This window comes from Pseudomonas sp. MS646 (assembly GCF_036693845.1).
Lineage (GTDB): Bacteria > Pseudomonadota > Gammaproteobacteria > Pseudomonadales > Pseudomonadaceae > Aquipseudomonas > Aquipseudomonas chlororaphis_E.
The window spans coordinates 5,194,604-6,117,349 of sequence record NZ_CP144763.1; the positions used below are offsets into that span (position 1 = coordinate 5,194,604).

At 62.6% G+C, this 922,746-nt stretch carries 836 protein-coding genes, 13 tRNA genes, 5 rRNA genes, 1 other RNA gene, 6 pseudogenes and 1 riboswitch; of the genes and pseudogenes, 388 read left to right on the top strand and 473 right to left on the bottom strand.

Annotated elements, in window-relative coordinates; genetic code table 11:
* Positions 1-20: 20 nt before the first annotated feature.
* The 11 genes from V3H56_RS22895 to V3H56_RS22945 form a co-directional block, all read right to left on the bottom strand.
* Positions 21-2,912: ribosomal RNA gene (locus V3H56_RS22895) — 23S ribosomal RNA — on the bottom strand.
* 246 nt (positions 2,913-3,158) lie between these two features.
* Positions 3,159-3,234: transfer RNA gene (locus tag V3H56_RS22900), tRNA-Ala, on the bottom strand.
* A 30-nt stretch (positions 3,235-3,264) separates the two neighbouring features.
* Positions 3,265-3,341, bottom strand: a tRNA-Ile gene (locus V3H56_RS22905).
* Positions 3,342-3,464: 123 nt separating this feature from the next.
* Positions 3,465-5,001: ribosomal RNA gene (locus V3H56_RS22910) — 16S ribosomal RNA — on the bottom strand.
* Together the 16S and 23S rRNA genes with 2 tRNA genes alongside form the textbook arrangement of a ribosomal RNA operon.
* A gap of 300 nt (positions 5,002-5,301) precedes the next feature.
* Entirely contained in the window at positions 5,302-5,481 is a 180-nt protein-coding gene (locus tag V3H56_RS22915) for a hypothetical protein (protein ID WP_338473901.1), read from the bottom strand.
* Between the two features lie 72 nt (positions 5,482-5,553).
* Positions 5,554-6,174 (bottom strand): protein-methionine-sulfoxide reductase heme-binding subunit MsrQ, encoded by a 621-nt coding sequence (gene msrQ, locus V3H56_RS22920; RefSeq protein ID WP_123579610.1) that lies wholly within the window; start codon positions 6,172-6,174, stop codon positions 5,554-5,556.
* Entirely contained in the window at positions 6,174-7,184 is a 1,011-nt protein-coding gene (gene msrP / locus V3H56_RS22925; protein WP_123579609.1) for a protein-methionine-sulfoxide reductase catalytic subunit MsrP, read from the bottom strand. Before msrP ends, msrQ begins: the two co-directional genes overlap by 1 nt.
* A gap of 75 nt (positions 7,185-7,259) precedes the next feature.
* Positions 7,260-8,105 (bottom strand): CDP-diacylglycerol--serine O-phosphatidyltransferase, encoded by an 846-nt coding sequence (gene pssA / locus V3H56_RS22930; RefSeq protein WP_047736269.1) that lies wholly within the window; start codon positions 8,103-8,105, stop codon positions 7,260-7,262.
* Between the two features lie 144 nt (positions 8,106-8,249).
* A complete protein-coding gene (gene ilvC / locus V3H56_RS22935; protein ID WP_042728776.1) occupies positions 8,250-9,266 on the bottom strand; it encodes a ketol-acid reductoisomerase in 1,017 nt (338 codons plus the stop codon).
* 45 nt (positions 9,267-9,311) lie between these two features.
* On the bottom strand, positions 9,312-9,803 hold the full coding sequence (gene ilvN, locus V3H56_RS22940; protein WP_003205610.1) for an acetolactate synthase small subunit: 492 nt from the start codon (positions 9,801-9,803) through the stop codon (positions 9,312-9,314).
* A gap of 2 nt (positions 9,804-9,805) precedes the next feature.
* Positions 9,806-11,530 carry an acetolactate synthase 3 large subunit gene (locus tag V3H56_RS22945; protein WP_042728800.1) on the bottom strand — a complete coding sequence of 575 codons (1,725 nt, stop codon included), beginning with the start codon at positions 11,528-11,530 and terminating at the stop codon, positions 9,806-9,808.
* Positions 11,531-11,936: 406 nt separating this feature from the next.
* Here V3H56_RS22945 and V3H56_RS22950 point away from each other — a divergent pair, with 406 nt between their 5' ends.
* Positions 11,937-12,356, top strand: coding sequence for a DUF4124 domain-containing protein (locus V3H56_RS22950; protein ID WP_080922029.1), 420 nt, complete (start codon positions 11,937-11,939; stop codon positions 12,354-12,356).
* 6 nt (positions 12,357-12,362) lie between these two features.
* On the opposite strand, the gene V3H56_RS22955 is transcribed toward V3H56_RS22950, so the two are convergent.
* From V3H56_RS22955 to mrcB, 3 genes are read right to left on the bottom strand one after another with little or no spacing between them, the layout of a single operon-like run.
* Positions 12,363-12,692, bottom strand: a complete 330-nt coding sequence (locus V3H56_RS22955) for a YqcC family protein (protein ID WP_212803037.1) — start codon at positions 12,690-12,692, stop codon at positions 12,363-12,365.
* On the bottom strand, positions 12,692-13,411 hold the full coding sequence (locus V3H56_RS22960) for a hypothetical protein (RefSeq protein WP_338473902.1): 720 nt from the start codon (positions 13,409-13,411) through the stop codon (positions 12,692-12,694). Before V3H56_RS22960 ends, V3H56_RS22955 begins: the two co-directional genes overlap by 1 nt.
* 16 nt (positions 13,412-13,427) lie before the next feature.
* On the bottom strand, positions 13,428-15,746 hold the full coding sequence (gene mrcB, locus V3H56_RS22965) for a penicillin-binding protein 1B (protein ID WP_042728780.1): 2,319 nt from the start codon (positions 15,744-15,746) through the stop codon (positions 13,428-13,430).
* 141 nt (positions 15,747-15,887) lie between these two features.
* Between mrcB and V3H56_RS22970 the strand changes: the two genes are divergently transcribed.
* The 3 genes from V3H56_RS22970 to V3H56_RS22980 all read left to right on the top strand — a co-directional run bounded on the left by V3H56_RS22970 (position 15,888) and on the right by V3H56_RS22980 (position 18,392).
* Complete coding sequence (locus tag V3H56_RS22970) at positions 15,888-17,444, top strand: AAA family ATPase (protein ID WP_338473903.1); 1,557 nt, start codon at positions 15,888-15,890, stop codon at positions 17,442-17,444.
* Positions 17,445-17,535: 91 nt separating this feature from the next.
* Complete coding sequence (locus V3H56_RS22975) at positions 17,536-17,877, top strand: pentapeptide repeat-containing protein (protein WP_042728782.1); 342 nt, start codon at positions 17,536-17,538, stop codon at positions 17,875-17,877.
* Positions 17,878-18,119: 242 nt separating this feature from the next.
* Complete coding sequence (locus tag V3H56_RS22980; RefSeq protein ID WP_042728783.1) at positions 18,120-18,392, top strand: TfoX/Sxy family protein; 273 nt, start codon at positions 18,120-18,122, stop codon at positions 18,390-18,392.
* Positions 18,393-18,602: 210 nt separating this feature from the next.
* On the opposite strand, the gene V3H56_RS22985 is transcribed toward V3H56_RS22980, so the two are convergent.
* From V3H56_RS22985 to V3H56_RS22995, 3 genes are read right to left on the bottom strand one after another with little or no spacing between them, the layout of a single operon-like run.
* Entirely contained in the window at positions 18,603-19,451 is an 849-nt protein-coding gene (locus V3H56_RS22985; protein WP_199925085.1) for a ChaN family lipoprotein, read from the bottom strand.
* A gap of 21 nt (positions 19,452-19,472) precedes the next feature.
* Positions 19,473-20,240 (bottom strand): heme ABC transporter ATP-binding protein, encoded by a 768-nt coding sequence (locus V3H56_RS22990; RefSeq protein ID WP_042728785.1) that lies wholly within the window; start codon positions 20,238-20,240, stop codon positions 19,473-19,475.
* Positions 20,240-21,223: an iron ABC transporter permease gene (locus tag V3H56_RS22995; protein WP_162489262.1), complete on the bottom strand. Its 984-nt coding sequence runs from the start codon at positions 21,221-21,223 to the stop codon at positions 20,240-20,242. Before V3H56_RS22995 ends, V3H56_RS22990 begins: the two co-directional genes overlap by 1 nt.
* 275 nt (positions 21,224-21,498) lie before the next feature.
* On the opposite strand from V3H56_RS22995, the gene V3H56_RS23000 reads away from it, so the two are divergent.
* Positions 21,499-21,816, top strand: a complete 318-nt coding sequence (locus V3H56_RS23000) for a Rieske (2Fe-2S) protein (RefSeq protein WP_042728787.1) — start codon at positions 21,499-21,501, stop codon at positions 21,814-21,816.
* Here the strand turns inward: V3H56_RS23000 and sfsA are convergent.
* Complete coding sequence (gene sfsA / locus V3H56_RS23005) at positions 21,772-22,527, bottom strand: DNA/RNA nuclease SfsA (RefSeq protein WP_042728788.1); 756 nt, start codon at positions 22,525-22,527, stop codon at positions 21,772-21,774. The two genes, V3H56_RS23000 and sfsA, sit on opposite strands and share 45 nt — an antisense overlap.
* A complete protein-coding gene (locus tag V3H56_RS23010) occupies positions 22,527-23,699 on the bottom strand; it encodes a pyridoxal phosphate-dependent aminotransferase (protein ID WP_042728789.1) in 1,173 nt (390 codons plus the stop codon). The genes sfsA and V3H56_RS23010 overlap by 1 nt, the downstream gene beginning before the upstream one ends.
* A 366-nt stretch (positions 23,700-24,065) precedes the next feature.
* On the opposite strand from V3H56_RS23010, the gene dksA reads away from it, so the two are divergent.
* The 14 genes from dksA to V3H56_RS23080 all read left to right on the top strand — a co-directional run bounded on the left by dksA (position 24,066) and on the right by V3H56_RS23080 (position 43,568).
* Positions 24,066-24,509, top strand: a complete 444-nt coding sequence (dksA, locus tag V3H56_RS23015; RefSeq protein WP_003205639.1) for an RNA polymerase-binding protein DksA — start codon at positions 24,066-24,068, stop codon at positions 24,507-24,509.
* A gap of 239 nt (positions 24,510-24,748) precedes the next feature.
* Positions 24,749-25,639: a tRNA glutamyl-Q(34) synthetase GluQRS gene (gluQRS, locus tag V3H56_RS23020; RefSeq protein WP_338473904.1), complete on the top strand. Its 891-nt coding sequence runs from the start codon at positions 24,749-24,751 to the stop codon at positions 25,637-25,639.
* A 78-nt stretch (positions 25,640-25,717) separates the two neighbouring features.
* Positions 25,718-25,894 (top strand): hypothetical protein, encoded by a 177-nt coding sequence (locus V3H56_RS23025; protein WP_003176118.1) that lies wholly within the window; start codon positions 25,718-25,720, stop codon positions 25,892-25,894.
* Positions 25,878-28,832, top strand: coding sequence for a sensor histidine kinase (locus V3H56_RS23030; RefSeq protein WP_161796098.1), 2,955 nt, complete (start codon positions 25,878-25,880; stop codon positions 28,830-28,832). Before V3H56_RS23025 ends, V3H56_RS23030 begins: the two co-directional genes overlap by 17 nt.
* A 22-nt stretch (positions 28,833-28,854) precedes the next feature.
* Positions 28,855-30,288 carry a sigma-54 dependent transcriptional regulator gene (locus tag V3H56_RS23035; RefSeq protein ID WP_042728792.1) on the top strand — a complete coding sequence of 478 codons (1,434 nt, stop codon included), beginning with the start codon at positions 28,855-28,857 and terminating at the stop codon, positions 30,286-30,288.
* A 729-nt stretch (positions 30,289-31,017) separates the two neighbouring features.
* Positions 31,018-32,418 carry a polynucleotide adenylyltransferase PcnB gene (locus tag V3H56_RS23040; RefSeq protein ID WP_042728793.1) on the top strand — a complete coding sequence of 467 codons (1,401 nt, stop codon included), beginning with the start codon at positions 31,018-31,020 and terminating at the stop codon, positions 32,416-32,418.
* Between the two features lie 3 nt (positions 32,419-32,421).
* Positions 32,422-32,907 (top strand): 2-amino-4-hydroxy-6-hydroxymethyldihydropteridine diphosphokinase, encoded by a 486-nt coding sequence (gene folK / locus V3H56_RS23045; protein WP_042728794.1) that lies wholly within the window; start codon positions 32,422-32,424, stop codon positions 32,905-32,907.
* Positions 32,908-33,234: 327 nt separating this feature from the next.
* Complete coding sequence (gene panB / locus V3H56_RS23050) at positions 33,235-34,035, top strand: 3-methyl-2-oxobutanoate hydroxymethyltransferase (RefSeq protein WP_042728795.1); 801 nt, start codon at positions 33,235-33,237, stop codon at positions 34,033-34,035.
* Positions 34,032-34,892 (top strand): pantoate--beta-alanine ligase, encoded by an 861-nt coding sequence (panC, locus tag V3H56_RS23055; protein WP_042728796.1) that lies wholly within the window; start codon positions 34,032-34,034, stop codon positions 34,890-34,892. Before panB ends, panC begins: the two co-directional genes overlap by 4 nt.
* A gap of 327 nt (positions 34,893-35,219) precedes the next feature.
* A complete protein-coding gene (gene pgi, locus V3H56_RS23060; RefSeq protein ID WP_042728797.1) occupies positions 35,220-36,884 on the top strand; it encodes a glucose-6-phosphate isomerase in 1,665 nt (554 codons plus the stop codon).
* Between the two features lie 192 nt (positions 36,885-37,076).
* Complete coding sequence (acs, locus tag V3H56_RS23065) at positions 37,077-39,014, top strand: acetate--CoA ligase (RefSeq protein WP_042728798.1); 1,938 nt, start codon at positions 37,077-37,079, stop codon at positions 39,012-39,014.
* A gap of 189 nt (positions 39,015-39,203) precedes the next feature.
* Complete coding sequence (locus tag V3H56_RS23070) at positions 39,204-40,220, top strand: class I SAM-dependent methyltransferase (RefSeq protein WP_042732714.1); 1,017 nt, start codon at positions 39,204-39,206, stop codon at positions 40,218-40,220.
* A gap of 116 nt (positions 40,221-40,336) precedes the next feature.
* Complete coding sequence (locus tag V3H56_RS23075; RefSeq protein WP_338473905.1) at positions 40,337-43,270, top strand: DUF748 domain-containing protein; 2,934 nt, start codon at positions 40,337-40,339, stop codon at positions 43,268-43,270.
* A 1-nt stretch (position 43,271) separates the two neighbouring features.
* Positions 43,272-43,568, top strand: a complete 297-nt coding sequence (locus tag V3H56_RS23080) for a DUF2845 domain-containing protein (protein ID WP_042730997.1) — start codon at positions 43,272-43,274, stop codon at positions 43,566-43,568.
* 265 nt (positions 43,569-43,833) lie between these two features.
* Here V3H56_RS23080 and V3H56_RS23085 read toward each other — a convergent pair whose 3' ends face one another.
* Together V3H56_RS23085 and V3H56_RS23090 are read right to left on the bottom strand one after the other, a co-directional pair.
* On the bottom strand, positions 43,834-44,187 hold the full coding sequence (locus V3H56_RS23085) for a BON domain-containing protein (RefSeq protein ID WP_042730996.1): 354 nt from the start codon (positions 44,185-44,187) through the stop codon (positions 43,834-43,836).
* Between the two features lie 264 nt (positions 44,188-44,451).
* A complete protein-coding gene (locus V3H56_RS23090; RefSeq protein ID WP_042730995.1) occupies positions 44,452-44,859 on the bottom strand; it encodes a pilin in 408 nt (135 codons plus the stop codon).
* A gap of 230 nt (positions 44,860-45,089) precedes the next feature.
* Between V3H56_RS23090 and pilB the strand changes: the two genes are divergently transcribed.
* The 5 genes from pilB to yacG are packed head-to-tail and all read left to right on the top strand — an operon-like array spanning position 45,090 to position 49,720.
* Complete coding sequence (pilB, locus tag V3H56_RS23095; RefSeq protein WP_338473906.1) at positions 45,090-46,790, top strand: type IV-A pilus assembly ATPase PilB; 1,701 nt, start codon at positions 45,090-45,092, stop codon at positions 46,788-46,790.
* Positions 46,791-46,792: 2 nt separating this feature from the next.
* Positions 46,793-48,010: a type II secretion system F family protein gene (locus tag V3H56_RS23100; RefSeq protein ID WP_042730993.1), complete on the top strand. Its 1,218-nt coding sequence runs from the start codon at positions 46,793-46,795 to the stop codon at positions 48,008-48,010.
* Between the two features lies 1 nt (position 48,011).
* A complete protein-coding gene (locus tag V3H56_RS23105) occupies positions 48,012-48,881 on the top strand; it encodes an A24 family peptidase (RefSeq protein ID WP_042730992.1) in 870 nt (289 codons plus the stop codon).
* A 12-nt stretch (positions 48,882-48,893) separates the two neighbouring features.
* Positions 48,894-49,517 (top strand): dephospho-CoA kinase, encoded by a 624-nt coding sequence (coaE, locus tag V3H56_RS23110; protein WP_338473907.1) that lies wholly within the window; start codon positions 48,894-48,896, stop codon positions 49,515-49,517.
* A complete protein-coding gene (yacG, locus tag V3H56_RS23115) occupies positions 49,514-49,720 on the top strand; it encodes a DNA gyrase inhibitor YacG (protein ID WP_042730990.1) in 207 nt (68 codons plus the stop codon). The genes coaE and yacG overlap by 4 nt, the downstream gene beginning before the upstream one ends.
* Here yacG and V3H56_RS23120 read toward each other — a convergent pair.
* Complete coding sequence (locus V3H56_RS23120) at positions 49,717-49,932, bottom strand: hypothetical protein (RefSeq protein WP_042730989.1); 216 nt, start codon at positions 49,930-49,932, stop codon at positions 49,717-49,719. The two genes, yacG and V3H56_RS23120, sit on opposite strands and share 4 nt — an antisense overlap.
* A 63-nt stretch (positions 49,933-49,995) precedes the next feature.
* Positions 49,996-50,682, bottom strand: a complete 687-nt coding sequence (locus V3H56_RS23125; protein ID WP_042730988.1) for an energy-coupling factor ABC transporter permease — start codon at positions 50,680-50,682, stop codon at positions 49,996-49,998.
* Positions 50,683-50,849: 167 nt separating this feature from the next.
* Between V3H56_RS23125 and V3H56_RS23130 the strand changes: the two genes are divergently transcribed.
* The 3 genes from V3H56_RS23130 (at position 50,850) to V3H56_RS23140 (ending at position 53,175) form a co-directional block, all read left to right on the top strand.
* Positions 50,850-51,476: a DUF1780 domain-containing protein gene (locus tag V3H56_RS23130; protein WP_003185538.1), complete on the top strand. Its 627-nt coding sequence runs from the start codon at positions 50,850-50,852 to the stop codon at positions 51,474-51,476.
* Positions 51,477-51,597: 121 nt separating this feature from the next.
* Complete coding sequence (locus tag V3H56_RS23135; RefSeq protein WP_003185543.1) at positions 51,598-51,771, top strand: DUF3094 domain-containing protein; 174 nt, start codon at positions 51,598-51,600, stop codon at positions 51,769-51,771.
* A gap of 102 nt (positions 51,772-51,873) precedes the next feature.
* Positions 51,874-53,175, top strand: a complete 1,302-nt coding sequence (locus V3H56_RS23140; protein ID WP_123579600.1) for an NAD(P)/FAD-dependent oxidoreductase — start codon at positions 51,874-51,876, stop codon at positions 53,173-53,175.
* A 145-nt stretch (positions 53,176-53,320) separates the two neighbouring features.
* On the opposite strand, the gene V3H56_RS23145 is transcribed toward V3H56_RS23140, so the two are convergent.
* The 8 genes from V3H56_RS23145 to rluD form a co-directional block, all read right to left on the bottom strand.
* The gene (locus V3H56_RS23145; RefSeq protein WP_042730986.1) at positions 53,321-54,946 is read right to left on the bottom strand and encodes a methyl-accepting chemotaxis protein; all 1,626 of its coding nucleotides are present in this window, start codon (positions 54,944-54,946) and stop codon (positions 53,321-53,323) included.
* Between the two features lie 199 nt (positions 54,947-55,145).
* Positions 55,146-55,222: transfer RNA gene (locus V3H56_RS23150), tRNA-Pro, on the bottom strand.
* Positions 55,223-55,316: 94 nt separating this feature from the next.
* Positions 55,317-55,392, bottom strand: a tRNA-Lys gene (locus V3H56_RS23155).
* A gap of 5 nt (positions 55,393-55,397) precedes the next feature.
* Positions 55,398-55,474: transfer RNA gene (locus V3H56_RS23160), tRNA-Pro, on the bottom strand.
* A 7-nt stretch (positions 55,475-55,481) separates the two neighbouring features.
* A tRNA-Asn gene (locus tag V3H56_RS23165) sits at positions 55,482-55,557 on the bottom strand.
* Positions 55,558-55,973: 416 nt separating this feature from the next.
* A complete protein-coding gene (clpB, locus tag V3H56_RS23170; RefSeq protein ID WP_042730710.1) occupies positions 55,974-58,538 on the bottom strand; it encodes an ATP-dependent chaperone ClpB in 2,565 nt (854 codons plus the stop codon).
* A gap of 278 nt (positions 58,539-58,816) precedes the next feature.
* Entirely contained in the window at positions 58,817-59,542 is a 726-nt protein-coding gene (pgeF, locus tag V3H56_RS23175; protein ID WP_047736280.1) for a peptidoglycan editing factor PgeF, read from the bottom strand.
* A complete protein-coding gene (gene rluD / locus V3H56_RS23180; protein ID WP_042730708.1) occupies positions 59,539-60,501 on the bottom strand; it encodes a 23S rRNA pseudouridine(1911/1915/1917) synthase RluD in 963 nt (320 codons plus the stop codon). Before rluD ends, pgeF begins: the two co-directional genes overlap by 4 nt.
* Positions 60,502-60,652: 151 nt before the next feature.
* On the opposite strand from rluD, the gene V3H56_RS23185 reads away from it, so the two are divergent.
* From V3H56_RS23185 to V3H56_RS23200, 4 genes are all read left to right on the top strand, one after another.
* Positions 60,653-61,669 (top strand): outer membrane protein assembly factor BamD, encoded by a 1,017-nt coding sequence (locus V3H56_RS23185; protein WP_042730707.1) that lies wholly within the window; start codon positions 60,653-60,655, stop codon positions 61,667-61,669.
* A 126-nt stretch (positions 61,670-61,795) separates the two neighbouring features.
* Complete coding sequence (locus V3H56_RS23190; RefSeq protein ID WP_042730706.1) at positions 61,796-62,029, top strand: PP0621 family protein; 234 nt, start codon at positions 61,796-61,798, stop codon at positions 62,027-62,029.
* A complete protein-coding gene (locus V3H56_RS23195) occupies positions 62,019-63,608 on the top strand; it encodes an ATP-binding protein (protein WP_047736281.1) in 1,590 nt (529 codons plus the stop codon). The genes V3H56_RS23190 and V3H56_RS23195 overlap by 11 nt, the downstream gene beginning before the upstream one ends.
* On the top strand, positions 63,605-64,951 hold the full coding sequence (locus V3H56_RS23200) for a sigma-54 dependent transcriptional regulator (protein WP_047736282.1): 1,347 nt from the start codon (positions 63,605-63,607) through the stop codon (positions 64,949-64,951). Before V3H56_RS23195 ends, V3H56_RS23200 begins: the two co-directional genes overlap by 4 nt.
* A gap of 648 nt (positions 64,952-65,599) precedes the next feature.
* On the opposite strand, the gene thiO is transcribed toward V3H56_RS23200, so the two are convergent.
* From thiO to V3H56_RS23235, 7 genes are read right to left on the bottom strand one after another with little or no spacing between them, the layout of a single operon-like run.
* Positions 65,600-66,700, bottom strand: a complete 1,101-nt coding sequence (gene thiO / locus V3H56_RS23205) for a glycine oxidase ThiO (RefSeq protein WP_042730703.1) — start codon at positions 66,698-66,700, stop codon at positions 65,600-65,602.
* 57 nt (positions 66,701-66,757) lie between these two features.
* On the bottom strand, positions 66,758-67,159 hold the full coding sequence (locus tag V3H56_RS23210) for a type IV pilin protein (protein WP_042730702.1): 402 nt from the start codon (positions 67,157-67,159) through the stop codon (positions 66,758-66,760).
* An 11-nt stretch (positions 67,160-67,170) separates the two neighbouring features.
* A complete protein-coding gene (locus tag V3H56_RS23215) occupies positions 67,171-70,284 on the bottom strand; it encodes a PilC/PilY family type IV pilus protein (RefSeq protein ID WP_047736283.1) in 3,114 nt (1,037 codons plus the stop codon).
* Positions 70,271-70,750 carry a PilX N-terminal domain-containing pilus assembly protein gene (locus tag V3H56_RS23220; RefSeq protein WP_047736284.1) on the bottom strand — a complete coding sequence of 160 codons (480 nt, stop codon included), beginning with the start codon at positions 70,748-70,750 and terminating at the stop codon, positions 70,271-70,273. Before V3H56_RS23220 ends, V3H56_RS23215 begins: the two co-directional genes overlap by 14 nt.
* A gap of 11 nt (positions 70,751-70,761) precedes the next feature.
* Positions 70,762-71,487 carry a prepilin-type N-terminal cleavage/methylation domain-containing protein gene (locus V3H56_RS23225; RefSeq protein ID WP_047736285.1) on the bottom strand — a complete coding sequence of 242 codons (726 nt, stop codon included), beginning with the start codon at positions 71,485-71,487 and terminating at the stop codon, positions 70,762-70,764.
* Positions 71,484-71,948 (bottom strand): type IV pilus modification protein PilV, encoded by a 465-nt coding sequence (pilV, locus tag V3H56_RS23230; protein ID WP_047736286.1) that lies wholly within the window; start codon positions 71,946-71,948, stop codon positions 71,484-71,486. The genes V3H56_RS23225 and pilV overlap by 4 nt, the downstream gene beginning before the upstream one ends.
* A complete protein-coding gene (locus tag V3H56_RS23235) occupies positions 71,945-72,418 on the bottom strand; it encodes a GspH/FimT family pseudopilin (protein ID WP_047736287.1) in 474 nt (157 codons plus the stop codon). Before V3H56_RS23235 ends, pilV begins: the two co-directional genes overlap by 4 nt.
* Positions 72,419-72,681: 263 nt before the next feature.
* Here V3H56_RS23235 and V3H56_RS23240 point away from each other — a divergent pair, with 263 nt between their 5' ends.
* Positions 72,682-73,197, top strand: coding sequence for a GspH/FimT family pseudopilin (locus V3H56_RS23240; RefSeq protein WP_047736288.1), 516 nt, complete (start codon positions 72,682-72,684; stop codon positions 73,195-73,197).
* Here V3H56_RS23240 and ispH read toward each other — a convergent pair.
* From ispH to murJ, 6 genes are all read right to left on the bottom strand, one after another.
* On the bottom strand, positions 73,174-74,121 hold the full coding sequence (gene ispH, locus V3H56_RS23245) for a 4-hydroxy-3-methylbut-2-enyl diphosphate reductase (protein ID WP_047736289.1): 948 nt from the start codon (positions 74,119-74,121) through the stop codon (positions 73,174-73,176). The two genes, V3H56_RS23240 and ispH, sit on opposite strands and share 24 nt — an antisense overlap.
* Positions 74,122-74,290: 169 nt before the next feature.
* Positions 74,291-74,728 carry an FKBP-type peptidyl-prolyl cis-trans isomerase gene (gene fkpB, locus V3H56_RS23250; RefSeq protein WP_047736290.1) on the bottom strand — a complete coding sequence of 146 codons (438 nt, stop codon included), beginning with the start codon at positions 74,726-74,728 and terminating at the stop codon, positions 74,291-74,293.
* Positions 74,721-75,233 (bottom strand): signal peptidase II, encoded by a 513-nt coding sequence (gene lspA, locus V3H56_RS23255; RefSeq protein ID WP_042730788.1) that lies wholly within the window; start codon positions 75,231-75,233, stop codon positions 74,721-74,723. Before lspA ends, fkpB begins: the two co-directional genes overlap by 8 nt.
* Positions 75,226-78,057 (bottom strand): isoleucine--tRNA ligase, encoded by a 2,832-nt coding sequence (gene ileS, locus V3H56_RS23260; protein ID WP_338473908.1) that lies wholly within the window; start codon positions 78,055-78,057, stop codon positions 75,226-75,228. The genes lspA and ileS overlap by 8 nt, the downstream gene beginning before the upstream one ends.
* Positions 78,058-78,070: 13 nt before the next feature.
* A complete protein-coding gene (gene ribF, locus V3H56_RS23265; protein ID WP_042730790.1) occupies positions 78,071-79,009 on the bottom strand; it encodes a bifunctional riboflavin kinase/FAD synthetase in 939 nt (312 codons plus the stop codon).
* A 129-nt stretch (positions 79,010-79,138) separates the two neighbouring features.
* Positions 79,139-80,677 (bottom strand): murein biosynthesis integral membrane protein MurJ, encoded by a 1,539-nt coding sequence (gene murJ / locus V3H56_RS23270; protein WP_042730791.1) that lies wholly within the window; start codon positions 80,675-80,677, stop codon positions 79,139-79,141.
* 254 nt (positions 80,678-80,931) lie between these two features.
* Here murJ and rpsT point away from each other — a divergent pair, with 254 nt between their 5' ends.
* On the top strand, positions 80,932-81,210 hold the full coding sequence (rpsT, locus tag V3H56_RS23275; RefSeq protein ID WP_020798646.1) for a 30S ribosomal protein S20: 279 nt from the start codon (positions 80,932-80,934) through the stop codon (positions 81,208-81,210).
* 172 nt (positions 81,211-81,382) lie between these two features.
* On the opposite strand, the gene V3H56_RS23280 is transcribed toward rpsT, so the two are convergent.
* The 5 genes from V3H56_RS23280 to rplU all read right to left on the bottom strand — a co-directional run bounded on the left by V3H56_RS23280 (position 81,383) and on the right by rplU (position 85,226).
* The gene (locus V3H56_RS23280) at positions 81,383-81,847 is read right to left on the bottom strand and encodes a CreA family protein (RefSeq protein WP_042730792.1); all 465 of its coding nucleotides are present in this window, start codon (positions 81,845-81,847) and stop codon (positions 81,383-81,385) included.
* Between the two features lie 9 nt (positions 81,848-81,856).
* On the bottom strand, positions 81,857-82,975 hold the full coding sequence (proB, locus tag V3H56_RS23285; protein WP_003205734.1) for a glutamate 5-kinase: 1,119 nt from the start codon (positions 82,973-82,975) through the stop codon (positions 81,857-81,859).
* Positions 82,976-83,204: 229 nt separating this feature from the next.
* A complete protein-coding gene (gene cgtA, locus V3H56_RS23290; RefSeq protein WP_042730793.1) occupies positions 83,205-84,428 on the bottom strand; it encodes an Obg family GTPase CgtA in 1,224 nt (407 codons plus the stop codon).
* A gap of 190 nt (positions 84,429-84,618) precedes the next feature.
* Positions 84,619-84,876 carry a 50S ribosomal protein L27 gene (gene rpmA / locus V3H56_RS23295; RefSeq protein ID WP_003205738.1) on the bottom strand — a complete coding sequence of 86 codons (258 nt, stop codon included), beginning with the start codon at positions 84,874-84,876 and terminating at the stop codon, positions 84,619-84,621.
* A 35-nt stretch (positions 84,877-84,911) separates the two neighbouring features.
* Positions 84,912-85,226: a 50S ribosomal protein L21 gene (gene rplU / locus V3H56_RS23300; RefSeq protein WP_003176051.1), complete on the bottom strand. Its 315-nt coding sequence runs from the start codon at positions 85,224-85,226 to the stop codon at positions 84,912-84,914.
* Positions 85,227-85,465: 239 nt separating this feature from the next.
* Between rplU and V3H56_RS23305 the strand changes: the two genes are divergently transcribed.
* The 3 genes from V3H56_RS23305 (at position 85,466) to V3H56_RS23315 (ending at position 87,454) form a co-directional block, all read left to right on the top strand.
* Positions 85,466-86,434 (top strand): polyprenyl synthetase family protein, encoded by a 969-nt coding sequence (locus V3H56_RS23305; RefSeq protein ID WP_042730794.1) that lies wholly within the window; start codon positions 85,466-85,468, stop codon positions 86,432-86,434.
* A 215-nt stretch (positions 86,435-86,649) separates the two neighbouring features.
* On the top strand, positions 86,650-86,991 hold the full coding sequence (locus tag V3H56_RS23310) for a zinc ribbon domain-containing protein YjdM (RefSeq protein ID WP_042731941.1): 342 nt from the start codon (positions 86,650-86,652) through the stop codon (positions 86,989-86,991).
* Between the two features lie 205 nt (positions 86,992-87,196).
* Positions 87,197-87,454, top strand: coding sequence for a hypothetical protein (locus tag V3H56_RS23315; RefSeq protein ID WP_042731942.1), 258 nt, complete (start codon positions 87,197-87,199; stop codon positions 87,452-87,454).
* A 131-nt stretch (positions 87,455-87,585) separates the two neighbouring features.
* Here V3H56_RS23315 and V3H56_RS23320 read toward each other — a convergent pair whose 3' ends face one another.
* From V3H56_RS23320 to V3H56_RS23335, 4 genes are all read right to left on the bottom strand, one after another.
* Positions 87,586-88,203 (bottom strand): FKBP-type peptidyl-prolyl cis-trans isomerase, encoded by a 618-nt coding sequence (locus V3H56_RS23320; RefSeq protein ID WP_042731943.1) that lies wholly within the window; start codon positions 88,201-88,203, stop codon positions 87,586-87,588.
* Positions 88,204-88,406: 203 nt separating this feature from the next.
* Complete coding sequence (locus V3H56_RS23325) at positions 88,407-88,895, bottom strand: TIGR00645 family protein (protein ID WP_042731944.1); 489 nt, start codon at positions 88,893-88,895, stop codon at positions 88,407-88,409.
* Positions 88,896-89,014: 119 nt separating this feature from the next.
* On the bottom strand, positions 89,015-89,356 hold the full coding sequence (locus V3H56_RS23330; protein ID WP_042731945.1) for a hypothetical protein: 342 nt from the start codon (positions 89,354-89,356) through the stop codon (positions 89,015-89,017).
* Between the two features lie 313 nt (positions 89,357-89,669).
* Complete coding sequence (locus V3H56_RS23335) at positions 89,670-92,108, bottom strand: ATP-binding protein (RefSeq protein ID WP_042731946.1); 2,439 nt, start codon at positions 92,106-92,108, stop codon at positions 89,670-89,672.
* Between the two features lie 287 nt (positions 92,109-92,395).
* Between V3H56_RS23335 and V3H56_RS23340 the strand changes: the two genes are divergently transcribed.
* The 7 genes from V3H56_RS23340 to lanM all read left to right on the top strand — a co-directional run bounded on the left by V3H56_RS23340 (position 92,396) and on the right by lanM (position 99,683).
* Positions 92,396-92,884 (top strand): DUF3015 domain-containing protein, encoded by a 489-nt coding sequence (locus V3H56_RS23340; RefSeq protein WP_030140293.1) that lies wholly within the window; start codon positions 92,396-92,398, stop codon positions 92,882-92,884.
* 88 nt (positions 92,885-92,972) lie between these two features.
* Positions 92,973-94,826 carry a DUF4105 domain-containing protein gene (locus tag V3H56_RS23345; RefSeq protein WP_338473909.1) on the top strand — a complete coding sequence of 618 codons (1,854 nt, stop codon included), beginning with the start codon at positions 92,973-92,975 and terminating at the stop codon, positions 94,824-94,826.
* Positions 94,827-94,964: 138 nt separating this feature from the next.
* Complete coding sequence (locus V3H56_RS23350) at positions 94,965-95,321, top strand: hypothetical protein (RefSeq protein ID WP_042732730.1); 357 nt, start codon at positions 94,965-94,967, stop codon at positions 95,319-95,321.
* A 70-nt stretch (positions 95,322-95,391) separates the two neighbouring features.
* Positions 95,392-95,883, top strand: a complete 492-nt coding sequence (locus tag V3H56_RS23355) for a GreA/GreB family elongation factor (RefSeq protein ID WP_042732729.1) — start codon at positions 95,392-95,394, stop codon at positions 95,881-95,883.
* A 181-nt stretch (positions 95,884-96,064) separates the two neighbouring features.
* Positions 96,065-96,208, top strand: a complete 144-nt coding sequence (locus V3H56_RS23360; RefSeq protein ID WP_185057691.1) for a hypothetical protein — start codon at positions 96,065-96,067, stop codon at positions 96,206-96,208.
* 160 nt (positions 96,209-96,368) lie between these two features.
* Positions 96,369-96,527, top strand: coding sequence for a hypothetical protein (locus tag V3H56_RS23365; RefSeq protein ID WP_172679685.1), 159 nt, complete (start codon positions 96,369-96,371; stop codon positions 96,525-96,527).
* Between the two features lie 198 nt (positions 96,528-96,725).
* Positions 96,726-99,683, top strand: coding sequence for a type 2 lanthipeptide synthetase LanM (lanM, locus tag V3H56_RS23370; RefSeq protein WP_338473910.1), 2,958 nt, complete (start codon positions 96,726-96,728; stop codon positions 99,681-99,683).
* A gap of 70 nt (positions 99,684-99,753) precedes the next feature.
* Here the strand turns inward: lanM and ettA are convergent, their stop codons facing one another.
* On the bottom strand, positions 99,754-101,418 hold the full coding sequence (ettA, locus tag V3H56_RS23375; protein ID WP_042730725.1) for an energy-dependent translational throttle protein EttA: 1,665 nt from the start codon (positions 101,416-101,418) through the stop codon (positions 99,754-99,756).
* 271 nt (positions 101,419-101,689) lie between these two features.
* Here ettA and V3H56_RS23380 point away from each other — a divergent pair, with 271 nt between their 5' ends.
* From V3H56_RS23380 to V3H56_RS23405, 6 genes are all read left to right on the top strand, one after another.
* Positions 101,690-105,538 carry an EAL domain-containing protein gene (locus V3H56_RS23380; RefSeq protein WP_053144036.1) on the top strand — a complete coding sequence of 1,283 codons (3,849 nt, stop codon included), beginning with the start codon at positions 101,690-101,692 and terminating at the stop codon, positions 105,536-105,538.
* 220 nt (positions 105,539-105,758) lie between these two features.
* On the top strand, positions 105,759-107,012 hold the full coding sequence (gene glyA, locus V3H56_RS23385) for a serine hydroxymethyltransferase (protein ID WP_042730727.1): 1,254 nt from the start codon (positions 105,759-105,761) through the stop codon (positions 107,010-107,012).
* Between the two features lie 215 nt (positions 107,013-107,227).
* Positions 107,228-107,752, top strand: coding sequence for a hypothetical protein (locus V3H56_RS23390; protein WP_047736296.1), 525 nt, complete (start codon positions 107,228-107,230; stop codon positions 107,750-107,752).
* 346 nt (positions 107,753-108,098) lie between these two features.
* Positions 108,099-109,412 carry a C4-dicarboxylate transporter DctA gene (locus V3H56_RS23395; protein WP_042730729.1) on the top strand — a complete coding sequence of 438 codons (1,314 nt, stop codon included), beginning with the start codon at positions 108,099-108,101 and terminating at the stop codon, positions 109,410-109,412.
* Between the two features lie 58 nt (positions 109,413-109,470).
* A complete protein-coding gene (locus V3H56_RS23400; protein WP_042730730.1) occupies positions 109,471-110,175 on the top strand; it encodes a FadR/GntR family transcriptional regulator in 705 nt (234 codons plus the stop codon).
* 22 nt (positions 110,176-110,197) lie between these two features.
* On the top strand, positions 110,198-110,911 hold the full coding sequence (locus V3H56_RS23405; protein WP_042730731.1) for a GntR family transcriptional regulator: 714 nt from the start codon (positions 110,198-110,200) through the stop codon (positions 110,909-110,911).
* Here the strand turns inward: V3H56_RS23405 and yjiA are convergent.
* From yjiA to V3H56_RS23420, 3 genes are all read right to left on the bottom strand, one after another.
* Positions 110,903-111,871, bottom strand: a complete 969-nt coding sequence (gene yjiA, locus V3H56_RS23410) for a GTPase (protein ID WP_047736297.1) — start codon at positions 111,869-111,871, stop codon at positions 110,903-110,905. The genes V3H56_RS23405 and yjiA overlap by 9 nt on opposite strands.
* Before the next feature lie 275 nt (positions 111,872-112,146).
* Positions 112,147-112,344 carry a YbdD/YjiX family protein gene (locus tag V3H56_RS23415; protein WP_042730733.1) on the bottom strand — a complete coding sequence of 66 codons (198 nt, stop codon included), beginning with the start codon at positions 112,342-112,344 and terminating at the stop codon, positions 112,147-112,149.
* 16 nt (positions 112,345-112,360) lie between these two features.
* Complete coding sequence (locus tag V3H56_RS23420) at positions 112,361-114,427, bottom strand: carbon starvation CstA family protein (RefSeq protein WP_338473911.1); 2,067 nt, start codon at positions 114,425-114,427, stop codon at positions 112,361-112,363.
* A gap of 158 nt (positions 114,428-114,585) precedes the next feature.
* On the opposite strand from V3H56_RS23420, the gene V3H56_RS23425 reads away from it, so the two are divergent.
* Positions 114,586-114,942 (top strand): PilZ domain-containing protein, encoded by a 357-nt coding sequence (locus tag V3H56_RS23425; RefSeq protein WP_047736299.1) that lies wholly within the window; start codon positions 114,586-114,588, stop codon positions 114,940-114,942.
* A 52-nt stretch (positions 114,943-114,994) separates the two neighbouring features.
* On the opposite strand, the gene radA is transcribed toward V3H56_RS23425, so the two are convergent.
* The 3 genes from radA to katB form a co-directional block, all read right to left on the bottom strand.
* Positions 114,995-116,362 (bottom strand): DNA repair protein RadA, encoded by a 1,368-nt coding sequence (radA, locus tag V3H56_RS23430; protein WP_047736300.1) that lies wholly within the window; start codon positions 116,360-116,362, stop codon positions 114,995-114,997.
* A 43-nt stretch (positions 116,363-116,405) separates the two neighbouring features.
* The gene (locus V3H56_RS23435; RefSeq protein ID WP_338473912.1) at positions 116,406-116,954 is read right to left on the bottom strand and encodes an ankyrin repeat domain-containing protein; all 549 of its coding nucleotides are present in this window, start codon (positions 116,952-116,954) and stop codon (positions 116,406-116,408) included.
* Positions 116,955-117,050: 96 nt separating this feature from the next.
* Complete coding sequence (katB, locus tag V3H56_RS23440; protein WP_053144265.1) at positions 117,051-118,592, bottom strand: catalase KatB; 1,542 nt, start codon at positions 118,590-118,592, stop codon at positions 117,051-117,053.
* A 279-nt stretch (positions 118,593-118,871) separates the two neighbouring features.
* Between katB and mscL the strand changes: the two genes are divergently transcribed.
* Complete coding sequence (mscL, locus tag V3H56_RS23445) at positions 118,872-119,285, top strand: large-conductance mechanosensitive channel protein MscL (RefSeq protein ID WP_047736302.1); 414 nt, start codon at positions 118,872-118,874, stop codon at positions 119,283-119,285.
* 117 nt (positions 119,286-119,402) lie between these two features.
* On the opposite strand, the gene V3H56_RS23450 is transcribed toward mscL, so the two are convergent.
* A complete protein-coding gene (locus tag V3H56_RS23450) occupies positions 119,403-120,179 on the bottom strand; it encodes a ferredoxin--NADP reductase (protein WP_338473913.1) in 777 nt (258 codons plus the stop codon).
* A 263-nt stretch (positions 120,180-120,442) separates the two neighbouring features.
* Between V3H56_RS23450 and V3H56_RS23455 the strand changes: the two genes are divergently transcribed.
* A complete protein-coding gene (locus tag V3H56_RS23455) occupies positions 120,443-121,183 on the top strand; it encodes an autoinducer binding domain-containing protein (protein WP_234407976.1) in 741 nt (246 codons plus the stop codon).
* A 181-nt stretch (positions 121,184-121,364) separates the two neighbouring features.
* Entirely contained in the window at positions 121,365-122,489 is a 1,125-nt protein-coding gene (locus V3H56_RS23460; protein ID WP_047736303.1) for a methyltransferase, read from the top strand.
* A 13-nt stretch (positions 122,490-122,502) separates the two neighbouring features.
* On the opposite strand, the gene V3H56_RS23465 is transcribed toward V3H56_RS23460, so the two are convergent.
* The 3 genes from V3H56_RS23465 to V3H56_RS23475 are packed head-to-tail and all read right to left on the bottom strand — an operon-like array spanning position 122,503 to position 125,138.
* Entirely contained in the window at positions 122,503-122,673 is a 171-nt protein-coding gene (locus V3H56_RS23465) for a DUF2474 domain-containing protein (protein WP_080922111.1), read from the bottom strand.
* 14 nt (positions 122,674-122,687) lie between these two features.
* Positions 122,688-123,695, bottom strand: coding sequence for a cytochrome d ubiquinol oxidase subunit II (cydB, locus tag V3H56_RS23470; RefSeq protein ID WP_338473914.1), 1,008 nt, complete (start codon positions 123,693-123,695; stop codon positions 122,688-122,690).
* Between the two features lie 3 nt (positions 123,696-123,698).
* Positions 123,699-125,138 (bottom strand): cytochrome ubiquinol oxidase subunit I, encoded by a 1,440-nt coding sequence (locus V3H56_RS23475; protein ID WP_042730951.1) that lies wholly within the window; start codon positions 125,136-125,138, stop codon positions 123,699-123,701.
* Positions 125,139-125,548: 410 nt separating this feature from the next.
* Here V3H56_RS23475 and V3H56_RS23480 point away from each other — a divergent pair, with 410 nt between their 5' ends.
* Complete coding sequence (locus V3H56_RS23480; RefSeq protein ID WP_042730952.1) at positions 125,549-126,787, top strand: MFS transporter; 1,239 nt, start codon at positions 125,549-125,551, stop codon at positions 126,785-126,787.
* A gap of 152 nt (positions 126,788-126,939) precedes the next feature.
* Here V3H56_RS23480 and V3H56_RS23485 read toward each other — a convergent pair whose 3' ends face one another.
* The 5 genes from V3H56_RS23485 to V3H56_RS23505 all read right to left on the bottom strand — a co-directional run bounded on the left by V3H56_RS23485 (position 126,940) and on the right by V3H56_RS23505 (position 132,119).
* Positions 126,940-129,141: a xanthine dehydrogenase family protein molybdopterin-binding subunit gene (locus V3H56_RS23485; RefSeq protein WP_047736304.1), complete on the bottom strand. Its 2,202-nt coding sequence runs from the start codon at positions 129,139-129,141 to the stop codon at positions 126,940-126,942.
* Entirely contained in the window at positions 129,138-130,127 is a 990-nt protein-coding gene (locus tag V3H56_RS23490; protein ID WP_047736305.1) for a xanthine dehydrogenase family protein subunit M, read from the bottom strand. The genes V3H56_RS23485 and V3H56_RS23490 overlap by 4 nt, the downstream gene beginning before the upstream one ends.
* On the bottom strand, positions 130,124-130,657 hold the full coding sequence (locus tag V3H56_RS23495; RefSeq protein ID WP_047736306.1) for a (2Fe-2S)-binding protein: 534 nt from the start codon (positions 130,655-130,657) through the stop codon (positions 130,124-130,126). Before V3H56_RS23495 ends, V3H56_RS23490 begins: the two co-directional genes overlap by 4 nt.
* A gap of 239 nt (positions 130,658-130,896) precedes the next feature.
* The gene (locus tag V3H56_RS23500) at positions 130,897-131,463 is read right to left on the bottom strand and encodes a DJ-1 family glyoxalase III (RefSeq protein WP_338473915.1); all 567 of its coding nucleotides are present in this window, start codon (positions 131,461-131,463) and stop codon (positions 130,897-130,899) included.
* Positions 131,464-131,675: 212 nt separating this feature from the next.
* Complete coding sequence (locus V3H56_RS23505; RefSeq protein WP_338473916.1) at positions 131,676-132,119, bottom strand: DUF4879 domain-containing protein; 444 nt, start codon at positions 132,117-132,119, stop codon at positions 131,676-131,678.
* Positions 132,120-132,329: 210 nt separating this feature from the next.
* Here V3H56_RS23505 and V3H56_RS23510 point away from each other — a divergent pair, with 210 nt between their 5' ends.
* From V3H56_RS23510 to V3H56_RS23525, 4 genes are all read left to right on the top strand, one after another.
* Complete coding sequence (locus tag V3H56_RS23510; protein ID WP_053144251.1) at positions 132,330-133,625, top strand: NCS2 family permease; 1,296 nt, start codon at positions 132,330-132,332, stop codon at positions 133,623-133,625.
* Positions 133,622-134,701 (top strand): tRNA (uridine(54)-C5)-methyltransferase TrmA, encoded by a 1,080-nt coding sequence (trmA, locus tag V3H56_RS23515; protein ID WP_042732076.1) that lies wholly within the window; start codon positions 133,622-133,624, stop codon positions 134,699-134,701. Before V3H56_RS23510 ends, trmA begins: the two co-directional genes overlap by 4 nt.
* A 311-nt stretch (positions 134,702-135,012) precedes the next feature.
* On the top strand, positions 135,013-135,453 hold the full coding sequence (gene aroQ, locus V3H56_RS23520; RefSeq protein WP_053144249.1) for a type II 3-dehydroquinate dehydratase: 441 nt from the start codon (positions 135,013-135,015) through the stop codon (positions 135,451-135,453).
* 5 nt (positions 135,454-135,458) lie between these two features.
* Entirely contained in the window at positions 135,459-136,310 is an 852-nt protein-coding gene (locus V3H56_RS23525; RefSeq protein ID WP_053144247.1) for a shikimate dehydrogenase, read from the top strand.
* A 105-nt stretch (positions 136,311-136,415) separates the two neighbouring features.
* Here the strand turns inward: V3H56_RS23525 and V3H56_RS23530 are convergent, their stop codons facing one another.
* Both V3H56_RS23530 and quiC read right to left on the bottom strand, forming a co-directional pair.
* On the bottom strand, positions 136,416-137,093 hold the full coding sequence (locus tag V3H56_RS23530; RefSeq protein WP_047736309.1) for a TetR/AcrR family transcriptional regulator: 678 nt from the start codon (positions 137,091-137,093) through the stop codon (positions 136,416-136,418).
* 101 nt (positions 137,094-137,194) lie between these two features.
* The gene (gene quiC / locus V3H56_RS23535; RefSeq protein WP_042728431.1) at positions 137,195-139,096 is read right to left on the bottom strand and encodes a 3-dehydroshikimate dehydratase QuiC; all 1,902 of its coding nucleotides are present in this window, start codon (positions 139,094-139,096) and stop codon (positions 137,195-137,197) included.
* Positions 139,097-139,409: 313 nt separating this feature from the next.
* On the opposite strand from quiC, the gene V3H56_RS23540 reads away from it, so the two are divergent.
* Positions 139,410-140,711, top strand: coding sequence for an MFS transporter (locus tag V3H56_RS23540; protein ID WP_234408003.1), 1,302 nt, complete (start codon positions 139,410-139,412; stop codon positions 140,709-140,711).
* Between the two features lie 62 nt (positions 140,712-140,773).
* On the opposite strand, the gene V3H56_RS23545 is transcribed toward V3H56_RS23540, so the two are convergent.
* A complete protein-coding gene (locus tag V3H56_RS23545) occupies positions 140,774-141,652 on the bottom strand; it encodes a DMT family transporter (RefSeq protein WP_338473917.1) in 879 nt (292 codons plus the stop codon).
* A gap of 94 nt (positions 141,653-141,746) precedes the next feature.
* Positions 141,747-142,523 (bottom strand): IclR family transcriptional regulator, encoded by a 777-nt coding sequence (locus V3H56_RS23550; RefSeq protein ID WP_338473918.1) that lies wholly within the window; start codon positions 142,521-142,523, stop codon positions 141,747-141,749.
* A gap of 255 nt (positions 142,524-142,778) precedes the next feature.
* Here V3H56_RS23550 and V3H56_RS23555 point away from each other — a divergent pair, with 255 nt between their 5' ends.
* Both V3H56_RS23555 and V3H56_RS23560 read left to right on the top strand, forming a co-directional pair.
* Complete coding sequence (locus V3H56_RS23555) at positions 142,779-143,663, top strand: neutral zinc metallopeptidase (RefSeq protein ID WP_042728435.1); 885 nt, start codon at positions 142,779-142,781, stop codon at positions 143,661-143,663.
* The gene (locus tag V3H56_RS23560) at positions 143,664-144,614 is read left to right on the top strand and encodes an alpha/beta hydrolase (RefSeq protein WP_338473919.1); all 951 of its coding nucleotides are present in this window, start codon (positions 143,664-143,666) and stop codon (positions 144,612-144,614) included.
* A gap of 48 nt (positions 144,615-144,662) precedes the next feature.
* Here the strand turns inward: V3H56_RS23560 and V3H56_RS23565 are convergent, their stop codons facing one another.
* The 3 genes from V3H56_RS23565 to V3H56_RS23575 all read right to left on the bottom strand — a co-directional run bounded on the left by V3H56_RS23565 (position 144,663) and on the right by V3H56_RS23575 (position 146,795).
* On the bottom strand, positions 144,663-145,256 hold the full coding sequence (locus V3H56_RS23565) for an HAD family hydrolase (RefSeq protein WP_047736315.1): 594 nt from the start codon (positions 145,254-145,256) through the stop codon (positions 144,663-144,665).
* The gene (gene tesB / locus V3H56_RS23570; RefSeq protein ID WP_042728438.1) at positions 145,253-146,122 is read right to left on the bottom strand and encodes an acyl-CoA thioesterase II; all 870 of its coding nucleotides are present in this window, start codon (positions 146,120-146,122) and stop codon (positions 145,253-145,255) included. The genes V3H56_RS23565 and tesB overlap by 4 nt, the downstream gene beginning before the upstream one ends.
* A gap of 103 nt (positions 146,123-146,225) precedes the next feature.
* A complete protein-coding gene (locus V3H56_RS23575; protein ID WP_042728439.1) occupies positions 146,226-146,795 on the bottom strand; it encodes a GNAT family N-acetyltransferase in 570 nt (189 codons plus the stop codon).
* A 74-nt stretch (positions 146,796-146,869) separates the two neighbouring features.
* Here V3H56_RS23575 and V3H56_RS23580 point away from each other — a divergent pair, with 74 nt between their 5' ends.
* Positions 146,870-147,790 (top strand): histone deacetylase, encoded by a 921-nt coding sequence (locus V3H56_RS23580; RefSeq protein ID WP_047736316.1) that lies wholly within the window; start codon positions 146,870-146,872, stop codon positions 147,788-147,790.
* Positions 147,791-147,985: 195 nt separating this feature from the next.
* Positions 147,986-149,233 carry a TIGR03862 family flavoprotein gene (locus V3H56_RS23585; protein WP_338473920.1) on the top strand — a complete coding sequence of 416 codons (1,248 nt, stop codon included), beginning with the start codon at positions 147,986-147,988 and terminating at the stop codon, positions 149,231-149,233.
* 37 nt (positions 149,234-149,270) lie between these two features.
* Here the strand turns inward: V3H56_RS23585 and V3H56_RS23590 are convergent, their stop codons facing one another.
* The 16 genes from V3H56_RS23590 to yedA all read right to left on the bottom strand — a co-directional run bounded on the left by V3H56_RS23590 (position 149,271) and on the right by yedA (position 170,639).
* Positions 149,271-150,497 (bottom strand): glycosyltransferase family 4 protein, encoded by a 1,227-nt coding sequence (locus tag V3H56_RS23590; protein WP_080964295.1) that lies wholly within the window; start codon positions 150,495-150,497, stop codon positions 149,271-149,273.
* Positions 150,494-151,720: a glycosyltransferase family 4 protein gene (locus V3H56_RS23595; protein ID WP_161796093.1), complete on the bottom strand. Its 1,227-nt coding sequence runs from the start codon at positions 151,718-151,720 to the stop codon at positions 150,494-150,496. Before V3H56_RS23595 ends, V3H56_RS23590 begins: the two co-directional genes overlap by 4 nt.
* Before the next feature lie 4 nt (positions 151,721-151,724).
* Complete coding sequence (asnB, locus tag V3H56_RS23600) at positions 151,725-153,596, bottom strand: asparagine synthase (glutamine-hydrolyzing) (protein ID WP_234407977.1); 1,872 nt, start codon at positions 153,594-153,596, stop codon at positions 151,725-151,727.
* A gap of 108 nt (positions 153,597-153,704) precedes the next feature.
* Entirely contained in the window at positions 153,705-154,928 is a 1,224-nt protein-coding gene (locus V3H56_RS23605; RefSeq protein WP_144419393.1) for a glycosyltransferase, read from the bottom strand.
* 7 nt (positions 154,929-154,935) lie between these two features.
* Positions 154,936-155,907, bottom strand: coding sequence for a hypothetical protein (locus V3H56_RS23610; RefSeq protein ID WP_144419394.1), 972 nt, complete (start codon positions 155,905-155,907; stop codon positions 154,936-154,938).
* A 10-nt stretch (positions 155,908-155,917) separates the two neighbouring features.
* Entirely contained in the window at positions 155,918-156,955 is a 1,038-nt protein-coding gene (locus V3H56_RS23615) for an acyltransferase family protein (protein WP_080922015.1), read from the bottom strand.
* Between the two features lie 53 nt (positions 156,956-157,008).
* Positions 157,009-160,329 carry a glycosyltransferase gene (locus V3H56_RS23620; protein WP_338473921.1) on the bottom strand — a complete coding sequence of 1,107 codons (3,321 nt, stop codon included), beginning with the start codon at positions 160,327-160,329 and terminating at the stop codon, positions 157,009-157,011.
* On the bottom strand, positions 160,326-162,035 hold the full coding sequence (locus tag V3H56_RS23625; RefSeq protein WP_160310723.1) for an ATP-binding cassette domain-containing protein: 1,710 nt from the start codon (positions 162,033-162,035) through the stop codon (positions 160,326-160,328). The genes V3H56_RS23620 and V3H56_RS23625 overlap by 4 nt, the downstream gene beginning before the upstream one ends.
* A gap of 64 nt (positions 162,036-162,099) precedes the next feature.
* Positions 162,100-162,882 carry an ABC transporter permease gene (locus V3H56_RS23630; protein ID WP_038859231.1) on the bottom strand — a complete coding sequence of 261 codons (783 nt, stop codon included), beginning with the start codon at positions 162,880-162,882 and terminating at the stop codon, positions 162,100-162,102.
* Positions 162,879-163,964 (bottom strand): UDP-N-acetylglucosamine 2-epimerase (non-hydrolyzing), encoded by a 1,086-nt coding sequence (gene wecB / locus V3H56_RS23635; RefSeq protein WP_042728449.1) that lies wholly within the window; start codon positions 163,962-163,964, stop codon positions 162,879-162,881. Before wecB ends, V3H56_RS23630 begins: the two co-directional genes overlap by 4 nt.
* Positions 163,961-165,052, bottom strand: coding sequence for a DegT/DnrJ/EryC1/StrS family aminotransferase (locus V3H56_RS23640; protein WP_042728450.1), 1,092 nt, complete (start codon positions 165,050-165,052; stop codon positions 163,961-163,963). The genes wecB and V3H56_RS23640 overlap by 4 nt, the downstream gene beginning before the upstream one ends.
* The gene (wbpD, locus tag V3H56_RS23645) at positions 165,049-165,633 is read right to left on the bottom strand and encodes a UDP-2-acetamido-3-amino-2,3-dideoxy-D-glucuronate N-acetyltransferase (RefSeq protein WP_047736321.1); all 585 of its coding nucleotides are present in this window, start codon (positions 165,631-165,633) and stop codon (positions 165,049-165,051) included. The genes V3H56_RS23640 and wbpD overlap by 4 nt, the downstream gene beginning before the upstream one ends.
* 101 nt (positions 165,634-165,734) lie before the next feature.
* Positions 165,735-166,682, bottom strand: coding sequence for a Gfo/Idh/MocA family oxidoreductase (locus tag V3H56_RS23650; RefSeq protein ID WP_042728452.1), 948 nt, complete (start codon positions 166,680-166,682; stop codon positions 165,735-165,737).
* A gap of 94 nt (positions 166,683-166,776) precedes the next feature.
* A complete protein-coding gene (gene wbpA, locus V3H56_RS23655) occupies positions 166,777-168,087 on the bottom strand; it encodes a UDP-N-acetyl-D-glucosamine 6-dehydrogenase (protein ID WP_042728453.1) in 1,311 nt (436 codons plus the stop codon).
* Positions 168,088-168,343: 256 nt separating this feature from the next.
* Positions 168,344-169,678 carry a DEAD/DEAH box helicase gene (locus V3H56_RS23660; protein WP_212803053.1) on the bottom strand — a complete coding sequence of 445 codons (1,335 nt, stop codon included), beginning with the start codon at positions 169,676-169,678 and terminating at the stop codon, positions 168,344-168,346.
* 58 nt (positions 169,679-169,736) lie between these two features.
* Positions 169,737-170,639 carry a drug/metabolite exporter YedA gene (gene yedA, locus V3H56_RS23665; protein WP_042728455.1) on the bottom strand — a complete coding sequence of 301 codons (903 nt, stop codon included), beginning with the start codon at positions 170,637-170,639 and terminating at the stop codon, positions 169,737-169,739.
* 162 nt (positions 170,640-170,801) lie between these two features.
* On the opposite strand from yedA, the gene V3H56_RS23670 reads away from it, so the two are divergent.
* The gene (locus V3H56_RS23670; protein WP_042728456.1) at positions 170,802-171,254 is read left to right on the top strand and encodes an Lrp/AsnC family transcriptional regulator; all 453 of its coding nucleotides are present in this window, start codon (positions 170,802-170,804) and stop codon (positions 171,252-171,254) included.
* Positions 171,255-171,291: 37 nt separating this feature from the next.
* Here V3H56_RS23670 and V3H56_RS23675 read toward each other — a convergent pair whose 3' ends face one another.
* The 3 genes from V3H56_RS23675 to V3H56_RS23685 form a co-directional block, all read right to left on the bottom strand.
* Positions 171,292-171,903 (bottom strand): 3'-5' exonuclease, encoded by a 612-nt coding sequence (locus tag V3H56_RS23675; RefSeq protein WP_047736323.1) that lies wholly within the window; start codon positions 171,901-171,903, stop codon positions 171,292-171,294.
* A 21-nt stretch (positions 171,904-171,924) separates the two neighbouring features.
* Complete coding sequence (locus tag V3H56_RS23680) at positions 171,925-172,404, bottom strand: NYN domain-containing protein (RefSeq protein WP_030140338.1); 480 nt, start codon at positions 172,402-172,404, stop codon at positions 171,925-171,927.
* Between the two features lie 125 nt (positions 172,405-172,529).
* A complete protein-coding gene (locus V3H56_RS23685) occupies positions 172,530-173,285 on the bottom strand; it encodes a DUF2076 domain-containing protein (RefSeq protein WP_338473922.1) in 756 nt (251 codons plus the stop codon).
* A 173-nt stretch (positions 173,286-173,458) separates the two neighbouring features.
* On the opposite strand from V3H56_RS23685, the gene V3H56_RS23690 reads away from it, so the two are divergent.
* The 3 genes from V3H56_RS23690 (at position 173,459) to V3H56_RS23700 (ending at position 176,621) form a co-directional block, all read left to right on the top strand.
* Positions 173,459-174,121, top strand: a complete 663-nt coding sequence (locus V3H56_RS23690; RefSeq protein WP_338473923.1) for a YciC family protein — start codon at positions 173,459-173,461, stop codon at positions 174,119-174,121.
* An 88-nt stretch (positions 174,122-174,209) separates the two neighbouring features.
* Complete coding sequence (locus V3H56_RS23695; protein WP_042731230.1) at positions 174,210-175,289, top strand: endonuclease/exonuclease/phosphatase family protein; 1,080 nt, start codon at positions 174,210-174,212, stop codon at positions 175,287-175,289.
* Between the two features lie 72 nt (positions 175,290-175,361).
* On the top strand, positions 175,362-176,621 hold the full coding sequence (locus V3H56_RS23700; RefSeq protein ID WP_338473924.1) for a hypothetical protein: 1,260 nt from the start codon (positions 175,362-175,364) through the stop codon (positions 176,619-176,621).
* Between the two features lie 19 nt (positions 176,622-176,640).
* On the opposite strand, the gene hrpB is transcribed toward V3H56_RS23700, so the two are convergent.
* The gene (gene hrpB / locus V3H56_RS23705) at positions 176,641-179,160 is read right to left on the bottom strand and encodes an ATP-dependent helicase HrpB (protein ID WP_338473925.1); all 2,520 of its coding nucleotides are present in this window, start codon (positions 179,158-179,160) and stop codon (positions 176,641-176,643) included.
* A 95-nt stretch (positions 179,161-179,255) separates the two neighbouring features.
* Here hrpB and V3H56_RS23710 point away from each other — a divergent pair, with 95 nt between their 5' ends.
* Both V3H56_RS23710 and V3H56_RS23715 read left to right on the top strand, forming a co-directional pair.
* Positions 179,256-179,675 (top strand): hypothetical protein, encoded by a 420-nt coding sequence (locus V3H56_RS23710; RefSeq protein ID WP_042731233.1) that lies wholly within the window; start codon positions 179,256-179,258, stop codon positions 179,673-179,675.
* A 28-nt stretch (positions 179,676-179,703) separates the two neighbouring features.
* Positions 179,704-180,597, top strand: a complete 894-nt coding sequence (locus V3H56_RS23715) for a cation diffusion facilitator family transporter (protein WP_338473926.1) — start codon at positions 179,704-179,706, stop codon at positions 180,595-180,597.
* 54 nt (positions 180,598-180,651) lie between these two features.
* Here V3H56_RS23715 and V3H56_RS23720 read toward each other — a convergent pair whose 3' ends face one another.
* Positions 180,652-181,656: a DUF6515 family protein gene (locus V3H56_RS23720; protein WP_042731235.1), complete on the bottom strand. Its 1,005-nt coding sequence runs from the start codon at positions 181,654-181,656 to the stop codon at positions 180,652-180,654.
* Between the two features lie 290 nt (positions 181,657-181,946).
* On the opposite strand from V3H56_RS23720, the gene V3H56_RS23725 reads away from it, so the two are divergent.
* The 3 genes from V3H56_RS23725 (at position 181,947) to V3H56_RS23735 (ending at position 183,910) form a co-directional block, all read left to right on the top strand.
* A complete protein-coding gene (locus V3H56_RS23725; protein WP_237614173.1) occupies positions 181,947-182,732 on the top strand; it encodes a hypothetical protein in 786 nt (261 codons plus the stop codon).
* A 338-nt stretch (positions 182,733-183,070) separates the two neighbouring features.
* Complete coding sequence (locus V3H56_RS23730; RefSeq protein WP_025215622.1) at positions 183,071-183,550, top strand: Lrp/AsnC family transcriptional regulator; 480 nt, start codon at positions 183,071-183,073, stop codon at positions 183,548-183,550.
* Between the two features lie 150 nt (positions 183,551-183,700).
* Positions 183,701-183,910, top strand: a complete 210-nt coding sequence (locus tag V3H56_RS23735; protein WP_042732667.1) for a DUF2788 domain-containing protein — start codon at positions 183,701-183,703, stop codon at positions 183,908-183,910.
* Here the strand turns inward: V3H56_RS23735 and V3H56_RS23740 are convergent.
* The 4 genes from V3H56_RS23740 to V3H56_RS23755 all read right to left on the bottom strand — a co-directional run bounded on the left by V3H56_RS23740 (position 183,905) and on the right by V3H56_RS23755 (position 190,386).
* Positions 183,905-184,540 (bottom strand): pseudouridine synthase, encoded by a 636-nt coding sequence (locus V3H56_RS23740; protein WP_042732666.1) that lies wholly within the window; start codon positions 184,538-184,540, stop codon positions 183,905-183,907. The genes V3H56_RS23735 and V3H56_RS23740 overlap by 6 nt on opposite strands.
* Positions 184,541-184,610: 70 nt before the next feature.
* Positions 184,611-186,110 (bottom strand): AMP nucleosidase, encoded by a 1,500-nt coding sequence (gene amn / locus V3H56_RS23745; protein WP_161796129.1) that lies wholly within the window; start codon positions 186,108-186,110, stop codon positions 184,611-184,613.
* A 167-nt stretch (positions 186,111-186,277) separates the two neighbouring features.
* Positions 186,278-187,927 (bottom strand): acyl-CoA dehydrogenase family protein, encoded by a 1,650-nt coding sequence (locus V3H56_RS23750; RefSeq protein WP_042732664.1) that lies wholly within the window; start codon positions 187,925-187,927, stop codon positions 186,278-186,280.
* A gap of 74 nt (positions 187,928-188,001) precedes the next feature.
* The gene (locus tag V3H56_RS23755; RefSeq protein ID WP_338473927.1) at positions 188,002-190,386 is read right to left on the bottom strand and encodes a 7TM diverse intracellular signaling domain-containing protein; all 2,385 of its coding nucleotides are present in this window, start codon (positions 190,384-190,386) and stop codon (positions 188,002-188,004) included.
* 280 nt (positions 190,387-190,666) lie between these two features.
* Here V3H56_RS23755 and V3H56_RS23760 point away from each other — a divergent pair, with 280 nt between their 5' ends.
* From V3H56_RS23760 to V3H56_RS23775, 4 genes are all read left to right on the top strand, one after another.
* On the top strand, positions 190,667-191,464 hold the full coding sequence (locus V3H56_RS23760; protein WP_047736333.1) for a hydroxymethylpyrimidine/phosphomethylpyrimidine kinase: 798 nt from the start codon (positions 190,667-190,669) through the stop codon (positions 191,462-191,464).
* Positions 191,465-191,481: 17 nt separating this feature from the next.
* Complete coding sequence (gene thiE, locus V3H56_RS23765) at positions 191,482-192,108, top strand: thiamine phosphate synthase (protein WP_042732297.1); 627 nt, start codon at positions 191,482-191,484, stop codon at positions 192,106-192,108.
* Between the two features lie 29 nt (positions 192,109-192,137).
* Positions 192,138-193,421: a glutamate-1-semialdehyde 2,1-aminomutase gene (gene hemL, locus V3H56_RS23770; RefSeq protein WP_042732296.1), complete on the top strand. Its 1,284-nt coding sequence runs from the start codon at positions 192,138-192,140 to the stop codon at positions 193,419-193,421.
* 217 nt (positions 193,422-193,638) lie between these two features.
* Positions 193,639-194,193: a tetratricopeptide repeat protein gene (locus tag V3H56_RS23775; RefSeq protein WP_042732295.1), complete on the top strand. Its 555-nt coding sequence runs from the start codon at positions 193,639-193,641 to the stop codon at positions 194,191-194,193.
* A 163-nt stretch (positions 194,194-194,356) separates the two neighbouring features.
* On the opposite strand, the gene V3H56_RS23780 is transcribed toward V3H56_RS23775, so the two are convergent.
* On the bottom strand, positions 194,357-194,686 hold the full coding sequence (locus V3H56_RS23780; RefSeq protein WP_047736335.1) for a DUF1820 family protein: 330 nt from the start codon (positions 194,684-194,686) through the stop codon (positions 194,357-194,359).
* A 132-nt stretch (positions 194,687-194,818) separates the two neighbouring features.
* Here V3H56_RS23780 and miaB point away from each other — a divergent pair, with 132 nt between their 5' ends.
* From miaB to lnt, 5 genes are all read left to right on the top strand, one after another.
* Positions 194,819-196,147, top strand: coding sequence for a tRNA (N6-isopentenyl adenosine(37)-C2)-methylthiotransferase MiaB (gene miaB, locus V3H56_RS23785; protein WP_053144189.1), 1,329 nt, complete (start codon positions 194,819-194,821; stop codon positions 196,145-196,147).
* Between the two features lie 216 nt (positions 196,148-196,363).
* Positions 196,364-197,374, top strand: a complete 1,011-nt coding sequence (locus V3H56_RS23790; protein WP_338473928.1) for a PhoH family protein — start codon at positions 196,364-196,366, stop codon at positions 197,372-197,374.
* Entirely contained in the window at positions 197,367-197,825 is a 459-nt protein-coding gene (ybeY, locus tag V3H56_RS23795; RefSeq protein WP_042732441.1) for an rRNA maturation RNase YbeY, read from the top strand. Before V3H56_RS23790 ends, ybeY begins: the two co-directional genes overlap by 8 nt.
* A 40-nt stretch (positions 197,826-197,865) precedes the next feature.
* On the top strand, positions 197,866-198,705 hold the full coding sequence (locus V3H56_RS23800; RefSeq protein WP_025215634.1) for an HlyC/CorC family transporter: 840 nt from the start codon (positions 197,866-197,868) through the stop codon (positions 198,703-198,705).
* A 27-nt stretch (positions 198,706-198,732) separates the two neighbouring features.
* The gene (gene lnt, locus V3H56_RS23805; protein WP_047736338.1) at positions 198,733-200,256 is read left to right on the top strand and encodes an apolipoprotein N-acyltransferase; all 1,524 of its coding nucleotides are present in this window, start codon (positions 198,733-198,735) and stop codon (positions 200,254-200,256) included.
* 144 nt (positions 200,257-200,400) lie between these two features.
* Here lnt and V3H56_RS23810 read toward each other — a convergent pair whose 3' ends face one another.
* Both V3H56_RS23810 and V3H56_RS23815 read right to left on the bottom strand, forming a co-directional pair.
* Positions 200,401-201,162, bottom strand: a complete 762-nt coding sequence (locus tag V3H56_RS23810; RefSeq protein ID WP_042732832.1) for a YdcF family protein — start codon at positions 201,160-201,162, stop codon at positions 200,401-200,403.
* A gap of 111 nt (positions 201,163-201,273) precedes the next feature.
* A complete protein-coding gene (locus V3H56_RS23815) occupies positions 201,274-201,585 on the bottom strand; it encodes a hypothetical protein (RefSeq protein WP_042732831.1) in 312 nt (103 codons plus the stop codon).
* A gap of 292 nt (positions 201,586-201,877) precedes the next feature.
* Between V3H56_RS23815 and leuS the strand changes: the two genes are divergently transcribed.
* From leuS to V3H56_RS23840, 5 genes are all read left to right on the top strand, one after another.
* The gene (gene leuS / locus V3H56_RS23820; RefSeq protein ID WP_338473929.1) at positions 201,878-204,484 is read left to right on the top strand and encodes a leucine--tRNA ligase; all 2,607 of its coding nucleotides are present in this window, start codon (positions 201,878-201,880) and stop codon (positions 204,482-204,484) included.
* A 90-nt stretch (positions 204,485-204,574) separates the two neighbouring features.
* On the top strand, positions 204,575-205,180 hold the full coding sequence (gene lptE, locus V3H56_RS23825) for an LPS assembly lipoprotein LptE (protein WP_042732825.1): 606 nt from the start codon (positions 204,575-204,577) through the stop codon (positions 205,178-205,180).
* Between the two features lie 53 nt (positions 205,181-205,233).
* Positions 205,234-206,271: a DNA polymerase III subunit delta gene (gene holA / locus V3H56_RS23830; protein WP_338473930.1), complete on the top strand. Its 1,038-nt coding sequence runs from the start codon at positions 205,234-205,236 to the stop codon at positions 206,269-206,271.
* A gap of 233 nt (positions 206,272-206,504) precedes the next feature.
* Positions 206,505-206,669, top strand: coding sequence for an alternative ribosome rescue factor ArfA (gene arfA, locus V3H56_RS23835; protein ID WP_030140368.1), 165 nt, complete (start codon positions 206,505-206,507; stop codon positions 206,667-206,669).
* A 72-nt stretch (positions 206,670-206,741) separates the two neighbouring features.
* Positions 206,742-208,064 (top strand): lytic murein transglycosylase, encoded by a 1,323-nt coding sequence (locus V3H56_RS23840; protein ID WP_338473931.1) that lies wholly within the window; start codon positions 206,742-206,744, stop codon positions 208,062-208,064.
* Between the two features lie 132 nt (positions 208,065-208,196).
* On the opposite strand, the gene V3H56_RS23845 is transcribed toward V3H56_RS23840, so the two are convergent.
* The 14 genes from V3H56_RS23845 to V3H56_RS23910 all read right to left on the bottom strand — a co-directional run bounded on the left by V3H56_RS23845 (position 208,197) and on the right by V3H56_RS23910 (position 221,371).
* Positions 208,197-209,132 (bottom strand): LD-carboxypeptidase, encoded by a 936-nt coding sequence (locus V3H56_RS23845; RefSeq protein WP_338473932.1) that lies wholly within the window; start codon positions 209,130-209,132, stop codon positions 208,197-208,199.
* A gap of 301 nt (positions 209,133-209,433) precedes the next feature.
* Positions 209,434-209,703, bottom strand: a complete 270-nt coding sequence (locus V3H56_RS23850; RefSeq protein ID WP_338473933.1) for a hypothetical protein — start codon at positions 209,701-209,703, stop codon at positions 209,434-209,436.
* Between the two features lie 201 nt (positions 209,704-209,904).
* Positions 209,905-210,927 (bottom strand): lipoyl synthase, encoded by a 1,023-nt coding sequence (gene lipA, locus V3H56_RS23855; protein ID WP_042730293.1) that lies wholly within the window; start codon positions 210,925-210,927, stop codon positions 209,905-209,907.
* 1 nt (position 210,928) lies between these two features.
* Positions 210,929-211,576 carry a lipoyl(octanoyl) transferase LipB gene (gene lipB, locus V3H56_RS23860; protein ID WP_042730294.1) on the bottom strand — a complete coding sequence of 216 codons (648 nt, stop codon included), beginning with the start codon at positions 211,574-211,576 and terminating at the stop codon, positions 210,929-210,931.
* Entirely contained in the window at positions 211,576-211,851 is a 276-nt protein-coding gene (locus tag V3H56_RS23865) for a DUF493 domain-containing protein (protein WP_042730295.1), read from the bottom strand. The genes lipB and V3H56_RS23865 overlap by 1 nt, the downstream gene beginning before the upstream one ends.
* Before the next feature lie 82 nt (positions 211,852-211,933).
* On the bottom strand, positions 211,934-213,091 hold the full coding sequence (locus V3H56_RS23870) for a D-alanyl-D-alanine carboxypeptidase family protein (RefSeq protein WP_042730296.1): 1,158 nt from the start codon (positions 213,089-213,091) through the stop codon (positions 211,934-211,936).
* Positions 213,092-213,260: 169 nt separating this feature from the next.
* Entirely contained in the window at positions 213,261-214,286 is a 1,026-nt protein-coding gene (locus V3H56_RS23875) for a septal ring lytic transglycosylase RlpA family protein (RefSeq protein WP_042730297.1), read from the bottom strand.
* Positions 214,286-215,296 carry a lytic murein transglycosylase B gene (gene mltB / locus V3H56_RS23880; protein WP_338473934.1) on the bottom strand — a complete coding sequence of 337 codons (1,011 nt, stop codon included), beginning with the start codon at positions 215,294-215,296 and terminating at the stop codon, positions 214,286-214,288. Before mltB ends, V3H56_RS23875 begins: the two co-directional genes overlap by 1 nt.
* Positions 215,297-215,313: 17 nt before the next feature.
* Positions 215,314-216,417, bottom strand: coding sequence for a rod shape-determining protein RodA (gene rodA / locus V3H56_RS23885; protein WP_042730308.1), 1,104 nt, complete (start codon positions 216,415-216,417; stop codon positions 215,314-215,316).
* A gap of 31 nt (positions 216,418-216,448) precedes the next feature.
* The gene (gene mrdA, locus V3H56_RS23890; RefSeq protein WP_042730299.1) at positions 216,449-218,344 is read right to left on the bottom strand and encodes a penicillin-binding protein 2; all 1,896 of its coding nucleotides are present in this window, start codon (positions 218,342-218,344) and stop codon (positions 216,449-216,451) included.
* A 9-nt stretch (positions 218,345-218,353) separates the two neighbouring features.
* Positions 218,354-218,821, bottom strand: coding sequence for a 23S rRNA (pseudouridine(1915)-N(3))-methyltransferase RlmH (gene rlmH / locus V3H56_RS23895; protein ID WP_003185785.1), 468 nt, complete (start codon positions 218,819-218,821; stop codon positions 218,354-218,356).
* 9 nt (positions 218,822-218,830) lie between these two features.
* The gene (gene rsfS / locus V3H56_RS23900) at positions 218,831-219,325 is read right to left on the bottom strand and encodes a ribosome silencing factor (protein WP_042730300.1); all 495 of its coding nucleotides are present in this window, start codon (positions 219,323-219,325) and stop codon (positions 218,831-218,833) included.
* 71 nt (positions 219,326-219,396) lie between these two features.
* Entirely contained in the window at positions 219,397-220,071 is a 675-nt protein-coding gene (gene nadD, locus V3H56_RS23905; RefSeq protein ID WP_042730309.1) for a nicotinate-nucleotide adenylyltransferase, read from the bottom strand.
* Positions 220,072-220,099: 28 nt separating this feature from the next.
* A complete protein-coding gene (locus V3H56_RS23910; protein WP_338473935.1) occupies positions 220,100-221,371 on the bottom strand; it encodes a glutamate-5-semialdehyde dehydrogenase in 1,272 nt (423 codons plus the stop codon).
* Between the two features lie 197 nt (positions 221,372-221,568).
* Between V3H56_RS23910 and V3H56_RS23915 the strand changes: the two genes are divergently transcribed.
* Together V3H56_RS23915 and V3H56_RS23920 are read left to right on the top strand one after the other, a co-directional pair.
* Positions 221,569-222,255: a DNA-3-methyladenine glycosylase gene (locus tag V3H56_RS23915; protein ID WP_042730302.1), complete on the top strand. Its 687-nt coding sequence runs from the start codon at positions 221,569-221,571 to the stop codon at positions 222,253-222,255.
* Positions 222,256-222,452: 197 nt separating this feature from the next.
* Entirely contained in the window at positions 222,453-223,769 is a 1,317-nt protein-coding gene (locus tag V3H56_RS23920) for a bifunctional DedA family/phosphatase PAP2 family protein (protein WP_338473936.1), read from the top strand.
* Between the two features lie 36 nt (positions 223,770-223,805).
* Here the strand turns inward: V3H56_RS23920 and V3H56_RS23925 are convergent, their stop codons facing one another.
* From V3H56_RS23925 to V3H56_RS23935, 3 genes are read right to left on the bottom strand one after another with little or no spacing between them, the layout of a single operon-like run.
* Positions 223,806-224,396, bottom strand: a complete 591-nt coding sequence (locus tag V3H56_RS23925; protein WP_047736344.1) for an LON peptidase substrate-binding domain-containing protein — start codon at positions 224,394-224,396, stop codon at positions 223,806-223,808.
* Positions 224,397-224,406: 10 nt separating this feature from the next.
* Entirely contained in the window at positions 224,407-225,123 is a 717-nt protein-coding gene (locus V3H56_RS23930) for an LrgB family protein (protein WP_042730305.1), read from the bottom strand.
* Positions 225,120-225,485 carry a CidA/LrgA family protein gene (locus V3H56_RS23935; protein ID WP_042730306.1) on the bottom strand — a complete coding sequence of 122 codons (366 nt, stop codon included), beginning with the start codon at positions 225,483-225,485 and terminating at the stop codon, positions 225,120-225,122. Before V3H56_RS23935 ends, V3H56_RS23930 begins: the two co-directional genes overlap by 4 nt.
* A 350-nt stretch (positions 225,486-225,835) precedes the next feature.
* Between V3H56_RS23935 and V3H56_RS23940 the strand changes: the two genes are divergently transcribed.
* The 3 genes from V3H56_RS23940 to V3H56_RS23950 all read left to right on the top strand — a co-directional run bounded on the left by V3H56_RS23940 (position 225,836) and on the right by V3H56_RS23950 (position 228,782).
* A complete protein-coding gene (locus tag V3H56_RS23940; protein ID WP_047736345.1) occupies positions 225,836-226,291 on the top strand; it encodes a MaoC family dehydratase in 456 nt (151 codons plus the stop codon).
* Between the two features lie 103 nt (positions 226,292-226,394).
* Positions 226,395-228,113: a C13 family peptidase gene (locus V3H56_RS23945; RefSeq protein ID WP_042733016.1), complete on the top strand. Its 1,719-nt coding sequence runs from the start codon at positions 226,395-226,397 to the stop codon at positions 228,111-228,113.
* A gap of 27 nt (positions 228,114-228,140) precedes the next feature.
* On the top strand, positions 228,141-228,782 hold the full coding sequence (locus V3H56_RS23950) for an oxidoreductase (protein ID WP_338473937.1): 642 nt from the start codon (positions 228,141-228,143) through the stop codon (positions 228,780-228,782).
* Positions 228,783-228,902: 120 nt separating this feature from the next.
* Here the strand turns inward: V3H56_RS23950 and V3H56_RS23955 are convergent, their stop codons facing one another.
* From V3H56_RS23955 to V3H56_RS23975, 5 genes and pseudogenes are all read right to left on the bottom strand, one after another.
* Entirely contained in the window at positions 228,903-229,187 is a 285-nt protein-coding gene (locus V3H56_RS23955; RefSeq protein ID WP_042732906.1) for a YceK/YidQ family lipoprotein, read from the bottom strand.
* A complete protein-coding gene (gene ubiX, locus V3H56_RS23960) occupies positions 229,180-229,812 on the bottom strand; it encodes a flavin prenyltransferase UbiX (RefSeq protein ID WP_338473938.1) in 633 nt (210 codons plus the stop codon). The genes V3H56_RS23955 and ubiX overlap by 8 nt, the downstream gene beginning before the upstream one ends.
* Positions 229,809-231,158: a UDP-N-acetylmuramate:L-alanyl-gamma-D-glutamyl-meso-diaminopimelate ligase gene (gene mpl / locus V3H56_RS23965; RefSeq protein WP_047736348.1), complete on the bottom strand. Its 1,350-nt coding sequence runs from the start codon at positions 231,156-231,158 to the stop codon at positions 229,809-229,811. The genes ubiX and mpl overlap by 4 nt, the downstream gene beginning before the upstream one ends.
* A gap of 103 nt (positions 231,159-231,261) precedes the next feature.
* Positions 231,262-231,387: pseudogene (locus V3H56_RS23970) on the bottom strand (metal ABC transporter ATP-binding protein); the annotation flags it as partial.
* Positions 231,384-233,291: a sigma-54-dependent Fis family transcriptional regulator gene (locus V3H56_RS23975; RefSeq protein ID WP_338473939.1), complete on the bottom strand. Its 1,908-nt coding sequence runs from the start codon at positions 233,289-233,291 to the stop codon at positions 231,384-231,386. The gene V3H56_RS23975 and the pseudogene V3H56_RS23970, both read right to left, overlap by 4 nt.
* Before the next feature lie 495 nt (positions 233,292-233,786).
* Here V3H56_RS23975 and V3H56_RS23980 point away from each other — a divergent pair, with 495 nt between their 5' ends.
* The 9 genes from V3H56_RS23980 (at position 233,787) to V3H56_RS24020 (ending at position 243,325) form a co-directional block, all read left to right on the top strand.
* On the top strand, positions 233,787-235,307 hold the full coding sequence (locus tag V3H56_RS23980) for an aldehyde dehydrogenase family protein (protein WP_047736350.1): 1,521 nt from the start codon (positions 233,787-233,789) through the stop codon (positions 235,305-235,307).
* 260 nt (positions 235,308-235,567) lie between these two features.
* Complete coding sequence (eat, locus tag V3H56_RS23985; RefSeq protein WP_047736351.1) at positions 235,568-236,938, top strand: ethanolamine permease; 1,371 nt, start codon at positions 235,568-235,570, stop codon at positions 236,936-236,938.
* Positions 236,939-237,137: 199 nt separating this feature from the next.
* The gene (locus V3H56_RS23990; protein WP_042732234.1) at positions 237,138-238,532 is read left to right on the top strand and encodes an ethanolamine ammonia-lyase subunit EutB; all 1,395 of its coding nucleotides are present in this window, start codon (positions 237,138-237,140) and stop codon (positions 238,530-238,532) included.
* Positions 238,533-238,543: 11 nt separating this feature from the next.
* Entirely contained in the window at positions 238,544-239,368 is an 825-nt protein-coding gene (gene eutC, locus V3H56_RS23995; RefSeq protein WP_042732237.1) for an ethanolamine ammonia-lyase subunit EutC, read from the top strand.
* A gap of 107 nt (positions 239,369-239,475) precedes the next feature.
* Entirely contained in the window at positions 239,476-239,937 is a 462-nt protein-coding gene (locus tag V3H56_RS24000) for a GNAT family N-acetyltransferase (RefSeq protein ID WP_042732233.1), read from the top strand.
* Between the two features lie 353 nt (positions 239,938-240,290).
* Positions 240,291-240,938, top strand: coding sequence for a DedA family protein (locus tag V3H56_RS24005; RefSeq protein WP_047736353.1), 648 nt, complete (start codon positions 240,291-240,293; stop codon positions 240,936-240,938).
* Between the two features lie 6 nt (positions 240,939-240,944).
* On the top strand, positions 240,945-241,766 hold the full coding sequence (locus V3H56_RS24010) for a M90 family metallopeptidase (protein ID WP_042730591.1): 822 nt from the start codon (positions 240,945-240,947) through the stop codon (positions 241,764-241,766).
* 102 nt (positions 241,767-241,868) lie between these two features.
* Positions 241,869-242,396 carry an inorganic diphosphatase gene (ppa, locus tag V3H56_RS24015; RefSeq protein WP_003205933.1) on the top strand — a complete coding sequence of 176 codons (528 nt, stop codon included), beginning with the start codon at positions 241,869-241,871 and terminating at the stop codon, positions 242,394-242,396.
* Between the two features lie 197 nt (positions 242,397-242,593).
* Complete coding sequence (locus tag V3H56_RS24020; RefSeq protein ID WP_042730590.1) at positions 242,594-243,325, top strand: helix-turn-helix transcriptional regulator; 732 nt, start codon at positions 242,594-242,596, stop codon at positions 243,323-243,325.
* Between the two features lie 546 nt (positions 243,326-243,871).
* Here the strand turns inward: V3H56_RS24020 and V3H56_RS24025 are convergent.
* Positions 243,872-244,867, bottom strand: a complete 996-nt coding sequence (locus V3H56_RS24025) for a hypothetical protein (protein WP_338473940.1) — start codon at positions 244,865-244,867, stop codon at positions 243,872-243,874.
* 297 nt (positions 244,868-245,164) lie between these two features.
* Between V3H56_RS24025 and V3H56_RS24030 the strand changes: the two genes are divergently transcribed.
* Genes V3H56_RS24030 through V3H56_RS24055 form a run of 6 tightly spaced genes read left to right on the top strand, consistent with a single transcriptional unit; the run spans position 245,165 to position 250,900 of the window.
* Entirely contained in the window at positions 245,165-245,788 is a 624-nt protein-coding gene (locus V3H56_RS24030) for a CDP-alcohol phosphatidyltransferase family protein (protein WP_047736357.1), read from the top strand.
* Positions 245,789-245,799: 11 nt separating this feature from the next.
* The gene (locus V3H56_RS24035; RefSeq protein WP_047736358.1) at positions 245,800-247,557 is read left to right on the top strand and encodes a bifunctional alpha/beta hydrolase/class I SAM-dependent methyltransferase; all 1,758 of its coding nucleotides are present in this window, start codon (positions 245,800-245,802) and stop codon (positions 247,555-247,557) included.
* Positions 247,557-248,891 (top strand): phosphatase PAP2/dual specificity phosphatase family protein, encoded by a 1,335-nt coding sequence (locus tag V3H56_RS24040; protein WP_338473941.1) that lies wholly within the window; start codon positions 247,557-247,559, stop codon positions 248,889-248,891. The genes V3H56_RS24035 and V3H56_RS24040 overlap by 1 nt, the downstream gene beginning before the upstream one ends.
* Positions 248,884-249,336 carry a hypothetical protein gene (locus V3H56_RS24045; RefSeq protein ID WP_047736360.1) on the top strand — a complete coding sequence of 151 codons (453 nt, stop codon included), beginning with the start codon at positions 248,884-248,886 and terminating at the stop codon, positions 249,334-249,336. Before V3H56_RS24040 ends, V3H56_RS24045 begins: the two co-directional genes overlap by 8 nt.
* 9 nt (positions 249,337-249,345) lie before the next feature.
* Complete coding sequence (locus tag V3H56_RS24050; protein ID WP_042730584.1) at positions 249,346-249,966, top strand: lysophospholipid acyltransferase family protein; 621 nt, start codon at positions 249,346-249,348, stop codon at positions 249,964-249,966.
* A 1-nt stretch (position 249,967) separates the two neighbouring features.
* Complete coding sequence (locus V3H56_RS24055; RefSeq protein WP_042730583.1) at positions 249,968-250,900, top strand: phosphatidate cytidylyltransferase; 933 nt, start codon at positions 249,968-249,970, stop codon at positions 250,898-250,900.
* 126 nt (positions 250,901-251,026) lie between these two features.
* On the opposite strand, the gene V3H56_RS24060 is transcribed toward V3H56_RS24055, so the two are convergent.
* The 13 genes from V3H56_RS24060 to V3H56_RS24120 all read right to left on the bottom strand — a co-directional run bounded on the left by V3H56_RS24060 (position 251,027) and on the right by V3H56_RS24120 (position 267,145).
* Complete coding sequence (locus V3H56_RS24060; protein ID WP_047736361.1) at positions 251,027-252,184, bottom strand: glutathionylspermidine synthase family protein; 1,158 nt, start codon at positions 252,182-252,184, stop codon at positions 251,027-251,029.
* Positions 252,185-252,196: 12 nt separating this feature from the next.
* Positions 252,197-252,895, bottom strand: a complete 699-nt coding sequence (locus V3H56_RS24065) for a DUF1190 domain-containing protein (RefSeq protein ID WP_042730581.1) — start codon at positions 252,893-252,895, stop codon at positions 252,197-252,199.
* Between the two features lie 18 nt (positions 252,896-252,913).
* A complete protein-coding gene (locus V3H56_RS24070; RefSeq protein WP_042730580.1) occupies positions 252,914-253,342 on the bottom strand; it encodes a DUF350 domain-containing protein in 429 nt (142 codons plus the stop codon).
* 15 nt (positions 253,343-253,357) lie between these two features.
* The gene (locus V3H56_RS24075) at positions 253,358-254,023 is read right to left on the bottom strand and encodes a DUF2491 family protein (RefSeq protein ID WP_047736362.1); all 666 of its coding nucleotides are present in this window, start codon (positions 254,021-254,023) and stop codon (positions 253,358-253,360) included.
* Positions 254,010-255,044, bottom strand: coding sequence for an ion channel (locus V3H56_RS24080; protein WP_042730578.1), 1,035 nt, complete (start codon positions 255,042-255,044; stop codon positions 254,010-254,012). The genes V3H56_RS24075 and V3H56_RS24080 overlap by 14 nt, the downstream gene beginning before the upstream one ends.
* A 287-nt stretch (positions 255,045-255,331) precedes the next feature.
* A complete protein-coding gene (locus tag V3H56_RS24085; RefSeq protein WP_042732433.1) occupies positions 255,332-256,030 on the bottom strand; it encodes a PspA/IM30 family protein in 699 nt (232 codons plus the stop codon).
* Positions 256,031-256,052: 22 nt separating this feature from the next.
* Positions 256,053-256,634 (bottom strand): YjfI family protein, encoded by a 582-nt coding sequence (locus tag V3H56_RS24090; protein WP_123579635.1) that lies wholly within the window; start codon positions 256,632-256,634, stop codon positions 256,053-256,055.
* Between the two features lie 297 nt (positions 256,635-256,931).
* Positions 256,932-257,777 carry a DUF2135 domain-containing protein gene (locus V3H56_RS24095; protein ID WP_042732431.1) on the bottom strand — a complete coding sequence of 282 codons (846 nt, stop codon included), beginning with the start codon at positions 257,775-257,777 and terminating at the stop codon, positions 256,932-256,934.
* A 3-nt stretch (positions 257,778-257,780) separates the two neighbouring features.
* Entirely contained in the window at positions 257,781-259,400 is a 1,620-nt protein-coding gene (locus V3H56_RS24100) for a DUF2300 domain-containing protein (RefSeq protein WP_047736364.1), read from the bottom strand.
* A gap of 1 nt (position 259,401) precedes the next feature.
* Entirely contained in the window at positions 259,402-263,970 is a 4,569-nt protein-coding gene (locus V3H56_RS24105; protein ID WP_123579633.1) for an alpha-2-macroglobulin, read from the bottom strand.
* Positions 263,967-264,605: a DUF1175 family protein gene (locus tag V3H56_RS24110; protein ID WP_162489263.1), complete on the bottom strand. Its 639-nt coding sequence runs from the start codon at positions 264,603-264,605 to the stop codon at positions 263,967-263,969. The genes V3H56_RS24105 and V3H56_RS24110 overlap by 4 nt, the downstream gene beginning before the upstream one ends.
* A gap of 8 nt (positions 264,606-264,613) precedes the next feature.
* Complete coding sequence (locus tag V3H56_RS24115; RefSeq protein WP_338473942.1) at positions 264,614-266,323, bottom strand: DUF2138 domain-containing protein; 1,710 nt, start codon at positions 266,321-266,323, stop codon at positions 264,614-264,616.
* 33 nt (positions 266,324-266,356) lie between these two features.
* Positions 266,357-267,145 (bottom strand): DUF2135 domain-containing protein, encoded by a 789-nt coding sequence (locus V3H56_RS24120; protein WP_042731665.1) that lies wholly within the window; start codon positions 267,143-267,145, stop codon positions 266,357-266,359.
* Positions 267,146-267,415: 270 nt separating this feature from the next.
* Here V3H56_RS24120 and V3H56_RS24125 point away from each other — a divergent pair, with 270 nt between their 5' ends.
* The 5 genes from V3H56_RS24125 (at position 267,416) to V3H56_RS24145 (ending at position 273,836) form a co-directional block, all read left to right on the top strand.
* Positions 267,416-268,549 (top strand): Fic family protein, encoded by a 1,134-nt coding sequence (locus V3H56_RS24125; RefSeq protein WP_042731666.1) that lies wholly within the window; start codon positions 267,416-267,418, stop codon positions 268,547-268,549.
* Positions 268,550-268,672: 123 nt separating this feature from the next.
* Positions 268,673-268,915: an exodeoxyribonuclease VII small subunit gene (locus V3H56_RS24130; protein ID WP_003185917.1), complete on the top strand. Its 243-nt coding sequence runs from the start codon at positions 268,673-268,675 to the stop codon at positions 268,913-268,915.
* Complete coding sequence (ispA, locus tag V3H56_RS24135; protein ID WP_042731667.1) at positions 268,912-269,799, top strand: (2E,6E)-farnesyl diphosphate synthase; 888 nt, start codon at positions 268,912-268,914, stop codon at positions 269,797-269,799. The genes V3H56_RS24130 and ispA overlap by 4 nt, the downstream gene beginning before the upstream one ends.
* Before the next feature lie 113 nt (positions 269,800-269,912).
* Positions 269,913-271,811: a 1-deoxy-D-xylulose-5-phosphate synthase gene (dxs, locus tag V3H56_RS24140; protein ID WP_042731668.1), complete on the top strand. Its 1,899-nt coding sequence runs from the start codon at positions 269,913-269,915 to the stop codon at positions 271,809-271,811.
* A gap of 144 nt (positions 271,812-271,955) precedes the next feature.
* Positions 271,956-273,836: a TonB-dependent receptor gene (locus V3H56_RS24145; protein WP_042731669.1), complete on the top strand. Its 1,881-nt coding sequence runs from the start codon at positions 271,956-271,958 to the stop codon at positions 273,834-273,836.
* A 126-nt stretch (positions 273,837-273,962) separates the two neighbouring features.
* Here the strand turns inward: V3H56_RS24145 and V3H56_RS24150 are convergent, their stop codons facing one another.
* The 12 genes from V3H56_RS24150 to nrdR all read right to left on the bottom strand — a co-directional run bounded on the left by V3H56_RS24150 (position 273,963) and on the right by nrdR (position 282,749).
* Positions 273,963-274,748: a cobalamin-binding protein gene (locus V3H56_RS24150; protein ID WP_047736368.1), complete on the bottom strand. Its 786-nt coding sequence runs from the start codon at positions 274,746-274,748 to the stop codon at positions 273,963-273,965.
* Positions 274,748-275,167 carry an MFS transporter gene (locus tag V3H56_RS24155; RefSeq protein WP_338473943.1) on the bottom strand — a complete coding sequence of 140 codons (420 nt, stop codon included), beginning with the start codon at positions 275,165-275,167 and terminating at the stop codon, positions 274,748-274,750. Before V3H56_RS24155 ends, V3H56_RS24150 begins: the two co-directional genes overlap by 1 nt.
* Positions 275,164-275,781: a GTP cyclohydrolase II gene (gene ribA / locus V3H56_RS24160; RefSeq protein WP_042729440.1), complete on the bottom strand. Its 618-nt coding sequence runs from the start codon at positions 275,779-275,781 to the stop codon at positions 275,164-275,166. Before ribA ends, V3H56_RS24155 begins: the two co-directional genes overlap by 4 nt.
* A gap of 109 nt (positions 275,782-275,890) precedes the next feature.
* Entirely contained in the window at positions 275,891-276,649 is a 759-nt protein-coding gene (locus V3H56_RS24165; protein WP_042729441.1) for a transporter substrate-binding domain-containing protein, read from the bottom strand.
* Positions 276,650-276,660: 11 nt separating this feature from the next.
* Positions 276,661-277,164 (bottom strand): phosphatidylglycerophosphatase A, encoded by a 504-nt coding sequence (locus V3H56_RS24170; protein WP_042729442.1) that lies wholly within the window; start codon positions 277,162-277,164, stop codon positions 276,661-276,663.
* Positions 277,161-278,126 carry a thiamine-phosphate kinase gene (thiL, locus tag V3H56_RS24175; RefSeq protein WP_338473944.1) on the bottom strand — a complete coding sequence of 322 codons (966 nt, stop codon included), beginning with the start codon at positions 278,124-278,126 and terminating at the stop codon, positions 277,161-277,163. The genes V3H56_RS24170 and thiL overlap by 4 nt, the downstream gene beginning before the upstream one ends.
* 18 nt (positions 278,127-278,144) lie before the next feature.
* Entirely contained in the window at positions 278,145-278,645 is a 501-nt protein-coding gene (gene nusB / locus V3H56_RS24180; protein ID WP_042729444.1) for a transcription antitermination factor NusB, read from the bottom strand.
* A complete protein-coding gene (ribE, locus tag V3H56_RS24185; RefSeq protein ID WP_030140459.1) occupies positions 278,642-279,118 on the bottom strand; it encodes a 6,7-dimethyl-8-ribityllumazine synthase in 477 nt (158 codons plus the stop codon). Before ribE ends, nusB begins: the two co-directional genes overlap by 4 nt.
* Positions 279,119-279,334: 216 nt before the next feature.
* On the bottom strand, positions 279,335-280,426 hold the full coding sequence (gene ribBA, locus V3H56_RS24190; RefSeq protein WP_042729445.1) for a bifunctional 3,4-dihydroxy-2-butanone-4-phosphate synthase/GTP cyclohydrolase II: 1,092 nt from the start codon (positions 280,424-280,426) through the stop codon (positions 279,335-279,337).
* 16 nt (positions 280,427-280,442) lie between these two features.
* On the bottom strand, positions 280,443-281,108 hold the full coding sequence (locus V3H56_RS24195) for a riboflavin synthase (protein ID WP_053144091.1): 666 nt from the start codon (positions 281,106-281,108) through the stop codon (positions 280,443-280,445).
* 46 nt (positions 281,109-281,154) lie between these two features.
* The gene (ribD, locus tag V3H56_RS24200; RefSeq protein WP_338473945.1) at positions 281,155-282,288 is read right to left on the bottom strand and encodes a bifunctional diaminohydroxyphosphoribosylaminopyrimidine deaminase/5-amino-6-(5-phosphoribosylamino)uracil reductase RibD; all 1,134 of its coding nucleotides are present in this window, start codon (positions 282,286-282,288) and stop codon (positions 281,155-281,157) included.
* Complete coding sequence (nrdR, locus tag V3H56_RS24205) at positions 282,285-282,749, bottom strand: transcriptional regulator NrdR (RefSeq protein WP_013694316.1); 465 nt, start codon at positions 282,747-282,749, stop codon at positions 282,285-282,287. The genes ribD and nrdR overlap by 4 nt, the downstream gene beginning before the upstream one ends.
* 127 nt (positions 282,750-282,876) lie before the next feature.
* Here nrdR and V3H56_RS24210 point away from each other — a divergent pair, with 127 nt between their 5' ends.
* The 3 genes from V3H56_RS24210 to trxA (V3H56_RS24220) all read left to right on the top strand — a co-directional run bounded on the left by V3H56_RS24210 (position 282,877) and on the right by trxA (V3H56_RS24220) (position 285,048).
* The gene (locus V3H56_RS24210) at positions 282,877-283,341 is read left to right on the top strand and encodes a YbaY family lipoprotein (RefSeq protein ID WP_042729448.1); all 465 of its coding nucleotides are present in this window, start codon (positions 282,877-282,879) and stop codon (positions 283,339-283,341) included.
* Positions 283,338-283,997 carry a 50S ribosomal protein L11 methyltransferase gene (locus tag V3H56_RS24215; protein ID WP_053144087.1) on the top strand — a complete coding sequence of 220 codons (660 nt, stop codon included), beginning with the start codon at positions 283,338-283,340 and terminating at the stop codon, positions 283,995-283,997. Before V3H56_RS24210 ends, V3H56_RS24215 begins: the two co-directional genes overlap by 4 nt.
* Before the next feature lie 178 nt (positions 283,998-284,175).
* The gene (trxA, locus tag V3H56_RS24220; protein WP_053144085.1) at positions 284,176-285,048 is read left to right on the top strand and encodes a thioredoxin; all 873 of its coding nucleotides are present in this window, start codon (positions 284,176-284,178) and stop codon (positions 285,046-285,048) included.
* A 41-nt stretch (positions 285,049-285,089) separates the two neighbouring features.
* Here the strand turns inward: trxA (V3H56_RS24220) and V3H56_RS24225 are convergent, their stop codons facing one another.
* Entirely contained in the window at positions 285,090-285,449 is a 360-nt protein-coding gene (locus V3H56_RS24225; protein ID WP_123579622.1) for a hypothetical protein, read from the bottom strand.
* 126 nt (positions 285,450-285,575) lie between these two features.
* On the opposite strand from V3H56_RS24225, the gene V3H56_RS24230 reads away from it, so the two are divergent.
* The 5 genes from V3H56_RS24230 (at position 285,576) to V3H56_RS24250 (ending at position 289,757) form a co-directional block, all read left to right on the top strand.
* Entirely contained in the window at positions 285,576-286,163 is a 588-nt protein-coding gene (locus V3H56_RS24230) for a DUF2796 domain-containing protein (RefSeq protein ID WP_212803077.1), read from the top strand.
* 139 nt (positions 286,164-286,302) lie between these two features.
* Complete coding sequence (locus V3H56_RS24235; protein ID WP_212803078.1) at positions 286,303-287,013, top strand: ABC transporter ATP-binding protein; 711 nt, start codon at positions 286,303-286,305, stop codon at positions 287,011-287,013.
* 1 nt (position 287,014) lies between these two features.
* Positions 287,015-288,280, top strand: coding sequence for an ABC transporter permease (locus V3H56_RS24240; RefSeq protein WP_123579619.1), 1,266 nt, complete (start codon positions 287,015-287,017; stop codon positions 288,278-288,280).
* Positions 288,281-288,291: 11 nt separating this feature from the next.
* Complete coding sequence (locus tag V3H56_RS24245) at positions 288,292-288,810, top strand: DUF3299 domain-containing protein (RefSeq protein WP_042729455.1); 519 nt, start codon at positions 288,292-288,294, stop codon at positions 288,808-288,810.
* 248 nt (positions 288,811-289,058) lie between these two features.
* Positions 289,059-289,757, top strand: coding sequence for an OmpW family outer membrane protein (locus V3H56_RS24250; RefSeq protein WP_042729456.1), 699 nt, complete (start codon positions 289,059-289,061; stop codon positions 289,755-289,757).
* 135 nt (positions 289,758-289,892) lie between these two features.
* Here V3H56_RS24250 and V3H56_RS24255 read toward each other — a convergent pair whose 3' ends face one another.
* Together V3H56_RS24255 and V3H56_RS24260 are read right to left on the bottom strand one after the other, a co-directional pair.
* A complete protein-coding gene (locus V3H56_RS24255) occupies positions 289,893-290,822 on the bottom strand; it encodes an NAD-dependent epimerase/dehydratase family protein (RefSeq protein ID WP_042729457.1) in 930 nt (309 codons plus the stop codon).
* On the bottom strand, positions 290,815-291,699 hold the full coding sequence (locus V3H56_RS24260; protein ID WP_338473946.1) for a sugar nucleotide-binding protein: 885 nt from the start codon (positions 291,697-291,699) through the stop codon (positions 290,815-290,817). The genes V3H56_RS24255 and V3H56_RS24260 overlap by 8 nt, the downstream gene beginning before the upstream one ends.
* 314 nt (positions 291,700-292,013) lie before the next feature.
* On the opposite strand from V3H56_RS24260, the gene V3H56_RS24265 reads away from it, so the two are divergent.
* On the top strand, positions 292,014-296,327 hold the full coding sequence (locus V3H56_RS24265; protein WP_338473947.1) for a DEAD/DEAH box helicase: 4,314 nt from the start codon (positions 292,014-292,016) through the stop codon (positions 296,325-296,327).
* 191 nt (positions 296,328-296,518) lie between these two features.
* On the opposite strand, the gene V3H56_RS24270 is transcribed toward V3H56_RS24265, so the two are convergent.
* Positions 296,519-298,606 carry a mechanosensitive ion channel family protein gene (locus V3H56_RS24270; protein ID WP_338474792.1) on the bottom strand — a complete coding sequence of 696 codons (2,088 nt, stop codon included), beginning with the start codon at positions 298,604-298,606 and terminating at the stop codon, positions 296,519-296,521.
* 200 nt (positions 298,607-298,806) lie between these two features.
* On the opposite strand from V3H56_RS24270, the gene V3H56_RS24275 reads away from it, so the two are divergent.
* The 4 genes from V3H56_RS24275 to V3H56_RS24290 are packed head-to-tail and all read left to right on the top strand — an operon-like array spanning position 298,807 to position 302,825.
* A complete protein-coding gene (locus tag V3H56_RS24275) occupies positions 298,807-299,733 on the top strand; it encodes a DUF72 domain-containing protein (RefSeq protein WP_042729459.1) in 927 nt (308 codons plus the stop codon).
* A complete protein-coding gene (locus tag V3H56_RS24280; protein ID WP_053144071.1) occupies positions 299,730-300,542 on the top strand; it encodes an endonuclease/exonuclease/phosphatase family protein in 813 nt (270 codons plus the stop codon). The genes V3H56_RS24275 and V3H56_RS24280 overlap by 4 nt, the downstream gene beginning before the upstream one ends.
* Positions 300,539-301,837, top strand: coding sequence for a cardiolipin synthase ClsB (clsB, locus tag V3H56_RS24285; RefSeq protein ID WP_047736374.1), 1,299 nt, complete (start codon positions 300,539-300,541; stop codon positions 301,835-301,837). The genes V3H56_RS24280 and clsB overlap by 4 nt, the downstream gene beginning before the upstream one ends.
* The gene (locus V3H56_RS24290) at positions 301,824-302,825 is read left to right on the top strand and encodes a lysylphosphatidylglycerol synthase domain-containing protein (RefSeq protein WP_042732723.1); all 1,002 of its coding nucleotides are present in this window, start codon (positions 301,824-301,826) and stop codon (positions 302,823-302,825) included. Before clsB ends, V3H56_RS24290 begins: the two co-directional genes overlap by 14 nt.
* Before the next feature lie 150 nt (positions 302,826-302,975).
* On the opposite strand, the gene V3H56_RS24295 is transcribed toward V3H56_RS24290, so the two are convergent.
* The 3 genes from V3H56_RS24295 to V3H56_RS24305 form a co-directional block, all read right to left on the bottom strand.
* Positions 302,976-303,734, bottom strand: coding sequence for an alpha/beta fold hydrolase (locus V3H56_RS24295; protein ID WP_053144065.1), 759 nt, complete (start codon positions 303,732-303,734; stop codon positions 302,976-302,978).
* Positions 303,724-304,833: a DUF3182 family protein gene (locus tag V3H56_RS24300; protein WP_338473948.1), complete on the bottom strand. Its 1,110-nt coding sequence runs from the start codon at positions 304,831-304,833 to the stop codon at positions 303,724-303,726. The genes V3H56_RS24295 and V3H56_RS24300 overlap by 11 nt, the downstream gene beginning before the upstream one ends.
* Positions 304,834-305,171: 338 nt before the next feature.
* The gene (locus tag V3H56_RS24305) at positions 305,172-306,167 is read right to left on the bottom strand and encodes a GlxA family transcriptional regulator (RefSeq protein WP_338473949.1); all 996 of its coding nucleotides are present in this window, start codon (positions 306,165-306,167) and stop codon (positions 305,172-305,174) included.
* A gap of 98 nt (positions 306,168-306,265) precedes the next feature.
* On the opposite strand from V3H56_RS24305, the gene V3H56_RS24310 reads away from it, so the two are divergent.
* Positions 306,266-306,823: a cysteine hydrolase family protein gene (locus V3H56_RS24310; protein ID WP_338473950.1), complete on the top strand. Its 558-nt coding sequence runs from the start codon at positions 306,266-306,268 to the stop codon at positions 306,821-306,823.
* A gap of 69 nt (positions 306,824-306,892) precedes the next feature.
* Here V3H56_RS24310 and V3H56_RS24315 read toward each other — a convergent pair whose 3' ends face one another.
* Both V3H56_RS24315 and V3H56_RS24320 read right to left on the bottom strand, forming a co-directional pair.
* Complete coding sequence (locus V3H56_RS24315) at positions 306,893-307,405, bottom strand: single-stranded DNA-binding protein (protein ID WP_042729629.1); 513 nt, start codon at positions 307,403-307,405, stop codon at positions 306,893-306,895.
* 9 nt (positions 307,406-307,414) lie between these two features.
* Entirely contained in the window at positions 307,415-308,812 is a 1,398-nt protein-coding gene (locus V3H56_RS24320; RefSeq protein ID WP_338473951.1) for an MFS transporter, read from the bottom strand.
* A gap of 179 nt (positions 308,813-308,991) precedes the next feature.
* Here V3H56_RS24320 and uvrA point away from each other — a divergent pair, with 179 nt between their 5' ends.
* A complete protein-coding gene (uvrA, locus tag V3H56_RS24325) occupies positions 308,992-311,826 on the top strand; it encodes an excinuclease ABC subunit UvrA (RefSeq protein WP_042729627.1) in 2,835 nt (944 codons plus the stop codon).
* A gap of 108 nt (positions 311,827-311,934) precedes the next feature.
* On the opposite strand, the gene bfr is transcribed toward uvrA, so the two are convergent.
* From bfr to tyrS, 57 genes are all read right to left on the bottom strand, one after another.
* The gene (gene bfr, locus V3H56_RS24330) at positions 311,935-312,399 is read right to left on the bottom strand and encodes a bacterioferritin (protein ID WP_003176400.1); all 465 of its coding nucleotides are present in this window, start codon (positions 312,397-312,399) and stop codon (positions 311,935-311,937) included.
* A gap of 152 nt (positions 312,400-312,551) precedes the next feature.
* Complete coding sequence (locus V3H56_RS24335; protein WP_042729626.1) at positions 312,552-314,006, bottom strand: catalase; 1,455 nt, start codon at positions 314,004-314,006, stop codon at positions 312,552-312,554.
* Positions 314,007-314,229: 223 nt separating this feature from the next.
* Positions 314,230-314,616 carry a 50S ribosomal protein L17 gene (gene rplQ, locus V3H56_RS24340; protein ID WP_003186009.1) on the bottom strand — a complete coding sequence of 129 codons (387 nt, stop codon included), beginning with the start codon at positions 314,614-314,616 and terminating at the stop codon, positions 314,230-314,232.
* A 42-nt stretch (positions 314,617-314,658) separates the two neighbouring features.
* A complete protein-coding gene (gene rpoA / locus V3H56_RS24345; protein ID WP_003186012.1) occupies positions 314,659-315,660 on the bottom strand; it encodes a DNA-directed RNA polymerase subunit alpha in 1,002 nt (333 codons plus the stop codon).
* A gap of 22 nt (positions 315,661-315,682) precedes the next feature.
* The gene (gene rpsD, locus V3H56_RS24350; protein ID WP_042729625.1) at positions 315,683-316,303 is read right to left on the bottom strand and encodes a 30S ribosomal protein S4; all 621 of its coding nucleotides are present in this window, start codon (positions 316,301-316,303) and stop codon (positions 315,683-315,685) included.
* Positions 316,304-316,321: 18 nt separating this feature from the next.
* Positions 316,322-316,711 carry a 30S ribosomal protein S11 gene (rpsK, locus tag V3H56_RS24355; RefSeq protein WP_002555466.1) on the bottom strand — a complete coding sequence of 130 codons (390 nt, stop codon included), beginning with the start codon at positions 316,709-316,711 and terminating at the stop codon, positions 316,322-316,324.
* 30 nt (positions 316,712-316,741) lie between these two features.
* Positions 316,742-317,098: a 30S ribosomal protein S13 gene (rpsM, locus tag V3H56_RS24360; RefSeq protein ID WP_042729624.1), complete on the bottom strand. Its 357-nt coding sequence runs from the start codon at positions 317,096-317,098 to the stop codon at positions 316,742-316,744.
* 130 nt (positions 317,099-317,228) lie between these two features.
* On the bottom strand, positions 317,229-317,345 hold the full coding sequence (gene rpmJ, locus V3H56_RS24365; protein ID WP_002555468.1) for a 50S ribosomal protein L36: 117 nt from the start codon (positions 317,343-317,345) through the stop codon (positions 317,229-317,231).
* Between the two features lie 30 nt (positions 317,346-317,375).
* The gene (secY, locus tag V3H56_RS24370) at positions 317,376-318,704 is read right to left on the bottom strand and encodes a preprotein translocase subunit SecY (RefSeq protein ID WP_003186029.1); all 1,329 of its coding nucleotides are present in this window, start codon (positions 318,702-318,704) and stop codon (positions 317,376-317,378) included.
* Complete coding sequence (gene rplO, locus V3H56_RS24375; protein WP_042729623.1) at positions 318,705-319,142, bottom strand: 50S ribosomal protein L15; 438 nt, start codon at positions 319,140-319,142, stop codon at positions 318,705-318,707.
* Between the two features lie 3 nt (positions 319,143-319,145).
* On the bottom strand, positions 319,146-319,322 hold the full coding sequence (gene rpmD, locus V3H56_RS24380) for a 50S ribosomal protein L30 (protein WP_003186033.1): 177 nt from the start codon (positions 319,320-319,322) through the stop codon (positions 319,146-319,148).
* A gap of 2 nt (positions 319,323-319,324) precedes the next feature.
* Positions 319,325-319,825 carry a 30S ribosomal protein S5 gene (gene rpsE / locus V3H56_RS24385; RefSeq protein ID WP_003186035.1) on the bottom strand — a complete coding sequence of 167 codons (501 nt, stop codon included), beginning with the start codon at positions 319,823-319,825 and terminating at the stop codon, positions 319,325-319,327.
* 3 nt (positions 319,826-319,828) lie between these two features.
* The gene (gene rplR / locus V3H56_RS24390; RefSeq protein ID WP_003186037.1) at positions 319,829-320,179 is read right to left on the bottom strand and encodes a 50S ribosomal protein L18; all 351 of its coding nucleotides are present in this window, start codon (positions 320,177-320,179) and stop codon (positions 319,829-319,831) included.
* A gap of 10 nt (positions 320,180-320,189) precedes the next feature.
* Positions 320,190-320,723: a 50S ribosomal protein L6 gene (gene rplF / locus V3H56_RS24395; protein WP_024077677.1), complete on the bottom strand. Its 534-nt coding sequence runs from the start codon at positions 320,721-320,723 to the stop codon at positions 320,190-320,192.
* 12 nt (positions 320,724-320,735) lie between these two features.
* Positions 320,736-321,128: a 30S ribosomal protein S8 gene (gene rpsH / locus V3H56_RS24400; RefSeq protein WP_017848802.1), complete on the bottom strand. Its 393-nt coding sequence runs from the start codon at positions 321,126-321,128 to the stop codon at positions 320,736-320,738.
* Between the two features lie 209 nt (positions 321,129-321,337).
* Entirely contained in the window at positions 321,338-321,643 is a 306-nt protein-coding gene (rpsN, locus tag V3H56_RS24405) for a 30S ribosomal protein S14 (RefSeq protein ID WP_003186042.1), read from the bottom strand.
* A gap of 13 nt (positions 321,644-321,656) precedes the next feature.
* Complete coding sequence (gene rplE / locus V3H56_RS24410) at positions 321,657-322,196, bottom strand: 50S ribosomal protein L5 (protein ID WP_003186044.1); 540 nt, start codon at positions 322,194-322,196, stop codon at positions 321,657-321,659.
* Positions 322,197-322,216: 20 nt separating this feature from the next.
* Positions 322,217-322,531 carry a 50S ribosomal protein L24 gene (gene rplX, locus V3H56_RS24415; RefSeq protein ID WP_003186046.1) on the bottom strand — a complete coding sequence of 105 codons (315 nt, stop codon included), beginning with the start codon at positions 322,529-322,531 and terminating at the stop codon, positions 322,217-322,219.
* Positions 322,532-322,542: 11 nt separating this feature from the next.
* Complete coding sequence (gene rplN, locus V3H56_RS24420; protein ID WP_008089810.1) at positions 322,543-322,911, bottom strand: 50S ribosomal protein L14; 369 nt, start codon at positions 322,909-322,911, stop codon at positions 322,543-322,545.
* Between the two features lie 23 nt (positions 322,912-322,934).
* Entirely contained in the window at positions 322,935-323,201 is a 267-nt protein-coding gene (gene rpsQ / locus V3H56_RS24425) for a 30S ribosomal protein S17 (protein ID WP_003194644.1), read from the bottom strand.
* A gap of 2 nt (positions 323,202-323,203) precedes the next feature.
* Positions 323,204-323,395: a 50S ribosomal protein L29 gene (rpmC, locus tag V3H56_RS24430; protein WP_002555481.1), complete on the bottom strand. Its 192-nt coding sequence runs from the start codon at positions 323,393-323,395 to the stop codon at positions 323,204-323,206.
* Positions 323,395-323,808: a 50S ribosomal protein L16 gene (gene rplP, locus V3H56_RS24435; protein WP_003186052.1), complete on the bottom strand. Its 414-nt coding sequence runs from the start codon at positions 323,806-323,808 to the stop codon at positions 323,395-323,397. Before rplP ends, rpmC begins: the two co-directional genes overlap by 1 nt.
* 12 nt (positions 323,809-323,820) lie before the next feature.
* A complete protein-coding gene (rpsC, locus tag V3H56_RS24440) occupies positions 323,821-324,507 on the bottom strand; it encodes a 30S ribosomal protein S3 (protein WP_003176422.1) in 687 nt (228 codons plus the stop codon).
* Between the two features lie 13 nt (positions 324,508-324,520).
* Positions 324,521-324,853 (bottom strand): 50S ribosomal protein L22, encoded by a 333-nt coding sequence (gene rplV / locus V3H56_RS24445; protein WP_003103908.1) that lies wholly within the window; start codon positions 324,851-324,853, stop codon positions 324,521-324,523.
* A gap of 11 nt (positions 324,854-324,864) precedes the next feature.
* Positions 324,865-325,140 carry a 30S ribosomal protein S19 gene (gene rpsS / locus V3H56_RS24450; protein WP_002555486.1) on the bottom strand — a complete coding sequence of 92 codons (276 nt, stop codon included), beginning with the start codon at positions 325,138-325,140 and terminating at the stop codon, positions 324,865-324,867.
* 16 nt (positions 325,141-325,156) lie between these two features.
* Positions 325,157-325,981 (bottom strand): 50S ribosomal protein L2, encoded by an 825-nt coding sequence (rplB, locus tag V3H56_RS24455; protein WP_007924198.1) that lies wholly within the window; start codon positions 325,979-325,981, stop codon positions 325,157-325,159.
* 14 nt (positions 325,982-325,995) lie between these two features.
* A complete protein-coding gene (gene rplW, locus V3H56_RS24460; RefSeq protein ID WP_002555488.1) occupies positions 325,996-326,295 on the bottom strand; it encodes a 50S ribosomal protein L23 in 300 nt (99 codons plus the stop codon).
* Positions 326,292-326,894, bottom strand: a complete 603-nt coding sequence (gene rplD / locus V3H56_RS24465; protein ID WP_003186057.1) for a 50S ribosomal protein L4 — start codon at positions 326,892-326,894, stop codon at positions 326,292-326,294. Before rplD ends, rplW begins: the two co-directional genes overlap by 4 nt.
* Before the next feature lie 12 nt (positions 326,895-326,906).
* A complete protein-coding gene (gene rplC / locus V3H56_RS24470) occupies positions 326,907-327,542 on the bottom strand; it encodes a 50S ribosomal protein L3 (protein WP_003186059.1) in 636 nt (211 codons plus the stop codon).
* 80 nt (positions 327,543-327,622) lie between these two features.
* Complete coding sequence (gene rpsJ / locus V3H56_RS24475; protein WP_003186070.1) at positions 327,623-327,934, bottom strand: 30S ribosomal protein S10; 312 nt, start codon at positions 327,932-327,934, stop codon at positions 327,623-327,625.
* Between the two features lie 157 nt (positions 327,935-328,091).
* On the bottom strand, positions 328,092-329,285 hold the full coding sequence (gene tuf, locus V3H56_RS24480) for an elongation factor Tu (protein ID WP_047736380.1): 1,194 nt from the start codon (positions 329,283-329,285) through the stop codon (positions 328,092-328,094).
* A gap of 30 nt (positions 329,286-329,315) precedes the next feature.
* On the bottom strand, positions 329,316-331,421 hold the full coding sequence (gene fusA, locus V3H56_RS24485) for an elongation factor G (protein WP_042730526.1): 2,106 nt from the start codon (positions 331,419-331,421) through the stop codon (positions 329,316-329,318).
* Positions 331,422-331,451: 30 nt separating this feature from the next.
* Complete coding sequence (rpsG, locus tag V3H56_RS24490) at positions 331,452-331,922, bottom strand: 30S ribosomal protein S7 (RefSeq protein WP_024776462.1); 471 nt, start codon at positions 331,920-331,922, stop codon at positions 331,452-331,454.
* 104 nt (positions 331,923-332,026) lie between these two features.
* Entirely contained in the window at positions 332,027-332,398 is a 372-nt protein-coding gene (rpsL, locus tag V3H56_RS24495; protein ID WP_003186084.1) for a 30S ribosomal protein S12, read from the bottom strand.
* 216 nt (positions 332,399-332,614) lie between these two features.
* Positions 332,615-336,814, bottom strand: a complete 4,200-nt coding sequence (rpoC, locus tag V3H56_RS24500) for a DNA-directed RNA polymerase subunit beta' (RefSeq protein ID WP_042730527.1) — start codon at positions 336,812-336,814, stop codon at positions 332,615-332,617.
* Between the two features lie 64 nt (positions 336,815-336,878).
* Positions 336,879-340,952: a DNA-directed RNA polymerase subunit beta gene (rpoB, locus tag V3H56_RS24505; RefSeq protein WP_042730528.1), complete on the bottom strand. Its 4,074-nt coding sequence runs from the start codon at positions 340,950-340,952 to the stop codon at positions 336,879-336,881.
* Between the two features lie 219 nt (positions 340,953-341,171).
* Positions 341,172-341,537, bottom strand: coding sequence for a 50S ribosomal protein L7/L12 (gene rplL / locus V3H56_RS24510; protein WP_042730529.1), 366 nt, complete (start codon positions 341,535-341,537; stop codon positions 341,172-341,174).
* 78 nt (positions 341,538-341,615) lie between these two features.
* Positions 341,616-342,116, bottom strand: a complete 501-nt coding sequence (gene rplJ / locus V3H56_RS24515) for a 50S ribosomal protein L10 (protein WP_003206099.1) — start codon at positions 342,114-342,116, stop codon at positions 341,616-341,618.
* Between the two features lie 199 nt (positions 342,117-342,315).
* Positions 342,316-343,011 carry a 50S ribosomal protein L1 gene (gene rplA / locus V3H56_RS24520; protein WP_003186095.1) on the bottom strand — a complete coding sequence of 232 codons (696 nt, stop codon included), beginning with the start codon at positions 343,009-343,011 and terminating at the stop codon, positions 342,316-342,318.
* Positions 343,011-343,442, bottom strand: a complete 432-nt coding sequence (rplK, locus tag V3H56_RS24525) for a 50S ribosomal protein L11 (RefSeq protein WP_003176435.1) — start codon at positions 343,440-343,442, stop codon at positions 343,011-343,013. The genes rplA and rplK overlap by 1 nt, the downstream gene beginning before the upstream one ends.
* Positions 343,443-343,559: 117 nt before the next feature.
* Complete coding sequence (gene nusG / locus V3H56_RS24530) at positions 343,560-344,093, bottom strand: transcription termination/antitermination protein NusG (protein WP_010443972.1); 534 nt, start codon at positions 344,091-344,093, stop codon at positions 343,560-343,562.
* A gap of 9 nt (positions 344,094-344,102) precedes the next feature.
* Entirely contained in the window at positions 344,103-344,471 is a 369-nt protein-coding gene (secE, locus tag V3H56_RS24535; protein WP_003186101.1) for a preprotein translocase subunit SecE, read from the bottom strand.
* A gap of 44 nt (positions 344,472-344,515) precedes the next feature.
* Positions 344,516-344,591: transfer RNA gene (locus V3H56_RS24540), tRNA-Trp, on the bottom strand.
* 53 nt (positions 344,592-344,644) lie between these two features.
* A complete protein-coding gene (gene tuf / locus V3H56_RS24545; RefSeq protein WP_047736380.1) occupies positions 344,645-345,838 on the bottom strand; it encodes an elongation factor Tu in 1,194 nt (397 codons plus the stop codon).
* 85 nt (positions 345,839-345,923) lie between these two features.
* Positions 345,924-345,999, bottom strand: a tRNA-Thr gene (locus tag V3H56_RS24550).
* A 26-nt stretch (positions 346,000-346,025) separates the two neighbouring features.
* A tRNA-Gly gene (locus tag V3H56_RS24555) sits at positions 346,026-346,099 on the bottom strand.
* Between the two features lie 25 nt (positions 346,100-346,124).
* Positions 346,125-346,209: transfer RNA gene (locus tag V3H56_RS24560), tRNA-Tyr, on the bottom strand.
* A 142-nt stretch (positions 346,210-346,351) separates the two neighbouring features.
* Positions 346,352-346,807, bottom strand: coding sequence for a hypothetical protein (locus V3H56_RS24565; protein WP_338473952.1), 456 nt, complete (start codon positions 346,805-346,807; stop codon positions 346,352-346,354).
* A 7-nt stretch (positions 346,808-346,814) separates the two neighbouring features.
* Positions 346,815-347,564, bottom strand: coding sequence for a pantothenate kinase (locus V3H56_RS24570; RefSeq protein WP_042732897.1), 750 nt, complete (start codon positions 347,562-347,564; stop codon positions 346,815-346,817).
* Positions 347,554-348,510 carry a bifunctional biotin--[acetyl-CoA-carboxylase] ligase/biotin operon repressor BirA gene (gene birA, locus V3H56_RS24575; protein ID WP_047736381.1) on the bottom strand — a complete coding sequence of 319 codons (957 nt, stop codon included), beginning with the start codon at positions 348,508-348,510 and terminating at the stop codon, positions 347,554-347,556. The genes V3H56_RS24570 and birA overlap by 11 nt, the downstream gene beginning before the upstream one ends.
* A 131-nt stretch (positions 348,511-348,641) precedes the next feature.
* Positions 348,642-348,757: ribosomal RNA gene (rrf, locus tag V3H56_RS24580) — 5S ribosomal RNA — on the bottom strand.
* Between the two features lie 137 nt (positions 348,758-348,894).
* Positions 348,895-351,786: ribosomal RNA gene (locus tag V3H56_RS24585) — 23S ribosomal RNA — on the bottom strand.
* A 246-nt stretch (positions 351,787-352,032) separates the two neighbouring features.
* Positions 352,033-352,108 (bottom strand) — tRNA-Ala (locus V3H56_RS24590).
* A 30-nt stretch (positions 352,109-352,138) separates the two neighbouring features.
* Positions 352,139-352,215 (bottom strand) — tRNA-Ile (locus V3H56_RS24595).
* 82 nt (positions 352,216-352,297) lie between these two features.
* A 16S ribosomal RNA gene (locus V3H56_RS24600) occupies positions 352,298-353,834 on the bottom strand.
* Positions 353,835-354,134: 300 nt separating this feature from the next.
* Positions 354,135-354,314 carry a hypothetical protein gene (locus V3H56_RS24605; RefSeq protein WP_160310721.1) on the bottom strand — a complete coding sequence of 60 codons (180 nt, stop codon included), beginning with the start codon at positions 354,312-354,314 and terminating at the stop codon, positions 354,135-354,137.
* An 80-nt stretch (positions 354,315-354,394) separates the two neighbouring features.
* Positions 354,395-355,594: a tyrosine--tRNA ligase gene (tyrS, locus tag V3H56_RS24610; RefSeq protein ID WP_047738451.1), complete on the bottom strand. Its 1,200-nt coding sequence runs from the start codon at positions 355,592-355,594 to the stop codon at positions 354,395-354,397.
* Positions 355,595-355,804: 210 nt separating this feature from the next.
* Between tyrS and V3H56_RS24615 the strand changes: the two genes are divergently transcribed.
* Both V3H56_RS24615 and V3H56_RS24620 read left to right on the top strand, forming a co-directional pair.
* Positions 355,805-357,220, top strand: a complete 1,416-nt coding sequence (locus V3H56_RS24615) for a peptidoglycan DD-metalloendopeptidase family protein (RefSeq protein ID WP_338474793.1) — start codon at positions 355,805-355,807, stop codon at positions 357,218-357,220.
* A 3-nt stretch (positions 357,221-357,223) separates the two neighbouring features.
* The gene (locus tag V3H56_RS24620) at positions 357,224-358,315 is read left to right on the top strand and encodes an anhydro-N-acetylmuramic acid kinase (RefSeq protein ID WP_338473953.1); all 1,092 of its coding nucleotides are present in this window, start codon (positions 357,224-357,226) and stop codon (positions 358,313-358,315) included.
* A 68-nt stretch (positions 358,316-358,383) separates the two neighbouring features.
* Here the strand turns inward: V3H56_RS24620 and erpA are convergent, their stop codons facing one another.
* Positions 358,384-358,734, bottom strand: a complete 351-nt coding sequence (erpA, locus tag V3H56_RS24625) for an iron-sulfur cluster insertion protein ErpA (protein ID WP_003177727.1) — start codon at positions 358,732-358,734, stop codon at positions 358,384-358,386.
* 141 nt (positions 358,735-358,875) lie between these two features.
* Complete coding sequence (gene argC, locus V3H56_RS24630; RefSeq protein WP_042730274.1) at positions 358,876-359,910, bottom strand: N-acetyl-gamma-glutamyl-phosphate reductase; 1,035 nt, start codon at positions 359,908-359,910, stop codon at positions 358,876-358,878.
* 134 nt (positions 359,911-360,044) lie between these two features.
* Here argC and hemJ point away from each other — a divergent pair, with 134 nt between their 5' ends.
* The 6 genes from hemJ (at position 360,045) to coq7 (ending at position 364,509) form a co-directional block, all read left to right on the top strand.
* Positions 360,045-360,476 (top strand): protoporphyrinogen oxidase HemJ, encoded by a 432-nt coding sequence (gene hemJ / locus V3H56_RS24635; RefSeq protein WP_338473954.1) that lies wholly within the window; start codon positions 360,045-360,047, stop codon positions 360,474-360,476.
* A 49-nt stretch (positions 360,477-360,525) separates the two neighbouring features.
* Complete coding sequence (locus V3H56_RS24640; RefSeq protein ID WP_053151336.1) at positions 360,526-361,494, top strand: nitronate monooxygenase family protein; 969 nt, start codon at positions 360,526-360,528, stop codon at positions 361,492-361,494.
* Positions 361,495-361,547: 53 nt separating this feature from the next.
* Positions 361,548-362,516, top strand: a complete 969-nt coding sequence (locus V3H56_RS24645) for a DUF805 domain-containing protein (protein ID WP_042730272.1) — start codon at positions 361,548-361,550, stop codon at positions 362,514-362,516.
* Positions 362,517-362,578: 62 nt separating this feature from the next.
* On the top strand, positions 362,579-363,367 hold the full coding sequence (locus V3H56_RS24650) for an SDR family oxidoreductase (RefSeq protein ID WP_042730271.1): 789 nt from the start codon (positions 362,579-362,581) through the stop codon (positions 363,365-363,367).
* A gap of 82 nt (positions 363,368-363,449) precedes the next feature.
* Complete coding sequence (locus tag V3H56_RS24655) at positions 363,450-363,788, top strand: histidine triad nucleotide-binding protein (protein WP_042730270.1); 339 nt, start codon at positions 363,450-363,452, stop codon at positions 363,786-363,788.
* A gap of 73 nt (positions 363,789-363,861) precedes the next feature.
* Entirely contained in the window at positions 363,862-364,509 is a 648-nt protein-coding gene (coq7, locus tag V3H56_RS24660; protein ID WP_042730269.1) for a 2-polyprenyl-3-methyl-6-methoxy-1,4-benzoquinone monooxygenase, read from the top strand.
* A 60-nt stretch (positions 364,510-364,569) separates the two neighbouring features.
* Here coq7 and V3H56_RS24665 read toward each other — a convergent pair whose 3' ends face one another.
* The gene (locus tag V3H56_RS24665; RefSeq protein WP_042730268.1) at positions 364,570-364,992 is read right to left on the bottom strand and encodes an OsmC family protein; all 423 of its coding nucleotides are present in this window, start codon (positions 364,990-364,992) and stop codon (positions 364,570-364,572) included.
* A gap of 232 nt (positions 364,993-365,224) precedes the next feature.
* On the opposite strand from V3H56_RS24665, the gene crp reads away from it, so the two are divergent.
* A complete protein-coding gene (gene crp / locus V3H56_RS24670; protein WP_042730267.1) occupies positions 365,225-365,869 on the top strand; it encodes a cAMP-activated global transcriptional regulator CRP in 645 nt (214 codons plus the stop codon).
* On the opposite strand, the gene V3H56_RS24675 is transcribed toward crp, so the two are convergent.
* Genes V3H56_RS24675 through V3H56_RS24690 form a run of 4 tightly spaced genes read right to left on the bottom strand, consistent with a single transcriptional unit; the run spans position 365,866 to position 369,058 of the window.
* The gene (locus V3H56_RS24675) at positions 365,866-366,567 is read right to left on the bottom strand and encodes a lipoate--protein ligase family protein (RefSeq protein WP_338473955.1); all 702 of its coding nucleotides are present in this window, start codon (positions 366,565-366,567) and stop codon (positions 365,866-365,868) included. The genes crp and V3H56_RS24675 overlap by 4 nt on opposite strands.
* A 5-nt stretch (positions 366,568-366,572) precedes the next feature.
* Positions 366,573-367,409: an indole-3-glycerol phosphate synthase TrpC gene (gene trpC / locus V3H56_RS24680; protein WP_042730265.1), complete on the bottom strand. Its 837-nt coding sequence runs from the start codon at positions 367,407-367,409 to the stop codon at positions 366,573-366,575.
* Complete coding sequence (gene trpD / locus V3H56_RS24685; RefSeq protein ID WP_338473956.1) at positions 367,406-368,455, bottom strand: anthranilate phosphoribosyltransferase; 1,050 nt, start codon at positions 368,453-368,455, stop codon at positions 367,406-367,408. Before trpD ends, trpC begins: the two co-directional genes overlap by 4 nt.
* 9 nt (positions 368,456-368,464) lie before the next feature.
* Positions 368,465-369,058 (bottom strand): aminodeoxychorismate/anthranilate synthase component II, encoded by a 594-nt coding sequence (locus V3H56_RS24690; protein WP_042730263.1) that lies wholly within the window; start codon positions 369,056-369,058, stop codon positions 368,465-368,467.
* Positions 369,059-369,469: 411 nt separating this feature from the next.
* On the opposite strand from V3H56_RS24690, the gene estP reads away from it, so the two are divergent.
* Entirely contained in the window at positions 369,470-371,377 is a 1,908-nt protein-coding gene (gene estP / locus V3H56_RS24695; RefSeq protein WP_053151320.1) for an esterase EstP, read from the top strand.
* 126 nt (positions 371,378-371,503) lie between these two features.
* On the opposite strand, the gene trpE is transcribed toward estP, so the two are convergent.
* The 10 genes from trpE to V3H56_RS24745 form a co-directional block, all read right to left on the bottom strand.
* Positions 371,504-372,985, bottom strand: coding sequence for an anthranilate synthase component I (gene trpE, locus V3H56_RS24700; RefSeq protein WP_123579675.1), 1,482 nt, complete (start codon positions 372,983-372,985; stop codon positions 371,504-371,506).
* A gap of 69 nt (positions 372,986-373,054) precedes the next feature.
* Positions 373,055-373,873: a phosphoglycolate phosphatase gene (locus V3H56_RS24705; protein WP_338473957.1), complete on the bottom strand. Its 819-nt coding sequence runs from the start codon at positions 373,871-373,873 to the stop codon at positions 373,055-373,057.
* The gene (gene rpe, locus V3H56_RS24710) at positions 373,870-374,544 is read right to left on the bottom strand and encodes a ribulose-phosphate 3-epimerase (protein ID WP_042730713.1); all 675 of its coding nucleotides are present in this window, start codon (positions 374,542-374,544) and stop codon (positions 373,870-373,872) included. Before rpe ends, V3H56_RS24705 begins: the two co-directional genes overlap by 4 nt.
* A 78-nt stretch (positions 374,545-374,622) precedes the next feature.
* Complete coding sequence (locus V3H56_RS24715) at positions 374,623-375,771, bottom strand: iron-containing alcohol dehydrogenase (RefSeq protein ID WP_042730714.1); 1,149 nt, start codon at positions 375,769-375,771, stop codon at positions 374,623-374,625.
* Positions 375,772-375,973: 202 nt separating this feature from the next.
* The gene (locus V3H56_RS24720) at positions 375,974-376,798 is read right to left on the bottom strand and encodes an ABC transporter permease (protein ID WP_042730715.1); all 825 of its coding nucleotides are present in this window, start codon (positions 376,796-376,798) and stop codon (positions 375,974-375,976) included.
* A gap of 13 nt (positions 376,799-376,811) precedes the next feature.
* Positions 376,812-378,059, bottom strand: a complete 1,248-nt coding sequence (locus V3H56_RS24725; protein ID WP_042730716.1) for an ABC transporter permease — start codon at positions 378,057-378,059, stop codon at positions 376,812-376,814.
* Positions 378,060-378,260: 201 nt separating this feature from the next.
* Entirely contained in the window at positions 378,261-379,304 is a 1,044-nt protein-coding gene (locus V3H56_RS24730; RefSeq protein ID WP_042730717.1) for an ABC transporter substrate-binding protein, read from the bottom strand.
* 49 nt (positions 379,305-379,353) lie between these two features.
* Positions 379,354-380,478 (bottom strand): ABC transporter ATP-binding protein, encoded by a 1,125-nt coding sequence (locus V3H56_RS24735; protein WP_042730718.1) that lies wholly within the window; start codon positions 380,476-380,478, stop codon positions 379,354-379,356.
* Positions 380,479-380,825: 347 nt separating this feature from the next.
* On the bottom strand, positions 380,826-381,455 hold the full coding sequence (locus V3H56_RS24740; RefSeq protein ID WP_042730721.1) for a response regulator transcription factor: 630 nt from the start codon (positions 381,453-381,455) through the stop codon (positions 380,826-380,828).
* A 121-nt stretch (positions 381,456-381,576) separates the two neighbouring features.
* The gene (locus V3H56_RS24745) at positions 381,577-383,973 is read right to left on the bottom strand and encodes a transporter substrate-binding domain-containing protein (protein ID WP_338473958.1); all 2,397 of its coding nucleotides are present in this window, start codon (positions 383,971-383,973) and stop codon (positions 381,577-381,579) included.
* 74 nt (positions 383,974-384,047) lie between these two features.
* Here V3H56_RS24745 and V3H56_RS24750 point away from each other — a divergent pair, with 74 nt between their 5' ends.
* Positions 384,048-385,040, top strand: a complete 993-nt coding sequence (locus V3H56_RS24750; RefSeq protein WP_047735950.1) for an alpha/beta hydrolase family protein — start codon at positions 384,048-384,050, stop codon at positions 385,038-385,040.
* A 65-nt stretch (positions 385,041-385,105) separates the two neighbouring features.
* Here V3H56_RS24750 and V3H56_RS24755 read toward each other — a convergent pair whose 3' ends face one another.
* From V3H56_RS24755 to V3H56_RS24765, 3 genes are read right to left on the bottom strand one after another with little or no spacing between them, the layout of a single operon-like run.
* Positions 385,106-385,873: a TerB family tellurite resistance protein gene (locus V3H56_RS24755; protein ID WP_042730363.1), complete on the bottom strand. Its 768-nt coding sequence runs from the start codon at positions 385,871-385,873 to the stop codon at positions 385,106-385,108.
* 1 nt (position 385,874) lies between these two features.
* Entirely contained in the window at positions 385,875-386,546 is a 672-nt protein-coding gene (gene murU, locus V3H56_RS24760; RefSeq protein ID WP_123579678.1) for an N-acetylmuramate alpha-1-phosphate uridylyltransferase MurU, read from the bottom strand.
* Entirely contained in the window at positions 386,543-387,568 is a 1,026-nt protein-coding gene (locus V3H56_RS24765; RefSeq protein WP_338473959.1) for a phosphotransferase, read from the bottom strand. Before V3H56_RS24765 ends, murU begins: the two co-directional genes overlap by 4 nt.
* Before the next feature lie 130 nt (positions 387,569-387,698).
* Between V3H56_RS24765 and V3H56_RS24770 the strand changes: the two genes are divergently transcribed.
* The 11 genes from V3H56_RS24770 (at position 387,699) to V3H56_RS24820 (ending at position 401,790) form a co-directional block, all read left to right on the top strand.
* The gene (locus V3H56_RS24770) at positions 387,699-390,497 is read left to right on the top strand and encodes an LPS-assembly protein LptD (protein WP_042730366.1); all 2,799 of its coding nucleotides are present in this window, start codon (positions 387,699-387,701) and stop codon (positions 390,495-390,497) included.
* Entirely contained in the window at positions 390,478-391,794 is a 1,317-nt protein-coding gene (gene surA / locus V3H56_RS24775) for a peptidylprolyl isomerase SurA (RefSeq protein ID WP_148049567.1), read from the top strand. The genes V3H56_RS24770 and surA overlap by 20 nt, the downstream gene beginning before the upstream one ends.
* The gene (gene pdxA, locus V3H56_RS24780; protein WP_212803085.1) at positions 391,791-392,780 is read left to right on the top strand and encodes a 4-hydroxythreonine-4-phosphate dehydrogenase PdxA; all 990 of its coding nucleotides are present in this window, start codon (positions 391,791-391,793) and stop codon (positions 392,778-392,780) included. The genes surA and pdxA overlap by 4 nt, the downstream gene beginning before the upstream one ends.
* Positions 392,777-393,595, top strand: coding sequence for a 16S rRNA (adenine(1518)-N(6)/adenine(1519)-N(6))-dimethyltransferase RsmA (rsmA, locus tag V3H56_RS24785; protein WP_047735947.1), 819 nt, complete (start codon positions 392,777-392,779; stop codon positions 393,593-393,595). Before pdxA ends, rsmA begins: the two co-directional genes overlap by 4 nt.
* A gap of 113 nt (positions 393,596-393,708) precedes the next feature.
* Positions 393,709-394,089: a Co2+/Mg2+ efflux protein ApaG gene (gene apaG, locus V3H56_RS24790; protein WP_042730369.1), complete on the top strand. Its 381-nt coding sequence runs from the start codon at positions 393,709-393,711 to the stop codon at positions 394,087-394,089.
* The gene (locus V3H56_RS24795) at positions 394,089-394,964 is read left to right on the top strand and encodes a symmetrical bis(5'-nucleosyl)-tetraphosphatase (RefSeq protein ID WP_047735946.1); all 876 of its coding nucleotides are present in this window, start codon (positions 394,089-394,091) and stop codon (positions 394,962-394,964) included. Before apaG ends, V3H56_RS24795 begins: the two co-directional genes overlap by 1 nt.
* Positions 394,965-394,995: 31 nt before the next feature.
* A complete protein-coding gene (gene glpE / locus V3H56_RS24800) occupies positions 394,996-395,325 on the top strand; it encodes a thiosulfate sulfurtransferase GlpE (RefSeq protein ID WP_042730371.1) in 330 nt (109 codons plus the stop codon).
* Positions 395,326-395,625: 300 nt separating this feature from the next.
* Complete coding sequence (locus V3H56_RS24805; RefSeq protein WP_042730372.1) at positions 395,626-397,548, top strand: PrkA family serine protein kinase; 1,923 nt, start codon at positions 395,626-395,628, stop codon at positions 397,546-397,548.
* Positions 397,549-397,665: 117 nt separating this feature from the next.
* The gene (locus V3H56_RS24810) at positions 397,666-398,937 is read left to right on the top strand and encodes a YeaH/YhbH family protein (protein ID WP_003206179.1); all 1,272 of its coding nucleotides are present in this window, start codon (positions 397,666-397,668) and stop codon (positions 398,935-398,937) included.
* Entirely contained in the window at positions 398,934-400,499 is a 1,566-nt protein-coding gene (locus V3H56_RS24815; protein ID WP_042730373.1) for a SpoVR family protein, read from the top strand. The genes V3H56_RS24810 and V3H56_RS24815 overlap by 4 nt, the downstream gene beginning before the upstream one ends.
* Positions 400,500-400,563: 64 nt before the next feature.
* Positions 400,564-401,790 carry a multifunctional CCA addition/repair protein gene (locus tag V3H56_RS24820; RefSeq protein WP_338473960.1) on the top strand — a complete coding sequence of 409 codons (1,227 nt, stop codon included), beginning with the start codon at positions 400,564-400,566 and terminating at the stop codon, positions 401,788-401,790.
* Positions 401,791-401,934: 144 nt separating this feature from the next.
* Here the strand turns inward: V3H56_RS24820 and folK (V3H56_RS24825) are convergent, their stop codons facing one another.
* Together folK (V3H56_RS24825) and folB are read right to left on the bottom strand one after the other, a co-directional pair.
* Positions 401,935-402,459, bottom strand: a complete 525-nt coding sequence (gene folK / locus V3H56_RS24825) for a 2-amino-4-hydroxy-6-hydroxymethyldihydropteridine diphosphokinase (RefSeq protein ID WP_042729751.1) — start codon at positions 402,457-402,459, stop codon at positions 401,935-401,937.
* Positions 402,450-402,803, bottom strand: coding sequence for a dihydroneopterin aldolase (folB, locus tag V3H56_RS24830; protein ID WP_018607238.1), 354 nt, complete (start codon positions 402,801-402,803; stop codon positions 402,450-402,452). Before folB ends, folK (V3H56_RS24825) begins: the two co-directional genes overlap by 10 nt.
* 74 nt (positions 402,804-402,877) lie before the next feature.
* Here folB and plsY point away from each other — a divergent pair, with 74 nt between their 5' ends.
* Positions 402,878-403,447, top strand: a complete 570-nt coding sequence (gene plsY, locus V3H56_RS24835) for a glycerol-3-phosphate 1-O-acyltransferase PlsY (RefSeq protein ID WP_003206189.1) — start codon at positions 402,878-402,880, stop codon at positions 403,445-403,447.
* 51 nt (positions 403,448-403,498) lie between these two features.
* On the opposite strand, the gene tsaD is transcribed toward plsY, so the two are convergent.
* Positions 403,499-404,524 carry a tRNA (adenosine(37)-N6)-threonylcarbamoyltransferase complex transferase subunit TsaD gene (gene tsaD, locus V3H56_RS24840; RefSeq protein WP_042729752.1) on the bottom strand — a complete coding sequence of 342 codons (1,026 nt, stop codon included), beginning with the start codon at positions 404,522-404,524 and terminating at the stop codon, positions 403,499-403,501.
* A gap of 199 nt (positions 404,525-404,723) precedes the next feature.
* Between tsaD and rpsU the strand changes: the two genes are divergently transcribed.
* The 16 genes from rpsU to V3H56_RS24920 all read left to right on the top strand — a co-directional run bounded on the left by rpsU (position 404,724) and on the right by V3H56_RS24920 (position 426,902).
* The gene (rpsU, locus tag V3H56_RS24845) at positions 404,724-404,939 is read left to right on the top strand and encodes a 30S ribosomal protein S21 (RefSeq protein ID WP_002551877.1); all 216 of its coding nucleotides are present in this window, start codon (positions 404,724-404,726) and stop codon (positions 404,937-404,939) included.
* 477 nt (positions 404,940-405,416) lie between these two features.
* Positions 405,417-407,375, top strand: a complete 1,959-nt coding sequence (gene dnaG, locus V3H56_RS24850; RefSeq protein WP_042729753.1) for a DNA primase — start codon at positions 405,417-405,419, stop codon at positions 407,373-407,375.
* Between the two features lie 67 nt (positions 407,376-407,442).
* Positions 407,443-409,290: an RNA polymerase sigma factor RpoD gene (rpoD, locus tag V3H56_RS24855; protein WP_042729754.1), complete on the top strand. Its 1,848-nt coding sequence runs from the start codon at positions 407,443-407,445 to the stop codon at positions 409,288-409,290.
* A 126-nt stretch (positions 409,291-409,416) separates the two neighbouring features.
* Positions 409,417-413,160 carry an EAL domain-containing protein gene (locus tag V3H56_RS24860; protein ID WP_047735943.1) on the top strand — a complete coding sequence of 1,248 codons (3,744 nt, stop codon included), beginning with the start codon at positions 409,417-409,419 and terminating at the stop codon, positions 413,158-413,160.
* 15 nt (positions 413,161-413,175) lie between these two features.
* A tRNA-Ile gene (locus tag V3H56_RS24865) sits at positions 413,176-413,252 on the top strand.
* Positions 413,253-413,295: 43 nt separating this feature from the next.
* Positions 413,296-415,764 (top strand): hypothetical protein, encoded by a 2,469-nt coding sequence (locus tag V3H56_RS24870; protein WP_338473961.1) that lies wholly within the window; start codon positions 413,296-413,298, stop codon positions 415,762-415,764.
* 35 nt (positions 415,765-415,799) lie between these two features.
* Positions 415,800-416,261 carry an Lrp/AsnC family transcriptional regulator gene (locus V3H56_RS24875; protein ID WP_042729756.1) on the top strand — a complete coding sequence of 154 codons (462 nt, stop codon included), beginning with the start codon at positions 415,800-415,802 and terminating at the stop codon, positions 416,259-416,261.
* Positions 416,262-416,528: 267 nt separating this feature from the next.
* On the top strand, positions 416,529-418,211 hold the full coding sequence (locus tag V3H56_RS24880) for an FAD-dependent oxidoreductase (RefSeq protein WP_338473962.1): 1,683 nt from the start codon (positions 416,529-416,531) through the stop codon (positions 418,209-418,211).
* A 12-nt stretch (positions 418,212-418,223) separates the two neighbouring features.
* On the top strand, positions 418,224-419,018 hold the full coding sequence (locus tag V3H56_RS24885; protein ID WP_338473963.1) for a carbon-nitrogen hydrolase family protein: 795 nt from the start codon (positions 418,224-418,226) through the stop codon (positions 419,016-419,018).
* A gap of 48 nt (positions 419,019-419,066) precedes the next feature.
* On the top strand, positions 419,067-421,505 hold the full coding sequence (gene pqqF / locus V3H56_RS24890; protein ID WP_338473964.1) for a pyrroloquinoline quinone biosynthesis protein PqqF: 2,439 nt from the start codon (positions 419,067-419,069) through the stop codon (positions 421,503-421,505).
* 156 nt (positions 421,506-421,661) lie between these two features.
* A complete protein-coding gene (gene pqqA / locus V3H56_RS24895; protein ID WP_003177660.1) occupies positions 421,662-421,736 on the top strand; it encodes a pyrroloquinoline quinone precursor peptide PqqA in 75 nt (24 codons plus the stop codon).
* Between the two features lie 80 nt (positions 421,737-421,816).
* Entirely contained in the window at positions 421,817-422,728 is a 912-nt protein-coding gene (pqqB, locus tag V3H56_RS24900; protein WP_338473965.1) for a pyrroloquinoline quinone biosynthesis protein PqqB, read from the top strand.
* Between the two features lie 213 nt (positions 422,729-422,941).
* On the top strand, positions 422,942-423,694 hold the full coding sequence (gene pqqC, locus V3H56_RS24905) for a pyrroloquinoline-quinone synthase PqqC (RefSeq protein WP_047735939.1): 753 nt from the start codon (positions 422,942-422,944) through the stop codon (positions 423,692-423,694).
* Positions 423,691-423,966, top strand: a complete 276-nt coding sequence (gene pqqD / locus V3H56_RS24910) for a pyrroloquinoline quinone biosynthesis peptide chaperone PqqD (RefSeq protein ID WP_042730665.1) — start codon at positions 423,691-423,693, stop codon at positions 423,964-423,966. The genes pqqC and pqqD overlap by 4 nt, the downstream gene beginning before the upstream one ends.
* Entirely contained in the window at positions 423,938-425,107 is a 1,170-nt protein-coding gene (pqqE, locus tag V3H56_RS24915) for a pyrroloquinoline quinone biosynthesis protein PqqE (protein ID WP_047735938.1), read from the top strand. Before pqqD ends, pqqE begins: the two co-directional genes overlap by 29 nt.
* The gene (locus V3H56_RS24920) at positions 425,073-426,902 is read left to right on the top strand and encodes a S9 family peptidase (protein ID WP_338473966.1); all 1,830 of its coding nucleotides are present in this window, start codon (positions 425,073-425,075) and stop codon (positions 426,900-426,902) included. The genes pqqE and V3H56_RS24920 overlap by 35 nt, the downstream gene beginning before the upstream one ends.
* Before the next feature lie 53 nt (positions 426,903-426,955).
* Here V3H56_RS24920 and V3H56_RS24925 read toward each other — a convergent pair whose 3' ends face one another.
* From V3H56_RS24925 to bioB, 11 genes are all read right to left on the bottom strand, one after another.
* Positions 426,956-427,114, bottom strand: coding sequence for a YqaE/Pmp3 family membrane protein (locus tag V3H56_RS24925; RefSeq protein WP_003177654.1), 159 nt, complete (start codon positions 427,112-427,114; stop codon positions 426,956-426,958).
* Between the two features lie 323 nt (positions 427,115-427,437).
* A complete protein-coding gene (locus V3H56_RS24930) occupies positions 427,438-429,216 on the bottom strand; it encodes an acyl-CoA dehydrogenase C-terminal domain-containing protein (RefSeq protein WP_047735936.1) in 1,779 nt (592 codons plus the stop codon).
* A 174-nt stretch (positions 429,217-429,390) separates the two neighbouring features.
* On the bottom strand, positions 429,391-431,187 hold the full coding sequence (locus V3H56_RS24935) for an acyl-CoA dehydrogenase C-terminal domain-containing protein (RefSeq protein ID WP_042730669.1): 1,797 nt from the start codon (positions 431,185-431,187) through the stop codon (positions 429,391-429,393).
* Between the two features lie 91 nt (positions 431,188-431,278).
* Positions 431,279-432,568 carry a GGDEF domain-containing protein gene (locus tag V3H56_RS24940; RefSeq protein WP_047735935.1) on the bottom strand — a complete coding sequence of 430 codons (1,290 nt, stop codon included), beginning with the start codon at positions 432,566-432,568 and terminating at the stop codon, positions 431,279-431,281.
* Between the two features lie 264 nt (positions 432,569-432,832).
* Positions 432,833-434,638 (bottom strand): phenylacyl-CoA dehydrogenase, encoded by a 1,806-nt coding sequence (locus V3H56_RS24945; RefSeq protein ID WP_042730671.1) that lies wholly within the window; start codon positions 434,636-434,638, stop codon positions 432,833-432,835.
* 275 nt (positions 434,639-434,913) lie between these two features.
* Entirely contained in the window at positions 434,914-435,210 is a 297-nt protein-coding gene (locus V3H56_RS24950; RefSeq protein ID WP_042730672.1) for a hypothetical protein, read from the bottom strand.
* A 108-nt stretch (positions 435,211-435,318) separates the two neighbouring features.
* Complete coding sequence (gene bioD, locus V3H56_RS24955; RefSeq protein WP_042730673.1) at positions 435,319-435,999, bottom strand: dethiobiotin synthase; 681 nt, start codon at positions 435,997-435,999, stop codon at positions 435,319-435,321.
* Positions 435,996-436,808: a malonyl-ACP O-methyltransferase BioC gene (gene bioC, locus V3H56_RS24960; RefSeq protein WP_338473967.1), complete on the bottom strand. Its 813-nt coding sequence runs from the start codon at positions 436,806-436,808 to the stop codon at positions 435,996-435,998. The genes bioD and bioC overlap by 4 nt, the downstream gene beginning before the upstream one ends.
* Positions 436,801-437,532: an alpha/beta fold hydrolase gene (locus tag V3H56_RS24965; protein WP_053151413.1), complete on the bottom strand. Its 732-nt coding sequence runs from the start codon at positions 437,530-437,532 to the stop codon at positions 436,801-436,803. The genes bioC and V3H56_RS24965 overlap by 8 nt, the downstream gene beginning before the upstream one ends.
* The gene (bioF, locus tag V3H56_RS24970) at positions 437,525-438,703 is read right to left on the bottom strand and encodes an 8-amino-7-oxononanoate synthase (protein WP_338473968.1); all 1,179 of its coding nucleotides are present in this window, start codon (positions 438,701-438,703) and stop codon (positions 437,525-437,527) included. Before bioF ends, V3H56_RS24965 begins: the two co-directional genes overlap by 8 nt.
* Positions 438,704-438,864: 161 nt before the next feature.
* Positions 438,865-439,920, bottom strand: coding sequence for a biotin synthase BioB (gene bioB / locus V3H56_RS24975; RefSeq protein ID WP_212803096.1), 1,056 nt, complete (start codon positions 439,918-439,920; stop codon positions 438,865-438,867).
* A gap of 92 nt (positions 439,921-440,012) precedes the next feature.
* Between bioB and V3H56_RS24980 the strand changes: the two genes are divergently transcribed.
* From V3H56_RS24980 to rarD, 5 genes are all read left to right on the top strand, one after another.
* Positions 440,013-440,753: a ComF family protein gene (locus tag V3H56_RS24980; protein ID WP_338473969.1), complete on the top strand. Its 741-nt coding sequence runs from the start codon at positions 440,013-440,015 to the stop codon at positions 440,751-440,753.
* Positions 440,754-440,810: 57 nt separating this feature from the next.
* Entirely contained in the window at positions 440,811-441,575 is a 765-nt protein-coding gene (locus tag V3H56_RS24985; protein ID WP_338473970.1) for a TOBE domain-containing protein, read from the top strand.
* Between the two features lie 66 nt (positions 441,576-441,641).
* Entirely contained in the window at positions 441,642-443,549 is a 1,908-nt protein-coding gene (locus V3H56_RS24990; RefSeq protein ID WP_338473971.1) for a PhoX family phosphatase, read from the top strand.
* Positions 443,550-443,744: 195 nt separating this feature from the next.
* A complete protein-coding gene (locus V3H56_RS24995; RefSeq protein ID WP_123579693.1) occupies positions 443,745-444,719 on the top strand; it encodes a serine/threonine protein kinase in 975 nt (324 codons plus the stop codon).
* Positions 444,720-444,938: 219 nt separating this feature from the next.
* Positions 444,939-445,826: an EamA family transporter RarD gene (rarD, locus tag V3H56_RS25000; protein WP_042732809.1), complete on the top strand. Its 888-nt coding sequence runs from the start codon at positions 444,939-444,941 to the stop codon at positions 445,824-445,826.
* A 217-nt stretch (positions 445,827-446,043) separates the two neighbouring features.
* Here rarD and V3H56_RS25005 read toward each other — a convergent pair whose 3' ends face one another.
* Complete coding sequence (locus V3H56_RS25005; RefSeq protein WP_053151428.1) at positions 446,044-446,562, bottom strand: ACT domain-containing protein; 519 nt, start codon at positions 446,560-446,562, stop codon at positions 446,044-446,046.
* A 473-nt stretch (positions 446,563-447,035) separates the two neighbouring features.
* Between V3H56_RS25005 and V3H56_RS25010 the strand changes: the two genes are divergently transcribed.
* Positions 447,036-449,213, top strand: a complete 2,178-nt coding sequence (locus V3H56_RS25010) for a malate synthase G (protein ID WP_047735923.1) — start codon at positions 447,036-447,038, stop codon at positions 449,211-449,213.
* A gap of 83 nt (positions 449,214-449,296) precedes the next feature.
* On the opposite strand, the gene V3H56_RS25015 is transcribed toward V3H56_RS25010, so the two are convergent.
* Entirely contained in the window at positions 449,297-449,743 is a 447-nt protein-coding gene (locus V3H56_RS25015; protein WP_042729620.1) for a response regulator, read from the bottom strand.
* Positions 449,744-450,001: 258 nt separating this feature from the next.
* Here V3H56_RS25015 and V3H56_RS25020 point away from each other — a divergent pair, with 258 nt between their 5' ends.
* The 12 genes and pseudogenes from V3H56_RS25020 to V3H56_RS25075 all read left to right on the top strand — a co-directional run bounded on the left by V3H56_RS25020 (position 450,002) and on the right by V3H56_RS25075 (position 463,697).
* The gene (locus V3H56_RS25020; RefSeq protein ID WP_311197337.1) at positions 450,002-451,936 is read left to right on the top strand and encodes a putative nucleotidyltransferase substrate binding domain-containing protein; all 1,935 of its coding nucleotides are present in this window, start codon (positions 450,002-450,004) and stop codon (positions 451,934-451,936) included.
* Entirely contained in the window at positions 451,933-452,640 is a 708-nt protein-coding gene (locus V3H56_RS25025) for a 3'-5' exonuclease (protein WP_338473972.1), read from the top strand. Before V3H56_RS25020 ends, V3H56_RS25025 begins: the two co-directional genes overlap by 4 nt.
* Positions 452,641-452,860: 220 nt before the next feature.
* Positions 452,861-453,379 (top strand): RNA polymerase sigma factor, encoded by a 519-nt coding sequence (locus tag V3H56_RS25030; RefSeq protein ID WP_338473973.1) that lies wholly within the window; start codon positions 452,861-452,863, stop codon positions 453,377-453,379.
* Positions 453,376-454,356 (top strand): FecR family protein, encoded by a 981-nt coding sequence (locus tag V3H56_RS25035; RefSeq protein ID WP_338473974.1) that lies wholly within the window; start codon positions 453,376-453,378, stop codon positions 454,354-454,356. The genes V3H56_RS25030 and V3H56_RS25035 overlap by 4 nt, the downstream gene beginning before the upstream one ends.
* Before the next feature lie 150 nt (positions 454,357-454,506).
* Complete coding sequence (locus V3H56_RS25040; protein WP_338473975.1) at positions 454,507-455,496, top strand: acyltransferase domain-containing protein; 990 nt, start codon at positions 454,507-454,509, stop codon at positions 455,494-455,496.
* Positions 455,493-457,346 (top strand): acyl-CoA dehydrogenase, encoded by a 1,854-nt coding sequence (locus V3H56_RS25045; protein ID WP_047735919.1) that lies wholly within the window; start codon positions 455,493-455,495, stop codon positions 457,344-457,346. Before V3H56_RS25040 ends, V3H56_RS25045 begins: the two co-directional genes overlap by 4 nt.
* 161 nt (positions 457,347-457,507) lie before the next feature.
* The gene (locus tag V3H56_RS25050; protein ID WP_338473976.1) at positions 457,508-459,946 is read left to right on the top strand and encodes a TonB-dependent siderophore receptor; all 2,439 of its coding nucleotides are present in this window, start codon (positions 457,508-457,510) and stop codon (positions 459,944-459,946) included.
* A 33-nt stretch (positions 459,947-459,979) separates the two neighbouring features.
* Positions 459,980-460,111 (top strand): annotated as a pseudogene (locus tag V3H56_RS25055) (metal ABC transporter ATP-binding protein); the annotation flags it as partial.
* 49 nt (positions 460,112-460,160) lie between these two features.
* A complete protein-coding gene (locus V3H56_RS25060; protein ID WP_212803102.1) occupies positions 460,161-461,291 on the top strand; it encodes a PepSY-associated TM helix domain-containing protein in 1,131 nt (376 codons plus the stop codon).
* Complete coding sequence (locus tag V3H56_RS25065; protein WP_212803103.1) at positions 461,288-461,467, top strand: hypothetical protein; 180 nt, start codon at positions 461,288-461,290, stop codon at positions 461,465-461,467. The genes V3H56_RS25060 and V3H56_RS25065 overlap by 4 nt, the downstream gene beginning before the upstream one ends.
* 204 nt (positions 461,468-461,671) lie before the next feature.
* Complete coding sequence (locus V3H56_RS25070; RefSeq protein ID WP_042729612.1) at positions 461,672-462,970, top strand: MFS transporter; 1,299 nt, start codon at positions 461,672-461,674, stop codon at positions 462,968-462,970.
* Between the two features lie 97 nt (positions 462,971-463,067).
* Positions 463,068-463,697 carry a glutathione S-transferase gene (locus V3H56_RS25075; protein WP_047735916.1) on the top strand — a complete coding sequence of 210 codons (630 nt, stop codon included), beginning with the start codon at positions 463,068-463,070 and terminating at the stop codon, positions 463,695-463,697.
* Between the two features lie 193 nt (positions 463,698-463,890).
* Here V3H56_RS25075 and creD read toward each other — a convergent pair whose 3' ends face one another.
* The 4 genes from creD to V3H56_RS25095 all read right to left on the bottom strand — a co-directional run bounded on the left by creD (position 463,891) and on the right by V3H56_RS25095 (position 468,078).
* Entirely contained in the window at positions 463,891-465,264 is a 1,374-nt protein-coding gene (gene creD / locus V3H56_RS25080) for a cell envelope integrity protein CreD (protein ID WP_338473977.1), read from the bottom strand.
* A 139-nt stretch (positions 465,265-465,403) separates the two neighbouring features.
* A complete protein-coding gene (gene creC / locus V3H56_RS25085) occupies positions 465,404-466,822 on the bottom strand; it encodes a two-component system sensor histidine kinase CreC (RefSeq protein WP_338473978.1) in 1,419 nt (472 codons plus the stop codon).
* The gene (gene creB, locus V3H56_RS25090; RefSeq protein WP_042729607.1) at positions 466,822-467,502 is read right to left on the bottom strand and encodes a two-component system response regulator CreB; all 681 of its coding nucleotides are present in this window, start codon (positions 467,500-467,502) and stop codon (positions 466,822-466,824) included. Before creB ends, creC begins: the two co-directional genes overlap by 1 nt.
* Positions 467,503-467,571: 69 nt before the next feature.
* Positions 467,572-468,078, bottom strand: coding sequence for an ATP-dependent zinc protease (locus tag V3H56_RS25095; protein WP_042729606.1), 507 nt, complete (start codon positions 468,076-468,078; stop codon positions 467,572-467,574).
* Positions 468,079-468,386: 308 nt separating this feature from the next.
* On the opposite strand from V3H56_RS25095, the gene V3H56_RS25100 reads away from it, so the two are divergent.
* Complete coding sequence (locus V3H56_RS25100) at positions 468,387-469,280, top strand: acyltransferase (protein WP_042729605.1); 894 nt, start codon at positions 468,387-468,389, stop codon at positions 469,278-469,280.
* A 136-nt stretch (positions 469,281-469,416) separates the two neighbouring features.
* On the opposite strand, the gene V3H56_RS25105 is transcribed toward V3H56_RS25100, so the two are convergent.
* The gene (locus tag V3H56_RS25105) at positions 469,417-469,995 is read right to left on the bottom strand and encodes a DUF2780 domain-containing protein (protein WP_047735914.1); all 579 of its coding nucleotides are present in this window, start codon (positions 469,993-469,995) and stop codon (positions 469,417-469,419) included.
* A gap of 178 nt (positions 469,996-470,173) precedes the next feature.
* Between V3H56_RS25105 and V3H56_RS25110 the strand changes: the two genes are divergently transcribed.
* The 3 genes from V3H56_RS25110 (at position 470,174) to V3H56_RS25120 (ending at position 472,376) form a co-directional block, all read left to right on the top strand.
* Entirely contained in the window at positions 470,174-470,752 is a 579-nt protein-coding gene (locus tag V3H56_RS25110) for a hypothetical protein (protein ID WP_047735913.1), read from the top strand.
* A 337-nt stretch (positions 470,753-471,089) separates the two neighbouring features.
* On the top strand, positions 471,090-471,302 hold the full coding sequence (locus V3H56_RS25115; RefSeq protein WP_047735912.1) for a cold shock domain-containing protein: 213 nt from the start codon (positions 471,090-471,092) through the stop codon (positions 471,300-471,302).
* Positions 471,303-471,326: 24 nt separating this feature from the next.
* Positions 471,327-472,376 (top strand): RHS repeat-associated core domain-containing protein, encoded by a 1,050-nt coding sequence (locus tag V3H56_RS25120; RefSeq protein ID WP_080964283.1) that lies wholly within the window; start codon positions 471,327-471,329, stop codon positions 472,374-472,376.
* A 163-nt stretch (positions 472,377-472,539) separates the two neighbouring features.
* On the opposite strand, the gene fdhA is transcribed toward V3H56_RS25120, so the two are convergent.
* The 8 genes from fdhA to V3H56_RS25160 all read right to left on the bottom strand — a co-directional run bounded on the left by fdhA (position 472,540) and on the right by V3H56_RS25160 (position 482,736).
* Complete coding sequence (fdhA, locus tag V3H56_RS25125; RefSeq protein ID WP_047735911.1) at positions 472,540-473,739, bottom strand: formaldehyde dehydrogenase, glutathione-independent; 1,200 nt, start codon at positions 473,737-473,739, stop codon at positions 472,540-472,542.
* A 219-nt stretch (positions 473,740-473,958) separates the two neighbouring features.
* Positions 473,959-474,816, bottom strand: coding sequence for a formyltetrahydrofolate deformylase (gene purU, locus V3H56_RS25130; RefSeq protein ID WP_042729600.1), 858 nt, complete (start codon positions 474,814-474,816; stop codon positions 473,959-473,961).
* Positions 474,817-475,008: 192 nt separating this feature from the next.
* Entirely contained in the window at positions 475,009-475,641 is a 633-nt protein-coding gene (gene soxG, locus V3H56_RS25135; protein WP_338473979.1) for a sarcosine oxidase subunit gamma family protein, read from the bottom strand.
* A gap of 190 nt (positions 475,642-475,831) precedes the next feature.
* On the bottom strand, positions 475,832-478,849 hold the full coding sequence (locus V3H56_RS25140) for a sarcosine oxidase subunit alpha (RefSeq protein WP_338473980.1): 3,018 nt from the start codon (positions 478,847-478,849) through the stop codon (positions 475,832-475,834).
* A complete protein-coding gene (locus V3H56_RS25145; RefSeq protein ID WP_042732031.1) occupies positions 478,846-479,175 on the bottom strand; it encodes a sarcosine oxidase subunit delta in 330 nt (109 codons plus the stop codon). Before V3H56_RS25145 ends, V3H56_RS25140 begins: the two co-directional genes overlap by 4 nt.
* Before the next feature lie 18 nt (positions 479,176-479,193).
* Complete coding sequence (locus V3H56_RS25150) at positions 479,194-480,444, bottom strand: sarcosine oxidase subunit beta family protein (protein ID WP_024779446.1); 1,251 nt, start codon at positions 480,442-480,444, stop codon at positions 479,194-479,196.
* Between the two features lie 21 nt (positions 480,445-480,465).
* Positions 480,466-481,719: a serine hydroxymethyltransferase gene (gene glyA, locus V3H56_RS25155; RefSeq protein ID WP_042732030.1), complete on the bottom strand. Its 1,254-nt coding sequence runs from the start codon at positions 481,717-481,719 to the stop codon at positions 480,466-480,468.
* A gap of 300 nt (positions 481,720-482,019) precedes the next feature.
* On the bottom strand, positions 482,020-482,736 hold the full coding sequence (locus V3H56_RS25160) for a TraX family protein (protein WP_047735909.1): 717 nt from the start codon (positions 482,734-482,736) through the stop codon (positions 482,020-482,022).
* A 196-nt stretch (positions 482,737-482,932) separates the two neighbouring features.
* Here V3H56_RS25160 and V3H56_RS25165 point away from each other — a divergent pair, with 196 nt between their 5' ends.
* Positions 482,933-483,973 carry a low specificity L-threonine aldolase gene (locus V3H56_RS25165; RefSeq protein ID WP_047735908.1) on the top strand — a complete coding sequence of 347 codons (1,041 nt, stop codon included), beginning with the start codon at positions 482,933-482,935 and terminating at the stop codon, positions 483,971-483,973.
* Between the two features lie 220 nt (positions 483,974-484,193).
* Here V3H56_RS25165 and gbcB read toward each other — a convergent pair whose 3' ends face one another.
* The gene (gene gbcB / locus V3H56_RS25170; RefSeq protein ID WP_042730734.1) at positions 484,194-485,294 is read right to left on the bottom strand and encodes a glycine-betaine demethylase subunit GbcB; all 1,101 of its coding nucleotides are present in this window, start codon (positions 485,292-485,294) and stop codon (positions 484,194-484,196) included.
* A gap of 281 nt (positions 485,295-485,575) precedes the next feature.
* On the opposite strand from gbcB, the gene gbcA reads away from it, so the two are divergent.
* Entirely contained in the window at positions 485,576-486,871 is a 1,296-nt protein-coding gene (gene gbcA / locus V3H56_RS25175) for a glycine-betaine demethylase subunit GbcA (protein ID WP_042730735.1), read from the top strand.
* A 103-nt stretch (positions 486,872-486,974) separates the two neighbouring features.
* On the opposite strand, the gene V3H56_RS25180 is transcribed toward gbcA, so the two are convergent.
* The 3 genes from V3H56_RS25180 to V3H56_RS25190 form a co-directional block, all read right to left on the bottom strand.
* Positions 486,975-488,219: a metallophosphoesterase gene (locus tag V3H56_RS25180; protein WP_047735907.1), complete on the bottom strand. Its 1,245-nt coding sequence runs from the start codon at positions 488,217-488,219 to the stop codon at positions 486,975-486,977.
* Positions 488,220-488,246: 27 nt separating this feature from the next.
* Positions 488,247-490,115 carry a hypothetical protein gene (locus V3H56_RS25185; protein WP_338473981.1) on the bottom strand — a complete coding sequence of 623 codons (1,869 nt, stop codon included), beginning with the start codon at positions 490,113-490,115 and terminating at the stop codon, positions 488,247-488,249.
* A 138-nt stretch (positions 490,116-490,253) separates the two neighbouring features.
* Complete coding sequence (locus V3H56_RS25190) at positions 490,254-493,706, bottom strand: alpha/beta fold hydrolase (RefSeq protein WP_047735905.1); 3,453 nt, start codon at positions 493,704-493,706, stop codon at positions 490,254-490,256.
* Between the two features lie 1,104 nt (positions 493,707-494,810).
* On the opposite strand from V3H56_RS25190, the gene V3H56_RS25195 reads away from it, so the two are divergent.
* Positions 494,811-496,214, top strand: a complete 1,404-nt coding sequence (locus V3H56_RS25195) for a hypothetical protein (RefSeq protein WP_052497384.1) — start codon at positions 494,811-494,813, stop codon at positions 496,212-496,214.
* Positions 496,215-496,363: 149 nt separating this feature from the next.
* Here V3H56_RS25195 and V3H56_RS25200 read toward each other — a convergent pair whose 3' ends face one another.
* From V3H56_RS25200 to V3H56_RS25225, 6 genes are all read right to left on the bottom strand, one after another.
* On the bottom strand, positions 496,364-497,134 hold the full coding sequence (locus V3H56_RS25200; RefSeq protein ID WP_047735904.1) for an electron transfer flavoprotein subunit beta: 771 nt from the start codon (positions 497,132-497,134) through the stop codon (positions 496,364-496,366).
* A gap of 15 nt (positions 497,135-497,149) precedes the next feature.
* Positions 497,150-498,370 (bottom strand): electron transfer flavoprotein subunit alpha/FixB family protein, encoded by a 1,221-nt coding sequence (locus V3H56_RS25205; RefSeq protein ID WP_047735903.1) that lies wholly within the window; start codon positions 498,368-498,370, stop codon positions 497,150-497,152.
* Complete coding sequence (dgcB, locus tag V3H56_RS25210) at positions 498,370-500,319, bottom strand: dimethylglycine demethylation protein DgcB (protein WP_047735902.1); 1,950 nt, start codon at positions 500,317-500,319, stop codon at positions 498,370-498,372. The genes V3H56_RS25205 and dgcB overlap by 1 nt, the downstream gene beginning before the upstream one ends.
* Before the next feature lie 163 nt (positions 500,320-500,482).
* On the bottom strand, positions 500,483-502,543 hold the full coding sequence (dgcA, locus tag V3H56_RS25215; RefSeq protein ID WP_042732529.1) for a dimethylglycine demethylation protein DgcA: 2,061 nt from the start codon (positions 502,541-502,543) through the stop codon (positions 500,483-500,485).
* A gap of 15 nt (positions 502,544-502,558) precedes the next feature.
* Complete coding sequence (locus V3H56_RS25220) at positions 502,559-503,089, bottom strand: DUF5943 domain-containing protein (RefSeq protein WP_030139308.1); 531 nt, start codon at positions 503,087-503,089, stop codon at positions 502,559-502,561.
* 210 nt (positions 503,090-503,299) lie between these two features.
* Entirely contained in the window at positions 503,300-504,277 is a 978-nt protein-coding gene (locus tag V3H56_RS25225; protein ID WP_042732528.1) for a dipeptidase, read from the bottom strand.
* A 236-nt stretch (positions 504,278-504,513) separates the two neighbouring features.
* On the opposite strand from V3H56_RS25225, the gene V3H56_RS25230 reads away from it, so the two are divergent.
* Both V3H56_RS25230 and V3H56_RS25235 read left to right on the top strand, forming a co-directional pair.
* Positions 504,514-504,915, top strand: coding sequence for a lysozyme inhibitor LprI family protein (locus V3H56_RS25230; RefSeq protein ID WP_042732527.1), 402 nt, complete (start codon positions 504,514-504,516; stop codon positions 504,913-504,915).
* Positions 504,916-504,974: 59 nt separating this feature from the next.
* A complete protein-coding gene (locus tag V3H56_RS25235) occupies positions 504,975-505,391 on the top strand; it encodes a DUF3010 family protein (protein WP_047735901.1) in 417 nt (138 codons plus the stop codon).
* Positions 505,392-505,538: 147 nt separating this feature from the next.
* Here V3H56_RS25235 and V3H56_RS25240 read toward each other — a convergent pair whose 3' ends face one another.
* Both V3H56_RS25240 and V3H56_RS25245 read right to left on the bottom strand, forming a co-directional pair.
* Positions 505,539-506,714 (bottom strand): AAA family ATPase, encoded by a 1,176-nt coding sequence (locus V3H56_RS25240; RefSeq protein WP_338473982.1) that lies wholly within the window; start codon positions 506,712-506,714, stop codon positions 505,539-505,541.
* 68 nt (positions 506,715-506,782) lie between these two features.
* Positions 506,783-507,742 carry a GlxA family transcriptional regulator gene (locus V3H56_RS25245; RefSeq protein ID WP_338473983.1) on the bottom strand — a complete coding sequence of 320 codons (960 nt, stop codon included), beginning with the start codon at positions 507,740-507,742 and terminating at the stop codon, positions 506,783-506,785.
* A 167-nt stretch (positions 507,743-507,909) separates the two neighbouring features.
* Between V3H56_RS25245 and V3H56_RS25250 the strand changes: the two genes are divergently transcribed.
* The 6 genes from V3H56_RS25250 to V3H56_RS25275 all read left to right on the top strand — a co-directional run bounded on the left by V3H56_RS25250 (position 507,910) and on the right by V3H56_RS25275 (position 513,316).
* On the top strand, positions 507,910-508,854 hold the full coding sequence (locus V3H56_RS25250; protein WP_042732674.1) for a choline ABC transporter substrate-binding protein: 945 nt from the start codon (positions 507,910-507,912) through the stop codon (positions 508,852-508,854).
* 70 nt (positions 508,855-508,924) lie between these two features.
* Positions 508,925-509,812, top strand: a complete 888-nt coding sequence (locus V3H56_RS25255) for a 3-keto-5-aminohexanoate cleavage protein (protein WP_042732673.1) — start codon at positions 508,925-508,927, stop codon at positions 509,810-509,812.
* A 139-nt stretch (positions 509,813-509,951) separates the two neighbouring features.
* Positions 509,952-510,917 (top strand): L-carnitine dehydrogenase, encoded by a 966-nt coding sequence (locus tag V3H56_RS25260; protein ID WP_338473984.1) that lies wholly within the window; start codon positions 509,952-509,954, stop codon positions 510,915-510,917.
* A gap of 176 nt (positions 510,918-511,093) precedes the next feature.
* A complete protein-coding gene (locus V3H56_RS25265) occupies positions 511,094-511,570 on the top strand; it encodes a thioesterase family protein (protein WP_338473985.1) in 477 nt (158 codons plus the stop codon).
* Positions 511,571-511,589: 19 nt separating this feature from the next.
* Positions 511,590-512,753 (top strand): gamma-butyrobetaine dioxygenase, encoded by a 1,164-nt coding sequence (locus tag V3H56_RS25270; RefSeq protein WP_338473986.1) that lies wholly within the window; start codon positions 511,590-511,592, stop codon positions 512,751-512,753.
* Positions 512,754-513,052: 299 nt separating this feature from the next.
* Positions 513,053-513,316, top strand: coding sequence for a hypothetical protein (locus tag V3H56_RS25275; RefSeq protein ID WP_042731608.1), 264 nt, complete (start codon positions 513,053-513,055; stop codon positions 513,314-513,316).
* Positions 513,317-513,359: 43 nt separating this feature from the next.
* On the opposite strand, the gene V3H56_RS25280 is transcribed toward V3H56_RS25275, so the two are convergent.
* Complete coding sequence (locus V3H56_RS25280; RefSeq protein WP_042731607.1) at positions 513,360-514,463, bottom strand: GlxA family transcriptional regulator; 1,104 nt, start codon at positions 514,461-514,463, stop codon at positions 513,360-513,362.
* 564 nt (positions 514,464-515,027) lie between these two features.
* Positions 515,028-516,404 carry an L-serine ammonia-lyase gene (locus V3H56_RS25285; RefSeq protein ID WP_338473987.1) on the bottom strand — a complete coding sequence of 459 codons (1,377 nt, stop codon included), beginning with the start codon at positions 516,402-516,404 and terminating at the stop codon, positions 515,028-515,030.
* A gap of 424 nt (positions 516,405-516,828) precedes the next feature.
* Between V3H56_RS25285 and V3H56_RS25290 the strand changes: the two genes are divergently transcribed.
* The 12 genes from V3H56_RS25290 to yccS all read left to right on the top strand — a co-directional run bounded on the left by V3H56_RS25290 (position 516,829) and on the right by yccS (position 534,579).
* Entirely contained in the window at positions 516,829-517,776 is a 948-nt protein-coding gene (locus V3H56_RS25290) for a choline ABC transporter substrate-binding protein (RefSeq protein ID WP_042731605.1), read from the top strand.
* A gap of 70 nt (positions 517,777-517,846) precedes the next feature.
* Positions 517,847-518,692, top strand: coding sequence for a choline ABC transporter permease subunit (gene choW, locus V3H56_RS25295; RefSeq protein WP_042731604.1), 846 nt, complete (start codon positions 517,847-517,849; stop codon positions 518,690-518,692).
* Positions 518,689-519,867 (top strand): choline ABC transporter ATP-binding protein, encoded by a 1,179-nt coding sequence (gene choV / locus V3H56_RS25300; RefSeq protein ID WP_042731603.1) that lies wholly within the window; start codon positions 518,689-518,691, stop codon positions 519,865-519,867. The genes choW and choV overlap by 4 nt, the downstream gene beginning before the upstream one ends.
* A gap of 222 nt (positions 519,868-520,089) precedes the next feature.
* A complete protein-coding gene (gene betI, locus V3H56_RS25305; protein ID WP_042731602.1) occupies positions 520,090-520,710 on the top strand; it encodes a transcriptional regulator BetI in 621 nt (206 codons plus the stop codon).
* 80 nt (positions 520,711-520,790) lie between these two features.
* A complete protein-coding gene (gene betB, locus V3H56_RS25310) occupies positions 520,791-522,263 on the top strand; it encodes a betaine-aldehyde dehydrogenase (RefSeq protein WP_123579715.1) in 1,473 nt (490 codons plus the stop codon).
* Between the two features lie 221 nt (positions 522,264-522,484).
* The gene (gene betA, locus V3H56_RS25315) at positions 522,485-524,188 is read left to right on the top strand and encodes a choline dehydrogenase (RefSeq protein WP_042729645.1); all 1,704 of its coding nucleotides are present in this window, start codon (positions 522,485-522,487) and stop codon (positions 524,186-524,188) included.
* A gap of 538 nt (positions 524,189-524,726) precedes the next feature.
* A complete protein-coding gene (locus V3H56_RS25320) occupies positions 524,727-526,169 on the top strand; it encodes a TldD/PmbA family protein (RefSeq protein ID WP_042729644.1) in 1,443 nt (480 codons plus the stop codon).
* Complete coding sequence (locus V3H56_RS25325) at positions 526,169-527,506, top strand: TldD/PmbA family protein (protein WP_123579158.1); 1,338 nt, start codon at positions 526,169-526,171, stop codon at positions 527,504-527,506. Before V3H56_RS25320 ends, V3H56_RS25325 begins: the two co-directional genes overlap by 1 nt.
* Positions 527,507-527,681: 175 nt before the next feature.
* Positions 527,682-529,109 (top strand): multidrug transporter subunit MdtD, encoded by a 1,428-nt coding sequence (mdtD, locus tag V3H56_RS25330; protein ID WP_042729642.1) that lies wholly within the window; start codon positions 527,682-527,684, stop codon positions 529,107-529,109.
* A gap of 341 nt (positions 529,110-529,450) precedes the next feature.
* Positions 529,451-530,788 carry an ATP-dependent RNA helicase DbpA gene (gene dbpA, locus V3H56_RS25335; RefSeq protein WP_234407997.1) on the top strand — a complete coding sequence of 446 codons (1,338 nt, stop codon included), beginning with the start codon at positions 529,451-529,453 and terminating at the stop codon, positions 530,786-530,788.
* Between the two features lie 195 nt (positions 530,789-530,983).
* Positions 530,984-532,162 carry an NAD(P)/FAD-dependent oxidoreductase gene (locus tag V3H56_RS25340; RefSeq protein ID WP_047735894.1) on the top strand — a complete coding sequence of 393 codons (1,179 nt, stop codon included), beginning with the start codon at positions 530,984-530,986 and terminating at the stop codon, positions 532,160-532,162.
* Positions 532,163-532,395: 233 nt separating this feature from the next.
* Positions 532,396-534,579 (top strand): YccS family putative transporter, encoded by a 2,184-nt coding sequence (yccS, locus tag V3H56_RS25345; protein ID WP_042729640.1) that lies wholly within the window; start codon positions 532,396-532,398, stop codon positions 534,577-534,579.
* A 125-nt stretch (positions 534,580-534,704) separates the two neighbouring features.
* On the opposite strand, the gene V3H56_RS25350 is transcribed toward yccS, so the two are convergent.
* Positions 534,705-535,442 carry a transporter substrate-binding domain-containing protein gene (locus V3H56_RS25350; RefSeq protein WP_047735892.1) on the bottom strand — a complete coding sequence of 246 codons (738 nt, stop codon included), beginning with the start codon at positions 535,440-535,442 and terminating at the stop codon, positions 534,705-534,707.
* A gap of 262 nt (positions 535,443-535,704) precedes the next feature.
* Between V3H56_RS25350 and V3H56_RS25355 the strand changes: the two genes are divergently transcribed.
* Positions 535,705-536,157, top strand: coding sequence for a GNAT family N-acetyltransferase (locus tag V3H56_RS25355; protein ID WP_047735891.1), 453 nt, complete (start codon positions 535,705-535,707; stop codon positions 536,155-536,157).
* Between the two features lie 99 nt (positions 536,158-536,256).
* Here V3H56_RS25355 and V3H56_RS25360 read toward each other — a convergent pair whose 3' ends face one another.
* From V3H56_RS25360 to V3H56_RS25370, 3 genes are read right to left on the bottom strand one after another with little or no spacing between them, the layout of a single operon-like run.
* Complete coding sequence (locus V3H56_RS25360) at positions 536,257-536,553, bottom strand: winged helix-turn-helix domain-containing protein (protein WP_047735890.1); 297 nt, start codon at positions 536,551-536,553, stop codon at positions 536,257-536,259.
* A gap of 4 nt (positions 536,554-536,557) precedes the next feature.
* The gene (locus V3H56_RS25365; protein ID WP_042729636.1) at positions 536,558-537,061 is read right to left on the bottom strand and encodes a M48 family metallopeptidase; all 504 of its coding nucleotides are present in this window, start codon (positions 537,059-537,061) and stop codon (positions 536,558-536,560) included.
* Between the two features lie 41 nt (positions 537,062-537,102).
* Positions 537,103-539,226 carry an EAL domain-containing protein gene (locus V3H56_RS25370; RefSeq protein WP_338473988.1) on the bottom strand — a complete coding sequence of 708 codons (2,124 nt, stop codon included), beginning with the start codon at positions 539,224-539,226 and terminating at the stop codon, positions 537,103-537,105.
* A 323-nt stretch (positions 539,227-539,549) separates the two neighbouring features.
* Here V3H56_RS25370 and V3H56_RS25375 point away from each other — a divergent pair, with 323 nt between their 5' ends.
* Both V3H56_RS25375 and V3H56_RS25380 read left to right on the top strand, forming a co-directional pair.
* Entirely contained in the window at positions 539,550-540,218 is a 669-nt protein-coding gene (locus V3H56_RS25375) for a polysaccharide lyase family 7 protein (RefSeq protein WP_042729634.1), read from the top strand.
* A gap of 330 nt (positions 540,219-540,548) precedes the next feature.
* Positions 540,549-541,217, top strand: coding sequence for a polysaccharide lyase family 7 protein (locus tag V3H56_RS25380; RefSeq protein ID WP_047735888.1), 669 nt, complete (start codon positions 540,549-540,551; stop codon positions 541,215-541,217).
* 121 nt (positions 541,218-541,338) lie between these two features.
* Here the strand turns inward: V3H56_RS25380 and fba are convergent, their stop codons facing one another.
* From fba to tkt, 6 genes are all read right to left on the bottom strand, one after another.
* A complete protein-coding gene (gene fba, locus V3H56_RS25385) occupies positions 541,339-542,403 on the bottom strand; it encodes a class II fructose-bisphosphate aldolase (protein WP_003177554.1) in 1,065 nt (354 codons plus the stop codon).
* 244 nt (positions 542,404-542,647) lie between these two features.
* Entirely contained in the window at positions 542,648-542,980 is a 333-nt protein-coding gene (locus tag V3H56_RS25390; protein ID WP_042732124.1) for an MliC family protein, read from the bottom strand.
* Positions 542,981-543,036: 56 nt separating this feature from the next.
* Positions 543,037-543,261, bottom strand: a complete 225-nt coding sequence (locus tag V3H56_RS25395; RefSeq protein ID WP_338473989.1) for a hypothetical protein — start codon at positions 543,259-543,261, stop codon at positions 543,037-543,039.
* A gap of 31 nt (positions 543,262-543,292) precedes the next feature.
* On the bottom strand, positions 543,293-544,456 hold the full coding sequence (locus V3H56_RS25400) for a phosphoglycerate kinase (protein ID WP_042732122.1): 1,164 nt from the start codon (positions 544,454-544,456) through the stop codon (positions 543,293-543,295).
* A gap of 24 nt (positions 544,457-544,480) precedes the next feature.
* On the bottom strand, positions 544,481-545,563 hold the full coding sequence (gene epd / locus V3H56_RS25405) for an erythrose-4-phosphate dehydrogenase (RefSeq protein ID WP_042732121.1): 1,083 nt from the start codon (positions 545,561-545,563) through the stop codon (positions 544,481-544,483).
* A gap of 148 nt (positions 545,564-545,711) precedes the next feature.
* Positions 545,712-547,709, bottom strand: a complete 1,998-nt coding sequence (gene tkt / locus V3H56_RS25410) for a transketolase (RefSeq protein WP_042732120.1) — start codon at positions 547,707-547,709, stop codon at positions 545,712-545,714.
* 271 nt (positions 547,710-547,980) lie between these two features.
* On the opposite strand from tkt, the gene V3H56_RS25415 reads away from it, so the two are divergent.
* The 4 genes from V3H56_RS25415 (at position 547,981) to V3H56_RS25430 (ending at position 552,521) form a co-directional block, all read left to right on the top strand.
* Complete coding sequence (locus V3H56_RS25415; protein WP_047735882.1) at positions 547,981-548,976, top strand: metalloregulator ArsR/SmtB family transcription factor; 996 nt, start codon at positions 547,981-547,983, stop codon at positions 548,974-548,976.
* 19 nt (positions 548,977-548,995) lie between these two features.
* On the top strand, positions 548,996-550,186 hold the full coding sequence (metK, locus tag V3H56_RS25420; protein WP_053147260.1) for a methionine adenosyltransferase: 1,191 nt from the start codon (positions 548,996-548,998) through the stop codon (positions 550,184-550,186).
* Between the two features lie 175 nt (positions 550,187-550,361).
* On the top strand, positions 550,362-552,035 hold the full coding sequence (gene ligB / locus V3H56_RS25425) for an NAD-dependent DNA ligase LigB (RefSeq protein ID WP_338473990.1): 1,674 nt from the start codon (positions 550,362-550,364) through the stop codon (positions 552,033-552,035).
* Positions 552,036-552,125: 90 nt separating this feature from the next.
* Complete coding sequence (locus tag V3H56_RS25430; RefSeq protein WP_042729541.1) at positions 552,126-552,521, top strand: DUF1090 domain-containing protein; 396 nt, start codon at positions 552,126-552,128, stop codon at positions 552,519-552,521.
* A gap of 91 nt (positions 552,522-552,612) precedes the next feature.
* Here the strand turns inward: V3H56_RS25430 and V3H56_RS25435 are convergent, their stop codons facing one another.
* Positions 552,613-553,062 carry a cytochrome c gene (locus V3H56_RS25435; protein WP_338473991.1) on the bottom strand — a complete coding sequence of 150 codons (450 nt, stop codon included), beginning with the start codon at positions 553,060-553,062 and terminating at the stop codon, positions 552,613-552,615.
* 125 nt (positions 553,063-553,187) lie between these two features.
* Between V3H56_RS25435 and V3H56_RS25440 the strand changes: the two genes are divergently transcribed.
* Positions 553,188-554,375, top strand: a complete 1,188-nt coding sequence (locus V3H56_RS25440; protein WP_338473992.1) for an MltA domain-containing protein — start codon at positions 553,188-553,190, stop codon at positions 554,373-554,375.
* 63 nt (positions 554,376-554,438) lie between these two features.
* Here V3H56_RS25440 and V3H56_RS25445 read toward each other — a convergent pair whose 3' ends face one another.
* Positions 554,439-554,822 (bottom strand): MAPEG family protein, encoded by a 384-nt coding sequence (locus tag V3H56_RS25445; protein WP_042729538.1) that lies wholly within the window; start codon positions 554,820-554,822, stop codon positions 554,439-554,441.
* Positions 554,823-555,338: 516 nt separating this feature from the next.
* On the opposite strand from V3H56_RS25445, the gene V3H56_RS25450 reads away from it, so the two are divergent.
* Positions 555,339-556,499 (top strand): MFS transporter, encoded by a 1,161-nt coding sequence (locus tag V3H56_RS25450; RefSeq protein WP_338473993.1) that lies wholly within the window; start codon positions 555,339-555,341, stop codon positions 556,497-556,499.
* Positions 556,500-556,742: 243 nt separating this feature from the next.
* Positions 556,743-558,791 carry a patatin-like phospholipase family protein gene (locus tag V3H56_RS25455; protein WP_338473994.1) on the top strand — a complete coding sequence of 683 codons (2,049 nt, stop codon included), beginning with the start codon at positions 556,743-556,745 and terminating at the stop codon, positions 558,789-558,791.
* Here the strand turns inward: V3H56_RS25455 and V3H56_RS25460 are convergent.
* Complete coding sequence (locus tag V3H56_RS25460; RefSeq protein ID WP_338473995.1) at positions 558,712-559,587, bottom strand: formate/nitrite transporter family protein; 876 nt, start codon at positions 559,585-559,587, stop codon at positions 558,712-558,714. The two genes, V3H56_RS25455 and V3H56_RS25460, sit on opposite strands and share 80 nt — an antisense overlap.
* A 177-nt stretch (positions 559,588-559,764) precedes the next feature.
* Entirely contained in the window at positions 559,765-560,166 is a 402-nt protein-coding gene (locus tag V3H56_RS25465; protein WP_042729535.1) for a hotdog domain-containing protein, read from the bottom strand.
* 190 nt (positions 560,167-560,356) lie between these two features.
* A riboswitch (S-adenosyl-L-homocysteine riboswitch) is annotated at positions 560,357-560,463 on the top strand.
* A 23-nt stretch (positions 560,464-560,486) separates the two neighbouring features.
* Between V3H56_RS25465 and ahcY the strand changes: the two genes are divergently transcribed.
* The 5 genes and pseudogenes from ahcY (at position 560,487) to V3H56_RS25490 (ending at position 567,043) form a co-directional block, all read left to right on the top strand.
* Positions 560,487-561,896 carry an adenosylhomocysteinase gene (ahcY, locus tag V3H56_RS25470; protein ID WP_042729534.1) on the top strand — a complete coding sequence of 470 codons (1,410 nt, stop codon included), beginning with the start codon at positions 560,487-560,489 and terminating at the stop codon, positions 561,894-561,896.
* 188 nt (positions 561,897-562,084) lie between these two features.
* Complete coding sequence (gene metF, locus V3H56_RS25475) at positions 562,085-562,930, top strand: methylenetetrahydrofolate reductase [NAD(P)H] (protein ID WP_042729533.1); 846 nt, start codon at positions 562,085-562,087, stop codon at positions 562,928-562,930.
* Positions 562,931-563,013: 83 nt separating this feature from the next.
* On the top strand, positions 563,014-564,096 hold the full coding sequence (locus tag V3H56_RS25480) for a hypothetical protein (protein WP_338473996.1): 1,083 nt from the start codon (positions 563,014-563,016) through the stop codon (positions 564,094-564,096).
* A 55-nt stretch (positions 564,097-564,151) separates the two neighbouring features.
* Positions 564,152-564,962 (top strand): annotated as a pseudogene (locus tag V3H56_RS25485) (transporter substrate-binding domain-containing protein); the annotation flags it as partial.
* Positions 564,963-565,189: 227 nt separating this feature from the next.
* Positions 565,190-567,043, top strand: coding sequence for a DEAD/DEAH box helicase (locus V3H56_RS25490; RefSeq protein WP_042729530.1), 1,854 nt, complete (start codon positions 565,190-565,192; stop codon positions 567,041-567,043).
* A gap of 289 nt (positions 567,044-567,332) precedes the next feature.
* Here V3H56_RS25490 and V3H56_RS25495 read toward each other — a convergent pair whose 3' ends face one another.
* The 3 genes from V3H56_RS25495 to V3H56_RS25505 form a co-directional block, all read right to left on the bottom strand.
* Positions 567,333-567,926: a YceI family protein gene (locus V3H56_RS25495; protein ID WP_042729529.1), complete on the bottom strand. Its 594-nt coding sequence runs from the start codon at positions 567,924-567,926 to the stop codon at positions 567,333-567,335.
* A gap of 32 nt (positions 567,927-567,958) precedes the next feature.
* Positions 567,959-568,510 carry a cytochrome b gene (locus tag V3H56_RS25500; protein ID WP_042729528.1) on the bottom strand — a complete coding sequence of 184 codons (552 nt, stop codon included), beginning with the start codon at positions 568,508-568,510 and terminating at the stop codon, positions 567,959-567,961.
* 216 nt (positions 568,511-568,726) lie between these two features.
* Positions 568,727-570,487: a flavin monoamine oxidase family protein gene (locus tag V3H56_RS25505; RefSeq protein WP_338473997.1), complete on the bottom strand. Its 1,761-nt coding sequence runs from the start codon at positions 570,485-570,487 to the stop codon at positions 568,727-568,729.
* 248 nt (positions 570,488-570,735) lie between these two features.
* Between V3H56_RS25505 and V3H56_RS25510 the strand changes: the two genes are divergently transcribed.
* Together V3H56_RS25510 and V3H56_RS25515 are read left to right on the top strand one after the other, a co-directional pair.
* Positions 570,736-572,142 (top strand): adenosylmethionine--8-amino-7-oxononanoate transaminase, encoded by a 1,407-nt coding sequence (locus V3H56_RS25510; protein WP_042729526.1) that lies wholly within the window; start codon positions 570,736-570,738, stop codon positions 572,140-572,142.
* Positions 572,143-572,339: 197 nt separating this feature from the next.
* Positions 572,340-573,059: a 16S rRNA (uracil(1498)-N(3))-methyltransferase gene (locus V3H56_RS25515; RefSeq protein ID WP_042731354.1), complete on the top strand. Its 720-nt coding sequence runs from the start codon at positions 572,340-572,342 to the stop codon at positions 573,057-573,059.
* 132 nt (positions 573,060-573,191) lie between these two features.
* Here V3H56_RS25515 and V3H56_RS25520 read toward each other — a convergent pair whose 3' ends face one another.
* Entirely contained in the window at positions 573,192-573,809 is a 618-nt protein-coding gene (locus V3H56_RS25520; RefSeq protein ID WP_338473998.1) for a hemolysin III family protein, read from the bottom strand.
* A gap of 145 nt (positions 573,810-573,954) precedes the next feature.
* On the opposite strand from V3H56_RS25520, the gene V3H56_RS25525 reads away from it, so the two are divergent.
* Positions 573,955-574,869 (top strand): LysR substrate-binding domain-containing protein, encoded by a 915-nt coding sequence (locus tag V3H56_RS25525; protein ID WP_042731356.1) that lies wholly within the window; start codon positions 573,955-573,957, stop codon positions 574,867-574,869.
* Positions 574,870-575,005: 136 nt separating this feature from the next.
* Here V3H56_RS25525 and madM read toward each other — a convergent pair whose 3' ends face one another.
* The 15 genes from madM to V3H56_RS25600 all read right to left on the bottom strand — a co-directional run bounded on the left by madM (position 575,006) and on the right by V3H56_RS25600 (position 592,892).
* The gene (gene madM, locus V3H56_RS25530; protein ID WP_123579169.1) at positions 575,006-575,770 is read right to left on the bottom strand and encodes a malonate transporter subunit MadM; all 765 of its coding nucleotides are present in this window, start codon (positions 575,768-575,770) and stop codon (positions 575,006-575,008) included.
* A gap of 1 nt (position 575,771) precedes the next feature.
* Positions 575,772-576,188 carry a malonate transporter subunit MadL gene (gene madL, locus V3H56_RS25535; RefSeq protein ID WP_338473999.1) on the bottom strand — a complete coding sequence of 139 codons (417 nt, stop codon included), beginning with the start codon at positions 576,186-576,188 and terminating at the stop codon, positions 575,772-575,774.
* 67 nt (positions 576,189-576,255) lie between these two features.
* Entirely contained in the window at positions 576,256-577,176 is a 921-nt protein-coding gene (mdcH, locus tag V3H56_RS25540) for a malonate decarboxylase subunit epsilon (protein WP_047735865.1), read from the bottom strand.
* Complete coding sequence (locus tag V3H56_RS25545) at positions 577,173-577,796, bottom strand: malonate decarboxylase holo-ACP synthase (protein WP_053147225.1); 624 nt, start codon at positions 577,794-577,796, stop codon at positions 577,173-577,175. Before V3H56_RS25545 ends, mdcH begins: the two co-directional genes overlap by 4 nt.
* The gene (gene mdcE / locus V3H56_RS25550) at positions 577,790-578,593 is read right to left on the bottom strand and encodes a biotin-independent malonate decarboxylase subunit gamma (protein ID WP_338474000.1); all 804 of its coding nucleotides are present in this window, start codon (positions 578,591-578,593) and stop codon (positions 577,790-577,792) included. The genes V3H56_RS25545 and mdcE overlap by 7 nt, the downstream gene beginning before the upstream one ends.
* Positions 578,590-579,441 (bottom strand): biotin-independent malonate decarboxylase subunit beta, encoded by an 852-nt coding sequence (locus tag V3H56_RS25555; RefSeq protein WP_042731361.1) that lies wholly within the window; start codon positions 579,439-579,441, stop codon positions 578,590-578,592. The genes mdcE and V3H56_RS25555 overlap by 4 nt, the downstream gene beginning before the upstream one ends.
* Positions 579,434-579,733 carry a malonate decarboxylase subunit delta gene (locus V3H56_RS25560; RefSeq protein WP_042731362.1) on the bottom strand — a complete coding sequence of 100 codons (300 nt, stop codon included), beginning with the start codon at positions 579,731-579,733 and terminating at the stop codon, positions 579,434-579,436. The genes V3H56_RS25555 and V3H56_RS25560 overlap by 8 nt, the downstream gene beginning before the upstream one ends.
* Positions 579,733-580,608, bottom strand: a complete 876-nt coding sequence (locus V3H56_RS25565) for a triphosphoribosyl-dephospho-CoA synthase (protein WP_042731363.1) — start codon at positions 580,606-580,608, stop codon at positions 579,733-579,735. The genes V3H56_RS25560 and V3H56_RS25565 overlap by 1 nt, the downstream gene beginning before the upstream one ends.
* Positions 580,608-582,278, bottom strand: coding sequence for a malonate decarboxylase subunit alpha (mdcA, locus tag V3H56_RS25570; RefSeq protein ID WP_042731364.1), 1,671 nt, complete (start codon positions 582,276-582,278; stop codon positions 580,608-580,610). Before mdcA ends, V3H56_RS25565 begins: the two co-directional genes overlap by 1 nt.
* 389 nt (positions 582,279-582,667) lie before the next feature.
* The gene (locus V3H56_RS25575; RefSeq protein WP_042731365.1) at positions 582,668-583,141 is read right to left on the bottom strand and encodes a chemotaxis protein CheW; all 474 of its coding nucleotides are present in this window, start codon (positions 583,139-583,141) and stop codon (positions 582,668-582,670) included.
* Complete coding sequence (locus V3H56_RS25580) at positions 583,134-589,079, bottom strand: Hpt domain-containing protein (protein WP_338474001.1); 5,946 nt, start codon at positions 589,077-589,079, stop codon at positions 583,134-583,136. The genes V3H56_RS25575 and V3H56_RS25580 overlap by 8 nt, the downstream gene beginning before the upstream one ends.
* Positions 589,080-589,287: 208 nt before the next feature.
* Positions 589,288-591,342 (bottom strand): methyl-accepting chemotaxis protein, encoded by a 2,055-nt coding sequence (locus tag V3H56_RS25585; protein WP_047735857.1) that lies wholly within the window; start codon positions 591,340-591,342, stop codon positions 589,288-589,290.
* A gap of 159 nt (positions 591,343-591,501) precedes the next feature.
* Positions 591,502-592,041, bottom strand: a complete 540-nt coding sequence (locus tag V3H56_RS25590; RefSeq protein ID WP_042731342.1) for a chemotaxis protein CheW — start codon at positions 592,039-592,041, stop codon at positions 591,502-591,504.
* A gap of 10 nt (positions 592,042-592,051) precedes the next feature.
* The gene (gene pilH, locus V3H56_RS25595) at positions 592,052-592,417 is read right to left on the bottom strand and encodes a twitching motility response regulator PilH (protein ID WP_042731352.1); all 366 of its coding nucleotides are present in this window, start codon (positions 592,415-592,417) and stop codon (positions 592,052-592,054) included.
* Positions 592,418-592,463: 46 nt separating this feature from the next.
* Positions 592,464-592,892 (bottom strand): response regulator, encoded by a 429-nt coding sequence (locus V3H56_RS25600; RefSeq protein ID WP_042731343.1) that lies wholly within the window; start codon positions 592,890-592,892, stop codon positions 592,464-592,466.
* Positions 592,893-593,116: 224 nt separating this feature from the next.
* Between V3H56_RS25600 and gshB the strand changes: the two genes are divergently transcribed.
* The 7 genes from gshB to V3H56_RS25635 all read left to right on the top strand — a co-directional run bounded on the left by gshB (position 593,117) and on the right by V3H56_RS25635 (position 599,179).
* A complete protein-coding gene (gene gshB / locus V3H56_RS25605; protein WP_042731344.1) occupies positions 593,117-594,088 on the top strand; it encodes a glutathione synthase in 972 nt (323 codons plus the stop codon).
* A gap of 108 nt (positions 594,089-594,196) precedes the next feature.
* A complete protein-coding gene (locus V3H56_RS25610) occupies positions 594,197-595,093 on the top strand; it encodes an energy transducer TonB (protein WP_047739438.1) in 897 nt (298 codons plus the stop codon).
* Positions 595,094-595,284: 191 nt separating this feature from the next.
* Entirely contained in the window at positions 595,285-595,854 is a 570-nt protein-coding gene (locus tag V3H56_RS25615; RefSeq protein WP_042731345.1) for a YqgE/AlgH family protein, read from the top strand.
* On the top strand, positions 595,854-596,291 hold the full coding sequence (ruvX, locus tag V3H56_RS25620; protein WP_042731346.1) for a Holliday junction resolvase RuvX: 438 nt from the start codon (positions 595,854-595,856) through the stop codon (positions 596,289-596,291). The genes V3H56_RS25615 and ruvX overlap by 1 nt, the downstream gene beginning before the upstream one ends.
* 84 nt (positions 596,292-596,375) lie before the next feature.
* Positions 596,376-596,882, top strand: a complete 507-nt coding sequence (pyrR, locus tag V3H56_RS25625) for a bifunctional pyr operon transcriptional regulator/uracil phosphoribosyltransferase PyrR (protein ID WP_047735856.1) — start codon at positions 596,376-596,378, stop codon at positions 596,880-596,882.
* A gap of 24 nt (positions 596,883-596,906) precedes the next feature.
* Complete coding sequence (locus tag V3H56_RS25630) at positions 596,907-597,911, top strand: aspartate carbamoyltransferase catalytic subunit (RefSeq protein WP_212803126.1); 1,005 nt, start codon at positions 596,907-596,909, stop codon at positions 597,909-597,911.
* Positions 597,908-599,179 carry a dihydroorotase gene (locus V3H56_RS25635; RefSeq protein WP_042731349.1) on the top strand — a complete coding sequence of 424 codons (1,272 nt, stop codon included), beginning with the start codon at positions 597,908-597,910 and terminating at the stop codon, positions 599,177-599,179. Before V3H56_RS25630 ends, V3H56_RS25635 begins: the two co-directional genes overlap by 4 nt.
* A gap of 123 nt (positions 599,180-599,302) precedes the next feature.
* Here the strand turns inward: V3H56_RS25635 and V3H56_RS25640 are convergent, their stop codons facing one another.
* A complete protein-coding gene (locus tag V3H56_RS25640; RefSeq protein ID WP_042731350.1) occupies positions 599,303-599,731 on the bottom strand; it encodes a TM2 domain-containing protein in 429 nt (142 codons plus the stop codon).
* Between the two features lie 248 nt (positions 599,732-599,979).
* Between V3H56_RS25640 and V3H56_RS25645 the strand changes: the two genes are divergently transcribed.
* Complete coding sequence (locus V3H56_RS25645) at positions 599,980-600,591, top strand: C40 family peptidase (protein WP_042731351.1); 612 nt, start codon at positions 599,980-599,982, stop codon at positions 600,589-600,591.
* Between the two features lie 162 nt (positions 600,592-600,753).
* Here the strand turns inward: V3H56_RS25645 and V3H56_RS25650 are convergent, their stop codons facing one another.
* On the bottom strand, positions 600,754-601,788 hold the full coding sequence (locus tag V3H56_RS25650) for a type IV pilus twitching motility protein PilT (protein ID WP_053147214.1): 1,035 nt from the start codon (positions 601,786-601,788) through the stop codon (positions 600,754-600,756).
* 55 nt (positions 601,789-601,843) lie between these two features.
* On the opposite strand from V3H56_RS25650, the gene V3H56_RS25655 reads away from it, so the two are divergent.
* From V3H56_RS25655 to V3H56_RS25695, 9 genes are all read left to right on the top strand, one after another.
* The gene (locus V3H56_RS25655; RefSeq protein WP_212803128.1) at positions 601,844-602,530 is read left to right on the top strand and encodes a YggS family pyridoxal phosphate-dependent enzyme; all 687 of its coding nucleotides are present in this window, start codon (positions 601,844-601,846) and stop codon (positions 602,528-602,530) included.
* Between the two features lie 42 nt (positions 602,531-602,572).
* Positions 602,573-603,391, top strand: coding sequence for a pyrroline-5-carboxylate reductase (gene proC, locus V3H56_RS25660; protein ID WP_338474002.1), 819 nt, complete (start codon positions 602,573-602,575; stop codon positions 603,389-603,391).
* Positions 603,392-603,400: 9 nt separating this feature from the next.
* Positions 603,401-603,991 (top strand): YggT family protein, encoded by a 591-nt coding sequence (locus V3H56_RS25665; RefSeq protein WP_042732791.1) that lies wholly within the window; start codon positions 603,401-603,403, stop codon positions 603,989-603,991.
* A 199-nt stretch (positions 603,992-604,190) separates the two neighbouring features.
* Entirely contained in the window at positions 604,191-605,330 is a 1,140-nt protein-coding gene (locus V3H56_RS25670) for a homoserine O-acetyltransferase (RefSeq protein ID WP_042731260.1), read from the top strand.
* Between the two features lie 7 nt (positions 605,331-605,337).
* Positions 605,338-605,958, top strand: a complete 621-nt coding sequence (metW, locus tag V3H56_RS25675) for a methionine biosynthesis protein MetW (RefSeq protein WP_042731259.1) — start codon at positions 605,338-605,340, stop codon at positions 605,956-605,958.
* Positions 605,959-605,983: 25 nt separating this feature from the next.
* Positions 605,984-606,418 (top strand): DUF4426 domain-containing protein, encoded by a 435-nt coding sequence (locus V3H56_RS25680; RefSeq protein ID WP_042731258.1) that lies wholly within the window; start codon positions 605,984-605,986, stop codon positions 606,416-606,418.
* Positions 606,415-607,011, top strand: a complete 597-nt coding sequence (gene rdgB / locus V3H56_RS25685; protein WP_042731257.1) for an RdgB/HAM1 family non-canonical purine NTP pyrophosphatase — start codon at positions 606,415-606,417, stop codon at positions 607,009-607,011. Before V3H56_RS25680 ends, rdgB begins: the two co-directional genes overlap by 4 nt.
* Positions 607,008-608,207: a radical SAM family heme chaperone HemW gene (hemW, locus tag V3H56_RS25690; RefSeq protein ID WP_338474003.1), complete on the top strand. Its 1,200-nt coding sequence runs from the start codon at positions 607,008-607,010 to the stop codon at positions 608,205-608,207. The genes rdgB and hemW overlap by 4 nt, the downstream gene beginning before the upstream one ends.
* Positions 608,208-608,225: 18 nt before the next feature.
* Entirely contained in the window at positions 608,226-608,549 is a 324-nt protein-coding gene (locus V3H56_RS25695) for a DUF3392 domain-containing protein (protein ID WP_024778900.1), read from the top strand.
* Positions 608,550-608,677: 128 nt separating this feature from the next.
* Here V3H56_RS25695 and trmB read toward each other — a convergent pair whose 3' ends face one another.
* The 4 genes from trmB to V3H56_RS25715 all read right to left on the bottom strand — a co-directional run bounded on the left by trmB (position 608,678) and on the right by V3H56_RS25715 (position 610,933).
* A complete protein-coding gene (gene trmB, locus V3H56_RS25700) occupies positions 608,678-609,403 on the bottom strand; it encodes a tRNA (guanosine(46)-N7)-methyltransferase TrmB (RefSeq protein WP_042731255.1) in 726 nt (241 codons plus the stop codon).
* 9 nt (positions 609,404-609,412) lie between these two features.
* A complete protein-coding gene (locus V3H56_RS25705; RefSeq protein ID WP_003177480.1) occupies positions 609,413-610,207 on the bottom strand; it encodes a thiazole synthase in 795 nt (264 codons plus the stop codon).
* A gap of 54 nt (positions 610,208-610,261) precedes the next feature.
* Positions 610,262-610,462, bottom strand: a complete 201-nt coding sequence (gene thiS, locus V3H56_RS25710) for a sulfur carrier protein ThiS (RefSeq protein WP_042731253.1) — start codon at positions 610,460-610,462, stop codon at positions 610,262-610,264.
* A gap of 90 nt (positions 610,463-610,552) precedes the next feature.
* On the bottom strand, positions 610,553-610,933 hold the full coding sequence (locus tag V3H56_RS25715; RefSeq protein WP_042731252.1) for a DUF423 domain-containing protein: 381 nt from the start codon (positions 610,931-610,933) through the stop codon (positions 610,553-610,555).
* A gap of 73 nt (positions 610,934-611,006) precedes the next feature.
* Here V3H56_RS25715 and mtgA point away from each other — a divergent pair, with 73 nt between their 5' ends.
* Positions 611,007-611,729: a monofunctional biosynthetic peptidoglycan transglycosylase gene (gene mtgA / locus V3H56_RS25720; protein WP_042731251.1), complete on the top strand. Its 723-nt coding sequence runs from the start codon at positions 611,007-611,009 to the stop codon at positions 611,727-611,729.
* Positions 611,730-611,927: 198 nt separating this feature from the next.
* Here mtgA and rpoH read toward each other — a convergent pair whose 3' ends face one another.
* The 4 genes from rpoH to ftsY all read right to left on the bottom strand — a co-directional run bounded on the left by rpoH (position 611,928) and on the right by ftsY (position 616,032).
* Positions 611,928-612,782, bottom strand: a complete 855-nt coding sequence (rpoH, locus tag V3H56_RS25725; RefSeq protein ID WP_003177476.1) for an RNA polymerase sigma factor RpoH — start codon at positions 612,780-612,782, stop codon at positions 611,928-611,930.
* Positions 612,783-612,893: 111 nt separating this feature from the next.
* Positions 612,894-613,916, bottom strand: coding sequence for a permease-like cell division protein FtsX (gene ftsX, locus V3H56_RS25730; protein WP_042731250.1), 1,023 nt, complete (start codon positions 613,914-613,916; stop codon positions 612,894-612,896).
* The gene (gene ftsE / locus V3H56_RS25735; RefSeq protein WP_024778908.1) at positions 613,913-614,584 is read right to left on the bottom strand and encodes a cell division ATP-binding protein FtsE; all 672 of its coding nucleotides are present in this window, start codon (positions 614,582-614,584) and stop codon (positions 613,913-613,915) included. The genes ftsX and ftsE overlap by 4 nt, the downstream gene beginning before the upstream one ends.
* Positions 614,581-616,032: a signal recognition particle-docking protein FtsY gene (ftsY, locus tag V3H56_RS25740; protein WP_047735851.1), complete on the bottom strand. Its 1,452-nt coding sequence runs from the start codon at positions 616,030-616,032 to the stop codon at positions 614,581-614,583. Before ftsY ends, ftsE begins: the two co-directional genes overlap by 4 nt.
* Positions 616,033-616,376: 344 nt before the next feature.
* On the opposite strand from ftsY, the gene V3H56_RS25745 reads away from it, so the two are divergent.
* The 4 genes from V3H56_RS25745 to V3H56_RS25760 are packed head-to-tail and all read left to right on the top strand — an operon-like array spanning position 616,377 to position 620,853.
* Positions 616,377-617,732, top strand: coding sequence for a pitrilysin family protein (locus tag V3H56_RS25745; protein WP_042731124.1), 1,356 nt, complete (start codon positions 616,377-616,379; stop codon positions 617,730-617,732).
* Entirely contained in the window at positions 617,725-619,215 is a 1,491-nt protein-coding gene (locus V3H56_RS25750; RefSeq protein ID WP_338474004.1) for a pitrilysin family protein, read from the top strand. The genes V3H56_RS25745 and V3H56_RS25750 overlap by 8 nt, the downstream gene beginning before the upstream one ends.
* Positions 619,215-619,823: a 16S rRNA (guanine(966)-N(2))-methyltransferase RsmD gene (gene rsmD, locus V3H56_RS25755; RefSeq protein ID WP_042731126.1), complete on the top strand. Its 609-nt coding sequence runs from the start codon at positions 619,215-619,217 to the stop codon at positions 619,821-619,823. Before V3H56_RS25750 ends, rsmD begins: the two co-directional genes overlap by 1 nt.
* A gap of 31 nt (positions 619,824-619,854) precedes the next feature.
* Positions 619,855-620,853: a hydrolase gene (locus V3H56_RS25760; protein ID WP_338474005.1), complete on the top strand. Its 999-nt coding sequence runs from the start codon at positions 619,855-619,857 to the stop codon at positions 620,851-620,853.
* Positions 620,854-621,003: 150 nt separating this feature from the next.
* Here the strand turns inward: V3H56_RS25760 and V3H56_RS25765 are convergent, their stop codons facing one another.
* Complete coding sequence (locus tag V3H56_RS25765; RefSeq protein ID WP_338474006.1) at positions 621,004-621,858, bottom strand: sulfurtransferase; 855 nt, start codon at positions 621,856-621,858, stop codon at positions 621,004-621,006.
* A 33-nt stretch (positions 621,859-621,891) separates the two neighbouring features.
* Entirely contained in the window at positions 621,892-622,563 is a 672-nt protein-coding gene (locus V3H56_RS25770) for a TetR/AcrR family transcriptional regulator (RefSeq protein ID WP_042731129.1), read from the bottom strand.
* Positions 622,564-622,713: 150 nt separating this feature from the next.
* Here V3H56_RS25770 and V3H56_RS25775 point away from each other — a divergent pair, with 150 nt between their 5' ends.
* The 5 genes from V3H56_RS25775 to V3H56_RS25795 all read left to right on the top strand — a co-directional run bounded on the left by V3H56_RS25775 (position 622,714) and on the right by V3H56_RS25795 (position 627,451).
* Complete coding sequence (locus V3H56_RS25775; protein ID WP_338474007.1) at positions 622,714-624,144, top strand: coniferyl aldehyde dehydrogenase; 1,431 nt, start codon at positions 622,714-622,716, stop codon at positions 624,142-624,144.
* Between the two features lie 26 nt (positions 624,145-624,170).
* On the top strand, positions 624,171-624,716 hold the full coding sequence (locus tag V3H56_RS25780) for a twin-arginine translocation pathway signal protein (RefSeq protein ID WP_338474008.1): 546 nt from the start codon (positions 624,171-624,173) through the stop codon (positions 624,714-624,716).
* Between the two features lie 146 nt (positions 624,717-624,862).
* A complete protein-coding gene (locus V3H56_RS25785; protein WP_123579187.1) occupies positions 624,863-626,458 on the top strand; it encodes a GMC family oxidoreductase in 1,596 nt (531 codons plus the stop codon).
* A 115-nt stretch (positions 626,459-626,573) separates the two neighbouring features.
* Positions 626,574-627,053, top strand: coding sequence for a pantetheine-phosphate adenylyltransferase (gene coaD, locus V3H56_RS25790; RefSeq protein ID WP_003177462.1), 480 nt, complete (start codon positions 626,574-626,576; stop codon positions 627,051-627,053).
* A gap of 146 nt (positions 627,054-627,199) precedes the next feature.
* Positions 627,200-627,451 (top strand): YfhL family 4Fe-4S dicluster ferredoxin, encoded by a 252-nt coding sequence (locus V3H56_RS25795; protein ID WP_003249063.1) that lies wholly within the window; start codon positions 627,200-627,202, stop codon positions 627,449-627,451.
* A gap of 160 nt (positions 627,452-627,611) precedes the next feature.
* Here the strand turns inward: V3H56_RS25795 and V3H56_RS25800 are convergent, their stop codons facing one another.
* The 3 genes from V3H56_RS25800 to V3H56_RS25810 all read right to left on the bottom strand — a co-directional run bounded on the left by V3H56_RS25800 (position 627,612) and on the right by V3H56_RS25810 (position 629,654).
* The gene (locus V3H56_RS25800) at positions 627,612-627,932 is read right to left on the bottom strand and encodes a hypothetical protein (protein WP_042731134.1); all 321 of its coding nucleotides are present in this window, start codon (positions 627,930-627,932) and stop codon (positions 627,612-627,614) included.
* 64 nt (positions 627,933-627,996) lie between these two features.
* Positions 627,997-628,809, bottom strand: coding sequence for a bifunctional DNA-formamidopyrimidine glycosylase/DNA-(apurinic or apyrimidinic site) lyase (gene mutM, locus V3H56_RS25805; RefSeq protein WP_053147170.1), 813 nt, complete (start codon positions 628,807-628,809; stop codon positions 627,997-627,999).
* 29 nt (positions 628,810-628,838) lie between these two features.
* Complete coding sequence (locus tag V3H56_RS25810) at positions 628,839-629,654, bottom strand: HDOD domain-containing protein (protein WP_162489260.1); 816 nt, start codon at positions 629,652-629,654, stop codon at positions 628,839-628,841.
* Positions 629,655-629,884: 230 nt separating this feature from the next.
* On the opposite strand from V3H56_RS25810, the gene V3H56_RS25815 reads away from it, so the two are divergent.
* From V3H56_RS25815 to ilvD, 3 genes are all read left to right on the top strand, one after another.
* Positions 629,885-630,424 (top strand): type 1 glutamine amidotransferase domain-containing protein, encoded by a 540-nt coding sequence (locus tag V3H56_RS25815; RefSeq protein WP_338474009.1) that lies wholly within the window; start codon positions 629,885-629,887, stop codon positions 630,422-630,424.
* Positions 630,425-630,564: 140 nt separating this feature from the next.
* Positions 630,565-631,761: a class I SAM-dependent rRNA methyltransferase gene (locus V3H56_RS25820; protein WP_338474010.1), complete on the top strand. Its 1,197-nt coding sequence runs from the start codon at positions 630,565-630,567 to the stop codon at positions 631,759-631,761.
* Between the two features lie 319 nt (positions 631,762-632,080).
* Positions 632,081-633,922 carry a dihydroxy-acid dehydratase gene (gene ilvD, locus V3H56_RS25825; RefSeq protein ID WP_042731186.1) on the top strand — a complete coding sequence of 614 codons (1,842 nt, stop codon included), beginning with the start codon at positions 632,081-632,083 and terminating at the stop codon, positions 633,920-633,922.
* A 237-nt stretch (positions 633,923-634,159) separates the two neighbouring features.
* Here the strand turns inward: ilvD and V3H56_RS25830 are convergent, their stop codons facing one another.
* Positions 634,160-635,215, bottom strand: coding sequence for a phosphorylcholine phosphatase (locus tag V3H56_RS25830; protein WP_042731191.1), 1,056 nt, complete (start codon positions 635,213-635,215; stop codon positions 634,160-634,162).
* Positions 635,216-635,457: 242 nt separating this feature from the next.
* Here V3H56_RS25830 and V3H56_RS25835 point away from each other — a divergent pair, with 242 nt between their 5' ends.
* Positions 635,458-636,849, top strand: coding sequence for an L-cystine transporter (locus V3H56_RS25835; RefSeq protein WP_042731187.1), 1,392 nt, complete (start codon positions 635,458-635,460; stop codon positions 636,847-636,849).
* Between the two features lie 110 nt (positions 636,850-636,959).
* Here the strand turns inward: V3H56_RS25835 and V3H56_RS25840 are convergent, their stop codons facing one another.
* Positions 636,960-637,472 carry a dihydrofolate reductase gene (locus tag V3H56_RS25840; protein WP_338474011.1) on the bottom strand — a complete coding sequence of 171 codons (513 nt, stop codon included), beginning with the start codon at positions 637,470-637,472 and terminating at the stop codon, positions 636,960-636,962.
* Between the two features lie 86 nt (positions 637,473-637,558).
* Between V3H56_RS25840 and V3H56_RS25845 the strand changes: the two genes are divergently transcribed.
* Together V3H56_RS25845 and V3H56_RS25850 are read left to right on the top strand one after the other, a co-directional pair.
* Positions 637,559-638,926 carry a DUF2868 domain-containing protein gene (locus V3H56_RS25845; protein WP_053147163.1) on the top strand — a complete coding sequence of 456 codons (1,368 nt, stop codon included), beginning with the start codon at positions 637,559-637,561 and terminating at the stop codon, positions 638,924-638,926.
* Entirely contained in the window at positions 638,919-640,295 is a 1,377-nt protein-coding gene (locus tag V3H56_RS25850; protein ID WP_047735840.1) for a GTPase/DUF3482 domain-containing protein, read from the top strand. The genes V3H56_RS25845 and V3H56_RS25850 overlap by 8 nt, the downstream gene beginning before the upstream one ends.
* 166 nt (positions 640,296-640,461) lie before the next feature.
* On the opposite strand, the gene V3H56_RS25855 is transcribed toward V3H56_RS25850, so the two are convergent.
* Both V3H56_RS25855 and V3H56_RS25860 read right to left on the bottom strand, forming a co-directional pair.
* Positions 640,462-640,953 (bottom strand): DUF523 domain-containing protein, encoded by a 492-nt coding sequence (locus tag V3H56_RS25855; RefSeq protein WP_042731307.1) that lies wholly within the window; start codon positions 640,951-640,953, stop codon positions 640,462-640,464.
* Positions 640,954-640,957: 4 nt separating this feature from the next.
* On the bottom strand, positions 640,958-641,590 hold the full coding sequence (locus tag V3H56_RS25860; RefSeq protein ID WP_123579191.1) for a 2OG-Fe(II) oxygenase: 633 nt from the start codon (positions 641,588-641,590) through the stop codon (positions 640,958-640,960).
* A 140-nt stretch (positions 641,591-641,730) separates the two neighbouring features.
* Here V3H56_RS25860 and V3H56_RS25865 point away from each other — a divergent pair, with 140 nt between their 5' ends.
* Positions 641,731-642,474 (top strand): DUF2059 domain-containing protein, encoded by a 744-nt coding sequence (locus tag V3H56_RS25865; RefSeq protein WP_042731305.1) that lies wholly within the window; start codon positions 641,731-641,733, stop codon positions 642,472-642,474.
* 118 nt (positions 642,475-642,592) lie between these two features.
* On the opposite strand, the gene V3H56_RS25870 is transcribed toward V3H56_RS25865, so the two are convergent.
* A complete protein-coding gene (locus V3H56_RS25870) occupies positions 642,593-643,540 on the bottom strand; it encodes an alpha/beta hydrolase (RefSeq protein ID WP_042731308.1) in 948 nt (315 codons plus the stop codon).
* Between the two features lie 108 nt (positions 643,541-643,648).
* Between V3H56_RS25870 and V3H56_RS25875 the strand changes: the two genes are divergently transcribed.
* The 14 genes from V3H56_RS25875 to V3H56_RS25940 all read left to right on the top strand — a co-directional run bounded on the left by V3H56_RS25875 (position 643,649) and on the right by V3H56_RS25940 (position 653,229).
* Positions 643,649-644,224, top strand: a complete 576-nt coding sequence (locus tag V3H56_RS25875) for a DUF6436 domain-containing protein (RefSeq protein ID WP_042731304.1) — start codon at positions 643,649-643,651, stop codon at positions 644,222-644,224.
* 395 nt (positions 644,225-644,619) lie between these two features.
* A complete protein-coding gene (locus V3H56_RS25880; RefSeq protein ID WP_042731303.1) occupies positions 644,620-645,543 on the top strand; it encodes a sigma-54 dependent transcriptional regulator in 924 nt (307 codons plus the stop codon).
* Between the two features lie 93 nt (positions 645,544-645,636).
* A complete protein-coding gene (locus V3H56_RS25885) occupies positions 645,637-645,846 on the top strand; it encodes a hypothetical protein (RefSeq protein WP_042731302.1) in 210 nt (69 codons plus the stop codon).
* A gap of 58 nt (positions 645,847-645,904) precedes the next feature.
* The gene (locus V3H56_RS25890) at positions 645,905-646,819 is read left to right on the top strand and encodes a type III secretion protein (RefSeq protein WP_047735836.1); all 915 of its coding nucleotides are present in this window, start codon (positions 645,905-645,907) and stop codon (positions 646,817-646,819) included.
* A gap of 46 nt (positions 646,820-646,865) precedes the next feature.
* Positions 646,866-647,240, top strand: a complete 375-nt coding sequence (sctI, locus tag V3H56_RS25895; protein ID WP_042731300.1) for a type III secretion system inner rod subunit SctI — start codon at positions 646,866-646,868, stop codon at positions 647,238-647,240.
* 14 nt (positions 647,241-647,254) lie between these two features.
* The gene (gene sctJ / locus V3H56_RS25900) at positions 647,255-648,139 is read left to right on the top strand and encodes a type III secretion inner membrane ring lipoprotein SctJ (protein ID WP_047735835.1); all 885 of its coding nucleotides are present in this window, start codon (positions 647,255-647,257) and stop codon (positions 648,137-648,139) included.
* On the top strand, positions 648,136-648,735 hold the full coding sequence (locus V3H56_RS25905) for a hypothetical protein (RefSeq protein WP_047735834.1): 600 nt from the start codon (positions 648,136-648,138) through the stop codon (positions 648,733-648,735). Before sctJ ends, V3H56_RS25905 begins: the two co-directional genes overlap by 4 nt.
* Positions 648,713-649,294, top strand: coding sequence for a type III secretion system stator protein SctL (gene sctL, locus V3H56_RS25910; protein ID WP_042731297.1), 582 nt, complete (start codon positions 648,713-648,715; stop codon positions 649,292-649,294). The genes V3H56_RS25905 and sctL overlap by 23 nt, the downstream gene beginning before the upstream one ends.
* 98 nt (positions 649,295-649,392) lie before the next feature.
* On the top strand, positions 649,393-649,617 hold the full coding sequence (locus tag V3H56_RS25915; protein ID WP_042731296.1) for a type III secretion protein: 225 nt from the start codon (positions 649,393-649,395) through the stop codon (positions 649,615-649,617).
* Complete coding sequence (locus V3H56_RS25920; protein WP_042731295.1) at positions 649,604-650,041, top strand: type III secretion system chaperone; 438 nt, start codon at positions 649,604-649,606, stop codon at positions 650,039-650,041. The genes V3H56_RS25915 and V3H56_RS25920 overlap by 14 nt, the downstream gene beginning before the upstream one ends.
* On the top strand, positions 650,034-652,181 hold the full coding sequence (sctC, locus tag V3H56_RS25925; RefSeq protein ID WP_047735831.1) for a type III secretion system outer membrane ring subunit SctC: 2,148 nt from the start codon (positions 650,034-650,036) through the stop codon (positions 652,179-652,181). Before V3H56_RS25920 ends, sctC begins: the two co-directional genes overlap by 8 nt.
* Positions 652,178-652,387 (top strand): HrpT family type III secretion system protein, encoded by a 210-nt coding sequence (gene hrpT, locus V3H56_RS25930; protein ID WP_053147141.1) that lies wholly within the window; start codon positions 652,178-652,180, stop codon positions 652,385-652,387. Before sctC ends, hrpT begins: the two co-directional genes overlap by 4 nt.
* A gap of 6 nt (positions 652,388-652,393) precedes the next feature.
* Positions 652,394-652,771 (top strand): hypothetical protein, encoded by a 378-nt coding sequence (locus V3H56_RS25935; protein ID WP_042731021.1) that lies wholly within the window; start codon positions 652,394-652,396, stop codon positions 652,769-652,771.
* A gap of 8 nt (positions 652,772-652,779) precedes the next feature.
* Entirely contained in the window at positions 652,780-653,229 is a 450-nt protein-coding gene (locus V3H56_RS25940) for a type III secretion system chaperone (RefSeq protein ID WP_047735830.1), read from the top strand.
* A gap of 54 nt (positions 653,230-653,283) precedes the next feature.
* Here V3H56_RS25940 and V3H56_RS25945 read toward each other — a convergent pair whose 3' ends face one another.
* From V3H56_RS25945 to sctW, 12 genes are all read right to left on the bottom strand, one after another.
* Entirely contained in the window at positions 653,284-653,808 is a 525-nt protein-coding gene (locus V3H56_RS25945; RefSeq protein WP_199925081.1) for a type III effector, read from the bottom strand.
* 126 nt (positions 653,809-653,934) lie between these two features.
* Positions 653,935-655,035, bottom strand: a complete 1,101-nt coding sequence (sctU, locus tag V3H56_RS25950; RefSeq protein WP_338474012.1) for a type III secretion system export apparatus subunit SctU — start codon at positions 655,033-655,035, stop codon at positions 653,935-653,937.
* 15 nt (positions 655,036-655,050) lie between these two features.
* A complete protein-coding gene (gene sctT / locus V3H56_RS25955; protein WP_042731018.1) occupies positions 655,051-655,848 on the bottom strand; it encodes a type III secretion system export apparatus subunit SctT in 798 nt (265 codons plus the stop codon).
* Positions 655,848-656,102, bottom strand: coding sequence for a type III secretion system export apparatus subunit SctS (sctS, locus tag V3H56_RS25960; RefSeq protein WP_042731017.1), 255 nt, complete (start codon positions 656,100-656,102; stop codon positions 655,848-655,850). Before sctS ends, sctT begins: the two co-directional genes overlap by 1 nt.
* 9 nt (positions 656,103-656,111) lie before the next feature.
* On the bottom strand, positions 656,112-656,765 hold the full coding sequence (gene sctR / locus V3H56_RS25965; protein ID WP_042731016.1) for a type III secretion system export apparatus subunit SctR: 654 nt from the start codon (positions 656,763-656,765) through the stop codon (positions 656,112-656,114).
* Positions 656,762-657,874: a FliM/FliN family flagellar motor switch protein gene (locus V3H56_RS25970; protein ID WP_338474013.1), complete on the bottom strand. Its 1,113-nt coding sequence runs from the start codon at positions 657,872-657,874 to the stop codon at positions 656,762-656,764. The genes sctR and V3H56_RS25970 overlap by 4 nt, the downstream gene beginning before the upstream one ends.
* 1 nt (position 657,875) lies before the next feature.
* Positions 657,876-658,439, bottom strand: a complete 564-nt coding sequence (locus V3H56_RS25975; RefSeq protein WP_338474014.1) for a type III secretion protein — start codon at positions 658,437-658,439, stop codon at positions 657,876-657,878.
* Positions 658,432-658,851 (bottom strand): type III secretion protein, encoded by a 420-nt coding sequence (locus V3H56_RS25980; protein WP_123579195.1) that lies wholly within the window; start codon positions 658,849-658,851, stop codon positions 658,432-658,434. Before V3H56_RS25980 ends, V3H56_RS25975 begins: the two co-directional genes overlap by 8 nt.
* The gene (locus V3H56_RS25985; RefSeq protein WP_338474794.1) at positions 658,838-660,196 is read right to left on the bottom strand and encodes a FliI/YscN family ATPase; all 1,359 of its coding nucleotides are present in this window, start codon (positions 660,194-660,196) and stop codon (positions 658,838-658,840) included. Before V3H56_RS25985 ends, V3H56_RS25980 begins: the two co-directional genes overlap by 14 nt.
* On the bottom strand, positions 660,196-661,089 hold the full coding sequence (locus tag V3H56_RS25990; RefSeq protein ID WP_338474015.1) for an FHA domain-containing protein: 894 nt from the start codon (positions 661,087-661,089) through the stop codon (positions 660,196-660,198). The genes V3H56_RS25985 and V3H56_RS25990 overlap by 1 nt, the downstream gene beginning before the upstream one ends.
* A 125-nt stretch (positions 661,090-661,214) precedes the next feature.
* Positions 661,215-663,302, bottom strand: coding sequence for a type III secretion system export apparatus subunit SctV (gene sctV / locus V3H56_RS25995; RefSeq protein WP_042731010.1), 2,088 nt, complete (start codon positions 663,300-663,302; stop codon positions 661,215-661,217).
* Positions 663,299-664,402, bottom strand: a complete 1,104-nt coding sequence (gene sctW, locus V3H56_RS26000) for a type III secretion system gatekeeper subunit SctW (protein WP_185057676.1) — start codon at positions 664,400-664,402, stop codon at positions 663,299-663,301. Before sctW ends, sctV begins: the two co-directional genes overlap by 4 nt.
* Before the next feature lie 339 nt (positions 664,403-664,741).
* Here sctW and V3H56_RS26005 point away from each other — a divergent pair, with 339 nt between their 5' ends.
* Positions 664,742-665,278 (top strand): RNA polymerase sigma factor, encoded by a 537-nt coding sequence (locus V3H56_RS26005; protein ID WP_047735823.1) that lies wholly within the window; start codon positions 664,742-664,744, stop codon positions 665,276-665,278.
* The gene (locus V3H56_RS26010; RefSeq protein ID WP_338474016.1) at positions 665,275-665,862 is read left to right on the top strand and encodes an N-acetyltransferase family protein; all 588 of its coding nucleotides are present in this window, start codon (positions 665,275-665,277) and stop codon (positions 665,860-665,862) included. Before V3H56_RS26005 ends, V3H56_RS26010 begins: the two co-directional genes overlap by 4 nt.
* 49 nt (positions 665,863-665,911) lie before the next feature.
* On the opposite strand, the gene V3H56_RS26015 is transcribed toward V3H56_RS26010, so the two are convergent.
* On the bottom strand, positions 665,912-667,141 hold the full coding sequence (locus tag V3H56_RS26015) for a cytochrome P450 (RefSeq protein ID WP_042729306.1): 1,230 nt from the start codon (positions 667,139-667,141) through the stop codon (positions 665,912-665,914).
* A 145-nt stretch (positions 667,142-667,286) separates the two neighbouring features.
* On the opposite strand from V3H56_RS26015, the gene V3H56_RS26020 reads away from it, so the two are divergent.
* The gene (locus V3H56_RS26020; RefSeq protein ID WP_123579198.1) at positions 667,287-668,444 is read left to right on the top strand and encodes a serine hydrolase domain-containing protein; all 1,158 of its coding nucleotides are present in this window, start codon (positions 667,287-667,289) and stop codon (positions 668,442-668,444) included.
* Positions 668,445-668,489: 45 nt separating this feature from the next.
* Here V3H56_RS26020 and V3H56_RS26025 read toward each other — a convergent pair whose 3' ends face one another.
* Complete coding sequence (locus V3H56_RS26025) at positions 668,490-669,614, bottom strand: transglycosylase SLT domain-containing protein (protein WP_338474017.1); 1,125 nt, start codon at positions 669,612-669,614, stop codon at positions 668,490-668,492.
* 165 nt (positions 669,615-669,779) lie between these two features.
* On the opposite strand from V3H56_RS26025, the gene V3H56_RS26030 reads away from it, so the two are divergent.
* The 4 genes from V3H56_RS26030 to V3H56_RS26045 all read left to right on the top strand — a co-directional run bounded on the left by V3H56_RS26030 (position 669,780) and on the right by V3H56_RS26045 (position 675,593).
* Positions 669,780-670,268 carry a type III effector gene (locus tag V3H56_RS26030; protein WP_042729309.1) on the top strand — a complete coding sequence of 163 codons (489 nt, stop codon included), beginning with the start codon at positions 669,780-669,782 and terminating at the stop codon, positions 670,266-670,268.
* Positions 670,269-670,321: 53 nt separating this feature from the next.
* On the top strand, positions 670,322-672,394 hold the full coding sequence (locus tag V3H56_RS26035) for a type III effector (RefSeq protein WP_338474018.1): 2,073 nt from the start codon (positions 670,322-670,324) through the stop codon (positions 672,392-672,394).
* Positions 672,395-672,744: 350 nt separating this feature from the next.
* Positions 672,745-675,150: a penicillin acylase family protein gene (locus tag V3H56_RS26040; RefSeq protein ID WP_047735817.1), complete on the top strand. Its 2,406-nt coding sequence runs from the start codon at positions 672,745-672,747 to the stop codon at positions 675,148-675,150.
* Positions 675,151-675,251: 101 nt separating this feature from the next.
* Positions 675,252-675,593, top strand: a complete 342-nt coding sequence (locus V3H56_RS26045; RefSeq protein ID WP_024780471.1) for a carboxymuconolactone decarboxylase family protein — start codon at positions 675,252-675,254, stop codon at positions 675,591-675,593.
* Positions 675,594-676,062: 469 nt separating this feature from the next.
* Here the strand turns inward: V3H56_RS26045 and V3H56_RS26050 are convergent, their stop codons facing one another.
* From V3H56_RS26050 to V3H56_RS26085, 8 genes are all read right to left on the bottom strand, one after another.
* Complete coding sequence (locus tag V3H56_RS26050) at positions 676,063-676,950, bottom strand: ABC transporter permease subunit (protein ID WP_042729312.1); 888 nt, start codon at positions 676,948-676,950, stop codon at positions 676,063-676,065.
* Complete coding sequence (locus V3H56_RS26055; protein WP_042729313.1) at positions 676,947-677,867, bottom strand: ABC transporter permease subunit; 921 nt, start codon at positions 677,865-677,867, stop codon at positions 676,947-676,949. The genes V3H56_RS26050 and V3H56_RS26055 overlap by 4 nt, the downstream gene beginning before the upstream one ends.
* On the bottom strand, positions 677,864-679,006 hold the full coding sequence (gene potA, locus V3H56_RS26060) for a polyamine ABC transporter ATP-binding protein (RefSeq protein ID WP_042729314.1): 1,143 nt from the start codon (positions 679,004-679,006) through the stop codon (positions 677,864-677,866). The genes V3H56_RS26055 and potA overlap by 4 nt, the downstream gene beginning before the upstream one ends.
* Before the next feature lie 67 nt (positions 679,007-679,073).
* Entirely contained in the window at positions 679,074-680,171 is a 1,098-nt protein-coding gene (locus tag V3H56_RS26065; protein WP_042729315.1) for a polyamine ABC transporter substrate-binding protein, read from the bottom strand.
* A 185-nt stretch (positions 680,172-680,356) separates the two neighbouring features.
* Positions 680,357-681,469 carry a polyamine ABC transporter substrate-binding protein gene (locus tag V3H56_RS26070; RefSeq protein ID WP_042729316.1) on the bottom strand — a complete coding sequence of 371 codons (1,113 nt, stop codon included), beginning with the start codon at positions 681,467-681,469 and terminating at the stop codon, positions 680,357-680,359.
* Positions 681,470-681,777: 308 nt separating this feature from the next.
* Positions 681,778-683,142 (bottom strand): aspartate aminotransferase family protein, encoded by a 1,365-nt coding sequence (locus tag V3H56_RS26075; RefSeq protein ID WP_042729317.1) that lies wholly within the window; start codon positions 683,140-683,142, stop codon positions 681,778-681,780.
* A 59-nt stretch (positions 683,143-683,201) separates the two neighbouring features.
* Complete coding sequence (locus V3H56_RS26080; RefSeq protein WP_042729318.1) at positions 683,202-684,560, bottom strand: glutamine synthetase family protein; 1,359 nt, start codon at positions 684,558-684,560, stop codon at positions 683,202-683,204.
* Positions 684,561-684,600: 40 nt separating this feature from the next.
* Positions 684,601-685,377 (bottom strand): gamma-glutamyl-gamma-aminobutyrate hydrolase family protein, encoded by a 777-nt coding sequence (locus tag V3H56_RS26085; RefSeq protein WP_042729319.1) that lies wholly within the window; start codon positions 685,375-685,377, stop codon positions 684,601-684,603.
* Between the two features lie 278 nt (positions 685,378-685,655).
* Between V3H56_RS26085 and V3H56_RS26090 the strand changes: the two genes are divergently transcribed.
* Both V3H56_RS26090 and V3H56_RS26095 read left to right on the top strand, forming a co-directional pair.
* On the top strand, positions 685,656-687,032 hold the full coding sequence (locus V3H56_RS26090; RefSeq protein WP_042729320.1) for a glutamine synthetase family protein: 1,377 nt from the start codon (positions 685,656-685,658) through the stop codon (positions 687,030-687,032).
* A gap of 327 nt (positions 687,033-687,359) precedes the next feature.
* Positions 687,360-687,995, top strand: a complete 636-nt coding sequence (locus V3H56_RS26095) for a TetR/AcrR family transcriptional regulator (protein WP_042729321.1) — start codon at positions 687,360-687,362, stop codon at positions 687,993-687,995.
* A 12-nt stretch (positions 687,996-688,007) separates the two neighbouring features.
* On the opposite strand, the gene V3H56_RS26100 is transcribed toward V3H56_RS26095, so the two are convergent.
* From V3H56_RS26100 to V3H56_RS26140, 9 genes are all read right to left on the bottom strand, one after another.
* Positions 688,008-689,222 carry a type II toxin-antitoxin system HipA family toxin gene (locus tag V3H56_RS26100; RefSeq protein WP_042729322.1) on the bottom strand — a complete coding sequence of 405 codons (1,215 nt, stop codon included), beginning with the start codon at positions 689,220-689,222 and terminating at the stop codon, positions 688,008-688,010.
* A complete protein-coding gene (locus tag V3H56_RS26105) occupies positions 689,222-689,539 on the bottom strand; it encodes a hypothetical protein (RefSeq protein WP_042729323.1) in 318 nt (105 codons plus the stop codon). The genes V3H56_RS26100 and V3H56_RS26105 overlap by 1 nt, the downstream gene beginning before the upstream one ends.
* Positions 689,540-689,726: 187 nt before the next feature.
* Positions 689,727-689,942 (bottom strand): TOBE domain-containing protein, encoded by a 216-nt coding sequence (locus V3H56_RS26110; RefSeq protein WP_003177394.1) that lies wholly within the window; start codon positions 689,940-689,942, stop codon positions 689,727-689,729.
* 105 nt (positions 689,943-690,047) lie between these two features.
* The gene (ssuB, locus tag V3H56_RS26115) at positions 690,048-690,854 is read right to left on the bottom strand and encodes an aliphatic sulfonates ABC transporter ATP-binding protein (protein ID WP_042729324.1); all 807 of its coding nucleotides are present in this window, start codon (positions 690,852-690,854) and stop codon (positions 690,048-690,050) included.
* Positions 690,851-691,633, bottom strand: coding sequence for an aliphatic sulfonate ABC transporter permease SsuC (gene ssuC, locus V3H56_RS26120; RefSeq protein ID WP_047735815.1), 783 nt, complete (start codon positions 691,631-691,633; stop codon positions 690,851-690,853). Before ssuC ends, ssuB begins: the two co-directional genes overlap by 4 nt.
* Positions 691,634-691,640: 7 nt before the next feature.
* Positions 691,641-692,789: an FMNH2-dependent alkanesulfonate monooxygenase gene (gene ssuD, locus V3H56_RS26125; protein ID WP_042730184.1), complete on the bottom strand. Its 1,149-nt coding sequence runs from the start codon at positions 692,787-692,789 to the stop codon at positions 691,641-691,643.
* Positions 692,790-692,814: 25 nt separating this feature from the next.
* Positions 692,815-693,780 (bottom strand): sulfonate ABC transporter substrate-binding protein, encoded by a 966-nt coding sequence (locus V3H56_RS26130; protein WP_042730185.1) that lies wholly within the window; start codon positions 693,778-693,780, stop codon positions 692,815-692,817.
* Positions 693,781-693,871: 91 nt separating this feature from the next.
* Positions 693,872-694,465 carry an NADPH-dependent FMN reductase gene (gene ssuE / locus V3H56_RS26135; RefSeq protein ID WP_042730186.1) on the bottom strand — a complete coding sequence of 198 codons (594 nt, stop codon included), beginning with the start codon at positions 694,463-694,465 and terminating at the stop codon, positions 693,872-693,874.
* A gap of 316 nt (positions 694,466-694,781) precedes the next feature.
* Positions 694,782-695,420, bottom strand: a complete 639-nt coding sequence (locus V3H56_RS26140) for a peroxiredoxin (protein ID WP_047735814.1) — start codon at positions 695,418-695,420, stop codon at positions 694,782-694,784.
* A 343-nt stretch (positions 695,421-695,763) separates the two neighbouring features.
* On the opposite strand from V3H56_RS26140, the gene V3H56_RS26145 reads away from it, so the two are divergent.
* Entirely contained in the window at positions 695,764-696,159 is a 396-nt protein-coding gene (locus V3H56_RS26145) for a nucleotidyltransferase domain-containing protein (protein ID WP_042730187.1), read from the top strand.
* Entirely contained in the window at positions 696,149-696,577 is a 429-nt protein-coding gene (locus V3H56_RS26150; RefSeq protein WP_042730188.1) for a DUF86 domain-containing protein, read from the top strand. The genes V3H56_RS26145 and V3H56_RS26150 overlap by 11 nt, the downstream gene beginning before the upstream one ends.
* A 110-nt stretch (positions 696,578-696,687) precedes the next feature.
* Here the strand turns inward: V3H56_RS26150 and V3H56_RS26155 are convergent, their stop codons facing one another.
* The 3 genes from V3H56_RS26155 to argE all read right to left on the bottom strand — a co-directional run bounded on the left by V3H56_RS26155 (position 696,688) and on the right by argE (position 701,133).
* Positions 696,688-698,070, bottom strand: coding sequence for an OprD family porin (locus V3H56_RS26155; RefSeq protein WP_042730189.1), 1,383 nt, complete (start codon positions 698,068-698,070; stop codon positions 696,688-696,690).
* Between the two features lie 474 nt (positions 698,071-698,544).
* Positions 698,545-699,843, bottom strand: coding sequence for an amino-acid N-acetyltransferase (gene argA / locus V3H56_RS26160; protein ID WP_042730190.1), 1,299 nt, complete (start codon positions 699,841-699,843; stop codon positions 698,545-698,547).
* Between the two features lie 132 nt (positions 699,844-699,975).
* Entirely contained in the window at positions 699,976-701,133 is a 1,158-nt protein-coding gene (gene argE, locus V3H56_RS26165) for an acetylornithine deacetylase (protein WP_123579207.1), read from the bottom strand.
* Between the two features lie 158 nt (positions 701,134-701,291).
* Between argE and V3H56_RS26170 the strand changes: the two genes are divergently transcribed.
* The gene (locus V3H56_RS26170; protein WP_047735812.1) at positions 701,292-702,659 is read left to right on the top strand and encodes a CYTH domain-containing protein; all 1,368 of its coding nucleotides are present in this window, start codon (positions 701,292-701,294) and stop codon (positions 702,657-702,659) included.
* 125 nt (positions 702,660-702,784) lie between these two features.
* Here V3H56_RS26170 and V3H56_RS26175 read toward each other — a convergent pair whose 3' ends face one another.
* Positions 702,785-703,255: an Lrp/AsnC family transcriptional regulator gene (locus tag V3H56_RS26175; RefSeq protein WP_042730193.1), complete on the bottom strand. Its 471-nt coding sequence runs from the start codon at positions 703,253-703,255 to the stop codon at positions 702,785-702,787.
* Positions 703,256-703,380: 125 nt separating this feature from the next.
* Between V3H56_RS26175 and V3H56_RS26180 the strand changes: the two genes are divergently transcribed.
* From V3H56_RS26180 to V3H56_RS26190, 3 genes are all read left to right on the top strand, one after another.
* Entirely contained in the window at positions 703,381-703,719 is a 339-nt protein-coding gene (locus tag V3H56_RS26180; RefSeq protein ID WP_042730194.1) for a hypothetical protein, read from the top strand.
* Positions 703,720-703,864: 145 nt separating this feature from the next.
* Positions 703,865-705,649: a GspE/PulE family protein gene (locus tag V3H56_RS26185; RefSeq protein ID WP_042730195.1), complete on the top strand. Its 1,785-nt coding sequence runs from the start codon at positions 703,865-703,867 to the stop codon at positions 705,647-705,649.
* A gap of 85 nt (positions 705,650-705,734) precedes the next feature.
* On the top strand, positions 705,735-706,055 hold the full coding sequence (locus V3H56_RS26190) for a DUF2388 domain-containing protein (RefSeq protein WP_170846005.1): 321 nt from the start codon (positions 705,735-705,737) through the stop codon (positions 706,053-706,055).
* A gap of 187 nt (positions 706,056-706,242) precedes the next feature.
* Here the strand turns inward: V3H56_RS26190 and V3H56_RS26195 are convergent, their stop codons facing one another.
* The 9 genes from V3H56_RS26195 to V3H56_RS26235 all read right to left on the bottom strand — a co-directional run bounded on the left by V3H56_RS26195 (position 706,243) and on the right by V3H56_RS26235 (position 716,758).
* Entirely contained in the window at positions 706,243-707,316 is a 1,074-nt protein-coding gene (locus V3H56_RS26195; protein ID WP_080964280.1) for an RHS repeat-associated core domain-containing protein, read from the bottom strand.
* A gap of 389 nt (positions 707,317-707,705) precedes the next feature.
* On the bottom strand, positions 707,706-708,092 hold the full coding sequence (gene gcvH / locus V3H56_RS26200; protein WP_042730196.1) for a glycine cleavage system protein GcvH: 387 nt from the start codon (positions 708,090-708,092) through the stop codon (positions 707,706-707,708).
* A 52-nt stretch (positions 708,093-708,144) separates the two neighbouring features.
* Positions 708,145-709,227: a glycine cleavage system aminomethyltransferase GcvT gene (gcvT, locus tag V3H56_RS26205; RefSeq protein WP_042730197.1), complete on the bottom strand. Its 1,083-nt coding sequence runs from the start codon at positions 709,225-709,227 to the stop codon at positions 708,145-708,147.
* Positions 709,228-709,380: 153 nt separating this feature from the next.
* Positions 709,381-710,997 carry an iron ABC transporter permease gene (locus tag V3H56_RS26210; protein ID WP_042730198.1) on the bottom strand — a complete coding sequence of 539 codons (1,617 nt, stop codon included), beginning with the start codon at positions 710,995-710,997 and terminating at the stop codon, positions 709,381-709,383.
* A 195-nt stretch (positions 710,998-711,192) separates the two neighbouring features.
* On the bottom strand, positions 711,193-712,197 hold the full coding sequence (locus V3H56_RS26215) for an extracellular solute-binding protein (RefSeq protein WP_047735811.1): 1,005 nt from the start codon (positions 712,195-712,197) through the stop codon (positions 711,193-711,195).
* Positions 712,198-712,372: 175 nt separating this feature from the next.
* Positions 712,373-713,590: a 2-octaprenyl-3-methyl-6-methoxy-1,4-benzoquinol hydroxylase gene (locus V3H56_RS26220; protein ID WP_185057678.1), complete on the bottom strand. Its 1,218-nt coding sequence runs from the start codon at positions 713,588-713,590 to the stop codon at positions 712,373-712,375.
* 67 nt (positions 713,591-713,657) lie between these two features.
* Positions 713,658-714,845, bottom strand: coding sequence for a 2-octaprenyl-6-methoxyphenyl hydroxylase (gene ubiH, locus V3H56_RS26225; RefSeq protein ID WP_047735809.1), 1,188 nt, complete (start codon positions 714,843-714,845; stop codon positions 713,658-713,660).
* Positions 714,842-716,176, bottom strand: a complete 1,335-nt coding sequence (gene pepP / locus V3H56_RS26230) for a Xaa-Pro aminopeptidase (protein WP_123579208.1) — start codon at positions 716,174-716,176, stop codon at positions 714,842-714,844. The genes ubiH and pepP overlap by 4 nt, the downstream gene beginning before the upstream one ends.
* A gap of 27 nt (positions 716,177-716,203) precedes the next feature.
* Positions 716,204-716,758: a YecA family protein gene (locus V3H56_RS26235; RefSeq protein WP_042731581.1), complete on the bottom strand. Its 555-nt coding sequence runs from the start codon at positions 716,756-716,758 to the stop codon at positions 716,204-716,206.
* Between the two features lie 129 nt (positions 716,759-716,887).
* On the opposite strand from V3H56_RS26235, the gene V3H56_RS26240 reads away from it, so the two are divergent.
* From V3H56_RS26240 to V3H56_RS26255, 4 genes are all read left to right on the top strand, one after another.
* On the top strand, positions 716,888-717,097 hold the full coding sequence (locus tag V3H56_RS26240) for a TIGR02449 family protein (protein ID WP_042731580.1): 210 nt from the start codon (positions 716,888-716,890) through the stop codon (positions 717,095-717,097).
* A complete protein-coding gene (locus tag V3H56_RS26245; protein ID WP_024780504.1) occupies positions 717,094-717,411 on the top strand; it encodes a cell division protein ZapA in 318 nt (105 codons plus the stop codon). Before V3H56_RS26240 ends, V3H56_RS26245 begins: the two co-directional genes overlap by 4 nt.
* Positions 717,412-717,441: 30 nt before the next feature.
* Positions 717,442-717,621, top strand: a non-coding RNA gene (ssrS, locus tag V3H56_RS26250) — 6S RNA.
* A gap of 114 nt (positions 717,622-717,735) precedes the next feature.
* Positions 717,736-718,341: a 5-formyltetrahydrofolate cyclo-ligase gene (locus tag V3H56_RS26255; protein WP_338474019.1), complete on the top strand. Its 606-nt coding sequence runs from the start codon at positions 717,736-717,738 to the stop codon at positions 718,339-718,341.
* 35 nt (positions 718,342-718,376) lie between these two features.
* Here V3H56_RS26255 and V3H56_RS26260 read toward each other — a convergent pair whose 3' ends face one another.
* Positions 718,377-718,523, bottom strand: a complete 147-nt coding sequence (locus tag V3H56_RS26260) for a hypothetical protein (protein WP_172679762.1) — start codon at positions 718,521-718,523, stop codon at positions 718,377-718,379.
* Between the two features lie 195 nt (positions 718,524-718,718).
* Here V3H56_RS26260 and V3H56_RS26265 point away from each other — a divergent pair, with 195 nt between their 5' ends.
* Positions 718,719-719,171 (top strand): EVE domain-containing protein, encoded by a 453-nt coding sequence (locus V3H56_RS26265; RefSeq protein WP_042731578.1) that lies wholly within the window; start codon positions 718,719-718,721, stop codon positions 719,169-719,171.
* A 52-nt stretch (positions 719,172-719,223) separates the two neighbouring features.
* On the opposite strand, the gene V3H56_RS26270 is transcribed toward V3H56_RS26265, so the two are convergent.
* The gene (locus V3H56_RS26270) at positions 719,224-719,640 is read right to left on the bottom strand and encodes a flagellar basal body-associated protein FliL (protein ID WP_042731586.1); all 417 of its coding nucleotides are present in this window, start codon (positions 719,638-719,640) and stop codon (positions 719,224-719,226) included.
* Positions 719,641-719,790: 150 nt separating this feature from the next.
* On the opposite strand from V3H56_RS26270, the gene V3H56_RS26275 reads away from it, so the two are divergent.
* Both V3H56_RS26275 and glpT read left to right on the top strand, forming a co-directional pair.
* Positions 719,791-720,768 (top strand): NADPH:quinone oxidoreductase family protein, encoded by a 978-nt coding sequence (locus tag V3H56_RS26275; protein WP_042731577.1) that lies wholly within the window; start codon positions 719,791-719,793, stop codon positions 720,766-720,768.
* 410 nt (positions 720,769-721,178) lie between these two features.
* Positions 721,179-722,528, top strand: a complete 1,350-nt coding sequence (glpT, locus tag V3H56_RS26280; RefSeq protein ID WP_047735806.1) for a glycerol-3-phosphate transporter — start codon at positions 721,179-721,181, stop codon at positions 722,526-722,528.
* Here the strand turns inward: glpT and V3H56_RS26285 are convergent.
* The 7 genes from V3H56_RS26285 to V3H56_RS26315 all read right to left on the bottom strand — a co-directional run bounded on the left by V3H56_RS26285 (position 722,504) and on the right by V3H56_RS26315 (position 730,672).
* A complete protein-coding gene (locus V3H56_RS26285) occupies positions 722,504-723,172 on the bottom strand; it encodes a gamma-glutamylcyclotransferase (protein ID WP_047735805.1) in 669 nt (222 codons plus the stop codon). The two genes, glpT and V3H56_RS26285, sit on opposite strands and share 25 nt — an antisense overlap.
* 219 nt (positions 723,173-723,391) lie before the next feature.
* Positions 723,392-724,360, bottom strand: coding sequence for a CDP-6-deoxy-delta-3,4-glucoseen reductase (locus tag V3H56_RS26290; protein ID WP_047735804.1), 969 nt, complete (start codon positions 724,358-724,360; stop codon positions 723,392-723,394).
* Positions 724,360-725,826, bottom strand: a complete 1,467-nt coding sequence (gene ubiD / locus V3H56_RS26295; protein WP_042732143.1) for a 4-hydroxy-3-polyprenylbenzoate decarboxylase — start codon at positions 725,824-725,826, stop codon at positions 724,360-724,362. Before ubiD ends, V3H56_RS26290 begins: the two co-directional genes overlap by 1 nt.
* A gap of 78 nt (positions 725,827-725,904) precedes the next feature.
* Positions 725,905-727,860 (bottom strand): acyltransferase family protein, encoded by a 1,956-nt coding sequence (locus V3H56_RS26300; protein ID WP_047735803.1) that lies wholly within the window; start codon positions 727,858-727,860, stop codon positions 725,905-725,907.
* Between the two features lie 152 nt (positions 727,861-728,012).
* Positions 728,013-729,272, bottom strand: a complete 1,260-nt coding sequence (rho, locus tag V3H56_RS26305; protein ID WP_003206716.1) for a transcription termination factor Rho — start codon at positions 729,270-729,272, stop codon at positions 728,013-728,015.
* A gap of 241 nt (positions 729,273-729,513) precedes the next feature.
* Positions 729,514-729,843, bottom strand: a complete 330-nt coding sequence (gene trxA, locus V3H56_RS26310; protein WP_042730928.1) for a thioredoxin TrxA — start codon at positions 729,841-729,843, stop codon at positions 729,514-729,516.
* Positions 729,844-729,964: 121 nt separating this feature from the next.
* On the bottom strand, positions 729,965-730,672 hold the full coding sequence (locus V3H56_RS26315; protein ID WP_047735802.1) for a FadR/GntR family transcriptional regulator: 708 nt from the start codon (positions 730,670-730,672) through the stop codon (positions 729,965-729,967).
* 254 nt (positions 730,673-730,926) lie between these two features.
* Here V3H56_RS26315 and V3H56_RS26320 point away from each other — a divergent pair, with 254 nt between their 5' ends.
* From V3H56_RS26320 to V3H56_RS26335, 4 genes are read left to right on the top strand one after another with little or no spacing between them, the layout of a single operon-like run.
* Positions 730,927-731,712, top strand: a complete 786-nt coding sequence (locus V3H56_RS26320) for a transporter substrate-binding domain-containing protein (RefSeq protein WP_042730923.1) — start codon at positions 730,927-730,929, stop codon at positions 731,710-731,712.
* Positions 731,713-731,733: 21 nt separating this feature from the next.
* Positions 731,734-732,414 carry an amino acid ABC transporter permease gene (locus tag V3H56_RS26325; RefSeq protein ID WP_338474020.1) on the top strand — a complete coding sequence of 227 codons (681 nt, stop codon included), beginning with the start codon at positions 731,734-731,736 and terminating at the stop codon, positions 732,412-732,414.
* Positions 732,411-733,061: an amino acid ABC transporter permease gene (locus V3H56_RS26330; protein ID WP_338474021.1), complete on the top strand. Its 651-nt coding sequence runs from the start codon at positions 732,411-732,413 to the stop codon at positions 733,059-733,061. Before V3H56_RS26325 ends, V3H56_RS26330 begins: the two co-directional genes overlap by 4 nt.
* Complete coding sequence (locus tag V3H56_RS26335; protein ID WP_042730920.1) at positions 733,048-733,785, top strand: amino acid ABC transporter ATP-binding protein; 738 nt, start codon at positions 733,048-733,050, stop codon at positions 733,783-733,785. Before V3H56_RS26330 ends, V3H56_RS26335 begins: the two co-directional genes overlap by 14 nt.
* Positions 733,786-733,788: 3 nt before the next feature.
* Here V3H56_RS26335 and V3H56_RS26340 read toward each other — a convergent pair whose 3' ends face one another.
* The 5 genes from V3H56_RS26340 to V3H56_RS26360 all read right to left on the bottom strand — a co-directional run bounded on the left by V3H56_RS26340 (position 733,789) and on the right by V3H56_RS26360 (position 739,424).
* A complete protein-coding gene (locus V3H56_RS26340; RefSeq protein ID WP_221178968.1) occupies positions 733,789-734,253 on the bottom strand; it encodes a hypothetical protein in 465 nt (154 codons plus the stop codon).
* 10 nt (positions 734,254-734,263) lie between these two features.
* On the bottom strand, positions 734,264-736,867 hold the full coding sequence (locus V3H56_RS26345; RefSeq protein WP_338474022.1) for a fimbria/pilus outer membrane usher protein: 2,604 nt from the start codon (positions 736,865-736,867) through the stop codon (positions 734,264-734,266).
* Complete coding sequence (locus V3H56_RS26350; protein WP_080922107.1) at positions 736,867-737,565, bottom strand: fimbria/pilus chaperone family protein; 699 nt, start codon at positions 737,563-737,565, stop codon at positions 736,867-736,869. The genes V3H56_RS26345 and V3H56_RS26350 overlap by 1 nt, the downstream gene beginning before the upstream one ends.
* 185 nt (positions 737,566-737,750) lie before the next feature.
* A complete protein-coding gene (locus V3H56_RS26355) occupies positions 737,751-738,407 on the bottom strand; it encodes a DUF1120 domain-containing protein (protein ID WP_042730918.1) in 657 nt (218 codons plus the stop codon).
* A gap of 366 nt (positions 738,408-738,773) precedes the next feature.
* Positions 738,774-739,424 (bottom strand): DUF1120 domain-containing protein, encoded by a 651-nt coding sequence (locus V3H56_RS26360; RefSeq protein WP_042730917.1) that lies wholly within the window; start codon positions 739,422-739,424, stop codon positions 738,774-738,776.
* 356 nt (positions 739,425-739,780) lie between these two features.
* On the opposite strand from V3H56_RS26360, the gene ppx reads away from it, so the two are divergent.
* Positions 739,781-741,283: an exopolyphosphatase gene (gene ppx / locus V3H56_RS26365; RefSeq protein WP_042730916.1), complete on the top strand. Its 1,503-nt coding sequence runs from the start codon at positions 739,781-739,783 to the stop codon at positions 741,281-741,283.
* Between the two features lie 144 nt (positions 741,284-741,427).
* Here the strand turns inward: ppx and ppk1 are convergent, their stop codons facing one another.
* Together ppk1 and hemB are read right to left on the bottom strand one after the other, a co-directional pair.
* A complete protein-coding gene (ppk1, locus tag V3H56_RS26370; protein ID WP_338474023.1) occupies positions 741,428-743,644 on the bottom strand; it encodes a polyphosphate kinase 1 in 2,217 nt (738 codons plus the stop codon).
* 17 nt (positions 743,645-743,661) lie between these two features.
* Entirely contained in the window at positions 743,662-744,675 is a 1,014-nt protein-coding gene (hemB, locus tag V3H56_RS26375; protein WP_047735797.1) for a porphobilinogen synthase, read from the bottom strand.
* A gap of 203 nt (positions 744,676-744,878) precedes the next feature.
* On the opposite strand from hemB, the gene V3H56_RS26380 reads away from it, so the two are divergent.
* Positions 744,879-745,502, top strand: coding sequence for a DedA family protein (locus V3H56_RS26380; protein WP_042731153.1), 624 nt, complete (start codon positions 744,879-744,881; stop codon positions 745,500-745,502).
* On the opposite strand, the gene V3H56_RS26385 is transcribed toward V3H56_RS26380, so the two are convergent.
* Positions 745,483-746,718 carry a sterol desaturase family protein gene (locus V3H56_RS26385; protein WP_338474024.1) on the bottom strand — a complete coding sequence of 412 codons (1,236 nt, stop codon included), beginning with the start codon at positions 746,716-746,718 and terminating at the stop codon, positions 745,483-745,485. The genes V3H56_RS26380 and V3H56_RS26385 overlap by 20 nt on opposite strands.
* A 123-nt stretch (positions 746,719-746,841) precedes the next feature.
* Here V3H56_RS26385 and elbB point away from each other — a divergent pair, with 123 nt between their 5' ends.
* Positions 746,842-747,510 (top strand): isoprenoid biosynthesis glyoxalase ElbB, encoded by a 669-nt coding sequence (gene elbB / locus V3H56_RS26390; RefSeq protein WP_338474025.1) that lies wholly within the window; start codon positions 746,842-746,844, stop codon positions 747,508-747,510.
* Positions 747,511-747,653: 143 nt separating this feature from the next.
* Here the strand turns inward: elbB and V3H56_RS26395 are convergent, their stop codons facing one another.
* Positions 747,654-748,109 (bottom strand): YaiI/YqxD family protein, encoded by a 456-nt coding sequence (locus V3H56_RS26395; protein WP_042731150.1) that lies wholly within the window; start codon positions 748,107-748,109, stop codon positions 747,654-747,656.
* Positions 748,109-750,007, bottom strand: a complete 1,899-nt coding sequence (locus V3H56_RS26400) for a cytochrome c/FTR1 family iron permease (RefSeq protein ID WP_047735795.1) — start codon at positions 750,005-750,007, stop codon at positions 748,109-748,111. Before V3H56_RS26400 ends, V3H56_RS26395 begins: the two co-directional genes overlap by 1 nt.
* A gap of 316 nt (positions 750,008-750,323) precedes the next feature.
* Between V3H56_RS26400 and V3H56_RS26405 the strand changes: the two genes are divergently transcribed.
* The 4 genes from V3H56_RS26405 (at position 750,324) to V3H56_RS26420 (ending at position 753,646) form a co-directional block, all read left to right on the top strand.
* Positions 750,324-751,721: a hypothetical protein gene (locus tag V3H56_RS26405; RefSeq protein ID WP_338474026.1), complete on the top strand. Its 1,398-nt coding sequence runs from the start codon at positions 750,324-750,326 to the stop codon at positions 751,719-751,721.
* 19 nt (positions 751,722-751,740) lie between these two features.
* Entirely contained in the window at positions 751,741-752,112 is a 372-nt protein-coding gene (locus V3H56_RS26410; protein WP_042731148.1) for a YcfL family protein, read from the top strand.
* A gap of 199 nt (positions 752,113-752,311) precedes the next feature.
* A complete protein-coding gene (lpoB, locus tag V3H56_RS26415) occupies positions 752,312-752,899 on the top strand; it encodes a penicillin-binding protein activator LpoB (protein WP_042731147.1) in 588 nt (195 codons plus the stop codon).
* Positions 752,900-752,902: 3 nt separating this feature from the next.
* Positions 752,903-753,646, top strand: a complete 744-nt coding sequence (locus V3H56_RS26420; RefSeq protein ID WP_042731146.1) for a hypothetical protein — start codon at positions 752,903-752,905, stop codon at positions 753,644-753,646.
* Between the two features lie 174 nt (positions 753,647-753,820).
* On the opposite strand, the gene rhtB is transcribed toward V3H56_RS26420, so the two are convergent.
* The 3 genes from rhtB to V3H56_RS26435 form a co-directional block, all read right to left on the bottom strand.
* Positions 753,821-754,453 (bottom strand): homoserine/homoserine lactone efflux protein, encoded by a 633-nt coding sequence (rhtB, locus tag V3H56_RS26425; protein WP_042732880.1) that lies wholly within the window; start codon positions 754,451-754,453, stop codon positions 753,821-753,823.
* 106 nt (positions 754,454-754,559) lie between these two features.
* Complete coding sequence (locus V3H56_RS26430; RefSeq protein WP_042732879.1) at positions 754,560-755,141, bottom strand: mechanosensitive ion channel family protein; 582 nt, start codon at positions 755,139-755,141, stop codon at positions 754,560-754,562.
* A complete protein-coding gene (locus V3H56_RS26435; RefSeq protein ID WP_047735794.1) occupies positions 755,141-757,051 on the bottom strand; it encodes an ATP-binding cassette domain-containing protein in 1,911 nt (636 codons plus the stop codon). The genes V3H56_RS26430 and V3H56_RS26435 overlap by 1 nt, the downstream gene beginning before the upstream one ends.
* A 50-nt stretch (positions 757,052-757,101) precedes the next feature.
* Here V3H56_RS26435 and V3H56_RS26440 point away from each other — a divergent pair, with 50 nt between their 5' ends.
* Complete coding sequence (locus tag V3H56_RS26440) at positions 757,102-757,566, top strand: TIGR02444 family protein (RefSeq protein WP_042730377.1); 465 nt, start codon at positions 757,102-757,104, stop codon at positions 757,564-757,566.
* On the opposite strand, the gene V3H56_RS26445 is transcribed toward V3H56_RS26440, so the two are convergent.
* Complete coding sequence (locus V3H56_RS26445) at positions 757,563-758,720, bottom strand: AlgP family protein (RefSeq protein WP_338474027.1); 1,158 nt, start codon at positions 758,718-758,720, stop codon at positions 757,563-757,565. The genes V3H56_RS26440 and V3H56_RS26445 overlap by 4 nt on opposite strands.
* Before the next feature lie 191 nt (positions 758,721-758,911).
* On the opposite strand from V3H56_RS26445, the gene V3H56_RS26450 reads away from it, so the two are divergent.
* A complete protein-coding gene (locus tag V3H56_RS26450; RefSeq protein ID WP_042730379.1) occupies positions 758,912-759,577 on the top strand; it encodes an FKBP-type peptidyl-prolyl cis-trans isomerase in 666 nt (221 codons plus the stop codon).
* Between the two features lie 58 nt (positions 759,578-759,635).
* Here V3H56_RS26450 and V3H56_RS26455 read toward each other — a convergent pair whose 3' ends face one another.
* The 8 genes and pseudogenes from V3H56_RS26455 to V3H56_RS26490 form a co-directional block, all read right to left on the bottom strand.
* Positions 759,636-760,094 carry an Rsd/AlgQ family anti-sigma factor gene (locus V3H56_RS26455; protein ID WP_042730380.1) on the bottom strand — a complete coding sequence of 153 codons (459 nt, stop codon included), beginning with the start codon at positions 760,092-760,094 and terminating at the stop codon, positions 759,636-759,638.
* 175 nt (positions 760,095-760,269) lie between these two features.
* Entirely contained in the window at positions 760,270-760,812 is a 543-nt protein-coding gene (locus V3H56_RS26460) for a disulfide bond formation protein B (protein ID WP_047735791.1), read from the bottom strand.
* 254 nt (positions 760,813-761,066) lie between these two features.
* Entirely contained in the window at positions 761,067-762,314 is a 1,248-nt protein-coding gene (locus V3H56_RS26465; protein WP_042730382.1) for a heme biosynthesis protein HemY, read from the bottom strand.
* Complete coding sequence (locus V3H56_RS26470) at positions 762,311-763,444, bottom strand: uroporphyrinogen-III C-methyltransferase (protein ID WP_047739431.1); 1,134 nt, start codon at positions 763,442-763,444, stop codon at positions 762,311-762,313. The genes V3H56_RS26465 and V3H56_RS26470 overlap by 4 nt, the downstream gene beginning before the upstream one ends.
* Positions 763,445-763,528: 84 nt before the next feature.
* Positions 763,529-764,227 (bottom strand): annotated as a pseudogene (locus V3H56_RS26475) (uroporphyrinogen-III synthase); the annotation flags it as partial.
* Positions 764,224-765,165 (bottom strand): hydroxymethylbilane synthase, encoded by a 942-nt coding sequence (gene hemC / locus V3H56_RS26480; protein ID WP_047735789.1) that lies wholly within the window; start codon positions 765,163-765,165, stop codon positions 764,224-764,226. The gene hemC and the pseudogene V3H56_RS26475, both read right to left, overlap by 4 nt.
* Positions 765,166-765,303: 138 nt before the next feature.
* Entirely contained in the window at positions 765,304-766,050 is a 747-nt protein-coding gene (locus V3H56_RS26485; protein ID WP_042730384.1) for a LytTR family DNA-binding domain-containing protein, read from the bottom strand.
* A pseudogene (locus tag V3H56_RS26490) lies at positions 766,047-766,241 on the bottom strand (sensor histidine kinase); the annotation flags it as partial. The pseudogene V3H56_RS26490 and the gene V3H56_RS26485, both read right to left, overlap by 4 nt.
* 273 nt (positions 766,242-766,514) lie before the next feature.
* Between V3H56_RS26490 and argH the strand changes: the two are divergent.
* Complete coding sequence (gene argH / locus V3H56_RS26495) at positions 766,515-767,909, top strand: argininosuccinate lyase (protein WP_042730385.1); 1,395 nt, start codon at positions 766,515-766,517, stop codon at positions 767,907-767,909.
* Between the two features lie 130 nt (positions 767,910-768,039).
* Here argH and V3H56_RS26500 read toward each other — a convergent pair whose 3' ends face one another.
* Entirely contained in the window at positions 768,040-768,699 is a 660-nt protein-coding gene (locus V3H56_RS26500; protein WP_338474028.1) for a glutathione S-transferase, read from the bottom strand.
* Between the two features lie 125 nt (positions 768,700-768,824).
* Between V3H56_RS26500 and V3H56_RS26505 the strand changes: the two genes are divergently transcribed.
* From V3H56_RS26505 to V3H56_RS26515, 3 genes are all read left to right on the top strand, one after another.
* A complete protein-coding gene (locus tag V3H56_RS26505; protein WP_042730387.1) occupies positions 768,825-769,109 on the top strand; it encodes a hypothetical protein in 285 nt (94 codons plus the stop codon).
* Between the two features lie 163 nt (positions 769,110-769,272).
* Positions 769,273-769,518, top strand: a complete 246-nt coding sequence (locus tag V3H56_RS26510; RefSeq protein WP_041022651.1) for a TIGR02647 family protein — start codon at positions 769,273-769,275, stop codon at positions 769,516-769,518.
* A gap of 177 nt (positions 769,519-769,695) precedes the next feature.
* Positions 769,696-772,539 carry a class I adenylate cyclase gene (locus V3H56_RS26515; RefSeq protein WP_047735788.1) on the top strand — a complete coding sequence of 948 codons (2,844 nt, stop codon included), beginning with the start codon at positions 769,696-769,698 and terminating at the stop codon, positions 772,537-772,539.
* A gap of 9 nt (positions 772,540-772,548) precedes the next feature.
* On the opposite strand, the gene rnk is transcribed toward V3H56_RS26515, so the two are convergent.
* The 3 genes from rnk to cyaY all read right to left on the bottom strand — a co-directional run bounded on the left by rnk (position 772,549) and on the right by cyaY (position 773,808).
* The gene (gene rnk, locus V3H56_RS26520; protein WP_047735787.1) at positions 772,549-772,959 is read right to left on the bottom strand and encodes a nucleoside diphosphate kinase regulator; all 411 of its coding nucleotides are present in this window, start codon (positions 772,957-772,959) and stop codon (positions 772,549-772,551) included.
* A 293-nt stretch (positions 772,960-773,252) separates the two neighbouring features.
* Entirely contained in the window at positions 773,253-773,471 is a 219-nt protein-coding gene (locus V3H56_RS26525; protein WP_042731449.1) for a DUF1289 domain-containing protein, read from the bottom strand.
* Positions 773,472-773,475: 4 nt separating this feature from the next.
* Entirely contained in the window at positions 773,476-773,808 is a 333-nt protein-coding gene (gene cyaY, locus V3H56_RS26530; RefSeq protein WP_042731448.1) for an iron donor protein CyaY, read from the bottom strand.
* Positions 773,809-773,992: 184 nt separating this feature from the next.
* Between cyaY and V3H56_RS26535 the strand changes: the two genes are divergently transcribed.
* The 6 genes from V3H56_RS26535 to V3H56_RS26560 are packed head-to-tail and all read left to right on the top strand — an operon-like array spanning position 773,993 to position 778,600.
* Complete coding sequence (locus V3H56_RS26535) at positions 773,993-774,166, top strand: lipoprotein (protein ID WP_042731447.1); 174 nt, start codon at positions 773,993-773,995, stop codon at positions 774,164-774,166.
* 9 nt (positions 774,167-774,175) lie between these two features.
* On the top strand, positions 774,176-775,423 hold the full coding sequence (gene lysA / locus V3H56_RS26540) for a diaminopimelate decarboxylase (protein ID WP_042731446.1): 1,248 nt from the start codon (positions 774,176-774,178) through the stop codon (positions 775,421-775,423).
* 4 nt (positions 775,424-775,427) lie between these two features.
* Positions 775,428-776,258, top strand: a complete 831-nt coding sequence (gene dapF / locus V3H56_RS26545) for a diaminopimelate epimerase (RefSeq protein ID WP_212803143.1) — start codon at positions 775,428-775,430, stop codon at positions 776,256-776,258.
* Between the two features lie 13 nt (positions 776,259-776,271).
* On the top strand, positions 776,272-776,997 hold the full coding sequence (locus V3H56_RS26550) for a DUF484 family protein (RefSeq protein ID WP_042731444.1): 726 nt from the start codon (positions 776,272-776,274) through the stop codon (positions 776,995-776,997).
* A gap of 2 nt (positions 776,998-776,999) precedes the next feature.
* Positions 777,000-777,899, top strand: a complete 900-nt coding sequence (gene xerC, locus V3H56_RS26555; protein ID WP_338474029.1) for a tyrosine recombinase XerC — start codon at positions 777,000-777,002, stop codon at positions 777,897-777,899.
* The gene (locus V3H56_RS26560; protein ID WP_338474030.1) at positions 777,896-778,600 is read left to right on the top strand and encodes an HAD-IA family hydrolase; all 705 of its coding nucleotides are present in this window, start codon (positions 777,896-777,898) and stop codon (positions 778,598-778,600) included. The genes xerC and V3H56_RS26560 overlap by 4 nt, the downstream gene beginning before the upstream one ends.
* 249 nt (positions 778,601-778,849) lie before the next feature.
* Here V3H56_RS26560 and sutA read toward each other — a convergent pair whose 3' ends face one another.
* The 4 genes from sutA to glnK all read right to left on the bottom strand — a co-directional run bounded on the left by sutA (position 778,850) and on the right by glnK (position 781,620).
* Positions 778,850-779,173 carry a transcriptional regulator SutA gene (gene sutA / locus V3H56_RS26565; protein WP_014340827.1) on the bottom strand — a complete coding sequence of 108 codons (324 nt, stop codon included), beginning with the start codon at positions 779,171-779,173 and terminating at the stop codon, positions 778,850-778,852.
* 102 nt (positions 779,174-779,275) lie between these two features.
* Positions 779,276-779,701: a secondary thiamine-phosphate synthase enzyme YjbQ gene (locus V3H56_RS26570; protein ID WP_042731441.1), complete on the bottom strand. Its 426-nt coding sequence runs from the start codon at positions 779,699-779,701 to the stop codon at positions 779,276-779,278.
* 212 nt (positions 779,702-779,913) lie between these two features.
* The gene (locus V3H56_RS26575; protein ID WP_042731440.1) at positions 779,914-781,248 is read right to left on the bottom strand and encodes an ammonium transporter; all 1,335 of its coding nucleotides are present in this window, start codon (positions 781,246-781,248) and stop codon (positions 779,914-779,916) included.
* Positions 781,249-781,281: 33 nt separating this feature from the next.
* A complete protein-coding gene (glnK, locus tag V3H56_RS26580) occupies positions 781,282-781,620 on the bottom strand; it encodes a P-II family nitrogen regulator (RefSeq protein WP_002555808.1) in 339 nt (112 codons plus the stop codon).
* Positions 781,621-782,035: 415 nt separating this feature from the next.
* Between glnK and V3H56_RS26585 the strand changes: the two genes are divergently transcribed.
* The gene (locus V3H56_RS26585; protein WP_212803145.1) at positions 782,036-782,296 is read left to right on the top strand and encodes an accessory factor UbiK family protein; all 261 of its coding nucleotides are present in this window, start codon (positions 782,036-782,038) and stop codon (positions 782,294-782,296) included.
* 39 nt (positions 782,297-782,335) lie between these two features.
* On the opposite strand, the gene V3H56_RS26590 is transcribed toward V3H56_RS26585, so the two are convergent.
* On the bottom strand, positions 782,336-783,976 hold the full coding sequence (locus V3H56_RS26590; protein ID WP_047735783.1) for a methyl-accepting chemotaxis protein: 1,641 nt from the start codon (positions 783,974-783,976) through the stop codon (positions 782,336-782,338).
* A 353-nt stretch (positions 783,977-784,329) separates the two neighbouring features.
* On the opposite strand from V3H56_RS26590, the gene V3H56_RS26595 reads away from it, so the two are divergent.
* Positions 784,330-785,823, top strand: coding sequence for a YifB family Mg chelatase-like AAA ATPase (locus V3H56_RS26595; RefSeq protein ID WP_338474031.1), 1,494 nt, complete (start codon positions 784,330-784,332; stop codon positions 785,821-785,823).
* 6 nt (positions 785,824-785,829) lie between these two features.
* Here V3H56_RS26595 and V3H56_RS26600 read toward each other — a convergent pair whose 3' ends face one another.
* The 3 genes from V3H56_RS26600 to V3H56_RS26610 form a co-directional block, all read right to left on the bottom strand.
* Positions 785,830-787,044 (bottom strand): aldose 1-epimerase family protein, encoded by a 1,215-nt coding sequence (locus V3H56_RS26600; RefSeq protein WP_053150225.1) that lies wholly within the window; start codon positions 787,042-787,044, stop codon positions 785,830-785,832.
* 243 nt (positions 787,045-787,287) lie between these two features.
* Entirely contained in the window at positions 787,288-789,264 is a 1,977-nt protein-coding gene (locus V3H56_RS26605) for a methyl-accepting chemotaxis protein (RefSeq protein ID WP_338474032.1), read from the bottom strand.
* 187 nt (positions 789,265-789,451) lie between these two features.
* On the bottom strand, positions 789,452-790,372 hold the full coding sequence (locus V3H56_RS26610) for a LysR substrate-binding domain-containing protein (RefSeq protein WP_042729000.1): 921 nt from the start codon (positions 790,370-790,372) through the stop codon (positions 789,452-789,454).
* 156 nt (positions 790,373-790,528) lie between these two features.
* Between V3H56_RS26610 and V3H56_RS26615 the strand changes: the two genes are divergently transcribed.
* Complete coding sequence (locus V3H56_RS26615; protein ID WP_042729003.1) at positions 790,529-791,923, top strand: NorM family multidrug efflux MATE transporter; 1,395 nt, start codon at positions 790,529-790,531, stop codon at positions 791,921-791,923.
* 106 nt (positions 791,924-792,029) lie between these two features.
* Here the strand turns inward: V3H56_RS26615 and V3H56_RS26620 are convergent, their stop codons facing one another.
* Complete coding sequence (locus tag V3H56_RS26620; RefSeq protein ID WP_042728999.1) at positions 792,030-793,694, bottom strand: bifunctional diguanylate cyclase/phosphodiesterase; 1,665 nt, start codon at positions 793,692-793,694, stop codon at positions 792,030-792,032.
* A 275-nt stretch (positions 793,695-793,969) separates the two neighbouring features.
* Between V3H56_RS26620 and rep the strand changes: the two genes are divergently transcribed.
* Together rep and V3H56_RS26630 are read left to right on the top strand one after the other, a co-directional pair.
* Positions 793,970-795,979 (top strand): DNA helicase Rep, encoded by a 2,010-nt coding sequence (rep, locus tag V3H56_RS26625; protein ID WP_042728998.1) that lies wholly within the window; start codon positions 793,970-793,972, stop codon positions 795,977-795,979.
* A gap of 55 nt (positions 795,980-796,034) precedes the next feature.
* Positions 796,035-796,607, top strand: coding sequence for a xanthine phosphoribosyltransferase (locus tag V3H56_RS26630; protein ID WP_042728997.1), 573 nt, complete (start codon positions 796,035-796,037; stop codon positions 796,605-796,607).
* Between the two features lie 127 nt (positions 796,608-796,734).
* Here V3H56_RS26630 and V3H56_RS26635 read toward each other — a convergent pair whose 3' ends face one another.
* The 6 genes from V3H56_RS26635 to dadA form a co-directional block, all read right to left on the bottom strand.
* Positions 796,735-798,657 carry an acetyl-CoA hydrolase/transferase C-terminal domain-containing protein gene (locus V3H56_RS26635; RefSeq protein WP_338474033.1) on the bottom strand — a complete coding sequence of 641 codons (1,923 nt, stop codon included), beginning with the start codon at positions 798,655-798,657 and terminating at the stop codon, positions 796,735-796,737.
* 140 nt (positions 798,658-798,797) lie between these two features.
* On the bottom strand, positions 798,798-799,211 hold the full coding sequence (locus V3H56_RS26640) for a c-type cytochrome (protein ID WP_042728995.1): 414 nt from the start codon (positions 799,209-799,211) through the stop codon (positions 798,798-798,800).
* Between the two features lie 183 nt (positions 799,212-799,394).
* The gene (locus V3H56_RS26645; protein ID WP_007932420.1) at positions 799,395-799,943 is read right to left on the bottom strand and encodes a cupin domain-containing protein; all 549 of its coding nucleotides are present in this window, start codon (positions 799,941-799,943) and stop codon (positions 799,395-799,397) included.
* 128 nt (positions 799,944-800,071) lie between these two features.
* Positions 800,072-801,145, bottom strand: coding sequence for an alanine racemase (gene alr / locus V3H56_RS26650; RefSeq protein WP_047735766.1), 1,074 nt, complete (start codon positions 801,143-801,145; stop codon positions 800,072-800,074).
* Between the two features lie 97 nt (positions 801,146-801,242).
* The gene (locus V3H56_RS26655; RefSeq protein ID WP_042728993.1) at positions 801,243-801,596 is read right to left on the bottom strand and encodes a RidA family protein; all 354 of its coding nucleotides are present in this window, start codon (positions 801,594-801,596) and stop codon (positions 801,243-801,245) included.
* Complete coding sequence (dadA, locus tag V3H56_RS26660) at positions 801,568-802,872, bottom strand: D-amino acid dehydrogenase (RefSeq protein ID WP_047739421.1); 1,305 nt, start codon at positions 802,870-802,872, stop codon at positions 801,568-801,570. The genes V3H56_RS26655 and dadA overlap by 29 nt, the downstream gene beginning before the upstream one ends.
* A gap of 156 nt (positions 802,873-803,028) precedes the next feature.
* On the opposite strand from dadA, the gene V3H56_RS26665 reads away from it, so the two are divergent.
* A complete protein-coding gene (locus V3H56_RS26665) occupies positions 803,029-803,517 on the top strand; it encodes an Lrp/AsnC ligand binding domain-containing protein (protein ID WP_003177284.1) in 489 nt (162 codons plus the stop codon).
* A gap of 50 nt (positions 803,518-803,567) precedes the next feature.
* Here the strand turns inward: V3H56_RS26665 and V3H56_RS26670 are convergent, their stop codons facing one another.
* Positions 803,568-803,921: a YkgJ family cysteine cluster protein gene (locus tag V3H56_RS26670; RefSeq protein WP_047735765.1), complete on the bottom strand. Its 354-nt coding sequence runs from the start codon at positions 803,919-803,921 to the stop codon at positions 803,568-803,570.
* Positions 803,922-804,066: 145 nt separating this feature from the next.
* Here V3H56_RS26670 and V3H56_RS26675 point away from each other — a divergent pair, with 145 nt between their 5' ends.
* Positions 804,067-805,380: an FAD-binding oxidoreductase gene (locus V3H56_RS26675; protein WP_047735764.1), complete on the top strand. Its 1,314-nt coding sequence runs from the start codon at positions 804,067-804,069 to the stop codon at positions 805,378-805,380.
* A 118-nt stretch (positions 805,381-805,498) separates the two neighbouring features.
* Here V3H56_RS26675 and V3H56_RS26680 read toward each other — a convergent pair whose 3' ends face one another.
* Positions 805,499-805,744, bottom strand: a complete 246-nt coding sequence (locus tag V3H56_RS26680) for a DUF1127 domain-containing protein (RefSeq protein ID WP_042728990.1) — start codon at positions 805,742-805,744, stop codon at positions 805,499-805,501.
* A 176-nt stretch (positions 805,745-805,920) separates the two neighbouring features.
* Here V3H56_RS26680 and V3H56_RS26685 point away from each other — a divergent pair, with 176 nt between their 5' ends.
* Both V3H56_RS26685 and V3H56_RS26690 read left to right on the top strand, forming a co-directional pair.
* Positions 805,921-807,354, top strand: coding sequence for a PLP-dependent aminotransferase family protein (locus tag V3H56_RS26685; RefSeq protein WP_042728989.1), 1,434 nt, complete (start codon positions 805,921-805,923; stop codon positions 807,352-807,354).
* A gap of 61 nt (positions 807,355-807,415) precedes the next feature.
* Positions 807,416-808,981: a phospholipase D family protein gene (locus V3H56_RS26690; RefSeq protein WP_042728988.1), complete on the top strand. Its 1,566-nt coding sequence runs from the start codon at positions 807,416-807,418 to the stop codon at positions 808,979-808,981.
* A gap of 27 nt (positions 808,982-809,008) precedes the next feature.
* Here V3H56_RS26690 and V3H56_RS26695 read toward each other — a convergent pair whose 3' ends face one another.
* Together V3H56_RS26695 and V3H56_RS26700 are read right to left on the bottom strand one after the other, a co-directional pair.
* Positions 809,009-810,151: an MFS transporter gene (locus tag V3H56_RS26695; RefSeq protein ID WP_047735763.1), complete on the bottom strand. Its 1,143-nt coding sequence runs from the start codon at positions 810,149-810,151 to the stop codon at positions 809,009-809,011.
* Between the two features lie 274 nt (positions 810,152-810,425).
* Positions 810,426-811,919 (bottom strand): aldehyde dehydrogenase, encoded by a 1,494-nt coding sequence (locus tag V3H56_RS26700; protein WP_042728986.1) that lies wholly within the window; start codon positions 811,917-811,919, stop codon positions 810,426-810,428.
* Between the two features lie 239 nt (positions 811,920-812,158).
* Between V3H56_RS26700 and V3H56_RS26705 the strand changes: the two genes are divergently transcribed.
* Positions 812,159-812,521 (top strand): cupin domain-containing protein, encoded by a 363-nt coding sequence (locus tag V3H56_RS26705; RefSeq protein WP_042728985.1) that lies wholly within the window; start codon positions 812,159-812,161, stop codon positions 812,519-812,521.
* A gap of 154 nt (positions 812,522-812,675) precedes the next feature.
* Here V3H56_RS26705 and rpmG read toward each other — a convergent pair whose 3' ends face one another.
* Together rpmG and rpmB are read right to left on the bottom strand one after the other, a co-directional pair.
* On the bottom strand, positions 812,676-812,831 hold the full coding sequence (gene rpmG, locus V3H56_RS26710; protein WP_003177274.1) for a 50S ribosomal protein L33: 156 nt from the start codon (positions 812,829-812,831) through the stop codon (positions 812,676-812,678).
* 11 nt (positions 812,832-812,842) lie between these two features.
* Positions 812,843-813,076: a 50S ribosomal protein L28 gene (gene rpmB / locus V3H56_RS26715; RefSeq protein WP_007921114.1), complete on the bottom strand. Its 234-nt coding sequence runs from the start codon at positions 813,074-813,076 to the stop codon at positions 812,843-812,845.
* A gap of 437 nt (positions 813,077-813,513) precedes the next feature.
* Here rpmB and V3H56_RS26720 point away from each other — a divergent pair, with 437 nt between their 5' ends.
* Entirely contained in the window at positions 813,514-815,100 is a 1,587-nt protein-coding gene (locus tag V3H56_RS26720; RefSeq protein ID WP_047735762.1) for an ABC transporter substrate-binding protein, read from the top strand.
* A 135-nt stretch (positions 815,101-815,235) separates the two neighbouring features.
* Here V3H56_RS26720 and radC read toward each other — a convergent pair whose 3' ends face one another.
* A complete protein-coding gene (gene radC, locus V3H56_RS26725; protein WP_338474034.1) occupies positions 815,236-815,910 on the bottom strand; it encodes a DNA repair protein RadC in 675 nt (224 codons plus the stop codon).
* Between the two features lie 146 nt (positions 815,911-816,056).
* On the opposite strand from radC, the gene coaBC reads away from it, so the two are divergent.
* From coaBC to argB, 4 genes and pseudogenes are all read left to right on the top strand, one after another.
* On the top strand, positions 816,057-817,265 hold the full coding sequence (gene coaBC, locus V3H56_RS26730) for a bifunctional phosphopantothenoylcysteine decarboxylase/phosphopantothenate--cysteine ligase CoaBC (protein WP_047735761.1): 1,209 nt from the start codon (positions 816,057-816,059) through the stop codon (positions 817,263-817,265).
* 6 nt (positions 817,266-817,271) lie between these two features.
* Positions 817,272-817,727: a dUTP diphosphatase gene (gene dut / locus V3H56_RS26735; RefSeq protein ID WP_047735760.1), complete on the top strand. Its 456-nt coding sequence runs from the start codon at positions 817,272-817,274 to the stop codon at positions 817,725-817,727.
* A gap of 296 nt (positions 817,728-818,023) precedes the next feature.
* Positions 818,024-819,382 (top strand): annotated as a pseudogene (locus V3H56_RS26740) (phosphomannomutase/phosphoglucomutase); the annotation flags it as partial.
* A gap of 26 nt (positions 819,383-819,408) precedes the next feature.
* Positions 819,409-820,314 (top strand): acetylglutamate kinase, encoded by a 906-nt coding sequence (argB, locus tag V3H56_RS26745; protein WP_042732927.1) that lies wholly within the window; start codon positions 819,409-819,411, stop codon positions 820,312-820,314.
* A 188-nt stretch (positions 820,315-820,502) separates the two neighbouring features.
* Here argB and pyrE read toward each other — a convergent pair whose 3' ends face one another.
* Positions 820,503-821,147, bottom strand: a complete 645-nt coding sequence (pyrE, locus tag V3H56_RS26750) for an orotate phosphoribosyltransferase (protein WP_047735758.1) — start codon at positions 821,145-821,147, stop codon at positions 820,503-820,505.
* Between the two features lie 82 nt (positions 821,148-821,229).
* On the opposite strand from pyrE, the gene V3H56_RS26755 reads away from it, so the two are divergent.
* Positions 821,230-822,009: an exodeoxyribonuclease III gene (locus tag V3H56_RS26755; RefSeq protein WP_042731262.1), complete on the top strand. Its 780-nt coding sequence runs from the start codon at positions 821,230-821,232 to the stop codon at positions 822,007-822,009.
* Positions 822,010-822,188: 179 nt separating this feature from the next.
* On the opposite strand, the gene V3H56_RS26760 is transcribed toward V3H56_RS26755, so the two are convergent.
* Both V3H56_RS26760 and rph read right to left on the bottom strand, forming a co-directional pair.
* Positions 822,189-822,557, bottom strand: coding sequence for a DUF4870 domain-containing protein (locus V3H56_RS26760; protein WP_042731263.1), 369 nt, complete (start codon positions 822,555-822,557; stop codon positions 822,189-822,191).
* 30 nt (positions 822,558-822,587) lie between these two features.
* Entirely contained in the window at positions 822,588-823,310 is a 723-nt protein-coding gene (rph, locus tag V3H56_RS26765; protein ID WP_042731264.1) for a ribonuclease PH, read from the bottom strand.
* Positions 823,311-823,559: 249 nt separating this feature from the next.
* On the opposite strand from rph, the gene V3H56_RS26770 reads away from it, so the two are divergent.
* The 6 genes from V3H56_RS26770 to V3H56_RS26795 all read left to right on the top strand — a co-directional run bounded on the left by V3H56_RS26770 (position 823,560) and on the right by V3H56_RS26795 (position 828,854).
* Complete coding sequence (locus V3H56_RS26770) at positions 823,560-824,423, top strand: YicC/YloC family endoribonuclease (RefSeq protein ID WP_338474035.1); 864 nt, start codon at positions 823,560-823,562, stop codon at positions 824,421-824,423.
* 12 nt (positions 824,424-824,435) lie between these two features.
* Positions 824,436-825,056, top strand: a complete 621-nt coding sequence (gene gmk / locus V3H56_RS26775) for a guanylate kinase (protein WP_047735756.1) — start codon at positions 824,436-824,438, stop codon at positions 825,054-825,056.
* Positions 825,057-825,222: 166 nt separating this feature from the next.
* Positions 825,223-825,486 (top strand): DNA-directed RNA polymerase subunit omega, encoded by a 264-nt coding sequence (gene rpoZ / locus V3H56_RS26780; protein ID WP_003177259.1) that lies wholly within the window; start codon positions 825,223-825,225, stop codon positions 825,484-825,486.
* Positions 825,487-825,546: 60 nt separating this feature from the next.
* Positions 825,547-827,652: a bifunctional GTP diphosphokinase/guanosine-3',5'-bis pyrophosphate 3'-pyrophosphohydrolase gene (gene spoT, locus V3H56_RS26785; protein ID WP_042731267.1), complete on the top strand. Its 2,106-nt coding sequence runs from the start codon at positions 825,547-825,549 to the stop codon at positions 827,650-827,652.
* A gap of 24 nt (positions 827,653-827,676) precedes the next feature.
* Positions 827,677-828,057 (top strand): RidA family protein, encoded by a 381-nt coding sequence (locus V3H56_RS26790; RefSeq protein ID WP_014340863.1) that lies wholly within the window; start codon positions 827,677-827,679, stop codon positions 828,055-828,057.
* Positions 828,058-828,113: 56 nt separating this feature from the next.
* Positions 828,114-828,854: a hypothetical protein gene (locus V3H56_RS26795; RefSeq protein WP_123579234.1), complete on the top strand. Its 741-nt coding sequence runs from the start codon at positions 828,114-828,116 to the stop codon at positions 828,852-828,854.
* Positions 828,855-828,986: 132 nt separating this feature from the next.
* Here V3H56_RS26795 and V3H56_RS26800 read toward each other — a convergent pair whose 3' ends face one another.
* The gene (locus V3H56_RS26800; RefSeq protein ID WP_338474036.1) at positions 828,987-829,844 is read right to left on the bottom strand and encodes an NAD-dependent epimerase/dehydratase family protein; all 858 of its coding nucleotides are present in this window, start codon (positions 829,842-829,844) and stop codon (positions 828,987-828,989) included.
* Between the two features lie 187 nt (positions 829,845-830,031).
* Here V3H56_RS26800 and exbB point away from each other — a divergent pair, with 187 nt between their 5' ends.
* The 6 genes from exbB (at position 830,032) to V3H56_RS26830 (ending at position 836,965) form a co-directional block, all read left to right on the top strand.
* Positions 830,032-831,027, top strand: coding sequence for a tonB-system energizer ExbB (gene exbB / locus V3H56_RS26805; RefSeq protein ID WP_042731270.1), 996 nt, complete (start codon positions 830,032-830,034; stop codon positions 831,025-831,027).
* A 6-nt stretch (positions 831,028-831,033) separates the two neighbouring features.
* Positions 831,034-831,462, top strand: coding sequence for a TonB system transport protein ExbD (gene exbD / locus V3H56_RS26810; RefSeq protein ID WP_042731271.1), 429 nt, complete (start codon positions 831,034-831,036; stop codon positions 831,460-831,462).
* Positions 831,459-832,217, top strand: a complete 759-nt coding sequence (locus tag V3H56_RS26815; protein WP_042731272.1) for a TonB family protein — start codon at positions 831,459-831,461, stop codon at positions 832,215-832,217. Before exbD ends, V3H56_RS26815 begins: the two co-directional genes overlap by 4 nt.
* Positions 832,218-832,484: 267 nt before the next feature.
* On the top strand, positions 832,485-833,405 hold the full coding sequence (locus tag V3H56_RS26820) for a hydrogen peroxide-inducible genes activator (RefSeq protein ID WP_042732563.1): 921 nt from the start codon (positions 832,485-832,487) through the stop codon (positions 833,403-833,405).
* An 8-nt stretch (positions 833,406-833,413) separates the two neighbouring features.
* A complete protein-coding gene (gene recG, locus V3H56_RS26825) occupies positions 833,414-835,489 on the top strand; it encodes an ATP-dependent DNA helicase RecG (protein WP_042732565.1) in 2,076 nt (691 codons plus the stop codon).
* A 78-nt stretch (positions 835,490-835,567) separates the two neighbouring features.
* Positions 835,568-836,965 (top strand): aminoacyl-tRNA deacylase and HDOD domain-containing protein, encoded by a 1,398-nt coding sequence (locus V3H56_RS26830; RefSeq protein WP_042732564.1) that lies wholly within the window; start codon positions 835,568-835,570, stop codon positions 836,963-836,965.
* Between the two features lie 182 nt (positions 836,966-837,147).
* Here V3H56_RS26830 and V3H56_RS26835 read toward each other — a convergent pair whose 3' ends face one another.
* Positions 837,148-837,525 carry a hypothetical protein gene (locus V3H56_RS26835; RefSeq protein ID WP_042731541.1) on the bottom strand — a complete coding sequence of 126 codons (378 nt, stop codon included), beginning with the start codon at positions 837,523-837,525 and terminating at the stop codon, positions 837,148-837,150.
* Between the two features lie 500 nt (positions 837,526-838,025).
* On the opposite strand from V3H56_RS26835, the gene V3H56_RS26840 reads away from it, so the two are divergent.
* Complete coding sequence (locus V3H56_RS26840; RefSeq protein WP_338474037.1) at positions 838,026-838,403, top strand: DUF6124 family protein; 378 nt, start codon at positions 838,026-838,028, stop codon at positions 838,401-838,403.
* Between the two features lie 564 nt (positions 838,404-838,967).
* Here V3H56_RS26840 and tagQ read toward each other — a convergent pair.
* The 12 genes from tagQ to tagH all read right to left on the bottom strand — a co-directional run bounded on the left by tagQ (position 838,968) and on the right by tagH (position 856,315).
* Positions 838,968-839,906 (bottom strand): type VI secretion system-associated lipoprotein TagQ, encoded by a 939-nt coding sequence (gene tagQ / locus V3H56_RS26845; RefSeq protein WP_047735753.1) that lies wholly within the window; start codon positions 839,904-839,906, stop codon positions 838,968-838,970.
* A gap of 85 nt (positions 839,907-839,991) precedes the next feature.
* The gene (locus V3H56_RS26850; protein ID WP_042731538.1) at positions 839,992-841,737 is read right to left on the bottom strand and encodes an SUMF1/EgtB/PvdO family nonheme iron enzyme; all 1,746 of its coding nucleotides are present in this window, start codon (positions 841,735-841,737) and stop codon (positions 839,992-839,994) included.
* Positions 841,730-842,926: an FtsX-like permease family protein gene (locus V3H56_RS26855; RefSeq protein ID WP_047735752.1), complete on the bottom strand. Its 1,197-nt coding sequence runs from the start codon at positions 842,924-842,926 to the stop codon at positions 841,730-841,732. Before V3H56_RS26855 ends, V3H56_RS26850 begins: the two co-directional genes overlap by 8 nt.
* Positions 842,926-843,642: an ABC transporter ATP-binding protein gene (locus V3H56_RS26860; protein ID WP_053150316.1), complete on the bottom strand. Its 717-nt coding sequence runs from the start codon at positions 843,640-843,642 to the stop codon at positions 842,926-842,928. The genes V3H56_RS26855 and V3H56_RS26860 overlap by 1 nt, the downstream gene beginning before the upstream one ends.
* Entirely contained in the window at positions 843,642-846,725 is a 3,084-nt protein-coding gene (locus tag V3H56_RS26865; RefSeq protein ID WP_338474038.1) for a serine/threonine-protein kinase, read from the bottom strand. Before V3H56_RS26865 ends, V3H56_RS26860 begins: the two co-directional genes overlap by 1 nt.
* The gene (locus V3H56_RS26870; protein ID WP_042731534.1) at positions 846,722-847,453 is read right to left on the bottom strand and encodes a protein phosphatase 2C domain-containing protein; all 732 of its coding nucleotides are present in this window, start codon (positions 847,451-847,453) and stop codon (positions 846,722-846,724) included. Before V3H56_RS26870 ends, V3H56_RS26865 begins: the two co-directional genes overlap by 4 nt.
* Positions 847,454-848,107, bottom strand: coding sequence for a type VI secretion system-associated protein TagF (gene tagF, locus V3H56_RS26875; RefSeq protein ID WP_047735748.1), 654 nt, complete (start codon positions 848,105-848,107; stop codon positions 847,454-847,456). It lies immediately after the preceding gene.
* Positions 848,104-851,604, bottom strand: coding sequence for a type VI secretion system membrane subunit TssM (gene tssM, locus V3H56_RS26880; RefSeq protein ID WP_053150324.1), 3,501 nt, complete (start codon positions 851,602-851,604; stop codon positions 848,104-848,106). Before tssM ends, tagF begins: the two co-directional genes overlap by 4 nt.
* On the bottom strand, positions 851,601-852,905 hold the full coding sequence (locus V3H56_RS26885; RefSeq protein ID WP_042731476.1) for a DotU family type VI secretion system protein: 1,305 nt from the start codon (positions 852,903-852,905) through the stop codon (positions 851,601-851,603). The genes tssM and V3H56_RS26885 overlap by 4 nt, the downstream gene beginning before the upstream one ends.
* Before the next feature lie 6 nt (positions 852,906-852,911).
* Positions 852,912-854,246, bottom strand: coding sequence for a type VI secretion system baseplate subunit TssK (gene tssK, locus V3H56_RS26890; RefSeq protein WP_047735746.1), 1,335 nt, complete (start codon positions 854,244-854,246; stop codon positions 852,912-852,914).
* 15 nt (positions 854,247-854,261) lie between these two features.
* A complete protein-coding gene (tssJ, locus tag V3H56_RS26895) occupies positions 854,262-854,768 on the bottom strand; it encodes a type VI secretion system lipoprotein TssJ (RefSeq protein ID WP_042731474.1) in 507 nt (168 codons plus the stop codon).
* A 68-nt stretch (positions 854,769-854,836) separates the two neighbouring features.
* Positions 854,837-856,315 carry a type VI secretion system-associated FHA domain protein TagH gene (gene tagH, locus V3H56_RS26900; RefSeq protein WP_047735745.1) on the bottom strand — a complete coding sequence of 493 codons (1,479 nt, stop codon included), beginning with the start codon at positions 856,313-856,315 and terminating at the stop codon, positions 854,837-854,839.
* A gap of 417 nt (positions 856,316-856,732) precedes the next feature.
* Here tagH and tssA point away from each other — a divergent pair, with 417 nt between their 5' ends.
* From tssA to V3H56_RS26970, 14 genes are all read left to right on the top strand, one after another.
* Positions 856,733-857,770 carry a type VI secretion system protein TssA gene (gene tssA / locus V3H56_RS26905; protein ID WP_047735744.1) on the top strand — a complete coding sequence of 346 codons (1,038 nt, stop codon included), beginning with the start codon at positions 856,733-856,735 and terminating at the stop codon, positions 857,768-857,770.
* A gap of 80 nt (positions 857,771-857,850) precedes the next feature.
* Entirely contained in the window at positions 857,851-858,357 is a 507-nt protein-coding gene (tssB, locus tag V3H56_RS26910; RefSeq protein WP_003177230.1) for a type VI secretion system contractile sheath small subunit, read from the top strand.
* A 2-nt stretch (positions 858,358-858,359) separates the two neighbouring features.
* The gene (tssC, locus tag V3H56_RS26915) at positions 858,360-859,856 is read left to right on the top strand and encodes a type VI secretion system contractile sheath large subunit (RefSeq protein WP_047735743.1); all 1,497 of its coding nucleotides are present in this window, start codon (positions 858,360-858,362) and stop codon (positions 859,854-859,856) included.
* Between the two features lie 208 nt (positions 859,857-860,064).
* Positions 860,065-860,553: a type VI secretion system tube protein Hcp gene (locus tag V3H56_RS26920; RefSeq protein WP_042732852.1), complete on the top strand. Its 489-nt coding sequence runs from the start codon at positions 860,065-860,067 to the stop codon at positions 860,551-860,553.
* An 81-nt stretch (positions 860,554-860,634) separates the two neighbouring features.
* Positions 860,635-861,072: a type VI secretion system amidase effector protein Tae4 gene (locus V3H56_RS26925; protein ID WP_042732851.1), complete on the top strand. Its 438-nt coding sequence runs from the start codon at positions 860,635-860,637 to the stop codon at positions 861,070-861,072.
* Complete coding sequence (locus V3H56_RS26930; RefSeq protein WP_047735742.1) at positions 861,069-861,515, top strand: hypothetical protein; 447 nt, start codon at positions 861,069-861,071, stop codon at positions 861,513-861,515. Before V3H56_RS26925 ends, V3H56_RS26930 begins: the two co-directional genes overlap by 4 nt.
* On the top strand, positions 861,509-862,021 hold the full coding sequence (gene tssE / locus V3H56_RS26935; RefSeq protein ID WP_042732849.1) for a type VI secretion system baseplate subunit TssE: 513 nt from the start codon (positions 861,509-861,511) through the stop codon (positions 862,019-862,021). Before V3H56_RS26930 ends, tssE begins: the two co-directional genes overlap by 7 nt.
* Complete coding sequence (gene tssF, locus V3H56_RS26940; protein ID WP_047735741.1) at positions 862,018-863,877, top strand: type VI secretion system baseplate subunit TssF; 1,860 nt, start codon at positions 862,018-862,020, stop codon at positions 863,875-863,877. The genes tssE and tssF overlap by 4 nt, the downstream gene beginning before the upstream one ends.
* Positions 863,841-864,893 carry a type VI secretion system baseplate subunit TssG gene (gene tssG, locus V3H56_RS26945; RefSeq protein ID WP_042731850.1) on the top strand — a complete coding sequence of 351 codons (1,053 nt, stop codon included), beginning with the start codon at positions 863,841-863,843 and terminating at the stop codon, positions 864,891-864,893. Before tssF ends, tssG begins: the two co-directional genes overlap by 37 nt.
* Positions 864,886-867,576 carry a type VI secretion system ATPase TssH gene (gene tssH, locus V3H56_RS26950; RefSeq protein ID WP_042731851.1) on the top strand — a complete coding sequence of 897 codons (2,691 nt, stop codon included), beginning with the start codon at positions 864,886-864,888 and terminating at the stop codon, positions 867,574-867,576. The genes tssG and tssH overlap by 8 nt, the downstream gene beginning before the upstream one ends.
* A 168-nt stretch (positions 867,577-867,744) precedes the next feature.
* Positions 867,745-869,676: a type VI secretion system tip protein VgrG gene (locus V3H56_RS26955; RefSeq protein WP_047735740.1), complete on the top strand. Its 1,932-nt coding sequence runs from the start codon at positions 867,745-867,747 to the stop codon at positions 869,674-869,676.
* An 18-nt stretch (positions 869,677-869,694) separates the two neighbouring features.
* The gene (locus V3H56_RS26960) at positions 869,695-870,129 is read left to right on the top strand and encodes a DcrB-related protein (protein WP_042731853.1); all 435 of its coding nucleotides are present in this window, start codon (positions 869,695-869,697) and stop codon (positions 870,127-870,129) included.
* A gap of 12 nt (positions 870,130-870,141) precedes the next feature.
* On the top strand, positions 870,142-874,584 hold the full coding sequence (locus V3H56_RS26965; RefSeq protein ID WP_123579244.1) for an RHS repeat-associated core domain-containing protein: 4,443 nt from the start codon (positions 870,142-870,144) through the stop codon (positions 874,582-874,584).
* A gap of 1 nt (position 874,585) precedes the next feature.
* Positions 874,586-874,864 (top strand): hypothetical protein, encoded by a 279-nt coding sequence (locus tag V3H56_RS26970; protein ID WP_042731543.1) that lies wholly within the window; start codon positions 874,586-874,588, stop codon positions 874,862-874,864.
* A 100-nt stretch (positions 874,865-874,964) separates the two neighbouring features.
* Here V3H56_RS26970 and V3H56_RS26975 read toward each other — a convergent pair whose 3' ends face one another.
* The 3 genes from V3H56_RS26975 to V3H56_RS26985 form a co-directional block, all read right to left on the bottom strand.
* On the bottom strand, positions 874,965-875,240 hold the full coding sequence (locus V3H56_RS26975) for an HU family DNA-binding protein (protein ID WP_003177201.1): 276 nt from the start codon (positions 875,238-875,240) through the stop codon (positions 874,965-874,967).
* Between the two features lie 191 nt (positions 875,241-875,431).
* Positions 875,432-876,580, bottom strand: a complete 1,149-nt coding sequence (locus V3H56_RS26980; RefSeq protein ID WP_042731544.1) for an FAD-dependent oxidoreductase — start codon at positions 876,578-876,580, stop codon at positions 875,432-875,434.
* Between the two features lie 36 nt (positions 876,581-876,616).
* Positions 876,617-876,784 (bottom strand): rubredoxin, encoded by a 168-nt coding sequence (locus tag V3H56_RS26985; protein ID WP_041476603.1) that lies wholly within the window; start codon positions 876,782-876,784, stop codon positions 876,617-876,619.
* A gap of 187 nt (positions 876,785-876,971) precedes the next feature.
* Between V3H56_RS26985 and V3H56_RS26990 the strand changes: the two genes are divergently transcribed.
* The gene (locus V3H56_RS26990) at positions 876,972-877,544 is read left to right on the top strand and encodes a chorismate lyase (RefSeq protein ID WP_160310717.1); all 573 of its coding nucleotides are present in this window, start codon (positions 876,972-876,974) and stop codon (positions 877,542-877,544) included.
* Positions 877,544-878,434 carry a 4-hydroxybenzoate octaprenyltransferase gene (ubiA, locus tag V3H56_RS26995; RefSeq protein WP_042731545.1) on the top strand — a complete coding sequence of 297 codons (891 nt, stop codon included), beginning with the start codon at positions 877,544-877,546 and terminating at the stop codon, positions 878,432-878,434. Before V3H56_RS26990 ends, ubiA begins: the two co-directional genes overlap by 1 nt.
* Before the next feature lie 165 nt (positions 878,435-878,599).
* On the opposite strand, the gene V3H56_RS27000 is transcribed toward ubiA, so the two are convergent.
* Positions 878,600-878,980 carry a hypothetical protein gene (locus tag V3H56_RS27000; RefSeq protein ID WP_047735738.1) on the bottom strand — a complete coding sequence of 127 codons (381 nt, stop codon included), beginning with the start codon at positions 878,978-878,980 and terminating at the stop codon, positions 878,600-878,602.
* 151 nt (positions 878,981-879,131) lie between these two features.
* Here V3H56_RS27000 and phoB point away from each other — a divergent pair, with 151 nt between their 5' ends.
* The 3 genes from phoB to V3H56_RS27015 all read left to right on the top strand — a co-directional run bounded on the left by phoB (position 879,132) and on the right by V3H56_RS27015 (position 882,721).
* Positions 879,132-879,821: a phosphate regulon transcriptional regulator PhoB gene (phoB, locus tag V3H56_RS27005; RefSeq protein ID WP_003177195.1), complete on the top strand. Its 690-nt coding sequence runs from the start codon at positions 879,132-879,134 to the stop codon at positions 879,819-879,821.
* Between the two features lie 148 nt (positions 879,822-879,969).
* The gene (gene phoR, locus V3H56_RS27010) at positions 879,970-881,256 is read left to right on the top strand and encodes a phosphate regulon sensor histidine kinase PhoR (protein ID WP_234408038.1); all 1,287 of its coding nucleotides are present in this window, start codon (positions 879,970-879,972) and stop codon (positions 881,254-881,256) included.
* 124 nt (positions 881,257-881,380) lie between these two features.
* Entirely contained in the window at positions 881,381-882,721 is a 1,341-nt protein-coding gene (locus V3H56_RS27015; RefSeq protein WP_042731548.1) for a hemolysin family protein, read from the top strand.
* 172 nt (positions 882,722-882,893) lie between these two features.
* On the opposite strand, the gene V3H56_RS27020 is transcribed toward V3H56_RS27015, so the two are convergent.
* The 12 genes from V3H56_RS27020 to V3H56_RS27075 all read right to left on the bottom strand — a co-directional run bounded on the left by V3H56_RS27020 (position 882,894) and on the right by V3H56_RS27075 (position 896,096).
* A complete protein-coding gene (locus tag V3H56_RS27020) occupies positions 882,894-883,790 on the bottom strand; it encodes a M23 family metallopeptidase (protein ID WP_338474039.1) in 897 nt (298 codons plus the stop codon).
* Between the two features lie 219 nt (positions 883,791-884,009).
* A complete protein-coding gene (locus V3H56_RS27025; protein WP_042731816.1) occupies positions 884,010-884,957 on the bottom strand; it encodes a response regulator in 948 nt (315 codons plus the stop codon).
* 167 nt (positions 884,958-885,124) lie between these two features.
* Positions 885,125-885,886, bottom strand: coding sequence for a phosphate signaling complex protein PhoU (gene phoU, locus V3H56_RS27030; protein WP_030139132.1), 762 nt, complete (start codon positions 885,884-885,886; stop codon positions 885,125-885,127).
* Positions 885,887-885,998: 112 nt separating this feature from the next.
* Positions 885,999-886,832 carry a phosphate ABC transporter ATP-binding protein PstB gene (gene pstB / locus V3H56_RS27035; protein WP_042731815.1) on the bottom strand — a complete coding sequence of 278 codons (834 nt, stop codon included), beginning with the start codon at positions 886,830-886,832 and terminating at the stop codon, positions 885,999-886,001.
* A 93-nt stretch (positions 886,833-886,925) separates the two neighbouring features.
* Entirely contained in the window at positions 886,926-888,596 is a 1,671-nt protein-coding gene (gene pstA / locus V3H56_RS27040; RefSeq protein WP_042731814.1) for a phosphate ABC transporter permease PstA, read from the bottom strand.
* Positions 888,597-888,611: 15 nt separating this feature from the next.
* Positions 888,612-890,645: an ABC transporter permease subunit gene (locus tag V3H56_RS27045; protein WP_199925092.1), complete on the bottom strand. Its 2,034-nt coding sequence runs from the start codon at positions 890,643-890,645 to the stop codon at positions 888,612-888,614.
* A gap of 471 nt (positions 890,646-891,116) precedes the next feature.
* Positions 891,117-892,115: a phosphate ABC transporter substrate-binding protein PstS gene (locus V3H56_RS27050; RefSeq protein WP_047735733.1), complete on the bottom strand. Its 999-nt coding sequence runs from the start codon at positions 892,113-892,115 to the stop codon at positions 891,117-891,119.
* Positions 892,116-892,241: 126 nt separating this feature from the next.
* The gene (locus V3H56_RS27055) at positions 892,242-892,778 is read right to left on the bottom strand and encodes a DUF3299 domain-containing protein (protein WP_047735731.1); all 537 of its coding nucleotides are present in this window, start codon (positions 892,776-892,778) and stop codon (positions 892,242-892,244) included.
* Between the two features lie 89 nt (positions 892,779-892,867).
* The gene (locus V3H56_RS27060) at positions 892,868-893,113 is read right to left on the bottom strand and encodes a GlsB/YeaQ/YmgE family stress response membrane protein (RefSeq protein WP_042732870.1); all 246 of its coding nucleotides are present in this window, start codon (positions 893,111-893,113) and stop codon (positions 892,868-892,870) included.
* Between the two features lie 103 nt (positions 893,114-893,216).
* A complete protein-coding gene (locus tag V3H56_RS27065; protein WP_042732869.1) occupies positions 893,217-894,302 on the bottom strand; it encodes a 5-(carboxyamino)imidazole ribonucleotide synthase in 1,086 nt (361 codons plus the stop codon).
* 12 nt (positions 894,303-894,314) lie between these two features.
* Entirely contained in the window at positions 894,315-894,806 is a 492-nt protein-coding gene (gene purE / locus V3H56_RS27070) for a 5-(carboxyamino)imidazole ribonucleotide mutase (RefSeq protein ID WP_003196369.1), read from the bottom strand.
* Between the two features lie 372 nt (positions 894,807-895,178).
* Entirely contained in the window at positions 895,179-896,096 is a 918-nt protein-coding gene (locus tag V3H56_RS27075; RefSeq protein WP_042731962.1) for a LysR substrate-binding domain-containing protein, read from the bottom strand.
* A gap of 178 nt (positions 896,097-896,274) precedes the next feature.
* On the opposite strand from V3H56_RS27075, the gene aspA reads away from it, so the two are divergent.
* The 4 genes from aspA to V3H56_RS27095 all read left to right on the top strand — a co-directional run bounded on the left by aspA (position 896,275) and on the right by V3H56_RS27095 (position 902,012).
* Positions 896,275-897,699: an aspartate ammonia-lyase gene (aspA, locus tag V3H56_RS27080; protein ID WP_042731957.1), complete on the top strand. Its 1,425-nt coding sequence runs from the start codon at positions 896,275-896,277 to the stop codon at positions 897,697-897,699.
* A 571-nt stretch (positions 897,700-898,270) separates the two neighbouring features.
* Complete coding sequence (locus tag V3H56_RS27085; RefSeq protein ID WP_042731958.1) at positions 898,271-899,722, top strand: alanine/glycine:cation symporter family protein; 1,452 nt, start codon at positions 898,271-898,273, stop codon at positions 899,720-899,722.
* Between the two features lie 131 nt (positions 899,723-899,853).
* Entirely contained in the window at positions 899,854-900,858 is a 1,005-nt protein-coding gene (locus tag V3H56_RS27090; RefSeq protein ID WP_042731959.1) for an asparaginase, read from the top strand.
* 161 nt (positions 900,859-901,019) lie between these two features.
* A complete protein-coding gene (locus tag V3H56_RS27095; protein ID WP_042731960.1) occupies positions 901,020-902,012 on the top strand; it encodes an AraC family transcriptional regulator in 993 nt (330 codons plus the stop codon).
* Positions 902,013-902,032: 20 nt separating this feature from the next.
* Here V3H56_RS27095 and V3H56_RS27100 read toward each other — a convergent pair whose 3' ends face one another.
* Positions 902,033-902,683 carry an HAD family hydrolase gene (locus tag V3H56_RS27100; protein ID WP_047735724.1) on the bottom strand — a complete coding sequence of 217 codons (651 nt, stop codon included), beginning with the start codon at positions 902,681-902,683 and terminating at the stop codon, positions 902,033-902,035.
* A gap of 212 nt (positions 902,684-902,895) precedes the next feature.
* A complete protein-coding gene (locus V3H56_RS27105) occupies positions 902,896-903,441 on the bottom strand; it encodes a gamma carbonic anhydrase family protein (RefSeq protein ID WP_042732622.1) in 546 nt (181 codons plus the stop codon).
* Between the two features lie 72 nt (positions 903,442-903,513).
* Here V3H56_RS27105 and prlC point away from each other — a divergent pair, with 72 nt between their 5' ends.
* The 3 genes from prlC to V3H56_RS27120 all read left to right on the top strand — a co-directional run bounded on the left by prlC (position 903,514) and on the right by V3H56_RS27120 (position 908,039).
* A complete protein-coding gene (gene prlC / locus V3H56_RS27110; RefSeq protein ID WP_199925079.1) occupies positions 903,514-905,592 on the top strand; it encodes an oligopeptidase A in 2,079 nt (692 codons plus the stop codon).
* Positions 905,589-905,867, top strand: coding sequence for a YheV family putative zinc ribbon protein (locus V3H56_RS27115; RefSeq protein ID WP_042732621.1), 279 nt, complete (start codon positions 905,589-905,591; stop codon positions 905,865-905,867). Before prlC ends, V3H56_RS27115 begins: the two co-directional genes overlap by 4 nt.
* 123 nt (positions 905,868-905,990) lie before the next feature.
* Positions 905,991-908,039: a M3 family metallopeptidase gene (locus V3H56_RS27120; RefSeq protein ID WP_047735721.1), complete on the top strand. Its 2,049-nt coding sequence runs from the start codon at positions 905,991-905,993 to the stop codon at positions 908,037-908,039.
* On the opposite strand, the gene V3H56_RS27125 is transcribed toward V3H56_RS27120, so the two are convergent.
* Positions 907,981-908,661 carry a tyrosine-protein phosphatase gene (locus V3H56_RS27125; RefSeq protein WP_042731246.1) on the bottom strand — a complete coding sequence of 227 codons (681 nt, stop codon included), beginning with the start codon at positions 908,659-908,661 and terminating at the stop codon, positions 907,981-907,983. The genes V3H56_RS27120 and V3H56_RS27125 overlap by 59 nt on opposite strands.
* Before the next feature lie 185 nt (positions 908,662-908,846).
* Here V3H56_RS27125 and V3H56_RS27130 point away from each other — a divergent pair, with 185 nt between their 5' ends.
* The 3 genes from V3H56_RS27130 (at position 908,847) to V3H56_RS27140 (ending at position 912,525) form a co-directional block, all read left to right on the top strand.
* The gene (locus V3H56_RS27130) at positions 908,847-909,905 is read left to right on the top strand and encodes a PA0069 family radical SAM protein (protein WP_338474040.1); all 1,059 of its coding nucleotides are present in this window, start codon (positions 908,847-908,849) and stop codon (positions 909,903-909,905) included.
* Between the two features lie 265 nt (positions 909,906-910,170).
* On the top strand, positions 910,171-910,902 hold the full coding sequence (locus tag V3H56_RS27135) for a carbonic anhydrase (RefSeq protein WP_042731244.1): 732 nt from the start codon (positions 910,171-910,173) through the stop codon (positions 910,900-910,902).
* A 93-nt stretch (positions 910,903-910,995) separates the two neighbouring features.
* A complete protein-coding gene (locus tag V3H56_RS27140) occupies positions 910,996-912,525 on the top strand; it encodes a SulP family inorganic anion transporter (RefSeq protein WP_042731243.1) in 1,530 nt (509 codons plus the stop codon).
* Positions 912,526-912,655: 130 nt separating this feature from the next.
* Here V3H56_RS27140 and V3H56_RS27145 read toward each other — a convergent pair whose 3' ends face one another.
* Positions 912,656-913,306 (bottom strand): hypothetical protein, encoded by a 651-nt coding sequence (locus V3H56_RS27145; RefSeq protein WP_042731242.1) that lies wholly within the window; start codon positions 913,304-913,306, stop codon positions 912,656-912,658.
* A 374-nt stretch (positions 913,307-913,680) separates the two neighbouring features.
* On the opposite strand from V3H56_RS27145, the gene coxB reads away from it, so the two are divergent.
* From coxB to V3H56_RS27165, 4 genes are all read left to right on the top strand, one after another.
* Positions 913,681-914,808: a cytochrome c oxidase subunit II gene (coxB, locus tag V3H56_RS27150; protein ID WP_042731241.1), complete on the top strand. Its 1,128-nt coding sequence runs from the start codon at positions 913,681-913,683 to the stop codon at positions 914,806-914,808.
* Positions 914,809-914,890: 82 nt separating this feature from the next.
* A complete protein-coding gene (gene ctaD / locus V3H56_RS27155) occupies positions 914,891-916,483 on the top strand; it encodes a cytochrome c oxidase subunit I (RefSeq protein WP_024778458.1) in 1,593 nt (530 codons plus the stop codon).
* Positions 916,484-916,614: 131 nt separating this feature from the next.
* The gene (locus V3H56_RS27160) at positions 916,615-917,166 is read left to right on the top strand and encodes a cytochrome c oxidase assembly protein (RefSeq protein WP_042731240.1); all 552 of its coding nucleotides are present in this window, start codon (positions 916,615-916,617) and stop codon (positions 917,164-917,166) included.
* A gap of 24 nt (positions 917,167-917,190) precedes the next feature.
* Entirely contained in the window at positions 917,191-918,078 is an 888-nt protein-coding gene (locus V3H56_RS27165; protein WP_042731239.1) for a cytochrome c oxidase subunit 3, read from the top strand.
* A gap of 9 nt (positions 918,079-918,087) precedes the next feature.
* On the opposite strand, the gene V3H56_RS27170 is transcribed toward V3H56_RS27165, so the two are convergent.
* Positions 918,088-918,291 carry a twin transmembrane helix small protein gene (locus V3H56_RS27170; protein WP_338474041.1) on the bottom strand — a complete coding sequence of 68 codons (204 nt, stop codon included), beginning with the start codon at positions 918,289-918,291 and terminating at the stop codon, positions 918,088-918,090.
* 70 nt (positions 918,292-918,361) lie between these two features.
* On the opposite strand from V3H56_RS27170, the gene V3H56_RS27175 reads away from it, so the two are divergent.
* Genes V3H56_RS27175 through V3H56_RS27195 form a run of 5 tightly spaced genes read left to right on the top strand, consistent with a single transcriptional unit; the run spans position 918,362 to position 922,267 of the window.
* On the top strand, positions 918,362-919,099 hold the full coding sequence (locus tag V3H56_RS27175; protein ID WP_338474042.1) for an SURF1 family protein: 738 nt from the start codon (positions 918,362-918,364) through the stop codon (positions 919,097-919,099).
* Positions 919,065-919,658: a hypothetical protein gene (locus V3H56_RS27180; protein WP_047735713.1), complete on the top strand. Its 594-nt coding sequence runs from the start codon at positions 919,065-919,067 to the stop codon at positions 919,656-919,658. Before V3H56_RS27175 ends, V3H56_RS27180 begins: the two co-directional genes overlap by 35 nt.
* 10 nt (positions 919,659-919,668) lie before the next feature.
* On the top strand, positions 919,669-920,748 hold the full coding sequence (locus V3H56_RS27185; RefSeq protein ID WP_042730493.1) for a COX15/CtaA family protein: 1,080 nt from the start codon (positions 919,669-919,671) through the stop codon (positions 920,746-920,748).
* Positions 920,736-921,635: a heme o synthase gene (gene cyoE, locus V3H56_RS27190; RefSeq protein ID WP_047735711.1), complete on the top strand. Its 900-nt coding sequence runs from the start codon at positions 920,736-920,738 to the stop codon at positions 921,633-921,635. The genes V3H56_RS27185 and cyoE overlap by 13 nt, the downstream gene beginning before the upstream one ends.
* The gene (locus V3H56_RS27195) at positions 921,632-922,267 is read left to right on the top strand and encodes an SCO family protein (protein WP_338474043.1); all 636 of its coding nucleotides are present in this window, start codon (positions 921,632-921,634) and stop codon (positions 922,265-922,267) included. The genes cyoE and V3H56_RS27195 overlap by 4 nt, the downstream gene beginning before the upstream one ends.
* The last annotated feature ends 479 nt before the right edge of the window (positions 922,268-922,746 follow it).

Genomic DNA, 922,746 nt, shown 5'->3' on the forward strand with positions numbered 1-922,746 from the left:
GCAAATTGCTTGGGTGTTATATGGTCAAGCCTCACGGGCAATTAGTACAGGTTAGCTCAACGCCTCACAGCGCTTACACACCCTGCCTATCAACGTCGTAGTCTTCGACGGCCCTTCAGGGAGCTCAAGGCTCCAGTGAGATCTCATCTTGAGGCAAGTTTCCCGCTTAGATGCTTTCAGCGGTTATCTTTTCCGAACATAGCTACCCGGCAATGCCACTGGCGTGACAACCGGAACACCAGAGGTTCGTCCACTCCGGTCCTCTCGTACTAGGAGCAGCCCCTCTCAAATCTCAAACGTCCACGGCAGATAGGGACCGAACTGTCTCACGACGTTCTAAACCCAGCTCGCGTACCACTTTAAATGGCGAACAGCCATACCCTTGGGACCGGCTTCAGCCCCAGGATGTGATGAGCCGACATCGAGGTGCCAAACACCGCCGTCGATATGAACTCTTGGGCGGTATCAGCCTGTTATCCCCGGAGTACCTTTTATCCGTTGAGCGATGGCCCTTCCATACAGAACCACCGGATCACTAAGACCTACTTTCGTACCTGCTCGACGTGTCTGTCTCGCAGTCAAGCGCGCTTTTGCCTTTATACTCTACGACCGATTTCCGACCGGTCTGAGCGCACCTTCGTACTCCTCCGTTACTCTTTAGGAGGAGACCGCCCCAGTCAAACTACCCACCATACACTGTCCTCGATCCGGATAACGGACCTGAGTTAGAACCTCAAAGTTGCCAGGGTGGTATTTCAAGGATGGCTCCACGCAGACTGGCGTCCACGCTTCAAAGCCTCCCACCTATCCTACACAAGCAAATTCAAAGTCCAGTGCAAAGCTATAGTAAAGGTTCACGGGGTCTTTCCGTCTAGCCGCGGATACACTGCATCTTCACAGCGATTTCAATTTCACTGAGTCTCGGGTGGAGACAGCGCCGCCATCGTTACGCCATTCGTGCAGGTCGGAACTTACCCGACAAGGAATTTCGCTACCTTAGGACCGTTATAGTTACGGCCGCCGTTTACCGGGGCTTCGATCAAGAGCTTCGCGTTAGCTAACCCCATCAATTAACCTTCCGGCACCGGGCAGGCGTCACACCCTATACGTCCACTTTCGTGTTTGCAGAGTGCTGTGTTTTTAATAAACAGTCGCAGCGGCCTGGTATCTTCGACCGGCGTGGGCTTACGCAGCAAGTGCTTCACCCTCACCGGCGCACCTTCTCCCGAAGTTACGGTGCCATTTTGCCTAGTTCCTTCACCCGAGTTCTCTCAAGCGCCTTGGTATTCTCTACCCAACCACCTGTGTCGGTTTGGGGTACGGTTCCTGGTTACCTGAAGCTTAGAAGCTTTTCTTGGAAGCATGGCATCAACCACTTCGTCACCCAAAGGGTAACTCGTCATCAGCTCTCGGCCTTGAAACCCCGGATTTACCTAAGATTTCAGCCTACCACCTTAAACTTGGACAACCAACGCCAAGCTGGCCTAGCCTTCTCCGTCCCTCCATCGCAATAACCAGAAGTACAGGAATATTAACCTGTTTTCCATCGACTACGCTTTTCAGCCTCGCCTTAGGGACCGACTAACCCTGCGTCGATTAACGTTGCGCAGGAAACCTTGGTCTTTCGGCGTGGGTGTTTTTCACACCCATTGTCGTTACTCATGTCAGCATTCGCACTTCTGATACCTCCAGCAAGCTTCTCAACTCACCTTCACAGGCTTACAGAACGCTCCTCTACCGCATCACTTACGTGATACCCGTAGCTTCGGTGTATGGTTTGAGCCCCGTTACATCTTCCGCGCAGGCCGACTCGACTAGTGAGCTATTACGCTTTCTTTAAAGGGTGGCTGCTTCTAAGCCAACCTCCTAGCTGTCTAAGCCTTCCCACATCGTTTCCCACTTAACCATAACTTTGGGACCTTAGCTGACGGTCTGGGTTGTTTCCCTTTTCACGACGGACGTTAGCACCCGCCGTGTGTCTCCCATGCTCGGCACTTGTAGGTATTCGGAGTTTGCATCGGTTTGGTAAGTCGGGATGACCCCCTAGCCGAAACAGTGCTCTACCCCCTACAGTGATACATGAGGCGCTACCTAAATAGCTTTCGAGGAGAACCAGCTATCTCCGAGCTTGATTAGCCTTTCACTCCGATCCACAGGTCATCCGCTAACTTTTCAACGGTAGTCGGTTCGGTCCTCCAGTCAGTGTTACCTAACCTTCAACCTGCCCATGGATAGATCGCCCGGTTTCGGGTCTATTCCCAGCGACTAGACGCCCTATTAAGACTCGCTTTCGCTACGCCTCCCCTATTCGGTTAAGCTCGCCACTGAAAATAAGTCGCTGACCCATTATACAAAAGGTACGCAGTCACAGAACGAAGTCTGCTCCCACTGCTTGTACGCATACGGTTTCAGGATCTATTTCACTCCCCTCTCCGGGGTTCTTTTCGCCTTTCCCTCACGGTACTAGTTCACTATCGGTCAGTCAGTAGTATTTAGCCTTGGAGGATGGTCCCCCCATATTCAGACAAAGTTTCTCGTGCTCCGTCCTACTCGATTTCACTTCTAAGATCCTTTCGCGTACAGGGCTATCACCCACTATGGCCGCACTTTCCAGAGCGTTCCGCTAAAATCAAAGAAGCTTAAGGGCTAGTCCCCGTTCGCTCGCCACTACTAAGGGAATCTCGGTTGATTTCTTTTCCTCAGGGTACTTAGATGTTTCAGTTCCCCTGGTTCGCCTCTTGCACCTATGTATTCAGTGCAAGATAACCATCTTATGATGGCTGGGTTCCCCCATTCAGACATCTCCGGATCACAGTCTGTTTGCCGACTCCCCGAAGCTTTTCGCAGGCTACCACGTCTTTCATCGCCTCTGACTGCCAAGGCATCCACCGTATGCGCTTCTTCACTTGACCATATAACCCCAAGCAATCTGGTTATACTGTGAAGACGACATTCGCCGAAAATTTGCATGCTCAATTAAGAACGCTCACAAATTTTACCTTAGCCTGATCCGTTACCAGTGAAAGTAACGTTCAGTCTATCTTTCTATCACATACCCAAATTTTTAAAGAACGATCCAGTCAAAAGACCAGAAATCAACATTCACCATCACGTCGATGGAATGCTCATTTCTAAGCTTTCAGTTTCAGAAGCAGTAGTGGTGGAGCCAAGCGGGATCGAACCGCTGACCTCCTGCGTGCAAGGCAGGCGCTCTCCCAGCTGAGCTATGGCCCCGTATTTCTACAGGCGTTTCCCACACAAAATTGGTGGGTCTGGGCAGATTCGAACTGCCGACCTCACCCTTATCAGGGGTGCGCTCTAACCAACTGAGCTACAGACCCAATTTCGAGCTTGTAACTGTTAGCGTGCGCTATCAGCTTGGAGCTTAAAGCTGCTTCTAATCGTCTTCTTCAATGAATCAAGCAATTCGTGTGGGAGCTCATGGAGCCGCTGCTGTCGTCGATTAAGGAGGTGATCCAGCCGCAGGTTCCCCTACGGCTACCTTGTTACGACTTCACCCCAGTCATGAATCACACCGTGGTAACCGTCCCCCCGAAGGTTAGACTAGCTACTTCTGGTGCAACCCACTCCCATGGTGTGACGGGCGGTGTGTACAAGGCCCGGGAACGTATTCACCGCGACATTCTGATTCGCGATTACTAGCGATTCCGACTTCACGCAGTCGAGTTGCAGACTGCGATCCGGACTACGATCGGTTTTATGGGATTAGCTCCACCTCGCGGCTTGGCAACCCTCTGTACCGACCATTGTAGCACGTGTGTAGCCCAGGCCGTAAGGGCCATGATGACTTGACGTCATCCCCACCTTCCTCCGGTTTGTCACCGGCAGTCTCCTTAGAGTGCCCACCATAACGTGCTGGTAACTAAGGACAAGGGTTGCGCTCGTTACGGGACTTAACCCAACATCTCACGACACGAGCTGACGACAGCCATGCAGCACCTGTCTCAATGCTCCCGAAGGCACCAATCCATCTCTGGAAAGTTCATTGGATGTCAAGGCCTGGTAAGGTTCTTCGCGTTGCTTCGAATTAAACCACATGCTCCACCGCTTGTGCGGGCCCCCGTCAATTCATTTGAGTTTTAACCTTGCGGCCGTACTCCCCAGGCGGTCAACTTAATGCGTTAGCTGCGCCACTAAGAGCTCAAGGCTCCCAACGGCTAGTTGACATCGTTTACGGCGTGGACTACCAGGGTATCTAATCCTGTTTGCTCCCCACGCTTTCGCACCTCAGTGTCAGTATCAGTCCAGGTGGTCGCCTTCGCCACTGGTGTTCCTTCCTATATCTACGCATTTCACCGCTACACAGGAAATTCCACCACCCTCTACCATACTCTAGCTCGACAGTTTTGAATGCAGTTCCCAGGTTGAGCCCGGGGCTTTCACATCCAACTTAACGAACCACCTACGCGCGCTTTACGCCCAGTAATTCCGATTAACGCTTGCACCCTCTGTATTACCGCGGCTGCTGGCACAGAGTTAGCCGGTGCTTATTCTGTCGGTAACGTCAAAATTGCAGAGTATTAATCTACAACCCTTCCTCCCAACTTAAAGTGCTTTACAATCCGAAGACCTTCTTCACACACGCGGCATGGCTGGATCAGGCTTTCGCCCATTGTCCAATATTCCCCACTGCTGCCTCCCGTAGGAGTCTGGACCGTGTCTCAGTTCCAGTGTGACTGATCATCCTCTCAGACCAGTTACGGATCGTCGCCTTGGTGAGCCATTACCTCACCAACTAGCTAATCCGACCTAGGCTCATCTGATAGCGCAAGGCCCGAAGGTCCCCTGCTTTCTCCCGTAGGACGTATGCGGTATTAGCGTTCGTTTCCGAACGTTATCCCCCACTACCAGGCAGATTCCTAGGCATTACTCACCCGTCCGCCGCTCTCAAGAGGTGCAAGCACCTCTCTACCGCTCGACTTGCATGTGTTAGGCCTGCCGCCAGCGTTCAATCTGAGCCATGATCAAACTCTTCAGTTCAAACATCTTTGGGTTTTGAGAAAACCCTAAACTTGGCTCAGCAATCGTTGGTTACATCTTTGATTTCTCGCGGAGTAACTTGTGATGCTGATAATCTGTTGACTAGCAGTCTGACTCCACAAGCACCCACACGAATTGCTTGATTCAGTTGTTAAAGAGCGGTGGTTGATTCTTTCGTCTCAACCGAGGCGCGCATTCTACAGCGCCTGGTGTTGCTGTCAAGCGGTTATTTAAGAAGTTTTTCAAAGTTTCCCGTGGGAAACACTAACAACTTCAACCACTTGCGCTTTCGATCTCTCGTTAGCGGGAGGCGAATTCTACAGCGTTGTTCGCTGCTGTCAACACCTCTTTTTCACCGCTTTCGATCGAGAGGATCGAACCGTTGATAAAGCCAAACGACAGCGCCTTATCCACGACTTCCGGACTTCGATGAACTGAAGCCCTGCACTGCCTAAAATCGTTTAACTCATTGAAACCCAAGGAGTTTTCCGTTTCGACTGCGCCGGAAGTGGGGCGAATTATAGACGTCTGGAATCTGCCGTCAACACTTAATTAAGCTTTTGTTGCAGAAGGTACTTTCCTGCCCAGCAAACGCGGGATCCGGCGCGTAATCGGCGGCACCCTGAGCAACAAGAGTACAGCGCCTATAGAAGCATAGATCGACCACTCCTTCAGGTCCGCTCGCACGATCCACAGCATGTGCAGCAGTCCAAGCCCCAGGATCAGGTAAACCAGACGATGCAGTTTTTTCCAGCGCCCCCCAAGCCGGCGCTGGCTGTAGCGGTTGGAGGTAACCGCCAGGGCCAGCAGGCCGAGAAACCCGAGCACGCCGACAATAATGTAGGGCCGTTTGCTCAGCTCAACACCCAACTGCGACCAATCGAAGCCCAGGATGAACGCGGCGTACCCGCTCAAGTGCAGCACGACATAAGTGAAACACCACAACCCCAACTGGCGCCTGACCGCCATCCACCCCGCCCAGCCGGTCAGCTTCTGCAGCGGAGTCATGCTCAAGGTGATCAACAAGAGGATCAGCGTGCCCAGCCCAAGCCTGTCCACCAGCACCTTGCCGGGATCAGGTCCCAGCGCATTCATCAACGCCTGGTAAAGCCAGGCCAACGGCCAGACCGCCGCCGCAAGGAAGACACCCACCCGCCACACTGGAAAACGCATCAGTAGTCCTTCCTCAAGTCCATCCCTGCATACAGGGAGGCCACCTCGTCCTGGTAACCATTGAACATCAAGGTATCGCGAACATTGGGACTGAACAGCCCGCTCGGCAACCGACGCTCATGGGCCTGGGTCCAGCGCGGATGGTCGACCGTCGGGTTGACGTTGGCATAGAAGCCGTACTCATCGGCCGCAATGCTCTGCCAGGTGGTCTTCGGCTGCTCACTCACCAGGCTGATGCGCACGATCGACTTCACACTCTTGAAGCCGTACTTCCACGGCACCACCAACCGCAGAGGCGCACCATTCTGATTGGGCAGTTCGCGGCCATACATCCCGACTGCCAGGATGGCCAGAGGATTCATCGCCTCGTCCAGTCGCAGCCCTTCCACATAAGGCCAGTCGATCAGGGCAAAACCGGAACGCTGCCCCGGCATCACCTTAGGGTCCTGCAAGGTTTCGAAACGGATGTATTTAGCCTTGGAAGTAGGCTCGACCTGCTTGAGCAACGCAGAGATGGGAAAGCCAATCCACGGGATGACCATTGACCACGCCTCGACACAGCGCAATCGATAGATCCGCTCCTCCAGCTGGTAGGGCTTCATGAAGTCTTCCAACGCATAGCGCCCCGGCTTGCCGACCTCGCCATCCACTACCACGCTCCAGGGTTCGGTTTTCAAGGAACCGGCATTGGCGGCCGGGTCACCCTTGTCGGTGCCGAACTCGTAGAAGTTGTTGTAGTGGGTCGCGTCCTTGAACGGGGTGATGGTTTCGTTGACGGTCACCGCCCCCCATTGGATAGACGGCAGTTTCTCGGTAAACCACGATGGCGCGTTGCCGGGCTCGACCTCGGCATAACGTGCGGCGTCGGCAGCACTCGCCCAGCGTGGCAGGCTGCTTACGGCCAGCCCGGCCATGGATGCACCGAGTACCTGGCGACGGGAAAGATAGAAGGATTCGGGTGTGACGTCCGATTCACGGCAGTCGGACGACTTGGGGATCTTGATCAGCATGACAACTCCGCAGTATTGGAGGGCAGTTGCACCAATAGACTGCGGAGTATGGGGGAAATTACATTAAGGCAACGTTTAGCGCCGGCGAAGACGCAACAAATACTGAACCGGACCGGAGGCCGCGTAGGCGAGGAAGATCAGCAGCAGGATGCGTGGCGGATCACTGAAGACCACCGCGAACACCAGCACGACCGCCAAAATCGCAACGAATGGCACGCGCCCCTTCAGGTCCAGCTCCTTGAAGCTGTTGTACTTGATGTTGCTGACCATCAGCATCCCGGCCGCCGCCACCAGCAGCGCGACGAGGAACGACATCTTCGAACCCTGTATGCCGTAATCGCTGAACGCCCAGACGACGCCCGCTACCACGCCCGCAGCGGCCGGGCTGGCGAGGCCAATGAAATAGCGCTTGTCCGCCTTGCCTACCTGGGTATTGAAACGCGCCAGGCGCAACGCCGCCCCCGCCACATAGATGAAGGCGACCATCCAGCCGACCTTGCCCATGTCTCCCAACGCCCAACCAAACGCCAGCAAGGCCGGCGCCACGCCGAAGGCGACCATGTCGGACAGGGAGTCATATTCGGCGCCGAATGCGCTTTGGGTGTTGGTCATGCGGGCCACGCGCCCGTCCAGGCCATCGAGCACCATGGCGACAAAGATGGCGATGGCGGCGAAAGCGAAATAGCGGCTCGCCCCCACGCTGTCGCCGGCACTCAATGCCGCCTGGGCACTCATGGAGTTGATGATGGAATAGAAGCCGGCGAAGAGGTTCGCAGTGGTAAACAGATTCGGCAACAGATAGATGCCACGATGCCGGACCTTACGGCCTTCAGCGTCATGGCCTTCTTCGATGTGCTCATCGATGGGCAGCAGGCTTTCGGCGTCAGGAGCCTGGTTTGGCTCGTCGGGGCGTTCGCTCATGGACAGTACCTTGCAACGGTGTGAAAAAATTCGACAGGCGTCTGGGACGACGGTTCGGCCGCAAACGATGCAGCTTTATACCAGAAGCCATCGCCCAAACGAAAAAACGCGGCCGAGGCCGCGTTTTTCGATCAAGCTCGCGACTTAGTTCTTGGCTTTGTCGACGATCTTGTTGGCGCTGATCCACGGCATCATCGAGCGCAGTTGCTCACCGATGATTTCGATACCGTGCGCAGCGTTGTTACGACGCTTGGCGGTCATCGAAGGATAGCCGGTAGCCCCTTCGCTGATGAACATCTTGGCGTATTCGCCGTCCTGAATACGTTTCAGGGCGTTGCGCATGGCCTGACGGGATTCGGCGTTGATCACTTCCGGACCGGTCACATACTCGCCGTATTCGGCGTTGTTGGAGATCGAGTAGTTCATGTTGGCGATACCGCCTTCGTACATGAGGTCAACGATCAGCTTCAGTTCGTGCAGGCACTCGAAGTAAGCCATTTCTGGCGCGTAGCCCGCTTCGACCAGGGTTTCGAAACCGGCTTTCACCAGTTCGACGGTACCGCCGCACAGAACGGCTTGTTCGCCGAACAGGTCGGTTTCGGTCTCGTCCTTGAAGGTGGTTTCGATGATGCCGGTACGACCGCCACCCACACCTGCCGCGTAGGACAGAGCGACATTCTTGGCGTTGCCCGAAGCGTCCTGGTAGATCGCGATCAGGTCAGGGATACCGCCGCCCTTCACGAACTCGGAACGCACGGTGTGGCCCGGTGCCTTCGGCGCGATCATGATCACGTCGAGGTCGGCACGCGGCACGACCTGGTTGTAGTGGATCGAGAAGCCGTGGGAGAAGGCCAGGGTTGCGCCTTTCTTGATGTTCGGCTCGATCTCGTCGCGGTACAGCGCGCCCTGGAATTCGTCCGGGGTCAGGATCATTACCAGGTCGGCAGCGGCAACGGCGGAAGCCACGTCAGCCACTTTCAGGCCATGGGCTTCTGCCTTGGCAACGGTGGACGAGCCTTTACGCAGGCCGACGGTCACGTCAACGCCGGAGTCTTTCAGGTTGCAAGCTTGCGCGTGGCCCTGGGAACCGTAGCCGATGATCGCGACTTTCTTGCCCTGGATGATCGACAGGTCGCAGTCTTTATCGTAGAAAACTTTCATGAATTTCCTCTCTATCCGGCCGTTCAGGCCATTCGCTAATTTGGTTTAGATGCTCAGTACTTTGTCGCCACGGGCAATCCCGGTGACACCACTGCGTACGGTTTCCAGAATCGAGGCAGTGCCGATCGACTGGATGAAGCTGTCGAGCTTGTCGCTGGTACCGGTCAATTGAACGGTATAGACGCTGGCGCTGACATCGACGATCTGCCCACGATAAATATCGGTAGTGCGTTTGATCTCGGCGCGCTGGGCGCCGGTGGCCTTGACCTTGACCAGCATCAGTTCGCGCTCGATGTGAGCACTTTCCGACAGGTCCACCAGCTTGACCACCTCGATCAGCTTGTTCAGGTTCTTGGTGATCTGCTCGATGATCTCATCGTGCCCGACAGTGGTCAGCGTCAGACGCGACAGGGTCGGGTCCTCGGTTGGCGCCACGGTCAGGCTTTCGATGTTGTAGTTGCGCTGTGAGAACAGGCCCACAACACGAGACAGCGCACCCGGTTCGTTTTCCAGAAGCAGGGAAATAATATGTCGCATGATTAGGTACGCTCCGTCTTGCTCAGCCACATATCGCGCATGGAGCCGTCTTTGATCTGCATCGGGTAGACGTGCTCGCTGGTGTCGACCGCAATATCGATCACCACCAGGCGATCCTTCATGGCGAACGCTTCCTCCATTTTCGTCTTCAAGTCTTTCGACTCGGTAATGCGTACGCCGACGTGACCATAGGCCTCTGCCAGCTTGACGAAGTCAGGCAGCGATTCCATGTAGGAATGCGAGTGACGGCTGCCGTAGCTCATGTCCTGCCACTGGCGAACCATACCCAGTACACCGTTGTTCAGGATCACGATCTTCACCGGCAAGCCGTATTGCAGGCAGGTGGACAGTTCCTGGATGTTCATCTGGATGCTGCCCTCGCCGGTGACGCAGGCGACGTCGGCATCCGGGAAGCTCAACTGGATGCCCATGGCCGCCGGGAAACCGAAGCCCATGGTGCCCAGGCCGCCGGAGTTGATCCAGCGGTTGGGCTTGTTGAACTTGTAGTACTGCGCAGCGAACATCTGGTGCTGGCCCACGTCGGAGGTCACGAAGGCATCGCCCTTGGTGACTTCGCAGAGGGTTTCGATCACGGTCTGCGGCTTGATCACGCTACCGTCGCCCTTGTCGTAAGGGAACAGTCCGCGATCGCCGCGCCATTCATCGACCTGCTTCCACCAACTGGCCAGCGCTTCCTTGTTCGGGGTCTCGCCGATTTCCTTGAGGATGGCGACCATTTCGGTCAGCACGCTCTCTACGGGACCGACGATAGGCACGTCTGCCTTGATGGTCTTGGAGATGGAAGCCGGGTCGATGTCGATATGGATGATCTTGGCGTTCGGGCAGAACTTCGACGCACCGTTGATGACACGGTCATCGAAGCGCGCACCCACAGCCAGGATCACGTCGGCATGGTGCATCGCCAGGTTGGCGGTGTAGCTGCCGTGCATGCCGAGCATGCCGATGAACTGGCGATCGGTGCCCGGAAACGCGCCCAGGCCCATCAGCGTATTGGTCACCGGCAGGTTGAGCATTTTCGCCAGTTCGGTCAGCGGCGCGGAGCCACCACCGAGGATCACGCCACCACCCGAATACAAAACGGGACGCTTGGCCGCCAGGAGCATTTCGGCTGCCTTGCGGATCTGCCCGGAGTGACCGCGTACGGCCGGGCTGTAGGAGCGCAGCTTGGCTTTCTTCGGGAAGATGTATTCGAACTTCTCGGCCGGGTTGGTCATGTCTTTCGGCACGTCGACCACGACCGGGCCTGGACGACCGGATTCAGCCAGGTAGAAGGCCTTCTTCATGACTTCAGGGATTTCCGACGCGTGCTTGATCATGAAGCTGTGCTTCACGATCGGCCGGGAGATACCGATCATGTCGGTTTCCTGGAACGCATCGGTGCCGACCATGGTGCTGGGCACCTGACCGGAGATGATCACCATCGGGATGGAGTCCATGTAGGCGGTGGCGATACCGGTGATGGCGTTCGTGGCGCCTGGACCGGAAGTCACCAACACCACGCCGGCCTTGCCGGTGGCACGGGCATAGCCGTCAGCCATGTGGGTCGCCGCTTGCTCGTGACGAACCAGGATGTGGGTCACTTCCGGCTCTTTGAACAGGGCATCATAGACATGAAGAAGAGCACCACCCGGGTACCCATAGATATATTTGACGCCTTCGTCGCGCAAAAAGCGGACGAGCATCTCACCGCCAGATAAAAGCTCCACGTTGTTCACCTCTAAAACGCCAGAATACCGGCCCACGAAAGGGGACGGGTCTTAATAGGTTTACTTCTCGGCAGAGCATGAGCGACGGTGGTCGCCGACTACGTCAGCACTGACTGAGCAAGTATTGGGATCGTCCCAAGTGTTGCGGGCCTTTCCCACCCAGCGCGAGGTAACGCGTTGCGGGTGTAACAGGTCGGCGCGGATGTGCGCCTCATGATCTGCCGAGTGGGCCTGCTTCTGGCAGTCCCTCTACAGCGGACTTTGGATTCTTCTGTTTCGCCCTCTGCAAGTCAAGACGTCAATGTGCTTTATTCGAAGTAAGCGCATGAGAACGCAAGAAAAAACCTATAAACGGCAACTGTGTTAGCTTCAATTGCGCAACCCATGACAAGGAAACAGCATGCGAATGTTCTTCTTGACGGCCAGCCTGCTGGTTGGCCTGAGCCCAATCTGCGTGGCCGGCCAGGTCTATAAATGGGTGGACGCCCAGGGCGTTACCCATTTCAGTGCCCAGCCGCCCGAAGGCGAGCAAGCCGCAACCATGATCAAATCCACCCCACCTGCGCCCGCCAAGGCTGCGTCGCCGCCGTCAGGTGGGGTCGTTGGCGACCAGAAGGCGATCGATCAACAGGTCAAGAAACAGGTCGCCGAGCAGGAAGCCCAGCTCAAGGCGTTCTGCGAGCAGGCCCGGACCAACCTGGCGCAACTGCAGAACAACCCGAGGGTACGGGAGGACGTGGAAGGTGAAATGCGCCGCCTCAGCGACGAACAGCGGCGCCAGCGGATCGATGAGACCCGCAAGCAGATAGAGGAAAACTGCCAGTGAAGAAGGTCAGCTGGCGCGGCTGATCAACTGGTCGAACTGCGACAGCAGCCGCTGCAACTCGGTGCCCTGCCCCGGGCGCTGGGCATAGACCATCTCCGCCATCGCCAGAATGCCGGAGGCGTTGGGCAGCGGCAGGTCGTTTTCCAGGATGGCTTTCATGCGTGGCAGAAAGATCCATTGCAGCCACTGCTCGAAGTCCAGGGTGTCGACCGCGAATGGCTCGACACTGGCCAGTGCTTCGGCCGAGGGCGACTGCTCGCTCCACCAGCCCTGGACCCGCAGCTCCCGCTCGATCAGCAGAAGCTGATCGGCGATTTGGGGAAAACGCGTATCCATCAGAGCGAGACCTTGGCCTTCTGACGAGCCAGGGCCGCGCCAGCTGGATCGCCTTGTTTCTCACGGGCCTGAGCGATCAACTCCCACAGACTGGCCTGAAGTGCCGGACGACCGCTGGTGAAGGTCAGGCCACGACGGGCAAGCTGCTCGGCTTGCGGCGCGTCGCCTTGGGCCATGCGCACCTGGGCCAGGCGATACAGGACCTGTGGCTCACGCGGCGCAACACGCTGGGCACGCTCAAGGCTCGACGATGCACCGTTGAGGTCACCACCGGCCTGTTGCTGTTGCGCCGTGGTCAACAGCGCCAGCACCGGACCGTCCAGCTGTTCATCGGCGGACAAGCCACCCGAGTTGGCCGACGGGATACTGCTCGGCGTCGAAGGCATGCTGTAGCTGCCCTGGTTGATCGGCGACGTCTCGATAGGCCCTGGCGTGATCGGTCCTGGCGTGATCGGCGTGCTGCTGATCGGAGCCGAGGTCGTGGCACCGCCACCTGGAATCATCACGACGACACCGGAGTCGCCCTGGGGAATCGCCTGGGCCTGGCCCTGGGTCGGACGTTTCACCGTCGTCTGCCGGAAACCGCCATTGGCCGACACGCGCTCGCTGTTGGACACCGCCGTGCCGGAATCAACGACCGGAATCGAGCCGCGCTGTACGGTAGAGCAACCACTGAGCAAAGCCACGGCCGTTACCGCTGGAATCAACCACTTGTTCACTTGAAACCCTCTTTGCTTAATTCATCCAGTCCTTGACCCAATCCATCACCGATTCGGCAGGATTCTGGCTACCACAAGCAGCACCGGGTGGAGGCTCGCTGCCGCGAATATACGGCATCTGTACCGCACCCGGGCAATTGGCGTCGGAGCCTTGGCCCGTACGCGAATCCACCCAGGCCTGGACGATATTGTCCGGTTGCGGCATGTCCAGCGGCAACGGGTCGGCCTTGCGCATGAAACTGGTCCAGACCTGGAGCGCGCCGGTGGCACCGGTAAACGGGGTCTTGCCATTGTCGTCGCGGCCGAGCCAGACCACCGCCAGCAGATCCTGGCTGAAACCGGCGAACCAACTGTCACGCGAATCGTTACTGGTACCGGTCTTGCCGGCCAGGGTCAGGGTCCGGGGCAACACGTTATAGACCGAGCTGCCGGTGCCTTCGCGCATGACCCGCTGCATCGCGCTCTGGATCAGGTAGATGGACGCCGGATCGAACCGTTGCTGGATCTGGAACGGATAGCGCTTGAGCGGTTCGCCATCGGCAGTCAGCACACTGCGAATCCCGCGCATCGGCGTGTTGAAGCCGCCGTTGGCCAGCGTCTGGTACATCGCTGCCACTTCAATCGGCGTAAGGCCGCCCGCCCCCAGCAGCATCGATGGGAAGGCCGGCAATTCGCGGCTCACTCCCAGGCGCGCGACGGTCTTGAGCACGTTCGGCACGCCGACTTCAAGGCCCAGGCGAGCGGTTGACAGGTTGTAGGAATGCGCCAGCCCCTGATAGAGGAAGACCGTGCCGTGGGAACGCCGGTCGTAGTTCTGCGGCTTCCAGACCTGGCCATCGGCGCCCTTGACCGAAAACGCCTCGTCCGACAGCCAACTGGTCAGCGTGTACTGGCTGGGTTTTTCCAGGGCGGTGAGGTACACCGCCGGCTTGATCAGCGAGCCAATCGGGCGGACCGCATCCAGTGCCCGGTTGAAACCGGCGAAACTGGCCTGGCGACTGCCGATCATGGCCTGGACTTCACCGGTTTCCGGGTTGGTCACGACCATGGCGGCTTCGACTTCATCGGCGCCCTTGCGCGCGCCGAGGCGCTTGAAGGTGTCATCCACCGATGCCTCGGCCTTCATCTGCAGGATCGGGTCGAAGCTGGTGAAAATTCGCAGCCCTTCTTCGGTCAAGTCCTCGTCTCGGTAGTCTTCACGCAACTGGCGTTTGACCAGGTCCATGAAGCCGGGGAACGAGCTGTCCGCCAGGCTGCCACGCTTGGTCACGCCCAGCGGCATCTTCTTCGCGGCCTCCACTTGCTCGGCCGTCGCCACGCCTTGCTGCTGCAACAGGTCGAGCACCAGGTTGCGCCGCTCGAGGGCGCGTTCCGGGTAACGCCGCGGGTTGTAGGAAGACGGCCCCTTGACCATGCCCACCAGCAACGCCACCTGGTGCAGCTTGAGCTCGGACAACGGCTGGCTGAAGAAGAACTGGCTGGCGAGACCAAAACCGTGCACGGCGCGCTGACCGTCCTGGCCGATGAAGACCTCGTTGAGGTAGGCCTCGAGAATCTCCTGCTTGTCGTAATGCAGCTCCAACAGCAGCGCCATCATGGCTTCGGTGAGCTTGCGGGTGAGGCTGCGTTCGTTGGTCAGGTAGAAGTTCTTGACCAACTGCTGGGTCAAGGTACTGCCACCCTGACGCATATGGCCCGAGGACGTGTTGACCCAGACGGCGCGGGCAATCGACTTGGGCGAGACGCCGAAGTGATGGTAGAAATCACGGTCTTCGACGGCGATCAGCGTATCGAGCAGGAACGGTGGCACCTGGTCAATCTTGATCAGGATCCGGTCTTCCAGGTTCTTGGGGTACAGGCCGCCGATCAGCAGCGGTTCGAGACGCACCACCGACAGGCTGGCGTTATTGGCGCCGGTCAGCGCCGCGACGTAGTCACCGGAAAAACGCACCCGCACCGGCTGCGGTTGCTCCATGCCTTCATAGAACTGGAAGCCACGGGTGTTGAGGTCGACGGTATTGCCATTGACCGAGGCCGCGCCCGGGCCATTGGCGACGCTTTCGCGGCGATAGCCCAGGGCATCGAGTTCAGTCAGGAAGTCGTCGCGGCTCAGCTTCTGTCCGACGAACAGCTCCAGCGGCCTGGCGTAGACCTTGGCCGGGATGGTCCAGCGCTTGCCGGAGAACTTCTCCTGGACCACGGCATCGAGGTAGACCGCGAAACCGGCGAGCACGACGAGGCCGACCAGGCTTAGTTTAAGGGCCCAGCCCAGCCAGGGCCGAAGGCGGCTGGCGGGTGGTTTCTTGGGGGTTCGGGGGGATCGAGTACGAGTCATGGCGGCGGATTATACGCACTTTGCTACGGTTCAACATGAGCCCGATGGCCCCGCTTGGCACCCAGGCCAGCCTGTTTGCGTTCACGACGCTTGCCGCCATAATGACGGCCGTGAATTTTCCCAGACTCTGAAGGATCGCCCGTGAGCCAGTCCCTGATCGCTGCCCTGCAAAACCCGGCCCTCTACCCGCATCCCGTCGAAGGGTTTCAGGTCATCGAGACGCATATTTCCTGGGTATTGCTCACCGGGCCCTACGCCTACAAATTCAAGAAACCGGTCGACTTCGGTTTCCTCGACTTCACCAGCCTCGAGGCGCGCAAGCATTTTTGCGGCGAAGAACTGCGGCTGAACCAACGCCTGACCCAAGACCTGTACCTGGAAGTGCTGCCTGTGACCGGCAGCGCCGAAGCGCCTCAACTGGGTGGCGACGGGCCGGTCATCGAATACGCGCTGAAAATGCGCCAGTTCCCGCAGAGCCAACTGCTCAGCACGCTGCAAGCCAATGGCGAGCTGACCACCGCGCACATCGACGAAATGGCCGCGCAGATCGCCCAGTTCCATCTCTCTACACCCAAAGTCCCGGCCGATAACGCCGCCGGCACCCCGGAGAGCGTGATGGCCCCGGTGAGCCAGAACTTCGAACAGATTCGCCCGTTCCTCAGCGACAAGGCCGACCTGCTGCAACTCGAAGCCCTGCAAGCGTGGGCCGATAGCAGTTTCGAGCGCCTCAAGCCACTGTTCATCCAGCGCAAGGCCGAAGGCTTCATCCGCGAATGCCATGGCGACATCCACCTGGGCAACGCCACGGTGATCGACGCCAAGGTGGTGATTTTCGACTGCATCGAATTCAACGAGCCGTTCCGCTTCACCGACGTCTACGGCGACACCGCGTTCCTGGCGATGGACCTGGAGGACCGTGGCCTCAAGTCGCTGGCGCGACGCTTCATCAGCCAGTATCTGGAACTGACCGGCGACTACCGCGGGCTGGAACTGCTGAACTTCTATAAAGCCTACCGCGCCCTGGTGCGCGCCAAGATCGCACTGTTCAGCATGCCGGCCGAAGCCGATCCAGTGCAGCGCGCCACCACCCTGCGCCAGTACCGCAACTACGCTAACCTGGCCGAAAGCTACAGCACCATTCCTTCACGCTTCCTGGCCATTACCCACGGTGTTTCGGCAGTCGGCAAAAGCCACGTCGCCATGCGCCTGGTCGAAGCCCTGGGCGCCATTCGCCTGCGCTCGGACGTAGAGCGCAAGCGCCTGTTCGGCGAGCAGCAAGTGCCCAACGATCCACAGGCCGGCATCTATAGCAGCGACGCCAGCAGCGCCACTTACGGCCGCCTGCATGAAATCGCCGACGTCATCCTGCGCGCCGGCTTCCCCGTGGTGATCGACGCGACCTACCTCAAGCGTGACCAGCGCGATGCCGCCGCGAAAATCGCCGAAGCCACGGGCGCTCCGTTCCTGATCCTTGACTGCAATGCACCGCAGGCAGTGATCGAAAGCTGGCTGGCGCAGCGCCAGGCCGACCAGAACGACCCTTCCGATGCGAACCTGGCCGTCATCGCTGCCCAGCAAGCCAACCGGGAAGCCCTTACTCCAGCGGAAATCCTTTGCAGCAAACGGGTCCAGACCAACGAAAGCGGGACACTCGACGTCGTGGTCGCGCAGATCCGCCAACGCCTGCCAGGCCTGTAGAAAACTATTTCGGCCGTGAAGCGACGCTCGGCTTCACGGCCGTCAAATAGTGGCACTATACTGGCGTCATAAAACCAACAGGTGATGTGACATGAGCCTTCCCAAGCTTCTCAATACCCCGCTGTACGCCTTGCTGCGCAAAGACGATATCGCCGGCTTCAACAGCGAGCGTCCGCAGGGTCCGGTCGACATGCGTGGCGGCGATTTTCGTGGCCTTGACCTGCGCGAACTGAACGCAGACGACGTGGATTTCACCGACGCTTACTTCCGATCTGCCGATCTGCGCGGGATCGACTTCCGCAAGGCATCGCTGGAGGGCGCGAGCCTGGCCCACGCGCAAATATCCGGTGCCTACTTCCCGCCCGAGTTGTCCGCGGACGAGATCCTGATGTCGATGAACTTCGGCACCCGATTGCGCTACCGCACCCGTTGACGACAGGGCTGCTCCCGATGGGGTGTCAGTGTTGCTGGCGCCTTCGCGAGCAGGCTCGTTCCCTGGTCCCCCCTTCCAGCGCCCCCGCCTGCGCTGAAACAGGCTTGTTGCCGCCTCGATCGTGCGTAATGCCTTAGAAGCTTTCGCAACTAATCCCACCAAAGAATCACGCTTTTCCTACTGACCGCTACACTGCTCAGAAGCTTGCCCACCGCACCGATCGGCCGTCGCAAGGAGGCTCGATGAATGATGAACTGCAACACCTGAAGAATCTGGGCAAGACATCAGCCCAGTGGCTGCACGCCGTGGGCATCCACAGTGCCTCGGATCTGCGCCGGCTCGGTGCGGTGGATGCTTATCGCGCCGTGCGCACCCGCGGTTTCCGGGCTTCCAAGGTATTGCTGTATGCGATCGAGGGCGCGTTGCTGGACGTGCACTGGAATGACGTTCCCGCCGAACGCAAGGAAGCCCTCAATAAACAGCTGGACGCCATGACGACACGGCACAAGTCCTGACGGCCTCTTCGCACCTCGTTGCAGGGTAATTTCAGCGAATCACGAAACAATGTTTGACATGGTAATGAGAATCGCTATGATTACCACATCCGGTCGCGAGACTGGTCGATATTTGAACAGCCCTTGGTTCGGACTCTCAGATATCTCCTCATCAGGCTAATCACGGTTATTTGACCCGGCTTTTGCCGGGTCTTTTTTTGCCCGCAAAAATCACCTTTCGGACTGTTCACGCATCTGCGCACAGTAATCCTGTGACGCAGTGGCCGGGGTGTACCACACGTAATCGGCCATGGCCGGGGTCACGTCGCTGCCCTCCTCGGCCAGCATCAGAACGATCGGCGCTTCATCGGCGCCCAGGTCCAGCATGTGCAACGGTACGCCGAGGTCCTTTCGCCCGTGCCAGGCACCCGCCAACAACAATGCGGGCGTCGGCGCTTGCAGCAGGCGTTCGGCCATGCGCCGGTCACGCTGTTGCTGCACCGCCAGCATCGCCGGCATTTGCGATTCCGGCAGCAGGCCGCAATGGGACTCGCGGATCTGCCCCAATAACACGTCTTTCACGGCAACCGCATTGCTGCGATCGCCCTGCAAGGCCGGCGGCTGCCGATAGAATCGCTGGATTTCGGTGGCATCCAGATTGGCGGCCAGCAACGGGTAGCGCTGTGCCAGGGCAAACTCGACGACGGGCCCATACAGGCTCCAATCCCAACCCGGCGACCAAGCCAGGACGGCGGGCAGGTCGTTGGGCATTGTGGATCGTTGGCGGAGCGCATCCACCCGTGGCTGCTGCGACGGGGTCAGCATTTCCAGCAACAGACTGCCTTGGGCCCGCTCTGCGCCCAAAGCCTGGAGCAACCAGCGCTGCAGCGTGTGATGGTCGCGGTTGTCGTGCTGCTCGCCCACCACCACCCGCGGCGCCACTGCCAGGCGCTCGACCAACCTCTGGGGCGTCACGGCCTGGCCGCTGTGCAAATCCACGATTCGCCCGCTGACCGGGGGCGGTGCGACACTCTGGCAGGCCGCCAGGATGCTCAGTGCAAGCAGCAGAATCAGGCGCATGTCCATATCCTCGACAGGCCCTCAACGGGCAATGATCAACGGGTGCCCGCGCTCCGGATGGGGTTGCACGAGAACTTCCAGGCCGAACACGGCCTTGAGCGAATCCGGGCGCAGTACCTCTTGGGGGGTGCCCATGGCAACCGACTGCCCCGACGCAAGCAGCAACAGGCGATCACAGTAGCGCGCCGCCAGGTTCAGGTCATGCAGGATCACCAGTACGGCGGCGCCGCGATCGGCAAACCCGCGCACCGCTTGCAGGAGGGTGTGCTGATGCAATGGATCGAGCATGGACGTTGGCTCGTCCAGCAGCAGGACCTGCCCCGCCTCACCCGGCCACAACTGCGCCAGTACCCGCGCCAGGTGCACACGCTGGCGCTCGCCGCCGGACAACGCCAGGTAACTGCGCCCATGCAGGTGCGAGGCGTCGGCCGCTTGCAGCGCCGCAGCGACGACCTGCCCGTCCCGCACGCGCCCCGTTTGATGCGGCAGGCGACCCAGACCGACCACCTCTTCGACCCGGAAGGCAAAATCCAGGGTCGAGGACTGTGGCAAGACCGCCAGGCGTCGCGCGCGCTCGGGGCCCTCCCATTGGGCCAGCGGTCGATCATCCAGCCAGACCTGTCCCTGGGTCGGGCGCAAGTCGCCACACAGGCCGGCCAGCAAGCTACTTTTACCGGCACCGTTGGGCCCGAGCACACCGAGCACTTCGCCGGGGTTCAGCCGCAGGTCGATGTCGGTCAACACGGTGTGCTTGCCACGCTGGACCTGCAGGTTCTGCGCTCGCAACATCAGGCGCGCCCTCGCAGCAATAAATAAAGGAAGAACGGCGCGCCGATAAAGGCAGTGACGATCCCTATCGGCAGCTCTGCCGGAGCCAGGACCAGGCGTGCCACCAGGTCGGCGAACAGCAGCAGGCTCGCCCCCGCCAGCACCGAGGCGGGCAGCAACACCCGATGGTCGGGCCCCGCCAGCAATCGGACCAGGTGCGGCACCACCAATCCAACGAACCCGATCAGGCCGGCCGCCGCCACCGCCGCGCCCACACCCAGGGCCGTGCAGAACACCAGTTCGCGCTTGAGCCGTTCGACGTCAACACCCAGGTGAGCGGCCTCGGACTCTCCCAGCAACAGTGCATTGAGCGCCTGCGCCCGACGCGGCAACCAAAGCGCCACGCCCGTGCTGACCAGGAGCAATGGCCACAGCCTGGCGTAGCTGGCGCCGTTGAGACTGCCCAGGTTCCAGAACGCCAGGGTGCGCAGGGTCGCATCGTCCGCCAGGTAGGTAAACAGCCCCACGGCCGATCCCGACAGCGCGGTCAGGGCAATGCCTGCCAACAGCATGGTCGCCACATGCGCCTGGCCGTTGCGCCGCCCCAGGCGATACACCAGCGCCGTGACCCCGAGCCCACCCAGGAACGCACACAGTGACAGTACATAGGGGCTGAACGCTTGCGGGACTCCGCCCAGCGCCGAACCGCCGACAATGGCGAACGCGGCGCCCAGTGCAGCGCCACTGGAGACCCCCACCAGCCCCGGATCGGCCAGTGGATTGCGGAACAACCCCTGCATCGCCACGCCAGACAATGCCAACACCCCGCCCACCGTCAGGCCCAGCAAGGTGCGTGGCAAACGAATCTGGCCGAGGATCAGCTCAGCCTGCTCCAGGCCATCGGCCGACACCGGCAGCCCCGATAACCGCAACGCCGCCCGCACCGTGTCGAGCAGTGGCAGGCTCACCGACCCCAAGGCCAGGGACAGCCAGGTCGCCAGCAGGCACAACAGGCCCAAGCCGACGAACAGGCTTCGCGGCTTGAGCACTGCGGCGCCCGGGCTGGCGAAGAGCGCAGCCACGCGGTTACTCAGACGCATCAGGCGGCTTCCTCAAAGAAGTTGTAAAGGGGACCGAGCATGAACTGGTCAGGGCAAGTATCCTCAGCCATCCGCGAGAAGGCGCCATTTGATGATTGCTTTCATTTGACCGTCAAGCTTGAACCCTTCGCAGGCTCGCGCCCGCCTCGAGGCTCTCCCACCGATGTGTAGAGACACCCATGAAGTTTCTATGTAACAGCGCCGAACTGCCCGACAACGGCAGCCGCGGCTTCGACCTCGATGGACGCAAGGTGATGGCCGTGCGCCGCGCAGGCCAGGCCTACGTTTACGTCAATCGCTGCCCGCACCGCGGCGTGCCGCTGGAATGGCAACCGGACCAGTTCCTCGACCCCAGCGCCAGCCTGATCCACTGCGCCACCCACGGCGCCTTGTTCCTGATCGAGAACGGCGAATGCGTGGCCGGTCCGTGTGCCGGCCAATTCCTGACGGCGCTAGACAGCCGGGAGGACGAGCAAGGTCTCTGGGTCGAGCTCTAACGGGGCCGACAGCACCGGCAACGGTCGGTCCACCCACATCTGCTCAGGCGTCAGCGTGACGCCGTAGGCCAGCACCTGCACCCCCGCCGCAATCGCTTCACGCAGCGCGGCGGCGTACGCCGGATCGATTTCGTGCGCCGGACGCACCGCTTCGATCCCGCTCAGGTTCACGCAATACAATTGCACCGCCCGTATACCTTGCCGGGCCAGGCTGGCCAGCTCGCGCAGATGCTTGGCCCCACGCTGGGTCACCGCATCGGGAAACGCCGCCACCGGGGTGTCGTCGAACCCCAACGTCACACTTTTGACTTCGACCCAGGCCGAGCCCTGTTCGTAGTCCAGCCGAAAATCGATACGGCTGTTTTCCTGACCATAGGCCACTTCGCGCTTGAGCCCGATGAACCCGTTCAGTTCACTGATGACCCCGGCGCGCAGGGCTTCCTCGACCAGGGTGTTGGCCCGCGCCGTATTAATGCAGGCGAGCCGTCCCTGAGGGGTCTCGCCTAGTTCCCAGGTGCCCGGCAACTTGCGCTTGGGGTCGTTGGAGCGGCTGAACCAAACGCGTGCACCAGGCGCCATGCAATTGAGCATCGAGCCGGTGTTCGGACAATGAATAGTGAGCAGTTCGCCCTGAACGGTCTCGATATCAGCGAGAAAACGCTTGTAACGTCGAATCAGGCGACCTTCTTCTAACGCAGGAGAGAAACGCATCAGCCTTGCCAGCTCCGCAGTCCACGTTCGATTCGCGCCACCGCTTCCTGGAGTCGTCCCAGGCTCTGGGTGTAGGCGAAGCGCACGTGATGGCCGGCTTGATAGCGGCCAAAATCCAGACCCGGGGTGAAGGCCACGTGTTCGGTTTCCAGGAAGTGTTGGCAGAACGCGAACGCGTCGCCGCCGAAGGCGCTGATATCGGCGTAGAGGTAGAACGCCCCTTCCGGCTCCACGGCAATGCCGAAGCCCAACGCCCGCAAGGCCGGCAGGAGGAAATCGCGGCGTAACGCAAACTCGGCCCGACGTTGCTCGAAGATCTCGATGGTGGCCGGTTCAAAGCAAGCCAGGGCCGCGTGCTGGGCCATGCTCGGGGCGCTGATGTAAAGGTTCTGCGCGAGCTTTTCCAGCTCGCTGACGGCCGCCGAGGGCGCCACCAGCCAGCCGAGCCGCCAACCGGTCATGCCGAAATACTTGGAAAAACTATTCAGGACAAAGGCGTCGTCATCCACTTCCAGCACGCTGGCGGCATCGGTGCCGTAGGTCAGGCCGTGATAGATCTCGTCCACCACCAGGTGGCCGTTGTGCGCCTTGATGGCCTTGGACAAGCCCGCCAGTTCATCCCGGGAAAGGATCGTCCCGGTCGGGTTGGCCGGCGATGCCACCAACGCGCCGACGCTGTCCTGGTCCCAGTAGCGATCCACCAGGTCCGGGGTCAATTGATAACGCACCTCCGGGCCCACCGGCACCAGCTGCGCCGCGCCCTCCACCAGCCGCAGGAAGTGACGGTTGCACGGATAGCCGGGGTCGGCCAGCAGCCAATGCTTGCCCGGGTCCACCAGCAGGGCACTGGCGAGCAACAACGCGCCCGAGCCGCCCGGCGTCACCAGGATGCGCCGCGGGTCGATCTGCACGCCATAGCGCTGGCCATAGAAACCGGCGATGGCCTCGCGCAACTCGGGGATCCCACGGGCCGCGGTGTAGCGGGTCTTGCCCGCGGCCAACGCCGCCTGGCCGGCCTGGATGATCGGCTCGGCGGTGGTGAAGTCCGGCTCGCCGATCTCCAGGTGAATGACGTCGTGCCCCGCCGCCTGCAGCTCGTTGGCGCGGGCCAGCAGCGCCATCACATGGAAAGGTTCGATGGCGCGGCTGCGCGCACTGTAGGGCTGAGGCATTAGCCTTCCTTCAAGGTAAAAAAGAACCGATTCTACCCAACTCTCCCCTCAAGTCAGAAGCAACTGCGGAACGCACGCGAACCCGCAGCGGTCTGAGGCCGTGGATTGCAGGAAATGACTCCGGCGATTGGCCCAGGCTTGACTAGGCTGTACATAGCCTAGAATCAAGCATTGAGCAGGATTACATCCACACCGAACCGAACCCGACCCTGGGCTACGAAGCCCGCCCGCCGCAGGCTCGACAACCGGGAGTAGCGCGGCCCGATTCGATCTGGTAAGTTCGCCCGCTTGCAGCCGCAGGGCCGGCAGGTGTCGGTGATGGAGCAATCCTGCGTAGTGGATTACAAGAGTAGAGGCGGTCCATTCATGCCCACCCAAGCAAAGCAGAATCAAAACCAGTCGCTCAGCGGGTTTGAGCCGTACGTCCCGCAAGCGGGCGAAGAGTACATGGGCGCCCCCATGCGCGCGCACTTCACCAAGATCCTGAACAAGTGGAAACAGGACTTGATGCAAGAAGTCGATCGCACCGTGGATCACATGAAAGACGAAGCGGCCAACTTCCCCGACCCGGCCGACCGTGCCAGCCAGGAAGAAGAATTCAGCCTCGAACTGCGCGCCCGTGACCGTGAGCGCAAGCTCATCAAGAAAATCGACAAGACCCTGCAACTGATCGAAGACGAAGAATACGGTTGGTGCGAGTCCTGCGGCATCGAGATCGGCATTCGCCGCCTGGAAGCCCGACCGACCGCCGACCTGTGCATCGATTGCAAGACCCTGGCTGAAATCAAGGAAAAACAGGTCGGCAAGTAATTGCCCGGGCTGTTACAGAAAAACGGAGCGTTCATACGCTCCGTTTTTTGTTTCTGAAACCGACACGCCCTCTCGGACCTGGCGAAGTCCTGTGGGAGCGGGCTTGCTCGCGAAGAGGGCTGTATAGTTAGTACTGATATCGCTTGACACACCGCCTTCGCGAGCAAGCCCGCTCCCACAGACGGTCCGTGATTAAAAGACATATGCCTCTGCCAACCGGATCCAGCAACATTCTTCCCATGACTGCCACCTCTCCCTACATCGGCCGCTTCGCCCCCACCCCCAGCGGCCACCTGCACTTCGGTTCGCTGGTCGCCGCGCTGGCCTCGTACCTGGACGCCCGGGCCGTGGGCGGGCGCTGGTTACTGCGCATGGAAGACCTCGACCCGCCCCGTGAAGAGCCCAGTGCCCAGGCGGCGATCCTGCGGGCACTGGAGCGCTACGGGTTTGAATGGGACGGCGAGATGGTGCGCCAGAGCGAGCGCCACGAGGCCTACCAGCACGTGATCAACCGGCTGTTCAGCCAAGGGCTGGCGTACGCCTGCACCTGCTCGCGCAAACAACTGGAAGCGTACCAGGGCATTTATCCAGGGCTTTGCCGCAATGCCGGGCACGACACCGAGGACGCTGCCATCCGCGTGCGTGTCCCGGAGCTCGAATACCACTTCACCGACCGGGTCCAGGGCCCGTTCCGCCAACACCTGGGCCGCGAGGCGAGCGACTTCGTGATCCGCCGCCGCGACGGGCTCTACGCCTATCAACTGGCCGTGGTGCTGGACGACGCCTGGCAAGGCGTGACCGATATCGTGCGCGGCGCCGACCTGCTGGACTCGACACCGCGCCAGTTGTACCTGCAAGAACTGCTCGGGCTGCCCCAACCGCGTTACCTGCACGTGCCATTGATCACCCAGCCTGACGGGCACAAACTGGGCAAGTCCTATCGCTCACCGCCGCTTTCGGCCGACCAGGCCACGCCGCTGCTGTTGCGGGCACTGCGCGCACTGGGCCAGCAACCGGGGCCCGAACTGGCCGACGCCAGCCCGCGGGAGTTGCTGGCCTGGGGCATGCGCCACTGGGATGCCGCGAGGATCCCGCGCACGCTGAACCTGCCGGAAGCGCAAATCCGTTGACGGCCCTTGCAGCCTGGCGCCCATCCGTTACCATCGCCGCACGTTTTCGGGCACGCGCATCAACATAGAGAGGCCGGGATGTACATCTATCGCTTGGTCCTGCTCCTGGTAGTGGGGATTTACCTGTTCTCCCCGGCCATCATGGATTGGTGGATCGACGCCACGGGTGCCTGGTATCGGCCCTATCTGCTCTGGCTGATCCTGATTGTCGTGACCTTCATCCTGCAGAGCCAAAAAGATGCCGATGAGCTTTAGCCTGACCCAGATGATCCTGATCAGCGCCGCCTACCTGGCCGTGCTGTTCAGCGTGGCCTGGGTCAGCGAACGGGGCATGATCCCCCGGGCGATCATCCGCCACCCGCTGACCTACACCTTGTCGCTGGGCGTCTATGCCAGCGCCTGGGCGTTCTACGGCACGGTCGGGCTGGCGTACCAGTACGGCTATGGCTTCCTGTCCAGCTACCTCGGCGTGTCGGGGGCGTTCCTGCTGGCGCCGGTGCTGCTTTACCCGATCCTGAAAATCACCCGCACCTACCAACTGTCATCATTGGCCGACCTGTTCGCCTTCCGCTTTCGCAGCACCTGGGCGGGCGCGCTGACCACGATCTTCATGCTGGTCGGGGTATTGCCATTGCTGGCCCTGCAAGTCCAGGCCGTCGCCGACTCCATCAGCATCCTCACCGGCGAACCGGTACAGCACCGCGTGGCCCTGAGCTTCTGCGGGCTGATTATCCTGTTCACGATCTTCTTCGGCTCCCGCCACATCGCCACTCGTGAGAAACACGAAGGCCTGGTGTTCGCGATCGCGTTCGAATCGGTGATCAAGCTGATCGCCATCGGCGGCGTCGGCCTCTACGCGTTGTACGGCGTATTCGACGGCCCGCAGCAACTGGAAATCTGGCTGCTGCAGAACCAGACCGCCCTCGCCGCCCTGCACACGCCCTTGCAGGAAGGCCCGTGGCGTACGCTGCTGCTGGTGTTCTTCGCGTCGGCGATCGTCATGCCGCACATGTACCACATGACCTTTACCGAAAACCTCAACCCACGCTCGCTGGTGAGCGCGAGCTGGGGCCTGCCGCTGTTCCTGTTGCTGATGAGCCTCGCGGTGCCTTTGATCCTGTGGGCCGGGCTGAAACTGGGGGCCAGCACCAACCCCGAATACTTCACCCTCGGCATCGGCATCGCCGCCAACAGCAAGGCCCTGGCCCTGCTGGCCTACGTCGGTGGCCTGTCGGCGGCCAGCGGCCTGATCATCGTCACCACGCTGGCACTGTCGGGGATGGCCCTCAATCACCTGGTGCTGCCGCTTTACCAGCCACCGGCCGAAGGTAACATCTACCGCTGGCTGAAATGGACGCGCCGGGCGCTGATCGTGGCGATCATCATGGCCGGCTACGGGTTCTACCTGATGCTGGGTGACGGCCAGGACCTGGCCAACCTGGGCATCGTCGCGTTCGTGGCCACCTTGCAGTTCCTGCCCGGGGTGCTGTCGGTGCTGTACTGGCCGACCGCCAACCGTCGCGGTTTCATTGCCGGGCTGCTGGCGGGCATCCTGGTGTGGCTGGTGGCCATGCTGTTGCCGCTGATGGGCAACCTGCAAGGCTTCTACATCCCGCTACTGAACATGATCTACGTGCTCGACGACACCAGTTGGCACATGGCGGCCATCGCCTCCCTGGCGGCGAACGTGCTGATGTTCACGCTGATTTCGCTGTTCACCAACGCCAGCAGCGAAGAAGCCAGCGCCGCCGAGGCCTGCGCCGTGGACAACGTCCGTCGCCCGCAACGGCGCGAGCTGCACGCCGCCTCGCCCCAGGAGTTCGCCACGCAACTGGCCAAGCCTCTGGGCGCCAAGGCCGCGCAAAAAGAAGTCGAACAGGCGCTGCGCGACCTCTACCTGCCCTTTGACGAACGGCGCCCGTATGCCTTGCGTCGCCTGCGCGACCGGATCGAAGCCAACCTCTCCGGCCTGATGGGCCCGAGCGTGGCCCAGGACATGGTCGAGACGTTCCTGCCCTACAAGGCCGGTGGCGAAAACTATGTCACCGAAGACATCCACTTCATCGAAAGCCGCCTTGAGGACTACCACTCGCGCCTCACCGGCCTGGCCGCCGAACTGGACGCCTTGCGCCGCTATCATCGCCAGACCCTGCAAGAGTTGCCGATGGGCGTGTGCTCCCTGGCCAAGGACCAAGAGATCCTGATGTGGAACAAGGCCATGGAAGAATTGACCGGGATTGCCGCCCAACGGGTGGTCGGCTCACGCCTGAGCACCCTCGGCGAGCCGTGGAAAGGTCTGCTGCAAGGCTTCATCGACCTGCCGGACGAACACTTGCACAAGCAACACCTGGCCTTGGACGGACAGACCCGCTGGCTGAACCTGCACAAGGCCGCGATCGACGAACCCCTGGCGCCCGGCAACAGCGGCCTGGTGCTGCTGGTGGAAGACCTGACCGACACCCAGATGCTCGAAGACAAGCTGGTCCACTCCGAACGCCTGGCCAGCATCGGCCGGCTGGCAGCCGGGGTGGCCCATGAGATCGGCAACCCGATCACCGGCATCGCCTGCCTGGCGCAGAACCTGCGCGAAGAGCGCGAGGACGACAGCGAGCTGACGGAAATCAGCGGGCAGATCCTTGAACAGACCAAGCGGGTGTCGCGCATCGTCCAGTCGCTGATGAGCTTTGCCCATGCCGGCGGCCACCAGCACAACGACGAGGCCGTCTGTCTGGCCGAAGTGGCCCAGGATGCCATTGGTCTGCTGGCCCTTAACCGGCGCAATTTCGAAGTGCAATTCTTCAACCTGTGCGATCCGGACCACTGGGTCGACGGCGATCCCCAGCGACTCGCCCAGGTACTGATCAACCTGCTGTCCAACGCCCGCGACGCCACACCGGCCGGCAGCGCCGTACGGGTCAGGAGCGAAGCCAGCGAACACACGATCGACCTGATCGTCGAAGACGAGGGCAGCGGTATCCCACAGAACATCATGGACCGATTGTTCGAACCCTTCTTCACCACCAAGGATCCTGGCGAAGGCACCGGTCTGGGCCTCGCACTGGTCTATTCCATCGTTGAAGAGCATTATGGACAAATCACCATCGACAGCCCGGCCGATGTACAGAGCCAACGCGGCACCCGTATCAGGGTGACCTTGCCGCGTCATGTCGAAGCGACGTCCGCTGTGAACTGAGACCGTCGAGAGAATCGAATCAATGCCGCACATTTTGATCGTCGAAGACGAAACAATTATCCGCTCCGCCTTGCGCCGCCTGCTGGAACGCAACCAGTACCAGGTCAGCGAAGCCGGTTCCGTGCAGGAAGCACAAGAACGTTTCAGCATTCCCACGTTTGACCTGATCGTCAGCGACCTGCGCCTGCCCGGCGCTCCCGGCACCGAGCTGATCAAGCTCGGCCAGGGCACGCCGGTACTGATCATGACCAGCTACGCCAGCCTGCGCTCGGCGGTGGACTCCATGAAAATGGGCGCGGTGGACTACATCGCCAAGCCGTTCGACCATGACGAGATGCTCCAGGCCGTGGCCCGCATCCTGCGCGACCGACAGGCAGCGAGCAGCCATTCGTCGGAACCTGCCGGCAAGACCAGCACCGCCGTGAAAGGTGGCGCCAGCAACAGCAATGGCGAAATCGGCATCATCGGTTCCTGCCCACCGATGCAGGACCTGTATGGCAAAATCCGCAAAGTCGCGCCGACCGATTCCAATGTGCTGATCCAGGGCGAGTCCGGCACCGGCAAGGAACTGGTTGCCCGCGCCCTGCACAACCTGTCTCGCCGGGCCAAGGCACCGATGATCTCGGTGAACTGCGCGGCGATCCCGGAAAGCCTGATCGAATCCGAACTCTTCGGCCACGAGAAAGGCGCGTTCACCGGTGCCAGCGCCGGCCGCGCCGGGCTGGTGGAGGCGGCGGACGGCGGCACATTGTTCCTCGATGAAATCGGCGAGCTGCCACTGGAAGCCCAGGCGCGCTTGCTGCGGGTGCTCCAGGAAGGCGAGATTCGGCGGGTGGGCTCGGTGCAATCACAGAAAGTCGACGTACGCCTGATCGCGGCGACCCACCGAGACCTCAAGAGCCTGGCGAAGATCGGCCAGTTCCGTGAAGACCTGTATTACCGCCTGCACGTGATCGCCCTGAAACTGCCGCCCCTTCGCGAACGTGGCGCCGACGTCAACGAAATCGCCCAGGCCTTCCTCGCCCGCCAGAGCGCGCGCATCAATCGCACCGACCTCAAGTTCGCCCCGGACGCCGAACAGGCCATTCGTCATTACGCCTGGCCGGGTAACGTCCGAGAGCTGGAAAACGCCGTCGAGCGCGCGGTGATCCTGAGTGAGAGCCCGGAAATTTCCGCCGACCTGCTGGGCATCGACATCGAGCTGGGCGACCTGGACGACGAAGAGTTTATCGGCCTGGCCCCGCAGCACGGCGGTGCCGCCAACAACACCAGCCACGAGCCTACCGAGGACCTGTCCCTGGAAGACTACTTCCAGCATTTCGTCCTGGAACACCAGGACCACATGACCGAGACCGAACTGGCGCGCAAGCTGGGCGTCAGCCGCAAATGCCTGTGGGAACGCCGCCAACGCCTGGGCATCCCCCGGCGCAAGACCGGCGTGGCCAGCGAAAGCTGAAACTCGCTCCCACAAGAGATCACTGTCTACCAGTGCATGTGAAAAAACTGTTACCTCAGTTTTTTCACGTAACAGAAGCCGGGGTTTACGGTAACGAAACCCCGGCTTTTTTTCGCCCACAAAAAATGGCTATAACCATAGAACCCCCGGTTTCACTGGGCCACGCAAAAGTTGGCACGCACCCTGCTATAGCTTTGGTACAAGAACAATAACAAGCAATGCAAAAGACAATAAAAATAAGACGAATCGACTCACGCACAATAAAAACAAGACGGCGAGAGGCGCAGCTAACTGATTCTTTTGGAGAGGCGTTGTATTTGGGGCTTGCCCCACAACCAGGCCGAGAACAATAAAAACTGTCTCAAGACAGGTGCCTGAACTGGTTGGATCGGTTGATCACTGCAACACAGCGACCAAAGCAATCCGTTTGCTCTTGACTCCCGATTGGGAGCGTCACGAAGGGAAACCTCGTGACACGGGCACTCAACAAAAACAAGAAGCCCGAAATCAATAATAAAAATAGAGCACGAAACTAATTCTGGGGGAGCTTAGGCTCCCCTTGTGGTTTCCGACGTTCCGCCCTCCCCCAAGCCTACAGGGCTTACCGCTCAAAGCTTGCAGCCAAATCTGCTGCGTCCTACACCATCCCTCGACTAAATGCTAGAATCCCCGCCCATCATGCGGTCAATTCTTCATTTTGGCCGAACATTCCTTCAAACAGTGCATCCCATGCTGAAGAAGCTGTTCCAGTCATTCCGTTCTCCCTTGCGTCGTACGCAACACATTCGCAGCACGCCTGAAGTGCTCAACATCGGCCAGCATTCGCTACAAAAGGCCCAGTTCAGCCGTTATGCGGTGAACATCGTCGAACGCTTGCAGAACGCCGGCTACCAGGCTTACCTGGTCGGTGGCTGTGTGCGCGACATGCTGCTCAACATCACGCCCAAGGATTTCGACGTCGCCACCAGCGCCACGCCGGAGCAGGTCCGGGCCGAATTCCGCAACGCACGGATCATTGGCCGGCGCTTCAAGCTGGTCCATATCCATTTCGGGCGCGAAATCATCGAAGTGGCGACGTTCCGCGCCAACCACCCGCAAAACGACGAAGAAGAAGACAGCAACCAGTCTTCTCGCAACGAGAGCGGGCGCATCCTGCGCGACAACGTCTACGGCACCCTGGAAGAAGACGCGCAACGCCGCGACTTCACCATCAACGCCCTCTACTACGACCCGGTCAGCGAGCGCATCCTCGACTACGCCAATGGCGTGCACGACATCCGCAACCATCTGATCCGGTTGATCGGCGACCCCAGGCAGCGTTACCAGGAAGACCCGGTACGCATGCTGCGGGCCGTGCGTTTCGCCGCCAAGCTGAACTTCGGCATCGAAAAACACAGCGCCGCGCCGATTCGCGACCTGGCGCCGATGCTGCGGGAGATCCCTTCGGCGCGGTTGTTCGAGGAAGTGCTCAAGCTGTTTCTGTCGGGCAACGCCGCGGACACCTTCGAGATGCTGGTGGACCTGCAACTGTTCGATCCGCTGTTCCCGGCCAGCGCCGAGGCGTTGGAGCACAACCCGACCTACACCCACACCTTGATCAGCGAAGCCCTGATCAACACCGACCTGCGCATCAAGCAGAACAAACCGGTGACCCCGGCGTTCCTGTTCGCCGCCCTGCTCTGGCCAGCCTTGCCAGCACGGGTATTGCGCCTGCAAGACCGTGGCATGCCGCCGATTCCGGCGATGCAGGAAGCCGCCCACGAACTGATTGCCGAACAGTGCCAACGCATCGCGATTCCAAAACGCTTCACGATGCCGATCCGCGAGATCTGGGACATGCAGGAGCGCCTGCCACGACGCAGCGGCAAACGCGCCGACCTGCTGCTGGACAACCCGCGGTTCCGTGCCGGCTACGACTTCCTGTTGCTGCGCGAAAGCGCTGGCGAGCAGACCGACGGCCTCGGCGAATGGTGGACCGACTACCAGGATGCCAACGACAGCGAACGTCGCGAGATGATCCGCGACCTCAGCGGCAAGGATGAAGCCGGCAGCGGCCCGCGCAAGCGGCGTCGCAGCGGGGGTGGTACCAAGCGCAAGCGCGCCGGTGCTTCGAGCGAGTCGGGCGAGTAATCGATGGAACGCGTCTACATCGGCATGGGCAGCAACCTGGCCGAACCTGCCGAGCAACTGCGCAGTGCCCTCCAGGCCCTGGCGCAACTGCCCGATACCGAACTGGCAGGCGTCTCGTCGTTCTATCAAAGCGACTCGCTGTTGCCTGGGCAGCCGCGCTACACCAATGCGGTGGCGGCGCTGGACAGTCGCCTGGCACCGCTGGACCTGCTCGACGCCCTGCAGACCATCGAAACCGGCCAAGGTCGCGAGCGCCTGGAACGCTGGGGCCCGCGCACCCTGGACCTGGACATCCTGCTGTTCGGCGACCGCCTGATCGACGAGCCCCGCCTCAAAGTCCCGCATTACCACATGCAGGCCCGGGCGTTTGTCCTGTATCCACTGGCGGAACTGGCGCCCGCCGAGCTGCGCCTGGCCGATGGACGCTTGCTCCAGGACCTGCTTGCCGCTTGCCCGTTCGAAGGCCTGGAACGCCTAAAGCCTGTGTAACCCCCTTGTGGGAGCGAGCTTGCTCGCGCCCACAACTCAGGATCATTGCTGCCAGCTACGCCTCAGGCGTGGGGACCGGACAGTCACATCAGAAACGCCCCTCCTCGCTGAAACGCATCAGTAACCTCGGTAACACCCGCCGGTAACACATCCAATTGACTTCCCGGGTCCTCCTCACGACTATAGGCGTCCCATAGCCGCCAACGCGGCGTTTAAGGGCGCAATCCAGGCCTTACAAGCACCACGCATAAGAGGGTGCGCCTGTGTAAATGACGAATCATGCGCGTTACTCGCAGTAGTTCACGAGCGCCTGAAGAGGACTTTTTCATGCCAGCTATTACCCTGACCACGCTGCAAGGTCTCAAGCAAAAAGGCGAGAAAATCGCCATGCTGACCTGCTATGACGCCACCTTCGCCCACGCCTGCAACGAAGCCGGTGTCGAAGTGTTGCTGGTGGGCGATTCCCTCGGCATGGTGCTGCAAGGTCACGACAGCACGCTGCCGGTGACCACCGCCGACATGGCTTATCACGTGGCCGCCGTCAAACGCGGTAACACCGATGCACTGATCCTCGCCGACCTGCCATTCATGGCCTACGCCACCCTCGAACAAACCATGACCAACAGCGCCCAGCTGATGCAGGCCGGCGCGCACATGGTCAAGGTCGAAGGGGCCTTGTGGCTGGCCGACTCGATCCGGCTGCTGGCCGAACGTGGCATTCCGGTCTGCGCGCACTTGGGCCTGACGCCGCAGGCGGTGAACATCCTGGGCGGCTACAAGGTCCAGGGGCGCAATGAAAACCAGGCACGCCAGATGCGCGCCGATGCCATTGCCCTGGAACAGGCCGGCGCGGCGATGCTGCTGCTCGAGTGCGTGCCCAGCGAACTGGCGGAAGAAATCACCCAGGCAGTGAAGATCCCGGTGATCGGGATCGGTGCCGGTAACGCCACCGACGGCCAGGTGCTGGTGCTGCACGACATGCTCGGCTTGTCGCTCACCGGGCGCTCGCCCAAGTTCGTGAAGAACTTCATGGCCGGGCAAACCAGCATCCAGGCCGCCCTGGGCGCCTACGTAGCCGAAGTGAAGGCCGCGACTTTCCCGGGCGTCGAACACGGATTCTCCGCATGAACACCGTCAAAACCGTACGCGAACTGCGCGCCGCCGTGGCTCGCGCCCGCAGCGAAGGCAAACGCATCGCCTTCGTGCCGACCATGGGCAACCTGCACAGCGGCCACGTGGCGCTGGTGACCAAGGCGGGGCAACGGGCCGACTTCGTCGTGACGAGCATTTTCGTCAACCCGCTGCAATTCGGCGCCGGCGAAGACCTGGACAAGTACCCCCGTACCCTGGCGGCCGACCAGGAGAAACTGCTCCAGGCCGGCTGCCACCTGCTGTTCGCCCCCAGCGTCGAGGAGATGTACCCAGACGGCATGACCGGGCAGACCCGGGTCAGCGTCCCGCAGTTATCCGAAGGCCTGTGTGGCGCCAGCCGCCCCGGGCACTTCGAGGGCGTGGCAACGGTGGTCAGCAAGCTGTTCAACATGGTCCAGCCTGACATCGCGGTGTTTGGCCAGAAAGACTTCCAGCAACTGGCGGTGATCCGCGCGCTGGTCCATGACTTGAACATGCCGATCCAGATCATCGGCGAACCAACCGTGCGTGCCGACGACGGCCTGGCGCTATCGTCGCGCAATGGCTTCCTCAGCGCCGAGCAACGCGCCGTCGCCCCTGTGGTTTATCGTGGCCTGAGCCAGATAGCCGAGGCCATCCGGCAGGGACAGCGCGATTACCCGGCGTTGGTCGCCGGGCAGATCCAGCAACTCCAAGCGGCAGGCCTGCGCCCCGACTACCTGGAAGTCCGCCACGCCCGAACCCTGCGCCCGGCCACCCAGGAAGATCGCGACCTGGTGATTCTGGTGGCCGCCTTCCTCGGGACCACCCGGTTGATCGACAACCTGCACCTGGACCTCGACGCGCCTCTCTGACCCAACCCTGCTGTGGGAAGAGCCTACCCGCGAAAGCGGTGGATCCGTCGGTTTCAATGCTGACTGAGCCACCGCCTTCGCGCGCCAGGCTCGCTCTCACACAAGATCGTGGCACCGCACCCGCTCGTCGCCACCTCCCCAGCCCCGATGTATAAAAAAGTACCGCCCTGAGGTCTGACAAAGCCGAGACAGATCGCAACGCGAGGTTTACTGTAGTCGCCCTGCGTCCGGCGATCGTCCCGATGCAGTGTCCGGACGCCCGTCCCATGCCGCGCCGGCATTTTTAGTGTACAAAAGGTCGTTCAAGTAAAAAGGAAACCCGCAGCGATGGCGTACTACCGAACCCCTCATGACGTGACCGCTCTGCCCGCCTGGCAAGCGCTGAATGACCACCGCAAAGCCATGCAGGATTTCAGCATGCGCGAAGCGTTCAATGCCGACCCGCAGCGTTTCAACCAATTCACCCTGTCGAGCTGTGGCCTGTTTCTCGACTACTCGAAAAACCTGATCAACGCCCAGACCCGCGACCTGCTGGTCAGCCTGGCCAACGAAGTCGACCTCCAGGGCGCGATCAAGGCGTTGTTCGAAGGCGAAATCGTCAACTCGTCCGAAGGCCGTCCGGCCCTGCACACCGCGTTGCGCCGCCCAGTGGGCGACAAGCTGTCGGTCAACGGCGTCAACGTGATGCCGGAAGTCCACAAGGTGCTGAACCAGATCACCGACCTGGTAGGCCGGATCCACGACGGCCTGTGGCGTGGCTACACCGAGAAGCCGATCACCGACGTGGTGAACATCGGCATCGGTGGCTCGTTCCTCGGCCCGCAACTGGTGTCCGAAGCCCTGTTGTCCTACACGCACAAAGGCGTACGTTGCCACTACCTGGCAAACATCGACGGCAGCGAATTCCACGAACTGACCATGAAGCTGCGCGCCGAGACCACGCTGTTCATCGTCTCGTCGAAATCCTTCAACACCCTCGAAACCTTGAAGAACGCCCAGGCCGCTCGTTCCTGGTACCTCGCCCAGGGCGGTTCCGAGGCCGAGCTGTATCGCCACTTCATCGCGGTGTCGAGCAACAACGCCGCTGCCGTGGCCTTTGGTATCCGCGAAGAAAACATCTTCCCGATGTGGGACTGGGTCGGCGGGCGCTACTCGCTGTGGTCGGCCATAGGCCTGCCGATCGCCCTGGCCATCGGCATGTCCAACTTCAAGGAATTGCTCTCCGGGGCCTACTCCATGGACCAGCATTTCCAGAGCGCACCGTTCGAACAGAACATGCCGGTGCTGCTGGCCCTGCTGGGCGTGTGGTACGGCAACTTCTGGGGCGCGCAGAGCCACGCGATCCTGCCGTACGACCACTACCTGCGTAACATCACCAAGCACTTGCAACAGCTGGACATGGAGTCCAACGGCAAGAGCGTGCGCCAGGACGGCACCCCCGTGTCCACCGACACCGGGCCGGTGATCTGGGGGGGCGTCGGCTGCAACGGCCAGCATGCCTATCACCAGTTGTTGCACCAGGGCACGCAACTGATCCCGGCCGACTTCATCGTGCCGATCGTCAGCTTCAACCCGGTCGCCGACCATCACCAGTGGCTGTACGCCAACTGCCTGTCCCAGAGCCAGGCACTGATGCTGGGCAAGACCCGCGCCGAAGCCGAAGCCGAGCTGCGGGACAAGGGCGCGAGCGAAGAAGAGGTACAGAAACTGGCTTCCCACAAGGTGATCCCGGGCAACCGTCCGAGCAACACCCTGGTGGTCGAACGCATCAGCCCGCGGCGCCTGGGTGCGCTGGTGGCGTTGTATGAACACAAGGTGTTCGTGCAAAGCGTGGTCTGGGGCATCAACGCCTTCGATCAATGGGGCGTGGAGCTGGGCAAGGAATTGGGCAAAGGCGTGTACAACCGTCTGGTGGGCAGCGAAGAAAGCCCGGCGGAAGACGCTTCGACCCAAGGCCTGATCAACTACTTCCGCGGACGCCATCGCGGCTGACCCCTGAGGTTCGCATGCCCCTGTGGGAGCGAGCTTGCTCGCGAAGACGATGTGTCAGTTGCTACCAATAGGGCCGACACACCGCTATCGCGAGCAAGCTCGCTCCCACAGTTGTTTCGCACGTGACTTGAACCCTCCTGTCACTGGGTGCATCTTTATGACTTGTCGCAAAAACAAGAATAAGGATCCGTCATGTTCGAGATCAGCCAGTACCCCCAAGCCGACACCGTCCGCCGGGCTGCGCAGTTGAGTCAGGACGAGTACCAGCGGCTCTACAAGGAATCCATCGAACACCCCAGCGCCTTCTGGGCCGGACAGGCCACGCGCTTTCTCGACTGGATGGCACCCTGGCAAACCGTCCAGCGCTATGACCTCAAGAACGGCGACGCGACCTGGTTCGCCGGCGGCAAGTTGAACGTCAGCGCCAACTGCATCGACCGTCACCTGGACACCCGTGGCGACCAGGTCGCGATCATCTGGGAAGGCGACAACCCCGCCGAATCGGCGCAAATCACCTACAAAAAACTTCATCACCATGTCTGCCGCCTGGCCAACGTGCTGAAAAGTCGTGGAGTGAAAAAAGGCGATCGGGTCTGCATCTACATGCCGATGATTCCGGAAGCAGCCTACGCCATGCTCGCCTGCACCCGCATCGGTGCGGTGCACTCGGTGGTGTTCGGCGGCTTCTCGCCGGACTCGCTGCGCGATCGGATTCTCGACGCCGATTGCCGCACCGTGATCACCGCGGACGAAGGCGTGCGCGGCGGGCGCTTCATACCGCTCAAGCGCAACGTCGACAAGGCCCTGGAAAGCTGCCCGAATGTCAGCACCGTGGTGGTGGTCGAGCGCACCCAGGGCGAGGTGAACTGGGTCGAAGGCCGCGACCTGTGGTACCACCAGGCCATGCACGAGGCGAGCGACGACTGCCCGGCCGAGCCGATGGACGCCGAGGACCCGCTGTTCATCCTCTACACCTCCGGCAGCACCGGCAAACCCAAGGGTGTCCTGCACACCACCGGCGGCTACCTGCTGCAAGCGGCGATGACGTTCAAGTACGTGCTGGACTACCGCGACAACGAAGTCTTCTGGTGCACCGCCGATGTCGGCTGGGTCACCGGCCACAGCTACATCGTCTACGGACCGCTGGCCAACGGCGCCACCACGCTGATCTTCGAGGGCGTACCGAGCCATCCCAGTAGCTCACGCTTCTGGCAGGTGATCGACAAGCACCAGGTCAACATTTTCTACACCGCGCCGACGGCCCTGCGAGCGCTGATGCGCGAAGGCCCCGGTCCCCTGCAGGACACTTCTCGCCAGAGCCTGCGATTGCTCGGCAGTGTCGGTGAGCCGATCAACCCCGAAGCGTGGGAGTGGTATTTCAATGCGGTCGGCGAACAGCGCTGCCCGATTGTCGATACCTGGTGGCAGACCGAGACCGGCGGCATCATGCTCAGCCCGCTGGTCAGCGCCCCACGGCTCAAGCCGGGCTGTGCCACCCGGCCGATGTTCGGCGTACAGCCGGTGCTGCTGGACGAAGTGGGCAAGGAGATCAGCGGCGCCGGCAGCGGCGTGCTGGCCATCAAATCCAGTTGGCCCGGGCAGATCCGCAGCGTCTACGGTGACCATCAGCGCATGGTCGACACCTACTTCAAGCCTTACCCCGGCTATTACTTCACCGGGGATGGGGCCCGTCGCGATGAAGATGGCGATTACTGGATCACCGGGCGCATCGACGACGTGATCAACGTCTCCGGCCACCGCATCGGCACCGCCGAAGTGGAAAGCGCCCTGGTGCTGCACGACAGCATTGCCGAAGCGGCGGTGGTCGGCTATCCCCATGACCTCAAGGGCCAGGGCATCTATGCCTTCGTCACCCCGATGAACGGCGTCGAGGCCAACGAAGCGTTGCAGCAGGAGCTGCTGGCCCATGTCAGCAAGGAGATCGGCAGCTTCGCCAAGCCGGAACTGATCCAGTGGGCACCGGCGCTACCCAAGACCCGCTCGGGCAAGATCATGCGACGCATCCTGCGCAAGATCGCCTGCAACGAGCTGGACAGCCTGGGCGACACCTCGACCCTGGCCGACCCGAGCGTGGTGGAAGGGCTGATCGACAAGCGCCTGAATCGCTGATATCACCGCAATCCCTGTGGCGAGGGAGCTTGCTCCCGCTGGGTTGCGTAGCCGCCCCAAAAAAACAGGGCCGCTTCGCGCCCCAGCGGGAGCAAGCTCCCTCGCCATGGTCAGTGCTCGGCTGTGAACCGCATACACTGTCCATAGCTGCTAAACTCCCGCGCCTCATTTCTCTAAGGCGCGCATGGCATGTCTTCCTTGAATCAGGCGCTGCGCGCCGCCCTCGACCAGCGTCAGGACCTGCTTGGCCAACTGCACCAGCAAGGCACCGACTGCTATCGCCTGTTCCATGGCAGCCAGGAAGGCGCACCCGGCCTGACCGTGGACCGCTACGGCCCGCAACTGTTGGTGCAGAGCTTCCACCAGTCACTGGAGCGCGATGCCCTGCTGCAAGTGCACGGAATCGTCAACGAACACCTGGGCCTGGACACCCTACTGGTCTACAACGACCGCTCGGGGGGCAACTCGCGCATTGATCGCCAGGACACGGTCTACCAGGCTGACGAAGCCGCCCTGCAAGACCTGGTCGGCCATGAGTGGGGCCTGAACTACCGCGTGCGCGGGCGCCATGCCGGGCAGGATCCGCTGCTGTTCCTCGACCTGCGCAACGCCCGGGGCTGGGTCAAGGCCCACAGCCGCGGCAAGAGCGTGCTGAACCTGTTCGCCTACACCTGTGGCGTCGGCCTGAGCGCGGCCGCCGGTGGGGCGCGGGAGGTCTGCAACCTCGACTTCGCCGAAGGCAACCTGGCGGTCGGCCGTGAGAATGGCTTGCTCAACCCGACCTTGCCGGCCATGACGTTCGTGCAGTCGGACTACTTCCCGGCGATCCGTCAGTTGGCCGGCCTGCCCATCAGCCAGCGGCGCGGCCAGAAGCTGCCCAGTTATGTGCGCCTGGAACCGCGCCAGTACGATCTGGTGCTGCTCGACCCGCCGGCCTGGGCCAAGAGCGCGTTCGGTACCGTCGACCTGCTGCGCGACTACCAGAGCCTGCTCAAACCGGCGCTGCTGACCACCGCCGACGACGGCGTGCTGATCTGCTGCAACAACCTGGCGAAGGTGCCCATGGACGACTGGCGCGAGCAGGTGCTGCGCTGCGCGCAAAAAGCTGGCCGCCCGGTTCGGGAGTGGAGCGTACTGACGCCCGGCAGCGATTTCCCTTCGATGGACCATCAGCCGCCGCTCAAGACGTTGATCCTGCAGCTTTGAATCCGGCGCAATCCTACTGCAGAAGCGGACAAGTCTCATAAATCACAGTGGTTTCGGAACCGCAAACGCATGCCATACTCCAAGGCACTCCGAATTCACATCAGATGAAGCCGCACATGCCCAAAGGATTGCTCCGCGCTCTCGGCGCCCTGTTGACCGCACTGGCCCTCTACAGCCTGTTGGGTTTCCTGATCCTGCCCGGTGTCGCCTTGCGGATCGCCAATCAGCAGTTGGCCGAGCACGCCACGGTGCCCGCCAGGATCCAGCGGGTCGAGCTCAATCCGTTCAGCCTCGAAGTGACCCTCTGGGGCCTGAGCATTGGCGAACCGGGCAAGGAGCAGATTGGCTTCGAACGGTTGTACGCCAACCTGCAGGTCGACAGCCTGTGGTCAGGCGCCCTGCACCTGGCCGACATCGAGCTGGACAAACCCAAGACCGAGGTGGTGTTCGCCAAGGATGGCCAGTTGAACCTGCTGGGCCTGTTCAAGCTACCGGCCAGCGAGCCGACCCCGGCCGACCCCGAGGCCAAGCCATTTCCACTGCGTGTGGGCCGGATCAAGCTGGCCAGCGGCTACGTGCACTTCCAGGACTTGCGCCCCAGCGAGCCGATCGAGTTTCTCTACGACGCCCTCGATTTCGAGCTGAAGAACCTCAGCACCCTGCCCGACGACAGCGCCGACATGACCTTGGTGGCCGTCGGCCCTGGCGGCGGACGTGTCGACTGGACCGGTAACTTCAGCCTTACGCCCATCGCGTCCGAAGGTAAACTCAAGATCACCGACGGCCAGATGAAAGCCTTCTGGCCCTACGTCCGCGACGCCGTACCGCTGGTGCTGGAGAACGGCGTGCTGAACGTCAGCACCGACTACACACTCAACCTGGCCAAGGGCACCGAGCTGCGCCTGGACAATGTCGCCGCCAGCGTCGCGCCCTTCGCCATCAAGGCGCCCGATGGCCGGCCATTGGCCAGGCTCGAACGCCTGGACGTCAGCGAAACCACGGTCGACCTGGCCAAGCAACAAGTGGTGGTGGGCAAGATCCGCAGCCAGAAACTCGAGACCTGGGCCGCTCGCGAGGCGGACGGGCAGCTCGACTGGCAGAAGCTCTTCGCCAGCCAGCCGGCCAAGCCACAGGCCAAGGCCGAACCCGCTTCAGCCCCGGCCGCCGCCGACTCACCGAAACCTGAACCCGCCGCCCCCAGCAAACCCTGGCAGGTGTTGTTGAAAGACGTGCAACTGCGCAATTACCAGGTGCACCTGGCCGACCGCCAGGCGCAACCTGCCGTGGCACTGGAAGTCGGCCCGCTGAACCTGGACCTGCAGAACTACGACACGCTCAACGGTTCGCCCTTTACCCTCAAGCTGGACACCGGGCTGGGCAAACAGGGCAAGATCCTCGCCGACGGCGAGGTGAACCTGAACCCGATCAGCGCCCGGCTCAAGGTCAAGACCCAGGACATCGACCTGCGAGTCGCCCAGTCGTACATCAACCCGTTCATTCGCCTGGAACTGCGCTCCGGGATGCTCGGCAGCGACCTGGCGGTAGACCTCAAGAGCACCGAGCCGCTGGCCTTTGCAGTGACCGGCCGTGCCCAGGTCGATCAATTGCACACCCTCGACACCCTCAAGACCCGGGACTTCCTCAAGTGGCAGAGCCTGGTCCTCGAAGGCCTCGACTACCAGCACGGTGACCGCCTCTCCATCGACAAGGTCAACCTGTTCCAGCCTTATGCCCGCTTCATGATCAACGACGACCGCACCACCAACGTCGATGACCTGTTGATCCCGCAACCGGCCGAGGGCGCGCCGAAAACCGCGGCGGCCAAACCGGCCTCGGCGGAAAAACCCCTGGGCATTCACATCGGTGGCATCGCCATCAACGACGGCTCGGCCAACTTCGCCGACTTCAGCCTGACGCCGAATTTCGCCACGGCCATCCAACAGCTCAACGGCCAGATCGGCACCATCGACAGCCGCGAGGCCAAGCCGGCCAGCGTCGACGTCAAGGGTAAGGTCGACCGCTATGCGCCGGTCACCATCAAGGGTGCAGTCAACCCCTTCGACCCGATGGCCAGCCTCGACATCGCCACCAGTTTCAAACGGGTCGAGCTGACCACCCTGACCCCCTATTCCGGCAAGTTCGCCGGCTACCGTATCCGCAAGGGCCGACTCAACCTGGACCTGCATTACCGGATCACCAAGGGTCAGCTCCAGGCTGAAAACAAAGTGGTGGTGGAGCAATTGCAACTGGGGGAAAAAGTCGACAGCCCGGACGCCGTGAGCCTGCCATTGAAGCTGGCCATCGCACTACTGAAGGACTCCGAAGGCAAGATTTCCATCGAACTGCCGGTGACCGGCAACCTCAACGACCCGCAATTCAGCGTCATGCCGATTGTCTGGCAGACCTTGCGCAACCTGGTGGTCCGCGCGGCGCAGGCGCCGTTCAAGCTCATCGGCGGGCTGGTGTCCGGTGGCGGTTCGGAGGACCTCGGCAGCGTGGCATTCGCCCCAGGTTCAAGCGACTTGAGCAAAGAAAGCGAGGGCGTGCTGCTCAAACTTTCCGAAGCCTTGGGCAAGCGCCCGGAACTGCGCCTGGAGATCGAAGGCACGGCGGCCGAAAGCAGCGACGGCCCGCTGCTCGCCGCCCAGCGCCTGGAACGTGAATACCAGTACAACTACTACAAGATGCTGCAGCGGCGCGGCGACAAGGTGCCGGCCCAGGCCTCGCTGTTGCAGGTGCCCGAAGATGAAAAGGCGCCGTTGCTCGAAGGCATCTATCGCACCCGCCTCAAGACCCAGCCGCCGGCCGAATGGGCGCAACTGGATAAAAAAGCGCGCACCGACAAGCTGCGCGAAAGCGTGATCAAGTTCTGGAGCGGCAGTGATGTGTTGCTGCGCCAACTGGGGCAAGAGCGGGCCGGTAGCATCAAGGACTTTTTGGTGGACAAGGGGCGCCTGGCCGACGACCGCGTCTATTTCATCGACGCCAGCCTCGGCCAGGCCGAGAGCGACGGACGCGTCATTACCCCCATGCACCTGGATGCCGAATAAGATGAAGTGTTTGTACCTGCTCGGCCTGGGCGCATGGCTGGCCGCCGGCACGGCATCGGCGGCCGATACGCTGCGTTGCGGCAGCCAGTTGATCAGCGTCGGCGACCGCTCCAGCGAAGTGCTGCAAAAGTGTGGCGAGCCTGCGGCGCGGGACGACCTGGGCTACAAGCGCAGCGTCAATCGCCGGGAAGAATACCCGGTTGAGGAATGGACCTACGGCCCCAACAGCGGCATGTACCAGTACCTGCGTTTTGAGGGAAACCGGTTGGTGCAGATCACCGGCAAGCGCGGGCGCTGAAAGGGCGCCCTCTTCGCGAGCAAGCTCGCTCCCACAGGGATCGTGCAGGCCACCCCATGTGGGAGCGGGCCTGCTCGCGAATACCCACCACCCCCGCTCACGCCAGTTTTCCACCCCTGAATAGAACAGGCCCCCGGCACGTATGCCGGGGGCCTGTAATGGCCACGTCCGTGTGGCCTTCGCATGAACTTCAAAAGCAACGGCAGGCGTATGACTCAGCCCGCTTGCCGCGCCTTCTCCCGGTCCAGGCGAGAACTCGTCAGCCTTACTCGGCTTTCAGGCCATCAGCTGAGACGGCTTTGACGCCTTTGATTTTCTTGGCAATGGCCACGGCCATGTCTTTTTGCGAATCAGTCACGGCCACGGTGGAGGACAGCGACACAACACCTTTGTTGGTTTCAACTTTGATGTCGGAGCCTGGAATACCTTTTTCGGTCAGCAGGTCAGCCTTGACCTTGGTGGTGATCCAGGTGTCGGAAGTGGTTTCCTTCGCCTTGGTCACTTCGCCAGCAGCCAGCATCATTGGAGCCTGAGTTGCTTGAGTGGTCTCGGCGAATGCGCTAGCCATGGTCAGGGTCAGAGCGGTTGCAGCAGCGGCAGTGATAGCGAACTTCTTCATACGAGTAACTCCTGTTTTTCTCAGAAACTGCCGGATTTGCATCCAGCAGGGTTACCAGGAGTAGTGCGAAGGCTGTGCCAGTTTTGATAAATCAATTAATTCCTTATAAATCAAATAGTTAAGCGAAGCGGCAAAATTCATAATCATGCAAATTGCATGAGCCTCCCATTTTCAACATGCAACTTGCCGATTCTGCCTCGCCGCTAAGCTGATGAATCAAAGAAGGTTTTAAACGGCGAGGGAGTGCCCCATCGCCGCGCAGTATCAGGTACCAGGGCAAGCGGTCGGCAGGTATTCCTTGGGTGCGGTGGATGCGCATGTCCAGGCGCCATTGACATCACGGCTAAGCGTGATCGTTTTACCTGCTATGGCGGCAGGGGCGTTCTGGAGGGTACAAATGATAGAGCCTGCCGTCGTGGCTGTACCTGTTAGCGAGATGGCGCAATTATTGGTTGTGGACGGGGCGTTCATGAGGGCCAACGTTGGCGTAACCCCCTGATTCATCTGATCCTCGTACGCTACCTTCAGCGCGGATATTTCCCCCAGTCCGGCGGTAGCCTTCGCTCGCGCCTGGTACCTGGAATACTGCGGCAACGCAAACGTCGCCAGGATGCCGATGATCGCCACGACGATCAGCAGTTCGATCAGGGTAAAACCTTTTTGCTTGCTCATAGACTTCTCCATCGCATGAGGCGGAATCTCATGTCCTGAGGCGGCTATTGCACGGCACATGCCAACCCTCAAGACGCCACTGACAAAGGACTTCGCCGGCCAGAAGCCTTGCGTCCTACCCCAACAACCGCACTATCTGACACTTTTTGTCACCCCGCCTCGCTGGTTTGGCGTCGATGCTTGACTAGGCTATAAGTCATGAACTGTCCGCGTCTGGTATCCCCATGCCCATGAATGACATCGCACTCAGCGGCTTGACCAAGCAACTGGTGTTGGCTGAACTGATCACCGAGCAGAATGCCCAGCAGGCGTACCAGCAGGCCCAGCGCAATCGCATGCCCCTGGTCAGCTACCTGGTACAGAACAAACTGGTCCAGAGTCGTCAGGTTGCGGAAATTGCCTCGGAGCATTTCGGCGTCGCCCTGCTGGATCTCAACAGCCTCGACAAGGAGAACCAGCCCGCCGGCCTGGTCAGCGAAAAACTGGTCCGCCAACACCACGCCTTGCCGCTCTGGCGACGTGGCAACAAGTTGTTCGTGGGCATCTCCGATCCAACCAACCACCAGGCCATCAATGACATTCAGTTCAGCACCGGCCTGACCACCGAAGCCATCCTGGTGGAGGACGACAAACTCAGCGACGCCATCGAAAAGTTCTTCGAGTCCAGCAGCACCGGCCTGGAGGGCATGGGTGATGTCGACCTCGACGGCCTGGACATCGAGTCGGACGACGATCGCAAGCAGGACACCCTTGCTGGCCAGGACGCCGACGACGCGCCGGTGGTGCGGTTCGTCAACAAGATGTTGCTGGACGCGATCAAGGGCGGTTCCTCCGACCTGCACTTCGAGCCGTATGAAAAATCCTATCGGGTGCGGGTGCGCACCGACGGCATGCTACGTGAAGTGGCCAAGCCGCCCACCCAACTGGCCGGCCGTATCGCCGCACGGCTGAAGGTCATGGCCAGCCTGGACATTTCCGAGCGCCGCAAGCCCCAGGACGGACGCCTGAAAATGCGCCTGTCGAAAAACAAGTCGATCGATTTCCGGGTCAACACCCTGCCCACGCTCTGGGGCGAAAAAGTGGTCATCCGGATCCTCGACCCTTCCAGCGCGCAAATGGGCATCGACGCCCTGGGCTACGAGCCCGACCAGAAAGCGCTGTACATGGCGGCGCTCAAGCAACCCCAGGGGCTGATCCTGGTCACCGGGCCCACCGGCTCGGGCAAGACCGTATCGCTCTACACCGGGCTGAACATTCTCAACACCGTGGACATCAACATTTCCACCGCCGAGGATCCGGTGGAGATCAACATGGAAGGCATCAACCAGGTCAACGTGAACTCGCGCCAGGGGCTGGATTTCGCCCAGGCCCTGCGCTCTTTCCTGCGCCAGGACCCGGACGTGATCATGGTCGGCGAGATCCGCGACCTGGAAACCGCCGAGATCGCCATCAAGGCCGCCCAGACCGGTCACCTGGTGCTCTCCACGCTGCACACCAACAGCGCGGCGGAAACCCTGATCCGCTTGCAGAACATGGGCATCCCCGGCTTCAACATCGCCACCGCCGTGCACTTGATCATCGCCCAGCGGCTGGCGCGCAAGTTGTGCAACCACTGCAAGAAAGCCCTCGAGATTCCCGACGAAACCCTGCTCAAGGAAGGCTTCCCCCGGGAACGCATCGGCTCATTCACGATCTATGAGCCGGTCGGTTGCCAGCAGTGCAACAGTGGCTACAAAGGGCGCGTGGGGGTCTACGAAGTGGTCAGGAATACCCCTCAGTTGCAACGCCTGATCATGGCCGAAGGCAACTCGTTGGAAATCGACCTGCAAATGCGCAAGGACGGTTTCAATGACCTGCGCACCTCGGGGCTGCTCAAAGTGATGCAGGGCGTCACCAGCCTCGAAGAAATCAACCGCGTCACCAAGGATTGAACATGGCGGTCAAGGCAGTCAAAACCGATGTTTACACCTGGGAAGGCAAGGACCGCAAAGGCACGAGGATGACCGGCGAGCTGACGGGGCAGAGCACCGCCCTGGTCAAGGCCCAGTTACGCAAGCAAGGCATCAACCCGCAGAAGGTGCGCAAGAAGACCTCTTCGATCTTCAGCAAGGGCAAGCGCATCAAGCCGTTGGACATCGCCCTCTTCACTCGCCAGATGGCCACGATGCTCAAGGCCGGCGTGCCGCTGTTGCAGGCGTTCGACATCATTGGCGAGGGCTTCGACAACCCCAACATGCGCAAGCTGGTGGACGAGGTGAAGCAGGAAGTCGCGGCCGGCAACAGCTTCGCCGCGGCACTGCGCAAATGCCCGCAGTATTTTGACGAGCTGTACTGCAACCTGGTGGATGCCGGCGAACAGGCCGGCGCCCTGGACACGCTGCTGGACCGGATCGCGACCTACAAGGAAAAGACCGAGGCGCTCAAGGCCAAGATCAAGAAGGCCATGACCTACCCGGCGGCCGTGGTGCTCGTCGCGGCCGTGGTCACCGGCATCCTGCTGGTCAAGGTGGTGCCCCAGTTCGAGTCGGTGTTCTCCGGCTTCGGCGCGCAATTGCCGGCCTTCACGCTAATGGTCATCGGCCTGTCGGAGTTCATGCAGCGCTATTGGTGGCTGATACTGGCCCTGTTGGTCGGCCTGTTCTTTGGTGTGAAGTACGCCCTCAAGCGCTCCGCGGCGCTGCGTGACTGGCGCGATAAATGGATGCTGAAGCTGCCGCTGATCGGCACGCTGATGTACAAGACCGCCGTGGCCCGCTACGCCCGCACGCTGTCCACCACCTTCGCCGCGGGCGTCCCGTTGGTGGAGGCCCTGGATTCGGTTTCCGGCGCCACCGGCAACGTGGTGTTCAAGCAAGCGGTGCAACGCATCAAGCAGGACGTCTCGACCGGCATGCAATTGAATTTCTCCATGCGCGCTTCCGGCATCTTCCCGAACCTGGCGATCCAGATGACGGCCATCGGCGAAGAGTCCGGCGCGCTGGATGACATGCTCGACAAGGTGGCAAGCTTTTACGAAGCCGAAGTGGACAATCTGGTGGACAACCTCACCAGCCTGATGGAACCCTTCATCATGGTGATCCTGGGGTTGGTCGTCGGTGGCCTGGTGGTTGCCATGTACCTGCCCATCTTTCAACTCGGCTCTGCGATCTGACATGCCCCTGAGCGAATTCTTCGTGCTTTATCCCCTGGCCTTCGTGCTCACTGCGTTGCTGCTCGGGCTGATCGTCGGCAGCTTCCTCAACGTACTGGTGTGGCGTCTGCCGAAGATGCTCAGCCGCGAATGGCGCGTGCAGGCCCACGACCTGCTGGGCCTGCCGGCCGAAGCCCCCGGCCCGGTCTACAACCTGATGCTGCCCCACTCTCAGTGCCCCCACTGTGGCCATCGCATCCGGGCCTGGGAAAACATCCCGCTGCTCAGCTACCTGATGCTGCGCGGCCGCTGTTCGAGTTGCTCCGCTCCCATTGGCCGGCGTTACCCGTTGACGGAACTGGCCTGCGGTGTGCTGTCAGCGTTCGTCGCCTGGCATTTGGGCTTCGGCTGGCAAGCCGCAGGGGTGATGGTGTTGACCTGGGGTCTCCTGGCCATGAGCCTGATCGACGCCGAACACCAACTGCTCCCCGATACCCTGGTCCTGCCGCTGTTATGGCTGGGCCTGATCGTCAACAGCTTCGGCCTGTTCGCCTCTTTGAACCAGGCCATGTGGGGAGCGGTGGCGGGCTATCTGGCCTTGTGGTCGGTGTATTGGGTGTTCAAGTTGCTCACGGGCAAGGAAGGCATGGGCTACGGTGACTTCAAGCTGTTGGCGATGCTAGGCGCCTGGGGTGGCTGGCAGATCCTGCCACTGACCTTGTTGCTGTCGTCGCTGGTGGGGGCTGTGATCGGGGTCATCGTGCTGCGCCTGCGCAACGCCCCGGGGTCGACGCAGATCCCCTTTGGCCCTTTTCTGGCCATTGCCGGCTGGATTGCATTGCTCTGGGGTGGTCAAATAACCGACTTCTATTGGCAGGCTGTCGGTTTCTAATGTCGATTCACTATGAATAACCTCAAGGAAAAACCCTGGATTCTCGGCCTGAGCGGTGGCATTGGCAGCGGCAAGAGCGCGGCGGCCCAGCACTTCATCGACCTGGGCGTGCATGTCATCGACGCCGATCACGCGGCGCGCTGGGTGGTCGAACCCGGCCGCCCGGCGCTGGCCCGAATCGCCGAACACTTCGGCCCAGGCGTGTTGCAGGCCGACGGCACCCTGGATCGAGCGGCGCTGCGCAAGTTGATCTTCGAAAATGCCGATGAACGCCGCTGGCTCGAGGCGCTGTTGCATCCGTTGATCGCCGATGAAATCGCCCATCATCTGGCACAGGCACAATCGCCCTACGCGATTCTGGTATCGCCGTTGTTGATCGAATCGGGACAATACGCCATGACCCGGCGCATCCTGGTGATCGACGCCCCGGAACAGTTGCAGGTCGAACGCACGCTGCAGCGTGACCAGACCAGCGAACAGCAGGTCCAGGCGATCCTCAAGGCCCAATCCAGCCGCCAGGACCGCCTGAGCCATGCCGACGACGTGGTGGTCAACGACCGCGACCTCGCCTGGTTGCACAGCGAGGTCGAGCGGCTGCACCACTTTTACCTTACTTTGCGTGGAGGCCAGTCATGAGCCAAACCCCAACCGTTGATTGCCCAACCTGCGGCGCACCCGTCGAATGGAGCCCGCAGAGCACGTTCCGGCCGTTCTGCTCCGATCGCTGCAAACTGATCGACCTGGGCGCATGGGCGTCCGAGGAACACAAGATCCCGGTCAGCCCGGAGGCCGAGGATGAGCTGTTCAGCGAGGACTTCAACCCCCGCTCCCATCATTAAGGCCGCATGAAACCGTAGTCCTGTTGATCGTCGAGGTTTTCCGCGAGGAAGCTCAACTCATCGGCCAGGTCCTCGGCGCTGCGCACTGTCTTGCTCTGTTGCACGATTGCACTGAGCAAGGCACGCAGGCTCAAGCCCGGGTCGAAACCAATCTCCATCGCGGCATCGTGGCTACGCCTGATCTCTTGTCTCGCCCACTCATAAACACTCATTGCTGTGCTCCTGGAAGTTTTCCAGAGCATGAGCGGCGCCTGCCTGCACGGCCTTGATATGCATCAAGATTTGTCTTCATCCTTCCAGGGTGCCGACAGGTAGCGCGTGCGGTTGAAGGTCTCCAGCCATTCGGGGCTGAACACCACCAGCGCACTGACCACCATGCCGTTGATGAACGCCTCGGGAAAGATGATCAGCCAGAGGTAACCGATGAAGTCTTCCAGCCAGTAAGGCATGGCGAATACGCCGTCGTACCACAGCAGCGCGAGCCCCAGCAGCAGGCACAGCAACGCCGACAGCGCGGCGGCGAGAAAGCCCGAGCAGAAGATGTAGACGAACAGGTTGCGCGGCTGGGCGCGCTCCACCAGGATCGCGCAACACTCGGTGACCAGCACCGGCAAGAGGATCAGCAGCGCACCGTTGACGCCCATCGCCGCCATGTCCTGACGCCCCAGCAGCACCAGTGCAGACTGGGCAAAGAGGCCGCCGAGGATTGCCAGCGGCCAGTCCAGCAACAGCGTCACGGCGGTCATGCCGATGAAGTGATACGACACGCCCGTGTCGAAATCCCGGCGCACCAGCCACAGCATGAACAGCGCCAGCACCGTGCCGAACAACAGGTGCTGGCGCCGACTGTCGGTGAACAGCTCCACCCACGGCGCACGCCAAACGGCGCAAGCCAGCACCGGGACATACATCAGCCACCCCACCGCCAGGGTCTGCGGTGAGAGCAGTTCGGCACCGATCATCGCGTTACACCTTTCATGTCCTGTGGCCGGGGCACTGGCGGCACCGGGCTGCGCAGCCGTCCCCTCGCCAGCGTCATTTCCAGTCGGCAGTCTACACCTCCCCAAGGACCGCCATTAATCAACGCAACGCTTTCAGCTTGTCGCAATTGAACGCTAAGCTTGGGCCCATGGATGATTCCGATTATTTACGCCTGCTGACCATTGCGGCCGAGCAGGCCAACGCCTTTCTTTCCAATGCCCGCAAATGGGAGCGTGAGCGTTGGGTTTGCCAACGCCTGCTGCAAGGCCTGAACGTGCCCTATCGCGCCGACGAATTCGCCCCCGCTGGCGAGCCGCCGGACGTGCTGTTTCGCGATGCCAATTTCGAAGTGTTCTTCGTGCTCGACGAGGGCCGGCGCCTCAATGACGAGTGGCGCGACGAGCTGCAACGGCGCCGCAGCGCCTTTTCCCTGAGCCAATTGGTGCGCCGCGAAGCCAAGCCCCGGCGTATCCCCGCCAACGAGTTCCTGCTCAGACTGGCGCCCACCTTGCGCAAGAAAGCCCACAACTACACCGAGCGCGGCATGGACCTGGGCGAGCTGGACATCATTGCCTTCGCCAGCCTCAAGCGCGAAGTGCTGGACCTCAACAGTCATTTTCCGCCGCCCACCGAGTACCTGCGCCAGGGGTGGCGCTCGCTGTCGCTGGTGGGGCCCACGTTTGCCCGGGTGCTGTTCGCCCATCCCGATGCGCCGGATTTCCTGCGGGGCAACCTGGGTCGCAGCATCGTTTTCGACGTCGGAATCAGCCTGTGAGCGCGCACCAGGCAGCCCGTGGCGCACACTCATCTGACGAGCGGCTACGCTGCATTGAATGCCGGATCGCCGGACGCTGTAACGCCAGCCCATTTCGCAACGTCTACCTGACGAGGCCTTTATGACCAGCCGCCTGAACCCAGATGACCAGAAGCATGTCGAAGAGTACCTGCAACTGTCCCAGCACCGAGTCGAGCGCCGGCCTTTCCGGCCGTGGATGCTCCTGGTGGTGGTATTGGCCGTGACCATCGGCCTGGGCCTGTTGAGCCGCTTGATCAGTTACCTGACGCTATGAGCAGGTGTCGTGCCTCATTTCAAGGAACAGTGTTTGTGAGGCACGACACCACACTCGCGAGGGTAACGGCACCGATTTCCTTTAGCCTTGCGAGATATCCCCATGACTCATCGTATTGTCATTGTTGGCGGCGGCGCCGGCGGTCTGGAGTTGGCTACCCGTCTGGGTAAGACTCTGGGCAAGCGCGGCACCGCCAGTGTGATGCTGGTCGACGCCAACCTGACCCACATCTGGAAACCACTGCTGCACGAAGTGGCCGCCGGCTCCCTGAACTCCTCCGAAGACGAACTCAACTACGTCGCCCAAGCCAAATGGAACCACTTCGAGTTCCAATTGGGGCGCATGAGCGGACTGGATCGTGAGCAGAAGAAGATCCAACTGGCAGCCACCTACGACGAGGCGGGCGTGGAGTTGTTGCCGGCCCGGGAGCTGGGCTACGACACCCTGGTGATCGCCGTCGGCAGCACCACCAACGATTTCGGCACCGAAGGCGCGGCGCAGCACTGTCTGTTCCTCGACACCCGCAAGCAGGCCGAGCGCTTCCACCAACAACTGCTCAACCATTACCTGCGCGCCCACGCCGCCGACCAGGCCGATGCAGCGCAGCGTATCAGCGTCGCCATCGTCGGCGCCGGTGCCACCGGTGTCGAACTGGCGGCCGAGCTGCACAACGCCGCCCATGAGCTGGCGGCCTACGGCCTGGACCGGATCAAGCCGGAAAACATGCACATCACCCTGATCGAAGCCGGGCCACGGGTCTTGCCAGCCCTGCCCGAACGTATCGGCGGCCCGGTGCACAAGACCCTGGAGAAACTCGGGGTGAATGTGATGACCAATGCCGCCGTCAGCCAGGTGACCGCCGACAGTCTGATCACCGGCGACGGCAAGGTGATCGATGCGAGCCTGAAGGTCTGGGCCGCCGGGATCCGCGCACCGGCTTTTCTCAAGGACATCGATGGCCTGGAGACCAACCGGATCAACCAGCTGCAAGTGCTGCCGACCCTGCAGACCACCCGCGACGAGAACATCTTTGCCTTCGGCGACTGCGCCGCCTGCCCTCAACCGGGCAGCGACCGCAACGTGCCGCCTCGCGCCCAGGCGGCGCACCAGCAGGCATCGCTGTTGGCAAAATCGCTGAAGTTGAAAATCGAAGGCAAGCCGCTGCCCCATTACAAATACACCGACTACGGCTCGCTGATCTCGCTGTCGCGGTTCTCGGCGGTGGGTAACCTGATGGGCAACCTCACCGGCAGCGTGATGCTCGAGGGTTGGCTGGCGCGGATGTTCTACGTGTCGCTGTACCGCATGCACCAGATGGCGCTGTATGGCACGTTCCGCACGGCGATGCTGATGCTGGGCAGCAAGATCGGCCGCGGAACCGAGCCACGGCTCAAGTTGCACTGAAGAGAGTCGTTGCCTGAAACACCGCCTTCGCGAGCAAGCCCGCTCCCACAGGAGATCGAGTACCTGATGTGTACGCGGTCAACTGTGGGAGCGGGCTTGCTCGCGAAGACGGCAGTGCAATCGATGCAGATCTACAGCCCTGCACTCAAACCTGAAACCGCTGCACCATCGTGCGCAACGAATTGGCCAACTGCGACAGTTCATGGCTGGACGCACTGGTCTGGTCCGCCCCCGTGGCCGAACGTACGGACAGGTCCCGGATATTCACCAGGTTGCGATCAACCTCACGGGCCACTTGCGCCTGCTCCTCGGCGGCGCTGGCGATGACCAGGTTGCGTTCGTGGATTTCGCTGACCGACGTCGTGATGGTCTGTAGCGCTTCTCCCGCGCGCTCCGCCATCGCCAGGGTGCTGGCGGCGCGACTGGAGCTGGCCTGCATGGAACCCAGCGCCTGGCTGGCACCGCTGCGCATGCCCTGGACCATCTGCTCGATTTCCTGGGTCGATTGCTGCGTGCGATACGCCAGCGCCCGGACCTCGTCGGCCACCACCGCAAAACCGCGACCGCTTTCCCCAGCCCGGGCCGCCTCGATGGCCGCGTTGAGGGCCAGCAGGTTGGTCTGCTCGGCAATGGCCCGGATCACATCCAGCACCTTGCCGATATCCTGCGACTGGTTGGCCAAGGACTGCACCAGGTCACCCGTGACCTGCACATCGCTGGCGAGGGCGCCAATGGCGTCCACCGTGTCACTGACCCGCTGCTGTCCGAGGGAAGCCGACTCACTGGACTGACGCGTGGCATCGGAGGTGGACACGGCGTTGCGGGCAACCTCCTCCACGGCGGTGGTCATTTCGGTGACCGCGGTGGCCGCCTGTTCGATTTCGTTGTTCTGCTGTTGCAGGCTCTGGGTGCTGTCGAGGGTCACCGCGTTCAGCTCATCGGCGGCGGTGGCCAATTGCGTCGCCGAACCGCTGATGCTCTGCAGCGTTTCACGCAGGTTCAACTGCATGGTCGCCAACGCCTTGAGCAAGCGGCTCACTTCGTCGTTGCCGTGGGTCTCGATGGGCCGGGTCAGGTCACCTTGGGCGACATGCTCCGCCGCGCTCAGCGCCTCGCCCAGGGGTTTGACGATACTGCGGGTGAGCAACATCGCCAGGATCACCGTGGCCAGGGCCGCGAGCACGATGAACAGGCTGACGATCATGCGGGAGTTGGCGTAGTGCTCCTGGGATTTCTGGCTCTCGAGGGACACCTGCTGGGAGAACAACTGCGCCAGGTCGTTGAGCTGTTTGCCGGAACCGTCCACCACGGTCTTCATGTCCACCAGCAACAACTTGATCAGGTCCTCGCGCCGACCCTGCTCCGCCAGGGTAAAGGACTGGGCGATACCGGCGCGGTAAGCGGCGAAGGTCTGCTTGAACTGGTCATAGAGCGCCTTGCCTTCAGGGGTGACGACGAGCTTGTCATACGTGGCGATTTTTTCGCTCAGTTCCTTGTCACGGGTGTCCATTTGCCCGCGATACACCGAAATGTTCTTCGGGTCTTCGTCCAGCGCCATGCGCAGGGAAATCGTGCGGATGCGCAGCATCAGTTCGCGAATCTCGTCACCACCGCGAATGCTGGGCAACCACTGGGTTTCCACCGCGACTTCGCTGTCACGGATGCTCGACATCTGGCCCAGCGCAAACACCCCGAGCAACGCCACCAGCACGGCGATCAAGGCAAACCCCAAGGCGGCGCGGGGGGCAATATTCAGCTGACGAAGAAACATAACAGGGTGCCTTTTTTGTTATTGGCCTGAAATGGGGCGATCAGTCCAAGCCCCGGTTGGTGGGCAATGGGCCCGACGCTTTCGCGAGCAGGCTCGCTCCCACAGGCGTTATCGGCAGGTTGTATGACAACTTGACACCCCGGGCCTTTTTCGCAGGCAAAAAAAATCCCCGTACCTTTCGATACGGGGATTTTCAATATGGTCGGGGTAAGGGGATTCGAACTCCTGACATCCTGCTCCCAAAGCAGGCGCGCTACCGGACTGCGCTATACCCCGGTAAAAAAAAGGCGACCTCAACAAGTCGCCTTCCTCGATCAGTGCTTTTGGCCTCTGATCTTAAGATTCGATTCCAGCGAACTGGTCTCAAAAATGGTGGGTCGTGTGGGATTCGAACCTACGACCAATTGGTTAAAAGCCAACTGCTCTACCAACTGAGCTAACGACCCAAATATGGTCGGGGTAAGGGGATTCGAACTCCTGACATCCTGCTCCCAAAGCAGGCGCGCTACCGGACTGCGCTATACCCCGATTGAAATGGCTCCGTGACCAGGACTCGAACCTGGGACCCAATGATTAACAGTCATTTGCTCTACCGACTGAGCTATCACGGAACTGATATTTCAAGTTACAACGTTGAAGCTAGCTTCAACCTCTTCCACCCTGTTCGCATCGCTGCGTTCGTGTGTCTGAGGCGCGCTATTCTACAATCTTCAAAACCTCTGTCAACCCCTTAAATTGCTTTCAAGACAATGATTTGCAACTTATTTCGGATTCTTTCTCAGGGAGAAGTAACCCTTGGGGTGACGTACTGCGGGGCGCACTTTACAAGCCTTTTCCTTTGAGTTCAACGACCTGATGAAAAAAATGGTGCTTGGAAGCGAGCCATCCCATCAATCAGGAAAAACAACTCCAGCCGTGGCGAGGGAGCTTGCTCCCACTGGGTCGCATAGCGGCCCCTCAAAAAGCGAGGAGTGCCTCGCACTCCAGCGGGAGCAAACTCCCTCGCCACAAAGCCCAGACAATCGCCTCAATTGAAGACGATTTCGTCGTTCTGCACTGTACCGGTCACAGTTTCACCTGGCATGAAGCGGCCGGACAGGATCAACTGCGCCAACGGGTTTTCGATCCAGCGCTGGATCGCACGCTTGAGTGGCCGTGCGCCATAGACCGGGTCGTAACCCACCGCAATCAACTTGTCCAAGGCCTCGTCGCTCAATTGCAACTTCAACTCCCGCTCGGTGAGGCGGCTGCGCAGGCGACCCAGCTGGATCTCGGTGATGCCGGCGATCTGGTCACGGGCCAACGGCTCGAAAATCACCACCTCGTCGACCCGGTTGATGAACTCAGGTCGGAAGTGGGTGGAAATCGCATCCATCACTGCCGCACGTTGTGCCTCGCGGTCACCTACCAATTCCTGGATCTGCGCCGAGCCCAGGTTGGAGGTCATCACGATCACGGTGTTACGGAAGTCCACCGTGCGCCCGTGGCTGTCGGTCAGGCGCCCGTCCTCCAGCACTTGCAAAAGGATGTTGAACACATCCGGATGCGCCTTCTCGACCTCGTCCAATAGGATCACCGAGTAAGGCTTGCGCCGTACCGCTTCGGTCAGGTAACCGCCTTCCTCATAGCCGACGTATCCCGGTGGGGCACCGATCAGCCGCGCCACGGAATGTTTCTCCATGAACTCGGACATATCGATGCGCACCATCGCCTCTTCGGTGTCGAAGAGAAACTCGGCCAGCGCCTTGCACAGCTCGGTCTTACCAACACCGGTCGGGCCGAGGAACATGAACGAGCCACTCGGCCGGTTCGGGTCCGACAACCCGGCACGGGACCGACGCACGGCGTTGGCCACCGCCACCACCGCCTCTTCCTGGCCGATCACACGCTGGTGCAACAGGCTTTCCATCTTCAGCAGCTTGTCGCGCTCGCCTTCGAGCATTTTCGACACCGGGATACCGGTCCACTTGGAGACCACTTCGGCGATTTCTTCCTCAGTGACCTTGCTGCGCAGCAACTGGTTTTCGCTCTTGCCGTGCTGGTCGACCATCTGCAGGCTGCGCTCCAGGTCCGGGATCACCCCGTACTGCAGCTCGGCCATGCGGTTAAGGTCGCCCTTGCGACGGGCCGCCTCCAGTTCCTGGCGGGATTGCTCGATCTTTTGCTGGATCTGCGCCGAACCCTGGACTTCGGCTTTCTCCGAGTTCCAGATTTCCTCGAGATCGGAATACTCGCGCTCATGGCGAACGATTTCGTCCTGCAACCTTTCCAGCCGCTTCTTCGCCGCTTCGTCGCTTTCTTTCTTCAGGGCCTGGGATTCGACCTTGAGTTGAATCAGGCGCCGCTCCAGGCGATCCAGCACTTCGGGCTTGGAATCGATTTCCATGCGGATGCGGCTGGCGGCCTCGTCGATCAGGTCGATGGCCTTGTCCGGCAATTGACGATCGGTGATGTAGCGGTGGCTGAGCTTGGCCGCCGCGATGATCGCGCCATCGGTGATCGCCACCTTGTGGTGAACCTCGTACCGCTCCTTGAGGCCACGCAGGATGGCGATGGTGTCTTCTTCGCTCGGCTCCTCCACCAGCACTTTCTGGAAACGCCGTTCGAGGGCCGCGTCCTTCTCTATGTATTGGCGGTATTCATTGAGCGTGGTCGCGCCGACGCAGTGCAGCTCGCCACGGGCCAGTGCCGGCTTGAGCATGTTGCCCGCATCCATCGAGCCCTCGCCCTTGCCGGCGCCGACCATGGTGTGCAACTCGTCGATGAACAGGATGATCTGGCCTTCCTGTTTGGACAGTTCATTGAGCAGCGCCTTGAGCCGCTCTTCGAACTCGCCACGGTATTTGGCGCCGGCGATCAGCGCCCCCATGTCCAGGGACAGCAGACGCTTGCCCTTGAGGCCATCGGGCACTTCGCCATTGATGATGCGCTGGGCCAGGCCCTCGGCGATGGCGGTCTTGCCCACGCCGGGCTCACCGATCAGCACCGGGTTGTTCTTGGTACGGCGTTGCAGCACCTGCACCGTGCGACGGATTTCATCGTCGCGCCCGATCACCGGGTCGAGCTTGCCTTCCTCGGCACGCTTGGTCAGGTCGACGGTGTATTTGTCCAGCGCCTGGCGGGACTCCTCGTGGTTGGCGTCATTGACTGCTTCGCCGCCACGCAGGTTGTTGATGGCGTTTTCCAGGGCTTTCTTGCTCACGCCCTGGCCGAGCAGCAATTTGCCCAGTTTGCTGTTCTCGTCCATGGCGGCGAGCAGCACCAGTTCGCTGGAAATGAACTGGTCGCCCTTCTGCTGGGCCAGGCGATCGGCCTGGTTGAGCAGCCGGGCCAAATCCTGGGACATGTTCACGTCACCGGTCGGATTCTGGATCTTGGGCAGTTGGTCGAGCTCCTTGGCCAACTCCTTGCGCAGGCTGTTGACGTCAAAGCCCACCTGCATCAGCAGGGGCTTGATGGAGCCGCCTTGCTGTTCGAGCATGGCTTGCATCAAGTGCGCCGGTTCGATACCGGGATGGTCCAGGCCGACGGCCAGGGACTGGGCATCGGACAGGGCCAATTGTAATTTGCTGGTTAAACGATCAATTCGCATGGGTCACCTTCCTTTTGAGCAGGCCGGACCGAAAAACATCCTGAATGAAGAAACCTGCCAGATACCACTATAGATGTGGACGATTCTGGAAGATTCAAGCGGGCTTCATTGACACAGATCAGTCAGATGGCAGCCCCTTCCAAGCCTTTGTGGGCGCGAGCCTGCTCGCGAAGAAGGCGGCTTGTCAGCCAATTAAAGGTTAGCTGACCCGTCGCCGTCGCGGGCAGGCTCGTCCCCACAAAGGGATCTGCTACAAGGAAGCAGCCGAAGGGGCTTTTTTATTGGTCGAGCCAGACCAGGGAGGCGAAGCGGCCGGTACGCGGGTTGCGACGGTAGGAGAAAAAGCGAGGATCGGTCACGGTACACAGGCCGCCACCATAGACCGCCGTAACGCCGCGCGCCGCCAGCCGCAGGCGCGCCAACGCATAAATGTCGGCGAGGAACTTGCCGGCATTGTGGCTGGGGACGAAGGCTTGCGCCGTACTGGGCAGTTGCGCGGTGAACGCGTCACGCACTTCCGGCCCGACCTCGAAGGCTTGCGGGCCAATGGCCGGGCCGAGCCAGGCAAGGACCTGGTCGGCGGGCAGTTGAAGGCTGTCCAAGGTCGCTTCCAGCACGCCGTTCGCCAACCCACGCCAACCGGCATGGGCGGCCGCGACGCGGGTGCCGGCATGGTCGCAGAACAGCACGGGCAGGCAGTCTGCGGTCATCGCCGCACACGCGATACCGGGTGTCGCCGTCCAGCTGGCATCGGCGGTGGCCACTTGGCTGGGGTCAGCCTCGACCACGTCAATCCCATGGACCTGCCGTAGCCAGGCTGGACGGATGGCGAATCGATCGGTGAGACGGCGACGGTTTTCGGCCACGGCCGCAGGGTCGTCCTCCACATGATCGCCGAGGTTGAGGCTGTCGAACGGCGCCAGGCTGACGCCGCCCGCACGGGTGGTGACACAGGCCTTGACCCGGTCCGGCGCGGGCCAGTCGGGGATCAGCCAGTCACTCATCCGATGAACGCCTCGCGATCCTGCTTGAGCAAGGTCAGCAGCCAGACGAAGTCATCCGGCAGCGGCGACTCCCAGCTCATGCGCTTGCCGGTGGTCGGATGGTCCAGCTCCAGGAAACGCGCATGCAGCGCCTGGCGCGGGAAGTTCTTCAGCGACTCGACCATCGTCACGCTGGCCGCCGGCGGAATGCGGAAACGTCCGCCATAGGCCGGGTCGCCCACCAACGGGAAGTTGATGTGGGCCATGTGCACGCGAATCTGGTGGGTACGGCCGGTTTCGAGCTTGACCCGCACGTGGGTATGGGAACGGAAACGCTCCAGCACGCGGTAATGGCTGACCGCCGGCTTGCCACCCTCCATCACCGCCATGCGCTGGCGCTGCTGGCCATGACGGCCGATCGGTGCGTTGATCTTGCCACCGGCGGTGACCACGCCGATAACGATGCACTCATAGATACGGCTGACACTGCGGCTTTGCAACTGTGCGACCAGCTGTGTCTGGGCCTGGATGGTCTTGGCCACGACCATCAGGCCGGTGGTGTCCTTGTCCAGGCGATGGACGATGCCGGCACGGGGCACGTTGATGATGTCCGGCACGTGGTGCAACAAGGCGTTGAGCAGGGTGCCATCGGCATGCCCGGCCGCCGGGTGCACCACCAGGCCCGCAGGCTTGTTGATGACCAGGATCTCGTCGTCTTCATAGACGATGTCCAGGGCAATGTCCTGGGCGACCCATTCTCCCTGGGCCTCCTGCTCGGCAGTCAGTTCGAGGACGGCGCCACCATGGACGATGTCGCGCGGGCGAACGACCGCCCCATCCACGGTCAGGCGGCCGTCCTTGATCCAGGCGGAAAGGCGCGAGCGAGAGTGCTCGGCAAAGAGTTGGGCGGCGACTTGATCGAGGCGTTGGCCGCCCAATTCGGACGGCACCTCTGCGCGAAGTTCTATTTTATCGGACATGCTCGGACTGGGCGTCGGCACAGCCTTTGGTTTCGGCTGCGCGCTTGTGGTTAAATACGGCGTCTTTTGCCCCGAGGCTTTTCAACGGGGCGCTCATCATAACAGGACGGCCCCGCCCAAGACAGCGGCCGTCATAGGGACGCAAGCCGCCATGCAAGTGAAACACCTGCTGCTGATCGCCATCCTCGCATTGACTGCTGCTTGCTCGTCGAAGGAAGTCGTAGACGAAAACCTGAGCGAAGTCGAACTGTACCAACAGGCGCAGAACGACCTGGACAACAACAGCTACACCAGCGCCACAGCCAAGCTCAAGGCCCTGGAGTCGCGGTATCCGTTCGGTCGCTACGCCGACCAGGCCCAGCTGGAACTGATCTACGCCAACTACAAGAACGCCGAGCCGGAAGCGGCGAAGTCCGCCGCCGAGCGCTTCATTCGCCTGCATCCGCAGCACCCGAACGTCGATTACGCCTATTACCTCAAGGGCCTGACCTCCTTCGACCAGGACGTCGGCCTGCTGGCGCGCTTCCTGCCGCTGGACATGACCAAGCGTGACCCGGGCGCGGCCCGCGACTCCTACAATGAGTTCGCCCAGCTGACCAGCCGCTTCCCCAACAGCCGTTATTCGCCGGACGCCAAGCAGCGCATGATCTACCTGCGCAACCTGCTGGCCTCCTACGAAATCCACGTGGCCGATTACTACCTGACCCGTCAGGCCTACGTCGCCGCCGCCAACCGTGGCCGCTACGTGGTGGAAAACTTCCAGGAAACCCCTTCGGTGGGCGACGGCCTGGCGGTGATGACCGAAGCGTACCAGCGCCTGCACCTGGACGACCTGGCTGCCACCAGCCTGGAAACCCTGAAGCTGAACTACCCGGACCACCCTTCCCTGGTGGATGGCCAGTTCACCCCGCGGGTCGGCGAAGTCGACAACCGTTCGTGGCTGAGCAAGGCCACCCTGGGCCTGATCGAGTCCCGTCCACCGCTGCCGCCGGGAGAAACCCGCGCCAACCAGGACGTACAGCGCCAGTTCCAGGACGCCAAGGAAGCCATTCCGAACGAGCTCAAGCCTAAGGACGAGAATGGCGACGTGATCGAGGAAGAAACCCCCGAAAACGAATCCAGCGACCGCTCCTGGTTCAGCTACATGACCTTCGGCCTGTTCGACTAAGGCCACGCTGCCAGGCAAAAAGGGAGACCCGACGGTCTCCCTTTTTTGTGCCTGGAATCCACAGCCCTGTGCGCCGCTCCCGTGCCCGGCTAAACTGCCTGATCTCTAGCCAAAAAGCCGCCCATCATGCTTCGTCTACTATTCTGGATCGCCCTGATTGCCGCCGCGGTATGGTTCTGGCGCAAGCTCAAGGCTGCCTCTGCCACGCCGAACGCTCCCCGGGAGCCGGATGCGCCGCCGATGGTCCGTTGCGCCCAGTGCGGCGTGCACCTGCCTCGCGACCGGGCGCTGGTGCTCGAACAACAGTGGTATTGCAGCCAGGCTCACCTTGAGCAAGGCCCGGGCAGCCGTGAACGCTGAGGCCGCCAGCCCTCGCGTCAAGCAGGCGCAGCGTCTGCTGCGTCTGTATCACCTGTACCGCCTGAGTATCGGCATCACCCTGGTGCTGTTGATCTCCAGCAACATGGACAACCGTTTGCTGGAGTCCGCCAACGACGACTTGCTGCGCAGCGGCAGCTGGTTATACCTGGTCTTGAACATCCTGCTGGTGGTGTTCCTGGAAAACACCCGCCGCCCGGCCCGCTTGTTCGGCCTGGCCCTGGCCGACGTGCTGTTGCTCTCCTGGCTGTTTTTCGTCGCCGGGGGCGCCCCCAGCGCCATCGGTAACCTGCTCATCGTCTCCGTGGCCATCGGCAACACGCTGTTGCGAGGCCGTATCGGCCTGTTGATCGCCGCCGTCGCCACCCTCGGCATCGTCGGCTCGAGTTTCTTCCTCGGGCTGAGCGACGCAAGCCGGCCCAGCAACTACCTGCAGGCCGGCACCCTGGGCGCGCTGTGCTTTGCCGCCGCGCTATTGGTCCAAGGCCTGACCCGACGCCTGGAGGCCAGCGAAACCCTGGCCGAGCAACGGGCCAGCGAAGTGGTCGGCCTGGAGGCGCTCAACGCCCTGATCCTGCAACGCATGCGCACCGGCATCCTGGTGCTCGACCGCCAACGCCGGGTGCAACTGGCCAACGAAAGCGCGCTGAACCTGCTGGGCATGCACGACCTGGTCGGCCAGCCGATCGACGACTGCTCCAACGCCCTGGTCGAACGCCTGCAACGCTGGCTGAACAACCCCAGCCTGCGGCCACAGAGCCTGACCGTCCCTGGCACCGGCCTGACGCTGCAGCCGAGCTTCATCGCCCTGGGGCATCACGAACAGCATCAGATCCTGGTGTTTCTCGAAGACCTGGCCCAAGTGTCCCAACAGGCCCAACAACTTAAACTCGCCTCCCTCGGGCGCCTCACCGCCGGCATCGCCCATGAAATCCGCAACCCCTTGGGCGCGATCAGCCATGCCGCGCAATTGCTGCGCGAGTCCGAGGAACTGAACAGCGCCGATCGGCGTCTGACGCAGATTATTCAAGACCACTCGCAACGAATGAACCGCGTCATCGAAAACGTCCTGCAGCTGTCACGCCGCCAGCCACCCACGCCCCAACGCCTTGACCTGCGGACCTGGCTGCAGCAATTCGTCCAGCAAGCCCACGAAAGCGCGACCGAGCACCAGCATTTGCACCTGAGCATCGATCCAGGCGACTACATTACGCTCATGGACCCCGACCAGTTGACCCAGGTGCTCGACAACCTGTTGCGCAACGCCTGGCGCCACAGCGCGATGATCAATGAGCAGGCCGAAGCCTGGTTGAAGCTGTCCGTCGACCCACAGAGCCAGCTATCCACGCTGGACATCATCGACAACGGGCCCGGCGTGACACCCGACCAGCAGGCGCATCTGTTCGAACCCTTTTTCACCACCAGCAGCCAGGGCACCGGCCTTGGCCTCTATCTGTCCCGTGAGCTGTGCGAAAGCAACCAGGCCCGCCTAGACTTCAAACCACGCCAAGGCGGCGGTTGCTTTCGCATCACCTTTGCTCACGGACGGAAACAGATTTGAATACACGCTCACGGCAACGAATCCTGATCGTCGACGACGAACCGGACATCCGCGAACTCCTGGACATCACCCTGGGCCGGATGAAACTCGACACCCGCAGCGCCAAGAACCTTGCCGAGGCCCAAGCCCTGTTGGCGGACGAGGCCTTCGACCTGTGCCTGACCGACATGCGCCTGCCCGATGGCACCGGCCTGGAACTGGTGCAACACATCCAGCAACGCTACATCCAGCTGCCCGTGGCGATGATCACCGCCTACGGCAGCCTGGAAACCGCCATCGATGCCCTCAAGGCCGGGGCCTTCGACTTCCTGACCAAGCCGGTCGACCTGACCCGGTTGCGTGAACTGGTCGCCAGCGCCCTGCGCCTGCCACCGGTTGCCGCCCCCGGCACAACCATCGAGCGCTGCCTGCTGGGCGAATCACCGCCCATGCGCAACGTGCGCAAACAGATCGAAAAACTCGCCCGCAGCCAGGCGCCGGTGTACATCAGCGGCGAGTCGGGCTGTGGCAAGGAGTTGGTGGCCCGGCTGATCCACGAACAAGGTCCCCGTTCCAATCTCGGCTTTGTGCCGGTCAACTGTGGAGCAATTCCCACGGAGCTGATGGAAAGCGAGTTTTTCGGCCACCGCAAAGGCAGTTTCAGCGGCGCCATCGAAGACAAACCCGGGCTGTTCCAGGCCGCCCATGGCGGCACGCTGTTCCTCGACGAGGTGGCTGACCTGCCCCTGGCCATGCAAGTCAAACTGCTGCGGGCCATCCAGGAAAAAGCCGTGCGCGCCGTCGGCGGCCAACAGGAAGAAGTGGTGGACGTACGCATCCTTTGCGCCACCCACAAGGACCTGGACGCCGAAGTCGCCGCCGGGCGTTTTCGCCAGGACCTGTACTATCGGCTGAACGTCATCGAACTGCGCGTCCCGCCCCTGCGCGAACGCCGCGAAGACATCGAGCCCCTGGCCAACCACATGCTCCAACGCCTGGCGGCCAACACCGCCAGCCCTGCCGTCAAACTCCACCCCCAGGCCCTGGAGGCCCTTCGCAACTACCGTTTCCCAGGAAACGTGCGGGAGCTGGAGAACATGCTCGAACGGGCCTACACCCTTTGCGAGCACCAACAGATCGAAGCCGACGACCTGCGCCTGGCCGACAGCAATAATGCCAACGACGCCACCAGCGCCGACCTGGTGCAGGTCGACAACCTGGAAGACTACCTGGAAGACGTCGAACGCAAACTCATCCTCCAGGCCCTGGAAGAAACCCGCTGGAACCGCACGGCGGCGGCCCAGCGGTTGAAACTGTCGTTTCGTTCGATGCGGTATCGGTTGAAGAAGCTGGGGCTGGATTGAGGGAAGCCGCCTCCAATGGCTGGGCTCTCCCCTCCTGTGGCGAGGGGATTTATCCCCAGCGGGGCTGCGTAGCAGCCCCAAGACAGTCAATACAAATCTACCTGATACACGCCGCGACGCGATTGGAGGTGGCAGCTGTACGCGGGTTCGCGCACCGAGACCTTGGTACCCGGCATACCCGAAGGTATCCCACGCACAGCCAGCCATGACAGTGAATAAATATTGGATGTGCCGACGCCTTCGCGAGCAAGCCCGCTCCCACAGGGAGACCGAGGCCAGCCGCAAGAACGGGCCGGCTGTAAGGCCGCCTCACTTTTGCTTTTGCTTTTGATCTTCGGGCCCCGTTAACCACGACGGCCGAACGCAGGCATTGCGTAGTGGGCACCCCGGCATGGATGCCGGGGTAGCCGCGCTGGGCCATGGATGGCCCTTCGCGGTGGGCCCACGGAGCAATGCCGGAGTGAGGGTATGCCGAGCCCAGGCGAGGCACCGAGTGGTGGGGCCAAGCCTTTTTTGCTTACTTTTTTTGGCGTCTGAAAAAAAGTAAGCCGCCGTCAGGGCGGAACCCTAAGCCGCCGTTACCGCAGCAACGGATATGTGCTCGACCCAAGACCGCCATCGCGAGCAGTCCCGCTCCCACAATTAACCCTACATCCGCCCCGCCGGCGCGTACGGCGCAGGGTCGATCACCGGCTCGCGCCCCAGCATCACATCCGCAAACAACCGACACGACGCCGGCGCCAACACCAACCCATTGCGATAATGCCCACAGTTCAACCACAACCCCGCAACCCCCGGCACTTCACCGATATAGGGAATCCCCTCCGGCGACGCCGGTCGCAACCCTGCCCAATGTCCGACCACCTCGGCATCGGCCAGCGCCGGAATCAGCTGCTGCGCCGAAGCCTTCAGGCTCTCCAGCGCCACATCGGTCGGGGTCTTGTCGAAGCCTTCGCGCTCCAGTGTGCTGCCCACCAAGATGTGCCCGTCGCGACGGGGTATCGCGTAACGGCCCTTGGCCAGGACCATGCTCGACAGGAAATCCGCAGCGCACTTGTACAGGATCATCTGGCCCTTGACCGGCTCGACTGGCAACTTCAGCCCCAGCGTGCCGAGCAACTCGCCACTCCAGGCACCCGCGGCCAGCACCACCTGGTCGCCATGGATCGGCCCCGCGGAACTGTTCACCCCCACGACACGCTCACCCTCGCGAATGAAGCCGCTGACTTCACAATGCTCATGCAGCGTGACACCGGGCATCGCCAGCAAGGCGGCCTTGAGGGACTTCACCAACCGGGGATTGCGCACGTTGGCGACGTCGGCCATGTAGATCGCCCGGGAAAACCCTGCACCCAGCACCGGCACCGCATCCTGCACGGCACCGATATCCACCGCCCGCAATGGGCGCCCTTCCCGCTCCGCCCAGGCCAGCGCTTCGTCCTGGTCATCCAGGTCCAGCCAATACAAGCCGGTGACATGCACTTGCGGATCGACGCCGGTGGACGCGAACAGACGCTGCCCCAGTTGTGGATAGAAATCCTGCGACCAATGGGCCAGGGCGGTGACCGCCGGGCTATAGCGCCAGGGGTATAGCGGCGAAACGATACCGCCACCGGCCCAGGAGGCTTCCTGGCCAACACCACTGCGGTCAAGCAGCACCACGCGCTGCCCTTCGCACGCCAGATTGAACGCCGTCAGCAGGCCGATGACGCCCCCGCCGACAATCACCACTTGCTGTTGCATGGTCATGTTCTGATTCGACTCATAAGACAGAGGGCGCAAGACCGCGCCCGAAACAAGGAAAACCTAACGCCCCCAGCAATCCTTGGTGGTCACCCCGCTGGCGGCGTTGAGCATACTCCGTACGCCCGTGTTGTTGAGGGTGAAATCGCCGCACTTGTCCGTCGCCATGGAGGAGCCGCTTTTGCGCACGGCCGTCAGGGTGAAGCTCTGGTCCGCCAGCGTCTGGGTAATGGTGTAGAAATCGTTACCGCTGCTCAGGCCGGTCGCGTTGGTGTAGACGTTGTTCTTCGAGTAGTAGCGCTCGAGAATCTGTGCCTGCTCCGACAACAACCCGGCGATTTCGGTACGCCGCCCCTTCTTCATGTACTCGGTCAGGCTCGGATAGCCGATGGTGACCACGATACCGATGATCGCGATCACGATCATGATTTCGATCAAGGTGAAACCCCGGTTGGAACTGCGCATGCCCTTGCCTCTCACTGTATTTGCCGCCACATGATGCGACGGCTGCCGCCGACGGTCTTTTCCAGCAGGTTGGTGATACCACCGCTGGAGTCATTCACAACCATGTTGGTGGCCCCGCTGGCGCTGACGACGGCGCTCAAGGTCGGGATGCCACCGGTGAAAACGACGCCGGCGGAAATCGTATCGAGGTTGCTGAGGGCGCCGTCATTGTTGGTATCGAGCACCGCATAGTTGAGCATCTTACCGTTGAACGCACTCAACTCGATCAGTTTGCCGGTCCCGAAGCTCGCGCAGGGGTCGGTGGTGTCCACGGCGGCCGTGGTGAAGACCACGCGCCCGAGCACCAGGTTGGCCGAGTTGATCACCCGCTCCCCGGTCAAGACGTTGTTGTACACCAGGGGCAAGTACCAACCCTTTTTCGAGGGGTAGGCCACATCGTTCTGGCTGGTGGTCACGAACTGCCCCGTACTGCCGGAAAACACCCCGGTGATGGCCTGGGCCTGCAGGTTCGAGACGGTGATCTGCCCCCCTCCGCCGACAGCATCCCAGATCGAGTAGAAGCCCTGTAGATCCTTGTTGAGCTTGTCTGCCGTCTCATTGAACTTGCCGGTGCCGAAGAACACCTGGGTCCCGCCTTGGGGGTTGTCCGCCAGCAACGGCTGCACGGTGATGGGCTGGGTAGCGCCCCCCGGTGCGGTGAACAAGGGTTGGCCGGCAAACGCCAGCCCCCAGGCCGTCGGGGAGGTGGCGCTGAGGTCGAACTTCCACATCCGCCCCTTCAGGTCACCACCGTAGGCAGCCTGCACGACGTTCTGGGAGTTGACCCGAAGCTTGACCGACGACAGGCCGTTGTCGGTCTCGCTGCTGTTGATGACGATCTTCCTGATCAGCGAGCCGTCGCGGATATCCACCACATACAGCGCCGCCACGCCGCTGTTGCTGCCATAACCGTTGGAAATGAACGCGGCCCAGCGCCCGTCCGCCAGGCGCGCCACTTCGGGACGGGCATAGGCGTAGCCCAGGTCATTGAAGACGTTGGCCGTGCTGGCCACGGCCGGCGCACTGATTTCCCACAAGGCCCGATACACATTACCCGCCGCCGCGTCGAACAATTGAACCGCATAGAACGTCCTGCCCCCCGCCCCGGTGCCGCCCAGGGCCACGGTCTTCCAGGCAGTTCCCGACTGCGTATCGAACACGCCAATCTGCCCGTCCACCAGGAAGTCGTGGCTGACACCATTGATGTAGTTGGGGTCCGCGATGCCCTGCAACGACGGCAGCACGCTCGACGGCATGTACGCATAGCGCCGCGTGCCGTTGGCACTGTTGATGACGCTGAAGAAACCGTCGTTGGCGTTCACCACCAGGCTGCTGCTCATGTTGGTCGCCTTGGTCGCCAGGTAAGTGCTGTAGCTGGTGTCGTTCAGCAGGTCCGCGGCGGTCTGGTCATTGGGCGAGGCCAGCACCAGCGGCGAGTTGATGATGTCCCCCAGCAACACGCTGCGCACCTTGAGCCCGGTCTTGTTGACGCCCTTGCTCCACTCCACCAGGTCATTGCCGGTGATGCCCGTGGGCAGGTTCTGGTTGAGGCTGGTTTGCTGGGCCGGTGAAAAGTTGGCGTAGGAAAGGGTCACGGGCACATTGGTCGCGGTGTTCCAGGATTGATAGGTCGGGGCCGTGGCACCGGGCACGATGGCGGTGTCGGTGGTCCACTGCACCGCCGCCGAATCGACCGTGCCCGCCGACGTGAAGCCGAATGCGCGGATGGTGCCGCGCCAATCCTTGGGGTCGTAGGTGGTCTGGTAGAAGCTGGAGGTGCTGGACAACGAGGCGCCGTTGGTGGCGCCACCGCCGCCCGAACCGGCCTTGGAGGTAATGTCGCTCAAGGCCGAGGACAGCGCCGAGCTCAGGCCTTCGCTGTCGGTCGCCTGGTAGTACTTGCCGGCGCCATAGCGGGCGGCATCGGACAGCATCTGGTTGGTCGCCGTGAACCCGACCGTGTAGGTGTTGAGGTATTGCCGGGGGAAGTCGGCGGCATTCCAGCTCTTGCCGGTGGCGTCGGTGCCGGTGGAGCGCATGTCGATGTCGAAGGCGAACTTGGCAATGTCATCCAGGTACAGGGTGTCGCCTTCGCCATCGCCGTTGGGGTTGTCGCCGTCGTTGGTGCTGATCCCGTCCCAGTTCGGCAGCCGGGGACCACCCGTAGCCGTCGCCTGCGGGTCATTGGTGGGGAACGTCCGGTCATAGGTGGGCAAGCCGTCGGTGATCACCACGCCGAAGTTTTTTTGGCACCGATACTGGATCGGGCTGGTGTAGGTGGTCGGCGTGCTGTTGTGGTAAGGCGCCATGCCCCTGAAATAGCGGGTGATCTCGTAGTAGCTCTCGGCCAACGGCGTATTTGCCACCGCGCCCAGGGCGTTGATGGCGCTGGTCAGCGCGGTGTAGTTGGTATTGGCCTGGGCTTGGGTGACACTGCCGCTGACCGGCGACAGGTCGCTGACCGAACGGGCGATATAGCCGCCGGGACCGGAGTTGGTGCTGTTGGGCGGGTTGAAGGTGGCCAGGCCGATGCGCAGGGCGCGGTTGCTGGCCACCAGGTCGGTGGAGACGTTCCGGGCCACGTTGATGCGATAGTCATTGGGGATGGTGCCGGTGGTGAAATCACGGTTCGAGCCGTTGGCGAGGGTCAGCAGGTAGGACAGGTATTTGGTGGTGTAGCGGGTATCGCCCCCACCCACCGGGTCCGGCAACCGCAGGCAGACCCGGCTGAGGATGTTGCGGTAGAAACCGACCCAGCCGCTCGAGCAACCACCGCGCAACAAGCTCGACAGCAAGACATTCCCGTCATCGGGGTCCAGTTGCTGGCCGCCGAAGCAACTGCTGCTCGAGTTGCAGTTGTAGATAAGCGGCCGTGAAACCTCCGGATCGAACCCCGACGCCCAGATGATGCTGTTCATGCTCCCCGAATCGTCGATCAGCAGCATCACGTTCGGCGTCACCGCCCCCGCACTCAACAGTGGCGAATCCGACGGCGTGAAAGCGTAGGCCGGGGCCGCCAGGTAAAGGCCGAGCAGCGCGCCCCACAAGGCCTGCCGCCAGCCGCGACGCCCCTCAGTATTTCGCATAGATGCTCTCCACCACGCTGCGCTGGTTGTTCCCCACCACCGCCACCGCCGTGATCCGATACAGCGTCGCCGAAGTATTGCTGGGTACGTTGACCGCCGTGAGCGTGGTGCCGATGTTCTGTACGCCATAGAAGCCTGCGCCGGCGGCGACCCAGGTCACCCCCGAGGTGGAATTGCGCCCGGCGGCCGTCACGGTTGCCGACTCGGCCGGTGGCGCACATTGGGTCGCGGTGGTACACACTGCCAGCGAATAAGTGTCGACCTGCACCGCGCTCTCGCCCATCCGCAGCGCCGCCTCGGCGATCTGGAACGACTGGTTGCGCAGCATGACGCTGCTGGTCATTTTTTCCTGGAGCGTGGCGCTCTGCATGGACGACAGCCCGATCAGGGTCAACAGCAGCAGAAACACCAGGCTGACCAGCAAAGCCATGCCACGTTGTCGATGTTTGATTGGAATCGATTTCATGGGCTTGCCCTTTACAACAGCCGGTTGCGCAAGGCGGCAACCACGTTGAAGGTTTGCTCGCGCACCGCGTTTCGCGGATCGAAAAGCGTCAGGCTCAGGCGCACGCTGCGGATCAGTGCCGGGTCGGCCGGGTTGCTGCTGTAGCTGGACGCCGCGATGTCCGAGGCACTGCCGGCCACGCCGAAGGTCACGCTGAACGTGCGCACGTTATCCACCAGCACCGCCATGGGCGGGTTGGCAGGACCGCCGGCTGTCTGGACGCCCATCAGCAGTTGGTTGTTGCTGTAGCTGTAGATCAATCGCCTGATCGGAAACGCGATTTGCCCGGCCGCAGGCGCCCGCACGCCCGTGTAGGCGGTGGCCGAGGTGCGACAGTCGGAAACCACGGTCCAGGTGGGCGCCCCGCCGCCACTGCCCACGTCCGCCGTCACCAGGGTCAACTTCAGGTTGGCGTTGTCCCAACGGATCGGCGTGATCTGGCTGGCATTGAAATCCCCGGCGGCGGACGCGTCGGTGATGCTCCCCAGGCAACCGAACATCCCCACCATGCGCAGCTCCTGGACCATTTTGCTCAAGGCGAACCGCGCATCCTCCTGCATCACCGCCGCCGCCCCCTGGCTGACGTAGGTGTTCTTCGCGGCGATGAAGATCTGCACGACCCCCAGCACGACGATCAGGCTGAGCACCAGCGCGATCATCAGCTCGATCAGGCCGAAACCCCGGCTGCGCCCGTTCATGGCGCCGGCGTCGCGATCGGGTCGACGGCGACACGGCTGGTCAGCACGAAGCTGCGCCGCGCGTCGGCCGCGTTGGTGGTGTTGGCGGCCCTCGCATCGTCCCAGGAAATGGTGATGGTGTAGACGCGCTGGTTCAGGGCGACGGTGCCGGTGGCCGTGGCGCCGCCAAAGGCGATGATGTTGGTCTTGAAGTCGTAGAGGTCCTGGTCCCGCGCCACATTGAGGTTTGGCGCGCTGGGCGGCGTGACGGTGTAGTCCGCGCCGGAGTTGGCGCGTATGCGGTCCAGCAGGTCATAGGCGATGAAACTGGCCTGGCTGGTCATGCGCGAGCTGTCGGTGTACTTGAGGGCGTTGAGCTGAATCATCGCGGCGCCCAACAAGCCCACGCCGAGAATCAACACCGCCACCAGCACCTCGATCAGGGTCATGCCCTCCTGTGCGCGTCTACTGCAATCCTTCATCCGCAACTTCCACCCAATACGATTCTTCCGTTGAGGCAAACATTCAGCGTCCTGCTCTGTGTTCCCCGCACATAATTGAAACCCACCGGCGTGGCCGGTGCCGATAATCCGCCCAGGTTGTTGAAATCAATCGCGGTCACGTCTGAGGTTAGCGTCAGAGTCGCGCCACCGCCCATCGCTGGAACAACCCGCAATACATTGGCCGGCGTGCCCGTACTGTCATACACCGTCAGTTCGCCGTTCCAGGCGCTGCCCAGCACCGTGGGGCGAATCCTGATGGTGGTGCCCCGGTCGATGGCCTCCATCCGGGCGAAGTTCAACGCCCGACGCAGGTCGCCGATCTCGGTATCGGCCCGGGTGCCCTGCATTGAACTGGTGAAGGCCGGCACCGCCAGGGTGATGAGGATCAGCATGACGCCAAGGGTTACCAGCACCTCGATCAGCGTGAAACCTTTTGTACGAAGATCCATCGATGCCCTCTGCCGCCGTCGGCTATACCTGCTTTTACAAAGCTAGAACAAACAGCCGCAGCATGCGTAACGCTGATCAACTGTGGCGAGGGGATTTATCCCCGTTGGGCTGCGAAGCAGCCCCAATGAAGCTGATCACCGTTGCGACCTGATGCACGGCTGCGTTTGGTTTGGGGCTGCTACGCAGCCCAACGGGGATAAATCCCCTCGCCACAACTCACCAGCCTCAGAACCGTTTTCACGCACTCCAGGGAGGAGGCAACATGCACCAACAGGGGTTCAGCCTGATCGAGCTGCTCATGGGACTGGCAATTGCCGCGATTGTTCTGCCGTGGGCCAGTTCCGGCTACAAAGCGCTCATCGAATCCATCGAACGCAAGGACGCCGCCCGGTTACTGGCCAGTGGCTTGCGCACTGCGCGAAGCGAAGCCATCACCCGTAACCGGACGGTGGCGATCAGAGGGATAGACAATGACTGGAGCAAAGGGTGGCAAATCATTCTGGACGGCGATGACCAGGCGCTGCTGACACAGCGCAGCAACGGGGCTCGCATCATGGGTAACTGGGCGATGAAAGGGTCGGTCAGGTTCGCCTTCCATGGCCAGGCGGTATGGCCCAGCGGGGCCTTTCATTCGGGAACGCTATACGTCTGTGGCAAACACGACTCGATCAGCCACCATCAAGTGGTGCTCGCGCCCTCAGGGCGCGTGAGCCTGCGCAGCGAGGTCGCCGAGCAGGCCGCGTGCGAAAAGCGCTTAAAGCAGCGAGCGGACGCGTAGTTCCTTGGGCATGGAGAACGTGATGTTTTCCTCGCGGCCGGCCAGTTCATCGGCACCTGTAGCGCCCCAGGCCTGCAATTGCTGGATCACCCCACGCACCAGCACCTCGGGGGCCGACGCACCGGCGGTGATACCGATGCGCTCGACACCGTCGAACCAACTGCGCTGCAGGTCCTCGGCACCGTCGATCAGGTAGGCCGGCGTGGACATGCGCTCGGCCAGCTCGCGCAAGCGGTTGGAGTTGGAGCTGTTCGGACTGCCGACGACCAACACCACGTCGCACTCGTTGGCCAATTGCTTGACCGCGTCCTGGCGATTCTGGGTGGCGTAGCAGATGTCATCCTTGCGCGGCCCGCCGATGGCCGGGAAACGCGAGCGCAGGGCGTCGATCACGCGGCTGGTATCGTCCATGGACAGCGTGGTCTGGGTGACGAAGGCCAGGCTCTCGGGGTTGCGGACCTGCAGGGCAGCCACGTCGTCCTCGTCCTCGACCAGGTAGATCGCGCCGCCATTGCTGGCATCGTACTGACCCATGGTGCCCTCGACTTCCGGGTGGCCCTCGTGGCCGATCAGGATGCATTCGCGACCGTCACGGCTGTAGCGCGCCACTTCGATGTGCACCTTGGTCACCAACGGGCACGTCGCGTCGAACACCTTCAGGCCACGGCCGGCGGCTTCGGTGCGTACGGCCTGGGAAACCCCGTGGGCACTGAAGATCACGATGACGTCGTCCGGCACCTGGTCCAGTTCCTCGACGAAGATGGCCCCGCGGCTGCGCAGGTCTTCGACGACGAATTTGTTGTGGACCACTTCGTGGCGCACATAGATCGGCGGACCGAAAACTTCCAGGGCGCGGTTGACGATTTCGATCGCCCGGTCCACACCGGCGCAGAAGCCACGGGGGTTGGCGAGTTTGATTTGCATGCTGTGCCTCGTGTCTGGCCTGTTGATCGAACGAAGGGCTCGAACACAATGGAAATACCTTGTGGGAGCGGGCTTGCTCGCGAAGAGGACCTGACATCCAACATTGATGTTGGCTGACAGACCGTATTCGCGAGCAAGCCCGCTCCCACACTTGACCGCATCCGGCCAGTTACAGAGCCTTGACCTCAAGAATTTCCACTTCGAAATTCAAGGTCTTGCCCGCCAGGGGATGGTTGAAATCCACGGTCACCTGGGCGTCGTCGAAAGCCTTCACCACGCCCGGCAGTTCGGTGTTGGCCGCGTCATTGAAGATCACCAGCAGCCCCTCCGACAGCTCCATGTCCTGGAACTGGGAGCGTGGCATGGTCTGCACGTTCTGTGGATTGGGCTGACCAAAGGCGTTTTCCGGGGCAACGATCACGGTGCGCTTGTCGCCGGCCTTGAAACCGAAGATCGCCGCCTCGAAGCCTGGCAACAGGTTGCCATCACCGACCTTGAACACCGCCGGGGCCTTGTCGAAAGTGCTGTCGACGGTGTCGCCGTTTTCCAGGTGCAGGGCAAAGTGCAGCTTCACTTCGGTGTTTTGAGCGATACGCTGCTCAGTCATGGACGGCTTCTCCGGTTTTCTTGCTCTTGAACATGTCCAGGGCGAGCATGATCGCGCCCACGGTGATGGCGCTGTCGGCAAAGTTGAACGCCGGGAAGTACCAGCGGTTCTGCCAATGCACCAGGATGAAATCGATCACGTGGCCCAAGGCGATGCGGTCATAGAGATTGCCCAGGGCGCCGCCGAGAACCAGTGCCAGCGCCACCGCCAGCCAGGTTTCATCGCGGCCCAGGCGCTTGAGCCAGACCACCAGCACCGCGCTGACCACGATGGCAATCAAAGCGAACAGCCAGCGCTGCCAGCCCGAACTGTCGGCCAGGAAGCTGAACGCCGCCCCCGTGTTGTAGGCCAGCGTCCAGCTGAAGTAGTCGGGAATGACCACGATCTGCTGGTACATGGTCAACGAGCTTTCAAAGTAGAACTTGCTGGCCTGGTCGATGACCAGCACCAGCACGCTCAACCAGAGCCAGCCCAGCCGTCCGAAACGGCCCGCTGCGTTAGGCATAGTGGCGAACCTCACCGGTGCCGCTGATGTTGTCGACACAACGACCGCAGATTTCCGGATGCTCCGGGTTCACGCCGACGTCTTCGCGGCAGTGCCAGCAACGGGCGCACTTGACGAAGCTCGACTTGACCACCTTGAGCTTCAGGCCCGCCACTTCGGTGACCACGGCATCGGCCGGGGCCTGCACCAACGGGGCGACGCTGGCGGTGGAGGTGATCAGCACGAAGCGCAGTTCGTTGCCCAACTTGGCCAGGTCGGTCCCCAGGGATTCCTCGGCATAGAGGGTCACTTCGGCTTGCAGGTTGCCACCGACGGCCTTGGCCGCACGCTGGATTTCCATTTCCTTGTTGACCGCCGCCTTGACCGCCATGACGCGATCCCAATAGGCACGGTCCAGCTCGAAGCCTTGCGGCAGTTCGGTCAGGCCTTCGTACCAGGTGTTGAGCATCACCGATTCGTTACGCTCGCCCGGCAGATATTGCCACAGCTCGTCGGCGGTAAACGCCAGGATCGGCGCGATCCAGCGCACCAGCGCCTCGCTGATGTGGAACAGCGCGGTCTGGCACGAGCGACGCGCCTTGCTGTTGGCGCCGGTGGTGTACTGGCGGTCCTTGATGATGTCGAGGTAGAAACCGCCCAGCTCCTGCACGCAGAAGTTGTGGATCTTCGAGTAGACGTTCCAGAAGCGGTATTCGCCGTAGTGCTCCTGCAATTCGCGTTGCAGCAGCAGGGTACGGTCCACGGCCCAACGGTCCAGGGCCAGCATGTCTTCGGCCGGCAGCAGGTCGGTGGCCGGGTTGAAGCCGGTCAGGTTCGACAGCAGGAAGCGCGCGGTATTACGGATGCGCCGGTAGGCGTCCGCACTGCGCTGCAGGATCTGGTCGGACACCGCCATCTCGCCGGAATAGTCGGTGGAGGCCACCCACAGGCGCATGATGTCGGCGCCCAGGGTGTCGTTGACCTTCTGCGGCGCGATCACGTTGCCCAGGGACTTGGACATCTTGCGGCCGGCTTCGTCGACGGTGAAACCGTGGGTCAGCAACTCGCGATACGGCGCGTGGTTGTCGATGGCGCAACCGGTCAGCAAGGACGAGTGGAACCAGCCGCGATGCTGGTCCGAGCCTTCCAGGTAGAGGTCGGCACGCGGGCCGCTCTCATGGCCCATCGGGTGCGAACCGCGCAGCACGTGCCAGTGGGTGGTGCCGGAGTCGAACCAGACGTCCAGGGTGTCGCTGATCTTGTCGTACAGCGGCGCTTCGTCGCCCAGCAGCTCCGCGGCGTCCATCTTGAACCAGGCTTCGATGCCTTCGACTTCGACGCGCTTGGCCACCTCTTCCATCAGTTCGACGGTGCGCGGGTGCAGCTCACCGCTTTCCTTGTTCAGGAAGAACGGGATCGGCACGCCCCAGTTGCGCTGGCGGGAGATGCACCAGTCCGGACGGTTGGCGATCATCGAGTGCAGGCGCGCCTGGCCCCAGGCCGGGACGAACTTAGTGTCTTCGATGGCCTTGAGCGAGCGCTGGCGCAGGGTGTCGCCGCTGGCCGGCTGTTTGTCCATGCCGATGAACCACTGCGCGGTGGCGCGGTAGATCAGCGGGGTCTTGTGGCGCCAGCAGTGCATGTAGCTGTGCTCGATGACGGTGGTGTGCAGCAGCGCACCGACTTCGGTCAGCTTGTCGACGATGGCTGGGTTGGCTTTCCAGATGAACTGGCCGCCAAAGAACGCCAGCGACGGCGCGTACACGCCATTGCTCTGGACCGGATTGAGGATGTCGTCGTTGACCATGCCGTACTTCTTGCAGGTCACGAAGTCATCCACGCCATAGGCCGGCGCGGAGTGAACCACACCGGTGCCGGCGCCCAGTTCCACGTAGTCGGCCAGGTACACCGGCGACAGGCGATCATAGAACGGGTGACGGAAGTTGATCAGTTCCAGCGCCGAACCCGGGGCAGTGGCCAGCACCGAGCCTTCGAGGCCGTAGCGGCCCAGGCAGGACTCGACCAGTTCCTCGGCCAGCACCAGCAGCTTGTCGCCGACGTCCACCAGCGCGTAGTTGAATTCCGGATGGACGTTCAGCGCCTGGTTGGCCGGGATGGTCCACGGGGTGGTGGTCCAGATCACGATCGCGGCCGGCTTGGCCAACTGGCCCAGGCCGAACGCGGCGGCCAGCTTGTCTTCATCGGCGATCGGGAACGCCACGTCGATGGTCGACGACTTCTTGTTCTCGTACTCGACTTCCGCCTCGGCCAGGGCCGAACCGCAATCGAAGCACCAGTTCACCGGCTTGAGGCCCTTGAACACGAAACCGCCCTCGACGATTTTCGCCAAGGCACGGATTTCACCGGCTTCGTTCTTGAAGTCCATGGTCTTGTACGGATTGGCGAAGTCGCCCAGCACGCCGAGGCGGATGAATTCCGACTTCTGCCCTTCGATCTGCTCGGTGGCGTAGGCACGGCACAGCTCGCGGGTCTTGTCGGCGCCCAGGTTCTTGCCGTGGGTCACTTCCACCTTGTGTTCGATCGGCAGGCCGTGGCAATCCCAGCCCGGAACATACGGTGCGTCAAAACCCGACAGGGTCTTGGAGCGCACGATCATGTCCTTGAGAATCTTGTTCAGCGCGTGACCGATATGGATCGTGCCGTTGGCATACGGAGGGCCGTCGTGCAGGACGAACTTCGGACGATCCTTGCCAATTTCGCGCAACTTTCCGTACAGGCCAATGCTGTCCCAACGCTGCAGAATCTGTGGTTCGCGCTGAGGCAGGCCGGCCTTCATAGGGAAGGCGGTGTCCGGAAGGTTTAGCGTGGCTTTATAGTCGGTCATTTAAGGCTCTTCATTAGCGATTGGCGCTGGTTGCGACAAGGGCACGGGCGGCGGCGATATCTGCATGGATCGCCGTCTTGAGCGCCTCCAGGGAGGCAAAACGCTGCTCTTCACGCAGCTTCTGGTGGAAAACCACCGTCAAACGCCGGTCATACAGATCGCCGGCAAAATCCAGAACATGTACTTCGAGGTGGGCTTTGCCATCCCCCTGGACCGTGGGCCGTACGCCGATATTGGCGACACCGGGCCAGGCCTTGCCGTCGATCTCGACGCTGACCAGGAACACCCCGGTCAGCGGCACGCGACGGCGCTTGAGTTGCACGTTGGCAGTCGGCGTGCCCAATTGACGCGCCAGTTTCTGCCCATGCAGGATCCGCCCGGCAATCCGGTACGGACGGCCGAGCAGACGCTCGGCCAGTTCGAAGTCGGCAGCGGCCAGGGCATTGCGGACCTGGGTACTGCTCACGCGCAAGCCGTCCAGTTCGACAGTCTGCGCGGCTTCGACGGTAAAACCATGGACGCTGCCGGACTGTTGCAGGTATTCGAAATCCCCGGAACGGTCGCAGCCGAAGCGGAAATCATCACCCACTTCCAGGTGTTTCACGTCGAGACCGTCCACCAGGATGGTCTCGACGAACTCGGCGGCACTGAGCTTGCTCAGGCGCTGGTTGAAGGCCAGGCACAAGACCCGGTCGACGCCTTCGCTGGCAAGCAGTTGCAACTTGTCCCGCAGCCGGGCCAGACGGGCCGGCGCGGTGTCCGGGGCAAAAAACTCCCGCGGCTGCGGCTCGAAGATGACCACGCAGCTGGGCACGCCCAATTCCAGCGCACGCTCACGCAGCCGCGCCAGGATAGCCTGGTGGCCACGGTGGACACCGTCAAAGTTGCCAATAGTGGCGACACAGCCCCGATGCTGGGGGCGCAGGTTGTGGAGGCCTCGAACCAGCTGCATAACGCGCTTCTTGCTCATAAAGTGGCCGATTATAACCACACCCGGCGGCCGACGACAGGCAACACCGTAACCCAAAGTGCTCGAACCGACAAAACCACTGCCCGGTCCGGGTTGATCGAGGCCCCGCCCTCAGCCCAAGGCCTTGCGATTGAAGTCCCGCAGGCGGAACCCCATCAGCAGCAACATGCCGAAATACGCCACAACGCCCGCGACAACCAGCACGCCCAGGCGCAGGAAACGCTCGAGCATCTGCCCTTCGCTCCAGGCCGGCATGAAGTGCAGCGCCCCCAGCAGGACCGCCGACATCACCGCCACGGCGACCAGCAACTTGAGGCCAAACCGGCCCCAGCCCGGCTGGGGCTGATACATCTTCTGCTTGCGCAACTGATAGAACAGCAGCCCGGCATTGAGACAGGCACCGGCACTGATCGCCAAGGCCAGCCCGGCGTGGGCCAGTGGGCCGATGAGCAGGAGGTTGAACAACTGCGTCATCACCAGGGTGAACACGGCGATCTTTACCGGCGTGCGAATGTTCTGCTGAGCGTAGAACCCCGGCGCCAGCACCTTGATCACGATGATCCCGAGCAGGCCCACCGAATAGGCGATCAGCGCCCGCTGGGTCATGACGGCGTCGAAGGCATTGAACTGCCCGTACTGGAACAACGAAACCGTCAGCGGCTCGGCGAGGATACCCAGCGCCAGGGCACAAGGCAGCACCAGCACGAAGCACAGCCGCAGACCCCAATCGAGGATGCGCGAATACTCCTGGCGGTCCTGGTTGGCGTAGGTCTTGGCGAGGGTCGGCAGCAGGATGGTGCCCAAGGCCACGCCCAGCACACCGGACGGCAGCTCCATCAGACGGTCGGCGTAGTACATCCAGGACACGGAACCAGCCACTAGAAACGAGGCGAAAATCGTGTTGATGATCAGGGAAATCTGACTCACCGACACGCCGAGGATTGCCGGCAGCATCTGTTTCATCACCCGCCACACGCCGCTGTCACGCAGGTTCAGCCGGGGCAGCACCAACATGCCGATCTTTTTCAGGTGAGGCAGTTGGTACAGCAACTGCGCCAGGCCGCCCACCAGCACCGCCCAACCAAGGGCCATCACCGGCGGGTCGAAATACGGTGTCAGGAACAGCGCGAACACGATCATGCTGACGTTGAGCAAGGTCGGCACGAAGGCCGGGACGGAAAAACGGTTCCAGGTATTGAGGATCGCGCCGGCCAGGGACGACAGGGAAATCAGCAATATATAAGGGAAGGTCACCCGCAACAGGTCGGAGGTGAGCTGGAATTTCTCCGGGGTGTCGGCAAACCCCGGCGCCGTGGCCCAGATGACCCAGGGGGCGGCGAGCATGCCGGCGGCGGTGACCAGCGCCAGCACCAAGGTCAGCAGGCCAGTGACATAGGCAATGAATGTGCGGGTCGCTTCGTCGCCTTTCTGGCTCTTGTATTCCGCCAGGATCGGCACGAAGGCCTGGGAGAACGCGCCCTCGGCGAAGATCCGCCGCAGCAGGTTGGGCAGCTTGAAGGCGATGAAAAAGGCGTCGGTGGCCATTCCGGCCCCGAAAATGCGCGCGATCAGCGTATCGCGAACAAACCCCAGGACACGGGAAAGCATCGTGATAGAGCTGACGGCAGCCAACGATTTGAGCAGGTTCATGAAAAGAGTTTTTGCCTGTCGATAAACAGCAGGCGAACAACGCGCCCACTTGTGCGATACTCCGCGCCGCTAAACAGCACAGCGCCAAAGCCCGCGAGTTTACAGGTCGCACGCCGGAAAGAAATCACCCGGTGCGTAGCACCTGCCATTCAGCGGAACGTGTCACCCGCCCTTGACAAGACCTCAACTCATCGGCATGATTCGCGGCCTATTTTGTTTGCTATTTCCTAAAAAGTCTTTCGAGGAGCTCGACGGTGGCCAACTCACCTTCCGCCAAAAAACGTGCAAAACAGGCTGAGAAGCGTCGCAGCCACAACGCCAGCCTGCGTTCCATGGTCCGTACCTACATCAAGAATGTAGTTAAGGCCATCGACGCAAAAGACGCTGAAAAAGCTCAAGCTGCTTACGTTCTGGCTGTGCCAGTTATCGACCGCATGGCCGATAAAGGCATCATCCACAAGAACAAGGCTGCTCGCCATAAGAGCCGCCTGAATGGCCACGTAAAGGCCCTGAACGTTGCCGCTGCTGCCTAAGCGACGCGCTCATTAAAAAACCGACCTCAGGGTCGGTTTTTTATTGCCTGCAACTCTTCATTCAGAACATTGTGGGAGCGAGCTTGCTCGCGATGGCGGAGCATCAGACAAATCGTTGTTACTGACGCACCGCCATCGCGAGCAAGCTCGCTCCCACAGGGCTATGTGTCGATTATTGAGTACGAGCCCACGGCAGGATCGGGATCGCCGTCACCGCGTTCTGCGGGCTGCCCTCTATCACGCGATCGCTGTAGACCAGGTACACCAGCGTGTTGCGCTTCTTGTCGAGGAAACGCACCACCTGCATGGTCTTGAACACCAGCGAAGTGCGCTCCCTGAACACCTCATCGCCATCCTTGAGCTCGCCCTTGAAGCTGATCGGCCCCACCTGGCGACAAGCAATGGAGGCCTCGGCACGGTCTTCGGCCAGGCCCAGGCCACCTTTCACGCCACCAGTCTTGGCCCGCGACAGGTAGCAGGTCACGCCTTCGACCTTGGGATCGTCGAACGCCTCGACCACGATCCGGTCGTTCGGCCCGACAAACTTGAACACGGTGGATACCTGGCCGATCTCCTCGGCCGAAGCCAACAGCGGCACCGCCAGCAGCAAGCCGATCAATCCTTTTGCCAAACCCATGATTTTTCCTTAGACGAGGATCAGGTTGTCACGGTGAACCAGCTCAGGCTCCGCCATGTACCCCAACAGACCAACGATTGCATCGGACGACTGGCCGATGATTTTCTGTGCTTCCAGCGCACTGTAGTTGGCCAGGCCACGGGCGATCTCGCGACCGTCCGGCGCCACGCACACGACCATTTCGCCACGCCGGAAACTGCCTTGGACCAGCTTCACACCCACTGGCAGCAAGCTTTTGTTGCCCTGGGACAGCGCCGCGACGGCGCCCGCGTCCAGCACCAGGGTGCCACGGGTCTGCAGGTGCCCGGCCAGCCACTGCTTGCGCGCCGCCAGCATGCCGCGCTCAGGGGAAAGCAAGGTGCCGATACGCTCGCCGGCTTTCAGGCGATCCAGCACCCGCTCCAGCCGCCCACCAACGATGATTGTATGAGCCCCGGAACGCGCCGCCAGCCGCGCGGCACGCAGCTTGGTCTGCATGCCGCCGCGCCCCAGCGCGCCCCCCGTACCACCCGCCACCGCATCCAACGCCGGATCATCGGCCCGAGCTTCGTAGATCAGCTTGGCATCGGGATTGTTGCGCGGGTCGGCATCGAACATGCCGTCACGGTCGGTGAGGATCACCAGCAGGTCCGCCTCCACCAGGTTCGCCACCAGCGCGGCCAGGGTGTCGTTGTCGCCGAAACGGATCTCGTCGGTGACCACTGTGTCGTTCTCGTTGATCACCGGGATGACCTTCAACTCCACCAGCGCGCGCAAGGTGCTGCGGGCATTGAGGTAGCGCTTGCGGTCCGACAGGTCGTCATGGGTCAGCAGGATCTGCGCCGTGTGGCGACCGTGCTCGGCAAAGCTCGACTCCCAAGCCTGCACCAGGCCCATCTGGCCGATGGCGGCAGCGGCTTGCAATTCGTGCATCGCACTGGGTCGCGACGTCCAGCCCAAACGGCTCATGCCGGCCGCCACGGCACCGGAAGAAACCAACACCAGTTCGACGCCAGCCTCATGCAGGGCCACCATCTGCTCGACCCACACCGCCATGGCCTGGCGATCCAGCCCCTTGCCATCCGCCGTCAGCAGTGCGCTGCCGATCTTCACGACCCAGCGCTGCGCACCCGTCACCTTGCTCCGCATCATCTTCAACCTTTGCCAGCGGACGGCGCGACCCAGCGCCGCCCATGGGATTATTCGTATTTGCGTTCTACAGATACCAAAACGCCGCTCGAATGAGCGGCGCCTAGGAAACCGGCTTGCCGGCGATGATAACACCGCACTGAAACACTTGAACCTGTGGGAGCGAGCAAGTTCGCTCCCACAGGACTCCTGCAGGCCCTGGTTTCAGTTGAGTGATATCAGCACAAGATCAGTCGCGAACGTAGATGATTTCCGGACCGTCTTCGTCATCCACATCTTCCTCATCCCAATCGTCGTCACCGATGTCATGGACCGACTTGACACCACTGCGACGCAGGGCACGCTGGTCATCCAGGGCCTGCAACTGGGCACGAGCTTCGTCTTCGATACGCTGGTCGAGCTCGGCCAGCTCTTCCTTGTAGGCTGGGTCGTTGGCCAGGCGATCGGCGCGATCTTCCAGGTAACGCATGATGTCGTGGCACAGGCGCTCGGTGCCTTCTTTGGCAATGGCCGAGATCACGTAGACCGGACCTTCCCACTCCAGGCGCTCGACGATTTCCTTGACCCGCTCTTCATGCTCTTCTTCGAGGATCTGGTCGCACTTGTTCAGCACCAGCCAACGATCACGCTCAGCCAGGGCCGGGCTGAACTTGGTCAGCTCGCTGACAATGACTTCGGCCGCATCGGCGGCACTGGTTTCATCCAGCGGCGCCATGTCCACGAGGTGCAGCAGCAGACGGGTACGAGACAAGTGCTTAAGGAAGCGAATGCCCAGGCCAGCGCCATCGGAAGCCCCTTCGATCAGGCCCGGAATGTCCGCGACCACGAAGCTTTTCCAGCGATCGACACTGACCACGCCCAGGTTCGGCACCAGGGTGGTGAACGGGTAGTCGGCGACTTTCGGCTTGGCTGCCGACACCGAGCGAATGAAGGTACTTTTGCCAGCGTTCGGCAGGCCCAGCAGGCCCACATCGGCCAACACCTTCATTTCCAGCTTCAGGTCACGCTGCTCGCCCGGCTTGCCTGGCGTGGTCTGGCGCGGCGCGCGGTTGGTACTGGATTTGAAACGCGTATTCCCAAGGCCGTGCCAGCCGCCATGAGCCACCAGCAGTCGCTGGCCCGGCTTGGTCAGGTCGCCGATCACTTCCTGGGTCGCGGAGTCGATCACCGTGGTGCCGACCGGAACGCGCAGGATCAGGTCTTCGCCCTTTTTGCCGGTGCAGTCGGTGCTGCCGCCGTTGGAGCCACGCTCGGCATCGAAGTGCCGGGTGTAGCGGTAGTCCACCAGGGTGTTGAGGTTTTCGTCGGCGAGCATGAAGATCGAGCCGCCGTCGCCGCCGTCACCACCGTTCGGGCCGCCGTTTTCAATGAATTTTTCCCGACGGAAACTCATGCAGCCATTGCCGCCGTCGCCGGCCTTTACTCGAATCGATACTTCATCAACAAACTTCATGACACACGCCTCTCGCCATACGGACGAGCCGAAAAAAACAAGACATAAGACTCTTGCAAAAATGCACGCTGCGACCCGATCAAGCGCCCGGTTGCGGCGCCACCAGCCCACACAAACAGCTTTGCAAGAGACTCACCCCACAAACGAAAAAGCCCCGTCGCAAGACAGGGCTTCTCCAGCGGTCTCGCAATTAAGCTGCGATAACGCTTACGTAACGACGACCGAAGGCGCCTTTTACTTCAAACTTGATCACGCCTTCGACTTTAGCGAAGAGGGTGTGATCTTTACCCATGCCCACGCCGTAGCCAGCGTGGAATTGGGTGCCGCGCTGACGCACGATGATGTTGCCTGCTTTGATAGCCTGGCCGCCATACATCTTCACGCCAAGGCGTTTGGCTTCTGAGTCGCGACCGTTACGGGTACTACCACCAGCTTTTTTGTGTGCCATGAGTTCAATTCTCCTAGTGAGGAATTAGGCTGAAATTAAGCCTGAATACCGGTGATTTTGATCTCGGTGTACCACTGGCGGTGGCCCATACGCTTCATGTGGTGCTTACGACGACGGAACTTGATGATGCGGACTTTATCGTGACGACCTTGGGAGATCACTTCAGCCACAACGGTCGCGCCAGCAACAACTGGAGCACCGATATTCACGTCATCGCCATTGGCGACCAACAGAACGCGATCAAAAGTCACGGATTCGCCGGTAGCGATTTCCAGTTTTTCGATCTTCAGGTATTCACCTGGGGCGACCTTGTATTGCTTGCCACCAGTAACGATTACTGCATACGACATGGTATTTCTCCGATAATCCTGCTCACCCAGCGCTTTATAAGAAGAGGTATTGGCTGGCATGGCTGCATGGGCTGGAAGGCCCGGATGCAATTGCGTAAGGCAGGTGCTGCCCAGGAAGTTCAGGGTGCGCGATTGTACGCAAGCTGTTCCAGGCTTGCAAGTAGCCGTCCATCGCGCCTTGACACCTGCGGATGTGGGTCCTAGCATGCCGCGCAACCCTTCTGGAGCACCTGTCGCTGATGCAACCCCAAGCTTTCTACCGCGCGGTGGCGGACGATTTTAGCGCCGTCGACGGCATCATCAAGAAGCAGCTGACTTCCCGAGTGCCTCTGGTATCGAAAATCGGCGATTACATCACTTCAGCCGGTGGCAAGCGCCTGCGTCCTTTATTGGTGCTTTTGTGTGGCAAGGCCCTGGGCCGCGAAGGCGACGATATGCGCCTGCTGGCCGCCACCATCGAATTCCTGCACACCGCCACCCTGCTGCATGACGACGTGGTCGACATGTCCGGCATGCGCCGCGGCCGCTCGACTGCCAACGCCATGTGGGGCAACGCCCCCAGCGTGCTGGTAGGCGACTTCCTGTACTCGCGCTCGTTCGAAATGATGGTCGAACTGGGCTCGATGCCGGTGATGAAGATCCTGTCCCAGGCCACGCGCATCATCGCCGAAGGCGAAGTGCTGCAACTGTCCAAGGTACGCGACGCCAGCACCACGGAAGAAACCTACATGGAGGTCATCCGCGGCAAGACCGCGATGCTCTTCGAGGCCTCGACCCACAGTGCCGCCGCCCTGGCCGGCGCCAGCGCCGAACAGAGCGAAGCGCTACGCACCTTTGGCGACCACCTGGGCGTGGCATTCCAGTTGGTGGACGACCTGCTGGACTACAAGGGCGACGCCGAAACCCTGGGCAAGAACGTCGGTGACGATCTCGCCGAGGGCAAGCCGACCCTGCCACTGATCTACACCATGCGCGAAGGCACGCCCGAACAGGCGGCGCTGGTGCGCCAGGCGATCCAGAAAGGCGGGATCGAAGACCTGGAAAGCATTCGGGCAGCGGTTGAAGCCTCCGGCTCGCTGGACTACACCGCGAAACTGGCCCGTGACTACGTCGCCCGCGCGATCAAGTGCCTCGATGCCCTGCCCTCCAGCGAATACCGCGATGCGCTGGTGGAACTGAGCGAGTTTGCGGTGGCGCGTACTCACTGATCACATAGATCGCAAAGAGCTTTTGTGGCGAGGGAGCTTGCTCCCGCTCGGTCGGTCCGACGCCTCGGGCGCAGCGACCGCAAGCGCCATATGGGGCTGCTCCGCAGCCCAGCGGGAGCAAGCTCCCTCGCCACAAAAAACCTCACATCGCCCTCCTAGCCGCAAAACCCTATACAATGTGCGCCCTTTTGTCCTCCTGATACCAAGGAACCCTAGTGAGCACGTTGCCTCCCTGCCCGAAATGCAATTCCGAATACACCTACGAAGACGGTACTCAACTGGTCTGCCCTGAGTGTGCCCACGAATGGTCCGCCAGCGGCGAGGTCGAGACGGCCTCCGACACCACGGTGAAGAAGGATTCGGTCGGTAACGTCCTGCAGGACGGCGACACCATCACCGTGATCAAAGACCTCAAGGTCAAGGGCACTTCGCTGGTGGTCAAGGTCGGCACCAAGGTCAAGAACATCCGCCTGTGTGAAGGCGACCATGACATCGACTGCAAGATCGACGGCATCGGCCCAATGAAACTCAAATCCGAGTTCGTCAGAAAAGTCTGAATCTGCCGTACGCCATCCCGCGCCTGCCGTGGGATGGTGCCCCCACCTCCCCCGATCCCACCCCACCTTGCACGTACCAGCCCATTGCCAGCGGTCCTGAACGTCGACCGCCCGTCGTCAGAAAACAAATCGGGATACCAATAGAGACTTGCTATTTAGCGAATAAGAATTATTCTCATCGAAACCCATCAAGGAGATGAGAACCATGACTTATTTGATCGACGCCTGGCTGGATCGCCCGCACCCCTACCTCAGGATCCTCCATCGGGAAACCGGGGAAGTCTGCGCAGTGCTTGAGGAAGAAGCCTTGAGCGAGCTGCAGGACCAGGGTGATCTGGACCTCAACAGCCTCAATTCCAGCGAGCCGCTGGTGCTCAAGGAGCTGGTGCGCAACCTGTTCCTGTTCTGCTACGCCAGGGCATTGCGCCCGACTGGCGATTTCAATGGCAGGTTTCACGGATGAGCATGAAGACAATGTGGGAGCGGGCTTGCTTGCGAAGGCGGTACATCAGTTAGCTGATAGGTCGACTGAAAGTCCGCTTTCGCGAGCAAGCTCGCTCCCACATTTTGCCCACTGTTAAACCGGGCAGGGTCTTACAGGACGTCCAGCAACTCGACGTCGAACACCAGTACGCTGTGCGGCGGAATGCTGCCAACGCCTTGAGCGCCGTAAGCCAGTTCGCTCGGCACGTACAGGCGCCATTTGCTGCCGGCGTTCATCAGTTGCAACGCTTCGGTCCAGCCTGGGATCACGCCGCCGACCGGGAATTCGGCAGGCTGGCCACGATCGTAGGAGCTGTCGAACACTGTGCCATCGATCAGGGTACCGTGATAGTGGGTACGCACCTGGTCTTCACGGGTCGGCTTGGCGCCTTCGCCCTGGGTCAACACTTCAAACTGCAGGCCCGATGCCAGGGTGGTGATGCCTTCGCGCTTGGCGTTTTCGGCCAGGAATGCACGTCCTTCGCCCGCCGCGGCTTCAGCCTTGGCAGCCGCTTCGGCTTGCATGATTTCGCGGATGACCTTGAAGCTGGCGGACATCTCTTCCTGGCCCACGCGGCTTGGCTTGCCGGCGAAGGCGTCGGTCAGGCCGGCCAGGATCGCGTCCAGGCTGACGCCCGGTGGCGGGTTGTCGCGCAGTTGGTCGCCCAACTGACGGCCAATGCCGTAGCTGACGCGGGTTTCGTCGGTGGACAGGTTGACTTCGGACATGGTGCTGCTCCGCTGTGCGGACGGCCCGGGAATGGCCATGGATGACACGGCGCTTCCCGGAGCGCCCGGAACCAAAAGGGCGAGCAGACTAGCACAGATGCCGGGGCGGATGACCAACACCCGCGCCAAAGCACGCCGCCAGAAACGACAACGCCCACCGGCTTCTCAACAGGTGGGCGTTGCACCAGCACGCGGGACGCGCCTCAGTGCTTGGTCAGTTTATCCAGGTAACCCATGGCAAACGCCGAAACCACGAAGGTCATGTGGATGATCACGTACCACATCAGGTGCTCGGGATCGACGTTCTTGGCGTCCATGAAGATGCGCAGCAGGTGGATGGAGGAAATCGCCACGATCGAGGCAGCCACTTTCATCTTCAGCGAGGAAGAGTCCATGGTGCCGAGCCAGTTGAGCTTTTCCTTGTCGGAGTCGATGTCCAGTTGCGAGACGAAGTTTTCGTAGCCGGAAATCATCACCATCACCAGCAGCCCGCCCACCAGCGCCATGTCGATCAGCGACAGCAACACCAGGATCAGGTCGGACTCGGCCATGGAAAACACGTTGGGGATAACGTGGAAGACTTCCTGGAAGAATTTCAGTGCCAGTGCCAACAAGCCCAGGGACAGCCCGAAGTAGATCGGCGCCAGCAACCAACGGGAGGCGTACATTGCATTTTCGATAAAGCGTTCCATTGAGTCTCACACCAGGGCTGAAAAATCGCGGCGAGTATATCAGCCACGAGCGGCCCTACAAACGCCAGGCCACATCCCTGGACCCGGCGCAACAGCCAAGAGCTGCGTGATGGAAACGCTCAATGCAGCGGGCGATACTCGAAGCCGCCCACGTTGCGACACCGCCCGCCATTGATCTCACGCAGTTGGGCCTGCATGTGCAGGCACCAGATCTGTGGGTCGTTGGCCAACTCATAGCCGTGCAACGTCAGGCTCTGGACGATGGTATCGAGGATGGTTTCGGCGGCGTTCGGGCCGGCAAATGGGCCCTGGGCCTTGATGGCGGAAGGTTGTTCACCGGCCATTCCGGCGGCAAAGAGCAAGGTCCACATACCGGTATCTCCCGCCAGTGGGCGGATGGCGCATTCGATACGGGTCACAAGGCCCAGGCATTGACGAGTGAGACAAAGGTTGCGCGACATGGCGGCGCCCCTCGGTAGATCCGGTATTCAGTCCCAGGAGGGGGCTGTTTCGATCCAATGATGGCTCTCGTTATCCTTGAGCTGAGGATAGAAGAAAAGTTCCGGGCGCAAAGGGTTTCGAGACCAGATTACGCCGAGCGGTCACAGTGTGAATATTGACGCCAAAGTGGTGGCATTACTAACAGGAAATCACTGCAAAACCTATTGTGGGAGCGGGCTTGCTCGCGAAAGCGGTTTGTCAGTTGGCATAGTCGTCAGCTGACACACTGGTTTCGCGAGCAAGCCCGCTCCCACAGGGCAATTGCCGCTCAGATCAAACCGGCTTGGCCTCCGCCAGGGCCTGCTGGGCCAGTTCCTTTTCCGCTTCCTTGATGTCGTCTTCGCTGATCATTTCGGCGATGACCCGCAGGCGCTCCACCACCCGGGCGTTGACGCTGCCCTCCGGAAACTCGCCGTTCTCATCGGGCTCACCGGCCGGCTCACCCACCAGCAGGCTCAACGCCTCGTCGGCCTGGCGGACCGCATAGACGTGGAATTGCCCGGCGCGCACGGCGGCCAGCACCCGCTCATCGAGCATCAGCGTCGCGACGTTGGCCTGGGGGATGATCGCCCCCTGCTCGCCCGTCAGCCCGCGGGCTTCGCAGAGGCGGAAGAAGCCTTCGATCTTCTCGTTGACCCCGCCCACCGCCTGCACTTCGCCAAACTGATTGATCGAACCGGTGATGGCGAAACATTGCTTCAACGGCGTCTTCGACAGGGCCGAAATCAGCGTGCACGCCTCACCCAGCGAGGCGCTGTCGCCGTCCACGTAACCGTAGGATTGCTCCAGGGCGATACTGGCCGAGATCGCCAGCGGGAATTCCTGGGCATAACGGCTGCCCAGGTAACCGGTGAGGATCATCACGCCCTTGGAGTGGATCGGTTGGCCGAGGTTGACCTCGCGCTCGATGTCGACGATGCCGCTGCCACCCGGGTACACCGTGGCGGAAATCCGCGCCGGCACGCCAAACGCCGAATCACCGACCTCCAGCACCGTCAGACCGTTGCACTTGCCCACGGCGGCGCCGTCGGTGTCGATCAGGATGATCCCCGCCAGCATGTCGTCGAGGATCCGCGCCGAGACGCGTCCGGTGCGGGTGGCCTTGGCTTTCAGTGCGCGTTCGATATGGCCGGCATCGGTCATTTCGTCACCGGCCAGCTGGCGAATGAAATCCGCTTCGCTGACCAGTTGGAACAGGTCGCCGATACGCGCCGACAGACGCCCCTGGTGCTCGGCCAGGCGAGCGCTGTAGGTCGCCAGGCGAGCCACCGCATCAGCGGTCAACGGCGCCATGCCCTCCTCCGAGGTGCGGGTCTTGAGCAACTGGGCGAACTGCTCCAGGCTTTCATCGCCCATCGGGATGTCTTCGTCGAAGTCCACCAGCACGCGAAACATTTCCTGGAAGTCCGAGTCCAGGTCCTGCAAGGCGTAGTAGAGCTGGCGGGCGCCAATGATCACGACCTTGACCTGCAACGGGATGTGCTGCGGCGTCAGGGTCACCGTGGCCAGTCGCCCCAGCTCACCCAACGGCGATTCCATTTTCAGCTTGCGCGACTGCAAGGCGCGCTTGAGCGCATCCCACACGAATGGTTCGCCAAGCATTTTTTCCGCTTCGAGGATCAGGAACCCACCGTTGGCTCGGTGCAAGGCCCCTGGACGCAACTGCCGGTACGTGGTGTAGAGCGCGCCCTGGTCGGTGCTGTATTCAATGCGGCCGAAGAGGTTGTCGTAGGTCGGGTGCGGCTCGAACACCACCGGCGCACCGCCGCTGGACGGATGCCCCACCACCAGGCTCGGGGCGTATTGTTCCTCCAGCAGCTTGCGGGCAACGGCGTCGGTCTTGCTGTCATCCACCAGTTGCTCGACCACCGTGCGCAGCAGGTTGACCTGCATGGCTTGCAGATAACCGCAGACGGCGGCGTTCTCGGCGTACTTTTCCGACAACGGCGCCAACAGCGGTTGCAGGGCCAGGGTGATGGTTTCCTCGTTGAGTTGGCGCAACTGGTTGTTGGACTCGCGCTTCCACTGCGGCAGGCTGGCGAGCTCTTCGTTCAGGCGCTCTTCCAGGCTGGAGATATCCTCGTGGAAACGCTCGCGCTCGGCTTCCGGCAACTGGGCGAATTCCGCCTCGTCCAGGGCCTTGCCCTCGCTCATCGGCGTGAAGGCGATGTTGCTGCTGTCGCGGTACAGCGCGACGTCCTTTTCCAGCGCCAGGCGCTCGATCACATCGAGGGCGCGGTCGTAGCGCTGGTTGAAGGCGCGATCGATGGCGCTCTTCTTCTGTTGGTAGGACGGGTGCTCGAACACCGCGGGAAAGGTCGCCAGCAGGTTGTCGATCAGGCCGTTGATGTCGGCGATGAAGGCGCCGGCAGTGCCCGATGGCAGCTCCAGTGCACGGGGTTCGCGAGGCTCATCGAAATTGTTGACGTAGACCCAGTCCGCCGGGGTCTGCATGCGCTTGCCCTCGGCCTTGAGGTAGCGCTTGACGAACGAGAACCGACCGGTACCGGGCTCGCCCATGACGAATACGTTGTAACCGGGGCGCGGCATGGCCACGCCGAACTGCAAGGCTTCGACCGCACGCTCCTGGCCGAGCACACCGCGAAAGGGCTCCAGATCATTGGTGGTAGAGAAGCTGAACTGTTCAGCGGAAAACGGACGGGTCAGCGCTTCAGGCGCTAGACGCAAGCTGGCAGCAACAGGATCAGGCATCGGGCTTCCTTACATCAGGCGGGGCAGATAGCGGCATTCTGGCGCTGCCCATGCCTGACTGGCAAGGAGCGCCTCAGGCCAAAGCATAGTCGAGCGAGCGCCCCGGCCCGGGCTCGGTCCATTCACGACCCCACGGATTGTTTTTGCAAAATGTCACGGAACCCCAGGATCGTGCCTAAACTCCAAATTGCGCGGCTGGAACAATAACCGGCCCACTGGCACGCGTGGTTGAAGCCACAAAGGCGCCAGACCCTGTCCATTGGTATGCACATAAAGAGAACATAGCTATGAAACGGATTCTTCTCGGTACTCTCTTCACCGCTGTATCCATCAACGCCATGGCTCAGGCGCCAGGCGGCCCGGATTGCGGTTGGGGCAACATGCTGTTCGAAGGTCAGCGTGGCACTCCGGCTCACTTCCTGGCATCCACCACCAACGGCACCTCCGGTAACGCCACCTTCGGCATGACCTCCGGCACCAACGGTTGCTCGACCAACGCGGCACTGACCTATGGTGGCAAGTCCTGGCTGGCCATGAATGGCATGATGAACGAGCTGTCCGAAGACATGGCCAAGGGTCAGGGCGAAGCGCTGACCACCTATGCCGTGGTGCTGGGCGTGGCGCCGGAAGATCGCGCACATTTCTCGGCCGTCACCCACGAGCACTTCCAGCAAATCTTCAGCAAGGCTGACGTGACCGCCGAAGACGTGCATACCAATACCCTGGCCGTCCTGAAGAACGATCCGCGCCTGGCCAAATACGCCACTCAAGCTTAAGCTCGACACCACTCGCTCCTCTCGGGGAGCGGGTTTTCTTTCTGGGGCCCCTTGCGCTCTTTTTTTTCGACTTTCCAAGTAGCCGACTATGCTCAAACGCCTTGCCTGGCTGGCGCTCTGTGTGTGCGCCCCGCTGTCCGCAGCGCCTCATGTCGACCCTCAACGTTTGCAGCAACTGGCCAATGACCGCTTCTGGATTTCCCTGGGCCACTATGAAACCGCCAAGCTGGGCGGCTGGCGCAGCTACATCAGCGACAAGAAATTCTTCCTCGCGCCCGACGGCAATCAGCACCCCGACCGTGAACTGACCGCCACGCTGCAAGCCTTGTATGGCCCGGCCAGTGCCGGCCAGCAGCACGCCCAATGCGTGTACCCGGCACGCACGCGCTGGCTCAAGGCGCAGCTCAAGCTGACGGACCTGCCCGCCGTAGACTGCAGCGAATTCAACCAATGGTTCAAGGACGTCTCGCCCCACAGCGCGGTGATGATTTTCCCGGCGGCGTACCTCAACAGCCCGTCCTCGATGTTCGGCCATACCCTGCTGCGCATCGACCAGGCCGACGTGCAAAGCGACAAGACCGCCTTGCTCAGCTACGCGATCAATTTCGGCGCCTACATCGAAGGTTCGGACAACAGCATCCTCTACGCCTGGAAGGGCTTGATGGGGGGCTATCCCGGCCTGTTCGCCCTGGTGCCCTACCAGGAAAAACTTTCCGAGTACCGAAGCCTGGAGAACCGCGACCTGTGGGAGTATCGACTCAACCTGAGCCAGGTCGAAACCGAGCGCATGGTCGAACACGTCTGGGAACTCAAGCAGATCCAGTTCGACTACTTTTTCTTCGACGAAAACTGCTCCTATCGCCTGCTTGAACTGTTGCAGGTGGCGCGCCCCAGCCTGCGCCTGACCGAACAGTTCCCGCTGACCGCCATCCCCACCGACACCGTCAAGGCGGTGAAGGAAGCCGGCCTGGTGGAAAGCATCCAGTACCGACCGTCCCGGGAGCGGGAACTGCTCAGCCGTGCCGAACCGCTCAGCGATGACGAACAACAATGGGTGCTGAAGGTCAGCGCCGACCAGCAACAACTGCAAGCCGACGCCTTCAAGGCGCTGCCACGGGACCGCCAGGCGCTGATCGTCGATGCGGCCTACCGCCTGGAGCGCTACCGCGCCAACGGCCAGGAGCGCGACCCACAGCGCTCCCAACGCAGCTTCGAATTGTTGCGGGCGATCAACCAGAATCCCGCGCCGGAACTCGACATCCCGCAGCCGGGCCTGCCCGAGGACGGCCATGAATCCCGCACCTGGCAGGCCGGCCTCGGCACCCGGGGCGACCGGGCGTTCGGCGAGTATGGCTTGCGCATGGCCTATCACGACCTCAACGACAACGCCGAGAGCTTCCCGCTGGGGGCCCAGATTGAAATCCTGCAACTCAAACTGCGCCAGTACGAAGGCAATGACTGGCAGGTGCAACAACTCGACCTGGCGACGATTCGCTCGCTGACGCCGCGCAACGAGTTGTTGCAGCCATGGTCCTGGCAGGTTACCGGCGGCCTGGAGCGAGTGCCGGGCAAGCACGACGATGAAACCCTGGTTAGCCACGTCAACGGCGGTGCCGGCGGGACCTGGGCATTGGGCGAAGATGTGCTGGGGTTCGCCCTGGGCACGGTGCGGGTCGAGCACAACAACGACTTCGCCGAGTTCATCGCCCCGGCCGGCGGCTTCAACAGCGGCGTGCTGTGGAAAAACCCGCTGGGCAACCTGAGCCTGGAAGCCAAGGGCGACTACTTCGTCAACGGCGAAGTGCGCCGCAGCCTGAGCCTGAACCAGCAATGGGAATTGTCCCGCAACCTCGGCCTGCGCCTGAGTGCCCAACGTGAATTCAGCCACCTCGCCTCGCCGGAGAACGAAGTGATGCTCGAGGTGAAGTGGTACCACTACTGACGCCGACGGCCGTCAATCGAGCGCTCCCGCCAGGGCGTTCGTCACCTGCCCAACGGATTGCTCACAACGCTTTCACATCGGCCTGACGAATCCGCTTCTAGACTTCATGTACAGGTGAATCCGGCAGGAAGGCAGAAAATGAGGCGGGCGGTGGTGGTATTGGCGGTACTGATGTTGCTTGGCGGTTGCGAGACCACTCACGAGGACCTCATTGCCCGAGGTTTCCCACCGGCCTTCGCCGACGGCTACGACGACGGTTGCAGCAGCGGCCGGCAAGCCGCCGGCGTGATTACCGGTCAGTTCCGCAAAGATGTGCCGCGCTATCTGAAGGATCCCCGCTACGCCGAAGGCTGGAGCGACGGGTTCCGGCAGTGCCAGGCCATGCGCGAAAGCGAAGAGCGCGATGCCTATCGCGAACGCCATTGGGACGAGCGCGAACGCGCCTGGCAACAGGAAAAGGATCGAGACGCCGGCCGGGCTTATCGCTCGCAGTGAGTCGCGCACAGACATTCGTCGAAACCAAAAGCCTGCGACCATGGCCCAAACTCCAACAGAGGAGAACACCATGAGTCGCGCTTTCGTCAACGAAGACAACGCCGCCGCCCAGGCCGACCAGCCAGTCGAACGCCAGGTCAGCGCACAACCGAACTACGTCACGCCCAGCGGGCTCGCCGAGTTGCAGGCGCGGGTCGCACAGTTGCAGGCGTTGCACAGCCAGCAGACAGCCCGCGGCGATCAGGCCGATAAGCAGCGGATCGCGGACATCGAACGTGACCTGCGCTATTTCAACCTGCGCCTGCAAAGCGCCCAGGTCGTGGCGCCGACGTCATCCGATCAGGTCCGGATTGGACACTGGGTGACCTTCGCCGACGAACTGGACCAGCAGCAACGGGTGCAACTGGTGGGCGAGGACCAGGCCGACGCGGCCAGCGGGCTGATCAACTGGGGATCACCCCTGGGCCGGGCGTTGCTGGGAGCGAAGTTGGGGGATGAGGTGGTCTGGCAGCGACCGGTGGGCGATCTTTGCATTGAAGTGATTGCAATCGAACTGCCCTGAAGCGGCGCGCGCCGGCATCTTGCTATTGGATTAACTCACAACTAACAGCCATTCGCTTAGTTACCTGTAGCGACAGGTAACTGCAACATGAGGTTATAACCGCAAGTTTGCGCTTATCGAAGTCCATGCTACTGTTTTTCCCGCGTCGAAACCGGCGCAAACAAAAACAAGGAGATGCATGATGGGCGAACACATTTTGGCAATGTCCGGTGACTTCGACGGCGACTTCAATGCCTACCAACAGGTAAACCACCTCGGCATCGAATCGGCGGCGCGGACCATTGTCGAGTGCGGCACTGTGCATTGCACCGCTATCTTGTGCTGAATCCTGCTCTTTGAAGTCAATCCGCACCGCGGGCACTTCGACACTCCCTAACCCTATCCCTTAATAACTTCATGACATCCCACCGTTCGGATGCGCTGTCTGGCACCCGATCGCCCGTGGGTCACTGTATTGAATTGATCAACCTGATGAGGAACACATCATGAGCGAACAGATCCTGAACATGTCCGGCGACTTCTATCTCGAGTTCGACGCCTATCAAGCGCCGGCCAGCAACATCGCCGCAATCCTGGCGACGACGATGGAATGCAACACGTTCGGCACCTGCACCAACCTCGAGTGCTCGACACTCGGGTGCTGATCCAGCCCACTGACCGTCGCAACAGGCAACACCGATAAACATGGAGCAGGCACCGCCTGCTCCATCCATGCCAGGAGCCTAGGCATGCTTGTTAACGCTTTGAAGTGGGATCAGCGAGGGCAGTACACAGGCGCTTCCACACTCGACATCGCCCTGTTCGAAAGCAACCTGACTCGCCTGCACGCCGATGACCAGGCTTTGCTGGATCACTTTGGTCTGGGCCGGGAACAACTGCTGAAACACGTCAGCGCCCCCAACCACCAACACCGCCTGCCCCCCAGCAGCGAATCATGCCTGCAAAGTTTGGAACAGAAGCTGGCCCACCTCGACAGACTTCCTGTCGAAACAAAAACAAGTGCAACTAAAAAAGATAACTTTCATGGCTTCGGCCAGCGGTTTCTTCTTTATTTCATCGACACGTTCAAGGCCGACAAGCGTTACTCCCAAGTTTCACCGCACATTGACGAGTCGGCCTTGCTCGCAAGCCTCGAACAGTATGTTCTGGCCCGGGTGAGTCGCACCTCGGAACAAAGTCTTGTGCATCATTTGAATATGCGAATTGCGCAAGGCGAAAACATTGACCTGGGCACCTTCAATGAACAACTGCGCACGTCACCACTGCGACCACTCTTCGAGTGCTACCCGGTACTGGCAACGCTGCTGTTCGATCAATTGGAAGATACCCTCAACTATCTTTATGCGGTCATTCTCCATTTCGCAGCCGACCTCGCATTATTGGAGGCCGCGTTTTCAATCGCAGCTCGGCAAATCAGCGCAATTGAACTGGGCCTCGGTGACCCCCACGGGCGCGGCGAAACGGTCTGTCTGGTCAGCGTCGGCAGCGTTTCACTGGTCTACAAACCTCGGGCAAGCCGGGAAGCGCTTTTCTACAACCGCTTGCTTGAACACCTGCACGAGTGGACCGGCGCGGACTGCTTCTCTGTGCGCGGGCCAAGGATTTTCAGCCGCCCGCGGCATAGCTGGATAGAAAAAATCGACAACCTGCCCTGCGAACAGGCAACGGATGTCGAGTTGTTCTACAAGAGAATGGGCGCCCAGATCGCCGTCATTCATGCCTTGAACGGCATCGACTTTCATTACGAGAACATCATTGCCTGCGGCAGCAGCCCGGTCATGATCGACCTCGAATGCCTGTTCACGGCGTCCACCAGCGACTTGCTGACGGAGTTGCCCGCGGGCTGCGCACTGTCCAGCAGTTTCAAGGTGATCCAGCAATCCATCTGTTCCAGCGGCTTCGTGCCCTTTTCGCAAAAGTCCAATAACGACCAGAGCGGGCTGACTCGCCAGGCCCTGTTCATTTCCACCCGTCGCGCCCTGGTTTTCGAGGGTGGGTTCTACCACCTGCGCAAAATCGAATTCGAGCATCAGTTGGCGCAAAAACACCTGCCCCTGCTGCAAGGCGAGCGAATAGGGCCGCAGGCCTATAAGACCGCGCTGTTCAAAGGCTTCGAATACGCTTACGGCGCACTGATGGTTCATCGGCACGCGATCATGGAGATGCTCGAACAATCCGCCGGCGAACTGACCACCCGCGTATTGCTCAAGAATTCGCAGCGCTACGCTGACTTTATCGGGCTGATCCGCCACCCACGCTTCATGCAGAACATGCTCGACCGAGAACTGCTGCTTGCAACCCTGTGGAAAGATCTAAAAGAGCCCTATCGGGAAAGAGGTATTGCCCGCTATGAAATAGCCGACCTGCAAAGGTCCAGTATTCCGTGTTTCACCATGGCGCTGAACGCCCGCTGCTTTACCAGCGCACAAGGTGAAACCGTCGAGATGGCAACCCTGGAGCCTCCATTAAAAAGTTGCCTGCAAAAAATCAGTCACCTGTCCCGTGAGGACTGGGCCCTGCAACGCACACTCCTGGACATCTGCCTGTTCCCAGAGCCACCCTCACCGGAAACGCGAACACCCCTACTCCCTGGAAAAGAACCGCCAGCAGAGCGACTCGACGCGGTCCTGGCCATCAGCGCCCGCCTCGATGAACTTGCCGTGAGGGGCACGGCAACCGACGTCCGCTGGCTGTCTTTTCATACTCACCCCACGAGCCTGCGCAAATACCCGGCGCCGATGGACCATGGGTTGTATTCGGGTATCGCCGGGATCGGCCTGTTTTACCTGGCCGCGTTCAAAGTCGGTGGCCAGTCGCACTGGCTGTCGCGCCTGGATCGGATCCTGGACGCCCTGGACCAGCACTTCGGCTTTTTCCGAACCGACCTGACTGTCAGCGCTTATCACGGTCTGGGGGCCTACCTTTACTTGCTTATCAATCGCCGCCGGATCACCGCGGATGCCCGCCATGATGAAAAGATTACCGGCTTGCTTACCCAACTGATCGAAATCCCCCCTGAGCGCTACGATTTCGACTTCCTCGCAGGCTGTTGTGGCGCGGTGACACTCCTGGCCAATCTCCATGAGTCGTCGGCACAGAACGAGGTGCTGCCGGCCCTCCGGCGGATGGTCGACTACATACGGGAGCAGGTCCTGATCGAAGAGGGTCGGCTTCTACGGCGCGATGATCGCTCCGTCATCCTGACGGGCTTGTCCCACGGTCTCTCGGGCGTCATCCATGCCCTGTGCAAGGCCTATGACGTGACCGGGGATGCGACGCTGGTGCCTTTGGCCATCCAGGTGCTCGAAGGTGAGAACCGCTTGAGCCGGGACGGTTTCTGGCTGGACCTGAGGAACCTCGGACCAGTGGACCATACGTCCAAGTGGTGCCATGGCGACGGCGGTGTGCTCATTGCCAGGCGACAGCTGCTGCAATCGATGGGGGATGTGCTGGACGCGGCGACCCGACAGACCGTGCTCGACGACATACAGCGATGCGAGCGCAATCTCTGGGAGCACGGGTTGGGTGAGGGTTACAACCTGTGTCACGGCGATTTCGGCAATCTGTTGTGCTTGCATGACCTGTATCGGCATTCAGGCAACGCCGATGGCATGAACAGGGTCAGGACAGCCCTAGACGAGGCCGCCCGGCATTTTTTTGCAGGACCTTGGCTGGACAACGACAGGGTGCCCGACGTCAGCCTGCTGACGGGCATCACCGGTGTGGGCTATGCCTTGCTGTACGAGATGGACCCGACGATCCCCAACATTCTCACGCTCGATTTTGCGCCACAGGCCTAGCGCCTGACCTGCGTGGCGAGGGAGCACGCTCCCTCGCCATGGGTTCAGCGACCTTGCGGTCGCACGCCCCTCAAGCCAGCTTCTTGTGCCGCACACGGTGCGGCTGGGCAGCGGCCTCGCCGAGGCGTTTCTTGCGATCGGCTTCGTACTCGGTGTAGTTGCCTTCGAAGAACACCGCCTGGGAGTCGTCTTCGTACGCCAGGATGTGAGTTGCCACGCGGTCAAGGAACCACCGATCGTGGGAGATCACAATGGCGGCGCCCGGGAAGTCCAGCAGGGCTTCTTCCAGGGAACGCAGGGTTTCGACGTCGAGGTCGTTGGACGGTTCGTCGAGCAGCAGGACGTTGCCACCCTCCTTCAGCGTCAGCGCCAGGTGCAAGCGGCCGCGCTCACCGCCGGACAGGTCCTTGACGAACTTCTGCTGGTCGCCGCCCTTGAAGTTGAAACGCCCCACGTAGGTGCGCGACGGGATTTCGTAGTTGCCGATGCGGATCTGGTCGGAGCCGTCGGAAATCTGCTGGAACACGGTCTTGCTGCCGTCCAGGTCTTCGCGGCTCTGGTCGACGCAGGCCAGTTGCACGGTTTCGCCGATCTCGATGCTGCCCGAGTCCGGTGTTTCCTTGCCCATCAGCATGCGGAACAGCGTGGATTTACCCGCGCCGTTACCACCGATGACACCGACGATGGCGCCCTTGGGCATGGAGAACGACAGGTTGTCGATCAGCACACGGTCGCCGTAGCCTTTGGTGACGTTCTTGAACTCGATGACCTTGTCGCCCAGGCGTGGACCGGCCGGGATGTAGATCTCGTTGGTTTCGCTGCGCTTCTGGAATTCCTGCGACTGCATTTCCTCGAAGCGTTGCAGGCGAGCCTTGGATTTGGACTGGCGGGCCTTGGCGCCTTTGCGCACCCACTCCAGTTCTTCCTTCATGGCCTTTTCATGGGCCGACTGCTGCTTGGATTCCTGGGCAAGACGCTCAGACTTGGCTTCCAGCCAGCCCGAATAGTTGCCTTCGTACGGGATGCCGGCGCCACGGTCGAGTTCCAGGATCCAGCCGGCGACGTTGTCGAGGAAGTAACGGTCGTGCGTGATCGCTACCACGGTGCCCGGGAAATCGTGCAGGAAGTGTTCGAGCCAGGCGACGGAATCGGCGTCCAGGTGGTTGGTCGGTTCGTCGAGCAGCAGCATGTCCGGGGCGGACAGCAGCAGGCGGCACAGGGCCACGCGGCGTTTTTCACCACCAGACAGGTGCTCGACCTTCGCGTCCCAGGCCGGCAGGCGCAGCGCATCGGCGGCCACTTCCAGCTGACGCTCCAGGTTGTGGCCGTCGCTGGCTTGCAGGATGGCTTCGAGCTTGGCCTGTTCGGCGGCCAGCTTGTCGAAATCGGCATCGGGATCCGCGTAGGCGGCATAGACCTCGTCCAGGCGTGCCTGGGCGTCCTTGATCACGCTGACCGCTTCCTCGACCACTTCGCGAACGGTCTTGGTCGGATCGAGCTGCGGTTCCTGCGGCAGGTAGCCGATGTTCAGGTCCGGCATCGGACGGGCTTCGCCGTCGAATTCATTGTCGACACCGGCCATGATTTTCAGCAGCGTGGACTTGCCCGAGCCGTTGAGGCCCAGCACACCGATCTTGGCGCCGGGGAAGAACGACAGCGAAATGTTTTTCAGGATTTCCCGCTTCGGCGGAACAACTTTGCTCAGCCGATGCATGGTGAAGACGTATTGAGCCATGGTGAACCTAGCGTCAGTGACAGGTGAAAAGAACGAGCCAGGCCATGCACGGCGCCGGCGCTTGAAGGGGATCAAGGCCAGGGGGCCGATGGCGCCTGGGAATGTGGAGCTGGAACGCTCTTGTTTGACCGGCAAAGCTACCTCAACCGTCGGTCAAGGTCCAGCCGCCAGGGACTGGCACTTTGCCACAAGGCAAGGCATGCTAGCCGCCCTTCGGGCGTCCGGCTTATAGTGCACGTCGCGCCAGTCCAGCAAACCGCAGGATTACAGCTTGTCCAAAGTCACGCCGCCCTCGTCCCCACGCGCGCCCGCTACGGTGCCCGGCTCGCCCCTGCGCGGGACATTGAAGGGCGCGCTGGCCACACTGGTGCTGCTGTTGCTCGGCCTGCTCTTTTGGCAGTTGCTCGACCAACTGCGTGAAACCCAGCAGCAACAGCGCCAGTACACCATCGACTACACCGCCGACCTGGCCTCGCAAATCAGCCTGAACATGGCGCTGAACGCGCAAATCGCCCTCAACCTGCTACCGATCGTCGAACAACCGCAAACGGCCGACGAACAGCAGGCGCTGTTGCGCAAGCTGCAGCAATCGTTGCCCGAACTGCGCAGCCTGGCGTTGCTGAGCCCCTCGGGCAAGGTCCTCAGCGACAGCGACGCCGCCAGCGAAGACGCCGACTATCTGGCCGACCTGGTGCGACGCAGCCGGGCCCAGGCCCACTATTTCAGCAACTCCACGGACGGCTCCGTGGTGCACCTGCTGTTGCACCAGGCCAGCGGCAGCACCCGCGGCTACTGGGCCTTGCGCCTGACCCCGAACTTCTTCGCCACGCTGACCAAGCAGGCCGATGTGGGCCTGCGCCCGTTGTGGCTGGTGGAAAACCGTCTCGACCAGCAGATCATCAGCCGCGACGAGGGCCTGCCTTCGGAAAGCGCCGCCCGGCTCTCCCCGGACGATCTGGAAAACACCGTGCTGACCGTGCCCCTGAGCAGCAGCGATTGGCAGTTGCGTGGGTTGTTCGACCGGCGCCAGGTGATCGAGCAACTGTTGCCGGCCTTCATCGGCAAATGCCTGCTGGGCCTGGCGATCTCGCTGCTGCCGGTGATCGCGCTGTTGAACATGCGCCGACGCCAACGGCAACTGCATGAAGGTCGCCGGCGTTACCAGGATATTTTCGAAGGCACCGGCGTGGCCCTGTGCGTGCTCGATTTGTCGGGGCTCAAGGCCTTCTTCCAGAAGGTCGGCCTGCACACCGGCGATCAATTGCGCACCTGGCTGGAAACACCCCATCAGCGCGAGCAACTGCAACGGGAAGTGCTGGTGACCGAGGTCAACCAGATGGCGTTGAAGCTGCTTAACGTCGACTCGTGCGAACAGGCCTGGCAACTGCTGGTGGGCAACGGCCCGCAAGACCACAACCCCGTGGGCTCGAAACTGCTCCAGGCCCTGCTCGACCAGCACAAGCAACTGGAACTGGAAATCCGCCTGCAGGACGCCCATGGCCGCGACCAGCACCTGTGGCTGGTGCTGCGCCTGCCGGAAAAACAGGACGACTATAACGCTGTCATCCTGAGCATCAGCGACATCACCAGCCGCAAGCTGGTGGAACTCTCGCTGCTCGAACGCGAAGGCTTCTGGTCCGACGTGGTGCGCACCGTGCCGGATCACCTCTACGTGCAGGACGTCATCAGCCAGCGGATGATCTTCAGCAACCATCACCTCGGCCAGACCCTGGGCTACGACCGCACCGAACTGCACCAGATGGGCGAGTACTTCTGGGAAATCCTGCTGCACAGCGAAGATGCCGACCATTACCACGGCCTGCGCCAGGAACAGCGTCGGGGCGGGTACACGCAACTGCTGCAATGCCAACTGCGCTTTCGTCACCGCAACGGCAAGTGGCGGCGCTTCGATATCCGCGAACAGGCCCTGGCCCGGGACCGGCATGACCAGGTGACGCGGATCATCGGCGTGGCCAAGGACATCACCGAGCAGATCGAAGCCAGCGAATCGCTGCGCGACAGCGAACAACGCTACCGGATGCTCGCCGAAAGCATCAGCGACGTGATCTTCTCCACCGACAGCAAGCTTTCGCTCAACTATGTCAGCCCGTCGGTTCAGGCGGTGCTGGGCTACAACGTCGACTGGATTTTCCAGAACGGCTGGCAGTCGACCATCGCCAACCCGCAGCAACTGACCGGCATCTACAGCCTGATGGAGCGGGTCAGCAAGGCCCTCGACAAGCCCGAGCAACTGGCCGAGCTGCGCAACCAGATGCAGACCCAGCTGTTCCTGTTCGACTGCCTGCGGGCCGATGGGCGCAAGATCCCCATCGAGTTGCGCCTGGTGCTGGTGTGGGACGATCACGGCGCGTTCGAAGGCGTGCTGGGCGTGGGCCGTGACATCAGCCAGCAGCGCCGCGCCGAAAAAGACCTGCGCATGGCCGCCACGGTATTCGAGCATTCGACCTCGGCCATCCTGATCACCGACCCGGCGGGCTACATCGTCCAGGCCAACGAAGCGTTCAGCCGCGTCAGTGGCTACGCGGTGTCACAGGTGCTGGACCAGTTGCCCAACATGCTGACCGTGGACGAACAGCAGGAAGCGCACCTGCGCTATGTGCTCAAGCAGCTGCAACAGCACAGCACCTGGGAAGGCGAAGTGTGGCTCAAGCGGCGCAATGGCGAGCACTACCCGGCCTGGGTCGGCATCACCGCGGTGCTGGATGACGAAGGCGACCTGGCCAGCTACGTGTGCTTCTTCAGCGACATCAGCGAACGCAAGGCCAGCGAACAGCGCATCCATCGCCTGGCCTACTACGACGCCCTGACCCACCTGCCGAACCGCACGTTGTTCCAGGACCGCCTGCACACCGCGCTGCAAGCGGCCGAGCGGCAGAAGAGCTGGGTCGTGCTGATGTTCCTCGACCTCGACCGTTTCAAACCGATCAACGACTCCCTTGGCCATGCCGCCGGCGACCGGATGCTCAAGGAAATGGCCACGCGGCTGCTCGGCTGCGTCGCCGACGACGACACCGTGGCGCGCATGGGCGGCGACGAGTTCACCCTGCTGCTGCAACCGCGCGCCAGTCGCGAGATGGCGCTGAACCGGGCCATTACCGTGGCCGAACAGATCCTCGCCAGCCTGGTCAGGCCCTTCGTGCTCGAAGGCCGGGAGTTCTTCGTCACCGCCAGTATCGGTATTGCCCTGAGCCCCCAGGACGGCAACGAACTGAGCCAGTTGATGAAAAACGCCGACACGGCCATGTACCACGCCAAGGAACGCGGCAAGAACAACTTCCAGTTCTACCAGGCCGACATGAACGCCAGCGCCCTGGAACGCCTGGAGCTGGAAAGCGACCTGCGCCACGCCCTGGAGCAGAACGAGTTCGTGCTGTATTACCAGCCGCAGTTCAGCGGCGACGGCAAGCGCCTGACCGGCGCCGAGGCCCTGCTGCGCTGGCGCCATCCACGCCGCGGGCTGGTGCCGCCGGGGGATTTCATCCCGGTCCTGGAAGAACTCGGGCTGGTGGTGGACGTGGGCGACTGGGTCATCGCCGAGGCCTGTCGGCAGCTCAGGACCTGGCACCAGGCCAAGGTCCGGGTGCCGAAGGTTTCGGTCAATATCTCGGCCCGGCAATTCTCCGATGGCCAACTGGGGACGCGCATCGCCAATATCCTGCGCAGCACCGGCCTGCCGCCGGCGTGCCTGGAGCTGGAGTTGACCGAGAGCATCCTGATGCGCGAAGTCAGCGAAGCGATGCAGATCCTGGCCGGGTTGAAAAACCTCGGCCTGAGTATCGCCGTGGATGACTTCGGCACGGGCTACTCGTCGCTCAACTACCTCAAGCAGTTCCCCATTGACGTGTTGAAGATCGACCGCACCTTCGTCGATGGCCTGCCCTCCGGCGAACAGGACGCGCAGATCGCCCGTGCGATCATCGCCATGGCCCACAGCCTCAACCTCGCGGTGATCGCCGAGGGGGTCGAGACCCACGAACAACTGGACTTCCTGCGCGAACACGGCTGCGACGAAGTGCAGGGCTACCTGTTCGGCCGCCCAATGCCGGCCAATCGCTTCGAAGCGCAGTTCAGCAATGATGCGCTGTTCATGCTCGACTGAAATCTCTACTGCCTGTGCGGGCCTCTTCGCGAGCAAGCCCGCTCCCACAGGGGAACGCGGTTCATGTGGGAGCGGGCTTGCCCGCGAAGACGTCTGTCCAAACAACAACGAGAACGTGCGTGAATCCCATTCGTCCACGACATGACGTCCTTTCATACCCCTTCCAAAACCGGTTGGGTTAGAATGCCCCCCTTTTCTGCCCCGATCCTTGAGGACCGCCATGTTCAGCCGTGATTTGACTATTGCCAAGTACGACGCCGATCTCTTTGCCGCCATGGAGCAAGAAGCCCAGCGCCAGGAAGAGCACATTGAGCTGATCGCTTCGGAAAACTACACCAGCCCCGCGGTGATGGAAGCTCAAGGCTCGGTACTGACCAACAAGTACGCCGAAGGCTACCCGGGCAAGCGTTACTACGGTGGCTGCGAGTACGTCGACGTGGTCGAGCAACTGGCCATCGACCGCGCCAAGCAACTGTTCGGCGCCGACTACGCCAACGTCCAGCCGCACGCCGGCTCCCAGGCCAACGCCGCCGTGTACCTGGCGCTGCTGTCGGCCGGTGACACCATCCTGGGCATGAGCCTGGCCCACGGCGGCCACCTGACCCACGGCGCCAGCGTGTCGTCCTCCGGCAAGCTGTACAACGCCATCCAGTACGGCATCGACGGCAACGGCCTGATCGACTACGACGAAGTCGAGCGCCTGGCACTCGAGCACAAGCCGAAAATGATCGTGGCCGGTTTCTCCGCCTACTCGCAAGTGCTCGACTTCCCGCGTTTCCGTGAAATCGCCGACAAGGTCGGTGCCTACCTGTTCGTCGACATGGCTCACGTCGCCGGCCTGGTTGCCGCCGGTGTGTACCCGAACCCGGTGCCGTTCGCCGACGTCGTGACCACCACCACCCACAAGACCCTGCGCGGTCCACGTGGCGGCCTGATCCTGGCACGCGCCAACGCCGACATCGAGAAGAAGCTCAACTCCGCCGTGTTCCCAGGCGCCCAGGGCGGCCCGTTGGAGCACGTGATCGCGGCCAAGGCGATCTGCTTCAAGGAAGCGCTGCAACCTGAGTTCAAGGCCTACCAGCAACAAGTGGTGAAGAACGCCCAAGCCATGGCCAACGTATTCATCGAGCGCGGCTTTGACGTCGTGTCCGGCGGCACCCAGAACCACCTGTTCCTGCTGTCGCTGATCAAGCAGGACATCTCGGGCAAAGACGCCGACGCAGCGCTGGGCAAGGCGTTCATCACTGTGAACAAGAACTCGGTGCCAAACGACCCTCGCTCCCCGTTCGTCACTTCCGGCCTGCGCTTCGGCACGCCAGCCGTGACCACCCGTGGCTTCAAGGAAGCCGAGTGCAAGGAACTGGCCGGCTGGATCTGCGACATCCTGGCGGACCTGAACAACGAAGCGGTGATCGACGCCGTGCGTGAAAAGGTCAAGGCCATCTGCAAGAAGCTGCCGGTGTACGGCGCTTGATGCGGCACTAGGCTGTCATTGAAAAAGCCCGCCTCGAAATAGGCGGGCTTTTTTATTGGCTGCTCTTCCCTGTAAAGCCAGTAATAACTTCAACATCCCTTTATACACCTCACGCCTTGAAACATAGCCTTCGACACAACTTACCAAGAACCTCCTAACATCGAATCTCATTATTCACGGCCACGCAGGCCATCAATAAAGGATGCGATCCCTACATGGACAGTAAACGCTCTTTTTCCGCAACACTTCGCTCGCCAGACATGCATATCCACTTGCTTGAAACGCTGCACGGAAAACCGGCCATGGCGACCATTACTTCATTCAGCGGTGGATTTTTCAGCGGCAAACCCCAAACCGTCGATCATTCAAGCCTGCTGGGCATGCACGCCAAAGCCAGCGGCGGCGCCGTCGCGCCGCTGATGCTGCACTTTCGCCACAGCGCCGATGGCTACACCCTGTGGATAAAAACGCCCGGCGAACACCACGACAAGTTCATCGGCAAAAGTTGGTTCGACGCCCTTGGCGTAAAAGACTCGGGCCAAGCAAGTACCTTTAGACTTGTTAATCCAAAGAACCGCGTAATCACCTTGGACGATATAACGGCCCAACACTCGCCCCTCTCGCTCATGACGAAGCACAACAAATATGTGGGCGGATTAAGAATGCACGGTTCGCCTTATCTTTATCTGGCAGAAACCGATGTACGCTCGAAGCTGACGTTCATACTCAGCCTGACTTGAATAGACTGTGTGGGCGCAAGCCTGCTCGCGATAAGGGCCCGTTCAATCGGCCTTGATTGACCTGCTCCTTTCGCAAGCCGGCTCGCTCCCACACGTTTCTGGTTTTGCCCCAGGCCTGGGCCGCCGGTCATTTTTTCATGGGAGGGAAAAGGCTCAAGCACGAGGGTTTCCTTGCAACTGGTAAGACCGGTAAAGCCAAAACCTAAAAAATCGCCTTGCGGCCGTGGCAAAACCGCGCCTAGACTGCGCCTGCACTGGACAAACCGGTAAGACCACAATAATGAAGTCCTGACGCCAACGGCCCTAAAGCCCAGCGGACACGGACACCGAACCAGGAATCCCTCCCATGCTCAAATGGTGCTCGCGGTCGATCTTCCTTCAAGTTGTCCTCGGACTGGTGCTTGGCATCGTCTGCGGGCTTACCCTTCCCGAATACTCTGCACAGCTCAAGCCCCTCGGTGACGGGTTTATCAAGCTGATCAAGATGCTCATCGGTCTGATCGTGTTCTGCGTGGTGGTCAGCGGCATCTCCGGTGCCGGCGACCTCAAGAAGGTCGGACGCATCGGCCTCAAGTCGGTCATCTATTTCGAAGTTCTCACCACCATCGCCCTGGTGATCGGGCTGGTGTTCGCTTTCACCACCGGCATCGGCAGCGGCGCCAATATCCACCTGGAGCAGCTCTCCAGCGCTGACATGGGTGACATCGCCCAGCGCGGCCAGCACATGGTCACCACCACCCAATTTCTGATGAACCTGATCCCGACGTCGGTGATCGGCGCCTTCGCGGAAAACAACATCCTGCAAGTGCTGCTGTTCGCGGTGCTGTTCGGCAGTGCGTTGAACCTGGTGGGGGACGCCGCCTCGGGTATTTCGCGCCTGATCAACGAACTCAGCCACGTGATTTTTCGCATCATGGGCATGATCGTACGCCTGGCGCCAATCGGTGTCTTTGGCGCCATCGCCTTCACCACCAGCAAATACGGCCTGGATTCGCTGCAGCACCTGGGCAGCCTCGTCGGCTTGTTCTACCTGACCTGCATCGCCTTCGTCGCGGTCATCCTCGGGCTGGTGATGCGCGCGTCGGGGCTGCCCATGCTGCCGTTCCTCAAATACCTGCGTGAAGAACTGCTGATCGTGCTCGGCACCGCTTCGTCAGACGCCGTGCTGCCGCAAATCATGCGCAAGCTCGAACACCTCGGCATCGGCAGCTCGACCGTGGGCCTGGTCATCCCAACCGGCTACTCGTTCAACCTGGACGGCTTTTCGATCTACCTGACCCTGGCCATCGTCTTCATCGCCAATGCGACCGGCACGCCGCTGGCCATGAGCGACCTGCTGACCATCCTGCTGGTGTCGTTGATCACCTCCAAGGGCGCCCACGGGATTCCAGGTTCGGCGCTGGTTATCCTGGCGGCCACGTTGACGGCGATCCCGGCCATCCCGGTGGTTGGCCTGGTCCTGGTGCTGGCGGTGGACTGGTTCATGGGCATCGGGCGCGCCCTGACCAACCTGATCGGCAACTGCGTGGCCACCGTGGCCATCGCCCGCTGGGAAAAAGACATCGACGTACCGCGGGCCCGCAAGGTGTTGTCCGGCCAGCAAGGCTATACCTTCCAGGCCCGAAAACCGGTGGGCAGTGCTCATCACCAGCAATTCTGAAAGACTGCGGCGCCGGCCCGCGAACCGGCACCGCCTGATGATTTCCAAGGAGCCCCATGTGATCAGTTCATCAACCGTCGTCAACTCGGTCGTGGAGAAACTCCGCGCCGCCCTCGCCCGAGGCCAATGGCGCTCCGGCGACATGCTCCCGGGCCAGCGCGAACTGGCCGAGCAACTGGGCATCAGCCGGCCCAGCCTGCGCGAAGCGGTGATTGTGCTGGAAACCCTGGGCTTGGTTCGCTCGATGCCCGGCAAGGGCGTCGTGGTGCTGGAGGCCAATTTCAGCGATGCCGGCGGTGACAGCAGCGCCATGGCCGGCGCCAGTCTCGAAGACCTGCTGCAACTGCGCTACACCCTTGAACCCTTCATCGTTGGCCTGGTGGCCCAGTCCATCAGCAGCAAGGAAGTCGGCCAGTTGCGCCTGACCCTGATGGACATGCGCGAAGCCCTGGAAGCCAATGACAGCGACGCCTGCGCCAACGCCTACATCGCCTTCCACGAGGAACTGTTCGCCCTGACCTCCAACCCGATTTTCCAGAACGTGGTGCAGCAGACCAGCAACGCCCTCAAGCAGAGCGCCGATGTGTTGCGCAACTCGCCCGAACACCTGGCCGAGCGCCTGGAAGAGAACGAAGCGGTGGTGCGCGCCATTCGCGCCAAGAACAGTGCCCAGGCCAGCGCCGAGATGCGGCGGCACATCCTGCGGGAAGGCCAACGCATGGGCATCGAACTGAATATCCCGGACGACAACCTCGGCACTTGAGCCACGGCCTGCGGAGATCGCCATGAACAACCTCGCTTCCCATCAGCACCAGCGCAGCGTACTTGCCTCCCTGCCCTTGCCCGGCCGGGTCGGCAAGCCGTCGGTGGACGATATCTACCCGCGGATCTTCGACGCCATTCTCGACCAGCGCATTGCCCCGGCCAGCCGTTTCACCGAGGAAAGCCTGGGGGATGTGTTCGGCGTCAGCCGCAGCATCATTCGTCGCGTCCTGGCGCGCCTGTCCCATCAGCAGGTGGTGATCCTGCGCCCCAACCACCGGCCCCAGGTCGCGGCACCGGACCTCGAACAGACCCGGCAAATCCTCCATGCCCGCCGCCTGGCCGAACACACCCTGGTGCGCCTGGCCTGCAAGGCGCCACACCCCAGGGACCTGCAAGGCCTGCGCGAACTGGTGGACCGCGAACGCCAGTGCCTGGACCGCGGCGAACGCGGCCCGGCGATACGCCTGTCCGGCGAGTTTCACCTGCAACTGGCGGCCATGGCTGGCAACGCACCCTTGGCGCAGTTCCTCGGCAGCCTGGTGCCATTGACCTCGCTGGCCCTGGCCCGGCATGAGGTCAAGTCACGCCGGCACTGCGCCTGGCAAGAACACCTGGCCATCGTGGACGCCGTGGAAAACGGCGACGTCGATGAAGCCATGCGGCTGATGGACGAGCACCTGGACCATCTCGAACAGAAGTTGCTGATGGCCGCCGGCGCCGGATCGTCAACTTAGCGCGGCGTCGAAGCCTGCGCGGATCTTCTCTTCGGGCAGCTCATCGGCGATGAACACGATCACGCTCTCGCGAGGCTCATCGGGGGCCCATTCGGTGTCCCAATCGAAACCGTAGAGCTTGAGCACGCCCTGGAACACCAGCCGACGAGGTTCACCGGCGATGTTCAGCACGCCCTTGTAGCGCAGCAGTTGCTTGCCGTGCTCCTCCAGCAACTGGTTCATGAATGCGCTGAGCTTGTCGATATCCAGCGGCTTGTCGGTACGCAGCACCAGGCTGCTGATGCGATCGCCCGGGGTCGCCTTGCCGACCGGGCGCAGGCTGAACCCGGCGCCCAGGTCCGCATTGAGGTTGAAGCCGCGGATGTCGAGCAGCTCGGCCAGGTCGATCTTGCCGTGCTCCACCACCCGGATGGGCGCTCGCCGATTGATCCGCGCCAGACGCTCGCCGAGGGCCTCGACCTGGGCCGCGTCCACCAGGTCGGTCTTGCTCAGGAGCAAGCGATCGGCGAACCCGACCTGGGCCTGGGCGATGGCCTGGGTCAGGTGCAGGTCGGCGTGGGCGGCGTCTACCAGGGTCAGGATGCCGTCGAGGATGTAGCGCTCGCGCAGGTCTTCGTCGATGAAAAACGCCTGGGCCACTGGCGCCGGATCGGCCAGGCCGGTGCACTCGATCACCAGGCGATCGAAGGCGATCGCGCCGCTGTCCAGCCGTTCGAGCAGCAGGTACAGGGCCTTGGTCAGGTCGGTGTGAATGGTGCAGCACACACAGCCGTTGGCCAGGGTCATGACCTGCACCGGCTCGTCGCCCAGCAGTTGGGTGTCGATGCCAGCATCGCTGAATTCGTTCTCGATCACGGCAATTTTCAGGCCGTGCTCGGCCTTGAGCAGATGACGCAGCAGCGTAGTCTTGCCAGCGCCGAGGAAGCCACTGAGGATGGTGACCGGGATGGGAGAGGACAAACAGAATCTCCTTGATGCGGATTTTTGTGGGAGCGAGCCTGCTTACGACAGCAGAGGGTCAGTCAACCTCTTCATCGACTGACCCACTGCATTCGCGAGCAAGCCCGCTCCCACACAGGGAATCTGTGACGGACACACATCTTGTGCCCCACCAAATAACTCTGTGGGAGCGGGCTTGCCCGCGAAAGCGGTGGGTCAGCCGACCTCTTCATCGACTGACCCACCCTCTTCGCGAGCAAGCCCGCTCCCACAGGGGGTACCTCAGGGCTGCCGGGTCAGCAGCACTTGGGCCCGGCCTTGCCGCCGTAACGGGCTTCCTGGCGTTCGCGGAAGAACGTCTCGTAGTCCATCAGCGGCTTGTCCGGGTGCTGGGTCTGCATGTGCTCGACGTAGTTGTCGTAGTCGGGCATGCCGACCATCAGGCGGGCGGCCTGACCGAGGTATTTACCCAGGCGACTCAAGTCATTGAACATCGTTGCAATCCTCGTTTCAGGCGTCCGGCAGCGCTTGGAAAGGCGCTTCCTTGTCCGTGCGTTCCTTCGTGCCCCAGGCGGCGATGCCGACCTTGAGCGCGTAGAACAGGATGCTGAAGACCACGAACAGGAACAGTGCCGTCAACGTCGCGTTGGTGTAGGCATTGAACACCACGTGCTGCATCTGCTCGATGCTCTTGGCCGGGGCCAGGACTTGCCCGGCGGCCAGCGCCTCGTTGTATTTGCGCGCCAGGGCCAGGAAGCCGATCGCCGGGTTGGCGTCGAACAGCTTGATCAGGCCCGCGGTGGTGGTGCAGATCAGCAGCCAGGTCGCCGGCAGCAGCGTGACCCAGACGTAGCGCTGGCGCTTCATCTTGATCAGCACCACGGTGGCGAGCATCAGCGCGATACCGGCCAGCATCTGGTTGGAGATGCCGAACAGCGGCCACAAGGTGTTGATGCCGCCCAGCGGATCGATCACGCCCTGATACAGCAGGTAACCCCACAGCGCCACGCAACCGGCGGTGGCGATCAGGTTGGCGGTCCAGGATTCGGTGCGCTTGAGGGCCGGCACGAACGAGCCCAGCAGGTCCTGCAGCATGAAGCGCCCGGCACGAGTGCCGGCGTCCACCGCGGTGAGGATGAACAGCGCTTCGAACAGAATCGCGAAGTGGTACCAGAACGCCATGGTGTTCTCACCCGGCAGCACCGAGTGCAGGATCTGCGCGATGCCCACCGCCAGGGTCGGCGCGCCGCCGGCACGGGCCAGGATGGTGGTCTCGCCGATGTCCTTGGCCACGGCCTGCAGGGCGTCCGGAGTGATGGCGAAGCCCCAACTGCTGACGGTCTGCGCCACGGCCACCACGTCGCCGCCGACGATGGCCGCCGGGCTGTTCATGGCAAAGTACACGCCCGGCTCGATCACCGACGCGGCAACCATCGCCATGATCGCCACGAAGGACTCCATGAGCATGCCGCCGTAGCCGATGTAGCGGGCGTTGGTTTCGTTATCCAGCAGCTTGGGCGTGGTGCCCGAGGAAATCAGCGCGTGGAAACCCGAGACCGCGCCACAGGCGATGGTGATGAACAGGAACGGGAACAGGCCGCCCTTCCACACCGGGCCCAGGCCATTGGTGAACTGGGTCAGCGCCGGCATTTTCAGCTCAGGCATGGTGACCAGGATGCCGATCGCCAGGGCGACGATGGTGCCGATCTTGAGGAAGGTCGACAGGTAGTCCCGCGGTGCCAGGATCAGCCACACCGGCAGCACCGCGGCGACAAAGCCGTAGCCGATCAGCATCCAGGTGATCTGGATCCCGGTGAAGGTGAAGGCCTTGGCCCAGACTGGGTCGGCGGCGATCTGCCCGCCGAGCCAGATCGACCCCAGCAGCAACAACACGCCGATCAGCGAGATTTCGCCGATGCGGCCCGGGCGGATGTAGCGCATGTACAGGCCCATGAACATCGCGATCGGGATGGTCGCCATCACCGTGAAGATCCCCCACGGGCTCTCGGCCAGGGCCTTGACCACGATCAGCGCCAGCACCGCGAGGATGATGATCATGATCAGGAAACAGCCGAACAGCGCGATGGTGCCGGGAATGCGGCCCATTTCCTCGCGGACCATGTCCCCCAGGGAGCGCCCGTTGCGGCGGGTGGACAGGAACAGGACCATGAAGTCCTGCACGGCCCCGGCCAGCACCACGCCGGCGATCAGCCAGAGCGTGCCGGGCAGGTAGCCCATCTGCGCGGCCAGCACCGGCCCGACCAGCGGCCCCGCGCCGGCAATGGCGGCGAAGTGGTGACCGAAGAGGATGTGCTTGTTGGTCGGGACGAAGTCCAGGCCATCGTTGTTGAGCACGGCAGGCGTGGCCCGGCGCGCATCGAGTTGCATCACGTTGTTGGCGATGAAGAGGCTGTAGTAGCGGTAGGCGACCAGGTAGATGGCCATGGCTGCGACGACGATCCAGAGGGCGTTGATGGCTTCGCCGCGGCGTAACGCGACGACGCCCAGCGCGCACGCGCCGACGACGGCCAGCAGGAGCCAGGGGATATGGCGCAGCAGGCTATTATTGTTTGTCATTTTTATATTCCAGCCAGGGGTGGACAAGAAGACAGCTACCGGAGTTTAGCGCTAACCCGGGCAAAGGCCATACCCGACATTCGTCTGTCGCCGGCCGAACGGTGATGAAGACGCGCAGGTTGGGTCTATAGTCAGTGAATCTTCAAAGAGGATGGGTCATGAGCGAACGCCGCCGCTTCGTACGAATCGAGTTTCACGCCAGGACGGAACTGAGCCAGGGCCCCTTTATCTGGCCAGTGGAGTTGCTGGACCTGTCCCTCAAGGGCCTGCTGATCAAAAAACCCGAGCCCTGGCTCGGCAACCCGGAAGAACCCTTCGTGGCCGATGTCCACCTGAGCAATGAGGTGGAGGTGCGCATGGAAGTTCGATTGGCCCACGACGACCATGGCCACCTGGGTTTTGTCTGCGAACACATCGACCTGGATTCGATCGCCCACCTGCGGCGCCTGGTGGAGCTGAACCTGGCCGACCATGACGAACTGGAACGGGAGTTGGCGGCATTGATCCAGGTCTGAGCCCCACGCCACAGATTCATTTGCTCAAAATGGGCACTGCAAAAGCCTGGGCTTATTCGAACAACGAATCCAACGCCTGCTCCAGGCGTGTCACGGCAATAATCTGCAACCCTGCCGGGGCTTCCTTCGGGGCATTGCCCTTGGGCACGATGGCGCGCTTGAAGCCGTGCTTGGCCGCCTCCTTGAGTCGCTCCTGCCCGCTGGGCACCGGCCGGACTTCACCCGACAACCCCACTTCACCGAATACCAGCAGGTCGTGGGGCAGCGGTCGATTGCGCAGGCTCGACATGACCGCCGCCATCAAGGCCAGGTCGGAGGCGGTTTCCAGCACCTTTACCCCGCCCACTACGTTGAGGAAAACATCCTGGTCATGGGTCGGGATCCCCCCGTGCCGGTGCAGCACGGCCAGCAGCATGGCCAGTCGGTTCTGATCCAGGCCCAGGGTCACGCGGCGCGGATTGGCCAGGTGGCTGTCGTCCACCAGCGCCTGCACTTCGACCAACATCGGGCGCGTCCCCTCCCAGGTCGCCATGACCACGCTGCCCGGCACTTCTTCCTGGGCACGGGTCAGGAAGATGGCCGACGGGTTGGAGACCTCCTTCAGGCCCCGGTCGGTCATGCCGAACACTCCCAGCTCATTGACCGCGCCAAAACGGTTCTTCACCGCCCGCAGCAAACGCAGGCGGCCATCGGACTCGCCTTCGAAATACAGCACGGTATCGACCATGTGCTCCAGCACTCGCGGTCCCGCCAGCGCGCCTTCCTTGGTGACGTGGCCCACCAGGAAAATCGCCGTGCCGCTCTGTTTCGCGTAGCGCACCAACAGCGCCGCGCTTTCGCGCACCTGGGACACGCCGCCCGGCGCCGATTGCAGTTGTTCGGTGAAGATCGTCTGGATCGAGTCGATCACCATCACCTTGGGTTTTTCCAGGCGCGCCGTGGCGATGATGGTTTCGATGCAGGTCTCGGTCATGACCCGCAACTGATCCTGGGGCAAGCCCAGGCGCCGGGCACGCATGGCGACCTGCTGCTGGGATTCCTCGCCGGTGACGTACAGCGCCGGCATGCGCGTGGCGATGTTGCACAGGGTCTGCAGCAGGATGGTGGACTTGCCGATGCCCGGGTCGCCCCCGATCAGCACCACCGAGCCGTCCACCAGGCCGCCTCCCAGCACCCGATCCAATTCCCCGGAGGCCGTGGAGAAACGCGGGATTTCTTCGACACTGACTTCGGCCAGGGTCTTGATCTGGGCCTGCTGGCCGGCCCACCCCGTACGCCCGGCAGGCGCCGCCGCACCGCCGCTCTCCACCATGGTTTCAGTCAGGGTGTTCCAGGCTCCGCACTCACCGCACTGGCCGGCCCATTTGGGAAAGGTCGAACCGCACTCGGTGCAGCCGTACATGCGCTTTGCCTTGGCCATCTGAACTCCGGGGTAAAAATCGCGATGATAGCTCAGGCGAGCATCAGCGCGGGGCCGGCATTCTGATTTCACCACGGGCCAGGTCCGTCGCGCTATTGCCCAGCGGGTCCCGGGCTTGCAGGTCGGCGCCCTTGGCCTTCAAGGCCTCCAGCAGTTCATCACGCTTGAACAGGCCGGCGTACATCGCTGCGGTCTGCCCCGCGCCATTGCGTTGGTCGGGGCTGCAATCGGTGGACAGCAGGCGCCGGGCGATCTGCACTTCGCCCTTGAAGATGGCGCCCATCAGCGCGGTGTTGCCGCGCTTGTCCTGGGCGCAGGCATCGGCCCCGGCGGCCAGCAGCCGCTCCACCGCCGGCCCTTGGCCGTGGTAGGCCGCGAGGATCAGCGCGGTGTAGCCCTTTTCGTCCTGGGTATCGAGCGCGTAGCCGGCGTCGATGAAGGCATCGAGCATGGGCACGTCGCCCCGGCGGGCGGCGTCGAAGTAATAGGTTTGCAACTCGGCCTGCACGGCCGCCGGGTCGGTGGGCAGGGGCTCATCGGCCAGTGCGGCGAGTGAGCAGATGGCGAGCAGTGAACACAGGAAATAGCGCATCGTCATGTCTCCTTTTGACACAAGAGCATGGAAACAAAGCACGCTCGCGAGCCAGTGGCTGCATCGCGGCTTTGCTCCCACTCGTCATGTGCCTGATCAGTCAGCCAGCTTTTCCGCCAGCGCCTTGACCCGGGCCAGGTCGCCTTTGGCGACACGGGCCACGCCGGTGCCGTACTCAGGGTCTGCCTTGTAGAGGAACGACAGGATGATGTGCTTGCTCTCGTCGTCGGTGGTGGCCAGGGACCCACCGAAATTCTCGATCAGGTCGTTGCGTTCCTTCTGGTTGAACGAGCGGTACAGGTCACCGGCCTGCTTGAAGTTCTGCTCGCGCTGGATCTTCGCCTGCTGGGTGCTGCCCGTCAGCACCGTCTGGCTGTAGCGCGCCGCAGGTTGTTCGTCCCGAGGCGTCAGGCGGCTCGGCTGGTAGTTCACGCCGGTGCTGGTGCTACCAGGGTTCATGGCACCGTCCTGGTTGCCGTTGTTCACCGCCACCTTGGGTGCGTTGATCGGCAATTGCAGGGCGTTGGCGCCTATGCGGTACATCTGTGTATCGGCGTAGGAGAACACCCGCCCCTGGAGCAGGCGGTCTTCCGAAGGCTCGATGCCCGGGACGAGGTTGGCCGGCGCCATCGCCACTTGTTCGGTTTCCTGGAAGACGTTCGCCGGGTTGCGGTTCAAGACCATCTGCCCGACCTTGCGCTCAGGCACACCGGGCCAGATCTTGGTGGCGTCCAGTGGGTCGAAGTCAAACTTGGCCAGGTCTTCCGGCTTCAGCACTTGGACATACAAGTCCCACTTTGGAAAATCGCCTTTATTGATGTGAGTGACCAAGTCATTGGTCATATGGCTGTAATCCTGACCTTGAACTTTCACGACTTCTTTCGGATCGAGATTTTTCAACCCCTGCAAACTTTTCCAATGAAACTTGACGTAATGAACTTCGCCTTTGGCATTGATCAGTTTGTAGGCGTGCACGCCATTACCGTCCATTTCACGATAACTGGCCGGTGTCCCGGAGTTGGAATACAACTCGGTCAGGGTGCGGGTGGATTCTGGAACATGAGAGAAGAAATCGAAGCGACGTGAATCATCGTCCAGGTTGGTCCGTGGGTCGGGCTTGAACGCGTGGACCATGTCGGGAAACTTGATGGCATCGCGAATGAAAAAGGTCGGGAAGTTGTTGCCCACCAGGTCCCAGTTACCGTCCGCCGTGTAGAACTTGGTGGCGAAACCACGGGGGTCGCGCAGGGTTTCCGGAGAATGATTGCCATGGACCACCGCCGAGAAACGCACGAACACCGGCGTGACCTGGCCGCCGGCAAAGACCTTGGCCTTGGTCAGGTCGCTTAGGTCATCGGAGACCGTGAAGGTGCCATGGGCCCCGGTGCCCCGGGCATGCACCACGCGTTCCGGGATGCGTTCGCGGTCGAAGCGCTGGAGCTTCTGGATCAACTGCACGTCTTGCAACAGGGTCGGCCCGTTGGGGCCAGCGGTTTGCGAGTTCTGGTTGTCACCGACCGCCGCGCCATTATCACGGGTCAGGGTGGCGGCATTGACGGACAAGGACAGCAGGCTGGCGGTCAGCACAAAAAACGCGCGACGGTGGGAAAAAGCCCCGCGGCCAAGTGAGGTATTCATAGGCGTGTTCCTCTGATGTTGTAGAGCGCATCCAGGTGCGCCTGTCAGAGGCTAGTGCCCGAAAAACCAAAACCTAAATAGAAATCCCGTACCGCTTCGATAGAAAAAACGTTGTGGGGAATCGGTTTCAAACCACGTATCACGCGCGATTGGTGGCACTTTGTAAACTTTTGACCTGGGGCCGGGTCGATAACTAAGCTTCTAAGCAGGCGTTTGCGCAAGACACGCCAGGCTGATTTACACTGCCACTCACCCCTCACCTGCCACAAGGAATAACACATGGGCGTGCTAAGCGAGTTCAAGGCCTTCGCGGTCAAAGGCAATGTCGTCGACATGGCCGTCGGGATCATCATCGGTGCCGCCTTCGGCAAAATCGTGTCGTCATTCGTTGGCGATGTGATCATGCCGCCGATCGGCATGCTGATCGGCGGGGTGGATTTCAGCGACCTGGCCATTACCCTCAAGGCCGCCCAAGGTGACGCGCCGGCGGTGGTATTGGCCTACGGCAAATTCATCCAGAGTGTCATCGACTTCATCATTGTCGCGTTCGCCATCTTCATGGGCGTCAAGGCCATCAACCGCCTCAAGCGCGAAGAAGCCGTGGCCCCTAGCGCCCCCCCTGTCCCGAGCAAGGAGGAGTTGCTGCTGAGCGAGATTCGCGACCTGCTCAAGGCACAGAACGAGAGGCCTTGAGCGGTCTTGTTCCTATAGGAGCGGGCTTGCGCGTGAAAGCGTGGGTCAGTTTGCGGTGATGTCGACCGTGCCGACGTCGTCGCGCAAGCTCGCTCCCACGGGTTTCATGTCGAACCTCTACCAGTAATTCTCCACCGCCACCTGGCCGGGTCGGCGGGTCAGGCTTAACTGCAGGCCCCTGGCCTTGAGCAACTGGCGCGTGTCGTCGATCATCTGTGGGTTGCCGCAGAGCATCACGCGCGAATGCTCCGGCGTCAGTGCCACCTCCGCCGCCCGCTCCAGCTCGCCATTCTCGATCAACGTGGTAATACGCCCATTGAGCGCGCCCGGATGCTGCTCGCGGGTGACGGTGGCGATGAAACGAAACTTGTGCGCGTACTCGGCCAGGTATTCACGCCGGGGCAACGCTTCGATCAGGTCCCGATACGCCAGCTCCCGCGCTTCACGCACGCTGTACACCAGGATGATGCGTTCAAATTTCTCCCAGGCTTCGAAGTCCTGGAGGATCGAAATGAACGGGGCCACGCCCGTCCCCGTGGACAGCAGCCACAAGTCGCGGCCATCGGAGAAGCGGTCCAGGGTCAGGTAGCCAAACGCCTGGCGATCCACCAGCAACGTGTCGCCCGGCTGCAACCGGCTGAGCTCGCTGGTGAACTCGCCATTGGGCACCACGATGGAAAAGAATTCGAGGAACTCATCGAACGGCGAAGACACCATGGAGTAGGCCCGCCAGACGGTACTGCCGTCCGCCTTGGTCACGCCCAACCGGGCGAACTGACCGGCGCGGAAGCGAAAGCCGCGATCTCGCGTCGTACGCAAGGTAAACAAATGAGGGGTCAATGTCTGGACATCGAGCAGGGTCTGGCGGGTGAACTTCTCTGCACTGTCGCTCATGCGTCACTCCAATGGAACCAGTGCACAGTGTCCCGCAAATGGACGATCGCCACCACCGTCGCGAGGTAGTAGCAATTTAATAGCCATGTAGCCGCGCCGACCGCGAACACTCCGTGAACTTGTACAAAGTTACAAACGCTGTAAAAACAACCGACTAGGAAGTTTACTTTTTAAACACCTTACACTGTCAGTAAACTAAAAAAATTCCACTGCAAATCAGGAATAGTCCTACACTGAAATTTCGCATCATGGATTGGATCCGCATGGACGAATCAACCCAGGAGAAAGCGATGGACAATTGGAAGGACTCGCAGCTGAGAAAACTGTCCTGTGAAAAAGACCTGCAGGCGGCCTATCGTCTGGTCCTGAATTTCTTTAACAATCAGGGGTTTGAATATTGTGCGTTCGCCAGCTATCACGGCAGCCCCGATAAGCACACCAACAAGGTCAACCTTAATAACTACCCTTATGGCTGGGACCGGTTCTATGAGCAAAACGGCTATGCCTCGCAAGATCCGTTAGTAGCACATTGCAATCAATCAATGATCCCCATTCTCTGGAGTGAAACAGTCTTTGCCAAAGCGCCGAAGTTATGGCGCGAACTTAATCGACAGGGACTCAAGTACGGCTGGACCCAGGCCGTCCATGATGAACAGGGCACCCATTGCAGCCTGTTCAGCCTGGCCAGGTCTCATTACCCCATCGATATCGACGAGCATTACGGCAACCTCGGTTATGCGATTTTCGCCAGCCAACGGCTGCATGCCCTGGCCAGCAAGAAGTTATCCGACACTGTCACCAGCAAGCCGAGCGTTCACCTGTCGCCCAGGGAAATCGAAGTGTTGAAGTGGTCCGCCGAAGGCAAGACAGCATCGGAAGTGGGCAGGATCCTTTGCCTTTCCGAACGCACCGTGAATTTCCACGTGTGCAGTTGCATGCGCAAACTGAATGTCAGCAACAAGATCTCCGCCGTCGCCAAGGCCGCCCACATTCACGTGATCTGACATGCCGTGTGACCTGACCGGCCAGGAAAAACCCGCGGGCAATACGAGGCAAAAAAACGTACCATTTACGGTTCCACTTGAATGATGCCGCTCCATCTGCGCGACGTAGTTCATTCAGGCGGTCCCGCCCAGACTCCTACCCCAGGCAGCGGGACATCCACCGATCTCCAGAGTCCCAGCCATGCCCCTGCTCGACAGCCCCTTCGCCCAGCTCGACCTGATCCGCCAGCCCGAACAGCAGAACGAACCGCTGCAAGCTTTTGACGCGGCCGACGAATACCTGCTCGCCCACCTGGCCGAACAACAGCCCACGGCGCAGACCCGGGTCCTGGTGCTCAATGACGGTTTCGGCGCACTGGCCGCCAGCCTGGCCGGCAAGGTGGCCGTGACCAGCAGCGGCGACTCATTCCTGGCCCTGCAGGCGCTGGAGAAAAACCTGGTGCGCAACGGCCGGCCCTTCGATGCGGTGCCGACAGTGCCCGCCAGCGAAGCGTTGACCGGCCCCTTCGACCGTGTGCTGATCAAGGTGCCGAAAACCCTGGCGCTGCTGGAAGAACAATTGATCCGTCTGCAAGGGCAACTGGCGCCCGGCGCCCAGGTGATTGCCGGGGCCATGATCAAGCACCTGCCTCGCGCCGCCGGCGACTTGCTGGAGCGCTACATCGGCCCGGTGCAAGCGTCCCTGGCGGTGAAAAAGGCCCGCCTGTTGATCGCCACGCCAGAAGCCAAGGCGCCGGTCGTGTCACCCTACCCCACCCGCTACTGGCTCGACGAACCCCACATCGAGCTGCGCAACCACGCCAATGTGTTCTGCCGCGAAGGCCTGGACATCGGCACCCGCGCCTTCCTGCCGCACCTGCCGAAGAATCTCGGCACGGCCGAGGTCGCGGACCTGGGCTGCGGCAACGGCGTGCTGGCCATCGCCAGCGCCCTGCAAAACCCTGAGGCCCGCTACACGCTGGTGGATGAGTCGTACATGGCCGTGCAGTCGGCGGCCGAAAACTGGGCCGCCGCCCTGGGCGAGCGCGAGGTGACGCTGCGCGCCGGCGACGGGCTTGCCGGGCAACCGGCGCAGTCGCTGGACGTGGTGCTGTGCAATCCGCCGTTCCACCAGCAGCAGGTCGTGGGGGATTTCCTCGCCTGGCGCATGTTCCAGCAGGCGCGCGAAGCCTTGGTCGTCGGCGGTGCCCTGTACATCGTCGGCAACCGACATTTGGGTTATCACAGCAAGCTGGCCCGGCTGTTCCGCGGCGTCGAGCAAGTGGCCGCGACGCCGAAGTTCGTCATCCTCAAGGCCCGCAAGTAACCACCACGGGAACTCAGTGGGTGGTCAGGCCGGCGGCGTTCATGAACATCCGCATCAGGCTGGCCACGATGAACAGCGCCAGCACGCTGCCGGCCCAGATCATCGCCAGCCAACCCAGCCGCTGCCACAAGGGCTTTCGCTCGGCCGCCTCGATGTCCTTCAAGTCAGGTTTGGCCATGTGCATGCCTCGCAGGTCGGTCAATGGTAGCCGTCGTCATGGGTCACCTTGCCGCGGAACACGTAGTAGCTCCAGAAGGTGTACACCAGGATCAACGGAATGATGAACAACGTGCCGACCAGCATGAAGCCCTGGCTCTGGGGCGGTGACGCGGCGTCCCAGATCGAGATGGACGGTGGCACGATGTTCGGCCACAAACTGATGCCCAACCCGCTGTAGCCGAGGAAAATCAGCACCAGCGTCAGGATGAACGGCGTGTAGTGGGCGTTGCGGGCCACCGCGCGGAACAGCCCGTACATGGTCACCAGCACCAGGATCGGCACCGGCAGGAACCAGAACAGGTTCGGCAGGGTGAACCAGCGCGCGGCAATGTCGGCATGGGCCAGCGGTGTCCAGAGGCTGACAATGCCAATCACCGCCAGCACCACGAACGCCAGCGGCCTGGCCAGATCGTGCATCTGCTCCTGCAACTTGCCTTCGGTCTTCATGATCAGCCAGGTACAGCCGAGCAAGGCGTAGGCGGCGATCAAGGCCAGGCCGCAGAACACGGTGAACGGCGTGAACCAGTCCAGGGACCCGCCGGCGAACTGGCGATTGACCACTTCGAAGCCGTCGATGAACGCCCCCAGCGCCACGCCCTGGAAGAAGGTCGCCGTCAGCGAACCGCCGATGAAGGCCTTGTCCCACAGGTGCCGCTTATGCGTCTTGGCCTTGAAGCGGAACTCGAAGGCCACGCCCCGGAAGATCAGGCCGATGAGCATCAGGATCAATGGCAGGTACAGGGCCGACAACACCACCGAATAAGCCAGCGGAAACGCCCCGAACAGCCCTGCGCCGCCCAGCACCAGCCAGGTCTCGTTGCCGTCCCAGACCGGCGCAACGGTGTTCATCATGACGTCACGGTCGCGCTCGCCCTTGATGAAGGGGAAGAGAATGCCGATCCCCAGGTCGAAACCGTCCATGATCACGTACATCATGATGCCGAAGATGATGACCACGGCCCAGATCAGCGGAAGATCAATACCCATGGTTCAATTCTCCTTGTTCGCGCGGTCGTTGTGGTCCATGTCGTCGTCGCCTTCGTCGGCGGCCGACAAGGGTCGGGCCGGGGTGCGTTTCTGGCCTGGGCCACCGTCGCTCGGCTCGGCTTCGTGGGCCTCCGGCCCCTTGCGCACCAGGCGCATCATGTAGCTCAGCCCAGCGCCGAACAGCGCGAAATACACCACGACAAACAGCACCAGGGTGATGCTCATCTGCGCGACGCTGTGGCCGGATGAAGCATCGGCCGTGCGCATCAGGCCGTAGACGACCCACGGCTGGCGGCCGATTTCGGTGGTGAACCAGCCCGCCAGGATCGCGATCAACCCGGACGGCCCCATCCACAGCACCATGTGCAGGAAAGGCCGGGATTGGTAGATCCGGTCATTGCGGCGCAGCCACAAGCTGCACAGGCCGGTGAAGATCATCAGCAGGCCCAGGCCCACCATGACCCGGAACGACCAGAACACGATGGTCGAATTCGGACGATCCTCGGGTGGAAACTCCTTGAGGGCCGGCACCTGCTTGTCCAGGCTGTGGGTCAGGATCAGGCTGCCCAGGTAGGGAATTTCCACAGCAAAACGGGTCTTCTCCGCCTGCATGTCGGGCAGGCCGAACAGGATCAGCGGAGTCGGCTCGTTGCCGACGTTTTCCCAGTGGCCTTCAATGGCCGCGATCTTCGCCGGTTGGTGCTTGAGGGTGTTGAGGCCGTGGAAGTCGCCGATCACTGCCTGTATCGGCGCCACCAGCAAGGCCATCCACATCGCCATCGACAGCATCCGGCGGATCGCCGGGGTGTCACGGCCGCGCAGCAGGTGCCAGGCCGCCGAAGAGCCAACGAAGAACGCGGTAGCGACGAACGCCGCGGTCGACATGTGCAACAGGCGATAAGGGAATGAAGGGTTGAACACCACCGCCAGCCAGTCCACCGGGATCACTCGCCCGTCGACGATCTCGTAGCCCTGCGGGGTCTGCATCCAGCTGTTGGAGGACAGAATCCAGAACGTCGAGATCAGCGTGCCGATCGCCACCATGACCGTGGAAAAGAAGTGCAGGCCACGGCCGACGCGGTTCCAGCCGAACAGCATCACACCGAGGAAGCCGGCTTCGAGGAAGAACGCCGTGAGCACCTCGTAGGTCAGCAGCGGCCCGGTCACCGCCCCGGCGAAGTCGGAGAACCGGCTCCAGTTGGTGCCGAACTGATAGGCCATGACCAACCCGGACACCACGCCCATGCCGAAGTTGACGGCAAAGATCTTCGACCAGAAGTGGTACAGGTCACGGTAGGTGTCGTCTCGGGTCTTGAGCCACAGGCCTTCGAGCACCGCGAGGTAACTCGCCAGGCCGATGGTGATCGCCGGAAACAGGATATGGAACGAGATGGTGAACGCGAACTGGATTCGGGCGAGATCGAGCGCCTCCAAACCGAACATAAGTCTTCCTCTGTCAGGTAAAACCGGCTGCGGGCGGGGCTTGCATCACCGCCTCCAGGGATATGGAGTGCGATGCTTTTCAAATCGTTCTTTTTAAACCGTCACAACGCAGGATTCTGGCCGGATGGCCGCCAGCCCAGCACCCGGCAGGGTATTGATCTGGATCAAGCAATGATCAAAGAGTAGTCGCATTATGGCCGATGGACGGCGTGGTCTTTTGTCGCGTGACAGGTTGACTCAGCGACAATTGATAGCATCCGACCGGGGCACCATCAGCCAACCGTGGCGAGGCCACCTCGGAAGGCGCTCTGGGCAAAATCGATGTTTGGCTAACTATTTTTCCCACCACCGCAACTTCCGGTTACAGCTCGGTGATAATCTCATTGCCTTCATCACCGGACCTCTTCCAGATGCCCAGCCAAGCGCCGCTGCTGCTCCGTCACCATCGTCCCTTCATTGCCTTCTGGCTGGCCCGGATCTTCACCGCCAGCGGCTTCCAGATGCTGACCGTGGCCATCGGCTGGAACCTCTATCAACTGACCGGCAACGTCCTGGACCTGGGGCTTGTGGGTCTGGTGGAATTCGCGCCGCGCGTGCTGTTCATGCTCCACACCGGGCACGTGGCCGATCGTTATGACCGGCGCAAGGTCGCGGCCCTCTGCCAGTCGTTGCAGGCGATGATCGCCCTGGCGCTGGTGATCGGCAGCGCCACCGACAACGTCACGCGGGAGATGATTTTCATCCTCGCCTTCCTGCTCGGCGCCGCCCGCTCGTTCGAAATGCCGACCACCCAGGCACTGCTGCCGAGCATCGTGCCGGCCGCGCTGTTTCCACGGGCCGTGGCCGCCGCCCAATCGGCCCAGCAGTCAGCCACCATCGTCGCCCCGGCCCTCGGCGGCCTGCTTTATGCCTTCGGCAGCGTCTGGGTCTATGGGCCGACCGTGCTGCTCTACGTCATCGCCTGCTGCCTGATGCTCAATCTCCCGGCCCGGCAAACCCCGTTGAACAAAGGCAAGGCGACGATGGACTCGTTGCTGGCCGGGATTCGCTTCATCCGCAGCCGCCCGGATATCCTCGGGGCGATCTCCCTGGACCTGTTCGCGGTGTTGCTCGGCGGTGCGACGGCGCTGCTGCCGGTATTCGCCAAGGACATCCTGCTCACCGGTCCCTGGGGCCTTGGGCTGTTGCGTTCGGCGCCCGCGGTCGGGGCCTTGCTGATGTCGTTGTGGTTGGCGCGGTTCGCCGTGGAGCGCAAGGTCGGCCGGGTGATGTTCACCGCCGTGGGCGTGTTCGGCGTCGCCACCATTGCCTTCGGCCTTTCGACGTCGTTCTGGTTTTCCCTGGCGGTGCTGGTGGTGCTCGGCGCGGCGGACATGATCAGCATGGTGATCCGCGCCTCCTTCGTACAACTGGAAACCCCGGACGAAATGCGCGGCCGCGTCAGCGCGGTGAACGGGTTGTTCATCGGCGCCTCGAACCAGTTGGGCGAGTTCGAGTCCGGCCTCACTGCCCACTGGTTCGGCACGGTGCCGGCGGTGGTCATGGGCGGTGTCGGCACGCTGCTGGTGACCGGGGTCTGGATCAAGCTGTTCCCGACCCTGGCCCAGCGCGACCGGATGCACGAGCCGGTCGCCGAGGCGACACCCTAGGCTCTGTCTGAAAAGCCTTGATACTCGTTCATGCTGCGTTGAAAACCGGCTCGGAATGCTCATTTACTCCAGTAAAGTCGAGCGCGACCCCGGCCGTTCCTCGCCGGTTTTCGCCTTGCCTGACCTTCGTCTCAAGACTTTTCAAACAGACCCTAGAGCAACGTGTCGAGGGTGATGGGGAAATCCCGCACCCGCTTGCCGGTGGCGTGGTAGATCGCATTCGCCACGGCCGCCGCCACGCCGACGATGCCGATTTCTCCCACGCCCTTGGAACCGAGCGCGTTGACGATCTCGTCCTGCTCGTCGACAAAGATCACTTCGATGTCGCCGATGTCCGCGTTTACCGGCAGGTGGTACTCGGCCAGGCTGTGGTTCATGTGCCGGCCCAAGGCGTGGTCGGTGAGGGTTTCCTCGTGCAGGGCCATGCCGATTCCCCAGACCACGCCACCGAGGATCTGGCTGCGCGCGGTTTTCGGGTTGACCACCCGCCCGGCGGCGATGGCGCTGACCACCCGGCTGACCTTCACCGTGCCCAGGTCTTCATCCACCCGGACTTCGACAAACACCGCCGAGTGCGTCGCGGTGGCGTAGGCCTTGCGCTTTTCATCCGGCTCGGCGGTGACTTGGGCTTGCACGGGTATCTCGGCGCTTTTTCTTGCCAGCGCCGCCAGGGCGACCTGAGCCTCGCCAAAGCGCAGTTGCCCATCGGCGAAGGTGACTTGCTCAAGGGTCGCACCGCTGAAATCCGGACAGGTCTGCCAGGCCACGGCCAGCAGTTTCTCCTTCAGTGCTTCGCAGGCCTGCTGCACGGCCGTGCCGACCGATGACACGGTGAACGAGCCGCCTTGCAGCGGCGCGGTCGGCAGTGATGAGTCACCGAGGACAAAGGTGATGTCTGCCACGGGCACGCCTGACGCCTCGGCGGCGATCTGGGTCATGACCGTGTAGGTGCCGGTGCCGATGTCCGTGGTGGCGCTGCTGACCGTGAGTTTGCCGTCCGCGTCCAGGGACGCCCGGGCGCTGGCCTTCTGCTGCATGGCTTCCCATACGCCGCCGGCCATCCCCCAGCCCACCAGTTGCCGGCCTTCACGCATGCTGCGCGGCTCGGGGTTGCGCTTGTCCCACCCGAAGCGACGAGCCCCCTGGGCGTAGCACTCGCGCAGCTCCTTGCTGGAGTACGGCTTGTCTTCGTTTTCGTTGCGCTCGGCGTAGTTGTTCAAGCGCAACTGGACGGGATCGATCGCCAGGGCGCAGGCCAGTTCATCCATGGCGCACTCAAGGCCGATCAACCCGAGCGCGGCACCGGGGGCGCGCATGTCCAGCGGCGTGTAGACGTCCAGCGGCACCAGTTTGTAGCTCAGCTCGACGTTGTCGCAGTGATAGAGCATGCCGCTCCACTCCACCACGTGTTCGGTGAAATCCTCGAAACGCGAGGTCTGGCCGACAGCACTGTGCGCCACCGCCAGCAACCGCCCATTGGCCGCGGCTCCCAATTGCAGACGCTGGAACGTGCGCGGCCGGTAGCCGAAGGTGAACATCTGCTGGCGGGTCAGGCTGACCCGCACCGAACGCTTGAGGGCTAGCGCCGCCATCACCCCCAACGCCAATTGATACTGCGGCCGCAGCCCTGAGCCAAAGGCGCCGCCGACGAACGCGGCAAACACGCGGACCTGGTCTTTCTCCAGGCCGAATACCTTCTGCACATAGGCCTGGCAGTTCTGCGTGCCTTGGGTCTTGTCATGGATGTGCAGGCTGCCGTCAGGCTGATACAGCACGGTGCAGGCATGAGGCTCCATCGGGTTGTGGTGTTCGATCGGTGTGCTGTAGGACACATCCACACTCAGCGCCGCACTGGCGTACTCGCCCTGGAAATTTCCACGGGGCTTGGGCAGTTCGGCCGGTGCCGGATAGGCCTCGCCTTGCAGGAGGGCCAGGTCGGTCTGATGGTCCTGGACCTCGTATTCGATCTCGACCAGCGAGCCGGCATAACGGGCCAGTTCGAGGTTCTGCGCAACCACCAGGGCCAGCGGCTGGCCGCTGTAGAGCACCTCGTCGTTGTACAGCGGTCGGAACGGCGAGCCATCCGCCGCGTCGGCGTCCTGGTAGGGCTCATCGTAGCTGGCGACCCGGGGCCGGTTGGTATGGTCGATGACGGCGACGACGCCAGGCAGCGCCAAGGCTTTGGAGGCGTCGATGCGCAGCACCCGGCCGCGGGCGATGGTGCCCGACACGACACTGCCGTACAGCAAGCCGTCTTCGGGGTATTCGCCGGCATAGCGGGCCTGGCCCGTCACCTTGAGCAGGCCATCGACCCGGTCCAGTGGCTGCCCTATGGATTTGCTCGGAGCATTCATTTGGCTTGCCCTCCCAGTGCGGCATCGCTCAAGGCGCGCACGATCGCCCGGCGCGCCAACCTGACCTTGAAGCCGTTGTGTTCCAGCGGTTCAGCGTTTTGCAGCAGCGCGTCGGCAGCGGCGGTGAAGGTTTCGCGGCTGACGGTCTGGCCGCTCAGCCAGCTTTCCACCGCCCGGTCGCGCCAGGGCTTGTGCGCTACGCCTCCCAGGGCCAGGCGCGCCTGGCGGATCACCGGTCCGTCGAGTTCCAGCGCCGCCGCCACCGACACCAGCGCAAAGGCATAGGAGGCTCGGTCACGGACCTTCAGGTAGTGACTGTGCTCGGCAAAACCAGCGGCCGGCAGTTCGATGGCGGTGATCAGTTCATCGTCGGCCAGTTGGTTATCCCGCTCCGGGGCATCGCCGGGCAGGCGGTGGAAGTCGGCGAACTCGATGGTCCGCGCCCCGCCCCGGCCCAGCACATGGACCACCGCTTCCAGGGCCGCCAAGGCCACGCACATGTCGGACGGATGCGTCGCGACGCACTGGTCGCTGGCACCGAAAATCGCGTGGATCCGGTTCAGCCCGCTGCGCGCCGGGCAGCCGCTGCCAGGCTGGCGTTTGTTGCACGGCACGTTGGCGTCGTAGAAGTAGTAGCAGCGGGTGCGTTGCAACAGGTTGCCACCGGTGCTGGCCATGTTGCGCAGTTGCGGCGAGGCGCCCGCCAGGATCGCCTGGGACAGCAGCGGGTAGCGGCGCTCGATCCACGGATGCCAGGCCAGGTCGGCATTGCTCACCAAGGCGCCGATCATCACCCCACCCGATGGGGTTTCGCTGAGGTCCGCCAGGGGCAGCCCGGTGATGTCGATCAGGTGCGCCGGGCGGGTGAGGTTCTCCTTCATCAGGTCCAGCAGGTTGGTGCCACCGGCGATGAAGCGCGACACCGGGCTCGACAGGTCGATGGCAGCCTGCACGGTCTCAGGCTTGCTGTATTGAAAGGGGTTCATTGCTCGCCCTCCGGTGCCTGGGGTTGCGGGCAAAGCGGCAAGGCTTCTTCGATGGCGTCGCGGATGTTGTTATAGGCACCGCAGCGGCAGAGGTTACCGCTCATCAGTTCACTGATCTGCGCGCCGGTCTGCGCCCGGCCCTCGTTGGCCAGGCCGACGGCCGAACAGATCTGCCCCGGCGTGCAGTAGCCGCACTGGAAGGCATCATGAGTGATGAAAGCCTGCTGCATGGGGTGCAACGCGTCATCGCCGGCCAAGCCTTCGATGGTGGTCAATTCGACGCCGTCGCACATCACCGCCAGGGTCAGGCAGGCATTGATGCGTTTGCCATCGCGCAACACCGTGCACGCGCCGCACTGGCCGTGGTCACAGCCTTTCTTGCTGCCTACCAGGTCCAGTTGCTCACGCAGCAGGTCCAGCAGCGTGGTCCAGGGCAATACCTGCAGCTCGCGCACCTGGCCATTGAGTGTCAGGCGGATCGGATGACGGACGAAGGACGCCTGCGTCGCTTCGGACAGGGTCGCGCTCATAAACACCTCACGGTTGGTCGTACACTCGCGGCGTTTTGGGAAACCGCCGTCATAAGGGGTACGACTTCGGGGGGCGGTGAGCGTTCAAAGGCGTTCGTGAAGGCGAACAGGCGCGGCAAAGCGCACCTTTATGTCGCTCAAGTGCGGTCTCTATATACCGCACCCTGTGCAATACATCGCCTTACACTCGGCGCCATGATTAAAGCCTTCCAGCTTTCCCACAACACGCCTGACGCCAGTCAGGCCAGCAGTTCCGCCGCCACCACATTGCGCACGCCCTTGCCGCTGAGTTGTTCCACCAACGCCAGGCCAAACGCCAGGGCGGCGGCCGAGCCCTGGGCGGTGATGCAGTTGCCATCCACGACCACGGGTTGGTCGACAAAGGTACACCCGGACAATTGCTGGCTGACGGCGGGCAGGCAGGTCATGCGCCGTTGGCGCAGCACGCCGCAAGGTTGCAATGCCAGCGCAGGCGCTTCGGCGATGGCGGCGAAGAAGCGGCCGGCGGCGGCCTGGCCCTTGAGCAGTTGTTGCAGGGGTTGATGGGCGGCCAGATGCTGGGCGCCGATGAGGCCGCCGGGCAGGACGATCAGGTCGAAGTCCTGCACCAGCACGTCCACCAGCATGCCGTCGGCGGTCAGGCGGGTGCCACGGGCGCAGGTCAGCATCCGCCGGCCTTCGATGCTCGCCAGCACCACTTCGAGCTGCGCCCGGCGCAGGACGTCGATCAGGGTGACGGTCTGCAAGTCGTCGACACCTTCGGCAACGGCGATCAGGGCTCGGGGAATCGCGGTTCCAGCAATCATGGGTGTTCTCCGCAGGGGTGTTCCTGAAGACTAGGCTGTGTACGAAATAGTTTGAAACGCAGGTTAGGCAAGGCAAAAACCGGCGAGGAAGCGCAGTTGACTGGTTGTCAATGAGCATTCCGAGCCGGTTTTTAACGCCGCATAACCAAGTTTCAAGCTATTTCGTACATAGCCTAGTCAGGTTTGCCGGACTGCGTCCTGCCAACTGCCCGTCACTTGATATACAACTGGGTCGACATCCGATTGCCCGGCGCATTGATCGAGACGTTGCTGTAGCTGAAGGTGCCCTCCTGCTTGCCCTTCAGGTCGAAGATGTACAGATAGCCGACGACCTTGGTGCGGCTCGAACAATCGTTGAGATTGCCATTGCTGAACGCGCACACCGGCGAGCGGGTGCCGTCGACTTCGAAGCCGTCCAGCGTGACATGGGGCTGGCGGCCATAGCCGACTTCCAGCACATAGACCTTGATGTTCGCGCCACTGTGGTCACAACGGGTCTGTGCCTGCCCGGGGGCGATGTCTTCGAAGCCACAGGCCGGCGACTCGACCTTGAGCACCTTGACCTCGCTCAACGGCGGTGCCGAAGCGGCATTGACGGGCAGGCCGGGCAACCACAGGCCCAACGCGCAAGCCAAGGCCAGCAGATTTCTGTTCATGTGAGACCTATCGAGCTTCTGAACCGCGCGCAGTATGGCGCTCTTTTTGCTTCGGTAAAACATCGACGACGATCGCAGCCACATGGCCACGCTGCTGGTATGATGCGCGGCTTTTTCCGACCCGCAGAAAATTCAGGCGCCCCTGGCGGTCTGTGCTTTGCTGTTGAGGTCGATACATTCACGGCGCCCTGCGCGCCACGGGGAGCAGACATGCTGGAAAGGCTGTTTCAACTCAAGGCACACAACACCAACGTGCGGACCGAGATCCTGGCGGGCGTCACGACCTTCCTGGCCATGGCCTACATCCTGTTCGTCAACCCGAGCATCCTCGGCGAAACCGGCATGGACAAGGGCGCCGTATTCGTCGCCACGTGCCTGGCGGCAGCCATCGGCTCCACGGTCATGGGCTTGATCGCCAACTACCCGATCGCCCTGGCCCCGGGCATGGGCTTGAATGCCTTCTTCACCTACACCGTGGTCCTGCACATGGGCCATACCTGGCAAGTGGCGCTGGGCGCGGTGTTCGTCTCTGCGGTGCTGTTCTTCCTGCTGTCGATCTTTCGCATCCGCGAGTGGATCATCAACAGCATCCCGCTGCCATTGCGCTCGGCCATCGCCGCCGGCATCGGCCTGTTCCTGGCGCTGATCGCCCTGAACAACGCCGGCATCGTGGTGAAAAACCCGGCGACCATGGTCGGCCTCGGCGACCTTAAGCAACCGGCACCGATCCTCGCCACGCTCGGTTTTGTCCTGATCGTCGCGCTCGAAGCACTGAAAGTGCGCGGCGCCGTGCTGATCGGCATCCTCGCGGTGACCATCGTCTCGATCCTGATGGGCTTCACCCCATTCGGCGGCGTGATATCGATGCCGCCCTCCCTGGCCCCGACCTTCCTGCAACTGGACATCAAGGGGGCCCTGGACATCGGCCTGGTGAGCGTGATCTTCGCTTTCCTGTTCGTCGACCTGTTCGACAACTCCGGCACCCTGATCGGCGTCGCCAAGCGCGCCGGGCTGATGGGCAAGGACGGCCACATGCCGAAGATGGGCCGCGCGCTGATCGCCGACAGCACCGCCGCCATGGCCGGTTCGCTGCTGGGCACCTCCACCACCACCAGCTACATCGAATCGGCGGCGGGCGTCAGTGCCGGCGGCCGCACCGGCCTGACCGCCATCGTGGTGGCGATCCTGTTCCTGCTGGCGTTGTTCTTCTCGCCACTGGCAGGCAGCGTCCCGGCGTTCGCCACCGCGCCGGCCTTGCTGTTCGTCGCCGTACTGATGACCTCGGGCCTGGCGGAAATCGACTGGGACGACATCACCGTCGCCGCCCCGGTGGTGGTGACCGCGCTGGCCATGCCGTTCACCTACTCCATCGCCAACGGCATCGCCTTCGGTTTCATCGCCTGGACCGCCATCAAGCTGGTGTCGGGCCGTGGCCGTGAGCTGAACCCGGCGCTGGTCATCCTGTCCATCCTGTTCGTGATCAAGTTGGGTTGGTTCAACGCATGACTTTCGATTCCCAGGCGTACGCCACGCAGCTCCAGGACAAGGTCACCCGCTTGCGTGAGCTGCTGGCCCCCTTCGATGCGCCGCAACCCGAGGTGTTCGACTCGCCACTGCAGAACTTCCGCCTGCGGGCCGAATTCCGCCTGTGGCGCGAGGCCGGCGAGCGGCACTACGCGATGTTCTCCCAGGAAGACAAACGCACGCCGATCCTCATCGAGACGTTCCCTATCGCCAGCCTGCGCATCAACCAGTTGATGCCGCAACTCAAAGCCGCCTGGCAGGCCAGCGCGCCCCTGAGCCACAAGCTGTTCCAGGTGGAGTTCCTGACCACCCTGGCCGGCGACGCGATGATCACCCTGTGTTATCACCGTCCGCTGGACGAGCATTGGCATGCCGCCGCCACGCAACTGGCCAACGACTTGGGCGTCAGCATCATTGGCCGCTCCAAGGGCAAGCGAGAAGTGATCGGCCACGACTACGTGGTGGAGCGCCTTGAGGTGGGCGGCCGCACCTTCAGCTATCGCCAGCCCGAAGGCGCCTTCACCCAGCCCAACGGCACGGTGAACCAGAAGATGCTCAATTGGGCCTACGACGCCCTGGGCGATCGCAACGACGACCTGCTGGAGCTGTACTGCGGCAACGGCAACTTTACCCTGCCCCTGGCAACCCGCGTACGCAACGTGCTGGCCACCGAAATCAGCAAGACTTCGGTGAACGCGGCGCTGAGCAACCTGGACGAAAACGCCGTGGCTAACGTGACGCTGGTGCGCTTATCGGCAGAAGAATTGACCGAAGCGTTGAACGAAGTCCGGCCGTTCCGCCGCTTGCAGGGCATCGACCTGAAAAGCTACGCGTTCGGCAGCGTCTTCGTCGACCCGCCGCGCGCAGGCATGGACCCGGACACCTGCGAACTGACCCGGCGCTTCGACAACATCCTGTACATCTCCTGCAATCCGGAAACCCTCGCCGCCAACATCGCGCAACTGAACGACACCCACCGCATCACGCGCTGCGCGTTGTTCGACCAATTCCCCTGGACCCATCACATGGAATCCGGGGTGTTGCTGACCCGGCGTTGAGGCGATTCCTGTGGCGAGGGGATTTATCCCCGTTCGACTGCGCAGCAGTCGCAAATCAACCAACACGGTTGCGCTGTGACGGCAGTGCACGACTTCAGGGCTGCTTCGCAGCCCAACGGGGATAAATCCCCTCGCCACAAATGAGTTCCTCCTACAACCCCGCTTGCCGCTTAAAGGTGCTGTTCGATCATCGAACACTTATTGAGCGCTGACAGCGGCTTCGTTTGACCAAACTAACCATCTAGTACAATTTATCTCCAACGGCTGGAACCCGGCCAACACCAACAATAAAAAGTGTGGAGAGAATTGCGATGCCTCCGATCGTCCTGGTGCTGAACGGCCCGAACCTGAACCTGCTCGGCACCCGCGAGCCGGGCACCTATGGTCATGAAACCCTGGCGGACATTTCCGCGCTGTGCGCACGCGCCGCTGAAGAGTTCGGCCTGGCAGTGGAGTTTCGCCAGACCAACCAGGAAGGCGAACTGCTCGACTGGATTCACGGCGCCCGTGGCCGCTGTGCCGGTATCGTCATCAACCCGGCCGCCTGGACCCACACCTCGGTGGCCATCCGCGACGCCCTGGTGGCCAGTGAAATCCCGGTGATCGAAGTGCATTTGTCCAACGTCCATGCGCGGGAAACCTTCCGCCACCACTCCTTCGTCTCCTCCATCGCCATCGGCGTGATGTGCGGGTTTGGCAGCCACGGCTATCGCCTGGCCCTGGAGCATTTCAGTCAGCGGTTGAAGGGTTGATCCACATGTCGAACATCACTGTGCTCGCCGGGCTGATCGGCGCCGGTATCCAGGCCTCGCGCACCCCTGCCCTGCACGAGCACGAAGGCGACGCCCAAGGCATGCGCTACCTCTACCGGCTGATCGACCTCGATGCGCTGACACTCGACAGCAGCGCCCTGCCCGACCTGCTGGCCGCCGCCGAACGCATGAGCTTTACCGGCCTGAACATCACCTTTCCGTGCAAGCAGGCGATCATCCCGCTGCTGGACGAACTGTCGCCCGAAGCCCGCGGCATCGGCGCGGTGAATACCGTGGTGCTCAAGGACGGCAAACGCGTCGGCCACAACACCGATTGCCTGGGGTTCGCCGAAGGGTTTCGCCGTGGCCTGGGGGATGTTTCCCGCGGGCACGTGGTCCAGATGGGCGCCGGCGGCGCCGGTGCGGCCGTTGCCCACGCGCTATTGGCTGAAGGCGTACAGACGCTGAGTATTTTCGATGTGGAAGTCAGCCGCGCCGAGGCCTTGGCCCACAACCTGAACCAACACTTCGGCGCCGGTCGCGCCCGGGCCGGGCATGACTTGCCCGCTGCCATGGCCGAGGCCGACGGCCTGGTCAACACCACCCCGATGGGCATGACGAAGTTGCCGGGCATGCCGGTGCCGGTCGAGCTGTTGCGGGGCGCGTTGTGGGTGGCGGAAATCGTCTACTTCCCCCTGGAAACCGAACTGCTGCGCAACGCCCGCGCCTTGGGCTGTCGCACACTCGATGGCGGCAACATGGCAGTGTTCCAGGCGGTGAAGGCCTTTGAATTGTTCAGCGGCGTGGTGCCGGATGCGCAGCGGATGCTGGAACACTTCCAGCGCATGAATCACTGAAGACCTGTCGGAGCGGGCTTGCTCGCGAATGCGATCCGACAGTCAACCTCCATGGCGACTGTGCGGGCCCTTTCGCGAGCAAGCCCGCCCCCACAGGGGTTGCGTTCAGGCCTGCAAATAGCGCAGCACCGACTCGCAGATCATCTGGCGATGACGCTGCTTGATCGCTTCGTCCGACAGGTCGATCTGAAAAATCTCGCCGAAGGTGTGGCGGTTCGACACCCGGTGAAAACAGAACGAACTGATCAGCAAGTGCACATCCAGCGGTGCCAGGCCCGCACGGAACACGCCTTCTTCAGCGCCCCGCCGCAGGATCAGGTCGAGGGAGTCGAGGATGGTGCTGTTCATCGCCTTGATCACCCGCGACTGCTTGACGTACTCGGCGTTATGGATGTTCTCGATGGCGACGATCCGCACGAAATCCACATTGCGATCATGGTGGTCGAACGTGAACTCCACCAGGCGCCGTATCGCGTGGACCGGCGCCAGCTCGGCCAGGTGCAGCCGGCCCTCGGTGCTGCGGATATCGCCGTAGAGCTTCTCCAGCACCTCGATGTACAGCTGCTCCTTGCTGCCGAAGTAGTAATAGATCATGCGCTTGGAGGTATGGATGCGTTCGGCGATGGCATCGACCCGGGCGCCGGCCAGGCCCTGCTGGACGAATTCGACGATGGCTTCCTGAAGAATGTTTTCCCGGGTTTTCTCCGGGTTGTTCTTGCGACTCTTGCGCGGCGCGACGAGGGGCTCGTCGAGGTCTGCGGGAAGCTCTGGATTCATAGTCATTGTGGGCTCACGGCCATCACTGCAAGGCTTGCGATTATGGGCCGCACCGTGCGGTGAAGGAAGTCACGGGGCCGCCCTTTGCCGCCACTTTTACGATTTCCCTACAACTTGGCATGCCGCAAGCCACCGCTGCGGGATTTCGCCATGGCCGCCAGCCGCACCGCCACGTTGGCCGCGCCGTAGCCGGCGTAACCGTTCTTGCGCTGGATGATCTCGAAGAAAAACCGCCCCTCGAACGGTTCGGTGTAGACATGAAACAACTCGCCCCCCTGGGCGTCGCGGTCATACAGCACGTTGAAATAGGCCAGCTCGCTGAGGAACTCATCGTCGAAATCGAAACGCGCGGCCAGGTCGTCATAGTAATTGAGCGGAATGTCCAGCAGCGGCACCCCGGCCTCCTTGGCGCGGCTGACCTGGGCGAAGATGTCATCGCAATCGAAGGCGATGTGGTGCACGCCAGAACCACGATAACTCGACAGCGCGTGTGAGATTGCCGTGTTGCGGTTTTCGGAAATGTTCAGGGGCAACCGGATCGAACTGCAGCGGCTGCGCAGCGCGCGGCTTTTCACCAGGCCATAGGGGTCGGGCAGCACCACTTCGTCGTCGGCCTCGAAATCCAGCAGGCTCTTGTAGAACAACACCCAGCTGTCGAGGCTGTCGGCCGGCAACGCCATGGCCATGTGGTCGATGCGCTTGAGCCCGGCCCCGATGACCGCGCCCGGTTGCAAATTGAAATCGGTGCCATAGACGTCGGCGTCCTGGTCGACCAGGTAGATCAAGCTGCCGTCCGGTGCGCGCACCGCCGCCAGCTCCAGCTCATTGGGCCCGACCAAGCCGCGGTAGGGCTGGCCCTTGTAGGCCACCGCCCGCGCCAGGGCGCTGGCACTGTCCTTGACCCGCAACGCGGTGGCGCACAACGACGGCCCGTGAGCTTCGAAAAAGCTGTGAGCGAAGGAGTACGGTTCACTGTTGAGGATCAGGTTGATATCGCCTTGGCGCAGCAGGCTGACGTTCTTGGAACGATGCTGGCCGGCCTTGACGAAGCCCAGCCGCTCCAGCCAGTGGGAGAGCTTGGCGCCGAGGTTGTCGTCCACGGCAAACTCGAGGAACTCGATACCGTTGTATTCGCTGGCCGACGGCGTCGCGAACAGGCAATCGGCGTTACTGACCGGCATGGCCTCTTCGGCCAGGCGTTGGCGGGTCTTCTCTTCCAGGTACAGCAGCGAGCGCAAGCCATCGGCGGCATTGGCCCTTGGTGGCGCGGCGCGGAAGCCGTCGTTGAAGATCTCCAGCGACAGCGGCCCGCGGTAGCCACTCTTGATGATCGGCGCCAGGAAACCCGGCAAGTCGAACTCGCCCTGGCCGGGGAAGCAGCGAAAATGGCGGCTCCACTCCAAAACATCCATTGCCAGGATCGGCGCGTCGGCCATCTGCACGAAAAAAATCTTCTCGCCGGGGATCTCGGCAATCGCCCTCGGATCGCCCTTGAGGGACAAGGTGTGGAAGCTGTCGAGCAGCACGCCAAGGCTTGGATGATCGGCCTGGCGCACGATGTTCCAGACCTGTTGATAAGTATTGACGTGCCGGCCCCAGGCCAACGCTTCATAGCCGATGCGCAGGCCGCGCGCGCCAGCCCGTTCGGCCAGCAGCCGCAGGTCATCGACCAACAATTGCTCATCGCCCAGGCTATCGGCCGAGGCATTGCTGCACACCAGCACCAGGTCGGTGCCCAGCTCCTGCATCAGGTCGAATTTGCGCTCGGCCCGATCCAGGTTACGCGCCAGGCGATCACGACGGCAGCCTTCGAAGTCACGAAACGGCTGGAACAAGGTGATGGCGATGCCCAGGTCGGCGCACATCTGCCTGATTTCCCGCGGGCTGCCATCGTAATAGAGAAGGTCGTTCTCGAAGATTTCCACACCGTCGAAACCGGCGGCGGCAATGGCTTCGAGTTTTTCCGGCAGGGTACCGCTCAAGGAAACGGTGGCAATGGAACGCTGCATGACTTCGGCTCCCGGGAGGCATCGGCTACAGAGTTGCGGCGCTGTTGGCAGCGCTTTTGAAGGAATGGACCGATTATTGAGGCGCTGATGGCTTTCAGCAATTTAATATGTACCACCCAGTTAGTTTTTTGGGCGATTATCGAACAAAATGCCTTGGGGCGAATTGACGATTTTTCGTCCACTGCGCACCATCAGCCCCACATTGACGCAGCCGGATTGGCCGGCGTCGTGGAATACCCCGATCACCCCATAAGAATTTCAAAAACGGGTACACGCTATGAATCCTTCCCAAAGTTCTCCCCTGAGCCCAGGCATGGGCGTCACGACCGGCGGCATCGGCGACAAAATCCGCGGCGCCCTGGCCGTGGGCAAGACCCGTTGGGGCATGCTCGCGCTGGTGTTTTTCGCCACCACCCTGAACTACATCGACCGCGCCGCTCTCGGCGTGATGCAGCCCATCCTGGCCAAGGAAATGAGCTGGACGGCGATGGATTACGCCAACATCAACTTCTGGTTCCAGGTCGGTTATGCCGTGGGCTTTGTCCTGCAGGGCCGGCTGATCGACCGGATCGGCGTCAAGCGCGTGTTCTTCTGCGCCGTGCTGCTCTGGAGCCTGGCGACCGGTGCCCATGGCCTGGCCACTTCGGCGGTCGGCTTCATGGTCTGCCGCTTCATCCTGGGCCTGACCGAAGCGGCCAACTACCCGGCCTGCGTGAAAACCACGCGGCTGTGGTTTCCGGCCGGCGAACGGGCGGTGGCCACCGGTATCTTCAACGCCGGGACCAACGTCGGCGCAATGTTCACGCCGATGCTGCTGCCATTGATCCTGCACGTGTGGGGCTGGCAGGCGGCGTTCCTGTGCATGGCCGCGCTGGGCGGGGTCTGGTTGCTGTTCTGGGGCCTGAAATACTTCAACCCGGAAGACCATCCCAACGTCAAGGCGTCGGAACTGGCCTACATCCAGGCCCAGGACGAACCGGAGCAGGCCCGCGTGCCCTTCTCCCGTATCCTGCGCATGCGCGGCACCTGGGCGTTCGCCCTCGCCTACTCGATCACCGCGCCGGTGTTCTGGTTCTACCTTTACTGGCTGCCGCCGTTCCTGAACCAGCAATACAACCTGGGCATCAACGTCACCCAGATGGGCATCCCGCTGATCATCATCTACCTGACCGCCGACTTCGGCAGCGTGGGCGGCGGTATCCTGTCTTCGTTCCTGATTGGCCGCGGCCTCAACCCGATCAAGGCGCGCCTGCTTTCCATGCTGCTGTTCGCCTGCTGCATCATCGGTGTGATCATGGCCGCCGGCGCAAGCAACCTATGGATGGCGGTGTTCGCCATTTCCCTGGCCATCGGCGCGCACCAGGCCTGGACCGCCAACATCTGGAGCCTGGTCATGGACTACACGCCCAAATACATGATGAGCACGGTGTTCGGCTTCGGCGGCATGTGCGCGGCCATCGGCGGGATGTTCATGACCCAGTTGGTGGGCCACATCCTGACCGTCACAAACAACAACTACACCGTGTTGTTCACCTTGATCCCGGCGATGTACTTCATCGCCCTGACCTGGCTGTACTTCATGGCGCCGCGCAAGATTCCAAATCTGGAGAGCTGATACGACCGCAGCCCCTGTGGCGAGAGACCTTCTTCCCTCACCACAGGGGTTGCGGCAGCCAGTCACTTGCGTCGCTGCTGCCACGCCGCCGCCAGGCCACTCAGGCAGATCAGCACGATACCGAACACCGTGGTCAACGTCGGCGTATGGTTGAACAACAACCACCCCAGCAGGCCGGCGAACACGATCTGACAGTACCCGAACGGCGCGAGCAGCGCCGGGGCGGCAAAGCGGAACGCCTGGGTCAGCATCAGGTGCGCCGTCATCCCGCAGGCCCCCAGCGCCAGCATCATCAAGCCATGCACCAGGCTCGGCACCTGCCAGAAGAACGGCACCAACGCACTCATCACCAACGTATTGCACAGGCCGGCGAAGAAGTTGCTGGTGGTCGGGCTGTCGATCTCGCTGAGCTTGCGGGTCAGCAGTTGGTAGAAACAGAAGAACAGCGCCGAACAAAACGGCAGCAACACCGCCGGCGTAAACAGATCCCCGCCGGGATGGACGATGATCAACACCCCGATGAAACCGAAGATCACCGCGATCCACTGGCCACGCGTCACCCGCTCACCCAGCAACGGCACCGACAACGCCGTGACTAGCACGGGGGCCAGGAAGTTGACCGCCGTCGCCTCCGCCAACGGGATGTACAACAACGCCGTGGTGAAGAACAAGCTGGTGCCCAGCAGGCACAACGCCCGGGCCACTTGCCACAAGGGACGCTTGGTGCGTAGCACCCGCAATCCCGAACGGGGCAGGAAGATGCCCGCCATCAACAGGGTGTGCACCACGTAGCGCGCCCACACCACCATGATGATCGGGTAGAACCCCGAAAGGTATTTCGACAAGGCGTCATGGCTGGAGAACAGGAATGTTGCGCAAAGAATCAGCAGGATGCCCTTGAAGGCCTGATTGACGCCGGAAAGCGGAGTGCTGACGGTCATGTAGGAATCCCGCGATGCATGAAGTAAGAGGCCAGGGCTGGCGTGTGACGGATAAGACCGCGCCCACGCCCATTCAATCGCTGCGACGACCGGTTCAGTTGAACAACTCCGAAGCCTGGCTGGCCTGGGACAGCTCTTCGGCAAACGCCAGCAAGGTCGGTGCCAGCTCATGCAGGCGCGGCCGTGTCATCCGCGCGCTGGGCCCGGCCACGCTGAGCACACCGACGACCCGCCCATCCACCGGATGACGCACCACGGCGGCAATGGCCGACGTACCGATCGCCGAACTTTCCTCGACACAGGCGTAGCCTTGCTCGCGCGCCTGGCGCAGGTATTCCAGCAGTTCGACCGAGTTGCGCGGCGCGTTGGGCCCCGCCTCTGCCGGCAGTTGGGCAGCCTGGCGTTCCACCCGCGACAGCGCCTCGACGTCGCTCATGCATGCCAGCCAGGCATGGCCCGAAGCGGTATAGAACAGCGGCGCCTCGCGGCCCATGTCCGGGTCGTAGCGCAGCCCGGACCGCGCGCCCTGGGACTTGGCGATCCAGGTCTGGCAATCGCCTTCGATGACGCCCAGGCGCACCAGCTCGCCGGTTTCCCGGGCCAGGCGATCCAGCACGGGCTGCACGATGTCAGCGCCGCTTCGCGACAGGTAGCGAAAACCCATGGCCACCAACCGGGTGGACAGGTGATACCGCAGGTTATCAGGGTTCTGGCGCACATAGCCCAGGCGCATCAGCTCGGCGAGCAAGCGATGGGTGGCGCTCTTGGGGATCTGCAACTGCTCGGCCAGCCCTAGCAGCGGCCAGCCTCGGGGATCGCTGGCGAGATTTTCCAACACATTGAAGACACGTTCGATTTGACTGCCGGCCATGGACGATCCAGATGAATACGCTGATTCCAGAATAAGCGAAGTGTAATGCAAATTCTGGAACGACATGGGATTTTAATCCATATCGGTGTCAGCGAGCCGGCGCGAGAAGCGGCACTTCGCGCCACGCAGAAGGTCAACGGATACAGCGCACTCGCGCGCCGATCCGTTCCCACAGTCAAAAATCTGTTAGTGAACTGGCGGCAATCCCACTCAGCGGCAACACTGTTCACACCGGTCAATCAGAGGACTGCCCACATGCTATGGAAAAAAGGTCGCCGCAGTGACAACGTGGTGGACGCCCGAGGCGATGGCGGCGGGGGTGGCGGATTGCGCTTCGGCGGCGGCAAGGGCTTGAGCCTGACGGCCATTCTCCTGATCGTCGGCATCGGCTGGATCACCGGCCAGGACCCGATGCAGATCCTTGGGCAGTTGGCCGGGCAGATGGACACGTCCGCCCCCGCCTCGTCGCAAACCCGCCAGGCGCCGCCGGCCAACGATGAGCAGGCCGAGTTCGTGCGCTCGATCCTCGGCGATACCGAAGACACCTGGGGCCAGGTGTTCCAGCAGGCCGGGCGCCAGTACCAGCAACCGAAGCTGGTGCTGTTCAGCGGTCGGGTCAACTCGGCCTGCGGCCTCGCGTCATCGGCCACCGGGCCGTTCTATTGCCCGGCAGACCGGCAGGTCTACCTCGACATGAGTTTCTTCAAGGAAATGGCCCAACGTTTCTCCGCGGCCGGGGACTTCGCCCAGGCCTACGTCATTGCCCACGAGGTTGGGCACCACGTGCAGACGCTGCTAGGCGTGTCGGCGAAAATCCAGGAGGCCCGCCAGCAAGGCCGGCAGATGGAAGGCGACGGCGGCCTGTTGGTGCGCCAGGAGTTGCAGGCCGACTGCCTGGCCGGCGTCTGGGCCAACCATGCCCAGAAACGCCTGAACTGGCTGGAACCGGGTGACATCGAAGAAGCCTTGAACGCCGCCAATGCTATCGGCGATGACCGCTTGCAACAGCAGGGCCAGGGCCGCGTGGTACCCGACTCCTTCACCCACGGCACCTCGGCGCAGCGGGTGCGCTGGTTCAAGACCGGGTTCGCCCAGGGCCAGGTCAGCCAGTGCGACACTTTTGCGGCGAAAAGCTTGTAGATGATGAAGTGGGCCGCATGGTTCGCGCTGGTGCTGGGCAGCACCTTGGCCCAGGCCAATGAGCACGGCGTCAACGTGGTCGCGCAAGGGCACCTGCAACTCAAGGGTGGCGCCATGGCCGTGGACGTCAGCCCGGCCCCGGCGTCCATCCAGCGCGTGCTGATCATCCTCCACGGTCGGCTGCGCAATGCCGACACCTACCTGCACAGCGCCGAGAAAGCGGCCGGGCAGGCCGGGCAACTGGGCACCACCCTGATCATCGCCCCGCAGTTTCTCAACGAGCAGGACGTTGCTCGCCACCTGTTGCCCAATGACCTGCTCCGCTGGCAGGGCAACGACTGGATGGCCGGAGGCCTGTCCACGGGGCCGCATCCGGTCAGCTCGTTCCAGGTTCTGGACGACATCGTCGCGCGGGTCAGTGACCGGCAGCAGTTCCCCGAAGTGCAACAGATCGTCATCGCCGGCCATTCCGGTGGTGCCCAGGTCGTGCAGCGCTACGCCCTGCTCGCCCACGGCCCCTTCAGGATCAACCCGCGCTTCGTCGTCGCCAACCCGTCGTCCTACGCCTATTTCGATGAACAACGGCCGATGGCCTTCGATGCCGCCAGTTGTCCGGGTTTCAATCACTGGAAGTACGGGCTGAAAAACTTGCCGGCCTACGCCGCCGGGCAAACACCGGCTCAACTGGAAGACAACTACATCAAGCGCGACATCGTCTACCTGCTCGGCCAACAGGATGTCGACCCGGAGCATCCAGCCCTGGACAAAAGCTGCGAAGCGCAAACCCAGGGACCGTATCGGTTATTGCGCGGCCATTTCTTTTTCGACTACCTGACCAGAAGGCACCCAGGGGAGATGCCCCAACAGCTGATCGAAGTGCCCGGGATCGGACACGATGGCAGTGGGATGTTCAATTCGCCCGAGGGGCTGAAGGCCTTGTTCGGGCAGTAAGCCTCGTCCTGCCTGACTTGGCCTCATCGCGAACACTCGATCAACACTTCAAGCCAACAGCATCCGCCGCAGCTCGTCACAATCGCGCGCATGCCAGTCGGTCAGTTCCGGCCACGGGTTGTCCGGTAGGTTCACCAGCACCGTCCGCGCCCCCGCCGCACGACCACAGTCCAGGTCGAAGCGGTAATCACCGACCATCACCATTGTCTCGGGGGCCACGTCCCAGGCCTGCGCCAGCTTCAACAGGCCACCGGGATGCGGCTTGGGCGGCGCCTCGTCGCGGCCCAGTACATCGGCCACGTCGAAACAGTCGGCCAGGCCGATGGCCTCCAAAGTGACGTGGGCCAGCTCGCGGGCGTTGCGGGTCAGGATTCCCAGGCGGTCACCGCGTCCTGCCAACTCGCGCACCAGCTCGACCGCCCCCGGCGCCGGCCTGGAGCCCAGCGCCAGATCGCGCTCGTGCTCCAGCAGCCAGGCGTGCTTGGCCGCGGCCTCATCGGCCGGCAGGGCCGCCAGGTGGGTGAGGATGTCGTCTTCGGGCGGGATCGCCAGGGCCACCCGGATCGCCGCGAAATCATGCACGGCGATGGTCAGCGTGCCGTCCATGTCGAAGACCCAGTGACGGACATCGGCCAGGCTCATGCCCAGTCCTTGCGATGGCGAATCAGCCCTTCCTGGGTGACCGACGCCACCAGTTGCCCGGCGCGGTTGAACACGCTGCCCCGGGAAAACCCGCGGGAGTTGCCGGCCCACGGGCTGTCCATGGCGTAGAGCAACCAATCGTCGGCCCGCAGGTCGGCGTGGAACCACAAGGCATGGTCGAGGCTGGCGACCTGCATGTCCTTCTGCCAGACCGACTTGCCATGGGGCAGCATCGAGGTGGTCAAGAGGCCGAAGTCCGAGGCATAGGCCAGCAGGTACTTGTGCAAGGCCGGCGAATCCGCCAGGGCGCCATCGGCGCGAAACCACACGTACTTGATCGGGTCGGCCGGCTGCGGGTTGTAAGGATCCTTTTCCGTGACCGGGCGCACTTCGATCGGCTTGGGGCACAACAGCTTTTCGCGCATGTGCTCAGGCAACAGGTGCGCGCGCTGCTGGGTCAGTTCCAACTCGGACGGCAGGTTTTCCGGCCCGACCACCTGCGGCATGCTGCTCTGGTGCTCGAAGCCCAGCTCGTCGTACTGGAACGAGGCGCTGCAGGTGAAGATCGGATGGCCCTTCTGGATCGCCGTGACCCGACGGGTGCTGAAGCTGCCGCCGTCACGCACCCGGTCCACCTGGTAGACCACCGGCAAGGCCGCATCACCGGGGCGCAGGAAATAGCCGTGCATCGAATGGACGTGACGGGCCTCTTCCACGGTCTGGCTGGCCGCCGACAATGATTGGCCCAGCACCTGGCCGCCGAACAACTGGCGAAACCCCAGGTCCTGGCTGCGACCGCGAAACAGGTTTTCTTCGATCGGTTCCAGGGTCAGCAGGTCGACCAGATCTTCCAACACGTGGCTCATTCAGACTTTCCTCACACAGCGCAATACCGCGCAGTCTGTGCTGCGGCGGTGGATCGATTGTTGGCCCGGGCCATTGGGCGGGCATTGTAAACGTCCGTGTTGGCTAACCGTGAAGGGTCTGCAACCACTGCTCACGATTGATGCGATAGAGCACATGGTGACGCAACGGATGGCCGACTGCGAGTGTTGGGTGTTCGAAGTCGTCCGCCGGGTCATGCTGCATGCCGATGGCCTGCATGACCTTCTGCGACGGCAGGTTGTCGACGGCGGTGAACGCCACCACTTCCTCCAGCCCCAAGGCATCGAAGGCACACCGCAGCGCGGTCCACGCGGCTTCGCTGGCATACCCCAGGCCCCAGTGCTCGCGGGCCAGGCGCCAGCCGATCTCGATCGCCGGGGTGAACGGTGCGTCGAAGCCGACCACGCCAAGGCCGGTGAAGCCGACGAAGGCGCCGGTGTCCTTGCGCTCCAACGCCCACAAACCGAAACCGTGCTCGGCAAAATGCCCGCGCACGCGCCCGATCAGCGCGGCGCTTTCCAGGCGGCTCAGCGGCGCAGGGAAATAACGCATCACCTGCGGGTCCGCGCACATGGCGGCAAATTCCGGCAAGTCGTCGTCACGCCACTGGCGCAAGACCAGCCGCGCGCTTTCCAATTCGAGTATCGGCTCCATCTTCACTCCCTCTCCATGCCCTGAGTCTACATCGCTGGTAGGATCCGTCACTTAAATCACCTTTGAAAAACACCATGCCGTTGCCGCTGATCTACCACGAAGACTACAGCCCCGAATTCCCGGCGGAACACCGTTTCCCCATGGACAAGTTTCGCCTGTTGCGCGATCACCTCGTCGACAGCGGGCTGACCCGCGACGCCGACCTGCTGCGCCCTTCACTGTGTCCGCCGGACATCCTCGCCCTGGCCCATGACCGTGCCTATATCGAACGCTACATGGGGGGCGAGTTGTCCCGCGAGGACCAACGGCGCCTTGGCCTGCCCTGGAGTGACGCCCTGGCCCGCCGAACGGTTCGCGCCGTGGGCGGCTCGCTGCTGGCCGCCGAACAGGCCCTTGAGCACGGCCTGGCCTGTCACCTGGCCGGCGGCACCCACCATGCCCACTACGACCACCCGGCCGGCTTCTGCATTTTCAACGACCTGGCCGTGATCAGCCGCTATTTCCTGGCCAGCGGCCGGGTCTCGCGGGTGCTGATCTTCGACTGCGATGTGCACCAGGGCGACGGCACCGCGCGAATACTTCATGACACTCCCGACGCAGTGACAGTTTCCCTGCACTGCGAAAAGAATTTTCCGGCACGCAAGGCACAAAGCGACTGGGACATTCCACTGCCCATGGGCATGGGCGACGCCGCCTACCTGGAGGTGGTGGACGACGCCCTCAACTACCTGTTGCCCCTGTACCAGCCGGACCTGGTGCTGTACGACGCTGGCGTCGATGTGCACAAGGACGACGCCCTCGGTTACCTGAAGCTGACAGACGAAGGCCTCGCCGACCGCGACGAACGGGTCATGCGCCATTGCCTGGGGCGCGACATCCCGGTGGTCGGCGTGATCGGCGGCGGCTACAGCAAGGATCGCCAGGCCCTGGCCCGCCGCCACGGGATCCTGCACCACAGCGCACAAAAGGTCTGGACGTCATCAGGTTGTCATTGAAACCAGGGCGCGTTACCCACAATGCCTGTGGAGCGGCCTGTGGATAACCTGAGCGAAACGACTTGCAGGCCATGCCGGACATGGCCTGCAGAGCCCTGAGTGTTTTTTGAGCACCTACACCGGCATCTCCCGCTCCCACAGGATTTGCGTGCTGATAGAATGCCGCGCCTACTCACTTCTTTGTCAGCGCCCATCATGACCTCGACCGGCCCATCCACCCCTCCAAACGTCACCATCATCGGTGGCGGCCCCGCCGGCCTGATGGCCGCCGAGGTATTGAGCCAGGCCGGGATCCAGGTCGATGTGTACGACGCCATGCCCTCCGTGGGTCGCAAATTCCTGCTGGCCGGTGTCGGCGGCATGAACATCACCCACTCCGAAGCCTTTCCGGCGTTCCTGTCTCGCTACGGCGAGCGCGCGGCGAACCTCGCACCGTTGCTGCGCAGCTTCGGTGCCGATGAGTTGTGCCGCTGGATCCATGAGCTGGGCATCGACACCTTTGTCGGCAGCTCCGGCCGGGTCTTTCCCACCGACATGAAAGCCGCCCCGCTGCTGCGGGCCTGGCTCAAGCGCCTGCGCGACGGCGGCGTGGCGATCCACACGCGCCATCGCTGGCTCGGCTGGAACGCCGACGGCAGCCTGAAGATCGCCTCGCCGGCAGGCGAACACGCCGTGCGCCCCGCCGCGACGCTGCTGGCGCTGGGTGGCGGCAGTTGGTCGCGCCTGGGCTCCGACGGCGCGTGGATGCTGCCCCTGGAACAACGTGGCGTCACCCTGGCACCGCTGCAACCGAGTAACTGCGGCTTCGACGTCCAGGCCTGGAGCGAACTGCTGGTCAGCAAGTTCGCCGGTGCGCCGCTGAAGAACGTCGCCCTGGGCCTGGACGACGAGGTGCCGCGCCTCGGTGAATGCGTGATCACCGCCACCGGCATCGAGGGCAGCCTGGTCTATGCCTTGTCGGCATCGATTCGCGAGGCCATCAACCAACACGGCAGCGCTACGCTCCATCTGGACCTGCTGCCCGGCCGGCCTGTGGACAAAGTCCTCCAGGCCCTCGGCAAGCCACGCGGCTCACGCTCGATGGCCAAGCATCTGCACAGCCAGTTGGGCCTGGATGGGGTCAAGGCCGCGCTGCTGCGCGAACTCACCCCCGCCGACGCCTTCGCCGACCCAGCACGGCTCGCCCAGGCAATCAAGGCCCTGCCCATCACCCTGGTCAAGCCTCGTCCGCTGGATGAAGCCATCAGCAGTGCCGGCGGCGTGGTGTTCAGCGGCCTGGACGAGAACCTGATGCTGAGGTCCGTTCCAGGGGTCTTCGTTGCAGGGGAAATGCTCGATTGGGAAGCGCCGACCGGCGGCTACCTGCTCACGGCATGCTTTGCGACAGGCTACCGTGCGGGGCTGGGCGTGCTGGATTGGCTCAGGAAGGGCACGGCATCCTGAGCCACTCGTTCACGCCGGGCAGGCCAGGCCTGGCAGCCTAGCCGACTGAAACAGCCTTGAGCAGCGCGGTCATTGCCGTTCGGCTTTGCACCGCATCGAAGTTGCTCTTTACATACTGCGCCCCACTCTGCCCCATCTTGTTGCGCAGAGGCTCATTGCGCATCAGGTCGGCAATGATGACTGAAAGTTGATGGCCATTGTTCGGCTCAAACACCATCCCGGCTTTCGCATCCTTGACGATCTCGGCAGCCTCTCCTTCGACACCGCACAACACGGGGCGACCGCAGGCCATGTAATCGAGCAGCTTCGTAGGGATGGCGCCCCTGAACAACGGAATGTCCTTCAAGGTGACGAGGCATACATCGGCGGCGTTGATGAAACCCCGCCCTTCGTGCTTGGACACCGGAGGCAGGATCAATACGTTATCGATGTTCAGCTCGGCAATCCGCTGCTCAAGGTAGGGCCGCTTCATGCCGTCACCGATCAACAGGAACAGCGTGTTTTCATCCTGGCACTGCACGGCGGCATCAATGACCACATCCAGGTTATTGGCTTCGCCCATGGCGCCGAAGTACAGGACGATATTGCGCCCCTCCCAACCGAAGTTGCGACGCACCACACTTCCAGCTTCGGCGTCCGGATAGAGCATCTGGGTATCGACACCACAGGTAATGACTTCCAGCTTGCTCGCAGGCCAGCCGCGCGCATGGATGTCATTGCGAATCCCCTGGGTCAGGGTGACGATGCGTTGCGCCTTGTCATAGAGCAACCGCTCCATCCAGGACATGATGGAAATGAGCAACCGATTGCGCAGGATCCCCATCTGCACGGCAGACTCCGGCCACAGGTCCCGGACCTCGAATACCAGCGGTATACCTCGCAGCTTGCACACCACCCACACGGGAAGCATGGGGAAGATAGGGGGTGAGGAGGCCAGCACGACATCCGGTCTTTCGGCCCTCAGAAGACCAAAGGGCGCTGTCACGGAGAATGAAAGGAAACTGATCAACCGCCCCAGATAACTGCGATGCAATTCACTGTAGGTGTAGGTACGAATGATCTTAACCAGGCCTTCTTTTTCCTTGAGGATCAGCCGCCGGTACCAAGGGAGTACGGGTGTGTCGCGCTGCATGTAACCGGTTTGCCCGGACACCACCGTCACGCTATGGCCCTCAGCCGCCAGATGCTGGGTCAGTTCGTACACCAGCGAATGCCCCGGAGACGAGTGCCCCTGATAGTACTGATAAACCACTGCGACTTTCATTTGAACGCCTTGTACAGTTGCTTGAGCCGCTCGCCTTCCTGCTGCCAGCTCAGCGCCTGGCGAACCACGGTGAGTTGCTCACGCCAGTGCTGCAGCCTTTGTCCATCGGCAAAAAAAGTCTCGATCATGCCGGCGATCGCCCGGGGCGTCGAAAGATCGCCCACGCAGCCGATCCGGTTTCCCTCCACCAGGCGGCGAAGTTCGGGCAGGTCGCTGGCCAGGATCGGCAGCCCCGCCGCCATGAATTCGAACAGTTTGTTCGGCGTGCAGTAATAGTTGTTCAAGCAGATCGGCTGGTAGGGGATGACACCCGCATCGGCCGAGGCCGTTATTGCAAGCAGATCCGCTTGGGCCACCGCCGGATGCAGGTGCACCCGTGCCGCCAGTCCCTTGCGCTCGACCAGGCGCTGCAGACCCGTGGCAAGCTGACCGTCTCCCAGCAGGACCAGATGGATTGCGTCGCGGGGCAACAATGCCATGGCCTCGACCAGTTCAGGCAGATTGCGCCCGGCGGAAAAACCGCCCTGGAACAACAACACGCGATGTTCGCGGGGAATGCCAAAGCGCTCGTGCAAGTACCAGGAACGCTCGGTTTGCGGCTGGATACGCTCGGCATTGTGGATAACGGCCACTTCAGCCACCCCATAACGCGCCTCCAGCTCGCGGGCGATGGAGGGGTTGACGGTAATCACGCGATCACAGGCCTGTATATGCCGACGCTCGACCTGGGCCCAACTGGCGCGCTGTCCCCGAGAGAACTCCTGCTCGCTGTAGAGCTCATGGCTGTCGTAGACCAGGCGCGCCTCGAACGCTTCGGACAACGTGCGCCCCACCGCCAGCATCGGCAGATCGTGAGCCACCACCACCTGAGCCTTGTGTTGAAGCCCATCGGCCAGGAACAGGTTCAGGTAGAAACGCTCATGATCGACCAGGAAGCGCCAGGCAAGGGATTTCATGGCACGCATCAGGCGACCGTTCATCGGTAGATGCCGGCGCATCAGGCCATAGGCCTCAAGCACCCGATTTTCCTTGCGTGCAGTCGACTCGGTCTGGGCACCGATGCGCCGTACGCGGCGGTCATCCGTCCCCATGAGTTCATCCGCCGGCATGGCCAGGATCGTGACGTCCCAACCGTCCTCTTCCAGGCTGTCTGCCTGGAGAAGGATTCTTCGGTCAATCTGTCTGTCGTTACAGAGCATCAAGACCCGCGGGGCATTCGGCATGATTTCAGATACCACCCGGTTGCAGGTCTCCATCGATAAAGTTGCGATGCCAGAGCTCCATGCACAGCAACCCCCAGACGACCCGTCCGAACTCGCTTTCGCTGTTCAATGCCTTCTCGACGGATTGCGCGTTGTACAACCCGCGCGAGCGGGCTCGCTCGGACAGCAGCGTGTCGCGAACGAAATCGCGGGCAACGCCCTTGGTCCATTGCGTCAATGGCGTCGGGAAGCCCATCTTGTCCTTGCGCTCGAAAATGCTCTGCGGCACCGCGTTGCGTACGGACTCCTTGAACAGATGCTTCATGCGCCCGCCAGCAAACTTGATGTTCGGCGGAATGGTCGCCATGAACTCCACGATGCGGTGATCCAGCAGCGGCACGCGCGACTCGATGGAGGCGGCCATGCTCGTGCGATCCTCAACGTGAAGCAACGCCGGCAGGGAGCCCTTGAGGTCGAAGTAGGTCATCTGGTTGACCAGGGAATGCAGGCCTTCGCGATTGAAGATTTTCTGATAGGACTCGAACGGCGAGTAGCCCTTGTCGAAGGCATCCGGGTTGAACAGGTGCGACATGCCTTCACTGCGATCGATCAAGCGGAAATAGCGCTGGTCGGTCGAGGCGAACAGCCCTTCGCGCCATAGCCCCTGCAACATTGGCTGGTAAGTCTTGAGCAACGACAGGTTGGGGATGATCGATTCCAGCGAAACGGCATAGCGATGCTGGTTCGCCGTTTCATTGATCGCACCGGACAAGCACTTCTCCAGGTAGGCCGCCATGTAGCGGGCATACCCTACGAACAGCTCGTCACCGCCCTGCCCGCCCAGTACGACCTTGACCTGTTCGCCAGCCAGGCGCGAAACGTAATACTGTGGAATCAGGCCTGGGCCGGCAAGCGGCTCATCCATGAAGTGCATCAGCTTGGGGAGCAGGTCGGCCAGCTCGCTGCCCGGGATGTACACCTCGTTGTAGTCGGTACCGGCGAACGCCGATACAGCCTTGGCGTGCCCCGTCTCATCGAACTGCGGGCCTTCATGGAAAGCCCCGGTGAATGTCTTGAGCTGCTCGCCACCCAACATCCTCGACGCCAGGCACACGACTGCGCTGGAATCCAGGCCGCCGGACAAGTGCGCGCCCAACGGCACATCGGAGCGCAAGTGCATGCGCACCGAGTCTTCGATCAGGGCCGCGAGGTTATCGACGAAGTAACGCTCGTCATGGCGCTCGTCGATGTTGTATTGCAGATCCCAGTACTGGGAAGTCTTGATCTTGAGCTGGCTGCCCTCATACCAGGCGCTGAGGTGATAACCCGGCTCAAGCTTCTGGACACCTTTGAACAGCGTCTTCTCGTTCAGGCAAAACTGGAACGTCAGGTAATCCTGCAAACCGTCCGAATTGGACTCCGCCTTCAGGGAGCCATCGGCAAAGAGTGCCTTGATCTCGGAGGCGAACCCGAGTTTCTGGCCATCGAAATGGTAGTAGAACGGCTTGATGCCAATCCGATCCCGAGCGCAGAAAAGACGTTGTTCGAGGCGGTCCCAGATGGCAAAGGCAAACATGCCGATCAGGCGATCGACACAACGCTCGCCCCACTCGCGGAAGGCGTACAGCAACACTTCCGTGTCCGAGTAGTTGTGCAACGGGTGACCTCGACCGATAAGCTCGCGGCGCAACTCCAGGTAGTTGTAGATGGCGCCGTTGAAAACGATCGTGTAACGACCGTCCTCGGTGGTCATCGGCTGCTTGCCGTGTTCCGGGTCGATAATTGCCAGGCGCCGATGTCCCAGCGCCACAGGCCGAGCAGGATCAAGCCAGGTGCCCTCGCCATCGGGGCCACGGTGACGAATGGCGTCCATCATCTTCATGACGGAGCCACGCATCGACTCTGGCGTTCCTGAAACCGCTACGATCCCTGCAATCCCACACATAAAAAACCATCCTGCCCTAAACAAACAATAACTGACGCGTCGTTCAAACTTTCTAAGAAGTCAGCCCGTAACCCGTTGATAGATATTCAGCAACTTTTCACCTTCCACGTCCCAATTGATCGCTTCCCGGGCTTTCTTCGCCCCGTCTTTCAGCGCCGCCATTTTCGCTGAGTCGCCGAACAATTGGTTGACCGCACTTGCAATGGCCTCGGCAGAATTCAAGTCCGCCAGCAAACCGTTGCCATAAGTAGCGACGATATCGTGAAGGAACGGCAAGTCGTTACTGATGAAAGGCAACTCGGCGACCGCAAACTCGAACAACTTGTTGGGGCTGCAGAAGTAATTATTCTCGTCGACGCCATGGTAGGGAATGATGCCCAGGTCGGCGTCGCAGGTCAGTTCGTGCAGATCATCCGACGGCACCCCGCCATAAAAGAACACCCGATCTCCGAGGTTTCGCTCCATGACCAGTTTTTTCAAGGTGTCCTCGAATGCACCGTATCCCACAAGCACGAGATAAGTGTTGGCGGCAAAGTTGGCCGCCGCCTCGACGATGCGCTCAATGCCCCGATTGTCGGAGATCCAGCCCTGGTACAGCAGAATGTTGTCATCGGGCGCAAGACCGAAGCGCTCGCGCAGCAAGGACGTCGACGCCACCGGCACCTTGGGCGCCGCGTTCATGATGACGTGCGGGGCCGTGACGGCGTAGCGCTCGGCCATCAGCTTGGCAATGTACGGGTTGACGGTAATCGCTGCATCGACCTGTTTGATCAGCCGCGATTCCTTTTTCTTGTACTTTCTCTGGGTGGCCTCGGGCAGTTGCACCTGGGCGTAGTACAGTTCGTGGGCATCGTAGATCAGCGGAACCTTGCGCATCTTCGCCAATTCGACGGCCGGCGCCAGCATGGGAAAGTCATGCACGTGCAGCACATCGACCTGGTATTCCGTCATTCGATCGAGAATGAACTGCTCGAAGCTGTTCAAGCTCGCCACACGGTTGGCCCAGGCCCGGAACAAGCGCCAGGCCCGGTTATAAGTGCTCGAGCCTGGTTGCAGGTTATAGCGACGTGCCAGGGCTGAAAACCGCGAATCGCCCCAATCGAACATGAACCGCTCGATCTTTATGCCATTGTGCGAGTAAGACTCGCGCTGCGGACATTCGAAACCCGCCAACAACGTCACTTGGTGGCCCTGCTCAACTAATGTCTGGGCTTCCTGCAGAATCCGCCGATCGATCATCAAATGATCGGCTGTTGTCATCAAAATATTCATGCGCCGTTGCAATCCCGATTCATTGACACTGGGTCAAGTTCAACTTGCTGGTCAAGTTGCCGGCATCGTAACTGGCAACGCCAATTTGCCCGCCCTGCTCGACGCCATGCGCTTCAATACCGTTGTAATAGATGGTTGGCGAGTCGGCCTCTTCAAAGAAGTACATGCCGTACTTCAAGCCATCCCACGCTTTCCCGGTATTGTCCTTGAACGTGAACACCGGCTCCTGGCTTGCCGCAACGAGCTTGTCCGATGCATTGAAGCAATAGGCATCCCAACTGTTCGGGGTTTCCACGAAGAGCACAGGCTTGTCATTGACGTGGACAACACCCAATGTGTAGATCCCACTGTCCGGGTTCAACACCACAGTGCTCGGTCCCACGCCGCCATCGGCCTTCAGTTCGGCCGCCTTGATCGTATTGTTCCCGTTGACCGTGGAGGTGTAGACGATCGTGTCGCGCCCATTGTGCTTGAACACAACCGGGTCAAGGGCACTGTCGCCCAACAGTTTCTTGGGGGTCTCCCAACGCAGGCCATTGGTGCTGGTGGAACGATAGATCGCCGAGTAGGAGGCCGAACCATCTTCGGTCACGGAAAAGAACAGCTCATAGCGGGTTGCACCGTTTACCAGGTTCTTCCTGACAAACGGAAAAGCGTAGGCGCCTTTGAATGGAAGCAGCTTTTCGTCGAAGATGTTGCCCTGCTTGACGTAGTCGGTGTCGTTCTGCGCGGTGGCCAGCTTGATCCTCCAGCGATGATCGTCGCCATACCCGGAGTACAGCATTGCGTTCGCATCGCCGACCTTGAAGACCGAAGGGTATTCGACATGCAGGGAGTCTTCCGACCCCGGCTGGACACGCACGACCGGCTCGCTGCTCCAGTTAAAGACACCACCGAACAGCAAGTTGTTTTTCCATGCATACCCCAAACCGGCTACTGCCACGACGGCAGCCGAAGCAAGTATCACGGCACGGCTCTTAGAGTTACTCACTTGCACACCCTTAAAATAAACGACGAATAAAGGAAATCCTGTACAGCAACCAGGCTGTGGCAAAAGCACAGAGGGTCGTCAGCACGAAGGTCAATGGCACTTCTATCAATGGCCTCATCAACGAGGGAGAGACCTTGGCGTATTGCGAGCGCAACAATTCCATGAAAATCGGATGGAGGATGTAGACCAGCAGCGTCAGCGGAGCCAGCCGCTTGAGCCCGGGAATCCTGACTTTTTGCGCGACTTGCAGGCTCAACCCCCAGACACCGATGGACATGGCGAAAACCGTCGGGCTGAAATAGCTGAAGAAGTACAGCTTCCACGTGTAGGCACTGCCAAAACCGTAGGCCAGCGCGAAGGTTCCGACCACCGTGACCAGGTAACCCAACCAGGCGATCATCGCGTAAGGCAGGTTGGGTCGAAACTTGTACAGGTAATACCCCAGCAGGAAGTAACTGATATACGACCAGGAGAAGCTACCGCCATTGGGCGTGTACGTGCGGGAAAACGTGCTCCAGGCAAAGGTCACCATGGTCAGGGTGCACGTGGCGATGACCGCGTTGCGCAGGTCTTTCTCTTGCATGTTGACCACGGCCTGGGACAGCGGTGGCGCGATCAGGTAAAGCCCGATGATCAGGTAGAAGAAGTGCAAGTGGTAATACGGCTGCCCCAGGACAATGGCTCTCAAGAACGCGGTCCAGACAAAGGCCTGCTGGAAATACTTCATCCATAGGGCATAGATCACCGAAGAGATGAACAGCACAGCCAGCATGCGCGGCACGCGGGAGGTCAGAATATGGCGATAGGTTGTCTTGGCATTGCCGAGGATCAGCACAGCGCTCAGCATCACGAACACCGGCACGCACCAGTGAGTTAACGAGCTGACGGCGTCACCGAGAAACCAGGCCCACATGCTCAATTCGCCCTGCATGTAGATCGGCCGCGCGGAAACGTGCAGCAGCACTACGGCCAGGCAAGCGACCACCCGCACAAAATCCAGGTTCGAATCATGCGCCCGCACGGGCGAACCTGTTATGACTTGATTCATTGAACGAAAGCATCCCTGTTGAATTATTTGTAAGTCAGCACGCTGATGGACATCTAGCGCTTGCGGTTTTCCATCGAGGCCGAGTACACGTTCGCGATTTCCTGGGCAATGCTGGCGCTGGAGAACTTCAGCTCGGTCACTTTACGGATGACCCGACTGTTGAAGGTTTCCCGTTGGCGAGCCATCGTCAGCATCCCCTGGGTCAATTCATCAACGCTCATCCCCACGACATGCCCCAGCTGTGAATGCGAAACGATCTCGGCAGGGCCGCCGCAGCGAGTGGTGAGCACCGGCCTGCCGCAACTCATGGCTTCGATCGCCACCACGCCAAACGTCTCGCTTTCACTGGAGATCACCAGGAAATCGCATTCACGGTAGTAATCGACCAATTGCGTGCGGCTGGCGCGTCCGGAGAACTCCACGGCGTGCCCGATGCCAAAGCTGTCCACCAGGGCTTGGGCGTCCTCGAGTCCTTCCCCGCTGCCCGCCAGGCGCAGGCGCAGGCGCGGTTCCGACTGGAGTGCTACGGCGAAGGCTTCCAGCAGTACCGGGACTCGCTTGACGGGCACGAAGTGACCGACCCACAACAAATGGATCAATTCGTCGCGCGTGACCGCTTGTTCGCCAAACAGCTCGGTATCGACCAGGTTGGCGATCACTTGCGTATGGACACCCGCCTTGAGCTTGACCTCCCGACGCATGTCCGAGAGCAACGCCGAACTGACCGCGATCACCTTGTCAGCCGCGTTCAGGGCCTTTTGCGTCATGCGGCGCAAGTAGCGCGTACGGGTCAAGGTCGTGAAAGGTCCGGTGTGTTCGGTAATGACCAACGGTACGTTCAGCTTGCTGGCCAGGCGGCGACCTGCGGTGCCGTCGGTGTAGGCGGTGTGGGCATGGATCAGTTCGAAATCGAAGTCTGCCCGCAACCACTCGGCCTGGCGTAGCAACCCATGGGAGTAAGTCGTGGCATGGGCCTGGAAAGGCAGCAGTGAACTGACAATATAGGGGAAGCGGATCAGCGGCACGCCTTCATGCTCCTCCCAGCCACTGATTTTCTGGGCCCGGTAGATATTCAGTGCACGCCTGATCGCCTTGGGGTTGACGGTGTTGATCCAGAACGGCTCGCCGCTGACCACGCGGGCGTCGATGCCCTGGGCCCTGAGGGCCTTGACCTGCTCATGGACAAAAATCCCGCCAACCATGTTGTATTCGCGAGGATACATATGCGACAGCACCAGGACCTTGCGTGGCTGGTTCACCTCCCTGTGCAGGCCTTCCCCCAGGCGGATATGCAACGCATCGACCAACATCTGGTATTCGGTTTTCTCCTCCACCAGGCCGTTGATGGTCATGCCCAGGCTCTTGACCTTGGCCTCCAGCATTTCACGCTGGCTTTCCAGGCGCTCGGACAAGTCATTCAAGTGCTGCGTAACACGGTGTTTTTCTGCCAATTCGTGAGAACGCGCCGAAACTTCCATGTTCAGACTTTCCAACTCCAGGCTCAACGTGGTTTTTTCCAGCTCCAGAACTTCGATCCGCTCAACGGCGTTCTGGTATTCAAGCGCGATGATCTGTGCCTGATTGACTTGCGACTCAAGCGCTTCGATCGTTATGGCCAGGTCGTGCTGCCTGAGTTCGAGTTCGCTGTTTTTCTCGATCCAGTGTTCTTTTTGCAGCAGCGCCGAGTCATACAGGCCCTGCAGGCTCTTCAACTGTTGATCACGCGACTGGAGCTCACGCTCGAGGGCATCTCGCCGGGCTTCGAGTTCATTGGCAAGGTGGCTCAGTTGTTCAACCTTGAGCGTGAGTTGCTGAATCTCGAACCGATAGGCTTCACCGTGGTGCCGAGTCCCGTCGAGCTCGGCCTGCAGGTTCGCTATCTGCGAGCAAAGCCGTTCGTTTTCGCTCGCCAGCGCCTCGACACGAACTTCGCCGTTGCTGATCAGTACTTCCTGGGCCGAGGCCCTTTCGCTGAGTTGGGTGTAACGGTCTTCCAACTCGGCGCGCTTGTCCTCGAGTTCATTGGCCAGTGTGTTGACCCTGGCCATCGCCTGGGTCTGCTCGAGCAGCGCTCGTTCTTTTTCCTGAAGCTTGTCCTCAAGGGCCGAGCGCGTAATCTCCAATTGCTCGGTCAGGGCCGAGAATTTGCCTGCCTCTTCGCGCATTTGAGCGACGCTGGGATCATCGCCCAGGCAACAGGCAATGATCTTGCGCTGATCGGCCTCCTCGAACGTCATCTGCAATTGCAAGTCGGCGCTGGGGTGAAGCATGCGCAGGATGCAGCCATGGGGACCGAACGGAACCGGGGCCAGCTGATAGGTCCCGGTCTCATTGTCCCGAGGGCAGCTGACGTAGCGCCCGCGAACGTGATCGTAAACCTCAAGGGATTCCAGTTCGCCCACTTCCACCTGCACCGATTCGGGACGCCGGGGAACCGTGACTATGCCGTAATCGGCGTCGCTCTGGATGCGGTAGACGCTGCGCGGATAATTGAACGGATTGTCCCGCAGGGCCAGACTGGACAATGCGAAACCCGATTCATCGAAGGATGCGTCACTATCGGGCGTGGCCCAGTGGCTTGTCGCCGCCGCGCCGCGCTCGAACAACACCAGAATTTCACTGGTGTCGGGCATCCTGCGCAGCCCTTGCGCCGACTGCATCGCCTGCAACGCCTCGAAACGGCGCTGCACCATCAGGGCGGAGCTCGACCGCTCCACGGGCCCGCGGCGGGTGGAGCAATGGGGGCAGATACCGTCCTCGAATGGGTAATCCAGGCCCGACAAGGCACGCGACGCCTCAACTATCTTGGGGTCTTCAAACGTCCACGACTCACCGGAAAACCGTACGTCCACCGCCGAGAATGCCGGGGCGAACAGCGATATCGCGTCCTCCAGCGTATAGCTGCGCTGATGCAGATGGGCGTGATAACGCGTGCCACACGCCGGGCAGGTGATTTCGGCCGCCTCGAGCAGCTCGCGGTAAGGAACCGCCACCAGGATATAGCGTGCCGATACCCGGGCAATCTCGGCCAGGGCCTGAGCATAGATGGAGTCGGGCAAATGCTCGATCACATCGCTGGAAAGCGTCAGGTCAAAACTGCGGTCGCCAAACGGGATCGCACACAAGTCGGCCACCAGGGCGGGCGCTTGCACACGCTTGACCGCAGCCTCACTGATATCGCAGCCCACTACGTCCCAGCGTGGCACCAGGCGATTGGTCACGGTACCGTTGCCACAACCGGCGTCGAGAATGGTGTTTACCGAATCGGGGATCAGTTCGATCAGATCCTCGGCAACGGCGACCTGCTCGGAAACCGCGTTGCGGCTCCACAGGTCGGCCTGGGCAAAATAACTGATCTCGGAACGCTTACTCATTCAACGGATTCCAGATTGACCCATTCCACCGGGTGCACGACCAAACCGCGCTCCATGCGCACATCCAAAGGCGCCGTCACACGAATGCGGTATTGACGATCATGGACGTCCAGCGGGTGTTCGCCGCTCGCCTGGCTCTCGGTCATGCCATCGAAAATACCCACGGAGATCACGTAGTCCCCCACGCCGACCATCAGCGGGTCGAACTGCGCCTTGACCAGCCCAGTGCGTCGGTCCCGCGTGGACGAAATGAACGGCGACACAACCTGCGCCACGCAGCGCCCGTCCATGCCATAGATGCAAATGATGAACGACATACAGGGGATATCGACCTTGGCACCCCATTTCACGTGGACGTAAAGTGGCTCGCCGAAAGAGAACACGCGCCGTGACTCCTGGTGCCGATCCAGGAAGTCGACGCCGTCGATCCAGGCACTGCCTTCGCCGTATTCAAAATCGGACCGCTCGGCCACGGCCGGCGCATTGTCGGTCGCCGAAGGCACGAAGGAGCTGAGAGCAAAACGCTGGCTGATCATCTGCCCATTCTCGGCAGCCGGCTCCAACGTGCCGATGGTGATGTATTCCAAGCCATCGAATATCTGGCAGTAGACCGTTTCGCCCGCCCCCGTGCCGGTGTGCCGGATGGTCACGGCAAACTCACCCAGCTCGCCCAGCCCCAACGGGACCTTGATGCTGACGGGGGCATGCTTGTATTGCCCGCCACAGTCCTTGAACTCCCGGTAGCTGATCCCTTCGGAGGTCTTGCTTGGCGCCCCCCAGTTCATGTAGCCATGGGCGGTCAACAGGTGCAGCCGTTGGTTACGGTCATCGTCCAGGGCTTCTCCAACCAGCACGTTGTCGATGACTTCACCCTTGTGCTCGAGCGTCATCTCGAACACCGCCAGGGGAGTTGTCGGCGCATCGTCGGCAGCGGAGATGAAACGCAGCACCGACACGCGGTCGACTTCGGTGTCGGTCAGCAATTCACTGACATCCCCACGACTGAGCTTCAGGTTGATCGCCCTCAGGCGCAGCTCTTCCTGCTTGCGGATGGACGCCGCATAGGAGCGGCCGATCTCGATCGGGTCGCCATCGGCGACAATCCTGCCGCGCTCGACCCAAATGGCGCGATCACAGATCATCTGCACGGCGGACATATCGTGGGAAACGAACAAGACGGTAGAACCTTCCGCCGTCAAGGTACGCATCCGCTTGGCGGACTTGCCGGCAAAATACGAGTCACCGGCGCCAAGAATCTCATCGATGATGAGGATTTCCGGGCGTATGGCCGTGGCTGCCGCAAAGGCCAGTCGCGAGTACATGCCGGATGAATAAGTCTTTACCGGCTTATCGATGAATTCCTCGAGCTCAGCGAACTCCAGCACATCGTCAAGCAGTTTCCTGGCACGAGCCCCCGTCACACCCTGGTAGGCGAAAGACGACATGACGTTGGTGCGACCGGTGAACTCGGGGTGGAACCCCGTCCCCAGCTCCATCAACGCCTGGACTTTGCCACGTACCTTGACCGTGCCTTCGGTCGGCTGGATGAGCCCGGCGATCAGCTTGAGCATCGTACTCTTGCCGGCACCGTTGCGCCCCACCAGCCCCACGCGTTCCCCGGGCTTGATCGTCAACGACAGGTTGCGCACCGCCCAGAACTCGTCGTAGGTCGACCGGGCCACGGGAAAACCCAGCGCCTCAACCATACGATGGCGTGGCGAACGGAAAATCCGGTACATCTTGGCGATGGAGGCTAGTTCAATGATCGGCTCAGACATAATCGGCAAATAACGGCTTCAATCGCGAAAAGACAAATCCACCCAAGAAGAAAGTGGAGAACGAAATGACGGTGAAAATGGCCAGCAGCCCAGGCTTGATGACCCCGATGAACGCCGCATCCCGATACAGCATGATCAGGTAGTACAACGGGTTGGGGTACATGAAGGGAATGAGTTCCTTGGGGATCATTTCCTGCGTATAGGCGATAGGCGATACCAGCATCAGGAACAGGATAAGCACCGCGACCATCTGACTCAGGTCGGGTACGAACACATTGATCGCCGAGAGTATCCAGATCAGGCCTACCGTGAAGATGATCTGCAGCACCAATATCAAGGGGATCGCCAGCTGCGTGGAATGGACGATGCCACGACTCCACAACACCATCAGCAACATCACCAGCCCCACCAGCATCGTCACGCTGCTGGCCAGGACGGTCTTGACGGGAATCAGGTCGATCGGGAACAGCGTGTTCTTGATCAGCCCCTTGTTGCCAAGTACCGATCCCACCCCGCTGCCCAGTGCCTCGGAAAAACCGAGAAAGGGCACCAGGCCACAAAATATCAGCAGCACGTAGTCGAAGGTGCCGAACTCCGCGACCCGTACACGATAGATCATCGTGTAGACCACGGCATACAGGCCGAGGAACAGCAACGGGTAGAGGAAGATCCACGCGACACCAAAGATCGTGCCGATGAAGCGGCTGCGTATATCGGTCAAGGTCGTCGCCCACAACACGTGGATGTGACGCCAGATGATTGAAATCGGATTCATGGCCGGGTGCTTTCCAGGATAGCGACGATGCGTGCGGCGGCGGTACCGTCGCCGTAGACATCTGCCTGGCCTTCAGGGATAGACCGGTTGGCCATTGCCGTTTTAATCGCATTGCGATTGGCACCGACCAACTGGTTGAAGCCCAGCTCGACAGTTTCGACCCATTCCGTTTCATCGCGCAGGGTGATGCACGGCACCCGGTAGAAATAGGCCTCTTTCTGCACGCCGCCCGAGTCGGTCAGGATCACGTTGGCCGCCTGCTCAAGGGCAACCATGTCCAGGAACGGCAACGGGTCTACCACCTTGATGGTGCTCAGGTGATGTTCCAATGCATGGGTCTTGAGCAGGTTGCGCGTACGTGGGTGCAGCGGCAGAACGACCGGCATCTGCGCGGCAATGTCGGCCAGAGCGGCCATGATTTCACCCAGGCGCTGAGGATCGTCGGTGTTTTCAGCACGATGGCATGTCGCCAGCGCAAAAGCCCCCTCCTTCAAGCCCAGCTGCGCCATGACCTGGCTTTGCGCCTTGGCGCGCTCGCGGTAGAACAGCGCCACGTCGTACATGACGTCGCCGACGTTGTGCACCCCTTCGCGGAGCCCTTCCTTGGCCAGGTTATCGACGGCCAGGGCCGTGGGGCACAGCAGCAGCGTCGACACCCGGTCGGACAGGATACGGTTGACCTCTTCCGGCATGCGCATATTGAACGAGCGCAACCCTGCCTCGACATGGGCGACGGGAATGTGCAGCTTCGCTGCCGCCAGCGCGCCCGCCAATGTCGAGTTGGTATCACCGTAGATCAACACCCAATCCGGTTTTTCCTCAAGGAGGATCTGCTCGATCCCTTCAAGCATCCGCCCCGTCATCACGCCATGGGTCCCACCGGACACTTCAAGGTTGTACTTGGGTGCCGGGATCTCCAGTTCGTCGAAGAAAACCTGGGACATGTTCGGGTCGTAATGCTGCCCGGTGTGCACCATGACTTCCACCAGGCGTTCCGGATGCTTGAGGATTTCCCGGGAAACCGCCGCGGCCTTGATGAATTGTGGACGAGCGCCAACGATGGTTACGATCTTGCAGGTCATACGCGAAGGCTCTCTTTCAAGGTGTCGACAATAAGGCGCTGGGAAGGCTCATCGAGGTAGGGGTGCATGGGCAGGCTCATGACGCGGGCGGCGATCGCATCGCCGACCGGCAGGTGTGCCTGCTCGTCCCGGACCGCGGGTTGGCGATTCAGGGGGATGGGATAATGCACGGCCGTAGGGATGCCGGCACTCGCCAGGTGTTTCTGGACAGCATCGCGCGAAGCCACTTGCACCGTGTACTGGGCCCAAGCACTCTGGCTGGTCGCCGCCACGAACGGAGCGGCGATGTCGGCCTGCTCCAGCAATCGGGCATAACGTTGCGCGACGTCCTCGCGCTGACGCAGCTCGGTCTCGAACACGTCCAGCTTGGGCAGCATGATCGCCGCCTGCAGCGTGTCCAACCGGCTGTTCACGCCGACGCGAACATGGTGGTAGCGACGGTCCTGGCCATGCCGGGCGATCTGCCGCAGCACCTTGGCCAGGTTCTCATCGTTGGTGAACATCGCACCGCCATCGCCGTAGCAGCCCAAGGGCTTGCTCGGGAAAAAACTGGTGCAGCCAATGGTGCTCAGGTTGCAGGAGCGCTTGCCTTTATAAAGCCCGCCGAAGCTTTGCGCGCCATCCTCGATCACCGGGATGCCATGCCGGGCTGCGATGGCATTGATCGCGTCGAAGTCGGCGCACTGGCCGTACAGCGAGACCGGGATAATCGCTTTCGTTTTCGGCGTAATGGCCGCTTCCAGCAGCGCGGGATCCAGGTTGTAGGTCTTGGCGTCGACATCGACGTAGACCGGCTTCGCTCCGAGCAAGGCAACGGTCTCGGCCGTGGCGATATAGGAAAATCCCGGAGTGATGACCTCATCGCCCGGGCCAATGCCGAGCGCCATCTGCGCGATCTGCAGGGCATCGGTCCCATTGGCGACGCTGATGCAGTATTTGGCGCCGGTAAAGGCTGCCAGGCGCTCTTCAAGCTCATTCACTTCAGGGCCAAGGATGTATTGCCCATGGGCCATGACACGCTGGACAGCCGCGTCGATTTGCACCTTGATCAGCGCCTGCTGAGCCTTGAGGTCAATGAACTCGATCACTGCTTGTTCTCCTTTTTAAGCACATTCCCACTGAGCACATACGTGGCCCCGGAATGGGCGCACGGCGCAGAGCCTTCTCCGCTCAACGGCAAGTCCAGCTGCTCGCCGAACTCGCTCATCCAACCGATCTGCCGGGCAGGGACACCGACCATCAGGGCATAGGCGGGTACATCACGATTGATCACCGCACCGGCTCCCACGAAAGCGTAATCGCCGATGGTCACACCGCAGACAATCGTGCAGTTGGCTCCCAGCGTCGCGCCCTTCTTGATCAGGGTGTCGCGGTATTCGTTTTTTCGCTCAATGAGCGAACGGGGGTTGTAGACGTTGGTGAACACCATGCTCGGTCCACAAAAAACGCCCTCTTCAAGGGTGACGTTATCGTAGACGGAAACATTGTTCTGGATCTTGCAGTGGTCGCCGATCACCACCTTGTTTCCGACAAACACATTCTGGCCAAGCGAAACGCCGCGACCGATGCGCGCGCCACCGCAGACGTGGACAAAGTGCCAGATACGGGATTGCTCGCCGATCTGGGCGCCATCATCGATGATCGCACTGGGATGCTGGTAGTAGTTCACGTTTGAGTCCTGATGTACGTCATGGTACGCATATACAAAAACAGCGGGTTACCGCAATGCTGGCAACCTGCTGTTTCATGTTGCCACCATGTTCCCTGGGCTTACTTCAGCCCTGCTACGAACGGGTGACCTTCGCCTTCTTGGGCGCGAGTCGGGGTCAAGGTGCGAATGGTCTCCACCGTTTCAACACAGTGCCGCGCATCTTCGATGCCGTAGCCTTTGCCATCCAGGACCGCCTGGTAGCTGACCGTGTGCAGGTCGGTGAAGCCTTCGGAGAACTCGATTTCCTCGCCATCACACGTAATGGAGCGGTACGTCGGTTTCTTGCCCTTCACAGACGCCGGCAGGTCATCGGCGTCGATGGAAAGGAACCAACGCACGCGGGCATTTTCGTATTCCAGATAGCCAGCCGCCTTGAAATCGTTGGCGTAGTGAACGACGTTACGCTGCAATTTGCCGAAGATGAAATGCAGCATGTCGTAGAAGTGCACACCAATGTTGGTGGCAACGCCGAACGACTTGCGAGGGTCGCCTTTCCAGCTTTCCATGTACCACCGGCCCCGGCTGGTGATGTAGGTCAGGTCGACCTCATGCTTGTGGGCGCGCTTTTCGACCTGGACCCGATTTTTCAGGTCGATGATGGCCTGGTGATGACGCAGTTGCAGGATGTTCCACAGGCGCTTGCCCGTCTCCCGCTCGGTCAGGCTCAGGTCGTCGAGCATGGCGGTGGTCGGCACCAGCGGCTTTTCGCAGATCACGTCGCAGCCCAGGCGCAGCCCCGCGGTGATATGCGGATGATGCAGGTAGTTGGGGGAGCAGATCGAAACGAAATCCAGCGCCGTGGCAGGATCGCGCTTGAGCCGCCAGGCGTAGTCATAAAAGCGCTCGAACTCTGTGAAGAACTCGCTTTGTGGCGACAGGCTATCGATGATCCCGACCGAATCATTGATGTCGTAGGCGCAGACCAGCTCGTGACCGGTGTCTTTGATAGCGCGCATATGGCGCGGGGCGATATAGCCGGCAGCGCCGATAAGAGCAAAACGTTTCATGGAAAGACCTCAAAGGGGTATTGCCTCGAAGCGGGCCCCGCAGAATGGGCAGGCAAAGCCTGTATCCTGCGGGTCCGACCCTGTAGACCGGCTGTCAGGCCTTGATGATGTGCGCCGCGGGCGTACGGTACTTGCCACGACTGTCGACGATCAGGCGAGCGGCGTCCTTGATCAGTTCGTAGTCGAACTTTTCATGGTCTGTGGCGAGAATCACTGCGTCGAACGACGCCAGGTTATCCGCCGTAAGCGGCTCACTCGACAGCGTGAAATGGTGCTCACGCATCTTGGGGAATACCGGGACGTGCGGGTCGCTGTAGGCAACGACGGCGCCCTTGGCTTCGAGCAGCTCCATGATTTCGACCGATGGCGACTCGCGCATATCATCGACGTTCTTCTTGTAGGCAATCCCCAGGACCAGCACTCGGCTGCCTTTGAGGGCCTTGCCTTCGTTGTTCAATCCGTCCATCAACTTGCCGACCACATACTCCGGCATGGCCTGGTTGACTTCGCCGGAAAGCTCGATGAAGCGCGTATGCAGGCCATACTCGCGAGCCTTCCACGTCAGGTAGAACGGGTCGATCGGGATGCAATGGCCGCCCAACCCGGGCCCAGGATAATACGCGGTAAAACCGAAGGGCTTGGTGGCCGCGGCGTCAACCACTTCGAAGATGTCGATGCCCATGCGATCGGCCACGACCTTCATCTCGTTCACCAGACCGATGTTCACCGCGCGATGGATATTCTCCAGCAGCTTGGTCATCTCGGCGGCTTTGGTGGAACTGACCGTCACGACCTGGTCGATGGCCTGCTCGTAAAGGGCGATACCGACCTGGAGGCAGTTAGGTGTGTGGCCACCGATGACCTTGGGAATGGTACGGGTTTCAAAATCGGGATTGCCCGGGTCTTCTCGCTCGGGGGAGTAGACCAGGAAGATGTCTTCGCCAGTGACCAGGTTGCCTTCCTCGACGCGAGGCAGGAGTTCTTCCTCGGTGGTGCCCGGGTATGTGGTGCTTTCCAGCGAAACCACCTGGCCGGCGCGCAGATAAGGCTTGATGGCGTCGGTGGTGTTGATCACGAAGCTCATGTCCGGCTCGCGATATTTGTTCAGCGGCGTCGGCACGCACAGAATGAGCGCATCACATTCGCTGACCTTGCTGAAGTCGCTCGTCGCCATGAAACCCGTCGCCCGTGCTTGGGCGATATGGCTGCTGGCAATGTGCTCAATGTAGCTCTGGCCCGCATTGAGTTTGGCCACTTTATCGGTATCGATATCGATTCCCAGGACGCGGAAACCGATAGCGTTGTAGCGAAGCATCAACGGCAATCCGACGTAACCCAGGCCTACGATCCCGATTACCGCATCCTTACTCTTGAATTTAGCAATACTTGCTTCGACCACACCCATCTACCCAACCACTCCCAACAAAATGAAGAACTCCATATGTACGACATGTTACCAAGGCGTGGCCGCCTGCTCATAGGACAAATCCCGATCTTTGCAAAAGTCAGGAAAATTCCTACGATCTGGTCGCACACGATCAGCGCCGCGGTTCGCCCCTCAATGCGCGGGTGAACGGCGGCGGATCAAAGGTTCTCGGGGCGACGAACGGCAATAAAGAGTGGCCGTTTTTTGCACGGAGGGGCGCAAATCGCCCGCACAGCTATTTTTTCTTGCGCGGCCCGGTGTTGAACACCGGCACTTTACGCACAGGCTTGACCGAAGGCTCCACCGGCGCCGCATCACCGCTGTCCACCCATTTGCCCAGGTTACGCTTGCCGCCACCGCCGGCGGTTTTCGGTTTCTTCGGCTTTTTCGGTTTCTTGATGACCTGGCCGCTGGCGTCAGTTTCCGGGACCCGGTGTTCCGGCTCGAAATCATGCTCCGTTTGCCGGGGCAGCGTCTGACGAGTCAGGGTTTCGATGGCTGACAGCAGATTCACTTCGTCGGCGCAGACCAGGGAAATCGCTTGCCCGGTCGAGCCCGCCCGACCGGTACGGCCAATGCGATGGATGTAGTCCTCGGCCACGATCGGCAGGTCGAAATTCACCACCAACGGCAAATCCTCGATATCCAGGCCACGGGCGGCGACGTCGGTGGCCACCAGGATCTGCACCTCCCCCACTTTGAAACGGTCCAGTGCACGCTGGCGCGTGGCCTGGGGCTTGTCGCCGTGGATGCCATCGGCGTTGACGCCCAGGCCCTGGAGTTTTTCCACCAGCGCATCAACCCCGTTACGGGTCTTGGCGAACACCAGCACCTGCTTCCACTTGTCTTTGCGCATCAGGTGCACGAACAGTTCCGGCTTGCGTTTCTTGTCCACCGTCACCACCCATTGCTTGACGGTGTTGGCAGCCACGTTGCGCGGGCTCACTTCAATGCTCAGCGGGTCGTTGAGCATCTGCCCGGCCAGTAAGCGGATCGCGTCGGAAAAGGTCGCCGAGAACAGCAACGTCTGGCGCTTCTTCGGCAGCGCCCGGTAGATATTCGCCAGTTCCTCGGAGAAGCCCAGGTCGAGCATGCGGTCGGCTTCGTCCAGCACCAGGGTTTGCAGCTGGTTGAACTTCAGCGCGTTCTGGCGGAACAGGTCGAGCAGGCGCCCCGGCGTGGCGACCAGCAGGTCGACGCCTTTGCGCAGCTTCATCATCTGCGGGTTGATGCTGACGCCGCCGTACACCGCGTAGGTGCTCAACGGCAGGTTCTGCGCGTACTCACGCACGCTTTCATGGACCTGCTCGGCCAGTTCGCGGGTCGGCACCAGGATCAGCGCCCGCACCGAGTTGGCCGCCACTTTCGGCCCTTCGGTGGTCAACAACTGCAACAGCGGCACGGCGAAACCGGCGGTCTTGCCGGTGCCGGTCTGGGCCGCGGCCATCAGGTCACGACCGGCCAGCACCGCCGGCATGGCCTGGGCCTGCACCGGGGTCGGGGTCTGGTAGCCGAGCGTGTCGAGGGCGCGCAGCAAGGGTTCGATCAGGCCAAGGGAGGCGAAAGTCATGGAAATACCGTAGGAAAAGTCAGCGCATGGTGTGCAATGCGCGGCAGTTTACCTCAATTCAGGATTCGACCGGCGCAGGCTTGGGCTTGCGCCACTGGGGCAGCCCGATCAGCACCACCGCGCTGATGATCACCAGCATCGCCAAGGCCTCTTCAATGCCGATGGTCTCGCCGGCAAACACGATGCCCAGCAACACCGCCACCGCCGGGTTGACGTAGGCGTAGCTGGTGGCCGCCGCCGGACGGACATGCTTGAGCAGGTACATGTAGGCGTTGAAGGCGATGATCGAACCGAAGAAGGTCAGGTAGGCCAGCGCGAACCAGCCTTCGAACGGCGGTACGCGCTCCAGGTGCTCACCACTGACGAAGCTGCCGATCAGCAGCACCACGCCGCCCACCAGCATTTCAACGGCGCTGGCCATTGCTCCCGCCGGCAGCGGCACGTGTTTGCTCAGCACCGAGCCAAAGGCCCAGGACGCGGCCGCGAACAACAGCAAGGTCGCCCCCAACGGACTCGATTGCAGGTTGGAACCCAGGTTGAGCATGGCGATGCCAATCAAGCCGAGCACGATGCCGGCCCATTCCAGACGAGTATTACGCGCGCCCCAGAAATATCCGCAGAGCAAGGTGAACAACGGCACCGTGGCCACGGCCAGGGCCGCCACCCCGGACGCCACGCCCGAGTGCTCGGCCACGCTGACCGCGCCGTTGCCAAAGCTGAGCAGCAACACGCCGATGAGGGCCCCGGCCTTCCACTGCGCCCAGGTCGGCGCCGGTGCCCCGCGCCAGCGCAAAAAGCCGTACATCAACGACCCGGCCAACACAAAGCGAATACCTGCCAGGAGTAGCGGCGGCCAATGCTCGACGCCGAGGCGGATCACCAGGTAGGTCGACCCCCAGATGACATACAAGGCGAAAAAGGCAGCGATCAGTGGCAGAGGAAAACGGCGTAGGCCCGGCATGGTCAGCTCGAAGTCAGGACAAGGAGAGCCGCTATTCTAGAAAGGCGACGAGCGGAAAATAAGCTACAAAACCTGTTTATCGCAGCCATACACTTTTCAAAACAAGGAGATCGACGCTATAAACCGTGCTTTCGAAAGTCATCTCAGTTGGACGCCCTCCCCGTGGATAAATACGACCGCATGTTGCTCGCCGCCCTGTTGGAAAACGGCCGGGCTTCCTACGCCGACCTGGCCCGCAAAGTGAACCTGTCGGCGCCGGCCGTGGCCGAGCGCGTCAGCAAGCTGGAGGCCAGCGGGGTGATCACCGGCTATCAGGCCAAGGTCGACATGGCGAAGATCGGCCTGCCGGTGCAGTGCGTGATCGAACTGCGGATGAACCAGCACGGCAACCAGAAGGCATACGACGACTTGTGCAAGATCCCCCAACTGACCGAATGCCACCGGGTAACCGGCGACCCCTGCGTGATCATGCAGGCAGCAGTGGGCTCGATGCCGGAGCTGGAAGCACTGATCAACCGCATCGCCAAGTTCGGCTTCAGCAAGACCTCGATCGTGCTGTCCAGCGCCATTGAAAAGCGTGTGCCACTGGGGCAGTTGGAAGGCAACGGGAAATAAGGATCAAGCCCGCTCCCACAAGGGTTCTGTGGTGTGTTCAGAATCCGCGATGGCGCTTGAGATGCTCATTGATCTTGGCCGCCGGCACTTTCTGCAAGCGGCACAACAGATCATGGGACAACGTCTGCAACCCATGCTTTTGCCGCAGCTCCGAGGCCAGGTGCGCGGTGAGGTTGGCGGCCATTTCGGCGTCGGCCATGGCCCGGTGCGCCTGGCCGGTGTGGGGCAGGCCGGCGAAGGTGTTGAGTGTGCCGAGCTTGTGGTTCGGCGCAGCCGGCATCAGGCGCCGGGCCAGCAGCAACGAGCAGGCGAAGTTCTGCAGGCGGGTGCGCTTGATTCGTCCCAGTTCGAAGTCCCAGAACTTCTGGTCGAAGGCGGCGTTATGAGCCAGCAGCGGCGTGATGCCGACAAACTCATTGACCTCGTTCATCACCTTCTCGGCCGGCGGGGCGCTGCGCAGCATGGCGTTGCTGATGCCGGTCAGTTGCTCGATGAAGGCCGGAACGCGCACACCGGCATTCATCAGGCTCTGGTAACGGTCGACAATCCGGCCCTGCTCGAGGATCACCACGGCAATCTCGGTGGCCCGGCAACTGCTGCTGGGGGTGATGCCGGTGGTTTCAAAGTCGATGACTGCGATGCGTTCCAAACCTGCTGAACTCCGTAAAAATCAATTCTTGAGCAACAACGCGCCTTCGATGGGCACGTAGCGGCTGGCGGCGCGGATCAACGAGTTGGCGGTCAGTCCCGGCACGCCATAGGCCACCGCCTGCACGCCATGCTTGCTGATGATGCGTTCGAGCAGCATGTCGAAATCGCCATCGCCGGAGGCCAGCACCACTTCATCGACATGGTCGGCGGCGTCCATGATGTCCAGCGTGATGCCCACGTCCCAATCGCCCTTGGCCGAGCCGTCGCTGCGCTGGATGTAGGGCTTGAGCTTCACGGTGAAGCCCAGATTGCGCAGGATCTGCTGGAACTGCTGCTGCTTGCTGTCGCCACGGTCGATCGCATAGGCATAGGCCTCGACGATCTGCCCCTGCTTGCTGACATCGGCCCACAGCGCGGCGTAGTTGAAGTGACAACCGTAGGCCTGGCGCACCGTGTAGTAGAGGTTCTGGACATCGGCGAACACTGCAATTTTCTTCACCGCGTTTCCTCTTGGCTGCACAAGCGCAGGCCATCTGGCCCGAAAGGTCGCCAGTATGCCAGCCAAGGGGAATGTTCCGCGAATAATCGGCCCGAGGCGCCAGGGCGCCCCGGACGAATGGCAGGTCAGACGAAGGAGTCGTCGTCGCCGAAGAAGGATCCGTCGTCGCTGTAGTCGGCGTCGCTGAAACCATCCGAATCGTTGCCATAGGCCTGGTTATCGGCCACACGTTGGTCCTCGCCCCAGCCGTTGTCACCGGTGTCATTGACCGGTTGAGCGGGCTCTTCCTTGATGACCTCGACGATTTCCTGCGGCTGCTGGCCGCTGTGGAACAAGCTGCTGATGCCTTGGGCCAGCATGACGCCACCGGCTACGCCCGCAGCGGTTTTCAGCGCACCGCCGAGGAAACTGCTGGCTGCCGGGGCCTGCTGTTGCGGGGCGCCGTAGCCCGAAGGCGGCGCGCTGAAGCCCTGTTGGGGCGGGGCCGAATTGAACGAAGGCCGCCCCGGTTCACGCCAGCCGCCGGAGACCGGAGCGCTTGGAGCAGGTGCAGGGCGTGAGTCCCGGTTGCTGCCACCGAAAATACTCGACAGAAAGCCCCCGCCGCCGGCCGGCGCCGACGCCTGGCTCCGGGCCTGCTGCAGCTCGGCCTGCAATTGCTCGACTTGCTGGGCGAGCTGCCGGTTCTGCTCATCCAGACGCTTGATCGCGGCCTCCTGCACCAGAATCGCCTGGGCCATGAAATAGCCCGCGGCGGGCTGGCTCGCCAGGTGTTCCTTGATCCGCGCCTCGGCCTGGGCGTCGCGCGGGGCTGAATCCTTTTCGGCCTGTTGCAGCCGTGAAAACAGTCCATCGATCAGGGTTTGTTCTTCGCTGTTCATGGCGACCTCATCAGATTGCCGGGTAGAAAACCATTCCGATCACACGACCGGTGCCCATCAGTAATGGGGCTGGCCTGGACGGTTTCAACGGTCTTTACCAGATGTTTACGTTTGCTTGTGCGGGCACCTGATCGGTTAAAGTGTCGGACCGCTTTTAGACCTGCGATGCGACCATGAATCCGTTTGACGTGCTGCGCGACTCTTTGTATTTCTCCAAGCGCCATCTGGGCCGGATCGCCCAGCTGTGCCTGCCCTTGGTCATACTTGAGGCCCTGCTGCAGCAAGGCGTGGACAGCGCCGTCGGCCCGGAAGGCTTTCCCGGCTACAGCGTGATCGTCGGGCTGCTGGTGTACCCGCTCTACACCGCCGCGCTGATTCTGTTTCTCGACGCCCGCAGCCGCGGCGAGACGCCACGCCCGCGCGACCTGCTCGCCACGGCACTGACCCTGTGGCCACGCTTTGCCTTGTTGACCGCCCTCAACACGCTGCTGATCCTGGTGGGCATTACCTTGTACTTCCTGCCGGGCCTGTGGCTGATGGTGACCCTGGCCTTCAGCGAATACCTGCTGGTACTCAGGGGCCTCACGCCGCTGGCCGCCATGAAGGAAAGCCTGGCCATGAGCCGCGGCAATTTCTGGCGGATCCTGACCTGCATTCTCTGTGTGATGGCGCCGCTGTGGTTGCTCAAGGGCGCCAGTGTCTCGGCGTATCCGGGCCCCCTGAACCCGGTTATCAGCCTGTTGATCGACAGCGTCCACAGCTTCCTGCAACTGTTCACCAGCGTGGTGTTGTTCCGCATCTTCATGCTGCTCGAAGCAAGGCCCGAGAACCGCTGAGCCACGCGGCGCAAGTCCCGGGCTTGGGCTTGGGAACCGCTCTCGGTTATGCTCGGGCTCACTTTTGCGTTCGCCCATAAGCTGAGCCATGACCCGTCTACTGCGCTATACCCTGCTGGGCCTGCTGTCGATCCTGTGCCTGGCCGCCCTGGCGATCTACGGTTCGACCTGGCGCCCACACCCCCGGGAAACCCTGCCGGTCAGTTGCGCCGCCAACGCAGCGCCACTGATGCCCGGCCAGGCCTTGAAGGTGATGACCTGGAACGTGCAGTTCCTGGCCGGCAAGCGCTACGTGTTCTGGCACGACCTGGCCCAGGGCGACGACGAAAGCCCGACCCTGGAAGACATGGCCTTCAGCCTCGATGAAGTGGCACGGGTCATTCGCGACGAGCAACCGGACATCGTCCTGCTCCAGGAACTGGACCATGGCGCCAAGGCCAGCGACTACCAGGATCAGCTCAAGCTGTTGCAGGAACGCCTGGCCGATCTCTACCCCTGCGCCACCAGCGCCTTCGACTGGAAGGCCGAGTTCATCCCCGACCCGCATATCTTCGGCAGTGTCGGTCGACAACTGGCGACGCTGAGCCGCTATCGCATCGACCACGCCGAACGGGTGCAACTGCCGGTGGCCGATGCCAACTTCATCAGTCGCCAGTTCCAACCCAAGAACGCCCTGCTGGTGAGCTACCTGGCGCTCAAGGACGGTGGTCGCCTGGCAGTACTCAACACCCACCTGGAACGGGCCACCGAACCGGACGAGACCTTGCCCCGGCAAGTGGCCGCCGTGGCCAGGGCCTTGGACAAACTCGAATCGTCCGGCACGCCGTGGCTGATCGGCGGCGATTTCAACCTGCTGCCCCTCGGCCAGTACCGACGCCTGCCGGTAGAACAGCGCACGCCCTACTCCGCCGACAGCGCCCTGCACCTGCTGTGGGACAAGTACCCGATGATCCCCACCAACAACGAAGCCAGCGGCATCGACCGCGAGCACTGGTTGACCCACTACCCGAACGACCCGGGCCTCAACGGCCCCGACCGCACCGTCGACTACCTGTTCTACAGCCCGCGGATCAAGCGGGTCGAAGCCCAGGTACGCCAGGACGACACGTTGCGGATATCGGACCATCTGCCGGTGATTGCACGGTTTCTGTTGCCGACCGCCCCCTAGCCACTCCGCCAGCCCTGACAGCCGCCCATGGAATGCACGCCCCACTGATCGGACTCACCTGGAGAACTCACCATGACCGTCATCGCGCTGATCAACCCTGAGCACGACCCCCACTTGATCGCCGATTGCCTGATCAGCGCCGACGGGCCGGACAAGCGCCAATCAATGTCTGTCTGGGTGCCTTCGCTGGGGCTGATACCGACTGACTGGCATGACCAGGACGGGCCGTTCCATATCGCCCGCATGGGGCGTAAAACCTACCTCCTGCCGAACCACAGCGGCATGCTCGCCTTTGCCGGGGATTGCCGGTCGGCCTATGAATTCTGGGTGGCGTTATCACAATCCATCGAGATCAAGCTCGGCTATCAACCCGACGCGCTGATTGAGGCGGCCATGATCGATCAGGTCCTGATGAGCATGGGCGCGACCGCGAGCGCCTTCCACATGCTGGGCGTGCTGCTGGATGGACAAGGCGGCCGGCGCGCCTATGTCCACCGCCCCGAAGCCACGGTGACCACCGAGCACTTTGGCACCTGCTACCTGGCCGGCTCTGGGACGCACCACCTCAAAAGCAAGATTCAAACCGAAGACCAACGCTTCACGTCCATCCAGCATTGGGACTGGGCACACATTTCGCCGACTGAAGAACTGGCGGAGTCCGTGTGTTCCGACATGCTCTACTACGAATCCGACATCAACAACGGGCGCAGGCCCAACACCCCTATCCATGACAGGTTCGGTGGCTTCTACGAATGGTATGGCATCGCAGCGGCCGGGATAAAAACCATGCCGCCCAGAATCGACCTGAACATCCTCGTCAAGGACGATTGCCTGTACCTGACCCGGCTGCATTTTTGCGAAACCGTTCACCCGCCCGCCGGCGATCCTCTCTTCAAAGGCTCGCAGATCATCTTGAAGGTCCTGACGTTCTGCCTGCGCACCCAGGCCTTCGACCCGCAGAGGCTGTTCGACAACCTGACATTCACTTTCGAGCGGGCGGACGGGGTGCTCATCGAGCGCTTCTTCAACCATTACGACAGGCAGGCCGGTTCACCGCTGTCGGACCCCAGGATTTCAGGAGCCGTCCCGGCGGACGTCCTGCAAAAGGATTTTGGCGATGGCTTGTCCGTCAAGAGAGTGCGCCTGACGGTCTCGATCAACGGCTATGCGGTGGCAAAAGGGGTGACCGAAAGCGACGAATCGCTCGCCCCAGCCAGGCTCCAATACACCAACGGCCAACTCTCGGTGACCTTCTCCGAGAAAATAGGCCTCTTGATTGCAGACATCGTGGAAAGGCACCTGCGCCAGCCGCCTGCCGCGAAGCCTGCTTGAATCCAACGCCGACGCATCGTCAGGCCTTGCGCGGCTTGGCCCGCGCCGTCGCCTCCGCCACCAGCGGATCGTCAGGCCAGTAATGCTTGGGGTAACGGCCCTTGAGGTCTTTCTTCACCTCGGCGTAGGTGCTGCGCCAGAAGTTCGCCAGATCCTGGGTGACCTGCACCGGCCGGCGCGCCGGTGACAGCAGGTGCAGCTTGACGACCTGGCGGCCACCGGCGATGCGCGGGGTGTCGGCCAGGCCGAAGAGTTCCTGCAGGCGCACCGCAAGGATCGGCGGGTGTTCGCTGTAGTCCAGGCGGATCGACGACCCCGAAGGCACGCTCAGATGGTGCGGTGCCAGTTCATCCAAGCGTTGCGGCAGCGGCCAGGGCAACCGGTTGTGGACGATACTCGAGAGGTCCAGGTTGGCAAAATGACTGAGGCGCGACACCCGTCCCAGGTACGGCATCAGCCAGTCTTCGAGGCTGTCCAGCAATGCCCCGTCGCTGACGTCCGGCCATTCGCTCTCGCCCTTGGCCTCCAGGTCGAGCCGGCGCAACAGCGCCACCCGCGCCTGCCACTGGCGCAGTTCCGGGGTCCAGGGCAACAGTTCCAGACCCTTGCGCCGCACCAGGTTCACCAACGCCTGACTGCGCGCCGCCTCGTCCAGGCCGGTCAGCGGCTCGCGACTGAGCACCAGTTCGCCGACCTTGCGCTGGCGCTCGGCACGCAGCACGCCTTCGCGCTCGTCCCAGTCCAGTTGATCCACGGTGCACACCTGCTCGGCCAGCACCGAGTCAAACAGCGCCGGGTCAATATCCGTCGCCAGGTAGATCCGTTCTTCGCGCTGGCCCTGGCGACTGCCCAGGTCGGCGACCACCAGCCACGCGTGTTTCATCAGGCTGTCGGCCTCGGCGAACTGTGCCGCGCGGCCGTTGGCCAAGCGATACTCCGCGCCGCCGGGCCGCCGCTGTTGCGCGACGCGGTCCGGATAGGCCAGCGCCAGCAAGGCGCCGAGCCAGCGTGGGTGATCAGGATCGGCGACGGCTTGTTCGGCCTTGCCCCGTAAATAGCCGCGATATTGCCGGGCCAGTTGCCGCGCCCGCTGCACGCCGCCCTGGGCACTGCGAGTCGCCCGTTCTTCGCCGGAGAGCAACACCAGACGACTGTGCAAGTCCGCGCCGGCGCCGCGGAGAATGTCGCGCTCGCCCAACAGCGCGGCGACGTTGCAGGCCATGTCCATCAGCCCCAGCGCCTGGCCGCGCAGCAGCAAATGGGCGATACGCGGGTGGGCAGGCAGTTCGGCCATGGCTTGGCCGTGGCGGGTCAATTGTTCGCCCTCCAGCGCGCCCAGTCGTTGCAGCAGGTCCTGGGCCTGGGCATAAGCCGCGGCCGGCGGGCTGTCGAGCCACACCAGTTGCTGCGGCGCCATGCCCCAGCGGCCCAGTTGCAGGGCCAACCCGGCCAGGTCCGCCGAGAGAATCTCCGCGCTGGCGTAGGCGGCCAATTGTTCGTGCTGGTCTTCGGACCACAACCGATAGCACGCCCCCGGCTCCAGGCGCCCCGCCCGGCCGGCCCGCTGGGTGGCGCTGGCGCGGGAGATGCGCTGGGTGTCGAGCCGGGTCATGCCGCTGCCCGGATCGAAACGCGGGACGCGAGCCAGGCCGGCATCGACCACCACCCGCACGCCATTGATGGTCAGGCTGGTCTCGGCAATGTTGGTCGCCAGCACCACTTTGCGCTGGCCCGGCGGCGCGGGGTCGATGGCAGCGCGTTGGGCCGCAAGATCCAGTTCACCGTGCAAGGGACACAGCAAGACATTGCCGCCCTCGCCCAGGGCGTCGGCCAACTGCTGGTGAACCCGGCGGATCTCCGCTTGCCCGGGCAGGAACACCAGCACGCTGCCGGTTTCATCGTGCAGCGCTTCCAGCACGGTCTGCACCAGGCGTGGCTCGATGTACTCGCCCGGCTGGAACGGACGCCCCCAACGCACCGTGACCGGGAACATGCGCCCTTCGCTGCGCAGGATCGGCGCATCGCCCAGCAGCCCGGCCAGGCGCTCGCCTTCGAGGGTGGCGGACATCAGCAGGATCTTCAGCGGCTGGTCGTCGCGAAACAGCTCCCGGCCATTGAGGCTCAAGGCCAGGGCCAGGTCGGCGTCGAGGCTGCGTTCGTGGAACTCATCGAAAATCAGCAGCCCCACGCCTTCCAACGCCGGGTCGTCCTGCAAGCGCCGGGTGAGGATGCCTTCGGTGACCACTTCGATGCGGGTCCTGGGGCCCACCTTGCTGTCCAGGCGGATCCGGTAGCCGACCGTTTCGCCGACCTTTTCCCCCAGCTCGCTGGCCAGGCGCTCGGCCGCTACCCGGGCGGCCAGGCGCCGCGGTTCGAGCATGAGGATGGTCTGCCCGGCCAGCCAGGGCTCATCCAACAAGGCCAAGGGAACACGGGTGGTTTTACCGGCACCGGGCGGCGCTTCGAGCACGGCTTCATGGCGGGACGCCAAGGCTTGGCGCAGGGCAGGTAAAACTTCATCGATCGGCAAAGAAATCATGCTGGCTCCAAAACAGAGGGCCGAGTATAACGGCGAACTGTTTAGCGTGGTCTGGACTCCAACCAGCAACGCCTTTATCTGCTCAGGAGATTGTGATGCGTATTCCCTTTCGCGTGATCGGCGGCGTCCTGGTCGCCACCCTGCTGACCCAGCTAAGCGCCTGCGGCTCGATCTTCTACCCCGACCGCCGTGGCCAGATCGACGGCAAGATCGACCCGGCGATTGCCGCGCTCGATGCCGTCGGCCTGCTGTTCTACATCATTCCCGGCCTGATCGCGTTCGCGGTGGACTTCGCCACCGGCGCCATTTACTTCGAGCCGGGCAAAAGCGTCCAGATCGAGCCAGAAAAACTCAAGCCGGCCATCAACCCCGACGGCACAGTCAATAACCACGTCTTGCAGGCGATCCTGGAACGCGAACTGGGCCGCAGCTTCCCACTGGACGACCCGCGACTGATCCAGCACAAGGGCAGCGCACAGCAACTGGCCGCGCTCGGTCTCAAGCCCGCCGCATGAAAGGCGCCGTTGAAAGAGCGATCGCGCCATGACCACGGCGACTGAACACGCGCGCCTGCTGCGCCTGGCCACCCGTGCCTCGGTGGCCGTGGCGCTGATCCTGGTGATCGCCAAGGCGCTGGCCTGGTGGCTGAGCGGTTCGGTGAGCATGCTCGCCGGCCTGACCGACTCGGCACTGGACGGCGTCACCTCGCTGCTCAATCTGCTGGCGGTGCATTACGCCCTGCGCCCCGCCGACGATGACCATCGCTACGGACACGGCAAGGCCGAGTCCCTGGCCGGCATGGCCCAGGCGCTGTTCATCGGCGGCAGTGCCGTATTGATCGGGTTACAGGCCATCGAGCGCCTGAAGCAGCCTGTCCCGGTGGAGGCGCCCTGGCTCAGCGTTGGCGTGATCGTGTTTTCCCTGGCCCTGACCGTGGCGCTGCTGGCGCTGCAACATCGGGTCATTCGCGCCACCGGCTCCAACGCCGTGCGTGCCGACTCGCTGCACTATCGCTCCGACCTGTTGCTCAACGGCAGCATCCTGATCGCCCTGGTGCTCGCCGGGTTCGGCTGGTACCAACTCGATGCCTGGTTCGGTCTGGGCATTGCCGCCTACATTTTGTGGAGCGCCATCCAGATCGGCCGGGAAAGCTTTGCGGTGCTGATGGATGAAGAACTGCCGCCGGACGTCAGCCAGCACATGCTGGAACTGGCCTGCGCCGTACCCGGCGTGCTGGGCGCCCATGACCTGCGCACGCGGATCTCGGGCAACCACTGGTTCGTGCAGTTGCACCTGGAACTGCCGGGCGAGTTGACCCTGTCCATCGCCCACGAAATCAGCGACCAGGCCGCCGACGCCATCCATCGCGCCTACCCCAAGGCCGAAGTGCTGGTGCACGCGGACCCGTCGGAAGTGGTCAAGGGCGCGAGGGCCTGATGCGCCGCCTGTGGCGAGGGAGCACACTCCCTCGCCACAAAGGGCGCTGACGCTTCAGTAACTCACCTGGTAACCACGGCTGCTCAAGCAACTGCCTTGGGCCTGCCGGTAGGTCTGCACTACCTCCGGCGCGGGTGGATAGGTGTAGTTTCGCGGGTCGAAACCACTCTGCTGCACCGCCCAGCGATAACAGTCGTAGCCGTCCTGGTTGACCTGCTCGGGTGACTGGCCGTTGGCCGGATACGCCACCACGTCGTAGCTGTTGCCCTGGGGTTGAGGCTGCGGGTTGGCCACCGGCGGCTCGACCACGACGTAATCCCGGGTGTTGGCCTCATAGACGTAATAGGCGCCAGCGGCGAGAAAGAACAGCGAACTGCCGATCCACACTTCCCTGGCGTAGTCAGGCAGGTAACGGGTACGGATGCCCCGTGGCGGCTCGACCACGATGTAGCGTGGCCCCTGGGGACGGTACCAATAGCCGCCCGAATAGAAGTAATCCTGGCCGCGATAGGGCACGCGGTAGTTGCGATCCGGGAAACGGTCGATCACGTACCCCGGGCGATATTGCGGGCCTGGGCCCCAACCATTGCCGTGCCCGTCCGGGCGGCCGGGCCAATGCTGTTCAGGGCGGTTGTCATGGCTTGGACGTGGCCCGCCGTTGGGATAGCCATCGCCGCGACGCGGGATATCGCGGTAATACCCCGGTTGCGGTTCACGGGTCTGGTTCACGCTGTCGGGTCGCCCCTGGATCGGTAAGTTATTGCCCGGCGGCGACGGCGGCCGGCCGTAGCCATTGGGGTCACGGGGCCCTCGATCATAGGAGGGGCCGCCCTGGCGCTGGGCACCCGGCTCGAACTGCCGGCTGTTGTCGCCTCGGATGATCTCGTTGTTCCGGGGCCGGGGTTGCTCGATGTGGCCCTGGTCGTTGCCGCCGCGCGGATCGTAGCCGCGGCCACCGTCCGGGCCTCCGCGGTTTTGCTGATCATCGGCCATTCCCTGCGCACTGACACTTGCCCACAACAGACCAACACCTGCCAAACGCCAGATGCGCGACTTCATGTTATTCCTCACGACGGTTCAGGGCCTGATGATAAGACTGGGAAACCCCAGGCCGGTTCTGCGACAGGTTATCAGCCACAGGCTTTATTTAGCAGGCATTTGCCGCTCTGCCCCCGGGGTTTAAGATACCCGCCGTTTTCGTCGACGACAGGAACGGTTCTATTCGCCGAAAGCGCCAGCCGGCGTCCGCCGCAGCGAACTATCAAGGGAGTGAAGGTATGTCAGTTTCATCCGCACGAGAACGAGCCCCCGTCATACAGGCCTTCGTGTTGGAGATTAGGTTTGTTGCTTTGGCGCTGTTACTCACGGCCTTGTGGGGCTGCGGGCGCACACCGCTGGTGCATGAAGATGATCGGCGGCTAAGCCGGATGCTGTGTGAAGTCGGGGAGCAAAGGGTCACCTTGAGCCCACGCTTCTCCTATGACTTGCCAGGGCCATTGCGGCACACGCCGTGCGGCACGGTCAAAAGCGGCTTCAACTATGACAAGGTCCGCGACATTCAGTCGGCGAGTGCCAGCGGCAGCTATCGCTCCAACGACCTCGTCGTGCTGGCCTCATCGCGCTGGATCACCGTTGAAGGCCTACTCGATGGCAAGGACGAAGGAGCGCTCTATGCTCCTGAACAGTTCCTGCAAAACAAACTCGCCCTGATGGACCTTACCCCAAGCAAGGCACGCCCCGAAGAGATCGAGTGGGTCACCCGGCAAGGCATGCGATGCCTGCGCTTCTACGACATATGGCACAGCCCGACGGATACCTGGGAAGAGGACGTCACCTACTGGTGCTGGGAAAACCAGAGCGGCCTGAAACAGCCGTTCTCGGTCAGCGCCGGCCAACGCTTGCCCGAAGGCACCAAGGGCTATGACCTGGATCAGGCCTTTATCCTGCCACTCTTCCAGAGCCTGAAAATCAATCGCCTGTCCGATGCCGCCCTGGCCGAGGCTGAGGAAAAAATCAAAGCCGCCTGCGCCCACGTCAAATCCCGCTATGACCAGCACCTCAATTGGGGTGCCGATTACCCGGACAAACGCCTGACCCGCCAGCGCCTGCGCTCCTGCGGCTATGACGCCCCCTAGCCAAAACAGAATCTGCGCTCAATAAAAAAGGGAGGCCCGTCGGCCTCCCCTTGAGAATCTAGTCCGTGCTCGACGCTTTTGACGTCGGCTCACCTCACGCCGTCTTCTGGACAGTGTGCAGCTCGGGGGTCTGCCAGTCACCGGTGGGTGCTGCGACCGCAGCCGGCCGGATTGGGCGGGCTGCACTGGACTGTTTGTCCGAGCAGTGATCTTGATGATAAGGATAGGCCTGGGGCGCCGACAGATGATTGCGAATATTGCTCAAATAAACATGGCTTGCGCAATTTTTAGCCCTGGACAGATAATATTCCGCAATTATCCAGATAAAGGCCCGACCGATGAGCAAACTCGACCGATACGACCTGAGTATTCTGGCGGAATTGCAGCGCGATGCACGCATCTCCAATCAGGAACTGGCCGAGCGCATCGGCCTGTCGCCCTCGCCCTGCTCGCGGCGGGTCAAGCAATTGGAAGACGACGGCTACATCACCCGCCAGGTCGCCCTGCTCGATCGCAAGATGCTCGGTCTGAGCCTGACGGCCTATGTGCTGATCGGCATGGATCGCCACACCCCCGAACGTTTCGAAAACTTCGAAGCGGCGATCCGCAACCTGCCCCAGGTGCTGGAATGCAGCCTAGTGACCGGCATGGACGCGGACTACCAGCTCAAGGTGGTGGTGCCGGACATGGACCACTACCAGAAACTGCTGCTGGGGCACCTGACCCGGATCGATGGCGTCACCAGCGTGCGGTCAAGCTTCGTGCTGAACCAGGTACTCAACAGCACCGAGCTGCCGTTGACTCACCTGCGCAGCTGACCGCTTTTGTGGCGGGGGAGCTTGCTCCCTCGCCACAACGCGTCAGCCGATGGATAGCTGCGACACACCGCCGCAGGCCAATCCCGCGCCCGCGCCTCATGCCTTATACTCGCCGCGACTTTTCAAGCCCGCTTACGCCGGAGTGTCCTGATGGATCCTGCTGTTTTCGAAGAGTGGATGATGACCGGCCTGGTCAGCATCCTGATCATTTTCATGGGTTTCATCGTCTGGGACCTGGCGAAAAAATCCAAGGCCGGGCGTTTCGGCTCGTTCATCCTGTTTTTCGTGCTGGGTCTGGGCGTCGCGGCGTTCGTCATCAAGAGCGTGGTGATCGGCCTGATCGAAACCGGGGCGTTATAAGCGCGCCGGCACTTCCTTCCACTGGCCCTGATCGAGCCCTTCGAGGGTCCAGTCACCGATCCTGACCCGCACCAGCCGCAGGGTCGGCAAGCCGACCGCCGCCGTCATGCGGCGCACCTGGCGATTGCGCCCTTCACGGATCACCAGCTCCAGCCAGCTCGTGGGCACGCTGAGGCGAAAACGCACCGGCGGGTTGCGCGGCCACAACGCCGGCTCATCCAACTGACGAGCCTCGGCCGGCAAGGTCATGCCGTCGTTCAGCTCCACCCCCTCGCGCAAACGCTGCAATTGCTCGGCGCTCGGCTCACCCTCTACTTGCACCCAATAGGTCTTGGCCAGCTTATGCCGGGGGTCGGCGATGCGCGCCTGCAGTTGCCCATCGTTGGTCAACAACAGCAACCCTTCGCTGTCGCGATCCAGCCGCCCGGCCGGGTAGATGCCAGGCACGTCGATAAAGTCCTTGAGCGTCGCCCGCCCTTCACCGTCGCTGAATTGCGTCAGCACGTCGAAGGGTTTGTTGAACAGGATCAGCTTCGGCTCGGCCGGCGGTGCCTTGGCGACACGACGCGGGGCATTGGCTTGAGGCTTCGCGCCAGGGCGACGGGAAGCGGGACGGGGCGGACGGGGCATGGCGAATACAACATCTAACGGTCGGGGCCACCCATGCTAGTGGCCCGACCGTCAAATGACCACCGTCGAATCAGCGGAACGGCGGCTCGTCGAAGCTGCGCAGCTTGCGCGAATGCAGCGAATTGAGTTCGGTGCGCAGCAGGTCCAGCGCCGCGATGCCGATCTTCAAGTGCTGGTTGACCGCTCGCTCGTAGAACGCGTTGGCCGACCCCGGCAGCTTGATCTCACTGTGCAGCGGCTTGTCCGAAACGCACAGCAAGGTGCCGTACGGCACCCGCAGACGATAGCCCTGGGCGGCGATGGTGCCGCTTTCCATGTCCACCGCCACGGCGCGAGACAGGTTGATCAAGGGCCGTTCCTGGGCCCAGCGCAGTTCCCAGTTGCGGTCGTCGTAGGTCAGCACGGTGCCGGTGCGCAGGCGCTTCTTCAGCTCGTCGCCCTTTTCCCCGGTGATGTTCGCCGCGGCCTGCTGGAGCGCCAGTTGCACCTCCGCCAGGGCCGGGATCGGGATGTTCGGCGGCACCACTCGGTCGAGGATGCCATCACGGCGCATGTAAGCGTGGGCCAGCACGTAGTCGCCGATGGTCTGGGACTGCCGCAACCCGCCACAGTGGCCGATCATCAGCCAGCAATGCGGGCGCAGCACCGCCAGGTGGTCGGTGATGTTCTTGGCATTGGACGGGCCGACGCCGATGTTCACCAGCGTGACGCCGTGGCCATCGCTGGCCTGCAGGTGATAGGCGGGCATCTGGTAGCGGTGCCAGACCACCCCGGCGGCGATGGCCGAGGCTTCGCTGTGGTCCATGTGCTTGTCGATGATCACGTTGCCCGGCAACACCATGCGCACGAAGCGCGGGTCGCTGCGCAGTTGCTCAAGGCCATGGACGATGAACTGGTCAACATAGCGGTGATAGTTGGTCAGCAGGATCCAGGGCTGTACATGGCGCCAGTCGCTGCCGGTGTAATGCACCAGCCGACGCAGGGAAAAGTCCACCCGGGCGGCGTCGAACAGCGCCAGGGGCAGCGGATCGGTGTTTTCCCAGTCGTAGAGGCCGTCGGCAATGCCATCGGTGGCGGCCGACAGGTCGGTGCTGGGGAACACCCGCGCCAGCACCGCGGCGGTCACGCCGGAACCGGCCAGCTCATCGCCCTGTTCCACCACGTAGGGATAGGGAATGTTCTGCTCGCTGACGCCCACTTCGACAGTGACGGTGAAGTCGTGCATCAGCGGGACCAACTGCTCCAGCAGGTATTTACGGAACGCGGCCGGATGGGTGACGGTCACGCAGTAGGTGCCCGGCAGCTGGACCTTGGCGTAGGCGCGAGTGGTTTGCGGGACTTCACCGTGGCAGTGGTAGGTCAGGCGCAGGGCGGGGTAGCGAAACAGCGCACGTTGCTCGGCATCCGGCTCGATACGGTCCTTGAGATAACGCATGAGCGCCTGGTTCAGCGCGGTGGTCGCACGCTCGTGCAGGGCCGCCAGACGATCCACGGCTTGTTCGGCGGTTTGAACGACAATAAACGCTTCGGTCACGATCAGCTTCCTGTGTTCTGACTTGCAGGCCCTCATCTTGCCTGCATCGCCGCCCGACGGGAACAGTGGCGTAATGACCGAGCATCACTGCGCCCTCTGTGGGAGCGGGCTTGCTCGCGAAAGCGTCGGCACATTCAGTATCGATGTTGTCTGACACACCGTCTTCGCGAGCAAGCCCGCTCCCACAGGGTTATGTGTTGTGTCTAAAAGCCATGCGGGGTGGAGCGCGTCACGATCGCTTCGACATTCAAGCCCCGAGGCAAGGTGCCGTAGGCACGGCCCGCGGCACCCAGGCGGCTGGCGATGAAGGCATCGCTGACGTCGCTGTTGCCCGCTTCGAGCAACAACCTGGCTTGCAGGCCGACGGCGATGTCTTCGGTCAATTGCCGGGCGCGGTACTGAATGTCGTCGGTGTCCTTGAACGCCGCCTGCAACCGACCGATATGGTCCGCCAGGCGCCGGTCGCCGTGTCCGTCACCCAGTTCGTTGAACAGCACCTCCAACACGCCCGGCTCCTTCGACAACGCTCGCAGCACGTCGAGGCACTGCACGTTGCCGGAACCTTCCCACGTCGAGTTGACCGGCGCCTCCCGGTACAGGCGCGGCAGGATGCTGTCCTCGACGTAACCGGCGCCGCCCATGCACTCGGCGGCCTCGTTGATCATCGCCGGAGCGCGCTTGCAGATCCAGTACTTGCCCACGGCCGTCACCAGCCGGGCGAACCGGGCCTCGTGGTCGTCGCTCAAGTGGTCCAGCGCCCGGCCCATGCGCAGGCTCAAGGCCAGCGCGGCCTCGCTTTCCAGCGCCAGGTCGGCCAGTACGTTCTGCATCAGTGGCTGCTCGCTCAACAGCTTGCCACCGACCTTGCGATGCGCGCAGTGATGGCTGGCCTGGGTCAGCGCCTGGCGCATCAGGGCGCTGGAGCCAACCATGCAATCGAAACGAGTCATGGCGACCATCTCGATGATCGTCGGCACACCGCGCCCTTCCTCGCCGATCATCCAGGCCAACGCCCCGCGGAACTCCACTTCGCTGGAAGCATTGGAACAGTTGCCCAGTTTGTTCTTCAGGCGCTGGATGTAGAACTGGTTACGGGTGTCATCCGGGCGATGGCGTGGCAGCAAAAAGCAGGTCAGGCCCTTGTCGGTCTGGGCCAGGGTCAGGAAGGCGTCGCACATCGGCGCCGAACAGAACCACTTGTGACCCACCAGCTCATAGGCCTGGCCGGGGCCGCTGGGGCCCACCGGGAAAGCCTTGGTGGTGTTGGCCCGAACGTCGGTGCCGCCCTGTTTCTCGGTCATTGCCATGCCGAGGGTGACCCCAGCCTTGTGGGCCATGCCGACGTTGCGCGGGTCGTACTCGGTGGCGAGCACCTTCGGCAGCCAGCGCTCGGCCAGGTCAGGCTGCAAGCGCAGCGCCGGGACACTGGCGAACGTCATGGTCAGGGGGCAGCCGGTACCGGCCTCGGCCTGGCTGTGCAAATAGGTCATCGCCGCACGGGCCACGTGGGCGCCAGGCTGCGGATGGGCCCAAGGCAAACTGGGCAGGCCATGCTCGACGGCGGTGCGCATTAACTGGTGATAGGCCGGATGAAACTCCACCAGGTCGATCCGGTGGCCGTAGCGGTCATGGCTGGCAAAGACCGGTTTATTCTGGTTGGCCAGGAACCCTGCCTCCATCAGCGGCCCGCCGGCCAGCGCCCCGTACGCATCGATCCGCGCCTGCGCCCAGCCCGCCCCAAAACGCAGGGCCCACTGCTGCAGCGGCAGGTCGATGCGATACAGGTTGGCGCCATCCAGGGACGGTGGCTGGTTGGTGACGTCGTGGGTTTCGGCGAACTGGTGCAGGTTCATGACGGGGCTCCTTGGTCAGCCAGCAGAGGTTCAGTTAAGCACCGCCTCCCGGCCGAACAAAGTGTCATATGCGCCTAAATGTCGGCGCGTTCACCCTGCTTCGGACACAGCACCCGCCGCTGGAGCATGGCCTGCAGCGCCTCGAATTTCACCGGTTTGCCCAGGTAATCCACCAGGGCGCCCGACGGGCAGCGCTCATGCCCCAGGTTCGGGCTGACCACCAGTACCGGCAACTCCTCGCAACCGGGCAGCGTGCGAATCTGGCAGCAGACCGACACGCCGTCGAAAGGTGGCGACTGGCAATCAAGCAACACGGCATCAAAACTCTCGCCCTGCAACAGTTCCAGCGCCGCGCGGCCGCTGTCGGCCGTTCGCACTCGGTAACCCAGCTTGAGCAGCATGCCGCGCATCACCAACTGATCGATGCTGTTGTCGTCTGCCAGCAGCACCGTGCAGTCCTGGGGCAAGCGCGCGCCCTGGCGTTCGCCGAACGCGAGCGATGACGGATCAGGCGCGGGCAAGGCGACATCAAATTCGACGTCCAACTGGAAACGACTGCCGCGACCCGGCTCCGAGGTGTGGGTCAGGCGCCCGCCGAGCAACTCCACCAGTTGCCGGCAGATGGCCAGGCCCACGCCGAGGCCGCCGTATTCGCGGGTCATCGAGCCGTCCAGTTGGAAGAATCGCTGGTACAGGGTCGCTTCACCCAGGTCGGTAAAGCCGATACCGGTGTCGATCACCGCGAACGACAACACCAGCCCATCGAGCTGCGTCGACCGGCCGCTGACGCGCAACGCCAGGCCACCGACCCGGGTGAACTTGATGGCGTTGTCCAGAAGGCACTCCAGGCACTGGGCCAGCTTGCAACGGTCGCCCAGCAGCCGATCCGGCAGGCTCGGGGCCACGTCCACCTTGAAATCCAGCCCCTTGGCCGCCGCATTGGCCCCGAACTGCACCTCCAATGCCGCGATCACCTCACGCAAGCTGAACGGAACCGGACAGGCCTTGAGCTTGCCAGCCTGCAGCTCGGTGAGCGTGAGGATGCCGTTGACCATGCGCATCATGTCCCGCGCCGAACCGGCGGCGGTCTGCTGATACTGGGTCATCTCCTCGTCCATCTCGACGGTTTCCATCAACTCCAACGAACCGATCACCCCATTCATTGGCGTGCGCAGTTCATGGGTCAGGGTCGCGAGGAATTCATCCTTGAGCTTGTTGCCCTGGGCCAGTTGCTGGTTGAGCACTTCCAGTTTCTGCCCGGCGTCGAGCAGGATCTGAGCCTGCTGCTCGCGCATGGCATTGATGCGGTCGGCCAGGGCCAGGGACAGCAGCGCAACTTCGATGGCCGAGCCGATCTGGCTGGCGTACATGGTCAGGAACACGTTCGGCAGGTAGCCGAGCACCATCAGCGTATTGACGACGCCGCCCAGCAGAAACGCCGACCAGGCAATGATGAAATACCGCGCCACCCGCAGGCCACGCCACCAGGCAAACAGCCCGGCGGCGAAGATCACCACGGTGAAGACCAGGGCCAGTGCCGTTGCCAGGCGCAACGCCAGGGCATAGCTGGTCATCAACGACAGGCCGACCACCACGGCGCTGTAGGCGATCAGGGCCAACAGCAGCCGATCGAGCCAGCGGCTATGTTGGGCGGTTTGCAGGAAGCTGCGGGCGAACTGGCTGCCAAACAGGCCTGCGCAGCCGATGAAGAAGGGCGTCGCGGCGTTGGCCCACCAGGGGTTGTCCGGCCAGAAATACTCCACGGCCGCGCCGTTGACCGACAACTGGTAGAGACCGAACGAAGCGATGTAAACGATGTAATAGAGGTAGCTGGTGTCCCGCACGCTCAAGTAGATGAACAGGTTGTAGACCAGCATCCCCAACAGCACGCCATAAATGATCCCCAGCACGTACAGGCGCACCGGCTGCTGCTCCAGGTAGGCAGTGCTCGACCACAACGTCAGCGGTGCCTGGATCGACCCCTGGCTTTGCAGGCGCAGGTAGACGGTGCGCTGCTGTTCGGGCTTGAAATCGATGCTGAACAGGTAGTTGTTCTGGCGGATTTCACGACTCGCGAAAGGCAGCGCGTCGCCGGTGCGGCGCACCAACTGATACACCCCGGCAGCATCGGGCAGGTACAGGTCGAGATGGTCCAGCGGCGGATACGCCAACTCCAGCAGCCAGGTGCGCTGGGCGTCCGGGTTCGCGGGGCGGTACTGCAGGTCGACTTTCAACCAGAACGCCGAACGCGAATAACCGGCGTTCAGCGTGGCTTTGTCATGGGGCTTGAAGCCGCCGGCCGCGGCCTGGACCAGGACGTCATCGAGGCTGGCATTGCCGCTCGCGTCCTCGAACACTTGCAGAGCTTGGCCCAGGGGCAGGTTTTGGGTGAACTCATCGAATTCGAGGGCACTTGCCAAGGGGGACAAGCACAGTAACAACATCAACAAATAGCGCATTTAAGCCCCAGCATGGCCTGTCCGGTTGAGTCAGGAAGTCCCCCATTCCCTGAGTAGACGTAAAACCGGCATTACCTGTTATGAGTTGGATCCATCACTAGCATAGCCGTTGATGGCCAATTTGCACCATTGAAATTTTTCCCACAGAAGGCTCTAGAACGGGCGTTCCAGGGGAAAGCATTGAGATAGAGCTGTTGCTTCGGTCAGATTACCGGATAAGCCTCGGGGCCTCGTCACAGGTGCGCGCCGATCGAAGGGTTTGGTGGTAAGCTCGCGCACCATGAATATCTACAGCTCTCGCCCCGTTGTCCTCTGTCTCTCCGGCCACGACCCCAGTGGTGGCGCCGGCTTGCAGGCAGATATCGAAGCCCTGCTCGCCCAGGGCTGTCATGCCGCTCCGGCGGTGACCGCGTTGACCGTGCAAGACACGGTCAACGTCAGTGATTTCCGCGTGCTCGATCGGGCCTGGGTGTTGGCGCAAGCCAATGCCGTGCTCAACGATTCGACGGTGGCGGCGGTCAAGTTGGGCATGCTTGGTTCACTGGAAATGGTCGACACCGTGGTCGAACTGCTCCAGGCGCACCCGCACCTGCCCATGGTTTGCGACCCGGTGCTGCGGGCCGGCGGTGGCGGACGGCTGGGCAAGGACGAGGTCGGCTACGCCATGCGCGAACGCCTCTTGCCCCTGGCAATCATCGCCACGCCCAACCTGCCGGAAGCACGCATCCTCGCCGAACTGCCCGAGGGCAGCGCCGATGAATGCGCCGAAAAACTGCTGCCTTTCGTCAAGCACCTGTTGATCACCGGTGGCCACGGCGATGAACATGAAGTCCATAATCGCCTGTACAGCCGCGATGGCCACCGCGAAACCTTTACCTGCCAGCGCCTGCCCGGCAGCTATCACGGTTCCGGCTGCACCCTCGCCAGCGCCCTGGCCGGCCGCCTGGCCCAGGGCGAACAGCTCGCCAGCGCCGTCAAGACCGCACTGGATTACACCTGGCGCACCCTGCGCGATGCCGAACGGCTGGGCCAAGGCCAGTTCGTGCCGCGTCGCCTGCCGCTGGATTTCTGCTCCTAGCTCCGGAGGCCTGTGGAATGAAATTACGTGGCCTTTACGCCATCACCGACGGCCAACTGCTGGCCGGCAAATTCCTCGCATATGTCGAGGCCGCGCTGGAAGGTGGCGTCGCCCTGTTGCAATACCGCGACAAGAGCAGCGACGAGGCCCGTCGCCTGCGCGAAGCCGAAGCCCTGCGCAACCTGTGCGAGCGCTATAACACCCAGTTGATCATCAACGACGACGCCGAACTGGCCGCGCGCCTGGGCGTCGGCGTGCACCTGGGGCAGACCGACGGCCCGCTGGCCCCGGTGCGGGCGCTGCTGGGAAGCAAGGCGATCATCGGCTCCACCTGCCACGCCAGCCTGGAGCTGGCCGAGCAGGCCGCCGCCGAAGGCGCCAGCTATGTGGCATTCGGGCGCTTCTTCAGCTCCACCACCAAGCCCGGCGCCCCCGGCGCACCGCTTGAGTTACTCGCACAAGCCCATGCCAGGCTGCACGTTCCGGTCTGCGCCATCGGCGGCATCACCCTGGACAACGCCGCCCCGCTGGTGGCCCACGGTGTCGACCTGCTGGCCGTGGTCCATGGCCTGTTCGGCGCCGACAGCAGCGCAGAGGTGACGCGCCGCGCCCGCGCCTTCAACGCCCTACTGCAGCCCCAATAATCTTTTTTTTCGATTTCGAGAGCCCAACCATGTCCCGTTCCGAAACCCTGTTTGCCAATGCCCAGAAACACATTCCCGGTGGCGTGAACTCTCCCGTCCGGGCGTTCAAGAGCGTCGGCGGCACCCCGCTGTTCTTCAAGCACGCCGAAGGCGCGTACGTGACCGACGAAGACGACAAGCGCTATGTCGACTACGTCGGCTCGTGGGGACCGATGATCCTGGGCCACAGCCATCCAGAGGTGCTCGACGCCGTACGCCAGCAACTGGTCCACGGCCTGTCCTATGGCGCCCCCACCGCGATGGAAACCGAAATGGCCGACTTGGTCTGCTCGATCGTGCCGTCGATGGAGATGGTGCGCATGGTCAGTTCCGGCACCGAGGCGACCATGAGCGCGATCCGCCTGGCACGCGGGTTCACCGGTCGCGACAGCATCATCAAATTCGAAGGGTGCTACCACGGCCACTCCGACAGCTTGCTGGTCAAGGCCGGTTCCGGAGCCCTGACCCAAGGCGTCCCGAGCTCGGCCGGCGTGCCAGCGGCGTTTGCCAAGCACACCCTGACCCTGCCGTTCAACGACCTCGAAGAAGTCGAGAAGATGCTCGCCGACGTCGGCCAGGAAGTGGCCTGCATCATCGTCGAGCCGGTGGCCGGCAACATGAACTGCGTACCACCGGCACCGGGCTTCCTCGAAGGCCTGCGTCGCCTCTGCGACCAGCATGGCGTGGTGCTGATCTTCGACGAAGTGATGACCGGTTTTCGCGTGGCCCTCGGCGGCGCCCAGGCCCACTATGGCGTGACGCCGGACCTGAGCACCTTCGGCAAGATCATCGGCGGCGGCATGCCGGTGGGCTGCTTCGGCGGCAAGCGCGCCATCATGGAATGCATCGCCCCACTGGGCCCGGTCTACCAGGCCGGTACGCTGTCGGGCAACCCACTGGCCATGGCCGCTGGCCTGACCACCTTGCGCCTGATCAGTCGCCCGGGCTTCCATGCCGAGCTGACCGACTACACCACGCGCCTGCTCGACGGCTTGCAGGTTCGCGCCGACGCGGCCGGCATCCCGTTCGTCACCACCCAGGCCGGCGGCATGTTCGGCCTGTACTTCAGCGGTGCCGATGACATCGTCACCTTCGAAGACGTCATGGCCAGCGACGCCGATCGCTTCAAGCGTTTCTTCCACCTGATGCTCGAAGGCGGCGTATACCTGGCGCCGAGCGCGTTCGAAGCCGGCTTCACCTCCATCGCCCATGGCGAGGCGGAGCTGAAAATCACCCTCGACGCAGCCGAGCGAGCGTTCGCAGCCTTGAAATAAGCCTGTGGATAACTGACGCTGGCTGATGCCGGCGTCAGTGATTGCCGACAACCTCCTATCCTTTTCCTACGGATTTCGCCGCGAAGCAGCCGTTGGCATTCCCTCGCAGCAGAAAAACGAGTAAAGACTTTGTAAGGATGGCCCCGCTTATTTCATAATGCGCGCTTATTGGATCCCCCGGAGGGTCCGCGCGCCCCTCAGAGGTAAGTCGATTCCCATGAACCGCACCGGCCGCACCCTTGCCTTGGGCTGCCTGTTGCTCCTTCAGCCCCTGCTGGCGAATGCACAGGCAGGCGGCAACTCGTTGTTGATCCCGGCGCTGGGCCGTTGCACGCTCAACACCCAGCCACAAGATCTCGCACCGGCCCTCGACGCCTGTCAAAAAGCGGCGGATGCAGGCGATGCGCAGGCACAGTACGAGTTGGGCGAGTTCTACTACGAAGGCAAGGCTGCGCCGCGCGACCTCAAGCAAGCCCTCGACTATTTCGAAAAAGCCTCGCTGCAAGGCCATGCCCAGGCGCAATTCAAGCTGGGCGGCATGTTCTTTCATGGTGAAGGCGTACCCGCCAACAATGTCCAGGCCTACATCGTCCTGAAGATGGCGGCGGTCAACGGCGCCGAAGACGCCCTGGACACCGCCGACGAAGTCGCCGAGCAAATGCCCCGCGACGAGCTGGAAGTGGCCACCCAGGTGCTCGGGCAGATCTTTCGCAAGTACCTGATGGAATTGCAGAACGCCGATGGGCGTACGCCTTTTTCGCCGCTGCCCTGAAACCGCAGCCCCCCAGTGGCTGGGAGTATCTTATTGTGGCGAGGGAGCTTGCTCTCGCTGGGTTGCGAAGCAACCCCAAAGATCCTGGGAGCGCTTCGCACTCCAACGGGAGCAAGCTCCCTCGCCACAAAGTCCGCTTGCAGCAACCAAGAGGCTTTACGCCTTACTTCTCAGGCATCGGCATCGGAAACGGCATCACATTGCCCACCCCAGCGCGGGCTTCGCTGATTTTCGGCGTGCCCAGGCGTTCGACTTCGTCGATGCGCACGATCGAGTGCATGGGCACGAAACTGCGTACCACGCCCTCGAACTGAGCCTTGAGCTTTTCCTCGCTCGGGTCGACGACCACTTGCGTGCGCTCCCCAAAGACGAATTCTTCCACTTCCAGGAAGCCCCACAGATCGCTCTGGTAGATCTGCTTGGCGTACATTTCGAACACCTGGCCCTGGTTGAGGAAAATCACCTTGTAGATTGGAGCTTCACGTTTGGTCATGGCTGGCGAAACACATCGGCGGGTAAAAATGAGGGCGCAAACTATAGCATAGCCACTGCTCCGGCAGCGGTAGGAACCCGCTGACTTGTTCCCTATAATGCGCGGTTCTTTGAATCACGTGATGACCCGTCCATGGCCAAGAAGCTTTACATCGAAACCCACGGTTGCCAGATGAACGAGTACGACAGCTCGCGCATGGTCGATCTGCTGGGCGACCACCAGGCCTTGGAAGTCACTGCCCGCGCCGAAGACGCGGACGTGATCCTGCTCAACACCTGCTCGATCCGCGAACGTGCCCAAGACCGGGTGTACTCCCAGCTCGGCCGCTGGCGCGAGCTGAAGCTGGCCAACCCGGACATGGTCATCGCCGTGGGCGGCTGCGTGGCCAGCCAGGAAGGCGCCGCCATCCGCGACCGCGCGCCGTACGTGGACGTGGTCTTCGGCCCGCAGACCTTGCACCGCCTGCCCGAGATGATCGACGCCGCGCGTGTGACCAGGCTGCCCCAGGTGGACGTTTCGTTCCCGGAGATCGAAAAGTTCGACCACCTGCCCGAACCACGCATCGACGGCCCGAGCGCCTATGTCTCGGTGATGGAAGGTTGCAGCAAATACTGCACCTTCTGCGTCGTGCCCTACACCCGCGGCGAAGAGGTCAGCCGGCCGTTCGACGACGTGATCGCCGAGATCATCCACCTGGCGGAAAACGGCGTGCGCGAAGTGACGCTGCTGGGCCAGAACGTCAACGGCTATCGCGGCCTGACCCACGATGGCCGCCTGGCGGATCTCGCCGAGCTGATCCGCGTCGTGGCCGCGGTGGACGGCATCGACCGCATCCGCTACACCACCTCGCACCCGCTGGAGTTCTCGGACAGCCTGATCCAGGCCCACGCCGAGGTCCCGGAACTGGTCAAACACCTGCACCTGCCGGTGCAATCGGGTTCCGACCGGATCCTCGCTGCCATGAAACGCAACCACACGGCCCTGGAGTACAAATCCAAGCTGCGCAAGTTGCGGGCCGCCGTGCCGGGCATCTGCATCAGCTCGGACTTCATCGTCGGCTTCCCTGGCGAAACCGAGAAGGACTTCCAACAGACCATGAAGCTGATCGAAGACGTCGGCTTCGACTTCTCCTATTCCTTCGTCTACAGCCAGCGCCCCGGCACGCCGGCGGCCGACCTGGCGGACGACACCCCCGAAGAGTTGAAAAAAGAACGGCTCAACGCCCTGCAACACCGCCTGAACCAGCAAGGTTTCGAGATCAGCCGACAAATGGTCGGCTCCATCCAGCGGATCCTGGTGACCGATTACTCGAAGAAAGACCCCGGCGAATTGCAGGGACGCACGGAAAACAACCGCATCGTCAACTTCCGTTGCGACACCCCAGCCCTGATCGGCCAGTTCGCCGACGTGCACATCGACGCCGCGCAACCGCACTCCCTGCGCGGCTCCTTGATCCAGTAGTACCTCAGTTTCCTGTGGGAGCGAGCTTGCTCGCGATAGCGGTTCGGCACTCAACATCTGCGTTGAATGTGACCCCCTCATCGCGAGCAAGCTCGCTCCCACCAGGGCCACACCAAGCCCTGTGATCGAATTGCCCCGCTTAAGAGCTTTCGCACCCAGCCTACTGGCGCTATCCTTGGTTTCATCTCAATTGCCCCTGGGCGGCTAAAAACGACCTTGAACGCACCCATCGAACCTCATCGTTTCATTCTCGAGCCCTTTGAGGCTCGCCGCTTCGCCAATCTGTGCGGGCAATTCGACGAGCACCTGCGCTTGATCGAACAGCGCCTGGCCATCGAGATCCGCAACCGCGGAAACCAATTCGAGCTGATCGGCGAACCCAAGCACACCACCTCCGCGGAAAACCTGCTGCGCCGCCTCTACCGGGAAACCAAGGGGAGCGAGTTGTCGCCAGACACCGTGCACCTGTTCCTCCAGGAGTCGGCGGTCGAAGAGCTGGACAACCCCGCGCCTTCGGAACCGGCGGTCGCCCTGCGCACGAAGAAGGGCATGATTCGCCCGCGCGGCCTGAACCAGCAGCGCTACGTGAAGGAAATCCTGGGTAACGACATCAATTTCGGCATCGGCCCGGCCGGTACCGGCAAGACCTACCTGGCCGTGGCCTGCGCCGTCGACGCGCTGGAGCGCGAACAGGTACGGCGCATCCTGCTGGTGCGCCCGGCGGTCGAAGCCGGGGAAAAACTCGGCTTCCTGCCCGGCGACCTGAGCCAGAAGATCGATCCCTACCTGCGCCCGCTCTACGACGCGCTGTATGAAATGCTGGGCTTCGAATACGTCGCCAAGCTGATCGAGCGCCAGGTCATCGAGGTCGCCCCGCTGGCCTACATGCGTGGTCGCACCCTGAACAACAGCTTCATCATCCTCGACGAAAGCCAGAACACCACGGTCGAGCAGATGAAAATGTTCCTGACCCGGATCGGCTTCGGCTCCACCGCGGTCATCACCGGCGACATCACCCAGGTCGACCTGCCTCGCGGCACCAAGTCCGGGCTGAACCATGTCATCCAGGTGCTCAAGGATGTGCCAGGCATCAGCTTCACGCACTTTTTGCCCAAGGACGTGGTCCGTCATCCGCTGGTGCAGCGCATCGTCGAAGCCTACGAGCGCTTCGAGAGCCGCGCCGACGAAGACACGGTCGAAGGCAAGGGCAGCCGCCACAATGCTTGAACTCGACCTGCAACTGGCCAGCGAATGCCCGGCCCCCAGCGAAACCCAGTTCCGCCAATGGTGTGAACTGGCCTTGCGCCAGCGCAGCGCCGATTCGGAGCTGACGATCCGCCTGGTGGATGAGCCCGAAGGCCGCGAACTGAACCACACCTGGCGGCAGAAAGACTACGCCACCAACGTGTTGTCATTTCCCGCCGACGTGCCCGACGAACTGCTCGACATCCCGCTGCTGGGCGACCTGGTGATCTGCGTCCCGGTGGTGGAGCGCGAAGCGCGCGAACAAGGCAAGACTGGCGAGGCCCACTGGGCCCATCTGGTGATTCACGGCTGCTTGCATCTGCTCGGTTACGACCATATAGAAGATGACGAAGCCGAGGAAATGGAAGCACTGGAACGAACGTTGCTTGCAGAGCTGGGTCATCCCGACCCTTATGCCGGCGACGAACACTGATACATCAACCTGTAACGACAAAGGATTCAGAGTAATCGCTATGAGCGAAGATCGATCGAGCAACGGGCAGAAGTCTTGGCTGGGCAAGCTCACCCAGGCTTTTGCCCATGAGCCGAAAAACCGCCAGGAGCTGCTGGAGCTGCTGCGCGATGCACACCAGAACAAACTGCTGGACAGCGAAGCGCTGGCCATCGTCGAAGGCGCCATCCAGGTCGCTGACCTGCAAGTACGCGACATCATGGTCCCGCGCTCGCAGATGGTCAGCATCAAGGCGACCCAGACACCCCGCGAGTTCCTGCCCGCCGTGGTCGACTCCGCTCACTCGCGCTACCCGGTCGTCGGCGAAAGCCATGACGACGTCATGGGTGTGCTGCTGGCCAAGGACCTGCTGCCGCTGATCCTTCAGGAAAACGGCGACAGCTTCAACATCAAGGACCTGCTGCGTCCGGCCACCTTCGTGCCCGAGTCCAAGCGCCTGAACGTGCTGCTGCGTGAATTCCGCGCCAACCACAACCACATGGCCATCGTCATCGACGAATACGGCGGCGTGGCCGGGCTGGTCACCATCGAGGACGTGCTCGAGCAGATCGTCGGCGACATCGAGGACGAGCACGATGTCGAGGAAGACAGCTACATCAAGCCCCTGCCCAGCGGCGACTTCCTGATCAAGGCCCTGACGCCGATCGAGAACTTCAACGAATTCTTCGACAGCCAATTCTCCGACGATGAGTTCGACACGGTCGGCGGCCTGGTGATGAGCGCTTTCGGGCACCTGCCCAAGCGCAACGAAACCACGGAAATCGGCTCCTGGCGCTTCCGCATCCTGAACGCCGACAGCCGTCGGATTCACCTGCTGCGCCTGTCGCCCATTGCCCGATAAACCCTGCGAGACCCGCTAAGGACACACATGCGCTGGATAAACCGCCCCGGCTGGCCCGGTAACCTGCTGGCCGTGGCGGCCGGCGCGATCACCACCCTGGCCCTGGCACCGTTCGACATCTGGCCGCTGGCACTGCTGGCGGTCGGGCTGTTCTATGCCGGCTTGCGCGAGCTATCGCCACGCCAGGCCCTCGGCCGAGGCTGGTGCTTCGGTTTTGGTCTATTCGGCGCCGGCACCAGCTGGATCTACGTCAGCATCCACAACTTCGGTGGTGCCTCGGTGCTGCTGGCCGGGTTGCTGATGCTGCTGTTCATCGCCGCCATTGCCTGGTTCTTTGCCCTGCCTGCCTGGCTGTGGGCGCGCTGGCTGCGGCGCAACGAAGCGCCGCTGGCCGATGCCCTGGCGTTCGCCGCGCTGTGGTTGGGCCAGGAAGCCTTCCGTGGCTGGTTCCTCACCGGGTTCCCGTGGCTCTATTCCGGCTACAGCCAGCTCGATGGTCCCCTGGCCGGCCTCGCGCCAGTGGGTGGGATGTGGCTGATCTCCTTCACCCTGGCACTGACGGCGGCGCTGCTGTACAACGCGCGCCGGTTGATCGGCACCGGGCGCAAGGGCTTCATCGCCGCCGGCGTGGTGTTGCTGGTCGGTCCGTGGGTGGCCGGCATGGCGCTCAAGGGGCATGCATGGACCAGCCCTTCGGGCGACCCGCTGAGCGTCGCGGCGATCCAGGGCAACATCGAACAAAGCCTGAAGTGGGACCCGGAACAGCTCAACGCCCAATTGGCGCTGTACCGCGACATGAGCTTTACCTCCAAGCGCGTCGACCTGCTGGTCTGGCCAGAGACAGCGGTCCCGGTGCTCAAGGAGTCGGCCCAGGGCTACCTGGACATGATGGGCAGCTTCGCCGCCGAGCGGCATTCGGCGCTGATCACCGGCGTGCCGATTCGCCAACTGGTGCGCCACGAAAAGCGCTACTTCAACGGCATCACCGTGACCGGCGAAGGCGACGGCACCTACCTCAAGCAAAAACTCGTGCCGTTCGGCGAATACGTGCCCCTGCAGGATCTCCTGCGCGGACTGATCGCGTTCTTCGACCTGCCCATGTCGGACTTCGCCCGGGGCCCGGCCGACCAGCCGTTGCTGCAGGCCAAGGGTTACCAGATCGCGCCGTTCATCTGCTATGAAGTGGTCTACCCGGAGTTCGCCGCCGGCCTCTCGGCGCGCAGCGACCTGCTGCTGACCATCAGCAACGACACCTGGTTCGGCACCTCGATCGGCCCGTTGCAGCACCTGCAAATGGCCCAGATGCGCGCCCTCGAAGCCGGACGCTGGATGATCCGCGCCACCAACAACGGCGTCACCGGCCTGATCAACCCCTTCGGCCAGATCACCGCGCAGATCCCGCAGTTCGAGCGCGGCATCCTGTATGGCGAAGTGGTGCCGATGCACGACCTGACGCCCTACCTGCAATGGCGCTCGTGGCCGTTGATCAGCCTGTGCGTGCTACTGCTGGGCTGGGCCCTGATGACGGGCCGGATGGCCAGGACGGTATAACCCGTTCCCCATCTGAATGAAAAACCCCGTGGCGAGGGAGCTTGCTCCCGCTGGACTGCGGCAGCAGGCCCCTGTTTTTAGGGGCCGCTTCGCGCCCCAGCGGGAGCAAGCCCCCTCGCCACAATAAGCGTTCACCTTGACGATTCAGCGATAGAACAACCAGTACCCCACCAACCCCACCGCCTCATTCATCAACTGCCCGGACTGCCAGATCGACTTGAACTCCGGCATCCAGCCGCCCAACGGCCGGGCGTTGTCCGCCCCCAGGAACCCCACCGGCGCGGGCACCACTTCAAAACCCGAGCGTTCGAAACTCATGACCGCCCGCGGCATGTGCCAGGACTGGGTCACCACCACGACGCGACGGACACCCTCGGGCAGGAGGATCTCGGCGCTCATCCGGGCATTTTCCCAGGTGGTGCGGCTGCGCCCTTCCTGCCAGCGTACGGTGACCCCGAAATCATCCAGCAGCGAATCGGCCATCAGCTTCGCCTCGCTGGGTGGAGTACCGTAGTGCAGGCCGCCGGTCGTCAGCACCGGCAGCCCTGACGCCTTGGCCAGTCGGGCGGCATAACGCTGACGCTCAAGCCCCACACCGGTGGGCTGGTCGGCGCCCCAGGCCAGGTCGCCGCGCTCACGGCCGGAGCCGAGCACGACGATGGCGTCGGCGCGCTGGGCCAGGCTCGCCCATTCACTGCGCGCCAGCGGCGGCTCCTGCTCCAGGGCCTTGGCGCTCCACTGCACCACCACGGGCAGGCTCATCAGCCAAAAGCCGCCCAGGCCCACGATAAAGCACAGGCGAGCCAGGCGCGGCCGGGAGTTGCGCCACCACCAGGCAAGCGCCAGCAGCAGCAAGAGAATGCCCGGCGGCAAGAGAAGTTGTTTGATGAAATAGCGAAACGGCATCGGGCATCTCCATAGATGCCCGAAGCCTAAGTGGGTTGACGCAAAGCGACAACAGATTCGAAAGGACCTTGAATCAAAAGAGCGACCTGGGTGGGTCCGGTTCTAGTTCAACTACATTGACCGGAGCCTGACGGCTTCCTTGTCCGGCGTCCGGTCCTTGAGCCATACCACCTTGGCCGAACGGGGCGCCTCGTGACGCTGGGGTACCTGGGCTGCGCTCGGGCGGGTCGGGTGTCCGACCTGTTCGAGGTAAGCCTTGACCAGTTCGAACTCTGCGGGGCTGAGGCCGCGCAGTTCCAGCTCTGTCGGACGCTCGTCGCGCAAACGACCGGCGGTTCTTGCAGCGTCCAGGGCCACCCCGAGACGATCGATCAGTTTTTCGTACAACTCAGGTGTCGTTACTTTTCGCTGTGATTCAACCATCCCTCACCTCATTGAAGATAAGACTCACTCCCCATTGAGAAGCTTAGCTTCGCTTGGCAAACCGGCAGGACGCCGCGACCAACGGCCCTGAACGCCCGACACGGGCGGTGGTCGGCAATGGCCGGCATGCAATCAGGGTTTCCCTCGGCAGAGCGCGGTCATGTATGCTACGGCGCTTCCTGTAACTCCACTTCCAGCTTGGCTGGGCATCGAGAACGCCGCATACGGCGTCGTCTGCGTCCAGCATGGCAACGAAGAGGATTGGGCCACCCCATTCAGTACAAAAGTAGCCATGCACGAACACTACCAGCCCCGTGAAATCGAAGCCGCCGCCCAGTCGTTCTGGGACGAGCAAAAGTCCTTTGAAGTCAGTGAACAGCCAGGCAAGGAGACCTACTACTGCCTGTCGATGTTCCCTTACCCCAGCGGCAAGCTGCACATGGGGCACGTGCGCAACTACACCATTGGCGACGTGATCTCCCGCTACCAGCGCATGCAAGGCAAGAACGTCCTGCAACCCATGGGTTGGGACGCCTTCGGCATGCCGGCGGAAAACGCCGCGATGAAGAACAACGTGGCCCCCGCCAAGTGGACCTACGAAAACATCGCCTACATGAAGTCCCAACTGCGCAGCCTGGGCCTGGCGGTGGACTGGTCCCGCGAAGTCACCACCTGCAAGCCCGACTACTACCGTTGGGAGCAGTGGCTGTTCACCCGCCTGTTCGAAAAAGGCGTGATCTATCGCAAAAATGGCACCGTGAACTGGGACCCGGTGGACCAGACCGTACTGGCCAACGAGCAAGTGATCGACGGTCGCGGCTGGCGCTCCGGCGCGCTGATCGAAAAGCGCGAGATCCCGATGTACTACTTCAAGATCACCGCCTACGCGGATGAACTGCTGGAGAGTCTCGACGAGCTGACCGGCTGGCCCGAACAGGTCAAGACCATGCAGCGCAACTGGATCGGCAAGTCCCGGGGCATGGAAGTCCAGTTCCCCTACGACGTCGCCTCGATTGGCGAAGCCGGCACCCTGAAGGTCTTCACCACCCGTCCGGACACCCTGATGGGCGCCACCTACGTGGCCGTGGCCGCCGAGCACCCGCTGGCGACCCTGGCGGCCCAGAACGATCCCGCGCTGCAGGCGTTCATTGCCGAATGCAAGGGCGGCAGCGTCGCCGAAGCCGACGTCGCCACCCAGGAAAAGAAAGGCCTGCCGACCTCGCTGTTCGTCGAGCACCCGCTGACCGGCGAGAAACTCCCGGTGTGGGTCGCCAACTACGTGCTGATGCATTACGGCGATGGCGCCGTCATGGCGGTGCCGGCCCACGACGAACGCGATTTCGAGTTCGCCCACAAGTACAACCTGCCGGTCAAGCCCGTGGTCCGCACCAGCGCCGGCGACCAGACCTCGGCCCCGTGGCAGGACGCCTACGGCGAACACGGCGAGCTGATCAACTCCGGTGAATTCAACGGCCTGGATTTCGCAGGTGCGTTCGACGCCATCGAAGTGGCCCTGATCAAGAAGAACCTCGGTGCCTCCCGCACCCAGTTCCGCCTGCGCGACTGGGGCATCAGCCGTCAGCGCTACTGGGGCTGCCCGATCCCGATCGTGCATTGCGGCACCTGCGGCGACGTACCGGTGCCGGAAGACCAACTGCCCGTGGTTCTGCCGGAAGACGTCGTACCCGACGGCGCCGGCTCACCACTGGCCCGCATGCCCGAGTTCTACGAATGCAGCTGCCCGAAATGCGGCGCACCGGCCAAGCGCGAAACCGACACCATGGACACCTTCGTCGAGTCCTCGTGGTACTACGCCCGCTACGCCTCGCCGCACCATGAAGGCGGCCTGGTGGAAAAATCCGCCGCCGACCACTGGCTGCCGGTGGACCAGTACATCGGCGGTATCGAACACGCCATTCTCCACCTGCTGTATGCGCGCTTCTTCCACAAGCTGATGCGCGACGAAGGCCTGGTGAGCTCCAACGAGCCCTTCAAGAACCTGCTGACCCAGGGCATGGTGGTCGCCGAGACGTATTATCGTCGCGAAGCCAACGGCGCCTACACCTGGTTCAACCCCGCCGATGTCGAGCTCGAACGCGACAGCAAGGCCAAGGTCATCAGCGCCAAGCTGATCGCAGACGGCCTGCCGGTGGAAATCGGCGGCACCGAGAAGATGGCCAAGTCGAAGAACAACGGCGTCGACCCACAGTCGATGATCGACCAGTTCGGCGCGGACACCTGCCGCCTGTTCATGATGTTCGCCTCGCCGCCCGACATGAGCGCCGAATGGTCAGACTCCGGCGTCGAGGGCTCGCACCGTTTCCTCAAGCGCGTCTGGCGCCTGGCCCAGGCCCACGTGGCCCAGGGCCTGCCGGGCAAGCTGGACGTCAACGGCCTGAACGACGAACAGAAAGCCGTTCGCCGCTCGATCCACCTGGCCATCAAGCAGGCCAGCCATGACGTCGGCCAGAACCACAAATTCAACACCGCCATCGCCCAGGTGATGACGTTGATGAATGTCCTGGAAAAAGCCGCGCAAGCCACCGAACAGGATCGCGCCTTGCTCCACGAAGGCCTGGAAGCGGTGACGCTGCTGCTGGCGCCGATCACCCCGCACATCAGCCACGAGCTGTGGAATCGACTGGGTCACGCCGACCCGGTGATCGACGCCCGCTGGCCGGCGGTGGACGAAACCGCGCTGGTGCAGGACAGCCTGACCCTGGTCATCCAGGTCAACGGCAAGCTGCGCGGCCAGATCGACATGCCGGCCAGCGCAACGCGCGAAGAAGTCGAAGCCGCCGCACGGGCCAACGAGAACGTGCTGCGCTTCGTCGATGGCCTGACGATTCGCAAAGTGATCGTCGTGCCCGGCAAACTGGTCAACATCGTCGCAAGCTAATTGGATCAGGCGCCTGGCCGCGGGCCGGGCGCCGAATATGACCTGGGGGGCCGCGTTGTCGGCCCATAGGGTTTCAAGGGGAGCAACAAGATGATCAAACGTAATCTGCTGGTCGTGGGTCTGGCGGTCCTGTTGAGCGCCTGCGGCTTCCAGCTGCGTGGCACCGGCACCACCGAGCTGGCTATCAAGGAGCTGGACCTCAGTGCGCGGGACGCCTACGGCGAAACCGTGAAAATGCTGCGCGACACGCTCCAGAACAGTGGCGTGAAGGTCTACAACGGCGCGCCCTACAAGCTGGTGCTGACCAATGAACAGCAAAGTCAGCGCAGCCTGAGCTACGCCGGCGCCGGGCGTTCGGCCGAATACGAGCTGACCAACGTGCTGAGCTATGAAATCCGTGGCCAGAACAACCTGTCGCTGCTGGACGACAAGCTCCAGGTGCAGAAGGTCTACCTGCACGACGGCAACAACATCACCGGCTCCGACCAGGAATCGACCCAGGTGCGTGGCGAAATGCGTCGCGAGCTGGTACAGCGCATGATGCTGCGCCTGCAACGCCTGAGCCCGGCCCAGTTGGAGCAATTGCAACAGACCGCCGACGCCCGCGCCAAGGCCGAAGCCGACGCGCTGGAAGCGGCACGCAAGGCGGAGGCGGAAACACCGCAGCAGTCGCCTCTGGAAGTCCCGGCTGAATAAGCCGTGCGGGGTGCTCCGGCGCCCCGCCCATCTGCGCTCATGAGCTGCATTCCATGAAACTGGCCCCCGCCCAACTCGGCAAGCACCTGCAAGGCGCCCTCGCGCCGGTCTACATCATCAGTGGCGATGACCCATTGCTGTGCCAGGAAGCTGCCGACGCCATCCGCAGTGCCGCTCGCCAGCAAGGGTTCGACGAACGCCAGGTGTTCGCCGCCGACGCCAATTTCGATTGGGGCAGCCTGCTGCTGGCCGGGGCGAGCATGTCCCTGTTCGCAGAAAAGCGCCTGCTGGAGCTGCGCCTGCCGTCCGGTAAACCTGGCGACAAAGGCGCCGCCGCGCTGATCGAGTATTGCTCGCGGCCTGCCGAGGACACGGTCCTGCTCATCAACCTGCCGAAACTCGATGGCAGTGCGCAGAAGACCAAATGGGGCAAGGCCCTGGTGGAGGGTCAGCAAACCCAGTTCGTGCAGATCTGGCCGGTGGATGTCAGCCAACTGCCGAGCTGGATCCGCCAACGCCTGTCCCAGGCCGGCCTCTCGGCCAGCCAGGACGCGGTGGAGCTGATTGCCGCCCGCGTCGAAGGCAACCTGCTGGCCGCGGCCCAGGAAATCGAAAAGCTCAAGCTGATGGCCGAAGGCGGACAAATCACCGTGGAAACGGTGCAGGCCGCCGTGGCCGACAGCGCTCGCTTCGATGTCTTCGGGCTGACCGATGCGATCCTCAACGGCGAAGCAGCCCACGCCCTGCGCATGCTTGAAGGCTTGCGAGGCGAAGGCGTCGAGCCACCGGTGATCCTCTGGGCGCTGTCCCGGGAGTTGCGCCTGCTGGCCAACCTGTCGTTGCAGTACAGCCAGGGTGTACCGCTGGACAAGGCCTTCAGCCAGGCCCGCCCGCCCGTATGGGACAAACGCAAGCCGCTGATGAGCAAGGCCCTGCAACGTTACTCGGCGCCGCGCTGGGCACAGCTGCTGCTCGAAGCACAGCGCATCGACGCGCAGATCAAGGGCCAGGCCGCTGGCTCGCCATGGATGAGTCTCAGTCGGTTGTCCCTGCTGATGGCCGGCCAGCGATTGGCGCTTCCAGCGGAATAAATACCGCCTTGCCAGATGCTTTTGTGGCGAGGTAGCTTGCTCCCGCTGGATCGCGAAGCGATCCCAAAAAAGCGATGAGCGCTACGCACTCAAGCGGGAGCAAGCTCCCTCGTCACACAAGCGCGCTGGTCGCAAACTCTGTACACATTCCGCCGGCCTGCCGGGACTGGACAGCCCTCCAACTCTGGCCCATGATTCGCCCCGCACAACCCTCCCCCATGAGAGATGCCACCATGAGCAAAAAGCCATCCAGGCATGGCCCCAACAAGGCCAAGTCCATCGTCGCCCAGCCGCTGTTTCGCAGCCGCCAGGAACGCCCCGCCAAGGGCAAGGGCAGCTACCGCCGCGAAGCCTTCCAGTCTGACAACTGGGAGGCTTCTTGCTTTCTGGCCGCTTGAAACACCTGGACAAGCCCTACAGCCCTTTCGCATGTTAAGGTCAGCACCTGATTTGTATTTCTGGACCCGTGCATGCCCTTTTGTCTTTCCCGTCGCTTGCCCCTGCGCCAGCTGATTGCCGCCACCAGCATCGCCCTGCTGGTCGCCTGCGCTGAAAAACCCACCGCCGCCGACGCCCAACCGCTCCAGACCGTCCCCGCCGTGACCGCCCCGGCCGTGGTGCCGCCTGTCGTGCCCACTGGTGAAAACCTGGACATCGTCCCCACCCAGACCTTCGCTGAATGGCAGGCCGGGTTTCGCAAGGACGCCTTGGCCGCCGGGATCCGTCCCGACCTGTTCGATCGCGCGTTCATTGGCGTCAGCCCCGACATGAGCGTGATCAAAGCCGATCGCAGCCAGCCGGAATTCACCCGCCCCGTGTGGGAATACCTCGATGGCGCCCTGTCGCCGCTGCGGGTCAACAAAGGCAAGGCACTGATCCAGCAGAACGCCCAAGTGCTGCAAAGCATCGAGCAACGCTACGGCGTCGATCGCGAGGCGCTGGTGGCGGTGTGGGGCATGGAAAGCAACTTCGGCCAGTTCCAGGGCACCAAGTCGGTGATCAACTCCCTGGCGACCCTGGCCTACGAAGGCCGACGCCCGGGCTTTGCCCATGCGCAACTGATCGCCGCCCTGCAAATCCTGCAACAGGGCGATATCGCACCGGAAAAAATGCTCGGCTCCTGGGCCGGCGCCATGGGCCAGACCCAGTTCATCCCCACCACGTACAACACCCACGCGGTGGATTTCGACGGCGACGGACGCCGGGACATCTGGGGCAGTTCCACCGACGCCCTGGCCTCGACCGCCCACTACCTGCAAAGCTCCGGCTGGCAACGCGGCCAGCCGTGGGGGTACGAGGTAGAGCTGGAAAAGGGTTTCGACTACGCCCTGGCCGACGGCACGACCCGCAAACCTTTCTCCGAATGGATACGCCTGGGGGTTTCCACCTACGACGGCATGCCGATCCCGCCGGCTGAACGGCAACTCTCCGCGGCCCTGCTGCTGCCCGCCGGCCATCGCGGCCCGGCGTTCCTGGTGTTCGATAACTTCCGCGCGATCCTCAAGTACAACAACTCTTCGTCATACGCACTGGCGGTGGGTTTATTGTCGGGGCGCTTCAGCGGTGCCGGGCTGGTGTACGGCCAGTGGCCCAAGGATGACCTGCCGCTGAGTCGCAGCGAACGCATCGAACTGCAGACCTTGCTGAGCACGCATCAATACGACGCCGGCACCCCCGACGGCATCATCGGCGCCAACACCCGCAAGGCAATCCGCAGCGCCCAGCAGTCGCTCGGCTGGCCGGCGGATGGGTACCCGACGCATCAATTGCTGGACGCGTTGCGTAAACGCTGAAGACTGTCTTGATGGCCACTGCCGCTTTCGCGAGCAAGCCCGCTCCCACAGGTTGATCGTGTTTCCATGAAGGGACGCGGTCCCTGTGGGAGCGGGCTTGCTCGCGAAGACTGAGTCGCAGACGACGCAGGATTAGCGTGTAACCACCACATCCTGCTCCAGCACCAACCGCTTCTCCCCCGCATCCAGCCTCACCAACGCCCCCATCGGCAAGGTCAGGTTCGGATCGCAATGCCCACTGCGCCAACCGGACAGCACCGGAATGCGCAACGGCTCGAAGGTCTGCTTGAGCAGCTGATTCAACGCCTCGACCTCCACCCCCGCCACATCCCCCACCAGCACGCCGCACAACTTGGCCAGCGTGCCGGCCAGGCGCAACTGGGTCAGCAACCGATCAATGCGATACAGCGGCTCGTTGACGTCCTCAATGAGCAGGATCACACCGTCTGCGTCGATCTGGTAAGGCGTGCCCATGGTCGCGGCAATGATCGAAAGGTTGCCCCCCAGCAAACGCCCATGGGCGATGCCGGGCTCGACGGTGGTCAATGGATAAGCCTCGGGATGACTCAGCACACTGCCGGCCCTCAACTGCCCATGCAACAGGCTGAAAAACGAGGTGACGGTCGGGGGTTGTTTGTCGCCCAAGAGATCGGCATTGAGCAACGGCCCGTGAAAGGTCACGAATCCGGCATAACGGTTGATGGCCAGGTGCAGCGCGGTGATGTCGCTGTAGCCAACGAAAGGCTTGGGGTTGCGCCGCAACAGGTCGTAATCGATGCGATCGAGCAAGCGTGGGGTGCCGTAGCCGCCGCGCAGGCAGATGATGGCGTTGACTTCAGGGTCGGCGAAGGCCGCATGCAGATCGTTGAGCCGTACCTCGTCACTGCCGGCCAGGTAGTTTTGCTTTTCGTAGACGCCTGGGAATATTCGCAGTTCGTGCCCTCTTGCGCGCATCCATTGGATGGCTTTTTCCGTGTCCAGGGGGGCGGGGCCGGCGGGGGCGATCAGGGCGATCAGGCCTTTGGGGGGGAGGGCTGGGACGGGGTGATGAGGGGTTAGGGTGTCCATGGGCTTCCGGTTTGTCGGCTTGCTTAGTGTGTATATCCGTTTTTTTTGTAACGGCCACTTATGGTTCCGCCCTTACGGCGGGTCACTTTTTTCAAACGCCAAAAAAGTAACCAAAAACGCTGTGCCCCACCACTCGGCACCTCGCCTAGGCGAGGTGTTCCCTCACTCCGGCATTGCTCCGTGGGCCCGCCGCGAAGGGCCATCCATGGCCCAGCGCGGCTAACCCGGCATCCATGCCGGGTTGCCCACTGCGCAATGCCTGCGTTCGGCCAGCGTGGTTGATGGGGCGTTCAGATCAAAGTCAAAAGCAAAGCAAAGCAAAGCAAAGCGAGGGCACGCTCAGCATGTGTGTAGCTGATCCACCGCCATCGCGAGCAAGCTTTGCTCCACGGCCCAGACCCACAGCGTTGTAAGGATGCAGAACCGCCCAAAACAGACCAGCCACCAGACTGCTTCGCTTTTGATTTTGCTCTTGATCTTGATCTTGCGCCCCATTAACCACGATGGCTGAACGCAGGTATTGCGCAGTGGGCACCTCGGCATGGATGCCGAGGTAGCCGCGCTGGGCCATGGATGGCCCTTCGCGGCGGGCCCGCGGAGCAATGCCTTCGTTCAGGCATGCCGAGCCTAGGCGAGGCACCGAGTGGTGGGGCGAAGACCTTTTGGTTACTTTTGGGGCGTTTGCCAAAAGTAACCCGCCGTAAGGGCGGAACCCTAAGTAGCCGTTACACAAAAAACGGATATACACACAGCCCCACCAAAACCGGCTAAATCAGCTCCCCAACAGCTCCGCCTTGACCAACTTCGCCTGCTCATCCGCATGATACGAAGACCGCACCAACGGCCCCGAAGCCACATTCTTGAACCCCATCTTGTACCCCTCCTCGGCAAACCAGGCAAAGGTATCCGGATGCACAAAACGCTGCACCGGCAGGTGACTACGCGAAGGCTGCAGGTACTGCCCCAGGGTCAGCATGTCGATGTCATGCTCACGCATGCGCTTCATGACCTCGATGACCTCATCGTCGGTCTCCCCCAGGCCCAGCATCAGCCCGGACTTGGTCGGAATGTGCGGCATCATCTGCTTGAAGCGTTGCAGCAAGGTCAGCGACCACTGGTAGTCCGAGCCCGGACGCGCAGCCTTGTACAAGCGCGGTACGGTTTCCAGGTTGTGGTTGAACACATCCGGCGGCTCGGCGGCGGTGATCTCCAGGGCGATGTCCATGCGGCCACGGTAGTCGGGCACCAGGGTTTCGAGCTGCACGTTCGGCGACAGTTTGCGGATCTCGCGGATGCAGTCGGCGAAGTGCTGGGCGCCGCCGTCACGCAGGTCGTCGCGGTCCACCGAAGTGATGACCACGTACTTGAGTTTCAGATCGGCAATGGCCACGGCCAGGTTTTCCGGCTCGCTCGCGTCCAGTGGCTTCGGCCGGCCATGGCCGACGTCGCAGAAGGGGCAGCGACGGGTGCAGATGTCACCCATGATCATGAACGTGGCGGTGCCACCGGAGAAGCACTCGCCCAGGTTCGGGCAGGACGCCTCTTCACAGACACTGTGCAGCTTGTGCTTGCGCAGCAGCGCCTTGATACGGTCGACCTCCGGGGAAACCGGGATGCGCACGCGAATCCAGTCGGGTTTCTTCGGCAGTTCGGTGGTGGGGATAATCTTGACCGGGATGCGTGCAACCTTCTCGGCGCCGCGCAGCTTGACGCCGGCCTCGACCTTGGCACGCGGGGCCGGACGCTCGGTAACATCCTGCGTCGGGATTATGGTTTGCACTGCATCAGTAGTCATATCAGTCGATTCCGCCCGTGAGGGTCGTCTGCTCAGCGTAGTCGAGGTGTTTGACGAGCTGCGCGCGCAGCCGGGCACTTACCTCGGCAAATTCAATCGATCCTGCGTGATCGCGCAACTGGGTCATCGCCAGCCCCGCATAGCCACAGGGATTAATCCGTCGAAACGGTTCAAGGTCCATGTCCACGTTCAAGGCCAGGCCATGAAACGAGCAACCGTGGCGGATCCGCAGCCCCAGGGAGGCGATCTTGGCCCCGTCGACGTAGACCCCCGGCGCATCCGGCTTGGCCGCGGCCATCACGCCGTAGCTGGCCAGCAGCTCGATGAGGCAGGTTTCCATGCGGGTGACCAACTCGCGCACGCCGAACCCCAGCTTGCGCACATCCAGCAACAGGTAGGCGACCAGTTGGCCGGGACCATGGTAGGTCACCTGGCCGCCGCGGTCGACCTTCACCACCGGGATATCGCCCGGCAGCAACAGGTGCTCGGCCTTGCCGGCCTGGCCCTGGGTGAACACCGGCGGATGCTCCACCAGCCAGACTTCATCGTCGGCGGTGTTGCCCCGTTCGTTGGTAAAGCGTTGCATCGCGTGCCAGACCGGCTCATAGGCCATCTGGCCCAGCTCGCGAAAACCCAGCGTGCCCGGCATCACAACACCATGTGTACGAAACCGGTCGCCCGCAGTTCGCTGTTGATGTCGTAGAGCTGTTCCTGGCCGGTGGCCAGGATGTGCAACTGGATCGTCGTGTACTTGCCGTTGGTGCTCTGGCGCTCGGCCAGGGTCTTGAGGTCAACGGTCGCATGTTTCTCAAGGATCGCGATGATCTTGTCCTTGAAGCCCACGCCGGTGTCGCCGATCACCTTGATCGGGTAATCCGCGCAGGGGAATTCGATTTTTGGAGCCTTTACTTCTGGGTCTGTCATGGCGTAACGGCCTCGTAAGCCCGGGTAACGAACATGGCCCCGCACCGGATCGGAACGGGGCCATGCAGGTCAACAGCTGGAATCAGTTGAACAAGCCGTAGAAGAATAGACGGATGCTATCCCACATGCGGCGGAAGATACCACCTTCCTCGACCGCGTCCAGCGCGATCAGGTCGGCGCTGTGCACCACCTTGTCGTCCAGTTTGACTTCGACTTTACCGATCACGTCGCCCTTGGCGATAGGAGCGGTCAGTTGCGGGTTCATGGTCATGCTGGCAGCGAGCTTCTTGAGCTGGCCTTTAGGCAGAGTCATGGTCAGGTCCTGGGCCAGACCGGCCTTCACCTGGCTGCTGGTGCCTTTCCAGACCTGGGCCTGGGCCAGCTCGGTGCCCTTCTGGTAGAAGGTCTGGGTTTCGAAGAAGCGGAAACCGTAGGTCAGAAGCTTCTGGGTTTCGGCGGCACGGGCCACTTCGCTGCTGGTGCCGAAGACCACCGCGATCAGGCGCATGCCGTCACGCACGGCCGAGGACACCATGCAGTAGCCGGCTTCGTCGGTGTGACCGGTCTTCAGGCCATCGACGGTCTTGTCGCGCCACAGCAGCAGGTTGCGGTTAGGCTGCTTGATACCGTTCCAGAAGAACTCCTTCTGGGAGTAGATGGCGTAGTGCGCCGGGTCTTCGTGGATGATCGCCCGTGCCAGGATGGCCATGTCGTGAGCCGACGAGTAGTGCTCGGGGTTCGGCAGGCCGGTCGGGTTCATGAAGTGGCTGTTGGTCATGCCCAGGTCGGCCACGGTCTTGTTCATCATGTCGGCGAACGCGTCTTCGCTGCCGGCGATGTGCTCGGCCAGGGCGACGCTGGCGTCGTTGCCGGACTGGATGATGATGCCGTGCAGCAGGTCGCTGACGGTCACTTGCGAGCCCACCTTGATGAACATCCGCGAACCGCCGGTACGCCAGGCGTTCTCGCTGACGGTCACCGGATCGTTTTCACCGATCTGGCCGCGACGGATTTCCAGGGTGGCGATGTAGGCGGTCATCAGCTTGGTCAGGCTGGCCGGTGGCAGGCGCTGGTCACCATTGTTCTCCACCAGCACGTTGCCGCTGCTGGCATCCATGAGCACATAGGACTTGGCGGCCAATTGTGGCGGCGATGGCATCATCTCGACCGCGAACGCGGCAGGTGAAAGCAGCAGCGGGACTAGCAGGCAAAGGCGTTTGGCAAAGGTGGTGATGTTCATCCGTCTCTCGAAATCGCTAATGGAAACTGCCCGGAGGCAATACTTACAAGCAGCCTTCTTGACGGGCTGCCGCGTATTTAAGTTGCTCACTCACAGCCCTTGCCGGGCTTTTGTTATTCATGGAGCCAACAACCCGACCCGCTCGAACCGCAAGCGGGCCGTCAATCAATCACTCGGCGGTGACCAGGCTCGGCGAACCGAGATTGGCCAGGCGCACACTGTTCTGCACCTGCTGGACCTCACCCGGAGAACCGATCGGCCCCAGGCGCACCCGATGCAGGGTCTGCTGGTTGCGCACGATCGAGCTGATGAACACCGGGGCGCTCACCATCGAGCTGAGCTTGGACCGGAGCAGTTCGGCAGCGTCCGGGTTGGCGAACGCGCCCACCTGCAGATACTGGCCAGACGCTGTTGCAGAAGCGTTTTTTTTTGCTTCCAACTGCACCGGCACTACGGCCGCCGCGTGCTGCTGCGGCGGTGGCGTCCACTGTTCGACCGTACCGGTGGAAGCGGTTACGGTCGGCGCGGCATTTTGCGCCACTTTTGGCTCGTTGAGCATCAAAGGCGCCGGACGGCCACGTTGGGCCCACCATTCCTGCGGGTCGATGCCCTCGACCTTGACCCGTGCGGTGCCGATTTCAGCGTAACCGAGCTTTTTCGCCGCCGCATACGACAGGTCGATGATGCGGTCGGAATAGAACGGCCCGCGGTCATTGACCCGCAGGATCACGCTCTTGTTGTTGTCCAGGTTGGTCACCCGCACGTAGCTGGGCAGCGGCAGCGTCTTGTGGGCCGCGCTCATGCCGTACAGGTCATACACCTCGCCATTGGCAGTATTCTGGCCGTGGAACTTGGTGCCATACCAGGACGCCGTGCCCGACGCCACGTAGCGCTTGGAGTCGGCCATCGGGAAATAGGTCTTGCCCAGCACGGTGTAGGGGTTGGCCTTGTAGGGACCGGTGTGCAGGGTCGGGGTGGCGTCGGGGATGCGCGAGACATCGACGTCCCACCATGGCGCACCGTCCTTGTGGGCACGGTTGATGTCCAGCCCCGGCGCCGAGCGCACGGCGGTGGAGTTTTTCTGGGCCGGCGCGCGGCTGGTCGAACAACTGACGACCAGCAGCGACAGCGCAGCCAACGCCACGAGCTTGAGGGGCTTGGCTTTCAGGGGTTGATAGGTAGGCAATGCCCGCATTATTTGACGCCCCGTGCTTTGACCAGCTCTTCAGACAGCTGATATACGGCCATGGCGTACATCACGCTGCGGTTATAACGCGTAATCGCGTAGAAATTCTTCAGGCCCATCCAGTATTCGGGGCCCTGCTCGCCTTCCAGGCGCATCGCGGTGACCGGCATGTCGTCACGCAGCGCATCATGACTCGACCAGCCCAACGCCCGCAACTCCCCGACGGTTTTCGTCGGCTCGATGCCTTCGGTCAGGCCTTCGTCCACCTGGTCGCCACGCACGTCGGCGCGACTGACCACCGGCTGGCCGGCTTCCCAGCCGTGACGCTTGAAATAGCTGGCAACACTGCCGATGGCATCGGTGGGGTTGGTCCAGATATTGATGTGGCCGTCGCCGTCGAAGTCCACCGCGTAGGCGCGGAAACTGCTGGGCATGAATTGCGGCAGGCCCATCGCCCCGGCGTAGGAACCCTTGAGGGTCAACGGGTCGACCTGTTCCTCGCGGGCCAGCAGCAGGAACTCACGCAGCTCCTTGCGGAAGAACTCGGCGCGTGGCGGGTAATCGAAGCCCAGGGTCGACAGCGCGTCGATCACCCGGAAATTGCCGGTATTGCGGCCAAAAAAGGTCTCGACACCAATGATGGAGACGATGATCTGGGCCGGCACGCCGTACTCCTGCTCGGCACGGGCCAGCGCGGCTTCGTGCTGACGCCAGAAGTCCACGCCCCGGGCGATACGGGCCTCGGTGATGAACATCGGCCGGTATTCGCTCCATTGCTTGACCCGTTCGGCAGGCCGGGAAATGGCATCCAGGATCGACTGCTTGCGCTCGGCCTCGCGGAACACGCCCATCAGCTGTTCCCCGGCGAAACCGTAGTCGCGGGTCATCTCGCCGACGAACTCGGCCACCTGGGGCGAGCCTTCGTACTCGCCCGCCAGGACCGGCGGCGTGCCACCGAGAAAGCCCAACAGGCCGATCCACGGCGCATATCGCGTCGACCAGCCACGCATTGCTTGCATTGAACTCTTCACCTTATTCAAACCTGTGCGATCCACTTGCGATGGGTATGGATCGACATCAAAACCCCAAACGCTGACAGTAGTGTCACCAGCGAAGTTCCTCCGTAGCTAATGAAGGGCAACGGCACCCCTACCACCGGCAACAGGCCACTGACCATACCGATGTTGACGAAAACATACACAAAAAACGTCATGGTCAGGCTGCCCGCCAACAACTTGCCGAACAGCGTCTGGGCCTGGGCGGTGATCACCAGCCCTCGGCCGATCAGCAGCAGGTAGATCAGCAGCAGCACGCAAATACCCACCAGGCCGAACTCCTCGCCCATCACCGCGATGATGAAGTCGGTGTGGCTTTCCGGCAAAAAGTCCAGGTGCGACTGGGTCCCCATGAGCCAGCCTTTGCCGAATACCCCGCCGGAACCGATGGCGGCCTTGGACTGGATGATGTTCCAGCCGGTGCCCAGCGGGTCGCTCTCGGGGTCGAGGAACGTCAGGACGCGTTGCTTCTGGTAGTCGTGCATGACGAAGTACCACATCGCCACCGACACCGGCACCGCCGCGGCGACCACGCTGAGGATCCAGCGCCAGCGCAAGCCGCCCATGAACAGCACGAAGGCGCCGCCGGCCAGGATCAGCAGCGAGGTGCCGAGGTCTGGCTGGCGCACGATCAGGATGAACGGGATCCCGATCAGCAACAGGCTGATGCACACGTGCTTGAGCTGGGGCGGCAAGGTGCGCTTGGACAGGTACCAGGCGATGGTCGCCGGCATGATGATCTTCAGGAATTCCGAGGGCTGGAAGCGAATCACCCCGGGGATGTTGATCCAGCGGGTCGCGCCCATGGCGTTGTGGCCCATCACGTCCACCACCACCAGCAGGCTGACGCCGATCACGTAGGCCAACGGCACCCAGCGCGCCATGAAACGCGGCTCCAACTGGGCAATGACGATCATCGACACCAGGCCGATGCCGAACGAGGTGGCCTGCTTGGCCAGCAAGTCCCAGCTTTTGCCGCTGGCCGAATACAGCACGAACAGGCTGCCGGCGGCCAGGGTCAGCAGCAGGATCAGCAGGGGGCCATCGATGTGCATGCGCTGCAACAGGGTGGCACGACGGCGCATCACATCTTCGCTGGAGAGGATGCGGTCGAAATTATTCTTCACGGGCCGTAGCCTCCGCAGTGATGGGGCTTGCGTACTCGGGCTTGAGCTGGCCGTGCTCGTCCAGCAACCAGGCGTCCATCACCTGGCGCACCACGGGCGCGGCGACACCGGAGCCTGATTCACCGTTCTCGACCATCACCGCCACGACGATTTTCGGGTTGTCGGCCGGGGCAAAGCCGACGAACAGGGCGTGGTCGCGGTGGCGCTCCTGGACCTTGGAGCGGTCGTACTTCTCACCCTGCTTGATCGCGACCACCTGGGCCGTACCACTCTTGCCGGCGATGCGGTACGGCGAACCGATGGCCGCCTTGCGCGCCGTGCCGCGAGCCCCGTGCATCACCTGCTGCATGCCGTTGTTGACCTTCTGCCAGTCCGACGGGTTGTGCAGGATGATGTCCGGCATCGGGTTCGGGTCCACCGGCTTCTGGCCTTCGATGGTCTTGGCCAGGTGCGGGCGATACCACTTGCCCTTGCTCGCCACCAGCGCGGTGGCCTGGGCCAGTTGCAAAGGCGTGGCCTGCATGTAGCCCTGGCCGATCCCCAGGATCAGGGTTTCGCCGGGGAACCAGGCCTGGCGCCGGGTGGCGCGCTTCCATTCCCGGGACGGCATCAGGCCGGGGGATTCTTCGAACATATCCAGGGAGACTTTCTGGCCGATGCCGAACTTGTTCATGTAGGACGACAGCCGATCGATCCCCAGCTTGTGGGCCAGGTCATAGAAATAGGTGTCGTTGGACCGCATGATCGCCGTTTCCAGGTCCACGTAACCGTCGCCGGTACGGTTCCAGTTGCGGTACTTGTGGTCGTAGTTGGGCAGCATGTAGTAGCCCGGGTCGTAGACGCGGCTCGACGCCGTCACCACGCCGGAATCCAGCCCGGCAATCGCCACGGCCGGCTTGATGGTCGAGCCTGGCGGATAGAGGCCGCGCAGCACCCGGTTGAACAGCGGCCGGTCGATGGAGTCGCGCAGCTCGGCGTAGGCCTTGAAGCTGATGCCGGTCACGAACAGGTTCGGGTCGAAACTCGGCTGGCTGACCATCGCCAGGACCTCGCCGGTATTCGGATCCAGCGCCACCACGGCGCCCCGGCGCCCGCCCAGCGCCGCTTCGGCGGCCTCCTGCAGCTTGATGTCCAGGCTCAGGACAATGTCCTTGCCGGGGATCGGGTCGGTTCGCTTGAGCACCCGCAGTACCCGGCCACGGGCATTGGTCTCGACTTCTTCGTAACCCACCTGGCCGTGCAGCTCGGGCTCGTAGAAACGTTCGATACCGGTCTTGCCGATGTGGTGGGTGCCGCTGTAGTTGACCGGGTCGAGGGTCTTGAGCTCTTTCTCGTTGATTCGCCCCATGTAGCCGACCGAGTGGGCAAAGTGCGGCCCCTGGGGATAATGCCGCACCAACTGCGCCACCACCTCGACGCCGGGCAGGCGGAACTGATTCACGGCGATCAGGGCGATCTGCTCCTCGGTCAGCTCGAACAGGATCGGCACCGGCTCGAACGGCCGGCGCCCCTGGCGCATGCGCTTCTCGAAGATCGCCCGGTCCTCGGGGGTCAGTTGCAGCACTTCGACGATCACGTCGAGCACCTGCTGCCAGTCGCCGGAGCGCTCGCGGGTCATGCTCAGGCTGAAGCTGGGACGGTTGTCCGCCACCACCACGCCATTGCGGTCGAAGATCAGCCCACGGGTCGGCGGAATCGGCTGCACGTGCACCCGGTTGTTTTCCGACAGGGTCGAGTGGTACTCGTACTGGATCACCTGGAGGAAGTACAACCGCGCGATCAGCACCCCGATCAGCGTCACCACCGTGATGGCGCCGAACACGACGCGGCCCCGTACCAGGCGGGCGTCTTTTTCGTGGTCCTTGATGCGGATCGGCTGAGGCATGGGGCAGGATTACTTGTGGTAAGGGTGTCCGGACAGGACTGTCCAGGCACGGTACAACTGTTCGCCGATCAGGATCCGCACCAGCGGATGCGGCAACGTCAACGGCGACAACGACCAGCGTTGGTCGGCCCGGGCACAGACTTCCGGCGCCAGCCCTTCGGGGCCGCCGACCATGAAATTGACCGTGCGCGAATCCAGCCGCCAGCGATCGAGCTCCACCGCCAGTTGCTCGGTGCTCCAGGGCTTGCCATGGACTTCGAGGGTGACGATCCGCTCGTTCGGCCCGACCTTGGCCAGCATGGCCTCGCCTTCCTGGCGGATGAAGCGCGCCACGTCGGCGTTCTTGCCACGGGTATTGAGCGGAATTTCCACCAGTTCCAGCGCCAGTTCGGACGGAAGACGCTTGGCATACTCATGCCAGCCTTCTTCCACCCACTTGGGCATGCGGGAACCGACGGCGATCAGGCGCAGTCGCACAGCGAACCCTTACTGCTGGTCTTTGTTGAGCTTGGTGAAGTGCTCATGGGTGTTTTCCGGGCTGTGGTGACGGGCATCCGCCGCACGGCTCTGCTCGGCACCGGCCCACAGGCGCTCCAGGTCATAGAACTGGCGGGCCGAGGCGGTCATCATGTGCACGATGACGTCATCCATGTCCAGCAGGACCCAGTCGCTGTCGCCCTTGCCTTCTTCGCCCAACGGCTTGACGCCCTGGGCCTTGACCGCTTCGCGGACCTTGTCCAGCATCGCGCCGATCTGGCGGTTGGAGGTACCGGTGGCGATGATCATGAAGTCGGTGATGCTCTGCTTGTCACGAACGTCGATCACCTGGATGTCCTGGGCCTTGACGTCTTCCAGGGCGGCAACGGACACCTTGACCAGCTCTTCGCCGGCCAATGCGGCGCCCACGTGGGCCTCTACCGGCAGCGGGGCGCTCTTGAACGTGCCCTTGCGCTTAACTTTGCTTACGTCTTTGTCAGTCATATAAAACTCGTTTTGCTCATGTGTTCGGGCGCTTCGCTACACGCATTCACGTGCCTTGAAGCGCGCCTCTTTCAGTTCGACGCACGGTACAGCCCGTGCGCATCGATGTAGGCCAGGACCGCGTCGGGCACCAGGAAACGTACCGACTTACCGCTGGCCAGCAGTTGACGGATCTGGGTGGCGGATACCGCGAGCGGCGTCTGCCAGACGAATGCAATCTGTCCGCTCGGCCCTTTCAGGGCCAGCGGGTCGCTCACCGAGCGTGCCGCCAGCAGGTTGCGCAAGGCATCCGGCGGCTCGCTGTCGGCATCCGGGCGTTGCAGCACCAGGATGTGGCAATGCTGGAGCAACTCTTCCCAGCGGTGCCAAGTGGGCAGGCCGCAAAATGCGTCCCAGCCCAGAAGCAGAAAAACCTGGGCATCGGCGGCCAGTTCGGCGCGCATCAGCTCCAGGGTGTCAATGGAGTAGGACGGCTTGTCCCGCAGCAATTCACGGGCGTCCACGACCAACGGCGCCACACCGGCCACCGCGCACTCGACCATCGCCAGACGGTCTTGCGCCGAAACCCTCGGCATCTCCCGATGAGGCGGCCTGGCGCTGGGCGTCAGGCGTAGCTCATCGAGGCCCAGGGCATCGGCCACTTCCAGCGCACCGCGCAAATGGCCGATGTGCACCGGGTCGAACGTGCCGCCCAGGATGCCGATGCGCTTTGGCGCGGTGGTCGCCGTCACAGCGGTCTTAGTCATAGGGGCCAGTGCGTCAAGGTCGCCCAAGTCAGGCCGGCTCCTGCCCGCGCAACTGGCCGTCGCCCACCACGATGTACTTCTCGCAGGTCAGGCCTTCGAGGCCCACCGGGCCGCGGGCGTGCAGCTTATCAGTAGAAATGCCGATCTCGGCACCCAATCCGTATTCGAAACCGTCGGCGAAGCAGGTCGGGGTGTTGATCATCACCGAGGCCGAGTCCACCTCGGCGACGAAGCGCCGGGCTTCGCCCTGGTGCTCGCTGACGATGGCGTCGGTGTGATGGGAGCCGTGGCGATTGATGTGCTCGATGGCCTGGTCCAGCCCGTCGACCACGCGGATCGACAGGATCGGCGCCAGGTATTCGGTGTCCCAGTCCTGCTCGGCGGCGGCCACCGCCTCGATGATCGCCCGAGTGCGCTCGCACCCACGCAGTTCGACGCCTTTTTCGCGGAACTGGGCCGCCATCGCCGGCAGGAAGGCCTGGGCCACGGCCTGGTCCACCAGCAGGGTTTCCATCGCGCCACAGATGCCATAACGGTAGGTCTTGGCATTGAAGGCAATGCGCTGGGCCTTCGGCAACTCGGCGTGGGCACTGACGTAGACGTGGCAGATGCCGTCCAGGTGCTTGATCACCGGCACGCGGGCGTCACGGCTGATCCGCTCGATCAGGCCCTTGCCACCGCGCGGGACGATGACGTCGACGAACTCGGGCATGCTGATCAACGCGCCGACGGCGGCGCGGTCGGTGGTCTCCACCACTTGCACCACGGCGGCCGGCAGATCGGCCTCGGCCAGACCGCGCTGGATGCAGGCGGCGATGGCACGGTTGGAATGAATCGCCTCGGAACCGCCGCGCAGGATGGTCGCGTTACCCGACTTCAGGCACAGGCTCGCGGCATCGATGGTCACGTTCGGCCGCGACTCATAGATGATCCCGACCACACCCAGCGGCACGCGCATCTTGCCCACCTGGATGCCCGACGGCCGGTAGCTCATGTCGCGGATCGCGCCGACCGGGTCCGGCAATGCCGCGACCTGACGCAAGCCGACGATCATGCCGTCGATGCGGGCCGGGGTCAGCGCCAGACGTTCGAGCATCGCCGGCTCCAGGCCATTGGCCCGGCCGGCGGCCAGGTCCAGTTCGTTGGCGGCGGACAACTCGGCGCGAGCGGCGTCCAGCGCATTGGCGGCGGCTTGCAGGGCGCGGTTCTTCTGCGCGGTGCTGGCACGGCCGATGATGCGCGACGCGTCGCGAGCGGCGCGACCCAGGCGGGTCATGTAGTCAAGAACGGACTCAGTCATGGTCTGTGTGGTCTTGGCGGTGAGGAAAGCGGCAGATTATAGCTGTCGTAACCCTCGACTAACAGCATGGACTCACAGCGGTGACCGGCGGAGGATCAAAAAGACGCCGACAGCCGCGGTTCACGTGCGTGTTCAGTGGTGATTAAGCTTCGCATTGCTATCATCGCCCTTCCTTTGGCCTCACTGCGTCTATCGCCATGACCGATCCAACCCCTTCGCCCCAGCCCAAGGCCCTGCCCCACGGCTTTTTCGATCGCGACGCCCAAGTGCTTGCCCGGGACCTGCTGGGCAAGGTCATCCGCCACAAGGTCGGGGACCTGTGGCTCAGCGCGCGGATCATCGAAACCGAAGCGTATTACTTCGCCGAAAAAGGCAGCCACGCCTCGCTCGGCTACACGGAAAAACGTAAGGCTTTGTTTCTGGATGGCGGCCACATCTATATGTATTACGCCCGGGGCGGTGATTCGCTGAACTTCAGCGCCCAGGGCCCAGGCAATGCCGTGTTGATCAAGTCGGCCTATCCGTGGGTCGATGCCGTCTCCGGCCCGGCGAGCCTGGCGCAGATGCTGCTGAACAACCCCGACGCCCAGGGCCAGCCGCGCACGCCGCAGAAGCTCTGCGCCGGCCAGACCCTGCTGTGCAAGGCTCTCGGGCTGAAAGTGCCGGAATGGGACGCCAAACGCTTCGACCCCGAGCGCCTGCTGGTGGAAGATGTCGATGTGCCGACGGTCAATGTCATCCAGACCACCCGCCTGGGAATCCCGCAAGGGCGCGACGAGCACCTGCCCTACCGCTTCGTCGATGCGGCCTATGCCCCCTGGTGCACCCGGAACCCGCTGCGACGCGGACAGGTCGAAGGTCGCGATTATTTTTTGCTTTCATAAACACACCGCACAACCCTGTGGGAGCGAGCTTGCTCGCGATAGCGTCGAGTCAACTGAATGGATGTTGACTGACACACCGTAATCGCGAGCAAGCTCGCTCCCACAGTTGATCTTCAGTGACCGCAGGTTTTGTGTTCACAACAGAATCCCACAGGGGGTTCGGTGCATGCCGATCAATCTTCGATGGAGTTGTTCTTATGAGCCAATGGCTCGATAGCATCACCGGCTGGCTGAGTGTCAATCCGCAATGGCTGGCGGTGGCGGTGTTCATCGTCGCCTGCGTGGAATGCCTGGCGATTGCCGGGTTGATCGTGCCGGGCACGGTGTTGTTGTTCGCGATCGCGGTGCTGGCCGGCAGCGGTGCGCTTTCGCTGGGCGAGACGCTGCTGCTGGGGTTGCTCGGCGGCTTGCTGGGGGACCTGGTGTCGTATTTCCTCGGCCGCCACTTCCACCAGAACATCCGGCGTCTGCCAGGGCTGCGGCACCACCCGGAATGGATGAACGCGGCCGAGAGCTACTTCCAGCGCTACGGCATCGCCAGCCTGCTGGTGGGGCGCTTCATCGGCCCACTCAGGCCGATGCTGCCGATGGTGGCCGGGATGTGTGACATGCCGTTCCCGCGCTTCGCCGCCGTCAGCCTGCTGGCCGCCTCCGGCTGGACCGTGGCGTACCTGCTGCCCGGCTGGGCCACCGGCGCGGCGTTCCGCCTGCCACTGCCCGAAGGTTTCTGGCCACAGGCCGGGGTGGTGGTCGGCAGCATCGCGGTGATGATCGGCCTGAGCGTCAACAGCAGCATGCGCCGTCACCGGCATGCCACCGCGCTGATTGCCGGCCTGGGCCTGGTGATCCTGATCGGCCTGTTCATCGGCTTTCGCTACCTCACAGCCTTCGACCAGGGGTTGATGACGCTGGTCCAGGAGCACCGCAGCCCGACGCTGGACGAAATCGCCGTGACCTTCACGCTGATCGGCGAATTCCACTTCATGCTGATCTTCAGCTCCCTGCTGACCGGCCTGCTGTTAGTGGCGCGCCAATGGCGGCAGGCAATCTTCGCCGGCGGCACGATGCTGCTCACCTCCCTGGCCAATACCGGCAGCAAGCACTTCTTCGCCCGTGTGCGCCCAGAGATTCTCACCGACCCACTGACCAGCTACAGCATGCCCAGCGGCCATGCCTCTGGTGCGTTCGCGCTGTTCCTGGCGCTGGCCGTCCTGGCCGGTCGCGGCCAACCGCCCCGCCTGCGCCTGACCTGGCTGCTGCTGGGCTGCCTGCCGGCGCTGGCGATTGCCTTGTCGCGGGTTTATCTCGGTGCTCATTGGCCGAGCGACATCATCGCCGGCGCCATGCTCGCCGCCTGTGTCTGCGCCGCCGTCCTGTGGCTGAGCCAGCGCCAGGCACCGCTACCGGCCATGCCGCCGAAAATCTGGTGGCTGATCCTGCCGGCGATGGTGGCCGCGTTCAGCTTCTTCAGCTTCCGGCACCTGCCCCATGGCCTGCTACGGTATGCCTACTGAGTGGCGGACCAATGAGCACTGGAGATCCGTGTGGGGTCAGGCGAAGAGTTCGCCCTGCAACTCATCGAGCAAGGCCTGGATCGCATCCAGGCGCTGCTGTGGGTCATCGAGTTGCAGCAGGTCGATCTTGTCCAGTTCGTTGAACGGCAACAGATAGGCCAGCTGGTTGGCCAGCGATTGCTGGCCGGTCGCTTCGGTGCCCATGTTCAAGGCTTCGACCATCGGGTGCTCGGCCAGCGCCTTGAGCAACGCCACCAGGTCAGCGTCCTCGTCCTGCAGCGGTTGCTCCGGCTCGTCCTCCAGCCACTCGACATCGGCGACCGTCAACTGATCCGGCTGGACGCTGCTGCCATGCACGATAAAACGCCGCCCGCCCTTCACGCGGATGCCCAACAGGCCGTTGTCCTGCTGGGAAAAGTCGGTGATCAGCGCCTCGCAGCCCACCCGCGCATAACCTTCCGGGGCAATGCCCACTTCCTCGCCATCGAGGATGCACACCACTCCGAACCCTTCGCCTTTTTTCATGCAGCGGCCGATCATGTCGAGGTAGCGCGCCTCGAAAATCTGCAAATCGAGGATGCAACCGGGGAACAACACAGTGTTCAACGGGAAAAGCGGCAAGCTCATAACCAGTTCCTTAGACTGTCATCGACACCACCAACGGCAGCAACACCGCCGTGGCTACGCCCATCAGACTCATCGCCAGCGCCGCAAAAGCGCCGGACTCTTCGCTTTCCTGCAAGGCCACGGACGTGCCCACCGCATGGGCCGCCAATCCCAGGGCCATACCGCGGGCCTCGGGGCTGTGCACCTTCAACCCGTTGAGGATGCTCGGGCCCAGAATCGCCCCAAGCACGCCCGTGATCAAGACGAACACCGCCGCCATGGCTGCCACGCCGCCAATCTGCTCGGCCACCAGCATGGCGATCGGCGAGGTCACGGACTTGGGCGCCATGGTCATCAGAATCATGTGCTCGGCGCCGAACACCCAGCCCAGCAGCACCGCAGAGCCGGTGGCGACCACCCCGGCTATCACCAGCGTAGTAAAAATCGGCCAGAACAATTGGCGGATCCGCCGCAGGTTCAAATACAACGGCACCGCCAGGGCGACCGTGGCCGGCCCCAGCAGGATGCTGAGGATTTCAGTGCTCTTGCGGTATTCGGCGTAACCAATGCCGCAACCGACCAGCACGCCGATCAGCAGCACCATCGACATCAGCACCGGCTGCAGGAACACCCAGCGGGTTTTTTCGAACGCCGCCAATACCAGTTGATAGGCGCCCAGGGTGATGCCGATGCCGAACAGCGGATGATGGATCACCGAGGTCCAGGCGCCTTGCCAGTCGAGGATCATTCGCTCTCCTCCGCCGCGGCGACGTGACGCCGTGCCAGGCGCTGCATCAGCACCCCGGTCAGGGCCACGGACAGGATCAACGACAAGGTCAATGCACCGACGATCGCCCAGAAATCGGCCGCGATGGCCCGCGCATAGACCATCACCCCCACCGCCGGCGGGACCAGCAACAACGGCAAGTAGCGCAACAGGCTGCCGGCGGCCAGGCTCAGCGGCTCACTGACTTCGCCGCGCATGATCAGGTAGCCCAACAACAGCAGCAGGCCCACGATGGGCCCGGGCAACACCGGCAGGAACAAATGATTGATCGCAGTGCCCAGCAATTGGAACAGCACCAGCCAGGTCAGGCCCCGTAGCAACATCCGCTCTCTCCCCTGCAACAGATCCAATGAACGCGCCAACTCGGTTCACGACGTGACGGTGTGGCAAGGGAGCTTGCTCCCGCTGGGCTGCGCAGCGGCCCCATTTTATGAGCGCTGCGCACTCAAGCGGGAGCAAGCCCCCTCGCCACGGAATCGAACGCGCACGTCAAGTGAACGGAATCGCAAAGAATGCGCCCGCATTATAAGCATGCCCGCGCTATGGGTCGGCATTCGTAAAAAGCATGGTCGGTGACCTTACGTGCGTGCCATGTTGATCTACAGTGGTTCTCCGGGGGCGCAAGTCCCCGCTCCAGAAAAAGACAATACCGATGAACCCAAGGAGAGTCTCAATGCCCTACGTCCCCGTTGCAGCGCTCAAAGATTATGTCGGCAAGGAACTTGGACGTTCCGATTGGCTTACCATCGACCAGGACCGCATCAACCTGTTCGCCGAAGCCACTGGCGACTTTCAGTTCATCCACGTCGACCCGGTCAAGGCCGCGCAAACCCCGTTTGGCAGCACCATCGCCCACGGTTTCCTGTCGTTGTCGCTGATGCCCAAGCTGATGGAAGACATCCTGATCCTGCCCGAGGGCGTGAAGATGGTCGTCAACTATGGGCTCGACAGCGTGCGTTTCATCCAGCCGGTGAAAGTCGATTCCAAGGTCCGGCTCAAGGTCGAACTGGTGGACGTCACCGAGAAGAAGCCCGGTCAATGGCTGCTCAAGGCCACCGCCACGCTGGAAATCGAAGGTTCGGAAAAACCCGCCTACATCGCCGAGCCACTGTCGCTCTGCTTCGTGTAGACCTTCGCGGTTGCGAAACCGCCCAGGGCTGTTTCGCATCGCTTCTCTGTATCCAGAGGGTGCAGCTGCGGCATACTCGTGGCCTGATGACCTGGATCCCGTTATGCGCTTACTCGTTCCGCTGACCCTGACCCTGTTGCTCACCGCCTGCGGCGACGGCGAATCGCTGCTGCCTCCCGACGCGCGCCTGCCCGACGGCGGACGCTATCGCGGCGACCTGGTGGACGGCCTGCTGCAAGGCCAGGGGCGTATCGACTACCCCAACGGCAGCTGGTACGCCGGGCAGTTCGACAAGGGCCAGTGGCACGGCACCGGGGAATGGCACGGCAGCAACGGCGAGGTCTACCGCGGCCAGTTCCAGCACGGCCTGTTCCACGGCCAGGGCAGCCTGACCACGCCCACCAGCAGCTACACCGGTGGCTTCAAGCAGGGCCGGCGCGACGGCGAAGGCACGCTCAAGGAAAACGGCATGACCTACCGCGGCGAGTTCAAGGCCGACCGGTACTCAGGCCTCGGGCGCCTGGAACTCGACGACGGCAGCCAGTACCAGGGCCCCTTCGTCAATGGCAAGCCCAACGGCGAAGGGCAGCGCTTCGATGCCAGCGGCAACCAGTTCACCGGGCACTTCGTCGACGGCCAACTGCAAGGCAAGGGGACCTTCAACAGCGCCGACGGCGACGTCTATGTCGGCGGTTTCAGGAACAACCAACTCAACGGTCGCGGCCGTTACGAAAACGCTGACGGCGACGTCTGGATCGGCCAGTTCAAGGACGGCGCGCTGACCGGCAAGGGTGAATTGATCGGGGCCGATGGCAGCCATTACCTCGGGCAATTCAACGAGTGGCGATTCACCGGCCAGGGGCGCCTGAACCTGCCCGACGGCAGCTTCTACGTCGGCCAGTTCGAGAACGACAGCTACCACGGGCGCGGCACCCTGGCATTGACTGACGGCACCGTGCAAAGCGGCACCTGGGCCAAGGGCCAACGGGTACGCGACGCCGATGGCCGGCTGCTGCCGGACGTGCTGGAACTTGGCCTGCTGGCCCAGGGCCGCCTGCTGGACGACGCCCTCGCCAATATCCCCGCCTCCACCCCGGCGGTGGAGCTGTACAGCCTGACCCTGGGTGGCGATGGCAAGCAGAGCGTGTTCCTGCGCGAATCCGACTACGTCGCCAACATGCTCGCCAGCCGTTTCGGCGCCTTCGGGCAGATCCGCCTGGTGAACCACCGCGATCACCTCGGTGACCGGCCCATGGCCAGCCGCGAAAGCCTGCGCCGCGCCGCCGCCACCCTGGCCGAACGCAGCGGCCCGGAAGACCTGATTTTCATCTACCTGACCAGCCACGGCACCAGCGAGCATGAACTGGTGCTCGACCAGCCCCGCATGGAGCTGGCCGACCTGCCCGCCGACGAACTGGCCGCGGTCCTGGCGCCGCTGAAGAACCGAGACAAGATTGTGGTGATCTCAGCCTGCTACTCCGGCGGTTTCATCCCGGCGCTCAAGGATGAACGTACCCTGGTCATGACCGCCTCGCGGGCCGACCGGGTGTCCTTCGGCTGCTCCGAGGAAGCCAACTTCACCTATTTCGGCGATGCACTGTTTGCCCAGGCGCTGAACCAGACCGACGACCTGGAGCAGGCCTTCAAGAAGGCCAAGGCCACCGTCGCCGAGCGCGAGCAGGCGGACAATTTCGAAGCTTCCGAGCCGCAGATCTGGGCACCCAGGACGGTCCTTTCCCACTGGCAACTGCTGCGCAAGCAACAGGCGCGAAAAGCATTGCAAAGTGCTGCATTGAACGACGAGGCCACAAAGAGCAACTAAGCTGAACCGTATCAAGGGGGAAACACTATGTACTTGACGCCTCAGCATGTTTTGCTCGCCGGTGCCACCGGGTTGACCGGGGAACACCTGCTGGACCGGCTGCTCAACGAGCCGACCATCAGCCGGGTCCTGGCACCTTCCCGCCGACCACTGGCCGGGCATCCGCACCTGGAAAACCCGGTTGGGGAACCGGCCGAGGTGCTGCCCCGCCTCAGCGGCCGGGTCGACATCGCCTTTTGCTGCCTTGGCACCACCATCAAGAAAGCCGGTTCGGAACAGGCCTTTCGCGCGGTGGACCTGGAGCTGGTCGTGGCCTTCGCCAAGCGCGCCCGGGAGCTGGGCGCCCGGCACCTGGTGGCGATCAGCGCGCTGGGGGCCGACCCCAAGTCATCGATTTTCTACAACCGGGTCAAGGGCGAAATGGAAGAGGCCCTCAGGGCCCAGGACTGGCCGCAGCTCACACTCTGCCGGCCTTCCCTGCTGCTGGGCGACCGCGTCGAACCTCGCCTGGCCGAGCAACTGGCCGGGCCGTTGTCGAAGCTGATCCCAGGCAAATACCACGGCATCGAAGCCTGCCAACTGGCCCGCGCCATGTGGCGCCTGGCGCTGGAGGAACAGCACGGGGTGCGGGTGGTAGAGTCGGATGAGTTGCGTAAGTTGGGTAAGTAATTCGGTATCGCCTGGCCAGACACCATCGCGAGCCTGCTCGCGATGGGCTTCCTCTCTCAGTCCCCCCGTAGCGAGGGAGCTTGCTCCCGCTGGGCTGCGCAGCAGCCCCAAGTCTTTCAATCACATCCCGCCAGTCGCCCGGAACCCCACCCCCATCGCCGTGAACAGCGACAACGGCAACAACACGGTATCGAGCAACGCACTGGCCGGCAGATCGACGCCGGGATAGCTCGGGGCCTCGGCGCCGAAACGGTCCTTGGCGCAGCAGCCGCCATTGAGGGCGTAGAGGTCCAGCCGTGTGCCCGCATACACCACCGGCGCACCGGGCTTGGCCGCGTCCAGCGTGCGAGCGGTGGCGCAACCGGTCAGTTGCAGCGCCAGCAGTACCATCAGGATCTTATTCATCGCTGCTCAAATGATGCTCGCCCCAGCGCGGCAGCATGTCCTGAGGGATGTTCAGCAGGTTGAGGATCCGCGCCACCACGAAATCGATCAGGTCGTCGATGGTCTGGGGCTGGTGATAGAAGCCTGGCGAGGCCGGCAGGATGGTCACGCCCATGTTCGACAACTTGAGCATGTGCTCCAGGTGAATGCTCGAATACGGCGCTTCCCGCGGCACCAGGATCAGTTGGCGGCGCTCCTTGAGGGTCACGTCCGCGGCCCGTTCGATCAGGTTGTTGCACGCCCCGGTGGCAATCGCCGACAACGTCCCTGTGGAACACGGCACCACCACCATGGCGCCCGGCGCGCCGGAACCGGACGCCACCGGCGACATCCAGTCTTCCTTGCCGTACACGCGAATCTGTCCATCCGCCGCGCCGGTGTATTCGGTGAGGAAGGCCTGCATCATCTGGGGCTTGGGCGGCAAGGTCACGTCGGTCTCGGTGGCCATCACCAGTTGCGCCGCCTTCGAGATGAGAAAGTGCACCTCGCGGTCTTCCCGCACCAGGCAATCGAGCAGGCGCAAGCCGTACTGGGCACCGGAAGCGCCGGTCATCGCCAGGGTGATGCGCTCCGGACCGTTGTTCATCGCAGCGCCTCGGCCAGCTTGCCGTGCAGGCCGCCGAAGCCACCATTGCTCATGATCACCACGTGGGTACCGGGTTGGGCCTGGCTTTTCACACGTTCGATGATGCCTTCCAACGAATCGCTGACAATCGAAGGCACGCTGCACAGTGCGGCGGTGGCACCCAGGTCCCAGCCGAGGTTGGCCGGCGCATACCAGATCACCTGATCGGCATCGACCACGCTTTCCGGCAGGCCATCGCGGTGCGCGCCCAGTTTCATGGAATTGGAGCGCGGTTCGATGATCGCAATCAATGGCGCGTCGCCAATACGCTTGCGCAAGCCGTCGAGAGTGGTGGCGATGGCGGTCGGGTGGTGGGCGAAGTCGTCATAAATCGTAATGCCACGCACCTCGGCGACCTTCTCCATGCGCCGCTTGACGCTCTTGAATGCGCTCAGCGCGGCCACGCCCATGGCCGGCACCACGCCGACATGCCGGGCCGCGGCCAGGGTCGCCAGGGCGTTGGCAACGTTGTGCTGGCCAGTCAGGTCCCACTCCACGACGCCTTGGGACTGGCCTTCGAACATCACCTCGAACTGCGAACCGTCGTCCTTGAGCAACTTCACCTGCCACTGCCCACCCGCACCGGTGGTTTGCACCGGGGTCCAGCAGCCCATTTCGATCACCCGCTGCAAGGCCGGCTCGGTGGTCGGGTGAATGACCAGGCCTTCGCTTGGAATGGTCCGTACCAGGTGATGGAACTGCCGTTCGATGGCTGGAAGATCGGGGAAGATGTCCGCATGATCGAACTCAAGGTTATTGAGGATCGCAGTGCGTGGACGGTAGTGGACGAACTTCGAGCGTTTGTCGAAGAACGCGCTGTCGTATTCGTCGGCCTCGATCACGAAGAACGGTGTACCGCCCAGGCGCGCCGACACCGAGAAATTCTGCGGCACGCCGCCGATCAGGAAGCCCGGGCTCATGCCCGCGTGCTCCAGCACCCAGGCGAGCATGCTGCTGGTGGTGGTCTTGCCATGGGTGCCGGCCACGGCCAGTACCCAGCGGCCCTGCAACACGTGATCGGCCAGCCACTGCGGCCCGGACACGTACGGCAGGCCTTTATTGAGCACGTACTCCACCGCGGGATTGCCCCGGGACATGGCGTTGCCGATCACCACCAGATCCGGCGCCGGCTCCAGTTGTGCCGGGTCGTAGCCTTGGGTCAATTCAATGCCCTGGGCTTGCAGTTGGGTGCTCATCGGCGGGTAGACGTTGGCGTCGGAACCGGTCACGTGATGGCCCAGCTCCTTGGCCAGGACCGCCATCGAACCCATGAAAGTGCCGCAAATACCGAGAATATGGATGTGCATAGTCGACCTCGTAAAACATGGCCGCAGGTTAGCCTAGGGAGGGGGAAATCGCACCTTGTGTTTGGAATTGCCTGATGCTCAGGCCGATGAACACCACTGAACCCTGTGGGAGCGGGCTTGCTCGCGAATGCGGTGGGTCATTCAATAGATGCATCGGCTGACACGCTGCTTTCGCGAGCAAGCCCGCTCCCACAAAAGGATTTTCAGTGGCCGTGGGATCGGGGGTCAGCGGGCAATCGCATGTTTGCGCAGCTTTCTATACAGCGTATTACGGCTGATGCCCAACTGCTCCGCCGTGTTGGTCATGTGCCAGCGCGTCTGCTCCAGCGCATTGAGCAACGCCAACCGTTCGGCATCTTCCAGCGGGTGTTCGGTGGCAGGTGCCGGCTCGACTGGCGGCCGCGCCTGACGGATCATCGCCGGCAAGTCCTCCACGTCAATCCGCCCGTCCTCGCACAGCGCGACGAGGGTGCGCAGCACGTTGCGCAACTGGCGCACATTGCCCGGCCAGTCGAACGCCAGCAGCGCCTGGCGCGCCGGCTCGTCGAGGGTGACCGTCTCGGCGCCGCGCTCTTCGGCCAGCAGAAAATCCAGCAACTGCGTTTTGTCGCCGCGCTCACGCAGCGCCGGCAGGGGGATTTCCAAGCCGTTGAGCCGGTAATACAGGTCTTCGCGGAAACTGCCATCCTGCACCCGTTCGAACAACTGCCGGTGAGTGGCGCTGATGATGCGCACGTTCACCGCCTCCGGCTCACCACCGATCGGCACCACCTGCCGGTCTTCCAGCACCCGCAGCAACCGGGTCTGCAAGGCCAGGGGCATGTCGCCGATCTCGTCCAGGAACAAAGTGCCGCCGTCCGCCTGTTGCAGCTTGCCGCGCATACCTTCCTTGCGGGCGCCGGTAAAGCTGCCGCCGCGATAGCCGAACAGCTCGCTCTCGATCAGGCTTTCCGGGATGGCCGCGCAGTTGAGGGCGACGAAGTGTTTCCCGGCACGCTGGCTGGCGTGGTGCACGGCCTTGGCGAAGGCTTCCTTGCCGGACCCGGTTTCACCGTTGATCAGCAAGGGAACGTCCCGCTCGAAGACCCGCAGCGCCTTGCGAAAATGCGCCTGCAACGACGCATCCCCCAGGCAGATCCCTGGCAGGCGCGCCGGCTCGCTGGGCTTGAGCGCCGGGGCCAGCGGAACCGGCACGCTACGCGGCTGGCCTCGCAACACGGCAAACAGGTGCCGACCGTCACGGGTGCGCAACGGCCAGCTGGCACTGGCGTGGGCGCTGGCCCGTCCAAGCAACTCATCCAGCGAACAATCGAAAAAGGCTTCCACCGGCTGGCCCAGCAAGCCGCCACGAATGTGCCCGAGCAAATTCAGCGCACTCTGGTTCACGGCGCAAATCCGCCCTTCACCGTCGAAGGCCAGCAACCCTTCGCTGAACAGCCCCACGGACTCGGCCTGCAAATGAAAGCGCAGCAGCCATTGGTTGTCGAAGCAGCGCAGGAAATAGCAACTCTCGATCATCTTGGCCGAGAGGTTGACCAGCGCCATAGTGTGGAACTGGCTCTGGCGCGACACGTCCGGCCGGGCCGAGGACACGTCGAGCACAGCCAGCAGTTCGCCATGCGGGTCGAAGACCGGGCTGGCCGAGCAGGTCAGGCCGGTGTGGCGACCGCGAAAATGTTCTTCCTGGTGGATGGTCAGGGCCTGGCGCTCCACCAGGCAGGTGCCGATGCCGTTGGTGCCCTCGCAAGCCTCGCTCCAGTCGGCACCGAGCCAGAGGCCGGCCCGTTCGAAGATCTTGCGCTCGCTGGGGGCGGTGACGCAGTTGAGGATCACCCCGCGGGCGTCGGTCAGCAACACCGCATGGCCGGCGCCGGAGAGCTGCTGATGCAGGCTGGTCATTTCGTTGCCGGCGATGTGCAGCACCTGTTGCAGGCGCTCGCGGCTTTCCAGCACCCGGCCATGCTCAAGCACCGTCGGCGCAAGGTTCTGGGCCGGGTCGAGGTGATAATCCTCAAGGCAGCGCAGCCAGGAACGGGCAATCGACGGATCGCTGCCAGGCCCCTGCAAATGGGCCTTGCCCTGGGTGACCGTCAGGACCTGCTGGGCATGGCGACTCAGATGGTTGCTGTGCATTTCTTATTATTCTCCCCGAAGGACCTGCCTCACTGGAGCAACTGGCGAATATCCAACCGTGAACACCGAACCCCGTGGCGAGGGAGCTTGCTCCCGCTCGACTGCGCAGCAGGCGCAATCGGTGTTGATGCGACAAAAAAGCTTGGGTCTGCTGCGCAGCCCAGCGGGAGCAAGCTCCCTCGCCACAAAAGCTGTCTTATCACCCAAATACATTTGCCAGAGATTCCGATCGAAGCCCAGCATCCTCCAGCCCAACCGCCTTTGCAATGCTGGCGCGACCCATCGGTCACAGGTTGTGCCAGATACGGCACAAAGTGTCACACCCTGCGTACCGCTATCGTCACACAACCCATCCGTTTATCCGAGCAACTCCTCCTAAAGTCTTGATTTCCGGGCCCTGCAAGGCAATGGCCCGCCCTTTGCTCTACGCTTGATTACCGGCGCTCAATTTTGCGCGGCCTCCCGTATAAGCACAAAAGCCAAGGAGAACTCATCATGCGTTACGCTCACCCCGGTACTGAAGGCGCTATCGTTTCGTTCAAGAGCAAATACGGTAACTACATCGGCGGCGAGTTCGTCGCGCCTGCCAAAGGTCAGTACTTCACCAATACTTCCCCGGTCAATGGCCAGCCCATTGCCGAATTCCCGCGCTCCACGGCCGAAGACATCGAAAAAGCCCTGGACGCCGCCCACGCCGCCGCGGATGCCTGGGGCGCCACCTCGGTCCAGGCCCGTTCGCTGATCCTGCTGAAAATCGCCGACCGCATCGAACAGAACCTCGAAACCCTGGCGATCACCGAATCCTGGGACAACGGCAAGGCTGTGCGCGAAACCCTCAACGCCGACATCCCCCTGGCCGCCGACCACTTCCGTTACTTCGCCGGTTGCCTGCGGGCCCAGGAAGGCGCCGCCGCCGAGATCGACGGCAACACCGTGGCCTACCACATCCATGAGCCGCTGGGCGTGGTCGGGCAGATCATCCCGTGGAACTTCCCACTGCTGATGGCCGCCTGGAAACTCGCCCCGGCCCTGGCGGCCGGCAACTGCGTGGTGCTCAAGCCCGCCGAGCAGACCCCGCTGGGCATCTGCGTGCTGATGGAACTGATCGGCGACCTGCTGCCGCCGGGCGTGCTGAACGTGGTGCAAGGCTTCGGCAAGGAGGCCGGCGAGGCCCTGGCCACCAGCAAGCGCATCGCCAAGATCGCCTTCACCGGTTCCACCCCGGTGGGCTCGCACATCATGAAATGCGCCGCCGAGAACATCATTCCGTCCACCGTGGAACTGGGCGGCAAGTCGCCGAACATCTTCTTCGAAGACATCATGCAGGCCGAGCCGAGCTTCATCGAAAAAGCCGCCGAAGGCCTGGTGCTGGCGTTCTTCAACCAGGGTGAAGTCTGCACCTGCCCGTCCCGCGCCCTGGTGCAGGAGTCGATCTACGACGAATTCATGCAAGTGGTGATGAAGAAGATCGAACAGATCAAGCGTGGCGACCCGCTGGACACCGACACCATGGTCGGCGCCCAGGCGTCCGAGCAGCAGTTCGACAAAATCCTCTCGTACCTGGAAATCGCCAAGGGCGAAGGCGCCCAACTGCTGACCGGTGGCCAGGTGGAAAAACTCGAAGGCAACCTCGCCAGCGGCTACTACATCCAGCCGACCCTGCTCAAGGGCACCAACAAGATGCGCGTGTTCCAGGAAGAAATCTTCGGCCCGGTGGTAAGTATCACCACCTTCAAGGACGAAGCCGAAGCCCTGGCGATCGCCAACGACACCGAGTTCGGCCTCGGCGCCGGCCTGTGGACCCGCGACATCAACCGCGCCTACCGCATGGGCCGGGCCATCAAGGCCGGTCGCGTCTGGACCAACTGCTACCACCTGTACCCGGCGCATGCCGCGTTCGGTGGCTACAAGAAGTCGGGCGTCGGGCGTGAAACCCACAAGATGATGCTCGACCACTACCAGCAGACCAAGAACCTGCTGGTGAGCTACGACATCAATCCGCTGGGGTTCTTCTAAGCCCTTGGGGCAAGGCAGGTTCTCCTGCTTTGCCCCTTCGACAGCTATCGCGAGCAAGCTCGCTCCCACAGGGATCTGTGGATAACTCTTTTTCCAGGGTTGGCAACAGTTCCACTGTGGGAGCGAGCTTGCTCGCGATGGCGCCCTCACTGACAACATCAATTTACCGCCCCAACGCTCTGGCACGAGCCTTGCGTGCCCGCTCCACAGCAATCCCGAAAGTCCAACAGATCAAACAATAAAAAAGACAGAGAGGACTTATGACTTCTACCACCCAACTCAAACCCACACTCGGCACCCTGCATTTATGGGGCATTGCCGTCGGCCTGGTGATTTCCGGCGAGTACTTCGGCTGGAGCTATGGCTGGGGCACCGCCGGGACCCTGGGGTTCCTCGTCACCGCGCTGATGGTCGCGCTGATGTACACCTGCTTCATCTTCAGCTTCACCGAACTGACCACCGCCATCCCCCACGCGGGCGGGCCGTTCGCCTACAGCCGGCGGGCGTTTGGCGAAAAAGGCGGACTGATCGCCGGGATCGCCACGTTGATCGAATTCGTCTTTGCGCCACCGGCCATTGCCATGGCCATTGGCGCCTACCTCAATGTGCAGTTTCCGGAACTGGACCCCAAGGTCGCGGCGGTCGGCGCGTACGCGGTGTTCATGACCCTGAACATCCTCGGCGTCAGCATCGCCGCGGCGTTCGAGCTGGTGGTCACCGTGCTGGCGGTGGCCGAATTGCTGGTGTTCATGGGCGTGGTTGCGCCTGGCTTCAGCTTCAGCAATTTCGTGCTCAACGGCTGGTCCGGTGCAAATGAGTTCAGCCTTGCCTCAATACCGGGCATTTTTGCGGCGATTCCGTTCGCGATCTGGTTCTTCCTCGCCATCGAAGGCGCGGCCATGGCCGCCGAAGAAGCCAAGGACCCGAAACGCACGATTCCTCGCGCCTATGTCAGCGGCATCCTGACCCTGGTCTTCCTGGCGATCGGCGTGATGATCATGGCCGGCGGCGTGGGCGACTGGCGGCAACTGTCGAACATCAACGACCCGCTGCCCCAGGCAATGAAAGCCGTGGTCGGCAACAATTCGACGTGGATGCACATGCTGGTGTGGATCGGCCTGTTCGGCCTGGTGGCGAGTTTCCACGGGATCATCCTGGGTTACTCGCGGCAGTTCTTCGCCCTGGCCCGGGCCGGCTACCTGCCGCGGGGCCTGGCGAAACTGTCGCGCTTCCAGACCCCGCACCGGGCAATCCTGGCCGGCGGCGTGATCGGCATCGCGGCGATCTACAGCGACGGCCTGGTGAACCTGCAGGGCATGAGCCTGACGGCCGCGATGATCACCATGTCGGTGTTCGGCGCCATCGTGATGTACATCATCAGCATGCTTAGCCTGTTCCGGCTGCGTAAGGTCGAACCGGACCTGGAACGCACCTTCCGCGCACCGGGCTACCCGATCGTGCCGGGCATTGCGCTGTTCCTGGCCGTGGTCTGCCTGGTGGCGATGGCCTGGTTCAACACCGTGATCGGCCTGGTGTTCCTGGCTTTCATGGTGGTCGGCTACCTGTACTTCCAACTGACCGCCAAACAACGCTCCAGCGCCCCGGCGGACGCTATGCTCACAGGTATATGAGGTTGCATCGGCGCCGGGCCGAGGGCCAGGTGCCTGCTATCTGAAAGTGGACACTGCCCCTGTGGGAGCGAGCTTGCTCGCGATAGCTGTGTATCAGTCGACAAGTATTTTGCTGACACCCTGCTATCGCGAGCAAGCTCGCTCCCACAGGGTTACGGGTTGTATTTGAGTCATTTAGAAAACCAGGAGGACACCGCCCATGGCCGAATTCGCCCATTCCGTCGGCGCCCAGACCTATCGCTTCGACAGCCTCAAGGACCTGATGGCCAAGGCCAGCCCGGCGCGTTCCGGGGATTTGCTCGCTGGCGTCGCGGCGCTCAACGATGGCGAGCGGGTGGCCGCGCAAATGGCCCTGGCTGACCTGCCCCTCAGCCATTTCCTGCAAGAAATGCTGATTCCTTACGAGAGCGACGAAGTCACCCGGCTGATCGTCGACACCCACGACAAACACGCCTTCGCCACCGTCAGCCACCTCACGGTCGGCGGTTTTCGCGACTGGCTGCTCAGCGACGCCGCCGACGAGCACAGCCTGCGCGCCCTGGCCCCCGGCCTGACGCCGGAAATGGTCGCCGCCGTGTCGAAAATCATGCGCGTGCAAGACCTGGTGCTGGTGGCGCAGAAAATCCGCGTGGTGACGAAATTCCGCGGCACCCTCGGCCTGCGCGGGCGCCTGTCCACACGCCTGCAACCCAACCACCCCACCGACGAACCGGCCGGCATCGCCGCAAGCATCCTCGACGGCCTGCTCTACGGCAACGGCGACGCCATGATCGGCATCAACCCGGCCACCGACAGCACGGCCTCGATCTGCGCCATGCTGGAAATGCTCGACGCCATCATCCAGCGCTACGACATCCCAACCCAAGGCTGTGTGCTGACCCACGTCACCACCTCCATCGAGGCGGCCAACCGGGGCGTGCCCCTGGACCTGGTGTTCCAGTCCATCGCCGGCACCGAAGCGGCCAACGCCAGTTTCGGCATCAACCTGAACGTGCTGAAAGAAGGCTACGACGCTGGCCTCAGCCTGAACCGCGGCACCCTCGGCAACAACCTGATGTATTTCGAAACCGGCCAGGGCAGCGCGCTGTCGGCCAACGCCCACCACGGCGTGGATCAACAGACCTGCGAAACACGGGCCTACGCCGTGGCACGGCATTTCAACCCGTTCCTGGTCAATACCGTTGTAGGCTTCATCGGTCCCGAGTACCTGTACAACGGCAAGCAGATCATCCGCGCCGGCCTCGAAGACCACTTCTGCGGCAAGTTGCTGGGCGTGCCGATGGGCTGCGACATCTGCTACACCAACCACGCCGAAGCCGACCAGGATGACATGGACACCCTGCTGACCCTGCTGGGCGTGGCCGGGATCAACTTCATCATGGGCATCCCCGGCTCCGACGACATCATGCTCAACTACCAGACCACCTCGTTCCACGACGCCCTCTACGCCCGCCAGACCCTGGGCCTGAAGCCGGCGCCGGAGTTCGAGCAATGGTTGGCGAACATGGGCATCTTCACCCAGGCCGACGGCCGGGTGCGGTTTGGCGACAACCTGCCACCGGCGTTTCGTCACGCCCTGGCTCACCTGGGATGAGTGACCTGCCGATGGACAAAAAACCAGTCGATTCGCAAAACCCCTGGCTGGAACTGCGCCGCCTGACCCCGGCGCGCATCGCCCTGGGCCGCACCGGTACCAGCCTGCCGACCCAGGCACAATTGGACTTCCAGTACGCCCATGCCCAGGCACGGGACGCGGTGCACCTGGCCTTCGATCACCAGGGCCTTCGCGCACAACTGGCCGAGCGCGGCCGCGAGAGCCTGTTGCTCCACAGCGCCGCCAGCGACCGCAACAGCTACCTGCAACGGCCGGACCTGGGCCGCCGCCTGGACGAGGCCTCGGCGCAGACACTGGACGACTACGCGGCCGCCCATCCCGGTGGCGTGGACCTGGCCATTGTCGTGGCCGACGGCCTGTCGGCGCTGGCGGTGCATCGCCATACCCTGCCCTTCCTGGCGCGCCTGGAGGAACAGCTCGCCGACGACGGCTGGTCGGTGTCGCCGATCGTCCTGGTGGAACAGGGCCGGGTCGCAGTGGCCGATGAAGTGGCCGAACGGCTCGGCGCCAAAATGTCGGTGATTCTCATCGGCGAACGCCCCGGCCTCAGCTCGCCGGACAGCCTGGGGCTGTATTTCACCTACGCCCCCAAGGTGGGGCTGACCGACGCGTACCGCAACTGCATTTCCAACGTCAGGCTCGAAGGCCTGAGCTACGGCATGGCGGCCCATCGCCTGATCTACCTGATGCGCGAGGCCTGTCGCAGGCAGCTTTCAGGGGTCAATCTGAAGGACGAAGCCCAGCTCCAAACGCTTGAATCGGAAAATGGTGCCGATATGAAAGGTAATTTCCTACTGATGCCGCCCCGAAGCTGATCCGTACTGCCAATTGCGTTTTTGATCCAATTTCAGGCAGCATCAAAAGCACGGCAGAACGCCGTTGTTGTCAGACTCCATGTCGACCTTTGTAAACGAGACCTGCCATGCGGATTATTCAAGCGACCCTGGAACACCTGGACCTGCTGACCCCATTGTTCGTCAAATACCGGGAATTCTATGGCTCGCTGCCATACCCGGACTCGTCCCGGGCCTTTCTCGAAAAGCGCCTGCGTCGCAAGGAGTCGGTGATCTACCTGGCCCTGCCCGATGACGATGACAGCAAGCTGCTGGGCTTCTGCCAGCTCTACCCGAGCTACTCGTCGCTGTCCCTCAAGCGCGTGTGGATCCTCAACGACATCTACGTCGCCGAAGACGCCCGCCGCCAACTGGTGGCCGACCACCTGATCCGCACGGCGAAAAAAATGGCCAAGGAAACCCATGCCGTGCGCATGCGCGTCTCCACCAGCAGCAACAACGAAGTGGCGCAGAAGACCTACGAATCCATCGGTTTCAAGGAAGACACCGAGTTCAAGAACTACGTGTTGCCGATCAGCGACGACATCTGACCCCTGTAGCTGAGTCCCCCTGCCACAACACCAAACCTTCTGTGGCGAGGGGATTTATCCCCGCTGGACTGCGAAGCAGCCCCAAAACCTGTGCATGCTGTGTATCAGACTGACCGAGTCGCCTGCTTCAGGGCCGCTTCGTGCCCCAGCGGGAGCAAGCTCCCTCGCCACAAGAGCCTTCACTCAATTGCACACCACCGAAATCCCTAGCTACAAACTCACCACGCTCCCCGACCTCCAGCCCGTATAATCCCGGTCTTCCCGGCTTGTAAGCAAAAGCTACATACTCTGTAGCCGTACTCAAAGCCAGACCCAAACGCCTGCCCCTCAGGCCGTCACCACAGGTGTATTGCATGGATTTCAATCCCCTCGACCTCATTCTGCATCTCGACGTGTACCTCGACATGCTGGTGACCAACTACGGCACTTGGGTCTACGCCATCCTGTTCCTGGTGATCTTCTGTGAAACCGGCCTGGTGGTGATGCCCTTCCTGCCGGGGGATTCGCTGCTGTTCATCGCCGGCGCGGTGGCCGCCGGGGGGGCCATGGACCCGCTCCTGCTGGGTGGCCTGCTGATGCTGGCGGCGATCCTCGGCGACAGCACCAACTACCTCATCGGACGCACCGCGGGCGAAAAACTGTTCAGCAACCCGAACTCGAAAATCTTCCGCCGCGACTACCTGCAACAAACCCATGACTTCTACGACAAGCACGGCGGCAAAACCGTGACCCTGGCGCGCTTCCTGCCGATCATCCGCACCTTCGCCCCCTTCGTCGCCGGCGTGGGGAAAATGCCGTATGCACGTTTCTTCGGCTTCAGCGTCCTGGGCACCGTCCTGTGGGTCGGCGGCCTGGTCACCCTCGGTTTCTTCTTCGGCAACGTGCCCTTCATCAAGCAGAACCTGTCGTTGCTGGTGGTGGGCATCATCCTGGTGTCGCTGTTGCCGATGGTCATCAGCCTGGTCCGCAGCAAAATGGGCCAGCGCGCTTCGAAAGCCTGATCGCCCATGTGGTCCCTCAGCAACTGGCGCCGCCAACGCACCCTGGCCAAGCATCCCGTGGCCGAAGACACCTGGCAACGCGTGCGCCATCAGTTGAGTTTCCTCGACGGTATCAGCGCCGCCGAGGACCAGTGGCTGCGTGAAGCCTGCGTGTTGTTCCTGCATGACAAACACCTGACCGCCCTGCCCGGCGTCGAACTGCACCAGGAACAGCGCCTGCTGCTCGCCGCCCAGGCCCAGTTGCCGTTGATGCACCTGGGCGAGCTGAACTGGTACCAGGGTTTCCACGAAATCGTGCTCTACCCCGACGATTTCCTCAGCCCCCAGCGCTACCGCGACGCCAGCGGCATCGAACATGAATGGGACGGCGAACACAGCGGCGAAGCCTGGCCACAAGGGCCGATCATCCTTGCCTGGGACGGCGTGCTCGCCAGCGGCGGCTGGGAGGGCTACAACCTGGTGATCCACGAGCTGGCGCACAAACTCGACATGCTCAACGGCGACGCCAACGGCCTGCCGCCCCTGCACGCCGACATGCGGGTCAGCGACTGGGCCGAGGCCATGCAACAGGCCTACGATGACCTCAATCGCCAGCTGGACCAGGACCCGGACGTCGAAACCGCCATTGACCCGTACGCGGCGGAAAACCCCGCGGAGTTCTTCGCCGTCACCAGCGAATACTTCTTCAGCGCCCCAGACCTGCTGCTCCAGGCCTACCCGCGAGTCTATGAACAGCTCAAGGCGTTCTACCGCCAGGACCCGTTCGCCCGGCTGCGGCAACTTCAAGCCGAGGATCCGGTCTATCAGGCGTCATACCAAAGTCTCTAAGACCCTGGGTACGTGGCATCAGCGGCCGAATATGCCTATAATCGCCGCCACTTTTTGGTCAATCCGACCAGTCATCTGGTCAATTAACGGGGGCACCGCCCAATGAGCTACAGCAAGATTCCGGCTGGCAAAGACCTGCCGAACGACATCTACGTCGCGATCGAAATCCCGGCCAACCACGCCCCGATCAAATACGAAATCGACAAAGACAGCGATTGCCTGTTCGTTGACCGTTTCATGGCCACCCCGATGTTCTACCCGGCCAACTACGGTTACATCCCCAACACCCTGGCCGACGACGGCGACCCCCTCGACGTGCTGGTCGTGACCCCCTACCCGGTTGCTCCAGGCTCGGTCATCCGCGCCCGTCCAGTCGGCATCCTGAACATGACCGACGACGGCGGCGGCGATGCCAAAGTCATCGCAGTGCCACACGACAAACTGTCGCAACTGTATGTCGACGTGAAGGAATACACCGACCTGCCACCGCTGCTGATCCAGCAGATCGAACACTTCTTCGCGAACTACAAAGACCTCGAAAAAGGCAAGTGGGTCAAGATCGAAGGCTGGGCCGGCGCAGACGCCGCCCGCGAAGCCATCACCAAGTCGGTTGCCGCCTACAAGGGCTGATACTGAATGTGTGGAAGAACCCCGGTTTGCACCGGGGTTTTTTTATGCTTGAATTTAAATAAAATACAGCTACGTATTAACAACGTTTAACTGCGTTTAGCCCATCTATTTCAAATCCTGCAAACGGAAAGATTGTCTTATAAATCTGCACGACATGTTTATTGCTCAAAACACGGTCGCCTCTAAACTTTCCGTTTATGAAAATTATCTCCAGTGGCGACCGCTTCAGAGCCCTTCTCAAAGAAGCCAACATCCGTTCCGCCGACTTCGCGAAGTTGTACGGTGTGAAATCCCAGCACGTGAACAACTGGTTCAATCGTGGCATTCCGCCCGGTCGCATCCACGCCATCGCGGGCCTGCTGACCGTCAGCCCGCAATGGCTCGCCACCGGAGAAGGCCCGCAAACCCCACTGGGCCTCGGCCCCGGCACCACCTATGAAGCCGCTGAAGTCCAAGGCGTCTACAGCGTGCTGGAAACCCAGGACATCGACCTGCCCTTCTACACCGAAGCCCCGGTCAGCCCGGGCAGCAGCAAGACCCACATCATCGAAGTCCCCGACCAAACCATCCGCCTGCCCCGCAGCCACCTCGAATCCCTGGAAATAAACCCCGGCGACGCCATCTGCACGACCATGGTCGGCGACAGCATGGCCGAACGCATCGAAGACGGCTCCACCCTCGCCATTGACCGCGGCCTCACCCAGGTCGTCGACGGCCAGATCTACGCCCTCGAGCACGACGGCATGCTGCGCATCAAATACCTGCACCGAGTCCCCGGCAACCGCCTGCGCCTACGCAGCCACAACAGCGCCGCCTACCCCGACGAAGTCTTCAGCGCCGAACAGATCGAAGCGCAAAACATCAGGGTACTGGGCTGGGTATTCTGGTGGTCGACCCTCAATAAGCAGCGACCGCAGGTGTACGAATGAGCCCGTGGACATAAGGCTGTGACAGGCGCTTTTGTGGCGAGGGAGCTTGCTCCCGCTGGGCTGCAAAGCAGCCCCTGCTTTCCCTCTGAATCACCCTAACCCAATGATTCCACACCACTTACCCCTAGGCTTCCAACCAAAACCCGCGTATCCTCCGCCCCACCTTTGCGAGCCCACGCCTCGCACCGACAAGGCAGATCACTTTCTGACCAAGTCCCACAGCCGGCCGCAAGAGCCGGATGTACGTTTTGAAGGCTGGTAAGGTTTGTCAAAAACGAGCTGAATCAGTCAACGAGAAGCCGGCCATAAGCCGGCTTTTTAATGTCCGATTGAAAGCCAGGATGGCGCGCCATCCGCCAAGCTCTGGAGACTCTCTGTTATCAATGACCCGAGAGGAAAGTTAGAGAACACCCACGCAAGAGAACAACGCGTCATCGAATTGGATTCAGCGACGCGAAAGGTAAGCAAGCTTCGCGGCAACAGGTCAACTGGGCTCTGGATGTCAAAACCATCGCAGCGCTTTCGCCGGATGAAGCCAGGCTGTGTCTATGCAATCGCGCAAACAAAACTCCTGGCACCCCCGGCTGCAACGCCCATCAAGTTTACCGGTCGTTGATCGATGGCTTGGAGTCGAACCAATTCCATGCCTTCACGTCGGTACACTGAGCTGCCCTCTGAATCAGCGTGAACGACATACCCTCCGGGTTTTACACCCACGCGCTTTTTGTCGAGCGCGATGCTGGCCGAGACCAGGACATGAAAATCCAGTACGTTGTTCTTATGCAGGATCGTTGCGCCCACAAAGTGTTCTGCACATATTTCCAAAGCGATTTGCAGCCCATGAACAGCAGGGGTTTCTCGATAACCGCCTGGCATGAATATCTTGTCGAACCATAACTCCGCCCCATACAACTCTTCCAGTCCTTCATTTCCTATGTTGGGGTAGCGTTTATGCTGATAAAAAACGTTTCCTTGCCAGATGATGAAACCGGTATTCCTGACGATTCCATGTGCGGTTCTCGCGCCTTTTGATCCCATATCGGTGATGACTGCTTTCGTAGACCTTGCGTAATCGCCATAAACCCCCTTGTTCAGGCGATCCCTCTGCGGTATTTCGTCCACCACCGCGTCCATTTCCGCACCATATTTAGCCTTGTTGATGTCCCTGGCCTGCCCCAAGGATTTCAACTCCCCCGTCTCCCTTTTCAACATCCTGGAATCGGGTCGCACCATTGATTTGGACCACAGTGTCGTACCTGGGACCAGTATCAGCGTCGGGTTTCTATTTGAGACATCAACCCATGCAGCCCGGATGATTTCCTTTTCTTCTTCCGAAAGAAACGAAACAGGTTTTTCCTTGGAAAAGAAGTATTCGGGGGCGACAGCCAGACAGTAATCCAATTGATGCTGAACGACATTAGCGGCGAATATTGTTGTCGCCATGTGCTCCAGGGCTCTAATCCTGTTGTGTATGTGGACAAGGCTATCCCTGACCGGGATTCGTAATCTGCGCGTATCGAAGTCCCAGATCACCACTAGCACGTTTGGCATCCTTTCCTCCCCCCTGGCTGCTGAGCGGTGCCGCAAGCCGGATGGCCGCATGGTGCGTTAAGGCACTTGGCGCATGTCCAGGAAAATTCAGCTTAGGTGAGCCAACGCATTCAAACAAACCACCTCGACTGGATGACTTCTCATGCACCACTAAAATCTGGCGACTCATTGCGTCCTAGATGCCTACCCGCACGCATTCTCGAGAAATACCCACCAGCAACCCCTCAACCTATCGTAATCTCGCACCTGAATCCTTCACGCCCGCCACCGGCCCGAGATCCCGCCCCGATGCCTTCCATTTACCAGCTCAAGCCCGCCTTCCAGAACCTGCTGCGCCCTGCCGTCCAACGGCTCTACGACAAGGGCGTCACGGCGAATCAGGTCACGTTGCTGGCCGGTGTGGTTTCCGTGCTGGTGGGGGTGGTGGTCGCCTGGTTTGCCAGCCATCCGTGGGTGTTTGCGCTGGTCCCCGCGTGGATGTTCCTGCGCATGGCCCTGAACGCCGTGGACGGCATGCTGGCGCGGGAGTTTGGCCAGCAATCACATCTGGGCGCCTACCTCAATGAGCTATGCGATATCATCGCCGACGCTGCCCTGATCCTGCCTTTCGCCCTGCTTCCCGATGCCAGCCTGCTGTTGGTGTTGGGGGTCACGCTGCTGGCGTTGTTCAGTGAATACGCCGGTGTGCTGGGGGCGATGGTCGGGGCTTCGCGGCGCTATGACGGGCCCATGGGCAAAAGTGACCGGGCCTTTGTGCTTGGCGTGCTGGCGACCGGCATAGCGTTGGGCTGGCTCGGCGCCGCGTGGGTCAACGGTGTGATGGCGGTGGTTGCCGCCCTGCTGGTTTATACCTTGGTCAACCGGGTCCGTCGTGGCCTGGGCCAAGTGAAGGAAAACGCTCCCTCAGCATAAAGGAACTTGCAATGCGCGAAGCTCAAGACCGGACATTCACCACCCATGACGGCGTGGAGTTGTTCTACCGGCACTGGCCGGCCGTGGCCGCGGACCCGGGTGAACCCCGCAAGGCCGTGCTGTTGTTTCACCGGGGCCATGAGCACTCCGGGCGCATCGCGCACCTGGTGGATGAACTGGATCTGCCCGGCTTCGAGTTTTTCGCCTGGGACGCACGGGGCCACGGCCAGTCGCCCGGCGCACGAGGCGATAGCCCGAGTTTTGCCACCAGCGCGCGGGATGTTCAGACCTTCTGCGACCACATCGGCGCAACGCACCAGATCGACGAACAGAACATCGCCGTGGTGGCGCAAAGCGTCGGTGCGGTGATCGCCTCCACCTGGGTTCACGACTACGCGCCGCGCATTCGCTCGCTGGTGCTGGCCTCGCCGGCATTCAAGGTCAAGCTCTACGTGCCGTTCGCCCGTCCGGGGCTGGCGCTGATGCGCAAGTTTCGCGGCAATTTCTTCGTCAACAGTTACGTCAAGGCCAAGTTCCTCAGCCATGATCCAGAGCGGGTGGCGTCCTACGACAACGACCCACTGATCACCAAGGCGATTTCGGTGAACGTGCTGCTGGGCCTGTACGAAGCCGCCGATCGCGTGGTGGCCGACGCCCAGGCGATCCAGGTGCCGACGCAGTTGCTGATCTCCGGCTCCGACTTCGTCGTGCATCGCAAACCCCAGGAGCAGTTCTTCGAACGGCTGGGCAGCGTGCACAAGGAAAAACACATCCTGCCGGGGTTCTTCCACGACACCCTGGGCGAGAAGCACCGCGCGCCGGCCGTCGCCAGCGCCCGCCGCTTCATCCTGCAGAATTTTGCCCGCCCGCTGGACCGCCCCTCCTTGCTGGATGCGGACCGCATCGGCGCGACCTGCGCCGAGTCCGAAGCCCTGGCAACACCCCTGCCCCACAATTCGCCGCGCGACCTGTACTGGCGCATGACCCGCGCCAGCATGCGCTTTGGCAGCAAACTGTCGGCCGGGGTGAAGCTGGGGTTCGACACCGGGTTCGATTCCGGCAGCACGCTGGACTACGTCTACCGCAACCGCCCCACCGGCACCTCGCCGATCGGCAGGATGATCGACCAGAACTACCTGAACTCCATCGGCTGGCGCGGCATTCGCCAGCGCAAGCTGAACGTCGAGGAGTTGCTGCGCCTGGCGATGGGCAAGTTGCGCGAAGCGAATCGCGAGGTGCGCATCGTCGACATCGCGGCCGGTCATGGCCGCTACATTCTCGAGGCATTGCAAGGCGTCAGCCCGCTGCCGGAGTCGATCCTGCTGCGTGACTACAGCGACATCAACGTGCGCGACGGCAGCGCGCTGATCGTCGAAAAAGGCCTGGGCGAGATCGCGCGCTTCGTCAAGGGCGACGCCTTCGACCGCCAGGACCTCGCGGCCCTGGACCCCAAGCCGACCCTCGCCGTGGTGTCCGGCCTGTACGAGTTGTTTGCCGACAACCAGATGGTCGGCGGTTCTCTCGCCGGCCTGGCCGAAGCCGTGGAGCCCGGCGGTTTCCTGGTCTACACCGGCCAGCCGTGGCACCCGCAACTGGAGCTGATCGCCCGCGCCCTCACCAGCCACCGCGCTGGCCAGGCCTGGGTGATGCGTCGACGCAGCCAGGCCGAGATGGACCAACTGGTGGAAGCGGCGGGTTTCCGCAAGATCACCCTGCGGGTCGATGAGTGGGGCATCTTCAGCGTTTCGCTGGCGCAGCGCGTGCAGTGATGAGCGCTGTCATCGCCCCGCCTCGCGAGCCCGGCCTGCTGAAACCGGCGGTGTGCTGGCTACTGCTGCTCGCCCCGCTGTTCTTCAGCACCTACGGCTTCGCCACCTGGGTCACCTCCCAGCGTGACGACGTCGGCAGCCTAGTGTTCGGCTGGGAAAGCCACATGCCATTTTGGGCCTGGACCATCGTGCCTTACTGGTCGATCGACCTGCTTTACGGCCTGTCGCTGTTGCTGCCCACCAGCCGCGCGGAACTCAAGCGCCACGCGTTGCGCCTGCTCACGGCGCAGGCAATCGCCGTCAGTTGCTTCCTGATCTGGCCGTTGCGCTTCACCTTCCCTCGGCCGGAAATGGACGGCGTATTCGGCTGGCTGTTCGACGTGCTGGCCGGCTTCGACAAGCCGTTCAACCAGGCGCCGTCGCTGCACATCGCCTTGCTGGTGATTCTCTGGGTCTGCTACCAGCGGCACTTGCAGGGTGCCTGGCGCTGGCTGATGCACGGCTGGTTCGCGCTGATCGGGGTGTCGGTGCTGACCACTTACCAACATCACTTCGTCGATGTGCCGACAGGCGCGCTGGCCGGTTGGCTGTGTGTCTGGCTGTGGCCACTGGACCGGCCGAGCCCGCTGCAAAGCGCTCGCCTGACCACCGACCGCAGCCGCTTGCAACTGGCCCTGCGTTACGGCGTGGGCGCGGCGGCGTTGTGCGTCCCGGCGTTCGCCTGGGGCGGCGCGTGGCTGTGGTTGATCTGGCCGGCGGTGGCGGTGCTGCTGGTGGCGCTGAATTATCTGTTGTTGGGCGCCGATGGTTTTCAGAAGCGCGCCGATGGCCGGTTGAGCCCGGCGGTGCGCTGGTTGCTGGCGCCCTACCTGGCGGCGGCCTGGGTCAATTCCCGTTGGTGGACACGCCAGCATCCGCAACCGGACCACGTGACCGATAACGTTTGGCTGGGGCGCGTCCCGACGCCACTGGAACTGCAGGACAGCGCGTTTGCCGGGGTGCTCGATCTCAGCGCCGAATTGTCCATGGACAGCCACGCCATCGCCTATCGCTCGCTGCCGGTGCTCGACCTCACGGCGCCCACCACCGAACAATGCCTGGAAGCCGCGCAGGCCATCGACAGTCTGCGTCAACGCGGGCCGGTGCTGGTCTGCTGCGCCTTGGGCTATTCGCGCAGCGCCACGGCCGTGATCGCCTGGTTGCTGCACAGCGGCCGGGCGGCGAACGTGGACGCCGCGATCGTGCAGATCCAGCGCGTTCGCCCACGCATCGTCCTGCATCAGGCTCACCGCCAGGCACTGGAACCGCTACGCCAAGGCGCGCCCCATGAGTGACCTGCAGCTGCACACCGTGGCGAGCCTGCTGCGCCGGGGCCATTGCCTGGATCAGTTCTCCACCGGCCTGACCCTGTTGGCCGCGCTGCTGGGGCTGGGGCAATGGCTGCTGGGCAACGTCAATCCGTGGCTGCTGCTGTTCAGCGGCGTGCTGTTCAGCCTCGGCGTGCTGCAAAAATACTGGGCGCTGCGGGTGGCGTTCGATGCCGATCTGTTCCAGCGCATGGCCGACGATCAGCAACCGTTGGCCGAACGCACCCAGGCGCTGGACCAGGCCCTCAATACGCTCGGCCTGCAACCGGCCGAACGCGCCGGCCGCCCCTGGACCGAACGCAGCCTCGGCGCCCTGCGGCTGCTGCGCAGGCAGTCGCTGCTGCTGGCGGCACAAGTTGTCTGGACGCTGGGCTTCATCCTGGCCAGCCCTTGGTTAGCTTTTTCAGGATAAGGAATCCTCATGTTCGAACCCGTGGTTGCCAATCTCATCACCTCCGCCGCCCGCATGGTCACCGGCGCCCGCAGCCTGTGGCTCGGCAGTTCGCCGCGACCGGTACAGCGGATCTACTTCGCCAACCACAGCAGCCACGGCGACTTCGTGCTGCTCTGGGCCTCGCTGCCGCCGGCGCTGCGCAAGCTGACCCGGCCCGTGGCGGGCTCCGACTACTGGCAGAAGAGCCCCTTGCGTCGCTACATCATCAACCGGGTGTTCAACGGTGTGCTGGTGGACCGCGAACGCAAGGACCCTTCCTACAACCCCTTGCAACCGATGCTCGAAGCCTTGGAAAACGGCGACTCGCTGATCATCTTCCCCGAGGGCACGCGCAACCCGGAAGAAGGCTTGCTGCCCTTCAAGAGCGGGATCTACCACCTGATGAAAAGCCACCCCGAGGTCGAGGTGATCCCGGTGTGGATCGCCAACCTCAACCGCGTCATGCCCAAGGGCCGAATGCTGCCGCTGCCGCTGTTGTGCACCACCAGTTTCGGTGCGCCACTGAGCATCGAAGAGGGTGAAAGCAAAGAGCAATTTCTTGAACGCAGCCGTGCCGCCCTGCTGGCACTGGCCCCGGAGCACGTCTGACATGGATCGATATACCGTGATGTTGTTCAGCGGGATTGGCGCCATCCTGGTGCTGGCTTCGCTGATCGGTTTCATTCTCAAGCTCAAGACCCGCGGCACGCCGAACTCGGTCATCGACAACCTCAACGCGCGGATCAACGCCTGGTGGATCATGGTGCTGGTGATCGGCGTCGCGTTCTGGCTCGGCAATGCGGCGGTGATCCTGTTGTTCTATGCCGTGTCGTTCTACGCCCTGCGCGAATTCCTCACCCTGACGCCGACCCGGCGCAGTGACTACCCAGCGCTGGTGGCCGCGTTCTACCTGGCGCTGCCGCTGCAATACCTGTTGATCTACTACGACTGGTACGGGCTGTTTTCGATCTTCATCCCGGTCTACGTGTTCCTGCTACTGCCGATCCTGGCGTCCCTGGGTGGCGACAGCACGCACTTTCTGGAGCGCGCTTCCAAGGTGCAGTGGGGGTTGATGATCGCGGTGTTCTGCATCTCGTTCGTGCCGGCGCTGCTGACCCTGGACATCGCCGGTTTCGAAGGCCGCAACCTGTTACTGATCGCGTACCTGGTGATCGTGGTGCAACTGTCGGACGTGCTGCAGTACGTGTGCGGCAAGCTGTTCGGCAAGCACAAGATCGCCCCCAACCTGTCCCCGTCGAAAACCGTCGAGGGCTTTGCCGGCGGGATCTTCCTGGCTTCGCTGATCGGTGGCGCGCTGTGGTGGATCACCCCGTTCAATCCCTGGCAGTCGTTCCTGATCGCGTTGCTGATCAACCTGCTGGGTTTTGCCGGCGGCATCGTCATGTCGGCGATCAAGCGCGACCGCGGCGTCAAGGACTGGGGCCACATGATCGAAGGCCACGGCGGCATGCTCGACCGGTTGGACTCGGTGTGTTTTGCCGCGCCGATCTTCTTTCACCTGGTGCGGTACTGGTGGACTTGAGCAATCTGTGAGAGCGGGCTTGCTCGCGAAGGCGGCGGTACAGTCAACATTGATGTTGCTTGTCACATCGTCTTCGCGAGCGAGCCCGCTCCCACAAAAGCTCCGTTGCACTTCACGCTGCGGCAATCAATCCAGAATCAGGTGCGGCAAGAACCGGCTGGAATCCTTGGTGATCAGGCTGTTGTCTTCGCGCACGCCAATGCCGGCCGCCTGGTCGCCGATGACCCAGGAGCCAATCAGCGTGTAGCTGTCGCCGAAGCGCGGCAGGGGCGCGAGCTGCTGGAGGATGAACGGTGCGTCGGTGTAGGGGCCGTCTTCCTTGACCACCAGGCCATCGGCCGTCTGCAGTTCAATGTTGGCGCCTTCCCGGGAAAAGAATGGCTTGCGCACCCAGCCCTTGGGCACAGGGGTGCCGGGGTTGGGGTCCAGGTGGGACTCGAGCAGGTTCGGGTGACCTTTGTTGAACTCCCACAACAGCGGCAGGATGCCCTTGTTGGAAATGATCGATTTCCAGGCCGGTTCGAAAAACTGCGTGTCACTCTGGGCGATCGCCGCGCCAAAAGGCTCGTGGAAGATGAATTCCCAGGCGTGCAGCTTGAACAGATGGGGAATCCAACGCTCCTGCAAGTCGACGAAACGGCCTTCACTGTTCAGGCCGATGTCTTCGATGTCGATCTGCCGCGACTCGATGCCGACGGCCTCCGCAATGAGGCGCAAGTAATCGGTGGTGCCCTTGTCCTCGACCGAATCCTTCATCGAGGCAAAGTAGAACGGCTGGGTGAGCTGCAATTGGGCAAACGCCTGGTGCAGCTTGGTGTCGATGCTGTTGAACTGGTCGACATGCTGGGGCAGCAGGCCGCGCTCGATGCATTGCTCCAGCCAGCCCCACTGGAACGCCGCCGCCTCGTAGAGGCTGGTCGGCGTGTCGTAGTTGAGCTCCAGCAGCTTGGCGGGGCCATTGCCGTTGTAGGAGAAATCCATGCGCCCATACAGGTGCGGATGGCCTTCGAGCCATGACGTGCGGACCATGTCGAAAAACGCCGGAGGAATGCTCAGGCGCTCCAGCATTTGCTCGCTCTGCACCACGCGGGCGACAAGGTCCATGCACATGTCATGGAGCTCGGTGGTGGGGTCTTCGAGGTCGTCCTCGATCTGTTTGAGCGTGAACTGGTAGTACGCGCTTTCGTCCCAGTAGGGTTCGCCGTCGATGGTGTGGAACAGAAAGCCGAGACGCTCGGCCGTCTGCTTCCAGTCATGCCGCTCGGCGCAATGGATCTTCTTCATGGCCTTCGCTCCTCAGCCGCCGGAGCTCGAACCGCCCCACCCGCTGCGGGCGCTGGCCTTGCTGCCGAAGCCGCCACGGGAGGTGGAGGACGCCACGGAAATCGGCTTGCTGGTGCGAATCGAATCGGTGTAGCCGCCGTAGCGCGCCTGGTTGGACTTGGTGAAGGTCGAGCCCCTGGAAACCCGCTGGGACAGGGTCGAGGACCCGTAGTCACCGCGATCATCGCGATAGCGGTAAACCGGCTCGGAGTAATAGCTGTTGCGGTTGCTGCTCAGCATGTTGCCGATCAACAGCCCGGTCAGCAGGTTGCTGAAGCCCGAGCCGCCCGTGTTCGCTTCCGAGGCCGGCAGTTGGGCCCTGGCCGCGTCCACCTGGGATTGGGTGACCTCGCCATCGGCGCTCAGCTCGAAACCGCCCAGCTTGGGGATGAACTTGCCGTTCGAGTCCAGCTGGCACCAGTCGGCGACGAAGTCGGCATCGCAATCGGCGCGGTTGTCGTACACCGGCGCAATGCGGCGATGCTCGGCCATGGCGTTCATGAAGGCGTCGGAACAGACATCCACCGGCAGCTTTTCATCGACACACTGTTGCACGGACTGGAAGTTGTATTTTTTCTGCAACTGGTAGGTTTTTTCCGTCGGCCCGCAACCGGATATCGCCATGGCGACCGATGCGGCCAGCGAAAGCTGAACGTACTTGCTTCGTTTCATCGCAGGCTCCTGGCGCAATCAGTTCGTGGAAGGCGTCATGCACGCGGCGTTCAACAGGCCGACGCTGATGGCCACCGCGGCGATGTAAATACCAGCGGCGATTTCGCCCTGCTTGATGCGCGCTGAAGCGCCCTTGAGCACCAGGCTGGTCACCAGGAAGGCCAGCAACTGGACGAACGCGGCTATCACTGCCCAGACGATGAAATCGAGCAAGCTGACCGAGTAGGCAATCACGTTGCTGGCCGGGATGGCGAAGCCGATGAGCGCGCCACCCAGGGCAATGGCGGCGGCCACGTTACCCGAGCGGATCAGTTCGAATTCCTTGTGCGGCGTGACGTGGATGTAGATGAACTGGAACAGCGCGAACAACACGGCGGCGCCGAGGATGTACAGAACGAAGCCGAACACGGCGGCTTTGTTCAGGGAAATGGAGAGTGCTTCAAACATGGACGTCTTCCTTATTCAAATGGTGTGCAGGTCTGTGGTGTACAGCGAAATGCCCAGCGAAGTACTCAGGCTGATCGTCCCTTCGGCGTCTTCCTCGACGGAGAACAACAGGAACTCGCGACGATCCGTCAGACCGGTGTCGCGGGCGTACAGCATCGAACGGTGCTCGACGGTGTAGGACTCATCCGGGTTGCTCACGCGTTCGCTCAACGCCACCAGCTCGGTCTGGCCGTCCTCGGTGCCCCATTCGCGGGTGTATTCGACGCCGTCATGGGTGTAAGTCGGCAGGCCGATCAAACTCTGGGGGCCGGCCAACCGACGCAGCTCGGCTTCGCTGTTAACCGTGACGTAGCTTACGTAGTTGAACAGGATCACCGATTCGACCTGCCCATCCACCGCGCCACTGGTGTGCACTTGCAGCCAGTAGTCTTCGTCGTTCATATAGAAACGCGCCAGCCAGTTCGACTGACCCAGGTCGACGACGCTCATGCTCCAGATTTCCTGGGCGCCTGGGATGATCACGGCGCTGTTGCCGTCGAGCAGCAACTTCAGCGTGCTGTCGAACATCACGCCCTTGCCGCAGGCCAACCCCAGCGGCCCGTTGGCAGGCAGGGCCGCGCTTGTGGTGTTGCTGTTCGCGTTCGGGGCTTCGAGCCCCATCAACTGTTTAAACCATCCCATTGGAGATGTCCTTGAGACGTGTGGAAGCAATGTAGAAGAGTTCGCCACCCTCGACGCGCGTGGCGCCGGGCGGGTTGATCGACGGGTGCTGGGCACCGATGGCGCGGTAACCGATCAGCGTAGCGTTATGTTGCTCTTTCATCCGCGTGTACAGCTCGCCGAACGTGGTTTCGAAACGTTCGGGCAGTTTCATCAGGTACTGGGTGGCGCCCTGGCCCACGCACAGCAACTCGTTGATGATCACGGACGAGCCCGGGTCCTGGGAGGCGCGCACCAGCATTTCAATCGCCATGCTCGACGTGCATTCCAGGCTGGGCGCGTAGGCGCTGGCGAGGGCGGCGATTTCGCTGTCGTTGAAGTGGGCGACCACATGCCCGGCCGGGCCGAGCTGGTTGACCGCCAGCACCGTGGCGAGGGTCAGGTCGTCGGAGTGGGTGCGGACCAGGACGCGCTCGGCACCGGGCACGCCGGCGCGCCGCAACAGTGCGACGGAGGACAGGCTATCGCCCTTGATGAAGGACGCCTGGCCGGGCATGGGGTTTTCTTCGAGGTCGCAGTCGCAAATGACGATCAGGTTGTCGTTGGACGTTTCGTCCTGCAGCAGCAACTCAATGACCCGCTCGCTGGAGGCCCCTTCCCAGCCGATGAGAACGGTGTGTCCGACGGTACCGGTGAAATCGCCCTTGCCCTTCATGCCTTTTCTCCATACATCGATGACGCTGCTGGTGGTCTTGCCGATGGCCGCCGTCAGCAGCGCGATGCCGCCGAGCATGACCCAGGTCGCAACGAAAATCCGCCCCGCCGCGGTCTGTGGCGACAGGTCGCCGTAGCCGACGGTGAGCGTGGTGGTGAGATAGAAATAGATAAACGTGGCGGCGGCGATCAGGTGCTGCTCGCCCAGCAACACCAGGCCGATCCAGGCCGTGGCCAGGTGCACGCCCACGGCCATGACCAGGCCGGCCCAGCCGAAGCGCTGGAAGAACGACGATGCGTAGGCACGCAATAAAAGGAAAATCGACATCGTGTCCCTGACTCCGTGGGGCTGATTCCTGGCGACGTCATCGCGCTGGCGGGTGAATGCCTGAGCGTAGTGACCGGACAGCATTAAACCTGTTGCGAAGCGTGGATAAAAGTACCTGCGTCACAATTACATCCAGGAGCGCCGGACAAGATTGTGGCGAGGGAGCTGGCTCCCGCTGGGGCGCGAAGCGGCCCCAAAGAATGGGACTGCTGCGCAGTCCAGCGGGAGCAAGCTCCCTCGCCACAGGTTTTGTGCTCGGCCTGCCTTGGTTGTTCAGCCCGAACAGATTACTCCGCCGATTTTTTCTTCAGGCGTTCCAGGATCGCATTGGCGCTGCCTTCGTTCGGCGTGATGCCGGCCTCGCGCAGCTTGCGCTCCAGGTCGGTGCCAGTGGAGGCATCGGCCAGTTCGTCCTGGGCTTGCAGCTCAGCCGCACGCTGCTGCTGCTTGGCTTGCAGGCGATTCAACGTGCCGACGGCGGTTTCCAGCTTGCCGTTGGCACCGCCGCTGGCGATGGAGGCGCTGACCTGGGCCTTCTGCACGCTTTCCCGGGCCTTGGCCATGTCCACTTGCTGGCGCAGGCTCTTGATCCGGCTTTCGGCCTTTGTGATGTCCTTGCGCATGTTCTCGGCATAGCCACCGAATTCGGCCGCCTGCTTCTGCTCGACGTCCAGTTCGTTGGTCAGGGTCGAAATGGCCTCGGCCACTTCCAGCGCCAGGTCTTCACGGTTGGCCTGGATCGCGGCCAGGGCCTTGGACTCCAGGTCCTTGATCTTGGCGTTGTATTCGCCGACACGGTCGGTCGCCAGCTTGTGCTTGGCCATGATGGTGACCAGCTCGCGCCGGGCGTTGGCCAGCGCGGTGTCGGCGTCGCGGATTTCCTGATCGAGGATGCGCAGGGCCTGTTGATCGACGATCGCTTCGCCGACTTCGCTGGCACCGCCACGCAGCGCGGTGAACAATTTGCTCCAGATGGACTGAGTCATTGGATAGGTTCCTGTCGGCGAATTAGATGAAGAAGCGTTCGAAGGCTTCGCTGGCACGCTGGACGTTGTCGACCAGGGTCTTGACCTCGGTGACGACGTTGGTCAGGTTGGACCCTGCGCTCAGCGCACCAAACATGTTGTAGACGACTTGCCCGTTGGGCATGGTCTCGATGCCGATCGAGGACAGCGGGAACATTTCCCGACTGCGCAGGACGGCGTCGTTGAAGGCCGTTACGTCGTTGATCGACTCGATGTCCACCAGGACGGTATCGACGATGATCTGGTCGCCCACCACCGCAATGTAGATGGGCAGGCCCCCGAAGTCGTTCATCTCCAGCTTGATGCTGGACTCGGAGCCTTGGACGAGGGAGAGGGTGATTTCATTGGCAACCACTTCATCCAGTGCCTGCAAGGCGCTGTAGAGGCGATCGATGTTCCAGTTGTTACCTGCGCTCATGTAATCCTCCGTCATGATTGAGCCCGCCAGAATCGGCTGGCGTAGCTGTTTCTCCATCTGCTTGAGCAGGCTCCGGTTTTCCGGAAGCACCCAAGTTTCATGTTTCACATACCCGGCGGCACTCAGGCCCGCGCGCATCTGCTTCATGTAGAAGCTCGACGGTTTTTTCGCGGCAGGCTTGGAGCGCTCTGCGTCGCGGCTCGCCGAATCTGCTGGAGAGCTGTTTGGCATGGTGCTGACCCCACTGTGAAAAACTCACGCGTGAGAAACACTACAGGTAACGTTCACAACCCTCAATAGCTCACGCGTGAGATTTTTCACACCTGCGCACAGCCATTGAAACACCCTGTGGGAGCGAGTTTGCTCGCGAAGGCGTCAGGCCAACCAACGCCTTGGCAGCTGTTGCACCGCTTTCGCGAGCAAGCCCGCTCCCACAAGGAGGCCCTACGGATAACTGAAACTCTTGACCAACGTCAGCTCGCCCACCGCCCTCATCGGCACCACGAAGGTCTCGATTTTTTCGCTCGGCGTGCCTTCCTCGGTGATCACCGTCACCTGCGCGGTGGTCAGGGCTTGCACCGCTTCGGTGCCGCCGCTTTCCCCGCCCTCTTCACCTTCGTTCTCGTCGGCGATATCACGGTAACCGCCGCCGTAGTAGTTCACGTACACCAGGTACTGGCCCTTGATCGGTGCAGGCATCGAGAAGATTTCCGGGCCATAGCCGGTGGTGACGTCGACGTCGAGGGCCGCGCCATTGGGGGCCACGCGGTCGCCGTACCAGATGTGCGCTCCGTCGGGCGTGACGAGGTGCAGGTCCAGGTCGGTGCCGTCGCTGTCCCAGGTCAACAGCACCCGCAACTTGGCCGGGCTGGCGCCGCCGCTGGTGTGGAGAAACTGCGTGCGATGGCGATGTTGGCCATCGGGGCTGCGCACTTCGACGCTGTTGCTGCCATTGGGGAAGGAGAACGGCCGGTCGAAACGGCCTTCAGGGTCGAGCTTGAGCGGCATGCTCACGCCGTTGACGATGAGCTTGCCCGGCTCGCGCTCGCCCTTGGGCGCTGCGGCGATCTGGCCGGTGATGCGCGCGGTGGCGGCCTGCCCCTGGGGCGTATTGACCGACGAGGCCGGGTAGTTGACGACCTGGCTGTAGTTTTCGCCATCACCGCCCGGCGCGCCGCTGCGCCAGCCGCCGATCGGGGTATCGAGCTTGACGGGGTCGGCGGCGTAGGTCGATGGCAACGCGGTCAGGGCGCAGAGCAACAGCAAGACCTGTGGATAACGGAGTGTCATGGTCTATTCCAGCAAGAGGTGACGGGCGAGCCCTTCGATATAGTCTTCGTCCTGGCCGTTGGGATGTGCTTCAAAGGCCAGGTGCAGGTATTCATGTGTCAGGTCGAGGCGGTCTTGCAGCGACAGCACGCCGCGCACGTAGATGCGCTGGCGCTCGCGGTCGACATAAGGCCGGCCGAAGGCAACGCGGCAGACGGCGAAGGTGCTGATCTCGTTGTAGCCGACTTCGCTTTCCAGGCGCGAACGCCAGCCCCGCCGCTGCTTCAGCAGCCAGTCCTGGGCCGCGGGCAGCGCCTCGCAGGACGCCACCGGATTGTCCCAGCGGCTGAGGCTGGCGCGGGGGTAGGCGTGCAACAGGATGGCGTCGTAGCGCTGGCCGGCGTTGGCTTGCTCCACCGCTTGCAGCCAGGACAATTTGTCCGGGCCGGCCTGGTCGGAGTGATAGGTCACGTCGGTGCCGGCCAGCACCAGGTCGCTAGTCCAGGCTGCGATGGCCCGGGTTTCGGGGGCGGCCGGGCGAGGCGCGACACGCTGGCGGTGGCTGCTGTCGTCAATGCTCAGGCAGTCGCCATGGCGCTGGGCGTTCTGCAGCAGGTAGGTGCGGATCGCCACGGCCAGCGCCTTGGCGGCCTCGGCGGGTTCGGCCTTGGCTTCGCGTTGCAGGACCCGGGCGACGTACTCCTCCCGATCCAGTCGCGCGACCAGCTTGCCGGGCGTCAGGAACAGTTCGCCATCGCTGTGGATATCCAGTTGGTTGCCGTTGACGAACTCGACCCGGTAATCACCTCGCAGTTGCCCCGGTGTGGCCGGACGGTCGCCGGACAGCACCCGCTGCAATGGATAGCGGGCAAACAAGCCCACCTCCACGCAGCGCCCGGTTTCCGCCGGCCAGCGGGACGGCAGCGCCGCCGCCAAACCCCCGCCATAGACCTTCAGGACCTGCTGGCTGGTGCCACGCCCACCGGCCCAGACGGGCGTGCCGTCCACCAGCCAACCGGCGAAACCGCCCTGGCGCGATGCAGGGCCTTGGTCGCCCAGCCAGCTCCAGGTCTTGACCCGCAAGCGACTGCCCAACTCGCCCACCAACCGGCCGTCCGCCGCATTGAGCACCACGTCCAGCAGCACCCGGCGCGCCTGATCCTGGGCCGGCAAGGAAGCCAGGGCCTTGAGCAGCTCGGCGACCGGCACTTGGGTCTGGGGTTGCAGGGTCGGCAGGTCCAGCAGCCAGGCCGGTGCCTGGCGGGTTTGCCAGTAGTCACGCCAGCTGGCCGCCGAGAGCCCGAGCCGCTGCGGCTCGAAGTACAAGCCGCAAGACTTCACCAGGGCCTGGTCGCGGCCGATGCTCTGCCCGGCATTGCAGCAATAGACTTCTTCCTTCGATTCACCGCGACAGGCATAGGCCGGCTCGCGAGCATCGGTGTCCACCAGCCAGGCGTAGACGAATAGTTTCCACAGGCTGCCCAACGGTGCCTGCAAGGTGTCGGGCAGCGGCTGGCGATCCAGCACCTGCGCCGGGCTCACCCGCAGCAGTTGGCCGTCGAAGGCCAGGCGCAGCGGCTCGTCCTGCGCCGTTGCCAGCGCAGGAATCAGGCACAACAGACACCAGGCCAGCCGCCTGCGCATGTCAGTTGACCGTGACCTGACCGAGCGCCGGTTTCTGTTCCCGCGCCTGATTCTGCGGCGCGTAGACCTGGGTGAAGCGCACCGGCGGCAGGTTGAACTGGCCCTTCTGGGAGAAGCGCACCAGATGACGCAAGCGCAACTCGCCACTGAGGGCATCCACCGGCACCGCGTAGGCCATCTGGCCCGGCTCGAAGCGCGCCTTTTCCAGGGCCGTCGGTTCGCTGTCGGCCTTGCCCACCAATTGGATGCCCCACGTGGTGCGCTCCACATCGGCGCCCGGCGGCAGCGGCACTTCGAGCATGCCGTAGCGCAGCGGCGTCGGCGCCTTGCTGTTGATGATCACTTCGTCCAGGTACAGGCTGTCGCTGGACAACGGTTTGTTGCCCACCGGTTCGAGCTTGAAGGTGAACGCTTCGTCGCCCGGCACCAGGCGTGACAGGCGACGGGTGATCGAGACGGCCATCGATGCCACGGGCGGTTGCTGGCTCTGGAAGCTCAGGGCTGCTTGCAGCGGACGTTCCTGGGCACCGTTGAGGGCCAGCGAGGTCGGAACCTGCGCGCCCTGCCATTGCCAGTAGGTTTCACCGGTGGCGCCTTGTCGGGCTTTCCAACCGTCACCCGGCGTCAGCGTGACCGCCGGCGCAGCTTGTTCGATGCTGCGTTGCAGCCAGCTCAAAACCAGGGCCCGCTCCAGGGTCGACTGTTGTGGCAGCACTCGCTCCAGCAAAGCCTTGGCGCGAGCAGGGTCAAAGGCTTGCAGCGACAGCACCAGTGCCTCGGCAAACGGTGCGGAACTGACCGCCAGTTGCTGCTGCGCAGCGTCCACCTGGCGATTGAACGCCTCTGGCAACGGCATTTTCAGCTGCCTGGCCAGGGACGCGGCCAAGACGCGGGCGCTCGCCAGGCCCAGGGCCGAATCCGGCGCGTTCATGACCAGGCTGTCTTCACCGCCGTCCATCACGCTGTCGGCACCCGCGCCACGGGCCTTGGCCAGGTCGTCCATCAGGCCGCTGAGCAAGGTGTTCACCGGCAGTTGCATCTGCTTGGCGAACGACAGGATCAGCGCCCGCTGCAACAGCGGCGTATCACCGGCCTGCTTGGCGTAGACCTCCAGCACGCGCTGCCAGTGTTCCGGCGGCAGGCTGATGTCCAGGGCCTTGCTGGCGTACCAGTCGGCGTAATAGGCATAAGCGGTCAGGAATGCATCCGGCTCACCGTCCTGGCCCCACCAGGTGAAGCTCGCCGACGGCCCGGCCATCTGCACCAGGCGCAGGCGACTGTTTTGCATGATCAGGCGCAAGCGGTCACGGGTCTGGGGGCTCGACGCCAGGCTCGGGTACGCGATGCTCAACGGCAGCAATTGGCTGGCCGTCTGTTCGACGCCGCCATAGGGGTAGCCCAGCAGATCGTCCAGGGCCGACCGGAACAGCGCTTGCGGACTGTCGTCCAGGCGCAGGCGGATATCGCTGGCGTCGGCCGGCAGGTTCAGCGGGGTATCGCCGCCCGCCACATCGACGCGCTGGCCCTGGGTCACTTGCCAACCGCTGCCACTGGCGTTCAGGTTCACGGCCAGGGCGTCCTGCGTCTCGCCGTTCAATTGCAATTGGACACTCAGGTCGCCGTTGCTCAGTTCCATGGCCGGCAGCGCCACGTAGTTGATGCCTTTCTTCAGTTCCGCCACCAGCCGTTGTTCAGCGCCGGCGTAACGGATCAACAACTCGGCCTTCAACGGTTTCTCCGACTGACTGAAGGCGAACAGGCCCAATTGCGGCTTGTCGCCCGCGCGGAAGCGGGTCGGGCCGCTCCACTTCAGGTACAGAGGTTTTTCCGAAGCGATGAATTGTTTCTTCTGGCCCACCTGGCCATCGTCGGCGATGGCCCGGGCAGTGATGCGCCAGCGGGTCAGGGAGTCCGGCATCTTGAAGGTGAAACGGGCCTTGCCGCTGGCATCGGTGACCAGCTCCGGCTGCCAGGCAGCGGTGTCGACGTCTTCACGACGCGGGCGCTCCAGCACCTTGACGCCACGCTCGCTGCGGTTGGCCTTGCCCGGTGCGCCTGGGCTGCCCGGCAATGCCACGTCGTAGCTGATGAACGACAGGCTGGCGCTGGTGCGCACGTTGTTGCGCCGCGGGTGGTAGAAGAACTGGTCGATGGTCGGCGCCACTTCCGGCTGCAGGGCGTAGACCATTTCGTCCACCACGCTGACCGTCAGGTGCGCCGGGATCGCCTTGCCGGCGAACTGGGTGCTCAGGTCAACGGTGACCGTATCGCCCGGCCGGTAGCTAGTCTTGTCGGTGACGACGGCGACGTCGATCTGCGGCGTGACCACCTTCAGACCGGCGTTCTGGAAGCTGTACTGGCCACCCTTGGTGTAGAGCACCGAGAACGTCATGTTCGGCGCAAAGGCGTCCTTGACCGGGATGCGCGCGCGATACTGGGTCTCGCTGAGCTTTTCCATCTTCAGCCAGTCGCCGCCCTTGGACAGCAGCGCCGTGGCCTCGACCTTGTCACGTTCCAGGGACAGCAGCGCATCGCTGACCGGCTCAGGGAACGTGATCAATGCCAGGGCTTCGTCGCCGGTCTTGTACTCGGCTTTATCGAGGACGATCTCGACAGTGCCCGGCACGGCCTTGATGCCGTCGCCCGTCACCGCATGGGCGGTGGCGCCGATGACCCGGCCGTGTTCGTCCTTGAGGGTCAGGTTGTAGGTACCGGGCCGGTCGAAGGTCAGGCTGAAGCCTTTGTCCTTGGCCGTCAGCTTGCCGTCGCCGGTGCTCTGGTCTTCCAGGCGCACCCAGGCGTAGCTGCCCGGTGTCACGGCTTTGCTTTGCTCGCTGCCACCTACGTTGGCGTAGCTGAACGCGACCTTCTCGCCGACCGCACTGAAACGCTGGCGGGCGCCCAGGCTGAAGTTCGCCGCGCCGCGGTCGATCAGGATTTCCTTGGTGGTCTTGACCCGATACGCCGCGCCATCGCTGGCGAATACGGTGAGGGTGTAGCGGCTCGGCTTGTCGGCGGCCGGCAGGTCGAGGGTCGCGTTGCCCTTGTCATCGGTGGTCACTTCGCTGCTGGTCAGTTCTACCGGAAATTGCCCCAGGTATTGCAGCTCGTTGTCCACCATCGACAGTTGCTGGGCGCGCAGGCTCAGACTGACCTTGGCATTGACCACCGGCTTGCCATCCGGGTACAGCAACACGAGGTTGCCCTTGACCGGTTCGCCCGTGCGGTAGTCCTGCTTGGCCAGGTTCAGGGCGATCTCGAAGTGCGGCTTGATGTATTCGGCCACACGGAAGGCGCTGCTGTAGAGCTGGTCCTTGTAGCTGAAGCGCAGCTCATAACCACCGGCGACGGCGTTTTCCGGCAGTTGGAAGCGGCCTTGGGTCCCGGCCTTGGAATCGAGCTTCAGGGCCAGGGTCTGCAAGGCGGTGCCGGTGGCATCCAGCACGCTGACGTTGACGTCGGCGGCCGTCGGCTGCACCGAATCACGGGCGTTCTTGAACTCACGACCGACGATCTTCAGCGACACCCAATCCCCCGGACGGTACAGCGGCCGGTCCGTGAAGGCGTAGAGCTTGGTGTCATAGATTTCGCTGTCGTAGTAGAAGTTTTCCGAAACGAAGACCCCGCCCTCCTCGTCCTCGCCAATGACGAACGAACGCTCCGGGCTCACGTGCTTGAGGCGCAGCAAGCCATCCTCGTCGGTGGCACCGCTGCTCATCACGCCCAGGCCGTCGGTCCACAGCACGTTGACCTTGGGCACCGAGCGCCCCTCATGCTTGCGCGCGGCCCAGACCAGCAGTTCGTCGCCGGCGATCTTGCTCACCGCCACGGTGTTGGAAACGAAGACCATGGTGGTGGCCCGGTACTTGCCGATCAGCGCTTCCACCAGGTACAGGCCTGGTTTCAATTGGCCCAGCGGCACGTAGACGTTGCCCGGGGCGACGCTGACGAACTCACTGGACGAGCCTGCCAGGTTGACCCCGGCAGGCGGCTGGATCGGCTTGGCTTGCCACAGCGGGTAACGGAACTGGCTGACCACCGGCAGTCCCGGGATCAAGGCAAACTGGGCCGGTGCGTCGTACGGCGTCGGCGCGACCAGGGCGTCGCCGATCTTCAGCTCCGGCACTTCTTCGGTTACTTGCTGGCGAGACTCGTAGGAGAACGCCCGCTGCATCACCCGGCGAGACTTGCGATACCAGTTGTCCCACAGGTACGCGAGGGTGTTCGACAAGCCTTCGCCCTTGAACTGACCATCACTGACCACGCGGTGCAGGTTTTTCTGGCGCTTGAGGAAATCCAGCGGCTTGTCGATACGATAGACGCGGATGTCGGCACCGCCATAGGGCTCCATGCGGAACCGGCGGTAGTCGCGGCCCGGCGCTTCGAGGCGAACCATGGCCTGTTCGTCGCTGGCGAAACTGCTGTCGGCCAGCAGGAAGAAGCTCTCGCCGGACACGGGCGTGTAGCCGCTGGGCTCCACCGTGTCTTCGGCGTTGACGACAGGTGCCAACAACAAGGCAAACAACAGGGGTAGTTTCGAACACAAGCGCAGCATGCGGGCACCGGTCATTGGGAGAGAAAGTTGAGTCGATAGACGCCGATGAAGTTGGGGTTGGCTGCGTCGGGTATCCATCGGGTGTCCTTCCAGTTCATGAGTTGTTGCAGGCTTGCGGAGCGCATGCCGTTGTCGGTAGGGGTGGTGGTGCCGGTGTGATAGGCGATGTAGCGGCCCATCCAGATCATCAGGTGCTGGTCGTCGCCCTGGTCGAAGAACATCAGGTCGCCGGGGCGGGCCTGGGCGACATCGCGCCCCACCAGGCGACTGTTGAACTGGATCAGCTTGATGGCGTTGACGTAAGGGCCGACCTTGCCGCCGCCCTGCTGCCATTGCTGGGCGAGGCGGCGCTGCGCATCGCTCAACGGCAGCTCAGGTGGCAGGTAGCGGTTGGACAGGCCATTGCTGCGCAGCCATTTGTCGTCGTGGACCTTCAGCGCCTCGTTGGCGGCAAAACGCACCAGCCCGGCACAATCCTGCTGGTACCAGCGCGGGCTCGGGCCCCGGGTCAGTTGCTCCTGGGCGATGCGCACGAACCAGGCCCGAAAGACCTTGGACTGCTCCACATCCAGCGCCGGCGTCTCGAGCGCGAACGCCTGCCCCGCCAGCAACAGCGCCAGCAGCAACACCCACGACCGGGGATTGCGCATCCGTGCGGTCACAGCGATTTCCATTCCAGCGGCAGCCATTGCCAGTGACCGTCCGGCTCACTGCCGGCCGGCAACGTCAGGGCGTACTTGCCGTAGCCACCGAGGGTGCGCAGCTTCGGAATCAGATAGGTTTGCGCGGCGTTGTAGAACACCGGCTCCATGTCCTGGGGCAGGCTGTCGAGGGTTTCGTGCTGCATCAACTGCGCGATGGAGTCCGGGCCGAAATAGATCGGCATCAGCAGGTCCTTGGGCACCACGTCAGCCATCGGCGGGAAGCGCTTGTCGAGGGTGCCGAGGGCCTTGTCCACCAGCTTGTCGTCCAGGGAAAACAACAGCGTCGAACCGTGGCGCGCCAGGCTGACCCGCATGAACGCCTTGCCGGTGATGGCGTCCGGTTGCAGCGAATCCTTGGCCAGGTAAGGACCGAAGTTGGAACTCACCTGCCGTTGCCACTGGTGCATCGCGCCTTCCTGCTTCTCGACCACCGGGAAGGCGTGCTCAGCGACATTGTTTTCGTAGGCGCCCACCATCGAACCGAACAACTGGCCCAGATCGGCGTCGAGCTTGCCGTCGTCTTCGTTCAGGCTCACCACCAGCAACGGCGTGTAAAGACGCGAATCGGCGTACCAGCACAGGCCGGCCGCGCCGGTCACGTGGTCGATCATGGCCTGGGCGGCCTTTTCATCGGCGCCAAGTTTTACCAGCAGCGGCTTCTGGGGCGCAGCCGCCAGGGGCAAGGTCACGCAGGCGCTGGCGCCCATGGGCATGGCTTGCCAGATCGGCTTGAAGTCGAAGTCTGGCTGGTTTTCCAGTTCGTCCATGGCCAGGAAGCTGTGCCAGCCCTTGTCGTCCATGTCGAAGCGCAGCCCGGCGAAATTCGGGATGAACCGCTGGTAACCCATGGCGAGTACGCTGGCGTTGACCGAAATGCGTTGCTTGACCTCCGGTGCCTTGGCCGGCAGACCGAAGGCTTCGGGGAAGAGTTTGTCGCCGTTGAGCAGGGCCGCCAGGGCGGTGGTCGACACACTGCCGCGCTCCTCCGATGGGCCGTTGGCCGGGTCGTAGAGCTTGGTCGGGTTGGACAGCACCACCAGCTTGTCGCCATGGGAGGCGAAGACCAGGGGCTTGCTGGCGTTGTAGGTCAGTTGATAGAGCGCGACATCGTCGCCGCCGACCCGCAGGTCGCTGAGTTTGCTCAGTTGCGTATCGTCCAGGGCAACCTTGGCCAGCGGCTCCAGCACCTTGGCCAAGCCACCGCGGTCCATCACCAGCAGGAAATCCTTGAGGCGACCATCGGCCCCACGCCACAGCGCGACATCGGCCGGCTGGTCGAACAGTTCCTCGATCAGGCTGTCCTGCAACTTCAGGTCATGCTCGTAGATGATCCGGCGCAGGCTGCCGATCAGGCCGAGGCGGTCGGCGTGGGCTTCGTAGTAGAAAACGAAGTCTTCGGTGAGCGTGGCCTTGAGGAACGGCACCGCCAGCAGGTCCTTAGGCAACTGGCTTAGGGAATGGGCCTCGAGCAAGCCGTCGGGGCGGCTCAGGCCGAGTTTCTCCAGGGCCAGCGCCGTGGGCGGCGCCTTGGGCTTGTGCATGAACCAGCCCAACCCGGCGGCTACACCGGCCACCAGGCACAGCCCGATCAGCAACGCCGGCCAGCGACGCGCAGGTTTAGCGACAGGTGTCGCAGTGGTCGGGGAAGCAGTGTTGTCGCTCATATTCACAAGGGCCTGTTCATCCGTGGAGCGGAATTAGTAGTTGAAAGTCTTGACCAGCAGCAGATCGCCAATGGCGCGCAGGGGCACGACAAAGGTCTCGCGTTTTTCGTCGACGGTGTTTTCGTTGAGCACCAGGTTGATCTGCGAGGTGATCACCTCGTTCTGGTTGCTGCCTTCATCGAAGTTGTAGCCACCGCTGCCGTAGTTGCCCCAATAGTTCACGTAGACCAGGTAGGTGCCGTGCATCGGCGCGGTCATGGTGAACATTTCCGGGCCGGGGCCATCGACGCCATCCGGGTCCAGGCCGCCGCCGTTGCTCAGCGCAGGCTGGCCGAAGAATGCATGTTGGCCGTCCGGTGTGACGATATGCAGATCCAGCTCGGCCTTAGGATCGTCCCAGCCCAGCACCACCCGGATCTGTGCCGGGGTGCGCAGGTTGTTGGCTTCATAGAACTGCACCCGCTTGAGCGACCGGCCCTCGGAACTGCGCACCTCGACGCTGTTGGAACCGGCGCCAAACGCATACGGCCGGGCGAAACGCCCTTCGTCGTCGGTATAGAGGTTCAGTGGATTGCCGTTGACCGCCAGGCTGTGGGGTTGGCGCATCGTGCCCATGGCCTTGATCTGGCCTTCGATCATCGTGCGATTGCGCTGCACGCCCCGGTCGATGGGGGGCGTGGGGTAGGCAACCTGGGGATTTTCCGTGCGATCGAGCAGGCCACTGTAGCGCCAGCCGCCCACCGGCTCGGACATCTGCGCCGAAGGCTGCGCCCACGCCAAGGGTGCGACCACCAACGCGATCAACAGTGTAGGAAAACGCATGTATGCCTCCTGCCATGCACAACGCAACCTGGCGCCCTTCCCCGGCGCATTTTTTATCATTTATCAGGTTTCGTCCGAAAGCCCGCCATACGGGGGCTGTAGATGGCGCGAAGGTTAGCGATTCGGCCAATGATTCACAATCGGGGAACGCGCGATTCTGTGTGGGAAATCACGGACTGAGCAATGCGTGAGCCGATTAGCCGTCCTATTCGGCTCACAAAATGAGCCGAATAGCGTTACTATTCGGCTCATCACTGTCTGGACAGACTCATGACACCTCACTGGATCTGGCAACAGCCCGATTGGCCCGACTTTCGCTGGCAGCCCGAAGCATTGGCGCCCTTGCTACGTGAATGCGTGCAAGCCCAAGGCCAACTGCTGGGCATGACCGGTGCCGTCACGACCTCGCTCAACGCGCAGAACGAGCTGGATGCGCTGCTGCAAAACATCGTGACCTCGTCGGCCATCGAAGGCGAACAACTGAACGTAGGGTCGGTACGCTCGTCCCTGGCCCGGCGCCTGGGGCTCGAATGGGCTGACGACAATCCGGTCAGCCCGCGCAGCGAAGGCCTGGCACAACTGCTGCTGGACGCAACCCGACATTTCAATCACCCCCTGACGGTCGAGCGATTACTGGAGTGGCATGAGTGGTTGTTTCCTGAGCAGGCCGCTTTTACTCACCGGCAGATCCGCGTCGGCGCGTTGCGCGGCGAGGAACCGATGCAAGTGGTTTCGGGCAGGCTGGACCGCCCCACCGTTCATTTCGAAGCGCCGCCTCGACAAGGCCTGGAACAGCAACTGCAAACGTTCATCAACTGGTTCGAGGCCAGTCGTCACCAGGCTGGGCTCGACCCTCTGCTGCGTGCCGGAATCGCCCACTTCTGGTTTGTCACCCTGCACCCGTTCGATGATGGCAATGGTCGCCTTACCCGTGCCCTGACTGACCTTGCACTGGCCCAAGGCGAACCCCAGGCGATTCGTTTCCACGCCATGTCCGTGAGCATCCTGGACAACCGCGCGGGCTATTACCGTGTCCTTGAACACTGCCAGAAAGCCACGTTGGACATTACCGATTGGCTCATCTGGTTCCTGCAGACCCTGTTGCGCAGCCTGCAAAAAGCCATGTCGCAGATCGAGCGAGTGCTGGGCAAGGCACGGTTCTGGCAAGCTCATCGCTCGTCAGCAATCACCCCAGAACAGACCAAGGTACTGAACCGATTACTCGATGGGGGTGAAAGGGGTTTCGAGCAGGGAATCAGCGCCGCTCAGTACCAGGCCGTGGCCAAGGTATCGAAGGCGACGGCAACCCGACACCTGGCGGAGTTGCTGGAGAAAGGTTGCCTGCAGCGCCTGCCAGGAGGTGGGCGCAGCACTCGATACAACATCAATTACCCAGAGCCGTGAGATCGCCTTCGCGGCAAGGGAATCCATCCCCGCCGGAGCGCGAAGCACGCACCCCCTGATTTGCCCCAACCCCCCATGTCTGCTAGTGTCGCGCCGGTTTAACAGTCAACCGGAAGCGCCGCCATGGCCCGTAAAAAAGCAGCACTGGATTTCGAACAATCTCTGGCCGACCTGCAAACGCTGGTCGAGCGGCTGGAGAACGGCGAATTGTCGCTGGAAGACTCGCTGACCGCCTTCGAGCAGGGTATCGGCTTGACTCGCGACTGCCAGGCGGCGCTGGCCCAGGCCGAGCAGAAAGTGCAATTGCTGCTCGAACGCGACGGCGAGTTGACCGAAGAGCCTTTCGACGCGGAACAACCTGAATGATCGCCGCCTATCAGGCCAGCAGCCAGGCCCGGGTCAATGCTGCATTGGACACCTTGTTCAGCGCTCCGAGCCCGGAGCTGGCGCGGTTGTACGAAGCCATGCGCTACAGCGTGATGAACGGCGGCAAGCGTGTCCGCCCGCTGCTGGCCTATGCCGCCTGCGAAGCGCTGGGCGGCGAGGCTCGGCAGGCCAACGGCGCGGCGTGCGCGGTGGAGCTGATCCACGCCTACTCGCTGGTCCACGATGATCTGCCGGCCATGGACGACGACGACCTGCGTCGCGGCCAGCCCACCACGCACAAGCAATTCGACGAAGCCTGCGCGATTCTCGCCGGCGACGGGTTGCAGAGCCTGGCCTTCAGCGCCCTGCTCGACCCCGCCCTGAGCGATTGCCCGGCGCAGATCCGCCTGGACATGGTCAGTGCCCTGGCGCTGGCGGCGGGCCCTGCCGGCATGGTCGGCGGCCAGGCCATCGACCTCGGTTCGGTGGGCCTGAAACTGGACCAGGACGCGCTGGAATACATGCATCGGCACAAGACCGGTGCGCTGATCGAGGCCAGCGTCAAGCTGGGCGCCCTCGCCAGCGGTCGGGCCACGCCGGAGCAGTTGCACGCCTTGCAAGCCTACGCCCGAGCCATCGGCCTGGCGTTCCAGGTGCAGGACGACATCCTCGACGTCGAAAGCGATACCCAGACCCTCGGCAAACGCCAGGGTGCCGACATCGCCCGCGACAAGCCGACTTACCCGGCCCTGCTCGGCCTCGATGCCGCCAAGGCCTACGCCCTGGAGCTGCGCGACCAGGCCCTGGCCGCGCTGCGACCCTTTGACGCGGCGGCCGAGCCGTTGCGTGAGCTGGCCCGCTATATCGTCGAACGACGCAGCTGATACGGGGTCAACCCTTCAGACTGCGTATCGGCCAAGTTCCGGCCAACGCGTGGGCAGCTTGCGATGCATAAGGTAAACTGCCGCCTCTTTCTATACCTATAACGATTCGCCTGATGCCCACGACGTTTCAAGAGATTCCCCGCAAGCGCCCGACCACGCCCCTGCTGGACCGTGCCAACACGCCGGACGGCCTGCGCCGGTTGGGTGAAGCCGAGCTGGAAACCCTGGCCGATGAGTTGCGCCTGGAACTGCTCTACACGGTCGGCCAGACCGGTGGGCACTTCGGGGCCGGCCTGGGCGTCATCGAGCTGACGATCGCCTTGCACTACGTGTTCGACACCCCGGACGACCGGCTGGTGTGGGACGTGGGGCACCAGGCCTACCCGCACAAGATCCTTACCGGCCGTCGCGAGCGCATGGGCACGTTGCGCCAGAAGGACGGCGTGGCGGCATTCCCGCGCCGCTCCGAGAGCGAATACGACACCTTTGGCGTCGGCCACTCCAGCACGTCCATCAGCGCCGCCCTGGGCATGGCGATTGCCGCCCGCCTGCAGAACAGCGACCGCAAGGCCATTGCCGTGATCGGCGACGGCGCACTGACCGCCGGCATGGCGTTCGAGGCGCTGAACCACGCGCCGGAAGTCAACGCCAACATGCTGGTGATCCTCAACGACAACGACATGTCGATCTCGCGCAACGTCGGTGGTTTGTCCAACTACCTGGCGAAGATTCTCTCCAGCCGTACCTATGCCAGCATGCGCGAAGGCAGCAAGAAGGTCCTGTCGCGCCTGCCCGGTGCCTGGGAAATCGCCCGGCGCACCGAGGAATACGCCAAGGGCATGCTGGTTCCCGGCACGCTGTTCGAAGAACTGGGCTGGAACTACATCGGCCCCATCGACGGCCACGACCTGCCCACATTGATCGCCACCCTACGCAACATGCGCGACCTCAAGGGCCCGCAGTTCCTGCACGTGGTCACCAAGAAGGGCAAAGGCTTCGCCCCGGCGGAAGTCGACCCGATCGGCTATCACGCCATCACCAAGCTCGAACCCCTGGACGCACCGGCCGCCGCCCCGAAAAAAGCCGGCGGACCGAAGTATTCCGGCGTGTTCGGCCAGTGGTTGTGCGACATGGCCGCCGCCGATCCGCGCCTGGTGGGCATCACTCCGGCCATGAAGGAAGGCTCGGACCTGGTGGCGTTCAGCGAACGCTACCCGCAGCGCTACTTCGACGTGGCGATTGCCGAGCAGCACGCCGTGACCCTCGCCGCCGGCATGGCCTGCGAAGGCGCGAAACCGGTGGTGGCGATCTATTCGACCTTCCTGCAACGCGGCTATGACCAATTGGTGCATGACGTGGCGGTGCAGAACCTCGACGTGTTGTTCGCCATCGACCGTGCCGGCCTGGTGGGCGAAGACGGTCCGACCCACGCCGGCAGTTTCGACCTGTCATTCCTGCGCTGCATCCCCGGCATGCTGGTGATGACCCCGAGTGATGAAAACGAGCTGCGCAAAATGCTCACCACCGGCCACCTGTTCAATGGCCCGGCGGCGGTGCGCTACCCCCGTGGAACCGGCCCGAATGCGCCCATCGAAGCCAACCTCGACCCCATCGAGATCGGCAAGGGCGTGATCCGTCGCCAGGGCCGGCAAACCGCGCTGCTGGTGTTCGGCGTGCAACTGGCCGAAGCCCTCAAGGTCGCGCAGACCCTGGACGCCACGGTGGTGGACATGCGCTTCGTCAAACCCCTGGACGAAGCACTGGTCCGCGAGATCGCTGCGGGCCATGAACTGCTGGTGACCGTCGAGGAAAACGCCATCATGGGCGGCGCCGGGGCAGCGGTCAGCGAGTTCCTGGCCCGGGAAAACCTGCTCAAGCCGGTGTTGCACCTGGGCCTGCCGGACATCTACGTCGAACACGCCAAGCCTGCCCAGATGCTGGCCGAGTGTGGCCTGGACGAGGCCGGCATCGAAGCCTCGGTGCGCCAGCGATTGCAGTTGCTGGGGTTGTAACTCAGACCACCACCGAACCCTGTGGGAGCGGGCTTGCTCGCGAAGGCGGTGTATCAGTCAATATCGAATTCGACTGACACACCGCCTTCGCGAGCAAGCCCGCTCCCACATTGGTTGCGTGAAGCACACATGATCGGAACACCCATGAAACTGCGCCTGGCCCTCACCCTGTCCCTACTGCCAACCCCCGACCTGCTGGCCGACACGTTCGAGCGCGAGCAGGCACTGAAGCTGCCCGACATCGTGATCAGCGCCAACCGCCAGGTCGAGGCGCGAAATGACAGCAGTGCCGCCAACACGGTCTTCACCCGCGACGACATCGAACACTTGCAGCCGGCCAGCGTCAGCGACCTGCTCAGTCACGTGCCGGGGGTGCAGGTCGCGCCGCTGGGTGGACGCGGCAGCCTGCCGGGGATCTACATTCGCGGCACCAAGTCGGCCCAGAGCCTGGTATTGGTGGACGGCCAGCGCATCGGCAACGCCACCTCCGGTGACAGCAACCTGCAACGGCTGAATATCAACCAGATCGAGCGAGTGGAAGTACTGCGGGGCTCGCGCTCGGTCCTCTATGGCGCCGATGCAGTGGGCGGGGTCATCCAGATCTTTACCCGTCGAGGCCATGAACAGGGCCTGCAACCGCGCCTGCACCTGGGCGTCGGCAGTCACCAGACCTGGGAGCGCAGCCTGGGGCTGTCCGGCGGCGATGAACAGACGCGCTTCAACCTCGGCGCCAGCCTGGACGAATCCGCCGGCACCAATCGGACCCACACCTCCTACGCCAGCGACCGCGACGACGACGCCAACCGCAACCAGTCGCTGAGCCTGAGCCTGAGCCATGCGCTGGCAGACAACCTGGAAGTCGGGCTGAATCTGCTGGATAACCGCGGCAAGAGCGAATACGACAACCCGTTCGGCCGCTTTGACCCGGCGACGTTCGAATCACTGCCCCAGCAGCCGTACAGCGAGTTTGCCGTGAGCAGCTTCAGCAGCTACGTGGATGGACGCATCAACGACACCTGGAAATCCCGCCTCGAAGTGGGCCACAGCGAAAATCGAGAGAAGACCTTCGACAAGCTCAGCGATGTCCGCGAAGTGTTCAACACCTACCGCGACTCCGTGACCTGGCAGAACGACGTGACGCTGGATGAGCACAACAGCCTGATCGTGGGCGGCGATTGGTACGAGGATCGGGTCAACAGCAGTACATCGTTCGACGAGGACAGTCGCTGGAACCGCGCCGCGTTTATCCAGCACCGCTATCAGGCCGAGGCGTTTTCCACCGAATTGGGCCTGCGACGCGACCAGAACCAGCAATTCGGCGGCCAGAACAGTTGGAGCGGCACCCTCACCCTGCCGGTTTCGCCGGGCAACGACCTGTTGCTGACCTACAGCGAAAGTTTTCGCGCGCCGACCTTCAACGACCTGTACTACCCGGACTACAGCAACCCGAACCTCACCCCCGAGACCGCCAAGAGCTACGAACTGCAATGGCGCAGCCAATTGGGCGAGGACACCCGCCTGGAGACCTCGCTGTATCGCACTGACCTCAAGGACGCGATCATTTTCGGCAGCCAGTCACGCCCGCAGAACGTCGCCTCGGCGCGGATCAACGGCGTCGAAATGGCTTTGATGCAGGATCTGTTCGGCTGGCAGGGCAACCTGGCCGTGGCCGTGATCGATCCACGGGACAGGGACAGCGGCCACACCCTGGCCCGCCGCGCCCGCCGGACCCTGAGCCTGGATCTGGACCGTTCATTCGACCGACTGAGCCTCGGCGCGACCTGGCAAGCGGTGAGCAGCAGCTATGACGATGAGAACAACCGCCATGCGCTGGGTGGTTATGCCCTCCTGGGCTTGCGCAGCGGTTGGGCGCTGAGCCGGGAAGTGAAACTGGAGATGAAGGTGGATAACCTGCTGGACAAGGGTTACAGCCGGGCGCTGTATAGCCATGATGGGGCCCAGTATGGGTATCGGGAGGAAGGTCGGACGTGGTTGTTTGGGGTGACCTGGACACCGTCACTCTGATCCAGAGCTTGTGGTGCCTGGACTGGCCTCTTCGCGGGCAAGCCCGCTCCCACAGTTGATCGATGTTGTCGCTCAAGACGCGGTCAGCTGTGGAGCGAGCTGGCTCGCGATTGCAAGCGCCGCGGTCTATTTGTCCGGCGCAATCAATTCACACAGCCGGGCCGTCGCCTCGATCATCTGCCCACTGGGCCGCTCCAGCCCCTTGTCGGTCACCCGCAGCAATCGCCCTTGCGCCACCGGCCAGGCTTTCCAGGCATCGAGCTGGGCCTGTTCCGTGGCCAGGATCGCCTGCGGCTTGCGCTGCAACACCGACTCCACGCTCACTTGCGGCGCCGGCAGGCTCAGGTCGGCGAACACATTGCGCGCGCCGCACACCGCCAGGGCATCGCTGATGATCTGGCCACCGCCCACGGTATAGAGCGGCCGGTCCCACACCTGATAGAACACCGGCAGCGGTGGCTCGCGCCGGTAGCGTTGGCGCAGGCCCTCCAGGCGCTCGCGCAACTGCGCCGCGCGTTGCATGCCCCGTTCCGGCCTGCCAAGCTGCGCGGCAATGGCTTCGATTTGCGTGATCAACTGGTCGAGGTCGTGGGGGTCGACCACATGGATGGCGATGCCCAGGCCCTTGAGCTGCTCGCGCTGGGCCGGTCCGACGCTGCCCGGCCAGAGCAGGAGCAGGTCGGGCTTGAGGCTGAGCAAGCGCTCCATGTCCAGTTGCCCGTAACGCCCTACCGAAGGCAGGTTTTCCAGCACGGCGGGACGCTCACCGCCGTCCAGCACGCCCACCAGCAGGTCGGCGCAATCGAGCTCGACAACGATTTCCGATAACGAAGGCGCCAGGCTGACCACCCGTGGGGCCGCAACCGCCGAGGCACTGACGGCCAGCAGCACAACCGCCAGCCAGCGGTGCATCAGCCGAGTTGACGCGGGATGCGGTACAGGTAGAACAACACGGCCGTGGACAACGCCAGCAGCATCAACGGCACCGCTTCGAGGCCGACGAACACCGCCAGCGCACCGACCCAGGCCGGCAGCGCGGCGACCAGGAGCGCCGCACGCCGACGGGCCGCCAGGCTAATCCAGGCTTGGGGCTCATCCGCCGTGTCGAGGGCTTTCTGGGTGGCGATCAAGGCGTTCTTGTAGGGCCCGAAGAAACGCAGGCTGACAAACATCGACGCCACGCCCGCGATGAACAACGGCATCGCCAGCACCGGCAGGATCGCCTCGCCCTGGCCGAACACCGCGTTGATCACGAACAGCGGCAGCAAGGCCAGCGCCAGGTACTGCCACCACGTGACGGACAGCCGCCGCCGGACCTGACCACGCGTCACGCCCGGTCGACCTCGCCCTGGTGCTCGTTGCCCATCATGTGGTCGAGCTTGCTGGCCTTGGTCGCCAGGTAGAGCTTGTTGTGGGGGTTATGACCGGTGTGCAGCGGCACGCGCTCGGCCACCACGATGCCCATGTCGGTCAACGCCTTGACCTTGCGCGGGTTGTTGGTCATCAACCGCAAGGACGTGACCCCCAGGTGCTCGAGCATCGGCTGGCAGATGCTGTAGTCGCGCATGTCGGCGGCAAAGCCGAGGCGCTCGTTGGCCTCGACGGTGTCCGCGCCGCCATCTTGCAACTCATAGGCGCGAATCTTGTTCAGCAGGCCAATGCCCCGGCCTTCCTGGCGCAGGTACAGCAATACGCCCCGGCCTTCGCGGGCAATCGCCTGCAAGGCCGCTTCGAGTTGCGAACCGCAATCGCAGCGCTGGCTGAACAAGGCATCGCCCGTCAGGCATTCGGAATGCAGGCGGCCGAGCACCGGTGCGCCGTCGGCGAAATCACCCAGGCTCAGCACGACGTGCTCGCGGCCGGTGGCTTCATCGAGAAAACCATGCATGGTGAATTGCGCAAAGGGCGTTGGCAGCTTGGAAGCGGCAACAAAAACGACAGGCACCGGTGTGCTCCTGATCTAGTACTGGAGTTTCGCAGAGGCGGGCATTGTAACAGCACGTCAAGACAGACGCTTAGGCTGAATTGTCGGCCATAACCATCGAAAAGTTTGATTACGGCTTCGGTGGATTGCCATTCTCGTCGAACGGATAGGGTTGTTTCCAACGCTCGAAGATCGGTTTCAACTTGCCGCTCTTGACCAATACCTCCATGCGCCGGTCGAACAGCGCGCGCAAGGCCCGGCCGTTCTCGTTGTTGGCAAACCCCAGGTAGAGCGGCAGGTTGATCAACGGCGAGAGCTTGTACTGCTGGGGATTGTCGGCCTTGGCGAGCACCTGCTGGATCTCCATCAGCGCATCGATATAGAAATCGGCACGATCATGGGCAAGCATCGGCAAGATCCCCACCGCCCGGTGAATTTCGTTGTAACGCCGGATGTTGGGCAGGTAGCTGTTGTATTCGTAGCCACGCATCCACACCAGCCGGTAGTTACCGACGGTGGTCAGCGTTGGGGACGGCTTGGAAGCCAGCCCAAGGGCATAGATGTGATCGACGTCGTAGTGCCAGTGAGGGTAGAGCAGGCCTTCGGTTTCATCGCGGTAGGCGCCCACCTGTGCGTCGACTTCGCCGCGCTGCACCAACCCGATGGAGCGGGTGTACGGCACGCTGCGGATCTCCAGCTTGACGCCTTCAGGCTCGAACACCTCGCGCAGGATGTCCCAGGCCATGCCCTGGCCATCGGCCTGGGTGTAATTGGCCCACTCCTCGCTGGCCGCGCGGATCTTGCCCGGCAGCGGCGCCGGGTCGGCCGCCCGCACGCCGAGGCAGGCCCCCAGACACAGCAACAGCAGTAGTGCGCGGCTGACGCCCATTCCTGGCTCCCTCAGGTGAAACACCACACCAATCCTTGCATTGCCAGCCAGGCAAAGACCCCGGCCAGGACATCGTCGAGCATGATACCGACGCCTCCGTGAACATGCCGGTCGATCCAGCGGATCGGCCATGGCTTGAGGATATCGAAGAAGCGAAACACCAGGAAACCCATTACCAGCCAGTACCAGCCTTCCGGCACCAGCCAGAGGGTGATCCACATGCCGACCATTTCGTCCCAGACGATGCCTTCATGATCGTGCACCCGCAGGTCATCCGCCACTTTGCCACAGAGCCAGAAGCCAAACAGCATGGTGAGGCCCAGCATCAGCCAGTAGCCCCAGTCCGGCAACATCTGCCACAACGGTATGAAGGGTAGCGCAACCAGCGAGCCCCAGGTGCCCGGCGCTTTAGGCAAGGTTCCCGAACCGAAGCCGAAGGCCATGAAATGCCAGGGATTGCGCCAGACCGAGGGCGGAACGAACTCCGCCGGGACCTGGTTGGGATGATCTGTCACGGTGTCTCCCGAAAATGTTGGTAGCCCCGGATGTGCGGGGTGATGTCCTGTCCATGGCGGTCGACCAGCGAAACGCCCTCGCCTGCCGCTACGCAGCCGATCACATGGATCGGCCAGCCTTCGGCTTGCAGCGCCGGCAACCCGGCTGGCGGCAAGGTAAACAGCAACACGTAATCGTCGCCGCCACTCAGGGCCGCATCCGTCGCGCCCGGCATGCCAAGGAACGCCACTAAAGCCTTGGACAACGGCAGGCGGTCCCGTTCAACCTCAATGGCCACGGCGGATGCCTGGGCAATATGCCCGCAATCGGCCAGCAGGCCATCGGAAATATCCATTGCCGCGCGGGCCTTGCCCCGCAGCGCCAGGCCCAAGTCGATCTGCGGCCGGGGCGACCAGTAGTGTGCCAGCAGGGGGGCGGCGACAGCGGTTTCGGCGATGCGCTGGCCAAGCACCAGCGGCAAGGCGCCAGCGGCGTTGCCCAACTCGCCGCCGACGCAGAGCAGATCGCCAGGTTGCGCGCCGCCACGGGTCAGGGCCTGGCCGGCAGGCACTCGGCCAAACACCGTCAGGGTCAGGCTCAACGGCCCTCGCGTGGTGTCACCGCCCACCAGCGTCACGCCACAGGCCTGGGCCATCTGGTTCAAGCCGCGGGCATAGGCCCGCAGCCAATCGGCGGTCACCGTCGGCAGGGTCAGGGCAAGGGTAAAGGCAACCGGAGTGGCGCCCATGGCGGCCAGGTCACTGACCGCAACGGCCAGCGAGCGCTGGCCGAGCAGGAACGGATCGCAGGGATCAGGGAAGTGCACACCGGCCACGAGGGTATCGGTGGACACCGCCAGTTGCTCCCCAGCAGGCACAGCCAGCAAGGCGCAGTCGTCGCCGATCCCCAGCGCAACGCCCTCGCCGCCCTGCGCACAAGGCGCGGCGGCGAAGTAATTACGGATCAGCTCAAATTCGCCCATAGCCGCCGCAAGCGCCGTTCAGCGCTTGAACGCCTTCACTTCAGCTTCACGCAGGCGAGGGGCCAGCTTGTCGAGGACACCGTTGACGAACTTGTGGCCGTCGGTGGAACCGAAGACCTTCGCCAGCTCGATTCCCTCGTTGATCACCACGCGGTACGGAACGTCGACGCGCTTGAGCAGTTCCCAGGTGGACAGGCGCAAGACCGCCAGTTCAACCGGGTCCAGCTCTTCGATGGTCAGGTCCAGGCACGGCGCAAGCGCGGTGTCGATTTCGGTCTTGAACTGCGGAACCCCGTGAAGGATTTCGCGGAAGTAGGCGCCGTCGACATCACTGAAATCGTTATCGACCCGGAACTGCGCTTCGATCTCGTTCAGCGATTGCTTGGCCATGTGCCATTGATACAGCGCCTGAGTCGCGAGCTGACGGGCTTCGCGACGCTTGGCGCTTTTCGACGGCTTGCCGGCATCGGCGGGCTTGGGATCGCGCGGGTTGAAACGATCGCTTTCGTCGCTAATCACTTGGCCTCCAACTGCGCCAGCAGGCTGACCATTTCCAGGGCGGACAGGGCAGCCTCGGCACCTTTGTTACCGGCCTTGGTGCCGGAACGTTCGATGGCTTGCTCGATGGAATCAACCGTCAGTACGCCGAAGGCGACCGGTACGCCGAATTCCATGGACACCTGGGCCAGGCCCTTGGTGCATTCGCCGGCCACGTATTCGAAGTGCGGGGTACCGCCACGAATGACCGCGCCCAGGGCGATGATCGCCGCATATTCGCCCTTTTGCGCGACTTTTTGCGCAACCAGCGGAATTTCGAAGGCGCCAGGGGCGCGGATGATGGTGATGTCGCTTTCGCTCACGCCATGGCGAACCAGGGCATCGACCGCACCGTCAACCAGGCTCTCGACCACGAAGCTGTTGAAACGGCCCACTACCAGAGCGTAGCGGCCTTTAGGGGCGATGAAGGTACCTTCGATGGTCTTCAGGGTCATTCGTCAGATCTCTTAAAGAGCCAGAGCGCGTTCTTTACGCGCTCTTTCAGTGATATTAGCCACGAATACAAAGCCTCAACGCAGCGAAGTGTAAACCTTTGTGGGAGCGGGCTTGCCCGCGAAAGCGATGGAACCTTCAACATTGATGTCGACTGACACATCGCCTTCGCGGGCAAGCCCGCTCCCACAAGGGCCCCCTTCACTGAACAAGGGCCATTATTCGGAGGGCACGTATTCTACAACTTCCAGATCGAAACCGGATATCGCATTAAATTTCATCGGTGCGCTCATCAGGCGCATTTTACGCACGCCCAGGTCGCGAAGGATCTGCGAACCGGCGCCGACGATGCTGTAGGTGGTCGGCTTTTTCACCGCCGCCTGGTCGCCGGTCTCGCGGATGTGCGCCAGCAACACATCGCCATCGAGCGGATGCCCGAGCAGCAGGACCACGCCACTGCCGGCCTCGGCCACCGCCGCCATGGCGGCCCGCAGGCTCCAGCGGCCTGGCTGCTTGACCATCAGCAGGTCGCGCAGCGGGTCCATGTTATGCACCCGCACCAGGGTCGGTTCGTCGGCGCACACGGTGCCCAGGGTCAGCGCCATGTGCACGTCGCCTTCCACCGAATCACGGTAGGTCACCAGGTTGAACTGGCCCAGCTCGCTGTCCAGGGGCTGCTCGGCAATCCGCTGAACGGTACGTTCGTGGATCATCCGGTAGTGGATCAGGTCGGCGATGGTGCCGATCTTGATGCCGTGTTCGGCGGCGAACGCTTCCAGCTCCGCGCGACGGGACATGGTGCCGTCATCGTTCATCACTTCGCAGATCACACCGCTGGGCTCGAAACCGGCCATGCGCGCCAGGTCGCAAGCCGCCTCGGTGTGACCGGCGCGGGCCAGGGTGCCACCGGCCTGGGCCATCAGCGGGAAGATGTGGCCAGGGCTGACGATGTCTTCGGCCTTGGCGTCTCTCGCGGCGGCCGCCTGCACGGTGCGCGCCCGGTCCGCGGCGGAGATACCGGTGGTCACGCCCTCGGCGGCCTCGATGGACACGGTGAACTTGGTGCCGAAGCCGGAACCGTTGCGCGGCGCCATCAGCGGCAGCTTCAGCAGTTCGCAGCGCTCGCGGGTCATCGGCATGCAGATCAGGCCGCGGGCGTGCTTGGCCATGAAGTTGATGTGCTCGGCCTTGCAGCACTCGGCGGCCATGATCAGGTCGCCTTCGTTCTCGCGGTCTTCGTCATCCATGAGGATGACCATCTTGCCTTGGCGGATATCTTCGACCAGTTCTTCGATGCTATTGAGCGCCACGCGGCACCCCCTTGGGTCAGGATTTGAGGTAGCCGTTGGCGGCCAGGAAACTTTCGGTGATATTGCCGCCGGATGCAGGCTCCGCGGCCTTGTCACCGAGCAGCAGGCGCTCCAGGTAACGGGCCAGCAGGTCGACCTCCAGGTTGACCCGGCGACCCGGCCGATACGAGGCCATGATGGTTTCGCTCAAGGTGTGCGGAATGATCGTCAGCAGGAACTCGGCACCGTCCACGGCATTGACCGTCAGGCTGGTGCCATCGACGGTGATCGAGCCTTTATGGGCGATGTACTTGGCCAGCTCCTTCGGCGCGCGGATACGAAACTCCACGGCCCGTGCATTATCGGTACGCGAAACCACCTCGCCGACGCCGTCCACGTGGCCGCTGACCAGGTGGCCGCCCAGGCGGGTAGTGGGAGTCAGGGCTTTTTCCAGGTTGACCGGGCTGCCGCTCTTGAGGTCGTTCATCGCGGTGCAGTCGAGGGTTTCGCGGCTGACGTCTGCCAAAAAGCCATTGCCCGGCAGCTCGACGGCCGTCAGGCACACGCCATTGACCGCAATGCTGTCGCCCAGCTTGACGTCGCTCAGGTCGAGCTTGCCGGTTTCGACGTGGACCCGCACATCCCCGCCCTTGGGAGTGAGTGCACGGATGCTGCCGATGGATTCGATGATGCCGGTAAACATGGAGTCCTCCTCGAGAACAGGCCGCCGCTTGCGCGAAAGCCGGGAATTATACGCTGGCCGGGGACACGGGAACGGCGATGACTCGCCAGTCATCGCCCACGGCGCGGATTTCGGTGATTTTCAGTTCCGGGGCGTCTTTCATCCGCGCCAGCGGCCAGTCCAGCAACGGACGCGCCGAGGAGCCGAGGAACTTGCCGGCGATGAACAACTGGAATTCGTCCACCAACCCTTGCCGGGCGAACGCCCCTGCCAGGCGCGGACCGGCTTCCACCAGCACCTCGTTGACGCCGCGGGCGGCCAGCGCCACCAGCAATTGATGCAGATCGACCTGCCCGTCATCCCCCGGCACCCGCAGGCATTCGGGGCCATTGGCGTATTGTTCCTCCACCGCCATGCAGGTTGCGACCAGCGCCGGGCCGGCCTTGAAGAACGCCGCGTCCAGCGGGACCCGCAGGCGACCGTCCACCAGTACCCGCAGTGGCGGACGGCTCATGGCCAGGGCGGTCTGCTGCGCGTCGAGCCCGAGTTCATCGGCGCGCACGGTCAGCCGGGCATTGTCCGCCAGCACCGTATCGGCGCCGGTCAGCACCACGCTGGCCTGGGCCCGCAGGCGTTGCACCGCCGAACGTGCGGCCGGGCCGGTGATCCACTGGCTCTCGCCGCTTTCCATGGCCGTGCGGCCATCGAGGCTCATCGCCAACTTGACCCGCACGAACGGCAAACCGTGCTCCATGCGCTTGAGGAAGCCCGGGTTGAGGGCCCGCGCCTCGCCTTCGAGCACACCGCCCTCGCAGGCGATGCCGGCCTGGGCCAGCCGTTGCAGGCCGCGACCGGCAACCTCCGGGTTCGGATCCTGCATCGCCGCGACCACCCGGGCCACGCCGGCGTTCACCAACGCATCGGCGCACGGGGGCGTGCGCCCGTGGTGGCTGCACGGTTCGAGGGTCACATAGGCGGTGGCACCCCGGGCCAGTTCACCGGCGGCGCGCAAGGCATGGACTTCGGCATGGGGTTCGCCGGCGCGCACGTGCCAGCCCTCGCCGACCACCTGCCCGTCACGCACGATCACGCAACCGACCCGGGGATTGGGGTGGGTGGTGTAGTGACCGCGTCGCGCCAGCTCCAGCGCACGGGCCATGTAGTGGGCGTCAAGGACTGCCTGCTGCGCCGCGCCGGTCATTCTTTCACCGGTTCACGGGCCAGGCGGTCGATTTCCTCGCGGAACTCGTTCAGGTCCTGGAAGCGTCGGTACACCGAGGCGAAACGGATGTAGGCGACTTCGTCGAGCTTCTGCAGCTCGGCCATCACCAGCTCACCGACCACCAGGGACTTGACCTCGCGCTCGCCGGTAGCCCGCAGCTTGTGCTTGATGTGCACCAGCGCCGCTTCCAGGCGCTCGACGCTCACCGGACGCTTTTCCAGGGCGCGCTGCATACCGGCGCGCAGTTTTTCTTCGTCGAACGGCTGGCGGCTGCCGTCGGTTTTGATCAGGCGCGGCAACACCAGTTCAGCGGTCTCGAACGTAGTGAAGCGTTCGCCGCAGGCCAGGCATTCACGCCGGCGGCGGACCTGTTCGCCCTCGGCGACCAGTCGCGAGTCGATGACCTTGGTGTCGTTGGCACCGCAGAAGGGACAGTGCATGGTGGCAGGCAACAAAAAAAGGGAGGGCCATGGTAGCGCATCCCACTGGCAAGACAAGCCATAGGGTTTACGGTATACAGACGGGCTTACCGTCTGATTCATGGAAATTACCTTGCTGGAGCCACACATGCCGCTACGATCGCTCGTTTTGCTCAGTCTTTTCAGCCTGCTGATGGCGTGCAGCAGCGATGCGCCCAAGCCCGCTGCACCCGCACCGGCACCCGCACCGAAACAGGCCCAGGAAAAAGCCCGCCAGGCGGCCGAGCTGGGCCCGCTGCCCGCCTACCAGCGCGAATTGAGCGGCACCTTGCAAGGCGTACCGGCCGGGGCCGAAGTCGAACTGGCGCTGCTGGTGATCGATGACAAGGACCGTCCACAACAACTGCTTGCCAGTTCCAGCCTGATCGGCACCAACCAGGCCCTGCCCTTCCACCTGCGGTTCAACCCGGAAGCGTTTCCGGTCGGCGCCCGCGTGGAACTGCGTGGACGGGCCAGCCAGTCGGGCCAGTTGATCCTGCACCTGCCGGAACAGCGCATCACCCAACCGACCACCCAGGCCCTGGGCGCCCTGCAATTCGTCAAGGCGCCATGAACGCCCCGCACGACCTGCAAGAGGCCTTGGGCCAATTGCTGGGAGACGCGCGCCTGGTGGCCTGCCCGCTGCCCGACACCGACCTGAAGCTGTGGCTGATCGACGGCGACAACATGGACCGCGCCTTCAGCCCGGAAGAAACCCGGCGCATCCTTCACGAACCGCCCTACTGGAGTTTCTGCTGGGCCAGCGGCCTGGCCATGGCCCGCTACCTGGTCGAACAACCGCAGTGGGTCGAGGGCAAGCGCGTGCTGGACTTCGGCGCCGGCTCCGGCGTGGCCGGTATCGCCGCGCTCAAGGCCGGGGCGCTGGAAGTGGTGGCCTGCGACCTCGATCCGCTGGCGATCGCCGCGTGCCGCGCCAATGCCGCGCTCAACGGCGTGGATCTGGGGTATTCGGCGGACTTTTTCGCCGAGGCCGACCGCTTCGACCTGATCCTGGTGGCCGACGTGCTCTACGACCGGACCAACCTGCCGTTGCTCGATCAATTCCTCAGCCGTGGCCGCGAGGCCTTGGTGGCCGATTCAAGGGTGCGGGATTTCCAGCATCCGCTGTACCGGCGCATCGAAAGGCTGCAAGCGATGACCTTGCCGGACCTGGCTGAGCCTGAGGAGTTTCGGCACGTGAGCCTGTATCACGCGCGGCGCGAGAGTTAAAAGCTTCGCGAGCAAGCCCGCGCCCGCAAGGGATCTCAAGTGTTCGCGCGCGCCCTGTGGGAGCGGGCTCGCTCGCGAAGGCGGCCTACCCGATACCACGGGACGAAAGACCTCCCCGCTTTCAGCTACCCCCACCAAGCCGTATAGTTGCCCCATTCAAGCGTTCTACGAGATTCCCATGAGCCAGGACACGCCTTACATCTTCGACGCCACCACCGCCGACTTCGACCAGTCGGTGATCGCGAACTCCTTCCACAAACCGGTGCTGGTGGATTTCTGGGCCGAGTGGTGCGCGCCGTGCAAGGCCCTGATGCCGATGCTGCAAAGCATCGCCGAGAGTTATCAGGGTGAACTGCTGCTGGCCAAGGTCAACTGCGACATCGAACAGGACATCGTCGCCCGCTTCGGCATCCGCAGCCTGCCAACCGTGGTGCTGTTCAAGGACGGCCAGCCCGTCGATGGCTTCGCCGGGGCCCAACCGGAATCCGCGGTGCGGGCAATGCTCGAGCCGCACGTGCAGATGCCGCCGCCAGCCGCCGCCGACCCGTTCGAGCAGGCCCAGGCGCTGTTCGACGACGGCCGTTTCGCCGACGCCGAAGCCCTGCTCACGGTGTTGCTGGGCGAAGACAACACCAACGCCAAGGCGCTGATCCTGTATGCCCGTTGCCTGACTGAACGGGGTGAACTGAGTGAAGCCCAGACGGTGCTCGATGCGGTGAAAAGCGACGAACACAAGGCCGCCCTGGCCGGTGCCAAGGCGCAGATCCAGTTCCTTGACCTGGCGAAAAACCTGCCGGACGCCGCCGACCTCAAGGCCCGCCTGGCCAAAGACCCGCAGGATGACGAAGCGGTGTACCAGCTGGCGATCCAGCAACTGGCGCGCCAGCAGTACGAACCGGCCCTCGAAGCCCTGCTCAAGTTGTTCATGCGCAACCGCAGCTACAGCGAAGGCCTGCCGCACAAGACGCTGCTGCAAGTGTTCGAGCTGCTGGGCAACGACCATCCACTGGTGACGACCTACCGCCGCAAGCTGTTTGCCGCGTTGTACTAAAAAGCAGTGGCGAGCGACGAGCCTCAAGCGGCAAGACGGTTCTAGCTTGCAGCTTGCCCTCCGGCCCAGCTATAGAGCGGCGTGTCGCCGCCGCTCAATACCTTGACCTCGGCACTGTGTCGCAACCGCACCAGCAAGCGTTTGCCCGCCGAGGCGCTGCCCGTCAATCCTTCCAGTTGCTCCAGCAGGTCCGGACCACTGAGTTGTCCGGCCTTGCGCAGCAGCTCCTTGGCGATCTGCCACAGCGCATCGTCCTGATTGGCCGGTCTGGCCGCAGGTGCCGCCGCCTCGGCGGGCTTGATCACCTGCAACTGCGCACCCAGCTGCGCCCAATCGCCCTCGTCCATGTCGATCGACAAGTCCACCGGCCAATCGCCGACCGTTCCGCGTATCCGCAACATCACCGTGCTCCTGAATATTTCATGTACGCATGCTCCCATGGCCCTTGCGCGACGCCAAGCAGGCGGTCAAACTCTGTTCACGTTATAAGATTACATAACAGATCATCGACCTCTCGGAGACCCGTCATGCGCCGTTTGCTTCTCGCCCTGCCGTTCGCCCTGCTGCCCCTGGCCGTCGCTCACGCGGCGGTGGAGCACGACCATGACCACGAGCATGAACACGGCAGCCTGGGTGCCCACGAACACGGCGTCGGCCGGCTCAACGCCTCGCTCGACGGCCAGACCCTGGAACTGGAGCTGGACAGCCCGGCGATGAACCTGGTGGGTTTCGAACACCCCGCCACCAGCGACGCCGACAAAGCCAAGGTTGCCGCTGTGCGGGCGAAGCTGGAGAAACCGGCAACGCTGGTCAACCTGGCCGATGCCAAATGCACCCTGGAGCAGCAGGAACTGGAAAGCCCGCTGTTCGGCGATGAGCCGGACCACGAGGACCATGACGAAGAGGCCGATGGCGACGAGCATCACCACGAGCACAGCGAAATCCACGCCCGCTACCAGTTCCGTTGCGTCGCACCCAGCGCCTTGACGCACCTGGACCTGACGTCGCTGTTCAAGGTCTTCCCGGCCACCCGGAAGATCCTCGTGCAGATGATCGGCCCGAACGGCCAGCAAGGCGCGGAACTGACGCCCGAAGCACCGGCCCTTAAATTTTAAGAATTGCGCATCCCCCCTGTGGGAGCGGGCTTGCCCGCGAAGAGGCCGGCACATCCAATACAGATGCAGCCTGACACACCGCTTTCGCGAGCAAGCCCGCTCCCACAGGGGCTACTCCACAATCCTGACGTTGGCCACCATGACCCAAGCACTCATCGAACTGTCCGACCTGGGCTTCAGTTGGCCCGGGCATCCGCTGCTGCTGGACATCCCGGCGTTTCGCCTGGAAAGCGGCGAGACGGTGTTTCTCAAAGGCCCGAGCGGCAGCGGCAAGACCACCCTGCTGGGATTGCTCGGCGGCGTGCAGACACCGGACCGGGGCAGCATCCGCCTGCTTGGCCAGGACCTCAGCAAACTGGGCGCGGGCAGCCGGGACCGGTTTCGCGTGGACCACACCGGCTACATCTTCCAGCAATTCAACCTGCTGCCGTTTCTCTCGGTACGCGAGAACGTCGAGCTGCCCTGCCACTTTTCCAGGCTGCGGGCGCAACGGGCCAGGCACCGTCACGGCAGTGTCGACCAGGCCGCAGTCACGCTGCTAACCCACCTGGGGCTGACCGACCCCAGTTTGTTGGAACGCCGGGCCGATTCGCTGTCCATCGGCCAGCAGCAACGGGTCGCCGCCGCCCGGGCGTTGATCGGCCAGCCGGAGCTGGTGATCGCCGACGAGCCAACCTCGGCCCTGGATTATGACGCCCGGGAAAACTTCCTGCGGCTGCTGTTCGCCGAATGCCGCGAGGCCGGCGCCAGCCTCTTGTTCGTCAGCCACGACCAGAGCCTGGCGCCGCTGTTCGACCGCAACCTCTCGCTGGCCGATCTCAATCGCGCCGCCACGCCTGTCGAGGTCTGAGATGTATTTGTTCCGTCTTGCCATGGCCAGCCTGGCGAACCGCCGTTTCACCGCGATCCTCACCGCGTTCGCCATCGCCCTGTCCGTCTGCCTGCTGCTGGCGGTGGAGCGGGTGCGCACCGAGGCGCGGGCCAGTTTTGCCAGCACCATCAGCGGCACCGACCTGATTGTCGGCGCCCGTTCCGGCTCGGTGAACCTGTTGCTGTATTCGGTGTTTCGCATCGGCAACGCCACCAACAACATCCGCTGGGACAGCTTCGAACACTTCGCCAGCAACCCGAAAGTGAAGTGGGCCATCCCTATGTCCCTCGGCGACTCCCACCGCGGCTACCGGGTGATGGGCACCACCGAGGCCTACTTCGAGCATTACCAGTACGGCCGCCAGCAACACCTGGAACTGGCCGATGGCCGGGCCTTCGCCACCGACCCTTTCGAAGTGGTGCTCGGCGCCGAAGTGGCCGAGGCGTTGCACTACAAGCTCGGTGACAAACTGGTGCTGGCCCACGGTGTCGCGGCGATCAGCCTGGTCAAGCATGACGACAAGCCCTTCACCGTGGTGGGCATTCTCAAGCGCACCGGCACCCCGGTGGACCGCACGCTGCACATCAGCCTCGGCGGCATGGAGGCGATCCACATCGATTGGAAAAACGGCGTGCCGGCCCAGGGCAACGGCCGCATCAGCGCCGACCAGGCACGCAACATGGACCTCACGCCGCAAGCCATCACCGCGTTCATGCTCGGCCTCAACAGCAAGATTTCCACCTTTGCCTTGCAGCGCGAGATCAATGAGTTCCGTGGCGAACCGCTCTTGGCGATCCTGCCCGGCGTGGCCCTTCAGGAATTGTGGAGCCTGATGGGCACGGCGGAAAAAGCCTTGTTCGTGATCTCGCTGTTCGTGGTCCTGACCGGTTTGATCGGCATGCTCACGGCGATTCTCACCAGCCTCAACGAGCGGCGTCGGGAAATGGCCATCCTGCGTTCGGTGGGCGCGCGGCCCTGGCACATCGCTAGCCTGCTGGTGCTCGAAGCCTTCGCCCTGGCGCTGGCCGGGGTGGTCGCCGGGCTGGCCCTGCTGTACATCGGCATCGGTGCCGCCCAGGGTTATGTACAGTCGGCCTATGGCCTGTATCTGCCGCTGGGTTGGCCGAGCGAATATGAATGGACGCTCATGGCTGGCATCCTGATCGCCGCCCTGCTGATGGGCAGCGTGCCGGCCTGGCGCGCCTATCGCCAATCGCTGGCCGATGGTTTGTCGATCCGTTTATGAGGACCGTGAAGATGCCCCGCGCCCTGTTTGCGCTGTTGATGATGGTCGCCCTGCCCCTGTGGGCGGCCGAGCCGAGGGACCTGGCCTGGACCGAAATGATCCCGGCGGGCGCACCGCCGGAAGTGCCGAACATGACCCCGCTGCACGACCTGTCGCAGATGGGCAACGCCCTGGCCGCCGAGTCCGCCCCCGCGGCCAGGCAGGACTTGCCCAACGCACCGGTGGTCAAGGAACTCGACGGCCAGCGGATTCGTTTGCCGGGCTACATCGTGCCGCTGGAAGTCAGCGAGGAAGGTCGCACCACGGACTTCCTGCTGGTGCCGTACTTCGGCGCCTGCATCCATGTACCGCCACCGCCCTCCAACCAGATCGTGCATGTGAAGAGCGAAGTCGGGGTCAAACTCGACGAGTTGTACCAGCCCTACTGGGTTGAAGGGCCGATGCAGGTCAAGCCGTCTACCAGCGAACTGGCCGATGCCGGGTATCAGATGGAGGCCGAAAAGATCTATGTGTATGAACTGCCAGAGTGAATCGGGTGTTGATGGGCAGTCCGTCAGATAGCTATCGCGAGCAAGCTCGCTCCCACAGGAGAGCTCAGTGCCTATGCGACCTGTGTGGGAGCGAGCTTGCTCGCGATGGGGCCGTCAAGGCTTGCTCATCATCATTTCATTGAGCTGAGTCAATTAATCGACCAAGACTCATTGAGCTGTGTCAAAAGACCGGGCCAGGCGGCTCCGTACCATGGGACATCCCTTTTGAAATGTCCTCTGGAGCCCCCATGCACAAGTCCTTGCTCAGCGCTTCCCTCTTTGCCCTCGCGCTCGCAGCCCCACTCGCCCAGGCCCATACCGCCGGCGATATCATCGTTCGCGCCGGTGCCATTACCGTCAATCCAGAGGCCGACAGCGGCAGCGTCAAGGTCGACCGCGGTCCGCTGGCCGGTGCCGACCTGGGCGGCAAGGCGACCATGAGCAGCGACACGCAACTGGGCCTGAACTTCGCCTACATGATCACCGACAACCTGGGTATCGAATTGCTGGCGGCCTCGCCGTTCGAGCACGACGTGAAGATCAAGGGCACCGCCCTGGGCGCTGCCAACAACAAGCTCGGCACGCTCAAGCACCTGCCGCCGACCTTGAGCCTGGTCTACTACCCGCTTGACGCCAAGTCGGCTTTCCAACCTTATGTCGGCGCCGGCATCAACTACACCTGGATCTATGACGAACACGTCGGCAGCGAAGCCAGCGCCAACGGCTTCAGCAACTTTCGCGCGAGCAACAGCTGGGGCATGGCGTGGCAAGTGGGCGCCGACTACATGCTGACCGACAACATCATGATCAACGGCCAGGTGCGCTACATCGACATCGACACCACGGCGTATGTCGACAACAACGCCGTGGCCGGAGGCACCCGGGCCAAGGTGAATGTCGACGTGGATCCATGGATCTACATGGTGGGGTTGGGCTACAAGTTCTAAGCCGGACCTGAAGATACAAAAATCCCTGTGGGAGCGAGCTTGCTCGCGATATCGGTGGGCCAGTCAATATGATTGCTGGCTGATCCACCGTCATCGCGAGCAAGCTCGCTCCCACAGTTGTTTGGGGCGGTGATCTCAGCGGCCCAACAGCCGCGCCAGGCCTACGCTCATCGGCGTCTGCGGTGGGAAGCTGAAGCGCTGCAACAACCGCTGGTTGTCGGCCCGCGAGTGGCGAATGTCACCGGAACGCACCGGGCCGTAGCTGACCGGCGGCAAGTTGCCGATCACCGCCGCCAGCGCCTCGAGCAACTGCTTGAGGGTCGTCGCCTGGTTCCAGCCGACGTTCACCGCGCCCACTTCCACGTCCGGTTTCTCGATGGCTTGCACCAGCAAGTCCACCAGGTCTTCGACGTAGACAAAATCCCGGGTCTGCTCGCCGTCGCCGAACACGGTGATCGGCAGGCCTTTCTGCGCCCGTTCGCTGAAGATGCTGATGACCCCGGAATACGGCGAGGACGGATCCTGGCGCGGGCCATAGATGTTGAAGAAGCGGAACACCACCGGCTCCAGCGCGTGCTGGCGGCGATAGAAATCGAAGTAGAACTCGCTGGCCAGTTTGTCCGAGGCATACGGCGTCAGCGGCGCCTTGGGCGTGTCCTCGTCGATGGACTGGCCTTCGCCGTTGTTGCCATAGACCGCCGCGCTGGAGGCGAACAGCACCCGCTTCACGCCGGCCTGGCGCATGGCCTCACAGACATTCAGCGTGCCGATGAAATTGCTCTGGTGCGTACGCACCGGGTCGTCCACCGAGGCTTGCACCGAGGCCACCGCGGCCAAGTGCGCCACGGCACTGCAACCGACCATGGCCCGCGCGACCAGGGCGGCATCGGCGACGTCGCCTTCGATCAGCTCGACGGCCGGGTTGTCCAGCGGCAGGTTGCTGCGCTTGCCGGTGGACAGGTCATCGAGGATGCGCACCGAATGTCCCTTGGCGAGCAAGGCGTCGGTCAGGTGCGAACCAATGAAACCCGCACCGCCGGTGATTAAAACAGGGCCGTCAGCCATGGCGATAGAACCTATCCAGTAAGCCTGGGAGCGCCGCGCGCCAGGCGCGGGGCTTGATCCCGAAGGTGTGCAGAATTTTCTTGCAGGCCAGCACCGCGTGTTGCGGTTCTTCCGCGGCGTCCGGGCGTGCAGCGTGGGCCTGGGCCGTGGGCGACTCGATCGCCAGCGGATGCAGGGCCCGGGCTTCGGTCAGGATCGCCTGGCCCAGCGCCAGCGGCGTGGTCGCCTCATGCCCGGCGTAATGATAGGTGCCCCACAGCGGCGCTGCGCAATCGAGTTGCTTGAGCACCGAAATGATCACCCGCGCCGCATCGTCCACCGGCGTCGGATTGCCCCGACGGTCGTCGGCCAGCAACAGTTCTTCCGGCTGTTCAGCCCGGGCCAGGAAGCGTCCGAGGATGCCGTCGGCGCTGTCGTCCAGCAACCAGCCGAATCGCAGCAGCACATGTTGCGGGCAGGTGGCGCGCACGCTTTGTTCGATCCGCCACAACGCCTGGCCGCGCAGGCCCAGGGGCACCGGCTCGTCCTTTTCGCTGTAGGCCGTTGCGCGGGAACCGTCGAACACCCGATAGCTCGACGGTTGCAGCAAGATGATGTTGTGGTGCTGGCACAGTTCGGCCAGGCGCTCGACGGCGCGCTCCTGGCTGGTCAGGCGCTGCTCGCTGACAGCCTCGGCCTGGAACCAGTCGAAGTAGTACGCCAGGTTGATCAAGGCGTCCGGCCGGGTGTCGTCGAGCAACTGCGTCAGGCTCGCGGCATCCCAACCGTCTTCAGGTGGGCGGGGGGCAAGAAAACCGATGTCTTCTTCTGCACCGAGGCGAATCAGCGCCTGCCCAAGGGCATTTCCGCCGCCCAGTAACATAAGGCGCATTCGCATAAAGTCAGCAGGCCCAGTCTGTTGGCACAAGAATTTGGTCGACAACGCCCGCAGGCGTTGCCGGAATCGTTGCATTTTGCGGGTTTAGTGCGCAACCGTCATCCGTAATGTGCAGATCCTGGAGGTGGGCTGTCCTTCAGGCCCTCTTCGTCGGATCGCCGCCTGGGCAAGCCCGCTCCTACAGTCGACCGCATTTGGTCTGACGAAACCCGATTAATTGTGGGAGCGGGCTTGCCCGCGAAAGGGCCCTCTCTGTCGACAGAGATCTCAGCCGGTACTTGCATCTTCCCCACCCCACCCGCATAACTGCTCCTATGAATCTGCCCCTTGCAGCCGACCACGCCATGGCGGGCTTTCACCCCGCCGTCCGCGCCTGGTTCAGCCAGACATTCCCGGCGGTCACGGCCGCCCAGGCCCAGGCGTGGCCGTTGATCAGCCAGCGTCGCTCGACCCTGGTGGCCGCGCCCACCGGTTCGGGCAAGACCCTGACGGCGTTTCTCGCGGTGCTCGACGACCTGGTGCACCGCGGCCTCGAACAGGGTGGCTTGCCGGACCAGACCCTGGTGGTCTACGTCTCGCCGCTCAAGGCCTTGAGCAACGACATCCAGATCAACCTGCAAAATCCCCTGGCCGGCATCACCGAACAACTGCGCCAGATGGGCTTGCCGCCCCTGCCCATCACCACCGCCGTGCGCACCGGCGACACGCCGCAGAAAGATCGCACGGCGATGCGCAAGACTGCGCCGCATATCCTGGTGACCACCCCGGAATCGCTCTACGTCCTGCTCGGCTCCGACTCCGGCCGGCAGATGCTCGGCAGCACGCGCACGGTCATCGTCGATGAAATCCACGCCATCGCCGCCAGCAAACGCGGCAGCCACCTGGCCTTGAGCCTGGAACGCCTGCAAGCCCTGTGCGCCGAACCGCTGGTGCGCATCGGCCTGTCCGCCACGCAAAAACCCATCGAAGCGGTGTCGCGCTTTCTGGTGGGTGAAGGCCGTTCGTGTGAAATCGTCGACATCGGCCACGCCCGCCCTCGGGACCTGGACATCGAAGTACCGCCCGTGCCGCTGTCGGCGGTGATGGCCAACGACGTCTGGGAACTGGTCTATAACCGCCTCGCCGAACTGGCGCGGGCGCACCGCACCACCCTGGTGTTCGTCAATACCCGCCGCCTGGCCGAGCGCCTGAGCCGGCACTTGAGCGAGCGCCTGGGCAAGGACGCCGTGGCCGCCCATCACGGCAGCCTGGCGAAAGAGTTTCGCCTCGACGCCGAGCAACGCCTCAAGCGTGGCGAATTGCAGGTGCTGATCGCCACCGCGTCCCTGGAACTGGGCATCGACATTGGCGACGTCGACCTGGTGTGCCAGATCGCCTCGCCCCGCTCGATCTCGGCGTTCCTGCAACGGGTCGGCCGCTCCGGGCACCACGTCGGCGGCACGCCCAAGGGCCGCCTGTTTGCCACCACCCGCGACGACCTCATCGAATGCGTCGCCCTGCTCGACTGCGTGCGCCGGGGTGAACTGGACATCCTGCACATTCCCGAGGCGCCGCTGGACGTGCTGGCCCAACAGATCGTCGCCGAGGTCAGCTGCCAGGAATGGCCGGAACAGGCGCTCCTTGACACATTCCGCCGCGCCTCGCCCTACGCCCAGCTGGACGACGAACACTACCAGGCGCTGCTGCACATGCTCGCCGAAGGCCTCAATGGCCGCCAAGGCGTGCGCAGCGCCTACCTGCACCGCGACGCCGTGACCCGGACCCTGCGCGGGCGCCGGGGCAGCAAGCTGACCGCCGTGACCAGCGGCGGCACCATCCCGGACAACGCCGACTACAGCGTGCTGCTCGAACCCCAGGGGCTGAACATCGGCAGCGTCAACGAAGACTTCGCGGTGGAGAGCATCGCCGGCGACGTGTTCCAGTTGGGCAATACCTCGTACCGCATCATTCGTGTCGAGGCCGGCCGCGTGCGCGTCGAGGACGCCCAGGGCCAGCCGCCGACCATCCCGTTCTGGCTCGGCGAAGCGCCGGGGCGCAGCGCTGAACTGTCCCTGGCCGTGGCTCGCCTGCAAGCACAGCTGGATCAACGGCTCAGCGCCACGCCGGGCAACCTGCAACCGGCCCTCGACTGGCTCACCGACACCTTGGGCCTGAACCTGGCCAGCGCCGAACAACTGCTGGACTACCTGGCTCCGGCGCGCCTGGCCTTCGGCGCGCTGCCGTCCCAGGACACTCTGTTGATGGAGCGTTTCTTCGACGAGTCCGGCGGCACGCAGTTGATCATCCACACGCCGTTCGGCAGCCGCATCAACCGCGCCTGGGGGCTGGCCCTGCGCAAGCGCTTCTGCCGCACCTTCAATTTCGAGCTGCAGGCCGCCGCCAGCGAAGACGCCATCGTGCTGTCGCTGTCCACCAGCCACAGCTTCGAGCTGGACGAGGTCTGGCGCTACCTCAACAGCCACAGCGCCGAGCAGATCCTTGTCCAGGCGGTCCTCGACGCGCCGTTGTTCGGCGTGCGCTGGCGCTGGAACGCCGGCGTGGCCCTGGCCTTGCCGCGCTACACCGGCGGGCGCAAAGTCGCGCCGCAGATCCAGCGAATGAAAAGCGAAGACCTGATCGCCAGCGTCTTCCCCGACCAGATCGCGTGCCTGGAGAACCTGGCCGGTGAGCGGGAAATCCCCCATCACCCGCTGGTGGAACAGACCCTCGACGACTGCCTGCACGAAGCCATGGACAGCGAAGGTTGGCTGGCGCTTCTCCGGCGCATGGAGGCCGGTGAAGTGCGGCTGATCAGTCGTGACCTGCCCGCGCCTTCGCCCCTGGCGGCAGAAATCCTCAGCGCCCGGCCCTACACCTTTCTCGACGATGCGCCGCTGGAAGAACGGCGCACCCAGGCGGTGATCAACCGGCGCTGGAGCGATCCGCACGCCACCGATGACCTCGGTGCCCTGGACGCCGAGGCCATCGAGTCGGTGCGCGAAGAAGCCTGGCCGACCCCGACCAATCTCGATGAAATGCACGAAGCGCTGATGAGCCTGGCCGGCATTACCGACAGCGAAGCCAGCGCCCACCCGGTCTGGCATGGCTGGTTGCAGACGCTGGCTGAACAGGGACGCGCCAGCCACGTGCAGATCAGCGCCGAACGCGGCCTGTGGGTGGCCCTGGAGCGGCTGACGTGCGCGCAGGCGGTTTATCCACAGGCCCGCTGGCAACCACCGCTGGCGCCCCTGGCCGGTTTCGATGAGCCTTGGGAACACGACGATGCCGTGGTGGAGATGCTCCGCGCCCGGCTCAGCGCCTTCGGCCCGCTGCCGCTGACGGCCATCGCCTACCCGCTGGGGCTGTCGACGCCACAGGTCACCCTGGCCCTGGCGCACCTGGAACAGCAAGGCTATGTGCTGCGTGGGCGGTTCACGCCGGGGACCGGTCAGGAAGAATGGTGCGAACGGCATTTGCTGGCGCGTATCCACCGCTACACCGTCAAACGCCTGCGCCGGGAAATCGAACCGGTGAGCTTGCAGGACTTCATGCGTTTTCTGTTCGACTGGCAGCACCTGTCGCCCTCGACCCAAGGCCGTGGCAGCGCCGTACTGCCGTCCATCGTCAGCCAGTTCGAAGGTTATCCGGCGGCCGCTGTGGCCTGGGACAGCGACCTGCTGCCCGCGCGCATCAAGGACTACTCAGCCAACTGGCTCGATGAGCTGTGCCGCAGCGGCAAGGTGGTCTGGACACGCTTGAGCGCGCGGCAGAAGCTCGCCGCCAGCGCCCTGCGCAGCACGCCGGTGGTGCTGTTGCCACGCAGCCAGGTGGCGTTGTGGAGCAGCCTGGCCGAGCAGACGCCCGTCAGCGAGCTGTCGCCCAAGACGCAAAAAGTCCATCAGGCCCTCAGCGACCACGGTGCTTTGTTTTTCGACGAGCTGCTGCACGAAGCCCACCTGTTGCGCACCGAACTGGAAATGGCCTTGCAGGAACTGGTGGGCGCCGGATTGGTGAATGCCGACAGCTTCGCCGGCTTGCGCGCGTTGATCACCCCCGCCAGCAAGCGTCAGGCCCGCAGCAGCCGGCGCGGGCGCGGGGCGTTTGTCGGCGGCATGGACGACGCCGGTCGCTGGGCCCTGCTGCGCCGCAACCCGCCGGCGCCCGCAGAAGGCAACCGGCCCGCGCCCACGCCGCCCGAAACCCTGGAACACATCGCCATGACCCTGCTGCGCCGCTACGGCGTGGTGTTCTGGCGGTTGCTGGAGCGCGAGGCCGACTGGCTGCCGAGCTGGCGTGAGTTGCTGCGCACCTTCCATCGCCTGGAGGCGCGGGGGGAAATCCGCGGAGGACGTTTTGTCAGTGGCCTGGCCGGCGAACAATTCGCCCTGCCCGAGGCGATCCCCCTGCTACGCGAAGTGCGCCGCCGCCCGGCCGACAGCAGCGTGGTTGCCGTGTGTGGCGTGGACCCGCTGAACCTCGCCGGCACCCTACTGCCGGGGGCGAAGGTGCCGGCGCTGGCGAGCAATCGGCTGGTGTATCGCGATGGCGTGCCGGTCGCGGCGCAGGTGGCCGGGAAGGTGCTGTTCTGGGTTGAACTGGAGGCGCAGGCGATGGCTGATATCCGGAGCAAACTCATTCACAAAGGTTGAGGATCGAACGCGCAGCGTGGGAACGATCAGAAAGGTTGAGGGTGTCTGGGCGGGCCTCTTCGCGGGCAAGCCCGCTCCCACAGTTGAAATGTATTCCCCTGTCAGAATGCATTTCCCTGTGAAGATGCATTTCCCTGTGGGAGCGGGCTTGCCCGCGAAGGGGCCATCAGCATCACCCCACGCCTATGCAACTATCGAGGTCGCTCGGGTAACGCTTCCTCTTGCCCGGGCTCTTGCACCAAGCGCTTCGGCAACATCACCTGCTGTGGATAAGTCTGCGCGAAGTGCACCGCCGGATGGTTATCCACAAGCTTCTTCAAGCGTTGGTTGAACGCCCGGCTCACCGCGTACTGCCCACCGGACACCGTACGGAACTGGGCGGTGAGGACCACGCCGTTGAGGTCCATCCGGTCGACGCCGAACACATCCAGCGGCCCTTGCAGGTTGAACTTGAGGAACGGGTCCTCGGAGATCGAACGCCCGGCTTCGCGAATCAGCTCAATGGCCTCCTCGACATCGGTGTCGTAGGTGAACTGCACGGAGAAAAATGCAAAGGCGAATTGCCGCGATTGATTGGTCACGGCCTTGATCTGGCCGAACGGCACCGAATGCACGAAGCCCTTGCCGTCGCGCAGGCGCAGGGTGCGAATGGTCAGGCCCTCGACGGTGCCGGCGTGACCGGAGTCGAGCACCACCCAGTCGCCGATGGACAGCGTGTCCTCGATGATGATGAACAACCCGGTGATGACGTCCTGTACCAATTGCTGTGAACCGAAGCCGATCGCCAGCCCCACGACCCCGGCACCGGCCAGCAACGGCGCGACGTTGATCCCCAGGTTGGCCATGGTGGTGATCGCGCAGATCACCACCAGGATGATTTTCGCCGCGTTGCGCAACAGCGGCAGGATGGTCTTGATCCGCGTGCTGGGCTGGCGGGCGCCACGCTTGTTCAGCGGCGGCTTCAAGGCTTCCTGGATCGCCGTATCGAGCACCACCCACATCAGCCAGGTCACCAGGAAGATCAGGCCGATGCGGCTCAGGGAATCGCTGATCGCCCGCCCCACGGCGTTGCGCGAGGCGAACTCGAACAGCGAGATCCCCCAGATCCGCCCGAGGACTTCAATGAACACCACGGCCAGGACAATTCGCAGCAACGCGTGCAACAGGCTCAGCAGCCGCCCCTTGTAGGCGCTGCTGCGCTGGATGGCCTCGGCCTTGGGCGACTTGAAGACGTGCTGGAACACCGTGCTGAGAAACACCGTCGCAATCAGCAGGATGGTCGTGAACAAGGCACAACGCAGGGCTTTCTGGTTGTCCTCGCCGACGCCGATCAGGCTCACCGCCGACACCAGCACCATCAGCAGGATCGGCCAGTACCAGAGCCCGGAAAAAATCCGCAGCGACTCCTGCAAGGCCGGTTGCTTCAAGCGCTGGGCCAGGGATCGGTTGCGAATCAGGTGGGCCACCGGGCGCCGCAGGCGAATCACCAGCCAGCCAAAGATCATCGACGCCAGCAGGCCGGTGAACACCGCGACGCTGCTGGTGATGTTGCCGCCCAGTTGCCGGGCGATCTGCGGGCTGGTCAAGGCATCGCTGAGGGCGGCGAGAAAGCCGATCATGAACAGCGGCCGGGGGCTCAGGTGCCGGATGATCGCCACCGCCCGGCGCTTGTGCCCGGCGTTGAACATCACGATGACGCACAGCAACACCGAGGTGGAGAAAATGCCGCTGCTGGTGGCGTAGGCAAAGCACAGGGCCAGGGCCCGGCCGACCGAGACCTGCAGGAAGTGACTGACGTACAGGGTCAACGGCAGGCAAAGCAGTGCCGGGACGGTGTAGGGCAACACGTAGCCGAGCACATCCCGGACCCGCTGGCGCGTGCGCAGCCATCGCCCTCCGCCAAGGCGCCGCACCAGTAGCCGCGCGCCCGACCAGAGCACGGCAAACGCGCCGATCCAGACACCCGACAGCAACAGGAAATCCCCCGTCACTCGCCAGGACGAACGGGCCGTCTGGTCCACCAGCCGGTCCACCTCATCCGCCGCACGATCCGCCCGCAGGCGCCAGGCATCCACCAGGCTCTGGTTGAGGTCGAGCTTGTCCTGGACGTCATCGATGCTCGAACTGATGGCGCCGAGCAGGCCGCCCTGGACCAGGGGTTCGGGCTCTGCTGGGGCTTCACTGGGCGCGGCAGTGCCGGGAATGGCGGCTGCGCCGTAGGCGATGCTGCCGGTCAGCGCCAGCAATACCAACAGCAATACACGGCTCAATCGAGACAACACGCGAGGCTCCTTGATGGGAATCGGTAAGGAACTGATCCCTATCGGGCGAGCAAGTTCGCTCCACGGGTCAATACACAACCTTGTGGCCACAGAAAGCCTTGCCGCGTCCACCGGGCACCTGCCCGAAACTTTCTGCCTCGCCCGACAGTCATCAACAAGACACCAGCGGTACGAGGTCAATGGCACGGGAGGGACACATGACGGCGATCCACATTGGTATTTCCGGTTGGCGCTACACGCCTTGGCGGGGGGACTTCTACCCGAAGGGGCTGACTCAAAAACGCGAATTGCAATTCGCCTCGCGAGCGGTCAACAGCATCGAAATCAATGGATCGTTCTACGCCCTGCAACGCCCCGAACGCTATGCCCAGTGGTATGCCGAGACGCCGCCCGGCTTCGTGTTCAGCGTCAAGGCGCCCCGCTTCATCACCCACATCAAGCGCTTGCGCGAGGTGCACAAACCGCTGGCCAACTTCCTCGCCTCCGGCGTGCTGGAGCTCAAGGAGAAACTCGGCCCGATCCTCTGGCAGTTTCCACCGAGCTTCAAATTCGACCCCGAACTGTTCGAGGACTTCCTCAAGCAGCTGCCCCACGACACCGAAGGCGCCGCGACCCTCGCCCGCGAGCACGAACCGCGCCTGGACGGCCACGCCAGCACGACGGCGGATAAAAAACGCCGGTTGCGCCACGCTGTCGAGATCCGCCACGACAGCTTCATCGACCCGCACTTCATCACCCTGCTCCGGCGTTACGACATCGCCCTGGTGATCGCCGACACCGCCGGCAAATGGCCCTATCGCGAGGACGTCACCAGCGACTTCGTCTACCTGCGCCTGCACGGCGCGGAAGAGCTGTACGCCAGCGGCTATACCGACGCAGCGTTGAAGCGCTGGGGCGACCGGATCCAAGCCTGGAGCCACGGCACGCAGCCGGACGACGCGCACCTGATCGACCCGCAGAAGCAACCTCGAGCCCGCAAGAGCCGCGAGGTGTTCTGCTACTTCGACAACGACATCAAGGTCCGCGCGCCCTATGACGCGCGCCACTTGCTGGAGCGCTTCGACCTGGACAAGGACCTCGCCACCGCACCCGGCGTGCGCCCGGCCGAGGGAGTCCTGGCATGAACATTACCCAGTCCACCGAAGCGACCCGCGAGCCCGACCAGGACACCCGCCGGGACCTGGTCCCGACCCAGCGTTTCACCGTGCTGACGGTCAACACCCACAAAGGCTTCACGGCCCTGAACCGCCGCTTCATCCTGCCGGAACTGCGCGAAGCGGTGCGCAGCGTCTCCGCCGACGTGGTGTTCCTGCAGGAGGTCCACGGCACCCACGAACACCATCCCCAGCGTTTCGCCAACTGGCCGAGCATGCCCCAGTACGAATTCCTGGCCGACAGCCTCTGGCCGCAGTTCGCCTATGGGCGCAATGCGGTGTACCCGGCGGGCGACCACGGCAACGCGCTGCTGTCGAAATTCCAGATCGTGCACCATGAAAACCTCGACGTGTCCATCAGCGGCCATGAAAACCGCGGCATGCTCCACAGCGTGTTGCGCCTGCCCAGCGGCGATGGGCCGCAGATCCATGCCATCTGCGTTCACCTGGGGCTGCGCGAAAGCCATCGGGTCGCGCAGTTGAAGCTGCTTTGCCAGCGCTTGAGCGAACTGCCGCCCGAGGCCCCGGTGATCGTCGCCGGCGACTTCAACGACTGGCGTGGCAAGGCCAGTGACTTGCTCGAACCCGCCGGCCTGCGTGAAGTGTTCACCGAACAATGGGGCAAGCCGGCCCGCAGCTTCCCGGCGCGCCTGCCGCTGTTGCGCCTGGACCGCATCTACGTGCGCAACCTCAAGGCCCGTCACGCCCAGGTGCTGAATGTCAGGCCCTGGTCGCACCTTTCAGACCACGCACCGTTGTCGGTGGAGATCGAACTATGAGCGCGACGATGAACAAGGCGACGGTGGAGCAGGTCGAGGCTCCGCCCACCGAGCGCAACCCGGCACTGGTGGACGTCGAATACGGCTGGCACGGCAACAACCGCGTCACCTTGCTGGAGAACGGCGAGGCGTATTTCCCCCGGGTGTTCGAGGCCATCCGCCGGGCCGAGAAGGAAGTGCTCATCGAGACCTTCATCCTGTTCGAGGACAAGGTCGGCAACGAGTTGCGCGACCTGCTGGTGGATGCGGCCCAGCGCGGTGTGCGTGTCACCCTGAGCCTGGACGGCTTCGGCTGCGGCGAGCTGACGCCCAACTTCCTCGCCTCGTTGAGCGATGCCGGCGTGCGCCTGCAGATGTTCGACCCCGCGCCTCTTCACTTGGGCATCCGCACCAACTGGTTCCGCCGCCTGCACCGCAAGGTGGTGGTGATCGACGGGGTGATCGCGTTCATCGGCGGGATCAACTTTTCCGCCGACCACCTGGGCGATTTCGGCCCCGAGGCCAAGCAAGACTATTCGGTGGAAATCAAAGGCCCGGCGGTGGTCGACATCCATCACTTCGCCTTGATGCAGAGCGGTCGTCCGGCCCGGGCCAAATACTGGTGGCAACGGCGCCGCAGCCGGCGCAACGAGTTGGCCTTCAGCGATCATGACGGCCAGGTGCGACTGGTCTATCGCGATAACCATGAGCACCAGACCGACATCGAAGAGGTCTACCTGCAAGTGCTGCGCAGCGCCAAGCGGCGCGTGGTGATCGCCAACGCCTACTTCTTCCCCGGCTACCGGTTGCTGCGCGAGATCCGCAACGCGGCACGGCGCGGGGTGGAGGTGCGGCTGATCCTGCAGGGCCAGCCGGATATGATGATCGCCAAGCTCGCGGCGCGGATGCTCTACAGCTACCTGCTCAAGGCCGGCGTGGTGATCTGCGAATATTGCGAGCGACCGCTGCACGGCAAGGTCGCGCTGGTGGACGAGGACTGGAGCACCGTGGGCTCGAGCAACCTCGACCCCTTGAGCCTGTCGCTGAACCTGGAAGCCAATGTGTTGATCCGCGACCGGGCGTTCAACCGCGAGCTGTTCGAGCGCCTCGACTACCTGATCCGCAACCACTGCACGGTCATGCCCAAGGACCACGCCCCACGTGGCCTGCTGTGGCGCATGACCATCGGTTTTATGGTGTTCCACTTCCTGCGCCACTTCCCGTCCTGGGCCGGCTGGCTGCCGGCCCATAAACCGCGTCTGAAACCTTTCTCGCCGCCGACGGCGGTTCGGAGCGAACCCCATGAACCACTCTGAGGCGCACACCGCGCCAGCTGATGCCCAGGTCCGGGACGAGCACAAGCCCGCGTCGCGCTGGAGCCGCTGGAAGCGGCCGCTGACCCTGGCGTTCTTCCTGCTGTTGATCGTGCTGTTCACAGCCCTGGCCCGACGCATCGACTGGTCCGAAGTGTTCGACACCCTGGCCGATTTCAAGGTACGGACGCTGGTCATCGCTGCCGCGTTGACGATCACCAGTTTCATCACCTACGCCTGCTTCGACCTGATCGGACGCACCTACATCCGCCAGAAGCTCGGCTGGCGGCAGATTCTGCCGGTGGGGGTGATCAGCTACGCCTTCAACCTCAACCTCAGCGCCTGGGTCGGCGGCATCGCCATGCGCTATCGGTTGTACTCACGGCTGGGCGTCAGCACAGGGAACATCGCCAAAATCCTCGGGCTGAGCCTGGCGACGAACTGGTTCGGCTACATGACCCTGGCCGGCGTGGTGTTCAGCAGTGGCCTGGTAACCATGCCGCCCGGCTGGAAGCTGAGCAGCACGGCCTTGCAGGGCGTCGGCGTGCTGTTGCTGCTGGTGAGCGCCGGTTACCTGCTGGCCTGCCAGTTCTCCAAGCGCCGGGCCTGGACGATTCGCGGCATGGAAATCAACCTGCCGTCGCTGCGCATGGCCGTGCTGCAACTGGCGCTGGGCGCGTTGAACTGGTCGTTGATGGCGGCGGTGATCTTCACCCTGTTGCCGAGCAAGCTGGAGTACCCGGTGGTCCTCGGCGTGCTGTTGATCAGCAGCATCGCCGGTGTCATCACCCACATTCCGGCGGGGCTGGGGGTGCTGGAGGCGGTGTTCATCGCACTGCTGCAACATGAAGTGTCGCGGGGCAGCCTGCTGGCGGGCCTGATCGCCTACCGGGCGATCTACTTCATCCTGCCGTTGTTGATCACCGTGGTGATGTACCTGCTGATCGAGGCAAAGGCCAAGGCATTGCGGGTCAAGCCTGGGGTGAAGTGAAGCCTTGATTGGGAGGTTGTCTGGCCTGGCCCCTTCGCGAGCAAGCCCGCTCCCACATGAGGTTCGTGGTGAGTGGTGATTTGTGGGCCAGTGAAGACTCCGTGTGGGAGCGGGCTTGCTCGCGAAGGGGCCCGCACAGACACCACACCACTACCGCGCCTGGATAATGCTCAACCGCTCTCCCACCACCATTTCCGTGATCCAGTCCACCAGGATCGAGGTGTAGGCCTGTTGTGACACAGGGTCGCTCAAGGCATGGTCGGCGCCGTCGATGATGCGGTGCGTCAGTGAATGGGTCTGCTGGCACGCCGCACGGTAACTCATGATGGTGGCGTGGGGGACGTGGTCATCGGTCTCCGACTCCACCAGCAACACATCACCGGTGAACTGCGAGCACGCATGCAAGGCGCGGTTGGTGCTGGCGTGCACCAGGGTGCTGCGATAATCCAGCAGGTCGCTTTTGTCCAGGTCGCGCTTGGGCGTGTGCCATTGCTCGTCGCGGTACAGCGCCGGCACCCGCAGGGCCAGCCAGCGCACCGGTCGCAGCGAGGTCAGGATCGAAGCCAGGTAACCGCCGTAGCTGGTGCCCACCACGGCAATCGCCGAGGTATCAAGGGCCGGGTGCGCCAGCAGTCGGTCATAGGCCGCGAGCAAGTCCCGCAGGTTATCTTCCCGGGTGACCCGCGACAGCGGGATTCCCGCCCCGCCGGTATGGCCACGCAAATCGAAGGTCAGGCACACGCAGCCAAGGCCAGCGATGCCCTTGGCCCGCTCCAGGTCGCGCTCCTGGCTCCCGCCCCAGCCGTGCACGAACAGCACGCCGGGGACTTTCGATTTGGGGCTCAGGAACGTTCCGTTCATCCGCTCATCGTCGATTTCGATCTGAATGGTTTCGCTTCTAGCCGTCATAGGATTGAACCGTCACGTATTTGAGAAGGAAGTCGCCATTGTGTGCCGCGCCGCGGTACACCTCCCGGGCGCCCTGTGGCAGCGGCTGGTCGATGTAGGTTTCGACCGAAGACACGTTCACGACGGTGGTCGTGGGGTCGTTGACGAACACCTCCAGCGCCGCCAACTCGGCGCTGCTGGCCCCGCCCATGCGCCAGGACTGCTCCAGCACACCGCCGCGCGGCTGGCCGGCGGCATCGAGGCCCTGGGCAATGTCGTAGTTTCTGCGCGAAGCGAAGAAGTTCGGATAGGCTTGGTTGGCCGCATCGTCAAACACCTGCGCCAGGCGCACCGCCTCGCGCACATCGTCGGGCAGCTCCAGCTTGAGCAACTCGATGTAGCCGCCCTGCACCACCAGCAGGTCCGAACCGCCATACACCTCCAACCCCTGACTGTCCTCGGTCAGGTGTTGCACACCGCAATAACTCATGACCTTGCCGTTGATGAAGCTCTGGCCGACGCTCTGGGTCTTGACCTCGCTCAGGTTCTGCTCCAGTACCACGCCGTCGCGAAATAACGCCTGGGCCTCGGGGCTGGCGACCACCTCATCGAACTGCGCCAGGCCCTTGATGACTCGTTGATCACGTCCGGCACAGGCATGGATCGGCTTGAGGCGGATCGGCCCGGTGTACAGCAGTTGCTCGGCCGCCGGACGCGCATCCCGCAGGGAAAACACGCTCACGCCATCCAACACGGCGCCTCGGGTCAGCTTGGCGAACAACGGCGACCAGCCTTGGGGCGCCACCGCCTCCTTGTTCAACAGACCGTGGGCGATTGCCTTGGTGCAAATGAAATCATGCTCGACGAAGCCGCCCCACAGGTCATCCGGGCCATTGACCCCCAGGCGCTGCGCGGCGTCGCGGCCGATCAGGGTTTGCGTGGGCAGCAGGTACAAACCTCGCTGGCCGGGCTGCTGCTCGTCGTAGCTGCCACCGTATTCGACGCCGAGGATCTGCGCCAGCCAGCGGGCCAGCGCGCGATTGGTTTGCACCTCGTGAAGCGGTGCATGAGGATTGACCGACAGGGCCACTACCGTTTTGTTGCGATTGACCGACGTCATGCGTTGCCCTTTTACCTGCGCTCGATGGCTGTGGGTAACAGGGGTGCAGAGATCAGGCCAACCGCTTGGCGCGGGACTGGCGGCAAGAAAAACAGGGGGGTTACGGCAACGCTGGTGGCACCTGGCCTGTTTCATTCTGCACGACATGGCACCACGATCCGGCGAATTGCACGATACTCTGAATCGGCGCAGCCTCCTTGTGGCGAGGGGATTTATCCCCGCTGGGCTGCGCAGCAGCCCCAAAGAAGTTGGTGCAGACTTGCCAGGCATATCGCAATGTCAGATTGGGGCTGCTTTGCAGCCCAACGGGGATAAATCCCCTCGCCACAATGAATTTGCTACAGCTTTGAAACGCCGGCCGGCCCCACTCCGAACCGCGCCCGATAATCACTCGGCGCCAACCCGGTGATCTTCTTGAACGTCGCCCGGAAAGCCCCCGGGTCCTGGTAGCCGACGGTCCAGGCAATGTGCTCAATGGTGCCATTGGTGAACTCGAGCATCTCCCGGGCCTTGCCAACCCTCAGGTGCTGACAGTATTGCGTAGGCTTGAGCCCGGTAGCGCTGCGAAACCGGCGCAGGAACGTGCGTTCTTCCAGCCCGGCCTGTTCCGCCATCGCCGCCAGGGTGACATCCACCGCGCCGCTGCCTTGTAACCAGTGCTGGACCTTGAGGATCGCTCCATCGCCATGCCCGAGGATGGGGGCAAAGTTACTGCCGCACTCGCTGGCGCTGTCGCTGTGTTCGATCACCAGAAATTGCGCCGTACGTGTGGCGATACTCGGGCCCAGCAAGCGGTTCACCAGGCGCAAGCCCAACTCCGACCAGGCCATCAGCCCGGCAGTGGTGATCAGGTCGCCGTCGTCGACAATCGGTTTATCGGCCTCGAGCCTGATCTTCGGGTAACGCTCGGCGAAGGACTTGGCCGATGTCCAATGGGTGGTGGCGCTGCGTCCATCGAGCAAGCCGCTTTCGGCGAGCAGGATCGAGCCGACACACACACCGCCCAACACCGTGCCACCGGCGTGCTGCGTTCGTAGCCAATCCATCAGCGCCGGGGACACGAGCCCTTCGCTGAAACCGGCAATGGAGGGCGGAATCAGCAATGCGGCCAGCCTATGCGCCGTGCCGCTTTCGCTGGCGAATACCCGCAGCGGTGCCTGGCCGCTCTCCGCCCGCCAATGGCTCACCAGCAACCGTGGCAACTGCGCGCCGCCCTGCTCGGCCGCAATCCGCTGCGCGACGCCGAACAGATCGGTCAAACCGTGCACCGCCGCCAGTTGGGCGCCGGGGTAAATCAGCACCCCAAGCTCGGCGACCACCCTTTCCTGCGTCATTGTCAGTTTTCCCTCGCTTATTGTCGTTGCGGCCAATCCTCGAATCGACGGCAAACGCCAATACTGGCTTCACCCCTCATTGATCCAAGGAAATCCTCATGTCCAAGCAAGCGCTCATCGTAGTCGATATCCAGAACGACTACTTCCCCCAGGGAAAATGGCCATTGGTCGGTGCCGACAGCGCCGCCGACAAAGCCGCACGGCTGATCGAAGCCTTTCGCCGGAGCGGGGACCGCGTGGTGCACATCCGCCACGAATTCACCTCCGAGGAGGCGCCGTTCTTCACCCCGGGCTCCGAAGGTGCTCAACTGCACCCCAAGGTACGCAATCGCGACGATGAACCGGTGGTGCTCAAGCATTTCGTCAACGCGTTTCGCGACACCGAGCTGCAAGCCATCCTCGAACGCGACGGCATCGAACAACTGGTCATCGTTGGCAGCATGAGCCATATGTGCATCGATGGTGCCGCCCGGGCTGCGGCAGACCTGGGCTACGGCGTTACGGTGATCCACGACGCCTGCGCGACCCTGGACCTGGAATTCAACGGCGTCGTCGTGCCCGCCGCCCAGGTGCACGCAGCGTTCATGGCAGCGCTGGGCTTTGCCTATGCGAACGTGGTGAGCACGGAGCAATTCCTGACGGGTAGCCACTCCTGAAAACCTGCGGTCATAAAAAACCGCGCTTCGGGAAACCGAAGCGCGGTCTTGTTTTTAGCGGACAGCCGCTTAGAACGGAATATCGTCGTCGAAGCTGTCGAAATCCGGGGCCGGTTGCGGCGCGGCCTGTTGCGGGGCTGGACGCTCGCGTTGTGGCTGTGGCGCCGCCTGTGGGCGAGGTGCCTGCTGACGCGGGGCCGACTGCTGGTAGTTGTTGCCACCTTGCTGGTCACCCTGTGGACGGCCGCCCAGCAGTTGCATGGTGCCTTGCATGTCCACCACGATTTCGGTGGTGTAGCGCTTGATGCCGTCTTTTTCCCACTCGCGGGTCTGCAGCTTGCCTTCGATATACACCTGCGAACCCTTGCGCAGGTATTCGCCGGCGATCTCCGCCACTTTGCCGAACATCGACACGCGGTGCCATTCGGTCTTCTCGACCTTCTGGCCGGTCTGCTTGTCGGTCCACTGTTCGCTGGTCGCCAGACTCAGGTTGGTCACGGCATTGCCGTTCGGCAGGTAGCGAACTTCGGGATCCTGGCCGCAAGTACCGACCAATATGACTTTGTTAACCCCACGGGCCATAACGTTCTCCTAGGCTTCGCACGTGGTCGGGGCCGGGTTGTTCACCAGGCGCTCGAGCGTCGCACGATCCAATAATTCGGTGTCCAGTTTGATGTAAACGGCCGCTTCGTCGGCGACCACCACTGCATCGGTTACTCCAACGACGGCCTTGAGGCGCTCGGTCAGGCCTGCTTCGCGGATGGCTTCGGGCGACAACGGCAAGCGCAGGCTCGTCACATACGGAGGTTCGCGCATGGTAACAGCAAAGACCAGCCAAAGTGCAGCCAGCGCGGCACATCCCAGGAAGACAACCGACAAACCGCCGTGCTGGAACAGCCAACCGCCGAGAATCCCGCCCAACGCCGAACCGAGGAACTGGCTGGTGGAATAGACCCCCATGGCCGTGCCTTTGCCACCGGCCGGTGAAACCTTGCTGATCAGCGACGGCAGCGACGCTTCCAACAGATTGAACGCGGTGAAGAACACCACCGTACCGATCACCAGCGCCCGCAGGCTGTCGCCGAACTGCCAGAAGAATAGCTCAGTGAGCATCAGCGTCAGGACGGCACCGAGTAAAACTCGTTTCATTTTGCGTCGCTTCTCGCCGTAGATGATGAACGGGATCATCGCGAAAAACGAAATCAGCAGCGCCGTGAGATAGACCCACCAATGCTGTTCCTTGGGCAAGCCGGCCTTCTCGACCAGCGCCAGCGGCAAGGCCACGAAGCTGGACATCAGCATGGCGTGGAGCACGAAGATGCCCAGGTCCAGGCGCAACAGGTCCGGGTGCTTGAGCGTCGGGATCAGCGCCTGGCGCGCCACCCCGGATTCACGGTGCTGCAACGGCCCGGTGGCTCGCGGCACCATGAAGGCGACGATCAGGATGCCCAACAACGCCATGCCGCCGGTGGCCAGGAACAGGCCCGACAGGCCAAACGCCCGGGTCAGCAACGGCCCCACGACCATCGCGACGGCGAACGACAGGCCGATCGTCATGCCGATCATGGCCATGGCCTTGGTCCGATGCTGTTCGCGGGTCAGGTCCGATAGCAATGCCATGACGGCCGCCGAAATCGCCCCGGCGCCTTGCAGGATCCGTCCGGCGATCACGCCCCAGATCGAATCGGCGCCGGCCGCCAGCACACTGCCGAGGGCGAAGACGATCAACCCCAGGTAAATCACCGGACGCCGGCCAATGCGGTCGGAAGTGATCCCGAACGGGATCTGGAAAATCGCCTGGGTCAGGCCATAGGCGCCAATCGCCAGCCCGATGAGGGCCGGGGTCGCGCCCGCCAGGTCCATGCCATAGGTCGCCAGCACCGGCAACACCATGAACATGCCCAGCATGCGAAAGGCGAACACCAGGGCAAGGCCGCTTGCTGCGCGGGTCTCGCCGCCACTCATGCGTTCGCTGTGGGGATCGTGCATGGAAAAACCTCATGTGAACCGGCGGCGATTCTACCAGTCCCATCGATTGAGGGGGTATATGGCGACGGTTTGCCGCGCAGTCTTCATGTATGGCGTAAAACTCACTTCCGATAGTGTGCATCCATCCAGTATTTGCCCGTATACTCCTACGTTTTCGACGCCCGCCGAGCGAGGCCACTTTGGACAAGATCCTGATTCGTGGGGCCCGTACCCACAACCTGAAGAACATCGACCTGACCCTGCCACGGGACAAGCTGATCGTCATCACCGGCCTGTCCGGATCCGGCAAATCATCCCTGGCCTTCGACACCCTGTACGCCGAAGGCCAGCGACGCTATGTCGAATCCCTGTCGGCCTACGCCCGGCAGTTCCTGTCGATGATGGAAAAACCCGACGTCGACACCATCGAAGGGCTGTCGCCGGCGATTTCCATCGAGCAGAAATCCACCTCCCATAACCCGCGGTCCACGGTCGGTACCATCACCGAGATCTACGACTACCTGCGCCTGCTGTATGCGCGGGTCGGTATTCCCCGGTGCCCGGACCACGACATTCCCCTGGAAGCCCAGACCGTCAGCCAAATGGTCGACCTGGTGCTGGCCCAGCCCGAAGGCAGCAAGCTGATGCTGCTGGCCCCGGTGGTGCGCGAGCGCAAGGGCGAACACCTGCTGGTGTTCGAAGAACTGCGCGCCCAGGGTTTCGTGCGGGCCCGGGTCAACGGCAAGCTGTGCGAACTGGACGAGCTGCCCAAGCTGGACAAACAGAAGAAGCATTCGATCGACGTGGTGGTCGACCGCTTCAAGGTCCGGGCCGACCTGCAACAGCGCCTGGCCGAGTCCTTCGAGACCGCGTTGAAGCTGGCCGACGGGATCGCCCTGGTGGCGCCGATGGACGACGAGCCCGGTGAAGAGATCATCTTCTCCGCGCGCTTCGCCTGCCCGATCTGCGGCCACGCCATCAGCGAGCTGGAACCCAAGCTGTTCTCCTTCAACAACCCGGCCGGCGCCTGCCCGACCTGCGATGGCCTGGGGGTCAAGCAGTTCTTCGACACCAAGCGTCTGGTCAACGGCGAACTGACCCTGGCCGAAGGGGCGATCCGTGGCTGGGACAGGCGCAACGTCTATTACTTCCAGATGCTCGGCTCGCTGGCGGCCCACTACAAGTTCAGTCTGGACAAGCCGTTCAACGAACTGCCCGCCGACCAGCAGAAGTACATCCTGCACGGCAGCGGCTCGCAAAGCGTGGACTTCAAGTACCTCAACGACCGTGGCGATATCGTCAAGCGCTCCCACCCGTTCGAAGGCATCGTGCCTAACCTGGAGCGGCGCTACCGCGAAACCGAGTCGGCCAGCGTGCGCGAGGAACTGGCCAAGTTCCTCAGCACCCAGCCTTGCCCCGACTGCCGTGGTACCCGCTTGCGGCGCGAGGCGCGGCACGTGTGGGTCGGTGAGAAAACCTTGCCGGCGGTCACCAACCTGCCGATCGGCGATGCCACCGATTACTTCGCCGGCTTGAAGCTCACCGGCCGCCGTGGCGAAATCGCCGACAAGATCCTCAAGGAAATCAGCGAACGCCTGCAGTTCCTGGTGAACGTGGGGCTGGACTACCTGACCCTCGATCGCAGTGCGGACACCCTGTCAGGCGGCGAAGCCCAGCGTATCCGCCTGGCGAGCCAGATCGGCGCCGGTCTGGTGGGGGTCATGTACATTCTCGACGAGCCGTCCATCGGCCTGCACCAGCGGGACAACGACCGACTGCTCGGCACCCTCAAACACCTGCGGGACATCGGTAACACGGTGATCGTGGTCGAACACGACGAAGATGCCATTCGCCTGGCCGACTACGTCGTGGACATTGGCCCCGGCGCGGGCGTGCACGGCGGGCATATCGTTGCCCAGGGCACGGCTGCCGAAGTCATGGCGCATCCCGACTCCCTGACCGGCAAGTACCTTTCGGGCCGGGTGAAGATCAAGGTCCCGGCCAAGCGCACGCCACGTAACAAGAAGCTGTCGCTGACCCTCAAGGGCGCGCGCGGCAACAACTTGCGCAACGTCGACCTGGAAATCCCGATTGGCCTGCTGACCTGCGTCACTGGGGTGTCCGGCTCCGGCAAATCGACGCTGATCAACAACACCCTGTTCCCCCTCAGCGCCACGGCGCTGAACGGTGCCACCACCCTCGAAGCCGCTGCCCACGACAGCATCAAGGGGCTGGAGCACCTGGACAAGGTCGTCGACATCGACCAGAGCCCCATCGGTCGTACGCCACGCTCCAACCCGGCGACCTACACAGGCTTGTTCACGCCCATTCGCGAGCTGTTCGCCGGTGTACCGGAGTCCCGTTCGCGGGGTTATGGCCCGGGGCGATTCTCGTTCAACGTCAAGGGTGGACGCTGCGAAGCCTGCCAGGGCGATGGCCTGATCAAGGTGGAAATGCACTTCCTGCCGGACATCTACGTGCCTTGCGACGTGTGCAAGAGCAAGCGCTACAACCGCGAAACCCTGGAGATCAAGTACAAGGGCAAGAACATCCACGAAACCCTCGAAATGACCATCGAGGAAGCCCGGGCGTTCTTCGACGCGGTGCCGGCACTGGCGCGCAAGCTCCAGACGCTGATGGACGTCGGCCTGTCATACATCAAGCTCGGGCAGTCGGCGACGACCTTGTCCGGCGGTGAAGCCCAACGGGTCAAGCTGTCTCGCGAGCTGTCCAAGCGCGACACCGGCAAGACCCTGTACATCCTCGACGAGCCGACCACGGGCCTGCACTTCGCCGATATCCAGCAACTGCTCGACGTGCTGCATCGACTCCGCGACCACGGCAACACCGTGGTGGTGATCGAGCACAACCTGGACGTGATCAAGACGGCGGACTGGCTGGTGGACCTCGGGCCGGAGGGCGGCTCCAAGGGCGGCCAGATCATCGCAGTGGGTACGCCTGAGCAAGTGGCCGAGATGAAGCAGTCCCACACCGGCTACTACCTCAAGCCTCTGCTGGAACGTGATCGGGAGTGATCAAGGCCCGGGCATGAAAAAGCCCCTGTCATCGGTGAGATGACAGGGGCTTTTTCATGCTCCGCGAGGGAATGTATCCAGTGACGCTCTGCCTCCGGTACCCGGCAATCAGAACTGCGACTGCAGGTAATTCTCCAAACCGATCAACTTGATCAAACCCAACTGCTTCTCAAGCCAGTAGGTATGGTCTTCCTCGGTGTCATTGAGCTGGACACGCAGGATCTCGCGGGTCACGTAGTCGTTGTGCTGCTCGCACAGCTCAATGCCCTTGCACAGCGCCGCACGAACCTTGTATTCGAGCCGCAGGTCGGCTGCGAGCATGTCGGGCACCGTGGTGCCGACGTCCAGATCGTCCGGACGCATGCGCGGCGTGCCTTCGAGCATCAGGATCCGACGCATCAACGCATCGGCGTGCTGGGCTTCTTCTTCCATTTCATGGTTGATACGTTCGTAGAGCTCGGTAAAACCCCAATCCTCGTACATCCGCGAATGGATGAAATATTGATCACGGGCTGCCAGTTCACCTGTCAGCAGCGTGTTGAGGTAATCGATTACGTCCGGGTGACCTTGCATCGCCCTACATCTCCACAAGCTTTTAAAGGCTGTAGTTTGAACCAAGCTGACTCCAAGGTCACGGTTCTATCGCAATAAAAGTGAAGAAAATCCGAGAAAACCGGGCTAAATAACGCAAAAACCGCCCTAATGCGGGCGGTTCTGCTTCTCGTTTAGACTTCGTTAAGCTGTACACCCAACGCTTTTGCGATACCTTCTCCATAAGCGGCATCCGCCTTGAAGAAATGCTGCAGCTGGCGATCGACCACATCTGCCGACACACCCGCCATGGCACCGGCGATATTGCTGATCAGCAGGGCTTTCTGCTCATCGTTCATCAGGCGGAACAACGCCCCGGCGTGGCTGTAGTAATCGGTATCTTCGCGATGATCGTAACGATCGGCCGCGCCACTGAGGGCCAGCGCCGGTTCCGCATAACGCGGAGCCTGCTTCGGCGCTTCCACGTAGCTGTTGGGCTCGTAGTTCGGTGCCGCGCCACCATTGCTGCCAAACGCCATGGCGCCATCGCGCTGGTAAGTATTGACCGGGCTGCGCGGCGCATTCACCGGCAGTTGCTGGTGATTGGTCCCTACGCGGTAGCGGTGCGCATCAGCATAGGCAAACACACGACCTTGCAGCATGCGATCCGGCGAAAGGCCTACGCCTGGGACCATATTGCTTGGCCCGAACGCCGCTTGCTCGACTTCAGCAAAGTAGTTCAGCGGGTTGCGATTGAGCTCAAGCTCCCCCACTTCGAGCAATGGGAACTCTTTTTGCGACCAGGTCTTGGTCACGTCGAACGGATTCTCGTAATGGGCCGCAGCCTGGGCCTCGGTCATGATCTGGATGCAGACACTCCATTTCGGGAAGTCGCCGCGCTCAATAGCCTCGAACAGGTCACGCTGAGCGTAATCCGGGTCGGTGCCCGCCAGGCGTGCCGCTTCGGCCGGCGCGAGGTTCTTGATCCCCTGTTTAGTCTTGTAGTGCCACTTGACCCAGTGGCGCTCGCCTTGGGCATTGATCAGGCTGTAGGTATGACTACCGAAGCCGTGCATGTGCCGATAGCCATCCGGAATGCCACGGTCCGAAAACAGAATGGTGACCTGGTGCAGCGCCTCAGGCGAGTGCGACCAGAAATCCCACATCGCCTGCGCGCTTTTCAGGTTGCTTTGCGGCAGACGTTTCTGGGTGTGGATGAAATCCGGAAATTTCAGCGGATCACGAATGAAGAACACCGGCGTATTGTTACCCACGATGTCCCAGTTACCTTCTTCGGTATAGAACTTCAGGGCGAAGCCGCGTGGGTCGCGCTCGGTGTCAGCCGAACCCCGCTCACCGCCTACGGTAGAAAAGCGCAGGAAGGTGGGGGTTTGCTTGCCTACCGACTCAAACAGCTTGGCGCTGGTGTACTGGGTAATGTCGCGGGTCACGGTGAAGGTGCCGTAGGCGCCCGACCCTTTGGCGTGCACGCGGCGCTCAGGAATGTTTTCGCGGTTGAAGTGAGCGAGCTTCTCGATCAGGTGAAAGTCGTCGAGCAGCAGCGGGCCCCGGGGGCCGGCGGAACGGGAGTTCTGGTTATCGGCGACAGGAGCGCCGCTGGCGGTCGTAAGCGTTTTGATCTGGCTCATGCTCAATCTTCCTAGGTCGGTCTTCGAACTGCCGGCTAATCGGCTGGAGAGGAGTATTGATCATGTTAGTGACAGTATCCAAATTCATTAAATCATGGGCATCGATAGTTATTATCTAACGCCACTACGTTGCCCATAGCGAAGCCAGTCGAAGCGGTGTTTCACCTTTTCATCAGGCAACAAAAAACCGGGCACAAGGCCCGGTTTTTTGTATGTTGCCGTCTTACTCAGCGGATACAGCTTCACCGCTGGTAGCACGATCAACCAACTCGACGTACGCCATAGGCGCGTTGTCGCCAGCGCGGAAACCGCACTTGAGGATGCGCAGGTAGCCACCCTCACGGGTAGCGTAACGCTTGCCCAGGTCGTTGAAGAGCTTACCAACGATAGCTTTCGAACGAGTACGGTCGAAAGCCAGACGGCGGTTAGCCAGGCTATCTGTCTTGGCCAGAGTGATCAGCGGCTCTGCAACGCGGCGCAGTTCTTTGGCTTTCGGCAGTGTAGTTTTGATCAGCTCGTGCTCGAACAGCGACACCGCCATGTTTTGGAACATGGCCTTGCGGTGCGAGCTGGTGCGGCTCAGGTGACGACCACTTTTACGATGACGCATGGTTCATTCCTTACCAAACACAACGTTCGGTGATTACGACGATCAGGCAGTCGCCTTGTCGTCCTTCTTAAGACTTGCAGGCGGCCAGTTGTCGAGGCGCATGCCGAGGGACAGACCGCGGGAGGCCAGAACGTCCTTGATTTCAGTCAAGGATTTCTTGCCCAGGTTCGGAGTCTTCAACAGCTCTACTTCGGTACGCTGAATCAGGTCGCCGATGTAGTAGATGTTTTCCGCCTTAAGGCAGTTAGCCGAACGTACAGTCAGTTCCAGATCGTCAACCGGGCGAAGCAGGATCGGATCGATCTCGTCTTCCTGCTCGACAACCACTGGCTCACTGTCACCTTTGAGGTCGACGAACGCAGCCAACTGCTGTTGCAGGATGGTTGCAGCGCGGCGAATGGCCTCTTCAGGATCCAGGGTACCGTTGGTTTCCAGATCAATAACCAGCTTGTCCAGGTTGGTACGCTGCTCGACACGGGCGTTTTCCACCACGTAGGCGATACGGCGAACCGGGCTGAACGAAGAGTCAAGCTGCAAGCGACCAATGCTGCGGCTTTCGTCTTCATCGCTCTGACGCGAGTCGGCCGGTTCATAACCACGACCACGAGCTACAGTGAGCTTCATGTTCAGGGCGCCGTTAGACGCCAGGTTAGCGATTACGTGATCGGGGTTAACGATCTCGACATCATGATCCAGCTGAATATCGGCAGCGGTAACCACCCCCGAACCCTTCTTCGACAAGGTCAGCGTAACTTCGTCACGACCGTGCAGCTTGATAGCCAGACCTTTAAGGTTCAACAGGATTTCAATTACGTCTTCCTGTACACCTTCGATGGCGCTGTACTCGTGGAGCACACCGTCAATCTCGGCCTCGACTACTGCACAGCCGGGCATTGAGGACAACAGGATGCGGCGCAGCGCGTTGCCCAGGGTGTGGCCGAAACCACGCTCGAGAGGCTCGAGCGTGATCTTGGCGCGGGTTGGACTGACAACCTGCACATCAATATGGCGGGGTGTCAGGAACTCATTTACCGAAATCTGCATGGATGCACCTATTTTCTAGCCCTTACTTGGAGTAGAGCTCGACAATCAGGCTTTCGTTGATGTCGGCGGACAGATCACTGCGAGCAGGAACGTTCTTGAAAACGCCCGACTTCTTCTCAGTGTCTACTTCTACCCATTCTACGCGGCCACGTTGGGCACACAGATCGAGAGCTTGGACAATGCGAAGTTGGTTCTTTGCTTTCTCGCGAACAGCAACCACGTCACCAGCACGAACCTGGTAGGACGGAACGTTTACGGTGTTGCCGTTAACGCTGATCGACTTGTGCGATACCAGCTGACGGGATTCGGCACGAGTAGAACCGAAGCCCATACGGTATACGACGTTGTCCAGACGGCATTCGAGCAGTTGCAACAGGTTTTCGCCGGTTGCGCCTTTCTTGCCAGCAGCTTCTTTGTAGTAGCCGCTGAATTGACGCTCGAGAACGCCGTAGATACGACGGACCTTCTGCTTTTCACGCAGTTGGGTGCCGTAGTCGGACTGGCGACCGCGGCGTTGGCCGTGGATACCAGGTGCTGCTTCAATGTTGCACTTCGATTCGATCGCGCGCACGCCGCTCTTCAGAAAAAGATCGGTGCCTTCGCGACGAGCGAGTTTGCATTTTGGACCAATGTAACGAGCCATTCTTTACAATCTCCTGGATTACACGCGGCGCTTCTTCGGCGGACGGCACCCGTTGTGCGGGATTGGCGTCACGTCGGTGATGCTGGCGATCTTGTAGCCACAGCCGTTCAAAGCGCGGACTGCGGATTCACGACCTGGACCTGGACCCTTGACGTTGACGTCGAGGTTTTTCAGGCCGTATTCCAGCGCAGCTTGACCAGCACGCTCAGCAGCTACTTGAGCAGCGAACGGGGTGGACTTGCGGGAACCGCGGAAACCCGAACCACCGGAGGTAGCCCAGGAAAGAGCGTTACCTTGACGGTCGGTAATGGTCACGATGGTGTTGTTAAAAGAAGCATGGATGTGGGCGATGCCATCAACCACTGTCTTTTTAACTTTTTTACGAGGACGAGCAGCAGGTTTTGCCATGATTAAATTCCTGTCGATTCGCTGGGGCGATTACTTGCGGATCGGCTTACGCGGACCTTTACGGGTACGCGCGTTGGTCTTGGTACGCTGACCGCGTACTGGCAGACCACGACGATGACGCAGACCGCGATAGCAACCGAGGTCCATCAAGCGCTTGATTTTCATGTTGATTTCGCGACGCAGGTCACCTTCAGTGGTGAACTTCGCCACTTCGCCACGCAGCTGTTCAATTTGCTCGTCGCTCAGATCCTTGATCTTTGCAGCTGGGTTGACCCCAGCGTCTGCACAAATTTTCTGTGCAGTAGTGCGACCAACACCATAGATGTAGGTCAGCGAGATAACAGTATGCTTGTTATCTGGAATGTTGACGCCTGCAATACGGGCCATTCAGTGGGACTCCAATTGACAGCTACCTACGCCCCGGAAGCCAAGAAATAGGGCGCGAGATAATATCGCTGTAATAACAAATAATCAACCCGGCAGCGCACTAGCTGCCGGGCTTAAAGCACAATCACACTCAGCCTTGGCGCTGTTTGTGACGCGGTTCCGCGCTGCAAATTACCCGAACAACACCTTCGCGGCGAATAATCTTGCAGTTACGGCACAGCTTTTTCACCGATGCACGAACTTTCATCACCAACTCCTCGAACCTTATGGACGCTACTCAGCGCAACATGCCGCTGCCGTAGCCCTTCAGGTTGGCTTTCTTCATCAGGGATTCGTACTGGTGCGAAACGAGGTGCGATTGTACTTGGGACATGAAGTCCATCACAACCACGACCACGATCAGCAACGAGGTCCCGCCAAGGTAGAACGGTACGTTTGCCGCCACCACCAGGAACTGGGGCAGAAGGCAGACGGCCGTCATGTAAAGAGCACCGAACATGGTCAAGCGAGTCAGAACGCCATCAATGTAGCGCGCAGACTGCTCACCTGGACGGATGCCCGGAATAAAGGCACCGGACTTCTTCAGGTTTTCCGCTACGTCTTTCGGATTGAACATCAACGCCGTATAGAAGAAGCAGAAGAAAATAATCCCTGCACTAAACAGCAGAATATTCAACGGCTGACCAGGAGCGATCGACTGCGAGATGTCCTGCAACCAGCCCATACCTTCAGACTGACCGAACCAGGCACCCAACGAAGCAGGGAACAGCAGGATGCTGCTCGCGAAAATAGCCGGAATTACGCCGGCCATGTTCACCTTCAACGGCAAGTGGCTGGTCTGCGCAGCAAACACCTTGCGGCCTTGCTGACGCTTGGCGTAGTGAACAGCAATGCGACGCTGACCACGCTCAATGAACACCACGAAACCGATAATCGCTACTGCCAGCAGACCGATGGCAACCAGGGCAAAAATGTTGATATCACCCTGACGCGCAGACTCGAAAGACTGCCCGATCGCTCTCGGAAGACCGGCGACGATACCTGCGAAGATCAACATCGAGATACCGTTGCCAACACCACGCTCAGTAATCTGCTCACCCAGCCACATCATGAACATCGCGCCTGCCACGAAAGTGGTTACCGCAACGAAATGAAAGCTGAAGTCAGCAGTGAACGAAACGCCCTGCCCCGCCAGGCCGATGGACATGCCAATGGCTTGAACGAGAGCGAGGACGACAGTGCCGTAGCGGGTGTACTGGCTGATCTTGCGACGGCCAGCTTCACCTTCCTTCTTCAACTGCTCCAGCTGCGGGCTGACGGCGCTCATCAACTGCATGATGATCGATGCCGAAATGTACGGCATGATCCCCAGTGCAAAGATGCTCATCCGCTCCAGCGCGCCGCCGGAAAACATGTTGAACAAGCTAAGAATGGTCCCCTCATTCTGTCGAAACAGGTCCGCGAGTCGGTCCGGGTTGATACCTGGAACCGGGATGTGTGCGCCTATTCGGTAGACGATAATCGCCAGGAACAGAAAACGCAGACGAGCCCAGAGTTCAGACATACCGCCTTTGCCGAGCGCAGAGAGAGCACCTTGCTTAGCCATTTATTCCTCGAACTTGCCGCCAGCTGCTTCGATAGCCGCACGCGCACCTTTGGTGGCGCCGATTCCCTTTCCGATGGTGACAGCACGAGCAACTTCGCCCGACAGCATGATTTTCACACGCTGAACGTTCTGGTTGATCACGTTGGCATCCTTCAGGGACTGCACGGTGACGACGTCGCCGTCCACTTTGGCCAGCTCGGACAGACGCACTTCAGCGCGGTCCATGGCTTTCAGGGAAACGAAACCGAACTTCGGCAGGCGACGATGCAGCGGCTGTTGACCGCCTTCAAAGCCTGGAGCAATGGTGCCACCGGAGCGGGAGGTCTGACCTTTGTGGCCACGGCCACCGGTCTTGCCCAAACCACTACCGATACCACGGCCCGGACGATGCTTTTCGCGACGGGAACCCGGCGCTGGACTCAGATCATTGAGTTTCATCGATTAACCCTCGACACGCAGCATGTAGTAGGCCTTGTTGATCATCCCGCGATTCTCGGGAGTATCCAGGACTTCTACAGTGTGACCGATGCGACGCAGACCCAGACCCTTAACGCACAGTTTGTGGTTAGGGATGCGGCCGGTCATGCTTTTGATCAGCGTAACTTTTACGGTAGCCATGATCAGAAGATCTCCTTGACGCTTTTGCCACGCTTGGCGGCAATGGATTCAGGAGACTGCATAGCCTTCAGACCCTTGAAAGTGGCGTGAACCACGTTTACTGGGTTTGTCGAGCCGTAGCACTTGGCCAGAACGTTCTGAACGCCAGCAACTTCGAGGACAGCACGCATAGCGCCGCCAGCGATGATACCGGTACCTTCAGAAGCAGGCTGCATGTACACCTTCGAAGCGCCATGGGCAGACTTCATTGCGTACTGCAGGGTGGTGCCGTTCAGATCAACCTGGATCATGTTGCGGCGAGCAGCTTCCATTGCCTTCTGGATCGCAGCAGGCACTTCACGCGACTTGCCACGGCCGAAGCCAACACGGCCTTTACCATCACCTACCACGGTCAATGCGGTGAAGGTGAAGATACGGCCGCCTTTAACGGTTTTGGCTACGCGGTTAACTTGAACCAGCTTCTCGATGTAGCCTTCGTCGCGCTTTTGGTCGTTATTTGACATAACTTAGAACTCCAGCCCAGCTTCACGAGCAGCATCAGCCAGCGCCTTGACGCGGCCGTGGTACTTGAAGCCAGAGCGGTCGAAAGCCACCTGCGAGACGCCAGCGGCTTTAGCACGCGTAGCGACCAGCTGGCCAACCTTAGTGGCCGCGTCGATGTTGCCAGTGGCGCCATCACGCAGTTCTTTATCCAAAGTCGAGGCACTTGCCAGGACCTTGTTGCCGTCGGCCGAAATGACCTGGGCGTAGATGTGCTGCGAAGAGCGGAACACGCAGAGACGCACGACTTCGAGTTCGTGCATTTTCAGGCGTGCTTTGCGAGCGCGACGCAGTCGAGTAACTTTTTTGTCGGTCATTTGCTATGCCCTACTTCTTCTTGGCTTCTTTACGACGGACGACTTCGTCCGCGTAGCGCACACCTTTGCCTTTGTACGGCTCTGGTGGACGGAAGTCGCGGATCTCGGCGGCCACTTGACCTACCAGCTGCTTGTCGATGCCCTTGATCAGGATATCGGTCTGGCTAGGAGTCTCAGCGGTGATGCCTTCCGGCAGTTCGTAATCCACTGGGTGCGAGAAGCCAAGAGCCAGGTTCAGAACCGAGCCTTTTGCTTGCGCTTTGTAACCAACACCGACCAGCTGGAGCTTGCGCTCGAAGCCTTGGCTTACGCCTTGGACCATGTTGTTTACCAACGCACGAGTGGTACCAGCCATTGCGCGAGTCTGTTGATCGCCATTGCGAGCAGCGAAACGCAGCTCACCGGCTTCTTCAACGATCTCAACGGACGAATGGATGTTCAGTTCAAGAGTGCCCTTGGCACCCTTCACCGAAAGCTGTTGGCCTGCGAATTTGACTTCGACACCGGCTGGCAGCTTAACGGGGTTCTTAGCGACGCGAGACATGCTTATCCCCCCTTAGAACACAGTGCAAAGAACTTCGCCGCCGACACCGGCAGCGCGCGCAGCACGATCAGTCATCACACCCTTGTTGGTGGAGACGATAGACACGCCCAGGCCGCCGCGAACTTTCGGCAGATCCTCAACGGACTTGTACTGACGCAGGCCTGGACGGCTAACGCGCTTCACTTCCTCGATGACCGGACGGCCTTCGAAGTATTTCAGCTCGATGGACAGCAGAGGCTTGATTTCGCTGCTGATCTGATAACCCGCGATGTAACCTTCGTCCTTCAGGACTTTTGCTACAGCCACCTTCAACGTGGAAGACGGCATGCTGACGACGGACTTTTCAGCCATCTGGGCATTACGGATTCGAGTTAGCATGTCCGCTAACGGGTCCTGCATACTCATGGGCTAGACGCTCCTAATGCAAAAAAATTAGCCTTGCGGCTACTACTTGTCGCCGAGAAACTCCGGGCATGAAAAACACGGGCTCAGGCGAGCCGGGTATTCTAGACACACCCCAGAAATGAATCAAGCCCCAAAAGGGGCTTGATTCAGATTCAAGGCCACCGGTGGTCAGGATCCTGAGACCCCGAACACCGAGACTTTGACAGTGCTTACCAGCTGGCTTTAACCAGACCTGGAACGTCACCACGCATTGCAGCTTGACGCAGCATGTTACGGCCAAGGCCGAACTTGCGGTACACGCCGTGCGGACGACCAGTCAGGCGGCAGCGGTTACGCATGCGCGAGGCGCTGGCGTCACGTGGCTGCTTCTGCAGGGCTACGGTAGCTTCCCAACGTGCTTCTGGACTTGCGTTCAGATCAACGATGATCGCTTTCAGCGCTGCACGCTTGGTGGCGTACTTGGCAACGGTGAGCTGACGCTTCAGCTCACGGTTCTTCATGCTCTTCTTGGCCATTTTCCTACTCCAATCAGTTGCGGAACGGGAATTTGAAAGCGCGCAGCAGTGCGCGACCTTCGTCATCCGTCCGAGCAGTGGTGGTCAGGGTAATGTCCAGACCGCGGAGAGCGTCGATCTTGTCGTAATCGATTTCCGGGAAAATGATCTGCTCTTTTACGCCCATGCTGTAGTTGCCACGACCATCGAAGGACTTGGCATTCAGGCCGCGGAAGTCGCGAACCCGAGGCAGGGAGATCGACAGCAGACGATCCAGGAACTCGTACATACGCTCACGGCGCAGGGTCACTTTGACGCCGATCGGCCAACCTTCACGGACTTTGAAGCCTGCGATGGATTTCCGAGCGTAAGTCACAACGACTTTCTGACCGGTGATCTTTTCCAGGTCGGCAACAGCGTGCTCGATGACTTTTTTGTCGCCGATCGCTTCGCCCAGACCCATGTTCAGGGTGATTTTGGTAACGCGCGGAACTTCCATCACGTTCGAAAGCTTAAGTTCTTCCTTAAGTTTCGGTGCGATTTCCTTCCGGTAAATCTCTTTTAGTCGTGCCATGGTCTTCTACCTAGCAGTGTTCAAGCATCAACCGCTTTTTGGGTCGACTTGAAGACACGAATTTTCTTACCGTCTTCTACTTTGAAACCAACGCGGTCAGCCTTGTTGGTTTCGCCGTTGAAGATGGCGACGTTGGAAGCGTGCAGTGGCGCTTCTTTCTCGACGATACCGCCCTGTACGCCCGACATCGGGTTAGGCTTGGTATGACGCTTGACCAGGTTCAGACCACCTACAACCAGACGGTTGTCAGCAAGAACCTTCAGCACCTTACCGCGCTTACCTTTGTCTTTGCCGGCGATCACGATGATCTCGTCGTCACGACGAATCTTTTGCATGTCGGATCTCCTTACAGCACTTCTGGGGCGAGCGAGACGATCTTCATGAACTTCTCGGTACGAAGTTCACGGGTCACTGGCCCAAAGATACGGGTGCCGATCGGCTCTTGCTTGGTGTTCAACAGAACAGCAGCGTTGCCATCAAAGCGGATGATGGAGCCGTCAGCACGACGAACGCCATGGCGAGTGCGGACTACGACAGCAGTCATCACTTGGCCTTTCTTCACCTTACCGCGAGGAATTGCTTCCTTGACGGTAACTTTGATGATGTCACCGATACCAGCGTAACGACGATGGGAGCCACCCAGCACCTTGATGCACATAACGCGGCGAGCGCCGCTGTTATCGGCCACATCGAGCATGGATTGAGTCTGAATCATATAATTTCTCCGACCCCTAGCCCTTAGACTTCCACAGCGCGTTCGAGAACATCAACCAGCGCCCAAGACTTGGTCTTGGCCATCGGACGAGTTTCACGAATAGTGACCTTGTCGCCGATGTGGCACTGATTGGTTTCGTCGTGCGCGTGCAGCTTAGTCGAACGCTTAACGTATTTACCGTAGATCGGGTGCTTCACGCGACGCTCGATCAGAACGGTGATGGTTTTGTCCATCTTGTCGCTGACAACACGGCCAGTCAGCGTACGGACAGTTTTTTCGGCTTCAGCCATGATCACTTACCTGCCTGCTGGTTGAGCACAGTTTTCACGCGAGCGATGTCACGCTTAACTTGCGAGAGCAGATGAGACTGCCCCAACTGGCCAGTTGCTTTCTGCATACGCAGATTGAACTGGTCGCGCAGCAGGCCGAGCAGTTGCTCGTTCAGCTGCTGTGCGGATTTTTCACGAAGTTCATTCGCTTTCATCACATCACCGTCCGTTTAACAAAGGAGGTGGCGAGCGGCAGCTTTGCAGCAGCCAGGGCGAAAGCCTCACGCGCCAGCTCTTCAGAAACACCCTCGATTTCATACAGGACTTTGCCTGGCTGAATCTGGGCAACCCAGTATTCCACGTTACCCTTACCTTTACCCATCCGAACTTCGAGTGGCTTCTTGGTGACAGGCTTGTCCGGGAACACACGGATCCAGATCTTGCCGCCACGTTTTACGTGACGGGTCAGAGCACGACGCGCTGACTCGATCTGACGAGCGGTGAGACGACCACGAGCAACAGACTTCAGCGCGAACTCGCCGAAGCTGACTTTGCTACCGCGCAATGCCAGGCCACGGTTGTGACCGGTCATTTGCTTGCGGAACTTCGTACGCTTTGGTTGCAACATTTGGCGTACCCCTTACTTAGCAGCTTTTTTACGAGGCGCTGGTGCTTGTGGCTTCAGTTCTTCTTGGCGACCACCGATTACTTCGCCTTTGAAGATCCAAACCTTTACACCGATCACACCGTAGGTGGTGTGAGCTTCGTAGTTGGCATAGTCGATGTCGGCACGCAGGGTGTGCAGTGGCACACGACCTTCGCGATACCATTCAGTACGTGCGATTTCAGCACCGCCGAGACGACCGCTCACTTGGATTTTGATGCCTTTGGCACCAATGCGCATGGCGTTCTGTACAGCGCGCTTCATAGCGCGACGGAACATGACGCGACGCTCCAGCTGCTGAGCTACGCTCTGCGCAACCAGCATACCGTCGAGCTCCGGCTTGCGGATCTCTTCGATATTGATGTGCACAGGCACACCCATTTGCTTGGTCAGGTCCTGACGCAGTTTCTCAACATCTTCACCTTTCTTCCCGATAACGATACCTGGGCGAGCGGTGTGGATGGTGATACGTGCAGTCTGAGCCGGACGATGGATATCGATACGGCTTACGGACGCGCTTTTTAGTTTGTCTTGGAGATACTCACGCACCTTCAGATCAGCGAACAAGTAGTCCGCATAAGTCCGACCGTCTGCGTACCAGACGGAGGTGTGCTCCTTGACGATTCCCAGGCGAATGCCAATGGGATGTACTTTCTGACCCATCTCTTCGACTCCGTTACTTGTCAGCAACCTTGACAGTGATATGGCAAGACCGCTTGACGATGCGATCAGCACGGCCTTTGGCACGTGGCATGATGCGCTTCAGCGAACGCCCTTCGTTGACGAAAACGGTGCTGACCTTCAGGTCATCAACGTCTGCGCCTTCGTTATGCTCGGCGTTGGCTACGGCCGACTCCAGCACTTTTTTCATGATCTCGGCGGCTTTCTTACTGCTGAAAGCCAACAGGTTGAGCGCTTCGCCCACCTTCTTCCCGCGGATCTGGTCGGCGACCAAGCGGGCTTTCTGGGCGGAGATTCGAGCGCCCGACAACTTAGCGGCTACTTCCATTTCCTTACCCCTTAACGCTTGGCTTTCTTGTCAGCCACGTGCCCACGGTATGTGCGGGTACCGGCGAACTCGCCCAGTTTGTGGCCGACCATGTCTTCGTTCACGAGAACTGGGACGTGCTGGCGACCGTTGTGTACAGCGATGGTCAGACCGACCATTTGTGGCAGGATCATCGAGCGACGCGACCAGGTCTTAACTGGTTTGCGATCGTTCTTTTCCGCCGCCACTTCGATCTTCTTCAGTAGGTGAAGATCAATAAAAGGACCTTTTTTCAGAGAACGTGGCACTGTCGTATCCCTCTATTTACTTGCGACGACGGACGATCATTTTGTCGGTACGCTTATTACCACGAGTCTTCGCGCCCTTAGTCGGGAAGCCCCATGGCGATACCGGATGACGACCACCAGAGGTACGACCTTCACCACCACCATGTGGGTGGTCAACCGGGTTCATGGCAACACCACGAACGGTTGGGCGAACGCCACGCCAGCGCTTGGCACCAGCTTTACCCAGCGAACGCAGGCTGTGCTCGGAGTTCGAGACTTCGCCCAGGGTCGCACGGCATTCAGCCAGGACTTTACGCATCTCACCAGAACGCAGACGCAGGGTCACGTAGACACCTTCACGAGCGATCAACTGAGCCGAAGCACCAGCGGAACGAGCGATTTGCGCGCCTTTACCTGGCTTCAATTCGATGCCGTGTACGGTGCTACCAACTGGAATGTTGCGCAGTTGCAGAGCGTTGCCCGGCTTGATCGGCGCCAGGGCACCTGCGATCAGCTGGTCGCCAGCGCTCACGCCTTTAGGGGCGATGATGTAGCGACGCTCGCCATCTGCGTACAGCAGCAGAGCGATGTGAGCAGTACGGTTTGGATCGTATTCGATGCGCTCGACGGTGGCAGCGATGCCATCCTTGTCGTTGCGACGGAAGTCGACCAGACGATAATGCTGCTTATGACCACCACCCACGTGACGTGTAGTGATGCGGCCATTGTTGTTACGACCACCAGACTTCGATTTTTTCTCGAGCAGCGGTGCGTGAGGAGCGCCTTTATGCAGCTCCTGGTTGACCACCTTGACCACAAAACGGCGGCCAGGGGAAGTCGGTTTGCATTTAACGATTGCCATGATGCACCCCTTCCTTACTCAGCACTGCTGCTGAAATCGAGATCTTGGCCTGGCTGAAGGGAGATAACTGCCTTCTTCCAGTCATTACGCTTGCCCAGACCGCGAGCAGTGCGCTTGCTCTTACCCAGAACATTCAGGGTAGTCACGCGCTCTACTTTCACGCTGAACAGGCTTTCGACGGCCTTCTTGATTTCCAGCTTGGTTGCGTCGGTAGCAACCTTGAAAACGAACTGGCCTTTCTTGTCTGCCAGAACCGTAGCCTTCTCGGAAACGTGCGGGCCAAGCAGAACTTTAAATACGCGTTCCTGGTTCATCCCAGCAGCTCCTCGAATTTCTTCACGGCCGACACGGTGATCAACACCTTGTCGTATGCGATCAGACTGACCGGATCGGAACCTTGGACGTCACGAACATCGACGTGCGGCAGGTTGCGAGCAGCCAGGTACAGGTTCTGATCAACAGCGTCAGACACGATCAGGACGTCAGTCAGGCCCATGCCGTTCAGCTTGTTCAGCAGATCTTTGGTTTTCGGTGCTTCAACAGCGAAGTCCTGAACCACGACCAGACGATCAGTACGCACCAGCTCAGCAAGGATGGAACGCATTGCTGCGCGATACATCTTCTTGTTCAGCTTCTGGGAGTGATCCTGAGGACGAGCTGCGAAAGTGGTACCGCCGCCACGCCAGATTGGGCTACGGATAGTACCGGCACGAGCACGGCCAGTGCCTTTCTGACGCCATGGGCGCTTGCCGCCACCGGAAACGTCGGAACGGGTCTTTTGCTGCTTGCTACCTTGACGGCCGCCAGCCATGTAGGCCACGACTGCTTGGTGAACCAGCGTCTCGTTGAATTCGCCGCCAAATGTCAGTTCGGAAACTTCGATCGCTTGAGCGTCATTTACATTTAATTGCATGTCAGCTTCCCCTTAACCGCGAGCCTTGGCTGCTGGACGTACAACCAAGTTGCCGCCAGTAGCGCCAGGAACAGCGCCCTTGACCAACAACAGATTGCGTTCAGCGTCCACGCGCACTACTTCGAGGGACTGCACGGTCACGCGCTCGGCGCCCATATGACCGGACATTTTCTTGCCCTTGAATACACGACCAGGAGTCTGGCACTGGCCGATAGAGCCTGGAACGCGGTGGGATACGGAGTTACCGTGGGTGTTATCTTGCCCGCGGAAGTTCCAACGCTTGATCGTACCCTGGAAGCCTTTACCTTTGGACTGACCGGTTACATCAACCAGTTGACCAGCAGCGAAGATTTCAGCGTTGATCAGATCGCCGGCCTGGTACTCGCCTTCTTCAAGGCGGAATTCCATTACGGTACGACCAGCGGCAACGTTCGCCTTGGCGAAGTGGCCAGCTTGAGCAGCTGTTACACGCGAAGCACGACGCTCGCCGACAGTGACTTGCACTGCACGATAGCCATCGGTCTCTTCAGTTTTGAACTGGGTGACGCGATTCGGCTCGATCTCAATGACCGTGACCGGAATGGAGACACCTTCTTCGGTGAAAATACGGGTCATACCGCATTTACGACCGACTACACCAATAGTCATGTTGTAAACCTCATGAGTGTACGGGGCTTTCACCCGCTATGGCCGCCCATTTCAGAGCGTTACACGACCAAGACCGAGTCTTAGCCGAGGCTGATCTGCACTTCCACACCGGCCGCAAGATCAAGCTTCATAAGTGCATCAACGGTTTTATCCGTTGGCTGGACGATGTCCAGTACGCGCTTATGAGTACGGATCTCGTACTGGTCACGCGCGTCTTTGTTGACGTGCGGGGAGACCAGAACGGTGAACCGCTCTTTACGGGTAGGCAGTGGAATTGGACCACGCACTTGAGCACCAGTACGTTTCGCGGTTTCCACGATTTCCTGGGTGGATTGGTCGATCAGGCGATGGTCAAAAGCCTTCAACCTGATACGGATTTGCTGATTTTGCATTGGATTTCAGACTCCGGCTGCTATTCCCACCGGGCGCAATACGCCCGTTAAAAGGAGGCGCAATTCTATAGACGCCCCTGATAGGTGTCAACCCAATAAAAAAGCCCCCGCTAAGCGGGGGCTTCTTCACTCATCGAGTCGACTCTATAAAAGAGACTTATTCGATGACTTTGGCTACGACGCCAGCGCCGACGGTACGACCGCCTTCACGGATAGCGAAACGCAGACCGTCTTCCATCGCGATGGTCTTGATCAGAGTGACAGTCATCTGGATGTTGTCACCTGGCATTACCATTTCAACGCCTTCTGGCAGCTCGCAGTTACCAGTCACGTCAGTTGTACGGAAGTAGAACTGTGGACGGTAGCCTTTGAAGAACGGAGTATGACGACCGCCTTCTTCCTTGCTCAGAACGTAAACTTCTGCGGTGAACTTGGTGTGCGGCTTGACGGTGCCTGGCTTGACCAGAACCTGGCCACGCTCAACGTCGTCACGCTTGGTGCCGCGCAGCAGCACGCCGCAGTTCTCGCCAGCACGACCTTCGTCGAGCAGCTTGCGGAACATTTCAACGCCGGTGCAGGTAGTTTTCTGAGTGTCGCGCAGACCGACGATCTCAACTTCTTCCTGGATGCGGACGATGCCACGCTCAACACGGCCAGTCACAACAGTACCGCGACCGGAGATCGAGAAGACGTCTTCGATTGGCATCAGGAACGGCTTGTCGATAGCACGCTCTGGCTCTGGGATGTAGCTGTCCAGAGTTTCAACCAGCTTCTTCACAGCGCTGGTGCCCATTTCGTTGTCGTCTTGGCCGTTCAGGGCCATCAGAGCCGAACCGATGATGATTGGAGTGTCATCACCTGGGAAGTCGTAAGTGCTCAGCAAGTCGCGCACTTCCATCTCAACCAGTTCCAGCAGCTCAGCGTCGTCAACCATGTCAGCCTTGTTCAGGAAGACAACGATGTACGGAACGCCTACCTGACGGGACAGCAGGATGTGCTCACGGGTTTGTGGCATCGGACCATCGGCGGCCGAGCAAACCAGGATCGCGCCGTCCATCTGGGCAGCACCGGTGATCATGTTTTTTACGTAGTCGGCGTGACCTGGGCAGTCAACGTGTGCGTAGTGACGCACGGACGAATCGTATTCAACGTGAGCGGTGTTGATGGTGATACCGCGAGCTTTCTCTTCCGGGGCGCTGTCGATCTTGTCGAAGTCAACCTTGGCCGAACCGAAAACTTCGGAGCAGACACGGGTCAGAGCAGCGGTCAGAGTGGTTTTACCGTGGTCAACGTGGCCGATGGTGCCAACGTTGACGTGCGGTTTGTTCCGTTCAAATTTTTCTTTAGCCACGACAATTAACTCCTAGCTTAAAGGGCTGAATCAGCCTTGCTTTTTGGTAACAGTTTCGACGATATGCGACGGAGCTGTATTGTATTTTTTGAATTCCATGGAGTAGCTTGCGCGACCCTGAGACATGGAACGAACGTCGGTTGCGTAACCGAACATTTCACCCAACGGAACCTCGGCGCGAATGACCTTGCCGGAAACCGTATCTTCCATACCCAGAATCATGCCGCGACGACGGTTAAGGTCGCCCATGACATCACCCATGTAGTCTTCAGGCGTAACGACTTCAACGGCCATGATCGGCTCGAGCAACTCACCACCGCCCTTCTGGGCCAGTTGCTTGGTCGCCATGGAAGCAGCCACCTTGAACGCCATCTCGTTGGAGTCGACGTCGTGGTAAGAACCGTCGAACACGGTCGCCTTCAGGCCGATCAGCGGATAGCCGGCAACAACGCCGTTCTTCATCTGCTCTTCGATACCCTTCTGGATCGCCGGGATGTATTCCTTAGGAACCACACCGCCCACGACTTCGTTCAGGAATTGCAGACCTTCCTGACCTTCGTCAGCAGGAGCAAAACGGATCCAGCAGTGGCCGAACTGACCACGACCGCCGGACTGACGAACGAACTTGCCTTCGATCTCACAGCTCTTCGTGATGCGCTCACGATAGGAGACCTGAGGCTTACCGATGTTGGCTTCGACGTTGAACTCACGGCGCATCCGGTCAACCAGGATGTCCAGGTGCAGCTCGCCCATGCCGGAGATGATCGTCTGACCAGTCTCTTCATCAGTCTTGACGCGGAAAGACGGGTCTTCCTGAGCAAGCTTGCCCAGAGCGATACCCATTTTTTCCTGGTCATCCTTGGTTTTTGGCTCAACGGCAACCGAAATAACCGGCTCTGGGAAGTCCATGCGAACCAGGATGATTGGCTTGTCAGCGTTGCACAAAGTCTCACCAGTGGTGACGTCCTTCATGCCGATCAAGGCCGCGATGTCGCCAGCGCGCACTTCCTTGATTTCTTCACGGGCGTTTGCGTGCATTTGCACCATACGACCCACGCGCTCTTTCTTGCCTTTTACCGAGTTGATCACGCCGTCGCCGGAGGCCAACACGCCCGAGTAAACTCGAACGAAGGTCAAGGTACCCACGAATGGGTCGGTAGCGATCTTGAACGCCAGGGCCGCGAACGGCTCGTCGTCGCTTGCGTGACGCTCCATTTCCTCTTCCTCGTTATCAGGGTTGGAGCCCTTGATAGCAGGAATGTCGGTTGGAGCAGGCAGGAAGTCGATAACAGCGTCGAGAACCAGGGGAACGCCCTTGTTCTTGAAGGAAGAACCGCAAACAGCCAGGACGATCTCACCAGCGATAGTACGCTGACGCAGAGCGGCCTTGATTTCCTCGATGGTGAGCTCTTCGCCCTCGAGGTACTTGTTCATCAGCTCTTCATTGGCTTCGGCCGCAGCCTCGACCATGTTGCTGCGCCACTGCTCGGCTTCTTCCAACAGCTCGGCCGGGATGTCCTTGCGAACAGGGACCATGCCCTTGTCGGAGTCATTCCAGTAAACCGCTTGCATATTGATCAGGTCGATCTGGCCCTGGAAGTTGTCTTCCGAACCGATAGCGAGCTGGATAGGCACCGGAGTGTGACCCAGACGCTGCTTGATCTGACCGATCACGCGCAGGAAGTTGGCACCAGCACGGTCCATCTTGTTTACGTAAACAAGACGTGGAACGCCGTATTTGTTGGCCTGACGCCATACGGTTTCCGACTGAGGCTCAACACCCGAAGTACCGCAGAACACAACGACCGCGCCGTCGAGTACACGCAGGGAACGCTCAACTTCAATGGTGAAGTCTACGTGGCCCGGGGTATCGATGACGTTGAAGCGATGCTCGTGTGGGTACTGCTTCTCGGAACCCTTCCAGAAGGCGGTGATGGCAGCAGAGGTAATGGTAATACCACGCTCCTGCTCCTGCACCATCCAGTCTGTGGTCGCGGCGCCGTCATGCACCTCGCCCATTTTGTGACTTTTGCCGGTGTAAAAAAGGACGCGCTCGGTGGTGGTGGTTTTACCAGCATCCACGTGAGCGACGATACCGATGTTACGGTAGCGGTTAATCGGTGTAGTACGAGCCATAAAGCCCTCGCAAATTGAGTGACGCTAAAATTAGAAGCGGTAGTGCGAGAAAGCCTTGTTGGCTTCAGCCATACGGTGCACGTCTTCACGCTTCTTAACTGCAGCACCTTTACCTTCAGCAGCGTCCAACAGTTCACCAGCCAAACGCAGAGCCATGGACTTCTCGCCGCGCTTGCGGGCGAAGTCTACGAGCCAGCGCATGGCCAGAGCGTTACGACGGGACGGACGAACTTCAACCGGAACCTGGTAGGTAGCACCGCCTACGCGGCGCGACTTCACTTCGACCAGCGGAGCGATGGCGTCGAGTGCTTTTTCGAAGAGTTCCAGGGGATCGGAGTTCTTACGCTCTTTAACTTTTTCCAGCGCGCCATAAACGATACGTTCGGCAACGGCTTTCTTGCCGCTTTCCATTACGTGGTTCATGAACTTGGCGAGGATCTGGCTTCCGTATTTCGGATCGTCCAGAATCTCACGCTTGGCTGCTACGCGACGTCTTGGCATTGATAAGCCCTCAAACGGTCTTCAGGTTAGCCCGGGACAGCTGACGCGTGCCCGACCTTACTCTTATCGACTCAATAAAATTAAAAACTGCAAAAAACGGCCGATTATTTCGGACGCTTGGTACCGTATTTCGAACGACCCTGGTTACGACCTTTAACGCCGGAAGTATCCAAAGAACCGCGAACGGTGTGGTAACGAACACCTGGCAAGTCTTTTACACGACCGCCGCGGATCAGTACCACGCTGTGCTCTTGCAGGTTGTGGCCTTCACCGCCGATGTACGAGGAAACCTCGAAACCGTTGGTCAGGCGCACACGGCATACTTTACGCAGTGCCGAGTTAGGTTTTTTCGGCGTAGTGGTATACACGCGGGTGCATACGCCACGACGTTGCGGGCAGTTCTGCAGCGCAGGTACGTCGGATTTCTCGACGATACGCTTACGCGGCTGACGTACCAGCTGGTTGATAGTTGCCATCTACTAGCTCCACTGTTGTCTTGCGACGCTATTGTCTTGCAAGAAAAGCAAAATGGCAGGAACGAATTCCCGCCAAATTTAGGGGATCAAGAGTCTAAAGAGGATCTTGTCCCCAGTCAAGGCAAGGCCCCGACCTCCCCGCTCGCCGGATCTCGACAATGTGTCTTGATCCGCCGAACGGGGCGACCAGGGCCCGGCACTCAATTACCGCAGAACTCAGTTACCGCTCGAGTTCAGCGCTTCGGTCAGTGCAGCTTCCACTTCACTGGCGCTTACGCGCAACGGCTTGTCTGCATCACGGCGACGCTTACGCTCGCTGTGATAGGCCAAACCGGTACCGGCCGGGATCAGACGACCCACGACCACGTTTTCTTTCAGGCCGCGCAGATAATCGCGCTTGCCGGTTACCGCCGCTTCGGTCAGTACGCGAGTGGTTTCCTGGAAGGAAGCCGCCGAGATGAACGATTCGGTGGACAACGACGCCTTGGTGATACCCAACAGAACGCGGGTGAACTTGGCGACAAACTTGTCTTCCGTGCTCAGACGCTCGTTCTCTACCAGTACGTGAGTCAGTTCCATCTGGTCGCCCTTGATGAAGCTGGAATCGCCGGACTCGGAGATCTCAACTTTACGCAGCATCTGACGCAAGATGGTCTCGATGTGCTTGTCGTTGATCTTCACGCCTTGCAGGCGATAAACGTCCTGGATCTCGTTCACGATGTACTTGGCCAGCGCACTCACACCCAGCAGACGCAGGATGTCGTGTGGATCGCTCGGACCGTCGGAGATTACTTCGCCGCGGTTGACCTGTTCGCCTTCGAAGACGTTCAGGTGACGCCACTTCGGAATCAGCTCTTCGTACGGATCGCTACCGTCGTTCGGGGTAATGACCAGACGGCGCTTGCCCTTGGTTTCCTTACCGAACGCGATGGTGCCGCTGACTTCAGCCAGGATCGAGGCTTCCTTCGGACGACGGGCTTCGAACAAGTCGGCAACACGCGGCAGACCACCGGTGATGTCGCGGGTCTTCGAAGTTTCCTGCGGGATACGGGCGATAACATCACCGATCGCGATCCGCGCACCGTCCGCAACACCGACCAGGGCGTTGGCTGGCAGGAAGTACTGAGCGATAACGTCAGTGCCTGGCAGCAACAGATCCTTGCCGTTGTCGTCGACCATCTTCACGGCAGGACGGATGTCCTTGCCAGCAGCTGGACGATCTTTCGGATCGAGCACTTCGATGTTGGTCATACCGGTCAATTCGTCGGTCTGACGTTTGATCGTGATGCCTTCTTCCATGCCCACGTAGGTCACGGTACCTTTCATTTCGGTAACGATCGGGTGAGTGTGCGGATCCCACTTGGCCACAATGGCGCCAGCGTCGACCTTGTCACCTTCCTTGACCGAAATCACCGCACCATACGGCAGCTTGTAGCGCTCGCGCTCACGACCGAAGTCGTCGGCAATCGCCAGTTCACCGGAACGGGACACGGCAACCAGGTGACCGTCCACACGCTCAACGTGCTTGAGGTTGTGCAGGCGGACAGTACCGCCATTCTTCACCTGTACGCTGTCGGCCGCGGAGGTCCGGCTGGCCGCACCACCGATGTGGAACGTACGCATGGTCAGCTGGGTACCCGGCTCACCGATGGACTGGGCCGCGATAACGCCGACCGATTCACCGATGTTCACCTGGTGACCACGAGCCAGGTCGCGGCCGTAGCACTTGGCGCAAATGCCGTAGCGGGTTTCGCAGCTGATCGGCGAACGCACGATCACTTCATCGATGCTGTTCAGCTCGATGAACTCTACCCACTTCTCGTCTACCAGGGTGCCGGCAGGAACGATGACGTCCTCGGTACCTGGCTTGAATACGTCACGGGCGATGACACGACCCAATACGCGCTCACCCAACGGCTCGACCACGTCGCCGCCTTCGATGTGCGGAGTCATGACCAGGCCATGTTCGGTGCCGCAATCGATCTCGGTCACCACCAGGTCTTGCGCTACGTCTACCAGACGACGTGTCAGGTAACCGGAGTTCGCCGTTTTCAACGCGGTATCCGCAAGACCCTTACGAGCACCGTGCGTGGAGATGAAATACTGGAGTACGCTCAGGCCTTCACGGAAGTTCGCGGTGATCGGGGTCTCGATGATGGAGCCGTCCGGCTTGGCCATCAGGCCACGCATACCGGCGAGCTGACGGATCTGCGCAGCAGAACCCCGTGCGCCCGAGTCGGCCATCATGTACATCGAGTTGAAGGATTCCTGCTCGACCTCGTCGCCATGACGGTCGATGACTTTCTCTTTCGAGAGGTTGGCCATCATCGCCTTGGAAACTTCGTCGTTCGCCTTGGACCAGAGGTCGATCACCTTGTTGTACTTCTCGCCCTGGGTTACCAGGCCGGAAGCATACTGGCTTTCGATCTCTTTCACTTCCTCGGTAGCGGTACCGATGATGCGGGCTTTTTCATCCGGGATAACGAAGTCGTTAACACCGATGGAAACGCCGGAAATGGTCGAATAGGCAAAACCGGTGTACATCAACTGGTCAGCGAAGATCACGGTTTCCTTCAAGCCAACCACGCGGTAGCACTGGTTGATCAGCTTGGAGATCGCCTTTTTCTTCATCGGCAGGTTGACGACATCGAACGACAGGCCTTTTGGCACAACCTGGAACAACAGCGCACGGCCGACGGTGGTGTCGACGATACGGGTGTTGGTCACGCTGTTGCCATCGCGATCGTTCACGGTTTCGTTGATCCGCACCTTGACCTTGGCATGCAGTGCGGCTTCGCCGGCACGGAACACACGGTCAACTTCCTGCAGATCCGCGAACACACGACCTTCGCCCTTGGCGTTGATCGCTTCACGCGTCATGTAGTACAGACCCAATACAACGTCCTGCGACGGCACGATGATTGGCTCACCGTTGGCTGGCGACAGGATGTTGTTGGTCGACATCATCAACGCACGCGCTTCAAGCTGGGCTTCCAGCGTCAGCGGTACGTGCACGGCCATCTGGTCACCGTCGAAGTCGGCGTTGTACGCAGCGCAGACCAGCGGGTGCAGCTGGATAGCCTTACCTTCGATCAGTACCGGTTCAAACGCCTGGATGCCCAGACGGTGAAGGGTCGGTGCACGGTTGAGCAGCACGGGGTGTTCGCGAATCACTTCGGCGAGAACGTCCCAGACCTCTGGCAGCTCGCGCTCGACCATCTTCTTGGCGGCCTTGATGGTGGTCGCCAGACCACGCATTTCCAGCTTGCCGAAAATGAACGGTTTGAACAGCTCGAGAGCCATCTTCTTCGGCAGACCGCACTGGTGCAGACGCAGGGTCGGGCCTACGGTAATTACCGAACGACCGGAGTAGTCAACACGCTTACCGAGCAGGTTCTGACGGAAACGACCTTGCTTACCCTTGATCATGTCGGCCAGGGATTTCAGAGGACGCTTGTTCGAACCGGTGATAGCGCGACCGCGACGACCGTTATCCAGCAAGGCATCCACAGCTTCCTGCAGCATGCGCTTTTCGTTGCGCACGATGATGTCAGGAGCGGACAGATCCAGCAGGCGCTTCAAACGGTTGTTACGGTTAATCACTCGACGATACAGATCGTTGAGGTCGGAAGTCGCGAAACGACCGCCATCGAGCGGAACCAGCGGACGCAGGTCTGGCGGCAGAACCGGCAGAACGGTCAGCACCATCCACTCAGGCAGGTTGCCGGAACCCTGGAAGGCTTCCATCAACTTCAGGCGCTTGGACAGCTTCTTGATCTTGGTTTCGGAGTTGGTTTGCGGAATTTCTTCACGCAGACGGCCAATCTCGTGCTCCAGATCGATCGCGTGCAGCAGTTCACGGACAGCTTCGGCACCCATGCGGGCGTCGAAATCGTCACCGAACTCTTCCAGCGCTTCGAAATATTGCTCGTCGTTGAGCAACTGGCCCTTTTCAAGGGTGGTCATGCCCGGGTCGATCACGACATAGCTCTCGAAGTAGAGAACACGTTCGATATCACGCAGGGTCATGTCCATCAGCAAGCCGATACGGGACGGCAGCGATTTCAGGAACCAGATGTGGGCAACCGGCGAAGCCAGTTCGATGTGCGCCATGCGCTCACGACGAACCTTGGCCAGCGCAACTTCAACGCCGCACTTCTCGCAGATCACGCCACGGTGTTTCAAGCGCTTGTACTTACCGCACAGGCACTCGTAATCCTTGACCGGGCCAAAGATCTTGGCGCAGAACAGGCCGTCACGCTCAGGCTTGAACGTACGGTAGTTGATGGTTTCCGGTTTTTTAACTTCACCGAACGACCACGAACGGATCATCTCAGGCGAGGCCAATCCAATACGGATGGCGTCGAACTCTTCGACTTGACCCTGGTTTTTCAGCAAATTCAGTAGGTCTTTCAAGGCCTTTCCTCCTGGCGGAGCAGAGAGCGGGCCAGACAGCCCCGCTCTCGATTCGCGTCACGTGTTATTCGGTTTCCAGATCGATATCGATGCCAAGGGAACGAATTTCCTTGATCAACACGTTGAAGGACTCGGGCATGCCCGGCTCCATACGGTGATCGCCGTCCACGATGTTTTTGTACATCTTGGTCCGGCCGTTCACATCGTCCGACTTCACTGTGAGCATTTCTTGCAGAGTGTAGGCAGCACCGTACGCTTCCAGCGCCCAGACCTCCATCTCCCCGAAACGCTGACCACCGAACTGCGCCTTACCACCCAGCGGCTGCTGGGTAACCAGGCTGTAAGAACCGGTAGAACGAGCGTGCATCTTGTCGTCTACCAAGTGGTTCAGCTTCAGCATGTACATGTAGCCAACGGTAACCGGACGCTCGAATTTGTTGCCGGTACGGCCATCGAACAGCTGCATCTGGCCGCTTTCCGGCAGGTCTGCCAGTTTCAGCATGGCCTTGATTTCGCTTTCCTTGGCACCGTCGAACACCGGAGTCGCCATTGGAACGCCGCCGCGCAGGTTCTTCGCCAGGTCCAGGATTTCCTGGTCGGAGAAGGTGTCCAGCTCTTCGTTGCGACCGCCGATCTCGTTGTAGATCTCGTGCAGGAACTTACGCAGGTCCGCGACCTTGCGCTGCTCTTCGACCATACGGTTGATCTTCTCACCCAGGCCCTTGGCCGCGAGGCCCAGGTGGGTCTCAAGGATCTGACCAACGTTCATACGCGAAGGTACGCCCAACGGGTTGAGGACCACATCGACCGGGGTGCCATTGGCATCGTGCGGCATGTCTTCAACCGGCATGATCACGGAGACCACACCTTTGTTACCGTGACGACCGGCCATCTTGTCGCCCGGCTGGATGCGACGACGGATTGCCAGGTAGACCTTGACGATTTTCAGCACGCCTGGAGCCAGGTCATCGCCCTGCTGCAGTTTGCGCTTCTTGTCTTCGAACTTGTCGTCCAGCAGACGGCGGCGATCAACGATGTAGGCCTGCGCCTTCTCGAGCTGCTCGTTCAGAGCGTCTTCAGCCATGCGCAGTTTGAACCACTGGCCGTGCTCAAGACCGTCGAGGACTTCGTCGGTGATTTCCTGACCTTTCTTCAAGCCGGCGCCGCCTTCGGCCTTGTGGCCAACCAGCGCAGCACGCAGACGTTCGAACGTCGCGCCTTCAACGATACGGAACTCTTCGTTCAGGTCCTTGCGGATCTCGTCGAGCTGAGTCTTCTCGATGGACAGTGCACGAGCATCACGCTCGACGCCGTCGCGAGTGAAGACCTGTACGTCGATGACGGTACCCTTGGTGCCAGTCGGCACACGCAGGGAGGTGTCCTTCACGTCGCTGGCTTTTTCACCGAAGATGGCACGCAGCAGTTTTTCTTCCGGCGTCAGCTGGGTCTCGCCTTTCGGAGTGACCTTGCCCACCAGGATGTCGCCTGCGCCGACTTCGGCACCTACATAAACGATACCGGCTTCGTCCAGCTTGTTCAGTGCAGCCTCACCCACGTTCGGGATGTCCGCAGTGATTTCTTCTGGGCCAAGCTTGGTGTCACGAGCCACACAGGTCAGTTCCTGAATGTGGATCGTGGTGAAGCGGTCTTCCTGAACCACACGCTCGGACAGGCAGATGGAGTCTTCGAAGTTGAAGCCGTTCCACGCCATGAACGCGATGCGCATGTTCTGGCCCAGCGCCAGTTCACCCATGTCGGTGGACGGACCGTCAGCCATGATGTCGCTGCGCTGAACCCGATCACCCTTGCTGACCAGCGGACGCTGGTTGATACAGGTGTTCTGGTTGGAGCGGGTGTATTTGGTCAGGTTGTAGATGTCGACACCGGCTTCGCCCGTTTCAACTTCGTCATCGGCAACACGAACCACGATACGGCTGGCATCGACGGAATCGATCACACCGCCACGACGCGCCACGACGCAAACGCCGGAGTCGCGAGCAACGTTACGTTCCATGCCGGTACCCACCAGCGGCTTGTCGGCACGCAGGGTCGGTACAGCCTGACGCTGCATGTTCGAACCCATCAACGCACGGTTGGCGTCGTCGTGCTCGAGGAACGGGATCAGCGACGCAGCCACCGAAACAACCTGCTTGGGCGACACGTCCATCAAGGTGACGTCTTCCGGCGCCTTGACGGTGAACTCGTTCAGGTGACGAACAGCAACCAGCTCGTCGACCAGGACTTTCTTGTCGTTCATCGTGGCCGAAGCCTGGGCGATCACGTGATCGGCCTCTTCGATGGCGGACAGGAACACGATCTCGTCGGTCACCAGGGCGTCTTTCACCACACGGTACGGGCTCTCGAGGAAGCCGTACTGGTTGGTGCGCGCATAGGCTGCCAGGGAGTTGATCAGACCGATGTTCGGACCTTCCGGCGTCTCGATCGGGCATACACGACCGTAGTGGGTCGGGTGTACGTCACGAACTTCGAAGCCTGCGCGCTCACGGGTCAGACCACCTGGGCCGAGTGCGGAGACGCGACGCTTGTGGGTGATCTCGGACAGCGGGTTGTTCTGGTCCATGAACTGGGACAGCTGGCTCGAACCGAAGAACTCCTTCACCGCCGCAGCCACTGGCTTGGCGTTGATCAGGTCTTGCGGCATCAGGCCTTCGCTTTCAGCCATCGACAGGCGTTCCTTGACCGCACGCTCTACACGCACCAGGCCAACGCGGAACTGGTTCTCGGCCATTTCGCCTACGCAGCGAACACGGCGGTTACCCAGGTGGTCGATGTCATCGACGATGCCTTTGCCGTTACGGATGTCGACCAGGGTCTTGAGGACCGCAACGATGTCATCCTTGTTCAGCACGCCCGAACCTTCGATCTCGGTACGACCGATACGACGGTTGAACTTCATCCGGCCGACCGCAGACAGGTCATAACGCTCAGGGCTGAAGAACAGGTTGTTGAACAGGGTCTCGGCTGCATCCTTGGTTGGCGGCTCGCCAGGACGCATCATGCGATAGATCTCGACCAGGGCTTCCAGCTGGTTGCCGGTGGAGTCGATCTTCAGCGTGTCGGAGATGAACGGACCGCAGTCGATATCGTTGGTGTACAGGGTTTCGATACGAACGACCTGGGCCTTGACGATTTTCGCCAGGATTTCGACGGACAGCTCGGTGTTGCACTCTGCAATGATTTCGCCAGTGGCCGGATGCACGATGGCCTTCGCCGTGGTGCGACCCAGGACGTAGTCCATCGGCACCTGCAGCTCTTTGATCCCGGCTTTTTCCAGCTGGTTGATGTGGCGAGCGGTAATACGACGACCCTGCTCGACAATAACCTTGCCTTTGTCGTCCTGGATGTCCAGGACCGCGATTTCACCGCGCAGGCGCTGAGGCACCAGTTCCAGGCTGAGGTTTTCACCCTGCACGTGGAAGACGTTGGTGGTGTAGAACGCGTCCAGCACTTCCTCGGTGGTATAGCCGAGCGCGCGCAGCAGTACCGAAGCCGGCAGCTTGCGACGACGGTCGATACGCACGAAGACGCAGTCTTTCGGATCGAACTCAAAGTCCAACCACGAACCGCGGTAAGGAATGATGCGCGCGGAGTAAAGCAGTTTGCCGGAGCTGTGCGTCTTGCCACGGTCGTGGTCGAAGAACACGCCCGGAGAACGGTGCAGCTGGGAAACGATTACACGCTCGGTACCGTTGATTACGAAGGTACCGTTCTCAGTCATCAGGGGGATTTCACCCATGTAGACTTCTTGCTCTTTGATGTCCTTGATCGCTTTGTTCGACGATTCTTTGTCGAAAATGATCAGGCGCACTTTTACCCGCAAAGGTACGGCGTAAGTTACACCGCGCAATACGCATTCTTTGACATCAAATGCCGGTTCGCCCAGGCGATAACCGACGTACTCCAGCGCAGCATTGCCGGAGTAGCTGATGATCGGGAAAACGGATTTGAAGGCCGCATGCAGGCCCACGTCGCGGAACTGATCTTTAGTCGCTCCCGCTTGCAAGAATTCACGATACGAATCCAGCTGGATGGCCAGGAGGTACGGCACATCCATGACGTCCGGCAACTTGCTAAAGTCCTTGCGGATACGTTTTTTCTCAGTATATGAGTAAGCCATCAGCGTTCCCCAGCTTGGTCACCTGCTTGTTTGGCCTCTCCCGACGGGAGCAGCCAGAAAATCGTGCAAACCCCATGGTTTGCGCCACCACATCGGGTGGTTACAGCTCGTTACCAGCACCAACCCAGTCGGCTGCCAATAACGGAAAAAGGCCGGTGGCAAGAGCCACCAGCCATCAGCCTGTCGCTTAACGCTCGGGCTGGAGACGCAAGGTCGAAATTACTTGATTTCGACAGCAGCGCCTGCTTCTTCCAATTTCTTCTTGGCGTCTTCAGCAGCTTGTTTGGTAACGCCTTCGGAGATGACCTGAGGAGCGGTGTCAACCTTCTCCTTGGCTTCTTTCAGGCCCAGACCGGTCAGCTCACGAACAGCCTTGATCACGTTAACTTTCTTCTCGCCAGCGGCGGTCAGGATAACGTTGAACTCGGTTTGCTCTTCAGCAGCAGCAACAGCAACAGCTGGGCCGGCAGAAGCAGCAGCAGCGGTAACGCCGAATTTTTCTTCGAAAGCTTTGATCAGCTCAACAACTTCCATTACGGACATGTTGCCAACGGCTTCGAGGATATCGTTTTGAGAGATAGACATGAATCTAAATTCCTGGATTGGGGGACGGCCTACGCGACCATCGAAATAAACAAAAAACGCGGAAAGGAGTGTCGAGCCTTAGGCTGCGGCAGCTTCTTTCTGGTCGCGCAATGCCGCCAGAGTACGAGCCAATTTGCTGGTTGCGCCTTGAATCACGCTCATCAGCTGAGAAATTGCTTCGTCACGGGTCGGCAGAGTTGCCAGTACGTCGATCTGGTTAGCTGCGAGGAACTTGCCCTCGAACGCAGCTGCCTTAATCTCGAACTTGTCCTGACCTTTGGCGAATTCCTTGAACAAACGGGCAGCAGCGCCAGGATGTTGGGTGGAGAACGCGATCAAGGTCGGGCCGGTGAACACGTCGTTGAGAACACTGTATTCAGTGTCAGCAACAGCGCGCTTGAGCAGGGTGTTACGTACAACACGTACGTAAACGCCAGCTTCACGAGCCTCTTTACGGAGTCCGGTCATTGCGCCTACTGTTACGCCACGGGCATCAGCCACGACAGCGGACAGAGCAGCTTTGGCAGCCTCGTTGACTTCAGCGACGATGGCCTTCTTGTCTTCGAGTTTAATTGCCACGGGTTTAACTCCTGCTTGTTACCGTTTCATTCGGTCGGAACCGAATGTCGTTTTGGTGTCTGATTCGGTAAGGAACCGGGAGCACCATCTGCGTAGGCTTGTGGTTTAAGACTTGCGTCGCCTACGGTCTTGGACAGCCCCCGCCAGGCAGGGACCCCAATTTTTCGATTGACGCAATTGCTTGCGCCAACCTTAAGTCTTACGCGTCGAGCGAGCTCTGATCGATGACCAGACCTGGGCCCATGGTGGTGCTCAGGGTAACGCGCTTGACGTAGATACCTTTCGAGGAAGCTGGCTTGATACGCTTCAGATCAGCGATCAGGGCTTCAACGTTTTCCTTCAGCTTGACGGCGTCGAAGCCGATCTTGCCAACGGAAGTGTGGATGATGCCGTTTTTGTCGGTGCGATAACGAACCTGACCAGCCTTGGCGTTCTTGACCGCGGTGGCTACGTCTGGTGTTACGGTGCCGACTTTAGGGTTAGGCATCAGACCACGTGGACCGAGGATCTGACCCAACTGACCCACAACGCGCATGGCATCCGGGGATGCGATCACTACGTCGTAGTTCAGGTCGCCGCCCTTCATTTCAGCAGCCAGATCGTCCATGCCTACGCGGTCAGCGCCAGCAGCCAGAGCAGCTTCAGCCGCTGGGCCCTGGGTGAACACGGCAACACGAACGGTCTTGCCAGTGCCGTGTGGCAGCACGGTAGCGCTACGAACGACCTGGTCGGATTTACGTGGGTCAACGCCCAGGTTTACAGCAACGTCGAACGACTCGCTGAACTTGACAGTCGACAGCTCAGCCAGCAGAGCGGCGGCGTCTACAAAGTTGTAGGCCTTGCCTGCTTCGATTTTGCCGGCGATAGCCTTTTGGCGCTTGGTCAGCTTAGCCATTACACACCCTCCACGTTAAGGCCCATGCTACGAGCAGAACCGGCGATAGTACGCACGGCTGCATCCATATCAGCTGCAGTCAGATCCGCGTTTTTGGTTTTCGCGATTTCTTCCAGCTGAGCACGGGTAACGGTGCCAACCTTAACGGTGTTTGGACGAGCGGAACCGCTGGTCAAACCTGCAGCCTTCTTCAGCAGAACCGAAGCAGGGGTGCTTTTTGTTTCGAAAGTGAAGCTACGGTCGCTGTAGACAGTGATGATCACTGGAGTCGGCAGACCTGGCTCAAGACCCTGAGTACGGGCGTTGAAAGCCTTGCAGAATTCCATGATGTTCACGCCGTGCTGACCCAGAGCAGGACCAACAGGTGGGCTTGGGTTAGCCTGAGCGGCCTTCACTTGCAGCTTGATGTAAGCGGTAATCTTCTTGGCCATGAGGCACTCCAATTACGGGTTCGAACGCCTCGAAAGGCTCCCCGGTTACTTGCGCGTTTATCCCAGTGACGACAAAACCCCACAGCCTAGGGCTGCGGGGTTGGGATGCCTGCTCAATCAGACCTTTTCGACCTGACTGAACTCGAGCTCTACCGGAGTAGAGCGTCCGAAAATGAGCACTGCCACTTGGATCCGGCTCTTTTCGTAGTTAACTTCTTCAACCGTACCGTTAAAGTCGGCGAATGGACCGTCGGTGACGCGAACCACTTCACCCGGCTCAAACAGCGTTTTCGGCTTAGGCTTGTCGCTACCATCAGCAACACGACGCAGAATGGCTTCTGCCTCTTTGTCAGTAATTGGCGCAGGCTTATCAGCGGTACCGCCAATGAAACCCATCACCCGAGGGGTATCCTTGACCAAGTGCCAAGTCCCTTCGTTCATATCCATCTGTACCAGCACGTAGCCTGGAAAGAACTTGCGTTCACTTTTGCGCTTCTGGCCATTACGCATCTCAACCACTTCTTCAGTGGGGACCAGAATCTCGCCAAAGCCGTCTTCCATGCCAGCCAGCTTTACGCGCTCAATCAGCGAGCGCATGACATGCTTCTCGTAACCCGAGTAAGCATGCACAACGTACCAACGCTTAGCCACGGGACACCCTTAGCCAACAATCAAGGAAACAAGCCAACCGAGCAGGGAATCAAGACCCCACAACAGCAACGCCATGACCAGGACAACAGCCACGACAATCAGCGTGGTCTGCGTGGTCTCTTGGCGAGTCGGCCATACGACTTTACGAATCTCGGTGCGAGCTTCCTTAGCGAGTACAAAGAAAGACTTGCCCTTGGCTGTCTGCAGACCAACGAAGGCAGCAACGGCAGCAATGGCGAGCAATGCAAGTACGCGGTACAGGATCGGCGAAGCAGAGTAATACTGATTGCCAACAACGCCAACAACCACCAAAGCGACTACCACTAGCCACTTAAGCAGATCGAAGCGAGAGCCTTGAGCTTCAGCTTTAGGAGTCATCTATCAGATCCTGTGAAAAGAAAGCCAGACACACTGAGTGAATCTGGCAGGTCAGGAGGGAATCGAACCCCCAACCTACGGTTTTGGAGACCGTCGCTCTGCCAATTGAGCTACTGACCTAAAACAAAATCAGGCCGACCATTATGCCGGCCCGAAAAAGACATTACAACTGTTTACTCGATGACTTTGGCTACGACGCCAGCGCCGACGGTACGACCGCCTTCACGGATAGCGAAACGCAGACCGTCTTCCATCGCGATGGTCTTGATCAGAGTGACAGTCATCTGGATGTTGTCACCTGGCATTACCATTTCAACGCCTTCTGGCAGCTCGCAGTTACCAGTCACGTCAGTGGTACGGAAGTAGAACTGTGGACGGTAGCCTTTGAAGAACGGAGTATGACGACCGCCTTCTTCCTTGCTCAGAACGTAAACTTCTGCGGTGAACTTGGTGTGCGGCTTGACGGTGCCTGGCTTGACCAGAACCTGGCCACGCTCAACGTCGTCACGCTTGGTGCCGCGCAGCAGCACGCCGCAGTTCTCGCCAGCACGACCTTCGTCGAGCAGCTTGCGGAACATTTCAACGCCGGTGCAGGTAGTTTTCTGAGTGTCGCGCAGACCGACGATCTCAACTTCTTCCTGGATGCGGACGATGCCACGCTCAACACGGCCAGTCACAACAGTACCGCGACCGGAGATCGAGAAGACGTCTTCGATTGGCATCAGGAACGGCTTGTCGATAGCACGCTCTGGCTCTGGGATGTAGCTGTCCAGAGTTTCAACCAGCTTCTTCACAGCGCTGGTGCCCATTTCGTTGTCGTCTTGGCCGTTCAGGGCCATCAGAGCCGAACCGATGATGATTGGAGTGTCATCACCTGGGAAGTCGTAAGTGCTCAGCAGGTCGCGCACTTCCATCTCAACCAGTTCCAGCAGCTCAGCGTCGTCAACCATGTCAGCCTTGTTCAGGAAGACAACGATGTACGGAACGCCTACCTGACGGGACAGCAGGATGTGCTCACGGGTTTGTGGCATCGGACCATCGGCGGCCGAGCAAACCAGGATCGCGCCGTCCATCTGGGCAGCACCGGTGATCATGTTTTTTACGTAGTCGGCGTGACCTGGGCAGTCAACGTGTGCGTAGTGACGCACGGACGAATCGTATTCAACGTGAGCGGTGTTGATGGTGATACCGCGAGCTTTCTCTTCCGGGGCGCTGTCGATCTTGTCGAAGTCAACCTTGGCCGAACCGAAAACTTCGGAGCAGACACGGGTCAGAGCAGCGGTCAGAGTGGTTTTACCGTGGTCGACGTGACCAATGGTACCCACGTTGACGTGCGGCTTATTACGTTCGAACTTTTCCTTAGCCATCGAAATCACCCTTAGGAGAAGAAATTTAGCGAGTCACACAAGCCATTAAAACAAAGGCAGATATTTTCATATCTGCCTTGTTATATGGAGCTCTTGAGCGGATTTGAACCGCTGACCTCACCCTTACCAAGGGTGTGCTCTACCAACTGAGCTACAAGAGCGAAACACTTTGCACGATCCGCAAGTTTGGAGCGGGTAGCGGGAATCGAACCCGCATCATCAGCTTGGAAGGCTGAGGTTCTACCACTAAACTATACCCGCGGAGCCTGCAGCTCACGCTAGAAACTGGTGGAGGGGGAAGGATTCGAACCTTCGAAGTCGTAGACGTCAGATTTACAGTCTGATCCCTTTGGCCGCTCGGGAACCCCTCCTAAGCGAGCCGGCATTCTATATCATGCCAGCCTTCTGTCAAGCATTTTCTCATTAAAAACCTGAGGTTAGCTGCGTTGACTACGCTTCGCCGTGCCAACCGGTAAAGGTCTTCACTGCGAAGCGGGCGCCATTCTATGCAAACTACCCAGCGGGTGCAACCCCCTCACAAGGCATTATTTTATGTTTTAACTCATTGAATTCTTTAGAAAGGTTTTGAACCAGGGTTTCATTCACCTTCGCACCGCTGTCTGGCGAAACCTGAACCCAGAAACCAGCATTCTCAGATGAGTTTTGCACGCCCAATGTCACGGGGCGAGCTACGACACCCGATGCCGCCAGGCGCTGCTCCAATTGCCTGGCCATTTCCGGACGCACCAACCCCCCCAGGTAAACGCACGAAGTTTTTTGCGCCTCAGCGCTTGTAGAGTCGCGCCGGGCAAGCGCATCTGCAGTTTCGCTCAAGAGATGAATATCTTGCTGGGAGCCACGATACAAACTCAGCGGAGTGACATCCTTGGCTCGGAGGGGCGCCTCTTGCTGGTGCCAAACGTAATAAAAGACATTCAAAACCAGCAATAACAGAAACAGCCAGCGCATAGAAACCTCAAGATAAAGGACAGGCCATCGCCAGCCCGACAAAAACCAAGTCAGGCACCACTCTGGCACCAGGGACAACGCCGGAAACAAGATTGGCATCGCCTCCGGTGAGGAACACCACGAAGTCCTGCCCCCAATATTGCCGCGCGAGCTCAAGCTGAGTCAGGACGAAGCCCCTGAGCATCAGCAAACAACCACGCTCCACGGCCTCGACGGTCGTGCGACCAGGAGCGAGGCTTTCGTGGGCCCGCTCAGCGGCAGTATCGTCGTAGCGAATTCGCCGAGTATGGGTGCGCAATTGGTTACGCATCAACGGCATACCAGGACAGATAAACCCTCCGAGGTGCTCACCATCTGCCGCCACGAAATCGGCGGTGATCGCCGTACCGAAATCAAGCACCAGGCATGCACCTGCAGCAAGATGGTATCCGCCGAGAAGGGCTAGCCATCGATCCAGACCCAACCGTTCAAAGTCTTCATAGCCGTTTCGCACGCCCGCCATCTCGCGAGTAGGTATGGCACGAACCACGGACACACCAAATGCGTTAACCAACATGGCAACCAGCGAATCAGTTTCTTCCGGCGTCCGAACACTCACCAGCCGACACTTCTTCAACTGGAATTTTTCGGCATCCTTCAAGCTCACCAACAGATCGCCATCAGAGCTGACAACACCTCCTTCAATAGGCGTTACTGCATCTGAGCGAAGTACACGCCACTTGATAAAACTATTGCCGCAATCGAGCTCAAGAATCATCACGCAACCTCAAGCTGAGCTCACCGCCGCTAAATGTTTTTTCCACACCATCCACCTTCAAACGCAGCGCACCTTGGTGATCGATCCCCATGACAACGCCGTCGATTCGATTGACTCCAGCGATTAGCGACACAGCCCGCCCCTGCCACAAGTGAAACCTCTCCCACTCCGATTGGATCGCAGCAAACCCCGCCTCATGATGAAGCGCCAGATATTGCTGAAGCTTCGCACCCAAGCGAGCCACAAGCTCATTGCGATCAAAATCTCGACCCGACTCAAGACTCATGGATGTCCACTGCTGATCGACCTCGTCAGTCGAGCGCATATTCACGTTAATTCCTACACCCAGAACCACATGACAAACATCCGCCGGATCTCCCACCAACTCAAGCAGGATGCCAGCGATCTTCTTCTCACCCACCAGGACGTCGTTGGGCCATTTCAATGCCGCTTCCGCAATTCCCATGTCGCGCAGCGCATGCATGACAGCAAGCCCTACAACGAGGCTCAGCCCTTCTATCTGGCGCATGCCACCGTCAATGCGCAACACCAGGCTGTGATAGAGATTGTCTGCAAACGGACTGACCCACTTGCGACCGCGACGACCGCGCCCGGCTATCTGCCTCTCAGCCAGAACCAGGAACGGCGCCTGGACACCACGCTCGATGGAACGCAGCGCCTCGGCGTTGGTGGAGTCGATGGAATCGAATACATGAACAGGCCACTCACAGAGGCCATTTGCACAGATTTGCGCCACATCCAGAAGCAACAGCGGCTTGGCCAACTGGTACCCCTTACCTCGGACCTTATGAACCGATAGACCCAAGTCTGCCTCCAAGTGCTGTAGTTGCTTCCAGACAGCACTACGACTGATACCCAGCGCAGCACCCAGCGCCTGACCCGAATGAAAGCGACCGTCCTTGAGAAGTTTTAGCAACGTGAGCATGCGGACTGCGCCCTGACAATGAGGCCCGCATGATAGCCATGCGCAAGACGGTTGCATAGAAACACAAAATGACTTTCCTACGGGCAAAACAAAACCCCAACTGCTTTCGCAATTGGGGTTTCGGAATTTAATCTTGACGATGACCTACTCTCACATGGGGAAACCCCACACTACCATCGGCGATGCATCGTTTCACTGCTGAGTTCGGGATGGGATCAGGTGGTTCCAATGCTCTATGGTCGTCAAGAAATTCTTGAGCCAGCGCGCTTTTCAGCGTTCCAGCAAATCGGGTATGTGATCGGGTGTGAGCCGCAAACTTTCGGTTTGTTTCGTCTTCACCACACCGCAATCTGGCTTTCTAAGCGCAAATTGCTTGGGTGTTATATGGTCAAGCCTCACGGGCAATTAGTACAGGTTAGCTCAACGCCTCACAGCGCTTACACACCCTGCCTATCAACGTCGTAGTCTTCGACGGCCCTTCAGGGAGCTCAAGGCTCCAGTGAGATCTCATCTTGAGGCAAGTTTCCCGCTTAGATGCTTTCAGCGGTTATCTTTTCCGAACATAGCTACCCGGCAATGCCACTGGCGTGACAACCGGAACACCAGAGGTTCGTCCACTCCGGTCCTCTCGTACTAGGAGCAGCCCCTCTCAAATCTCAAACGTCCACGGCAGATAGGGACCGAACTGTCTCACGACGTTCTAAACCCAGCTCGCGTACCACTTTAAATGGCGAACAGCCATACCCTTGGGACCGGCTTCAGCCCCAGGATGTGATGAGCCGACATCGAGGTGCCAAACACCGCCGTCGATATGAACTCTTGGGCGGTATCAGCCTGTTATCCCCGGAGTACCTTTTATCCGTTGAGCGATGGCCCTTCCATACAGAACCACCGGATCACTAAGACCTACTTTCGTACCTGCTCGACGTGTCTGTCTCGCAGTCAAGCGCGCTTTTGCCTTTATACTCTACGACCGATTTCCGACCGGTCTGAGCGCACCTTCGTACTCCTCCGTTACTCTTTAGGAGGAGACCGCCCCAGTCAAACTACCCACCATACACTGTCCTCGATCCGGATAACGGACCTGAGTTAGAACCTCAAAGTTGCCAGGGTGGTATTTCAAGGATGGCTCCACGCAGACTGGCGTCCACGCTTCAAAGCCTCCCACCTATCCTACACAAGCAAATTCAAAGTCCAGTGCAAAGCTATAGTAAAGGTTCACGGGGTCTTTCCGTCTAGCCGCGGATACACTGCATCTTCACAGCGATTTCAATTTCACTGAGTCTCGGGTGGAGACAGCGCCGCCATCGTTACGCCATTCGTGCAGGTCGGAACTTACCCGACAAGGAATTTCGCTACCTTAGGACCGTTATAGTTACGGCCGCCGTTTACCGGGGCTTCGATCAAGAGCTTCGCGTTAGCTAACCCCATCAATTAACCTTCCGGCACCGGGCAGGCGTCACACCCTATACGTCCACTTTCGTGTTTGCAGAGTGCTGTGTTTTTAATAAACAGTCGCAGCGGCCTGGTATCTTCGACCGGCGTGGGCTTACGCAGCAAGTGCTTCACCCTCACCGGCGCACCTTCTCCCGAAGTTACGGTGCCATTTTGCCTAGTTCCTTCACCCGAGTTCTCTCAAGCGCCTTGGTATTCTCTACCCAACCACCTGTGTCGGTTTGGGGTACGGTTCCTGGTTACCTGAAGCTTAGAAGCTTTTCTTGGAAGCATGGCATCAACCACTTCGTCACCCAAAGGGTAACTCGTCATCAGCTCTCGGCCTTGAAACCCCGGATTTACCTAAGATTTCAGCCTACCACCTTAAACTTGGACAACCAACGCCAAGCTGGCCTAGCCTTCTCCGTCCCTCCATCGCAATAACCAGAAGTACAGGAATATTAACCTGTTTTCCATCGACTACGCTTTTCAGCCTCGCCTTAGGGACCGACTAACCCTGCGTCGATTAACGTTGCGCAGGAAACCTTGGTCTTTCGGCGTGGGTGTTTTTCACACCCATTGTCGTTACTCATGTCAGCATTCGCACTTCTGATACCTCCAGCAAGCTTCTCAACTCACCTTCACAGGCTTACAGAACGCTCCTCTACCGCATCACTTACGTGATACCCGTAGCTTCGGTGTATGGTTTGAGCCCCGTTACATCTTCCGCGCAGGCCGACTCGACTAGTGAGCTATTACGCTTTCTTTAAAGGGTGGCTGCTTCTAAGCCAACCTCCTAGCTGTCTAAGCCTTCCCACATCGTTTCCCACTTAACCATAACTTTGGGACCTTAGCTGACGGTCTGGGTTGTTTCCCTTTTCACGACGGACGTTAGCACCCGCCGTGTGTCTCCCATGCTCGGCACTTGTAGGTATTCGGAGTTTGCATCGGTTTGGTAAGTCGGGATGACCCCCTAGCCGAAACAGTGCTCTACCCCCTACAGTGATACATGAGGCGCTACCTAAATAGCTTTCGAGGAGAACCAGCTATCTCCGAGCTTGATTAGCCTTTCACTCCGATCCACAGGTCATCCGCTAACTTTTCAACGGTAGTCGGTTCGGTCCTCCAGTCAGTGTTACCTAACCTTCAACCTGCCCATGGATAGATCGCCCGGTTTCGGGTCTATTCCCAGCGACTAGACGCCCTATTAAGACTCGCTTTCGCTACGCCTCCCCTATTCGGTTAAGCTCGCCACTGAAAATAAGTCGCTGACCCATTATACAAAAGGTACGCAGTCACAGAACGAAGTCTGCTCCCACTGCTTGTACGCATACGGTTTCAGGATCTATTTCACTCCCCTCTCCGGGGTTCTTTTCGCCTTTCCCTCACGGTACTAGTTCACTATCGGTCAGTCAGTAGTATTTAGCCTTGGAGGATGGTCCCCCCATATTCAGACAAAGTTTCTCGTGCTCCGTCCTACTCGATTTCACTTCTAAGATCCTTTCGCGTACAGGGCTATCACCCACTATGGCCGCACTTTCCAGAGCGTTCCGCTAAAATCAAAGAAGCTTAAGGGCTAGTCCCCGTTCGCTCGCCACTACTAAGGGAATCTCGGTTGATTTCTTTTCCTCAGGGTACTTAGATGTTTCAGTTCCCCTGGTTCGCCTCTTGCACCTATGTATTCAGTGCAAGATAACCATCTTATGATGGCTGGGTTCCCCCATTCAGACATCTCCGGATCACAGTCTGTTTGCCGACTCCCCGAAGCTTTTCGCAGGCTACCACGTCTTTCATCGCCTCTGACTGCCAAGGCATCCACCGTATGCGCTTCTTCACTTGACCATATAACCCCAAGCAATCTGGTTATACTGTGAAGACGACATTCGCCGAAAATTTGCATGTTCAATTAAGAACGCTCACAAATTTTACCTTAGCCTGATCCGTTACCAGTGAAAGTAACGTTCAGTCTATCTTTCTATCACATACCCAAATTTTTAAAGAACGATCCAGTCAAAAGACCAGAAATCAACATTCACCATCGCGTCGATGGAATGCTCATTTCTAAGCTTTCAGTCTCAGAAGCAGTAGTGGTGGAGCCAAGCGGGATCGAACCGCTGACCTCCTGCGTGCAAGGCAGGCGCTCTCCCAGCTGAGCTATGGCCCCGTATTTCTACAGGCGTTTCCCACACAAAATTGGTGGGTCTGGGCAGATTCGAACTGCCGACCTCACCCTTATCAGGGGTGCGCTCTAACCAACTGAGCTACAGACCCAATTTCGGGCTGCTTCTAATCGTCTTCTTCAATGAATCAAGCAATTCGTGTGGGAGCTCATGGAGTCGCTGCTGTCGTCGATTAAGGAGGTGATCCAGCCGCAGGTTCCCCTACGGCTACCTTGTTACGACTTCACCCCAGTCATGAATCACACCGTGGTAACCGTCCCCCCGAAGGTTAGACTAGCTACTTCTGGTGCAACCCACTCCCATGGTGTGACGGGCGGTGTGTACAAGGCCCGGGAACGTATTCACCGCGACATTCTGATTCGCGATTACTAGCGATTCCGACTTCACGCAGTCGAGTTGCAGACTGCGATCCGGACTACGATCGGTTTTATGGGATTAGCTCCACCTCGCGGCTTGGCAACCCTCTGTACCGACCATTGTAGCACGTGTGTAGCCCAGGCCGTAAGGGCCATGATGACTTGACGTCATCCCCACCTTCCTCCGGTTTGTCACCGGCAGTCTCCTTAGAGTGCCCACCATAACGTGCTGGTAACTAAGGACAAGGGTTGCGCTCGTTACGGGACTTAACCCAACATCTCACGACACGAGCTGACGACAGCCATGCAGCACCTGTCTCAATGCTCCCGAAGGCACCAATCCATCTCTGGAAAGTTCATTGGATGTCAAGGCCTGGTAAGGTTCTTCGCGTTGCTTCGAATTAAACCACATGCTCCACCGCTTGTGCGGGCCCCCGTCAATTCATTTGAGTTTTAACCTTGCGGCCGTACTCCCCAGGCGGTCAACTTAATGCGTTAGCTGCGCCACTAAGAGCTCAAGGCTCCCAACGGCTAGTTGACATCGTTTACGGCGTGGACTACCAGGGTATCTAATCCTGTTTGCTCCCCACGCTTTCGCACCTCAGTGTCAGTATCAGTCCAGGTGGTCGCCTTCGCCACTGGTGTTCCTTCCTATATCTACGCATTTCACCGCTACACAGGAAATTCCACCACCCTCTACCATACTCTAGCTCGACAGTTTTGAATGCAGTTCCCAGGTTGAGCCCGGGGCTTTCACATCCAACTTAACGAACCACCTACGCGCGCTTTACGCCCAGTAATTCCGATTAACGCTTGCACCCTCTGTATTACCGCGGCTGCTGGCACAGAGTTAGCCGGTGCTTATTCTGTCGGTAACGTCAAAATTGCAGAGTATTAATCTACAACCCTTCCTCCCAACTTAAAGTGCTTTACAATCCGAAGACCTTCTTCACACACGCGGCATGGCTGGATCAGGCTTTCGCCCATTGTCCAATATTCCCCACTGCTGCCTCCCGTAGGAGTCTGGACCGTGTCTCAGTTCCAGTGTGACTGATCATCCTCTCAGACCAGTTACGGATCGTCGCCTTGGTGAGCCATTACCTCACCAACTAGCTAATCCGACCTAGGCTCATCTGATAGCGCAAGGCCCGAAGGTCCCCTGCTTTCTCCCGTAGGACGTATGCGGTATTAGCGTTCGTTTCCGAACGTTATCCCCCACTACCAGGCAGATTCCTAGGCATTACTCACCCGTCCGCCGCTCTCAAGAGGTGCAAGCACCTCTCTACCGCTCGACTTGCATGTGTTAGGCCTGCCGCCAGCGTTCAATCTGAGCCATGATCAAACTCTTCAGTTCAAACATCTTTGGGTTTTGAGAAAACCCTAAACTTGGCTCAGCAATCGTTGGTTACATCTTTGATTTCTCGCGGAGTAACTTGTGATGCTGATAATCTGTTGACTAGCAGTCTGACTCCACAAGCACCCACACGAATTGCTTGATTCAGTTGTTAAAGAGCGGTGGTTGATTCTTTCGTCTCAACCGAGGCGCGCATTCTACAGCGCCCGGTGTTGCTGTCAAGCGGTTATTTAAGAAGTTTTTCAAAGTTTCCCGTGGAAAACACTAACAACTTCAACCACTTGCGCTTTCGATCTCTCGTTAGCGGGAGGCGAATTCTACAGCGTTGTTCGCTGCTGTCAACACCTCTTTTTCACCGCTTTCGACCGAGAGGATCGAACCGTTGATAAAGCCAAACGACAGCGCCTTATCCACGGCTTCCGGACTTCGATGAACTGAAGCCCTGCACTGCCGAAAATCGTTTAACTCATTGAAACTCAAGGAGTTTTTCGTTTCGACTGCGCCGGAAGTGGGGCGAATTATAGACGTCTGGAATCTGCCGTCAACACTTAATTTCAGCTTTATTCGGATTTCAGCGTGATACGCGCAAAAGCCTTCTTACCAGCCTGACATACGTGAGTAGCGCCCAGCTTATATAGGAAGGCGCGATCAACCACCTCACCATCGATACGCACGCCACCCGAACCCAGGAGATCACGCGCCACAGCGGCGTTCTTGACCAAGCCAGCCTTATTAAGAACAGCCGCAATCGGCATATCTTCAGCCGCAGCCAGTTCGATCTCCGGCAGATCATCCGGCAACTCGCCATCCTTCATGCGGTTACCGGCCGCACGATGGGCGTTGGCCGCCGCTTCTTCACCGTGGAAACGAGCAACGATTTCCTCGGCCAGCTTGATCTTGATGTCCCGCGGATTGGCCCCCGCCTCGACATCGGCACGGAAAGCGTTGATCTCATCCATGGAGCGGAAACTCAGCAGCTCGAAGTAACGCCACATCAAAGCATCCGGAATGGAAACCAACTTTCCGTACATAACGCCCGGCGCTTCCTGGATACCGACGTAGTTGCCCAGCGACTTGGACATCTTCTTCACGCCATCCAGCCCTTCCAGCAACGGCATGGTCAAGATGCATTGAGCTTCCTGACCATAACCACGCTGCAGTTCACGTCCCATTAGCAGGTTGAACTTCTGATCCGTACCGCCCAACTCGACGTCGGCCCGCAATGCGACCGAGTCGTACCCCTGCACCAGCGGATAGAGGAATTCATGGATAGCGATGGGCTGATTGGTGGTGTAGCGCTTATCGAAGTCATCGCGCTCGAGCATACGAGCCACGGTGTACTGGGAGGTCAGGCGAATGAAGTCCGCCGGCCCCATCTTATCCATCCAAGTGGAGTTGAACGCCACCTCGGTCTTGGCCGGATCAAGAATCTTGAAAACCTGCGCCTTGTAGGTCTCGGCATTCTCGAGAACCTGCTCACGAGTCAGCGGTGGACGAGTCGCACTCTTGCCACTCGGATCACCAATCATCCCGGTGAAGTCACCGATCAGGAAGATGACCTGGTGCCCCAGGTCCTGGAACTGGCGCAGCTTATTAATAAGTACGGTATGCCCCAGGTGCAGATCGGGCGCCGTCGGGTCGAAACCGGCCTTGATACGCAGCGGCTGCCCACGCTTGAGTTTTTCGATCAGCTCGGACTCGACCAACAGTTCTTCCGCACCACGTTTGATCAGCGCTAGCTGCTCTTCAACCGACTTCATAACAGACCCGCAAGGCTCAGATTCAAAGGGCCCCAACCATACAATATCGCGCACCAAATACAAGGCTTGCCCGGCACGCGGACGCCAATCCACGAGCAGAGCGTCCGCGGGCTTGCTTCGAAGGGGATTTGGTTATATTTTATACAGTTATTTCATCTTCATCATGTCATTCATCTTTTCCAATTCATCTTTTCAAAAGTCAAATTACCTATGACCACCGAACCGTCTAAAGCGCCACCGCTTTACCCGAAGACCCACCTGCTTGCCGCAAGTGGTATCGCCGCCCTCCTTAGCCTGGCGCTCCTGGTGTTCCCCTCCAGTGACGTGGAAGCCAAAAAGACGACGCTGAGCCTTGAACTGGAAGGCCCTGCTGAACAACTGACACAAGAACAAGACGCTGCCGAAGCCGTCCAAGCCACAAACGAACCGGCAGCCTCCCCTTTTGCGCAGATTGAAAACAACGCCGACGACGCCCCCGAGACCGCTCAGGCCGTTGCTCCTGCGGTCGAGGAAAAGAAAGGACCGGACCATCGCGAAGTGATTGTCGCCAAAGGCGACACCCTCTCTACGCTCTTTGAAAAAGTGGGCCTGCCTTCGACATCGGTCCACGAAATCCTGGCCAGCGACAAGCAAGCCAAGCAGTTCACTCAACTGCAGCGCGGCCAGAAGCTCGAATTCCAACTCAATCCAGATGGCCAGTTGAACAACCTGCACACCAAGTTGAGCGACCTGGAAAGCATCACCCTGACCAAGAATGACAAGGGCTATGTATTCAACCGCGTCATCGCCAAACCCACCGTTCGCTCGGCATATGTACATGGCGTGATCAACAGCTCGCTGTCGCAATCGGCAGCCCGGGCTGGCCTGTCCCACAGCCTGACCATGGACATGGCCAACGTATTTGGCTACGACATCGACTTCGCCCAGGATATTCGCCAGGGCGACGAGTTCGACATCATCTACGAGCAAAAGGTGGTCAACGGCAAAAGCGTCGGCAACGGCCCGATCCTGTCCGCACGCTTCACCAACCGTGGCAAGACGTACACTGCGGTGCGCTATACCAATAAACAGGGCAACAGCAGCTACTACACGGCGGACGGCAACAGCATGCGCAAGGCATTCATCCGTACGCCGGTTGATTTTGCTCGCATCAGCTCCAAGTTTTCCGCTGGCCGCAAGCACCCGATCCTGAACAAGATTCGCGCCCACAAAGGCGTCGACTACGCCGCACCACGGGGCACGCCGATCAAGGCTGCCGGCGATGGCAAGGTCCTGTTGGCCGGCCGCCGCGGCGGCTATGGCAACACGGTGATCATCCAGCACGGCAACACTTACCGGACGCTGTACGGCCACATGCAGGGCTTTGCCAAAGGCGTGAAGACTGGCGGTACCGTGAAGCAAGGCCAGGTGATCGGCTATATCGGAACCACCGGCCTGTCCACCGGACCGCACCTGCACTATGAATTCCAGGTCAATGGCGTCCACGTCGATCCACTGGGTCAGAAACTGCCGATGGCCGATCCGATCGCCAAGTCCGAGCGCGCCCGCTTCCTGGCTCAGAGCCAACCGCTGATGGCACGCATGGATCAAGAGAAAGCCACCCTGCTCGCCTCGAGCAAGCGCTAGGCCATGGCGCTTTATATCGGTGTGATGTCCGGGACCAGCCTCGACGGCCTGGATATCGCACTGGTCGAACTGGCTCCGGGGATCAAACTGGTCGCCACGCACTACATACCCATGCCCGCGTCCCTGCGGGCCGAATTGCTCGAATTGTGCAGCAGCGGGCCCGATGAGATCGCCCGCTCCGCCATCGCCCAGCAGAACTGGGTAACGCTGGCTGCACAGGGCGTTCACACCTTGCTCAACGAGCAGCAGCTCAAACCACAAGACATTACGGCGATTGGCAGCCATGGCCAGACCATTCGCCATGAGCCGGCGCGGGGCTTTACCGTACAGATCGGCAATCCGGCATTGCTCAGTGAGTTGACCGGAATCAGCATCGTCAGCGACTTTCGCAGCCGCGATGTCGCCGCCGGTGGGCAAGGTGCGCCCCTGGTACCGGCGTTTCACGAAGCATTGTTTGAAGAGCGAACTGGCAAACGGGCCGTATTGAATGTCGGTGGCTTCAGTAATCTCAGCCTGATCGAGCCAGGAAAACCCGTTGCCGGCTTCGATTGCGGCCCCGGCAACGTGTTGCTCGATGCCTGGATACATCAGCAGAAAGGTGAACACTTTGACCGCGACGGCCAATGGGCCGCCAGTGGCAACGTCGAACCCACCCTGTTGAAAACGCTGCTCGGTGACCCCTTCTTCGTGACCACGGGCCCCAAGAGTACAGGGCGAGAGGTATTCAACCTGCCTTGGCTGGCCCGGCACCTGTCGCACCTGCCGACCTTCACACCCGAAAACGTGCAGGCCACACTGCTAGAACTGTCGGCGGTGACCATCGTCGACGCCTTGCGACAGGCCCAGTCAGATACCGAAGAGCTGCTGGTTTGCGGCGGCGGCGCGCACAACCAGGCGCTGATGACGCGCTTGGCCGACTTGTTGCCGCAGACCCGCGTCAGCAGTACGGCGGTATACGGCGTCGATCCGGACTGGGTGGAGGCCATGGCATTCGCTTGGCTGGCCCATTGCTGCCTTCATGGCATTCCCGGCAACCGCCCAAGCGTGACCGGCGCACGAGGTCTTCGCGTACTCGGCGCCATCTACCCCGCTTGAACCTGTGAATCGCAGACAACAAAACGCCGCAGGGCCGTAAGGCACTGCGGCGTTTTTGATTGACGCAATCAGATCGAGAACGAAGAACCGCACCCACACGTCGTGGTGGCGTTAGGATTCTTGATCACGAAACGCGAACCCTCCAGGCCTTCCTGATAATCCACCTCGGCACCCGCCAGGTACTGGAAGCTCATTGGATCGACCACCAGGCTGACGCCTTCGCGCTCCACGATGGTGTCGTCCTCGGCCACTTCCTCATCGAAAGTGAAGCCGTACTGGAAACCGGAACAACCGCCGCCCGTTACAAATACGCGCAGCTTCAAACGATCATTGCCCTCTTCATCGACCAGGCTCTTCACCTTGTGCGCAGCACCGTGGGTAAATTGCAAAGCCGTGGGGGTGAAGGTTTCGACGCTCATGCTGAATATCTCCCGGCGTTTACGCCGCCATAATGCGTGATGGCGGGCATTATCCGCTTCTCCTACCAAATCGGTCAACTATTAGAAGCGCGGCGGCAAGCTTCAGGTTTCAGGCTGGAGTCTTGCCGCTTTCAAACGGCTTTAAGGCAACATCCCCGCGTGGGACAACCCCAGGCGCTCATCCAGCCCGAACAGGATGTTCATGTTCTGCACCGCCTGGCCCGATGCACCCTTGACCAGGTTATCGATGACCGACAACACCACCACCAAGTCACCATCCTGCGGACGGTGCACGGCGATACGGCAAACGTTCGCGCCACGCACACTGCGGGTTTCCGGATGACTGCCAGCCGGCATGACGTCCACGAACGGTTCGTTGGCATAGCGTTTTTCGAACAACGCCTGCAAGTCTACCGAGCGATCGACGACGGTTGCGTAGAGAGTGGAGTGGATGCCGCGAATCATCGGCGTCAGGTGCGGGACGAAGGTCAGGCCGACGTCCTTGCCCGCGGCACGGCGCAGGCCCTGGCGGATTTCCGGCAAATGCCGGTGACCTTTGACGGCATAGGCCTTCATGCTCTCCGATGTTTCGGAGTACAGCGAGCCTACGCTGGCGCCACGCCCGGCACCGCTGACACCGGATTTACAGTCGGCGATCAAGCGCGACGCATCGGCCAGGCCTGCTTCGAGCAGCGGCAGGAAGCCCAACTGTGTTGCCGTTGGATAGCAACCCGGCACCGCGATTAGTCGCGCTTGTTTTATTTTTTCGCGGTTGACTTCCGGCAGGCCGTAGACGGCTTCTTCGAGCAACTGCGGCGCACCGTGAGGCTGGCCGTACCATTTGGCCCACTCGTCCGCATCCTGCAGGCGGAAGTCCGCCGACAGGTCAATGACCTTGGTCCCCGCAGCCAGCAGCTCACCCGCCAGGGCGTGGGCAACTCCGTGAGGCGTGGCGAAGAACACCACGTCGCAGGCGCCCAGGGTCTCGATGTCTGGAACACTGAAAGCCAGGCCATCGTAGTGGCCTCGCAGGTTCGGATACAGGTCAGCGACAGCCAGGCCAGCCTCGGATCGCGAGGTAATGACCACCACCTCAGCTTGCGGATGCTGTGCCAATAGACGCAGCAGTTCGACACCGGTGTAACCCGTGCCGCCGACGATACCGACCTTGACCATAAACCTGCCCTCAACGAACCCACTGGAAAGCCGTCGATGATAGGGGGCGCGCGGCGCCGCGACAACCGCCAAGGTGACGTGTGGCCGCTCTAACCTCTACTATCGGGCTACCGTGAATCTGGGAATAACTCAAAATGCTCTATCTGTGGCTCAAAGCACTTCACATCGTCAGCATGGTCTGCTGGTTCGCAGGGCTGTTCTACCTGCCTCGCCTGTTCGTCTATCACGCCCAAAGCGAGGACAGCGTCAGCCAGGAACGCTTCAGCGTGATGGAGCGCAAGTTGTATCGCGGCATCATGGGCCCGGCAATGATCGCCACCCTGGTGTTCGGCATCGGGCTGCTGAGCCTGAACGCCAGCGCGTATTTCACCCAGGGTGGCTGGATGCACGCCAAACTGACGCTGGTGGTGCTGCTGATCGGTTATCACCACATGTGCGGCGCCCAGGTAAAACGCTTCGCCCGTGGCGAAAACACCCGCAGCCATGTCTTTTATCGCTGGTTCAATGAAGTGCCGGTTCTGATATTGCTGGCTATTGTAATTCTGGTCGTGGTTCGCCCGTTCTAGGACAAAGCCCAACCTTCCAATCGGCACTACTTTATCCGGGGTACTTCTCATGTCGCTGCCCGCTCTGCTCGAACAACGCCTGCGCTTGCCCGTCGTGGCGGCGCCGATGTTCCTGATTTCCAATCCACACCTGGTACTGGCCTGCTGCCGAAATGGAATCGTCGGCAGCTTTCCCGCACTGAACCAGCGCGAAAGCAGCGGCTTCAAGGCCTGGCTGGAGGAAATCGAAGCCGGCCTGGCAATACTGGAGAATCCAGCCCCCTACGCCGTCAACCTGATCGTCCATCACAGCAATCCGCGCCTTCAGGCCGACCTGGCGATCTGCATCGAACACAAGGTGCCGATCGTCATCACCAGCCTGGGCGCGGTCAAGGAACTGGTGGACGCCGTGCATGGCTATGGTGGCCTGGTGTTCCACGACGTCACCACGCGGCGCCACGCCGAGAAAGCAGCCGAAGCCGGCGTTGATGGCCTGATCGCCGTGGCGGCCGGCGCCGGGGGCCATGCCGGGACCTGGAGCCCGTTCTCGCTGGTCGCCGAGATTCGCCAGTTCTTCGATAAAACCTTGCTGCTGGCGGGCTGCCTGAATCACGGCCATCAGATACTGGCCGCCCAGTTGCTCGGCGCGGACCTGGCCTATTTCGGGACACGCTTCATCGGCACCCGCGAAAGCCATGCGCCCGACGCCTATAAAGAGATGTTGCTCACATCCAGAGCCGCAGACATCGTGCATACTCCTGCGGTATCCGGGGTGCCGGCCAGCTTCATGCGACAGAGCCTGGAAAACGCCGGCTTCGACCTCGCTGCCTTGCAGGGCAAAGGCGAAGTCGACTTTGGCTCGAAGCTCAAGCCGCTGAACGATGAGGCCAAGGCCTGGAAAACCGTTTGGTCCGCCGGCCAGGGCGTGGGGGAAATCCATGATCTGCCCAGCGTCGATGAGTTGGTGGCCCGACTGGACAAAGAATACCGCCAGGCGCAAGCCCGGGCGACGCAGCTCGGCGGCCAATGGCCTCGCTGAACTGCCCCGATCAAAAACCGCTGCATAACCATTTAGAGACAAGGATGCCGGGCATGAGTGAAACCCGTTTCAATATCGTATTCGACGGAGCCCTGATGCCGGGCGTCGATACCACCACAGCCAAACTCAACCTCGCCGAGTTGTTCAAGAGCGATGTCAGCGCCATCGAGCGGTTGTTCAGTGGCCGCAAGGTTGCGCTCAAAAGCAACCTGTCCCAAAGCGAAGCCCAGAAATACCTGGAAGCGCTGAACAAAAGCGGAATCGATGCCCGGATCGAGGCAGAGCCATCTCTCCAGCTGGACCTCGGCGAAGTGCAGGACTCGCCCCAGCAACCAGGCGCACGCCACTCTGACGCGCTCATTGACCCCGTCTCCCCCTACGCTCCCCCTCGGGCCGACGTTGGCGAAAGCCTCGCCACCTACAGCACCCTCAAACCCTTCAGTTTCGAAGGCCGTATCGGGCGCCTGCGCTACCTGGCTTGGACCATGGTCCTGACACTCGCCATGTTGCCCGTCATCGGCATCGCCTTCTGGTACAGCCTGTCATGGGTCCTCGCTTCGAATTCGCTGGCGGCCATGATCGTCGGCGGGTTGATCGGCGGGGCCATCTTCCTCGGCTTTGCCTTCGTGAGCATCCAGTTCAGCGTCCAGCGCCTGCATGATATTGGCTGGTCCGGCTGGCTGTGGCTGCTCAACCTGGTGCCGTTCGTAGGCAGCGTGTTCCCGCTCGTGATGATCTGCGCGCCAGGCAACGACGGCCCCAACCGCTACGGTCCACCGCCACCGCCTAACAGCACCGCGGTCAAGGTTCTGTCGTGGCTATGGGTCGTGCTGATCGTCCTGATGATCGTTGGCGCCGTGGCCGGGGCCTTCAGCGGCCTCTCCGAGGACTACGACACCAGTTCCCTGAGCAGCTACGAAAGCAGTGAATCCAGCGATGAGACCAGCGCAGAACCCGCTGCCGAGGCAGCCGAGCCCGCCTCTCCTTCTGTAGACTATGAAGAGGAACAAGAGGAACAATAAGCGCGCTGCGTACCGGTGACAGCCCAGTCCACTGGCGGCGGGCTGTTGCGATGGAGAACTGCATGACCCGTTACGCTCTGATCACTGGCGCTTCCAGCGGCATAGGCCTGGCCATGGCCGAAGCGCTGGCCCGGCGCGGTCGCGACCTGATACTGGTGGCCCGACAGCGTGATCGGCTGGAAAGTATTGCCATTGAACTGACCCAGCGCTTTGGCGTAGAGGTGTTGTTCCGGGCCTGCGACCTGGGCGAACCGTTGAGGCTTTCAGGTTTTCTCTTGGAGCTGGAGGAAGGCGAGCGGCAAATCGACTTGCTGGTCAATTGTGCGGGCATCGGCACCTGCGGCCCGTTCCTGGGCCAGGACTGGATGACCGAACAGGACCTGATCGAAGTGAACATCCTCGCCCTGACGCGCATTTGCCACGCCGTCGGCAACAGCATGGCCTTGCAGGGTGGCGGCCAGATCCTCAACGTGGCATCGACGGCCGCGTTCAAGCCCGGCCCATGGATGAGCACCTATCACGCCAGCAAGGCCTACGTGCTGCACTTCTCCGAAGCCCTGCGGGTCGAACTGAAAAAGTGTGCGATCAAGGTCTCGGTGCTTTGCCCCGGCCCGACCCGTACCGGTTTTTTTGCCAGGGCGCAGATGCACGAGCAGCACCTCACCCACGACAAGCACCTGATGAGCCCGGAAGAAGTCGCGCTGTACGCCGTGCGTGCCCTGGACAAAAACACCGCCATCATCATTCCCGGACGCCGCAACCGCTGGTTGGCCGCCTTGCCACGCCTGGGCTCGCGGTGGCTGGTCCGGACCCTCGCCGGCAGGACCAACAAGGCCTACTGCCCGCGCTGATCTGCCGAACGTTTAAAAACCCAGGCTCGCCGACCGAGCCTTCAGTACACTCGACCTCGACCCACTCAACGGAGAAACAGCTGTGGATACTCTGTTTACCAAGATCATCAACCGGGAAATCCCGGCGAAGATCATTTACGAGGATGACCAGGTCCTGGCCTTCCACGACATCGCCCCCCAGGCGCCGGTGCATTTTCTGGTCATTCCGAAAAAACCGATTCGCACCCTCAATGACCTGACCGAAGCGGACAAAGGCCTAGCCGGGCACATTCTGTTCACCGCCCAGCGCCTGGCGCTTGAACTGGGCTGCGAGGAAGGCTTTCGCGTGGTGATGAACTGCAATGAACTCGGTGGACAGACCGTCTATCACATTCATATGCACGTGCTGGGACAGCGCCAGATGAACTGGCCGCCGGGTTGATAACCCTGACCCAACGCAAATCACCGGCGGCCGATTGAGTTAAACTGGCCGCTGTTTTTTCCCGGAGGTACGCATGACTACCCAACGTCACTACTCGCCGATTGACCGCCTGCTGCTGCAAGCCGATACCGCGATGCGCACGCTATTGCCCTTCAGTGGCCAACCGTATCGGCCATCGCCGGCTATCGTGCAGCCGGACGCCCAGCTCAGTGACGAGCAGACCCGCCACGTGGCTGGCCTGATGCGAATCAACCACACCGGTGAAGTCTGCGCCCAGGCCTTGTACCAAGGCCAGGCGTTGACCGCGAAATTGCCCCGGGTGCGCGAGGCCATGGAGCATGCCGCCGAAGAAGAAATCGACCATCTGGTCTGGTGCGAGCAACGCATTCGCCAACTGGGCAGCCACACCAGCGTCCTGAATCCGCTGTTCTACGGCATGTCATTCGGCATCGGCGCCGTGGCCGGGTTGATCAGCGACAAGGTCAGCCTGGGGTTCGTCGCCGCAACCGAGCATCAGGTGTGCAAGCACCTCAATGAACACCTGGAACAACTCCCCGCCGAGGATGAAAAATCCCGCGCGATTCTGGAGCAGATGCGCAAGGACGAAGAACACCACGCCGAAAGCGCGCTCGAGGCCGGCGGCTTCCGCTTCCCGGCTCCCGTGAAGTTCGGCATGAGCCTGCTGGCCAAGGTCATGACCAAGAGCACCTACCGGATCTGACAAGGCCAATGTTCATGTGGCAACGGCGTGTGCGCCCTTGCCACGATGAACTCAGCTCGATCAGCCCAGCTCGATGATTTCGTAATCGTGGGTGATTTCAACGCCCGCAGCGCCAAGCATGATCGAAGCCGAGCAGTATTTCTCGGCAGACAACTCGATGGCCCGCTTGACCTGGGCTTCCTTCAGCGCACGCCCTTTCACCACGAAATGCATGTGGATCTTGGTAAACACTTTCGGATCTTCCGTGGCGCGCTCCGCTTCCAGGAACGCTTCACAACTTTCGACGGCCTGGCGCGACTTCTTGAGAATGCTGACCACGTCGAAGTTACTGCAACCGCCTACGCCCAGCAGGAGCATTTCCATTGGCCGGACACCCAGGTTCCGACCACCGGCATCGGGCGGGCCATCCATGACGACCACGTGACCACTGCCCGACTCACCGAGGAACATGGCTTCGCCAGCCCATTGGATGCGTGCCTTCATCGCCAAGACTCCACTGTCTAAAAAAGGGTCGCCAGCTTAGCACAGCCCTCCGTCGTGGCTGCTTTTGCCTTACGTCGCCTGACACTTACGTCCCTGAGTAAATTCTCGAATCAATTTTGAGTGCCTCTGTTAAGCTGGCGCCAACTCGCTGGCTTATTGCCAGCTTTCAGCGATTTTCATCGCGCCCATAAAAAACCAAACCTCATACCGCGCCGTTTTTCGGGACACAACCATGGTTGCCATTACTCCCACGCTCAAGATCAAGAATCTCGACAAGCTCTTGATGCATTGCCAGCGCCGTCGCTATCCGGCCAAGCACAACATCATTTGCGCAGGGGACCGTTCGGACACGTTGTTTTTCATCATCAAGGGATCGGTCACCATCCTGATCGAGGATGACGACGGGCGGGAGATGATCATCGCCTACCTCAACTCCGGGGACTTTTTCGGTGAGCTGGGGTTGTTCGAGCAGGCAGGCAAGGAACAGCAACGCAGTGCGTGGGTGCGAACCAAGATCGAATGCGAAGTCGCGGAAATCAGCTACACGAAATTCCGAGAACTGTCCCTGCAAGACCCGGACATTCTTTACGTCCTCAGCGGACAAATCGCACAGCGCCTGCGCAACACAACTCGCAAGGTCGGCGACCTGGCCTTTTTCGACGTGACGGGGCGCGTGGCCCGCTGCCTGCTGGACCTGTGCAAGCAGCCCGACGCCATGACCCACCCGGACGGCATGCAAATCAAGGTCACTCGCCAGGAAATCGGCCGGATCGTTGGCTGCTCTCGGGAAATGGTCGGCCGTGTGCTGAAGGATCTGGAAGAGCGCAACCTGGTCGACGTCAAAGGCAAGACCATGGTGGTGTTCGGAACGCGTTAACCGCCAAGCAGTTCGGTCAACAACGCCCGGTACAACTCATCGAGCCGCTCCAACGCCTCGGGCGCGGGGAATTTCTCATGCAGCGCGATGTGGCTTTCGGCACGCACTCGCTGCTCCAGGCCACAGGCCTGGTTGAAGCGATTGACCGCCGCAACCATGGACTCACGCTCGTTCTCAAGCAGAAGTGCGCCATGGACCAGGCCCACCGGACGCTGGCCGCCCTTGCTTTGGCGCCAGCGCTGGGCGGTGCCGACCATCTTGCGGCCATCGAGGTTGACGTTGAATCGACCGTCGCAGAACGCCCCCTCCACCTCGCCCAGGGAAGCCACGCCGCCCAACTCATCCAGCAACTGGCAGATGGGCTCGCACAAGCGACGGTAGGCCGTTTCGATGCGGCCGTGATCCCCCTCGCTGCGCGGCGGCGCGTAGACCAGGGCGATATTGACCGTCGCAGAAGACTGCGGCACCGGCTCACCCCCCGTTTCACGCAAAAGCACCGGCCAGCCGTGGGCCGCCGATACCGCGCTGGCGTGTTCAAAGCCGGGCAGGCGACTCAAGCGCCGCGGCATGACCAGCGCTCGGTCATTGGGTTGCCAGAACAACAGGCCGAACTCGGCATCGCCCGCGCAAATGCTGGCGAGCAGATCCTGTTCGGCTTGCAGGCCCGCTTCGACGGCCAGGGAAATCACCGGCGACATGGGCCTCAGTCCAGCGTCGAGCCGCTGACCGGCAGGCCACGCTCAGGAAAGAACAGGCGTTGCAGCTCGGTGCCCGGGTTCTCGGCCCGCATGAACGCTTCACCCACCAGGAACGAATAGACGTCGCTGACTTCCATCAGCTCGACATCGGCGCGGTTGAGGATGCCACTTTCCGTGATGACGAGGCGGTCGCGCGGAATCCGCGGCAGCAGGTCCAGGGTGGTCTCCAGGCTGACTTCAAAGGTGTGCAGGTTGCGGTTGTTCACGCCCACCAGCTTGGTGTCGAGGGTTTTCAGCGCCCGCTCCAACTCGTCACCATCATGGACTTCCACCAGCACGTCCAGGCCCACGCCCTTGGCCACGGCGGCCAGCTCGGCCATCTTGACGTCGTCCAGGGCGGAGACGATCAACAGCACGCAATCGGCGCCCAGGGCACGCGCCTCGACGATCTGATACGGGTCGATCATGAAGTCCTTGCGAATCACCGGCAACTTGCAGGCCGCTCGCGCCTCCTGCAGATACGCGTCGGCGCCCTGAAAGAAGTCGACATCCGTCAGTACCGAAAGGCAGGTCGCCCCACCCTTCTCGTAGCTCTTGGCGATGTCGGCCGGGACAAAGTCCTCGCGAATCACGCCCTTGCTGGGAGAGGCTTTCTTGATTTCAGCGATGACCGCCGGTTGCTTTCTCTTGGCCTGATCGATCAGTGCCTGGGCAAACCCCCGGGGCGCATCCGCCGAGCGGGCCAGGCCTTCCAATTCGGCCAGGCTGACCCGAGCACGGCGCTCGGCCACTTCTTCAGCCTTGCGAGCCAGGATGTTTTCCAGAACCGTTGGCACACTCATCCTTCGTTCTCCACTTTGAATACGGCGGTAAATGCACCCAGTTCCTCGAGCTTTTCCCTCGCCAGGCCGGTGTGCAGCGCATCATGGGCCAGCTCGACGCCTTGTTTGAGGCTGCTGGCGTGGTCCGCCGCGTACAGCGCAGCGCCGGCATTGAGCACGATCATATCGGCGGCTTTCTGGCCATTCTCGGTCTTGCGGCGGCCCAGGGCATCGCGGATCAGCTCCAGGGATTGGGCCGGGCCGTCGACCGCCAGGCCGTGCAAGCTCTGGCTCTTCATGCCCAGGTCTTCAGGTTCGACCCAATACTCGCTGATCTGATCATTTTTTAGTTCGGCCACGAAGGTGGGGGCCGCCAGGCTGAACTCATCCAGGCCATCTTTCGAATGAACCACCAGGACATGCTTGCTGCCCAGGCGCTGCAGGACTTCAGCCAATGGCCGGCACAGCGCCTGGCTGAAGACCCCGACCACCTGATGTTTCACGCCGGCCGGATTCGTAAGCGGGCCGAGCATGTTGAACAATGTGCGCAGCCCCAGATCGCGGCGCGGCGCGGCGGCGTGCTTCATGGCGCTGTGGTGGGTCTGGGCGAACATGAAGCCGATGCCGACGTTGTCGATGCAACGGGCCACCTGGACCGGCGTCAGGTTCAGGTAGATCCCGGCCGCTTCAAGCAGATCGGCGCTACCGCTCTTGCCCGACACCGCGCGATTGCCGTGCTTGGCAACGGTGCAGCCGGCCGCTGCGACGACGAACGCCGACGCGGTGGAAACGTTGAAGATATTGGCGCCATCGCCGCCGGTGCCCACGACGTCAACGACGCCGTCCAGAGTCTTGAGCTCGACCTTGTCGGCGAGCTCGCGCATGACCGAGACCGCGCCGACGATTTCATCGATGCTCTCGCTCTTCATGCGCATGGCCATCATGAATGCGCCAATCTGCGCATCCGTGCATTGCCCGGTCATGATTTCGCGCATCACGTCGCGCATCTCATCGGTGCTCAGGTCGAGATGGCCGACGATACGGCTCAGGGCTGTCTTGATATCCATGAAAAGTCCTTAGCGCGTGCCGCCGGTTTGTTTGAGGAAGTTGGCGAACAGCTCGTGGCCCTGCTCGGTGAGAATAGACTCGGGATGAAATTGCACACCCTCGATGTTTAACGTCTTGTGTCGCAGCCCCATGATTTCGTCCACAGAACCGTCGTCGAGCTGGGTCCAGGCCGTCAACTCCAGGCAATCGGGCAAGGTTTCGCGCTTGACGATCAGGGAGTGGTAGCGGGTAACGGTCAGCGGCCGGTTCAGGCCCTCGAACACGCCCTTGTCCTCGTGGAATACCGGGCTAGTCTTACCGTGCATGACTTGCCGGGCGCGCACCACATCGCCGCCGAACGCCTGGCCGATGGACTGATGGCCCAGGCAGACGCCCAGGATCGGCAGCTTGCCGGCGAAATACTTGATGGCTTCGATGGAGACGCCCGCTTCGGTCGGCGTGCACGGGCCGGGGGAGACAACGATGCGCTCAGGCTTGAGGGCTTCGATTTCGGCGATGGTCAATTCGTCGTTGCGCACGACCTTGACCTCGGCGCCCAGCTCGCCAAGGTACTGCACAACGTTGTAGGTAAAAGAGTCGTAGTTATCGATCATCAGCAACATGGCGTAAGCAACCTATTGAATTCACTGACTTTAAATACAGCCTTCGGAGAGTGACCCGCGCGGTGTTGCGCTTGGCAGGGCACGTGGCACCCCGGCAAAGCGGCTTTCAAGCGGGTAAAGAAGGCAAATCGGTACAGGTCCGGCGAGGCCGGCGGAGAATGTTCAGGCGCGCCAACGCCAGCGGGCGTGTGCCTTGATCATTTGATCCAGAAGTTTGCTGACAATCGACACAAGGGAAGTCTCGTTCATACGTCCCGGCACAGTAGCCTAGCTGGGCTGAGCACGCAATATGACCGATCCCGAAGGTCCTTGAAACAATCGCGGCAGCGCGGACAGATGGCAAAACGCCGGAAGTTTTTGGTACTGTCGTTTCGTTTGCCAAACAACAATAAGATAAAAACGGATTTTCCCATGATCAAAAAGACGCTGTTCGTACCGATTGCCAGTTGTCTGCTGGCGATGGCCTGCGCCCAGGCGAGCGCCGCATCCACCCCCTATTCCAAGTTCATCGTGTTCGGTGACAGCCTCAATGATGCCGGCCAATTCGCCGACCCCAATGGCCCACCTGGCTCGACCGAGCGCTACACCAACCGAACCGGCCCGAACTACACGAACGGCAGCGGCGAAGCCTATTCCGCCAACTCGACCCAACTGCTCGGCGGGCGCCTGGGTTATTCCGCCGACGAAACCGCCGCCTCCACCTCGGCGGTCCGCGCCAACGAGGGGCTCGCCGATGGCAATAACTGGGCGGTGGGCGGTTATCGCACCGACCAGATCCTGGAGTCGATTACCGGTGTGTCCGATACCGGCGAACGCAGCCGCCCTGGCTACTTGCAGTCCAATGGCCTGCGGGCCGATCCGAATGCGCTGTATTACCTTTCCGGGGGTGGTAACGACTTTCTCCAGGGCCGGGTCCTGAACACCGCGCAGGCGCAGGCCGCTGCCGACCGCCTGGCCGACAGCGTCCAGGTGCTGCAAACGGCCGGTGCCCGCTATGTGATGGTCTGGCTACTGCCCGACCTGGGCCTGACCCCAGCACTCAATGGCGGCCCGCTGCAGGACGTCTTCTCGCAACTGGGCAACGACTTCAACCAGCAACTGGTCACACGGTTGCAGGGCATCGACGCCGAAGTCATTCCGCTGAACATTCCGCTGCTGTTGCGCGAAAGCTTCGCCGACCCGGCACGGTTCGGCCTCGCCACCGGCGAGAACCTCACCGCCACCTGCTTCAGCGGCAATAACTGCACGGAAAACCCCACTTACGGCATCAACAGTGCCACGCCTGATCCCACCAAGCTGATCTACAACGACGCCGTCCACCCGACCGAGACCGGGCAAAAGCTGATCGCCGACTACGCCTATTCCCTGCTCGCAGCACCCTGGGAGCTGACCTTGCTGCCGGAAATGGCCCACTCGACCCTGCGCGCCCATCAGGATGAATTGCGCAGCCAGTGGCAATCGGATTGGGAGAACTGGCAGGCAGTCGGCCAATGGCGAGCGATCGTTGCAGGCGGCGGCCAGCATCTGGATGTCGACAGCCAGAGCAGCGGCGCCAGCGCCGATGGCAGCGGCTACAGCCTGAACATCGGCGGCAGCTATCGCCTCAATGAAGCCTGGCGCGTGGGTGTCGCGGCAGGCCTCTACCGCCAGGACATGGACGCCGGCCACAACGATTCGAACTACAAGCTCAACAGTTATCTGGCGACCGCTTTCGCCCAGTTCCAGCAGAATCGCTGGTGGGCCGACGCGGCACTGACCGGTGGCAAGCTCGACTACGACAGCCTGGAGCGCAAGTTCGACCTGGGCGTCAACGAGGCGCAGGAAAAAGGCGACACCGACGGTCACCTGTGGGCATTCAGCACCCGCGTGGGCTATGACATCGCCCAGCCGGGCAGCGAATGGCACCTGTCACCGTTCATCAGCGCCGACTATGCGAAGGTGGAAGTCGACGGTTATTCCGAGAAGAGCAACCGTTCCACCGCCCTGACCTTCGACGACCAGACCCGCGACTCGAAGCGCCTGGGCATTGGCTTGCAAGGCAAATACAACCTCACTCGCCAGACCCAGGTGTTTGGTGAATACGCCCACGAACGCGAGTACGAAGACGACACGCAGAAGGTGAACATCGCCCTCAACAGCCTGCCGGCCAACGACTTCACGCTTGAAGGCTACACGCCACAGAGCCACTTGAATCGCCTGAGCCTGGGGGTCAGCCACAAGTTGACCAACGACCTGGCACTGCGGGGCGGCTATACGTTGCGCAAGGATGATGACATGACCCAGCAAGGGGTGAGCGTGGGCGTCAGCCTGGACTTCTGATCGAGAGAACCTGTGGGAGCGAGCTTGCTCGCGATTGCGGACTGTCAGTCAACTGGTTGGTTGAATATGACGGCCTCATCGCGAGCAAGCTCGCTCCCACACATTGATCGAGTTGTTGAAGGGGTTTCAATCGCTCGAAGTCTGTTCGGCCAGCGCCACGGCACGGAACATCGCACGACGCTTGTTCAGGGTTTCTTCCCATTCCAGCGCCGGCACCGAGTCGGCGACGATGCCACCACCGGCCTGCACGTGCAGTTCACCGTTCTTGATCACCGCCGTGCGAATGGCAATGGCGGTGTCCATGTTGCCGTTCCAGGCGAAGTAACCCACCGCCCCGCCATACACGCCACGCTTGACCGGCTCGAGTTCGTCGATGATTTCCATCGCGCGGATTTTCGGCGCGCCGGACAAGGTGCCCGCCGGCAGGATCGCCCGCAAGGCGTCCATCGCCGTCAGTCCGGCCTTCAGTTGGCCGGTGACGTTGGACACGATGTGCATCACATTGGAATAGCGCTCGATGACCATTTTCTCGGTGAGCTTCACCGAGCCGACTTCCGACACCCGTCCAGTGTCGTTGCGCCCCAGGTCGATCAGCATCAGGTGCTCGGCGATTTCCTTGGCGTCCGACAGCAGGTCTTCTTCCAGCGCCCGGTCGGCTTCCTCGGTGGCGCCGCGGGGGCGCGTACCGGCGATCGGCCGCACGGTGATCAGGTTGTCTTCGACCCGAACCAGCACTTCCGGCGAACTGCCCACGACATGGAAGTCGCCGAAGTTGAAGAAGTACATGTAGGGCGTCGGGTTGAAGCAGCGCAGCGCCCGATACAGGTCGATGGGCGCCGCCTTGAAGTCGATGGACATTCGCTGCGACGGCACGACCTGCATGCAGTCACCGGCCAGGATGTATTCCTTGATGGTGTCGACGGCCCGCTCGTAATCAGCCTGGGTGAAGCTTGAACGGAACACCGGGTCGGCCGCCGACTGTTTGCTGAAATCCAGGCCAGGGCGCGGCGTGATCGGCTGGCGGAGCTTTTCCAACAACGCTTGCAGGCTTTGTTGGCCTTGCTCGTAGGCATCTTCGTGCGACGGATCGGCGAGGACGATCGCGTGCATCTTGCCGGCCAGGTTGTCGAAGACGACGACCGCGTCGGACACCATCAGCAGGATGTCCGGCACGCCCAGCGGATCGGGGTTCGGGCAGGTGCCGAGGCGTTTTTCCACGTAGCGCACGCAATCGTAGCCGAAGTACCCCACCAGGCCACCGTTGAAGCGCGGCAGCCCGGCAATGGTTGGCACGTTGTAGCGGGCCTTGAAGGTTTCGACGAAGGCCAGCGGGTCTTCGACCTCGTGGCTTTCGACCTCGACACCGTCATGGGTCACGCTGACGCGATGGTCGTGGACCCGAAGCACCGTGCGGCACGGCAGGCCGATGATGGAATAACGCCCCCACTTCTCGCCGCCCTGCACCGATTCGAGCAGGTAGGAATTGGGCTGGTCAGCCAGCTTGAGGTAGATCGACAACGGCGTGTCGAAGTCGGCCAGGGTTTCGCAGGCAAGCGGAATGCGGTTGTAGCCGGCAGCGGCTAGACGCAGGAATTCTTCGCGGATCATGGGGTGCCTCGTGGCAAGAGGAGCTGACAGTCAGGAATGCAAACGCGCCGGACAACCGGCAGGATCACGTCAGGCGCGCCAACGCCAGCGGGCCAAGGCCTTGATGACTTTCATCCAGAGTTTGCGAGTGACCACCACGATGGCGTTTCCAGAAGAGGATTGAACAGCGTCGGGCAACGTTATCTCAGCGGCAGGGTCCAGGCAACCGGGAATTAGCAGGCGCAAATCGTCGATCACCAACGCGGGAAACTCTTCGGCGATGGGCCGGCCATGGTTGTAGCCATAACTGAGCGCCACGCACTTGACCCCCGCCGCTTTCGCCGCCAGCACATCGCTGCGCGAGTCACCGACGAACAGCGATTGGGACGCCGGGATGTTGGCCATTTTCATGACGAAGAACAGCGCCGCCGGATCAGGCTTCTTCTGCGGCAAGGTGTCGCCACCGATGATCCAGCGGAAATAGCGGCCGATTTTCATCTGGTCCAGCAACGGCGCGACGAAGCGCTCCGGCTTGTTGGTGATCAGCGCCATTTCCACGCCCTGCTTTTGCAACCACTTGAGGGTGGAGCGCACGCCGGGGTAAACCACCGTCAGCGAATGATCGCCCTCATAGGCTTCATTGAACAGTTCCAGCGCCTGCTCGACCTGGGCGTCATCCACGCCCTCGGCTGCGATGTCATTAGCCAGGGCCCGGCGCACCAGCATCGGCGCGCCGTTGCCGACCCAATGCCGGACCGCATCGAGGCCAGCCGGCGGACGCCCGAGCTTGAGCAACATGCTGTCCACGGCCGCCGCGAGGTCCGGGACCGAATCGACCAGGGTGCCATCGAGGTCGAACATCACCAGACGCGGCAAGCTGCCGGGGAACAGCTGCTCGAAACCGCTCATGGGCGTGCCAGGGCCAGTTCGGCGCGCATCTTGTCGATGACGTCCTTGTAGTCCGGGGCATTGAAGATCGCCGAGCCGGCGACAAAGGTGTCGGCGCCGGCCATGGCGATTTCGCGGATGTTGTTCACATTCACGCCACCGTCGATTTCCAGGCGGATGTCACGGCCCGAGGCATCGATCAGCGCACGGGCTTCACGCAGTTTGTCGAGGGTGCCGGGAATGAACTTCTGCCCACCGAAGCCGGGGTTGACGCTCATGAGCAAGACCATGTCGACCTTGTCCATCACGTACTTGAGCACGTCCAGGGGCGTGGCCGGGTTGAACACCAGGCCGGACTTGCAACCGCCCTCGCGGATCAACTGCAGGGAACGGTCAATGTGCTGGGTGGCTTCGGGGTGAAAGGTGATGTAGGTCGCGCCGGCTTCGATGAAGTCGCCGACGATGCGGTCTACCGGGCTGACCATCAGGTGTGCGTCGATCGGCGCGGTGACGCCGTACTTGCGCAGCGCCGCGCAGACCATCGGACCGATGGTCAGGTTGGGCACGTAGTGATTGTCCATGACATCGAAGTGCACGATGTCGGCCCCGGCGGCCAGAACGTTGTCCACTTCCTCGCCCAGGCGGGCGAAGTCGGCGGAGAGAATCGACGGAGCAATAGCGAAGGGCTGCATGACGCACCTGTTTTGAGCGAAATCACGATGGCGCGCATTGTATACCGCAAGATTTGGCGCGCCCACCGTGACAGTCGATCAATACGCCGCGCGGTAGATCTTCTCGATATCCGCCGCACTCAGCTTGCGCGGGTTGTTGCGCATCAGCCGCTCGATCCCGGCGGCTTCCACGGCCATGGCCGGAATCACATCTTCGGTCACGCCCAGGCCGCTCATGCCCCGAGGGATCTCTACCGCGACACACAACGCAACCATGGCCTCGACAGCTTCATCGGCCGCCTCGAGATCGCTCAGGTGAGCAGTCTTGATGCCCATGGCCTCGGCGATGTCGCGCATGCGCTCGACACAGGCCATTTTGTTCCAGGCCATCACGTAGGGCAGCAACAGCGCATTGGCCACCCCATGGGAGATGTGGAAACGCCCGCCCAACGGGTACGCCAGCGCATGCACGGCCCCGACCCCGGCGTTGCCAAAGGCCATGCCGGCCATCAGGCTGGCGGTGGCCATGTCTTCGCGGGCTTGCAGGTGGGCCGGGTTGGCGTAGGCCTTGGGCAACGCGCGGGTGATCAGCTTGACCGCGCCGATGGCCAGGGCATCGGTGATCGGCGAAGCATTGAGCGACAGGTAGGCCTCGACGGCATGCACCAGCGCATCGACGCCACTGGACGCGGTCACGCTGCGCGGGCACGTCAGGGTCATCTGCGGGCTAACCAGCGCCACGTCCGGCAACAGGTAGTCGCTGACGATGCCTTTTTTCAGTTGCGCCGCCTTGTCGGAAAGGATCGCCACGTTGGTGACTTCCGAGCCCGTTCCGGCAGTGGTGGGGATGGCGATCATCGGCGGGCCTTTGCGCGGCACCTGGTCGACGCCGAACATGTCCTGCAACTCACCGTGATAGCCGGCGTAGACGCCGACGCACTTGGCAATGTCGATGGCACTGCCACCGCCCAGCCCGATCAGGCCGTCATGGCCGCCGTCACGGTAGGCCTGCATGCAATCTTCGACGATGGCGATTTCCGGGTCCGGCATGACCCGGTCGAAAATCTCGTAGTCACGCCCACCCAGATGTTGCAGGGCCAGCTCCACGGTGCCGGACTTGACCAGCACGGCATCGGTCACGATCAGCGGGTTGTCGACGTCCAGGCGCGTCAACTCGGCCGCCAGTTGCTCGATGGCAGCGGCACCGGTGATCAGTTTGTGGGCGATCTTGAATGAGGAAAGACTCATGTGCGCGGCCTCTTGTTCGAGTATGGGCTGGCACAAGGATAGCTCGGTATCGGGGGTTGTTCTGCCATTCAGCTGATGAATGCAATGAGAAACCCTGTGGGAGCGAGCTTGCTCGCGATAGCGCACTGACATTCAGCATCAATGTTGAATGCTCTACCGCTATCGCGAGCAAGCTCGCTCCCACATTTGGACAACGCAGCCTTCAGGCCTGGGCCGTGCGCAACTTCTCGCTGCGCCCACGCAGCCACTCCAGCGTCAGCAGCAGGATCACCGAGAACGCGATCAACAGCGTCGCCGCCGCAGCGATGGTCGGGCTGAGGTTTTCACGGATGCCGCTGAACATCTGCCGAGGCAGCGTGGCCTGTTCGGGTCCGGCGAGGAACAGGGTCACCACCACTTCATCGAACGACGTCGCGAAGGCGAACAGCGCCCCGGAGATGACGCCCGGGGCGATCAACGGCAAGGTCACCCGACGAAATGCAGTCAGCGGCGAAGCGCCGAGGCTGGCGGCCGCCCGCACCAGGTTGTGGTTGAACCCCTGCAAGGTCGCCGACACGGTGATGATGACGAACGGTACGCCCAGCACCGCGTGCACCACGATCAGCGAGATGAAGCTGTTGCCCATCCCCAGCGGCGCGAAAAACAGGTAGCTGGCGACCCCGATGATCACCACCGGCACCACCATGGGCGAAATCACCAGGGCCATCACCAGCGCCTTGCCCGGAAAGTCGCCGCGGGTCAGGCCGATGGCCGCCAGCGTACCGAAGACCATCGCCAGCAACGTCGCCGCCGGGGCGACGATGATGCTGTTCTTCAGCGCGCGCATCCATTCGGCGGAGGCGAAGAAGTCGTGGTACCACTGCAGCGAAAAGCCTTGCAGCGGGTACACCAGGAAGCTGCCGGAGTTGAACGACAGCGGAACGATCACCAGCACCGGCAGGATCAGGAACAACAGGATCAGCCCGCAGAGCGTGCGCAAGCAGTAGAACCACACCCGTTCCACGGGGGACATGTAAGGACTCACCATTTTCAATCTCCCCTTAGCTCAGGCGCAGGCGACTGGCGCCCACCAGCCAGCTGTAAATCAGATAAAGCACGATGGTCGCCAGCAACAGCAGCCCGCCGAGTGCCGTGGCCATGCCCCAGTTGATGCTGGTGTTGGTGTAGAAGGCGACGAAGTAGCTGACCATCTGGTCGTTCGGGCTGCCCAGCAATGCCGGGGTGATGTAGTAGCCGATGGCGAGGATGAACACCAACAGGCAACCGGCGCCGACGCCGGCATAGGTCTGCGGGAAGTACACCCGCCAGAAACTGGCGAATGGATGGCAGCCCAGGGAAATGGCCGCACGCATGTAGGTGGGCGAGATGCCTTTCATCACGCTGTAGATCGGCAGGATCATGAACGGCAGCAGGATGTGGACCATCGAGATGTAGACACCCGTGCGGTTGAACACCAGCTCCAGCGGCTTGTCGATCACGCCCATGGCCATCAGGGCGCTGTTGATCAAGCCACCCGATTGCAACAGCACGATCCACGCTGCCACCCGCACCAGGATCGATGTCCAGAACGGCAGCAGCACCAGGATCATCAACAGGTTGCTCTGGCGTGACGGCAGGTTCGCCAGCAGGTAGGCCAACGGGTAGGCCAGCACCAGGCAGATCGCGGTGATGATCAGGCCCATCCAGAAGGTACGGGCGAAGATGTCCAGGTAGATCGCCTGGTCGGGGGTGGCCGGGGCCAGTTCGCCGAGGTCGTCGATACGGTGATCGACAGCCGCCAGCAGGTAATAAGGGGTGACGTTACTGGTATTGCGGCGGATCACCTGCCAGTAGGCCGGGTCGCCCCAACGCTCGTCGAGGTTTTCCAGGGCTTCTTTATAAGAGGCCGGCTCGGTGGCAAACGGCAACGCGCGAGCCGTCTTGGTCAACAGGCTGCGGTAGCCGGCCGACTCCATGTTCAGACGCTTGGACAGATCGCCCAGGGTCTGGTTCTTGCGGGCCTCGGCCAGGTCTTCACTGGCGGCCTTGTAGACCGGTTCGCCCGGCAACCCCCGTCCGTCCCACGTTGAGATCACAGCCACGGTGCGCGGCATGGCGCCGACCACTTCGGGGTTGCTGACGCTTTTGAACAACAGCGCCACGATGGGCACGAGGAACACCAGTAGCAGAAACAGCACCAGCGGCGCGATCAAGGCCTGGGCCTTCCAGCGGTTGACCCGCTCGGCGCGCTTGAGCCGCTGCTTCAGGTTGGGGCTGGTGCCCGCGTTCAGTGGAACGGCGATGGCCATGGCGAACTCCGCAAATCTTTTTATCGTTACAGGGGCGGGGGAGCGCCCCTGTTCTTTTGAAACACCCGATTGGAGCAAGAACCTGTGGGAGCGAGCTTGCTCGCGATGGCTACGGCACATTCAACATTGATGTGTCTGACAAACCGCTATCGCGAGCAAGCTCGCTCCCACATGGATTTCATCCAGCTTCAGACTGTCGGGTTACTTGGCCGCCCAGGAGTTGAAGCGCTGCTCCAGTTGCTCGCCGTTGTCAGCCCAGAAGCTGACGTCGATCTGCACCTGGTTGGCGATGTTTTCCGGGGTGGTCGGCATGTCTTTCAGCACATCCTTGGCCAGCAACGGTACGGCCTGGGTGTTGGCAGGGCCGTAGGCGATGTTTTCCGAGTAGGTCTTCTGCTGTTGCGGTGCTACCGAGAAGGCGATGAACTTCTTCGCCGCTTCGGCGCGGGTTTTGTCCAGGCCGCGCGGGATGGCCCAGGCGTCGAAGTCGTAGATGCCGCCGTTCCACACCACTTTCAGGTTGCTTTCCTTCTGTACCGCGGCGATCCGGCCGTTGTAGGCCGAGCTCATGACCACGTCACCGGAGGCCAGGTACTGCGGCGGCTGGGCGCCCGCTTCCCACCACTGGATGTTCGGCTTGAGTTCGTCGAGCTTCTTGAACGCACGGTCCTGGCCATCCTTGCCGGCCAGCACCTTGTACACGTCCTTGGGCGCGACGCCATCGGCCATCAAGGCGAATTCCAGGGTGTACTTGGCGCCCTTGCGCAGGCCACGCTTGCCCGGGAATTGCTTGGTGTCCCAGAAGTCGGCCCAACTGGTCGGCGCGGTCTTCAGTTTGTCGGCGTTGTAGGCCAGGACGGTCGACCACACGAAGAAGCCGACGCCGCACGGCTGGATGGCGCCCTTGACGTAGTCTTCGGTCTTGCCGAACAGGGCCGGGTCCAGTTGCTCGAACATGTCCTCGTCGCAACCGCGGGACAATTCCGGGGACTCGACTTCCACCAGGTCCCAGGAAACGCTCTTGGTGTCGACCATGGCCTTGACCTTGGCCATTTCGCCGTTGTACTCGCCCGCCACGATCTTGCCGTTGCCGGCCGCTTCCCAAGGTGCGTAGAAGGCCTTGACCTGCGCCGCCTTGTTCGCCCCGCCAAAAGACACCACGGTCAGGTCCGGGCCCGCCGCCATCGCGCTTGCCGCACCCATCATGCCCAGGGTCAGGGCTGTGAACTTCAGGGATCTCAACATTTATTGTTCTCTCCACGTGCAGGGTTGGTGTTGGTACAGCAGGGGGCGATCAATTCGCCTCTAGAAGGGGATCGAGCGCACGCACATGCTCGACTTGCCAGCCAAGCGGAACCACGTCCCCGACGGCGAGCCCGGGATCGAGCTCGGCAATCGGCTGTTTCACGAAGAAGTCGTTCTTGCCGCAGACTTCCAGGCGAACCCGGACGTGGTCGCCCAGATAGATGAATTCCGCCACCCTCCCTGAGAAGCGGTTGACACATTGTTCGCTTGCGCCGTTGAGGCTCACCCGCTCCGGGCGGATCGACAGGGTCACCGGCTCGCCGGGCTGGCCGACGTTGACCGCCAGCGCCTCGACCTTCTCGCCACGCCCCAACTCCACCAGGCAGCGATCGCCGGTCTGGCTGTGCAGGCGGCCACTGAGGCGATTGTTCTCGCCGATGAAGTTGGCAACGAAGGTGTTTTTCGGCTCTTCATAAAGCGTGCGCGGTGGCGCGATCTGCTGGATCTCGCCCTGGTGGAACACCGCCACGCGGTCGGACATGGTCAAGGCTTCGCCCTGGTCGTGGGTCACGTAGACCACGGTCACGCCAAGGCGCTGGTGCAGGTGCTTGATTTCCATCTGCATGTGTTCGCGCAGTTGCTTGTCCAGCGCCCCGAGGGGTTCGTCCATCAGCACCAGTTGCGGCTCGAACACCAGGGCCCGGGCCAACGCCACACGCTGCTGCTGACCGCCGGACAGCTGCGCCGGGTAGCGTTGGGCGAAGCTGTCCAGCTGGACCATGCTCAGCACGCGCTTGACCCGGTCGCTCACATCACTCTTGTTCAGGCCACGCACGGTCAGCGGGAACGCGAGGTTCTCGGCGACGGTCATGTGGGGGAACAGCGCGTAGTTCTGGAACACCATGCCGATGTCGCGCTTGTGCGGCGGCACATGGTTGATGGCGCGCCCGGCCAGTTGGATTTCACCGGCCGTCGGGGTTTCAAATCCGGCGAGCATCATCAGGCTGGTGGTCTTGCCCGAGCCGGACGGCCCGAGCAGGGTGAGGAATTCGCCTTTGCGAATGTCCAGGTTGAGGTCCTTGACGATCAGGTTCTCGCCATCGTAGCTCTTTTGCACACCACGAAAGCTGACCAGCACATCGCTGGCCCCCGCGCTTGAATCGACCTGGCTCATACCCGCACCTTTTGTATTGATGACTGCTTGTGAATCAAGCCTAGTGGAGCCTCGCCCCCGCGCAAATCGGGGCGCAGGAGAGAATCACCTCAGACGGATGGAAGTGCGGGGGTAGGGATTGCCCTACACGGATGGCGGGATTGGATAAATGCAGCCACGAGCTTCGAGCGGCAGGCGGCAAGCAAGGGCGAGCAGCCGTGCTGGAGCGTGTCGCAAATGGATATGCCAACGCATTACCCCTGTGGGAGCGGGCTTGCTCGCGAAGGCGTCATCATGTTCAACACTTCTATCGACTAATGCGCCGCCTTCGCGAGCAAGCTCGCTCCCACAGGGGAATCTGGTGAAGATTAGAGGAGTTTGTGTTCCATGGCGTACTTCACCAGCTCGGCCAGGGAAGTGATGTTGAGTTTCTGCATCAGCCGCGCCTTGTGGGTGCTGATGGTCTTGCTGCTCAGGGCCAGTTGTTGGGCGATGTCATTGACGTTTGCGCCTTGGGCCAGGCGCTCGAACACCGAGAATTCGCGCTCCGACAGCAGTGAGTGCAACGGGCGCGTGTCGGTCAGGCCGACTTCGAAAACCATCCGGTCCGCCAGTTCCGGGTCTATGTAGCGGCCGCCGGCCGCCACCTTGCGAATCGCCATGAGCAGCAAGGCCGGGTCGCTGTCCTTGGTCGCGTAGCCCGCGGCGCCGACTTTCAGGGCGCGAGCGGCCATTTGCGCCTCGTCGTGCATCGACAGCATCAGGATCGCGGGTGGATTGTTCAGCGCACGGATCCGCGGGATCGCCTCCAGGCCATTGACGCCCGGCATGGAAATATCCAGCAGCACGACCTCGCAAGGCACCTGGCGCAGGATATCGAGCAGTTGCTCGCCATTGCTTGCCTCACCCACCACCACCAGGTCCTTCGCCAGGCCGATCAACTGCTTGATGCCTTCGCGGACGATGGTGTGGTCTTCGGCTACCAGTACACGGATCACATTCTTCTCCAGATTCAGGATCTCATCGCGAGCGAGCTCGCTCCCACAAGGTTTGTGTACACCTCAATCAATGTGGGAGCGAGCTTGCTCGCGATAGTGTCAGCCCAGGCAACCCAAACCATCAGGCCTCCTCCAACGGCACCCATACCGCCAGTGTAGTCCCCTCCCCCGGGTGGCTTTCCAGGGACAACCGCCCGCCCATGATCAGCACCCGTTCACGCATGCCGACCAGGCCAAAGGATGTCGGCCGACCTGCCGCTGCGATGAATCCTACACCGTCGTCGCTGACGGTCAGACACAATTCATCGCCCTCGCGCACCAGCGTCAGTTCCACGGTATGCGCCTGGGCATGGCGCATCACGTTGGTCAGCGCCTCCTGGAGAATCCGGAACAGGCCAATGGCCTTGGCATCGCTCAGGGGTGGCAGATTGTCCGGCACCTGCACCAGGCACGGAATCTGCGTACGGGCCTCGAAGCGCCGGGCCTGCCATTCGATGGCCGAGGCGATGCCCGCGTCGAGGATCGGCGGACGCAACGCCGTCGCCACGTCCCGCACCAGCTGGAACAACTGGGCGATCAGGCGCTTCATGCTGTTGAGTCGTTCCTGAAGGCCTGGGTCCAGTTGCGCGTAGGCCAGTTCACACATGGAAGTTTCCAGCTTCAACACCGTCAGCATCTGGCCCAACTCGTCATGGACTTCCCGGGCGATGCGGGCCTTTTCCTCTTCCCGCACGCTTTCCAGGTGCGCCGACAACTCGCGCAACTGCTCCCGGGAGCTGGCCAGCTCCAACTCGATACGCTTGCTGTCGGTGATGTCCCAGACAATGCCGTCCCAGACGTAGGCGCCATCTTCCAGCCGCCGGGTGATCGCCTTGATCTCGGCCCAGCGCTCCTGGCCTTCGCGGGTCAGGATGCGGCCCTGCCACGACCAGTCGCTGTCGCTGTCCAGCGCCTGGTCCTGGGTGCGGTGGTAACTGGCCTTGTCCTGCGGATGCACCAGGCTGCGCAGCCCGGTGTCACTGCGGGCAAGGGTCGCGGGGGAATACCCCACCAGGCTCTCGCTGCCCTCGCTGATGTAGGCAAAATCGATCTGGCCGCTGCCCGGCGCCCGTTCCAGGCGAAACACCAGGCCCGGTACATTGGCGGCGATGCCTTGCAAGCGCGCCTCGCTTTCACGCAAGGCCGCCAGCGCGCGTCGACGCTCGGTCACGTCGTTGAGGTAGACCACCAGGTATTCGGCGTCGCGAAAGCGCAAAAAGCTCAACGACACGTCGGCCGGCAGGATACTGCCGTCGGCGCGCACGCATTCGGTCTCGAAACTCTGCGGCCCGTCCTCGCTGGCACGGGCGCGCTTCCACAGGTTCAGCCAGCGATCCATGTGCAGGCCCGGCTCGAAGTCGATCAAGGGGCGGTCGATGATGGCGCCGGGGGCATAGCCGAGCATGGTTTCGGCGGCGCGGTTGGCATAGCGCACGTGGCTGTCCCAATTGACCCAGAGGATGCCGACCGTGCTCTGGTCAATGGAAAACTGCGTCAGGCGCAAGGCCTCCTCGCTGGCCGCTCTCTGGGCGATGTCCTCGCGCGCGGCCCGCAGTCGCCGCTCCAACGCCCGTTGCTGGCGGCGCTGCCAGAAGACGATGGCGATGCAGCTCAATGACAAGGCCAGCATCAGCAGGGTGAGGTTCTGCCAGAAGCCCGGCGTCTCGGTCAGGCGCGGGTACTTGGGTTTGAGCCAGCGACTGTGCAGTTGCTCCAGCTCCTTGGCCGGAATCGCCTGCAAGCCGCTGTCGATGATCTCGGCCAGTTCCGGCCAGTCCCGGCGCGTGGCCACGCGCAGCAACTGCGGCAAGCCGATGTCGCCGACCACCACCAACCCGGCGAATTCCGGCTCCACCATCAGCCGGCCCAACTGCGCCTCGTCGACCACGGCGTAGCGGGCCTGTTGGCTGAGCAACAATTGCAGGGCCTCGCGCTCCACCGGCACGCCTTGAAGATTCAACATCGGGTAGGTGCTGCGCAAGTAATCCGCGGTGGCACTGGGCATGCGCACCGCCACGCGAACCTGAGCGTCGAGCTTTTCCAGTTCCACGCCCTCGGCGCCTTTCTGCTCACCGACGATCAATTGCGGCACGCGCATGTAAGGATCGGAAAACTGCCAGAGCCGAAGCCCGCTCGGGGACTGGGTAAGGCCAGGCGCGACATCCACCTCGCCGTCGCGCAGCGCCGCCTCCAGCTGTGCGGTGTCCTGGAAGTTGCGCCAGGTGAGTTCCACGTTCAACGCCTTGCCCAGCCACTGCATCAGCTCGACGTTGGTGCCGGACAAGCGTTGCAGGCGCCGGTCGTATTGCGCATAGGGCGCCTGCAACACCAGGCCGACCCGCAGTTGCGGATGTTGCGCCAGCCATTGGCGCTGCTGCGCATTGAGCGCGACCCCGTGCGTGGGCGGCGCGGGCGCGGCCCACGCCATCAAGGGAAGCCATAAACAGCCGATAACCCACAGGCAGCAAAAACGCATCATCGAAGTCTCATGCACTGACAAATACTGACCAACCCATTAGGCTGCCGGAACTACTTCTGGTCATGGAATATCCGATGCCCTCTGTTTACCGCCTGGCCTTGCCAGCATTGTGCCTGTCGCTGATCCTGCCGGGGTCCTTTTCTGCACAGGCCAGCGAACCGGCCCCCGCCGCTGCGGAGCAACCGGCCGAGAAGCCCGCCGAGCGCCAACCCCTGCTCGAGCGTAGCCAGGAAGAAGCCAGCGCCCTGGAACGAAAGGTGCCGTCCCAGGAACAGCAGCAACTGCAAGCCGGCAGCGACACCTTCCTGGCCCTCTGGAAACCGGCCAACAGCAGCGACCCGAAGGGCGCGGTCATCTTGGTCCCCGGCGCTGGAGAAACGGCTGACTGGCCGCAAGTCATCGGCCCGTTGCGCAAGAAACTGCCCGATGTAGCCTGGAGCAGCCTGAGTATCACCCTGCCCGACCTGCAAAGCGACGTGATCGCTCCACGCGTGGTGCAAACGCCCCCGGACATCAAACCGGCGGACACTGCCGCCGCAGCACCGGATGCCACCACGGCGGCACCGATCGAACAAGTGGCCGGGGGCGAAGCCGACGCGGCGGATCCGGCCGTCGCTGAGACCGGTGAAGAGCACGCCAAGGCCGATGCCGAGCGCATCTTCGCCCGCATCGATGCCGCCCTGGCCTTCGCCGAACAGCAGAGTGCACGCCACATCGTGCTGCTGGGCCATGGCACGGGGGCCTATTGGGCGGCGCGCTACCTCAATGAACGGCAGCCGCCGCAAGTCGAGCGCTTCGTGATGGTGGCCGCCCAGGCGCCAGTCGCCGCCAAGCCTGGCCTGGCCGAACTGACACCGACCTTGAAACTGGCGACCGCCGACCTCTTCTACATGGATAAGCCGCTGGACCGCAACGCGGCGCTGGAGCGTCTGCAGGCGAGCAAGCGCTTGAAAGACTCGACCTTCAGCCAGGTGGCCCTCAAGGCGCTGCCCAATTTCTCGGCAGACCAGGAGCAGCTGTTTCGTCGGGTACGCGGTTGGTTGAATCCGCAAAATGCGGGGCAATAGAAGCCTTTAGTCCATGACGAGAGAGCGAGCGCCCTCGTCATGGGGCCGTCACCGATCCTGCGGAACTAGCGAAAATCCCGTCGTTCCCGGATCAGCCGATAAGCGTTGTGCAGCTCCCGGGTCTTCTCGGTCGCTTCACGCACCTGCAACGGCGTGGCCCCGCTGCCGGCGATCTTGTCCGGGTGGTGGCGACTGAGCAGGCGTCGGTAGGCCCGCTTGATCTGCGACGGTTCGCTGGTGGCCGAAACCCCCAGCAGGCGCAGCGCCTCCTGATACGTCACGCCGCTTGTGGGCAGCGACAGTTTCTGCGGCTCGTAATCCGCCGCCAGCGCCTTGACCTGCTGCGGCGTCCAGCCTAGCCACTTGCCCCAACGGTCAATCAGTTCACGCTCGCTTTCACCCGCGCGACCGTCCGCCCAGACCATCCGCCAGCACGCGCGCAACACACCCTCGGCCGCATGGGGCTGGACAGCCAGGCGCCGCAGGTAGCCGCGCAACGGGACGTTTTGCGACTTGCCACGGTTGAATGCCGCGATGGCCCGGCGCTGCGCCGGCTCACTCAAATCCAGCGAGCGCATCTCCTGGCGAGCCTGCTGGATATGACCATCGACCACGCGTCCATCGCTTTTGGCCAACCGGCCCAGCAAGACAAACAACAGCTCATCGTTGCGCAGCGCCGGACGTCCGCCCAACCGCTCGCGCACCTGCGCCCAGTCGTGCAGGTTCAGGCGCCGGTCCAGCGCCTGCCCCAGCAACGCGCCGAGCATGGCCCCCGGAATGCTGGCTATGGCAAAGCCCGCCCCGGCTCCAATCAGAGTCCCTGGCCACCACATATCAACCGCTCGCTTCTATCAAGGTTTCGACCTGCGCCAAACGTTCGTGAGTACCGACATCGACCCAATGCCCTTGCAGGCGCTCCCCACTGACGCGCCCCTCGGCCATGGCCTTGCGCAGCAGGGGTGCCAGCCTGAATGCGCCCGCCGTGCAACCGTCGAACAGTGCCGGATGCAGGACCGCGATGCCGCTGTAGGTCAGTTTGTCGGCAGCGGCGCCCTCATCCTGAACCTTTCCATCGATCAGAATGAAATCGCCTTCCGGGTGATGCGCCGGGTTGTCCACCAGCACCAGGTGCGCCAGCCCTTCGAGCGGCTTGCGCAAGGCGCTGAAATCGTAGTCGGTCCAGACATCACCATTGACCACCACAAACGCGTCCTCGCCCAACAACGGCATCGCACGCAAGATACCGCCGCCGGTCTCCAGCGGTTCACCTTCAGGCGAGTAACGGATGCTCAGGCCAAAGCGAGCACCGTCTCCCAGGTGATCCTCGATCTGCTGGCCGAGCCAGGCGTGATTGATCACGATGTCGGTGAACCCGGCCTTCGCCAGGGCCCGCAGGTGGTATTCGATCAAGGGCACGCCGCCCGCGCGAATCAGCGGCTTGGGGGTGGTGAGCGTCAGGGGGCGCATGCGCTCGCCCTTGCCCGCCGCCAGGATCATCGCCTTCATGCCGTGGCTCCAGCCGATGGACGCAGGCTGCCGAGCAACTCGGCCAGGGGAGCCAGCTCGGGACGCCGGGCAACGACGGCTTCTATATAAGCGAAGAAGCGCGGCACATCGCCCAGGTAACGGGGCTTGCCGTCACGGTGGCAGATGCGCGCGAAGATCCCGATCACCTTGAGATGACGCTGCACGCCCATCAGGTCGCTGGCCCGCAGGAAATCCTCGAGCTGCGGCTGAACCGGGATGCCCAGGGCACCGGCCTGCTGCCAGTAGTCCTGCAGCCAACCGCGCACGCGTGCCTCGGGCCAACTGAGGAAGGCATCCTTGAACAGGCAGGTCACGTCGTAGGTGACGGGGCCGTAGACCGCATCCTGGAAGTCCAGCACACCGGGATTCGGCGTACTGAGCATCAGGTTGCGTGGCATGTAGTCGCGATGCACCAGCACCTTTGGCTGGGCCAGTGCGCTGTCGATCAGCAGGTCGCTGGCTTGCTGCCAGAGCTGCTGCTGGGCGCCATCGAACTCGATGCCCAGCTCACGCTTGACGTACCACTCGGGGAACAGCTCCAGCTCGCGACGCAGCAAGGCGACGTCGTAGCTCGGCAGGGGCGCCACCATGGGCAGTTGCTGGAAAGCCAACAAAGCCTGCAGGGCATCGCGGAATAAATCGTCGGCATTTTCGCCGTTGATCACATCCAGGTAGGTCTGATTGCCCAGGTCATTGAGCAAAAGAAAGCCACGTTCGAGGTCTTCGGCATAAATTTTTGGCACGTTGATGCCGGATTTCGCCAGCAAAAACGCGATATCCACGAACGGTTTGCAGTTTTCCTGGGGCGGTGGCGCGTCCATCACGATCAGGCTGCGGCCCTCGCCTTCCCAGCGGAAATAACGCCGGAAACTCGCGTCGCTGCTGGCCGCGGTCAATGTGGCCGGGGGTACGGCGCCCCAGCCCTCGCGGGCAAAAAGGATCGGCAGTTGTTCATCGAGCCACACTTTAAGGTGTTGCAGGCGTACATCTTGGTCGGGCATTGCAAGGGTCTCCGACGGCGCTAGCCGTCAAGCGGGTCATGCTTTATTATCCAGCATCTTTTTCAGACCATCGAGAGGCGTGCGGCCCACACCGCGGGCAGATGGCACGCAGGAAGCCCGGACTAATAAGATGGCATTGAAATCCCCCGCGTTTCGTAAAAAATTTCCGTTGCTGGTCACCGGCAGTCTGCTGGCCCTGCAACCCCTGGCCTCTTCATTCGTCGTCGCGGCGCAGCAGTATGACTGCTCCGTCTCCGCTTCGGGTGCCTGGGACTGTGCACCGAAGACACCGGCCGCGGCCTTACCGCCGCGTCCCGTGCATGACGGCAGCGCCGTTTCTTCCAGCAGCGATGCGCCGGCCGAAAGCGGCTCGGTCGAACAGGCCGGTGAGAAACCGATGCTTGTCACTGAAGCCAAGGGCCGCGGCCTGAAGTCGCGCAGTGAAGACTACAGCCATCTGGATTGGGTTCCACGGGAGAACCTCACCCCGGCGCAATTGGCTGAAACCGGCCCTTATTGCTCCGGCGCCTATATCGAACCGTCTCGCCCTGGCATGAACGACAAGACCGCCAAGAGCGACGCCCCGACCTTCCTCGGCGCCAAGGCCTCCCGCTATGAGCAGGAACAGCAAGTGGCGACCCTGGCCGGTGACGTGGTCATGCGCCAGGGCAGCATGCAGGTCGAGGCCGACGAGGCCAGCCTGTACCAGGCCGAGAACCGTGGCGAGCTGAGCGGCAATGTGCGTGTTCGCGACAACGGTGCACTGATCGTCGGCGACCACGCCGATGTGCAGTTGGACACCGGCGAAGCCAAGGTCGACAACGCCGAATACGTGATGCACAAGTCACGCATCCGCGGTAACGCCCTGTACGCCAAGCGCGCCGAGAACGCGATCATCCGCCTTAAGGACGGCACGTACACCACATGTGAACCGAACAGCAACGCCTGGACGCTCAAGGGCAACAACATCACCCTGAACCCGGCCACCGGCTTCGGTACCGCGACCAACGTGACCCTGCGGGTCAAGGACTTCCCGGTCCTGTACACGCCGTACATCTACTTCCCGATCGACGACCGTCGCCAGTCCGGCTTCCTGCCGCCGACCATCGGCAGCGGCAGCGACACCGGCTTCCTGCTGGTCACCCCGTACTACTTCAACCTGGCGCCGAACTACGACGCCACGTTGTACCCGCGCTACATGAGCAAGCGCGGCCTGTTGATGGAAGGCGAATTCCGCTACCTGACCAAGTCCAGCGAAGGTCAGTTCGGTGCCGCCTACCTCAACGACGAAGACGACGATCGCAGCAAGCAGACCGACTACAGCAAGACCCGCTACATGTACAACTGGCAGCACAAGGGTGGTCTGGATTCGCGCATAGCGACTGAAGTCGACTACACCAAACTCAGCGACCCCTACTACTTCCAGGATTTGCAGAGCGACCAGATCGGTGTCGAGTCCCGGGACTACGTGAACCAGCAGGGCGCTGTCAGCTACCGGGGTGACACGTATACGGCACGTTTGAATGTCCAGGCCTATCAGATGGCCACGATCTCGAACATCACACCGTACGATCGCCTGCCGCAGATCACCTTCAATGGTGCACTGCCGCAGCATCCGGGCGGCTTGGATTTCGCTTACAACACGGAATTCGTGCGCTTTGATCGTGACTTGCGGACTGGGGACTACACGAACGAGGACGGCACCACCGATCCATTCCTGGACACAAACGTCCGAGGATTGGCCCGCGCCAACGGCGATCGGATGAACCTGGCCCCTGTCATCAGCCTGCCAATGAACGCAAGCTACGGGTACATCAAGCCATCGCTCAAGTACCAATACACCCAGTATGACCTGGACCTGGACAATCGCGGCAAAGCGGATATCGCCGCGCAAACTGCCGAAGGCGACCGTCTGAACGGCACCTATAGCCGCAACCAAAGCCGTGCCGTGCCAATCGCCAGCATCGACAGCGGCCTGTACTTCGACCGCGATACCCAGTGGTTCGGCAAGAACTACCGCCAGACCCTGGAACCGCGTCTGTTCTACCTCTATGTGCCGGAGAAGGATCAAAGCGACATTCCAGTCTTCGACACCAGCGAAAGCACCTTCAACTACTCGTCGCTGTTCCGGGACAACCGCTTCACCGGCTCCGACCGTGTCGGCGACGAGAACAAGTTGTCCCTGGGCGTGACCAACCGCTGGATCCAGGAAGACGGCTTCGAGCGTCAACGCATCAGCGTCGGCCAGGCCTTCTACTTCAAGGATCGCGAGGTCCAGCTGCCGGGCATCGACTTCAGGACGCGTGAAGATGCTCATTCCAGCGTTTCGCCTTACGCCCTGGAATACGAATACCGCTGGAACCGCGACTGGCGCACCACGGCCGACTACAACTGGGACCCGGACACCCACAGCCCTCGCTCGGGCAGTGCGATGTTCCACTACCAGCCGGAAGACAACCCGAACAAGGTCATCAACGCCGGTTACCGTTATCGTAACGACCAGATCCGCTACGACCAGAACACCGGTCAGTGGTCCGTGGGCGGCGGCGACTACGGCACGCCGGGCCAGCCTGGCTACGTGAAGGACTACTACAAGATCAAGCAGCACGACTTCTCGGTCATCTGGCCGATCGTGCCGCAGTGGAACGCGATCAGCCGTTGGCAGTATGACTACAACCGCAATCGTACCCTGGAAGCCTTTGGTGGTTTCGAATACGACAACTGCTGCTGGAAACTGCGCCTGATCAACCGTTACTGGGTCGACTATGAAGAATTCAGTCAAGCTGCCCCTGAAAACGAAAAAGGCGACCACGGCGTCTTCCTCCAAATTGTTCTGAAGGGACTCGGCGGCCTCACCGGCGCCAAGGTAGAGAGCTTCCTCGACAAAGGCATCCAAGGTTATCGTGAACGTGAAGACCAAGCTTTCTGATTGTCTGCGCCCGCTGATGCTGGGCGCACTGTTCCTGGGTACCGCGGCCAACGCCGCGGTTCAATCCATCGACAAAGTGGTGGCCATCGTCGACAACGACGTGGTCATGCAGAGCCAACTGGACCAACGCGTCCATGAAGTACAGCAAACCATCGCCAAGCGCGGTGGCGGCCTGCCGCCTCCGGGCGTGTTGGACCAACAAGTGCTGGAACGCCTGATCGTCGAGAACCTGCAACTGCAGATCGGCGAACGCTCCGGCATCCGCATCACCGATGAAGAGCTGAACCAGGCCGTCGGCACCATTGCCCAGCGCAACAACATGAGCCTGGAGCAATTCCGCGCCGCCCTGGCCCGTGACGGTCTCTCCTACGAGGACGCCCGCGACCAGATCCGTCGCGAGATGATCATCAGCCGCGTGCGCCAGCGCCGCGTGGCCGAGCGCATCCAGGTGTCCGAGCAGGAAGTGAAGAACTTCCTCGCCTCCGACCTGGGCAAGATGCAGCTTTCCGAAGAACTGCACCTGGCCAACATCCTGATCCCGACCCCGGAAAGCGCCAACTCCGAAGCCATTCAGAGTGCTTACCGCCAGGCCATGGACGTTTACCAGCAACTCAAGCAAGGCGCTGACTTCGGCCAGATGGCCGTCGCCCGCTCCGGCAGCGAAAACGCCCTGGAAGGCGGCGACATGGGCTGGCGCAAGCCTGCTCAACTGCCACCACCGTTCGACCGTGAGCTGAGTGCCATGGCCGTCGGCGATATCACCCAGCCAGCACGTACGCCCGGCGGTTTCATCATCCTCAAGGTGTTGGAAAAACGCGGTGGCGGCACCCAGGTTCGTGACGAAGTGCATGTCCGCCACATCCTGATCAAGCCAAGCGAGATTCGCAGCGAAGCCGAGACCAAGCGTCTGGCGGAAAAACTCTACGACCGCATCGAAGCGGGCGAAGACTTCGCCGAGCTGGCCAAGAGCTTCTCGGAAGACCCGGGTTCGGCCCTCAATGGCGGCGACCTCAACTGGGTCGATCCGAATGCCCTGGTGCCCGAGTTCCGCCAGGTCATGGCCGAAACGCCGCAAGGCCAACTGTCCAAGCCGTTCAAGAGCCCCTATGGCTGGCACGTTCTGGAAGTCCTTGGCCGCCGCGCCACCGACAGCACCACCCAGGCCCGTGAACAGCAGGCAATGACTGTGCTGCGCAACCGCAAATACGACGAAGAGCTGCAAACCTGGCTGCGTCAGATTCGCGACGAAGCCTATGTCGAGATCAAACTCCCTGGTGCAGACCAGGCAGCGCAGTGAAACCCAAGCGTTTCGCGCTGACCCCCGGCGAGCCTGCCGGCATCGGTCCCGACCTGTGCCTGCTGCTCGCCTCGCAGCCCCAGCCACACCCCCTGATTGCCATCACCAGCCGCGACCTGCTCCTTGAGCGGGCCGCGCAACTGGGGGTGGTCGTCGACCTGTTGTCGGTGACGCCGCAGGCCTGGCCGGACGTCCCGGCGCCCGCCAACAGCCTGTATGTCTGGGACACGCCGCTGGGTGCCCCGGTCATCACCGGCCAGTTGGAAAAAGCCAACGCCGCCTTCGTCCTGCAAACCCTGACCCGCGCCGGCCAAGGCTGCCTGGACGGGGATTTCGCCGGCATGATCACGGCCCCGGTGCACAAGGGCGTGATCAACGAATCAGGCATCGCCTTTTCCGGCCATACCGAATTTCTGGCGGACCTGACCCACACCGCGCAAGTGGTGATGATGCTCGCGACCCGCGGCCTGCGCGTGGCCCTGGTGACCACTCACCTGCCCCTGCGGGATATCGCCGACGCAATCACCGCCGAACGCCTGGAGCGGGTCACACGCATCCTGCACGCTGACCTGCAGGAAAAATTCGGCATCGCCCGGCCACGCATCCTCGTCTGCGGGCTCAACCCCCACGCCGGCGAAGGCGGACACCTGGGTCGTGAAGAAATCGACATCATAGAACCCACATTGGAACGCCTGCGCAGCGAGGGCATGAATCTGCATGGCCCGCTGCCGGCCGACACTCTGTTTACCCCCAAATATCTGGAGCACTGCGACGCAGTGCTGGCGATGTACCACGACCAGGGCCTGCCGGTGCTGAAGTACAAAGGCTTCGGCGCTGCGGTCAACGTGACCCTGGGCTTGCCGATCATCCGCACCTCCGTGGACCACGGCACCGCCCTGGACCTGGCCGGCAGCGGCAAGATCGACACCGGCAGCCTGCAAGTCGCGCTGGAAACCGCCTACCAGATGGCCGAGACCCATTTATGACCGAGCAATACCAACACCGCGCGCGCAAGCGCTTCGGCCAGAACTTCCTGCACGACGCCGGCGTGATCGATCGCATCCTGCGCTCCATCAATGCCAAGCCCGACGATCGCATGCTGGAAATCGGCCCGGGCCAGGGCGCCCTGACCGAAGGCCTGCTGGGCAGCGGCGCGCAACTCGACGTGGTGGAACTGGACAAGGACCTGGTGCCGATCCTCAACCAGCAGTTCGCCGGCAAGAGCAATTTCAGCCTGCACCAGGGCGACGCGCTGAAGTTCGACTTCAACAGCCTGAACGCCGCGCCGAACAGCCTGCGGGTGGTGGGTAACCTGCCATACAACATCTCCACACCGCTGATCTTCCACCTGCTGAGCAACGCCGGCCTGATCCGCGACATGCACTTCATGCTGCAGAAAGAAGTGGTCGAGCGCCTGGCCGCAGGGCCTGGCGGTGGCGATTGGGGTCGCCTGTCGATCATGGTCCAGTACCATTGCCGGGTCGAACACCTGTTCAACGTCGGCCCTGGGGCATTCAACCCGCCGCCGAAAGTCGATTCGGCCATTGTCCGCCTGGTCCCGCACGCAGTCCTGCCGCACCCGGCCAAGGACCATCGCCTGCTTGAGCGGGTGGTGCGCGAAGCGTTCAACCAGCGCCGCAAAACCCTGCGCAACACCTTGAAACTGTTGCTCAGCAGCGCCGAGATCGAAGCCGCCGGTGTCGACGGCAGCCTGCGGCCCGAGCAGTTGGACCTGGCGGCTTTCGTGCGCCTTGCCGACAAGCTCAGCGAACAGGTCGCCTCCAAAGCCGATGCCAGCTAACGGACGATGAGCGCTATCGGGTGGGACGTCGCTCTGGCCTACTACCCGATACTTGGCCTAGACTGATCCCCTCAGTCACGCCCGCGTCCCGCTTCGTTTTTAAGGCCTCTTGCATGTCCGATCCTCGTTATCAGGTCGACGTCAGCGTCACCACCCGCTTCCTGGCAGAACAATCGCAACCCGAGCACAACCGTTTTGCCTTCGCCTACACCATCACCGTGCGCAATAACGGTTCGCTACCGGCCAGGCTGCTGTCGCGGCACTGGGTCATCACCGACGGCGACGGCCATGTCGAGGAAGTCCGTGGCGAGGGCGTGGTCGGCCAGCAACCGCTGATCGACGCCGGCAAGAGCCACAACTACAGCAGCGGCACCGTGATGACGACTCGCGTCGGCACCATGCAAGGCACCTACCAGATGCTCGCCGAAGACGGCCAGCGCTTCGATGCCATCATCAAGCCCTTTCGCCTGGCGGTGCCCGGAGCCCTGCACTGATGGCCACTTATGCGGTGGGTGACCTGCAAGGTTGCCTCGACCCGCTCAAGTGCCTGCTGGAACGGGTTGCGTTCGACCCCCAGAAAGACACGCTGTGGCTGGTGGGTGACCTGGTCAACCGCGGCCCGCAATCGCTCGAAACACTGCGCTTTCTCTACAGCATCCGCCAGTCGCTGGTGTGCGTGCTCGGCAACCACGACCTGCACTTGCTGGCGGCCTGGCAGAACATCGAGCGGCTGAAAAAATCCGACACCCTGGACGAAATACTCGCAGCGCCCGATTGCGTCGAATTGCTGGAGTGGCTGCGCCTGCAAAAGCTCATGCACTATGACGAGCAGCGCAACCTGGCGTTGGTCCATGCCGGGCTTGCGCCCCAGTGGTCCCTGCGCAAGGCGCTCAAGTGCGCCGCCGAAGTCGAGCAAGCGTTGCGCGACGACAACCTGTTCGGCCCCTACCTCGACGGCATGTACGGCAACGAGCCGGTCAAGTGGGACAACGATCTCACCGGAGCGGCCCGCCTGCGGGTCATCACCAACTACTTCACCCGCATGCGGTTCTGCACCGCCGAAGGCAAGCTCGACCTCAAGGGCAAGGAAGGCATCGAGACGGCGCCTCCCGGCTACGCGCCCTGGTTCAAGCACAAGACGCGCAAGACCCGGAACCTGAAGATAATCTTCGGTCACTGGGCGGCGCTGGAAGGCCAATGCGACGAACCCGGCGTCTACGCGCTCGATACAGGGTGCGTATGGGGCGGCGCAATGACCCTGATGAATGTCGACACCGGCGAACAACTGCGTTGCGATTGCGACGATCAGGGCCACGCCACAACCCACCTTCCGACCACCGCATCACAGCCAGCCGGCGCGGCCCCATGACCAGCGCCGGATCGGGCCACAGGAGTTCCCCATGACCGAATTCAAACGCATCCCCCCGGAACAGGCCCAGGCCTTGCGCGAGCAAGGCGCGGTGGTCGTCGATGTCCGTGACCCTGCCACCTTTGCCGCGCTGCACATCAGCGGCTCCCGGCATCTGGACAACCATTCCATCGCCGACTTCATCCGCGGCGCCGACCTCGACGCGCCGACCGTGGTGGTCTGCTACCACGGCAACTCCAGCCAGAGCGCAGCCGCCTATCTGGTCAGCCAGGGCTTCAGTGACGTCTACAGCCTGGACGGTGGTTTCGAGTTGTGGCGTGCGACTTTTCCGACAGAAACGACACAAGACACCCACGAATAATTTTTTATGTCGCCAGAGCCCGCGTGATCCGCGGGCTTGAGCGGTGGCGGACGAACGGTCGGCCATAACTAATTACGTATTGCGCCTTTACCTTTCCCATTCCGAACTATCCTTAGCCTCAGGCCATCCAAAACAGGGGAGAGCCGGTACACCGGCGCACGGGTAATCGGGAGTAAGCTTTCAGGGAGCCTGCATGCCTGGAAGCATTCTGGGGGGTAAACGGCCACTGGGTTCCCAGCGGCTGTCCAGCAACGACTGATTGATCCGACACCGGCTCCACGTATCGAGCGAGGTGACGTCATGAGTATTTTTAGCCACTTCCAGCAACGTTTCGAGTCCACGCGGCAGGAGGAATACTCGCTGCAGGAATACCTCGAACTCTGCAAGCAGGACCGCAGCGCCTACGTATCGGCTGCGGAGCGTCTGTTGCTGGCAATCGGAGAACCGGAACTGCTGGACACCTCGACCAACTCGAGGCTCTCGCGAATCTTCTCCAACAAGGTGATTCGCCGCTATCCAGCCTTTGCAGACTTCCACGGGATGGAAGAATGCATCGAGCAGATCGTGTCCTATTTCCGCCACGCCGCCCAAGGCCTGGAAGAGAAGAAACAGATTCTTTACCTGCTCGGCCCCGTAGGTGGCGGTAAATCGTCCCTGGCCGAGAAACTCAAGCAATTGATGGAAAAGGTGCCCTTCTACGCCATCAAGGGCTCGCCGGTGTTCGAATCGCCCCTGGGGCTGTTCAATGCCACCGAGGACGGCGCCATCCTCGAGGAAGACTTCGGCATCCCACGCCGCTACCTCAATACCATCATGTCGCCATGGGCCACCAAGCGCCTGGCCGAATTCGGCGGTGACATCAGCCAGTTCCGGGTGGTCAAGCTCTACCCCTCGATCCTTAACCAGATCGCGGTGGCCAAGACCGAGCCGGGCGATGAAAACAACCAGGACATTTCGGCGCTGGTCGGCAAGGTTGATATCCGCAAGCTGGAAGAATTCCCGCAGAACGACGCCGACGCCTACAGCTACTCGGGCGCATTGTGCCGGGCCAACCAGGGCCTGATGGAATTCGTCGAGATGTTCAAGGCGCCCATCAAGGTCCTGCACCCGCTGCTCACCGCCACCCAGGAAGGCAACTACAACAGCACCGAGGGCCTGGGGGCGATTCCGTTTACCGGCATCCTGCTGGCCCACTCCAACGAATCGGAATGGCACACCTTCCGCAACAACAAGAACAACGAGGCCTTCATCGACCGGATCTACATCGTCAAGGTGCCGTACTGCCTGCGGGTGACCGATGAGGTGAAGATCTACGACAAGCTGCTGTTCAACAGCTCGCTGTCCAAGGCCCATTGCGCCCCCGACACCTTGAAGATGCTGGCCCAGTTCACGGTGCTGTCGCGCCTCAAGGAACCGGAGAACTCCAACATCTACTCCAAGATGCGCGTGTACGACGGTGAAAACCTCAAGGACACCGATCCAAAGGCCAAGTCGATCCAGGAATACCGCGACAACGCGGGCGTCGACGAAGGGATGAACGGGCTCTCCACGCGCTTCGCGTTCAAGATCCTATCCAAGGTCTTCAACTTCGACCCCCATGAGATCGCCGCCAACCCGGTCCACCTGCTGTACGTGCTGGAACAGCAGATCGAACAGGAACAGTTCCAGGCCGAAACCCGCGAGCGCTACCTGCGCTTCCTCAAGGAATACCTGGCGCCGCGCTACATCGAGTTCATCGGCAAGGAAATCCAGACCGCATACCTGGAGTCCTACAGCGAGTATGGCCAGAACATCTTCGACCGCTATGTGCTGTACGCGGACTTCTGGATCCAGGACCAGGAATATCGCGACCCGGAAACCGGCGAGATCCTCAATCGCGTCGCCCTGAACGAGGAGCTGGAGAAAATCGAAAAACCGGCTGGCATCAGCAATCCGAAGGATTTCCGCAACGAAATCGTCAACTTCGTACTGCGCGCCCGGGCCAACAACAATGGCAAGAACCCCACCTGGCTCAGCTATGAGAAGCTGCGGGTGGTTATCGAGAAGAAAATGTTCTCCAACACCGAGGACTTGCTACCGGTCATCAGCTTCAACGCCAAGGCCAGCAAGGAGGACCAGCAAAAACACAACGACTTCGTCACACGCATGGTCGAACGTGGCTACACCGACAAACAGGTACGGCTGCTCTCCGAGTGGTACCTGCGGGTCCGCAAATCGCAGTAAAACAGCTGCAAGCCACAAGCTACAAGCTGCAAGGAGAAGCGCGTTAGCCCTGGCAACCGGGTAACTGCTTCTACTTGAAGCTTGTAGCTCATCACTTGAAGCTGCCCGGAGGGCCCCATGAGCTATGTGATCGACCGACGCCTTAACGGCAAGAACAAGAGCACGGTGAACCGCCAGCGGTTTCTGCGGCGCTACCGTGACCACATCAAGAAGGCCGTCGAAGAGGCGGTCAGCCGGCGTTCCATTACCGACATGGAACACGGCGAGCAGATCAGCATTCCCGGTCGCGACATCGATGAACCGGTGCTTCACCACGGCCGTGGTGGCAAGCAGACCGTCGTGCATCCCGGCAACAAGGAATTCACCAGCGGCGAGCACATCCCCCGGCCACAGGGCGGCGGCGGTGGCAAGGGGCCCGGCAAGGCGGGGAACTCCGGCGAAGGCATGGATGAGTTCGTGTTCCAGATCACCCAGGAGGAATTCCTGGAGTTCATGTTCGAAGACCTGGAACTGCCCAACCTGGTCAAGCGCAACCTGACCGGCACCGATACCTTCAAGACCGTGCGCGCCGGTATCAGCAACGAAGGCAACCCGTCACGCATCAACATCATCCGCACCCTGCGCTCCGCCCACGCCCGGCGCATCGCACTGTCGGGCAGCAGCCGCGCCAAGCTGCGCGAAGCCAAGGAAGAGCTGGCCCGCCTGAAGCGCGAGGAGCCGGACAACTTCGGTGACATCCAGGACCTGGAAGCGGAAATCGAAAAACTCAGTGCGCGCATCCACCGCGTGCCGTTCCTCGACACCTTCGACCTCAAGTACAACCTGCTGGTGAAACAGCCCAATCCCAGCTCCAAGGCGGTGATGTTCTGCCTGATGGACGTGTCCGGTTCCATGACCCAGGCCACCAAGGACATCGCCAAGCGTTTCTTCATCCTGTTGTACCTGTTCCTGAAGCGCAATTACGACAAGATCGACGTAGTGTTCATCCGCCACCACACCAGCGCCCGGGAAGTCGACGAGGAAGAATTCTTCTATTCCAGGGAAACCGGCGGCACCATCGTTTCCAGCGCCCTGAAGCTGATGCAGGAAATCATGGCCGAACGCTACCCGGCCAACGAGTGGAACATCTACGCGGCCCAGGCGTCGGACGGCGACAACTGGAACGACGATTCGCCGATCTGCCGCGACATCCTGATCAACCAGATCATGCCGTTCGTCCAGTACTACACCTATGTGGAAATCACACCACGGGAACACCAGGCCTTGTGGTATGAATACGAACGGATTGCCGAAGCGTTTTCCGACACATTTGCCCAACAGCAACTGGTCTCGGCCGGGGATATCTACCCGGTCTTCCGTGAACTCTTCCAGCGCAGGTTAGTGACATGACCGCCAAAAAAGAGCAGAAGCGCCAGCCCATCTCCACCGGCTCCGAATGGACGTTCGAGCTGATCCAGGCCTACGACCGCGAAATCAGCCGTATCGCGGACCGCTATGCCCTCGACACCTACCCGAACCAAATCGAGGTGATCACCGCCGAGCAGATGATGGACGCCTACGCGTCGGTCGGCATGCCGCTGGGTTATCACCACTGGTCCTACGGCAAGCATTTCCTCAGCACCGAGAAGTCCTACAGCCGAGGCCAGATGGGGTTGGCCTATGAAATCGTGATCAACTCGGACCCGTGCATCGCCTACCTGATGGAAGAAAACACCATCTGCATGCAGGCGTTGGTGGTCGCCCACGCCTGCTACGGGCACAACAGCTTCTTCAAGGGCAACTACCTGTTCCGCACCTGGACCGACGCCAGTTCGATCATCGATTACCTGGTGTTTGCCAAGCAGTACATCATGCAATGCGAGGAGCGCCACGGCATCGATGCCGTGGAAGACTTGCTGGATTCCTGCCACGCCCTGATGAACTACGGCGTGGACCGCTACAAGCGCCCGTATCCGATTTCCGCCGAAGAAGAGCGCCGGCGCCAGAAGGATCGCGAAGAGCACTTGCAGAAGCAGATCAACGATCTGTGGCGCACCATTCCCAAGGGCGCGGACAAGTACAACGAGAAAGACAACGCGCGGTTCCCAGCAGAGCCCCAGGAGAACATCCTCTACTTCATTGAAAAACACGCGCCGCTGCTGGAGCCGTGGCAGCGGGAAATCGTGCGCATCGTGCGCAAGATCGCCCAGTATTTTTATCCACAACGCCAGACCCAGGTCATGAACGAAGGCTGGGCGACCTTCTGGCACTACACCCTGATGAACGACCTGTACGATGAAGGCCTGGTCACCGACGGCTTCATGATGGAGTTCCTGACGTCCCACACCAGCGTGGTATTCCAGCCCGGCTTCGACAGCCCGTACTACAGCGGCATCAACCCTTACGCCTTGGGCTTTGCCATGTACCGCGACATCCGGCGCATGTGCGAGGACCCTACCGAAGAGGATCGCCGCTGGTTCCCCGAAATCGCCGGCTCGGACTGGCTATCGACGATCAAGTTCGCCATGAGCAGCTTCAAGGACGAAAGCTTCATCCTGCAGTACCTGTCGCCCAAGGTGATCCGCGACCTGAAGCTGTTCAGCATCCTCGATGACGACCAGAAGGACGACCTGCTGGTGCCGGCCATCCACGACGAAAGCGGCTATCGCATCATCCGCGAAACCCTGGCGGCGCAATACAATCTGGGCAATCGCGAGCCCAATGTGCAGATCTACAGCATCGACCGCCGTGGCGATCGCTCCCTGACCCTGCGACACCAGGCCCACAACCGCAAACCGTTGGGCGATTCCACCGACGAGGTGCTCAAGCACTTGCATCGCCTCTGGGGCTTCGACATTCACCTGGAAACCCTGCAGGGCGACCAAGTGATGAAAACCCACCATGTGCCGCCCCGCAACGAACAAGGCGAAGGGGACTACGGCCGCCTGGACCTGGCCGTCGTCCATCTCTGATCCCGTTTTCACCTCCGGAAGTCCGACGTAAAGGGTTATCCTGTCGGGCCAACGGAGGTTTTTTATGCAGATCTACAAAGTCGGCGGCGCGGTGCGCGACCGCTTGCTGGGCATTCCCATCACTGACGTCGACCGAGTCGTGGTAGGGGCCACTGCCGACGAAATGCTCGCCAGGGGGTTTCGCCCCGTGGGAGCCGATTTTCCGGTGTTCCTCGACCCGAAGACGGGCGAGGAATACGCCCTTGCCCGCACCGAACGCAAGAGCGGTCGGGGCTACGGCGGCTTCGTGTTTCATGCCAGTCCCGAGGTCACCCTCGAAGAAGACCTGATCCGCAGGGACTTGACGATCAACGCCATGGCCGAGGATGACCACGGCAACCTGACCGATCCATACCACGGCCAGCAAGACCTTGAAGCCCGCATACTGCGCCACGTTTCCCCCGCATTCGCCGAAGATCCGCTCCGTGTCCTGCGCGTCGCCCGCTTTGCCGCGCGATACGCGCCGCTGGGTTTCAAAGTGGCGGAGCAGACCCTCGGGCTAATGCGCCAGCTCAGCGAATCCGGAGAGCTCGAAGCGTTGACGCCCGAGCGCAGCTGGAAGGAAATTTCCCGGGCACTCATGGAAGACCAACCACAGGTGTTCATCCAGGTACTACGCGACTGCACCGCCCTCAAGGTCTTGATGCCCGAAGTCGATGCGCTGTTCGGCGTCCCCCAGCCCGAAGCCCATCACCCGGAAATCGACACCGGCATCCACACCCTGGGCGTGCTGGAGCAGGCCGCCCGTCACAGCCAACCGCTGACCGTGCGCTGGGCTTGCCTGCTCCATGACCTGGGGAAAGGCCTGACACCCGAACACGAATGGCCCCGCCACATCGCCCATGAACACAAGGGGCTGAAGCTGATCAAGGCCGTCAACGAGCGCTTCAAGGTGCCGCGCGACTGCCAGGAACTGGCGCTATTGGTGGGGCATTATCACACTCACGGTCATCGCGCGCTGGAGTTGAAGGCATCCACGCTGCTCGAACTGCTGCAAAGCTTTGATGTGTACCGTCGGCCCCAGCGCTTTGAAGAGTTCATTGCGGCCTGCGAGATGGACGCGCGAGGACGCAAAGGGTTTGAGCAGCGCAGTTATCCACAGGCTGACTATCTGCGAGGGGCCGCGGCGGCGGCTCGCGGGGTGGCGGTCCAGCCCTTGCTGGAAAAAGGCTTCAAGGGCCCGGAACTGGGCGAGGCGATCAAGCGCGAGCGGCTCAGGGCGTTGAAGGCGTACAAGGACGCGGCGAGCTGAGGGAAGTGGTGTATCAGTTGAATCTCTAGCAGATGTACGCCGCCATCGCGAGCAAGCCCGCTCCCACAAGAGGATCTGCGGCAAAGCCAAACGCCGTGGACACTACGCATCGCTGTGGGAGCGAGTTTGCTCGCGATGACGCTATCAGGAACGCAGCAGGGCTGAAGGCGTAAGCGGCTGCCCTCGCCATTCGAAGGCCACCGGCGCCAGTACCTGGTCGATCCGGGCTTCGTCCCACAGCGTGGCGAAACTCTTGCCGACACCAGGGTGCACCCGATCCGGCGCAATCAACGACAGGGGCCAGAGGACAAAGGCATTCTTGAGGATTTCCGCCCGCGGTAGCACCAGGCCATCGAAGTTGCCGACCTGTTCGCCATAGAGCAACACGTCGATGTCCAGCGGCAGTCCCTTGCGATCGGGGGCATAACGGCCGTTGTCAGCCTCGATGAACTTGAGGCGGCGATCCAGCTCCATCAGCGGCAAATCGGTGAAGGCCGACACGACGAAGTTGAAGAATGGCCCACTCTTGATGCCCACCGGCTGGCTCTCGAAGACGGCCGAACAATGAATGTCCACCAGAAAACCCGCCAGGGCTTCGAGACCGGCGCGCAAATGGGTCTCACGCTCGATATTGCTGCCGAGCCCGAGAAAAACCTGAGTCAGCGACATCCGCGCTCGATCTCCACGCCAACACCGCTGGCCGCCGGGACGGCGCCAGGCTTGGTCACTTTCAGCCGCAGCCAGGTGATCTTGAATTCGTCCATGAGCGCCTGGGCCAGTCGTTCGGCAAAGGTTTCAACCAGTTGGAACTGGGCTTGCTCGGCAAACGCCTGGATACGCGACGATACGCTGGCGTAGTCGAGCGCCAGGGTCAGGTCATCGCCTGCGGCGGCCGGACGGTTATCCCAGGCAAAACTCAGGTCGAGTCGCAGACACTGTCGGATGCCTCGCTCCCAGTCGTAGGCACCGATTACCGTGTCGACTTCCAGGCCCTCGATAAACACTCTGTCCAAGCACTCTTCTCCGCAGCACGACAAGGGCGCAATGCGCCGTTAGAATCAGGGCGTCCTCGCCCGGAATAGTTAGCATGTTTTGGTTACTGGCGATTCTCGCCTACCTGCTCGGCTCGCTGTCCTTCGCCATTTTGCTCAGCCGCCTCACCGGTCGCCCGGATCCGCGAATGAGTGGCTCAGGCAATGCCGGCGCCACCAACATGCTGCGCCTGGCCGGACGCAAACTCGCCATCCTGACCCTGCTTGGCGACCTCTGCAAAGGCCTTGTACCCGTACTGATTGCCAGCCTTGCAGGGCTCTCGTTGCAACAACAGGCCTGGATCGGCGTGTGCGCCGTGATCGGCCACCTGTTCCCGCTGTATTTTCGCTTTCGCGGCGGCAAGGGTGTCGCCACCGCCGCCGGCATGCTGCTGGGCCTGTACCCGCCCGCGGCCCTGCTGGCGGTGTGCGCTTGGCTGTTGACGTTCTACCTGACCCGCACCAGCTCCCTGGCGGCATTGATCGCTACACCGCTGACCCTGCCGCTGCTGGCCTGGCAGGAACCGGCCGCGTTGCTGCCAATGACAGCGCTGGTGGCACTGATCGTCTGGCGCCATCGGGGCAATCTACGCGACCTGTTCGCCGGGCGCGAACGACATTTCTAGGCGGTGCAGGAAAAAACCCACGGGTTCTTCCACACCCACCTCCCCGACGCCCTACAACGGCGACAACTGCTCCATCGGCCAACGCGCCTGCACACTGATCGCCAGGCTTTCCTGCTGGCCGACCTGCAGGCGTTGACAGCCGGCAAAGGCGATCATCGCGCCGTTATCGGTGCAGAACTCCGGCCGGGCGTAGTAAACGTCGCCCTTCATGTCGCCAAGCATTTTCTCCAGCGACGTGCGCAAGGCCTTGTTCGCACTCACCCCGCCGGCGATCACCAGCCGCTTGAGCCCGGCCTGCTTCAGGGCACGCTTGCACTTGATGGTCAAAGTCTCTACCACGGCCTGCTGGAACGCCAGCGAGATGTCGCAACGGGCTTGTTCGCCGTCGTCACCAGCGCTGACGCATTGCTGCCAGGTGTTCAGGGCGAAGGTTTTCAGGCCACTGAAACTGAAATCGAGGCCGGGCCGGTCGCACATCGGGCGCGGGAATACGAAACGTCCGTCGACACCCCGGGCCGCCAGGCGGGAGATCTCCGGGCCACCGGGGTAATTGAGGCCCATCATTTTCGCGGTTTTGTCGAAGGCTTCGCCGGCGGCGTCGTCGAGGGTCTCGCCGAGCAGCTCGTAGTGGCCGATGCCATCGACCCGGATCAGTTGCGTATGACCGCCCGATACCAACAAAGCGACGAACGGAAACTCTGGCGGCTGCGCCTCCAGCATCGGAGCCAGCAAATGGCCTTCCATGTGGTGCACGCCCAGGGCCGGAATACCCCAGGCAAAGGCCAGCGCCTGGGCACAGGACGCGCCCACCAGCAGCGCCCCCACCAGCCCCGGGCCGGCGGTGTAGGCAATGGCGTCGATCTCGGTCGGCACGCAATCGGCTTCGGCCAGGACCTGGCGGATCAAGGGCAGCATGCGCTTGACGTGGTCGCGCGAAGCAAGCTCGGGCACCACCCCGCCGTAGGCGCGGTGCAGGTCGATCTGGCTGAACAATGCATCGGCCAGCAGGCCGCGCTCACTGTCGTAGAGGGCGACACCGGTTTCGTCGCAGGAAGTTTCCAGTCCCAGTACTAGCATGGGTTTGCGCCTTGTAGCGGCTGAATTCGAAGGCGCGCATAATAGTCGCCGCGTTGTGCCCCGACCAGCGGTTTTCGATCAGAGGCTTTGCATTCCGAGCGTTGAGGGGTTAACATCCGCAACCCTTAAAAACCGACGTCTTCAAGTGCTCTTTTGCCGCGAGGATGTTGACCCCGGTAATGAATGAAGGTAGCTCTGGATGCCAGCCGTCAAAGTAAAAGAGAACGAACCCTTCGACGTAGCTCTGCGTCGTTTCAAGCGCTCCTGCGAAAAAGCCGGTGTTCTGGCTGAAGTTCGTAGCCGCGAATTCTACGAGAAGCCGACTTCTGAGCGTAAGCGCAAGGCAGCAGCCGCTGTTAAGCGTCACGCCAAGAAAGTTCAGCGCGAACAACGCCGCGCCGTACGTCTGTACTAATACACAGACGTTCGTAGCAAGCTTCTGCCAAGCCCGGCCCTCAAGCCGGGCTTATGGCATTTGCGGAAAACGCTTGATGCTTCACCGTCAAAGCCGCAGACGCGACCGCGACAACCTGCTTCACCGCGTCAGACCTGGCTCTTTTGCCAGCGGTGCACGTCTCTTCTGACGAGCCTTCCAAGGCTACTGACGAGCACACCCTGATTCCTCTAACGACGATCAGCCCAAGGCACCTGCTTGCGTGCCCGCTTCATGAGCTATCCGAGGCCTGACCGGCCGTTACCGGACTCAGCACACTTATTCAAACCGTCAGATACTGATTGCCATTAACGTCAGTGGATTTTCGGCAGATACACTTCCCAACAGCGATGATGCAGACAACCCGGTCGAGCCACCGATTTACCGTGTCTCAAACCAAGCCCCGGGTACGCCTGTTGATTCCGGGCTCCTATTTCGCGCAGTGATGATGAGAACGCCATGGCCGGGCTGATTCCCCAGAGCTTTATTGACGACCTCCTGAACCGCACCGACATCGTCGATGTGGTCAGCTCTCGCGTGCAAATGAAGAAAGCAGGCAAGAACTACACGGCCTGCTGCCCGTTCCACAAAGAAAAAACCCCGTCCTTCAGCGTCAGCCCCGACAAGCAGTTCTACTACTGCTTCGGCTGCGGCGCGGGCGGCAATGCCCTCGGCTTCCTGATGGACCACGACAACCTGGAGTTCCCCCAGGCCGTCGAGGAACTGGCCAAGGCCGCCGGCATGGAAATTCCTCGCGAGGAAAGCGGCCGGCAGCACAAGCCCCGCCAACCGACCGATTCGCCGCTGTATCCCCTGCTGACAGCGGCGGCCGAGTTCTATCGCCAGGCGCTCAAGAGCCATCCCGCGCGCAAGGCGGCGGTGGACTATCTCAAGGGACGCGGCCTGACCGGCGAGATCGCCCGGGACTTTGGCCTCGGCTTTGCCCCGCCGGGCTGGGACAACCTGTACAAGCACCTGAGCAGCGACACGTTGCAGCAACGTGCCATGATCGACGCCGGCCTGCTGATCGAAAACGCCGAGACCGGCAAGCGCTATGACCGCTTCCGCGACCGGGTGATGTTTCCGATCCGCGACACCCGCGGGCGGATCATCGCCTTTGGCGGCCGGGTCCTGGGCGACGACAAGCCCAAGTACCTGAACTCCCCGGAAACCCCGGTCTTCCATAAAGGCCAGGAACTCTATGGCCTGTACGAAGCTCGCAAGAACAACCGCAACCTCGACGAAATCATCGTCGTCGAAGGCTACATGGACGTGATCGCGCTGGCCCAGCAAGGCCTGCGTAACGCCGTCGCGACCCTGGGCACGGCCACTAGCGAAGAACACATGAAGCGCCTGTTCCGCGTCGTGCCCAACGTGCTGTTCTGCTTCGACGGCGACCAGGCCGGTCGTAACGCCGCCTGGCGCGCGCTGGAGGCTACCCTGCCCTGCCTGCAGGACGGACGGCGTGCCCGCTTCCTGTTCCTGCCCGAAGGCGAGGACCCGGACACCCTGGTGCGTTCCGAAGGTACGGATGCCTTCCGCGCGCGGATCAACCAGCACGCCCAGCCGCTGGCCGATTATTTTTTCCAGCAACTGACAGAAGAAGCCGACCCGCGCTCCCTCGAAGGCAAGGCCCACATGGCCACCCTCGCGGCGCCACTGATCGACAAGGTGCCAGGGGCCAACCTGCGCATCCTGATGCGCCAGCGCCTGACCGAGATCACCGGCCTCAACAGCGAGGCGGTCAATCAACTGGTCCACAGCGCGCCCCAGGAGGCCCCGCCGGCCTACGACCCGGGCATCGACTACGACGCGATGCCGGACTTCGCCGACTATCATCAACCCCAGCAGGATTACGCTCCCCAGCAGGAGTGGACGCCGAAGAAGCCCGGCAGCGGCGGCAAGAAATGGGACAAAAAACCCTGGGACAAGAACGGCAAGCGTGGCGATCGCGACCAGCCACGTGCCCCGCGGGTCCCGGCCGCCGTCGAACCACCAACACTGGCCGCGTTGCGCACCTTGCTGCATCACCCGCAACTGGCCGAAAAAGTCGAGGATGCCGGGCATTTCGCCGCCGAGGACCACAGCAATACGCAATTGCTGGTCGCCCTTCTCGAGGCCGTGCAGAAGAACCCCAGGCTAAACTCTTTCCAGTTGATCGCGAGGTGGCACGGCACCGAGCAGGGGCGCCTGTTGAAGGCCCTGGCCGAGAAGGAGTGGCTGATTGACGGAGACAACCTTGAACAACAGTTTTTCGACACCATTACTAGCTTGTCCGCCCGCCAACGCGAGCGAAACCTGGAACAACTTCTGCGAAAAGCTCGCCAGAGCGAGCTGACCAGCGAAGAGAAAAACCAATTGCGCGACTTACTCAGCCGCAATGTTTGCGCATCAAACCCGACCTCAACTGGCGCGTGAGGTCACAGCTCAGGTATAATCCTCGGCTTGTTTTTTGCCCGCCAAGACCTTCAGTGGATAGGGTGTTATGTCCGGAAAAGCGCAACAGCAGTCTCGTATCAAAGAGTTGATCCTATTGGGTCGTGAGCAGGGCTACCTGACTTACGCGGAGGTCAACGACCACCTGCCGGAGGATATTTCAGATCCGGAACAGGTGGAAGACATCATCCGCATGATCAACGACATGGGGATCAACGTATTCGAGGTTGCGCCAGATAAGGATGCCCTTATGCTGGCCGACGCCGATACCGACGAGGCGGCCGCTGAAGAAGCAGCCGCAGCGCTGGCGGCGGTCGAGACCGACATTGGTCGCACCACCGACCCGGTGCGCATGTACATGCGCGAAATGGGTACGGTAGAACTCCTCACACGTGAAGGCGAGATCGAAATCGCCAAGCGTATTGAAGAAGGCATCCGTGAAGTGATGGGCGCAATCGCGCACTTCCCTGGCACGGTTGACCATATTCTTTCCGAGTACAACCGCGTCACCACCGAAGGTGGTCGCCTGTCCGACGTCCTGAGCGGCTACATCGACCCGGACGACGGCATCGCGCCGCCTGCCGCCGAAGTACCGCCACCGATCGACGCGAAAGCCGCCAAGGCCGACGACGACAACGATGACGAAGACGCCGAAGCCGGTGACGACGAAGAAGAAGCCGAAAGCGGTCCGGATCCGATCATCGCTGCACAGCGTTTCGGCGCTGTGGCCGACCAGATGGAAATCACCCGCAAGGCGCTGAAGAAGCACGGTCGCAACAACAAGGCGGCGATTGCCGAACTGTTGGCCCTGGCCGAGCTGTTCATGCCGATCAAGCTGGTGCCCAAGCAATTCGAAGGCCTGGTCGAGCGTGTTCGCAGCGCCCTGGATCGCCTGCGTCAGCAAGAGCGCGCGATCATGCAGCTGTGCGTGCGTGATGCCCGCATGCCGCGTGCCGACTTCCTGCGTCAGTTCCCCGGCAACGAAGTCGACGAAAGCTGGACCGACGCACTGGCCAAAGGCAAGAGCAAGTACGCCGAAGCCATTGCCCGCCTGCAACCGGACATCGTGCGTTGCCAGCAGAAACTGAGCGCGCTGGAAACCGAGACCGGCCTGAGCATTGCGGAAATCAAGGACATCAACCGTCGCATGTCCATCGGTGAGGCCAAGGCCCGCCGTGCGAAGAAAGAGATGGTTGAAGCGAACTTGCGTCTGGTGATCTCCATCGCCAAGAAGTACACCAACCGTGGCCTGCAATTCCTCGACCTGATCCAGGAAGGCAACATCGGCCTGATGAAAGCGGTGGACAAGTTCGAATACCGTCGCGGCTACAAGTTCTCGACCTATGCCACCTGGTGGATTCGTCAGGCGATCACTCGCTCGATCGCCGACCAGGCCCGCACCATCCGTATCCCGGTGCACATGATCGAGACGATCAACAAGCTCAACCGTATTTCCCGGCAGATGCTGCAGGAAATGGGTCGCGAACCGACGCCGGAAGAGCTGGGCGAACGCATGGAAATGCCTGAGGACAAGATCCGCAAGGTACTGAAGATCGCCAAAGAGCCGATCTCCATGGAAACCCCGATCGGTGATGACGAAGACTCCCATCTGGGTGACTTCATCGAAGACTCCACCATGCAGTCGCCGATAGATGTCGCCACCGTAGAGAGCCTCAAGGAAGCGACCCGCGAAGTACTCTCGGGCCTCACCGCACGTGAAGCCAAAGTACTGCGCATGCGCTTCGGCATCGACATGAATACCGACCACACCCTTGAGGAAGTCGGTAAGCAGTTCGATGTGACCCGTGAGCGGATCCGTCAGATCGAAGCCAAGGCGTTGCGCAAACTGCGCCACCCGACGCGAAGCGAACATCTGCGCTCCTTCCTCGACGAGTGACCCCCAAAACCCCCGGCCCTGCCGGGGGTTTTGCCATGTGTCGATAAAAACCCTCCGTTACGCCCTCCCCGCCCTGTTGGCCGTCTACACTCGAAACATCCTCCCCGAACCATTGACGAGACAGTGATGCCCAGACTGACGGCCGCGCTTTTGTTGTCATTGATGACATGGACCGCAACAGCTGGCGCGTTCACGCTCACCGACGAGGAGCAACGCTGGCTCAAGGACCATCCCGACCTGCGACTGGGCATCGATGCCTCCTGGCCGCCGTTTGAGTTTCGCGACGACCAGGGTCGTTACCAGGGCCTGGCCGCCGACTACGTCGACATCCTCCGCGAGCGGCTGGCCATCAAGATCGTCCCGATCGAGCCGGCCACCTGGACGGAGGTGCTGGAGCAGGTCGTACAGGGCAAGATCGACCTTCTGCCGGGCATCATGTCCACCCCCGAACGCCAGAATTACCTGGCCTTCACCCGTCCCTACCTCGACTTCCCCATTGTCATCCTGGCCCACCGCGGCGGCGCCCAACCCCATAAACTGGAAGACCTGTACGGGTTGAAAATCGCCGTGGTGGAGAACTACGCTCCCCACGAGCTGTTGCGCAATCATCACCCCGACCTGAATCTGGTGGCGCTGCCCAACGTCAGCTCAGCCCTGCAAGCCCTGGCGACCGACGAGGTGGACGCCGTGGTCGGCGACCTGGCCTCCAGCGTCTGGAGCCTGCGCCAACTCAAGCTCGAAGGCCTTTATGTCAGCGGGGAAACGCCCTACCGCTACCAATTGGCGATGGCCGTCCCACGGGACAGCAAGATCCTGGTGGGCATCCTGGACAAGGTCCTGGCTGACATGAGCCCGGCCCAGGTCAGCGAGATCCAGGCGAAATGGGTCGGCAATGTACATGACTACCGCCAGTTCTGGTCGGACCTGGTGGTCTACGGCCTGCCGGCTCTGCTGCTCCTGGTGGGCATCCTGGCGGTGGTGATTCGCATCAACCGTCGTCTCAGCTCGGAGATCGCCCGGCGCGTCGAGCTGGAGCAGGAGTTGCGCAGCAGCGAATATCATTACCGCGGACTGGTGGAAAGCCTGTCGGCCATTGCCTGGGAGGCCCGGGTCAGCGACTTCACCTACAGCTACGTGTCACCCCACGCCGAAGAACTGCTGGGCTACCCCCTCGCCCACTGGCTGATCCCGGGGTTCTGGCGCAATATCATTCACCCGGCCGACCTGACCAGGGCCGAGACCTATTGCAACCAGGAAGTGCTCGCCGGCCGCGACCATTGCATCGATTACCGCGTACTCACCGCCGACGGCCGCTGCCTGTGGGTGCGCGACATCGTCAGCCTGATCGAACATGCCCATGAACCCGTGATGCGCGGGCTGATGATCGACATCAGCGAGGCCAAGCGCACCGAGGAAGCCTTGCGCCTGTCCGAACAGAAATTCGCCTCGGTGTTCCGCCAGTGCCCAGACATTCTGGTGATTGCGCGCCTGCTCGACGGCTGCCTGCTGGAGGTCAACAGCGCTTTCGAGGAGCAGATCGGCCTGAGCGCCGCCGAGGTGGTGGGTCGGACCGCGACCGACCTCGACATCTGGGGCATCCAGGGGGTGGGGCCGAGCCTGTTGCAACGCCTGCAGGCCGGAAGCATCCGCAACCTGGAGATGCCCTTCCGCCGCAGCAACGGCCAAGCGTTCACCGGGCTGATTTCCGCCGAGCCGTTTGACCTCGACACCACGCCGGCCCTGGTCGTGGTAGTGCGTGACATCAGCCAGTTGAAGGAAACCCAGCAACAGTTGCAGACCTCCGAAGAGAAGTTTGCCAAGGCGTTCCACGCGTCACCGGATGGCTTGCTGCTGTCCCGGCAAAGCGACGGCCTGCTGATCGAGGTCAACGAAGGCTTCAGCCGCATCACCGGCTTCAACAGTGCCTTGTCGGTGGACCGCTCGACCCTGGACCTCGGCATCTGGGTCAATCTCAACGAACGCAAACAGATGCTCGACCTGTTGCAGCGCGACGGTTTCGTGCGGGATTTCAGTTGCCATATCCGGCGCAATGACGGGCAGATCCGGCTCTGCGAAGTGTCCAGCCGACCGCTGCCCATCGGCGACGAAGACTGCATGCTGACCATCGCCCGGGACATCACCGAACGCCACTTGATGCAGGAAAAGCTGCAACAGGCGGCCACCGTGTTCGAAAGCACCGCCGAAGGCGTGTTGATCACCGATACGCAACAACACATCAGCGCCGTGAACCGCGCCTTCACCGAAATCACCGGCTACAGCGAGACCGAAGCTTTGGGCCATACACCGCGCCTGCTGGCTTCCGGCCTGCATGACAGCGCGTTCTACGCCGCGATGTGGCACCAGTTGACGGCGGAGGGGCACTGGCAGGGGGAGATCTCCAACCGGCGCAAGAACGGCGAGCTGTACCCCAGCTGGCTGACCATCAGCGCGGTGCGCAACCGGGAACAACAGATCACCCATTTCGTGGCGGTGTTTGCCGACATCTCCAGCCTCAAGCATGCCCAGGCCCGGCTTGATTACCAGGCTCACCACGACCCGCTTACCGGCCTGCCGAATCGCACCCTGTTCGAAAGCCGCCTGCTGACAGCCTTGACCAGCCAGCAGGAGCAAGGCGGCCAGGGCGCGGTGCTGTTTCTCGACCTGGACCGTTTCAAGCACATCAACGACAGCCTCGGGCACCCGGTCGGCGACCTACTGCTCAAGGGCATCGCCGTGCGCTTGCGCGAGCAACTGCGTGATATCGACACCGTGGCTCGCCTGGGCGGCGACGAGTTCATCATCCTGCTGCCCGGCTTGCAGCAACCCAGCGACGCCGAGCACATCGCCCAGAAGCTGTTGAACTGTTTTACCGCGCCATTCCAGGCCGGCGAACACGAGTTCTTCATCAGCGCCAGCATCGGCACCAGTCTTTATCCACAGGACGGTTGCGACGTTGCCACGCTGGTCAAGAACGCCGACGCGGCGATGTACCGCTCCAAGGCCAAGGGCCGCAACCGGGTGGAAAGCTACACTCGCGACCTCACTGCCCAGGCCAGCGAGCGCGTGGCCCTGGAGCACGAGCTGCGCCGGGCGATCGAGCGCAATGAACTGTCGCTGTCCTTCCAGCCGAAAATCAGCCTCGCCGACAACCGACTGGTGGGGGCCGAGGCGCTGATTCGCTGGTACCACCCGACGTTTGGCGACGTGCCGCCGGAGCACTTCATTCCCCTGGCCGAAGAAAACGGCATGATCCTGCAGATCGGCGATTGGGTACTGGAGCGCGCGTGTCGGCAACTGTGCGAATGGAACAGCACCTACGAAAGCCTCGGCCCGTTGTCGGTCAACCTGGCCGGCGCCCAGCTACGCCAACCCAACCTGCTGGGGCGCATCGAACAATTGCTGCGGGAGAACCAGCTCGAACCGGGTCTGTTGCAACTGGAAATCACCGAAAACTTCATCATGAGCCAGGCCGAAGAAGCCCTGATGGTGCTGCACCAACTGAAAAAACTCGGCGTGCAACTGGCCATCGACGACTTCGGCACCGGTTATTCCTCCCTGAGCTACCTCAAGCGTCTGCCGCTGGACATCCTCAAGATCGACCAGTCCTTCGTCCGCGGCCTGCCCGACGACCCCCACGACGCCGCCATCGTACGGGCCATCATCGCCCTGGGCCGCAGCATGCAATTCACCATCATCGCCGAGGGCGTCGAGACCCTGGCCCAACAGCAGTTCCTCACCGAAGAAGGTTGCGAACAAATCCAGGGCTACATCGTCAGCCTGCCGCTGTGCGCCGCCGAGTTCGCCGCCACGTTCCTGCGTGTGACCGTATCGGATTATTCGGATAGCACAGCCGAGAAACCGTCGCTATAATCCGCGGCCTACTGAGGGCCTATAGCTCAGTTGGTTAGAGCAGAGGACTCATAATCCTTTGGTCCACGGTTCGAGTCCGTGTGGGCCCACCAAATTAAAAGCCGCGCATTGCGCGGCTTTTGCGTTTTTGAGAGGGTGGTTGCCTCGTTCCTCCCTTCCCTACCAGAGACGTCCATCATCGCCAGCCCCAGCCTCCCCCGACTGTTTCTCGATCTGTTCTGGCAACTGGGCATCCTGGTGGTGCCGGCCTTTTTCGTCACGGTGATGCCGCCGGCGTTGGCCTTGCTGACGGTGCTGTTGCTCGGCCTGTCGATGGGTCTGGCGGTGCGCCTGGGCTCTCCTTCAATCGCCCGGGGCCTGGCCCGATTGACGATTGGCGCGGTGTTTGGCCTGGGCTTCAGCCTGGGCAGGGCGCTGCCCGAGTGGTGGGGCATCCTGGCGGCGATCGCCGCGATCATCGGCGGGCTCGCGGGCGTCAGCACGTGGGAGCGGCGCCTTGGCCTGGTGGTGGAACCGGTCAAGGGCCCGAGTGCCTGGGGTGGCGGCGAGCCGCAGTTGACGCCCGAGGGCGAGCCGATCCGGACGTTCAATCACAGTGAAATCGCGATGGGGGGCCTGACCTATTGCGACTACCTGTTCCCCGACGGTGTGCTGTTACAAGGTCTCGGGTCTTCGGCGGTGTTCTCGGCGGATGGACGTTACTTTGCGGCAACCGTACCGTCCCGGCAGGCTTGGGGGTTAGTCGTGCTTGACCGCCAGCAGCGGCGGGTCTATCGCTGCGACAACAGCGAGTTCTGGGAATTGGACACGCTGGACCTCAACGGGCTGGCGGGTCGCCACAGCCCGCTGGTGGACGATGGCGCCCGCCAGGCCCGGCTCGATGAATTGCTGCAAACCGCCCGCGTTGCCGAACTGGTACCCGTCGCCGACCTCTGGCTGGAACCTGGCAGTTACCCGGACGCTATCGCGCACACGATCGAGCGCCGCTCTGCCGACGGGCAACACTGCCTGACGGGCAGGCTTTCACTGCCTCCGGTGTTTCGCGACCTGCCCCAACCCCTGGCGCCGCTGGTGTCACCGCGCTATGCCATCAGCGTCAATGAGCAGCCCTCCGGCCTGTTGATGGCCGCCGACACCGCCGTTGTCTGGAGCACCGATCAGCTTGCCCTGGTGTGCCAGGCCCAGGAGCAGGGCGGCAGTTCCGAGGGCGACCGGTACTGGTTGTGGCACGCCGACCAGGACTGGCGCGCCCTTCCCTCGCCTTGGGTGAAGCATGACGTTGAGCCATCCTTTTACTGGAACGACGTGCTCGGTCTCGACGCCCATCATGTGCGCATAGGTGCGTACCTGGATTACCCACGCCCGTCCCTTGGCCGGCATGGCTACCGCCTCGACAGCATCCACGGCGATACCGAAACCCAGGCAGGTCACGATGCCCAGGGTCGCGTGCAGGTGGCCGAGTTTCAGTTGACCCGGATGAGCATCGCGCTGCCGTTGGACAGTGAGGGCCGACGCGGTGACGCGTTCATCGAGACACAGCCCCTACAGGGTGGCCTCTGCGCCCACCTGACCTGGCTGACCGACAATCACGCCGGCATGGGCGCTTATCGTTGCCAGATCGGTGACTGGCAACTGCCTGGGCGCTGGCTGCTGGATCATCGGGTGTCGGACTGCGGACGGTATCTGGCGCTGTTGCCTTTTGCCGAAACGATGACGTTGGCCACCCATGCGGTGGTGGTCGATGTGCCGGCACGCAGCCTGTTGCAAGGACCGCCCCTGTGGGTGGCCCGCGTGCTTGATTTCCGTAATGGCCTGCTGAGCCTGGCGACGATTGCCGGCCGCCTGGGCCAGGACCTTGAAGGCAATGCACTGCAACGCTTCGACATCCCTGCGCCACCGGTCGGCAGCGATCCGTCGTTCTTTCATCCCGACGAGCGATCCCGGCTGTTCTACAACGCCGTAGAGCTGTGCGTGACCGGCTCTCAGCTACACAGCGTCGACCCCTGGCGCCAAGTGGATCGCCCCCAGGTGGCCAATGCCGACGGCGATTTTATCCAGCCCGCACCGGGAGGCCAGGACGCCGCCTGGCTGTTCGGCAGTGAAACGGAGTACGGCGACAGCTGGATCCGCGCCAGCTCGCCACGGCTCGGCGGCCACCTGCTGACAGCCTCTGGCTGCGCGCTGAACGAGCTGGCGCCTTCAATGATCTGGTCACCGAAAGGCCGCTATCTCGCCCTGACCCGCATGGCGACAGATGTAACCGAGCTTTGTGGCCGCTATCGAGGCTGGCAGTTGCTGCTGCTCGATGTCCAGGAACACACGCTGCGGGTGCACCCGCAATGGCTGGGCAACCGTCCGCTGTTCGAACGCTTCGGCAACGAGCATGTGCAAGTCCGGTGTTTCGAACGGGATTGGGCAGCCGAGGACGATGATGACCCGGGCTCCGTGCAGTCCTTGCCGCTGGCCGCGCTGCTGCAATTGCCTATTGAACCGCTGGTCTGCCAGGACGGTATCTGGCTCAGGGCCACGCAAACACACTTGGCGCCTGCCTGGCGCGCGCTGACATTACCGGCCATCGGCTATTTCCAGCCAGAGAACCTGTAACATGTTCGCCCACAACGCCCACGCCGGAGCCCGCCTTGGCTGACACCCGCCCTCCCGTCCTCGACGAAATCGACCGCCAACTGATCGCGGCCCTGCAAATCAATGCCCGGGAAAGCGTCGCCATGCTCGCCCGGCAACTGGGCATCGCCCGGACGACCGTGACCTCACGACTGGCGCGCCTGGAAAAGACCAAGGTCATCACCGGATACGGCGTACGCCTCGGCCAGCGGCTGATTGATGGCGGCTTGCAGGCCTACGTCGGCATCAAGGTCCAGCCGCGCTCCGGCAAGGACGTGCTGCGGCGCCTGAGCGCCATGGCCCAGGTCCAGCAGTTGTGTGCCGTCAGTGGCGAGTTCGATTATGTGGCCTGGCTGCGCACCGACTCGCCAGAACAGCTGGATCAGTTGCTGGACCAGATCGGCAGCGTGGACGGCGTGGAAAAGACCACCACCTCGATCATCCTCAGCAGCAAGATCGACCGGGGCCAGCCGCTCTAGAACCCGCACTTGTGAGCGCGCGGCTGCTCGTGATTGCGTGAGACCAGGCAGTGCCTGCATCGCAGACATACGTCCTTCGTGAGCAGGCTCGTTCCCACGGGAAGGATTTTTGTCATTAAGACTGTCAAATACGTCAAATCGACTCATCACACATAAAAATGACGACATATTGTGTCTTATTAACGTATCTCCCACTCCCTAGAATGGCTGGCATCTTTCCTATACTCAGACGCGAGCTTTGCGTCGAGTCGCCCATCAAGGTCCGCCATGAACAAGCACAATCGCCATCCAGCAGACGGTAAGAAACCCATCACTATCTTCGGGCCGGACTTCCCTTTCGCTTTTGACGACTGGATCGAGCACCCGGCGGGGCTGGGCAGCATTCCTGCCGAGACCCTGGGTGCGGAGGTGGCGATTGTCGGGGCCGGGATCGCCGGGCTGGTGGCGGCGTACGAATTGATGAAGCTGGGCCTCAAGCCCGTGGTCTATGAAGCGTCGAAAATGGGTGGGCGGCTGCGCTCCCAACCATTCAATGGCGCCGAAGGGGTGATCGCCGAGTTGGGCGGCATGCGTTTCCCGGTGTCCTCCACGGCGTTCTACCACTACGTCGACAAGCTGGGCCTGGAAACCAAACCGTTTCCCAACCCGTTGACCCCAGCCTCGGGCAGCACGGTCATCGACCTCGAGGGCCAGACCTACTACGCCGAGAAAATGGCCGACCTGCCGGCCTTGTTTCAGGAAGTGGCGGACGCCTGGGCCGACGCCCTGGAGGATCGCTCGCGCTTCGGCGAGATCCAGCAGGCGATCCGCGACCGCGACGTGCCGCGCCTCAAGGCACTGTGGAACACCCTCGTCCCCCTGTGGGATGACCGCACGTTCTACGACTTCGTGGCCACTTCCAAGGCCTTCGCCAAACTCTCTTTCCAACACCGCGAGGTGTTCGGCCAGGTCGGTTTCGGCACGGGTGGCTGGGATTCGGACTTCCCCAACTCGATGCTGGAAATTTTCCGAGTGGTGATGACCAACTGCGACGATCACCAGCACCTGGTGGTCGGCGGCGTCGAGCAGGTGCCCTACGGCATCTGGAAGCACGTGCCGGAACGCTGCGCGCACTGGCCCCAGGGCACCAGCCTGAGTTCGTTGCACCTGGGCGCTCCGCGCAGCGGCGTGAAGCGCATCGCCCGGGCCGCCAACGATCGCTTCAGCGTGACGGACGTCTGGGGCGACACCCGCGAATATGCCGCCGTACTGGTCACCTGCCAGAGCTGGTTGCTGACCACCCAGATCGAATGCGAAGAGGCACTGTTCTCGCAGAAGATGTGGATGGCCCTGGACCGCACCCGCTACATGCAATCGTCGAAGACGTTCGTGATGGTCGACCGGCCGTTCTGGAAGGACAAGGACCCGGAAACCGGCCGCGACCTGATGAGCATGACCCTGACCGATCGCCTGACCCGCGGCACGTACCTGTTCGACAACGGCGACGACAAGCCGGGGGTGATCTGCCTGTCCTACTCCTGGATGAGCGATGCGCTGAAGATGCTCCCGCACCCGGTGGAGAAACGGGTGAAGCTGGCCCTCGACGCGCTGAAAAAAATCTACCCCAAGGTGGACATCGCCGCGCGGATCATCGGCGACCCGATCACCGTGTCCTGGGAAGCCGACCCGCATTTCCTCGGTGCCTTCAAGGGCGCCCTGCCCGGCCACTATCGCTACAACCAGCGCATGTACGCGCATTTCATGCAGGACGACATGCCGGCTGAACAACGCGGGATCTTTATCGCCGGCGATGACGTCTCATGGACACCCGCCTGGGTTGAAGGCGCGGTACAGACCTCGCTCAATGCCGTGTGGGGAATCATGAAGCACTTCGGCGGAAAGACCCACGCCGAGAACCCGGGTCCAGGCGATGTGTTCCATGAGATCGGTCCGATCGCCCTGCCTGAATAAAAGGAGTTGTCGATGCGCGTAGCCCTCTATCAATGCCCACCGTTGCCACTGGATCCGGCCGCTAACCTGCAACGCCTGCACCAGATCGCGCTGGAAGCCAGGGGCGCCGATGTGCTGGTGCTGCCGGAGATGTTCCTGACCGGCTACAACATCGGCGTCGACGCGGTGAACGTATTGGCCGAGGTCTATAACGGCGAATGGGCGCAACAGGTCGGTCGCATTGCCAAGGCGGCCGACCTGGCGATTGTCTATGGCTACCCCGAACGCAGCGAAGACGGGCAGATCTACAACGCGGTGCAATTGATCGACGCCCAGGGCGAACGCCTGGCCAACTACCGCAAAAGCCACTTGTTCGGCGATCTCGATCACGCGATGTTCAGCGCCGGGGACAATGCGCTGCCGATCGTGGAGCTCAATGGCTGGAAGCTCGGCATGTTGATCTGCTACGACCTGGAGTTCCCGGAGAACGCCCGGCGCCTGGCCCTGGCCGGTGCCGAACTGATCCTGGTGCCGACCGCCAACATGCAGCCTTATGACGTCATCGCCGATGTCACCGTGCGTGCCCGGGCCATCGAGAACCAGTGTTTCGTGGCCTACGCCAACTACTGCGGCCACGAGGGTGAACTGCAGTACTGCGGCCAAAGCAGCATTGCCGCGCCGGATGGCAGCCGGGCCGCGTTGGCGGGCTTGGACGAGGCCTTGATCGTGGGGGAACTGGATCGGCAAGTGATGGACGACGCTCGCACAGCCTACAACTACTTGCACGATCGCCGCCCAGAGCTTTATGGCGACTTGCACAAGCACTGACCCGGTCTAATCCGCTAGCATGAGCGCATCTCTGTCCTGGAAGCGCTCATGCCGGCCCCCGATTCCCCTCGCCTGACTCCTGAAACCCTGGCCAACGGCCTGCAGGTGACCGTGCGTCACGTCCCTGGCCTGAAGCGCAGCGCCGCCGTGCTGCGGGTGGCGGCCGGCAGCCATGACGAGCCCCTGGCCTGGCCTGGAATGGCGCATCTGCTCGAACATCTGTTCTTCCTGGGTACCCAACGTTTCCCCGTCGGCGAGAACCTGATGGCCTACGTGCAACGGCACGGCGGTCAGGTCAACGCACGCACCAGCGAACGCACCACCGACTTCTTCTTCGAAGTCCCCCCGGCGGCCTTCAGCGGCGGACTTGAACGGCTCGGGGACATGCTTACGCATCCGCGCCTGGATGAAGCCGATCAGTTGCGCGAACGAGAAGTGCTCCAGGCTGAGTTCGTCGCCTGGTCCCAAGACGCGACCGCCCAGCGACGGCTTGCCCTGCACAATGGGCTGTCGGCGACCCATCCGCTGCGCGGCTTTTATGCCGGCAACCGCGACAGCCTGGCGGTTTCTCAAGCCGAATTCCAAGCGGCCTTGCACGGCTTCTACCAACGGTTTTACCAGAGCGGCCAAATGCGCCTGAGCCTCGTCGGCCCGCAGAGCGTCGAGGCGCTGAAGGCCCTGGCCGAACAATTCGGTGAGCAACTGCCAAGGGGCGAAGCGGTGCGCAGGCAGTTGCCGCCGCCGTTGATGGCAACGGCCCAGCCTCACTATCAACAGGTCGACAACGACAGCCTCGACCTACTGTTTGCCTTCGAACAACTTCCTGACGCCTCGCCCCAAGCCCTGGCGTTTCTCTGCACGTGGCTGGAATCCAGCAAACCGGGCGGCCTGTTGGCAGCGTTGCGTCAGCGTGGCCTGGCGGACAGCCTCAAGGCCAGCGTGTTGCATGAATTTGCCGGGCAAGCGCTGTTGCACCTCGAACTCAAGCTCATCGCTGATCAAGCGTCGAACGACATCCAGGCGTTACTCCACGATTGGCTGGGTTTCTTTGCCGGCCAGGATGACTGGGCGTCGTTGCGCAGCGCGTTCAGCGCCCGCTTGCAGCGTCGGCAGGAAACCGGTTCGGCGTTGCAACTCGCTCGCTGGGACAGCGAAGGGCTCGATGCGCCCCTGTCGGAGCACGACCTCGCGAGGCTCAGGGAAATCCTCAGGCAATTGCACCCGGCCACTGATGTGATCGGCGAATGGCATTTGCCCGAGCCCAACCCCTTCCTGCAAACACCCGACGAAGCGCCCCGCGCCGGCCTGATACGCGGCCAGACCAGCGCCCATCGCGGGTTGCGCACCTTCGCCCAGGAGCGCTCCCGGGGCCGCCGGGAGCGCTCGCCCATGTCGTTCAGCCCGGCGCTGGCGAACCACAACCGCGAAGGCGTGGTGTACCTGCGCTGGCGCTTGACCACCCAGGCACCGCCGGACCTTCAGACCAGGCTCGACCGACATCTGCACGACCTGTACGAGGATGCCCGCCAGGCCGGCGTGGATGTCACCTTCGAGCCGTCCGGCCACCAATGGCTGTTGAAACTGGTGGGCCTGCAAGCGCCCATGCCGTCGGTGCTCGAACATGTGCTGGCGAAACTGGGGGAGCCGCTGCCAACGGCCCGCGCCGCACACGAAGCGCCGCCGATGCCGATTCGACACCTATTGAAGGCCCTGCCGGGGTGTTGCAGCCGTTTATCGGTACCGCCATTGCCCATTGGGGCTCGCGATGAGGACCTCTGGGCAAGCGCCCAGTGGGATGGACTGGCCGTGGGGCTTTCAACGGCGGCTCAAGGGGCAATGGGCCCGGTGCTGGCCCGGGTGCCGGGCATCGGCAGCCAGGACTCCGATCCGCTGAAATGGCCCGCAGGGCGGCGCCTATGGAAAAACCTGCAGACCCATGGCGACGAACACGCCGTGTTGTTGTTTTGTCCGGCACCCACTTCGACGCTGTCGGACGAGGCCGAATGGCGGCTGTTGGCGCAGTTGTGCCAGGCGCCGTTTTATCAGCGCCTGCGGGTCGACCTACAACTGGGCTATGGCGTGTTCAGTGGCTTGAAACAGCTCGACGGGCACACCGGCCTGCTGTTCGGCGTCCAGTCGCCCCATGCGTGCGCCACGACGCTGATCGGGCATATCGAGCAGTTCCTCAATGACCTGCCGGACTTGATCGAGCAGACCGAGGACCTGGCCCTGGGCAACTCGCAACGCAGCCTCGCTGCTCAGCTCCAGGGGGATGTCCTGCCGGCTCCGCAAGCGGCCGAGCTGCTCTGGCAAGCCCGGCTGGCCGGCCACCCGTCGGATTACCCCCAACGCTTGCCTGAGGCTCTCCAACAGGTGGATCGGACGCGGTTAATGGCAGCCGCCCAGCGCCTGATCGATGCCGAAGGCAGCTGGTTTTGCCTGGCCAACGGGGCCGGCGGGGGTTCGCCGTGGCAAAGCTGGGACTGATCGTTACCGGCGCTGCAAAGAGCTTTCTCCGAGAATCGCGGCCTGGAAATTGTTTAATTTAGTAACATAGTCGCCTAAGCATCTGAACATCTCCGAACGGAGGTGGACTATATGTATAGATCCCAACCGTCCCACCCCAACCAAAGGAGTATTCCCATGTCCTGGTCCAAACCCGCATATATCGACCTGCGTATCGGTTTCGAAGTCACCATGTACTTCGCCAGCCGTTGATCGTTGCAGGCACTTGAGCACGCAGCACAACGCCTCGGTCAACCGGGGCGTTTTTATTTTGGTTTGCAGATGGAGTGGCCATGTTTGTCCAGATTCTAGGTTCCGCCGCCGGCGGCGGTTTCCCCCAGTGGAACTGCAACTGCGTCAATTGCGCAGGTTTTCGCAACGGCAGCCTGCGGGCCCAGGCGCGCACCCAGTCGTCCATCGCGATTTCCGATGACGGCGTGAGTTGGGTGTTGTGCAACGCTTCCCCGGACATTCGCGCGCAACTCCAAAGCTTCGCCCCGATGCAGCCTGGCCGGGCCCTGCGGGACACCGGCATTGGCGCCATCATCCTGATGGACAGCCAGATCGACCACACCACCGGCCTGCTGAGCCTGCGTGAAGGTTGCCCGCACCAGGTGTGGTGCACCGACATGGTCCATGAGGACCTGAGCACCGGTTTTCCGCTGTTCAACATGTTGACCCACTGGAACGGCGGGTTGAGCTGGAATCGTATCGAGCTCGACCAAAGCTTCACCATCGCCGCCTGCCCGAACCTGCGTTTCACGCCACTGCCCCTGCGCAGCGCCGCGCCGCCCTATTCACCGCACCGCTTCGACCCGCACCCGGGCGATAACATCGGCCTGATCGTCGAAGACCTGCGCACCGGCGGCAAGCTGTTCTACGCTCCGGGCCTGGGCAAGGTCGATGGGCCGCTGCTGGAGATCATGGCCGGCAGCGACTGCCTGCTGGTGGACGGCACGATGTGGGACGACGATGAGATGCAACGCCGTGGCGTCGGCACCCGCACCGGCCGCGAGATGGGGCACCTGGCCCAGAACGGCCCCGGCGGGATGCTGGAGGTGCTGGAACAACTGCCCAACCAGCGCAAGATCCTTATCCATATCAACAACACCAACCCGATCCTCGATGAAGACTCGCCCGAGCGGGCCGAGCTTGTACGCCGAAAGATTGAAGTGGCTTACGACGGGATGAGTATTGAGTTGTAAGAAGAGTGGAACCAATGTGGGGGTGAGCTTGGGGTGCGTCAGTCAACGCTTGTGCTGGCTGAGAGGACGCCTTCGCGAGCAAGCTCGCTCCCACACTGGTTTTGCTGTGAATCGGATATCCAATGCAACTCGAATTACTGTGGGAGCGAGCTTGCTCGCGATGGGGCCAGCCCTGACGCCACAGACCCCACGGGCATTTCCCGGAGAATCAAAATGACTGACACCCCCCTGTCCCCCGCCGAGTTCGAAGCGGCCCTGCGTGCCAAGGGTGCGTATTACCACATCCATCACCCGTATCACGTGGCGATGTATGAAGGCCGCGCCACTCGCGAGCAGATCCAGGGCTGGGTCGCGAATCGCTTTTACTACCAGGTGAACATCCCGCTCAAGGATGCCGCAATCCTGGCCAATTGCCCGGACCGGGAAATCCGTCGCGAGTGGATCCAGCGCCTGCTCGACCATGATGGCGCGCCCGGCGAAGACGGCGGTATCGAGGCCTGGCTACGGCTGGGCCAGGCCGTGGGCCTGGACCCCGATCAACTGCGCTCCCAGGAGCTGGTGCTGCCGGGGGTGCGCTTCGCCGTGGACGCCTACGTCAACTTTGCCCGCCGGGCCAGTTGGCAAGAAGCCGCCAGCAGCTCGTTGACCGAATTGTTCGCCCCGCAGATCCACCAGTCGCGCCTGGACAGCTGGCCACAGCATTACCCGTGGATCGACCCGGCCGGCTATGAGTACTTCCGCACCCGCCTGGGCCAGGCTCGCCGCGATGTCGAACATGGGCTGGCAATTACCCTGCAGCACTACACCACTCGCGAAGGCCAGGAGCGCATGCTGCAAATCCTCCAGTTCAAACTGGACATCCTCTGGAGCATGCTCGACGCCATGAGCATGGCCTACGAATTGAATCGCCCGCCCTATCACAGCGTGACCGGAGAACGGGTGTGGCACACAGGAATCCCCCTATGAGTTTCGACCGCAGCAAAACCCCTCGCTGGCGTCCCGGCTATCGCTTCCAGTACGAACCGGCACAGAAAGGCCACGTGCTGCTCTATCCTGAAGGCATGATCAAGCTCAACGACAGCGCGGCGCTGATCGGCGGTCTGATCGACGGCGAGCGGGATGTCGCGGCCATCATCGGCGAACTGGCCAAACAGTTCCCGGACGTGCCGGAACTCGGTGACGACATCGAGCAATTCATGGAGGTCGCCCGTGCAGAACACTGGATCGAACTTGCCTGAGGCCAGCGGCCTGCCGGCCAAACCCGAAGTCGGCCTGCCGCTGTGGTTGCTGGCGGAGCTGACTTATCGCTGCCCGCTGCAATGCCCGTACTGCTCCAACCCGCTGGACTTCGCCGAACAAGGCAAGGAGCTGAGCACCGAGCAGTGGTTCAAGGTGTTTCGCGAAGCCCGGGAAATGGGCGCCGCGCAACTGGGTTTTTCCGGTGGCGAGCCGCTGGTACGCCAGGACTTGGCCGAGCTGATCGGCGAGGCCCGCAGGCTGGGCTTCTACACCAACCTGATCACCTCCGGCATCGGCTTGACCGAGCAGAAGATCAGCGACTTCAAGAAGGCCGGCCTGGACCATATCCAGATCAGCTTCCAGGCCAGCGACGAACAGGTGAACAACCTGCTGGCCGGCTCGAAGAAAGCCTTTGCGCAAAAACTCGAAATGGCCCGGGCGGTGAAGGCCCACGGTTATCCGATGGTGCTGAACTTCGTCACCCACCGGCACAACATCGACAGGATCGATCGCATCATCGAGCTGTGCATTGCCCTGGAAGCCGACTTCGTCGAGCTCGCCACGTGCCAGTTCTACGGCTGGGCGCAGCTCAACCGCGTCGGGCTGCTGCCCACCCGGGAACAATTGGTGCGCGCCGAGCGCATTACCAACGAGTATCGCGCCAAGCTTGAGGCCGAAGGCCACCCGTGCAAGTTGATCTTCGTCACCCCGGACTACTACGAGGAACGCCCCAAGGCCTGCATGAATGGCTGGGGCAGCCTCTTCCTGACCGTCACCCCGGACGGCACCGCTTTGCCCTGTCACGGCGCCCGACAGTTGCCGGTGCAGTTTCCCAATGTGCGCGACCACAGCATGCAGCACATCTGGTACGACTCGTTCGGCTTCAACCGCTTTCGCGGCTACGATTGGATGCCCGAGCCCTGCCGTTCCTGCGATGAAAAGGAGGAGGATTTCGGTGGCTGTCGCTGCCAGGCCTTCATGCTCACGGGCGATGCCAGCAACGCCGACCCGGTGTGCAGCAAGTCCGAACATCACGGGGTGATTCTCCAGGCTCGCGAAGACGCCGAGCACGCCACCCAGACCATCGAGCAACTGGCCTTTCGCAATGAACGAAACTCACGCCTCATCGCCAAAAGCTGATCCGTTCAGCGCCGCCCAGGCCGTTGCCGCCGGCACCGACTTCGCCGAGCTGCGGGTAAGCCCGCTGGGCCTGTTCTGGAATGAATACCGGCCTGGCGACGGGGCCTGCCGGATCTGGCATTGGCAAGGCGCCCAGGCACGATGCCTGACCCCGGACGGGTTCAGCGCCAACAGCCGCGTCTACGAATACGGCGGCGGCGCGTTTTGCCTGGACGACGAGGGCGTGGTGTTCGTCAATGAGACCGACCAGCAGATCTATCGCCAGGCACTGGGGGCCGAACGCCCCGCGGCACTGACCTCGGGCGACTGTCGCCATGGAGACCTCAGCGTCGCCCGCGGCCAGGTACTGGCGGTGGAGCAGCAGGCCGATCGGCATCGGCTGGTGGCCATCGGCCTGGCGGACCGTCAGCGTCAATTGCTGGCCGAAGGCGCGGATTTCTACGCCTCGCCGACCGTCAGCGCCGACGGCCAGCGACTGGCGTGGATCGAATGGAGCCGGCCGCATCAGCCCTGGACGGCCACGCGATTGATGCTGGCCGAACGCAAGGGCTCGGGGTGGGGCGAGCCACGCTGTGTGGCCGGCGATGCTGCCGAAGAGTCCATCCAGCAGCCACGTTTCGATGCTTCGAATCGTCTTTACTGCCTGACCGATCGCGGCGGTTACTGGCAGCCCTGGATCGAATCGGCCGACGGCTTGCAACCACTGCCCGCCGCTCAAGCCGATCACGCACCGGCGCCGTGGCAAATGGGTGGTTGCACCTGGCTGCCGCTGGACGAACACACTTACCTGGCGAGTTGGACCGAAGCGGGGTTTGGCCGGCTGGGCCTGTGTTGCAGCGGGAACGCAAGCCAGGACTACACCGGCGCCTACACGCGCTTTCGCAGCCTGGCCCTGGACGAGCAGTTCATCTATGCCATCGCCGCCTCGCCCACCCTACCGTCAGCGGTGATCGCGATCGAGCGGCACAGTGCCGGCGTCGCGGTGCTGGCCGGCGGCGTCGCGCCACTGCCCGCCGCGCAGGTCAGCCGTCCGCGCACGTTGCGCTACCCCAGCGGTGCGGGTCAGGCCCATGGCTTCTTTTACCCGGCCATGGACAGCCAGGAGAAGCCGCCGTTGGTGGTGTTCATCCATGGCGGTCCCACCTCGGCCTGCTACCCGGTGTTCGATCCTCGCATTCAGTATTGGACCCACCGCGGCTTCGCCGTTGCCGACCTCAATTACCGTGGCAGCAGCGGCTATGGCCGGGCCTATCGACAAGCCTTGCACCTGAATTGGGGGGTGGTGGATGTCGAGGATGCCTGCGCGGTGGTCGCCTACCTCGCCGAGCAGGGCCTGGTCGACGGTGAGCATGCGTTCATCCGTGGCGGCAGCGCCGGCGGCTACACGGCTCTTTGCGCCCTGGCGTTTCGAGAGGTGTTCCAGGCCGGCGCCAGCCTCTATGGCGTCAGCGATCCTGTCGCCCTGGCGCGCGCCACGCACAAGTTCGAAGGCGATTATCTGGACTGGCTGATTGGCGACCCGCAACGGGACGTCGAACGCTACCGCTCACGCACGCCGCTGCTACACGCGGATCGAATCCGCACACCGGTGATCTTCTTTCAAGGGGAACTGGATGCCGTGGTCGTGCCACAGCAGACCCGCGATATGGTCCGTGCGCTGGAGGACAACGGCGTCACGGTCGAGGCCCATTACTATCCGGATGAACGCCACGGTTTTCGCAAGGCGGTGAACCAGGCCCATGCGCTGGAGCATGAGTGGTTGTTCTATCGCAAGGTGATGGGCGGCGTTGTCTAGGGAAATGAAGAAGTTGTGGGAGCTCGCTCCCACAGGGTTCTCGATGAAATTGTTCAGCGCTTGGCGATGATATAGACCGCGTGAACGATGCCTGGAATGTAGCCCAGCAGCGTCAGCAGGATATTCAGCCAGAAAGCCCCGCCGAAGCCCACTTGCAGGAATACGCCCAGCGGCGGCAGCAGGATGGCGATGATGATACGAATAAAATCCATGGGTTGGCTCCTGGTTGATCATGGCTACGTTGCCATATAGCTCATTGACACCTGACCGCTCGTCAGGGTTCAGAGACAACCGAAAAGAAGCCCCGGATAAAAACGCGGGCAAAAGAAAACCCCGCCGAGGCGGGGCTTTGCAGACTGTTTCCCTGACATCCATTTCACTCCGCCTTCCTGGCAGAATCCTACGTGTCCGTGCTGTAACTTTTGCGCATCCTGCGCGACGTCCATGTGAAGTAGATTAACGGTGGATCCAATCCGCCGGTAGAGGGAAAACGCCAGCACGATGTGTAAGCAAATGCTTACACATCGCCTCCGGGTCAGAACTGTCCGGCGTCCAGCAGGAACAACGATTCGCTACCGGCCTTCACACTGGCGCTCAGGGAATGAATGCGCGGCAGCAGGCGGGCGAAATAGAAACGCGCCGTGCCCAGCTTGCTCGCGTAGAAATCATCCTCGCCTTCCTTGCCCAGGGCGGCCTTGGCCATCAACGCCCACATGTAGGCGTACGCGGTGTAACCGAACGCCTGGAGGTATTCCACCGACGCAGCACCAATTTCATTGGGGTTGGTTTTCGCCTGGTCCAACAGCCATTGGGTCAGCTCGTCCAACGTGCCGAGCGCCGCGTTCAGCGGCTGGGTGAACTCGGCCAGGTCGCCGCTGGCGGTAGCGGTGAAGTGGCGGATCTCATCGGCGAACAGGCGATAGAACGCGCCGCCACTGCCGACGATCTTGCGCCCGACCAGGTCCAGTGCCTGGATACCGTTGGTGCCCTCGTAGATCTGGGTAATGCGCACATCACGCACCAGTTGCTCCTGGCCCCACTCACGAATGTAGCCGTGGCCGCCGAAGATCTGCTGGCCATGGACGGTGGTCTCCAGGCCCAGGTCGGTCAGGAACGCCTTCGCCACCGGTGTCAGCAACGCCACCAGGTCTTCGGCGCGCTTGCGGGTGGCCGCGTCTTCGCTGAATTTGGCGGTGTCCAGTTGCATCGCCACGTAAGTGGAGAATGCCCGGCCGCCCTCGTTCGAGGCTTTCATGGTCAAGAGCATCCGACGCACGTCGGGGTGAACGATGATCGGGTCGGCCGCCTTGTCCTTGTTCTGCGCGCCGGTCGGCGAACGGCTTTGCAGGCGGTCACGGGCGTATTCGATGGCGTTCTGGTAGGAACGCTCACCGGTGGCCAGGCCCTGGATACCCACGCCCAGGCGTTCGTAGTTCATCATGGTGAACATCGCCGCCAGGCCCTTGTTCGGTTCGCCGACCAGGTAACCGACCGCGTCGTCAAAGTTCATCACGCAGGTGGCGGATGCCTGGATGCCCATCTTGTGTTCGATCGAGCCGCAGTGGGCGGCGTTGCGCGCGCCCAGGCTGCCATCGGCATTGACCAGGAACTTGGGCACCAGGAACAACGAAATGCCTTTCGGGCCCGCTGGCGCGTCCGGCAACTTGGCCAGCACCAGGTGGATGATGTTTTCGGTGAGGTCGTGTTCGCCGCCGGTGATGAAGATCTTCGTGCCGCTGACCTTGTAGCGGCCATCCGCCTGAGGTTCGGCCTTGGTGCGGATGATCCCCAGGTCAGTACCGGCGTGCGGCTCGGTCAGGCACATGGAGCCCGCCCAGACGCCGGCGTACATGTTCGGCAGGTAGGCCGCCTTCAGTTCTTCGCTGGCGTGGGCGTTGATCGACAGGCAGGCGCCGGCGGTCAGCATCGGGTACAGGCCGAAAGACAGGCTGGCGGAGTTGACCATTTCCTCGACCTGGGCCGAGACCGCCTTGGGCATGCCCATGCCGCCGTACGCCGGATCACCGCCGACACCGACCCAACCGCCTTCAGCGTACGTCTTGTAGGCCTGTGGGAAACCGGCCGGCGTGGTGACTGTGCCGTCAGCCCAATGGCAGCCTTCTTCGTCTGCGGCACGGCTGAGGGGCGCGATACTTTTGCTGGTGACTTTGCCGGCTTCTTCGAGAATCGCTTCGACGGTTTCGGCGTCGACGGTCTCGGCCAATGCCGGCAACTCGGCCCAGAGTTTTGCGACCTCGAACACTTCATTGAGGACGAAGCGCATATCGCGCAGGGGCGCTTTGTAGTCAGCCATGGCAAACCTCGCAGGATCTAAACAGTTGGTTCGTAAGAAAACGGTTTTTGCAGTGGCCGGAGTGTACCTCAACAACTTTTACGACACATAGGGTCAACGTGTGACTTTATTGTTATTTTTAGTCACTAACGATTCGACGGGCGCAAGCGCCCCCGCCAAGCCTGTTGCTGCCACTCAGAAGGCAAACGACTCCGCCGGCAGCTGCATCAGGCAATCGCTGCCCGCCTCGACTGCGGCCCGATGAGCGGCAGTGCGCGGCAGCAGACGCTTGAAGTAGAACTCGCAGGTCGCCAGTTTGCTGCGGCAGAAATCGCCGTCACCGTCGCCGCGCTCCAGATGCGACTGGGCGACCAAGGCCATGCGCAACCACAGGTAGGCCAGGATGATGTAACCGCTGTACATCAGGTAGTCGACGGACGCGGCGCCCACCTCGTCCGGGTTTTTCATCGCGGCCATGCCCACCTGAGTGGTCAGCTCGCCCCACTGTCGGTTGAGCCCGTCGAGCTGCGCGACGTAATCCTTGAGCTGCGGATGTTCGGCGTTCGCGACACAGAACGTGTGAACGATCTTGGTGAACCCACGCAACAACTTGCCTTGGCTGCCCAACACCTTGCGGCCCAGCAGGTCCAGGGCCTGGATGCCGTTGGTGCCTTCATAGATCGGCGCAATGCGGCAGTCCCGCACCAGTTGCTCCATGCCCCATTCGCGAATGAAGCCATGCCCGCCAAACACCTGCATGCCGTGGTTCGTCACCTCGAGCCCGGTGTCGGTCATGAAGGCCTTGCAGATCGGCGTGAGGAAGGCCAGCAGGTCCTCGGCCTCCTGGCGAGCCGCCTCGTCGGCGCTCAGGTGCGCGGTGTCGAGCAACTGCGCGGTGAAGTACGTCAGCGCCCGGTTACCTTCATTGAAGGCTTTCATGGTTAGCAGCATCCGGCGCACGTCCGGGTGGACGATGATGGGGTCGGCGGGTTTTTCCGGGGCCTTGGGGCCGGTCAGCGAACGCATCTGCAAGCGGTCGTTGGCATAGCCGATGGCGCCCTGGAAGCTGGCCTCGCCCAGGCAGAGGCCCTGCATGCCGGTGCCGAGCCGGGCGTGGTTCATCATGGTGAACATGCAATTGAGGCCTTTGTTCGGCTCGCCGATCAGGAATCCCTTGGCCTCGTCGAAGTTCAACACACAGGTGGCCGACGCCTTGATGCCCATCTTGTGTTCGATCGAGCCACAGGACACGCCATTGCGCTCGCCGGCTTCACCCGTGGCGTCGGGCAGGAACTTGGGCACGATGAACAACGAAATGCCTTTGGTCCCGGCCGGCGCGTCTGGCAGCTTGGCGAGGACCAGATGGACGATGTTCTCGCTCATGTCGTGTTCGCCGGCGGAGATAAAGATCTTGCTGCCGGTGATCCCGTAGCTGCCGTCGGCCTGGGGCACGGCGCGGGTCTTGATGATGCCCAGGTCGGTGCCGCAGTGGGCTTCGGTAAGGCACATGGTGCCGGTCCATTGGCCAGCGGTGAGCTTGCTCAGGTAGGTCTGTTTCTGGGCTTCGGTGCCGTGGGCGTGGATGGCCGACATCGCGCCGTGCGTCAGGCCCGGGTACATGCCCCATGAAGTGTTGCTGGAGCCGACCATCTCGCTGATGACCAGCCCCAGGGAACTGGGCAGGCCCTGGCCGCCATACGCCGGATCCGCCGCGAGCCCGTGCCAGCCGCCTTCCACGTATTGGGCGAACGCCTGCTTGAAACCTGCCGGCGTGGTGACGACACCGTTGTCGAAATGACAGCCCTCTTCATCACCGGAGCGATTAAGAGGCGCCAGCACGTTCTCGCAGAACCGGGCGCCCTCTTCGAGGATCGCGTTGATCATGTCCGGGCTGGCATCGCTGGCTCCCAGTTCGGCGTAACGGCCAGGGAAATCGAAGACGTGATCGATCAGAAAGCGCATGTCGCGCAACGGGGCTTTGTACTCGGGCATGGTGGTGTTCTCCGGTAGCAGATCGTTTCAACCTACTGCCGGCCACCGAGGGCCACAATCACAGTCCAGACGCTGAATGCGCCGTCATCACTCAACCCGCGGCAGTTTCCATGCGCACCGCGCCGCGGCGGTTCTGGCCAAAGGCGACCACGCAATTACGCCCCGCGCCCTTGGCGTTATAGAGTGCCTGGTCGGCAGACTTGAGGACCTCTTCCGGCGTGCGCTGCTCGAGCCGTTCCGCCACACCGATGCTGATGGTCACCGATACGCTGGAGGCACTGCCGCCGGCTCGCCGCTGTCGGCCCTGCTGATCATCCTGGGGACGACTGTCGGGGTTGCGCAACTGGATGCTGTAGCTCTCGATGGATTGGCGGATGACCTCCAGGTGAGGCATGCACTCATCGAGGGTCTTACCGGCAAACACCAGCGCAAATTCCTCGCCGCCATAGCGATAGGCCCTACCGCCGCCACCGATTTTCGACAGTTTGCTGGCCACCAGGCGCAGCACCTGGTCACCCACGTCGTGGCCGTGGGTGTCGTTGAATTTCTTGAAATGGTCGACGTCGCTCATCGCCAGCACATAGTTGCGCCCCAGGCGCTGCATGCGCTCGTTCAGCGCCCGGCGTCCCGGCAAGCCGGTCAGTTCATCGCGGAAGGCCATTTGATAGGCCTCGTGGGCGACGGCGGCGGCGATCATCAACATCACCTGGCTGCACATGATGTTCAGGGTAAACGGCAGGATGAAGGTCTTCGGCAACATCCAGAACAAACCCAGCAACCCCACCAATTGCGCGGCATGCAACGGCCGGGGATTGCGCCAGTATTGCCAGGCCAGCAACGAGAAGGCCGCGATGAACACCGGGTAGGACAACTGGATCAGGCTCATCCAGGCCCCGTGCAGGGCCGGCCAGCGGATCTCCGAAAGCCACAGCAGCAGCGCCTGGGGAAAGCTCTGCTCCAGGGCCAGCGCCACGCTGCCGAAGATCAGCAGCACCGCGAACCGCGCCACCATGTCCTGGAACAGATGGGTGCGCTCCTGCCACGCGGCGAACAGGCCGAACAGCAGCGGCAATAGCAGGCAGACGAGGTGGAACACCAAGGCAGCGTCTTCACGCACCTTGCCGTTATCGCGGTAGAAGTCGGTCTGGGTGTCCAGCAGGAAGTAGGCGATGTACACCGTGACCATCAAAAACAGTTCACGCTGGCGCCGGTACACCGAGCAATACGCCCCGCCCAGCAGCAGCACCAACGTTGGCAGGACATTGAACAGCGAGGTGAAGAAAACGTTGAGGTCCTTGACGTAGGCCGCCGCGAGCCCCGCCAGCAATAGCAGCAATGAGGGTAGGAAATGGCTGAAACGTACAGCGGAAGAACGCGGCAAGGGTAAAGCTCCGACCCGGCTGACCAAAGATGGCATTGTGCCTGCTATTACCGCAACAAGGCACGCAGGATGTGACAGATGTCACACTGCCATCGCTGTAACGGCAGGGGAGAAAGTTTTCTTAAGGTTTGGCTGGATGAATATTGTTTCAGGGTCGCCTTTGATCCTTTGCAGGCGCTCGCTCGCCGGGATATTCATGGCGAACATGAAAAAGCCGCTGCGTCCCGAAGGAGGCAGCGGCTTTTCAGAGGAACCGCGTAAGGCTTAGTAGCCCAGCGCGAAGTCTTCTTCTTTCATGTCCATCAGGTTGTTGGCACCCGACAGCATGGCCGCCACGTGGGTACGGGTACGCGGCAGGATGCGCTGGAAGTAGAAACGCGCAGTCTGCAGCTTGGCGGTGTAGAACGCCTCTTCGGTGGTGCCGGCGGCGAGTTTTTCCGCTGCGAGGCGTGCCATGTCGGCCCAGAAGTAGGCCAGGCAGGCGTAACCGGAGTACATCAGGTAGTCCACCGACGCCGCACCGACTTCCTCGCGGTCTTTCATGGCGGCCATGCCGACCTTCATGGTCAGTTCGCCCCACTCCTTGTTCAACGCAGCCAGAGGCCCTACGAACTCCTTGACCGCTTCGTTGCCTTCGTTGCCCTGGCAGAACTTGTGGACGATCTTGGTGAAGCCCTTGAGCGCTTCGCCCTGGGTCATCAGCACTTTACGGCCCAGCAGGTCGAGGGCCTGGATGCCGGTGGTGCCTTCGTACAGCATCGAGATACGGCTGTCGCGAACGTTCTGCTCCATGCCCCATTCGGCGATGAAGCCGTGGCCGCCATAGATCTGCACGCCGTGGTTGGCCGATTCGAAACCGACCTCGGTCATGAACGCCTTGGCGATCGGCGTCATGAACGCCAGCAGCGCATCGGCCTTTTTCTTCTCTTCCTCATCGACGCCGTACTTGACGATGTCGACCTGCTTGGCGGTGAAGTAGACCATCGCCCGGTTACCTTCGGCGAAGGCTTTCATGGTCAGCAGCATGCGACGCACGTCAGGGTGGACGATGATCGGGTCGGCCGCCTTGTCCGGCGCTTTCGGGCCGGTCAGGGAACGCATTTGCAGGCGGTCACGGGCGTATTTCAGGCCGCCCTGGAAACCGATCTCGGCGTGGGCCAGGCCTTGCAGCGCGGTGCCCAGGCGTGCGGTGTTCATAAAGGTGAACATGCAGTTCAAGCCTTTGTTCGCTGGGCCGATCAGGAAACCGGTGGCCGCGTCGAAGTTCATCACGCAAGTGGCGTTGCCGTGGATGCCCATCTTGTGTTCCAGGGAACCACAGTTCACCGCGTTGCGCTGGCCGAGGGTGCCATCGGCGTTAGGCAGGAACTTCGGCACGATGAACAGCGAGATACCCTTGGTACCGGCCGGTGCGTCCGGCAGGCGTGCCAGTACGATGTGGACGATGTTGTCGGCCATGTCGTGTTCACCGGCCGAAATGAAGATCTTGGTGCCGGTGACCTTGTAGGAACCATCGGCCTGAGGCTCGGCCTTGGTGCGCAGCATGCCCAGGTCGGTGCCGCAATGCGGTTCGGTCAGGCACATGGTGCCGGTCCATTCGCCGGACACCAGCTTGGTCAGGTAGGCCTCTTGCTGCTCGGGCGTGCCGTGCTCGGAAATGGTGTTCATCGCGCCATGGGACAGGCCCGGGTACATGCCCCACGACCAGTTGGCTTCACCGACCATCTCGCTGACGGCCAGGCCCAGGGACTCCGGCAGGCCTTGGCCACCGTGCGCCACGTCATGGGCCAGGCTTGGCCAGCCGCCTTCGACGAATTGCTTGTAGGCCTGCTTGAACCCGGTCGGGGTCTTCACGCCGGACTCGCTCCAGGTGCAGCCTTCGAGGTCGCCCACACGGTTCAGCGGTGCCAGCACCTGCTCACAAAACTTGGCGCCTTCTTCGAGAATGGCGTCAACCATGTCCGGAGTTGCGTCCTGGCAAGCCGGAAGGCTCTGATAATGCGCCTCGTAACCGAGCAGTTCGTCACGTACGAAGCGAATATCACGCAAGGGGGCCTTGTAGTCAGGCATAGCGATAAACCTCTGCTGATGTAACCGGGAATGAACGACCGCGTGGATTTGTTGTGACGGTCAAACAGTTGTTTGAAACATACGTTTACGCCCAAACCTTGTCAAGGCCCGATCTTTTGCCATTCGTCATCGGCTGTGGAAAATCTCGGGCACGGGCATTCGGTGACGCAGAAGAACCCGCGACACGCCTGGGAAAAGATTAGTTGAGTAAGAAGACCTTAGAGACAAAAACGCCGCGAATCATCGCGGCGTTCCGGTCAATCCAAGGGACAGAATCAGGCGAAGGTGTCGATCAACGTCCCGAGCATTTCGTCGGAAGCCTTGGCGACGTTCACGCCCAGTTGCACCTGGAACTTGCCTTGGGACATTTCCACCATGTTGGCGGCCACATCCGACTGCTGGCTGCGATCGACCGACCGCAGGCGATCCACCTGGACTTCGGATGACTGGCTGGTGACCGAGCGCTCGATCGTGTTGTTGGCGACCTGGCCGGCTGCCAGATCGACACGGTTCTGCCCTGTCTGAATCGTGCTCAGACCGGCATAGAACGCGGTATTTCCTGAGATTTGCATGACAGAACTCGTCTTCTTGAAGGGTCGACAGTGGCCATTGAATCAGAAGGGCGCGGAAAAGGCCCGACAAAAACACTAATGGCACACTGCCTTATCATAGGGAAAACCCTAATCCAGCAGGTCGAGATGCAAGTGATCGGCGACGATTTCGGCCGTCACGCCCTTGATTTTCGGGACCCGCCCCAGGCACGGCGCGGGGAGGCGCTCGGCCAGGGTGGCGAGGTTTTCTTCCAGGCGCGAGGTCTTGGGGTCGATGATGTTCGCCACCCAGCCGGCCAGTTGCAGGCCGTCCCGGGCGATGGCCTCGGCGGTCAGCAACGCATGGCTGATGCAGCCCAGGCGCACGCCCACCACCAGGATCACCGGCAGGCCCAAGGCCATGGCCAGGTCCGAGAGATTATCCTGGTCGGCCAGCGGCACGCGCCAGCCACCGGCGCCTTCGATCAGGGTGAAATCGGCGCCCAGGGCCAGCACGTCACGCATCGGCCCCAGCAACGATTGAACGGTCAAGGCCACGCCCGCCTCCCGCGCCGCCAGATGCGGCGCGATGGCCGGTTCGAACGCCACCGGATTGACCTGCGCATAAGCAAGCGGCACCGAGCACTCGGCCAGCAATGCCAGGGCGTCGGCATTGCGCAGGCCTTTGGGCGTGACCTCGCAACCGGACGCCACGGGCTTGCCGGCGGCGGTGCTCCTGCCGGCCTGTCGCGCCGCGTGCAGCAGCCCCGCCGCGACAGTGGTCTTGCCCACGTCGGTGTCAGTGCCGGTGATGAAATAGGCCTGGCTCATAGCGGTTTCTCCAAAACGGCGTAGACCACCTGGTAAGTCGCCGGCAGCCCTTGCGCCTGGCGAAACTGCTCATACGCCTCGACCAGCGCCAGGATCCGCGCCCTGCCCGTCAGGCCTCCGGGTCGACCTGGGTTCAGATTGTGCGCACCCAACGCTTTCAGTTCGTGGGTCAGGCTGCGCACATCAGGGTAGTGCAGGACATGGGGACGGCTTTCAAGGCTGAGCACATTCAGGCCGCTGGCGGCGCACAGCTGCTGGTAGGTGTCGAACCCGCGGAAACGGTTGACGTGCACCAGGCCATCCACCTGACGCCAGCTGTCGCGCAGTTCGTACAACGTACCGACACACAGGCTGGTAAAGGCCAGCACACCGCCGGGTTTCAGGACACGTCGGGCCTCACTCAACACCGACGCGAAATCCGCACACCATTGCACCGCCAGGCTGGAGAACACCAGCTCGCAACTCGATGCCTGCAAGGGTAGCCGCTCGGCGTCAGCGGCGACAAAATGCGCGGCGCCGCCTTGTGGGCGGGCGTGGTTCAGCATGCCTTCGGCAATGTCCAGCGCCAGCCCGCCCGCCTCGTCAAAGCGCGCCGCCAGCGCCCGGGTGAAATACCCGGTGCCACAGCCCAGGTCTACCCAACGCGGTGGGGTGAGCGATGGCGGCAACCGCTCCAGCAACTGTTCGCCCACGTCACGCTGCAACGCTGCAACGCTGTCATAGCTCGTCGCCGCCCGGGAGAACGAAGCCGCCACCTGACGCTTGTCCGGTAAGGCACCGGGTAATGTCACGAGAGACAAATCAGTCATCACCGCACTCGTGCAAAAAAGCCTGGATAGCCCCCGCCACACCGTGGGGGTCTTCCAGGAGGAATCCATGGCCGGCCTGTTCGATCAGGCCGATTTCGACATCCGGCAACAGCGCGAGCAATTCACCCGCCGCTTCGGCCGGCACCAAGGCATCGAGCCCGGCGAACAGGTGCAGTTGCGGCCCCCGAAAGCCCTGCAACGCGGCGCGGGTATCCAGTTGCGCCAGCACCTGCAACCCGGCGATCAAGACCTCGGGCGAGGTGTTCGGTGCACCGGCCAGCAGCAAGCGCGACAACCCGCGCGGGTCGCTGCACCCCTGGGCGCACAGCATGCTGAAGCGCTTGAGGGTCTGGCGCGGATCGTCGGCACACCCGGCCACAAACCCATTGAAAGTGTCTGCCGCCATCGCGTTCGACCACTGCTCTTGGGCGACGAACGCGGCGTTGCTGGCCAGGGTCAGCAGGCCACAGCAGCGCTCGCCGCGCCGCGCCGCCAGTGCCGAGGCGAGCATGCCGCCAAGGGACCAGCCGCCGAGCCAGGCATCCTCGGGGATGGCGGCGTCCAGCTCGTCGAGCCATTCGTCAGGATCACTCGACGCCAGCGCTGGCAACGGTTCGATCTCCACCCGCAGGTGCTCATCGAGCCCTTGCAGCGCAGCCGCCAACGGCTCCAGCGGTGAAATGCCCAGGCCCCAACCGGGCAGCAGGATCAGTCGATCACGCATGGCTGGGCTCCTTTCGCAATTGGGCAAAACAATCGGCCAGGGCTTCGAGCAGGCGCTGCACCTGAGCCTCGCTGTGGGCCGCCGTCAGGGTCACGCGCAAACGCGCGCTGCCGGCCGGCACGGTAGGGGGACGGATGGCGGTGACCATCAACCCGCGCTCACGCAACATTTGCGACAGGCGCAGCGCGTGTCCCGCATCGCCCACCAGAATCGGCTGGATCGGCGTGAAGCTGTCCATCAATTGCAAGCCGATCTGCTCGGCCCCCTGGCGGAACTGGCGGATCAGCACCTGCAAGTGCTCGCGTCGCCAATGCTCGCGGCGCAGCAACTCAAGGCTCTTGAGCGTGGCGCAGGCCAGGGCCGGCGGTTGGCTGGTGGTGTAGATGTAGGGGCGGGCGAACTGGATCAGGCTCTCGATCAGCTCTTCACTGCCGGCGACGAACGCCCCGGCGGTGCCGAACGCCTTGCCCAGGGTACCCACCAGCACGGGGACGTCGTCCTGGCTCAAGCCGAAGTGCTCGACGACGCCGCCGCCCTGGGCGCCCAACGGGCCGAAACCGTGGGCATCGTCGACCATCAGCCAGGCGCCCCTGGCCTTGGCTTCACGGGCCAGGGCCGGCAGGTCGGCAATGTCGCCGTCCATGCTGAACACGCCGTCGGTGACCACCAGGGTATTGCCGATGGCTTTCTCCAGGCGAGTGGCCAGGCTCCGGGCGTCGTTGTGCAGGTAACGGTTGAACCGTGCGCCGGACAACAACCCGGCGTCGAGCAACGAGGCGTGATTGAGCCGGTCTTCCAGCACCGTGTCGCCCTGCCCCACCAGCGCGGTCACCGCGCCGAGGTTGGCCATGTAGCCGGTGGTGAACAGCAAGGCCCGGGGCCGGCCGGTCAAGTCAGCCAGGGCTTCCTCCAGGGCGTGGTGCGGGCCGCTGTGGCCGATTACCAGGTGGGAAGCCCCGCCACCGACGCCCCAACGGGTCGCACCGGCGCGCCAGGCTTCGATCACCTGCGGGTGGTTCGCCAGACCCAGGTAGTCGTTGTTGCAGAACGCCAGCAACGGCTGGCCGTCCACCAGCACCTCCGGCCCCTGCGGACTTTCGAGTAATGGGCGCTGGCGATAGAGGTTTTCGGCACGACGGGCAGCCAGGCGTGCGGCGAGATCAAAGGACATGCAGGCCTCAACTGTTTAAAGACTGGCCAAAGCCCCTTGTGGGAGCGAGCTTGCTCGCGATAGCGGTGTGTCAGTCGACATAAATGTGAATGTTCCATCGCCATCGCGAGCAAGCTCGCTCCCACAGGGGCTTGCATTCCAATCCGGGTATCGGAGAGTGGTCAAACCGCCGCGTTGTAGAACTGCTCGCTGCTCTTGTGCTCCACCAGTGCCTGTTCAATCGCGGCCTGGTGCACTTCGTCGGCGTGCTCTTCACGGGCTTCGGGCTGGATGCCGAGGCGGGCGAACAGTTGCATGTCCTTGTCGGCCTGCGGGTTGGCGGTGGTCAGCAGTTTGTCGCCGTAGAAAATCGAGTTCGCGCCGGCCAGGAAGGCCAGGGCCTGCATCTGCTCGTTCATCGCTTCACGGCCGGCAGACAGGCGTACATGGGACTTGGGCATCAGGATCCGCGCCACGGCGAGCATGCGGATGAAGTCGAACGGATCGACGTCCTCGGCGTTTTCCAGCGGCGTGCCGGCGACCTTGACCAGCATATTGATCGGCACCGATTCAGGGTGCTCCGGCAGGTTGGCCAGCTGGATCAGCAGGTTGGCGCGATCGTCCAGGGACTCTCCCATGCCGAGGATGCCACCGGAGCAGATCTTCATCCCCGAGTCACGCACGTAGACCAGGGTTTGCAGGCGCTCGCTGTAGGTGCGGGTGGTGATGATGCTGGTGTAGAACTCCGGCGAGGTGTCGAGGTTGTGGTTGTAGTAGTCCAGGCCAGCCTGGGCCAGCGCCTGGGTCTGCTCTTGGTCGAGCCGGCCCAGGGTCATGCAGGTTTCCAGGCCCATGGCCTTCACGCCCTTGACCATCTCCAGCACGTACGGCATGTCCTTGGCCGACGGATGCTTCCAGGCCGCGCCCATGCAGAAACGGGTCGAACCAATGGCCTTGGCGCGCGCGGCTTCTTCGAGGACCTTCTGCACTTCCAGCAACTTCTCTTTATCCAGCCCGGTGTTGTAGTGGCCGGACTGCGGACAATATTTGCAATCTTCCGGGCACGCGCCGGTCTTGATCGACAGCAGCGTGGAAACCTGGACGCGGTTGGCGTCGAAGTGCGCGCGGTGCACGGTCTGCGCCTGGAACAGCAGGTCGTTGAATGGCTGGACGAAGAGTGCTTTGACTTCGGCCAAAGACCAGTCATGACGCAGGTTGGCAGTGGTGCTGGCGCTCATGGGCAATTCCTTGATTATGCTTGGCTGGCGCCTTGGGTTTACGCAATACCCACAGGCGCGACACGGATGTTCGGCATATTTAAGGAAGAGTTATGCGCTGTCAACCACGATACGAAGGCCAGGTTTACATCTGGTTAAAAAACAAACAACCCTGTCTGTTATGCGGGGATACCACTGACACACCGCAGCCGATCTGCACACCCTGCGAGGCCGACCTGCCCTGGCTCGGTGATCAATGCAGCGTCTGCGCTTTGCCGTTGCCCATGGCCGGGCTGCGTTGTGGACAGTGTGCCGCACAGCCGCCAGCATTCGAGCGGGTGCTGGCGCCCTGGGCCTATGACTTCCCGGTGGACAGTTTGATCACCCGCTTCAAGCATCAAGCGAAATGGCCCCTGGGCCGGCTGATGGGCGAGCTGTTGGCGCAGTCGCTGCAACACCAGTTCGACGAAGGCCTGGAGCGCCCCGACGCGCTGCTGCCGGTGCCCCTGGCCGCGCCGCGCCTGCGCCAGCGGGGCTTCAACCAGGCGGCTCTGCTGGCTCGCTGGCTCAGCCAGCCGTTGGGCCTTGCGTGCGAAGAACACTGGCTGCGCCGCGTCCAGGACACCCCCGCGCAACAGGCGCTCGATGCCAAGGCGCGGCGGCAAAACCTGCTCCGGGCCTTTGCCTTGGCCCCCGAGGCGCAACTGCGCAACCGCCACCTGGCACTGGTGGACGATGTGCTCACCACCGGCGCTACCGCCCAGGCCCTGGCGCACCTGCTGCTGGAGGCCGGCGCGGCGCGGGTGGACGTGTATTGCCTGGCGCGCACGCCGAAAGCGGCGGAGCCGGCTTGACGCGCGGCGCCCAAGCCGCCAACGTCGGCCCATCACTCCTGCACGCAGTTTTTCGTCATGTCATTGCCTACGCTCCTGACCCAACACATTGTCCGCCGCCCACAACGCATCGCCTTGCTTCAGCACATCGCCGAACAAGGCTCGATCACCCGCGCCGCCAAGAGCGCGGGCCTGAGCTACAAGGCGGCGTGGGACGCCATCGATGAATTGAACAACCTGGCGGACCAACCGCTGGTGGAGCGCAGTGTCGGCGGCAAGGGCGGTGGCGGCGCCAGGTTGTCCGAGGAAGGGCAGCGGGTGTTGCGCCTGTACCTGCGCCTGCAAACCTTGCAGGCGCAATTGCTCGAAGCAAGCGAAGACGCCGCAGACCTGGGCCTGCTGGGCCGCCTGATGTTGCGCACCAGCGCGCGCAACCAGTTGCACGGCAAAGTCATCGGGATCGAAGCCATCGGCCACAACGACCGGATACGCCTGGAGCTGGCCCGGGGGCTGGTCATCGAGGCACGGATCACCCACGACAGCACGGTCCGCCTGGAACTGGCGATCGGCACCGAAGTGGTCGCCCTGATCAAGGCCGGCTGGCTGGAACTGCACCCCGCCGGGCAGCCGGCCATGGCGGGCGACAATTCCTTGCAAGGTCTGATCGAGCAGGTCGTCGCCGCTGAAAACGGCCCCAGCGAGGTGCGGATCGGCTTGCCCAACGGCCAGACCCTCTGCGCCCTGGCCGATCCGCTGCAATTGCGTGAACGACAGCTGGAGGTCGGCGGCGCGGTGCAAGTGAGGTTTTCGCCCACGAATGTGCTGCTCGGCACACCGCTATAGCGCGCTGCAACAATAGCTTCATCGACCCGCTTTAAGGTGACTGCCAAAACCAGCAGGGAGCCTGAAATGAGCCTACTAGAAGAAAACCAATCCACCGACCTGGAAAAGATCGTCGGCCTCAGCCGTCGTGGTTTCATCAGCGCCGGCGCCCTGTGTGGCGCCGCCATGTTCCTGGGCGGCAACCTGCTGAGTCGCAGCGTCATGGCCGCCGCCGTGAGCGAAGGCAACAGCAGGCTGCTGGGTTTCAACAGCATCGCCGCCGCGACCACCGACACCATCACCCTGCCGCCAGGCTACAAGTCCTCGGTGCTGATCAGTTGGGGCCAGCCGCTGCAGAAAAACGCACCGGCGTTCGACCCCAGCGGCAACGGCACCGCCCGCGCCCAGGAAATGCAGTTCGGCGACAACAACGACGGCATGAGCCTGTTCCCGTTCCCCGGTGACAACAACCGGGCGCTGATGGCGATCAACAACGAATACACCAACTACCGCTACCTCTTCGCCCACGGCGGCCAGCCGCAATCGGCCGAGGACGTGCACAAGGCCCAGGCCAGCGAAGGCGTCTCGGTGATCGAGGTCCAGCGCCGTCGCGGCGGCCAGTGGCAGTTCGTCCAGGACTCGCGCTACAACCGCCGGATCCACGGCAATACGCCGATTCGCCTGCGCGGCCCTGCGGCCGGTCACGAGTTGCTCAAGACCAGCGCCGACGAGAGCGGCAAGAAAGTACTTGGCACGTTCCAGAACTGCGCCAACGGCATGACGCCGTGGGGCACCTACCTGACCTGCGAAGAAAACTTCACCGATTGCTTCGGCAGCAGCCAATCCGACTTGCAGTTCGATGAGGCGCAAAAACGCTACGGCGCCACCGTCACCAGCCGCGAGATCAACTGGCACCTGTTCGATCCGCGCTTCGACCTGGCGAAAAACCCCAACGAACTCAACCGTCATGGCTGGGTGGTAGAAATCGACCCGTTCGATCCAGACTCCACCCCGGTCAAGCGCACCGCCCTGGGTCGCTTCAAGCATGAAAACGCCGCGCTGGCGCAAACCAATGACGGTCGCGCCGTGGTGTACATGGGCGACGATGAACGCGGTGAGTTCATCTACAAGTTCGTCAGCCGCGAGCGCATCAACCCCCGCAACGCCAAGGCCAACCGCAACCTGCTGGACCATGGCACCTTGTACGTGGCGCGCTTCGACGCCGGCGACGCCAACCCCGATCATCCCAAAGGCAAGGGCCAGTGGATCGAGCTGACCCACGGCAAGAACGGCCTGGACGCCAGCAGCGGTTTCGCCGACCAGGCCGAAGTGCTGATCCATGCCCGCCTGGCCGCCAGCGCCGTGGGCGCCACGCGCATGGACCGTCCGGAGTGGATCGTGGTGAGCCCGAAAGACGGCCAGGTCTACTGCACCCTGACCAACAACTCCAAGCGCGGCGAAGACGGCCAGCCGGTGGGCGGGCCGAACCCGCGGGCCAAGAACGTCTACGGGCAGATCCTGCGCTGGCGCACCAGCCGCGACGATCACGCCTCCAAGACCTTCGACTGGGACCTGTTCGTGGTCGCGGGCAACCCGACGGTCCATGCCGGTACGCCAAAAGCCGGGTCGTCGAACATCACCCCGCAGAACATGTTCAACAGCCCCGATGGCCTGGGCTTCGACAAAGCGGGTCGGCTGTGGATCCTCACCGACGGTGACGTCAGCAACACTGGCGACTTCGCCGGCATGGGCAACAACCAGATGCTCTGCGCCGACCCCAACAGCGGAGAGATCCGCCGCTTCATGGTCGGGCCGGTGGGCTGCGAAGTGACCGGCATCAGTTTCGCGCCGGACCACAGGAGCCTGTTCGTCGGGATCCAGCACCCTGGCGAAAACGGCGGTTCGACCTTTCCCGAGCACCTGCCCAACGGCAAGCCGCGTTCATCGGTGATGGTGATTACCCGTGAGGACGGCGGGGTGATCGGCGCGGCCTGACATTTGCTTTTGTGGCGAGGAAGCTTGCTCCCGCTTGGGTGTGCAGCGCCCATAAATATCTGGGGTCGCTGCGCAACCCAGCGGGAGCAAGCTCCCTCGCCACGAAGCTGATTCAGGACTGACAATCAATCCAGACTGCTTTGCGCTACCATGCTGGGCCGGACGCGGCAGCCCTGCCGCTGCGCAGGAGTCAGCATGTCCCATCCGTTTGAAACCCTCACCCCCGATCTCGTACTCGACGCCGTTGAAAGCCTGGGCTTGCTCAGTGATGCCCGGGTGTTGGCGCTCAACAGTTATGAGAACCGTGTCTACCAGGTCGGTATCGAGGACGGCGAGCCGCTGATCGCCAAGTTCTATCGCCCTGCGCGCTGGACCAATGAAGCGATCCTGGAAGAACACCGTTTCACGTTCGAACTGGCCGATTGCGACGTGCCGGTGGTGGCGCCATTGATCCATGACGGCGCCAGCCTGCACGAACACGCAGGCTTTCGCTTCACCCTGTTTCCCCGTCGTGGCGGCCGTGCGCCGGAACCGGGTAACCTCGACCAGCTCTACCGCCTCGGGCAACTGCTCGGACGCCTGCACGCCGTGGGCGCCAGCCGCCCGTTCGAGCACCGCGAAGCCTTGGGCGTGAAGAACTTCGGCCACGATTCCCTGGCCACGGTGCTGGACAGCGGCTTCGTCCCGCGCAGCCTGTTGCCGGCCTACGAGTCGGTCGCCAGGGACCTGCTCAAGCGTGTCGAAGAGGCCTACGCCGCCACACCCCACCAGACCATCCGCATGCACGGCGACTGTCATCCCGGCAACATGATGTGTCGCGACGAGGTGTTTCACATCGTCGACCTCGACGATTGCCGCATGGGCCCCGCGGTCCAGGACCTGTGGATGATGCTCGCCGGCGACCGCCAGGCCTGCCTGGGGCAGTTGTCGGAATTGATGGACGGTTACCAGGAGTTCCACGACTTCGACCCACGGGAACTGGCGCTGATCGAACCTTTGCGCGCCCTGCGCCTGATGCACTACAGCGCCTGGCTCGCACGCCGCTGGGACGACCCGGCCTTCCCCCGCAGCTTTCCGTGGTTCGGCAGTGAACGCTACTGGGGCGACCAGGTGCTGGCCTTGCGCGAGCAACTGGCGGCATTGAATGAAGAGCCGTTGAAGTTGTTCTGATGGGTTTCAGCTGTCACCGCGCCCCGTGTGGGAGCGGGCTTGCTCGCGAAGCCGGAGGAACATTCAATATCCATCTCGACTGACCCACCGCTTTCGCGAGCGAGCCCGCTCCCACAGAAGGATTTGTGGCGGGGCCAGGACGTTCACAAAGGTTCACACCCAACCTGACAAATCTCCTTACAATCACTTCTTTGTTAGCTGCCTAAGCAAGGATTCTGCATGCAAGCCGCCAACCCGCGTCGCGGGTACATCCTGGGCCTGACCGCCTATATCGTCTGGGGATTGTTCCCCATCTATTTCAAAGCCATCGCCAGCGTGCCAGCCGTGGAGATCATCATCCACCGCGTCCTGTGGTCGGCGCTGTTCGGCGCGGCATTGCTGCTGGTCTGGAAGCATCCGGGCTGGTGGCGCGAACTGCGGGACAACCCACGCCGACTGGCGATCCTGGCCCTGAGCGGTACGCTGATCGCGGTCAACTGGCTGACCTACGTCTGGGCGGTGAACAATGGGCGGATGCTCGAAGCGAGCCTGGGCTATTACATCAATCCGCTGGTGAACGTGCTGCTGGGCATGCTGATCCTGGGTGAACGGCTGCGGCCCATGCAATGGGTGGCGGTGGGGTTGGCGGCGGTGGGCGTGGCGCAGCAGGTCTGGCAAGTGGGCAGCCTGCCATGGGTATCGCTGGCGTTGGCGCTGACCTTCGGTTTCTATGGATTGATCCGCAAGCAGGCGCCGGTCAAGGCCCTGCCGGGGTTGGTGGTGGAAACCTGGATGCTGGTGCCGATTGCCGTGGCCTGGCTGCTGCTCAACCCGGCGGCCACCAGTGCCCAGGCTGCTTTCTGGAGCACTTCCGAAGCCTGGTGGCTCGTGGCCGCAGGCCCGGTGACGTTGGTTCCGCTGGTGTGCTTCAACGCCGCGGCCCGGCACCTGCCCTACACCACGCTGGGGTTCCTCCAGTACATCGCCCCGACCTTGGTGTTGCTGCTGGCGGTGACACTGTTCGGCGAGCACCTGTCGTCCAGCACCCTGGTGGCGTTCCTGTTCATCTGGGCGGGGCTCGCGGTGTACAGCATCGATGCCGTGATCAGCCTGCGCCGGCGCAACTGATCAAAAAACGCACAAACCTGCGCAGGCCCCGTGCAACGTGGCCTGCGCTGATTCTTCCCAAGGTTATCCACAGCGTGGTCCCCGCCGTTTGTGCACAAGCCCTTGATAATCGGTGATTTTTTGATCATCGCCGGCTAAGGCCCGGCGGGCCTGGGCTGGCGCCGGGTCTCTACAGGTTATCCACAGGCAGGCTCAGGTTTTCCTTGGATAACCCGCTTCACGCTTCGTCGCTGAGCTTGAGCTCCACCATCAATTCATCGGCCAGGGTCTCCAGGCGTTCCTGCAACGTGTCCAGCGATAAGGCCAGCGGCACGCCAAGGATCGCCTCGGCGTGAAACAGCAACTCGCTGCTCATGGGGGCCGGTCGCACATGGGTGACCAGCCGCTCGACATTGACCCCTTGCTCGCTCAGCAGCCGGGTGATGTCGCGCACGATGCCAGGCCGATCGTTACCCACCAACTCCATGACAATGGGTTTCCAACTGCACGACGCCTCGGCGGCGCTCTCGGCGATCAGCACGCGGATGCCGTGAACCGACAGCCCCTGCAAGGCCTCGATCAACGCTTCATGGGCCTCGGCGGGGGCGCTGAGGCGCAGGATCCCGGCAAACTGCCCGGCCAGGTGCGACATGCGACTTTCCAGCCAGTTGCCGCCGTGCTCGGCGATGCAATCGGCGATGCGCTCGACCTGCCCGGGCTTGTCCGGGGCAAAAACAGTGATAACCAGATGGTCCATGGCGCAGCCCTCTTGTGGTGAGAAGCAGGAGTATAGAAGTGCACATCAATTCTGTGGCGAGGGGGATTTCCCCTCGTCACCAGGGGCGTGACTGGCCAATCGAACAATCGTGTACAAGTTTCAAGATTTATCTGGAACAATCCCTCTGTTTTTTGAGAACATCCGATGTCTCGTCGTGACTGTACGCCTTTAGTCGGTCGCAGAACGACGCATTTAGTCTGATTTTCACAACCGCAGTTGATCATGTAGTATGCCGCAGCGAGCACTACATAACGTTGGACCGATGTCTGCTTAAGGCGCAGTCGCATCCCTGAAAGCCCCGTCAGCAAGGCCAAGAGCCCTTTGATAGGTCCCACCCAGCCGCCAGCGATGGCATGTACTGGTACCGGGGTTTGTGGTTTAAATGTCCCGAGGCTTCATTGTCAAAATCGAAGAGCTGAAAAGCGAAATAGCTGAGCAGAGTGAGGCAAGCAATGACTGAACACGTTCAAGTCGGTGGCCTGCAGGTCGCCAAAGTCCTGTTCGACTTCGTGAATAACGAAGCCATTCCCGGAACCGGCCTCACCGCCGACGCATTCTGGGCCGGTGCCGACAAGGTCATCCATGACCTGGCACCGAAGAACCAAGCCCTACTCGCCAAACGCGACGACTTCCAGGCACGGATCGATGCCTGGCACCAGGCCCGTGCCGGCCAGGCCCACGACGCCGTGGCTTACAAAGCCTTCCTGCAAGACATCGGATACCTGCTGCCAGAAGCGGCGGATTTCCAGGCCACGACCCAAAACGTCGATGACGAAATCGCCCGCATGGCCGGCCCGCAACTGGTGGTGCCGGTGATGAACGCCCGCTTCGCCCTCAACGCCTCGAACGCCCGCTGGGGTTCGCTGTACGACGCGCTGTACGGCACCGACGCCATCAGCGAAGCCGACGGCGCACAAAAGGGCAAGGGCTACAACAAGGTTCGCGGCGACAAGGTCATTGCCTTCGCCCGCGCCTTCCTCGACGAAGCGGCCCCCCTGGCGGCCGGCTCCCATGTCGATTCCACCGCCTACAAGATCGTCGACGGCAAACTGGTGGTCACCCTCAAGGGCGGCAGCAACAGTGGCCTGCGTGACGATGCTCAACTGATCGGTTTCCAGGGTGATGCCGCGGCGCCGGCCGCCGTGCTGCTCAAGCACAACGGCCTGCACTTCGAAATCCAGATCGACGCCAGCACCCCGGTCGGCCAGACCGACGCGGCTGGTGTGAAAGACATCCTGATGGAAGCGGCGCTGACCACCATCATGGACTGCGAAGACTCGGTCGCCGCCGTCGACGCCGATGACAAGGTGGTGATCTACCGCAACTGGCTCGGCCTGATGAAGGGCGATCTGTCGGAGCAGGTGACCAAGGGTGACCAGACGTTCACCCGCACCATGAACGCCGACCGCGCCTACACCACCGCCGACGGCTCGGGCCTGACGCTGCACGGTCGCTCGCTGCTGTTCGTGCGTAACGTCGGGCACCTGATGACCATCGACGCGATCCTGGACAAGCACGGCAACGAAGTACCGGAAGGTATCCTCGACGGCCTGATCACCAGCCTGGCGGCGATCCACAGCCTCAACGGCAACACCTCCCGCCGCAACAGCCGCACCGGCTCGGTGTACATCGTCAAGCCGAAGATGCACGGGCCTGAAGAAGCCGCCTTCACCAACGAGCTGTTCGGTCGTATCGAAGACGTGCTGAACCTGCCGCGCAACACCCTCAAGGTCGGGATCATGGACGAGGAGCGCCGCACCACGGTCAACCTCAAGGCCTGCATCAAGGCAGCCAGCGAGCGCGTGGTGTTCATCAACACCGGCTTCCTGGACCGCACCGGCGACGAAATCCACACCTCGATGGAAGCCGGCCCGATGGTGCGCAAGGCCGACATGAAAGCCGAGAAGTGGATCGCCGCGTACGAAAACTGGAACGTCGACATCGGTTTGAGCACCGGCCTGCAAGGTCGCGCACAAATCGGCAAGGGCATGTGGGCCATGCCCGACCTGATGGCGGCGATGCTCGAACAGAAAGTCGCCCACCCAATGGCCGGCGCCAACACCGCCTGGGTGCCGTCGCCGACCGCCGCTGCCCTGCACGCCCTGCACTACCACAAGGTCGACGTATTCGCTCGCCAGGCCGAACTGGCCAAGCGCACCCGCGCGTCGGTGGACGACATCCTGACCATCCCGCTGGCCGCCAACCCGAACTGGACACCGGAGCAGATCAGGAACGAACTGGACAACAACGCCCAGGGCATCCTCGGCTACGTGGTGCGCTGGATCGACCAAGGCGTGGGTTGTTCCAAGGTGCCGGACATCAACGACATCGGCCTGATGGAAGACCGGGCGACGCTGCGCATTTCCAGCCAGCACATCGCCAACTGGCTGCGCCATGGCATCGTCACGCAGGACCAGGTGATGGAAAGCCTCAAGCGCATGGCGCCGGTGGTGGATCGCCAGAACGCCAACGACCCGCTGTACCGCCCGCTGGCACCGGACTTCGACAGCAACATCGCCTTCCAGGCGGCGGTCGAACTGGTGATCGAAGGCACCCGCCAGCCTAACGGCTACACCGAGCCGGTGCTGCACCGCCGCCGTCGTGAGTTCAAGGCAGCCAATGGGTTGTGATTGAGCGGTAGCGATCAATGAGAAAGGCCCTGATCTTGCGATCAGGGCCTTTTTTGTTTGCCGTGCGGACCGATCGCCACAGGCTAGAGGTCCATCCCCAACTCCCGCTTGACCAACCCCAACAATTTCTCCGTATCGATGGGCTTGAGCAGGAAGTCCACCACGCTCAGGTGCATGGCTTCGATGGCGTCCTTCACGTCGGCGTCGCCGGACACCAGGATGATCGGCAACGCTGCCCGCTCGGACTCGCGCACCAGGCGGACCAGTTCCAGGCCATCGACATTGCCCATGCGCAGATCAGTGATTATCAGGCCGATCGACGGCTTGGTTTCCAGCATCTTGAGTGCCGTTTCACCGCTGGCGGCGGTCATGCAGTGAATCCCGTCCAGCGCCAGAATTTCCGACAGCAGTTCACGGGCGTCCTTGTCGTCATCGACGATCAAGACTCGCTGCGGCGGCAGGTCGGGTTCCAGCATGACGGCACTCAGCGCCTCGCGCTCGGCGTCACTCAAAATATCGTGGTCGGACATGGGGCTCTCTACGTTCTCGAATCATTCCCTTGGCAAGTGGTCAGACATCGTTGCAAGGCGCTTCAATGTGCACTTCGTCGGATTTTTTTCCAAGAACATTTAATGAAGTTTTTTTAAGGCCCTCACAGGGCATTTCCCCCCGGTTTCGCCCTATCGCGGGCGACCTAGACTTACGTCCAATGGGCACCCCGCGCTCAGGGGCCGACCATGGGAGAACAGATCCGACCACAACAATTCGAAAAAGATTGCGTAATGGCTATGAAAAAAGCGGACGCCTTCACCCAGGCAGGGAAAACCGCGGTGTTGCAAAACATCCAGGGGACACTGCAGTTTCTCCAGCGCTTCCCGCCGTTCAACCACATGGAAAATGCCCACCTGGCGTACCTGGTGGAGCAATGCCTGCTGCGTTTCTACGCCACTGGCGAAACCATCATCAAGCCGGCCGATGGCCCGGTGGAACACTTCTACATCGTCAAGCAGGGCCGGGTAGTGGGCGAGCGTCCGCATTCGGCCAAGGGCGGTACCGAGACCACCTTCGAAATCACCACCGGCGAGTGTTTTCCCCTCGCCGCCTTGCTCGGCGAGCGCGCCACCCGCACCGAACACCGGGCCGGCGAGGACACGTTCTGCCTGCAACTGAACAAACAGGCCTTCATCAAGCTGTTCGCCCTCTCCGGGCCGTTTCGCGACTTCGCCTTGCGCGGGGTCAGCAGCCTCCTGGACCAGGTCAACCAGCAGGTCCAACAGAAATCCGCGCAGACCCTGGGCACGCAGTACTCCCTCAATACGCGCCTGGGTGAACTGGCGATGCGTCACCCAGTGAGTTGCAGCCCCGACACGCCCTTGCGCGAAGCCGTGAAACTGATGCACGAGCAACAGGTTGGCAGCATCGTGGTCGTGACGGAACAGAAGACGCCGGTCGGGATTTTCACCCTGCGCGACCTGCGGCAAGTGGTGGCCGATGGGGCCGGGGATTTCTCCCAGGCCATCGCCGGGCACATGACTCAGGCGCCGTTTTTCCTGTCGCCGGACCACAGCGCCTTCGACGCCGCGATTGCCATGACCGAACGTCACATCGCCCACGTCTGCCTGGTCAAGGAGCAGCGCCTGTGCGGCGTGGTGTCCGAGCGTGATCTGTTTTCCCTGCAACGAGTCGACCTGGTGCACCTGGCCCGTACCATCCGCAGCGCACCGAAGGTGGAAAACCTGGTGGCCCTGCGTGGCGAGATCGGTCAACTGGTGGAGCGCATGCTCGCCCATGGCGCCTCCTCGACCCAGATCACTCACATCATCACGTTGCTCAACGACCACACGGTGTGCCGGATCATCGAGCTGACCCTGGCCGACAAGGGCGACCCCGGCGTGCCGTTCAGTTGGCTGTGTTTCGGCAGCGAAGGCCGCCGCGAGCAAACCCTGCACACCGACCAGGACAACGGCATCCTGTTCGAAGCCCGGGACGCCGCCCACGCCGCGCAGATCCGAGGCCTGCTGCTGCCCATCGCCCAACAGATCAACCAGAGCCTGGCCCTGTGCGGCTTCACGCTGTGCAAGGGCAACATCATGGCCGGCAACCCCGAGCTGTGTCTGTCCCGCGCCGAATGGGCCCGGCGCTTTGCCGCGTTCATTCGCGAGGCGACGCCGGAGAACCTGTTGGGCTCGAGCATCTATTTCGACCTGCGGGTGGTCTGGGGTGACGAACAAGGTTGCGAACAATTGCGCCAGCAGATCCTCGACCAGGTGGGCGATAACCGTCTGTTCCAGCGCATGATGGCCGACAACGCGTTGCGCCATCGCCCGCCGGTGGGGCGCTTCAGGGAATTTGTGCTCAGCCGCAAGAACGGTGAAAAAGCCACCCTCGACCTCAAGGTGCAAGGCCTGACGCCTTTCGTGGACGGCGCCCGTTTGCTGGCCCTGGCCAATGGCATCGGCGCCAACAACACCTTGGAGCGCTTGCGGCAATTGGTCGCCCGCCAGGTGATCGAACCCCTCGACGGCGCGGCTTATGAAGAGGCCTATCACTTCATCCAGCAAACCCGCATGCAACAGCATCAACTGCAAACCCGCGAGAACCTGCCGTACTCCAACCGCGTCGACCCCGACAGCCTCAACCATCTGGACCGACGCATCCTGCGCGAATCCCTGCGCCAGGCCCAACGTCTGCAAAGCAGCCTGAGCCTGAGGTATCAGCTGTGAGCCTGTTTTCCTGGCTGCGCCCGGCCCAGCCGTCATTGCCGGACGCCTTGCAGCAACGCCTGGCAGACCTGCCGCCGCCTGCCGCCCTGGGTGAATGCAGCCTGCGGGAACAGCGTTGGGTGGTGCTGGACCTGGAAACCACCGGGCTGAACCTCAACAAGGACCAGGTGCTGTCCATTGGCGCAGTGGCCATCGAAGACGGCGCGATCGATTTCGGCCAGCAGTTCGAACGCACCTTGCAATGCGACAAACAAAAGCTCGGGCCCAGCGTGTTGATCCATGGCCTGGCGCCGAGCGCGATTGCCGCTGGCAGCGAACCGGCCGAAGCGTTGCTGGCGTTCATGGAGTACGTCGGCGACAGCCCGTTGCTGGCCTTCCACTCACCCTTCGATGCCCACATGCTCGGGCGCGCACTGAAGGATCACCTGGGCTATCGCTTGCAGCACCCGTTCCTCGACGTCGCGGACCTGGCCCCGATGCTCTGCCCCCAGGTCGCCCTGCGCCAGGCGGGCCTGGACGACTGGATCGACGCGTTCAAGCTGCAGGTGCAGGAGCGCCACAACGCCAGCGCCGACGCCCTGGCCACGGCGGAACTGGCGCTGATCCTGTTCAGCCGCGCCCGCCAGCAACAGATCCCCAGCCCGCTGGCGTTGCAGCAGCGCCTGGGCCAATGGAAACGCCGGCAGCAGGCGCCTTCGATCTAACCCCTGTTCGGAGAACACCATCGGCCCTGTGGGAGCTTGCTCGCGATAGCGTACTGTCGGCCGACACTGATATGAGTTGATCGCTCATCATCGCGAGCAAGCTCGCTCCCACACCCAACAACCCCAGAAGCCCCACCCGACCAGTGCCAATTGCTTTCGCTCTGCCGCCTCTGTCACAATCGCGAACAATTCTCGTTACTTAAAACATCGGTGATGCTCCGTGTCGTCAGTTCCTAGCCCTCACAGTGATCTGGTTGGTGCGTTGTACCGTGACCATCGCGGTTGGCTATTGGCCTGGTTGCGGCGCAACGTGGCCTGTGCACAACGGGCCGAGGACTTGAGCCAGGACACGTTCGTGCGCCTGCTCGGCCGCGACCAACTGACCACGCCTCGCGAGCCGCGGGCGTTCCTGGTGGCGATCGCCAAGGGGCTGCTGTTCGATTATTTCCGCCGGGCAGCCCTGGAGCAGGCCTACCTCACCGAGTTGGTGCTGATCCCCGAAAGCGAACAGCCGTCGCTGGAAGAACAGCAGATGATCCTCGAAGACCTCAAGCACATCGACCGGCTGCTCGGCCAGTTGTCGAGCAAGGCTCGCGCTGCCTTTCTCTACAACCGCCTCGACGGTCTCGGCCACGCCGAGATCGCCCAGCGCCTGGGGGTTTCGGTGCCACGGGTACGGCAATACCTGGCCCAGGGCATTCGCCAGTGCTACATCGCCCTGTATGGCGAGCCGACATGAACCCAGCCTGCGCCAAACCGGTATCGGCCCGTGTGCTGGATGCCGCCATTGCCTGGCAGTTGTCGCTGGATTCGGGCAGCGCCCAGGAGCGCGAGGCGTTCGCCCGCTGGCATGCCGCCGATGAAGAACATGCCCGCGCCTGGCGGCAGTTGGGCATGCTCGACCAGCGCTTCAGCGTCGCCAGCGGCCCGGCGCGGGCCGCGTTGCTGCAATCGCGTACGACCCTCCGGCGGCGGTTGCGCAAGGTGGGCAGCGGCCTGGCCAGCCTGGTCGCAGTCGTCGGCCTGACGCTGTTCGTCGCCGAGCGCTACCTGTCGCTGGACTATTGGCTGGCCGACCAGCGCACCGCCACGGGCGAACAACGCACCCTGCGCCTGGCCGACGGAACGGTGGTCAACCTCAACACCCACAGCGCGCTGGACGTGCGCTTCGATGCCCGGCAGCGACGCATTGTCCTGCAGGAAGGCGAGATCCTGGTGGAAACCGGCCACAACGACCCGCGTCCCTTCATCGTCGAAACCCGCGAAGGCCGCCTGCGTGCCTTGGGCACGCGGTTCCTGGTCAAGCGAGAAGACCAGGGCACGCGCCTGAGCGTGTTGCAATCGGCCGTGGCCGCGCACCCCCAGGCAACGGACGAAGAGCAGGTCCTGCGCGAAGGCCAGCAAGTGCTGATGCGCCGCGACGGGCTCGGGCCGACGTTGGCGCTGGGTCCCGGCGCAGACGCCTGGACCCGCGGCATGTTGGTGGTCGACAACGCCCGCCTGGAGGATCTGGTGCACGAACTGGGGCGCTATCGGCGCGGCTACCTGGGCGTCGAGCCGCAGGTCGCGGACCTGCGCATCACCGGCAGCTTCCCGCTGCACGACACCGACCTGGCCTTGGCGGCGCTGCTGCCGACCTTGCCGGTGCAGGTCGAGCACATTACCCCCTGGTGGACCCAGTTAAAGCACCACGAAAAATCAACATCACCTTTATAAGCGCTCGTTTTTAGGCCCAATCGTTCTTACGACCTGTCAGAGTTCCCAGTTGGCATGGATCTGAAGGGGCTATCCAATATTCCAGGATCGAAATCAACAAACCCTTCTCCCCAAGCGGTACCGGAGTTTTGGTTCGGACTGGAAGCCGTCATGTCACCTTCAACAAGTACCCCCTGTGTGTTCATGTTTCCCGGGCAAGGAAGCGACCCGAGCGGCTCGCTCCTCAATTTGTATCGGACGGGCGCTGACACCCGACGTTGCATCGATGACGTTTTTACAGCGGTGGAGGCTGGTTTCTCCTGCCTGGAACCGGACGCAGGGATTCATTTCGGTGAACTGCACCGATTGCTGCTGACCAAGTCTCACCCGGCCTCCCTGCCATATGGCCTCAACCCGTTCGGACAGTTTGTCGCTTCGGTGTCGCTGTTCCAGGTACTCGGCACGCTCGGTTTGCGCCCTCATGCCTTGGTCGGGCACAGCCTCGGGGAAATCGCTGCGACGGTATGTGCGGGGAGCTTCGATATCGCCCAGGGTCTCCAAGCGGTCAATGCGCTGAATCATGCCTGTCGGGAGCTGCAGGGGCGAGGAGCAATGGTGTGGGTGGCTGCATCGGCACAGGACACTCATCGCTTGATCGAGGACAGCGGCCTGCAGGAGCTTGCCATCGCCTGCATCAACACCGCGAACCAAACCGTGGTCAGCGGTCCGAACCCCGCCATTGACGCTTTACTGGCCCTTGTCGGAACGAACCTGCCGCGCCGACATAAACTCGACCTTCCGTACATGAGCCACCACCCAGCCCTGAACCGGGAAGCCGAGCAGTTTTATCAGACCCTTGGGCAGTTGCCACAACACCCATTGGCCCTTCCCGTCTACTCATGCGTGGCGCGCCGTTTTTATTGTGATGAGGATGACCTCAAACGCGGATTCGCCAACTGCCTGACTCATCCCACCTACTTTCCCGAGGTCCTGGACCAGCCACTCATTCGCCAGGCCTCGCTCTACGTCAACGTCGGACCAGGCGACACCCTGGCTCGCTGCGTGCGTACAGTCCAGACACACGCAACATCCCTTGCCCCTCTTACACAAACTCCGGAACAACTGAACGAAACCATTACATTTCTGCGAGGTGCTCAATGAGCAATGCCCTCATACAAAGCCTCAATCAAGCGATCGGCGGTCCCCTCCCCGAGGCCGTTCGCCGTAATGTCGCCGAATTGCTGGCCGATGACATCTTCCGACAACGCCTGGACCTTGCCGGCCGAGCCTTGCATCGCAACACCTACGCGCAACTGCGAACGCTGATACAACGGTTACCAAGCTCACCAAAACTGTTCGACTCACCGCAGTACCTGCTGGCGTTGTCCGAACAGATCGGCATCCGCAATCCTTCGCTCTTCATCGCTTTCGCCATCCACTACGGCTTATGCATCAGCACCCTGGCGGCGTTCGAAAGTGGCAACAAAATGGCAGGAAAACTGCGCCGCGCGATGGAGTCTGGGAAAACCGTTGGCGCCTACATGATCACCGAATTGGGCAGAAGCAACAGCCAGATCACCACGCGCACCGAGGCCGTCTACGACCCGGCCACCCATGCATTCGTGCTGCACAGTCCGGACAACGGTGCGGTCAAGTTCAGCAATGTCGGCGTCAGCGATCAGTCGAAACTAGGCATCGTCTGTGCGCGTCTGAGGGTCGCTGGCCAAGACTGCGGCGTGTTTGCCTTCGCCATGCCGATCAGCACCCGACGCGGTCCGAAACCGGGTGTGCGCATGTCCGAAGCAGCGGAAATACCGCTGGTGCCTTTCGATTACGGCCTATGTGCGTTCGACCACATGCGTCTGCCCTTTGACGCCTGGCTCAACGATGGCGCAGGACTGGATAAAAACGGTGTGTTCCATGATCCACTCGGCGATCCGGATAAAAGACTGATCCGCACGCTGGTTGCACCGAAGCATGTTTGGGCGATGGGCTCCAGAGCACTCGCTGCCGTGACATGCACCAGTGCGGCGCTCGCCCTCAAGCATGCTACACAACGCTTCACCATGGCTCGCATGGCGCCCCAAACCAGATTGCTGGACTACAGCACCCAGCAACGCGCACTGTTCGTAGCCCTGGCCACGGGATACGCAATGACCTGTTTCTCGAACGATGCCTGCGCAGACTGGGCCGAGCACCTCAAACAGAAACACGTCGCCGCCACCGATATCTCGGCGCTGAATTTCGCCCCATGGTCCGCCGCCCATCGACGCCTGGCACTGACGAAAGTGCTGACCGCCTGGGCGGCAGAAGAAACCTGTGCCGAGTGCAGGCTACGTTGCGGGGTAGCAGGCGACCTGTCGTTGAACGGCTTTCTGCATTGGCAAGGACTGGGTCACGTTTTCAATGATGCGGGGGGCAATAACTGGCTGATCCTTTTTGACACTGCCCGCTCGCTACTCGCCGAACCACTGCCTGACGCGCCAGCCCCCTGCATGTTTGATACATCCTCCCTACCCTCGCTACTTGGGCTGGTCAAAACAAGAGCGTATCGCCTGCGCCAGGCATTGGCGGTCAAGTTCCAGTCCAGCGAAGCACAAGGCTGCAGCGCAATGGAGCTATGGAATCCCTTGCTCCCTCTGGCACGCGAGGTCGCCCTGGCCCATGGCCTGGTGCTGATCGTCGAAAGCGCCATCAAGACCAATGAAGCGGTCGCCGATCCCCAGGCCAGGCAACTGCTTGAAGTGCTCACCCAACTATATGTACTGGAACACATTCAAAGGCAGGCCGCGTGGTACCTGTCCGAGGCACTGTTTGATGCCCACCGATATCACGCTCTGGAAACAGCGATCACCGTGCTGTGCGAACGTCTCACCGGTTCGGTCGAACCGTTGATCAGCGCGTTCGGCAGTCGGGAAACCGCCGTCCCTCGGCCCTTGGAAGACCCCACCCAGTGCTATCCCGACGCGCTGATGAGCGCATTGACCCGGCAAGATCATCGGTCCCGGTAATCCACTAACCCGACACAGCTTGCCAAAAAAGTGAAGCCAGCCCCGGTGTAGCGGGGGCTGGCTCTGAGCATTGCTAAATTATTTTCATCCCGCCCTATCACTTTTCGATTCTCATCCGGCACTCAGGCAATTGAGAAATATTTCCATTCAGGAGCCGCCGTATGTCCCGCCCGCTAGACACCCTGTTGCGCCCCAGCCTGCTGGCCGTCGCCATTGCCTTTGCCGCCCCGCTCGCCAGCGGGCCGCTGTTGGCCGCCGAGCAGGCCACCAGCCTGCGCGCCTACAATCTGCCCGCCGCGCCGTTGGCCAGTACCTTGAACCAGATCGCCAGCCAGGCCGGCCTTGCGCTGAGCCTGAACCCGTCCCTGGCATCGGGCAAAACGTCGGCACCGGTGCAGGGCCAGTTCGATGCCACCGGCGCGTTGCGTGAAGCGCTGCGCGGCACCGGCCTGCAACTGGAGCAAAGCAGCGCCGGCACCTACAGCCTGGTGGCCGTGCCGGAGGGCGTCATGGTGTTGCCGGAAACCAGCGTGATCGGCGCGGGCAGCAGCGAAACCGCGTGGGGCCCGACCGAGGGCTATGCCGCCACCCGCACCGCCGCCGGCACCAAGACCGATACACCGATCGTCGAGCTGCCGCGCTCGGTCTCGGTGGTCACGCGCCAGCAGATGGAAGACCGCTCCGTGCTCAACCTCAACGACGCGCTGCGCTACACCGCCGGCGTGCAGAGCAGCGGGTATGGTTCGGATACGCGCAACGACTGGCTGCTGGTGCGCGGCTTCGTGCCGACCCAGTTCCTCGACGGCCTGCCACTGCCGCGGGGCAACTACGTCACGCCCAAGATCGAGACCTGGAACCTTGAGCGCATCGCCGTGCTGCGTGGCCCGGCCTCCTCGGTCTACGGCCAGACGCCACCGGGCGGCATGCTGGACATGGTCAGCCGTCGTCCCCAGGCCGACAGCAGCCACGAAGTCCAATTGCAGGCCGGCAGCAACGAGCACAAGCAGATCAACTTCGACAGCACCGGCAAGGTCGACGACGAAGGCCAGTTTCTCTATCGGGTCAGCGGCACCGTGCGCGACAGCAACGCTCAGGTCGACCACATTCCGGACAAGCGCTACAACATCGCCCCCAGCCTGACCTGGAACATCAACGACGACACCCGCCTGACCTTCCTGTCCCAGTACACCCGCGACGACACCGGCATTACCGGGCAATTCCTGCCGTTGCAAGGCACCAAGCTGGCCTCGCCGGCAGGCACGATTTCCCACCACAAGAACCTCGGCGACCCGGATTGGGAGTTCTACGACCGCACCTACTACGCACTGGGCTATGCCTTCGAACATCGCCTCAACGACACCTGGCAGTTCCGCCAGAACCTGCGCTATACCAAGAGCGATCTGGAATTCCAGGGCATCTCCGCCGGCGGCTCGTTCTGGCCGGACGGTCCTGACACCTCGGTGAGCGCCGACGGCACCGTCAAGCGCAGCGCCAGCATTGTCGACGAAGACATCAGCCAGTTCGCCGTGGACAACAACTTCCAGGCCGACTTCCAGACCGGCGCCTTGAGCCACACCCTTTTGCTGGGCCTGGATCACCAGCGCTCCAACAGCAACGCGCGCTGGCAGTGGGGCTCCGGCGGCGTGCCGACCAGCAACATCAACAACCCGGTCTATGGGCAGGATTTCTCCAACGTCCAGTACTTCACCATGTACGACTACAACCAGAAGACCAACCAGACCGGCCTCTACGTCCAGGACCAGATGGCCTTGGACAACTGGCGCCTGACCCTCGGCGGGCGTGAAGACTGGATTCACACCGGCACGCTGTTCCACAACCAGAACGATGCGACCACCACCCAGCGCGACAAGAAATTCAGCGGCAACGCAGCGCTGAGCTACGTCTTCGATAACGGCGTGACGCCGTACATTTCCTTCGCCCAGTCGTTCCAGGCGGCGACCGGTTCGGTCATTACCAGCACCCAGGCGTTCAAACCCACCGAAGGCGAACAATACGAAGCCGGTATCAAGTACCAGCCGCCCGGCACCAAGACCTTGCTGACCGCCGCCGTGTTTGACCTGACCCAGAAAAACAACTCCGTCACCGAGAACAACATCACCCGCCAGGTGGGTGAAGTGCAAGTTCGCGGCCTGGAGCTGGAAGCCTCTGGCGATGTCACCGACAACCTGAAACTGGTCGGTTCCTACACCTACAACGACAGCGAGATCACCAAGGGCACCGCCGCCGAGAAAGGCAAGCGCATGGCCCAGGTGCCTCGCAACCAGGCCACCGCGTGGGCCGACTACACCTGGCACAACGGCCCGCTCGATGGCTTTGGCGTCGGCGCTGGTGTGCGCTATGTCGGCGACACCTATGGCAACACCACCAACACCGATTGGGGCCACGTCGGCTCCTATACCGTGTACGACGCCTCGGCCCACTACGACCTGGGACGCCTGAGCAATGCTCTGAAGGGCGTGTCGGTGGCGGTGGACGCGAAAAACATCTTCAACAAGGACTACCTGTCCACCTGCGACGGGTTCTATTGCTACTACGGCGACCAGCGCAATGTCGTCGCCAGCGTGAATTACAAATGGTAAACGGTTAGCATTTGCAAAACCTTTCGAGGGCACCTGTCCCGAAGACCTGTCAGCCAAATACCCCCTGTGGGAGCGAGCTTGCTCGCGAAAGCGGTGCGCCAGACAACATCAACGTTGACTGTTACGCCGTCTTCGCGAGCAAGCTCGCTCCCACAGGTTCGCGGCTTGGCTGACGGGGCTCTGGCATCGAGGCCCTCTCGCATTCGGATCGACCATGAAAAGCAAAACCATCCGCCGCTGGTCCTTCGTCCACACCTGGACCAGCCTGATCTGCACGGTGTTCCTGCTGATGCTGGCGATCACCGGGCTGCCGTTGATCTTCCACCACGAAATCGAACACCTGCTGGGCGACGCTCCCGAGCTGCGGCAAATGCCGGCCGACACGCCGCCCCTGGACCTTGCGCAACTGGTGGAAAAAGCCAAGGCCCATCGTCCCGGCGAAGTGGTCCAGTACTTTGGCTGGGATGAAGACGAGCCCAACGGCGTCATCACCATCATGGCGCCGACGCCGGGCACCGAGCCCAATTCATCCCACACCTTCATGCTCGACGGGCGCACCGGTGAAGCCCTGGAAATGCCCTCGGCCAATGGCGGCTTCATGATGGTCATGCTGCGCCTGCACGTGGACATGTTCGCCGGCTTGCCAGGCAAGTTGTTCCTGGCGTTCATGGGCCTGCTGTTCGTGGTGGCCATCGTTTCCGGGGTGGTCTTGTACCTGCCGTTCATGCGCCGCTTGAAGTTCGCCACCGTGCGCCAGGACAAATCGACCCGCCTGCGCTGGCTCGACCTGCACAACCTGATCGGCGTGGTCACGCTGGTCTGGGCGCTGACGGTGGGGGTCACCGGCGTGATTGCCGCGTGCGCCGAGTTGATCATCGCCGCCTGGCGCAACGACAGCCTCAGCAGCATGATCGAACCCTATCGCGATGCCCCGCCGTTGACGCAACTGGCACCGGCCACTCGCCTGCTGGACATCGCCAGGGACGCCGCACCCGGCATGGAGCCCAGCTTCATCGCCTTCCCGGGCACGTTGTTCTCCAGCGCCCACCACTATGGCGTGTTCATGAAGGGCAACACTCACCTGACGTCTCACCTGCTCACGCCGGTGCTGATCGACGCCAGCACCCTGGCCGTCACCGCCGTGGCCGAACGCCCGTGGTACATGGACGTCATGAGCCTGTCGCTGCCCCTGCATTTCGGCGACTACGGCGGCCGGCCGATGCAGATTTTCTGGGCGGTGCTCGACGTGCTGACCATCATCGTGCTCGGTAGCGGCGTCTACCTGTGGGTGGTGCGGCGCAAAGCGGCCAAGCCTGCGGCCATCACCGCGCAGGTCTCCTCATGAAGCCGCGGCAGTCGAGTTTCTGGAAGGTGTTCGGCATCCCCCTGGGAATCGGTGTGCTCTGCGCCGCCGGGCTGTTCAGCGCCCTGCTGGGCGATGGCCTGTGGGACGCCGTGAGCTGGCTCGGGCTGGGCGTGCCTTGTGTGTTGGGGGTACGGGGGTTGCTCCCGCGCCGCTGAGGCCTCGGCGCCACCCGTTGATCCGACGCCCTTTCTCCTGACGTTATACGACGACACTTCGCCGCGTCGCGGCATGCGCGCGCCTGCCCACTGACATATTTGTTGACAAATTTATCCTTGCACTCCTATAAATGCGCACGTTGTACGACAACCTACAACAAACATCCCTGCGACACCAAATCCAAAAATAATCATGGTGAAGTGATGAAAATCAAAGGCATCCGCTGGTGGATGGTCGGCCTGGTCACGGCCGGCCTGATGGTCAACTACCTGGCCCGCAATACCCTCTCGGTGGCTGCCCCCACCCTGATGAGCGACATGAACATTTCCACCGAGCAGTATTCGCACATCGTCGTGGCCTGGCAGGTCTGCTACGCGCTGATGCAGCCGGTGGCCGGCTACATCATCGATGCCATCGGCACCAAGATGGGCTTCGCCATTTTTGCGTTCGCCTGGTCCCTGGCCTGCGCCGCGGCAGCCATGGCCTCGGGCTGGCAAGGCCTGGCCTTCTTCCGTGGGTTGTTGGGCGTGACCGAAGCGGCCGGGTTGCCGGCAGCGGTCAAGGCCTCCACCGAATGGTTTCCGGCCAAGGAGCGTTCGGTCGCCATCGGCTGGTTCAACATCGGCTCGTCGATCGGGGCCGTCCTGGCCCCGCCGCTGGTCGTCTGGGCGATCCTGAACAGTGGCTGGGAACTGGCCTTCCTGATCGTCGGCGGCCTGGGCATCGCCTGGACGTTCCTGTGGCTGATCCTCTACAAGCACCCACGTGACCAGAAGCGCCTGAGCGACACCGAGCGCGACTACATCCTCAACGGCCAGGAAGCCCACTTCAAGGACCAGGCGCCGAAAAAAGGCAGCTGGAAGACGATCATTGCCAGCCGCAACTTCTACGCCATCGCCAGCGCGCGGATTCTCTCCGAGCCGGCCTGGCAGACCTTCAATGCCTGGATCCCGCTGTACCTGATGACCGAGCGGCACATGAACATCAAGGAAATCGCAATGTTCGCCTGGCTGCCGTTCCTGGCCGCGGACCTTGGCTGCGTGCTGGGCGGTTACCTGAGCCCGTTCTTCCACAAGTATTGCAAGGTGTCGCTGTTCACCTCCCGCAAGATGGTCTTGCTGTTCGGCGCGTCCTGCATGATCGGCCCGGCCTGCATCGGCCTGGTCGAGAGCCCGTACACCGCCATCGCCCTGCTGTGCATCGGCGGCTTCGCCCACCAGACCTTGTCCGGCGCGCTGTACGCCATCACGTCCGACTCGTTCGGCAAGCATGAAGTCGCCACCGCCACCGGCATGGGCGGGATGTTCGGCTACCTCGGCGCTGCGGCCTTCACCCTGGTGTTTGGCGTGATGGTGACCAAAATCGGCTACAGCCCGCTGTTCGTGATGCTGGCGATCTTCGACGTGGTCGCGGCGTTTATCGTCTGGACCGTCGCCCGGGAACTCAAGCCACAACCGACGACACCGTCAGCGCAACCCCAGGCGCTGCAACCGGCCGCTTGACCCGCGACGACCGGGCCACCAAGGCCCGGTCGCACTGCCTTGGGCACGAATGACGCGCTATGCTGCGCAACACGTGCCACTGACCCGAGACGTTGCCATGTCCACCCCCAGCATGACGCTGTTCCACAACCCCGCTTCACCTTTCGTTCGCAAGGTCCTGGTGCTGCTGCACGAAACCGGCCAGCAGGACCGCGTGACGTTGCAGCTCAGCCAGCTCACACCGGTCAAGCCGGACCGGGCGCTCATCGACGACAACCCGTTGAGCAAGATCCCGGCCCTGCGCCTGGCCAACGGGACGGTGATCCATGACAGTCGCGTGATCCTCGACTACCTCGACCATCAGCACGTCGGCAACCCGTTGATCCCCCGGGACGGCGCGGCCCGCTGGCGACGCCTGACCCTGGCCTCCATGGCCGATGGCATCATGGATGCGGCAGTCATGATTCGTTATGAAACCGCTCTGCGCCCGGTGGAAAAGCACTGGGACGAATGGCTCGATGCGCAACGGGACAAGATCCGCCGTGCCGTGGGCGTGCTTGAAGCCGAGGCCATCGCTGAGTTGGCCAGTCATTTCGACGTAGCGTCCATCAGCGTGGCCTGTGCCTTGGGCTATCTCGACCTGCGCCACCCGGACCTGGAATGGCGCAAGGCCAACCCGCAATTGGCGGCGTGGTTTGCCGAGGTGAGCTTGCGGCCTTCAATGATTGAAACAGTGCCCAAAGTCTAGTTCTGCCCTGGCTGCACCGGCCCCATCGCGAGCAAGCTCCCACATTTGGCTTCGTTGCCTGGGTAAACGAGGTCTCCTGTGGGCGCGAGCTTGCTCGCGATAAGGCCAATGCGACCCATCGGAAACAACCCGGCAATCCGCGTCACCAGCACCTCTGCCAATCGCTGATCCTCCCGCAACCCCAGCGACCGGCTCATTTCACCTCTCCCAGCTCGAAGGACATGGCCGCTGCCGGCTTCGCCCCCACCCCGTACCAGTCCAGCTTGCGGGTCAGCACCATGAACACACCGAGCAGGGCGAACAGCAACAACGAGCCCATCAGCAAGGCGTAGTCCTCAGCGCTCAGCAAACCGTAGAGCAGGCCATACAACGCTGCCAGCCCCACCGAAAAGGCCACGCCATGGCTCACGCTGCGCAACACATGGCACACATAGAAACCGATCAACACCACGCAGGCACTGGCGGATGCCAGATAGGCCAGGGCGAAGCCGATGTGCTCGGACAACGACAACAGCAGCAGGTAGAAGAACGCCAGCGCCACGCCTACCAATGCGTATTGCACCGGGTGCACCGCCAGGCTCTTGAGCACCTCGAACAGGAAGAAGCCGGCGAAGGTCAACGCGACGAACAGCAGCGCATATTTGATCGCCCGGTCGGTCTTGAGGTACTGGTCCACCGGATCGATGAAACTCACGCCGAAAGCCCGGCTGCGGAACGCCTCGCAGCTGTCGCTGGTTTCACAGCTTTGCAGCGCTTCTTCGAGGTTGGTGGAAAAAAACGACGTCTGCCAGTCAGCACTGAAGCCTTGCTCATTGATGTCACGCTGGACCGGCAGGTAATTGCCGATGAAACTCGGGTGTGGCCAGTCGGCCGACAGATGCACCTTGGTAGACTTGCCCACCGGCAGGATCTGCAGCTCGCCGGTGCCTTGCAGGCGTAGGTCGAAACCAAAGATCAGGTCGGCACTGCCCTGGGCAGTGATCATCGGCAGCGGCACGTGCACGCCCTGCCCCAGCCAGCCGACTCGCGAGCCGGGCAGGAAATCGACGGTTTGCTGATTGAGCGTCAGAGTCAGCGCATTCTCGATGCCACGGATGTCACTGATACCGACCGTCAGGTACGGCTGGTCGAAACGGTAGTCGGCCAGGTCCTTGGTCGCGACGCCATAGTGTTCAGGCACCTTGAAGCGGCCATCGATGCGGTTGTCGGCATGGAACAGCCGCGCTTCATAGATGCCCCGGGCACGGGTCTCTGTGCGCACCTGACCGTCGAGTTCGAACTGCTCCGGCAAGAAGTACAACTCGCCGCTTTGTTCGACGGTTTCCAGGAAGCGCACGCCAGTCTTCTCGTTGGTGTTCCAGACCCGCACGTCCTTGCGAAACGGCACGACGATCATCGGCCCAATGAGTTGCTGGCTGCGGCTGGAACTGCGGGCAATGTCTTGCAGTACGCCGTCACGCAGTTCCTGGCGCTCGTCGATGAGGCCGTTGATCATCAGCAAGGGGATCATCAGCAGGAGGATCAAGAGGGCAATCATGCCCAGTTTTATAGCGAGGCTGCGGTTCATGTGGGGCTCTCCCTGTTCGATTGAGGGAGAGTCTGGGGGTGCTGTGTGGGGCGTTCATGGGGGCAATGTGGAGATTGTGTGGAGACTCGACCGCTCTTGCCCTCGCCACAACGGTACTCCTCCAGGGAGAACTCGCTCTTCAGGGCAACCGCAGCACCACTTCCACCCCACCCTCGACATTGCCGATGGTGAACTCCCCGGCATGCAACTGCACCACTTCCTCCACGAAGTTGAGCCCCAGGCCCGTGCTCTTGCGGCCGGTGCCAGGGCGCGGCAGGGAATAGAAACGCTCGCTCAGGCGTGGCAGCGCGTAGTCGGGGATCGGCTCGGCCTGATTGAACAGGCGGATCTCCACCCGCTGGCCGGTACGCTCGGCGCTGAGGCGCAGCAGCCCTTCGGCCGGGGTGAAGTCCAGGGCGTTCTCCAGCAGGTTGCCCAGCGCCTGGCGCAGCAGGAACGGCTCGCCCATCAACACCAGGTCGGCCGCGATGTGCCGTTCGATTCGCAACTGACGGCCCTCGATCCAACCGCTGCGCGCCTCCAGCAGTTGATCGAACAACGCCGCCAGCGGCACCGCGACGACTTCCTCCAGGCCCTGGCGCTGTTCGACCTGGGCCAGGTTGAGCAGGCGTTCGATCAACTGCTGCATGCGCACGCTTTCGCTGTCGATGTTGCTGACGAAGCGCTGGTGCTGGGCCGCGGGCATGTCGCTCTGCAGCAGCTCGGCGGCGCCGCGAATCGCCGCCAGGGGGCTCTTGAGTTCATGCGTCAGCGTGTGCACGTAGCGCTCGACATAGGACTTGCCTTCCAACTGCGTGCGCATGTGCTCCACGGCGCCCGCCAGTTGCTCGAACTCGCCGCCGCGATAATGCGGCACTTCCACCCGTTGCCCCTGGCTGACGGCCTGGGCATAACGGGTCAGGCGACGCAGCGCCGAACTGAGCCACCACGACAGCACAGCGCCGAGCAGCAGGCCCAGGCCAATCAAGCCAGCGCCATACAACAGCAGGCGCCGCTCCGTGCGGTCGATATAGGGCTGCAGCGAGCTGTTGGGCTTGGCGACGGTGACCACGCCGATGATCCGGCCGTTGTCGCGAATGGGCGCGCCGACGTGCATCACCGAGGACGCCGGGTCATCCGGATCGCTGCGGCTCGAACGGGCGCCGTAATGGCCGCGCAAGGTCAGGTACACGTCGTTCCAGCGCGAATAATCCTGGCCCACCGCCACCCCACTGGAGTCGAGCACCACGATCCCGTTGGCATCGGTGACGTAGATCCGATGGTTGACCTGGTTCTTCGGCAAGCCCCAGATCGACGCCGCCGGCTGGCGTTCGCCGTAGGCCTTGAGCAGTTGCGGCCAGCGATTCTGGTTGAGGGTACCGACCTTGAAATCGTCCCGCAGGATCTCGGCCATCAGGTTGGCCGTGTCCACCAGGGTTTCTTCGGTGGACTGGCGCACGCCAGGGCGGATCTGCTCGATCACCGTGCCGAGCACGAAATACCCGGTCAGGCCGATAAACAGCACGTAGACCAGGAAAATCCGGATCCCCAGCGACATCAGCTGTGCCCCGGGCTGTAGCTGTAGCCGAGGCCGCGATGGGTCTGGATCGGCTCGGCCTCGGCCCTGACCAGGCGCAACTTGGCGCGCACGCTCTTGATGTGGCTGTCGATGCTGCGCTCGTAGCCGGCATCACTGGCGACACCCAGGGCGTCGAGCAACTGTTCGCGGCTGAAGACCCGCTCCGGCTGCTCCAGCAGGCAGTTAAGCAGGCGGAACTCGTGGCGGGTCAGGTTCAGCGGCTTGCCGCGATAGCTGATCTGCACCCGGTCGTTGTCCACCTGGAACAGCGCCGTGCCCAACTCCGGCGCCGGGCGCGGGGCCACGCGCTTGAGAATCGCGCGGACCCTGGCCGCCACTTCCCGGGGGCTGAAGGGCTTGACCACGTAATCGTCGGCGCCGATCTCCAGGCCCACGACCCGGTCGATCTCGCCATCCCGAGCTGTCAGAAAAATGACCGGAACGTCGCTGAAACGTCTGAGATTCTTGCAGGTTTCAAATCCACTGATATCCGGCAGGCCCACATCGAGGATGATCAGGTCCGCCGGCGTGTGCTTCTGGTGTTCGAGGGCCGCCGCGCCGAGGCTCAGCCAGGTGGTGTCGAAACCCTCTCCTTGCAGCGCAAACACCAGCGTATCGGCGATGGCGGCTTCGTCTTCGACAATCAGAATATGAGGCATGTCTTGCGCGCCCGACAGTAAAGTTGCCGGAACGGTGCCCCAACCCCAGGGGCACGTCAATCGGGGAAATCAGCAGTCCGGCTTGTCAGCCGTATAACGCCGAGCCGGGTTCACCGCTGCACCAAACTCGCGCAGGGCCTTGGCGCCGATCAGCAACGGGTAGTTGAAGCTGCTGCGGTCGGTCAGGTTGACCTCCACGGTACGCTTGACGTTACCCAGGCACATTTCCAGGTCCACCACCGGGCGCTTGCTCGGGGCGATGGTTTCGTTGTCGTCGTCATCTTCTTCGGAGCGGGTCTTGATCTTGCTGATGCGCGCGATCTTGTGCTCGTAGACCTTGTTGCTCGCATCCTTGGTGGCCAGGCGGAAGCGCACCCAGTCATCGCCGTCGCGGGTGAAGGTCTCGATGTCCTTGGCCGACAGCGAAGCGGTCAGCGCGCCGGTGTCCATCTTGGCCTTGAGCACTTCACCGCCGATTTCCGGCAGCGCGATGTATTCATAGCGCCCGTACAGGGTCGGCTCGGCGGCCAGCACTGGAAGGGCCACCAGGGAGAGCAGGGCGAGAATGGATTTCATGCGATAGGGCTTCCTGTGTGGGTTGGGATTTTAGACCGTTGCCGATAAATTCGTTCGGTTGCCCTCGACACCACTGTGCTGCCTTTGTGGCGAGGGGATTTATCCCCGTTCGAGTGCGAAGCGCTCGCCATGGTGCTGGATCGCAGCACAGCATTCGGGCAGCTGCGCTGCCCAACGGGGATAAATCCCCTCGCCACGGAAGCAAACCCAGCATACCGGCCAAAAAGTGAAACATTCGTCCACGCCTATTTGGCCTGCCGCCCGAAGCTGCTTATCATGGCCCGCCCATCTGTCTGCAAGAGTCATTTATGCGCCGCTTGCTCACCGGCTGTCTCGTCACGCTGCTGCTGTTGCTCAACACCCTGGTGCTGTTCGGCCCATTGATGGTGTTCGCCCTGCTCAAGCTGATCCTGCCCGGACGCTTTCGTGACTACGCCTCCTGGGCGGTGATGTGGATCGCCGAGACCTGGGCCGAAATCGACAAGCTGATCTTCGCCCTGTGCATCCCCACCCGTTGGGACATCCGCGGCGGTGCCGACCTGCGTGGCGACACGTCCTACCTGGTCATCAGCAATCACCAATCCTGGGTGGACATCCCCGCCCTGATCCAGACCCTCAACCGCCGCACGCCGTTCTTCAAGTTCTTCCTCAAGAAGGAGCTGATCTGGGTGCCGTTCCTCGGCCTGGCCTGGTGGGCGCTGGACTACCCCTTCATGAAGCGCTACACCAAGGCCTTCCTGGCCAAGAATCCGGAACTGGCCGGCAAGGACCTGGAAATCACCAAGGCCGCCTGCGAGCTGTTCAAGCGCCAACCGGTCACCGTGGTCAACTACCTCGAAGGCACCCGCTTCACCACCGCCAAAAGCCAGCAGCAACAATCGCCCTTCACCCACCTGCTCAAGCCCAAGGCCGGTGGCGTGGCGTTCGTACTGGCGGCGATGGGCGAACAACTGGACGCGATCCTGGACGTCACGGTGGTCTATCCCCAAGACCGGATCCCCGGGTTCTGGGACCTGATCAGCGGCGCCGTGCCCCGGGTCATCATCGACATCCAGACCCGCGAGCTGGACCCGGCGCTGTGGCAGGGCGACTACGAAAACGACCCGGTATTTCGCCAACAAGTGCAGGACTGGGTGAATCAGCTGTGGACCGACAAGGATCGGCGGATTGCAGTTTTGCGTGACGAAAGGCAAAGCGACTGACACTTCTGATTAGTAGGCAGCGCCTGGAATGCCGCCGATGCAAGGTCCTGATGACTGGACCTTTCATCGAACCTGGGGACAAGCCGGCCGCATCCTCACAGAACCGTGCGCATGGCCTTATAGCGAAAACCACTGATCAGACACCCGTTCCACCGCCCCAGATGCCACCCAAATTCTGCAACAACGAACTCCCCACTCCCTGCTGCCCAAGATACTCAAGAATCACCGGCGCAAACTGGCCAATCATCCCGGTGTCCATGCCCAGCGCACTGAAAGCGTTGTTCAAGTCCCGAGTATCCTTGACGTTACCCAGCAAACCATCGAGCAAGACACTCTTGTCCGAGCCACCACCCAGCAACCCACCCAAACCATTGAGCCCACCCAGGGCATGGTTACCGGCGATCTGATCAAGGCCCGGCACGCTTCTGCTCAACTCGGAAAACTGCGGCTCGCTAAGCCGGTTCTTCGCCAGCCCGAGCATCGCACCGGCACCGCCAATGGCCTGTTCCGGGGTGATCTTGAGTTCCGAACCGAGCGTATTGAGCAATCCGGCGGCTTTTGGCGCCGCGGCCACCGCGCCCTCCCCTTGCCCATTCTGATTGCCCTGCATCGCCGACAACACGTTGGCCGCATCATCGAGGCTGAATTGGGCGAAGGCCGGGCTCGCCGCGAACGAGAGCAGGCAAGACAGGGCGAAACCGCGTGAAACCTTCATTGGGGGGAACCTCTCGGGGCAATGAAAAACCGCCTGGGGTCGGCGGTATGAAATCGGGCGTTGGACTGGGCCCCAAGGCGATTGTTCCACATGTGGATGTCGACGACCGATCACGCCTCGCCCTGTCAACGCCCACCGGGTTACCGTACAGTGCGCCTCTCTCTCGCGAGTTTTGCTTATGAATATAAAAATCGGTGGAGCGACGCTCGCGGTCATCCTGACGGGCATGCTCATTGCCTTGGGCGTCAGCGAATGCCAACGCGGCCCGCTCAACCCTGAAGTGGCCGACGGCACCAGCGACGAGCGAAAGACCTGGTTGACCATTGAACACCGTATCAAGCGCTACGACCCGGCCCTGACCGAGGCCATCCGCAACGACTCGCAAACGCTGACGGTGCGCTATCGTCCCGCTGTGCCCCCGCAAAGCGACGACGCCTGGGTGGGAGACCTGTTGCGCGTGGTCGGCCACGGCCTGGCGGCACTCAATAACGCGCCGGGCGGCAAGCAGTACGCCCACGTGACGGTCCAGGCCCGACGGCTGGCCGACGACGATGTGGAGCTGGCCTACGACATGCAGGGTTTCGACGCCATCAAAACCCAACAGGACGGCTACACCACCTTCGCCAGCCAACCCCGTAGCCTGACATTGAGCCGTGCCGCCCTGGCCCAGGTTCAAGACGACTGTCGCAACCCGAGTACACAGGGTTTCTACCCTGAATTCTGCGAGCGGGTCAGGACGGCAACCGCCCGCGACTGACCGTGGCGAGCGAGCTTGCTCGCGCTCAAGTGCGCAGCGCTCGCCCCTGGCTTCTGAAAAGCGAGGGCTGCTTCGCACCCCAGCGGGAGCAAGCTCCCTCGCCACAATGGTGTTTGGTCAGTGGGGTACAGGCAGCCGCGCTGCGGCATGACCGCTTCGTGACAGTCATCTGAATATCACCGGCAAACGGTTATTTCCTTTCGGCATGGCCGACTGTCAGCTCTGACAGTAGGCACTCGTTCTGCCCGAAATTAAGCTCCCATTGTGTCAACGGAAACGAGGCGGACGAGCCTTCAGCTCCCTGCGCCTTTATTCATTCGGGCATAGGACAATAAAAATGAGCGACCGAATCAAAGGAACCGTTAAATGGTTTAACGATGCAAAAGGCTATGGCTTCATTACCTGCGGCAAAGGGGGTGAAGAACTGTTCGTTCATTACTCAGCGATAGACGGCGAGGGTTACAAGACGCTGAAAGAGCGACAGGCCGTCTCTTTTGAAATCGAGCAGGGTACGAAGGGCAAGCAGGCGACGAGAGTGGCGCCGGAATAGATTATCTTCCTGAGGAGTACCATCATGCCGCTCAAGCGTAAAAACCTGCTCTGCCGTTACAGCTACGACCCTTTGGATCGACTGGTCGGCTGTACGCCAACCGCCCTGGTCGTTTCCCAACGGTTCTACCTGAAGGATCGCTTATCTACTGAAATTCAAGGTTCCGCGCGACGTTCGATTTTCCAGCAAGGCGATCTAGTCCTGGCTCAACAACAGCAACAGGATGATGCCGTCAAAACCACGCTGCTCACAACTGATCAACAGCGGTCGGTATTGCACGCGTTCGACACATCGCAGCCTCATATCCTCGCCTATATGCCATATGGTCACCGCGCCTTGAAACAGGGTCTACTCAGCCTGCTCGGATTCAACGGCGAACGGCCGGAGCCGGTGACGGGGCACTATTTACTGGGCAATGGTTATCGTGCGTTCAATCCGGTGCTGATGCGATTTAACAGCCCAGACACGATGAGTCCATTTGGGAAGGGCGGTCTAAATGCGTATGCATACTGTCAAGGCGATCCTATAAATAGAGCAGACCCTAACGGACATACTTTCATAAATTCATTATTAGCCCTAGCGGGACTTAGAACAGCCAGCGACACGGTACGTATTCATGGGATAAAATTAAAAGTACCAGCCAATGTTCCACTGGAAAATTTCATGAAATACCCTACAAAACCATACAAAAATTCCAACATCGAAATTCCGCCAGAGCTTATTAACGGGGAAAATTTTCTGATCCAAAGCAGCAAAACCCTTATCGAACAAGAGAAAAGAATTACTGCCCTAGCGGCAATGATGTCGAAACACAAAAACGTGCGGCCAGAGCTTATAGACCTTTACCAAAACCTGATAACACAGGTAAATAGAGACCGGGCAATGCACCAACAGAACTTAATAACTTTCGATGAAATCCTTAACGCTCCCCATACAGGCCCCAGTCATCTTGAAATCCCTGGCACTCCTACTTTCGAAATCCGTGGAGTATTGGATTCTCCACCCGCCTACGCCTCGCTAGACCCAACAAGACCCCCACTCTATGAAGAGGTAGTTTCAATACGCAGACAATAGACAAAATATTTATTCTCTACCAGAGAATTAACGACACTCTTTCCTCTTCAGTGAGGGCCGTCCATACGTCGCACTACTTTGGCGGTGCCTGCTCTTTTTAACGATGATTTACAACCCAAATAAAAGGGCGACTAAAGTCGCCCTCCCCTCTAATCCAAGCGCTTCAAGCCGCACTAAACATCTTATGCGGATCAATCACAAACTTCTTCGGCACACCCGCATCGAACTCGCCATACCCCTGCGGCGCATCATCCAGGCTGATCACCTGCACACCGACGATTTCGGCAATGTTGATGCGGTCCCACATGATCGCTTGCATCAGCGCGCGGTTGTACTTCATGACCGGGGTCTGGCCGGTGTGGAAGCTGTGGGATTTGGCCCAGCCCAGGCCGAAGCGGATGCTCAGGGCACCGATCTTGGCGGCGGCATCGACGGCGCCCGGGTCTTCGGTCACGTACAGGCCGGGGATACCGATCTTGCCGGCAACGCGGGTCACTTGCATCAGTGAGTTGAGTACGGTGGCCGGGGCTTCGTGCTTGACGCCGTCGTGGCCATGGCCGCGGGCTTCGAAGCCGACGCAGTCAACGGCGCAATCAACCTCTGGCTCGCCCAGCAATGCGGCGATTTGCTCGTGCAGTGGGGTGTCGGTGGACAGGTCGACGATTTCAAAGCCCTGCGCCTTGGCGTGAGCCAGGCGGATGGAGTTGACGTCACCGATGATCACCACGGCCGCACCCAGCAGGCGCGCCGAAGCAGCGGCCGCGAGGCCAACCGGGCCGGCGCCAGCGATGTACACGGTGCTGCCTGGGCCGACGCCAGCAGTGACGGCACCGTGGTAGCCGGTTGGCAGGATGTCGGAGAGGCAGGTCAGGTCACGGATTTTTTCCATGGCCTTGTCGCGGTCCGGCAGTTTCAACAGGTTGAAATCAGCGTACGGCACCAGCACGTATTCGGCCTGGCCGCCGGTCCAGTCGCCCATGTCGACGTAACCGTAGGCACCGCCGGCACGTGCCGGGTTGACGGTCAGGCAGACACCGGTGTGTTGCTCTTTGCAGGAACGGCAGCGGCCGCAGGCCACGTTGAACGGCACCGACACCAGGTCACCGATCTTCAGGTTCTCGACGTCGCTGCCCTTCTCGATCACTTCACCGGTGATCTCGTGCCCCAGGACCAGGCCGGTCTGGGCGGTGGTACGGCCACGCACCATGTGTTGGTCGGAGCCGCAGATGTTGGTGGAGACTACGCGCAGGATGACGCCGTGCTCGATCTTCCTGCCGCGCGGGTCCTGCATTTTGGGATAGTCGATTTTCTGCACTTCGACCTTGCCTTGGCCGAGATACACGACACCACGATTACCGGACATGCTTTCACCTCGCTGTTGTTTTTATGAAACTGCGTTGCCTAGACAGGCAGCGCGTTGATTGCTCGGGTTAGTGCTTGTTTCTTTGTTGTCTGTAAGGGCCTCTTCGCGAGCAAGCCCGCTCCCACATTTGAATTTCTGGTGGGTCCGAGATCTGTATGCGACACAAATCCTGTGGGAGCGGGCTTGCTCGCGAATGGACTGCGAAGCAGTCCTTGAAAACTAGAGAACGACCGTTCTGTTGGCGTTGAGGAACACCCGCCGTTCAATGTGATATCCCACCGCCCGGGCCAGCGTCAGCCCTTCGATATCCCGCCCCTTGGCGATCAGGTCCTCGGGGTAGTGGCTGTGATCCACCACCTCCACGCCCTGGGCGATGATCGGGCCTTCGTCCAGGTCGTTGTTGATGTAGTGCGCCGTCGCGCCCACCAGCTTCACGCCCTTGTTGTAGGCCTGGTGATACGGCTTGGCGCCCTTGAAGCCCGGCAGCAGGGAGTGATGGATGTTGATCGCCTTGCCATCGAGCTTGCGGCACAGCTCCGGCGACAGCACCTGCATGTAGCGGGCGAGGATCACCAGTTCAGCGCCGGTGTCTTCGATCACCTGCCACACCTGGCGCTCCTGGGCCGGTTTGTCGTTCGGGTCCAGGGGGAAATGGTAGTAGGGGATCTGGTGCCAGTCGGCCAGCGGCTTGAGGTCCGGGTGGTTGGACACCACGGCCACCACGTCCATGGACAACTGGCCGATGCGCTGGCGGTAGAGCAAGTCGTTGAGGCAGTGATCGGCCTTGGAGACCATGATCACCACTTTGGGCCGGTAGTTCGGCGCAGTCAGCTCGAAGACCATGCCAAAGGCTTGGGCACGTTCGGCCAGGCCGGCACGGAAACCCTGTTCGTCGAAGCCCTCGGGCTGGCGGAATTCCACGCGAATGAAGAACCGCGCCGAAAGACGGTCGTCGAAGGAATGGTGTTCAGTGACGTAGCAGCCCTGCTCGAACAGAAAGCGGGTCACCGCGTCCACCGTGCCGAGCACGCTGGGGCAATCGGCAGTCAAGATCCATGTGTCTGGGGCGCGGCTCATTGCGGTGACTCCTGTTCAAATTTTCGGTGCGACAGAGAAACCCTGTGGCGAGGGAGCTTGCTCCCGCTGGGTTGCGCAGCAACCCCAATGTCAGCAACCGCGTCCTTATCAGGAACGCGGGCTCAGGTTTACGACTGCTACGCAGCCGAGCGGGAGCAAGCTCCCTCGCCACAAAAGCATTCGAGCACTGCGTTAAACCTGAACACTCAAGCCATACTCAGCCGAAGCGTCCTGCAACCACAGCCACCAGTAATCCGAGAAGCTGCGGCGGATCAGCAGCTCCCAGGTGTCTTCGCCGGTGTGGCGGATCACCAGTTGCGACTTGGCGAACACCGTGCCCACGGCCTTGCCCACCGGGAAATTGCTTGGGTGGACGTCGTAGCTGGTGGACTTCATCAGCACATCGCGCACGTTCGGGCCCGACAGTTCGAGGATCTGCTGGCCGCCGCTGACGTTGACGATCTGGATGTGCAGGTCGCCCAGGGCTTCACGCAGTTTTTGCTCGGCGGCGAACTCTTCACCGGTCGGTACGACCAGCAACCATTCATCCGGGCCCATCCATTGCAGACTGGTTTCGCCCTTGACGATGATGCTCAGCGCGCCCGGCAACTCGATGCCCAGGGCCTTGTGCACGCCGGCGGCGAATGCGGCGTCGTGACCATCGCCACGAATGGTCAAATGGCCCAGGAGTTTCTTCTCGCGCACGGTCACGCCGGCGTTCTTGCGACCCTTGCCCACCAGGCTGGCGAGGTCGGCATGGTGCAGCGACGACTCGGCTTTGGCCCCGGTGGTCGGGCGTTGTTGGTAAACATTGGCTGCTGTCATATAGCACCTGTCTTGAATTCAGTAGTGCGCTGGGCTCAACCCTTGTAGTGACTGTGCTGCCGTCTTCGCGAGCAAGCCCGCTCCCACATTGGATTGATGCCTGGCCTAAATTTCTTCAACCCCTTCGATCCTGTGGGAGCGGGCTTGCTCGCGAATGCGGCAGCCCTGCCTCCACAGAATCTGACGGTCATCAGATATTCTGCCGATCCCCCTTCGGATCGAAGAACACCGAGGAAACGATCTCGGCCTCGATCACGCTGCCATCGGCCTGCGGCGAGAAGACCCGCTCACCGATACGCTTCAAGCCCCCCTTGACCACACCCATGGCAAACGAATAGCCCAGGGAGTTGTGCGCGTAGCTGGAGGTCACGTGACCGACCATGGTCATCGGGATCGTCTGCTTGGGGTTGAAGACCAATTGCGCGCCTTCCGGCAGCCAGACATTCGGGTCGATCGGCTTGAGGCCCACCAGTTGCTTGCGGTTCTCACGCACGCAATCTTCACGGTTCATGCCGCGCCAGCCGATCCACGAGAACGGTTTGGTACGGCCCACGCACCAACCCATGTTCAGGTCGTCCGGGGTCATCGAGCCGTCGGTGTCCTGGCCGACGATGATGAAGCCCTTCTCGGCCCGCAGTACGTGCATGGTTTCTGTGCCGTACGGGGTCAGGTTGTACTTCTTGCCCGCCTCGACAATCTTCTCGAGCACGCCCATGGCGTAGTCGGCCTGCACGTTGACTTCGTACGACAGCTCACCGGTGAACGAGATCCGGAACACCCGGGCCGGCACGCCGCCCACCAGGCCTTCCTTCCAGGTCATGAACGGGAAGCCGTCACGGTCCAGGTCGATGTCGGTGACTTCGCTCAGCAGCTTGCGGCTGTTGGGCCCCGACAGGGTCATGGTCGCCCAGTGGTCGGTGACCGAGGTGAAGTACACCTTCAGGTCCGGCCATTCGGTCTGCTGGTAGATCTCCAGCCATTGCAGCACACGGGCCGCACCGCCGGTGGTGGTGGTCATGATGAAATGGTTGTCGGCGACGCAGGCGGTGACCCCGTCGTCGAAGACCATGCCGTCTTCCTTGCACATCAGGCCGTAGCGCGCCTTGCCCACGTCGAGCTTGGTCCAGGCGTTGGTATAGATGCGGTTGAGGAACTCGCGGGCATCCGGGCCCTGGATGTCGATCTTGCCCAGGGTCGAGGCGTCCAGCAGGCCGACGCTATCGCGCACGGCCTTGCATTCGCGCTTGACCGCAGCGTGCAGGTCTTCGCCGTTCCTTGGGAAATACCAAGGGCGTTTCCATTGGCCGACGTCTTCGAATTCGGCACCGTTCTTCACGTGCCAGGCGTGCAGCGCGGTGAAGCGAACCGGTTCGAAGATGTGCCCGCAATGCCGGCCGGCCACCGCGCCGAAGGTCACCGGCGTGTAGTTCGGACGGAACATCGTGGTGCCCATCTGCGGGATGCTCACGTTCAGCGAACGCGCCGCGATGGCCAGGCCGTTGACGTTGCCCAGCTTGCCTTGGTCGGTGCCGAAGCCCAGGGCGGTGTAGCGCTTGACGTGCTCGACCGACTCGAAGCCTTCGCGGGTGGCGAGTTCGATCGCGGCGGCAGTGACGTCGTTCTGCAGGTCGACGAATTGCTTCGGCGCCCGTGCAGTGGCTTTTTCGTGAGGCACCTGGAACAGCGCCAGGGTCGGCTCTTCGTGGCGGCTCAAGGCTTTGGGCAACACGCCCTCTACCGCCTTGAAGCCGGCTTCGCTGGCCGCACGCACGCCGCCTTCGAAACCATCGGCCAGGGAATCGCCCAGGCCGTAGACGCCATTCACGCCGCCGACGCACACGCGCTTCTGCGGTGCTTCGCCCGGTACGAAACCGAGGATGTCTTCACGCCAGATCGGCTTGCCGCCCAGGTGCGAAGCCAGGTGGACCACCGGGCTGTAGCCGCCGGAACTGGCGACCAGGTCGCAGTCCAGCCATTCGCCTGGGCTGGTGACTTTTTGTGCACGCACGTCGATCGCGGCGACACGGGCACCGGTCACGCGCTTGCTGCCACGGGCCTCGATCACGGCGCTGCCGGTGAGGATGCGGATGCCCTTGGCACGTGCCTCTTCCACCAGCGCACCCCGTGGGTTGCTACGGGCATCGGCGACGGCCACCACTTGCAGGCCGGCGTCGAACCAGTCCAGCGCCACGCGATAGGCGTGGTCGTTGTTGGTGCTCAGTACCAGTTTCTTGCCCGGTGCCACGCCGTAGCGACGCACGTAGGTGGAAACCGCGCCGGCCAGCATGTTGCCCGGCACGTCGTTGTTGCCGTAGACCAGCGGCCGCTCGCAGGCGCCGGTGGCCAACACCACGCGCTTGGCGCGGACACGGTTGATGCGCTGGCGCACCTGGCCGATCGGCGCACGGTCACCGAGGTGGTCGGTGAGGCGCTCGTGGATGGTCAGGAAGTTATGGTCGTGGTAGCCGTTGACGGTGGCGCGCGGCAACAGCACGACTTCCGGCATCGAACGCAGCTCGGCGATCACCGCCGCCACCCATTCGGTGGCCGGCTTGCCGTCCAGGCTCTCGCGGGAGTCGAGCAGGCTGCCGCCGAACTCTTCCTGCTCGTCTGCCAGGATCACTCGCGCACCGCTGCGGGCCGCTGCCAGCGCGGCAGCCAGGCCGGCAGGACCGGCACCGACCACCAGCACGTCGCAGTGACGGTTCATGTAGTCGTAGGTGTCCGGATCGTTCTCGGTCGGCGAGCGACCCAAGCCCGCGGCCTTGCGGATGTACTTCTCGTACGTCATCCAGAACGACTGTGGATACATGAAGGTCTTGTAGTAGAAGCCCGGCGGCATCAGCTTGCCGCCGACCTTGCCGAGGATGCCCATCATGTCGTTGTTCACGTTCGGCCAGCCGTTGGTGCTGGTGGCGACCAGGCCCTGGTACAGCGCCTGTTGCGTGGCCCGCACGTTAGGGATCTGGGTGGCTTCGGTGGCACCGATCTGCAACACGGCGTTTGGCTCTTCCGCACCGGCGGCGAAGATGCCGCGCGGACGGGAATACTTGAAGCTGCGGCCAATGATATCGACACCGTTGGCCAGCAATGCGGCGGCCAGGGTGTCGCCTTCGAAGCCTTTGTAGGTCTGGCCGTTGAAGGTGAAGCTCAGCACTTTATTGCGGTCGATCCGTCCGCCGTTGGACAGGCGATTGATCTGGCTCATACCTTCTCTCCCAGAGCCTGTGCGGCCGCTTTCGGACTGTCAGCCTTGTCGGTGAATTGCGGCTTTTGGCCGATCTTGTAGGTTTCCAGGATTTCGTAGCTCACCGTGTCACGGGTCGCGTTGAAGTACTGGCGGCAACCGGCCGCGTGGATCCACAACTCATGGTGCAGGCCGCGCGGGTTGTCGCGGAAGAACATGTAGTCGCCCCACTGCTCGTCGGTGCAGGCATTCGGGTCCAGTGGACGGGGGATGTGCGCCTGGCCGGACGAATGGAATTCCTCTTCGGAGCGCAGTTCGCCGCAGTGAGGACAGAAGATGTGCAACATAGGGATTTCTCCTTCCTGTTAGTGGGCGACGGCAGCAGCGCCGTGTTCGTCGATCAATGCGCCGTTGTGGAAACGGTCGATGGAAAACGGCGCGGCCAGTGGGTGCATCTCACCCTTGGCCAGGCTGGCGGCAAACACGTTGCCCGAGCCCGGGGTGGCCTTGAAGCCGCCGGTGCCCCAACCGCAGTTGAAGAACATGTTCGGCACCGGGGTCTTGGAGATGATCGGGCAGGCGTCCGGCGTGGTGTCGACGATGCCGCCCCACTGGCGGTTCATGCGCACCCGCGAGAGCACCGGGAACATCTCGACGATGGCCTGGATGGTGTGTTCGATCACCGGGTACGAACCGCGCTGGCCGTAGCCGACCCAGCCGTCGATACCGGCACCGATCACCAGGTCGCCCTTGTCGGACTGGCTGATGTAGCCGTGCACGGCGTTGGACATGATCACGCTGTCGATGATCGGCTTGATCGGCTCGGACACCAGCGCTTGCAGCGGATGGGATTCGACCGGCAGGCGGAAACCGGCCAGCTTGGCCATGTGCCCGGAGTTACCGGCGGTCACCACGCCGACGCGTTTGGCGCCGATGAAGCCCTTGTTGGTTTCCACACCGATGCACACGCCGTTTTCCTTCCGGAAACCGATCACTTCGGTCTGCTGGATCAGGTCCACGCCCAAGGCGTCGGCGGCACGGGCAAAGCCCCAGGCCACGGCATCGTGACGGGCCACGCCGCCGCGACGCTGGACAGTGGCGCCCAGCACCGGGTAACGGGTGTTCTTCGAACAGTCCAGGTACGGGATCTCGTCGGCCACTTGCTTGGCGTTGAGCAGTTCGCCGTCCACGCCGTTGAGGCGGTTGGCGTTGACCCGGCGCTCGGAATCACGGATGTCCTGCAGGGTGTGGCACAGGTTGTACACACCGCGCTGGGAGAACATGACGTTGTAGTTCAGGTCTTGGGACAGGCCTTCCCAGAGCTTCATGGCGTGCTCGTACAGGTGGGCCGATTCGTCCCACAGGTAGTTGGAGCGCACGATGGTGGTGTTGCGCGCGGTGTTACCGCCGCCCAGCCAACCCTTCTCGACCACGGCCACGTTGGTGATGCCGTGTTCCTTGGCCAGGTAGTAGGCGGTCGCCAGGCCATGCCCGCCACCGCCGACGATCACCACGTCGTAGACTTTCTTCGGGGTCGGCGTGCGCCACATCCGCTGCCAGTTTTCGTGATGGCTGAGAGAGTGTTTGAAGAGGCCGAAGCCCGAATAGCGTTGCATAGTCATTACTCCAAAACCGACTCAGCGATAAACCGGGAAGTCCGCGCACAGGGCCGACACTTGCTGGGCGACGTTGGCTTCGACATCGGCGTCGCCGAGGTTGTCGAGGATGTCGCAGATCCAGCCGGCCAGCGTCACGCACTGGGAAACCTTGAAACCGCGAGTGGTCACCGCCGGAGTACCGATGCGCAGGCCCGAGGTCACGAATGGCGACTGCGGGTCGTTCGGCACGGCGTTCTTGTTGACGGTGATGTGGGCGCGGCCCAGGGCGGCATCGGCGTCCTTGCCGGTCAGGCCCTGACGGATCAGGCTGACCAGGAACAGGTGGTTATCGGTGCCGCCGGACACTACATCGTAGCCGCGCTTGATGAACACGCCAGCCATGGCCTGGGCATTCTCGATCACTTGCTGCTGGTAGGCCTTGAAGCCGGGCTCCAGCGCTTCCTTGAAGCACACGGCCTTACCGGCGATCACGTGCATCAGCGGACCGCCCTGGGCGCCGGGGAATACCGCGGCGTTGAGCTTCTTCTCGATCTCTTCGTTGGACTTGGCCAGGATCAGGCCGCCACGTGGACCGCGCAGGGTCTTGTGGGTGGTGGTGGTGACCACGTCGGCATAAGGCAGCGGGTTCGGGTACAGGCCGGCGGCGACCAGGCCCGCCACGTGGGCCATGTCGACGAACAGCAGCGCACCGACCTTGTCGGCGATCTGGCGGAAACGCGGGAAGTCGAGGGTCTTGGAGTAGGCCGAGAAACCGGCAACGATCATTTTCGGCTTGTGCTCGACCGCCAGGCGCTCGACTTCGTCGTAGTCGATCAGGCCGGTGGTGGTGTCGATGCCGTACTGCACCGCGTTATAGAGCTTGCCCGAGGACGACACCTTGGCGCCGTGGGTCAGGTGACCACCGTGGGCCAGGCTCATGCCCAGGATGGTGTCGCCGGCTTGCAGCAGGGCCAGGTACACGGCGCTGTTGGCCGAAGAACCGGAGTGCGGCTGGACGTTGGCGTAGTCGGCACCGAACAGTTGCTTGGCGCGCTCGATGGCCAGGGCTTCGACCTTGTCGACGTGCTCGCAGCCACCGTAGTAGCGCTTGCCTGGATAGCCTTCGGCGTATTTGTTGGTCAGGCCACTGCCCTGGGCCTGCATCACACGCTTGCTGGTGTAGTTTTCCGACGCGATCAGCTCGATGTGATCTTCCTGGCGTTGCTCTTCGGCATTCATCGCCGCCAGCAGTGCATCGTCATAGCCTTGGATTTGGTCTTGCTTGCTGAACATCGCGTCTCTCCCAGCGGCGGCGGTGCGCCTTTTCGTCTCGGTGAGGCACGGACCCTTTGGTCGTGCCCTTTGGAAGCGATGGTATGGCTGGCGCAGACAGGTCAAATGCCTATGGACGCCACACAAAGGCGCGTTTACGACATGGCGTATGACGCGATCACTGTGGCGAGGGGATTTATCCCCGCTGGGGCGCGAAGCGGCCCCCAAGCCTGCGGGTACGGTGTATCAGAATGACCGGATTGACTGATTCAGGGAGCTGCTTCGCAGCTCAACGGGGATAAATCCCCTCGCCACAGGCCTTCATCTCATTGCTTGGGTAATGACCTGCCGAACCACGAGCAGAACCAGAAAATGCGCTGGATAAAGTGCATAAGCCCAACGCCGCATCGCCGGCGGATGAATACGACCAGCCTGTCGCAACAGCAACAGCCCAAGCACTGGCGCCAGCAGGCAAGCCACCAACCCCCACAGCGCCACGGCATTGCCCAGCCACGCCGCGCCGTAAAGCGCCCGCCACTGATTGGCCGCCACGCACACCACCCCCGGCAACACGGCGAAGTACCAGGGCCGGCGAATCACCAGCAGCAACGCCAGTGGCAGCAACACGCCGAAGAAGCCGAACATCAGTTGCGCAGAGAACCACGCCGACAACAACAGCGCCCCCACCGCCAGGCCGCGCGCCTCCAGGGTCGGCGTCTGCCAACTGCGCGCCACCAGCAAGCCCAGGGTCAGGGTCGGCAGCACATTGAGCGTCGCCCCCTCAGGAAAGAACAGCCGATAAGGCACTTCACTCACCGCGCCGAACAACAGCAACCAGCCCAGGTAACGCCACGGCAGGGCGCTGGCGCCGATGCGCGCCAGGTTTGCCGCCATCGCCAGACAGAACCAGGGAAATGCCAGGCGCCCCGGTACGTACAGCCAATCGGCGGAGAAACCGACATATCGCAGATGATCGAGCACCATCGCCAACAGAGCCAGCCACTTGAGCAGATCCAGCGCCCCGTCACGTCGGCTCATGGGCAAGGCGACGCAATGACATTGTGATTTCCTGACAGAAACATCCGGTGTGTTCCCCCGCTAATCTTGGGTAAAGTGCGCACCAACATCGAACACGGCGTCGTGGACCCAAGCGCGCCGACCCCGGAACGCCCCCACCCGGGACGTCCACTCAGGGAACTCTTTATCCAGGACTCTCTACCTCAGGAGCAAGGCCATGACCGACAAGAGTCAACAGTTTGCCAGCGACAACTATTCCGGTATTTGCCCCGAAGCCTGGGCCGCCATGGAAGAAGCCAACCAGGGCCACCAACGCGCCTACGGCGACGATGAGTGGACCCACCGGGCCGCCGATGATTTCCGCGCCTTGTTTGAAACCGACTGCGAAGTGTTCTTCGCGTTCAACGGCACCGCGGCCAACTCCCTGGCACTGTCCTCGCTGTGCCAGAGTTACCACAGCGTGATCTGCTCGGAAACTGCCCACGTCGAAACCGACGAGTGCGGGGCGCCGGAGTTCTTCTCCAACGGTTCCAAACTGCTGGTGGCCCGCACCGAAAACGGCAAGCTGACCCCCGACTCGATCCGCGAGATCGCCCTCAAGCGCCAGGACATCCATTATCCCAAACCGCGCGTCGTGACCCTGACCCAGGCCACGGAAGTCGGCAGCGTCTATACCCCGGAAGAAATCCGCGCCATCAGCATCACCTGCAAGGAATTGGGGCTGAACCTGCACATGGACGGCGCGCGCTTTTCCAACGCCTGCGCTTTCCTCGGCTGCTCCCCGGCCGACCTGACCTGGAAAGCCGGCGTGGACGTGCTGTGCTTCGGCGGGACGAAAAACGGCATGGCGGTGGGCGAGGCGATCCTGTTCTTCAATCACGATCTGGCCGAAGACTTCGACTACCGCTGCAAGCAGGCGGGACAACTGGCCTCGAAGATGCGCTTTCTCTCCGCGCCCTGGGTCGGCCTGCTGCAGGACGACGCCTGGCTCAAGCACGCCCGCCACGCCAACCACTGCGCCCAGCTCCTGGCGCAACTGGTGAGTGACATTCCTGGCGTGGAACTGATGTTCCCGGTCCAGGCCAATGGCGTGTTCCTGCAACTCTCGGAAGCCGCCATCACCACCCTCACCGCCCGCGGCTGGCGGTTCTACACGTTCATCGGCAAGGGCGGCGCCCGCTTCATGTGCTCGTGGGACACCGAAGAGGCGCGGGTAAGGGAACTGGCGGCGGACATCCGGGAAGTGATGGCGGGCTAAGTAAAGATTCACCCAAGGCCGGGCCGGACCACTGTTTGGCCCGGGGACATGGTTACCCTGTGGCGAGGGGATTTATCCCCGATGGGCTGCGAAGCAGCCCTAAAGCCTGTGGACGCAGTGTATCCGGTTAACCGAGTCGGCTGTTTGGGGGCTGCTTCGCAGCCCTGCGGGGATAAATCCCCTCGCCACAAGGAACCACGTTCTGCCTGAGAGATGCGGATCAGAACTCGATCCGCACATCCCCCTTCGGCACGCTGCAGCACGACAGGATGTAGCCTTCGGCTTCGTCGTCCTCGGTGATGCCGCCGTTGTGGTCCATCTCCACTTCCCCACCCAGCTTCAACACCTTGCAGGTTCCGCAGATGCCCATGCCACAGGCCTTGGGAATCATCATGCCGAGCTTGGCGGCGGCGGCATGGACGGTTTCGCCCGGTGCCACGCGAATGCTCTTGCCCGAGGAGGTGAACTCCACCAGGTGCAGGTCCGCGGCATCGACTTCGGGCGCTTCGGCGGCCTGCTCGGCTTGCTCCACGGCGTCGGCCCGGGCTTCCGGCGGCGTGGCGCCGAAGGATTCCTCGTGATAACGCTTCATGTCGAAGCCGGCACTCTCCAGCAAGCGCTTGACCGCGTTCATGTACGGCGTCGGGCCGCAGCAGAACACCTCGCGCTCCATGAAGTCCGGCGCCATCAGCTCCAGCATCTTGTGGTTCAGGTAGCCACGATAACCGGCCCAAGGCTCGCCCAGGCCATGCTTCTCACAAATCAGGTGCAGGCTGAAGTTGTCGATCCGCGACGCCATGTGCTCCAGCTCGCGGTGGTAGATGATGTCCTTGGGCGAACGGGCACTGTGGATGAACACCATGTCGACGTTGGCATTGGTGTCGTAGTACCAGCGCGCCATGGACATCACCGGGGTAATGCCGACGCCGCCGCTGAGGTAGAGGACTTTCGGGGCGGAGAAGTCGATGGCATTGAACAGCCCCACCGGCCCGTGCACTGCCAGCTCCTGGCCCTCATGCAGGGTGTCATGCAGCCAGTTCGAGACCTTGCCGCCCGGCACGCGCTTGATGGTCACCGAGAAACTGTAGGGCACCGACGGCGAACTGGAGATGGTGTAGGAGCGCATGACCGGCTGGCCTTCGATCTCCAGCTCCAGGGTGACGAACTGCCCCGGCTTGAAAAAGAACATGATCGGCTGGTCGGCCATGAAACAGAACGTACGCACATCCCAGGTTTCCTGGATGACTTTGACGCACCGCACGATATGTCGGCCATTGGCCCAGGTCTGGGTGGTGACCGGGTTCAGGAAATTATTGGACATGCTCATCTCCACGGCCGACTGCCGGCCTTCATGTTGGCGATTGTGCGCAGGCCCCGGCACCGCCGTTTACCTATTCGCGACATTGACATACTTATCGCGACCAGCCCCCAACCACCGGGGCTTGCGCGTCGGGAACAGATTGGGCCATGTCGCCCATGGATAAGGTTCGCCCCCTGCGCGGCCCCACACTCGCCCCAACAGACAAACAACGTTTTCTGCCTTGCGTAGCACAACCGATTAGTCATTTCGCCGGCCACACAGATGGCCATGAGGATACAACGATGGACGTGACCACAACCCTGAGCCTGGGCGATCCGCTGGAACCCGCACGCAAGGCCACCGCACAGATGCTGCAGGAGCGCGAGCGCACGTTCTCGTTGCCCCAGCCGTTCTACAGCGACGAGCGCCTGTTCGACATCGACATGCAGGAGATCTTCCAGAAGGAATGGTTGATCGCCGGCATGACCTGCGAGATCCCGACCAAGGGCAACTACCTGACCCTGCAGGTCGGCAAGAACCCGATCATCGTGATTCGCGGCGCCGACGGCGTGGTGCATGCCTTCCACAACGTCTGCCGCCACCGCGGTTCACGCCTGTGCACCAGCGACAAAGGCAAGGTGGCCAAGCTGGTCTGCCATTATCACCAGTGGACCTACGAGCTGGACGGTCGCCTGCTGTTCGCCGGCACCGAGATGGGCGCCGACTTCGACATGAAGCAGTACGGCCTCAAGCCAGTGAACGTGAAGACCGCCGGCGGCTACATCTTCATCAGCCTGGCGGAGAATCCACCGGCCATCGATGACTTCCTGTCGACGCTCAGCCACTACATGGAACCGTACGACATGGAAAACACCAAGGTGGCGGTGCAAACCACCTTGATGGAAAAGGCCAACTGGAAGCTGGTGCTGGAAAACAACCGCGAGTGCTACCACTGCGGCGGTTCGCACCCGGAACTGCTCAAGACCCTGCTGGAATGGGACGATGTCACCGACCCGCGGGCCGACCAGGCGTTCAAGGACCACGTGGCCGCGTCCGCCGCCGCATGGGAAGCCGAGAAGATCCCTTACGCCCACGCCAGCTTTGGCCTGCGCAATCGTATCGTGCGCATGCCGCTGCTCAAGGGCACCGTGTCGATGACCCTGGACGGCAAGCAAGGCTGCGCCAAGCTGATGGGTCGCATCAAGAACCCGGACCTGGGCTCGATGCGCATCCTGCACCTGCCGCATTCGTGGAACCACTGCATGGGCGACCACATCATCGTGTTCACCGTGTGGCCGATCAGCGCCCAGGAAACCATGGTCACCACCAAGTGGCTGGTGCACAAGGACGCCGTCGAAGGCGTGGACTATGACGTGGCGCGCATGCGCGAAGTCTGGGACGCCACCAACGACCAGGACCGTCGCCTGGCCGAGGAAAACCAGCGCGGCATCAACTCCACCGCCTACCAGCCTGGCCCGTACTCCAAGACCTATGAGTTCGGCGTGGTGAACTTCGTCGACTGGTACAGCGAGCGCATGCTCAACAACCTGGGAGCCGAGCCGGCGCCGTACCTCAAGGGCGTGCCGGTCCAGGGCTAAGTCAGAAGCATCGCGAGCAAGCTCGCTCCCACAGGGGTTCTGTGTCGTTCACAAAACCTGTGGGAGCGAGCTTGCTCGCGATAGCGGCCTGACATTCACCTGATTACTTCGAAGACCAGCGCACCGACCCATCCTCCCCATAGAACGTCTCGACAATCGCCTCCCCGCTCAACTGCACCTTCACATACCCGTTCAACACCCGCTCCGGATACGCCTCATCCCCCGCCAGTTGCGTCTCCGACCACAGCACCCGGGCATGCCCGTTCAACTCGCTGGTGGTGCCATAGGGAATCGCCCCATGCCCGGCGCATCGCGCATGCAAGCCGCCCTGGGTGGCGTAGCAAATGCCGTTGTGCAAATGCCCCCAGTACCAATAATCCGGCTCACGGCCCAAGGCGTCGCACACCGGCTGGTACAGCGCGGTCTTGTGGTGCCCGGAAATATCAAAGCCCTGGTGGTGACTGAGCACCATCAACTTCTTGCGTTTGGGCAGGCCCTTCATCCAGTCGATCTGCTGGGCGTTGAGGGTGCCGTCCATGTACAGGTTCATGGCGTCCGAGGCGTAGGCGCTGTCGAGGCCGACCACCAGCCAATCGTCGTTGTACAAGGCGAAATAACTGGTGCCCTGCTGCACCGGGAAACGCTTGGCCAGCTCCTTGAAGTAACCGTGGGCGCCGCTGTACATCTCATGGTTGGAGTTGAGGGTGAACGAACCGTGCTTGCCCTGGGGCCAGCCGACCATGTCGACGTCTTCCTGGGAATGGGTGCCGGCGTAGTACACATCCCCCAGGTGGATGGTGAAATCGGCCTGGGCCAGTTGCATCTGGTTGGCGACCGCGACCGCCGGCGCGTGGCTGTCGAACGGCCCGGTGCCCCAGTCTCCGGCGATCGCCAACACCACGTCGCGGTCCATCTTCACCAGCGCCGGGGTGGTGGCGAACGGTGCGTGATGGCGCAGGTTCTCGATCCACTTGAGCAGCGCCTCGCTCCATAACAGGTCCAGCAGTTCCCATTTGCGACAACCCAGCAAGGTGCCGTCCTTGAGTACCCGGGTCGGCAATTCGTCCTCGCTCTGCGGCAAGGGCTCGGCGTTGCCGAGCTTCAGGATCGACAGGCCGTGGGACAGCTCCCACGGCACGGCCGGCTCGTCGTCCGGCAGGTCGCCGTGCTCGATCACGTGTCGTGCCTGGTCGTGGCCGCGCTGCAACAGCTTGACGATGGCCTGGAACTCCTCGGGCTCCAGGTCGTTGACCAGTTTCTTCCAGGACATTTCCAGCCGCGTGACCAACCCGTGCAGGCGGACCTTGACCTTGTCGAACTCATGTTCCCAATGATGCAGTAATGACATGTGGACGCTCCTTCGCAATGCCCTGGGCTACAGGGTCTTCATGAACTCGATCAGGGCCCGCTTATCGACGTCCGACAGCTGCGTGCCGTACAGGTGGCCGCCGTTGTGGTTGCCTTCCAGGCGGGTGTCGTACTTGAAGTCCGCCGACGCTTTCATCTGCGCGCCGCTGGTGACGAAGCCGACCTTCTGCGGGTCGTAGATGTCGGAGCCGGTGTAGAACACCTGCGAGCGCTGCTCCGGCGGCAGCAGCAGGTCCCACAAGGTCGGCACCGAGCCGTTGTGCAGGTACGGCGCGCGCAGCCAGATGCCGTCGGTCGGTGTGTTGCTGTAGCTCTGGGTCTTGCGGTAGGCGTTGAAGTCGAACGGTGGTTTCTTGAAGCCGTGGAACGCCGTCACCAGGCCCGTGGTGAAGGAATTCAGACGATGAGGGTCGGTGCCCAACTGGTCGATGTTAGTGGTGACCTGGCCCGTGTCGGTGCGGCCGAAATCATGACAACCGGCGCAGTTCTTCTCCCAGATCGGCTGGCCCTGGGCGACTTTCGCCGAGTCCAGGGCGAACGGCCAGGCCGGCGCCTTGTGGCCCAGCAGCCAGTTGGTCACGCGGTTGAAACTGGGCGGCAGCACCGATTCAGGCGTCGCCCCCACCGCCATCGCCGCGGCGTAGTTGCGCTCATGGATCTTGTTGTTATTGCCGTCCCAATGCAGGTACATCGACTCGCGGGGTTTCTGGTTCCAGACCTGGGGCAGGTCCACGGTGCCGATGGTGGAGTCATCCGGGAAGCCGAACACCACCATCTTGGTCGGGTTGAAGGTGTCGGTGCGCCCCGGCCCCTGGGCGGGACGCAGTTTCTGCCAGGCATAGGCCTGTTTCTGCTTGAGCAGCGCGCTCTTGGCCATCGGGATGATCAGGTAGCGGTTGTACAGCTTCTCGAAGAAGCCCAACTGGAACTTGCCGTTGATCGCGGCCATGACCGCATCCGGGGTGAATTTCGGGTCGCTGGCGCAATCGTAGGCGAACCACTGGAAGGCTTGCAGTTGCAGGGTATTGGCTGGCGCGGCGGCAACCGGCACCGCGACGTCAGAGGCACTGGCCCGGTAGGAGCCGGTGTGGCACAGGGCGCAGTTGGGCTCCACGGTGGGGTAGCCCAGTTGTCGCTTGGCCATGCCGATGGGCAGGTCGTTGCCGTTCTCGTACAGGAAACCGAACACTTCGTAGCCGCCAGGCTTGGGCAGTTTTTCCGGGCACATCTGCGGCAGCACGGCGAACAGGTAGTACGGGATCCGCGCCTCGATGCCCAGGCCGATGGCAGCGTACTTGTAGTGATCCTCGTCGGAGGCGAAGTCCGGCTGCGGCACCTCGCGGATCATCTGGTACCAGGTCTGGTAACCGATGAACCCCAGCACCAGCACCACCACCAACGCACCGGTCTTGAAGCCGGGCCTGTGCCAGCGTCGCGCCCAGCCTTCGCGCCACGCCCGCCAACCGTCACAGAGCAACGCCAACGGACGATTGGCCACCGGGCTGCCCAGGTACAGCAGCCCGCCCAGGATCAGGAACATGCTCAGGTCGCCCATCAGCATCGGTACGAACAGTGGCCCCTGGGCGTTGGTGTTGATCAGGTAGATCCAGAACACCACTGCCACCAGGCGCGAGAGCACGCACAGCCAGGAATTCACCACGAAGCGCGGCGCGGCGAACCCCGACGGCATGTAGAACAGGCTGATACCCACCAGCAACATGCCGGCGTTCTCCAGCCAGGGATCGGACAACACGGGCGGCAGGCCAAGCATGGACGTCAGCAACGCCGGCGCAAACAGCGCCGGGATGGCGAAGCACATGTTCATGACGATCCCGACCCAGATGATGCGTTGGAACCAGCGGATGTAAGTGTTCATGGGCATCCTTTTTCCTTGAGCGTAATCACTAAATGCAGCGCTCTTCAGTGCGCTTTCGCGAGCAAGCCCGCTCCCACAGGAGATCGCGTACCCCTGTGGGAGCGGGCTTGCTCGCGAAGAAGTCGACTCGATCCGACGTCAACCCAACGCAGTCTTCTCCAGGTGTTCGAGGATGATTGGATACACATCCACCACCGCATCCTTGCCGAACATGCAGTCGATATGCCCGTAGCCCGGCACCTCGTGGCGACTGAACAGTTGTGGGCCGTGCAGGTCGCACAGACGCTGGTAGGTCTTGAGGGTGCTTTGCGGCAGGTAGCACTGGTTGTCGGCGCCGCTGATGAAGCAGATCGGCAACTTCAGCCGATCGAAATGCGGCATGTAGACGTCATTGCCCTTGAAGTCCACCAGGTGGCCCTTGCGAACGATCAGCGCCAGGTGCTCGAAGGTGTGCATGTTCGACTCACCGAACAGTTCATGCAGGTTGTCGTGCAGGGTCTCGTTGAGGGTGTCGTGGCGATACAGCGATGCGTACATGAAGGTGATGCGGTGGCAGACCGGATTGGTGCAATAGCCTTGGGCCTCGATCCGCGCATAGCCGTTGAGGGCCTTGTCGTAGAGCTTGTTGAACCAATTCTCCTTGTTGTCAGCGTAGGCCGTCAGGGACTTGATGCCGATGGCGTCGAGCATGCCCGGCAAGTGCAGGCCGGCCTTCAGCCCGGTGGCCGTGGCGACCACCGTGTCGGCGGCGATCTGCGAGCAGACCACCGAGCGCACCCCTTGCAGGCCCGCCAGCAGCGACATGAAGAACGTCGTCGCACCGTAGCAATGCACCACGCACTGCACGTCACGGGCCAGGGTCGCCTGCTGGATCTGCTCGATGGCCGCCTTGAAATCATACTGGGCCACCTGGTCGCCGTTCCATTCGCGCTTGCTGGCCGGCAGCAGGATGCTCACCCGCAGGTCCAGTAGCCAGACGTCATATTCGTGCTTGCACAGGTACTCCAGCAGGTTGGTGTGGATGGTGTCGGTGGAAAAGATGTTCGACCCCACGCCCAGGCCGTGCACCAGCATGACCGGGCCCTTCGTGCCGGCCTGGTAACGGGTCAGGCGCAGCTCGACATTGTCCTCGGTCTGGAAGAAATGCACGGTCGGCGCCGGTGCATCCAGCGGCCGCTTGATACGCGGCGGCGCGTCCGGGTTGAAGTAGACATCGCCGGCAAATACCCCACCGTAGCTCTCCCACAGGATCCCGGCGAAGAACTTGCCGAACCGCGCCAAGGCCTCGACACGCTCACGTTCATTGCGGGCGTTGAGCACCTTCATGGTGGTCATCTGCTTGGCGAAATCGGTCGGCAGGATGTGCATCACCCCCGAGCCGAGCACCGCGCCGGTCTTGTCCGGTCCACGATACAAGGTGACGTACAGCGTGCTGGTGTCGTGCCAGATGTTCAGCACGCCATTGTCCTCGGGCACGGTCTTGAACGCGCTGAAGTAGTAATCGGTGCCGTCCTCGGCGGTTAGCTTCATGTCGTAGTTCATGTGCCGCACGCCAACCTGTTGCTGATACACCTCGAACAGGTTGAACACCCCATTGCTGGCGACCAGCGGCTTGGGCGAGAGCATCGGCGCATCCAGCGTGCCCACCAGCGTCGCGGCGTGTTCAGGCTCCTTGATCAGGCGATTGAGGTCGTCGGCGGTAATGGTCAGGGTGAATTCGATGGGCGAGTTATCGGCCTTGCCGCGCTTGGCCGCCGCTTCGTAGAGCGTCAGGTCGGTGCCCTGGGCCTGGGCGAAGGCGGTGGAAAAATAGCCCTTCATGGTCTCGGTGAATTGCACACCCAGGGTCGGCGCCGCCACCGGTTTGCTCGGGGCCGACGGCAGCGTGTAGTCGATGGTCCACCCCCGATCCGCTGCCAGCAGGCCCATGTTGCGCTCGCTCACCGCCGAAATGGTCAGCAGCGGATTGACCGCCAGGGAGGTCGGGATCACCGCCCCGTCGGCCACGTACAACCCGGGGTAGACATCCGTGCCGCTGGCGCCGCTGAACACCTGGCCCTTGTGGTTGACCACGCCTTGCGTCGCGTCTTCGCCCATCACGCAACCGCCCAGGGGATGGACCGACACGATGCTGTGCCTGAGCAACTTGGTCCAGATCGGGTTCTCGACCCAGATCCCGCCCAGGGCCTTGGTGCTCTGGTGCAGGCGCTCGTTGCCGAGGGTGACGTTCTCCTGCTCGCCGACACCGGGCCAGTCGATGCGCAACTGGTCCTGGCGGTCGAGCACCATGCGCCCCTTGCCGTTGTCATGGCTCATGATCAGGTACGTCTGCATGTTATGCAGCGCGCCGTAGTAAGGCCCGCGCAGGAAGCTCTCGGCCTCGCGCCCCTTGTACTTGAGGCTGGCACCGAAACCGGTGTCGGTGGGCACACCGATCATGCCGGCGAATGCCGCCATGCTCGGCACCATGGCCCGGCCGAGCGCACCGGGGATCGAGCCCTCTTCGATGACCATGCGGCTGCGCCAGTCGCCTTCGGTGCGCATGTCGATGATTGACGTGATGCATGGCCCCACCGGCTCCAGCTCCTTGGCCGAATGAGCGCCGAAGCCGATGCCGTTGATGGTCTGGTCGCAGTTGTGACCGAACCCGAGGATGTCGCCGTTGCCGCTCATGTTCTCGCCCAGCTGACTGGACATCGACAGGCCCTTGTCCCGCGAGCGCAGCATGATTTCAGTCGAGCCCAAGGTCCCGGCGGACACCACCACGATGTCGGCACGCACAAACAGAGTCGGCGCCGAGAACAACTCACGACCACTGTCCAGGTATTGGAAGTGCACGATCCAGCCATCGCCGTCGCGCTCCAGGTGCCGCACCTCCGTCTGGCAGAAAATCTCTGCGCCGTGGTTCCAGGCATCCGGCAGGTAGTTCATCAGGGTGGTGTTCTTGGCCTTGTTGTTACAGCCGGAGACGCAATCGCCGCAGCCGTTGCACGGCAATTGCTCGACCCCGACGTGGTTGAGGTTGTTGGCCAGCTTGTCGAACGTGACGTTGATCGGCGGCTTGTAGAAATGCGCCCCCTGCTTGAGGTAGTCGGCCGACTGCTTGTGGGCGTCGAGCTTGGGCAGGTTCGGCGACGAGTCCGGGTAGGCGTTGGGCTTAAGCATCTCCCGGGCCCGCGCATAACCGTCCTTGAGCAACGTGTCGCGGTGTTCACGCACCGCTTGCGGCCAGCGCAGGTCTTCGAACACCCCGGGCTCGGGCTCCAGCGAAACGTTGGCATTGATCAGCGAAGTGCCGCCCAGGCCGCAGCCCACCACCACGTTCTGCTGGGCGTTGACGTGCAAGTCGAACAGGCCGGTGCGCGAGCCGATGTGGCCGTCCGGGTCGTGCACCTGCAACTCCTCGGTGGCGGCGAGCAGGGTGTTGGGGTACTCGCCGGGCTGTATCTCCCGGCCCCGCTCCAGCAAACATACCTTGCGCCCGGCCCGGGACAGGCGCGAGGCCGCAATGCCACCGCCGTAGCCCGAACCGATGACCACGACGTCGTAGTGCTCCTGGATTTGGCTGATGGGGGTCGAGATCCGTGTCATGTTCAAGTCCTCTCAGGCAGATGGGGCAACTCTGCGGTTGCCTGTAAATCGAAGGCGTGCGAACGCCTGGCCACCGACCCGTAGGGGTTCGAGCGGCAGTCAGCGGTGTGGCGGGGAATCAGTCGGACAACGGCGCGCTATAGCCGCGCGCGCTGATTGGCGGCGCGACGACGGGTCCGTCTAGGTAATGCGCCAAGAAGCGGCGCAACGCACACCGTGGGGGAAAACCGATGCATGCAGGGGAGCGGGCTATCCATCATGCGTTCTCCCTGAACCTGATCTGGATAAAGAAGCGGTGTCCTTGTGCCATGAGTGAAGACAGGTGACCGACCTGCGTCAAGGCAGCCACTTAGAACTGTATGAAATTTGATCTATCGCGATTTGGACTATAGCCGCCGGGCCCTGCGGCCATTCGCAAACAAGTTATCCACATGACCACCCACAGCAAATGGGGACAAGTGAGGATCATCTGGGATCGTCTTGGGATAAAAACACGGGAAAATCGCCTGTTATGCACAGCAAACGCGCCCGTGCATTATCGGTTATTTTTTGATCAAACGTTTGAAAGCCTTGTATTCACTAGCCTGTAGCGGTAAGCAAACACCTTATCCACAGAAGCGCCAACAGTGTTCGGGGATAAATTGACGTTTCTGTGGAAAACCACGGAGACAGCGGTTAACCACGGGTTTTTCCGGTATTTTTCCAATGGCCCAACGGAATTGATCATTTAATGATCAACTGCATGAAAGGCACGATCTGCCTGGCTTGCAGACGATAGCGAACATCTTATCCACAGAAGCACCAACAGAGATTGGGGGCAATTGTGGACACTCATATGCCCAGAGGTAACGGGAAAAGCCAATAAAAACCGTGAGTTAGACTGATCGTTTTTTGATCGAAGGCTGGAAGGGCTTGATTGGCGTGGGGTGTAGCGATGGGCGAACAGGTTATCCACAAGTGGACGCACAGGGATTGTGAGTAAATCACAACGCCATTGACGCAGCCGAGGTGATTGGGAGTACTTCTCAACTAAATACTTTGTCATCGATTAGCTTGAAAGCACTTTGACAAATCAATTGCCGGACCGATAGATGATGTGACCGCGTGTCGACTACCGTCTATAGGGATATAGCAGTGTTCATAAAAAGCCGTCTATTCATCATCGCCCTGACACTGGCCTTGCTTCAACAAATAAGCCTCGCACTCTCAACCTACTTCATTGCCCAAGCGGGTGAGGCGCTAACGCTGCAAACCTACGCATCGATCAAGATGTACATTGTTTATTTCTTTGCCTTCGCGCTACTGGCTTACTTGATCAGTTCAGCAGGTGAATTAGTACGTGTACGGTTACAGAACCAGACATGGAAACATTACACCCTTCAGACATTTTCATTGCTCAGGAAAGACATAAGGCTTTCCTCCAGCAAAAACAGCAAGCTTACGACAAATTGGTTGACCGGCGAAGCCGCAGGCACCATAGAACACGCCGCCGCTTTTTACATTGGAATGGCCTCGACCTACTTCAACATCATTTTCACGCTTATCGTTTTCTACCTGACGCTTGGTCACTTGATATCCAGTGTGCTTCTCGCCTCATTGATGGTCTCAGCCATATTCGTCATGCTCATGAAAACCAAAATAGATGAATATGCAACCCGTCTCCAAAAAACAAAACTTCAAGCATTACTTGAAATCGAGCCGCTCTGGCACAATAGCCACTTCGCGAGCTCGCCTATGTTCAACAACAGAAAACTTCGATACTCGGATCAATCAGAGCATTATTTTAGAACCACCGAAAAATATGTGTTGCTTGAGCAGATGATCGCTTGCCTACCCATCTGCGTAGCGGTGCTCATCATGATAGTCGCCTTGTACCTTCCTGCCGAAGTAACGGCTGTGCCGCTGGGCACCCTGGTTGCTGTATTGCCACGAACACTGCAGTTATTCGGAAGCGTCCATGCACTGAGTATGTATGGCAGTCAGTTCGTCATCGTCAGGCGCAAAGTCAAAAACCTCGTCACATTCACTCAGACGCTTGAGCAACAGAATTTCAACGAGCAGATAAGTGCTCAGAAAATAACCATCAGGGAAATCACCACCCAGCAAAGGTATGCGTTAGCCGAGTTTCAGCAGGCGCTGGTGTGTCAAGCGCTAAAACCAGGACGCTATCTCGTGCAAGGCGACAACGGCTCAGGAAAGTCCTCAGTTCTAAAATGGATCAAGTCCCTTTCTGAAGACGCCGTGCTGATATCTCCCGACATCAGTTTTTCGGAACCCGACGAAAACCTATCGACAGGGCAGCGCCAAATGAAGCAACTATCAGGCTTATTACAGCAGCCCGTTGAGATTTTCCTGCTGGATGAATGGGATGCGAATCTGGACACATTAAACAGGCATATATTAAACGCGCAAATTGACAATATCTCGGCTGAGAAGGTTGTCATTGAAGTGAGACATTCAAATACTGAACACCCTGCAGCGTTTCCGTTGCCCACGACGGAAACCTGATACAAGCGCGCGAAAGCCTGGGGATAAAACCACACAGCACCGTGAGAGCGAACCGGCAAGCGAAAGCGGTATCCCGCGACAACCCTGTCGCCTGACACACAGCCCTCGCGAGCAGGCTCGCACCCACAGGGGAGTAGGTCGTTTCCGCCTTAGCGGACGACCCCTTCCTCAACAAGCAACTTGAGAATCGCCTCGGCGCCCGCTTCCGGGCTGACGCCCTTGAGCACTTGCCCGCCTCCGCCGCTGGCCTTGGCCGTGGCGGCTTTCATGCGGTCGGCGCCGCTCTTGGCCTTGATCACCTTCAGGCGTTTGGGGCGTGGCTTGGCCGGTTGCAGGGTCGCCACCGCCAGCAAGGCGTCATCGACCACTTCGACCTCTTCGGCGTGCAGGGCACCCCGTCGCGCAGGGCCGTAGGCGCTCTGCCGAGGCTTGGGCGCAGCGTTATCCACAGTCGCCAGGAACGGCAGGCGCACTTTCAAGCGGCGCCGTTGCCCGCGAGGCAGGGCTTGCAACACCAGGGCGACGCCGCTGTCGATGGATTCGACCTGGGCCAGCCCGACCACCAGCGGCCAGCCGAGGTTTTCCGCCAGCAGGAATGGCAACATCCCAGAACCTTCGCCGGTTTCCGCCTGGCTGCCGGTGAGCACCACTTGGGCGCCGACATCGCGCAGGTAGTCGGTCAGGGCCGGCAGCGCGTCGGCGCCCTCGGGGTTGTCCAGGACGTGGAGTTCGTCCAGGCCCATGCCCAGGTAGGCGCGCAGGGCCGGCTCAGCCACGTCGCCGGCGTGCAGCACTTGCAGGTCGTTGCCAGCCAATTGCAGGCCCAGCTCCACGGCGCGGGCGTCCTGTTCGGCGCGACGGGGCCGGCCGGAGGTCGGGTGGGCACCGATGGAGACGAGGCTGATCACTTGAGTACTCATGGTTGAATCCTTAGCTTAAGCCGCATCGCGCCTGGCTTCGTTGCGGTAGGCCTCTACCGCCGCGATCAGGGCCTTGAGAATCGCCGCGCTGTCACCAATCACCGACAGGTCCGCCCGCTTGATCATGTCGCAGCCCGGGTCGAGGTTGATCGCTACCACCTTGTCGCAGGCACCGATGCCTTGCAGGTGCTGGATCGCCCCGGAAATTCCCACGGCCACATAGACCCGCGCGGTGACCCAGGTGCCACTGGCGCCCACCTGGCGGTCCCGCGCCATGAAGCCATCGTCCACTGCCACCCGCGAAGCCCCCTCGGTGGCGCCCAGGGCCGCCGCGGTCTGGTGGAAAAGCGCCCAGTCCTTGACCCCGTTGCCGCCGGAGAAAATGAATTCGGCTTCGGCCATCGGAATCGCCCCCGGGTCCACTGCCACCGCGCCCAGGTCTTCGATGCGCGACAGGCTGCGGGCCACGCTTGTGGATAACTCCACCGGCAGCGCTTCATGACGGGTTTCGCTGACCGGTTCGGCGCATTCGGCGGCGGCCAGGATCAAGCGCGCCAAGGGTCGAGCCAGGTCTTGCAGGCCGGCACCGGCGCGGCCGATGCACTCCTCGCCTTTGACCTGCCAGACCCGCGTGGCCGGGCGCTCACCCAGCGCGGCGGCAAAGCGCCGGCCCAGTTCGCCACCGCCACTGCGGCTGTCCGGCAGCAACCAGTGACGAGGGCTGAATTGGTTATCCACAGCCCGCAGGCCCTGCACCCGTTGTTCCGGTGCATAACCATTGAAGGCCTCGCCTTCGAGCACCAGCAAGCGGTCGACGCCCGCCGTGGCGAAGGTGGTTTCCTTGTGCTCGCCAAAGACCACCGCCAGCACCGCGCCGTCGCTGCCGGCCAGTTGATGGGCCAGGCCGAGCAAGTCCCGGTCGTGGGCGCTGAGACGCCCCCCGACCATGTCCGGCACCACGCTGATGTAGAACGCCGGCTGCGCCACCTGATGCAGCGGCAATTGCACTTCAGTGGCCGCGGCGCGCTTGGTCGCGCCGCCCTGCTGGGCACCGCTGCGGTCGATACGCTTGATGCCGTTGGGGCCAATGAAACCCACGCCGTGGACATGCTTGCGGATGATCCCGTTAGGGCCCATCCAGCTGTGTTGCACCGGCTGCATGGCCGCGTGCAGCGGGTGCAGGCGGTTGCGGGCGATCCACTCGGCGCGAGGGTCGCGGCGGATGATGTCGCTCATTAATGCACCTCCGCAGGTTCACGTTTGGCCGGGGCCGCGGTTTTACCCGACGCCACGTCTTCAAGCAGGGCATCGGCCACCAGTTCGGCGATGTCCTTGATCATCGGCCGCGGCTCGACCACGCCTTCCAGCATCGCCGTGCACTGTGGACAACCCACCGCCACCAGTTCGGCACCGGTTTCGCGGATGTCTTCCATGCGCATGTCAGGGATCCGCTGCTTGCCCGGGATGTCGGTGATCGGCGCACCGCCGCCACCGCCGCAGCAACGCGAACGGAAACCCGAACGCTGCATTTCCTTGACCTCGATGCCCAGTGCGCGCAGCACCTGGCGCGGGGCCTCGTACTCGCCGTTGTAGCGCCCCAGGTAGCACGGGTCGTGGTACGTCACGCTGTCACCCTTGTGCTGGCCGAGATTGAGGGCGCCAGCGCCGATGATCTCCGCCAGGTAAGTGCTGTGGTGCTGCACCAGGTAGTTGCCATCGAAGGCACCGTACTCGTTTTTCAGCACGTGGAAGCTGTGAGGGTCGCAAGTGACGATGCGGTTGAAGCTGTATTTGGCCAGGGTCTGGATGTTGCGCTTGGCCAACAGCTGGAACGTCGCTTCGTCACCCAGGCGCCGGGCCACGTCACCGCTGTCGCGTTCTTCAAGGCCGAGCACGGCAAAATCGATCTTCGCCGCCTTGAGCACTTTGACGAACGCACGCAGGGTGCGCTGGTTGCGCATGTCGAAGGCGCCGTCGCCGACCCAGAAGAGCACGTCGGTGGATTTCTTCTCGCTGAGCAGGTTCAGGTTCAGGTCCGCCGCCCAGTTCATCCGCCCGCCCGGGGCGAACCCGCCAGGGTTGTCGGTGGCGATCAGGTTTTCCAGCACCTCGGCGCCCTTGTTCGGGGTGGCGCCTTTTTCCAGGGTCAGGTGCCGGCGCATGTCGACGATGGCATCGACGTGCTCGATCATCATCGGGCATTCCTCGACGCAGGCACGGCAGGTGGTGCACGACCACAGCGTCTCGGCGTCCACCAGGCCATTGACGATCGGCTGGTGCGGATTACCACCGTGCTCACCCACCGGCTTGCCGGGATACGGGCTGCCGGCGAACTTCGCATCGGTGCCGCCGGCCAGGCCAACGACCATGTCCTGGATGAGTTTTTTCGGGTTCAGCGGCTGGCCGGCGGCAAAGGCCGGGCACGCGGCTTCGCATTTACCGCACTGCACGCAGGCGTCGAAGCCAAGCAACTGGTTCCAAGTGAAGTCCTTGGGCTTTTCCACCCCCAACGGTGCCGCCGGGTCAGTCAAGTCCAGCGGTTTCAGGCCGGTGGAACGGCCGCCGCCAAAGCGTTCGGCGCGACGGTGCCAGGCCAGGTGCAGGGCACCGGCGAAGGCGTGCTTCATTGGGCCGCCCCAGGTCATGCCGAAGAACAGCTCCGAGACGCCCCACAACACACCGAGCCCGAGGATCGCCGCCATTACCCAGCCGCCGAAGTTTTCCGGCAGGATGCCCGCCACCGGCAGGGTCACCAGGAAGAACGACACCGAGAATGCCAGCAGGCTCTTCGGCAGGCGCATCCACGGGCCTTTCGACAGCCGTGCCGGCGGGTTGCGACGACGCAGGTAGACGAAGATCGCGCCGACGAACATCACTGCCGTCATCAACAGCAGCGCATAGCCCAGGAAACGGTTATGCAGGCCGAAGCCGTGCACCAGGATCGCCAGCACGATCGACGCCACCGCACCACCGGCCGTGGCGACGTGGGTGTTGGCGATGTATTTGTCCCGCGCCACCACGTGGTGCAGGTCCACCATGTAGCGCTTGGGCATGGCGAAGAGACCGCCGATCAGGTCAACCCTGGACGGTCGTCCCCGGCGCCACATGTTCACCCGCCGCAAGGCGCCAAGGACCGCCAGGCCCAGGGCTGCGAACAGCAGGATGGGAAGAAGGGTGTTCAACATAGGTGTTGCTCCCAAAGACTCCAGGGTCTTGCAGGTCGAGATGCCTTACTCGGTTCCTGTGGGAGCGGGCTTGCCCGCGAATGCAATCTGCCAGTCACATTTGGATTGACTGCTCCACCGCTTTCGCGAGCAAGCCCGCTCCCACAGGGCTATGTGCAAGCCGTTAGAAATCCTTGCACAACCGCAGGGCGTCATAGATGGCGGCGTGTGTATTACGCTGGGCCACGCAGTCGCCGATACGGAACAGCAGGTAGCCATCGCCGCTCTGTTCCAGGCACGGCTGGGGCTTGATCGCGAACAGGGCTTCGACGTCGATCTGGCCCTTGTTGCGCGAACCTTCCTTCAGCGCGTAGTAGATTTCTTCGTCCGGCCGCACGCCGTTCTCTACCACCACCTGGTCCACCACGCGCTCTTCCTTGGCACCGGTGTATTCGTTCTCCAGCACCGCCACCAGCTTGTCGCCTTCGCGGTAGACCTTCTCGAGCATCATGTCCCCGGTCATGATCACTTCCTTGGGGTACATGCTGCGGTAGTAGGTGGGGAACGACGTCCCGCCAATGGCCACGCCCGGCTTGATGTCATCGGTGACGATCTCGACCTGGCTGCCCTTGTCGGCGAGGAAGTCGGCCACCGACATGCCGGTGAACTCGCAGATGGTGTCGTAGACCAACACGTTCTTGCCCGGCGCGACCTTGCCGTCGAGCACGTCCCAACTGCTGACCACCAGCCCTTCGGCGGCGCCCCAGTGCTCGTTCTGCTCCACGTTCGGATGCCCGCCGACGGCCAGCACCACCACGTCCGGACGCAGGTCCATGATGGTCGCCGCGTCAGCCGCCACGCCCAGGCGCAGGTCGACTTTCAGCCGCGCCAGCTCCAGTTGGAACCAGCGGGTGATACCGGCGATCTGGTCCCGCTGCGGGGCTTTCGAGGCGGTGGTGATCTGCCCGCCGATGAATTCCTTCTTCTCGAACAGGGTCACGTCATGGCCACGCTCGGCCGCCACGCGCGCCGCTTCCATGCCCGCGGGGCCTGCACCGACCACCACCACCTTGCGTTTCGGCCCGGTGGACTTCTCGATGATGTGCGGCACGCCCATGTATTCACGGGACGTCGCGGCGTTCTGGATGCACAGCACGTCCAGGCCCTGGTACTGGCGGTCGATGCAATAGTTGGCGCCGACGCACTGCTTGATCTGGTCGACCTGGCCCATCTTGATCTTGGCGATCAGGTGCGGGTCGGCGATGTGGGCACGGGTCATGCCGACCATGTCGACGTAGCCGCCCTCCAGGATCCGCGTGGCCTGGTTCGGGTCCTTGATGTTCTGCGCGTGCAGCACCGGGACCTTGACCACTTCCTTGATACCGGCGGCCAGGTGCAGGAACGGCTCCGGTGGATAACTCATGTTCGGGATAACGTTGGCCAGAGTGTTGTGGGTGTCGCAACCCGAGCCCACGACGCCGATGAAGTCCAGCATGCCGGTGTCGTCGTAGTACTTGGCGATCTGCTTCATGTCCTCGTGGGACAGGCCGTCCGGGTGGAACTCGTCACCGCACAGGCGCATGCCCACGCAGAAGTCGTCGCCCACTTCGGCGCGCACGGCCTTGAGTACTTCCAGGCCGAATTTCATCCGGCCTTCGAAGCTGCCGCCCCACTCGTCGGTACGCTTGTTGACCCGCGGGCTCCAGAATTGGTCGATCATGTGCTGGTGCACGGCCGACAGCTCGACACCGTCCAGGCCACCGGCCTTGGCCCGGCGCGCCGCCTGGGCGTAGTTGCCGATCACCCGCCAGATTTCCTCCGGCTCGATGGTCTTGCAGGTAGCACGGTGCACCGGCTCACGCACGCCGGACGGCGACATCAGGGTCGGCCAGTTGAAGCCGTCCCAACGCGAGCGACGGCCCATGTGGGTAATCTGGATCATGATCTTGGCGCCATGCTTGTGCATGGCGTCGGCCAGGTTCTGGAAGTGCGGGATGATGCGGTCGGTGGACAGGTTCACCGAGCTCCACCATTCCTGCGGGCTGTCGATGGCCACCACCGAGGAGCCACCGCAGATCGCCAGGCCGATGCCGCCCTTGGCCTTCTCTTCGTAATACTTCACGTACCGGTCGGTGGTCATCCCGCCGTCGGTGGCGTAGACCTCGGCGTGAGCGGTGCTGAGCACGCGGTTGCGGATGGTCAGCTTGCCGATCTGGATCGGCTGGAACATTGCTTCAAAAGCCATGGCGCAATCCTCGACTTACAACGGCTTGACGATGAACAGGCCGTCGTCGTGGCCTTCTTCGGAACCGCCGTAGACCTGCTCGGCCACGGTGCGGATCGAACTGCCACGCGCGGCGAGGATCTGGTCCATGGCACCGGCGAACCAGCCAGTGAACATGTAGTCGACCTTGCGCCCGACCTTGCCGTACACATAGACGAACGCCGAGTGTTCGAGCTTGACGCTGGCCGTGCCTTTGTCGAGGTCGATGTCCTGGATCTTGAACAGGCCCCAGCCGCGCTGCGACAGGCGCTTCATGTAGTGCTCGAACACCGCGACGCCTTCCAGGCCGTGGCATTCGGCTTCTTTCTCACACCAGTGCCAGGCGGACTTGTAGCCGGCCTTGTAGAGAATCTCGGCGTAGGCGTCGGCGCCCAGCACTTCCTCGATCCCCATGTGGTTGTTGACGAAGAAGTGACGCGGCACGTAGAGCATCGGCAGGGCGTCGGAGGTCCAGACACCGGTTTCGCTGTCGACTTCGATAGGCAGTTGGGGGGCGATTTTGGCCATTGAAACTTGACTCCGGAAATTCGTGATCATTACTGAGCGAAGCGTTTGCTTTTGCTCTTATAAAAGCTGCGTGAATGCCTTTGGAGCCGTAGCGAGCACGTCGAGAGCAAGGAAGGACCGGAGCGACAAGCGAGACAGTACGCATGTACGGCGAGCTTGGCGCGAGGACCTGACGCAGCTATCGGCGAGCGGAGTAGGCTCCAGAGGTATTCACTCGCCCCAGACGTCTTTCAGGACGTTCACCCAGTTCTCGCCCATGATCTTGCGCACCACCCGCTCGGAGTGACCGCGCTTGAGCAGCGTCTCGGTGAGGTTCGGGAACTCGCCCACGGTGCGGATGCCCAGGGGGTTGATGATCTTGCCGAAGCTGGTCAGACGACGGGCGTAGCCCTTGTCGTGGGTCAGCATCTCGAAGAACGCCTGGTCATGGCCCTGGGTGAAGTCGGTGCCGATGCCGATGGCGTCTTCACCGACGATGTTCATGGTGTATTCGATGGCTTCGGCATAGTCGTCGATGGTCGAGTCGATGCCCTTGGCCAGGAACGGCGCGAACATGGTCACGCCCACGAAGCCACCGTGGTCGGCGATGAACTTCAGCTCTTCATCGGACTTGTTGCGCGGGTGCTCTTTGAGGCCGGACGGCAGGCAGTGGGAGTAGCAGACCGGCTTCTTCGATTCGAGGATGACTTCCTCGGACGTCTTGGAACCGACGTGGGACAGGTCGCACATGACGCCCACCCGGTTCATCTCGGCCACGATCTCGCGACCGAAGCCCGACAGGCCGCCGTCACGCTCGTAGCAGCCGGTGCCCACCAGGTTCTGGGTGTTGTAGCACATCTGTACCACACCGACGCCGAGCTGCTTGAAGATCTCGACATAGCCGAGCTGGTCTTCGAAGGCGTGGGCGTTCTGGAAACCGAAGATGATGCCGGTCTTGCCCTGTTCCTTGGCGCGACGGATGTCGGCGGTGGTCTTCACCGGGATCACCAGGTCGCTGTTCTCGCGGATCAGTTTCTGGCTGGCGACGATGTTGTTGACGGTGGCCTGGAAACCTTCCCACACCGACACGGTGCAGTTGGCTGCGGTCAGGCCGCCCTTGCGCATGTCTTCGAACAGGTCGCGGTTCCACTTGGCAATGATCAGCCCGTCGATAACGATGCTGTCGGCGTGCAATTCGGCTGGGCTCATCAGGCAGTCCCCTTTTTGTCAGCGATTCATGCGCCGAATCGTATGCCGGCGCTTTGGGGCCAGCATATGCCTGAGGGCCGCGGCGACCGGGTGCAAAAACGACAGGGGAATTGCCGAAAGCGTCAATCACCGACATTGGGCCGCGGCAGGCCCACCCTGCCCGTCTGTTCTTTAGCCGACGCTTGCGCCAGAATCCGCGGCATCACTGGCTTTCACCGGACTCGAGCGGCAACGCAATGAAATCAATCTTCCTGGCTTTGGCACTGATCAGCACCGCCGCCCACGCGGCTGAAGACACCGAACAGAACCCCTGCGATGCCGTCGAAAACGACGTCCAGACCCTCGCCTGCTCGGCCTATGGCAAAAACGCCGCCGAACAGTTGCTGAGCGAAAACCTGCAGAGCCTCAACGAGCGCCTGCAAACCCGCTACGCCAGCGACAAGGCCCAACTGAGCGACATCACCGCCAAGATCAAGGCCGCCCAGCAACTGTGGCAAAAACAGCGGGACGCCGACTGCGCCATCGCCGCCTTCCCGGCCAAACCCGGCAGCGAAGCCTACAAGATTGCCGAAAACGACTGCATGGCCCAGGTGAGCGACGATCGGTCGGAGTTTCTGGAGTCGATTGGGCAGGACTGAAAGGCCCGCGTGGAATTGGCGCTGTAAGCTGTACACCCCCCTCGCTCAAAAGGATCGACATGAAAACCTGCGGCATCGAAATCAAAGGCAGCGAAGCGATCATCGCCGTTGCCTCGCTGGATCAACAGGCGTTGACCCACATCGCCCTGAATACCAAGAAAATCGCCCTGGACGACGATGACGAAGCCGCCAACGTCAAGGCCTTCGCCGCGCAGGTACGGGCATTCGTCGCCGAAAACGCTATCGAACGCATCGCCATCAAGAAGCGCAGCAAGAAAGGCGAGTTCGCCGGCGGCCCGACGACGTTCAAGATCGAAGGGGTCTTCCAGTTGCTGGACGGTTGCGACGTGACGCTGCTGTCGCCGCAGACCATCAATGCGCAGAGCAAGAAGCATGACTTCGCTTTGCCGGCGACGCTGAACAAGTATCAGCATGAAGCCTATAAGGCGGCGTGCGCGGCGCTGATGAAGAAGTAACCCCGATCCACCTGACGAAATGCCTGCCCTGTGGCGAGGGAGCTTGCTCCCGCTGGACTGCGCGGCTGGCCAAAAAAACAGGGCCGCTTCGCGCCACGGCGGGAGCAAGCTCCCTCGCCACAATGCGCACCCTAGGTACATGCAGGTTCACTGCCGCTTGCGATACCCCTTCAACCAATCGGCAAACGCTTTGTCCTCCAATGCGTAGCCACCGCGATTGGACTTCCATACCAATTCCTTTTCACGAAGCGCGTCGATGCAGGATTGGATGGTCTGGGTGCCTGGCACGACCTCGCTTCCCATACTCGCAAGCACCTTGCTCACGGCCTCCAGCGTCGCATCCGTAAAGGGCGCAAAGGGTTCGTTGTTTTGCGAGCGCTCGGCCATGACCTGGAGAACGGCGCGTTGGGGCACCGTCAGGGCGTTCCAGGCGCTTTCAAACTCGGTCCAGACACCGGCACGCAGCATTTCGGCGCTGCTGCGCAGCAACTCGCCCAAATGGCTCGCCTCACCCAACTCCAAGGCAATCTCGCCGATGACGGCACGCAACATTTCAGGGCGACGTCCGACCAACTCAAACGCTTGATCGAGCTCGTCGGCATTGAATTGGTTGGTCTGGGCCAGATGCGCGTTCAAATGGGCAGCGTAGGCCTTGGTGAACTCCTTGCCCAACAATGGGAAAGACGTGATACCGGAGCCGTAGAAAGGCTGATTGCGGCTGAGTACCAGATGAGCCAGTTTGTCTCGATTGGACCCCGTAAACACCAGGCGAAGGCCACTGGCATCATCCTCACGGCCCTGGTTGAGCTGGTCACGGGCGGCCTTGAGCGCGAACATCGCATTGACCCCGGCTTCGGTGGTCAGCGCGTGTTGGGCTTCGTCGATCACCAACACCACGGTTTTACCAGCAGCACGATGCAACAACTCCAGCGCCTGGGTCAGCGTTGCGCCGTCAGGCAGTTGCGGCCGGCTGAAATCCCAGGACAGCGTGCGCAAGAAACTGAGTTTGTCGATGCCCATGGACTTGGCAAGCTTACGGATACCCTTTTCATAAGACACCAATGCCGCAGCGATAGCCGAGGCAATCAGATCGGCAGGGTCCTTCTCCTTGTTGGCCCATAGATCGACGTAGACCGCCAGCCAGCCACGGGTTTCGCATTCGGGAATCAAGTCTTCACGCAAGAAGGTGCTTTTTCCGGTGCGTCTAGGCGCCGCCAGGAACAGGCCAGAGGTGTAGTCCTGAATCCCAGCCCCCACCAGCCCATCGACAATGCTGCGGGCCAGATCGGGGCGCCGGAAGACAAAACCAGTGGGCTTGGACATGGTTTTATACTCATTTATGGCGACAGGTATAATTTATAGTCGCGAGTATAATTGAGTATAAAAACCTGTCAAACCACCTCCCGCCCATCCCCCTGCCGTCGCCGATCCTCCCGCGGGCAGCGTTCGAACCGGGCCCGGTAGCTGCGGGTAAAGTACGACGGTGATTCAAACCCGCAGGCGATGCTCACTTCCAGCACGCTCATATCAGTCTGGCGCAGCAGTTGCCGGGCCTTCTCCAGGCGCAGGCGCAGGTAGAAGTTGCTCGGGGTGTCGTTCAGGTGCAGGCGGAACAGGCGTTCGAGCTGGCGTCGCGTCACGCTGATCGATTGCGCCAGCGCCAGGGTACTCAAGGGCGGTTCGCTGTGGGTTTCCATCTCCCCGATGACCTGCACCAGTTTCTTGTTGCGAATGCCGTAGCGGCTGGCGATTTCCATGCGCTGGTGGTCTTTGCGCGGACGGATGCGACCGAGCACGAACTGCTCGCTTACCTGGATCGCCAGTGCCGCGCCGTGGGCCTGGCCGATCAGGTCGAGCATCAGGTCAATCGAAGCGGTGCCGCCCGCGCAGGTGATGCGGCGGCGGTCGATCTCGAACAGTTCCTGGGTCACGCCAAGGTGAGGATAAGACTCCTTGAACGCCTCGATCGCCTCCCAGTGTAAGGTCACCCGATGCCCGTCCAGCAACCCCGCCTCGGCGAGCACCACGCTGCCGGTGTCGATACCGCCCAGGGTCACGCCGTCCTTGTCCAGGCGATGCAGCCAGCGCTCCAGTGCCGGCGTGGAGAACTTCAGCGGCTCGAACCCCGCTACCACCCAGAGGGTCACGCCTTTCTTCAGGGGTTCCAGTGCCGCATCGGCGTTGACCGACATGCCATTGCTCGCCAGCACCGGCCCGCCATCGACACTCAATACGTGCCAGCGGTACAGCCCGCCGCGAAAGCGATTGGCCACCCGCAGTGGCTCGATGGCCGAAATGAAACCGATGGCCGAGAAACCCGGCATCAACAAAAAGTAGAAATCCTGGGACATGGCGCGCACTCGGTTGGCGGGTAGCGTGGCACCTTGATACGCCACAGGTCGCCGCAGTGCAAGAGCACGTCGCCGCAGGGCGCTTTGCGCAGCGTCTGGCTACGTAACGTGGCATCACCGGCGCACAGACGCCGGACCCCATAACAATAAGCTGCCGAGGACCCGCCATGAAACGATTGATCAGCTCCTGCGTTCTTGCTCTCAGCGGTACCGTTTTGCTCAGCTCAGCCACCTTTGCCGCCGAGCCTGCCGCATGCCAGAACGTGCGCCTGGGCGTGGTCAACTGGACCGATGTCATCGCCACCAGTGCCCTGACCCAAGTGATGCTCGATGGCCTCGGCTACAAGACCAAACAGACCAGCGCCTCCCAGCAGATTATCTTCGCCGGCATCCGCGACCAGCGCCTGGACCTGTTCCTGGGTTACTGGAACCCGCTGATGACCCAGACGATCACCCCGTTCGTCGAGGCCAAGCAGGTGAAAGTCCTGGAGCAGCCCAGCCTCAAGGATGCCCGCGCCACCCTCGCCGTGCCGACCTACCTGGCCGACAAGGGCCTGAAGACGTTCGCCGACATCGCCAGGTTTGAAAAAGAGCTGGGCGGCAAGATCTACGGCATCGAGCCCGGCTCCGGCGCCAACACCCAGATCAAGGCGATGATCGCCAAGAACCAGTTCGGCCTGGGCAAATTCCAACTGGTGGAATCCAGCGAGGCCGGCATGCTCGCCGCCGTGGACCGCGCGGTGCGGCGCAAGGAAGCCGTGGTGTTCTTCGGCTGGGCGCCGCACCCGATGAACGTCAACGTGCAGATGACCTACCTTACCGGCAGCGAAGACGCGCTCGGCCCGAACGAAGGCATGGCCACCGTGTGGACCGTCACCGCGCCGAACTACGCCGAGCAATGCCCGAACGTCAGCCGCCTGCTGAGCAACCTGACGTTCACCGCCGAAGACGAAAGCCGGATGATGCAGCCGCTGCTCGACCACAAGGACCCGCTCGAATCGGCCCGGCAATGGCTCAAGGACCATCCGCAAGACAAGCAGCGTTGGCTCGAAGGCGTCACCACCTTCGATGGCAAACCGGCCGCCGACAACCTGCAACTGACCACCAACTGACCCACGCCATCGTTCTGCGCAGCGCCGCCGGCCTGCGCAGTGATTCACCTCGCCTGAAGGAAGCCGCACCATGAACCACGACGTCATCATCACCTGCGCACTCACCGGTGCTGGCGACACCACCGCCAAGAGCCCCCACGTACCGGTGACCCCGAAACAGATCGCCGAGGCGGCCGTCGAGGCGGCCAAGGCCGGCGCCACGGTGGTCCATTGCCACGTGCGCGACCCGCAGACCGGCAAGTTCAGCCGCGACGTGGCGCTGTACCGCGAAGTGATGGAGCGCATCCGCGAGGCGGACGTGGACATCATCGTCAACCTCACCGCGGGCATGGGCGGCGACCTGGAGATCGGGGCCGGCGAGCGGCCGATGGAATTCGGCCCCAACACCGACCTGGTGGGCCCGCTGACCCGCCTGGCCCACGTCGAAGAGCTGCTGCCGGAAATCTGCACGCTCGATTGCGGCACCCTGAACTTCGGTGACGGCGACACCATTTACGTCTCCACCCCGGCGCAACTGCGAGCCGGGGCCAAGCGCATCACTGAACTGGGGGTCAAGGCCGAGTTGGAAATCTTCGACACCGGCCACCTGTGGTTCGCCAAGCAACTGATCAAGGAAGGCCTGCTGGACAACCCGTTGTTCCAGCTTTGCCTGGGCATTCCCTGGGGGGCGCCCGCCGACACCACCACCATGAAGGCGATGGTCGACAACCTGCCGGCGGACGCCGTATGGGCCGGCTTCGGCATCGGCCGCATGCAGATGCCGATGGCCGCCCAAGCCGTGCTGCTGGGGGGCAACGTGCGGGTCGGGCTGGAAGACAACCTCTGGCTGGACAAAGGCGTGCTCGCCACCAATGGTCAACTGGTGGAACGCGCCGGGGAAATTCTCACTCGCCTCGGCGCCCGCGTCCTGACCCCGGCCGAGGGCCGCAGGAAGATGGGCCTGACCCCGCGCGGCTGACCCGAGCTTATGCACAACCCTGTGGGAGCGAGCTTGCTCGCGATAGCGGTACAACAGCTATCGATGTGCCGACTGATATTCAGCCATCGCGAGCAAGCTCGCTCCCACAGGTGGCCCTCAACAACTTCAGGAAATCACCATGAGCTTTATCACCGACATCAAAACCTTCGCCGCCCTGGGCAGCGGAGTCATCGGCAGCGGCTGGGTCAGCCGAGCCCTGGCCCACGGGCTGGACGTCGTGGCCTGGGACCCGGCGCCCGGGGCTGAAGCGGCGTTGCGCAAGCGCGTCGCCAGTGCTTGGGGTGCGCTGGAGAAACAAGGCCTGGCGCCGGGTGCATCCCAGGATCGGCTGCGCTTTGTCGCCACCGTCGAGGAATGCGTGCGCGACGCCGACTTCATCCAGGAAAGCGCTCCCGAGCGCCTGGAGCTGAAACTCGACCTGCACAGCCGCATCAGCGCCGCCGCCAAGCCCGACGCACTGATCGGCTCCAGCACGTCGGGGTTGCTGCCCAGCGAGTTCTACGAGGGCGCCACTCACCCGGAACGTTGCGTGGTCGGGCATCCGTTCAACCCGGTCTACCTGCTGCCGCTGGTGGAAGTGGTGGGCGGCCGGAACACCGCGCCGGAAGCGGTGCAGGCAGCGATACAGGTGTACACGTCCCTGGGCATGCGACCGCTGCACGTGCGCAAGGAAGTGCCCGGCTTCATCGCCGACCGGCTGCTCGAAGCGCTGTGGCGCGAAGCCCTGCACCTGGTCAACGACGGCGTGGCGACCACCGGCGAAATCGACGACGCCATCCGCTTCGGTGCCGGCTTGCGCTGGTCGCTCATGGGCACGTTTTTAACCTACACCCTGGCTGGCGGCGACGCCGGGATGCGTCACTTCATGAACCAGTTCGGCCCGGCGCTGCAACTGCCGTGGACCTACCTGCCGGCGCCGGAACTGACCGAGAAGCTGATCGACGACGTGGTCGAGGGCACGAGCGCGCAACTGGGCAACCACAGCATCTCGGCTCTGGAACGTTATCGCGATGACTGTCTGCTGGCGGTGCTGGAGGCGGTGAAGACCACCAAAGCGAAACATGGGATGGCGTTTACTGACTGAACGCGATCCCTGTGGCGAGGGAGCTTGCTCCCGCTCGGCCGCGAAGCGGTCGCCAATCAGCAGACGCGGTGTTTCTGAAACACCGCGATATCAGGTTTTGGGGGGCTCCGCCCCCAGCGGGAGCAAGCTCCCTCGCCACACACGTGTACACCTGCACCCATCTGTGGAGTTTTGCCATGCCCACCCTCACCACCTACCAAACCCACATCCGCCCCGAATGGGTCGACTACAACGGCCACTTGCGCGATGCCTACTACCTGCTGATTTTCAGCTACGCCACCGACGTGCTGATGGACAGGCTCGGCATGGACAGCCAGAACCGCGACGCCAGCGGCCACTCACTGTTCACCCTCGAACTGCACCTCAACTACCTGCACGAAGTGAAGGTCGACGCCAACGTCGAGGTGCATACGCAAATCATCGGCCATGACGCCAAGCGCCTGCATATCTATCACAGCCTGCACCTGGCCGGCGGTGACAAGGCGCTGGCGGGCAATGAGCAGATGCTATTGCACGTCAACTTGGCCGGCCCACGCTCGGCGCCCTTCCCGGAACAGACCCTGGGCAAACTCCGGGCTCTGCTGGATGAACAATCCGACCTGCCGCCCCCAGACTGCATCGGCCGGGTCATCGCCTTGCCGCCCGCCCGCTAGACGTCGAACAGGAGCCGTCATGAAAACCGCCGCCGCTTTTGCCGATTTTCGCAGCTACCCGCTGGTGTGCGCACTGGACACCGTGAAGCCTCTGGCCGATCAGGTGCTGGTCACCTGGGCCGACGGCCGGGTCAGCCCATTCCATCATCAGTGGTTGCGGGACAACTGCCCGTGCCCCCAATGCGTCTACAGTGTTACCCGCGAGCAGGTGCTGGAGATCGTCGACGTGCCTGAAGACCTGGCACCCGACACGACCTGGCTCGACGACGAAGGCTGCCTGTGCGTGGACTGGCAGGACGGCCATCAGAGCCGCTTCGACCCCGGCTGGTTGCGCGCCCACGCCTACGATGGGCCGTCCAGGACCGAGCGCCTGGCGAGCAAGCCCCAGCACCGGCTGTGGCAACACGACCTGCCCTTGCCGGTGTTCGACTACCAGGCGGTGGTGGAAGACGCCGACGCGTTGCTGCAATGGTTGCTGGCGGTACGGGACATCGGCCTGACCCAGGTGCGCGGCGTGCCCACCGAGCCCGGCTCGCTGCAACGGCTTGCCCAGCGGATCTCGTTCATCCGCGAAAGCAACTTCGGCGTGCTGTTCAATGTGCAATCCAAGGCCGACGCCGACAGCAACGCCTACACCGCCTTCAACCTGCCGCTGCACAGCGACCTGCCGACCCGTGAATTGCAACCGGGCCTGCAGTTCCTGCATTGCCTGGTCAATGACGCCCAGGGTGGCGAAAGCATCTTCGTCGATGGTTTTGCGGTGGCCGAGGCCCTGCGCCAGGAAGCCCCCGACGACTTCGAGGCGTTGTGCCGCATACCGGTGGAATTTCGCAACAAGGACCGCCACAGCGACTACCGCTGCCTGGCACCGATCATCGCCCTGGATGCCCTCGGGCACGTGGCGGAAATCCGTATGGCGAACTTTCTGCGGGGGCCGTTCGACACCTCGGCCGAACAGATGCCCGGGCTTTACCGCGCCTATCGGCGCTTGATCGCCCTGACCCGCGAGCCGCGGTTGCGCCTGGTCCGGCGGCTCGAACCCGGCCAGCTCTGGTGCTTCGACAACCGTCGCACCCTCCACGCCCGCAACGCGTTCGACCCGGCCACCGGGGCCCGGCATTTCCAGGGCTGCTACGTGGACCGGGATGAGTTGTTGTCGCGCATCCGGGTGTTGCAGCGCTAGCGCGCGATGCGGCCTGTCCAACACCCCATCACGCCTGATTCACACAGGCAAAAAAATCCCCGATCAAGCCGTGACAGGATCGGGGCAGGTGCGTTACTGGAGGAGCCGTCGCGCGAGGGTGACCAAACCATCGTGATTCAGCTTGGAGCTCAGTGTGCCCAGTCCCGATCCGGCTCAATTAGCCGAAAACGACACGCTCATAGCCATCCGGGCCATTGCGACAATTTGCCCTTGCCGCCATTCCGGGTGGCTACCAGAATCGAGTCACGACCCCACTCCCGGAACAAGGAAAAAGCGTCATGATGCACGCCGATTTGATCGACCAGGAAGACCTGTTGGGCCAGCTCAAGGCCCTGGGGCTCCAGATACCCAGCGGTGCCACCGCCGAACAGGCGTGCGAGTGCGCCGTGCGAGGCCTGGACAGGGAACGCGCCAATGAATTGCGACGGATGGTCAAGGACATGTACACCAGCAGCGCAACCATCCTGCCAGCGGTGCGCCAGGCCATCGACAAGCAGCTGTTGCCGGCGCTGACGGAGTATCAGCAAAACCACAGCGCCTGACCCGTGCGAGGGAGCTCGCTCCCTCGCCACAAAAGCCCTCGGCTCAGAGCCTTACGCTGGCAAACGTCGACTCGTTGCGCGCCTGGCTCAGCGCCGACAGCGGACCGGACAGCGGCGACAGGACCAGGGCCTGCGGCAACGGCATCATCGCCACCTGCTGCGTGGTGTTGGAACCGACGCGCTCGTCGCGCGGTGGAATGCCGAAGTATTCGCGGTAGCACTTGGAGAAGTGCGGCGTGGAGACGAAGCCACACACCGACGCCACTTCGATGATCGACATCGGCGTCTGCTTGAGCAGTTGCCGTGCACGAATCAGCCGCAGCTTGAGGTAGTAGCGCGACGGCGAGCAGTGCAGGTACTTCTGGAACAACCGCTCCAACTGGCGCCGGGACACGGCGACATACACCGCCAGTTCATCCAGGTCGATCGGCTCTTCGAGATTGGCTTCCATCAGCGCGACGATTTCCTGCAACTTCGGCTGGTTGGTGCCGAGCATGTGCTTGAGCGGCACACGCTGGTGATCCTGCTCGTTGCGGATGCGCTCATAGACGAACATTTCCGAGATCGCCGCCGACAGTTCGCGACCGTGATCGCGGCTGATCAAGTGCAGCATCATGTCCAACGGCGCAGTGCCGCCGGAGCTGGTGAAACGGTTGCGGTCGAGGGTGAACAGCCGGGTGCTCATCGAGACCCGCGGGAAGGCTTCCTGCATCGCGGCCAGGCATTCCCAGTGCACGCTGCAATCGAAACCGTCCAGCAGGCCGGCGCAGGCCAGGGCCCAACTGCCGGTGCAGACGGCACCGAGGCGTCGGGATTGACGGGCCTGGCCTTGCAGCCATGACACGTGTTCGCGGGTCACGGTGCGCTGGATGCCGATGCCGCCACAGACGATGACGGTGTCCAGCGGTGGTGCCTTGTGCATCGAGGCGTCCGGGGTGATCTGCAGGCCGTCACTGGCCCAGACTTGCCCGCCATCGACGGTGAGGGTGGTCCAGCGATACAGCTCGCGACCGGACAACTGGTTGGCCATGCGCAGCGGTTCTACCGCGGACGCCAGGGAAATCAGCGTGAAATTGTCCAGCAGCAAAAAGCCGATGGATTGAGGCGCACGGTTCTGGGGTTGGGCCCCGGAGTTGGACGTCGTCATCGCGGTATCTCCTCACACAAAGCGGGTGACGGCCTCAGGCGGAGGCTCTTGTTATGGCCATCGTTCTCTGGCGAGAGACGGGCTTTATCGGGGTAGAGCAAATGCCGTGCCTAAAATTGAATGTGTATTCAATAAATCCTGAAAACGACATCGCAACCCGTCTACACAGGGCACGCGTTCGGCATGGGTTACAGGCGCCATCAGTGGCGACAAGCGGCTGTCACAGCGAGCTGTGAGCAGTTCGGTAGCACTTGTGGGAACTGGGCTGCGCCGCTTGCGCGACGGGTATCACCACAGGCGCGGATGACGAACGGTCGAGTGCTATGCAAGGGCCGGTTCGTCATGGGGGGGCTTGTCTGTTTGCGACGCGCTAAAAGGTGGCGCATTTCGTCCGACTGCTCATTTTTCGAGCGATTTGAAGCGTAACCCGTGGCGAGGGAGCTTGCTCCCGCTCGACCGCGCAGCGGTCGCAAATCCTATTGAGACGAGATCAGGCCTTGGGGTTGCTGCGCAACCCAGCGGGAGCAAGCTCCCTCGCCACAGAGAGCCCCGGCAGTGCGTGCCTCAGCACTCCACCGCACTGACCGCCAAGCCACCGCGCGAAGTCTCTTTGTATTTGTCATGCATGTCGGCACCGGTATCGCGCATGGTGCGGATCACCCGGTCCAGGGAAATGAAGTGCTGGCCGTCACCGCGCAGCGCCATTTGTGCGGCGTTGATGGCTTTCACCGCGGCGATTGCATTGCGCTCGATGCACGGCACCTGCACCAGGCCACCGACCGGGTCGCAGGTCAGGCCGAGGTTGTGTTCCAGGCCGATTTCCGCGGCGTTGCACAATTGCTCCGGCGTGGCGCCGAGGATCTCCGCCAGGCCGGCCGCCGCCATGGCGCAAGCCGAACCCACTTCGCCCTGGCAGCCGACTTCGGCACCGGAGATCGAAGCATTCTTCTTACACAGGATCCCCACCGCCGCCGCCCCGAGGAAGTAATCGACCACGTTGGCGTCGGTGACGGCCTCGCTGAATTTCATGAAGTAATGCAGCACCGCCGGGATGATCCCCGCCGCGCCGTTGGTCGGCGCCGTGACCATGCGCCCGCCGGCGGCGTTTTCCTCGTTGACCGCCAGGGCGAACAGGTTGACCCATTCCATGGCACTGAGGGTCGAGCCGATGACGTTCGGCTTGTTCAACTCTTGCAGGCTGCGGTGCAGCTTGGCCGCGCGCCGGCGCACATTCAAACCACCCGGAAGAATGCCTTCATGCTTGAGGCCGTGCTCGACGCAATCTTGCATGGCGCGCCAGAGTTTCATCAGCCCGGTGCGAATCTCTTCCTCCGAGCGCCAGACCTTTTCGTTGGCCATCATCAATTCGGCCACCCGCAGGTTGTGGGTGCGACACAGTTCGAGCAACTCCTCGGCGCTGGAAAAATCGTAAGGCAGTTGTGTGGTGTCCAGGTCCACGACGCCACTGGACGCCTGGGCCTGGTCGACGACGAAGCCGCCGCCGACGGAATAATAGGTGTCACGGTGCAGCTCGCCGCTGTCGCCCTCGGCCACCAGCGTCATCGCGTTGGGGTGGAACGGCAGGTTCTCGTCGATCAGGCGCATGTCCCGCGACCAAATGAACGGCACCGGCAGGCGGCCATCGAGCAACAGGGTTTCGGTTTCCCGCAGCAGCGCGATGCGCGTACCGATTTGCGACGGATCGATCGCGTCGGGCCATTCGCCCATCAGCCCCATGATCACCGCGTTGTCGCTGCCATGGCCAATGCCGGTGGCCGACAACGAACCGTACAACTGCACCTCGACCCGGCGCACGTCGTGCAGCAAGGCCTTGGCCCGCAACGCCTCGACAAACAACGCCGCCGCACGCATGGGCCCCACGGTATGGGAACTGGACGGGCCGATACCGATTTTGAACAGGTCGAAAACGCTGATTGCCATTGCCGAGAGTCTCCAGAACGGGCATGTGCGGGCGCCGAAGCGTCCGGTGACGGAGCTGCTACGCTCAACGCCGGGATGGCCGCATCATCCGGCTTTTGCCCAGGTGCCCGACGTCTGACACCGACGCAATCATGCCCGCCAACGCCGCCGCTCTTTTGCTCCGTTTCCGCCGTTTTTCTGCGTGTCAGAGGGCTCCCTGGGGCGGAAAAAATCTGTAAACGACGTCACCGACACTGGATGCGACCATCCCTGTACTGGATACGACCCACCCTGTAGGCGTCAGATTTGCGCTGGTACATGATCAGTTACGGCTCGTTTGCAAGGCCGCGTGTCAGAGAGTGCCCACGCGCCGCCAACCGCAACATCCAAAAAGCGTGCGGCTGTCCTGACAGGACACCGCCGATAAAACACCAGGAGTCCACCCATGAAAGGTTCCACGCCGTTGTTGTTGGCCGCCATCCTGAGTCTTCCGATGCTGGCCAACGCTGCAGAACCCGCACAATGCAGCACCGTTAACTTTTCCGACGTCGGTTGGACCGACATCACCGTGACCACCGCCACCACCAGCGTGGTACTCGAAGCCCTGGGCTACAAGACCAAGACCACCATGATCTCCGTACCGGTGACCTACAAGTCCCTGGCCGACGGCAAGAACATGGACGTGTTCCTCGGCAACTGGATGCCGACCATGGAGAACGACATCAAGGCCTACCGCGATGCCGGCACCGTGGAGACCGTGCGCACCAACCTCAAGGGCGCCAAGTACACCCTCGCCGTCCCCCAGGGTCTGTATGACAAAGGCCTGCACGACTTCGCCGACATCCCCAAATTCAAGAAGGAACTGGACGGCAAGATCTACGGGATCGAACCCGGCAACGACGGCAACCGCCTGATCCAGAGCATGATCGACAAGAACGCCTTCGGCCTGAAGGACGCCGGTTTCAAAGTGGTCGAATCGAGCGAAGCCGGCATGCTTTCGCAGGTTGACCGCGCCTCCAAACGCGGCACCGACGTGGTGTTCCTGGGGTGGGCACCGCACCCGATGAACACCCGCTTCAAGATCCAGTACCTGACCGGCGGCGATGACTTCTTCGGCCCGGACTTCGGCGCCGCCACCGTGGCCACCAACACGCGCAAAGGCTACAGCCAGGAATGCAGCAACGTTGGGCAACTGCTGAAGAACCTCGAATTCACCGTCGACATGGAAAGCTCGCTGATGGGCAACGTCCTGGACGACAAGATGAAACCTGAAGCCGCGGCCAAGGCCTGGCTGAAGAAAAACCCACAGGTGCTCGATACCTGGCTCGCTGGCGTGACCACCATTGACGGTAAACCTGGCCTGGAGGCCGTGAAAGCCAAGCTCGCGCAGTAATCGCTCATGTTATGCCGGGCGAGTTCGCTCGCCCGTGCTGTTTATCCCTTGCATGCGGACGTTCACTACCATGCTCATTGATCAGAAAATACCTTTAGGCCAGTACATTGCGGGCTTTGTCGAATGGTTGACGCAAGTTGGCGCCAGCACCTTCGACTCCATCGCACTGTTCCTGGAAACGATGATTCACGGCGTGACGTTTGCGCTGACCTGGTTCAACCCACTGGCCTTGATCGGCCTCATAGCCCTGCTGGCGCATTTCATCCAGCGCAAATGGGGCCTCACCGTATTCGTCATCGCCTCCTTCCTGCTGATCCTCAACCTGGGGTACTGGCAGGAAACCATGGAAACCCTGGCCCAGGTGCTCTTCGCTACCCTGGTCTGCGTCGTGATCGGTGTGCCGCTGGGCATTGTTGCCGCGCACAAGCCGATGTTCTACACCCTGATGCGTCCGGTACTCGATCTGATGCAGACCGTACCGACCTTCGTCTACCTCATTCCTACCCTGACCCTGTTCGGTCTGGGTGTGGTCCCGGGCCTGATCTCCACGGTGGTGTTCGCGATTGCCGCGCCCATCCGCCTGACTTACCTGGGCATCCGCGACGTTCCGGAAGAATTGATGGACGCGGGCAAGGCCTTTGGCTGCTCCCGTCGCCAGCTCCTGTCGCGTATCGAACTGCCCCATGCGATGCCGAGCATCGCGGCCGGTATCACCCAGTGCATCATGCTGTCGTTGTCGATGGTGGTGATCGCCGCACTGGTAGGTGCCGATGGCCTGGGCAAACCCGTGGTCAACGCACTGAACACCGCTGATATCGCCCTGGGCTTCGAAGCAGGCCTGGCGATCGTATTGCTGGCGATCATGCTCGACCGAATCTGCAAACAACCCGACGCCAAGGTAGGGGGTGACGCATGAGCATCATTCGTTTCGAAGACGTCGATGTTATTTTCTCCAGCCGTCCCAAGGCCGCGCTGGAACTCTTGGACAAGGGTTTTTCGCGCCCCGAGATCCTGCAGCAGACCGGCCTGATCGTCGGCGTGGAGAAGGCCAGCCTGTCCATCGAGAAGGGCGAAATCTGTGTCCTGATGGGTCTTTCCGGCTCAGGCAAATCCAGCCTGCTGCGCTGCATCAACGGCTTGAATACCGTCAGCCGCGGCAAGTTGTTCGTCGAGCACGAAGGGCGGCAGATCGACATCGCCTCCTGCTCCCCCGCAGAACTGAAGATGATGCGCACCAAGCGCATCGCCATGGTGTTCCAGAAGTTCGCCCTGATGCCTTGGCTGACCGTGCGCGAGAACATCAGCTTCGGCCTGGAAATGCAGGGCCGTCCCGAGAAGGAACGGCGCAAGCTGGTGGATGAAAAACTCGAGCTGGTGGGCCTGACCCAGTGGCGCAACAAGAAACCCGACGAGCTGTCCGGCGGTATGCAGCAACGGGTCGGCCTGGCCCGCGCCCTGGCGATGGACGCCGACATCCTGCTGATGGACGAACCGTTCTCGGCCCTCGACCCACTGATCCGCCAGGGTTTGCAGGACGAACTGCTGGAACTGCAACGCAAACTGCAAAAGACCATCGTGTTCGTCAGCCATGACCTGGACGAAGCCCTGAAACTGGGCACCCGGATCGCGATCATGAAGGATGGCAAGATCATCCAGTACAGCAAGCCGGAAGAAATCGTGCTGAACCCGGCGGACGACTACGTGCGCACCTTCGTTGCCCACACCAACCCGCTCAACGTGCTCTGCGGTCGCAGCCTGATGCGCACCCTGGACAACTGCAAGCGCATCAACGGTTCGGTCTGCCTGGACCCGGGCGGCGACTCCTGGCTCGACCTGGCCGAAGGCAACACCATCAAGGGCGCCCGACAGAACGGCGCAGCACTGGACCTGCAAAACTGGGCACCGGGCCAATCGGTGGAAGAACTGGGCCGCCGTCCGACCCTGGTGGACTCCAACATCGGCATGCGCGATGCCTTGCAGATCCGCTACCAGACCGGCAACAAACTGGTGCTTCACGATAACCAGAAAGTGGTCGGGATCCTCGGTGACAGCGAGCTGTACCACGCCCTGCTCGGCAAGAACCTGGGCTAAGCCTCAACCCTGTGGGAGCGGGCTTGCTCGCGAATGCGGTGTCTACGTCACGATTGGGTGGCGGCATAGCGCTTCGCGAGCAAGCCCGCTCCCACAGGGTTTTTGCTTTATGGACCGTGAGTGCTTGCTTCTCGAAAACCGTTCGATTTTTTATTGATTGAACGTTCAATCAAAACAAAATAGACTCTTCCTCACCCATCAAGACCGAGGAGAAGTCACCCAATGCCCAAGGTCGGTATGCAACCCATCCGCCGCCAGCAATTGATCGAAGCCACGTTGCAGGCGGTCGATCAGGTGGGCATGGGGGACGCCAGCATCGCGCTGATCGCCCGTCTGGCGGGTGTCTCGAACGGCATCATCAGTCACTACTTTCAGGACAAGAACGGCCTGATCGCGGCTACGGCCCAGTACCTGATGACTGTCCTGAGCGAGAACGTCACCGCGCGACGCCAGGCGCTCGAGGATTCCAGCCCACGGGCCCACCTGCAGGTGATCATCGAAGGCAACTTCGACGCCAGCCAGGTCAATGGCCCGGCCATGAAAACCTGGCTGGCCTTCTGGGCCACCAGCATGCATCACCCGTCACTGCACAGGTTGCAGCGGATCAACGATCACCGTCTGTATTCCAACCTGTGTTGCCAGTTCCGCCGCGCATTGCCCCTCGATGAGGCCCGCAGTGCGGCGCGGGGCCTGGCCGCGCTGATTGACGGCTTGTGGCTGCGCGGGGCGTTGTCGGGAGACGCGTTCGATACCGCCCAGGCGCACCGGATCGCTTACGAATACATGGACTTCCAACTGGCCAAGGCAGGAACGTCAGAGCACACAGAATCGCTCGGTTCCTGAACCGTCACCGAACCGCGTAGTCAGCTGTAAACGACACGCTCCCGGTGGCAGCCAACCACTCATGCACTTGCGAGGATTTTATGGCCCGTTTCGAACTGCAAAAACTCTACATCGATGGCGCCTACAGCGATGCCAGCGGCGACGCCACTTTCGAAGCCATCAACCCTGCCAACGGTGAAGTGCTCGCCCTGGTGCAGCGTGCAACGAAGGAAGACGTCGAGCGCGCCGTGGTCAGCGCTGAAAAGGGCCAGAAAGTCTGGGCCGCGATGACCGCCATGCAGCGTTCGCGCATCCTGCGCCGGGCCGTGGACATCCTGCGCGAGCGCAACGATGAACTGGCGGCCCTGGAAACCCTCGACACCGGCAAGGCCTATTCCGAAACCCGCTACGTCGACATCGTGACCGGCGCCGACGTGCTGGAATACTACGCCGGCCTGGTGCCTGCCATCGAAGGCGAGCAGGTGCCGCTGCGCACCACTTCGTTCGTCTACACCCGCCGCGAGCCATTGGGCGTGGTGGCCGGTATCGGTGCGTGGAACTACCCGATCCAGATCGCCCTGTGGAAGTCGGCCCCTGCCCTGGCGGCCGGCAACGCCATGATCTTCAAGCCGAGCGAAGTCACGTCGCTGACCACCCTCAAACTGGCCGAGATCTACACCGAGGCCGGCGTTCCGGCAGGCGTGTTCAACGTCCTGACCGGCAGCGGCCGTGAAGTCGGCACCTGGCTGACCGAGCACCCGCGCATCGAGAAGGTTTCCTTCACCGGCGGCACCGACACCGGCAAGAAAGTCATGGCCAGCGCCTCGAGCTCGTCGCTCAAGGACGTGACCATGGAACTGGGCGGCAAGTCGCCGTTGATCATCTTCGACGACGCCGACCTGGATCGCGCCGCCGACACCGCGATGATGGCCAACTTCTACAGTTCCGGCCAGGTTTGCACCAACGGCACCCGCGTGTTCGTCCCGAGCCACCTCAAGGCGGCGTTCGAAGCCAAGATCGTCGAGCGCGTGGCACGCATCCGCGTTGGCAACCCGGAAGACGAGAACACCAACTTCGGCCCGCTGGTGAGCTTCGCCCACATGGAAAGCGTGTTGGGCTACATCGAGAAAGGCAAGGCCGAAGGCGCTCGGCTGCTGTGCGGCGGCGCTCGGTTGACCGAGGGCGAATTCGCCAAGGGCGCGTTCGTCGCCCCGACCGTGTTCACCGACTGCACCGACGAGATGACCATCGTGCGTGAAGAGATCTTCGGCCCGGTGATGAGCATCCTCGCCTACGACACCGAAGAAGAAGTGATCCGCCGCGCCAACGACACCGACTTCGGCCTCGCCGCCGGCGTCGTGACCCGCGACCTGAACCGCGCCCACCGCGTGATCCACCAGCTCGAAGCCGGCATCTGCTGGATCAACGCCTGGGGCGAGTCCGCCGCCGAAATGCCGGTGGGCGGCTACAAGCAATCGGGCGTGGGCCGCGAGAACGGCCTCAGTTCGCTGAACAACTACACGCGCATCAAGTCGGTACAGGTCGAGCTGGGCGATTACGCGTCGGTGTTCTGAACCGAGACGGAACCTGGACTGGGGCTTTTGGTGGCCAGGGAGCTTGCTCCCGCTGGGCTGCAAAGCAGCCCCATGCTTCCGGGCTCATCGTCATCCAGACAGAACCGGTCGCCTGATTGACGACTGCTGCGCAGCCGAGCGGGAGCAAGCTCCCTCGCCACAGGGAATGTGGCGCCCGGTCGGCCACGACCTGAACCCAACTCAAAAAGAGGGTGCCTTTCATGTCCCAAGAATTCGATTACATCATCATCGGTGCCGGCTCGGCCGGTAACACCCTGGCCACCCGCCTGACCGAAGACGAAGGCGTCACGGTCCTGCTGCTGGAAGCCGGCGGCCCGGACTATCGCCTGGATTTCCGCACGCAAATGCCCGCCGCCCTGGCGTTCCCACTGCAAGGTCGACGCTATAACTGGGCCTACGAAACCGATCCCGAGCCGCACATGAACGGCCGCCGCATGGAATGTGGCCGAGGCAAGGGCCTGGGCGGTTCGTCGCTGATCAACGGCATGTGCTACATCCGCGGCAACGCCCTGGACTACGACAACTGGGCCAAGCTGCCCGGCCTGGAAGATTGGACCTACCTGGACTGCCTGCCATATTTCAGGAAAGCCGAAACCCGGGACATCGGCCCGAACGACTACCACGGCGGCGACGGCCCGGTCAGCGTGACGACGCCCAAGGCTGGCAACAACCCGCTGTTCCACGCCATGGTCGAGGCCGGCGTGCAGGCCGGCTACCCGCGCACCGATGACCTCAACGGCTACCAGCAGGAAGGCTTCGGCCCGATGGACCGCACCGTCACGCCGAACGGCCGTCGCGCCAGCACGGCTCGCGGCTACCTCGACATCGCCAAGAAGCGTTCGACCCTGACCATCGTCACCCACGCCCTGACCGACAAGATCGTGTTCGAAGGCAAGCGTGCCGTGGGCGTGCGCTACCTGGTCGGCGCCGCTGAAGAGCGCGTCGAAGCCCGGGCCCGCAAGGAAGTGCTGCTGTGCTCCGGCGCCATCGCCTCGCCGCAGATCCTCCAACGCTCCGGCGTCGGCCCGGCCAAGCTGCTGGAAAGCCTCGACATCCCGGTGGTCCACGACCTGCCCGGCGTCGGTGAAAACCTGCAGGACCATCTGGAACTGTACCTGCAATACGCTTGCACCCAGCCGGTCTCACTGTACCCGTCGCTGCTCTGGTACAACCAGCCGGCCATCGGCGCCGAGTGGCTGTTCAACGGCACCGGCATCGGCGCCAGCAACCAGTTCGAGGCCGGTGGTTTCATCCGCTCTCGTCCAGAGTTCGATTGGCCGAACATCCAGTATCACTTCCTGCCGGTGGCGATTAACTACAACGGCAGCAACGGTGTGAAGGAACATGGCTTCCAGGCGCACATGGGCTCGATGCGTTCGCCCAGCCGCGGTCGGATCCAGGCCAAGTCCAAGGACCCACGCCAACACCCGAGCATCCTGTTCAACTACATGGCGACCGAGCAGGACTGGCAGGAGTTTCGCGACGGCATCCGCCTGACCCGCGAGATCATGCAGCAGCCGGCGCTGGACCCGTTCCGCGGGCGCGAGATCAGCCCGGGGATCGAGGTGCAGACGGACGAGCAACTGGATCAGTTCATCCGCGAACACGCCGAAACCGCCTTCCACCCGTCGTGCTCGTGCAAGATGGGCACCGACGACATGGCGGTGGTGGACGGCGAAGGCCGCGTGCATGGCATGCAAGGCCTGCGGGTGGTCGATGCCTCGATCATGCCGATCATCACCACCGGCAACCTGAACGCGCCGACGATCATGATCGCCGAGAAAATCGCCGACAAGATCCGTGGCCGCAAGCCACTGCCGCGCAGCACCGCTCCGTACTACGTGGCCGGCGACGCACCGGTCAAGGGCAAGCCGCTGCGTGAACTGGCGCCAGCCGGGCAGTAACCCCCAGCGCCGCCTTCGCGGGCAAGCCCGCTCCCACAAGGGATCTACGGTGAACACACATCCTGTGCCCACCCACGATCAACCTGTGGGAGCGGGCTTGCCCGCGAAGAGGCCGGCCTATCCAGCATCTCTATCGACTGACACACCGCCTTCGCGAGCAAGCTCGCTCCCACAAGGGATCTACGGTGAACACACATCCTGTGCCCGCCAACGATCAACCTGTGGGAGCGGGCTTGCCCGCGAAGCGGCCGGTCTATCCAGCATCTCCATCGACTGACACACCGCCTTCGCGAGCAAGCTCGCTCCCACAAGGGATCTACGGTGAACACACATCCTGTGCCCACCCACGATCAACCTGTGGGAGCGGGCTTGCCCGCGAAGCGGCCGGCCTATCCAGCATCTCTATCGACTGACACACCGCCTGACATCCACAATTTCCTTGTTCCTTGATCCCTCCCCCGGCCAGGCCTACTCTAGAGCCGCCGCATCAATGCGTCGCACCTCGCTGCAGCGCCAGTCCAGACAAGGAGGTTCCCGAATGTTCGACTTCCACCCCCAGCTCAAGCAGCGGTTTGCTGCCTTGCGCACGGGCGCCGAATTCTTTTCCCTGCGTTATGTGCGCGAGTCCGGCCAGCATTTGTCGGTGCGCAAGAATGTCGCCGAACCGCCCAGCCTGAGCCGTGACGAAGGGGCGATGCTCACCGCGCGGGTCAATGGCGTGGAGGCCTATGCCGCCACCAACGACCTGTCCCAGGCCGGCTTGCAGGCAGCGCTGGAGCGCGCCGAGCAACAGGCCCGCCGGCTCAAGCCCCATGCACTGCTCGACCTGCGCGAGCAGGCAGTGGCCAGCGACCGGGCCGATTATTTCTCACCGAATTTCGACCAGGCGTTCCCGCCCCTGAGCGACTGCTACCAGTTGCTCGGCGCCGAATCGGCGGCGGTGCCCCAGGACGAGCGCCTGGTGAACTGGCAGGTCAGCATCGGCCTGACCCAGGTCGAGCAGATCTACCTCAACAGCGCCGGCGCCGAATTGCGTCAGGCCCAGCGGTTCATCTACCCGTCCCTGGATGTCACCGCGTTCGACGGCCAGGACAGCCAGACTCGCACCCTGGGCCGCGAGAACTTCGGCCAGCAAGGTGGCTTCGATGTGATCGACCGCTGCGGCCTGATCGGCGCCGGACCGAAAATCGCCGACCAGGCCCTGCAACTGTTGATGGCGCCGAACACCCCGCAAGGCCCGCGGGACCTGCTGCTGATGCCGGACCAGATGATGCTGCAGATCCACGAGTCCATCGGCCATCCTCTGGAGCTGGACCGCATCCTCGGAGACGAGCGCAACTACGCCGGCACCAGCTTCGTCAAAGCCAGCGACTTCGGCCACTTGCAGTACGGCTCCAGCCTGTTGAACGTGACGTTCGACCCGGACATTCCCGAAGAACTGGCCAGCTACAGCCATGACGACGACGGCAGCCCGGCGAGCAAGCAGTTCCTCATCCGTGAAGGACGGCTGTTGCGCCCGCTGGGTGGCGCGCTGTCGCAATTTCGCGCGAGCCTTGCCGGCGTCGCCAACAGCCGCGCCTGCGGCTGGAATCGCCCGCCCATCGACCGCATGGCCAATTTGAACATCGAACCCGGCGACCAGTCCCTGGGGCAACTGATCCAGGGCATCGAGCACGGCGTACTGATGCGCACCAATCGTTCCTGGTCCATCGACGACGCCCGCAACAAGTTCCAGTTCGGCTGCGAGTGGGGCCAGTTGATCGAGAACGGTGAGCTCAAGGGCGTGGTGAAGAACCCCAACTACCGGGGTATCTCCGCGCAGTTCTGGAAGAGCCTGCGAGCGGTGGGCGATGCCAGTACCGCCCAGGTGCTGGGCACCCCGAACTGTGGCAAGGGCGAACCGAACCAGGTCATTCGCGTCGGGCATGCCTCGCCGGCCTGCGTGTTCAGCAACGTCGACGTGTTCGGAGGTGACGCCTGATGGCTACCATGAATAACCAGGCCGAAGCCTTCAAGGCATTGGTCGACTGGCTGCGCGCGGCGCTGCGTGAGCCTGAACAGTTCACCCTCGGCTACGCTGCCGAGTCCTCGGCCTTCGTGCGCTTCAACCATGGCAAGGTCCGCCAGGCCGGGCAGGTGCAACAGGCCAACGTCAGTTTCAAGCTGATCGACGAGGGGCGCCATGCCGACCTGCAGATCACCTTGTCCGGCGAGGCCGAGACCGACAGGCAGCGCCTGGAAGAAGGCTTGCACCAGCTTCGCGAGACCCTGGCGCTGCTGCCTCGCGACCCATACCTGCTGCTCAACCCCAACCACTGGCAAAGCCACGCCGTGCAGGATCATCCGTTGCCGGAGACCGAACAGGCCGTGGCCGAGATCGCCCGCGCCGCCGAAGGCCTGGACCTGGTGGGGATCTACGCCGCCGGCCCCATCAGCCGTGGTTTCGCCAGTTCGTCGGGGGCCTTTGGCTGGCATCAGGCCAACAGCTTCAACTTCGATTTCAGCCTGTTCCACGAAAACGGCCAGGCGGTCAAAGCCAGCTACGCCGGGCATGACTGGAGCAGCGAAGGGTTCGCCCGGCGCTTTGCACAGGCTCGCGAACAACTGGCGTTTCTCGGCCGGCCGCTGCGTACGCTGCCGCCCGGCGAATACCGCGCCTACCTCGCGCCCGCCGCCCTGGAAGAAATCATGGGCATGCTCAGTTGGGGCGGTTTCTCGGCCCGGGCGATCGCCAGCAAGCAGAGCCCCTTGCAGAAGTTCTATGCCGGCGAAGCCGCTTTCAGCCCTGCCGTGGGCTTGCGTGAACAGGTCAGCGGCTCCCTGAGCCCGGCCTTTTCCGACGAAGGCTATCCCCGTGACGACCTGGCGTTGATCGCCCAGGGCACCGCCAGTGCCCGCTTGATCAACTCCCGCAGCGCCGCCGAATATGGCCTCGCCGCCAATGGCGCGAGCAGCTACGAATACCCCACGGCCCTGGTCATGGACGAAGGCCAGTTGGCACAGCAGGAGATCCTCGCCCGCCTCGGCACCGGCCTGTACATCAGCAACCTCTGGTACCTGAACTACTCGGACCAACCCGCCGCCCGACTGACCGGCATGACCCGGTTTGCCACGTTCTGGGTGGAGGACGGCCAGATCCAGGCGCCGGTCAGCACCATGCGCTTCGACGACAGCGTCTACAGCCTGCTCGGCTCGCAACTCGAAGGCCTGACCCGGGAGCGGGAACTTCTGCTCTCGGCCAGCACCTACAGCCAGCGGGCCACGGCTTCGATGCTGCTGCCGGGAGCGCTGGTGAAGCGGTTGACGTTGACGCTGTAAGCCCCTGTGGCGAGGGAGCTTGCTCCCGCTGGGCTGCGAAGCGGCCCTAAAGTCAGCCAGCGCGATGTGTCTCAATGATCCGCCGCCGGCTTACGACTGCTTCGCAGCCGAGCGGGAGCAAGCTCCCTCGCCACAAAAGCATCACCGCCCGATCAATACGCATACAAGAGGTCCCATGCCCAACCGCGCACCGCTCGACGCCACCACCGCCCGCTGGCTTCCGTGGGTGGTGGCGATCGCTTTCTTCATGCAGTCCCTCGACGGGACCATCCTCAACACCGCCCTGCCCGCCATGGCCAGCGACCTGGCCGAAAACCCGCTGCGCATGCAGGGTGTGATCATCGCCTACATGCTCACGGTGGCGCTGCTGATCCCGGCCTCGGGCTGGATCGCCGATCGCTTCGGCACCAAGAAGATCTTCTTCGGCGCGATCCTGCTGTTCAGCTTCGGCTCGTTGCTGTGCGCCCTGTCGAGTTCGTTGAGCATGCTGATCGGCGCCCGGGTGATCCAGGGCCTGGGCGGCGCGCTGATGCTGCCGGTCGGCCGGCTCGTGGTGCTGCGGGCGTATCCGCGCTCCGAGCTGGTGCGGATCATGGGCTTCATCACCATTCCCGGCCTGCTCGGCCCGCTGATCGGCCCGACCATGGGCGGTTGGATGGTGCAGTACCTGACCTGGCACTGGATCTTCATCATCAACCTGCCGGTCGGCGTGATCGGTTGCTACGCGGTGTGGAAGTTCATTCCCGACCTGCGCGGCAGCGAGCGCACGCGGTTCGACGGCCTGGGCTTCCTGCTGTTCGGCGCGGCGATGGTGCTGATCACCATTGCCATGGAAGGCCTCGGTGAACTGCACTTGCCGCACTTGCGAGTCATGTTGCTGCTGTTCGGTGGCATGGCCTGCCTGGCGGCGTACTGGCTGCGGGCCGGGCACATCGAAAACCCGCTGTTCGCACCGTCGCTGTTCAAGACCCGGACCTTCGCCGTGGGCATCCTGGGCAACCTGTTCGCGCGCCTGGGCAGCGGTGCCCTGCCGTTCCTGGTGCCGTTGCTCTTGCAAGTGGCCCTGGGGTACTCACCGTCCCAGGCAGGAATGAGCATGCTGCCCCTGGCGGCCGCCGCCATGGTCGCCAAGTCCGTGGCCCGCCCGCTGATCGAGCGCCTGGGCTATCGCATCGTGCTGACCGGCAACACCCTGGCCCTGGGCGTGATGCTGGCGAGCATGGGCCTGGTCAGCGAACAGACGCCGTACTGGCTGTTGCTCGCGCAACTGGCGGTGCTGGGGGCGATCAACTCGCTGCAATTCACTGCGATGAACACCGTGACCCTGATCGACCTGGACGACGCCAGTGCCAGCAGCGGCAACAGCCTGCTGTCGGTGGTGGCGCAACTGTCCCTGAGCCTCGGCGTCGCCTGCGCCGGCGCCCTGCTCGGCGGCTTTACCGCCCAGGTGGGCAACGATGGCGTGGAGACCGTGTTGGGTGCGTTCCAGTTGACGTTCGTGACGGTGGGTATCATGGCGATGCTGGCGGCGACGATTTTCTCTCAACTGTCTCGTGAAGACGGGCGACGGGTGAAGCGGCCGGATGAGCATATCGAGCATTAAACCGAGCTTGAGTGGCTTCGGTGAGCTTTTGTGGCGAGGGGATTTATCCCCGTTGGGCTGCGAAGCAGCCCCAAGAAGGTTGAACGCGATCAGACTGACTCACCGAGCTGACAGATTGAGGGGCTGCTTCGCAGCCCAACGGGGATAAATCCCCTCGCCACAGATAAGTCCCTTGCCACAAACAATCAGCACCGTCGTGATCGTCCTGAGAAAACCACGCTCGTCCAGAACTTTCAAAGAAAGTGGCAAGAGGCTGCTACACTGCGCGACATTTTGTTTTGCAGGCCCGTCCCGTGACCACCATTGCCACCGCTTTTAATACTTTGCCGCTGTCCGCCGCCATGCTGGCTAACCTCGAATCACTCGGTTATGCCCAGATGACGCCGATCCAGGCGCAGAGCTTGCCGGTGATCCTCAAGGGCATGGACCTGATCGCCCAGGCCAAGACCGGCAGCGGCAAGACCGCGGCCTTCGGCATCGGCCTGCTGAACCCGATCAACCCGCGCTTCTTCGGTTGCCAGGCGCTGGTGATGTGCCCGACCCGTGAGCTGGCCGACCAGGTGGCCAAGGAAATCCGCCGCCTGGCTCGCGCCGAGGACAACATCAAGGTCCTGACCCTGTGCGGTGGCGTGTCCTTCGGCCCGCAGATCGCCTCCCTGGAACACGGCGCCCATATCATCGTCGGCACGCCGGGACGTATCCAGCAGCACCTGCGCAAGGGTTCGCTGGTGCTCGACGGCCTCAACACGCTGGTCCTCGACGAAGCCGACCGCATGCTCGACATGGGCTTCTACGACGCCATCGAGGACATCATCCAGCAGACCCCGGAACGCCGCCAGACGCTGCTGTTCTCCGCCACCTACCCGGTGGGCATCAAGCAATTGTCGTCCAAGTTCATGCGTGACCCGCAGCAGGTGAAAGCCGAGGCGCTGCACTCCGATGCACAGATCGAGCAGCGCTTCTACGAGATCGCCCCAGAAGAGCGCATGGACGCGGTGGTCAAGGTGCTCGCGCATTTCCGCCCGGCGTCCTGCGTGGCGTTCTGCTTCACCAAGCAGCAGGTCCAGGAAACCGTCGACCATCTGACGTCCAAGGGCATTTCCGCGGTCGGCCTGCACGGCGACCTGGAGCAGCGCGACCGTGACCAGGTGCTGGCGATGTTCGCCAACCGCAGCACCTCGGTGCTGGTGGCCACCGACGTGGCGGCCCGTGGCCTGGACATCGATGCGCTGAACATGGTGATCAACGTCGAACTGGCCCGGGATTCGGAAATCCATATCCACCGCGTCGGCCGCACCGGTCGCGCCGGCGAAACCGGGATCGCCATCAGCCTGGTCGCACCGTCCGAAGCCCACCGCGCCCAGGCCATCGAGCAGCTGCAGAAGGCGCCGTTGAACTGGGACCAGCTGGACAATCTCAAGCCCCAGGGTGGCGGCCCGCTGCTGCCGGCCATGAGCACCTTGTGCATCGCCGCCGGCCGCAAGGACAAGGTCCGCCCCGGCGACATCCTCGGCGCCCTGACCGGCGAGGCCGGCATCCCTGGCGCCCAGGTCGGCAAGATCGCGATTTTCGACTTCCAGGCCTACGTGGCCGTGGAACGCGGCATCGCCAAGCAGGCCCTCAAGCGCCTGAATGAAGGCAAGATCAAGGGCCGCTCGTTGCGGGTGCGGATCCTCTGACCGATATCGATTCACCCTGTGGCGAGGGAGCTTGCTCCCGCTGGGCTGCGCAGCAGCCCTAAAAAACTATGAACACGGTGCTCCAGACAGTTCGCGTTCGTTAATTTTGCGACCGCTTCGCGCTCGAGCGGGAGCAAGCTCCCTCGCCACAAGAGCAAACTCCTGCCAGCCCCCAGACATACAGAGGACACCGTTTTGCGCTCTACCGAAGTCGTGATCATTGGCGCTGGCGCCGCAGGCCTGATGTGCGCGTTGACCGCCGCCGCGCGAGGGCGCCAGGTCATGTTGCTGGACCACGCCAACAAGGCCGGCAAGAAAATCCTCATGTCCGGCGGTGGGCGCTGCAACTTCACCAACCTGTACACCGAACCAGCCAACTTCCTCTCGCAGAACCCGCACTTCTGCAAATCGGCCCTGGCCCGCTACACCCAATGGGATTTCATCGCCCTGGTGGCCAAGCACAACGTGCCTTATCACGAGAAGAAACTCGGCCAGTTGTTCTGCGATAACAAGTCCAGCGACATCCTCGCCATGCTGCTGGATGAGTGCGACCAGGCCGGCGTCAGCCTGCACCTGGAGACCTCTATCGAGCACATCGACAAGACCGAAGGTGGCTACCAGTTGCAAACCACCCTCGGCGCCATCGGCTGCCAATCACTGGTGATCGCCACCGGCGGGCTGTCAATTCCGACCCTCGGCGCCACCGGCTTCGGCTATCAAGTGGCCCGGCAGTTCGGCCACCAGTTGCTGCCGACCCGCGCCGGCCTGGTGCCTTTCACCATCACCGACCAACTCAAGACGCTGTGCAGCGAGCTCTCCGGCACCTCGGTGGACTGCCTGGTGAGCTGCAACGAGCAGAGTTTTCGCGAGAACATCCTGTTCACCCATCGCGGCCTGAGCGGCCCGGCGATCCTGCAGATTTCGTCGTTCTGGACGCCAGGGGACACGGTGCAGATCAACCTGCTGCCCGACCATGACGTGCCGCAGTGGCTGCAACAGCAGCAGGCCGAACGCCCCAACAGCGAACTGAAGACCCTGCTCGGCGAGCTCTTCACCAAGAAGATGGCCAACCTGCTGGCCGACACCTGGTTCGTCTCCAAGCCCATGAAGCAATACACCCACGCCGAACTGGCGGACATCGCCGAGAAGCTGGCGAGCTGGAACGTTGTCCCGGCCGGCACCGAGGGCTACCGCACCGCCGAAGTGACCCTGGGCGGCGTCGACACCCGGGAAGTCTCGTCCAAGACCATGGAATCGCTGAAAAGCCCCGGCTTGTACTTCATCGGCGAAGTGCTCGACGTCACCGGGCACCTGGGCGGCTTCAACTTCCAATGGGCCTGGGCCTCGGGCTATGCGGCGGCGCAGTACGTTTGATTCATGATTCAAATGTGGGCACAAATCCTGTGGGAGCGAGCTTGCTCGCGATAGCGGTAGTTCGGTCAATATCAATGTGACAGATCTGACGCCATCGCGAGCAAGCTCGCTCCCACAGTGGCTCGGCGTGTGGGGCGCGGAACACTTTTTGCTGCCAGATGTGATCGCCCCCATTGCGTCGGCGTCATTACTGCCTCAATTTAGCGTCATTGCCCGTCAGGCCCGTGCACTTCATGTCATCGACCTCGTTTAGCCAATCTCTGCGTCGCCTTTGGGCGTTGGATAAGTTCAGTTATAGCGTGCGGGTGTTCATCGCCCTGACCGGCAGCATGGGGCTGTGCTGGTACCTCGATGAAATGGCCCTGCTGATCCCATTGTTCCTGGGCATCATCGCCAGTGCACTGGCCGAGACCGACGACAGTTGGCAAGGGCGCCTCAACGCGCTGGTCGTCACGCTGGTGTGTTTCAGCGTCGCGGCGCTGTCGGTGGAGTTGCTGTTCCCCTATCCCGTCCTGTTCATCATTGCCCTGGCCCTGGCGAGCTTCGGCCTGACCATGCTCGGTGCCCTGGGCGAACGCTACGGCGCGATTGCCTCGGCCACCTTGATCCTGTCGGTCTATACGGTGATCGGCGTGGACCAACGCGGTGGCGCGGTCACCGACTTCTGGCACGAGCCCTCGCTATTGGTCGCTGGCGCGGCGTGGTACGGCCTGCTCTCGGTGCTGTGGCACGCGCTGTTTTCCAACCAGCCGGTGCAGCAGAGCCTGGCGCGGCTGTTTCGCGAGCTGGGGCGCTATCTGAAGCTCAAGTCGTCGCTGCTCGAACCGATCCGCCAACTGGACATCGAAGCGCGACGCCTGGAACTGGCCCAGCAGAACGGTCGGGTGGTCGCCGCCCTCAACAGCGCCAAGGAGATCATCCTGCACCGCGTTGGCAACGGCCGGCCGGGGTCGAAAGTCAGCCGCTACCTGAAGCTGTACTTCCTGGCCCAGGACATCCACGAGCGCGCCAGCTCGTCTCACTACCCGTACAACGCCCTGGCCGAGGCGTTCTTCCACAGCGACGTGCTGTTCCGCTGCCAGCGCCTCCTGCGCCAGCAAGGCAAGGCCTGCCAGGCCCTGGCCGAATCGATCCAGTTGCGCCAGCCGTTCGTCTACGACGACACCTTCGCCGAAGCCCTCAACGACCTGCACGCCTCCCTGGAGCACCTGCGGATCCAGAGCAATCCGGCCTGGCGCGGTCTGCTGCGGTCGCTGCGGGCATTGTCGGTGAACCTGGCCACCATGGACCGCCTGCTCAGCGACGCCAGCAACCCCGACGCCCTGGCCGATGCCACCGACAGCAGCCTGCTGGACCGCTCGCCGCGCAACCTCAAGGACGTCTGGCTACGCTTGCGCACCCAGTTCACGCCGACCTCGCTGCTGTTCCGCCATGCCCTGCGCCTGCCCCTGGCCTTGAGCGTCGGTTACGCCGTGGTGCACATGATCCACCCGTCCCAGGGTTACTGGATCATCCTCACCACGTTGTTCGTCTGCCAGCCGAACTACGGCGCCACCCGGCGCAAGCTCGGCCAGCGGATCATCGGCACCGCCATCGGCCTGACCGTGGCCTGGGCATTGTTCGACCTGTTCCCCAACCCACTGGTGCAGTCGTGCTTCGCCATTGCCGCCGGGGTGGTGTTCTTCACCAACCGCACGACCCGCTACACCCTGGCAACGGCAGCGATCACCATCATGGTGCTGTTCTGCTTCAACCAGGTGGGCGATGGCTATGGCCTGCTGCTGCCGCGCCTGTTCGACACCTTGCTCGGCAGCCTGATCGCCGGGCTGGCGGTGTTCCTGTTCCTGCCGGACTGGCAAGGCCGGAGGCTGAACAAGGTGCTGGCCAATACGCTGACCTGCAACAGCATCTACCTGCGCCAGATCATGCAGCAGTACGCCGCCGGCAAAAGTGATGACCTGGCTTATCGCCTGGCCCGACGCAACGCCCACAACGCCGACGCGGCACTGTCCACCACGCTGGCCAACATGCTGATGGAGCCGGGGCATTTCCGTAAGGAAGCCGATGTGGGCTTCCGCTTCCTGGTGCTGTCCCACACCCTGCTCAGCTACCTCTCGGGCCTGGGCGCCCACCGGGGCACCGAGCTGCCGGCGCAGGTGCGCGAAGACCTGATCGACGGGGCGGGAGTGAAGCTGGCGACCAGCATCGATGAAATCGCCCAGGGCCTGGCGAGCAAACAGCCGATTGCGGTGCAAAGTGACGAAGAAGAAGCCCTGGCCAATGCCCTGGAGCAGATGCCCGACGAGATCGACGAAGGCCAGCGGCTGGTGCAAACGCAATTGGCGTTGATCTGCCGTCAGTTGGGGCCATTGCGCACGTTGGCGGCGCATTTGATCAAGGAGACGGGTGAGGCCTGACCCGGTGGTGTCCAGACGGTCGCCTTCGCGAGCAAGCTCGCTCCCACGTTGAAATGCGTTCCCCTGTGGCAGCGAGCTTGCTCGCGATGAGGCCGGCGCAGGCACGCAAACTGCTCACATCCCGCTCACATCCCGTGCTGCTTCAATATTCGCTCATAGCTCCCATCGGCCTTCATCGCCGCAATCTCACGATCGAACCCCGCCACGATCTGCTCGTGCTCCGGGTTCTTCAGGCTGACCAGGATGTGCAGGCTGTTTTCGCTCAACGGCTTGGGCAAAAACTCCACGGCGTTGCGCACCTTGGCGGATTCGCGAGACAGGTAGTAACGGGCGACGAACTCATCTTCCAAGGTCAGTTTGACCCGGTCGGCGGCCAACATGCGCACCGCCATGGCGAAACTGTGGACCGGAACCTTCTGCATCTGCGGGTCTTCATCGAATGCCTTGGAGTAGGCATAACCGCGCACCACGGCAATCGGATACACGTGCAGTTGCTGCAAGTCGTCGTATTCGATGGGGATGTCCTTGCGTTTGATGAAACGCACGCTATTGAGCAGGTACTCGGCCGAGAATTGGCCGATGCGGGTGCGCTCCTCGCTGTACCAGGCGTTGATCAACACATCGTAGCGGCCCTCGCCGATGCCCAGCATGGCCCGGGCCCAGGGCACCTGCTCGAAGTCGGTGGCATACCCCGCCCGCGCCAGGGCCGTGCTGACGATATCGGTCGCCAGGCCGCCGTTGACCAGCGTGGCGTCGGTAAAAGGAGGCCAACCATCGGCGACCAGACGCAACTTTTGTGCGCAGGCGTTATGGCTCAGCAACAGCAACCCGACCAAAGCAAGAGCTCGATGCAATCGCGGCATGCCAACATCCTTGACGGGTTCAAATCCCGGTTTGTTTTTAGCCGAAACTCAAAGGCGATCCCTAAGATATCCGGTCCTAACATTAGCTCATTGAAACCGCTGCGCAGGGCTGGGTCGAAGATTACACAAAGAAGACAACAGCGCGACAGGCCAATGATGGCATTTTGGCCTCTATCACAATTTTTTCCAGTCGCCCAAGGAAAGAGACTTCCCGGGGCAGCCCGCTTAATATCGGCAGCAGGTTTTTCAGGAAATTCAAAAAATGGACATCGACTGGGTCTGCAAACATCACAGTGACCTGAGCAAGGAACAGCTGTACGCCATCCTCAAATTGCGCGCCGAGGTGTTCGTCGTCGAGCAGAACTGCGCCTATCCCGACGTCGACGGCCTCGACCTGGAAGGCGACACCTGCCACCTGATGGCCTGGCAGGACAACCATCTGGTGGCCTACCTTCGCCTGCTCGATCCGCACTCGCAGAACAGCGACGTGGTGATCGGCCGCGTGATCATCGCGCCGCAGGCACGAGGCAAGGGCCTGGGCCATACGCTGATGGAGCAGGGCCTCAAGCAGGCCGAGAAGCATTGGCCCGGCACGTCGATCTCGTTATCGGCCCAGGCGCATTTGCAGGGGTACTACGGGCGGTATGGGTTCGAGGCGGTGGGGGTGGAATACCTGGAGGATGGGATTCCACACATTGGCATGCACAGGCCTTGAGGCCGTCTTCGCGGGCAAGCCCGCTCCCACATTGGAATGCATGCGCCCTTGTGGGAGCGGGCTTGCCCACGCAGGCGTCAGCCCTGATACCCACCCTCTTCAGGGGTATTGCAGCACCGTCTTGATCTGCTGCAGATTCTCCTCGATCCACCGCCGGTCGATCGCTCCCCAATCGCGAATCCGATAAGAGCCGGCATGATGGCGGGCGCCCTGCGCTTGCTCGAACTCGCAGACGATGTCCAGGTCCGCCAGCGCCGCCACGGTGTCCTGGGCCGTGCGCCGGGGCATCCCGGTGACCTCGGTCAGCGCGGGAATGCTGCTGGCCACGCCGCTGTCGATCAGGTAAGCCACGTACAAGCGCCGGTAGAAGCTGGTCTTGGTCTTGCTGACATCCATCCGATCATTCCTTGTGAGGTTGCAGGTCCCGCCAGGTCAGGTACACCCGCAGGTCGAATTCCAATTGGTGATAGCCCGGCAGCATGTGCTCGCAGAGCTGGTAGAACGCCTTGTTGTGGTCCGATTCCTTGAAGTGCGCCAGCTCGTGCACGACGATCATGCGCAGGAACTCCGGCGCCGCCTCCTTGAAGAGCGCCGCGATGCGGATTTCCTTCTTGGCCTTGAGCTTGCCGCCCTGCACCCGCGAAACGGTAGTGTGCAGGCCGAGGGCGCGGTGGGTCAGGTCCAGGCGATTGTCGAACAGCACCTTGTCGATGGCCGGCGCATTACGCAGGTACTGCTGCTTGAGCTCCAGCGCGTAGCCATACAAGGCTTTGTCGCTCTGGATCGCATGCCGTTCGGGATAGCGCTGTTGCAGGTAGTCGCCCAGGCGATCCTGGGCGATCAGTTGCTGCACCTGAGCTTGCAGGGCGGGCGGATAGGCCTGGAGGTACTTGAGCGCGGTCATCGGGCGGCAACAGTGTGAGAGAGGTCGCCAGTGTAGCGAATTCAGTGCCTGATCGCGCTCCAGTCGAACGGCTCGGCAAAGGCATCGGTGTCGTCGGCCACCAATGGCCGCGCCACCAGGAAGCCCTGCACGAACTCGCAGCCATGGTCCTTGAGCCACTGGTACTGCTCGGCGGTCTCCACCCCTTCGGCAATCACCCGCAAGCCCAGCTGCAGGCACAACTCGATCACCGACGCGGCCAGTGCCGCATCCCGCGGCGAACCGGGCAGGCGGGCGATCAGGTGCCGGTCGAGCTTGAGGGTGTCGAGCTCCAGGTCGCGCAGGTGCACCAGCGAGCACGGCCCCGAACCGAAATCATCCAGCGCCACCCGCACCCCGAGGTGACGCAGCAGCCGCAGTTGCTTCTGGGTTTCGTCGGGGTTGCGCACCAGCGCATCTTCCGTCACCTCGACCTCCAGTTGCCGGGGCTTCAAGGCATGGCGCTCCAGCACCTGGCGCAGCTCGGTCACCAGGTTGGGCATGCCGAACTGGGTGCTGCTCAGGCTCACCCCCAGCACCAGGTCGTCCGGGAACCTGCGCTCCCAGACTTTGCGCTGGGCGCCGCTGCGATGGTAGATCCAACTGCCCAGTCGACTGATCAACCGCGCCTCCTCCAGCAACGGCAGGAACAGCCCGGGCGGCACGTCGCCGACGCTCGGATGCTGCCAGCGCAGTAACGCCTCGAAGCCGCGGATGCGCCCGTCGCCGATGCTGACCTGGGGTTGATAGACCAGGTTGAACTCACGGTTCTCGATGGCCGAGCGCACGCTTTCTTCGAGCATCAACCGTGAACGGGCTCGACCGTTCATTTCGTGATCGTAAAAACGGTATTGCTGGCGACCGGCGCGCTTGGCTTCGTACATGGCAATGTCGGAGGCACGCAGCAGGCCATCGAGGTTGGCGCCGCAGTCGGGGTACGTCGCGATGCCGATGCTGGCCCCGAGCGCCACGTCCATGCCCTCGATCTGCTGGCAGATCGCGACGCGCTCGATGAGCTTCTCGGCGATCTTGGCCGCCTGCTCCGGGAACTCCAGGTCCAGCAGCGCGGTGAACTCGTCGCCCCCCAGGCGGGCAAGGATGTCGAAGGGCCGCAGGCACGCCTTCAACTGTTCCGAAACCCAGCGCAGCACCCGATCGCCGGCGTCATGGCCGAGCAGGTCATTGACCCGCTTGAAGCCGTCGAGGTCCAGGTACAGCAGCACCCAGTTGCTTTCCAGTCGCTCGCTGCGCATCAGCAGGTTTTCCGCGGTCTGGTAGAACCCTCGCCGGTTGAGCAAGCCGGTGAGCGGGTCCGTGACCGCCTGGTATTCGAGTTGCTGGTGCAGGTGACGCACCACCGACATGTCCTGCAGTGTCACCACCATGGCCTTCTGCTCTGCCGGCAGCGGCGCACAGGACAACGCCACCGACACCTGCTGGCCCGGCGCCGTGCGCAATACGGCATCGTGCAGGCGCAAGGTCTGCCCACGGCAATAGGCCGCGAAGATATCGGAATCGGCCCAATCGGGAATGTGGGGTTTTTGCAGGAAATCCAGCATCGGCAGCCCTTGCAACTGCTCAGCCGTTGCGTTGAGCAGTCGGCAGGTGGACGGATTGGCGAAGCGGATGCAGCCGCTCTCATCCACCACCAGGATCCCTTCGGCGGCGTTATCCAGCACCGAAGCGTTGAAGGCCCGGGCCGCTTCCAGGTCCTGGCTCAGGCGCTGCAAGGCTCGGCGATTGCGCTGGTGCTCCAGCAACGCCTGGACCTTGGGCTTGAGAATCTGCGGGTCGAAGGGCTTGAACAGGTAATCCACGGCGCCACTGGCATAACCCTTGATCACCGCGTCCTGGGATTGTTCGTTGGCGGTCAGGAAGATGATCGGCGTGAGCCGCGTGCGTTGGCTGCCGCGCATCAGGCGCGCCACCTCGAAACCGTCCATGTCGGGCATCTGCACATCCAGCAGCACCAGATCGATGTCGTGTTCGAGCAGCAGGTTGAGGGCCTCGACACCCGAGGCCGCCGTCATCACCTGCCAATCCTGACGCTGCAGTAACGCTCGCATGCTGAGCAGGTTTTCGGGGTAGTCATCAACAATCAAAAGGACAGAGTTGTCTTCGCCAAGCGTAGGTTGCGCGCATTCCATGCTGCTTCTCTTATCAGGCGCCACGTCCGTTTTTCACAAAGTAAAGCGGACAAATACTGAGATCTCACTCTAGACCGGGATTTTGAAAAGCAGTAGGTGTCATCACGCCATCATCCAGACAAAGCCCGAAATAGCCGACTAACGGTCACCCTCCTCAGGCATAGAACCTGCAAAGACGGATTTCGACGGACATTTGACGTCAACCATCCGCCGGGCAGCGCTCGAAAACATCCTGCCTGACTTTTATAGATACGCCTCAAAGGCCTGGGCTAGAGCCTCCCTGATGCGGCGTGCAACATTGAACCGTTACGCAGGATCCGAACATGATCGATCTCAACACCTGGAACTTGAGCATTCCTGAAGGCAGCCCGGCCATCACCATCGAAACCCCTCGATTGGCACAAGGTTTCAAGGACGAATACTTCAACGCCGAAACCGGCACACTATTCTTCTGGGCCCCGGTGACCGGCACCAAGACCGCCAACGCGATCTACCCGCGCAGCGAGCTGCGCGAAACCTACAGCGACGGCACCCTGCGTAACTGGCTGTATTCGGCAGCGGATAACTCGCTGAAGGCGACCCTGATGGTCAACCAGGTACCCAGCACCGGCAAGATCGTGATTGGTCAGATCCATACCAAGGACAGCACCAGCCCCATGGTGAAGCTCGAATACCAGTACAAGACGAAGACCTCCACCGGCAACATCGTCGCCAAGGTCCGCATGCGTCCTGACGACGAGGAAGGGCAGGTCATCATCATTGCGACCGGCGTCAAGCTCGACAGCCGGTTCTCCTACCAGATTCATCTCAACCAGAAGGGTGCGCTGGGTATCACCGCAGCGGGCTACAACTGGAGAACCACCATCGACCCGACCTGGAAAGACAAGCCGCTTTATTTCAAGGCGGGGGTCTACGTGCAGGACAACACCGGCTACACCACCGAAGGCGGAAAAGTGACCTTCAGCCTGCTGGCTGTCGATCACAAGATCTGATCCCCTCCAGGCGCCGAAGCAGCAGGGAGCGCTGCTTCGGCGGACGCCTGTCGATACGCCCCCTCTTCAAGCAAGAGCTGCCAAAAAGTGGAAAGCGACAGATACCACTTGGCCATCGTTCCAACCATTTTGCGATTAATCGACCAACGGTCATTCCGTTCGGGCACAAAAGCGGCAAATGCCACTCTGACGGTCCGTTGACGCCAACCCTCCGCCGAACGCGTACAGGAAGAATTACCGTCGCGCACGCCCACCGGTGTCTTCAAAAGCGCGTCACAGAGCCTCCGGCTATGGCGTAAATCATTTCTTTTGTACAGAAAGGATCCGAGCATGGTCGATCTTGCAACGTGGAACTTGAGCATCCCCGAAGGCAGCCCGCCGAAAACCATCGAAACCCCACGCCTGGTGGACGGGTTCAAGAACAAATACTTCAACTCCGACGGCAGTACCGTCTACTTCTGGGCGCCGGTCACCGGCGCCAAGACCGAAAACGCCATCTACCCGCGCAGCGAGCTGAGGGAAACCTATAAAGACGGCACCTTGCGTAATTGGCTGTACCCCGACGCCGACAACTTCTTGAATGCCACCCTGACCGTCAGCCAGGTGCCCAGCAGCGGAAAGGTGGTGATCGGCCAGATCCATACCAAAGACAGCAACAAACCCATGGTGAAACTGGAGTACCAGTACAAAGAGGCCACTGACACCGGTGACATCGTCGCCAAGGTCCGCATGCGCCCCGACGACAAAAATGCCCGGGTCATCACCGTCGCCACTGGCGTGAAGCTTGGCCGCGCCTTCTCCTACCGCATCCACCTTGACCGCACCGGCGACCTGGGCATCACCGCGGCGGGCCGCAGCTGGTACACCACCATCAGCGCAACCTGGCGAGTCAGGCCGCTGTATTTCAAGGCAGGCGTGTATGTGCAGGACAACACCGGCTACACCAGCGAAGGCGGGAAAGTGACGTTCAGCAAGTTGGATATCGATCACAACACCTGAGACTTTCTGTTCCTAACATCTCGTAGGCATTGATGCTTCGTGGCGAGGGAGTGGTGGTCCTACAGGTCAACGCCCATAAAAAAACCCGCAAAAATGCGGGTTTTTTCGAAAGCAGAAAGACTCAGTTGACCTTGGCGTTCAACTCGCCCTTCAGATAACGCTGGTACATGGCTTCCAAGGAGATCGGCTTGATCTTCGAAGCATTACCCGCCGTACCAAACGCCTCATAGCGCGCAATGCAAACGTCACGCATCGCAGTCACGGTCGCGCCAAAGAACTTGCGCGGATCGAACTCGCTGGGATTGGTCGCCATCAAGCGGCGCATGGCACCGGTGGACGCCAGGCGCAGGTCGGTGTCGATGTTGACCTTGCGCACGCCGTACTTGATGCCTTCGACGATTTCCTCAACCGGCACGCCGTAGGTTTCCTTGATGTCGCCACCGTACTGGTTGATGATCGCCAGCCACTCCTGAGGCACCGAGGACGAACCGTGCATCACCAGGTGGGTGTTGGGGATGCGCTTGTGGATTTCCTTGATGCGGTCGATGGCCAGCACGTCGCCGGTAGGCGGCTTGGTGAACTTGTAGGCGCCGTGGCTGGTGCCGATGGCAATCGCCAGGGCGTCGACCTGGGTCTTCTTGACGAAGTCGGCGGCCTCTTCCGGATCGGTCAGCATCTGGCTGTGATCCAGCACGCCTTCGGCGCCGATACCGTCTTCTTCACCGGCCATGCCGGTTTCCAGCGACCCCAGGCAACCCAGCTCGCCTTCCACCGAAACACCGCAGGCGTGAGCCATGGCAACGGTTTGCTGGGTAACACGCACGTTGTACTCGTAGTCGGTCGGGGTCTTGCCGTCTTCGCCGAGGGAGCCGTCCATCATCACCGAGCTGAAGCCCAGTTGGATGGAGCGCTGGCAGACGTCCGGGCTGGTGCCGTGGTCCTGGTGCATGCACACCGGGATGTGCGGGAATTCTTCGATGGCGGCCAGGATCAGGTGACGCAGGAACGGTGCACCGGCGTATTTACGCGCGCCGGCCGAAGCCTGGACGATCACCGGGGAGTCAGTCTTGTCAGCGGCTTCCATGATGGCGCGCATCTGCTCAAGGTTGTTGACGTTAAAGGCTGGGACGCCGTAGCCGAACTCGGCTGCGTGGTCCAGCATCTGACGCATGCTGATAAGTGCCATGTGTGTCTCTCTCCCGGTCGAGGGTCGTTAATCGTGCCAGCCTGCCGGAGCGGCGGCGGCTATTCAAGTCATTGCAGGTCGGGGCTTGGCCCTGGCCTGGATGTTTGGTGAAGCAAATGCTCGAAACTGCAGCGGCCCCTGTGGGAGCGGGCTTGCTCGCGAATGCGGTTTCACATCCAACTAAAATGCAATCTGATCCACTGCATTCGCGAGCAAGCCCGCTCCCACACTGGATCTCTGTGAATCAATCGGCCTTGCAGCCACGCCCAATCAAGTCATTGGTGGCGACCCAATACACCAGGCCTTCCTCTCCCTTGACGTGAAACGCCAGCATGTCATCGCTGTACAGCGACCCTGAGGCGCCCGGTTCCTGCTTCAGGTGGTAGACCTGCTCGGCACCGCCAAGGCGCACGTCGACTTCCTGATGGGCGGCATCGGTGTAGCGCCAAAGCACCTTGGCCTCGCTGTCACAGGTCCAGGTCGTCCAACCCGTAGCAGGCGCGGCCCCGCCCGAAAAACCCAACTGCGCACAACCGGCCAGCACTGCCAACGCCGCAACGGCGATCAAGCCTTTCATCCGTGTTCCTCGACTGACGGCGCACGCCGCCAGCCATGAGTTAAGAGTCAGACCCGTCAAGGACAACCATGTTCCTTGGCCGGGGTTTGCGTCTCGTATTTGTCCAGGCCGTCGGGTCCGGAACGCTTGTTCAGCACCGGATTGGTCTCGGCCTGCCAGTCGGCCTGGTAGCAGCCTTCCTCAGGCGCCGGCGTCCCGGCTTCCGGGGGCGTGGCCTTCGGACTGCCGGAGCAGGCCGCCAACAGCGTCGCCGCCAGCAGCAACGTGAACGTCTTGACCATCAGAACACTCCTTTGCCTGGTCAACGCAGCCTCAGGCCTTGGCCCGGCTTTCCAGGACTTCCACGGCCGGCAGCACTTTGCCCTCGACGAATTCGAGGAACGCGCCACCCCCGGTAGAAATGTAGGAGATCTGCTCGGCCACGCCATATTTATCGATGGCCGCCAGGGTGTCGCCGCCGCCCGCGATGGAAAAGGCCGCGCTCTCGGCGATCGCCTGGGCCAGCACCTTGGTGCCGTTGCCAAACTGGTCGAACTCGAACACGCCCACCGGGCCGTTCCACAGGATCGTCTGGGACGATTTCAACAGTTCGGCGAAATTGGCCGCGGTTTGCGGGCCGATGTCGAGGATCATGTCGTCTTCGGCCACGTCGGCGATCAGCTTCACGGTCGCGGCAGCGCTTTCGGCGAACTCCTTGGCCACCACCACGTCCACCGGCAACGGCACGCTGACCTTGGCGGCGATGTCCCGGGCCGTGTCCAGCAGGTCCGGTTCATACAGGGACTTGCCGACCGGATGACCGGCCGCCGCGAGGAAGGTGTTGGCGATGCCGCCACCTACGATCAGTTGGTTGCAGACCTGGCTCAGGCTGTTGAGCACATCGAGCTTGGTCGACACCTTGGAGCCGGCGACGATGGCCGCCATCGGCTGGGCCGGGGAGCCCAGTGCCTTGCCCAGCGCGTCCAGTTCGGCGGCCAGCAGCGGGCCGGCGGCGGCGACCTTGGCGAACTTCGCCACGCCATGGGTCGAGCCCTCGGCGCGGTGGGCGGTGCCGAACGCGTCCATCACGAATACGTCGCACAGGGCGGCGTATTGCTGGGCCAGTTCATCGGCGTTCTTTTTCTCGCCCTTGTTGAAGCGTACGTTTTCAAACAGCACGACATCGCCGGCCTTCACGTCCACGCCGCCCAGGTAGTCAACCACCAGAGGCACCTCACGACCCAGGGCACGGCTCAGGTAGTCGGCCACGGGCTTGAGGCTGTTTTCGGCCGAGAACTCGCCTTCGGTCGGGCGGCCCAGGTGGGAGCAGACCATCACGGCCGCGCCTTTTTCCAGGGCCAGCTTGATGGTCGGCAGCGAAGCCAGGATACGTGCGTCGCTGGTGACAACACCGTCCTTGACGGGGACGTTGAGGTCTTCGCGAATCAGTACACGCTTACCTTGCAGATCGAGGTCGGACATCTTCAACACGGTCATGGGTCGCAATTCCTGGGTAACTGTTTAGAGAGCAGGTTTGTTGGAAGCACTGAGCGGGCCAGAATGCGCCGTCGCTGCTTGCAGGTAATGTTCAGCAACGTCGAGCATTCGGTTGGCAAAACCCCATTCGTTGTCGAACCAGGCCAGGATGTTCACGAGCCGCGGCCCGGAAACACGGGTCTGGCTGGCATCGACGATGGCCGAATGGGGGTCATGGTTAAAATCACAGCTGGCATGAGGCAATTCGGTGTAGGCCAGAAGGCCTTTGAGCGGGCCGCTGGTGGCGGCTTCGCGCAGGATCCGGTTGACCTCGGTGGCGTCGGTATCGCTCACGGTCTGCATCGTGATATCGAGGCAGGACACGTTGACCGTCGGCACCCGCACGGCTTTGGCCTGAATTCGCCCCGCAAGTTCCGGCAGCAGCCGTTCGATGCCGCGCGCCAGACCAGTGGACACCGGAATCACCGACTGGAACGCCGAACGGGTACGGCGCAGGTCTTCGTGGTGATAGGCGTCGATCACCGGCTGATCGTTCATCGCCGAGTGGATGGTGGTGATCGACACGTATTCCAGGCCGATGGCCTGGTCCAGCAGGCGCAACAGCGGCACGCCGCAGTTGGTGGTGCAGGACGCGTTGGACACCAGCAGTTCGTCGCCCGCCAGGCAATCCTGGTTCACGCCGTAGACGATGGTCGCGTCCACATCCGCTTCGCTGGCCATCGGTTGGGAGAACAGCACGCGGGGCGCGCCGGCCGCGAGAAAACGCTGGCCGTCTTCGCGGGTGTGGTAGGCGCCGGAACATTCGAGCACCAGGTCGACGCCCAGGGACGCCCAGTCGATGCCTTCGGGGGTGGCACTGCGCAGGACCTTCACGCAGTCGCCATTGATATGCAGACAATCGCCCTCGACCCGCACTTCGCCCGGGAACCGGCCGTGGGTGGAGTCAAAGCGTGTCAGGTATTCGATACTGGCCATGTCGGCCAGATCGTTGATCGCGACAATTTCAAACCCGGCCTTCGCCCCTCGCTCGAACAACGCACGCAAGACGCAACGACCAATCCGGCCGTAGCCGTTGAGTGCAACTTTGTATGGACGCGGTTGGGGCATGGGGGTCTCTATTACCGTATTGGACCTTCAATCCACTGTCGCCTGGAACACCGTCTTCGCGAGCAAGCCCGCTCCCACATGAGAAGGTAATCCTCTGTGGGAGCGGGCTTGCTCGCGAAGGCGCCGGCCCAGGCGACATCTTTGCGGATCAGTCTTCCAGCAACTCTTCAGCCTGGCCCAGGATGTTGTCCAGGGTGAAGCCGAACTCCTCGAACAGCGCCGGCGCAGGCGCCGATTCGCCGTAGGTAGTCATGCCGATCACGCGACCTTCCAGGCCGACGTACTTGTACCAGTAATCGGCATGAGCTGCCTCGATGGCGATCCGGGCGCTGACCTGCAGCGGCAGTACCGCCTGCTTGTAGCCGGCGTCCTGGGCGTCAAACACGCTGGTGCACGGCATCGACACCACGCGTACGTTGCGACCCTGCGCGGTCAGCTTGTCGTAGGCCTGGACGGCCAGGCCAACTTCGGAGCCGGTGGCGATCAGGATCAGTTCCGGCTCGCCGATGCAGTCCTTGAGCACGTAGCCACCGCGGGCGATGTCGTCGATCTGGCCGGCTTCGCGCACTTGGTGTTGCAGGTTCTGACGGGAGAAGATCAGCGCCGATGGGCCGTCGTTACGCTCGATCGCGTACTTCCAGGCCACCGCCGACTCCACGGCGTCGCAAGGGCGCCAGGTGTCCAGGTTCGGCGTGCAGCGCAGGCTGGCCAGTTGCTCGATCGGCTGGTGAGTCGGGCCGTCTTCGCCCAAGCCGATGGAGTCGTGGGTGAACACGTAGAGCACGCGTTTCTTCATCAGGGCCGACATGCGCACGGCATTGCGGGCGTATTCCATGAACATCAGGAAGGTCGCGCCGTAAGGCACCAGACCACCGTGCAGCGCCACGCCGTTCATGATGGCGCTCATGCCGAATTCACGAACACCGTAGTACATGTAGTTGCCGCTGGCGTCTTCGGCGCTGACACCCTTGCAGCCTTTCCACAGGGTCAGGTTGGAACCGGCCAGGTCGGCCGAACCGCCCAGCAGTTCGGGCAGCAGCGGGCCAAAGGCATTGAGGGTGTTCTGGCTGGCCTTGCGGCTGGCGATGGTCTCGCCCTTGGCCGCGACTTCGGCGATGTACGCCGAGGCCTTGGCGGCGAAGTCGGCCGGCAGCTCGCCGCTGAGGCGACGCACCAGCTCATTGGCCAACTCAGGGAATTCGGCGCTGTAGGCCGCGAAACGCTGGTCCCAATCGGCTTCGACGGCGCGGCCTTTTTCCTTGGCGTCCCACTCGGCATAGATGTCGGCCGGGATTTCGAACGGGCCATGGTTCCACTTCAGCGCCGCGCGGGTCAGGGCGATTTCCTCGGCGCCCAGGGGAGCGCCGTGGCAGTCTTCCTTGCCCTGCTTGTTCGGCGAGCCGAAGCCGATGGTGGTCTTGCAGCAGATCAGGGTCGGCTGGGCACTTTTGCGAGCGGTTTCGATGGCGGTCTTGATCTCTTCCGGGTCATGACCGTCGACGTTGCGGATCACCAGCCAGTTGTAGGCTTCGAAACGCTTGGGGGTGTCGTCGGTGAACCAGCCTTCGACTTCACCGTCGATGGAGATGCCGTTGTCGTCGTAGAAGGCGATCAGCTTGTCCAGGCCTAGGGTGCCGGCCAGGGAGGCGACCTCATGGGAAATACCCTCCATCATGCAGCCATCACCCAGGAACACGTAGGTGTGGTGATCGACCACGTTATGGCCGGGACGGTTGAACTGCGCCGCCAGGACTTTTTCCGCGAGGGCGAAGCCCACGGCGTTGGCCAGGCCCTGGCCCAGCGGGCCGGTGGTGGTTTCCACGCCTGGGGTGTAGCCGTATTCCGGGTGGCCCGGGGTGCGGCTGTGCAACTGGCGGAAGTTCTTCAGGTCATCGATCGACAGGTCATAGCCGGTCAGGTGCAGCAGCGAGTAGATCAACATCGAGCCGTGGCCGTTGGACAGCACGAAGCGGTCACGGTCGGCGAACGATGGATTGCTCGGGCTGTGCTTGAGGTAGTCGCGCCAAAGCACCTCGGCGATATCCGCCATACCCATAGGGGCACCGGGATGGCCGCTGTTGGCTTTCTGCACGGCATCCATGCTGAGGGCACGAATGGCATTGGCTCGCTCACGACGGCTGGGCATCGCTGATCTCCTGCGGGAATTGAATCGAGAATGAATAAAACGAAACTGAAAAAGGCGAGCATTTTCCCTCACCCACCCGCCCCGGGGCAATGACAGATAGTCATCGGCAGGCGTTTTTCCGGTGGATAAAGTCTCATTCGCCAGGTGAAACCTTTCCGCTGATGGATTGTAGAGTCCGGCACGCGGCGGGAAGTGCCATTTATCAAGCAATATCAAAACTTTTTGATATTGACCTTGCGATGCACCGCCCCCCTCACTAGACTGCCGCCTTATGAACTTACACGTGCCTTCCATTCGCCACGACGATTGCGATGAGCTGGCGGCCCTTTGCAAGGCCGGCGGCGATCCGTTGCGGCTCAATGTATTGCGCGCCCTGGCGAACGACTCGTTCGGCGTGCTGGAACTGGCGCAGATCTTCGGCATCGGCCAGTCCGGCATGAGCCACCACCTCAAGGTCCTGGCCCAGGCCGACCTGGTGGCCACCCGCCGCGAAGGCAACGCCATTTTCTATCGCCGCGCCCTGCCCCACACCGATCTTCTGGGCGGCAAGCTGCACGCCGCGCTGCTGGACGAAGTGGATGCGCTGCAGTTGCCGACGGACGTGCAGGCACGCATCGCCCAGGTCCACAAGCAACGGGCCGCCGCCAGCCAGGACTTCTTCGCCCGTGTGGCCGAAAAATTCCGCGCCCAGCAAGACTTGATCGCCGGTCTGCCGCAATACCGCGAAAGCGTGGTGGCGCTGCTGGACAAGCTCGGCTTCGAGCCCACGGCCAGCGCGATCGAAGTCGGCCCTGGCGACGGCGCGTTCCTGCCGGAACTGGCGCGGCGCTTTAACCAGGTCACGGCGCTGGACAACAGCCCGGCCATGCTCGAACTGGCGCGCCAGGTGTGCGAGCGGGAAAACCTGGCTAACGTCAGCCTGCAACTGGCCGATGCCCTGGATGGCATCAACCAGCAGGCCGACTGCGTGGTATTGAACATGGTGCTCCACCACTTCGCCGCACCGGCCGATGCCCTCAAGCACCTGGCCAGCCTGGTGCAAACGGGCGGCAGCCTGCTGGTAACCGAGTTATGCAGCCACAACCAGAGCTGGGCCAGGGAGGCCTGCGGAGATCTCTGGCTGGGGTTTGAACAGGATGACCTGGCCCGTTGGGCCTCCGCTGCGGGCCTTGTGCCCGGGGAAAGCCTCTATGTGGGCTTACGCAATGGTTTCCAGATCCAGGTTCGCCACTTCCAGCGACCGACTGGCGACACTCACCAACGGTAACTTGTAGGAAAACATCGAGATGAGCGAATACTCCCTTTTCACCTCCGAGTCCGTGTCTGAAGGGCATCCGGACAAAATCGCCGACCAGATTTCCGATGCCGTGCTGGACGCCATCATCGCGGAAGACAAATTCGCCCGCGTGGCGTGCGAGACGCTGGTGAAAACGGGCGTGGCGATCATCGCCGGCGAAGTCACCACCTCGGCCTGGGTCGACCTGGAACAGATCGTTCGCGATGTGATCCTGGGCATTGGCTACAACAGCTCCGACGTGGGCTTTGACGGCGCCACCTGCGGCGTGATGAACATCATCGGCAAGCAGTCGGTGGACATCGCCCAGGGCGTTGACCGCAGCAAGCCGGAAGACCAGGGGGCAGGCGACCAGGGCCTGATGTTCGGTTACGCCAGCAACGAGACCGACGTGCTGATGCCGGCACCGATCACCTTCTCGCACCAACTGGTGCAGCGCCAGGCCGAAGCCCGCAAGTCCGGCCTGCTGCCGTGGCTGCGCCCGGATGCCAAGTCCCAGGTCACCTGCCGTTACGAAAACGGCAAGGTCGTGGGCATCGACGCGGTCGTGCTGTCGACCCAGCACAATCCGGAAGTGTCCTATAAAGACCTGCGCGAAGGCGTGATGGAGCTGATCGTCAAGCACGTGCTGCCTGCCGAATTGCTGACCAAGGACACCCAGTTCCACATCAACCCGACCGGCAACTTCATCATCGGCGGCCCGGTGGGCGACTGCGGCCTGACCGGTCGCAAGATCATCGTCGACAGCTACGGCGGCATGGCCCGTCACGGCGGCGGCGCGTTCTCCGGCAAGGATCCATCGAAGGTCGACCGTTCGGCCGCCTACGCCGGTCGCTACGTGGCCAAGAACATCGTCGCCGCCGGCCTGGCCGAGCGCTGCGAGATCCAGGTCTCCTACGCTATCGGTGTCGCCCAGCCGACTTCGATTTCGCTGAATACGTTCGGTACCGGCAAGATCGGCGACGACAAGATCATCAAGCTGGTGCGTGAAGTGTTCGACCTGCGTCCTTACGCCATCACCACCATGCTCGACCTGCTGCACCCGATGTACCAGGAAACCGCCGCCTACGGTCACTTCGGCCGCACGCCGCAGACCCGTACCGTCGGTGACGATACCTTCACCACCTTCACCTGGGAAAAAACCGACCGCGCCGATGCCCTGCGCGCCGCTGCCGGCCTGTAATACCCGCGTGACATGAAAAAGCCCCTGGCGACCCGGTTGCCAGGGGCTTTTTCATGCCCGGCGTCTTGTATGCCGCCAGGGCAATCAGGCGGGTAAAACCCGGTAACGCTCTCGATCGCCCAGTGTGCGCGACAGTGACTAGCCTTCAAGTCACTCAACGAGCAAGGATGCCTCGATGCCACTGTCCGCATTTGTATTCATCGGTCTTCTATTTACCACCCTACCCGTCACTGCGGTGCCCTGCCCAACCTGGCCCAAGGAACGCGCCCAGGCCGAGGTGGCCGCCGTGCAACAACAGATCGACAGTTGGGACGACAGCTATCACCGCGAGGGGCGCGCAGAGGTCGCCGATGAACTGTACGACCAGGCCCGCGAGCAACTGGAGCAATGGCGCAACTGCCTGGGCCTGGAGAAGCCCGCGAGCCCATTGCGCACGGCCGGTGGAAAGGTCGCGCACCCGGTGGCCCACACCGGCTTGGACAAACTCAAGGATGCCGACGCCGTGCAAGCCTGGCTGAAGGATCGAGAAGACGTCTGGGCCCAGCCGAAAGTCGATGGCGTAGCCGTTACGCTGATCTACCGCAAGGGCCGGCTGCACCAGGCGATCAGCCGCGGCGATGGCGTACAGGGACACGACTGGACTGCGAACGCGCGAAAGATCGGCGCCATCCCCCAGCATTTGCAGCAACGTTCGGACGTGCGGGTTCAGGGCGAGTTGTATTGGCGCCTGGATGCCCACGTCCAGGCACAAAGCGGCAGCCTCAACGCCCGCGGGACGGTGGCGGGACTGATGGCGCGCCAGCATTTGACGGCGCAGGAGGCGGCGGGGATCGGTCTGTTTGCCTGGGACTGGCCAGAAGGGCCCGACACCCTGACCGAACGGATGACGGCCTTGGGCAAGCTGGGTTTTGCCGACACCCTCACATACAACCAGCCTGTCCACACCCTGACCGACGCCGAGCATTGGCGCGATCACTGGTATCGCACGCCACTGCCGTTTGCCAGCGATGGGATCGTCCTGCGCCAGAGCCGCCGCCCACCCGCCGACCGCTGGCAGGCCCGAGCACCGTTCTGGAGCGTGGCCTGGAAGTACCCTCACGCCCAGGCGCTGGCCGAAGTGCGCAAAGTGCGCTTCAAGATCGGGCGCACCGGGCGGATCACACCGCTGCTGGAACTTGAACCGACCCTGCTCGACGACCGGCTCATCCGCCGGGTGAGTGTCAGCTCCCTCAAGCGCTGGGAAGCATTGGACATCCGGCCCGGCGACCGAGTCGCCATCAGCCTGGCCGGGTTGACGATCCCGCGTCTCGACGGCGTCGTGCTGCGCGGCGCCATGCGTGACGCCATCGACGTACCGGTGGCAACCGATTATCACCCGTTGAGCTGCTGGCAACCGACGCCCGGCTGCGAAAGCCAATTCCTCGCACGCCTGAACTGGCTCAGCGGCAAGCAGGGGCTCGCCCTGCCCCACGTCGGCCCCGGCACCTGGGAAAAACTCCTGGCGGCCGGTCGACTCGACGGATTGCTGGATTGGATGACCCTCGATGCCGCCGAGCTTGCTAACATGACCGGCTTCGGCGAACGCAGCAGCACCCGCCTGCTCGCCAGTCTGCATGGCGCCCGGCAGCGGCCTTTTCGGCAATGGCTCAAGGCCCTCGGCCTACCGCCCGTTGGCGAGGCACGGCTGGAAGGCCCCTGGCAGGCGCTGGCCGAGCGCAGCACCGAACAATGGCAAGCCGAAACGGGTATTGGACCGGGGCGCGCCGCGCAATTGAGCGCGTTTTTTGGCGACCCTCAAGTGCAAGCCTTGAGTGACGTGTTACGCGCCGCCGGAGTCGACGGGTTCTGATCCGCACCCGTGTGGTTGAACCCAAGGGGCCCCTGGGGGCTCCAACTGCGCATCTGAACCGACCGCTCGCGATTTAATTACGGAGTTGCTATGAATTTCCTGTCCCCCGCTGCCCTGCTGGTCCTGTGCAGCGCCATGGCCACGCCGCTGATGGCGGACGAGCAAGCCCCGGAGCTCACCGGCTGCGCGGCCAAGCGCCAGGGCATCATCAACCAGATCGAACTGGCCAAGTCCCGTGGCAACCAGGATCAGCAAGCCGGCCTGGAAACGGCGCTGAGCGAGGTCACCACCCATTGCACCGACGCGTCCTTGCGCAAGGAACGTGAAAACAAGGTGCTCGAGGCCAAGCACGAAGTCAGCCGACGCCAGGCCGACCTGGAAAAAGCCATGAAGAAAGGCGACGCCGAGCGGATCAACAAACGCAAGGACAAGCTGGCGACCTCCCGCAAGGAGTTGCAGGAAGCCGTGGATGAGCTGGACAAATAAGCGGCAAGTTTCAAGCTAAAGGCGTCAAGTTATGGCGAACCGCTAGCCTTTTACTTGCCGCTTGTGGCTGGCCACTCGAAGCTGCTCTATTTCAATGATCGCGAAATTCCTTATGGCAGGCACTGCACGCATCTTCGACCTTTTGCACCGCCGGCCCAAGGTTGCTGGCCTTGTAGGGCTGGACCTGGCTGACCGTCACCAATTCGCCGGTCGCCGCCTCAAGGTTGCGGGCCAGTTCCTGGAAACGTGCCTGTTTCTGCCAGACCTCATCCCGGGCGCTGGTGTGGTCTTGCTCGCGCACTGGCGGGAAGTGCTTCCACGGTTCATGGGACAGTCGATCGAGCTGCACCGCGCCCTCGGCGAAACGCGTGCCGTCGAACGGGACCCGGCCACGCAGCATGCCGCCCAGCTCTTCGTTGGTCTTGAGCATCTGTTTGAAAATCGCCTTGCGCTGGCCCAAGGGAGAGTTGGGATCGACGCCGCCACAAGCGGACAACAGCAGGCAGGCCAGCATGACCATGGAAAATCGTTTTACAAACATCTTGGCCTCGGGACAGGAAACGGCGGTTAGTATCCTCGTGTCATCGGTAAAGACCAATGGCCCCATCAACAATACGGGTTGTTCGCACGCCTGACAGCGTTTGAATGACTGCAAGGGAAATCTTCATGAACAGTCGCTCCAAGACCTGGCACCTGGGCCTGGCGTTGACCTTGCCGCTACTCGCTGTGCTGGCCGGCTGCAACCGCGGCGAAAAAACCGAAGCGCCCCAGACCCACGCCCTCGCCACGTATTCCAGCGCGCCATGGGAAGCGCTGCCGCCCGTGTCCGACCAGGATCTGTTGGCCGGTTTCGCCTCCTGGCGCAGCGCCTGTACCCGGCTCAAGGCCGATGCGAATTGGGGCCCGACCTGCGCGGCGGCGGCTACGGTGCCGCAGACCGCCACGGCTGTGCGCAACTTCCTCAAGCAAAACCTGGACGTCTATGGCCTGCGCTCGGGCGACAACAGCCCCAACGGCCTGATCACCGGCTATTACGAGCCGGTCTACCCCGGCAGCCTCACCCAGACCGCCAGCGCGAACATCCCGGTGTATGGCGTGCCCGACGACATGATCATCGTGGCCCTGGACAGCATCTACCCCGAACTCAAGGGCAAGCGCCTGCGCGGCCGTCTCGAAGGTCGCGTGCTCAAGCCCTACGACGACGCCGCCACCATCGAGACCCAGGGCGTGAAGGCGCCGGTGATCGCCTGGCTGACAGACCCGATGAACCTGCAATTCCTGCAAATCCAGGGTTCGGGGCGGATTCGCCTCGATGACGGCCGCCAGTTGCGCATCGGCTATGCCGACCAGAACGGCCACCCTTACCGGCCCATCGGCCGCTGGCTGGTGGAACAGGGCGAGCTGAAGAAAGAAGACGTGACCATGGGTACCATCGCCGCCTGGGCCAAGGCCAACCCGAAGCGGATCCCCGAGTTGCTGGGCAGCAACCCCAGCTACGTGTTTTTCAACCGCAACCCCGACAGCAACGAAGGCCCGCGAGGCTCGCTGAACGTGCCGCTGACCGCCGGCTACAGCGTGGCGGTGGACCGCAAGGTGATTCCGTTGGGCAGCCTGTTGTGGCTGTCCACGACGCGCCCCGACGGCAGTGCCTTGAACCGCCCCGTCGCCGCCCAGGACACCGGTGGCGCAATCACCGGAGAAGTACGTGCGGACCTGTTCTGGGGCACCGGGGACGCCGCCGGGCAGTTGGCCGGGGACATGAAGCAGCAGGGCCAGATCTGGATGCTCTGGCCCAAAGGAATGCCATTGCCGCAAGTGCCACAGGTGGCGAATGCGGTCAGCGCCAATCCCTGAGGGTTTTGGCGCCAGCAGTCCCCTCTTGGCGAGCAAGCCAGCATCAGGCCCCAGCAGCCAGGCTCAAACCGAAACGAAGAAGAAACTCAACACCAATCCCACGCCCACGAACCACACCAGCGAACGCAGGATCGCCCAGTCGGCCAGGTAGCAAATGATGTAGAGCAGGCGGCTGGTGATGAACAGCACCGCCAACACATTGATCGTCACCAGCTCGGCATTGCCGGCCAGGTGCGCGACGATCACGGCGGCAGCGAACGCCGGGGCGATTTCGAAGCTGTTGAGCTGTGCGGCATAGGCGCGCCGCGGCCAGCCGTCGAGCGATTCGAGAAAATCCCGAGGGTCGTGGTTGTCCTGCAACCGATACCTGCCGCCTATCTTGGCAAGACCGATACACAGGTAAGGCAGGATGATCGCAATCAAAATACACCACAGGGCCACCGTCATGACGCAGTTCCTTTTTTTAAGTGTTATGGACAATCGAGCATCAGGGCGCCGGTCAGAACATCACCACCGACGTGCCAATCCGCACCGGCCCGCAGGCTAGGCTCTGTCTGAAAAGCCTTGATACTCGTTCATGCTGCGTTGAAAACCGGCTCGGAATGCTCATTTACTCCAGTAAAGTCGAGCGCGACCCCGACCGCTCCTCGCCGGTTTTCGCCTTGCCTGACATTCGTCTCAAGACTTTTCAAACAGAGCCTAAGAGCCGCGGCCGGGCAAAAGGTTCTTTCAGGCCATGCACGCCGTTGCGGGCATGGCATCCCCCCTGTCCGGTTTCACGCCCGCAAGGGCACGAATTGATTCGCGATCCCGGGACAGCTGTTTATACTGCACGCAACCACGCCGCACTCAGTTGCGCATGCACCTATTCCCAATAATTGTGCCGATATCCGCGCCCTTCGAGCCGGACGTCGGCCTGCGTATGCCTGAACCGCGTCAAGACTATAGACAGAGACCCTGCGCATGCCACTCGCCTTGCTTGCTTTGGCCGTCGCCGCTTTCGGCATCGGCACGACTGAATTCGTCATCATGGGGCTGCTGCCCGACGTCGCCCGAGACCTGGCAGTGAGCATTCCCCAGGCCGGGTTGCTGATCACCGGCTACGCCCTGGGCGTGGTGTTCGGTGCGCCGATCCTGGCCATCGGCACCGCCAACATGCCGCGCAAAGCCACATTGCTGGGCATGACGTTGATGTTCATTCTTGGCAACGTGCTCTGCGCCCTGGCGCCGAACTACGCCACGCTGATGGCCGCCAGGGTCATCACGGCGCTGTGCCACGGGGCGTTCTTTGGCATCGGCTCGGTGGTGGCTGCCGGGCTCGTCGCTCCGAACAAGCGGGCCCAGGCGATTGCCATGATGTTCACCGGCCTGACCCTGGCCAACGTGCTGGGCGTGCCGCTGGGCACGGCCCTGGGTCAATACGCCGGCTGGCGCTCGACGTTCTGGGCGGTGGCGGTCATCGGCGTAATCGCCGCCATCGCCCAATGGGTCTGGCTGCCCAAGGCAATCCCCATGGACAAAGCCAACCTGGCCAGCGAGTTCAAGGTGCTGGGCAAGGTCAACGTGTTGTTGGCCCTGGGCATGAGCGTGCTGGCCTCCACCAGCCTGTTCAGCGTGTTTACCTACATCGCGCCGATCCTGCAGGACATCACCGGCGTCAGCCCCCACGGCATCACGGTCATGCTGCTGTTGTTCGGCGTCGGCCTGACGGCGGGCAGTTTCCTGGGTGGTCGCCTGGCCGACCGCCGCCTATTGCCAGCGCTGGTGGCGATGACCCTGGCCGTGGTGCTGGTCCTGGCCGCGTTCAGCCAGACCAGTCATTCGGTGATCCCGGCGGCGATCACCCTGGTGCTCTGGGGCATCTTCGCCTTTGCCCTGTGCCCGATCCTGCAATTGCTGATCATCGACCAGGCCCACGAGGCACCCAACCTCGGCTCGACCCTGAACCAGAGTGCTTTCAACCTCGGTAACGCGGCGGGGGCGTGGATGGGCGGGCTGGTCGTCGCCAGTGGCGCCGACCTCGCGGATTTGCCGTGGGCCGGGGCGCTCATCGGCGGGCTGACGACGTTGACGGCGTTGTTCTTCATTCATCGTCAGCGGCGCTTGGCGGCAGTCACTGCCTGAGACGACAGAAACCTGTCCTGCCAGCGAATGAATAGGCAATGCATGCTGTAAGACATTGCCAGCCCGCTTGCAGGCTATTTTACATACCGGCCAAGAACCTCATTCCAGAGCGTTTTCGGAGCAAGAGGATGACGGCCCGTCGCGGATGGCAGATGTTTTTCCAGTTGAGTCACGCCACCGGCAGGCCTCCCAATTCTGTTTACAGTTCCGCCCTTTCCCTTCAGGCCAAAGGAACGAACCAGAATGCCATTAATCACTGGGCTCAAACTTTCCTCCTCTATTCATCCAAAGGACTCATCCAACGGCTCATCACCGCAAACGGCCCTGAAAAATGTGGACTGGAGCGGTTTCAGCCAGGGCATCAAGGAACCGGCCAACCCCGGGCGAGCTTGCGTGCTGGTAGGCGACGTGACAGACCGTCGGATATCGATCGTTTTTTATGAGGACGGCAGCGTCAAAATCAGCATGGACCGTCCTCCCATTGACGATGTAAGCATGAGCGGTGGGGGTGCCAAAGGGGTGGCTAACTCCGGACTCGTCAGGACACTTACCGAAAATAATGTCATGGATCTTGTCCGAAGGTTTTCTGGGTCCTCCGCAGGCGCCATATCAGCCGCCTTACTCGCCAGCGGTATGAGTCACGCGGACTTCGACAGGATCTCCGACTACGTTTCCCTCGTCTCGTTACTCAACAGCACCCAACCTGACCTTGCCGCCGAACAGGATGAATGGTCGAGAATGGGCAAGAACATGAACGCCATCCCACTGGTTCAACTGCTTTGCGATCTGCTGCCACGCCTGGGTTCCAAGGGGATGCCGCTGGAGGAACTGATCAGGAAAGAAAGCTATAAGTCACTCTTGCAGCATTGCGCCCAAGGGCCGCTTTCCGAACAGGTGCAAAAAGCCGTCGATAATGTGAAGGACAATCAATACGTCACCTTTGCCGACCTGGCGACATTGAGCAAAGAAATCCCGCAAATCAAATCCTTGGAAATCACCGGTACCGCCATGTTCGATAGCGGCGCACAACTGGTGGTCTTCAGTGCGGATCTGACGCCCGACATGGACATTGCCGTGGCCGCGCATATCTCCGCAGCGCTGCCGGTGGTCTTCAGCAAACCAACTTTACAAGGACAGCCCTTTCAACCGACAGACGCAACCACGGCATTCGCCGATGGCGGCATTCTGAACAACACACCGATACCAGCCCTGTACAACCCGATGCCCCAAATGAGCCCGATCCCGGAGGGGGAGTCTTTGATCCTGGTGTTCGAGACGGAAGAATCGAATCAGAAGAAGCCACGAGGAACGGGAGTATCAGCCCTGGTCGACAAATTCCTAAAGGCTCCACATACGGCGCTCTCTGCATTGAATGCCGAACGAATGAAGCCGTTTGCCGACCAGACCATCGTCGTTCCGCTGAAAATCGATGAAGGCGACTACCGTGGTTTGCTAAACGGAACGGTTAACTTCAGCATGTCCACGGAAATCAAGAATCATCTTCAGGAAGAACTGCGCAAGGCTGTCCAATCCCATCTGGACAAACGCAATGCCACCCAGCAGACCTTCTGGTTTGCTTCGTTCGAGGCAGCCCTGCTGGCGCTGGGCGACAAAGAGCTCGACCAACTGGGCGCAGAATTGAAAGGCAACGAAGCCTATGACGAAGTGACTGCCTTCAGGCAGCAGGCCCAACAAACGCTGACAAGCCTCAAGAGCGCGATAAAGAAGGCCAACATGACATCCCCTCGGCTTGAACCCACTCCACAGATACGCGAGGCCATCGGGACTCTGGATCAGTTGGCGGACAACGCCGGGAAACTGGAGTGGCTGGCAAAACGCATTAACCACCGCAACGACCCGGACTTCATGCAATTGCTGCAAGCGGCCGCTCGTTGGGACAGCGGTGCGACGACCGGCGTCTCAGAGGTGACCCGTCAAGCCATCGAGGAAATGGATCGACGCGACCTTGCTACTCGTGTCGATAATGTCGTGCGAGACGTACTACAGATCTCCCGGTTTCTCGGCGGCCAGCACGACTCGAACCTCAAGCTGCTAGAAGGGGCCATCCGCGACTTGAGGGACGTGCAAACCCCAGAAGCTTTCAACAATGCACTCGAGCGGGTCATTGCCAACTACACATCACGCTATACGGGACTGAAACCCTTCAGTTCAAAAACGGTTGAGCAATTGCGTAACTGGCGGATCAAACCACCTATTCGGGATCTCCAGGCCTTGCAGACGACGTCTTATCTTTCGGAGGTCCCTCTTCGCTTCGAATCTGCGCGTGGCTGAGCAAGGCAAAGATAAAGCTGCCACCGACAATGTTGCCCGCCAGCGTCGGCCCGGCAAACACCATCCAGAAATCTTCCCAGGGCAGCTCGCCGGCAAACACCAGGTACGACACCTCGGCCGAGCCGACGACAATGTGGGTGAAGTCGCCGAGCGCCATCAGGTAGGTGATGAGGATGATGGTCCACATCTTGGCGCTTTCCATGGAGGGGATCATCCAGACCATGGTGGCGATCATCCAGCCGGAAATGATGCCCTTGGCGAACATCTGGCCGGTGTCGTTTTCCATGACCTTGCGGCCGATCTCCAGGAAGGCGAGGTCGGTGCGCGCGTCGAAGATCGGCAGGTGCAGCATCACGTAGGCTACCAGCAGGGTGCCGCACAGGTTGCCCACCAGCACCACGCCCCAGAGCCGCAGCAATCGTCCGAAATTGACCAGGGTGGGTTTGCTCATGACCGGCAACACGGCGGTCAGGGTGTTTTCGGTGAACAATTGCTGGCGGGCAAGGATCACCGCGAGAAAGCCGGCGCAGTAGCCGAAACTGGCGATCACCTTGAAGCCTTCGTGGTCCGGCAGCCGGGAGTTGAGCAAGCCCATCGCCATCAGCGACAGACCCATGGTCAGCCCGGCCGCCAGGGCCGACCACCAGAGCGCGGCAATGCTGCGCTCCAGTTCCTGGTCGCCCTGGGTGCGGATGATTTCGTGCAGCACCGCTGCCCGTGGCGGCTGGTTGCGGTCGACTTCCTGCTGTTCCTGAGCCGAAAGGTCAGGGGTCTTGCCGTCTTTATGAGTGTCCATACAGCTCCTGAACCGGTGGCGTGATGTAGCTACGACAGGCGGCGCTCGGAGCTGTTCAGTCACCTGGGCCTGAAACCGCTATCGCGAGCAAGCTCGCTCCCACAGGGAGTTTGGTGCCCGATTTCACCGCAGCCCCTTGTGGGAGCGAGCTTGCTCGCGATAGCAGCACCGCCGATCTCACTCGACGACAGCATCCTGGAACTGATCCTTGACGTACTTGATCTCGGTACGGCCATGGGGCGCCGGCAGGCCATCCTCGCCAAGATTGACGAAGACCATCTTCTCCACGGTCAGGATGCTCTTGCGGGTGATTTTGTTGCGCACCTCGCATGTCAGGGTGATGGAGGTACGGCCAAACTCGGTGGCGGTGATCCCCAGCTCGATGATGTCGCCCTGGCGCGAGGCGCTGACAAAGTTGATCTCCGAGATGTACTTGGTGACCACGCGCTGGTTGCCGAGCTGGACGATGGCATAGATGGCCGCCTCTTCGTCGATCCAGCGCAGCAGGCTGCCGCCGAACAGGGTGCCGTTGGGGTTGAGGTCTTCGGGCTTGACCCACTTGCGGGTGTGGAAATTCATGTTCACTCCTGAGTGTCTGGCCGATGAATGGCTGCATCATGGCAGACCGGCCGGTCAGGCTCTACGTCGCGGGTCCTATAACGACCATCGGCAATTTTGATTTGCCGACAGAAACCCTTTGGAAGATCGGCCGAGCCCGTTATAATCGCCACCGCTTCAACCGGTCCTCGCTTTGGACCGTTCCCGCCACCTGTCCGAGGGGCGCTGCAGCAGGCTCGACCTGTCAGGCTCGGATGGGGCGTTGTTCACACGGGGCAACCTGCATGGACACTAAACGCACAACGGCGCCCATTCGCATACATTACGAATGGAGGCTCTTCATGAGCGCTGTTATCACGCCTGCAGATTTTAACGACTACAAAGTTGCCGACATGTCCCTGGCCGCCTGGGGCCGTCGCGAAATCATCATCGCCGAATCCGAAATGCCAGCCCTGATGGGCCTTCGCCGCAAATACGCCGGCGAGCAACCGCTCAAGGGCGCGAAGATCCTCGGCTGCATCCACATGACCATCCAGACCGCCGTGCTGATCGAAACCCTGGTTGCACTGGGTGCCGAAGTGCGCTGGTCGTCCTGCAACATCTTCTCGACCCAGGACCAGGCCGCCGCCGCCATCGCCGCCGCCGGTATCCCGGTGTTCGCCTGGAAAGGCGAGACCGAGCAAGAGTACGAGTGGTGCCTGGAGCAGACCATCCTCAAGGATGGCCAGCCATGGGACACCAACATGATCCTCGACGACGGCGGCGACCTGACCGAGCTGCTGCACAAGAAATACCCGGCCGTGCTCGAACACGTCCACGGCGTGACCGAAGAGACCACCACCGGCGTGCACCGCCTGCTGGACATGCTGGCCAAGGGCGAACTGAAAATCCCGGCCATCAACGTCAATGACTCGGTGACCAAGAGCAAGAACGACAACAAGTACGGCTGCCGTCACAGCCTCAACGACGCCATCAAGCGCGGCACCGACCACCTGTTGTCGGGCAAGCAGGCGCTGGTGATCGGCTACGGCGACGTGGGCAAGGGCTCGGCCCAGTCCCTGCGCCAGGAAGGCATGATCGTCAAGGTCTCGGAAGTCGACCCGATCTGCGCCATGCAGGCTTGCATGGACGGTTTCGAGCTGGTTTCGCCGTTCATCGACGGGATCAACGACGGCACCGAAGCAAGCGTCGACAAGGCACTGCTGGGCAAGATCGATCTGATCGTGACCACCACCGGTAACGTCAATGTCTGCGACGCGAACATGCTCAAGGCCCTGAAGAAGCGCGCCGTGGTGTGCAACATCGGTCACTTCGACAATGAAATCGACACCGCCTTCATGCGCAAGCACTGGGCTTGGGAAGAAGTGAAGCCGCAGGTCCACAAGGTTCACCGCACCGGCACCGGCAGCTTCGACCCACAGAACGACGACTACCTGATCCTGTTGGCCGAAGGCCGCCTGGTCAACCTGGGCAACGCCACTGGCCACCCGAGCCGGATCATGGACGGTTCGTTCGCCAACCAGGTCCTGGCCCAGATCTTCCTGTTCGGCCAGAAATACGCCGACCTGTCGCCTGCCCAGAAAGCCGAACGCCTGACCGTGGAAGTATTGCCGAAGAAACTCGACGAAGAAGTGGCGCTGGAAATGGTCCGCGGCTTCGGCGGCGTGGTCACCAAGCTGACCAAGCAACAGGCTGACTACATCGGCGTCACCGTCGAAGGCCCGTTCAAGCCGCACGCCTACCGGTATTAAGCAGCTGCGAGCTTCAAGCTTCAAGCTTCAAGCGGCAAGCAGAGCGGTTTGTCTACTTGTGACTGGAAGCTTGGATCTACTTCTTCATCGCTATTACGCAGCCGCGAGCTGCAAGCCTGAAGCACAGGAATCGGCGCAACGCCCTCTTGTAGCTCGCAGCTTGCAGCTTGCAGCTGGGAGCTCCGACCATGTCCCAAGACCGTCGCTACAGCTTCGAATTCTTCCCGACGAAGACCGATGCTGGGCATGAAAAACTGATCGCCACTGCCCGCCAGTTGGCGAGCCACAAACCCGACTTCTTCTCCTGCACCTACGGCGCCGGCGGTTCGACCCGTGACCGCACGATGAACACCGTGTTGCAGCTCGAAAGCGAAGTGAAAGTCCCGGCAGCGCCCCACCTGTCCTGCGTGGGCGACAGCAAGGACGACCTGCGCGGCCTGCTGACCCAGTACAAGGCGGCGGGCATCAAGCGCATCGTTGCCCTGCGCGGTGACCTGCCCTCGGGCATGGGCATGGCCAGTGGTGAACTGCGCCACGCCAACGAACTGGTGAGCTTCATTCGTGAAGAGACCGGTGATCACTTCCACATCGAAATCGCCGCTTATCCGGAAATGCACCCGCAGGCGCGCAATTTCGAAGACGATCTGCGCAACTTCGTCCGCAAGGCCCACGCCGGGGCGAACAGCGCCATCACCCAGTACTTCTTCAACGCCGACAGCTACTTCTACTTTGTCGAACGCGTGCGGCAGCTGGGAGTCGACATTCCAGTGGTGCCGGGGATCATGCCGATCACCAACTACAGCAAGCTGGCGCGTTTCTCCGATGCGTGCGGCGCCGAGATCCCACGCTGGATCCGCAAGCAGCTGGAAGCCTATGGTGACGACACCTCCAGCATCCAAAGCTTCGGCGAGGACGTCATCACGCAAATGTGTGAACGTTTGTTGCAGGGCGGTGCACCGGGGCTGCATTTCTATACCCTTAACCAGGCCGAGCCAAGCCTGGCGGTATGGAACAACCTCAAACTGCCACGTTAATGGCTTAACGTGCCGGTATGAAAAAGGCCTTGGCACCCTCCAAGGCTTTTTTTTCACCCAAGACACCTGAAGGATTGCAGTAGATGCTCAACGGTCAAAGGTTAAAGACCCCACAACTGATCTACCTAGTCTATGGGGCCAAGACCTATCACCAGGAAGCCTTGTTCAGCATCGCCAGCGCGTTGGCGGGCCTGCGCAAAACCCCCGGCGAAGCCCTGGATATCCAGGTATTCACCGACGATCCGGCACCGTACGAAGGCCTGCCGGTGCGCTTGCGCCTGCTGGACGACGAGACCCGCAAGGCCTGGGTCGAGCCCCACGGCTATCATTTCCGCGCCAAGCATGTGGTGATGCAGAAGGTGCTTGAAGAAGCCGAACTGGCCCTGCTGATCGACACCGACACCTTCTTCCATTGCTCACCGCTCGAATTGTTCCGCCGTATCCAACCCGGCACCTTGCTATGCAATGCCGTCAACCTGAGTTATGGCGCCAACAAGGATTCGTTGCTGTACGTGACGCTGGCGGACATCCTGCGTGAGCGCCGGCTGGCGGACGACAGCATGCCCCAGTTGAATTCGGGGGTCATCGGCCTCTACCACACGGAAGCGTCGGTGCTGGACCGCTCGATTGCACTGATGGATGAGCTCTTTCCCCTGGCACAAGGGGCCTACACCCTGGAAGAGTTCTGCCTGGCGGTGGCGGCCTACCGCTCGGTGCAACTGCGCGAATGCCCGGACCTGATCCATCACTATTGGAGCCGCAAGCAGCTGTTCCGCGCCAAGACCAAGGCCTGGCTCGACAAGCACCATGCCGCGCCCACCTGCCAGCAGGCGCTGGACGAAACGGCGCAGGTCACCACCGTTCTGCCCCGCCCTCCGGCGTTCCAACGCCTGGCCTACAAGTTCGTCACCCTGGCGCTGCCCGCCCATAAACGGCAATTCATGCGCGAGATCCTCTACGGCTGCTACCGCCATACCAACCAGTTCGATCAGGCTTGCGCCCCGGTCTGGTGGGAAAAAGCCCTGGAAAACGTCGAAGGTCGCCTTAAAAAACCACTGGAAGACCACGAACTCAAGCGCTGGCTCAATCATCCGCTGATTCGCCTGGTGCTGGGCGAGCGCCGCGAAGTCATCTATGCGCACCTGATGCAGACAAAAGGCGACTGAGGCCCAGGCCAGAGCACTCTAGCTATTTGATGAGCTCTCGTCGTAACCTCAGGGCATGCCCGTCATTGCCCAGCTACTGACAGCCTTAATTCTCATGTGCCTGAGCATTGCCGCTCGGGCAGAGAAGTTGCGCATTGTCACTGAGCCCTGGGCGCCGTACGTGTACGAAGAAAACGGCAAGCGCCTGGGCCTGGACTACGAAACCACGGCCATTGTGTTCAAGCGCCTGGGGATCGACGTGGAATGGCAGTTCCTGCCCTGGAAGCGTTGCCTGGCGATGCTGGAGCAAGGCTTGGCGGATGGCGCGCTGGACATTTTCCACAGCGACGAGCGCGATGCCACGCTGCTGTACCCCAGCGAGCCGCTGTCGGACGTGGAGTTCGTGATGTTCTACGCCAATGCCCGCCCCCATCCCTTTCGTACACTCGACGACCTCAAGGGCCTGACCGTCGGCACGTCACCCGGCTATCTCTACAGCCAGGCCTTCAGCGAATCGAACCTGTTCAAGCGCGAAACCGCACCCACCCACGAAGCCAACTTCGGCAAGTTGCAACTGGGCCGGATCGACCTGCTCATCACCGATCGCCGGGTCGGCCGCCATGTGCTCGAGCAGATGCAGCTCGGCGACCAGATCACCGAGAACCCGACGGTCGTCAGCCGTCAGAGCCAATACCTGGCGGTGCGACGCAACGCCGGCATGGACCTGCTGGTGCAACGTTTCGGCGCCGAACTCAAGCGTTTCAAGCGCGAACCGGCCTATGCCGAACTGAGCGCCCGGTACGGCGCAGGCCCGATGGCCCAGGTCATGCCGTCGGCTGCGGCCAACGCCGAAATACACCGTTGAGCAGCAGGAAAGCAGCGCACGGCGTTTGCTCTGTTATACTCCGGCCTTCCCGCCAGGCTCACGCCCGGACGCCCGGTCTTGCAAAAGGTCTCCCGACACCGCTACAGCGCAGCTTTCAGCCCGCGCGAGCCGTATCCGGACCCACCTTTAAGACCCGGCAGGACCGGACGGGATGACATTTATTGACCGTCATTCGCGCCAGGCAAGACTATCCCATTGGGCCAGGCCCTCACTAAAACAGGATTACTCATGTCCTTTGCTTCCCTCGGTCTCTCCGAGGCTTTAGTCGGCGCCATCGAAGCCGCCGGCTACACCGAGCCTACCCCGGTGCAACAGCGGGCCATTCCCGCCGTGTTGCAAGGTCGCGACCTGATGGTCGCGGCGCAGACAGGCACTGGTAAAACCGGCGGTTTCGCCCTCCCGATCCTGGAGCGGTTGTTTCCCAACGGTCACCCAGACAAATCCCAGCGTCATGGCCCGCGCCAACCGCGCGTACTGGTCCTGACCCCGACCCGCGAACTGGCGGCCCAGGTCCACGAGAGCTTCAAGATCTATGCCCGTGACCTGAAGTTCGTCAGCGCCTGCATCTTCGGCGGCGTGGGCATGAACCCGCAGGTCCAGGCCATGTCCCGCGGTGTCGACGTGCTGGTGGCCTGCCCCGGACGCCTGCTGGACCTCGCCGGCCAAGGCAGCGTCGATTTGTCCCACGTGGAAATCCTCGTGCTGGACGAAGCCGACCGGATGCTCGACATGGGCTTCGTCCATGACGTAAAGAAGGTCCTCGCCCGCCTGCCCGCCAAGCGCCAGAACCTGCTGTTTTCGGCGACGTTCTCCAAGGACATCACCGACCTGGCCGGCAAGCTGCTGCACAACCCGGAACGCATCGAAGTCACGCCGCCCAACACCACGGTCGAGCGCATCGAGCAGCGAGTGTTCCGCCTGGCAGCCAGCCACAAGCGCGCCCTGCTGGCGCACCTGATCACCGCCGGCGCCTGGGAACAGGTCCTGGTGTTCACGCGCACCAAGCACGGCGCCAACCGCCTGGCCGAATACCTGGACAAGCATGGCCTGCCGGCCGTGGCGATCCATGGCAACAAGAGCCAGAACGCCCGCACCAAGGCCCTGGCCGACTTCAAGGCCGGTGAAGTGCGCATCCTGGTCGCCACCGACATCGCCGCCCGCGGCCTGGACATCGACCAGTTGCCCCACGTGGTCAACTTCGAACTGCCGAACGTCGATGAAGACTACGTGCACCGTATCGGCCGTACCGGCCGGGCCGGTCGTTCGGGCGAGGCGATCTCCCTGGTTGCGCCGGACGAAGAAAAGCTGCTCAAAAGCATCGAGCGCATGACCAAGCAGAAAATCGCCGACGGCGACCTGATGGGTTTCGACGCCAGCACCATCGAGGCCGAGAAGCCTGAAGTGCGTGAACGTCCGGACGTGCGCAACCCGCGCAATGCCCGTGGCCCACGGGGCGACGGTCCGAATGGCGGTGGCGGTGGTGGTGGCGGTCGCAAGGACAAAGGCAAGGACAAGGGCAAGGAAAAATCCGCCAGCAACGGCCGTGGCGAACGCCCGGCCCGTGAGCAGAAGCCCCGTGAAGGCAGCCCAGCCCGCGAGCAGCAGCGTCCGGCCCCACGCGCCGCAGCCGATCGCGCCCCGGACGAGTTCCTGGACGACGATATCGACAACTTCGGTAACCGCGTCGACTACGTACCGCAGCAAAAGCCCGCCCAAGGCCGCGGCCGTCGCCCGGGTGCTCCGGCACAAGGCGCAGCACGCAGCGGCCAGTCGCAGGGTCGCCAGAACGGTCCGCGCAACAGCAATGGCTCGTCCACCGGCACCCCGCCAGCCAAGCGCAACGGCCCACGCAACGGTGCACCCCGTGACGGCCAGGCACGCCGCGAAGACTCCCGCCCTCGCCGCCCGGCCCGTGACGACCAGTCTCGCCAGGAACCGGCCGTACAGAACCCACGTGGCAACCAGCCGAAGATCATGCACAAGGAGTCGAAGATCGATCGTTTCCCGACGCCTGAGCAGCTGGATCAACTGCCAAGCCGTCCACGAGGCGAGAAACCGGCCTTGCTGACCCGCAATCGCTGAGTTTTTCCGTGCCGTAGAAAATGCCCCTTGGTCTCACGATCAAGGGGCATTTTTGTTGAAGCCTCACACACATTCCTGTGGGGCACATCCTAATGTGGGAGCGGGTTTGCTCCGGGCGGCGATCCGACGAATGCGCACTGTCATTCAACATCTGTGTCTACTGGCCCACCGCTTTCGCGAGCAAGCCCGCTCCCACAGAGGTCAGGGGTCGTTTGCAGCATATTCATACGGCCATAAAAAAACGCCCCCGACCGCAAGGCCGGGGGCGTTTTCTTGTCAGGCGCGAAGATTACTTCGCTTTGACACCTTCAAACGAAACGTACAGCTCGACCACATCGGACGATGGGCCCAGGTCTTTCTGTTTGCCGAAGTCCGAGCGCTTGATGCTGGTGGTGCCTTCGAAGCCGGCACGGTAGCCGCCCCATGGGTCCTTGCCTTCACCCAGGAAAGTGGCCTTGACCACGACTGGCTTGGTCACGCCTAGCAGGGTCAGGTCGCCGGTGACGTCGGCCGTTTCCTTGCCATCAGCGTTCTTGCCGGTGGACTTGACGCTGGTGGAGACGAACTTGGCGTCGGCGAATTTGCCCGCGTTCAGGAAGTCGGCACTGGCGATGTGCTTGTCGCGCTCGGCGTGGTTGGTGAACACGCTGGCGGTGCGGACGTTGAACTCGATCTTGCTGTCTTCAGGCTTGGCGGCGTCGAAGTTGAACTTGCCGTCGATGTCCTTGAAGGTACCGGTGATGTAGCTGTAGCCCAGGTGGCTGATCTTGAAGTCGACGAAGGCGTGCTGACCTTCCTTGTCGACTACGTAGTCGGCAGCCATGGCCTGGCCGGCCAGCAGGGTGGAACCGATTGCCAGGGCGGCGAGCGTCTTTTTCAACATGCTTTCTATTCCTTTGGAGTCGAGGTTGAACATCAGGCTTGGCGCCCCAGCATGCGCTTGAGGGTCGCGTCACGGTCGATAAAGTGGTGTTTCAATGCTGCCAACGCATGGAGGCCGGAGAAAATGACCAGCGCCCATGCCAGGTACAGGTGAATCAGGCCGGCGACGTCTGCCTGGTCAGGCAGTCCAGACACCAACGCGGGTACTTCGAACAGGCCAAACACCGGGATCCCGACACCATCTGCGGTGGAAATCAGGTAACCGGCAATCATCACGGCGAACAACCCGAGATACAGGGCACTGTGGCCGAGCTTGGCGCCAACGCGGGTCAGGCGACCATAGCTGGGCAAGGTCGGTGGCGGCGGGCTGACAAAACGCCAGAGCACCCGCAGCAGCATCACCGCCAGCAGCACCAGGCCAATGCTCTTGTGCAGGTCCGGCGCGTCTTTGCGCCAGGTGCTGTAGTAATCCAGGCCGACCATCCACAAGCCAAGCGCGAACAAACCGTACACCACCAGCGCAACGCCCCAGTGCAAAACGATACTGACCCAGCCATAGCGAGAAGAAGAGTTGCGTAGCTGCATTGCTCATATCCTGTAAAAACTGCGACCAAGACTAGCGAGTTATCTATCGATTTAAAGCGGAAAATTTCGCTTTGAAATATCGAGAAATACGATCATCAGTGTGGGTGGAGCGGGTTAAGGAAAGATTAAAGCTAATACGCTGTGTGGTATTGGGTAATCCCCAGGCAAAAAAAAGCGCGGCTGATACGCCGCGCTTTTTTGGTTCACCCCGAGTCGTTACTGAGCCTTGGTCTCAGCCGGTGTGGCCGTGGCCGGCTTGGCCGCCGGTTTTTTTGCCGGTGCGGATTTCTTCTCCGGCGCTTTTTTCGCCGGCGTTTTCGCCGCAGGCTTCTTGGCAGCCGGCTTGGCGGCGGCCTTCTTCGCCGGTTCAACCTTGGCCGGGACCGCAGGTTTCGGCGCTTCCACCGGAGCCGGGGCCGGCGCCGGCGCGGGAGCAGGCGCCGGGGCGGGTGGCGCTACCGGTTCCGGTGCCTTGACCGGCTCTGGCTTCTTCTCGTCGTCCGAACCACCGAACAGGTTGGTGAAGAAGTTGCCCTTCTTCGCCGCCACGGCGCCCGCGGCTGCGGCTGCGACCGGAGCTACCTTGGCCGGCTCGAACGACTTGCCCGCTGCCAGGTCTTCCACCTGGCTGGCCGCCCGTTGACCGCTGCGCAGCGCACCTTCGAGGGTGCCTGGGTACAAGGTGTCGGTGTGCTCGCCGGCAAAGGCTACGCGTTGCAACGGTTTTTCCCACAGACGCCAGTACTTGCTGATCTGGCCCGGGCCAAAGGCCAGGTAGGCGCCGCCCATGGACGGGTCGGTGCTGTAGCGACGGATTTCATAGCCGGTGAACGCGCCACGGGCCTGTGGGTAGAACGCGTGCAGGCGAATGAGCACCTGGTCGACCATCTGCTTGTCGCCGAAGGCCTGCATCACCCGGGCGTTGTCGCCAGACAGGTTGATGACCACGTTGGCGCCGCCCTTCAAGGCCGGCTCGATCCACATCATGCCCAGGCCGGTGTTGCTGTAGATCTCGCCGGACATGCGCGCCTTGCTGTCCCACACCGGGGTCTTGAACTTGAGCATGATCTGGTCGCGCCAACCGTAGTTGGTGCCTTTGATCGCGCCCTGGTGCTGGGCGTCGAGGGCCGGGGTCAGCTGGATCTTGTTCAGCGCCCGCAGGGGCACGGCCAACACCACGTAGTCGGCCTGGTAGCCGACGCTGCCGACCTTGACGGTCACGCCGTCCTTGTCCTGGGAAATCGCCGATACCGGCGAGTTGGTCTTGATGGTCTTCAGTTGCTTGACGAACGCCTGGGCCAGGACCGGGCTGCCACCGAGCAGGCGCGAAGCCCGCAGGTCGCGGTCGGACACACCCCGGTAAACGCGGTTCTGCTGTGCGAAATACAGCAGCGACAGGCGCGAAGGTTCGTCATAACGGGTACGGATTTCCTGGTTCACCAGTTGCCGCGCGGTGGCGGGCAGTTGCAGGCGGTCGAGCCAATTGGACACGGTGATCTGGTCCAGGGCGTGCAACGTGCTGGTGGCGGCCGGGTTCTGCGGGTCCTCGATGGAGCGCGCCAGGTCGTCCAGGGTGGTTTCGTAGCGCTTCAGGGCTTCGGCGGTGGCCGGCTGCTTGGTCGCCAGGTCCGCGGCCGTGAAGTAGGTGCCGTCGATCAGGTAGCTGGGGGTGCGCACGAACTCCGGGGCCGGCGTGGTGCTCAGCTTGAAAGTCGAGACGTATTTGTTCAGCACCGGCTGGGTCTTGTCATTGCCGATCCATTCACTGGTGGCCATGCCCGAACGGCCGCCCAGGTCCTGCTTGGCCTCCAGCAGCGTCACGGCCCAACCCTTGTTCTGCAGCTCATAGGCCGCCGTCAGCCCCGCCAGGCCGCCACCGACGACGATGGCCGTCGGTTGTTTGTCCTTGGCCAGCGCCGAAACGCTGAACAGCCCTATCATCACCAGCGCACAGGCGCGCAGCCAACCAGCAGACATTCAGCGAACTCCGGATTAAAACGTAGGAAATTTCAGTTGTTCGAGCCAGACGGCTCTCGGTCTTGCGAGCCAGTCGGCTCAGGGAACGGCGAAGAATACGTCAGCCATCAAAACGCCGCCAGCGACGTCTATCGCCTCGGCCAAAGTAGCGGGAATGACACAATGGGTTGTCCGCGCGGCCACCATTGCATAGGCTTGCGCGATTGTTTTGCCCGCGCCCGCCGCGAGCCGCACCGAGGAGACTGTAAATGGGCCTGAATGACCAGTGGATGCAACGCGACCTCGCCGTGCTGTGGCATCCCTGCACCCAGATGAAAGACCACGAACAGCTGCCGCTGATCCCGATCAAGCGCGGTGAAGGCGTGTGGCTGGAAGACTTCGAGGGCAAGCGCTACCTCGATGCCGTCAGCTCCTGGTGGGTCAACGTGTTCGGCCACGCCAACCCGCGCATCAACCAGCGGATCAAGGATCAGGTCGATCAACTGGAGCACGTGATCCTCGCCGGCTTCAGCCACCAGCCGGTGATCGAACTGTCCGAGCGCCTGGTCAAGCTCACGCCTGAAGGCCTGACGCGGTGCTTCTACGCCGATAACGGCTCGTCCTGCATCGAAGTGGCGATGAAGATGAGCTTCCATTACTGGGTCAACCGCGGCCGGTCGGACAAAAAGCGCTTCGTCACCCTGAGCAACAGCTATCACGGCGAAACCATCGCGGCGATGTCGGTGGGCGACGTGCCGCTGTTCACCGAAACCTACAAGGCGCTGCTGCTCGACACCCTCAAGGTGCCGAGCCCCGATTGCTACCACCGGCCCGAGGGGGTGAGCTGGGAAGCGCATTCGCGCACGATGTTCGCCGCCATGGAGCAGACCCTCGCCGAACATCACGATACGGTCGCGGCGGTGATCGTCGAGCCGCTGATCCAGGGCGCCGGCGGCATGCGCATGTATCACCCGGTGTACCTGAAACTGCTGCGCGAAGCCTGCGATCGCTACGGCGTGCACCTGATCCACGACGAAATCGCCGTCGGTTTCGGGCGCACCGGCACGATGTTCGCCTGTGAGCAGGCCGGCATCACGCCGGACTTCCTGTGCCTGTCCAAGGCCCTGACCGGTGGCTACCTGCCGCTGGCGGCCTGCCTGACCACCGACGAGGTCTACAGCGCCTTCTACGACGACTACCCGACCCTGCGGGCCTTCCTGCATTCCCACAGCTACACGGGTAATCCACTGGCCTGCGCGGCGGCCCTGGCGACGCTGGATATCTTCGAGCAAGACCAGGTCATCGACAACAACCGGGCCCTGGCCCAGCGCATGGCCAGCGCCACCGCGCACCTGGTCGATCACCCCAACGTCGCCGAAGTGCGCCAGACCGGCATGGTATTGGCCATCGAGATGGTCAAGGACAAGGCGAGCAAGACCGCCTACCCCTGGCAGGAACGGCGTGGCCTGAAGGTGTTCCAGCATGCCTTGGAGCGCGGGGCGTTGTTGCGTCCGCTGGGGAGCGTGGTGTATTTCCTGCCGCCGTACGTCATCACCCCGGAGCAGATCGACTTCCTGGCCGAAGTGGCCAGCGAAGGCATCGACATTGCCACCCGAGACACGGTCAGCGTGGCGGTGCCGAAGGACTTTCATCCGGGCTTCCGGGATCCGGGCTAAACGCTGGGCTATGTTGAAACTCTGTGTGGCGAGGGGATTTATCCCCGCTGGGCTGCGCAGCAGCCCCAGATGCGTCCAACGCGTTTTGCCTGAAACCCACCGGGATCCGCCTTAGGGCTGCTTCACGCAGCCCAACGGGGATAAATCCCCTCGCCACAGAAACCGCATCGCACCGTTAACTTTTTCAGAGATTCAACATGAGACTGTCCCGCTTCTTCATCGACACCCCCCTGAGCCTCGGCGACCACGAGCTGCCCGAGGCCCAGGCGCATTACATCGGCCGGGTGCTGCGCATGGCCGAGGGGGATGCGGTGCAGGTGTTCGACGGCTCGGGCCAGGAGTTTCGCGGTAGCCTGGCCGAAGTCGGCAAGAAGCGCGTGCGGGTGCAACTGGACGAGCAGTTCGCCGGGCAGCCTGAATCACCGTTGCGCATTCACCTCGGCCAGGGCTTGTCCCGGGGCGAGCGCATGGACTGGGCCATCCAGAAAGCCACGGAACTGGGCGTCAGCGAGATCACGCCGATATTCAGCGAACGCTGCGAAGTGCGCCTCAAGGACGAACGCGCCGACAAACGCCTGCTGCACTGGCGCCAGGTGGCGATCAGCGCCTGCGAGCAATGCGGCCGTTCGACCGTGCCGGTGATCCATGCGCCATTGCTGCTGGCCGATTGGCTGAAGCAGACCGAGGCCGAACTGAAACTGGTGCTGCACCCGGTGGCCGAGCCACTGGTCAGCCATGCCAGGCCATCGACGCTGGCCTTCCTGATCGGCCCCGAAGGCGGGTTGTCCGAGGGCGAAGTCGAACAGGCCAAGGCCGCCGGCTACCACGCCGCCCGCCTCGGCCCTCGCGTGCTACGCACCGAAACCGCGCCGGTGGTGGCGCTGGCGGTGGCGCAGCAGTTGTGGGGGGATTTCTAACCGCCTGCGGCCACTGAGGAACCCGTGTGGGAGCGGGCTTGCTCGCGAATGCCATGGGTCAGTGACATCGATGTTGGCTGACCCACCGCTTTCGCGGGCAAGCCCGCTCCCACACGGGTTCGGCGGTGTTTGTCAGAGTACATAACGCAGAATCGCCACGAAGTGCAGCAGGCTGCCGGCGATCACGAACAGGTGCCAGATGCCATGGGCATGGCGCAGGCGTTTATCGAGGGCGAAGAAAATGATGCCCACGGTGTACAACACGCCGCCCGAGGCCAGCCAGGCGAAACCGGTGCTGCCCAGGGCCGCCAGCAGCGGCTTGACCGCCACCAGCACGATCCAGCCCATCACGGCGTAGATCACGATCGACAGGATCCGCGCCTCGGACCGCGGCTTGATCTCCTGCAGGATCCCGATCAGCGCCAGCCCCCAGACGATCCCGAACAGGCTCCAGCCCCACGGCCCGCGCAAGGTCACCAGGCAGAACGGCGTGTAGCTGCCGGCGATCAGCAGGTAGATCGAAAAATGATCGACCTTCTGCATGATCTCTTTTCGGCGCCCGCGCACGCTGTGATAGACCGTCGAGGCGCTGTACAGCACCAGCAGGGTAAACCCGTAGATCGCCACGCTGACGATCTTCCAGGGATCGCCGGTCAGCGCGGCAATCACCACCAGCCACACACCACCGATAAAGGCCGCAACGGCCCCGACCAGGTGGGTCCATGCGTTGAGTCGTTCCCCGTGATACATCGATTTCTGACCCTCCATGATGAAACAGGCGCCAAGGCTCAGCCCTGTGGCGCAAAAGTGCAATGGTTTGCTTCTTGGCGAAGAACACTCCGTGGCATCAGATCGATTGAGGCACAATCGGATGACACGAATAAGAGCCCGCCCCATGCTGATCGACGAAGAATTGACCCTGAAGAAACTCGAGGTGTTCCTGGCGTTCATGCGCACCGGCAACCTGGCGCGGGCGGCGGTTGAGTTGCAGACCAGCAACGTCAGTGTGCACCGGGCCATTCACTCGCTGGAGAGCGCCCTGCGTTGCCCGCTGTTCAAGCACGAAGGTCGCAACCTCACGCCGCTGGAAAGCGCCTACGTGCTGGAGGAACGGGCCCAGAAGCTGATTCAGGACGTGGTCGAAAGCGTGCGCCTGACCCGTGAGGCCGCCGGGTTCTCCGCTGAGCGTTTCAAGCTCGGCTCGCTCTACTCACTGACGGTCAAGACCGTCCCGCAACTGATCATGGGCCTGAAGATCCGCCGCAGCGAACTCAACATCGACCTGATCATGGGCTCCAACATCGACCTGCTGTACAAGCTCAAGAACATGGAAGTGGACGCGATCCTGGTCTCGCTGGACGACAGCGTCAACGACCCGGACTGCGAGCACATCGCGCTGTTCTCCGATGACATTTTCCTCGCCACGCCGGCCGACTCACCGTTCGCCCAGCGCAGTGAGGTCGACCTGGCCGAGGTCCGCGACGAGACGTTCATCACCCTGACCCAGGGGTTTGCCACGCACCAGGACGGCATCCGGGTGTTCAGGCAGGCGGGGTTCGAGCCGAAGGTGGCGATGCAGGTCAACGACATCTTTACCCTGCTGAGCATGGTCAGCTCGGGCGTGGGCTATGCGTTGCTGCCAGGCAGGATCGCGGCGGTGTACGAGAACCGGGTGAAACTCATCCCGTTGCAGGACAAGTACCGATTGCAACAGCACATCGGCGTGGTGTTCCTCAAGGCCAAGGAGCGCGACCCGAACCTGCTGGCGTTGCTCGCCGAGTGCCGGATGTACGCCAATCGCCAGGGTTGAGAGCTGCGTCGCTTCCATCGCGAGCAAGCTCGCTCCCACAGGGTTTCTGGTGCACCCTGAGTCCAGATTCACCTCAATCAACTGTGGGAGCGAGCTTGCTCGCGATGGCGTCGGCCCATTCAAAGCCGGTCCGGAGTTAACCAACAATCCCGCGAACGATGAAATACAACAGCGAAGGCCCCAGCAGGCAACCCAGCCCGGTGTGGAACGTCGCGGTCAACGCGCCATAGGGCACCAGCCGCCGGTCCGTCGCGGCCAGGCCCGCCGTCACGCCGCTCACCGTCCCGGCCAGGCCGCCGAAGACCATGGCCGAACGCGGGTTGTCCAGGCCCATCCAGCGCGCCGCCACGGGCGTACAGACCATCACAATGATCGCCTTGATCAGGCCGGTGGCAATCGACAACGCCATCACGTCCGACGTAGCGCCAATCGCCGCGCCGGTCACCGGGCCGACGATGTACGTCACCGCCCCTGCGCCGATAGTGGTCATGCTCACCGCGTCGCGGTAGCCGAACAGCCAGGCGATGCTCGCGCCCACGATGAATGGCAGGATCGTGCCCAGCAACAGCGCGACCACGCCAATCATCCCGGCCTTCTTCGCTTCGGTGGCCTGCACTTCGAACGCCGTGGCGACGATGGCGAAGTCACGCAGCATAGCGCCGCCCATCAGGCCAATGCCGGAAAACAGGGACAGGTCCGCCAGGCCTTTCTGGCCACCGGTCATGGTCCCGCCCACCCAGGCCAGGATCAGGCCGATGACGATGGCGATCGCCGAGCCATGGACCCGCCCGAAGGTCAGGCGCTTGGACAGCACCACCGATACCCACATGATCACGCCCACGAACGCGAACGCGGTGATCAGACCGTTATGCTCCAGGCCTTTCTCGATGAGATCCCACATATCAGCGACCTCCTGCCGGCGTGCCGAGCGGCGCGATGTCAGCCGGCTCATCGGGCAGCGGTTCGCCTCTGTGGGTTCGGCTGATGAGCGCAATGGTGCAGCCGCACAGCACCACCGAACCAATGGCTGCCAGCACTGCCACCGGGCCGCCGTGCAGGGCCGTGACGACGTTCTGTTGCGCGGCCATCGCGACCACCACCGGAATGTACATGGCGCCCCAGAAGGCCACGCCCATCTCGCAATCCTTGGTCATGCCGCCGCGTTTTTGCATCCAGAGCCGCGCGCAGATCAGCAGGATCATCGCAATGCCGACCCCGCCAACATTGGATTTGACACCCAGCAGAACCCCGAGCAGGTCGCCCAGGATCACCCCTGTCAGCGTACAGATCGCCAACAGCGCCACACCGTAGATAATCATTGTTGTAGTCCTCAAAATGCATCGTCGAAGTTGTTGTTTTTGTGCTTCGCCAGCTTGAGTCGGTGGTCTAGGGTTGGCGGCGTCCCTCCTCTGCGAGCAGCGTCTGCAGCGTATCGAGCCGGGCACCGTCATAGGCCATGACCGTGCCCGACTCGAACACCCGGCGCGCCAGCCCGGTCAGCACCGCACCGGGTGGCAGTTCGATCTGCAGCCGCACACCGCGCTCGTAGGCACTTTGCACCGTGCCGCGCCAATCGACGACACGGCACATGTTGAAGGCCAGGTCGTCACGCAAGGCCTGCGGCGCGATGACCGGCCGGGCACGGCTGCCGCTCAAGTAACCCAAGGCCGGTGCTTGCAGCGGTACATCGGCAAATGCCTGGGCCAACGTTCGCGCCGGCGTCTCCAGCAGCGGGCAATGGGACGGCACGCTCACCGCCAGGCGACAGGCCTTGCCGGCGCCCTGGCCGCGCGCGTGCCTGGCGACGGTGGCCATGGCCTCGTCGCTGCCGGCGATGACCACCTGGTTATCGGCATTGATATTGGCCAGGTAGACCGGCGTGCTGTCGCTGTGCACTTGCGCCAGCAAGCCTTCCACGGCGGCGAGGTCCAGGCCGATGATGGCGGTCATGCCATAGCCCTGTGGGTACGCCTGCTGCATCAACTCGCCCCGAAGGCTGACCAGCCGCAGCGCATCCTCGAAGCCCAACGCACCCGCCACCACCGCCGCCGGATAGGCACCGATGGACAACCCCGCCACATAATCCGGTGCCGGCGCCTGCTCCAGCAATCGACGGGATGCCGCCACGCCGGCGATCAACAGGCACAACTGCACGGCGCGGGTCGATTGCAACGCCTGGGCGCTGTCCAGTTGCAGCACGTCTTCACCGAGCACTTCGCTGGCCTGTTCCAACCACTGCGGCGCCAGGCCGTGGAGCATGCCTGCCCGCTGCGCGCCCTGGCCCGGAAACACCAAAAGGCTGCTCATGCCACCTGCTCCAGCGCCGGCTGCCAGGGATTGCTCACCAGTCGGGCCTGGTGGTCATCCTTGAGCAGGACCCGGCGCGACGACCCCGCCCACTCCCGCAGCGCCACGGCGCCGAAGGGCGTTTGCAGCTGCATGTCCACCCCGCACGCCGAGTCCTCCAGGTCCGCCAGCAACGCCTTGGCCCGCTGGCGTTCCAACGGTTGTGGCGTGCGCAGAATCAGGTCCAGGTCGCTGCGCGCATGCAGGGCCTCGACCCCACTGGCAAGCTCGAACCCGGCGCTGCCGCTGATGCCCCAGCGCCAGCCGCAGGCATCGAGCAGCGGCCGCAGACGGGACAGCGCTCGCAGGGCCGGCAGGTCGCGAGCGGAGTGGGCCTGGCACAGGTCTTCCGGGCGAACCCGGCGCAGGATCGCCGCCAACGGCATCGACGTGGCATAACGTTGTTCCCGGGCCCGACCACGAATGCCCACCGCCACCCACCCCGCCGGGCTCAGTGCCCGTCGTACCACCACCGGGTGCCCGAGACCGAGGGCTTCGCTCGCCCAGGCGGGTGCATCCAATGGCAACTGCGCCGGGGTCATCCCCCAGAGCAGGTCGTGGGCCAAGAAGGTGCTCACCACTGCTCACTCAGCAATTGGCGAACATGGCTGGAAGCGGCGCGATGGGGCGCCCCAAGGCGACTGCGCAAATCCCGAGGCGCCCCGCCGACATGCTTGATCGCCTGTTGCAGGCAGTCGGCAACCCGGGCCAGATCGGTCACCGAGGGCTGTTCGATCTGCTCGACCGACAAGGTTTCCCAGAGCAATCCCAGGCTGGCAAAGCTGTCGATGTCATAGGCCATCGGCGGCACGCTGGCGGCCAGTGCTTCCAGTTCTTCGACACTGCGCAGGGTCACCCGCGCCGCCGACGCCTTGCCCATGGCGTGGACCATCACCCCCGGATCGCGCAGCGCAATCAACCGGTTCGCCTGATAGCCGTGGGCCAGGAACGCCCCGGACATCGCCTTGCCCACCAGCAGGCCGATCACCGGGTGCCCGGCCAGGCGGGCACGGGCGTAACTGTCCGCCGCCCCCGCCAGGGCCTGATGGATGCCCAGGGCTTCTTCCCGGCGCCCATAAGCCTGGCTGGGCACATCGACAATGGCGATCAGCGCCCGCTTGGCGGACGCCTGGCGGTCGGCCTCGATGGCGTCGTCCACCGCCTTGGACAGGCCCCAGCCCTCCAGCAAACCGACCTCGCCGTTGCGCGCACGGGGAAAATGGTTGTCGGGGTCGGCCACGACCGCCAACAGGCTCACGGCCTGTTCGCCCAGCGTCGTGTCGACGACTTTCACCGAAGCAGGCAATCCCGACAGCGGCTCGGCACCGCCGCTCAAGGCTTCGAACCAACGCAAGCCTCTCAATGAATACGAACTCATGGGCGTTCTCCCTGATACAACTGGCGAACCGCGGCCGGTTCGATCTGCGCGTGCGTGTCCAGGCGAGCCAGGCGTTGCAGGAACAGCCCGGCCTGGCCGCTGCGGTGCTGGGCAGGTACGCCCAGGTGCAGCAACTGGCTGACCTGTTGGCGAATCTGTGTCACATCATCGGCGCTGTAGCGGTCCACCAGCCCGGTGGCAAAACGCTGTTCGCCGCCGGTCAGGCTCCAGATGAAGGGGCGGTCGCGGGAGTCGTACTCGTCGAGCCCGGCCTCCTGCTCGATCACCTGCGGGCCGTTCAGGCCCAGCCGGGCCTCCTGGGTCACCAGCAGGTAACTGCACAATCCGGCGGCGATGGACATGCCGCCAAAGCAGCCGACGCTGCCCGCCACCACGCCCACCACCGGCTGGTACTGGCGCAGGTCGACGATCGCCGAGTGGATCTCGGCAATCGCCGCCAGGCCCAGGTTCGCCTCCTGCAAGCGCACGCCGCCGGTTTCCAGCAGCAGCACGGCGCGGGTCGGAATGCCACGACGGTTGTCCTCGGCAGCCAACTCCAGCGCACCGGCAATCTTCGCCCCGCCGACCTCGCCGAGGCTGCCGCCCTGGAAAGCCCCTTCAATGGCGGCGATCACCACCGGCAGGCCGTCGAGCGAGCCCTTGGCGATCACCACCCCGTCATCGCTCTGGGGCACCACGCCTTGGCGCAGCAACCAGGGCGACATGACCCGCTGGAACGGGTCGAGCAACTCGCGAAACGTACCGGCATCGAGCAAGGCTTTCGCCCGCTGCCGGGCACCGAGTTCGACGAAGCTGTGCTTGTTGAGCAACGCTGCGCTGTCAGTCATGACCGATCTCCTCGAAGCCTTGTTCCAGGCGCAGGCGTACCACCCCCGGGGTGGCGCCGAAATCGTGGATGTCGATGGCCAGCGCGGGAGGCGTCTGGCCGTCGAACATCCGGGCGAACAGATGTTGCCAGCGTTGTTCGCTGCCATTGACCGAGGTCTGCACCTGGATGGTCAGCTTGCCGGCCAGCCCCGGCTCGATCAGCACTTCCAAGTCGCCCGAGCCGACACAGCCCACCAGGGCACGCCCCCGTGGCGGCTGCCCGGCGGGGAATTCAAACATTAAGGTTTGCATCAGAAAGCTCCCTGGATGAGGCCGTCACCCGATTCGATACGGTCGACGAACAGGCAGGCGGCGAGCAGGTCGGCGGCACCGCCGGGCGAGGCGTTCAAGGCGATCAGTTGTTGGTCCAGCCCGTGCAAGCGGCGGCGACCGTCGAGGCTGGCGCTGCCGCCGGCGTCCAGCACCGCCTGGGCGCCAGTCTGCATGGCCTGCAAACCGGGCTCGCCGGCGCGGTACAGCACGCAGGTGTCCGCCAGTTGGGTCATGATCGCCAGCAAGGCATCGAGCCGGGCGTTCTGTTCGCCGTGCCCTTGGGCGCGGCTGCATCTGAGTTGCGGCAGGGCCCGCTGCGTGATCGAAGGAAAACCAAGCTGCGCTTCTTCCCTGGCGCCGCGGGCGCCGTAGCGTTGGGCGACTTGGGCGCCATGGCTGAGGGGCCTTGGCGCATAGCGATCGTCTAGCAACGCCAGGCGCGCGGCGCGCAAGGTGACCGCGCCGGCCGTAGCGGCTTGAGGTGCCAGCGCAGCCGCGGCCACCAACAGGCCCAGCGCCCAGATCGCGCCACGATGGGTGTTCACGCCACCGGTGGTGGCAAGCATTGACGCTTCCCCTTCCCGTCCGATCCGCCCGAGGGCTTCGCGCAGCGGCAGGCCGATTTCACCGAACTCGATCGCTGCTTCAGCCATTTGCTTGAAAGCCGGCCACAAGGCCAGCGCCGAGGCGTGCATCAGGCCGAGGTGCAGGTCGGTGTGGGCGCCGTTGCCACGTCGGTCCACCAGCGCCGGTTTGGGCGACAGGTCCGCTTCGTCGATCAGCGCGTCCACCGCCAGGTCGGCCAGTCGGTCGGCCAGGCTCAGGGTTTTCGGTTGCAGGTTGAATGCGAGCATTACCAACTCCTGAATTTGGCGGGCGGGTTGTAGAGGCCACCGGACCACTCCACCAGATCGGCCACGCTCTTGGCGGCGAGCCATTGGCGGGTGGCGTCGGTGCGGCGAATGCCGAGGTCTTCGGGCAAGGCGATCAAGCCCTCGCGGCGCATGCGGGCGGTGTCCTTGGGGTTGTGCCGCAGGCCGATGGCGGTGACGCCGGCCACGGCAGCGATCATGGCCTGGCGCTCTTCCAGGGAACGGGCCTTGTACAGGTAGGCGATGCCTTCCTCGGTGAGCAGGTGGGTGACGTCGTCGCCGTAGATCATGATCGGCGCCAGGGGCATCCCGGCTTTCCTGGCCACGTCCACCGCATCGAGGGTGTCGACGAAGGTGGGCTTGCCGCCTTCCTGGAAGGTCTCGACCATTTGCACCACCAGCTTCTTGCCACGTTCGAGCAATGGCGCCTCGCCGTCGCCATGGCGCATGTCGAGCCAGGCCGGCGTGCCATGTCGACGACCACGCGGGTCGTGGCCCATATTCGGTGCCCCGCCGAAGCCGGCCAGTCGCCCTCGGGTCACGGTGGAGGAATGGCCGTCGCCGTCCACTTGCAGGGTCGCGCCGATGAACAGGTCCACCGCGTATTGCCCGGCCAGTTGGCACATCATGCGGTTGGAGCGCAGCGAGCCGTCGTGGCCGGTGAAGAACACGTCCGGCCGGGCGGCGATGTAGTTTTCCATCCCCAGCTCGGTGCCAAAGCAATGCACGCTTTCGACCCAACCGCTTTCAATGGCCGGGATCAACGTCGGGTGCGGGTTGAGGGTCCAGTTGCGGCAGATCTTGCCCTTGAGCCCGAGGGATTCGCCGTAGGTCGGCAAGATCAGCTCGATCGCCGCGGTGTTAAAGCCGATGCCGTGGTTGAGGGACTGGACGTTGTGTTTCTCATAGATCCCACGGATCGCCATCATCGCCATCAAGACGTGCACCGGCTTGATGTGACGCGGGTCGCGGGTGAACAGCGGCTCGATATAGAACGGCTTGTCGGCCACCACCACGAAATCCACCCAGGACGCCGGGATATCCACCCGCGGCAGGTCGCTGACGTCGTCTACCAACTGATTGACCTGGACGATGACGATGCCATCGCTGAACGCCGCCGGTTCAATCAACGCCGGGGTGTCTTCGGTGCTCGGGCCGGTGTAGATGTTGCCGGCGCGGTCGGCCATGAAGCCGGCCGAGAGCACCACGTTGGGAATCAGGTCCACCACCAGCCGGGCGTAAAGCTCGATGTAGGTGTGGATCGCGCCGACTTCCAGCAGCCCGTCTTCGAGCAACTGGCTGATGCGCAGGCTCTGGGTGCCGGCGAAGGAAAAGTCGAGCTTGCGGGCGATGCCGCGTTCGAACAGGTCCAGGTGCTCGGGCCGGCCGACGCTGGGCATGATCATGTGCAGGTCGTGCAGCTTCGAAGGATCGGCCTTGGCCAGGGCGCGCGCGAGGAAATCCGCCTGCTTCTGGTTATTGCCCTCCAACACCACACGGTCGCCTGGCAGGACCAGCGCCTCCAGCGCCGCCACGATCTTGTCGGTGGGCAACACCACACCGTCGGCCAGCCCCTTCACCAGCCCGAGACGCCGCTGCTTTTCGCCGCGCCGCCGCGTCCAGCGCGAGTCGGGGGATATTGTTGTTGTCATGACCACTCCACGGGTTCGCTGTCGTGGGGCTTACCTTAGGAGCGATGGTGTGACGGCATCAATCAAGCTCGATGGAGGATCGTTACGCTTGGCGTAATGATCGAGCACAACCCTTGTGAAAGGCGGTTTGAGACACGGCGCCAGCCCTCGTGGGAGCGAGCTTGCTCGCGAAGACGGCGGCACGGTCAACATTATCGGTGACTGACATATCGCTTTCGCGAGCAAGCTCGCTCCCACAGCGAGGGATGGCGGGCTGCTTGAAATTGAGACTCAGCGCCGGACTTTGTGGGAGCGGGCTTGCCCGCGAAGGCGGCGGCACGGTCAGCATCATCGGTGACCGACACGCCGCTTTCGCGAGCAAGCTCGCTCCCACAGGATGAGGGACTGGCTCAGGCTTTGACCAGGCCGGCGGCGATGACCAGTTCTTCCAATGCCAGCAGGTCCGGTACTTTTGCCACGTGCTCGCCCACTTGCACCGCCGCCTGTTCCAGCCCGCACAGCGGTACATCGACGTAGCTCAGTTGAGCGTCGAGCTTGCAGGAACGGGGGATGCCTTGCACCAACAGTGCCATGAAGCGCAGCTCCGGGCGGCCGCCCAGGGCGTTGAGCACGACGATGCGCACTCGCTCGCCGATCACGGTTTTCTGGCCGCACGCCGATTCGAAGCTCAGCAGCGGGATCTGCCGTTCGCGCCAGCTGGCCCAGCCCAGGAACCACGGCGGCGTGTCCAGATCGAACGTGCTGCCCTGGTAGTCGATCAACTCGGCCACCGCGACGTTGGGCAGGATCAGGTGGCGGTCCGCCAGGGGCAACAGCAACCCGGTGAGGTGGCTGGTGCGCTGGTGGGGGTGCAGGTCATGCATGGGGCTTGCTCCAGTGCGCGATGCTGTCGAGCAGCACCGATTCCTGGTACGGCTTGCCCAGGTAGTCGTTGACGCCGATCGCCATGGCGCGGTCGCGGTGTTTCTGGCCGGTGCGCGAGGTGATCATGATGATCGGCAAATGTGCCAGGCGCGGGTCGTTGCGCACCAGGGTGGCCACTTCGAAGCCATCCATGCGCGGCATCTCGATGTCCAGCAGCATCAGGTCCGGCGAATGCTCGGCCAGCAGCGCCATCGCGTCCACCCCATCCTTGGCGGTCAGGACATGCATGCCATGGCGCTCCAGCAGGCGGCTGGTGACCTTACGCACCGTCACCGAGTCGTCCACCACCAGCACCAGCAGCGGCCGTTGCGGCTCGCCCTCGCTTTCGGTCGGCAGCGGTCGGCGTGGCACCTGGTGAGGCAAGGCGCGGATCGGCGCCAGCAGGTCGAGGATCAACACCACCCGGCCATCCCCCAGGATCGTCGCCCCGGACACACCCTGCACCGCCGCAAACTGCGCGCCAAGGCTCTTGACCACGATCTCGCGGGTGCCGGCGGTGGTGTCCACCTGCACCGCGATATGGCGCTCGTTGCACTGCATCAGCAGCAGCGGCAACGGTTGGCTCTGGCCCAGCAGTTTCGGTCGCGCCGTGGTCTTGAGCAGCTCGCCCAGGTAGCACAGTTCGTAGCGCTGCCCGGCGTAGGTATAGGTCGGCGGATCGAGCTGGTAATAGCCATCCAGCTCGGCAGGCAAGACCCGCACGATGCTTTCGATGGTATTGAGCGGGATCGCGTATTGGTCTTCGTGACACTGCACCATCAACGCCCGGTTGATCGCCAGGGTGAACGGCAGGCGGATGCGGAAATGCACCCCCTGCCCCGGCGTCGAGTCGATGATCATGCTACCGCCCAGTTGCCGCACCTCTTCGTGGACCACGTCCATGCCGACGCCGCGCCCGGAGATCTGGGTGATCTTCTCGGCGGTGGAAAACCCCGGCTGCAGGATGAACTGCAACACGTCGCGGTCACTGATGTCGCTGTCGGGAGCCAGCAGGCCGCGCTTGATCGCCTTGCGCCGCACCGCCTCCAACGGCACGCCGGCACCGTCGTCGCGGATGTCGAAAATGATGTCGCCGCCCTCCCGCGACAAGTCGAGACTGATGCGTCCGCGGGTCGGCTTGCCGGCGGCGAGGCGCACGTCGGCCGGTTCCAGGCCGTGGTCGACGGCGTTGCGCAGCATGTGCTCCAGGGGCGCGGCCATGCGCTCCAGCACGTTGCGGTCCATTTCGCCCTCGGCATTGTCGACCACGAACTCGACCTCCTTGCCCAGTTCCTGAGCCACTTGCCGGACGATGCGCTTGAGGCGCGGCAACATGCGCTCGAAGGGCACCATGCGCGTGCGCATCAGGCTTTCCTGGAGCTCGGTGTTGATCCGTCCTTGCTGTTGCAACAGGCTTTCGGCGTCGTGATTGCCGCGGTCGAGGGTTTCCTTGAGGTCGAGCAGATCCGAAGCGGATTCGAACAAGGCGCGGGACAGTTGCTGCAACTGGGAATGCCGGTCCATTTCCAGGGGGTCGAACTCCTCGTAGCCCAGGCGCTCGGCCTCGACCTGCTGGCGACTGAGAATCCGCCCCTGGGTCTCGGTGTCCAGCCGGCGCAACTGATCACGCATGCGCTCGATGGTGGTTTCCATTTCGCTCAACGCCACCCGGGCGTCGTTGACTTGCTGTTCGATGCGGCCTCGGAAGATCGACGCTTCACCGGCCAGGTTGACCAGGTCGTCGAGCAGTTCGGCGGAGACCTTGACCATGTCCGCGCCGTCGCTGGGTGCGCTCGGCTCGGGCCTGGCGGGTGCCGGCGTGGCGGCAGTGACCGGGGCCGCGACCGGCGCCGGAAGCGGCTGTGCCACGGGCGTCGCCTGACTTGCCGGAGCGTCCTGCGCGTGACTCACCGCCTGGATCTGTGCGATCAGCCGGTCGCCCGGCGGGCACGGGTGCCCGGCGCGTACGGCATCGAGCATCTGCGCCAGTCGGTCGTGACTGCTTTGCAGCAGGGTGAACAGGCTCGGACTGGGCTGGAGCAGACCGGCCGACAAGCCTTCGTAAAGGTTCTCCAACTCATGGGCCAGGTCGCCGATGGGCACGATCTCCACCATCCGCGCGCCGCCCTTGAGGGTGTGCAGGTCCCGCAACAGGGTTTCCACGGCCTGGCGATTCGACGGCTCGGCCTGCCAGCGCAGCAACGCCGCGCCGGAGCTGTCGAGAATGTCGAAGCCTTCTTCGAGGAAGATCTCCAGCAACTCAGGGTCCTGGCCGGCTGCATCACCCTGGCCTGCCCCGGCGGTGTCGATGGCGTTCGGCTTGTCCTGGCGGAAGCGGCGGATGGCATCGATCAGCGCAACGGGATCGCCCAGCGGCTGGCCCTGTTGCAATTGCCCAAGCAGCAGGTCGAGGCGTTCGTGGCTGCGTTCGAGCAGTTGCTCCAGTGCCTCGCTGTGGCTGTAGCGACGGTCCACCAGGCCTTCGTAGAGGTTTTCCAGTTCCTGGGCCAGGTCGCTTACCGGCCGGATATCGGCCATCCGTGCCCCGCCCTTGAGCGTGTGCAGGTCCCGTTGCAACGAAGACAGCGGCGCACCGTTGTCCGGGTCGGCCAACCAGCGCTGCAAGGCCTGGGCGGCGCTCTCGAGAATGTCCTGGGCTTCCTCGAGGAAGATCGCCGCGATGTCGTCGTCCACCGCCGCGTCGGTGGGGGCGTCGCGTTCCAGCTCGGCGGTGGCCTGACCCAGTTCGTGGATGCTCAGGGTCCGACTGCCGTCGCTGCGGATCAGGCCGGTGGCCGCCGGGTCGAGGCCGTCTTCCAGCAACCTGCGCAAGGCCTGGACCCGTTCGGGTTGTGGATGCACCGACTGCCCGGCCGCCAGTTCATCGAGCATGTCGATCAGTGCCTCATGGGCGCGCTGGGCTTCCTGGAAAAACATGTCGCTGACCACCAGGCTGCTCTCTTCCACCGCGCCGTAGAGGTCGAGCAACGCTTCGCAAAGCTCATCGACCGGGTGCAGGTCGGCCAGGTGTGCGCCTTCGCCGAGGGTGGTCAGCTCATCCAGCAACGCACTCAGTTCCTGGCCTTCGCCCGGATGCTGCTGCCAGCGCTGCAGCAGGCTTTCGGCGTCGAGCAGGATGTCCATGCCCTGGGCGAGGAAGTTGTTGATCAGTTGGGGATCGCGCTTGGCACGCAGTCCCTTGTCCGGGGCGTCGAGGGCTGTTTGCAGGCGTTCGGCCAACAACGATTGGGCTCGCTGGATCAGGTCCTCGGCACCGGGAATCGGTGCCAGCGGCTCGCTGTGCAACTGGCGCAGGCTGCGGCGCAGCAACCCTTCGGCCTCCAGCAACAGTTCGACCTCATCCAGGTCGAGGGCAATCAGGTGGGCCTTGTATTCCCGGGCCAGTTCATCCAGTGCGCCAGTCAGCTCGGCAATCGGCAGCACGCCGGCCATGGAGGCACTGCCCTTGAGGGTGTGCAAGGCCCGTTGCAGTTCATCGCTGGCCTGCAACGGCAAGTGGTCGGTGGCCTGGTCGAGAAACCGATTGAGGCTGGCGAGGTGGCCCTGGGCTTCATTGTCGAAGATCTTCAGCAGCAACGGGTCGAGGGCGGCCACGTCCTGCACATCTTCATCGGCCTCGTCATCGCCCTTGGCGAGGGCATGGGCGCGGGCGGCCAGGCGATCGACGTCATCGCGCTGCCGTTGCTGGTGGGCGGCGAACTCGGTCACCAGGGCCGGCAGCAACTGCACGGTGTCCTCGATCAGTTGGCGCACCGAAGCCGTCGGCTCGACACTGCGCTCCAGCACCCGGTTGAGCAGGTTTTCCACCGCCCAGGCCAGTTCCCCCAGCACCAGCGCCCGCACCATCCGGCCGCTGCCCTTGAGGGTGTGGAAGGCCCGGCGCAATTCACTCAGGGCACCCTGGTCATCGGGGTGGGCGTTCCAACGCGGCAGGTATTCGCGCAGGACGTCCAGCACCTCATCGGTCTCCTCGAGGAAGACCTCGCGCAATTCATCGTCCACCGGATGTTCGTCCCGCGGCGGCGGCAGCAGGCTGCCCGGTGTGCTGCGGGCCGGCGGGTTGACCGTCGAGACCGGGCTGGCCAGCACTTGCGCCAGCGATTGCACGGTCAGCGGGTCGTCCAGTTCTTGCAAGTCCTGCATCAGCTGGGCTTCGTTGGGCCCCAGCACATCCTCCAGCAACGGCACCCGCGCTTCGTCCGGGAAATAGCCGAGCGCGGCCAGGCTCCGCTCGACCCCGTCGAGCAAAGACTCGCCAGGGGTCTGTGGGTCTTCGCTCAAGCGCTCCAGGTAGTATTCGAGGCCGCTGATCACATCGGCCAGATGGTCGAGGGCTTCCCAGCCCGGCTGGGCCTGATCGAACAACAGGTGTTCGCGGATGAACCCGTTGCACGCCTCCACCAGGCCGGCCGCGCGGCTCAGGGGGATCATCGCCAGCGCACCGCGCACCTGGGTCAGCAGGGCCGGCAAGGGCTGCAACTGCTCGCGGTTCCAGTCGGCGTCGATGTAGTCGACGATCATGTCCTTGGCCTGTTGCAGGCAGGTGTGCGCCTCCTTGATGACAATCTGGTGGATCTGAGTCAAATCGGTGGTGGGCAGGTGCGTGTCTTCGCGGCTCTGCGGCTCGACGGTGCCGACCATGCCGGCCAGGGTGGCTTCGACGTAGAGCAAGGCACCGGCGACGTCCATCAGGGTCGCGTCATCAGGCTCGCGCTGGCCCTGGGCGAGGCTCAGCACCACCGCCAGTTGATCGATGATGACCTTGCGCGGCTGGCCGAAGCCCAGCACCGCCAGGGTATCGGCGATCTGTCGCAGCGGCGCCAGCAGGCTGTCCAGTTCCGAGGCGTGCTGGCGATCGCTGCGCACGAACAGGTCGAGGCGCTCCTTGACCCGCACCAGTTCTTCACAGAGCGCGGCAAGCACCGAGCGCAAGGCATCTCGGTCGGGCCCGACGAGGCGCGCGCGTTCTTCGTCGACCATGGCGCTGTCGGGCAGCGCGTCATCCAGTGAGTAGCGTTCTTTCATGATCAGCATCTGCCCGCTGGGGTGTTCGGCCTTGGCAATATAGAACAACAAGCTCTTGAGCAGGTGGGCCGGTGCCGGTTGATTGATGCCACCCATGCCGTGTTCGAGCAGGCGCCTGAGTTCCTTGTCGGCTTCCTTGAACAGGCTGCGCAACGCCGGGCTGTTGGCGATGCGCCCCTCGCGCATGCCTTCGACCAGCGCCGAGGCCACCTGCCACAAGGCATTGAGCGGCGCCCCGGCGCACAGCCCTTCCAGGCGATGGAAGACCTTGGCCAGGTAGCCGAGGTGGGTGGCATCGTCTTGTTCGCGCAACAGCCCGACGAGAGCCATTTGCAGGGTCTGGCGCAGCTTGCGCAGGGTGTTCGGCAGGTCCGGCGGTTCGAGTCGCCGCAACGCTTCGTCGCTCAGCGGCGGCAGTTGCGGCAGCTCGGGGCTGAACAGGCTGGTCTCCGACAACAGGCTTTCGCCCCGGGCGCTGCGCAAGTCGTTGATCAACGGCAGCACCACCAGCGGTAAATCGCGGCGGGCGCCCTGGACACGGTCCAGGTAGATCGGCAACTGGCCCAGGGCCTGGCTCAACAGGCTGATGGCCTCTTCGCGATGGCTGATGCGGTTGTCCTTCAGGGCCAGGCACAACTGTTCCATCTCTTCGGCCAGCAGCGCGGCGCCGTAGAATTCGACCATCTGCAAGCCACCGTGCACCTGATGGATACCGGCCAGGCACTGCGCGAGGGCATCCAACGCCTGCGGGTCGTCCACCAGGCGATTGAGGGCCTGGTGGGCCTGCTTCAGCGTTTCGGCAATCTCGCCCTTGACCCACTCCAGGGCCACATAGTCGCGCCGATCAGCCATAACCACTCCAAATCAACAGTGACATGCCAAGGGTACGAATCAACCCTGTGGCGAGGGGATTTATCCCCGCTGGGCTGCGCAGCAGCCCCCAAAAACCCGGCAGCAAGATGTCAGCTCGTCAGACAGTTTGAATGGGGCCGCTTCGCGCCCCAGCGGGGATAAATCCCCTCGCCACAAAAGCGCCTCATCATCAGACGAATCCCGCTGGTCACCCCTTGTCCTCACCCGCAGCCGCCGGCAAGGTGAACCCGGACACCGACCGCCGCAGTTGGCTGGCCATTTTCGCCAGGTTGCCGATGCTCTCGGCGGTGGCGGTGGAGCCCGACGAGGTTTGCGTGGTGATCTGCTGGATCACGTTCATGGTCAGGGAGATCTGCCCCGCCGACGTGGTCTGTTGCTGCGCCGCGTTGGAAATGCTCTGGATCAGCGCCGCCAGGGTCTTGGACACGCCTTCGATCTCCTCCAGCGCGACGCCGGCATCCTGGGCCAACCGGGCCCCGCGCACCACTTCGGTGGTGGTCTGCTCCATGGAGATCACCGCTTCATTGGTGTCGGCCTGGATCGCTCGCACCAGTGTCTCGATCTGCCGGGTCGCCGCCGACGAACGCTCCGCCAGGCGCTGCACTTCATCGGCCACCACCGCGAAGCCGCGCCCGGCGTCGCCGGCCATGGAGGCCTGGATGGCGGCGTTGAGGGCCAGGATGTTGGTCTGGTCGGCGATGTCGTCGATCAGGCTGACAATGTCGCCAATCTCCTGGGACGATTCGCCCAGGCGCTTGATGCGCTTGGCGGTGTCCTGAATCTGTTCGCGAATGTTGTCCATGCCGTGGATGGTGTTGTGCACCACCTCGTTGCCCTTGTTGGCGATTTCCACCGAGCGCTCGGCCACCGCCGACGACTCGGCGGCGTTGGCCGAAACCTGGTCGATGGACTGGGCCATCTCATTGATGGAAGTCGACGCCTCGGAGATCTGCTGGGCCTGGTGCTCGGACGCCTGGGCCAGGTGCATCGCCGTGGCCTGGGTTTCCTGCACGGCGGCGGCAACCTGGCCGGCGGTGAGGTTGATGGTCGCCACCAGGTCGCGCAGTTGATCCACCGAATAGTTGATGGAGTCGGCGATGGTGCCGGTGAAGTCCTCGGTCACCGAGGCGGTCACCGTCAGGTCGCCGTCGGCCAGGTCTTCGATCTCGTCCAGCAGACGCATGATCGCGTTCTGGTTGCGCTCGTTCTTTTCCGCGGTCTCGCGCAATTGGCGGTTGGTTTCCCGAACCATTACCAGGCCGATCAGGATGATCGACGTCAGCGCCAGCAGGCCCAGCACATACCCGCCGATGGCGTTGGCCGCGCGCCCGCCGGCCAGGTTCTCGAACGCCGTGGCCAGGTGCGACGCTTCGTCGAGCAGGGTTTGCGACAGGCTGAAGATATTGCCGGCCGACTCACGGACCTTGAACAGCTCCGGCGACGTTTCGAGGATTTCATCCACCGAGCCCGAGACGAACTCGAACAGTTCGCTGATTTCGCTCAAACGGGCCCGGGCATCGCGGTCCTGGACCTGGGAAATCTTCAAGGCCGGGTCACCCTGCAACATGCCGTTGAGTACCTGACCGAAACGCGCGGCGTCGCGGCCGAAGGTGTCGGCGGCCTGGCTGGCGTTTTCATCCCCCGCCAGCACGGTGTTGACCGCGCCGAGAATCCGCTCGGCCAGCAGCGACTGGCGCTGGGCCATGGCCACCTGGGCCGCGGGCGCACCGCGTTGCAGCAGGATCTCGACGACTTTTTCGTACTCGACCTGCAGTTGCGGCACGGTCTCGGCCAACGTCGCCGCCACTTGATGCAACGACAGGACCGTCTGCTCGCTGGACAGAATGGCGTCGGCGTTTTTCAGCAGGCGTTCCCAGTCCAGCTGCACGGCGCGCATCTGCGGGCGCAGGGCGGCGGGCGCGGGCGGCAGCCCGGTCACCGGGTCCCCCTGTTTCAGGTAGCCCCAGCGCTGGGCAAAGTCATTGCGCGCATCGCTCAGCAACTTGAACGCGGCCGGCTTGCCGGCAGCGGCCTCGGTGGCGTTCTTGGCAATGCGCTGGGACAGCACCCGCAACTCACCGGCGTGACCGATGTACTGCTTGTCGTAGGTGGACTGGGTGTTGAGGTAGGCGAAGTTGGCGAACAGCAACATGATGAAGACAATCAGCGCGACGAACAGCACGATGATCTGCGAACGACTGCGCGACGCTTCCAGTGGCTTGCCTGCTTTTGCTTTGATCATCGGTTCTCGCCTGTACTGCATCATCCAACTCACTCACTGTGGTACCCCATGTGGGAGCGAGCTTGCTCGCGATAGCATTGGATCAGCCAGCCTTGATTTAGCTGACCCACCGCAATCGCGAGCAAGCTCGCTCCCACAAGGGACCGGCGCTGTATCCCGTCAAATCGCCACATCCATGAACCCTGGCGAGCGCGTCAACGCAAACGGGCTGAACACCTGCCACGGCGGCTCGCCGGGAAACTGCCCTTTGACGAACACCGACTCCGGGCCGTCGAGCTCGTCCACCAGCGTCGGCTCCAGGCTGCCCTGGGGAAAATGCTGCAACCCGAGGACCTCATCCACCAGCAAGCCGGTGAACACTTCGTCGTGATCCACCACCAGCACGCGCCGCTGCTTGCGCACGGGCGACAGTTCATGGCCGAAGAACCCGCACAGGTCCATCAATGGCAGCAACCGCCCGCGCAGGTTAGCCACACCGCGCACCCAGGGCTTGACCCCGGGCAACTGTGTGCAGCGCGGTTCATGCAGCACTTCACTGACCTCCCCCATGGGGGCCACGTACCAATGCTCGCCCAGGCGAAAACCGATGCCGCTCCAACTGTCGCGGTGGGTCGGCTGGGAAGGCAGGTCGGCCCCCAGCAGCCGGCAGCGCCGGTCGATCTGCAGCAGCAGTTCGAATGCCGTCAGGTTCTGGCTCATGGCCGCGTCGTCAATCCGCCAGCACTTTGTTCAGGGTCGCGATCAGGGTTTCTTCGTCCACCGGTTTGGTCAGGTAGTCCTTCGCGCCCTGGCGCGTGCCCCAGACCTTGTCGGTGTCCTGGTCCTTGGTGGTGATGATGATCACCGGGATGTGCCCGGTGTCAGGATCCTTGGTCAACTGGCGGGTGGCCTGGAAACCGTTGAGGCCGGGCATGACGATGTCCATCAGCACGGCGTCGGGTTTTTCCTGGCGCGCCAGGGCCACGCCATCGGCGCCGTTTTCGGCCTTCAGGACCTGGTGGCCGTGCTTTTCCAGCATGCCGGTCAATTTGTACATTTCGGTCGGCGAATCATCGACGATCAGAATACGTGCCATGGTGTTCCCCATTTTTGTCGACCCCAGGCCCGTTGGCCGAGTGTCATTAATGTGCCTGGTGCGGCTGGACAGCGGCAAAGCCCGGGACATGGGCCTGTATCGCACCCAGCAGTTCTTCCTTGCTGAACGGTTTGGTCAAAAACTGATCGGAGCCGACGATGCGCCCCTTGGCCTTGTCGAACAAGCCGTCACGGGACGACAGCATGATCACCGGCGTGGCCTTGAACGCGCTGTTGTTCTTGATCAGGGCGCAGGTCTGGTAGCCGTCCAGGCGCGGCATCATGATGTCGACAAAGATGATGCCCGGATGATGATCGGCGATCTTGGCCAGGGCATCGAAGCCGTCGATGGCCGTGATCACCTCGCAGCCGACGTTGCGCAGCAAGGTTTCGGCGGTGCGGCGGATGGTCTTCGAGTCGTCGATGACCATCACCTTCAAGGCACTGGGTTGCTGCTGCGTAAATTGCTCTGCCATTGCCACTGCGAACCGGTTTTTAACGCGCCAGGGTGGTCGACGGCGCAAACCCTTGATGTTCAAGGCCCGCGCGTCACATGGCAGCCTTTTTAGCACAGTCTCCATCGCCGATCTATCGGCCGCTCGGCGCGGCGGTTTTTCCTTGACCGCCAAACTTGGGGGCGCCACTCTGACGCCACTTTTTCACGCCATTTGTGCCCATCATATTTTCGAGGAACCAAGCCATGAGCGTACGCGTCGGCATTGTCATGGACCCTATCGCCAGCATTTCCTATAAGAAGGATAGCTCGCTGGCCATGCTGCTGGCCGCTCAAAAGCGCGGCTGGGAGTTGTTCTACATGGAGCAGCGCGACCTCTACCAGGCCGAGGGCCAGGCGCGGGCGCGGATGAAACCGCTGAAAGTCTTCGCCAACCCCGAGAAATGGTTCGAGCTGGGCGCCGAAAGCGATGCCCTGCTGAGCGACCTCGACGTGATCCTGATGCGCAAGGACCCGCCGTTCGACATGGAGTTCGTCTACTCCACCTACCTGTTGGAGCAGGCCGAGAACGCTGGCGTGCTGGTGGTCAACAAACCCCAGAGCCTGCGCGACTGCAACGAAAAGCTGTTCGCCACGCTGTTCCCTCAGTGCACGCCGCCGACCCTCGTCAGCCGCCGCCCGGACGTGCTGCGCGAGTTTGCCGAGCATCACGGCGACGTGATCCTCAAACCCCTGGACGGCATGGGCGGTTCCTCGATCTTCCGCCACACCGCCGGCCACCCGAACCTGTCGGTGATCCTGGAAACCCTGACCCTGCATGGCAAACAGCAGATCATGATCCAGGGCTACCTGCCGGCCATCGTCGACGGCGACAAGCGCATCCTGATGATCGACGGCGAACCGGTGGACTATTGCCTGGCCCGGATTCCAGCGGCTGGCGAAACCCGCGGCAACCTGGCCGCCGGTGGCCGTGGCGAGGCGCGCCCGCTGACCGACAAGGACCGCTGGATCGCCGCCCAGGTCGGCCCGAGCCTGCGGGAGAAAGGCCTGCTGTTCGTGGGCCTGGACGTGATCGGTGAGCACCTGACGGAAATCAACGTCACCAGCCCGACCTGCATCCGCGAGATCGACAACGCCTTCGGCACCGACATCGGTGGCCTGCTGATGGATGCCATAGAGAAGCAGCTGCAAGCCATTCGCGGCAAGCGGCAAGCGTGAAGCGGACGATGTGCAGCTTGTCGCTCGCTGCTTGAAGCTTGCAGCTAAAAACCAACATTGCGCTATCATGCCGGGCCCTGAAAAAAAGCGATGTTGGTTTTTGCCGCTATGACCCTCCCGTCCGACCTGCCCCAAGAGCTTGCCCATCGCGGCGTGCGCCCGGCCGATCGCCTCGGTTTTACGCTGTTCCTGGCGGCGCTGATCCACCTGGCCCTGTTGCTGGGCGTCGGGTTTGCCACGGTCGAACCCAAGCAGATCAGCCAGACCCTGGAAATCACCCTGGCCACCTTCAAGAGCGAGACGAAGCCGGCGAAGGCCGATTTCCTCGCCCAGGAAAACCAGCAGGGCAGCGGCACCCTGGAAAAAAAGGCCATTCCCAAGACCACCGAGATCGCGCCGTTCCAGGACAATCAGGTGCAGAAAACCAGCCCGCCCCCAGCCACCAAGCCCGAGGTGCAGGAGGCCGCGCCGAAGGCCGCCGTGACCACCGTGGCGCCCAAGTCCAAGAAGGCCCCGGTCAAGGAAGAGGTCAAGCCCGACCCCAAGCCCAAGGCCCCCGCCCCAACATTCGACAGCTCCCAGTTGTCCAGCGACATCGCCAGCCTGGAAGCCGAACTGGCCCAGGAGCAGCAGCTCTATGCCAAGCGCCCACGCATCCACCGCCTGAGCGCGGCCTCGACCATGCGCGACAAGGGCGCCTGGTACAAGGACGAATGGCGCAAGAAGGTCGAGCGCATCGGCAACCTGAACTACCCCGACGAAGCGCGGCGCAAGCAGATCTACGGCAACCTGCGGCTGATGGTCTCGATCAACCGCGACGGCTCGCTGTATGAAGTGTTGGTCCTGGAATCCTCCGGCCAGCCGCTGCTGGACCAGGCGGCCCAGCGGATCGTGCGCCTGGCCGCGCCGTTCGCCCCGTTTACCGGGGATCTGTCGGACATCGACCGGCTGGAGATCATCCGCACCTGGAAATTCTCCCGGGGCGACCGGTTGTCCAGTAACTGACACATCATTGATGCCTGTGGGAGCGGGCTTGCTCGCGAAGCGGCCTGTACATCCGACAGATTTCTTGCGGCAGGACCACCGTCTTCGCGAGCAAGCCCGCTCCCACATTGATGGGGCCGGGAGGCCGATAGGGGCATTTGCAACGCATCCCCAGCTTGTCAGTTCGCCCCCGCGCCGCCACACTAGCGCCTATGAAAAACGTCAGCCCCACCTACCTCAAGCATCAATTCCTGATCGCCATGCCGCACATGGCCGATCCGAACTTTGCCCATACCTTGACCTACATCGTCGAGCACACGGCCAATGGGGCCATGGGGCTGGTGATCAATCGCCCGCAGGAGCTGAACCTGGCGGACATCCTCGAGCAGCTGCGCCCTGATGTAGAGCCGCCATTGTTGTGCCAGCACGTGCCGATCTTCATCGGCGGCCCGGTGCAAACCGATCGCGGTTTCGTGCTCCATCCGTCGGGGCCGACCTACCAGGCCACGGTGGACCTGAACGGCGTGTCGCTGTCCACGTCCCAGGACGTGCTGTTCGCCATCGCCGACGGCGTCGGCCCGGAAAAAAGCCTGATCGCCCTCGGCTACGCCGGCTGGGAAGCCGGGCAACTGGAGGCCGAGCTGGCCGACAACGCCTGGCTGACCTGCCCGTTCGACGCCGACATCCTGTTCAACACCAGCAGTGAACTGCGCCTGGAAGCGGCCGCCAGCCGGCTGGGGATCAACCTCAGCCTGCTCACCAGCCAGGCGGGACACGCCTGATGGCCTTGCGCTTGCTGCTGGGCTTCGATTACGGCACCAAACAGATCGGCGTGGCAGTCGGCCAGGTCATTACCGGCCAGGCCCGCGAACTGTGCACGCTCAAGGCGCAGAATGGCGTCCCGGACTGGAACCAGGTCGAGGCGCTGATCAAGGAATGGAAACCCGACGCCGTGGTGGTCGGCCTGCCGTTGAACATGGACGGCACACCCAGTGACATGTGCGTGCGCGCGGAAAAGTTCGCCCGCCGGCTCAATGGCCGCTTCAACCTGCCCTTCTATACCCACGACGAACGCCTGACCACGTTCGAAGCCAAGGGTGAGCGCCTGGAGCGTGGCGGGCAGAAAGGCAGTTACCGCGACAACCCGGTGGACGCCATTGCCGCCGCCCTGCTGCTGCAAGGGTGGCTCGATGCCAACACCGCCCTGTTCGAAACCTGATTTTCTATAAAGCGCCGCCAAGGCGCTTTCTTTTAGCGATGAACCGCGCCCCTCACACCGGCCCGGAAACCTGAAGGAGCCAGCATGAGCCTGCCCAATCCTGCCGAACTGATCAGCCAGATGGCGATCCGTCTCACGGCACACCTGGAACAACGCGGCATCCGCGAACCGCGCTACATCGGTATTCGCACCGGTGGCGTCTGGGTCGCCCAGGCATTGCTCGATGAACTGGGCAGCCAATCGCCGTTGGGCACCCTGGATGTGTCGTTCTACCGCGACGACTTCAGCCAGAACGGCCTGCATCCGCAAGTCCGCCCTTCGGCGCTGCCGTTCGAGATCGAAGGCCAGCACCTGGTACTGATCGACGACGTGCTGATGAGCGGGCGGACCATCCGCGCGGCCATGAATGAGTTGTTCGACTACGGCCGCCCGGCCAGCGTGACCCTGGTGTGCCTGCTGGACCTGAACGCTGCCGAACTGCCGATCCGCCCGGACGTGGTCGGCGCGACACTGGCGCTGGCCGCCCACGAGCGCGTCAAGCTCTCCGGGCCCGCGCCGCTGCAACTCGAACTGCAAGACCTTGCCCTTTAACTGCCCTTGTAAGAGTCCATTGCGATGACGCCTCTCGAAACCAAGCGCCCGCTGCAGCTCAACGATCAGGGCCAGCTGCGGCACTTCCTGTCCCTCGACGGCTTGCGCCGCGAGCTGCTGACAGAAATCCTCGACACCGCCGACTCGTTCCTCGAAGTCGGCGCCCGGGCAGTAAAGAAAGTCCCGTTGCTGCGCGGCAAGACCGTGTGCAACGTGTTCTTCGAAAACTCCACCCGCACCCGCACCACCTTCGAACTGGCCGCCCAGCGGCTGTCGGCGGACGTGATCACCCTCAACGTGTCGACGTCCTCGGCGAGCAAGGGCGAGACCCTGCTCGACACCCTGCGCAACCTCGAAGCCATGGCCGCCGATATGTTCGTCGTGCGCCACGGTGATTCCGGCGCGGCGCATTTCATTGCCGAGCACGTCTGCCCACAGGTGGCGATCATCAACGGCGGCGACGGCCGCCACGCCCACCCGACCCAGGGCATGCTGGACATGCTCACCATCCGCCGGCACAAAGGCAGCTTCGAGAACCTCTCGGTGGCCATCGTCGGCGACATCCTGCATTCGCGGGTGGCCCGCTCGAACATGCTGGCCCTCAAGACCCTCGGTTGCCCGGACATTCGCGTGATCGCGCCGAAGACCCTGCTGCCCATCGGCGTCGAGCAGTACGGCGTGAAGGTCTACACCGACATGACCGAAGGCCTCAAGGATGTCGACGTGGTGATCATGCTGCGCCTGCAGCGTGAACGCATGACCGGCGGCCTGCTGCCCAGCGAAGGCGAGTTCTACCGCCTCTACGGCCTGACCACCTCCCGCCTGGCCGGGGCCAAGCCAGACGCTATCGTCATGCACCCGGGGCCGATCAACCGCGGGGTGGAGATCGAGTCGGCGGTGGCCGACGGGCCGCATTCGGTGATCCTCAACCAGGTGACCTACGGCATCGCCATCCGCATGGCCGTGCTGTCCATGGCCATGAGCGGGCAAACGGCCCAGCGCCAATTCGACCAGGAGAACGCCCAGTGAAGCTCAGCATTCTCGGCGCACGCGTGATCGATCCGGCCAGCGGCCTGGATCAAGTGACCGACATCCACATCGACGCCTGCAAGATCGTCGCCCTGGGCGCTGCGCCCGCCGGTTTCACCGCCGTGCAAACCCTCGACGCCCAAGGCCTGGTGGCGGCCCCGGGCCTGGTGGACCTGAACGTCGCCCTGCGCGAACCCGGCTACAGCCGCAAAGGCAGCATCGTCAGCGAAACCCGCGCCGCCGCCGCCGGTGGCGTGACCAGCCTGTGCTGCCCGCCGCAGACCAAACCGGTGCTGGACACCTCGGCCGTGGCCGAACTGATCCTCGACCGCGCCCGCGAAGCCGGCAATACCAAGGTCTTCCCGATCGGCGCCCTGAGCAAAGGCCTGGACGGCGAGCAACTGGCCGAACTCATCGCCCTGCGCGACGCCGGCTGCGTGGCGTTCGGCAACGGCCTGAACAGTTTCCGCAACACCCGCACCCTGTGCCGCGCCCTGGAATACGCGGCGACGTTTGGCCTGACGGTGATCTTCAATTCCCAGGATCACGACCTGGCCGAAGGTGGCCTGGCCCACGAAGGCCCGACCGCCAGCTTCCTCGGCCTGCCGGGCATCCCGGAAACCGCCGAGACCGTGGCCCTGGCCCGGGACCTGCTGCTGGTGGAGCAAAGCGGCGTGCGTGCGCACTTCAGCCAGTTGACCAGCGCCCGTGGCGCGGCGTTGATCGCCCAGGCCCAGGCCCGGGGCTTGCCGGTCACCGCCGACGTGGCGCTGTACCAGTTGATTCTGACCGACGAAGCGCTGATCGATTTCAACAGCGTCTATCACGTCCAGCCGCCGCTGCGCACGCGCGCCGACCGCGATGGCTTGCGCGAGGCGGTGAAGAGCGGCGTGATCTCGGCCATCTCCAGCCACCACCAGCCCCATGAGCGTGATGCCAAGCTGGCACCGTTCGGCGCCACCGAGCCCGGCATCAGCAGCGTCGAACTGCTGCTGCCGTTGGCGATGACCCTGGTGGAAGACGGCTTGCTCGACCTGCCGACCTTGCTCGCGCGCCTGAGCGCTGGCCCGGCCCAGGCCCTGCAATTGCCGGCCGGGAAACTGGCCGTGGGCGCCGCGGCCGACCTGGTGCTGTTCGACCCCGCCGCTTCCACCGTGGCCGGCGAAGCCTGGCGCTCCAAGGGTGACAACTGCCCGTTCCTGGGCCACAGCCTGCCGGGGGTGGTGCGTTACACCTTGATGGATGGGCGGGTCACTCACCAGGCCTGAGACCGCGTCGCGCCTATCGCGAGCAAGCTCGCTCCCACAGTTGGATCTTTGGTGAACACATGATTTGTGAACACCTCGATCCAGTGTGGGAGCGAGCTTGCTCGCGATGCAGGCGCCCCGGTCTTACTGAAACGCCCCCCGCTTCTGCGCATTGCGAATCGAAACCTGGTCATTGAGTGTCCAGAAGTCATACAGCACCCCCAGGAAAAACACCCCGCCCGTCAGCAGATAGACAATCCCGCTGAGCCATTTGCCCTGGTACATGCGGTGTACGCCAAACACCCCGAGAAACGTCAGCAGGATCCACGCCACGGAGTATTCGATGGGGCCGGGGGTAAAGCGCAGGTCCGCCTCGCGGTCCATGGCCGGGATCAGGAACAGGTCGATCAGCCAGCCGATGCCCAACAGGCCAAACGTGAAGAACCAGAGCGTGCCGGTGACCGGCTTGCCGTAATAGAAACGGTGGGCACCGGTGAAACCGAAAATCCACAGCAGGTAGCCGATGACTTTGCTGTGGGTGTCGTGCACGGCGCCCGGTTGATAGCTGTTCATGAAGAGTCTCTTCGCCTCGATAGATAAATTTTTTCTGACTTTTTGTGACTTTTTCGTGTCTCGCCGACAAGCGGTCTTCGCCGCACCGATTCGACGAAAGCCCCGTACTAGCGGGGCTGTTTCGGACAATCGGGCCAATTTGTCGCATTTAGACGGGTTTTGCCTGGGGTTCCAAATCGACAAACGGCCTCGGAATCGCAAAAAAAGCTGTTATAAAGTTGCGCGCTAACCTTTATGAGCCCTGCCTAATGCGTCCATTTTTCAAGACATGGCTAACCATTTGCCTATTATTGCCACTGGCCGCCCACGCCACCAATCGTGAGCAACGTCTGCCCAACATCAACGGCTACACCCCCAAATCCCATGTTTCTGCTCCTTCGAGCAAGAACAAGCCCGGTGCACAACGCCCAGGCACCGCCAGCAGCAAGCTGGTACCGCCCATGGCGAGCAAGACCAGCAGCAACGTGCTGAGCCGCGCCGTCAATGTACTCGGTACACCTTATCGTTGGGGCGGCAGTAGCCCAAGTAAAGGCTTCGATTGCAGCGGACTGGTGAAATACGCCTTCAACGACGCCACCTTCGACCTGCCGCGCACCTCCAACGCGATGGCTGCCGGGCATGGCGAGAAAGTCGAGCGCAAGGACCTCAAGCCGGGCGACCTGATCTTCTTCAAGCTCAAGAGCCGCCGGGTCAACCACGTGGCGATCTACCTGGGCAACGACCGCTTCATCCATGCCCCGCGCCGTGGCAAGTCGGTGACCATCGACACCCTGAACAAGCCGTACTGGGACACCCACTATGTGGTAGCCAAGCGCGTGCTGCCGAAAGAGCCGGGCGGGATGCGGGTCGTCCAACGCTGATCAAAGCCCCCCCTGTGGCGAGGGGATTTATCCCCGCTGGGCTGCGGAGCAGCCCCCAAATGTGGCGAGTCAGAAATAAAAATGTAAGCCTCTGCATTTTGGGGGCGCTTCGCGCCCCAGCGGGGATAAATCCCCTCGCCACAAGGGCTCGCGCCGGCCTTTCTAGAAATTATCCGGCGTACGCGCCCGCTCCCGCGCATGTTCCCGGCTGATCAGGCCCTTGTTCACCAGGTCCTTCAGGCACATGTCCAGCGTCTGCATCCCCAGCGACCCGCCGGTCTGGATCGACGAGTACATCTGGGCGATCTTGTCTTCGCGGATCAGGTTGCGAATGGCCGACGTGCCCAGCATGATCTCGTGCGCGGCAATGCGGCCGCCACCGATCTTCTTGATCAGGGTCTGGGAGATCACCGCTTGCAGTGACTCCGACAGCATCGAGCGCACCATGGACTTCTCGTCCCCCGGGAATACGTCCACCACCCGATCGATGGTCTTGGCCGCCGACGTGGTGTGCAGCGTACCGAACACCAGGTGCCCGGTTTCGGCGGCGGTCAGCGCCAGGCGAATGGTTTCCAGGTCGCGCATTTCCCCCACCAGGATCACGTCCGGGTCTTCCCGCAGGGCCGAGCGCAAGGCCGTGGAGAAGTCCTGGGTATCGCGGTGTACCTCACGCTGGTTGATCAGGCACTTGCGCGGCTCGTGGACGAACTCGATCGGGTCTTCGATGGTAAGAATGTGATGGTGCTTGTGGCTGTTGAGGTAGTCGATCATCGCCGCCAGGGTGGTGGACTTGCCCGAGCCGGTCGGCCCGGTCACCAGGACCAGGCCCCGGGGCGACTCGGTCACTTTGCGAAACACTTCGCCCATCCCCAGGTCTTCCATGGTCAGGACCTTCGACGGGATGGTCCGGAACACCGCCCCCGCGCCGCGATTCTGGTTGAAGGCGTTGACCCGAAACCGTGCAACGCCCGGCACCTCGAAGGAAAAGTCGGTTTCCAGAAACTTTTCGTAATCCACTCGTTGCCGGTCGTTCATGATGTCGTAGATCAGCTCATGGACCTGCTTGTGATCCAGTGCCGGCAGGTTGATCCGCCGCACATCGCCATCGACCCGGATCATCGGCGGCAAGCCGGCGGACAGGTGCAGGTCCGACGCCCCCTGTTTGGCGCTGAACGCCAGCAGTTCAGTGATATCCATAGCGCTCCTCAATTCCAGTAGAATGCCGCGAACCTCAGACCGCTGGCGCTTCTTTATGTCCACGATAGCAGACAACATCGCTCAGGTTAGATCGCGTATCCGCGCTGCGGAACAGGCCGCCCAGCGTGCCGAACAGAGTGTCCAACTGCTGGCCGTGAGCAAGACCAAGCCCGCCCAGGCCCTGCGCGAAGCCTATGCCGCGGGCCTTCGGGACTTCGGCGAGAACTACCTGCAAGAAGCCCTGGGCAAGCAGGCCGAACTCACCGACCTGCCCTTGATCTGGCACTTCATCGGCCCCATTCAATCGAACAAGACGCGCGCTATTGCCGAACATTTCGATTGGGTGCACTCCGTGGATCGCTTGAAAATTGCCCAACGCCTGTCCGAGCAACGCCCGGACGGCTTGCCGCCGCTGAACATCTGCATCCAGGTCAACGTCAGCGGTGAAGCCAGCAAGTCCGGCTGCACCCCGGCGGACCTGCCCGCCCTGGCCGCCGCCATCGACGCCTTGCCGCGGCTCAAGCTGCGCGGGCTGATGGCCATTCCCGAGCCAACCGAGGAGCGTACCGCCCAGGATGCCGCCTTCGGTGCGGTCCAACGCCTGCAAGCGAGCCTGCAATTGCCGCTGGACACCCTTTCCATGGGCATGAGCCATGACCTCGAGTCGGCCATCGCCCAAGGCGCCACCTGGGTACGAATCGGAACAGCCCTGTTCGGCGCCCGCGACTATAGCGCCGGCTGAGCCCAAGCAATGCCGACCCCACTCTCTAATCAAGGACCAGTCATGAGCAACATGCGTATTGCCTTCATCGGCGCCGGCAACATGGCCGCCAGCCTGATCGGCGGCCTGCGGGCCAAGGGTCTGGATGCCTCGCAGATCCGCGCCAGCGATCCGGGCGAGCAAACCCGCAGCCGGGTGAGCGACGAGCACGGCATCGAGACCTTTGCCGACAATGCCCAGGCCGCCGACGGCGCGGACGTCATCGTGCTGGCGGTCAAGCCCCAGGCCATGAAAGCCGTATGCGAAGCCCTGCGCCCGAGCCTCAAGCCCCATCAACTGGTGGTGTCGATTGCCGCCGGCATCACCTGCGCCAGCATGAACAAATGGCTGGGCGAGCAGCCCATCGTGCGCTGCATGCCCAACACCCCGGCGCTGCTGCGCCAAGGTGTCAGCGGCCTGTTCGCCACCCCGCAGGTGAGCGCCGCGCAACGCCAGCAGGCGCAGGAGCTGTTGTCAGCCGTGGGCCTGGCGCTGTGGCTGGACACCGAGCAACAGCTGGACGCCGTCACCGCCGTCTCGGGCTCGGGCCCGGCGTACTTCTTCCTGCTGGTCGAAGCCATGACCGCCGCCGGCGAGAAACTCGGCCTGCCCCGGGAGATCGCCGCGCAGTTGACGGCGCAGACCGCCCTCGGCGCGGCTCACATGGTGGTGTCCAGCGACGTCGATGCGGCCGAGCTGCGCCGCCGCGTGACATCGCCGGCCGGCACCACCGAAGCCGCCATCAAATCATTCCAGGCCGGGGGCTTCGAAGCCCTGGTGGAAACCGCACTCGGCGCCGCCGCGCACCGCTCGGCCGAAATGGCCGAACAACTGGGTCAATAAGGAGCCATCATGATTGGATTGAACACCGCAGCGGTCTACGTGCTGCAAACCCTTGGCAGCCTGTACCTGCTGATCGTGCTGCTGCGCTTCGTGCTGCAACTGGTGCGCGCCAACTTCTATAACCCGCTGTGCCAGTTCGTCGTCAAGGCCACCCAGCCGCTGCTCAAGCCCTTGCGCCGGATCATCCCGAGCCTGTTCGGCCTGGACATGTCGTCGCTGGTGCTGGCCATCCTCGTGCAGATGGCACTGATGGCCCTGACCCTGCTGCTGACCTACGGCACCACCGGCAATCCGCTGCAACTGCTGATCTGGTCGATCATTGGCGTGACCGCGCTGTTCCTGAAGATCTTCTTCTTCGCCATGATCATCAGCGTCATCCTGTCGTGGGTCGCGCCTGGCAGCCACAACCCGGGCGCCGAGCTGGTGAACCAGATCTGCGAACCGGCCCTGGCCCCGTTCCGCCGCATCGTGCCGAACCTCGGCGGCCTGGATATCTCGCCGATCCTGGCGTTCATGGTGCTCAAGCTGATCGACATGCTGGTGATCAACAACCTCGCGGCCATGACCATGATGCCCGAGATCCTGCGCCTGCTGATCTGACGAGGCGCACATCCTGTGGCGAGGGAGCTTGCTCCCGCTGGGCTGCGCAGCAGCCCCAAAAACCAGGGCCGCTACGCGGCCCAGCGGGAGCAAGCTCCCTCGCCACGGGTGGCAGTGTTCGAACAGGCCCCGCGCCTTTGCTTGCCGCTAACCCCAGCGGTCTTTAGACTTACGCCTCATTTCAACGAGAGCAGGGTCGATGCCAGCTGCCTTTCCCGCCGATTCCGTTGGTCTGGTGACGCCGCAAGTGGCGCATTTCAGCGAGCCCCTGGCCCTGGCCTGCGGACGCTCGTTGCCGGCCTATGACCTGATTTACGAAACCTACGGCACCCTCAATGCCACGGCCAGCAATGCCGTGCTGATCTGCCACGCCTTGTCGGGCCACCACCACGCCGCCGGCTATCACAGCGTCGACGACCGCAAGCCGGGCTGGTGGGACAGTTGCATCGGCCCGGGCAAGCCCATCGACACCAACCGGTTCTTCGTGGTCAGCCTGAACAACCTCGGTGGCTGCAACGGCTCCACCGGCCCCAGCAGCCTCAACCCGGACACCGGCAAGCCGTTCGGCGCCGATTTCCCGGTGCTCACCGTGGAAGACTGGGTGCACAGCCAGGCACGCCTGGCCGACCGCCTCGGCATCGACCAGTGGGCGGCGGTGATCGGCGGCAGCCTGGGCGGCATGCAGGCGCTGCAATGGACCATCACCTACCCGGACCGCGTGCGCCATTGCCTGGCAATCGCCTCGGCCCCCAAGCTGTCGGCGCAGAACATCGCCTTCAACGAAGTGGCGCGCCAGGCCATCCTCACCGACCCGGAGTTCCATGGCGGCTCGTTCCAGGAACACGGCGTGATCCCCAAGCGCGGGCTGATGCTGGCGCGCATGGTCGGGCACATCACCTACCTGTCCGACGACTCCATGGGCGAGAAATTCGGCCGCGGCCTCAAGAGCGAAAAGCTCAACTACGACTTCCACAGCGTCGAGTTCCAGGTGGAAAGCTACCTGCGTTATCAGGGCGAGGAGTTCTCCGGGCGCTTCGACGCCAACACCTACCTGCTGATGACCAAGGCCCTGGACTACTTCGATCCGGCGGCGAGCTGCGACGATGACCTGGCGAAAACCTTCGCCGGCGCCACCGCCAAGTTCTGCGTGATGTCGTTCACCACCGACTGGCGTTTCTCCCCGGCACGCTCCCGGGAGTTGGTGGATGCGCTGATGGCCGCGCGCAAGGATGTCTGCTACCTGGAAATCGACGCGCCCCAGGGCCACGACGCCTTTCTGATCCCGATCCCGCGCTACCTGCAGGCGTTCGGTAACTACATGAACCGTATAACGCTGTGAGGACGCCATGAGAGCCGATCTGGAAATCATCCAGGAATGGATCCCCGCCGGCAGCCGCGTGCTCGACCTGGGCTGCGGCGACGGCGAACTGCTGACCTGGCTGCGGGACCACAAGCAGGTCAGCGGCTACGGCCTGGAAAACGACCCGGACAACATCGCCGAATGCGTCGCCAAGGGCATCAACGTCATCGAGCAGGACCTGGACAAGGGCCTGGGCAACTTTGCCAGCAACAGCTTCGACATCGTGGTCATGACCCAGGCCCTGCAAGCGGTGCATTACCCGGACAAGATCCTCGACGAAATGCTGCGGGTCGGGCGCCAGTGCATCATCACCTTTCCCAATTTCGGGCACTGGCGTTGCCGCTGGTACCTGGCGAGCAAGGGCCGCATGCCGGTGTCGGAGTTCCTGCCCTACACGTGGTACAACACGCCGAACATCCACTTCTGCACCTTCGCCGATTTCGAAGCACTGTGCCGCGAACGGGAAGCCAAGGTCATCGATCGCCTGGCCGTGGACCAGCAGCACCGACACGGGTGGGCCAGCAAGCTATGGCCTAATCTGTTAGGTGAGATCGGCATTTATCGGGTCAGCAGCCCAGGCCTGCCCGATTACCAGGTCGCGGTGTGAACCCCGGCCCTGACAGGAGCACGACATGAAACGTCTCGCATTGTTTCTCATCACCGCCTGCCTCTGTGCAGGCGCCATGGCCGCCGACGTCATCAAGGCCGAGCGCAAGGAAGTGTTCGGTGACGTCACCGTGCACTACAACACCTTCAACTCCACGTTCCTCACGCCGGACATCGCCAAGGCCACCGAGCTGGTGCGCAGCAAGAACCAGGGCGTGATCAACGTATCGGTGATCAAGGACGGCAAGCCCTTGATGGCCCAGGTCAGCGGCACGATCAAGGACCTGACCAGCAAGGCGGTCCCGCTGACGTTCCGCCAGGTCATCGAGCAAGGCGCGATCTACTACATCGCCCAGTACCCGGTGGAGCAGCAGGAAAACCGCACCTTCGAAATCAAGGTGCAGACCGGCGACAAGATCAACACCCTCAACTTCAACCAGGAACTGTTCCCCGGCGAATGATGAACCTCTCCCAACTCGTACTCGCCAGCCACAACGCCGGCAAACTCAAGGAACTCCAGGCCATGCTCGGCGGGTCGGTGCAATTGCGCTCGATCGGTGAGTTCAGCCAGGTGGAGCCTGAAGAAACCGGCCTGTCGTTCGTCGAGAACGCCATCCTCAAGGCCCGCAATGCCGCGCGCCTCTCGGGGCTGCCGGCGCTGGCCGACGACTCCGGGCTGGCAGTGGACTTCCTGGGCGGTGCGCCGGGCATCTATTCGGCCCGTTACGCCGACGGCAAGGGCGATGCAGCGAACAATGCCAAGCTGCTTGAGGCCCTCAAGGATGTGCCGCAAGCCGAGCGCGGCGCGCAGTTCGTTTGCGTCCTGGCGCTGGTGCGGCACGCCGACGACCCGCTGCCGATCCTCTGCGAAGGCCTGTGGCACGGGCGCATCCTCACCGAGGCCAGCGGCGAGCACGGTTTTGGCTATGACCCGCTGTTCTGGGTGCCGGAACGCAATTGCTCCAGCGCCGAACTCGGCCCGGTGGAGAAAAACCAACTGAGCCACCGCGCGCGCGCCATGGTCCTGCTGCGCCAGCGCCTGGGCCTGCAATGAACGATGACACCCCCGCGCCGCTGATCCATGGCGGCGCACAAACGCCTCGGGCGCCACTGCCGGTGCTGCCGCCCCTGGCGTTGTACATCCACATCCCGTGGTGCGTACGCAAATGCCCTTATTGTGATTTCAACTCTCACACCGCCAGCCCACAGCTGCCCGAAGAGGACTACGTCGATGCCCTGCTGGCCGACCTCGACCAGGACCTGCATGGCGTGCATGGCCGGGCACTGAGCTCGATCTTCTTCGGTGGCGGCACTCCCAGCCTGTTCAGCGCCCAGGCCCTGGGCCGGCTGCTCAAGGGCGTCGAGGCGCGCATACCGTTCGCCCCTGGCATCGAAATCACCCTGGAAGCCAACCCCGGCACGTTCGAGCAAGAGAAGTTCGTCGCTTACCGGGCGCTGGGCATCAATCGCCTGTCCATCGGTATCCAGAGCTTCCAGCAAGCCAAGCTCGAGGCCCTGGGGCGGATCCACAACGGTGACGAAGCCGTGCGCGCCGCCGGCATGGCCCGCCAGGCCGGGTTCGACAACTTCAACCTGGACCTGATGCACGGCCTGCCGGACCAGTCCCTGGACGATGCCCTGGGCGACCTGCGCCAGGCCATCGCCTTGAAGCCGACGCATCTGTCCTGGTACCAGTTGACGCTGGAGCCCAATACCGTCTTCTGGAACCAGCCGCCGACGCTGCCGGAAGACGACACGTTGTGGGACATCCAGGAAGCCGGCCAGACCCTGCTCGCCGAACACGGCTACGCCCAGTACGAAGTCTCGGCCTACGCCCAACCCGGCCGGGCGGCGCGGCATAACCTCAACTACTGGAGCTTTGGCGACTTCATTGGCATCGGTGCCGGTGCCCACGGCAAGCTCAGCCATCCGGACGGACGCATCGTGCGCACCTGGAAGACGCGCCTGCCCAAGGACTACCTCAACCCGGCCAAGCGCTTCCTGGCCGGCGAGAAGACCCTGGCCAACGAAGAGCTGCCGTTCGAGTTCCTGATGAACGCCCTGCGCCTGACCCAGGGCGTGGACGCCCGCTTGTACCCGGAGCGCACTGGCCTGCCCCTGCAAAGCCTGGCCGACGGCCGCCGCGAGGCCGAACAAAGCGGGTTGTTGCAGGTCGAACCGTCACGTCTGGCGGCCACCGAGCGCGGACAACTGTTTCTCAATGACTTGCTGCAGAAATTTCTGAGCTGATCAACACAAGGAAATCGAATGGATCTGGTACTCGACCTGCTGGCCACCGTGTCCCGCTGGAGCCGCAGCAACCTGTCGGAAATCTCCCTGGCGCTGGTCGGCTGCCTGCTGGTGCTGTTCGGTGCGGACATCAAGGCCTGGGTCGAGCAACGCCTGGGCAGCATCGCCGGCGCGTTGCGCGTCCCGTTGATCGCCCTGCTGTGCATGATCGGCAGCGGTGCCGCCCTGATCTACGCCACGCCATGGGTGGTGCGAGGGCTGAGCCAGTTCAACAACTACAGCCTGGCGCCGGTGCTGTTGGTGGTGCTGGTGTTGATCGGCGTGGTGGCGGATCGGCGCTGACCTTCGCACCGCCCCAAAACGACTGTGGGAGCGGGCTTGCTCGCGAATGCGGTGTATCAGTCGACATTAATGTGTCTGATACACCGCATTCGCGAGCAAGCCCGCTCCCACATTGAACTGCGTGTGGCTTAGGACTGCTTCTCGAACTTCAAATCCCAGACCCCATGCCCCAGCCGCTCGCCGCGGCGCTCGAACTTGGTGATCGGTCGTTCAGCCGGACGCGGGACGTATTGGCCGTCTTCGGCAAGATTGCGGTAGCCCGGCGCGACGTTCATCACTTCCAGCATGTATTCGGCGTAGGGTTCCCAGTCAGTGGCCATGTGCAGCACGCCACCGACTTTCAACTTGCTGCGCACCAACTCAGCGAACGAAGCCTGGACGATGCGGCGCTTGTGGTGACGGCTCTTGTGCCAAGGGTCCGGGAAGAACAGCATCAGCCGGTCGAGGCTGTTGTCGGCCACGCAGCGGTTGAGCACCTCGATGGCATCGCAATCGTAGACCCGCAGGTTGGTCAGCCCCTGGGTCAGCACGCCGTTGAGCAGCGCACCGACACCGGGCCGGTGCACTTCCACACCGATGAAATCCTGTTCCGGCGCCGCGGCGGCCATCTCCAACAGCGAGTGGCCCATGCCGAAACCGATTTCCAGCGAGCGCGGGGCCGAGCGGCCGAACACCTGGTCGAAGTCCACCGGCGCGTCGGCCAGCGGCAGGACGAACAGAGGGGCGCCCTGCTCCAGGCCACGCTGCTGGCCTTCGGTCATGCGCCCGGCACGCATCACGAAACTCTTGATGCGGCGGTGTTGGCGCTCTTCGCCTTCGTCCGGCTGGACAGGCGTGTCGTTCGATTCAGTCATCAATGGCTCTTACTTGATCAGACCATCCAGCGGCGAGGAGGCGCTGGCGTAAAGTTTTTTCGGCATGCGGCCGGCGAGGTACGCCAGGCGCCCGGCCACGATGGCGTGCTTCATGGCTTCGGCCATCAGGATCGGCTGCTGGGCGTGGGCGATGGCGGAGTTCATCAGCACCGCTTCGCAACCCAGTTCCATGGCGATGGTGGCGTCGGAAGCGGTGCCGACGCCGGCATCTACCAGCACCGGGATCTTCGCTTCCTCGAGGATGATCTGCAGGTTGTACGGGTTGCAGATCCCCAGGCCCGTGCCGATCAGCCCGGCCAGCGGCATCACCGCGATGCAGCCGATTTCCGCCAACTGACGGGCGATGATCGGGTCATCGCTGGTGTACACCATCACGTCGAAGCCTTCCTTGACCAGCGTTTCAGCGGCCTTGAGGGTTTCGATCACGTTGGGGAACAGGGTTTTCTGGTCGGCCAGCACTTCCAGTTTCACCAGGTTATGGCCATCGAGCAGCTCACGGGCCAGGCGGCAGGTGCGCACGGCTTCGATGGCGTCAAAGCAACCGGCCGTGTTCGGCAGGATGGTGTAGCGATCCGGCGGCAGGATATCCAGCAGGTTCGGTTCGCCCGGGTTCTGGCCGATGTTGGTCCGGCGCACGGCGACGGTGACGATTTCGGCGCCCGAGGCCTCGATAGCCAGGCGGGTCTCTTCCATGTCGCGGTACTTGCCGGTGCCTACCAGCAAGCGCGACTGGTAGGTACGACCGGCCAGGACGAAGGGCTTGTCGCTACGAACGATGCTCATGGGAAATCCTCTGTTGGGGTGAGGTTCTTGCGAAAGACTGCGAAACCGGCGCGACTAGCCGCCACCAATGGCGTGCACGACTTCAACCTGGTCACCCTCGTTGAGGGTGGTGTCGGCGTGCTGACTGCGCGGGACGATATCCAGGTTGAGCTCCACCGCCACACGGCGCCCGGTGAGTTCCAGGCGGGTCAGCAGGGCCGCGACGGTTTCACCGTCGGGCAGGTCAAGGGGTTCGCCGTTCAACTGAATGCGCATGCCGGATGCCGCCATCATTTTTAGGGGCAGGCATTCTAGCCCGATCAGTCTGGGGGACCCAAGTCCCTTGGTCAGCTACATCGGCAAGCGTTACGCCGCAAGCTGCAGGCGCCAGGCCGCGATCCCCAGGCAAAGCCAGCCGATCAAGAACGCCACGCCGCCGAACGGGGTGATGATGCCGAGCTTGCCTATGCCCGTGAGGGTCAGCAGGTAAAGGCTGCCGGAGAACAGCAGGATGCCGATCACGAATGAAATCCCGGCCCAGGTGACGATTCGACCAGGGATGTGCGTGGCCAGCAGCGCAACCCCCAGCAAGGCTAGGGTGTGCACCAGTTGGTAGGTGACGCCGGTATGGAAAATCGCCAGGTAATCGGCGCTCAGGCGGTTTTTCAGGCCGTGGGCGGCAAAGGCTCCGAGTGCCACGCCGGTGAAACCGAAAAAAGCAGCCAGCATCAGAAAGCTACGCAGCATGAGAACTCCAATCAGACGCGGTGGACAGGGTCTGTATAATGGCCCGCTCGACCGGTTCGGCCAAGCCATCCCTATGCTGCGTTCATTATTTCGACGATTCCTCCAAGCCCTGCTCTGGTTCGCCGTCGGCAGCGTTGTCCTGGTGCTGCTGTTTCGCGTCGTGCCGCCGCCGTTCACGGCGCTGATGATCGAGCGCAAAGTCGAGTCCTGGTTCAACGGCGAGCCCATCGACCTGCAACGCACCTGGCAACCCTGGGATCAGATCTCCGACAACCTCAAGCTCGCCGTGATGGCCGGCGAAGATCAGAAATTCCCCGAGCACTGGGGGTTTGACATCGGCGCAATCCAGGCCGCGTTCGCCCACAACGAACGGGGCGGTTCGATTCGCGGCGCCAGCACCCTCAGCCAGCAAGTGTCCAAGAACCTGTTCCTGTGGTCCGGTCGCAGCTGGCTGCGTAAAGGCCTGGAAGCCTGGTTCACCGCACTGATCGAAGTGTTCTGGTCCAAGGAGCGGATCCTTGAGGTGTACCTCAACAGCGTCGAGTGGGACGACGGTGTGTTCGGGGCCGAAGCCGCGGCGCGCCATCATTTCCGTGTTGGCGCCAACGCCCTGTCCCGACAGCAGGCCAGCCTGCTGGCAGCGGTCTTGCCCAATCCACGTAAATGGAGCGCCGGCCGGCCAAGCCCTTATGTGCTACGGCGGGCTAGCTGGATTCGCCAGCAGATGAGCCAGTTGGGGGGCGATAGCTACCTGCTGGAGCTCGATCGTGCGCGGCGAGCGCCCTGGGCTCAGTAGCCCAGACACTGAGGACCCCTTGTGGGAGCGAGCTTGCTCGCGATAGCAGTTCAACAGCCAGCACTGACGTTGAATGCAATGGCCTCATCGCGAGCAAGCTCGCTCCCACAGGATCAGCAGTGAGCTCAAATTATCGAGCCCGAACGAAAACGCCCCGATCATCGCTGATCGGGGCGCTTTTTATTACCGCTGCGAAGATCAGGCCGCAATCGATACCTTGAGCTTGTTCATCGCGCTTTTCTCGAGCTGACGAATCCGCTCGGCCGACACGTTGTACTTCTGCGCCAGGTCGTGCAGCGTGGCTTTTTCCTCGGCCAGCCAACGCTGGTAGAGGATGTCGCGACTGCGCTCGTCCAGCACTTCCAGGGCTTCGTGCAGGTTGGTGTTGGAGTTGTCGCTCCAATCGGCGTCTTCCAACTGGCGCGCCGGGTCGTACCGGTGGTCTTCCAGGTAGTTGGCCGGCGATTGGAAAGCGCTGTCATCGTCCGCTTCGGCGGCCGGGTCGAAGGCCATGTCATGGCCGGTCAGGCGGCTTTCCATCTCACGGACTTCCCGAGGCTCGACGCCCAGGCTTTCCGCCACGCGGTGGACTTCTTCGTTGTTCAGCCAGGCCAGACGTTTCTTCTGGCTGCGCAGATTGAAGAACAGCTTGCGCTGGGCCTTGGTGGTCGCGACTTTCACGATGCGCCAGTTGCGCAGGATGAACTCGTGGATTTCCGCCTTGATCCAGTGCACCGCAAACGACACCAGGCGCACGCCCATTTCCGGGTTGAAACGCTTGACCGCCTTCATCAGGCCGACGTTGCCTTCCTGGATCAGGTCGGCCTGGGCCAGCCCGTAGCCGGAATAGCTGCGGGCGATATGTACGACAAAACGCAGGTGGGCGAGCACCATCTGCCGAGCCGCCTCAAGATCCTGCTCATAATAGAGACTCTCGGCCAGTTCACGCTCCTGCTCGGGTGTCAGCAATGGAATGCTGTTCACCGTGTGCACATACGCCTCCAGGTTCGCACCCGGGACCAAGGCATAAGCAGGTTGCAAAGAAGTGGTCATACGAAAAAACCTCCGACTCACATAACTCGTGCAGTTCAGCACTGCGAAAATTGACCGGGAACCGTAGGACAAGTTCCCACAAAAACCGAAAGGTCAATACGCGCAAATTCACTATTTTGGTGCAAGCTCACGCAAGTGGCGTGCTACCGCAATCCATGCACCGATATAACCCAACAGTACGGCGCCAAGCAAGAGCGACAGACCGTCGGCGACTGGCACGCCGGCCAGTGCGAAGTCACTGCCGTACAAACCGGCCAGCCCCACCACCGCATCGTTCAGCCAATCCAGGCCGAACGCCAATACACCCCAGGACAGGATCCCGGCACCAAAGCCATAGAGCGCGCCCATATAGAGGAAGGGCCTGCGCACATAACTGTCCGTGCCGCCGACGAGTTTAATCACTTCTATCTCGGTGCGGCGGTTTTCAATATGAAGACGAATGGTATTGCCTATCACCAAAAGTAATGCAGAAACCAGCAGCACCGTCAGGCCGAAGACGAAACGATCGCCCAGCTTGAGGATCGCCGCCAGACGCTCGACCCAGACTAGATCAAGCTGCGCCTGTTGTACCTTCGGCAATTCGGAAAGTGTTTGTCTCAATGCTTCAAGGGTCGGCTTGTCGACCTCCTTCGGCGTCACCAGCACCACGCCCGGCAATGGGTTCTGCGGCAATTCCTTGAGGGCTTCGCCCAGGCCGGACTGCTGCTGGAACTCCTCCAGTGCCTGTTCGCGGCTGATGTACTCGGCGTCGGCCACCCCCGGCATGGCCTGGATCTGCTCACGCAGCGCCTGGCCTTCGCCCGGCGTCGCTTCCAGTTGCAGGTACAGGGAGATCTGCGCCGCACGCTGCCAGGAGCCGCCGAGGCGCTCCACATTGTTCAGCAGTAATGACAGCCCCATCGGCAAGCTCAAGGCGACGGCCATCACCATGCAGGTAAAGAAGCTGCCGATGGGCTGCTTGCCCAGGCGGCGCAGGCTGTCCAGCAGGCTGGCCCGGTGGCTTTCGATCCAGGCACGCAGCAGCGTCGGGAAATCCGGGCCGTCGTCATCGTCGCGTTTCTTTTTTTGCGGCTGCGGGTCGGAGGCCTTTGGCGCCACGCGCTCGGCCACTTTCGGGCTACGGGTTGCGCTCATACACCGGCCTCCCCGTCACCGATCAGACGGCCACGTTGCAAGGTGAGCATGCGGTGACGCATGCGTGCGATCAGGGCCAGGTCGTGACTGGCGATCAGCACGCTGGTGCCCAGGCGATTGATGTCTTCGAACACGCCCATGATTTCCGCCGCCAGGCGCGGGTCGAGGTTACCGGTGGGCTCGTCCGCCAGCAGCAAGGCCGGGCGATGGACGATGGCGCGGGCGATGCCGACGCGCTGTTGCTGGCCGGTGGACAGGTCGCCCGGATACAGGTCGGTCTTGTCCGACAGGGCCACGCGTTCGAGGGCCGAGTCCACGCGCTTGTTGATCTCGGCCTTGGACAGCCCGAGGATCTGCAACGGCAGCGCCACGTTGTTGAACACGGTGCGATCGAACAGCAACTGGTGATTCTGGAACACCACGCCGATCTGCCGCCGCAGGTAGGGAATCTGGGCATTGCTGATGGTGCTCAGGTCCTGGCCGGCCAGCAACAGCTTGCCAGTGGTGGGCCGCTCCATCGCCAGCAGCAGGCGCAGCAGGGTGCTCTTACCGGCACCGGAATGGCCGGTAACAAACAGAAACTCGCCGCGACGCACCCGAAAGCTCAGCTCATGCAAGCCGACATGCCCGTTCGGATAGCGTTTACCGACCTGTTCGAAACGAATCATGAATGCTCCCGCTCGGCAAACAGCGCCTGGACAAAGGGCTCGGCTTCAAAAGTGCGCAGATCATCGATGCCTTCACCCACGCCAATGTAGCGAATGGGCAGGCCGAACTGCTTGGCCAGGGCAAAGATCACCCCACCCTTGGCGGTGCCATCGAGCTTGGTCAGGGCCAGCCCGGTCAGTTCGACGGTCTGGTTGAATTGCTTGGCCTGGCTGATGGCGTTCTGGCCGGTACCGGCGTCGAGCACCAGCAGCACTTCGTGAGGCGCCTCGGCGTCGAGTTTGCCGATGACCCGGCGAACCTTCTTGAGCTCCTCCATCAGGTTGTCCTTGGTGTGCAGGCGACCGGCCGTGTCGGCGATCAGCACATCGATGCCACGGGCCTTGGCGGCCTGCACGGCGTCAAAGATCACCGAAGCGGAGTCGGCGCCGGTGTGCTGGGCGATCACCGCGATCTTGTTGCGCTCGCCCCACACTTGCAGTTGCTCCACCGCGGCGGCGCGGAAGGTGTCGCCCGCGGCCAGCATGACTTTCTTGCCCTCCAGTTGCAGCTTCTTCGCCAGCTTGCCGATGGTGGTGGTCTTGCCGGCGCCGTTGACGCCCACCACCAGGATCACATACGGCTTGTTCTGGGAAGCAATCACCAGCGGTTGCTCCACCGGCTTGAGCAGGTTGGTCAGCTCGCCCTGCAAGGATTTGTACAGCGCGTCGGCATCGGTCAACTGCTTGCGCGCGACTTTCTGGGTCAGGCTCTTGATGATCACCGAGGTCGCCTCCACGCCGACGTCGGCGGTCAGCAGGCGGGTCTCGATGTCTTCCAGCAGTTCGTCATCGATGACCTTCTTGCCCAGGAACAGGCTGGCCATGCCTTCGCCGATGCTGGCGCTGGTTTTCGACAGGCCTTGCTTGAGGCGGGCAAAGAAGCCGACCTTGGCCTCTTCGTTTGTACGTGCCGGCTGCGCCGGGGCCTCGGGCTCGACGGGCGCAGGCGCAACGGCGGGCACGGCTGGCGTGGCGACAGGTGTGGGTATGAGCGTGGCGGCCACCGCCGGCAGGTCGGCAACCGGCTGCACCACGGGTGCGACAACAGGCTGGGCAACAGCCGGGATCGGCGGGGTGACCTGCGAGGCCTGCGCGTCATCCACCAGCGCCACCGGCTCTTCCGCCACGGGCAGGGTCAGCCAGGGCGTTTGCCCGGCAGGCGCGGCCAGTGGCTGTTCGACCACAGGCTCGGGCGTGGGCTCGGGTTCGGATTCGGCCGGTTGCAGCACCGGCTCGGCAATCGGCAGGACGATGGGCGCGGCTTCCTCGGCCACCGGCTCGGCGGGTTCAAGCGGTGCTTGCGGCTGTTCGACGACGGTTTCCTGCGGCTTCTTGCGCAGCCATCCGAACAGGCCTTTCTTCTCGCCAGCCGCGGCTGGGGTCTTCTTGTCGTCGTTGGAACCAAACATGGAGGACGGCTATCTCACGGTAGCGAAGCGCCACAAGGGCGCCTCGGTGATAAATATTCGATGCTGAACAGACTGCGTTTCACCCAGCTTGTTCACGGGCAACAGATTGTCGAAATGTCCCGGGGACACCTCATGGCTGATTTTTTCAAAGGACTGGTACGGCATCATCGGCGAAAACGCCGGGATCGACGCGCTAACCCGGCGTTTCTGCGCAGAACCCAAACAGCCTCGGGCCGATAAAAGGCCCGATAGGCGTGGCCGCCAGTAAAACGGACCGTTATCCTAGCACCCTCTCGCCCGCCGACGCTAAGACCTAGCGGGCAGCCCAACAGGTTTAAACACGAATGAATGCTCTTGCCCGCCGCGTTGCAGGCCTGCTGTTCAGCACAGTTTGTCTGCCCCTTTCAGCCCTGGCTGCCGATCCACAACCCACCCACGAATTTACCCTCGATAACGGCCTGAAGGTCGTGGTGCGAGAAGACCATCGTGCGCCGGTGGTGGTCTCCCAGGTCTGGTACAAGGTCGGCTCCAGCTACGAGACACCGGGCCAGACCGGTTTGTCCCACGCCTTGGAACACATGATGTTCAAGGGCAGCGAAAAAGTCGGTCCTGGCGAGGCCTCGCTGATCCTGCGGGACCTGGGCGCCGAAGAGAACGCCTTCACCAGCGATGACTTCACCGCCTATTACCAGGTGCTGGCCCGTGACCGCCTGGGCGTGGCCTTCGAACTGGAAGCCGACCGCATGGCCAGCCTGCGCCTGCCGCCGGAAGAGTTCAGCCGCGAGATCGAGGTCATCAAGGAAGAGCGCCGCATGCGCACTGACGACAAGCCCATGTCCAAGGCCTATGAACGCTTCAAGGCCATGGCCTACCCGGCCAGCGGCTACCACACGCCGACCATCGGCTGGATGGCCGACCTCGACCGCATGACCGTCGAGGAACTGCGCCACTGGTACGAATCCTGGTACACCCCGAACAATGCGACCCTCGTGGTGGTCGGCGACGTAACGCCAGACGAGGTCAAGGCCCTGGCCCAACGCTACTTCGGCCCGATTGCCCGGCGCGCCGTGCCATCGGCGAAGATCCCCCTGGAACTGGCCGAACCCGGCGAGCGCCAGATCACCCTGCACGTGCAGACCCAACTGCCCAGCGTGATGCTGGCCTTCAACGTCCCCAGCATCGCCACCGCGACGGACAAGCGCTCGATCAACGCCTTGCGGTTGATCTCGGCGCTGCTGGACGGCGGCTACAGCGGGCGGATCCCGACCCAACTGGAGCGCGGTGAGGAACTGGTCTCCGGTGGCTCGTCGAATTACGACGCCTACACCCGCGGTGACTCGCTGTTCACCCTGTCGGCGACCCCTAATACCCAGAAAGGCAAGACCATCGCCCAGGCCGAAGCCGGGCTGTGGCGCCTGCTCGAACAACTGAAGACCACCGCTCCGACGGCCGACGAACTGGAGCGCGTGCGCGCCCAGGTCATTGCCGGCCTGGTGTACGAGCGCGATTCGATCACCAGCCAGGCCACCGCCATCGGCCAGCTGGAAACCGTCGGCCTGTCCTGGAAGCTGATGGACACCGAACTCGCCGAACTGCAAAGCGTGACCCCGCAAGATATCCAGAAGGCAGCCCAGCTGTATTTCACCCGCGCACGCCTGAGCGTTGCGCATGTCCTGCCCGAGGAGAAAGCCCATGAGTGAGCGCACATCATCGCGTCGGCTGTTGATCGGCCTGGTGTTCGTCGCCCTGGCCGGCGCACTGGCGTTCTATCTGTTGCCCGCCACGGGCGTCACCGCGAGCCAGGCCCTGGATAACGCCAAGTCCGGCAACAAGCTGCAATCGTTGGCCGAGCTGGACGGCAAGGCGCCCAGTCATCGCCAGCTCGACGTACAAACCTGGAAAACCGCCGAAGGCGCCAAGGTGCTGTTCGTCGAAGCCCGGGAATTGCCCATGTTCGACCTGCGCCTGACCTTCGCCGCCGGCAGCAGCCAGGACGGCGACGCACCCGGCCTCGCGATGCTGACCAATGCCATGCTCAATGAAGGCGTGGCCGGCAAGGACGTCGGCGCCATTGCCGAAGGCTTCGAAAGCCTCGGCGCGGACTTCGGCAACGGGGCCTACCGGGACATGGCCGTGGCATCCCTGCGCAGCCTCAGCGCCGTGGACAAGCGTGAACCGGCGCTGAAACTGTTCGCCGATGTGGTCGGCAAGCCGACCTTCCCCGCCGACTCCTTCAGCCGTATCAAGAACCAGATGCTCGCCGGGTTCGAGTATCAGAAGCAGAACCCCGGCAAACTGGCGGGCCTGGAGCTGATGAAGCGCCTGTACGGCGATCATCCCTACGGCCACTCCAGCGATGGCACCGCACAGAGCATTCCACCGATCACCCTGGCCCAGTTGCGGGCTTTCCATGCCAAGGCCTACGCCGCCGGCAACGCGGTGATCGCGTTGGTGGGCGACCTGTCCCGTACTGAAGCCGAGGCGATGGCCAACCAGGTGTCCGCTGCGTTGCCCAAGGGGCCGGCCCTGGCCAAGACGCCTGCGCCGGTCGAGCCGAAGGCCAGCGTCAGCCACATCGAATTCCCGTCCAAGCAGACCAACCTGATGCTCGCGCAGTTGGGCATCGATCGTGACGACCCGGACTTCGCCGCCGTGTCCCTGGGCAACCAGATCCTCGGTGGCGGCGGTTTCGGCACGCGCCTGATGACAGAAGTTCGGGAAAAACGCGGCCTGACCTATGGCGTGTATTCCGGCTTCACGCCGATGCAGGCCCGCGGTCCATTCATGATCAACCTGCAGACCCGCGCCGAAATGAGCGAAGGCACCTTGAAACTGGTGCAGGACGTATTCGCCGATTACCTGAAGAACGGCCCGACCCAGAAAGAACTCGACGACGCCAAGCGTGAAATGGCCGGCAGCTTCCCGCTGTCCACGGCCAGCAACGCCGACATCGTCGGCCAGCTCGGGGCCATGGGTTTCTATGACCTGCCGCTGAGCTACCTGGAAGACTTCATGCGCCAGTCCCAGGCGTTGACCGTCGAGCAGGTCCGCACCGCGCTGGAAAAACACCTGAGCACGGACAAGATGGTCATCGTCACCGCCGGCCCGACCGTGCCGCAAAAGCCGCTACCGGCCCCCACTGACAAACCTGCCGAGCAACCGCTCGGGGTTCCGGAGCACTAATGGCCCGCCCATCGAATTCCAAGAAACCCGCCCACAACGGCGTGAACCAGCTACGCATCATCGGCGGCGAATGGCGCAGCCGGCGCTTGAGTTTCCCCGACGCGCCCGGCCTGCGCCCAACGCCGGACCGTGTGCGGGAAACCCTGTTCAACTGGCTGGCACCGTACGTCGCCGGAGCACGGGTACTCGACCCGTTCGCCGGCAGCGGCGCGTTGTTCCTCGAAGCGCTGTCCCGTGGCGCCGCCATGGGCCAGGCCCTGGACGCCAGCAGCCTGGCGGTCTCCCAATTGAAAGAGCACCTGGGCACCCTGCGTTGCACCGTCGGCCAGGTGCAGACCGCCGATGCGCTGCGCTACCTGGACAGCCAGCCGGCGACGGCCTTCGACCTGGTCTTCCTCGACCCACCGTTCAACCAGAACCTGCTGCCGACAGTGTGCGCCCTGCTCGAGGAACGTCAGTGGCTGGCCGAGGATGCCTGGGTCTACACTGAAAGCGAGACCGCTCCGTCGACCCTGGGCTTGCCGGGCAATTGGCGTTTGCATCGCGAGCAGAAATCCGGGCGGGTGTACTACGCGTTATGGCAACGAATGGCGCAAGCCGTTGAATGAACGGCTGGCCGGTGCATCGAGAACAATAATAATGGCCGCTGCATCTGAACGATTCACCCCCGCCCGGGGCCTGGGCAACCCGCACTTGCAGACCTTGTGGGGGCCGCTGTGGCGCAAGACCACCGTCATCGAGCGCCAACGCGAGCGCCTGTGGCTGGAAGACGGTGACTTCCTCGACCTCGATTGGCATGGCCCCCACAACGCCGAGACGCCGCTGGTGTTGGTGCTGCACGGGCTGACGGGCTCCTCCAATTCGCCCTACGTGGCCGGCCTGCAACATGCCCTTGATCGCCAGGGTTGGGCCAGCGTTGCGCTGAACTGGCGCGGCTGCTCGGGGGAACCCAACCTGTTGGCCCGCAGCTATCACTCCGGCGTCAGCGAAGACCTGGCCGCCACCATCGCCCACTTGCGCGAGCGACGGCCGTTGGCGCCGCTGTTCGCGGTGGGTTATTCGCTGGGCGGCAACGTGTTGCTCAAGCACCTGGGCGAAACCGGCAGCCATAGCCAGTTGCAGGGTGCCGTGGCGGTCTCGGTGCCGTTTCGCCTCGACCAGTGCGCCGATCGCATCGGGCAGGGTTTCTCCCGCTTCTACCAGGCCCACTTCATGCGCCAACTGGTGGCATACGTGCGCAACAAGCAGCGGCAGTTCCAGCACGACGGACGCCACGAAGGGCTGGCGACCCTGGCAGCGCTTGGCCCGCTGGAAAACATGCGCACGTTCTGGGACTTCGACGGCCGGGTGACCGCGCCGCTGCACGGTTTCTCGGACGCGGCGGACTATTACCGTCGCGCCTCCAGCCGCTATTTCATGGGCGAGATCAACACGCCGACCCTGCTGATCCAGGCGGCCGACGATCCTTTCGTCTTTCCCCACAGCCTGCCTGAACCTGGCGAACTGTCGGCGTCGACCCACTTGGAGCTGCATGCCCAGGGCGGGCACGTGGGGTTTGTCGACGGCACCATGCGCCACCCCGGTTACTACCTGGAGCGACGCATTCCCCAGTGGCTGGCCAGCCTGGGCCGCGGATAAGGTCCTGCACAAAGCGCCTGTGGGATGCACAAACCGCCTGTGGGAGCGAGCTTGCTCGCGAAAGCGGTGTACCAGACACACAAACGTTGACTGACACTCCGCTTTCGCGAGCAAGCTCGCTCCCACAAGGCTCAATGACAGTGTTGAGTGTTACTCGCCGACGGCAACGGCCCTGTGTGGATCGGTGATCCACTCACTCCACGAGCCGGCGTACAACTGCCCCAACGGGTATCCCGCCAGGCACAAGGCAAACAGGTTATGGCAGGCGGTCACGCCGGAGCCGCAATAGGCCACCAACCCCGCTGGTGAACGCTCGCCCAGTTTTTCGGCGAAACGCTGCTTGAGCTGGGCGGGCGGTAAAAAGCGACCGTCGCTGCCCAGGTTGTCGGTGAACGCGGCGCACTGTGCGCCCGGAATATGCCCGGCCACCGGGTCGATCGGTTCGACTTCACCCTTGAAACGCGGCAGCGCACGGGCATCCAGCAACGTCATGTCCGGCTGGCCGAGGCGCTGCTGCAAGGTTTGCGCGGTCAGCACCAGGGCGGGGTCCGGTGCGCCGTCGAAGGTGCCGCGGCGCGTCTGTGGCGGGTCGAGGCTCAACGGCAAGCCGGCCGCATGCCAGGCCTTGAGTCCGCCGTCGAGCAGGTACACGCCCTCACGCTTGCCCAGCCAGGCCAGCAACCACCAGGCCCGCGCGGCATACGCGCCCGGACCGTCGTCGTAGAGCACGACGTCGCTGTCGTTATCGATCCCCCAGGCCCTCAAGCGCTCCACCAGGGCCTCGGGTGACGGCAGCGGATGGCGACCGGTCACGCCCTTGGTCACCGGCCCGCTCAGGTCTCGCTCAAGGTCCGCGAACGTCGCACCGGCGATATGGCCCTCGGCATAGCTGCGTTGGCCGTAATCCGGGTCTTCCAGGGCAAAGCGGCAATCAAGGATGACCAGCCCGGGCAGCGCTCGCCGCTGATCGAGGGCCTGGGGACTGATGAGTTGCGCAATCGACATGGTGAGCTCCTGTGGGAAATCGAGGGTCCGTTCCTACTGCCCTTCCTCCAGGGTCTGGGCCAGGGGGACATAAAACTCTTTGAACAAGGCATCCACCGCGTCGCGGGCCTGATCGGTCACGAAACCGGCTTCCAGCACCAGGACCTGATACACCCCGCGCTTGATGGCCTGTTCACTCAAGTGGCTGAAGTTTTCCCGCGTGGTGCACAGGAACCGCACCCACGACGTGAGGATGATCCAGGCATTGAGGGTCAGGGATTCGATCTGCACCCGGTCCATCTTCAAGATGCCCGCCTCGACGAAGCCTTCGTAGATGGCCGTGCCATGGATCAGGCTGCGCTGGGAAAAACGCCGATAGCGCGCCGCGAGGTCCGGGTCGCTGTCGAGCAGGTGCTCCAGGTCACGGTGCAAGAAGCGGTAGCGCCACATGGCGGCCAGCAGTTCCTGCAAATAGAAGCGCTTGTCCTCCACGGTCGCCGCGCGGCCCTGGGGCGGACGCAGGAAACTGTCCACCAGGTTCTCGTACTCACTGAACAGCACGGCGATGATCGCCTGCTTGTTGGGGAAGTGGTAATAGAGATTGCCTGGCGACATGTCCATATGAGCGGCAATGTGGTTGGTGCTGACGCTGCGCTCGCCCTGCTGGTTGAACAGCTCCAGGCTGTTTTGCACGATGCGCTCGCTGGTTTTGATTCGTGGGGCCATGGTTTGGGCTTTAATTCTACGAAGGCATTGAGGGACATCTTACGACCTATTGGTCACCGGAAAAAACCCAAAGCCGCTTGTGGAGGCCATTGACTTTCTAGAGTATAAGCTCTAAAAAACACCCATTCTAATAACATCCGGTGCTCGACCATGCCTGCCGACGTTGCCTACCTGCATGAATCCCAACAGCAATTGGACGCGTTGCGGTCGCTCTTCGATGCCCAGCGCAAGGCCTACGCTGCCCACCCTATGCCGCCGGCCGAACAGCGCCGGCAATGGCTCAAGGCGCTGGGCGAGATCTTGAGCAACGAGCGCCAGGCCTTGATCGACGCCATCAGCCAGGACTTCAGCCACCGCAGCGCCGACGAAACACTGCTGGCCGAGCTGATGCCCAGCCTGCACGGCATCCATTACGCCAGCCGCCACCTCGCGGGCTGGATGAAGCCATCCCGGCGCAAGGTGGGCATGGCGTTCCAACCGGCATCGGCCAAGGTCATTTATCAACCGCTGGGCGTGGTCGGGGTCATCGTGCCCTGGAACTACCCGCTGTTCCTGGCCATCGGCCCGCTGGTGGGGGCATTGGCCGCAGGCAATCGGGTGATGCTCAAGCTCAGCGAAGCAACCCCCGCGACCGGCCTGCTGCTCAAGCAACTGCTGGCCCGAATCTTTCCCCAGGACCTGGTCTGCGTGGTGCTTGGCGAAGCGGAGGTCGGCGTGGCGTTCTCCAGGCTGCCCTTCGATCACTTGTTGTTCACCGGCGCCACCAGCGTCGGCCGGCATGTCATGCGGGCTGCCGCCGAGAACCTGACTCCGGTGACCCTCGAACTGGGTGGAAAATCGCCGGCCATCGTTTCCGCCGACGTCCCCCTGCGCGATGCCGCCGAACGCATTGCCTTTGGCAAGTCCCTGAACGCCGGGCAGACCTGCGTCGCACCGGACTACGTGCTGGTGCCGCAGAACCGCGTCGGCGAATTCGTCGAAGCCTATCGCGAAGCGGTGCGCAGGTTTTATCCGACGTTGGCGGACAATCCGGACTACACGGCGATCATCAATGAACGACACCTGGCCCGGCTCAACGGCTACATCGGTGACGCCACCAGCAAGGGCGCACTGCTGATCGAGCTGTTCGACCAGGGCCAGGGGCGCCGCATGCCCCACAGCCTGCTGCTCAACGTCCACGATGACATGACCGTCATGCAGGACGAAATCTTCGGCCCGCTGTTGCCCATCGTGCCGTACGAGCACCTGGACCAGGCCTTTGCCTACATCAACCAACGCCCACGCCCGCTGGCGCTCTACTACTTCGGCTACAACAAGGCCGAGCAGCAGCGTGTCCTGCACGAAACCCACTCCGGTGGCGTTTGTCTGAACGACACGCTGCTGCACGTCGCCCAGGACGACCTGCCCTTTGGCGGCGTCGGTCCTTCGGGCATGGGGCATTACCACGGGCACGAGGGCTTCCTGACCTTCAGCAAGGCCAAGGGCGTGCTGACCAAGCAGCGTTTCAACGCCGCGAAGTTGATCTATCCGCCCTACGGCAAGCCGCTGCAGACGTTGATCCAGAAGCTGTTCGTTCGCTAACAGGCCTGCCCCCGGTAACGATAAACATGAACCCTAGCCTCATCGATGCACCCGCGCTGTCGCGGCGCGGCCTGCTGAAGTTCAGCCTCGGTGCCAGCGCTTTCCTGGCCACGGTCGGATTGGGCGCCAGCCTCAGCGGTTGTTCGTCAAGCCTGCCGGCCCACGGTTTCGCCGCGTTGCGTGACAGCGACCTGCCGTTCTTGCGTGCCATCATTGCGGTGATGCTGGACGGCGCAGTGGCGGTTGAAGGGATCCGCGCCGCCACCGACGCCACCCTGCGCAACCTGGACACCGAGCTGGCGTACCTGTCCCCGGCCATGCTCAAGCTCACGCGCCAACTGTTCGACGTGCTCACCCTGGGCGTCACCCGCGGGCCGCTGGCGGGCATCTGGGGGGAGTGGGAAAACGCCAGCGCTGATGACATCCGCCAGTTTCTCAACCGCTGGGAAAACAGCTCCCTGGACCTGCTGCGGAAAGGCCACAACGCGTTGCTGCAAATGGTGATGATGGCCTGGTACAGCCGGGCCGAGGCCTGGGCGCACTGTGGGTACCCGGGACCGCCCAAGATTTGAGTCATCAAAATCCTGTGGGAGCGGGCTTGCTCGCGAAAGCGGTGTGTCAGCTTGCATAGAGGTTGAATGTACAGCCGCCTTCGCGAGCAAGCCCGCTCCCACAGGGCTCTTCATCGTCCATCCATAACAATAAGAGAGCCCTGAACATGCCCGTACCCGATCTCTTTCGCGAAGGCCTGGCCCGTGGCTGGACCACCCACAACGGCGCGCAACTGACCCAGGACCTGAGCCTGGACGCCGACGTGGCGATCATCGGCAGCGGCGCGGGCGGCGCAACCACGGCGGAAATCCTCAGCGCCGCCGGCTACCGCGTGTTGCTGATCGAGGAAGGACCGCTCAAGACCAGCAATGACTTCAAGCTGCTCGAAGACCAGGCCTACTCCAGCCTGTACCAGGAAGGCCTTGGGCGCATGAGCAAGGGCGGCGCCATCACCATTCTCCAGGGCCGGGCCGTGGGCGGTACGACGCTGATCAACTGGACCTCGAGCTTCCGTACGCCCGACCAGACCCTTGAGCATTGGGCCGCCGAACACGGCGTCCAGGGCCACAGCCCGGCGCAGATGGCGCCCTGGTTCGAAAAAATGGAGCAACGCCTGGGCGTGGCCCCCTGGATGGTTCCACCCAATGCCAACAACGACGTGATCCGCAAGGGTTGCGAACAGTTGGGCTACAGCTGGCACGTCATCCCGCGCAACGTGCGCGGCTGTTGGAACCTGGGGTACTGCGGCATGGGCTGCCCGACCAACGCCAAGCAGTCGATGCTGGTCACCACCATTCCCGCCACGCTGGATCAGGGGGGCGTGCTGCTTTACCTGGCCCGGGCAGAACGCCTGGTGATCAAGGGCGATGCGGTCGTCGGCCTGGAGTGCGTGGCCATGGACGAGCGCTGCGTGGCACCGACCGGGCGGCGCATCACGGTCAAGGCGCGGCACTACGTACTGGCGGGCGGTGGCATCAACAGCCCCGGCCTGCTGCTGCGCTCCGACGCGCCGGATCCCCATGAACGCCTGGGCAAGCGCACCTTCCTGCACCTGGTCAACACGTCAGCCGGGCAATTCGACGACGTCATCAACCCGTTCTACGGCGCGCCGCAGTCGATCTATTCGGATCATTTCCAATGGCAGGACGGTGTCACCGGAAAAATGTCCTACAAACTTGAAGTCCCGCCCCTGCACCCGGCGCTCGCCGCCACCCTGCTGGGCGGGTTCGGGGCCGAGAACGCCGCGCACATGGGCAGCCTGCCCTACACCCACGCAATGCTGGCCTTGCTGCGCGACGGTTTTCATCCGGACAGCCCCGGTGGGTGCGTCGAATTGCGCGGCGATGGCACGCCCGTGCTCGACTACACGGTTACGCCGTATACCTGGGAGGGTTTGCGCCGGGCCTTCCACAGCATGGCCGAGATCCAGTTCGCCGGCGGCGCCAAGGCCGTCATGCCGGTGCACGGCGATGCCCACTACGTGAAAACCCTGGCCGAAGCCCGGACCCTGATCGACGGCCTGGCGCTGGAGCTTTATCGCACGCGCCTGAGCAGCGCCCACGTAATGGGCGGCTGCGCCATGGGCGAAGACCCGAAAAACGCAGTCACCGACAGCCTCGGTCGTCATCACCAGTTGGCCAATCTTTCGATCCACGATGGCTCGCTGTTCCCCACCAGCATTGGCGCCAACCCGCAGTTGTCGGTGTACGGACTGACGGCGCAACTGGCGACAGCCCTGGCCGAGCGCTTGAAAAACCCATGAATATCCGGATTATTCGCACCGTCTATAGTGCTTTCTTATCCCACGGCCGACTTGGCCGACCGGGTCGGCTGCGATACCATCCGACTCCCCAACGGACTCCCGCCAGGACGACGCGATGAACCGAGTGTTGTACCCAGGTACCTTCGACCCTATTACCAAGGGCCATGGCGATCTGGTCGAACGCGCCGCGCGCCTGTTCGACCACGTGATCATTGCCGTCGCCGCCAGCCCCAAGAAAAACCCGCTGTTCCCGTTGGAACAACGCGTGGAGCTGGCCCGTGAAGTCACCAAGCACCTGCCCAACGTGGAAGTGGTCGGCTTCTCCACGCTGCTGGCGCACTTTGCCAAGGAAAAGAACGCCAATGTGTTCCTGCGTGGCCTGCGCGCGGTCTCGGATTTCGAGTACGAGTTCCAGCTGGCCAACATGAACCGCCAGTTGGCGCCGGACGTCGAGAGCCTCTTCCTGACGCCGTCGGAACGCTATTCCTTCATTTCCTCGACCCTGGTGCGGGAAATCGCGGCCCTGGGCGGTGACATCACCAAGTTCGTCCACCCGGCCGTGGCGGATGCGCTGACCCTGCGCTTCAAGAAGTAGCCCTTGCCGGCGACACTGCGCTCACGCTTTCCCACGCGAAGCGCAGCGCAGTCCATCGCACCCGCGTGCACTGCGCGCGCCAATGCGGCACAATTGCGCGCATACGTTTTCAGATGCCCGGGCCCAACGCCCCGGCAGGAGCCTGCATGTCCCTGATCATCACCGACGACTGCATCAATTGCGACGTCTGCGAACCCGAGTGCCCGAACGAAGCCATTTCCCAGGGTGAAGAAATCTACGTCATCGACCCGAACCTGTGCACCCAGTGCGTCGGCCATTACGACGAGCCCCAGTGCCAACAGGTTTGCCCGGTGGATTGCATTCCCCTGGACGAAGCCCATCCGGAGACTGAAGAACAGTTGATGGCGAAATATCGCAGGATTACTGGCAAGGGTTGAGCCGGATAATTTTGTAGTGTTTTTTGCGGGCCTCTTCGCGAGCAAGCCCGCTCCCACAAGGGGATCTGCTCAAGACGCAAATTCGGTGAGCACAGCCAATCCCTGTGGGAGCGGGCTTGCTCGCGAAGAGGCCATCAGCCATACCCCAAAACCAACTCCCTCACTCCTGCCGCTCAAACCCCTCCCCGATACACCCCAGGCACCGCACAAACGTGGCTTTCGCCGGGTCCACCACCAGCGCTTTACCCGCATCGCCCACCCCACCGCCCAGCGCGGTAAAGGGCAACGACACCACGAACGCCCCCGTGCCGATCACGGTGGCAGCAAGCAACAGCGGGCGGGCGATCAACAGGTCGCCGAGCATGGCATAGGCTGGTGGGTTCTGGATGGTATAGCGCGGGTCGCCGCTGCCACCGTTCGCCAGCGCGGGCGCGGCGACACTCAACAGCAACGTTAGAACGACGAGGCGAAACAGGTTCATGGGGCGGTCCTTCGGCTAAGCAGTCTGACAACTGACTATAGACCGTAGGACGGATCAGCTCCGATCAGCGCTGGCAGCGTGGACACCAGACACTGGCGCGCTGGCCGAGGCGGATTTCCCGCAGCCCCGTGCCGCAGACCTTGCACAGCTCGCCACCGCGGCCGTACACGAACAACTCCTGCTGGAAATACCCCGGCTGGCCGTCACCGCCGATGAAATCCCGCAGCGTGGTGCCGCCCCGCTCGATGGCATGGGCGAGGATGCGTTTGATCTCGATGGCCAGCTTCAGGTAACGCGCCCGGGAAATGCCCCCGGCCGCCCGGCGCGGGTCGATGCCGGCGGCAAACAGCGCCTCGGTCGCATAGATATTGCCCACCCCTACCACCACGGCGTTGTCCATGATGAACGGCTTGACCGCCATGGCCCGGCCCCGAGACAACTGGAACAGGCGCTCGCCGTCGAACAGGTCGGTCAACGGCTCCGGCCCGAGGCGCACCAGCAACTCATGGTTGAGCGGGTCGAGGCTCCAGAGCATGGCGCCGAAGCGCCGTGGGTCGGTGTAGCGCAAGGCCAGGCCGGACTCCAGCTCGATGTCCACATGCTCGTGCTTGGCCGCCGGCATGCCGATTTCCACCAACCGCAGGTTGCCGGACATGCCCAGGTGGCTGATCAACGTGCCAACCTCGGCATTGATCAACAAGTACTTGGCCCGCCGCTCCACCTGCACGATGCGCTGGCCGGAGAGCCGCACGTCGAGGTCTTCCGGGATCGGCCAACGCAGGCGACGATCGCGCACCAGCACGCGGCTGACCCGTTGTCCTTCGAGGTGTGGCGCGATGCCGCGACGGGTGGTTTCGACTTCCGGCAGTTCTGGCATGGGGCTCTCGAGTCAGGCGAACCGGGCACTCAACGAGTGGACAGGTCGCGGATTTCCTGTTTCTGGGTCTGGAAGTCGTATTCCGACAAGCCGATGTAGTCGAGCACCAGCGCCCCGACGCTGTCCCACTCATGGTCTTCAGGCTGGTTGCCCAGCACCCGGTGAGAGGCGCAGATGTTCTCGGACATTTTCAGGATCGCCAGCAAATTCTTCAGCGCGGTGTTGTTGCGCGAGGACTCGTCGCTGAAGACCGCCAGGGCATTGTGGTGGTTGGCGATGGCCTGGCTGACGTGATCCGGCAGGCGCCAGGACTTGGAGGTGTAGTAGCCGACCACCGCATGGTTGGTATTGAACTCGCGGTTTTCAGTGTCCACCACCCGGCACTCGGCGCTGGCATTGGCGTAGGCCTGCTCGAGCACGCTCATGTAGTGGGGGAATTGCTTGAGCATCAACGGCACGCCGCAATCGTGGAACAACCCTAGCGCGTAGGCTTCGTCGCCGTTTTCCAGACCGACACGCTTGGCCAGGGTCAGGCAGGTCATCGCCACGTCCTGGGCGGTGTCCCAGAAACGGTTCAGGGTGACGATGGCGTCATCGTGCAATTCACCCTTGATCGACTGCGCGTTGATCAGGTTGATGATCGAACGACTGCCCAGCAGGTTCACCGCGCGCTGGATCGAGGTGATCTTGTTGCGCAGCCCGTAGTAAGGCGAATTGACGATCTTGAGCAAGGCCCCCGAAAGGCCAGGGTCCTGGGAGATCAGCTTGGCGATGGTGTCCAGGTCCGGATCGGGCATGTACTGCTCCATCTGCAGGTCAACCATGATCTGCGGCTGGGGCGGCACACTGATGCCTTGCAGGGACTGTTGAATCTGTTCGGCGGAAAGCTCTTGGGACATGAGTACACACTCTGGGTCAAGCGGGGATTCTAACCCTTAAAGATGGATCCGATACACCGTCGGGTAGATAGTCGGAACTTTCCTTCGGGCTCAGGCTTCGGACTGTGTAGGGCCGACATCAAGCCTGCGTAAGGTTTAGGTCGGCCGCCAACCCACTCAGCTTGAGGAGATTTTTCATGCCCGGTTCGCTGAACAACAAGCGTGTTGCCATCCTGGTGACCGACGGTTTCGAACAGGTCGAACTGACCGGCCCGAAACAGGCGCTGGAACAGGCCGGCGCCCAGGTGGACATCATTTCCGCCGACGAAGGCCAGGTCAAAGGCTGGAACCATGACAAACCCGCCGACGACTTCAGGATCGACCGGACCTTCAAGGTCGCCAATGTCGAGCAGTACGACGCCGTGGTCCTGCCCGGCGGCGTGCAGAACTCCGACACCATCCGCATAGACCCCGACGCGCAGAAGCTGGTCAAGGGTTTCGAGGCGGCCAGCAAGCCCATCGCGGTCATCTGCCACGGTGGCTGGCTGCTGGTGTCGGCCGGGCTGGTCAAGGGCAAGACCATGACCAGCTACAAGACGCTCAAGGATGACCTGGTCAACGCCGGGGCGAACTGGGTCGACAAGGAAGTGGTCAAGGACGGCGCATTGATCAGCAGCCGCCAGCCGGATGACATCCCGGCGTTCAATCGCGAGCTGATCGGGGCGTTGTCTGCCTGACTCATCGTAGCGAGGGGGCTTGATCGAAATAGGGCGGCTGCGCCACCCAGCGGGAGCAAGCTCCCTCGCCACATGTCCAGCGCAAGCCCCGGACCCGCTTCAACACGCTATACTCCCGCTCTTTTTTCCGGAGCGACGTCATGTCCCTGCCTAGCCTGCGCCTCAAAGCCAACGCCGACCGTCGCCTGCGCGCCGGCCACTTGTGGGTCTACAGTAACGAAATCGACGTGGCCGCCACGCCGCTGCACGGTTTCCAGGCCGGCGACCAGGCGGTCCTCGAGGCGGCCGGCGGCAAGCCGTTGGGCATCGTCGCGATGAGCCCCAACAACCTGATCTGCGCACGCCTGCTGTCGCGTGACGTGAAGCTGGCGCTGGACAAATCCCTGCTGGTGCACCGCCTCAACGTGGCACTGTCGTTGCGCGAGCGGCTGTTCGACAAGCCGTTCTATCGCCTGGTCTACGGTGACTCCGACCTGTTGCCGGGCCTGGTGGTCGACCGTTTCGGCGACATCCTGGTGGTACAGATTGCCTCCGCCACCATGGAGGCCCACAAAGATGACGTGATCGCGGCCCTGACCCAGGTGCTCAAGCCCAGCGGCATCCTGTTCAAGAATGACTCCGCCGCCCGCGACGCCGAAGGCCTGAACCGCTACGTCGAGACCGTGTTCGGCCTCGTGCCGGAATGGGTCGCCCTGGAAGAGAATGGCGTGAAATTCGAAGCACCGGTCATGGAAGGCCAGAAAACCGGCTGGTTCTACGACCACCGCATGAACCGCGCGCGCCTGGCCCCGTACGCCAAAGGCAAGCGCGTACTGGACCTGTTCAGCTACATCGGCGGCTGGGGCGTGCAATCCGCGGCCTTCGGCGCCAGCGAAGTGTTCTGCGTCGACGCCTCGGGCTTCGCCCTCGACGGTGTCGAGCGCAACGCCGCGCTGAACGGCTTCGCCGAAAAACTGACCTGCATCGAAGGCGACGTCTTCGAAGCCCTGAAGGAACTCAAGGCCAGCGAAGAGCGCTTCGACGTGATCGTCGCCGACCCACCGGCCTTCATCAAGCGCAAGAAAGACCTGAAGAACGGCGAAGGCGCGTACCGCCGCCTCAACGAACAAGCCATGCGCCTGCTCAGCAAGGACGGCATCCTGGTCAGCGCCTCGTGCTCGATGCACCTGCCCGAAGACGACCTGCAAAACATCCTCCTGACCAGCGCCCGCCACCTGGACCGCAACATCCAACTGCTCGAACGCGGCGGCCAAGGCCCAGACCACCCGGTCCACCCGGCCATTCCCGAGACCCGCTACATCAAGAGCATTACCTGCCGGTTGTTGCCCAACAGTTGAGTGCTATCGTGGCGTGGGGCCTTTCCCGCGCCACTCCATCCTGCCGGCGTGAACGCTACCAATCGTCATCCGGCACGCGACATTCACACCCGATCAGCACTTTGCGTCATTTCATCCTGACGCCAGCGGTGTAGAATCGCGACATTCATCGCCATTCATCCCCGGCGGGTTTATGAGCTCATGCCCAGGCTCGCAGCGATCCTGCACAGTCATCGGCCACCTCCAGACACTGCGCCCATCCCGAGTGTTCCAGAGGTCAACAGAAGCTCACTTCCCCTTGTTACCTGATTAGTACCTGATTAGCCGCCCGGAGTGCTCCATGCCCGATTACCGCTCGAAAACATCCACCCATGGCCGCAACATGGCCGGCGCCCGTGCCTTGTGGCGCGCCACGGGGATGAAGGATGACGACTTCAAGAAGCCGATCATCGCCGTTGCCAACTCCTTCACCCAGTTCGTACCGGGCCACGTGCACCTCAAGGACCTGGGTCAACTGGTGGCCCGGGAAATCGAACGCGCTGGCGGCGTGGCGAAAGAATTCAACACCATCGCCGTGGACGACGGCATCGCCATGGGCCACGACGGCATGCTCTATTCGCTGCCCAGCCGCGAGATCATCGCCGACTCCGTCGAGTACATGGTCAACGCCCACTGCGCCGACGCCATCGTGTGCATTTCCAACTGCGACAAGATCACCCCCGGCATGCTGATGGCCGCGCTGCGCCTGAACATCCCGGTGATCTTCGTTTCCGGCGGCCCGATGGAAGCCGGCAAGACCAAGCTGGCCAGCCACGGCCTCGACCTGGTGGACGCCATGGTGATCGCCGCCGACTCCAGCGCTTCTGACGAGAAAGTCGCCGAGTACGAGCGCAGCGCCTGCCCGACCTGCGGTTCGTGCTCCGGCATGTTCACCGCCAACTCGATGAACTGCCTGACCGAAGCCCTGGGCCTGGCCCTGCCGGGCAACGGCTCGACCCTGGCCACCCACAGCGACCGCGAGCAGCTGTTCCTGCAGGCCGGCCGCACCATCGTCGAGCTGTGCAAGCGCTACTACGGTGAGAATGATGCGTCGGTGTTGCCACGCAACATCGCCAACTTCAAGGCGTTCGAAAACGCCATGACCCTGGACATCGCCATGGGCGGTTCCACCAACACCATCCTGCACCTGCTGGCCGCCGCCCAGGAAGCCGAGATCGATTTCGACCTGCGCGACATCGACCGCCTGTCCCGCAACGTGCCGCAACTGTGCAAGGTCGCGCCGAACATCCAGAAGTACCACATGGAAGATGTGCACCGTGCCGGCGGGATCATCAGTATCCTCGGTTCCCTGGCCCGAGGCGGGTTGCTGCACACCGACCTGCCGACCGTGCACAGCAAGACCATGGCCGAGGCTATCGCCAAGTGGGACATCACCCAGACCACCGACGAAGCCGTGCATCACTTCTTCAAGGCAGGCCCGGCGGGCATTCCGACACAGACCGCGTTCAGCCAGTCGACCCGTTGGGAAACCCTGGACGACGATCGTGAGAACGGCTGCATCCGCAGCGTCGAGCACGCCTACTCCAAGGAAGGCGGGTTGGCCGTGCTGTACGGCAACATCGCCCTGGACGGTTGCGTGGTGAAGACCGCCGGCGTCGATGAGTCGATCCACGTGTTCGAAGGCAACGCCAAGATCTTCGAAAGCCAGGACAGCGCCGTGCGCGGGATCCTCGCGGACGAGGTGAAGGCCGGCGACATCGTGATCATTCGCTACGAAGGCCCGAAAGGTGGCCCGGGCATGCAGGAAATGCTCTACCCCACGTCCTACCTGAAGTCCAAGGGCCTGGGCAAAGCCTGCGCCCTGCTCACCGACGGCCGTTTCTCCGGCGGGACTTCGGGCCTGTCCATCGGTCACGCTTCGCCTGAAGCGGCGGCAGGTGGCGCCATCGGCCTGGTACGCGATGGCGATAAGGTGCTGATCGACATTCCGAACCGCTCGATCAACCTGTTGATCAGCGATGAAGAGCTGGCCGCGCGCCGCGTCGAACAGGACAAGAAAGGCTGGAAGCCGGTGGAAGTGCGCCCGCGCAAGGTCACCACGGCACTCAAGGCCTACGCCCTGCTCGCCACCAGCGCCGACAAGGGCGCTGTACGCAACAAGGCAATGCTCGACGGCTTGTAAGCGTCTAAAGCGGCCAAAAAAATGCCCCGCCAAGTGCGGGGCATTTTTTTGGGCTCTCATTTGCCTTACGGCCGTGGAGTCTCTTGTGGCGAGGGAGCTTGCTCCCGCTGGCCTGCGCAGCAGGCCCCCAGCATTGCTTCAGGCAAACCGCATGACCTGGTTTGCGACTGCTACGCAGTCGAGCGGGAGCAGGCCCTTGCCACGGGTTCTTCGTGGCCCCCCGCGGGGTCGTGGGACTTACTGGATGTCTTCCGGCTTGACGATCACCCAGTTCTTGTCCGCCGTCACCGGCAGGCCTTCCTTGGCCTGGGCCGCGGCGTGCTTGGCCATCATGCCGTTGAGCTGGGTCATGTATTTGTCCTTGCGGTTGACCCACAGGTGGATGCCGCCCTTCGCTACATCCACATCGTGGAACAACATGTAGCCATCGCTGCTCGGCGTGTCGCCGCCCACGAGCACCGGTTTCTTCCACTCGTCGATGTAGGTCAGGATCGCTGCATGCTTGCCGGCCATCCAGGTCGCCGGCGTCCACAGGTAAGGCGTGTACTCCAGGTCGAGGTTGGCCTTCTCGTCATACTTGCCGGCGCTGATCTGCTTGCGGGCCGTGGTCAGTTCGCCCGTCTTGCGATCCTTGAGCAGCGTGGTCACGCCGATCACGTTCTGCGGCTTGAGGTTGTAGCCATACTTCGGATCGGCAGCGACCATGCGCACCAATTCTTCCGACGCCGCGGTCATGACATAGACCTCGATGCCGTTTTCCATCAGTTTGTTGTACAGCTCGGCCTGGCCGGTGAAGACCTTGGGCGGGTTGACGGTGGAGTTGACGACCTTGTCGCCGTCGTAATACGTGGTGGGCACCGGCTTGCCAGAAGCCATCAGCTCGTCGACGTAGCCCTTGAGCTCCTTGAGGGTGAAACCGGAGAACACCTGGGCCACCCAGGGGTAGCAGACCATGTCGTCCACTTCGCACAGGCGATAGTAATAGCTGAACAGGCTTTCCTTGTGGTCGGCGGTGTCCTTGAACGGCATCAGCTTGAGGGACGGGTCCAGGGTTTCGCGGGTGATGAGGCCCTTGTTCTCCATGAACGGCAGCAACGATTCCTCGAGGTCGTAACGGTAGCTGGTGTTGTCCATGTCGAACACCGCGTAGTTACCCTTGTTGGCGTTGGCCGCGATCATCGCGTCCAGGGCCTTGGCCTGCTCGGCCGGCCAGTGCTTGAGCTCGGTGGCAAGGGCCTGTCCGGCCAGGCCCAGGCTCAAGGCGACAGCGAGAAAACGAGGTGCGAGCTTCATCGGCATTTCTCCCAGGTTCAAAGAACCCGACGCTAACAAATGCGTATGACAGTCCTCGCCTGTCCGCGACCGCTTACGTCTTGAAAACGCCAGCGACGTACCCGCAAACGCCACGTCCTTATTCCATAAACGACATTCAACATGCATTTTTAGTATTAATTCATTAGTTATCAGACTGTTAGGCTTCCCGGTTCGCAGTCGCGGCTTCAAGCGACTGGCAAAGTCTTAACGGAGCTCTCTTGATGAATCTGCCGCTGATCCTCAATCTGCTGGTGTTCCTCGCCTTGCTGTTCGGCCTGGCGCAAACCCGTCACGCCAGCTGGAGCCTGGCCAGGAAAGTACTGCTGGCCCTGGTGCTGGGCGTGGGGTTCGGGGTGGCCCTGCACACGATCTACGGGGCTGGCAACCCGGTGCTCAAGGCCTCGATCGGCTGGTTCGACCTGGTCGGCAACGGCTACGTGCAACTGTTGCAGATGATCGTCATCCCGCTGGTCTTCGCCTCGATCCTCAGCGCCGTGGCGCGTCTGCACAACGCCTCGTCCCTGGGCAAGATCAGCTTCCTGACCATCGGCACCTTGCTGTTCACCACGGCCATCGCCGCCCTGATCGGGATCGGCCTGACCAACCTGTTCGGCCTCACCGCCGAAGGGCTGGTGGCCGGCAGCCAGGAACTGGCGCGCCTGCAAGTGATCCAGAGCGATTACGCCGGCAAGGTCGCCGACCTGAACATCCCGCAGTTGCTGCTTTCGTTCATTCCACAAAACCCCTTTGCCGACCTGGCCCGGGCCAAGCCGACCTCGATCATCAGCGTGGTGATCTTCGCCGCGTTCCTCGGCGTGGCCGCCCTGCAATTGCTCAAGGATGACGCGCAAAAAGGTCAGAAAGTGATCGACGCCATCGACACCCTGCAGAGCTGGGTCACGCGTCTGGTGCGGTTGGTGATGAAGCTGACGCCCTATGGCGTGCTGGCGTTGATGACCAAAGTGGTGGCGGGCTCCAACCTGCAGGACATCATCAAGCTCGGCAGTTTCGTGGTGGTGTCGTACCTGGGCCTGGGCCTGATGTTCGTCGTCCATGGCCTGCTGGTCAGCGCGGCGGGGATCAACCCGTTGCGTTTCTTGCGCAAGATCTGGCCGGTGCTGACCTTCGCCTTCACCAGCCGCTCCAGCGCGGCGACCATCCCGCTGAGCATCGAAGTCCAGACCAGCCGCCTCGGCATTCCACGCGCCATCGCCAGCTTCAGCGCCTCGTTCGGCGCCACCATCGGCCAGAACGGTTGCGCCGGCCTGTACCCGGCGATGCTGGCGGTCATGGTTGCGCCGACAGTGGGCATCAACCCGCTGGACCCGGTATGGATCGCGACGCTGGTGGCGATCGTGACCTTGAGTTCGGCGGGCGTCGCCGGGGTCGGTGGCGGGGCGACATTTGCCGCGCTGATCGTGCTGCCGGCGATGGGCTTGCCGGTCTCGCTGGTGGCGCTGCTGATTTCCGTCGAACCGCTGATCGACATGGGTCGCACGGCGTTGAACGTCAGCGGCTCGATCACCGCCGGGGCGATCACCAGCCAGGTGATGCAACAGACCGACAAGGCCTTGCTCGACGCTGATGAACATGGGGAGTTGGTGCACGCTTGATGCGTGGCGCCTGATAGACCGCTTTCGCGAGCAAGCTCGCTCCCACAGTCGACCGAGGTCTGCCTGACAAAACTCGGTTAACTGTGGGAGCGAGCTTGCTCGCGATGCCCTTAACGCCTCTCCCACACCTCGAAGCTATACGCCGGCTTATCCCCTTCGGCCGGGTTCGGCTGGTTCGAAACCAGCGTCCACTGGTTCGCGTCGAACGCCGGAAACCACGCATCCCCTTCCGGGCTCAGCGCCACGCGGGTCAGGTACAGTCGGTCGGCCTGCTCCAGAGCCTGGGCGTACAACTGCGCACCGCCGATCAACATCAGCTCATCGACACCCTGCGCCTGCGCCCAGGCTTCGGCCCGTTCCACGGCGGCGTCGAGGCTGGAAAAGACTTCCGCGCCCTCGAGCAGCAAGCCAGGCTGGCGACTGACCACGATGTTCAGGCGCCCCGGCAACGGTCGACCGAGGGAATCCCAGGTCTTGCGCCCCATGATGATCGGCTTGCCCAGGGTGGTGGCCTTGAAGTATTTGAAATCCCCCGGCAAGTGCCAGGGCATGCTGTTGTCGACGCCGATCACCCGGTTTTCACCAAGGGCTGCGATCAGGCTTAAGGGAAGTGTTTTTTTCATGCCGCCGAGGATACCAGAGGCGCGCCGTACCCCGACAGGCGCTACAGCGGTTATGCTCAACCCTCATTTGAGCTACGGAAGCACCCGTGACGAAACTGCAAGAACTCTGGTTGACCGAGGCCATCCGCCTGCGTGAAGAGCACGCCGGCCCGTTGCAGGACCAGGAAGCCAATCGCCTGGCCCGTGCGGCCGGCGGTGAGTTGTCCACCCGCATCCGCCATCGCGCCCGCTGGCTGGCCGAGCGCGATGGCCTCGTCCTGGCTCTGCGCCACTGGTTGCAAGGGGCGCGCCTGGCACTGATGGTGTTGGCGGTGCTCGCCGTGGTCAGCGGCGCCGGCCTGGGCTTTGCCGCACTCGGCGACGGGCAGACGCCAGTCAACGTGTTCTGGGCCTTGGGCAGCCTCCTGGGCCTCAACCTGGTCCTGCTGATCGGCTGGGCCCTCGGCCTGGCGTTCGCCGGGGGCCAGGATGCCGTGCTGGGCCGCTTGTGGTTGTGGCTCAGCGAGAAGCTCGCCCGCGACGCCAAGGCCATCCAACTGGCGCCGGCCCTGCTGCTGTTGTTGCAACGAAAGCGACTCAATCGCTGGGTTCTCGGGGCGCTGGTCAACGGCGTCTGGCTGGTAGCGATGGTCAGCGCGCTGGTCATCGTACTGATGCTGATGGCGACCCGGCGCTACGGGTTTGTCTGGGAAACCACCCTGCTCGGCAGCGAGACCTTTGTTGCCCTGACCCGCGCCCTCGGTACTGTGCCTGCCCTGCTGGGTTTCAACGTACCGACCGTGGAGATGATCCGCGCCAGCGGCGACGGCGCCCTGAACCTCGACAGCGCCCGCCAGGCCTGGGCCACTTGGCTGGTGGGCGTGGTGCTGGTCTACGGCGTGCTGCCACGCCTGGGCCTGGCGCTGCTGTGCCTGTGGCGCTGGCGCCGCGGTCGCGCCGACCTGGCCCTGGACTTGAACCTGCCGGGCTATGCCCAGTTACGCGAACGCCTGATGCCCAGCAGCGAGCGACTGGGAATCAACGACGCCGCGCCCGCCCAGTTGCATCAGGTGCAAAGCCCCGCCGGCACGGTGCAAAGCACCGGCGCCTTGCTGGTGGCCATCGAGCTGGACGAGCGGCCCTGGCCGCCGAAGCTGCCCGACTCGGTGAAAAACGCCGGTGTCCTCGACAGCCGCGAGTCTCGCCACAAACTCCTCGAGCAACTGTCGCGATTTCCACCGGCGCGGTTGGCGATTGCCTGTGATCCACGCCGCTCGCCAGACCGGGGCAGCCTGGCGTTGATCGCCGAACTGGCCCGCAGCGCCAGCGCCACCCGCGTGTGGCTGTTACAGGCGCCGCCCGGCGAAGCGCTGGACGCCGAACGCCTGGGCGACTGGCACAGCGCGCTGCAACAGCTGCAATTGCCTTTCGCCGATTGCGCCCCCATGAGCTGGCTGGAGAACGGCCATGACTGATTCCATCAAGCCGCTGAAACTGGCCGTGGTCGGGCATACCAACGTCGGCAAGACCTCGCTGCTGCGCACCCTTACCCGGGACGTCGGCTTCGGCGAAGTGTCCCATCGCCCGAGCACCACCCGGCACGTCGAGGGCGCACGCCTCTCGGTGGACGGGCAAGCCCTGCTGGAGCTGTACGACACCCCAGGCCTGGAGGACGCCATCGCCCTGCTCGACTACCTCGAATGCCTGGAGCGCCCCGGTGAACGCCTGGACGGCCCGGCACGCCTGGCCCGTTTTCTCGAAGGCAGCGAGGCGCGGCAACGCTTCGAGCAAGAGGCCAAGGTGTTGCGGCAGTTGCTCGCGAGCGACGCCGGCATTTATGTCATCGACGCCCGTGAACCGGTGCTGGCCAAGTACCGCGATGAGCTGGAGGTCCTCGCCAGTTGCGGCAAGCCGCTGCTGCCGGTACTCAATTTCGTCAGCAGCACCCAACACCGTGAGCCCGACTGGCGCGAAGCCCTGGCACGCCTGGGGCTGCATGCCCTGGTGCGCTTTGACAGCGTCGCGCCGCCCGAGGATGGCGAACGACGCTTGTATGAAAGCCTCGCGCTGTTGCTGGAAAGCGCCCGCGGGCAACTGGAGCGGTTGATTGCCGACCAACAGGCTCAGCGCCTGGCCCGCCAGCAGAGCGCAGCCCGGTTGATCGCCGAGCTGTTGATCGACTGCGCCGCCTGCCGCCGCAGCGTCGCCAGCGACCCCGAGCGGGAGCGCCAGGCCATCGACGAGCTACGCCATGCAGTGCGTCAGCGCGAACAACGCTGCGTCGAATCCCTGCTCAAGCTCTATGCCTTCCGCCCCCAGGACGCCGCCGCCAGTGACTTGCCACTGCTCGACGGACGCTGGGGCGATGACCTGTTCAATCCCGAGACTTTGAAGCAATTGGGTGTGCGGGTTGGCGGTGGAATCGCCGCAGGCGCCGCGGCCGGTGCCGGGGTGGACTTGCTGGTGGGCGGCCTGACCCTCGGCGCCGCCGCCCTCGCCGGGGCCATTGCCGGCGGCGCCCTGCAAACCGCCCGCAGCTACGGCAATCGACTCATGGGCAAACTCAAGGGCCAGCGCGAACTGACGGTGGACGACAGCGTGCTGCGCCTGCTGGCCCTGCGCCAACGGCAACTGCTGCAAGCCCTCAACCAGCGTGGCCATGCGGCCCTCGACAGCATCCGCATCGCCACGCCCCAGGCAGACAAGACCTGGCGCGAAGGCAAGCTGCCCGACGCCCTGGCCAAGGCCCGCGCCCATCCCCAGTGGTCCAGCCTCAACCCCCAGGCGCGGCTGAGCCAGGCTGAGCGGCAGGAGCAGATCGAGCAGTTGGCGGGTCAGTTATGACAGAAGACCGACTGTGGCGAGGGGATTTATCCCCGCTGGGGCGCGCAGCGTCCCTGATGCCTGACACCACGATGTGTCTGACAGACCGTGTCGATTCTTTTGGGGGCGCTGCGCACCCCAGCGGGGATAAATCCCCTCGCCACAACAGGGTTGTGCCAGATAGCAATCAGCGACTGTTCAACACCACGAGCGCCAACGCAACTTCAGCCAACTCCAACTCATTGAACACCCGCACCCCATGGCGCTTGAGCAAGGCCGCTGTCACGCCCTCGCCACTGACTTTCACGCCACTAAACGTGCCGTCGTAGGTCAGCAGGTTGCCGCACGATGGGCTGTTGGCCTTGAGCACGGCGATCCGGATGCCGTGTTCGCGGACCAGCGCCAGCGCCTGGTCGGCGCCCGACAGGAACTGCGCACTCACGTCTTCGCCGTCTGTGGTGATCACCGCCGCCTGGCCGTCGAGCACCTGGACGCCCTGTCCACCGGCAATCTCCGCCGCGGCCCGGGGCGTGGGCAGGCCGCCGGCGACTTCCGGGCACAGGGGCACGACCCGGCCTTCGTCGAGCCATTGCTGAAGTTGATCGAATGGCCCGCTGGCACCGCCGTCATAGCGCACCCGGTGGCCGAGCAGGCAGCGACTGACTAGGATCTTTTCCATGGGGTCAGAACAACTCGTTGCCGCGGCGCCGGAACCAGCCGGTCAAGGACAGGCGGTTGCGCGTGGCCGGCAGGACTTCGTGGGGGATTTCGCCCGAGAGGAACACCACCAGGCAACCGCCGACGGGCACGACGTCATGCTCCACGCCATCGTCCAGGTACATGCGCAGTTGGCCACCCTGTTCCGCCGACCAGGCGTCATTGAGGTAGAGCACCGCCGACACCATGCGCCGGTCGTCGTCACGAAAGCGGTCGACATGCTTGAGGTAGAACGCGCCGGGCGGGTACAGGGCGAAGTGGCTTTCGAAATCTTCCAGGCCCAGGAACAGCCCACGGTTCATCGCCTCGCGCAGGCTGTCCATCAAGGCCAGGTAATGATCGCAAGCCTGCGCCTGGCCAGGCTCGATCCATTGGATGCGATCACCCCGGATACCTTCGCGGATCTCCGAGAACGGTCCGCGCCCGACCGCCGCCGGCGCCAGTTCGCCTTCGGCGGCGCGCTGGCGACACTCGGCCGCCAGGGCGCGGGTCAGCGCGTCCGGCAGGAACAGGTTCTGCTGCGACCAGCCGCGCTCGGCCAGGTCGTCGACGATACGTAACAGCAGCGGGTGATCAGAAGGTATTTGCATGGCGCGCATAGTATGCCTGTGCCTGCAAAACCGACAGCGCCACGCAGCGACTTTACGGCGCCAGGTAGCACTGGCGTACGAACTTGATACGAATTCTCGACAAGTTCCCATGCCCCACGGAGAATAGTCGGCTGCTGACAGGAGTCCCTATGCGCCGTTTGCTTTTCTCACTGTTGATGTTCTGCGTGTTGCCCGCCTGGGCAGACAGCTACGACCAGTTGTACAAGGTCGCCGGCTGGCCGGAACAACGGGCGCATTTCAATGACGCCCTGAGCGCGGCCCAGCAGCGCTACCAGAGCAGCCTGCCACCGGCGGTGTTCCAGGCCCTGGTGACCAACAGCAATCAACGCTTCGCCCCCCAGGCCATGGACCAGCGGGCCGAGGCGCAAATGCGCAAGAACCTTCGCGATCCGAACCCGGCACTGAATTTTTTCCAGACGCCCCTGGGTCGCAAGGTCGTGGCGGCCGAGTTGCTGGCCACCCGGCGCGATCAACTGGCCAAGAACGCCAAGGGCCTGCCGAAGATGCAAGCCAGTGACAATCGCCTGCTGATCATCGGCCACCTGGCCCAGGCCCTGCCCGCCCGCGAGGCCGGCGCCGAGGTCAGCCTGGCGATCGCCGGCGTCGCGGCCGACAGCCTGAGTTCGATGATCCCCGGCCTGCTGGGCGCCGGCCAGGCCCAGGGCATGCTGAACGGCCAGCGCCAGCGGTTGATGGAGCAGATCGGCGCGGACCTGAACAACACGCTGCTGTACGTCTACCGTGACCTGAGCGATACCGAGCTGGAAGAGTTCGCCACTTTCGCCGAATCAGCCGAGGGCCAGGCTTATTATCAAGCCGCGCTGGCGGCGATCCGGGCGGGGCTGGCGGTGGGGCAGAATCTCGGGCAGTAGTGCCCAATAACGCCATCGCGAGCAAGCTCGCTCCCACAGGGTTTTGAGTACGCTCAGATTTCCCGAACGCCAGAGGTCCAATGTGGGAGCGAGCTTGCTCGCGATTGCAAATTCAAAGTCACCGCCGCATCCGGCTCATCCGCTTCGCCAGAAACCCGAACATCTCCTGGCGCAACGCCAGGGTCTCGTTCGCCAGGTGATGCCGTCCCTGGGGCAGCATCAGCACCTGGGGCCGGTCGAACTTGCTGCGCAACACGTCCAGGTTGTGTTTCCAATCCACCGTCATGTCGGCCTGGCCCTGCACGATCAGCGGCTGGCGTGGGCTGCCCGGGGCGGCCTCGATACGCTTGATCCACTGGCCCAGCGCCCCGACCCACGCCGTGGGCAGGCGGAGCGGTTGCAGTGGGTCGGCTTGCAGGAATGGCAGGAACTGCGGGTCACTGGAGTTTTCGCTGAAGCGCCGGGCAATACCGGTCACGAACGGCTTGAGCAGGTAATAACTGAGACGCGACCAGCCCCAGGCCCGCGGTCGCACCAAAGGCGACAACAGGATGACCTGGCCCTGGGCCGGGCTCTGGGCGCCCTGGTTGAGCACGTGATCGACCACGATGGCGCCACCGGTGCTCTGCCCGCACAAGTGCCAGGGCTGGGGCAGTTCCAGCGTGGCGGCCTCGCCCAACAGGCCCTGCAAGGTGGCCTGGTATTCGGCGAAATCACCGATGCTGGCCCGCTCGCCACTGGACAGGCCATGGCCCGGCAAGTCACAGGCGATCACCGCGAAGCCCTGCTCCAGGCCCCATTCGATCAAGTGCCGGTACAGCCCCATGTGATCGTAATAGCCGTGGAACACGAACAGCGTCGCCACGGTTTTTTCCGGCCACCAGACCTGACTGACCAGCGTGTAACCCTCTACCTCGAAACACCCCAGTCCCTTGCGCACGTCGCGCCCGGGAAAGTCCAGGCCGTAGAAGCGCTGGTACGCCTGGGCTTGCTCCGACAGGGGTTGCCACCGGGCCAGAGGTTGCAGGCTGGCACGCAGGAGATCGGGATCGAAAGGAGCAGGCATCAATAGGTCCAGGCAGAAGCGCATCGCGCGAAACAGACTTTGTAGGCCTGCGATATTCATCTGTCGCAGCGGGCATGGCAAGCTACGCGACCTCAGAGGATCGACACCATGCGCCCGTCCCACCGCACGACCTTGCTTGCCAGCCTGCTTGCCCTCGCGTGCGCCATCCTGTTGTGGGTGGCCTACGACTGGTTCCAGGGGCGTTTCCTGCGGGCCTTCAGCCAACACACGGCGGTATTTTCCGGCGAGCCGCTGCGCCTGCCGTCCGAGCTGGCCGGCCCCGGTGCCATCCGCCTGGTGCATTTCTGGGACCCGGCCTGCCCGTGCAACGTCGGTAACCAGCAACACCTGTCCGAACTGGTCGATCAATATGCCGCGCAGGGCGTAGAGTTTTATGCGGTTCAGAAAACCGGCAGCCAGGGCCAATTGCCCGCGACGCTCAGCCGCCTCAAACCCCTCGCCACACTCCCCGGTTCCAACCAGATTCCCGCCAGCCCGGCAGTGGCGATCTGGGACCACAGCGGCCAACTGGCGTACTTCGGTCCCTACAGCGAAGGGCTGACCTGCAACTCCACTAACAGCTTTATCGAGCCGATCCTTGAAGCGCTTAGTGCTGGCCGAAAAGTTAACGCCACTAACACATTGGCGGTCGGCTGTTATTGCCCCTGGTCAACTCCCAAGTGACTAATCTGAACTACGAAACGTATTTCCAAAACCCACTAGTTCAGTACTAAGCGATCGAACATTTGTTTGATTGTAGAGCGTTTGCTCCAAACAGGCGCTTGCGCTGAACCGTTTGTCGGATCCAATTTTCAGAAGCCCCTCCTACACGCCTCGTTTTTTGGCCGAACCCCATGCCAGACGGGTTGCGCAGGGGTGTTCCGGCTTTCCGGCCGTTGAGCTGAAACGATTAACATCTGCCGTGCCAGCATGAACTTTTTTTTAATCGGTTCTCTAAACCTCCGTAGCAAACAGAACGTTGGTCTCAAGTCGGTCATGCCGCGGCGCGGGAAATTTCTACGCGCCTTTGATCTTTAAATTGTCGACCTCCTACCAAAACAAGAATGGAATCGTCAGTGATGCAAAAGATGCTTTGCGCTGCACTTTCCACTACCCATAAAGAGGATGTTCTCAACCTTGAGGCGTTTGCCCAAAGTGTGGCGCCGCTCATGGTTGACGTGCTATTGCGCGGCGAAACCGGCACCGGCAAAGACACGCTGGCGGAGAAAATCCACCGCATGTCCGGTCGTTCAGGCAAATTCGTCGCCATCAACTGCGCCGCCATTCCCGAGAGCCTGGCGGAGAGTCAACTGTTCGGGGCCAACACCGGTGCGTTTACCGGTGTCAGCCAGAGCCGCGCAGGGTTCGTCGAGGCGGCGCATAACGGAACGCTGTACCTGGACGAGGTCGACAGCATGCCCCTGGCGCTGCAAGCCAAGCTGCTGCGTGTCCTGGAATCCAGGACCGTCCAGCGCTTGGGTTCGACCCAGAGCATCCCGGTGAACATGCGGGTGATCGCCTCCGCCCAGTGCCCTTTGGGGGAGATGGTCGAAAGGGGCGAGTTTCGTCGCGACCTGTACTTCCGGCTGAACATCGTCAGCCTCAAGCTGCCGCCCCTGCGCAGCCGCAAGGAACGCATCGTGCCGCTGTTCCAGTCACTGGTGCGGCGTGAAGCCAAGGCCCTGGACCGGCCCTACATCCCCCCGTCGCCGGAGCTGTTGTGCCACCTGATCGGCTACGCCTGGCCAGGGAACATCCGTGAGCTGCAATCCGCCGCCAAGCGCTACGTGCTCGGCCTGCCGGCGCTGCCCCGTGCCGAACTCTCGGAGCACTGCAACACCACGCTCAATTTGAAAGAGCAACTGCAGCAGTTCGAGAAAGTGCTCATCGAAGACTGCATGCGTCGCCACCATCGTCATATCGACAAGGTCATCGCCGAGCTGGGCATCGCCCGGCGCACGCTCTACTACCGGATGAAGTGCCTGGAAATATCGATGGGTTGAGTGCCCGGCGTGGAACCGTTTCCACCTGCGCCGCCACCTAACCTTCGAGACACTCACAACCGTCTCGCCATTCCACAATCCGGAGATACGACTATGAGTTTTGGTGGAGCTTCTCTTGCGGCCTCCATGGCGGCCATGCAGCAGATGGATGCTACCTCGGCTGCGATGACGACCATGAAATCCGAATTCGACCAAAAGAAACTGATCGCCGACACCATGAACGCCATCTCGGCAGAGTCCATGGACAGTGCCACCAAGGCCATTACGGCCATGGGGGAGGCGTCCAAGAACATACGATTCTGACAACCCGCTTCAAGCCCCGCCGCGGCGGGGTCTCTTCAAGCGCGATGAGATCAGGCCCATGCATATCGATCGGCTGAACAGCCTTCGTCCTCCCGCAGTCCTTTCACATGACGACTCCACGCAACGCCGCGCCTCGATCACTCAAGGCCTGGCAGATGCGGTGATCGAGCACCTGACGCAGCATGCGAGCAGCGGCCGGTTGAAAGAGTCACTGGTGCGATGGGGCGGTGAACACGACTCGGCAGGCGGACGCTCGCCCTTCGGCTGGCAGCCTCCGCAACAGGGCTTGGCCGTGGAAACGGAAAACCCGCTGAACCTGGTCCTGACGGACATCCTGGAAGAGATCAACGGCGGTACCGGCCAGAACCTGGAGGTCGATATCGACGACGCCTATTCCGATGAGGACCTGTTTGGCGACCTGGCGCAGATGTTCGCCCATCGCCGGCCACCCATCGGCGACAACGACGTCGGCAGCCAGAGTGATTTCGGCAGTGCGAACAACCCGTTCTGCGGCGCGCTGTTCGGCGCCTGGGAAACGGACGGCCCGCTCGACCGGCATAACGCCAGCCTGCGGCTGTTGCTCAGGCTCATCGCGGTGCTGGGCCGGCGCAAGCTGCTGACGCTGCTGGACATCGACGACAGCGCGGGCCAGGCGCGCTACGAGCCGGACGACCAGGACCTGTTGTTCGAGATCGCCAGCTTCATGGACCAGCACCCACAGCGCTACCCGCCGCCCAGCACCCACGGCGAAACGTGGACATGGACCGAGCGCATCGCCCTCGGCACGCCACTGCAAGCCCGCGAAACCCGGCTGTTCCAGCTGGCCCTGGAACAACTGGACCTGGCGCTGGCTCGCCTGGCGGGCCAGTACCCGGTCGCGCGGCGGCGAGCCCGGCGCGGGCGTGAGGAAATCGAGTTTCACCTGAGCGTCACCGGCAGTGCCCGCAACGTCCTGCGGCTGATGTGCGCCTGAAGGCATCCGCCCCTTTTGATTCGTCCCCTCGAGATTGGAGAAGCCCATGGAAATACAAGCCATCGATGCCAGCCAACTGGCCTCCTCACCGGCCAAGGCGGGCGCACGGCCGCAGGCCAGCGCCGAGACCAGCGACGTCAGCTGGTTCAACGCCCAGATGCGCGAGAAGCCACCGGCGCCGGATAACGAAAACAACGTCGCGGCACGCATCATCGATTCGCTGTCGAGTCGCTCCGGCGAACTGCAACGACTGGACGAGCGCGCCAACCGCGACATGCTCAAGGCCATCCGCACCGCCGACCCGCAGGACATGTTGCAGTCGAACCGGTCGTTGTCGTCGTTCCACCTGGAAAGCCTGATGACCGCGAAACTGGTCAGCAAAGGCTCCCAGGCGATCGAGAAGCTCACTAACCTCCAGTAAAGGAAATGCCGGCCATGTTCATGCGCGCATGCTCAACGTTGTTACTGTGCCTGCTGCTCACGGCTTGCGAGGAGCGATCGGCGCTGCACAGCCGCCTCTCCGAGCAGGATGCCAACGAAGTGATCGCGGAGCTGGCGGACAAGAACATCGAGGCGAGCAAGCAAGTCGACAAGGACGGCATGACCGTCCTGGTCGAGCCCGCCGACATGAACAGTGCCGTCCACGTGCTCGAAGCGGCCGGCCTGCCGCGGCGCTCACGTTCCAGCCTGGGGGATATCTTCCGCAAGGAAGGGGTCATTTCCACGCCACTGGAAGAGCGCGCCCGCTATATCTACGCGTTGTCCCAGGAGCTCGAATCGACCTTGTCGCAGATCGACGGCGTGGTGCTCGCCCGGGTCCATGTGGTCCTGCCGGAGCGGGTCGCGCCCGGCGAGCCGGTGCAACCGGCGTCGGCCTCGGTGTTCATCAAGCACACCGGGGCGCTGGATCCCGACAGCATCACGCCACGGGTGCGCAACCTGATCGCCAGCGGGATCCCCGGCATGGCCGATGCGGCCCACAATGCGAGCAAGTTGTCGGTGGTGTTCGTGCCCACCGTGCCGTATCAGGAGCGGCGCAAGATGGCGCACTTCGGGCCGTTCGTCATGCAGGCCGAGGAAGTCGCCTACTGGCGAACGGTCACTGTGGTGGCGGGTATCATATTGCTGGGGATCCTGCTGGGCGCCGGCTATGGTCTCTACCGGTTGTGGCGCAAGGGCGCCCTGACGCTGCCGCGCTTTCTCGAACACAAACTCACCCGGCCGGGCGCCCCCGCCGCACCACCGGGCAACACGGCGGCACCGTTGTTCGCGGTCAAGACACCGGGCGCTGGAACCCATGACAAAGGCTCTGCCGCATGAGCGCCGCGCTGGAGTGGGTTCACTGGTGGCACCACGCCTGGCGCCAGGCCACCCCCGAATGGCAGCCACCCGACCTTGCTCGACTGAGTGCGTCACGCCTCGACGCCCTCGCCCGTGGGCACCACGCCACGCTGGCCAGGCGCTTCGGCATGACGCCCTGCACGCCACCCAGGCCGAGCCCGGCGCAGCAGGCACTGCTTTGCGCACCGGCCGCCCTGGCCCTGGCCTGTGAACTGGTGGCGACCACCTGTTCACCGTTGACGGCCACCCCGGCATTGTCGGCGCAGGACCGCGCCTGGTGCGAACGCACGGCCAAGGCATTGCGCCCCGGGCATTGGCTCGAACCGGACCAGGATCCGCTCGCGCTGCTGCGGGCCTGGCTCGACGAACCGACCTGGCAACGGGCGCGCCTGGCGTTCCCTCGCGCAAGGATCATGGCCATCGAATGCAGCACGGCGCCCCAACCCCAACCGCCCGCGGCCAGGCTCGACACGCTCTGGCAGTCCGCCTGCTGGAAAGCCGGGCAAAGCCTGGCGTCCCCCGTCCCTACCCCCCACGACACGGAGATCCACGATGCTCGCCCGGCGCTCGCTTGAACTACGCCCCGAAGGCCAGGGCTTGCTGCAGCCCTATATCGCGCGCGAAACCCTGGTCGATTGCGCCCGTGCGCAACGTGTCATCGAACACGCCAGGGACCAGGCCGCGCAGTTGCTCGAACAGGCCAACGAAGTGGCCGAAGCGCAGGTCCTTGAGGCCCAGGCGCAATTCTGGGACAAGGCCGACGCCCTGCTCGCCACATGGGAAGCGCAGCGCCAGGCGATGTGGGAGCAGATTGAAAGCAGCGCTGCACGGCTGGTCAACGAGGCCCTACAAACGCTACTGGACGAGGTGCCCGAACCGGCGCGCATCGATGCGCTGGTGCGTCAGCTGGCCTCGGGGCAACGCGATCCGGCCACCGCTACCCTGCACTGTCATCCCGAAGACCTGGCGAGCCTGACCCGCAGCCTCGGCAACGCCAGCCCGCAAGCCTGGACGCCGGTGGCCGATGCCGGCATGGACCGTCAGCAGGTGAAACTGCAAACCCCTGGCGGCACGTTCCAGCTCGACTGGCCCAGCGCCGTGCAAGCGCTGCGGCTGCCAGAGCCGCAACCCTAAATCCAGTCCCCCGCTTCTTTTCTCGCTTCCTTGCGGAACCGCCACGGGCGTAACCACCACTCACCGGGTGAACACGCCCAAGCCCGGAGGAACCGTTTATGTCTTCTATCGATGCCCTGCAGCGCCGCCTCGACACTTACTTCCAACGCGCCACCGACAACGTCAACAACGCGGCGATGAACGCTGCGCAGAGCCAGTCCCTGGACGACATGCACACCTTCCTCACCAGCATGAACGGCATGTCGGTCGCGGTGACGGCGGCCACTCAACAGACCACGGCCCACCACAACCTCGCCAAGGCGATCATCGATGCAATGCCATGAGCTGCGCGCGCAGCTCATTCGCTGGAGTGCCGGCGCCGATGAGCCCGCGCCTTTCACCCTGGTCATCGACGACGGCGACGTCACCTTCGACAAACTCGAAGGCGCGCTGCTGCTGTCGGTCGAGCTGCCCGCCAGCGTGTCCAACGAGGCGGCCCTGGAAGAGGTGCTCCGGCTGGCCCACCCGAGCCTTTCGCGATTCCCCGGGGCACTGGCGCGCGCGCCCCACGATGCGCGGTTGTGGTTGATGGCGCAGCTGGCTCCGGACGGACACGTCGACGACTTGATCGAGTTGCTCGAAGCGCTGCTCAACCAGCGCGACACCTGGCAATCGATTCTGCAAAAAGCCCCACGTGCGGCGGCGGCGCCCGTGGCGCGGCGGCCCTCGCACGCTCATTTCCTTGGAACAGGACTGCGCCATGCCTAACCAGTGGTTTATGCCGTACCGCTTGATGACCGAAGGCAACGCCCGTCTTCGCCAGTTGATCACGCAGCGCTGGGCGAGCCCCTCGCTGATTGCGCTGGTGCTGGCCGGCTCGCTTGGGCTGGCCGCGCCGACACAGGCCGCCGTGCCCACCGATTGGAAGAACACCCCCTATGCCTATGACGCCCAGGCCACGCCGCTGACCAAGGTACTCGATGACTTCGCCAATACCTTCGGCGTGCAACTGGTGATCGACGGCACCGTCAAGGGCACGGTGGAAGGCCGGATGCGGGCCGAAAGCCCCCAGGCGTTCCTCGACCGGCTCGGGCTGGAGAATCGCTTCCAGTGGTTCGTGTACGGCAGCAGCCTGTACGTCAGCCCGTTGCAGAACCAGCGCTCCAAACGCCTGGAGGTGTCCGCCGATGCCGTGCCGGACATGAAACAGGCGCTGACCGATATCGGCCTGCTGGACCCGCGTTTCGGCTGGGGTGAATTGCCTGACGAAGGCGTGGTGCTGATCACCGGTCCCGAACGCTACGTGCGCCTGGTGACCCAGTTCGCCAGGGCACGCAAGACCCCCGAAGAAAAACAGGAAGTCATCAGCTTCCCGCTGCGCTACGCCACCGCGGCCGACCGCAACATCAAATACCGCGGCGACACCCTGGTCATCCCCGGCGTCGCCAGCATCCTGCGGGGCCTGCTGGAGAATCGTGGCTCGACCTCCGGCGCGGCACCCACCGCCCTGCCCCAAGCGTCGTTCCAGAACATGCAGGGCAACCAATCGATGGCCATGGGCAATATCGAACAACTGGCCTTCAACGGCATGGGCCGCCCGAACACCACCCGCGTGCAGCCCGGCGATAGCGGCGGTGGGAGCCGCGGCAAGATCCGTGTCGAAGCCGATGTGCGCAACAACGCCGTGCTCATCTACGACGCGCCCAAGCGCCGGGAAATCTATACCCCGCTGATCCGCGACGTGGATGTGCCGCGCAAACTGGTGGAAATCGACGCGATCATCCTGGACATCGACCGGACCCAACTGGCCGAACTGGCCTCCAACTGGAACGTCGAGAGCGGCGACCTGATCGGCGGCGCCTCGATGCTGCGCCCCGGTGCCAGCTCGACGGTATTCATCCAGGACTACGGCGACTTTTCCGCGCAACTGCGCGCGCTGGAAGGCCGCGGCCTGGCCACGGTGGTCGCCAACCCCTCGGTCCTGACCCTGGAGAACCAGCCGGCGGTCATCGACTTCAGCCGTACCGAATACCTCTCCGCCATCGGCGAGCGCGTGGCCAACATCGAACCCATCACCGCCGGCACCAGCCTGCAAGTGGTGCCGCATGCCATCGAAACCGGCGGGCACAAGCAGATCCAGATGGCCCTGGACATCGAAGACGGCCGCATCGAACCTTCCGAGGTTGGCCAGCAGACGCCCAGCGTACGCCGCGGAGTGGTCAGCACCCAGGCGGTGATGGGCGAAAGCCGCTCGCTGGTGGTGGGCGGTTTCCACACCGAGGAAACCGGCGACAACCTGGAACGGGTGCCATGGCTGGGTCGCATCCCGCTGCTGGGGCCGCTGCTGTTTTCGTCGACCACCCGCGAAACCAGCCGCCGGGAGCGAGTGTTCATCCTGACGCCACGCCTGATCGGCGACCAGGTCGACCCGGCCCGCTACATCTCGACCCTCGACCGCGAACAGGTCGACAGCGCCATGGCGCGCCTGGAAGAGCGGCGCAACGGCAAGCGCCCGGTCGGTCGCCTGGAGGTCAGCGACGTGCTCGCCCGCCTGGCCGACGGCAACATCCCGGCCTCGTTCAAGCAGGCCGATTCGATTCCCTACTCCCCCGAGACGCTGTGCGCCTTGCAGCCCGGACTGACGCTGGACGCCTCGCGCGCCCAATGGTTCGCCGGCCCCGACTACGGCATCGCCGTGGGCGTGGTGCGCAACGATGGCCAGCGGCGGTTGCGCTTCGATGAAGCGAGCTGTGGCAGCCGCTGGACCCTGGCGGCCTCTGCCTGGCCGAAAGTGTGGCTGGAACCCGGCGAGGAAACCGAAGTGTTCGTGGTCATGAACCAGCCCGCGCGCGTACCGGGCGGCGAACGTCCTTCCCTACTGCAAACCACTGCGAGGATGAACCCATGAGTCGCACACCGCTGCTGCTCGCCGTACTCCTGAGCCTGCCGGTATTCGCCGGCTGCGCAAGTCGCTCGGGCTGCCAGGCCGGTTCCTGTGAACGTGCCGAGCCCGACCCTGCGCGGATCGTCGTCTGGTGGTCGCCCGGCATGCGCGGCGGCCTCGGCTCGCCCGAACACCCACTCGACCACAGCGTCGTCCCCTTGGAGAACTGAATCGGCATGTCTTTCTCGGTGCACAGCGCAAGCACTCGCCAAGCTTTTCAAAAGAACATCATCGCCGGCATTGCGACGTATTGGGAAATTGCCCCCGGCATTGAGTTCGGCTTGAGACGCGAGCCTCACAGCGTGGGGCTCGCGCTACAAGTACAAAGCCAGGTGCTACGCGCCAACCAGATCCAGCAAGCGCTCGAACGACGCTTCGCCAACCCGCTGGAATACGCTCAACTGTTCGTGTTCCTCGACCCACAGCGAGCGCTCGTGGTGTGGCAGGCGCTGCCGGACTCCTCCATCACATCTGAACTGCTCGACGAGATCCAGTCCCGACAGCTTTCGCTGCTGGGCCTGGAAGACCTCGACGACCGTCCAGCCACCTACTGAGGCTCACCATGACCGCCGCACCGCTCGCCCAACGTTTGATCTCGGCCCTCGCAGACCATCTGCACGCGGACTTGCAACTGGAGCAAGGCGTGTGCGCGCTGTATGACAAGCACAACCGCGAAGCGGTGGTCATCGAGTTGCCCGAGCACAGCGACATGGCCATTCTGCACTGCGCGATCGAGGTGACGGTCCACGCCCCCGACCTGCACAAGCGCCTGCTGGAACTCAACTTTCGCCTGGACCTGCTCGGCGGCAGCTGGCTGGCCCTGGACGACAAGGCCTGTGTTCGCCTGTGCGCCCACAGCACGTTGTCGGCCCTCGACGAAACCCGGTTCTGTCATTGGGTGGTGGGGTTCGTCGCCCAGGTCAACGAGGTGCGCCCTCGCATCCTCGATTTGGCCAAGCCGGGCGAACCCCGTCCGGCGAGCCTCGCCATGAACCGCACCCGCCTGGGTTGAACCGCCCCGTCGAGCCCCACCAGGTATGCCTGGCGGGGCCGTGGGCGCCGGGCCTCAACGCAGCTTCATCGCTTCGCCACCTTCCTGCATGACCTTCCTGGCGCTGTCCAGGAAACCCTTGGTGACTTCGGTCACCGTGTCGCTCATCAGCTTGGTCATGTCCGCGGCGCTCTTGACTTGCAGCATCGCCGCCTGGCGCTCCTCCATGCCCATCTGAAGTTCGAACTGACGCTCCATCAACTGTCGCTGACGGGACTCCATGTCACGCAGGAGTGTTTGCTCGGAGGCGGGTGCGGTCGGCGGCGGGGTCGCCGTATCGGTTTCGGCGGACGGCCGTGGCTGCGGGGGCTGGGACCTGGCACGGGACGCGCGGGTTTCCTCGCGGGTGCGGGTTCGACCGCGCTGATGCAACGTCGGGGGTGTCGAGGACGAACGCCCTCGTGCCTGCAAGCTCTGGCTGGTGCGGCGTTGTTGGGCTTCGAGGGGCTGCTGGCTCAACGTGGAAGCGTTGGACAACAGGCTGCTGTCGACCCCGTGCAGGGCGCCTGTGCGCCCGACAAGGCTTGGATCATGGGGCATGGGAAATTCTCCAGTGGGTTCCTCGGGGAGGATGGGCGGGCCATAGCGGCAAGCCGGCAGCGCCCGGACGAATCCGGCTCATCCCCTGAGTGGCCGCCATGGGTGCATCGGTTCCCTCGCCCGGCCTCAGCGCAGGTTCAACTCCGGAATCTCGATCACCTCGGCCTTGGCCTCGTCGTCCAGTTCCCGCAGCACCCGGTAGATGTGCGCTACTGCCTGGAGCGTCTCGCGGGGGATGAAACCGCCGACGTCCTCGCGGTAGATCGTGCGCGCCAGCCAGATGCACTGGATGACCGGAATCCGCGCCGCCTTGGCCCGCTCGATCAGCGCCCGGGCCTCGGCATCGACGCCCTTGACGATGAGCTGCGGCAGCGCCGTTTCCTCGGGCCGGTAGCGCAGGGCGACGGCAAAGTGGGTGGGGTTGACCACCAGCATATCGGCGTCCTCCACCGGCTGGGTTTCCTTCTCGGCGGACTGCCCGGCCAACTGCCGGGCCAGGTTGCGGCGGTGCATCTTGACGTGCGGATCGCCCTCCATTTCCTTGAACTCCTTGCGTACCTCTTCCTCGCTCATGCGCAAGCGCTTGGCAAAAAAGTACTTCTGCAGGCCGAAGTCGATGATCGCCAACACCAGCAACACCGCCAGGCACGTGTGCATGATGTGCCGGAACAGGCTGGCCAACCCGCGCCAGTAGGTTTGCAGGTCGCCGTTGACCAGGCTGACCAACGCCCCGAGCGCCGGCATCGTGACCAGGTACAGCACGGCCCCGATGAACACCGCCTTGACCAGCCCCATGAACAGGTTGATCAGCGCCTGCCCGGAAAACATCTGCTGGGCCTGGTTCAGCGGGTTCAGGCGGTTCGGGTCAGGCGCCAGGGCCTCGGGGGAAAACAGGAAGCCGAACTGTATCCAGCCGGCCACCAGCCGCGTGGCAATCGCCAGCCCCACGGTCATCAGGGTGAAGCTGAGCAGCACGCTGCCGGCATGGGCCAGGGTTTCCTCGAAGGCCCGCGTGAAATCGACGTCCAGCCGATGCAGCGGGAAGGCCGCCAGGTCTTGCAGCGTCTGCATGCTGTCATCGGCCAGCGTCAACGCCACCTCGGTGACCGCCGCGAGCACCAGCAGGCTGCTGAGGTCCTGGCTCTGGCCAACCTGGCCTTTGTTGCGGGCGTCGCGAATCTTCTTCGGCGTCGCGCTCTTGGTCTTTTCGCCACTCTCTTCACTCATCGGCGAGCCCCTCCCTCAGGGCGCCTGCAACAGCAGGTCAAGCAGGTGCCGGATTTCCCCATAGCGGATGAGTCGGCCGGTCATCGCGTCCCACAGCGTGGGCAGGTAGAACAGCAAGAAGCCCAGGCCGATCAGGCTCTTGGCCGGCATGGCGAGGATAAACACCTGCAGTTGCGGGCTGTACAGGCTCAGCAGCGCCAGGCTGAACTCCACCAACAACAACAGGCCAATGAATGGCGCGGCGTAGAGCAGCATGTGCATGAACATCTCGGCGAGCAGCCCGAGGAACACCCCGAAACCATCCGCGCCGGGCAACGGGAACCAGGTCGTGGGCGACCAGACCAGGTAACTGTCCCAGATCACCTGGGTCAGGGTGCCGATGCCCAGGGTGGCGACCAGCAACAGGATGATCATCTCCTTGAACAGGTGGCCCAGGGGCGTGGTATCGGTGCCTAGCGCCGGGTTCAACTGGCCGCCGATGAGCGCGCCGCGCTGGTTGTCCAGCAAGGCCCCCACCGATTCGTACAGCCAGAACGGCATCGCCAGCAACACCCCGAGCAAGAAGCCCAATATCAGCTCCTTGACCATCAAGCCGCCCAGGAACAGCCAGTTGACCTGGGCGTCGATCAGCGCCTGGCGGATACCGGGGGCCGGCAACATCGCCAGGGCGAAGACGATGGCATGGCGCGGCAGGCCGCGCAGGTGCTGGAAGCAGAACACCGGCACCAGGTAGGCGACCGGATAGATGCGCGCCATGCCGAGCGCCACCGACAGCAGCAGGTCGAAATAGGGCAGGAACGCCGAGGCCGCCATCAGGTGTTGGCCATCATTTCAAAGGCCCGGCGCAGCAATCCCATCAGTTCTCCGCCCACCCAACGCCCGGTCACCAGCAGGGTCAGCCCCACCGCCACCAGCTTGATGCCGAACGGCAGGGTCTGGTCCTGGATCTGCATCAAGGCCTGCACCAGCGAGGTCAGCACCCCCACCAGCACCGCCACGATCAACGGCGGCGCGGAGAGCAGGACCACCAGCAGCATGCCTTCCTTGAACAGCGTCATCGCGTCCATCGCAGGTCCTCAGAGATAGGAATAGAAGAGGCTGTCCAGTAGCTGCGTCCAACCCTGGGCAAGCACGAAGACCAGCAACTTGAGCGGCAACGAAATGGTCATGGGCGCCACCATCTGCATGCCGAGCGCCAGCAGCAGGTTGGACACGATCAGGTCGATGACGATGAACGGGATGTAGATCAAAAAGCCCATCTGAAAGCCCGCCTCCAGTTCCGACAGCATGAACGCCGGAATCAGCAGCATCAGGTCATCGCGACTGGCCTGCTCGGCGCGCTCCTTGGGCCACATTCGCTGGGTGTTCTCCAACAGGTGGGTGAGGATGTCCGGGTTGGTGTTACGCGACATGAAGGCTTGCAGCGGCTTGATCGCGTTCAGGGCCGATCCCTGCAACGCCTCGGTGTTGCTGAAGTCCAGCGGCCGTTCTTTGAGCGCTTCGGCCACGTTGTGGCCCACCGGCGCCATGATGAACAGCGTCGCGGCCAGCGCAATGGCATACAGCGCCATGTTCGGCGGCACTTGCTGCACGCCGATGGCGTTACGGGTGATGGTCAGCACGATGGCGATCTTGAGGAACGCGCTGCAGATGATCAGCAGCAGCGGCACCAGGGAAATGCCCCCGATGAACAGCGCCAGCAGGAAGGGGTCGACCCCCTGGAAGCTCATCCAGCCACATCCACGCGGACGATCTGCAAGCCCAGCCGGCCATCGACCTCCACCAACTCGCCATGGGCCACGGGCCGCTCGCCGTAGAACAAGGCCCCGGCCCCCGCCGCTACGCCTTGCACTTGCAGCACCGCGCCGGGGGCCAGGTTGCGCAGCTCGCCCAAGGTCAGGTTCAGGTGGCCGCAACGTACCGTGAGCGCCAGCGGCAGGTCGTCGAAACGTTCATGGCGGTCGACGGCCGCCTGTTGTGCCGCCGGTGCGTCCTCGGCATCGGCTTCGGCGTCGGCCTGGGCCAAGGTCGCCGGGTCGAACGCCGCCGGGTCCTGTTCGTCGGCGGCGTAGCGGGCGGTGTCGTCCCATTCGGGCGTCAGGATGTCGGTGTCGGCGGTGCTGCTCATAGCGGTCTCCTCAAGCGCGAGTACGGTCAGGTGCAACGGTGCGGCGTGGCTGTGCACCTGCACGTGTAGGCAATGCCGGCCCAGGCGAACCAGGCCTTGGCCGGATGAATCGAACCGGTGTTCCTCGGGTATCACCACGTCACCGGGGCGCAGGGCGGCGAGCTGTCCGCTGGCCAGGGCCAGGTGCCCGACCAGCAGCGGCACGCGGAACATAAAGTGTTCGGTCCAGGGCACGGTCTGGCGCTGCCAGGGGGCGGCGTCGAGCAGGCCCAGCAAGGTCTGGCCGGGCACCTCCAGATGGCAGACCACACGCGCGGCCCCCAACTGCACGTCGAGTCGACAGGCAATGCCGCTGACTCCGGTCGCGTCCAGCGGCTTGAGAAAACCGAAGGCTTGGCGCAAGGGCTCGCTCAGGAGCTGATGGAACAGGGACCAGAACCACTCGTCATCGGCCCCGGGCTCGGCGGGCAAGACCACCGGGCACTCACCGAACAGGCTCAGCACCGGGCCGGGTTCACCCAAGACAAACGCCCCGTGGGCACACTCGAGCACAGCGGGCGAGGCACCCGTGGGACCGTTGCCCAGGCTCAGCGCCAGTCGCCCCGTTTCTCCCGCCACGTCGAACGGCAACTCGACGCCAGCCCCCAGCCGTTGGCGGGCGGCGGCTTCCTCGGCGCTGACCGATGGCAGCGACAGTGCAAATGCGCTCATGTCAGTCGTCCTCCTCTACGCGTGCCACGTGCACGCTGACCGGTTGTCCCAGGCTCTGCGTCAAGGCGTCTTCGAGGTGGCCGCTTCGGCTCGACAGGCGCGCCTGCACCTCATCGCTTTCGCCACTCAGGCCGATGTCCCAGCCGGGACCACTGTCCAGCCGCCGTGCCAGCACCTTGATCCGTCCCAGGTGCGGCAGGTGCAACAGCAGGTCCAGTTGCAGGTCCTGGGTGGCGCGCAAGCGCGGCGTGAGCTGATCGACAAACGCCTCCACATCACTGCCGTCCAGGCCCACCAGGCCCGACAACGAGCCCGCCCCGGCAGTGTCCTGTTGCAAGCCGCCCTCTGGTGCCTCGACCCATTGGCGGAACCAGTAGCCGTCGCTGCGACCGATCGTGGCATCCGGGTCGCGATCGGTGCCGGGCGTGCAATCGCGCAGCGTCGAGCGTGGCGCCCGGCTCGCCTGGGCCGGTGGCGGTTCATACCCACGCAGCGGGTGGCGAACCGGGGCGCTCGGCGGTTCGTGCCGAGGCACCGGCTCATGGCGTACGGGACGTTCATTCATCGCATGACTCCTGCGCCAGGCGCTCCATCAACGCCTTCAGCTTTTCCAGGTCGCGGCGGCGCCCGCGCAGGCGCAGCTGTGCCGCTTCCGTGTCCTGTGCCTGCTGGGCCCGGGCAGCGTCCAGCGCCTGCACGCCCTGGGCTTGCTCGGCCAGCTCGCCCATCAGGCGGCGTTCCTGGGTACTCCAGGCATTCAACTCGACCACGCTCAGCGCCCGCCCACGGTGTTCGTCGCACAGGGCCGCACGCTGCGCGGCCTGGCGTTCGCTGGCCGCCTGCCATTGCGCCCGCGCCGCCGCCACGCTGGCTTCGCGCTCACGCAGCAGGTCACGGGCCTGGCGCCACGCCCGCTCGGCCTGCGCCTCACGGTGACGACGCACCGGCGCCAGGGCATCCAGGTCAGCTTGGGACATAGGCGGTCAACTGGTGCAGGTGAGCCAGGGTCGAGGACATGGGCTCCGGCTCGCGCAGGTCCTGGCGCAAAAAACCGTCCAGGGCCCCGCGTGACTCCACGGCCAGGTCGGTCAGCGGGTCGGCGCCGGCCTGGTACTCACCCAGGCGCAGCATCAGTTCGATCTGATCGTAGGCCGACAACAACCGGCGCAGGTTGATGCCCGCCCGCAGGTGCTCTGCCTCGGCCACATTGGCCAGGGTCCGCGACAGGCTCGCCAGCACGTCAATGGCCGGGTAGTGCCCGCGCTCGGCCAGTTTTCGCGACAGGACAATGTGGCCGTCGAGCAACGAGCGTACTTCGTCGGCCACCGGATCGTTCATCGAGTCCTGCTCGATCAGCACGGTGTACAACGCGGTGATGGCGCCGTCTTGGGTCAACCCGGCCCGCTCGACCAGGCGCGGCAGCAGGCTGTAGACCGATGGCGGCAGGCCTCCGCGGCCCAGCGGCTCACCGGCGGCCAGGCCGATTTCACGCTGGGCCCGGGCAAACCGGGTCAGGGAATCGATCAACAGCAGGACGCGCCGGCCTTCGGCTCGAAAGCCCTCGGCCAGTGCCGTCGCCGTGAAAGCCGCGCGGGCGCGCTCCATGCTGGAACGGTCGGAAGTGGCGCACACCAGCACCGCGCGGGCCCGGAGTTCGTCGTCGAGTTCGTGATCGAGGAACTCGCGCAATTCGCGCCCACGTTCGCCAATCAGGCCGAACACGATGACGTCGCAATCGACGTTGCGGGCGATCTCTGCCAGCAGCGTGGTCTTGCCGCAGCCGGCACCGGCGAACAACCCCACGCGCTGGCCTTCGCCGAGGGTCAGCGGCCCGTCGATGGCACGCACGCCAGTCGTCAGGGCGTGCTGGATGCGGGGCCGGGCGGTGGGCGCAGGCGCTTCGCCAATCACCACCGACGCGTGCAGCACGGACGCATCGGCAAACGCACCGGCGCCACCGTCCACCAACGGCCGGCCGAACCCGTCCAGTACCTGGCCCAACAACTGCGGCCCCACGTGCACCCGGTGCGGCATGCCCAGGGGCTCCACCGTCGCCCCGACGCGCACGCCTTCCAGGCCGCCCAGGGCACTGAGCAAGGCGTCGTGCTGGTCGAAGCCGACGATCTCGGCGAGCAGTGGCTCACGGGCATCGCGCTCGACCCGGCACAGATCGCCGATCTGCGCCTCGGGCAGCCGGCATTGCAACAGAATGCCATTGACCCGTTGCACCCGCCCGCGCACCGCGACCGGCGCGAACCGCTGCAAGCGCGCTCGCTGAGCGCTTTCCCAGGCCTGCAGGCGTGCCGCCGCTGCGTGCGTCATCACCAGGTGACCTCGTAGCGTTGGTCACCTTCGAAGGTCACCTTGTCGTTGCCGATAGCAGTCAAGCGCAAGCCATCGATCTGGTCGCCGAGAAACAACCGGCGGCCGTCGGACGTGACGACATGGCCGCGCTTGCCGCCCACGATCTGGGCGATCTGGAACGGCAACTGCGTCAGGTGCTCCTGCACGTTAGCGGTGATCGGAACCGGGCTGTCATAACGGTCGTTGAAACGCTCGACCAGGCGCTCGACAACCGCCAGGCGCTGGCGCGGCAGCTCGCCCACCAGCACCAGGCGATCGTCCCGGGACTCGACCTGAACCTGCGCCGCGAGGTCGCGCTCCTGCAACATGCGATCCAGCTCCAGGCGCACCGCCGCGACGTTGTCCAGCGTCACCTTGCTGCGCTTGAGCGACTGGGCCGGGCCGGGGGCCACGGGCTGCGCCGGTTGGCTGGTAAAGGCCCAGGCACTGGACGCCACGGTGATCACGGCGGCAGCAATGGCCAGGCGCCTGGGCCACCAGGGCCGGGCCGCCGATTTCAGGTTGTCCGGGCTGCCTGCCGCCGGCGCACCGTTCTCCAACGTCGCCTCCTGGGGCCACGGTTGGTCGGCCGGGGCGAGGCACAGCCAGATGCCGGCGACGACGAAAGGCGCGTTGACCGGCAACGGTTCCGTGGGCGTCCAGGGTTGCCCTTGTGCATCGCACGCCACGCCATCCAGCAGCGCCAGCCGCCACTGTTCCTGCACTCGCTCAAGGCGCACGTGCCGGGCGCAGATGCCTGGATCGTAGAGGGCCAGGTCGGCGTCCTCCGCCGCCCCGACCACCCATTCATCGCCCACCAACGGCAAGGCCGCACCCCGGTGCAGACCACTCAATACCCGTAGCTCGAACATGGCCAACTCCTCAAGGGGCGACATCGCTCGCCCTCACCTGTTGTGGACGGGACACCCGCAGGCTCCCCTCCTCGTTATGTGCAATCCGTGCAATTGCCCCGTGACGCCGCCGAAGCCGACGGCGGTCAGGCAGCATCCTCTACCCGCAGTTGTTCCTGCTCGAGGTCGAAGCGGCCCAGGACGTTGACCTGGGCGTTGCTGTGCAACTCGCTGTAGGCGAGCACCGGCACGTGGTTGAATTCATCGCGCAGCAGGTCGCGCAACGGTGCGCGCAGGTCCTGGGCCACCAACAGCACGGCCACGCGCTTGGCGCGCAGCGGGAAGCCTTCGCGCAACTGCAAGACCAGCGCCCGGGTGTGCCCGCTCTCCAGGGCAAAGAAGGTTTCGGTTTGCGTCTGGCGCAACGCATCGCGCAACAGCGTTTCGGTTTCCGGCGTCAGCAGCCAGGCATGCAGGCCCTCGGCGTCGCGGTACTGGTGATAGATCTGCGACTTCAGGGCGATGCGGGCGTAGTCGGTCAGGGCGCCGACGTCTCGTTCGTGTTGCCCGTGTTCGATCAACGACTCGGCGATCAGGCGCACCGCCCGCAGCGGAACGCCTTCGCCGGCCAGGCGTTGCAGCACCGCCGCGAAACGCGCTAGCGGCATGGTCCGCTGCAACTCCTGGACAAGCTCCGGCTGGCCCGCCTCGAGCCAGCTAAGGATCGACTTGCTTTCCTGCAGGCCAAGGAACTGCGGACCGGTGGCGAACATGGCGCGGCTCATCCGCTCCACCAGCAGCTCGGTGGCGGACACCGCCTCGACCCGCTCATCCGCCAGCAACGGGTCATCGGGCATCAACCACAGCCACTGCTGCTCGTCCCGCACCTCGCTGCCGACCTGCGCCTGGCGCGGTTCGAAAGGCAGGGGCCCGCGCGCCACGGCCACGCGCTCGCAGAAGGTAGCGCGCAACATCGGCACCTCATGCACGCAGAAGCGACATTCGTCGTCCTCCAGCAACGCGCTGTATTCGATTTCAAAGGGCGGCAACGTCAGGCCAAAACCGGCCACCAGCCCATTGCGCTTCTTGCGAATCGTCTGGATGGCTTCTTCGGTGGCCGGGTGTCCCTGCATGGCCTTGGAAAACTGCAAGAGATAGGCGCGGGTCGGGTCGAAGCTGCGCAGGTCTTCTGCACCGTTCTGCTCGGGGGACAACACCGTCGGTGCCTGATCGCCTTGCCGCGCCTGCCGTGCGCGGGCATACAACTGGACGATCCCGGCCGTGCCGGTGATCAGGGCGATGACGATGAACACCAGCGTCGGCATGCCGGGCAGCGCGGCGAAGCCCAGCATCCCCACCGACGCGATCACCCAGGCCTTGGGCTCGGCGGTCAACTGGCTGGCGATTTCCTTGCCGACGCTGCTTCCGGCCGGCTGTCCTTCCGGCGACACCCGGGTGATGATCATGCCGGCGGTGAGGGAAATCAGCAGTGCAGGAATTTGCGCGATGAGGCCATCACCGATGGTCAGCACCGAATACAGGTGCATCGACTCGGAGGCGCCCATGTCGTGCTGCATCATGCCCACCGAGAAACCACCGATGAGGTTGATCACGACAATCACCAGGCCGGCGATGGCATCGCCCTTGACGAACTTCATCGCCCCGTCCATCGCCCCGAACAATTGGCTTTCCTTGTTCAGTTCCTCGCGGCGGCGACGGGCTTCGTTGACATCGATCAGATTGGCGCGCAGATCACTGTCGATGGACATCTGCTTGCCCGGCAGCGCATCCAGGGTGAAGCGCGCGGCCACCTCGGCGACACGCTCGGAGCCCTTGGTGATCACCAGGAAGTTCACCACCGTCAGGATCAGAAAGATCACCAGCCCGACGGCCAGGTTACCGCCGACCACAAAGTTGCCGAACGCCTGGACGATATGCCCGGCATCGCCCTGAAGCAGGATCAGCCGAGTGGTCGCCACCGACAACGCCAGCCGGAACAACGTGGTCAGCAGCAGCACTGCCGGGAACGAGGAAAAGGCCAACGGGCGAGGCAGGTAGAGCGAGAGCACGATCAGCAGGCAGGAGATGCAGATGTTGACCGCGATCAGCGCATCGACCACCGAGGTCGGCAGCGGCAGGATCAGCATGAACACGATGCCCAGCACCACGAACGCGCCGGCCACCTCGATACGCCGCACCGCTGCGCCGGCGACTTTGTTCAACAGGGCGATCATGCGTGCACTCCTATGATCGGTGCGGCGGTCTGCCCGCGAACCTCGCCACGGGAACGCTCATCCAGCAGCACCAACAGATTCTTCAATGCGCTCTGCCGACTCTTGCCGTCGCGCCAGAGCGCCAGCGGCAAACGCTTGAGCATCGAGTACAAGCCGTTCAGCGAAACCAGTTGGTCGCGTTCCTCTTCACCGCCGAGTTCACGTCCGATGCGGCGCACTTCAGCCGCCGACAAGCCACTGGCCGCCACCCCGAGCATGCGCTGGAGCAACAGCACCGCGGTGAGCTGGCTGGCCGGGCAACTGCCGGCCAATTGCTCCAGCAACTGCCGGCAGCTGTGCAGCACGCTGCCGAGCTGGGTCGAAGCGGCCAGGCCGATCAGCAGCGCACGCAGCTTGGCGGTGGGGCTCGACGGGGTCTGCGCGGCGATGTCGTCCGCCAGGGCCCGGCGCATCATGTCCAGCCCCGACACGAACGCGGTTTCGCCAAACAGCCCGAGCAGCGCCTGCATCATGGTGGGCAGGGACTGCTTGAGCACCACGGTGTCGTAGTAGAGGCGGCGCACTGCCTGGCGCAGTTGCGGATCGCCGCCCGCCGCGCGCAACGCTTCGGCGATGTTCATGCCGGCCTGGATCTGCGCGCTGTATTGTTCGCGCAGCAATTGCAGGTAGTCGCGGGCCCGCTTGGCTTCGACCTGCCGGCCCTGGGACTCGGCCTCCCGCACCACTTGTTGCAGGATCAGGTCGGTGCGGGCCGGATCCCCACCGGTGGCTTGCACCACGTCTTCGAGCACCGGCTCGCCGTAGAGCAGGGTCCCGGCCTGGGCCGCCATCGCACTCAGGCTCTGCTTGCCGGGATGACCGAGTTGGTCGTACCACTCTTCCAATCGCTCACGCGTCTCGACCCGCGTCTGGCCCACCTCGCTGCGCGCATTACGGATGCGCCGCTGGCTCAAGGCCTTGGTGTTGCGCTCCACGTGATGGCTGAAGGTCATGCCGACCTCCTCCATCGAATTGGTCTGCACGGCCTGTTGCGTTTCGACAGGCTTGCCCACGCCCCCCAGCGCCGAAGCGGCCTGGGCGAGATTGACGGCAATGCGCATGTTTGTCGGTGCTTCTACTTTCATGATGACCATGAGCGTGGTATCGGACGCTCAATGGGTGGCAGTGCTTCGCTGTTCGGTTCCATCCCCCGCACAGGCTTTTTTCGACGCATTCGCAGGGTGACGCCAGCGTGCTTTTTCACCCGGCCATGCGGTGCAAATTATTGCAGTGGCGCTCGGGTCGGCTGTGCACGGCTCTGCACAGATAGAGCCTGAGCTCTAATAAAAAATTGTTACTTATCAGAGTGATAAATCAAAAAATGGGTTTGGCACAGGTCCTGCTGATAGGGGTTGTCGACATCCGATCGACGCTATGCACCTATTCAGAGGGATTCATCGATGAGCAGTCTGAACCTCGTGTCACCCCCGAAAACCTCCTCGCCAGGCATGACATTTGGCGAGGAGCGCAAACTGCGTCTGTTTGTACAAAAGCGTGTGCTCAACCAGGACGACGCCGACGACCTCATCCAACTCACGTACCTGGAAGCCTGGCGTAACCAGGAGAAATTCAAGGGGCTGGCCAAGCCCGACACCTGGCTGTGCGGAATCGCCCTGAACCTGATCCGCAACCATTTCCGCCGCTACTACGCGCAACCGCCGCTGAGCACCTTCGATGAGAGCGAGTTCCACGAGTCCAGTGACGACATCGACCTCAGCGAGCTGTGCGACAACCGCCGGCTGCTGGATCGCACGCTGTTGGCGATGGATGAGCTGCCCAAGGACATGCGCGAAACCTTGTGGACCGCCGTGGACACCGAGAGCAGCTACCGCGACGCCGCCGAACGCCTGGGCGTGCCCATCGGGACCGTGCGCTCGCGTTTGTTCCGCGCCCGCGAGCAACTCAAGCGCAGCGTTTATGGAGAAGCCCGATCATGACCACCAATCGCTTGAACAGCCGACTCGACCTGCCCCACGGGGTACGTCGCTACACGCCCGACGACCTGCCGGTGATGACCGATATCTTCAACGAAAGCGCTCTGGGGGGCACCAGTTCCCCCGTGCTCAGAGCGTTTTCCCTGAAGGAAATGACATTCTTCGTCGACTGCTTCGTCAAGGAGGGCGACCCGATCTACGTGCTGGAGCGCAAGGGCGAAGTCGTCGCCTGGTTGATCGTCAACCGCTTCAGTTGGGGCGCCCAGGCCTGCCGGTTGACCGGAGAGGTGTCGATCTACGTGCGCAACGACCACGTGGGCAGCGGCGTCGGCATTCGCCTCGGCCAAGCCGCCGTGGTGTTGGCCCGACGCTATGGCTTCGAAACGCTGGTGGCCTGGATCATCGAGCATAACGAGGCCAGCAAACGCGGCGTGCAAGGCCTGGGCGCGACGCAATGGGGGCGGTTTCCGGGCATTGCCCGGTTCGCCGACACGCGGGCCGACGTGGTCCTCTACGGGCTGCACCTGACGGACGTTTCGGCGCCTGCCACCGCACACACCCGGCCGGCGCACGCGGTCCTGGCGTAACGTCACGGCTCGCCCAGCCGGGTTGTCGGGCGAGCCTCACCTGCCATTGTCAGTCCACCGACCAGCGCACAGGCAAGGCTTGCGGCCCCCTGAAATTGGGGACATAGCGCCAGTGCACGGCCTCGGGCGCCACCGCCAGTTGCAGCCCCGGACAGCGCCTGAGCAAGGTGTTCAACGCGATTTCCAGTTCCTGCCGGGCCAGCGAGGCCCCCAGGCAATGGTGCGTGCCCTTGCCGAACGACAGGTGCGGGCAGGCCGGGCGGGTGATGTCCAGGGTGTCGGGATGGGCACACAGCGCTTCATCACGATTGGCCGCCCCCACCACCGCCATCAGTAGCTGGCCACGCTGCAAGCGTTGCCCCGCCAATTCGGTGTCCTGGGTCACGAAGCGGACCATGGCGCGCTCCACCGACGAGTCATAGCGCAGCAATTCCTCGACGGCATTGGGCATCAGGCCCGGTTCGTCGCGCAGTTGAACCAGCGCCTGGGGATGCTGCACCAGCAGGTACACCGCATTGCCGATCATCGACGCCGCCGTTTCATGCCCGGCGATGATGAGCAGCGCAATCATGCTGCACAACTCGCTGCAACTGAGCACGTTGCCCTCTTCCTCGACCTGCACCAACGCAGTCACCAGGTCGTCGGTGGGCTGCGCCCGACGCTGCTCGATCAAGGCCAGCATGTAGCTCGCGAACTCGCTGTAGCAGCGCTGCAACTCGCTCAAGTCGTGCCCGACCTGCTGGACGATCATGTGGGACCAACGGCGAAAATCGTCCCGGTCCCTGGCGGGGACGCCGAGCAGTTCGGCGATGACGGTGATCGACAACGGAAACGCGTATTGGCTCACCACGTCCATGTGTCCGCTGGGCCCGGCCTGGTCCAGCAGCGTCTCGGCGATCTGCTCGATGCGCGGGCGCATGGCATTGACCGCCTTGAGCGTGAATGCCTTGTTCACCAGCCGACGCAAGCGACGGTGGCGCTCGCCGTCGCGGTTGAGCATGTGATCGTTGAGAAAGGCGATGGATTGCTCGCCCCCGATCATCGCCGCGAACTGCGGGCTGATGCGGGCCGGGTCACGGGCGAAGCGCTCGTTGTCCAGCAGCACGGTCTCGACTTCCCGAGCGCCGGTGACGTACCAGATCGGCAACTGCCCCTGCGGTTGGCTGAGGAACACCGGCGCGACCTCGCGCAGCGCCGCATAGTGCCGGTAAGCCGCGCTGCGGAAGGCATCGCTGTTGAAATCGACGCCGTTGAAATCAAGGGTGCGCTCGTGCGCCATGGGCATGCTCCAGAGACAGGATGGTTGCCCGTGAGTGGCCTGGCGTGCAGAAAAGATCCATCCCCCCGCCTTCGGGAAAACCTCTGAACCGTTTGCCGCGCCGCGCTCACTCAGCAGAGACCTTCCCCTCTTTTCTGGAGCACACATGACGCGCGCACTCGTAGTCCATGGCCATTGCGACCCCCGCTTCGAACCGGTCAGGGCGGCCTTCAGCCAATTGATGCAAAGTCCCTTCGAACGCGGTGCCGCCTTGTGCATGCAGGTCGACGGCGAAACAGTCATCGACCTCTGGGCCGGCCAGGCCGGGCCCGAACCGGATCGCCATTGGCAACACGACACCCTGCTCAACCTGTTCTCCTGCACCAAGCCCTTCACGGCGGTGGCGATCATGCAATTGGTGGGCGAAGGCCGGCTGGACCTGGACGCCCCGCTCTGCCAGCACTGGCCGGCCTTCGCCGACGCCGGCAAGGCCTCGATCACCCTGCGCCAGGTGCTGTGCCACCGGGCCGGGCTGCCGGCGCTGCGCACACCGTTGGCGCCGGAAACCCTGTACGACTGGGACACCATGGCGCAGCTGATTGCCGGGGAACAACCCTGGGCCGGCGCCGGCGAACGACAGACCTATTCGCCATTGCTGTTCGGCTGGATCCTGGGTGAACTGCTGCGCCGGGTGGACGGCCTGCCCCCCGCCCAGAGCATTTGCCGTCGGGTGGCCGCGCCACTGGCGCTGGACTTTCACCTGGGCCTGGACGACGTGACCATGGCGCGCTGTGCCTACATGGCACGGACCAAGGAGGACATCGACGACGAAGCCTTCGGGCGCGTGCTCCAGGACGTGCTCACCGAGCCGACGGCCATGAGTGCCCTGGCCTTCGCCAACCCGCCGATGGTGCTGGGACGCAGCAACGAACCCGGCTGGAAGCGCATGACCCAACCGGCCGCCAACGGGCACGGCAACGCGCGCAGCCTGGCGACGTTCTACGCCGGCCTGCTCGACGGGCGCTTGCTGGAATCACCGCTGCTCAATGAAATGCTGCGCGAGCACAGCGCCGAGTACGACCCGACGCTCCAGACGCCGGCACGCTTCGGCCTGGGCATCATGCTCGACCAGCCGAACGTGCCGAATGGCAGCTATGGCATGGGCAGCGAGGCGTTCGGCCACATGGGCGCCGGTGGCACGGTCGGTTTCGCCGATCCGGAGCGCGGCGTCTCGTTCGGCTTCGCGTGCAATACGATCGGTTCCTACGTGTTGATGGACCCGCGCGGCCGACACCTGGCCACCGTCGCGACGGGTTGTCTGTAGCCGGCTTGAGCGGTGCCTCGCCCCGGGCACGGGGCGAGCGTCGGGTCATGCCCCTGGCGGCACGTTGGCCTCCGCGACCTGGGTCCCCGCCGCCCCGGTCTCGGGGGTGACGCCCCGTTGTTCTTCGCCGCCCGGCACCCGGGGTTGCGCCGCCCGGGCGATCAGGTCCGGCTGCGCGCTCAATCGGCGCGAGGCCGCCATGGGCATCAGCAAGCGCCCACTGGCCCGGCCTCGTCCGGCCGGGTTGAGCATGCGCAACTCGCGCTCATGCACACCGGACAACACCGCCAGGTGCGCCAGGTCCACCGGCTGCGCCAGGGCGAGCATCTGGAAGTACGGCTGGTCGGCGATGGGCACCAGGTCGACGCCATAGTCCGCCGGCGTATTGACCAACTGCGACAGCGCCAGCAACCGCGGCACGTAGTTCTGGGTCTCGCCGGGCAGCGACAGGTCCCAGTAGCGGGTCGCCAGGCCACGGGCCCGGTTACGCGTGATGGCGTCGCGCACCCGTCCTTCGCCGGCGTTGTAGGCGGCCAGCGCCAACAGCCAGTCGCCGTCGAAGTAGTCATGCAGGTAAGACAGGTAGTCCAGGGCGGCGCGGGTGGAAGACGGAATATCCCGGCGCTCGTCATAGTCGGCCCGCTGCTGCAATTGATAACGGCGCCCCGTGGCCGGGACGAACTGCCACAGGCCCATGGCCTGGGCGGGCGATTGTGCGTTCGGGTTGAAACCGCTCTCGATGGCCGGTAACAGCGCCAGCTCCAGCGGCATGTTGCGCTTGCTCAACTCGCCGACGATGAAGTGCAGGTAACGGCTGCCGGCGCGCCCGGTCTGGGTGAGAAACGCCGGGCGCTCCATCAGCCAGCGGCGCTGCTCGTCGATGCGCGCCACGCCGCGGGCCTTGGCCTGCAGCGAAAACCCCTGGCGCATGCGCGCCCACAGGCTGCCGTCGCCTTGGGACGACAATTCTTCGATCTGGACGATCGTGTCCGTGGGCGCCGGCGTGCGCCAGCGCAGTTGCGATCGATAGGTTTCATTGGCGAACGGGTCACCGATGGTCAGCGGCGGTTCGAGGTGCTGGCAGCCGTACAGCAAGGACCCCATCGCCAACATGGACAGCCCCCTGGGGACGAAGCGAAGGACCGGCGAACGTGAAAGTGAACGGGACATGGGCGGTCAACCTTGAATGAGGTGGCGCCAATGGGTGGCCGATCCTGGCCCGACGGTTCCCATCCGCACGACATGACAACGGCACTTGGAACCGAAATGCCGCCGGCGTCACTCACGAGGGGCAGCAGGCGCTCGTCGCGCCTGGATGACAATGCGAGGTCAATCATGGCGTCACCCATCTATTGCAAGCTGATCGATCAGCTTTGCGCCCTCACGATGATTCCCACCCCGTCCGCGTTCTACGAACAGGCGAACCTGTCGGTCAAGGAGGTCGACTTTTCCCTCAAGCACACCCCCAGCGTGGGTGAAGGCGACGTGTTCATCTACGCCAGCTTCGGGCCGCTGCCGACCGCCAATCGCGAAGCCGTCCTGCAACGGCTGCTGGAAACCAATCTCTACCTGCTGAGCGGGCCGTTCTGCCCGTCCCTGTCCTACAACAGCGACAGCGAACTGGTGATCCTGATCGGCCACGTGCCCCTGGAAAACCTCACCGCCGAACACTTGCTGGGGCTCATGGGCGGTATCGCCGACATGGCGCTGATCTGGCGAGAGGGTTACTTCTTCGACGGTGCCAGCCCGAACGTCGCCGCCAAGCCCACCCAGCACAAACCCACACCCCGTAGCACCGGGCTCAACAACGCCCTGTCAATCTAGGAGAGCACGACATGCCAGATTTATCCGTAGGACGAAGCACAAGCTCGGCGGCGTTGGCCCAGGACGATCGGATCACGCCGATCAGAAACAGCCTGTCCGACCAGGTCCGCCCCTCTACCACGCCGCTGGTGCCTTACCACTTCGAAGGAAAACCGACCGACGCCACCCAGCAGACCCTCAGGACCCGGCAGCAGCGCCTGACAGGGCTGGTCAACACCCTCGGCAAGAAAAACCCCGATACCGACCCGCTCGGCTACGCGCGCGAGCACATGAGCCTGGAAAGTAAAGTACTGGGCTTTGCGCCAGGAACCAGCTATCAGGATGTGCAGAAGCATCTGGTCGAACTCGGCGGCACCCCCCACCCGATGCTGTCGGGCCAGGAAGAAACCGCCGAGTTCGTCAAGGATTTCAACCAATACCTGGGTATGAGCGAGGAAGACCGCAAGGAAGGCGGCGGTTTCAAGGCCGTCTGGGACAAACACTGCGACCGCGTCGGTAACACCCTCGGCGCCTACCATTCGCTGTGCCAGGAGGTCATCGAAGGCACGCCGCAGGGGGATGAACGTACGAGTCTGCAAAGCAGCCATGATGCCTTCCGCGGTTACGCCAAAGGCGTCATGCAAGCCATGACGCAAGAGCTGCCCGACCGCTTGAATACCTTCATGGAAAGCCGCATCGAGCACGCGCGCAGTGCGATGAACAACGAGAGTCTTTCCCAGCCCGAACGAGACCAGGCGACCTCTGAACTGAACCAGTTGATCAAGGTTCAGGTGGAATTCGAAGAGTTAGTGGACAAGAAGGACGACAAGCCCAGCGAACTGACGACGGCGACGAAGAAAAACGAAGTGCTGGACACGGCGCTGAAGAACGTCGGCCGCCAGGACTATGTCGCAGACCTCAAGACCCACAGTGGATTCCGGACAGGGCTGGCGGTGTTTGCCGATGCGGGCATCCCGCAAGGCTTCGCCTCCTCGGCTCACTTCGGTGCCAGCACCGCGGCAATCGATGAGAAGCTCGACGGTACGCACCTCGCAGCCCACGCCGCGGGTACCTCGGCCGTCCTGGGCGCCGCCCATAAAGTGGTCAGCGACAGCGCCCGCCCCATCATCCAGACCATCGTCGATAAAACCATCGGCAGTGGGCTGGAGAAGGTCGATCCGCTGTCGGTGTACCCCAAGGCCCTGCAGGAGGTGACGGTGAATGGGCGACGGGTCGCCAATCCTCAACGCGAGGCCCTCGACAAGACGCAGGAAGACAAGCGCACCAGTTTCCTGCTTAAACAAAACGCCAACAACTTTGGCACCATCAGCGGCGACTTCACCGGATACATCGCATTCGGTGCGGCTCATGCGGTACGAGAAGTCCTGAATCAATTCACCAGCGTGAACGCCTCGGGCATCGGCGCCCGCAGCCTGGCATCCGCGGTCGGCGGCACGCTCATGGCCGGCGGTCAGGCCGTGTTCAAATACTCTCAAACCCATGGCGACGAGAAGATCCCGACCTACCGGGTCAAAAACGAAACGCGCGAATGGAAGGAGCTCCTGCCCAAGGCACTGGCCGAATCAAGCAAAGTGCTGCCGACCAACATGACCAATATCAGTGACTATGTGAACCGAATCGTTGGCGTCGGTGCGGGTATTACCATGCGCACCGCAGTGGGGGACGCCGCCGCGCCAGGCGAAGATGCCGAGACGCTGGAAAAAATGCAGCAGATCATCACGACCTTCTTCTCTTCGGGCCTGACCCTGCTTCCGTTCTTTGCCAACAGCGTAGCGGCACCGCTGGAAAACAAAGCGCTGAACGACGGCAAGGACGACCTGACCGCACGCGCAAACGTCCCATGGCAGAACCTCACGAATGCAAACCGGGACACCCTTGCCCACACCCAGCCACCGGGCTGGAGACGCGCTGGCGAGAACGTCTATCACGGCACGCGTGGTGCTTCCCAGTTGGTTCCGCAAGCCACGGTCGCCGGGCTCAACCTGGGTACCGAGTGGGTCAAGAGCTTGGGGACAGGACCTAAGAGTACGGCGACTGGCGACACGATGGAGCTGGCCGAACGAGGCGAAGCGCCACCACAAGGCGGGCCGTCCAACGAACCGACGCCGACTACCCGGCCAAGCTGATGACCCCGTCGGGCCACCCTTCTATGGCTCGACGATCACCGCCTGAAACCGCCCTCCCACCACCGGCCGCCGGCGCTGCCCCGCGGTCGGCCCTCCTGACACACGCCGACTGACATCCCCCGCACTTCGACGACGACAGGCGTGATTGCTGTCGCAATCAACGATAGCCTTGCGATGCTCGGCCTCGGCCGCCCGGTCGCGGCACCGGACCTTCCACCGCCTATTACGCTGGCCGTGGGGCCGTCTGGAGAAAATCCCTCCAATGGACGATGCGCCGGTAAGCGGCCGTATGCTAAACAGGGAAGCAACAGCGAGACGATGGACCGCTGTCACCCGAATAAGGAATCCCCATGAAACGCACCCTCGTTGCCTTCCTGTCACTGGTCGTCACCGCTGTCATCGTCGCGGGTGGCTACCTCTACAGCAAGCAGCCCACCCGCCAGGGCACCGTGCAGTTGCAGGGCCTGCAGGGTTCGGTGACCGTGCGCTACGACGAGCGAGGGGTGCCGCATATCCGCGCCGAGAACGAAACCGATCTGTACCGCGCCCTCGGCTATGTCCATGCCCAGGATCGGCTGTTCCAGATGGAGATCATGCGGCGCCTGGCCCGTGGCGAACTGGCCGAGATACTGGGGCCCAAACTGCTCGACACCGACAAGCTGATGCGCAGCCTGCGGATCCGCGAGCGGGCCGCGCGCTATGTGACGGAGCAGGATCCGCAATCCCCGGCCTGGATCGCGATGCAGGCGTACCTGGACGGCATCAATGCCTACCAGGACAGCCACACCCGGCCGCTGGAGTTCGATGTGCTGGGCATTCCCAAGCGCCCCTTCACCGCCGAAGACACCGTGAGCATCACCGGCTACATGGCCTACAGTTTCGCCGCGGCTTTTCGCACCGAACCGCTGCTGACTTATGTGCGCGATCAACTGGGCGCTGACTACCTGGATATCTTCGACCTCGCTTGGCAGCCCCAAGGCGTGCTGGCCGAGGGCCGCAAGAGCGCCTTGCCACTGGCCGCCAATGACTGGAAAGACCTCAATGCCCTGGCCCGCCTGAGCGAGCAGGCCCTGGCCGAGAACGGCCTGCCGCAGTTCGAAGGCAGTAACGCCTGGGCGGTCTCCGGCAGCCGCACCCACAGCGGCAAGCCGTTGCTGGCGGGCGACCCGCACATCCGTTTTTCCGCGCCCTCGGTGTGGTACGAGGCGCACCTGTCGGCACCCGGTTTCGAACTCTACGGGCATTACCAGGCGCTGATGCCGTTTGCGACGCTGGGCATGAACAAGGATTTTGGCTGGAGCATCACCATGTTCCAGAACGACGACCTGGACCTGATCGCCGAGAAGGTCAACCCGGACAATCCCGAGCAGGTCTGGTACCGCGACAAGTGGGTGGACATGACCCGCAGCGAGCAGCAGATTGCGGTCAAGGGCCAGGCGCCGGTGACGCTGGTGCTGCGCCAGTCGCCCCATGGGCCGATCGTCAACGACGCCCTCGGTGCCAACGCCGGCAAGACCCCGGTCGCCATGTGGTGGGGCTTCCTGGAGAGCCGTAACCCGATCCTCGAAGCCTTCTACCAGCTCAACCGTGCCGACACGCTCACCAAGGCGCGCGATGCCTCGTCCAAGATCCATGCACCGGGGTTGAACGTCGTCTGGGCCAATGCCAAGGGCGATATCGGCTGGTGGGCCGCCGCGCAGTTGCCCAAGCGGCCGAGCGGCGTGAAGCCCGGGTTCATGCTCGACGGCAGCAGCGCCGAGGCGGAAAAGGACGGTTTCTACCCCTTCAGCAGCAACCCGCAGGAGGAGAACCCGGCGCGGGGCTACATCCTTTCGGCCAACTTCCAGCCAGTGGTGGCCAGCGGCATCGAGATCCCGGGGTACTACAACCTCGCCGACCGCGGCCAGCAACTGAACCTGCAGCTCGGCGACAAGCAGGCCAAGTGGGACATCCAGACCACCCAGGCACTGCAACTGGGCACCACCACCGCCTACGGCCCCCGTCTGCTCGCGCCGCTGCTGCCTGTGCTGCGTGGCGTGGTCAGCGACCCGCAGGAACGCAAATGGGTGGACCAACTGGCCCAATGGCCCGGCGATTATCCGCTGGACTCCGTCAGCGCCACGCTGTTCAACCAGTTCCTGTTCAACCTGGCCGAGGCGGCGCTGCGCGATGAACTGGGCGACGGCTTCTTCGACACGGCGCTGTCGACCCGGGTGATCGATGCGGCCCTGCCACGCCTGGCGGCTTCAGCCGATTCCCCCTGGTGGGACGATCGCTCGACGCTGGGCACGGAAACCCGCGCCGACATCGTCCACATCGCCTGGAGCAAAAGCCTCGCGCACCTCAAGGCCACCCTGGGCGAGGATGCCAGCCAGTGGCAATGGGGCAAGGCCCACACCCTGACCCATGGTCATCCGCTGGGCCAGCAGAAACCGCTGGATCGGCTCTTCAACGTCGGCCCGTTCGCCGCACCGGGCACCCATGAGGTGCCCAACAACCTTTCCGCCCGCATCGGCCCGGCGCCCTGGCCGGTGACCTACGGGCCCTCCACCCGGCGCATCATCGACTTTGCCGACCCGAGCCACAGCGTCACCATCAACCCTGTGGGCCAGAGCGGCGTGTTGTTCGACAAGCATTACGAGGATCAGGCCGAGGCGTACATCGAGGGGGTGTATCACCAGGCACACCTGGCCGAGGAAGAGGTGACGGCCAACACCCATGGCACGCTCAAACTGTTACCGGCCCGAACCCCTTGAACGAGGAGCGGGCTTTTTTTCACCGCCAACGGGCCTGTTTGTCATGGATGGTCAAGACTACAAGGCTCAACACCCCGTCCACTTCCTGAGGAGTCAATGCAATGTTCAATAACTGGTCCGAGCTGCTGCCTACCATCAAGTCCGCCTTCGGTGCCCTGGGCAAGAGCAACCCGAAGATGGTCAAGGCCTACATGGCCCTGGATGAGGCCGCCGCCGAGAACAACGTGCTCGATGCCAAGACCCGCGAGCTGATCTCCATTGCCGTGGCAATCACCACCCGCTGCGACGGCTGCATCGGCGTCCACACCGATGCCGCCATCAAGGCCGGCGCCACCCGCGAAGAAATCGCCGCCACCCTGGCGACTGCCGTGTCACTGAACGCCGGTGCGGCCTACATCTACTCCCTGCGGGCACTGGAGGCCCATGACACGCTGAAGAAATGAGCAAGTGGCGGGACAACGCCGGCGCCCGCCCCACCGCCTTCGCGGGCAAGCCCGCTCCCACAATTGGTTCTGTGGTGGCCACAAACCCAAGGCAATCCCACAACTGCTCTGTGGTGGCCACAGACTCAAGGCAATCCCACAACTGCCCTGTGGTGGCCACAAACCCAAGGCAATCCCACCATTGCTCTGTGGTGACCACAGACTCAAGGCAATCCCACCATTGTTCTGTGGTGACCACAGACTCAAGGCAATCCCACCATTGCTCTGTGGTGACCACAGACTCAAGGCAATCCCACCATTGTTCTGTGGTGGCCACAAACCCAAGGCAATCCCACCATTGCTCTGTGGTGACCACAGACTCAAGGCAAGCGCAAAACCTGTGGGAGCGGGCTTGCCCGCGAAGACGGCCGCACAGCCAACATCGCCATTGACTGCCCCACCGCTTTCGCGAGCAAGCTCGCTCCCACATTCACACCTGGGCGGTCGCGGCGCGGCGCACTTCCGGTTGTTTCCAGGAGTCGGCGGCGCTTTCCTCGATGGCTTGCTGGATGGCGCGCTTGCGGTTCTCTTCGGCGCGACGGCTGAAGTACCAGACCAGGAACGTCACCAGCGACACCGCCAGCAGGATCAGGCTGGCCACGGCGTTGATCTCCGGCTTGACCCCCAGGCGCACCGCCGAGAACACTTCCATCGGCAAGGTCGTCGACCCCGGCCCCGACACGAAGCTGGCCAACACCAGGTCATCCAGGGACAGCGCGAACGACATCATGCCCCCCGCCGCCAGCGACGGCGCGATCATCGGGATGGTGATCAGGAAGAACACCTTCCACGGCCGCGCGCCCAGGTCCATGGCCGCCTCTTCGATGGACAGGTCCAGTTCACGCAAGCGGGCCGAAACCACCACCGCCACGTAGGCCGCGCAGAACGTCGTGTGGGCGATCCAGATCGTGACGATGCCACGCTCCTGGGGCCAGCCGATGATCTGCGCCATGGCCACGAACAGCAGCAACAGCGACAGGCCAGTGATCACCTCCGGCATGACCAGCGGCGCGGTGACCAACCCACCAAACAACGTACGCCCCTTGAAGTGGGTGATGCGGGTCAGCACGAAGGCCGCCAGCGTACCCAGCGCCACGGCGGCCACCGCCGTGTAGCAGGCGATTTCCAGCGAGCGCAGCACCGACCCCATCAACTGGGTGTTGTCCAGCAGGCCGACGTACCACTTGATCGACCAGCCGCCCCACACTGTCACCAGTTTCGAGGCGTTGAACGAGTAGATCACCAGGATCAGCATCGGTGCGTAGATGAACAGCAAACCCAGCACCAGCATCAGGCTTGAAAAACTGAAGCGCTTCATTCCTTGCCCTCCATTTCCTTGGCCTGACTGCGGTTGAACAGGATGATGGGCACGATCAGGATTGCCAGCATCACCACCGCCAGGGCGGATGCCACCGGCCAGTCACGGTTGTTGAAGAATTCCTGCCACAGCACTTTGCCGATCATCAGGGTTTCCGGACCGCCCAGCAGTTCCGGGATCACGAACTCGCCCACCACGGGGATGAACACCAGCATGGCTCCGGCGATGATGCCGTTCTTGGACAGCGGCACGGTGATTTTCCAGAAGCTGTTGAACGTGCTCGATCCCAGGTCGGAAGCGGCCTCCAGCAGGCTGGGGTCGTGTTTGACCAGGTTGGCGTACAGCGGCAGGATCATGAACGGCAGGTAGGAGTAGACCACCCCGATGTAGACCGCCAGGTTGGTGTTGAGGATCTGCAACGGTTCGCTGATCCAGCCCATGCTCAGCAGGAAACCGTTGAGCAAGCCGTTGTTGCTGAGGATGCCCATCCACGCATAGACGCGGATCAGGATCGCGGTCCAGGTCGGCATCATGATCAACAGCACCAGCACCGTCTGGATTTCCTTGCGGGCGTTGGCGATGCCGTAGGCCATCGGATAACCGATCAACAGGCACAACACGGTGCTGATCAGCGCCATCTTCAGCGAGCCGAGGTAGGCGGCGATGTACAACTCGTCATCGCTCAACATCGCGTAGTTGGCGAAGTTGAGCAGCACCTGCAGCTTCTGGTCGACGTAGCTGTAGATCTCGGTGTATGGCGGAATGGCCACGTCGGCTTCGGCGAAGCTGATCTTCAGGACAATGAAGAACGGCAGCATGAAGAACAGGAACAGCCAGATGAAAGGCACCCCGATGACCAGTTGACGGCCACCGGGCGTTATTCGATCGAGTCGGCGTTTGAATTTGCGCATGTTCATGAGCGAAGCACCACGCCGCTGTCATCTTCCCACCAGACGAACACCTGGTCGCCCCAGGTCGGGCGCTGGCCACGGCGTTCGGCGTTGGCGACGAAGGACTGCACCAGCTTGCCGCTCGGCAGTTCGACGTAGAACACCGAGTGCCCACCCAGGTAGGCGATGTCGTGGACCTTGCCGCTGGACCAGTTGTGCTCGCAGGTCGGCTGTTCGACGGTCACCAGCAGTTTTTCCGGGCGAATGGCGTAGGTCACCGACTTGTCCTGCACCGAGGTGCTGATCCCGTGGCCGACGTAGATGTTGCGGTCCAGGTCCTTGCAGGTCAGCACCGCGTGACCCTCGGCGTCGTCCACCACTTCGGTCTCGAAGATGTTGACGTTGCCGATGAACTCGCAGACCAGCCGGCTGGTCGGGGTCTCGTAGATGTCGATCGGGCTGCCGATCTGGGCGATCCAGCCCAGGTGCATGATCGCGATGCGCTCGGCCATGGTCATGGCCTCTTCCTGGTCGTGGGTCACCATCACGCAGGTCACACCGACCCGCTCGATGATCTCGACCAGCTCGAGCTGCATCTGCGAGCGCAGCTTCTTGTCCAGGGCGCCCATGGGTTCGTCGAGCAGCAACAGCTTTGGACGCTTGGCCAGGGAACGGGCCAGGGCCACGCGCTGGCGCTGGCCGCCGGAGAGCTGGTGCGGCTTGCGCTTGGCGTACTGGCTCATCTGCACCAGCTTGAGCATTTCCGCCACGCGGGCCTCGATCTCAGGCTTGGGGATCCTGTCCTGTTGCAGGCCGAAGGCGATGTTCTGCGCCACGGTCATGTGCGGGAACAGGGCGTAGGACTGGAACATCATGTTGATCGGCCGCTCGTACGGCGGCATGTCGGTAATGTCCACACCGTCGAGGAAAATGCGCCCCTCCGTGGGCCGCTCGAAGCCGGCGAGCATGCGCAGCAAGGTGGATTTGCCCGAACCCGAACCGCCGAGCAAGGCGAAGATCTCGCCTTTCTTGATCTCCAGGGACACATCGTCCACGGCAATCGTCTCGTCGAACTTCTTCGTGACCCGGTCGATTTTGACCAGCACCTGCTTGGGTGTCTGGTCGCCCTCGAGGGCTTTCTTATAGGCGCCGGAGGCAACTGCCATTTGCGAAACTCCCACAGAATTTACTGTTCGCCCCATGCGGGCGAGCGTTTAGTTAGAGCGCTTAACGCTATTTACCCGACTTGACCTTGGTCCAGCTGCGGGTCATGAGTCGTTGGATCTTGGGCGGCAACTCGGAGTTGACGTACAGCTTGTCGACGACCGCCTGCGGTGGGTACACCGCTTCATCGGTGCGCACTTTCTGATCCATCAGTTCGCCCGCCTTCGGGTTCGGGTTGGCGTAGCCGACGGTGTCGCTCACCTGGGCGATCACCTCAGGCTTGAGCAGGTAGTTGATGAAGGCGTGGGCCTCCTTGACGTTGGTGGCGTCGCGCGGGATCGCCAGCATGTCGAACCAGAGGTTGCCGCCTTCCTTGGGGATCACGTAGGCGATCTCGACGCCTTTGCCGGCTTCGCTGGCACGCGAGCGGGCCTGGAAGATGTCGCCGGAGAAACCGGCGGCCACGCAGATCTCGCCATTGGCCAGATCAGAGATGTACTTGGAGGAATTGAAGTAGGTCACGTACGGCCGGATCTTGAGGAGCTGGGCCTCGGCCTTCTTGTAGTCTTCAGGGTTTTCGCTGTTGGGGCTCAGGCCCAGGTAGTTGAGCATCGCCGGGATCATTTCGTCGCCCGAGTCGAGGAACGACACGCCGCAGCTGGAGAGTTTCTTGATGTTTTCCGGCTCGAACAGCATGGCCCACGAGTCGATCTTGTCGACGCCCAGCACCGCCTTGACCTTCTCGACGTTGTAGCCGATGCCGTTGGTGCCCCACAGGTACGGCACGGCGTACTGGTTGCCTGGGTCGTTACGCTCCAGGCGCTTGAGCAGCGCGGGGTCCAGGTTGGCGTAGTTGGGCAACTGGGCCTTGTCGAGTTTCTGGAACGCCCCGGCCTTGATCTGCTTGCCCAGGAAGTGGTTGGACGGCACGACCACGTCGTAGCCGGTACGACCGGCCAGCAACTTGCCTTCCAGGGTTTCGTTGGAATCGAACACGTCATACACCGGCTTGATGCCAGTGGCTTTTTCGAAGTCCGCCAGGGTGGTCTCGCCGATGTAGTCCGACCAGTTATAAATATGCACGGTGGAAGCAGCCTGGACGCTGACGGCGAGCGTCAGGCCGGCGCCGACCAGCAAGGCGTTGCGTAACAAAGAAAAGACTGGCACGTGGAGGTCCTCTTAAATAGTTGGGCCCAAGTTGCCCCCGTTACCTGGCCACGACAGGCCCTGCAACAAAACCGGCGCGCAACTTACCCTCGATAAACCGATCCAGCAAAACTTTTAATTATTCTTGGCTTCCTGTTGCCGCCGCCCTGGAGGGTGACGGCGACAGGAAAGTACTTCAGGCCGGCTTACTTGCCGGATTTGATCTTGGTCCAGCTGCGGGTCAGGATCCGCTGGGTGGCCGGCGGCAAGTCACTGATCGCGTAGAGCTTGGCCTTCACTTCATCCGACGGGTAGATGTTCGGGTCGCCGGAGATATCTTTTTCCACCAGTGCCGTCGCCGCCTTGTTGCCGTTCGGGAAGCGTACGTTGTTGGTGATCTCGGCCATGATTTCCGGCTTCAGCAGGAAGTTCATGTACTGGTAGGCCGCGTCGACGTTTTCGGCGTCCTTGGGAATGGCGACCATGTCATAGAAGGAACCGGCGCCCTCTTTTGGAATGGCGTAGGCCACCTTGACCTTGCCACCCGCTTCGGCAGCGCGGGACTTGGACTGTTCGATATCGCCCGAGTAACCCACGGCGACGCAGATGTTGCCGTTGGCCAGGTCAGAGATGTACTTGGACGAATGGAAATAGCTGATCGAAGGACGGATCTTGAGGAACAGTGCCTCGGCGTCGGCCAGTTGCTTCTTGTCCTGGCTGTCGGTCGGGTAGCCCAGGTAGTGCAACGCCACCGGGATCATTTCGGTCGGTGAGTCGAGGAAACTCACGCCGCAGCCCTTGAGCTTGGCGATGTTCTCCGGCTTGAGCAGGGTGTCCCACGAGTCGATCTTGTCGACGCCCAGCGCGGCCTTGACCTTCTCCGGGTTGTAGCCGATACCGATGGTGCCCCACATGTAAGGGAAGGCATGCTGGTTGCCCTTGTCGCTGGCATCGCCAACGGCCTTGAGCAGGTCGGTGTCGAGATTCTTCCAGTTGGTCAGCTTGGACTTGTCCAGTGGCTGGTAGACGCCGGCCTTGATCTGCTTGGCCAGGAAGTTGTTCGACGGCACCACGATGTCATAACCGGATTTGCCGGCCAGCAACTTGGCTTCGAGGGTTTCGTTGCTGTCGAACACGTCGTAGACGACCTTGATCCCCGTTTCCTTCTCGAACTTGGCGACGGTGTCCGGCGCAATATAGTCGGACCAGTTATAGACGTGCAGCACTTTGTCGTCCGCCTGGACGGCACCCGCCATCGCGCCCACCAGGGACATGGCGAGGAGGGTCTTGCCAGCTATCTTCATACCTAATGCCTTCATGGATTGATGCTCCAGTTATTCTTTTTAGCCACGTTCAGTAGCCGGCTCGCGGGCAACTTGAACAGTCGGTAGTCTGGCAAGTTACAGGGCAGGCTTTCAACACAAGCCCGGCCTTTTGTTCGCACTGGGCGAGGCCCTTGTAAGCGCCTCGCTCAGAGCCTAGGCTCCGTCTGAAAAGCCTTGATACTCGTTCATGCTGCGTTGAAAAACGGCTCGGAATGCTCATTTACTCCAGTAAACTCCGCTTCCTCGCCGGTTTTCGCCTTGCCTGACCTTCGTCTCAAGACTTTTCAAACAGAGCCTAGCACTTAGCCTTGCAACGCACTGAGGGTCAGGTCCAGGCACTGCCGCGCCTTGGTCACCAGTTCGTCGATCTCGGCCTTGCTGATCACCAGTGGCGGCGCAATGATCATGGTGTCGCCCACCGCACGCATGATCAGCCCGTTGTCGAAGCAGAACTGCCGGCAGATCATGCCCACGCCCCGACCTTCATAGCGCTTGCGCGTGGCCTTGTCCTGAACCAGTTCGATTGCCCCCAGCAGGCCGACACCCCGGACCTCACCCACCAGCGGATGATCGTTCAGTTCCCGCAAACGCTTCTGCAAATAGGGTGCCGTTTCGTTGTGGACGCGCTCGATGATCTTTTCTTCGCGCAGGATGCGAATGTTCTCCAGGGCCACCGCGGCGGCCACCGGGTGACCGGAGTAGGTGAAGCCGTGGTTGAAGTCGCCCCCTTCATTGAGCACGTCGACCACATCGTCACGCACGATCAGCCCGCCCATGGGGATGTAGCCGGAGGTCAGGCCCTTGGCGATGGTCATCATGTGCGGCTTCAAGCCGAAATGATCGGTGCCGAACCATTCCCCGGTGCGGCCAAAACCGCAGATCACTTCGTCGGCCACGAACAGGATGTCGTACTTGGCGAGGATTTCCTTCACCCGCGGCCAGTAGCTGTCCGGCGGAACGATCACGCCGCCCGCGCCTTGGATCGGCTCGGCGATGAACGCACCGACGTTGTCCACGCCGACCTCCAGGATCTTGGCTTCCAGTTGGTCGGCCGCCCACACGCCGAAGGCCTCCGGGCTCATGTCGCCGCCTTCGCCGAACCAATAGGGCTGGGCGATGTGGACGATGCCCGGGATCGGCAGGTCGCCCTGCTCGTGCATGTAGGTCATGCCGCCCAGGCTCGCGCCGGCCACGGTCGAACCGTGATAGCCGTTCTTGCGGCTGATGATGACTTTCTTGTTCGGCTGGCCCTTGATCGCCCAGTAATGGCGAACCATGCGCAGCATGGTGTCGTTGCCTTCGGAGCCGGAGCCGGTGAAGAACACATGGTTCATGCCTTCAGGGGCGATATCGGCGATGGCCTTGGACAGCTCCAGCACCGGCGGGTGAGCGGTCTGGAAGAACAGGTTGTAGTACGGCAGTTCGCGCATCTGCCGGCTGGCGGCGTCGGCCAGTTCATCACGGCCGTAACCGACGGCCACGCACCAGAGGCCGGCCATGCCATCGAGGATCTGGTTGCCTTCGCTGTCCCAGAGGTAGACGCCCTTGGCGCGGGTGATGATGCGCGGGCCTTTCTCCTTGAGTTGCTTGAAGTCGCTGAACGGCGCCAGGTGATGATCGTTGCTCAGGGCCTGCCATTCGCGGGTTTGCGGGTTGTTGCCGGTCATGCGGATTCTCCTTTCGTATCGGTGGGGGCGAGGCTGGCGCGGCAGCCCCGCCCGGCGCTTCAGACGGCAAAGAGCAGGAATTCCCGCTCCCACGAACTGATGACGCGCTTGAAGTTTTCATGCTCGGCCCGCTTGACCGCGACGTAGCCCGTGATGAATTTCTTGCCCAGGTATTTCTCGATGGTGGCGCTGTTTTCCATGCGCTCCAACGCATCTTCGATGGTCAGCGGCAGGCGCAGGTTCCGGCGTTCGTAACCCCGTCCCACCACCGGCGCACTCGGGTTGATGCCTTCGACCATGCCGATGAAACCGCACAGCAGGCTCGCGGCAATGGCCAGGTACGGGTTGGCGTCGGCGCCCGGCAGGCGGTTTTCCACCCGACGGTTCTGTGGCCCGGCATCCGGCACGCGCAGGCCGACGGTGCGGTTTTCTTCGCCCCACTCCACGTTCACGGGCGCCGAGGTATCCGGCAGGAAGCGGCGGAACGAGTTGACGTTGGGGGCGAACAGCGGCAGCAGCTCGGGGATGAGCTTCTGCAAGCCGCCGATGTGGTGCAGGAACAGCTCGCTCATGGTCCCGTCTTCATTGGAGAAGACGTTCTTGCCGGTGTCCTTGTCGATGATGCTCTGGTGCAGGTGCATTGCACTGCCCGGCTCGCCGGTCATGGGTTTGGCCATGAAGGTCGCGGCCACGTTGTGCTTGAGTGCCGCCTCGCGCATGGTGCGCTTGAACACCAGGATCTGGTCGGCCAGGGACAGGGCGTCGCCATGACGGAAGTTGATTTCCATCTGCGCCGTGCCGTCCTCGTGGATCAGGGTGTCGAGGTCCAGCTCCTGCAACTCGCACCAGTCGTAGACGTCCTCGAACAGCGGGTCGAATTCGTTGGCGGCCTCGATCGAGAACGACTGGCGCCCGGTTTCCGGGCGGCCGGAGCGGCCAACAGGCGGTTGCAGCGGGAAGTCCGGGTCGTCGCTGCGCTTGGTCAGGTAGAACTCCATCTCCGGCGCGACGATCGGCTGCCAGCCTTTGTCGGCGTACAGCTTGAGCACCTTCTTGAGCACGTTGCGCGGCGACAGCTCGATCGGGTTGCCCTGCTTGTCGTAGGAATCGTGGATGACCTGGGCAGTGGGCTCGATGGCCCAGGGCACAAGGAAGACGGCGTTCTCGTCCGGGCGGCATATCATGTCGATGTCGGCAGGATCGAGCAGTTCGTAATAGATGTCGTCTTCGACATAGTCGCCTGTCACGGTCTGGAGCAGGACGCTCTCGGGCAGGCGCATGCCTTTTTCGGCAATGAACTTGTTGGTCGGCGAGATCTTGCCCCGGGTGATACCGGTCAGGTCGCCAATCATGCATTCGACTTCTGTGATCTTGTGGTCTTTCAACCAATCGGTGAGCTGGTCGAGGTTGTTACTCATAAATGCCTCTAGGCGTGAGTTTCCTGACTGCTATTAGTCGTCAGGCGTTGTTTGACGCATCGGCGTCGCGTTGTATTGCCCTTGCTCGGCAGGCATCGCCAAATGCCTGGAAAATCGCAAGGTAGTGCGGGTTAGAGCTTACCGCCCATTCGGGGTGCCACTGCACTCCTAAAGCAAAAGCCTTGCCTTGTATAACCGAAACGGCTTCGATCAGGCCATCCGGCGCCCTCGCTTCAACCCGCAATCCCGGCGCCAGTCGCTCGATGCCCTGGCTGTGGATGGAGTTGACGTCGATCACCGGCGGCAGGCCCAGGCCCGCCAGCACGCCGCCGGGCTGGATATGCACGGCATGGGCCGGGCCGTACTGGATCGCCACCGGCTGGGTGTCGTCTTCACGATGATCGATAAAGGTTCCGACTTCATGAACTTTCTGATGCAGGCTACCGCCAAAGGCTACGTTCATTTCCTGGAAACCGCGGCAGATCCCCAGCACCGGGACGCCTGCCTCGACGGCGGCGCGGATCAGCGGCAGGGTGGTGGCATCGCGTGCAGGATCATGAGCAGTGCCCGGCGCACTGGCAGGGCCATGGTAGTGAAAAGGTTCTACATTGGAAGGAGAGCCGGTAAAGAGAATACCGTCCAGGGCGTCCAGAATAACGGACGGGGAGAACAGATCCGCCAGGGACGCAATCAGCATGGGCAAGCCCTTGGCGGCTGTCGCGACAGCCCGGGAATATTTATCGCCGCTGATGTGATACGCATGCAGGCCCAACTGCCTGGAGCAGGTGGTGACGCCGATTAACGGCAGGCGAGACATGAAGCACCCCGGTATTATTGCTGTTATGGGTTTGAATCGAGCTTAGCCTTGTTCATTTTTTTACACAACACCCCCGTAAAAAATACAACACGGCCCGCTCAAGCCCGCGGTCGACACGACCTTCAAAGGGAAAAAAACGCCCTAAATTGCCTCAAAAAAGCCCCACGAGTGCTTTTTTAGGGCAAAAAAGGCCCTGCTTGACTTCGGCATGCCGTTCGGGTTGACTGGCTTTCGAAGAGATCAATGATTGATATTTTTAACAACAAAGGTGTTGCATCATGTCGGTACCCCCGCGTGCCGTTCAGCTTAACGAAGCGAACGCGTTCCTTAAGGAACATCCTGAGGTTCTGTACGTTGACCTTCTGATTGCGGATATGAATGGTGTGGTGCGCGGCAAGCGCATCGAACGCACCAGCCTCCACAAGGTTTACGAGAAAGGCATCAACCTGCCGGCCTCCCTGTTTGCCCTGGACATCAATGGCTCGACGGTGGAAAGCACCGGCCTGGGCCTGGACATCGGCGATGCCGACCGGATCTGCTACCCCATCCCCGGCACCCTGAGCAATGAGCCCTGGCAAAAGCGCCCCACCGCGCAACTGCTGATGACCATGCACGAGCTCGAAGGCGAGCCGTTCTTCGCCGACCCCCGCGAGGTCCTGCGCCAGGTCGTGACCAAGTTCGATGAGCTGGGCCTGACCATCTGCGCCGCGTTCGAGTTGGAGTTCTACCTGATCGACCAGGAGAACGTGAATGGACGCCCACAACCGCCCCGCTCCCCCATCTCCGGCAAGCGTCCGCATTCGACCCAGGTCTACCTGATTGACGACCTCGACGAATATGTCGATTGCCTCCAGGACATCCTCGAAGGCGCCAAGGAACAAGGCATTCCCGCCGACGCCATCGTCAAGGAAAGTGCCCCGGCGCAGTTCGAAGTGAACCTGCACCACGTCGCCGACCCGATCAAGGCCTGCGACTATGCGGTCCTGCTCAAGCGCCTGATCAAGAACATCGCCTACGACCATGAAATGGACACCACCTTCATGGCCAAGCCGTACCCAGGCCAGGCGGGCAATGGTCTGCACGTTCACATTTCGGTCCTGGACAAAGACGGCAAGAACATCTTTGCCAGCGAGGATCCCGAGCAGAACGCCGCGCTGCGTCACGCGATCGGCGGTGTGCTCGAGACCCTGCCCGCGCAGATGGCCTTCCTCTGCCCGAACGTCAACTCCTACCGCCGTTTCGGCGCCCAGTTCTACGTGCCGAACTCGCCGACCTGGGGCCTGGACAACCGCACCGTGGCCTTGCGCGTACCGACCGGCGCTGCCGATGCCGTGCGCCTGGAACACCGTGTGGCCGGCGCCGACGCCAACCCATACCTGCTGATGGCCTCCGTGCTGGCTGGCGTGCACCATGGCCTGGTCAACAAGATCGAGCCGGGTGCTCCGGTCGAAGGCAACAGCTACGAGCAGAACGAGCAAAGCCTGCCGAACAACCTGCGCGATGCCCTGCGCGAGCTGGACGACAGCGAAGTCATGGCCAAGTACATCGACCCGAAATACATCGATATCTTCGTGGCCTGCAAGGAAAGCGAGCTGGAGGAGTTCGAACACTCCATCTCCGACCTTGAATACAACTGGTACCTGCATACCGTGTAAGCGGTTGCGGTAGAGAAAACGCCGCAGGCCTTCACGGGCTGCGGCGTTTTTTATGGCTGTTCAGCCCAGATGATGAATTGGCTGCCTCCACAATGGTCCGGCTAGACGCAAGACCGTGGCGAGGGAGCTTGCTCCCGCTGGGCTGCGCAGCAGCCCCAAAAAAGGCTTGAGCGATCAACTTGAAGCACCGCAGTGACTGACGTCGGGGCTGCTGCGCAGCCCAGCGGGAGCAAACTCCCTCGCCACAGGTTTCTTTTCCTCACAAGCGCCGCTATGGACCCTCCGCTCGCTCTGCGTACAATGCCCGCAGTCCCGCAGGAGCCACCCATGACGCGCACCGCCACCCCTCGCAAACCCCGCGCACGCAGCCAGGCCCGGATCGACTCGATTCTCGACGCCGCCCGCACGCTGCTTGCCGCCGAAGGCGTGGCCAGCCTGTCGATCTACAGCGTCGCTGAACGCGCCGGGATTCCCCCGTCCTCCGTGTATCACTTCTTCGCCAGCGTCCCTGCCCTGCTCGAAGCCCTGACCGCCGATGTCCACGCCGCGTTCCGCGCCTGCCTGCAAGCCCCCATCGACCATGACGCCCTGAACCACTGGCACGACCTGTCACGGCTGGTGGAACAGCGCATGCTCACCATCTATGGCCAGGACGCCGCCGCCCGCCAATTGATCCTGGCCCAGCATGGCCTGACCGAGGTCACCCAGGCCGACCGCCAGCACGACCTCGAACTCGGCGACCTGATGCACAAGCTCTTCGACCGCCATTTCGCCCTGCCGGCCCTGCCCACCGACGTCGACGTGTTCGCCCTGGCCATGGAACTGGGCGACCGCGTCTACGCCCGCTCGGTGCAGCAACACGGGCAGATCACCCCACGCATGGCCGAAGAAGGCATGCGAGTGTTCGACGCGTACCTGGGCCTGTACCTGCCGCCGTATCTGCCCAAGCGAGAAACAGCCTGATCCCCTCAGTCATCAGCTTTTCATACGTTTAGCGCCTATCGCGCTCACACCGAGTTCCAACTCAGCACCCGTCAAATGGCTGGCGTAATGCGCGCCAAGCTCTGCCTCCCAACTGATCACTTCATCCAGGACATCGGTGGCCTGCTCTGGCGTCAAGGCAAAGTGCAGGCAATGGCTGAGCAGGTTCTCTCGACTGATCACTCGCCCACTGCGACCAACCGCCATCGAAAGGTAGGGTGGTGACGAACCCTCCAGTCCCGGGACTACGTCATACATCGGAGCCAACCGCCAGCGTCCCTCGAGCCAGAGAATGGCGTGATTCTTCGGGTGATCATCGTCATTGCCCACCAGGGCGTTGAAACACATGCGCTTGAACAGTTCACGCAAGTCATCATCCGGCACCCCGCGACGCTGCATCTCGTTGGCAAGCCCGGCATACACCCAGGCGCTGCGATCATTGGATCGCCAATCGGCATCCAGGAGCGTCAGCCCGCTCAGCATCGGTATCCGACGGCCGGACTCGGCAATCGGAAATCGGTCGAATCGTTTGACCAGCAACGTCGAGGGCGCACCGAGGTACAGCGCAGTTTTCGCGACATTCAGTCCCTTGAGCGAAGCGAATGTCATGCAGGCATGTTCCATGGCCGGGACATCACAGGTGTCATAGCGATCACGGGGCTTGGCAAGAATGAAGACGCCCTCATCGTGTAATGTACGCTTGGGCCTTGCGCCCCCCAGCGATGAACGTTGTTTGCGCAACTGGAGGGTTTTGATCGCCTCATCATCCAGTTGGTTATCGAAGATCGCTTCGGTGGCCTCGATGAATGCAGACAACCCCTTAAGGGAGGGCAGCGCTTCCTGGCCGATGCCAACGGGTGGATGCCGGCTTATCCCGGCCATGAGGTTGCCGGCGCGATCGTTGTTGGGGGACTTGAGCAGGTAATCGACAGCCTCCAGATCCGCTCGATGAAGGTCTCTCAAGACACGCTCGCCCCAGCCGTCGGGCATTGAATCATTGATGAAACCGGGCACACCGCGGTTGGTGGCAATGCCGGTAAAAGGCTGGATGCGCAACGGATAACGGATGGGATCTGGCACCCAACGATGCTGGGCAACATACTCCGGGTCGTAGCTGAACTCGCCCCGACCATTATCGATGCTCAATCGCCCCAGCGTGCGGATCTCTCCAGTCTGAGGGTCTTCAACATAAATGTAGGCCCTGGCCATCAGAATTCTCCCTTTACACTGGCCAGGCGTACACGAGCGTTGCGAGGCGCTTGAGTGGATACAAGGGATGAAGCTTCGAGCTGTTGACGGCTTTGGAACACTTCCTGGATCAGCCCCAATTGCCACAGCACCAACATGAATGAGCGCAACTCCACAGTGGGGTCGCCCGCCTCGATTTTGCGCACTGTTCGCTCCGACAGCTTAAGAGAAGCGGCAAGATCTTTCTGCCGCTGCCGGTGTTGAAGCCGCCGACTTTTCACCAGCAGGCCAATGGCGTGGAGCGTGTCGGCACAATCAATAGGAAAAAATCCAGACATAAACGGTGCTCTGAAGCTGCTATGCTTGATAAAACGGACTATAGCACCGCTTAAACAGAATAAATGTTAAAAACAGTCCACTCTTAAAGATCTTATAAATCCCTTTAAATTAGATAAAACGCCTTTTAGTGACGCTAAAAAAGCCCCGAAGGGCTCGCGCCGTTCGGGGCCGTGGGTCACGCACCGCTCACAACTTGGCGATGGACACCTCGGTGGATTTGACGAAGGCGATCACTTCGCTGCCGATTGCCAGCTCCAGCTCTTTCACCGAACGGGTGGTGATGACCGAGGTGACGATGCCGGAGGCCGTTTGCACGTCGATTTCCGAGAGCACGTCGCCTTCGACGATTTCCTTGATGGTGCCTTTGAACTGGTTGCGCACGTTGATGGCTTTGATAGTCATGTTATTTCTCCTGGGGTCGAAATGAGCTGCAAGCTTCGAGCTACAAGCTGCAAGGAAAAGCACGCGCCTCTTCTTGCAGCGTGTCGCTGGCCGCTTGAAGCGGCTTCATTGCGCCCAACGCAACTGCGTGGGCAAGGGTGAAACGGGTTCGGGTTCCGGCGGTTGGCCGGGCAAGGACAGCACACGGTTGAGCACTTCGGTTTCCAGGCTCGCCAGGCGATGAGAGCCGCGAACCCGTGGACGTGGCAGGTCGATGAGCAGGTCGAGGCCGATCTGGCCGTCTTCGATCAGGATGACCCGGTCGGCGATGGCCACCGCTTCGCTGACGTCGTGAGTCACCAGCAACACGGTGAAGCCGTGTGCCTGCCACAGGTTTTCGATCAACTGCTGCATCTCGATACGGGTCAGGGCGTCCAGCGCCCCCAAGGGTTCGTCGAGCAACAGCAAGCGCGGTTGGTGGATCAGCGCCCGGGCCAGGGCCACGCGTTGCTTCTGGCCACCGGACAACGCGGCCGGCCATTCATTGGCACGGTCGGCCAGGCCGACGGCTTCCAACGCCTGCAAGGCTTGCGGCCGCCAGTTGCCCTTGAGCCCAAGACCGACGTTGTCGATGATTTTTTTCCAGGGCAACAAGCGCGCCTCCTGGAACATCAGCCGCGTGTCCTGTTGCACGGCACTCAACGGCGCCGAGCCGGCCAGCAATTGACCCGCGCTGGGTTGGTCGAGGCCGGCCAGCAAGCGCAGCAAAGTACTTTTGCCACAGCCGCTGCGACCGACCACCGCCACGAACTGCCCGGCCGGGATATGCAAGTCGATATCACGCAGCACCGCACGGGTGCCGAAGGTTTTCTGCAACTTGCGCACCGCCAGCGGGATGCCTCGCAGCAGGCGCGGAGGTTGTTGGGCCGTCATGCGACACCTCCCTTGCTCACTTGGTAGGCCGGGTGCCAACGCAACCAGACCCGTTCCAGCCCGCGGGCGGCAAGGTCGGCCAGCTTGCCCAGCACGGCGTACAGAAGAATCGCCAGCACCACAACGTCGGTCTGCAGGAACTCCCGGGCATTCATCGCCAGATAGCCGATGCCGGAACTGGCCGAGATGGTTTCCGCCACGATCAGCGTCAACCACATGAAACCGAGTGCAAACCGCACCCCCACCAGGATCGACGGCAAGGCACCTGGCAGGATCACCTGGCGAAACAGGCTGAAGCCGGACAAGCCATAGCTGCGGGACATCTCCACCAGGGCCGGATCGACATTACGGATGCCGTGATAGGTGTTGAGGTAGATGGGAAACAGCGTGCCCAGCGCCACCAGGAAAATCTTCGCCGACTCGTCGATGCCGAACCACAGGATCACCAGGGGAATCAACGCCAGGTGCGGGACGTTGCGGACCATCTGCACCGAGCTGTCCAACAGGCGCTCGCCCCATTTCGACAGGCCAGTGATAAAGCCCAGGATCAGGCCGATACCGCCGCCGATGGCGAAGCCGACCGCCGCCCGCCAGCCGCTGATGGCCAGGTGCGTCCAGATCTCGCCGCTGCGCACCAGGTTTACCCCGGCCTCGATGACCGCCACCGGGGCCGGCAGGATCCGCGTGGACAGCCAGCCCGCCGACACTGCCAGTTGCCACACCGCCAGCAACAGCAGCGGCACCGCCCAGGGCGCCAGGTTGTGGATAAGTTTTTTCATGGCCGCCTCAGCTCTGTGCGGCGGCTTTGGGGAGAATGTCATTGGCGACCATTTCCCCGAACGGGCTCACGTAGCCCTGGCTCTTGGGCAGTTCCGGGCGCTCCACGTCCAGATGCGGGAACAACAGTTCCGCCACGCGATAGGACTCTTCCAGGTGTGGATAACCCGAGAAGATGAACGTATCGATCCCCAGGTCGGCGTATTCCTTGACCCGCGCGGCGACAGTCGGGCCATCGCCCACCAGTGCCGTGCCGGCACCACCGCGAACCAGGCCGACACCGGCCCAGAGGTTGGGGCTCACTTCCAGTTTGTCGCGCCGACCACCGTGCAGGGCGGCCATGCGTTGCTGGCCCACCGAGTCGAAGCGCGCCAGGGAGGCCTGGGCGCGGGCGATGGTGTCGTCGTCCAGGTGGGAGATCAACCGGTTGGCGGCCTGCCAGGCCTCGGCATTGGTTTCGCGCACGATCACGTGCAAGCGGATGCCGAAGCGCACGGTGCGGCCCAGCTTGGCAGCCTTGGCCCGGACCTGTTCGATTTTCTGGGCAACGGCCTCCGGTGGTTCGCCCCAGGTCAGCACCATTTCCACCTGTTCGGCGGCGAGGTCCTGGGCCGCTTCGGAAGAGCCGCCGAAATACAAAGGCGGACGCGGTTGCTGGATCGGCGGGTAGAGCAACTTGGCGCCCTTGACGCTGATGTGCTCGCCGTCGTAATCCACGGTCTCGCCTTCCAGGACCCGACGCCAGATGCGAGTGAACTCCACCGACGCCTGGTAGCGCGCCTCGTGGTCGAGGAACAGGCCGTCGCCGGCCAGTTCGTCCGGGTCGCCACCCGTCACCAGGTTGAACAACGCGCGCCCGCCGGACAACCGGTCCAGGGTTGCGGCCTGCCGCGCCGCCACCGTCGGGGAAATGATCCCGGGGCGCAGGGCAACGAGGAACTTCAGGCGCTGAGTCACGGGAATCAACGAGGCCGCCACCAGCCAGGAGTCTTCGCAGGAGCGTCCGGTGGGAATCAGCACGCCACCGAAACCCAGCCGGTCCGCAGCCTGGGCGATCTGTTGCAGGTAGCCGTGATCGACGGCGCGGGCGCCTTCGGCGGTGCCAAGGTAATGGCCATCGCCGTGGGTGGGCAGGAACCAGAAAATATTGAGGCTCATGGAGTGGTCTCCTAAGGGGGTCGGATTACTGCGCGTTCGCGACGGCCGCCGGTGGCGTCCAGATCACGTCCTTGATGCTCAAGGGCTTGGGTATCAGCTTGAGTTGGTAGAAGCTGTCGGCGATTTTCTGCTGGGCTGCCACCACGTCGGGTGTGAGGAACGAGGCACCGAACCCCTGGCGTTTCATCGAGGTCAGGGTGATCGGCTCAGGCAGGCCGAGCAGTGGCGACACCTGTTTGGTCACGTCTTCGGGATTGGCCTTGGACCACTCCCCCACGGCACGCACTTCGTCCACCAGGGCGGTGATGACCTGGGGATGCTGCTGCGCATAGGGCTTGGTGGCGAGGTAGAACTGATGGTTGTCGACGATGCCCTGGCCGTCGCGCAGGGTCCGTGCCTGCAACTGTTGCTCGGCGGCGGCCTGGTACGGATCCCAGATCACCCAGGCGTCGACACTGCCGCGTTCGAATGCGGCACGGGCGTCGGCCGGTGGCAGGAAAACGGTCTGGATGTCGGTGTATTTCAGACCTGCATCTTCCAACGCCCGCACCAGCAGGTAGTGGACATTGGAACCTTTGTTCAGCGCGACTTTCTTGCCCTTGAGGTCTTGCACCGACTGGATGGGCGACCCCTTGGGCACCAGGATCGCTTCGCTGGTGGGCGCAGGCGGTTCATACGCCACGTAGAGCAAGTCGGCGCCAGCGGCCTGGGCGAACACCGGCGGGGTTTCGCCGGTCACGCCGAAATCGATGGAGCCGACGTTCAGGCCTTCAAGCAGTTGCGGGCCGCCGGGAAACTCGGTCCATTGCACATCCACGCCTTGGGCGGCCAGGCGTTTTTCCAAGGTGCCCTTGGCCTTGAGCAGCACCAGGGTGCCGTACTTCTGATAACCGATCCGCAAGGTCTCGGCTTGAGCCTGGGTAATAGCGCCGAAGGACACAGCCGCAGCAAACAGAGCGACCAGCCCGCGACGCAAAATGACAGTGCGCATGGCGCCTCTCCTTTTTGCTGTGGGGGTGTGGCTGCACCTGCTTGGCCGTTGGCGGCTGAGTAAGGTGAGTTGAAACTGGGTTTACACGGGGTCAAATGCTCCAGCGAGCACTCAACAGGCGTTCATTCAAGACGTGTGGGTCCAGCGGCCTGGGCCGCCGCGCCATGGCACTGAAAAACTGCTCCAGGGCTTCGTTCAAGCGTTGTTGCAGGGCCGGTGCCAATTGCGCCTGGGCAGTGCCTTCGCCATAGGCGATCTGGCTGTCTTCGGCAAAGATCCCCTGGAGCATTTCCTGGGCCTTGAGGGCCGACAACACCGGCTTGAGGGCGTAGTCCACCGCCAGCATGTGGGCGATGCTGCCTCCGGTGGCCATGGGCAGCACGACCTTGTGGCTCAGCGCTCGCTCCGGCAGTAAGTCCAGCAGCGTCTTCAGCGCGCCGGAAAAAGACGCCTTGTACACGGGCGTCGCGATCAACAGGCCGTCGGCGTTGTCGATCTGCTGGAGCAGGTCGACCACCTTGGGGCTGTCGAAACGGGCATGGAGCAAGTCTTCAGCCGGAAAATCACGCACCTGATAACTGACCACTTCCACACCTTGCTGCTGCAACCAACGTTGCGAGCGTTCCAGCAACACCCCGGAGCGTGAGCGCTGGCTGGGGCTGCCACCGAGTGAGACGACCAACATGCCTGCCATTCCTTAACTGTCACGTGCGATTCGCGGTGGGCGATCTCGCTGCATGAGGCAAACCATAACAGGGGATTCATATATCTTTAAATCATATTTATTCATTTGGTTATTCTTTATATGAATATGAAAGCGACGCTCCTCCAGGCATAAAAAAGGCCGTCGAAACGGCCAAAACCCTTTGGTGCACGGCGTTTCACTGTGGGAGCGGGCTTGCTCGCGAAGGCCATAGGTCAGGTTAAGAAATGTCGCCTGATACACCGCCTTCGCGAGCAAGCCCGCTCCCACAAAGAGACATTGGCGCCTGCCTGCTTATTTAACGATTGGGCTGCGGGGTAAGGCGCAGGTACGGCTTCACCGCGCGGTAGCCCTTGGGGAAACGCTGCTTGAGTTCTTCTTCGTCCTTGAGCGACGGGACGATCACCACTTCATCGCCATCCTGCCAGTTGGCCGGCGTGGCGACCTTGTAGTTGTCGGTCAGTTGCAGGGAATCGATCACCCGCAGGATCTCGTTGAAATTGCGCCCGGTGCTGGCCGGGTAGGTGATGGTCAGGCGAATCTTCTTGTTCGGGTCAATCACGAACAGTGAGCGCACGGTCAAGGTGTCGCTGGCGTTGGGGTGGATCAGGTCGTACAGGTCGGAGACCTTGCGATCGGCGTCGGCCAGGATCGGGAAGTTGACCACGGTATTCTGGGTTTCGTTGATGTCTTCGATCCACTTGTGATGCGAATCCACCGGGTCCACCGACAGGGCAATGGCCTTGACGCCCCGCTGGGCAAACTCATCCTTGAGCTTGGCGGTCAGGCCCAGCTCGGTGGTGCACACCGGCGTGAAGTCCGCCGGATGAGAAAACAGCACGCCCCAGCTGTCACCGAGCCACTCGTGGAAGCGGATCTTGCCGGCGCTGGAGTCCTGTTCGAAATCGGGGGCAATGTCGCCCAGTCTGAGGCTCATGGTAAAGCTCCTGGATGAGATTCTTGTGGAGCCTGACTGTGCCTCGGTTTGGACCGTTTTAAAAAGAATGAATATTGCTTTGGCTAGACTTTTTAAGAATATAAAAAACTGTTCACTGGCACCCACCCACCTATGGGTCCACCATCCTCGACGAGGTTTCGAGAAGGCCTCGAGTTGCTGTAAAGAGGAGAAGTTTCGGGAAAGGCTACAGGGGTGGGCCTGACCCGAAACGCAAAAGCCCCGTCCGGCGCAGGCCGAACGGGGCTTTTTTTGTCGGCCCTGTTTGCCATCCGGGCGAGTAAACACTGTCCCCATGCCAGGATGAGCGGCTAGGATAGGCGGCATGAACACTCAAGCCTTGCTGACTCACCTGCAACATCATCTGCCGGACTTACTGGCGGTGTACCTGTTCGGCAGCCACGCGCAGGGGACCGCCGGGCCTGACAGCGACGTCGACATGGCGGTGCTCCTGGCCGGCCAGGCCGACCCGGTACTGCTATGGCAGCTTTCGGGAGACCTGGCCGATATCGCTGGAAGTCCGGTGGATCTGATTGATCTACGTGGGGCCACAACGGTGATGCAGTACCAGATCGTGACCCGAGGTCGCCGATTGTGGGCCAAAGACGTACAGGCGGGCTTGTTCGAGAGTTTTATTCTCAGCGAGAAAACGGCCTTCGACGCGGCTCGCGCAGGCCTGCTCGAGGATATTCACAAGGAAGGCACCGTGTATGGTCGATGACGTCCTGATCAATAAAGCGGCGAGTATCGAACGCTGTGTGGCCAGAGTGCGGGAGGAATATGACAAGGACCCTGCCACCTTCGCCACGGATTTCACTCGCCAGGACTCAGCCATCCTGAATATCCAGCGTGCCTGTGAAGCGGCGCTGGACATGGGGCAGCATTTGATTCGCCGTGAGCGACTGGGTGTCCCGCAAAGTGCCCGGGACGTGTTCGAGTTGCTTTTTCAAGGTGGCTGGGTGGCGGAAGGCCTGGTGAAAAGCATGAAGAACATGGTGGGTTTCAGGAACATCGCCGTACATGATTACCAGGCCCTGCAACTGCCGATCATGATCGCGATCATCACCCGGCACCTGGACGACTTTCTGGCATTCAGTGCGTTCATTCTGCGCAAAGATGCAACCCGGCCCGCACCATAAGCAACTCGACGCATCAGGACAGAAAGTCTCCCGTCACGATGACCCGAAACGCAAAAGCCCCGTCCGGCGCAGGCCGAACGGGGCTTTTTTTCGTCACGCGAACGCGTGGCTTACAGCAGCGGCAGCGAGTAGCTGACGATCAGGCGGTTTTCATCCTGGTCGCGCTGACCTGGGATGTCGTTGCGCCAGGTGGCGTTTTTCCACATGACGCCAACGTTCTTCAGCGGACCTTCCGGTACGACGTAGCCGACGGTGATGTCACGTTCCCACTCGGAACGGCCAGTGGCCGACAGGTTGGTCTGTGCCACGCCTACACGGCCGGTGGTATCGATGTTATCGCCACGCAGGTAGATAACGCCGGCTGTCAGGCCAGGTACGCCCAGCTTGGCGAAGTCATAGGAGTAGCGACCCTGCCAGGTGCGTTCGCCGGCACGGGCGAACTTGGCGATTTGCATGTCGGTGGTCAGGTAGGCCGACGAGCCATCACCCTGGTTCAGCCAAGGGAAGTCGCTGTCGCCATTGCTGACCTGGTAGCCACCACCGAAGGTGTGTCCACCCACGGTGTACAGGAACAGGCCGCTGTACAGGTTGTTATCGACTTTGCCGCGGGTAATGCCGGTACCGTAGTCACCCGTGGTGTAGTAAGCCGAATCATGGCCATTGGCGCCGTCATCGGTGCTGTGGAAGTAACGCAGATCGGATTTCAGGACGCCTGGGCCGATTGCCCAGCTGTGAACCAGACCCAGGAAGTGCTGCTTGTAGAAGTCTTCCAGGTTGCCGTAGTAGTACTGGGCGGTCAGGTCCTTGGTGATCTTGTAGTCACCACCACCGTAGATGAACTTGTTGCTGTCACGGCCAGCGGCCGTGTGGGCGTTGGCACCGGCAATGGACAACTCTTCGTTGTTGCTGGAGTTACGTCCCTTGGCGTGCTCGATCTGACCGCCGACCAGCGTCAGGTCCTTGATCTCGCCGGAAGTGATCTGGCCACCTTGGAAGGTTTGTGGCAGCAGACGACCGTCGTTGGTTACGATCACTGGCAGTTTTGGCTGCAGGGTGCCCAATTTCAGTTCAGTCTGGGAGATCTTGGCCTTGGCAGTCAGGCCCAGGCTGGAGTAGTTGTCGACAGCCTTGCCGTTGGACTCGCTTGGGAAGACCGTACCGCCGTAGGAGGTTGCAGTGGCGCCGTTGGAACCGCCGCCCGAATCCAGCTTGATGCCCAGCAGGCCAATGGCATCCAGACCGAAGCCTACGGTGCCTTGGGTGTAGCCGGAGATGAAGCGCAGGTCAAAACCCTGGCCCCATTCTTCGCTCTTGCTTTGAACGCCGTTAGCCTTGTTGCGAGGGGCGTTGGCGTCGGAGTCACGGTTGTCCGTGTTGATGTAGAAGTTACGCAGACCCAAGGTAGCCTTGCTGTCTTCGATAAAACCGGCGGCGCCTGCCTGCTGCGCCAGAACCCCAACGGCCACAGCCAGGGCCAAGGTGGACTTGTTCATGCTTCGCTCCTCTCGTTTTCTAATTCTTGTGTTTCTTTGGGTGCCGGATCGAATGCCCGGAATCCGCAGATGCGCGATTAGCGCCAGACCGTGACTGACAAGTCAATCGTAACCATTTGTGATTACGACCATGGTCTAACCCCGCTACACCGGCGCGCAGAATAATGGATTCTGGATAACTCCAAAAAGAATTGTTTCCACAGTTTTCAGATTATTTTGAAATATAGATGCCATCAAAACTTCGTCAAACTGAGATACGGCGTATCGGCCAGTCGACGGATTACTGAATGGTCTTTTTCTGCACCTTTTCAGGGCGGTGATCGCTCTGCCACAAGCTCCGCGTGCCTGGGAAATTTTCACGGCCAGGCGCGAAGCACGGCCTCAGGCTGCAATCTTGATGGCTTTCCTTAAGACAGTTCCTTGTCTGAAGTCAAAAAGCCTGCAGCCTGACGCCCGGCATCAGGGCGTTGCGCCCTACAAAGATTTCTCGAAGATTTTCGAGTTGCGCTGGTAGTTGTAGAGCGAGGCCCGCGCGGCCGGCAGGCGTTCGACGCTGCTGGGTTCGAAACCGCGCTCGCGGAACCAGTGGGCGGTCCGGGTGGTGAGCACGAACAGGGTCTTGAGCCCTTGGGCACGGGCGCGGGTCTCGATCCGCTCCAGCAGTTCATCACCCCGGCCACCGTGGCGGTATTCCGGGTTCACCGCCAGGCAGGCCAGCTCCCCGGCGTCCGAATCGGCGATCTGGTACAACGCCGCGCAGGCGATGATCATCCCTTCGCGCTCGACCACGCTGAACTGTTCGATCTCACGCTCCAGCACTTCGCGGGAGCGACGGACCAGAATCCCTTGTTCTTCCAACGGGCTGATCAGGTCCAGCAAGCCGCCGACGTCTTCGATGGCCGCTTCGCGAACCACTTCGAACTGCTCCTGGGCCACCAGGGTCCCGCTGCCGTCGCGGGTGAACAGTTCGGCCAGCAGCGCACCGTCCTCGGCGTAGCTGACGATATGGCTGCGTGCCACGCCGCCACGGCAGGCCTGGGCGGCGGCATCCAGCAATTCGGCCTGGTAGTCGCTGCCCAGGCGCTGCATGTGGGCCGGCACCTGCTGGGGGCGCAACTCGCGCACCAGCCGACCGTCCTCGCCGATCAGCCCCTGCTCGGCGCCGAACAGCAACAGCTTGTCGGCCGCCAGGTCGATGGCGGCCCGTGTGGCGACGTCTTCACAGGCGAGGTTGAAGATTTCCCCGGTGGGTGAATACCCCAGCGGCGACAGCAGCACGATGGAGCGCTCGTCCAGCAGGCGGTTGATGCCTTTGCGATCGACCCGGCGCACTTCGCCGGTGTGGTGGTAATCCACGCCTTCCAGCACGCCGATGGGCCGTGCGGTGACCAGGTTGCCGCTGGCGACCCGCAACCGCGAGCCCTGCATGGGCGAGGACGCCATGTCCATGGACAAGCGTGCCTCGATGGCGATGCGCAGCTGGCCCACGGCGTCGATCACGCATTCCAGGGTCGCGGCATCGGTGATGCGCATGCCGTGATGGTAGTGCGGCGTCAGGCCTCGCGCGGCCAGACGGGTCTCGATTTGCGGACGCGAGCCATGGACCAGCACCAGGCGCACGCCCAGGCTGTGCAGGAGCACGAGGTCATGGACGATGTTGCCGAAGTTGGGGTGCTCCACCCCGTCGCCGGGCAGCATGACGATGAAGGTGCAATCACGGTGGGCATTGATATAGGGCGAAGCGTGACGAAGCCAATTAACGTATTCGGGCATGAACCTGGGCCTGTAATAAATAGCAGCCGAAAAAAGACCAAACTGAACGCACAGCGGGCTGGTGGTTATCGTCGGAACAGGCTTGGCGACACGCGCGCTCTCCTCATGAATACGGGCCCGGACAGGGGCAATTTAGCCGGCGGTGGCCGGCGTCAGGCAGTAATGGCCGATCAGCTGCCGCAGCAGTTGTACGGTAGGTTGCAAACGTGACATTTCAAGGTACTCGCCCGGTTGGTGGGCACAGGCGATATCTCCGGGGCCCAGGACCAGGGTTTCGCAGCCAAGGCGCTGAAGATAAGGCGCTTCGGTGCCGAACGCTACTGCTTCGGCACGATGACCAGTGAGTCGCTCGGCCACGCGCACCAGTTCGGCCTCTTCGGCCTGTTCGAACGGCGGGACCTCGGGGAACAGCGGCGCATAGTCGATCTTGACCTTGTGTCGCTCGGCAATGGGGTCGAGCTTCTGCTGGATCGCCGCCCGCAGCACTTGCGGGTCCATGCCCGGCAAGGGCCTCAGGTCGAACTCCATGGAACACTGGCCGCAGATCCGGTTGGGGTTGTCGCCGCCATGGATGCAACCGAAGTTCAGGGTCGGCTGGGGCACGGTGAATTGCGGGTTGCGGTATTCGCGCTGCCATTGCAGGCGCAGGCCGCGCAATTCGCCCATGGCGTCGTGCATCGCTTCGAGGGCGCTGTGGCCCAGGCTCGGATCGGAAGAATGGCCACTGCGCCCGAGGATATCGATGCGCTCCATCATCACGCCCTTGTGCAGGCGGATCGGCCGCAGGCCGGTCGGCTCGCCGATGACGGCCGCGCGCCCCAATGGACGCCCGGCCTCGGCGAGGGCGCGGGCACCGGCCATCGAGCTTTCTTCGTCGCAGGTGGCGAGGATCAGCAGCGGCTGCTTGAACGGCTGGTCCAGCAGCGGCTTGACCGCTTCGATGACCAGGGCGAAGAAGCCCTTCATGTCGCAACTGCCCAGGCCCACCCAACGACCATCGACCTCGGTCAGTTTCAGTGGGTCGGTCTGCCACAGCGCACCGTCGAACGGCACCGTGTCACTGTGCCCGGCCAGCACCAGGCCACCGGGGCCACTGCCAAAACTGGCCAGCAGGTTGAACTTGCCAGGGCTGACCTGCTGGATGTCACAGCAGAACCCGAGGTCGCCGAGCCAGCCCGCCAGCAGTTCGATGACCGCGCTGTTGGACTGGTCCAGTCCGGGCTGGGTACAACTGACTGACGGCGCGGCGATCAGGGCAGCGAACTGATCTTTCATGGACGGCAAAGGCATCGCTGGCTCCGGCTTGCAAATTGACGTTCATCATAGAACCATCCGGCGCAAGGAAGAAACCGTCGCGGCGCGTAGGACGGATGAGTCCTGTACACTGCACGACCTTGGCAGCCAGACACCTTCCCCGGCTGCACACCCGATCCCTGGATTTTCCGGCCATGCAGAAAGAAACCGAAATCAAACTCCGCGTCAGCCGCGAGACCCTGGCAGCCCTGCGCGAGCACCCGCTGCTGAAAAAACGCAACAAGCATGGCTGGGAACGCCATGAACTGATGAACCAGTACTTCGACACGCCCGAGCGCGATCTCGCCAAGGCCAAGGTCGCGCTGCGCCTGCGTCGCGACGGCGAAGAGGTGATCCAGACCCTCAAGACCCGCGGCCAGAGCATCGCCGGCCTGTCCGAACGCAATGAATACGACTGGCACCTGCCCAAGGCCAAGCTCGACGTGAAGAAACTCGACGGCGAATGCTGGCCCGCGTCCCTGGCTGACCTGGACAAGAAAACCCTCAAGGCCATCTTCACCACCGATTTCGTGCGTGAGCGGGCCGAGATTGCCTGGGGTCGTGGCAAGGGCAAAGTGGTCATCGAGGCCGCACTGGACCTGGGTCATGTCGTGGTCGGCAAGCAGAAGGAAGAAATCTGCGAGCTGGAGCTGGAGCTGCGCGAAGGCGAGCCCGCCGCCTTGCTGGAACTGGCAGCCGAGCTGGCCGCCACGCTGCCCTTGATGCCTTGCGACATCAGCAAGGCCGAGCGCGGCTATCGCCTGCACGACGCGGCCAGCTATGCCCTGAGCCTGCCGGCCCCGCAACTGAGCGCCGAAATGCCGCTGGACGACGCCTTCGCCGCGCTGGGCTGGCACCTACTGGGCAGCAGCCAGCGCCTGGCCGAGCAATACCGTTTCAATGGCCACTGGCGCCTGCTGCAGGACTGGGTGGAAACCCTCGCCGAGATGCGCGCCCTGCTCAGCAGCCTCGGCCAGGCCGCCCCTCGTCAATCGACCCACGACTTGCGCATTGCCCTGGACGCGCTGCTGGAAGACTGGCGCCCACTGGTCCAGGCCGGCCTGGACGACGAAGACGTGCGCAAGGCCGCGCCGGAGCAGTTCCTCGACGAGCTGCAAGACCCGCGCTGGGGCCTGTTCTCCCTGAACACGTCACGCTGGTTGCTGGCCCGCAGTTGGACCGCCGAGCGCAACACCCGCGGCAATCGCCAAGGCGCCGCGCAACTGGGCAGCTGGTTGCCACGCCTGCTGGGCGAAGAGTCCACGTCCCTGCAACTGCAGCGCTACCAGCAGCAACCCGAAGACCTGGCCGAGCAACTGCCGCGGATCGAACGCATCCAGGCCTGGCTGCACCACGCCCGCCATGTGCTGGACATCCCGGAGATGGACCGGCTCTACGGCGAGCTGAACAAACTGGCGCAACTGGCCAACCAACCGATCACCGACGAAGCCCTGGACATGCGCAAGCAGCAGGCGATCGCGGTGTATCAGAACCGGGCCTGGAAGACTTTGCTGCGCCTGTGACGCCGCCATCGCGAGCAAGCTCGCTCCCACAGGGGTTCAGCGTGGTAACCACATCTAGTGGCCGCTGAAGATCAACCGTGGGAGCGAGCTTGCTCGCGATGAGGCCAGCACATCCTCCACAGAACTCAGCGCAGCACTGGCAAACTCGTCGTGGACTTGATCTCCGAAAGCGCGACGATCGAGTTCACTTCCTGGATTCCCGGCACCATCGATAGCTTTTCGAAGAAGAATCGCTCATACGCCTCGATGTCAGCCGTGACGATACGCAGCAGGAAATCCACCGCCCCCATCAATACGTAGCATTCCAGGACCTCGGGAAAGCCGCGGATCGCCTCGGTGAACTCGGTGAAGTTCGAACGTCCGTGGGCGTTGAGTTTGACTTCGGCGAAGATCTGCGTGTTAAGCCCGATCTTCTTGCGATCGAGCAGGGTCACCTGGCGGCGGATGATGCCCTCCTCCTTCATCCGCTGGATCCGTCGCCAGCACGGCGACTGCGACAACCCTACCTGCTCGGCCACCTGGGCACTGGACAGCGAAGCATCCTCCTGGAGCAGCGCCAGTATGCGGCGGTCGTAACTGTCCAGCTCACTGTGCATAAATAAACCCGCTATTTATAATTTCTAGAATTAAACCATTCGATCCGGCGTTTAATCGGGTCATCTTAGATAAGAAATACCCGTCAGTGCATGTAAATATTTCTCCCGCCCTCAAGGAGATCCACATGCCATTACTCGAAGCCATCGCCCCCCTACCCAGCCGCGTCGACGCCTGGCACACCGCCAACCCCCATTGCCGCGTGCACTACCAACTGCTAGGCGAAGCCGAACCGGACCTGTTGTGCCGGGCGCTCAACTTGTTTGCCTTGCAGGGCCTGACGCCGCAACAGGTGCGCATGGAGCGCCACGACGACCTGCTGTCGATGGACATCGTCGTGGAGGGGCTGAGCTGGCACCGTGCCCAAGTCCTCGCGGAAAAATTACGAAACCTGATCAGTGTGTGCTCGGTGGATTTACAAGAGGCTGATATTTCGCGGGTTCAGCCGGTCCAGGCCGCCGGTTGAGCCGCCCCAGGGCAAGACTTCGTAACGCATTGGTCGGGTAGTGGCCCAACGGTCCATGGCGTCAGGACTATTCTCTTGCACATCGAGCGAAGACGCCGAGGCGTCTGTATCGCTGCTTTGCTGCAATTGTCCAATAGGAACCCGCATGTCCACCAAACACGCCACTCAGGACCGCTGGCTGGACCTCAACGATCTGCTACGCCAACTGGTCGCCCAGGGCCTCATCAGCCAGGACTGCGCCGAGACCGCGCTGAACGCCCGCCGACGCCACGGCGCCAACAGCCAGTTGCATCCACTGGAGTTCATCGCCAACCAGCACCTGGACGACCTCAGCCGCCCCGGCAAGCGCCTGGACCTGGAGAGCCTGACCCTGTGGCTGGCCGAGCAGGCCGGCCAGCCGTACCTGCGCATCGACCCGCTGAAAATCAACGTGGCGGCCGTGACGCCCCTGATGTCCTACGCCTTTGCCCAACGCCACAAGATCCTCGCCGTGGCGGTCGATCGCGAGGCCGTCACCGTGGCCAGCGCCCAGCCCTACGTCAGCAGTTGGGAAGCCGACCTGACCCACGTGCTCAAGCTGCCGGTGCAGCGGGTGGTCGCCAACCCGGTGGACATCCAGCGCCTGAGCGTGGAGTTCTATCGCCTGGCCAAGTCGGTCAGCGGCGCCGCCACCCACGATCAGCAGCCGAGCAACCTGACCAATTTCGAACAACTGCTCAACCTGGGTGCCAGCGACCAGGAACCGGACGCCAACGATGCCCATATCGTCAACATCGTCGACTGGCTGTTCCAGTACGCCTTCCAGCAGCGGGCCAGCGATATCCACATCGAACCGCGCCGCGAACAAGGCACCGTGCGGTTTCGCATCGACGGGGTGCTGCACACCGTCTATCAATTCCCTCCGCAGGTGACGATGGCGATCATCAGCCGCCTGAAGAACCTGGGGCGGATGAATGTCGCCGAGAAGCGCAAGCCCCAGGACGGCCGGGTCAAGACCAAGACGCCGGATGGCGGCGAAGTGGAACTGCGCCTGTCGACACTGCCGACGGCGTTCGGCGAAAAAATGGTCATGCGGATCTTCGACCCGGAAGTGTTGCTCAAGGACTTCGACCAGCTCGGCTTCTCCGCCGACGACTTGCGCCGCTGGCAGGACATGACCCGCCAGCCCAACGGCATCATCCTGGTGACCGGACCCACCGGCTCCGGCAAGACCACCACCCTCTACACCACCCTGAAGAAACTGGCGACGCCAGAGGTGAACCTCTGCACCATCGAGGACCCGATCGAAATGGTCGAGGGCTCCTTCAACCAGATGCAAGTCCAGCACAACATCGACCTGACGTTCGCGGCCGGGGTGCGGGCGCTGATGCGGCAGGACCCGGACATCATCATGATCGGTGAGATCCGCGACCTGGAGACCGCCGAAATGGCGATCCAGGCGGCGCTGACCGGGCACCTGGTGCTCTCGACCCTGCACACCAACGATGCGCCGAGCGCCATCAGCCGCCTGCTGGAGTTGGGCGTGCCCCATTACCTGATCAAGGCTACGGTGCTCGGCATCATGGCCCAACGCCTGGTGCGCACCCTGTGCCCTCAATGCAAGGCACCCTTGACCCTGGATGAAGACGATTGGCAAACCCTGACACGCCCCTGGCAGGCACCATTGCCGGGCAATGCCCACCGGGCCGTCGGCTGCCTGGAGTGCCGTGACACCGGTTACCGGGGTCGTGCCGGGGTCTACGAGATCATGCAACTGACCGACAGCGTCAGGGCGCTGATTCATCCGGACACCGACCTGCTGGCGGTACGCCGCCAGGCGTTCAAGGAAGGCATGCGCAGCCTGCGACTGTCCGGCGCGCAAAAAGTCGCGGCCGGGCTGACCACGGTCGAAGAGGTATTGCGGGTAACGCCGCAAAGCGAACAGCGATGAAGCGGACGACGCCTGACCGGGCGGTCATGGAACTGAATCGAGGCGCTGGTAATCCAAAGTCATAGTTAACCCAGTGGAGTCACCTATCATGCGTCTCAAACTTGCTGTCGCCACCCTGGCCTTGCTGTCTCTCCCTGTTGGCTCGGCAATGGCCGACACGTTTTGGCGTAACGTCATCTCGTCCGGTGCGACCACCGGTTCGACCTACCTGACCTTCAAGGATCACAAGCTGATCGTCGCCGCCCAGGACGACGCCGGCAGCTTCGTCGCCAGTGACGGCGGTATCCGTGGCCCTTACCTGGAAGCCGCGATGCAGAAAGTCCGTGCCGACAACCCAGGCCTGCAAGCCACCGACATGGAACTGGCCAACGCGATCCTGGCGAAAAACGCCGTCGCCCAGGACTGATACCTGGCCAATAAAAAATGCCGCTCGATCGAGCGGCATTTTCAGACCTCGTTGAATACTGGAAAACAGAATAAAAGAAGCGGTGACGACACCGGTTGAAGACCGATCTCTATCGTAGAAAAAATGTTAGCCCCGGCAGAGCCGCCAGCATAATTCTTGCCACCTCCACTTCTCCTGGATATAAAATTTAATAATAACTCCGTATCTTGTAACTCTTGGAAGACACTTTTACCCCTAGACTCCTCAACTTGTATTTAGCGAGAGTATTTACTTTAGACGAAGGCACATAATGCCCAGAATCGTTTGTAATCTGGTACCCGCCTCCGGCTCTCGTGATCACCCCAGCACCAACAACATCGTATTCTTTGTGTGGTTTTCTGTTTTCTACCCAGCGTGCCAGCGCGGCGTGCTTTGGTTCCCATACCGTGTCTTTATTGCGACTGCGATAAGACAGCAAAAAAAGTCTATTTTTCTGAGTAAGAATAAATTTATGATCCATTCCATAATACTGATTTAATGGATTATTGCTTATAACTCCCAAGTCCGCCCTGCTCTTAACTGAAGTTATTTTTGCGGCACCGTCATTCAGGCCGACATCTAAAACCACATCCTCAAGGACATCTGACACATCATCACCAAGCATGTTTTTCAACGGCTTAATTGTCGCAGAACGCAACTTTCCAGCCAACTTATAATAAGCACGGGAACTTTTACTGGCCAGATACCTAAATGGATTAACCAAGCCAGATACCGAGAAGTGCCCATTAGGATCTACTCTATTAACAGGATCATTCGAACAGTATGCATAGGGGTTTAGGCCACCTCTGTCAAAAGGACTGAAGGCATCAGGACTATTGAATCGCATCAGTACCGGATTAAATGCCCGATAACCGCCCCCTAATAGATAATGCCCAGTGACAGGGTCAGGACGCTCTCCATTGAATCCGAGTAGACTCTGTAACCCGCCGCCCATCGGACGATGACCATAAGGACTATATGCCTGCGGATGTTGGAAGACAGTGTTGATAACGCTCAGCACCGATGTTTGAAGGTCAGTCGCTAGTAGGTTGACCTTCCTGCCCTGTTGTATCTCTGCCAAAGGCATTGCGTTGCACTCAAAGAAAAGCGCCTTAGACTCTCCTTGTATCTCGGTCGCGATGCGCGAGCCACTGTAAAAGCGCTGAACGGAGTGAGCACTCACCAGACGATCCAGCGGATCGTAGAGATAGAGATTTTCGTTGACTTTTCGTAACGTGTCCATGTGTCGACCTCTGAATATTGAGCATCGACACATGAGTATCCGCTGATTATTGGCCTTGCATAGCTAACAAATCTGATAGGTTTTCTTTGTTCACCTTTCAGATAAGCTTTCCCATACTTGATTAGCCGAGCAACTACTATACCAATGACTGGCAGTGATGAGCACAGATGGCAGATGGCAGATGGCAGATGGCAGATGGCAGATGGCTAAGAGACTGTTGATCTTTTGAATTATCCACGTCCTTACCGGTGGTTCGTGAAAAACCATTTCTCTGCTTGATAACGCGGAAGGCTGTACCCAGCGAACCTGTTCGCGGAGGCGGCGGATCAGTCACATCGGGTGATTGATAAACCGCATTCGCGAGCAAGCCCGCTCCCACAGGTTCTGCGTTACTCGCCGATGGCGGCCTTGTAGCCCGCGGCATCCAGCAGTTTGGCCAGGTCGGCCTGGGCGTTGGAAGGCTTGAGCTTGAAGATCCAGGCGCCGTAGGGATCGGAGTTCAACAGCTCGGGCGAACCGCCCAGTTCATCGTTGACGGCAATCACTTCGCCAGCAATTGGCGAATAGATATCGGAAGCCGCCTTGACCGACTCCACCACACCCGCTTGAGCGCCCGCTTCAAACACATTGCCCACTTCGGTCAGCTCGACGAATACCACGTCACCCAAGGCTTCCTGGGCGTGGTCGGAGATGCCGACGGTAACGGTGCCGTCGGCCTCCAGGCGTGCCCACTCATGGCTTTCGGCAAAACGCAGTTCGGCAGGGATATCGCTCATATTCTGTGTCCTCAAGAGAAAGTGTCAGCGGCCGGCGGCCTGCCGCATACAGTTAGATCAGGGTTTTGCCATGGCGGACGAAGGTCGGCTTGACCACTCGTACCGGGTACCACTTGCCACGAATTTCTACCTCGGCCCGGTCGGCGGTGGCCATCGGCACGCGTGCCAGGGCGATCGACTTGCTAAGCGTAGGAGAAAAACTACCACTGGTGATCTCCCCTTCGCCAACATTGGCGATGCGAACCACCTGATGGGCGCGCAAGACACCCCGCTCCTCCAGCACCAGCCCAACCAGTTTGTGCTGCACGCCGGCCGCGAGTTCGGCCTCCAGCGCGCTGCGGCCGATGAATTGGCGGCTCGCCGGTTCCCAAGCAATGCTCCAGGCCATGTTCGAGGCCAGCGGTGAAACGTCCTGGTGAATGTCCTGGCCGTAGAGGTTCATGCCGGCCTCCAGGCGCAACGTGTCGCGAGCGCCAAGACCAATGGGGGAAATACCGGCACCGACCAGGTCGTTGAAGAAGCTTGGGGCCTCGCGGGCGGGCAGGACGATTTCCAGGCCATCCTCACCGGTATAGCCGGTGCGGGCAATGAACCATTCGCCATCGGCACGCCCTTCGAAGGGCTTGAGTTGCTGGATCAACTGGCCACGCGACTGACTGACCAGCTCAGCGATCTTCTGTCGCGCATGGGGGCCTTGGATCGCCAGCATCGCCAACTCGGGGCGCTCGTGCAATTGCACGTCGTAGGCGCCGAGCTGAGCCTGCATCCAGGCGAGATCCTGGTCGCGGGTCGAGGCATTGAAGACCAGCCGGTAACCGTTCTCGACGCGGTAGATGATCATGTCATCGACGATACCGCCGCGCTCATTGAGCATGCTGCTGTACAAGGCACGTCCTGTGTCCTGCAAGCGATCGACGTCGTTGGCCAGCAAACGCTGCAGCCAGGCCTTGGCCTGGGGACCGGCGACATCGATCACGGTCATGTGGGATACATCGAACACCCCGCAGTCACGTCGCACCTGATGGTGTTCCTCGACCTGCGAGCCATAATGCAAGGGCATATCCCAACCGCCAAAATCGACCATCTTCGCGCCGAGGGCGAGATGAAGGTCATACAGAGGCGTACGCTGTCCCATGGGTTTCTCCTTCCGGGCTTGGCGAAGGTGCGGACGGATACTGCACAGCGCACACCTGGAAAAAAGGCGCGTCAGCCGTTCTCAGTTACCCGGTCCGACAGACGGACCGCACCGAATGCCGCGCATTGTAGCCGCATGATGTAGGACTGGCACCTAGCCAATTCGATGGGCCGAGCGCCGGATCAATCCGATGACCGGCAACAACCCGACCAGCACCAGGGTCAGCGCTGGCAGCGCGGCCCGAGCCCATTCGCCTTCGCTGGTCATTTCGAAGATCCGTACCGCCAGCGTGTCCCAGCCGAACGGGCGCATCAGCAGGGTCGCGGGCATTTCCTTGAGCACGTCGACGAACACCAGCAGCGCCGCGCTGAGCGTGCCGGGCACCAGCAGCGGCAGATACACTTTGAAAAACAGTCGCGGCCCACTGACACCAAGGCTGCGTGCGGCCTCAGGCAGTGACGGGCGAATTCGCGCCAGGCTGCTTTCCAGCGGGCCGTAGGCCACGGCCAGGAAGCGCACCAGATACGCCAGCAACAACGCCGACAGGCTGCCCAGCAACAAGGGTTTGCCCGCGCCACCGAGCCAGTTCGACAGTGGGATGACCCACGCACGGTCCAGGTAGCTGAACGCAAGCATGATCGACACGGCCAGCACTGAGCCAGGCAAGGCATAGCCCAGGTTGGCCACGGCAACCGCGGCGCGAATCGGCCGGGTCGGCGCCAGCCGCCGGGCGAACGCCAGCAGCAAGGCCACGGCAACGGTGACCAGCGCGGCCAGCCCGCCCAGGTAGAGGGTGTGGGCGATCAGCCCGGCGTAGCGTTCATCCAGGTCGAAGCGCCCGCGCTGCCAGAACCACACCAGCAACTGCAGCACCGGGATGACAAACGCACAGGCGAACACCAGCAAGCACCAGCCGCTGGCCGCCACGGCCTTGAAGCCGCGCAACGGGTACAGGGCCTTGCTCCGCGGCCTCTCGTTGCTGGCACGATGGGCGCCACGGGCCCGGCGCTCGCCGTAGAGCACCAGCATCACCACCAGCAACAGCAGGCTCGCCAGTTGAGCGGCACTGGACAGGCTGAAGAAACCGTACCAGGTCTTGTAGATGGCAGTGGTGAACGTGTCGAAGTTGAACACCGACACCGCGCCGAAGTCGGCCAGGGTCTCCATCAACGCCAAGGCCACGCCGGCCCCGATGGCCGGCCGCGCCATCGGCAGCGCCACCCGCCAGAACGCTTGCCACGGCGATTGCCCGAGCACCCGCGCCGCTTCCATCAATCCCTTGCCCTGGGCCAGGAACGCACTTCGCGCCAGCAGGTAGACATACGGATAGAACACCAGGACCAGCACCAGAATCACCCCACCGGTGGAACGCACCCTGGGCAAGCGCAGGCCGCTGCCGAACCATTCGCGCATCAGCGTCTGCACCGGGCCGGCGAAATCCAGCAGGCCCACGAAGACGAATGCCAGCACGTAGGCCGGAATCGCGAACGGTAGCATCAATGCCCAGTCGAGCCAGCGCCTGCCGGGGAACTCACACAAGCTGGTGAGCCAGGCGAGGCTGACGCCCAGCACCGTCACCCCGACGCCCACCCCCAGGATCAACGTGAGGGTATTGCCCAGCAGCCGGGGCATCTGGGTGTCCCACAAATGGGACCAGATCTGCGGGTCGATGCTTTGCCAGGACAGCACTAGCACGCTCAAGGGCAGCAGGACCAACGCGGCGATGGCGAAGACCAGGGGATACCAGCGGCGTTGGACGGGGTGGGTCAAGGAAGGCTCTCGTTCAAGTGATGCATCGGCAGGCACACATGCTGTGTAGCATGTGGCGAGGGAGCTTGCTCCCGCTTGAGTGCGCAGCGCTCACACAAAGGGCCGCTACGCAGCCCAGCGGGAGCAAGCTCCCTCGCCACGGGCCAATCCCAGGAACGAGCCCCCCTGCATGCCCAGGGGGCCGTTACCGTTCGGTCAGTTCCAGCCAGCCCGATCCATCATGCGAATCGCCTCGGCCTGGCGCTTACCGGCCACTTCCACCGGCAGGGTGTCGGCCTTGAACGTGCCCCAGGCCGCGACTTCCTTGGACGGCTCGACTTTCGGGTTGGCCGGAAACTCCTGGTTCACATCGGCAAAGATGCTTTGCGCTTCTGGCGTGGTCATCCATTCCACCAGTTGCTTGGCGGCCTCAGGGTGCGGTGCATGCCGGGTCAAGCCGATGCCCGAGAGGTTGATGTGCACACCGCGGTCGGCCTGGTTCGGCCAGAACAGCTTCACCTTCAGGTCCGGTTTCTGCTGGTGCAGACGGCCATAGTAGTAGGTATTGACGATCCCCACGTCGCACTGCCCGGCGTTGATAGCCTCAAGCAGCGCAGTGTCGTCGGAGAACACGTCGGTGGACAGGTTGCGAACCCAGCCCTTGAGGATTTCCTCGGTTTTTTCCGCGCCGTGGGTTTCGATCAGCGTGGCGGTCAGGGACTGGTTGTAGACCTTCTTGGAGGTTCGCAGGCACAGCCGACCCTCCCACTGCTCGCCCGCCAGGGCCTCATAGGTGCTCAATTCAGCGGGTTTGACCCGGTCGGTGGAATAGACGATGGTTCGCGCCCGCAGGCTCAAGCCGGTCCAGGCGTGGGAGGACGCACAGTATTGAGGTGGGATGTTGGCATCGATCACCGGGGAGGTGAACGGTTGCAGAATGCCCATCTGCTCGGCCTGCCAGAGGTTGCCGGCGTCGACGGTGAGCAGCAGGTCGGCGGTGGCGTTCTCGCCCTCGGCCTTGATCCGCTGCATCAACGGCGCTTCCTTGTCGGTGATGAACTTCACCGATACGCCGGTCTTCTTGGTATAGGCATCGAAGACAGGCTTGATCAGCTCATCGATACGCGAGGAGTAGACCACCACCTCATCGGCAGCCTGGGCGGCGGTGGTGCCTGCCAGGGTCAGGGCGAGGGCGGACAGCAGGCGCTTGGATGCCGACATGGGAGCAGTCTCTCGATGATGAAGTGCGCAAATGATAAGGACTCACATTTGGCATCTCAATCGAACAGTGGGCGGAGACATTTCCAAATGTTGCGCAGATGGATTCCCAGGGCGACTGTCCCGGCCCTATCGCGAGCACGCTCGCGATAGGAGCATAAGCTCCAACCCACATTTTTCAGGCCTTGGCCAGATCCGGCAAATCGCCAATCAGCCCCAGCGCCTCACGCACGAACAACGCCTTGGCTTCGGGCAGGCGGTCCACCAGCTTCAGGCCGGTGTTACGCAACCAGCGCACCGGCAACGGGTCGGCCTGGAACAGTCGCTCGAAGCCCTCCATGGCCGCCATCAACGCCAGGTTGTGAGGCATGCGGCGGCGCTCGAAGCGGCTCAGCACCTTCACGTCCGCCAGGCGCTCGCCCCGGCCCGCCGCCTGGAGCAGCACCTCGGCCAATACCGCGGCGTCGAGGAAACCGAGGTTCACGCCTTGTCCGGCCAATGGGTGAATGGTGTGGGCCGCATCGCCGATCAGCGCCAGCCCTTCGGCCACGTAGCGCTTGGCATGGCGCTGGCGCAGCGGCACGCACAGGCGCGGGTCGGCGCTCAGCACCGCGCCCAGTTGGCCTTCGAAAGCCCGCTCCAGTTCGCTGCAGAACGCACCGTCATCCAGCGCCATCAAGCGCTGCGCTTCGCCAGGGGTGGTGGACCAGACGATCGAGCACCAGTCGTGCTGGCCGTCACGCTCCAGAGGCAGGAACGCCAGCGGGCCGTTGTCGGTGAAGCGCTGCCAGGCCGTCAGGCGATGCGGCCGGGCACTGCGCACGCTGGTCACGATGGCATGGTGCAGGTAATCCCATTCACGCGTCGCGACGCCCGTCAGGCGCCGCACAGCCGAATTCGCGCCATCGGCAGCGATCACCAATGGCGCCCGCAAGCTGCGACCGTCCGCCAGAGTCAGCAACCAGTCATCGCCGGAGCGGCGCATCTGTTCGAGCCGAGCGTTGGCCAAAAGGCCGAGGTCGCAGTCATGCAGGCGTTCCAGCAAAGCATCCTGCACCACCCGGTTTTCAACGATGTGCCCCAGGACGTCGGCATGCAGGCTTTCGGCTGAAAAGTGGATCTGCCCGGTGCCGCTGCCGTCCCAGACATGCATGTCGGTATACGGACTGGCGCGCCGGGCAGTGATGCCCTCCCACACGCCCAGGCGTTCGAGGATCCGCTGGCTGGCCGCCGACAGGGCACTGACCCGCGGCTCGAACGCGGCCTGGGGGTCGTAGGGCTTGACGCTCAGCGGACTGCCATCGAGCAGCAACACTTGCAAGCCACTGCCCTGTAACGCCAGCGCCAGGGCGCTGCCGACCATACCCGCACCGACAATCAGCAGATCTGCACGCAATTCCATGCTTTAAGCCTGTTTAGCGGGCGACACGCGCCGCCCATGAAAAGAATGTCCCATCGCCGGCCTACACATCGGGCCGCGTCCCGATCCCCATGGCCTGCCGGGCGAACCAACGCTTGGCCGGCGGCAGCAGGTCGAGGCCGAGCAAACCGAGGTTACGTCCCACGGACACCAGCGGCAGGCTGCTGCCGAACAGGCGCGTGACCTGATCGGAGAAACCCACGGTCAGGGCCTGGTCCATGCGCTGGCGCTCGCGATAGGCCTGCAATACGGCAAAGTCGCCGGGCTCGCGGTCGCTGTCGAGCAAGGCTTCGGCCAGGGCCTGGGCATCGCGCAGGGACAGGTTGAAGCCCTGCCCGGCGATCGGGTGCAGGCTGTGGGCGGCATTGCCAAGGATCGCCAGGTGCGGGCGGACCTGCTCCTCGGCCTCCACCAGCGCCAACGGGTACAGGTGGCGCGCGCCCACCTGCTTGAGCGTGCCCAGGCGATAGCCGAACACGCCCTGCAATTCGCTGAGGAAGCTGCGCTCGTCAAGGGCTGCCAGCCGTTGCGCGTCCATCCCCTGGCGGGTCCAGACCAGCGCGCAGCGGTTCTCCGGCAGCGGCAGCAACGCCATCGGCCCGTCATCGGTGAAGCGCTCGAAAGCCATGCCGTTGTGGGCTTCGCTGGGGGTGATGTTGGCGATCAGCGCGCTCTGGTCATAAGGTCGATGCCGCACGCCGACGCCCAGTTGCTCTCGCAGCCCCGAACGGCCACCGTCGGCCAGCACGGCGAGATCGCATTCCAGGGTGGTTTCGTCGTCGAGGGTCAGGCGGTAGCCGCCGACCAGCGGCTCCATTCGCGTCACCTGGGCCGGACAGCGCCAACTGACCACGTCCTTGTCGAGGCCTTGCCACAGGCATTGGCCCAGCCAGGCGTTTTCCACCACGTAGCCCAACGCCGGCACGCCCTCTTCCATCGCCGACAGGCGCGCCGTGGAAAACCGCCCGCGATCGGACACGTGGATCTGCTTGATCGGCTCGGCGCGTCGGGAAATCTGCTGCCAGACACCCAGGCGCTGATAAATCTGTCGGGCGCCGTAGGACAAGGCCGAGGATCGGGCATCGTAGCTCGGCTGCCAGGCATCGCCTGGGGCGAAGGGCTCGATCAGCAGGATCTTCCAGCCCCGAGCCTTGGCGCCGGCTTGCAAGGCCAGCGCCAGGCTCGCCCCCACCAGGCCGCCACCGACGATCGCCAGGTTGACCCGGCTCATGCCGCTTGCGCCCGGGCCGCAGCCATCAGGGCCTCGATCTCGGCGACCGTCTTGGGCACGCCTCGGGTCAGGATTTCACAACCGGTTTTGGTCACTACCACGTCATCCTCGATGCGCACGCCAATGCCGCGCCATTTTTTCGCTACGCTACGGTCGGTCGGGCTGATGTAGATGCCGGGTTCCACCGTCAGTGTCATGCCCACTTCCAGTACCCGCCATTCGCCGCCGACCCGGTATTCGCCCACGTCATGTACATCCATGCCCAGCCAGTGGCCGGCACGGTGCATATAGAAGGCCCGGTAGGCTTCACTGGAGATCAGTGCGTCCACCTCGCCCTCCAGCAACCCCAGGCGCACCAACCCTTCGGTGATGACCCGGACCGTCGCTTCGTGGGCCTGGTTCCAATGCTTGTCCGGGGCGATCTCGGCAAACGCCGCTTCCTGGGCCGCCAGCACCACTTCATAGATTGCTTTCTGTTCGGGCGAAAACTTGCCGCTGACCGGCCAGGTCCGGGTGATATCACTGGCGTAGCAGTCGATTTCACAGCCGGCGTCGATCAGCACCAGGTCGCCCTCCTTGAGCAACGCGTCATTCTGCTGGTAGTGCAAGATGCAGCTGTTGCGCCCCGCCGCGACGATCGAGCCATAGGCCGGCATCTTCGCCCCGCCCTTGCGGAACTCGTAGTCCAGCTCGGCCTCGAGGCTGTATTCGTAAAGCCCCGGGCGCGCCGCCTGCATCGCCCGGATATGGGCCTGGGCGGAAATCCGCGCCGCCTCGCGCATCACCTTCACTTCCGCCGCCGATTTATACAGGCGCATGTCGTGCAGCAGGTGATCCAGGGCAACGAATTCGTTCGGCGGCTGGGCGCCGAGGTTGGCCTTGGAGCGAATCACGTTGATCCACTCCATCAGGTGCCGGTCGAATTCCGGGTGGCTGCCCATGGCCGAATACACCCGGTCGCGCCCTTCGATCAGGCCCGGCAGGATGTCGTCGATGTCGGTGATGGGGAAGGCGTCGTCGGCGCCATAGTCGCGGATCGCGCCTTCCTGGCCGGCTCGCAAGCCATCCCACAGCTCGCGCTCGGCGTTGCGCTCGCGGCAAAACAGGATGTACTCGCCATGGGCGCGACCGGGCATCAGCACGATCACGGCCTGCGGTTCGGGGAAGCCGCTGAGGTATTGGAAGTCGCTGTCCTGGCGGTAGACGTGCTCGACGTCGCGGTTGCGGATCGCCACGGCGGCAGCAGGCAGGATCGCGATGCTGTTGGGCTCCATCTGCGCCATCAGCGCCTTGCGGCGACGGCCGTATTCCGCTTTCGGGATATGAATCATGGGCAGGCGGCGTTCCCTTTCAGGCGATCAGTGCAAGGACGGCTTGGCGGCCGGTTCCGAGGTTTTCCGGGTCTCGGTGAACAGCAGCAAGGGCGCGACCCGCAGGTATTCCATCACTTCCATGTAGTCGCTTTCGCCGTCGTCGGACTCTTCCAGGGCATCCTGGACCTGGGAGATCGCGGCCAAATCCTGCAACACTTCTTTTGCTTCTTCGCTCAGCGCGTATTCGCGGCGAGTCAGGCCGAAGCCGGCGAGGAAACCCTGGCACCACTGGCCCAATGCAGCAGCACGTTCAGCCAGCGGGGTGTCGTCGGTGGGCAGCAGCAGGACGACGGTCATGTCGTCGCTGGTCAATTCGCCCTTGACCATTTCCTGCAGGCCAACAAGTGCATTGCGGACATTGTCCGCCGGCTCGCCTTCGAGCAGTTCGGCGGCATCGGCCAACCAGCCCTCGACATCGAAACCGGCGCCGGCGCAACTGCGCCCGAGCAGCAGGCCGTGCAGTTCGGCAGGCGAGACAGGATGACCGCTGGAACTCAGCAGGGTGGCGAACGCTTGATACGGGGAATTCTGAATGGGCATGGGCAGCTAGGCGCCAGACGGCGCTATGTCTAGAATGGAGGCCTTGTATCCTACATCGACAGACTCGCCAAGACTATCAGAGGCTGTGCGACCTGCATTCCCCATCAGACACTCTCTTCAGTGGACACAATGGAAGACAACGACCTGCAAGCGCTGATGGCCAGACTCGAATTGCTAATTGAGCGGGTCGAGCAACTAAAGAGCCAAAACGGACTCCTATTAGCTCAGGAAAAAACCTGGCGCGAGGAACGCGCTCACCTCATTGAAAAAAACGAAATCGCCCGGCGTAAGGTCGAATCGATGATTTCGCGCCTCAAGGCCCTGGAGCAAGACTCATGAGTTCAAGCAATAGCGTTACCGTGCAGATCCTCGATAAAGAGTATTCGATCATCTGTCCCCAGGAAGAGCGCAGCAACCTGGTGAGCGCCGCCCGGTACCTGGACGGCAAGATGCGCGAGATCCGCAGCAGCGGCAAGGTCATCGGCGCCGACCGCATTGCCGTGATGGCCGCCTTGAACATCACCCACGACCTGCTGCATCGCCAGGATACGCCTGACGTGCAGGTCAGTGGCTCGACCCGCGAACAGGTCCGCGACCTGCTCGAACGGGTGGATCTGGTGCTGGCGACCGATCCAGACGTCAGCAAGGGCTGATTCGCGAGGCAGCCTGGGGTATACTCGCCTCACTCCCTGGGGTGCTTGCCAGTTGGTGATGTCCCTGAGCCGATACGCACAACCACGGGGGTTGCACGTTGGGGCCGGTGTGCATGTCCGCTTGACGGAAAGCCTTAACGCCTCCTGCAACTTCCACCTTGAACTTTCGGGTTCAAGGGCTAAGCCGACAGCGGTTCATCCGGGGAGCCTGATTCCAGACGATGCCAGTCCATGCGACTGGCATCGTCGTTTCCGGCCCGGGCATTTATGAGTGTCCTGTTTTGCGGTTACGCTGTGCCATCGCCGACACCGTGAACTTTCGACATGACCGAACCCGCGCTGCTGCCCCGCCCGCAACTTCGCCGCCTGCTGCGCCAGGCCCGCCGAGCCCTGACGCCTGTCCAGCAACGGCAAGCGGCCCTGGGGCTGTACCGGCAACTGGCCCAGCATCCACTGTTCCGCCGCGCCAGGCACATTGCCCTGTACCTGCCCAACGATGGCGAGATCGACCCGCGCCTGCTGCTGCGTGCCGCCCAGCGCCGGGGCAAGGCCACGTACTTGCCAGTGCTCAGCCCGTGGCCGCGGACCAAAATGGTTTTCCAACGCATCCGCCCCGGCGAGCAACTGCATCCCAATCGTTTCCGTATCCTCGAACCCCGGATCAACATTGCCCGGCAACGCAAGGTCTGGGCGCTGGACCTGGTGTTATTGCCGTTGGTGGGGTTTGACGATGCCGGAGGTCGGCTGGGCATGGGCGGCGGCTTCTATGACCGCAGCCTGGCGTACCTGGCGCGGCGCCGGCAGTGGCGCAAACCGACATTGCTGGGGCTGGCCCATGAATGCCAGAAGGTCGACCGGTTGGCACAGGCAAGCTGGGACGTACCGCTACAGGGCACGGTCAGCGACAGGCATTGGTATAGTGCGCGATAGGCGCCGCGGCAATCAGCGGCGCCAGGAAGACGGGTTCAGCGTTTGAACGTGGGCGCGGGCTGGGTAATGTCCATCGGCGCCTCGACCTTGTTGGTCCACAGGCTTTGTGCGTAACCCGTGGTCACGACACCCAGACCGAACAGAATGACCAGAATCCACAACAAATCCGGTTTGCGTTTCATCGATTGCCCCCCTCAAGGCATATCACACACGATGACAGCAGCGGTTTTCTTATTGGCCGTGCAGCAGCGTCAAGCTTGGAAGGCCGGCATTTTGCGGCAACCTGCGGCGACACGCAAACTCTGGCGTCAACCGACTGTCGGTTTGTCATAAAATCGCTGAACTATTTTCAAGCACACCGCCCAGGAGTAGAAATCATGGCCTATTGGCTGATGAAGTCCGAGCCCGACGAGCTCTCCATCCAAGGCCTGGAAAAGCTCAGCCAGGCGCGCTGGGACGGGGTTCGCAACTATCAGGCGCGCAATTTCCTGCGAGCCATGGCCGTCGGCGATGCGTTTTTCTTCTACCACTCCAGTTGCCCCGAGCCGGGCATCGCCGGGATCGGCCGGATCGTCCGCGCAGCCTACCCCGACCCGACCGCACTGGACCCCGACAGCCATTACCACGACCCCAAGGCCAGCCCGGACAAGAACCCCTGGACGGCCATCGACGTGGCTCACGTCGAGACATTTGCCCGGGTGCTGAAGCTCGACTACCTCAAGCAGCAGAGCGCATTGGCCGAGATGCCACTGGTGCAGAAAGGCTCGCGACTGTCGGTGATGCCCGTGACAGCCGAACAATGGGCGGCGGTCATCGGGTTGAAACCCTAGACGACCGTCTTCGCGAGCAGGCTCACGAAAGCCCCGCCCTGGCCCTCAAGCCTTACTGAATGATCAGGTTGTTGAACAACAGATCTTCCACCGTCGGCTTGCCAGTCTCGTCGCTCATCACTTGCTGGGTCTGCTTCAACGCCTCCTGGCGCAGCTTTTCCTTGGCCTCGACGTTGTTCATCGTCTCGACGGTCTGCTGGGCAAACAATGCTACCAACTGGTTGCGAATCAGCGGTTCATTCGCCTTCACCGCCGCGGCAGCCGCATCGCCGGTCACCCGCAGCGCCACGTCAGCCTTGTAGACCTTCAGCTTCGCCGTACCGTCCAGGCCATAGTTGCCCACGAAGGGCGGGCTGAGGGTGATGTAGCTGACCTTCGGCGCCTCGCCTTCCTTCGCTTCCTTGGCCTCTTCGGCCATCACTGCCGCAGGCAGCGCCAGGGCCAGCATCAACACAATCCACGCTTTCACATTCGACTCCTCATCCGGTTTGCGGCCCAGCATACCGACCCGCCGTTCAAGCACAAGCTTATGGCCGGCTATCAGGGCGGGGCATGCTCGTTGACCCGTTGACTCTCACACCTACACTTATCGGCCATCACTCCCAAAGGAATAGCCCTGATGAAAGCCGTGCTGTGCAAAGAATTCGGCCCTGCCGAATCGCTGGTGCTGGAAGACGTCGCCAGCCCCATTGCGAAGAAGAATGAGATCCTGCTGGACGTGCACGCCGCCGGGGTGAATTTCCCTGACACGCTGATCATCGAGGGCAAATACCAATTCAAGCCACCCTTCCCGTTTTCCCCTGGCGGCGAAGCGGCGGGCGTCGTCAGTGCCGTGGGCGAAAAGGTCAGCCATCTGAAGGTCGGCGACCGGGTAATGGCACTGACCGGTTGGGGCAGCTTTGCCGAACAGGTCGCGGTCCCTGGCTACAACGTGTTGCCTATTCCAGCAGCCATGGACTTCAACACCGCTGCCGCCTTCAGCATGACCTACGGCACCTCGATGCACGCCCTCAAGCAACGGGCCCACCTGCAACCCGGCGAAACCTTGCTGGTGCTCGGTGCCTCCGGGGGTGTCGGCCTGGCGGCAGTGGAGATCGGCAAGGCCATGGGCGCACGGGTGATCGCCGCCGCCAGCAGCGCCGAGAAGCTCGCCGTGGCGAAGGCGGCCGGTGCCGACGAACTGATCAACTACAGCGAAGCCAGCCTAAAGGATGAGATCAAGCGCCTCACCGACGGCCAGGGCGCCGACGTGATCTACGACCCGGTGGGTGGCGACCTGTTCGACCAGGCCATTCGCGCCATCGCCTGGAATGGCCGGCTGCTGGTGGTGGGCTTTGCCAGCGGACGCATCCCCGAACTGCCGGTCAACCTGGCCCTGCTCAAGGGCGCCGCCGTCATGGGCGTGTTCTGGGGCTCTTTCGCCCAACGCCAGCCCCAGGACAATGCCGCCAACTTCCAGCAACTGTTTGGCTGGTTCACCGAAGGCAAGCTCAAGCCTCTGGTCTCGCAGGTGTACCCACTGGACAACGCCGCCCAGGCCATCAATGACCTGGCGCAGCGCAAGGCCGTGGGCAAAGTCGTCGTGCAGGTGCGCTGAAGCGCTACTGGCTCACGGCGTTTCGGGCGGCATCGGCGAAGTCGGGATGATCGCTGTGCAGCATCGCGCCCGACTCGACCCGGCCGTCGGCGTGCGCCGTAAAGCCGACCCGGACCGTGCCCGCCACCCCGGCCCTCATCAGCAGCATGGCCCAAAGGCTGAATGGCGAGACGTCCCCTATCAATGAAGGACGTTTCCCATTGCCTTGTCGCGCAGGCTGCGATTCGGGGTGTGAAAACGCCACTGACGAAGCTTCCTACAGCGCCCTTCGACTACGTCTGAGCGACATGTTCATTTAAGAACATTCGATCAGGAAAATTTCCGCTTTTTAAGTGATGAGAAGCAATGCTATTTTCGGTAACGAAACTGTAACATTCACATCCGCATAACAAGAATCCTGGAGCCCTTGAATGTTTGCTTTCTTTCGTCCTGCCGCACACCAGGCGCCCTTGCCTGAAGAAAAGATAGACAGTACCTACCGACGCCTACGCTGGCAGATCTTCGCCGGGATCTTCATCGGCTACGCCGGTTACTACCTGCTGCGCAAGAACTTCTCCCTGGCCATGCCCTACCTGATCGACGAGGGCTACAGCCGAGGCCAACTGGGCCTGGCCATGTCGGCCATCGCCATTGCCTACGGCCTGTCCAAGTTCCTGATGGGCCTGGTGTCCGACCGCTCCAACCCACGCTATTTCCTGCCATTCGGCCTGCTGGTATCGGCGGGGGTGATGTTCATCTTCGGGTTCGCGCCTTGGGCCACGTCCAGCGTGACCATGATGTTCATCCTGCTGTTCATCAACGGCTGGGCCCAGGGCATGGGTTGGCCGCCCAGCGGGCGGACCATGGTGCACTGGTGGTCGCAGAAAGAGCGCGGCGGCGTGGTGTCGGTGTGGAACGTGGCGCACAACGTCGGCGGCGGCCTGATCGGCCCGCTGTTCCTGCTGGGCATGGGCTGGTTCAATGACTGGCACGCCGCGTTCTACGTGCCTGCTGCCGTGGCCCTGGCGGTTGCTGTATTTGCCTTCGTGACCATGCGCGACACCCCGCAATCGGTGGGCCTGCCGCCGATCGAAAAGTACAAGAACGACTACCCGGAAGGCTACGACGCCAGCCACGAGAACGAATTCAGCGCCAAGGAAATCTTCGTCAAGTACGTGCTGCGCAACAAAATGCTCTGGTACATCGCCATGGCCAACGTGTTCGTCTACCTGCTGCGCTATGGCGTGCTGGACTGGGCACCGACGTACCTGAAGGAAGCCAAGGGCTTCACCGTGGATAAAAGCTCCTGGGCCTACTTCTTCTACGAGTGGGCGGGTATTCCCGGCACGCTGCTGTGTGGCTGGATGTCGGACAAGATCTTCCGCGGCAACCGTGGCCTGACAGGCATGGTGTTCATGGCCCTGGTGACCGTGGCCACGCTGGTGTACTGGCTGAACCCGGCCGGCAACCCGACCGTCGACATGATCGCCCTGGTCTCCATCGGCTTCCTGATCTACGGCCCGGTCATGCTGATCGGCTTGCAGGCACTGGAGCTGGCCCCGAAGAAAGCCGCCGGCACCGCCGCAGGCTTTACCGGCCTGTTTGGCTACCTGGGCGGCTCGGTCGCGGCAAGCGCTGCCATGGGCTACACCGTGGACCATTTTGGCTGGAACGGCGGCTTCGTGCTGTTGATCGGTGCCTGCCTGCTGGCCATGGCCTTCCTTGCGCCAACCCTGTGGCACAAGCAAGTCGCCAGTCAGAGTCGCGAAGCGGTCGTCTGATCCTGGGCTGACCTGCAACGCTTGAGCCGCGCCTCCAGATTCCGATCTGGCATGGCGTGGCTGCGCAGGGCGTGGACGGTCTGCTCGACGTAGTCGCGAGTGGTGCCGTAACGACCGCTGGCGCTTTCGAACACCTGGCTCAGCACATGGTCCGGCAAGTTGCCGGCGTAGCTGGGCAGGTGCCGCTCCAGCACGAAGCCCAGGGCCTGCACGCGGCTGCCATCCTCCAGGCGGCAACTGAGCCAGTGAGGCCGATAGGACGGCACCGGCATCTCGCGCTGCCACAGGGCAAACAGCGAATCCTCGAGGTTCTCCTGTGGCAAGCGATACGCGAAGCCGCTGCACGAACCACCGCGATCCAACCCGAACACCAACCCTGGCAACTCCGGGGTGCCGCGATGTTCGTGGGACCACAAGTACAAGCCGCGATGATAACCATGGACCCGGCCACGGACCCGCTCCACCGCCGTGCATTCGGGCCGCCAGATCAAGGAGCCGTAGGCAAACAGCCAGACCGGGCCGCCGCGATGGCGACTCATGGTCGACTGCATCGAGGCGAGCAATTGTTCATGGGTCAGTTGTGCCCCCAGGTCGAGCCGTGGTGGGTACAGAGCGCAGGTTATGGCGGATTCGATAGCGGTCATGGCCGGTAGCGTCTTTCAATAATGGGGCTGGCGCGCGTCAGGGGGATGACGTTTATCCGGAACAAGGCAAGTTGGATGCCATCCAGCGCTATATACGTTATCGGTATCCAGGCGCAAAGGCTAAATACCGAAACGAAATATAGGGGGTCATAAAGCTGTCACGAGGGGGTGGGATGGAGGGCTGCCAGGCAGCCCGGCCGGAGCAGGCGCCCCGCGCTATCAAGCCCGCGGGGCGTAGGCGAACACGTCGGCGCGCATTTGGTGCGCGTCCATCCCGGCTTCCACCAGGGCGTCCAGCGTGGCGTAGATCATCGCCGGCGAGCCACTGGCGTACACGTGCACGCCAGAGAGGTCGCGGATGTCCTCGCAGACGGCTTCGTGAAGCATCCCGCAGCGCCCTTCCCAACCGCACAAGTCGCTGACGACTTTGTGCAGGAACAGATTCGGCAGTTGCTTCCACTCGTCCCAATGCTCAATTTCATAAAAATCGTCCGGTCGGCGCACGCCCCAGTACAGGTGCACCGGATGCTTGAACCCCGTCGCGCGGCAATGCTCGATCAGGCTGTGCATCTGCGCCATGCCGGTTCCAGCGGCGATCAGCACCAATGGGCCGTCCGGCAGCTCGGACAAGTGCGTGTCGCCAAACGGCATTTCCACCGCCACGCTGGGGTTGCGTTGCAATTGTGCAAGCAGCGCCCGCGCACTGCTTTCGCGCACCAGGACATGCAGTTGCAGGTCACGCCCGCCGTGCGGTGCCGAAGCCAGGGAGAACGCCGACTTCTCGCCGTTTTCCCGTTCGAGCATCAAGTACTGCCCGGCGTGGTAGCGCGGCGGCTTGCCTGCCGGTGCACGCAGGCGTACCCGCCAGACATCGCCGCCCACATCGGCGCATTCGCTCACCTGGCACACCAGCTTGCGTACCGGCAGCTCACCCGGCGACAACACGCCATCCCACAGCACCACGCAGTCCTCCAGCGGTTCGGCGATGCAGGTGAAGATCTCACCGTGATCGCGCACCTCGCCCGCTTGCTTCACGCGACCCTCCACCAGCAACGCACCACACACGTGACAGTTGCCGTTGCGGCAGCTTTGCGGACATTCATAGCCCAGGCGCCGCGCGCCATCGAGGATCCGCTCGGCGGGCTGTATGTCCAGGACCGCCCCGGAAGGCTGCAAGGTTACACGCATCAATCTATTCCTAACTGATTCCAGAGGGCATCGATCCGCTGGGTCACGGCTTCATCCTTGACGATCACCCGGCCCCATTCACGAGTGGTTTCACCGGGCCATTTGTGCGTGGCATCGAGCCCCATCTTCGAACCCAGGCCGGACACCGGGGAGGCGAAGTCGAGATAGTCGATCGGCGTGTTCTCGATCATTACCGTGTCGCGCTTGGGGTCCATGCGCGTGGTGATGGCCCAGATCACATCGTTCCAATCCCGCGCATTGATATCGTCGTCGGTGACGATAACGAACTTGGTGTACATGAACTGTCGCAAAAACGACCAGACCCCCAGCATCACGCGCTTGGCGTGCCCCGGATACGACTTCTTCATCGTCACCACGGCCATCCGGTACGAACAGCCTTCCGGCGGCAGGTAGAAGTCGGTGATTTCCGGAAACTGTTTCTGCAGGATCGGCACGAACACTTCATTGAGCGCCACGCCGAGGATCGCCGGCTCATCGGGCGGGCGGCCAGTGTAGGTGCTGTGGTAGATCGGCTTGAGCCGATGGGTGATGCGCTCGACCGTGAAGACCGGGAAGCTGTCCACTTCGTTGTAGTAACCGGTATGGTCGCCGTACGGCCCCTCATCGGCCATCTCGCCGGGGTGGATCACGCCTTCGAGGATGATCTCGGCGGTGGCCGGCACTTGCAGGTCGTTGCCACGGCACTTCACCAGCTCCGTACGGTTGCCGCGCAACAGGCCGGCGAACGCATATTCGGACAGGCTGTCCGGCACCGGCGTGACGGCGCCGAGGATGGTCGCCGGGTCCGCGCCCAGGGCCACTGACACCGGGAAGGGCTGGCCAGGATGCTTATCGCACCACTCACGGTAATCCAGCGCACCGCCGCGGTGGCTCAGCCAGCGCATGATGACCTTGTTGCGACCAATCACCTGCTGGCGATAGATGCCCAGGTTCTGGCGGTCCTTGTTCGGGCCCTTGGTGACGGTCAGGCCCCAGGTGATCAGCGGCCCCACGTCGCCTGGCCAGCAGGTTTGCACCGGGAGCATGGCCAGGTCGACATCGTCGCCCTCGATTACCACTTCCTGGCAGATCGCGTCCTTGACGACCTTGGGCGCCATGGCAATGATCTTGCGGAAGATCGGCAGCTTGGACCAGGCATCCTTCAGGCCCTTGGGCGGCTCGGGTTCCTTGAGAAACGCCAGCAGCTTGCCGATCTCGCGCAACTCGTCGACCGATTCGGCGCCCATGCCCATGGCCACGCGTTCCGGCGTGCCGAACAGGTTGCCCAGCACCGGGATGTCATAGCCCGTTGGGTTCTCGAACAATAACGCCGGGCCCTTGGCCCGCAGCGTGCGGTCGCAGACTTCCGTCATCTCCAGCACCGGAGAGATGGGAACCTGGATGCGTTTCAACTCGCCGCGCTGCTCAAGCTGCTGCACGAAATCCCGAAGATCCTTGAATTTCATTGAGATGCCACCCCGAAAATAGGCGTACATCCTACCTGCTCCAGCGCTCAAACAGCAGCCCGCGCATGCGCGGAGCGCTCAATAATCGGTCGTACCCAGCAGCAAGGGGGCGAACAGCGGGCTCAGGCGGGTACTGCCGATGTCAGACAAATGATCTTCATCCTTGTACTGGGTATGGCCGTTGACCTCAATGCGACACACCTCGCCCGGACACATCATCGGCGCCGGGTCGATGACATGCACACCGGCGTCGGCGGCGCTCATCGACGCGAACAAGGCACTCAAGGCCTGCTGACGCGCCAGGTGCTCCTGAAGCGGACGGCCCAGGCCCTCGGCCGAGCGGCCTGTCCGTGCCAGGCTGGTCAAGCGGCTGATCGTGCCGAGGCGCTGCAGGGGCACTTCCTTGAACAACCAGACTTGCGCCCCCGTGGCCCTGATCGTCGCCACACGGGCCTTGATTGCCGCCGCCATGCGCGCTTCGGCCGTGGCGCGGTCATCCAGGCGGTTGAGCATGTGCTTCTTGTCCCCATCCTCGCGCCCGTAGACGTACAGGCTCCAGTTGGCCGCCAGCACCACATCCCTGATGTGCAGGCGACGCACCTGCTCCATGGTCCGCTCATTGAAATCCCGACAGCGCGGCGAGACGTCAGCGCTCTGCACCGGCGGGCAGCCGCCCATGGCGTAGAGCCACACGGGGCGCCCATCGCGGGTCCCGCAGGCTTGCACCGCTGGCAGCAGCGCCGCCGCATGACTGTCGCCCCAGAATAATTGCGTGGCCGGCAGGTCTTTGTTTGCGCCCAGCAGGCAGGCCTTGTCCGGCTGCGTATCCGAGAAACCGAGCATGCATTCCATCTGTCCGGCCCGCCAATCCCGCGCTTGCGCATATTCCAGCGCCTTGCCCGTGATGCGCTGGGGAAAGCCATCCGCCGATCGCACCACCACACCCGTCACGGCCAGGACGGCCATGGCCACTCCCGCCCCGATCAACACCGACTTGCGCCCGGCCAGCCAACGCTTCTCACGGAACGCAAGCTCGACGAAGCGCCAGCTCAGCCAGGCCAGGCCCAGCGCCAGCAGGATCCAGCCCAATGCCTCCCAAGACTGGATCCCGTCCACGGAAATGGCATTGGCATAGACGTAGACCGGCCAATGCCACAGGTAGAAGGAATAAGACAGCAAGCCCACCCAGACCAGCACTCGTGCGCTCAGCAGGCGCGCGGTCCAGCTCGGCCCCTGGGCACCGGACCAGATCAGTGCGGTGGCGCCGAGTACTGGCAGCAGAGCGGCCCAGCCAGGGAACACCGTGGTCTTGTCGAACGTGAAGATCGCCGCCAGCACGGCGATCAACCCTGCCAGGCCGACCAGTTGATAAACCCATGGGCGCACAGCGTGCCGGGGCGCCGGCCAGACAGCGAGCATCGCCCCACACAGCAGCTCCCAGGCTCGCGTGGGCAGCGAGAAAAAGGCCAGGTCAGGCTTGCGCTCGACATAGCCGATGTTCAGCGCGAAGGACCCCAGCAACACCGCAAACAACACCCAGCGCCAGTGACGCACATGGCGCATCAACAACACCATCAGCAGCGGGAAGAAAATGTAGTACTGCTCTTCGACCGCCAGGGACCAGGTGTGGAGCAACGGCTTGAGGTCCGAGGCTGGCTCGAAATAACCGTCCTCGCGCATGAACAGGATGTTCGACATGAACATCGCCTGATAGCGCACCGCCCTGCCCAACTGCGAGAAGTCCTTGGCCGCCAGCAACAACCAGCCCAGGACCAGGGTTACGAGCATGACCACGCTCAAGGCCGGAAGGATGCGCCGGGCACGCCTTGCCCAGAAGTCGACGAAACTGAAGCGCTGCGAGCTGATCTCGCGGAACAGGATGCCGGTGATCAGGAAGCCGGAAATGACGAAGAAGACATCGACGCCGACGAAACCGCCGCTGAAGGCGCCGAAGCCAAAGTGGAACAGCACGACCGGAATGACGGCCAGCGCCCGCAGGCCGTCGATATCACGGCGGTTGCCAAATACATGCATAACGATCCTTGTCGAGGTGGATACACAGGCGATGATGGGAAAAGAACCTGCAACCGGCAAAAGTTATCCGGTTCGATAAACGCGGTCCAGGCCGCGTGTCGCAAAAAAAAGGCGCCCTGTCCGGGGCGCCTTTTTGGCCGATGCCGTGCTTGTTACTTGCGCTTCATCGACAGGAAGAACTCATCGTTGGTCTTGGTCGTCTTCAGCTTGTCGACCAGGAACTCGATGGCAGCGACTTCATCCATCGGATGCAGCAGCTTGCGCAGGATCCACATGCGTTGCAGCTCGTCGTCGGCGGTCAGCAACTCTTCGCGGCGGGTGCCGGAGCGGTTGATGTTGATGGCCGGGAAGACCCGCTTCTCGGCGATGCGACGATCCAGAGGCAGTTCCATGTTGCCGGTGCCCTTGAACTCCTCGTAGATCACTTCGTCCATCTTCGAACCGGTTTCAACCAGTGCGGTGGCGATGATGGTCAGCGAGCCACCCTCTTCGATGTTGCGCGCGGCACCGAAGAAACGCTTTGGTTTTTCCAGGGCGTGGGCATCGACACCACCGGTCAGCACCTTGCCGGAGCTCGGGATCACGGTGTTGTAGGCACGGGCCAGACGGGTGATGGAGTCCAGCAGGATCACCACGTCCTTCTTGTGTTCGACCAGGCGCTTGGCCTTCTCGATCACCATTTCGGCCACTTGCACGTGACGGGTCGGCGGCTCGTCGAACGTCGAGGCAACCACTTCGCCGCGCACGGTGCGCTGCATCTCGGTCACTTCTTCCGGACGCTCGTCGATCAACAGCACGATCAGGTGAACTTCAGGGTTGTTGCGGGCGATGTTCGCCGCGATGTTCTGCAGCATGATCGTCTTGCCCGCTTTCGGCGGAGCCACGATCAGGCCGCGCTGGCCCTTGCCGATCGGTGCGCACAGGTCGATGACACGACCGGTGAGGTCTTCGGTGGAGCCGTTGCCGGCTTCCATCTTCATGCGCACGGTCGGGAACAGTGGGGTCAGGTTCTCGAACAGAATCTTGTTCTTTGCGTTTTCCGGACGGTCGAAGTTGATGGTGTCGACCTTGAGCAGCGCGAAATAACGCTCGCCTTCCTTCGGAGGGCGGATCTTGCCAACGATGGTGTCACCGGTGCGCAGGTTGAAGCGACGGATCTGGCTCGGCGAGACGTAGATATCGTCTGGGCCGGCGAGATAGGAAGCATCTGCGGAGCGGAGGAAGCCGAAGCCGTCCTGGAGAATCTCCAGCACGCCATCACCGGAGATTTCCTCGCCGCTTTTAGCGTGCTTCTTGAGCAGGGAGAAAATCACGTCCTGCTTGCGCGAACGGGCCATATTTTCTATGCCCATCTGTTCGGCCAATTCGAGCAGTTCGGTAATCGGCTTTTGCTTGAGTTCAGTCAGATTCATATAGGAATGACGTAATCATTTATGGAGGGGGGAAATTAAGCTTTTGGCTTAATGAGGCCGCGCCGCAGAGAAGGCGACAGGATCGCGTACTTAATCGAAAGGAGAGCGTCGGCGACGGCTTGCAGGGGGCACAGGAGAAACCAGTGCGGGGCCGAATGTAACACCTGGGTTTGCGAGCGTCTAGCCCCGAATAACGAAAAAGCCCCGCGATTTGCGGGGCTTTTTCAATGGCATTCGACGCTTAGATGTTGGCGTCGAGGAAAGCCGCCAGTTGCGATTTCGACAGCGCACCTACCTTGGTCGCCTCGACGTTGCCGTTCTTGAACAGCATCAGGGTCGGGATACCACGCACGCCGTGCTTGGCCGGAGTCTCCTGGTTTTCGTCGATGTTCAGCTTGGCAACGGTCAGCTTGCCTTTATACGTCTCGGCAATTTCGTCCAGGACCGGGGCGATCATTTTGCACGGACCGCACCACTCAGCCCAATAGTCGACCAGTACGAAGCCTTCGGCCTTGAGTACGTCAGCCTCGAAGCTAGCGTCGCTAACGTGTTTGATCAGATCGCTGCTCATGGAAATCTCCGGGGTTGTCAGCAAAAAAACGTGGCCCATCATAGCGGCCCTTCCCGGGTTCAGGAAGCCGCAGTTGATTGAGTCTCGCTATGGCGGTCGATGGCTTTGGGTATGGTCGAGGTCATGAAGCCGCGGGGGCGACGAAGGAAATCCCGGTACGCAGTGCGGCGTTACGTACATGTTCCTGCATGGCTTTTTGCGCAGCGCCTGAAGCCCGACGAGCCAGGGCGCGAAGGATCTTGCGATGCTCCTGCCAGGTTTCCATCGCCCGCTCGGCCCTGATGAACGGTAGTTTCTGGCTTTCCAGGAAGATGTCGGCGCTAGCGGTGAGAATGCTCAGCATCGCCTGATTGCCGCTGGCCAACAGGATTCGTCGATGAAATTCGAAATCCAGCCGCGCGGCGGCGTCGAAATCGCCAATCTTCAATTCCCGTCGCATGGCTTCGACATTGTCTTGCAGCATGTCCAGCTCATTGGCGCTGAGCGTCACCGCCGCCAACCCCGCCGCGAAACCCTCCAGAGCGTAGCGCAACTGGAAGATATCCACCGGCGTGGCCTGGGCCGCGAACGGCCAGCCCGGCGCCGATTCGCTGCGTGAAGCCTCTAGCGGTGCCTGCACGAAGACCCCTTTGCCCGGCTGCACGCTGATCATGCCCAGGGCACTGAGGGATGACAGCGCTTCGCGCAGCGACGCCCGACTCACCCCCAATTGCAGCGCCAGCTCCCGTTGCGACGGCAACGCATCGCCCGGCCCGAAGCCTTCATCGACGATCAGTTTGCGGATGGCTTGCAGGGCCACTTCAGGAACGGCGCGAGCGATGGAATTCATGATTTTTAAGACGAACCGGGCCAGTGAGCGGCTAGTTGTAAAGCTATTCGCCGCGCCCGGCAAGTCGTGCCCCAGCAGGGTTCGGCGACAAATACCGACGCCCGATAACGGTGCGAAAAACACCACGACTGTTCAGACCAGTAAGACCGCTTCCCACCAGCAAAACCGCGGCCTGGGCGGCTGAAAAGTCGCCTTGGCATGGCCTGTGCTCTGTCCGAACGCAGAAATCACATCACCGATTGCGGAGATTCGCCATGATTCAGCGTTGCAGCGCCCTGCTCACAGCTCTGTTTGCCAGCCTGATGCTCTGCCAGCTACCCGCCCACGCCGACGGCCTGGAAGACGTGGTCAAGCGGGGCACCCTCAAGGTCGCCGTGCCGCAGGACTTCCCGCCGTTCGGTTCGGTGGGCCCGGACATGAAGCCCCGTGGCCTGGACATCGACACCGCCAAGCTGCTGGCCGACCAGCTCAAGGTCAAGCTGGAACTGACCCCGGTCAACAGCACCAACCGTATTCCGTTCCTGACCACCGGCAAGGTCGACCTGGTGATTTCCAGCCTCGGCAAGAACCCTGAACGCGAGAAGGTCATCGATTTCTCCAGCGCCTATGCGCCGTTCTACCTGGCGGTGTTCGGCCCACCCGATGCGCCGATCAATGGCCTGGATGACCTCAAGGGCAAGACCATCAGCGTCACCCGTGGCGCCATCGAAGACATCGAGCTCACCAAGGTCGCGCCCGAAGGCACCACCATCAAGCGCTTCGAAGACAACAACTCGACCATCGCCGCCTACCTGGCCGGCCAGGTGGACCTGATCGCCAGCGGTAACGTGGTGATGGTCGCCATCAGCGAACGCAACCCCAAGCGGGTCCCGGCCTTGAAAGTCAAACTCAAGGACTCCCCGGTGTACGTGGGCGTGAACAAGAACGAGCCGGCGTTGCTGGACAAGGTCAACCAGATCCTCGCCACCGCCAAGACCGATGGCAGCCTGGAGAAAAACGCCCAGACCTGGCTCAAGCAGCCGCTGCCGGCCGATCTCTGATCGTCGCCTGAGAGACTGAGCATGGCTTATCAGTTCGATTTTCTGCCAGTGGTGCAAAACACTGAGTTGCTGGTGCGCGGCGCCCTGTTCACCCTGGAACTGACGGCCATCGGTGCCTTGCTCGGGGTCGGCCTGGGCATCGTCGGGGCCGTGGTGCGGGCGTGGAACATTCGCCCGTTCGCGGCGATCTTCGGCGTATACGTGGAGTTGATCCGCAACACGCCGTTCCTGGTGCAGCTGTTTTTTATCTTCTTCGGTTTGCCGTCCCTGGGCCTGCAGATTTCCGAATGGCAGGCGGCGGTGCTGGCGATGGTGATCAACCTCGGCGCCTATTCCACCGAGATCATCCGCGCCGGCATCCAGGCGATCCCGAAGGGGCAACTGGAAGCGGCCGCGGCCCTGGCCATGAGCCGCTTCGAAGCGTTCCGGCACGTGGTGTTGCTGCCGGCGCTGGGCAAAGTCTGGCCAGCCCTGAGCAGCCAGATCATCATCGTGATGCTCGGCTCGGCGGTGTGTTCGCAGATCGCCACCGAAGAGCTGAGCTTTGCTGCCAACTTCATTCAGTCGCGCAACTTTCGCGCCTTCGAAACCTACGCCCTGACGACCCTGGTGTACCTGTGCATGGCGCTGTTGATCCGCCAGTTCCTGAACTGGGTCGGCCGCCAGTGCCTGTACCGGAACAGCGCGGGGGGCCGGCCATGAGTGACTTCACGTTCTGGGACGTGGTGCGCAACCTGCTCACCGGCCTGCAATGGACCCTGGCGCTGTCGCTGGTGGCGTTCATCGGGGGCGGCGTGATCGGCTTGCTGGTCATGGTGCTGCGCATTTCCGGAAACGCGCTGCCGCGCAACATCGCCCGTACCTACATCGAACTCTTCCAAGGCACACCGCTGTTGATGCAGCTGTTCCTGGTGTTCTTCGGCGTGGCCCTGGCCGGGGTGGAGATTTCGCCGTGGATGGCGGCGGCGATCGCCTTGACACTGTTCACCAGCGCCTACCTGGCGGAGATCTGGCGCGGCTGCGTCGAGGCAATCCCCAATGGCCAGTGGGAAGCGTCTTCGAGCCTGGCCCTCAACCGCCTGGAGCAGTTGCGCTACGTGATCCTGCCACAGGCTCTGCGCATTGCCGTGGCGCCGACCGTGGGCTTTTCGGTGCAGGTGGTCAAGGGCACCGCCGTCACCTCGATCATCGGCTTCACCGAACTGACCAAGACCGGTGGGATGCTCGCCAACGCCACGTTCGAGCCGTTCATGGTGTATGGCCTGGTGGCCCTCGGTTATTTCCTGCTCTGCTACCCCTTGTCCCTCAGTGCGCGCTACCTGGAAAGGAGACTGCATGCCTCTGCTTAGAATATCCGCCCTGCATAAGTACTACGGCGATCACCACGTGCTCAAGGGCATCGACCTGAGTGTCGAGGAAGGCCAGGTGGTGGCGATCATCGGTCGCAGCGGCTCGGGCAAATCCACCTTGCTGCGCACGCTCAACGGCCTGGAGTCGATCAACGATGGCGTGATCGAAGTGGACGGCGAATACCTCGATGCGGCCCGCGCCGATCTGCGCAGCCTGCGGCAGAAAGTCGGCATGGTGTTCCAGCAATTCAACCTATTCCCGCACCTGACGGTCGGCGAGAACGTGATGCTCGCGCCTCAGGTCGTCCAGAAAGTGCCCAAGGCCAAGGCGGCCGAACTGGCGCGCCAGATGCTCGAACGGGTCGGCCTCGGCGAAAAATTCGATGCGTTCCCGGAACGCTTGTCCGGCGGCCAGCAGCAACGGGTCGCGATCGCCCGTGCCCTGGCGATGTCGCCGAAAGTGCTGCTGTGCGATGAGATCACCTCGGCCCTGGACCCGGAGCTGGTCAACGAAGTGCTCAGCGTGGTGCGGCAACTGGCCCAGGAGGGCATGACGCTGATCATGGTCACCCACGAGATGCGTTTTGCCCGGGAGGTCGGCGACAAACTGGTGTTCATGCACCAGGGCAAGGTGCATGAGGTGGGCGATCCCAAGGTGTTGTTCGCCGCTCCGCAGACGGCGGAGCTGGCGAATTTCATCGGCACCGTGGAACCGGCCGCCTGACGTTCAGGGCTGCGGCACGAGCTCGAAGCGCCCGCGGCCATCGATCGACGTCTCATCACGGACCCGGGCCGCACTGGCGGGCAAGTAGGTCTCGATCTCGACCTGCGCGGAAAACATCCGCCCCCGGACAGGCCCTCCGCCCTGCCGGGCAACCAGTGTCTGTCCGGGCAATAGACGGCTGCCCTGCTCCAGGGTGCGGGCACGCCCCTGGAACAGCTCGACAGCCTGCCCGTCCAGCCGGGGCCGCGTGAGGCTGATCGTGAAATGACCGTGGAGCCCCAGGCTGAAGGCCTCGGGCCCGGCCCCAGGGCTGTCGAAACGCAAGGCCATCGTGTTGGGCTCGGCACAGACCACATTCAGGTTCAAGGTTCGCTTGCCCAGCGCCAGCTCTGCCTGGCCCGGCTGCTCGACCAGCAGTTGGCCTTGGTGCAGGCGGCCATAATCGAGCCGGTCCTGGCTCAGCGACACGCTGCATTGCTCAGCCTTCGCTGGGTTCGCCAACAGCAGACCCAGGCAACACAGGCTCCTCGCTAGAAGCCATTGCCTCGGATGCCGAAAAGTCGCGACAGACCGCCGAAGCGGTCTCATAAGGGAGGTCTTCATCATTGTTTTCCATGAATTCGAATTGAAGCTGGCACGTCCTGGAGCCGGACAACGCAACTTTCAGGGCCTGCTGCTCATTGATATCGCTGAGGAAAATCAGGCCTTCGCCGGCCACGCTGGTCAGGAAGTCGTCATTGGTCGTCAGCACCGAGACGCCCTGTGGAAGTGCCGCGCCGCTTTCGTCACGGGCCTGGACCAGCAGCCGGCGCACGTTGAGCACGGAGAAATCGACGGCATTGAACGAGCCACGCCCGGCGCTCAGCACCTTGGTGCCATTCTGGATGTCCACGCGTCTGGGCAGTGACCGGGTGTCCACCTCGACACGACTGTTGTTGTAGGCAGGCAAGCTGGCAATCACCGCCCGGCCCTGCGAGTCGGTCCATACCGGGCCTTGCGGCGTGTTGATCCGGGCTCCGGGAACGCCTTCCACAGATACGACGCCGAACGTTTCCTGGATTCGGTAAGGAGAAAAGGTCACCCCTTGCCCATGGGCGACGACGCCCCCCCTGAGATAACCGTTGTAATGCGTGCTGAAACGGTCCTGGCTGGCGCCGAGCCCGACCTGGGTGTAGCGCGGCAAGGCGTTGAGACTGCCGCGTGTCTGGGAGTTCGGATGGTTCAGCCCTTGCTCGCGCCCCACTTCATAGTTGAGAGAGTCGCTTATGCGCTCACTGTAGGCAGCTCCCAGGGTGGAACGGCTGCCCTGATGGGTCAGAGACGAACGAGCGCGTCGGTCCCTGCCCAGCGGCACGCTGACCTGCAGGCGGACCGATACGCCATCGTCGTAGGCGCTTGACGTGCCCATTGCCGAGTCAATGTAGGCACTCACATTGGCGTGCTTGAACGATTTGTTCCACGAGCCGTACAAGCGTGCATACGTCTGGTTATCGAACTGCGATGACTGCGTGTAACCCAGCGAGAAACCACCCAGCGCCGGATCGAACCAGTTGAGCCCAGCCGTGTACTGGTCCTTGAAACGCGACGCGTAGAAGTCCTGCCGATCGTCCTCCTTGCCGACGGAGTGGAGCTGCGAGACCTCGCGATACCCTAGCGTCTGCCGGGTCACGCTGAGTGACAGGTCAAGGCTGTCAGCCAATGAGGTGCCCAGCGAAAGACTGCTACGCGCGCCCGACCTGCCGCTGGCCTTGTCATGGGAGACGTTGCCCCGCGCGCCGAGCGCGAGATTGTCCATGGGGCGCGTGTCGAGCCCGAGGCCCACCGCCTGATAATTCTGCGCCCCCACCAAACCGCTGCTCAACGCCGCGCCGCGCCCGATGCCCCAGGTTGCGCTGCCCATCGCCAGCAACGGCTGCTCACCTTTCCCCTTCCCCGCCCCACGCGCCTGGCCCAGGGAGAGGTAATAGCCCGACTGAGCGGGCGTCATGCCGCGAAAAGACGCCGCCGGCACGACAAAACGCTGCTCTGCGCCGTTTTCTTCGATCACGCTCACGTCAAGATCACTGGTGCCGTTGAGCAGCGGCAAGTGGCTGAGGGTGAAGGGGCCTTCCGGAACCAGTGTCGTATAAATCAACGCACCGGACTGGCGGACCTCCACACGGGACTGGCTCAGGGCCAACCCTTGCACCACGGCCCCGCCAGAACCCTCGCCGCGCTTGACGCCGTCGGGGAAAAACTGGAAACCGGAAAACTGCACCCCTCCGAACACCGGGCTGTTGCTGGAAAGCTGCCCGGCCTGGAAGGTGGATTGCAACGCCAGGACGTCGCGCTGGGCATAGGCGTACAGGTGCTCGCTGCGTTGCACCCCGTTGATCGAGGTGTAGAGCTGGCGACTGCGCACGATCCAGTCCCCCAGGTTGACGCCAGCCTCCGTGGCCGCGGACAGATAGCGGTTGCCACCGCCCGAGCTCGATTGGCTATCCAGGCCCAACACATCGTAATTGAGCAGGCCGGCCAGGCCGCCCTGGGAAAAGGCGCCTTCGGCGAATCCCGGTTCTCGCAATGCCTCGCTCGGCACCACCAACGCAACCTCTTCGCGACCGGGAAGCAGGCTGACGACCGTGTTGGGGAACCGCGCCAGGAAATCATGGCAGGCCTGGTCGCCCACCCCTGCCCCGTCAATGATCGCGGCAGGCACTTGCACGCCGGCCTTTTCAAGCAGGCTGCGGGTGAAGCACAACGCGCCTTCGCGATCGAACCACGCCTCGGTCAAGCCCAGCGGATTGCCGTTGACCCGCAGGCTGACCACCTGTGCCCCCTCATGGAAACGTGGCGTGGCCCGCAAGTAATCCGAAACGCGAGGATCGATCCCTCGGGACGAGAGAATCGAGGTATCGAACTGGGCAAATGAGCGGTCGGTGGAGCCTTGATCCTGCGCGTGCACCTGGCTACTGGCGCTCCAGCAGATCACTGCGGACAAGGCCAGGCCATGCGACCAGCGGGCGCTGCCCGTTCCCGCGACCCCCCATTGACCATCACCGCTGCGCAGGCCAGGGCATGGCGTGGCATGCATGAGCATCATCATCGACTCACGACCGGCGCATCGAAGTTGCCAATCGCAAACCCATACAATGTCGCAGGCTGGATCGTGACCGACGTGACGGCGGACACGGGCGCCTTGAGCTCGGCCGTCAAGGTTTCGCCCGGCAAGACGTAAGTGCGCGGCAGGGCCACAGAGGCGTTGGCCGGGTTCAACTGCACCCGCTCAGACAAACGCACGACGTAGGGGCTGTCGTTCTGGACCGCCAGGTTTTCGCCCTCGACGGTCCATTTCAAGAGCTCCCACGGTGCCGAATGCCGAGGCAAGCCCTTGGGATGAATGATCAGCGGCAGGTTATGCCGGATGTTGATCCCGACGGTGGCCCCGCCGTCGAGCTTCTTCTGAGGAATCCCTTCGAAGGTGACACGCTTGTAGCGCTGGGTCTTGAGCGGTTCCGTGAACGCCCCAACCAGACGGATCAACTGCGTTTGCCCGGCGTCGACCCGCACCACCGGCTGCGTCACGATCACCGACAGCTCGGGGTCTTCGGGGATGTGTTCGACTTTCGAATGCAGCAGCGTCGGGCCGGCATCCGTATTGGTGACGTTGATATGGGCCTGGCCATGCTCTTCATAAAAAATGACCACCGTGGTTTCCGGCTGCATGCCGGCCGCCATGGCCGGCCCCGCTGCACAGCAGCCCAGGCACAGCACTGCTCGCAGGGTCGATCCAAGTTTCATTGAGAAATCCAACACACACGCTCTCCCACCACGAAACGACGTTCGTGGAGCGATCTATAGGGTTTGAATAATCGGGCTCGAAACGGCCACATCCAGATGCCGGACCTGATCGTCCACATCCATCGACGGCGCAGAGCCCATGTGCCTGCAAGGAGCCAGCCCCTGGAACGGGGCTGGCCGTTTCATCAGATGTAAGTCAACTCCAGCGTTGCACTGCCATCTATTTGCAGGTCTTCGCGCACAACCAGTTCAGTCGTATTGTTGATCGCCGCCTCGATTTCCAACTCGCCGGAGACCGTTGTCAAAAGGTGGGGAGTTGTGGCACTGCTCGTAGACCACGAGAGCATGTAACTGGGCACGCTGCGCAAAAAGTTCCCAGCGTTGATCCAGCCGCCTGACCCCACTGCGGACAAGATCGTCTTGAAGTCCGTGTCCCCGTCTACGGAATAGTTACGAACATGCAGGCTGAAGGCACCAATTTTCTCGCCGTCGGCGTTCGCGCCCAGGCCGAAACTATTTTGTGGATAAGCAAGACCTGGATCGATGACCTCCATGGCTTCATGCTTTTTGCTAGCCGCCCGGTTATCGTTGGCGGTCAAACCGACAAGCGTCGGCCCGTCACAGACGATGGTGAATGCCGTATTCAGCTTGCTCAACTTTGTGTAATTGACCGGGCTCAAGTCCTTGACGCTGATTCGCCCATAATCGACAGCCGTCGTAGGAATATTCAGAGAGCAACTGCCCGGAACAATGCTACCTGTCACTTGCAAATCAGCCGCCTGGGCATGAGTGCACGCCAGAACGAGAACAGCGACTGCGGCCAGTCCAAACTTATTCTTCATATCAATTCCCTTAAAATCACATCAGCTTGATGTCAGTCATGCAACATCGACACTTCAACGATGCAACAACTAACTTCACGGCGAAATTGCCGGGCGAAAGTATCTGGAAAAAGCCCCTAAAGATAAGCAGGAAACATCATCATGAATCGTAGGAAACTTCTACCAACTACAAAACCATAGAAACTTTCCTACATAAATATCTTATAGATAACCGTTGCCCGCCAGAAACTCAGCCGCACCCGTTGGTGGCCATCATCGTTCATGCAGCATCAGAGCAGGTGTAGACCAGCCCTGTTCCCTTTGGGCAATACGCTTCAACGCAAACCCTGCAAAGAACCAGCCCCGGAAGCGGGACTGGAATTGACGTCAAATGTAGGTCAGTTCTAGCGTCGCATTTCCATCGATCTGGAGATCGTCGCTCACCACAAGCTCAGTCGTATTGTTGATTGCCGCTTCGATCTGGAACTCACCCGTGACCGTTGTCAGAAGGTGCGGGCTTCTGGCCCCAATAGCCGACCAAGTGAGAATACGATCAGGTTTACTCCGCATAATGTCATCTGCCTCGAACCAGGTATTACCCGCTTGCGAGATGGTTTCGAAATCGGTGCTCCCATCCACGGAATAGTTACGAACATGCAGGCTGAAGGCACCGATCTTTCCACCATCGGCGCTGGCGCCCAACCCAAAGCAGTTGATTGGCAAGGCTAACCAGGGATCGATCACCGTCATTGCCATGTGCTCTTTGCTGGCGGCCCGATTATCGGCAGCACTCAACCCCACCAGGGTCGGGCCGTCACAGGTAATGTTAAACGGCGTACTCAACTTGCCCAGCCTTGTGTAATTGACGGGGCTCAGATCATTGGCACTGATTCGCCCATAATCGACAGCCAAAGTAGGAATATTCAGAGAGCAACTGCCCGGGGAAATATTGCCCGTCACCTGCAAATCAGCCGCTTGCACGGAAGTGCAGGCCAAAGCGATTACAGCGACTGCCGCCAACGCAAAACTATTTTTCATTTCCGCTTCCTTCAAACATCATCAACTTGATGTCAATCCTGCAACGCCCGGAACTTCCTTATTCCAGCCACATGTAAACATTTTGTGGAGTTTCATCCTGAATTTGAGAAGAGGCCACAACTGCATCACGGCGAAATTGCCGGGCGAAAGTATCGAAAAAAAACCCTTAAAGATAAGCAGGAAACATCATCGCCAATCGTAGGAAAGCTCTACCCCATATGAAACAGATGAGACTTTCCTACGTAAATTTCTTGCGAACGGCGAAAACTGTCACCCACCGAAACCCGGCAGCATCCGTTGGCGGCGACGGTCGATCGTGGCAGGATGGCAAGGTTATCGACCGAGACTTTTTGCCCATGCCGCCATCCCAAGCCAAGAATCTGTCCCTGATCGCTGCCATAGACCTGGGCTCCAACAGCTTCCACATGGTCGTCGCCAAAGCCCAGAACGGGGAAATCCGCATTCTTGAGCGGCTCGGCGAGAAGGTCCAGTTGGCCGCCGGCATCGACGAAGAGCGCAAGCTGAGCGAAGAATCCATCCAGCGCGGGCTCGATTGCCTCAAGCGCTTTGCCCAACTGATCAACGGCATGCCCCTGGGCGCCGTGCGGATCGTCGGCACCAACGCCTTGCGCGAAGCGCGCAACCGGGGCGAGTTCATCCGCCGCGCCGAAGAGATCCTCGGCCATCCGGTGGAAGTCATTTCCGGCCGAGAGGAAGCCCGCCTGATCTACCTGGGCGTCTCCCATACCCTCGCCGACACCCCGGGCAAGCGCCTGGTGGCGGACATCGGCGGTGGCAGTACCGAATTCATCATCGGCCAACGCTTCGAGCCGCTGCTGCGCGAGAGCCTGCAGATGGGCTGCGTCAGCTACACCCAGCGGTATTTCCGCGACGGCAAGATCACCCCGGCTCGCTATGCCCAAGCCTACACGGCGGCGCGCCTGGAAATCATGAGCATCGAACACGCCTTGCATCGCCTGACCTGGGACGAGGCCATTGGCTCCTCCGGAACCATCCGCGCCATTGGCCTGGCCCTCAAGGCCGGCGGCCATGGCGCAGGCGAGGTCAATGCCGAGGGCCTGGCCTGGCTCAAGCGCCGGGTGTTCAAGCTCGGCGAGTCGGACAAGATCGATTTCGAAGGCATCAAGCCCGACCGTCGGGCGATTTTCCCGGCGGGCCTGGCGATTCTCGAAGCGATTTTCGATGCCCTGGAACTGCAACGCATGGACCACTGCGAGGGCGCCCTGCGCGAGGGCGTACTCTACGACCTGCTGGGACGGCATCACCATGAGGATGTCCGCGAGCGCACCCTGGGCTCGCTGATGGAGCGCTACCACGTGGACCAGGAACAGGCCGTGCGGGTCGAACGCAAGGCGCTGCACGCCTTCGACCAGGTGGCTGACGACTGGGACCTGAACGACGGCGTCTGGCGCGAATTGCTGGGCTGGGCCGCCAAGGTTCATGAAGTGGGCCTGGACATCGCCCACTATCACTACCACAAGCACGGCGCCTACCTGATCGAACACTCGGACCTGGCGGGCTTCTCCCGGGAAGACCAGCAGATGCTCGCGCTGCTGGTGCGTGGGCACCGGCGCAACATTCCCAAGGATAAGTTTGCCGAGTTCGGCGATGACGGCATCAAGCTGATTCGCCTGTGCGTGCTGCTGCGCTTCGCGATCCTGTTCCACCACATCCGCGGCACCCAGGCCATGCCCCAGGTGGCCCTGCGCGCCGACGGCGATCAGCTGGACGTGATGTTCCCCGACGGTTGGCTGGAAGAAAACCAGCTGACCCAAGCCGACTTCGCCCAGGAAGCCGAGTGGCTGACCCGGGTGGGGATTGTGCTGAACATCCACTGATCCAGCAGCGCAAGCCAACTGTGGCGAGGGAGCTTGCTCCCGCTGGAGGGCGAAGCCCTCCCAAGGATCTGGGGCTGCTGCGCAGCCCAGCGGGAGCAAGCTCCCTCGCCACGAAAAGCTGAGCCTGCCCCTTCCAGAAAACCTCTAGCTAACCGTCAACACCGGGCTGCTCAAGCGCTCCAGCAACGTCGCCTGGGCGCTGCGCGGGTTCTGGTTGCCGGTTGGCGTGTTGCGGATGTAGCGACCGTCCGACTGCAGGCTCCAGCTGTGGGTGTTGTCGGTGAGGTAGCTTTCCAGCTCCTTCTTGACCCGCAGGATGAGCTTCTTGCCCTCCACCGGGAAGCAGGTCTCGACTCGCTTGTCGAGGTTGCGCTCCATCCAGTCGGCACTGGACAGGAACATCTGCTCCTCGCCTCCGTTGAGGAAGTAGAACACCCGCGTGTGCTCCAGGAAGCGCCCGATGATCGAGCGCACATGGATGTTATGGGACACCCCCGGGATGCCCGGCCGCAGGCAGCACATGCCCCGCACCACCAGGTCGATGCGCACGCCGGACTGGCTGGCCTTGTACAACGCACGGATGATCTTCGGATCGGTCAGCGAGTTGAACTTGGCAATGATGTGGGCCGGCTTGCCATCCAGGGCGAACTGCGTCTCCCGGGTGATCATGTCGAGCATGCCCTTCTTCAGGGTGAACGGCGCATGCAGCAACTTCTTCATGCGCAGCGTCTTGCCCATGCCGATCAACTGGCTGAACAACTTGCCGACGTCCTCGCACAAGGCATCGTCCGAGGTCAGTAGGCTGTAGTCGGTGTACAAGCGGGCGTTGGCGGCGTGGTAGTTACCGGTGCCCAAGTGAGCGTAACGCACGATCTCCCCGGCTTCGCGGCGCAGGATGAGCATCATCTTGGCGTGGGTCTTGGAACCGACCACGCCGTAGATCACCACCGCACCGGCCGCTTGCAGACGGCTGGCCAGTTGCAGGTTGGACTCTTCGTCGAAGCGCGCGCGCAATTCGATCACCGCGGTGACTTCCTTACCGTTGCGCGCCGCGTCCACCAGGGCGTCGACGATTTCCGAGTTGGCGCCGCTGCGGTACAGGGTCTGGCGCACCGCCAGGACGTGCGGGTCCTTGGCGGCCTGGCGCAGCAGGTCGACCACCGGCGTGAACGACTCGAACGGGTGCAGCAACAGGATGTCCTGCTTGCTGATCACGCTGAAGATGTTCTCGCTGTTTTGCAGCAGTTTCGGGATCTGCGGCGTGAACGGCAGGTATTGCAGTTCCGGGTGGCTGTCCAGACCGGTGATGCTGAACAACCGGGTCAGGTTGACCGGGCCGTTGACCTGATACAGCTCGGTTTCGTGCAGGTTGAACTGCTTGAGCAGGTAATCGGACAGGTGTTTCGGGCACGTGTCGGCCACCTCCAGGCGCACCGCATCACCGTAGCGACGGGAGAACAGCTCGCCGCGCAAGGCGCGGGCCAGGTCTTCGACGTCTTCGGTGTCCACCGACAGGTCGGCGTTGCGGGTCAGGCGGAACTGGTAGCAACCCTTCACCTTCATGCCCTGGAACAGGTCATCGGCGTGGGCGTGGATCATCGACGACAGGAACACATAGTTGTCGCCCGTCCCGCCCACGTCTTCCGGTACACGGATGATACGTGGCAGCAGGCGCGGCGCCGGAATGATCGCCAGGCCGGAATCGCGACCGAAGGCGTCGATGCCTTCCAGTTCGACGATGAAGTTCAGGCTCTTGTTGACCAGCAACGGGAATGGGTGCGTCGGGTCGAGGCCGATCGGGGTGATGATCGGCGCGATCTCGTCGCGGAAATAGCGGCGCACCCAGGTCTTGATCTTGGTGTTCCAGTTGCGCCGACGAATGAAGCGGACCTGATGCTTCTCCAGCTCCGGCAACAGGATGTCGTTGAGAATCGCGTACTGGCGGTCCACCTGGCCGTGGACCAGCTCGCTGATACGCGCCAGGGCCTGGTGCGGCTGCAGGCCATCGGCACCGGCCTGTTCACGGGCGAACGTGATCTGCTTCTTCAGGCCGGCGACACGGATCTCGAAGAACTCATCCAGGTTGCTGGAAAAGATCAGCAGGAACTTCAAGCGCTCCAGCAATGGATAGGACTCGTCCAGCGCCTGCTCCAGCACGCGGATGTTGAACTGCAGTTGCGACAGCTCGCGGTGGATGTACAGGCTGCTGTCATCCAGGTTGGGGATCGCAATCGCCGGGGCCGGGGCGGGCTCGGTGGCCGCAGGCGGAGCGGGCTCCATCTGCGGTGGTGTCTCGGCGATTTGCTCGACCACCGGTTGAGCGTCTTTTACGGCAACTTCAGAGAGTCCTTCGGTATTCATCGCAAGTTCCTGGGAGGCTATTTCTGCTCTCGTAGCAATTGGGCGGCGCGCACGGCGAAATAAGTCAGGATGCCATCGGCGCCTGCGCGCTTGAAAGCGGTCAGCGATTCGAGGATCACCCCTTCGCTCAACCAGCCGTTCTGGATCGCGGCCATGTGCATGGCGTACTCGCCGCTGACCTGATAAACAAAGGTCGGCACTTTGAATTCGTCTTTGACCCGGCAAAGAATGTCGAGGTAGGGCATGCCGGGCTTGACCATGACCATGTCTGCCCCTTCTGACAAGTCGGCCGCGACTTCGTGCAGGGCTTCATGGCTGTTGGCCGGGTCCATCTGATAGGAGGCCTTGTTCGCCTTGCCCAGGTTCAGGGCCGAACCGACCGCGTCGCGGAACGGGCCGTAATAGGCGCTGGCGTACTTGGCCGAATAGGCCATGATCCGCACGTTGACGTGGCCGGCCACCTCGAGGGCTTCGCGAATCGCCTGGATCCGTCCGTCCATCATGTCCGACGGCGCGACCACCTGGGCACCGGCCTCGGCGTGGGACAACGCCTGCCTGACCAGTGCATCGACGGTGATGTCGTTCTGCACATAACCGTCTTCGTCGAGGATGCCATCCTGGCCGTGGGTGGTGAACGGGTCCAGCGCCACGTCGGTGATCACCCCAAGCTCCGGGAAGCGGGCCCGCAGGGCACGGGTCGCGCGCTGGGCGATACCGTCCGGGTTCCACGCCTCGGCGGCGTCCAGGGACTTGAGGCCAGAGGGCGTGACCGGGAACAGCGCCAGCGCCGGAATGCCCAGTTCGACCCACGTCGCAGCCGCTTCGAGCAGCAGGTCGATGGTCAGCCGCTCCACGCCGGGCATCGACGCCACCGCTTCGCGACGGTTCTCACCGTCCAGCACGAACACCGGCAGGATCAGGTCGTCGGTGGTCAGCACGTTTTCACGCACCAGCCGACGAGAGAACTCATCACGGCGATTGCGACGCAGGCGGGTGGCAGGGAACAGACGATTGGCGGGGGTAAAGCTCACGGCAGACTCCTGAGCCCGCTGACGGGCGAGCGTGACAGTTATAAGCGGCCATTATGACGAACGTATGACAGTTGTGTGCACCTGTGACCTGTCGTCGCAGTTATTGTCGTTGTAGGAAATGTTCACGTCGAGACACATTTCGATACTTTCCTGAATGTGTCTGAAGGGTTAGGCTGCGCGTTCATTTCGCCAGCACCCAGACAATGCTCCAGCAATTTCTACATGACTTCGGCTACCTGGCCCTGTTCATCGGCACGTTCTTCGAAGGTGAAACCATCCTCGTGCTTGCAGGTTTCCTGGCATTCCGCGGCTACATGGACATCAATCTCGTGGTGGTCGTGGCGTTCTGCGGCAGCTACGCCGGTGACCAGCTGTGGTATTTCCTGGGCCGCAAGCACGGGCGCAAGCTGTTGGCGCGCAAGCCGCGCTGGCAATTGATGGGTGATCGCGCCCTGGAGCACATCCGCCGGCACCCGGACATCTGGGTCCTGAGCTTCCGCTTCGTCTATGGCTTGCGCACGGTGATGCCGGTGGCGATCGGCCTGTCGGGCTACCCGCCGGGCCGTTACCTGTTGCTCAACGGCATCGGCGCGGCGATCTGGGCCACGGCGCTGGCCGCCGCCGCGTATCACTTCGGCGCGGTGCTCGAAGGCATGCTGGGTAGTATCAAGAAATACGAGTTGTGGGTACTCGGCGCCTTGTTGGTCCTCGGTCTCTGCCTGTGGCTGCGTCGCCGCATCAAGAATGCGCGGCTGGCGAAGAAGACCCTTGAAGCCGAACGCCTGGCGCAGAGCCGGCCCGCTGAACCTACGACGCCAACCGAGTGAATCGGCTCCGGCAGCCATACAGGCCGATGCCGCTGAGCAGACCGTAACTGAACACACCGACCCAGGCCAGTGGGCTGGCCGGCCATAACCCAGCCATCGGCGCCAGCCACACCAGCAGCAGGCTCGACACCAGCCGCAGGCACTCCAGCCGTAGCGCCCACGGGCGATTCTCCAGGGTCGCGCCCAGCACGAACAAACCCAGCGCCACCGTGCCCCAGCCCAACACCAGTGCGGCCACCGGCAAACGCGTCTCCAGATTCATCAAATAACTGCCCAAGGCAATGTAGACGCAGAACTGCAGCACCACGTACCACTGCTGGCGCCCATCCAGCGGCACCTCGAATTTCTCGAAACGGCTCAGGTCCGGCTTGGCCAGCGGGTACTTCGCCGCCACGTCCGCCGGCCGCCAACCGGTGGGCATGAACCAGATCCGCACCTTGTCCCACCAGCGTCCGGCTCGTCGAGCGTCCGACCACAGCTGGGCGTAAAACTGCAGGTTGGCCCACAGCGGATTCCAGCTGGCCAGTGGCGTGGTGACGCCGAAGATCACCGGCTCGTTGTCGTCTTCTTCCTGGAAGGTGCCGAACAGACGGTCCCAAATAATGAACACCCCGCCGTAGTTGCGATCCATGTAGAGAGGGTTCTGTGCATGGTGGGCGCGATGATTGGACGGCGTGACGAAACACCACTCCAGCCAGCCGAGCTTGGGAATGTGTTGGGTGTGGACCCAGAACTGGTACAGCAGATTCAATGCCGCGACGCTGACGAACACCCCCAGCGGCACCCCGGCGACCGCCAGCGGCAGGTAGAAGGCCCAGCTCAGCAGGAAGCCGGTGCTGGTCTGGCGCAACGCCGTGGACAAGTTGTAGTCCTCGCTCTGGTGATGCACCGAGTGGGCGGCCCAGAGGATGTTGCGCTCATGGCCCATGCGGTGCAGCCAGTAGTAGCACAGGTCGTAGAGCACGAAGGCGAACACCCAGGTCCAGGCCTGGTCGCCCGGCAACGAGAAGATCGCCAGGTGCTTCAAGGCAAAGGCGTAGGTCACCAGGCCCACGCCCTTGGTCAGGAGGCCGGTGGTGGTCGACAGCACGCCGGTGCTCAGGCTGTTGATCGCGTCCGCGACCCGGTAGTGGCTGACCCCGCGCCAGCGATCGGCCAGCAATTCGACGGCAATCAGGACGAAGAAGAACGGCACGGCATACAGAATGAAATTCATGATGCGACCCGGGCAAGCGAAGCAGGGAGATAGTCGGCAGATTAGGTGTAGCTGCCGGATAACCCTATGGCAACGAATGACAAATTAGTGGACATTTAACGCCATGAATCTGGAGAAAAACCCATGAGCAAAAAAATTGCAGTGATCCTTTCCGGCTGTGGCGTGTACGACGGCGCCGAAATCCAAGAGAGCGTGATCACCTTGCTGCGCCTCGACCAGCGCGGCGCCCAGGTCCAATGTTTCGCCCCCGACATTGCTCAACGGCATGTGATCAACCACCTGACGGGCGAAGAGATGCCCGAGAGTCGCAACGTGCTGGTGGAGTCGGCGCGGATCGCCCGGGGCGAGGTCAAGGACCTGCGCGAGGCCAACGTCGAGGATTTCGACGCGTTGATCGTGCCCGGCGGCTTTGGCGCGGCGAAGAACCTTTCCAGCTTTGCCGTCGAGGGCGCCGGGTGCACGGTCCAGCCGCAAGTGCTGGCCCTGGCCGAAGCCTTTGCCGAAGCCGGTAAACCGGTCGGTTTGATGTGCATCTCGCCGGCCCTGGCGGCAAAAATCTACGGCCCTGGCGTGCTCTGCACCATCGGCACCGACGCCGACACGGCCGCCGCCGTGACCAAGATGGGCGGCACCCACGAAGACTGCGCCGTCACCGACATCGTCGAGGACACCGCCCGCAGACTGGTTACCACTCCGGCCTACATGTTGGCCAAGAACATCAGCGAAGCGGCCTCGGGCATCAACAAGCTGGTGGACCGGGTGCTGGAACTGACCCACGAAAACGACGCCTGACCTTCCCGCCCAGTCCCACAGAGATAGCCTGGACCCTGTGGGAGCGGGCTTGCTCGCGAAGACGTCGGTTCAGCCGGCCTATTCGTTGGCTGACACACCGCTTTGGCGAGCAGGTCAGCTCCCACAGGGGCGCTGAGCAGGATTCAAGATTGACGCGCCAATTGCGTCAATAGCCGATCCAGCGCATTGGCGAATACCTGCTTGTCCCGCTCGCTGTACGCCGCCGGGCCGCCGCCGACATGGCCCTGTTCACGCAGGTCAGTGAACAGGTTGCGTACCGCCAGCCGCTCCCCCATGTTCTGGGCATCGAATGCCTTGCCGCGGGGATCAAGGGCCGCGACGCCCTTCTTCACCAATCGGTCGGCCAGGGGCACGTCGCTGCAGATCACCAGTTCGCCCGGCGCGGCGTGCTCCACCAAATAGTCGTCCGCAGCGTCGGGGCCACTGGGCACCACGATCAGCTTCACACAGGCCAGGCCTGGCTTGATCTGCGGCTGACCCGCCACCAACACCACCTCGAACCGACGCTTCAGGGCGAACTTGACCACCAGGTCCTTCGCCGCCCTGGGACAAGCGTCGGCGTCGATCCAGACGCGCATCAGGACACCTGCACCTTGCGCTTCTCCGCTACCCAGCTACGGCCATACAGCACGACGATCGCCAGGATCGCCACCACTTGTGCGGCCAGCGAATAGGCATCGGCATGAATACCCAGCCAGTCGAAGTCGAAGAAGGCCACCGGACGGGTACCGAAGATCCCAGCCTCCTGCAACGCCTTCACGCCATGGCCGGCGAACACCACCGACAGCGCGCACAGCAACGCGGCGTTGATGCTGAAGAACAGCGCCAGCGGCAACTTCGCCGAGCCGCGCAGGATCACCCAGGCCAACCCGACCAGCAGGACCAGCGCTGTCGCGCCACCCGCTAACACCGCGTTGTGCCCGGCGGGACCTGCCTGCAACCACAGGGTTTCGTAGAACAGGATCACTTCGAACAGTTCGCGATAGACCGAGAAGAACGCCAGGATCGCGAAACCGAACCGGCCGCCGCCCCCCACCAGACTGCTTTTGATGTAGTCCTGCCAGGCCGCCGCGTGGCGCCGGTCGTGCATCCACACCCCCAGCCACAACACCATCACACTGGCGAACAACGCGGTGGCGCCTTCGAGCAACTCACGCTGGGCGCCGCTGACGTCGATCACATAGGCGGCCAGCCCCCAGGTTGCCAGGCCGGCCAGCAACGCCAGGCCCCAGCCGATGTTGACGCTGCGCACCGCCGATTGCTGGCCGGTGTTACGCAGGAACGCGAGGATCGCCGCCAGTACCAGAATCGCTTCCAGGCCTTCACGCAGCAGGATCAACAGCCCGGAGATATAGCTCAGCGACCAACTCAAGCCATCGCCGCCCAACAGGTCGGCGGACGCCTTGAGTTTCGCCTTGGCCGCATCCAGGCGCTGGGCAGCCTGCTCCACCGGCAAACCGTCCTGCAGCGACTGACGGTAGGCCATCAGGGCTTTCTCGGTGTCTTTGCGCACATTGGCGTCGACGTTATCCAGCGAGCTCTCCACCAGCTCGAAACCTTCCAGGTAGGCCGCTACCGACAGGTCATAGGCCTGGTCATGGTCACCGGCACGATAAGCCGCGATGCTTTTGTCCAGGGTCGCCGCGGTGTAGTCGAGCAACTGCGCCGGGCCGCGTTGCACCTGCGGGGGCTGCGCACGCTGGGCTCGGAAGGTGGCCGCCGCTGCTGGGCCCTGGGCGGCGAGGACTTCGGCCGGGGTCTGGCGGGCGAGGTCGGCCAGGTTGTAGGTCTGCTCGCCCTTGGCAGCGGCCGGGTCGGCGCTGAAGCTGGCGATGTAGGTGGCCAGGTCCCAGCGTTGACGGTCGTCGAGCTGATCGGCGAAGGCCGGCATGTCGGTGCCTTCGATGCCCATGCCGAGGGTGTTGTAGATCGCATAGAGGCTCAGGCGATCCAGGCGCTGGCCATCGCGCAGGTTGGCCGGCGGTGGCTCGAGGCCGACGCCGGCCGGGCCATCGCCGGCGCCGTTGGCACCGTGGCACACCGAGCAATTCTGGGCATACAGCGGCGCGCCACGGCTCGGGTCCGGGGTGATCACCGGCGCCTGGCTGACCTCATACGCCACCGCCAGCCGCGCGCCCAACTGCCGCGCCTGGCGGGCGACTTCGGCGCCCTCCTGGCGCTGGGTGATTGCACTGCGCAGGGCGCCGATGCCCTGGGTCAGCTCAGCCTTCTGCGGCTTGGCCGGCAGCCCGGCGATCAGCCCTTCCAGCGCCTGGGTGAATTCCAGCTGTTCACGGTACTCGGCCTCGTCGATGACCTTGCCTGCCTCGACCGTCGCCGGATAATCCGCCCCGATGTAATCCAGCAGATGCAGCGCCTGGGGGGCGCCTTCGACGGTGTCGGCCAACAGATAGGGGCTGCACAGGGCAAGCAACGGCAGTGCGAGCCAGGCCAGGAAACGAAGCGGGGCAGTCATGAATGACTCTCGATTGGTAATAAGAAGTAACACATTGTTCACTTCCAATGCCTTCGGCTCAAGGGCCGATGTGATTTAGGGGCATATTTTCATCGGATATTCACCCTTTGGAGGTGATGTCACAAAAACGGCATTTCGAAATTGAAAAGCCATTACATAGCCAAGCGCCACGTTTATAATCCCGCCGCCTTCTTATCGTTGGATGGCATAAGAGCTCCTCGCTTGATGAGGAACCGACAGCGCAGCGACGCCTGTCCGTGGGATCGTTCCAGCCCGACCCGCACACCCCCGGCTGCTATTCAGGGAAGAAATGTTCATGGCATCCCGTGCCGTTTTTTCGATCGCCCTCGGGGCGGTGACCTTGTTGTCCGGCTGCTCGGCCTTTCGCAACTACGATGGCGAACTGGCCCAGACCAACCAGCAGTTGGCTTCCGGCAATGTCGACGCAGCGCTGACCCTGCTGGAAAAGAACAACAGCAGCCAAGACAAAGACCTGCTGTATTACTTCGAGAAAGGTGAGCTGCTGCGGGCCAAGGGCGACCTGTCCGGCAGCCAGACCGCCTGGAACAGTGCCGACCAGCAGGTTGGCCAGTGGGAAGACGCGGTCAAACTCGACACGGCCAAGTACGTGGCGCAGTTCGGCAGCTTCCTGGTCAACGACAAAGTCCGCCGCTATGAAGGCTACGACTACGAAAAAGTCATGCTCACCACGCAGATGGCCCTGAACCTGCTGGCCGTGAACGACTTCGACGGCGCACGGACCCAGATCAAGAAAACCCACGAGCGCGAAGCGGTGATCGCCGACCTGCGGGACAAGGAGTACCTCAAGCGCGAGGAAGAAGCCGAGCAGCAAGGGGTCAAGACCGAGTACAAGGATCTCAAGGGCTACCCGGTGGCCAGCCTCGACGCCCCGGAAGTGGTCAGCTTGAAAAACAGCTACCAGAGCGCCTTCAGCCATTACCTGGCCGGTTTCGTCTACGAAGCCCTGGGGGAAAAGGACCTGGCTGCGCCGGGCTACCGCAAGGCCGCCGAACTGCGCCCGAACACGCCGCTGCTGGAGCAGGCCCTGCTCAATCTTGACAAGCCCGCCACCAAGACCGACGACAGCGACGTCCTGATTGTGGTGCAGAGCGGCCTGGCGCCGTCCCGGGACTCGGTGCGCATTCCCCTGCCCCTGCCCATCAGCGGCAACCTGGTGATCACGCCGTTGTCGTTCCCGGTGATCAAGCCCGATACCTCCACGGCGACGTTCGCCCAGATCGGCGTCGACGGCCGCCAGATGGACCTGACTCAACTCAACAGCACCACCGCCATGTCCCGCCGCGCCCTGCGCGACGATATGCCCGGCATCATCCTGCGCACCACCGTGCGGGCGATCACCAAAGGCGTGGCGCAAAAGCAGATCAACGACACCAACCCCCTGGCCGGCCTGGCCGTGGGCCTCACCTCGGCGATCCTCGAGGGCGCCGACACCCGTACCTGGCGCACCCTGCCGGACTACACCCAGGTGGTACGCCTGCGCCTGAAGAAGGGCGAGCACCAGGTCACCCTGCCAAGTGCGGTGGGCGGCTCGGTGGTCAAGGTCAACGTGGATCAGCGCTACCAGGTCATCAGCCTGCGGGCGGTGGGCAACCAGGTTTTCGCCGGCGGCCTGGCGGCCCAGGTGATCCCGACTGCCACCCCGAGCGCGGTCGCCAGCCTCAAACAACCTTAAGAACGGAGTCTTTGTTCACATGCGTCTAAAACTGATCGCCGTCGGCGCCCTGGCCTTGCTGGCCGGTTGCGCCACCCCGCCGCCACCGGAGCCGGGCACCGCTGCCAGCAAGGTCGTGGCCATGGGCAAGACCAAGAACATCGTGGTCGGCGCCATGCGCGTGGCCCGGGAAAACGGCTACATGACCGTCAATGTGCAGCTGAGCAACACCAGCTACAACAACAAGACGATGTACTACCGCTTTGCCTGGCTGGGACCGGAAGGCTTTCCGATTGCCGAGGAAGAAACCTGGAAGACCCTGACGCTGTATGGCGAGCAGACCAAGTTCCTCCCGGCCATCGCGCCAACGCCCAAGGCGGTGGACTTCCGGTTGGAAATCAATACGCCTTGAGGCCGGTTCTGTCAGTCGAGCCAATGCCGATTCTGTGGTGAGGGGATTTATCCCCGTCGGGCTGCGAAGCAGCCCCCACCTCTCGCATCGGTAAGCCTGTCAGAGGGTGTCCAGCTGTTTATTTCGGGCTGCTGCGCAGCCAGCGGGGATAAATCCCCTCGCCACAAAAACCATTACGCCGACATTTGAGAGCCCCCACATGTTCCTACGCATTTCCTCCCTCGCCCTCGCCGTCCTGCTGGTCAGCGGCTGCGCCAACAACTCGCCGGTACTGGGCAACAAGAACATCAGCTATGGCGACACCAAGGCCGTGGAAACCGTCACCAACGAGTTCGGCTCCACCGACCTGCAGATGATCGCCGAGTCCATGACCCGCTCCCTGGCCCAATCCGGCGTCCTGCAGGGCCGTCCGGTGGTTCAGGTCTACGACGTGAAGAACAAGACCAGCGAATACATCGACACGCGGGAAATCACCACCAGCATCAAGACCCAGCTGATGAAGACCGGGGCCGCGCGTTTCGCCAGCGACAACAACGCCATGGACAGCCAGGTCGACCAGCTCAAGTTGCAGAACCAGAGCGGTCTCTACAAGAAGAGCACCGTGGCCAAGACCGGCAACATGATCGCCGCCAAGTACCGCATCGAAGGCTCCATCAGCTCGATCGTCAAGCGCAGCAGCGACTACAAGGACGTCTTCTACAAGTTCAGCCTGCAATTGATCGACGTCGAGAGCGGTCTGGCCGAGTGGATGGACGAGAAAGAAATCCGCAAGACCACGGAGCGTTAAGCCATGCGCACATGGATTGGCATCATGGCCCTGGCCTGCGCGTTCACCGCGCAGGCGGCCCCGAAAGTCGCCGTCACCGACCTGGCGTACCAGGAGCGGGTGGAGGAATACATCCACACCGTTTCGGCCCAGAGCAACTTCCAGGCGAACGCCTACAGCGCCAGCGCTTCGTCGAGCTACGACGAAATGGAAGCCACCAGCAGCTACATCGAGCAGGGTGAATTGCGCAAGTTCACCGGCGACATCAAGGGCGAGATCCTGCGCAGCGGGATGTTCCAGCTGGTGCAGGGCACGCCGTACACCGCCTCGTCCAAGGGCGACGTCTATGACGTCATCAAGCGAATCAAGGCCGGGAACTTCAAGGGGGCCGACTACGTATTGTTCGGCACGGTGTCGGACATCGACTTCACCCGCGACATCAACGAGCTGGCGAACACCAACAGTTACTCGGCGGTGCTGGCGTTGACCCTGGTGGCGGACTTCAGCCTGATCAACACCAAGACGTTCGAAATCACCTCGGCGTTCACCGCCATGGGCGAAGGCCAGGACACCAAGCTGCTGAACCACCGGGACGTGCACATCAGCCTCAACCGCCCGCGGGTCGTGCGTGAAGTGTCCAAGGCCCTGGGGGAAGACGTGGCGCGGCAAATGAGCGAACAGCTCGGCGGCCCGAGCTACGAACAACCCCGCGAGCCCGCGCAGCGTAACAACCTGCCACGGGATACGGCGCCGGTGATCCTGCGCTAAGTCTTAGCGCCAATGGATGATGTTTCTGTGGCGAGGGAGCTTGCTCCCGCTCGGTCGGTCCGACGCCTCGGACATAGCGACCGCAGGCTTTTGGGGCTGCTGCGCAGCCCAGCGGGAGCAAGCTCCCTCGCCACAGGTCCGCCGTGTCTCCAGTGCCTTTTCCGATAGAACGGATTACACCGCCGCCTTGCGAATCGTCGCCAGCAACCCTGCCGCGCCAATGAACAGCCCGGCAAACGTACGGTTCATCCGCCGTTGCTGTTTCGGGGTGCGCAACAGACGCAAGACCTTCGACGCCAACCCGGTGTAGCCGGCCATGACGATCAGGTCGACGCAGATCATGGTCGTGCCCAGGATCAGGTATTGCTGGATCAGGGGTGCGTGGGGGTCGATGAACTGCGGCAGTACCGCCAGCATGAACACCAGCGCCTTGGGGTTGCTGATGTTGACCAGGAAACCGCGAAACACCAGCGCCATGGGTTTGCCGATCGGCCGCACGGCCGCGTCATCGCTGATGTCGCTGGGAATGGCCCGCCACTGCTTGATGCCCAGGTAGACCAGGTACGCCACGCCAAACCATTTGATCGCATAGAACGCCGTGGCCGAGGCGGTGAGGATCGCCCCCACGCCGGCGGCAACGATGGCGATCTGCAGTGCCAGGCCCAGTTGCAGGCCCAGGGCATTCCAGTAGCCACGCCAGAAACCGTATTGCAGGCCGCTGGACATCGATGCAATGGCACCGGCACCCGGCGAAAGACTGATCACCCAGCAGGCGGCGAAAAACGCCAACCATGTTTCCAGCACCATTGCACACCTCGGCTCGAATTCGTCGAAACGAATACGCTAATGCGCCGCTGCACGGTTGACCACTGTTTTTTTCTGCTCGGGTTGAAGGGGGACTGCGAAGACCGCCCTACTCGACGAAACCGCCGACCGGGAATGCCTCGCTGCCACGCCAGCGCCGGACCGAACGCTGGAAGAACAGACTGTTGGGCACTTGCACCATGGAGCTGCCGGTGCCGAGCTCCTCAGGCTCGATCAGCGTGGTGTAGAGCAGGTTGATCGCCACCACCCGCCCCTTGATGCCGGGCTTGTCGGTGGCCTCCACCAACTCCACCACGTCCCCCAGGCGAAACGGGCCGACGGTGTAGATCAGCACGGCGCAGAGCAGGTTCGACAGCACACTCCAGATGGCGAAGAACGCCACCGCCGCCACCGCGACGAAGCCCGACAGGGCGGTCCACAGCACCGTGGCCGAAACACCCAGGCGCTCCAGCACGATCAACACCGCACTGCCCATGATCAGCCAGCGCAGCACACCCCGCAGGATGATCAGCAACTGCGGCGGGAAGGGATAGCGCTCGCCCAGGCGCGTGAGGGCGCGCGCCACGAAGCGCTGGGCAAAGTAACCGACCAGCAGGATCAGCAGGACTTGCACACCGAGCCAGATCGGCTCGATCCACATCACGGGAACAGGCAACGCCAGGGCTTCCATCAGGACAACGCCTCCAGCTCCGCTTGCAGGTTTTCCAGCACTTCCAGGGCTTGCATCCAGGCTTCCTCCAGCTCCGCTTCTCGAACTTTCAGCTTGGCCTGTTCGGCCAGCAGGTCACGCAACTCATCTTTGCGCGCCGCCTCGTAGAGACCGCTGTCACCCAGGCTGGTTTCGATTTTCTGCAGCTTTTCATGCAGCTTGCCCAGTTCGGCCTCGAGCTTGTCGGCCTCGCGCTTGTGGGGCGCCAATTGCTGGCGCAAGGCGGCTGCGGCCTGGCGCTGGGCTTTTTTGTCGGTCTTGTCCGGGTTGACCGGCGTGGTGCTGACCGGTGCGTTGCGCTGGCGATAGTCCACCAGCCAACGTGCGTAATCCTCCAGATCGCCGTCGAATTCCTCGACCTTGCCGTCGGCCACCAGGAAGAAGTTGTCTGTGGTGCTCTTGAGCAGATGTCGGTCGTGGGACACCACCAGCACGGCGCCACTGAATTCCTGCAAGGCCATGGTCAGGGCCAGGCGCATTTCCAGGTCCAGGTGGTTGGTCGGTTCGTCGAGCAGCAACAGGTTGGGCCGGCCCCAGGCGATCAGCGCCAACGCCAGGCGAGCCTTTTCACCACCGGAGAAATTCAGCACCGGCTCATCGATGCGCGCGCCACGGAAATCGAAGCCACCGAGGAAATCGCGCAGGGTCTGCTCGCGCTCGGTCGGCGCCAGGCGTTGCAGGTGCAGCAGCGGGCTGGCCTTGGCATCGAGAGAATCGAGCTGATGCTGGGCGAAGTAGCCGACCACGGTGTTCTCGCCACGGGTCAGGCGACCGCCCAACGGCTGGAGTTCACCGGAGAGGTTCTTGATCAGGGTCGACTTGCCGGCGCCGTTAGGCCCCAGCAGGCCAATCCGCGCACCGGGGGTCAGTTGCAGCTTGACCTTCTCCAGCACGGTCTTGTCGCCGTAGCCCAGGCGTGCGTCGGACAGGTCGATCAGCGGGCTGGAGATTTTTGTCGACTCGCGGAAGACAAAGTCGAACGGCGAATCCACGTGGGCCGCCGACAGCTCCTCCATCCGTTCCAGCGCCTTGATCCGGCTCTGGGCCTGGCGGGCCTTGGTGGCCTGGGCCTTGAAGCGGGCGATGTAGCTTTCCATGTGCGCACGCTGCGCCTGCTGCTTCTCGTAGGCCTGCTGTTGCTGGGCCAGGCGCTCGGCGCGGGCGCGCTCGAAGGCGCTGTAGCCGCCACGGTACAAGGTCAGCTTGCGCTGATCGACATGGGCGACGTGATCGACCACGGCATCGAGGAAATCGCGGTCGTGGGAAATCAGCAGCAGCGTGCCCGGATAACCCTTGAGCCAGTCTTCGAGCCAGATGATGGCGTCGAGGTCCAAGTGGTTGGTCGGTTCATCGAGCAACAAAAGATCCGAGGGGCACATCAGGGCCTGGGCCAGGTTGAGGCGCATCCGCCAACCGCCGGAGAAATCGCCGACCTGGCGGTCCATCTGCTCATTGGTGAACCCCAGCCCGGCGAGCAATTTGCGCGCGCGAGCGTCGGCGGTGTAGCCGTCGGCGCTGTCGAGTTCCGAGTGCAGGCGGGCCTGGGCGGCGCCGTCGTGGGCCGCCTCCGCCGCCGCCAGGTCGCGTTGAACCTGACGCAGGCGCAGGTCGCCATCGAGCACGTAGTCCACCGCCAGCCGCTCGAGGGTATCGACCTCCTGGCGCATGTGGGCGATACGCCAATCGGCCGGCAGCATGCAATCGCCCGAGTCCGGGTGCAGCTCGCCGCGCAGCAAGGCGAACAGGCTCGATTTGCCGGCGCCGTTGGCACCGATGAGGCCGGCTTTGTGGCCGGCGTGCAGGGTCAGCTCGGCGTCTTCTAGCAGACGTTGCGGGCCACGCTGTAAAGTCAGGTTCTGAAGTCGGATCATAATGGCGGCGGAGTCTACCAGCTTCGCTCGCAACTGGCGCGAGTAGCACGATGTCCCCTGACCTTTGGCGTTTCTCCCTGGACCTCTATGCCAAGCCCGGCGTGGAAGCCGCCTGCCTGGCATCGCAAGAGGCCGGCATCAACGTGTGCCTGCTGCTGTGCAGCCTATGGCTGGACCAGCGCGGCGTGCCCTGCAGCGAACCCCGACTGCACACGCTTAGACCGTTGGCCGAGGCCTGGGACGCCGAGGTGGTCAGGCCCCTTCGCAGCCTTCGCCGGCAATGGAAAACCATGGCCCAGCAAGACCCGGCGCTCGACAACCTGCGCGAACAGGTCAAGCGGCTGGAGCTGGAGGCCGAGCGGCGGTTATTGGAACGATTGGAAGCGGCGGCCAAGGATTGGCCACCGGCACAGCACGAGGGTTCAGCCCAATGGCTGCAAGCGCTGGCGGCGAGTGTCGAACCCGCGCACCACGACGCGCTGCATCAGCTGCGCGTCGTGGTGTCCGGCACTTAGGAAGCGCTGGTTGGGGTGCTGGTGCTCGGCGCCACGGAAGCGGACGGGCTGACTGCCGGCGCTGGAGTGCTGGCGGTTGGCGCAGGGGACGCTGCCGGAGCAGGCGCGGCGGTGGCCGGTTTGGCGGCAGGCGCAGCCGACGGTTTCGCGGCCGCTGGTTTTTTCACGGCGGGTTTGGCTGCTGGCTTGGCAGCAGTAGGCTTCGCAGCAGCTGGCTTGGCGGCCGCTGGCTTGGCAGCAGGTTTGGCCGCCGCTTTGGCAGGTGCCTTGGTCGCGGCAGGCTTGGCGGCGGGTTTTACGGCCGGCTTGGCTGCAGCGGGTTTGGCCGCCACTGTTTTGGTGGCTGCTGGTTTGGCGGCGGGTTTCGCGGCGGCTGTTTTGGCAGCGGGTTTTGCCGCCGGCTTGGCGACAGGTTTAGCGGCCGGTTTTGCAGCGGTGGTTTTCGTCGCAGCGGGTTTGGCAGCTGCGGTTTTTGCGGCAGGCTTGGCAGCCGGTTTAGCCGCCGGTTTTACCGCAGGCTTGGCCGCGACAGGCTTGGCGGCCGCGGTTTTTGCAGCCGGTTTGGCGGCCGCTTTAACGACTGGCTTTTTGGCCGCAGGTTTTGCAGCGCTGGCAGCGACGGGTTTGGCCGCTGGCTTGCTCGCGGTCTTGGCGGGTGCTTTCACAGCAGGCTTGGCCGCTACCTTGGCGGGCGTTTTTGCCGCGGCAGGTTTAGCCGCCGGCTTCTTGGCCGATACAGCAGCAGGCTTGGCGGCACGCAGTGTCAGCGCCTTGCCCGCAGCCTCTTGCACGCGACCTACGCCCTGGGCCAGTTTCAGGCTTTCCTGGGCATCGCGTTTGAGTTGGAGAATGTAGGCGCGGGTTTCGGACTGACGATCCTTCAAGGCGTCGAGCAGGTCTTCGAGTTCTTTCACGCCGTCCTTGGCCTTGGCTTGTGCCTTGGCCTTGCCGGCGGTGGCGGCGTCTTGCAGTTTGGTGCGCGACTTGTGCAGTTTTTCCTGCGCCTTGCCGCGTTGTTTTTCCAATTTGGCGAGCAGTTTTTCAGCATCAGCCATCGCTTGGGAGCAGGCATTTTCCAGATGCTCGAGCAAGCTGCCCGAGAGTTGTTGGAGCAAGTGCAACGGAGTGTTTACAGGCTTCTTGGTGGCCGACATGGTTTACCTCCTGACTGACGTGAGTGCGGCTCATACTAGACCTCTGCTGCAACCGCCGCTAGGGCATGTTGACAGTACACAAGAGGTTGCGTTGCAAGGTACGAAAAATCTTCTTCATCCGCGCCAGGGCAACCCACCTCTGCACCTGTCGGCACTGGCATAATCCCTCGATTCGAGGCCGGAGATCCCCCATGTTGCGTCACCTGTTCCTGTCCCTGTGCATGCTTGGCTCCATGGCCCAGGCCGCTGACAAAACCAACGCAAACGATGCCCACGACCTGGCCTACAGCCTGGGCGCGAGCCTGGGTGAACGCCTTCGCCAGGACGTGCCCGACCTGCAGATCCAGGCCTTGGTCGAAGGCCTGCAACAGGCTTACCTGGGCAAGCCGCTGGCCCTCAGGGATGAACGCATCGAACAGATCCTGGCCGCGCATCAAGCGCAACTGACAGCGCAGTCGCTGCCACCTCAGGACGCGAAGGCGTTGAAGACGGAGCAGACATTTCTCAACGAAGAAAAGAACCGACCCGGCGTCCAGCAACTCGCGGACGGCATCCTGCTGACGGAGCTCAAGCCAGGCAAAGGTGCGAAGGCAGGCCCCCATGGCAAGGTCCAGGTGTTGTACATCGGGCGGTTGCCGGACGGCACCGTATTCGACGCCAATCACCAGGCCCAGTGGTTCAATCTCGACAGTGTGATTGACGGCTGGCGCAGCGCATTGCCGCAGATGCCGGTCGGCGCGAAGTGGCGCCTGGTGATTCCTTCGACCCTGGCCTATGGCGCCGAAGGTGCCGGGGATGTGATCCCGCCGTTCACGCCGCTGGTGTTTGAAATCGAACTGCTCGGCGCGACGGGCTAAGGTCGCCCAAACGAAAAACGGTGCGCCACGCGCACCGTTTTTTCATGCCTGCAAACCTTCAGGCCTGGACTGCGGCTTCTTCCTTGTGTGCGTTGTGCAGCACTTCGATCAGGCAGTCTTCCAGCTCGAAACGCTCGTGCAGCAAGCCGCCCAACTCCTTGAATTTCTCAGCCACGCACTTGCCTTCATCGCACAGGTCGTTGAACGCCAGCAGCTTCTCGGTGATGACGTCGATGCGCGGGTAGATCTGCTCGGCGAGCTCCAGGCCACGCTTGTCGTTGAAGGCCTTGGCCTCGCCCGTCAGTTGTTCGTAGATCTCGAAATGACCGGCCGATACATAGTCGACCAGCACACCGCAGAACTCCTGCAAGGGCTTGCGGCTTTCGCTCAGCGCTTCAGGCTTGTCGCCGAGGACGTCATAGGCCCGCACCAGTTCGTGACGCTCCTGCAACCAGCGATCGATCAGCAGATGCACCCCACCCCAGCGTTCCTGAGCATTCTGACAACTTTCGAGCATGGTGATTTCTTCCCTTGTGAGTCATGCCCCTCGCAGCCTGCGCACACCTGGATAACCAGGGACAAGCCAGACACAACATGTTCGAGTGACACGATTCCGATGACACGTGCGGGCCAGATTATGCCCGCACGACTACCGCTTCAAGGTACGCAGGCGATAAAGTTCATACAAGTGTTTAATCCAGCACCCGGGCCCACTGCGACGTATCGCCGCCGAGTGGTCGTGCCAGAGCACTCCAGGCAAGGCGCAGCAGCAGATAGGTCATTGCGACGGACACGGCGAGAAAGAACAGCAAGCTCCATTCGGGGATGCTCAGGTCGAACAGCGTCCAGGTGATGTTCGCGCAATCGACCACCCCATCGAGCACCCGACGCAACGCACACCACCAGGATTGCACCCCGGTCATGGGGGTGACGCAATCAGCCACCGCCTGGACCGAACGACTCTGCATCAGGACCTGATGCCAGGCCAGCGTCATCCCCCCCGACGCGAACACCCACCCCAACGCCCCATAGACGATGCTGCCCGAACGCCCCGGGCCGTGCACGCAGGCCACGAGGCTGTTCACCAGCAACAACAGCAGGCACACCCGCTGCAAGACACACAGGCTGCACGGCGTCAGGCCGACCGAATATTCCAGGTAACTGGCGATGCCCAGTGCCAGGGCCGCGGCGATGGAAGCCATGAGAAACAAGAAGCGCGAGCAAGCCAAAAACATGGCGGTTCCGTAGCAGAAGAGACAAGTCGTTACGGTAGAGGAAAGCCCTCGGGCCTTTCAAGGCAGGCTCGCGCAGACACTTCACCAGGGATGTAGGGAATTCCCGACAGAGACAAAGGGACTTGTTACAGCTCGCTGTAGGACTTTGCTAAGGGCACTGACAAAAGCCCTTCAAGCGATGGCTGATCATCGCTTGTAACGCAATAAAAGCCGTGGCGAGGGAGCGGCGCCCTCGCCACGATGACTCAGGCCGCTCACGTCGACAGCACCTGCGCCGACACCGGCAGCGGCGCCGCCAGCAGGCGCTCATCGAGCAAGCCCAGTCCTTCCTGGAACAACTGATTGCTGCGCTCGGCGTCGCCCAACTGCGCCAACAGGCGCGCCAACTCTGCGCAGGCTTCGGGATTGCGCTGGATCCGCAGGCTGCTTTCCAGGTAATCCCGGGCCTTGCCCCACAAGCTGTTCTGCAGGCAGAGACGCCCCAGGGTCAGCAGCAGGCTCGGATCGGCCGGATGGTCCTTGAGCCAGCCTTCGGCCGTTTGCAGTTGCCGGACCGGATCACTGCCGCGGACCAGCCCATACAGGCGTGCAAGATGGCTGTCGTAGTGGCGCTTGAGCGCGATGCGCAGCGCCTCTTCGGCTTCGATCTGCGCGCCCAGTTGCCGCAACTGCTCGGCATACGCCAGCACCAGCGCCGGCTCCTGGCGCTGGGCGGAGGTCAATTGTTGCCAGGCCCGGTTCAACGATTGCAGGCCGACGCTGCCATCCTCTTCGCGGTGGGCCGCCAGGGTGAGGTTCTCGCCCCACGCCCGACGCTCCAGCTCAGCCAGCTCGGCGGCAGGCAAGACCTTGTCCTTGCGCAGCTCGGGCAGCAGCCGGATCACCGCCGACCAGTCGCCGCGCTGCTGATGCAGCCGTTGCAACTGGCGCAGCACCTGGATGTTATGTGGATGGCGTTCGTGCATGGCTTGCAGCGTCTCCAGCGCCCCCTCGGTGTCGCCCCGGTCGGTCTGCAACTGCGCGTGAGTCAGGGCAATGGCCAGTTCCGCCTGGGGCTGGCGCTCCAGGGCGCGCTCCAGCAGGCTGTCGCTCTGCTCGTAAAGCCCTTGTTCATTGGCCGCGCGGGCCGCGCCGAGGTAATACAACAGGGGTTGGCGCTCGGCTTCGGCGGCGCGGTGCAAGTGCCGTTGGGCACTGGCCCAGCGACCTTCGGCCAGGTCCAGCTGGCCGTGCTCGATCGCCACTTGCACACGTCGGCTGCGGTTGCGGCGCGACCACGGGTTGACCACGCCGCTGGAGGTGGTCACCAGCCCGATCAACGCAACCACCGCGCGCCACAGCAGCCAGAACACCGCCACCAGCGCCAGGGTGACCCACAGGCCGGCTTCGTAACGGAAGTTTTTGTACGCCACCAGTACGTAACCCGAATGCTCCGCGATGGCCACGCCCAGCAAAGCGGCGACGGCGATGACCACGAACACAATCACGTAGAGGCGCTTCATGGCGTGGCCTCCTGGGCGCCCGCCTTGGGCAGCGGCTTGACCGACTCTTCGGCATTGAGGTTGCGCCGCTCAAGATAGGCCTGGACGCTGCTCAGGGTGCCCGTCAGGTCCGGCGTGACCACGGTCACCGGCTGGTTGGTCAGCTCGGCCACGCGTTCGAGCATGATCTTGATCTGGGGGTTGTCCTGGTTGAAGTTGTTTTTCAGCACGTCCCGCGCCTCGGTCAGCGCCTGGGTGTACACCGGCGCCTGCCCATTGAGGGCCGCCCATTGGGCCTGCTCCAGCGCCAGGCTCAAGGCCAGGCGCACTTGCATCAGGCTTTGCCCGGCCAGGAGCGGACGGACGTTCTCATCGGCGTTGAAGTCGATGCGGATGTAACGCGAGATCTGGTCCCACCACTGTGCCCAGCGGCTGGCACCATCACCATCGGCCGTCAGGCCCAGCAGGGACTCGCCGCGATCCTTGTATTCCGGCGCCAGCTCGCTGAGCTGCAGCACCTGGTCTCGCAGGGCGCCCAGTTGCAGGAACAGTCCGGTGCGATCCGGCTGCTCGGTGCTGCGCAACGCGGCCAAGGTCTTGGCCAGTTGTTCGCGGGCGGCGAACGAACCGGGGTCATCTTGTTCGCGCAGGATTTCGTCGGCGCCCTGGACCAGCGCCTGGGCGCTGCTGATGTCCTGCAAGGCGGAAAGACGCAGGCTGGCCAGGCGCAGCAAATGCTCGGCCTCGGCCAGGCGCCAGTCCTTGCGGCTGGCACCGAGCACGGTTTCCAGGCGCTGGCTCAGGTGCTGCTGGTCACCTTGCAGCTGGGCCACCAGGCGACGACGTTCCTCCAGCTCTTCGGCGCCAGGCAACTGGGCCAGGCGCTCGGTCAGGCGCTGCTCATTGAGCTTGAGGGTCTGGGCCTGGTCGTTCAGCGCCTGGACCTGGGCGGACTGTTGCTGGTTGTTGGTTTGCAGGTGACGCACCTGCCACACACCCCAGCCGCCAACCGCTACGCCGGCGGCCCCGAGCAACAAGGCAAAAATAGCCAGCCCGTTGCCGCGACGCGGCGCCACCGGGGCCGGGGTTTCAACCGGCGCGTCGAGCACCGGCTGGTCTTGATCTGCTTTTGGCAAGGCTGTTTCGCTCACGTATCCATCCTTCGCATTAGAAAACGGCACGGAGTGTTCCCGTAACGCCGCCAGCAAAGCCGCGGCGCTAGCGCCACGGCAATCCACAACTGTTCGGGCCCCGGCGGCACGCGCCATCTCGGCAACCCTTGGGCTTGGCACAAACAACGGTAGCCGTGCCAGCGTCGGCCAGGCATCGCCGGCCAACCGCTGCAGATGCTCCAGGCCCTGCCCACTGCTGACCACCAGTGCGTTCAAGCGTTCCGCTTCAACCCGCGCCGACAGCTCACCTTCGGCGTAATGAGGAATGTCGCGTCGGTACAACTCCAGGTAATCGACACTAGCACCTTGCTCGCGCAAACGCTCTGCCAGCAAGCCGCGCCCGCCTTCGCCACGCACGATCAAGACCCGCGGATCGGGCCGGCTGACAGCCTGGCGCAACGCGGGAAGTTCGAGCAAGGCTTCGCTGTCGTCACCGTTGTCGGGATAAAACACCGTGAGGCCGGCGTCGGCGAGAATCTGCCCGGTGGCCGCCCCCACGCTGAACCACGGCTGATCGGGCGGCTCGGGCCAGAGCAGGCGCAGTTGTTCGATGCACAGGCGGGCGGCGGGCTTGCTGACCACGATCACGGCACAGTATTGGTCCAGGGATTGGAGCATCGCCCGCCCGGCATCCGACAGCGGGATCGGCTCGATCGCCAGCAACGGCAGGCTGCTGCTGAAGATACCCGCATCAGCCAAGACAGCCGCCAAGGCCGACGACTCATCCTGCGGCCGTGTGAGCAGCAGCCGCCACCCCGTCACGCGTGGCCCGCCTCGCCGTAGACCGCCTTGAGAATGTCGGCGGCGCCCTGGCTCAGCAGGTCTTCGGCCACGCGCACACCCAGCGCCTCGGCATCGCGATGCGGCGCCCGGGCCTCGGCACTGAGCAACCGGCCGCCATTGGGATCGCCCACCAGGCCACGCAACCAGACCTGCTCGCCTTCCAACACGGCGTAACAAGCGATCGGCACCTGGCAACCGCCGTTCAGATGCTTGTTGAGGGCGCGCTCGGCGAATACCCGGGTGGCGGTGTCTTCATGGTGCAACGGCGCCAGCAAGGCATGGATGTCGCTGTCGGCGCTGCGGCACTCGATGCCCACGGCGCCCTGCCCACCTGCTGGCAGGCTGTCGTCGACGCTGATGGCCGAGGTGATACGGTCTTCGAAACCCAGGCGGATCAGGCCGGCGGCGGCGAGGATGATCGCGTCGTACTCGCCGGCGTCGAGCTTGGCCAGACGCGTGTTCACGTTGCCACGCAGGAAACGGATCTGCAGGTCCGGGCGGCGCGTCAGCAATTGTGCCTGGCGACGCAGGCTGGAGGTGCCCACCACACTGCCGGCTGGCAATGCCTCGAGGCTGGCGAACGTGTTGGAAACGAATGCATCGCGCGGGTCTTCCCGCTCGCAGATGCAAAACAGGCCCAGGCCTTCAGGGAAGTCCATGGGCACGTCTTTCATCGAGTGCACGGCGATGTCGGCTTCGTTGTCCAGCAACGCGGTTTCCAGTTCCTTGACGAACAGGCCCTTGCCGCCAATCTTCGACAGGGGGGAGTCGAGCAGCTTGTCGCCGCGACTGACCATGGGCACCAGGGTCACGACCAGCCCGGGATGGGCGGCTTCCAGGCGGGCTTTGACGTATTCGGCCTGCCAGAGGGCCAGGGCGCTTTTACGGGTGGCGATGCGGATCTCGCGAGGGGACATGGATCAATCCGTACTTAAAAGATACGGCAGATAATAACAGTTCAGCCAGAACCGCTTTGATTTGAATCACGACCCCAAGGCCTCCCTGGCCGTCATTGTCCTGGGAAAGGAATGTCTGGAACGCCCCCGCGAACCGGGCTAAAGCTGCTGCATCATCTTGCGCACGCCGGCCACGTGTCGTCGGCTGACGATCAGCGCATCACCGTTGAGGCCTTTGAGGAAAAGCTGGAAATGCCCCAGGGGCGTGCGTTGCAAACGCTCGATCCGCTCGCGGGCCACCAGGGCATTGCGGTGGATACGAACAAAGCGTTCGCCGAACTCGTCCTCAAGGGCCTTGAGTGGCTCGTCCAGCAACACCTCGCCACTCTCGTGGCGCAAGGTCACGTACTTGTGATCGGCAATGAAGTAGACCACCTGGTTCAACGGGATCAACTCAATGCCTTTGCGGGTGCGCGCGCTGATGTGGCTGCGCGGGCCGCTGCCACTTTCCGCTGCCGGGCGGGTCAGCGCCGCCAGTTGCACCCGGTTGGGTCGCTCGGCCTTGCGCAAGGCATCGGGCAAGGCCTCGGACGCCACCGGCTTGACCAGATGGCCGACGGCGCTGGCCTGCAGGACCTCGGGCGGAAAATCGTCCCGGGTGCTGCAGAACACCACCGCAGGCGGCGACTCTCGTTCGCACAACTTCGCCGCGACCTGCAGGCCATCCAGGCCAGGCATGCGAATGTCGAGCAGCACGATATCCGGCTTGTGGCTGTCGATAAGGGCCAATGCCTCTTCGCCATTGGTGGCGCTCGGCTCCAGGACACTGTATCCCTCGAGCTCGCCAACCATTCGGCTCAGGCGCTCGCGGGCCAGTGGTTCGTCATCAACGATCAGGACATTCATATTGCGCTGGATTCCTGCGTGAGTCTCGCACAAGGATAGCGTAGACAGGGGAAGTGACATCCGTCACCGCGATCCACGCTAAGACTCGCCCGAGGGCCAAAAAGTGCCGCGAGGCGGTCGCCTATCTTTACCAGCGCTTGCCTACCGATGCTCGAGGCCTGTTGTCGCACGGCGTCGCCGTAGGGATTGTTCGTTTTCGATTTGACCAATATTGAGCACCCCCTGGTTGATTCGGCCGATTCGCCATGAATGAAAAAAAGCAAACACCTATCGTCCACTGTAGACGGTTGCCACGACGATATTGCTCAATCGGAAAATATCGTTGCGCGCAAAACCGGGTCCGAACGCCCGGCCCACGGGTAAAAAACCTGCCGACCAGTGTCAGCGCCAGCCCTGGCAACCCTGTTATCATCCGCCGCAGCCTTCAACCGCTACTTTTTCCACAGCCGATCACGAGCGAATTCATGAGCACTGACAAGACCAATCAGTCCTGGGGCGGCCGCTTCAGTGAACCCGTCGACGCCTTCGTCGCCCGCTTCACCGCCTCCGTCAACTTCGACCAGCGCCTGTATCGCCACGACATCATGGGCTCGATCGCCCACGCCACCATGCTGGCCAAGGTCGGCGTGCTGACCGATGCCGAGCGCGACAGCATCATCGACGGCCTCAAGACCATCCAGGCTGAAATCGAGGCCGGCCAGTTCGACTGGCGCGTCGACCTCGAAGACGTGCACATGAACATCGAAGCGCGCCTGACCGATCGCATCGGCGTGACCGGCAAGAAGCTGCACACCGGCCGCAGCCGCAACGACCAGGTCGCCACCGACATCCGCCTGTGGCTGCGCGACGAGATCGACCTGATCCTGGCCGAAATCACCCGCCTGCAAAAAGGCTTGCTGGAGCAGGCCGAACGCGAGGCCGAAAGCATCATGCCGGGCTTCACGCACCTGCAGACCGCGCAACCGGTGACCTTCGGGCACCACATGCTGGCCTGGTTCGAAATGCTCAGCCGCGATTACGAACGCCTGGTCGACTGCCGCAAGCGCACCAACCGCATGCCCCTGGGCAGCGCCGCGCTGGCCGGTACCACCTACCCGATCGACCGCGCCTACACGGCCCAACTGCTGGGCTTCGACGCCGTGGGCGGCAACTCGCTGGATAACGTCTCGGACCGCGATTTCGCCATCGAATTCTGCGCCGCCGCGAGCATCGCGATGATGCACCTGTCGCGTTTCTCCGAAGAGCTGGTGCTGTGGACCAGCGCGCAGTTCCAGTTCATCGACCTGCCCGACCGCTTCTGCACCGGCAGCTCGATCATGCCGCAAAAGAAAAACCCCGACGTCCCGGAGCTGGTGCGGGGCAAGAGCGGTCGGGTGTTCGGCGCGCTGATGGGCCTGTTGACCCTGATGAAAGGCCAACCGCTGGCCTACAACAAGGACAACCAGGAAGACAAGGAACCGCTGTTCGACGCCGCCGATACCCTGCGCGACTCGTTGCGGGCCTTCGCCGACATGATCCCGGCCATCAAGCCCAAGCATGCGGTGATGCGCGAAGCGGCCCTGCGTGGTTTCTCCACCGCCACCGACCTGGCCGACTACCTGGTGCGCCGTGGCCTGCCCTTCCGCGACTGCCATGAAATCGTCGGTCACGCCGTCAAGTACGGGGTCGACAGCGGCAAGGACCTGGCGGAGATGAGCCTGGACGAACTGCGCCGCTTCAGCGACCAGATCGAACAGGACGTGTTCGCGGTGCTGACCCTCGAAGGCTCGGTCAATGCCCGGGACCACATCGGCGGCACCGCGCCGGCGCAGGTCAAGGCAGCGGTCGTGCGCGGCCAGGCGTTGCTCGCCAGCCGCTAAAAGGCGAAAAGCTTCGCGAGCAAGCCCGCTCCCACAGTCGATCTCCAGTGAACGCAGGCTCTATGAGCTGATGGAGATCCAATGTGGGAGCGGGCTTGCTCGCGAAGGCATCCGCTCAGACGCTACACATTCACTTCTTGGCGGCGACCTTCGCCAAAAACTCCGGCATCCCCGCGTCCCTGTCCGCGGCGATGCGCTGCACGTGCGGATTTTGCCCCAAGCGCTCCATCAACGCCTGGGCCGCGGGCAGTTCGGCCAGCAGGTCAAGATCGAACAACTTCTTGCCCACCTGTAAGGCGGGCGAAACACTGTAGAGAAAATACAGGTCGGCAATGCTCAGGCTGTCGCCCGCGACATAGGGCGAGAATTTGCCGTGCCTGCCCAGCGAAGCGAACCCCAGCAGCAGTTCGGCCTTGGCCTTTTCCTTGACCGCATCGGCCACCGACATGCCGAAGAAGGCCTCGGCATAGCAGGCCCGGGCGGGCAGTTCGATGTACAGCTCGATCTCCCTGCACAGGGCCAGTATCTGGGCGCGCTCGTACGGATCGCTGGGCAGCAGGGCCTTGCCCTGCTGGGTTTGCTCGATGTATTCGAGGATCACGCTGGTTTCGCTGATGAAACCTCGCTCGGTCTTGAGCACCGGCACCTTGCCGCGCGGGCTGATGGCAACCACTTCGGGGGCCTGACTGCCGTAGAACGACACTTCCTGGAAGGGCACGCCCTTCTCCAGCAGTGCCAGCTTGACCATGTTGTAGTAATTGCTGACGCAGAAACCATAAAGCTCGAGCATTACAGATGCCTCCAGGCCGGTGGGGGTTGGCAGCCTAGCGTTATAGACTGCGCGGACGTTTCTCGCCAGGCGCATCACGGCGCTGAATGCAGGTAAACTGGCGACCTTTCTGACAGGAGCCGGCCATGAGCGAGCCAACCGATATCGATAACGACGAAGAAGAATTCGTTGAAAACACGCTGATCCAGGCCATCGAAAACCAGATCGAAAGTGACAATCCGCCTGCGGCCAAAGCCACTTTCAACAAGTTGACCCTGGTCGGTTATGAGCGCGAAGACATCCTCAACCTGATGGCCCATGTGCTGGCAGTGGAGATCGACGCGATCCTGGAAGAAGACCGCCCGTTCGATACCCAATGGTACGAAGCCGCACTGCGCGCCCTGCCTGAGCTACCGCCGGAAAAAAACTGAACGACAGGTGCAGATGCTCCTGTGGCGAGGGGATTTAGCCTGACAGAACACTGGCCCCCCTCCCCAAAACAAAAAAAGCATGACCCTGGCACTGGACAGCTCGGCCGAGTGCGCTCACCTTAGTGACGCTGTCGACCCAATTCCTAGAAAGTCTGGAGTCCTTATGTCGCTTACCCCTGAGTTGGTTGCCGAACTGGAAATCCTTGCACTCTTCAACCTGGACAGTTCCCAGGAAGGCCTGAAAATTCATCAGACCGCTGCCCCCAAGGCCATTGCCGCCGCCCAACGCCTGTATGAAAAAGAACTGATCACCCAACCCGACGGTGGTTACCTGACCAGCCTGGGTCGGGACGCCGCGCAGAATGTCCAAACCGTCCTGACGATTCTCAGCGTCCAAGAAGCCGCCTGATTCGCCCCTGTCGCCCACGGAAATCTGCCTGGCCGGATTTCCGCAGGCGCAGGCGTCTTGCGTGAAAAATCTGACATCCCAATCGACTTTCAGCTTAAGAATTCCCGAGCCCGGACGCTAAACTGCCATCACCCCCTGATTTCCCACGTTCGACGCCGCGAGCCGGTTTGAGCCGACATGACCCGCAACCATGAAATACGCCCTGATCTGGACGAGGGAATCGACCGCAAGGTCCTGAGCCAGTTGCGCGCACGTTTTCTCAAGCTCAACAGCGTCCGGATGGAGCGCGCCCTGGAAGGCCTGTCCCCGCGCCAGCAAGGCGTGCTGACGCTGTTGCCACTGTTCTTCCACGTCAACCATCCGCTGCTGCCTGGCTACGTCTCCGGCAGCACGCCCGCGGGGCTGTCGAATTACGAACCCGATGCCAACGTGCTCGCAGAGGCCCAGCGCCTGACCCGTTCGTTTTCCTACAAGCCGCGCCACGGCAGCAATCCGCCGCGACCGATCCATGGATTGTTCCTGATGGGCAGCCTGGGCACCCTGGCCCAGGCCGACCAGAGCGACATGGACGTGTGGGTCTGCCACGGCCCGGACTTGAGCGACGACGAACTGGCCGAGCTGCGCAAGAAATGCCAGTTGCTGGAAGCCTGGGCCGCGACCCAGGGCGCCGAGGCGCACTTTTTCCTGATCGACCCGGTGCGCTTCGTGCGCGGCGAGCGCGACAACCAGCTCAGCTCCGACGACTGCGGCACGACCCAGCATTACCTGCTGCTGGACGAGTTCTACCGCACCGCGATCTGGCTGGCCGGGCGCACGCCCATCTGGTGGCTGGTGCCGGTCTACGAGGAAGACAACTATGAGCAATACACCCATACGTTGCTTTCCAAGCGTTTCATTCGCGCCGACGAGACCCTGGACCTGGGCCATATGGCCTACATCCCACCGGGAGAGTTCATCGGGGCCGGGCTCTGGCAGTTGTTCAAGGGCATCGAATCACCCTACAAGTCTGTGCTCAAGCTGCTGCTGACCGAGGTGTACGCCAGCGAACACCCGGATGTGCGCTGCCTGAGCCTGCGCTTCAAGCAGGCGGTGTTTGCCAACCGCCTGGACCTGGAAGAGCTGGACCCCTACATGGTGGTCTACCGCCGCCTCGAGGAATACCTCAATGCCCGTGGCGAACCCGAACGCCTGGAGCTGATCCGCCGGGCGTTGTACCTGAAGGTCAATCGCAAACTCACCGGCCAGGTACGCAGCGGCGGCTGGCAACGGGTGCTGCTCGAGCGCCTGGCTCGGGAATGGGGCTGGGACCAGCGGCAACTGGCGCTGCTGGACAGCCGCAGCCAATGGAAAGTGCGCCAGGTCAGCCATGAGCGGCGGGCCCTGGTCAACGAGCTGACCCACAGCTACCGCTTCCTGTCCCAGTTCGCCCGCACCGAAAAGACCGTCAGCCTGATCAACAAGCGCGATCTCAATGTCCTTGGACGACGGCTGTACGCGGCGTTCGAGCGCAAGGCCGACAAGGTCGAGTTCATCAACCCCGGCATCGCCCCGGACCTGGCCGAAGACACCCTGACGCTGGTCCAGTCGCCGAACAAGAAAGAGCCTGGGCAAAACCAGTGGGGCTTGTACAACGGCAGCCTCAACGCCCTGGAGTGGGAGAACTTCGCGCCGATCAAGCGCAGCCGCGAGCTGCTGGAGCTGTTGACCTGGTGCCATCGCAACGGCGTGATCGACAGCAGCACGCGCCTGGCCTTGCACCCAGGCAGCAGCGACCTGAGCGAGTTCGAGCTGTTCAACTTGCTGGGCAGCCTGCAACAGTCCATCGCCCTGCCTCTGGCCACGGTCGACGAAGAGCGACTGCTGCGCGCCAGCGTACCCAGCGAAGTGCTGATCCTGGTAAACGTCGGCGTCGATCCGCTCAAGCACCACCGCGACCTGAATATCCTGATGACCACCGAGCGCACCGACTCCCTGAGTTACGCCGGGGTCCGGGAAAACCTGGTGCTGACCCTCGACCAGGTCACGCTCAACAGCTGGAACGAAGTGCTGGTCAACCGTTTCGACGGCGAGCATGCGTTGCTCGATTGCCTGCGCGACTACCTCAACGACCTGCCCGCCACGCAAAACCAGCCGCGCTTGCAGGTGCGCTGCTTCTGCCACAACCGTGCCCAGTTCATTGCCCGCCGGGTCGAAGAGGTCTTCGAAACCGCGCAGACCCTGCTGCTGAGCCGCCTCAACTACCGCTACCTGCTTCAGGTCCAGCAGCACTATCACGTGCTGGAATTGCTGCCCGGCCAGGTCAATCACGTGGCGCTGGGCAGCCAGTCGGCGCTGATGGATTACCTGGGCGAGGAACTGAGCGCCTACAGTCCGCTGCACCTGGACTCGATGGCCCTGGAAGACCACGACCTGGCGCTGGTCCTGCCCATGGGGCAGCCCGAGTGCATCCAGGTGTTCTACCGGGTCAACGACGACGATGCCGATCTGTACGTGCTCGATGAGCTCAATGCCCTGTGGCAGCAACGCTTGCCGTATCACGATGAGCACAGCCTGCTGGTGCCTTTGCAGCGCTTCCTGCAATCGGTGCTGTACCGCCGCGACGCGCTGCTGCCGATCGAGGCCGCCCAACCGCTGCCCCTGGAAACCCTGTACTACCAGCTCCTGCCGTCAGGCCCAGGCCGGGCGCGGCGGATCGAATCGCGGCAAGCGCCGCAGACACCGCAGAACAAACCGTTCTATGACGTGCAGGCAATCATCGGCAAGGCGACCCACGGGCAGGTGCACGTGACGCTGTATTGCGACCAGCAGGAATTTTCCGAATTGGAGCATGGCGACCAGCTGTTTCGCGTGGTCGCCCGGGAGATCGTCGAGCAGCGCCGCGAGGCCCAGCGCTATCGCTGCTACATCACCGACCTGGACCTCTCGGGGCTGGTGGGTGACGGCGCCTGTTCAAGCAATCTGTACCTGCGCTACAAGGCCGACCTCGAACGCGCGCTGAACGAGGCGCTGGCCCTGGTCTGAGGGCTCGCCTCAGAGGTGGAAGTCACCGCCGGCCTCGGGCTGGTATTCGACGTCCAGCAAGGTCAACTTCAGTGTCTTGCCACCCGGCGCCGGCCAGTCGATGTGCTGGCCGACCTTCAGGCCCAGCAAGGCGCTGCCCACGGGCGCCAGGATCGAGATCTTGCCTTCGTCGGCATTGGCGTCCTGTGGGTAGACCAGCGTCAGGTGATAGTCCTTGCCACTGCTCTCTTCACGGCAGTGCACCCGCGAATTCATGGTCACGACATCGGCCGGCACTTCATCGTGGCCCACCAGGGCCTCGGCGCGATCCAGTTCGGTCTGCAACGCGATGACGCCGGGCAAGGTGTCATCAAGGCTGTCGATCAGGCGCTCCAGACGCTGTACGTCCAGGCGGGTAAGGGTGATGGCAGGTGCGGTCATGATTCAGGCAGACTCCTTTCTTCTGCACGAAAAAAGCAAAACCCCGCCACAAGAAGACGGGGTTTTCACGGGCCTCGATGAGTTGAGGCGTTGCCGGACACTACCACAGCTCAATAAATAAACAACCCACAGGCGGCTGCACTGTTTGCGTCAGAAGTAAACTATTGTGGCGAGGGGATTTATCCCCGTTGGGCTGCGAAGCAGCCCCAAAGTGCTCTATCTGGCACACCGAGGCGTCAGGTTTCAGGGCTGCTTCGCACCCCAGCGGGGATAAATCCCCTCGCCACAAATGATTACACTTGGGATTTGCGTCTGGCCGCCTCGGCACAGATCACCCGCCGGCGCGCGTCGTCGGCCGAGCGCCATTCACGGATATCCTCCACATGGCGGAAACAGCCGAGACAGACTTTCTGCTCGTCCAGCTTGCACACGCTGGTGCACGGCGATGGCACGGCAGGGCTGACGTTGCTGTAGAGCGGCTTGGGCGGGCGCGCCGCAGCGGTCTGGCTCACGCTGTCAGAGGCCTTCGAAATCGAGCTTCACCCCAGCCTGCGCCTCGACAATGCGTTCGAGCATCTCACCCAGCTGCTCCTCGCTCTTGTCGCACATCCAGCGCTCGCTTTCCTCGTCGTAGTCGAAGTGGAAGCCGCCGGACACCGCCGCCAGCCACAACTGGCGCAACGGCTCCTGGCGACTGAAGATCAACTGGCTGCCGTTCTCGAACTTCACGGTGAGCACACCGGCGGAGCTTTCCAGGTCGATGTCCAACTCGCTGTCGTCGAACACATCTTCCAGCGTTTGCTGGGTCGCATCGACCAGATCGTGGAAACGGGCTTCAGTCAAACTCATTGCGGCAACCTCGAAAATGTCAGCTCATGCTCAAGCGCCGCAAGATACGGGCGCTGCCTGATGATTGCAAAGGATAACCCATCGACGACCCCCAGCGCCGCCGGACGGGCGCCCCGTTGCATAGGCAAGGCGCCGGGTGGCCGGTATACTCCGGCGCAATTAACGCATTTTCAAGGATTTCGCCATGAAGCGCCTGATCTCTTCCCTTGCTGCGCTCGTCGCGGTTGCCTGCCTTGTAACAGCTTGTGGTCAAAAAGGTCCGCTGTACCTGCCTGACGAGAGCAAGTCCCCTGAAGAGCAGGCCAAGTCGTCGCAGTCCAAGTCCCACGCGCACGACACCCACACCACCACTTACTAAGGGAACGCCATGGACGTTTTTAACTACCGTGGCGGGGAGCTGTTCGCGGAAGGGGTTGCCCTGTCCGCGATCGCCGAGCGCTTTGGCACGCCGACCTACGTTTATTCCCGCGCCCATATCGAAGCCCAGTACCTGGCCTTCGCCGATGCCCTCGCTGGCATGCCGCACCTGGTCTGTTTCGCCGTCAAGGCCAACTCGAACCTGGGCGTGCTCAACGTCCTGGCGCGCCTGGGCGCCGGCTTCGACATCGTTTCCGGTGGCGAACTCGAACGCGTGCTGGCCGCGGGCGGCAGCGCCGACAAGATCGTATTTTCCGGCGTCGGCAAGACCCGTGAAGACATGCGCCGCGCCTTGGAAGTGGGCGTGCACTGCTTCAACATCGAGTCCACCGACGAGCTGGAGCGCCTGCAAATCGTCGCCGCCGAGCTGGGCGTGCGCGCGCCGATCTCCCTGCGCGTGAACCCGGACGTCGACGCCGGCACCCACCCGTACATTTCTACCGGTCTCAAGGAAAACAAGTTCGGCATCGCCATTGCCGACGCCGAAGACGTCTACGTGCGCGCTGCCCAACTGCCGAACCTGGAAGTGCTGGGCGTCGATTGCCACATCGGCTCGCAGCTGACCACCCTGGAACCCTTCATCGATGCCCTCGACCGCCTGCTGGCGCTGGTCGACCGCCTCGGCGACTGCGGCATCTACCTGCGTCACATCGACCTCGGTGGCGGTGTCGGCGTGCGCTATCGCGACGAACAACCGCCGCAGGTGGCCGAGTACATCAAGACCGTGCGTGAACGACTCGAAGGGCGTGACCTGGCGCTGATGTTCGAGCCAGGCCGCTACATCGTCGCCAACGCCGGCGTGCTGCTGACCGAGGTCGAATACCTCAAGCACACCGAGCACAAGGATTTCGCCATCGTCGACGCGGCCATGAACGACCTGATCCGTCCGGCGCTGTACCAGGCCTGGATGGACGTGACCGCCGTGCGCCCGCGCGATGGCGCGACCCGCAACTACGATATCGTCGGGCCGATCTGCGAGACCGGTGATTTCCTGGCCAAGGGTCGGGAACTGGCGCTGGAAGAAGGCGACCTGCTGGCCGTGCATTCGGCCGGTGCCTACGGTTTTGTCATGAGCTCCAACTACAACACCCGCGGCCGCTGCGCCGAGGTGCTGGTGGACGGTGACCAGGCTTTCGAAGTGCGTCGCCGCGAGACGGTAGCCGAGTTGTTTGCCGGCGAAAGCCTGCTGCCGGAGTAAAACCATGCTGCTGCGTTTTACCAAGATGCACGGCCTGGGCAATGACTTCATGGTCCTCGACCTGGTCAGCCAGCACGCGCACATTCTGCCCAAGCACGCCAAGCTCTGGGGTGACCGGCACACCGGCATCGGCTTCGACCAGTTGCTGATCGTCGAGGCGCCGAACAACCCGGACGTGGACTTCCGCTATCGGATCTTCAACGCCGACGGTTCGGAAGTGGAGCAATGCGGCAATGGCGCGCGCTGCTTCGCCCGCTTCGTGCTGGACAAGCGCCTGACCGCCAAGCGACAGATCCGCGTCGAGACCAAGAGCGGCATCATCGAGCTGGATGTGCGCAACGACGGCCAGATCAGCGTCAACATGGGCGCCCCGCGCCTGGTGCCGGCGGACATTCCGTTCAAGGCACCCGCCCAGGCGCTGAGTTACCAGGTCGATGTCGAAGGCACCCCGGTGGAACTGGCCGCGGTGTCCATGGGCAACCCCCATGCCGTGTTGCGCGTGAGCGATATCAACAGCGCGCCGGCGCATGAGCTGGGACCGAAAATCGAACACCACCCACGCTTTCCAGCACGGGTGAACGTCGGTTTCCTGCAAGTCATCGACCGTCACCGCGCGCAGTTGCGCGTGTGGGAGCGCGGCGTCGGGGAAACCCAGGCTTGCGGCACCGGAGCCTGTGCGGCCGCAGTTGCGGCGATCAGCCAGGGGTGGATGGATTCGCCTTTGCTGATCGACCTGCCTGGCGGGCGCCTGTCCATCGAATGGGCAGGCCCTGGCCAACCGGTGATCATGACCGGCCCGGCAGTGCGCGTATACGAAGGACAAGTTCGTCTTTGAGTGAGCCAACCCCATGACCGACAAGCCACAGGTTCCAGCGACGCCGCCCGACGACACTCCGAGCCCGCTTCCAGAAGCCGCGGCCGTGGCCGCCTACCTGGAGGCCCACCCGGACTTCTTCGTCGGGCACGAAGAATTGCTGGCAACGATGCGCATCCCTCACCGGCGCGGCGACACCGTGTCGCTGGTGGAGCACCAGATGAAGATCCTGCGTGAGCGCAACATTGAAATGCGCCACCGCCTGTCCCACCTGATGGACGTGGCACGGGACAACGACCGGCTCTTCGACAAGACCCGTCGGCTGATCCTGGCGCTGATGGACGCCAGCACCCTCGAAGACCTGGTCATGAGCGTCGAAGACAGCCTGCGCCAGGATTTCCAGGTGCCCTTCGTCAGCCTGATCCTGTTCGGCGACAACGCCATGCCGGTGGGCCGCTGGGTGACCCACGCCGAAGCGCAGACCGCCATTGGCGGCCTGCTCACGGAGAACAAGAGCGTCAGTGGCAGCCTGCGCGAACATGAACTGGACTTCCTGTTCGGCGAAGAACAACGCAAACAGATCGGCTCCACCGCCGTCGTCGCCATCGCCCACCAGGGCGTGCACGGCGTGCTGGCCATCGCCAGCCGTGACCCGCAGCACTACAAGAGCTCGGTGGGCACGCTGTTTCTGAGCTACATCGCCGAAGTCACCGGCCGCGTGCTGCCTCGGGTCGCCGGTTCGCTGCGCTCGGTACGCTGACCATGGAACGGCAACTGGACGCCTACTGCGAACACCTGCGCAGTGAGCGCCAGGTGTCGCCCCACACGTTGTCGGCCTATCGCCGCGACCTTGATAAAGTGCTGGGCTGGTGCCAGAAGCAGGGCATCGGCAGCTGGTCGGCCCTGGATATCCAGCGCTTGCGCAGCCTGATCGCCCGCCTGCATCAACAGGGGCAATCCTCCCGTAGCCTGGCTCGGCTGTTGTCGGCAGTACGTGGCCTGTATCACTACCTCAATCGCGAAGGCCTGTGCGATCACGACCCGGCCACCGGCCTGGCTCCGCCCAAGGGCGAACGCCGGCTGCCAAAGACCCTCGACACCGACCGCGCCCTGCAATTGCTCGAAGGTGCCGTCGAGGATGACTTCCTGGCCCGGCGCGACCAGGCGATTCTCGAGTTGTTCTATTCTTCCGGCCTGCGGCTTTCAGAGCTGACGGGGCTCAACCTGGATCAACTGGACCTGGCCGACGGCATGGTCCAAGTGCTCGGCAAGGGCAGCAAGACCCGCTTGTTGCCCATCGGCCGCAAGGCCCGGGAAGCCCTGGAACTGTGGCTGCCCCTGCGTGCATTGGCCAACCCCGCCGACGACGCGGTGTTCGTCAGCCAACGCGGGCGGCGCCTCGGCCCGCGAGCGATTCAGTTACGGGTCAAGGCCGCCGGCGCACGCGAGCTGGGGCAGAACCTGCACCCGCACATGCTCAGGCACTCCTTCGCCAGCCACCTGCTGGAGTCCTCCCAGGACCTGCGCGCCGTTCAAGAGCTGCTGGGACACTCGGACATCAAGACCACCCAGATCTACACCCACCTGGATTTCCAGCACCTGGCGACGGTCTATGACAGTGCCCACCCCAGGGCCAAACGCATCAAGGGCGACGAATCATGACCATCAAGCTCATCACTTTCGACCTGGACGACACCCTGTGGGACACCGCCCCGGTGATCGCCAGCGCCGAGGCCGTCCTGCGCCAATGGCTGACCGACAACGCACCGAACCTGGGCGGCTTGCCAGTGGAGCATCTGTTCTCGATTCGCGAGCAGGTGTTGCGCGAAGAACCCGGCCTGAAGCATCGCATCAGTGCGTTGCGCCGGCGCGTGCTGTTCCGTGCGTTGCAGGAAGCCGGCTATGACCAGTGGCAAGCGTCGGAGCTGGCGGACCAGGGGTTCGAGGCGTTCCTGCATGCCCGCCATCAGCTGGAGATCTTTCCCGAGGTACAGCCCACCCTGGAAATCCTCGCCAATCAGTTCAGCCTGGGCGTGGTCACCAACGGCAACGCCGACGTGCGCCGCCTGGGGCTGGCCGATTATTTCAAGTTTGCCTTGTGCGCCGAGGACATCGGCATCGCCAAACCCGACGCCCGATTGTTCCACGAAGCCCTGCAACGCGGCGGTGCCACGCCCCAGACCGCCGTGCACATCGGTGACCACCCCGGCGACGACATCGCCGGTGCCCAGCAAGCCGGCCTGCGGGCGGTTTGGTTCAACCCGACGGGCAAGGCCTGGGATGCCGAACATGCGCCAGATGCGGAGATTCGCAGCCTGACCGAACTGCCGAGGTTACTGGCCGGGTGGCATAGCCAACCCTGAACCCTGCCTCACAGCCGCCAAACCCTCTGTGGGAGCGGCTGTGTCCCGCAGCTCCCCGCCTGGCAAAGAAATCTGTGGGAGCGAGCTTGCTCGCGATGACGGCGGCACGTCCAACATCAATCCCAACAGACCCATCGCTATCGCGAGCAAGCTCGCTCCCACAGGGACTGCGTCTGGCCGGGAATAGAATCGCCCCCATGAAAAAGCCCGCAGCGACGGCGGGCTTTTTCAGCAAGCAAGAAGCAGAACTCAAATAGGGCGGCTGCCGTATTTGTTGTCGGGTTTCTTGGGCGGGTCGGCGACCACGTTGGCTTCCACTTCCTGCACCTTTCCACCCCGGGCCAGGAATTCTTCCATGGCCTTGGCGAGTGCGTCACGCTCCTTGTTCTTGGCCTCTACGCTCGGCAACTCGTCGACCGACACCGCTGCCTTGGCCTTGCCTTTGGCGGTGGGAGCCGGGACATCGGCACCATCGTCATCGGCAACGTCTTCAGCTGCCGCCTCCAGGCCTTCTTCGGTCTCGTCTTCGTCGCCTACTTCGAGGTCGTCGTTTTCCAGATCATCGTCGCTCATGTTCTACCTCATGACTTGCGAAAAGCAGATTAGTTATAGCCCAGCTTCGCCATCTGTTCGAAGGCTGCCAGAAAAAATTCAACATCCGCCGTCAACCAGCGGTCATGCCCCTTCACCGTATAGCGTGGCGAGGACTTTACGAGCACCGCCATGATCACGGTGCTCGCCCAGATAAACACCTTGCCAGGTCCCCAACGCCAGCCGTCCAGCCGTCACCGGCAGGGTCAGCTGACAACCGAGCACGCTCGCCTTGAAGTGCGCCGGGAGGTCGTCCAGGCCTTCGTCGTTGTGCTCGTAATCGGCGGTTCCTTGTGGGATCAGCCGATTGAAAAATCGTTCGAAGTCTCGACGTACCGCCGGATCGGCGTTCTCGTTGATCGTCAACGAAGCCGAGGTGTGCTGCAGCCACAGATGCAACAGACCGACACGGCACGCCCGGAGTTCAGGCAGGCCGGCGAGCAACTCGTCCGTCACCAGATGAAAGCCCCGGGGCCGTGCCCGCAGGGTAATCAGCGTCTGTTGCCACATACACTTCTCCGCACGCTCGGCGCGCATTCTAGCGCGCTCTGAAAAAAAACAAAGGGCCTAATATTCTTGCCTCCATGTAAGCCTTTGGCGGCAGAAAAGCCCATGTCGCCTATACAACAAAAGGCGTCGGAAAAACCGGCCTGCCTTATGGGCAGTGACAAATTCCAGGCAAAAAAATGCCCGGCGAACCGGGCAATTTTTAACGCGTGCACTTACAGGTTGTAGCCACGCTCGTTGTGTTGCGCCAGGTCCAGGCCCACCGCCTCTTCTTCCTCGGAGACACGCAGACCCATGACAGCGTCCAGCACCTTGAGGATGATGAAAGTGACGATCGCGGTGTAGATCACCGTGAAGCCCACGCCTTTGACTTGAATCCATACTTGTGCGGCGATGTCGGTCACGGTGCCGAAGCCACCCAGGGCCGGGGCCGCGAACACGCCGGTGAGGATCGCGCCGAGGATACCGCCGATGCCGTGCACGCCGAAGGCGTCCAGGGAGTCGTCGTAGCCAAGCTTGCGCTTGAGGGTGGTGGCGCAGAAGAAGCACACCACGCCCGCCGCCAGGCCGATGACCAGGGCGCCCATCGGGCCCACGGTGCCGGCCGCCGGCGTGATGGCCACCAGGCCCGCGACCACGCCCGAGGCGATGCCCAGCGCGCTTGGCTTGCCGTGGGTGATCCACTCGGCAAACATCCAGCCCAGTGCTGCCGCAGCGGTGGCGATCTGAGTCACCAGCATCGCCATGCCGGCGGTGCCATTGGCGGCGACGGCGGAACCGGCGTTAAAGCCGAACCAACCGACCCACAGCATGGCCGCGCCCATCAGGGTGTAGCCCAGGTTATGCGGTGCCATCGGCGTGGTCGGGAAGCCCTTGCGCTTGCCCAGTACCAGGCACGCCACCAGGCCCGCGATACCGGCGTTGATGTGCACCACGGTGCCGCCGGCGAAGTCCAGCACGCCCCAGTCCCACAACAGGCCGCCGTTACCGGACCAGACCATGTGCGCGATCGGCGCGTAGACCAGGGTGAACCAGATGCCCATGAAGACCAGCATGGCGGAGAACTTCATGCGCTCGGCAAAGGCACCGACGATCAGGGCCGGGGTGATGATGGCGAACGTCATCTGGAAGGTGATGAACACCGCTTCCGGGAACAGTGCCGTTGGACCGGTGATGCTCGCCGGGGTCACGCCCGCCAGGAACGCCTTGCCCAGGCCGCCGATGAAGGAATTGAAATTGACGACGCCCTGTTCCATGCCGGTGGTGTCGAACGCGATGCTGTAGCCATAGATGACCCACAACACACTGATCAGACCGGTAATGGCAAAGCACTGCATCATCACGGAAAGAAGGTTTTTCGACCGGACCATGCCGCCATAGAACAGCGCCAGGCCGGGAATGGTCATGAACAGAACAAGAATGGTGGCCGTCAGCATCCAGGCGGTGTCGCCGGAGTTGAGGACGGGGGCTGCCGCTTCTTCCGCCATGGCCAGGCCAGGCATTACGAAGGACAACAGGGCTCCTAGCCCTGCGAATTTACGCAGAGTCATATTGTTTTCTCCTGGGGCGTTGGGTTTGGCGGCTTAGATGGCGTCGGTATCGGTTTCGCCGGTACGGATGCGAATAGCCTGTTCCAGATTGACCACGAAGATCTTTCCGTCACCGATCTTGCCGGTGTTGGCGGCCTTGGTGATCGCTTCGATCACACGGTCCAGATCCTTGTCGTCAATGGCGACATCGATCTTCACCTTGGGCAGGAAATCGACCACGTATTCCGCGCCGCGATACAGCTCGGTGTGACCTTTCTGCCGCCCGAAGCCTTTGACCTCAGTAACGGTAATGCCCTGCACGCCGATCTCGGACAACGACTCGCGCACGTCGTCCAACTTGAACGGCTTGATGATGGCAGTGACTAGCTTCATGAAACTCTCTCCCGAATTGGTGGACTTGCCCCAGGAAAACAAACCCGACTCAAGTCTAAGCGCAGTGCCTGGCTTTGTAACGCGTCGTCGGCCCAAGTTGCCCGACAGGTGCCAGCTAACCGATCCTGGCGAAGCTCCCCGCTTCGCCTGCTGCACTGCATTCGTCACAGCGACTGCATCAGTGCATGGGTCATCAGCCTCTAAGCAGAAACCTTGCCATCTGTGCCCAAACCCTCTGTTTTCAATCCCTTACCCCACACCTGTACCTGCATCACGTGATGAACCGCGGCGATACGCACAACAACAGTGCGAAGACGCCCGCCCGCGTGCGCGAAAAGCGTGCATCCCCGCCTGCGGGAATTGACTATAGACACTGCGTGGTACACTGCCCGCCATCGTTTTCAGGACACTTGCCATGCTTGCGCCAAAAGACCTCCTCGACGCCCTGAGCGGCCATGCCGCCCGCCTCATGAGCGGTGACACGCCGTTGCCCAAGAGCGAAATCGAAAGCCAGCTCAAGGCCTTGCTGCAAAGCGGATTCAGCAAGCTGGACCTGGTGAGCCGGGAGGAATTCGACAGTCAGATGGTGGTGCTGGCCCGCACCCGGGCGCGCCTGGAAAGCCTGGAGGCGAAGGTCGCGGAGCTGGAAGCGCGACTGACGCCGACCGCGGAGTAAACCGCCCGGAGCCACGCCCCGGCGCGCATGCAACGGGGATTAGAGACGAAAACGGCTGACCAGCGTATTGAATGACAGCGCCAGGCCGGACAGCGCCTGGCTCGACGCATTGGTCTGGTTCGCCCCCGCCGCGGTCTGGGTCGAGAGATCCTGGATGTTCACCAGGTTGCGGTCCACCTCACGGGCCACATGGGCCTGCTCCTCGGACGCCGTGGCGATGACCAGGTTACGGTCGTTGATCTGCGCGATCCCATCGGCGATCTGCTCCAACGCCTGGCCAGTGGCCCGGGCCAGGCCCTGGGTCTGGGTGACCAGCGCCTGGCTCTTGCCCATGGCATCGACCGCGCCGTCGGCTCGGTCCTGCACCGCGAGGATCATGCCCTCGATCTCACCGGTAGACGCCTGGGTGCGCGCCGCCAGGGCGCGAACCTCGTCGGCAACCACAGCAAAGCCACGCCCCTGTTCCCCGGCCCGGGCCGCCTCGATGGCCGCGTTGAGGGCCAACAAATTGGTCTGCTCGGCGATCCCCCGGATCACGTCCAACACCTTGCCGATATCACGCACTTGTACCGCCAGGTCTCGGACCAGCCCGGTGGACGAGGTGATTTCCTGGGTCGCATGATCGATCGCCTGCACCGCGCTGCGCGCCTGGTCACGTCCGCTGCTGGCCTGGGCACTGGTCGCTTGGGACGCCTGGGAAGTGGACACGGCATTGCGGGCGACTTCCTCCACCGCTGACGTCATCTCGGTCACGGCGGTGGCCGCCTGTTGGATTTCATCGTTCTGCCGGATCAAGGCGCGACTGCCGTCGTCAGTGACCGCCGTCAACTCCTCGGCCGCGGAGGCCAACTGGTCCGAAGCACTGGCGATCTGCTGGAGCGTGGTCTTCAGGCTGGCCTGCATGTCGCCAAGGGCCGCAAGCAACTGGCCGGCCTCGTCACGGCGACGACGGGTGATGTGCTGGGTCAGGTCGCCTTGGGCGATGCGCTCGGCACAGTCGAGTGCGACGGCAATCGGCTGGCTGATCACGCGGCTGATGAACATCCCCAGCAACAGCGCAGCGACAAACGCGATGGCGATGCCGCTGTACAGGATCGTCCGGGCCGACACCTCCTGGCGGGCGGCGTCCTGGGCGCTTTCGCTGATCTGGCGATCATTGGAGTCGATCATGATGGTCAACTGGTCCATTACCTTGCGGTAGGTTTTCTGCAAGTCGCCCAGCAGCAGGGCACGCCCGTTCTCCAGGTCGCCGGCCGCCATCATCGCCACGTATCGTTGCACCATGGCCTGGTAGACCGGCCAATCGCGGGCCACCTGGTCGCCGGCCAGGCGCTCGTCCTCGGCCAGGCGACCTTTACGGTACTCGGCGAATGCCTGTTCGCTGGCCAACTGATTGGCTTTCATCGAGGCCAGGAATTCATCCTTCATGCTTTGCGGGGCATTGCCGGCGGTGGCGACATACAGGCGGTACATGTCACGCGTCTGGCCAACGGCCTTGGTCTTGGTCTGCGCCGTATTGGCGACCGACACCAGGTTGGTGTTGAACACGGTCTGCAAGCGCGCGGACAACGTGGCGACGCCGCTGACGCCCAGCATGCCCACGGCCAGAGTGATGAACGCACACAGGACGAACGAGGTGATCAGCTTGGTCGAGAATTTCGCGTCATTGATCCAGTTCATCGGGGTCTCATGGAGCGCCCTTGAGCGCCCCGTCAGGTGGGTAATCCCCTGCCCCGGGTCACGCCAGGCAAGGAGCTAATGGCTCTTTGCCATTTTCGAAAAATGTTACAGCCCGTAAAAGATTGCCAACAATGGACGGCGGCGCATGAGCGTATGGATTTTTCAACGATCACGCGGCCACCCCGCATCGATGCCCGGGCACTCCAAGGGCGCGTCGCGATGCCTGGCGCAGTCATCGTCCTGCAACATCCCGCCAAGATTTGCGCCTTCAACGGTCGCGCTTGAACGCCATTGCGCGACTAACCTTCAGGGGCCGCAGGATGCGGCTTCCCTATTCACTCAAGGAACGATTCATGTCGCTTGCCATCGTCCACAGCCGCGCCCAGGTGGGGGTGGAGGCTCCCGCCGTTACCGTTGAAGTTCACTTGGCCAATGGCCTGCCGTCGCTGACGATGGTCGGCCTGCCCGAAGCGGCGGTGAAGGAAAGCAAGGACCGGGTCCGTAGCGCGATCATCAATTCGGGGCTCAATTTCCCGGCGCGGCGCATCACCCTCAACCTGGCCCCGGCAGACCTGCCCAAGGACGGCGGGCGCTTCGATCTGGCCATTGCCTTGGGCATCCTGGCGGCCAGCGTGCAAGTGCCGACGCTGACCCTGGACGACGTGGAATGCCTTGGCGAACTGGCGCTGTCCGGCGCGGTGCGTCCAGTGCGCGGGGTGCTGCCCGCGGCGCTGGCGGCGCGCACGGCCGGGCGCACGCTGATGGTGCCCCGGGCGAACGCCGAGGAAGCCTGCCTCGCCTCAGGATTGAAGGTGATCGCGGTGGATCATCTGCTCGAAGCCGTGGCCCACTTCAACGGCCACACCCCGGTGCCGCCCTATGTGTCCAACGGCCTGCTTTGCGCCAGCAAGCCCTACCCCGACCTGAATGAAGTACAAGGCCAGGTCGGGGCCAAGCGGGCCTTGCTGATTGCCGCCGCCGGGGCGCACAACCTGCTGTTCAGCGGGCCACCGGGCACCGGCAAGACCCTGCTCGCCAGTCGGCTGCCAGGCCTGCTGCCACCCCTGGCCGAGAGCGAGGCCCTGGAAGTCGCGGCCATCCAGTCGGTGGCCAGTTGCGTGCCGCTGAGCCACTGGCCGCAGCGCCCGTTTCGCCAGCCCCATCACTCCGCCTCCGGCCCGGCGCTGGTGGGTGGCGGATCCAAGCCACAACCCGGGGAAATCACCCTCGCCCATCACGGCGTGCTGTTTCTCGATGAATTGCCGGAGTTCGACCGCAAGGTCCTGGAAGTGTTGAGGGAGCCTTTGGAGTCGGGGCACATCGTGGTATCCCGCGCCCGTGACCGGGTGCGTTTTCCCGCTCGCTTCCAATTGGTGGCGGCGATGAATCCTTGCCCCTGCGGCTACCTGGGCGAACCCAGCGGCCGTTGCACCTGCACGCCGGACATGGTGCAGCGCTATCGCAACAAACTCTCGGGCCCGTTGGTGGACCGCATCGACCTGCACCTGACCGTCGCCCGGGAAGCCACGGCCCTGAACCCCAAGCGCGAATCCACCGACGACACTGCCAGCGTCGCCGAGCAGGTGGCCCAGGCGAGAGAACAGCAGCACCGACGCCAGGGTTGTGCCAATGCCTTCCTGGACCTGCCGGGGCTGCGCCGGCATTGCAAGTTATCCACACCCGACGAAGCCTGGCTGGAAACCGCCTGTGAACGACTGACCTTGTCGCTGCGGGCAGCGCACCGTCTGCTCAAGGTCGCCCGGACACTGGCCGACCTTGAGCAGGCGGTGAACATTCGCCGTGAGCACCTGGCTGAAGCGTTGCAGTACCGCCCCGCGACAGCGTGAGCCGCATCAGGGCTTGGTCAGGTCCACCAGCGGCGTTTCGCGCACCTCGGTCTTCTGGCCGTTCTGGATGGTCTCGATGCGCTTGAGGGCCTTGTCCACGGCACCCTTGTCCGCCAGCAGGCTGTAGTGGATCTGGAACTGCCGGTGTTCTTTTGGCCCGATGGTCGGCACCAGGCCCAGCGGGCGTTGATAGTGGCGGTTATAGGAAAAACTGGTACCTGGCTCCAGCCCGGTCACGTAGCCCTGGCCTTGGGTGTCGGTGTTTTTCCACAGGGAGAACACCGGGAGCGTGGCGGTGTTGAAGCCCACCGAAACACCGAGGCTGCCGGCCTTGTTGTGCAGCACGGTGAGCGTGTCGCCCTTGGCGTCGGCGTAGGGCACGACGTTGTAGACGGTTTCATCGTAATCCTTGGTGGGTGCGCGGTAGGTCTGCCAATCGGCCAGGTCGCCCTTGGCCTTGTCGTTGAACGGCGAGACCTGCTTGACCGGGGCCGCGAACCGCGCACCCTGCTCCAGGAATGGGGTGCTGAAATTGCTGTGGTACAGGGCCTGGTATTCCTTCGGATAATCACCGTTGTTGGTGAGCGTGTCGCTGAGCGCGAACGTCACGCTGCCGGGCTCGGTCACCAGTTCGGTCTGTACCGAGAAGTCGACCTTCTTGAACGCCTGCTCCTTCAACTCACCCCGCAGGGTGATGGCGTAAGGCGGTTTTTCATCGATGTGCAACGTGACCTTGTTGGCCGGGATGTTGGCAGCGCGACCATGCAGGGTCAGCAGCTCGCCGTTATCCATGCCGGGGTGGCCGACCCACTCGTAGCCGCAGCGGGTGACCAGTTCGTTGAAACCTTCGAGCCAGCCCAACCCGCCGCGGCCGTTGAGCTCGATGAAGGCCGGGTTGACGACTTCCTTGACCGGAGAGTCCCAGCCCATGCGCACACTCCCCACCGAGGCCTGCAGCACGTTCATGCCCCGGGTCGGCACGACAGAAAGCTTCAGGGTGCCGTTGTCGATGTCGACAACGCTGACGCCTTCCTGGCGACCACCGTGCAAGGTGCGCATCGTCACGGAAAAGGGCTTGTCGGTCTTCACGCCCAACTGCTGGCTGGTGACTTGCCAGGGTTGAGCGGCTTTATCGGTGTCCAGCAGGACGTAGTCCCACGCCATGGCATGGGATGCAGCGCCTAAGGCGCCGAGGGTGACGAACAGTTTGAGCGGAGTCATGGACTTGGCCTTTTATTGGAGTTGTGCGGTTTTTATAGACTTGAAGAAACGTTTCAGCAAGCCTAAAAACGCGCATAACCCCAAAAAAGGAAAGCATCGTAACGGGTGGGAGCGAGCCTGCTCGCGACAGCGAGGACTCAGCAAAAGCAGAGGCTGACCACGACATCGCCTCCGCGAGCAGGCTCGCTCCCCCACTGGACGGCAGTGATCGGGAGCACGCTTGCTCGCGGCAGGCGCCAGGGCTCAGCGGAACCGATCAACCTCTTGGCGCAGGTCCTGGGCCAGTTTTTCCAGTTCCTTGGCGGTGAGGGCCAGGTTGGAGACGACCTGGCGTTGCTCACTGTTGGCCATGGCGATGCTCTGCAAGTTGCTGCTGAGCAAGGTCGCGGTGCTGCTTTGTTCCTGGGTGGCGGTGGTGATGGCGGCGAATTGCTGACCAGCCGAGCGGCTCTGCTCGTCGATGCGTGCCAAGGCCGAAGCAACGTTGGCGTTACGCGACAGGCCTTCCTGCATGAGCAGGTTGCCTTGCTCCATGGTGCTGATGGCGTTGCCGGTTTCCTGCTGGATGCTGTTGATCATGCCGGAAATCTCGTCCGTGGCCTGCCGGGTACGAGATGCCAGGCTACGGACTTCATCCGCCACCACGGCAAACCCACGCCCCTGCTCGCCGGCACGGGCGGCTTCGATGGCGGCGTTCAGGGCCAGCAGGTTGGTCTGCTCGGCGATCGAAGTGATCACGCCAACAATGCCGCCGATTTCCTGGGATCGCTGGCCCAGGGTATTGATGACCGTGGCGGTGCTGTTCAGCGCGCCGGCGATCTGCTCCAGGGACGAAGAGGCTTCATCCATCGAGGTCCGGCCGATCCGCGTCTGCTGGGCGTTTTCCTGGGCCAGGCGTTCGGTGTTGCCCATGTTGTCGGCAATGTTCAACGACGTAGCGCTGAATTCCTCCACCGCGCCGGCCATGCTGGTGATTTCGCCGGACTGCTGCTCCATCCCCTCGTACGCACCGCTGGACAAGCCCGACAGGGCCTGGGCCCGGCTGTTGACCTCCTGGGAGGCCTTGCGGATGTGCTCGACCATGGTCGACAGGGCCTGGCTCATCTGATTGAACGCACGGGCCAGTTGGCCGATTTCGTCGTGACTGGACACGTTCAGGCGCACGCTCAGGTCGCCGGCACCCAACGCTTCGGCCTGGCGCACCAGGTCACCCAGGGGAGCCAGCTTGCTGCGCAGCAGCCACATCGCCGCGCCGACCGCCAGCAACATCGCCAGCAAGCTGCCAATGGCCAGTTGCGTGCCGACGCTCCAGGTGACTTCGCGAATCTCAGCCTTCGGCATGCTCGCCACCACCGCCCACGGTCCGCCTTCGAACGGCACCGCGACGCTGTAGAAATCTTCGGCGGTGTCGCTCCAGAACGCGCCCTTGCCCGGCGCTTTCACCAGGCCCACGACCGTCGTCACTGCCGAATCGAGCGCCTGGACGCCCGCCGGTGGCACCAGCCATTTGTTTTGCTCATCCAGCAGGGCCAGCGAGCCGGTCTTGCCGATGCGGAAACGCTTGAGGTTCTCGAACTGCGCGTTCTGCGCATCGGTGTAGTCGAACCCCACATAGAGCGCGGCGATGATCTTGCCGCTGCTGTCACGGACCGGGCTGTACTGGGTCATGTAGTAACGACCGAACAGCAGGACACGGCCGATGTAGCTCTGCCCACCCATCAGGCGGGCGTAGGCCGGGCTGGCATGATCGAGCACGGTGCCGATGGCGCGCGAACCGTCCTGCTTGGCCACCGACGTGCTGATGCGGATGAAGTCGTCGCCGCTGCGCACGAATATCGTGGCGGTACCGGCGGTCATCTGCTTGAACTCGTCAACTTCCTTGAAGTTGTTGTTCAGCATTTCGCCGCCCAGGTCCAAGCCGGGGGTCTGCACGCCTGCCACGGTCACCGACTGGTCCGGGTGCACGCTCAGGCCCGCGCTGAAGCGTTTTTCGAACAGGCCGGCCAAACGCTGCGTGCTCTCACGCAAGGTGCCGTGGAACGTATTGAGCTGGTCGGCCATCAGGCGCGCTTCGCTGGCCAGGTGTTCTTCACGGGTGGCGAGGTTGGCGGTGTCCAGCGAGCGCAAGGCGAAGACGGTACTGCCGGAGATCACGATCGCCAGTATCACGGCGAGGGCAAGGCCTAGCTGTGAGGCGATCCGGGCACGGGGTTGGGACATGACGGCTCCTGGCCGAGACTCTGGATCATCCTGATCACGTCGCACGCTCGGCATTATTTCGAAATAAGGTAGGTGGTTTGCCCTTTCTGAACGAGGGTTCCATGTTCACGGATTCGGCAGCGCCACCGAATACTTGAGCGATCTGGAAGGAATAATGCCAAGTGGCTAGCACCTGAAGTGCAACGTTTCAGCCAAGACGCTCCACCGCAGGCAGTTGCATGGCCTTGACCTCGCTCTGGAGAAAATCACTGAGCCGCCGCAAACGGTCACCTCCCGGGCGGGTTTTCGGCCACACCAGGTAATAGTGCTCACCGCTGGCGACAGCGGTCGGCCAGGGCAGACTCAAGCGCCCCTGGGCCACATCCTCGGCCACCATCAGCAGATCCCCCATGGAGACACCGTACCCACGCGCGGCGGCAATCATGCCCAACTCCAGGGTGTCGAACACTTGTCCGCCCTTGAGCGACACCTGGTCGGACAAGCCCATGCGCTCCAGCCAACTGCGCCAGTCTCGGCGATCCGGCGTGGGGTGCAGCAACTCGGCCTTGGCCAGTCGCTGCACATCCCAGGGTTGATCGTTCAGCAGATTCGGCGCGCCCACCGGAATCAGTTCCTCGGGAAACAACAGGCTGGCCTCCCAGTCCACGGGAAAATGCCCGTTGCCCAGCAAGACCGCGCAATCGAACGGCTCGGTGTTGAAGTCCACCGCATCGATGTCCATCCAGGCGCTGGTCAGTTGCACTTCGTTGCCGGGCTGCAAATGCCGGAAGCGGCTCAAGCGCGCCAATAGCCAGCGCATGGTCAGGGTCGAAGGCGCCTTCATCCGCAAGATGCCGTCTTCACCGTGCAAGGTATGGCACGCCCGCTCCAAGGCCATGAAGCCGTCGCGCACACCCGGCAACAGCAACCGCGCCGCTTCGGTCAGTTGCAGGTTGCGCCCGCTGCGATGAAACAAGCGACAGGCGAAATGCTCCTCCAGCGTACGAATATGCCGGCTGACCGCGCTCTGGGTAATCGACAGCTCCTCAGCGGCGCGAGTGAACGAGCTGTACCGCGCCGCCGCTTCGAATGCCCGCAGCGCATAAAGAGGGGGAAGACGACGAGACAAGGGAAAAACTCCGGGAGCGATTGGCACACCCTAACAGAACTTCAGCTGCATGAGTTTTAATCATGTCAGCGATCGTTTTTATCCTTTTGTGCAGACCGTCGTGAACGCCGAGAATCGTTGCTTTACTGCCTCATTCGAACAGGGAGCGTGATGATCATGCGGCATCCGGTGCGTACCGAACTCTGGGCCATCCTGCGGTTGGCGGGGCCGCTGATTGCCTCGCAGTTGGCGCACATGCTGATGGTGCTCACCGACACCGTGATGATGGCGCGCCTGAGCCCTGAAGCCCTGGCTGGAGGCGGCCTCGGGGCAGCCAGTTACTCGTTCGTGTCGATTTTCTGCATCGGTGTGATCGCGGCGGTGGGGACGCTGGTAGCGATCCGCCAAGGCGCGGGAGACATCGAGGGCGCCACCCGCCTGACCCAGGCCGGGCTATGGCTGGCCTGGCTGATGGCGCTGGTGGCGGCTTTGCTGTTGTGGAACCTCAAGCCGGTGTTGCTGCTGTTCGGCCAGACTGAAACCAATGTGCTTTCCGCCGGCCAGTTCCTGCTGGCGCTGCCGTTTGCCCTGCCCGGCTACTTGAGTTTCATGGCCCTGCGCGGCTTCACCAGCGCCATTGGCCGGGCCACGCCGGTGATGGTGATCAGCCTCGGCGGTACGGTAGCCAATTTCCTGCTCAACTACGCCCTCATCACTGGCCTGTTCGGCTTGCCGAAACTGGGCCTGATGGGCATCGGCCTGGTCACGGCGATCGTCGCTAACGGCATGGCCCTGGTGCTGGCCTGGCACATCCACCGGCACCCGGCCTATCGCGCGTACCCGTTGTTGGACGGCCTGTTTCGCCCCAACCGTCAATACCTCAGGGAACTGTGGCGCCTGGGCCTGCCGATCGGTGGCACCTACGCCGTGGAAGTCGGACTCTTTGCGTTCGCGGCGCTGTGCATGGGCACCATGGGCAGCACACCGTTGGCGGCGCATCAGATCGCCCTGCAGATCGTCTCGGTGGCATTCATGGTCCCGGCGGGCATGTCTTATGCCATCACCATGCGCATCGGCCAGCACTATGGCGCCGGACAGTTACCCAAGGCGCGCCTGGCCGGGCGGGTCGGGATCGGCTTCGGCGCGGCGGTGATGCTGGCGTTCGCCATGGTCTTCTGGCTGCTGCCCCACGCGCTGGTCGGCCTGTTCCTGGACCACAACGACCCGGCGTTCGCCGAGGTGATCAACCTGGCGGTGAGCTTGCTGGCGGTGGCGGCGTGGTTCGAGCTGTTCGACGGCGCGCAAACCATCGCCATGGGCTGCATTCGCGGGCTCAAGGACGCCAAGACCACCTTCCTGGTTGGCCTGGGCTGTTATTGGCTGATTGGTGCGCCGGCGGCGTGGTGGATGGCTTTCCACCTGAACTGGGGCGCAACCGGTGTCTGGTGGGGCCTGGCACTGGGCCTGGCCTGTGCAGCCGTGAGCTTGACGCTGGCGTTCGAATGGAAGATGAAGCGGATGATCAGGGGCGGGTCGGGATCGCAGAGTTTCGCGGCCATTCAGGTCGACTGACAGCCGTTGTGGGAGCGGGCTTGCTCGCGAATGCGGTGTGTCAATCAAAGTCTCCCTGACTGAACCGGCGCATTCGCGAGCAAGCCCGCTCCCACAGGGTATCGTATCAAGCCGTGACCTCGGTCGACTTGCCATCGAACGTCAGGTACTCCACCAGTTCGGGCAACGGCAACGGTTTGCTGATCAGGAAGCCCTGCACCTGATCGCAGCCGAAGCCCCGCAGCAAATCCAGTTGTTCCGGGGTTTCCACCCCCTCGGCCACCACCTCCAGCTTGAGGTTGTGAGCCAGGTTGATCATGGCGTGGACCAGCTTGCGGTTTTCTTCGCGTTGCTCCATCCCGCCGACGAAGCTCTTGTCGATCTTGAGCAAGGCAATGGGCAGGCTGTTGAGGTGCACGAACGAAGAGAACCCGGTGCCGAAGTCATCCAGGGAGAAGCGCACGCCCAGTCGCCCCAAGGCGTCCATGGTTTGCCTGACCAGTTCGCTGCGGCGCATCACGGCGGTTTCGGTCAGTTCGAATTCCAGCCACTGGGCCTCGACACCCCGTTCGGCGATCAACCGGCTCAGAGTTGGCAGCAACTGGCTGTCCTGGAACTGCCGGAACGACAGGTTGACCGCCATGTGCAACGGCGCCAGCCCGCGCTCGCGCAGTGCCTGCATGTCCCGCAGCGCCCGGGAAATCACCCAGTAGCCCAGCGGCACGATCAGGCCGCTCTGCTCCGCGAGCGGCACGAACTCGCTCGGCGGCAGCAGGCCACGTTCCCCGTGACGCCAGCGTACCAGCGCCTCCAGGCCCACGATGTTGCCGCCATCGAGGTTCAGCCGGGGCTGGTAATGCAACTCCAGCTCGTCGCGACGCAACGCCCGGCGCAGTTCGCTTTCCAGGTCGGCGAGGCTGCGAGCATTGCGGTTGATCCGCTCATTGAAGATATGAAAGGTACAGCCCTGGGTGCTCTTGGCCTGCTGCATGGCGATGTGGGCATGCCACATCAGCGGATCGGCGCCGGCCTGGGCCCGGGCGTGGGCGATGCCCAGGCTGCAGCCGATCAGCAGGCTTTCGCCGTCTATCCAGTAGGGTTCGGCCATGGCCTCGGTGATGCGCTCGGCCATCCACTCGGCCCGCTGCGGCGCGCGCCGGGTGTCGATCAGCAAGGCGAATTCATCGCTACCCAGCCGCGCCAGCCGGTCACCGGCCTCGAGCGCGCCCTTGAGTCGCGACACCACCTGCAGGATCAGGCGATCACCGGCCTGGTGGCCGAGGGCGTCGTTGGCGTGGCGAAAATTGTCCAGGTCCAGGTGCCCGAGGGCCAGGCCACGGCCGTCGTTTTCAGCCAGGCGCGCCGCCAGCAGGGTCTGGAAGCCCTGGCGGTTGGCGATGCCGGTCAGCGGGTCCTGCTCGGCGAGGCGCTGCAAGGTATTTTCCAGTACCCCGCGTTCGCGCACATGCCGTAGGCAACGGCGCAGGGTCGCGGTGTCGAGGGCATCACGCACCAACCAGTCACTGACACCATCGGGGACCGTCGCAGGCTCATGCTCGAGCAACAGAATCGTGGGCAGACGGCAACGGCCCGGCGCCGGCTGCAATGCGGTGATCGTCAGCAGCACGGCGTTGCGATTGTCTTCGAACAGGCTGCTGACGGACTCCCAGCTCGGTGCGCTGATCAGGACGACCGAGGGCCCCATGGGTGCCAGGCACTCGCGCAAGACCGCTGACCACTCAGGCGTTTCGGCCAATAACAGCAAACGCAAGGGTTCGACAGGCGTTGACAAGCTGACTCCCTAGACTCTGCAAGGTGGTTGGCGCGGGGCATTATGACCTGCCGACGGGCAATGACCAATGCTACTGGTTCTCAAACACGTGCTTTCGGTAGATTTTCTTCTACGCGAAGTCGTACGTTAGACGCAAATTCGCCCCATATCCTGCGTTAAAGTGGCAGAAGCGGCAAATGACAATGCTGTAGGGGTCACAAGTCGGACAGAGCAGCACAATTCTGTGAGCCTGTTAAAATGCCGGCCCATTTTGCAAACGACTCCCTGACCCTGTCATGTCCCGACTCAATCCCCGGCAGCAAGAAGCCGTGAACTATGTCGGCGGCCCTCTTTTGGTGCTCGCCGGTGCAGGCTCCGGCAAGACCAGCGTGATCACCCGCAAGATCGCCCACCTGATCCAGAACTGCGGCATCCGTGCCCAGTACATCGTCGCCATGACCTTCACCAACAAGGCCGCCCGGGAAATGAAGGAGCGGGTCGGCACCCTGCTGCGCAGCGGCGAAGGCCGTGGCCTGACGGTCTGCACGTTCCATAACCTGGGCCTGAACATCATCCGCAAGGAGCACGCGCGGCTGGGCTACAAACCGGGCTTCTCGATTTTCGACGAGACCGACGTCAAGGCCTTGATGACCGACATCATGCAGAAGGAATACTCGGGCGACGACGGCGTCGACGAGATCAAGAACATGATCGGCGGCTGGAAGAACGACCTGGTGCTGCCGCCAGAAGCCCTGGAAAACGCCCGCAACCCCAAGGAACAGACTGCCGCCATCGTCTACGCCCACTACCAGCGCACGCTCAAGGCGTTCAACGCGGTGGACTTCGACGACCTGATCCTGCTGCCGGTCAAGCTGTTCCAGGACCACGCCGACATCCTCGAAAAATGGCAGAACAAGGTCCGCTACCTGCTGGTGGACGAATACCAGGACACCAACGCCAGCCAGTACCTGCTGGTGAAGTTGCTGATCGGCAAGCGCAACCAGTTCACCGTGGTGGGCGACGATGACCAGTCGATCTATGCCTGGCGCGGCGCCCGCCCGGAAAACCTGATGCTGCTCAAGGAAGACTACCCGTCGCTCAAGGTGGTGATGCTGGAGCAGAACTACCGCTCCACCAGCCGCATCCTGCGGTGCGCCAACGTGCTGATTTCCAACAACCCCCACGAGTTCGAAAAGCAACTGTGGAGCGAAATGGGCCACGGTGACGAAATCCGCGTGATCCGCTGCCGCAACGAAGACGCCGAGGCCGAACGCGTGGCCATGGAAATCCTCAGCCTGCACTTGCGCACCGACCGGCCCTACAGCGACTTCGCGATCCTGTATCGCGGCAACTACCAGGCCAAGCTGATCGAACTGAAACTGCAGCACCACCAGATCCCCTATCGCCTGTCGGGGGGCAACAGTTTCTTCGGGCGCCAGGAAGTGAAGGACCTGATGGCTTACTTCCGCCTGATCGTGAACCCGGACGACGACAACGCCTTCCTGCGGGTGATCAACGTCCCACGCCGGGAAATCGGTTCGACTACCCTGGAAAAACTCGGCAACTACGCCACCGAGCGAAAGATCTCGATGTACGCCGCCACCGACGAGATCGGCCTGGGCGAGCACCTGGACAGCCGTTTCACCGATCGCCTGGCGCGGTTCAAGCGCTTCATGGACAAGGTCCGCGAGCAGTGCGCGGGCGAAGACCCGATTTCGGCGCTGCGCAGCATGGTCATGGACATCGACTACGAGAACTGGCTGCGCACCAACAGTTCCAGCGACAAAGCGGCCGACTACCGCATGAGCAACGTGTGGTTCCTGATCGAGGCGTTGAAGAACACCCTGGAAAAGGACGAAGACGGCGACATGACCGTCGAGGACGCCATCGGCAAACTCGTGCTGCGGGACATGCTTGAGCGCCAGCAGGAAGAGGAAGACGGCGCCGAGGGCGTGCAGATGATGACGCTTCACGCGTCCAAGGGACTGGAGTTCCCTTACGTGTTCATCATGGGCATGGAAGAAGAGATCCTGCCGCACCGCTCCAGCATCGAAGCCGACACCATCGAAGAAGAACGGCGCCTGGCCTACGTCGGCATTACCCGGGCTCGTCAGACGCTGGCCTTCACCTTCGCCGCCAAGCGCAAGCAATATGGCGAAGTCATCGACTGCGCGCCCAGCCGCTTCCTCGATGAACTGCCGCCGGACGACCTGGCCTGGGAAGGCAACGACGACACGCCGACGGAAGTCAAAGTGGTGCGTGGCAACAGTGCCCTGGCCGATATACGTGCGATGTTGAAGCGTTAGAATCGACTACTTTTTACTGACCCCAGGCGCCGCCGGCGTCATCAGAGGAGGCTTCATGGAAGCCCTGCACCAGAAAATCCGCGAACTCGGCATCGTGCTTTCCGATCAAGTCCTGAAAGTCGACGCGTTCCTGAACCACCAGATCGACCCGCAGTTGATGAAGCTGATCGGCGACGAATTCGCCGCGCTGTTCAAGGATTCCGGCATCACCAAGATCGTTACCATCGAAGCCTCGGGCATTGCCCCGGCGATCATGACCGGCCTGAACCTCGGCGTGCCGGTGATCTTCGCCCGCAAGCAGCAATCGCTGACCCTGACGGAAAACCTGCTGTCGGCCACCGTGTATTCGTTCACCAAGAAGACCGAAAGCACCGTCGCCATCAGCCCCCGGCACCTGACCAGCAGCGACCGGGTGCTGATCATCGATGACTTCCTGGCCAACGGCAAAGCGTCCCAGGCGCTGATCTCCATCATCAAGCAAGCCGGCGCCACCGTGGCCGGGCTGGGAATCGTGATCGAGAAATCCTTCCAGGGCGGCCGTGCGGAACTGGATGCCCAGGGCTACCGCGTCGAGTCCCTGGCCCGGGTGAAATCCCTGGCCGGTGGCGTGGTCACCTTCATCGACTGATCGCCCACCGCCTATCCCTTGTGGGAGCGGGCTTGCTCGCGAATGCGGTGTATCAGCCAGAGATATGTCGACTGAAACTCCGCATTCGCGAGCAAGCCCGCTCCCACAAGGGGACCCCGGTTAGGCCCTATTGTGCAGTGGCCTTGAGCCCCGCCAGCAACAAGCGTTGGAACAAGTCCTCCTTCAGCCCCTCGGTGCTCGCCAGTTGCATCCGCTCCAGATGCTCGGGGTACAGAGAGGGCTCCGGGGCATCCAGCGCGGCCTTGCCCAGCTCCAGCATCTCGCTGAGCTTGAACTTGCTCTTGAGCCAGTTCAGCGCCCGCAGCAAGTCCCGCTCTATCCCATCGAAGTCGCAGCCCAGCGGGTATTCGGGGAACAGGTTCGGATGCCGTGCCTGGATCGCCTGCAAACGCTCTGGCGTGTTGTCGGCGAACCGTGGATCGAGGCGGAAATCCTTCGGTAATTTGCCGGCATTCTGGGCCTGTTCGATCAGTCCCGGCTGAAAGCGTGAATCGCTGATATTCAGCAGTGCCTCGATCACCGCGGCATCGGTCTGGCCGCGCAGGTCGGCGATGCCGTACTCGGTCACCACGATGTCCCGCAGATGCCGGGGAATCGTGCAGTGGCCGTATTCCCAGACAATGTTCGAGCTGATCTCCCCGCCCGCCTCACGCCAACTGCGCAACAGCAGGATCGAACGCGCGCCTTCCAGTGCATGGCCCTGGGCGACGAAGTTGTACTGCCCGCCCACGCCACTGAGCACTCGCCCATCCTCCAACTGATCGGCCACCCCGGCGCCCAGCAGGGTCATGGTGAAGACCGTATTGATGAAACGTGCGTCGAGTCGCTGCAGGCGCTTGAGCGGCTCCTGGCCGTACAACTCGTTGATGTAGCTGATGCGGGTCATGTTGAATTCGAGCCGCCGGGCATCGGGCAACTCATGCAGGCGCTGGTAGAAACTGCGCGGGCCGAGGAAGAATCCGCCGTGTATGCAGACGCCGTCGGGTTGCGCGGCCTCGTCGAGGGTGCCGGCGTTGGCCTGTTCCTGGGTGGCTTCGTCGGGGTAGACCTTGCGCCGGATGATCCCGGCTTCCGCCAGGACCAGCAAACCGTTGACGAACATCTCGCTGCAGCCATACAGCCCTTTGGCGAACGGCTGCACCCCACCTTCGCGTTCGATCAATTGTGCCCACTGGCTGAGATTCAGGTCCGTCAGCAACGCCTGGTAGCCGGCATTGTCCGCCTGGCGCGCCAACAAGGCGGCCGTCAGTGCATCGCCCATGGCGCCGATGCCTATCTGCAACGTCCCGCCGTCACGCACCAGCGTGCTGGCGTGCAGGCCGATCAGGTGATCCTGGAAGCCCACCGGCATGTTCGGCGTGGAAAACAGCGTGTGATTGTCTTTCTCGTCGATCAGCAGGTCGAAGCCGTCGATGCCGACTTCGGCGTCACCCGGCATGTAGGGCAAGTCGCTGTGCACCTGGCCGACCAGCAGGATGGTCTCCCCGGCTGCTCGCCGCTTGGCGATCATGGGCAACAGGTCCAGGGTAATGTCCGGGTTGCAGCTCAGGCTCAGGCGGTCCGGGTGTTGTGGGTCGCTGGCCACCAGTTGCGCCACCAGGTTCAACCCGGCGGCATTGATGTCCCGGGCCGCGTGGCTGTAGTTGCTGCTGACGTAGTCTTGCTGGGCCGGCGCGCTATTCAACAGGCTGCCGGGCTGCATGAAGAACTGCTGGACGCGGATGTTGGCCGGCAGGCTGCCCTGTTGCAGGGCCGTGAGGTAATCCAGCTCCGGATAGTCGCCGAACACCCGCTCGATGAACGGTTCGAGGAAGCGCTTTTGCAAGCCGTCGCCCAGGTTCGGCCGCCCCAGGCTCAGGGCCGTGTAGATCGTCAGCTGGCGCTCGGGCAGTTCGGCAATGCGCCGGTACAACGCATTGGCGAACAGATTGGGCTTGCCCAGCCCCAGCGGCATGCCGAGGTGGATATGGGCGGGCAGGCGCTCAAGCACGTCCTCCACCGCCTGCTCGATTGAACACAACTGCACCATCCGACCCTCCGAGACATTGCCCTGAATGTGGCTTGGACCGAACTTGCCGGGGCTTGGTTGCGCCGAACCGCTCGCAAGGGTTGTTCACAGGCGCAAAAAAGCCGCTCGTAAGCGGCTTTCCTGTGGCAGAAGACAGCGAATTACAGGCCGGACATCTCTTTGATGGCGCCCTTGAGCTCGTCATCCGTGCAATCGGCGCATGTGCCTTTCGGCGGCATGGAGTTGATGCCGGTAATCGCCTTGGCGAGGATGCCGTCGAGCCCGCCCTGATGATCAGCGCGCTCTTTCCACGCTGCCTTGTCGCCAATTTTCGGCGCGCCCAGCAGACCGGTGCCGTGGCAAGCATTGCAGTGCTTGGCAATCACGTCTTTCGGCGCCTTGGCGCCTCCCGCACCACCTGCGGCGGCGGCGACTTCCATACCCTTGCATTCCTGCCCCTGAACGCAGACCTGGCCGACGGGTTCAAGGCGCTTGGCGATTTCGTCGTTGGTCGCCGCTTGGGCGCTGACTGCCCATAGGGCCAATGCGGTTGCTGGTACAGCCAGCATTTTCATAATTAGGTTCACGCGTACACCCTCAATGGTGGCTAGTCACGCCTGCGGCCACGGTTTGCAGGCGGGCGCAAGTATAGCGGTAAGCCCGTCACACTGAAACAACCCTAAAGTCACAAGGGTCTTGTTCGTGGTGACCACTTACCCCCCGGGCGCCTCTGCCGTGTGGGCTTGGCGCCTCTTTCCTTAGAAATTGGCCGGTGTGGCTGCGCTGATCAGTCGCGCCGGCGCATCGAACGGATTACGAAAACGATGAGGCTTGGTGCTTTCAAAATAGTAGCTGTCGCCCGCCTCGAGCACGAACGTTTCCAGACCCACCACCAACTCCAGCCGCCCTTCCACCAGGATCCCGGTTTCCTCGCCCTCATGGGTGAGCATTTCCTCACCGGTGTCGGCGCCAGGCGGGTAGATTTCGTTCAGGAAGGCGATCGCTCGGCTCGGATGGGCCCGGCCCACCAGCTTCATGGTCACGGCGCCGTCGGAGATGTCGATCAGTTCGTTGGCTTTGTAGACGATCTGGGTCGGTTTCTCCTGAAGGATTTCCTCGGAGAAAAACTCGACCATGGACATGGGAATCCCGCCAAGGACCTTGCGCAGCGAGCTGATCGAGGGGCTGACGCTGTTCTTCTCGATCATCGAAATGGTGCTGTTGGTGACGCCCGCACGCTTGGCGAGTTCACGCTGGGAAAGGCCTTTGAGTTTACGAATGGATTGCAGTCGTTCACCGACGTCCAATGCTGGAGCCTCCAGGGAATCAGGTTGTGTGGAAAGTGAGCGTTATCATGGCGACAGCGTTCAGTATTTACAACACTTTGACCCGAATCCTGTGCGGCGAAGCGACTTTCGGTAGGGTACGCCGGTCATCAGCGCCCGGAATAGAGCCGTGGCACCCGTCGCAGGTTGCAGAAAATCTGGTAAGGAATCGTGTCGGCGGCCTTCGCCACGTCGCTGGCAAGCACGTTCCTGCCCCACAGCTCCACGGTCGAACCCAGCCCGGCCTGGGGGACGTGGGTGAGGTCGACGCACAACATGTCCATCGACACCCGCCCGACCAGTTGGCTGCGCTGCCCCGCCACCAGCACCGGCGTACCCGTGGGCGCCTGGCGCGGATAGCCGTCGGCGTACCCCATGGCAACCACTCCGACCCGGGTCGGTTGCGTGGTCACGAAGCGGGCGCCGTAGCCCACGGGCTCGCCGGCAGGCAATTCGCGCACGCTGATGATCTTCGACTCCAGGGTCATCACCGGTTGCAGGCGCGCAGCGACTTCGTTGGGCTCCTCGAACGGAGTGGCTCCGTAGAGCATGATGCCCGGCCGTACCCAGTCGCTCGGCATCTGCGGCCACCCGAGCACGGCAGGGGAATTGCGCAGGCTGATCTGCGCCGCCAGCCCTTGGCGAGCCGCTTCGAAGACTGCCAGTTGGTGAGTGCTGCTGGGATCGTGCAGCTCGTCGGCCCGGGCGAAATGGCTCATCAGGACGATCTTCGCCACGTTGCCACTGGCCAGCAGGCGACGATAGCCGGCCTGGTAGTCCGCCGGGTGCAAGCCGACCCGATGCATGCCGGAATCGAGTTTGAGCCAGACCGTGATCGGTTTGCTCAGCCGTGCCTGCTCAAGCGCTTCGAGCTGCCAGAGCGAATGCACCACGCACCACAAGTCATGCTCGATGATCAGCGACAGCTCATCGGCTTCGAAGAACCCTTCCAGCAACAGGATCGGCCCGCGGATCCCGCCGGCACGCAGTTCCAGGGCTTCTTCGATGCACGCCACGGCGAACCCGTCGGCCGTGTCCTGCAGCGCCTCGGCGCAGCGCACCGCACCATGCCCATAGGCATCGGCCTTGATCACCGCCAGGGCCTTGGCCCCGGTGACTTCGCGGGCCAACTGGTAATTGTGACGCAGGGCTTGAAGGTCGATCAGGGCACGGGCAGGACGCATGGCGGCAGGCTTCTAGGCGGTCATGAATAAAAAACCGGTGCTGGCCGAGGGTGCGAACCACCGACAGCACCGGAAGAGGGATCTGTTTGACTGAGGCTTAAGGCAGCGCGGCCACCACCGACAACTCCACCAGGATTTGCGGCTCGCACAGCTTGGCTTCCACCGTGGCACGGGCCGGGGCGGTGCCCTTGGGCAGCCATTGGTCCCAGACGGCGTTCATGCCGGCGAAGTGAGCGTCGATGTCCTTCAGGTAGATCGTCACCGACAACAGGCGGCTCTTGTCGGTCCCGGCCAGGTCGAGCAACCGCTCGATGTTGGCCAGGGTCTGGCGAGTCTGCTGTTCAATACCGGCGCTCATGTCGTCGCCGACCTGCCCCGCCAGGTAAACGGTGCCGTTGTGCACGACGACCTGACTCATGCGGTCATTGGTGAGCTGGCGCTGGATTGACATGTTTCGCAGACTCCTTTTTTTGGCTGCCATAACGGGAAATATCGAGGCCTTCTGCGCTGATCTGCGGCTTTTTCTTCGCCATCAGGTCGGCCAGCAGACGGCCGGAACCACAAGCCATGGTCCATCCGAGGGTGCCATGGCCGGTGTTCAGGAACAGGTTCTTGAACGCGGTGGCGCCCACGATCGGCGTGCCGTCCGGGGTGGTCGGGCGCAGGCCGGTCCAGAAGCTGGCCTGGGCCAGATCGCCGCCCTGAGGATAAAGGTCGCCCACGATCATCTCCAGGGTTTCACGCCGACGCGGGTTGAGGGACAGGTCAAAACCGGCGATTTCAGCCATGCCGCCCACGCGAATGCGGTTGTCGAAACGGGTGATCGCCACCTTGTAGGTTTCGTCAAGAATGGTCGAGGTCGGCGCCATCGACGGGTTGGTGATCGGGACGGTCAGGGAGTAACCCTTGAGTGGATACACCGGCGCACGAATCCCCAGGGGTTTGAGCAATTGCGGCGAATAGCTGCCAAGGGCGAGGACGTAGCGGTCGGCGGTTTCCAGCTTGCCGTCGATCCACACTCCGTTGACGCGATCGCCGGCGAAGTCCAGGCGCTGGATGTCCTGGCCGAAGCGGAACTGTACGCCGAGCTTCACGGCCATTTCCGCCAGGCGCGTGGTAAACAGCTGGCAGTCGCCGGTCTGGTCATTGGGCAGGCGCAAGGCACCGGCCAGGATGTCCGTGACGTTGGCCAAGGCCGGTTCGACCCGGGCGATGCCTTCGCGGTCGAGCACTTCGAAAGGCACGCCCGACTCTTTGAGCACCGCGATGTCTTTTGCCGCGCCATCGAGCTGGGCCTGGGTGCGGAACAGCTGGGTGGTACCCAGGCTCCGGCCTTCGTAGGCGATGCCGGTTTCGGCACGCAGCTCATCGAGGCAGTCGCGGCTGTACTCGGAGAGGCGGACCATGCGCTCCTTGTTGATGGCATAACGGCTGGCGGTGCAGTTACGCAGCATCTGCGCCATCCACAGGTACTGGTCGATGTCGGCAGTGGCCTTGATGGCCAGCGGCGCATGGCGTTGCAACAGCCACTTGATGGCCTTGAGCGGCACACCTGGCGCGGCCCACGGTGAGGCGTAGCCCGGCGACACCTGCCCGGCGTTGGCGAAGCTGGTTTCCATGGCTGGCGCCGGCTGACGGTCGACCACCACCACTTCAAACCCGGCTCGCGCCAGGTAGTAAGCACTGACGGTACCGATGACGCCGCTACCCAAGACCAGAACGCGCATGTTGTTGCCCTCATCGCGGATAACCGCTGACGTTTTGTTGTACATACCTTCGATGGACGCAGTGTAAAAAAGAATAGCCAGTGCTTTTCACTATATAACTGCCTATATTTGGCGAGAATTCTCGGCAAAAACCCTTTTCACGGAGGCGCATCACCTGTGCGTACCAATACCCAGACCAAGCGTGAGCTGGACAAGATCGACCGCAACATCCTGCGCATCCTCCAGGCGGACGGGCGGATCTCCTTCACCGAACTGGGGGAAAAGGTCGGCCTGTCCACCACGCCCTGTACCGAACGGGTGCGGCGCCTGGAGCGTGAAGGCATCATCATGGGCTACAACGCACGGCTCAATCCCCAGCACCTGAAGGGGAGCCTGCTGGTGTTCGTGGAAATCAGCCTCGACTACAAGTCTGGCGATACGTTTGAAGAATTCCGACGCGCCGTGCTGAAATTGCCCCACGTGCTGGAGTGCCACCTGGTGTCAGGCGATTTCGACTACCTGGTGAAGGCACGGATTTCCGAGATGGCCTCGTACCGCAAGCTACTGGGGGACATCCTCCTCAAGCTGCCCCATGTGCGCGAATCCAAGAGCTACATCGTGATGGAAGAGGTGAAGGAAAGCCTGAGCCTGCCGATTCCGGATTGAGGCCCTTCGCGAGCCGGCTCGCGAAAAGGCACTCGAGGATTCACCCACCGTCAGACCAGCACCTGGCGATTGGACGCCATGTATTGATGGATCTGCCGCTCGACCCGAGGATGAATCAGCTCCACCGGTCGCCGCCCGTTGGGGCATGGCAAGGTCGCCGTCGTGCCGAACAGCCGGCAGACCAGCGGTCGCTCGTCATACACGGTGCAACCGCTGGGCCCCAGGTGCACGCAATCGAGCGCCTCAAGGGCGGCATCCTGTTCGGCGCGGGTCTTGCGCGGCAAACGGGCCATTTCCTCCGGCGAGGTGGTCACCGGACCACAGCAGTCGTGGCAGCCGGGAACGCACTCGAACGAGGGGATCTGCTGGCGCAGCGTGCGGATTTTCTGACTGTTGCAACTCATGAAAACGACTACCGACGAGGACACAGAACGATTCTGCCCTAAAACCCTCATCCCAGACACCGCCAGCCGACCGCTGTTGCTCGGGGATGAATCCGCGGCTTATGCTCCGTCAAATTTCTCAAACACCACAATCAGGATTACGCACATGAACGCCCGTGTTCAGCAACCGGTCCCGAGCCACGCGCACGCCGCCTCCTATTACGCCGCCAGCAGCTTGCCGCAACCGGACCATCCGTTGCTGCAGGGCGAGTGCGTGGCGGACGTGTGCGTGGTGGGCGGCGGGTTTTCCGGGCTGAACACCGCCATCGAACTGGCCGAACGCGGCATGAGCGTGGTCCTGCTGGAGGCCCACAGGATCGGCTGGGGCGCCAGCGGCCGCAACGGCGGCCAGTTGATCCGGGGGGTTGGCCATGGCCTGGAGCAATTCGCCCCGGTCATCGGTTCCGACGGCGTCCGTCAGATGAAACTCATGGGCCTTGAAGCCGTGGAAATCGTCCGACAACGTGTCGAGCGTTTTCAGATCCCCTGCGACCTGACCTGGGGCTACTGCGACCTCGCCAACAAGCCCGGCGACCTGGAAGGTTTTGCCGAGGACGCCGAAGAACTGCGCAGCTTGGGTTATCGCTACCCGACCCGGCTCCTGCAAGCACACGAAATGCATAGCGTGGTGGGTTCGGACCGCTACGTCGGTGGCCTGATCGACATGGGTTCGGGCCACCTGCATCCGCTGAACCTGGCCCTGGGCGAAGCCGCCGCCGCGCAACAGCTTGGGGTCAGGCTGTTCGAGCAGTCGGCGGTCACCCGCATCGATTATGGCGCCGAAGTAAAAGTGCACACCCGGCAGGGTTCGGTCCGCGCCAAGACACTGGTGCTGGGCTGCAACGCCTACCTCAACGGACTCAACCCAGAGCTCAGCGGCAAGGTGCTGCCCGCCGGCAGCTACATCATCGCCACCGAACCCCTGAGCCACGCCCAGGCCCAGGCCTTGTTACCGCAGAACATGGCGGTGTGTGACCAACGGGTGGCACTGGACTACTACCGTCTCTCGGCGGATCGTCGCTTGCTGTTCGGTGGCGCTTGTCATTATTCAGGTCGCGACCCGCAGGACATCGGCGCCTACATGCGGCCGAAAATGCTCAAGGTGTTCCCGCAATTGGCGAACGTGAAGATCGATTACCAGTGGGGCGGGATGATTGGTATCGGCGCCAACCGATTGCCACAGATCGGCCGGCTCAAGGACCAACCCAACGTGTATTACGCCCAGGCCTACTCCGGTCATGGCGTGAACGCCACGCACCTGGCCGGCAAACTGCTGGCCGAAGCTATCAGTGGGCAACAAAGCCGCGGTTTCGACCTGTTCGCCCAGGTGCCGCACATGACCTTCCCTGGCGGCAAGCACCTGCGCTCGCCGCTGCTGGCGCTGGGAATGTTATGGCACCGGTTGAAAGAGTTGGTTTAACCCAAAAAACCGTGGCGAGGGAGCTTGCTCCCGCTCGGTTGCGCAGCGACCGCAAAATCTCAGGGTTGCTGCACGACCCAGCGTGAGCAACCGCCCTCGCCACAAGTTCCTTATCGTTTCAACCCCGCCAGAACGGCTTGAGCCCCTCTTCCCGCGCCTGCTCCCGGTCCAACCCGATGTCACGCAACTGTTCGGGTGTCAGCGTCAATAAGGCTTTGCGTGTATGCAGGCGCAACCAGAACAGGTCCCAGCGGCTCAGGTGGGCCGGCGCATTGCGCGACATCGTGTTGCGCAGCCCCTTATCCTGCCCTGCCACCAGTTCCTGACTGTGTAACGTCAGCCGCACATCGCTCAAGCCGTTCATTTTTGTCGCTCCTGTTTACTTGGGTAGCCAGAGGTTCCATGATGTGCGAACGGCAGAAAGCGATACAGATTCAATCGTTTTGTTTTACTTCCATACAGATTGAGCCTTTCGCGCACTGAATCGTCGTTTTCCAACCCAACTGTATTGGTTGCCGTAGTCCTCCTCGAGAATGCGCCATGACTCTCTACGTGAACCTCGCCGAATTGCTCGGCACCCGCATCGAACAAGGCTTCTACCGCCCGGGCGACCGGCTGCCATCGGTACGAGCGTTGAGCACGGAGCACGGCGTCAGCTTGAGCACGGTGCAGCAGGCCTATCGCGTGCTGGAGGACAGTGGCCTGGCGATGCCGAAACCCAAGTCCGGTTATTTCGTACCGGTCAGCCGCGCGCTGCCGGACCTACCGGTGGTGGGCCGTCCCGCCCAGCGGCCCGTGGATATTTCCCAGTGGGACCAGGTGCTGGAACTGATACGCGCGGTGCCGCGCAAGGATGTGGTGCAGTTGGGACGGGGCATGCCGGACATCAACTCGCCGACCATGAAGCCGCTGCTGCGCAGCCTGGCGCAGATCAGTCGTCGGCAAGACATGCCAGGGCTGTATTACGACAACATCTACGGCAACCTGGCGCTGCGTGAACAGATTGCCCGGCTGTTGCTGGATTCAGGTTGCCAGTTGGGCGCCAACGATCTGATTGTCACCACCGGCTGTCACGAAGCGCTGTCTGTCAGCATTCGCGCCACGTGCGAGCAAGGCGATATCGTCGCCGTGGACTCCCCCAGCTTCCATGGCGCCATGCAAACCCTCAAGGGCCTGGGCATGAAGGCGCTGGAAATCCCCACCGACCCGCTCACCGGTATCAGCCTGGAGGCCCTGGAACTGGCCTTGGAACAATGGCCGATCAAGGCCATACAGTTGACGCCCAGTTGCAACAATCCGTTGGGCTACATCATGCCGGAAGCCAACAAACGCGCCCTGCTGACCCTGGCACAGCGCTTCGACGTGGCGATCATCGAAGACGATGTGTATGGAGAACTGGCCTACACCTACCCACGCCCCCGCACGATCAAGTCCTTCGACGACGATGGCCGGGTCCTGCTCTGCAGTTCCTTTTCCAAGACCCTGGCCCCTGGCCTGCGCGTGGGCTGGGTCGCGCCCGGCCGGTACCTGGAACGGGCGCTGCACATGAAGTACATCAGCACCGGCTCCACCGCCCCACAGCCCCAGATCGCCGTGGCCGAATTTCTCAAGGGCGGGCATTTCGAACCGCATTTGCGCCGGATGCGCGCGCAATACCAGCGCAATCGCGACGTCATGATCGATTGGGTCAGCCGCTATTTTCCGCCAGGCACCCGCGCCAGCCGGCCCCGGGGCAGCTTCATGCTATGGGTCGAACTGCCGGAAGGCTTCGACACCCTCAAGCTCAACCGGGTCCTGCATGATCAGGGCGTACAGGTCGCCGTCGGCAGCATCTTTTCCGCCTCCGGCAAGTACCGCAATTGCCTGCGGATGAACTACGCTGCCAAGCCAACGGCCCAGATCGAAGAGGCCGTGCGCAGGGTGGGCGCCGCCGCTATCGCGTTGTTGAACGAAACCCAGCGCGACGCCGTCTGATCTGTACGCCGGGAAGCGGCATCCAACAGCCCATCAACGCAATCGAGCGGAACGATCCTACGTGAGATCCAGACCGATCCTGCCAGCGCTACTGCTAGTCGCCTCGCTGCTGGGCGGCTGCGCCAGTCTTGATGTCACCCGCGAGCCCTCCCAGGCACTACCGGCCAGCGAATCCTCCTTTGGCCGCTCGGTCCAGGCCCAGGCGGCGCCCCATGAAGGGCAGTCGGGCTTTCGCCTGCTCCCCGACAGTACCGACGCGTTCATCGCCCGGGCCGAGTTGATCCGCCACGCCCAGAGCAGCCTGGACTTGCAGTACTACATCGTCCACGACGGCATCAGCACCCGGATGCTGGTGGACGAATTGCTCAAGGCCGCGGACCGCGGTGTGCGGGTGCGGATCCTGCTGGACGACACCGCCAGCGACGGCCAGGAAGAAACCATCGCGACCCTGGCCGCCCACCCACAGATCCAGGTCCGCCTGTTCAACCCCTTGCACCTGGGCCGGGCCACCGGGGTGACCCGCGGCCTTGGACGCCTGTTCAACCTGTCGCTGCAACACCGGCGCATGCACAACAAGCTGTGGCTGGCAGACAACAGCATGGCCATCGTCGGCGGCCGCAACCTGGGGGATGAGTATTTCGACGCAGAACCCAACCTGAACTTCACCGACATCGACCTGCTCGGGGTCGGGCCGGTGGCCGAACAACTGGGCCACAGCTTCGACCAGTACTGGAACAGCGCCCTGAGCAAACCCATCGAACAGTTCCTGTCCCATCGCCCCACGCCCAAGGACCTGGCCGACAGTCGGGCGCGTCTGCAAGCGTCCCTTGAACAGACCCAAAAGGAAAATCACGCGCTCTACCAGCAACTGACCACCTACAAGACCCAGCCACGCCTGGACACCTGGCGCAACCAGCTGATCTGGGCCTGGAACAAGGCGATGTGGGACGCGCCGAGCAAGGTGCTGGCCAAGGACGAGCCCGATCCGCAGTTGCTGCTGACCACTCAACTGGCGCCGGAGCTGACGGGCGTCAGCAAAGAACTGATCATGATTTCCGCCTACTTCGTCCCAGGCCAGCCAGGGTTGGTCTACCTGACCAGTCGCGCCGATGCGGGCGTGTCGGTGAGCCTGCTGACCAACTCCCTGGAGGCCACCGATGTGCCGGCGGTGCATGGCGGGTATGCGCCGTACCGCAGGGCCTTGCTGGAGCACGGTGTGCGCCTGTTCGAACTGCGCCGACAACCGGGCGAAACCGGCGGCCGCCCGCACCTGTTCTACAGCAGGTCCTACGGCGAGTCGGACTCGAGCCTGCACAGCAAGGCGATCATTTTTGACCGGCAGAAAGCCTTTATCGGTTCGTTCAATTTCGACCCGCGCTCGGTGCTGTGGAACACCGAGGTCGGCGTTTTGGTGGACAGCGAAGCGCTCGCCGGCCAGGTGCGTGAGCTGGCCCTGCAAGGCATGGCCCCGGCCTTGAGTTATCAGGCACGACTGAAGGACGACACCCTGGTCTGGACCACCGAAGACAACGGCACGCTACACGACCTGGACCACGAACCCGGCAGTTGGTGGCGCCGCTTCAATGCCTGGTTCGCCAAGACCGTCGGCCTGGAGCGGATGCTGTAGCCCGCGTTATCCGGCGTAGCGAAGTGATCACGCCGCTTGCGTGGCGCCGAACGCACCCTGGCGCAATAACAGGATCACCAGGCCGAAGGCCCCCGCCGCCATGAACAAGGGCAACGCATGCCCACTGATCCACTGGCTGCCGGCCCCCGCTGCCAGCGGACCGACCAGGCAACCGATCCCCCACAACTGCGCGACATGGGCATTGGCCCGCACCAGCGCATCGTCACGGAAACGCTCGCCGATCAGAATCAGCGACAGGGTAAACAAGCCACCTGCGCTGGCGCCGAACAGGATCCACAGGGGCCAGATCAACGGCGTATCGATCAGTACCGGCACCGCCAGGCTCGATAGCATCAACAACACCGCACAGCCGGTGAACAAGGTGCGGCGGGACATGTAGTCGGCCAGGGCGCCAACGGGCAATTGCAGTAAGGCATCGCCCACCACCACGGTGCTGACCATCGCCAATGCCACCTCGGCACTGAAGCCCTGGCGCAGGCAGTAGACCGGCAGCAATGTCAGGATCATCGCTTCGAAGGCGGCGAACAACGACACTGCCCAGCCAATCGCCGGCAAGCTTCGGCAAAACGCCCACAGGTCGCCCAACGTGACATTGCCGGCCTCGCTGCTGGGCGCGCCGCTGCGCCCCAGCAACAACAGCGGTGCAACCAAGAGCAGGCCGACGCCCACCCAGAAGCCATAATCGTGATCGGTCCCCAGCACGCCGAGCAGCAACGGCCCGGACAACTGGCTCAAGGCATAGCTGCAGCCGTACAACGCCACCAGTCGTCCGCGCCATTGTTCAACGACCAGTTGGTTGATCCAGCTCTCACCGAGGATGAAGACCAGGGTCAGCACCACGCCAATCAACAGGCGCAACACCAGCCAGACCGGATAACTGGGCATCAGCGCCAGCAAGCCGATCGACAGCGCGCCGCCCCACAGGCACAGGCGCATCAACGCCGCGGTGCCAAAGCGCGCAGCCAGCCGGCTCGACACCTTGGCCCCCAGCAACACGCCCACCGCCGGCATGGCGGCCATGACGCCGATGGCGAATGAACCATAGCCCCAGCCTTCCAGGCGCAACGACACCAGCGGCATGCTGACGCCCAAGGCCAGGCCGACGCTCAGGACAGACGCCAACACGACGAAGTAAGTCGCCCAACGCATTTGCACGCTCCTGTGGAGGGGTATCGGTGCAGGTATCACTCAAAATATTGTGGGAGCGGGCTTGCTTGCGAAGGCGGAGTGTCAATCAACTAGCTGTTGAATGTTAAACCGCTTTCGCGAGCAAGCCCGCTCCCACAGGGGATGTGTCTACCGCAAATCTTGCGCTCATCCTCGACCAATGTGGGAGCGGGCTCGCTCGCGAAAGCGGGGTGTCAGTCAACTTAGCCGTTGATGTTAACCGCCTTCGCGAGCAAGCCCGCTCCCACAAAAGGGGTCAGAGCTTGATCCAGGTCGCCTTCAGCTCGGTGTATTTGTCGAAGGCATGCAGCGATTTGTCACGACCGTTGCCCGACTGCTTGAAGCCACCGAACGGTGCAGTCATGTCGCCGCCATCGTACTGGTTGACCCAGACGCTGCCGGCGCGCAGGGCCTTGGCGGTCAGGTGAGCCTTGGAAATGTCCTTGGTCCACACCGCCGCCGCCAGGCCATACGGCGTATCGTTGGCAATCTGGATCGCTTCTTCGGCAGTGTCGAAGGCAATGACCGACAGCACTGGGCCGAAAATTTCTTCCTGGGCGATTTTCATGGCGTTGCTCACGCCGTCGAAAATCGTCGGCTCGACGTAGGTGCCGCCGGTTTCCTCGAGGATCCGCTTGCCGCCCGCCACCAGCTTGGCGCCGTCACTGTGACCGGCTTCGATGTAGGACAGCACGGTGTTCATCTGTTGGGTATCCACCAGGGCGCCGACGTTGGTGGCCGGGTCCAACGGATTACCCGGCTTCCAACCCTTGAGGGCCTCGATCACCAGCGGCAGGAAGGTATCCTTGATGGAGCGCTCCACCAGCAGGCGCGAACCGGCGGTGCAGACTTCACCCTGATTGAAGGCGATGGCGCTGGCGGCGGATTCGGCGGCGGCCTGCAGGTCGGGGGCGTCGGCGAACACGATGTTCGGGCTCTTGCCACCGGCTTCCAGCCAGATGCGTTTCATGTTGGATTCGCCGGCGTACACCATCAACTGCTTGGCGATTTTGGTGGAGCCGGTGAACACCAGCGTATCCACGTCCATGTGCAGGCCCAAGGCCTTGCCGACGGTATGCCCGTAGCCGGGCAGCACGTTCAGCACGCCCTTCGGAATACCGGCCTCGACCGCCAGGGCAGCGATACGCAGGGCCGTCAGCGGGGATTTTTCCGACGGCTTGAGCACCACCGAGTTACCGGTGGAGAGGGCCGGGCCGAGCTTCCAGCAGGCCATCATCAATGGGAAGTTCCACGGCACGATAGCGCCCACGACCCCGACCGGCTCGCGCGTCACCAGGCCCAGTTGATCGTGGGGCGTCGCCGCCACTTCGTCGTACAGCTTGTCGATGGCCTCGCCGCTCCAGCTCAACGCCTGGGCCGCGCCAGGCACGTCAATGTACAGCGAGTCGCTGATCGGCTTGCCCATGTCGAGGGTTTCCAGCAGGGCCAACTCTTCGGCGTTCTGCTTGAGCAGGCTGGCGAAACGAATCATGGTGGCTTTGCGCTTGCTGGGCGCCAGGCGCGACCAGACGCCGGAATTGAAGGTTGCGCGGGCGTTTTCCACGGCACGCTGGGCGTCGGCCACGTCGCATGCAGCGACTTTGCCCAAGAGGCGGCCATCGACCGGGCTGAGGCAATCAAAGGTTTCGCCGGACACTGCATCCGTGTATTCACCGTTGATGAAAGCGCGGCCTTCGATCTTCAGGTCGCGGGCACGTTGTTCCCAGTCGGCACGAGTCAGGGTGGTCATACGAGTGTCCTCCTCTTATTGAGTCAGAACGCCGCGCAACGCAGCGCTCAAAGAATTCTGCCCGGCCAGCCTGTTCGGCGCTGTTTTCGGCAGAGGGCACCCGCCACCCTAAACCAGCGGCCGGTGAAGTTTCAATATATTTGACATAGCGGTGGCAAACCGCCTTGCGATGTTCGTTTTAATAAACATAGACTCTGGCTCTTCCAGCCATTCGCGCCGTCATTCACGGGGATTACCGCATGAGCATCCAGGACATCGTCGATTTCAGCCACGCCACCACTGCCGCCGACCGCTACCGTCCGGACCCGGCCAAGGTACTCAAGGGCGATCCCGAACAGGCGGTGTACAACCACTACAACAGCCCGTGTGGCCAAATGAATGCCGGGGTCTGGGAAGGCGCCGTGGGCCAGTGGACGGTCAACTACACCGAGCATGAGTATTGCGAAATCGTCCAGGGTGTTTCCGTGCTGCGGGACAACGATGGGAACGCCAAGACCTTGCGCGCAGGTGACCGCTTCGTGATCCCGGCGGGCTTCAAGGGCACCTGGGAAGTGCTGGAACCGTGCCGCAAGATCTACGTGGTGTTCGAACAGAAGGCTTGAAGCCTTGGGATCAAGGGTGCATCGCCCCACACGGGCCATGTGGTGCCTTTGTGGGGGCGAGCTTGCTCGCGAAGAGGCCCGGACAGCCAAAAAAACCAACAAAAAAGGCCCGTATCGTGAGATACGGGCCTTTTTTGTAAGAGGGAAAAATCAATTACTTGATTTTGCCTTCCTTGTAGATCACGTGCTTGCGAACAACCGGATCATATTTCTTGATCTCGATTTTGTCCGGGGTAGTACGCTTGTTCTTGTCGGTAGTGTAGAAGTGACCAGTACCGGCGCTCGAGATCAAACGAATCAATTCACGCATGATTAGCTCCCTTAAACCTTGCCATCGCGGCGAAGTTCGGCCAGCACGACATCAATGCCGCGCTTGTCGATGATACGCATGCCTTTGGCAGATACGCGCAGACGTACAAAACGTTTCTCGGACTCAACCCAGAAGCGGTGATGCTGCAGGTTCGGCAGGAAACGACGACGGGTTTTGTTGTTTGCGTGGGAAATGTTATTCCCAGTCACCGGACCCTTACCGGTAACTTGACAGACTCTCGACATGCCTCAGCCCTCTAAAACCACATGCCCAACCCGGCATGGGTTGGCCGCTTAATCTCTCAGTCATTTGGCGCCAGGCGCCGCGTTTCTTTAAGGGTCTTACCGGCTACACCTACAGTGAAGGAACCGGGCCCCTAGAAAAGAGCGCTGCTTTATACCAGAAAGACCACGGTGCAACAACAACCGATGTGATTTGTCTTTGCGGCAGAACACCGTTCAACCGTCCGGGACGGCTGGGGCAAAGGCCGGCGCAGCCCGTGACCGCTCGTCGCTGCGCGCAGGTTTTTTTAACCTGCGCCAGGTTTGAGCCCATCACGCACCGCCACAGGGTGCCGGAAAATGCAAAAAGGGGATAGTCATTTGCCAGCGAGCCCACTAGGGTAGGCCTTTTCCAGACTGCACTCGCAGATGGGCCTTCGACTTGCACAAGGAAACTGCTCATGCGCCTCGCTGCCCTACCATTGTTGCTCGCCCCTCTGCTGATCAGCCCATTGGCCCAGGCGGCCGCCCTGAGTGTTTGTACCGAGGCGAGCCCGGAAGGGTTCGACGTGGTCCAGTACAACTCGCTGACAACCACCAACGCCTCTGCCGACGTGCTGATGAACCGCCTGGTGGACTTCGACACCGCCAGCGGCAAGGTGGTCCCCAGCCTTGCCAAGAGCTGGGAGATCTCGACCGACGGGCTGACCTACGTGTTCAAACTGCGCCCCCAGGTCAAGTTCCACCACACCGACTACTTCACGCCGCGTCGCGACCTGACCGCCGAGGACGTGAAATTCAGCTTCGAGCGCATGCTCGACCCGGCCAACCCCTGGCACAAGGTGGCCCAGAGCGGCTTCCCCCACGCCCAGTCCATGCAACTGCCCACGCTGATCAAGAAAATCGACGCGCTGGACCCGTTGACCGTGCGCTTCACCCTCGACCATGCCGATTCGACGTTCCTGGCAACGTTGAGCATGGGCTTTGCCTCTATCTATTCGGCTGAATACGCCGACCAATTGATGAAGGCCGGCACCCCGGAAAAGCTCAACAACCAGCCGGTCGGCACCGGCCCGTTCATTTTCAACCGGTTCCAGAAGGACGCGACGATCCGCTACAAGGCCAACGACGCCTATTTCGACGGCAAGCCTCAAGTGGACCCACTGATCTTCGCCATCACGCCGGATGCCAACGTGCGCTTGCAGAAACTGCGTCGCAATGAATGCCAGATCGCCCTGTCGCCCAAGCCACTGGACGTGCAGGCCGCGCGCCAGGAACCGACGCTGGCCGTGACCCAGACCGACGCCTTCATGACGGCCTTCGTGGCGATCAACAGCCAGCACCCGCCACTGGACAAACCTGAGGTGCGCCAGGCCATCAACCTGGCGTTCGACAAGGCCAGCTACCTCAAGACCGTCTTCGAAGGCACTGCGCAGGCGGCCAACGGGCCCTACCCGCCCAACACCTGGAGCTACGCCAAAAACCTGCCCGGCTACACCCACGACCCCGCCAAGGCTCGCGAACTGCTGGCCAAGGCCGGTTTGAAGGAAGGCTTCCAGACCACCCTCTGGACCCGCCCTTCCGGCAGCCTGCTGAACCCGAATCCGAGCCTTGGCGCCCAGCTGCTGCAATCGGACCTGGCGGAAATCGGCATCCAGGCTGAAATCCGGGTGATCGAATGGGGCGAGTTGATCCGTCGGGCCAAGGCCGGCGAACACGATCTGCTGTTCATGGGCTGGGCGGGCGACAACGGCGACCCGGACAATTTCCTCACGCCGCAGTTTTCCTGCGCGGCGGTCAAGTCCGGCACCAACTTCGCGCGCTACTGCAACCCCGACCTGGACAAACTGATCAGCGCCGGCAAGACCACCGGCGAGCAAGGCGTGCGCGCCAAGCTCTACGAGCAGGCCCAGGCACAGATCCAGCAACAGGCCCTCTGGCTGCCCCTGGCTCACCCGACGGCCTTCGCCCTCACCCGCAAGGAAGTGCAGGGTTATTCGGTCAGCCCGTTCGGTCGCCAGGACTACGCCAAGGTCACCCTCAAGTAACCACCTGTATGCATTGAAACCTGTGGGAGCGGGCTTGCCCGCGAAAGCGGTGGGTCAGCCAGCACGGATGTCGCCTGACACGACCTCTTCGCGAGCAAGCCCGCCCCCACAGAGTTTGCCATTGCCAGATCGCGGCTACATCCACCCGTACTCCACCATCGACAGCGGCTCCCCATCGCCGACGATGAAATGATCGAGCACCCGCACGTCAATCAACTCCAGCGCTTGCTGAAGGCGCTCGGTGAGCACCCGGTCGGCCTGGCTCGGCTCGGTATCGCCGGAAGGATGGTTGTGACACAGGATCAACGCGGCGGCATTGTGGGCCAGGGCGCGCTTGACCACTTGCCGTGGATAGACGCTGGCGCTGTCGATCGAGCCGCGAAACAGCGCCTCATAGGCCAACACCCGATGCCGGGAATCCAGGAACAGGCAGCCGAACACTTCATGGGGTTCATGGCGCAACACGGCCTTGAGGTAGTCGCGTACAACCAGCGGGCTCTCCAGCACCGACTCTCGTCGCAGGTCCTGGGCCAGATGTCGGCGCCCCATTTCCAGGACCGCTTGCAACTGCGCGAACTTCGCCGGCCCCAGGCCCAGTTGCATGCTGAATGTACGCAGGTCGGCGTCCAGTAAACCGCGCAGGCAACCAAATTGATGCAGCAGGTGTCGAGCCAGGTCTACTGCACTCTTCCCGCAAACCCCGGTTCGCAAGAAGATCGCCAACAACTCGGCATCCGAAAGACTCGCCGAACCCAATTGCAACAACTTCTCCCGCGGGCGCTCGGCCGCCGGCCAATCTCGAATACTCATAGGACCTCCTGGTCTGTGGCGCACCGCTGTTCCATAGCGGTCGCTGTGATATCGTAGCCCATCTTTTTTGCAGGCGATTCGCACCCTGGCAGGCTGTTGCCGAAGGGTTCGCACTGCACTGACCACTGAAATCGAAAGGCAGGCCTATGCAGCGGCTGTATCGGAAACGCATCGTTCTGGGCGTCGGCGGCGGCATTGCTGCCTACAAGAGCGCCGAGCTGGTTCGCCGACTCATCGACCAGGGCGCGGAAGTACGGGTCGTGATGACCCGCGGCGGCAGTGAGTTCATCACCCCGCTGACCATGCAGGCACTGTCCGGCCACCCGGTTCACCTGGACCTGCTCGACCCCGCGGCCGAGGCAGCCATGGGCCATATCGAACTGGCCAAGTGGGCCGACCTGGTGCTGATCGCCCCGGCGACCGCCGACCTGATCGCCCGCCTGGCCCAAGGCATCGCCGACGACCTGCTCACCACCCTGGTGCTCGCCACCGACGCCGTGGTGGCCGTCGCCCCAGCCATGAACCAGGCCATGTGGCGCGATCCGGCCACCCAGGCCAACCTGCAATTGCTCGAAAGCCGTGCACTGAAGGTCTTCGGCCCGGCCTCCGGCAGCCAGGCCTGCGGCGATGTCGGCATGGGCCGCATGCTGGAAGCCACCGACTTGGCCCAATGCGCCGCCGACTGCTTCCAGCGCCAGGCCCTGACCGGCAAACACGTGCTGATCACCGCCGGCCCGACCCAGGAAAACATCGACCCGGTGCGCTACATCACCAACCACAGCTCCGGGAAAATGGGCTTCGCCCTGGCCGAAGCCGCGGTGGAAGCCGGCGCCCGGGTGACCTTGATCACCGGCCCCGTGCACCTGCCCACGCCGGACCGGGTCACGCGCATCGACGTCGTCAGCGCCCGGGACATGCTCGCGGCGTGCGAAGCCGCCATCCCCTGCGACCTGTTCATCGCCTCGGCAGCGGTCGCGGACTACCGCCCCGAAGTCGTCGCCCCACAGAAATTGAAGAAAGACCCTACGAGTGGTGACGGCCTGCTGCTGCAGATGGTGCGCAACCCGGACATCCTTGCCAGTATCGCCACCCGCCCCGACCGGCCGTTCAGTGTCGGCTTCGCCGCCGAAACCGAACACCTGCTCGATTACGCCGCGCGCAAGCTCAAGGACAAGAACCTCGACTTGATCGTCGCCAACGACGTCGCCAACCCGAGCATCGGCTTCAACAGCGAGGAAAACGCCTGCAGCGTGATCGATCGCCAGTTGCACGCCACCCTTTTCGCCCAGACCAGCAAGGGCAAGATTGCCCGCCAGCTGATCACCTTCATCGCCGAACGTCTGAACCAGGTTTAAATCTCCATGCACGCTCTACAAGCCAAGATCCTCGATCCACGCATCGGCAACGAATTCCCGTTGCCGCAATACGCCACGCCCGGCTCCGCCGGTCTCGACCTGCGGGCGATGCTCAAGCAGGACACCCTCCTGGAACCGGGCCAGACCCTGCTGATCCCGACCGGCCTGTCGGTGTACATCGGCGACCCGAACCTGGCCGCGCTGATCCTGCCGCGCTCGGGCCTGGGCCACAAACACGGCATCGTGCTGGGCAACCTGGTGGGCCTGATCGACTCCGACTACCAGGGCGAGCTGATGGTGTCGTGCTGGAACCGTGGCCAGACGGCCTTCAACATCGCCGTGGGCGAACGCATTGCGCAACTGGTGCTGGTGCCAGTGGTGCAGGCTCATTTCGAACTGGTCACGGAATTCGACGAGAGCCAGCGCGGCGCCGGCGGTTTCGGCCACTCCGGCAGCCACTGAGCCGGCGGTTCGTGGCCGGGCGTGCTGCCCGGCCCGTTTATTAAGCTTCTGTTTCAGGGCGAAAAATGCGCAATGGCTTTCTGCTAGGTTTCCCATCCGGAATCAATGTATTAGGCGACCGAGCTCGGGATAACGCTATCTCATGGCATTTTCCCACCACGAACTCTCTGTCAAAAACGCCGTCATACCCTTCAGCTTGAGCCTGCCGACGCCCCTCGTCGGCCTGTCCAGTCACCCTCTGATAGAGCGCCCCGCCCATGAACACCCCAGCTGCAATCGCCCCGATCTTCCCTGACAGCATCTTCCGCGCCTACGACATCCGTGGCGTAGTACCGGAAACCCTCACCGCCGAAACCGCCTACTGGATCGGCCGCGCCATTGGCTCCCAGAGCCTGGCCCAGGGCGAACCGAACGTGTGCGTCGGCCGCGACGGCCGCCTGTCCGGCCCCGAGTTGGTCGCGCAATTGATCAAGGGTATTGCCGACAGTGGCTGCCACGTCAGCGACGTGGGCCTGGTGCCGACGCCGGCGCTGTACTACGCCGCCAACGTCCTGGCCGGCAAATCCGGCGTGATGCTCACCGGCAGCCACAACCCCTCGAACTACAACGGCTTCAAGATCGTCATCGCTGGCGACACCCTGGCCAACGAGCAGATCCAGGCCCTGCACACCCGCCTCAAGACCAACGACCTGAGCAGCGGCAAAGGCAGCGTGACCCAGGTCGACATCCTTGGGCGCTACAACGATGAGATCGTCAAGGACGTGAAGCTCGCCCGTCGCCTGAAAGTGGTGGTCGACTGCGGCAACGGCGCCGCCGGCGTGATTGCCCCGCAACTGATCGAAGCCCTGAACTGCGAGGTCATCCCGCTGTTCTGCGAGGTGGATGGCAACTTCCCCAACCATCACCCGGACCCGGGCAAGCTGGAAAACCTGCAAGACCTGATCGCCAAGGTCAAGGAAACCAACGCTGACCTGGGCCTGGCCTTCGACGGCGATGGCGACCGCGTCGGCGTGGTCACCAACACCGGCAGCGTCGTGTTCCCCGACCGCCTGCTGATGCTGTTCGCCAAGGATGTCGTGGCGCGCAACCCGGATGCCGAGATCATTTTCGACGTCAAGTGCACCCGTCGCCTGGTGCCACTGATCAAGGAATATGGCGGTCGCCCGCTGATGTGGAAGACCGGTCACTCGTTGATCAAGAAGAAAATGAAACAGAGCGGCGCCCTGCTGGCCGGGGAAATGAGTGGCCACATCTTCTTCAAGGAGCGCTGGTTCGGTTTCGACGACGGCATCTACAGCGCCGCGCGCCTGCTGGAGATCCTCAGCAAGGAGCCCTCCAGCGCCGAAGACCTGTTCGCGACCTTCCCGAACGATATTTCTACGCCGGAAATCAATATCCATGTGACCGAAGAGACCAAATTCAGCATCATTGATGCACTGCACGACGCTCAATGGGGCGAAGGCGCCGAACTGACCACCATCGACGGTGTGCGGGTCGACTATCCCCAGGGTTGGGGCCTGGTGCGCGCGTCCAACACCACGCCGGTGCTGGTCCTGCGCTTCGAGGCCGACAACGAAGCCGAACTGCAGCGCATCAAGGATGTGTTCCACACCCAACTCAAACGTGTTGCACCTGATCTTCAACTACCGTTCTGATTTTTGAAGCACCACCGGAGCCCTGAATGACCCTCGAACGCGAAGCCGCCGCCAATACCGCCAAGGTCCTGTCCGAAGCGTTGCCTTACATCCGACGCTATGTCGGCAAGACCCTGGTGATCAAATACGGCGGCAACGCGATGGAAAGCGAGGAGCTGAAAACCGGCTTCGCCCGCGACATCGTGCTGATGAAGGCCGTGGGCATCAACCCGGTGGTGGTGCATGGCGGTGGCCCGCAGATCGGCGACCTGCTCAAGCGCCTGGCGATCGAAAGCCATTTCATCGATGGCATGCGCGTGACCGACGCGCAGACCATGGATGTGGTGGAAATGGTCCTGGGTGGCCAGGTCAACAAGGACATCGTCAACCTGATCAACCGCCATGGCGGCAGCGCCATCGGCCTGACCGGCAAGGATGCCGAACTGATCCGGGCGAAAAAGCTCACCGTGACCCGCCAGACCCCGGAGATGACCCAGCCGGAAATCATCGACATCGGCCAGGTGGGCGAAGTGGTGGGCATCAACACCGACCTGCTGAACCTGCTGGTCAAGGGCGACTTCATCCCGGTCATCGCGCCTATCGGCGTGGGGGCCAACGGTGAGTCGTACAACATCAACGCCGACCTGGTGGCCGGCAAGGTGGCCGAGGCACTGAAAGCCGAGAAGCTGATGCTGCTGACCAACATCGCCGGCCTGATGGACAAGTCGGGCAAGGTCCTGACCGGGTTGTCGACCCAACAGGTCGACGACCTCATCGCCGACGGTACGATCTACGGCGGCATGCTGCCAAAGATCCGCTGCGCGCTGGAAGCGGTACAGGGCGGCGTCGGCAGCTCGCTGATCATCGATGGCCGGGTGCCGAATGCGATCCTGCTGGAGATCTTCACCGATACCGGCGTGGGTACGTTGATCAGCAATCGCAAGCGTCCTTAAGCGATTCCGGTAAAAAAAGACCCCGCTCAACCTGGTTGAGCGGGGTCTTTTTTTCACGGTTTACCGGTCAAGGCAAACTTATGTGGGAGCGGGCTTGCTCGCGAAAGCGGCAGGTCAGTCAACACAAGGTTGAATTTGCCATCGCATTCGCGAGCAAGCCCGCTCCCACAAGGGATTGTGCAAGCCGATCAGACGCCGAACTGCGCCCGATAAGCCTCAACCGCCGGCAAATGCTGTTTGAGCTGGGGGTCATCAGCCAAGAATTCCAGCACCTGGGTCAGCGACACAATGCTGATCACCGGAATGCCAAAGTCGCGCTCCACTTCCTGGATCGCCGACAACTCACCATTGCCACGCTCCTGGCGGTTCAGCGCGATCAGCACGCCGGCGGCCTTGGCGCCGTCCTGGGAAGCGATGATCTGCATCACCTCGCGAATAGCGGTGCCGGCGGTGATCACGTCGTCAATGATCAGGACGTCGCCGGTCAGCGGCGCGCCCACCAGGCTGCCGCCTTCACCGTGGGCCTTGGCTTCCTTGCGGTTGAAACACCAGGGCAGGTCGCGCTCGTGATGCTCGGCCAGGGCGACGGCGGTGGTGGCGGCCAGCGGGATGCCTTTGTAGGCCGGGCCGAACAGGACGTCGAACGCAATACCGCTCTCGACGATGGCCGCTGCATAGAAACGCCCCAGCTGCGCCAGGGCCGAACCGCTGTTGAACAGGCCGGCGTTGAAGAAGTACGGGCTGGTGCGTCCGGACTTGAGGGTGAACTCACCGAAGCGCAAAACCCCGCGATCGATGGCAAAACGAATGAAATCGCGCTGATACGCCTGCATGAAAAAAGCCTCAAATACCGCGGATTTAGCTAAATAGGTACACGCCGTGTATCATACACGCACGTGATTTTTGGGGCCATTTATGCGGATCATCAGTGTGAACGTCAATGGTATTCAGGCTGCAGTCGAGCGTGGTTTGCTCAGTTGGCTGCAAGCACAGAATGCCGACGTCATCTGCCTGCAGGACACCCGCGCCTCCGCCTTTGAACTGGACGATGCAGCCTTCCAACTGGATGGTTACTTCCTTTATGCCTGCGATGCCGAAGTCCCCGCCCAGGGTGGCGTGGCTTTGTACTCGCGGCTGCAACCGAAGGCTGTCATCAACGGTCTCGGTTTCGAGACGGCGGACCGCTACGGGCGCTACCTGCAAGCCGATTTCGACAAGGTCAGCATCGCGACCTTACTGCTCCCTTCGGGACAGAACGGCGATGAAGATTTGAATCAGAAATTCAAGTTGATGGACGACTTCGCCCGTTATCTTGATAAACAGCGACGCAAACGTCGCGAGTACATCTATTGTGGCTCGCTGTACGTGGCGCAACAGAAGCTGGATATCAAGAACTGGCGCGACAGCCAGCAATCTCCTGGCTTCCTGGCGCCGGAACGGGCCTGGATGGACGAGATCATTGGCAACATGGGCTATGTCGATGCCCTGCGCGAAGTCAGCCGCGAAGGCGACCAGTACAGCTGGTGGCCGGACAGCGAGCAGGCCGAGATGCTCAACCTCGGCTGGCGTTTCGACTACCAGTTGCTGACGCCCGGCCTGCGCCGCTTCGTACGCAGCGCTCGCCTGCCGCGCCAGCCTCGGTTCTCGCAGCACGCGCCGCTGATCGTGGACTACGACTGGACGCTGACGATCTGAGTGTCGTTTCGCAGCCACAAAAAAACCGACAGTCGATGTCGGTTTTTTTGTGGCCACTGAAAATCAACGGTGGGAGCGAGCTTGCTCGCGATGACGATGGATCGGCCAACATCGATATTGAATGAACAGCCGCAATCGCGAGCAAGCTCGCTCCCACAGGGCAAGGCGCTAGCTGATCGCTATTTGACCAGCCGCCAGGTAAACGGATACCGATACGGCTGTCCTTCATTGGCCTTGACCCCGGCGATGATGGTCAACACCAACGCACCAATGGCCACCAGACCGAACAGGAAGAAGCCAATCACCACGATCATCAGCAGCAGACTGATCGCCGAGGCGATCGCCACGGTGATCTGGAAGTTCAGCGCTTCCTTGCCTTGGGCATCGATGAACGGGTCGGACTCACGCTTGAGCTGCCAGAGCACCAGCGGCCCGATTAGCGTACCGAACGGAATCCAGATCCCCAGCAAGGCGGACAGGTGACAAAACATTGCCCATTGACGCGCCTCTTTGCTCGGCTGGGGCAGCAGGACTGGCTCATCACTCATGTCGCTCTCCTTGTCTGAAGCGTGAATCGATCAGTCAGCCAGGGCGGCCTTCTGCAATTCGAAGATCTGACTCATGCCGTTCTTCGCCAGTTCCAGCATAGCGTTCAATTCTTCCGGCTGGAACGGCGCGCCTTCGGCGGTGCCCTGCACTTCGATGAAGCCGCCGGCGCTGGTCATGACCACGTTCAGGTCGGTCTCGGCAGCCGAGTCTTCCAGGTAGTCCAGGTCCAGGACCGGCTCGCCCTGGTACATGCCCACGGACACCGCGGCGATCATCTGCTTGAGCGGGTCGCCGCCCTTGAGGCCGCCACGCTTCTTGATCACTTTCAAGGCATCGACCAACGCGACCATCGCGCCGGTGATGGACGCGGTGCGGGTGCCGCCGTCAGCCTGGATCACGTCGCAATCGACGTACAAGGTCACGTCGCCCAGCTTGGACATGTCCAGCGCGGCGCGCAGCGAACGGCCGATCAGGCGCTGGATTTCCAGGGTGCGCCCGCCCTGCTTGCCACGGCTGGCTTCGCGCTGGTTACGCTCGCCGGTGGCCCGCGGCAGCATGCCGTACTCGGCGGTCAGCCAACCCTGGCCCTGGCCCTTGAGGAACCGCGGCACGCCGTTCTCGACGCTGACGGTGCAGATCACCTTGGTATCACCGAATTCGACCAGTACAGAGCCCTCGGCGTGTTTGGTGTAGTTGCGGGTAATGCGGATCGAGCGGAGCTGATCGGCAGCGCGACCACTTGGACGTTTCATAGGGAACACCTGTACTGAGGACGGAAAACTGCCGGCATTATAAAGCCGTGTGCCGCGCGAGGGCAGTTCTAAAAAGCCGGCGCGACGAGCGCAGTCTCTCAAACGCCCGGCCGACGGGCTGCAGCGCTTTGTCACAGGCACGGTTTGGGGGCACACGCTTCACTGCGCTACAATCCTGCGCCTTTGCTGCCCGCCGGGCTCAATCCACAGATTCTCAGGTCGTGTCGGCCTGCAATGCGAGGAACCTCCATGGTGCACAGCATGACCGCCTTCGCCCGCGTCGAAAAAGCCGGGGCTCAAGGCACGCTGAGCTGGGAACTGCGCTCGGTCAACAGTCGCTACCTGGAACCGCACCTGCGCCTGCCCGAATCCTTCCGCGACCTGGAAGGCGGCGTGCGTGAAGCGCTGCGCCAGGGCCTGTCCCGGGGCAAGCTGGAATGCACCCTGCGCTTTACCGAAGAAAGCACCGGCAAACCCTTGCAGGTGGATCGCGAACGCGCCGCGCAACTGGTGGCTGCCGCCGAAACCGTTGCCAGCCTGATCAGCAACCCCGCCGCCCTGAACCCGCTGGAAGTACTGGCCTGGCCCGGCGTGCTGGTGGGTGACGCCAGCGATCCGCAGGCACTGAACGCCGAGGCCCTGGCGCTGTTCAACCAAGGTCTGAAGGAACTCAAGGCCGGGCGTGAGCGCGAAGGCGCGGAACTGGCCCGGCTGATCAACGAGCGCCTCACCGCCATCGAAGAAAACGTCAGCACCCTGCGCGAACTGGTTCCGCAGATGCTCGCCACCCAGCGCCAGAAAGTCCTCGACCGCTTTGCCGACATGAAGGCCGAGCTGGACCCGCAGCGCCTGGAACAGGAAATGGTCATGCTCGCGCAAAAAAGCGACGTGGCCGAAGAACTGGATCGCCTGAGCACCCACATCATCGAAGTCCGCCGGGTGCTCAAGTCCGGTGGCGCGGCCGGTCGCCGCCTGGACTTCCTGATGCAGGAACTCAACCGCGAAGCCAACACACTGGGCTCCAAGGCCTTCGACCCGCGCAGCACCCAGGCTGCGGTCAACCTCAAGGTGTTGATCGAGCAGATGCGCGAACAAGTACAGAACATTGAGTAAGGCTAACCCGACATGACCCACAGCACCGGCACCCTGTACATCATTTCCGCGCCTTCGGGCGCCGGCAAGACCAGCCTGGTCAAGGCCCTGATAGACGCCGAGCCGCAGATCCGCGTCTCCGTGTCCCATACCACCCGCGCCATGCGCCCGGGCGAAGTGAACGGGGTGAACTATCACTTCGTCGACCGCGAAGAGTTCGTGAGGATGGCCGAGCACGGCGACTTCCTCGAGCGCGCCGAAGTCTTCGGCAACCTGTACGGCACCTCGCAGAGCTACCTGCAGCAGACCCTGGACGAAGGCCACGACCTGATCCTGGAAATCGACTGGCAAGGCGCCGAGCAGGTGCGCAAGCTCATGCCCCAGGCCCGCTCGATCTTCATCCTGCCGCCAAGCCAGCAAGCCTTGCGCCAGCGCCTGACCAACCGAGGCCAGGACAGCGACGAGATCATCGAAGGGCGGATGCGTGAAGCGGTCAGCGAAATGAGCCACTACGTCGATTACGATTACCTGATCATCAACGACGATTTCGCCCACGCGCTGGACGACCTGAAGGCGATTTTCCGCGCCAGCCAGTTGCAGCAGAAACGCCAGCAGCAGCGTTTCGGTAAATTGCTGGCCGAACTGCTGGGCTGAGAAGCCCTTCCCAAAACCGCTGCGACAGCTTTACATTGGTACTCGCAGCGCGCCGAGGGCTTGCTCAAAAAATCAGCGCTTCCCTAAACGCTGGTGTTTTTTTAAACTGTCGAGTCCGCTCGCCCAACCGGGCAGCGCGCATATTGCATTCGCTCCGAGGAATACCATGGCCCGCGTAACCGTTGAAGACTGCCTAGAACACGTGGAAAACCGCTTTGAGCTGGTCATGCTCTCTACCAAGCGTGCCCGTCAACTGGCCACCGGCGGCAAAGAGCCATTGGTCCAGTGGGAAAACGACAAGCCTACCGTGGTAGCGCTGCGTGAAATCGCCGAAGGCCTGATGAGCTACGAGTTCATCGCCAACGCTGAAATCGTCGAGGACGAACCGCTGTTCGCAGCGTTCGAGGACGAGTCCAACGAGGCGGTCTAAGCCTATGCCTGGTCGACGTAGCACGGCGCGGGGTCACAGCAGACGGCAGGAGTCATCATCATGCCGAGCATAGACGCCCTCGCCGATCGCTTATCGGCCTACCTCGGCACGGACCAGGTCAATCTGGTCCGCCGAGCCTATTTCTACGCCGAACAAGCCCACGACGGCCAGCGCCGCCGCAGCGGCGAGGCGTACGTCACGCACCCGCTTGCCGTGGCGAACATCCTGGCCGACATGCACATGGACCATCAGAGCCTGATGGCGGCCATGCTCCATGACGTGATCGAAGACACCGGTATCGCCAAGGAAGCGCTGCAGGCGCAGTTTGGCGAAACCGTGGCCGAGCTGGTCGACGGGGTCAGCAAGCTGACCCAGATGAACTTCGAGACCAAGGCCGAGGCCCAGGCCGAGAACTTCCAGAAAATGGCCATGGCCATGGCCCGCGACATTCGCGTGATCCTGGTCAAGCTCGCCGACCGCCTGCACAACATGCGCACGCTGGAAGTACTGTCCGGCGAAAAGCGCCGCCGCATCGCCAAGGAAACCCTGGAGATCTACGCGCCCATCGCCAATCGCCTGGGCATGCACGCCATCCGTATCGAGTTCGAAGACCTGGGCTTCAAGGCCATGCACCCGATGCGTTCGGCGCGGATCAACCAGGCCGTCAAGCGCGCCCGGGGCAACCGCAAGGAAATCGTCAACAAGATCGAAGAGTCCCTGAGCCATTGCCTGGCCATCGACGGCATCGAAGGCGACGTCAGCGGGCGGCAGAAGCACCTCTACGGCATCTACAAGAAAATGCGCGGCAAGCGCCGGGCCTTCAACGAGATCATGGACGTCTACGCGTTCCGGATCATCGTCGACAAGGTCGACACCTGCTATCGCGTATTGGGCGCCGTGCACAATTTGTACAAACCGCTGCCGGGGCGCTTCAAGGACTACATCGCGATCCCCAAGGCCAACGGCTACCAGTCGCTGCACACCACGCTGTTCGGCATGCACGGCGTACCCATCGAAATCCAGATCCGCACCCGCGAAATGGAAGAGATGGCCAACAACGGCATCGCGGCCCATTGGCTGTACAAATCCAGCGGTGACGAACAGCCCAAGAGCACCCACGCCCGGGCCCGGCAATGGGTCAAGGGCGTATTGGAAATGCAGCAGCGCGCCGGCAACTCCCTGGAATTCATCGAGAGCGTCAAGATCGACCTGTTCCCCGACGAGGTCTACGTCTTCACGCCCAAGGGCCGGATCATGGAGCTGCCCAAGGGCTCCACGGCCGTGGACTTTGCCTACGCAGTGCACACCGACGTCGGCAACAGTTGCATCGCCTGCCGGATCAACCGCCGCCTGGCCCCGTTGTCCGAACCGCTGCAAAGCGGCTCCACGGTGGAAATCGTCAGCGCCCCCGGCGCCCGGCCGAACCCGGCGTGGCTCAACTTCGTCGTCACCGGCAAGGCACGCACGCACATCCGCCACGCCTTGAAACTGCAACGCCGCTCCGAGTCGATCAACCTCGGCGAACGCCTGCTGAACAAGGTACTGAACGGCTTCGACAGCTCGCTGGACAAGATCCCGACCGAGCGCGTGCAGGTGATGCTCCACGAATACCGCCTCGAGCTGATCGAAGACCTGCTCGAAGACATCGGCCTGGGCAACCGCATGGCCTACGTCGTCGCCCGCCGCCTGCTCGGCGAAGGCGAACAGTTGCCGAGCCCCGAAGGCCCGCTGGCGATTCGCGGCACCGAAGGCCTGGTGCTCAGCTACGCCAAATGCTGCACACCGATCCCGGGCGACCCGATTGTCGGCCACTTGTCCGCCGGCAAGGGGATGGTGGTGCACCTGGACAACTGCCGCAACATCAGCGAAATCCGCCACAACCCGGAAAAATGCATCCAGCTCTCCTGGGCCAAGGATGTCACCGGCGAATTCAACGTCGAGCTGCGGGTCGAGCTGGAGCACCAGCGCGGCCTGATCGCCTTGCTGGCCAGCAGCGTCAACGCCGCCGACGGCAATATCGAGAAAATCAGCATGGACGAGCGCGATGGTCGCATCAGCGTCGTCCAACTGGTGGTCAGCGTCCACGACCGCGTGCACCTGGCCCGCGTGATCAAGAAACTGCGCGCCCTGACCGGCGTCATCCGCATCACCCGGATGCGCGCGTAGCCTGTTCATTACAAGGAGTCATTCATGACCAAGACCGTTATCACCAGTGACAAGGCCCCGGCCGCCATCGGCACTTACTCCCAGGCGATCAAGGCGGGCAACACCGTGTACATGTCGGGCCAGATCCCCCTGGACCCGAAAACCATGGAGCTGGTGGAAGGCTTCGAAGCCCAGACCGTGCAGGTCTTCGAAAACCTCAAGGCCGTGGCCGAGGCCGCTGGCGGTTCATTCAAGGACATCGTCAAGCTGAACATCTTCCTCACCGACCTGAGCCACTTCGCCAAGGTCAACGAGATCATGGGCAAGTACTTCGACCAGCCTTACCCTGCCCGCGCGGCCATCGGCGTGGCAGCCCTGCCGAAGGGCGCCCAGGTTGAGATGGACGCGATCCTGGTCATCGAGTAATCAGGCCGGCGCAGCGTCCCCCCGCTGCGCCGTTTTCGTCTTGAAAGGATTCCACCATGCGCAATGCGCTTGCTCTTTCGCTGGTCGCCCTGTTCCTGGGCGGCTGCGCCAGCGACCCTGCCGACCGTGACATCAGCGGCACCTGGATCAACCAGGCCGCCATCGACGCTGCCGCCAAAGGCGGCCCACTTCGCGAAGCGCTGCAGGCTTATGGCCCGAACCTGGAATGGGACATCAACACCCGGGCCGGCCAGGCACGCTACACCAACGGTTTTGAAAACGTCGAAGGCAAGTTGCTGGGCGAAGAAGACGGGGCATGGAAAGTCGACTTCTACGGCAGTTCCGCCAGCGAACTGAAACGCGACGGCGACCAGTTGAACCAGGCCGCCAACGAGAACGAACCGCAGCAGGTGTTCGACCGCGCACAAGTCCAGGTACCGGACGGCGCCCCCATCGGCGCCAGCTTCGAGCGAGCGCTGTACGCCGCCTACCTCGGCGGCACCTGGCGCATCGTCAACGGCCCCGGCCAAGGCGCGACCGTGCAGTTCCAACCCGATGGCCAGGTCAGCGGCCTGCCGGGCGCTGATCGCTACGCCCTGTGCCTGGCGGGCGATTGCGCCTCCATGAGCGGCGGCAACGACAACATCTGGCTGCAACAGAACGGCCAGGGCAACACCTGGATCTTCGCCCGCGACGGCAAGAAACTGGAAATCTTCCAGACCATCAACGCCGCGCTGGCCGATGAAATGCCGTCGTTCACGCCCGGTGACCGGCGCTGGGTGCTGGAGAAGCAGTAGCCCGACCCAGCAGCAACAACCCTGTGGGAGCGGGCTTGCTCGCGAAGGCGGCACGACAGTCAACGAAGACAGTCGATGCCAGGCCCCTTCGCGAGCAAGCCCGCTCCCACAGTTGTTCTGGGGCTATGGAATTCAGCAGCGCCCTTCCAGAATCGCCGCATACCCCTCGCGAAAACTCGGATACTGCGGTGTCCAGCCCAACGCCTTCGCCCGGGCGTTGCTGCAGCGTTTGCTGCCGGCACGGCGCACGCTGGCGTCTTCGGCCCATTGGGTGACGCCCATGTACTCACGCAACCAGCCCACCACCTCGGCCAGCGGCGCCGGAGCGTCGTCGACCCCGATGTAGCAATCGTCCAGCCTCTTGCCCTGGCGATCCGCTTCCAGCAGGAATGCCAGCAAACCCGCTGCATCGTCGGCATGGATGCGATTGGCGTACAGAGGAGGGTCGACGACAACGCGATAGCCTTGGCGCACCTGGCTCAACAGCCACTCACGGCCTGGGCCGTAGATGCCGGTCAGGCGCACGCGACTGGCGGGAATGCCGCTGTCCAGCGCCACTTGCTCGGCTTCAAGCATCAGCCGGCCGGAATACCCCCCCGCCTCGGTGGGCGAGTTTTCGTCGACCCACTCGCCCTTCTGCTGCCCATAGACACTGCTGCTGGAAACAAACAGCAGGCGCCGTGGTTGTTGGCCGTGCTGCTTCAACCACCCCAGCACATGCTCAAGCCCCTCGATGTAGGCCGCTCGATAGCCGGCCTCGTCATGGTCGGTGGCCGCGGCACTATACACCAGGTAATCCAGCGGCCCGGTGGGCCAGTCGGCCGGGCACTGCGCGCTGAACAGATCACCGGCCACACCGTTCACCCCGGCGGGCAGGTGCGCGACCGTACGTCGCAGGCCATGGACCTGCCAGTTTTCGGCCACCAGCCGGCGAGCCAACCGGCCGCCGATATCGCCGCAGCCGGCGATCAAAACAGAAGGCGCGGACATCAACATCTCCTTTAGTAAAGCCGCAGACTAGCCTCGCAAAGGGATGAGCGGCTAGCAATGAAGGAAAAAAAGATACTCTATTACTTTTGTTAACAAGAATTACTTGCAATAATGCACGCCACTTTTGTTCTCGGCCCCACGAGGCCTGGAAGAACATCCATTTTTTTTCCTCTCAGGTCCGGCCAGCATGAAACACGCCCTATTATCCGCTTCGCCAACCAACCGACCTCGCGCCTGGCGCGCCATGGCAGCCCTGCTGCTCGGCCTGCTGCTGGCACCTGCCGCCGCCTTCGCCGATCAGGCCGCCCCTGCGACCGTCAATGAGCCCGCGGCCAATACCCAGGCAGACGTGCCGAGAAACCCCGACGGCAGCGTCGACACTTCATCCTTGCCGCCTGAAGTGCAAAAGGCTCTGGCTGGGCTCGGTGAAGCCGCCAAGCAGATGGAAGAAGAACAAAAGGCCGACAACTCACTGGGCATGGCCCATGACCTGTCGCCCTGGGGCATGTACAAGAACGCCGACATCATCGTCAAGATCGTGATGATCGGCCTGGCCATCGCCTCGATCATCACCTGGACCATCTGGATCGCCAAAGGCTTCGAGCTGCTGGGCGCCAAGCGCCGCTTGCGGGGCGAGATCGCCGCGCTGAAAAAGGCCACCACCCTCAAGGAAGCCAGCGCCACCGCCGCCAAGGAAGGGACGCTGGCCAACCTGCTGGTCCATGACGCGCTCGAAGAGATGCGCCTGTCGGCCAACAGCCGCGAGAAGGAAGGCATCAAGGAGCGCGTGAGCTTCCGCCTGGAGCGCCTGGTCGCCGCCTGCGGTCGTAACATGAGCAGCGGCACCGGCGTGCTCGCCACCATCGGTTCCACCGCACCGTTCGTCGGCCTGTTCGGCACCGTGTGGGGCATCATGAACAGCTTCATCGGCATCGCCAAGACCCAGACCACCAACCTCGCCGTCGTGGCCCCCGGCATCGCCGAGGCCCTGCTGGCGACCGCATTGGGCCTGGTCGCGGCGATCCCGGCCGTGGTCATCTACAACGTCTTCGCCCGCTCCATCGCCGGCTACAAGGCCCAGGTCTCCGACGCCTCGGCCGAAGTCCTGCTGCTGGTCAGCCGCGACCTCGACCACCTGCCACCCGAGCGTGGTTCGCAACCGCACATGGTGAAAGTGGGGTAATCGGCCATGGGCCTGCATTTGAAAGAAGGCGCAGACGACGATCTGGCCGAGAATCACGAAATCAACGTCACGCCGTTCATCGACGTGATGCTGGTCCTGCTGATCATCTTCATGGTGGCCGCTCCGCTCGCCACCGTGGACATCAAGGTCGACCTGCCGGCCTCCACGGCCAAGCCATCGCCGCGCCCGGAAAAACCGGTGTTCCTCAGCGTCAAGGCCGACCAGCGCCTGTTCCTCGGCGAAGACGAGGTCAAGACCGAGAACCTCGGCGCGACCCTCGACGCCAAGACCCAAGGCAAGAAGGACACGACGATCTTCTTCCAGGCCGATAAAGGCGTGGATTACGGCGACCTGATGAGTGTGATGGACGCCCTGCGCGGTGCCGGCTACCTGAAGGTCGGCTTGGTCGGACTCGAGACGGCGCCGAAGAAATGATCACGACGCGCCAAAAGCTGACGCGTTACAGCGGTAGCCTGGCCGTGGTGCTGGGCGTGCATGCGCTCGCCATCGCGCTGACGCTGAACTGGACCTCCCGCCCGCCCATCGAGCTGCCGCCCCAGGCGATGATGGTCGAGCTGGCGCCGGTGCCCGCGCCACCCCCGCCGGCGCCGCCGAAAGTCGTCACCCCGCCAAAACCGCCAGAGCCGGTGGAGGAACTGCCGCTGCCCAAGCTTGCCGAAGCGCCGAAGGCGGAAATCGCCGTGCCCAAGCCGGTCAAGCCCAAGCCCAAGCCGCAACCGCCCAAGCCGAAACCGGTGGAAGAGAAGAAACCCGAACCGCCGAAGGAACAACCGTCGGAGCAGAAGCCGAGCGACACCCAGCCAACCCAGGCGCCGACCGAGAAATCGGCGCAACCGGCCCCTGGTCCTTCGCCGGCGCAAATGGCGGCCAAGGCCAGTTGGCAAGGCACTCTGCTGGCGCACCTGGGCAAGTACAAGAAGTACCCGCCCCGGGCCCAGCAGATGAACAAGGAAGGCACCAACCGCCTGCGCTTCGTGGTGGATGGCAACGGCAACGTGTTGTCCTTCGAACTGGTGGGCAGTGCCGGCACGGAGTCGCTGGACAGGGCCACCCTGGAAATGATCCGCCGCGCCCAGCCACTGCCCAAGCCACCGCCTGAGCTGCTGACCAACGGCACCATCGAACTGACGGCGCCGTTCGTGTACTCCATCGACAAGCGCCGGCGCTGATATTGCAAGCCTCTGTAACAGAGGCTTGTGACTTTGTGGCGAGGGGATTCATCCCCGCTGGGGCGCGAAGCGGCCCCAAATACAGCGGGCACGATCTTTCAGCCTGCCTCAAGCGTCTCATCATGGGGCTGCTTCGCACCCCAACGGGGATGAATCCCCTCGCCACACACCAACATTAGCCAGTGTCCCACCGCGCCCGCAGTCTGATAACGTGCGTCTATCGATTGCAGCCGGTATGCTTGGCTCGCAACTTCACGGACGCTCGCCATGACCCTCACAGAATTACGCTACATCGTCACCCTCGCCCAGGAGCAGCACTTCGGCCATGCGGCCGAGCGTTGCCATGTCAGCCAGCCGACGCTGTCGGTGGGCGTGAAGAAGCTCGAAGACGAGCTCGGCGTGCTGATTTTCGAGCGCAGCAAAAGCGCCGTGCGCCTGACGCCGGTGGGTGAAGGCATCGTTGCCCAGGCGCAGAAAGTGCTGGAGCAGGCCCAAGGCATCCGTGAACTGGCCCAGGCCGGCAAGAACCAGCTGACCGCCCCGCTGAAAGTCGGCGCGATCTACACCGTCGGCCCCTACCTGTTCCCGCACCTGATTCCACAACTGCACCGGGTCGCCCCGCAGATGCCGTTGTACATCGAAGAGAACTTCACCCACGTGCTGCGCGACAAACTGCGCAACGGCGAACTGGACGCGATCATCATCGCCCTGCCGTTCAACGAAGCCGACGTGCTGACCCTGCCGCTCTACGACGAGCCGTTCTACGTCCTGATGCCGGCCCAGCACCCCTGGACCCAGAAGAAAACCATCGACGCCGGCCTGCTCAACGACAAGAGCCTGCTGCTGCTCGGCGAAGGCCACTGCTTCCGCGACCAGGTGCTCGAAGCCTGTCCGACACTGACCAAGGGCGGCGAAGGCGCCAAGCACACCACGGTGGAGTCCAGCTCCCTGGAAACCATCCGGCACATGGTGGCTTCCGGCCTGGGCATCTCGATCCTGCCGCTGTCGGCAGTGGACAGCCATCACTATGCACCGGGCGTGATCGAAGTCCGGCCGCTGTCGGCGCCTGTGCCGTTCCGCACCGTTGCCATTGCCTGGCGTGCCAGTTTCCCGCGGCCCAAGGCCATCGAGATCCTCGCTGACTCGATCCGCCTGTGTTCCGTGGCCAAGCCGCCTGCGGCCAAGTAAGCCGTGCCATGACTGAGCTGTCGAACGTACCGGTCACGGCACTCAAGGGTGTCGGTGAAGCGATGGCCGAGAAACTGGCCAAGGTCGGCCTGGAAAACCTCCAGGACGTGCTGTTTCACCTGCCGCTGCGCTACCAGGACCGCACCCGCGTAGTGCCCATCGGCCATTTGCGGCCGGGCCAGGACGCCGTGGTCGAAGGCACGGTCAGCGGCGCCGACGTGGTCATGGGCCGCCGTCGCAGCCTGGTGGTGCGCTTGCAGGACGGCACCGGCGGGCTCAGCCTGCGCTTCTACCACTTCAGCAATGCCCAGAAGGAAGGCCTCAAGCGCGGCACGCGGATTCGTTGCTACGGCGAAGCACGCCCCGGTGCTTCGGGGCTGGAGATCTACCACCCGGAATACCGCGCCATCACCGGCGACGAACCACCGCCGGTGGATGAAACCCTGACCCCGGTCTATCCGCTCACCGAAGGCCTGACGCAGCAGCGTCTGCGCCAATTGTGCATGCAGACCCTGACCCTGCTGGGGCCCACCAGCCTGCCCGACTGGCTGCCCACCGAGCTGGCGCGTGACTATCAACTGGCGCCGCTGGCCGACGCGATCCGCTACCTGCACAACCCGCCGGCCGATGCCGATGTCGACGAACTCGCCCTGGGGCACCATTGGGCCCAGCATCGCCTGGCCTTCGAAGAACTGCTGACCCATCAACTGTCCCAGCAGCGCCTGCGCGAAAGCATGCGTGCCTTGCGCGCACCGGCCATGCCCAAGGCCACCGAGCTACCGCCCAAGTACCTGCGCAACCTGGGTTTCAGCCCTACCGGTGCGCAACAACGGGTCGGCAACGAAATTGCCTACGACCTCAGCCAGCCCGAACCCATGCTGCGGCTGATCCAGGGCGATGTCGGCGCCGGCAAGACCGTGGTGGCCGCCCTCGCCGCGCTCCAGGCGCTGGAGGCGGGCTACCAGGTGGCGTTGATGGCGCCCACGGAGATCCTCGCCGAGCAGCATTTCATCACCTTCCAGCGCTGGCTCGAACCGTTGGGCATCGAGGTCGCCTGGCTGGCCGGCAAGCTCAAGGGCAAGAACCGCGCCGCCGCCCTGGCGCAGATCGCCGAGGGCGCACCCATGGTGGTCGGCACCCACGCGCTGTTCCAGGACGAAGTGCAGTTCAAGAACCTGGCCCTGGTGATCATCGACGAACAGCACCGCTTCGGCGTGCAACAGCGCCTCGCCCTGCGGCAGAAAGGCGTTGGCGGGCGGATGTGCCCGCACCAGCTGATCATGACCGCCACGCCGATCCCGCGGACGCTGGCCATGAGCGCCTACGCCGACCTCGACACCTCGATCCTCGACGAACTACCGCCCGGGCGCACGCCGGTCAACACCGTACTGGTGACCGACACCCGGCGGGTCGAGGTGATCGAACGGGTGCGCAGTGCCTGCGCCGAGGGTCGGCAGGCCTATTGGGTGTGCACGCTGATCGAAGAATCGGAAGAGCTCACCTGCCAGGCGGCCGAAACCACTTACGAAGACCTCACCGCCGCCCTTGGTGAACTGAAGGTCGGGCTGATCCACGGCCGCATGAAACCCGCCGAGAAAGCCGCCGTCATGGCCGAATTCAAGGCCGGCGCCCTGCAACTGCTGGTGGCTACCACGGTGATCGAGGTTGGGGTCGACGTGCCTAATGCCAGCTTGATGATCATCGAGAACCCCGAGCGGCTGGGCCTCGCACAGTTGCACCAGCTGCGCGGTCGGGTTGGCCGGGGCAGCGCCGCCAGCCATTGCGTCCTGCTGTACCACCCACCGCTGTCGCAGATCGGACGCCAGCGGCTGGGCATCATGCGCGAAACCAACGACGGCTTCGTCATCGCCGAAAAAGACCTCGAATTGCGCGGCCCTGGCGAAATGCTCGGCACGCGCCAGACCGGTCTGCTTCAATTCAAGGTAGCCGACCTGATGCGCGACGCCGACCTGCTCCCCGCCGTGCGTGACGCCGCCCAGGCGTTGCTGGAACGCTGGCCCGCTCACGTCAGCCCGCTGCTGGACCGTTGGCTGCGACATGGGCAGCAATACGGCCAAGTGTGAGCACGCTCTCAGTTTCCGGACCCGCGTGCCGGACAAGCTGGTTATACTGACCAACTTGTAGGAAAACGGATACAGACCATGACAGAAGCTGCCCTAGCCCCCGAATCCCCGCACGCTCCGTCTGTTATTCGGCTGCTGCTCGAGAAATTGGGCATCGGCTATGACGAAGTCCTCGAACGGCCCGGCCTCAACCCGGCCCGCAAGGTGCAAGCGGTCCTGTTGCACGATGCCGTTGGCGCGCTCATGGTGCTGTTCCCCCAAAACCAGTTGCTGGACCTCAATCGCCTGGCCGAGCTGACCGGCCGCAAGCTCACCGCAGTGCCCACCGAGCGCCTGGAGAAAATGCTCGGCAAACACAGCCTGAGCCTGCTGCCCGGCCTGCCGGCGCTGACCAGCTCGCCCTGCCTGTACGAAGAAAGCCTGCTGCGCGAGCCCAAGCTGCTGATCAACTCGGGCGAGCCGGGGCTGCTGCTGGAAATCACCAGCGAAGCCTTCAAGACCATGCTCTCCAAGGCCAGCGCCGCGGCATTCGGCGAAGCCACGAGCAACATCACCCCCAACCTGGACCGCCCGCACGACGACCGCGCGGAAATCACCCAGGCGGTGCAAGCGTTCACCGCGCGGCGCATCCAGCAACGGCTGGAAGAGACCATCGAGATCCCGCCGCTGGCCGAAACAGCGCAAAAAATCATCAAGCTGCGGGTCGATCCTGACGCCACCATCGATGACATCACCGGCGTCGTCGAGACCGACCCGGCCCTGGCCGCACAAGTGGTGAGCTGGGCCGCGTCGCCGTACTACGCCTCGCCAGGCAAGATTCGCTCGGTGGAAGACGCCATCGTCCGGGTACTGGGCTTCGACCTGGTGATCAACCTGGCCCTGGGCCTGGCGCTGGGCAAGACCCTGAGCTTGCCCAAGGACCATCCGCAACACACCACGCCGTACTGGCAACAGTCGATCTACACCGCGGCCGTCATCGAAGGCCTGACCCGCGCCATGCCACGCGCCCAGCGCCCTGAAGGCGGGCTGACCTACCTGTCCGGCCTGTTGCACAACTTCGGGTACCTGCTGCTGGCCCACGTGTTCCCGCCGCACTTCTCATTGATTTGCCGGCACCTGGAGGTCAACCCGCACCTGTGCCACAGCTACGTGGAACAGCACCTGCTGGGGATCAGCCGCGAGCAGATCGGCGCCTGGCTGATGCGCTACTGGGACATGCCCGACGAACTGGCCACTGCCCTGCGTTTCCAGCACGACCCGCACTACGACGGCGAGTACGCCGCCTACCCGAACCTGGTATGCCTGGCGGTTCGCCTGCTGCGCGCGCGCGGCATCGGCTCCGGCCCGGACGAAGAGATTCCCGATGCGCTGCTCGAGCGCGTTGGGCTGACGCGGGAAAAGGCCAACGATGTCGTCAGCAAGGTGTTGGAGGCTGAGGTGTTACTGCGGGAGTTAGCTTCGCAGTTTCATGGCTGAACACTGCGCCTGAGCCAACCTGACGAGCGCAGGCGATGAGCTTCTGTGGCGAGGGAGCTTCCCGCTCGGCTGCGCAGCAGTCGCCAATCGCCGTGGTGGGCACCCTTTGGCGCATCACGCACCCCATTTGGGGCGGCTGCGCCACCCAGCGGGAGCAAGCTCCCTCGCCACGGGGGCTGTGGCTAGGCTTTCGGTTTCTTCGGCTTCAGATACCGGGTCAACCCTTGGAACCAGATCACCAGCGCCGGATTGCCCTTGATCTGGATCGACTTGTCCTGGATTCCCGTCATGAACGCCAGCTGCTTGTTCTTGGCCTGCATCGTCGCGAAACCATAAGCCGCGTCCTTGAACGCGATGGCGAACGCCGGCGTCGGGTAAGTACCAGACTGGCTGGTGATGCGCTGGTTCTTCACGGTGAAATGCCGGGCCACCTTGCCGTCCAGGGTTTGCAACTGGAACACCAGCTCCTTATCGCCCAACTGCTGTTGAAACGCCGGGTTGGTCCGGCTGGCCTTGCCCATCAGCAAGCCCAGCATCCACAGCAGGAAACGAAATTTCATCGACAGCGCCTCGTAAAGAAAGATGAATGCAGGGCAGTTTAGCGATTCCTTGGCGGAACGCCATCATCGAATCGATTTAGCGGGAGATCAGCCTGTTTTTCCGCATGATGACTACCAAGTCACGAAAATACTCGCATGTAAGAGGCTTCTGTAGGTGCTGCCGAACAATGCGAATTTTCGGTCCTTTCCCCGTCCTGGTTCTCGGACATTTCCTGCAAGACGCCGGGCTATCGATGAACTAGGCAGCCTTTCGGAGGCCCGCTAACCTTTGGCCGTCATCGCAAAAAACGGTGACACGGACGTGCAAGTCCGGTTTGGTACGCAATTGGTTATGGCTATTGACCGAGCATTTTTCTATGCTCGCGTCCCGTTATGGCGATTGTGCGTGGGAGACCTTCGGGTCTGCCGGCGGTACCGGACCGGTCTTGCACACCTACGCACAGTTGCCACCTCTTCGAATGCAAGCGAATGGTCGGCCGCCCCAACTCTGGTACATAGATATGGTCAAGCATTCTCCCAATCCGCCGAACTCGGCAAAGTCCCGCGCCGAAGCCCTCGAAACCAAAAAGGACGAAGACGCCGCCACCCGCGCCCTCGACTACTACCTCAATCCCAAACCCTCCCCGCCTGAAGCCGACAAGAACCAGCTTTTCATCGTCGCCCCTCACATCGACACCGAAACCCTGCTGGCCAACGCCTCCGAAGACCTGCTCTCTATCAGCACCCTCGCCGCCGACCTGGCCGATGACGTAGAAGACTCACGCCGCAGCGTCGCCCTGGCGATCAGCCGCATGGTGGATGGGGTTCAGTTGCTGGTTGAGCGGGCGCTGGATCGTCTGGAAGCGCAGGAGGCATCGGCGCTGGCAGGCAAGGGGTAATTGCAAGCCGGGCCGCTCCCACAAGTGGATGAAGTACAACCGGGAGAGGTAGGTCGGCTATAAGGCCGCCTTCGCGGGCAAGCCCGCTCCCACAATGGATCGGCGTACACCCGAGAGAGACAAGTCGGCCGTAAAACCGCCTCGCTTTGGCTTTGGCTTTGGCTTTGGCTTTGGCTTTTGATCTTGAGGCCCCGTTAACCACGATGGCCGAACGCAGGTGTTGCGCAGTGGGCACCTCGGCATGGATGCCGAGGTAGCCGCGCTGGGCCATGGATGGCCCTTCGCGGCGGCCCACGGAGCAAGGCCTGCGTTCGGGCACACCGAGCCTAGGCGAGGTGCCGAGTGGTGGGGCAAGCCTTTTTTGCGTACTTTTTTTGGCGTCTGAAAAAAAGTGAGCCGCTGTAAGAGCGGAACCCTAAGTGGCCGTTACCGCAGCAATGGATCTGTACCCGGTCAACAAAACCGTGCCCGACAATTAGGCCGCCTTCGCGGGCAAGCCCGCTCCCACAGACTTTTCATGCGGTGATCACGCCGCAAAAGCCGTGATCACCAGCAACCACTCAATCAAACATTCGGGCAAGGCACCGGTGCCCAGTCGCCCAGGTCCGGGTTCTTGCACATGCTGTTGACCTGGCTGGTACCCGCGCTGGCAACCTGCTTGCTTTCAGCCTGCTTGGCCTTGGCATCCTGCAGGGTCTTCTCGGTGGCAACGGCTTCCTTCGGCACCGCTGGCAGCTCTTTCTTCTTCGCCGGCTGAACCTTGGCCTTGGTCTTGGTTTTGGTCGGTGCCACGACTGGCGTGGTGTCGGCGGTGGCCACGGTGACAACGTCGGTACGCTGCACGCCTACCTGCTGCAGGTCTTTCTCGTAAGCCTGGGTGTAGTTGTTCAGGTCTTCAGCCGCCTTGCCGTTGACCGCGACGATCAGGTCGTTGGACTCTTTCAGGCCGGCGACGATTTCCGCCAGGCGCTTGCGGCCTTCGGTGTCGTTGACGGTCTTGGCCTTACGGTCGGCCACCAGCTTGGTGAACGCGCTCTGGTAGCACTGTTGCGAAGCCTTGGCGTACGCGGTGCTGCGGTCGATGTCCGAAGCGCTCTTGTTGACGTCAGCGGCGTAGGAGGCGATGCGCTGGTTGTCATCGGCGATCTGCTTCTGGCGCTCGGTGTAGTAACCGGCGGCGCCACCGGCCAGGGCACCGCCCGCGGCACCGATGGCAGCATTGCGGCCACGGTCTTCCTTGTCGGCGGTCAGGGCGCCCAGCAGCGCACCGCCCACGGCACCGACGGCCGCACCGGTGACCACGGACTTGGTCATGTCACCCTCGGTGGAACGCAGGTGCTGCACCGGCTCGTAGCAGTTCGGGTAGTACTCGACCTTGGTGCTCGACGCGACCTTGGAGGTCGGCGAAGTCGCGCAACCGGTCAATACAGTGCTGAAGCCTACAGCGACCAGCAGCAAGTGACGCTTGGAAACCGAAGCAAAAGGTTTACGGGAGAAAAGCATAGTTGTGTTCTCGTTTAAGTTTTGACCAGCTCAGCGCGGCCCCATCGCCGCCTGAGTCCCTTCCAAGCTCGCTAACAACGAACGCTCAAGACCGCTGAGCGCTCGATGCGAGCAATTCCTTCAATATCGCCGCCGGGTCGGCTCGTTTTTGCTGACGATAATCCCCGACATGGCGAACGAATAACGTGGCACGCGCCACCAGGCTCTTGCCCAGTACCGGTTTGCGCTCCAACTCTTCCTTGACGCGCTGGAACTGCGCCTGGATCACCGCGTCGGTGTAGCGCGTGCCGGTGGCCAGGTTGTCGATGTAGATCGCCACGGCGCCCTCCAGCGCACTGCGACCGTTGTCGATGGCCGTGGCGAACAATTGCGCACTGGCGTCGTCCTTGGCATCCAGGGCCGCCTGGCGACTGTTCTGCAGATTGGTCAGGCGGATGTTGTAGTTGTTGACGGTCTCGGCCACCAGGGCCGATGACTGGATCAGGTTGCCGGCCGCTTCCTCGCGCTGCTGGGCGATGAGCGAGACGTTGCGCTTGAGCTCTTCGTTGACCAGCCCCAGCTCGGCTTGCAGGCGCGGGTCGACGCTGGCGGCGATGATGCTGTCCAGGCGTTTGGTCGGGTCCTCGGCATCGTCGATGGCGTCCGTCAGGGACGCGAGGCGCCCTTCTTTCTGCCATTGGGCAAACAGTTCCTTGTAGCGCGAACGCGGCGCCGACAACGCCCCGACCGCCACCCGGAAGCCGGTGGTTTCGTTGCTCTGCTCGGTGCCGTCGGCGGCGAACAGCGGATACTCGCGACGCATCCCGGTGAACAGCGTGCCCTCGCCTTCCAGGTAGTTGCCACCCTTGACCACGAAGCCGCCATAGGCGCCCTGACGGCGCCCGGCGTGCACCAGTTGGAAAGACTCCTGGACCATTTCGGCGGCGTTGCCCACCACGTCGAACAGGCCGATGGGGTTGGGCAGCTTGGTGCCGATCGGCATCAGCCGTGCGGCCTGGCCGGTGCCACCGGCGACCTGGTTGAACACCGCCCAGTCGGCCAGTGGTCCGTCGCTTTCGCTGCCTTCCAGGCGCCGGGGGAACAGTCGCCCTTCCAGGTCCTGGCGGCTGACCGCCTGCCCGCCACGGGCGGCGAACTCCCACTCGACTTCGGTGGGCAGGCGCACGAAGCCCAGCCCGCCGTCCTCAGCGGAAGTGCCGCGACCGCTCACCGGCAGCAGGTCCTTGTGGTACTTCATCAGCCAGGCGCTGTACACCGCCGAGAAACGCTCAGCCTCGAACTTCGACAGTTTCACCTTGGGCAGCCGACCGGCCACGCCCTGGGGCAGGTCGGCCTGCAAGGCCTCGCAGGCCGGTGCCGGTTCGCCGCTGGCCAGCGACTGGGCCTGGGCCATGACCTGGGCGTACTGGCGCGCGGTGACTTCGTACTTGCCGATGAAGTACAGCATCGGCTTGAGCGGCGTCTTGGCGTCGGTCTTGGGCATCAATGGCGTGATGGTCTTGTTCCAGTCCTTGGGCAGGTCCTTGAGGGTGAACTGGCCGTTGATGAAATCGCGCCGGTAACCGGAAATGAACGACTGCTGGTAACCGGCCTCGCCCTCGCTGAACGGGTAGCCGAGGCTGATCTCGCGGTCGTCGAGGGTGCCCTGGGCCAGGATGTAGACGTAACGGAACACCATCTGCCCTTCGCAAGGCAGCGGCAGGCTGACGTCATCCGGCAACGGCTTGGGGTTGTCCAGCTTGTCGCTGGCCTCGTCGGCACTCGCCGAATGAGGCAGGGCAACCAGGCCCGCCAGGCTCAACGCCACGGCGGCGGCTAATAACTTATACATCTCGGATTCCTTCACTGGCCTGGATGCGCGCCACACGCCAGCCACCGCATGCCGCCGCCACGGCACTGACGCCGAGCACGGCCACCAGGGCCAACAGGTAGTGGCGCAGCAGCAGATGGCTGGCGTATTCGCCCGGCAGCTGCGCAAATAGATAATTCAGCCCCGACTGCGCCAGGCCATACAGCCCGGCGCTGAGCAGGGCCGCAAGCCCGGCACTGTAAAGCGCCTGCAACACCACGAACAACAATAGCGCAGCGGTGGACACCCCCAGCAGGCGCAACACCGACAATTCCCGGCGCTTACGCTCGACGGCCGCCAGGGCCCCGGCGAAGATGGCCGCGAAGGCGCCGGCCAGGGCCAGCCCGGCGATGATCCAGAAAACGATCGACAGATTGCGGCTCAGCGACTGCACCTGGGCGATGGTCTGGGCCTGGGTCGACACCAGCAGGTGCTGCGCGGCGAAATACTGGCGCAACGGCTCGACGTCAGCGAGGCCGCGGGCGTACAGCCGGAACGCCGGGTACACCCGTTGCCCCGCCACACCCGGCACTTCGCCCGGCCAGTTGAACGCCGGCACCGCGCGACCGTCGCGATAGTCCTCGGCCGCCTCCAACAAGGCCAGCGGGGCGAACAGGCCGTCCCGGGCGAAGGCTTCCAGCGGCAGCACGTGCAGCACCTGGACCTGCGTGCGCTGCGCCTCGCTGCGACCGGCCACCTGGCGGCCGAAACTGGCCTGCAACCAATCGCCCGCCTTGGCCCCGAGTTTTTCCGCGGCGGTCTGGCTGAGCACCACCTGGTCCAGCCCCTGCGGCACCGGCAGACGCTGGAGCAAAGGGTCATCGGCTGCCGTGGGGATCATTTCCACGGTGACCGGCGAAGCGTCGCGGCTCAACTCGGCGGTCGCGGCGATCTGTCGGGTGCGCGGCAAGGCGAAGGCAACGTCGCCACGCTGACCCAACTGTTCGATGAACTGGGCGCTGAAGCGGCCACCGCCCAGGGGGATGATCTCGCGGGTGGCCGGGTCGTTCTGCAACCGCTCGGTGAGGCTGCTGACCAGGCCGAACTTCAGCCCGAACAACACCAGCAAGGGCGCCACCACCGCCACCAGCGCCAGCACCGAGCACGCCGACAGCCACGCATCGTTGCGGTAATCCTGCCAGGCCAGGGAAGCCACCAGCGTGCTGCGCATCAGCAAGCCTCCCCAAGCGTGGCGGTGACGCCGCCGTCGGCATCGCGACGGCAACTGATGCGACGCACCTGCAAGCCGCTGGCACGGGCCAGCGCCTCGTCGTGGGTGGCGACGACGCAGCAGACACCGTACTCGCGGGCCTGGGCCACCAGCAGGTGCATCACGCGCTCGGCGTTCAAAGGGTCGAGGGCGGCGGTCGGTTCATCGGCCAGCAACAGCCGAGGACCGTGGGCCAGGGCCCGAGCACAACTGACGCGCTGGCGCTGGCCGACGGACAAGTCCGCCGGTTTCTTGTCCAGTTGGTCGGCGATGTCCAACTGCCCGGCCAGGCGCGTCACGCTGCCGTCGTCCTTCAAGCCGAGCAGCTTGCGCGACAGCTCGATGTTGCCGCGCACGTCCAGAAAACCCAGCAGGCCACCGGTTTGCAGCACATAACCGAGGTGCTGGCTGCGCAACTGCGCCAAGGCGCCCTGCCCGGAACCGCGCCACAACCGGGCGATGTCCAGTGGCGTGTTGGCGGGCGTGAAGTCGAACCGCCCGGCCTGGTCCGGCGCCGACACCAGGGCCAGCAGGTCGAGCAGCGTGCTCTTGCCGCACCCACTGGGGCCGACCACCGCCAGTTGCTCACCGGCGCGCAATTGCAGCCGTGGGATCACCAGGCTGTAGCGCTGGCTGCCAGCGCCTCGGCTCTTGTGCACCGCGGTCATGTCCAGCATCACGGCAGCGTCGACAACGGAACGCGGTACAAGGCATCACCCGGCTCGGCATCGCCGAAACGCACCCAGTTCGCCAGGTCGTTGTGGAAGGTTTCGTAGAGACGGATTTTCGAATCCAGCTCGTCGATGAAGTCTTCCTGCTCGGCCACGCTCAAGGACAACCACAAGTCCTGGGTCATGTTCAGCGACTTGCTGCGGTACGGCAGCCCTTCCAGGTATTCGCCGAGGATCCCGCCGTCGGCGAGGTTGCCGCCCTTGCGCAAGGCCGACGGGTCGCGGCTCATGTAGGCGCTGGCGCTGGCGATTTCCTGGAAGAAATCCTTCGGCGAGCTCTGGGTCTTGCGGGCCGCGTCAACGATCAGCTTCAGCGATTGCTGCAGGTCGTTGAGTTGCAGCTTGGTCAGCATCACGCACACCTGGAACGCCGGCAGCGCCGGGTTGGTCAGGTCGCGATCGGCGGTCCAGGCGCTGACCAGTTGCGGCGCCTGGCTGGCGCTCTTGCGCCCCAGGAAATCCATGTGCATCGCGTAACCGACCGCCGCCGACTTGTCGGCCAGGCTCGGCGCGGCGCTCAACTGCGGCACGCTCTGTTCCTTGTTGCTGCGCACTTGATGCACCAGGTCGGCGAACACCGTGCCGATCTCGTCGACGCGCTCGCCGAACTTGCGCACATCGGCGCCCGGCACCGGAATGTACAAGTCGCCGATCTGCGGGTTGGCGTCGGCGGTCAGGGTACGGTACTGACTCTGGGCACCGGCGTGGGTCTTCTTGCCGGCGTCGCTGAGCAGGTGCAGGGCGTAGATCTTGATCTGCTTGCCCAGCGCCGCCTGGCGCACCTCGGCTTCGTTCATCTGCGTCGCGGCGAAGGGATCGTTCTTGCGCAGGGCGCCGGCGTCGGTAACGAGCAGGATCAGGCGCCCGCCATAGCCGGACCAGTCCATGCCCTCCACCGCTTCCATGACGCCGGCAAACGCATCTTCGTTGAACGAATGGCTCGACACCGTGGACGCCTTGACCTGGCGCGCCAGGTCCATGAAGCGCTGCGGGTCGCGGCCCTGGTCCAGGGTGATCAGGGTCTTGGCCACGTACTCCAGGCCTGGGGTTTTCTTGACGCTGCTGCGAAAACCCACCATGCCGAAACTGACACTGTCCAGCTCGCCACGCTCGGCGATCCGGGCCTGCAACTGATGCACCACGTCGCGCACCTGGTCGATGTACGGCTGCATGGACACCGTGGTGTCCACCACCAGCACCACGGCGGTGCGGAACGCGTCGGCGTTGGCATTGAGGATCGGCGTGTTGCCGGACGCCGCCTTGGCCGTATTGCCCGGGTCGATGGACGCCACGTTCAGCAACTGCACCGGCTGGCCGTTCTCGTCGAGGCTCTCGCGGGAGTCGAAGATCGGCAGCAGGTAGAACTGTTTCTCCGGCACGGCGCTGGCGGCCGGCTCCAGGGCCAACACCTGCTGGTTGTCGGACGGGCTCTGCTGGGCTTTGAGCAGCACATTCCTGGCGGCGGAGGGGTTTGCCAGCAGCTTCTCCACTTCGCCGGGCTGGCGCAGGAACATCACCGGCGCGCGGCCGGAACGTTCGGTGAACTTGAGCACCAGGCTCTGCTTCCAGTCGCTGACCTGGGCGGCCGGCAACCAACCGTCGCTGCGGCCATCGGTGGCGGCGCCCACACGCACCCACGGGCTGCCGTCGACGTCTTTGCGCTGATAGACGTACAGCACCGAGAACGCCGGCAGGTCCTTGCCGGGCGCGGCACCCGGCGCATCGGCCAGTTTTGCCCCCGGCTTGGTCAGCACCCGCTGGAACAGGGTTTTCTTGCCGGCCATCAACAGCGGACGCTGGCCACCGTCGGCCTCGGTGGCCACGGGTGGGCTTACCGGCGGCTTGGCCGCTGGGGTTTCGGGCGTCTTCACCGGGGGTGTTTCCGGCGCCTTCACCGGGGGCTTGCTCGACGAAGGCGTGGAGGCCACCGGGGGCTTCGCCGCTTTGCCGTCATCACCGGACAACCACCAATAACCCGCGCCGCCCAGCGCCAGCGCCACGGCCACCGCGACGGCGGCCAGGGCGAACACAGGGGTCTTGCGGGCCGGTGCCACGGGCGGGCGCGGCGGCGGTGGCGGCGGTGTTGGCTGGGGACGGGACGGCGGCTGCGCGGGGCCGCTCGGGATGTCGATGGACACCGGCGTCAATCCCGCCAGGTCTTCGCCCATGGGTTTGGTCGCAACCGGCAGCGGCAACGGCCGGATCAGCGTCGCCTCGTTCGAATCCGCGGGCAGGTTGTCCAGCGCCCGTAGCAGGGCCGCCGCATCCGGGAAGCGCTCCGCCGGATCCTTCGCCAACAGCTTGCGCAGCACGTCCTGGTAACGACCGTGGTGCACCGGCAACTCCGGCAACGGCTCGGTCAGGTGGGCCAGGGCCGTGGACAGCGCGTCATTGCCGGTATACGGCAGCTTGCCGACGAGGATTTCATAGAGCACCACGCCCAGGGCATACAAGTCGGCGCGGCCGTCGATGTCCTGCCCGCGGGCCTGTTCCGGGCTCATGTAGCTCGGCGTGCCGACGGCGAAGCCGGCCTGGGTGAACTGGGTGCGGTCGTCCAGGGACTTGGCGATGCCGAAGTCCGAAAGCACCGCCGTGCCGTCGGCGCGGAACAGGATGTTCGCCGGCTTGACGTCGCGGTGCACCAGGCCCAGGCCATGGGCGTAGCCCAGGGCCGAGGCGATCTGGCGGATGTAGATCAGACCCTGCTCCGGCGTCAGGCCCGCGGCGATGCGTTCCTTGAGCGTGCCGTTGGGCAGGTATTCCATCGCCATGTAGTACAGCTCACCGACATTGCCGATGTCATGGATGGTGACGGTGTGCGGGTGCGACAGCCGCGCCAGGGTCTTGCCTTCGCGCAGGAAGCGCTCGCAGAACGTCGGGTCGGCGGCCAGCGCAGCGGCCATGACCTTCAGCGCGACCTTGCGCTCCAGCGAGCGCTGGGTCGCCAGGTAGACACTGGCCATCGCGCCTTCGCCGATCTCGCCTTCGATGTCGTAGCCGGGGATCTGGATGTTCAGGGCAGGGTTCATGACGGCACCTTCACGACCACCACGGTGATGTTGTCCGGCGCACCGCGCCTAAGGCCCAGGGACACCAGGCTGCTGGCGATTTCGCCGGGGTCGTCATGGCTCAGCACTTCGCGGATCTCTTCGTCTTCGACGGTCTTGGTCAGCCCGTCGCTGCACAGCAGGTAGCTGTCGCCGGGCACCAGCAGCAGTTCGACCATCGCCAGGTTCAACTGCGCCTCGACGCCGATGGCCCGGGTGACAATGTTGGCCCGTGGATGCACCCGGGCCTCGGCTTCGCTGAGCAGGCCACTGTCCTGCAGGTCCTGGACGTAGCTGTGGTCTCGCGAGATGCCCTCCAGCACGCCGTCGCGCAGGCGGTAAAGGCGACTGTCGCCGGCCCACAGGCACATGCCGCGCAGGTCGCGCGTCGCCAGCACCACCACGGTGCTGCCCATCATGGTCACGCCACGGTTGGCGGTTTCTTCACGTACGGCCGCGTTGACCCGCAACAGGTCGCTCTGCAACGCCGCGACGTACTCTTCCAGCGAACGGCCCACGGCAATGCCACGCAGGCTGTCGACGATCAGGCTGCTGACGTAGTCGCCCGCCGCGTGCCCGCCCATGCCATCGGCGACCACCCACAAGCCGTGCTCCGGCAGATCCAGGCAGGCGTCTTCGTTGACCTGGCGGACCATGCCGACATGGCTCTTGCTCGCAGACTTGAATGCTTTTCCGGCACTTGGACGCATCTACACAACACCTTCTTGGCCAAGCAAAAATTGCGCAAAATCAGCGGCGGCCGGCAGCCCCTGGCAGCGCATCAGGCCAGGCGCGATGCGCTCGGAACCCTGGCCCCACCACAGGCTCGCGCCTTCGCAGGCCGACTCGGCCAGGGCGCTCATGCGCCGCTGCGGGTCGGTGGCATCGAAGCGATGCAGGCTGGCGAACCGGCCGCCCGGGGTGCGCGGCAGGTACATCGGGCTGCCGAGGCTGTCCAGCTCGGCGCCGAACGCTTCGAAACTGGCCTCCACGTTCAACGTGCTCAGCAACAGGTTTTCCACCCGTTCAAACCAGTCGTCCGCACCGCCGACCACGGACGCAGGGTCGGCGTCGGGCTCCAGCAACACCGCGACCGTCAACGGGAAATACCGTCCGACCCGGTCGATGCTCGGCATCACCACCCCAGCTGCGGCGTCCGGCCCACACACACCGGGCGCCACCAGGAACCGCCACAGCGGGCTGACCAGATAAGCATCCAGCCAGCGCTCGCCGAGGCTGCTCTGGCTGGCGAGCAGGCCCGCCGCCAGCCACGAATCCCACGGGCCGATGAAGCTCTGGGGCAAGCCACGGCTGACGAAATCCCCACGGCTGGCCAACTTTCCATAGAAGCCCGGCGTACTCATAGCCGCTCCGGCAGGCTGAAGCCACTGAGCACCCGGCTCTTGAACGGGTTGAAGGCGCTGTTGGCCCGCAGCTCGTAGGAAGCACTGGCGTTATCGACCCGCAGCCGCAGGTTGAAGCGATCCGGCGAGTTGCCGGCGGTCAGGTCCGATTGCTCCAGAAGCCGGAACCAGGCCCACGGCCCGTCCAGGGTGATGCCGGAGCGGCCGCTGGAAGACGGCGGCATGATCGAGATCCGCACCACGCCGATGCTGCCCGGGTTCGGCCATTGCATGGCGGTCGGGCGGCTCGGGCCGTGGTCGTAGCTCAACTGCTGGCCATCGAGGTCGAGCAAGAATTGGGTGATGGTCGAATCCATCGCCACCGGCTTGAGCTCGAAGCGCACCATCGGCTGGGTCCCGCCGGAACGGAAGAACGCATCGCGAATGGCCGCCGCACGCTGGAAGGTCTGCAGCACGCCCGGGGCGATGCCGAGTTTCTGCGCCGCGCCCGGCTGCCAGCGCCAGGTCGGGGTGGAAGTGTCCACGTAGGGTTGCAGGTACTTGCGGAAATAGTTGTCCATCACCCCGCCGACGCCGAAGAACTGGCCGAAGTCGTCGAGGGTCGCGTCCCGCGCACTGCCCGGCGACATCGGGTACCGCCCGGCCAGGGACTGGCGATAGATGTTGACCACTTCGCTGGTCCAGGCAGCGTTCAGTTGGTTGCGCACCCCGCCCATCATGCTGTTGGTGGTGGAATTGACCACCGACTTGACCAACCCCTGCACCAGTGGTGGCTGGCGTTCGGCATTGAGACTGACCCGAGTAGCGGCCGCCTGGGCCTGGTTCTTGGCTTCGCCGAGCAAGGCGTCGCCGCTGGCGCCCACCATGGCGCTGACCTGCACGTACAGCGCGTTCATGTCGGCCAGCAGGCCATCGATGGCCGCCGGTTCGCCTTCTTTCTTGCTGACGATGCTGTTGAGCTCGGCAAAGTGCGCCGTGATCGGATCGTCATTGGCCTGGGGCGCGTCCTGCGGTGCCTGCTCCTGGCCGAGCAAACTGCCCAGGCGCTCCTTGAGCTTGTCCACCCCACCCTCCGCCGGCGCGCCCTGGGCGGCCAGCAGGCGCTCATCCTGTTGCAGGTCGGTTTCCTTCGCCACCGCCACCAACAGCTTTTTCAACGGCGAGGTCGGCCCGGAAATCACCCGCAGCACATCGGCGGCCTGGGCCACGCTGGTGATCGGCACGAAGTCGATATCGGCCAGCAGGGCGTCCCATTGGCGCTGGTAGTCCTGGAAGTACAGGCGCCGCACGTCCGCCGCCAGGCTGGCGACGTTCTGCTGGTCGGCCTGCTCAAAGCCCAGGACCCACTGTTCCTCAGCCAGAGTCCCGGCCTGGCTGAGGCCGGTGAGCAGAAAGCCCTGGCGGTAGCCCTTGACGGTGAAGAATCCGCTCAGCGGCTCGCCCAACGGCTTGCCGCTCTTGCGGCTGAACACCAGCGCAGCATCACGTCCGGCGGCTTCATTGATGCGGAAGTCCGGGATGCCGTCGGGCAGCTTCTGCCGCTTGATCCGGTCGTAGACCCGTTGCGCCACGGGCAGTTGCTGCAACTGGCGACGCAGGTCTTCGATCAGGCGCGGGTCCAGGCGCGCCGTCGGCGGACGCCGCTCGAACAGCGCCTGCAAGTGCTCGTTCAAGGCCGCACGCTGTTCGGCCGGCAGGTCGCGCGGCAGGGTGCGGTCCCAATCCAGGGCGATCCAGGCCTTGATGAAGTCGGCATCGTAATGTTCGGTGTCGGCGAGCATCAGGTAGGCCTTCAGGCCTTCGTAGAGGAAATCCGAATTGCCGCCGCTGTGCAGTTGCTCTTCGATCCGGGTCAGCAGGCGCGGCCCGAACACGGCGATCAGCAGCTTGCGGTACACGCTGCCGGACTCGGCTTCGAGCATGTCGCCCTGGTACAGCCCCAGGCCCTCGGCCCAGTCGGGAGCATCGTCGGCCAGGTGCTTGACCGCGTTGAGCAGCGGCAACACCGCCAGCACATCACGCTGGGCCGGGCTGAGGTTCTGCACGGTCTGGCCCAGCGGCGCGACCTTCTGGTCGACCTGGGCAATGTACGCCTGGTTGGCGCGGTAGCTGACCCACCACAAAGTCCCGACCACCAGCACCAGGACCACGGTGGAGGCCAGCACGCCTCGGGCGATCCACTTGCGCCGCCGTTCGACCTTGGGATCGACGCCCACCAGCCCACGCTCGGCGAAGGCCACGGCAGTGAACAGTTTTTCGATGAAATAGCTGCGCCCGGTACCGGTCTGGCGCGCCAGGTGCTGGCGGTCCAGGTTCATGCTCTGGGCCATGGAGCCGATCAGTCGGTCGATCGGGCTGCCTTCCTGGGTGCCGCTGGTGAAATACACGCCACGCAGCAACACCCGCTCTTCGAAAGCGTTGGGCTTGAACACGCCCTCCAGGAAGCTTTGCAGGCAATCCTTCAAGGCGCCGAACTGCTGCGGGAAACCGTAGATCAAGTCGCGCCGCGCCGGGTCGCGTTCTTGCTGCAGGCGTTCTACCAGGCGGTCGTTGAGACGCTGCTCGAGGCCGGCGAATTCGCTTTGCAGGTGCGCCAGCGGGCTGTCGTTGCCCTTGCCATCGTCCAGGGCGAAGGTCATGCCCCAGACCTGGGCGCGCTCTTCCTTGCTCAGGGTATCGAAATACTCCATGAACCCCGGCACCAGGTCGAGCTTGGTCAGCATCAGGTAGATCGGGAACCGCACGCCCAGTTGGGTGTACAGCTCCTGGATACGCAGGCGGATCGCCGCGGCATGGGCGGCGCGCTCGGCCTCGCTGCCCAGCAGCAGGTCGGAGAGGCTGATGGCGATGAACGCGCCGTCGATCGGGCGACGGGCGCGCTGCTTCTTCAACAGGCCGAGGAAGCCCAGCCACGCGGCCTTGTCCACGGTCGCGTCGCTGTCCTGGGTGGTGTAGCGGCCGGCGGTATCGAGCAGCACGGCCTGGTCGGTGAACCACCAGTCGCAGTTGCGCGTGCCGCCCACGCCACGTACCGCACCGGCGCCCAGTTGCGCGGCCAGCGGGAAATGCAGTCCGGAGTTGACCAGCGCCGTGGTCTTGCCCGAACCCGGTGGGCCGATGATCACGTACCACGGCAGCTCGTAGAGGTTGCGGCGTTCGTCACCGCCCAACTTGGCTTTCTTGAGCAGCGCCAGGGCTTCGTCCATGCGTTGGCGCAGGGTCTCGAGTTCTTCGGCGGTGGCGATGCTGGTGGGGTCGGGCGGGGTTTGCTCGGCCAGGCTGCGCATGACTTCGGCGGCCTGCCGGCGGGCCTGAATAATGCGAAAAACCCGGTAGGCGATCCACACCGCGAACACCAGGATGATCAGCGCCCAGCGCCGGCCTTCGGGCACCAGCCAGTCCAGCAGCGGGCCAACGAACCAGATGATCAGGCTCAGGGCGATCAGCCCCAGCAACGGGATGACCCAGCGGATCATAAAACTGAAAAACGCCTTCACTCGACCCCCTCCGCCAATACGGTGATTTCAACCCGACGATTGCGCGCACGGCCCTCTGCCGTGGCGTTGGAAGCCAGCGGCTCGGTGTCGCTGCGGCCTTCGGCGCTGAAGCGCTCGGGCTGGCCAGTCTTGGCCGAAAGAATGTCCAGCACCGAGCGCGCCCGTGCTTCGGACAGCGCCCAGTTGGACGGGAACCGCAATGTGGCAATCGGACGGTTGTCGCTGTGGCCGGTCACCAGGACCTGGCCCTTGACCTTGCGCACGGCATCGGCGATGCGCAGCATCAACGGTTGGAAATCGTCCTTGATGCTGGCGCTGCCCGAGGCGAACAGCTCATCGCCCCGGATGGTCACCACCGAACGGTCGACGGCGTCTTCGACGGCAATCCGTCCGGCCTTGATCTCATCGGCCAGGAAACCGGCCAGGCGTGGTCGCTCGATCAGTTTCGGCTGCACCACGGGACGGTCGATGGTTTGCACCGGGATTTCGCCCAGAAAGTGAATGTTCTTGAACACCGGCTCGGCATCGGAGGCCAGCTTCATGCGCAGGCCGAACAACAGCGCCAGCAGCAGCGCCGCGCCAATGGCCACGGCGATCCACGGCGGCATGAACTGCGCCAGTCGATCACGGGCCACGGTGACACCGCGCCAATGGGGCGACAGCTCGCGTTCATATTCGCCACGGGCGCTGCGGATCACCGCGCTGGTGCGCTCGCGCAACGCTTCCAGTTGGCTGCGACCGTCGTTCATCACCCGGTAGCGCCCCTCGAACCCAAGGCACATGCACAGGTACAAAAGCTCCAGCAGGTACAGGCGTTCCCGCGGGCTTTGCAGGCAATGCTCCAGCAGCTGGAACACCTTCTCGCCGCCCCAGGCTTCGTTGTGCACAGTGATCAACAGGCTTTGCTTGCCCCAGTCACTGGTGCCGCCCCACGGCGTACTCAGTACGGCTTCATCCAGCGCGGTGCACAAGGCGTAGCGCGCCAGCAGCACGTCGTTGCGCACCACGCCGGCGGCCTCGGCGCGCTCTTCGAACTGACGCAGGTAGGCCAGCAGTTGCGCGCGCAAGCTGGCCGGGGCCGGGTGGGCGATGGTGTTGCGCAGGCGCGTCAACAAGGCCAGCAGCGGGCCAGCGGCGCTTTCCAGCGGGTTGAGTCCCTGGGCCTTGCCGGTCAGCACCGGCGCGGCCGGCATCGACAGGGGCGCGGGGGCCGGTTGCGGGCGTCCCGGGTCCTGGCGGAAGGGGTCCGCGCCACGGCCACCGGGCGTCGGCATGAACTGAGTACGATCGTCGTTGCTCATCGCGGTTTATCCTCGGATCGCCCAGAAAGCCAGGTTCAAGCCCGGGAACTGACCGGCGATGTGGAACGCAAAGCCGCCGGAGTTGCTCAGTTGCTGCCAGTGGTCGCTGCCGCGGTCGAGCTCGTAGTAGGTGGAACCGGCGTGATACGGCAATTGCCGTGGCGCCACCGGCAACGGCAGCAGGCCGATGCCCGGCAGTTGCAGGTTGACCAGGTCGCGGATGTGTTCCACCGAACCGACCTTGCTCTGCTGGCCGAAACGGCCGCGCAGGGTTTCGGCGGGGACATCGGCGCGCACCACCAGGATGAAGCTGGCGCTGTCGAGCAGGGTCTTGTCGGCCAGCATCGCCACGTGGATGCCGTAGGCTTTCTCGACAATCGGAATCGGCGTCGCCTTGCTGTCGATCAGCATCGACAAGGCTTCGCGCAGCGCTTGCATCACCGGGGCGAAACTCAACGCCAGGTCATCGTGCTGGTACTGCGGGTATTCCTGCGGTCGGCGCCCGGAAGCGGTGAAGGTCGAGAACTCCCCGGCCAGGGCCACCAGTTCGCTGTAGAACCGCTCGGGGTGCAACGGGCTCAACTGGCTCAGGTGCTGGATCAGCGGCTGGGCACGGTTGACCAGTTGCAACAGCATGAAGTCGGCGATCTCCGAGGCGCCACCGGCGCCGGACGCCACCACTCGCCCGGCCAGGGCTTCGCCACGCTGGTGCAGCAAGCCCAGCAACTCACTGCGAAACGCCGCCAGGGGCTTGGAAGCGATGACATCCAACAGCGGCGGGATGTACGTGTCGTCGAGCACCAGCGCCCGGTCGGCGCGTTTTTCCTTGATGCGCACCACGCCGATGGCCGCGTAGTCGCCGATGCCATCCTCGGCGGTCAGCAAGCGCAGCGCGCGGGCACCCAAGGCCACCGGGGCACGGTTTTCGAAGGGTGCGTTGTCGTCGCGCACTTCACTGACCTGGCTGATGTAGCGCGCGGCGCCCAGGGCCTCGCCTTCATCGACGGTGTCGCGGGCACCGGCACGCTTGAGCGGCAAGGCCAGGTACACCAGGCCATCGCGCAGGTTGTCGTCGATGTTCAGCGGGGTCGGCGCCAGGTCATCGTGGGGGATGTTGAAAGGCGTGCCGTCCGGCAACAGGCCCCGTGCCGAGATGATCGCCAGCTTGCCCTGGGCCAGCAGGCCCTGGTCGATCAGCAATTCGGAAAACCCCCAGGCGCCGGCCGACAACGGTCGGCTGCGCGCGTCGATAAGGTTTTCCAGGTAACGGTCGTGCTGTTGGAAGTGCTGCGTTCCAATGAACATGCCTTCCGACCAGACCACGCGATTGTTCCAGGACATGGGGGCTCCGATTGCTTATTGGGCAGGGCTGGATGGGGGGACGACGACGCTGCTGCGCACGGCGCGCACGTCGAGGCTGATCTGGTATTCGGTGTATTGGCGCGGCGGGACATTCAAGACCGTGCGCCAGAGCGACTGATCCAGTTCGCGATAGCCCACCAGGATGCCGATGTGGCGCGTGGCCGGGTCGAGGTCACGTTGCAGGCTCAGTTGCTGATCGGGCTGGATCAGCACCTCGTCCTGGTCGATCAGGTCGGCGCCCAGCGTCGCCTGGGCCCGTTCGGCCAGGGCGAAATAATCGGCGCGGCCGAAGGTGGCGGCATTTTTCAGTTCGAAAATGCGCACCCGCACCGGGGCCGGCTGGCCGGTGGCGCCGGGGTTGAGGCCGGCAATGGCATGCAAGTGCAGCTCGACGGCGGCGGTGTCGGCTTCAGCCTCTTCGGGCTGGGACTTGGCCCCATCCTTGGCGCACGCCGTCAACAGAAGCGCGGTGGCGACTGCGAGTAAAAACCTGGGAATCATCCTGCGTCCTCAATGACGTTTGAGCTATCCGTTGTGTGCTTGTGGTTATTGTTATGGGACGACGACGCTCAATGGCGTCGCTGTCGTGTGCTGTGTTCTTCGTAGGCGCGGCTGAATTCACGGCCGAACAAGTCCTGGAAATCCTCCTGGGCCTCCCGGGAAATATTGCTGTAGAGCTCGGTGAACTGCTGCCAGTACTGGGCTTGCCGCGAGCCGCTGAAAATACCCGAAAGCCCGCCGGGCTTGCCCATGCGTTCTTCCAGTTGCGCCGGCTCGAAACGCGCCAGCAGATGCTTGATGGCGGCTTCTACCCCGGCCATCACCGCCAGTTGATGTGCACGCAGGTCATCGAAACTGTCCCGCACCGCTGCGTCCGGCGCCATGAACGCCTGGTTGCCATGGCGCAACAGCAGCAGCATCGCTTCATCGACGTTGGGGGCGAACTTCAGCGGGTTGTTTTCCACCGGCTGGATCATCGTCTGCTGGATACGGAATTCACCCTTGAGGCTGCTGCGAGCGCGCAAGACATCGATCAACCCTTCGACCATCAACCGGTAGCTGCGACCGATGCTTTCCATCTGTGCCTCGGCCTGGGCCTTGTCCAGGCGCAACTGGTCCAGCCCGGCGCCACGCAGGAACGCTTGCAGCAGGTCGGGCTGGAGGCTATCGACCGGGGCCGCCGGCGCTTCAGCGCGGGGCACCGGTGCGTCAACGCGAGTGACCGGCGCCTCAGGCAGCGGCACGGGCTCGACGGGTACGGCCACCGGCGGAACCGGCACGGGGGTCACGGGGGTCACGGGGATCGGTATCGGCTCGATGATCGGCGGCGCCACAGGCGGCGCAACGGCGACAGGGGGCACCGCTACGGGTGCCGGCTTGTCGCTGAACAGGTCCCAGTCTTCCGGGATCACCGAGCCAGGATTGACCGCTACCGGCTCGACCACGGGCGGCGGCGCAGGCCGTGGGATCGGCGTCGGGGGACGGAAATCGTGCTGTTGGGCGGGCACATGATCGGGCTGGGTGGCCGGCGCAATACTGGAGGGCGCCAGGAAATCGAACAGGTCCGGCAAGGTGTCCATGGCCGACCCGCCCTGGAAATGCGCAGGCGACGTCATCGGCATCGACACCGGCATGGGGGCAGGCGCCGCGGCGCCCTGGCGCCCCATCAAGGCTTCGAAGCTGCTGGGTGATTCGGCAAACGGGTTGCTGTCGGTGACCGGCAGGTTGAAGTCGACGCGCGCCTGGATTTCATAATCGCCGATGCGGATCACTTCGCCATCCTGCAATGGCTCGCTGTTGCCTTTGCGCAAGCGAACGCCGGCCTTGACCAATTCCACACCATTAGTGCTGTTATCAGTCAAATAATAGCGCCCGTCCTTGTATTGAATAACGCAATGTTTGCCGGATACCAGGCGCTCCGGGTCCGGCAATACCCAATCATTATCGGAATTACGGCCAATTGCCATCACCCCCTGGTCCATGGACTTTTCAGAACACTGACCCGGGGTAATCTTGTGATAACTAGTGATAGTCAAACACAGCGGCATCTCGCCTCCTTGCTGAATACTTCTGCGCACGTCTTCGCGCGTGGGCGTAGCCGGGGGAGAACTGCCCCGGCGACACGCCAAAAACCTTGCAAAGCACCGCGAAACGGCTTTTTGCCAGCATGATGGCTGATCTTAACCGGCCTGCATGACAAAAAACCGCTCTCGGTACCTACCTCGACCTGCCAGTCGCGTGGGTTGTTAAGCGCCTCACAACTGTAACAGAGTCGAAATAGCTTACCTTGACAAGCGATAAGTACTACACCAAAAATGCACAACTTCTTGAATATCAATGATGGCACTTTAAGATCATAGCGCATCTATCGGGCCATTACCGTCAAGAGACATGTGAAGTTCCATCCGGAACTTGCGTGAACTGCCCGACTTCATTGTGCACGGGCGATAGGGAGATCGATCCAAGTGGATGTGCCTTTGCTGCTCGCCGCCGTTTCCGCGAACTCGCCTTGCGGTGAAGACCTGGAATATGACGCGGATTTCTTGCGCCTGGAACGCGATTCCCGAGGCCAGCCCGAGCGCAGCATGGGCGACTCGATCCTGCCTGCCGAACCCCCTGAATGGCGCAGCATCCAGCAACAAAGCCTGGACCTGCTGCAACGCAGCAAAGACCTGCGCATTACCCATTTCCTGCTGCAAAGCTCCCTGGCCCTCGAAGGCCTTCCGGGGCTGGCCAGCTCGCTGACCCTGATCAGCGAATTGCTCAAGCAATACTGGGCCGACCTGCATCCGCGCCTGGATGCCGATGACGACAACGACCCCACCGTGCGCATCAATGCCCTCGCCGGCCTGACATCCGACATGACCATTCGCCTGGTGCGCGAAAGCATCCTGGCACGCTCGCGCACCTTCGGTGCCGTCAGCCTGCGCGCCGCCGCCAACGCCAGCGGCCTGCAAAGTTTCGCCGACGAAACCCTCGGCGCCGAACAACTGGCCGGCGCCCTGCGCGACAGCGATGCCGAGCAACTGGAGATCACCCGTGCGGCCTTGTCGCAAGCCCGCAGCGCCGCCGAAGCCATCGAACAGCAGGTCAGCGACCAGGTGGGTTCGGCCCAGGGCGTGGACCTCGGCCCACTGAAGCAGCCGCTCAAGATGGCCTTGCAGATCCTCGGTCAGTTCGCCCCGCAAAGCGACGACGCCGCACCAGTCGACGAGGACAGCGCGCCCGACGAGCTAGATGGCGCCCCTTCCAGCGGCGCGGCCACCAGCGTGCCAGGCGCACCGCGTGCCGCCAGCGGCGAAATCGCCAACCGCGACGACGTGCTGCGCAGCCTTGATCGGATTCTCGCTTACTACACCCGTCACGAGCCCTCCAGCCCCCTGCCGGTGCTGTTGAACCGGGCCAAGAATCTGGTGCACGCCGATTTTGCGGCAATCGTGCGCAACCTGATTCCCGACGGCATGAGTCAATTTGAAAACCTGCGCGGCCCAGATAGCGAATAAAAGCGAACGGATCACGCAGTCACGTCACCGGTACCACCGATGACGCCAACACCGTCGCTCAAGCGACCAGGAGCAGCAACGTGGCGAAGCAAAGTTCTCAGAAATTCATCGCGCGCAACCGCGCGCCTCGAGTGCAGATCGAGTACGACGTCGAGCTCTACGGCGCCGAGAAAAAGGTCCAGTTGCCCTTCGTCATGGGGGTAATGGCTGACCTCGCCGGCAAGCCCGCCGAGCCTCTGGCACCGGTGGCCGATCGCAAGTTCCTCGAAATCGACGTCGACAATTTCGACTCGCGCCTCAAGGCCATGCAACCGCGCGTGGCGTTCCATGTGCCCAACGAGCTGACCGGCGAAGGCAACCTGAGCCTGGACCTGACCTTCGAAAGCATGGACGACTTCAGCCCCGCCGCCGTGGCGCGCAAGGTCGACTCGCTGAACAAGCTGCTCGAAGCGCGCACCCAACTGGCCAACCTGCTGACCTACATGGACGGCAAGACCGGCGCTGAAGAAATCATCATGAAGGCGATCAAGGACCCAGCGCTGTTGCAGGCCCTGGCGAGCGCGCCGAAGCCAGCACAGGACCAATGATCATGACTGACAATACCGCCCGCGAAGGCGTCCAGAACCTCGGCGCGACCGAAGAGACCAGCGAATTCGCCTCCCTGCTGCTGCAAGAGTTCAAGCCCAAGACCGAACGTGCTCGCGAGGCCGTCGAGACGGCCGTGCGCACCCTGGCCGAGCAGGCCCTGGCGCAGACTGACCTGGTGTCCAACGACGCCATCAAGTCGATCGAATCGATCATCGCCGCCATCGACGCCAAGCTCACCGCCCAGGTCAACCAGGTGATCCACCACCCCGACTTCCAGCAGCTGGAAAGCGCCTGGCGTGGCCTGCACTACCTGGTCAACAACACCGAGACCGATGAGCAGCTCAAGATCCGCGTGCTCAACATCTCCAAGACCGACCTGCACAAGACCCTGAAGAAGTTCAAGGGCACCGCGTGGGACCAGAGCCCGATCTTCAAGAAGATGTACGAGGAAGAATACGGCCAGTTCGGCGGCGAGCCATACGGCTGCCTGGTGGGCGACTACTACTTCGACCAGTCGCCACCGGACGTGGAACTGCTGGGCGAACTGTCGAAAGTCTGCGCGGCCATGCACGCCCCGTTCATTTCCGCCGCCTCGCCAACCGTGATGGGCATGGGCTCGTGGCAGGAACTGTCGAACCCGCGCGACCTGACCAAGATCTTCACCACGCCCGAGTACGCCGGCTGGCGTTCGCTGCGTGAATCGGAAGACTCGCGCTACATCGGCCTGACCATGCCACGCTTCCTGGCGCGCCTGCCATACGGCGCCAAGACCGACCCGGTGGAAGCCTTCGCCTTCGAAGAAAACACCGACGGCGCCGACAGCTCCAAGTACACCTGGGCCAACGCCGCCTACGCGATGGCCGTGAACATCAACCGCTCGTTCAAGCACTTCGGCTGGTGCTCGCGCATCCGTGGCGTGGAGTCTGGCGGTGAAGTGGAAAACCTGCCGGCCCACACGTTCCCGACCGACGACGGTGGCGTGGACATGAAGTGCCCGACCGAAATCGCCATTTCGGACCGCCGTGAAGCGGAGCTGGCGAAGAACGGTTTCATGCCGCTGCTGCACAAGAAGAACACCGACTTCGCGGCCTTCATCGGCGCCCAGTCGCTGCAGAAGCCAGCCGAGTACGACGACCCGGACGCCACCGCCAACGCCAACCTGGCCGCGCGCCTGCCGTACCTGTTCGCCACTTGCCGTTTCGCCCATTACCTGAAGTGCATCGTGCGCGACAAGATCGGTTCCTTCAAAGAGAAGGACGAGATGCAGCGCTGGTTGCAGGACTGGATCCTCAACTACGTCGACGGTGACCCGGCGCACTCCACCGAGACCACCAAGGCCCAGCACCCTCTGGCGGCGGCCGAAGTGATCGTCGAGGAAGTCGAAGGCAACCCGGGTTACTACAACTCCAAGTTCTACCTGCGTCCGCACTACCAGCTCGAAGGGCTGACCGTGTCGCTGCGCCTGGTATCGAAACTGCCGTCGGCCAAGGGCGCGTAAGCAACAGTATTTGTCGGCAGGCCTGTTCCTTGTGGGAGCGGGCTTGCTCGCGAAGGCGTCGGATCAGTCGACATCGGCGTTGGCTGCCCCACCGCATTCGCGAGCAAGCCCGCTCCCACAGGTACGGTGTTTCGGCTGACATCCAAAGAAGTTTCGCAAGGTCAGCGTCAACCAAACAATGTGGTTAGAAACCACACAGGGAGAAAACATGGCTGTTGATATTTTCATCAAGATCGGCGACATCAAGGGCGAGTCCATGGACAAGGCCCACAAGGACGAAATCGACGTCCTGAACTGGAGCTGGGGCATGTCCCAGTCCGGCAACATGCACACCGGCAGCGGCGGTGGTGCGGGCAAGGTGAACATCCAGGACCTGTCGTTGACCAAGTTCGTCGACAAGGCCTCGCCGAACCTGATGATGCACTGCGCCAGCGGCAAGCACATCGACAAGGTCAAGCTGACCGTGCGCAAGGCCGGCGGTGAAAGCCAGGTCGAGTACATGATCATCAACCTGGAAGAAGTGTTGATCACCTCCCTGAGCACCGGCGGCTCGGGCAGCGATGATCGCCTGACCGAAAACGTCACCCTGAACTTCGCCAAGGTGCTGGTGGACTACCAGCCACAGAAAGCCGACGGCACCAAGGAAGGCGGTCCGGTCAAGTTCGGCTGGAACGTGCGTCAGAACGTCAAGGTGTAATCGAACACGCCCCCGGTGCCCTGCGCCGGGGGTGTTTGGTGCTTGCTCGAATCCAATCCTTTTGCGCGCGGTATCTGAGTCATGGCCAAGCCTTCGTTTATCAATTTGTGGAACAGCTATCCAACGGTCAAGAACCCATGCGATCAGCCCTGGGGCAACCAGTGCGCTATCCGCATGAGCGTCGCGTTGAATGGCGAGTTGACTATCAAGGTCAACAAGTCGACCTACACCGAACCCAAATGCAACCATGAGCATGCCCGTGGCGCCGAGTCGCTGGCGAACTGGCTCTGGCGGCATCATTTAGGACGTCCGACCATTCTGAGTGGGAGTGCAGCTGATCGGCTGACGCTCAGCCAGAAGACCGGAATCGTTTTTTTCAAAGACTGCTTTGCCCGTGCGGGCGAGGCCGAAAGCGGGCGCACAGGCGATCATATTGATCTGTGGAATCGTGGCCGGACCAAAGGCTTCTTTGATGGCGACTTTATGTCCAAACAGGTCTGGTTCTGGGAGTTGACATGATAGGGCCGACGCTGCGAGCGACACTGTTGTGCGGTTTGCTAATCAGCTTGAACGCTTGCGCCGAAGCCGACCCTGACCGTCTCGATGCACCCGCTCGCACCCAAGGTACATTCGCTGGCCAGGCGCTCAAGCTGGTAGACCTGAACGGCCAATGCGCAGTGTTGAAACCGGACCAGACGCACTTGGTGTTGGGCATGGAGTGGCCGTGCTACTTCAACCTGAACCAGAGCGGCGAATTGCGCGTCGAGACGTTCAACGGTGTCCCGATTTTTCTGGTAGAGCGCAGCGTTCCCGAGCCGCCACCGAGCCGCGACTGTGATGCCAAATCCCAGGCTGTGCGCAAAATCAACGGTGCGCTGGAAGCTTCGTCGGTCAATCCCAGCGCCATGTGCGGACTCGGTCAGCAAGACCAGAAAATGTTCACGGCGTTATTCAGGTGGTAACCGAAATCGCCGCCCGCGATCGCCTGCAACCGTCCCTGCTGGACCGGTTGACTGACGACGATCCGACCAATCCCAAGGAAAGCGCCGACAAACGCGTGCTCTCGCTCACCCAGCTCAAGGCCTCGGTGCTGCGTGACCTGGCGTGGCTGCTCAACACCACCTCCCTGCTCGACGCCGATGCCACGCTGCACACGGCGGCCGGCACCTCGGTGGTGAACTTCGGGCTGCCGGCACTGGCCGGCAACAGCGCCTCGAACGTCGATGTCTCGGCCCTGGAAACCCTGATCCACCAGGCCATCGCCACGTTCGAGCCGCGGATCCTGCGCCACACCCTGCGCGTGCGTGCCCGGGCCACCGCCGAGATGAACCACAACGCCCTGAGCTTCGAGATCGAAGGCGACCTCTGGGCTCAGCCGGTGCCCCTGCGCCTGATGTTGCAAACCGACCTGGACCTGGAGACCGGCCACGTGCGGGTGGTCAATGCCGACCAGCGGAGACGTTCATGAACCCGCGTTTGCTGGAACTGTACAACCAGGAACTTCACCACGTGCGCGAAAGCGCGGCGGAGTTCGCCAAGGAATACCCCAAGATCGCCAGCCGGCTGACGTTGTCCGGCATGGACTGCGCCGACCCATACGTGGAGCGCCTGCTCGAAGGCTTCGCCTACCTGACGGCGCGGGTGCAGCTCAAGCTCGACGCCGAGTACCCGACCTTCACCCACAACCTGCTGGAAATCGCCTACCCCCATTACCTGGCGCCCACGCCGTCGATGACCGTGGTGCAGTTGCAGGCCGACCCGGACGAGGGCTCGCTGAGCAGCGGCTTCCCGCTGCCCCGCGACAGCGTCCTGCGCGCCGCCCTGGGCCGTGAAACCCAGACCTGCTGCGAGTACCGCACCGCCCACGCGGTGACGTTGTGGCCGTTGCAGGTCAGCCACGCCGAATACTTCGGCAACCCGTCCACGGTGCTCGGGCGCCTGGCCGCCAGCGAGCCGAAGGCCAAGGCCGGCCTGCGCCTGACCCTGCGCACCGGGGCCGAACTGCCGTTCAACAGCCTGGCCCTGGACAACCTGCCGCTGTACCTGAGCGGTGCCGACGAGCAGCCGTTCCGCCTCTATGAACAACTACTGGGCAACGCCTGCGCGGTGTTCGCGCGCAAGCCCGGCGGCGACTGGGTCGAGCGCCTGCCTCAGGACGCGCTGCGTTCGCGCGGCTTCGACGATGCCGACGCGGCGCTGCCCGTGGTGTCGCGGGCCTTCCAGGGCTATCGCCTGTTGCAGGAATATTTCGCGCTGCCCCAGCGTTTTCTGTTCGTCGACTTCACCCAGCTGGGCCGGGCGGTCAAGCGTTGCGACGGCCAGGAGCTGGAGCTGATCGTGCTGTTCGACCGCCACGACCCGAGCCTGGAAGGCAGCGTCGGGGCCGCGCAGTTCCTGCCGTTCTGCACCCCGGCCATCAACCTGTTTCCCAAGCGCCTGGATCGCATTCACTTGTCGGAGCGGGTCAACGAACACCACGTGATCGCCGACCGTACCCGGCCGATGGATTTCGAAGTGCATTCGCTGACCGGCCTCACCGGCCACGGCACCGGGCCGGAACAGCCATTCCTGCCGTTCTACGCCGTGCGCGATCCGTCGCGCTATGGGCGCGACAAGGCGTACTACACGGTGCGTCGTGAACCGCGGGTGCTCTCCAGCGACCAGCGCCGCAACGGCCCGCGCTCGACCTACATCGGCAGCGAAACGTTCGTCAGCCTGGTGGACAGCCAGCAGGCGCCTTATCGCCATGACCTGCGTCAACTGGGCGTGACGGCGCTGTGCACCAACCGCGACCTGCCGCTGTTCATGAGCGTGGGCAGCGGCAAGACCGACTTCACCCTGGCCGACAGTGCCCCGGTCGGCGCCGTGCGCTGCGTGGCCGGGCCCAGTCGTCCACGGGCCAGCCATGCCCACGACGCCAAGGCCTGGCGGCTGATCAGCCAGTTGTCGCTGAACTACCTGTCCCTCAGTGAACAAGGCCAGGGCGCCGCCGCACTGCGCGAGCTGCTGCGCCTGTACGGCGACAGCAACGATGCGGCGCTGCAATTGCAGATCGAAGGCCTGCGGGAAGTCAGCAGCAAAGCCTGCACCCGACGCCTGCCGATGCCCGGCCCGATCGTCTTCGGTCGCGGCCTGGAGATCACCCTGGAGTTCGATGAAAACGCGTTTCGCGGCACCGGCGTATTCCTGCTCGGCGCGGTGTTCGAGCGCTTCCTGGCACGCTACGTGTCGATCAACAGTTTTACCGAAACGGTGATTCGTACCACCGAACGCGGCGAGATCATGCGATGGAAAGCCAAGCCCGGACGTCGTCCGACCCTGTGAGTACCCTGGAAGCGATGCACCAGGAGCCCTGGGAATACGACTTCTTCCAGGCCTTGCGGCGCATCGAGTGTGAATCCCCCGAGCTGCCGCGCCTGGGCCATTCGCTACGCCTGGCCGATGACCCGCTGCGCCTGGGCCAACAAGCCGACTGCACCTTCGCGCCGGCGACATTGGCCTCGGTGCAACCGGGCAGCGACGGCGCGCCCGCGCGGCTGGAGCAATTCTTCTTCGGCCTCGGCGGCCCCAACGGGCCGATGCCGCTGCACATCACCGAATACGTGCGCGAACGCCAGCGCAACAACGCCGACAGCACCAGCAAGCGCTTTCTCGACGTGTTCCACCATCGCTTGCTCAGCCTGTTCTACCGGGCCTGGGCCGAAGCGCGGCCGACGGTCAGCCACGACCGCCCGGACGACGACTACTGGTCGGCGCGCCTGGCGTCCTTGAGCGGACGCGGCATGCCCAGCCTGCTCAAGCAGGGGCTGATTCCCGACACGGCGAAGCTGCACTACAGCGGCCACCTGGCGGCGCAAACCCGCTACCCCGACGGTTTGAAGGCGATCCTTGGCGAGTATTTCGGCCTGCCGGTGGAAATCGAAGAGTACGTCGGCCAATGGCTGGAGCTGCCGGAACGCAGCCGCGTCGGCGTCAGCGCCCATCAACTGGGCGTGGACTTCTGCCTGGGTCGCTACGTCTGGGATCGCCAGCACAAGTTCCGCATTCGCCTGGGGCCGCTCAAGCTGGTGGACTACATGGGCATGCTGCCCGGCAGCCAGCCGTTCAATGAACTGGTGGCCTGGGTCGCCGAATACCTGGGCCATGAACTGGATTGGGACCTGAACCTGGTCTTGGAGCAGCCCGAGGTCCCGGCGCTACAACTCAACGGCCGTTTCCGCCTGGGGTTCAACACCTGGCTGGGCCAGCCCGAAAAAGATGCCAACGATCTAATACTGGCCCGGCATTACGCCGAACAGGCCAACACCTCACAGACCTCAAGGAGCCATGAGCATGGGTGAAATCAGTCGCGCCGCGTTGTTCGGCAAACTCAACAGCGTGGCCTACAAAGCCATCGAAGCCGCCACCGTGTTCTGCAAGTTGCGCGGTAACCCTTATGTGGAACTGGCCCACTGGTTTCACCAGTTGCTGCAATTGCAGGACTCGGACCTGCACCGCATCATCCGCCAGTTCAACGTCGAGCCGGCGCGCCTGGCCCGCGACCTGACCGACGCCCTGGACCGCCTGCCACGCGGCTCGACCTCGATCACCGACCTGTCGTCCCACGTCGAGGAAGCCGTGGAACGCGGCTGGGTGTATGGCAGCCTGATGTTCGGTGAAAGCCAGGTGCGCACCGGCTACCTGGTGCTCGGCATCCTCAAGACGCCAAGCCTGCGCCACGCGCTGCTGGGGTTGTCGTCGGAGTTCGACAAGGTCAAGGCCGAAGCCCTGAGCGAACGCTTTGACGAATACGTCGGCGACTCCCCGGAAAATGCCCTGACCGCCAGCGACGGCTTCAACGCCGGCAGCGTGCCCGGCGAAGCCAGCGGCGCCATGGCCCCCAGTGCGATGGGCAAGCAGGAAGCGCTCAAGCGCTTTACCGTCGACCTCACCGAGCAGGCCCGCAGCGGCAAGCTCGACCCGATCGTCGGCCGCGACGAAGAGATCCGCCAACTGGTGGACATCCTCATGCGCCGCCGCCAGAACAACCCGATCCTCACCGGTGAAGCCGGCGTGGGCAAGACCGCCGTGGTCGAAGGCTTTGCCCTGCGCATCGTCGCCGGCGACGTGCCGCCGTCGCTCAAGGACGTGGAACTGCGCAGCCTCGACGTCGGCCTGTTGCAGGCCGGCGCGAGCATGAAAGGCGAGTTCGAACAGCGCCTGCGCCAGGTCATCGAAGACGTCCAGGCCTCGCCCAAGCCGATCATCCTGTTCATCGACGAAGCCCACACCCTGGTAGGTGCCGGTGGCGCCGCCGGCACCGGTGACGCGGCCAACCTGCTCAAGCCGGCCCTGGCCCGCGGTACCCTGCGCACCGTGGCGGCCACGACCTGGGCCGAGTACAAGAAGCACATCGAGAAAGACCCGGCCCTGACCCGTCGTTTCCAAGTGGTGCAAGTGGCCGAGCCGTCGGAAGACAAGGCCCTGCTGATGATGCGCGGCGTGGCCTCGACCATGGAACAGCACCACCAGGTGCAGATCCTCGACGAAGCCCTGGAAGCCTCGGTCAAGCTGTCCCACCGCTACATCCCCGCTCGCCAGTTGCCGGACAAGTCCGTGAGCCTGCTGGACACCGCCTGCGCCCGCGTCGCCATCAGCCTGCACGCGGTGCCGGCCGAAGTGGATGACAGCCGTCGGCGCATCGAGGCACTGGAAACCGAGCTGCAGATCATCGCCCGCGAGCACGCGATCGGCGTCGTCATCGGCAACCGCCAGACCCACAGTGAAAGCCTGCTGAGCGCCGAGCGCGAACGCCTGGCCGAACTGGAAAGCCGCTGGGCCGAAGAGAAGAACCTGGTGGACGAACTGCTCGCCACCCGCGCCACCCTGCGCGAGCGCGTCGGCGTGGTGGACAGCGACGACGCCAGCGAAGCTAGCGACAACGAAAGCCACGACCTGCGGGCAAAACTGGTGGACCTGCAACAACGCCTCAGCGCCCTGCAAGGCGAAAACCCGCTGATCCTGCCGACCGTGGACTACCAGGCCGTGGCCTCGGTGGTCGCCGACTGGACCGGTATCCCGGTGGGCCGCATGGCCCGCAACGAACTGGAAACCGTGCTCAACCTCGACCAGCACCTGAAAAAACGCATCATCGGCCAGGACCACGCCTTGCAGATGATCGCCAAGCGCATCCAGACTTCCCGCGCTGGCCTGGACAACCCGAGCAAGCCCATTGGCGTGTTCATGCTCGCCGGCACCTCTGGCGTGGGCAAGACCGAAACCGCCCTGGCCCTGGCCGAAGCCATGTACGGCGGCGAACAGAACGTCATCACCATCAACATGAGCGAGTTCCAGGAAGCCCACACCGTGTCCACCCTCAAGGGCGCGCCACCGGGCTACATCGGCTACGGCGAAGGCGGCGTGCTGACCGAAGCCGTGCGGCGCAAACCGTACAGCGTGGTGCTGCTGGACGAAGTGGAAAAAGCCCACCCGGACGTGCACGAGATCTTCTTCCAGGTGTTCGACAAAGGCGTCATGGAGGACGGCGAAGGCCGGGTGATCGACTTCAAGAACACCCTGATCCTGCTGACCACCAACGCCGGCACCGAGCTGATTGCCGACGTCTGCAAAGACCCGCAAAACGTGCCCGAGCCGGAAGAAATCGCCAAGGCCCTGCGCCAGCCGCTGCTGGAGATTTTCCCGCCGGCCCTGCTCGGCCGCCTGGTGACGATCCCGTACTATCCGCTCAGCGACGAAATGCTCAAGGCCATCACCCGCCTGCAACTCAACCGCATCAAGAAGCGCGTGGAAAGTACCCACAAAGTCGCGTTCGACTACGACGACGCGGTGATCGACCTGATCGTCTCGCGCTGCACCGAAACCGAAAGCGGCGGCCGTATGATCGACACCATCCTGACCAACAGCCTGCTGCCGGACATGAGCCGCGAGTTCCTGACCCGCATGCTCGAAGGCAAGGCCATGGCCGGCGTGCGGATCAGCGCGGTGGACAACGAATTGCAGTACGATTTCAGCGACGCGGCCTGATTGAAAGGTACACCGGCCCCTGTGGGAGCGAGCTTGCTCGCGATAGCGTAGTTACAGCCAGCATTACGGTTGACTGACACACCGCCATCGCGAGCAAGCTCGCTCCCACAGTTGATCCGGTCTATTCAGGGAAACAGCGGCGCAGCCCATACAACGACGAGATAACCGATGTTATTCAACCAAGCCTCACGCCTGGCCAAAATCACCAGCCCCCTGGGGCCCGAGGTGCTGCTGCTCAAGGACATGGGTGGCGGCGAAGAGCTGGGGCGGCTGTTCAACTATGAGTTGCAGCTGCACTCGCTGGACAACGCCATCGACCTCAACCAGTTGCTCGGCAAGCCCATGTGCGTGAGCCTGCAACTGGACGGCGGCGGCGAACGGTATTTCCACGGCATCGTTGCCCGCTGCAGCCAGAACGTCGACCAGGGCCAGTTCTCCAGCTACCAGGCCACGCTCAGGCCTTGGCTGTGGCTGCTGACGCGCACCTCCGACTGCCGGATTTTCCAGAACCTGACCATCCCGCAGATCATCAAGCAGGTGTTCCGCGACCTCGGGTTTTCCGATTTCGAAGACAGCCTGAGCGCCACCTACCGCGAGTGGGAATACTGCGTGCAGTATCGCGAGACCAGCTTCGACTTCGTCAGCCGGCTGATGGAGCAGGAAGGGATCTATTACTTCTTCCGCCACGAACAAGGCCGCCACGTGCTGGTGCTGGCCGATGCCTACGGCGCGCACACCAGCGCGCCCGGCTACGCGTCGGTGCCCTACTACCCGAAGAACGAGCAGCAACGCGAACGCGACCACATTCACGACTGGCACCTGGCCCAGGAAGTCCAGCCGGGTTCGCTGGAGCTCAACGACTACGACTTCCAGCGTCCCAGCGCACGGATCGACGTGCGTTCGGCGATGCCACGCCCGCATGCCGCCGGTGACTATCCGCTGTACGACTACCCCGGCACCTACGTGCAGAGCGCCGATGGCGAACACTACGCCCGCACCCGCATCGAAGCCTTGCAGACCCAGCACGAGCAGGTCGAGCTGGCCGGCAACGCCCGCGGCTTGGGCTCGGGCAACCTGTTCAGCCTCACCGGCTTCACCCGCCAGGACCAGAACCGCGAGTACCTGATCGTCGGTGCCCGCTACTACATTTCCCAGGAAAGCGGCGAAACCAACGGTGGCGCGCCTTCGGCCCAGTTCGAAAGCAGCCTGACCTGCATCGACGCCCAGCAAAGCTATCGACCGCTGCCCATCACCCATCGCCCCATCGTCAAAGGCCCGCAGACCGCGTTGGTGGTGGGCCCCAAGGACGAGGAAATCTGGACCGACCAGTTCGGCCGGGTGAAGGTGCATTTCTATTGGGACCGTCACGACCAGTCCAACGAAAACAGCTCCTGCTGGATTCGCGTGTCACAGGCCTGGGCCGGGAAAAACTGGGGCTCGATGCAAATCCCGCGCATCGGCCAGGAAGTGATCGTCAGCTTCCTCGAAGGCGATCCGGACCGGCCGATCATCACCGGTCGTGTCTACAACGCTGAACAGACCGTGCCCTACGACTTGCCCGCCAATGCGACCCAGAGCGGCATGAAAAGCCGTTCGAGCAAGGGCGGCACGCCGGCGAACTTCAACGAAATCCGCATGGAAGACAAGAAAGGCGCCGAGCAGTTGTACATCCATGCCGAGCGCAACCAGGACATCGTGGTGGAAGTGGACGAAAGCCATTCGGTGGGCCACGACCGCAACAAGAGCATCGGCCATGACGAGACGGTGACCATCGGCAACAACCGCCTGCGCATCGTCAAGCAGGAAGACATCCTCTCGGTGGGCCTGCGCAAGACCGACAGCATCAGCCAGAGCTACGTCATCGAGGTGGGCGAGAACCTGCGCCTGGTGTGCGGCGAAAGCATCCTGGAGCTCAATGCCAGCGGCCAGATCAACCTGACCGGCGTGCAGATCAGCTTCTACGCCAGCGGCGATGCCGAGTTCAACACCGGCGGCGTGCTGCACCTGAACAACGGCGGCGGCCCCGGTGCCACGCCGGACGGCCAGGGCGTCAAGGGCAGTATCGACGCGAACATCAAAGCCGCGTTCCCCCAGGGTTAATCCAGAGATTCAGGCGCCATGACTTACCGCATCAACGAATTCCAGTTCCAACTGCCGCCCAGCGAATTGCTCGACGCGACGATCAACATCCTCAAGTTCCCCGAGCTGGGCACGTCCTTGATCGTCAGTCGCAGCCTGCTCGCCGAGGGCGAGACCCTGCAAAGCAACCTCGACGACCAACTGGCGCGCCTGGAAAAACAGGTCCAGGACCTGCGCTGCCAACCGGGCGTCCCGGTGCGCCTGGGCGCCAGCCAGGAAGTCGAAGGCATCGAGCTGCGCAGCCAGTTCAACAAGGGCACCGAAAAGGTGTTCCAGTACCAACTGGCCCTGGTGCTGCCCGGCACCCGCAAGATGTTCGCCCTGAGCTATGTCAAAGCCGAGAAGCTCGGCGATGCCGAAGCCGCCCATTGGGCGAGCATCAAGGGCTCGCTGTTGTTTGACGTGCCGGCCTGATGAGCGACAGGCATGTCTGACGCGCTCTGGGCCGCACGCCTGGGCGATGCGCTGAACCACACCTCGATGATGGCCGACATTCTCGGCGGCGTCCTGGAAGTGGCGGCCAACATCGCCATCACCGCTGTCGCCACCGCCGCCGTGGTAGCAGCCACCGGCATCACCGTGGCCACCGGTGGGCTCGGTTGCTTCCTGCTTGGCGCGGTGGTCGGTGCAGTGGTGGGCATCGCCATGAGCAAGACCGGGGCCGACAAAGGCTTGAGCAATTTATGCGAGGGCATCGGCAACGCGCTCTTTCCGCCCACGGTGCAGGCCAACATCCTCACCGGCTCCACCGACACCCTGACCAACAACATTCCAGCGGCCCGCGCCGCCGGGGCCATCGAGTCCCATGTCGCGCCCGCCGGCACCGAACTCGAGGAGCCGCAGCCCGAGCCCAGCTATCTGGACATGGCCGAGAGCTTCTTCTCGCAGATGTGGCGCCCCACCGTCGCCACGCCCGCGCCCGGCGCCGTGCCCAAACCGCTGGACATGATCACTTGCCTGAAGCATCCGCCGATGCCGCCGCAGTTTTTGGCCGAAGGCTCGGACAAGGTCACCATCAACGGCCAACCCGCCGTGCGCAGCGGCGACCGCAGCACTTGCGAGGCGACCGTGGTGTCGTCCGGTTTGATTTCCCCTGACGTGACTATCGGCGGCGGTACCGTGGTGGTGCGCGAGATCCGCAGCGGCAAGACACCCGGCGTGGGGCTGGCCGTCACGGCATTGCTGATGCTCAAGGGCGGCAAGGGCAAGTTCCTGAGCAACCTGCCCTGCATGCTGATTGGCGGCGCAGCATCGATGGCGGTCAGCAGCGCGATGGGCGCAGCGGCGAATGCGGCCATGGGTTCGTCGAACCCGGTGCATGCCGCCACCGGGGCCAAGGTGCTGGGGGATGTCGAGGAACTGGACTTCGTTCTGCCGGGCATCCTGCCGATCGATTGGCAGCGTTTCTACAACAGCCGCGACGAGCGCCGTGAAGGGTTGTTCGGCGCCGGTTGGAGCGTGGCCTACGAGGTGCGCGTCGAGATCCTGCCCCATCCCGAGGGTGGCGAGACCCTGGTCTACACCGACGAACAGGGTCGGCGCATCGACATGGGTTCGATTCCCCTGGGCGGCGCGGTGTTCAGCCCAGGCGAAGGGCTCAACGTGCGCCGGCACCTCAACGGCGAGCTGCTGATCGAAAGCGCGGACGGCCTGTACCGCCTGTTCGCACCGGCGCCGGGGAACGCGGCCTTGCTGCGCCTCAACCAGCTGGGCGATCGCAACGACAACCGCATCCACCTCGATTACGACGAGAGCGGGCGATTGGTGCGCCTGCGCGACACCTTCGACCTGGTGCAGGCCGAACTGACCTACGACGCGCGCTGGCCACACCGAGTCAGCCGGATCGAGCGCCTCTACCCCGACCAGCGTCGCGACGTGCTGATGCACTACGACTACGACAGCCAGGGGGACCTGGCCCAAGTTCGCCAGTCCAACAGCCAGGTCAAGCGGCGCTACGCCTACGACCTCGGGCGACGGATGGTGGAGCACCAGTTGCCCACCGGCCTGCGCTGCTTCTACGAATGGGCGCTGATCGAAGACCGGGAATGGCGCGTGGTCCGCCACTGGACCGACGCCGGCGACACCTACACCTTCACCTATGACCTGGCCGCCGGTGTCACGCGCATCACCGACGGCTTGAACCGCCGCAGTACCCGGCGCTGGGATGCCCGCTACCAGATTCTCGAAACCACCGATGCCCTGGACCGCACCTGGACGTTCCAGTGGAGCGATGAAAGCCAACTGCTGGGCGCGACCGACCCCAACGGGGGGCAGCATCAGTTCAGCTATGACGAAGCAGGCAATCTGTGCCAGACCCTCGACCCGCTCGGACGCAGCGAGTCGACCCTGTGGCTCGAACACTGGGCCCTGCCCCTGGCGGAAACCGACGCGGCCGGTAATACCTGGCAGTACCGCTATGACGCGCGGGGCAACCGCATCCGTGAAACCGACCCGCTGGGCCACGTCACCCGCTATCGCCACGATGCCCACGGCCAGGTGGTGGACGTCATCGATGCCAGCGGCAAGCGCAAGACGATGCGCTGGACGGCCCTCGGGCAACTCAGCGAACACACCGACTGCTCCGGCTACACCACCCGGCTGAGCTACGACGAACGCGGGCTGCTGGTCAGCAGCAGCGATGCATTGGGCGAGCGCACGCGCTTCAGCTATGACGACCAAGGCAGGTTGCTGAGCAAGCAACTGCCGGACGGTCGCACCGAGCACTATCAGCGCGATGCCAGCGGCCAGTTGATCGGCTACAGCGATCCCGCCGGGCACACCACCCGTTTCCAGCACACCCCGAGCGGGCAACTGCGCTTGCGCACCGACGCCCATGGCCGGCGGATAGAACTGAGCTACGACAACTACGGGCGGTTGCTGGCGCTGACCAACGAGAATGGCGAAAGCTATCGGTTCGCCTGGGACGCCGGCGACCGCCTGAGTGCCCAGCACAGCCTGGACGGCAGCCTCAAGCGCTACGCCTATGACCCGCTGGACAACGTCACCCGTGTGGAAGCCATCGCCGTTCCCGGCAGCACCGACCTGGACCTGGCGCCACAAGCCCCCATCGTCCATGAGCTGGAACGCGACGCCATGGGCCGGTTGGTTGCCAAGGTCACCGCCGACGGGCGCACCGAGTACCGCTATGACGACCTCGACCAGGTCAACGCCATCACCTTCACCGGCCTGACCGGTGAACAGCAGAGCATCGGCTTTGGCTATGACGCGCTTGGGCAACTGATCGCCGAACAGGGCTGGGCCGGCAGCCTGGAGCATCGTTATGACGAACTGGGCAACCTCACCCAGACGCAGCTCCCCGATGGCCGCTGGCTGAATCGCCTGCACTACGGCAGCGGGCACCTGCACCAGATCAACCTCGACGGCAGGGTCATCAGCGATTTCGAGCGCGACCGCCTGCACCGCGAAGTGCTGCGCACCCAGGGCCGTCTCAGCACCCGCAGCGAGTACGACCGCAGCGGGCGCCTACGGGCCCGGCAGCGCCGCCAGCAAGGCCTGTCGACGTTGCTGCCGCCGGCAGCGCAGTCGCTGTTTGCCTATGACGGCAGCGATCAACTGGTGGAGCGCTTCGACAACCAACCCGAAACGCCTCATCGCCAACTGCTGCATTACGACGCCACCGGCCGGATCCTCGCCAGCCAGGACAACCTCCAGGGCCAGCGCGAAGGCTTTGCCTACGATCCGGCCGCCAACCTGCTCGACGGGCTGATGGGCACGGGGCACGTCGCCCATAACCGCTTGCTGACCTATCAGGACAAGCGCTACCGCTACGACGGCTTCGGCCGCATGGTGGAAAAGCGCAGCAGCCAGCGCGGTGTGCAGCGGTTCGTGTACGACGCCGAGCAGCGCCTGGTTCAGGTGCATAACGACAACGGCTCGGTCGTGAAAATGACCTACGACCCGCTGGGCAGGCGCATCGAAAAGGCCGAGTACGACCGCCACGCGACGCTGCTGGGCCGCACCCGCTTCACCTGGGATGCGCTGCAACTGTTACAGGAGCACCGCAACAGCCAGACCAGCCTCTACATCTACGCCGACGACGGCCACGAGCCTTTGGCCAGGGTCGATGGCCTGGGCGAGCAGCAGAAAGTCCGTTACTACCACAACGACTTCAACGGCCAGCCCGAGCAACTGTCGGAAAGCGACGGCCATACGCTGTGGCGGGCCCGTTATCAGGTGTGGGGCAACACCGCCGAAGAGTTGCGCGAGCCGTATTACATCGAAGAGCAGAACCTGCGGTTCCAGGGCCAGTACCTGGACCGGGAAACCGGCCTGCACTACAACACCCTGCGCTTCTACGACCCGGACATCGGCCGCTTCACCACACCGGACCCCATCGGCCTGGCCGGTGGCCTGAACCTCTACCAGTACGCGCCGAACCCGGTGAGCTGGGTCGACCCCTTGGGGTTGATGAAGTGCAGCACCCCGCCGAAGGGCCGCAAGGTCAACCGGACGGTGTATCGATTCGAAGAGCCGGGGCGGATCAGCACGACCTGGACGGCGCACAAGTGGAACGTGGCCGCCCGCCACCGGTACACCGCGCCGGGGCTGGGTGGGGTATACGGCGCCAACTCGCGCAAGACCGCCATGGGCGAGGTCAACCACTGGGGCGTGGACCTGTCCACGCGGGTGCTGGTGAGCAAGAAGGTCCAGCTCAACAACGTCCTCGACCTGACCCGGGCCGATGTCCGCAAGCAACTGGGCGTGTCCCTCAAGAGCATCACCGGCAACAAATACACCCAGACCCACCAGATTGGTGCGTGGGCCAAGGCCAATGGTTACGATGGGATCCTGGCGCCGTCGGCGCGAAACCCGACCGGCAGCAACTTGATCTCCTTTGACGGATTCTGACATGGGACTGGAAGACGAATACGTCGGCGATGCCGACTGGCAAACGTTCGTGCGCCTGTATGAAGAGGACTACCTCGACGACAACGCCCGCGCACTGGCCAAGGCCATGGACGGCCACCTCGACATGGCCGTCGTGCTCTACGGCAAACGCGGCCTCAAGGAAGGCCTGTGGTGGCTGGAACAGGTCGTCCCGGCCCTGGACAACAAGCGCCCGGCCGATTGCCTCAAGACCCCGAAACTGATCAGACGCCTGCGCATGGCACTGATGAGCATGCCGTAACCGGCGGGACAAATCGCGCGCTCAAAAAAAGGCACCCGACTCCCTCGGTGTGCCTTTTTCGTGGTTGCTTTATCCCCCCAGTCCGGAGAGCCCGTAGCAATTACGGATTAACGCTGTCCTTCAAGAACTTGCCCGGTTTGAAGGCAACGGTGTTGCTGGCCTTGATTTTCACTGGCTCACCCGTTTGTGGGTTTTTGCCGGTGCGGGCGCCGCGATGGCGTTGCAGGAAGGTGCCGAAGCCCACCAGGGTGACGCTGTCCTTGCGGTGCAGGGCGCCGGTGATTTCTTCGAGGACGGCGTTGAGGACGCGGTTGGCTTGTTCTTTGGTGAGGTCTGCTTTTTCCGCGATGGCGGCGGCGAGTTCTGGTTTACGCATGAATGAAGCCCCTTTGACGGTTTTTTTGTTGTTATGTCCGTGCTGCTCTCTGTGGAACAGCCCCTAAGGCGCCGCAGGCTCTACACTGCGGCAGACGGGAGTGAGAATGGCACGGGGCCGAGGACGACGCCAGTGTCCGAACGACCTTTGTGGGGTCAAAAGTAGGGTTTTTGCGACAGAACGACCAGTATTTACGCCAGCAAGCCCGGAAGTTCCTTGTTCAGCGCCAGTTTCTCCATCACCGCGGCGCCGGTCAGGGCATAGCCCAGCAGGTTGCCCTGGGCGTCGCGACACAGTGCCTTGATGTCGGCGCCCTGCCCTTCGACGCTCCACACGCCTTCTCGGCCGCGAGGCGGTGGCGACACCACCAGGGGGCACACCGGGGTTTTCACGGTGATCGGCATGGGGCCGTAGCTCACGGCGGTCGGGTTGCCCGCCAGGGTCTGGGCCAGGGCCCGGGCACAGCTCATCAGGGGCATGACGTACAGCAGGTTCAGGCCATCCACCTCGGCACAGTCGCCCAGGGCGTAGATATTGGCGTGGGAGGTCTTCAAATGACGGTCGACCACCACGCCGCGGTTGACCACCAGGCCGGCAGCCGCCGCCAGGTCGATGCGCGGGCGCAGGCCGATGGCCGACACCACCAGGTCGCAGGCAATCACCTGGCCGTCGGACAGGTGCGCCTCAAGCCCGTCGGCGCCGCGTTGCAGGCGATTGAGCACGGGGCCCAGGTGGAACCGCGCCCCCAGGCTCTCCAGCCCGGCCTGAACCGCCGCAGCGGCCGCCGGATGCAACAGCGTCGGCATCACCTGTTCGCACGGGGCCACCAGTTGCACCTCGTAGCCCCCCAGGATCAGGTCGTTGGCGAACTCGCAGCCAATCAGCCCGGCGCCGAGCAGCAGCACCCGGCGCTTGCCGGCAGCGGCGGACCGGAAGCGCGCGTAGTCCTCCAGGTCGTTGATGGGGAAGATCAGGTCCGAGGCGTCGCCCTGTACCGGCACACGCACGGTTTCGGCGCCCCAGGCCAGGATGAGGTCGCGGTAGTTCACCGCTTCCTCGCCGATCCACAGCCGCTGGTGCCCCGGGTCGATGCCGCTGATGCGCGTATGGGTGCGGACCTCGGCCTTGAGCTGCTCGGCCATGGCCCCCGGCTCGGCCATGCTCAGGCCGTCGGCATCCTTGTTTTTGCCAAAGCCGGTGGAGAGCATCGGCTTGGAGTAGGAGCGACCGTCGTCGGCGGTAATCAACAGCAAGGGGGTTTCGCTATCGAGCTTGCGAAACTCCCGGGCCAGGTTGTAACCGGCCAGGCCAGTACCGACGATGACGACAGGTGCGCTCATGTTGCTCTCCATCCAGGGAAACGGTCAGGGGTTCGCTTAGTTGATTTCGATCATTTCGAAATCCATCTTGCCGACGCCGCAGTCCGGGCACAGCCAGTCTGCCGGTACGTCTTCCCAACGGGTCCCGGCGGCGATGCCGTCATCGGGCCAACCCTCGGCTTCGTTGTAGATCAGGCCGCAGACGATACATTGCCACTTCTTCATTCAGGTACTTCCTCAGGTGTCAGGCGTTTGCCGGTATTGGTCGGGTCGATGAGAACGCCCTTCCGGCTCAGGGCGTTTTGTACTGATCGGTCGCGCCAGATGCAAGCGTGATCGGAACGACGGCAGGTCCAACCCGTCAACATCGCCGACCGACATGGTAAGCTCGCGGCCTCATTTGCTGCCATTCATGACCTCTGTGCCGCCGACAAATTCGATATTTCCTACACTCCAATGGCTGCCCGGGCCGCTGCTGTCGCCCCGTCCCGATGCCTGTGTACTCGACTGGTTGTTCGACGAAGGTTCCCTGACCCGCCGCCTGACGAGCCTGTCGGACGATCACTTCAGCGTGACGCCGCTGTTCGAAGGCTGGCAACCGCTGCGCGACGATGAATGCGCGGCTCTGGACCTGGCGCACGGCAGCGAGGGCTGGGTGCGCGAGGTGTACCTGCGCGGTCACGGCGAGCCGTGGGTATTTGCCCGCAGCGTGGCGGCGCGCAGTGCGTTGCAGGGCGACGGGTTGCACCTGGATGAACTGGGCAGCCGCTCCCTGGGCGAACTGCTGTTTTGCGACCAGGCGTTCCAGCGCCGGGCCATCGAGGTTTGCCATTACCCCGAACAATGGTTGCCGGCCGATGTGCGCCGCCGTGAACTGTGGGGCCGCCGTTCGCGCTTCGACCGCGGCGCGCTGAGCGTGCTGGTGGCGGAAGTCTTCTTGCCACGCGTGTGGACGGTCGCCCGTGCCTATTCGGAGAATTGCTGATGTACCTGCAACTGCTCAAATCCCTGAACCGCCTGAACCCTCGGGCCTGGGACTTCGTGCAACTGACCCGCATGGACAAGCCCATCGGCATCTACCTGCTGTTATGGCCAACACTGTGGGCGCTGTGGGTCGCCGGTGAAGGCTCGCCCTCCCTGGCCAATATCGTGATTTTCGTCCTCGGCGTGGTGCTGACCCGCGCCGGCGGTTGCGTGATCAACGACTGGGCCGACCGCAAGGTGGACGGCCACGTCAAGCGCACCGCGCAGCGCCCTTTGGCGAGTGGCAAGATCAGTTCGAAAGAGGCATTGGTGTTCTTCGCCGTGCTGATGGCCGTGAGTTTCCTGCTGGTGCTGTGCACCAACGCGCCGACCATCCTGCTGTCCCTGGGCGGGCTGGCCCTGGCGTGCACCTACCCGTTCATGAAGCGCTACACCTATTACCCGCAAGTGGTGCTGGGCGCGGCGTTCTCCTGGGGCATGCCGATGGCCTTCACCGCCGAAACCGGCCATCTGCCGGCAGCCGCGTGGCTGTTGTACATCGCCAACCTGCTGTGGACGGTGGGCTACGACACCTATTACGCGATGACCGACCGGGACGATGACTTGCGAATCGGCGTGAAATCCACGGCGATTCTGTTTGGCGATGCCGACCGGGCGATCATCCTGACCCTGCAAGGCCTGGCCCTGGGCTGCCTGCTGCTGGCCGGCTCGCAGTTCAAGCTCGGCGGCTGGTTCCACTTGGGCCTGGTCGCCGCTGCCGCGTGCTTTGCCTGGGAGTTCTGGTACACCCGCGGCAAGGACCGGATGCGCTGCTTCCAGGCATTCCTGCACAACCATTGGGCCGGGATGGCGATTTTCGTGGGGATCGTGCTGGATTACGCGCTGCGCTGAGCGGCGCTTTTTGTGACAAGGGGATTTATCCCCGCTGGGTTGCGAAGCAGCCCTGAAACCTGACATCTCGTAGTGTCAGGCAGACTGGGATCGCGGCCTTAGGGCTGCTTTCGCAGCCCAACGGGGATAAATCCCCTCGCCACATCGTCTCTTGGCAGACCCGAGTCAGTCAGGCTTGGCTATGTGCCAGACGCCGCCTTTCCCCTCACCGGCCTTGTCACCGGCCTTCTCGTCGCCTTTGTAGGTGTACAACGGATCGTCGTCGTATGCCCATTGCATCGAACCATCATCACGTTTCACTACGGTCCACTTGCCCATCGTCTTCGCATCGCTCCCAGCCATCAGCGGTGGCCAGTTTTCCGCACATTGACCGTTGCAGTTGGACTTGCCGTCTGCGTCCTTGTCGTAGGTGTAGAGAGTCATGCCCTTATGGTCGGTAAACATGCCGTCCTTCTCCATTGCGGGATCGGCAGCCATGGCCAATCCAGGCAGGGCCACGGCAGCCGCCAGCAGCAGGGCTTTGAAAGAAACAGTCATCGGAGTCATGGAAACCTTCTTTTGTGGTTGTCAGGATTCGGACTGAAAGCTTAGCCCAGGATCCCCCACATCGCCGGTCAATGAAATTGTTGTCACACGACTGCAATAATTCCGTTATCTAATGCGGCGCAAGACAGTTAAATGACAAGAGGATTACCCCATGGTTGGCAGGAGCATTCTGATCGTCGACGACGAGGCGCCCATCCGCGAGATGATTGCCGTTGCGTTGGAGATGGCCGGCTATGACTGCATGGAAGCAGAGAACTCTCAACAGGCCCACGCCATCATCGTCGACCGCAAGCCCGACCTGATCCTGCTGGACTGGATGCTGCCCGGCACGTCCGGCATCGAACTGGCGCGCCGGCTCAAGCGCGACGAGCTGACCGGGGACATCCCTATCATCATGCTCACCGCCAAGGGCGAAGAGGACAACAAGATCCAGGGCCTGGAAGTCGGTGCCGACGACTACATCACCAAGCCGTTTTCCCCGCGCGAGCTGGTGGCGCGCCTCAAGGCCGTGCTGCGCCGTGCCGGGCCGACCGATGGCGAAGCGCCGATCGAAGTCGGCGGCCTGCTGCTGGACCCGATCAGCCACCGCGTAACCATCGACGGCAAACCCGCCGAGATGGGCCCGACCGAATACCGCCTGTTGCAATTCTTCATGACCCACCAGGAACGCGCCTACACCCGCGGGCAACTGCTGGACCAGGTCTGGGGCGGCAATGTCTACGTCGAGGAACGCACCGTGGACGTGCACATCCGACGCCTGCGCAAGGCCCTCGGCGATGCCTACGAGAATCTGGTACAAACCGTGCGCGGCACCGGGTATCGTTTTTCGACGAAGGCATGAGAAAAGCAGCTGCGAGCTTTGAGCTACAAGCTGCAAGTAAAAGCCATTATCGACCCGCTTCAAACTTGCAGCTTGAAGCTTGCAGCTTTCAGCTGCTTCGAAAGGAAGCCCCGTGAATCAAAACTGGCATGGCACCCTGATTCGCCACATGTTGTTGCTGGTGACCGGCAGCCTGGTCGTCGGCCTGATCACCGGCTACTACGGCTGGAGCCTAGCTGCGGGCCTGGGGCTGTACCTGGCCTGGACCCTCAAGCAACTGCTGCGCCTGCACGAATGGCTGCGCCTGCACCAACCCGACGAAGCCCCGCCCGACGGCTATGGCCTGTGGGGCGAAGTGTTCGACAGCATCTACCACCTGCAACGGCGCGACCAGCGCGTGCGCGGGCGCCTGCAGGCGGTGATCGACCGGGTCCAGGAGTCCACCGCGGCCCTCAAGGACGCCGTGATCATGCTCGACAGCGAAGGCAACCTGGAATGGTGGAACCGCGCCGCCGAGACCCTGCTGGGCCTCAAGACGCCCCAGGACAGCGGCCAGCCGGTGACCAACCTGGTGCGCCATCCGCGCTTCAAGGAATACTTCGAGCAGGACAACTACGCCGAACCGCTGGAAATCCCCTCGCCCACCAACGACCGGCTGCGGATCCAGCTGTACATCACGCGCTACGGCAACAACGAGCACCTGATGCTGGTGCGGGACGTGACCCGCATCCACCAGTTGGAGCAGATGCGCAAAGACTTCATCGCCAACGTGTCCCACGAACTGCGCACGCCGTTGACGGTGATCTGCGGCTACCTGGAAACCCTGCTCGACAACGTCGAGGAGGTGAACCCGCGCTGGACCCGAGCCTTGCAGCAGATGCACCAGCAAAGCGGGCGCATGCAGACCCTGCTCAACGACTTGCTGTTGCTGGCGAAGCTGGAGGCCACCGACTATCCGTCGGACAACCAGCCGGTGCCCATCGACGACCTGCTGCAGACCATTGCCGAGGACGCACAGGAACTGTCCGGCCCCAAGCAACAGACCATCACCCTGGAAGCCGACCCGGGCGTGCAGCTCAAGGGCAGCGAGGCGGAACTGCGCAGCGCGTTTTCCAACCTGGTGTTCAACGCGGTCAAGTACACGCCCGAGCAAGGCCGGATCCACGTGCGCTGGTGGGGCGACGAGCAAGGCGCGCACCTGAGCGTGCGGGACTCGGGGATCGGCATCGACAGCAAGCACCTGCCGCGCCTGACCGAACGCTTCTACCGCGTCGACTCCAGCCGCAACTCCAACACCGGGGGCACCGGCCTGGGCCTGGCGATCGTCAAGCACGTGCTGCTGCGTCATCGCGGGCGCATGGAAATCAGCAGCGTGCCCGGCCATGGCAGCACGTTCACCTGCCATTTCACCCCGGCACAAGTGGTTCGCGCGCGCCTCGCCAGCCCGGCCGATTGATACCGGCCGGCATTGCCCCCTAGGCAACAGCCGAGTCAGCCGCTACATTGGCTGACTTGTGCCTGCCTTTTCAGGCACTGATTTCCTACTTTTACGGCTAATACGGAACCTGCAAAACTCCATCATGGACCCTTCCCCTGGCTTGTCCCTCGTTACACTCTTCGCCGAATTCGGCATGATTCTTTTCGCTCTGATCCTGGTTTTGCTCAACGGCTTTTTCGTTGCAGCCGAATTTGCCATGGTCAAGCTACGCTCGACCCGGGTCGAGGCAATCGCCGAGCAGAACGGCTGGCGCGGGCACATCCTGCGAACCGTCCACAGCCAGCTCGACGCCTACCTGTCGGCCTGCCAACTGGGCATCACCCTCGCCTCGCTGGGCCTGGGCTGGGTCGGTGAGCCGGCGTTCGCCCACATCCTCGAGCCGCTGCTGGGCGCGGTGGGCGTGCAGTCACCGGAAGTGATCAAGGCGGTTTCGTTCTTCACTGCCTTCTTCATCATTTCCTACCTGCACATCGTCGTCGGCGAGCTGGCGCCCAAGTCCTGGGCGATCCGCAAGCCCGAACTGCTGTCGCTGTGGACCGCCGTGCCGCTGTACCTGTTCTACTGGGCCATGTACCCGGCGATCTACCTGCTCAACGCCAGCGCCAACGCCATCCTGCGCATCGCCGGACAGGGCGAGCCCGGCCCGCATCACGAACATCACTACAGCCGTGAAGAACTGAAACTGATCCTGCACTCCAGCCGCGGCCAGGACCCCAGCGACCAGGGCATGCGCGTCCTGGCGTCGGCCGTGGAAATGGGCGAACTGGAAGTGGTGGACTGGGCCAACTCCCGGGAAGACCTGGTCACGCTGGAGTTCAACGCGCCGCTCAAGGAAATCCTGGCGATGTTCCGTCGCCACAAGTTCAGCCGCTACCCGGTGTACGACAGCGAGCGCCAGGAGTTCGTCGGCCTGCTGCACATCAAGGACCTGCTGCTGGAGCTGGCGGCCCTGGATCACATTCCCGAGTCGTTCAACCTGGCCGAGCTGACCCGGCCCCTGGAGCGCGTGTCGCGGCACATGCCGCTGTCGCAGTTGCTGGAGCAGTTCCGCAAGGGCGGCTCGCACTTCGCCGTGGTGGAGGAAGCCGACGGCAACATCATCGGCTACCTGACCATGGAAGACGTGCTGGAAGTGCTAGTCGGCGATATCCAGGACGAACACCGCAAGGCCGAGCGCGGCATCCTGGCGTATCAGCCGGGCAAGCTATTGGTACGCGGCGACACGCCGTTGTTCAAGGTCGAGCGCCTGCTGGGGATCGACCTGGACCACATCGAGGCCGAAACCCTCGCCGGGCTGGTCTATGAAACCCTCAAGCGCGTGCCGGAAGAGGAAGAAGTGCTGGAAGTCGAAGGCCTGCGGATCATCATCAAGAAGATGAAAGGGCCGAAGATCATCCTGGCGAAGGTGTTGATGCTCGATTGAGTGTCAACCTCCTCCATGTCTAGACCGTTGCGATGATCACCTGTGGCGAGGGAGCTTGCTCCCGCTGGGTCGCGAAGCGGCCCTAAAGCGACGACTGCTTCGCCCGAGGTGTCGGACCGACCGAGCGGGAGCAAGCTCCCTCGCCACAAAAGCTCCTTCGCGAGTGCAGGGGCTATTGCTTGCCCAACGCAAAGTTGGGCAGCTCTCCCACCGGCTGATTGAACTGGTACGGAATCGACACCAGCCCCAGCCCGGTATTGCGCTGCACCACGAAATGCAGGTGCGGGCCGGAGCTGTTGCCGGTATTGCCGGACAACGCCAAAGGCGAGCCCACCGTCACCCGCTGCCCTTCGCGCACGCTCACCGAACCCTTCTGCAGGTGCAGGTAGACCCCCATGGTCCCGTCGTCGTGCAGCACCCGCACGAAGTTGCCCGAGGGATCGTCGCCACGGCCAGTCTGCTCATTCTCGGTCTTGATCACCACCCCGCCCCGCGCCGCGATGATCGGTGTGCCTTCGGGCATGGCGATGTCCATGGCGTAGCGGTTCTTCGGCCCGTAGTGGCTGTACTGGCCGTTGGCGCCCTGGCTCAGCCGGAAAGGCCCACCCCGCCACGGCAACGGGTAACGATAGGCCTGTGCCGCGCCTGCCGGGTCGCCCAGGGAGTATTCGAACCTTGGGGTATACACCAGCGGCCTGCCGGGTTGGGTGGCCGTGAGCAGCGCCAGGCGCAGGTTGCTGCGCGCCGGCAGTACCCTGCGGATCGGCCGGCTCGGCGCCCCGCTCACGTTGCCCAGCCCGGCAAAACTCAACTCGATCTCCACCGGGGCGTACAGGTCATTGCGCACGAACACCGCGTCCGCGCCCTTCTGCTTCTTGATATCGAGAAACACCTGCCGTTCCAGGTGTTCGACCATGCGGTCGCGAAACACGAACACCTGGGCACCCTTGCTCGGGCGGTCGCTGTAGGACACCACGCCGTTGGCGTCGGTGGATTTGTAGATGGTCATGGCCATGGCCGAGGTGGAGGCCAGGACCAGACCGCAGGCGAACAACAGGGGCGCGAGCATGGGCAAAGGTTCTGTCGAAAGATGAAGGCCTGCACAGCAGCCTAGCAGCTGGGATGGACCAGCGTAGTCGACGGATGTTTCAAAATTGGATCAGCGATCGGTGTTGGATCTAATGGCCCCATCGCGAGCAAGCTCGCTCCCACACTCGATCCAGTGAATACTGAAGATTCCGTGTGGGAGCGAGCTTGCTCGCGATAGCGGACTCGAAGCGCCGCCGGATCAGGCACCCGGCACGAAGTGCTTCTGGGCGGTGCCGCGGGCGATCAGGCGGGAGATGTAGTCGAGTTTCTGCGGGTCTTTGTCGACGAAGCGGAACGTCAGTTGCAGCCATTCGCTGTCAGGCGTTTGCTCGTGAGCGACGATGGCGTGCAGGTAGCCGTTCAGGCGTGCGGTCTCGGCGTTGTCGCCCTGCTCCATGTCCAGCACGGCGCTTTCCAGCACTTGGGGCAGGTTGTCGCTGCGCTTGACCACCAGCAAGGCTTCCTTGAGGCTCAGGGCCTTGATCACGCATTGCTGGGTGCCACTGGACAGACGCAGTTGGCCCTGGCCACGATTGCCAGCCGGCGCGGCGGCAGCAGGGGCCTTGACCGGTGGGCTGTTGAGCAGGCCACGCGCCGCAGCGGCGGCAGCAGGTGCAGGCGCCGCGGCGGCCGGCCTGGCGGCGGCAACGGCAGGCGTAGCCGCCACGACCGGAGCGGCCTTGCCCCCGGTGAGGGCACTCAGGGAGTCATTGCCGAACGCCGAGTTCATCTTGGTCGGGGCGCTGTTCATCAGGGTGTCGAGCTTGCCGACCTTGTGCAGGGCCTGCTTGACCTTGGTCAGCAACTGTTCGTTGGTAAACGGCTTGCTGACGTAGCCGGACACGCCGGCCTGAATCGCCTGGACGACGTTTTCCTTGTCGCCACGGCTGGTCACCATGACAAACGGCATGCCCTTGAGATTGTCCTGCTGACGGCACCAGGTCAGCAGCTCCAGGCCGGACATCTCGGGCATTTCCCAATCGCACAGCACCAGGTCGAACGCCTCGCGGGCCAGCAGGGCCTGGGCTTTCTTGCCGTTTACCGCGTCTTCGATGCGCACGCCCGGAAAGTAATTGCGCAGGCACTTCTTCACCAGGTCGCGAATGAACGACGCATCATCCACGACCAACACACTGACCTTACTCATCCAGATACACCTCTAAAAAATCCCGGCAAGCATACCGCTTTTACTGATGGCACATTGCCAAAAACCGTCAGTCACGCCGGGACTTTTCGTTCACGGGGTGCTGCTTTCGATTAAAAAAAACCCAAAAAAAAGCCCGACCAGAAGGCCGGGCGCTTTTCTTGGCAATCTTACTTATCGTCCGTCTCGCCTGGAACATTAGCGGTTTCGGACGGGGTGCCTTCAACTTCTTCCTTCATGCGCTTGAGCCCCATGTGCCGTACATCGGTACCGCGCACCAGGTAGATCACAAGTTCGGAGATGTTGCGCGCATGATCGCCGATACGCTCCAGGGAACGCAGGACCCAGATGATGCTCAGCACCCGGGAGATGGAGCGCGGGTCTTCCATCATGTAGGTCGCCAGCTCACGCAGGGCGGTCTTGTACTCGCGGTCGATGATCTTGTCGTACTGGGCCACCGACAACGCCAGGTCGGCGTCGAAGCGGGCGAACGCATCCAGCGCGTCGCGAACCATGTTGCGCACCTGGTCGCCAATGTGGCGCACTTCGACGTAACCACGGGGCGCTTCGCCTTCTTCGCACAACTGGATGGCACGACGGGCGATCTTGGTGGCTTCGTCGCCGATCCGTTCAAGGTCAATCACCGACTTGGAGATGCTGATGATCAGGCGCAGGTCGGACGCCGCCGGCTGACGACGGGCCAGAATGCGCAGGCACTCTTCGTCGATGTTGCGTTCCATCTGGTTGATCTGGTCGTCGATCTCGCGCACCTGCTGGGCCAGGCCGGAGTCGGCCTCGATCAGCGCGGTCACCGCGTCGTTCACCTGCTTTTCCACCAGGCCGCCCATGGCCAGCAGGTGGCTGCGCACTTCCTCGAGCTCGGCATTGAACTGTGCGGAAATGTGATGAGTAAGGCCTTCCTTCGAAATCATGGTTTTGCTCCGCAAAAGCTGTGAGCTGCAAGCTTCAAGCTGCAAGCTGATATGTGTCGTTACGCTAAACTGCTTTTACTTGCCGCTTGAAGCTTGCGGCTCGCAGCTACCGCTAGCCATAGCGGCCCGTAATGTAGTCTTCGGTCTGTTTCTTGGCCGGGTTGGTGAACAAGGTATCGGTGTCGCCGAATTCCACCAGTTTGCCCATGTACATGAACGCGGTGTAGTCGGACACTCGCGCCGCCTGTTGCATGTTGTGGGTCACGATGACGATGGTGAACTTGGACTTGAGCTCGTAGATCAGCTCCTCGACCTTCAGCGTCGAGATCGGGTCCAGGGCCGAGCATGGCTCATCGAGCAGCAGCACTTCGGGTTCCACGGCGATGGTGCGGGCAATCACCAGGCGCTGCTGCTGGCCGCCGGACAGGCCCAGGGCCGAGTCATGCAGGCGGTCCTTGACCTCGTCCCACAGCGCCGCGCCCTTGAGCGCCCATTCCACGGCTTCGTCGAGAATACGCTTCTTGTTGATGCCCTGGATGCGCAGGCCGTAGACCACGTTCTCGTAGATGGTTTTCGGGAACGGGTTCGGTTTCTGGAACACCATGCCCACGCGACGACGCAGCTCGGCCACGTCCTCGCCCTTGCGGTAGATGTTGTTGCCGTAGAGGTTGATCTCGCCTTCGACGCGGCAACCGTCCACCAGGTCGTTCATGCGGTTGAACGTGCGTAGCAAGGTCGACTTGCCGCAACCCGACGGGCCGATGAACGCGGTGACGCGCTGCTTCGGGATGTTCATGCTGACGTCATACAGCGCTTGTTTCTCGCCGTAGAACAGGCTCAGGCCGGGCACTTCGATGGCGACGGTTTCCTGGGCCAGGTCCAGGCTCTGCTTGTCGCGGCCCAGGGCCGACATGTTGATGCCGTGTGTATGTGCTTCGTGTTGCATGGTCTCACTCCGTTCGTAGCTGCAAGCTTCGAGCTGCAAGCTGCAAGTTTGGGCAGAGGCGGCTTCTAGCTTGCCGCTCGTGGCTAAGCGCTGTCAGCTATCCAATGCTTTGTACTTTTCGCGCAGGTGGTTACGGATCCATACCGCCGACAGGTTCAAGACGGCGATCACCAGCACCAGCAACAGCGCCGTGGCGTATACCAGCGGCCGTGCGGCCTCGACGTTCGGGCTCTGGAAGCCCACGTCATAGATATGGAAGCCCAGGTGCATGATCTTCTGGTCCAGGTGCAGGTACGGGTAGTTGCCGTCCAGCGGCAGCGACGGCGCCAGCTTCACCACACCCACCAGCATCAGCGGCGCCACCTCACCGGCGGCACGGGCCACGGCGAGGATCATGCCGGTCATCATCGCCGGGCTCGCCATCGGCAGGACGATTTTCCACAAGGTCTCGGCCTTGGTCGCGCCGAGGGCCAGGGAGCCTTCGCGCACGGTACGCGGGATCCGCGCCAGGCCTTCTTCCGTCGCCACGATCACCACCGGGACCGCCAGCAGCGCCAGGGTCAGCGACGCCCAGAGCAGACCGGGGGTGCCGAAGGTCGGCGCCGGCAGGGCTTCGGGGAAGAACAGACGGTCCACCGAGCCACCCAGCACATAGACGAAGAAGCCCAGGCCGAACACGCCGTAGACGATCGCCGGAACCCCCGCCAGGTTGTTCACCGCGATGCGGATCAAGCGGGTCATCGGCCCCTGGCGAGCGTACTCACGCAGGTAGACCGCGGCCAGCACGCCGAACGGGGTCACGATCATCGCCATGATCAGGGTCATCATCACCGTGCCGAAGATCGCCGGGAAGATGCCGCCCTCGGTGTTGGCTTCACGCGGGTCGTCGCTGAGGAACTCCCAGACCTTGCTGAAATAGAAGCCCAGCTTGGTCAGCGTGCCCATGCCGTTCGGCTGATAGGCGTGCACCACCTTGCCAATGCCGATCTCCACTTCCTTGCCGTTGGCGTCGCGGGCAGTCAGGCTGTCGCGGTTGAACTGCGCGTGCAGGTCGGCCAGGCGCGCCTCGATGTCCTTGTAGCGGGCGTCGAGCTCGGCCCGCTCACTGGCCATGTCAGCTTGGGCGGCGGCGTCGAGCTTGCCCTCCAGCTCCAGCTTGCGCCCGTGCAGGCGGATACGTTCCAGGCCGGCGTTGATCGCGCCGATGTCGGATTTTTCCAGGGTCTTGAGTTCCGCGGCGAGCTTGTTGACCCGCGCAATGCGGGTCTGCAACTGCGGCCAGGCAGCCTCGCCCTCGGCGATGACCTTGCCATCTTCCTTGACGTTGACCAGGTAGCCGTAGAAGTTGCCCCACTCACGACGCTCGATGGCCATCAGTTCCGGTGGCGTGGTCTGGTTCGTCAGCCAGTCGCCGACGATCCAGGTGAAGTCGGTGCCGTTCAGGTCACGGTTGCCCACCTTGACCAGCTCGCGGATCATGAATTCCGGGCCTTCGTCGGGCACCGGCAGGCCGGCGCTCTTGAGCCGCTCGCGAGGCACTTCTTCTTTCTGCACCACCTCGCCCACCACCAGGTGCGCAGGCATGCCCGGCACGTTGTAGTTGGCGTGGATCAGGTCCGCCGGCCAGAAGTGGCCCAGGCCGCGCACGGCAATCACCGCCAGCAGGCCAATGGTCATGATGACCGCGATGGACACCGCGCCACCGCTGATCCAGACGCCGGGGGCGCCGCTCTTGAACCATCCTTTCAGGGAGTTCTGTTTCACAGACTTCTACCTTTCTTAAAGCGACGAATATTTCTTGCGCAGACGCTGACGGATCAGCTCGGCGAGGGTGTTCATGACGAAGGTGAACAACAGCAGCACCAGCGCCGACAGGAACAGCACGCGGTAATGGCTGCCGCCGACTTCCGACTCGGGCATTTCCACCGCCACGTTGGCCGCCAGGGTGCGCAGGCCTTCGAACAGGTTCATTTCCATGACCGGGGTGTTACCGGTGGCCATCAGCACGATCATGGTTTCACCCACCGCGCGGCCCATGCCGATCATCAAGGCCGAGAAAATGCCCGGGCTGGCGGTGAGGATCACCACGCGGGTCATGGTCTGCCACGGCGTGGCGCCCAGGGCCAGGGAGCCCAGGGTCAGGCCCCGTGGCACGCTGAACACGGCGTCTTCAGCGATGGAGTAGATGTTCGGGATCACTGCGAAGCCCATCGCCAGGCCGACCACCAGGGCGTTACGCTGGTCGTAGGTGATGCCCAGGTCATGGGAGATCCACATGCGCATGTCACCGCCGAAGAACCAGGCTTCCATGTACGGACTCATGTACAGCGAGAGCCAGCCCACGAACAGAATTACCGGGATCAGCAAGGCGCTTTCCCAGCCATCCGGCACCCTCAGGCGCACGGACTCGGGCAGGCGGCTGAAGACGAAGCCGGCCACCAGGATGCCGATCGGCAGCAACATCAGTAGGCTGAAGATGCCCGGCAGGTGGCCTTCGACGTACGGCGCCAGGAACAGGCCGGCGAAGAAACCGAGGATCACCGTCGGCATCGCTTCCATCAGCTCGATCACCGGCTTGACCTTGCGGCGCATGCCCGGAGCCATGAAGTAGGCGGTATAGATCGCCGCCGCGACCGCCAGCGGTGCCGCCAGCAACATCGCGTAGAACGCCGCCTTGAGGGTACCGAAGGTCAGCGGCGAGAGGCTCAGCTTGGGCTCGAAGTCGGTGTTGGCCGCGGTCGATTGCCAGACGTACTTGGGTTCGTCGTAGTTTTCGTACCAGACCTTGCTCCACAACGCGCTCCACGAGACTTCCGGGTGCGGATTATCCAGCGTCAGCGGTTGCAGCTTGCCGCCCTGCTCGACGATCAACCGGTTGGCCCGTGGCGACATGCCGAACAGGCCCTGGCCGTCGACCACCTGGTCCACCAGCAACGTGCGATGGGCCGTGCTGTGGAACACCCCGAGCTTGCCGGACGCATCGAGGGCAACGAAGCCCTTGCGACGCTCCTCGGCAGTGATCTCGACAATCGGCGTGGTGCCCATCTGGAAACTGCGGATCTGCTTCAGGCGCTGCTCGCCGTCAGGATCGCGTGCCATGAACCACTGGCTCAGACCACCCTTGGAGTCGCCGACGATCAGCGAAATGCCGCCCACCAGCTGGGTCGACGCGGTGACTTGGGCTTCGCCGTTTTCCAGCAGTTTGTAGCGCCCGTTGAGGCTCTTGTCCCGCAGGCTGAACACGTCGGCCTGGGCACGTCCGTTGATCACATACAGCCATTGCTGGCGTGGGTCGACGAAGATGTTCTTCACCGGCTCGGTCATCTGCGGCAAGTCGATGCGCGTCTGCTCGCTGGTGACTTCGCCGGTCATCATGTTTTCTTCGCTGGTCAGCGACAGCACCTGCAGTTGGGCGCCACTGGAACCGGCGAGCAGCAGGGTCGAATCGGTGGCGTTGAGGCTGACATGCTCCAGCGCGGCACCCTGCTCGTTCAAGGCGATAGGCGTTTCGCCGTACGGGTACTCGACAGCGGGCGAGATGGTTTTCTTGCCGTCCGGGTAGCTGACCTTATAAGTGTGACGGAACACCAGGGCCTGGCCGTTGGACAAACCGATCACCACCAGCGGGCTGCCGGGCTGGTCTTCACCGATGGACGTCACGCTGGCGCCGGCCGGGATCGGCAGATCGACGCGGCGCAGCTCGGTACCATTGTGAACGTCGAAAAACAGCGCCTGGCCCTTGTCGGAAACCCGCATCGCCACCTGGTTCTGTTCTTCGATGGCAATCATCAGGGGTTTGCCGGCGTCTTGCATCCAGGCCGGGGTGATCGGGTCCTTGGCGGTCAGGTCCGCGCCCTGGAACAGGGGCAGCACTACATAGGCCAGGAAGAAGAAGATCAAGGTAATGGCCGCGAGTACCGCGAGGCCGCCCACCAGGACGTACCAGCGGGTCAGGCGATCCTTGAGCGCACGGACACGGCGCTTGCGTTGCAGCTCAGGCGTATTGAAGTCAATGCGCTTGGGAGGGGAAGTCGTAGTCATTGTGGAATTGGCCAGATCATTCATGCGCACACCCTAGCGATCCTGTATGACAGAAAGATGACAATGCAGTGACGCAACAAAACCGCCGCCCGTGGGAACCGGCAGCGGAGAGAAAATTAGTGTGTGGGAGCGAGCTTGTTCGCGATGAGGGCGCCACATTCAACATCAGTGTCGACAGACCCACCGCTATCGCGAGCAAGCTCGCTCCCACAGAAAGCCCGGGCATTGGCCCGGACTCAGGCGTTACTTCTTGGCGACGTTGCCGCCTTCCGACAGACCCAGGTCAGCCAGCGCCTTGGCGGCGACCTTGGCTGGCAGTGGGATGTAGCCATCCTTGACCACGACTTCCTGGCCTTGCTTGGACAGGACCAGCTTCACGAACTCGGCTTCCAGCGGGGCCAGAGGCTTGTTCGGAGCCTTGTTGACGTACACGTAGAGGAAACGCGACAGCGGATATTTGCCGTTCAGGGCGTTTTCTTCGGTGTCTTCGATGTACTCAGTACTGCCTTTCTTGGCCAGGGCCACGGTCTTCACGCTGGCGGTCTTGTAGCCGATGCCCGAGTAGCCCACGCCGTTGAGCGAAGAGCTGATGGACTGCACGACCGAAGCCGAACCAGGCTGCTCGTTCACGTTAGCCTTGTAGTCGCCTTTGCACAGGGCTTCTTCCTTGAAGTAGCCGTAGGTGCCGGATACCGAGTTACGGCCGAACAGTTGCACCGGCTTGTTGGCCAGGTCACCGGTCACGCCCAGGTCGCCCCAGGTCTTGACGTCGGCTTTGCCGCCGCACAGACGGGTGGACGAGAAGATCGCGTCAACCTGTTCCATGGTCAGGTGCTGGATCGGGTTGTCCTTGTGTACGAACACCGCCAGGGCGTCGACCGCCACTGGAATAGCGGTTGGCTTGTAGCCGTACTTCTGCTCGAAGGCTTGCAGCTCGTTGTCCTTCATCTTGCGGCTCATCGGGCCCAGGTTGGAGGTGCCTTCGGTGAGTGCGGGCGGCGCGGTGGAGGAACCGGCGGCCTGAATCTGGATGTTTACGTTCGGGTATTCTTTCTTGTAGTTCTCGGCCCACAAGGTCATCAGGTTGGCCAGGGTATCGGAGCCGACGCTGGACAGGTTGCCCGACACACCAGTGGTCTTGGTGTAGCTCGGGATCGCAGGGTCAACAGCGGCAACCGCGTTGGCAGTCGCAACGCCAGCGGCGACAAAGGTCATTGCCGCCATCAAACGCTTCAGTTTCATGCCTTACTCCTAGCAGATAGGGTGTGTTAAGTCGGCCAAGTATCGGTAAGCCGTGTGAACACTCTATGGCTGAAATATGACAATTGGATGAAAGGCCAGCATGGAGTTTTACAAAGCGTTTCTGCGTTACAGATCAGCTTCCTTCACCACCCTCACCTTTTCCGCGTCCAGCGCATAGGTGGCGCTGGCCAGGTCGTTGTCGACCTTTTCGATCTTTAGCGTGCCGATCACCCACAGCGGTGTGTAGATGTCGTCCAGCTTCAAGCCCTTGGGGTAGCGCACCAGCACCAGTTGATTGGGCGGCGGTGGCGGGACGTGGATGCAGGCACCCGGGTAAGGCACCAGGAAAAACAGCGTGCTGCGGCCCTTGGCGTCGGCTTCCAACGGCACCGGATAGCCGCCGATGCGGATGTGCTTGTCGTTCATCGACGCCACGGTCTTGGTCGAATACATCACCGCCGGCAACCCCTTGCTCTGCTTCAGGCCACCTTTATTGGTGAACGTGCCGTCGGCTTCGGGGGAGTTGTGGTCGATTTCAGGCATGGCCTCAAGGGCCTTCTGGTCCGACTTGGGCATCAGCTCGAGCCAATCGGTTTCCGGCAATTCGGCAGCATGGGCCAGGCCACTGCCTAGCAAAAGAAGGGTCAACACTAGACGGCGCATGAACGGGCTCGGCAATGAGGAAAGGGTGGAACGCCGAGCATTCTAGCCCCCTGCGCGCGCCGCGAGCAGAGGGCTTTGTCGCATTTGAATCAGTTTCTTTTGATCAGGCCGTAGATCACCAGCAGCACGATCGCGCCCACCAGGGCACCGATGAAGCCCGCGCCTTCGCCGGCCTGGTAAATGCCCAGGGCCTGGCCGCCGTAGGTGGCTGCCAACGAACCGCCGATACCGAGCAGGATGGTCATGATCCAGCCCATGCTGTCATCGCCCGGTTTCAGGAAGCGTGCCAGCAGGCCGACGATCAAGCCGATAAAGATGGTTCCGATGATTCCCATGGCAATTCCCCTTTTGATTGAGCGTCATGCCAAAGCCTAGTCAGACTTTGGCACCTTGCCATGAGAGAATTCGGCCGACGAATGGTTCCAACAATGTTTCAGATTATTGCTCGGCGATCAGCGCCTCGACCTGGATGATCTGCTGGGCAAGGGTCGCCCGGTCAGCACAACGCAGGTTGGCGTGACCCACCTTGCGGCCGGCCTTGAAGGCCTTGCCATAGTGATGCAGATGGCAGTCGGCAATCGCCAGGACTTTCTCGGTGTCCGGCACCTTGCCAATGAAGTTCAGCATCGCGCTTTCACCGACCTTGGCGGTCGACCCCAGCGGCAGGCCAGCCACCGCCCGCAGGTGGTTTTCGAACTGGCTGCACTCGGCGCCTTCGGTGGTCCAGTGCCCGGAGTTGTGCACACGCGGGGCGATTTCGTTGGCCTTGAGGCCACCGTCCACTTCAAAGAACTCGAACGCCATGACGCCGACATAGTCGAGCTGCTTGAGCACCCGGCTGGAATAATCCTCGGCCAAGGCTTGCAGCGGGTGGTCGGTGCTGGCGACGGACAGTTTGAGGATGCCGTCCTTGTGGGTGTTGTGCACCAGCGGGTAGAAGCGGATCTCACCGTCGCGGGCACGCACGGCGATCAGCGAGACTTCCCCGGTGAACGGCACGAAGCCCTCCAGCAGGCAGGCCACGCTGCCAAGTTCGGCAAAGGTGCCGGCCACGTCTTCAGGGCTGCGCAAAACTTTCTGGCCCTTGCCGTCATACCCCAGGGTGCGGGTCTTGAGGACAGCCGGCAGGCCGATGGCGGCGACGGCCGCGTCGAGATCGGCCTGGGATTGAATGTCGGCGAAGGCCGGGGTAGGAATGCCCAGGTCCTTGAACATGTTCTTTTCGAACCAGCGATCGCGAGCGATCCGCAGCGCTTCGGCGCTTGGGTAGACGGGGACGAACTGGGACAGGAAGGCAACCGTTTCAGCCGGGACGCTTTCGAACTCAAAAGTCACCAGATCGACTTCATCGGCCAACTGGCGCAGGTGATCCTGGTCGCCGTAATCGGCCCGCAGGTGCTCACCCAGCGCGGCGGCACAGGCGTCCGGCGCTGGGTCCAGGAAAGCGAAGTTCATCCCCAGCGGCGTCCCCGCCAGGGCCAACATGCGACCCAACTGGCCGCCACCGATTACACCGATCTTCATTCGTCAACCACCTCAGGCAATGCGCGGGTCCGGGTTGTCCAGGACGCTGTCTGTCTGCTCAGCACGGAATTTTTTCAGCACGGTATGAAACTGCGGGTGCTTGGCGCCCAGGATGCTCGCCGACAACAAGGCGGCGTTGATCGCACCGGCCTTGCCGATGGCCAGGGTCGCCACCGGGATGCCGGCCGGCATCTGCACGATCGACAGCAGCGAATCGACGCCCGAGAGCATCGACGACTGCACCGGCACGCCCAGCACCGGCAGGTGGGTCTTGGCCGCACACATGCCTGGCAAGTGGGCCGCGCCACCGGCACCGGCGATGATCACCTCGATGCCACGGGCCTCGGCTTCTTCGGCGTACTGGAACAGCAAGTCCGGGGTGCGGTGGGCAGAGACCACTTTCACCTCGTAGGGGATGCCGAGCTTTTCCAGCATATCGGCGGTGTGGCTAAGGGTGGACCAATCGGACTTGGAGCCCATGATCACGCCAACCAATGCACTCATCAATGTGCCTCTTCTCTCTGGGCGCCCGCGGGCGCGTCAAAAAACAACAAGCCACGCGGGAAACCGGCGTGGCTTGTTGTACGAATAATGGCCGGGTGAACCGACCGAAGGCCGGGCAGTATACCGAAAACGGTGCGTTAAACGCACTTTCGCCGACCATCTGTCATTTGAGGCGAAGCGGCGGTTTTATTGACTTCGAGGTCAGCAGAACAACGACACAAATCCCTTGTGGGAGCGGGCTTGCTCGCGATAGCGACCGGTCAGTCAATGCAACGGTGAATGTCAGTCCGTCATCGCGAGCAAGCTCGCTCCCACAGGGGCTCGGTGATGACTCTGATATCAGTGACATCCCACATGGGGTCTGCGCTGTCTTCAAGAACCGGGAACACTCTGGGCCACCCCGCCCTCCAGCTTGCGCCACAACAACCGGACATTGGCCTTGCGCACCAGGGCACAGCGGTAGAGGCGGATCTCCAGGGGGACGTGCCATTGCGCCCCGCCGCAGATCACCAGTTCGCCCCGGGCCAGTTCGGCGCGCACGCTCAGGTGCGGCACCCAGGCGATCCCGAGGCCTTCCAGGGCCATGCTTTTCAGGCTGTCGGCCATGGCTGTTTCATAGACAGTGGTGAAGCGCAGCGCACGCTGGCGCAGGAGCTGATTGACCGAGCGCCCCAGAAACGCCCCGGCGCTGTAGGCCAGCAGCGGCACGCTGGCCTCGCCTTCGAGGTCGAACAGTGGGTTGCCGTCCGCATCCGCCGCACACACCGGGAGCATCTGGGTCTGGCCCAGGTGCAGCGACGGAAAGATCTCCGGGTCCATCTGCATCGCAGAGTCCGGATCATAGAAAGCCAGCATCAGGTCACAACCGCCCTCGCGCAGGGCGTGGACGGCGTCGCCCACGTTGGTCGCCACCAGGCGCGTGGCGATGTTCATGCCTTCGTTGCGCAACTGCGCGATCCAACGCGGGAAGAAGCCCAGCGCCAGGGAATGCGCGGCGGCCACCTGGATGACCTCGCCCTGCCCGCCTTCCAGGTGATGCAGATGACGCAACACTTCACCCAGTTGCTCGACCACCGTGCGCGCCGTCACCAGGAACAACTGCCCGGCCGCCGTCAGCTCGATGGGCGTGCGCGAACGGTTGACCAGGGTCAGCCCCAGTGCCGCTTCAAGGCTGCGGATCCGGCGACTGAACGCCGGCTGCGTGACGAAGCGCCGCTCGGCCGCCTGGGAGAAACTGCGAGTCGCGGCCAGGGCACTGAAGTCCTCGAGCCATTTGCTTTCAAGATTCATCACGTCCTCCCACATGCACCAAAACGGGTCACACGCTCGCCATAACGCCGGCGTCACACCGGCATTATGCCGAATATGCATAGGGCAGTGTTTAACAGCATTGGCCCTAATTTGCATGCAGGCCTAGGATTCGAGGCGTTCCGGCTCAGACCGGGTCCTTATCGAGATGATTTCCGTCATGTCCTCCGCTGCATCTTTCCGCACAGAAAAAGACCTGCTTGGCGTACTCGAAGTACCGGCACAAGCGTACTACGGCATCCAGACCCTGCGAGCGGTGACCAACTTCCGCCTCTCCGGCGTTCCGATTTCGCATTACCCCAAGCTGGTGGTCGGTCTGGCCATGGTCAAGCAAGCCGCCGCCGATGCCAACCGCGAGTTGGGCCAGCTCAGCGAAGCCAAGCACGCCGCCATCAGCGAAGCCTGTGCACGATTGATCCGCGGTGATTTCCACGAAGAATTCGTGGTGGACATGATCCAGGGCGGCGCCGGCACGTCGACCAACATGAATGCCAACGAAGTCATCGCCAACATCGCGTTGGAGGTCATGGGCCACAACAAGGGCGAATACCAGTACCTGCACCCGAACAACGACGTGAACATGGCGCAGTCCACCAACGACGCCTACCCAACCGCGATCCGCCTGGGCCTGCTGCTGGGTCACGATGCGTTGCTGGCCAGCCTCGACAGCCTGATCCAGGCGTTCGCGGCCAAGGGTGAAGAATTCAGCCACGTCCTGAAAATGGGCCGCACCCAGCTGCAAGACGCCGTGCCGATGACCCTCGGCCAGGAATTCCGCGCCTTCGCCACCACCCTGGGCGAAGACCTGGCACGCCTCAAGACCCTGGCACCCGAACTGCTCACCGAAGTGAACCTGGGCGGCACCGCCATCGGCACCGGCATCAACGCCGACCCGCGCTACCAGGCCCTGGCCGTACAGCGCCTGGCGACCATCAGCGGCCAGCCGCTGGTACCGGCCGCCGACCTGATCGAAGCCACCTCCGACATGGGCGCCTTCGTGCTGTTCTCCGGCATGCTCAAGCGCACCGCGGTCAAGCTGTCGAAGATCTGCAACGACCTGCGCCTGCTGTCCAGCGGCCCACGCACCGGCATCAACGAAATCAACCTGCCGGCCCGCCAGCCAGGCAGCTCGATCATGCCTGGCAAGGTCAACCCGGTGATCCCGGAAGCGGTCAACCAGGTGGCCTTCCAGATCATCGGCAACGACCTGGCCCTGACCATGGCAGCCGAAGGCGGCCAACTGCAGTTGAACGTGATGGAGCCGCTGATCGCCTTCAAGATCTTCGACTCGATCCGCCTGCTGCAACGGGCCATGGACATGCTGCGCGAGCACTGCATCGTCGGCATCACCGCCAACGAAGTGCGCTGCCGCGAGCTGGTCGAACACTCGATCGGCCTGGTCACTGCCCTGAACCCGTACATCGGCTATGAAAACGCCACCCGCATCGCCCGTGTCGCCCTTGAAAGTGGCCGCGGCGTGCTGGAACTGGTGCGCGAGGAAGGCTTGCTCGACGACGCCATGCTCGACGACATCCTGCGCCCGGAAAACATGATTGCTCCGCGCCTGGTCCCGCTCAAAGCGTGATCGACGCGACTAGGGTTTGTACGAAAGGGCGCCGAGCGGCGATCAGGCACTTTTCGTACAAAGCCAACGCTCACCAGGTCGAGGGACTAGACACCTCTCACCTTTTGAGGGCTTGGGGCTCGTCCCCAAGCCCTTTTTTTAATTGACCAGAGGCTGAAAAGAAGTCTGGAAGCTGAAGAAGGTGAGAGCGGGCTTGCTCGCGAATGTGGTGTATCAGCACACGTCATGGCGGCTGACACCCTGCATTCGCGCGCAAGCCCGCTCCCACACAAAGCAGCTCCGCAGATGCCGGGCACTGAAAGGAGCCCGGTTGTTTCAAAGGTCCGTTTCGTCGGACGCACCACAACTGTGCAGACGGGCACCGCGCTGATAGGTATAGTGCCGCCCCTCTTCGCATGCGCGGTCGTCGGTAGCGAGACCCCAACACATGCGAAACCCGAACTAATAACAAACCCGCGAAATGGACCGGGACGAAACATCGCCTCGCCTGTCGTGCCGTCCGCCGGCCGATGTAACGCGATGTTTCCAACTGGCCAGCATTTGCTTAAACAAAAAACAGCGAGGAATACTCATGCTCGAAGTCATCAACGACTTCCTTTCAGGGAAAGTGCTGATCGTGCTCATTGTTGGGCTCGGTAGCTACTTCACGATCCGCTCGCGTTTCGTCCAGTTCCGCCATTTCTTCCACATGTTCGCGGTGTTCCGTGACAGCCTCAGAAGCAGCGCTGGCCAGCTCAGCTCCTTCCAGGCCCTGATGCTCAGCCTGGCCGGCCGCGTCGGCGCGGGCAACATCGCCGGTGTCGGCATCGCCGTGACCCTTGGCGGGCCCGGCGCGGTGTTCTGGATGTGGGTGACCGCCCTGGTCGGCATGTCCAGCAGCTTCTTCGAGTGCTCCCTCGGCCAGCTCTACAAGCGCTGCGACTCCGAAGGCCAGTACCGTGGCGGCCCGTCCTACTACATCCAGCACGGCCTGCAGAAGCGCTGGCTGGGCATGATCATGGCCTTCCTGCTGCTGATCACCTTCGGTTTCGCCTTCAACGGCCTGCAAGCCCACGCCGTGACCCACTCGCTGAACAACGCCTTTGGCCTGGACACCACCTACACCGGCCTGGGCCTGGCGGTCCTGCTGGGCCTGGTGTTCATCGGCGGGATCAAGCGCATCGCCAAGGTCGCCGACCTGCTGGTACCGGTCAAAACCCTGGTGTACATCGGCGTGACCATCTACGTGATCGTGCTGCAATTCGACCACGTGCCGGCCATGCTCGCGACCATCGTCAAGAGCGCCTTCGGCCTGGATCAAGCCTTTGGTGGCCTGATCGGCAGCGCCATCGTGATGGGCGTCAAGCGCGGCGTGTTCGCCAACGAAGCCGGCCTGGGCAGTGCGCCTAACGTGGCGGCCGTGGCGTCGGTCGAGCACCCGGTCGCCCAGGGTGTGGTCCAGGCGTTCAGCGTGTTCCTGGACACCTTCGTGATCTGCACCTGCACTGCGCTGCTGATCCTGCTGTCCGGCTTCTATACCCCAGGTTTCGAAGGCGACGGCATTGCCCTGACCCAGAACTCCCTGGCGGCGGTCGTCGGTGACTGGGGCCGGATGTTCATCTCCGTGGCCCTGGCGTTGTTCGTCTTCACCTCGATCCTCTACAACTACTACCTGGGCGAGAACAACCTGCGCTTCATGCTGGGTGAGAACCGCAAGGCTCTGATCGCCTATCGCTCGCTGGTACTGGTGCTGATTTTCTGGGGTGCCATCGAAAACCTCAGCACCGTGTTCGCCTTCGCCGACATCACCATGACCCTGCTGGCGTTCGTGAACCTGATTGCGCTGTTCCTGCTGTTCAAGGTCGGCATGCGCATCCTGCGCGACTACGACAACCAGCGTTCGGCCGGTATCAAGGTGCCTGTCTTCGACTCCAGCCAGTTCCCCGACCTGGACCTGGACCGCAAGGCCTGGCCGGCCAACCCGTCGGCACCGGTTGCCAACCCTCAGGGCGCCCCGGCGGGCGTGGCCGCAGCGCAACGCTGATCGGCGACCACTGTTGAAAAACCGGGCGCATCCCCTGCGCCCGGCGTGACACAGCGTAAGGTCGGCGTCATGCTCGGCCTTATGTTGTGGCAGCCCATTGAAGCTGCCGTTTTCTTTCCTGGAGAACAACCATGAATGCCTCGACCTACCCTGCCGCCCAACACGTCATGGTGCTCTACACCGGCGGCACCATCGGTATGCAAGCCAGCGCCCACGGCCTGGCGCCTGCATCCGGTTTCGAAGCGCGGATGCGCGACTACCTGCACAGCCAACCCGAACTCGTCGTCCCGCAGTGGCGCTTCCGGGAAATGTCGCCTTTGATCGACAGCGCCAACATGACCCCGGACTACTGGCAGCAACTGCGCGAAGCGGTGGTCGAGGCGGTTGATGTGCAAGGGTGCGACAGCGTGCTGATCCTGCACGGCACCGACACCCTGGCCTACAGCGCTGCCGCGATGAGCTTCCAACTGCTCGGCCTGCACGCCCGCGTCTGCTTCACCGGCTCGATGTTGCCGGCGGGCGTGACCGACAGCGACGCCTGGGAAAACCTCAGCGGCGCCCTGGTCGCCCTCGGCCAGGGCCTGGCGCCGGGCGTGCACCTGTATTTCCATGGCGAGCTGCTGCCACCGACCCGCTGCGCGAAAGTGCGCAGCTTCGGCCGTCACCCGTTCAAGCGCCTGGAACGCCAGGGTGGCGGCGCCAAGGCGCCTTCCCTGCCGACGCAACTGAATTACAACCAGCCCAAGCGACTGGCGAACGTCGCGGCGCTGCCGCTGTTTCCCGGCATCAGCGCCGAAATCCTCGATGGCCTGTTGGGCAGCGGTATCCAGGGCCTGGTGCTGGAGTGCTACGGCAGCGGCACCGGGCCCAGCGACAACCCAGCCTTCCTTGCCAGCCTGCAGCGAGCGCGGGACAACGGCGTGGTCGTGGTGGCGGTGACCCAATGCCACGAAGGAGGCGTCGAGCTGGATGTGTACGAGGCCGGCAGCCGCCTGCGGGGCGTCGGCGTGTTGTCCGGTGGTGGCATGACCCGCGAAGCGGCGTTCGGCAAGGTGCAGGCGTTGATTGGCGCCGGCTTGCCGGTGGACGAGGTTCGCCGGTTGGTCGAGCTGGATTTGTGTGGCGAACTCGCCTGAGGTAGGCCCGTAACCTGTGGCGAGGGAGCTTGCTCCCGCTTGAGCGCGAAGCGCTCACAGCACAGAGGGAGCAAGCTCTCTCGCCACAGCATCCCTATGCCAACGAAAGGTACGGCACACAACTTGCTCGATCTCCAGCCTTCCCCAGGCTGGAAACGGACATGCTGCATTCCCACCTCACCACCCTCAACGCCGTCTCCCTGGTGCTCAACGCCTTCAAGCTCGAAGGGTTGCCCAGTGACGCCCTGTTGGCCGGCAGCGGCATCAGCACGGCGGACCTGAGCCGGGCCGACACGCGCATCACCACCAATCAGGAGATGCAGGTCTGCGCCAACGCCGTGGCCCTCAAGCGGGACATCGGCCTGGAACTGGGGCGGGACATGCACGTGTCCTCCTACGGCATGCTCGGCTATGCGCTGCTCACCAGTGCCACCTTAGGTGACGCTTTGCGCCTGGCGCTGCACTATCCGGCGCTATTGGGAACACTCTTTGAACTGAACCTGGACGACGATGGCGAGTACGTCTGGCTCAGCGCCAGCGACTATCGAGAGAACCCGGCCCTGGCGGTGTTCAACGCCGAGTTCTGCATGGTTTCGCTGAAAGTCATCTGCAACGACCTGCTCGGCCATCCGCTGCCCTTGCGCGCGGCACGCTTCGAACATGCGGCGCCGGATTACCAGGCCCGGTACAGCGCGCACTTCGATTGCCCGGTGCGCTTCAACAGCCTGGACAACGGGTTCGCCTTCGACCGCCAATGGCTCGGGCAACCCCTGCCCCTGGCCGACCCCATCACCCACCACGCCATGGCCGAACGTTGCCGCCGGCAGAACACCGAATTCACCGGCCGCCAAGCCTGGCTGGGGCGGATCCGCCAGTTACTCAGCGCTCAATTGGACGCCGCCCCCGGGCTGGAAAGCCTGGCCGAACAGATGAACTGCTCGGCGCGCACCTTACGCCGGCACCTCAAGGAGCTGGGTTGCAGCTACCAGGAGTTGCTGGACGAGCTGCGCTTCGAACGGGCCAAGCAGATGCTGTGCGAGGACCAACTGCCGATCTACCGGATCGCCGAGCTGCTCGGCTTCAGTGAAACCGCCAGCTTCCGCCACGCTTTCGTACGCTGGAGCGGCGTAGCGCCGAGCCAGTTCAGGCCTTGAGCCGTTCGATGAAGATTTAACTAGCCGCGCACAAACGCCCGGTGCAACGCGTCCACCGTCTGGAAGTGATAGGCCGGGCTTTCGGCACACAACTCCTCATGGCTGCCAAACCCATACCCCACTGCCGCCGCGTCCAGGCCATTGCTGCGGGCGCCGATCAGGTCGTGCTTGCGGTCGCCGATCATCAGGGTGTCGCTCGGGTCGAGGTTTTCTTCGGCCAGCAGGTGGGCGATCAGCTCGACCTTGTCGGTACGGGTGCCGTCCAGTTCGCTGCCGTAGATCACCTTGAAGTGCCGGGCGAAGTCGAAGTGGCGGGCGATTTCCCGAGCGAAGACCCAGGGCTTGGACGTCGCGATGTACAGCTGCCGGCCCTGCCCGCCCAGGGTTTCCAGCAACGGCATCACGCCGTCGAAGACGCGGTTTTCATAAAGCCCGGTGACCTTGAAACGCTCACGGTAGAAATTCACCGCCTCCCAGGCCTTCGCCTCATCGAAGCCATAAAACTGCATGAACGCCTGCAACAGCGGCGGGCCGATGAAATGTTCGAGGCGGGTCAGGTCGGGTTCGTCGATGCCCAGCTTGCTCAAGGCAAACTGGATCGAACGGGTGATGCCCTCGCGCGGGTCGGTGAGGGTGCCGTCGAGGTCGAAGAGTAGGGTTTGGTAGTGCATTAAAACTCCTGGGTGGTCATGCAGTTCACTCGAAGGGCTTGACTGAAACTGTGGCGAGGGGATTTATCCCCGCTGGGCTGCAGAGCAGCCCCTAACAAGCTGATCGCAATCGAACATGAAGCATCGCGCCAACTGGTTTGGGGCCGCTGCGCAGCCCAACGGGGATAAATCCCCTCGTCACAATGGTCATTCGACATGCTTAAGTGGGCGATTCAGATCCGGTCATAACCCTCGGCCAGGTGCAGGTCCTTGAGCTTCACGTAGTTCGCCGCGCTGTAGGTGAAGAACGCACGCTCCTTGTCGGTCAGTGGCCGGGCCTGTTTCACCGGGCTGCCGACGTACAGGAAGCCGCTCTCCAGCCGCTTGCCCGGCGGCACGAGGCTGCCGGCACCGATGATCACGTCGTCCTCGACCACGGCGCCATCCATCACGATGCTGCCCATGCCGATCAACACCCGGCTGCCCACGCTGCAGCCATGGAGCATGACCTTGTGGGCGATGGTCACGTCGTCGCCGACCCGCAATGGAAAACCGTCGGGGTTGAAAGGCCCGGCGTGGGTGATGTGCAGCACGCAGCCGTCCTGGACGCTGGTGCGGGCACCGATGCGGATATGGTGCATGTCGCCACGAATGACGGTCAGCGGCCAGACGGAGCTGTCTTCACCGATCTCGACGTCGCCGATCACCACCGCGGTGCTGTCGACAAAGGCGCCCCGGGCAAGCCGTGGGCTGTGGTTCTGGTACGTGCGAAGGGTCACGATAGGCTCTCTCTTTTCGGCTGATAGGTGCTGCTAGCTGCGGTGAGCGTCGATTGTAATTAAGATGGCCCCATGTTTCTTCCAGCCAAGGTGCCAACCGTGAGCGTGAACAACCCTCTTTTGCAACCCTATGACCTGCCGCCATTCTCGGCGATTCGTGCCGAGCATGTGCAACCGGCCATCGAGCAGATCCTGGCTGACAACCGCGCGGCCATCGCGCAAATCCTCAAGAGCCAGGGGCAGCAGCCGACCTGGGCCGGCCTGGTGCTGGCGATGGACGAACTCAATGACCGCCTCGGCGCTGCCTGGAGCCCGGTCAGCCATTTGAACGCCGTGCGTAACAGCCCCGAACTGCGCGAGGCCTACGAGGCCTGCCTGCCGGCGCTGAGTGCGTACTCCACCGAACTGGGCCAGAACCGCGAACTGTTCCAGGCATTCGAAGCCCTGGCGCGCAGCCCCGAAGCCGCCGGGTTCGACGTCGCGCAAAAAACCATCCTCGAGCATTCGCTGCGGGACTTCCGTCTGTCGGGTATCGACCTGCCGCCCGAGCAGCAGAAGCGCTACGCCGAGGTGCAGAGCACCTTGTCCGAGCTGGGCAGCCGCTTCTCCAACCAACTGCTGGACGCCACCCAGGCCTGGACCAAGCACGTCACTGACGAAGCCGCCCTCGCCGGCCTCACCGACTCGGCCAAGGCGCAGATGGCCGCCGCCGCGCAGGCCAAGGGGTTGGACGGCTGGCTGATCAACCTGGAATTCCCCAGCTACTACGCGGTGATGACCTACGCCGAAGACCGCGCCCTGCGTGAAGAGGTCTACGCGGCCTACTGCACCCGCGCCTCGGACCAGGGCCCGAATGCCGGCCAGAACGATAACGGCCCGGTGATGGAACAGATCCTCGACCTGCGCCAGGAGCTGGCCCAACTGCTGGGCTTCGCCAATTTCGCCGAGTTGAGCCTGGCGACCAAAATGGCTGAGTCCAGCGACCAGGTGCTCGGTTTCCTGCGGGACCTGGCCAAGCGCAGCAAACCGTTCGCCGCACAGGACCTGGAGCAGTTGAAGGCCTTCGCCGCCGAACAGGGCTGCCCCGACCTGCAAAGCTGGGACAGCGGCTTCTATGGCGAAAAACTGCGCCAGCAGCGCTACAGCGTTGCCCAGGAAGCCCTGCGTGCCTACTTCCCGATCGACAAGGTACTGGGCGGCCTGTTCGCCATCGTGCAACGCCTCTATGGCATCGAGATCGCCGAACTGAAAGGTTTCGACACCTGGCATCCGGACGTTCGCCTGTTCGAGATCAAGGAGAATGGCCAACACGTCGGCCGTTTCTTCTTCGACCTCTATGCCCGCGCCAACAAACGCGGCGGTGCCTGGATGGATGGCGCGCGCGACCATCGGCGCACCCTCGACGGCTCGCTGCAAAGCCCGGTGGCCAACCTGGTGTGCAACTTCACCCCGGCCGACAGCGGCAAGCCGGCGCTGCTGACCCACGACGAGGTCACCACGCTGTTCCACGAATTCGGCCATGGCCTGCACCACCTGCTGACCCGTGTCGAGCATGCAGGCGTGTCCGGCATCAACGGCGTGGCCTGGGATGCCGTGGAGCTGCCGAGCCAGTTCATGGAAAACTGGTGCTGGGAGCCCGAAGGCCTGGCGCTGATTTCCGGCCACTATGAAACCGGCGAACCGCTGCCCCAGGACCTGCTGGAAAAAATGCTCGCGGCGAAAAACTTCCAGTCCGGCCTGATGATGGTCCGTCAACTGGAGTTCTCGCTGTTCGACTTCGAGCTGCACGCGACCCACGGCGACGGCCGCAGCGTGCTGCAAGTGCTCGAAGGCGTGCGCGACGAGGTGTCGGTCATGAGGCCGCCGGCCTACAACCGCTTCCCCAACAGCTTCGCGCACATCTTTGCCGGCGGCTACGCGGCGGGCTACTACAGCTACAAATGGGCGGAAGTGTTGTCGGCCGACGCGTTCTCGAAGTTCGAAGAGGACGGCGTGCTCAACGCCGACACCGGCCGCGCGTTCCGCGAAGCCATCCTCGCCCGCGGCGGCTCGCAAGAGCCGATGGTGCTGTTCGTCGACTTCCGTGGCCGTGAGCCGTCGATTGACGCACTCTTGCGCCATAGCGGCCTGACCGAGGACGCGGCAGCATGAGCGAGGGGCCTGTGATCACCAAACGACGCTTCATCGCCGGGGCGGTCTGCCCGGCGTGCAGTGAGCCGGACAAGCTGATGATGTGGAACGAAGACGGCGTACCCCACCGCGAATGCGTGGCCTGCGGTTATTCCGACACACTCAACGAGCAAGGCCTGTCGGTGCCCAAGGAACTGGGCACGCGCGTCAACACCTCGGCGCCCAAGGTGCCGGACGCCAAGGTCCAGGCGGTGCAGTTCTTCCCCAACCCCAAGTTGAAGAAGAAAACCGACTGAAACCTGCGGTGTGACCTCCCGACCCGCCCGGAAGATCACACCACAGGCCATACATAGTTACCGCCCGGCACGCGGCCTTCCTTCCCAGACTGTCCAGCACGTACAGACTGACAGGAAGGCCTCATGCCCGACGACAACCCGCTGTTGCAGGCCTATGACCTGCCCCCGTTCGCACAGATCCAGGCCCGCCATTTCTCGCCGGCCCTCGACCGGATCCTGGCCGAGAGCCGCGCCCAAGTGGCCGACATCATCAAGACCCAGACGCCCTTTCCCACGTGGGACGACCTCGTGTTGGCCATGGACGCCATCCATTCGCGACTGGAGGGTTTCGGTTATCTGCTGCACCTGCTGACCTCGACCCGCACAGGGGACGCCTGGGCGCAGGTGGCCCTCGATTGCAGCGAACGGCTGCATGATTTCCAAGCCTGGCTGAAACGCCATCCCATGCTGTTCACGCTCTACCGGCGCCTGGCGGACAGCGCGATCGCCCGGCATTTTTCACCGGCGCGCAAGCGAGTGCTGGAGAAAATCCTGCGGCGCTTGCACCACAGCGGCGCGGCGGAGAGCTTGCCGGCCGACCTGGGCGTGTTGAAGCTGCGCATCAAGGAAGTCCAGGGATTGTTCCTGGAGAACCTGCACATGGCCACCCAGGCCTGGCGCATGACGTTTGACGATGAAGCCCGGTTGCGTGGCCTGCCGACCCGGTTCAAGCGGCAGATGGCCCGCCAGGCGCGGGAAGCCGGGCACGGCGGATGGCTGCTAACCCTCAGCGACGAGGCGTATGGCCTCGTCAGCCAATACGCCGACGATCGCTTGCTGCGCCAGCAGGTGCACGAAGCCTACAGCACCCGCGCATCGGATCAGGGACCCCACGCGGGGCAGTTCGACAACAGCGACATGCTCCGGCAATTGCTCGATGACCGGCATCGGTACGCCACGTCCCTGGGCTACACCGACTTTGCCCAGATGGCGATCGAGCCGGAGCAAGCCACGTCCACCGAAGAAGTGCGAGCGTTCCTGCGGCGCCAACTCGAACGCCAGCAGCGTCACCTCAAGCGCGACGCCGACCAGCTCAAGGCGTTTGCCGCGCAGCAAGGCCTCGACGAACTCCAGCCTTGGGATTACCCGTACCTGGCCAACCAACTTCGCCAACAAGCGGCCGGCGCATCCAAGGAGGCGCTGAGCGTCTGGTTCGCACTGGACGCCACTTTTGCACAGCTGTTGCAGATGGCCACGACGCTGTTCGGCGTCGACTTCGTCGAGCGCCAGGAGGTGGCGACCTGGCACTCGGACGTGCGTCTTTACGAGGTCCGTGAATGGGGGGCGGTGATCGGCTACCTGTATTTCGATCCGTTTTCGGCCCCCAACCGAGACGGTTTCCCCCACACCAGCACCCTGCGAAACCGCCATATCACCGCCGAGGGCCGCCCTCGACACCCCATTGCCGTACTGCATGGCTGGCTGCCGCGCAGCGAGGGGCCGGAGCCGGTGCTGCTCGACCACCTGCAACTGCGCATCCTGTTCCACGAGTTCGGCCATTGCCTGCAGCATGTGTTGACCCGCGCCGACTATCGCGACCTGTCGGGCATCAACGGCCTGTCTCGCGACACCGCCGAGTTTGCCGGGGTCTTGTTCGAGCAATGGTGTTTTTCCAGGCAGGGCCTGGTGCGCGTCGCGCGGCACTACCAGAGCGGCGAAGCCATGCCCGACACGGTCGCCGACCAGTTGCTGACCTTCACCCGGACCCAGGCCAGTTGGGAAACCGCCGTGCTGTTGCGCAACGCGCTGTTCGACCTGGAACTGCACCGCACCCACGGCGACGGGCGCAGCGCCCAGCAGGTCTTCGATCAAGCCAACGCTCAATTGCAGCACCTGCCGGTGACCACGACCGAACGCTGGCCCAACAGCCTGGATTACCTGGTGACCGGCTACGAGGCAAAGCTCTACGCCTACGCCTGGACGAAGGAGTTGGCCGCCAGTGTGTTCCACCGGTTCAAGCGCGAGGGGCTGTTCAACCCGGCCACCGGCCGCGCACTGCGTGAAATCATTTTTGCACCGGGGGACTCGCGACCGTTGTCCGAATCCATCGCCGCCTTTGCAGGCGCACCGCCAATCAGTGGTCCGGCCGGACCATCTGCGGATCGAGGTGCGGGGCCGAGACGGTCGAGTTGACCCAGCTTTCCAGGGAACACAGCGCGAAGACGCTGGTGCTGCAGTCACCGTTCGCCAACGCCAGACGGAGTTTCTCCACATCGGCCTGCATCACGTAACGAACACCGTCCTTGAAGTGATGGCTGTCACCGAAGCCGCCCTCTGTCATCTCGTTCAAGGCGTCCTCTTTGCTCCAGCCCTGCACCACCACCCGGTACATGGCCGCCACCAGCCCGGTTCGATCCGAGCCGTGCTTGCAGTGCATCAGCACCGGCCCCTTGGCTTCCGCGGCCTGGACGGCGCGCAGGGCGCGAAGGATGTCGCTGTCGTCGACGTGATTGGTGCGATAAGGCAGCCGGACCTGTTCAATACCAGGGTCGGAGAGCCAGCGCGCATCCGATTCCGGCAGGAACGTGATAACCGTGCCGATCCGCAGCTTCGTCAGCAATGGCATAGCGCCGCCGTTCGGCAAGGAGCTGCGGTAAAGCGTGGGCGACATCTGGTAAAGGTTGTAATCCTTTTCCACAGGCTGCGCCCACTCAGGGGGCCGCGTCTGCACGGCATCCGCCGCCTGGGCGGGCATTTCGGCCAGCCCAATGAGCAAGGCCAGGCAACACAGTGAACGGGAGCAGAGCTTGAACATGCACGGACGACCGGAAACAAAAGGGTTCGAAGGTGCGCAGTGTCGGCTCGCTCCGGTTAAAAACCCGTAAGCAGGACGTCAAAGTGTTGTGAATTGCGTTCGGTGATGACCGGGCCGCTGAATGGCACTGGTCCAAAGGCAGAGGGCGATATACTGTATGCTCATACAGCTTCGGAGTATTAGCCATGTCAGCCCCCCTGCCGCCACGTGGCCGTGGCACCGCGGCCAACCCGCACAACCGCTTCGCCCCCAGCCGCTCGGTGGTCGAGGATGACGGCTGGTATCAGGAAGTGCCGCCGACCCAGGGCACCGAAATCCGCTTCGAAACGGCGAAGACCATCATCACCCGCAACACCTCGCCGGACATCCCTTTCGATCGCTCGATCAACCCCTACCGCGGCTGTGAGCACGGCTGCATCTACTGTTACGCCCGTCCCAGCCATGCGTACTGGGACATGTCGCCGGGGCTGGATTTCGAAACCCGGCTGATCCCCAAGAGCAACGCCGCCGATGTGCTGGAAGAACAGCTGTCCAAGCGTGGCTATCAATGCGCGCCGATCAACCTGGGCTCCAACACCGACCCCTACCAGCCCATCGAGCGCGAGCAGCGCATCACCCGCAGGGTCCTGGAAGTGCTGCTGCGCTACCGCCATCCGGTGACCATCGTGACCAAGGGCTCGCTGATTCTGCGCGACCTGGACCTGCTCACGGAACTGGCCCGCCAGCGGCTGGTGGCGGTGATGATCAGCCTCACCACCCTGGACGATGAGCTCAAGCGCATTCTCGAACCGCGCGCGGCGGCGCCCAAGGCGCGGTTGCGGGCAATCAAGGTCATGCGCGAGGCCGGCATCCCGGTGGGGGTGCTGTGTGCACCGATGATCCCGATGATCAACGACAGCGAGATCGAAGCCCTGCTGGCCGAAGCCCACGCCGCCGGCGCCCAGTCGGCGTCGTACATCATGTTGCGCCTGCCCTTGGAGGTGGCGCCGCTGTTCGAGCAATGGCTGCAGGCGCACTACCCGCAGCGCGCCGCCCACGTGATGAGCCTGGTCCGCCAGAGCCGTGGTGGCGAACTGTACGACAGCCAGTTCGGCAGCCGCATGCGCGGCGAAGGCCCCTTCGCCGACCTGCTGGCCCAGCGTTTCACCAAGGCGATCAAGCGCCTGGGGCTGGATCGGCGCGAAGGCTACACGCTCGATTGCGACGCCTTTTGTCCGCCGGGCCGACAAATGTCCTTGATTTGAATACAGTTGACCTTGAAACAGCGTTAAAACAACGTTCACACACCGTTCACACACCGGGGCCAGGCCCCGTTGGGTTGTGATTCATGCCTTGTAATCTACGTCCTAGAGCCGTTGATTCAGTTTGAGTTAAGTTTCGGCCGCTACCTTGTTTCACGAGTGACTGACGGGTCGAACCCATCGACCTGGACGTTTTTTAACCAGCCACTAGTGGCCAGTGTGACTGGATCCGTCACGTTGGACACCGAACCGTCAAAGAGGATGAATCATGAGTGACAAGGATAAACAGCCGTTGGCTGCGTCGGCTTCAGCCCAACCCGAGGCGGAGACCGCCGATGCAGCGCTGCAGCATATTGTTGACGGCTTTTTGCATTTCCATCACGAAGTCTTCCCACAGCAGGAAGAGCTTTTCAAGAAACTCGCCACCGCCCAATCTCCCCGGGCGATGTTCATCACCTGCGCGGACTCGCGCATCGTGCCCGAGTTGATCACCCACAGTTCCCCCGGCGACCTGTTCGTCACCCGTAACGTCGGCAACGTCGTCCCGCCCTACGGGCAGATGAACGGCGGCGTGTCCACGGCCATCGAGTACGCCGTGCTGGCCCTCGGTGTGCAGCACATCATTGTCTGCGGCCATTCCGATTGCGGTGCCATGCGTGCCGTACTCAATCCGCAAACCCTGGAAAAGATGCCCACGGTCAAAGCCTGGCTGCGCCACGCCGAAGTGGCCAAGACCATGGTCCATGACAACTGCCCGTGCGGCGACGAAAAACAGACCATGCCCATCCTCACCGAAGAGAACGTGATCGCACAGTTGCAGCACTTGCGAACGCACCCCTCGGTGGCCTCGCGCATGGCCAGCGGCCAGCTGTTCATCCATGGCTGGGTGTACAACATCGAGACCAGCGAGATCAAAGCCTTCGACGCGGACCGGGGTTGTTTCCTGCCGCTCGACGGTAGCCGACCGATCCCGGTGGCGACGCCCAAAGCGCGCTTCTAACCGCTCCTAATACCATCCTTGCGTGGAACAAAGCCTGCCGCCCTTTCGGCGGTCGGGCCTTGCCATGCCTGAAGAAACTTCGGGAGAGTCGCCATGCGTGCTGCTCAATTAAAAGCTGTTCTGCCACGCGAGCTACTCGCTTCCGTGGTTGTGTTCCTGGTGGCGCTGCCCTTGTGCATGGGCATTGCCATCGCCTCCGGCCTGCCGCCCGCCAAAGGGCTGGTCACCGGCATCATCGGGGGTCTGGTGGTGGGTTTCCTCGCCGGCTCCAAATTGCAGGTCAGTGGCCCGGCCGCCGGGTTGGCGGTGCTGGTCTTCGAACTGGTGCGCCAACATGGCGTGGCGATGCTCGGGCCGATCCTGCTGCTGGCCGGGCTCCTGCAACTGCTGGCCGGGCGCTTTCGCCTCGGCTGCTGGTTCCGGGTGACCGCACCGGCGGTGGTCTACGGGATGCTGGCGGGCATCGGCGTGCTGATCGTGTTGTCCCAGGTCCATGTGATGCTCGACGCGGCGCCCAAGCCGTCCGGGCTGGATAACCTGCTGGCCTTCCCGGCTGCGGTGGGCCAGGCCTTGCCGTCCTTCGGCTGGCAGGCCGGGCTGCTCGGCCTGTCGACGATTGCGGTGATGTGGCTGTGGGAAAAGTTTCGTCCCCACAGCCTGCGCTTCGTCCCCGGCGCCTTGCTCGGCGTAGGCCTGGCGACCATCGCCAGCCTGCTGCTGGCCTTGCAGGTCAAACGCGTGGAAGTCCCGGAAAACCTCGCCGACGCCATCGACTGGCTACGCCCGGCGGACCTATTGAACCTGGCTGACCCGACGGTGCTGATTGCCGCCTTCGCGGTCGCGTTCATCGCCAGCGCCGAAACCCTGTTGTCGGCAGCGGCGGTGGATCGCATGCACAGCGGCGAACGGGCAGACTTCGACCGGGAACTCTCGGCCCAAGGCATCGGCAACATGCTGTGCGGCCTGGTCGGCGCCTTGCCGATGACCGGTGTGATCGTGCGCAGCTCCGCCAACGTCCAGGCCGGGGCAACCACCCGGATGTCGACGATTTTCCACGGCCTGTGGCTGTTGCTGTTCGTGTTGCTGCTGTCCAGTGTGCTGCAGAGCATTCCGGTGGCGAGCCTGGCGGGGGTGCTGGTGTACACCGGTTTCAAACTGGTGGACGTCAAGGCCTTTCGAAACCTGGGCCGCTATGGCCGGATGCCGATGTTCACCTACGCCGCCACGGCGCTGGCCATCATCTTCACCGACCTGCTGACCGGCGTGCTGATCGGTTTCGGCCTGACCCTGGCGAAACTGGCCTGGAAAGCCTCGCGGTTGAAGATCAGCCTGATCGACCTGCCCCAGGAAGGTGAGATGGAACTGCGGCTGGTGGGCGCGGCGACCTTCCTCAAGGTCCCGGCGCTGACCCAGGTGCTGGACACCCTGCCCGAGGGCGTGACGGTGCATGTACCGCTCAATAACCTGAGCTACATCGACCATTCGTGCCTGGAGCTGTTGGAAGAATGGGGCCGGGCGAATGCCAGCAAGGGCTCGAAGCTGTTGATCGAATCCCGCGGGCTCAAGCGTCGGCTGGAGGGGCGGTTGCGCACGACCGTCGGGGTGGGCGCAGCTTCTGCCTGATATCCCCAATCAGTGTGGGAGCGAGCTTGCTCGCGATAGCGGTGTATCAGTCAACGTCAATGTTGGCAGATCCAATGCCATCGCGAGCAAGCTCGCTCCCACAGGGGGTTTGTGAGGATACAGCTCTGGATCAAGCCGCTGGCTGATCCAACTCCAGGCCCAGGCCCAGGCGGCGTGACATGCATGGCCAGCGCTTCCACGCGGCGCCGGTGTTCGGGCTGCTGAGCTTCTCGCGGTAGGTTTCCACCGACTCCAGGGCGAACGTCTCGTCGTTGAGCATCTCGTCGAAGGCGTGATGCACCACTTCATCGAGTTGGTTGGCAAAGGCTTCGCCGATCAACTGGTGGGCAATCAGATTGGCGACCGTCATGTCCAGGGGGATCAGTGGCTGGCCGAAATGCTTGATGTACAGGTCATTGACCTCTTCGACGAATCGATGGGCCAGGTAGGCTTCGTCCAGCAGGCTGTCGAGCCCGACATGGCCGGCCATGATCGTCGGCGGCTGGAGGAAGTACTGTTCGGCGATCTTCAGGACCGGCTTGATCTGCGGCTCGATGCCCGCCTCTTTGGCGACTTCGTTGGCGGCATCCAGCAGGTCAGGCACTTCATCGATGTAGGCGGCGACAAAGCGCGCCAGGACGGCGTTGGCATTCGCCTCGGGCAATTGGATAGCACGGTGCAGGTGAGGTAACTGGTTTTCCAACTGACGGGCCAACTGGCCGGTCTGGGCTTCGTGTTGTTGGGCTTTTTGGATCTGCTCGCGCAATGCGGCGGTGTTCATGACAACTCCAGGGAAACAAAGGCAATGAAATAGGGAAGACATAACTTAGCTGGCGCAAACACACTCCTAAGACCTATTTTTCATAATTGCGCTCTTCCTTGATGCGTCACAGTTATATCGGTTTGCCATCACTCAAGGCCGAATGGTTCTCCATTCGCGGTCCCTGGCGCAAGTCCCCCTGTTTCAAACGATTTACGCGGTCGCGTTGCGAGGTTGCAGTCGCTGTCTATACTCGGGTTGGAATGGAGTTAGCTGATGACACCCGATGCATAGGCAGCAAGGCACGGCGGTCGAGTTCGCAGTCTGATGTAGCCGCTCTCCTTGCCGCAGGCGTTACGCCTACGGGATAACAAGAACGATAAGGGGAACCCGCAATGACGCGACATCCACACGTATGGATGGGCCTCCTGTTGTGGTCGATTTTCAGCCAGGCGCAAGCCGCCTGGACTGTGAATATGGCGCCTGGAGCGACACAGATCAGCAACGCAGTGTTCGACTTGCACATGACCATCTTCTGGATCTGTGTAGTCATCGGCATCATCGTCTTCGGCGCCATGTTCTGGTCGATGATGATGCACCGCCGCTCAACCGGCCAGAATGCCGCCCACTTCCACGAAAACACCCGCGTCGAGATCCTCTGGACGATTGTGCCCTTCGTGATCCTGGTGGCCATGGCGATTCCCGCTACCGCCACGCTGATCAAGATGTATGACTCCAGCGAGTCGGACATCGACATCCAGATCACCGGCTACCAATGGAAATGGCACTACAAATACCTGGGCCAGGACGTCGAGTTCTTCAGCAACCTGGCCACGCCCGCCGAACAGATCCATAACCAGAGCGCCAAGGGCGAGCACTACCTGCTGGAGGTCGACAAGCCGCTGGTGCTGCCGGTCGATGCCAAGGTGCGCTTTCTGGTGACCTCCGCCGACGTGATCCACTCCTGGTGGGTGCCGGCCTTCGCGGTCAAGCGCGATGCGATTCCCGGTTTCGTCAACGAAGCCTGGACCCGCGTCGACAAGCCCGGCGTGTATCGCGGCCAATGCGCCGAACTGTGCGGCAAGGACCACGGGTTCATGCCGATCGTGGTCGAGGTCAAGAGCAAGCCCGACTACGAGAAATGGCTGGGTGAACGCAAGGCCGAAGCCGCGCAGCTCAAGGAGCTGACCAGCAAGGAATGGACCCTCGACGAACTCAAGGAACGTGGCGACAAGATCTACCACACCACTTGCGTGGCCTGTCACCAGGCCGAAGGCCAGGGCCTGCCGCCGATGTTCCCGGCACTCAAGGGTTCGAAGATCGCCACCGGGCCCAAGGCCGATCACTTGAGCATCGTCTTCCACGGCAAGCCCGGCACCGCCATGGCGGCGTTCGGCAAGCAGTTGTCGGAGGTCGATATCGCGGCCGTCGTGACCTATGAACGTAACGCCTGGGGCAACAACAAGGGCGACATGGTCACGCCTAAAGAAGTGCTGGAACTCAAACAGGCGGAAAGCAAATGAGCCGACCTGAAGCGTTTTCCCGCAATCGGTCGGGGCTCGCCGCTCCGCGCCGTCCAGCCCAATCGTTCGAAGGAGACAGGACATGAGTGCTGTGATCGATGACCACGGTCATGCCGGCGCCGACCACGCCCACGGCCCCGCCAAGGGCCTGATGCGCTGGGTACTGACCACCAACCACAAGGACATCGGCACGCTGTACCTGTGGTTCGCCTTCTCCATGTTCCTGCTGGGCGGCTCGTTCGCCATGGTGATCCGCGCCGAGCTGTTCCAGCCCGGCCTGCAGATCGTGGAGCCGGCGTTCTTCAACCAGATGACCACCATGCACGGCCTGGTGATGGTGTTCGGCGCGGTGATGCCGGCCTTCGTCGGCCTCGCCAACTGGATGATCCCGTTGATGATCGGCGCGCCGGACATGGCCCTGCCACGCATGAACAACTTCAGCTTCTGGCTGTTGCCGGCGGCGTTCCTGCTGCTGGTGTCGACGTTGTTCACCGCCGGCGGCGGGCCGAACTTCGGCTGGACCTTCTACGCCCCGCTCTCCACCACCTATGCGCCGGAAAGCGTGACGTTCTTCATCTTCGCCATCCACCTGATGGGCATCAGTTCGATCATGGGCGCGATCAACGTGATCGCCACCATCCTCAACCTGCGCGCCCCCGGCATGACGCTGATGAAAATGCCGCTGTTCGTCTGGACCTGGCTGATCACCGCGTTCCTGCTGATCGCGGTGATGCCGGTGCTGGCCGGCTGCGTGACGATGATGCTGATGGACATCCACTTCGGCACCAGCTTCTTCAGCGCCGCCGGCGGCGGTGACCCGGTGCTGTTCCAGCACGTGTTCTGGTTCTTCGGCCATCCCGAGGTGTACATCATGATCCTGCCGGCCTTCGGTGCCGTCAGCTCGATCATCCCGGCGTTCTCGCGCAAGCCGTTGTTCGGCTACACCTCGATGGTCTACGCCACCGCGGCCATTGCGTTCCTGTCGTTCATCGTCTGGGCGCACCACATGTTCGTGGTGGGCATCCCGCTGGTGGGCGAGCTGTTCTTCATGTACGCCACCTTGCTGATCGCCGTGCCCACCGGGGTAAAGGTGTTCAACTGGGCCAGCACCATGTGGCAAGGCTCGCTGACCTTCGAGACGCCGATGCTGTTCGCCGTGGCGTTCGTGATCCTGTTCTCCATCGGCGGCTTCTCCGGGCTGATGCTGGCCATCGCCCCGGCGGACTTCCAGTACCAGGACACCTACTTCGTGGTCGCGCACTTCCACTACGTACTGGTGCCCGGCGCAATCTTCGGGATCTTCGCCTCGGCCTACTACTGGCTGCCGAAATGGACCGGCCACATGTACGACGAGACCCTGGGCAAGCTGCACTTCTGGCTGTCGTTCATCGGGATGAACATGGCGTTCTTCCCGATGCACTTCGTCGGCCTGGCCGGCATGCCCCGGCGTATTCCCGACTACAACCTGCAGTTCGCCGACTTCAACATGGTCTCGTCCATCGGCGCATTCATGTTCGGCACCACGCAGATCTTCTTCCTGTTCATCGTGATCAAGACCATCCGTGGCGGCCCACCGGCACCGGCCAAGCCATGGGATGGCGCCGAAGGGCTGGAGTGGAGCGTGCCATCGCCGGCGCCCTACCACACCTTCACTACGCCGCCGGAAGTGAAATGAGATGACACACAGGCCTCCTGTGGGAGCGGGCTTGCTCGCGAATCAGACGACGCAATCTAACAGAAACACCGCGTCATCGTTCTTCGCGAGCAAGCCCGCTCCCACAGGGTTCGGTGCAAGGAGCCGATGCCATGGCTGACTCGATTTCGCTGAAGAAACTGGTCACCCGCCTGCTGGTCGTGGTGGTGGCCATGTTCGTCTTCGGTTTCGCCCTCGTGCCGATCTACGACGTGATGTGCAAGGCGTTCGGCATCAACGGCAAGACTGCCGGGCAGTACGAGGGCGAGCAGGTCACCGATGCGTCGCGCCAGGTGCGTGTGCAGTTCCTGTCGACCAATGCGGTGGACATGCCCTGGGACTTCTACCCCAAGGGCGATCAGTTGGTGGTCCAGCCGGGGGCCGTGAACGAAATGGTCTTCGTCGCGCACAACCCCACCAACCGGCCGATGAGTGCCCAGGCCGTGCCAAGCATCGCGCCGAGCACCGCGGCGGCGTACTTCCACAAGACCGAATGTTTCTGCTTTACCCAGCAAGTGCTGCAACCCGGAGAACGAATCGAAATGCCCATGCGCTTCATCGTCGACCGGGACATGCCCAAGGATGTGAAGCACCTGACGCTGTCCTACACGCTGTTCGATATCACCGCTCGTCATCCACCGGTGGCTCTAAACACTGACCGATAGCGTGCCCGATAAGGAGAACAATAAATGGCAACTCACGAACACTATTACGTTCCGGCCCAGAGCAAATGGCCGATCATCGCCACGGTCGGGATGTTCGTCACGGTGTATGGCCTGGCGACCTGGTTCAACGACCTGAAGGCCGCACGACCGGAATCCCACGGCCCACTGATCTTCTTCATCGGCGGCCTGCTGGTGGCCTACATGCTGTTCGGCTGGTTCGGCGCGGTGATCAAGGAAAGCCGCGCCGGGCTCTACAGCCCGCAGCTCGACCGCTCGTTCCGCTGGGGCATGAGCTGGTTCATTTTCTCGGAGGTGATGTTCTTCGTCGCCTTCTTCGGCGCGCTGTTCTATGTCCGCCATGTGTCGGTGCCGGGCCTGGCGGGCGAAGGTACCAAGGGCCTGTCGCACATGCTCTGGCCCAACTTCGAATACGCCTGGCCGTTGCTGAACAACCCTGACCCGAAACTCTACCCGGCACCCAAGGAGGTCATCAGCCCCTGGGGGCTGCCGCTGCTCAACACCGTGCTACTGGTCAGTTCCAGCGTCACCATCACCATCGCCCACCACGCGCTGAAGAAAGGCCATCGCGGTGCGCTGAAGCTATGGCTGGCGATTACCGTGCTGCTGGGGTGCGCCTTCCTGGGCTTCCAGGCCGAGGAGTACATCCACGCCTACAAGGAACTGGGCCTGACCCTGGGCTCCGGCGTCTACGGCGCCACCTTCTTCATGCTCACGGGGTTCCACGGCGCCCACGTCACCATTGGCACGATCATCCTGTTCGTCATGCTGATGCGCATCCTGCGCGGGCATTTCGACAACGAGCATCAGTTCGGCTTCGAGGCGGCGAGTTGGTATTGGCACTTCGTCGACGTGGTGTGGATCGGCCTGTTCATCTTCGTCTACGTGCTCTAGGAGCACGCGTTACCACGGGGCATGGGACACCAGCTGGCCGCTGAAGAAACCCCAGGCGGTCAAGCCGACGGTGACCGCGGCCAAGCCGACCCGAACGGCCAGGGCAATCAGCAGGCGATTGGAATCGCTGTCGTCCTTGACCAGGAAAAACAGGCCGCTGAACAGGCTCGCAACCGTGGCAATCAGCATCAGGACGATGGCCGCTTTTAGCATTGGGGACACTCCGGGGGGACGCGATGCAGGTGAGTATAGCTATCCCGTTCGAGCACTTTCGGACGGCGCCATGAGAGGCTTCCGGCCGGGCCTCGTGCCGACGCTGGTGGTGGCCGTGCTGGTGCCACTGATGGTGTGCCTGGGGTTCTGGCAGTTGAGCCGTGGCGAATACAAGCGCGTGCTCATGCAGCAATACGCCGAGCGCCGCGTGGCGCCCCCGATGGACAGCACCGAACTGGCGCAGACCGCCGACCCGGCTTTTCGCGTGGTCGAGCTGCAAGGTCACTTCGACGTCGAGCACAGCATCCTGCTGGACAACCGCCAGCACGACGGCCAGGTCGGCGTCGAACTGCTGCAACCGTTTCTCGACCGTGCAACCGGCGCATGGCTGCTGGTCAATCGCGGCTGGCTGCCATGGCCTGACCGCCGCACGCCCCCGGTCTTCAGCACCCCGGAGCAACCGGTGAGCGTTCAGGCCTGGGTCTATGTCGCACCGGGCGCCACCTTCCAGCTCCACGCCGACCCGGTGGCCGCCCCGTGGCCGCGCCTGGTCACCGCCATCGAACCGGACAAGCTCTGGGCGGAACTGGGGCGCAACGGCTTCAGCTATGAACTGCGCCAGCAAGGCGGCCCGGGCGCCTATCGGACCGACTGGCCGGTGGTGAGCATGGGCCCGGAAAAACACCTCGGTTATGCCGTGCAGTGGTTCGCCATGGCGGCGGCGCTGTTCGGCCTTTTTCTTTATCTCGGATGGCACAACGCAGGGAGACCGCATGGGAAGCACCATGAATCCAACCAACACGTCTGAGGCACCCGCCACGCCCAGCCGGCGCAAAGGGCGCCTGCAACTGCTGCTGATCGTGTTCGGCGTGATCGGGCCGATGATCCTCGCCACCGGCATGTACAAGTTCCAGTTCTGGGTACCCGACAGCCGCAGCTACCACGGCGAGCTGATCGGCAACGGCCAGACCCGCGCCGAGATCGGCGTGCAGGCCGACGAGCAGCGCTGGCAGATCCTGGTCACCGCCCCGCAGGCGTGCTCGGTGGATTGCCGGCAACTGGTGTACCTGGCCCGGCAGGTGCAGATCGGCCTCGGTCGCGATGCGTCCCGCGCCAGCCATGCCCTGGCCATCGCCCAGCCGCTGGACGCCGAGTACGACGCCCAATTGCAGCGCGAGTATCCGCAACTGCAGCGCTACCCGCTGGACCTGCCGGCCTACCGCAAAGGTGCCCAGGACACGGGCGGCGCCCAGCTGTGGATCATCGACCCCCACAGCAACCTGGTGCTGCGCTACGACGCCCGCGTCAAGGGCAAGGACCTGCTCAACGACCTGCGCCACCTGCTGAAACTGTCGAACATCGGATGAGGGCATCGACATGGCCAAACCTGGATTTCGCCTTGCGCTGTTTGCCACGCTGCTGGCACTGATCGTCGTATTGCTGGGCGCCTACACCCGCCTGACCCACGCCGGCCTCGGTTGCCCGGACTGGCCCGGTTGCTACGGTTTCATCAGCGTGCCCAAGAGCGAAGCCCAACTGGCCCATGCCGAGCTGCATTTTCCCGACGCCCCGGTGGAAGCCCATAAAGGCTGGAACGAGATGGTCCACCGCTACTTTGCCGGGACCCTCGGGCTGCTGATCACCGTGCTCGCCGCCCGGGCCTGGATGAACCGTCGGCACCCCGGCCTGCCGTTGAAACTGCCGCTGTTCCTGCTGGCCGTGGTCTTCGCGCAAGCGGCGTTCGGCATGTGGACCGTGACCCTCAAGCTTTGGCCGCAGGTGGTCACCGGGCATTTGCTCGGCGGCTTTGCCACCCTGAGCCTGTTGTTTCTGTTGACCTTGCGCCTGTCCGGCGTGTTGCCGGCACTGACCGTGCCCAGGCGCCTGCAACACTGGGCCACCGCCGGGTTGTTGCTGGTGATCGGCCAGATCGCCCTGGGCGGTTGGGTCAGCTCCAACTACGCCGCGGTGGCCTGTATCGACTTCCCCACCTGCCACGGCCAATGGCTGCCGCCGGCGGATTTCGCCAACGGCTTTCACCTGACCCAACACATCGGCCCCAATTACCTGGGCGGGCAGCTCGACAGCGATGCCCGCACCGCCATCCACCTGACCCACCGCATTGGCGCGCTGCTGGTCACGGTGGTGCTGCTGGGGTTGGCCTGGCAGTTGAAGACGGTCGGCATGACCCGCCTCGCCGGCCTTGTGCTAGTGGCGCTGGCGGCGCAAATCACCCTGGGCATCAGCAACGTGCTGTTCCATTTGCCGCTGCCGGTGGCCGTCGCCCACAACGCCGGGGGCGCCGCGCTGCTGCTGACCCTGGTGCTGGTCAATTATCACGCCCGGACCAGCCTGGTCCGGGTCAGGCATCAGGTGCCGCTGCGCTGGCGGTTCACGCCGCATAAGCACGGCGCCAGCCCCATCACGATAAAAGGAGAGATGCCATGGCAACCCTGACCGGTGAACGCCACAGCCGGGCGATCTGGCGCGATTACCTGGAGCTGACCAAGCCCAAGGTGGTGGTGCTGATGCTGATCACCTCGCTGGTAGGCATGTTCCTCGCCACTCGCGCGGGCGTACCGTGGACGGTGCTGGTGTTCGGCAACCTGGGGATCGCCTTGTGCGCCGGTGGCGCGGCTGCGGTCAACCACGTGGTGGACCGGCGCATCGACGCGGTCATGGCCCGTACCCACAAACGGCCACTGGCCGAGGGCCGGGTGTCCCCTGCCGCCGCCCTGACCTTCGCCCTGGCCCTGGCCCTGGCCGGGCAAGCGCTGCTGCTGGCCTTCACCAACCCGCTGACCGCCTGGCTGACCCTGGCCTCCTTGCTGGGCTACGCGGTGGTCTACACCGGTTTCCTGAAACGGGCGACGCCGCAGAACATCGTCATCGGCGGCCTGGCCGGCGCCGCACCGCCGCTGTTGGGCTGGGTGGCCGCCACCGGGCACGTCAGCGCCGAACCGCTGCTGCTGGTGCTGATCATCTTCGCCTGGACCCCACCGCACTTCTGGGCCCTGGCCATCCACCGCAAGGAGGAATACGCCAAGGCCGACATCCCGATGCTGCCGGTGACCCACGGCGAGCACTACACCAAGGTGCATATCCTGCTGTACACCCTGGTACTGCTGGCGGTGAGCCTGATGCCGTTCGTGATCCAGATGAGCGGGATGCTCTACCTGGTGTGCGCACTGGTGCTCGGCGCGCGATTCCTGCAATGGGCCGTGGTGTTGTACCGTGGCAGTCGGCCGCATGCGGCGATCAACACCTTCAAGTACTCTATTTACTACTTGTTCCTGCTGTTCATCGCCCTGCTTGTAGATCATTACTTACTGTTGAGCCTATGACTCGAACCCAGAAAACCGTCTTCACCCTCGTGGCCGTGATCGCGCTGATCCTCGGCCTTACCGTCAACAAGGTACTGTCCGGCAAGGGCGAAGGCGACCCGACGGGGCTGATCGACGCCGGCATCATCCTGCTGCCCCAGAGCCGCAACCTGCCGGACGTGAAAATGACCGACCAGGACGGCCAACCGGTGACCGTCAACGCATTGAAGGACAAATGGAGCCTGCTGTTCTTCGGCTACACCTTCTGCCCGGACATCTGTCCGACCACCCTCGCCCAACTGCGCCAGATCAAGAGCGAACTGCCGCCCGCCGCAGTGGACAAGCTGCAGATCGTGCTGGTGAGCGTCGACCCGAACCGCGACACGCCCAAGCAGCTCAAGCAATACCTGGGCTACTTCGACCCGCAGTTCAAAGGCCTCACCGCCTCTTCCATCGAAGACCTGCAAAAACTCGCCAATGCGGTGAGCATTCCGTTCATCCCGGCGGACACCAGCAAACCCAACTACACCGTCGATCACAGCGGCAACCTCGCCGTGATTGGACCCGACGGCACCCAACGCGGGTTTATTCGTGCGCCGTTGAATAATCAGAAGCTGGTGGTGCAGTTGCCGGAGATGTTGAAACGTAAATAACGCCACCAATCCCCTGTGGGAGCGAGCTTGCTCGCGATGAATTCAACACAATTCCCATGGCGAGGGAGCTTGCTCCCGCTCGACTGCGCAGCAGTCGCAAAACCAGAGAACGCGGTTTACCTGAAGAAACACCGGGGCCTGCTACGCAGGCCAGCGGGAGCAAGCTCCCTCGCCACAGGTGGTTGTGTCGAGCCGAATATCCAGCCCAACACAACCACTGTGGGAGCGGGCTTGCTCGCGAAAGCGGCGGGTCAGCTTGCATCAATATTGAATGTGCCACCCTCTTCGCGAGCAAGCTCGCACACACTGGGCGGCGGTGAACACAGTATCTGCAACAGCCCGATCCCCCGGTGGGAGCGAGCTTGCTCGCGATAAAACGACACGGTTTCAGAACAGAACACCCCACCCGATTCGCTAAAAAACCTCTCTCCTACAGCCCCCACCTACACCCCTCCATCAAGCTACGCATCCTTGCGTCT

Coding starts and splice junctions, on each gene's coding strand:
- msrQ (WP_123579610.1), bottom strand. CDS start 6,174: ATGCGTTTTCCAGTGTGGCGGGTGGGTGTCTTCCTTGCGGCGGCGGTC.
- msrP (WP_123579609.1), bottom strand. CDS start 7,184: ATGCTGATCAAGATCCCCAAGTCGTCCGACTGCCGTGAATCGGACGTC.
- pssA (WP_047736269.1), bottom strand. CDS start 8,105: ATGAGCGAACGCCCCGACGAGCCAAACCAGGCTCCTGACGCCGAAAGC.
- ilvC (WP_042728776.1), bottom strand. CDS start 9,266: ATGAAAGTTTTCTACGATAAAGACTGCGACCTGTCGATCATCCAGGGC.
- ilvN (WP_003205610.1), bottom strand. CDS start 9,803: ATGCGACATATTATTTCCCTGCTTCTGGAAAACGAACCGGGTGCGCTG.
- V3H56_RS22950 (WP_080922029.1), top strand. CDS start 11,937: ATGTTCTTCTTGACGGCCAGCCTGCTGGTTGGCCTGAGCCCAATCTGC.
- V3H56_RS22955 (WP_212803037.1), bottom strand. CDS start 12,692: ATGGATACGCGTTTTCCCCAAATCGCCGATCAGCTTCTGCTGATCGAG.
- mrcB (WP_042728780.1), bottom strand. CDS start 15,746: ATGACTCGTACTCGATCCCCCCGAACCCCCAAGAAACCACCCGCCAGC.
- V3H56_RS22975 (WP_042728782.1), top strand. CDS start 17,536: ATGAGCCTTCCCAAGCTTCTCAATACCCCGCTGTACGCCTTGCTGCGC.
- V3H56_RS22980 (WP_042728783.1), top strand. CDS start 18,120: ATGAATGATGAACTGCAACACCTGAAGAATCTGGGCAAGACATCAGCC.
- V3H56_RS22985 (WP_199925085.1), bottom strand. CDS start 19,451: ATGCGCCTGATTCTGCTGCTTGCACTGAGCATCCTGGCGGCCTGCCAG.
- V3H56_RS22990 (WP_042728785.1), bottom strand. CDS start 20,240: ATGTTGCGAGCGCAGAACCTGCAGGTCCAGCGTGGCAAGCACACCGTG.
- V3H56_RS23000 (WP_042728787.1), top strand. CDS start 21,499: ATGAAGTTTCTATGTAACAGCGCCGAACTGCCCGACAACGGCAGCCGC.
- sfsA (WP_042728788.1), bottom strand. CDS start 22,527: ATGCGTTTCTCTCCTGCGTTAGAAGAAGGTCGCCTGATTCGACGTTAC.
- V3H56_RS23010 (WP_042728789.1), bottom strand. CDS start 23,699: ATGCCTCAGCCCTACAGTGCGCGCAGCCGCGCCATCGAACCTTTCCAT.
- dksA (WP_003205639.1), top strand. CDS start 24,066: ATGCCCACCCAAGCAAAGCAGAATCAAAACCAGTCGCTCAGCGGGTTT.
- gluQRS (WP_338473904.1), top strand. CDS start 24,749: ATGACTGCCACCTCTCCCTACATCGGCCGCTTCGCCCCCACCCCCAGC.
- V3H56_RS23025 (WP_003176118.1), top strand. CDS start 25,718: ATGTACATCTATCGCTTGGTCCTGCTCCTGGTAGTGGGGATTTACCTG.
- V3H56_RS23030 (WP_161796098.1), top strand. CDS start 25,878: ATGCCGATGAGCTTTAGCCTGACCCAGATGATCCTGATCAGCGCCGCC.
- V3H56_RS23035 (WP_042728792.1), top strand. CDS start 28,855: ATGCCGCACATTTTGATCGTCGAAGACGAAACAATTATCCGCTCCGCC.
- V3H56_RS23040 (WP_042728793.1), top strand. CDS start 31,018: ATGCTGAAGAAGCTGTTCCAGTCATTCCGTTCTCCCTTGCGTCGTACG.
- folK (WP_042728794.1), top strand. CDS start 32,422: ATGGAACGCGTCTACATCGGCATGGGCAGCAACCTGGCCGAACCTGCC.
- panB (WP_042728795.1), top strand. CDS start 33,235: ATGCCAGCTATTACCCTGACCACGCTGCAAGGTCTCAAGCAAAAAGGC.
- panC (WP_042728796.1), top strand. CDS start 34,032: ATGAACACCGTCAAAACCGTACGCGAACTGCGCGCCGCCGTGGCTCGC.
- pgi (WP_042728797.1), top strand. CDS start 35,220: ATGGCGTACTACCGAACCCCTCATGACGTGACCGCTCTGCCCGCCTGG.
- acs (WP_042728798.1), top strand. CDS start 37,077: ATGTTCGAGATCAGCCAGTACCCCCAAGCCGACACCGTCCGCCGGGCT.
- V3H56_RS23070 (WP_042732714.1), top strand. CDS start 39,204: ATGTCTTCCTTGAATCAGGCGCTGCGCGCCGCCCTCGACCAGCGTCAG.
- V3H56_RS23075 (WP_338473905.1), top strand. CDS start 40,337: ATGCCCAAAGGATTGCTCCGCGCTCTCGGCGCCCTGTTGACCGCACTG.
- V3H56_RS23080 (WP_042730997.1), top strand. CDS start 43,272: ATGAAGTGTTTGTACCTGCTCGGCCTGGGCGCATGGCTGGCCGCCGGC.
- V3H56_RS23085 (WP_042730996.1), bottom strand. CDS start 44,187: ATGAAGAAGTTCGCTATCACTGCCGCTGCTGCAACCGCTCTGACCCTG.
- V3H56_RS23090 (WP_042730995.1), bottom strand. CDS start 44,859: ATGAGCAAGCAAAAAGGTTTTACCCTGATCGAACTGCTGATCGTCGTG.
- pilB (WP_338473906.1), top strand. CDS start 45,090: ATGAATGACATCGCACTCAGCGGCTTGACCAAGCAACTGGTGTTGGCT.
- V3H56_RS23100 (WP_042730993.1), top strand. CDS start 46,793: ATGGCGGTCAAGGCAGTCAAAACCGATGTTTACACCTGGGAAGGCAAG.
- V3H56_RS23105 (WP_042730992.1), top strand. CDS start 48,012: ATGCCCCTGAGCGAATTCTTCGTGCTTTATCCCCTGGCCTTCGTGCTC.
- coaE (WP_338473907.1), top strand. CDS start 48,894: ATGAATAACCTCAAGGAAAAACCCTGGATTCTCGGCCTGAGCGGTGGC.
- yacG (WP_042730990.1), top strand. CDS start 49,514: ATGAGCCAAACCCCAACCGTTGATTGCCCAACCTGCGGCGCACCCGTC.
- V3H56_RS23120 (WP_042730989.1), bottom strand. CDS start 49,932: ATGAGTGTTTATGAGTGGGCGAGACAAGAGATCAGGCGTAGCCACGAT.
- V3H56_RS23125 (WP_042730988.1), bottom strand. CDS start 50,682: ATGATCGGTGCCGAACTGCTCTCACCGCAGACCCTGGCGGTGGGGTGG.
- V3H56_RS23130 (WP_003185538.1), top strand. CDS start 50,850: ATGGATGATTCCGATTATTTACGCCTGCTGACCATTGCGGCCGAGCAG.
- V3H56_RS23135 (WP_003185543.1), top strand. CDS start 51,598: ATGACCAGCCGCCTGAACCCAGATGACCAGAAGCATGTCGAAGAGTAC.
- V3H56_RS23140 (WP_123579600.1), top strand. CDS start 51,874: ATGACTCATCGTATTGTCATTGTTGGCGGCGGCGCCGGCGGTCTGGAG.
- V3H56_RS23145 (WP_042730986.1), bottom strand. CDS start 54,946: ATGTTTCTTCGTCAGCTGAATATTGCCCCCCGCGCCGCCTTGGGGTTT.
- clpB (WP_042730710.1), bottom strand. CDS start 58,538: ATGCGAATTGATCGTTTAACCAGCAAATTACAATTGGCCCTGTCCGAT.
- pgeF (WP_047736280.1), bottom strand. CDS start 59,542: ATGAGTGACTGGCTGATCCCCGACTGGCCCGCGCCGGACCGGGTCAAG.
- rluD (WP_042730708.1), bottom strand. CDS start 60,501: ATGTCCGATAAAATAGAACTTCGCGCAGAGGTGCCGTCCGAATTGGGC.
- V3H56_RS23185 (WP_042730707.1), top strand. CDS start 60,653: ATGCAAGTGAAACACCTGCTGCTGATCGCCATCCTCGCATTGACTGCT.
- V3H56_RS23190 (WP_042730706.1), top strand. CDS start 61,796: ATGCTTCGTCTACTATTCTGGATCGCCCTGATTGCCGCCGCGGTATGG.
- thiO (WP_042730703.1), bottom strand. CDS start 66,700: ATGACCATGCAACAGCAAGTGGTGATTGTCGGCGGGGGCGTCATCGGC.
- V3H56_RS23210 (WP_042730702.1), bottom strand. CDS start 67,159: ATGCGCAGTTCCAACCGGGGTTTCACCTTGATCGAAATCATGATCGTG.
- V3H56_RS23215 (WP_047736283.1), bottom strand. CDS start 70,284: ATGCGAAATACTGAGGGGCGTCGCGGCTGGCGGCAGGCCTTGTGGGGC.
- V3H56_RS23220 (WP_047736284.1), bottom strand. CDS start 70,750: ATGAAATCGATTCCAATCAAACATCGACAACGTGGCATGGCTTTGCTG.
- V3H56_RS23225 (WP_047736285.1), bottom strand. CDS start 71,487: ATGAACGGGCGCAGCCGGGGTTTCGGCCTGATCGAGCTGATGATCGCG.
- pilV (WP_047736286.1), bottom strand. CDS start 71,948: ATGAAGGATTGCAGTAGACGCGCACAGGAGGGCATGACCCTGATCGAG.
- V3H56_RS23235 (WP_047736287.1), bottom strand. CDS start 72,418: ATGGATCTTCGTACAAAAGGTTTCACGCTGATCGAGGTGCTGGTAACC.
- V3H56_RS23240 (WP_047736288.1), top strand. CDS start 72,682: ATGCACCAACAGGGGTTCAGCCTGATCGAGCTGCTCATGGGACTGGCA.
- ispH (WP_047736289.1), bottom strand. CDS start 74,121: ATGCAAATCAAACTCGCCAACCCCCGTGGCTTCTGCGCCGGTGTGGAC.
- fkpB (WP_047736290.1), bottom strand. CDS start 74,728: ATGACTGAGCAGCGTATCGCTCAAAACACCGAAGTGAAGCTGCACTTT.
- lspA (WP_042730788.1), bottom strand. CDS start 75,233: ATGCCTAACGCAGCGGGCCGTTTCGGACGGCTGGGCTGGCTCTGGTTG.
- ileS (WP_338473908.1), bottom strand. CDS start 78,057: ATGACCGACTATAAAGCCACGCTAAACCTTCCGGACACCGCCTTCCCT.
- ribF (WP_042730790.1), bottom strand. CDS start 79,009: ATGCAGCTGGTTCGAGGCCTCCACAACCTGCGCCCCCAGCATCGGGGC.
- murJ (WP_042730791.1), bottom strand. CDS start 80,677: ATGAACCTGCTCAAATCGTTGGCTGCCGTCAGCTCTATCACGATGCTT.
- V3H56_RS23280 (WP_042730792.1), bottom strand. CDS start 81,847: ATGGGTTTGGCAAAAGGATTGATCGGCTTGCTGCTGGCGGTGCCGCTG.
- proB (WP_003205734.1), bottom strand. CDS start 82,975: ATGCGGAGCAAGGTGACGGGTGCGCAGCGCTGGGTCGTGAAGATCGGC.
- cgtA (WP_042730793.1), bottom strand. CDS start 84,428: ATGAAGTTTGTTGATGAAGTATCGATTCGAGTAAAGGCCGGCGACGGC.
- rpmA (WP_003205738.1), bottom strand. CDS start 84,876: ATGGCACACAAAAAAGCTGGTGGTAGTACCCGTAACGGTCGCGACTCA.
- rplU (WP_003176051.1), bottom strand. CDS start 85,226: ATGTCGTATGCAGTAATCGTTACTGGTGGCAAGCAATACAAGGTCGCC.
- V3H56_RS23305 (WP_042730794.1), top strand. CDS start 85,466: ATGCAACCCCAAGCTTTCTACCGCGCGGTGGCGGACGATTTTAGCGCC.
- V3H56_RS23315 (WP_042731942.1), top strand. CDS start 87,197: ATGACTTATTTGATCGACGCCTGGCTGGATCGCCCGCACCCCTACCTC.
- V3H56_RS23320 (WP_042731943.1), bottom strand. CDS start 88,203: ATGTCCGAAGTCAACCTGTCCACCGACGAAACCCGCGTCAGCTACGGC.
- V3H56_RS23325 (WP_042731944.1), bottom strand. CDS start 88,895: ATGGAACGCTTTATCGAAAATGCAATGTACGCCTCCCGTTGGTTGCTG.
- V3H56_RS23330 (WP_042731945.1), bottom strand. CDS start 89,356: ATGTCGCGCAACCTTTGTCTCACTCGTCAATGCCTGGGCCTTGTGACC.
- V3H56_RS23335 (WP_042731946.1), bottom strand. CDS start 92,108: ATGCCTGATCCTGTTGCTGCCAGCTTGCGTCTAGCGCCTGAAGCGCTG.
- V3H56_RS23340 (WP_030140293.1), top strand. CDS start 92,396: ATGAAACGGATTCTTCTCGGTACTCTCTTCACCGCTGTATCCATCAAC.
- V3H56_RS23345 (WP_338473909.1), top strand. CDS start 92,973: ATGCTCAAACGCCTTGCCTGGCTGGCGCTCTGTGTGTGCGCCCCGCTG.
- V3H56_RS23350 (WP_042732730.1), top strand. CDS start 94,965: ATGAGGCGGGCGGTGGTGGTATTGGCGGTACTGATGTTGCTTGGCGGT.
- V3H56_RS23355 (WP_042732729.1), top strand. CDS start 95,392: ATGAGTCGCGCTTTCGTCAACGAAGACAACGCCGCCGCCCAGGCCGAC.
- V3H56_RS23360 (WP_185057691.1), top strand. CDS start 96,065: ATGGGCGAACACATTTTGGCAATGTCCGGTGACTTCGACGGCGACTTC.
- V3H56_RS23365 (WP_172679685.1), top strand. CDS start 96,369: ATGAGCGAACAGATCCTGAACATGTCCGGCGACTTCTATCTCGAGTTC.
- ettA (WP_042730725.1), bottom strand. CDS start 101,418: ATGGCTCAATACGTCTTCACCATGCATCGGCTGAGCAAAGTTGTTCCG.
- glyA (WP_042730727.1), top strand. CDS start 105,759: ATGTTCAGCCGTGATTTGACTATTGCCAAGTACGACGCCGATCTCTTT.
- V3H56_RS23390 (WP_047736296.1), top strand. CDS start 107,228: ATGGACAGTAAACGCTCTTTTTCCGCAACACTTCGCTCGCCAGACATG.
- V3H56_RS23395 (WP_042730729.1), top strand. CDS start 108,099: ATGCTCAAATGGTGCTCGCGGTCGATCTTCCTTCAAGTTGTCCTCGGA.
- V3H56_RS23405 (WP_042730731.1), top strand. CDS start 110,198: ATGAACAACCTCGCTTCCCATCAGCACCAGCGCAGCGTACTTGCCTCC.
- V3H56_RS23415 (WP_042730733.1), bottom strand. CDS start 112,344: ATGTTCAATGACTTGAGTCGCCTGGGTAAATACCTCGGTCAGGCCGCC.
- V3H56_RS23420 (WP_338473911.1), bottom strand. CDS start 114,427: ATGACAAACAATAATAGCCTGCTGCGCCATATCCCCTGGCTCCTGCTG.
- V3H56_RS23425 (WP_047736299.1), top strand. CDS start 114,586: ATGAGCGAACGCCGCCGCTTCGTACGAATCGAGTTTCACGCCAGGACG.
- radA (WP_047736300.1), bottom strand. CDS start 116,362: ATGGCCAAGGCAAAGCGCATGTACGGCTGCACCGAGTGCGGTTCGACC.
- V3H56_RS23435 (WP_338473912.1), bottom strand. CDS start 116,954: ATGCGCTATTTCCTGTGTTCACTGCTCGCCATCTGCTCACTCGCCGCA.
- katB (WP_053144265.1), bottom strand. CDS start 118,592: ATGAATACCTCACTTGGCCGCGGGGCTTTTTCCCACCGTCGCGCGTTT.
- mscL (WP_047736302.1), top strand. CDS start 118,872: ATGGGCGTGCTAAGCGAGTTCAAGGCCTTCGCGGTCAAAGGCAATGTC.
- V3H56_RS23450 (WP_338473913.1), bottom strand. CDS start 120,179: ATGAGCGACAGTGCAGAGAAGTTCACCCGCCAGACCCTGCTCGATGTC.
- V3H56_RS23455 (WP_234407976.1), top strand. CDS start 120,443: ATGGACGAATCAACCCAGGAGAAAGCGATGGACAATTGGAAGGACTCG.
- V3H56_RS23460 (WP_047736303.1), top strand. CDS start 121,365: ATGCCCCTGCTCGACAGCCCCTTCGCCCAGCTCGACCTGATCCGCCAG.
- V3H56_RS23465 (WP_080922111.1), bottom strand. CDS start 122,673: ATGCACATGGCCAAACCTGACTTGAAGGACATCGAGGCGGCCGAGCGA.
- cydB (WP_338473914.1), bottom strand. CDS start 123,695: ATGGGTATTGATCTTCCGCTGATCTGGGCCGTGGTCATCATCTTCGGC.
- V3H56_RS23475 (WP_042730951.1), bottom strand. CDS start 125,138: ATGTTCGGTTTGGAGGCGCTCGATCTCGCCCGAATCCAGTTCGCGTTC.
- V3H56_RS23480 (WP_042730952.1), top strand. CDS start 125,549: ATGCCCAGCCAAGCGCCGCTGCTGCTCCGTCACCATCGTCCCTTCATT.
- V3H56_RS23485 (WP_047736304.1), bottom strand. CDS start 129,141: ATGAATGCTCCGAGCAAATCCATAGGGCAGCCACTGGACCGGGTCGAT.
- V3H56_RS23490 (WP_047736305.1), bottom strand. CDS start 130,127: ATGAACCCCTTTCAATACAGCAAGCCTGAGACCGTGCAGGCTGCCATC.
- V3H56_RS23495 (WP_047736306.1), bottom strand. CDS start 130,657: ATGAGCGCGACCCTGTCCGAAGCGACGCAGGCGTCCTTCGTCCGTCAT.
- V3H56_RS23500 (WP_338473915.1), bottom strand. CDS start 131,463: ATGATTGCTGGAACCGCGATTCCCCGAGCCCTGATCGCCGTTGCCGAA.
- V3H56_RS23505 (WP_338473916.1), bottom strand. CDS start 132,119: ATGAACAGAAATCTGCTGGCCTTGGCTTGCGCGTTGGGCCTGTGGTTG.
- V3H56_RS23510 (WP_053144251.1), top strand. CDS start 132,330: ATGCTGGAAAGGCTGTTTCAACTCAAGGCACACAACACCAACGTGCGG.
- trmA (WP_042732076.1), top strand. CDS start 133,622: ATGACTTTCGATTCCCAGGCGTACGCCACGCAGCTCCAGGACAAGGTC.
- aroQ (WP_053144249.1), top strand. CDS start 135,013: ATGCCTCCGATCGTCCTGGTGCTGAACGGCCCGAACCTGAACCTGCTC.
- V3H56_RS23525 (WP_053144247.1), top strand. CDS start 135,459: ATGTCGAACATCACTGTGCTCGCCGGGCTGATCGGCGCCGGTATCCAG.
- V3H56_RS23530 (WP_047736309.1), bottom strand. CDS start 137,093: ATGACTATGAATCCAGAGCTTCCCGCAGACCTCGACGAGCCCCTCGTC.
- quiC (WP_042728431.1), bottom strand. CDS start 139,096: ATGCAGCGTTCCATTGCCACCGTTTCCTTGAGCGGTACCCTGCCGGAA.
- V3H56_RS23540 (WP_234408003.1), top strand. CDS start 139,410: ATGGGCGTCACGACCGGCGGCATCGGCGACAAAATCCGCGGCGCCCTG.
- V3H56_RS23545 (WP_338473917.1), bottom strand. CDS start 141,652: ATGACCGTCAGCACTCCGCTTTCCGGCGTCAATCAGGCCTTCAAGGGC.
- V3H56_RS23550 (WP_338473918.1), bottom strand. CDS start 142,523: ATGGCCGGCAGTCAAATCGAACGTGTCTTCAATGTGTTGGAAAATCTC.
- V3H56_RS23555 (WP_042728435.1), top strand. CDS start 142,779: ATGCTATGGAAAAAAGGTCGCCGCAGTGACAACGTGGTGGACGCCCGA.
- V3H56_RS23560 (WP_338473919.1), top strand. CDS start 143,664: ATGATGAAGTGGGCCGCATGGTTCGCGCTGGTGCTGGGCAGCACCTTG.
- V3H56_RS23565 (WP_047736315.1), bottom strand. CDS start 145,256: ATGAGCCTGGCCGATGTCCGTCACTGGGTCTTCGACATGGACGGCACG.
- tesB (WP_042728438.1), bottom strand. CDS start 146,122: ATGAGCCACGTGTTGGAAGATCTGGTCGACCTGCTGACCCTGGAACCG.
- V3H56_RS23575 (WP_042728439.1), bottom strand. CDS start 146,795: ATGGAGCCGATACTCGAATTGGAAAGCGCGCGGCTGGTCTTGCGCCAG.
- V3H56_RS23580 (WP_047736316.1), top strand. CDS start 146,870: ATGCCGTTGCCGCTGATCTACCACGAAGACTACAGCCCCGAATTCCCG.
- V3H56_RS23585 (WP_338473920.1), top strand. CDS start 147,986: ATGACCTCGACCGGCCCATCCACCCCTCCAAACGTCACCATCATCGGT.
- V3H56_RS23590 (WP_080964295.1), bottom strand. CDS start 150,497: ATGAAAGTCGCAGTGGTTTATCAGTACTATCAGGGGCACTCGTCTCCG.
- V3H56_RS23595 (WP_161796093.1), bottom strand. CDS start 151,720: ATGCCGAATGCCCCGCGGGTCTTGATGCTCTGTAACGACAGACAGATT.
- asnB (WP_234407977.1), bottom strand. CDS start 153,596: ATGCGTGGCTCCGTCATGAAGATGATGGACGCCATTCGTCACCGTGGC.
- V3H56_RS23615 (WP_080922015.1), bottom strand. CDS start 156,955: ATGAATCAAGTCATAACAGGTTCGCCCGTGCGGGCGCATGATTCGAAC.
- V3H56_RS23620 (WP_338473921.1), bottom strand. CDS start 160,329: ATGAGTAAGCGTTCCGAGATCAGTTATTTTGCCCAGGCCGACCTGTGG.
- V3H56_RS23625 (WP_160310723.1), bottom strand. CDS start 162,035: ATGGTTGAGGCGCTGGGTTTTCCCGTGGCCCGGTCGACCTACGACGAG.
- V3H56_RS23630 (WP_038859231.1), bottom strand. CDS start 162,882: ATGAATCCGATTTCAATCATCTGGCGTCACATCCACGTGTTGTGGGCG.
- wecB (WP_042728449.1), bottom strand. CDS start 163,964: ATGACCTGCAAGATCGTAACCATCGTTGGCGCTCGTCCACAATTCATC.
- V3H56_RS23650 (WP_042728452.1), bottom strand. CDS start 166,682: ATGAAACGTTTTGCTCTTATCGGCGCTGCCGGCTATATCGCCCCGCGC.
- wbpA (WP_042728453.1), bottom strand. CDS start 168,087: ATGGGTGTGGTCGAAGCAAGTATTGCTAAATTCAAGAGTAAGGATGCG.
- V3H56_RS23660 (WP_212803053.1), bottom strand. CDS start 169,678: ATGACTTTCGCCTCCCTTGGCCTGATCGAACCCTTGCTGCGCGCCCTC.
- yedA (WP_042728455.1), bottom strand. CDS start 170,639: ATGCCGGGCCTACGCCGTTTTCCTCTGCCACTGATCGCTGCCTTTTTC.
- V3H56_RS23685 (WP_338473922.1), bottom strand. CDS start 173,285: ATGAACAGCGAAGAACAAACCCTGATCGATGGACTGTTTTCACGGCTG.
- V3H56_RS23690 (WP_338473923.1), top strand. CDS start 173,459: ATGAATCCGTTTGACGTGCTGCGCGACTCTTTGTATTTCTCCAAGCGC.
- V3H56_RS23695 (WP_042731230.1), top strand. CDS start 174,210: ATGACCCGTCTACTGCGCTATACCCTGCTGGGCCTGCTGTCGATCCTG.
- V3H56_RS23700 (WP_338473924.1), top strand. CDS start 175,362: ATGACCGTCATCGCGCTGATCAACCCTGAGCACGACCCCCACTTGATC.
- hrpB (WP_338473925.1), bottom strand. CDS start 179,160: ATGATTTCTTTGCCGATCGATGAAGTTTTACCTGCCCTGCGCCAAGCC.
- V3H56_RS23710 (WP_042731233.1), top strand. CDS start 179,256: ATGCGTATTCCCTTTCGCGTGATCGGCGGCGTCCTGGTCGCCACCCTG.
- V3H56_RS23715 (WP_338473926.1), top strand. CDS start 179,704: ATGACCACGGCGACTGAACACGCGCGCCTGCTGCGCCTGGCCACCCGT.
- V3H56_RS23720 (WP_042731235.1), bottom strand. CDS start 181,656: ATGAAGTCGCGCATCTGGCGTTTGGCAGGTGTTGGTCTGTTGTGGGCA.
- V3H56_RS23730 (WP_025215622.1), top strand. CDS start 183,071: ATGAGCAAACTCGACCGATACGACCTGAGTATTCTGGCGGAATTGCAG.
- V3H56_RS23735 (WP_042732667.1), top strand. CDS start 183,701: ATGGATCCTGCTGTTTTCGAAGAGTGGATGATGACCGGCCTGGTCAGC.
- V3H56_RS23740 (WP_042732666.1), bottom strand. CDS start 184,540: ATGCCCCGTCCGCCCCGTCCCGCTTCCCGTCGCCCTGGCGCGAAGCCT.
- amn (WP_161796129.1), bottom strand. CDS start 186,110: ATGAGGGCCTGCAAGTCAGAACACAGGAAGCTGATCGTGACCGAAGCG.
- V3H56_RS23750 (WP_042732664.1), bottom strand. CDS start 187,927: ATGAACCTGCACCAGTTCGCCGAAACCCACGACGTCACCAACCAGCCA.
- V3H56_RS23755 (WP_338473927.1), bottom strand. CDS start 190,386: ATGCGCTATTTGTTGATGTTGTTACTGTGCTTGTCCCCCTTGGCAAGT.
- V3H56_RS23760 (WP_047736333.1), top strand. CDS start 190,667: ATGAATATCTACAGCTCTCGCCCCGTTGTCCTCTGTCTCTCCGGCCAC.
- thiE (WP_042732297.1), top strand. CDS start 191,482: ATGAAATTACGTGGCCTTTACGCCATCACCGACGGCCAACTGCTGGCC.
- hemL (WP_042732296.1), top strand. CDS start 192,138: ATGTCCCGTTCCGAAACCCTGTTTGCCAATGCCCAGAAACACATTCCC.
- V3H56_RS23775 (WP_042732295.1), top strand. CDS start 193,639: ATGAACCGCACCGGCCGCACCCTTGCCTTGGGCTGCCTGTTGCTCCTT.
- V3H56_RS23780 (WP_047736335.1), bottom strand. CDS start 194,686: ATGACCAAACGTGAAGCTCCAATCTACAAGGTGATTTTCCTCAACCAG.
- miaB (WP_053144189.1), top strand. CDS start 194,819: ATGGCCAAGAAGCTTTACATCGAAACCCACGGTTGCCAGATGAACGAG.
- ybeY (WP_042732441.1), top strand. CDS start 197,367: ATGCTTGAACTCGACCTGCAACTGGCCAGCGAATGCCCGGCCCCCAGC.
- V3H56_RS23800 (WP_025215634.1), top strand. CDS start 197,866: ATGAGCGAAGATCGATCGAGCAACGGGCAGAAGTCTTGGCTGGGCAAG.
- lnt (WP_047736338.1), top strand. CDS start 198,733: ATGCGCTGGATAAACCGCCCCGGCTGGCCCGGTAACCTGCTGGCCGTG.
- V3H56_RS23810 (WP_042732832.1), bottom strand. CDS start 201,162: ATGCCGTTTCGCTATTTCATCAAACAACTTCTCTTGCCGCCGGGCATT.
- V3H56_RS23815 (WP_042732831.1), bottom strand. CDS start 201,585: ATGGTTGAATCACAGCGAAAAGTAACGACACCTGAGTTGTACGAAAAA.
- leuS (WP_338473929.1), top strand. CDS start 201,878: ATGCACGAACACTACCAGCCCCGTGAAATCGAAGCCGCCGCCCAGTCG.
- lptE (WP_042732825.1), top strand. CDS start 204,575: ATGATCAAACGTAATCTGCTGGTCGTGGGTCTGGCGGTCCTGTTGAGC.
- holA (WP_338473930.1), top strand. CDS start 205,234: ATGAAACTGGCCCCCGCCCAACTCGGCAAGCACCTGCAAGGCGCCCTC.
- arfA (WP_030140368.1), top strand. CDS start 206,505: ATGAGCAAAAAGCCATCCAGGCATGGCCCCAACAAGGCCAAGTCCATC.
- V3H56_RS23840 (WP_338473931.1), top strand. CDS start 206,742: ATGCCCTTTTGTCTTTCCCGTCGCTTGCCCCTGCGCCAGCTGATTGCC.
- V3H56_RS23845 (WP_338473932.1), bottom strand. CDS start 209,132: ATGGACACCCTAACCCCTCATCACCCCGTCCCAGCCCTCCCCCCCAAA.
- V3H56_RS23850 (WP_338473933.1), bottom strand. CDS start 209,703: ATGGCCCAGCGCGGCTACCTCGGCATCCATGCCGAGGTGCCCACTGCG.
- lipA (WP_042730293.1), bottom strand. CDS start 210,927: ATGACTACTGATGCAGTGCAAACCATAATCCCGACGCAGGATGTTACC.
- lipB (WP_042730294.1), bottom strand. CDS start 211,576: ATGCCGGGCACGCTGGGTTTTCGCGAGCTGGGCCAGATGGCCTATGAG.
- V3H56_RS23865 (WP_042730295.1), bottom strand. CDS start 211,851: ATGACAGACCCAGAAGTAAAGGCTCCAAAAATCGAATTCCCCTGCGCG.
- V3H56_RS23870 (WP_042730296.1), bottom strand. CDS start 213,091: ATGAACATCACCACCTTTGCCAAACGCCTTTGCCTGCTAGTCCCGCTG.
- V3H56_RS23875 (WP_042730297.1), bottom strand. CDS start 214,286: ATGCGGGCATTGCCTACCTATCAACCCCTGAAAGCCAAGCCCCTCAAG.
- mltB (WP_338473934.1), bottom strand. CDS start 215,296: ATGCAAGCAATGCGTGGCTGGTCGACGCGATATGCGCCGTGGATCGGC.
- rodA (WP_042730308.1), bottom strand. CDS start 216,417: ATGCGCCGTCGTGCCACCCTGTTGCAGCGCATGCACATCGATGGCCCC.
- mrdA (WP_042730299.1), bottom strand. CDS start 218,344: ATGCCTCAGCCGATCCGCATCAAGGACCACGAAAAAGACGCCCGCCTG.
- rsfS (WP_042730300.1), bottom strand. CDS start 219,325: ATGACTGACAAAGACGTAAGCAAAGTTAAGCGCAAGGGCACGTTCAAG.
- nadD (WP_042730309.1), bottom strand. CDS start 220,071: ATGACTAAGACCGCTGTGACGGCGACCACCGCGCCAAAGCGCATCGGC.
- V3H56_RS23910 (WP_338473935.1), bottom strand. CDS start 221,371: ATGACTGAGTCCGTTCTTGACTACATGACCCGCCTGGGTCGCGCCGCT.
- V3H56_RS23915 (WP_042730302.1), top strand. CDS start 221,569: ATGACCGATCCAACCCCTTCGCCCCAGCCCAAGGCCCTGCCCCACGGC.
- V3H56_RS23920 (WP_338473936.1), top strand. CDS start 222,453: ATGAGCCAATGGCTCGATAGCATCACCGGCTGGCTGAGTGTCAATCCG.
- V3H56_RS23925 (WP_047736344.1), bottom strand. CDS start 224,396: ATGAGCTTGCCGCTTTTCCCGTTGAACACTGTGTTGTTCCCCGGTTGC.
- V3H56_RS23930 (WP_042730305.1), bottom strand. CDS start 225,123: ATGATCCTCGACTGGCAAGGCGCCTGGACCTCGGTGATCCATCATCCG.
- V3H56_RS23935 (WP_042730306.1), bottom strand. CDS start 225,485: ATGTTGCTACGGGGCCTGACCTGGCTGGTGCTGTTCCAATTGCTGGGC.
- V3H56_RS23940 (WP_047736345.1), top strand. CDS start 225,836: ATGCCCTACGTCCCCGTTGCAGCGCTCAAAGATTATGTCGGCAAGGAA.
- V3H56_RS23945 (WP_042733016.1), top strand. CDS start 226,395: ATGCGCTTACTCGTTCCGCTGACCCTGACCCTGTTGCTCACCGCCTGC.
- V3H56_RS23950 (WP_338473937.1), top strand. CDS start 228,141: ATGTACTTGACGCCTCAGCATGTTTTGCTCGCCGGTGCCACCGGGTTG.
- V3H56_RS23955 (WP_042732906.1), bottom strand. CDS start 229,187: ATGAATAAGATCCTGATGGTACTGCTGGCGCTGCAACTGACCGGTTGC.
- ubiX (WP_338473938.1), bottom strand. CDS start 229,812: ATGAACAACGGTCCGGAGCGCATCACCCTGGCGATGACCGGCGCTTCC.
- mpl (WP_047736348.1), bottom strand. CDS start 231,158: ATGCACATCCATATTCTCGGTATTTGCGGCACTTTCATGGGTTCGATG.
- V3H56_RS23975 (WP_338473939.1), bottom strand. CDS start 233,291: ATGCACAGCAACCATCTGAGTCGCCATGCCCAGCAGGTCCTGACGGTC.
- V3H56_RS23980 (WP_047736350.1), top strand. CDS start 233,787: ATGCGTTACGCTCACCCCGGTACTGAAGGCGCTATCGTTTCGTTCAAG.
- eat (WP_047736351.1), top strand. CDS start 235,568: ATGACTTCTACCACCCAACTCAAACCCACACTCGGCACCCTGCATTTA.
- V3H56_RS23990 (WP_042732234.1), top strand. CDS start 237,138: ATGGCCGAATTCGCCCATTCCGTCGGCGCCCAGACCTATCGCTTCGAC.
- eutC (WP_042732237.1), top strand. CDS start 238,544: ATGGACAAAAAACCAGTCGATTCGCAAAACCCCTGGCTGGAACTGCGC.
- V3H56_RS24000 (WP_042732233.1), top strand. CDS start 239,476: ATGCGGATTATTCAAGCGACCCTGGAACACCTGGACCTGCTGACCCCA.
- V3H56_RS24005 (WP_047736353.1), top strand. CDS start 240,291: ATGGATTTCAATCCCCTCGACCTCATTCTGCATCTCGACGTGTACCTC.
- V3H56_RS24010 (WP_042730591.1), top strand. CDS start 240,945: ATGTGGTCCCTCAGCAACTGGCGCCGCCAACGCACCCTGGCCAAGCAT.
- ppa (WP_003205933.1), top strand. CDS start 241,869: ATGAGCTACAGCAAGATTCCGGCTGGCAAAGACCTGCCGAACGACATC.
- V3H56_RS24020 (WP_042730590.1), top strand. CDS start 242,594: ATGAAAATTATCTCCAGTGGCGACCGCTTCAGAGCCCTTCTCAAAGAA.
- V3H56_RS24030 (WP_047736357.1), top strand. CDS start 245,165: ATGCCTTCCATTTACCAGCTCAAGCCCGCCTTCCAGAACCTGCTGCGC.
- V3H56_RS24035 (WP_047736358.1), top strand. CDS start 245,800: ATGCGCGAAGCTCAAGACCGGACATTCACCACCCATGACGGCGTGGAG.
- V3H56_RS24040 (WP_338473941.1), top strand. CDS start 247,557: ATGAGCGCTGTCATCGCCCCGCCTCGCGAGCCCGGCCTGCTGAAACCG.
- V3H56_RS24045 (WP_047736360.1), top strand. CDS start 248,884: ATGAGTGACCTGCAGCTGCACACCGTGGCGAGCCTGCTGCGCCGGGGC.
- V3H56_RS24050 (WP_042730584.1), top strand. CDS start 249,346: ATGTTCGAACCCGTGGTTGCCAATCTCATCACCTCCGCCGCCCGCATG.
- V3H56_RS24055 (WP_042730583.1), top strand. CDS start 249,968: ATGGATCGATATACCGTGATGTTGTTCAGCGGGATTGGCGCCATCCTG.
- V3H56_RS24060 (WP_047736361.1), bottom strand. CDS start 252,184: ATGAAGAAGATCCATTGCGCCGAGCGGCATGACTGGAAGCAGACGGCC.
- V3H56_RS24065 (WP_042730581.1), bottom strand. CDS start 252,895: ATGAAACGAAGCAAGTACGTTCAGCTTTCGCTGGCCGCATCGGTCGCC.
- V3H56_RS24070 (WP_042730580.1), bottom strand. CDS start 253,342: ATGTTTGAAGCACTCTCCATTTCCCTGAACAAAGCCGCCGTGTTCGGC.
- V3H56_RS24075 (WP_047736362.1), bottom strand. CDS start 254,023: ATGGGATGGTTTAAACAGTTGATGGGGCTCGAAGCCCCGAACGCGAAC.
- V3H56_RS24080 (WP_042730578.1), bottom strand. CDS start 255,044: ATGTCGATTTTCCTTTTATTGCGTGCCTACGCATCGTCGTTCTTCCAG.
- V3H56_RS24085 (WP_042732433.1), bottom strand. CDS start 256,030: ATGACTCAGTCCATCTGGAGCAAATTGTTCACCGCGCTGCGTGGCGGT.
- V3H56_RS24090 (WP_123579635.1), bottom strand. CDS start 256,634: ATGAAGCAGATGCGCGCGGGCCTGAGTGCCGCCGGGTATGTGAAACAT.
- V3H56_RS24095 (WP_042732431.1), bottom strand. CDS start 257,777: ATGACACTCCGTTATCCACAGGTCTTGCTGTTGCTCTGCGCCCTGACC.
- V3H56_RS24100 (WP_047736364.1), bottom strand. CDS start 259,400: ATGCGCAGGCGGCTGGCCTGGTGTCTGTTGTGCCTGATTCCTGCGCTG.
- V3H56_RS24105 (WP_123579633.1), bottom strand. CDS start 263,970: ATGACCGGTGCCCGCATGCTGCGCTTGTGTTCGAAACTACCCCTGTTG.
- V3H56_RS24110 (WP_162489263.1), bottom strand. CDS start 264,605: ATGCGCAATCCCCGGTCGTGGGTGTTGCTGCTGGCGCTGTTGCTGGCG.
- V3H56_RS24115 (WP_338473942.1), bottom strand. CDS start 266,323: ATGAGCGACAACACTGCTTCCCCGACCACTGCGACACCTGTCGCTAAA.
- V3H56_RS24120 (WP_042731665.1), bottom strand. CDS start 267,145: ATGCGTTTTCCTACACTGTTGATCGCGTTGGTGGTCGCACCCTTGGCG.
- V3H56_RS24125 (WP_042731666.1), top strand. CDS start 267,416: ATGACACCTCACTGGATCTGGCAACAGCCCGATTGGCCCGACTTTCGC.
- V3H56_RS24130 (WP_003185917.1), top strand. CDS start 268,673: ATGGCCCGTAAAAAAGCAGCACTGGATTTCGAACAATCTCTGGCCGAC.
- ispA (WP_042731667.1), top strand. CDS start 268,912: ATGATCGCCGCCTATCAGGCCAGCAGCCAGGCCCGGGTCAATGCTGCA.
- dxs (WP_042731668.1), top strand. CDS start 269,913: ATGCCCACGACGTTTCAAGAGATTCCCCGCAAGCGCCCGACCACGCCC.
- V3H56_RS24145 (WP_042731669.1), top strand. CDS start 271,956: ATGAAACTGCGCCTGGCCCTCACCCTGTCCCTACTGCCAACCCCCGAC.
- V3H56_RS24150 (WP_047736368.1), bottom strand. CDS start 274,748: ATGCACCGCTGGCTGGCGGTTGTGCTGCTGGCCGTCAGTGCCTCGGCG.
- V3H56_RS24165 (WP_042729441.1), bottom strand. CDS start 276,649: ATGGGCGTCAGCCGCGCACTACTGCTGTTGCTGTGTCTGGGGGCCTGC.
- thiL (WP_338473944.1), bottom strand. CDS start 278,126: ATGGGCGAATTTGAGCTGATCCGTAATTACTTCGCCGCCGCGCCTTGT.
- ribE (WP_030140459.1), bottom strand. CDS start 279,118: ATGACCCTGAAGACCATCGAAGGTACCTTCATCGCCCCTAAAGGCCGC.
- V3H56_RS24195 (WP_053144091.1), bottom strand. CDS start 281,108: ATGTTTACCGGCATCATCGAATCCATCGGCAGCATCCGTGCACTCACT.
- ribD (WP_338473945.1), bottom strand. CDS start 282,288: ATGACCGGCGCGGCGCAGCAGGCAGTCCTTGACGCCCACTACATGGCC.
- nrdR (WP_013694316.1), bottom strand. CDS start 282,749: ATGCACTGTCCCTTCTGCGGTGCCAACGACACCAAGGTCATCGACTCG.
- V3H56_RS24210 (WP_042729448.1), top strand. CDS start 282,877: ATGCCGCTACGATCGCTCGTTTTGCTCAGTCTTTTCAGCCTGCTGATG.
- V3H56_RS24215 (WP_053144087.1), top strand. CDS start 283,338: ATGAACGCCCCGCACGACCTGCAAGAGGCCTTGGGCCAATTGCTGGGA.
- trxA (WP_053144085.1), top strand. CDS start 284,176: ATGAGCCAGGACACGCCTTACATCTTCGACGCCACCACCGCCGACTTC.
- V3H56_RS24225 (WP_123579622.1), bottom strand. CDS start 285,449: ATGTTGCGGATACGCGGAACGGTCGGCGATTGGCCGGTGGACTTGTCG.
- V3H56_RS24230 (WP_212803077.1), top strand. CDS start 285,576: ATGCGCCGTTTGCTTCTCGCCCTGCCGTTCGCCCTGCTGCCCCTGGCC.
- V3H56_RS24235 (WP_212803078.1), top strand. CDS start 286,303: ATGACCCAAGCACTCATCGAACTGTCCGACCTGGGCTTCAGTTGGCCC.
- V3H56_RS24240 (WP_123579619.1), top strand. CDS start 287,015: ATGTATTTGTTCCGTCTTGCCATGGCCAGCCTGGCGAACCGCCGTTTC.
- V3H56_RS24245 (WP_042729455.1), top strand. CDS start 288,292: ATGCCCCGCGCCCTGTTTGCGCTGTTGATGATGGTCGCCCTGCCCCTG.
- V3H56_RS24250 (WP_042729456.1), top strand. CDS start 289,059: ATGCACAAGTCCTTGCTCAGCGCTTCCCTCTTTGCCCTCGCGCTCGCA.
- V3H56_RS24255 (WP_042729457.1), bottom strand. CDS start 290,822: ATGGCTGACGGCCCTGTTTTAATCACCGGCGGTGCGGGTTTCATTGGT.
- V3H56_RS24260 (WP_338473946.1), bottom strand. CDS start 291,699: ATGCGAATGCGCCTTATGTTACTGGGCGGCGGAAATGCCCTTGGGCAG.
- V3H56_RS24265 (WP_338473947.1), top strand. CDS start 292,014: ATGAATCTGCCCCTTGCAGCCGACCACGCCATGGCGGGCTTTCACCCC.
- V3H56_RS24275 (WP_042729459.1), top strand. CDS start 298,807: ATGACGGCGATCCACATTGGTATTTCCGGTTGGCGCTACACGCCTTGG.
- V3H56_RS24280 (WP_053144071.1), top strand. CDS start 299,730: ATGAACATTACCCAGTCCACCGAAGCGACCCGCGAGCCCGACCAGGAC.
- clsB (WP_047736374.1), top strand. CDS start 300,539: ATGAGCGCGACGATGAACAAGGCGACGGTGGAGCAGGTCGAGGCTCCG.
- V3H56_RS24290 (WP_042732723.1), top strand. CDS start 301,824: ATGAACCACTCTGAGGCGCACACCGCGCCAGCTGATGCCCAGGTCCGG.
- V3H56_RS24295 (WP_053144065.1), bottom strand. CDS start 303,734: ATGACGGCTAGAAGCGAAACCATTCAGATCGAAATCGACGATGAGCGG.
- V3H56_RS24300 (WP_338473948.1), bottom strand. CDS start 304,833: ATGACGTCGGTCAATCGCAACAAAACGGTAGTGGCCCTGTCGGTCAAT.
- V3H56_RS24305 (WP_338473949.1), bottom strand. CDS start 306,167: ATGACGCAGGAAAGGGTGGTCGCCGAGCTTGGGGTGCTGATTTACCCC.
- V3H56_RS24310 (WP_338473950.1), top strand. CDS start 306,266: ATGTCCAAGCAAGCGCTCATCGTAGTCGATATCCAGAACGACTACTTC.
- V3H56_RS24315 (WP_042729629.1), bottom strand. CDS start 307,405: ATGGCCCGTGGGGTTAACAAAGTCATATTGGTCGGTACTTGCGGCCAG.
- V3H56_RS24320 (WP_338473951.1), bottom strand. CDS start 308,812: ATGCACGATCCCCACAGCGAACGCATGAGTGGCGGCGAGACCCGCGCA.
- bfr (WP_003176400.1), bottom strand. CDS start 312,399: ATGCAAGGTCACCCGGACGTAATCGATTACCTCAACACGCTGCTGACA.
- V3H56_RS24335 (WP_042729626.1), bottom strand. CDS start 314,006: ATGAGCCAGATCAAAACGCTTACGACCGCCAGCGGCGCTCCTGTCGCC.
- rplQ (WP_003186009.1), bottom strand. CDS start 314,616: ATGCGTCATCGTAAAAGTGGTCGTCACCTGAGCCGCACCAGCTCGCAC.
- rpoA (WP_003186012.1), bottom strand. CDS start 315,660: ATGCAGATTTCGGTAAATGAGTTCCTGACACCCCGCCATATTGATGTG.
- rpsD (WP_042729625.1), bottom strand. CDS start 316,303: ATGGCTCGTTACATTGGTCCAAAATGCAAACTCGCTCGTCGCGAAGGC.
- rpsK (WP_002555466.1), bottom strand. CDS start 316,711: ATGGCAAAACCTGCTGCTCGTCCTCGTAAAAAAGTTAAAAAGACAGTG.
- rpsM (WP_042729624.1), bottom strand. CDS start 317,098: ATGGCCCGTATTGCAGGCGTCAACATTCCAGATAACAAGCATACTGTT.
- rpmJ (WP_002555468.1), bottom strand. CDS start 317,345: ATGAAAGTTCGTGCATCGGTGAAAAAGCTGTGCCGTAACTGCAAGATT.
- secY (WP_003186029.1), bottom strand. CDS start 318,704: ATGGCTAAGCAAGGTGCTCTCTCTGCGCTCGGCAAAGGCGGTATGTCT.
- rplO (WP_042729623.1), bottom strand. CDS start 319,142: ATGAAACTCAATGATCTGAGTCCAGCGCCGGGTTCCCGTCGCGAAAAG.
- rpmD (WP_003186033.1), bottom strand. CDS start 319,322: ATGGCTACCGTAAAAGTTACGCTGATCAAAAGCATGACCGGCCGCATC.
- rpsE (WP_003186035.1), bottom strand. CDS start 319,825: ATGTCAAATAACGACCAAAAGCGCGACGAAGGCTACATCGAGAAGCTG.
- rplR (WP_003186037.1), bottom strand. CDS start 320,179: ATGACCGACAAAAAAGTTACTCGACTGCGTCGCGCTCGCAAAGCACGC.
- rplF (WP_024077677.1), bottom strand. CDS start 320,723: ATGTCTCGCGTCGCTAAGAACCCCGTTAAGCTGCCAGCCGGTGTCGAA.
- rpsH (WP_017848802.1), bottom strand. CDS start 321,128: ATGAGTATGCAGGACCCGTTAGCGGACATGCTAACTCGAATCCGTAAT.
- rpsN (WP_003186042.1), bottom strand. CDS start 321,643: ATGGCCAAGAAGAGCATGAAGAACCGTGAGCTGAAGCGTCAGCTCACC.
- rplE (WP_003186044.1), bottom strand. CDS start 322,196: ATGGCACGACTAAAAGAGATTTACCGGAAGGAAATCGCACCGAAACTT.
- rplX (WP_003186046.1), bottom strand. CDS start 322,531: ATGCAAAAGATTCGTCGTGACGACGAGATCATCGTGATCGCCGGCAAA.
- rplN (WP_008089810.1), bottom strand. CDS start 322,911: ATGATTCAGACTCAATCCATGCTCGATGTGGCCGATAACAGCGGCGCT.
- rpsQ (WP_003194644.1), bottom strand. CDS start 323,201: ATGGCTGAAGCCGAAAAAACTGTCCGTACGCTGACTGGCCGTGTTGTC.
- rpmC (WP_002555481.1), bottom strand. CDS start 323,395: ATGAAAGCGAATGAACTTCGTGAAAAATCCGCACAGCAGCTGAACGAG.
- rplP (WP_003186052.1), bottom strand. CDS start 323,808: ATGTTGCAACCAAAGCGTACGAAGTTCCGCAAGCAAATGACCGGTCAC.
- rpsC (WP_003176422.1), bottom strand. CDS start 324,507: ATGGGTCAGAAAGTACATCCCATTGGCATTCGCCTGGGAATCGTCAAG.
- rplV (WP_003103908.1), bottom strand. CDS start 324,853: ATGGAAGTAGCCGCTAAGTTGTCGGGCGCTCGAATCTCCGCCCAGAAA.
- rplB (WP_007924198.1), bottom strand. CDS start 325,981: ATGGCAATCGTTAAATGCAAACCGACTTCCCCTGGCCGCCGTTTTGTG.
- rplW (WP_002555488.1), bottom strand. CDS start 326,295: ATGAACCAGGAACGCGTATTTAAAGTTCTGCTTGGCCCGCACGTTTCC.
- rplD (WP_003186057.1), bottom strand. CDS start 326,894: ATGCAATTAAATGTAAATGACGCTCAAGCGATCGAAGTTTCCGAACTG.
- rplC (WP_003186059.1), bottom strand. CDS start 327,542: ATGACTATTGGTGTAGTCGGTCGTAAATGCGGTATGACCCGTATTTTC.
- rpsJ (WP_003186070.1), bottom strand. CDS start 327,934: ATGCAAAATCAGCAAATCCGTATCAGGTTGAAGGCTTTTGACCATCGC.
- fusA (WP_042730526.1), bottom strand. CDS start 331,421: ATGGCTCGTACTACACCGATTAACCGCTACCGTAACATCGGTATCGTC.
- rpsG (WP_024776462.1), bottom strand. CDS start 331,922: ATGCCAAGACGTCGCGTAGCAGCCAAGCGTGAGATTCTGGACGATCCG.
- rpsL (WP_003186084.1), bottom strand. CDS start 332,398: ATGGCAACTATCAACCAGCTGGTACGTCAGCCGCGTAAGCGTATCGTC.
- rpoB (WP_042730528.1), bottom strand. CDS start 340,952: ATGGCTTACTCATATACTGAGAAAAAACGTATCCGCAAGGACTTTAGC.
- rplL (WP_042730529.1), bottom strand. CDS start 341,537: ATGTCTATCTCTCAAAACGATATCCTCGAAGCCGTTGGCAACATGTCC.
- rplA (WP_003186095.1), bottom strand. CDS start 343,011: ATGGCTAAGCTGACCAAGCGCCAAAAGGCTATCGCCGGCAAAATCGAA.
- rplK (WP_003176435.1), bottom strand. CDS start 343,442: ATGGCCAAGAAGATTACCGCTTACATCAAGCTGCAAGTGAAGGCCGCT.
- secE (WP_003186101.1), bottom strand. CDS start 344,471: ATGACTCCTAAAGCTGAAGCTCAAGGCTCTCGCTTCGATCTGCTTAAG.
- tuf (WP_047736380.1), bottom strand. CDS start 345,838: ATGGCTAAGGAAAAGTTCGAACGTAATAAGCCGCACGTCAACGTGGGT.
- V3H56_RS24565 (WP_338473952.1), bottom strand. CDS start 346,807: ATGCGCTGGCTGTTTCTGTTATTGCTGGTTTTGAATGTCTTTTATTAC.
- V3H56_RS24570 (WP_042732897.1), bottom strand. CDS start 347,564: ATGATTCTTGAGCTCGATTGCGGCAATAGTTTTATCAAGTGGCGTGTA.
- birA (WP_047736381.1), bottom strand. CDS start 348,510: ATGCTCACGTTGCTAAAACTTCTCAAGGACGGTCGCTTTCATTCGGGT.
- tyrS (WP_047738451.1), bottom strand. CDS start 355,594: ATGAAGTCGGTTGAAGAGCAGCTAGCGCTGATCAAACGTGGTGCGGAA.
- V3H56_RS24615 (WP_338474793.1), top strand. CDS start 355,805: ATGACCACCGAACCGTCTAAAGCGCCACCGCTTTACCCGAAGACCCAC.
- V3H56_RS24620 (WP_338473953.1), top strand. CDS start 357,224: ATGGCGCTTTATATCGGTGTGATGTCCGGGACCAGCCTCGACGGCCTG.
- erpA (WP_003177727.1), bottom strand. CDS start 358,734: ATGAGCGTCGAAACCTTCACCCCCACGGCTTTGCAATTTACCCACGGT.
- argC (WP_042730274.1), bottom strand. CDS start 359,910: ATGGTCAAGGTCGGTATCGTCGGCGGCACGGGTTACACCGGTGTCGAA.
- hemJ (WP_338473954.1), top strand. CDS start 360,045: ATGCTCTATCTGTGGCTCAAAGCACTTCACATCGTCAGCATGGTCTGC.
- V3H56_RS24640 (WP_053151336.1), top strand. CDS start 360,526: ATGTCGCTGCCCGCTCTGCTCGAACAACGCCTGCGCTTGCCCGTCGTG.
- V3H56_RS24645 (WP_042730272.1), top strand. CDS start 361,548: ATGAGTGAAACCCGTTTCAATATCGTATTCGACGGAGCCCTGATGCCG.
- V3H56_RS24650 (WP_042730271.1), top strand. CDS start 362,579: ATGACCCGTTACGCTCTGATCACTGGCGCTTCCAGCGGCATAGGCCTG.
- coq7 (WP_042730269.1), top strand. CDS start 363,862: ATGACTACCCAACGTCACTACTCGCCGATTGACCGCCTGCTGCTGCAA.
- V3H56_RS24665 (WP_042730268.1), bottom strand. CDS start 364,992: ATGAAGGCACGCATCCAATGGGCTGGCGAAGCCATGTTCCTCGGTGAG.
- crp (WP_042730267.1), top strand. CDS start 365,225: ATGGTTGCCATTACTCCCACGCTCAAGATCAAGAATCTCGACAAGCTC.
- V3H56_RS24675 (WP_338473955.1), bottom strand. CDS start 366,567: ATGTCGCCGGTGATTTCCCTGGCCGTCGAAGCGGGCCTGCAAGCCGAA.
- trpC (WP_042730265.1), bottom strand. CDS start 367,409: ATGAGTGTGCCAACGGTTCTGGAAAACATCCTGGCTCGCAAGGCTGAA.
- trpD (WP_338473956.1), bottom strand. CDS start 368,455: ATGGATATCAAGACAGCCCTGAGCCGTATCGTCGGCCATCTCGACCTG.
- V3H56_RS24690 (WP_042730263.1), bottom strand. CDS start 369,058: ATGTTGCTGATGATCGATAACTACGACTCTTTTACCTACAACGTTGTG.
- estP (WP_053151320.1), top strand. CDS start 369,470: ATGATCAAAAAGACGCTGTTCGTACCGATTGCCAGTTGTCTGCTGGCG.
- trpE (WP_123579675.1), bottom strand. CDS start 372,985: ATGATCCGCGAAGAATTCCTGCGTCTAGCCGCTGCCGGCTACAACCGC.
- V3H56_RS24705 (WP_338473957.1), bottom strand. CDS start 373,873: ATGAGCGGTTTCGAGCAGCTGTTCCCCGGCAGCTTGCCGCGTCTGGTG.
- rpe (WP_042730713.1), bottom strand. CDS start 374,544: ATGCAGCCCTTCGCTATTGCTCCGTCGATTCTCTCCGCCGACTTCGCC.
- V3H56_RS24715 (WP_042730714.1), bottom strand. CDS start 375,771: ATGAGTCTTTCCTCATTCAAGATCGCCCACAAACTGATCACCGGTGCC.
- V3H56_RS24720 (WP_042730715.1), bottom strand. CDS start 376,798: ATGGTGAGTCCTTACATGTCCCCCGTGGAACGGGTGTGGTTCTACTGC.
- V3H56_RS24725 (WP_042730716.1), bottom strand. CDS start 378,059: ATGGCCATCGCCGTTCCACTGAACGCGGGCACCAGCCCCAACCTGAAG.
- V3H56_RS24730 (WP_042730717.1), bottom strand. CDS start 379,304: ATGTTGAGATCCCTGAAGTTCACAGCCCTGACCCTGGGCATGATGGGT.
- V3H56_RS24735 (WP_042730718.1), bottom strand. CDS start 380,478: ATGAGCCAGGTCGATTCAAGCGCGGGGGCCAGCGATGTGCTGGTCAGC.
- V3H56_RS24745 (WP_338473958.1), bottom strand. CDS start 383,973: ATGATGCGTTTTTGCTGCCTGTGGGTTATCGGCTGTTTATGGCTTCCC.
- V3H56_RS24750 (WP_047735950.1), top strand. CDS start 384,048: ATGCCCTCTGTTTACCGCCTGGCCTTGCCAGCATTGTGCCTGTCGCTG.
- V3H56_RS24755 (WP_042730363.1), bottom strand. CDS start 385,873: ATGTGGTGGCCAGGGACTCTGATTGGAGCCGGGGCGGGCTTTGCCATA.
- murU (WP_123579678.1), bottom strand. CDS start 386,546: ATGAAGGCGATGATCCTGGCGGCGGGCAAGGGCGAGCGCATGCGCCCC.
- V3H56_RS24765 (WP_338473959.1), bottom strand. CDS start 387,568: ATGCCCGACCAAGATGTACGCCTGCAACACCTTAAAGTGTGGCTCGAT.
- V3H56_RS24770 (WP_042730366.1), top strand. CDS start 387,699: ATGGCATTGAAATCCCCCGCGTTTCGTAAAAAATTTCCGTTGCTGGTC.
- rsmA (WP_047735947.1), top strand. CDS start 392,777: ATGACCGAGCAATACCAACACCGCGCGCGCAAGCGCTTCGGCCAGAAC.
- apaG (WP_042730369.1), top strand. CDS start 393,709: ATGTCCGATCCTCGTTATCAGGTCGACGTCAGCGTCACCACCCGCTTC.
- V3H56_RS24795 (WP_047735946.1), top strand. CDS start 394,089: ATGGCCACTTATGCGGTGGGTGACCTGCAAGGTTGCCTCGACCCGCTC.
- glpE (WP_042730371.1), top strand. CDS start 394,996: ATGACCGAATTCAAACGCATCCCCCCGGAACAGGCCCAGGCCTTGCGC.
- V3H56_RS24805 (WP_042730372.1), top strand. CDS start 395,626: ATGAGTATTTTTAGCCACTTCCAGCAACGTTTCGAGTCCACGCGGCAG.
- V3H56_RS24810 (WP_003206179.1), top strand. CDS start 397,666: ATGAGCTATGTGATCGACCGACGCCTTAACGGCAAGAACAAGAGCACG.
- V3H56_RS24815 (WP_042730373.1), top strand. CDS start 398,934: ATGACCGCCAAAAAAGAGCAGAAGCGCCAGCCCATCTCCACCGGCTCC.
- V3H56_RS24820 (WP_338473960.1), top strand. CDS start 400,564: ATGCAGATCTACAAAGTCGGCGGCGCGGTGCGCGACCGCTTGCTGGGC.
- folK (WP_042729751.1), bottom strand. CDS start 402,459: ATGTCGCTGACTCAGGTTTTTCTCGGGCTCGGCAGCAATATCGAGCGT.
- plsY (WP_003206189.1), top strand. CDS start 402,878: ATGTTTTGGTTACTGGCGATTCTCGCCTACCTGCTCGGCTCGCTGTCC.
- tsaD (WP_042729752.1), bottom strand. CDS start 404,524: ATGCTAGTACTGGGACTGGAAACTTCCTGCGACGAAACCGGTGTCGCC.
- rpsU (WP_002551877.1), top strand. CDS start 404,724: ATGCCAGCCGTCAAAGTAAAAGAGAACGAACCCTTCGACGTAGCTCTG.
- dnaG (WP_042729753.1), top strand. CDS start 405,417: ATGGCCGGGCTGATTCCCCAGAGCTTTATTGACGACCTCCTGAACCGC.
- rpoD (WP_042729754.1), top strand. CDS start 407,443: ATGTCCGGAAAAGCGCAACAGCAGTCTCGTATCAAAGAGTTGATCCTA.
- V3H56_RS24860 (WP_047735943.1), top strand. CDS start 409,417: ATGCCCAGACTGACGGCCGCGCTTTTGTTGTCATTGATGACATGGACC.
- V3H56_RS24880 (WP_338473962.1), top strand. CDS start 416,529: ATGAACAAGCACAATCGCCATCCAGCAGACGGTAAGAAACCCATCACT.
- V3H56_RS24885 (WP_338473963.1), top strand. CDS start 418,224: ATGCGCGTAGCCCTCTATCAATGCCCACCGTTGCCACTGGATCCGGCC.
- pqqF (WP_338473964.1), top strand. CDS start 419,067: ATGCCGGCCCCCGATTCCCCTCGCCTGACTCCTGAAACCCTGGCCAAC.
- pqqB (WP_338473965.1), top strand. CDS start 421,817: ATGTTTGTCCAGATTCTAGGTTCCGCCGCCGGCGGCGGTTTCCCCCAG.
- pqqC (WP_047735939.1), top strand. CDS start 422,942: ATGACTGACACCCCCCTGTCCCCCGCCGAGTTCGAAGCGGCCCTGCGT.
- pqqD (WP_042730665.1), top strand. CDS start 423,691: ATGAGTTTCGACCGCAGCAAAACCCCTCGCTGGCGTCCCGGCTATCGC.
- V3H56_RS24920 (WP_338473966.1), top strand. CDS start 425,073: ATGAACGAAACTCACGCCTCATCGCCAAAAGCTGATCCGTTCAGCGCC.
- V3H56_RS24925 (WP_003177654.1), bottom strand. CDS start 427,114: ATGGATTTTATTCGTATCATCATCGCCATCCTGCTGCCGCCGCTGGGC.
- V3H56_RS24930 (WP_047735936.1), bottom strand. CDS start 429,216: ATGGCTGACTACAAAGCGCCCCTGCGCGATATGCGCTTCGTCCTCAAT.
- V3H56_RS24935 (WP_042730669.1), bottom strand. CDS start 431,187: ATGCCCGAGTACAAAGCCCCGTTGCGCGACATGCGCTTTCTGATCGAT.
- V3H56_RS24945 (WP_042730671.1), bottom strand. CDS start 434,638: ATGCCTGACTACAAGGCCCCCTTGCGTGATATTCGCTTCGTACGTGAC.
- V3H56_RS24950 (WP_042730672.1), bottom strand. CDS start 435,210: ATGCAAATCTCAGGAAATACCGCGTTCTATGCCGGTCTGAGCACGATT.
- bioD (WP_042730673.1), bottom strand. CDS start 435,999: ATGAGCCAGGCCTATTTCATCACCGGCACTGACACCGACGTGGGCAAG.
- bioC (WP_338473967.1), bottom strand. CDS start 436,808: ATGACTGATTTGTCTCTCGTGACATTACCCGGTGCCTTACCGGACAAG.
- V3H56_RS24965 (WP_053151413.1), bottom strand. CDS start 437,532: ATGCGTGATCGACTGATCCTGCTGCCCGGTTGGGGCCTGGGCATTTCA.
- bioF (WP_338473968.1), bottom strand. CDS start 438,703: ATGTCCTTTGATCTCGCCGCACGCCTGGCTGCCCGTCGTGCCGAAAAC.
- bioB (WP_212803096.1), bottom strand. CDS start 439,920: ATGAGCGCCAGCACCACTGCCAACCTGCGTCATGACTGGTCTTTGGCC.
- V3H56_RS24980 (WP_338473969.1), top strand. CDS start 440,013: ATGCGCTGTCAACCACGATACGAAGGCCAGGTTTACATCTGGTTAAAA.
- V3H56_RS24985 (WP_338473970.1), top strand. CDS start 440,811: ATGTCATTGCCTACGCTCCTGACCCAACACATTGTCCGCCGCCCACAA.
- V3H56_RS24990 (WP_338473971.1), top strand. CDS start 441,642: ATGAGCCTACTAGAAGAAAACCAATCCACCGACCTGGAAAAGATCGTC.
- V3H56_RS24995 (WP_123579693.1), top strand. CDS start 443,745: ATGTCCCATCCGTTTGAAACCCTCACCCCCGATCTCGTACTCGACGCC.
- rarD (WP_042732809.1), top strand. CDS start 444,939: ATGCAAGCCGCCAACCCGCGTCGCGGGTACATCCTGGGCCTGACCGCC.
- V3H56_RS25005 (WP_053151428.1), bottom strand. CDS start 446,562: ATGGACCATCTGGTTATCACTGTTTTTGCCCCGGACAAGCCCGGGCAG.
- V3H56_RS25010 (WP_047735923.1), top strand. CDS start 447,036: ATGACTGAACACGTTCAAGTCGGTGGCCTGCAGGTCGCCAAAGTCCTG.
- V3H56_RS25015 (WP_042729620.1), bottom strand. CDS start 449,743: ATGTCCGACCACGATATTTTGAGTGACGCCGAGCGCGAGGCGCTGAGT.
- V3H56_RS25020 (WP_311197337.1), top strand. CDS start 450,002: ATGAAAAAAGCGGACGCCTTCACCCAGGCAGGGAAAACCGCGGTGTTG.
- V3H56_RS25035 (WP_338473974.1), top strand. CDS start 453,376: ATGAACCCAGCCTGCGCCAAACCGGTATCGGCCCGTGTGCTGGATGCC.
- V3H56_RS25040 (WP_338473975.1), top strand. CDS start 454,507: ATGTCACCTTCAACAAGTACCCCCTGTGTGTTCATGTTTCCCGGGCAA.
- V3H56_RS25045 (WP_047735919.1), top strand. CDS start 455,493: ATGAGCAATGCCCTCATACAAAGCCTCAATCAAGCGATCGGCGGTCCC.
- V3H56_RS25050 (WP_338473976.1), top strand. CDS start 457,508: ATGTCCCGCCCGCTAGACACCCTGTTGCGCCCCAGCCTGCTGGCCGTC.
- V3H56_RS25060 (WP_212803102.1), top strand. CDS start 460,161: ATGAAAAGCAAAACCATCCGCCGCTGGTCCTTCGTCCACACCTGGACC.
- V3H56_RS25065 (WP_212803103.1), top strand. CDS start 461,288: ATGAAGCCGCGGCAGTCGAGTTTCTGGAAGGTGTTCGGCATCCCCCTG.
- V3H56_RS25070 (WP_042729612.1), top strand. CDS start 461,672: ATGAAAATCAAAGGCATCCGCTGGTGGATGGTCGGCCTGGTCACGGCC.
- V3H56_RS25075 (WP_047735916.1), top strand. CDS start 463,068: ATGTCCACCCCCAGCATGACGCTGTTCCACAACCCCGCTTCACCTTTC.
- creD (WP_338473977.1), bottom strand. CDS start 465,264: ATGAACCGCAGCCTCGCTATAAAACTGGGCATGATTGCCCTCTTGATC.
- creC (WP_338473978.1), bottom strand. CDS start 466,822: ATGTCGCTGGGGATCCGGATTTTCCTGGTCTACGTGCTGTTTATCGGC.
- creB (WP_042729607.1), bottom strand. CDS start 467,502: ATGCCTCATATTCTGATTGTCGAAGACGAAGCCGCCATCGCCGATACG.
- V3H56_RS25095 (WP_042729606.1), bottom strand. CDS start 468,078: ATGAAATCCATTCTCGCCCTGCTCTCCCTGGTGGCCCTTCCAGTGCTG.
- V3H56_RS25100 (WP_042729605.1), top strand. CDS start 468,387: ATGCGCCGCTTGCTCACCGGCTGTCTCGTCACGCTGCTGCTGTTGCTC.
- V3H56_RS25105 (WP_047735914.1), bottom strand. CDS start 469,995: ATGAAGGTTTCACGCGGTTTCGCCCTGTCTTGCCTGCTCTCGTTCGCG.
- V3H56_RS25110 (WP_047735913.1), top strand. CDS start 470,174: ATGAATATAAAAATCGGTGGAGCGACGCTCGCGGTCATCCTGACGGGC.
- V3H56_RS25115 (WP_047735912.1), top strand. CDS start 471,090: ATGAGCGACCGAATCAAAGGAACCGTTAAATGGTTTAACGATGCAAAA.
- V3H56_RS25120 (WP_080964283.1), top strand. CDS start 471,327: ATGCCGCTCAAGCGTAAAAACCTGCTCTGCCGTTACAGCTACGACCCT.
- fdhA (WP_047735911.1), bottom strand. CDS start 473,739: ATGTCCGGTAATCGTGGTGTCGTGTATCTCGGCCAAGGCAAGGTCGAA.
- purU (WP_042729600.1), bottom strand. CDS start 474,816: ATGAGCCGCGCCCCAGACACATGGATCTTGACTGCCGATTGCCCCAGC.
- soxG (WP_338473979.1), bottom strand. CDS start 475,641: ATGACAGCAGCCAATGTTTACCAACAACGCCCGACCACCGGGGCCAAA.
- V3H56_RS25140 (WP_338473980.1), bottom strand. CDS start 478,849: ATGAGCCAGATCAATCGCCTGTCCAACGGCGGACGGATCGACCGCAAT.
- V3H56_RS25145 (WP_042732031.1), bottom strand. CDS start 479,175: ATGTTGCACATCTTCTGTCCTCACTGCGGCGAACTGCGCTCCGAAGAG.
- V3H56_RS25150 (WP_024779446.1), bottom strand. CDS start 480,444: ATGCAACGCTATTCGGGCTTCGGCCTCTTCAAACACTCTCTCAGCCAT.
- glyA (WP_042732030.1), bottom strand. CDS start 481,719: ATGTTCAGCAAGCAAGACCAAATCCAAGGCTATGACGATGCACTGCTG.
- V3H56_RS25160 (WP_047735909.1), bottom strand. CDS start 482,736: ATGAGCCGACGTGACGGGGCGCTGGATCTGCTCAAGTGGCTGGCTCTG.
- V3H56_RS25165 (WP_047735908.1), top strand. CDS start 482,933: ATGACCGACAAGAGTCAACAGTTTGCCAGCGACAACTATTCCGGTATT.
- gbcB (WP_042730734.1), bottom strand. CDS start 485,294: ATGTCCAATAATTTCCTGAACCCGGTCACCACCCAGACCTGGGCCAAT.
- gbcA (WP_042730735.1), top strand. CDS start 485,576: ATGGACGTGACCACAACCCTGAGCCTGGGCGATCCGCTGGAACCCGCA.
- V3H56_RS25180 (WP_047735907.1), bottom strand. CDS start 488,219: ATGTCATTACTGCATCATTGGGAACATGAGTTCGACAAGGTCAAGGTC.
- V3H56_RS25185 (WP_338473981.1), bottom strand. CDS start 490,115: ATGAACACTTACATCCGCTGGTTCCAACGCATCATCTGGGTCGGGATC.
- V3H56_RS25190 (WP_047735905.1), bottom strand. CDS start 493,706: ATGACACGGATCTCGACCCCCATCAGCCAAATCCAGGAGCACTACGAC.
- V3H56_RS25200 (WP_047735904.1), bottom strand. CDS start 497,134: ATGAGTACTCAAGTGATCAGCCTCGTCTCCATCGGTGCCCACCCGACC.
- V3H56_RS25205 (WP_047735903.1), bottom strand. CDS start 498,370: ATGAGCGACATCATCCGCCGCGACCCTCGCGCCGAGTGGATCGCCCGC.
- dgcB (WP_047735902.1), bottom strand. CDS start 500,319: ATGTTGAACACCCTTCTTCCCATCCTGCTGTTCGCAGCCCTGGGCCTG.
- dgcA (WP_042732529.1), bottom strand. CDS start 502,543: ATGGCTTTTGAAGCAATGTTCCAGCCGATCCAGATCGGCAAGCTGACC.
- V3H56_RS25220 (WP_030139308.1), bottom strand. CDS start 503,089: ATGGCCAAAATCGCCCCCCAACTGCCTATCGAAGTCGACAGCGAAACC.
- V3H56_RS25225 (WP_042732528.1), bottom strand. CDS start 504,277: ATGAGCCCAGCCGAATTGCACGCCGACAGCATCGTTATCGACGGGCTG.
- V3H56_RS25230 (WP_042732527.1), top strand. CDS start 504,514: ATGAAATCAATCTTCCTGGCTTTGGCACTGATCAGCACCGCCGCCCAC.
- V3H56_RS25235 (WP_047735901.1), top strand. CDS start 504,975: ATGAAAACCTGCGGCATCGAAATCAAAGGCAGCGAAGCGATCATCGCC.
- V3H56_RS25240 (WP_338473982.1), bottom strand. CDS start 506,714: ATGTCCAAGCCCACTGGTTTTGTCTTCCGGCGCCCCGATCTGGCCCGC.
- V3H56_RS25245 (WP_338473983.1), bottom strand. CDS start 507,742: ATGTCCCAGGATTTCTACTTTTTGTTGATGCCGGGTTTCTCGGCCATC.
- V3H56_RS25250 (WP_042732674.1), top strand. CDS start 507,910: ATGAAACGATTGATCAGCTCCTGCGTTCTTGCTCTCAGCGGTACCGTT.
- V3H56_RS25255 (WP_042732673.1), top strand. CDS start 508,925: ATGAACCACGACGTCATCATCACCTGCGCACTCACCGGTGCTGGCGAC.
- V3H56_RS25260 (WP_338473984.1), top strand. CDS start 509,952: ATGAGCTTTATCACCGACATCAAAACCTTCGCCGCCCTGGGCAGCGGA.
- V3H56_RS25265 (WP_338473985.1), top strand. CDS start 511,094: ATGCCCACCCTCACCACCTACCAAACCCACATCCGCCCCGAATGGGTC.
- V3H56_RS25270 (WP_338473986.1), top strand. CDS start 511,590: ATGAAAACCGCCGCCGCTTTTGCCGATTTTCGCAGCTACCCGCTGGTG.
- V3H56_RS25275 (WP_042731608.1), top strand. CDS start 513,053: ATGATGCACGCCGATTTGATCGACCAGGAAGACCTGTTGGGCCAGCTC.
- V3H56_RS25280 (WP_042731607.1), bottom strand. CDS start 514,463: ATGACGACGTCCAACTCCGGGGCCCAACCCCAGAACCGTGCGCCTCAA.
- V3H56_RS25285 (WP_338473987.1), bottom strand. CDS start 516,404: ATGGCAATCAGCGTTTTCGACCTGTTCAAAATCGGTATCGGCCCGTCC.
- V3H56_RS25290 (WP_042731605.1), top strand. CDS start 516,829: ATGAAAGGTTCCACGCCGTTGTTGTTGGCCGCCATCCTGAGTCTTCCG.
- choW (WP_042731604.1), top strand. CDS start 517,847: ATGCTCATTGATCAGAAAATACCTTTAGGCCAGTACATTGCGGGCTTT.
- choV (WP_042731603.1), top strand. CDS start 518,689: ATGAGCATCATTCGTTTCGAAGACGTCGATGTTATTTTCTCCAGCCGT.
- betI (WP_042731602.1), top strand. CDS start 520,090: ATGCCCAAGGTCGGTATGCAACCCATCCGCCGCCAGCAATTGATCGAA.
- betB (WP_123579715.1), top strand. CDS start 520,791: ATGGCCCGTTTCGAACTGCAAAAACTCTACATCGATGGCGCCTACAGC.
- betA (WP_042729645.1), top strand. CDS start 522,485: ATGTCCCAAGAATTCGATTACATCATCATCGGTGCCGGCTCGGCCGGT.
- V3H56_RS25320 (WP_042729644.1), top strand. CDS start 524,727: ATGTTCGACTTCCACCCCCAGCTCAAGCAGCGGTTTGCTGCCTTGCGC.
- V3H56_RS25325 (WP_123579158.1), top strand. CDS start 526,169: ATGGCTACCATGAATAACCAGGCCGAAGCCTTCAAGGCATTGGTCGAC.
- mdtD (WP_042729642.1), top strand. CDS start 527,682: ATGCCCAACCGCGCACCGCTCGACGCCACCACCGCCCGCTGGCTTCCG.
- dbpA (WP_234407997.1), top strand. CDS start 529,451: ATGCTGGCTAACCTCGAATCACTCGGTTATGCCCAGATGACGCCGATC.
- yccS (WP_042729640.1), top strand. CDS start 532,396: ATGTCATCGACCTCGTTTAGCCAATCTCTGCGTCGCCTTTGGGCGTTG.
- V3H56_RS25350 (WP_047735892.1), bottom strand. CDS start 535,442: ATGCCGCGATTGCATCGAGCTCTTGCTTTGGTCGGGTTGCTGTTGCTG.
- V3H56_RS25355 (WP_047735891.1), top strand. CDS start 535,705: ATGGACATCGACTGGGTCTGCAAACATCACAGTGACCTGAGCAAGGAA.
- V3H56_RS25360 (WP_047735890.1), bottom strand. CDS start 536,553: ATGGATGTCAGCAAGACCAAGACCAGCTTCTACCGGCGCTTGTACGTG.
- V3H56_RS25365 (WP_042729636.1), bottom strand. CDS start 537,061: ATGACCGCGCTCAAGTACCTCCAGGCCTATCCGCCCGCCCTGCAAGCT.
- V3H56_RS25370 (WP_338473988.1), bottom strand. CDS start 539,226: ATGGAATGCGCGCAACCTACGCTTGGCGAAGACAACTCTGTCCTTTTG.
- V3H56_RS25375 (WP_042729634.1), top strand. CDS start 539,550: ATGATCGATCTCAACACCTGGAACTTGAGCATTCCTGAAGGCAGCCCG.
- V3H56_RS25380 (WP_047735888.1), top strand. CDS start 540,549: ATGGTCGATCTTGCAACGTGGAACTTGAGCATCCCCGAAGGCAGCCCG.
- fba (WP_003177554.1), bottom strand. CDS start 542,403: ATGGCACTTATCAGCATGCGTCAGATGCTGGACCACGCAGCCGAGTTC.
- V3H56_RS25390 (WP_042732124.1), bottom strand. CDS start 542,980: ATGAAAGGCTTGATCGCCGTTGCGGCGTTGGCAGTGCTGGCCGGTTGT.
- V3H56_RS25395 (WP_338473989.1), bottom strand. CDS start 543,261: ATGGTCAAGACGTTCACGTTGCTGCTGGCGGCGACGCTGTTGGCGGCC.
- V3H56_RS25400 (WP_042732122.1), bottom strand. CDS start 544,456: ATGACCGTGTTGAAGATGTCCGACCTCGATCTGCAAGGTAAGCGTGTA.
- epd (WP_042732121.1), bottom strand. CDS start 545,563: ATGCCCCAACCGCGTCCATACAAAGTTGCACTCAACGGCTACGGCCGG.
- tkt (WP_042732120.1), bottom strand. CDS start 547,709: ATGCCCAGCCGTCGTGAGCGAGCCAATGCCATTCGTGCCCTCAGCATG.
- V3H56_RS25415 (WP_047735882.1), top strand. CDS start 547,981: ATGAACTTACACGTGCCTTCCATTCGCCACGACGATTGCGATGAGCTG.
- metK (WP_053147260.1), top strand. CDS start 548,996: ATGAGCGAATACTCCCTTTTCACCTCCGAGTCCGTGTCTGAAGGGCAT.
- ligB (WP_338473990.1), top strand. CDS start 550,362: ATGCCACTGTCCGCATTTGTATTCATCGGTCTTCTATTTACCACCCTA.
- V3H56_RS25430 (WP_042729541.1), top strand. CDS start 552,126: ATGAATTTCCTGTCCCCCGCTGCCCTGCTGGTCCTGTGCAGCGCCATG.
- V3H56_RS25435 (WP_338473991.1), bottom strand. CDS start 553,062: ATGTTTGTAAAACGATTTTCCATGGTCATGCTGGCCTGCCTGCTGTTG.
- V3H56_RS25440 (WP_338473992.1), top strand. CDS start 553,188: ATGAACAGTCGCTCCAAGACCTGGCACCTGGGCCTGGCGTTGACCTTG.
- V3H56_RS25445 (WP_042729538.1), bottom strand. CDS start 554,822: ATGACGGTGGCCCTGTGGTGTATTTTGATTGCGATCATCCTGCCTTAC.
- V3H56_RS25450 (WP_338473993.1), top strand. CDS start 555,339: ATGCCACTCGCCTTGCTTGCTTTGGCCGTCGCCGCTTTCGGCATCGGC.
- V3H56_RS25455 (WP_338473994.1), top strand. CDS start 556,743: ATGCCATTAATCACTGGGCTCAAACTTTCCTCCTCTATTCATCCAAAG.
- V3H56_RS25460 (WP_338473995.1), bottom strand. CDS start 559,587: ATGGACACTCATAAAGACGGCAAGACCCCTGACCTTTCGGCTCAGGAA.
- V3H56_RS25465 (WP_042729535.1), bottom strand. CDS start 560,166: ATGAATTTCCACACCCGCAAGTGGGTCAAGCCCGAAGACCTCAACCCC.
- ahcY (WP_042729534.1), top strand. CDS start 560,487: ATGAGCGCTGTTATCACGCCTGCAGATTTTAACGACTACAAAGTTGCC.
- metF (WP_042729533.1), top strand. CDS start 562,085: ATGTCCCAAGACCGTCGCTACAGCTTCGAATTCTTCCCGACGAAGACC.
- V3H56_RS25480 (WP_338473996.1), top strand. CDS start 563,014: ATGCTCAACGGTCAAAGGTTAAAGACCCCACAACTGATCTACCTAGTC.
- V3H56_RS25490 (WP_042729530.1), top strand. CDS start 565,190: ATGTCCTTTGCTTCCCTCGGTCTCTCCGAGGCTTTAGTCGGCGCCATC.
- V3H56_RS25495 (WP_042729529.1), bottom strand. CDS start 567,926: ATGTTGAAAAAGACGCTCGCCGCCCTGGCAATCGGTTCCACCCTGCTG.
- V3H56_RS25500 (WP_042729528.1), bottom strand. CDS start 568,510: ATGCAGCTACGCAACTCTTCTTCTCGCTATGGCTGGGTCAGTATCGTT.
- V3H56_RS25505 (WP_338473997.1), bottom strand. CDS start 570,487: ATGTCTGCTGGTTGGCTGCGCGCCTGTGCGCTGGTGATGATAGGGCTG.
- V3H56_RS25510 (WP_042729526.1), top strand. CDS start 570,736: ATGGGCCTGAATGACCAGTGGATGCAACGCGACCTCGCCGTGCTGTGG.
- V3H56_RS25515 (WP_042731354.1), top strand. CDS start 572,340: ATGAGACTGTCCCGCTTCTTCATCGACACCCCCCTGAGCCTCGGCGAC.
- V3H56_RS25520 (WP_338473998.1), bottom strand. CDS start 573,809: ATGTATCACGGGGAACGACTCAACGCATGGACCCACCTGGTCGGGGCC.
- V3H56_RS25525 (WP_042731356.1), top strand. CDS start 573,955: ATGCTGATCGACGAAGAATTGACCCTGAAGAAACTCGAGGTGTTCCTG.
- madM (WP_123579169.1), bottom strand. CDS start 575,770: ATGTGGGATCTCATCGAGAAAGGCCTGGAGCATAACGGTCTGATCACC.
- madL (WP_338473999.1), bottom strand. CDS start 576,188: ATGATTATCTACGGTGTGGCGCTGTTGGCGATCTGTACGCTGACAGGG.
- mdcH (WP_047735865.1), bottom strand. CDS start 577,176: ATGAGCAGCCTTTTGGTGTTTCCGGGCCAGGGCGCGCAGCGGGCAGGC.
- mdcE (WP_338474000.1), bottom strand. CDS start 578,593: ATGAGTTCGTATTCATTGAGAGGCTTGCGTTGGTTCGAAGCCTTGAGC.
- V3H56_RS25555 (WP_042731361.1), bottom strand. CDS start 579,441: ATGACTGACAGCGCAGCGTTGCTCAACAAGCACAGCTTCGTCGAACTC.
- V3H56_RS25560 (WP_042731362.1), bottom strand. CDS start 579,733: ATGCAAACCTTAATGTTTGAATTCCCCGCCGGGCAGCCGCCACGGGGG.
- V3H56_RS25565 (WP_042731363.1), bottom strand. CDS start 580,608: ATGCTCGCATTCAACCTGCAACCGAAAACCCTGAGCCTGGCCGACCGA.
- mdcA (WP_042731364.1), bottom strand. CDS start 582,278: ATGACAACAACAATATCCCCCGACTCGCGCTGGACGCGGCGGCGCGGC.
- V3H56_RS25575 (WP_042731365.1), bottom strand. CDS start 583,141: ATGCATGACCTGCACCCCCACCAGCGCACCAGCCACCTCACCGGGTTG.
- V3H56_RS25580 (WP_338474001.1), bottom strand. CDS start 589,079: ATGGCTGATCGGCGCGACTATGTGGCCCTGGAGTGGGTCAAGGGCGAG.
- V3H56_RS25585 (WP_047735857.1), bottom strand. CDS start 591,342: ATGATCAAAGCAAAAGCAGGCAAGCCACTGGAAGCGTCGCGCAGTCGT.
- V3H56_RS25590 (WP_042731342.1), bottom strand. CDS start 592,041: ATGAGCCAGAACCTGACGGCATTCGAACTGCTGCTGCAGATCGACCGG.
- pilH (WP_042731352.1), bottom strand. CDS start 592,417: ATGGCACGTATTCTGATCGTCGATGATTCGCCGACCGAAATGTACAAA.
- V3H56_RS25600 (WP_042731343.1), bottom strand. CDS start 592,892: ATGGCAGAGCAATTTACGCAGCAGCAACCCAGTGCCTTGAAGGTGATG.
- gshB (WP_042731344.1), top strand. CDS start 593,117: ATGAGCGTACGCGTCGGCATTGTCATGGACCCTATCGCCAGCATTTCC.
- V3H56_RS25610 (WP_047739438.1), top strand. CDS start 594,197: ATGACCCTCCCGTCCGACCTGCCCCAAGAGCTTGCCCATCGCGGCGTG.
- V3H56_RS25615 (WP_042731345.1), top strand. CDS start 595,285: ATGAAAAACGTCAGCCCCACCTACCTCAAGCATCAATTCCTGATCGCC.
- ruvX (WP_042731346.1), top strand. CDS start 595,854: ATGGCCTTGCGCTTGCTGCTGGGCTTCGATTACGGCACCAAACAGATC.
- pyrR (WP_047735856.1), top strand. CDS start 596,376: ATGAGCCTGCCCAATCCTGCCGAACTGATCAGCCAGATGGCGATCCGT.
- V3H56_RS25630 (WP_212803126.1), top strand. CDS start 596,907: ATGACGCCTCTCGAAACCAAGCGCCCGCTGCAGCTCAACGATCAGGGC.
- V3H56_RS25640 (WP_042731350.1), bottom strand. CDS start 599,731: ATGAACAGCTATCAACCGGGCGCCGTGCACGACACCCACAGCAAAGTC.
- V3H56_RS25645 (WP_042731351.1), top strand. CDS start 599,980: ATGCGTCCATTTTTCAAGACATGGCTAACCATTTGCCTATTATTGCCA.
- V3H56_RS25650 (WP_053147214.1), bottom strand. CDS start 601,788: ATGGATATCACTGAACTGCTGGCGTTCAGCGCCAAACAGGGGGCGTCG.
- V3H56_RS25655 (WP_212803128.1), top strand. CDS start 601,844: ATGTCCACGATAGCAGACAACATCGCTCAGGTTAGATCGCGTATCCGC.
- proC (WP_338474002.1), top strand. CDS start 602,573: ATGAGCAACATGCGTATTGCCTTCATCGGCGCCGGCAACATGGCCGCC.
- V3H56_RS25665 (WP_042732791.1), top strand. CDS start 603,401: ATGATTGGATTGAACACCGCAGCGGTCTACGTGCTGCAAACCCTTGGC.
- V3H56_RS25670 (WP_042731260.1), top strand. CDS start 604,191: ATGCCAGCTGCCTTTCCCGCCGATTCCGTTGGTCTGGTGACGCCGCAA.
- metW (WP_042731259.1), top strand. CDS start 605,338: ATGAGAGCCGATCTGGAAATCATCCAGGAATGGATCCCCGCCGGCAGC.
- V3H56_RS25680 (WP_042731258.1), top strand. CDS start 605,984: ATGAAACGTCTCGCATTGTTTCTCATCACCGCCTGCCTCTGTGCAGGC.
- rdgB (WP_042731257.1), top strand. CDS start 606,415: ATGATGAACCTCTCCCAACTCGTACTCGCCAGCCACAACGCCGGCAAA.
- hemW (WP_338474003.1), top strand. CDS start 607,008: ATGAACGATGACACCCCCGCGCCGCTGATCCATGGCGGCGCACAAACG.
- V3H56_RS25695 (WP_024778900.1), top strand. CDS start 608,226: ATGGATCTGGTACTCGACCTGCTGGCCACCGTGTCCCGCTGGAGCCGC.
- trmB (WP_042731255.1), bottom strand. CDS start 609,403: ATGACTGAATCGAACGACACGCCTGTCCAGCCGGACGAAGGCGAAGAG.
- V3H56_RS25705 (WP_003177480.1), bottom strand. CDS start 610,207: ATGAGCATCGTTCGTAGCGACAAGCCCTTCGTCCTGGCCGGTCGTACC.
- thiS (WP_042731253.1), bottom strand. CDS start 610,462: ATGCGCATTCAGTTGAACGGCGAACCCCTTGACCTGCCCGACGGTGAA.
- V3H56_RS25715 (WP_042731252.1), bottom strand. CDS start 610,933: ATGCTGCGTAGCTTTCTGATGCTGGCTGCTTTTTTCGGTTTCACCGGC.
- mtgA (WP_042731251.1), top strand. CDS start 611,007: ATGCTGCGTTCATTATTTCGACGATTCCTCCAAGCCCTGCTCTGGTTC.
- rpoH (WP_003177476.1), bottom strand. CDS start 612,782: ATGACCACTTCTTTGCAACCTGCTTATGCCTTGGTCCCGGGTGCGAAC.
- ftsX (WP_042731250.1), bottom strand. CDS start 613,916: ATGAGCGCAACCCGTAGCCCGAAAGTGGCCGAGCGCGTGGCGCCAAAG.
- ftsE (WP_024778908.1), bottom strand. CDS start 614,584: ATGATTCGTTTCGAACAGGTCGGTAAACGCTATCCGAACGGGCATGTC.
- ftsY (WP_047735851.1), bottom strand. CDS start 616,032: ATGTTTGGTTCCAACGACGACAAGAAGACCCCAGCCGCGGCTGGCGAG.
- V3H56_RS25745 (WP_042731124.1), top strand. CDS start 616,377: ATGAATGCTCTTGCCCGCCGCGTTGCAGGCCTGCTGTTCAGCACAGTT.
- V3H56_RS25750 (WP_338474004.1), top strand. CDS start 617,725: ATGAGTGAGCGCACATCATCGCGTCGGCTGTTGATCGGCCTGGTGTTC.
- rsmD (WP_042731126.1), top strand. CDS start 619,215: ATGGCCCGCCCATCGAATTCCAAGAAACCCGCCCACAACGGCGTGAAC.
- V3H56_RS25760 (WP_338474005.1), top strand. CDS start 619,855: ATGGCCGCTGCATCTGAACGATTCACCCCCGCCCGGGGCCTGGGCAAC.
- V3H56_RS25765 (WP_338474006.1), bottom strand. CDS start 621,858: ATGTCGATTGCGCAACTCATCAGTCCCCAGGCCCTCGATCAGCGGCGA.
- V3H56_RS25770 (WP_042731129.1), bottom strand. CDS start 622,563: ATGGCCCCACGAATCAAAACCAGCGAGCGCATCGTGCAAAACAGCCTG.
- V3H56_RS25775 (WP_338474007.1), top strand. CDS start 622,714: ATGCCTGCCGACGTTGCCTACCTGCATGAATCCCAACAGCAATTGGAC.
- V3H56_RS25780 (WP_338474008.1), top strand. CDS start 624,171: ATGAACCCTAGCCTCATCGATGCACCCGCGCTGTCGCGGCGCGGCCTG.
- V3H56_RS25785 (WP_123579187.1), top strand. CDS start 624,863: ATGCCCGTACCCGATCTCTTTCGCGAAGGCCTGGCCCGTGGCTGGACC.
- coaD (WP_003177462.1), top strand. CDS start 626,574: ATGAACCGAGTGTTGTACCCAGGTACCTTCGACCCTATTACCAAGGGC.
- V3H56_RS25795 (WP_003249063.1), top strand. CDS start 627,200: ATGTCCCTGATCATCACCGACGACTGCATCAATTGCGACGTCTGCGAA.
- V3H56_RS25800 (WP_042731134.1), bottom strand. CDS start 627,932: ATGAACCTGTTTCGCCTCGTCGTTCTAACGTTGCTGTTGAGTGTCGCC.
- mutM (WP_053147170.1), bottom strand. CDS start 628,809: ATGCCAGAACTGCCGGAAGTCGAAACCACCCGTCGCGGCATCGCGCCA.
- V3H56_RS25815 (WP_338474009.1), top strand. CDS start 629,885: ATGCCCGGTTCGCTGAACAACAAGCGTGTTGCCATCCTGGTGACCGAC.
- V3H56_RS25820 (WP_338474010.1), top strand. CDS start 630,565: ATGTCCCTGCCTAGCCTGCGCCTCAAAGCCAACGCCGACCGTCGCCTG.
- ilvD (WP_042731186.1), top strand. CDS start 632,081: ATGCCCGATTACCGCTCGAAAACATCCACCCATGGCCGCAACATGGCC.
- V3H56_RS25830 (WP_042731191.1), bottom strand. CDS start 635,215: ATGAAGCTCGCACCTCGTTTTCTCGCTGTCGCCTTGAGCCTGGGCCTG.
- V3H56_RS25835 (WP_042731187.1), top strand. CDS start 635,458: ATGAATCTGCCGCTGATCCTCAATCTGCTGGTGTTCCTCGCCTTGCTG.
- V3H56_RS25840 (WP_338474011.1), bottom strand. CDS start 637,472: ATGAAAAAAACACTTCCCTTAAGCCTGATCGCAGCCCTTGGTGAAAAC.
- V3H56_RS25850 (WP_047735840.1), top strand. CDS start 638,919: ATGACTGATTCCATCAAGCCGCTGAAACTGGCCGTGGTCGGGCATACC.
- V3H56_RS25855 (WP_042731307.1), bottom strand. CDS start 640,953: ATGGAAAAGATCCTAGTCAGTCGCTGCCTGCTCGGCCACCGGGTGCGC.
- V3H56_RS25860 (WP_123579191.1), bottom strand. CDS start 641,590: ATGCGCGCCATGCAAATACCTTCTGATCACCCGCTGCTGTTACGTATC.
- V3H56_RS25865 (WP_042731305.1), top strand. CDS start 641,731: ATGCGCCGTTTGCTTTTCTCACTGTTGATGTTCTGCGTGTTGCCCGCC.
- V3H56_RS25870 (WP_042731308.1), bottom strand. CDS start 643,540: ATGCCTGCTCCTTTCGATCCCGATCTCCTGCGTGCCAGCCTGCAACCT.
- V3H56_RS25875 (WP_042731304.1), top strand. CDS start 643,649: ATGCGCCCGTCCCACCGCACGACCTTGCTTGCCAGCCTGCTTGCCCTC.
- V3H56_RS25880 (WP_042731303.1), top strand. CDS start 644,620: ATGCAAAAGATGCTTTGCGCTGCACTTTCCACTACCCATAAAGAGGAT.
- V3H56_RS25885 (WP_042731302.1), top strand. CDS start 645,637: ATGAGTTTTGGTGGAGCTTCTCTTGCGGCCTCCATGGCGGCCATGCAG.
- V3H56_RS25890 (WP_047735836.1), top strand. CDS start 645,905: ATGCATATCGATCGGCTGAACAGCCTTCGTCCTCCCGCAGTCCTTTCA.
- sctI (WP_042731300.1), top strand. CDS start 646,866: ATGGAAATACAAGCCATCGATGCCAGCCAACTGGCCTCCTCACCGGCC.
- sctJ (WP_047735835.1), top strand. CDS start 647,255: ATGTTCATGCGCGCATGCTCAACGTTGTTACTGTGCCTGCTGCTCACG.
- V3H56_RS25905 (WP_047735834.1), top strand. CDS start 648,136: ATGAGCGCCGCGCTGGAGTGGGTTCACTGGTGGCACCACGCCTGGCGC.
- sctL (WP_042731297.1), top strand. CDS start 648,713: ATGCTCGCCCGGCGCTCGCTTGAACTACGCCCCGAAGGCCAGGGCTTG.
- V3H56_RS25915 (WP_042731296.1), top strand. CDS start 649,393: ATGTCTTCTATCGATGCCCTGCAGCGCCGCCTCGACACTTACTTCCAA.
- V3H56_RS25920 (WP_042731295.1), top strand. CDS start 649,604: ATGCAATGCCATGAGCTGCGCGCGCAGCTCATTCGCTGGAGTGCCGGC.
- sctC (WP_047735831.1), top strand. CDS start 650,034: ATGCCTAACCAGTGGTTTATGCCGTACCGCTTGATGACCGAAGGCAAC.
- hrpT (WP_053147141.1), top strand. CDS start 652,178: ATGAGTCGCACACCGCTGCTGCTCGCCGTACTCCTGAGCCTGCCGGTA.
- V3H56_RS25935 (WP_042731021.1), top strand. CDS start 652,394: ATGTCTTTCTCGGTGCACAGCGCAAGCACTCGCCAAGCTTTTCAAAAG.
- V3H56_RS25940 (WP_047735830.1), top strand. CDS start 652,780: ATGACCGCCGCACCGCTCGCCCAACGTTTGATCTCGGCCCTCGCAGAC.
- V3H56_RS25945 (WP_199925081.1), bottom strand. CDS start 653,808: ATGCCCCATGATCCAAGCCTTGTCGGGCGCACAGGCGCCCTGCACGGG.
- sctU (WP_338474012.1), bottom strand. CDS start 655,035: ATGAGTGAAGAGAGTGGCGAAAAGACCAAGAGCGCGACGCCGAAGAAG.
- sctT (WP_042731018.1), bottom strand. CDS start 655,848: ATGGCGGCCTCGGCGTTCCTGCCCTATTTCGACCTGCTGCTGTCGGTG.
- sctS (WP_042731017.1), bottom strand. CDS start 656,102: ATGGACGCGATGACGCTGTTCAAGGAAGGCATGCTGCTGGTGGTCCTG.
- sctR (WP_042731016.1), bottom strand. CDS start 656,765: ATGAGCTTCCAGGGGGTCGACCCCTTCCTGCTGGCGCTGTTCATCGGG.
- V3H56_RS25970 (WP_338474013.1), bottom strand. CDS start 657,874: ATGAGCGCATTTGCACTGTCGCTGCCATCGGTCAGCGCCGAGGAAGCC.
- V3H56_RS25975 (WP_338474014.1), bottom strand. CDS start 658,439: ATGAATGAACGTCCCGTACGCCATGAGCCGGTGCCTCGGCACGAACCG.
- V3H56_RS25980 (WP_123579195.1), bottom strand. CDS start 658,851: ATGTCCCAAGCTGACCTGGATGCCCTGGCGCCGGTGCGTCGTCACCGT.
- V3H56_RS25985 (WP_338474794.1), bottom strand. CDS start 660,196: ATGACGCACGCAGCGGCGGCACGCCTGCAGGCCTGGGAAAGCGCTCAG.
- V3H56_RS25990 (WP_338474015.1), bottom strand. CDS start 661,089: ATGTTCGAGCTACGGGTATTGAGTGGTCTGCACCGGGGTGCGGCCTTG.
- sctV (WP_042731010.1), bottom strand. CDS start 663,302: ATGATCGCCCTGTTGAACAAAGTCGCCGGCGCAGCGGTGCGGCGTATC.
- sctW (WP_185057676.1), bottom strand. CDS start 664,402: ATGCGCATTGCCGTCAATCTCGCCCAGGCCGCTTCGGCGCTGGGGGGC.
- V3H56_RS26005 (WP_047735823.1), top strand. CDS start 664,742: ATGAGCAGTCTGAACCTCGTGTCACCCCCGAAAACCTCCTCGCCAGGC.
- V3H56_RS26010 (WP_338474016.1), top strand. CDS start 665,275: ATGACCACCAATCGCTTGAACAGCCGACTCGACCTGCCCCACGGGGTA.
- V3H56_RS26015 (WP_042729306.1), bottom strand. CDS start 667,141: ATGGCGCACGAGCGCACCCTTGATTTCAACGGCGTCGATTTCAACAGC.
- V3H56_RS26020 (WP_123579198.1), top strand. CDS start 667,287: ATGACGCGCGCACTCGTAGTCCATGGCCATTGCGACCCCCGCTTCGAA.
- V3H56_RS26025 (WP_338474017.1), bottom strand. CDS start 669,614: ATGTCCCGTTCACTTTCACGTTCGCCGGTCCTTCGCTTCGTCCCCAGG.
- V3H56_RS26030 (WP_042729309.1), top strand. CDS start 669,780: ATGGCGTCACCCATCTATTGCAAGCTGATCGATCAGCTTTGCGCCCTC.
- V3H56_RS26040 (WP_047735817.1), top strand. CDS start 672,745: ATGAAACGCACCCTCGTTGCCTTCCTGTCACTGGTCGTCACCGCTGTC.
- V3H56_RS26045 (WP_024780471.1), top strand. CDS start 675,252: ATGTTCAATAACTGGTCCGAGCTGCTGCCTACCATCAAGTCCGCCTTC.
- V3H56_RS26050 (WP_042729312.1), bottom strand. CDS start 676,950: ATGAAGCGCTTCAGTTTTTCAAGCCTGATGCTGGTGCTGGGTTTGCTG.
- V3H56_RS26055 (WP_042729313.1), bottom strand. CDS start 677,867: ATGAACATGCGCAAATTCAAACGCCGACTCGATCGAATAACGCCCGGT.
- potA (WP_042729314.1), bottom strand. CDS start 679,006: ATGGCAGTTGCCTCCGGCGCCTATAAGAAAGCCCTCGAGGGCGACCAG.
- V3H56_RS26070 (WP_042729316.1), bottom strand. CDS start 681,469: ATGAAGGCATTAGGTATGAAGATAGCTGGCAAGACCCTCCTCGCCATG.
- V3H56_RS26075 (WP_042729317.1), bottom strand. CDS start 683,142: ATGACCGGCAACAACCCGCAAACCCGCGAATGGCAGGCCCTGAGCAAC.
- V3H56_RS26080 (WP_042729318.1), bottom strand. CDS start 684,560: ATGAGTAACAACCTCGACCAGCTCACCGATTGGTTGAAAGACCACAAG.
- V3H56_RS26085 (WP_042729319.1), bottom strand. CDS start 685,377: ATGTCTCGCCTGCCGTTAATCGGCGTCACCACCTGCTCCAGGCAGTTG.
- V3H56_RS26090 (WP_042729320.1), top strand. CDS start 685,656: ATGTCGGTACCCCCGCGTGCCGTTCAGCTTAACGAAGCGAACGCGTTC.
- V3H56_RS26095 (WP_042729321.1), top strand. CDS start 687,360: ATGACGCGCACCGCCACCCCTCGCAAACCCCGCGCACGCAGCCAGGCC.
- V3H56_RS26100 (WP_042729322.1), bottom strand. CDS start 689,222: ATGGCCAGGGCCTACATTTATGTTGAAGACCCTCAGACTGGAGAGATC.
- V3H56_RS26105 (WP_042729323.1), bottom strand. CDS start 689,539: ATGTCTGGATTTTTTCCTATTGATTGTGCCGACACGCTCCACGCCATT.
- V3H56_RS26110 (WP_003177394.1), bottom strand. CDS start 689,942: ATGACTATCAAAGCCATCAACGTGCGCAACCAGTTCAAAGGCACCATC.
- ssuB (WP_042729324.1), bottom strand. CDS start 690,854: ATGACGGCCCAACAACCTCCGCGCCTGCTGCGAGGCATCCCGCTGGCG.
- ssuC (WP_047735815.1), bottom strand. CDS start 691,633: ATGAAAAAACTTATCCACAACCTGGCGCCCTGGGCGGTGCCGCTGCTG.
- ssuD (WP_042730184.1), bottom strand. CDS start 692,789: ATGAGCCTCAATATTTTCTGGTTCCTGCCCACCCACGGCGATGGCCAT.
- V3H56_RS26130 (WP_042730185.1), bottom strand. CDS start 693,780: ATGCGCACTGTCATTTTGCGTCGCGGGCTGGTCGCTCTGTTTGCTGCG.
- ssuE (WP_042730186.1), bottom strand. CDS start 694,465: ATGTTGGTCGTCTCACTCGGTGGCAGCCCCAGCCAGCGCTCACGCTCC.
- V3H56_RS26140 (WP_047735814.1), bottom strand. CDS start 695,420: ATGAGCCTCAGACTGGGCGACATTGCCCCCGATTTCGAACAGGACTCC.
- V3H56_RS26145 (WP_042730187.1), top strand. CDS start 695,764: ATGAACACTCAAGCCTTGCTGACTCACCTGCAACATCATCTGCCGGAC.
- V3H56_RS26150 (WP_042730188.1), top strand. CDS start 696,149: ATGGTCGATGACGTCCTGATCAATAAAGCGGCGAGTATCGAACGCTGT.
- V3H56_RS26155 (WP_042730189.1), bottom strand. CDS start 698,070: ATGAACAAGTCCACCTTGGCCCTGGCTGTGGCCGTTGGGGTTCTGGCG.
- argA (WP_042730190.1), bottom strand. CDS start 699,843: ATGCCCGAATACGTTAATTGGCTTCGTCACGCTTCGCCCTATATCAAT.
- argE (WP_123579207.1), bottom strand. CDS start 701,133: ATGCCTTTGCCGTCCATGAAAGATCAGTTCGCTGCCCTGATCGCCGCG.
- V3H56_RS26170 (WP_047735812.1), top strand. CDS start 701,292: ATGCAGAAAGAAACCGAAATCAAACTCCGCGTCAGCCGCGAGACCCTG.
- V3H56_RS26175 (WP_042730193.1), bottom strand. CDS start 703,255: ATGCACAGTGAGCTGGACAGTTACGACCGCCGCATACTGGCGCTGCTC.
- V3H56_RS26180 (WP_042730194.1), top strand. CDS start 703,381: ATGCCATTACTCGAAGCCATCGCCCCCCTACCCAGCCGCGTCGACGCC.
- V3H56_RS26185 (WP_042730195.1), top strand. CDS start 703,865: ATGTCCACCAAACACGCCACTCAGGACCGCTGGCTGGACCTCAACGAT.
- V3H56_RS26195 (WP_080964280.1), bottom strand. CDS start 707,316: ATGGACACGTTACGAAAAGTCAACGAAAATCTCTATCTCTACGATCCG.
- gcvH (WP_042730196.1), bottom strand. CDS start 708,092: ATGAGCGATATCCCTGCCGAACTGCGTTTTGCCGAAAGCCATGAGTGG.
- gcvT (WP_042730197.1), bottom strand. CDS start 709,227: ATGGGACAGCGTACGCCTCTGTATGACCTTCATCTCGCCCTCGGCGCG.
- V3H56_RS26215 (WP_047735811.1), bottom strand. CDS start 712,197: ATGTCGGCATCCAAGCGCCTGCTGTCCGCCCTCGCCCTGACCCTGGCA.
- ubiH (WP_047735809.1), bottom strand. CDS start 714,845: ATGAGCCGGGTCAACCTGGCGATCGTCGGTGGCGGCCTGGTGGGGGCG.
- pepP (WP_123579208.1), bottom strand. CDS start 716,176: ATGATTCATATCCCGAAAGCGGAATACGGCCGTCGCCGCAAGGCGCTG.
- V3H56_RS26235 (WP_042731581.1), bottom strand. CDS start 716,758: ATGCCCATTCAGAATTCCCCGTATCAAGCGTTCGCCACCCTGCTGAGT.
- V3H56_RS26240 (WP_042731580.1), top strand. CDS start 716,888: ATGGAAGACAACGACCTGCAAGCGCTGATGGCCAGACTCGAATTGCTA.
- V3H56_RS26245 (WP_024780504.1), top strand. CDS start 717,094: ATGAGTTCAAGCAATAGCGTTACCGTGCAGATCCTCGATAAAGAGTAT.
- V3H56_RS26255 (WP_338474019.1), top strand. CDS start 717,736: ATGACCGAACCCGCGCTGCTGCCCCGCCCGCAACTTCGCCGCCTGCTG.
- V3H56_RS26260 (WP_172679762.1), bottom strand. CDS start 718,523: ATGAAACGCAAACCGGATTTGTTGTGGATTCTGGTCATTCTGTTCGGT.
- V3H56_RS26265 (WP_042731578.1), top strand. CDS start 718,719: ATGGCCTATTGGCTGATGAAGTCCGAGCCCGACGAGCTCTCCATCCAA.
- V3H56_RS26275 (WP_042731577.1), top strand. CDS start 719,791: ATGAAAGCCGTGCTGTGCAAAGAATTCGGCCCTGCCGAATCGCTGGTG.
- glpT (WP_047735806.1), top strand. CDS start 721,179: ATGTTTGCTTTCTTTCGTCCTGCCGCACACCAGGCGCCCTTGCCTGAA.
- V3H56_RS26285 (WP_047735805.1), bottom strand. CDS start 723,172: ATGACCGCTATCGAATCCGCCATAACCTGCGCTCTGTACCCACCACGG.
- V3H56_RS26290 (WP_047735804.1), bottom strand. CDS start 724,360: ATGCGTGTAACCTTGCAGCCTTCCGGGGCGGTCCTGGACATACAGCCC.
- ubiD (WP_042732143.1), bottom strand. CDS start 725,826: ATGAAATTCAAGGATCTTCGGGATTTCGTGCAGCAGCTTGAGCAGCGC.
- V3H56_RS26300 (WP_047735803.1), bottom strand. CDS start 727,860: ATGCATGTATTTGGCAACCGCCGTGATATCGACGGCCTGCGGGCGCTG.
- rho (WP_003206716.1), bottom strand. CDS start 729,272: ATGAATCTGACTGAACTCAAGCAAAAGCCGATTACCGAACTGCTCGAA.
- trxA (WP_042730928.1), bottom strand. CDS start 729,843: ATGAGCAGCGATCTGATCAAACACGTTAGCGACGCTAGCTTCGAGGCT.
- V3H56_RS26315 (WP_047735802.1), bottom strand. CDS start 730,672: ATGAATTCCATCGCTCGCGCCGTTCCTGAAGTGGCCCTGCAAGCCATC.
- V3H56_RS26320 (WP_042730923.1), top strand. CDS start 730,927: ATGATTCAGCGTTGCAGCGCCCTGCTCACAGCTCTGTTTGCCAGCCTG.
- V3H56_RS26325 (WP_338474020.1), top strand. CDS start 731,734: ATGGCTTATCAGTTCGATTTTCTGCCAGTGGTGCAAAACACTGAGTTG.
- V3H56_RS26330 (WP_338474021.1), top strand. CDS start 732,411: ATGAGTGACTTCACGTTCTGGGACGTGGTGCGCAACCTGCTCACCGGC.
- V3H56_RS26335 (WP_042730920.1), top strand. CDS start 733,048: ATGCCTCTGCTTAGAATATCCGCCCTGCATAAGTACTACGGCGATCAC.
- V3H56_RS26345 (WP_338474022.1), bottom strand. CDS start 736,867: ATGATGCTCATGCATGCCACGCCATGCCCTGGCCTGCGCAGCGGTGAT.
- V3H56_RS26350 (WP_080922107.1), bottom strand. CDS start 737,565: ATGAAACTTGGATCGACCCTGCGAGCAGTGCTGTGCCTGGGCTGCTGT.
- V3H56_RS26355 (WP_042730918.1), bottom strand. CDS start 738,407: ATGAAGAATAAGTTTGGACTGGCCGCAGTCGCTGTTCTCGTTCTGGCG.
- V3H56_RS26360 (WP_042730917.1), bottom strand. CDS start 739,424: ATGAAAAATAGTTTTGCGTTGGCGGCAGTCGCTGTAATCGCTTTGGCC.
- ppx (WP_042730916.1), top strand. CDS start 739,781: ATGCCGCCATCCCAAGCCAAGAATCTGTCCCTGATCGCTGCCATAGAC.
- ppk1 (WP_338474023.1), bottom strand. CDS start 743,644: ATGAATACCGAAGGACTCTCTGAAGTTGCCGTAAAAGACGCTCAACCG.
- V3H56_RS26380 (WP_042731153.1), top strand. CDS start 744,879: ATGCTCCAGCAATTTCTACATGACTTCGGCTACCTGGCCCTGTTCATC.
- V3H56_RS26385 (WP_338474024.1), bottom strand. CDS start 746,718: ATGAATTTCATTCTGTATGCCGTGCCGTTCTTCTTCGTCCTGATTGCC.
- elbB (WP_338474025.1), top strand. CDS start 746,842: ATGAGCAAAAAAATTGCAGTGATCCTTTCCGGCTGTGGCGTGTACGAC.
- V3H56_RS26395 (WP_042731150.1), bottom strand. CDS start 748,109: ATGCGCGTCTGGATCGACGCCGACGCTTGTCCCAGGGCGGCGAAGGAC.
- V3H56_RS26400 (WP_047735795.1), bottom strand. CDS start 750,007: ATGACTGCCCCGCTTCGTTTCCTGGCCTGGCTCGCACTGCCGTTGCTT.
- V3H56_RS26405 (WP_338474026.1), top strand. CDS start 750,324: ATGGCATCCCGTGCCGTTTTTTCGATCGCCCTCGGGGCGGTGACCTTG.
- V3H56_RS26410 (WP_042731148.1), top strand. CDS start 751,741: ATGCGTCTAAAACTGATCGCCGTCGGCGCCCTGGCCTTGCTGGCCGGT.
- lpoB (WP_042731147.1), top strand. CDS start 752,312: ATGTTCCTACGCATTTCCTCCCTCGCCCTCGCCGTCCTGCTGGTCAGC.
- V3H56_RS26420 (WP_042731146.1), top strand. CDS start 752,903: ATGCGCACATGGATTGGCATCATGGCCCTGGCCTGCGCGTTCACCGCG.
- rhtB (WP_042732880.1), bottom strand. CDS start 754,453: ATGGTGCTGGAAACATGGTTGGCGTTTTTCGCCGCCTGCTGGGTGATC.
- V3H56_RS26430 (WP_042732879.1), bottom strand. CDS start 755,141: ATGGAAGCCCTGGCGTTGCCTGTTCCCGTGATGTGGATCGAGCCGATC.
- V3H56_RS26435 (WP_047735794.1), bottom strand. CDS start 757,051: ATGATCCGACTTCAGAACCTGACTTTACAGCGTGGCCCGCAACGTCTG.
- V3H56_RS26440 (WP_042730377.1), top strand. CDS start 757,102: ATGTCCCCTGACCTTTGGCGTTTCTCCCTGGACCTCTATGCCAAGCCC.
- V3H56_RS26445 (WP_338474027.1), bottom strand. CDS start 758,720: ATGTCGGCCACCAAGAAGCCTGTAAACACTCCGTTGCACTTGCTCCAA.
- V3H56_RS26450 (WP_042730379.1), top strand. CDS start 758,912: ATGTTGCGTCACCTGTTCCTGTCCCTGTGCATGCTTGGCTCCATGGCC.
- V3H56_RS26455 (WP_042730380.1), bottom strand. CDS start 760,094: ATGCTCGAAAGTTGTCAGAATGCTCAGGAACGCTGGGGTGGGGTGCAT.
- V3H56_RS26460 (WP_047735791.1), bottom strand. CDS start 760,812: ATGTTTTTGGCTTGCTCGCGCTTCTTGTTTCTCATGGCTTCCATCGCC.
- V3H56_RS26465 (WP_042730382.1), bottom strand. CDS start 762,314: ATGAAGCGCCTCTACGTGATTGTGTTCGTGGTCATCGCCGTCGCCGCT.
- hemC (WP_047735789.1), bottom strand. CDS start 765,165: ATGTCCCCTCGCGAGATCCGCATCGCCACCCGTAAAAGCGCCCTGGCC.
- V3H56_RS26485 (WP_042730384.1), bottom strand. CDS start 766,050: ATGAATGTCCTGATCGTTGATGACGAACCACTGGCCCGCGAGCGCCTG.
- argH (WP_042730385.1), top strand. CDS start 766,515: ATGAGCACTGACAAGACCAATCAGTCCTGGGGCGGCCGCTTCAGTGAA.
- V3H56_RS26500 (WP_338474028.1), bottom strand. CDS start 768,699: ATGCTCGAGCTTTATGGTTTCTGCGTCAGCAATTACTACAACATGGTC.
- V3H56_RS26505 (WP_042730387.1), top strand. CDS start 768,825: ATGAGCGAGCCAACCGATATCGATAACGACGAAGAAGAATTCGTTGAA.
- V3H56_RS26510 (WP_041022651.1), top strand. CDS start 769,273: ATGTCGCTTACCCCTGAGTTGGTTGCCGAACTGGAAATCCTTGCACTC.
- V3H56_RS26515 (WP_047735788.1), top strand. CDS start 769,696: ATGACCCGCAACCATGAAATACGCCCTGATCTGGACGAGGGAATCGAC.
- rnk (WP_047735787.1), bottom strand. CDS start 772,959: ATGACCGCACCTGCCATCACCCTTACCCGCCTGGACGTACAGCGTCTG.
- cyaY (WP_042731448.1), bottom strand. CDS start 773,808: ATGAGTTTGACTGAAGCCCGTTTCCACGATCTGGTCGATGCGACCCAG.
- V3H56_RS26535 (WP_042731447.1), top strand. CDS start 773,993: ATGAAGCGCCTGATCTCTTCCCTTGCTGCGCTCGTCGCGGTTGCCTGC.
- lysA (WP_042731446.1), top strand. CDS start 774,176: ATGGACGTTTTTAACTACCGTGGCGGGGAGCTGTTCGCGGAAGGGGTT.
- dapF (WP_212803143.1), top strand. CDS start 775,428: ATGCTGCTGCGTTTTACCAAGATGCACGGCCTGGGCAATGACTTCATG.
- V3H56_RS26550 (WP_042731444.1), top strand. CDS start 776,272: ATGACCGACAAGCCACAGGTTCCAGCGACGCCGCCCGACGACACTCCG.
- xerC (WP_338474029.1), top strand. CDS start 777,000: ATGGAACGGCAACTGGACGCCTACTGCGAACACCTGCGCAGTGAGCGC.
- V3H56_RS26560 (WP_338474030.1), top strand. CDS start 777,896: ATGACCATCAAGCTCATCACTTTCGACCTGGACGACACCCTGTGGGAC.
- sutA (WP_014340827.1), bottom strand. CDS start 779,173: ATGAGCGACGATGATCTGGAAAACGACGACCTCGAAGTAGGCGACGAA.
- V3H56_RS26570 (WP_042731441.1), bottom strand. CDS start 779,701: ATGTGGCAACAGACGCTGATTACCCTGCGGGCACGGCCCCGGGGCTTT.
- V3H56_RS26575 (WP_042731440.1), bottom strand. CDS start 781,248: ATGACTCTGCGTAAATTCGCAGGGCTAGGAGCCCTGTTGTCCTTCGTA.
- glnK (WP_002555808.1), bottom strand. CDS start 781,620: ATGAAGCTAGTCACTGCCATCATCAAGCCGTTCAAGTTGGACGACGTG.
- V3H56_RS26585 (WP_212803145.1), top strand. CDS start 782,036: ATGCTTGCGCCAAAAGACCTCCTCGACGCCCTGAGCGGCCATGCCGCC.
- V3H56_RS26590 (WP_047735783.1), bottom strand. CDS start 783,976: ATGAACTGGATCAATGACGCGAAATTCTCGACCAAGCTGATCACCTCG.
- V3H56_RS26595 (WP_338474031.1), top strand. CDS start 784,330: ATGTCGCTTGCCATCGTCCACAGCCGCGCCCAGGTGGGGGTGGAGGCT.
- V3H56_RS26600 (WP_053150225.1), bottom strand. CDS start 787,044: ATGACTCCGCTCAAACTGTTCGTCACCCTCGGCGCCTTAGGCGCTGCA.
- V3H56_RS26605 (WP_338474032.1), bottom strand. CDS start 789,264: ATGTCCCAACCCCGTGCCCGGATCGCCTCACAGCTAGGCCTTGCCCTC.
- V3H56_RS26615 (WP_042729003.1), top strand. CDS start 790,529: ATGCGGCATCCGGTGCGTACCGAACTCTGGGCCATCCTGCGGTTGGCG.
- rep (WP_042728998.1), top strand. CDS start 793,970: ATGTCCCGACTCAATCCCCGGCAGCAAGAAGCCGTGAACTATGTCGGC.
- V3H56_RS26630 (WP_042728997.1), top strand. CDS start 796,035: ATGGAAGCCCTGCACCAGAAAATCCGCGAACTCGGCATCGTGCTTTCC.
- V3H56_RS26635 (WP_338474033.1), bottom strand. CDS start 798,657: ATGGTGCAGTTGTGTTCAATCGAGCAGGCGGTGGAGGACGTGCTTGAG.
- V3H56_RS26640 (WP_042728995.1), bottom strand. CDS start 799,211: ATGAAAATGCTGGCTGTACCAGCAACCGCATTGGCCCTATGGGCAGTC.
- alr (WP_047735766.1), bottom strand. CDS start 801,145: ATGCGTCCTGCCCGTGCCCTGATCGACCTTCAAGCCCTGCGTCACAAT.
- V3H56_RS26655 (WP_042728993.1), bottom strand. CDS start 801,596: ATGTCAATCCAGCGCCAGCTCACCAATGACCGCATGAGTCAGGTCGTC.
- dadA (WP_047739421.1), bottom strand. CDS start 802,872: ATGCGCGTTCTGGTCTTGGGTAGCGGCGTCATCGGTACCGTCAGTGCT.
- V3H56_RS26670 (WP_047735765.1), bottom strand. CDS start 803,921: ATGAGTTGCAACAGTCAGAAAATCCGCACGCTGCGCCAGCAGATCCCC.
- V3H56_RS26675 (WP_047735764.1), top strand. CDS start 804,067: ATGAACGCCCGTGTTCAGCAACCGGTCCCGAGCCACGCGCACGCCGCC.
- V3H56_RS26680 (WP_042728990.1), bottom strand. CDS start 805,744: ATGAACGGCTTGAGCGATGTGCGGCTGACGTTACACAGTCAGGAACTG.
- V3H56_RS26685 (WP_042728989.1), top strand. CDS start 805,921: ATGACTCTCTACGTGAACCTCGCCGAATTGCTCGGCACCCGCATCGAA.
- V3H56_RS26695 (WP_047735763.1), bottom strand. CDS start 810,151: ATGCGTTGGGCGACTTACTTCGTCGTGTTGGCGTCTGTCCTGAGCGTC.
- V3H56_RS26700 (WP_042728986.1), bottom strand. CDS start 811,919: ATGACCACCCTGACTCGTGCCGACTGGGAACAACGTGCCCGCGACCTG.
- V3H56_RS26705 (WP_042728985.1), top strand. CDS start 812,159: ATGAGCATCCAGGACATCGTCGATTTCAGCCACGCCACCACTGCCGCC.
- rpmG (WP_003177274.1), bottom strand. CDS start 812,831: ATGCGTGAATTGATTCGTTTGATCTCGAGCGCCGGTACTGGTCACTTC.
- rpmB (WP_007921114.1), bottom strand. CDS start 813,076: ATGTCGAGAGTCTGTCAAGTTACCGGTAAGGGTCCGGTGACTGGGAAT.
- V3H56_RS26720 (WP_047735762.1), top strand. CDS start 813,514: ATGCGCCTCGCTGCCCTACCATTGTTGCTCGCCCCTCTGCTGATCAGC.
- radC (WP_338474034.1), bottom strand. CDS start 815,910: ATGAGTATTCGAGATTGGCCGGCGGCCGAGCGCCCGCGGGAGAAGTTG.
- coaBC (WP_047735761.1), top strand. CDS start 816,057: ATGCAGCGGCTGTATCGGAAACGCATCGTTCTGGGCGTCGGCGGCGGC.
- dut (WP_047735760.1), top strand. CDS start 817,272: ATGCACGCTCTACAAGCCAAGATCCTCGATCCACGCATCGGCAACGAA.
- argB (WP_042732927.1), top strand. CDS start 819,409: ATGACCCTCGAACGCGAAGCCGCCGCCAATACCGCCAAGGTCCTGTCC.
- pyrE (WP_047735758.1), bottom strand. CDS start 821,147: ATGCAGGCGTATCAGCGCGATTTCATTCGTTTTGCCATCGATCGCGGG.
- V3H56_RS26755 (WP_042731262.1), top strand. CDS start 821,230: ATGCGGATCATCAGTGTGAACGTCAATGGTATTCAGGCTGCAGTCGAG.
- V3H56_RS26760 (WP_042731263.1), bottom strand. CDS start 822,557: ATGAGTGATGAGCCAGTCCTGCTGCCCCAGCCGAGCAAAGAGGCGCGT.
- rph (WP_042731264.1), bottom strand. CDS start 823,310: ATGAAACGTCCAAGTGGTCGCGCTGCCGATCAGCTCCGCTCGATCCGC.
- V3H56_RS26770 (WP_338474035.1), top strand. CDS start 823,560: ATGGTGCACAGCATGACCGCCTTCGCCCGCGTCGAAAAAGCCGGGGCT.
- gmk (WP_047735756.1), top strand. CDS start 824,436: ATGACCCACAGCACCGGCACCCTGTACATCATTTCCGCGCCTTCGGGC.
- rpoZ (WP_003177259.1), top strand. CDS start 825,223: ATGGCCCGCGTAACCGTTGAAGACTGCCTAGAACACGTGGAAAACCGC.
- spoT (WP_042731267.1), top strand. CDS start 825,547: ATGCCGAGCATAGACGCCCTCGCCGATCGCTTATCGGCCTACCTCGGC.
- V3H56_RS26790 (WP_014340863.1), top strand. CDS start 827,677: ATGACCAAGACCGTTATCACCAGTGACAAGGCCCCGGCCGCCATCGGC.
- V3H56_RS26795 (WP_123579234.1), top strand. CDS start 828,114: ATGCGCAATGCGCTTGCTCTTTCGCTGGTCGCCCTGTTCCTGGGCGGC.
- V3H56_RS26800 (WP_338474036.1), bottom strand. CDS start 829,844: ATGTCCGCGCCTTCTGTTTTGATCGCCGGCTGCGGCGATATCGGCGGC.
- exbB (WP_042731270.1), top strand. CDS start 830,032: ATGAAACACGCCCTATTATCCGCTTCGCCAACCAACCGACCTCGCGCC.
- exbD (WP_042731271.1), top strand. CDS start 831,034: ATGGGCCTGCATTTGAAAGAAGGCGCAGACGACGATCTGGCCGAGAAT.
- V3H56_RS26815 (WP_042731272.1), top strand. CDS start 831,459: ATGATCACGACGCGCCAAAAGCTGACGCGTTACAGCGGTAGCCTGGCC.
- V3H56_RS26820 (WP_042732563.1), top strand. CDS start 832,485: ATGACCCTCACAGAATTACGCTACATCGTCACCCTCGCCCAGGAGCAG.
- recG (WP_042732565.1), top strand. CDS start 833,414: ATGACTGAGCTGTCGAACGTACCGGTCACGGCACTCAAGGGTGTCGGT.
- V3H56_RS26830 (WP_042732564.1), top strand. CDS start 835,568: ATGACAGAAGCTGCCCTAGCCCCCGAATCCCCGCACGCTCCGTCTGTT.
- V3H56_RS26835 (WP_042731541.1), bottom strand. CDS start 837,525: ATGAAATTTCGTTTCCTGCTGTGGATGCTGGGCTTGCTGATGGGCAAG.
- V3H56_RS26840 (WP_338474037.1), top strand. CDS start 838,026: ATGGTCAAGCATTCTCCCAATCCGCCGAACTCGGCAAAGTCCCGCGCC.
- tagQ (WP_047735753.1), bottom strand. CDS start 839,906: ATGCTTTTCTCCCGTAAACCTTTTGCTTCGGTTTCCAAGCGTCACTTG.
- V3H56_RS26850 (WP_042731538.1), bottom strand. CDS start 841,737: ATGTATAAGTTATTAGCCGCCGCCGTGGCGTTGAGCCTGGCGGGCCTG.
- V3H56_RS26855 (WP_047735752.1), bottom strand. CDS start 842,926: ATGCGCAGCACGCTGGTGGCTTCCCTGGCCTGGCAGGATTACCGCAAC.
- V3H56_RS26860 (WP_053150316.1), bottom strand. CDS start 843,642: ATGCTGGACATGACCGCGGTGCACAAGAGCCGAGGCGCTGGCAGCCAG.
- V3H56_RS26865 (WP_338474038.1), bottom strand. CDS start 846,725: ATGAACCCTGCCCTGAACATCCAGATCCCCGGCTACGACATCGAAGGC.
- V3H56_RS26870 (WP_042731534.1), bottom strand. CDS start 847,453: ATGCGTCCAAGTGCCGGAAAAGCATTCAAGTCTGCGAGCAAGAGCCAT.
- tagF (WP_047735748.1), bottom strand. CDS start 848,107: ATGAGTACGCCGGGCTTCTATGGAAAGTTGGCCAGCCGTGGGGATTTC.
- V3H56_RS26885 (WP_042731476.1), bottom strand. CDS start 852,905: ATGAGCAACGACGATCGTACTCAGTTCATGCCGACGCCCGGTGGCCGT.
- tssK (WP_047735746.1), bottom strand. CDS start 854,246: ATGTCCTGGAACAATCGCGTGGTCTGGTCGGAAGGCATGTTCATTGGA.
- tssJ (WP_042731474.1), bottom strand. CDS start 854,768: ATGATTCCCAGGTTTTTACTCGCAGTCGCCACCGCGCTTCTGTTGACG.
- tagH (WP_047735745.1), bottom strand. CDS start 856,315: ATGCCGCTGTGTTTGACTATCACTAGTTATCACAAGATTACCCCGGGT.
- tssC (WP_047735743.1), top strand. CDS start 858,360: ATGACTGACAATACCGCCCGCGAAGGCGTCCAGAACCTCGGCGCGACC.
- V3H56_RS26920 (WP_042732852.1), top strand. CDS start 860,065: ATGGCTGTTGATATTTTCATCAAGATCGGCGACATCAAGGGCGAGTCC.
- V3H56_RS26925 (WP_042732851.1), top strand. CDS start 860,635: ATGGCCAAGCCTTCGTTTATCAATTTGTGGAACAGCTATCCAACGGTC.
- V3H56_RS26930 (WP_047735742.1), top strand. CDS start 861,069: ATGATAGGGCCGACGCTGCGAGCGACACTGTTGTGCGGTTTGCTAATC.
- tssF (WP_047735741.1), top strand. CDS start 862,018: ATGAACCCGCGTTTGCTGGAACTGTACAACCAGGAACTTCACCACGTG.
- tssG (WP_042731850.1), top strand. CDS start 863,841: ATGGAAAGCCAAGCCCGGACGTCGTCCGACCCTGTGAGTACCCTGGAA.
- tssH (WP_042731851.1), top strand. CDS start 864,886: ATGGGTGAAATCAGTCGCGCCGCGTTGTTCGGCAAACTCAACAGCGTG.
- V3H56_RS26955 (WP_047735740.1), top strand. CDS start 867,745: ATGTTATTCAACCAAGCCTCACGCCTGGCCAAAATCACCAGCCCCCTG.
- V3H56_RS26960 (WP_042731853.1), top strand. CDS start 869,695: ATGACTTACCGCATCAACGAATTCCAGTTCCAACTGCCGCCCAGCGAA.
- V3H56_RS26965 (WP_123579244.1), top strand. CDS start 870,142: ATGTCTGACGCGCTCTGGGCCGCACGCCTGGGCGATGCGCTGAACCAC.
- V3H56_RS26970 (WP_042731543.1), top strand. CDS start 874,586: ATGGGACTGGAAGACGAATACGTCGGCGATGCCGACTGGCAAACGTTC.
- V3H56_RS26975 (WP_003177201.1), bottom strand. CDS start 875,240: ATGCGTAAACCAGAACTCGCCGCCGCCATCGCGGAAAAAGCAGACCTC.
- V3H56_RS26980 (WP_042731544.1), bottom strand. CDS start 876,580: ATGAGCGCACCTGTCGTCATCGTCGGTACTGGCCTGGCCGGTTACAAC.
- V3H56_RS26985 (WP_041476603.1), bottom strand. CDS start 876,784: ATGAAGAAGTGGCAATGTATCGTCTGCGGCCTGATCTACAACGAAGCC.
- V3H56_RS26990 (WP_160310717.1), top strand. CDS start 876,972: ATGACCTCTGTGCCGCCGACAAATTCGATATTTCCTACACTCCAATGG.
- ubiA (WP_042731545.1), top strand. CDS start 877,544: ATGTACCTGCAACTGCTCAAATCCCTGAACCGCCTGAACCCTCGGGCC.
- V3H56_RS27000 (WP_047735738.1), bottom strand. CDS start 878,980: ATGACTCCGATGACTGTTTCTTTCAAAGCCCTGCTGCTGGCGGCTGCC.
- phoB (WP_003177195.1), top strand. CDS start 879,132: ATGGTTGGCAGGAGCATTCTGATCGTCGACGACGAGGCGCCCATCCGC.
- phoR (WP_234408038.1), top strand. CDS start 879,970: ATGTTGTTGCTGGTGACCGGCAGCCTGGTCGTCGGCCTGATCACCGGC.
- V3H56_RS27015 (WP_042731548.1), top strand. CDS start 881,381: ATGGACCCTTCCCCTGGCTTGTCCCTCGTTACACTCTTCGCCGAATTC.
- V3H56_RS27020 (WP_338474039.1), bottom strand. CDS start 883,790: ATGCTCGCGCCCCTGTTGTTCGCCTGCGGTCTGGTCCTGGCCTCCACC.
- V3H56_RS27025 (WP_042731816.1), bottom strand. CDS start 884,957: ATGAGTAAGGTCAGTGTGTTGGTCGTGGATGATGCGTCGTTCATTCGC.
- phoU (WP_030139132.1), bottom strand. CDS start 885,886: ATGATTTCGAAGGAAGGCCTTACTCATCACATTTCCGCACAGTTCAAT.
- pstB (WP_042731815.1), bottom strand. CDS start 886,832: ATGCAACACGAAGCACATACACACGGCATCAACATGTCGGCCCTGGGC.
- V3H56_RS27045 (WP_199925092.1), bottom strand. CDS start 890,645: ATGCAAGACGCCGGCAAACCCCTGATGATTGCCATCGAAGAACAGAAC.
- V3H56_RS27050 (WP_047735733.1), bottom strand. CDS start 892,115: ATGAAACTGAAGCGTTTGATGGCGGCAATGACCTTTGTCGCCGCTGGC.
- V3H56_RS27055 (WP_047735731.1), bottom strand. CDS start 892,778: ATGCGCCGTCTAGTGTTGACCCTTCTTTTGCTAGGCAGTGGCCTGGCC.
- V3H56_RS27060 (WP_042732870.1), bottom strand. CDS start 893,113: ATGGGAATCATCGGAACCATCTTTATCGGCTTGATCGTCGGCCTGCTG.
- V3H56_RS27065 (WP_042732869.1), bottom strand. CDS start 894,302: ATGAAGATCGGTGTAATCGGTGGCGGCCAGTTGGGTCGCATGTTGGCC.
- purE (WP_003196369.1), bottom strand. CDS start 894,806: ATGAGTGCATTGGTTGGCGTGATCATGGGCTCCAAGTCCGATTGGTCC.
- V3H56_RS27075 (WP_042731962.1), bottom strand. CDS start 896,096: ATGAATCTTGAAAGCAAATGGCTCGAGGACTTCAGTGCCCTGGCCGCG.
- aspA (WP_042731957.1), top strand. CDS start 896,275: ATGTCCTCCGCTGCATCTTTCCGCACAGAAAAAGACCTGCTTGGCGTA.
- V3H56_RS27085 (WP_042731958.1), top strand. CDS start 898,271: ATGCTCGAAGTCATCAACGACTTCCTTTCAGGGAAAGTGCTGATCGTG.
- V3H56_RS27090 (WP_042731959.1), top strand. CDS start 899,854: ATGAATGCCTCGACCTACCCTGCCGCCCAACACGTCATGGTGCTCTAC.
- V3H56_RS27095 (WP_042731960.1), top strand. CDS start 901,020: ATGCTGCATTCCCACCTCACCACCCTCAACGCCGTCTCCCTGGTGCTC.
- V3H56_RS27100 (WP_047735724.1), bottom strand. CDS start 902,683: ATGCACTACCAAACCCTACTCTTCGACCTCGACGGCACCCTCACCGAC.
- prlC (WP_199925079.1), top strand. CDS start 903,514: ATGTTTCTTCCAGCCAAGGTGCCAACCGTGAGCGTGAACAACCCTCTT.
- V3H56_RS27115 (WP_042732621.1), top strand. CDS start 905,589: ATGAGCGAGGGGCCTGTGATCACCAAACGACGCTTCATCGCCGGGGCG.
- V3H56_RS27120 (WP_047735721.1), top strand. CDS start 905,991: ATGCCCGACGACAACCCGCTGTTGCAGGCCTATGACCTGCCCCCGTTC.
- V3H56_RS27125 (WP_042731246.1), bottom strand. CDS start 908,661: ATGTTCAAGCTCTGCTCCCGTTCACTGTGTTGCCTGGCCTTGCTCATT.
- V3H56_RS27130 (WP_338474040.1), top strand. CDS start 908,847: ATGTCAGCCCCCCTGCCGCCACGTGGCCGTGGCACCGCGGCCAACCCG.
- V3H56_RS27135 (WP_042731244.1), top strand. CDS start 910,171: ATGAGTGACAAGGATAAACAGCCGTTGGCTGCGTCGGCTTCAGCCCAA.
- V3H56_RS27140 (WP_042731243.1), top strand. CDS start 910,996: ATGCGTGCTGCTCAATTAAAAGCTGTTCTGCCACGCGAGCTACTCGCT.
- V3H56_RS27145 (WP_042731242.1), bottom strand. CDS start 913,306: ATGAACACCGCCGCATTGCGCGAGCAGATCCAAAAAGCCCAACAACAC.
- coxB (WP_042731241.1), top strand. CDS start 913,681: ATGACGCGACATCCACACGTATGGATGGGCCTCCTGTTGTGGTCGATT.
- ctaD (WP_024778458.1), top strand. CDS start 914,891: ATGAGTGCTGTGATCGATGACCACGGTCATGCCGGCGCCGACCACGCC.
- V3H56_RS27160 (WP_042731240.1), top strand. CDS start 916,615: ATGGCTGACTCGATTTCGCTGAAGAAACTGGTCACCCGCCTGCTGGTC.
- V3H56_RS27165 (WP_042731239.1), top strand. CDS start 917,191: ATGGCAACTCACGAACACTATTACGTTCCGGCCCAGAGCAAATGGCCG.
- V3H56_RS27170 (WP_338474041.1), bottom strand. CDS start 918,291: ATGCTAAAAGCGGCCATCGTCCTGATGCTGATTGCCACGGTTGCGAGC.
- V3H56_RS27175 (WP_338474042.1), top strand. CDS start 918,362: ATGAGAGGCTTCCGGCCGGGCCTCGTGCCGACGCTGGTGGTGGCCGTG.
- V3H56_RS27180 (WP_047735713.1), top strand. CDS start 919,065: ATGGGAAGCACCATGAATCCAACCAACACGTCTGAGGCACCCGCCACG.
- V3H56_RS27185 (WP_042730493.1), top strand. CDS start 919,669: ATGGCCAAACCTGGATTTCGCCTTGCGCTGTTTGCCACGCTGCTGGCA.
- cyoE (WP_047735711.1), top strand. CDS start 920,736: ATGGCAACCCTGACCGGTGAACGCCACAGCCGGGCGATCTGGCGCGAT.
- V3H56_RS27195 (WP_338474043.1), top strand. CDS start 921,632: ATGACTCGAACCCAGAAAACCGTCTTCACCCTCGTGGCCGTGATCGCG.